Source organism: Paenibacillus lycopersici (assembly GCF_010119935.1).
In the GTDB taxonomy this organism is placed as follows: domain Bacteria; phylum Bacillota; class Bacilli; order Paenibacillales; family Paenibacillaceae; genus Paenibacillus_Z; species Paenibacillus_Z lycopersici.
This window is the reverse complement of sequence record NZ_CP048209.1, coordinates 4,530,076-5,180,000: the sequence shown is the minus strand read 5'-3', so window position 1 is coordinate 5,180,000 and position 649,925 is coordinate 4,530,076. Positions and strand designations below refer to the sequence as shown.

At 58.7% G+C, this 649,925-nt stretch carries 546 protein-coding genes, 3 tRNA genes, 2 pseudogenes, 1 riboswitch and 2 other annotated features (2 of these 554 only partly in view); of the genes and pseudogenes, 414 read left to right on the top strand and 137 right to left on the bottom strand.

Going from position 1 to position 649,925, the window contains the following annotated elements; all coding sequences use genetic code 11:
• The 7 genes from GXP70_RS22775 to GXP70_RS22745 form a co-directional block, all read left to right on the top strand.
• Positions 1-1,710, top strand: the 3' portion of a protein-coding gene (locus GXP70_RS22775; RefSeq protein ID WP_162358954.1) for an ABC transporter ATP-binding protein. The gene continues 48 nt to the left of window position 1, outside the view; 1,710 of the gene's 1,758 nt are visible here — the last part of the coding sequence; its start codon lies beyond the left edge, outside the window; its stop codon occupies positions 1,708-1,710.
• Positions 1,707-3,500: an ABC transporter ATP-binding protein gene (locus tag GXP70_RS22770; RefSeq protein WP_162358953.1), complete on the top strand. Its 1,794-nt coding sequence runs from the start codon at positions 1,707-1,709 to the stop codon at positions 3,498-3,500. The genes GXP70_RS22775 and GXP70_RS22770 overlap by 4 nt, the downstream gene beginning before the upstream one ends.
• A gap of 55 nt (positions 3,501-3,555) precedes the next feature.
• Positions 3,556-4,173, top strand: a complete 618-nt coding sequence (locus GXP70_RS22765; RefSeq protein WP_225442525.1) for a GNAT family N-acetyltransferase — start codon at positions 3,556-3,558, stop codon at positions 4,171-4,173.
• A gap of 268 nt (positions 4,174-4,441) precedes the next feature.
• On the top strand, positions 4,442-5,338 hold the full coding sequence (locus GXP70_RS22760; protein ID WP_162358952.1) for a helix-turn-helix transcriptional regulator: 897 nt from the start codon (positions 4,442-4,444) through the stop codon (positions 5,336-5,338).
• Between the two features lie 29 nt (positions 5,339-5,367).
• Positions 5,368-6,003: a D-sedoheptulose-7-phosphate isomerase gene (locus tag GXP70_RS22755; protein ID WP_225442524.1), complete on the top strand. Its 636-nt coding sequence runs from the start codon at positions 5,368-5,370 to the stop codon at positions 6,001-6,003.
• Positions 6,000-6,986, top strand: coding sequence for an ROK family protein (locus GXP70_RS22750; RefSeq protein WP_162358951.1), 987 nt, complete (start codon positions 6,000-6,002; stop codon positions 6,984-6,986). The genes GXP70_RS22755 and GXP70_RS22750 overlap by 4 nt, the downstream gene beginning before the upstream one ends.
• Positions 6,986-9,463, top strand: coding sequence for an alpha-mannosidase (locus tag GXP70_RS22745; protein WP_162358950.1), 2,478 nt, complete (start codon positions 6,986-6,988; stop codon positions 9,461-9,463). The genes GXP70_RS22750 and GXP70_RS22745 overlap by 1 nt, the downstream gene beginning before the upstream one ends.
• Positions 9,464-9,910: 447 nt before the next feature.
• Here the strand turns inward: GXP70_RS22745 and GXP70_RS22740 are convergent, their stop codons facing one another.
• On the bottom strand, positions 9,911-12,865 hold the full coding sequence (locus GXP70_RS22740) for a family 78 glycoside hydrolase catalytic domain (RefSeq protein ID WP_225442523.1): 2,955 nt from the start codon (positions 12,863-12,865) through the stop codon (positions 9,911-9,913).
• A gap of 395 nt (positions 12,866-13,260) precedes the next feature.
• On the opposite strand from GXP70_RS22740, the gene GXP70_RS22735 reads away from it, so the two are divergent.
• Both GXP70_RS22735 and GXP70_RS22730 read left to right on the top strand, forming a co-directional pair.
• Positions 13,261-14,424, top strand: coding sequence for an MFS transporter (locus GXP70_RS22735; protein WP_225442522.1), 1,164 nt, complete (start codon positions 13,261-13,263; stop codon positions 14,422-14,424).
• 110 nt (positions 14,425-14,534) lie between these two features.
• Positions 14,535-15,581: a Leu/Phe/Val dehydrogenase gene (locus tag GXP70_RS22730; RefSeq protein ID WP_162358947.1), complete on the top strand. Its 1,047-nt coding sequence runs from the start codon at positions 14,535-14,537 to the stop codon at positions 15,579-15,581.
• 159 nt (positions 15,582-15,740) lie between these two features.
• Here GXP70_RS22730 and GXP70_RS22725 read toward each other — a convergent pair whose 3' ends face one another.
• Positions 15,741-15,944, bottom strand: coding sequence for a hypothetical protein (locus tag GXP70_RS22725; protein ID WP_162358946.1), 204 nt, complete (start codon positions 15,942-15,944; stop codon positions 15,741-15,743).
• Positions 15,945-16,061: 117 nt separating this feature from the next.
• Here GXP70_RS22725 and GXP70_RS22720 point away from each other — a divergent pair, with 117 nt between their 5' ends.
• A complete protein-coding gene (locus GXP70_RS22720) occupies positions 16,062-17,882 on the top strand; it encodes an ABC transporter substrate-binding protein (protein ID WP_162358945.1) in 1,821 nt (606 codons plus the stop codon).
• Positions 17,883-18,045: 163 nt separating this feature from the next.
• Here the strand turns inward: GXP70_RS22720 and GXP70_RS22715 are convergent, their stop codons facing one another.
• Entirely contained in the window at positions 18,046-18,786 is a 741-nt protein-coding gene (locus tag GXP70_RS22715; protein ID WP_162358944.1) for an alpha/beta fold hydrolase, read from the bottom strand.
• Between the two features lie 168 nt (positions 18,787-18,954).
• Here GXP70_RS22715 and GXP70_RS22710 point away from each other — a divergent pair, with 168 nt between their 5' ends.
• Positions 18,955-19,485: a YfiT family bacillithiol transferase gene (locus GXP70_RS22710; protein ID WP_162360629.1), complete on the top strand. Its 531-nt coding sequence runs from the start codon at positions 18,955-18,957 to the stop codon at positions 19,483-19,485.
• A gap of 255 nt (positions 19,486-19,740) precedes the next feature.
• On the opposite strand, the gene GXP70_RS22705 is transcribed toward GXP70_RS22710, so the two are convergent.
• Both GXP70_RS22705 and GXP70_RS22700 read right to left on the bottom strand, forming a co-directional pair.
• A complete protein-coding gene (locus tag GXP70_RS22705) occupies positions 19,741-20,208 on the bottom strand; it encodes a RidA family protein (protein WP_162360628.1) in 468 nt (155 codons plus the stop codon).
• Positions 20,208-20,789 (bottom strand): DJ-1/PfpI family protein, encoded by a 582-nt coding sequence (locus GXP70_RS22700; RefSeq protein WP_318652388.1) that lies wholly within the window; start codon positions 20,787-20,789, stop codon positions 20,208-20,210. The genes GXP70_RS22705 and GXP70_RS22700 overlap by 1 nt, the downstream gene beginning before the upstream one ends.
• Positions 20,790-20,910: 121 nt before the next feature.
• On the opposite strand from GXP70_RS22700, the gene pdxR (GXP70_RS22695) reads away from it, so the two are divergent.
• From pdxR (GXP70_RS22695) to GXP70_RS22685, 3 genes are all read left to right on the top strand, one after another.
• Complete coding sequence (pdxR, locus tag GXP70_RS22695) at positions 20,911-22,362, top strand: MocR-like pyridoxine biosynthesis transcription factor PdxR (RefSeq protein WP_162358942.1); 1,452 nt, start codon at positions 20,911-20,913, stop codon at positions 22,360-22,362.
• A gap of 61 nt (positions 22,363-22,423) precedes the next feature.
• Positions 22,424-23,800 (top strand): aldehyde dehydrogenase, encoded by a 1,377-nt coding sequence (locus tag GXP70_RS22690; RefSeq protein WP_162360627.1) that lies wholly within the window; start codon positions 22,424-22,426, stop codon positions 23,798-23,800.
• 20 nt (positions 23,801-23,820) lie between these two features.
• The gene (locus GXP70_RS22685; RefSeq protein ID WP_404822281.1) at positions 23,821-24,591 is read left to right on the top strand and encodes a lysoplasmalogenase; all 771 of its coding nucleotides are present in this window, start codon (positions 23,821-23,823) and stop codon (positions 24,589-24,591) included.
• On the opposite strand, the gene yfbR is transcribed toward GXP70_RS22685, so the two are convergent.
• The gene (gene yfbR / locus GXP70_RS22680) at positions 24,560-25,156 is read right to left on the bottom strand and encodes a 5'-deoxynucleotidase (protein ID WP_162358941.1); all 597 of its coding nucleotides are present in this window, start codon (positions 25,154-25,156) and stop codon (positions 24,560-24,562) included. The genes GXP70_RS22685 and yfbR overlap by 32 nt on opposite strands.
• Positions 25,157-25,317: 161 nt before the next feature.
• On the opposite strand from yfbR, the gene GXP70_RS22675 reads away from it, so the two are divergent.
• The 4 genes from GXP70_RS22675 (at position 25,318) to GXP70_RS22660 (ending at position 30,756) form a co-directional block, all read left to right on the top strand.
• The gene (locus GXP70_RS22675; RefSeq protein WP_162358940.1) at positions 25,318-26,862 is read left to right on the top strand and encodes a fumarate hydratase; all 1,545 of its coding nucleotides are present in this window, start codon (positions 25,318-25,320) and stop codon (positions 26,860-26,862) included.
• A gap of 233 nt (positions 26,863-27,095) precedes the next feature.
• On the top strand, positions 27,096-28,058 hold the full coding sequence (locus GXP70_RS22670) for a bile acid:sodium symporter family protein (RefSeq protein ID WP_162358939.1): 963 nt from the start codon (positions 27,096-27,098) through the stop codon (positions 28,056-28,058).
• A 53-nt stretch (positions 28,059-28,111) separates the two neighbouring features.
• Positions 28,112-29,923, top strand: a complete 1,812-nt coding sequence (pnpS, locus tag GXP70_RS22665) for a two-component system histidine kinase PnpS (protein WP_162358938.1) — start codon at positions 28,112-28,114, stop codon at positions 29,921-29,923.
• Positions 29,924-30,036: 113 nt separating this feature from the next.
• Positions 30,037-30,756: a response regulator transcription factor gene (locus GXP70_RS22660; protein ID WP_162358937.1), complete on the top strand. Its 720-nt coding sequence runs from the start codon at positions 30,037-30,039 to the stop codon at positions 30,754-30,756.
• A 62-nt stretch (positions 30,757-30,818) separates the two neighbouring features.
• On the opposite strand, the gene GXP70_RS22655 is transcribed toward GXP70_RS22660, so the two are convergent.
• The gene (locus GXP70_RS22655; protein WP_162358936.1) at positions 30,819-31,271 is read right to left on the bottom strand and encodes a hypothetical protein; all 453 of its coding nucleotides are present in this window, start codon (positions 31,269-31,271) and stop codon (positions 30,819-30,821) included.
• A 516-nt stretch (positions 31,272-31,787) separates the two neighbouring features.
• Between GXP70_RS22655 and GXP70_RS22650 the strand changes: the two genes are divergently transcribed.
• Positions 31,788-32,552, top strand: coding sequence for a sugar phosphate isomerase/epimerase family protein (locus GXP70_RS22650; protein WP_162358935.1), 765 nt, complete (start codon positions 31,788-31,790; stop codon positions 32,550-32,552).
• 232 nt (positions 32,553-32,784) lie between these two features.
• On the opposite strand, the gene GXP70_RS22645 is transcribed toward GXP70_RS22650, so the two are convergent.
• Positions 32,785-33,654: an AraC family transcriptional regulator gene (locus GXP70_RS22645; RefSeq protein WP_162358934.1), complete on the bottom strand. Its 870-nt coding sequence runs from the start codon at positions 33,652-33,654 to the stop codon at positions 32,785-32,787.
• Between the two features lie 255 nt (positions 33,655-33,909).
• Here GXP70_RS22645 and GXP70_RS22640 point away from each other — a divergent pair, with 255 nt between their 5' ends.
• Complete coding sequence (locus tag GXP70_RS22640) at positions 33,910-34,989, top strand: Gfo/Idh/MocA family protein (RefSeq protein WP_162358933.1); 1,080 nt, start codon at positions 33,910-33,912, stop codon at positions 34,987-34,989.
• A gap of 73 nt (positions 34,990-35,062) precedes the next feature.
• On the opposite strand, the gene GXP70_RS22635 is transcribed toward GXP70_RS22640, so the two are convergent.
• Positions 35,063-36,427 (bottom strand): TrkH family potassium uptake protein, encoded by a 1,365-nt coding sequence (locus GXP70_RS22635; RefSeq protein WP_162358932.1) that lies wholly within the window; start codon positions 36,425-36,427, stop codon positions 35,063-35,065.
• 237 nt (positions 36,428-36,664) lie between these two features.
• On the opposite strand from GXP70_RS22635, the gene GXP70_RS22630 reads away from it, so the two are divergent.
• The gene (locus GXP70_RS22630; RefSeq protein ID WP_162358931.1) at positions 36,665-40,483 is read left to right on the top strand and encodes an S-layer homology domain-containing protein; all 3,819 of its coding nucleotides are present in this window, start codon (positions 36,665-36,667) and stop codon (positions 40,481-40,483) included.
• 158 nt (positions 40,484-40,641) lie between these two features.
• On the opposite strand, the gene GXP70_RS29615 is transcribed toward GXP70_RS22630, so the two are convergent.
• From GXP70_RS29615 to GXP70_RS30100, 5 genes are all read right to left on the bottom strand, one after another.
• Complete coding sequence (locus GXP70_RS29615; protein WP_192043381.1) at positions 40,642-40,794, bottom strand: DUF6254 family protein; 153 nt, start codon at positions 40,792-40,794, stop codon at positions 40,642-40,644.
• Between the two features lie 96 nt (positions 40,795-40,890).
• Positions 40,891-41,001, bottom strand: a complete 111-nt coding sequence (cydS, locus tag GXP70_RS30355; RefSeq protein WP_404822280.1) for a cytochrome bd oxidase small subunit CydS family protein — start codon at positions 40,999-41,001, stop codon at positions 40,891-40,893.
• Positions 41,002-41,020: 19 nt separating this feature from the next.
• Positions 41,021-42,046: a cytochrome d ubiquinol oxidase subunit II gene (locus tag GXP70_RS22625; protein ID WP_162360625.1), complete on the bottom strand. Its 1,026-nt coding sequence runs from the start codon at positions 42,044-42,046 to the stop codon at positions 41,021-41,023.
• A complete protein-coding gene (locus GXP70_RS22620; protein WP_162358930.1) occupies positions 42,046-43,398 on the bottom strand; it encodes a cytochrome ubiquinol oxidase subunit I in 1,353 nt (450 codons plus the stop codon). The genes GXP70_RS22625 and GXP70_RS22620 overlap by 1 nt, the downstream gene beginning before the upstream one ends.
• Positions 43,399-43,453: 55 nt before the next feature.
• Positions 43,454-43,588 (bottom strand): hypothetical protein, encoded by a 135-nt coding sequence (locus GXP70_RS30100; protein ID WP_263864040.1) that lies wholly within the window; start codon positions 43,586-43,588, stop codon positions 43,454-43,456.
• Positions 43,589-43,949: 361 nt separating this feature from the next.
• On the opposite strand from GXP70_RS30100, the gene GXP70_RS22615 reads away from it, so the two are divergent.
• On the top strand, positions 43,950-44,129 hold the full coding sequence (locus GXP70_RS22615) for a hypothetical protein (protein ID WP_162358929.1): 180 nt from the start codon (positions 43,950-43,952) through the stop codon (positions 44,127-44,129).
• Positions 44,130-44,345: 216 nt separating this feature from the next.
• Here GXP70_RS22615 and GXP70_RS22610 read toward each other — a convergent pair whose 3' ends face one another.
• Complete coding sequence (locus GXP70_RS22610; protein WP_192043380.1) at positions 44,346-45,266, bottom strand: ArsR/SmtB family transcription factor; 921 nt, start codon at positions 45,264-45,266, stop codon at positions 44,346-44,348.
• Positions 45,267-45,437: 171 nt separating this feature from the next.
• Between GXP70_RS22610 and GXP70_RS22605 the strand changes: the two genes are divergently transcribed.
• From GXP70_RS22605 to GXP70_RS22565, 9 genes are all read left to right on the top strand, one after another.
• Complete coding sequence (locus tag GXP70_RS22605; RefSeq protein WP_162358928.1) at positions 45,438-46,211, top strand: phytanoyl-CoA dioxygenase family protein; 774 nt, start codon at positions 45,438-45,440, stop codon at positions 46,209-46,211.
• Positions 46,212-46,344: 133 nt separating this feature from the next.
• Positions 46,345-47,064 carry an MOSC domain-containing protein gene (locus tag GXP70_RS22600; protein ID WP_162358927.1) on the top strand — a complete coding sequence of 240 codons (720 nt, stop codon included), beginning with the start codon at positions 46,345-46,347 and terminating at the stop codon, positions 47,062-47,064.
• A 179-nt stretch (positions 47,065-47,243) separates the two neighbouring features.
• Entirely contained in the window at positions 47,244-47,642 is a 399-nt protein-coding gene (locus GXP70_RS22595; RefSeq protein WP_162358926.1) for a hypothetical protein, read from the top strand.
• A 273-nt stretch (positions 47,643-47,915) separates the two neighbouring features.
• A complete protein-coding gene (locus tag GXP70_RS22590; protein WP_162358925.1) occupies positions 47,916-48,710 on the top strand; it encodes a phytanoyl-CoA dioxygenase family protein in 795 nt (264 codons plus the stop codon).
• Positions 48,711-49,257: 547 nt separating this feature from the next.
• A complete protein-coding gene (locus GXP70_RS22585; RefSeq protein WP_225442890.1) occupies positions 49,258-50,130 on the top strand; it encodes an ABC transporter permease in 873 nt (290 codons plus the stop codon).
• A 34-nt stretch (positions 50,131-50,164) separates the two neighbouring features.
• Positions 50,165-51,067, top strand: coding sequence for a carbohydrate ABC transporter permease (locus GXP70_RS22580; protein WP_162358923.1), 903 nt, complete (start codon positions 50,165-50,167; stop codon positions 51,065-51,067).
• Between the two features lie 96 nt (positions 51,068-51,163).
• Positions 51,164-52,858: an extracellular solute-binding protein gene (locus tag GXP70_RS22575; RefSeq protein WP_162358922.1), complete on the top strand. Its 1,695-nt coding sequence runs from the start codon at positions 51,164-51,166 to the stop codon at positions 52,856-52,858.
• A gap of 95 nt (positions 52,859-52,953) precedes the next feature.
• On the top strand, positions 52,954-54,534 hold the full coding sequence (locus tag GXP70_RS22570; RefSeq protein ID WP_162358921.1) for a helix-turn-helix domain-containing protein: 1,581 nt from the start codon (positions 52,954-52,956) through the stop codon (positions 54,532-54,534).
• Positions 54,535-54,548: 14 nt separating this feature from the next.
• The gene (locus GXP70_RS22565; protein ID WP_162358920.1) at positions 54,549-56,324 is read left to right on the top strand and encodes a sensor histidine kinase; all 1,776 of its coding nucleotides are present in this window, start codon (positions 54,549-54,551) and stop codon (positions 56,322-56,324) included.
• 50 nt (positions 56,325-56,374) lie between these two features.
• Here the strand turns inward: GXP70_RS22565 and GXP70_RS22560 are convergent, their stop codons facing one another.
• The gene (locus GXP70_RS22560; RefSeq protein ID WP_162358919.1) at positions 56,375-57,010 is read right to left on the bottom strand and encodes a hypothetical protein; all 636 of its coding nucleotides are present in this window, start codon (positions 57,008-57,010) and stop codon (positions 56,375-56,377) included.
• A 276-nt stretch (positions 57,011-57,286) separates the two neighbouring features.
• Between GXP70_RS22560 and GXP70_RS22555 the strand changes: the two genes are divergently transcribed.
• The 3 genes from GXP70_RS22555 (at position 57,287) to GXP70_RS22545 (ending at position 60,140) form a co-directional block, all read left to right on the top strand.
• The gene (locus tag GXP70_RS22555; RefSeq protein ID WP_162358918.1) at positions 57,287-57,619 is read left to right on the top strand and encodes an ArsR/SmtB family transcription factor; all 333 of its coding nucleotides are present in this window, start codon (positions 57,287-57,289) and stop codon (positions 57,617-57,619) included.
• 139 nt (positions 57,620-57,758) lie between these two features.
• Positions 57,759-59,537: a SulP family inorganic anion transporter gene (locus GXP70_RS22550; RefSeq protein ID WP_162358917.1), complete on the top strand. Its 1,779-nt coding sequence runs from the start codon at positions 57,759-57,761 to the stop codon at positions 59,535-59,537.
• Between the two features lie 135 nt (positions 59,538-59,672).
• Positions 59,673-60,140, top strand: a complete 468-nt coding sequence (locus GXP70_RS22545; protein ID WP_162358916.1) for a phage tail protein — start codon at positions 59,673-59,675, stop codon at positions 60,138-60,140.
• 138 nt (positions 60,141-60,278) lie between these two features.
• On the opposite strand, the gene GXP70_RS22540 is transcribed toward GXP70_RS22545, so the two are convergent.
• Entirely contained in the window at positions 60,279-61,226 is a 948-nt protein-coding gene (locus GXP70_RS22540) for a hypothetical protein (protein ID WP_162358915.1), read from the bottom strand.
• 171 nt (positions 61,227-61,397) lie between these two features.
• Here GXP70_RS22540 and GXP70_RS22535 point away from each other — a divergent pair, with 171 nt between their 5' ends.
• The 23 genes from GXP70_RS22535 (at position 61,398) to GXP70_RS22425 (ending at position 86,869) form a co-directional block, all read left to right on the top strand.
• Positions 61,398-62,132 carry a response regulator transcription factor gene (locus GXP70_RS22535; protein ID WP_225442521.1) on the top strand — a complete coding sequence of 245 codons (735 nt, stop codon included), beginning with the start codon at positions 61,398-61,400 and terminating at the stop codon, positions 62,130-62,132.
• The gene (locus GXP70_RS22530) at positions 62,129-63,541 is read left to right on the top strand and encodes a sensor histidine kinase (protein ID WP_162358914.1); all 1,413 of its coding nucleotides are present in this window, start codon (positions 62,129-62,131) and stop codon (positions 63,539-63,541) included. The genes GXP70_RS22535 and GXP70_RS22530 overlap by 4 nt, the downstream gene beginning before the upstream one ends.
• Before the next feature lie 272 nt (positions 63,542-63,813).
• Complete coding sequence (locus GXP70_RS22525; protein WP_162358913.1) at positions 63,814-64,248, top strand: YciI family protein; 435 nt, start codon at positions 63,814-63,816, stop codon at positions 64,246-64,248.
• Positions 64,245-65,501: an RNA polymerase sigma factor gene (locus tag GXP70_RS22520; RefSeq protein ID WP_162358912.1), complete on the top strand. Its 1,257-nt coding sequence runs from the start codon at positions 64,245-64,247 to the stop codon at positions 65,499-65,501. The genes GXP70_RS22525 and GXP70_RS22520 overlap by 4 nt, the downstream gene beginning before the upstream one ends.
• Positions 65,502-65,531: 30 nt before the next feature.
• The gene (locus GXP70_RS22515) at positions 65,532-65,873 is read left to right on the top strand and encodes a DUF1801 domain-containing protein (RefSeq protein ID WP_162358911.1); all 342 of its coding nucleotides are present in this window, start codon (positions 65,532-65,534) and stop codon (positions 65,871-65,873) included.
• A gap of 32 nt (positions 65,874-65,905) precedes the next feature.
• The gene (locus GXP70_RS22510; RefSeq protein WP_162358910.1) at positions 65,906-66,718 is read left to right on the top strand and encodes an alpha/beta fold hydrolase; all 813 of its coding nucleotides are present in this window, start codon (positions 65,906-65,908) and stop codon (positions 66,716-66,718) included.
• Positions 66,719-66,889: 171 nt separating this feature from the next.
• Entirely contained in the window at positions 66,890-67,912 is a 1,023-nt protein-coding gene (locus GXP70_RS22505) for a zinc-dependent alcohol dehydrogenase (protein WP_162358909.1), read from the top strand.
• 47 nt (positions 67,913-67,959) lie between these two features.
• Positions 67,960-68,319, top strand: a complete 360-nt coding sequence (locus GXP70_RS22500) for a VOC family protein (protein WP_162358908.1) — start codon at positions 67,960-67,962, stop codon at positions 68,317-68,319.
• A gap of 22 nt (positions 68,320-68,341) precedes the next feature.
• A complete protein-coding gene (locus GXP70_RS22495) occupies positions 68,342-69,673 on the top strand; it encodes a phospholipase D-like domain-containing protein (protein WP_162358907.1) in 1,332 nt (443 codons plus the stop codon).
• A gap of 964 nt (positions 69,674-70,637) precedes the next feature.
• On the top strand, positions 70,638-71,693 hold the full coding sequence (locus GXP70_RS22490) for an iron-siderophore ABC transporter substrate-binding protein (RefSeq protein ID WP_162358906.1): 1,056 nt from the start codon (positions 70,638-70,640) through the stop codon (positions 71,691-71,693).
• Between the two features lie 5 nt (positions 71,694-71,698).
• Positions 71,699-72,754 carry a FecCD family ABC transporter permease gene (locus GXP70_RS22485; protein ID WP_225442520.1) on the top strand — a complete coding sequence of 352 codons (1,056 nt, stop codon included), beginning with the start codon at positions 71,699-71,701 and terminating at the stop codon, positions 72,752-72,754.
• A gap of 64 nt (positions 72,755-72,818) precedes the next feature.
• Complete coding sequence (locus GXP70_RS22480) at positions 72,819-73,865, top strand: FecCD family ABC transporter permease (protein WP_162358905.1); 1,047 nt, start codon at positions 72,819-72,821, stop codon at positions 73,863-73,865.
• Between the two features lie 82 nt (positions 73,866-73,947).
• Complete coding sequence (locus tag GXP70_RS22475) at positions 73,948-74,778, top strand: ABC transporter ATP-binding protein (RefSeq protein ID WP_162358904.1); 831 nt, start codon at positions 73,948-73,950, stop codon at positions 74,776-74,778.
• A 457-nt stretch (positions 74,779-75,235) separates the two neighbouring features.
• On the top strand, positions 75,236-76,234 hold the full coding sequence (locus GXP70_RS22470) for a Gfo/Idh/MocA family protein (protein WP_162358903.1): 999 nt from the start codon (positions 75,236-75,238) through the stop codon (positions 76,232-76,234).
• Between the two features lie 49 nt (positions 76,235-76,283).
• Positions 76,284-77,048, top strand: a complete 765-nt coding sequence (locus tag GXP70_RS22465; protein WP_162358902.1) for a sugar phosphate isomerase/epimerase family protein — start codon at positions 76,284-76,286, stop codon at positions 77,046-77,048.
• A gap of 20 nt (positions 77,049-77,068) precedes the next feature.
• Positions 77,069-78,169, top strand: coding sequence for a Gfo/Idh/MocA family protein (locus GXP70_RS22460; RefSeq protein WP_162358901.1), 1,101 nt, complete (start codon positions 77,069-77,071; stop codon positions 78,167-78,169).
• A gap of 354 nt (positions 78,170-78,523) precedes the next feature.
• Positions 78,524-80,395: a 3D-(3,5/4)-trihydroxycyclohexane-1,2-dione acylhydrolase (decyclizing) gene (iolD, locus tag GXP70_RS22455; RefSeq protein WP_162358900.1), complete on the top strand. Its 1,872-nt coding sequence runs from the start codon at positions 78,524-78,526 to the stop codon at positions 80,393-80,395.
• Between the two features lie 25 nt (positions 80,396-80,420).
• Positions 80,421-81,338 carry a myo-inosose-2 dehydratase gene (iolE, locus tag GXP70_RS22450; protein WP_162358899.1) on the top strand — a complete coding sequence of 306 codons (918 nt, stop codon included), beginning with the start codon at positions 80,421-80,423 and terminating at the stop codon, positions 81,336-81,338.
• Positions 81,335-82,336 (top strand): 5-dehydro-2-deoxygluconokinase, encoded by a 1,002-nt coding sequence (iolC, locus tag GXP70_RS22445; RefSeq protein ID WP_162358898.1) that lies wholly within the window; start codon positions 81,335-81,337, stop codon positions 82,334-82,336. Before iolE ends, iolC begins: the two co-directional genes overlap by 4 nt.
• A 32-nt stretch (positions 82,337-82,368) precedes the next feature.
• Positions 82,369-83,814, top strand: a complete 1,446-nt coding sequence (locus tag GXP70_RS22440; protein WP_162358897.1) for a CoA-acylating methylmalonate-semialdehyde dehydrogenase — start codon at positions 82,369-82,371, stop codon at positions 83,812-83,814.
• 32 nt (positions 83,815-83,846) lie between these two features.
• Positions 83,847-84,887, top strand: a complete 1,041-nt coding sequence (iolG, locus tag GXP70_RS22435; protein WP_162358896.1) for an inositol 2-dehydrogenase — start codon at positions 83,847-83,849, stop codon at positions 84,885-84,887.
• Between the two features lie 15 nt (positions 84,888-84,902).
• Positions 84,903-85,715 (top strand): 5-deoxy-glucuronate isomerase, encoded by an 813-nt coding sequence (gene iolB, locus GXP70_RS22430; protein WP_162358895.1) that lies wholly within the window; start codon positions 84,903-84,905, stop codon positions 85,713-85,715.
• A gap of 134 nt (positions 85,716-85,849) precedes the next feature.
• Positions 85,850-86,869, top strand: a complete 1,020-nt coding sequence (locus GXP70_RS22425) for a LacI family DNA-binding transcriptional regulator (protein WP_162358894.1) — start codon at positions 85,850-85,852, stop codon at positions 86,867-86,869.
• Between the two features lie 247 nt (positions 86,870-87,116).
• On the opposite strand, the gene GXP70_RS22420 is transcribed toward GXP70_RS22425, so the two are convergent.
• A complete protein-coding gene (locus GXP70_RS22420) occupies positions 87,117-87,713 on the bottom strand; it encodes a TetR/AcrR family transcriptional regulator (protein WP_162358893.1) in 597 nt (198 codons plus the stop codon).
• 222 nt (positions 87,714-87,935) lie between these two features.
• Between GXP70_RS22420 and GXP70_RS22415 the strand changes: the two genes are divergently transcribed.
• On the top strand, positions 87,936-89,429 hold the full coding sequence (locus GXP70_RS22415) for a DHA2 family efflux MFS transporter permease subunit (RefSeq protein ID WP_162358892.1): 1,494 nt from the start codon (positions 87,936-87,938) through the stop codon (positions 89,427-89,429).
• A gap of 302 nt (positions 89,430-89,731) precedes the next feature.
• Here the strand turns inward: GXP70_RS22415 and GXP70_RS22410 are convergent, their stop codons facing one another.
• The 3 genes from GXP70_RS22410 to GXP70_RS22400 form a co-directional block, all read right to left on the bottom strand.
• Positions 89,732-90,613, bottom strand: a complete 882-nt coding sequence (locus GXP70_RS22410) for a carbohydrate ABC transporter permease (RefSeq protein ID WP_162358891.1) — start codon at positions 90,611-90,613, stop codon at positions 89,732-89,734.
• Positions 90,614-90,625: 12 nt separating this feature from the next.
• Entirely contained in the window at positions 90,626-91,591 is a 966-nt protein-coding gene (locus GXP70_RS22405; RefSeq protein WP_162358890.1) for an ABC transporter permease, read from the bottom strand.
• Between the two features lie 98 nt (positions 91,592-91,689).
• A complete protein-coding gene (locus tag GXP70_RS22400) occupies positions 91,690-93,447 on the bottom strand; it encodes an extracellular solute-binding protein (RefSeq protein ID WP_162358889.1) in 1,758 nt (585 codons plus the stop codon).
• A 495-nt stretch (positions 93,448-93,942) separates the two neighbouring features.
• Between GXP70_RS22400 and GXP70_RS22395 the strand changes: the two genes are divergently transcribed.
• The 11 genes from GXP70_RS22395 to GXP70_RS22345 all read left to right on the top strand — a co-directional run bounded on the left by GXP70_RS22395 (position 93,943) and on the right by GXP70_RS22345 (position 105,979).
• Positions 93,943-94,599, top strand: a complete 657-nt coding sequence (locus GXP70_RS22395) for an RraA family protein (protein WP_162358888.1) — start codon at positions 93,943-93,945, stop codon at positions 94,597-94,599.
• Positions 94,600-94,622: 23 nt separating this feature from the next.
• On the top strand, positions 94,623-95,384 hold the full coding sequence (locus GXP70_RS22390) for a PIG-L deacetylase family protein (protein ID WP_162358887.1): 762 nt from the start codon (positions 94,623-94,625) through the stop codon (positions 95,382-95,384).
• A 20-nt stretch (positions 95,385-95,404) separates the two neighbouring features.
• Positions 95,405-96,568 carry a mandelate racemase/muconate lactonizing enzyme family protein gene (locus GXP70_RS22385; protein WP_162358886.1) on the top strand — a complete coding sequence of 388 codons (1,164 nt, stop codon included), beginning with the start codon at positions 95,405-95,407 and terminating at the stop codon, positions 96,566-96,568.
• A 15-nt stretch (positions 96,569-96,583) separates the two neighbouring features.
• Positions 96,584-97,375, top strand: coding sequence for an IclR family transcriptional regulator (locus tag GXP70_RS22380; protein ID WP_162358885.1), 792 nt, complete (start codon positions 96,584-96,586; stop codon positions 97,373-97,375).
• Positions 97,376-97,392: 17 nt separating this feature from the next.
• Complete coding sequence (locus GXP70_RS22375; RefSeq protein ID WP_162358884.1) at positions 97,393-98,235, top strand: amidohydrolase family protein; 843 nt, start codon at positions 97,393-97,395, stop codon at positions 98,233-98,235.
• A 2-nt stretch (positions 98,236-98,237) separates the two neighbouring features.
• A complete protein-coding gene (locus GXP70_RS22370) occupies positions 98,238-99,515 on the top strand; it encodes an ABC transporter substrate-binding protein (RefSeq protein ID WP_162358883.1) in 1,278 nt (425 codons plus the stop codon).
• Positions 99,503-100,546, top strand: a complete 1,044-nt coding sequence (locus tag GXP70_RS22365; RefSeq protein WP_162358882.1) for a zinc-dependent alcohol dehydrogenase — start codon at positions 99,503-99,505, stop codon at positions 100,544-100,546. Before GXP70_RS22370 ends, GXP70_RS22365 begins: the two co-directional genes overlap by 13 nt.
• On the top strand, positions 100,539-102,425 hold the full coding sequence (locus GXP70_RS22360) for a glycoside hydrolase family protein (protein ID WP_162358881.1): 1,887 nt from the start codon (positions 100,539-100,541) through the stop codon (positions 102,423-102,425). Before GXP70_RS22365 ends, GXP70_RS22360 begins: the two co-directional genes overlap by 8 nt.
• 75 nt (positions 102,426-102,500) lie before the next feature.
• Positions 102,501-103,883, top strand: coding sequence for a GH39 family glycosyl hydrolase (locus tag GXP70_RS22355; protein ID WP_162358880.1), 1,383 nt, complete (start codon positions 102,501-102,503; stop codon positions 103,881-103,883).
• A gap of 304 nt (positions 103,884-104,187) precedes the next feature.
• A complete protein-coding gene (locus tag GXP70_RS22350) occupies positions 104,188-105,336 on the top strand; it encodes a Gfo/Idh/MocA family protein (protein WP_162358879.1) in 1,149 nt (382 codons plus the stop codon).
• 34 nt (positions 105,337-105,370) lie between these two features.
• Positions 105,371-105,979: a GNAT family N-acetyltransferase gene (locus GXP70_RS22345; protein WP_162358878.1), complete on the top strand. Its 609-nt coding sequence runs from the start codon at positions 105,371-105,373 to the stop codon at positions 105,977-105,979.
• Positions 105,980-106,039: 60 nt separating this feature from the next.
• Here GXP70_RS22345 and GXP70_RS22340 read toward each other — a convergent pair whose 3' ends face one another.
• Positions 106,040-106,942, bottom strand: a complete 903-nt coding sequence (locus tag GXP70_RS22340; protein ID WP_162358877.1) for a helix-turn-helix transcriptional regulator — start codon at positions 106,940-106,942, stop codon at positions 106,040-106,042.
• Between the two features lie 145 nt (positions 106,943-107,087).
• Between GXP70_RS22340 and GXP70_RS22335 the strand changes: the two genes are divergently transcribed.
• The 4 genes from GXP70_RS22335 (at position 107,088) to GXP70_RS22320 (ending at position 114,542) form a co-directional block, all read left to right on the top strand.
• Positions 107,088-108,224, top strand: coding sequence for a Gfo/Idh/MocA family protein (locus GXP70_RS22335; RefSeq protein ID WP_162358876.1), 1,137 nt, complete (start codon positions 107,088-107,090; stop codon positions 108,222-108,224).
• A 522-nt stretch (positions 108,225-108,746) separates the two neighbouring features.
• Entirely contained in the window at positions 108,747-109,706 is a 960-nt protein-coding gene (locus GXP70_RS22330) for a phytanoyl-CoA dioxygenase family protein (protein ID WP_162358875.1), read from the top strand.
• A 311-nt stretch (positions 109,707-110,017) separates the two neighbouring features.
• Complete coding sequence (locus GXP70_RS22325; protein WP_162358874.1) at positions 110,018-112,345, top strand: glycoside hydrolase family 3 N-terminal domain-containing protein; 2,328 nt, start codon at positions 110,018-110,020, stop codon at positions 112,343-112,345.
• A gap of 181 nt (positions 112,346-112,526) precedes the next feature.
• Positions 112,527-114,542, top strand: coding sequence for a glutaminase family protein (locus GXP70_RS22320; protein WP_162358873.1), 2,016 nt, complete (start codon positions 112,527-112,529; stop codon positions 114,540-114,542).
• Between the two features lie 937 nt (positions 114,543-115,479).
• On the opposite strand, the gene GXP70_RS22315 is transcribed toward GXP70_RS22320, so the two are convergent.
• The 3 genes from GXP70_RS22315 to GXP70_RS22305 are packed head-to-tail and all read right to left on the bottom strand — an operon-like array spanning position 115,480 to position 119,412.
• Positions 115,480-116,595 carry a GerAB/ArcD/ProY family transporter gene (locus GXP70_RS22315; protein ID WP_162358872.1) on the bottom strand — a complete coding sequence of 372 codons (1,116 nt, stop codon included), beginning with the start codon at positions 116,593-116,595 and terminating at the stop codon, positions 115,480-115,482.
• Positions 116,592-117,779, bottom strand: a complete 1,188-nt coding sequence (locus GXP70_RS22310; protein ID WP_162358871.1) for a Ger(x)C family spore germination protein — start codon at positions 117,777-117,779, stop codon at positions 116,592-116,594. Before GXP70_RS22310 ends, GXP70_RS22315 begins: the two co-directional genes overlap by 4 nt.
• A gap of 7 nt (positions 117,780-117,786) precedes the next feature.
• Complete coding sequence (locus GXP70_RS22305) at positions 117,787-119,412, bottom strand: spore germination protein (protein ID WP_162358870.1); 1,626 nt, start codon at positions 119,410-119,412, stop codon at positions 117,787-117,789.
• A 104-nt stretch (positions 119,413-119,516) separates the two neighbouring features.
• On the opposite strand from GXP70_RS22305, the gene GXP70_RS22300 reads away from it, so the two are divergent.
• Positions 119,517-119,747, top strand: a complete 231-nt coding sequence (locus GXP70_RS22300; RefSeq protein ID WP_162354586.1) for a hypothetical protein — start codon at positions 119,517-119,519, stop codon at positions 119,745-119,747.
• Between the two features lie 147 nt (positions 119,748-119,894).
• Entirely contained in the window at positions 119,895-120,089 is a 195-nt protein-coding gene (locus GXP70_RS22295; protein WP_162358869.1) for a hypothetical protein, read from the top strand.
• Positions 120,090-120,276: 187 nt separating this feature from the next.
• Here GXP70_RS22295 and GXP70_RS22290 read toward each other — a convergent pair whose 3' ends face one another.
• Both GXP70_RS22290 and GXP70_RS22285 read right to left on the bottom strand, forming a co-directional pair.
• Positions 120,277-120,483, bottom strand: a complete 207-nt coding sequence (locus GXP70_RS22290; protein WP_225442519.1) for a helix-turn-helix transcriptional regulator — start codon at positions 120,481-120,483, stop codon at positions 120,277-120,279.
• A 17-nt stretch (positions 120,484-120,500) separates the two neighbouring features.
• A complete protein-coding gene (locus tag GXP70_RS22285) occupies positions 120,501-120,938 on the bottom strand; it encodes a hypothetical protein (protein WP_162358868.1) in 438 nt (145 codons plus the stop codon).
• Between the two features lie 322 nt (positions 120,939-121,260).
• Here GXP70_RS22285 and GXP70_RS22280 point away from each other — a divergent pair, with 322 nt between their 5' ends.
• The 13 genes from GXP70_RS22280 to GXP70_RS22220 all read left to right on the top strand — a co-directional run bounded on the left by GXP70_RS22280 (position 121,261) and on the right by GXP70_RS22220 (position 137,646).
• Positions 121,261-123,063 carry a sensor histidine kinase gene (locus tag GXP70_RS22280; RefSeq protein ID WP_225442889.1) on the top strand — a complete coding sequence of 601 codons (1,803 nt, stop codon included), beginning with the start codon at positions 121,261-121,263 and terminating at the stop codon, positions 123,061-123,063.
• Between the two features lie 14 nt (positions 123,064-123,077).
• On the top strand, positions 123,078-124,679 hold the full coding sequence (locus GXP70_RS22275) for a response regulator (RefSeq protein WP_162358866.1): 1,602 nt from the start codon (positions 123,078-123,080) through the stop codon (positions 124,677-124,679).
• Positions 124,680-124,928: 249 nt separating this feature from the next.
• A complete protein-coding gene (locus GXP70_RS22270) occupies positions 124,929-125,765 on the top strand; it encodes a sugar phosphate isomerase/epimerase family protein (RefSeq protein ID WP_162358865.1) in 837 nt (278 codons plus the stop codon).
• A 19-nt stretch (positions 125,766-125,784) separates the two neighbouring features.
• A complete protein-coding gene (locus GXP70_RS22265; RefSeq protein WP_162358864.1) occupies positions 125,785-126,762 on the top strand; it encodes a Gfo/Idh/MocA family protein in 978 nt (325 codons plus the stop codon).
• 6 nt (positions 126,763-126,768) lie between these two features.
• Positions 126,769-127,614, top strand: a complete 846-nt coding sequence (locus GXP70_RS22260; RefSeq protein ID WP_162358863.1) for a sugar phosphate isomerase/epimerase family protein — start codon at positions 126,769-126,771, stop codon at positions 127,612-127,614.
• A 14-nt stretch (positions 127,615-127,628) separates the two neighbouring features.
• On the top strand, positions 127,629-128,636 hold the full coding sequence (locus GXP70_RS22255) for a Gfo/Idh/MocA family protein (protein ID WP_162358862.1): 1,008 nt from the start codon (positions 127,629-127,631) through the stop codon (positions 128,634-128,636).
• A complete protein-coding gene (locus tag GXP70_RS22250; protein WP_162358861.1) occupies positions 128,633-129,607 on the top strand; it encodes a Gfo/Idh/MocA family protein in 975 nt (324 codons plus the stop codon). The genes GXP70_RS22255 and GXP70_RS22250 overlap by 4 nt, the downstream gene beginning before the upstream one ends.
• A gap of 23 nt (positions 129,608-129,630) precedes the next feature.
• Positions 129,631-130,905, top strand: a complete 1,275-nt coding sequence (locus GXP70_RS22245) for an ABC transporter substrate-binding protein (protein ID WP_162358860.1) — start codon at positions 129,631-129,633, stop codon at positions 130,903-130,905.
• A gap of 197 nt (positions 130,906-131,102) precedes the next feature.
• Positions 131,103-132,053, top strand: a complete 951-nt coding sequence (locus tag GXP70_RS22240) for a carbohydrate ABC transporter permease (protein WP_162358859.1) — start codon at positions 131,103-131,105, stop codon at positions 132,051-132,053.
• A gap of 85 nt (positions 132,054-132,138) precedes the next feature.
• Positions 132,139-132,903, top strand: coding sequence for a carbohydrate ABC transporter permease (locus GXP70_RS22235; protein ID WP_162360620.1), 765 nt, complete (start codon positions 132,139-132,141; stop codon positions 132,901-132,903).
• Positions 132,904-133,650: 747 nt separating this feature from the next.
• Complete coding sequence (locus GXP70_RS22230) at positions 133,651-135,015, top strand: polysaccharide deacetylase family protein (protein ID WP_162358858.1); 1,365 nt, start codon at positions 133,651-133,653, stop codon at positions 135,013-135,015.
• 94 nt (positions 135,016-135,109) lie between these two features.
• The gene (locus GXP70_RS22225) at positions 135,110-136,318 is read left to right on the top strand and encodes an MFS transporter (RefSeq protein WP_225442518.1); all 1,209 of its coding nucleotides are present in this window, start codon (positions 135,110-135,112) and stop codon (positions 136,316-136,318) included.
• Positions 136,319-136,476: 158 nt separating this feature from the next.
• Positions 136,477-137,646 carry a hypothetical protein gene (locus GXP70_RS22220; RefSeq protein ID WP_162358857.1) on the top strand — a complete coding sequence of 390 codons (1,170 nt, stop codon included), beginning with the start codon at positions 136,477-136,479 and terminating at the stop codon, positions 137,644-137,646.
• A 123-nt stretch (positions 137,647-137,769) separates the two neighbouring features.
• Here GXP70_RS22220 and GXP70_RS22215 read toward each other — a convergent pair whose 3' ends face one another.
• Positions 137,770-138,762 (bottom strand): LacI family DNA-binding transcriptional regulator, encoded by a 993-nt coding sequence (locus GXP70_RS22215; protein ID WP_162360618.1) that lies wholly within the window; start codon positions 138,760-138,762, stop codon positions 137,770-137,772.
• A 342-nt stretch (positions 138,763-139,104) separates the two neighbouring features.
• Here GXP70_RS22215 and GXP70_RS22210 point away from each other — a divergent pair, with 342 nt between their 5' ends.
• From GXP70_RS22210 to GXP70_RS22200, 3 genes are all read left to right on the top strand, one after another.
• Positions 139,105-140,031 carry a nucleotidyltransferase domain-containing protein gene (locus GXP70_RS22210; protein WP_162358856.1) on the top strand — a complete coding sequence of 309 codons (927 nt, stop codon included), beginning with the start codon at positions 139,105-139,107 and terminating at the stop codon, positions 140,029-140,031.
• Positions 140,028-142,940: an excinuclease ABC subunit UvrA gene (gene uvrA / locus GXP70_RS22205; protein ID WP_162358855.1), complete on the top strand. Its 2,913-nt coding sequence runs from the start codon at positions 140,028-140,030 to the stop codon at positions 142,938-142,940. The genes GXP70_RS22210 and uvrA overlap by 4 nt, the downstream gene beginning before the upstream one ends.
• Before the next feature lie 106 nt (positions 142,941-143,046).
• Positions 143,047-143,667 carry a polysaccharide deacetylase family protein gene (locus tag GXP70_RS22200; protein ID WP_162358854.1) on the top strand — a complete coding sequence of 207 codons (621 nt, stop codon included), beginning with the start codon at positions 143,047-143,049 and terminating at the stop codon, positions 143,665-143,667.
• A 98-nt stretch (positions 143,668-143,765) separates the two neighbouring features.
• Here GXP70_RS22200 and trpB read toward each other — a convergent pair whose 3' ends face one another.
• The gene (gene trpB / locus GXP70_RS22195) at positions 143,766-144,929 is read right to left on the bottom strand and encodes a tryptophan synthase subunit beta (RefSeq protein ID WP_162358853.1); all 1,164 of its coding nucleotides are present in this window, start codon (positions 144,927-144,929) and stop codon (positions 143,766-143,768) included.
• A gap of 206 nt (positions 144,930-145,135) precedes the next feature.
• Between trpB and GXP70_RS22190 the strand changes: the two genes are divergently transcribed.
• Complete coding sequence (locus tag GXP70_RS22190) at positions 145,136-145,699, top strand: NAD(P)/FAD-dependent oxidoreductase (protein ID WP_162358852.1); 564 nt, start codon at positions 145,136-145,138, stop codon at positions 145,697-145,699.
• Positions 145,700-145,938: 239 nt separating this feature from the next.
• Here the strand turns inward: GXP70_RS22190 and GXP70_RS22185 are convergent, their stop codons facing one another.
• Complete coding sequence (locus GXP70_RS22185; RefSeq protein WP_162358851.1) at positions 145,939-146,169, bottom strand: hypothetical protein; 231 nt, start codon at positions 146,167-146,169, stop codon at positions 145,939-145,941.
• Between the two features lie 229 nt (positions 146,170-146,398).
• Here GXP70_RS22185 and hisG point away from each other — a divergent pair, with 229 nt between their 5' ends.
• Both hisG and GXP70_RS22175 read left to right on the top strand, forming a co-directional pair.
• Positions 146,399-147,016 (top strand): ATP phosphoribosyltransferase, encoded by a 618-nt coding sequence (hisG, locus tag GXP70_RS22180; RefSeq protein ID WP_162358850.1) that lies wholly within the window; start codon positions 146,399-146,401, stop codon positions 147,014-147,016.
• Between the two features lie 262 nt (positions 147,017-147,278).
• On the top strand, positions 147,279-147,761 hold the full coding sequence (locus GXP70_RS22175) for a ParB N-terminal domain-containing protein (protein WP_162358849.1): 483 nt from the start codon (positions 147,279-147,281) through the stop codon (positions 147,759-147,761).
• Positions 147,762-147,825: 64 nt separating this feature from the next.
• On the opposite strand, the gene GXP70_RS22170 is transcribed toward GXP70_RS22175, so the two are convergent.
• Positions 147,826-148,308: a hypothetical protein gene (locus GXP70_RS22170; RefSeq protein WP_162358848.1), complete on the bottom strand. Its 483-nt coding sequence runs from the start codon at positions 148,306-148,308 to the stop codon at positions 147,826-147,828.
• Positions 148,309-148,975: 667 nt separating this feature from the next.
• Between GXP70_RS22170 and GXP70_RS22165 the strand changes: the two genes are divergently transcribed.
• Positions 148,976-149,521, top strand: a complete 546-nt coding sequence (locus GXP70_RS22165; protein ID WP_162358847.1) for an RNA polymerase sigma factor — start codon at positions 148,976-148,978, stop codon at positions 149,519-149,521.
• Positions 149,508-150,155 carry a hypothetical protein gene (locus tag GXP70_RS22160; protein WP_162358846.1) on the top strand — a complete coding sequence of 216 codons (648 nt, stop codon included), beginning with the start codon at positions 149,508-149,510 and terminating at the stop codon, positions 150,153-150,155. Before GXP70_RS22165 ends, GXP70_RS22160 begins: the two co-directional genes overlap by 14 nt.
• Before the next feature lie 99 nt (positions 150,156-150,254).
• Here GXP70_RS22160 and GXP70_RS22155 read toward each other — a convergent pair whose 3' ends face one another.
• A complete protein-coding gene (locus GXP70_RS22155) occupies positions 150,255-150,890 on the bottom strand; it encodes a GntR family transcriptional regulator (RefSeq protein WP_162358845.1) in 636 nt (211 codons plus the stop codon).
• 1,048 nt (positions 150,891-151,938) lie between these two features.
• Here GXP70_RS22155 and GXP70_RS22150 point away from each other — a divergent pair.
• Together GXP70_RS22150 and GXP70_RS22145 are read left to right on the top strand one after the other, a co-directional pair.
• On the top strand, positions 151,939-152,232 hold the full coding sequence (locus tag GXP70_RS22150) for a hypothetical protein (protein WP_162358844.1): 294 nt from the start codon (positions 151,939-151,941) through the stop codon (positions 152,230-152,232).
• A gap of 5 nt (positions 152,233-152,237) precedes the next feature.
• Positions 152,238-153,002 carry an SDR family NAD(P)-dependent oxidoreductase gene (locus GXP70_RS22145; RefSeq protein ID WP_404822279.1) on the top strand — a complete coding sequence of 255 codons (765 nt, stop codon included), beginning with the start codon at positions 152,238-152,240 and terminating at the stop codon, positions 153,000-153,002.
• A 189-nt stretch (positions 153,003-153,191) separates the two neighbouring features.
• Here the strand turns inward: GXP70_RS22145 and GXP70_RS22140 are convergent, their stop codons facing one another.
• Complete coding sequence (locus tag GXP70_RS22140) at positions 153,192-153,842, bottom strand: phosphatase PAP2 family protein (protein WP_162358843.1); 651 nt, start codon at positions 153,840-153,842, stop codon at positions 153,192-153,194.
• A 129-nt stretch (positions 153,843-153,971) separates the two neighbouring features.
• Here GXP70_RS22140 and GXP70_RS22135 point away from each other — a divergent pair, with 129 nt between their 5' ends.
• The 4 genes from GXP70_RS22135 (at position 153,972) to GXP70_RS22120 (ending at position 160,143) form a co-directional block, all read left to right on the top strand.
• Entirely contained in the window at positions 153,972-154,655 is a 684-nt protein-coding gene (locus tag GXP70_RS22135; RefSeq protein WP_162358842.1) for a response regulator transcription factor, read from the top strand.
• Complete coding sequence (locus GXP70_RS22130; RefSeq protein WP_192043379.1) at positions 154,648-156,027, top strand: sensor histidine kinase; 1,380 nt, start codon at positions 154,648-154,650, stop codon at positions 156,025-156,027. The genes GXP70_RS22135 and GXP70_RS22130 overlap by 8 nt, the downstream gene beginning before the upstream one ends.
• 92 nt (positions 156,028-156,119) lie before the next feature.
• Positions 156,120-159,263 (top strand): efflux RND transporter permease subunit, encoded by a 3,144-nt coding sequence (locus tag GXP70_RS22125; protein ID WP_162358841.1) that lies wholly within the window; start codon positions 156,120-156,122, stop codon positions 159,261-159,263.
• A gap of 142 nt (positions 159,264-159,405) precedes the next feature.
• Positions 159,406-160,143, top strand: a complete 738-nt coding sequence (locus GXP70_RS22120; RefSeq protein ID WP_162358840.1) for a class I SAM-dependent methyltransferase — start codon at positions 159,406-159,408, stop codon at positions 160,141-160,143.
• Between the two features lie 205 nt (positions 160,144-160,348).
• Here the strand turns inward: GXP70_RS22120 and GXP70_RS22115 are convergent, their stop codons facing one another.
• A complete protein-coding gene (locus tag GXP70_RS22115; protein WP_162358839.1) occupies positions 160,349-161,584 on the bottom strand; it encodes an MFS transporter in 1,236 nt (411 codons plus the stop codon).
• 211 nt (positions 161,585-161,795) lie between these two features.
• Here GXP70_RS22115 and GXP70_RS22110 point away from each other — a divergent pair, with 211 nt between their 5' ends.
• A complete protein-coding gene (locus GXP70_RS22110; protein ID WP_162358838.1) occupies positions 161,796-162,764 on the top strand; it encodes a GNAT family N-acetyltransferase in 969 nt (322 codons plus the stop codon).
• 5 nt (positions 162,765-162,769) lie between these two features.
• Here the strand turns inward: GXP70_RS22110 and GXP70_RS22105 are convergent, their stop codons facing one another.
• A complete protein-coding gene (locus GXP70_RS22105) occupies positions 162,770-163,639 on the bottom strand; it encodes a helix-turn-helix transcriptional regulator (protein WP_162358837.1) in 870 nt (289 codons plus the stop codon).
• 341 nt (positions 163,640-163,980) lie between these two features.
• Between GXP70_RS22105 and GXP70_RS22100 the strand changes: the two genes are divergently transcribed.
• From GXP70_RS22100 to GXP70_RS22085, 4 genes are all read left to right on the top strand, one after another.
• The gene (locus GXP70_RS22100; protein ID WP_162358836.1) at positions 163,981-164,811 is read left to right on the top strand and encodes a phytanoyl-CoA dioxygenase family protein; all 831 of its coding nucleotides are present in this window, start codon (positions 163,981-163,983) and stop codon (positions 164,809-164,811) included.
• Between the two features lie 118 nt (positions 164,812-164,929).
• Positions 164,930-165,979 carry a hypothetical protein gene (locus GXP70_RS22095; protein WP_162358835.1) on the top strand — a complete coding sequence of 350 codons (1,050 nt, stop codon included), beginning with the start codon at positions 164,930-164,932 and terminating at the stop codon, positions 165,977-165,979.
• A gap of 31 nt (positions 165,980-166,010) precedes the next feature.
• The gene (locus tag GXP70_RS22090; RefSeq protein ID WP_162358834.1) at positions 166,011-166,487 is read left to right on the top strand and encodes a GNAT family N-acetyltransferase; all 477 of its coding nucleotides are present in this window, start codon (positions 166,011-166,013) and stop codon (positions 166,485-166,487) included.
• A complete protein-coding gene (locus tag GXP70_RS22085) occupies positions 166,484-166,939 on the top strand; it encodes an NUDIX domain-containing protein (protein WP_162358833.1) in 456 nt (151 codons plus the stop codon). Before GXP70_RS22090 ends, GXP70_RS22085 begins: the two co-directional genes overlap by 4 nt.
• 142 nt (positions 166,940-167,081) lie before the next feature.
• On the opposite strand, the gene GXP70_RS22080 is transcribed toward GXP70_RS22085, so the two are convergent.
• Together GXP70_RS22080 and GXP70_RS22075 are read right to left on the bottom strand one after the other, a co-directional pair.
• Positions 167,082-167,450, bottom strand: a complete 369-nt coding sequence (locus tag GXP70_RS22080; protein ID WP_162358832.1) for a VOC family protein — start codon at positions 167,448-167,450, stop codon at positions 167,082-167,084.
• Positions 167,451-167,971: 521 nt separating this feature from the next.
• On the bottom strand, positions 167,972-169,231 hold the full coding sequence (locus tag GXP70_RS22075) for a carboxylate--amine ligase (RefSeq protein ID WP_162358831.1): 1,260 nt from the start codon (positions 169,229-169,231) through the stop codon (positions 167,972-167,974).
• Positions 169,232-169,484: 253 nt separating this feature from the next.
• On the opposite strand from GXP70_RS22075, the gene GXP70_RS22070 reads away from it, so the two are divergent.
• The 14 genes from GXP70_RS22070 (at position 169,485) to GXP70_RS22005 (ending at position 185,651) form a co-directional block, all read left to right on the top strand.
• Complete coding sequence (locus tag GXP70_RS22070; RefSeq protein ID WP_162358830.1) at positions 169,485-169,943, top strand: GNAT family N-acetyltransferase; 459 nt, start codon at positions 169,485-169,487, stop codon at positions 169,941-169,943.
• 163 nt (positions 169,944-170,106) lie between these two features.
• A complete protein-coding gene (locus tag GXP70_RS22065) occupies positions 170,107-170,397 on the top strand; it encodes a hypothetical protein (RefSeq protein ID WP_162358829.1) in 291 nt (96 codons plus the stop codon).
• Positions 170,398-170,604: 207 nt separating this feature from the next.
• On the top strand, positions 170,605-172,674 hold the full coding sequence (locus tag GXP70_RS22060; RefSeq protein ID WP_162358828.1) for a bifunctional aldolase/short-chain dehydrogenase: 2,070 nt from the start codon (positions 170,605-170,607) through the stop codon (positions 172,672-172,674).
• A 232-nt stretch (positions 172,675-172,906) separates the two neighbouring features.
• Complete coding sequence (locus GXP70_RS22055) at positions 172,907-173,281, top strand: sensory rhodopsin transducer (protein WP_162358827.1); 375 nt, start codon at positions 172,907-172,909, stop codon at positions 173,279-173,281.
• A 19-nt stretch (positions 173,282-173,300) separates the two neighbouring features.
• Positions 173,301-174,584 carry an L-rhamnose isomerase gene (rhaA, locus tag GXP70_RS22050; protein ID WP_162358826.1) on the top strand — a complete coding sequence of 428 codons (1,284 nt, stop codon included), beginning with the start codon at positions 173,301-173,303 and terminating at the stop codon, positions 174,582-174,584.
• Positions 174,585-174,691: 107 nt separating this feature from the next.
• Complete coding sequence (locus GXP70_RS22045; RefSeq protein ID WP_162358825.1) at positions 174,692-176,164, top strand: rhamnulokinase; 1,473 nt, start codon at positions 174,692-174,694, stop codon at positions 176,162-176,164.
• Positions 176,165-176,233: 69 nt separating this feature from the next.
• On the top strand, positions 176,234-176,998 hold the full coding sequence (locus tag GXP70_RS22040; protein ID WP_162358824.1) for a DeoR/GlpR family DNA-binding transcription regulator: 765 nt from the start codon (positions 176,234-176,236) through the stop codon (positions 176,996-176,998).
• Between the two features lie 1,159 nt (positions 176,999-178,157).
• Entirely contained in the window at positions 178,158-178,886 is a 729-nt protein-coding gene (locus GXP70_RS22035; RefSeq protein WP_162358823.1) for a (Fe-S)-binding protein, read from the top strand.
• Complete coding sequence (locus GXP70_RS22030) at positions 178,883-180,418, top strand: LutB/LldF family L-lactate oxidation iron-sulfur protein (RefSeq protein ID WP_162358822.1); 1,536 nt, start codon at positions 178,883-178,885, stop codon at positions 180,416-180,418. The genes GXP70_RS22035 and GXP70_RS22030 overlap by 4 nt, the downstream gene beginning before the upstream one ends.
• On the top strand, positions 180,411-181,142 hold the full coding sequence (locus GXP70_RS22025; RefSeq protein WP_162358821.1) for a LutC/YkgG family protein: 732 nt from the start codon (positions 180,411-180,413) through the stop codon (positions 181,140-181,142). Before GXP70_RS22030 ends, GXP70_RS22025 begins: the two co-directional genes overlap by 8 nt.
• 345 nt (positions 181,143-181,487) lie before the next feature.
• Positions 181,488-182,195 carry a FadR/GntR family transcriptional regulator gene (locus GXP70_RS22020; RefSeq protein ID WP_162358820.1) on the top strand — a complete coding sequence of 236 codons (708 nt, stop codon included), beginning with the start codon at positions 181,488-181,490 and terminating at the stop codon, positions 182,193-182,195.
• A 197-nt stretch (positions 182,196-182,392) separates the two neighbouring features.
• Positions 182,393-183,022 (top strand): DNA-binding response regulator, encoded by a 630-nt coding sequence (locus tag GXP70_RS22015; RefSeq protein ID WP_162358819.1) that lies wholly within the window; start codon positions 182,393-182,395, stop codon positions 183,020-183,022.
• Between the two features lie 454 nt (positions 183,023-183,476).
• On the top strand, positions 183,477-184,931 hold the full coding sequence (gene cls, locus GXP70_RS22010) for a cardiolipin synthase (RefSeq protein WP_404822278.1): 1,455 nt from the start codon (positions 183,477-183,479) through the stop codon (positions 184,929-184,931).
• A gap of 39 nt (positions 184,932-184,970) precedes the next feature.
• Positions 184,971-185,651, top strand: coding sequence for a GTP pyrophosphokinase (locus GXP70_RS22005; RefSeq protein WP_225442517.1), 681 nt, complete (start codon positions 184,971-184,973; stop codon positions 185,649-185,651).
• 624 nt (positions 185,652-186,275) lie between these two features.
• Here GXP70_RS22005 and GXP70_RS22000 read toward each other — a convergent pair.
• Entirely contained in the window at positions 186,276-187,133 is an 858-nt protein-coding gene (locus GXP70_RS22000; protein ID WP_162358818.1) for an AraC family transcriptional regulator, read from the bottom strand.
• Positions 187,134-187,341: 208 nt separating this feature from the next.
• On the opposite strand from GXP70_RS22000, the gene GXP70_RS21995 reads away from it, so the two are divergent.
• Positions 187,342-189,375 carry a beta-galactosidase gene (locus GXP70_RS21995; RefSeq protein ID WP_162358817.1) on the top strand — a complete coding sequence of 678 codons (2,034 nt, stop codon included), beginning with the start codon at positions 187,342-187,344 and terminating at the stop codon, positions 189,373-189,375.
• 418 nt (positions 189,376-189,793) lie between these two features.
• Here the strand turns inward: GXP70_RS21995 and GXP70_RS21990 are convergent, their stop codons facing one another.
• A complete protein-coding gene (locus GXP70_RS21990; RefSeq protein ID WP_162358816.1) occupies positions 189,794-190,681 on the bottom strand; it encodes a helix-turn-helix domain-containing protein in 888 nt (295 codons plus the stop codon).
• Positions 190,682-190,814: 133 nt separating this feature from the next.
• Between GXP70_RS21990 and yicI the strand changes: the two genes are divergently transcribed.
• Positions 190,815-193,139 carry an alpha-xylosidase gene (gene yicI / locus GXP70_RS21985; protein ID WP_162358815.1) on the top strand — a complete coding sequence of 775 codons (2,325 nt, stop codon included), beginning with the start codon at positions 190,815-190,817 and terminating at the stop codon, positions 193,137-193,139.
• 138 nt (positions 193,140-193,277) lie between these two features.
• Here the strand turns inward: yicI and GXP70_RS21980 are convergent, their stop codons facing one another.
• Positions 193,278-194,069, bottom strand: coding sequence for a hypothetical protein (locus GXP70_RS21980; RefSeq protein WP_162358814.1), 792 nt, complete (start codon positions 194,067-194,069; stop codon positions 193,278-193,280).
• A 601-nt stretch (positions 194,070-194,670) separates the two neighbouring features.
• Between GXP70_RS21980 and GXP70_RS21975 the strand changes: the two genes are divergently transcribed.
• The 6 genes from GXP70_RS21975 (at position 194,671) to csaA (ending at position 202,783) form a co-directional block, all read left to right on the top strand.
• Positions 194,671-195,651 (top strand): ABC transporter permease, encoded by a 981-nt coding sequence (locus GXP70_RS21975; RefSeq protein WP_162358813.1) that lies wholly within the window; start codon positions 194,671-194,673, stop codon positions 195,649-195,651.
• Positions 195,652-195,666: 15 nt separating this feature from the next.
• Positions 195,667-196,566, top strand: a complete 900-nt coding sequence (locus tag GXP70_RS21970; RefSeq protein ID WP_162358812.1) for a carbohydrate ABC transporter permease — start codon at positions 195,667-195,669, stop codon at positions 196,564-196,566.
• Positions 196,567-196,682: 116 nt separating this feature from the next.
• Positions 196,683-198,419: an ABC transporter substrate-binding protein gene (locus GXP70_RS21965; RefSeq protein WP_162360613.1), complete on the top strand. Its 1,737-nt coding sequence runs from the start codon at positions 196,683-196,685 to the stop codon at positions 198,417-198,419.
• Between the two features lie 249 nt (positions 198,420-198,668).
• A complete protein-coding gene (locus tag GXP70_RS21960; RefSeq protein ID WP_162358811.1) occupies positions 198,669-200,498 on the top strand; it encodes a sensor histidine kinase in 1,830 nt (609 codons plus the stop codon).
• Positions 200,473-202,194, top strand: a complete 1,722-nt coding sequence (locus GXP70_RS21955; RefSeq protein WP_162358810.1) for a response regulator — start codon at positions 200,473-200,475, stop codon at positions 202,192-202,194. Before GXP70_RS21960 ends, GXP70_RS21955 begins: the two co-directional genes overlap by 26 nt.
• A gap of 259 nt (positions 202,195-202,453) precedes the next feature.
• Positions 202,454-202,783 carry a chaperone CsaA gene (gene csaA / locus GXP70_RS21950; protein WP_162358809.1) on the top strand — a complete coding sequence of 110 codons (330 nt, stop codon included), beginning with the start codon at positions 202,454-202,456 and terminating at the stop codon, positions 202,781-202,783.
• 499 nt (positions 202,784-203,282) lie between these two features.
• On the opposite strand, the gene GXP70_RS21945 is transcribed toward csaA, so the two are convergent.
• Positions 203,283-206,564: a carbohydrate-binding protein gene (locus GXP70_RS21945; RefSeq protein WP_162358808.1), complete on the bottom strand. Its 3,282-nt coding sequence runs from the start codon at positions 206,562-206,564 to the stop codon at positions 203,283-203,285.
• A gap of 423 nt (positions 206,565-206,987) precedes the next feature.
• On the opposite strand from GXP70_RS21945, the gene GXP70_RS21940 reads away from it, so the two are divergent.
• The 12 genes from GXP70_RS21940 to tyrS all read left to right on the top strand — a co-directional run bounded on the left by GXP70_RS21940 (position 206,988) and on the right by tyrS (position 224,121).
• On the top strand, positions 206,988-208,124 hold the full coding sequence (locus GXP70_RS21940; RefSeq protein WP_162358807.1) for a GntR family transcriptional regulator: 1,137 nt from the start codon (positions 206,988-206,990) through the stop codon (positions 208,122-208,124).
• A gap of 144 nt (positions 208,125-208,268) precedes the next feature.
• A complete protein-coding gene (locus GXP70_RS21935) occupies positions 208,269-210,557 on the top strand; it encodes a helix-turn-helix domain-containing protein (protein WP_162358806.1) in 2,289 nt (762 codons plus the stop codon).
• A 265-nt stretch (positions 210,558-210,822) separates the two neighbouring features.
• Positions 210,823-211,749, top strand: coding sequence for an ABC transporter permease (locus tag GXP70_RS21930; protein WP_162358805.1), 927 nt, complete (start codon positions 210,823-210,825; stop codon positions 211,747-211,749).
• A complete protein-coding gene (locus GXP70_RS21925) occupies positions 211,749-212,621 on the top strand; it encodes a carbohydrate ABC transporter permease (RefSeq protein ID WP_162358804.1) in 873 nt (290 codons plus the stop codon). Before GXP70_RS21930 ends, GXP70_RS21925 begins: the two co-directional genes overlap by 1 nt.
• A gap of 62 nt (positions 212,622-212,683) precedes the next feature.
• A complete protein-coding gene (locus GXP70_RS21920) occupies positions 212,684-214,279 on the top strand; it encodes an extracellular solute-binding protein (RefSeq protein WP_162358803.1) in 1,596 nt (531 codons plus the stop codon).
• A 265-nt stretch (positions 214,280-214,544) separates the two neighbouring features.
• Positions 214,545-215,618 (top strand): glycoside hydrolase family 130 protein, encoded by a 1,074-nt coding sequence (locus GXP70_RS21915; protein ID WP_162358802.1) that lies wholly within the window; start codon positions 214,545-214,547, stop codon positions 215,616-215,618.
• Positions 215,615-216,676, top strand: a complete 1,062-nt coding sequence (locus tag GXP70_RS21910; RefSeq protein WP_162358801.1) for a Gfo/Idh/MocA family protein — start codon at positions 215,615-215,617, stop codon at positions 216,674-216,676. The genes GXP70_RS21915 and GXP70_RS21910 overlap by 4 nt, the downstream gene beginning before the upstream one ends.
• A gap of 32 nt (positions 216,677-216,708) precedes the next feature.
• Complete coding sequence (locus GXP70_RS21905; protein ID WP_162358800.1) at positions 216,709-217,785, top strand: Gfo/Idh/MocA family protein; 1,077 nt, start codon at positions 216,709-216,711, stop codon at positions 217,783-217,785.
• A 445-nt stretch (positions 217,786-218,230) separates the two neighbouring features.
• Positions 218,231-218,496, top strand: a binding site (T-box leader).
• 157 nt (positions 218,497-218,653) lie between these two features.
• Complete coding sequence (gene asd, locus GXP70_RS21900; RefSeq protein WP_162358799.1) at positions 218,654-219,739, top strand: aspartate-semialdehyde dehydrogenase; 1,086 nt, start codon at positions 218,654-218,656, stop codon at positions 219,737-219,739.
• 222 nt (positions 219,740-219,961) lie between these two features.
• Entirely contained in the window at positions 219,962-221,440 is a 1,479-nt protein-coding gene (locus GXP70_RS21895; protein WP_162358798.1) for a protein adenylyltransferase SelO, read from the top strand.
• Between the two features lie 120 nt (positions 221,441-221,560).
• Positions 221,561-222,418, top strand: a complete 858-nt coding sequence (locus GXP70_RS21890) for a hypothetical protein (protein WP_162358797.1) — start codon at positions 221,561-221,563, stop codon at positions 222,416-222,418.
• A 137-nt stretch (positions 222,419-222,555) separates the two neighbouring features.
• Positions 222,556-222,784: a binding site (T-box leader), on the top strand.
• A gap of 53 nt (positions 222,785-222,837) precedes the next feature.
• Complete coding sequence (tyrS, locus tag GXP70_RS21885) at positions 222,838-224,121, top strand: tyrosine--tRNA ligase (protein ID WP_162358796.1); 1,284 nt, start codon at positions 222,838-222,840, stop codon at positions 224,119-224,121.
• Positions 224,122-224,275: 154 nt separating this feature from the next.
• Here the strand turns inward: tyrS and GXP70_RS21880 are convergent, their stop codons facing one another.
• The 3 genes from GXP70_RS21880 to GXP70_RS21870 form a co-directional block, all read right to left on the bottom strand.
• Entirely contained in the window at positions 224,276-224,752 is a 477-nt protein-coding gene (locus GXP70_RS21880; RefSeq protein ID WP_162358795.1) for a GyrI-like domain-containing protein, read from the bottom strand.
• A 40-nt stretch (positions 224,753-224,792) separates the two neighbouring features.
• Positions 224,793-225,506, bottom strand: coding sequence for a YwaF family protein (locus tag GXP70_RS21875; RefSeq protein ID WP_162358794.1), 714 nt, complete (start codon positions 225,504-225,506; stop codon positions 224,793-224,795).
• 314 nt (positions 225,507-225,820) lie between these two features.
• Entirely contained in the window at positions 225,821-226,714 is an 894-nt protein-coding gene (locus GXP70_RS21870) for an AraC family transcriptional regulator (protein ID WP_162358793.1), read from the bottom strand.
• Positions 226,715-226,823: 109 nt separating this feature from the next.
• Here GXP70_RS21870 and GXP70_RS21865 point away from each other — a divergent pair, with 109 nt between their 5' ends.
• Positions 226,824-227,627: an arylamine N-acetyltransferase family protein gene (locus GXP70_RS21865; protein ID WP_162358792.1), complete on the top strand. Its 804-nt coding sequence runs from the start codon at positions 226,824-226,826 to the stop codon at positions 227,625-227,627.
• A 25-nt stretch (positions 227,628-227,652) separates the two neighbouring features.
• On the opposite strand, the gene GXP70_RS21860 is transcribed toward GXP70_RS21865, so the two are convergent.
• Entirely contained in the window at positions 227,653-228,258 is a 606-nt protein-coding gene (locus GXP70_RS21860) for a DedA family protein (RefSeq protein WP_162358791.1), read from the bottom strand.
• 176 nt (positions 228,259-228,434) lie between these two features.
• Here GXP70_RS21860 and GXP70_RS21855 point away from each other — a divergent pair, with 176 nt between their 5' ends.
• The 4 genes from GXP70_RS21855 to GXP70_RS21840 all read left to right on the top strand — a co-directional run bounded on the left by GXP70_RS21855 (position 228,435) and on the right by GXP70_RS21840 (position 232,566).
• Positions 228,435-229,421, top strand: coding sequence for a Gfo/Idh/MocA family protein (locus GXP70_RS21855; protein ID WP_225442516.1), 987 nt, complete (start codon positions 228,435-228,437; stop codon positions 229,419-229,421).
• Positions 229,422-229,436: 15 nt separating this feature from the next.
• Positions 229,437-230,369 (top strand): aldo/keto reductase, encoded by a 933-nt coding sequence (locus tag GXP70_RS21850; protein ID WP_162358790.1) that lies wholly within the window; start codon positions 229,437-229,439, stop codon positions 230,367-230,369.
• Entirely contained in the window at positions 230,345-231,148 is an 804-nt protein-coding gene (locus GXP70_RS21845) for an alpha/beta hydrolase (RefSeq protein ID WP_162358789.1), read from the top strand. Before GXP70_RS21850 ends, GXP70_RS21845 begins: the two co-directional genes overlap by 25 nt.
• 425 nt (positions 231,149-231,573) lie before the next feature.
• Positions 231,574-232,566: an aldose 1-epimerase gene (locus GXP70_RS21840; RefSeq protein ID WP_162358788.1), complete on the top strand. Its 993-nt coding sequence runs from the start codon at positions 231,574-231,576 to the stop codon at positions 232,564-232,566.
• 121 nt (positions 232,567-232,687) lie between these two features.
• Here the strand turns inward: GXP70_RS21840 and GXP70_RS21835 are convergent, their stop codons facing one another.
• Together GXP70_RS21835 and GXP70_RS21830 are read right to left on the bottom strand one after the other, a co-directional pair.
• Entirely contained in the window at positions 232,688-233,224 is a 537-nt protein-coding gene (locus tag GXP70_RS21835) for an NUDIX hydrolase (protein WP_162358787.1), read from the bottom strand.
• A gap of 10 nt (positions 233,225-233,234) precedes the next feature.
• Positions 233,235-234,140 carry a helix-turn-helix domain-containing protein gene (locus GXP70_RS21830; RefSeq protein ID WP_162358786.1) on the bottom strand — a complete coding sequence of 302 codons (906 nt, stop codon included), beginning with the start codon at positions 234,138-234,140 and terminating at the stop codon, positions 233,235-233,237.
• 193 nt (positions 234,141-234,333) lie between these two features.
• On the opposite strand from GXP70_RS21830, the gene GXP70_RS21825 reads away from it, so the two are divergent.
• Positions 234,334-235,224, top strand: coding sequence for a sugar phosphate isomerase/epimerase family protein (locus tag GXP70_RS21825; protein ID WP_162358785.1), 891 nt, complete (start codon positions 234,334-234,336; stop codon positions 235,222-235,224).
• Positions 235,225-235,765: 541 nt separating this feature from the next.
• Complete coding sequence (locus GXP70_RS21820; RefSeq protein WP_162358784.1) at positions 235,766-236,779, top strand: Gfo/Idh/MocA family protein; 1,014 nt, start codon at positions 235,766-235,768, stop codon at positions 236,777-236,779.
• Positions 236,780-237,584: 805 nt separating this feature from the next.
• Here GXP70_RS21820 and GXP70_RS21815 read toward each other — a convergent pair.
• The 6 genes from GXP70_RS21815 to GXP70_RS21790 all read right to left on the bottom strand — a co-directional run bounded on the left by GXP70_RS21815 (position 237,585) and on the right by GXP70_RS21790 (position 243,329).
• Positions 237,585-238,271 carry a PDDEXK family nuclease gene (locus GXP70_RS21815; RefSeq protein ID WP_162358783.1) on the bottom strand — a complete coding sequence of 229 codons (687 nt, stop codon included), beginning with the start codon at positions 238,269-238,271 and terminating at the stop codon, positions 237,585-237,587.
• A 1,022-nt stretch (positions 238,272-239,293) separates the two neighbouring features.
• A complete protein-coding gene (gene fabV, locus GXP70_RS21810; RefSeq protein ID WP_162358782.1) occupies positions 239,294-240,484 on the bottom strand; it encodes an enoyl-ACP reductase FabV in 1,191 nt (396 codons plus the stop codon).
• A gap of 163 nt (positions 240,485-240,647) precedes the next feature.
• On the bottom strand, positions 240,648-241,265 hold the full coding sequence (locus GXP70_RS21805; RefSeq protein WP_162358781.1) for a flavin reductase family protein: 618 nt from the start codon (positions 241,263-241,265) through the stop codon (positions 240,648-240,650).
• A gap of 17 nt (positions 241,266-241,282) precedes the next feature.
• The gene (locus GXP70_RS21800) at positions 241,283-241,894 is read right to left on the bottom strand and encodes an alpha/beta hydrolase (RefSeq protein WP_162358780.1); all 612 of its coding nucleotides are present in this window, start codon (positions 241,892-241,894) and stop codon (positions 241,283-241,285) included.
• Positions 241,891-242,841 (bottom strand): ring-cleaving dioxygenase, encoded by a 951-nt coding sequence (locus GXP70_RS21795; protein ID WP_162358779.1) that lies wholly within the window; start codon positions 242,839-242,841, stop codon positions 241,891-241,893. Before GXP70_RS21795 ends, GXP70_RS21800 begins: the two co-directional genes overlap by 4 nt.
• A gap of 98 nt (positions 242,842-242,939) precedes the next feature.
• Positions 242,940-243,329 carry a DoxX family protein gene (locus GXP70_RS21790; RefSeq protein WP_162358778.1) on the bottom strand — a complete coding sequence of 130 codons (390 nt, stop codon included), beginning with the start codon at positions 243,327-243,329 and terminating at the stop codon, positions 242,940-242,942.
• Positions 243,330-243,947: 618 nt separating this feature from the next.
• On the opposite strand from GXP70_RS21790, the gene GXP70_RS21785 reads away from it, so the two are divergent.
• The 10 genes from GXP70_RS21785 (at position 243,948) to GXP70_RS21740 (ending at position 262,403) form a co-directional block, all read left to right on the top strand.
• The gene (locus tag GXP70_RS21785) at positions 243,948-245,792 is read left to right on the top strand and encodes a cache domain-containing sensor histidine kinase (protein WP_162358777.1); all 1,845 of its coding nucleotides are present in this window, start codon (positions 243,948-243,950) and stop codon (positions 245,790-245,792) included.
• Positions 245,793-245,840: 48 nt separating this feature from the next.
• Positions 245,841-247,502 (top strand): response regulator, encoded by a 1,662-nt coding sequence (locus GXP70_RS21780; protein WP_162358776.1) that lies wholly within the window; start codon positions 245,841-245,843, stop codon positions 247,500-247,502.
• A 96-nt stretch (positions 247,503-247,598) separates the two neighbouring features.
• A complete protein-coding gene (locus GXP70_RS21775) occupies positions 247,599-248,900 on the top strand; it encodes an ABC transporter substrate-binding protein (protein ID WP_162358775.1) in 1,302 nt (433 codons plus the stop codon).
• A gap of 123 nt (positions 248,901-249,023) precedes the next feature.
• Positions 249,024-249,905: a carbohydrate ABC transporter permease gene (locus GXP70_RS21770; RefSeq protein ID WP_162358774.1), complete on the top strand. Its 882-nt coding sequence runs from the start codon at positions 249,024-249,026 to the stop codon at positions 249,903-249,905.
• Between the two features lie 18 nt (positions 249,906-249,923).
• The gene (locus GXP70_RS21765) at positions 249,924-250,757 is read left to right on the top strand and encodes a carbohydrate ABC transporter permease (RefSeq protein ID WP_225442515.1); all 834 of its coding nucleotides are present in this window, start codon (positions 249,924-249,926) and stop codon (positions 250,755-250,757) included.
• 20 nt (positions 250,758-250,777) lie between these two features.
• Positions 250,778-252,742 carry a beta-galactosidase gene (locus GXP70_RS21760; RefSeq protein ID WP_162358773.1) on the top strand — a complete coding sequence of 655 codons (1,965 nt, stop codon included), beginning with the start codon at positions 250,778-250,780 and terminating at the stop codon, positions 252,740-252,742.
• Between the two features lie 50 nt (positions 252,743-252,792).
• Positions 252,793-254,313 (top strand): glycerol kinase GlpK, encoded by a 1,521-nt coding sequence (gene glpK / locus GXP70_RS21755; protein ID WP_162358772.1) that lies wholly within the window; start codon positions 252,793-252,795, stop codon positions 254,311-254,313.
• A 174-nt stretch (positions 254,314-254,487) separates the two neighbouring features.
• Positions 254,488-256,176 (top strand): glycerol-3-phosphate dehydrogenase/oxidase, encoded by a 1,689-nt coding sequence (locus GXP70_RS21750; protein ID WP_404822277.1) that lies wholly within the window; start codon positions 254,488-254,490, stop codon positions 256,174-256,176.
• A gap of 295 nt (positions 256,177-256,471) precedes the next feature.
• Positions 256,472-261,745: an S-layer homology domain-containing protein gene (locus GXP70_RS21745; protein ID WP_162358771.1), complete on the top strand. Its 5,274-nt coding sequence runs from the start codon at positions 256,472-256,474 to the stop codon at positions 261,743-261,745.
• A gap of 205 nt (positions 261,746-261,950) precedes the next feature.
• Positions 261,951-262,403 (top strand): VOC family protein, encoded by a 453-nt coding sequence (locus tag GXP70_RS21740; RefSeq protein ID WP_162358770.1) that lies wholly within the window; start codon positions 261,951-261,953, stop codon positions 262,401-262,403.
• 116 nt (positions 262,404-262,519) lie between these two features.
• Here GXP70_RS21740 and GXP70_RS21735 read toward each other — a convergent pair whose 3' ends face one another.
• The 11 genes from GXP70_RS21735 to GXP70_RS21685 all read right to left on the bottom strand — a co-directional run bounded on the left by GXP70_RS21735 (position 262,520) and on the right by GXP70_RS21685 (position 277,150).
• Complete coding sequence (locus GXP70_RS21735; RefSeq protein WP_162358769.1) at positions 262,520-263,263, bottom strand: creatininase family protein; 744 nt, start codon at positions 263,261-263,263, stop codon at positions 262,520-262,522.
• A gap of 84 nt (positions 263,264-263,347) precedes the next feature.
• A complete protein-coding gene (locus tag GXP70_RS21730; RefSeq protein WP_162358768.1) occupies positions 263,348-264,871 on the bottom strand; it encodes an ABC transporter substrate-binding protein in 1,524 nt (507 codons plus the stop codon).
• Between the two features lie 120 nt (positions 264,872-264,991).
• The gene (locus GXP70_RS21725; protein ID WP_162358767.1) at positions 264,992-265,885 is read right to left on the bottom strand and encodes a carbohydrate ABC transporter permease; all 894 of its coding nucleotides are present in this window, start codon (positions 265,883-265,885) and stop codon (positions 264,992-264,994) included.
• Between the two features lie 9 nt (positions 265,886-265,894).
• Positions 265,895-266,815, bottom strand: a complete 921-nt coding sequence (locus GXP70_RS21720) for an ABC transporter permease (RefSeq protein ID WP_162358766.1) — start codon at positions 266,813-266,815, stop codon at positions 265,895-265,897.
• Between the two features lie 368 nt (positions 266,816-267,183).
• Positions 267,184-268,272: a Gfo/Idh/MocA family protein gene (locus GXP70_RS21715; protein ID WP_162358765.1), complete on the bottom strand. Its 1,089-nt coding sequence runs from the start codon at positions 268,270-268,272 to the stop codon at positions 267,184-267,186.
• Entirely contained in the window at positions 268,269-269,249 is a 981-nt protein-coding gene (locus GXP70_RS21710; RefSeq protein ID WP_162358764.1) for a Gfo/Idh/MocA family protein, read from the bottom strand. The genes GXP70_RS21715 and GXP70_RS21710 overlap by 4 nt, the downstream gene beginning before the upstream one ends.
• Positions 269,246-270,259 carry a Gfo/Idh/MocA family protein gene (locus GXP70_RS21705; protein ID WP_162358763.1) on the bottom strand — a complete coding sequence of 338 codons (1,014 nt, stop codon included), beginning with the start codon at positions 270,257-270,259 and terminating at the stop codon, positions 269,246-269,248. The genes GXP70_RS21710 and GXP70_RS21705 overlap by 4 nt, the downstream gene beginning before the upstream one ends.
• An 11-nt stretch (positions 270,260-270,270) precedes the next feature.
• Positions 270,271-271,257: an aldo/keto reductase gene (locus GXP70_RS21700; RefSeq protein ID WP_162358762.1), complete on the bottom strand. Its 987-nt coding sequence runs from the start codon at positions 271,255-271,257 to the stop codon at positions 270,271-270,273.
• Positions 271,223-273,145 carry a DUF8034 domain-containing protein gene (locus tag GXP70_RS21695; protein WP_162358761.1) on the bottom strand — a complete coding sequence of 641 codons (1,923 nt, stop codon included), beginning with the start codon at positions 273,143-273,145 and terminating at the stop codon, positions 271,223-271,225. The genes GXP70_RS21700 and GXP70_RS21695 overlap by 35 nt, the downstream gene beginning before the upstream one ends.
• Before the next feature lie 12 nt (positions 273,146-273,157).
• The gene (locus tag GXP70_RS21690) at positions 273,158-274,780 is read right to left on the bottom strand and encodes a type 2 periplasmic-binding domain-containing protein (protein WP_162358760.1); all 1,623 of its coding nucleotides are present in this window, start codon (positions 274,778-274,780) and stop codon (positions 273,158-273,160) included.
• 117 nt (positions 274,781-274,897) lie between these two features.
• On the bottom strand, positions 274,898-277,150 hold the full coding sequence (locus GXP70_RS21685) for a helix-turn-helix domain-containing protein (RefSeq protein WP_162358759.1): 2,253 nt from the start codon (positions 277,148-277,150) through the stop codon (positions 274,898-274,900).
• Between the two features lie 376 nt (positions 277,151-277,526).
• Between GXP70_RS21685 and GXP70_RS21680 the strand changes: the two genes are divergently transcribed.
• Both GXP70_RS21680 and corA read left to right on the top strand, forming a co-directional pair.
• Entirely contained in the window at positions 277,527-278,039 is a 513-nt protein-coding gene (locus GXP70_RS21680) for a DUF2062 domain-containing protein (protein ID WP_162358758.1), read from the top strand.
• 68 nt (positions 278,040-278,107) lie between these two features.
• Positions 278,108-278,965: a magnesium/cobalt transporter CorA gene (corA, locus tag GXP70_RS21675; RefSeq protein WP_263864036.1), complete on the top strand. Its 858-nt coding sequence runs from the start codon at positions 278,108-278,110 to the stop codon at positions 278,963-278,965.
• Here the strand turns inward: corA and GXP70_RS21670 are convergent.
• Positions 278,943-280,073, bottom strand: a complete 1,131-nt coding sequence (locus tag GXP70_RS21670) for an FtsW/RodA/SpoVE family cell cycle protein (RefSeq protein WP_162358756.1) — start codon at positions 280,071-280,073, stop codon at positions 278,943-278,945. The genes corA and GXP70_RS21670 overlap by 23 nt on opposite strands.
• A 239-nt stretch (positions 280,074-280,312) precedes the next feature.
• On the opposite strand from GXP70_RS21670, the gene GXP70_RS21665 reads away from it, so the two are divergent.
• From GXP70_RS21665 to GXP70_RS21635, 7 genes are all read left to right on the top strand, one after another.
• Entirely contained in the window at positions 280,313-282,589 is a 2,277-nt protein-coding gene (locus tag GXP70_RS21665) for a helix-turn-helix domain-containing protein (protein WP_162358755.1), read from the top strand.
• A 1-nt stretch (position 282,590) separates the two neighbouring features.
• Complete coding sequence (locus tag GXP70_RS21660; RefSeq protein WP_162358754.1) at positions 282,591-284,171, top strand: extracellular solute-binding protein; 1,581 nt, start codon at positions 282,591-282,593, stop codon at positions 284,169-284,171.
• Positions 284,172-285,160: 989 nt separating this feature from the next.
• The gene (locus GXP70_RS21655; protein ID WP_162358753.1) at positions 285,161-286,051 is read left to right on the top strand and encodes an ABC transporter permease; all 891 of its coding nucleotides are present in this window, start codon (positions 285,161-285,163) and stop codon (positions 286,049-286,051) included.
• A 15-nt stretch (positions 286,052-286,066) separates the two neighbouring features.
• A complete protein-coding gene (locus tag GXP70_RS21650) occupies positions 286,067-286,951 on the top strand; it encodes a carbohydrate ABC transporter permease (RefSeq protein ID WP_162358752.1) in 885 nt (294 codons plus the stop codon).
• A 56-nt stretch (positions 286,952-287,007) separates the two neighbouring features.
• Complete coding sequence (locus GXP70_RS21645; RefSeq protein ID WP_162358751.1) at positions 287,008-288,633, top strand: DUF3502 domain-containing protein; 1,626 nt, start codon at positions 287,008-287,010, stop codon at positions 288,631-288,633.
• A gap of 76 nt (positions 288,634-288,709) precedes the next feature.
• The gene (locus GXP70_RS21640; protein WP_162358750.1) at positions 288,710-290,731 is read left to right on the top strand and encodes a hypothetical protein; all 2,022 of its coding nucleotides are present in this window, start codon (positions 288,710-288,712) and stop codon (positions 290,729-290,731) included.
• A gap of 291 nt (positions 290,732-291,022) precedes the next feature.
• A complete protein-coding gene (locus tag GXP70_RS21635) occupies positions 291,023-292,501 on the top strand; it encodes an Lsa family ABC-F type ribosomal protection protein (RefSeq protein ID WP_162358749.1) in 1,479 nt (492 codons plus the stop codon).
• Positions 292,502-292,585: 84 nt separating this feature from the next.
• On the opposite strand, the gene GXP70_RS21630 is transcribed toward GXP70_RS21635, so the two are convergent.
• The 3 genes from GXP70_RS21630 to pdxR (GXP70_RS21620) form a co-directional block, all read right to left on the bottom strand.
• On the bottom strand, positions 292,586-293,578 hold the full coding sequence (locus GXP70_RS21630) for a phytanoyl-CoA dioxygenase family protein (protein WP_162358748.1): 993 nt from the start codon (positions 293,576-293,578) through the stop codon (positions 292,586-292,588).
• Positions 293,579-293,673: 95 nt separating this feature from the next.
• Positions 293,674-294,582 carry an AraC family transcriptional regulator gene (locus GXP70_RS21625; protein WP_162358747.1) on the bottom strand — a complete coding sequence of 303 codons (909 nt, stop codon included), beginning with the start codon at positions 294,580-294,582 and terminating at the stop codon, positions 293,674-293,676.
• Positions 294,579-296,126 carry a MocR-like pyridoxine biosynthesis transcription factor PdxR gene (gene pdxR / locus GXP70_RS21620; protein WP_162358746.1) on the bottom strand — a complete coding sequence of 516 codons (1,548 nt, stop codon included), beginning with the start codon at positions 296,124-296,126 and terminating at the stop codon, positions 294,579-294,581. The genes GXP70_RS21625 and pdxR (GXP70_RS21620) overlap by 4 nt, the downstream gene beginning before the upstream one ends.
• Positions 296,127-296,313: 187 nt before the next feature.
• On the opposite strand from pdxR (GXP70_RS21620), the gene purM reads away from it, so the two are divergent.
• From purM to GXP70_RS21585, 7 genes are all read left to right on the top strand, one after another.
• The gene (purM, locus tag GXP70_RS21615; RefSeq protein ID WP_225442514.1) at positions 296,314-297,381 is read left to right on the top strand and encodes a phosphoribosylformylglycinamidine cyclo-ligase; all 1,068 of its coding nucleotides are present in this window, start codon (positions 296,314-296,316) and stop codon (positions 297,379-297,381) included.
• A gap of 153 nt (positions 297,382-297,534) precedes the next feature.
• Positions 297,535-298,290: an IclR family transcriptional regulator gene (locus tag GXP70_RS21610; RefSeq protein WP_162358745.1), complete on the top strand. Its 756-nt coding sequence runs from the start codon at positions 297,535-297,537 to the stop codon at positions 298,288-298,290.
• A 21-nt stretch (positions 298,291-298,311) separates the two neighbouring features.
• Positions 298,312-299,085, top strand: coding sequence for an SDR family NAD(P)-dependent oxidoreductase (locus GXP70_RS21605; RefSeq protein ID WP_162358744.1), 774 nt, complete (start codon positions 298,312-298,314; stop codon positions 299,083-299,085).
• Between the two features lie 152 nt (positions 299,086-299,237).
• Positions 299,238-300,143 (top strand): fumarylacetoacetate hydrolase family protein, encoded by a 906-nt coding sequence (locus GXP70_RS21600; RefSeq protein WP_162358743.1) that lies wholly within the window; start codon positions 299,238-299,240, stop codon positions 300,141-300,143.
• Between the two features lie 39 nt (positions 300,144-300,182).
• Positions 300,183-301,031 (top strand): amidohydrolase family protein, encoded by an 849-nt coding sequence (locus GXP70_RS21595; RefSeq protein WP_162358742.1) that lies wholly within the window; start codon positions 300,183-300,185, stop codon positions 301,029-301,031.
• Between the two features lie 298 nt (positions 301,032-301,329).
• Positions 301,330-301,965 carry a PadR family transcriptional regulator gene (locus GXP70_RS21590; RefSeq protein ID WP_162358741.1) on the top strand — a complete coding sequence of 212 codons (636 nt, stop codon included), beginning with the start codon at positions 301,330-301,332 and terminating at the stop codon, positions 301,963-301,965.
• Between the two features lie 19 nt (positions 301,966-301,984).
• Positions 301,985-303,517 (top strand): MDR family MFS transporter, encoded by a 1,533-nt coding sequence (locus tag GXP70_RS21585; RefSeq protein ID WP_162358740.1) that lies wholly within the window; start codon positions 301,985-301,987, stop codon positions 303,515-303,517.
• Between the two features lie 78 nt (positions 303,518-303,595).
• Here GXP70_RS21585 and GXP70_RS21580 read toward each other — a convergent pair whose 3' ends face one another.
• Entirely contained in the window at positions 303,596-305,356 is a 1,761-nt protein-coding gene (locus tag GXP70_RS21580; RefSeq protein WP_162358739.1) for a glycoside hydrolase family 2 protein, read from the bottom strand.
• 166 nt (positions 305,357-305,522) lie between these two features.
• Here GXP70_RS21580 and GXP70_RS21575 point away from each other — a divergent pair, with 166 nt between their 5' ends.
• The 8 genes from GXP70_RS21575 (at position 305,523) to phoU (GXP70_RS21540) (ending at position 315,025) form a co-directional block, all read left to right on the top strand.
• Positions 305,523-306,455, top strand: a complete 933-nt coding sequence (locus GXP70_RS21575; RefSeq protein WP_162358738.1) for an ArsR/SmtB family transcription factor — start codon at positions 305,523-305,525, stop codon at positions 306,453-306,455.
• A 1,256-nt stretch (positions 306,456-307,711) separates the two neighbouring features.
• A complete protein-coding gene (locus tag GXP70_RS21570; protein WP_162358737.1) occupies positions 307,712-309,115 on the top strand; it encodes a stalk domain-containing protein in 1,404 nt (467 codons plus the stop codon).
• Between the two features lie 53 nt (positions 309,116-309,168).
• On the top strand, positions 309,169-310,035 hold the full coding sequence (locus GXP70_RS21565; RefSeq protein WP_162358736.1) for a phosphate ABC transporter substrate-binding protein: 867 nt from the start codon (positions 309,169-309,171) through the stop codon (positions 310,033-310,035).
• Positions 310,036-310,153: 118 nt separating this feature from the next.
• Positions 310,154-311,110, top strand: coding sequence for a phosphate ABC transporter permease subunit PstC (gene pstC, locus GXP70_RS21560; protein ID WP_162360608.1), 957 nt, complete (start codon positions 310,154-310,156; stop codon positions 311,108-311,110).
• The gene (gene pstA, locus GXP70_RS21555; RefSeq protein WP_162358735.1) at positions 311,107-312,006 is read left to right on the top strand and encodes a phosphate ABC transporter permease PstA; all 900 of its coding nucleotides are present in this window, start codon (positions 311,107-311,109) and stop codon (positions 312,004-312,006) included. The genes pstC (GXP70_RS21560) and pstA (GXP70_RS21555) overlap by 4 nt, the downstream gene beginning before the upstream one ends.
• Before the next feature lie 201 nt (positions 312,007-312,207).
• Positions 312,208-313,401, top strand: coding sequence for a methyl-accepting chemotaxis protein (locus GXP70_RS21550; protein ID WP_162358734.1), 1,194 nt, complete (start codon positions 312,208-312,210; stop codon positions 313,399-313,401).
• Between the two features lie 147 nt (positions 313,402-313,548).
• Entirely contained in the window at positions 313,549-314,319 is a 771-nt protein-coding gene (pstB, locus tag GXP70_RS21545) for a phosphate ABC transporter ATP-binding protein PstB (protein ID WP_162358733.1), read from the top strand.
• A gap of 46 nt (positions 314,320-314,365) precedes the next feature.
• Positions 314,366-315,025, top strand: a complete 660-nt coding sequence (gene phoU / locus GXP70_RS21540; protein WP_162360607.1) for a phosphate signaling complex protein PhoU — start codon at positions 314,366-314,368, stop codon at positions 315,023-315,025.
• Positions 315,026-315,096: 71 nt separating this feature from the next.
• Here the strand turns inward: phoU (GXP70_RS21540) and GXP70_RS21535 are convergent, their stop codons facing one another.
• Positions 315,097-316,305: a sugar efflux transporter gene (locus tag GXP70_RS21535; protein WP_225442512.1), complete on the bottom strand. Its 1,209-nt coding sequence runs from the start codon at positions 316,303-316,305 to the stop codon at positions 315,097-315,099.
• A gap of 50 nt (positions 316,306-316,355) precedes the next feature.
• The gene (locus GXP70_RS21530) at positions 316,356-317,207 is read right to left on the bottom strand and encodes an aldo/keto reductase (protein WP_162358732.1); all 852 of its coding nucleotides are present in this window, start codon (positions 317,205-317,207) and stop codon (positions 316,356-316,358) included.
• A 219-nt stretch (positions 317,208-317,426) separates the two neighbouring features.
• Between GXP70_RS21530 and GXP70_RS21525 the strand changes: the two genes are divergently transcribed.
• Complete coding sequence (locus GXP70_RS21525) at positions 317,427-318,344, top strand: AraC family transcriptional regulator (RefSeq protein ID WP_162360605.1); 918 nt, start codon at positions 317,427-317,429, stop codon at positions 318,342-318,344.
• A 54-nt stretch (positions 318,345-318,398) separates the two neighbouring features.
• Positions 318,399-318,602, top strand: a pseudogene (locus GXP70_RS21520) (group II intron maturase-specific domain-containing protein); the annotation flags it as partial.
• Between the two features lie 16 nt (positions 318,603-318,618).
• Here GXP70_RS21520 and GXP70_RS21515 read toward each other — a convergent pair.
• Complete coding sequence (locus tag GXP70_RS21515; protein ID WP_162358731.1) at positions 318,619-319,539, bottom strand: LysR family transcriptional regulator; 921 nt, start codon at positions 319,537-319,539, stop codon at positions 318,619-318,621.
• 186 nt (positions 319,540-319,725) lie between these two features.
• Here GXP70_RS21515 and GXP70_RS21510 point away from each other — a divergent pair, with 186 nt between their 5' ends.
• From GXP70_RS21510 to GXP70_RS21455, 12 genes are all read left to right on the top strand, one after another.
• Positions 319,726-320,679 (top strand): phosphate ABC transporter substrate-binding protein PstS family protein, encoded by a 954-nt coding sequence (locus GXP70_RS21510; protein WP_162358730.1) that lies wholly within the window; start codon positions 319,726-319,728, stop codon positions 320,677-320,679.
• A 108-nt stretch (positions 320,680-320,787) separates the two neighbouring features.
• Positions 320,788-321,732, top strand: a complete 945-nt coding sequence (gene pstC / locus GXP70_RS21505; protein WP_162358729.1) for a phosphate ABC transporter permease subunit PstC — start codon at positions 320,788-320,790, stop codon at positions 321,730-321,732.
• Complete coding sequence (gene pstA, locus GXP70_RS21500) at positions 321,729-322,616, top strand: phosphate ABC transporter permease PstA (protein ID WP_162358728.1); 888 nt, start codon at positions 321,729-321,731, stop codon at positions 322,614-322,616. Before pstC (GXP70_RS21505) ends, pstA (GXP70_RS21500) begins: the two co-directional genes overlap by 4 nt.
• Positions 322,617-322,633: 17 nt before the next feature.
• On the top strand, positions 322,634-323,392 hold the full coding sequence (pstB, locus tag GXP70_RS21495) for a phosphate ABC transporter ATP-binding protein PstB (protein WP_162358727.1): 759 nt from the start codon (positions 322,634-322,636) through the stop codon (positions 323,390-323,392).
• Between the two features lie 21 nt (positions 323,393-323,413).
• Positions 323,414-324,073 carry a phosphate signaling complex protein PhoU gene (phoU, locus tag GXP70_RS21490; protein ID WP_162360603.1) on the top strand — a complete coding sequence of 220 codons (660 nt, stop codon included), beginning with the start codon at positions 323,414-323,416 and terminating at the stop codon, positions 324,071-324,073.
• Positions 324,074-324,239: 166 nt separating this feature from the next.
• Positions 324,240-325,823: a GGDEF domain-containing protein gene (locus GXP70_RS21485; RefSeq protein ID WP_162358726.1), complete on the top strand. Its 1,584-nt coding sequence runs from the start codon at positions 324,240-324,242 to the stop codon at positions 325,821-325,823.
• The gene (locus GXP70_RS21480) at positions 325,820-326,992 is read left to right on the top strand and encodes an EAL domain-containing protein (protein ID WP_162358725.1); all 1,173 of its coding nucleotides are present in this window, start codon (positions 325,820-325,822) and stop codon (positions 326,990-326,992) included. The genes GXP70_RS21485 and GXP70_RS21480 overlap by 4 nt, the downstream gene beginning before the upstream one ends.
• Positions 326,993-327,130: 138 nt before the next feature.
• On the top strand, positions 327,131-329,791 hold the full coding sequence (polA, locus tag GXP70_RS21475; RefSeq protein ID WP_162358724.1) for a DNA polymerase I: 2,661 nt from the start codon (positions 327,131-327,133) through the stop codon (positions 329,789-329,791).
• Positions 329,792-329,929: 138 nt separating this feature from the next.
• Positions 329,930-330,814: a DNA-formamidopyrimidine glycosylase gene (gene mutM / locus GXP70_RS21470; RefSeq protein ID WP_162358723.1), complete on the top strand. Its 885-nt coding sequence runs from the start codon at positions 329,930-329,932 to the stop codon at positions 330,812-330,814.
• A 100-nt stretch (positions 330,815-330,914) separates the two neighbouring features.
• Positions 330,915-331,661, top strand: a complete 747-nt coding sequence (locus GXP70_RS21465) for an MntP/YtaF family protein (protein ID WP_225442510.1) — start codon at positions 330,915-330,917, stop codon at positions 331,659-331,661.
• A gap of 142 nt (positions 331,662-331,803) precedes the next feature.
• Positions 331,804-332,400, top strand: coding sequence for a dephospho-CoA kinase (gene coaE / locus GXP70_RS21460; RefSeq protein ID WP_162358721.1), 597 nt, complete (start codon positions 331,804-331,806; stop codon positions 332,398-332,400).
• 35 nt (positions 332,401-332,435) lie between these two features.
• Positions 332,436-332,975: a lytic transglycosylase domain-containing protein gene (locus GXP70_RS21455; protein ID WP_225442509.1), complete on the top strand. Its 540-nt coding sequence runs from the start codon at positions 332,436-332,438 to the stop codon at positions 332,973-332,975.
• Positions 332,976-333,068: 93 nt separating this feature from the next.
• Here the strand turns inward: GXP70_RS21455 and GXP70_RS21450 are convergent, their stop codons facing one another.
• The gene (locus GXP70_RS21450) at positions 333,069-333,281 is read right to left on the bottom strand and encodes an alpha/beta-type small acid-soluble spore protein (RefSeq protein ID WP_162358719.1); all 213 of its coding nucleotides are present in this window, start codon (positions 333,279-333,281) and stop codon (positions 333,069-333,071) included.
• A 138-nt stretch (positions 333,282-333,419) separates the two neighbouring features.
• Between GXP70_RS21450 and nrdR the strand changes: the two genes are divergently transcribed.
• Positions 333,420-333,884, top strand: coding sequence for a transcriptional regulator NrdR (gene nrdR / locus GXP70_RS21445; protein WP_162358718.1), 465 nt, complete (start codon positions 333,420-333,422; stop codon positions 333,882-333,884).
• 297 nt (positions 333,885-334,181) lie between these two features.
• Entirely contained in the window at positions 334,182-335,204 is a 1,023-nt protein-coding gene (locus tag GXP70_RS21440) for a zinc-dependent alcohol dehydrogenase (protein WP_162358717.1), read from the top strand.
• An 81-nt stretch (positions 335,205-335,285) separates the two neighbouring features.
• Here the strand turns inward: GXP70_RS21440 and GXP70_RS21435 are convergent, their stop codons facing one another.
• Positions 335,286-335,639, bottom strand: a complete 354-nt coding sequence (locus GXP70_RS21435; RefSeq protein WP_162358716.1) for a hypothetical protein — start codon at positions 335,637-335,639, stop codon at positions 335,286-335,288.
• A 237-nt stretch (positions 335,640-335,876) separates the two neighbouring features.
• Between GXP70_RS21435 and GXP70_RS21430 the strand changes: the two genes are divergently transcribed.
• Positions 335,877-335,949, top strand: a tRNA-Ala gene (locus GXP70_RS21430).
• A 133-nt stretch (positions 335,950-336,082) separates the two neighbouring features.
• Here the strand turns inward: GXP70_RS21430 and GXP70_RS21425 are convergent.
• Both GXP70_RS21425 and GXP70_RS21420 read right to left on the bottom strand, forming a co-directional pair.
• Positions 336,083-337,291 carry a glycosyltransferase gene (locus tag GXP70_RS21425; RefSeq protein WP_162358715.1) on the bottom strand — a complete coding sequence of 403 codons (1,209 nt, stop codon included), beginning with the start codon at positions 337,289-337,291 and terminating at the stop codon, positions 336,083-336,085.
• A gap of 21 nt (positions 337,292-337,312) precedes the next feature.
• A complete protein-coding gene (locus GXP70_RS21420; RefSeq protein ID WP_162358714.1) occupies positions 337,313-338,041 on the bottom strand; it encodes a glycosyltransferase in 729 nt (242 codons plus the stop codon).
• Positions 338,042-338,368: 327 nt separating this feature from the next.
• Between GXP70_RS21420 and GXP70_RS21415 the strand changes: the two genes are divergently transcribed.
• From GXP70_RS21415 to GXP70_RS21400, 4 genes are all read left to right on the top strand, one after another.
• A complete protein-coding gene (locus GXP70_RS21415; protein WP_162358713.1) occupies positions 338,369-340,738 on the top strand; it encodes an MHYT domain-containing protein in 2,370 nt (789 codons plus the stop codon).
• Positions 340,735-341,115 carry a response regulator gene (locus tag GXP70_RS21410; RefSeq protein ID WP_162358712.1) on the top strand — a complete coding sequence of 127 codons (381 nt, stop codon included), beginning with the start codon at positions 340,735-340,737 and terminating at the stop codon, positions 341,113-341,115. The genes GXP70_RS21415 and GXP70_RS21410 overlap by 4 nt, the downstream gene beginning before the upstream one ends.
• 71 nt (positions 341,116-341,186) lie before the next feature.
• Positions 341,187-342,242 (top strand): HD domain-containing phosphohydrolase, encoded by a 1,056-nt coding sequence (locus tag GXP70_RS21405; RefSeq protein WP_225442508.1) that lies wholly within the window; start codon positions 341,187-341,189, stop codon positions 342,240-342,242.
• A 17-nt stretch (positions 342,243-342,259) separates the two neighbouring features.
• Complete coding sequence (locus GXP70_RS21400; protein WP_162358711.1) at positions 342,260-344,203, top strand: glucosidase family protein; 1,944 nt, start codon at positions 342,260-342,262, stop codon at positions 344,201-344,203.
• A gap of 85 nt (positions 344,204-344,288) precedes the next feature.
• Here GXP70_RS21400 and GXP70_RS21395 read toward each other — a convergent pair whose 3' ends face one another.
• Positions 344,289-344,711, bottom strand: coding sequence for a hypothetical protein (locus tag GXP70_RS21395; RefSeq protein ID WP_162358710.1), 423 nt, complete (start codon positions 344,709-344,711; stop codon positions 344,289-344,291).
• Positions 344,712-345,233: 522 nt separating this feature from the next.
• Here GXP70_RS21395 and GXP70_RS21390 point away from each other — a divergent pair.
• Together GXP70_RS21390 and GXP70_RS21385 are read left to right on the top strand one after the other, a co-directional pair.
• Positions 345,234-345,809 (top strand): Hcp family type VI secretion system effector, encoded by a 576-nt coding sequence (locus GXP70_RS21390; RefSeq protein WP_162358709.1) that lies wholly within the window; start codon positions 345,234-345,236, stop codon positions 345,807-345,809.
• A 154-nt stretch (positions 345,810-345,963) separates the two neighbouring features.
• Complete coding sequence (locus GXP70_RS21385; protein WP_162358708.1) at positions 345,964-346,827, top strand: Hcp family type VI secretion system effector; 864 nt, start codon at positions 345,964-345,966, stop codon at positions 346,825-346,827.
• A gap of 73 nt (positions 346,828-346,900) precedes the next feature.
• Here the strand turns inward: GXP70_RS21385 and GXP70_RS21380 are convergent, their stop codons facing one another.
• From GXP70_RS21380 to GXP70_RS21370, 3 genes are all read right to left on the bottom strand, one after another.
• Positions 346,901-347,755: a carbohydrate ABC transporter permease gene (locus GXP70_RS21380; protein WP_162358707.1), complete on the bottom strand. Its 855-nt coding sequence runs from the start codon at positions 347,753-347,755 to the stop codon at positions 346,901-346,903.
• Entirely contained in the window at positions 347,755-348,636 is an 882-nt protein-coding gene (locus GXP70_RS21375) for a carbohydrate ABC transporter permease (RefSeq protein ID WP_162358706.1), read from the bottom strand. Before GXP70_RS21375 ends, GXP70_RS21380 begins: the two co-directional genes overlap by 1 nt.
• A 100-nt stretch (positions 348,637-348,736) precedes the next feature.
• Positions 348,737-350,056 carry an extracellular solute-binding protein gene (locus GXP70_RS21370; RefSeq protein ID WP_162358705.1) on the bottom strand — a complete coding sequence of 440 codons (1,320 nt, stop codon included), beginning with the start codon at positions 350,054-350,056 and terminating at the stop codon, positions 348,737-348,739.
• 306 nt (positions 350,057-350,362) lie between these two features.
• Here GXP70_RS21370 and GXP70_RS21365 point away from each other — a divergent pair, with 306 nt between their 5' ends.
• The gene (locus GXP70_RS21365; protein ID WP_162358704.1) at positions 350,363-351,211 is read left to right on the top strand and encodes a methyl-accepting chemotaxis protein; all 849 of its coding nucleotides are present in this window, start codon (positions 350,363-350,365) and stop codon (positions 351,209-351,211) included.
• Here the strand turns inward: GXP70_RS21365 and GXP70_RS21360 are convergent.
• Positions 351,206-351,667 (bottom strand): hypothetical protein, encoded by a 462-nt coding sequence (locus tag GXP70_RS21360; RefSeq protein WP_162358703.1) that lies wholly within the window; start codon positions 351,665-351,667, stop codon positions 351,206-351,208. The two genes, GXP70_RS21365 and GXP70_RS21360, sit on opposite strands and share 6 nt — an antisense overlap.
• Before the next feature lie 222 nt (positions 351,668-351,889).
• Between GXP70_RS21360 and GXP70_RS21355 the strand changes: the two genes are divergently transcribed.
• From GXP70_RS21355 to GXP70_RS21305, 11 genes are all read left to right on the top strand, one after another.
• The gene (locus GXP70_RS21355) at positions 351,890-353,158 is read left to right on the top strand and encodes an MFS transporter (protein ID WP_162358702.1); all 1,269 of its coding nucleotides are present in this window, start codon (positions 351,890-351,892) and stop codon (positions 353,156-353,158) included.
• A gap of 125 nt (positions 353,159-353,283) precedes the next feature.
• The gene (locus tag GXP70_RS21350) at positions 353,284-354,303 is read left to right on the top strand and encodes an ROK family protein (RefSeq protein ID WP_162358701.1); all 1,020 of its coding nucleotides are present in this window, start codon (positions 353,284-353,286) and stop codon (positions 354,301-354,303) included.
• Between the two features lie 463 nt (positions 354,304-354,766).
• On the top strand, positions 354,767-355,735 hold the full coding sequence (locus GXP70_RS21345) for a CehA/McbA family metallohydrolase (RefSeq protein ID WP_162358700.1): 969 nt from the start codon (positions 354,767-354,769) through the stop codon (positions 355,733-355,735).
• A 13-nt stretch (positions 355,736-355,748) separates the two neighbouring features.
• Positions 355,749-356,705, top strand: a complete 957-nt coding sequence (locus GXP70_RS21340; RefSeq protein ID WP_162358699.1) for a CehA/McbA family metallohydrolase — start codon at positions 355,749-355,751, stop codon at positions 356,703-356,705.
• A gap of 42 nt (positions 356,706-356,747) precedes the next feature.
• Complete coding sequence (gene phnX / locus GXP70_RS21335; protein ID WP_162358698.1) at positions 356,748-357,563, top strand: phosphonoacetaldehyde hydrolase; 816 nt, start codon at positions 356,748-356,750, stop codon at positions 357,561-357,563.
• The gene (locus tag GXP70_RS21330) at positions 357,554-358,912 is read left to right on the top strand and encodes an aspartate aminotransferase family protein (protein ID WP_225442507.1); all 1,359 of its coding nucleotides are present in this window, start codon (positions 357,554-357,556) and stop codon (positions 358,910-358,912) included. Before phnX ends, GXP70_RS21330 begins: the two co-directional genes overlap by 10 nt.
• A gap of 136 nt (positions 358,913-359,048) precedes the next feature.
• Positions 359,049-360,482 carry an ABC transporter substrate-binding protein gene (locus GXP70_RS21325; protein WP_162358697.1) on the top strand — a complete coding sequence of 478 codons (1,434 nt, stop codon included), beginning with the start codon at positions 359,049-359,051 and terminating at the stop codon, positions 360,480-360,482.
• 81 nt (positions 360,483-360,563) lie between these two features.
• Positions 360,564-361,523 (top strand): carbohydrate ABC transporter permease, encoded by a 960-nt coding sequence (locus GXP70_RS21320; RefSeq protein WP_162358696.1) that lies wholly within the window; start codon positions 360,564-360,566, stop codon positions 361,521-361,523.
• A gap of 24 nt (positions 361,524-361,547) precedes the next feature.
• Positions 361,548-362,378, top strand: a complete 831-nt coding sequence (locus GXP70_RS21315; protein ID WP_162358695.1) for a carbohydrate ABC transporter permease — start codon at positions 361,548-361,550, stop codon at positions 362,376-362,378.
• Complete coding sequence (locus tag GXP70_RS21310) at positions 362,375-363,523, top strand: ABC transporter ATP-binding protein (RefSeq protein WP_162358694.1); 1,149 nt, start codon at positions 362,375-362,377, stop codon at positions 363,521-363,523. The genes GXP70_RS21315 and GXP70_RS21310 overlap by 4 nt, the downstream gene beginning before the upstream one ends.
• A gap of 140 nt (positions 363,524-363,663) precedes the next feature.
• Entirely contained in the window at positions 363,664-364,440 is a 777-nt protein-coding gene (locus GXP70_RS21305; protein WP_162358693.1) for a DeoR/GlpR family DNA-binding transcription regulator, read from the top strand.
• A gap of 205 nt (positions 364,441-364,645) precedes the next feature.
• Here the strand turns inward: GXP70_RS21305 and GXP70_RS21300 are convergent, their stop codons facing one another.
• Positions 364,646-365,767, bottom strand: coding sequence for a GntR family transcriptional regulator (locus GXP70_RS21300; protein ID WP_162358692.1), 1,122 nt, complete (start codon positions 365,765-365,767; stop codon positions 364,646-364,648).
• Positions 365,768-366,217: 450 nt separating this feature from the next.
• Here GXP70_RS21300 and GXP70_RS21295 point away from each other — a divergent pair, with 450 nt between their 5' ends.
• The 11 genes from GXP70_RS21295 to GXP70_RS21245 all read left to right on the top strand — a co-directional run bounded on the left by GXP70_RS21295 (position 366,218) and on the right by GXP70_RS21245 (position 381,615).
• A complete protein-coding gene (locus tag GXP70_RS21295) occupies positions 366,218-367,846 on the top strand; it encodes an extracellular solute-binding protein (protein WP_162358691.1) in 1,629 nt (542 codons plus the stop codon).
• Between the two features lie 106 nt (positions 367,847-367,952).
• Entirely contained in the window at positions 367,953-368,927 is a 975-nt protein-coding gene (locus GXP70_RS21290) for an ABC transporter permease (RefSeq protein ID WP_162358690.1), read from the top strand.
• Positions 368,921-369,871 (top strand): carbohydrate ABC transporter permease, encoded by a 951-nt coding sequence (locus tag GXP70_RS21285; RefSeq protein ID WP_225442506.1) that lies wholly within the window; start codon positions 368,921-368,923, stop codon positions 369,869-369,871. The genes GXP70_RS21290 and GXP70_RS21285 overlap by 7 nt, the downstream gene beginning before the upstream one ends.
• A gap of 32 nt (positions 369,872-369,903) precedes the next feature.
• Complete coding sequence (locus GXP70_RS21280) at positions 369,904-370,749, top strand: phytanoyl-CoA dioxygenase family protein (RefSeq protein ID WP_162358689.1); 846 nt, start codon at positions 369,904-369,906, stop codon at positions 370,747-370,749.
• Between the two features lie 667 nt (positions 370,750-371,416).
• Positions 371,417-372,640, top strand: coding sequence for an enolase C-terminal domain-like protein (locus GXP70_RS21275; RefSeq protein ID WP_162358688.1), 1,224 nt, complete (start codon positions 371,417-371,419; stop codon positions 372,638-372,640).
• A gap of 921 nt (positions 372,641-373,561) precedes the next feature.
• On the top strand, positions 373,562-375,346 hold the full coding sequence (locus tag GXP70_RS21270; protein ID WP_162358687.1) for a sensor histidine kinase: 1,785 nt from the start codon (positions 373,562-373,564) through the stop codon (positions 375,344-375,346).
• On the top strand, positions 375,321-376,634 hold the full coding sequence (locus GXP70_RS21265) for a response regulator transcription factor (protein ID WP_162358686.1): 1,314 nt from the start codon (positions 375,321-375,323) through the stop codon (positions 376,632-376,634). The genes GXP70_RS21270 and GXP70_RS21265 overlap by 26 nt, the downstream gene beginning before the upstream one ends.
• A 101-nt stretch (positions 376,635-376,735) precedes the next feature.
• Complete coding sequence (locus tag GXP70_RS21260; RefSeq protein WP_162358685.1) at positions 376,736-378,472, top strand: extracellular solute-binding protein; 1,737 nt, start codon at positions 376,736-376,738, stop codon at positions 378,470-378,472.
• Positions 378,473-378,569: 97 nt separating this feature from the next.
• Complete coding sequence (locus tag GXP70_RS21255) at positions 378,570-379,517, top strand: ABC transporter permease (protein ID WP_162358684.1); 948 nt, start codon at positions 378,570-378,572, stop codon at positions 379,515-379,517.
• Between the two features lie 16 nt (positions 379,518-379,533).
• Complete coding sequence (locus GXP70_RS21250) at positions 379,534-380,424, top strand: carbohydrate ABC transporter permease (RefSeq protein ID WP_162358683.1); 891 nt, start codon at positions 379,534-379,536, stop codon at positions 380,422-380,424.
• A gap of 75 nt (positions 380,425-380,499) precedes the next feature.
• Positions 380,500-381,615: a glycosyltransferase WbsX family protein gene (locus GXP70_RS21245; RefSeq protein ID WP_225442505.1), complete on the top strand. Its 1,116-nt coding sequence runs from the start codon at positions 380,500-380,502 to the stop codon at positions 381,613-381,615.
• A 1,668-nt stretch (positions 381,616-383,283) separates the two neighbouring features.
• On the opposite strand, the gene GXP70_RS21240 is transcribed toward GXP70_RS21245, so the two are convergent.
• Positions 383,284-384,030: a phytanoyl-CoA dioxygenase family protein gene (locus GXP70_RS21240; protein ID WP_263864033.1), complete on the bottom strand. Its 747-nt coding sequence runs from the start codon at positions 384,028-384,030 to the stop codon at positions 383,284-383,286.
• A gap of 48 nt (positions 384,031-384,078) precedes the next feature.
• Between GXP70_RS21240 and GXP70_RS21235 the strand changes: the two genes are divergently transcribed.
• The 14 genes from GXP70_RS21235 (at position 384,079) to GXP70_RS21170 (ending at position 400,061) form a co-directional block, all read left to right on the top strand.
• Entirely contained in the window at positions 384,079-384,768 is a 690-nt protein-coding gene (locus GXP70_RS21235; RefSeq protein WP_162354585.1) for a hypothetical protein, read from the top strand.
• Between the two features lie 62 nt (positions 384,769-384,830).
• A complete protein-coding gene (locus GXP70_RS21230) occupies positions 384,831-385,709 on the top strand; it encodes a helix-turn-helix domain-containing protein (protein ID WP_162358682.1) in 879 nt (292 codons plus the stop codon).
• An 89-nt stretch (positions 385,710-385,798) separates the two neighbouring features.
• Complete coding sequence (locus GXP70_RS21225) at positions 385,799-387,634, top strand: cache domain-containing sensor histidine kinase (protein ID WP_162358681.1); 1,836 nt, start codon at positions 385,799-385,801, stop codon at positions 387,632-387,634.
• The gene (locus GXP70_RS21220) at positions 387,627-389,249 is read left to right on the top strand and encodes a response regulator (RefSeq protein WP_162358680.1); all 1,623 of its coding nucleotides are present in this window, start codon (positions 387,627-387,629) and stop codon (positions 389,247-389,249) included. Before GXP70_RS21225 ends, GXP70_RS21220 begins: the two co-directional genes overlap by 8 nt.
• Before the next feature lie 249 nt (positions 389,250-389,498).
• Entirely contained in the window at positions 389,499-390,881 is a 1,383-nt protein-coding gene (locus GXP70_RS21215) for an ABC transporter substrate-binding protein (RefSeq protein ID WP_162358679.1), read from the top strand.
• A gap of 309 nt (positions 390,882-391,190) precedes the next feature.
• The gene (locus tag GXP70_RS21210; RefSeq protein WP_162358678.1) at positions 391,191-392,069 is read left to right on the top strand and encodes a carbohydrate ABC transporter permease; all 879 of its coding nucleotides are present in this window, start codon (positions 391,191-391,193) and stop codon (positions 392,067-392,069) included.
• Positions 392,066-392,980 (top strand): carbohydrate ABC transporter permease, encoded by a 915-nt coding sequence (locus tag GXP70_RS21205; RefSeq protein WP_162358677.1) that lies wholly within the window; start codon positions 392,066-392,068, stop codon positions 392,978-392,980. The genes GXP70_RS21210 and GXP70_RS21205 overlap by 4 nt, the downstream gene beginning before the upstream one ends.
• Before the next feature lie 139 nt (positions 392,981-393,119).
• Complete coding sequence (locus GXP70_RS21200) at positions 393,120-393,950, top strand: AraC family transcriptional regulator (protein ID WP_162358676.1); 831 nt, start codon at positions 393,120-393,122, stop codon at positions 393,948-393,950.
• A 107-nt stretch (positions 393,951-394,057) separates the two neighbouring features.
• Complete coding sequence (locus GXP70_RS21195) at positions 394,058-395,374, top strand: ABC transporter substrate-binding protein (RefSeq protein WP_162358675.1); 1,317 nt, start codon at positions 394,058-394,060, stop codon at positions 395,372-395,374.
• Positions 395,375-395,388: 14 nt separating this feature from the next.
• Positions 395,389-396,276: a carbohydrate ABC transporter permease gene (locus GXP70_RS21190; RefSeq protein WP_162358674.1), complete on the top strand. Its 888-nt coding sequence runs from the start codon at positions 395,389-395,391 to the stop codon at positions 396,274-396,276.
• A gap of 12 nt (positions 396,277-396,288) precedes the next feature.
• Complete coding sequence (locus tag GXP70_RS21185) at positions 396,289-397,173, top strand: carbohydrate ABC transporter permease (RefSeq protein WP_162358673.1); 885 nt, start codon at positions 396,289-396,291, stop codon at positions 397,171-397,173.
• Positions 397,174-397,343: 170 nt separating this feature from the next.
• Positions 397,344-397,997, top strand: a complete 654-nt coding sequence (locus tag GXP70_RS21180) for a M48 family metallopeptidase (protein WP_162358672.1) — start codon at positions 397,344-397,346, stop codon at positions 397,995-397,997.
• Positions 397,998-398,220: 223 nt separating this feature from the next.
• A complete protein-coding gene (locus tag GXP70_RS21175; RefSeq protein WP_225442504.1) occupies positions 398,221-399,249 on the top strand; it encodes an ATP-binding cassette domain-containing protein in 1,029 nt (342 codons plus the stop codon).
• On the top strand, positions 399,246-400,061 hold the full coding sequence (locus GXP70_RS21170; protein WP_162358671.1) for an ABC transporter permease: 816 nt from the start codon (positions 399,246-399,248) through the stop codon (positions 400,059-400,061). The genes GXP70_RS21175 and GXP70_RS21170 overlap by 4 nt, the downstream gene beginning before the upstream one ends.
• Positions 400,062-400,142: 81 nt before the next feature.
• On the opposite strand, the gene GXP70_RS21165 is transcribed toward GXP70_RS21170, so the two are convergent.
• Complete coding sequence (locus GXP70_RS21165; RefSeq protein WP_162358670.1) at positions 400,143-402,920, bottom strand: bifunctional diguanylate cyclase/phosphodiesterase; 2,778 nt, start codon at positions 402,918-402,920, stop codon at positions 400,143-400,145.
• Between the two features lie 263 nt (positions 402,921-403,183).
• Positions 403,184-403,273, bottom strand: a riboswitch (cyclic di-GMP riboswitch).
• Between the two features lie 235 nt (positions 403,274-403,508).
• Here GXP70_RS21165 and GXP70_RS21160 point away from each other — a divergent pair.
• The 3 genes from GXP70_RS21160 to GXP70_RS21150 all read left to right on the top strand — a co-directional run bounded on the left by GXP70_RS21160 (position 403,509) and on the right by GXP70_RS21150 (position 408,219).
• Positions 403,509-405,542 carry a methyl-accepting chemotaxis protein gene (locus tag GXP70_RS21160; protein ID WP_162358669.1) on the top strand — a complete coding sequence of 678 codons (2,034 nt, stop codon included), beginning with the start codon at positions 403,509-403,511 and terminating at the stop codon, positions 405,540-405,542.
• A gap of 295 nt (positions 405,543-405,837) precedes the next feature.
• Entirely contained in the window at positions 405,838-406,836 is a 999-nt protein-coding gene (locus GXP70_RS21155; RefSeq protein ID WP_162358668.1) for a cell wall hydrolase, read from the top strand.
• Positions 406,837-407,760: 924 nt separating this feature from the next.
• Positions 407,761-408,219 carry a DinB family protein gene (locus GXP70_RS21150; protein WP_162358667.1) on the top strand — a complete coding sequence of 153 codons (459 nt, stop codon included), beginning with the start codon at positions 407,761-407,763 and terminating at the stop codon, positions 408,217-408,219.
• A 129-nt stretch (positions 408,220-408,348) separates the two neighbouring features.
• Here GXP70_RS21150 and GXP70_RS21145 read toward each other — a convergent pair whose 3' ends face one another.
• Positions 408,349-410,118: a family 10 glycosylhydrolase gene (locus GXP70_RS21145; protein ID WP_225442503.1), complete on the bottom strand. Its 1,770-nt coding sequence runs from the start codon at positions 410,116-410,118 to the stop codon at positions 408,349-408,351.
• Positions 410,119-410,421: 303 nt separating this feature from the next.
• On the opposite strand from GXP70_RS21145, the gene GXP70_RS21140 reads away from it, so the two are divergent.
• A complete protein-coding gene (locus GXP70_RS21140; RefSeq protein WP_162358666.1) occupies positions 410,422-412,290 on the top strand; it encodes a heparinase II/III domain-containing protein in 1,869 nt (622 codons plus the stop codon).
• 144 nt (positions 412,291-412,434) lie between these two features.
• Positions 412,435-413,193, top strand: coding sequence for a sugar phosphate isomerase/epimerase family protein (locus GXP70_RS21135; protein WP_162358665.1), 759 nt, complete (start codon positions 412,435-412,437; stop codon positions 413,191-413,193).
• 263 nt (positions 413,194-413,456) lie between these two features.
• Here the strand turns inward: GXP70_RS21135 and GXP70_RS21130 are convergent, their stop codons facing one another.
• On the bottom strand, positions 413,457-414,329 hold the full coding sequence (locus GXP70_RS21130; RefSeq protein ID WP_162358664.1) for a helix-turn-helix domain-containing protein: 873 nt from the start codon (positions 414,327-414,329) through the stop codon (positions 413,457-413,459).
• A 166-nt stretch (positions 414,330-414,495) separates the two neighbouring features.
• Between GXP70_RS21130 and GXP70_RS21125 the strand changes: the two genes are divergently transcribed.
• Both GXP70_RS21125 and GXP70_RS21120 read left to right on the top strand, forming a co-directional pair.
• Positions 414,496-415,989 carry a tagaturonate reductase gene (locus GXP70_RS21125; protein ID WP_225442502.1) on the top strand — a complete coding sequence of 498 codons (1,494 nt, stop codon included), beginning with the start codon at positions 414,496-414,498 and terminating at the stop codon, positions 415,987-415,989.
• A gap of 28 nt (positions 415,990-416,017) precedes the next feature.
• A complete protein-coding gene (locus tag GXP70_RS21120; RefSeq protein WP_162358663.1) occupies positions 416,018-417,031 on the top strand; it encodes a zinc-binding alcohol dehydrogenase family protein in 1,014 nt (337 codons plus the stop codon).
• A 696-nt stretch (positions 417,032-417,727) separates the two neighbouring features.
• Here GXP70_RS21120 and GXP70_RS21115 read toward each other — a convergent pair.
• The 3 genes from GXP70_RS21115 to GXP70_RS21105 form a co-directional block, all read right to left on the bottom strand.
• A complete protein-coding gene (locus GXP70_RS21115) occupies positions 417,728-418,669 on the bottom strand; it encodes an ABC transporter permease (RefSeq protein ID WP_162358662.1) in 942 nt (313 codons plus the stop codon).
• Positions 418,662-419,582 (bottom strand): ABC transporter ATP-binding protein, encoded by a 921-nt coding sequence (locus tag GXP70_RS21110; RefSeq protein ID WP_162358661.1) that lies wholly within the window; start codon positions 419,580-419,582, stop codon positions 418,662-418,664. The genes GXP70_RS21115 and GXP70_RS21110 overlap by 8 nt, the downstream gene beginning before the upstream one ends.
• Positions 419,583-419,866: 284 nt before the next feature.
• Positions 419,867-420,745 carry a LysR family transcriptional regulator gene (locus tag GXP70_RS21105; protein ID WP_162360594.1) on the bottom strand — a complete coding sequence of 293 codons (879 nt, stop codon included), beginning with the start codon at positions 420,743-420,745 and terminating at the stop codon, positions 419,867-419,869.
• 126 nt (positions 420,746-420,871) lie between these two features.
• Between GXP70_RS21105 and zwf the strand changes: the two genes are divergently transcribed.
• From zwf to GXP70_RS21075, 6 genes are all read left to right on the top strand, one after another.
• Positions 420,872-422,398, top strand: coding sequence for a glucose-6-phosphate dehydrogenase (gene zwf / locus GXP70_RS21100; protein WP_162358660.1), 1,527 nt, complete (start codon positions 420,872-420,874; stop codon positions 422,396-422,398).
• Positions 422,376-424,370, top strand: a complete 1,995-nt coding sequence (gene tkt / locus GXP70_RS21095) for a transketolase (protein WP_162358659.1) — start codon at positions 422,376-422,378, stop codon at positions 424,368-424,370. Before zwf ends, tkt begins: the two co-directional genes overlap by 23 nt.
• A gap of 40 nt (positions 424,371-424,410) precedes the next feature.
• Positions 424,411-425,076 (top strand): fructose-6-phosphate aldolase, encoded by a 666-nt coding sequence (gene fsa / locus GXP70_RS21090; RefSeq protein ID WP_162358658.1) that lies wholly within the window; start codon positions 424,411-424,413, stop codon positions 425,074-425,076.
• Between the two features lie 108 nt (positions 425,077-425,184).
• Positions 425,185-426,600, top strand: a complete 1,416-nt coding sequence (gndA, locus tag GXP70_RS21085) for an NADP-dependent phosphogluconate dehydrogenase (RefSeq protein WP_162358657.1) — start codon at positions 425,185-425,187, stop codon at positions 426,598-426,600.
• A 251-nt stretch (positions 426,601-426,851) separates the two neighbouring features.
• Positions 426,852-428,033, top strand: a complete 1,182-nt coding sequence (locus GXP70_RS21080; protein WP_225442886.1) for an IS110 family RNA-guided transposase — start codon at positions 426,852-426,854, stop codon at positions 428,031-428,033.
• A 623-nt stretch (positions 428,034-428,656) separates the two neighbouring features.
• Positions 428,657-430,069 (top strand): GGDEF domain-containing protein, encoded by a 1,413-nt coding sequence (locus tag GXP70_RS21075; RefSeq protein ID WP_225442501.1) that lies wholly within the window; start codon positions 428,657-428,659, stop codon positions 430,067-430,069.
• Here GXP70_RS21075 and argC read toward each other — a convergent pair.
• Complete coding sequence (argC, locus tag GXP70_RS21070; RefSeq protein WP_162358655.1) at positions 430,066-431,043, bottom strand: N-acetyl-gamma-glutamyl-phosphate reductase; 978 nt, start codon at positions 431,041-431,043, stop codon at positions 430,066-430,068. The two genes, GXP70_RS21075 and argC, sit on opposite strands and share 4 nt — an antisense overlap.
• Positions 431,044-431,413: 370 nt before the next feature.
• On the opposite strand from argC, the gene GXP70_RS21065 reads away from it, so the two are divergent.
• From GXP70_RS21065 to sdaAA, 4 genes are all read left to right on the top strand, one after another.
• Positions 431,414-432,430 (top strand): NAD-dependent epimerase/dehydratase family protein, encoded by a 1,017-nt coding sequence (locus GXP70_RS21065; protein ID WP_162358654.1) that lies wholly within the window; start codon positions 431,414-431,416, stop codon positions 432,428-432,430.
• Between the two features lie 3 nt (positions 432,431-432,433).
• Positions 432,434-433,501 (top strand): dihydrodipicolinate synthase family protein, encoded by a 1,068-nt coding sequence (locus GXP70_RS21060; protein WP_162358653.1) that lies wholly within the window; start codon positions 432,434-432,436, stop codon positions 433,499-433,501.
• An 88-nt stretch (positions 433,502-433,589) separates the two neighbouring features.
• Positions 433,590-434,270 carry an L-serine ammonia-lyase, iron-sulfur-dependent subunit beta gene (sdaAB, locus tag GXP70_RS21055; RefSeq protein ID WP_162358652.1) on the top strand — a complete coding sequence of 227 codons (681 nt, stop codon included), beginning with the start codon at positions 433,590-433,592 and terminating at the stop codon, positions 434,268-434,270.
• The gene (sdaAA, locus tag GXP70_RS21050) at positions 434,267-435,154 is read left to right on the top strand and encodes an L-serine ammonia-lyase, iron-sulfur-dependent, subunit alpha (protein WP_162358651.1); all 888 of its coding nucleotides are present in this window, start codon (positions 434,267-434,269) and stop codon (positions 435,152-435,154) included. The genes sdaAB and sdaAA overlap by 4 nt, the downstream gene beginning before the upstream one ends.
• A gap of 770 nt (positions 435,155-435,924) precedes the next feature.
• Here the strand turns inward: sdaAA and GXP70_RS21040 are convergent.
• The gene (locus GXP70_RS21040; RefSeq protein WP_162358650.1) at positions 435,925-436,542 is read right to left on the bottom strand and encodes a hypothetical protein; all 618 of its coding nucleotides are present in this window, start codon (positions 436,540-436,542) and stop codon (positions 435,925-435,927) included.
• Positions 436,543-437,312: 770 nt separating this feature from the next.
• Here GXP70_RS21040 and GXP70_RS21035 point away from each other — a divergent pair.
• From GXP70_RS21035 to GXP70_RS21015, 5 genes are all read left to right on the top strand, one after another.
• Entirely contained in the window at positions 437,313-438,203 is an 891-nt protein-coding gene (locus GXP70_RS21035; RefSeq protein WP_162358649.1) for a methyl-accepting chemotaxis protein, read from the top strand.
• Positions 438,152-438,676 (top strand): methyl-accepting chemotaxis protein, encoded by a 525-nt coding sequence (locus GXP70_RS21030; RefSeq protein ID WP_162358648.1) that lies wholly within the window; start codon positions 438,152-438,154, stop codon positions 438,674-438,676. Before GXP70_RS21035 ends, GXP70_RS21030 begins: the two co-directional genes overlap by 52 nt.
• Positions 438,677-438,864: 188 nt before the next feature.
• The gene (locus GXP70_RS21025) at positions 438,865-439,860 is read left to right on the top strand and encodes a zinc-binding dehydrogenase (protein WP_162358647.1); all 996 of its coding nucleotides are present in this window, start codon (positions 438,865-438,867) and stop codon (positions 439,858-439,860) included.
• Positions 439,861-440,058: 198 nt separating this feature from the next.
• Positions 440,059-442,677, top strand: a complete 2,619-nt coding sequence (locus GXP70_RS21020; RefSeq protein ID WP_162358646.1) for an SLC13 family permease — start codon at positions 440,059-440,061, stop codon at positions 442,675-442,677.
• A gap of 204 nt (positions 442,678-442,881) precedes the next feature.
• A complete protein-coding gene (locus GXP70_RS21015) occupies positions 442,882-443,058 on the top strand; it encodes a YjfB family protein (RefSeq protein ID WP_162358645.1) in 177 nt (58 codons plus the stop codon).
• A 110-nt stretch (positions 443,059-443,168) separates the two neighbouring features.
• Here GXP70_RS21015 and GXP70_RS21010 read toward each other — a convergent pair whose 3' ends face one another.
• The 3 genes from GXP70_RS21010 to GXP70_RS21000 all read right to left on the bottom strand — a co-directional run bounded on the left by GXP70_RS21010 (position 443,169) and on the right by GXP70_RS21000 (position 447,288).
• Positions 443,169-444,242 (bottom strand): lactonase family protein, encoded by a 1,074-nt coding sequence (locus tag GXP70_RS21010; RefSeq protein ID WP_225442500.1) that lies wholly within the window; start codon positions 444,240-444,242, stop codon positions 443,169-443,171.
• Between the two features lie 716 nt (positions 444,243-444,958).
• Positions 444,959-446,584, bottom strand: a complete 1,626-nt coding sequence (locus GXP70_RS21005) for a sensor histidine kinase (RefSeq protein ID WP_162358643.1) — start codon at positions 446,582-446,584, stop codon at positions 444,959-444,961.
• A gap of 5 nt (positions 446,585-446,589) precedes the next feature.
• A complete protein-coding gene (locus tag GXP70_RS21000; protein WP_225442499.1) occupies positions 446,590-447,288 on the bottom strand; it encodes a response regulator transcription factor in 699 nt (232 codons plus the stop codon).
• Between the two features lie 178 nt (positions 447,289-447,466).
• On the opposite strand from GXP70_RS21000, the gene GXP70_RS20995 reads away from it, so the two are divergent.
• The 4 genes from GXP70_RS20995 (at position 447,467) to GXP70_RS20980 (ending at position 451,839) form a co-directional block, all read left to right on the top strand.
• Positions 447,467-448,300 (top strand): carbohydrate ABC transporter permease, encoded by an 834-nt coding sequence (locus GXP70_RS20995; protein ID WP_225442498.1) that lies wholly within the window; start codon positions 447,467-447,469, stop codon positions 448,298-448,300.
• Positions 448,297-449,184, top strand: coding sequence for a carbohydrate ABC transporter permease (locus GXP70_RS20990; protein WP_162358641.1), 888 nt, complete (start codon positions 448,297-448,299; stop codon positions 449,182-449,184). Before GXP70_RS20995 ends, GXP70_RS20990 begins: the two co-directional genes overlap by 4 nt.
• Positions 449,185-449,273: 89 nt before the next feature.
• Positions 449,274-450,383, top strand: a complete 1,110-nt coding sequence (locus GXP70_RS20985) for an efflux RND transporter periplasmic adaptor subunit (protein ID WP_162358640.1) — start codon at positions 449,274-449,276, stop codon at positions 450,381-450,383.
• 25 nt (positions 450,384-450,408) lie between these two features.
• Entirely contained in the window at positions 450,409-451,839 is a 1,431-nt protein-coding gene (locus GXP70_RS20980) for an ABC transporter substrate-binding protein (protein WP_162358639.1), read from the top strand.
• An 82-nt stretch (positions 451,840-451,921) separates the two neighbouring features.
• Here the strand turns inward: GXP70_RS20980 and GXP70_RS20975 are convergent.
• Positions 451,922-452,170, bottom strand: a pseudogene (locus tag GXP70_RS20975) (SDR family oxidoreductase); the annotation flags it as partial.
• Positions 452,171-452,320: 150 nt separating this feature from the next.
• On the opposite strand from GXP70_RS20975, the gene GXP70_RS20970 reads away from it, so the two are divergent.
• Positions 452,321-452,668 carry a YciI family protein gene (locus GXP70_RS20970; RefSeq protein WP_162358638.1) on the top strand — a complete coding sequence of 116 codons (348 nt, stop codon included), beginning with the start codon at positions 452,321-452,323 and terminating at the stop codon, positions 452,666-452,668.
• A gap of 54 nt (positions 452,669-452,722) precedes the next feature.
• Entirely contained in the window at positions 452,723-453,895 is a 1,173-nt protein-coding gene (locus tag GXP70_RS20965) for an RNA polymerase sigma factor (RefSeq protein ID WP_263864031.1), read from the top strand.
• Between the two features lie 125 nt (positions 453,896-454,020).
• Here GXP70_RS20965 and GXP70_RS30350 read toward each other — a convergent pair whose 3' ends face one another.
• The gene (locus GXP70_RS30350) at positions 454,021-454,335 is read right to left on the bottom strand and encodes a GNAT family N-acetyltransferase (RefSeq protein WP_225442885.1); all 315 of its coding nucleotides are present in this window, start codon (positions 454,333-454,335) and stop codon (positions 454,021-454,023) included.
• A 556-nt stretch (positions 454,336-454,891) separates the two neighbouring features.
• On the opposite strand from GXP70_RS30350, the gene GXP70_RS20955 reads away from it, so the two are divergent.
• The 7 genes from GXP70_RS20955 (at position 454,892) to GXP70_RS20925 (ending at position 460,128) form a co-directional block, all read left to right on the top strand.
• Positions 454,892-455,389 (top strand): GNAT family N-acetyltransferase, encoded by a 498-nt coding sequence (locus tag GXP70_RS20955; RefSeq protein ID WP_162358635.1) that lies wholly within the window; start codon positions 454,892-454,894, stop codon positions 455,387-455,389.
• A gap of 102 nt (positions 455,390-455,491) precedes the next feature.
• Complete coding sequence (locus GXP70_RS20950; RefSeq protein WP_162358634.1) at positions 455,492-456,568, top strand: nucleotidyltransferase domain-containing protein; 1,077 nt, start codon at positions 455,492-455,494, stop codon at positions 456,566-456,568.
• A gap of 60 nt (positions 456,569-456,628) precedes the next feature.
• Positions 456,629-457,138, top strand: coding sequence for a DUF6886 family protein (locus GXP70_RS20945; RefSeq protein ID WP_162358633.1), 510 nt, complete (start codon positions 456,629-456,631; stop codon positions 457,136-457,138).
• A 101-nt stretch (positions 457,139-457,239) separates the two neighbouring features.
• Entirely contained in the window at positions 457,240-457,869 is a 630-nt protein-coding gene (locus GXP70_RS20940) for an AAA family ATPase (RefSeq protein WP_162358632.1), read from the top strand.
• A gap of 14 nt (positions 457,870-457,883) precedes the next feature.
• Positions 457,884-458,717 (top strand): GNAT family N-acetyltransferase, encoded by an 834-nt coding sequence (locus tag GXP70_RS20935; RefSeq protein ID WP_162358631.1) that lies wholly within the window; start codon positions 457,884-457,886, stop codon positions 458,715-458,717.
• Between the two features lie 31 nt (positions 458,718-458,748).
• On the top strand, positions 458,749-459,225 hold the full coding sequence (locus GXP70_RS20930; RefSeq protein WP_162360590.1) for an 8-oxo-dGTP diphosphatase: 477 nt from the start codon (positions 458,749-458,751) through the stop codon (positions 459,223-459,225).
• A 93-nt stretch (positions 459,226-459,318) separates the two neighbouring features.
• Complete coding sequence (locus tag GXP70_RS20925) at positions 459,319-460,128, top strand: hypothetical protein (RefSeq protein ID WP_162358630.1); 810 nt, start codon at positions 459,319-459,321, stop codon at positions 460,126-460,128.
• A gap of 133 nt (positions 460,129-460,261) precedes the next feature.
• Here the strand turns inward: GXP70_RS20925 and GXP70_RS20920 are convergent, their stop codons facing one another.
• Positions 460,262-461,152, bottom strand: a complete 891-nt coding sequence (locus GXP70_RS20920) for a LysR family transcriptional regulator (RefSeq protein ID WP_162358629.1) — start codon at positions 461,150-461,152, stop codon at positions 460,262-460,264.
• Between the two features lie 179 nt (positions 461,153-461,331).
• On the opposite strand from GXP70_RS20920, the gene GXP70_RS20915 reads away from it, so the two are divergent.
• The 5 genes from GXP70_RS20915 (at position 461,332) to hisC (ending at position 465,693) form a co-directional block, all read left to right on the top strand.
• A complete protein-coding gene (locus tag GXP70_RS20915; protein WP_162358628.1) occupies positions 461,332-462,006 on the top strand; it encodes an O-methyltransferase in 675 nt (224 codons plus the stop codon).
• A gap of 677 nt (positions 462,007-462,683) precedes the next feature.
• Positions 462,684-463,193, top strand: a complete 510-nt coding sequence (locus GXP70_RS20910) for a MerR family transcriptional regulator (protein WP_162358627.1) — start codon at positions 462,684-462,686, stop codon at positions 463,191-463,193.
• Positions 463,194-463,195: 2 nt separating this feature from the next.
• The gene (locus tag GXP70_RS20905) at positions 463,196-463,636 is read left to right on the top strand and encodes an SRPBCC family protein (RefSeq protein ID WP_162358626.1); all 441 of its coding nucleotides are present in this window, start codon (positions 463,196-463,198) and stop codon (positions 463,634-463,636) included.
• Between the two features lie 43 nt (positions 463,637-463,679).
• Positions 463,680-464,153 (top strand): SRPBCC family protein, encoded by a 474-nt coding sequence (locus tag GXP70_RS20900; protein WP_162358625.1) that lies wholly within the window; start codon positions 463,680-463,682, stop codon positions 464,151-464,153.
• A 424-nt stretch (positions 464,154-464,577) separates the two neighbouring features.
• Positions 464,578-465,693: a histidinol-phosphate transaminase gene (hisC, locus tag GXP70_RS20895; RefSeq protein ID WP_162358624.1), complete on the top strand. Its 1,116-nt coding sequence runs from the start codon at positions 464,578-464,580 to the stop codon at positions 465,691-465,693.
• A gap of 240 nt (positions 465,694-465,933) precedes the next feature.
• On the opposite strand, the gene GXP70_RS20890 is transcribed toward hisC, so the two are convergent.
• The 8 genes from GXP70_RS20890 to GXP70_RS20855 all read right to left on the bottom strand — a co-directional run bounded on the left by GXP70_RS20890 (position 465,934) and on the right by GXP70_RS20855 (position 473,355).
• Positions 465,934-466,173 (bottom strand): hypothetical protein, encoded by a 240-nt coding sequence (locus GXP70_RS20890; protein WP_162358623.1) that lies wholly within the window; start codon positions 466,171-466,173, stop codon positions 465,934-465,936.
• A gap of 161 nt (positions 466,174-466,334) precedes the next feature.
• A complete protein-coding gene (locus GXP70_RS20885; RefSeq protein WP_162358622.1) occupies positions 466,335-467,060 on the bottom strand; it encodes a class I SAM-dependent methyltransferase in 726 nt (241 codons plus the stop codon).
• Between the two features lie 665 nt (positions 467,061-467,725).
• Complete coding sequence (locus GXP70_RS20880) at positions 467,726-468,430, bottom strand: metal-dependent hydrolase (protein ID WP_162358621.1); 705 nt, start codon at positions 468,428-468,430, stop codon at positions 467,726-467,728.
• A gap of 197 nt (positions 468,431-468,627) precedes the next feature.
• Entirely contained in the window at positions 468,628-469,494 is an 867-nt protein-coding gene (locus GXP70_RS20875; protein ID WP_162358620.1) for an anti-sigma factor, read from the bottom strand.
• The gene (locus GXP70_RS20870; RefSeq protein ID WP_162358619.1) at positions 469,491-470,066 is read right to left on the bottom strand and encodes an RNA polymerase sigma factor; all 576 of its coding nucleotides are present in this window, start codon (positions 470,064-470,066) and stop codon (positions 469,491-469,493) included. The genes GXP70_RS20875 and GXP70_RS20870 overlap by 4 nt, the downstream gene beginning before the upstream one ends.
• Positions 470,067-470,152: 86 nt before the next feature.
• On the bottom strand, positions 470,153-471,121 hold the full coding sequence (locus GXP70_RS20865) for a cupredoxin domain-containing protein (protein ID WP_162358618.1): 969 nt from the start codon (positions 471,119-471,121) through the stop codon (positions 470,153-470,155).
• Positions 471,122-471,142: 21 nt separating this feature from the next.
• Positions 471,143-472,738 carry a cupredoxin domain-containing protein gene (locus GXP70_RS20860; RefSeq protein WP_162358617.1) on the bottom strand — a complete coding sequence of 532 codons (1,596 nt, stop codon included), beginning with the start codon at positions 472,736-472,738 and terminating at the stop codon, positions 471,143-471,145.
• A 215-nt stretch (positions 472,739-472,953) separates the two neighbouring features.
• Positions 472,954-473,355 carry a hypothetical protein gene (locus GXP70_RS20855; RefSeq protein ID WP_162358616.1) on the bottom strand — a complete coding sequence of 134 codons (402 nt, stop codon included), beginning with the start codon at positions 473,353-473,355 and terminating at the stop codon, positions 472,954-472,956.
• A 226-nt stretch (positions 473,356-473,581) separates the two neighbouring features.
• On the opposite strand from GXP70_RS20855, the gene GXP70_RS20850 reads away from it, so the two are divergent.
• Both GXP70_RS20850 and GXP70_RS20845 read left to right on the top strand, forming a co-directional pair.
• Positions 473,582-474,055, top strand: a complete 474-nt coding sequence (locus GXP70_RS20850) for a MarR family winged helix-turn-helix transcriptional regulator (protein ID WP_162358615.1) — start codon at positions 473,582-473,584, stop codon at positions 474,053-474,055.
• A 32-nt stretch (positions 474,056-474,087) separates the two neighbouring features.
• Entirely contained in the window at positions 474,088-475,335 is a 1,248-nt protein-coding gene (locus GXP70_RS20845; RefSeq protein WP_162358614.1) for an MFS transporter, read from the top strand.
• A gap of 145 nt (positions 475,336-475,480) precedes the next feature.
• Here the strand turns inward: GXP70_RS20845 and GXP70_RS20840 are convergent, their stop codons facing one another.
• Both GXP70_RS20840 and GXP70_RS20835 read right to left on the bottom strand, forming a co-directional pair.
• Complete coding sequence (locus GXP70_RS20840; protein WP_162360589.1) at positions 475,481-476,629, bottom strand: oxalate decarboxylase family bicupin; 1,149 nt, start codon at positions 476,627-476,629, stop codon at positions 475,481-475,483.
• Positions 476,630-476,678: 49 nt separating this feature from the next.
• Positions 476,679-477,413, bottom strand: a complete 735-nt coding sequence (locus tag GXP70_RS20835; RefSeq protein WP_162358613.1) for a cupin domain-containing protein — start codon at positions 477,411-477,413, stop codon at positions 476,679-476,681.
• A gap of 223 nt (positions 477,414-477,636) precedes the next feature.
• Between GXP70_RS20835 and GXP70_RS20830 the strand changes: the two genes are divergently transcribed.
• From GXP70_RS20830 to GXP70_RS20820, 3 genes are all read left to right on the top strand, one after another.
• On the top strand, positions 477,637-479,067 hold the full coding sequence (locus tag GXP70_RS20830; protein ID WP_162358612.1) for a TolB family protein: 1,431 nt from the start codon (positions 477,637-477,639) through the stop codon (positions 479,065-479,067).
• A gap of 322 nt (positions 479,068-479,389) precedes the next feature.
• Positions 479,390-480,325 (top strand): glycosyltransferase, encoded by a 936-nt coding sequence (locus GXP70_RS20825; protein WP_162358611.1) that lies wholly within the window; start codon positions 479,390-479,392, stop codon positions 480,323-480,325.
• Positions 480,326-480,495: 170 nt separating this feature from the next.
• Positions 480,496-481,824, top strand: a complete 1,329-nt coding sequence (locus GXP70_RS20820; RefSeq protein ID WP_404822276.1) for a nucleotide sugar dehydrogenase — start codon at positions 480,496-480,498, stop codon at positions 481,822-481,824.
• Between the two features lie 15 nt (positions 481,825-481,839).
• Here GXP70_RS20820 and GXP70_RS20815 read toward each other — a convergent pair whose 3' ends face one another.
• Positions 481,840-482,547: a GT-D fold domain-containing glycosyltransferase gene (locus tag GXP70_RS20815; protein WP_162358609.1), complete on the bottom strand. Its 708-nt coding sequence runs from the start codon at positions 482,545-482,547 to the stop codon at positions 481,840-481,842.
• Between the two features lie 110 nt (positions 482,548-482,657).
• On the opposite strand from GXP70_RS20815, the gene GXP70_RS20810 reads away from it, so the two are divergent.
• Positions 482,658-483,734 carry a glycosyltransferase gene (locus GXP70_RS20810; protein WP_225442497.1) on the top strand — a complete coding sequence of 359 codons (1,077 nt, stop codon included), beginning with the start codon at positions 482,658-482,660 and terminating at the stop codon, positions 483,732-483,734.
• 187 nt (positions 483,735-483,921) lie between these two features.
• The gene (locus GXP70_RS20805) at positions 483,922-484,332 is read left to right on the top strand and encodes a hypothetical protein (RefSeq protein WP_162358608.1); all 411 of its coding nucleotides are present in this window, start codon (positions 483,922-483,924) and stop codon (positions 484,330-484,332) included.
• A gap of 201 nt (positions 484,333-484,533) precedes the next feature.
• On the opposite strand, the gene GXP70_RS20800 is transcribed toward GXP70_RS20805, so the two are convergent.
• Entirely contained in the window at positions 484,534-485,436 is a 903-nt protein-coding gene (locus GXP70_RS20800) for a glycosyltransferase family 4 protein (protein ID WP_162358607.1), read from the bottom strand.
• Positions 485,437-485,625: 189 nt separating this feature from the next.
• On the opposite strand from GXP70_RS20800, the gene GXP70_RS20795 reads away from it, so the two are divergent.
• The 4 genes from GXP70_RS20795 (at position 485,626) to GXP70_RS20780 (ending at position 490,687) form a co-directional block, all read left to right on the top strand.
• Positions 485,626-486,651, top strand: a complete 1,026-nt coding sequence (locus GXP70_RS20795; protein ID WP_318652387.1) for an NAD-dependent epimerase — start codon at positions 485,626-485,628, stop codon at positions 486,649-486,651.
• A gap of 57 nt (positions 486,652-486,708) precedes the next feature.
• Positions 486,709-487,776, top strand: coding sequence for a glycosyltransferase family 4 protein (locus GXP70_RS20790; RefSeq protein WP_162358605.1), 1,068 nt, complete (start codon positions 486,709-486,711; stop codon positions 487,774-487,776).
• A 194-nt stretch (positions 487,777-487,970) separates the two neighbouring features.
• On the top strand, positions 487,971-488,723 hold the full coding sequence (locus GXP70_RS20785; RefSeq protein ID WP_162358604.1) for an ABC transporter ATP-binding protein: 753 nt from the start codon (positions 487,971-487,973) through the stop codon (positions 488,721-488,723).
• The gene (locus GXP70_RS20780) at positions 488,720-490,687 is read left to right on the top strand and encodes an FtsX-like permease family protein (protein ID WP_162358603.1); all 1,968 of its coding nucleotides are present in this window, start codon (positions 488,720-488,722) and stop codon (positions 490,685-490,687) included. Before GXP70_RS20785 ends, GXP70_RS20780 begins: the two co-directional genes overlap by 4 nt.
• 63 nt (positions 490,688-490,750) lie before the next feature.
• On the opposite strand, the gene GXP70_RS20775 is transcribed toward GXP70_RS20780, so the two are convergent.
• The 4 genes from GXP70_RS20775 to GXP70_RS20760 all read right to left on the bottom strand — a co-directional run bounded on the left by GXP70_RS20775 (position 490,751) and on the right by GXP70_RS20760 (position 493,653).
• On the bottom strand, positions 490,751-491,284 hold the full coding sequence (locus GXP70_RS20775) for an RDD family protein (protein WP_162358602.1): 534 nt from the start codon (positions 491,282-491,284) through the stop codon (positions 490,751-490,753).
• A 29-nt stretch (positions 491,285-491,313) separates the two neighbouring features.
• Positions 491,314-492,333, bottom strand: coding sequence for a sensor histidine kinase (locus GXP70_RS20770; protein WP_162358601.1), 1,020 nt, complete (start codon positions 492,331-492,333; stop codon positions 491,314-491,316).
• A complete protein-coding gene (locus GXP70_RS20765) occupies positions 492,330-493,001 on the bottom strand; it encodes a response regulator transcription factor (RefSeq protein ID WP_162358600.1) in 672 nt (223 codons plus the stop codon). The genes GXP70_RS20770 and GXP70_RS20765 overlap by 4 nt, the downstream gene beginning before the upstream one ends.
• Before the next feature lie 118 nt (positions 493,002-493,119).
• Complete coding sequence (locus GXP70_RS20760) at positions 493,120-493,653, bottom strand: YfiT family bacillithiol transferase (RefSeq protein ID WP_162358599.1); 534 nt, start codon at positions 493,651-493,653, stop codon at positions 493,120-493,122.
• 229 nt (positions 493,654-493,882) lie between these two features.
• Here GXP70_RS20760 and GXP70_RS20755 point away from each other — a divergent pair, with 229 nt between their 5' ends.
• Together GXP70_RS20755 and GXP70_RS20750 are read left to right on the top strand one after the other, a co-directional pair.
• Positions 493,883-494,287 (top strand): RrF2 family transcriptional regulator, encoded by a 405-nt coding sequence (locus tag GXP70_RS20755; RefSeq protein WP_162358598.1) that lies wholly within the window; start codon positions 493,883-493,885, stop codon positions 494,285-494,287.
• A gap of 100 nt (positions 494,288-494,387) precedes the next feature.
• Positions 494,388-495,497: an AbrB family transcriptional regulator gene (locus tag GXP70_RS20750; protein ID WP_162358597.1), complete on the top strand. Its 1,110-nt coding sequence runs from the start codon at positions 494,388-494,390 to the stop codon at positions 495,495-495,497.
• A 690-nt stretch (positions 495,498-496,187) separates the two neighbouring features.
• Here the strand turns inward: GXP70_RS20750 and GXP70_RS20745 are convergent.
• Positions 496,188-496,451, bottom strand: a complete 264-nt coding sequence (locus GXP70_RS20745) for a hypothetical protein (RefSeq protein ID WP_162358596.1) — start codon at positions 496,449-496,451, stop codon at positions 496,188-496,190.
• 111 nt (positions 496,452-496,562) lie between these two features.
• On the opposite strand from GXP70_RS20745, the gene GXP70_RS20740 reads away from it, so the two are divergent.
• The 5 genes from GXP70_RS20740 (at position 496,563) to GXP70_RS20720 (ending at position 500,045) form a co-directional block, all read left to right on the top strand.
• A complete protein-coding gene (locus GXP70_RS20740; protein ID WP_162360587.1) occupies positions 496,563-497,126 on the top strand; it encodes a DNA-3-methyladenine glycosylase I in 564 nt (187 codons plus the stop codon).
• A 63-nt stretch (positions 497,127-497,189) separates the two neighbouring features.
• Entirely contained in the window at positions 497,190-497,498 is a 309-nt protein-coding gene (locus GXP70_RS20735) for a hypothetical protein (protein ID WP_162358595.1), read from the top strand.
• Between the two features lie 179 nt (positions 497,499-497,677).
• Positions 497,678-498,229, top strand: a complete 552-nt coding sequence (locus GXP70_RS20730; RefSeq protein WP_162358594.1) for a hypothetical protein — start codon at positions 497,678-497,680, stop codon at positions 498,227-498,229.
• A gap of 42 nt (positions 498,230-498,271) precedes the next feature.
• Positions 498,272-499,204: a phosphotransferase family protein gene (locus tag GXP70_RS20725; protein WP_162358593.1), complete on the top strand. Its 933-nt coding sequence runs from the start codon at positions 498,272-498,274 to the stop codon at positions 499,202-499,204.
• Positions 499,205-499,232: 28 nt separating this feature from the next.
• The gene (locus tag GXP70_RS20720; protein WP_162358592.1) at positions 499,233-500,045 is read left to right on the top strand and encodes a Nif3-like dinuclear metal center hexameric protein; all 813 of its coding nucleotides are present in this window, start codon (positions 499,233-499,235) and stop codon (positions 500,043-500,045) included.
• Positions 500,046-500,494: 449 nt separating this feature from the next.
• Here the strand turns inward: GXP70_RS20720 and GXP70_RS20715 are convergent, their stop codons facing one another.
• Entirely contained in the window at positions 500,495-501,364 is an 870-nt protein-coding gene (locus GXP70_RS20715) for a LysR family transcriptional regulator (protein WP_162358591.1), read from the bottom strand.
• 164 nt (positions 501,365-501,528) lie between these two features.
• On the opposite strand from GXP70_RS20715, the gene GXP70_RS20710 reads away from it, so the two are divergent.
• Complete coding sequence (locus tag GXP70_RS20710) at positions 501,529-502,041, top strand: GNAT family N-acetyltransferase (protein ID WP_162358590.1); 513 nt, start codon at positions 501,529-501,531, stop codon at positions 502,039-502,041.
• Positions 502,042-502,121: 80 nt separating this feature from the next.
• Positions 502,122-503,072 (top strand): methyltransferase domain-containing protein, encoded by a 951-nt coding sequence (locus GXP70_RS20705; protein WP_162358589.1) that lies wholly within the window; start codon positions 502,122-502,124, stop codon positions 503,070-503,072.
• An 81-nt stretch (positions 503,073-503,153) separates the two neighbouring features.
• On the opposite strand, the gene GXP70_RS20700 is transcribed toward GXP70_RS20705, so the two are convergent.
• Together GXP70_RS20700 and GXP70_RS20695 are read right to left on the bottom strand one after the other, a co-directional pair.
• On the bottom strand, positions 503,154-503,621 hold the full coding sequence (locus GXP70_RS20700; protein WP_225442496.1) for a DinB family protein: 468 nt from the start codon (positions 503,619-503,621) through the stop codon (positions 503,154-503,156).
• A 36-nt stretch (positions 503,622-503,657) separates the two neighbouring features.
• Entirely contained in the window at positions 503,658-504,167 is a 510-nt protein-coding gene (locus GXP70_RS20695) for a HugZ family pyridoxamine 5'-phosphate oxidase (protein ID WP_162358587.1), read from the bottom strand.
• 360 nt (positions 504,168-504,527) lie between these two features.
• Here GXP70_RS20695 and GXP70_RS20690 point away from each other — a divergent pair, with 360 nt between their 5' ends.
• A complete protein-coding gene (locus tag GXP70_RS20690) occupies positions 504,528-505,175 on the top strand; it encodes a GNAT family N-acetyltransferase (protein ID WP_225442495.1) in 648 nt (215 codons plus the stop codon).
• 118 nt (positions 505,176-505,293) lie between these two features.
• Entirely contained in the window at positions 505,294-505,710 is a 417-nt protein-coding gene (locus GXP70_RS20685; protein WP_162358586.1) for a VOC family protein, read from the top strand.
• Between the two features lie 104 nt (positions 505,711-505,814).
• Here the strand turns inward: GXP70_RS20685 and GXP70_RS20680 are convergent, their stop codons facing one another.
• Genes GXP70_RS20680 through GXP70_RS20670 form a run of 3 tightly spaced genes read right to left on the bottom strand, consistent with a single transcriptional unit; the run spans position 505,815 to position 509,156 of the window.
• The gene (locus GXP70_RS20680) at positions 505,815-506,870 is read right to left on the bottom strand and encodes an ABC transporter permease (protein WP_225442494.1); all 1,056 of its coding nucleotides are present in this window, start codon (positions 506,868-506,870) and stop codon (positions 505,815-505,817) included.
• Complete coding sequence (locus GXP70_RS20675) at positions 506,845-507,987, bottom strand: ABC transporter ATP-binding protein (protein ID WP_225442493.1); 1,143 nt, start codon at positions 507,985-507,987, stop codon at positions 506,845-506,847. Before GXP70_RS20675 ends, GXP70_RS20680 begins: the two co-directional genes overlap by 26 nt.
• Before the next feature lie 2 nt (positions 507,988-507,989).
• Complete coding sequence (locus tag GXP70_RS20670) at positions 507,990-509,156, bottom strand: COG1470 family protein (RefSeq protein ID WP_162358584.1); 1,167 nt, start codon at positions 509,154-509,156, stop codon at positions 507,990-507,992.
• A 190-nt stretch (positions 509,157-509,346) separates the two neighbouring features.
• On the opposite strand from GXP70_RS20670, the gene GXP70_RS20665 reads away from it, so the two are divergent.
• The 4 genes from GXP70_RS20665 to GXP70_RS20650 all read left to right on the top strand — a co-directional run bounded on the left by GXP70_RS20665 (position 509,347) and on the right by GXP70_RS20650 (position 515,954).
• Entirely contained in the window at positions 509,347-509,946 is a 600-nt protein-coding gene (locus GXP70_RS20665; protein WP_162358583.1) for an RNA polymerase sigma factor, read from the top strand.
• Complete coding sequence (locus GXP70_RS20660; protein WP_162358582.1) at positions 509,943-510,899, top strand: anti-sigma factor domain-containing protein; 957 nt, start codon at positions 509,943-509,945, stop codon at positions 510,897-510,899. Before GXP70_RS20665 ends, GXP70_RS20660 begins: the two co-directional genes overlap by 4 nt.
• A gap of 59 nt (positions 510,900-510,958) precedes the next feature.
• Positions 510,959-511,798 carry a phospholipase D-like domain-containing protein gene (locus GXP70_RS20655; protein WP_162358581.1) on the top strand — a complete coding sequence of 280 codons (840 nt, stop codon included), beginning with the start codon at positions 510,959-510,961 and terminating at the stop codon, positions 511,796-511,798.
• 1,006 nt (positions 511,799-512,804) lie between these two features.
• Complete coding sequence (locus GXP70_RS20650; RefSeq protein WP_162358580.1) at positions 512,805-515,954, top strand: PAS domain-containing protein; 3,150 nt, start codon at positions 512,805-512,807, stop codon at positions 515,952-515,954.
• A 129-nt stretch (positions 515,955-516,083) separates the two neighbouring features.
• Here GXP70_RS20650 and GXP70_RS20645 read toward each other — a convergent pair whose 3' ends face one another.
• A complete protein-coding gene (locus GXP70_RS20645) occupies positions 516,084-516,770 on the bottom strand; it encodes a TetR/AcrR family transcriptional regulator (RefSeq protein ID WP_162358579.1) in 687 nt (228 codons plus the stop codon).
• A 191-nt stretch (positions 516,771-516,961) separates the two neighbouring features.
• Between GXP70_RS20645 and GXP70_RS20640 the strand changes: the two genes are divergently transcribed.
• Positions 516,962-518,413: a DHA2 family efflux MFS transporter permease subunit gene (locus tag GXP70_RS20640; protein WP_162358578.1), complete on the top strand. Its 1,452-nt coding sequence runs from the start codon at positions 516,962-516,964 to the stop codon at positions 518,411-518,413.
• 289 nt (positions 518,414-518,702) lie between these two features.
• Here GXP70_RS20640 and GXP70_RS20635 read toward each other — a convergent pair whose 3' ends face one another.
• The gene (locus GXP70_RS20635) at positions 518,703-519,524 is read right to left on the bottom strand and encodes a helix-turn-helix domain-containing protein (RefSeq protein ID WP_162358577.1); all 822 of its coding nucleotides are present in this window, start codon (positions 519,522-519,524) and stop codon (positions 518,703-518,705) included.
• A gap of 161 nt (positions 519,525-519,685) precedes the next feature.
• On the opposite strand from GXP70_RS20635, the gene GXP70_RS20630 reads away from it, so the two are divergent.
• Positions 519,686-520,495 carry a phytanoyl-CoA dioxygenase family protein gene (locus GXP70_RS20630; RefSeq protein WP_162358576.1) on the top strand — a complete coding sequence of 270 codons (810 nt, stop codon included), beginning with the start codon at positions 519,686-519,688 and terminating at the stop codon, positions 520,493-520,495.
• A 180-nt stretch (positions 520,496-520,675) separates the two neighbouring features.
• On the opposite strand, the gene GXP70_RS20625 is transcribed toward GXP70_RS20630, so the two are convergent.
• Positions 520,676-521,137, bottom strand: coding sequence for a hypothetical protein (locus GXP70_RS20625; protein ID WP_162358575.1), 462 nt, complete (start codon positions 521,135-521,137; stop codon positions 520,676-520,678).
• Positions 521,138-521,745: 608 nt separating this feature from the next.
• Here GXP70_RS20625 and GXP70_RS20620 point away from each other — a divergent pair.
• From GXP70_RS20620 to GXP70_RS20560, 13 genes are all read left to right on the top strand, one after another.
• The gene (locus tag GXP70_RS20620; RefSeq protein WP_162358574.1) at positions 521,746-522,492 is read left to right on the top strand and encodes a phytanoyl-CoA dioxygenase family protein; all 747 of its coding nucleotides are present in this window, start codon (positions 521,746-521,748) and stop codon (positions 522,490-522,492) included.
• A gap of 145 nt (positions 522,493-522,637) precedes the next feature.
• The gene (locus tag GXP70_RS20615) at positions 522,638-523,495 is read left to right on the top strand and encodes an AraC family transcriptional regulator (RefSeq protein ID WP_162358573.1); all 858 of its coding nucleotides are present in this window, start codon (positions 522,638-522,640) and stop codon (positions 523,493-523,495) included.
• A gap of 230 nt (positions 523,496-523,725) precedes the next feature.
• Positions 523,726-524,868, top strand: a complete 1,143-nt coding sequence (locus GXP70_RS20610; protein WP_162358572.1) for a metallophosphoesterase — start codon at positions 523,726-523,728, stop codon at positions 524,866-524,868.
• A gap of 330 nt (positions 524,869-525,198) precedes the next feature.
• Positions 525,199-527,496, top strand: coding sequence for an alpha/beta hydrolase family protein (locus tag GXP70_RS20605; protein WP_162358571.1), 2,298 nt, complete (start codon positions 525,199-525,201; stop codon positions 527,494-527,496).
• 75 nt (positions 527,497-527,571) lie between these two features.
• Entirely contained in the window at positions 527,572-528,000 is a 429-nt protein-coding gene (locus GXP70_RS20600; RefSeq protein WP_162358570.1) for an RbsD/FucU family protein, read from the top strand.
• A 236-nt stretch (positions 528,001-528,236) separates the two neighbouring features.
• Complete coding sequence (locus GXP70_RS20595) at positions 528,237-529,130, top strand: polysaccharide deacetylase family protein (protein ID WP_162358569.1); 894 nt, start codon at positions 528,237-528,239, stop codon at positions 529,128-529,130.
• Positions 529,131-529,237: 107 nt separating this feature from the next.
• The gene (locus GXP70_RS20590; protein WP_162358568.1) at positions 529,238-530,380 is read left to right on the top strand and encodes an endospore germination permease; all 1,143 of its coding nucleotides are present in this window, start codon (positions 529,238-529,240) and stop codon (positions 530,378-530,380) included.
• Positions 530,325-531,749 carry a spore germination protein gene (locus tag GXP70_RS20585; RefSeq protein ID WP_162358567.1) on the top strand — a complete coding sequence of 475 codons (1,425 nt, stop codon included), beginning with the start codon at positions 530,325-530,327 and terminating at the stop codon, positions 531,747-531,749. The genes GXP70_RS20590 and GXP70_RS20585 overlap by 56 nt, the downstream gene beginning before the upstream one ends.
• Positions 531,719-532,882 (top strand): Ger(x)C family spore germination protein, encoded by a 1,164-nt coding sequence (locus tag GXP70_RS20580; protein ID WP_162358566.1) that lies wholly within the window; start codon positions 531,719-531,721, stop codon positions 532,880-532,882. The genes GXP70_RS20585 and GXP70_RS20580 overlap by 31 nt, the downstream gene beginning before the upstream one ends.
• A gap of 160 nt (positions 532,883-533,042) precedes the next feature.
• Positions 533,043-535,229, top strand: a complete 2,187-nt coding sequence (locus GXP70_RS20575) for an alpha-galactosidase (protein WP_162358565.1) — start codon at positions 533,043-533,045, stop codon at positions 535,227-535,229.
• A 130-nt stretch (positions 535,230-535,359) separates the two neighbouring features.
• Positions 535,360-535,749, top strand: a complete 390-nt coding sequence (locus tag GXP70_RS20570) for a phage holin family protein (protein ID WP_162358564.1) — start codon at positions 535,360-535,362, stop codon at positions 535,747-535,749.
• Positions 535,750-535,908: 159 nt separating this feature from the next.
• Positions 535,909-536,412 carry a YhjD family protein gene (locus tag GXP70_RS20565; RefSeq protein ID WP_162358563.1) on the top strand — a complete coding sequence of 168 codons (504 nt, stop codon included), beginning with the start codon at positions 535,909-535,911 and terminating at the stop codon, positions 536,410-536,412.
• A 206-nt stretch (positions 536,413-536,618) separates the two neighbouring features.
• On the top strand, positions 536,619-537,008 hold the full coding sequence (locus tag GXP70_RS20560) for a cytochrome C oxidase subunit II (protein WP_162358562.1): 390 nt from the start codon (positions 536,619-536,621) through the stop codon (positions 537,006-537,008).
• A 73-nt stretch (positions 537,009-537,081) separates the two neighbouring features.
• Here GXP70_RS20560 and GXP70_RS20555 read toward each other — a convergent pair whose 3' ends face one another.
• Positions 537,082-537,339: a hypothetical protein gene (locus GXP70_RS20555; RefSeq protein WP_162358561.1), complete on the bottom strand. Its 258-nt coding sequence runs from the start codon at positions 537,337-537,339 to the stop codon at positions 537,082-537,084.
• A gap of 110 nt (positions 537,340-537,449) precedes the next feature.
• Between GXP70_RS20555 and GXP70_RS20550 the strand changes: the two genes are divergently transcribed.
• The 5 genes from GXP70_RS20550 to GXP70_RS20530 all read left to right on the top strand — a co-directional run bounded on the left by GXP70_RS20550 (position 537,450) and on the right by GXP70_RS20530 (position 540,319).
• Positions 537,450-537,737, top strand: coding sequence for a Dabb family protein (locus GXP70_RS20550; RefSeq protein WP_162358560.1), 288 nt, complete (start codon positions 537,450-537,452; stop codon positions 537,735-537,737).
• A gap of 150 nt (positions 537,738-537,887) precedes the next feature.
• Positions 537,888-538,313: a DUF86 domain-containing protein gene (locus GXP70_RS20545; protein ID WP_162358559.1), complete on the top strand. Its 426-nt coding sequence runs from the start codon at positions 537,888-537,890 to the stop codon at positions 538,311-538,313.
• 203 nt (positions 538,314-538,516) lie between these two features.
• Positions 538,517-539,158 (top strand): helix-turn-helix transcriptional regulator, encoded by a 642-nt coding sequence (locus GXP70_RS20540; protein WP_162360584.1) that lies wholly within the window; start codon positions 538,517-538,519, stop codon positions 539,156-539,158.
• A gap of 161 nt (positions 539,159-539,319) precedes the next feature.
• On the top strand, positions 539,320-539,799 hold the full coding sequence (locus tag GXP70_RS20535; RefSeq protein ID WP_162358558.1) for a DUF948 domain-containing protein: 480 nt from the start codon (positions 539,320-539,322) through the stop codon (positions 539,797-539,799).
• A 115-nt stretch (positions 539,800-539,914) separates the two neighbouring features.
• Positions 539,915-540,319 carry a YtxH domain-containing protein gene (locus GXP70_RS20530; RefSeq protein ID WP_162358557.1) on the top strand — a complete coding sequence of 135 codons (405 nt, stop codon included), beginning with the start codon at positions 539,915-539,917 and terminating at the stop codon, positions 540,317-540,319.
• A gap of 108 nt (positions 540,320-540,427) precedes the next feature.
• Here the strand turns inward: GXP70_RS20530 and GXP70_RS20525 are convergent, their stop codons facing one another.
• Positions 540,428-541,330: an AraC family transcriptional regulator gene (locus tag GXP70_RS20525; protein ID WP_162358556.1), complete on the bottom strand. Its 903-nt coding sequence runs from the start codon at positions 541,328-541,330 to the stop codon at positions 540,428-540,430.
• 175 nt (positions 541,331-541,505) lie between these two features.
• Here GXP70_RS20525 and melA point away from each other — a divergent pair, with 175 nt between their 5' ends.
• The 6 genes from melA to GXP70_RS20495 all read left to right on the top strand — a co-directional run bounded on the left by melA (position 541,506) and on the right by GXP70_RS20495 (position 546,421).
• A complete protein-coding gene (gene melA / locus GXP70_RS20520; protein ID WP_162358555.1) occupies positions 541,506-542,804 on the top strand; it encodes an alpha-glucosidase/alpha-galactosidase in 1,299 nt (432 codons plus the stop codon).
• 340 nt (positions 542,805-543,144) lie between these two features.
• Positions 543,145-543,954 carry a glutamate racemase gene (gene racE / locus GXP70_RS20515; RefSeq protein ID WP_162358554.1) on the top strand — a complete coding sequence of 270 codons (810 nt, stop codon included), beginning with the start codon at positions 543,145-543,147 and terminating at the stop codon, positions 543,952-543,954.
• Between the two features lie 223 nt (positions 543,955-544,177).
• Positions 544,178-545,401: a M14 family metallopeptidase gene (locus tag GXP70_RS20510; RefSeq protein ID WP_192043378.1), complete on the top strand. Its 1,224-nt coding sequence runs from the start codon at positions 544,178-544,180 to the stop codon at positions 545,399-545,401.
• 119 nt (positions 545,402-545,520) lie between these two features.
• Positions 545,521-545,760 carry a hypothetical protein gene (locus GXP70_RS20505; RefSeq protein WP_162358553.1) on the top strand — a complete coding sequence of 80 codons (240 nt, stop codon included), beginning with the start codon at positions 545,521-545,523 and terminating at the stop codon, positions 545,758-545,760.
• A gap of 108 nt (positions 545,761-545,868) precedes the next feature.
• Positions 545,869-546,171, top strand: a complete 303-nt coding sequence (locus tag GXP70_RS20500; protein WP_162358552.1) for a HesB/IscA family protein — start codon at positions 545,869-545,871, stop codon at positions 546,169-546,171.
• A 25-nt stretch (positions 546,172-546,196) separates the two neighbouring features.
• A complete protein-coding gene (locus tag GXP70_RS20495) occupies positions 546,197-546,421 on the top strand; it encodes a YuzB family protein (RefSeq protein ID WP_162358551.1) in 225 nt (74 codons plus the stop codon).
• 216 nt (positions 546,422-546,637) lie between these two features.
• Here the strand turns inward: GXP70_RS20495 and GXP70_RS20490 are convergent, their stop codons facing one another.
• Together GXP70_RS20490 and GXP70_RS20485 are read right to left on the bottom strand one after the other, a co-directional pair.
• The gene (locus tag GXP70_RS20490) at positions 546,638-548,851 is read right to left on the bottom strand and encodes an LTA synthase family protein (RefSeq protein WP_162358550.1); all 2,214 of its coding nucleotides are present in this window, start codon (positions 548,849-548,851) and stop codon (positions 546,638-546,640) included.
• 247 nt (positions 548,852-549,098) lie between these two features.
• Positions 549,099-550,244, bottom strand: a complete 1,146-nt coding sequence (locus GXP70_RS20485) for a THUMP domain-containing class I SAM-dependent RNA methyltransferase (RefSeq protein ID WP_162358549.1) — start codon at positions 550,242-550,244, stop codon at positions 549,099-549,101.
• 130 nt (positions 550,245-550,374) lie between these two features.
• Between GXP70_RS20485 and GXP70_RS20480 the strand changes: the two genes are divergently transcribed.
• Positions 550,375-551,016, top strand: coding sequence for an O-methyltransferase (locus GXP70_RS20480; RefSeq protein ID WP_162358548.1), 642 nt, complete (start codon positions 550,375-550,377; stop codon positions 551,014-551,016).
• A gap of 1,042 nt (positions 551,017-552,058) precedes the next feature.
• Here the strand turns inward: GXP70_RS20480 and GXP70_RS20475 are convergent.
• Positions 552,059-553,276, bottom strand: a complete 1,218-nt coding sequence (locus GXP70_RS20475) for an MFS transporter (protein ID WP_162358547.1) — start codon at positions 553,274-553,276, stop codon at positions 552,059-552,061.
• A gap of 199 nt (positions 553,277-553,475) precedes the next feature.
• Here GXP70_RS20475 and hemE point away from each other — a divergent pair, with 199 nt between their 5' ends.
• The 3 genes from hemE to hemG all read left to right on the top strand — a co-directional run bounded on the left by hemE (position 553,476) and on the right by hemG (position 557,065).
• Positions 553,476-554,552 carry a uroporphyrinogen decarboxylase gene (hemE, locus tag GXP70_RS20470; protein ID WP_162358546.1) on the top strand — a complete coding sequence of 359 codons (1,077 nt, stop codon included), beginning with the start codon at positions 553,476-553,478 and terminating at the stop codon, positions 554,550-554,552.
• On the top strand, positions 554,545-555,486 hold the full coding sequence (gene hemH / locus GXP70_RS20465; RefSeq protein ID WP_162358545.1) for a ferrochelatase: 942 nt from the start codon (positions 554,545-554,547) through the stop codon (positions 555,484-555,486). Before hemE ends, hemH begins: the two co-directional genes overlap by 8 nt.
• 112 nt (positions 555,487-555,598) lie before the next feature.
• Positions 555,599-557,065: a protoporphyrinogen oxidase gene (hemG, locus tag GXP70_RS20460; RefSeq protein WP_162358544.1), complete on the top strand. Its 1,467-nt coding sequence runs from the start codon at positions 555,599-555,601 to the stop codon at positions 557,063-557,065.
• Between the two features lie 718 nt (positions 557,066-557,783).
• Here hemG and GXP70_RS20455 read toward each other — a convergent pair.
• Positions 557,784-558,323 carry a phosphatidylglycerophosphatase A family protein gene (locus tag GXP70_RS20455; RefSeq protein ID WP_162358543.1) on the bottom strand — a complete coding sequence of 180 codons (540 nt, stop codon included), beginning with the start codon at positions 558,321-558,323 and terminating at the stop codon, positions 557,784-557,786.
• Positions 558,324-558,607: 284 nt separating this feature from the next.
• Between GXP70_RS20455 and GXP70_RS20450 the strand changes: the two genes are divergently transcribed.
• The 3 genes from GXP70_RS20450 to rdgB all read left to right on the top strand — a co-directional run bounded on the left by GXP70_RS20450 (position 558,608) and on the right by rdgB (position 561,220).
• Positions 558,608-559,663 (top strand): GerMN domain-containing protein, encoded by a 1,056-nt coding sequence (locus tag GXP70_RS20450; RefSeq protein ID WP_162358542.1) that lies wholly within the window; start codon positions 558,608-558,610, stop codon positions 559,661-559,663.
• A 175-nt stretch (positions 559,664-559,838) separates the two neighbouring features.
• Positions 559,839-560,585, top strand: coding sequence for a ribonuclease PH (gene rph / locus GXP70_RS20445; protein ID WP_162358541.1), 747 nt, complete (start codon positions 559,839-559,841; stop codon positions 560,583-560,585).
• The gene (rdgB, locus tag GXP70_RS20440; RefSeq protein ID WP_192043377.1) at positions 560,582-561,220 is read left to right on the top strand and encodes an RdgB/HAM1 family non-canonical purine NTP pyrophosphatase; all 639 of its coding nucleotides are present in this window, start codon (positions 560,582-560,584) and stop codon (positions 561,218-561,220) included. Before rph ends, rdgB begins: the two co-directional genes overlap by 4 nt.
• A gap of 293 nt (positions 561,221-561,513) precedes the next feature.
• Here the strand turns inward: rdgB and asnB are convergent, their stop codons facing one another.
• Entirely contained in the window at positions 561,514-563,358 is a 1,845-nt protein-coding gene (asnB, locus tag GXP70_RS20435; protein ID WP_162358540.1) for an asparagine synthase (glutamine-hydrolyzing), read from the bottom strand.
• Between the two features lie 188 nt (positions 563,359-563,546).
• Here asnB and GXP70_RS20430 point away from each other — a divergent pair, with 188 nt between their 5' ends.
• Together GXP70_RS20430 and GXP70_RS20425 are read left to right on the top strand one after the other, a co-directional pair.
• The gene (locus GXP70_RS20430; RefSeq protein WP_162358539.1) at positions 563,547-563,912 is read left to right on the top strand and encodes a hypothetical protein; all 366 of its coding nucleotides are present in this window, start codon (positions 563,547-563,549) and stop codon (positions 563,910-563,912) included.
• On the top strand, positions 563,909-564,256 hold the full coding sequence (locus tag GXP70_RS20425) for a hypothetical protein (RefSeq protein ID WP_162358538.1): 348 nt from the start codon (positions 563,909-563,911) through the stop codon (positions 564,254-564,256). The genes GXP70_RS20430 and GXP70_RS20425 overlap by 4 nt, the downstream gene beginning before the upstream one ends.
• A gap of 358 nt (positions 564,257-564,614) precedes the next feature.
• On the opposite strand, the gene GXP70_RS20420 is transcribed toward GXP70_RS20425, so the two are convergent.
• Positions 564,615-565,487 (bottom strand): SDR family oxidoreductase, encoded by an 873-nt coding sequence (locus GXP70_RS20420; protein WP_162358537.1) that lies wholly within the window; start codon positions 565,485-565,487, stop codon positions 564,615-564,617.
• 462 nt (positions 565,488-565,949) lie between these two features.
• On the opposite strand from GXP70_RS20420, the gene GXP70_RS20415 reads away from it, so the two are divergent.
• From GXP70_RS20415 to GXP70_RS20405, 3 genes are all read left to right on the top strand, one after another.
• Positions 565,950-566,555, top strand: coding sequence for a hypothetical protein (locus tag GXP70_RS20415; RefSeq protein ID WP_162358536.1), 606 nt, complete (start codon positions 565,950-565,952; stop codon positions 566,553-566,555).
• Positions 566,539-567,072, top strand: a complete 534-nt coding sequence (locus GXP70_RS20410; protein WP_162358535.1) for an accessory gene regulator B family protein — start codon at positions 566,539-566,541, stop codon at positions 567,070-567,072. The genes GXP70_RS20415 and GXP70_RS20410 overlap by 17 nt, the downstream gene beginning before the upstream one ends.
• Before the next feature lie 149 nt (positions 567,073-567,221).
• Complete coding sequence (locus GXP70_RS20405) at positions 567,222-567,620, top strand: LytTR family transcriptional regulator DNA-binding domain-containing protein (RefSeq protein ID WP_162358534.1); 399 nt, start codon at positions 567,222-567,224, stop codon at positions 567,618-567,620.
• Positions 567,621-567,755: 135 nt separating this feature from the next.
• On the opposite strand, the gene GXP70_RS20400 is transcribed toward GXP70_RS20405, so the two are convergent.
• A tRNA-Gly gene (locus GXP70_RS20400) sits at positions 567,756-567,829 on the bottom strand.
• Positions 567,830-567,931: 102 nt separating this feature from the next.
• Positions 567,932-568,008 (bottom strand) — tRNA-Arg (locus GXP70_RS20395).
• A 288-nt stretch (positions 568,009-568,296) separates the two neighbouring features.
• Between GXP70_RS20395 and GXP70_RS20390 the strand changes: the two genes are divergently transcribed.
• The 24 genes from GXP70_RS20390 (at position 568,297) to GXP70_RS20275 (ending at position 600,135) form a co-directional block, all read left to right on the top strand.
• Positions 568,297-569,181: a hypothetical protein gene (locus GXP70_RS20390; RefSeq protein ID WP_162358533.1), complete on the top strand. Its 885-nt coding sequence runs from the start codon at positions 568,297-568,299 to the stop codon at positions 569,179-569,181.
• 91 nt (positions 569,182-569,272) lie between these two features.
• The gene (tig, locus tag GXP70_RS20385) at positions 569,273-570,574 is read left to right on the top strand and encodes a trigger factor (protein WP_162358532.1); all 1,302 of its coding nucleotides are present in this window, start codon (positions 569,273-569,275) and stop codon (positions 570,572-570,574) included.
• A gap of 318 nt (positions 570,575-570,892) precedes the next feature.
• Complete coding sequence (gene clpP, locus GXP70_RS20380; protein WP_162358531.1) at positions 570,893-571,474, top strand: ATP-dependent Clp endopeptidase proteolytic subunit ClpP; 582 nt, start codon at positions 570,893-570,895, stop codon at positions 571,472-571,474.
• 44 nt (positions 571,475-571,518) lie between these two features.
• Positions 571,519-572,775, top strand: a complete 1,257-nt coding sequence (clpX, locus tag GXP70_RS20375; protein ID WP_162358530.1) for an ATP-dependent protease ATP-binding subunit ClpX — start codon at positions 571,519-571,521, stop codon at positions 572,773-572,775.
• A gap of 101 nt (positions 572,776-572,876) precedes the next feature.
• Complete coding sequence (gene ispG / locus GXP70_RS20370; RefSeq protein WP_162358529.1) at positions 572,877-573,998, top strand: flavodoxin-dependent (E)-4-hydroxy-3-methylbut-2-enyl-diphosphate synthase; 1,122 nt, start codon at positions 572,877-572,879, stop codon at positions 573,996-573,998.
• A gap of 190 nt (positions 573,999-574,188) precedes the next feature.
• Positions 574,189-575,895 carry an ATP-dependent protease LonB gene (gene lonB / locus GXP70_RS20365; RefSeq protein WP_162358528.1) on the top strand — a complete coding sequence of 569 codons (1,707 nt, stop codon included), beginning with the start codon at positions 574,189-574,191 and terminating at the stop codon, positions 575,893-575,895.
• An 87-nt stretch (positions 575,896-575,982) separates the two neighbouring features.
• The gene (lon, locus tag GXP70_RS20360; protein ID WP_162358527.1) at positions 575,983-578,337 is read left to right on the top strand and encodes an endopeptidase La; all 2,355 of its coding nucleotides are present in this window, start codon (positions 575,983-575,985) and stop codon (positions 578,335-578,337) included.
• A gap of 18 nt (positions 578,338-578,355) precedes the next feature.
• Positions 578,356-578,985, top strand: a complete 630-nt coding sequence (gene yihA / locus GXP70_RS20355; protein ID WP_162358526.1) for a ribosome biogenesis GTP-binding protein YihA/YsxC — start codon at positions 578,356-578,358, stop codon at positions 578,983-578,985.
• A 168-nt stretch (positions 578,986-579,153) separates the two neighbouring features.
• Positions 579,154-579,744 (top strand): non-ribosomal peptide synthetase module, encoded by a 591-nt coding sequence (locus GXP70_RS20350; RefSeq protein WP_162358525.1) that lies wholly within the window; start codon positions 579,154-579,156, stop codon positions 579,742-579,744.
• 332 nt (positions 579,745-580,076) lie between these two features.
• Positions 580,077-580,475 (top strand): adenosylmethionine decarboxylase, encoded by a 399-nt coding sequence (gene speD / locus GXP70_RS20345; RefSeq protein ID WP_162358524.1) that lies wholly within the window; start codon positions 580,077-580,079, stop codon positions 580,473-580,475.
• A 186-nt stretch (positions 580,476-580,661) separates the two neighbouring features.
• Positions 580,662-582,032, top strand: a complete 1,371-nt coding sequence (gene hemA / locus GXP70_RS20340) for a glutamyl-tRNA reductase (RefSeq protein ID WP_162358523.1) — start codon at positions 580,662-580,664, stop codon at positions 582,030-582,032.
• Positions 582,033-582,129: 97 nt separating this feature from the next.
• Positions 582,130-582,948: a cytochrome C assembly family protein gene (locus GXP70_RS20335; RefSeq protein WP_162358522.1), complete on the top strand. Its 819-nt coding sequence runs from the start codon at positions 582,130-582,132 to the stop codon at positions 582,946-582,948.
• Positions 582,949-582,979: 31 nt separating this feature from the next.
• Positions 582,980-583,648, top strand: a complete 669-nt coding sequence (locus GXP70_RS20330; RefSeq protein ID WP_162358521.1) for a precorrin-2 dehydrogenase/sirohydrochlorin ferrochelatase family protein — start codon at positions 582,980-582,982, stop codon at positions 583,646-583,648.
• A 12-nt stretch (positions 583,649-583,660) separates the two neighbouring features.
• The gene (gene hemC, locus GXP70_RS20325) at positions 583,661-584,623 is read left to right on the top strand and encodes a hydroxymethylbilane synthase (RefSeq protein WP_162360581.1); all 963 of its coding nucleotides are present in this window, start codon (positions 583,661-583,663) and stop codon (positions 584,621-584,623) included.
• Entirely contained in the window at positions 584,620-586,203 is a 1,584-nt protein-coding gene (cobA, locus tag GXP70_RS20320) for a uroporphyrinogen-III C-methyltransferase (RefSeq protein ID WP_162358520.1), read from the top strand. Before hemC ends, cobA begins: the two co-directional genes overlap by 4 nt.
• Before the next feature lie 2 nt (positions 586,204-586,205).
• A complete protein-coding gene (gene hemB, locus GXP70_RS20315) occupies positions 586,206-587,201 on the top strand; it encodes a porphobilinogen synthase (RefSeq protein ID WP_162358519.1) in 996 nt (331 codons plus the stop codon).
• Positions 587,202-587,280: 79 nt separating this feature from the next.
• Complete coding sequence (gene hemL / locus GXP70_RS20310) at positions 587,281-588,582, top strand: glutamate-1-semialdehyde 2,1-aminomutase (RefSeq protein WP_192043376.1); 1,302 nt, start codon at positions 587,281-587,283, stop codon at positions 588,580-588,582.
• Between the two features lie 74 nt (positions 588,583-588,656).
• Entirely contained in the window at positions 588,657-589,724 is a 1,068-nt protein-coding gene (locus GXP70_RS20305; protein WP_162358518.1) for an RluA family pseudouridine synthase, read from the top strand.
• Between the two features lie 191 nt (positions 589,725-589,915).
• Positions 589,916-591,418 (top strand): LysM peptidoglycan-binding domain-containing protein, encoded by a 1,503-nt coding sequence (locus GXP70_RS20300; protein WP_162358517.1) that lies wholly within the window; start codon positions 589,916-589,918, stop codon positions 591,416-591,418.
• A 1,349-nt stretch (positions 591,419-592,767) separates the two neighbouring features.
• The gene (locus tag GXP70_RS20295) at positions 592,768-595,428 is read left to right on the top strand and encodes a valine--tRNA ligase (RefSeq protein WP_162358516.1); all 2,661 of its coding nucleotides are present in this window, start codon (positions 592,768-592,770) and stop codon (positions 595,426-595,428) included.
• Positions 595,429-595,432: 4 nt separating this feature from the next.
• Positions 595,433-596,809 (top strand): bifunctional folylpolyglutamate synthase/dihydrofolate synthase, encoded by a 1,377-nt coding sequence (locus GXP70_RS20290; protein ID WP_162358515.1) that lies wholly within the window; start codon positions 595,433-595,435, stop codon positions 596,807-596,809.
• Positions 596,810-596,816: 7 nt separating this feature from the next.
• Positions 596,817-598,211, top strand: a complete 1,395-nt coding sequence (murC, locus tag GXP70_RS20285) for a UDP-N-acetylmuramate--L-alanine ligase (RefSeq protein ID WP_162358514.1) — start codon at positions 596,817-596,819, stop codon at positions 598,209-598,211.
• A 306-nt stretch (positions 598,212-598,517) separates the two neighbouring features.
• On the top strand, positions 598,518-599,141 hold the full coding sequence (locus GXP70_RS20280) for a PglD-related sugar-binding protein (protein ID WP_162358513.1): 624 nt from the start codon (positions 598,518-598,520) through the stop codon (positions 599,139-599,141).
• Positions 599,142-599,277: 136 nt separating this feature from the next.
• Complete coding sequence (locus GXP70_RS20275) at positions 599,278-600,135, top strand: sugar phosphate isomerase/epimerase family protein (RefSeq protein ID WP_162358512.1); 858 nt, start codon at positions 599,278-599,280, stop codon at positions 600,133-600,135.
• A gap of 199 nt (positions 600,136-600,334) precedes the next feature.
• Here GXP70_RS20275 and GXP70_RS20270 read toward each other — a convergent pair whose 3' ends face one another.
• Positions 600,335-600,640 carry a peptidoglycan-binding domain-containing protein gene (locus GXP70_RS20270; RefSeq protein ID WP_263864028.1) on the bottom strand — a complete coding sequence of 102 codons (306 nt, stop codon included), beginning with the start codon at positions 600,638-600,640 and terminating at the stop codon, positions 600,335-600,337.
• Positions 600,641-600,965: 325 nt separating this feature from the next.
• Here GXP70_RS20270 and GXP70_RS20265 point away from each other — a divergent pair, with 325 nt between their 5' ends.
• From GXP70_RS20265 to GXP70_RS20070, 40 genes are all read left to right on the top strand, one after another.
• Positions 600,966-603,458: an ATP-binding protein gene (locus GXP70_RS20265; protein WP_162358510.1), complete on the top strand. Its 2,493-nt coding sequence runs from the start codon at positions 600,966-600,968 to the stop codon at positions 603,456-603,458.
• Positions 603,459-603,597: 139 nt separating this feature from the next.
• Positions 603,598-604,020 (top strand): hypothetical protein, encoded by a 423-nt coding sequence (locus tag GXP70_RS20260; protein ID WP_162358509.1) that lies wholly within the window; start codon positions 603,598-603,600, stop codon positions 604,018-604,020.
• Positions 604,021-604,053: 33 nt separating this feature from the next.
• Entirely contained in the window at positions 604,054-605,616 is a 1,563-nt protein-coding gene (locus tag GXP70_RS20255; RefSeq protein WP_162358508.1) for a methyl-accepting chemotaxis protein, read from the top strand.
• 15 nt (positions 605,617-605,631) lie between these two features.
• Positions 605,632-606,054, top strand: coding sequence for a chemotaxis protein CheW (locus tag GXP70_RS20250; RefSeq protein ID WP_162358507.1), 423 nt, complete (start codon positions 605,632-605,634; stop codon positions 606,052-606,054).
• Entirely contained in the window at positions 606,054-608,675 is a 2,622-nt protein-coding gene (locus GXP70_RS20245) for a chemotaxis protein CheW (RefSeq protein ID WP_162358506.1), read from the top strand. Before GXP70_RS20250 ends, GXP70_RS20245 begins: the two co-directional genes overlap by 1 nt.
• Complete coding sequence (locus tag GXP70_RS20240) at positions 608,668-610,857, top strand: two-component system response regulator (protein WP_162358505.1); 2,190 nt, start codon at positions 608,668-608,670, stop codon at positions 610,855-610,857. The genes GXP70_RS20245 and GXP70_RS20240 overlap by 8 nt, the downstream gene beginning before the upstream one ends.
• 258 nt (positions 610,858-611,115) lie before the next feature.
• On the top strand, positions 611,116-612,507 hold the full coding sequence (locus GXP70_RS20235; protein ID WP_162358504.1) for an SPOR domain-containing protein: 1,392 nt from the start codon (positions 611,116-611,118) through the stop codon (positions 612,505-612,507).
• Positions 612,508-612,569: 62 nt separating this feature from the next.
• Positions 612,570-612,812: a DUF4321 domain-containing protein gene (locus GXP70_RS20230; protein ID WP_162358503.1), complete on the top strand. Its 243-nt coding sequence runs from the start codon at positions 612,570-612,572 to the stop codon at positions 612,810-612,812.
• 36 nt (positions 612,813-612,848) lie between these two features.
• The gene (locus tag GXP70_RS20225) at positions 612,849-613,478 is read left to right on the top strand and encodes a Maf family protein (RefSeq protein ID WP_162358502.1); all 630 of its coding nucleotides are present in this window, start codon (positions 612,849-612,851) and stop codon (positions 613,476-613,478) included.
• Positions 613,479-613,578: 100 nt separating this feature from the next.
• Entirely contained in the window at positions 613,579-614,280 is a 702-nt protein-coding gene (gene radC, locus GXP70_RS20220) for a RadC family protein (RefSeq protein WP_162358501.1), read from the top strand.
• Positions 614,281-614,323: 43 nt separating this feature from the next.
• On the top strand, positions 614,324-615,355 hold the full coding sequence (locus GXP70_RS20215; protein ID WP_162358500.1) for a rod shape-determining protein: 1,032 nt from the start codon (positions 614,324-614,326) through the stop codon (positions 615,353-615,355).
• Positions 615,356-615,506: 151 nt separating this feature from the next.
• The gene (gene mreC, locus GXP70_RS20210; protein WP_162360579.1) at positions 615,507-616,379 is read left to right on the top strand and encodes a rod shape-determining protein MreC; all 873 of its coding nucleotides are present in this window, start codon (positions 615,507-615,509) and stop codon (positions 616,377-616,379) included.
• A complete protein-coding gene (gene mreD / locus GXP70_RS20205) occupies positions 616,376-616,900 on the top strand; it encodes a rod shape-determining protein MreD (protein WP_162358499.1) in 525 nt (174 codons plus the stop codon). The genes mreC and mreD overlap by 4 nt, the downstream gene beginning before the upstream one ends.
• A 64-nt stretch (positions 616,901-616,964) precedes the next feature.
• A complete protein-coding gene (minC, locus tag GXP70_RS20200) occupies positions 616,965-617,624 on the top strand; it encodes a septum site-determining protein MinC (RefSeq protein ID WP_162358498.1) in 660 nt (219 codons plus the stop codon).
• Between the two features lie 16 nt (positions 617,625-617,640).
• Positions 617,641-618,432, top strand: coding sequence for a septum site-determining protein MinD (gene minD, locus GXP70_RS20195; protein WP_162358497.1), 792 nt, complete (start codon positions 617,641-617,643; stop codon positions 618,430-618,432).
• 7 nt (positions 618,433-618,439) lie between these two features.
• A complete protein-coding gene (locus GXP70_RS20190; protein ID WP_162358496.1) occupies positions 618,440-619,588 on the top strand; it encodes an FtsW/RodA/SpoVE family cell cycle protein in 1,149 nt (382 codons plus the stop codon).
• A gap of 51 nt (positions 619,589-619,639) precedes the next feature.
• Positions 619,640-620,506, top strand: a complete 867-nt coding sequence (locus GXP70_RS20185; protein ID WP_162358495.1) for a hypothetical protein — start codon at positions 619,640-619,642, stop codon at positions 620,504-620,506.
• Positions 620,507-620,588: 82 nt separating this feature from the next.
• Positions 620,589-621,581 (top strand): M23 family metallopeptidase, encoded by a 993-nt coding sequence (locus GXP70_RS20180; protein ID WP_162358494.1) that lies wholly within the window; start codon positions 620,589-620,591, stop codon positions 621,579-621,581.
• On the top strand, positions 621,574-622,461 hold the full coding sequence (locus tag GXP70_RS20175) for a site-2 protease family protein (protein ID WP_162358493.1): 888 nt from the start codon (positions 621,574-621,576) through the stop codon (positions 622,459-622,461). Before GXP70_RS20180 ends, GXP70_RS20175 begins: the two co-directional genes overlap by 8 nt.
• Before the next feature lie 160 nt (positions 622,462-622,621).
• The gene (locus GXP70_RS20170; protein WP_162358492.1) at positions 622,622-623,845 is read left to right on the top strand and encodes an Rne/Rng family ribonuclease; all 1,224 of its coding nucleotides are present in this window, start codon (positions 622,622-622,624) and stop codon (positions 623,843-623,845) included.
• Positions 623,846-624,051: 206 nt separating this feature from the next.
• Complete coding sequence (gene rplU, locus GXP70_RS20165) at positions 624,052-624,363, top strand: 50S ribosomal protein L21 (protein WP_161694067.1); 312 nt, start codon at positions 624,052-624,054, stop codon at positions 624,361-624,363.
• An 11-nt stretch (positions 624,364-624,374) separates the two neighbouring features.
• The gene (locus tag GXP70_RS20160) at positions 624,375-624,719 is read left to right on the top strand and encodes a ribosomal-processing cysteine protease Prp (RefSeq protein WP_162358491.1); all 345 of its coding nucleotides are present in this window, start codon (positions 624,375-624,377) and stop codon (positions 624,717-624,719) included.
• A gap of 14 nt (positions 624,720-624,733) precedes the next feature.
• The gene (gene rpmA / locus GXP70_RS20155; protein ID WP_162358490.1) at positions 624,734-625,039 is read left to right on the top strand and encodes a 50S ribosomal protein L27; all 306 of its coding nucleotides are present in this window, start codon (positions 624,734-624,736) and stop codon (positions 625,037-625,039) included.
• Positions 625,040-625,224: 185 nt separating this feature from the next.
• Complete coding sequence (locus GXP70_RS20150) at positions 625,225-625,956, top strand: Spo0B domain-containing protein (protein ID WP_162358489.1); 732 nt, start codon at positions 625,225-625,227, stop codon at positions 625,954-625,956.
• A 16-nt stretch (positions 625,957-625,972) separates the two neighbouring features.
• Entirely contained in the window at positions 625,973-627,301 is a 1,329-nt protein-coding gene (gene obgE, locus GXP70_RS20145) for a GTPase ObgE (protein WP_162358488.1), read from the top strand.
• Between the two features lie 178 nt (positions 627,302-627,479).
• Complete coding sequence (locus GXP70_RS20140) at positions 627,480-627,917, top strand: ACT domain-containing protein (protein ID WP_162358487.1); 438 nt, start codon at positions 627,480-627,482, stop codon at positions 627,915-627,917.
• Positions 627,918-627,940: 23 nt separating this feature from the next.
• Complete coding sequence (locus GXP70_RS20135; protein ID WP_162358486.1) at positions 627,941-629,227, top strand: homoserine dehydrogenase; 1,287 nt, start codon at positions 627,941-627,943, stop codon at positions 629,225-629,227.
• 150 nt (positions 629,228-629,377) lie between these two features.
• Positions 629,378-630,352, top strand: coding sequence for a homoserine kinase (thrB, locus tag GXP70_RS20130; protein WP_162358485.1), 975 nt, complete (start codon positions 629,378-629,380; stop codon positions 630,350-630,352).
• Entirely contained in the window at positions 630,349-631,224 is an 876-nt protein-coding gene (gene pheA / locus GXP70_RS20125) for a prephenate dehydratase (protein ID WP_162358484.1), read from the top strand. Before thrB ends, pheA begins: the two co-directional genes overlap by 4 nt.
• Positions 631,225-631,412: 188 nt before the next feature.
• Positions 631,413-633,281: a LysM peptidoglycan-binding domain-containing protein gene (locus GXP70_RS20120; protein ID WP_162358483.1), complete on the top strand. Its 1,869-nt coding sequence runs from the start codon at positions 631,413-631,415 to the stop codon at positions 633,279-633,281.
• Positions 633,282-633,427: 146 nt separating this feature from the next.
• Positions 633,428-634,105: a BofC C-terminal domain-containing protein gene (locus GXP70_RS20115; RefSeq protein ID WP_162358482.1), complete on the top strand. Its 678-nt coding sequence runs from the start codon at positions 633,428-633,430 to the stop codon at positions 634,103-634,105.
• A 257-nt stretch (positions 634,106-634,362) separates the two neighbouring features.
• On the top strand, positions 634,363-634,866 hold the full coding sequence (ruvC, locus tag GXP70_RS20110; protein ID WP_162358481.1) for a crossover junction endodeoxyribonuclease RuvC: 504 nt from the start codon (positions 634,363-634,365) through the stop codon (positions 634,864-634,866).
• Positions 634,863-635,495: a Holliday junction branch migration protein RuvA gene (gene ruvA / locus GXP70_RS20105; protein WP_162358480.1), complete on the top strand. Its 633-nt coding sequence runs from the start codon at positions 634,863-634,865 to the stop codon at positions 635,493-635,495. Before ruvC ends, ruvA begins: the two co-directional genes overlap by 4 nt.
• Positions 635,496-635,630: 135 nt before the next feature.
• Positions 635,631-636,686, top strand: coding sequence for a Holliday junction branch migration DNA helicase RuvB (gene ruvB, locus GXP70_RS20100; protein ID WP_162358479.1), 1,056 nt, complete (start codon positions 635,631-635,633; stop codon positions 636,684-636,686).
• Complete coding sequence (locus tag GXP70_RS20095; RefSeq protein WP_162358478.1) at positions 636,686-637,132, top strand: thiol-disulfide oxidoreductase DCC family protein; 447 nt, start codon at positions 636,686-636,688, stop codon at positions 637,130-637,132. Before ruvB ends, GXP70_RS20095 begins: the two co-directional genes overlap by 1 nt.
• A gap of 653 nt (positions 637,133-637,785) precedes the next feature.
• Entirely contained in the window at positions 637,786-639,957 is a 2,172-nt protein-coding gene (locus GXP70_RS20090) for a SpoIID/LytB domain-containing protein (RefSeq protein ID WP_225442491.1), read from the top strand.
• Between the two features lie 8 nt (positions 639,958-639,965).
• Entirely contained in the window at positions 639,966-641,012 is a 1,047-nt protein-coding gene (queA, locus tag GXP70_RS20085; RefSeq protein ID WP_162358477.1) for a tRNA preQ1(34) S-adenosylmethionine ribosyltransferase-isomerase QueA, read from the top strand.
• A gap of 23 nt (positions 641,013-641,035) precedes the next feature.
• Complete coding sequence (tgt, locus tag GXP70_RS20080; protein ID WP_162360577.1) at positions 641,036-642,172, top strand: tRNA guanosine(34) transglycosylase Tgt; 1,137 nt, start codon at positions 641,036-641,038, stop codon at positions 642,170-642,172.
• Between the two features lie 62 nt (positions 642,173-642,234).
• Entirely contained in the window at positions 642,235-642,567 is a 333-nt protein-coding gene (gene yajC, locus GXP70_RS20075; RefSeq protein WP_162358476.1) for a preprotein translocase subunit YajC, read from the top strand.
• Between the two features lie 184 nt (positions 642,568-642,751).
• Positions 642,752-643,615, top strand: coding sequence for a DUF421 domain-containing protein (locus GXP70_RS20070; RefSeq protein WP_162358475.1), 864 nt, complete (start codon positions 642,752-642,754; stop codon positions 643,613-643,615).
• Between the two features lie 82 nt (positions 643,616-643,697).
• Here GXP70_RS20070 and GXP70_RS20065 read toward each other — a convergent pair whose 3' ends face one another.
• A complete protein-coding gene (locus GXP70_RS20065) occupies positions 643,698-644,561 on the bottom strand; it encodes a phosphatase PAP2 family protein (protein ID WP_162358474.1) in 864 nt (287 codons plus the stop codon).
• A 109-nt stretch (positions 644,562-644,670) separates the two neighbouring features.
• Positions 644,671-645,072 (bottom strand): TIGR04086 family membrane protein, encoded by a 402-nt coding sequence (locus tag GXP70_RS20060; protein ID WP_225442490.1) that lies wholly within the window; start codon positions 645,070-645,072, stop codon positions 644,671-644,673.
• Positions 645,073-645,300: 228 nt separating this feature from the next.
• Between GXP70_RS20060 and GXP70_RS20055 the strand changes: the two genes are divergently transcribed.
• A complete protein-coding gene (locus GXP70_RS20055) occupies positions 645,301-646,047 on the top strand; it encodes a YetF domain-containing protein (RefSeq protein ID WP_162358473.1) in 747 nt (248 codons plus the stop codon).
• Between the two features lie 117 nt (positions 646,048-646,164).
• Here GXP70_RS20055 and GXP70_RS20050 read toward each other — a convergent pair whose 3' ends face one another.
• The gene (locus GXP70_RS20050; protein WP_162358472.1) at positions 646,165-647,784 is read right to left on the bottom strand and encodes a putative polysaccharide biosynthesis protein; all 1,620 of its coding nucleotides are present in this window, start codon (positions 647,782-647,784) and stop codon (positions 646,165-646,167) included.
• Between the two features lie 216 nt (positions 647,785-648,000).
• On the opposite strand from GXP70_RS20050, the gene GXP70_RS20045 reads away from it, so the two are divergent.
• The 3 genes from GXP70_RS20045 to secF form a co-directional block, all read left to right on the top strand.
• Positions 648,001-648,261 carry a post-transcriptional regulator gene (locus tag GXP70_RS20045; RefSeq protein WP_162358471.1) on the top strand — a complete coding sequence of 87 codons (261 nt, stop codon included), beginning with the start codon at positions 648,001-648,003 and terminating at the stop codon, positions 648,259-648,261.
• An 87-nt stretch (positions 648,262-648,348) separates the two neighbouring features.
• Positions 648,349-649,620: a protein translocase subunit SecD gene (gene secD / locus GXP70_RS20040; protein WP_162358470.1), complete on the top strand. Its 1,272-nt coding sequence runs from the start codon at positions 648,349-648,351 to the stop codon at positions 649,618-649,620.
• A gap of 61 nt (positions 649,621-649,681) precedes the next feature.
• Positions 649,682-649,925, top strand: the beginning of a protein-coding gene (secF, locus tag GXP70_RS20035) for a protein translocase subunit SecF (RefSeq protein ID WP_162360575.1). The gene runs 617 nt beyond the window's last position; only the first 244 of its 861 coding nucleotides appear in the window; its start codon is at positions 649,682-649,684; the stop codon falls past the right edge of the window.

Here is a 649,925-nt window from a genome sequence, read left to right as displayed (position 1 = left end):
CTCCGCTACCTGCGCCCCGTCAAATGGCGACTGCTCGCGCTGCTGCTTCTGCTGCTGGCGACGACGGCGCTTCAGCTGTTGAACCCGCAGCTCATTCAACGATTCATCGACCGGGCGACCGGGGGCGGGAGCGTGTCAAGCCTGCTGACGCTGGCTGGACTGTATCTCGCCGCCGCCGTGTTCAGTCAATTGTTCTCGGTCTGGCTCAGCTACCTGGGGAATGACGTCGCATGGCGAGCGACCAACCAGATTCGGGCCAATTTGCTTCAGCACACGCTGCGGCTCGACATGAGATTTCAAAACGTGAAGACGCCGGGCGAGATGATTGAACGCATCGACGGCGACGTGAACAGCATGTCCAATTTCTTCGCGATGTTCGTCGTCAAGATCATCGGCAGCTTCGTCCTGCTCGCAGGCATTCTCGGCTACATGTTCGCCTACAATTGGCCGATCGCCGCGACCATGACGGCGTTCACCTGTCTGTCCATCGGCATCATGTTCCGAATACGCGATTTGGGCGTGAGCGCCTCCCAGTCGGAGCGCCAAGCGAACGCATCGCTCTACGGCTTGATCGAGGAACGGATCGCCGGCATCGAGGACGTGCAAGCGAACGGCGGCGTGCCGCGGCTCATGAACCGCTATCACAAGGCGATGCGCGCGGTCTTCCTTGCCGGGCGCAAGGCGTGGATGCTCCGGATCATGCCGTGGAACGTGACGGTCGCGCTATTCACGGTCTCCATGACCGCCGTGCTGATGGTCAGCGTCTACAATTATTTGCATGGACGGATCACGCTCGGCATGCTGTTTCTCTTCTTCCAGTACACGCAAATGCTGAACGACCCGATCGAACAGCTCGGCGACCAGCTGCAGGAGTTCCAGAAGGCGAAGTCCGGCATGCGCCGCGCACAGGAGCTGCTCTCGCTGAAGAGCGAAATCGAGGACGGCGAAGGCGACGAGCTGCCGCAAGGACCGCTGTCCGTGTCGTTCGAGCAGGTGAATTTCAGTTACAATGCGGATCAGCGGATCCTGCACGACATCTGCTTCGAGCTGAAACCGGGAGAGCGGCTTGGCCTCATCGGACGAACCGGCAGCGGCAAGTCGAGCATCAGCCGGCTGCTGCTCCGTCTCTATAATTTAGACAGCGGCGTAATACGGGTCGGAGGCACGGATATCCGCGATCTGCGCCTGAAGTCGCTGTATCGAAGAGTCGGCATGGTCACGCAGGACGTACAGCTGATCGACGGCACGCTGCGCGACAATCTGACGCTGTTCAATCCGCGGCTATCGGACGAGGAGATTCTCGAGACGGCCGGGCGGCTCGGCCTGCGGCCATGGATCGAGGCGCTGCCGCAAGGGCTGGATACGCGGCTTTCTGCCGGAGGAACGTCGCTCTCCGCGGGCGAAGCGCAATTGTTCGCGCTGACGCGGGTATTCCTGACGCAGCCGAGCCTGATCGTCCTCGACGAACCGTCCTCGCGGCTTGACGCCGCGACGGAATCGATGCTGCAGAAGGCCGTGGATCAGTTGATGGAACGATGCACTGGGATCGTGATCGCGCACCGATTGGCCACGCTGGATCAAGTCGACAAAATCATGATGCTGCGTCAAGGACGCGTCATCGAGTTCGGCGAGCGGGAAGCATTGGCGCAGAATCCGTCCTCGGAATACGCCCGGCTGCTGCGAGCCGACCGACAGGAGGAGCGGGCATGACCGTTACGAAATTCATAGGGAGATTGTTTCGCTACAACCCCGCTCTGTATCTTGTCAACGGCTTGATGTGGGGGATCTTTCACGCGATGCCCGTCGGCATCGGGCTCGGAATGAAATGGTTTTTCGACCGGGCGACAACCCAGTCTCACGATTATCGCTGGCTCGTGCTGCCGCTGATCGTCGTGGCGCTGGTCCGTTTTGCCAGAATCGGCATGTTTCTGGCGGCCTTCTACAAGTGGGCGACGTATTTCTATCACATCCAGGCCGTTCTTCGCCGCAATATGCTCGCAGGGATTATGCGCTGGCCCGGCCGCAATCTGCCGGCTTCGCCGGGAGAAGCGATGACCCGGTTCCGGGAAGACGTGGACGAAGTCGTCGAATACGTGGAATCCTGGGTCGATTTCTGGGGCCGCGTCATTTATGCGGTCACATGCATCGTGATTATGGTGCGCATCAACTGGCAGATCACGCTGGTCGCGATTCTCCCCCTCGTCGTCGTCACGCTGTTCAACAACCTGTCGGGCAGCCGGGCTAGACGGTACGCCCAGTTGAACCGGGAAGCGACCGGCCGTATTACCGGTTTCATCGCCGAGACGTTCGGGGCCGTGCAGGCCGTGAAGCTCGGCCAGGCGGAAGACCATGTGCTGAACCGTTTTCTGAAGCTGAACGAGGGCCGGAGGAAGGCGGCTTTGCGCGACAATCTGTTCCGGCAGTGGATGCGCTCGCTCAATCAGCACGTGCTCAGCATCTGCACGGGCGTCATCCTCCTGATGTGCGCCGCGGAGATGAAGGCGGGCCGGTTCACGGTCGGCGACTTCGCGTTGTTCACGTCGTATCTGAGCACGTTCGCGTTCAGCGTTTCGCTGTTCGGGTATATGGTATTCCAGCATAAGCGGCTGCGCGTCGCGCTCGACCGCATGCGGATTTTGTTTCGTCCGGGCGAGGAGGACGACATCATGGAGCATGGCGAAATCCATCTGTACGGCGATCCGCCGGAATGCGAAAGCCCGGCCGCGCTTGCGGAAGATCGCCTGCTGAGCCTGGAGGTTCGAGGCCTGTCGTATACGTACCCCCATTCAACGAACGGTATTCGGGATGTCGGCTTTCGTCTGGAACGCGGCAAGTTCCTGGTCATTACCGGCCGGATCGGATCGGGCAAATCGACGCTCGTGCGCGCGCTTCTCGGCCTGCTGCCGAAATCGGAGGGCGAGATTCGGTGGAACGGGCGGGTGATCGATGATCCGGCCAGCCACATGAAGCCGCCGCGGACGTCCTATACGCCCCAAGTGCCGCGGCTGTTCAGCGACACGCTGCGCGAGAACATGACGCAAGGCAATCCGGCTGGCGCGGAGGAGCTGGAACGCGCGATTCGATTGGCCGTCATGGAGCAGGATCTGCGCTCGTTAGAGAACGGGCTGGAAACGTTCGTCGGCCCCCGCGGCGTCATGCTTTCCGGCGGACAGATTCAACGTGCCGCGACGGCCCGGATGCTGATGACGCGCTCGGACGTGTTCCTCTTCGACGATTTGTCCAGCGCGCTCGACGTCGAGACGGAGAGAACGTTATGGGAGCGGTTGTTCCGGGAACCGGACATGACCTGCATCGCGGTATCGCATCGGAGGGCGGCGCTGGCGCAAGCCGACCATATCCTTGTCATGAAGGACGGGCGAATCGAAGCCGAAGGCACGCTGGCCGAGCTGCTGGAGACCAGCACGGAGATGCAGCTGCTGTGGCAGGGCGAGGAAACGAAAGCGGATGTCGAGGAAGACGAGGTCGAGCAGCCGGCGTAAGCGGCGCAAGCCGACCTGCTTCCGGTATCTTGGACGGTGCCGGTGAGGATCGAGCATGGTGAGAAGTGAGGCCGACAGCCATCATGCGCCGTCGCATTCGCGCAAGGAGCTGCGCGAAGTGCCGGAGGCGAAGGAGATGAATCCTATGGAATCGCAATTGATCATACGGCGAATGACCCGTGACGACGTAGAAATGCTGTATCGGGAACTTAACGGACATGGGATCGGAAATACCTACGATAAAATCGAACGATGCTGGCAAGAAAACGTGCTGGAGCAGCGGATCACGCTCGTTGCCATACACGAGAATGCGTTCGCCGGGTGGCTGCATCTGTTATCGCGTTCCCATTATCCGCCGTTCGTGGACGAAGGCATCCCGGAAATCAATAACTTCGACGTCGTACCGGCGAAGAGGCGGCTTGGCATCGGCAGCGCTTTGATGGATGCCGTTGAAGCCATCGCGTTCGACAAGCATGGCATCGTAGGCATCGGCGTCGGACTCTATCATGATTACGGCAATGCCCAACGTTTATATGCGAAGCGAGGGTACATTCCGGATGGCAGAGGCATTTCGGATCACGGCAAGCCGGTCGAGCCCGGAAGTTACGTACAGGTAGGACATGAGCTGGTGCTGTGGTTAACGAAAGAGCCGGCGCGCGAGCAGCGGGTATGAAACCTTAACATGTAGATCGAAGACACGAAGGCAGCCGAATGAAGATGAACCGCGCCCCAATCGTTAGTCATCATCCAGCGATTGGAAGCGCAGTTCAATTATTCGGCTGCCTTCGTTCATTAGGGTAATGCCGTACCGGAAACGCAGCAGGGGGCTATTGAAAAGTTGGCAGGATTGTATAAATGATTTCGCATAATTGTCATGCCGGCGATGGAGGGATGATTTATAATGGCACTAGAAGCATGCGTATGCGGAGAGGTGAGCCTGCGTGGCAGATGTAGGATCTTATACGGTGCCGCTCGCCCAGTTGCAGCGGCTTATCATGCAGCCGATTCGAATAGGCGGTCTTACGATCATCCTTTTGGATGCGCTTTCAGCGGAGCATGACCAGGATTGGAAGCATCCTCCGCATCGCCATCCCTGGTATGAATTCAATTATGTATCGCAAGGCGGGCTGTTCACGACTTCGGCCGGGGCGGAGTTCCGAATCGAAGCCGGACAAGCGTACCTGATTCCGCCCGGCGTCGTTCATTCGCACCGGCATTTGCCCGGCGAGTCGGACGACGGCTTCTGCCTGCGCTGGCAGATCGTGCAGGAGGAAGGCGGCGCGGCGAACATAACGGCGGATGAAGCGGAGTTTATCCAATGCTTGTCGCTCCCGCGGCCTTATGCGCTTCAACCGGACATGACCGAAGGACTGCGCGGCTTGCGTCCGGAGATGAGTCTGCTTGCGCTGCAGGCGGCTTTCGCGGCATGGCAGACCGGGCTGTTCGATGCGTGGCGCGCCGCCCCGTCGATTCCGCGGGAGCCGTCGCAGGATCAAGGGGCTCTTGTCGTCCGGCAGACGCTTCTGTTCCTGCAGGCCTACTACGCCAATGAAGTTCGCGTGGAGGATATCGCCACGGCGCTCCATGTCAGCTACAGGAATTTGGCGCGGCTGTTCCGGCGGCAGACGGGCTTGACGGTCGTGGAGAAGCTGAACGACATCCGCGTGCAGCAGGCGAAGAAGCTGCTGCTCGAGACGGATATGCCGATGAAGCAGATCGCGCTCGCGGTCGGGCTCAGGAACGAGTTTTATTTCTCGCGGCTGTTCAAGCAAATCGCGATGACGACGCCGTCGGAGTTTCGCTCCCATCGGGGCGAGGCGCGCGCGTCGAAGCGTTAACCGAGGCGAACAAGGAAGGAGCGTTAGTCGTGCATCCGATATTGAAATCGATGGTCGACCGGTATCCGGAGCTTCAAGGCTGCGTACCGGATATCGACAAGGCTTACGCGTATCTCGCCGACGCCTACCGGGGCGGCGGCAAACTGCTGGTATGCGGCAACGGCGGCAGCGCTTCGGACAGCGAGCATATCGTAGGCGAGCTGATGAAGGGCTTCATGTCCAAGCGGCCGGTACCGGCAAGCTTCAGGGAAACGTTGACGCGCCTCTTCCCGGAAGAGGGGGAGCTGTTGTGCGACCGGCTCCAAGGGGCGCTGCCGGCGATATCGCTCGTCAGCCACTCCGCGTTGATCACGGCGTTCGCCAACGACGTCAGCGCGGAGACGGTGTTCGCCCAACAGGTTTACGGCTACGGGCGAGCGGGCGACGTGCTGATCGGGCTCAGCACCTCCGGCAATTCGCTGAACGTCGTGCGGGCGATGCAGGTGGCCAAGGCGCTGGGCATCCGGACAATCGGGCTGACCGGCCATGGCGGCGGCATGATGGGGGAGCTGTGCGATGCGGCGATCCGGGTTCCGTCTGACCGGACGCCGGATATTCAGGAATGGCATTTGCCGATCTACCACGCGCTCTGCATGATGGTGGAGGAGGCGTTCTTCGGGACATGAAGCTGTTAGCGGGCGTGGATATCGGAGGAACGAAATGCGCCGTCAGCCTCGGCAGGCTGAATGCCAGTGAAGGCATCGACATCGTCGCCAAGACGAAAATCCCGACGCCGCCAACACCGGAGGCGGCCGTCGGGCAGCTGCTGCAGGCGCTGGACGAATTGCTGAGCCGTCAGGCCGAAGGACGGCTGGCCGCGATCGGCGTCAGCTGCGGCGGTCCGCTCGACAGCCGGCGCGGACTCGTGCTGTCGCCGCCGAATTTGCCCGGCTGGGACGCGGTCGATATCGTGACGCCTTTCAAGGCGCGGTTCGGCGTTCCGGCGGCGCTGCAGAACGACGCCAACGCCTGCGCGCTGGCGGAGTGGAAATGGGGGGCGGGGCAGGGCTGCCGCAACATGATTTTTCTGACGTTCGGCACGGGAATGGGAGCCGGCCTGATCTTGAACGGCGCGCTCTATGCCGGCACGAACGATATGGCCGGCGAGGTCGGTCATATGCGGCTCGAACCGGGCGGTCCCGTCGGTTACGGGAAGGCCGGATCGTTCGAGGGCTTCTGCAGCGGCGGCGGCATCGCGCAGCTGGCGCGGCAGATGACGCGCCGCGCGCTCGATGAAGGCGGCGCGCCGTCCTTCTGCCCGACCGCTGAGGAGCTTCCGCGCTTGACCGCCGAAATCGTGGGGCACGCGGCGGAGGCGGGCGATCCGCTCGCGCAGGCGATCTACCGCGCATCGGCACGGCGGCTCGGGCGGGCGCTGGCGGTGCTGGTGGACGTGCTGAATCCGGAGAGAATCGTAATCGGCAGCATTTTCGGCCGTCAGCGGCAGCTCATGGAACCTGAAGTCCTGAGGGAGCTGGAGCGAGAAGCGCTGCCGCTGGCGCTATCCGTATGCGAGGTGACGCCGGCCGGGCTCGGCGAAGCGATCGGCGATTACGCCAGTTTGTCCGTAGCATTAAATCATCTAAACGAGAATGGGGAGCTGCGTTAATGGAGATGCACAATCGCATTCATCTGATCGGCAATGCGCATTTGGACCCGGTATGGCTGTGGCAGTGGCAGGAGGGATATGCCGAAATCAAGGCGACGTTCCGGTCGGCGCTCGACCGCTTGAGCGAATTTCCCGATTTCGTCTTTACGCGGTCCTGCGCCGCCTATTACCGCTGGATCGAAGAGAATGCGCCGGAGATGTTCGAGGAAATCAAGGCGCGCGTGGCGGAAGGCCGCTGGATCATCGTCGGCGGCTGGTGGATACAGCCGGATTGCAACCTGCCGTCGGGGGAATCTTTTGCCCGTCACGGCTTGTACGGCCAGCGGTACTTCCAGGAGCGGTTCGGCGTCATGGCGAAGGTCGGCTACAACGTCGATTCGTTCGGCCATAACGGCATGCTGCCGCAGCTGCTCAAGAAAAGCGGCATGGATTATTACGTGTTCATGCGGCCCGACAAGAACGAGAAGGAGCTCGAACGCAATTTGTTCTGGTGGGAATCCGAGGACGGCAGCCGCGTGATGGCCTACCGGCTGTCGGAAGCGTATCTGACGAACAAGGATCATTCTATCGAAGAGAAGGTCCTGCGGCACGACGAGATGGCGGATCGCGACGGCCATGCGCATATGGTGTTCTACGGCGTCGGCAACCATGGAGGCGGGCCGACGATCGCGAACCTGCAGGCGATTGGAGCCATGCAGGCCCAATACGGCGAGGAGCAAGTCGCGCTCAGCTCGCCGAACCGGTATTTCGCGGAGCTGGCGGCTGCCGCGCCCGAGCTGCCGGTCGTCAAGGACGAGCTGCAAATGCATGCGATCGGCTGTTATTCCACCCATTCGGAGTCGAAGGAGAACAATCGGCGGGCGGAGCATCGGCTCTTGAGCGCGGAGAAGTTCTCGGCGATGGCCAACCAGCTGCTGGGGCTTCCGTATCCGAAGGAGCGGCTGCAGACGGCATGGGAGAACGTGATGTTCAACCAGTTCCATGATATCATGGGCGGCTGCAGCATCCGGGAAGCGTTTCAGGACGCCCGGGAAGGATACGGGGAAGCGCTGAACATCGGCGCCAAAACGTTGAACGCCGCGCTGCAAAAGCTGTCGTGGTCGATCAACACGATGAAGCCGGAAGTGAAGTCGCTGAGCAAAGAGAAAGATTGGCTGTCGTGGGAGCATGCGGACGTCGGCACGCCTTATGTCGTATTCAATCCGTTGTCCTGGGACGTCGAGGTGCCTGTCGTCGCCAATCGCCGTTTCGCGGGCATCGCGGACGACGAAGGGAACGCCGTTCCGATCCAGACGGTGCGAGCATCCCGGACGAACGGCAGCGACAAATGGGATACGCTGTTCACGGCGCGCGTTCCGGCGATGGGCTATCGCGTGTACTGGTGCTTCCTGACCAAGGAGCTGCCGGCTGCGCCTGTCGCACCGCCCGTGGAGGCGGAAGGCTGCGTGCTCGAGAATGCGTTCCTGCGGGTGGAAATCCAGCCGCATACGGGCTATATCGCCCGCCTGCTGGACAAACGGACGAATACGGACGTGCTTGGCGGACCGGGGGCCGTGCCGATCGTCATCGACGAGCATCACAGCGATACATGGGGCCACGGCCTGCGCAGCTACCGCGACCGGATCGGGAACTTCGCCGACGCCGAGGTCAAGGTGCTGGAGAACGGCCCGCTGCGCGGCACGCTGCGCGTGACGAGCCGGTACAACGGATCCGTCCTGCGGCAGGACTTCATTCTCCATGCCGGCGCGGCGGAGCTGCAGGTGAAGGTGCAGCTGGACTGGCGGGAGCAGCATAAGATGCTCAAGCTGTCGTTCCCGGTTGGCGTCGAGCAGCCGGAAGCGGTGTCGGAAATTCCGTTCGGCCATCTACAGCGGGCGGTGAACGGCTGGGAGCGGCCTGGGCAGCAATGGTTCGATGTCAGCGGCAAGCCGGCTGGCGCTGAGGGCAAGCGCGGGCTGGCGATTCTCAACAACGCCAAATACGCGTACGACGTGCTGGACAACGAAGCGCGGATGACGGTCGTGCGGAGTCCGTTCTTCGCCGACCATTACGGCGTGCGCGACGAGCTGGTGACGTACATGGATCAAGGCGTGCAGGAATTCGCCTACGCGCTCGCGCCGCATGAAGGCAGCTGGCGGGACAGCGGCATCGTGCGCAAGGCATTCGAGCTGAACGTCCCGCCGGTGACGATCTGGGAGACGTATCATGAAGGCGCGCTGCCGCAGCAGCTGTGCGGCATCGCGATCTCGTCGGCGCAAATCGTCGCCACGGCGTTCAAGCTCGCGGAGGACGGCGACGGCTGGATCATGCGCTGCTACGAAACGTCGGGCCGGCCGGCGGAAACGGCCATCGCCCTTCCGCAGCTGGACCGGCAGTGGAACAGCGCGTTCGGCAAATGCGAGATCAAGACGTTCCATATCCCGTTCGACGCGAAGCTCCCGGTCCGGGAAGTGAACCTGGTCGAGTTTCCGCAATAACGCGGAGCGGGGAGCTGCGGTTATGCGGCGGCAGACCAACCGGGACCTGACGGGGCGCTTCTGAAGAGACATGCGAGAAAGTGTAAACGAGCTAGCTAGAAGAGACCATGGATAAGAGCTAGCTAAGGGGATGTACGAGAGCCAGCCAAGGGCATATACAAGAGCTTGCAAAGCACGTATGAAAGAGCATGAAAAAGAACGCTTAATGAAACACGAAAAAGGAGCAAGAGGGCGCATCGCATGACGATCCATGACGATGCCCTCTTGCTCTTTAAGTTTGGTCACTCGCGTGCACCCCTACGAACTACACTGAAGCGAGTCGAGTCGGCCTCGCGAATAAGTCTATTGTTGAAGGACTTTCAACACGTTTTATGGCTAAATAACAGGCCTGTACCTCGTACAACATCGTGTGCTTGTTCACTGCGCATTGCACGTTCCCGCTCGAACCTAGCCGATCGCGACTTGGTTCAACTTCAGCGCGTAACCCGCCGGCGCGGCAATATCGAGCTCCACGGAAGCGGGCGAGACGACGCGCATTGTCATGATCTTCGCGTTCTCGTCTACCTCCCACGATACGTCGATGCGGCCGCTGCCCGGCATGGGCACGGAGCCGCGCGCCCATGCGAGGCCCGACGGATTCGGCGCGATCCGGACTTTGGTCCAGCCTGGCGTTACGCCGCGTACGCCGAGTACTTCCGAGCCGAGGAAGAAGACGGGGCCGGCAGACCAGGCATGGCAGTGGCTGCGGGTCAGCATGTTCTCGTTATGCGACAGGCTGCCTGCGTACACTTCCCATACGGTCGTCGCGCCCTTATCGACCATCGCTCCGTATTGCTGCAGCATATCGCGCGTCATCACGTCCTGCAGGCCGAGCTGCGCCAGCGCTTCATGGTAGAAGAACGACATGAACGGGCTGCCGATCTGCACGAACGACGCCGGCGGCTCCACGATGTAGCGCTGCAGCACGCCGGCTCGCGCTTCGTCCGGAATGCCGCACAGGCTTGCGACGACTTGCGATTGCATGCTCGTCGTCGCGGACGGGCTGCCGTCGACATGAATGCAGTCGAGGTACGCTTGACGCTCATCGTCCCACAGATACGCGTTGATCGCGTCGCGGAGACGATCCGCTGCCGCTTCGAATTGCGCCTGCGAGCCGGCAGCGCCGGCGGCGGCGGCAAGCCGGGCCGCGTCGCGCAGCGCCTTGACGAGGAACATGTTCTGCGGCGCGACGACACCGTCGCCCGGCTGTTCGAACGACGCCCAGTCCAGCAGGTTCCAGCCTCTGATCTTGAAGAGGCCGCGTTCGTCGATGAACGACAGGTAATGCTCCAGCGTGAAGCGGACATGCGGCCACATGTCGCGCGCGAAGTCCGCGTTGCCGGTATAGTCGTAATGCTCGAGGCAGGCCGTTACCCAGAAGAAGGTCCAGTTCGGAATGACGCTGCTCCAGCCGCTCGGCACCTGATCGCCGTACAGCGGCGATTGGAACGCCGATTCCGGCACGAGCCGCAGGATCCGCTCGACGATCTCCGTCGACCCGAACGCGTAGTAGTTGATGAGCGACGCGTTGCGCGCATCGCCGACCCAGAACGTCTGCTCGAAAGCCGGACAGTCGACGAACGTATCCTCCATGCACATCCGCGTCGTATCCCGGCTGATGCGCCAAATTTCGTTCAGCATCGCGCTGCTCGACTGGAAGGCGCCGGCGTTGGACACCGGGAAATTGCTCTGCAGCAGCTTCGCTTCGTACAGCTTCACCGGTCTGGAAGCGCCGCGCACGGTGACCGCCAGATAGCGCAGGCCGCGGCGAACGAGCGAGACGTACGACTGCCTGCCCTCGCGGCAGGTGTAGCGCAGCGTATTGTCCAGCTCGTACGTGCACTGGCGCCAGCCGTCGCGCATGTATTCGAAGCCGTAGAAATCGACGATCGTCCCTTCGGCGGCATCCAGCTCGAACGACAGGTAGCCGGTCAGCTCGCGGCCGAAATCGATCAGAATTTCGGTGTCCAGCTCCGGATGGAGCGGGATGACGCCGGGATCGGCGCTGGCCAGGACGGCGCGCTGGAGCGAGGACGGCATCGGCTGCGGCTGATCGACGACGCGCCAAGCGGTCTCGCTATAGACGTCTGCCGTATGGTACAACCGGCGATCGATCGGACGGATCCACGCCCGGTAATCGGACAGGAGCTGCGGCAGCGAGCCGACGCCTTTCAGCGCCTCGTACGCAGCCGGATTCCGGTCGATCGGCTGCTCGGGCTGATGGTCGATATGCTCCGCCCAGCCGAACGGCCCGATCGCGGCGAAAGGCACTGCCGCGCCAGAGCCGTCGGCCGCATCGGCAGCATGGCCGGTTCCGGCAGCGGACACGGCGTCCGCCGGCTCAAGCGGCGAGCGCAGCTCGAACGGCACGTCGCAGTCCAGGCCCAGATGGAACGAATGGCCGTGATTGCCCCGGTTCAGGTCGAGCAGCAGCAAATGCTCGCCTGCACCGAGCTTCGCCTTGACGAATTGCTGCGGCGCCTCGCCGTAATACGCTTCGTCGGGGCACCATTGGCCGTCGAGGCCGACGCGCAGCGGCATGCGGCCGTTGTCGACGCTGCCGATCGTCAGTTCGCCGTCCTCCGACATCGTCACGACCGCGGCCAAGAAACCGATGAGCGTGACGGGATTGGCGTGCTCGACGCTCTCCGGCACGAGCATCGTGCGCAGATCGAACACGGCGCTCCAAGGCACCGGCTTCACGAAATTCATTTCTTCCACGCGGGCAGGGTAGACAGGCTCTTCCGTCAAATAAGGAATCGGCCGCGGAGACAGCGTCGTCCAAGGCGCCATGCCGGCCTCCCCGATGACCTCCGCCTGCTCCCAACCCGAAGCGTCGAAGCCGGCCAGCTTCCAGCCTTCGTCCCAGCCGCGGCTGTCGAACCGCTCCGTGAACGCCAGTTGGCAGGAGATCCGCTGGGAAGTAGCATCGTAAGCGCTGTGCAGGGCGGTCTGCCAGGAAGCGTCCGTGCGGACGATGGCCGCCGTCTCCGCCGCGCCGTCGCTCGTCTGGACGCAGCGGTCGACCTGAAGCAGCAGGCCCCCGCGGCCGCGCAAATATTGGAAGGTCGCGAGACCGTAATGAAGCACGATGACCGCGATCGCGTTCTCCTCGCCCCGCTTCAGCAGATGACCGATTTCATACTCGTCGTACGGGAGATTGGAAGGGAAAGCGCGGACCGGCCCCCGTCCGACCTGCGTGCCGTTGACATACAATACGTAACGGGAATCGGCGGTCAGCTTCAGCTTCGTTTCCGTTCCCGGCGTCTCCTCATGCTCGTGGAAGAACGTCGTGCGGAAACAACGCCATTCGTTTCGCGGGCTGACTTCGCCTTGCGCCCAAATCCAGGATGCTTGCCACATCGTTGTCTGCCTCCTTGGTATCGTCGATATAGCTCCATTGTAATCGACCTGTCCGCACCGAATAGGGTGCGATACCGACATTATTAGTGGTCTGTTCCGACATTCTGCCGGCAAAGGCATCCGTCAAGCGGAGGCTGTCGTTCCGAAGCAGACAGATCGTGGAAGAAAGGCATGTTTTGCGGCTATATCGGTAGATTAGGGCGGGAGAACGGGGAATTCGGCCTGCCAGTCCATCTGGAAGCGCTTTCCGCTAATGCGTCCGTACCGTACAATGACACCAATGCCGATCAACGGCTGCGCTTTGCGCTACTGAGGGGGACATAGAGAGCATGAAGGCTGGAATCGGACTTCGATGGCAACCAAGGCGAACGGCACACGCCGCGCCGGAAAGGCGTTTGAGCAAAGAAGCGGTGACCGCGCTGCTGATTCATGGCTGTTTTCAATTCGGAGCCTCCATGTCCGGTCTGTTTCTGAATTTGTATCTGTGGAGACTCACGCAGGATCTGTACGTCAACGGCGTATACAACATCATCAATTTTCTGATCACGCCCATCGCCTTCGCGGTCGGCGGCATCATCACGAAACGCAAAGACCGGATGGTCACGTACCGGCTCGGCATTATGATGATCGCCGTCTTCTATCTATGCGTCATTATCGCGCAGGAGCAGGTGGCGTCGTGGTATATGCTGTTCGCCATCTTCAACGGCATAGCCGGCGGTCTGTATTGGACCGGCTATCTCGTGCTCATGTACGACGTATCGACGGAGCAGAACCGGGTGCGGTTTCTGGCGGTCAACATGGTCGTGTTCAACTCGGCGGGTCTCATCGGGCCGGCGCTGGCCGGATTCATCATTCAATGGAGCGGCGGGCTGCAGGGGTATATCATCGTATTCCTGATCGCTTTCGTCATGTTCGTCGTGGCTTCCGTGATCAGTTTCCGGATTCCGTCGATCGTCTCGCATCACAGAGCGTACTATCTGAAGCTGATGGGACTGGTCATGCGCCGGAACGGGCTCTTCGTCAAAGGGCTCGGGGCGTTCCTCGTTCTCGGCTTGTTCCAGGGCATCATGCTGTTCCTGCCGAATATACTGCTCTTCCAAACGTTCGGCCGCGAGGATCTCGTCGGCTATCTGGGCATGTTCTTCTCTTCGCTGACCGTCGCCACCGGCTATCTCATCTCGAGGCGGGTCGGCAAGGAGCCGGTGCGGAAATTCGTCCTGTATTCGTCAGCCGGCATCGTGCTCGGTTCCGTCTTCCTGCTCTACGACGTCACCTCGTGGACGGTGCTCGTGTATATGATCGCGTTCTCCATCTGCAATCCGCTGGCGGTCAATACGCTCACGTCCTACTACTACGGACTGATCGGCAAGCTTCCGCTCAAAGGGCAGCTGCGGGTGGAGTCGGTCGTGATGCGCGAGACGTTCCTGAATTCGGGCCGTATCATCTCCATCGTTCTGCTGCTTGTCATGGCCGGCAATCTGACTTCGCATTGGCTGCCGGTCGTGCTCGCGGCCGTCGCCGCCGCGCAATTCCTGCTGTTCTGGCTCATTAAGGAATAGCGACGCCGCAACATGGAGCCGCGCTAATACCGGACGTACATACATACATAATCCGCATATCCGCCACATACTTATTAGTCTCGTTACTTCAGGGTAAGGGGGGATGCGGCATGGACGTCTGGAAGGAAATGAAGCGTCTGCAGGTGGAGCAGGTCGTATTCTGCCAGGAGGAGCAGTCCGGCCTGCAGGCGGTGATCGCGATCCACAGCACGAAGCGCGGACCGGCCCTCGGCGGCTGCCGGATGCGGGAGTACGCGTCGGAGGAGGAGGCCGTGGCGGACGCGGTGCGGCTGGCGCGCGGCATGACGTACAAGGCGGCCGTCTTCGGACTGCCGTTCGGCGGCGGCAAGGCGGTACTTACGGGCAATCCGGCAACGGATAAAAGCGAAGCGAAATTTCGCGCGCTGGGCCGGTTCATCGAGCGGCAGCAGGGGCGTTATCTGACGGGCGTCGATCTGGGGACGACGGTCAGGGATATGGATTGGATCCGGCTCGAAACGGCGTATGTGACGGATACGACGGGCACGATGATGGCGACGAACGATTTTACCGCGGAAATGACGGCATACGGCGTGCTGCTCGGCATGAAGGCGTCGGCGGACTATCTGCTCGGAAGCGGGGATTTGAACGGCCGGACGGTCGCGGTGCAGGGGCTCGGCAAAGTCGGCTATCTCCTGTGCGGCATGCTTCGAGACGCAGGCGCGAGATTGATCGTCACCGATCTCAGCACCGCGCTCGCGGATAAGGCGGCGAAGACATACCAGGCAAGAGCGGTTGCGCCGGATGCGATCTATAGTGAGCAGTGCGATATTTTTGCCCCCTGCGCCGTCGGGGGCACCCTGAACGACGATACGATCCCGAAGCTCCGGTGCGCCATCGTCGCGGGATCGGCCAACAATCAGCTGGCGGAAGAAGGCCGGCATGCCGAGGAGCTGGAGCGGCGCGGCATCCTGTATGCGCCGGATTACGTCGTTAATGCGGGCGGTCTCATCATTACCGCTTGCGAGCTGCAAGGATTGTCCATGGCGGACAGCAAACGGAGCGTGGAGCGGATATACGGGCTTCTGCTGCAGCTATACGCTCAGGCGAAGCAGGACGGCATACCGGCCGCGGCGGCCGCGAACATGCTGGCGGAAGCGCAGCTGGCGCAGCCGTGAGCGGCGGGGGCGGGGTCCGGCGTAGGCGCTCGCGGTGCGGGAGGTTATCGGCCCTTCGGAAGATATAAAGCTTGTAGATGAATTAGACCTTTTATATGAATTAGACAGCTAGAGGAAGTCGAGGGAAAGAGGGAAAAAGAAAAAGTAAAAAGACGGCCGTCACTTCAGCGAAGTGTCGCGCCGTCTTCTTTCGTTTGACCGTCTGCGCAGCAGCAGCGTCCGCCAGCCTGCCGCGGCGAAGCCGAGCGTCCTCGCCGTGGAACTTGCCGAATATCTCTCTTCCCACAGCCTGCGAAACTCGCCGTCCGCCTCGCGATACTGCCGCAGCTTATCTTCCGTATACGGAACCAGGTATCCATGCATGTTCGATAACCTCCTTGCGATGTCTTGGTTCCATTATCCGCTCGCCAAAAGAGGATAAAAAGAGTAGAATTAATGAAATTCATTTCCCCTTTTCGGGATATACGGAGGTAATCGGGCGTGCAGGCTGTGCAAGTAGAGCGGTATCTGGGTTTAATGCAGCGTTTCGCCGAGGGGACGGGCGTCGGCACGCCGATCGAGGTCATGCTGGACGAGCTTGCGAAGGCGCTGTTCTGCACGACGCGGAACGCGAAGCTCGTCCTGCGGCGCATGGAAGAGGACGGCTTGATCGCATGGCAGCCGGGACGGGGACGCGGCAACCGCTCGCGCATCGTATTCCGGATGGAACAGGACGCGCTCGCGCTCGACATCGCCAAGCAGCTGGCCGGGCTCGGTCATTATAAGCAGGCGTTCGAGCTGCTTCACCGGTTCGGAAGCGGAGCGGCGGTCAAAGAAGGGTTCAACGAATGGCTGACGCTTCACTTCGGTTACCGTTCGGAGACGGGGGAGGACGCCCGGCAGGTGGACCTGCTGCGCCTGCCCGTCAACGTCCCGCTCGTTACGCTTGACCCGGCGGAGGTGTTCTTCGCGTTCGACGCCCATCTCATTCGCCAGCTGTTCGACCGGCTGGTGACGTTCGACGCGCAGGCGAACCGGGTCGTTCCCGCGCTGGCGCATGCCTGGGACTGCTCGACCGATGCGACGGTCTGGCACTTCCATCTGCGCCGCGGCGTCTATTTTCACCACGGGCATGAGCTGACGGCCGACGACGTCGTTCACACGCTGGAGCGGCTGCGAACCGGCAAGGCGAACAGCTGGCTGGTTCGCAGCGTCGTTGCCGTCGAAGCCGCGGGAGCGCGCACGGTCTCGGTCACGCTGGCGAAGCCGAACCGGATATTCGACCGCTTCATGTGCTCGACGGCCGCATCCATCCTGCCGCGCGACCGTATGCAGCAGGACGAGGAGGCGTATTGGCGGCGTCCCGCCGGAACGGGGCCGTTCATGCTCAAGGAGCGGAACGAGGAACGGATCGCGTTGGATGCGAACCCGGGCTATTACTTCGGCCGCGCGCATCTGGACGGGGTCGTGATCGCGCATGTGCCCGCAGGCCAGGGCATCGATTCGGAGTATTGCTGGCAGAGGCTCGCGCTCACGCATGACGTGCGCGAGCAAGAGCGCGACCAGGATTGGGCGAAGCTGGATTCGCTGCTGCAGGGCTGTTCGCTCCTGACGTGGAACCGGAACAAACCCGGGCCGCAGCAATCGCAGTCGTTCCGCAGGGCGGTCGATCTGCTGCTCGACCGATCCCTCATGATTCAGGAGCTGGGGGAGAACCGGATATACGCGGCGCGCAGCTTCCGGCCCGACGCGCACAGCGCGCTGCGGCATGTCCGGAGCGACGGCGAGCAGGCGAGGACGCTGCTGCGGGAAGCGGGCTATGACGGCGCGCCAGTCACGCTCTTCACGCGAAAGTTCCACTTGCGCGACGCCGGCTGGATCCGGACGCGTTGCGCGGAATTCGGCATTCCGGTGGATATTCGGCTGATCGAAGGCGACGATTGCCGGGATCCGGGCGTCATCGAAGAAGCCGATTCCATCCTGTACAGCGTTGTGTTCGCGGAGGACGAGGTGTGCGAGATCGAAACGTACGAGCAGGCGGGCAGCTTCGTTAACGCGCACATGGATCCGGCGCTGCTGGCATGGTCGCTGGGCCGGATCGATTTGGCCTTGGCCGCGGAGTCGCCGGAGCAGCGGCGGTTTCTGCTGGAGGAGATGGAAGACCGGCTGCGCGAGGAAGCGCAGGTGTTGTTCCTGATTCATAAGCGGAGCAACACGGCGTACAAGCCCGAGCTGAAAGGCATCGCCCTGTCCTCGCTTGGCTGGATCGACTTCAAGGATGTCTGGATACAGACCGACGGAGCCGTTCCGGCGCATCGCTAAGCGGACGAAACGACGCAAGGCCCGGCGCTTCGACAGCACCGGGCCTTGCGCGTGCACTTTGGCGAGCGCTTGCGCATGCACTTGCGCGTGTTCTTACGCGAGCGCTTGCGCATGCACTTGCGCGTGTTCTTACGCGAGCACTTGCGGGTGCATATGCCGCCTGTCAGGCGAGGCTCGCCAGAAACGCATGAACATGCTGCAGCATGCCAAGCGTGATGACGTGATTGACCCGTTCGAAGGCGTGGAACCGAACGGCCGACTCGGCGGTTCGGCGCCGAGCCGCTTCTTCGGCGAAATCATGCTGGCTGCCGATCGGTACGAACGTATCGTCCAGGCAGTGAAGGAGCAGCAGCGGCTTCGAGGACGCGAGAATGCGTTCGCGAGGATCATGCTGCGCCAGGGCTGCCTCCTCGTCCGGCGCGATGGCGGGCAGGCCGGCTTGCTCGCGGTACAGCTCCTCGAAGCGCAGCCAGGAGCAGGAGCCGTTGATAACGACCGCGGAGCGGATCGCATCCTGCTCGGCGTAGGTCCCTGCGGCGATAAAGCCGCCCGTGGAGTGTCCGACGATCGCCGCGGGCAGACCGGATTGTACCGCCAGCGCTGCGGCGATCGCCCCGGCTTCGCTAACGCCCTGGACGACGACGTTCCAGAAGTGCCGCTGCAGCGCAGACGAGCTCCAATAGTCCAACGTCCCCCGTTCGCCGTGCAGCGGCAGCTCCGGTATGATGACGCGATAACCCCATCCGGCGATCAGAGAGGCGAAGAAGCGGTAACTCTCCTTCGTCGAGCCCCAGCCATGCGCGAGCACGAGCTGGCCGATCGGTTCGCCCGCGGGAGACAGCGTGATGCAGGGCACGTTGCAGATATCGTGGCGATTTTCGCGTTGATGTTCGATTTGGTTCATGGCAGTATCGCAGCTCCTATGTCGTATATGGTGGCGCAGCGCGGATACGATCGGGCGCTTCGCCCGGTTGTTCATGGTTCGCAAGACCGCTCTGCTTCTTGTTCCAATCCTGCTATAATAGTAACAGATTTGCGACTATCAGAGCGAGGTGCATGGAAGATGACGGCAATGCCGGAGCAATTGAAGTATCCGATCGGGCGGTTCGCGGCGCCGGGCGACATCACGGCCGGCATGCGCAACGAATGGATCGAGGAAATCGCGGCGCTGCCGCGCTTGCTGCGCGAGGCGGTCAGCGGCTTGACCGAAGAGCAGCTCGGCACGCCGTACCGCGACGGCGGCTGGACCGTCCGCCAGGTCGTGCATCATCTGCCGGACAGCCATATGAACAGCTTCATCCGGTTCAAGCTGGCGCTGACGGAGGAGAAGCCGACCATCAAGCCGTACGACGAATCCGCTTGGGCGGAGCTGCCCGATGCGAAGGGAGCGCCGGTCGAAGCGTCCTTGTCGCTGCTCGAGGCGCTGCATGAGCGCTGGGTCGCGCTGCTGCGCAGCATGGACGAGGCGGCATTCGCGCGCGTGTTCGTTCATCCGGAAACCGGGAGGGAAATCCGGCTGGATACGAACCTGGGCATCTACGCTTGGCACGGCAAGCATCATCTTGCCCACATTACCGGGCTGGCGAAACGCAGCGGCTGGTAAGTAAACCGGCTATTCCCCGATCAGCCGACTTCTGACGTAACCGTACTGCCGTACAGCCGTTTCCGTACAGCCGTATCCGTACTGCCGTATCCAACTGCCGTGCCGTACAGCCGTATCCGTATTGCCGTACCCATACTGCCGTGCCGTACAGCCGTACCCGTACTGTCGTACTCGCACCACCATCTGCACACAGAACGCCGCTGCGCGCCGGAACAACGATCCGAGCCCGCAGCGGCGTTCTGCCGTTGCATCTCCTTACCTGTCCGGCTGCATCCGAATTTCGAATATAGAATCGATAATGACCGGCAGATCGTCCCGCAGCGAAACGGCGCCGAGCACGGAACGCGCATGCACGCCCTTCTCGCCGAATACGTCCAGCATGAGATCGGAACAGCCGTTCAGCACGCGATGATGCTCTTCGAAATGGGCAGTTGCATTGACGAAGCCCTGCAGCTTCACGACCCTTCGGACATCGTCCAGGGAGCCGAGCGCCGATTGCAGCACGGCGAGAATTTCGATGCCGGCGAGCCGAGCGAACCGGTAGCCTTCCGCCGTCGTATAGTCTGCTCCAAGCTTGCCCTTCGGATGCCCCGCGGGTCCTTTACCCGATACGAACAGCAGGTTGTTCATCCGCACGCAATTGGCATATCTCGCCGCAGGCTCGCTCGCGGCAGGCAGCGCAATGCCCATGGCTCTCAATCGTTCGGCAGCCGTTTGTTCCATCATGCTCGTTCCTCCGGCGTTGGACGATGATAGAAAGGATAGTCCATCCGCGTTTGAATGTTCTGCGCGATTTGATCATTCGTAATGGAAGCAATGAAATACAGGCCGAGGTCGATGGAGGCCGTTATGCCGCCGCCGGTGAACAAATCGCCGTCTCGCATGACCCGCGCTTTGACCGCTTCCTTGCAATAGGGCTTCAAGGCATCAAGCGCCAGCGGATTGGTCGTAATCGTCTTATCCTTCGTGAAGCCTGCCGCCCCCAGCAGCAACGCCCCCGTGCACACCGAGACTTTATAGCGCACGTCCGCGGCCGTACGGATCCAATCCATGAAGACGGGATCGTGGACAAGCAGCCGTGTCGCCATGCCGCCGGGGACGAAGATCAAGTCGTAGGCAGACAGGTCGGGCAGCACGCGATCCGCCAATATGCGCATGCCGCGATCGTCCGTGATGACGCTCGCATTGGCGCAATAGTCCCACGACAGATCATTCAGCACCTCCTGTTTCTTCAGCCAGGTTACCGCATGATGGAAGCCCTCGAAATCCAGCGTCGTCATCCCGTCAAATAATAGAAAAGCCATTCGCAAAGCGACATCCCCCTTTGGATTGCTGCAATCTATCCTTGATGCGCGCGCAATTCAAAGCTTATACTACTCATGACCCGTTAAAAAGGTACAGATTGAATCGATATTAAGGGGTCAGATGAGAGGGGGAAGCGTCATCGACCTTGCTCTTACGTTCGATGCGGACGAACCGCTCTATAGACAGTTGTACAGCCAAATTCGGACGCGGATACAGGACGGCGTTCTGAAGGACGGGACGAAGCTGCCTTCGATCCGCTCGCTCGGCCGCCAGCTCGGCATGAGCAAAACGACGATCGAAACCGCCTATCATATGCTGCTTGAAGAAGGCTTCGTAATCGGCAAAGAACGAGCGGGGATGATCGTCGTCAATCCGGGAGCGGGGCGTCTGAAGACCGCCGTCCCCGATGCACGGCAGGAGCCCGCCGGCGAGAGCGATGCAGCGGCGCAAGCAGGAGGGAGCGGGCAGGGGAGGGCCGTACGCGCACGGCCGATCGATTTCAGCCTGCTGACGATTGACGGGGATGCGTTCCCGGTCCGGCTATGGAAATCGGTCGTCGGCGAGTCCATCGCGATTCATGCCGATTCCCTTCACGACTACGGCGATCCGCAAGGCGAATATGCGTTTCGCGAAAGCTTGGCGCACTACCTCCAGCAATCGCGGGGCGTGCGGTGCTCGCCGGAGCAGATCGTCGTCGGCACCGGCATTTCGTCCAGTCTGCAGCTGCTCGCCAGACTGCTGGGAGAGCGGCTTGCGATCGGCATCGAACATCCCGGCATCGCGCAAGTCGGCCGGATTTTCAGGCAGAACCGGCTTCGGCTGCTACCGTTCGCCATCCCCGAAGGCGGGGGATTGGCGCAAGAGCTGGCGCGTCATCGAATCCAGGCGTTGTACGTGACGCCTTCGCATCGCCCGACGGGCGAGCCGCTGCCGTATGCGGTCCGCCAGCAAATGCTTCAGTGGGCTTACGCGCATCGAAGCTATATCATCGAAGACGATTACGACGGGGAGCTGAGGCTGTCCGGCAAGCCGATCCCGTCGCTTCAAGGGCTGGACACGGGCGGCGCGGTTATTTATCTCGGCTCGTTCTCGAAAGTGTTTACGCCGGCGCTGCGAATGAATTACATGGTGCTGCCGCCGCGACTGGCGGAAGGGCTGCATGCGATCGACCCTGTCTTCGCCTGTCCGTCGCGGATGAATCAGTGGGCGATGCAGCTGTTCATGTCCCGCGGCCACTGGTACCGTCACTTAAGGCGGATGCGCAAGCGGTACCGCGTCAAGCGCGAGACGCTCGTCGAGCTGCTCCGCCGCCATCTGCCGGAGGCCGTTCGGGTCGGCGGCAGCGGCTCGGGGCTGCATCTCGAATTATCGGTCTCGGCCTCTGCCGGCGCCGGGCGGCTCATCGAGTTGGCCAGGCAAGCAGGCGTGCTCGTCTATGGCAGCCAGGACGAGCCGGCGCGGCTCGACGGCGGCAGCCCGAAGATCTATCTGGGCTTCGGGGGCGTGAAGGAGGAGGATATGGAGCGTGGCGTCCGGCTCCTGGCGGAAGCGTGGTCGTCCGCGTACGATTAACGATCTTCGCGCGTTCAATTAACGATCTTCAATGGGGGGTCTCATGGAAAAGGATGTCCGAATCGATCATTACAAAGCATTGATACAACAGCAGCATGCTTTCTTCGCCACCGGGCAGATGAAAGCGGTCGCGCTGCGCAGAGAGGCGCTGATCCGGCTGCGCGATTCGATCCGGCGGCATGAGCGGGCGATCACGGACGCCTTGAAAGCGGATTTGAACAAATCCGAATTCGAGGCGTATGCCACGGAAATCGGAATCGTGCTGAGCGAGATCCGGTTCGTCTTGAAGCATCTGCGCGCGTGGGCCCGGCCCGAGAAGGCGAAGACCCCGCTCACGCATATCGGATCCAGGAGCGCCATCTACAGCGAGCCTTACGGGGTGGTGCTGATCATCGCGCCATGGAACTTTCCGTTCCAGCTCGCGCTCATGCCGCTCATCGGCGCCATCGCGGCCGGCAACTGCGCCGTCATTAAACCGTCCGAGCTGACGCCCCGGACGTCGGCGGTGATCGCGCGGATCATCGGCGAGACGTTCTTCGACGTGTACATCGCCGTCGCGGAGGGCGGCGCCGAGACGAGCCGGGCGCTGCTGCGGGAGAGCGTGGACTATGTGTTCTTCACGGGATCGCCTCCGGTCGGCAGGCTGATCATGGAAGCCGCGGCCAGGCGATTAATTCCCGTCACCCTGGAGCTGGGCGGCAAGAGCCCCTGCATCGTCCATAAGGATGCCAACCTGAAGCTGGCGGCCAAACGCATCGTATGGGGCAAGTTTATGAACGCCGGCCAGACCTGCATCGCGCCGGACTACCTGTACGTGCATTACTCGGTGAAGACGCTGCTGATCGAGCAGCTGAAGCTGGCCATCGGGGAGCTGTACGGCATCGACCCGCTTAATAATGCGTCCTATACGCGCATCGTCAACGACAAGCATTTCGACCGGTTGCTGGCGCTCCTGAACGAAGGGGAAGGGCATGTCAGCATCGGCGGCGCGAGCGACCGCGACTCGCTGCGGATCGAACCGACCGTGCTCGCCGGCATTCAAGAGGATGACGCGATCATGAAGGACGAGATTTTCGGCCCGATCCTGCCCGTGCTCGAATACGGCGATCTCGACGAGGCGCTGGCATTCGTTAACAGCCGTCCGAAACCGCTTGCACTCTATATTTTCTCCGAAAATAAAGCCGTCCAGCAGCAAGCGCTGACCGGCGCTTCCTTCGGCGGAGGCTGCGTCAACGACACGGTGTTCCATTTCACTTCGCCGCATTTGCCCTTCGGCGGCGTCGGGAGCAGCGGAATGGGCGCCTACCATGGGCATAGCGGCTTCAAGCTGTTCTCGCATCGCAAAAGCGTGCTGAAGATGACGACTCTGTTCGATCTGCCCTTCCGCTATCCGCATCTGAAGCATGCGTTGAAGAGGGTCAAGCGGTTTCTGAAATAACGGGCCGAGGCTATCAAACTATGCCGAAAGGGGCAATGATCGTGGGGGATTGGGGCAAGCCGGGCAAAAGGGTTATCGTGGGAAAGGGGGACAAGCGGGTAGACTTGAGCGGCAAACGGCTGCCGGCGCTCATTCTGTCGATGAGCATCCTGTACATCTTCGCGATTCCGTCCGAGCCGCTGGCCGTCAAGCTGCTGTTCAAGCTCATTCCGATGTGGCTCATTATCGGGTATGCGCATGTGCGGATGCCCGCGGTCAAGGAGCGGCATCACTGGCTGCTGATCGCCGGCTTGTTCTTCTGCATGCTGGGCGACGGCCTGCTGCACTGGTTCGTCGTCGGATTGACCGCTTTCCTGATCGGGCATCTGTTCTATCTGTCGGGGTTTCTTCGCAATCGGCGATTGTCGACGCTCCGGTGTCTCTCGCTGGTGCCGTTGGCTCTCTATGGCATCTTCATGGGCTGGAAGATCGTTCACGCCCTGATTCAGGATCAGAATGAATCGCTGATCGTGCCGGTGCTGTTCTACATAGCCGTCATTACCTTGATGACGTGGTCCGCCATCTTGACCGGCCACAAGCGGGCTATTGCCGGCAGCTTGCTGTTCACGGTCTCGGACTCGATACTGTCATGGAATTTGTTCGTCTCCGATATCGGGCATTCGAACATGCTGATCATGACGACGTATTACGCGGCGCAGTTCTGCATTGCCGGCAGCATCCGCACGCTAGGCGCAAACCGGCAGCCGCCGGCGGGACCGGCTATTCCGACAGCTCGTCGAGCGTCTTACTGAAGCTCGGCGCCATCTCGGTCAGGAACCAATCGACCTCCGGCATCCCGAGGGCGGCTAGCTTGCTCTCCGTCTGTCCTTTCGCCACGGCGAACTCGCGATTGCCGGAGCTCAGCTCGGATAAGCATTTCATATAGGCGTCGAGCAGATCGGCCGCTTTCACCATCTTGTGAAGCGCGGCCTGTTCGGCGTCCGCGCCGCTGCCGATGATCAGCGGCTCGTAGACGTCGCGCAGCGGCCCGGGCACCATGCCGAGCAGCCGGTCGGCGGCCATCGCTTCGATCTCGCGGAAGTTCGCGAGCATCTTCGGGTTGTGATGCTTGACCGGCGTCGGGATGTCGCCGGTGAACACTTCCGTGGCGTCGTGGAACAGCGCCATCGCCGCCGCGCGGTCGGCGTCGAGCGAACGCCCGAACAGGCAATTGCCGATCTCGCACAGCATATGCGCGAGCAGCGCGACATGATAGGAATGCTCCGCGACCGTCTCGCGGGTCGTATTGCGCATGAGGCTCCAGCGTTCGATGTAGCGAAGCCGGTACATATAGGCCGTGAAATGACTGTCTGTCATGGCGGGACATTCCTTTCCTGCGGGAAATAGGGAGTGACGCGCACCGTGAATGTAACGTGCCCGTCAGGTTCTATTGTGCTATGATAGATTTATAGGGATTTCAATATCGATTATAGTAGGAAAGACGAACATCCACCAGAGAGAGGAGCCATATCGGTCTCATGCAGCACTTTGAACAAAGCGTGTACGATCTCATTGTCGAAACTTCAACGAATCTTCCCGGCGACGTCCGGAAAGTCATCCAGGCGGCGCAGGAGGCGGAGGACCGCGCGACCCGCGCGGGCATGTCGCTCTCGACGATCGCCACGAACATCGAAATGGCGGAAAGCAACGTATCGCCGATCTGCCAGGATACCGGCATGCCGACGTTCGTCGTGCATACTCCGGTCGGCGCTAACCAGATCATCATGAAGCAGCAGATTCGCAGCGCGATCGCGCGCGCGACCAAGGACGGCAAGCTGCGCACCAACTCCGTCGATTCCTTGACGGGCTCCAACACGGGCGATAATCTCGGCCCGGGCACGCCGGTCATCCACTTCGAGCAATGGGAGAAGGATGACATCGACGTTCGCCTCATCCTGAAGGGCGGCGGCTGCGAGAACAAGAACATTCAATACAGCCTGCCGATGGAGATTCCGGGTCTCGGCAAGGCGGGCCGCGATCTGGACGGCATCCGCAAGTGCATCATGCATGCCGTGTATCAGGCGCAAGGCCAAGGCTGCAGCGCGGGCTTCATCGGCGTCGGCATCGGCGGCGACCGGACGACGGGCTACGAGCTGGCGAAGCAGCAATTGTTCCGCCATACGGACGATACGAACGAGATCGGGGAGCTGCGCAAGCTCGAAGAATACGTCATCGAGAACGCCAACAAGCTCGGCATCGGCACGATGGGCTTCGGCGGCGCGGTTACGCTGCTCGGCTGCAAAATCGGCGTCATGAACCGTCTGCCGGCAAGCTTCTTCGTCTCCGTCGCGTATAACTGCTGGGCATACCGCCGCCAAGGCGTCCTGCTGAACGCGGAGAGCGGCGAGATCAAGTCGTGGATCTATCCGAACGGCTCCGATACGCCGATGAAATCGAATGCGGCCGACGCGGCCGCGGAAGCCGTGACGGAACGCGCCGAGCGCCGCGAAGTCGTGCTGAACACGCCGCTGAGCGAGGAAGACGTGCGCAGCCTGAAAGTCGGCGATATCGTCATCATTAACGGCGAAATGCACACGGGCCGCGACGCGATCCACCACCATCTGATGGAGCACGACGCGCCGATCGACCTGAACGGCTCCGTCATCTATCACTGCGGACCGGTCATGCTGAAGGACGAAGCGGGCTGGCATGTCAAAGCGGCCGGACCGACGACGAGCGCGCGCGAGGAACCTTACCAAGGCGACATCATCAAGAAATTCGGCATCCGCGCCGTTATCGGCAAAGGCGGCATGGGCGCGAAGACGCTCGCGGCGCTGCAGGACCATGGCGCGGTCTACTTGAATGCGATCGGCGGCGCCGCGCAGTACTACGCGGAATGCTTCAAGAACGTCAACGGCGTCGATTTCATGGAATTCGGCATTCCGGAGGCGATGTGGCATCTGAAGACCGAAGGCTTCGCGGCCGTCGTCACGATGGATTCGCACGGCAACAGCCTCCACGCGGACGTCGACAAGGACTCCTTCGCGAAACTGGAGCAGTTCAAGGCGCCGGTGTTCAAATAAGGTTGTGAACCACTGAAAGGCATTCACCCTGCGGGCGGTGCGGGCCTCCACTCGCTGTTGTAGACGGGATATCTTGATTATATAAATTCATAATTGGTTATATCCCGTCTACAAAGGCGACCACTTGAGGATTTTCGCAAGAAAATCCACCTCGGAAGCATAAGCTGTTGTTCCGGCTCCGCTCCGCCCTCCGGGCTTGCTTTCAGCTAGTAGAGATCAAGAAAGGACTCCCTATGCGCAGTGTCGGACTTGCCTTCAACGCCAAGTTTGAACAATGGATGTTTCTGATTATCCCCGGATCACTCGTCCTGGGGTTCTTTTTTTCTTCGCATGTGCAGCGCTTCGTGCCTGCCGTGCCTTATCTGTTCGCGTACGTGACGCTGACGATGGCGATCGGCTGCGGGCTTGAACAGCTGCGCGCGGTCCTCCGCAGGCCCGGCGTGCTGGTGCTGACGTTCGTGCTGTCGCATGTGCTGTCGCCGCTGATCGCGTACGGGATCGGCTGGCTCTGCTTCGGCGCGGATTCGCCCTACGTGGTCGGCCTCGTCCTGTTCACGATCATTCCGCTCGGCGTCTCCACGGTGCTATGGGTCGGGATGTCGGGGGGCAGCATTCCGCTCATGCTGGCGATGGTCGTGATCGATTCGGCGCTCAGCCCGATCGTCGTCCCGGGCGGCGTCCATTTGCTGTTCCATCAGGCTGTGGACACGAACGCCGGCGCGATGATCGGCGACCTGCTGCTCATCATCGTCGTGCCGACGGCGATCGGCGTGACGTTGTACGAGCTGTCCAAAGGCCGCATCCAAGCGATCGTCAAGCCGTTCGCGGCGCCGTTGTCGAAGCTGTGCTTCGTGGCCGTCGTCCTGCTGAACGCGGCGGCCATCGCGCCTTATACGGAACAGCTGAGCGGGGATTTGCTGCGGCTGGTGCCGCTGTCGCTCGCGATGGTCGGCATCTGCTATGCGGTCGGCTATTTCGGCACGATGTTCTATCGCAACGACGAGCTGCAGGTGACCGTTTCGTACGCCACGGGCATGCGGAACATCTCACTCGGCATCGTGCTGGCGATGAGCTATTTCTCCCCGCTGACGGCCGTACCGGTCGTGCTTTCCATTCTGATTCAGCAGCCGCTGGCGACCGTGCATCATTACATTTTACGAAAGCTTCATAAATCTACGGCTGGCGCCGAAAGCTAAGTGGAAGTACGATTGGGGATGTAGGAAACGGCCTTTGGGGGTAGAGACGGATTATGAACAGCTTTCGTATGCGGCTGACGCTGATTCTGGTCGCCATGATCGGGATCGCGGTTCTGGCGGCAGGTTTGGTTATGGGCAAGGTGTACAGGGACAACCATCAGGAAGACTTGCAAGACAGCATGGTGCGCGAGATGAATATCATCCTGCAGGACGTTCCGTGGAAGCAGGGAAATCCGGACGAGCTTTACGGCTACTATACGAATGAAGCGAAACGAATCGAAGCTTTGACGGGAACGCGGGTGACGTTCATCCGGGCCGACGGCGTCGTCCTGGGCGACTCGGACCACGATCCGAAGACGATGGAGAATCATTCGACAAGGGCGGAAGTCGTCAAGGCGAAGACAGGCAGCGTCGGCCGGGCGACGCGCTTCAGCGATACGCTGCATGAGAATATGCTGTACGTGGCCATAGCCGTCAATAAGGACGATCCGAATTCGGGCATTATCCGGACGGCGCTCAGCCTGAAGAAGGCGGATGAGAGCGTCAAGCGAATGTGGACGGGGCTGCTCATCGGGCTGCTCGTGCTGTTCATCGTCGCCGGGCTCGTCAGCTACCGGATCGCGCGCAACTTGACCCGTCCGCTGGAGCAGATCACCCGGGTATCCAAGCGAATCAAGAATTTGGATTACCGGGCGCGGGTCGATTTCCAGAGCAACGATGAAATCGGCGAGCTGGGCTCGTCCATCAACGCGATGGCGGACAGCCTTCAGGTGCAGATGACGCGCATCCACCAGAACGAGCGGCAGCTGGCCACGGTGCTCGATAATATGATCAACGGCGTCGTCATGATCGATGCGGCCGGCAAGATCGTGCTGCTGAACAAGATGGCGGAGGATCTGCTCGGCATATCCGCGCGCGAGCAGGTCGGCCATCATTTCGCGTCGGTGAAGCAGCAGTACGAATTGGCCCAGATGATTCAGGAGACGCTGGAGCGCAGGGAGCATCTGCGCGAGGAGATGACGTTTTATTTCCCGGAGGAGCGGCTGCTGGATTTGAATCTGGTGCCGATCTTCGAGGACGACGACGACTTCGGCGGCGTGCTGCTCGTGCTGCAGGACGTGACCGCCATTCGCAGGCTGGAACGGATGCGCAGCGAATTCGTCGCCAACGTATCGCATGAGCTGAAGACGCCGGTCACCGCGGTTAAAGGCTTCGCCGAGACGCTGCTCGGCGGCGCGGTCGACGATCCCGAGACGGCGCGCTCGTTCCTCCAAATTATTTTCGACGAGAGCGACCGGTTGAACCGGCTCATCGGAGACATCCTGGAGCTGTCGAAGATCGAATCGCGGCGCGTGCCGCTGCTGTTCTCGCCGGTCGAGCTCTCCTCGTTCATCGGCAAGACCGTGGAGCTGATGAGCGCGGAGGCAGTGCGCAAGCAGATCCGCGTATCGACGGTCGTGGAAGAGGGGCTTTACGTCGAAGCGGACGAAGACCGGCTGCGGCAGATCATCGTGAACTTGCTGGCGAACGGCATCGCGTACACGGCGGAAGGCGGAAGCGTCTCGGTCGTCGTCGAGCCGGTGCATGATCCGAACCTCACGCTGGACGACGAAGGGCAGGAGAATTACGAGCATATCCGAATCCATATTTCGGATACGGGCATGGGCATCCCGAAGAAGGATCTGCCGCGCATCTTCGAACGCTTCTACCGCGTCGATAAAGCGAGGTCCCGAAGCTCGGGCGGCACCGGACTCGGTCTCTCCATCGTCAAGCATCTGGTCGAGCTGCATAAAGGCACGATTACGGTCGACAGCACGCTGGGAGTCGGAACGACGTTCACGATCGATCTTCCCGTTCTGCAATAGCCGGCAGCCGCCGGCGGCGAGGGGTTTACCCCTCGCCGGAAACGCGTTATGATAGAGAAAAGAACGTATGAACCATGTTGGGTTGAACACAGCATGGCTGTCAGGGGGTCAACATGACACAAAGAGTGTTGGTCATTGAGGACGAGCCGACATTGGCAAGACTGCTTTCGTACAACCTGTCGCAAGAAGGCTATGATACTACCGTGATCGATCACGGCGCGGAGGGCTTGCAGGTTGCGCTTCAGCGCTCGTTTGACCTTATTATTCTGGACATTATGCTTCCCGGCATGAACGGGTTTGAAATTCTGTCCCGGCTTCGCCAGAACGGAAACCGCACGCCGGTCATCGTGCTTACGGCGCGCAATGCGGAAGAAGAAGTCGTGCAGGGGTTGAAACGCGGCGCGGACGATTACATGACGAAGCCGTTCGGCGTCGCGGAGCTGCTCGCCCGCGTATCCGCGGTGCTGCGGCGCACGGGCCAGGACGACGGCAAGCTGACGGAATCGACGGACAAAGTCATTACTGCCGGCGACCTGTCGATCTATCCCGAACGGTACGAAGTCATACTGAACGGCGAAACGGTGCCGCTTCGGCCGAAGGAATTCGAGGTGCTGCTCTATCTCGTGCAGCGTCCCGGCATGGTTATTACTCGCGACGATCTCATGAACGTCGTATGGGGGTTCGATTACATCGGCGGACAGCGGACGGTCGACGTGCATGTCAGCTCCCTCCGGAAGAAGCTGGAGCTCGGACAGCAGTCGGTCGAGATCGAATCGATCCGCGGCGTCGGCTACAAGCTCGTCATGCCCAAGAAACTCGGATCATCACAGTGATGGTTCGGGTTTTTTATGTTCTCTAAGATGGGTATCGGACTCCGGCAGACTTGCAAAGATCCTTACACACCTACTGTAGAAAAGAAAAAGTTGCCATTCGGGCAACTTTTCCCGCCGCAGACCGGCAAAAATGCCGGTAAAGTTGCCATGCGGGCAGCTTTATCTGCCAAGGGCCGGCAAAAGTGTCGATAAAGTTGCCATGCGGGCAACTTTATCCGCCGCAGACCGGCAAAAGTGTCGGTAAAGTTGCTATTCGGGCAACTTTGCCCGTCGCAGACCGACAAAAGTGTCGGAAAAGTTGTCATTCGGGCAACTTTTCCTGCCGAGGACCTACAAAAGTAGTCGGTAAAGTTGCCATTCGGGCAACTTTGCCCGTCGCAGACCGACAAAAGTGTCGGAAAAGTTGCCATTCGGGCAACTTTTCCTGCCGAAGACCTACAAAAGTAGTCGGTAAAGTTGCCATTCGGGCAACTTTGCCCGTCGCAGACCGACAAAAGTGTCGGAAAAGTTGCCATTCGGGCAGCTTTCCCCGCCGTAGACCTGCAAAAGTGTCGGAAAAGTTGTCATTTGGGCAACTTTGCCCGCCGAAGACGATCGTGAAACGCCGCGAAATCCTTCCCAGAGGTAGGAATTCGCAGCCTCACGTGGAGCAAAGGGTAGCGAAATCCTTCCCGTAGGCAGGAATTCGTAGCTCCTCACCGCGAAATCCCGAGAATTCCTTCCCGAAGGCAGGAATTCGTAGCTCCACACCGCGAAATCCCGAGAATTCCTTCCCGAAGGCAGGAATTCGTAGCTCCACACCGCGAAATCCCGAGAATTCCTTCCCAGTGGGAGAAATTCATAGCTCCACACCGCGAAATCCCGAGAATTCCTTCCCGAACGCAGGAATTCGTAGCTCCTTCCTTCCCTGGGGCAGGAATTTGAATCAGGCGCAAGTACAAATTTGTTCTGTTGCCCGGCGCGAAAAAATGGTACAGTCTCTATGAAAAGCAAACATTTCGCCATGTACATACTCTTGGAGGTGCTGGGGCATGATTTCTTATGGATGGTGCAGGGGCATCGAGGACGCGGGGCTGCTGCACAAGCTCGGTTTCGATTATATCGAGTGCGCGGTCGTCGCGCTGCAGCTCGAGGACGCGGCGGCATGCCGCGAAGCGCTGCCGGCGTATTTGGAAAGTCCGCTTCCTGCAAGCGTATTCAACGTATTCTTTCCCGGAGATTTGAAGCTGGTCGGTCCCGAGAGGGACGAGGAACGCACGAGGAAATACATTCATGCGGCGGCCGAAACGCTGCATCGGATCGGAGCGCGGACCGTCGTGCTCGGAAGCGGACGCTCGCGCCATGTGCCGGAAGGCTGGGAGCAGGCAAGAGGCGAGGAGCAGCTGCTTCGCACGCTGGAATGGATCGCGGATGATTTCACGGACGCCGGACTGACGCTGGCCCTGGAGCCGCTGAACAAGAAGGAGACGAACTTCATCAACAGCGTCGACGAGGGCGTCGCGCTCGCGAAGCAGGTCAACCGTTCCGCCATTCGCGTCCTGGCCGACTTCTACCACATGGACGAAGAGAACGAGGCACTGGATACGATCGTAAGAAACCGGGATTGGCTGGCGCATATCCATCTGGCCGACACGGGCCGGCTCTCGCCCGGAACGGGGCAGTATCCGTACGAAGCGTTTGCCGCCCAATTGAAGGCAAGCGGCTACGCGGGCATGATCTCGGCGGAATGCTCGGTCGTCGAGCCGGAGCAGGAATTCGAGGCCGGTCTGGCGTTCATGCGGCGGACGTTCTCGTAAGCAAGCCGCTGGCGCGGCTGGGAGTGACCGGCGGCGGGTCGAACCGGACAAGTCCGGCGCGATACGTAAGACCGGATACGTAAGACTGGATACGTAAGACAGGATGCCATCCGACGTCCGAATGTTGTCATCCAACTGGATGTCGTTTTACTGGATGCCGTTCAACTGGAGGCGCCCGACTGGTGCCATCCAACCTTAATTGCGGTTCCGTCTGTTCCGTCGGTTCGGTCTGTCAGGCCCGGTTCCACTCCAGCATTTTTTTCTGAAACTGCTTCGGCGAGCAGTCGTTGTACTTTTTGAACATTTTGTAGAAATGCGCCATGTTCGGCATGCCGATCCGGTCGCCGACCTCCGAGATGCTGAGATCCTTCGTGAGCAGGATGCGCTCCGCCCATTTGATTTTGCGGTAATTGACGTACTCGGTGAACGACAGGCCGATCGCTTTCTTGAAAAATTTCACGAAGTAGTAATAGCTCATATTCGCCAGCTTCGATACTTCTTCGACCTGAATGCGGTCGGTCAGATGCTCTTCGACGTAATCGAGCACGCCGCGCAGACGGGCGCGGTCGAAGTCCTCGTGATCGGTCAGCACCCGCTTCTCGTCGTTGCGGATGAGCAGCAGCAGCAGCTGCTTGATCAGCATGCTGACGGCGAGCTCGTAGCCGTTCTGCTTCGTCGTCACTTCCTGGAGGATGGATTGGATGCAGGACGCGGCTTCGGCACGGGCCTTGTCATTCTCCTGGAAAATGTAATTCGCCCGGCTCAGCGGATTCTTCGTCTCCGAGAAGAACCGCATGTACGGCATGGAGCTCTGGTCGATGAACTGCTCCAGGTCGAATTGCAGCACGATGTAATCGAGCGGACTGCTCAAGCTACGGTCGCGGTGCAGCTGCTTGGAACCGATCAGGGCGATGTCGCCGCTTTGCAGTCGGACGGCGTCTTCCTCAATATTGACGTCAAGCTCGCCGTTCAGAACGAGCAGCAGCTCGATCTCTCTGTGATAGTGCCAATTGATGAACAAGTCGTTGTGGCGCTGGGACTGAAACACTTTGATCGACAACAGCGGATTTTCATAAACGACCTTCTCATTGTAGAATTCCACGGTACCATCCCTTCGACAGCAAAATCACATAAAAGCAGGCCATTAAAGCGCCTATCATTATCGATGGTTATTGCTCTATACTAAATCTAGCATGCGTTGATCTGTTGATAGACATGCAGCATCCGAGCCTCGGCTTGTACGCTTCATATGCGGAATGCAGGCAATCGAAGCAGCGGCTTCGAACGCCCGTCAGTCCGCCGTCGACGCGCATACTACAAATTATATCATTTCCCGACTTATGGAGGTAGAAATTTAATGGCAAAGGCACGCGTAGGTATTATCGGCTGCGGCGGTATCGCGAACGGCAAACATCTTCCTAGCTTGGCGCAAGTGAAGGAAGCCGAAATCGTAGCTTTCTGCGATATCATCGTTGAGAAAGCCGAGCAAGCAAAGGCGAAATATGGCACTGAAGACGCAAAAGTTTACGCTGACTATAAAGAACTGCTGAAGGACGCTTCCATCGACGTCATTCACGTTTGCACGCCTAACGATTCCCACGCGGTCATCTCCATCGACGCGCTGGAAGCCGGCAAGCACGTGCTTTGCGAGAAGCCAATGGCTAAGACAGCCGCTGACGCTCGCAAAATGCTCGAAGTTGCTAAGCGTACGGGCAAAAAACTCAGCATCGGCTACAACAACCGCTACCGTGCGGACAGCCGCTACCTGAAAGAAGCTTGCGATGCAGGCGAACTGGGCGAAATCTACTTTGCAAAAGCACACGCGATCCGTCGCCGTGCCGTTCCGACTTGGGGCGTATTCCTGGACGAAGAGAAACAAGGCGGCGGCCCGTTGATCGATATCGGCACGCATGCGCTTGACCTCGTCCTCTGGATGATGAACAACTACGAGCCGGCCGTCGTGCTTGGCCGCGCGTACCACAAGCTGTCCCAAACCGAGAATGCCGCTAACGCATGGGGTCCGTGGGATCCGGCGAAATTCACGGTTGAAGATTCCGCGTTCGCAATGATCACATTCAAGAATGGCGCTACCGTAATCCTTGAATCCAGCTGGGCGCTGAACTCCCTTGATATCGACGAGGCGAAAGTATCCCTGAGCGGTACGAAAGCCGGCGCCGACATGAAGAACGGCCTTCGCATCAACGGCGAGCAAAACAGCCGTCTGTACGTGAAGAACATCGAGCTGAACAGCGGCGGCGTAGCTTTCTACGAAGGCGCAAGCGAAACAGCCGAAGTGCTTGAAGCTGCATGGTGGATCGATGCCGTATTGAACGACAAAGAAACGTTCGTGAAACCGGAGCAAGCGCTCGTCGTTTCCGAAATTCTTGAAGCGATCTACGAATCGTCCCAAACAGGCAAAGCAGTTTACTTCGAATAGGAATGACAACGGAAGCCCAAGGCGTTTGCGCCTTGGGCTTTTTTGTGTTGTCGGAGTCGCTCGTCCGCCCGCATTACCCCGTAATCACCCTTTCCATCGCATAACGGTATCGCGGATTCCTCAGACCGCCGCCGATGAGGTAGAGGCAGCTCGTAAGCCCGATGCGTCCGAGGAACATGAGCACCATTAGAATGGTTTGCGAGAACGGGCTCAGGTCCGGCGTAATGCCGGTGGACAGGCCGACGGTCCCGAAGGCGGAGCACACCTCGAGCACGACGGCCACGAGGGGATGCTGCTGATCGACGACGCAGATGGCGATAATCGAGACGGCGCACATGATGACGGCGAGCAGCGAGATAGCGAAAGATTTTAACACATCGTCCGGATGCAGCTCCCGCTTGAACACCTTGATCGAACGGCTCCCTCTGATGAAATGGATCAGGAACAGGAGGTTCAGCGCGAAGGTCGTCGTCCGGATCCCGCCGCCTACGGAATTGGGCGATCCGCCGATAAACATCAGGAAGCTCATGAGCAGCAGCGTCGGAATCGTGAACTCGTTAATATCCATCGTCGTCAGGCCGGCGCTCCTCGTCGTAGCGGCCTGGAAGAAGGCATAGAAGAAACCGGCATGCCATGCTTTGCCCTGCAAGAAGCCGGACTGCTCGAACAGCCAGATGAGTATCGTTCCGGCCGCGAGCAGGATGAAGTAGGTGGACGTCGACAGCTTCGTGAACAAGGAGAAGCGGTATGGGGGCCTTAGCTTCATTCGCCTGCTGGCGAAGTAAGTTTTGATTTCGATCAGCACCGGGAATCCGATTGCGCCGAAAACGATCAGGATCACCGTGACGAGCTGCACGAAGTAGTCGCCCGCGTACGGAATGAGGGACTGTCCCGTAATGTCCATGCCGGCGTTGGTCGTTGCGCTGACCGCCGCGAACAAGCCCTGCATGGCCGCTTCCTCCCACGTGTCGTAATAGCGCAGGAAGCGGACGCTCAGGATGACGGCTCCGAGCAATTGGGCGAGCATCGTAATCCGCAAAATCTCGATGACCAGCTTCACGAGCCCGGAGAGCGCGAACTGATTGTTGTCCACCATAATGAGACGGCGTTCGCGCAGTCCGATTCTCCGCCCGAGGAGCAGCCAAAAGAACGTGCTCATCGCCATGATGCCGATACCCCCGAACTGCAGGACCACAATAATGACGAAATAGCCGAACGTACTGTACGTGTCCGCAATGTTGAATACGCCTAACCCGGTATCGCTGACGACGCTGACGGCCGTGAAGACGGTATCGAAGAACGTCACGTCTACGCCGGGCCTGCGCACGGCGGGGAGGCTGAAGAGCGCGATCGACAAGGTGACGGCGATCAAGTAATACCCGGTCATGGCCTGGGCCGGAGAGAGCTTCTCGATCCGATTTCGAATGGATTTCCACATGCTCGTAGCAACCTGTCCTTACGCTGGGAATGACGTGCGATACCCCTTTTTTTGCCCAGTTGCAAGGCGGATTATTCGGAATGGGAGCGGGATGTACAGCTTTACATTAAAACAAGAATGAAGCGCAGGATTTTAGCGTAAAAGCAAGAATATTTATCAAATTATGGAGATACTGTCCAATTTCGCCTGAGGGGTGTTAGAACGGTTATGTCAATCTCATATCGAAGACTGATTAGCATGATGGCAGCGTTGGCACTATTGCTTCAATTATTGGTTACGCCGAATGCGTCGAGCGGCGTCGCATCCGCGGCGCCTCAAGAAGGAACGACGCCGAGTGCCGCTCTATCGATTCCGGGCAAGGAATTGACGGCTTGGGAAATGGATGAAGCTACGGGCTATATTTTCGCTCTGGCGCATGGGGAGAATCAATTGCTGTTCATTCGCTACAGCGACATGACGCTCCAGAAGACGATCGATATCGGTTCGGGTCCGACGGATATGATCGTGGAGCAAGGAAAAATTTACGTCGGCTTGGATGGCGCCGATCAAATCAAAGTCGTCGATATTGCGACCGGGACAATTGAACGAACGTTAGAAACGGGGGGAGCGGTGAACCGGCTGACGAAGGATGATCAATACATTTACTATCTATCCGGATCCCCCAATGCGTCCGTCATGCAGTACGACTTGACCTCGGACAGCGAAAGCGCGATCGCGCTGCCGCCTGACCTTCCGTATGTCGCCGACTTGGCGGTCGACAAGCCGAAGAATCTGCTTTATTTGGCCAGTCATGCATTCATGGCCCTGGATTTGGCGGATACCTCGCGGGTTGCATCCCAGATCGAGGCGGGCGGCTATCAATTCGGCGGATCTATTATAGCACAGGATGACGATGTCTATTATGGCTCGCGCCGGTTCGACGCATCGAACCTGGCGGTCGTCCGCGGCATGTATGCGGCCTTTACGGAATCTCACTTCGATAGCATCCTGCAGGTGCGAGAGCGCGTGATCGTGACCAACAGGCATGTGTATGACAAAGAGACGTATCGGATATTGGCCGATCTGCCCCAAGAGTCGGCGTTGGCGGCGATGGACTCGGAACAGAACGTGTACACCTATTCGTATCAAACCGTCTCCAAGCAAAGCGTCGAGCTTCCGGCGCTTTCGTATGGCGGTCATGCTTCGGCGGGAAACCATCTGGAATTGCGCAGTCCGATTACGCGATGGGTGTCGGACAACAACAATCTCTATGCCGTGTCGACGGATAATACGCTGCTGACAATCAACAAGGACACGATGTCGGTAGAGAACGAGTCGTACCTCGGCTCCAAGCCGGTCGCTATCGCGTTGTCCGACGGCAAGCTCTATTCGGCGAATAACGGCTCGTCGTCGATCGGCGTCGTGAACGCTGCCGACCATGCAAGTTCTGCGGCGGCCCAGTTGCCGGGTCGGGTACCGCAGGAGATAGCCGTTTATGGAGACCTGGTCTTCTTCACCTCTACCGACCTTTCCAGTTCGGCCAACACGCTGAGCGTCTATTCGGCCGAATCGCAAGAGGTGACGGAGATTAGGAGCGGCTTCTTCGATTTGCGATTCAATCATATTGCGCTGGCGCCGGACAAAGGGATGCTGTACGCAACCGACGATAACAGTTTGTATGGCATCGAGCTTCAAGCTCCTTATGCGGTGCATAATCTGGTAAGCAGTTTGGAGTACAGCACGCGAACCTTGTTTATCGACGGCGACGCGATCTATGCGGGAACCAAGAAATTCAGCGCGGGTCCGACTCCGCAATTGCTTGCGACGTTCCCGGACCAGGTGATTTACGCGAAAGGCGCTTACGCTTTTACCCAGTACGCCGTATACGACAGCGCTTCCGCGGTCAAGTTGTTCGATTTGCCGTTCGAGGTCGGTTTAGTCGATATGGATGCCGACGGCGCGGTATATGTCGTCCGGGGGAATCAAGACCCTTTCTACACGGAAGCCTCCGGCATGAAAGAAGCGTATAAGTTTGCTTCGATCGACGCGCTTGAATCCTACATGGATTCGTTCACGCCGGAGAACGCGGTCTTCATTGATTACGATAACCAAGCGGGGCTGGTATCCGGCTTCGTAGCCTTCGAGCCTGCCGCGAACGATGACGAGATCGATCATTATATTTTATATTACATGAACGATAACAAGGAGCTGGGCGTGGAGCTCGGACAAGTCAACCATGAGGATTTGGAAGACGGGTTGTACTACTATGACATCCATGGTCTCTATCCCCAATCCGGTCAGACGCGAATCGCGATCTATGCGTATATCAAGGTCAATGACAATGGCGTATTCAGACGTTCGACGGGATACAGCGAGACGCGTCTCTGGGATACGCCGACGTTCCTGCCGAACCAGCTTGCCTTTACCGATACGGATACGAATCCCGATACCATCGGCGGCGCGATATCCTGGCTGCCGGCCGCCGCCGAGAGAACCGGAAGCGCGTACGAGGTGTATTTTGCGGGGAAGGACGGCTTATTAGGAAGCCGCATCGCCGAGGTGGATGCCAAGAAGAGCGCCTACGGCTTGACGATTCCCGAGGGAACCCCCATTCCCGATCAAGCCTTGACGGTGGCTGTCTTGTATACGGACACGGACGGGGAACAAGCTCCGTTCTATACGGCCGTTCCCATCTTGGACCGCATGACCCGAACGCCGGTCCTTGCCGACATCAAGATTACCAATCGCGAAGGCACGGCTAACGATACGATCACAGTGAGCAATATGCGAGCCGGAGAGACGGTGCGCGTCTATTCCGGCGAAGGCGAGGTCCTCTACACGGCGAAGCCGCAAGCGGGTTCAACGGAGGTCGCGTTTAATGTCGCGAACCTGGTTGCGAATGGCGGCAGCATCTATCTCTCTCTGCAAACCGAAGGCAAGGCGGAAAGCTCGATCGTTGCGAAAGCTTATTTGCAAGAACAAGCCGATGAGACCGGCGGCGGTGGTGCAGGCGGCGGTGCTGGAGGAGGCGCTGGCGGCGGTGGTGCAGGCGGCGGATTCGGCGGGGTTGTCCTTCCGTCTCAGGGCGATGACAAAGTGACTTCGACAGACGGCAAGTTAACGCTTCCGGCAGGCAAAGCGGGCGAAGCGAGCGTGGACAACGGGTTGACGGTCGCCATACCGGCGAATGCGACGGACCAGGAACTGAAGCTGACCATTCAGAAGATTACAGAAACGCAAGGTCTCCTAACGGACCAAGAGAAGCTTGTCAGCGCGATCTACGAACTGCTCAAGAATTTCCCGGGGAATTTCAGCAGCCCCGTTACCTTGACCTTTGCGTTCGATCCGGCAGGCTTGGCAGATAACCAACGGGCAGCGGTGTTTTATTATGACGAATCGAACAAGAAATGGGTGGAAGTGCGGGGAGGGAAAGTCGACGGCAATCATATTTCGGTCGAAGTTAATCATTTCACGAAGTATGCCGTTCTTGCCGTTAACGAGGAAGCCCCCGCCACGAAACCCGATCAGCCAGTCACGAGCTTCAATGATATCTCCGGCTATTGGGCCGAGTCCGAGATCAAGGAAGCCGTAAGCGCGGGGATCGTTAACGGGTATCCGGACGGTACTTTCAGACCCAAAGCAACGGTGACGCGCGCCGAGTTCGCCGTCATGCTGATGAATACGCTGAAGCCGACAGCGGAGGCGGTCTCCGGGCCGGCATTCGCGGATTCGGCGCAAATCGGGACATGGGCGCGGAATGCCGTTGCGCAAGCCGTGCAGGCCGGGCTGATTAATGGCTACGAAGACGGGACGTTCCGTCCGAACGCGGAAATTACGCGCGCGGAGATGGCCGTTATCCTCGCCAAAGCGCTTGGCCAATCGCTAGAAGCGACGGCCGCAACCGGCTTTGCGGACGATAAGGATATTCCGGCATGGGCGAAGGGCAGTATCGCGTTCGTGCAGCAGCAACGAATCATCCAAGGGAAGAACAATAACCGATTTGCTCCTTCGGATCCTGCCACCAGGGCGGAGACCGTAACGGTGCTGCTTAAGCTGGCGGATCGGAAGAAAGGGTAACCGTTAGGCAAGTAAATTGAAGCAAGCCGTTATGTGAACCTGTGTGGATACGATAAATGAATATCAGACAGTAGGCGACCGTTTGAGTATTCGAAAGCAATAAACAAGGAGCAGATCCGTTTAGGGGATCTGCTCCTTGTCCGTTTGCCGGCGGCTGATTAGTCGCCGTTGTTGCGGGCGTTCGTGTACCCGGCTACGCCGGACGTGCCTTCGTCCGAAAGCTCGGCCAGCGATTTGACCTCGCCATGGGTCTGTTGGTTCTGCTTGCGGCTCTTCCACGCGTTCTCTCTGCGGTTCTTGGATGACGTCATTACGCGGCAGCTCCTTTGCATCCTGTAGTCCGCGCTGTCGCAGCGCGCCGGCTGCGGATTCAGCGTCGTCTATAGCGTGCGCGGAACGGCGACTTCTTATAACAGCCGATCGTTCTTCGGTTTGCGCGCTCCCCACCAGAACAGGAAGCCGACGGACAGGAACACGACGAGGAAAGGCGCGACGAAAATCAGAAATTTCTCGAGCATATCGATCTCCTCCAGACGGTTATTTGCCTCGCTTGCCCTGCACGTACTTCGTATCGAACAAGAACAGCCGCATGAGCAGGTACAGCGACGGGATGAGCAGCAGCAAGCCGAGAATGAATACCGAGATGAGCGCGATGGCCATCGGTTCGCTGGTGAAGTTGTCGTAAATCGTCAGGTACGGGTACAGCACGTACGGCATATGTCCCGCTCCGTAGCCGAAGAACGCGAAGCCGAATTGCAGGATAACGAAGACGAATCCGACGCCGAGCCGCTTGCGCGTCCACACCTGGTAGACCGCGACGAGGAAGCAGGCGAAGGACATCACGAACATCCAGGCGTAATGCTCCATCCGCTCGAAGTGAACCGGGTTATGATTGCGGATGGCGAAGAAGACGAGCAGACTGGACAGAATCGTCGGGCCGCTCCAGGCGAGCGCGTATTTGCGCACGACTTCGAACGCGTTGCGGTCTCCGGCGCGGTCGGCATAATAGCTCAGGAACATGGCCGAGATGTACAGCACGCTCACGAGCGCGAGCAGAACGACCGTCCATGAATAGGTCGACGTAAACAGCTTGCCGTACAGGAAGGTCAGCCTGCCGCCGGCATGCTCCTCGATGTAGCCGCCCTCCGAGATTGTCATGACCGTCGACAGCGAAGCGGGAATGAGCAGGCCGCTTGCGCCGTAGAGCAGCATGTAGAAACGGTTGTTTTTGTTCGTGCCGTACGTGTTGAACGCGTAATAGGAGCCCCGGATCGCCAGCAGCACGATCGCGACGCTGCCCGGCACGAGCAGGGCGGTGCCGTAGTAGTAGGCGGTATCCGGGAAGAAGCCGACCATGCCGACGAAGAAGAAGACAAGGAAGACATTCGTGACTTCCCACACCGGCGACAAGTAACGCTCGATGATGTTGTTGATCAGATGCCGCTTGCCGGTTACGGCGCTGTAGTAGCTGAAGAACCCGGCGCCGAAATCGATCGAGGCGACGATCAGGTAGCCGAACAGGAAAATCCAGAGCACGGTAATGCCGAGCAGCTCGTAGCTCATCATTCGTCGCCTCCTTTAAAGCCTTTTGCCGCGATTTCGTCTTCCGCCCGGTTGTTGCGGAACATGCGGATCAGCACGGTTACCGACGAGACGGCGAGCACCGCGTACAGGAGGACGAATACGATGAGCATCGTGTCGACGTGATCCGATGTCGTCGCGCCTTCGTTCGTCCGCATAATGCCGCGGAGCAGCCATGGCTGGCGGCCGACCTCCGAGAAGATCCAGCCGTGCTCGATCGTCATCATCGCGAGCGGCGCCGCGAGAATGATGCCGCGCAGCATCCATTTGTTGCCGAAGGCGGCGCTGCGCTTGCGGTAGAGCAGGAAGATGAACGCGCCGGCAATGAAGACCATGACGGCGACGAACGCCATTTTCAGATCGAACAGATAGTGAATATAGAGCGGCGGATGCTCGTCCTCCGGAATGTCGTTCAGGCCGGTCACTTCCGCATTCGGCAAGCCGTGGGCGAGAATGCTGAGCGCGAACGGGATTTCGAGGCCGTACTTGATCTCGTTGTCTTCGGTCAGAATGCCACCGAGCACGAGCGGCGCCTGCTTCGTCGTATCGAAATGCCATTCCATTGCGGCCAGCTTCTCCGGCTGATACTTGGCCAAGTATTTGCCCGACAGATCGCCGATGACGGCGCTGGCGAGAATGAAGACGAAGGCGGACATCATCGTAAGCCGGAGCGCTTTCTTATAATAGATATGATTGCGGCCGCGCAGCAGCGACCACGCGGCGATCGCGGCGAGCACGAAGGCGCAGGTCAGATACGCGGTAACGAGCACATGCGACACTTTCGTCGGCATGGCCGGGCTCAGCATGGCGCCGAACGGGGAGATGTCGACGATCTTGCCGTCCTTCACGGTCACGCCTGCCGGCGCGTTCATGAACGCGTTGACGATCGTAATGAAGCAGGCCGAGGCGGACGAGCCGATGACGACCGGAATGAGCAGCAGCAGATGCGTCGTCTTCTTCTTGAACCGTTCCCAGGTGTACAGGTAGATGCCGAGGAAGATCGCCTCGAAGAAGAAGGCGAACGTCTCCATGAAGAGCGGCAGGGCGATCGATTGGCCCGCGGCCCGCATGAAGGTCGGCCACAGCAGGCTGAGCTGCAGGCCGATGGCCGTACCCGTCACGACGCCGACGGCGACCGTAATGACGAAGCCGCGCGCCCAGCGCCGTGCCATGAGCAAGTAATGGTCGTCATTGCGCTTGATGCCGATCCATTCCGCGATCGCGATCATGAGCGGCACGCCGACGCCGATCGTGGCGAAAATAATATGAAAAGCGAGCGTAAGTCCCGTAAGTATCCGGCTGTACATGACCGGATCGTATCCGCTTAGCAGCATCGTAATCCCTCCCGAAGCTTGGTTTGTTCATGGAGCATTTCATATGTACCGCTCATCATTCGAACAGATAGCGGGACAAGGACAGCAGCATGATGACGGCGACAACGATACATAGTGCGATGAGGCGTTTCTCCTGATTGACGACGCGTCTGCCGCTGTCGTCCTTCCCGGAACGAGGTTCTCGGGCCATAAGGAATCCCTTCTTTCTGAACGAATTAGAAGACGGACAATCGATACTGCCAAGCGGCAGGCTGGCAAGGGCATGAGCGGGCGAGGTACCTATTCTTACCATGCATTCACCGTTATACGGCTATTATAAACGAGTTTTGTGATTTTTTTCACAATAGTTGTGGCGAGAGATTGAACTTTTGTGATTAATTTCACAAACCTGACGTTGGCGTTAGGTTTAGTTCGTTACTGTATAATCTGCTCCTCGGACAGGTACTCACAGCGAGGTTATTTGGAAGTGGTTTGATCTACACGATCCGCGGGCTTGTCTGTTATTTGAACGGAACAGATGGTAGGGGAACATCAATGGATGGATAGGAGCTATGACCATCACCATGACTGCCTATGAATTTGGCAAACACAGCATGCTGCAAAACCGAAGGCAAAGTTCAAAAGCAACGCCAAAAGGCCAAAGGCATCCGGTGTCCGCGCGTGAAGGATGCCGGAAAGGGCGAGACGCATATGTCGCCTTTCAAGCCATTATTCAGGGCTATAGCCAATGATGGCTTCCTTGAAAATTCCATATGCTTCATTCGGTCCGCCGACGGTGACAATGCTGCGCGATCCACCGGATGACCTACCACTCGGTTTCAAAACTACTCTTTGCTTCCAGCTTAATCCGCGGCTGCTTCCTTAATTCTTTTAATAAAGGATGGCCGAAGTTTATTTTTATAGATAGCTAAAAAATATATACGGTCCTTATGACCCTTCTCCTCCTGTTATTTTTCAACATGTTCATAATTCAAGTAGACTTCGATATTTTGACTGTAGTTGCCGAAGTCCTTGCCGAATAACACGACGCCTCCGACGTGACGCGCCTCCTCGGATACTTCGATCCGGAATGGAAGATCTCTCCCGTTCATGATCGCCAAGTCCGCGATCGTCGTATCGGACAGACGGATGCCGTCCAGGAAGCTGCCTTCCTCGGTAACCCGAAGCCCCTTCAACAAGCCGTATTGCGTGCCATGGTTCCACCAAGGGGGCGTCAGGATTCCTTTCTTATGGCCGAAGTCGCCCGGACACGTCCAGGTGCCTATATGCCGTCCGTTTATGGCGAAAGCGATATCGGACGGCCATTGCTCATTGAAGCCCGGCGCCTCGGAGCATAGCTCGAGCGTGATGTCGATGGACTTCAAACGCTGCGTATTCAGTAAATAATTCGGAATGCGATACTCGACATAGCCGCTTGCAAACCAAATAATCGCCGCTTCCAAATGACCGGGATCGCTAAAATAACGGGGGTCGTCCATCTGGCCGATAATCGATTCGCGCGAGGCCATGCCGCAGGTCGGCGTTATAGCGTAATCCACGTATTGGCCAACGCCAATGGAAGAGTGATAATATTCCCGCTCCGGCTCGGCAGCGGGCGAACGGAACTGCGCGGTAAATTCATTCAACGCCAAGCTGCATATCTTCTGATGTCCATGCCTGGCCGGGACGGATTGGTTGACGACAATGCCGGCTTCTTCAAGCTTCTTGATGTGCATCGTCATTGTCGCGGACGAGAAACCGAGACGCTCCGCCAGCTCCTTCACGTTCATATCCTGCTTGGCTAATAATTCGATCACGGTCAATCGCGGCCTGGAGGCCAAGGCTTCGTAGATTTTCAGCGATCGTTCATCGTTGTTCAACATCAGCATGGTCGAATCCCGCCTTCATTTAGTTAGGAAATATTCTAACATAAAACAAAAGCACCATCAATTTCATTCGGGTAAATATAGGGATAGAATACGTTTACACATGAATTTTGTTAGCTTATAATCAAATAAATTAGATAAAATACAACCTAATGAATTTGGAGGCTGCAGAGCATGGATAAAGCACAACAGACTCGCTTAAACCCGCTGACCGAGAGCCAAATCGAGGCGTTTACGAACAACGGTTATCTAATTATCAAAAACAGCGTCAGTACGGATCTCATCGATGCCTATAATCGCCATATCCACGATCTTCGCGCGCTTGCGGCCGATGAGATGCCGGAATGGGTGAAGGAAGGCATGAAGCATAACCAGGCCGACAGCTTCGATAAGAGCCGATTCACGACGCGGGTCTTTAATCCGCATAAGAGCGACTCGTTCTCGCTTCAAATGATGAAGCTGCCGATCATTCGGGGAGCATTGGCCCAGCTGCTCGGAGACGAGGCCGTCGGCATCCAGACGATGTATTTCTTCAAGGAACCGGGCTCTCTCGGACAGGCGCCGCACCAAGATTACAATTACATCCATAATGAACCGAATACGCTGATCGGCGTCTGGATGGCCATGGAAGATACCGATGTCGAGAATGGTTGTCTATGGGTTGTCCCGGGAAGTCATCGCCTCGGCTTGTTGAAACATAGCGATGTCCGCAACTTGAAGGAGTACGATCCGCTTATGAGCGAGGCCCAGAACGTCGATTTGACGCAAGAAATACCGGTCGAATTGAGCAAGGGAGATTTTATCGTGTTCCATAACCTGCTTGTCCACTCGTCTTTAAGAAATAAGAGCGCGGACCGATGGCGCAGATCGAATGTCATTCATTACATTCGCCATGATTCTGAAGTGACGAGGCGGGCCGAGCTGAAGCAGAAGATTTCGCTATTGTGAACGGGCTCTGCGACCGGCTGCGGAAGAAAAAGCGAAGCTGGAAAGGGAATCGGATTGAAATTTTGGCATCCTCTGCCGCGATCAAGTACAATGATTCTGTTGTGAACTTGGAATCGAATGGAGGAGCTCCGAAGTGACTGTTAACGTTGGGCAAATCAGCGATATTTACCGGTTTCCGGTCAAATCGTTCGCGGGAGAACGGCTGGAAAATTGCGAAATCGAGCATTACGGTATGCTGGGCGACAGATTCTGCTCGTTCTATGACGAAACGAAACGAGACTGGTTCAAATACATTACCGCGCGTAACATCCCGAACATGCTGAACTATCAAGCGCGATTCAACGACGGGAGCATTGAAGTGACAGCCCCGGACGGGCGCCGCTTTGGCTGGGACGAGCAGCTGCTCGCCGAATTGCAGGGCCAGACGAAGACGCGACTAACGCAATCACGAATCAAGGCGCCGAATCCGGAAGCCAAGAACGTGCCGTTGCTTTCTGTGGAAGCCGCCAGTATATTGCTCGTGACGGATGCCTCCTTGAAGAAGCTCGAATCCCTGTGGGGCAAGCCGCTCGATCCGCGCCGGTTCCGCGGCAACTTCATCGTGAATCTGAATGACGACGCGCCGGTCGAAACGGAATGGGTTGGCCAACGGATAACGATTGGCGAAGTTGAGTTACAAGCCGACAGCTTGTGCGAGCGCTGCGTCGTGATCACGATGGATCCGGACACGCAACAGAAGGATCCTTCCTTGCTCAAGCTCGTAAACCAAGAATTCGGTTTGATGTTCGGGGTTTACGCTTCCGTCCTCAAGCCGGGGCGAATTCGGCTAGGCGATACCGTAGCAATCGGGTGAAAAAGCCCCGGCAGCACAGCAGACTTGCAAAGATCCTCACAGACTGCATTTCCAAGAGGGGAGCTATCCTTTCGTCGGCGTTCGCACAACCACGCCTTAGGAGAACTCTCATTACTATAAAGTTTTCCATTCCTTATGGCAGGCTCTTTGCAAAGCTATACTGGTACGAGGAGGGAAAGTTGCTCGAACAGCAACTTTTCCGGCATTTTGCCGGTCCGTGGCTGGAAGAGTTGCTCGAACAGCAACTTTATCAGCGTTTTTACCGGTCAGAGGCTGGAAAAGTTGCTCGAACAGCAACTTTATCGTCATTATCACCGGTCCGTGGCTGGAAAAGTTGCCCGAACAGCAACTTTATCGTCATTATCACCGATCCGTGGCTGGAAAAGTTGCTCGAACAGCAACTTTATCGTCATTATCACCGGTCCGTGGCGGGAAAAGTTGCTCGAACAGCAACTTTACCGACATTTGCCGGTCCGTGGCTGGGAAAGTTGCCCGAACAGCAACTTTATCGGCATTTGCCGGTCCGTGGCGGGAAAAGTTGCTCGAACAGCAACTTTATCGGCATTATCACCGGTTAGAGGCTGGGAAAGTTGCCCGAACAGCAACTTTATCGTCATTATCACCGGTCAGAGGCTGGGAAAGTTGCTCGAACAGCAACTTTATCGGCATTTTACCGGTCCGTGGCTGGGAAAGTTGCCCGAACAGCAACTTTATCGGCATTATTGTGGGTTTGACGCGCTGAGGCAGGTGTGTAAGGTTCTGTACAAGGCTACTGCCGGCAGTACTGTCCTATGGCGATAAATTCGATATAATGGGGTTATCTCAAAGCATCGAAAGGATGATATAAGCCTATGGACGCTAAGCAGATCGATTTTTTTGACACCTTCGGATTTATCAAATTTCCCGGCCTTCTAAAAGCCGACATCGATTGGATCGAAGAGGAATTCGAGCAGGTCTTCCCTATGTTCCGAAACGTAAAACATGACGGCAGCAAGCGCACGATGATCGTGCCCTTTATCGATCAGCGCGAGAAACTCAGCGGTATGCTGGAGCATCCCGCGATTAACGACATTCTGACTTGCTTGCTCGGAAGCGATTACAACTATATGGGCAGCGATGGCAATTATTACTCCGGCGACACCTCGTGGCATCCGGATGGTCAGGAGAAAAGCCGCAAGCATATCAAGATCGCGTTTTATCTCGATTCGCTTACGGCCCATAATGGCGCCCTCCGCGTTATTCCGGGCAGCCATCGATTCGGAGACGTTTTCTATCGGGATTTAATGGAGAAGATCTGGAATGCTGAGCAGAGCTGGGGAATTTCCGGCAGTGAAGTACCGGCCGTCGCACTGGATGTAGTTCCGGGAGACGTTCTCGTCTTCAAGCACGAGACGTTTCATTCTTCATGGGGCGGTAACGGTTATCGGCGGATGTTTACGATTAATGCCTCGCAGCGATTCACCGGCGAGAAGGCGCTCGAAGAACTGGAAGCGCAGTGCCTGCTGCATTATCATTACGCGCGCGATCATTATTATGGGCCGGCGATGCGTGGAAGCGCTGTTCCTCAACGGCAAAAGCACCTTGAGCAGGTCATGTCGCTCGGGATCGACTGGGCCGAACGATCCAAACACCTGTCGCCACTATGACGCGGAATCCGAACGAGCCGCAGGAGGAACCGGAACCACGGGTCATTCATCCAATACGATGACCCATGAATTATCGATCCAGAACGGTGAGAAACCCGCGTTTTTCAAAACGGCAGCGGTTTCTCTTTTCGTTTGCGGGCGGTTGTATGCATCTCGTGTTGCTTGTGCAATCATCGCTTCACGTCATCGCGTGAATCCGTGAACAGGGTTGGCCATGGTGAATATAGTGAAGGGTTTGTCCAATTCCGCCGTTTGCAGTGCCGGAATTGGGCAAACCCTTTTCTTCGCTTTATAAGGCTGTAGAGCCCGGAATGGCACATGCCCCGACGTTCGTTGGAAAATGCCATTTTTCGTTGATTCGGTAGATTGAGGCGCCAGGACGAACTAGACTATGCTAGTGATGCGATTGTAAAATAACATCCGGTTTGGCGAAAGGAGGACAACTTACATGGAATTAAACCGGGCGTTAGGACGTCCCGCGGATGCGGAGAGACGAAGAGCCGGCTCCGTTTGGCAGCGTTTACGAAGCCAATGGGCGATTCAGCTCATGATCATTCCCGGCATTGCGCTTATCTTCGTGTTCAGCTACATACCGATGTACGGGGTATTGATGGCGTTTCAGGACTACAATCTGTTCAAAGGAATGGCGCATAGCCCTTGGGTTGGCTTCAAGCATTTTCGCATGTTTTTCCACTCGCCGGATTTCTGGCTGATCATGCGAAACACCTTGGTCGTGAGCCTGCTCAAGCTTCTGATCGGATTTCCCGCGCCGATCGTGCTTGCGCTCATGCTGAACGAAATCACGAAGCAGGCGTTCAAGCGCATCATCCAGACGATCAGCTACCTGCCGCATTTCATCTCCTGGGTCGTCGTCAGCGGTTTCGTCATTTCGATGCTCTCCATGGATAACGGCAGCATCAATATCGCCCTGCAGAAACTCGGCCTGATCCACGAGCCGATCAATTGGATGTCGATACCGGACTATTTCTGGACGATCCTTATTGCTTCGAATATATGGAAGGACATCGGATTCGCTTCGATCGTTTATTTGGCCGCAATCGCCGGTATCGATCCGCATCTGTACGAAGCGGCTGCGATGGACGGAGCAAGCCGGTCGCGGCAGATCGTATCGATAACGCTGCCTTCCATCTTGCCCGTCGTCACCATCTTCTTCATCTTGGCCGTCGGCAATCTGCTTAACGCGGGTTTCGAAGATATCCTGATGTTGACCAATAACGGCAATAACGCGATCCTGCGCGATGTTTCGGACGTTCTGGACACGTACGTATACCGCGTCGGCATCCAAACCCAGCGTTATTCCTATGCGGCTGCCGTCGGATTGTTCAAATCCATTCTGAATATCGGCCTGCTCCTGCTGGCGAACGGGTTCGCCCGCCGCTACGGAAAAGGCTTGTGGTAATTCAATCTTCCTGGTAAAGCGCGGTGAACGATAGATGAGTATGAGCACGGGAGAGAAGGTTCTTCAATTCGTTATTTACGTCCTATTGATTCTGCTGGGCTTCGTCACGCTGTATCCGTTCTGGAATTCGCTGGTCATTTCCTTGAATGCCGGATCCGACACGTCGATGGGCGGCATTACGTTCTGGCCCAGGGTATTCACGTTCGATAATTATAAGATCGTGTTCGAGGACGGCCGGATGGGTCATGCGTTCCTGCTTTCGATAAGCAGGGTCCTGCTGGGCACGCTGTTGTCTACGCTGTTCACGTCCTTGATGGCGTACGGCTTGTCCAAGCGTCATACGATGTTCAGGAACCAGTACATGCTGTTCTGCGTGTTTACGATGTTTTTTCAAGGCGGCCTGATTCCGTTCTTCATGCTGAACCGAGACCTTGGTTTGCAGAATACGTTCTGGGTCATGGTTATTCCCGGCATCGTCAGCGTATGGAACATGATCGTCTTCCGAACGTTCTTCATGGAGCTGCCGGACGGCTTGGAGGAGTCGGCAAAGATCGATGGCTGCAGCGATTTCGGCATCTTCTTTCGAATCGTTCTGCCGGTATCGGGTCCGGTATTCGCCACGTTGTCGTTGTTTACGGCCGTCTATCACTGGAATGACTGGTTCACGCCGGCGATCTTCATTAACAATACCGAGCTGCTGCCGGCGTCGGCGGTTCTGCAGCAAATATTGAATTCCAATCTGGCAACGGAAATGTTGAATCAAGCGACGGGCGGCAACGCGGCAGCGATCGATGCGATGACCAAAGCCGCCACCGTCACGAACAAGTCGCTCAGCATGGCGACGATGATCGTTGCCACGGTGCCGATTATGGCGGTGTACCCGTTTCTCCAGAAATATTTCGTGAAAGGTGTCATGGTCGGTTCTTTGAAAGGCTAACGACGCGCCGGGATGGTGTCGCGGCTCTTAGGAGCGTGTACATAGAACAAAGTCGAGCATGATGGCTTAGGAGATTGAAATCGAAAGGGGATTGGCATGAAAACTCGGAAGACGATTACCTCGGCGGCTGCGCTTCTTCTAGGAACGAGCTTGGTGTTGAGCGCCTGCGGAAGCAACGACGCGAACAACGGGGACAACGCAAGCAAGCCTGCGGCGAGCACGGGCAATAAGCAAGCGAACGGTGCCGCCAACAAGCCGGCGAACGACGCCGGGGGAGACGGCCAACTGTTCAAGCTCGGCTCGGAACCGCTCGAATTCACGTTCTACGGCAACTATGACTGGATGACGACGGAACCTTGGGCAGCGGATCCGTCCTCGAAATGGGTACAGGATAATCTGAAGGTTACCGTTAAGCCGATTCAATCGGGAGGAACGGCGAAACAAAAGCTCAGCACGATGATCGCGTCCGACGACCTGCCGGACGTCATGATGACCGATCGCGGTGCCGACGTCGAGAAGCTGCGGGAAGCGGGCAAACTGGTCGCCTTCGACGACTATCTGGAGAAATATCCGAATTTGAAAAAATGGGCTGGCGATGCTACGATCAACATGCTGCGTTCGAGCGACGGCAAAATCTATCAATTCCCGAATTGGTATACGTCCCGTCCGAACGGGAACGCCGGCTATCTGATCAATAAGAAGATTTACAAGGATCTCGGCTCTCCGAAGCTGGAGACGTTCGACGATCTGTACGCATACCTGAAGCAGGTCAAGGACAAGTATCCGAACATCGTTCCGTTGGAATCGGATATCGATGCTCAGGCTGTCGACATCTTCACCTCGGGCATGCAGGCGGACTTCTCGCCTTCGTATATCGGGATGCGGGGCGTGCCGAACGGGGATAAGCTGACTTCGCTCTATACCGAACCCGCCTTTATCGACGCGGTTAAATTCGGCAGCAAGCTGTTCCGCGAGAAGCTGATGACGCAAGATGCCATGACCCAGAAGAAAGAACAAGTGAACGAGAAGCTGAAAACCGGACGCGTGGCCGTTTACGCTTCCTACTCCGTGACGGAGCCTTCGATGTCGGAAGGCAACACGTTTCTGAAGAGCCAGGATCCGGATGGAGGCTATGAAGCCATTTGGCCGATTCATCAAGAAGACGTGCCGAAGGACCATGTATTCCCGAATAGCTACAACTCGCTCGGATGGAATTCGATCGTCATTACGACGAGCGCGAAAAATCCGGAAGGCATCTTCGCTTACCTGGATTGGATCACCGGAGAGGAAGGACAGTCCGTCATGATGTTCGGACCGCCGGGACGGTATTGGGACAGCCGCAACGAGCAAGGCGAGCCGATTCCCAACGACAAATGGAAAACGGTGCCGCAGGCGGAGAAGGACAAAGACAAGATGGGCACGTTCAACTGGGTTGGCAACACGACCTTCGTCGATACCACCAAGACCAAGATCGAAGAGACGCTCCCCTTGGAGCAGCGCAACTGGGCTTCCGTCCTGCAGGTCAATGTCACGTGGGTCACGTCCCAGAATACCACGGCCTTCGTAAACCTGGATCCGACGCCGGATTCGGAGGAAGGCATCGCCCGCACGGCGATCGACGATTTGCATAAGAAGTATATCGCGAAGGCTTTGTTCGCCAAGAACGACGAGGAAGTCGAGGCGATCCTGAAGGAACTGAACGATACGGCCATGAGCCAAGGATTGGATAAGCTGCTTGCATACAGAACGAAGCAATGGCAGGCGAACCTGAAGAAGATAAACGGCCAGTGATTCGTCCGTCCGGTCGAATTGCGGAGAAGACATACCACCTGCGTATGTCTTCTTGGCCGTTTTGGCGCCGTATCCATATGATTAGGAGGAGAACCATGTACCGCGTGCTATTGGCGGATGACGAATCACTGGATCTGGAGGGACTGGAGAGACTCATACCTTGGGAGAAACTGGGCATGGAGGTTGCGGCAGCGGTCTCCAGCGGTTATGACGCGCTCGCGGTTCTTCGCGCCGCTCCCATCGATATTCTCGTATCGGACATCAAGATGCCGATCATGTCCGGGCTTGAGCTCGCGAAGCGGGCGCTCGAGTCGAATCCGTCCCTGAAGATCGTATTCGTAAGCGGGTATGAGGATTTTCATTATGCGAAGCAAGCGATTCAATTGAACGTGCAGGGGTATGTGCTCAAGCCGGTGGACGATTACGAGCTGATTCGCGTATTGACCGAGGTTAAGCAAAGCCTGGATCAATCGCAGGAGCAAACCAAGCTTGAGCAGGCCTACAAGCAATCGGTGACGCTTGCGCGCAACGAGCTCTTGCTGCGGTGGCTCGAAGGACCTCCTATGGAAGACGGAGGAAACGCGCTCCCAATTGAGATGCTGGACGAGACCGGTCTTCGAAGCGATAACGGTCCATTCCACGTAGCGCTGCTGGAAGCGGACGACCTCCACCTGCGATGGGGGGCTCTGTCCGAAGAAGCCAGGGCGGCGAACCTCCAGCGGCTGTTCTCGTATATCGCGCAATCCGCGCTTGAGAAAGGCGCGAATGCGGTTTGCCGTACGGCGCCGGACCGAATCGCTGTCTTGTCGCGCCAAGCGGACTTCGACGGCATGCTTGAGCAGGTGCTTCAGCGAATACGCGAATCGAACAAAGCGACCGTCACTGCGGCCGTCGGACCTTCCGTGCAGACGCTGGGAGAGGTCGGCGCTTCCTACCGTCAGGCGAAAGCCATCCTGGCATCGAAGATTTTCATGGGCAAGGACCGTATTCTCTCCCATGTCGACAATCCCGAGCACCATATGCGGGAAGCGGCCGACATGGACCGCATCCTGGAAGAGATGTTCGCCGCGGTATCCGCCTACGAGCTCGTCCGGATTGACGACGCGCTTCAGGAGCTCGTCGCATATGCAAGAAGCTTGGGCAATCGGCTGACCGTGTACAACTTTACGTTCCATATCGTCAGCAAGCTTGACATTCATTTGAAGTCGCTGAACGAGAACCTGCAGCGGATGCTCGGAATCGAGTTCGAGCATCTGGACATCCTCTTTCATTTCGAGACCATTTACGATATTCAGTCTTGGCTGCGCAAGCGGCTGTTCGAAATTTCGGAGCTGCTGCACCGCAAGAAGCTGAAGAAGAACCGGAAGCTGATCGATGAATTGGAAGCCTACGTGTCCGAGAGGCTGGACAGCGCGATGTCGCTTCGCGAACTCGCCGGGCATTTCATGTTCTCCCCGAACTACCTGGGTCATCTCTTCAAGGAAGAAACGGGCGAGAATCTGAGCGACTATATCATTCGCAGGCGATTCGAGCGCGCTTGCGAACTGCTTCGAGATCCCAAGCTGAAGGTATTCGAGGTTGCGCATCGAATAGGCTATACGAATCTGACGTATTTCAGCCGCCAATTCCGCGAGCTGTTCGGCATGACCCCGAACGAATTCCGAAGACAATGTTGAAGGCGGGGACGTCCATGCGAGCGCATTCCGAACGATTCTTGCCGTTTGGCTACAAGCTAATGATCTCTTACCTCGTGCTCGTGCTCGCTTCGGTCATTACGGTCGGGTATTTCGCCTATGCGCTGGCATTGGACGCGATACGCGCGCAGACGGAGACGAACCTGCAGGGAACGATGTCCCAAGTGAACGATAATATCGTCTACAAGATCGGCGAGGTCAAAGGGATCACGGACGTGATCTTCCGCGACGAAACGCTGCAGAAGCTTCTCCGCTCCTACGAGCGAGGTTTCTATTCCTATGAATCGCTGCAAAATTATATGATACCGAGCTTCGCGAACGCGATGCGCTTGTCCCATGGGCCGGCGCAGCTTCGCATTTATTTCAACAATCCGAACATGTTCGAGGTATACGGACTGCAGCAGTTCGACGCAGATCCGCTGGCCGGCGGAATACCCAGCAATCGCTTCGACATTCAGCAGCTGAATCGGCTTGAAGGAGAGGCGTGGTACCAAGGTCTTCCCTGGCAGGGGGAGAACACCATCCCCTCCTCCGTTTACGCCGGAAAGGAATCGCTGTGGAGACAAGTCGACAATGACCGGCGATTCGGCAATATGTCGCTGTTGAGGCGGCTGGTCGATTTCGATAAGCTCCGTCAAATCGGATTCACGAGGACCATCGTCAACTTGGACCAGCTTCTGGACGCGGTGAATGCCGCCAAATTCGGCAAATCGAGCCGACTGTACGTTTTCGGCGACAATGGCTTGCTGTTGAAGCGGTCCGGAGGACCCGCGATGGTGGAGAGCGAATTGGAAGGCGCTTTCGGCGACGATTATCTGGTCATCCGGCAGACGATTCCGGAAACCGGCTGGCGGCTCGTCGCACTGATCCCGAACGAGCGCCTGGAGCTCGGCATTCGCAAGCTGCGCAGCATGACCGTCCTGGTATGCATCGGAAGCGCGCTCACGCTGCTGATGCTTGGATGGGGAGTCGCGCGGTATTTCTCCAAGCGCGTGAACAAAATAATCGTCTCGCTCAATGCGGTCCGGAGAGGAAATTTCCTGAAACGGATCGAATTCGGCTCACGGGACGAGTTCGCGCTGATCGCCGATGCGTTCAACAGGATGGGCCGAGACGTCGACGAGCTCATCCGCGAGGTGTACGTGACCAATCTGCAGAAGAAGGAAGCGGAGCTGGAGTCGCTGCAGGCGCAAATCAATCCGCATTTTCTATACAATACGCTGTCCTCCATTAGCCGTCTGGCGAAATTCGGCGAGATCGACAAGCTGCACGAAATGGTCATGGGGCTCTCGAAATTCTACCGGCTGACCTTGAATGAGGGCAAGAACATCATTCCTGTCACCAAGGAGCTTGAGCAAGCGATGACGTACGTCGAAATCCAGCAAATCAAGTACAGGGACAGGCTGCGGGTCTACACGGAGATCAGTCCGGACGTATACGGGTACGAGACGATCAAAATCATTTTGCAGCCTTTCATAGAGAACATATTGGAGCATGCCATGTGCAGTCATAGCATCAACGTCAGGCTGTGCGCACGCCTGGAGGGTGACAGGCTTATCTTCCGAATCATCGATGATGGCGCCGGGATGACCCCGGCCGTTGCGGCCGGATTATTCCATGCTTCTTCGGAGGGGCGGAGCGGATACGGGATTTATAACGTCGACGAACGAATTAAGCTGCAGTACGGCGCGACATACGGCGTCAGCATCTACAGCCGACCCGGAATCGGCACGGACGTGAGCATCGCGATTCCGGCCGTTCGATGCGATTGAATGCCGGCGCATTTCAGGCGCTTCCGCGCAATCCGCAGGAGCTCACCCGTTCATCGTACCGGATCGCTTCGGCGATAGTCCCGGAGCTCCTGTTGAAAACGATAAAAGGGACTTGATAAGATCGCGATATTCTTCCTCATCCTGTTCTGCTTGATGGCATTGCCGCGGTATCCCTCCAGGAGATCGATGTTCTTGTCGATCTTCTCGCGGAGCGTCAATATGAAGCCGTTAGCAATGTGCGCATCCTCAAGGTCCTTAAGGTCGTCCGCGAGCGCTTCGCTGAGACGTCGTAGATTCGGAAGCCGGAGCGGCCGGTTCATGAAGAACTCGTCCGGCGTGAAATCCTTGCGGAAATCTTGGCCGGGAACTTGATCCCAGTAATCGTTCCATTCCTCCAGCAGGCCGGTTTCGAGCAGGAGGAGCTTTAAGAAGCCGCATAACCACGCGGTGCAGCTCGTATTTCGCTGCCGGCAGCCGATGCCGTCCGCCAGATGACGACAGCCATAACAGCAGGATCCGCCGTAGCCGATGCATATGGTGCAGATGGCTGCGGATCCGATCTGCTGCAAAGCCTTCACGCCGCTCCCGATAACGGCCTGGCGGCTTATTTTTATGTCGGAGCGATCCGAGCTGCCGCAAGAAGACGATGCTTGATGCGGCGATTCATGATTCGCGATTTCGGACATGCGGTTCCTCTCCTTGTCAACAAGCATGGAATTAATAATCAAATAACTGAATTTATGAATATTCATAGTATAACGCATCGTTATTGGCTAAGCGAATGGAAGGAGGAGACCGGCATCGTTATCCGCCGAATCGGCGGCGGGAACGGAACGTGAATCGGAACATGATCGGAGCGTGAATATAAAGCGGCCGCCGGTTAACAAACCAGTCATGTTTGTTGAAGAATTATGTTATTATATTTATAAATTCAAACGTTTCAATATTAAGGAGCATTCACGATGATTCCAAATCAATCGATTCAACAATTCAAAGCCGATTTTTTCAAGGCGATGGCCCATCCGATGCGAATACGTATCCTCGAGGTTCTGAGCGACGGCGATAAAAACGTCAACGAAATCCAAAGTATTCTCGGATCGGAAGGCTCCGCCGTTTCCCAGCAATTATCGGTATTGCGAAGCAAGAATGTCGTGACCGGCATCAAAGAAGGCACGTCGGTTATTTATTCGCTGCGCGATCCGCTGATCAAAGAACTGCTGGCCGTCGCGAAGCAGATCTTCGATAATCATCTTGTCGATGCCATATCGCTGCTAGAAGTCATCCGAAGAGAATAATACCTCCCCGAAAACAAGGTGCTCCTTGTTTTTTTTGTTGTCCGGAAACCGGAGTTTTCGATTGACATCGCCAATTTCGGGGAGTAACATTTCTTATATATTCAAATAATCAAATATTAATACAAAAGAAGGTATTCGAATGAAATGGACGGGAAGATTTGAAGGCTACCATGCATCCGCCATTCGCAAGGATCTGATCTCGGGTCTCATCGTCGGCATTATCGCGATTCCGCTCGGAATGGGATTTGCGATCGCAGCCGGCGTCAAGCCCGAATACGGCATCTACACAACGATTGTCGCGGGCATTCTGACATCCCTGCTCGGAGGCTCTAAATTTCTGATCGGCGGTCCGACCGGCGCTTTTATCCCCGTTCTGTATGCCGTCGTACTGCAATATGGGTATGAGAATTTATTGATTGCCGGATTTCTGGCGGGGATCATGCTCGTCCTTATGGGGGCATTGAAGCTCGGCGCGTTAATCAAGTTTATCCCTCGTCCCGTAACCATCGGATTTACCTCCGGCATTGCCGTCATTATCTTCAGCGGACAAATCCCTAATTTCCTAGGGTTAAAGGAAATACGCAAGCATGAGAATTTTCTTCCCAACATGAAGGAAATCGCGGTTCATCTGACCAGCGTGAACGGTTACAGCGTCGCGACGGCCATCATCTGTTTGTCGTTCATCCTGTTATCCATGAAATATCTGCCGAAGGTGCCGAGTTCCTTATTGGGACTCCTTGTTTCGAGCGTGGCTGCGGCGCTGTTCTTCAAAGGAGACGTAGCGACGATCAAGACGACCTATGGCGCCATTCCGACCTCACTGCCCCAATTTCATTTCCCGGCCGTTACTTGGGACCGCGTTCAAATGCTGCTTCGTCCGGCCTTCGTTATCGCGATGCTGGGCGGAATCGAATCCCTGTTATCGGCGGTCGTAGCCGATCGTATGGCCGGCAGCCGTCATAACAGCAATCGCGAGCTGGTGGGACAAGGAATCGCGAACATGGTGACGCCGCTCTTCGGGGGGATTCCCGCGACCGGAGCGATCGCGCGCACGGCCACGAATATTAGAAGCGGCGCCGTCTCGCCTCTATCGGGCATCATCCATGGACTCGTAGTCATGCTGGTGCTGGTCGTATTTGCTCCCTACGCGTCCGAAGTGCCGCTGGCAAGCATGGCGCCCATCCTTATGGTCGTTGCCTGGAATATGAGCGAGCGCCGCGAATTCTTTCATATCTTGAAAACCCGAACAAGCGATTCCGTCGTGCTCGCGATAACCTTCCTGCTGACCGTATTGACGAATTTAACGACAGCCGTCGAAGTCGGCCTGCTCTTGGCCGTCATCCTGTTCGTGAAGCGAATGAGCGATGCTCTGAAAGTAGCCAAAGTATTGCCGGACCCGGCAGCCAGGCACGGGAAAGTGAAGCCGCATAGGGTTACCGAAAACCGCGATTGTCCTCAGATCAGCATCTACACCATTGAAGGCGCGCTCTTCTTCGGTGCCTCAGACATGCTCGAGAAATCCATTAAGGACGCGCTAAGCCGGCAGAGACCGAATGTTCTGCTTCTGCGAATGGGGAAGGTGCCGTTCATGGATATGACCGGCGAGTCCAGCCTTGCTGCGCTCGTGAACGACGTCAAGCTTGCGGGCGGGAACGTTCTCGTATCCGGCATACAGCCGCAGCCGTTGGAAGTGTTGAGAAGGACCGGCTTGTTCGAACGAATCGGGGCGGAAAGCTTGTTCGCCCATACCGGCGAGGCGATCGGGCACGCCATCTCGCAGCTGGATGCCGCCAAGTGCGTCGGCTGTCAACATTTCGCGTTCCGGGAATGCGGCGCATTATCGAACGGTGCTCGGGAAGCGGGCGAGCGGCCGAAGCTTGAACATGCTGTTGACAGGACACCAAACGGTGTCTTATAATCTGATCGACACCAAACAGTGTCCGATCGGTAATCAGTCTTGCTCGTGCCGCTTTTCATTGCAGCTGCCCGGTGGCCGTACACGTATAAACAAGAAGAACATCCCGTCAAGGGCGTGATTAAGGGAGGGACGGAAATGCCGTCTGTCGTTGATTTTAAACAGGTGTCCACGGCTGGTTTGGAGTCTTCGCCTGTCGTCGAGGCGCTTGCCGGTTTGCGCGCGAACGAAGCCCGTTATTTCATGAACAAATACAAGCATGAATTTACGGTCGTGCCGGCTGCCGAAAGCCAGGCGACGCTTGATTACGTGAACCGCGTGCTGAAAGAAGAGCGCGGGATCGAGATTGCGGCCAAACCGCTGGAAACGTCGCGTTTCCGGGTGGAAAACATCGATTGGACGTACGTCTTCTATGAAGACGGACTCTCGATCAACGTGTTGTATACGTTGGATGACCCGAAGAAGCGGGCCGTCGGCTTCAAGCTAGCGGAGGGAATGGAAGTGCCCGAGGCGCTTGGGAAGTTCAAGTTCGCCAGGCAGAAGTCGAAACTGGCCGGCACCATTCGCGGGTCGTACTTTGTTATCAAAGGCGAGTATTCAAGTTAGGGAACGTTGAACGAAGCGAAATTCGAATAGGGGGTGTCCCATCGTCATCTTGGATGACGGCGGGACACCTCTTATTGCCGTTCGGCGGACGCACGGGGATGCGTCCGCTTATCCGGTTGGCTTGCCCGGCCGATCGGCTTATTCCGCTTTGCGGAGCTCGTCGATGCGGCTGTGATACTGCGTCAGCAGCTTGGCCAACGCGTCCTTGATTGCAGCGGCGTCCTTGGCATGGACGGCTTGGTCGAGCGCAGCCTGGCTTGCGAAGAACGGATCGAGCTTGGCGCCGTCTTGAACGATGGTCAACATGGAGCCGTCCGTGAGCGAAGCGCTCGCGGATTGGCCGCCCGCTGCCGTCTTGCCCGCCGCCTCGACCGTTACGCCGTCTGCGATCGTGGCCAGCGCGACGCTCGCAACCGCCTTAACGCTCGCAGCTCCCATAACGCTGGCAACCGTCTTAACGTTCGCAATCGTCTTAACATCGGTAACCGCCTTTACGCTCGCGGCCGTCGTCGCGCTTGCAGCCGACGACGCATCGTTCAAGACCGCCGTGTCATGCTTGCTCGCCGGAATCGCTTCGACTTTCACGACGGCCGGCTGTTTCGGCTCGTCCAGCGGCATGGCCGGGACGAGCTGCGCTTGTCCGTCCAGACTGCGGATCGTAACCAGCTTCCCGTCGGCCGTCTCGGCTGTCGTCAGCGCAACGGCGGAGACTTGGCCGCTTGCGACGATAACGGGTTTGCCGTCTGCAGGTAAGAGAACGGCCGACGCGCTAGCGCTCGCGGATAGGTCGCCGTACTTCGCTTTCATAACCGTCTCGAATTCGGCCAGCGTTGCCTTCCATTCCTGTACGGTGTCCGGCGCGTACTGCGCTGCCAATTGAAGCGGGTCGGCCGGATGGAAGGCGACGACGCTGACGACGGCGGCTGCGTTCTTGCCCGGCGCGCTGCCTTCGTCCGCTTGCTTCAGCGCGGCGGCGTAGAAGTCGGTCAACGGCCCGGTTGCGGCATTGGCGGCCAGCGGACTGGCGAAGGCGGACAGGGCGAGGGCAATAGCGGCGATTTTGGTAACGGCAATGTTTCTTTTCAAGATGGACACGCTCCTTGTTCGGTTTGATTGGGTCTGACAACTCCCATCTTACCGGCCATATGTGGCAAGCCGTTGGTGAACTTGTGGAAAAACGATGGCAAGCCCCTGTGGCCGATGACGGCTTGCTATACTAGGAGAGTAATCGACGATTTCGAAACGGAGGACAATGTCTTGCATGCATTTACGATTGCCGTCGTTGACGACGATTTGAACATACGCAACCTGGTCGAAGCTTATCTGCATAAGGAACAATTCCATACGATCGGACTCGGCAGCGCGGAAGAAGCGCTGCAATTGTGGGCGAACGATCCCCCGGACCTGTGGGTGCTCGACATCATGCTGCCCGGCATGGACGGGTACGAGCTGTGCCGGCGGATCAGGGATGAAGCCGACGTGCCGATTATCATGATCTCCGCCAAGGACAACGAGGTCGACAAAATCCTCGGCATCGAGCTGGGCGGCGACGATTACCTCGTGAAGCCGTTCAGTCCGCGCGAGCTCGTGGCCCGCGTGAAGCGCCAGCTTCAGCGCTGGTACAAGTCCCGGGCGGCGGCCGAACCGGCGGATGCGACCAGGGCCGCGTCATCGCCGCCGGCTTGGCAGACGAGCGTGGACGTCGGAGATCTTCGCATCCTGCCGAACGAGCGCCGCGTCTTTCTAGGCAAGGAGGAGCTGGACTTGACCTTCAAGGAGTTCGATCTGCTGCGGGCGTTCGCCGAGCATCCGAACCGCGCGTTTACGCGGGATGAATTGCTCGTCCTCGTCTGGGGCGACGATTATTTCGGCAGCGACCGGGCGGTGGACCATCTGATCAAGCGGCTTCGCAAGAAGGCCGAACGGCTGCCGATCGAGGCCGTCTGGGGACATGGATACCGGCTGCGGGCGGACGGAGGGGATCACGCATGAAACTCGTGCATCAAATCAATGTGGCGTTCGGCGTGCTGCTCGTTGCCGTGCTCGGCATTACGGCGGTCGTCATCCATTACGTGCTGATGGATCATTTCATCACGGCGCAGCGGCAGGAGCTGCAATCGATTGGCATGTCGATGGCGACGACGCTGTCGCGGGAAGCCGGCAAGACCGCCATGACGGACATGGCCGCGGTCGCGGAACGGCCCGTGCTTCAGGATGCCGCTGCCTCGAGATTGACGGTCGCCGCTCCCGCAGGGGTCGAGTACTACCTCTCGGATACGGAAGGGAACGTGCTGCAGACCGGCAGCTCCGCCGCATTGAACGCGGTCGGCGTACAACCGCTCCCGCAAGCGGCGGTCACGAGCATGAAGGCGAAACCAATCGTGGTTCAAAGCGTGCAAGCCATCGCCAAAGTCAGCGGCTATATCACGAACGTGAGCGCGGTCCCGCAGGGAACCCTGACCTTGCTGTCGCCGCTCAGCAAGATCAAGGAGGTCGAACAGGATCTCTTCGTCCGCCTGCTGCTCGTGCTGGCCGTCGGCGGCGTGCTGGTGATGCTGCTCAGCCTGCTGATCACGCGAAGACTGATCCGGCCGCTCATGCGTCTGCGCGAGGAGCTGAGGAAGGTGCAGCGGCGGCAATTCGGCGACGTCGCGCTCGTGAAGGCGGGCGGCGAGATCGGAGCGGTGGCGCGGTCGGTCTACGAGCTGGCCGGGGAATTGGAACGGCATAACCGGGCGCAGAAGCAGTTTTTCCAGAACGCTTCCCACGAGCTGAAGACGCCGCTCATGTCCATCGCCGGATACGCGGAAGGCATTCGTGACGGCGTCTTCGAAGGCGAAAGCTCGCATAAGGGACTCGATATCATCATCAGCGAGAGCGGCCGGCTGACCAGCATCGTCACGGAGATGACCCTGCTGGCCAAGCTCGACAGCGAGGAAGATATTTTCCGGGCGTCGGACGTGCACGTGCAGGAGATCGTGACGGAAACGATCGAGCGCATCAACCCGCTGCTCGCCGCAAGAGGGCTGGCCATTCATACGCGGTACAAGAACGGCGCGCGGGAAAGCCGGCTTGCCGTGAGCGCCGATCGCGACAAGCTGCTGCAGGCGCTATTGAACATCGTCTCCAACGCGGCGCGTTACGCGGCCGAGACGATCGTCATCGAGATCGGCGTCGAAGGCGGACAGATTACGCTCTCGGTCGCCGACGACGGGAAGGGCTTCCCTGACAGCCTGCTGCCGCAGCTGTTCCATCGGTTCATCAAAGGCAAGGACGGCCAGACGGGGCTCGGTCTCGCCATCTCGCGCGCGATCGTCGAACGCTGCGGCGGACGAATCGAGGCGCGCAACCAGGCGGCCGGCGGGGCGGTCATCTCGCTGCGGCTGCCGCAGGCGGCTTGAAGGCGCCGACACTTGAAGGGGTTCATGCTGTGTTGTTTGCTTCATACGCGGAAGCCGGTCAAGCGATCGGCTTCCGTTTTTATTTTGGCGGTCATCGATTTCCGCATGGCGGTCTTCGTTTTCTGCGATTGGGTGTTCGGGAAGGGGAACCGGTGGCGTGCGGTGAAAATAAGATACGAAAGTTTTTTGAATGGCTTGTCGATCCGTCCATTCCCCGTTCGTTGTCTATATAGAAAGCCGAAGCCAATTCGAAATATGGAGGAGATTTTACGATGAGATTCATGATGATCGCCAAGGCGACGACCGATTCCGAGAACGGCGTTCTGCCAAGCAGCGAGCTGTTCGACGCCATGGCCAGATATAACGAGGAGCTGGCGAGAGCCGGCGTGCTGGTCGCGGCGGAAGGACTTCACCCCAGCGCAGGCGCGATTCGCATCTCGTATCCCGAGCCGGGCGGCAAGCCGAAAGTAACGGACGGTCCCTTCACGGAAGCGAAGGAGCTGATCGCGGGCTTCACCTTGATCGAAGTGAAATCGCGGGAAGAGGCGATCGAGTGGGCGATGCGCATGCCTGATCCGCATGGATTCGGGCAAGGCCAGATCGAGCTGCACCAAGTGTTCGAAGCGCTCGAATTGACTTCGGACCCGGAAGCGTTAGCCAAGGAGAACGAAATGCGCGAACGGGTGACGAGGAAGCCAAGGGCATGAACGAGTCCTCCGTCCACCGCACCATCGATGGGATCTGGAGAATCGAGTCGGCTAAGATCATCGCGGCACTGGCGCGAATGGTGCGCGACGTGGGGCTTGCCGAGGATCTGGCGCAGGATGCGCTGATCATCGCGCTTGAACGATGGCCGGAGACGGGCATACCCGGCAATCCGGGAGCATGGCTGATGACAACCGCGAAACGCAGGGCGATCGATCGCCTGCGCAGGAATAAGGCGCTTGACCGCAAATACGAGGAGCTCGGCCGGGAAGTCGAGAGGCAGCATGAGCCGGATTGGGACGAGAGGCTGGACGATCCCGTCGGCGACGATCTCCTTCGTCTGATCTTTACGACCTGCCATCCGGTTCTTTCCCCCGAAGCGCGGGTGGCGCTTACGCTTCGGCTGCTGGGCGGGTTGACGACCGAGGAAATCGCAAGCGCGTTCCTTGTTCAGGAGCCGACCGTCGCGCAACGGATCGTAAGGGCCAAACGCACGCTTGCCGCGGCGCGCGTCCCCTTCGAGCTGCCGCCGAAGGCCGAGCTGCCGGCAAGATTATCGTCCGTGCTCGAGGTCATTTACCTCATGTTCAACGAGGGCTACTCCGCATCTTCCGGAGACAGCTGGATCAGGCCCATGCTCTGCATGGAGGCGCTTCGGCTGGGTAGAATTCTGGCCGAAATCGCGCAGGAGCAGCCGGAGGTCCATGGACTCGTGGCGCTGATGGAAATTCAGTCGTCCAGATTCAAAGCGAGAGTCGGCAAGGGCGGCGAACCTATACTGCTCATGGATCAGAATCGGGCGCTATGGGATCACCTGCTCATCCGCAGAGGCTTGGCGGCAATCGAACGTGCCGAACGGCTCGGCAAAGCATTCGGTTCCTATCTGATCCAGGCATCGATCGCTGCGTGTCACGCCCGCGCCCGCACGGCTGCGGAGACGGACTGGGTCAAGATCGCGGCGCTTTACGACGCGCTCTCCCAAGTCGCGCCTTCGCCCGTGGTCGAGCTGAACCGGGCAGTCGCGCTGTCGATGGCGTTCGGTCCGGAAGTGGGCCTGGAAGTCCTGGACGCGCTCCTGCACGAGCCGTCCTTGAGCAATTACCATCTGCTGCCCAGCGTGCGGGGGGACTTGCTGCAGAAGCTGGGCCGCAAGCAAGAAGCATGCTTGGCATTCAACCAAGCCGCGGCCTTGGCGCGCAACGAGAAGGATCGCGAGCTGCTTGCGAGGCGCGCTTCCGAGTGCGCCGCAGAATAAACACGCATGGATACGAGAGGGGACCATCCAATGAACCAAGAGGTTACCGATTTCATCGAGAAAGTCAAAGAGCCGTGGCAGGGCCGGCTTTGCCGCGATTTGCGCCAGGTCGTCCATCATGCCATTCCCGGCGTTCAAGAGCGCATGCAGTACAATAAGCCGCATTTTCTAGTCAACAAGAAATACGCCGCGGTGATCTCGACATCCAAGGACGCGGTCAGCTTCACGATCTTCAACGCGGCCGGGCTCGAGCTGCCCGAAGGGATGTTCGACGGCCCGCCGGAACGCCAGACGGTCAAGTTTCGCAGCGGCCAGCCCATGGATGGCGGCCAGCTAACCGAATGGGTGAAACAAGCCTCCAGCACGCTGTAGGACGCCAACCGTCATCCAAAGGGGGAACGGATATGAACACGGTAATATCGAAAGACGGCACCAGGCTTGCCTATGATAAATCCGGTCAAGGACCGGCGCTCATCTTGGTCGGAGGGGCGTTCAGCTACCGGAAATTCCCGGGCATGACGAAGCTGGCCGCCCAGTTGTCGGAGCGGTTCACGGTCTTCAATTACGACCGCCGCGGCCGCGGCGACAGCGAAGACAAGCAGCCCTATGCCATCGCGCGGGAGATCGAAGATCTTCGCGCGTTGATCGACGAAGCAGGCGGTTCGGCGCATGTATGGGGATTGTCTTCCGGCGCCGTTCTTGCCCTGAAGGCAGCGGCGAGCGGGGCGAATATTACGAAATTAGCGCTGCACGAGCCGCCGTTCGTCGTAGATGCGTCGGGCCATCAGCCGCCGCGAGAGCTGCTCCGGCATGTCACGGCGCTGATTGCGGACAATCGCCGGGCCGAAGCCGTCAACTATTTCATGACCAAGGGGATGGGGGCGCCTTCCTTCGTTGTCTTGATGATGCGGTTGATGCCGGGGGCATGGTCCAGCCTGATGGCGGTGGCCCACACGCTCCCGTACGATGCGGCATTGCTCGATGTATATATGTCTGGACAACCGCTCCCTGCCGATCAGTGGAGCGGCGTTCGCATGCCGGCGCTGGTGCTTGAAGGAACGGAAAGTCCAGTCTCGCTGCGGCGGGCCGCGCAAGCGCTGGCCCAGGTACTGCCGCGAGCGCAGCTCGTAAGCAAGAAGGGACTCGGCCACACGAAGCAGCTTCAGGCCAAACGCATTGCGGCGGAGCTCTCGGCGTTTCTCTTGGACGGCAAATAATGATGAATCTTGTCCAGCCGCCCGGCGAAGCCGGCAGAGCGAGGGCAAAGCCGCGCGGTGACGGAACGGCAGGCTTTGGCGCGATAACGGACTGTCCGTTCCGCCGCGAACGCTTATAATGGAGTTGTCGAATGGACATGAATGAATACGGATTGTCGGGGAGGTTACGGAATGAGAACGAAAGCGTGGTACGCCAAGGCGCCGTTTCAGTTCGAGCTGCGCGAAGGCGAGCTGGGGGAGATCGGCGAGGACGAGGTGCTGATCCGGGTCAAAGCGTGCGGCATTTGCGGGACGGACATGACGAGCGTGAAATCGGCCGCGGCCGATTGGGAAGCGATCGGCCATGAAATCGCGGGCGTCGTTGTCCGCAAAGGCGCGCGCGTCGATCATGTCGCGGAAGGCGCCTCGGTGACGCTGGAGACGAGCACGTTCTGCCGGACATGCGAATGGTGCCGGGACGGCCGCTACGATCTGTGCAACAAGGGACCGAGCTTCTGGGGCCGGAACTTCTCGATGGGCTTCGCCGAGTACGTCGTCGCGCCGAAGGAGGTCGTCGTGCCGTTCGAAGGGCTGTCCTTCGCGGTCGCGTCGCTCGCGGAGCCGCTCGGCGTCGCGATGGACCTGACGGAGACGGTCGACATCCGCATGGGCGACGACGTGCTCGTACTGGGCCTCGGTCCGATCGGCCTGATGGCGCTTCGCCTCGCGAAGCTTCGGGGCGCGCGCAAAATCTACGCGGCGGCCCGGTCCCACTCGGTCAAGCGCATCGAGACCGCGCTCGCGTTCGGGGCGGACGAAATCATCTATACGGACAAGACGCCGCTCGAGACGTACGCCTTCGACCGCGGCGGGGTGGACCGGGTGCTCGTCTCGGCGCCCCCGTCGACGATTCCGTCGGCGTTCAAGGCGGCAAGGACCGGCGGCGTGATCGGCTTCATCGGTATCGAATACGGCGCCGGCGCGAATATTGCGTTCGACGCGAACGAGTTTCATTTCAAGAAGCTGCAGCTTCGGGGCTCCCACGCGACGCCGGCGCTGTTCTTCCCGAAATGCATCGAGCTGCTGAAGTCGGGCGCCGTCGACGGCGAGGCGCTGATCTCGCATACGTTCGCGTTGGACGCGTTCCCGGACGCGATGAAGGCGATGCATGACGATCGCGGTTCCGCGATCAAGATGGTCATGGTGAACGATTAGGATAAGGAACGATTCATACATTCGATGACAGACAGGAGTTATGCGCGATGATCAAAGGTCTCGGAGGCGTATTTTGGCGAACGAAGGATCTTGAGGTTACCAAGAAGTGGTACAACGAAGCGTTGAAGCTCGACATAAATGATTGGAATGGGGCCATCATCAAACCGCAATCGGGCGGCGAGACGATTTTCTCCCTGTTCGGCGAGGAGAACGGCTATTTCCCTGCCGATCAGCAGGTAATGTTGAACTTTCAAGTCGAACGCATGGACGAGACGCTGAAGCATCTTGAACAAGTCGGCGTACCGCTTGCGAAGGCGCAAGAAAGCAGCGAATACGGAAATTTCGTTTGGATCAGGGATCCTGACGGTCGGCTGATCGAGCTATGGGAGAAGAACGGGCAGTCATGAGGAGGCGGAGGCGAATGCCTTGATGGGCAATTTGAATATGAACGACATCGCGATTCCTAGCGCCTCCAAGGCTTCCTACCCGGTTCGCTCCGGCAACGCGCTGCGTCCGCTCATTGACGGAGAGCCCGCATTTCGCCGCATATGCGAGGCGGTCGAGCATGCGCGCCGCAGCGTGTGGGTGACGGTGACGTTCATGTGGGCGTCATGCCGGATGCCTGACGGAAGAGGCACGCCGCTCGACGTCCTTCACCGCGCCGCCGAGAGGGGCATCGACGTGCGGGTTATATTCTGGCGGCCCGATCCCGAAACCGAACAGCTGAAGACGAATGCGTTCTGGGGAGCGCCCGAGCATTTCGAGGGGCTGCGGCAAAGCCGATCCGACATTCGGATCCGCTGGGATCGTGCCGAGCCGGGGTATTGCCAGCATCAGAAGAGCTGGCTTATCGATGCCGGCGCCGATTCGGAGATTGCCTTTATCGGGGGGATCAATCTCAATCCCCATTCCGTAGTCGCGCCGGGTCATCGAGGCGAAGGCCAGAATCATGATGTATATATCGAGCTTGCCGGACCTTCCGCGGTCGACGTGCATCATAACTTCGTTCAGCGATGGAACGAAACCAGCGAGCGCGGGCTGCCGGATGGACGATGGGGCGAGGGAAGCGGGGACGATCTTCCGTTTCCGACGGTAATTCCCCGGCAGCGAGGAAGCATCCCCGTTCAAATCCAACGGACGATCCATAGCGGCCGGTTAGCGAACGGACATGCCGCGACGCAAGGATCCGACTATCCGATCGGCGAGGGCGAACGCTCGAATTTCGAGCTGTACTGTGCGGCGATAGACGCTGCCCGCCGTTCGATTTATATCGAGAACCAGTATGTGGCCGTCGCGGAAATCGTCGAATGCTTGCATCGGGCGCTGCGGCGGGGCGTGGAAGTCGTCGTTCTTATGCCTGCGGACGCGCAGTCGCATGCGCCCTTGCTGCATCTGGCGGCTTTCGATCGGTTTACGCTCGCGGGGATCGCCGGATTGAACGAAGCAGGCAGGCGCTGCCCGGTATGGGTGCACGCCAAAGTAATGATCGTCGATGGCGAATGGGGCACCGTCGGCTCCTGCAACCTGCATCGATACTCGTTATTCGGCAATTGCGAGATGAACGCGGCGTTCTGGGACGCGAAGTCGGCTCGCGCGCTGCTGGACGAGCTGCTCCGCGAGCATCTGGACGAGGATGTGTCCGGGATGGACGATCTTGCCGCGCTTCGGCGCTTCGGCGCGATTGCCAGAAGCAATCGCCGGCTTGACGTTGCCGGCGGCGGCAGCTGGCAGGGGCTTGCCTTCTCTCAACTGCCTTGCTAGCCGATTTAAGCCGCGAGCTTAAGCCGTGAGCTTGAGGCTCAAGCTTCAAGCTCAGGCTTAGGCGCCCAAAAAGCAACCTCCCAATATTGCTACGGTCCCGGAAATTCAGGCGCCATGTTCCGGAAATCCTACCCGAAGGGAGCTTTTCCCGGCCATTCAGGCGCCGCGTTCCGGAAATCCTTCTCAAAGGGAGCTTTTCCCGGCCATTGGAGCGCAGCAGACGGGAATTCCTGCTCAAAAAGCAACTTTCCCACCCATTCTGCCTTCCACGGCCTTGAATTCCTGCTCAAAAAGCAACTTTCCCACCCATTCTGCCTTTCGCGGCCCTGAATTCCTGCTCAAAAAGCAACTTTCCCACCCATTCTGCCTTCCGCGGCCCCGAAATCCTGCTCAAAAAGCAACTTTCCCACCCATTCTGCCTTCCACAGCCCCGAAATCCTGCTCAAAAAGCAGCTTTCCCACCCATTCTGCCTTCCACAGCCCCGAAATCCTGCTCAAACAGCAACTTTCCCACCCATTCTGCCTTCCACAGCCCCGAAATCCTGCTCAAAAAGCAACTTTCCCACCCATTCTGTCTTCCACAGCCCCGAAATCCTGCTCAAAAAGCAGCTTTCCCACCCATTCTGCCTTCCACGGCCCCGAAATCCTGCCCTGAAAGCAGCTTTCCCGACTTTGCTGCCTTCCACGGTATAAACAGCTGACAGCGCAAACCGCAAGGCATTCGCTTATTCCGGAGGGATACAGAAGCCGGCACGGATTGCCGCTGTCAATTCCCGGCCGGCCTCCCGGCATTCCTGATCGCTCGTTTCGCGAAGCAGCCCGGCTTTGTCAATAAAAGGACATAGTTAGTTCGTCCTGGCGGCTTGACATGGCTAGTGGAATTCCTTAATATGATTAACGAGAATGATTATCAATTGCACCCAAGTGAAGCACATTTGGATGGACGGAAAAGGGGATCAGAAGCATGTTAAGAAGCATCAAATTTCCAAAATGGATCGGAAGCGTAACCATCGTCGCAGCGGTCGCGATCGGGCTGATGGGATGTTCCTCCAATAATAATGGCGGGAATAACCAGGAAACGACAGGGAATTCTAATTCTATTACTACCAATACGAATGCCGCAGCGAATGGCGCGGCGGACACGTCGTTCAACGCGACGATCGATACCAAATTCGGCCAAGTGAAGATTACCGAAGAGCCTAAGCGCGTCGTGGCGCTCGGCTGGGGCGATGCGGAGACGGCGCTCAGCCTCGGCGTGGAGCCTGTCGGCGCCAGCGATTGGCTTGCTTTCGGCGGCGAAGGCGTAGGTCCGTGGTTGAAAGGCGCCTACAAAACAGCGCCGACGATTCTCGGCACGATGGAGCTTGATTATGAGAAAATCGCTTCGCTTAAACCGGATCTGATTCTCGACACCAAATCGTCCGGCGACGAAGAGCGCTACAAGCGCCTCTCCGAGATCGCGACGACGGTCGGCGTTCCCGCCGATGGCGATAATTACCTGACGACAACGAACGAGCAAGTGGATATGATCGCTAAAGCGCTGGGCAAGGAAGATGAAGGCAAAGCCCTGTTGAAACAAGTGGATGACGCTTTCGCGAAAGCGGCCCAGGACAATCCGGAATTCGCCGGCAAGAACATTGTCGTAGGCGCGTATTCCTCCGACGGCTTCGGCGCATACGTGAAGGGCGACGCGCGCGTCGACTTCATGACGCGGCTCGGTTTCACGAATAAAGAAGCGGTCGAGAAGCTGGCGAACGGCAATTTCTACGTGAAGGTGTCGGACGAGCAGCTCGACCTCTTGGATGCCGACGTGACGGTCGTTATGCCGATCTGGGTCGATCCGAAAGAAATCACGAACAATAAGCTGTTCCAGAAGATTCCTTCCGTCGTTGACGGACGCTCGATTATTCTTGATGCGGATACGGCCAACGCCTTCTCGACGGGCACGATTCCGTCCTTGCTGTGGACGATCGAACATCTGCCGGCTCAAATCAAACCACTTATTAAAGCTGGAGCGTGAACGCAGTGACTTTGGCCAAGCAGCCCAAGAACGATAGCGGACAAGCGTGGACTATCGCTTCCTTGCGGTCCAAGCGGTTAACGGGTTTCATCGTCGCGCTCGTCCTGCTTGCGGCTGCGATGTGCCTGAGCCTGATGATCGGAGCCAAACGGCTTTCTCCGGAAACCGTATGGCTGGCGCTCTTCTCCAATAACGACAGCTACGAGCACCGGGTCATTCTGGATTCCCGGCTGCCCCGCACGCTGCTTGCGCTCGCGGTCGGTCCGGCATTCGGATTATCGGGGGCGCTCATCCAGGCATTAACGCGAAATCCATTGGCTGACCCCGGCATTCTTGGCGTGAGTGCAGGGGCGGCCTTTGCTGTTGCTGTGGGGGTCGGCGTGTTCTCGGTCGGCTCCTTGTCCGGTTATGTCGGTTTCGCCCTTGTCGGGGCTATGGCCGCGACGGTGATCGTCTACATCATAGGCGGGGGCGCGGGCAAGAAATCGCCCACCCCCGTTCAGCTGACGCTGGCGGGCGTCGCCCTCGGCGCGGCCTTAAGCGGAATCACGACGGCGATGACGCTCTTGAATACCAAGGCGTTCGAGCGTATGCTGAACTGGACCGTCGGAACGCTGGCGCGCACGAACCCGGGCGATCTCCGGTTCGTGCTGCCGCTGCTCGTCGCAGGCGCGATATTGGCCTTGGCGATCGCGCCGGCGCTTAACGCCATCGCGTTCGGAGAGGACCGCGCTTCGTCATTGGGCGTCAACGTCATGCTGATCCGCGGGATCGGCATGATCGCGATTACGCTTCTAGCGGGAGGCGCGACGGCGATCGCGGGGCCGATCGGTTTCCTCGGCTTGATGGTGCCCCACTGCGTGCGCTGGTTCGTCGGCCCAAGCCAGCCTTGGATCTTCCTGTATTCGATGGCGGTCGCTCCCTTGCTGCTGCTGGTCGCCGATATCGTCGGCAGGGTTGTCATTTCCCCGACGGAAGTACCGGTCGGCATCGTTATGGGTTTCATCGGCGCTCCGATTCTCATCGTCCTCGTACGGCGGCGTTCGGCAAGCAAGCTTTGAACCGCGGCCGCCTAAGGGACACGGCTGCGCTTAACCGCTTAACGGCAAGAAGGAGTGAATTAAGATGCCTCCCATTCATTACGGCAGGCGATACATACGGATCAGGGGGCCTTTCCATCTGCGCGTCGACGTCAGGAGCCTTGCGGTAACGCTCATTCTCCTGGGCGCGACGCTGGCGCTCGCCATCTTCGGGCTGATGATCGGGACGATGCGCTTAAGCGTGCATGAGGTATTCGCCGCGTTAAGCGGCGATGCAGCCAAGCTGACGAGGACGATTGTCGTCGATTGGCGGCTGCCCCGCGTGCTGGCGGCAATCGTATTCGGCGCGGGATTGGCGGTAAGCGGCACGATCTTTCAGTCGCTCACGCGCAACCCGCTGGGCTCGCCCGATATCATCGGGTTTACGTCGGGTTCGTACACGGGCGCGCTGATCGCGATGCTCATTGCCGGCTCGACGTCGTTCATCGGCATTGCGGCAGGGGCGATGATCGGCGGGCTCGCAACCGCCATGCTGATTTATTTGCTGGCGTTCCGCAAAGGCACGCAAGGCTTCCGCCTGATCATTGTCGGCGTGGCGGCGTCGACGATCTTGAGCAGCCTGAACGCGGTGCTGCTGCTGCGCAGCAAAGCGGAAGTCGCAATGACGGCAGCGGCGTGGGGCGTCGGCTCGTTGAACGGAATCGGCTGGGCGCAGTCGGTTCCGGCCATGCTGGCCGTCGCGGCGCTGCTGTTCGCCGCCGCGGTCATGGGCAGGCCCCTGCGGGCAATGGAGCTGGGCGAAGACGCGGCCAAGGCGCACGGCATCCGCGTGGAGCGTTCGCGCATCGCGCTCATTGCCATCGCCGTCGTGCTGACGGCGGCGCCGACGGCGGTCATGGGGCCGGTCAGCTTCGTGGCGCTGGCGGCGCCGCAGGTTGCGCTCAAGCTGACGAAGTCGACGCAGAGCTTGGCGCCGTCGGCGGCGATGGGCGCATTCCTGCTGCTAAGCGCCGACATCGCGGCGCAGCGGATGGTGCCCGGGACGTTGCTTCCCGTGGGCGTGGTCACGCTGTCGCTTGGCGGCTTGTACCTCGTGAGCGTGCTGTTCCGGCAGGCGCGGTCGGCAGCTTGACGCGGCACGGCAGAACGTTCGCACACCCGGCCGGCCAGGCCGCTTGCATTTCGATATGGAGACGGAAAGTAGTTGAACGAGGATGAAGATAACGGCGGCAGACGTCCGGCATGCGGCCTTGCCAGTAACGGAATCGCGGCTTTGGACGGAAGATATAACGATTAACTACGAGGATCGGGTCATATCCCGCAACTTGTCCGTGAGCATCCCCGACGGTTCGTATACGGTTATCGTCGGACCGAATGCATGCGGCAAGTCGACGCTGCTCCGCACGCTGTCGAAGCTGATCAAGCCCTCCGCGGGACAGGTGCTCTTGGACGGGAAAGGGATCGCGACGTACAAGTCCAAGGAAGTGGCGCGCAGAATCGGGCTGCTGCCGCAGTCGTCGACGGCTCCGGAAGGCATTACCGTGGCCAATCTGGTCGCGCACGGCCGCTATCCGTTCCAGAGCTTCATTCGGCAGTGGACCGACGAAGACGAGGAGGCGGTCGCGACCGCGATGCGGCTGACCGATACGAGCGGGCTCTCGCACCGGTTCGTCGACGAGCTGTCCGGGGGACAGCGGCAGCGCGTCTGGGTCGCCATGGCGCTCGCGCAGCAAACCCCGCTGCTGCTCTTGGACGAGCCGACGACGTATCTGGACATCGCCCATCAAATCGAGCTGCTCGAGCTGTTCAAGGACTTGAACGAGCAGGGGCGCACGATTGTCGCGGTTTTGCATGACCTGAATCATGCCGCCCGGTACGCGACGCATATCATCGCGATGAAGAACGGCGAGCTGATCGCGCAAGGCGAACCCCGCGAAGTGATTACGGAATCTCTGGTGGAGGCGGTATTCGGCCTGAAATGCACGATCATCGACGACCCGGTCTCGCATACCCCGCTTGTCGTTCCGCTTGGCAAGCATCGATAGGCGCAGCGGACGGCCGAAGCTCGCGCTATAGGCCAGCAGAGAACGAGTAAACACAGCAATCAGCAGGCGAATAAGCATGCCGCTCTTGTCGAAAGGCTTCCTTGGATCCAGTATCCATAAGGAGGCCTTTTTTCGTGCAGGCATCGCGTTCTTCATGCGGGCCGGCTCGATTGCCGCGGATGCCGTCTCCATCCGAACTTGCTGCCCGTGCGCAGCCATGCGCCATGGAGCGGCAAGTTCCAGCGAGTCTTGGCCGCTTGCAATAATTGGCCACATTCCATCAAAATATTCAACCTATACACCCATGGGACACGGTGGTATAATCTGCCTGAAAAGATTGATGTGCAGGATGACGATAATGCAGCGTTCGCAAGCGTACGTAGTTATCTCCTTTGATACAACAATCTTTTTTTGAATAGGCATTGAAAGCGCTCTTTTATATTATGGAGGTGCAATTATGGGAAAAGTTCGTTTTCTGATGATCGGTGTAGGCGGTATGGGACGAGAGCATATCCGCAGATTGCTGAACGTGCCCGAGGCTGAAATCGTCGCTTTGTCGGATCCGTCCGAGGCGGCGATCAATCAAGTGAAAGAGAATTTCCCTTCGCTCGCGAACATTGCCGTCTACGCGGATTACAAGGAGGCCATCGCCCAGTCCGGCGCGGACGCGGCGGTCATCGTGTCGCCTCACAGCATGCACTTCGAGCAAGGGATGGCCTGTCTGGACGGCGGCCTCCACGTGCTGATGGAGAAACCGTTCGTCAGCGGCTCGGATAATGCCGAGCAGATCATTGCGCATGCCGAGAAAGTAGGCAAGCATCTGGCCGTCGCTTACCAGCGTCACCTGATGGGACCGTATATCTATATCCGCGACCTGATCCAAAGCGGAGAATTGGGCAAAATCAACTACATTTGCGCCTATCAGGCGCAAAGATGGCTGATCGGCGCGACAGGCACGTGGCGTCAGAAGCTTGCGCTGTCGTGCGGCGGACAATTGAACGATTCGGGCAGCCATCTGCTGGACGTCGTGCTGTGGGTAACCGGACTCGAGCCGGACAGCGTATCCGCCGCCATCGAGAACCATGGCCGCGAGGTCGATATCGACTCCGCCGTAACGGTCCGTTTCAAGGAAGGAGCGATCGCGACGTTCAACGTCGTCGGCAGCGCGAGCATCGGCTGGCATGAGGATGTTTCCATCCATGGCGATAAAGGCTCGGTCTTGTACCGCAACAACCAGATCCTGGTCGCGAAGGAAGGCGAGCGCTCCCTTACGGCGATTTCCGAAGAGGATCTTCCGGCATCGAGCGATCCGGACATCGATTTCGTTAACCTCGTGCTTGGCCGCGTAAGCGAAGCGGCTGCGCCGTCGAGCTGCGGACTTCGCATCGCCCGCCTGACGGAAGCGGCATGGGAGAGCGCCGCCAACGGCAGCAAAGTGATCAAGCTGGCTGATTAATCGCAGCCCTCCGGCTGTTCTTCAATCCTGCAATGAGGAGGTATCGGCTGTGCACACGATATCGATCGAAGGCTTTTCGTTTCACGGCATGTTAAGGGAAGGGACGATGGATCTCTTCCATCAGCTCGAGAGCATCCGCTACCGTTACGGCCTTCAAGCGGTCGGCATCTGGAACGGATTCCTGGCCTCCACGGAGGATGCGTATCTCGCGAAAGTCAGACAGGCGCTGGACGAGAAAGCGATGACGGTGCCGAGCCTGGCGTGCGATTGGTGCGCGGTGTGGGCGGACGATGAAGCCGAACGCGAGAAGCAGCATCAGAACGCGCTGGCGAATATCAAGGCCGCGAAGGCGCTCGGCGCGAAGAGCTTGCGGATCGACTGGGGTATCCAGCAGGATACGATAACCGACGAGGAGCTCGCGTTTATCGCGAAGCGGTATAACGAATACTGCCGCTTGGCGGAAGACTTCGGCTGCGTCGTCGGGCCGGAGAATCATTTCGGCGCATCGCGGGATCCGGAGTTGATGCTGCGGATGGTCGAGGCGGTCAACCACCCGTCCTATAAGCTTCTGCTTCACGTGCAGCGCTGGATCAGCGGCCGGGACACGGCGGACGAGCGGCTTGCTCCTCACGCGGCGCATGTCCACGTGAACGCGGAGACGCTGACGGCCGAGAAGCTGCAATCCATGACGGCCGCGGGCTATGCCGGCGGCTGGGGCATCGAGCACGGCGCGGGCAGCGATGAATACCGCGTGACGCAGGAACAGCTGGATGCGGTCAAACTGGTGCTTGGCGCGTCTCCCGCGCTGAAGTAGCGCGATAAGGAGGAGAGCGCATGAAGCCTGTCCGAATCGGTATCATCGGCGTCGGCCAGATCGGGAAGAGCCATCTCGAGACGTATGCGAGCATACCGGAAATCGAGATCGCAGCCGCAGCCGATATCAACGAAGCGGAATTGAACCGGGTCTGCGACCAGTACGGCATCCCGAGCCGGTACGCGGATTTCAGGGAGCTGTTGAAGCGGGACGATATCGTGGCGGTCGATGTCTGCCTGCATAACAATTACCACGCTCCCGTAACGATTGAAGCGCTGCGGGCCGGCAAGCATGTCTATTGCGAGAAGCCGATCGCCGGCTCGTACGTGGACGGCAAGGCGATGCTGGAAGCCGCCGCGGCGAACGGCCGCATGCTGCATATCCAGCTTGCGCAGCTGTACACGGCCGAGACGAAGGCCGCCAAGCTGCTGATCGACGGCGGCAAGCTCGGCCGCATCTATCATGCGCGTTCCACCGGTCATCGCCGCCGGGGCAGACCGTACGTGGACGGCTACGGCAGCCCGACCTTCGTCAAGAAGGAAGAGGCGGCCGGAGGAGCTTTGTTCGACATGGGCGTCTATCACATCTCGCAGCTGCTCTACTTAATGGGGAATCCCAAGGTGGAGCGCGTGAGCGGCAAGACGTACCAGGAAACGGCGATAGACGAGGCGCGCCAAGCGAGCAGCGGCTACAACGTGGAAGAGCTCGGTCTCGGCTTCGTCCGCTTCGAGGGCGGTCTCACGATGGACGTCATCGAGGCATGGGCCGTGCAGCTGGGCAATTTCGAAGGAAGCAGCATCGTCGGCTCGGACGGCGGCGTGCGGCTGAATCCGTTCAGCTATCACGCCACGCTGTGCGACCTCGACATGAACGCGACGTTCGATCTCGGGGCGATGACGTTCCGTCATCATCAACTGCGCGAGAACGAGGATGCCTACGATAATTCCCAACGCCACTGGGCGGCCGTGCTTCAAGGCAGGGTGCCGCTGCTCCCGACGGCCGAAATCGCGCTGCAAACGATGCTGATCAGCGAAGGCATCTACATCTCGGACCGGCTCGGCCGCGAGATCACGGCCGAGGAAGTGCTGGAACAGTCCGAATCGAGGGCGATTCGCCTGTAGGCGGGTTAATTTCGAAAGCAGGAAGTTCCTTTCCGTAAAGAGAAGGCAGGTTGAACGGACGTATCCCCTTCAGGCAGACAAGCGAGACCGGCCATCGGCGAGATGGACGCGACGTTGTCGGCCGGAAGGGGATTTTTGTTCGGCGTGCTTCGGCAGCGAGCGCTCGAGCCCGGGTTCCTGCGCGAAATTTTCTTGAATCGGGAATTGAAAATCGGCGGGTACCCTGTATAATGTAGTTAAGCGCTTAACTAAACATCGCTATTGTAAGCGCTATTTTGTCGAAAACAGTCTATTCGTTGTTTTGTTTATCGTCTATGTATGCAAATGAAGCGATTAACTAAAACGGGAGGCATTATGACAACCATTCGATTAACGATGGCTCAAGCTTTAGTGCGATTCCTCGATGCGCAGTACGTATCGATCGACGGCGAGGAGACGAAATTCTTACGCGGGGTCATGGGTATCTTCGGCCATGGCAACGTGACGGGGATCGGCGAGGCGCTCGAGTACAGCCCCGGCGAGCTGACCTTGATTCAAGGGAAGAACGAGCAGGGCATGGTGCATGCGGCTGCGGCATTCGCCAAGCAGAACAACCGCACGCAGATCTACGCTTGTACCTCCTCGATCGGACCGGGGGCGCTCAATATGGTGACGGCCGCCGCCACGGCCACGGTGAACCGTATTCCGGTACTGCTGCTGCCGGGAGATAATTTCGCGTCCCGCCAGCCGGATCCGGTTCTTCAGCAGCTGGAAGTCGCAGCGGATTATACCGTATCCGCCACCGATTCGTTCAAAGCCGTGAGCAAGTATTGGGACCGCGTCGTTCGTCCCGAACAGCTGATGTCGGCCGCGCTGCAGGCGATGCGGGTGTTGACGGATCCGGCCGAGACGGGGGCCGTCACGCTGGCGCTGCCCCAGGACGTCCAGACGGAAGCCTATGATTATCCGGAAGCGTTCTTCTGTAAGCGCGTCCATTATATCGACCGCCGGCCGCCGGCGCCGGAGGCGGTGCAGCGTGCGGCAGCCCTGCTCGGGAGCAAGAAGAGACCGCTCATTATCGCGGGCGGCGGCGTATTGTACGCATCGGCTGTCGGCGAGCTGCGGGAATTCGCCGAAACTTTCGGCATTCCGGTCGCGGAGACGCAGGCCGGCAAGAGCGTCCTGCCATGGAATCATCCGCTCAATGTCGGGGCTGTCGGCGTGACGGGAACGCTTGCGGCGAACCGTTTGGCCAAAGAAGCGGATGTCATCATCGGGGTTGGAACCCGGTATTCGGACTTCACCACCTCGTCCAAATCGGCTTTCGCCAACGAAGACGTGCACTTCATCAATATCAACGTTAGCACGCTCGATGCCGCCAAGTGGGGCGGGGCCGCCTTGACGGGCGATGCCAAGGCGGGGCTGCGGCTGCTCGCCGAAGCGCTTCGCGTATCGGGCTACGCCAGTTCCTATGCGGACGATGAAATCGCCGTGCTGAAGAAGGAATGGGATGCCGAGGTCGACCGGCTGTTCGCGCTGGAGGACGATCGCGGCCTTGCCCAGACCCGCGTGCTCGGCGTCATTCAGCAGACGATCGATCCAAGCGCCGTCATCGTCTGCGCGGCAGGCAGTTTGCCGGGCGATCTGCACCGCTTATGGCGGCCGGTGGAACCGAAGACGTACCACATGGAATACGGCTTCTCGTGCATGGGCTACGAAGTGAGCGGCGCCTTCGGCGCGGCGCTGGCAGCGCGGAAGGAAGGCCGGGACGTGTACGCCATCGTGGGCGACGGAAGCTACTTCATGCTGCATTCCGAGCTGATCACGAGCTTGCAGGAAGGCGTCAAGATCACGATTCTCCTGCTCGATAATCATGGCTTTCAGTGCATTCATAACCTGCAGCGCGGCCACGGCAGCGAGGGCTTCGGCAACGAGTTCCGTTACCGCGACGCCTCGACCGGACGGTTGACCGGCAGCTATATGCCGATCGATTTTGCGGCCCATGCCCGCAGTCTCGGGGCAGCCGCCTATAAAGCGAATTCGGCGGAAGAGCTGGAGCAGGCGCTGATTCAGGCCAAGCGGGAGCAGAGGTCCACGCTGATCGAGATCCCCGTCGTGCCGGGCACGAATACGGACGGCTACGAGTCCTGGTGGAACGTCGGCGTACCGGAAACTTCGGTCAGCGACAAAGTGCTGAAGGCGCATGAAGTCATGAAGCAGCAGATTCGTTCGGCAAGAACGATCTAAATACGACGCTAGGGAGCTGAGACGTATGAATAGATTTCCGTTCAATATCGGCGCGCATCCCATCAACTGGGTTGGTGAGGATGTCCACGAGCATGGCGCCGATACCCCGTTCGAGCAGATCGTGGACGACATGCAGCGGCTAGGTTTGGCCGGTACGGAGATGGGACGCAAATTCCCTAAGGAGACGGCAATCCTGAAGCGAGAACTGGATCGACGCGGCTTGACGCTCGTATCCCAATGGAAATCGGTGCTCTTCTCGGATGCTGCGTACCGGGAAGCGGAGCTCGCGGCTTACGAGCAGCATGTGCTCTTCTTGAAGGAAATGGGCAGCACGGTGATCAGCACATGCGAGGTGGGCGGTTCGCTGCATTTCGATCCCCGCCGCACGCCGAACGAGAAGGAAGTCATTCCGCTGGACGAAGCGGGCTGGCTCAGTCTTGCCGAAGGCTTGAACGCGGCGGGCGCGATCGCGCGCGCGCATGGATTGAAGCTGACTTACCATCATCACGGCGGCACGGCCGTCGAGCGTCCCGAGGAGATCGACCGGCTGATGGAGCTGACCGATCCCGGCCTCGTCTACTTGCTGTACGATACCGGTCATGCGTATTACGGCGGCTCGGATCCGCTTGCGCTGCTGCGGAAGCATTACGACCGCATCGCCTACGTTCATTTGAAGGACGTCAGAAACCCGATCCTCGCGGAAGCGCGGGCAGAGAAGGCCGATTTCATCACTTGCATCCGCAAGGGCGTCTTTACGGTGCCGGGGACGGGAGACCTTGATTTCCGGCCGATCGTCGAGGAGCTGCTGGATCGCGGCTACAACGGCTGGGCGATGCTGGAGGGGGAGCAGGATCCGGCGCGATATCCGGCGTTCGAGTATGCCGCGCGGGCGATCGCTTATCTGGAATCGCTGCTTCCCGCGAAAGCGGGGGACGCTTCATGAACGAGCTGCGGTTTCCGAACAATCGGGCGTTCGACTTCACCGCCATCGGCCGTCTGTGCATCGATTTGAACGCCAACGAGATTAACCGGCCGATGGAAGAGACGAAGACGTTCACGAAATACGTCGGCGGCTCGCCGGCCAATATCGCCATCGGCATGTCCCGGTTCGGCCTGAACACCGCCTTTATCGGCAAAATCGCCGACGACCAAATGGGCCGCTTCATTCGCGGCTACCTGGAAGAGAACCGGATCGACACCGGCAATGTCGTAACCGACGATACGGGCGCCGTTACCGGGCTGGCGTTCACCGAGATCAAGAGCCCGACCGATTGCAGCATCTTGATGTACCGCGACAACGCGGCGGATCTGCTGCTTACGCCGGGCGAAGTGAGCGAAGCGTTGATCGCGAACACGAAGCTGCTGCTCATTTCCGGCACCGCGCTGGCCCAGAGCCCTTCGCGCGAGGCCGTGTTCCAGGCGCTGCAGTATGCCAGGAAGCACGGCACGATCGTCGCGTTCGACCTCGACTACCGTCCGTACACGTGGAAGTCGCAGGAGGAAACGGCCGTCTACTATAATCTCGCCGCAGAGAAGTGCGACATCCTCCTCGGAACGCGCGAGGAATTCGACCGCATGGAATGCTTCGAACAAGAGCACGGCGACACGAGCACCGCAACGCGTTGGTTCAATCATTCCGCGCAAATCGTCATTATCAAGCACGGCCAGGAAGGCTCGATCGCCTACACGAAGGACGGGGCAAGCCATCGCGCCCAATCGTATCCGGCCAAGGTCGTCAAAACGTTCGGCGCCGGCGACGCCTATGCGTCGGGCTTCCTGTACGGCGTGATGCAGGGCTGGACCCTGGAGAAGAGCATGTCGTTCGGAAGCGCGTCCGCCTGCATCGTCATATCCAGCCACAGCTGCTCCGACGCGATGCCGGGAGCGGAGCAGGTTCACGACTATATCGCCCGCTGCGAACGCGGCGAGATTGTCGTCTGATTCGCAAATACGCCTAAGAAGAGGTGCTTCAAGTGACGCATGGTTTATTGAACTTTATTGGCGGTCAATGGACGGAATCGAACGCCGGCCAGACCCTTCCCGTCTACAATCCCGCGACGGAAGAAGTGCTGGCGGATGTCCCGCTGTCGACCAAGGATGACCTCGATCTCGCCGTCCGCGCGGCGGCCGAAGCGTTCGCTTCCTGGAGCCGAACCCCCGTGCCGCGCCGGGCCCGCATCCTGTTCAAGTATCAGCAGCTGCTGGTCGATAACTGGGAAGACCTTGCGAGGCTGGTCACGCTGGAGAACGGCAAGAGCTATGCCGAAGCGTACGGCGAGGTGCAGCGGGGGATCGAATGCGTGGAATTCGCCGCAGGCGCACCGAATTTGATGATGGGCAAGCAGCTTCCCGATATCGCCACGAATCTGGAATCGGGGATGTACCGCTATCCGATCGGCGTTGTGGCCGGAATCACCCCGTTCAACTTCCCGATGATGGTGCCGTGCTGGATGTTCCCGCTCGCGATCGCCTGCGGCAATACGTTTATCCTGAAGCCGTCGGAACGGACGCCGCTGCTGGCTAACCGTCTGGCCGAGCTTCTGCATGACGCCGGACTGCCGGCGGGCGTCTTCAACATCGTCCACGGCGCGCATGACGTCGTGAACGGCATGCTGGAGCATCCGTCCATCCAGGCGATTTCATTCGTCGGCTCCCAGCCCGTCGCGGAGTACGTGCACAAGCAGGCATCGGCCCATGGCAAGCGCGTGCAGGCGCTTGCGGGCGCGAAGAACCATTCGATCGTCATGCCCGACGCGGATCTCGACCTGACGGTGAAGGAAATCGTGAACGCGGCCTTCGGTTCCGCGGGCGAGCGCTGCATGGCCTGCTCCGTCGTCGTGGCCGTCGGGGAGATCGGGGACGCGCTCGTCGGCAAGCTTGCCGAAGCGGCGGACCGGATCACGGTCGGCAACGGAATGGTGGAAGGGGTGTTCCTCGGCCCGGTCATCCGCGAGTCGCATAAAGAACGGACGCTGGGCTATATCGGCGGCGGCGAGGAGGAAGGCGCGCTGCTGGTCCGCGACGGACGGCAGGATGAGGCTTCAAGCGGCCGGGGGTATTTCGTCGGGCCGACGATCTTCGACCAGGTGCAGCCCGGCATGAAACTATGGCAAGACGAGATTTTCGCTCCGGTTCTATCGATCGTGCGGGTCGATACGCTGGAGGACGCCATCGCGCTGGCCAACCGTTCCGATTTCGCCAACGGCGCCTGCCTGTTCACCCGGAGCGGCGCGTCGATGCGCCAATTCCGCGAAACGATCGACGCCGGTATGCTCGGCATCAATCTCGGGGTTCCGGCGCCGATGGCCTTCTTCCCGTTCTCCGGGTGGAAGAAATCGTTCTATGGCGATTTGCATGCCAACGGCACCGACGGCGTCGAGTTCTATACGCGCAAGAAAATGGTCACGACCCGCTGGTAACATCAAGCGTGAAAACACAGGAGGTTTACTCGATGTCCAACCTAAAGATCGGCATCATCGGCGCCGGCCGAATCGGTAAAATCCATGCCGACAACCTGCTTCGGCACCCGGAGGTCGAAGTCGTCGGGGTCAGCGATCTGTTCGCGGGACCGGAGCTTGAAGCCTGGGCCGCGGCCAGAGGCATCGGCCTGCTGACCAAGGACGCGAACGAATTGATTCAGCACCCGGAGATCGACGCGCTCTTCATCTGCTCCTCGACGGATACGCATGTACCGCTTATCAAGCAAGCGGCGAAGGCCGGCAAGCATATCTTCTGCGAGAAGCCGGTCAGCCTCTCCGTCGCGGAGACGGCCGAAGCGATCGAAGCCGCCGCGCAGGCGGGGGTCAAGCTGCAGATCGGTTTCAACCGGCGCTTCGACCATAACTTCAAGCGCGTCCGCGAGCATGTCGAAGCCGGCACGATCGGCGACGTGCACATCGTCAAGATTACGTCTCGCGATCCGAATCCGCCGTCCAAGGACTATATTCAAGTATCCGGCGGGCTGTTCATCGACATGGCGATTCACGACTTCGACATGGCGCGCTTCGTCGCCGGGAGCGAAGTGACGGAAGTGTTCGCCCAAGGCAGCGTGCTGGTCGATCCGGCGTTCGCCGCCTGCGGCGACATCGATACCGCGATCGTCACGCTCAAGTTCGCCAACGGGGCGCTCGGCGTCATCGACAACAGCCGGCAGGCCGTATACGGCTACGACCAGCGGGTCGAGGTGTTCGGCTCCCGAGGCAGCGTGGCGATTGCCAACGATTACCCGAATTCGGCGGTCGTCAGCACGGCGGCAGGCATCGTGTCGGATAAGCCGCTGCATTTCTTCCTCGAGCGTTATATGGGCGCCTATGCGGACGAGTCCAGGCAGTTCATCGACTGTCTCGTTCGCGGAACGGCGCTGCCGGTAACGGGCGAGGACGGATTGCAGGCAGAACGCATCGCCGCGGCAGCCAAGCTGTCCTGCAAGCTGAACCGCTCGGTCAAGCTGGAAGAGCTCGACGAGCTGCTACTTCAATCCGCACAAGGGTAATGGAGGTATATGAACATGTCCAAACTTATCGTTTCGCCGGCGCAAACGCCGGGCACGGACGGCTCGGTCGTATCCATTACGCCCGAATCGGCCGGATGGACGTACGTCGGTTTCGAAGTGCTCCGCTTGCAGAAGGGTCAGTCCGTCAGCAGACCGACGGCGGACAAGGAAGTATGTCTCGTGCTGCTCAGCGGCATGGCGAACGTGAGCGCCGCCGGACAATCATGGCGCGGGATCGGCCGCCGGATGAGCATCTTCGAGAGAATCCCGCCGTATTCGGTCTACGTCCCGAATGACCAAACGTATGCAATCGAGGCGCTGACGGACGCGGAGATCGCGGTCTGTTCCGCGCCGGGCCATGGCCGTCACGAGGCGCGCCTGATCGCGCCGGATCAGGTCGTGACGGAGGTGCGCGGCTCGGGCAGCATGGAGCGTCTGGTCCATAATATCCTGCCGGAGCAGCAGCCGGCCGACAGCCTGCTCGTCGTCGAAGTGTTTACGCCGAGCGGCCATTGGTCGAGCTATCCGCCGCACAAGCATGACCGCGACGCCCTGCCGGAAGAATCGCTGCTGGAAGAAACGTATTATTTCCGCGTAGATCCCGGACAAGGCTATGCCGTTCAGCGCGTCTATACCGATGACAGGGAGCTCGACGAGACGCTGATCGTGAAGGACGGCGAGTCCGTGCTCGTTCCGCGCGGCTACCACCCGGTAGCCGCGCCTCCCGGATACGACGTCTATTATTTGAACGTGATGGCCGGTCCGAAGCGGACGTGGAAATTCCACAATGATCCCGAGCATGCATGGATCGTCCAGCCGCGAACGTGATGGCGTCCGCCGTCGTCGCAGGCCGTAACCTTCAACGCGATTGCGGTTGAAACTGCCGGTCGAAACACGCATAATAAAGTAATCATGGGGATAGGCCATCTATCCCCAACTTACTTAAGTAAGAGGGATTCGGCATGAAAGCGACGATTTATGATGTAGCGAGGGAAGCCGGCGTTTCGATTGCAACCGTTTCCAACGCGATCAACGGCAAAGGGAACGTCAGCAAGAAACGGCGCGATCAAATTTTCAAAATCATGGAACAAATGAATTACCAGCCGAACGTGAATGCGTCCGCCCTGATGGGGAAGAAGACGTATACGCTCGGACTGCTCATCCCGGATATATCGAACCCGTTCTTCGCCGAAATCGCGCGGGCGATCGAGGACGAAGCGCATCAGCTGAACTACAGCGTCATCATGTGCAGCACGGACAACAAAGACGAACGGGTGGAACGGTATATTGCCCTGCTGGAGCAGAAGAACGTCGACGGCATCCTCATCGGGACCGGCTTGGACAACCTGGATATACTGACAAGCCTGCAGGCAAGGACGATCCCGGTCGTGATGATCGCCCGCGAAACCTCGGCGCTGGAAGTGGATACGGTCGTCGCCGACGATTACGTCGGCGGCTTGATGGCTGCCCGGCATCTGGCCGGGCTGGGGCATCGCAGGATCGCCATTCTGTCCGAGCAATGGAAAGTAAGCAGCGCCCGCGAACGGATCCGCGGCTTCAAGCAAGGCTTGCAGGATGCGCAAATTCCGTTCGATGACGACCAGATCGCGATTTGCAATTACTTGATCGAGGAAGGCCGCCGCGGCGCCGGCGAGCTGCTTGGCCGCGCGCACCGGCCGACGGCGCTGTTCTGCTGCAACGACGTGCTCGCGATCGGGGCGATGCAGGAAGCGAGGCGGCTGGGCATCAAGGTGCCGGAGGAGCTGTCGATCGTCGGGTTCGACGACACGATTCTGGCCGCGGTCGTCGATCCGCCGCTTACGACGGTTGCGCAGCCGATCGTCAATATGGGCAAGCAAGCGTTCCGGTTATTGATTGCCCACCTGGACGAGGCGGATTCGGTGAAGAAGCGGATCGTGCTGCGGCCGGAGTTAACGATTCGTCAATCGACCGCGCCGGCGGCGAATATATCGGTCGAGTAAGGCGAACCCGATGGCGAATCGGGCTTGCGCTGCAAGTGCCAAGGAAGGGCGGAGACCGTCTCGCTCGTAAGCGATTCGGGCATCCGCTCTTTTTGGCATGTTTGAATCGGCTGCTCATTCGCTGCTTCCACCGATCCGCCGCTATCACTGCCCGCACTGCTTGCACGAGCATCGCTCCCAATAATCGCTCCCAATAATCGCTCCCAAGAACCGACCCCAAGAATCGCTGCAGCCGGTCGGCGCAGCATTAATCCGCGGCCTTCAGCTGCATCCGGAACAGCAGCGACAGCTGCTTGGCGAGGAAGAGCGGCGTGTAGGGCATGTCGTTGCGCAGCCAGCAGACGATCGTGCCGATGAAGGCGGAGGAGCCGTACCAGATCGCGATGTCCGTCGGGACTTTAATGGCCGGCTCCAGCGCTGAAGAAGCGCTGCGCTTCTCGGTTCGGCTCGTGATCACATCGACCATCAGGCCGAGCAGGCGGTCGGTGAAGACGGGGACGCGCTTGGTCGCGAGCAGCACCTTGTAGAATTTCGCATGCTCCGCGATATGCTCGATCATCCGCACCAGGATCGTCCAATCGGCGTCCGGCGCCGATTGGTCCGGTATCCCCTGCATGATGCCGCGGAATTCGCCGGCCATCTCGTCCGCCATCTTCTCCAGCATGTCCGGAATGTCCCGGTAATGCAGATAGAACGTGACGCGATTGATGGTGGCGCGCTCGGCGATGCGATTGACGGTTATTTTCTCAAGGTCGACCTCCTGAAGCAAATCGATGAACGCATCCCGGATCAACTGGCGCGTGCGTACGATCCGCGGATCGGTCCGCCCGGATTTATCTGCCATACGACTCATTCCTTTCTAGGTCGATCTTCGCGACGAATAGAAGCGATTTGTAAAAGAATTCTATTTTGCGCGACAGAATCGTGCATTCTGTAAACTAATTAACGTTTCGATAGAAACTGTTGCTTGTGAACGGTAGAGGCTATGCATATAATCTTTACATTGGTTCATTATACAACAACATGTCAATTAGTTTCAGAATGATTATCGAGAGGGTTGAGCAGAATGAGTAAAACTGCAAGCATCGGCGGCGGCTTGAATGCCATCAAGAAAGGCCCGCTGCTGTTCGTCATGATTCTTGGGGCGTTCATCGCCGTCTTGAATCAGACGATTATGAGCGTCGCTCTGCCGGAGCTGATGGTAGACTTCAATATCCAGGCTTCGACGGCGCAATGGCTGACAACCGGCTACATGCTGGTCAACGGGGTGCTGATCCCGATTACCGCTTATCTCATGCAGCGCTTTACGACGCGCGAGCTGTACCAGACGGCCATGTTTATTTTTCTCGGAGGCACCATACTATCCGCGGTCGCGCCGAATTTCGACTCGCTGCTGGTCGGTCGTCTGATTCAGGCCGCCGGCGCCGGCATTATTATGCCGCTGCTGATGACGGTTATATTGACGGTGTTCCCTCCGGACAAGCGCGGAGCGGCGATGGGCATGGTCGGCTTCGCGATCATCTTCGCGCCGGCCGTCGGCCCGACGATTGCCGGTTACGTGATGGAGCATTACTCCTGGCGCACGATGTTCTACGGCATGATTCCGCTTGCCGTGATCGTCATCGCGGTGGCCTTCGTTTATTTGAAGAACGTCGCGGAACGCAAGTTTCCGCGAATCGATCTGTGGAGCGTCCTGCTCTCGACCGTCGGCTTCGGCGCCGTGCTGTACGGCTTCAGCAGCGCGGGCAAAGAAGGCTGGTCGAGCGCCGAGGTTATCCTATCCATCGTCATCGGCGTTATCGCCCTGATCGGCTTCACCTGGAAGCAGCTCGTCACGTCGAGCCCGCTGCTGGATCTCAGAGCGTTCAAGTATAACATGTTCTCATTGACGACGATTATTAATATTGCGGTGACGATGGTCATGTATGCGGATATGATGCTGCTGCCGTTGTATCTGCAGAACGCGCGCGGCTACACCGCGCTCGAGTCCGGCTTGCTGATGCTCCCGGGCGCGCTGCTCATGGGCTTCATGATGCCGATAACCGGTAAGCTGTTCGACCGCTTCGGCGCGAAATGGCTGTCCGTGATCGGCATGGCGATTACGATCGCGACGACGATCGGCTTCGTCAACCTGACCGATTCCACCAGCTACACGTATCTGGTGCTGATGTCCACGGGACGCCGATTCGGAATGGCGATGTTCCTGATGCCGATTACGACGGCGGGCTTGAATCAGCTGCCGTCCCGATTGAACGAGCACGGCACGGCGATCTCCAACACGATCAAGCAGGTGGCGGGCGCAATCGGCACGTCGCTGCTGGTCACGGTAATGACGACCCGCACGAAGACGCATGTGCAGGACATGATGGCTGCGGGCGGCGATCTTACCGACAAGCACATGATTACGGAAGCGACGATTCAAGGCATCAACGATGCGTACCTGGTCATCATCGGCATCGGCATCGTCGGTCTGCTGCTGTCGTTCTTCATCAAGCGTACGGGGCAGGCCGAAGAAACGGGAAGCGGGGTGCCTCTGAAAGCGGAAACAGTCAGCTCATAGGCCGGCTTCCAATGGCGTGCAAGCCGTACCCGACTGAATGAGAAGCGAAGAGCGCCCGATGCGATCGGGCGCTCTTCTTCTTGTGCGGATCGGCATCGGGATGATGGGAGATGGGCAATAGGAAGCGCGGATGAACGGCTCGGAGCCGGGAACGGGGATGGCCGGAATGCGAATGGCGGCATGTAATTGCCGTAACGGCGCTCGTCGAATTCGAAACGCGGTTCGGCGCATCGGCGCATGCGAAAACCCCCAGTTGAACCGGGGGCTCGGAAGGCATACGGCATACGGCGCACGGCATGCGTTCAGCCCTTGACGGAGCCGATCAGCAGCCCTTTCGTAAAATGCTTCTGCAGAAACGGATAGACGAACATGATCGGAATGACCGTAATGATCGTAATCGCCATCTTCAGCGTCTGCGGCGAGACGAACGACTGCGTGCCCGTAATCGCCTGCGATTTGACCTGGCTCAGGGAGGAAGCCCCCGACAGCGTCTGATAGAGCACATATTGGAGCGTGTACAGCTTCGGATACATCGTATTGTAAATCTGCGTGTCGACGAAGGAGTTCCACTGCTCGACCGCGCTGAAGAGGACGACCGCGGCGATGACGGGCGTGCAGACCGGGAAGATGACCTGCCAGTACAGCTTGAAATCGTTCGCGCCATCGACGATCGCGGCTTCCTCCATGCTTTTCGGCACCGATTCGATATACGTCTTGATCAGAATCATGCTGAAGACGTTAACCGCGGAAGGGATGATGTACACCCAGAACGATCCGATCATGCCCAGGTTCTTGACCAGCATGTAAGACGGGATGAGGCCGCTGGAGAAATACATGGTGAAAACGAAAAATCGGCGCACGTACCGGACGCCGATCATTTCGTCCCGCGTGATGCAGTAGGCGGCCATGGACGTGATGAAGATCATGACGAGCGGTCCGAGAATCGTTCGTTCCGCGGATACGACGGCGCTTCTCACGATGGCGGGGTTGCCCAGGGCGATCCGGTAGGAATCCAGATTGAAGCCTTCGGGGAAGAGCATCAAGCCGCCCGTCATCCGACTCGCCGTGCTGAAGGAATAGCTCAGAATATACAAAAAGGGATAGACGGTCGCGACAACGATGGCAAGCATGATGATGACGTTGACACAATTGAATACAATGCCGCTTGCGCTGCTTTTCCTCATGGATCCTCCCCCTTACATGATCGACTTGTCGTTGATTCGTTTGGCCATGGCGTTGACGAAGAGAAGCAGCGCGATGCTGACGGCGGACTTCATGATGCCGACGGCGGTCGCGTAGGAATAGTTGGTCAGTTTGATGCCGTAGTTGTAAATGTAGATATCCAGCACTTCCATGCGCTCGTAATTGGTCGCGTTGGAGAACAGATAGTACATATCGAAGTTGGAGTTCAGAATCCATCCGCTATTCATGATCAGCAGCACGATCAGCGTGGGAAGGAGGTTCGGCAGCGTGATGAACATGATCTTCTGCAGCCGGCTGGCCCCGTCGATGTCGGCGGCTTCGTACTGCTCCGAAGAAATCGAGGCGATCGCCGCGATGAAGATGACGCCGTTATACCCGATCGACTTCCACAGGCTTAGGGCCACCACGAGCCCCCAGGAGAATTTGGGATCGCCGAGCACGTTAACCCCTTGCTCGAGAATGCCCCACTTCATCAGCGACACGTTGATCGCGCCGCTCGAAACGGCCATTAGCGCGCTCATAATGGAGTACACGATGACCCAGGAGATGAAGAAAGGGAAAAATGACAGCGTTTGCACGATTCGGGCGAACCTTCGGGACTTCACCTCGTTCAACAAGATGGCGAAGATCATCGCCGCCGCCAGATTGACGACCAGCATCATAATATTCATCGAGAGGGTGTTCTCGAGCAGACGCAGGAAGTCCGGGCTTTCGAGCAGAAAGGATTTGAAGTGGTACCAGCCGGCCCAGTCCGCGCTCCACATGCTCTGTCCGATTTTGTAATGTTTGAAAGCGATGATCCAGCCGCCGAGCGTCAAATAGCTGAAGGTGAACACCAGCAGCATGGCCGGCGCCAGCATCATGAACAAGTAGCGCTGGCGGTACAGCTTGTTCAAGAATTTACGGGTTCGAGGGATGTCGGGCGAGCTGTTGATCTTGGCAGTCTCTGCGATGGCCATTCGTTCGTCTCCTTCCTTCTGTCAAGCGAGCGCATACCGGGACGCAGGATCTCGGCATGCGCTTGCTCTTGCTTGATTCGGCTGAATGAGCGGGCAGCTTACTGGGCGGCTTCCAGCTGGGCTTTCGCGGCTTTGTAACGCTCGTTGTACAGATCGACGATGGATTGCGGGTTGAGCGCGTCGTATTCCTTCAGCACGTCCTGATAGATTTTGTCGAACTCGGCGTCGTTCTTGGCCATGATCAGCTTCGGCGTATTCCGCACCCGGACGTCGACGAGGCGCTGCTCCAGACGGCCTTCCTCCGAGTTCGGGTCCATGAAGATGCTTTGCGCCGTGCCGACGACCGCTTCCACGGAGTTGTCGCGCCACCATTGCTCGGAATCCGTCCAGCCGAGCTTCTTGTAAGTATCCTTGATGCGCGCGTCCATCCCCGATTCCTTGACGGCCGTGGTGTTGCCGAGCGCGTACGGCTCGCCGTCCGGCGCGGCGATCAAGGCGTTCGGAAGCGGAGCGCCGGCGCCGAAGCCTTGTTTGTAACTCCAGGCGGGATCGTTATGGTTCTTCAAGTACTCGTCCGTCGGTACTCGCTTGCCGTTCTCGATCGTGTAGTGCACGCCTTCGATCCCGGATTGCAGGAGCATCTGGCCTTCGTCCGACGAGGCCCACTCGATCAGGTCGAACAAGCGCTTCGGATCCTTGGCGTTCTTCGTAATGACCACCATGTCGAACGGGCGCGTCGCCTGCGTCATCTTGAGGCGCTTCTCGCCGCTCGCGATCTGCGCAGGCAATTGGATCGGCAGTACGACGTACTGCAGCTCCGGATGCCCGGCCGCGATCTGTCCGGCGTTGGCCTGCCAATTGCTGATATACCAGGATGCCATCGGCACGCCCGTAGCCAGCTTCTGATTGACCTGGTCGGACTTGTCGGTGAAGCTGTCCGGATCGAGCAGGCCGCCAACGTACATCTTGTTCAGGAATTTGAACGACCCGACGGCGTAATCGTCCTTCAGCATATCGACGAACTTATCCTGCGTCGGCGACCAGATGACGGCATTGTTGGCGATCTGAACGTACTTGCCGCCTTTCTCGTACATAACCGGCGCGATGCCCGCCATGCCCCACGGCTCGGCGAACGGCGCTACCATGCCCATCGTTTTCTGGCCGTTCGTAGTCGGGTTCAATTCCTTGGCTTTCTTGAAGAATGCGAGGTAATCATCGGTGCTGAGAAGTTTCGGATAGCCTTGCTGCTCGAGGAGGTCGGTGCGGACGTAGATGTCGTTATGCTCGGGGAAGCCGATCATGTCTTGGGGGAGGTTCATGCTGTAGTTGTAAATTTTGCCGTCGCCCGATTCGAATTTCCAATAGGGGATGGCGTCCTTGAACAGCTTCTGGAAGTTCGGCGAGCTCTCGACGTAAGGGTCGAGCGGGACCAGCGCCTTGGCGTCGATGTATTTCGCGAGGAGGTCTTGATCTTCGATCCGCATGAGCTCGGGGTAGTCTCCGCCGGCGAGCATGAGATTGAGTTGATCTTTCGCCGTGTTGGAGGAGGTAATGTACTCGAAGACGATGTTGAATTTATCCTTGATGACCTTGCCGATTACGGTCTGATCGCTCTTGGTGATGCCGTACGTAGCAAAATTGGGGTCGGCGAAAACCTTAATCGTGTACAGCGGAAGACCGGATCCCGACGACGACGATCCATCCGGCGACGAATTGCCGGATGAAGAGCTGTCGCTCGGCGAAGCGGACGGGCTGTTGGCGGCGGTATTGCCGCCGTTGCTGCTGTTGCCTGAACAGGCGCTGATCAGGACGGAAGATGTCAGCAGCATCGTGGCGAGCATTGCTTTCCTTCCCATAGGTATCCCCCTCAATGAAATTTTATGAACGACGTTCTACATAAAGAATTTAATGGACGATGGTAGTAACTGTCAACATGATTTTTGGACTGCGACTCGTAGGAAAATCGATGGCCCTAGTGATCGCAGCGTTTCATTGTTACTCTTATTTCGATCTTAATATTCGCGTAGATGAGTCGATATTTCACGGTTTCTGACGAAATATCTGCCCTTATAGGCTTTATGCAATAGCTTGCGTTTTCACGCTTATTGCGAATGGATTACTTTCAGGCGCGAGATGCTCATTTTATTGAACGCGGTTTTATATAGTGAATTAATGGTTGACTTTGAGGAATGTGGCAAATATATTGAAATTGGAAACAACTGAGAGGTTACGCGGAGACTTCCGAATGTCTGATGTTATCCCCGACTGCAGCGCCTTTCGCGAAAGCGCTTGCCGATCGGCTCCATAGCGGGATAGCAGCACCAATCACCTAATTCGAGGAGGAAGCTCACATGCAGGATGCGCAGCTGTTCGAACTGATGAGAAACAACCTCTACACCGGCGTGATCTGCGATACGCTCGACGAGCTCGGCTATCGCTACCAAGCCATGGCCGAGAACATTCGGCCCCTCAGAACCGGCGACATCCTGGTCGGCCGGGCGAAGACGATTCATGCCGTCGACACCTTCTACACGCATGACAATTGCTACGACAAAGAAATCGAAGCGATCGACAGCATTCGGCCGGGCGAAGTCGTCATCGGCGCCACGAACCATTCGAAGCGGAACGGACTATGGGGCGAGCTGCTGTCGACGGCCTCGATGATGCGCGGCGCGAACGGGGCGGTCATCGACGGTTTCGTTCGGGATACGAGGAAGATCCTGGAGCTTGGCTTCCCCGTCTTCTCGACAGGCTTCAAGCCGGTGGATTCGAAGGGCAGGGGAATCGTCATCGACTATGACTGCCCGGTCGATGCAGGCGGCGTGATCGTGAAGCCCGGCGACGTCATCTTCGCGGATATGGACGGCGTCGTCGTCATTCCGAAGGCAGTGTTCGAGACGACGGTAGAGCAGTCGCTGGAGAAGGCCGAGAGCGAGAACCATACGCGCCGGGAATTGCTCGAGGGCAAGCTGCTGCGCGAAGTGTACGACAAATACGGCGTATTATAACCTGCTGGAACGGAGAGTGGATCATGCGAGTATTGGCAATCGGCGCCCATCCGGACGACATCGAGCTGCAATGCGGCGGCACGCTGGCCATGTATGCCCGGCAAGGCCGCGAAGTGTTCATGGCCGTATCGACGAACGGGGACAAGGGCAATTTCGACGTGGAGCCGGAGGAGCTGGCGCGCGTGCGCGAAGCGGAGTTCCGGGCATCGTGCGCGGTTATCGGGGCCAAGCCGATCTGGCTGGGCTACGAGGATGAAATGCTGATCAACGACCTGCCGGCGCGGCTTCGTTTCGTCGACGCGATTCGAAGCGTCAACCCCGATCTGGTCATTACCCATGGCCCGAACGATTATCATCCGGACCATCGGTATACGCACGAGCTGGTGTGGGACGCGGTTACGCTGGCCGGCGTAGGCAGCGTCAAGACGGCGCATCCGGCGACGGACCGCCAGGTGACCGTTTACTTCATGGATAATTTGGGCGGTATCGCGTTCCAGCCGACGGAATTCGTCGATATTACCGAGACGATCGCGCTCAAGCAAGAGGCGCTTGCGCGGCATGCCAGCCAAACCCGGATTTTCCGCGATCTGCTGGACGTCGATCTGCACGACGTCGTCGAGACGGTCGGGAAGTTCAGGGGCTATCAGGCCGGCTGCAAATATGCGGAAGGCTTCACGAAGGTGGAGGCCTGGTACCGCGGACTGTCGCGAAGGCTGCTTCCGGTCGGAAGCGGCGAGAGCCGGTTCATCTATAAGACGACGCAAAACGATTTCGATCCGATCTGATCCGAAAAGGTGGCGCACGCATGAAAATTACAGGCATTGAGCTCTCGATTCTGGAAAGTCCGTACGATTACGGCATCGATGCGGGCAACGGCGATTCCCGCGGTCCCAAGTACGCCCTGATCGTGCAGCTTCACACCGATGAAGGCATTACGGGCATCGCCGACTGCGATTCGCACCCGCATGTCATGAAGGCGTTCATCGACGCGCCCCGCTACATTGCGAAGTTCTCGGAAGGCCTGAAATACGCGGTGCTCGGCCAGAACCCGTTCGAGTACGAGAAAATATGGCGGGCGATGTACCAATCGGCGTTCTATCAAGGCCGCAGAGGCGCCGCCATACATGCGATGAGCGCGATCGACATCGCGATCTGGGACATTATCGGCAAGGCGACGGGCAATCCGGTCAGCGTCATGCTCGGCGGCCGCAGTCACGAACGGCTTACGGCTTACGCCAGCACGCTGTTTCGCGGCACGCCGGCCGAAATGAAGGACGCGGTGCAGAAGTATCGCGGCATGGGCTTCAGGGCGATGAAGTTCGGCTGGGGCGTCGTCGCGCGAGAACCGCGCAAGGTCGTCGAGCTCGTGGCGGCCGCCCGCGAAGCGGCCGGAAGCGAGATGGAGATCATGGTCGACGGGATGTGGTCCGCCGACGTGAAGCTCGTTATCCAGCTCGTGAAGGAGCTCGAGCGCTATGGCGTCTTCTTCGTCGAGGAGCCGCTTCATTCCGACAACCTGAGCGGCTACAGGAAGCTGGCCGATTCGGTCGACGTCCGCATCGCCTGCGGCGAGCAGCTCGGCGGCATGTACGAATACGAGCAGCTGATCAGGGAGGGCGGGGTCGACGTCATCCAGCCGGATATTTCGCGCATGGGCGGGCTGACCGAGGCGCGGCGGCTCGTCGATCTGGTGGAGCAGTCGGGCAAGATGCTCATTCCGCACGCCTGGACCTCCGATGTGCTGACGGCCGCATCGCTGCACTTGAACGCGTACCAGAAGCATCCGTATTTCCAGGAATTCTGCACTAACGACACGCCGCTGAGCCGGGAACTGGTATGCGAGCCGCTTCGTCTCGAGCCGGACGGAACCTTGGTCGTGCCGAACAAGCCCGGCATCGGCCTGGAACTGAACCATGACGTAGTCGCCAGATATACCGTAGAACATGCCCTTATTACCGATCTTGATTAATGGAGCTGCAGAATGATGAAAAAATACAGTGTTCCCGCGTTGGATAAAGCAATGGCCATTCTGGAGCTGCTTGCGGAAGCCGAGACGGATATGACCGTAACCGAAATTCATGTCCGGCTGGAGCTGCCCAAGACGAGCGCGTTCATGATCCTGAACGTGCTGGAAATGTACGATATGGTGCACAAGAATGCGGCCGGGCGCTATTCGCTCGGCGTCAAGCTGTACAATCTCGGCATGCGCTATATGACGAAAATCGAGCTGAAGAAGACGGCGCGCCCGCTCCTGGAAACGTTGGCGAAGGAGACCGGCTTCACCGCGCATCTCGGCATTCTCGTAGACGGCCAGATCATGTTCGTCGATAAAGTGGAATTGAAATCGTTCATTAAATTTTCGACCTTCGAGGGGATGCGCTCCGACCTCCATATCAGCAGCCTTGGCAAAGCGATGGCCGCCTACTTGCCGGAGCAGAAGCTGAACGACATACTGGCCGAGCGGGGAATGGGGAAATACACGCCCAATACGATCACGTCGCCCGACATGTTCAAGAAGGCGCTCGCTTCCATCCGCGAAACCGGCTATTCCATCGAAGACGAGGAAGGCGAGCTCGGCGTCCGCTGCATCGGCGCCCCGGTCTTCAACCATGAAGGCGAGGTCGTCGCCGCGGTCAGCATTACCGCGCTGCAATCCGATTTGCTGCATGACCTGATTCCGTTGACGGGCAGGAAGGTCAAGCAGGCTGCCGAAGCGCTCTCGAGGCAGCTTGGCTTCTCCGGCCTGAGCGGGCAGTCGGCGGTATCCCATCCATAAGCGAAGGAGCGATTGACGTGATCTTCGATTGTCATACGCATGTATTCGGACCCGGGCATGTGGGCGGGAGCTTCCTGGCCGACGCCAAGCGGGCATGGGGCGAGCAATACGAGCTGATCGCCACGCCCGAGCAGCATTGGGAGACGGTCGAGTCGTTCGACGGCGCGATCGTCCTGGCGTTCAATTGTCCGGCGACGGGCGTCGTCGTGCCGAACGAGTACGTGGCTCGTTATGTGCGGCAGCATCCGGGCAGGCTCTACGGCTTCGCCAGCGTCAATCCGCATGACGCGGACGCGGCCGGGCAGCTGGAATTCGCGGTGAAGGAGCTGGGCATGTCGGGGCTGAAGCTGGCGCCGATCTATCAGAACTTCTATCCGGACGACAAGCGGTATTATCCGTTGTACGCCAAAGCGGACGAACTGGGCATTCCGATTCTGTGGCATCAGGGCACCTCGTTCGTCTCGCAAGGGTTTCTGGATGCCTCCAGGCCCGCGATGCTGGATCCGATCGCAAGGACGTTTCCGCAATTGAAAATGATCATCGCCCACCTGGGACATCCATGGCATGGCGAATGCGTATCCCTGATCCGCAAGAATCCGAACGTCTATGCCGATATGTCGGCGCTCGGCAGCCGGCCTTGGCAGTTCTACAATGCCATGATGAACGTCGTGGAATACGGCGTCCCCCATAAAGTGCTGTTCGGCTCGGATTACAGCTTCTTCACGACGCGGCAGACGATCGATTCCTTCCGCGCCGTCAACGAGCTAACCGAGGGCAGCCGGCTGCCGCGCGTTCCCGAGGAGACGATCGAATCGATCATTCATCGCAATACGCCGGAAATTCTGGGCCTGGCGCGATGAACGTGCATGTCCATAAACCTCCGCACGGGCCGCCGGGCGCGGAGGAGCGGCTGTTCGCCGCATGCTTCGGGAAGCTGGAGCGGGAACAAGGAATACGGGTCATCTATGGCGCTCCGGCCTGGGAGAGCTGGAGCTCGGCCGTGATGCGGATTGCCGGCGACGGCGCGGCCCATGTCGTCTACATACCCGGCGGCTGGCTGCCGGCCTTGGCGGCGGCCGGCAAGCTCGTCGATCTCTCGGAACGGCTGCCGTCCTTGACCGAATCATGGAGACGCGAGTATCCCGATGCTGTCTATCGCATGGGGAGCTGGAAGGAAAGGCAGTATGGGATCCCCGTCTACGGGGCGGTGTGGTGCTTCCTGTACAATGCCGCGCTGTTTGCGCGCGCGGGGATTCCTCGTCCGCCCAGGACATGGGAGGAGCTGCAGGCTTGCGCGCGCAAGCTCAAGCAGCGGTTCCCGGATGTCGTGTCGTACGGGATACCGGATGATTCTGACGGTCATTTCATCGATCATGGCTACGTGTATTTGTTCGGCGGCCGGCGCTTCGATTGGCTGGATGCCGATGGACGGCTGCGCTTCGATCGCGATTGGCCGGTCAAGGGGCTCGATTTCTTGCACGGCATGGTCGAGCGGGGGCTGGCCAACGTTCCGCGGGAGACGCCGAGCGCCCAAATCAAGGCATGGCTTATGGAAGGCCGGGTCGCCATGACGGTCGGCCCTTCGGAGTGGCTGCTGCAGCAGCGGAACGAGCATCCGGAAACAGCGCTGCGGGCGGCCATGATGCCCTGTCCGGCAGGCGGAGAGCCGCTGTCGTTCTCTTCGTACGGCTTCTACGGCGTGCTTGCGGGCGGTGGCCGCTGCGGCATTGACGATACGGCCGGCCTTGACGGCCTTGATGCCGCAGCCGGCATCGAAGGCAGCAGGTCCGCCGGTGGCATCGATGACAACGGCCACAGCGGTGACAGCGGCCGTATCGGGGCAGCGGGCGAAGCGATGAACGCGCTGCTCCGGCCGGCTTTCCTGGAGCGGCATATCCGCGCGATCGGCATGCTGCCGGTGCGGCATGGCGAGCCGTTCTACGACGGGGCCGATCAGGCAGCCGTCTATGCCGAACAGGTCAAGCATAGCGGTGCGTTCCCCGATGCCGATCTGAGCTTCGCCCCGGTATTGACGGCGGAAATGCTGGCCTGCTTAAGGCTGGAGAAGACGGCCGCGCAGGCGCTGCGCGATGCGACGGATCATTGGAACAGAGGAGGGGAAGCCGGATGCGAGCGATAGTCTGGCACGAGGACGGACGGGTACGGCAGGCCGCCGATTGGCCGCTGCCCGCGATGGAAGACGACGAGGCGCTGGTGGAGATCCGCGCGGAAGGCGTCTGCATGACGGATATTCATATGATTCGGGGAACGCTGGACTTTGCGAAGCCGCCTTGGGTGCTCGGACACGAAATGTCCGGCGTCATTGCTGCGGTCGGCAGCAAAGCGAAGGGATGGAGCGTCGGGGAGCGGGTCGTCGTCGATCCCGTCGTCGCCTGTGGCAGCTGCAGCCATTGCCAGCGCGGGAAGAAGTATCTATGCGAGTCGGGCGGCGAGCTGGGGACGACTTACGGCTCAGGCGGCTACGGCCAATACGTGGCGGTGAAGCCGGCGAATCTGTACCGGCTGCCGGACACGATGAGCTTCGCGGAGGGCGCCATGATGGAGCCGCTCAACTGCACGCTCGGAGCGGTCGAGCGCGCGGCTGCCGCTATTGCGGGCGGCAGCGTCATCGTCTTCGGCCCGGGTCCGGCCGGCCTGTTATTCATGCAGCTGGCTAGAGCGTACGGAGCGCTGCGCGTCGTGCTCGTCGGCATGGAAGAGGAACGGCTTGCCGCGGGCAGACGGCTCGGCGCCGACCGTACGATCAACTTGCAGGCCGAGTCGCTCGCGGAGGCGCTGAAGGACGAGGCTTTCGACGTCGCGATCGAGGCTTCGGGCAGCGTGCAGGGCGTTCAAGACTGCATGGCGTACGTCGCCAAGGGCGGGACGATCGTACTGTACGGGCTGAACGGCTCCGATCGGCCTTCCATACATTCCGACCGGGTAGTCGGCAAAGACTTGACGATCGTCACCTGCATCTCCGCTCCGCTGCTGTGGCAGAAGGGGATCGAGCTCGTGCGGGCGGGTAAAGTCAACGTCAAGGACATCGTCTCGCACACGCTGTCGTTCGACGAAGCGGCGGCAGCCGTTAACGATATCGCCGCTAACCGGTTTCGACCCGTGAAGGCGATGATCGTGCATGCCCAAGCAGAGGAGGAGAACGATGCTTAGCGTACGAAACGCGGCAGCGATGCTGCATTGCGAGGAAGACGGCAGCCTGCTCGCATTGACGGATCTCGCGCGCGGCACGCGCTGGGAGCTTGACGGCGACAGCCTCGTCTACGAGACGGCCGCGCCGGCCGGAGCGGCGGCGGGCGCAAGCGGGCAACCGCCATTGCAACGGCTGACGCCGGTCGGCGCGTCCGCAAGCGGCGAGTCGTCCTTGACCGTCGCGTATCGTGCCGGCGAAGAGGACGTGCGGCTCCGGTTCGACATGCGCGAACGGTTCGTGGAAGTCCGGCTGCTGGCGGAAGGCTTGAAAGCGGCCGCCGCCGTCTCGCTTCCTGGCTCCTTCGCGCCGGCCGGCGAATCGCTGGAGATCGTGCTGCCGATCATGCAGGGCATGCTCTGGAAGGGCAAGGGCGAGCCGTTCGATTGGCGGCTCGGCGAGAGCAGGCACGGCGGCTATTCCATGCCGATCGTCGGCTATATGTCGTCGACCGGCGGACTGCTCGTCACGGCCGAGACGCAGGATGACCTGGAGCTTCGGGTCGTGAAGCGGGGGAACGGCAAGTTCGGCGCCGCTTACATGCAGACGGCCTCGCTCGGCACGATCCGGTACGATCGCGTCGCCCGCCTCTATGTCACAGCGCCGGATATCGTTGCGATCGCGAAGACCTACCGGAGCAAGATCGTCGAGCAGGGACGGTTCAAGGGCTGGGAGGAGAAAATCGCGGAGCGTCCCGGGCTCGAGCGCCTCTTCGGCAGCCTGATGTGCTTCATCGGCTATTGCCAGGACGACCTCGATTACGCCAAGGAATGCGAGAAGCTGCGCCGATTCGGCTTCGACCGCGCGCTGATCTACCCGGCGCGGTTCAACACCTACAACAACGACATCCGCATGGGCGGTCTGCCGCCGATTCACCTGAGCCGCGAGACGGTGGCGCAGATCAAGCGGCTTGGCTACGATCTGGCCCCCTGGAGCTGGATCAACGAAGCGCTGGACGACAAGTCGGCGTATGTCAACCGGATTTACCGGAAGGACGCGGCAGGCAGCCGGATCCCGCATTGGGGCATCGACGACCAACGCTGGTACTGGTGCTGCACGACGTTCATGGAGCAGTTCCAACGCAATGCGAATGCCGGCGAGTTCGCCGATATGACGTGGGATCATTTCGACGTCATTGCCTGCGCCGCCAATAACGAGTGCCATGCCACCGATCATCCGGCGCATCCGGGCCGTCCCCTCTCCAGAACCGAGGACCGGGAATGGATCAAGAAGCTGCTCGTCGCCGGTCAGAACGGCAGCCGCGCCGTCAGCTCCGAGGGCTTCAACGACGCGTACGCGGCGGAATACGACCTGGGCTCGGTGAAGGCGTTGCCGATGTTCAACCGATGGCCATTCTGGCCCGTTCCGCTCACGTCGCTCGTGTATCATGACAGCATGATTCACTCCTGGTGGGAAATGCACAGCTACAACAATCCGTATTTCGGGCGGTTGAACGGCAGCAACATGTACGAATACGGAGGCGGCCGTCCGCGGATTCAAGCGAGCATGGATGCGCTGATGGGCACGCCGCCGGACGTGTTCCCGTTCGGGGCGCAATATATGTGGACGGGGAAAGGGAGCGAAACGTTCGCTTACCGCTACCGCTTCGAAGACCCCGAAGTCCAATTCGCCCTGCGGGAAGCGTTGCCCGTCGCGCAGCTGCACCGCCGGATCGGCAAGCAGGAAATGGTCCATTTCAAGATGCTGTCGGAGGACGGCAACGTACAGGAAACCGCCTTCGCGGACGGAACGAGGATCATCGCCAATTTCTCGGGCTCGCTGCGCGGCGATATCCCGGGCCAGGATCCCGTTCATGCCGAAAGCTGGCGCAGCACGCTTTAATTCGGATCGGCGCGTATTCCCGCAGGAGAGCAGACTTGTCACGTGAAAGCGTGTCCAAAATCGAGGAGGGATAGTATGTATCAGCACTATTTGTCTCTGCCGAATACGAAGGTTCATATCGATGCGAACGAGCCGCAAGGGGCGCATGAATGGTGGCGGCATTCGATCGGCCACGGCGGCATTAACAATTCGCCGCTGCCGGAGAAGGTCGTGCAAGGCGCGCGGCTGTTGAAGCCGCGGCTGCTGCGGACGTTCATTCAGGAATTTTTCGATTTCTATCCGGATCACGGCGTGTTCGACTGGAGCAAGCTCGACCCGTACATGGACGCGCTGCATCGCACCGGGGCCGACGTCGTGGGCTGCATTACGTTCAAGCCTCCGGTTCTGTATCCCGTCATCGATCAGGCGATCTGGCGTCCGGCTAGCGTGGAAGAATGGCAAACCGTCATCTACGAGCTCGTTCGCAGATATTCCGTGGAGCGGAAGATCGTGACCTACTGGGAGATCGGCAATGAAACGGATATCGGCGAATGGGGAGGCTGCCCGTATCTCATCAAGGAAGCGGAGGATTACCTCGAATATTACAATTTCACGAAGGAACCGATACTGCGCGCGTTTCCGGAAGCACGGATCGGCGGGCCGGCGATCGCCAGCTTCGAGGATCCGCTCCTCTTCGACTTTATCGATCTCTGCCATCGTACCGGCACGCGGCTCGACTTCGTATCGTGGCACTTGTACCATGACGACCCGGATCGGCACAAGGAGTTGGTTCTCCGCGCCAAGGAGCGGCTGGCCCAATTCGGCGGCACGCGGCCGGAAATGCTGGTGACCGAATGGAGCAAGAGCTTCGATCCCGTCTCCATCGAAGAATTGGCGATGATGCCGCGCCGGGCGGCGGCGACCGCAGCCGCGCTGCTCGCCATGACGGAAGCGGGACTCGATTGGTCGTTCTACTATCATGTGTGGGATCAGGCCGTCTTCCCGGAACAGTTCGAATCCTTCTACAAGGATCCGAGCATCATGACCGTGCATTGGAACGAAATTCCGCACCGGTTCGGATTATTCGGCGTTGCCGAAGAGATCAGGCCGCAGTACTTCGTGTACCGCATGTACGTCCGGATGGGCGAGACGCTGGTCAAGGCGGGCGCCGACGATCCCGACATCAGAGTATGCGCGGTAACGGGCGAAGATAAGCTGTCGGTCATGCTGGTTAATTACAATGTATCGGCATCCTCGGATCGGGTGGCTACCGTCCATATCGACAGCTTGACGCCGGGGCGCAAACGACTGCTTGTCTATCGCATCGACGAGCAGCGCATGTGGGACGAAGAACGAATGGAGCTGCTGCCTTGCGAACGGCGCGACCTGGGTACGCTGGAGGACGGCAAATACCGGTTCCAGGTCTACTGTCCCGCGGACTCCGTCACGTTCGTCACGCTGCAGGACGCTGCGCAATAATCCGGCAGGCAAGCGCTGCGTCATGTCCGGAAGACGTTCGAATATGAAGGCGGTTCTCCGTAATTCCGGAGGAACAAGCCGTTGACCTAGAGAAAATTCATGAACCGATCTCGTTCGGATATACGCAGTTCATAGGGCCGCTCCGGTTATTTGCCCTAATCGGTGCGGCCTCTTGTATTAGGCGTCCTGGAATGCATGATGAAAGCGCTGCAATATTTATCGGCGGGCGGCGTTCGCGGAGAGGATTCGACATCGGGTTCGTCAAATTAAGTGAGTAACCAAAGCGATGGAGGGATGATCACGAATGACGATTAGAATAGGTATCGTCGGCGCACGGGGACTCAGTACGCTGCAGGGCTTCCGATGCATGGCAGACGTCGAGGTCGCCGCGCTATGCGATATCGACGAAGCGTACGTGAAGGAAGCGGCGGCCGCCAACGGTATCCCGCATACGTACCGCGTGTTTGAAGATATGCTTGACTCGGACATCGATGCCGTCGTTATCTCGACGCCGATGCAGCTTCACGTGCCGCAGGCGATTGCCGCGCTCCAGGCGGGCAAGCATGTGCTCAGCGAGGTGACCGCAGGGGTAACGCTGGACGAGCTGTGGTGGCTGAAGGAAACGGTGGAATCGAGCGGCAAGGTCTACATGATGGCCGAGAATTACTGCTACATCCCGCAAAACCAGCTGATTCTCAATATGGTGAAGCAGGGTCTCTTCGGGGACGTCTATTTCGGCGAAGGCGAATATTTGCACGATGTCCGCAGCCTGGCCTTCCGGCTTAACCGTCACGCATCGGGAGAGGCGTCGAATCCGACGTGGCGCAAGTATTGGCAGCTTGGCAAGCGCGGCGCGTTCTATCCCACGCACAGCCTGGGGCCGGTGATGCAATGGTTTCAAGGGGATCGGATTCGCACGGTGTCGTGCTACGGCACGGGCTGGCATACGGACAAGCGGTTCCGCCAGGAGGATACCTCGATCACGATGTGCCAGATGGAGAGCGGCAAACTGATCAAGCTGCGGATCGATTGCATTTCCAGGCGGCCGCACAACTTGAATTACTATACGCTGCAAGGTACGAAGGGCAGCTACGAGGCGCCTCGCGGACTCGGCGATACGCATAAAATTTGGCTGGACGGCATGGGCGACCCGGAGGATCACGCGCAGTGGCGGCCGCTCAGCGACTATGAATCGTACTTGCCCGAACGCTACAAGCAGGTAACGGCGGAGCAGAAGGCCGCGGGCCATTGGGGCGGCGACTATTTCATCGTGGAGGATTTCGTGTCGGCGCTCAAGGGACTGCGCCCATCGCCGATCGACGTCTACGACGCTTGCGAATGGACGGCCGTCGCGATGCTCTCCGAGCTGTCCGTCATGAACGGCGGGCGCGTCATGGAGATGCCGGATTTCCGCAAGAACGGCTCGTACGCCGAGCAAATCATCAAGCTGTAATCGAACGCTATGGAATCGAGAGGAGCATTGGCATATGAAAGAACAGCAGCAAGAGCAGCAAGAGCAGCAAGAGCAGCAGCAGCAGGTGCAATTGCTAATGATTAACGACAACCTTGGAGAACTCCCCGAGCGGAAGCTGCTCGAAGGCTACGGCATTCGCAGCTTCCGCTCGGGGGACGAAACGGCGTGGGAGCGCATCGTTGCTGCATCGTTCGGCGGCGAGCATTCGTTCGAGCGGGAGATGGCCGCCGACGAGGCGTACAAGCCGGAGCGGGTCTGGTTCGTCACCGATGCGGCCGGGGAGCCGATCGCCACGGCTTCCGCCTGGTATCGTCCGCAATGGAGCGAGAATACCGGATATCTCCACATGGTCGGGCTCGTCCCCGAGCACGCCGGGAAGAAGCTGGGGTACGCGATCAGCCACGCGGCGCTGCTGCAGATGATTCGCGAGGGGAGAACGCGCGCGGTGCTGCACACGGATGATTTTCGCATTCCCGCAATAAAGGCGTACTTGGGTCTCGGCTTCGTTCCGTCGCTGACGGACGGCAGCCATCCCGGCCGGTGGAAAGCGCTCGCCGGCGTGCTGGACCGCAATTTCACGGCGCGCGGCGCCGGCGGAGCGGCTGTCGACATCCGGCCGTAGCCGGCGCCGGCGTCTTTGGCAGGCAGCATCGGGCTGGCTCCGACCGGCTGCGGGCCGCCGTCATAGGATACCGCACATTTTGCGGTATTCCCGCGGCGAGACGCCCTGCCATCGCTTGAACACATGACTGAAATGATGGAGGCTGTCGTAGCCGAGCTTCATGCCGATCGCCTCCACTTTCATGTCGGTGTCGCGCAAGCATCGCTTCGCCTCCTGATGGCGCAGGCGCTGCACGTATTGATTGGGCGTCGCGCCGTATTGCTCCTTGAACAAGCGGATAAAATGATCCTCGCTGACGTTCAGGCGCTCCGCCATCGCGGCATTGGGCCAAGGCAGATGAAGGCTGCCGTGCAGCTCGTCGATCAGCGCCCGCAGACCGGCCGCGTAAGCAGCATGGGCGGATCGCCGCGGCAGCGCCGGTTCGCGCAGGATGGCCGCGAGAATCTGCAGCATCGCTCCGCGGCAGACCAGGTCATGGCCGGAACGGGCCGACGTGAACTCCTCGCAGATGAGCGCCAAGCCTTGCGCGACGCCGTCCGGTACCGCCGCGTATTTGCGGGCGAACAGCCGCTCGCCGTCCGGTCCGGCGGGCCGGATGCAGAACAGCTCGTCGCGGGCGCGAGCCTCGTCGACGACCATATGAATATCGGCGGACAGCTCGAATTCGTCATGGAAATCGAAGTGAACGCCGAGCAGCTGCGCCCCTCCCGCGAGCGGAATTTCGATCCGATGCCGCTCCCCTGCATGCAGGAACAGCAGATCGCCCGGATAATACCGGATCGTCTCGGGCTCATCCTTGAAATGCACGGCCATCTCGCCGGCCAGGACAAGCATCATTTCGAAATCATAGAGACGCCGCTCCGGTCCTTGGTAATAGGCCGTCTGCTGAAATTGGGCCCAATGGATGCTTGGCATCCAGGCCCGGCTTTCCCGTCCGCAAGCGGCATCAGTCTCGGTCGGCATCATTCGTTCTCCTTCAAGGTGAAGTCGCTAATTGACAACTTGCTATCGAATATGAGCAAATACATCGGATACAAGCTATAGTATCATTCAGACTAGTTGAGCGGCAATGAACAACTTTCATGACGATCCTAGGGGGAACAACGGAATGGCGAAGCGTATTGGCATCATCGGCTACGGGGCGCGAGTCGGCGGATTATTCGGGAAGATGGAGGAGCGCCATCCGGATTTCCGGCTGGCGGCGATCGCGGATCCGCGGCAGGACGAGCTTGCCGCGCGATTGGGCGAGCGGGCGGACGGGATCGAATGGTACGGGGACGCGGACGAGATGCTGGACAATGCAGGGCTGGACGGCGTCGCGATCGGCACCCGCTGCAATTTGCATACGGAGATGGCGCTCAAAGTGCTGAAGCGGAACTTGCCTCTGTTCCTGGAGAAGCCGGTCGCCACGAACTACGCGGATTTGCGCCGGTTGAAAGCGGCCGGAGAAGCGTCCTCGTCGCAGGTGGTCGTCTCGTTCCCGCTGCGCAATACGCCGCTCGTGAAGCTGGCGAAGGACATTATCGACTCCGGCCAAATCGGGACGGTGGAGCATGTGCAGGCGTTCAACAACGTGCCTTACGGCGGCGTCTATTATCATAACTGGTACCGGGACGAGAGCATTACGGGCGGGTTGTTCCTGCAGAAGGCGACGCATGATTTCGACTACATCAATTATTTGATCGGGATGCAGCCGACTGCGGTGTGCGCGATGAAGTCGAAGCAGATCTTCAAGGGCGACAAGCCGGCCGGTCTGATGTGCAAGGATTGCGACGAGCGGAACGACTGCGAGGAAAGCACGACGAAGCCGCAGAACCGCGACAGGGGGAGCTACTGCAGCTTCGCGGCCGATACCGGCAACGAAGATTCCGGCAGCGCCTTGATCCGGTACGCATCGGGCATGCATGTCGCCTACACGCAGAACTTCTTCGCAAGACGCGGCGCGCAGAAGCGGGGAGCGCGGTTGCTTGGGTACAAGGGCACGCTGGAGTTCGACTGGTACACGAACGAATTGAGCGTGTTCATGCACCATGAAGCGCGGGTGCAGACGCATCGCTTCGATCCGAACGCGACCGGCGGTCACGGCGGCGGCGACGAGCGGCTGATCGATAATTATTTCGAAATCGTGAGCGGCACGGCGCCGTCGGAGACGACGCTGGACGACGGGCTGCTGAGCGCGCTGCTCTGCTTGAAGGCGAACGAGTCCGCGGACACGAATACGTTTCAGGAGATTGCCTGGACATAGAAGCCGCAGGTTCGCCAGCGCCCTTGACAGGCCCTGCGGCTCGCGAATCGCGAAGTCCGTCGTAGCACGGAGCTTCGCGCTGCCTGCTATGGCAAGCTTGAGGGTCATCCTTCTCCGGGATGGCCCCTCTTGGCGTTATCGGATCGGCGGCGGCATCATGTCCAACGTCCGGCGAGACCGGAACCGGCTGTCGAGAAAGTACCCGGCTCTTCGACTATGCATATGCCGGCTAGATCGTCTTCATTGGCAACGGACACAGAATACGTTATTGGGTTGAAATCGGTAGGTTTGGGTTGGCGAACGGACACAGGATTCGTTATTGTCTCCGGAGAGCATCGGAAATGTCATCAAGCATGGGCCTCTCTACATCATGGTCCTGCGAAGCCGGAAGACGCTATGCGCGTAAGCCCGGCCATGACGTCATAATACCGTTAAGATGATCCTATTTATTCGTAGTGAGCAGGGCGCGGCGTTCTATATGATAGGTACGAGAAATCAGTCTGCCTGATAGGATGTGGGACGATGAGAACGAAAGTGCTGACGGAATCGCAAATCGAGCAATTCATCGAGCTGGGGTACGTGCAGCTGAAGGAAGCGTTCCCGCGCGAATCGGCGCTTGCCGCGCAGGAATTCCTGTGGGCGCAGCTGGAGAAGCAGGGCGTGCTGAAAGACGATCCGTCGACATGGAAACAGCCGATGGTACATATCAAGGAACAGTTCGACGACGAGACGTTCCAGCTGTGCAATACCGAGCGGCTGGCGAATGCCATTGAGGATTTGATCGGCGAAGGCCGCTGGAAGGAGCGCTCCGTCTACGGGCAGGACGAACGGAAGACGCTGTGGGGCTGGTGGCCGGTCAACTTCGCCTCCGGCGCGGATCGCCCGTGGGACGTTCCGGCGAACGGCTGGCATTGGGACGGCATGATGCGGCCGCATTACGTGGACAGTCCCGAGCAGGGGCTGCTGCTGCTGTGCGTATTCTCGGAGATCGGCCCGCGCGGCGGCAGCACGCTGGTCGCCGAAGGCTCGCACAAGATCGTCGCCAATCTGCTGGCAGAGAACGGCGACGGCCTGATGGCCGACGAGGCGATACACCTGGCCAACCGCTCGCACCCTTGGCTGCGGGCATTGACGAACTCGTACGACGATGGAGCTGCTGCTGCCGATATTTATGCAGCCGCCGAGGCCGGCGAGGCGCCTCCGTCCGGCAGCGGCGACCGCATCCGGACGTTCATGGACCGAACATACGTCGACGAGCACGGGGTTCGCCTGCGCGTGGTCGAGACGCCGGCTTCGCCCGGCGACGTGCTGCTCTGCCATCCGTTCCTGTATCACTCCGCCTCGCAAAATCATTCCGGCGTGCCGAGGTTCATGTGCAATCGCGCTACGCCGCTGATCAAACGGATGAATTTGAACCGGGCGAACGCGGAGGATTATTCGCCGCTTGAATGGAGCACGCGCCGTTCGATCATACGGCTTTGAGCCGAGCGGGCTTGGCTTCGGCGCTTGGCGCGTACGAACGGATTAACCGCCGTTTGACTTTCTTCGGGAAGTCGAACGGCGGTTTTGCTATGGAAGGCGGCGCTTCGCTGTCCGGGGCGAAGATCGATTAGGGCGGATAAGGCTAGCGGCGTTTCTAGCGTAATCGATGCGATTTTTGATATTATACTTAATGATCAAGACGGCGAAGCGGTTCGGGAATCCATTGATCGATTCGTACCGGTGGTTTGGATTGGATAGTGACATTGACGCGCGGCGAAGCTTGCGAGCGCTCACGGAGGAGAAGGATAGAGATGGAGAAGGAAGCTGCGTATTGGAACAAAGCCCTGACGGTCGAAGAGCGGGTCGAGGATCTGCTTGGACGGATGACGCTCAAGGAGAAGGTCGGTCAGGTCAATCAGCATATGTACGGCTGGAACGCCTACAAGCGTACGGCGGACGGCATCGAGCTGACCGAGGCATTCAAAAGCGAGGTGGCGTTCGGCGATGGAATGGGCGCCTTGTACGGCCTGTTCCGGGCCGATCCGTGGTCGGCGGTTACGTACGAGAACGGGATTACGGCGGCGAACAGCGCGAAGGCGGCGAACGCGGTGCAGCGCTATGTCCGCGAGAATACGCGTCTCGGCATTCCCGTCCTGCTGTCGGAGGAATGCCCGCATGGCCATCAGGCGCTCGACGGAACGCTCATTCCGACCAATATCGGCATCGGCTCGACGTGGAATACGGAGCTGATGGAACGGGTATACGGCCATGTGGCCGCCGAAATCCGCGCCCGCGGGGCGCATGTCGGTCTGATCTCGACGCTCGACGTGCTCCGCGAGCCTCGTTGGGGCCGCTCGGAGGAATGCTACGGCGAAGATCCGTATCTGGCGGCGCGCATGACGACATCCGCCGTGCGCGGTTTGCAGGGAAGCACGCCGGAGGAGCTGCGCCAGCCGGACAGAATCGCGGCGCTGCTGAAGCATTTCGTCGCGCAGGGCGCCGCGCTTGGCGGACGCAATTCCGGTCCCGCCGGCATCGGCGAACGCGAGCTTCGCGAAATCCACCTGCCGGGCATGCAGGCCGGCGTCCGTGCGGGCGCGCAGGGCTGCATGGCGGCGTACAATGAAATCGACGGCATTCCATGCCATGCGAACAAGCAGCTGCTGACCGGCATTCTCCGCGAGGAATGGGGCTTCGAAGGCATCGTCATGGCGGACGGGGTTGCGATCGACCGGCTGCTGTCGATGACGGGCGATTATGAATCGGCTGCGGCGCTGGCGCTGTCGGCCGGCGTTGACCTCAGCTTGTGGGATACGTCGTTTACGACGCTGGAGGCCGCAGTGGAAGCCGGCAAGGCCGACCCTGCGCTGCTTGACCGGGCCGTACGCCGCGTGCTCAAGCTTAAGTTCGAGCTCGGCCTGTTCGACAATCCGTTCACGGACGAGAACATCGCTTCCGAGAAGGTCGGCAGCGAAGCGTTCCGCCTGGACAACCTGCAGGCGGCGCGCGAATCGATCGTGCTGCTGAAGAACGAGGGGGCGCTGCTGCCGCTTGGCAAGCAATATCGCCGCATCGCGGTCATCGGGCCGAACGCGGACAATATCTACAATCAGCTTGGCGACTATACGTCGACGCAGCCGCCGGGCAAAGGAGCGACGGTGCTGGAGGGCATTCGCCGCATCGCGCCTGCAGGCACGGAAATCGTCTACGCCCCGGGCAGCGGCATTCGCAGCGGCACGCCGGAACAGCTGCGGGAAGCGCTTGACGTTGCGGCCGGCGCGGACGTGGTCGTGCTCGCCATCGGCGGCAGCAGCACGCGCAACTTCGACATCCGCTTCGATACGAACGGCGCGGCCATAACGACGTCGGGCGCGCCGAGCGAGATGGACTGCGGCGAAGGCGTCGACGTTGCCGACCTGCGACTCGGCGAGCCGCAGCGCGAGCTAGCAAGACGGATCGCCGAGCTGGGCAAACCGGTCGTCGGCGTCGTCGTTCAAGGGCGTCCGCATGCGCTGACGGACATCGATCCGCTGTGCGGCGCATTGCTGTGCGCGTGGTATCCCGGTCAAGAGGGCGGCCAGGCGGTCGGCGAGATTTTGTTCGGCCACGTCAATCCGAGCGGCAAGCTGGCGGTATCGCTGCCTCGTTCTTCCGGGCAGCTCCCGGTCTATTACAATTACAAGGACGGCGGCAGCAGACCCGGGTATTTCGATCTGACCGGCAATCCGCTCTATACGTTCGGACACGGGCTCAGCTATACGTCGTTCGCCTGCGAAGGGCTGGTGCTGCAGCCTGCGGCGATTTCCGCAGAGGAGCTGGAGCAGGGCGAGCGCGTCTCCGTGAAGGTGACGGTTCGCAATACCGGCGGAACGGCAGGCCAAGAAGTCGTGCAGCTGTACGTGAAGGATTTGGAGGCGAGCGTGACGCGCCCGGTGACGGAATTGAAAGGGTTCAGCAAAGTGATGCTGCAGCCGGGCGAATCGCGCGAGGTCGTCCTGGAGTTGGGCCTGGAAGAATTGGCGATCTGGACCGCGGACATGGCTTTCAAGGCCGAGCCGGGCAATGTGCGGATTACGGTCGGCGGCAGCCAAGCCGGCGACTGCACGGCGAATTTGAAGATTACGCGCGGTACCGTGTAGACGGGGGAGAACGAGAGGCCGGTCTCAGCCCCGGGAAGCTCCTTGCGCAGGGAGCGGCGGCGCATGCCGGCTGCGAGCCTCATGCCTTGAGCAGGAGATCATTTTTGCGATTGACATGAATGCGGGTATAGGGAATAATATATGTATATTATATATAACATATATTGAAAAGAGGATGCCTATGAACAGCGCGCTTCGTCCTTCTGCAGTTCCTTTAGTTGCCGTAGATCCGTATTTCAGCGTATGGTCGCAAGCCGACCGTCTCACCGACGACTTTACCCGCCACTGGACCGGCCAGCGGCATGCGATGACCGGTCTGATTCGCATCGACGGAACCGTCTGGCGTTTCGCCGGCAAAGCGCAAGCGAAGTCAGAACGCTATTACGCGGAGCCGCCGGCGATGACGCAGAGCAGCCTGAACGTAACGCCGCTCAGCACCGTCTACGCTTTCGAGGCCGCAGGCGTGGCGCTGAACGTGACGTTCACGACGCCGCTGCTGCTGGACGATCTGGACATCCTGTCCCGCCCGGCCTCCTATGCCGCGTTCGAAGTCCGCTCCCTGGACGGGCAGGACCATGAGGTCGTCTTGTATTACGATGTCACCGGCGAGTGGTGCGTCGATCATCCGAAGCAGGCCGTCATCGGCGAGCCGGCGCTCGACGGGGACATCGTCGCGCTGCGCATGTCGCATGAAGAGCAGGCGTATTTGAACCGTTCCGGCGACGATCATCGGATCGACTGGGGCCATTTCTACTTGGCCGCCAGGAAGTCCGACAGCGCCCGGCTGCTCCTGGGCTCGGCGGAGATGCGCAAAGCGTTCGTTCGCAATGACGATTTGGCGCGCCACGGCATTCCGGGCACGCCGCTCGTCGTCGCGGACGAGCAGCCGGTCATGGCGCTCGTGCACGATTTCGGCCGCGTCGCCGCAGCCGCTTCCGTCGGAACGCTGGCGGTGCTGGCCTACGACGACGTGTACGCGATCGAATATTTCGGCGACCGCCTGCAAGCGTACTGGAAGCGGAACGGCCAAACGACGGATGAGATGCTGAAGGCCGCCTTCGCGGAGCATGACGGCTTGATGGCGCGCTGCGCCGCGTTCGACAAGCAGCTGCTTGCGGACGGCGAAGCTGCCGGGGGCGCCAAGTACGCGGACTTGCTCGCGCTCTCGTACCGGCAGGCGATCGCCGCGCACAAGCTGGTCACGGATACGGACGGCGAGCTGCTGTTCATGTCCAAGGAATGCTACAGCAACGGCTGCATGGCGACGGTCGACGTCAGCTATCCGTCCATTCCGCTGTTCCTGCTCTATCAGCCTGCGCTGGTCGAGGCGATGATCCGTCCGATCGTCCGCTATGCGGAGAGCGACAAGTGGCCGTTCGAATTCGCGCCGCACGATATCGGCCAATATCCGATCGGCAACGGCCAAGTGTACGCCGAGAACGCGATCGAAGGGCAGATGCCCGTCGAGGAATGCGGCAATATGCTCATCATGGCGGCGGCCTTCTGCCAAGCCGGCGGCAAGCCGGATTACTTGCTGAAGCATATGCCGCTGCTGACGAAATGGGCGGATTACTTGGCGAAGCACGGGCTCGATCCGGAGAACCAGCTGTGCACGGACGATTTTGCCGGACATCTGGCGCGCAATGCGAACCTGTCCGTCAAGGCCGTGATGGGCGTGGCCGGCTTCTCGATCCTGAAAGGAATCGAAGGCGACGCGAAGGCGAAGGAACGCTACCGGACGATCGCGCGGGACATGGCTTCGCAATGGGGCGCGCTTGCGGACGACGGCGACCATACGAAGCTGGCGTTCGGCCAGGCGGGCACGTGGAGCTTGAAGTACAACTTGATCTGGGACGTGCTGTTCGAGACGGAGCTGTTCGACAAGGAGACGCTGCGCAGCGAAGTGGCGTGGTACAAGAAGCATAGCAACGTCTACGGCACGCCGCTCGACAGCCGGGCGACGTACACCAAGTCCGACTGGCTCGTCTGGTCCGCCTCGCTTGCGGAGGAACGCGGCGATTTCATCGCGCTGACGGAGCCGATCTGGACGATGCTGAACGAAACGCCGGACCGCGTGCCGTTCTCGGATTGGACGGACACGCTGACGGCGCGCCAGCTCAACTTCCAGCATCGCAGCGTCGTCGGCGGCATCTTCATGAAGCTGCTGAAGGACAAAGGGATTATGCGCGAAAGCTAAACGCTGTCGATGAGCTGCCGCCTTCATGAGGGCGGGGACAGGTTTTCGCCTGACATAGGAACAGCATCCCAATGAACAATCAAAAGGATCTCTACCTCCACCTGAAAATGGAGGCTGAGGTCCTTTTGTTTCGAAGATATTCGATTCTACGTGCTGGAGTGCCCGGACTGTCGTGAAAAGCCGCCGCTAATTCCGCCCGGAGGCTGGAATTCGCAGCCCGTCGCGGAGAATGTGGAATTCGCAGCCCGTCGTGGAGCAAAGCAGTAGACTTGCAAAGAACCTCACACACCTGCTGCAGAATAGTAAAAAAGTCGAGGCTAAATTGGCAAAGCTGCCATTCGGACAACTTTATCCGCCGCAGATCGACAAAAGTGTCGATAAAGTTGTCATTCTGACAACTTTGTCGGCCGCGGACCGGCAAAAATGCAGGTAAAGCTGCCATTCGGACAGCTTTATCCGCCGCAGATCGACAAAAGTGTCGATAAAGTTGTCATTCTGACAACTTTATCGGCCGCGGACCGGCAAAAATGCAGGTAAAGCTGCCATTCGGACAGCTTTGTCCGCCGCAGACCGGCAGAAGTGTTGATAAAGTTGTCATTCGGGCAACTTTACCCACCGCAGACGGTCGTGAAAAGCCGCGAAATCCTTCCCGAAGGCAGGAATTCGCAGCCACGCGCCGCGCTATTCTCATACTCCCTCTTAGCCTACCAGACGTACAGGCACATTTGGGTGTCTATCATAGTGTTCAGCATCTTCGCGCCTAGCGCGACGGCAATGCGATGCAGCATGAGTTCCGCAATCGCCCCTAGCGCGGCTGCAATGCGATGCAGCATGAGTTCCGCAATCGGCCCTAGCGCGGCAGCAATGCGATGCTGCCTGACTTCCGCAATTCGCGCCTAGCGCGGCAGCAATGCAAGGCTGCCTGACTTCCGCCGATTCACGCCTTCTTCAGCTTCTTCCCCATCAGCACGCGCAGGAGCAGCAGCAGCAACGGCAGGCCGAACGCGACCGGCAGCGCGATGAGCGGCCAGTCATTCTCCAGGTAGTCGATCGCGCGGAAATGGTCGTCCACGATCCAATAGCCGAATGCGCCAAGCATGACGCAGACGGGGAGAATCATCGCCCTGTTGTTCGCCAGTCCGAAAATTCGGGAGGCGCAGATCGAAGTGGCGTAAATGCAGAACATGACCTCGAACAGGATCGGAATGGAATATAGGGCGATCATGATCATTTCATACCGCTGCAGGAAGTTGCCGATATGCGCGTTGCGGGCCAGCTTCATGCAGGAGATCGTATACTGGCTCGTCACTTCGGCGGACAGCACGGCCCCTTCGAGGATCGACCAGATCATCGTCAGCATGCCGCTTGCCCCGATGCCGATCATGCCGAACTTGCCGCCGCCCTTGTCCGCGTTCTTGACCATCGGCATCACGATCGCCGCGAGCATCGTCGCAAGCGCCCAATCCGTATCGAAATTCAGGCTCGCGATGAAGGTGCGGGGAAAGCCGTATTCCATCACGGGGAGCAGATTCCGGATATCGAACTCGCTGGTGGAGCCGATGATGATGAGCGCGTTCAGCAGGAAAATGAACACCAGCCCCACGAGCGCGAGGCGCGCCATGACTTCCAGGCCGTAGAAGCAGCCGATCATCCCGACCAGCAGGGAGGCGACGATGAACAGGTAGAGCGGCGCCTCCGGAAGGAAATAATCCTTCAAATGATAGACGAACGTGATCATGATCGGACCGAAGCCCGCCAGGAAGAACAGGAGTATGACGAGCGCGATCAGCTTGGCGAACCATTTGCCAAGCAGCCGCTCGCTCAAGGCGATGAAGTCGAGATGCGGCGTTACGCGCAGGACGGCGTACGTAATGTACATCATCGCAATCCCCTGCAGCGTTCCCATCAAGGTCGCGAACCACATGTCCTGGCCGATCGATCGCGCGATGACGCCCTGTGTCACGCCGATCGCTTTGACGAAGATGAGATTGACCATCATCGCGATGAACATCCCGTTCGAAATATGCACTTTTGCCGGTTGCCCTTTTGTCATCGAATCTCCGTCCCTACCGTTTTGACCACGCCGCTTTTGATGACCGCTTTGATTTCAACGTCGATTTGCGCCTTGGCGAAGGTCCGGTTCCAATCCCGTTTGACGACGCGCCATTCCTCCGGGTACTTGTTGCGAAACACGTCGCCGAATTTCAGGAAATCCGTCTTGTAGTCCTTCTGCGCTTTGTCGATGACGCTGACGACGTCGGATTTTAATTTCAACGCCAGCTTCTCCTGAGCTTCCTTGCGCACGCCGTCGTCCAGATTGATGCCGCAGCCGTTCTCGACGATGTCGCCCTCCGTGGACAACCGGACCAGGAAACGCGGCTCCTTGTTCGCGTAGGTTGGCGTTACCTTAAGATGCGCGCGTTTGAATTCGATCGACATGGTCGCATCGGTATTGGGACATTTCACGACCTCGATGCCGCTTCCGAGCCGTTCCAGGAAGAACAGCAGGCCGCGCGCCTCTTTGACGTTGAGCCAGCCGACCATTTTGTCGCCTCTGAACACGGCCGCCCCGCCTAATTCCACCTGCTTGAGCGATCCGTGCTCCTCGGGCTTCTTGTTGGAGATTCCCCTTGGCATGAGCTTGAGCCTTGCCAGCACGGGCTCGGTCGAGCTGCTCAGGAACGCTTCCTCCAGATTCATCATGTTGCTTGCCGGCGCGCGGCCGACCACGTGATTGTTCTGGAACAGCCGGTCGACCGCTTCGCCGGGCACCACCTCGAGCCCGGTTATGGTCGAGACGACCTCGTCGGGCCGGTCCGGCGTGACCGCCACCCAAGTATTCATGCGCAGCTCGTGATTGCGCGTGAAGAAATCGACCATGTCCTCGATGCCCTTCCTGGCGTAATCCTCGTGCATGACGATCAAGAAATTATGCGCCCAATAGACGCGCCGGGAGGAGATGCGCCCCAAATTGCGGATGGCGTCGAAGATCGACGCGCCTTCCGAGCTGATCGAGTAGATCGGCTCGCCGGTGCCGCCCGAAGGCGCTCCGGTCTGGCCGCGCGCATCCGCCGGGCGGATGATTTGGGCGGATACCCGAATCGTGCCGGGCTTGTTGCCGAGATCCAGGCCGACCGCCGTGACCAGCGCCAGCTCGTTAATTTGGCGCGAGCCCAGGCATGAGGCTTGGGTCAGGAGAACGGCGATAGCAGCCAATAGTCCCGCGGCTCGTTTCATGGCTGGTTCAACCTCCCTCGGGCGGCGTGTGCGGCTTCTGTTGATCGCCCATACGCTGCTTGTCCTGGGCGAAATCCGGCCGGTTATTTTGCATCCACGCCGGCATCCGAAGCAGCATGTCGCGCTGGTCGGACGGGCGGAACGGGCTTGCCGGCGCCATGTAGGATTCGCCGAATGAACGAATCGACAATGCATGCAGCAGCACCGCGAAGAACACCGTTGCGAAGCCCAGCAAGCCGAAGAACCCGGAGGCGATCAGCAGCGGGAACCGGATCATCCGCAGCGCAAGCGATGAAGAGTAGCTTGGGATCGCGAAGGAAGAAATCTCCGTGATCGCGACGACGATCACCATGAACGGCGAGACCAGTCCCGCCTGTACCGCCGCTTGGCCGATAATGAGCGAACCGACGATGCTGACGGCTTGGCCGATCGGTTTGGGCATGCGCAGGCCGGCTTCGCGCATCAGCTCGAAGGCGAGCTCCAGCATGATCGCCTCCACCAATACGGGGAACGGCACGACCTCGCGCCCGGAAGCGATCGTCAGCGCCAGGGCAGTCGGAATCATCTCGTGATGGAACGAGACGAGCATCACGTAGATGGACGGCAGCACGAGGCTGATAATGAGCGCCAGGTAGCGGATGCAGCGGAAGAAAGAGCCGACCCAGTAGCGGTTATAGTAATCGTCCGGCGCCTGGATGAATTGCCAGAAGAACGTCGGAACGATCAAGACGACGGGCGTGTTGTCGATGAAGATGGCGACCCGGCCTTCGAGAATGGCGGACGAGACCTTATCCGGCCGTTCCGTGATCTGAATCGTGTTGAACGGCGAGAAGGGCGAATCTTCGATCAGCTCCTCGATATTGCCGCTCTCGAGAATCGCGTCGACCTTGATCCTGTCCAGCCGGCTTCTGACCTCCTCGACAAGCCCTTCCTTCACGACGTCCTGAATATAGGCAATGTTGACGTCGGTCTGCGTCCGCGTTCCGATCACCGTCGCGTCGATGCGCAGCTGAGGATCCCTGATCCGTCTGCGCACATGCGCGGTGTTGGTGCGGATGCTCTCCGTGAAGCCGTCCCGCGGACCGCGAACGTTATTCTCCGACGAGGGCTCCTCGACGCCGCGATCCTTCCAGCCCTTGGTGCTGACGAGCATGGCTTCGTCCAAGCCTTGAATCAGAACGAGCGTATCGCCGGAGACGATGCCGCCGATCCCGTCCCGCATGCGGCGGCATGCTTTCACGCCGGAATTGATCAGCAGCGTCGTGCGGATTTCATCGGCCGTCGGCATCTGCGCGGGATCTCGTTCGAGGTCGCTGCCGAAGACGATGAGCGCCTTGAGGATCGCCTCGATGACCGTCGTATCCGCCAAGCCGTCGATGTAGCAGCATACGCCGGGATATGCGGCGCTGCCGCACAGCTTGAAATCCCGCTGCAGAATATCGGTGCTCTTCCCCAGCAGGGCATCGATCGCCTCGATATTATCGGCCAGCCGTGCAGTGAAAGGGGCATCCAGCCGCTCCTGAAGCTTCGCTGACGTTTGCTTCTCCGACTGTTTCTCCTCCGACTGTTTCTCCTCCGACTGTTTCTCCTCTGGCTGATTCTCCGGCTGCTTCGCTTGTTCCGAGGTCGGCATCTTCACGTCCTCCTTTCCTGCGCCGGTATAGACGGATTCCCGACGGTTTACACTAACGCTTGCAAGATGGCGTACGAACGCCGGACAAAGGAGCTTGACCGAAAATGGATATCTATCATTCCTGGATCTATCAGCATGTGTTCAATACCGAATGGTTCATGTGGATCGTCGTGTATGTCGTTCTCGGCCTCAACATTTTGTCGCCGCTGCTGGTCTGGTTCTTCATCACGGGAAGGAAACTGCTGAAGCGATATCTGGCGCATCGCAAGCAGCAGCGGCAAGGGGGTTCGCCATCCTCCGGCAGCCCAACGCCGTCAGGCAGCGGCGCTGCCTAGCAGACCCCGAAGGAAAGACCGCCTTGGAATCGAACCGATATCGAAGCATTTGGGCGGTCTTGCCAATATGCAGGATGTAGCGTTTCCCGACATCGGGAATATTATGCGAGAAGCCGTTTCCGGCAGGCAGCCGGAGGCGGCTTTTGCATGTCCGCGTTGCCGCGCGAATCGCGCACGGGCGGAAGCCGCTGCAGTCCGCAGGGCTGCAGTTCACGCGCCTTACCGGAGAATCTTAAGCGGTATCTTGGTCTGAAGCTTGTCGGGGAGCAGCACGGGGGATCCATGCGAAGAAGGCGGGACGAAGTGCCCGGCGCCGGCGTCATCGGCGGCTGCGGCATTTGACGGACATCGCTCGGAGAGAAGCTGGCGCTGCTGGAGACCGCTCGCGGGCGATCGTCCCGCAGGAGCCGCGGATCTTATAGACCTCCCGCAGCCTGCTCCATGTGCCGGCTACGATGAGCTGCGCAACGAAGCTTGCTCCGGCGACGGAGGACGCGCAGGCACTCATGCCCGGTTCACTTCCTAATGGTTATTTGAGGATAAACAGCTCCTCTACGGTTACCTCGAGAACCTTTGCCAGCTTAATCGCCAACAATGCGCTCGGCACAAACTTGCCGTTCTCGATGGTGTTGATCGTTTTTCTCGTGACCCCGACCAGTTCGGCTAACTGCTCCTGGGTAAGGCTTTTTTTGGCCCGTTGGACTTTGATCGTGTTCTCGAGGATATCTTCGCGCAATGTAGTCACCTTCGGAATTAGTCTTGTTCAAAGATCAGGTAAGACACAAGGGGGGCAATGACGCCGGCAAAAATCAAGGCGGACAAAACAAACCGAACCTTCAAATCAATAATAAAGCTTAGCGGAAATAGAAGGATGATCGCTCCCAGGAGCGCCCAAAAGGCTACGGCAAAGCTCCTCATGCGTATCGCTTGATAATATTCATCGTTCAAGGTGCTTGCCAGCTTGCGTTTCTGTCGCAGAAGCCGGGAGAATTGTAAAATCCGAATAAAGAAATACGTCCAAATTAACCAGCCGGCGATAGAAACGGCGGAGGTCCAGCCTGATAGTCCCGCGCTTGAATCGGAACCGGAATAATGAACTAAGTAAGGAAGCTGCCACAGGGCAAAACCAAGCAAATTACCGATAATAATCGTTCTCCTTCTCTTTTCCAATTGCGTTATTTCAGCGCTCAAAGGGATCTCCTCCTCATCGATGTAACCTATACTACTCATAATATAACCTCTTTGTTACATTCTCAAGGGGGATTTTGGGCCGCCTATCCGGAGAAAGGGATAAATCTTCGAATCTATCATTGAAAACAAGCCGCTCCGGGTGATATTTTAAAGCTAATCCGATATTTATCCTTTCTTTACATACTCCTTTCTTTATCTGCTCCTTTCTATACGACAAGCATCGCGCATATCAAGAGATCCATAGCCGTTCCCCGTTCGTAACCTTGCTGAAGCGTACCCGTTCCGTTCCAAACCATGCGTACCGAAGGGCGTGATCGAGTTGGTGACGAAGATGGTCAGCTTGTGGAATTCCATGCAATCCGTGCAAATCCGGTTAATCTGTTATTTGCTCCTCGTCATGCTTCCTCTCATGGGCGTCAGCCTCTATGCCATCCGTCAATCGCAGACGCTGCTCATTCGGCAGACGAGCGACAACGTGTATGCGGCGCTGTCGGCTTCGATGGCCTACATCGACGTCATCATGCGGAGTATCGAGAATATCTCGATCCTGATCGCCTCCGACAAAGAAATGAACGACATGCTGTCCAAGAAGGAATCGGTCGGGAACGAGATTTTCGCCCAGGTGAAAATCATGAACAAGGTCGGCGGCATCTCCTCGGTCAACGACTTCATCTCCGATATTTCCGTCTTTCAGCAGCAGACCGGCACGCTTGTGTCCTCGTCGCGGACGGGCGTCCGGCAGGTCGACCTGCTGGACGAGTCCTGGTATCGGCGGGCCTACGACCTGAGGGGCATCAGCCTCCTCGTTAATCCCTCCGATACGCCGGACCGGTTCAAGAAGGTCGACTACCTGTTCAACAAGGATAACATCCTGATGGTCAGAGCGATGGGGCTTAACCGGCCGGGCTACAACCCGAACCTCGTCATCGTCGCGATCAAGCGGCAGGTGCTGCTGGAATCGCTGGAGCAGCTGCTCGAGGATACGGACAGCACGGTCTATCTTCTCTCCGACACCAGCGAAATGCTCACTTCGTCCGGGTCGTTCTTCTCCCGTGCATGGCTGTCCGATCCGCGCCGAAGCTTCCTGACCGACTCGCCGGACGGCTCGCAGCAGCTGTTCGTCAGCAAAGTCACGTCGGCAAGCTCCTCGTGGTCCATTGTGCTCGCGCAGCCCAAAAGCTCGCTCTACCATGCTTCCAAGCAAATCCAGGAGTTCATCATTCTCATTATCGTCATCAGCATCCTGCTCGCGCTTCTCATCTCCTGGATCCTGTACAGGCGAATTACGTCGCCGCTGAAGGTGCTCTCCTACGGCATGCATCAAATTCGGAAAGGCTTCTATAACGTGAAGCTGAAGAAGAAGCGAAACGACGAATTCGGCTTCCTGATGGATTCCTTCAATCAGATGGCGGAGCAGCAGAGCTACTTGATCCGCGATATCTACGAGCAGCAAATCCAGCATGCCAAGACCGATTTGAAGTTTCTGCAGTCGCAGATCAACCCGCATTTTCTGTACAACACGCTCGATTCCATCTATTGGGCCGCCCGCAACTATGAAGCGGACGAGATCAGCGAGATGGTGCTGAACCTGTCGAAGTTCTTCCGGCTGAGCCTGAACAAGGGCAAGGATACGTTCACGCTGGCGGAATCCGTGGAGCATCTGCAGTATTACATGCGGATTCAACAGCTCCGGCTGCTGGACAAATTCGATTTCGAGGTGCAGCTCGACGAGCAGACGAAGCAGCTCCCGATCGTCAAGCTGCTGCTGCAGCCGATCGTCGAGAACGCGATTTTTCACGGGCTCGAGAAACGGCGGGACAACGGCGGGAAACTGACGATCGCGTCCGGCATTGAAGGCCGGCATTTAACGGTCATGGTGAAGGACAACGGAGTGGGCATGACCAAGGATCGGCTGCTCTATATCCAGCGGCGGCTCCTCCATATCAAGCCGGGCTTCACGTTCGTCAATGACGATGCGAATCCCGACATGTACGGCATCCGCAACGTCAAAGCACGATTGCTGCTCTATTACGGCGACAGGGCCGATCTCCGGTTCGAGAGCTCGGAGTCGGAAGGCACCGTCGTCAGCGTCTTCATTCCGCTCGATCGGACTAATCTTGCCTGAAGGGGGCGTACCGCATGGACCTGATGATCGTAGAAGACGAGCTTCGCCTGCTGAACAGTCTGGCGAACAACATCCCGTGGGAGGCGCATGCCGTCGACGTCGTCGCGCTGGCGTCCGACGGGAACGAGGCGCTCGCCGTGTTCGAGCGCAAGCAGCCCGATATCGTCATCATGGATATCGTCATGCCGGAGCAGGACGGTCTGTCGCTGTCGCGGCAAATTTTGCGGCGCGTCCCGGATACCCGCATCATTATCCTGAGCGGCCATGACGATTTCCAGTACGCGCAGCGCGCCGTCGAGATCGGCGTGTTCAAGTATTTGCTGAAGCCGGCCGGCGACGAAGAGATTCTGAAGGCGGTGACCGAGGCGGCCGAATCGACCCGGCAGCTGCGGGAAGCCCGGCTCCGGCTGGAGGATTTGCAGACCCGCTGGACCTTGCATCTGCCGCGGCTGCGGGAAGATTTTCTGCGCAATTGGGTCAGCGGGAAATTAGAGGAGGACGAGATCGAGCGCCATGTCCGGCAGCTGTCGCTGGACCTCGAGACCGGGTGCCCGTACTGCGCCGCCGTGGCGGAGATCGATCCGCCGCTTCGGTCGGAAGCCCGCTCGGAGGCGGACGAGATGCCGATGCTTCAATTCACGCTGTACAGCATCGCGTGCGAATGGCTTCGTTCCGAGGCGTGCACGGTGTTTCAAGCGCATGGCGGCGCGACCGTGCTGATTTTCAAAGGGGCGGCGGGGGAATCGGAGCTGGAGCTGCTGCAGCGGACGAACCAGGCCGTCGCGAAGCTGGTGTCCGGCGCGCAGGAAGGCTTGAAGGTGACGACGTCGAGCGCGGGGATCGGGCTCGCCGCCGGACGCGAGTCGGTGCCGGTCTCGTACAAGCAGGCGCGCAAAGCGCTGCAGGAACGCGCCGTTCTGGGGCACGGCATCGTCATCCCGTACCGCGAGCAGCCGAAGGAATCGCGGGCGGCGTTCGAATTCCAGCGCGACTTGGAGAAACGGGTGCTGATCGCGCTCGAGGCGGGCGACAGGGCGGAAGCGGCGGCCGGGATCACGTCGATCGTCGGCGATCAGGTGTCGTCGCTCGATACGCTGCGGAATTTTCAGGAATATATGCTGTACCTGCAGAGCCTGCTCACCCGGATCATTCATGCGCAGGGATGGTCGGTGCTCGACGTGCTGGGCGAGGATACGATGTACTTGCGGACGCCGGAGGCGGTGCAGACGAGGCAGCAGATGCGCGACTGGTCCGGGCGCATGATCGACAAGATCGTCGGCTATGCGGAGGCCGAACGCAAGTCGGGCACGCACCGGCTCATCCGGAACGTGCAGGCGATGGTCGAAGCGAGCATGGACCAGGACGTGACGCTGCACACGGTGGCGGACCGGCTGTATGTCAATTCTTCGTACTTGAGCCGGTTGTTCAAGAAAGAGACGGGCCGGCCGTTCTCGGACTATGTGCTCGAGCAGAAGATGAACAAAGCGCGGGAGCTGCTGCAGACCGGCTTGAAGGTGTCCGATGCGGCGCGGATGACGGGCTACATGGACACCAGCTATTTCATCAAGCTGTTTCGCAAATTCTGGGGCGTGACGCCCGGAGAGCTGAAACGGTAACCGGCCGGAAGGCAAGCTATACGGGTCGATCAATCGCCGTTCTCCTGCGATTCAATTGCCATCGTGCTGCATTCCGACAGCGATCGTTCTGCAAACCTTGCGATCCGCCCATGCAACCGATCATCATCGCCTGTCGGCGAAACAAGTCATCAGCCTCCTACGAAAGGTCATGAGATTCCTCTATGCGCATCCGTTGCCCTCAACATATGATTAATCTGTAAAGACAAGGCTGGTGAAGGAGATGATGCAATGCTGAAGGGGATCAATCAATGGTGCTTTCCGGATGGAACCGATCTCGACACCTTGTTCACGCACAGCGCCAAAGCCGGATACGACGCAGTCGAGCTGAATTTGTACGAGCCGGGAGGAGTCGGGCTGACGCTCGATACGACGGCGGCCGAGGCCGAGCGCATCAAGCGGAAGGCGGAGTCGCACGGCATTCAATTACGGAGCCTGTCGACCGGTCTGATGTGGGCCAATTCGCTGTCCGCCGAAGACGGGGAAGCCAGGGCCAGAGGCAGGTCGATCGTCGAGAAGCAGATCCAGCTTGCCGGCGCGATGGGCATCGACACCGTACTCGTCGTGCCGGCCTTCGTCAAGAAGGACGGCGACAACGGCTATGACGTCGCTTACACGCGCAGCCAAGAGGAGCTTGCGAAGCTGGTGCCGATCGCGGAAGCGCATCGGGTGCACATCGGCATCGAGAACGTATGGAACAAGTTCCTGCTGTCGCCGCTCGAGATGGCCCGGTACATCGACGAGCTCGGTTCCTCTTACGCGGGCGCTTATTTCGACGTCGGCAACGTGCTTAATTTCGGGTTTCCCGAACAATGGATCCGCATTCTGGGACCGCGCATCCGCAAGGTGCACGTGAAGGATTTCAAGCCGAGCGTCGGCAACGGCAGCGGCTTCGTACCGCTGCTCGCGGGCGACGTGGATTGGGCGGCCGTTCGCGGGGCGCTTATCGACATCGGCTATGCGGATACGCTGACCGCGGAGATCAGCCCGTATGCGGCCAACCCGTACCAAGCCGCTTACGATACGGCAAGACATTTGGACATAATCCTTGGCGGCGACGCCCGATAAACGAAGGAGGAATCGACGGATGAGCAAAGCAAGAGTCGGCTTCATCGGCGCAGGGGGCATCGCATCCGCCCATATGGAGGCGCTTGCCAAGAACGGGAAGGTGCAGATGACGGCCGTATTCGACGTCGTGCCGGCCAGCGCGGAGAAAGCCGCGGCCAAATACGGCATGCAGGCGTATGCGAGCTACGAGGCGCTGCTGGACGCGGACGCGGTGGATGTGCTGTTCGTATGCGTGCCACCGTTCGCCCACGGCGACATCGAAGAGAAGGCCTGCGCGAGAGGAATCCACCTGTTCGTCGAGAAGCCGCTCGGCCTCGACATGGACGTCATCCGGAAGAAGGCGGCGATCATCCGCGAGGCGGGCATCATGAGCGCTTCCGGGTACGTGCTCCGGTATTTGGACACCGCCTCGAAGGCAAGAGCGTATTTGCAGGACAAGACGATCGGGATGGTGCGGGCCCACTATATGACCGGCTTCGTCGCCACGCCATGGTGGCGGGAGATGGCCAAGTCCGGCGGACAGCTCGTGGAGCAGACGACGCATACGGTCGACATGGTCCGCTTCCTGGCCGGCGACGTCAGCAAGGTGTACGCGCAGATGGCGCTTCGCGTGAGCGGCGATATCGAGAACCTCGATATTCCGGACGTCGGTACCGTCGCGCTCGCGTTCGAGTCCGGCGCCATCGGGCATGTGGACACCTGCTTCATCCAGCCGGACCACCGGGTCGGCGTCGAGGTGCAGGGCAAGGACTTCCGGGTGCTGGTGGAAGGCGGCCGGCTGACCATCACGGACCGGGAAGGCACGCAGACGATCGAGAGCGAGACGGGCGACATCATGTTCGCCCAGGACAGCGCGTTCATCGATGCGGTGCTGACCGGCGACCGGTCGCTCATTCTGGCGCCGTACGACGATGCCCTGCGCACGGTGGAAGTGACGCTCGCCGCCAATCGCTCCGCGCAGAGCGGCCTGCCGGTGCAGCTCGGCGGGGAGGCGTAGCCCGCCATGGACGCGAAGCTGGCCTGCATGACGCTGCCTTATGCCGCATATCCGTTCGAACGGGCGCTGGAAGGCATTGCCCGGGCGGGTTACCGGTACGTGGCATTCGGGACGCCGCACATGAACGAACCGGCAGCCGTGCCGGAGGACGAAGCTTCGGTCGAACGGGTGCGCGGGCTGCTAAGCCGCTTCGGGCTCGAGCCGGTCATGCTGCTCGCCCATGCGCAGATGCACCATACGGAGCCGGTCGAAGGCGCGCTTCAGCAGCTGCGGCTCGCGCAGGCGCTCGGCATTCCGGAGGTGAACGCGCTCGGGTTCTGGGGCTACCGCCGCTTCCCCGACGAGCCGCTCACGGCCGAGGAGTACGCGTCGAACAGCCGGGATTTCTTATCGTTCTTCGCGCAGGTCGCGGAAGAAGCGGAACGGCTCGGCATCGTCGTCACGCTCAAGCCGCACACGGGCAATACCGCGACCGCCGGGCTCCTGCGCGGCACGGTGGAGGCGATCGGTTCAACGAACGTCAGAGCCTGCTACGATCCCGGCAATGTCAGCTATTACGAAGGCCTGGACCCGCTGGCGGATTTCGATCAAGTGGCGCCGCTGCTGGCCTCGTTTATCGCGAAAGACCATGCGGGCGGACAGCGGAATTACGCCTTTCCGGTTCCCGGCGAAGGCGACATGCCGTTCGCAGCGATGTTCAGGCGGATGGCGGAAGCGGGATTCCGCGGCCCGATCGTGGTCGAGAAGCTTGACGGCGACGGCAAGCCGCTGACGCCGGACGAACTGGACCGCCGGGTAGCGCTGGCGAGGACAAATCTGGAACGTCTGCTTGCGCAGGCTGGCGAGGCGTGAGGGAGGAGAGTCGGATGCCTAAAGTAGCGTTGATCGGACTCGGGACGATGGGCCGGCTTCATGCGGAGGCGTGGTCCCGGATGCCGGAAGTGCAGTTCGTCGCCCTTTCGGGGCAGCACCCGGAGAAGACGGAACGATTGGCGGCGCAGTACGGCGTGCAAGCCTTCTACGGGATCGACGCCCTGCTCGCCGAAGCGGATTTCGACGTGCTGGACATTTGCCTGCCTTCCTATCTGCATCATGAATACGTGCTGAAAGCCGCGAATGCCGGCAAGCACGTCATCTGCGAGAAGCCGCTGGCGCTCCGTACCGAGGCGGCGAAGGAAATGCTCGCGGTATGCCAGGCGCGCGGCGTCCGCTTGTTCGTCGGCCACGATCTGCGGTTCTGCCCCGAATACGAACGCGCTCGCGAGCTGGTCAAATCGGGCGCGCTCGGGCAGGTCGCCGTCGTCCGCATGTCCCGTACGACCGCGTTTCCCCGGGGCTGGGACGACTGGTTCGCGGACGAGACGCGCAGCGGCGGTCTGCTGTTGGATCTGCTCATCCACGACTTCGACTGGCTGCGCTGGACGTTCGGCGAGGTGCGGCGGGTGACGGCGCGGCGCGCGTCGCGGGCTGCCGAAGCGGGTCCGCTGGAATACGCGCTGGCGACGCTCCGGTTCGAGGACGGCATGATCGCGCTCGTCGAGGGCTCCTGGGCGCATACGGAATTCAACAGCAACTTCGAGATTGCCGGCACGAACGGCATGCTCGCGGAGAACATGGCGAGCAGTACGCCGCTCGCGCTGCGGCTGCATCCTGATCGGAAGCAGCCGGAGAGCGGCGTCATCGTGCCCGAGCTCGTCGTCGGCCGGAGCCCGCTCGAGAAGGAGCTGGCGCATTTCGTCCGCTGCCTGACGACCGGCAGCGAGCCGCTCGTCACCGCGTTCGACGGTTATAAGGCGGTGGAAATCGCGGAAGCGGCGATCGCATCCGCCCGAACGAGCGAAACCATAACACTGGCCCAGGGGGTGAAGCCGTGAAGGCGGCGATCATCAGTTTCGCCCATATGCATGCCTACAGCTATGCCGAGCAGATGATGAAGCGCGGCGACGCGGAGCTGTCGGCCGTATGGGATGACGACGAGACCCGCGGCAGGGAGGCCGCGGCGCGATACGGCGTGCCGTTCTACCGCGAGCTTCGCGAATTGCTGGCGACCGACGCGGCTGCGGTCATCGTCTGTTCGGAGAACGCCAGGCACAAGGAGCATGTCATCGCCGCGGCCGAAGCGGGGAAGCATGTGCTCTGCGAGAAGCCGATCGCGGTCGAGCCGGGCGATGCCGAAGCGATGATTCGGGCTTGCCGCGACAATGGCGTCACGCTGCAGATCGCTTTTCCCGTCCGGTATTCGCCCGTGATTCGCAAAGCCCGCGAGCTAATTCGGGACGGACGGCTCGGCAGCATCATCGGGGTGAACGCGACCAATCATGGCAAGATGCCCGGCGGCTGGTTCGTCGATCCGCAGCTGTCCGGGGGCGGCGCGGCCGTCGATCACATCGTGCACGTGATGGACATTCTGTTCTGGGTGCTGGAGAAGAAGGTGACGCGGGTCCACGCCGAGCTGGATACGCGGCTGCACGACATCGAGGTCGAGGATTGCGGCATCGTGCTGCTCGAGATCGAATCCGGCATCGTCGCCGCGATCGATCCGAGCTGGTCGCGGCCGGCCTCCTATCCGGTCTGGGGCGACCTCGTCATCTCCTTCACCGGCACGAAGGGGACGCTGCATCTCGATTTGCACAAGCAGGCTTCCGTGTTCTACAACGACGCCAAGGACAAGACAGAATGGATACTGTGGACGGATGAGCTGGACGAAGGGCTGATCGGCGATTTCGTCGGCATCGTCCGCGAGGGCAAACCCGCCTCCATCAGCGGCGAGGACGGCCTGGCGACGCTGCGCGTCGTACAAGCAGCGTTATCCTCCCACCGGTCGGGGCAAGCAATCGAGCTTTGAATCCCATTCTAGGAGGGCTCAGTATGAAAATGAATCGTACGGCAGTTCTCGCTCTTGTTACGCTGTTCGCGCTCGGCACGACGGCATGCTCGTCCGGCGACAGCGGCAGCGGAGGCGGATCCGGCGGCGGCAAGAAGGTCGATATCGTCTGGTGGTTCCCGGCGAAGGAACAGGAAACGGCGATGAAGCAGATCGCGGACAACTTCAACAAGTCGCAGGATAAAATCAATCTCAAGGTACAGTTGACCGCAGGCGCGGACTACTACACCAAGCTGCAAACGACCCTCGCTGCCAAGAACGGACCCGATATCATGTGGATGAACGGCCCGAACTTCCCCAAATTCCAATCCAAGGGCTTCCTGCTCAAGTACGACGATTTCATCGAGAGCGACAACTTCTCCATGGATAACTACCCGGAATCGCTCGTGAAGTTGTACTCCAAGGACGGCGTGTACGGCATGCCGAAGGACTACGACACGATCGGCCTCTTCTACAACAAAGCGCTCTTCGACAAGGCGGGCGTCCCTTACCCGACCGATAACTGGACATGGGACGACGTGCGCGACGCCGCCAAGAAATTGACGGTCGGCTCGGGCAGCAGCATCTCGCAGTGGGGCATCGCCGTCCCGGCGTCTACGCAAGAGGTCATCTATCCGTTCTTCGTCGAGAACGGCGTCCAGCCGATCAGCGACGACCGCTCCTCCTTGAAGTACGACAGCCCCGAAGGCGTCGAAGCGATCCAATTCCTCTATGATCTGATGTACAAAGACAAAACTTCGCCGGACGGCCAGTACATGACCGACAACGATCCGACCCAGCTGTTCCAATCCGGCAAAGTGGCGATGATCATGAACGGCTCCTGGATGGCGAAGCCGTACTACGACGCGCTGAAGGACAACGTCGACGTTCAGTTCATGCCGATTCACAAGCAGAAGGGGAATATCATTCACGGCGTCGCTTGGGTCGCCAACGCCAACTCGAAGCATCCGAAGGAAGCGTGGGAAGTCGTCAAATACCTCGGCTCCAAGGATGTCGCCATGCTGCAGGCGGATACCGGCACCGTCATTCCGGCGTTCAAAGGCACGCAGGACGCGTGGGTCAAAGCGCTCCCGATGAACCTCAAAATCTTCATCGAATCCGCCGATTTCGCCACGCCGTATCCGACCGCGTCCGATCCGGAATGGGAAACGACGGTCGCTACGCACTTGACGAACATTTGGCTCAACAAAGAATCGCCGGCGGACGGCATGAAGAAGATCACCGAGGAAGCGAACGCGCTGCTCGCAGGCGCCAAATAGGATCGGGAGGGGTCCCGGCACGCTACCGCAATCCCTGAATCCGCGAAGCGGGACCCTTTCCTTCTAATTCGAGCTCCAATTCGAGCGTGAACGATTCGCCTTGTGGATCCGTTAGCTTGTATGTCTTCGGTAGGATATACGCTGCGCCGTCAGAGAACGGCGATAGCCCTATCACCTTGAATGGGAGGTGATCGCGCATGCGATTAGCGAGCGAAACGAATCTTACCCCGGCCCGATCGGTCGTCAGGTCCCGGCTGCGCAGGAAGGAAATGGTCTGGGGCTATTTCTTCATCGCGCCCGTCGTCATCGGCCTGCTCATCTTCACGATCATTCCCATCTTCGCCTCGCTCGTGCTCAGCTTCACGAGCTGGGACGGCTCGAGTCAAATCAAGTTCATCGCCTTCGATAACTTCACCAAGCTATTCGCCGACAACATCTACCTCAAATCGCTGCGCGTGACGACGATCTATACCGTCGTGACGGTGCCGTGCACGATCGTGCTGTCCGTTGTCATCGCCGTCCTGCTGAACCGGAAGATCCGGGGACGCGATGCGTACCGGCTGATCTTCTTCCTGCCTTCCGTCACCATGCCCGTCGCCATCGCCGTCGTCTGGAAATTCATGTACAACGGCAGCAACGGCCTGATCAACTATTTGCTGTCCGTGGTCGGAATCGACGGCCCCAACTGGATTACGGACGAGCGGTACATCTTGATGAGCGTCATGATCATCGCAATCTGGGGCGGCATCGGCTATAACATGATCATTCTGCTGTCGGGCCTGCAGGGCATTCCCGATTCGTACTACGAAGCGGCCGCGATCGACGGCGCAACGGGCTGGCACCGTTTCGTCCACATTACCGTGCCGTTGCTGACGCCGGCGATCTTCTTCGTCATGGTGACGAGCCTGATCGGCGCCTTCCAGGTATTCGACCTCGTCTTCATGCTCACGCCGGCGACGAACGGGGGCGGAGCGGGAGGCGTGCTCCAGGACGCGACGCGAACGGCGGTATTCTCCATCTACCAGAACGGCTTCACCTGGTTCAAGATCGGCTATGCATCGGCGCAGGCATGGGTGCTGTTCGTCATTATTTTCCTGATTACGATGGTTCAGATGTATCTGCAGAAGCGCTGGGTCCATTACGAGTAAGGGAGGGACGGCCGTGAATATCGATAAAGAGACGCATTTGGCGGCGCGTCTGATCATTCACCTGATCTTGATTCTCGGGGCTGTGATGATGCTGCTTCCTTTCGTGTGGATGATTACGACCTCGTTCAAGACGTACCCGGAATCCGTCCAAATTCCGCCGGTATGGATTCCGAAGCATCCGGATTTCTCCTGGTATTCGGAAATCTTCAAGCAGGTGCCGTTCGGAAGGTACTATATGAACACGGTCATGATCGCCGTGGGGAGAACCGTGCCGCAGGTCATTATCTGCTCGATGGCGGCGTACGGCTTCGCCCGGCTGCGGTTCCCGGGACGCAACGTCATCTTCATCTGCATCCTCGCGATTCTGATGGTGCCTTCGCAAGTGCTGCTCATTCCGCAGTATTACGAGATCGTCCGTTTCCACTGGGTGGACACGTACAAGGCGCTGATCGTGCCCGGCATCTTCTCCGCTTACGGCACGTTCCTGCTCCGCCAGTTCTTCATGTCGCTGCCGAAGGAGCTGGAGGAGGCGGCGGTCATCGACGGCTGCAACCCGTGGACGATCTTCTGGCGGATTATGCTGCCGCTCACCGTTCCGGCGCTGTCCGCGCTCACGTTCTTCGTCGTCTTATGGAGCTGGAACGACTTTATGTGGCCGCTCGTCGTGACGAACGACGAATCGATGCGCGTGCTGTCCGTCGGCATCAACTCCTTGCAGGGTCTCTACGTCACGCGGCAGCCGCTGCTGATGGCAGGCGCCGTCATGGCGACGATCCCGCTGCTCATATTCTTCCTCGTGCTGCAGAAGTTCGTTATTAAAGGCATTACGTTCTCGGGCATCAAGGGCTGACCGGGGAACGAGCGAGAGACGGCGTATGTACGGGAATGCCGCCGTTTGAAGGCTTGAGGGCTTGAGAGTTTGAGAGCCGGAAGGCTGGAATGCTGGAAAGATCGAAGGATCGAAGGCTGGAAAGATCGAAAGCTCGAAGGCTCGAAAGCTCGAAAGCGATACTTGCCGGCATAGACCGGCAGCGCGGGAAAATGCTGCTCGACGAGCAGGATTTTTCTGCGTTTTCGCAGGCTGGCAGGTTAGTGGCAGGTTGCAGGCGGGGCTGGGCAGTATGGCTGAGCGGCGTGACGGAGCGGTATGGCGGAGCAGCGTGATGGAGTGATATGGTGGAGCGGCGTGACGGAGCGGAGGGAGTGACTGTTTGCGTGTAAATATCCGGCAAATGGCGCAGCCGTGCACCGGTCCGTGTGAGCGGACAGGGCAAACGCTAGAGCTACGCGGACACAGGATCCGCTATTTGACGAAAAAGCGGTGTTTTGGCGATCCGCGCGGACACCAGATTCCTTATTTGGTCCTCGACCTGCATTTCGAGGTCTGTTTCGAGCTAATAACGAATCCTGTGTCCTAAACACTATCCGAATCCTACTATTCGCAGCGAATAGCGGATCTAGTGTCCGCCGGGGCGCAGGCATCCGGATGAGCGCGAGCCATCTCTCGCTGACATCTGTCAGCCTGACAAACATTGCATAACAAGCAGGATTATTCGTCTAGACGTCAAAGGGTACTTAACAAAGGGGGCAATGCGAGATGGCCAATATTAAAGTGCTGTTCTGGTTCGACGTGGAGGATTACGTGACGCCGGAGTCGATGGATGCGTTCCGCGGGTTAATCGACCTGTGCGACTCGCGAGGGATACCGGGGATTTTCAAGATCGTCGGCGAGAAGGCCAGAATGCTGGTCGAACTCGACCGGCAGGACATTATCGAGAAGCTCCGCAATCATGAAGTCGGCTATCATACGGATTTCCACAGCGTGCATCCCACCATCAGCGAATACTTGGAGCATATGGGGTTCAAGGATGGAGCCGAACAATTCGACCGCGTGGAGTACGGGGGGTTGAAGGATGTCGAGCGGATCACCGGCATGCCGATCGAATGCTACGGCCAGCCCGGCGGCTCATGGGCGCCGCAGCAGTTTCCCGCCATCCGGAAATGGGGCGTTCCCGTCTACCTGGACAATCACGAGCAGGTGAAGCTGAACAGCCGCCCGTATTGGTACGGCGGCCTGCTGAACTTCATGGAACTGACGGGTTTCATGCGCATGGAGCTCGTAGAAGACGGCCTGGAGACGGCGAAGCGGGAGTTCGACGACATCTACGAGAAGCTGTCAAGCGAGCCTGTCGGCTTCGTCAGCATCGTGTATCATCCGAACGAGTTCTCGACGCCGCGGTTCTGGGACGACGTCAATTTCGCCAGAGGCAAGAATCCGCCGCGTTCCGAATGGCAGCCGGCCAGCCCGCTGTGGCCGCCGGGAGCCATGGAGGCGTATCTGGCGACGCTCGGCGAGTTCCTCGATTACATGCTGTCCAAGGAGAACGTCACCTTCATCACGTCCGTCGAGGCGCGGGAGCTGGAGCGGTCCGACAAGGGCGAGCTGGCCGAAGCGCAAGTCCGGCAGCTGGCGGAAGGCTTGGCAGGCGACCTGTACTTCACGCAGCTGGGCGATTTCACGTTGTCCGCATCGGATACGCACTCGCTGTTCTGCAATTACCTGCTCGGCCGTCCGCTCTCGCCGGAGCTGATCTACGGCCCCGAGACGGATACCGCGAGCAGCGGCAGCCCGGTCGTGACCGTAAGGGAGCTGAAACAGGCCATCGCGGCGCCGTACCCGGACGTCTTCGGCTTCAAAATGCTGCCCGATACGTTCAAGGCCGGAGAAGCGCTCGTCAATCCCGTGGATTTGACCTGCACGATGGCCAAGGTCATTCGCGACGGGTTGACGGACGACGACGAAGTCGCAATCGTGCGCGGCTGTCTCCGCTCGCAGCAGCATGCCAGCGATGACGATTTCTGGGGCAAAGGCTGGATTATTTTCCCCGAGGATTTCCGCGTGCCGAATATCGTAAGGATGTCCAAGCTGCAGACATGGACGCTGAAGCCGGCGTTGTTCTAAGTCGGGTTATTCTAATACGAATGGGCGCACACCTTCGACGGGCCGCTTAGCGGGATCCGGGCGAAGGTGTTCGCATGAGGAGCGTGCATAAGCCGTGACATGGCTGAGGGACTTTCGGGCTTTCTTCCGAATCCGGGGCGCAGCCCCGTTAATCGCGGGAATGTTCCTGTACGGGATCGGAAGCGGCATTCTGGCGCCGATGAACGCCGTCTATATGCGTGACGGAATCGGACTCGGCAAGGCGGAGATCGCCTCGATCTTCTCCATCTCGCTGTTGTTCAACATGACCGCCGCCTTCGCGATCGGCCTGATCAGCGACCGCATGGCGAAGAAGAAGCGGCTGGCGGTCTGCGCGGTGCCGCTCTGCATAGCCGGATTGCTGCTGTACATGCAAGCGGACGGGTACGTCCTGGCGTTAATCGGCCTCGTGCTCGCCGTTGCGCCCTCCGGGCTCATCATGGGGCAGCTGTTCGCCATGGCGCGCAGCCACTTCATGCGGGAAGCCGCCGGCTATTTCGAAATGGCGCAGATCTGGCTGCGGGCCACGCTCAGCGTCGGATTCTTCACCGGGCTGCTGGCGGGCGCGAACGTCTATCTCGTCGCGGGCTTTCATGGCGTCCTGTGGGGCAATCTGCTCGGCTACGCGCTGCTCCTCCTCTGCCTGCTGCTCTACAAGGAACAGGATGCCGCGGCGGCGGACAACACAAGCATCGGAGAGCCGTTCTCGCTCGTCATGCTGCTCGCGCTGCTGCTGCTGTGCTGCGCGGATTCGCTGCGCGGGCTGTACCTGCCGCTAGTCGTCGTGAATCTGTTCGGGAAGCCGCAGGAGATGTCTTATCTGTGGAGCGTGCAGGCGGTATTCGAGCTGCTGTTCATGACGCTGGCCGGCTATTGGGCGGCCAGGTACGGCAGCAAGCGGATCATGATCATTTCGAGCGTGTTCGCGCTCGCCGTGTATATGACCTATGCGTTCGGTCCGCCGCTGGCCGTGTTCTTCCTCGCGCAGCCGCTGTACTCGTTCTTCGTATCCGTGCTGTACGGCGTGGCCATGGGCTACGTGCAGCGGATGTTCCATTTGCGCATCGGCTTCGGCTCGAGCGTCTATGTGTCCCTGACGCAGCTGGCCGCGCTCATCGGTTATTTGCTGCCTTTCCTCGTGCCCGGCTACCGGCCTGCGATCTTCGCCATTCCGGCGCTGCTGGTGCTGGCGGCACTGGCGCTGATCGGGGCGAACGCGGCGGTGGTGCGGAGGAAGAAGCGGACGTACGGGGCGGAGGCGGTTCTGACGGAGAACCAAGCTTAGGGATGCGTGCCATGCAGGGCATGAGGTTCGGATCATAACTACATATGCTATGATTAACGACGCGGGTCAATAGAATGAATCTATCGGCCTTATTTGCCAGGCATAAAGTGTAATACGTCCTGGGCAGCGGTGAAATCGAATAAGGAAGGGAATTGATCATGTCGTTCCGCAGAGCATTCCTGAACGAAATAGACAAGCTGGTTGCAAATCCGCCCGCAGAGCTATCGTCGATACTATTCGGCATGACGGGCGGACTGCTGTCTCTTGTCGGCTTGATCGCCATCTATATCTCTCTCAACAGTCAACACAAGATCGACAAAGCAAGGGAGATCATCTGGAGCATCGGAGAGATGGCCGTTGAGGTGGGGAATTACGGTGACGAATCGCTGAAAAAGCTCCAATGGGCTTATTTTCACTATCGTGAGCTGGTCAAAGTGAATTTCATCAACAAAGCGGTCGTTGTCATTGCGATGATCACCATTATCTTCGTGAGCGTATCGTGGTCCATTTATATCTACAGTTTGAAAATCAAGCTGTGGAGCTCCTTTATTGGCCTATTTACGCCGGTGACGATTATCATCATGCTTCTCTTCGCGGGACTGCTTTACATGCTGACCAAGATTTTCGTGATCGGCGACATTCCCCGGCATGAGAAATTGTTCTCGCTATGGAAAGACGCGGTGAAGCTCGTGGCGATGAGGGCGATTATTCTGTATCACACGAAGCTTGATCTCCACTATTTCAGCGACCAGCCTGACGAGAGCTTCGCTCGCGTGAAGCTGCCATTCGGCCTAAATCTTAGAAGCAAGCGTTTTAAAATCGTGCTCAAGAAGACGTTCCCCTATATCATCTTCACGAGAAATCGGATTCGAATCGAGTTCGCTGTTCATGTTTGCGAGGGAGCGGAGCTTCGAGTCGCGGACGGGGATACGATCTTGAATCGGGAAATCCGAGTCATTCGCTATGCGTTTCAAGACCGCAGGCATTATTTCAATGTCGGCACGAAACAATATGCGGCAAACAAGAAAGCGAAGCATTCGCTCTTTCAAGAGCTGCATTTCAACGAGCAGCGGGTTTCGGCATACGACGGCAGTGTCGTACTGGAATCGCTGCAAGAAGTTCTGCGCAATCTGGAGGCCGGGGAAGAGAGGTATTGCCTGGTTGGCAAGCTGAGAGTGCTCGTCCGATCGCCTCATGATGAATATGGAGCTATCCTCGCCGACTATGCATACCGGATCGCGAACGATCAGCCCGCGAGCAGGCAATCGAACGCTATCTATCCTTATTTCGGCGCGGAGTGGATCAAATTCATTCCGGAAGCTTCCTAAAGACAAAGAAAGGCCGGCTTCGAAGACGAGAGCACTCGCTTCGAAACCGGCCTTTCTTGTCACATTCTTGTCGACAGTACGCTTCGGATAAGCGCAGGCGCGCAGGCGCACAGGGAACGGGCGTTATTCAAGCCGCGCGGTGCTGTCCCGGATGACGAGCTCTGGCTTCTTGAACGGCTCGATGCCGATCGGTTCGCCTTCGATCCGCTGCAGCAGCATCTCGACGATCCTGCCGCTCGACCACGCGATATCGGCATTCATATGGGTCAGATGGGGCCGCAGTCCGCGGTAATATTCGGAAGGCCCGAAGCCGACGACGGAAATGTCCCGCGGCACCCGGATGCCGTGATCGTAGAAGTAATTCAATGCCGCGGCTGCCGTTATTTCATTGGATATCATAAGCGCCGTCGGCTTCTCCGATCGGAAGAAGCGCGCGATGCCGTCGTAGCTTTCCTCCGGCTGACCCGGGATCCGGACGATCATCTCTTCCTTGAACGGGATGCCGTATTCGCTGAGCGCTTGCATGAAGCCGCGCATTCGTTCGTTGTTGAAGGAGACGAGCCGGCCCTTGACGGAGCCGACGATGAACCGGATATCGGTATGGTTCAGGCCGAGCAAATGACCGGCCGCGATGTAGCCGCCTTCGAAATCGTCGGAAGACGCGAAGTAGACGTCTTCGGGACGGTCTGAATATTTCATGTTGAATATATAGGGAATGCCGGAATCGTCGAGCATGGAGGCCAGCGCTTCGTTCGCGTAAGGACTCATGATAATGAATCCGTCGGCTGCCTGGCTCTTGATCACGCCGAAATAGGATTCGGCATGGGCATCGGCGGAGGTGATGATGAGGATGTTGTAGCCTACGCCGTGGGCCTTCTCGGTCAGCGCCTTGAACTGCGCCTGGAAGCCGGCGTTGAAGATCAGCTCGCTGATATGCTGCGCGCTGACGACAAGCCCGATGATCCGGCTTTTGCCGTATTTGAACATGCGCGCGGCTTTGCTCGGCACGTAGCCGAGGCTCTGTACGGCCTCGAGCACGCGCTGCCGGGTGCGAGGCTTGACGAGCTTGGAATCGTTCATGACCCGGGATACGGTGGAGGGCGTCACATTCGCCATCACGGCGACGTCATGTATGGTTGGTTTTTTTATCGCGCGTCCCTCCTATTGCCGATTGCGGCTGCTCCCAGTCGCGGCAGGATACCCATCTAGGAGAATTGTAAAGGGCGGGAAGGAAAAATGCCAGTCCCATTCCCGCGGGCGAATAGCGGATCTGCGAATCCAGCGGCCGCGCAGCGGTTTAAGACTATGAAAGCGCATAACAAATCTACTGTCCTATTCAGGCATCATCTGCTATAATCTTCTACACGCATAGATTTACCGCTGCCGTATACGCCTCTCACGCATCGCTGCGTTCCTCCGATTACCTTCCATCCCACGAACAAGGAGACTATTATAAGGATGAATGATGTACAACGGAAGTACCGCGCCGCGCTTGAATCGGTGACGGAGCAGCTGCAAAGGGACAGCCGCGTGCTGGCCGCTTTCGTTACTGGCAGCTTGTCTTATGATGTCGTCTGGGAGAAATCCGATATCGACATGCTGATCATTACCGACGACGAGAAACGGCCGAACGCGTCGTTCGCGCTCGTCGAGCAGGGCATTTGCATTTCCGCGGGACTCGTAAGCAGGCAGCAGTTCAAGTTGAACGTTGAACGGGCGCTGAACACGAGCTTTTTTCATTCCTACTTATCGAAAGGAACCTTGCTCTTCTGCAGCGATGCCTCCATTCGCGACGTCTACGAGCGCGTCCGCCATGTCGGCGAACGCGATTTGGACGTGCAGCTCCTGACCGTCGCCTCCGTCGTCGTCACGTTTCTGGAGAAGGCGGAGAAGTGGCTGGTCGTCAAGAAGGATCCGGCGTACAGCTTCCTGTGGCTGATGAAGACGGTCGAGGAGCTGGCGCGGCTGGAAGTGATGCTGAACCGCGACATTCCGACGCGCGAGGTCGTGCAGCAGGCGCTCGCCTACAATCCGGCGTTCTTCAAGCGCATGTACCACGAGCTGATCGAAGGGCCGAAGACGATCGAGGTCATGGACGAAGCGATCCGCGCGGCCGACCGTTACGTGGAAGAACGGCATGAGCGGTTGTTCAAGCTGGTTACCGACTACTTGTCGCAGCAGAACGATATCCGTCCGTTCTCGGAGCTGATGATGCATCTGAAGCAGCAATACCGGATGGAGGAAATGCTGATCGTTCACGGCTGCGAATGGCTGGCGCAGAAAGGCTTCATCGAACGCGCTTCTTACCCTGCCCGATTGACCGCGCGGAGCCGGGTCGAGATGGACGAGCTTGCTTATTTTGACGCGAGGGGGCTCATGCGATGAGACAAACGATATCGATCCGCGGCGCGCGCGAGAACAACCTGAAGAACGTGTCGCTCGACATTCCGCGGGAGAAGCTGACCGTCGTCACCGGCGTAAGCGGCTCCGGCAAGTCTTCGCTTGCGTTCGACGTCATTTACGGCGAAGGGCAGCGCCGCTTCATGGAATCGATCTCCTCTTCGTACGCGAAGCGGTATATCCCGCAGCTGAAGAAGCCGGATGTCGATTTCGTATACGGGCTGTCGCCGGTCGTCTCCATCGAGCAGAAGACGGGCACGCCGAATCCGCGTTCCACGGTCGGCACGATGTCCGACGTGTACGATTACGTGCGGCTGCTGTTCGCGACGCTCGGCACGCCGCATTGTCCGCGCTGCGCCGCGGCGCTGGAGGCGAGGACGCCCAATCAGATCGCGGAGCATATTCTGGCCCTGCCCGCAGGGTCGACGGTGGAGCTCTACGCGCCCGTCCAGCCGCTGTTCGGCGAGACGTACAGCGTGCTGTTCGACGAAATCCGGACGAAGGGCTACCGGATGTTCAAGATCGACGGCATCCTGCACGATACGAGCGACCGGATCGAGCTGGACGAGCATACGCCCCAAGAGATGGAAGTGCTGATCGACAAGTACGAGGTGAAGCGCGACATCTATAAGCAGCTGGTGATCTCCATCGAGCTCGGGATGAAGATCGGCGAAGGCTTCCTGCATATCGTGCCGAGCGGAAGCAAGCTGACGGAGCGGGATATCGAGCGGTTCCAGCGGCAGTTCGCATGCAAGGAGCATCATTTTGTCGCGGGAGAACTGTCTCCGGGCTACTTCACGTTCAACGATGCCGACAGCGCGTGCCGCACATGTCTCGGCATCGGGGCGTACAAGTACGCGCAGCCGGAGCTGATGATCGCGAACCGCGACCGCAGCCTTCGCAAAGGCGCGCTGAACGAGCGGCTCTATAATTTGAAGAACCCGCGCGCCTGGCGGAACATGGTCATCTACAGCCTATCGCGGCATTACGGCTTCAGCCTCGATACGCCGTTCAGGGAGCTTCCCCCGCACATCGTCGACATGCTGTTCTACGGCACGAAGGGAGAGCGCTACACGTTCCTCGGGTCGGAGGATAACCACCAAGGGCACTGGATCCAGGAGCATGTCGGCAAGAAGTGGACTTACGAGGGCATTGTCGGCGAGATCGACCGATGGTACCGGAATTCCCGCAAGAAGCAGGAGTTGAAGGGCTACGAGGAATCGATGTTCAATCTCGTCATGGTCGAGCAGGTCTGCCCGGAGTGCCATGGCATGCGGTTCAAGCCGGAACGGCTGCTCGTCACGATGGCGGACAAAACGATCCACGACATCGTGTCCATGCCGCTGGACGAGCTGAAGCGGTTCCTGCTGACGTTCGAGTTTCCGGAGCGGAAGCGGCAGGTCGGCACGCAAATCATGAACGAGCTGCTCGGGCGGATCGATCTGCTGCTCGATATCGGGCTCGGCTACCTGAACCTGGACCGCCGCTCGGACACGCTCTCCGGCGGCGAGGCGCAGCGCATCCGGCTGTCGACGCAGATCGGTTCCGGCCTGATGGGGATGCTCTACGTGCTGGACGAGCCGAGCATCGGGCTGCATCCGCGCGACAGCCAGAAGATGATCGACACGCTCAAGAAGCTGCGCGACTCGGGCAATACGGTCATCGTCGTGGAGCATGACGTCGAGACGATGATGGCCGCCGACCATGTCATCGAGATCGGTCCGGGACCGGGCCAGCACGGCGGCAACGTCGTGGCGGAAGGGACGATCTCGGAGGTCATCGCCAATCCCGAGTCGCTGACCGGGCAGTTTCTGAGCGGTACGCGGAGCATCGTCGCGCCCGCGGCGCGCAGGTCGATCGGCGGCAAGGCGCTGCGCATCGTCGGCGCGCGGGAGAACACGTTGAAGGATGTCACGGTGGACATCCCGCTCGGGGTCATGACCTGCGTGACGGGCGTGTCGGGCTCCGGCAAGAGCAGCTTGATCAACGACGTGTTGTACAAAGCACTGCATAAGCATTTCCAGGATGCGCGGATCATTCCGGGACTGCACGAGCGGATCGAAGGCCTCGAGCAGATCAACGGCGTCATCAACATCGACCAATCGCCGATCGGGCGGATGCCGACCTCAAGCCCCGCCACGTACGTCGGGCTGTTCGACCGCATCCGGAAGCTGTATGCATCGCTTGCGCTGTCCGTCGAGCGCGGCTATACGGAGACGCATTTCAGCTTCAACGCGAAGGGCGGGCGGTGCGAGGAATGCAAGGGGCACGGGACGATTACGTCGCAGCTGCTGTTCATGGCCGACGTGGAGTCGGTATGTCCGTCCTGCAAAGGCGCGCGGTTCACGAGCGAGCTCCTCGACGTTACGTATAACGGCAAGACGATCGCCGATGTGCTGGAGATGTCGATCGAGGACGCGGAGCAGTTCTTCCAAGCCGAGAAGTACGTCGCACACAAGCTGAAAGTGCTGAACGAGCTCGGCGTCGGCTACTTGAAGCTCGGCCACTCGGCGACGGTGCTGTCCGGCGGCGAGGCGCAGCGCATCAAGCTCGCGGCGGAGCTCGGCAAGATGAAGCGCGGCGCGCATTATCTGTATATTTTCGACGAGCCGACGACGGGGCTGCATCTGGCGGATATCCAGAAGCTGCTAGACTGCATGAACCGGCTGCTGGAAGCGGGGCATACGGTGCTCGTCATCGAGCATCACCTGGACGTCATCAAGACATCCGACCACGTGATCGACATGGGGCCGGAGGCCGGCCGGGGCGGCGGTTACGTCGTCGCCGCGGGCACGCCGGAAGAGATCGCGCAAGTCGAAGCGTCGCATACGGGCCGCTGCTTGCGGGAGTTCGAGGGGTTCGCTGCGGCGCGGAAGGCCGGAGCGCCCGCTTAGGCGTTACGGCGATGCGCTGTTACGGCGTTGAGGCGTCGAGTGTCCCCCTCAACGCCGGGCGAAGCAGCGCGAGTGCAAGAAAACATTCCTAGGAGGAGATAGCTGCATGTCCGAGACGATTCATTCCGTTCCAACTTCAAGCAAAGCCATTGCCATTACGTTCGACGATGGCCCGGACAAGACGTACACGCGACAGACGGCGGATATGTTCAACGCCGTATCCGGCAAAGCGACGTTCTTCATGATCGGCGAGAAGATCGAAGCCGAGCCGGACTTCGTGCGGGAGATCCATGGCGAGGGCCATGAAATCGGCAATCATTCGTATTCGCATCCGCACCTGACGCAGATCGCCGAGGCGGAAGCGTTCGCGGAGCTGGAGCGGACGGACAAGGCGATCGAGCGGACGATCGGCCGCCGTCCGGCCGTATTCCGCGCGCCGTACCTGGACTGCAACGAGGGCACGCTCGCGCTTGCCGGCCGGTTCGGCTACGGCACGATCGGCGCGCTTAACTTGAACACGCGCGATTGGGAGACGCCGGGCGTGGACTTCATCCTGGAGCATACGTGGGACCATATTCGCGACGGCGCGATCCTGCTGTTCCACGACGGCGCCGGCGGCGACCGGTCGCAGACGATGGAAGCGGTTCGCATCCTGCTGGACAAGCTGACTGCGGAAGGCTACGAGCTCGTAACGGTCAGCGAGCTGCTGCAACGGCAGGACCGATAGCAAGGAGACGCGTTAACAAGCGCTAACCCTGATACGAAGCAACAATGCCCCGGCTGCGACGAAGATCATCGCATCCCGGGGCATTGTTATAGGAATCGTTATTTGTTCAGCATGTGGAACACTTGCTCCACGTCTTTGTCGCCGCGTCCCGACAGGTTGATAATAATGATCTGGTCCTTGCTCATCGTCGGCGCGAGCTTCTTGGCGTAAGCGACCGCGTGCGCGCTTTCGAGCGCGGGGATGATGCCTTCCGTACGGGACAGCTCCTGGAACGCCGCCAGCACTTCCTCGTTCGTCACGGTTACGTACTCGGCGCGGCCCGTTACTTTGAGGTTGCTGTGCTCCGGTCCGATGCCCGGGTAATCCAGGCCTGCGGCGATGGAGTACGTTTTCTTCGGATTGCCCTCTTCGTCAAGCAGCACGAGGCATTTGAAGCCGTGGATGATGCTTGGCACGCCTTCGGTAAGCGTCGGCGCTTGATCCGGCTCGACGCCGATCAAGCGAACGGAAGGCTCGTCCAGGTAATGCGCGAACGCGCCGATCGCGTTGCTGCCGCCGCCTACGCAGGCAAGCACGGCATCCGGCAGACGGCCTTCTTTCGCCAGGATTTGACGTTTGGATTCCTCGCTGACGACGGATTGGAAATGCTTGACCATCGTCGGGAACGGGTGCGGGCCGACGGCGGAACCGAGCAGGTAGAACGTCGACTTGTAGTTCTCGACCAAGTCGTTCAGCGCTTCGTCGACGGCATCCTTCAGGCGGCCTTGTCCTTTGGACACCGGCACGACTTTGGCGCCGAGCAGCTCCATCCGGAATACGTTCAGCGCTTGGCGGCGCGTATCCTCGGCGCCCATGTAGATGATGCACTCCATGTCGAACATGGCGCAAGCCGTTGCCGTAGCGACGCCATGCTGGCCGGCGCCGGTTTCCGCGATGATCCGCTTCGCGCCCATCCGCTTGGCAAGCAGGATTTGGCCGATGACGTTGTTGATTTTGTGCGCGCCGGTATGGTTCAAGTCCTCTCGCTTCAAGTAGATTTTGGCGCCGCCCCACGATTCGGTCAATTGCTTGGCGAAGGTCAGCGGATTCTCGCGGCCTACGTATTCGCGCAGGTAATAATGGAATTCTTCGTTGAATTCCGGGTCGTCCTTGTATGTAAGAAACTGATCGCTTAAGTAATTGAGCACTTCCTGCAATTCCGGTGGAACGAAGCTGCCGCCGAATTCACCGAAATAGCCGGCGGTCGATTGATTTTGATCCATGTGCAAGCGCCTCCATAATAGATTGTCAGTAATATCTATCCTATCGTACCACAATATTCGCGATCGGTCTTGGGCGGAAACTATGAAAAGTTGAATATCGGATTTTCAAACGCTATGATAGAAATGGCAGGGCATGTCAATGGTTGGCAGCGACGGTCATGCGGCATGTTCGGCATTTGGGAATTCCATATTCGGGAGGGAACATCATGTCAGAAATTGCGATTATCGGAGCTGGCCCCGCCGGCGGAAGCGCGGCACTGTTCGCGGCGAAAGCCGGCAAGCAAACGCTGCTGATCGACAGCGATCAGAGCATGACGAAGAAAGCTTGGCTCGAGAATCATTACGGCGTGCCTGAAATTACGGGCCCGAATCTCGTCGAGACCGGCATACAGCAAGCCAAGAAGTTCGGCGCCGAGTATGTGCAGGCGAAGGTGACCGACATCGTCAAGTCGGAAGACGGCTTCACGATCGCAACGGAAGCAGGCGCTTCGTACCAAGCCAAGCATGTTATCATCGCATCCGGCGTATTCCTCGATTTCGCGGAGAAATCCGGCCTGCAGACGAAGCCGGGCACGGAGCCGCGGATCAAATCGATTCTGGACGTCGACGCGCAGGGCCGCACGAACGTCGAAGGCATCTGGGCCGCCGGCACGTGCGCGGGCGTGAGCGTGCATACGATCATTACGGCTGGCGACGGCGCGAAAGTCGCCATCAACGTGATCAGCGAGCTGAACGGCGCGCGTTACGTCGATCACGATCTGTTGAAATAATCCGATTGTCGTTCCCCTTCCCGATGAAGCCGCAGCGCACGCTGCCGCCGCTGTCGAGAGGGGGATTTTGTTATGCGCGGAAGAGAGCAGGCATGACAGGACCGCTCGCGATCCTTTGCCGACCTGTGTCTGCTCGAGCCTCCAGCTTTCCTCATGCTTCAATCCGCAATCTTTTATCCTCAATCCTCAATTCTCAATCCTCAATAATACTGAATCCTCAATCCAAGACCGCAATCCTCTCATCGCTTCTTCCCGCCGTCTCTCCGCTTGCGCTTCGCTCTCTGCCGTGCGGATGCGGTGTCCGCGGCGCCTTCGGCGGCGGCTCCGCCTTCGGACGTATTGGTTTGTTGGTTGGATTCTACCTCGTCCGTCGTATTATCCGTTCCGACGACGGGGAGAATGTCGGCGTTCCCGAACAGAATCGTCCCGTTGTTGGTGACGATGATCGCGGTTCTAATCCAGCAGGCCATCTTCCATCAGCATCCTCGTTCTCAATTGCGTTCCATTGCTTGTATAGGATATGACCGCGGTATGAAGCCCGAGATGGCACCTGTCCTGCAAGGCGGCTATAAGCCGCATAAATCGGAAAAATCTTTTGCGATTCGTCCCAAGAGGTGGTATCATGCATCTAAATACTTTAGTACGTTACCATACTAATTGGATAAAATAAAAGCGGATTTTAAGGAAGGAGAGAGCTGGATGAAGGAGGATGCGATCACGATCGCTTTTCCGAAAGGGGAGCCTGCGGCGGCGGCGTTGTTCCGCAAGGCCGGATACTCGCTGCCGGGAGACTTCGACGACACGCGGAACTATATCATTCGCGTAGAGGGAGCCGACGTCAGGTTTATCCTCGCCAAGCCAATCGATATTCCGACTTATGTGGAGTACGGCGCGGCCGACATCGGCATTGCCGGCAAGGACGCGCTGCTGGAGTCCGGCCGGAACGTGTGCGAGCTGCTGGATTTGAATATCGGCGAGGCTTGCATGACGATGATCATGAAGCGCCGGCAGACAGCGGATCGTCCCAAAGTGGCTACCCGATATCCGAAGACGGCTTCGGCTTATTGCCGCGGCGTGGGGCAGCAGGCAGAAATCATGAAATGGCAGGGCGGCATCGAGCTGGCGCTGCATACCGGCGCGGCGGACGGCATCTTCGTAGCCGTCGATGCGGGATGGTCATGCGATTCGTTCGCAGTCAAGCGGGTTTGCCGCGTCTCCAGCCGCTTGATCGCCAACAGGGCCAGCTATCAATTGAACTACGAGCGCATCGAACGGATTCGCGAGGAGCTGCGTTCTGGCATGATGCGCGAATCATGATCGCATGGGTGGTCATTTCGGCGGACGGCTTCGGCCAGTACCAGCAGAGGATAAGCCTTGCAAAATGAACGCTGCAGGGAAGGGAATGACAGGACGCATCCCGAACACCTATACGGATGGCGCCTTCGTCGAGCGCGGCAGGGCTTGAAGCTGCCGGCAGGCGCCGAAATATGTAGGCCGGATATGCAAGGCCTATTGCTCCTGACCGTCAACCGGGAAGGACGCGAGGTTCGCTATCTTGCGCTGTTGGAGGGATGAAGCTATGACGCTGCCGCTTACGTTTACGGTCGAGGAAGCGAAGGCTTTTGCCAAGGAAGGCGTATTGGAAGAATGGGTGCATCTATTCTTGATGACGGCCGGGAACAACATCCCCTTCTCGGAGGGGCTGAAGCGAGAGAGACGGAATTGGGCCGGCCCGGTGCTGGTGCCGCTGCAGGAGCTGGAGCGCTGCTGCGGACCGGAGCCGGAGATGGAGTACCGCGTGCCGGAGGACAGCTGGGATGTCCATATCGGCGAGCTGATGGCACTGCTTCGGGAAGGGTGGCGCTATCCGCCGCTCATCGTGCAGGCCGCGGAAGGCCGGCTGTCGATTCGGGACGGCAACCACCGGCATGAAGCGCTGCGCCGGCTCGGCGAGCCGGCCGCTTGGGCGATTCTATGGAACACCGCGGGCGAACCGGATTTGTCGGCATGGACGGGCAATGGCGCAGTATCGGATACGGATTCGAAGGCAGCGGAGACATAAGAAGTCAGATAAGGAGGGAGATAAGAAGACAGCCAAGCAGGCAGAATAAAAAGTCGGAAGCGCATTAATCCGCCAGGAGAATCGCGATCAGCTTCGCGCTGTCCGCTGCGGACAGGCGGCCGTAGCGTCCCTGCGAGCCCTGCACGAATTCCAGCTGATCCCGCTGCGGCGAGATCCACGTTTCGTAGAGCTGCGGCTCGAAGGAAGCGAGCGGGTCGGTATTGCGCGTCGATAGCTTGAAATCGGGCGGGCGGGACATCGATACCTTGGCGTTCTCCCAGTCGATCTTCGAGAGCGCGTTCATCAAGGCGGCGACCGTATCGGCGTCTTCGATCGTTCGCGAACTGGCTGCGGCCGCATTGTCCGTCGCGTCGATTTGAACCAGGACGTGGTCGTAGGCCGAGGAATTCGGCGGCTCATTATAACTGACGGCCTCAGGGTGGAGATTGCCTTGCGCCGGCAGCGTCTTCGACGCTTCGTCGCTGCAAGCGGTTCCAAACGTTAAGGCGGCCAGCAAAAATGTCCCGAACAGGGCGGTGTATCGCATGTAGCACTCCTCCTTGGCAGCATGGTCGAAGCGGCTGCTTCACCGGCTCTTCTCGTTTACACAAACGCTGCCCGGCCGGAAAAGGTTGCATCCGTCATGGGAGTCACGGAAGAGGCCGCAATGAAGCGGTCTCTTCTCTGGCTGTCGTGAACTTTACTCGGATCTTCGACATTGCCCGTGCCGGCTAGATCATCTACATGGGCGACGGACACAGAATCCGTTATTGGGTTGCAATCGGTAGGTTTGGGTTGGCGAACGGACACAGGATTCGTTATTGCCTCTAGAGAGCATCGAAAGTCTGCCTTTTTGACGAAATAAAATTCCTCTGTCCGCGAGCCTTTCAAAAGCCATGAAAACAGGCGAATAGCGGATCTCCTGTCCGGATGCAATGCTTGTCGCATACCGTGCTGCTGCCTATCTCTCCTGAAGCGATGTGAGCCGGACAGCTAGAGCTGTCTATGCCGGGGAACGGGGATGCGGCCGCCAGAACTGCCAGACGTCAGCCGTTCAGGTTTTACGAGCCATACCGTGTCATCAAACATGGGTTTCTCTACATGCTGGGAAGAGGCCGCAATGAAGCGGCCTCTTCCGCTTAGCGGAACCTATTTTTCAATCAAAATGGAACTTTCCGGGCGGTTCGTTGTCTGTTTAGGTGGAGGTGGATCGGTTGGAGGAAGAGTATCTGAAGCATCTTGCCCAAGTCGGGGCCGAGGATATCGAACAGCTTGTTCGCCGCTATTGGAAGGATGTGTGGCATTTCGCCTATGTCATGACGAAGCAGCGCGATATGGCCGATGACATCGCGCAGGAGACGTTCATTCGCGCGTTCCGCTCGCTTCATGCTTTCCGGGGGGAGAGCACGGTGAAGACATGGCTGCTGCGAATCGCGAAGCATCTCTCGATCAATCACAGACGTTCGGCGTTCTTCCGCCATATCGTCCTGCTGGATCAGGTACGTCATCGCCGTTCGTCGCCTTCTGCGGAAGCGGACTATTTCGAAGGCGAATTCGCCGACCGGATCTGGACGCTTGTCCTTCGCCTGCCCGCGAAGCAGCGCGAAGTTCTCCTGCTGCACGCCCATTACCAATTGAAGCCGGAAGAGACGGCGAACGTGCTCGGGCTGCCGCAAGGAACGGTCAAGTCCAGGCTGCACCGCGCCAGAACGCAAATCGACAAGTGGCTGAAGGAGGCGGATGCGATTGATTCCGAATGAACCGCAATGGTACGGACGGTTGGGGGAGGAGCCTTACAGGAAGGATCCGAGGCCTTCGGAGGGGCAAGTGCAGGCGATCATCGCGGCGGCGAAGCCGGGGAAGGAACGTCGATGGGCGAAGTGGCCGGCGGCAGTCCTATTTGCCGCGGCTTGCTTGGCAATGACCGCATGGCTGCTGTCGTCGGCGGATCGGGCGGATCGGGTCTCCACCTCGGCCCCGAGCGGCCCGTACGCCGGCATCTCGAGAACGGATTTTCTCGCTACGGCCGGGGATCGGAAGATCAATATCGTCGAGGAGTTCAAGGGGCGCAACGAGCATTGGGCGGCCGAATATTACGTGTACACCTTGTCCGGCGATAGTCTGCGGCTAGTGTTGTGCTTGACGAAGTACATCGGCGATGGACCCAGTCCGAGGGGGGAAATGTCGTTCACGCTGATGTCGGGGGACACCGTCTTCGGCAGCGTAGGCGTCACCTACGTCACCGCGCCCGAACAAAATATTTATAGTCCCGCTCTCACGATGCCTAAGGGGGCTATCTCCGACCCCGCATCGCTGAAATCGCTGAAAATGCTGATCAAGTCGAGCGGCGACGAGCAATTCGAGTGGGTGACGCTGTATCCGTCGGAGGGATGAGCCGCCCGCAGGGAGACGGAGCAGTCCGGGCACGCCGGATATAAACGGCAGTCGACGTCATTCCGACGTTCCGCGGCTGCCGCTTGCTTGTGCCCGCAATTACAGCACCAGGATCCGCGCCCCATACTCCAAATGCTCCACCATGCGCCGCTTGGCTTCCTCGCCGTCGCCGGCAAGAATCAGCTCGAAGATGTCGAGATGATCCCGGTACGACTGCTGAATGCGGCCGTTATCCTTGCGAAGCACCTTGAGCGCCAATTGAAACAGGCGATCCTGCAGGTTCTCCATCATTTGCGCGATTTCGGCATTGTCGTACGCGAGCGCGAGCCGCCGGTGAAAGTCCGAATCGGCATGCGTGAACGCCAAGTAATCATGCCGCTCGGCGGTCTGGCGCTGCAGCTCCAGATTACCGCGGAACCAGGCGATCTCGTCCGGTAACAGCTTGCGGGCCGCGAGCTTGAACACGATATGGCTTTCCATCGCGATGCGGAAATCGAAGAAATCGCCCACGCGCCGCAGCGACAGCTCGGGCAGGCTCAGCCCTTTGTTCGGCGCCAGGTTGAGCATCCCCTCGGCGGCCAGCTTCTCGAGCGCCGCCCGGATCGGCGTCCGGCTCATCTGCAGCAGGTCGACCAAATATTTCTCCGTCAGCTGCTCGTTGCTGTTGATCGTGCCTTCCAGCAGATAGGCGCGCAGCTGTTCATAGGCTTTCTCTTTCAATGTGACCGGTGGCATAGTTCAAATCCTCTTCTATAAAATGAACGGAACGTAAATCGCGAGCAATCGCGAGGCGCCGCTCTAACCAAGCGCGTTCGTTCCTATGGTCGATACGCAAAATGTCGAATCTGCGATGTGCAGGCTGACGAGCTGCGGCGGCAAGGCTTGGATGACCTGCTCGGACGCGTCCAGCATGCCGAACGAATTGACGGCGTGCCGGCAGCAGCCGGCATGGCCGTGCCGAAGGCTCTTAAACAATTGTACCAGCTGTCCGTTCGTATGCAAGCCATGAATTTCGATGACGAGCTTGACGAGCGGTTGCTTATACTTAGCTGGATATGCGAAGAGGAACAATTGTGTATATGTAATGTATACAATATATTGAAGCTGAGCTGAGGATATGAAGCTCATACCGTATGATGGTTTCAGAGTGTATGTCGTCCAATGGGGAGTCGAGCGGCTGACCGGCGCACGGCGAAGTCAACCCCTTCACGCTGCATATAGATCTTGCTTAACGACAGCATGGCCGAGCATCATACAATTCTATTAGCTTAAAGTTATTTGGGGGTCCGGAGACGCACGCCGCAAGGAGATTATTTCCGGGGAAATGAGCGGTTAGTCTTATACGGCAGCAGTAACAGCAGCAGCATATTCAAGGCAAACCAGATTGGATTTTATCTGGTTCTAGTAAAATCCGTACGGTAGCCGATTGCATAACCGCTTAATTGCTGTCAGTTTGATGCTATATTGCCGTTATCTCTATTTCGAAATCATACACAATATGTATACAATCAATTGGTAGGGATTAAGAGCATGCCGACGCTGCAGTGTCGTATTCGGGAAGCTGTCCAACAAGCAGCACGGCATCGCCGCATGCAGGAGCGGCGAATCGACTAACTGGCGCTGCGGAGACGCCGTGGGATATGGCGGCCGAGCTGTTCGAGCCGTCCGGTTCCGCCAGGGAGGCCCGGCCGTTTGATACGGTAACCCGCGCGCACTTGGCTCGGCCCGATTGTATGGTATAATTGCCCTATTGCCAGCTTGCATTCAGTGGAGGGTTTGAACGATGAACATAACGATTATTCATGCGCATATGACGCATGACAAGGAGAACGGTTACCGGGGCGCGGTGCAGTTTGAAGCCGAGGGTCACAAGCACCCGTACGAAATCACGCTGCAGCTGAACAGCCTGCGCGGCACGACGTGGGATTACAGCCTGCGTTTCGCGAAGGAGCCCGGTTCCGAGGAGCAGATCAACGAAGTCGAGGCCGCGATCGAGACGGACGACGATCTGTTCGATCGTTTGATCGACGCCGCGGCGGACACGCTGCCGGACAACGAGGAAGACGAGGAGGCGTAAACAGCATGATCGGATTGAATCTGCAAGGCAGAACGGCGCTCGTAACCGGAGCGACGGGAGAACTGGGACGCGTCATGGCACGAACGCTGGCCGCTTGCGGTGCGGACGTGGCCGTGCACTATAATACGAACCAAGCGAAGGCGGAGGAGCTGGCGGCGGAGATCGCAGCCGGAGGCCGTCGCGCCATCGCCGTGCAAGCCGATATTACGAAGCTCGATTCCATCATGGCGATGCGCGATCAAATCGCGGCCAAGCTCGGCCATGTCCATATCGTCGTCGCCAACGCCGTCATTCAGTACCAATGGACGTCCGTCCTGGAGCAGCCCGAAGAGGATTACCGCAGCCAGTTCGAATCCTGCGTGCTGCAAAGCGTCCATCTGGCCAAAGCCTTCGTGCCCGCAATGATCGAACAGGGCGCGGGCCGGATGATCGGCATCAATACGGAATGCTCGATGCAGCATTTCGAATCCCAGTCCGCGTACGTGGCGGGCAAACGCGGCATGGACGGCGTGTACCGCGTCTTGGCGAAGGAAGTCGGTCCGCACCAGATCACGGTGAACCAGGTGGCGCCGGGATGGACGATTTCCGACCGCGACCGCGCGAACGGCACGGAGAAGAGCGAAGGCTACGACAGCCGCGTGCCGCTGAAGCGCCGCGGAACGGACCAGGACATTGCCAATACCGTCGCGTTCCTGGCGTCGGACTTGGCCGGATTCATAACGGGCGCCTACATTCCGGTATGCGGCGGCAACGTCATGCCGGCGATTTAATCATTCGTCATGCCGGTTGCCGGAAGCTGCAAGGCATAATCGCATGCTCGCATGCCAGGATGGACGATTCGTATGCGTCCGATAGATGGCGCGAAACGGCAAAAACCGTTATTCCCATGGATGGCTTCATCGGGGAATAACGGTTTTTGCATGTGCGCGGATGATCGATGAAGCTGCCGGCGGGAACAACTACATGTTGGCTTGCCGCATGACAGGCTTCGTCTTGCGATGCGAGAACGAGCGATCGATGCGCAGCAGCGCGCGGTAGACGATGTCCGCGAGCAGGATGCCGCAGACGGCGTCCATAATCGCATGTTGTTTAACAAAGAACGTCGAGAAGATAATAATCGTGGACATGCCGTAAATGAGCGTTTGATTCAACCGGTTGCGGAATTTGCTCGTGTACAGAGCCTTCATCACCATGAAGCTGCTGAAGCAATGGATGCTCGGGAAACAGTTGAACGGCTGGTCGCGGTGATAGACGAACATGAGCAAGTGCGTGATAGGATCGTCTCCCGTCAATTCCGGGCGCGGAACCGTCGTCTGGAAGACCAGGTAGATGCCGTAGCAGACAAGCGCGCAGACGACGTACGTGATGAGCGTTCTGCGGTAGACCGCCGGGTCCTTCAGGAAGAAATAGATCAGGCATGCGTAAATGTAGAAAATCCAGATCGAATAAGGCAGCACGAATAGTTTAACGAGCGGAATCGCCCGGTCGATGTCGGTCATCAAGCTGTAAATCCGCCGGTTCGAATGATGGTCCGGGTTGTTGGTGAACGCATAGAGCCAGCCCATGACCGGAAAAATCAGCATGCCTAGCAAAGGAATAAATCGTTTCAAGACAGCCTTCCCCCTTTCCTAACGAATCTCTAAGACTAGTATCTCTTATCGCAATTTAGTAATAATAAGATATTGTCCTTACTGGATGCAAGGGCCAAAGTCATACATGAACGCGAGGAGCTGACAACAATGGCAAAAATCGCAGTCGTTGACGACGATGCGCATATCCGCGAGCTCGTGCAATTGTATTTGCGCGACGAAGGTTTCGATGTCGCGGAGTTCGCGAACGGCGAAGCGGCATGGTCGTACATGAACGATAATCCGGTCGACATGGTCATCATGGATATCATGATGCCGCGGATGGACGGCTGGGAGCTGTGCAGACGAATCCGGGCGTCCGGCGACATGCCGATTCTGATGATTACGGCGAAAGGCGAGTCGGAAGAGAAAATCAAAGGATTCCAGCTTGGAACGGACGATTACATGACGAAGCCGTTCGACCCGATGGAGCTGGTCGTGCGCGTCAAAGCGCTGTTGAAACGGTACCGGATTTCCGCATCGCAGATGGTGACGATCGGCGGCATCGTGCTTGACCGGCTAGGTTATCAGGTCATCTATAAGGATACCGACGAAGCGGCGACGATTCCGCTGAAGGAGTTCGAGCTTATGTACAAGCTGGCGGGCCATCCCGGGCAGCTGTTCACGCGCGCGGCGCTGATCGAGCAGATCTGGGGGTTTGAATATGAGGGCGACGAGCGGACGGTCGACGTTCATATCAAAAGATTACGTGAACGCTTTGCAGCTTATGAAGATAAATTCAAAATCGTGACGCTTCGCGGACTCGGCTACCGGCTGGAGACCGTGAATGATTAGGTCGCTGTACGTCCGGACCGTGTTCATCTTCATCGCCGCGGTCATCATCAGCCTGATCACCGCTTTCGTGCTGGCGATCCATATGTACAGCAGCAACGTGCAGTCGCTGGCGGAAGACCAGATGATCGCGCACGGCAAGAAAATCATCCGCGAGCTGATGGATGCCCCGCCGGAAAGCCTGGCGACGGTGCTCGCGAACGCGGTCGACGATCCGGGCCTGCGCGTCAAAATCGTCGACGAACGCGGGGCGACGCTCGCTTACGGCGACAGCGGAAGCGGCGAGGATACGCCGATTCTGCCGTCCCAGCTGAACCAGGTCATTCGGGGCGGCATCTACCGGGGCCTCGTGACGTTCGTGCGCCAGCATCACAATACGTCGTCGCTGCTGATCGGCCTGCCGTTCCAGATGAACGGCAAGCCGTATGCGCTGTACATTACGCCGGAGCTGAACAAATTGACGGACATGTTCCGCAAATTCACGCTGACGGTGCTCGGCAGCGTGCTGCTTGTCGGCAGCCTGCTCATCCTGCTTGCCGCCCGCTACATCGTCAAGCCGCTGCAGCGGCTGACGGACGCGACGAAGCGGATGGCGAAGGGCGATTTCGGCATCGTGCTCCATACGAAGCGCAAGGACGAGCTGGGACTGCTGACGGACAGCTTCAATGACATGGCGAACTCGCTGCGCATGCTGGACAAGCTGCGGACTGATTTCGTCAACAACGTGGCACATGAAATCCAGTCGCCCTTGACGTCGATCACCGGCTTCTCCAAGGCGCTGCGGACGAAGACGATGACGGAAGAGGGAAGGAAGCATTACCTCACCATCATCGAGGAGGAAAGCCAGCGGCTGTCCCGCCTGAGCGCGAACTTGCTTCGCCTGTCGGTGCTGCAGCAGGAGCCGCAGCTCCAGCATCCGGTCAGCTTCCGGCTGGACGAGCAGATCCGCCGCAGCATCATCGCGAGCGAACCGCAGTGGCGGGCGAAAGGGATCGAGCCGGAGCTCGATCTGGACGACGTGACGGTCCATGGCGACGCGGATAGACTCGAGCAGGTGTGGCATAATTTGATTAGCAACAGCATCAAGTTCGCGAATCCGCAAGGGGAAATCGCGATCGGGCTGCGCCAAGAGGGCGGCGCGGCGATCGCGACCGTCCGCGACAACGGGCCCGGGATCGCGCAGGACGAGCTGCAGCATATTTTCACGCCCTTCTACAAGGCGGACAAGTCGCGGGATTACGCGGTCAAGGGAAACGGGCTCGGCCTGTCGATCGTCAAGGCGATCATCGACATGCACGGCGGCACGATCGAGGCGCAAAGCGAGCCGGGCGTTCAAACTTTGTTCACAATCCGGCTCCCGATCAGGCCGCTTTAGGGCGATTGTCTAATTTTGTAACCGCCAGTTCATGTTCAGTTCAAAAAACTCCGTTATGATCCCTCTAGATAAAGAGAAGAGGAGAGAAACCAATGAACGCATTAACGCGCTTCAGCTTGAAAAACAGCGTCGCGGTCGTCATTCTGTGCGTGCTCGTGCTGGGGTTAGGCTTCTATTCGTCGACCCAGATCAAGCAGCAGACCTTCCCCGACGTCACTTTCCCGGCCGTCTTCATTCAGACGGTGTACCCGGGCGCTTCGACGGAAGAAATCGAGTCGGAGGTTACGAAGCCGATCGAACAGAGTTTAATCGGACTGAAGAATTACGATTCCCTTACGAGTTCGAGCTCCGAGAATTCGTCCAGCGTTTTCCTGCAGTACCCGTTCGGCACGAACATGGACGACAAAATGAAGGACGCCGAAGCGGCGGTGGCCAAGCTAACGCTGCCGGACAAGGCGAAGGTAACGGTGCAGCGCCTTTCGTTCGGCGAGGCGCCGATCTACGAAGCGGCCATCTTCTCCTCGAAGTCCGATACGGCGGAGCTCCAGAAGACGCTGGAAGAAACCGTCGTGCCGAAGCTGGAGAAGGTGTCCGGCGTCAGCTCGGTTACGCTGAAGGGCGCGGTATCCCAAGAGCTGCAAATCGTGGTAGACAAGGATAAAGCGGCCCAGTACGGCTTGTCGCTGAGCACGATTCAATCGGCGATCCAATCGCTGGATTACGCGCTGCCGCTCGGCTCGGTGAACCAGGACGACAACACGATCCCGATCCGCCTCGTCGGCAAGATCGATAATCTGGATCAAATCAAGAACCTGCAGCTGAGCGCCGGCGGCCAAGGTGCAGGTGCAGGCATGGGCGCCGGCGCAGGTGCAGGCATGGGCGCCGGAGCCGGAGCGGGCGCTGCGGCAGGTGCAGCCGGTGGAGCTCCTGGGGCTGCGAAAGTGCTGCTGTCGGACGTCGCCGAAGTGAAGACGGTGTCCTCGCAGAATGAAATTACGCGCTACAACGGCCAGTCCAGCTTCATCATCGGCGTCGTGAAGACGCAGGACGCCAACACCGCCAACGTATCCGACGCGGTGAAGGAAGAGCTGAAAGCTTACCAAGATAAAGGCATGATCGACGTTCGCCTCATTCAGGACCAAGGCGAAGAGATCAAGCATTCCGTATCGTCGCTTATTCGGGAAGGCTTGTTCGGGGCGCTGTTCTGCGTCATCATCATCTTCCTGTTCCTGCGCAATATTCGGGCGACGCTCATCTCCATCATTTCGCTGCCGATCTCGATCTTCGCGACGATCGCGCTGATGAACGAAATGGGCTACACGCTCAATATTATGACGCTCGGCGGCATCGCCGTTTCCATCGGCCGGATCGTCGACGACAGTATCGTCGTCATCGAGAACATTTACAGATGGCGGCAGGAGAAGGGCCGCGAGATGAACGGCAAAGAGCTGGCGTTCCGCGCGACGAAGGAAGTGATCGGCGCGGTCGGCTCCTCGACCATCGCGACGGTTGTCGTGTTTGCGCCGCTGGCTTTCGTCACGGGCATTATCGGCGAATTCTTCCGTCCGTTCGCCATCGCGGTCGTCATCTCGATTCTGTGCTCGCTGCTCGTCGCCATGATGCTTATCCCGGTGCTGGGCGCGAAGTTCTTCAACTCCATCAAGCCGCATAAGCAAGGCGGCCGCTTCATCGATTTCTACGAGCGGGTCATCCGAGGCGCGCTGAAGCGCAAAGCGCTTGTGCTGACTCTGTCGATCGTGCTGCTGATCGCCTCGTTCGGCACGATTCCGCTGCTCGGCGTCGCGTTCCTGCCTGCAGGCAATGTCGCTTCCATCGGCGTCGACTTGAAGATGCCGGCGCAAACGCCGCTTGAAGAGACGAATGCCGCGGCGGGTAAAGTGGAAGAGTATCTGAAGGGCTTGCAGGATGTCGACAACTATCAGGCGATGGTTGGCGGCGTCGACAATCCGTTCGTACAAATTCCAAGCACGAATACCGCGTCGTTCAAGGTGCAGTTCAAAGAGAACGCGAAGGTCGACACGACCGAGCTGATCGACAAAGCGAACGCCGATCTGAAAGACATCGTCACCGCCGTATCGCCGAAAGCGACGGTGGATGTCAAAGAAGGCGAACAGAACGGACCGCCTACAGGCAGCGAAGTGACGATCGACCTGTATTCCGACGATCTGTCGGCCTTGGCCCAGGCGGCATCGCAAGTCGAGAATTTGATGAAGGCCAACACGGATATGAAAGACGTATCCAACAACTTGAAGGACGTATCGCCGAAATGGGTGCTGTCCCTTAACCAGACGGCCAAAGACCTGGGCGTCTCGGCGTTCCAAATCATGGGCGCCGTGAACGAGCAGCTCCGTCCGGTCAATGTCGGCACGTATACGCTGGACAGCAAGAACTGGGACATCACGATGGCGTACAAGCAGCAAATCTCGTCCAAGGCCGAGCTGGAGAACATTACGATCCCGACGGCTGCGGGCATGAAGAAGCTGAGCGACCTCGCGGTATTGTCCGAGTCGTCGGCACCGGTGTCCATCAACCATGAAGAAGGCAAGACGTATGCCGAAGTGAAAGGCAACGTGAAAGATACGGACAAGACGGCCAGCGTGACGAAGACGATTCAATCGGATATCGACAGCTTGACGCTGCCGAATAACGTCGACGTCAAAATCGGCGGCGGCCTCGAAATGATCAACAGCGGCTTCAAGAGCATCGGCATCGCCATGGGAGCGGCCGTCGGCCTCGTCTTCCTGGTCATGAGCATGACGTTCGGCGGCTTGCGCACGCCGCTCATTATCCTCTCGTCTCTGCTCTTCGTGCCGAGCGGCGCCCTTGGCGGCCTGCTCATCACGGGCAATTCGCTCTCGATGAGCGCGATGATCGGGATGCTGATGCTGGTCGGCATCGTCGTCACGAACGCCGTCGTACTGCTCGACCGCGTCGAGACGAACCGCAAGCTCGGCATGGAGCTTCGCGAATCGCTCGTCGAAGCGTCTAAGACAAGGCTGAGACCGATTCTGATGACCGCTTGCGCGACGATTCTGGCGCTTCTGCCGCTCGCGCTGTCCAAGTCATCGACAAGCTTGATTTCCGGCGGCTTGGCCGTCACGGTTATCGGCGGCTTGACGACTTCGACGCTGCTGACGCTCATCGTCGTTCCGGTGATTTACGAAATGACGGGCAAGCGCAGCAAAGTTCGCCAAGATCTCGAATTGAACGACTAAGTCACAAGCGAAAGGCGCATCCGGGCTCAAGGGATGCGCCTTTCGACGCTTGCTGAAGCAATTGTCCTTCAATTGCTGAATCAAGTTGTTGTATAATAATGGAATCGATTAAGTAGGACGCCAAGGAAGGGAGATCGAGTCAATGAAGCAGAATAAATACGACGATGCCGGCTTCTTCGCGAACTATAGCCTGATGGCGCGTTCTGTCGACGGCTTGGATGCTGCCGGCGAATGGCAGTCGTTCCGCCGGATGCTGCCCGATCTGACAGGGAAGCGGGTGCTCGATATCGGTTGCGGCTACGGCTGGCATTGCCGATATGCGCGCGAGCAGGAGGCCGCTGAAGTCGTGGGCATCGATATCTCGGAGAAAATGCTCGCGCGGGCCGGGGAGCTGACCGACGATCCGAAGATTACGTACCGCCGGCTCGCGATCGAGGATCTCGACTATCCGGCAGGCTCCTTCGACGTGATCATCAGCTCGCTTGCGCTGCATTATATCGAGCATATCGATGCCGTATGCAAGGAAGTCTACCGGCTGCTCGCGCCCGGCGGCAGCTTCGTCTTCTCGACCGAGCATCCGGTGTTCACCGCGCGCGCCGCGCAGGACTGGCATTACGGAGCGGACGGCGAGAAACTGCACTGGCCGGTCGACGACTACTCCGTGGAAGGCATGCGCGAGACCCGGTTTCTGGAGAATGACGTCATCAAGTATCACCGGACCGTCTCGACGATGCTGAATGCGCTGATCGAAGCCGGCTTCGTCATTCGGAAGCTGTCGGAGCCGCAGCCGCCGAAGGCGATGCTGGACACAGTGCCCGGCATGCGCGACGAGCTGCGCCGGCCGATGTTCCTGATGATTGCCGCGGATCGAAACGCATAAGGGCCGACGGCATCGCAGCAAGTAAGCAGGTAATAAGGCAAAAGACAAGAAGGCAGAAGGCAAATCGCAAAGAAGTCAGAAGGCAAATTGCAAAGAAGGCATAATCTCTTCGCAAATGGGCATGTCCGCTAATAGTTAGCTATAGCACAAGAAGGCCTGTCCGATCGATGCATGAACCATGCATCGCGGACAGGCCTTCTTCTTGTCAGGAATGCAGCGATTCCCGCAACGCTGTCTCAGCCGGATCCCGCCGGCGGTTAACCGCCGCGTGCACGACGAACGACACCGTGCCCATCGCCGCGACCGCGACCGCGAGCCACGCCACGGGCATCAGGCCGCCGCCGTCGTAGAGGCCGCCCATGACGTACGGGCCGATGACGCGGCCCGCCGAGCCGATGCCCCCGGCAAGGCCGAGGTAGAACGGCGCGTGCTTGCCGCCGTTCTCGCTCAGGAAGGCCGGGATCGCCGGCGCGATCAGCATCTCCCCGAGCGTGGTGAGCACCATGCCGAGCACCATGCCCAGGTAGCTGTGCAGCGCAAGGATGACGGCGTAGCCGAGCAGGTAGAACAGCGCGCTGGCCGTCAGCTGCGTTTTGATCGAGCGGGCCGCGAGCCGTTTGATCAAGTTCGTGAGCGGTTGGGCGACGAAGATGAGGATGCCGTTCAGCGTCCACAAGTAGCCGAACATTTGCTTCGGCATGCCGTGCTCGATAATGAACGGCGATACGCCGGTGTTCCAGATGCTGTTGCCCAGGTTGATTAGCATCGCCCCGAGCGAGAGGAACAGATAGACGCGAATGTCCAGCAGCAAGGGCCGAAGTCCCGTCTGCTGCGCGGCTCTGCGCTTCAGCAGGCTTGCGCTGTCGTCGCTGCCCGTCCCGACTTGCTTGAAGTAAAACAGGAAGAACACCGCGAACACGCCCGCTGAGACGCCGTTCAGCACGAAGCTGAGCGAATAGGAGACGTCCGCGAGAAAGCCGCTGAGCGCCGTACCGACCGCGACGCCGATATTGTTGGCGATGTAGACGACATTGTACAGCTCGCCCCGCCGTTCGGCGAACCGGAACCCGATGAATGCTTGTATCGCCGGCAGCGAGAGCGCATTGAACAGGCCGATCAGCCCCATCATTGCGATGAAGACGGTCCACGCGTGGCTGAGCGCGGGAAGCAGCAGCAAGCCGGCCGCATTCAAGGCAAGGGCGCCGATAATGAGCTTCTTCACGCCGATCCGGTGGTACAGCGATCCGCCGAGCAGCTGCCCGGCGATGCCGCCGATCGACTGTATGAGAATGACCAGCCCGGCATCCTTCATGCTTCGCCCGAGCTCGTCGAAGACGAACATCGTCACGAGCGGCCACATGAGCGCGCTGCCGATGGCATTGATGAGGCTGGCCAGCAGGAAAACCCGGATTTCTTTCGGATAAGATGAGAACCAACGCATAATGAGGTTTACTCCCGTCGAGTCATTCATGGATGCAAGCTTCCATTATACCGTACCGCGGCGGAGATAACGAAGACGATTTTTCCCAGCGCGAAGGTTGGCGGCATGGGCCACGGTACGGTACTTTCGCTGCAGGTAAAAAACGGCTATAACAAAGCGAGCCCCAAGCCGCTGTGCTAAACTATGGAAGTCATGAGGAACGAGGTGGCCAATGAAAGACTTCCTTATCCGCTCCGAGCGATACGGCGATTTCAGCGGTATTGCGGAACTGAACGCGGCCGCATTCGATTATGGTTACGGCATGGGCGAAACGGTGCTCGTCAACCAGCTGCGAAGCCGCCGCAGCTTCGACCCGGAGCTGTCCGTGGTCGCCGAAATCGACGGCACGATTATCGGCCATGCGCTCTTCACGCCGCAGCGCATACGCATAAGAGGCGAGATGCTGGATGCGGTCATTTTGGCTCCGGCCGCGGTATTGCCCGCTTATCAGAAGCAAGGCGCAGGATCGCGATTGATCGCCGAAGGGCTTCGCAGGGCGAAGGAGAAAGGCTTCCGGCTCTCGGTGCTGCTGGGACATCCGGAATACTATGCGCGTTTCGGCTACCTGCCCCGGATGTGGAGCGATGCCAAGGTCATGCTTTCCTGCGCGGATATTCCGGCATCGACGGCGCTCGTCGCGGAGCGGCGCGTCCAAGCACGGGATATTGAGCCGCTGCTGGCCATGTGGGAGAAGTGGTGGCAGGAGTCGGAGCTGGCGCTGAAGCCCGGAGCTTCCGTGACGGATTGGCTCAGTCCCGGGGCGGGCATTCGGGCGGCGTCGATCGACATCGAGGGTCGGTTGGCGGGGTACGTGCGTTATGATTCACGCTCGCCGGGGAAGGTTCTGGCGCTGCTGGCGGAAGACGGCGAAGCCTTCGTCCGCATTTGCGCGCATTTGAAGCGGCAGCTGACGGAGCTTACACCCGGCGCCGACAAGCTTGCTTTGCCGTTACCGCCGGAGTCGCTCGCATTGAAGAAGACCGGGCTCCCGTACCGGGCCGAAGTCCGGACCGGTCCTCAGAACATGCTGCTTGCGCTGGATCGGGAGCATCCGGCGCTGGCAGGCTATTGCGATGAAGCGGCGGCAGGCACGAGGACGCCGGGGACCATCGTATGGCCGGTGGAATTCGATGTCTTGTAGCGGTATTATTCCTCATTCCGCCACTGCGTCGGCGACACGCCGATATACTTCTTGAATACCGTCGCGAAATGCTGGCTCGTCTTGTACCCGAGGTCCATCGCGACGCCCGTCACGCTCGCCTCCGGGAGACGGAGCAGCCCGCAGGCCCGGTTCATCCGCAGCCGGTCGATGTAATTCGCCGGCGATTGCCCGTGCAGGTCATGGAACAGCCGGTAGAAATGCGATTCGCTGACGCCGACCTTCGCCGCCAGCTCGCGGTTGGCCCAGCGCCGTTCGGGCTCGGCTTCGAGTTCCGCCGTGAGCGCGAGCATGGCTTCGCGAAGATCGAGCGGGATTTGCCGCGCCGTAGGCGGGTAGAGCAGCTGCAGCACGATATCGAGCAGATGATGGCGCACCCGGAACAGGTCGCCGGATGTGCCGTGCTCGATAATGCCGCGCAGCTTCAGCAATTGCTCGCGGATGCGAATATCCGCGTTCACGACGCGCGGCAGCGCGGCGAGCGCCGCTTGCACGCGGAGCCGGTCCGCTTCCTCGAACCCGAGCCAGCCCGGCATTTCGCCGGGATCGACGACGATGATCCACCAGATGCTCGCAGGCTCCATGAAGTTGAACCTGGCGCGATGCCATTCGCCCGGCTTCGTGTGGAAGCACTGCCCCGCATGGGTCGCGTGCGGGCCGGAATCGACTTCCCACGACAGCTTTCCGTGTTCGACGTAGACGAATTCGTAGCAGCGCGCATGCTGATGGTCGGAGAGCGGCAGCGCTTCCTGGAAGCGGTCGAAGCCGATCATCTCCAGTTCGGGGAAGGCGGCGAACTCGCCCGCGTCTCTCCATTCGTAGACCCAGCGCGGCGAATCGTGCTTGCTGCGGGACATGGCGGCTCAGCTCCTTGATTTGATTTCCGGTTAATAATTTTCGTATCCGATCGCATATAGCTTTAGTTGCGGGTTCGACCTTTTTTTCCTTCGTCGTATACGCCTAATGATTCGCTTAATCCATCATTCGTTTATTCGTTGCATTCATTCGTTTATTCCCTGCATTCATTCGCTTGTTCCGAAACATTCGGATCCTCCCTAACGGCCTCGTGTTTCTGATCGTCTGTTTGTTTCTAATCCTATTTGATAGTTTCCCGGAAGTCAACGCGGCGCGCCGATCGTACAATGTGGATAGTAAGCGAATTCAATATCGATGCGATAATGAAAGAGGCGATTGAACGATGGGCGTTATTCCTTATCAAGTGACGGAAGAGGACAAGAAAGTATTCAACGAGACGGGCTACTGGATCAGCCCGAAGCTGATCGACGACGATACGATCGAGCGGCTGCGCGGCGCGCATGATCGCATCTGGAACAAGAAGCACGACGGCCGCGGCTTGCCGTTCTACCACTACTCGCTGCCGGAGAACCCGCTGCAGATTCGCAAGCTCGACAACGGCTGGTGGATCAACGACGAGGTGCGCGCCGTCGTAACCGACCGCAATCTGGGCCATATGGCGGCCGATCTGCTGAACGAGGATTCCATCCGCCTGTGGCATGATCAGGTCATCTACAAGCCCGGCACGAACGGGCAGGAGACGAACGCCGGCAACGTCGGCTGGCACCAGGATTACGGCTATTGGCGCGTCAGCAGCACGACGAACATGGTTACGGTCTGGATCGCGCTGCAGGATACCGACCTGTCCAACGGCGGCATGATGACGATTCTCGGCTCGCACAAATGGGGCGCGGTGGAAGGCAGCGACACGTTCTTCGAGCAGGATATGAGCAAGCTGAAGGAGAAGTTCGCCACGCGCGACTGGGTCGAGGAGCCGTGCATTCTGAAAGCCGGTCAAGCCAGCTTCCACCATGCGCTGACGTTCCACGGCTCGGGTCCGAACACGACGGCCGATCCGCGCCTGTCGATCGTCGCGCATCTGATGCCGGGGCATACCTACTTCCGCGACGTGCGCCAGAAGCATGACAACCTGCGTCTGATCGGCGCGCGCCCCGAGCCGGGCATGCGCTTCGACCGGGAGGAATATTTCCCGACGCTGTTCGCGAGAGAATAGGGTTATCGGTTATCGGCCTCGGATGCTCGAGGAGCTTCATCATCATGCGAAAGATCCCAAAGGATTGTCGGCCTTCGCCGTGCAATCCTTTTTCTTCATGAAGGAGGGAAGTGCGAGGATGAACAGGGTTCTATTTCACGAAGCGCTGCAAACCGCCATGGAGGACAAGGAGAACGTCATACTGTGCCGCTCCATTCTCGGAACCGCGGATGTCGGACGAATCGCGGAAGAAACGAACCGGTTCTGCATCCGCCATTTTGGCAGCGCCGCTGCCACCGCATTGTACGTTGGCTTTAGCGTCGGCGCTTCGTTCGGCCTGGAACTGGAGAACGGGCTGCGGCTGTTCATGAAAGTACATCAACCAACGTCGGCCGATACCCTTACGGCGATCAGCAAATCGTACCTATGCGCGATGTCAAGCGTTCAGAAATCCCTTGCGGAGCAAGGATTTCCTTGTCCGGGTGTGCTGCTTGGCCCGACGGAGTTCGGTACGGGCATCGCGACCGTCGATGCGTTCGCGGCGCCCGGCGAGCTCAAGGACGCGCATTCCCCGGAGATTCGAAGAGCGATAGCCCGCGCATTGGCGCGATTGATTACAGCGACCGAGCCGCATAAAGGCGCGGAAGGCTTGACGCACGGACGATTCTGCAAGAGCGAAAGCCTGTATCCCGTCCCTCATAATGCGTTGTTCGACTTCGCCAAGACGTCGAACGGGGCAGCGTGGATCGATGCCATCGCCGGCCAGGCCAAGCGAACGGTCAATCGCATCGGCGGCAATACGGTGCTGGGGCACGTCGACTGGTCCTTGAAGCATTTTCGTTTCCGGGACGGGGAGGTCGCGATGGTATATGATTGGGATAGCCTCAAGCTGGAAGACGAGCTGAACGTCCTGGGCATCGCGGCGGCCACGTATACGACAACATGGGATATTCCCGTCAAGATTACGCCGTCCCAAGAAGAAGCGCATGCCTTCGCCCTGGAATACGAGCAAGCCCGAGGCACAAGGTTTAGCCGTGACGAGTGGACCAAAATCGCCGCGGCGGCTACGTATTGCATGGCTTACGTCGCGCGCTGCGAGCATGCGCTTGACGCGGAAGGCGAGCGCTATGAAGGCAGCTTCCGGCAAGCGCTGGCATCGATGACAGGGGAGTATTATTTGCAAGTATAGCGGTCCATGAGAGGGAGAGGGAGGTCGCATCATGAAGCCATCCGAATGGAAGGTTATACCTTATGACACCAAGTACGCGGAACAGACGGTGCGCATGTGGCGCGACAGCAAGGAAAAGGCGCTCGGGCAGCAATCGGCTCGCAGCGTCGAAGAGCAGACGTATTTCTTGAACCGCATCCTGCCGCAGCGGTTTCAAGTCGAACTGGCGTTTGCGGACGACCGGGTTGTCGGCATGACCGCTTACAATGCGCAGGAAATCAGCCAGCTGTATATTCATATGGATTACCAGGGCCGCGGAATCGGCGAGACGTTCCTTCGTAAAGCCCAAGCCGAATCAAGCGGCAGCTTGACGCTGTATACGTTCGAAGTCAATGTCATCGCGCAGCGATTCTATGAGAAGCACGGGTTCAAGGTCATTAGCAGAGGCCATGAGAACGAAGAACGGCTGCCGGATATTCGCTATGAGTGGGTACGTGCCGAATCATCGCCGATAGGGGGAGTAAAATGAATCGACCGCTGCTAAGAGCCGAAGTCATTCTCGTTCGCCGGGACGGTCAAGCCGTACTGGTGCAATGCGACCGCGACGAAACTTTTTATCGCTTCCCCGGAGGCAGCGTCGAGTTCGGGGAAACCGCAGCCGAAGCCATTCGCAGGGAGCTGATGGAAGAATTCGAACTGCATGCGGATATTGACGGGCTAGCCTGCCTAAGCGAAAGCATCGTCGAATATGACGGCAAACAAAGGCATGATTGCACGATCCTGCATTGGGGCTCGATCGCGGATGAGGACGGGAATGCGGTCTACGACCATCGCGAGGTCGATGGCATTCAGCTGATTTGGCGTACGTTGGAGCAGCTGGAGCACAAGGATGTATACCCCGAAGGAATACGCGATGTCATTAACCGCAGGGCCGAATCGGCCGAACATATCGTCGTCAGGAAAAATTACGACGAGGCTTAAGCGGAGCGGCCGCCCCGGTGAATCGGAAAGGGAAATCGGAAGGTGAGATCGGCAAGCGAGATGAGAAGGGGAGATAGAAGGCGAGATGAGAAGGGGAACAATGCCGAATACCGGCATTCGTTCCCCTTGGCTACGCGTTTCGTTACAGGTCCTGCCCGAAGTAAAGCGTGTGTCCCTGGTCATCCTCGATCACGAATTCCTTCGTGTTCCATTCGGTTTCGCACACGTCCGCGAGCAGCTTGACGCCGCGGCCCTTCAGCGTCTCGGCCAAGGCGGCGGCATCATCCGTCAGCAGGTAGAGATGGAAATGGTCGCCTTCGCGCACATACGCGATCGAAGGGTCCTGATCGTCAACCGCCTTGAGATGGAACACTTGGCTGCCTGCGCGAATGCCGGCATAGAAATCCTCGTAGCGGAACGCGAGTTCCAGGCCGAGCGTTTCCGTGTAGAAGCGTATGGAGCTTTCGAGATCGTTCGTTCGCAGCTGGGTAATAACTCCCGCAATGTTCATCGTTCTCCTCCTACCGAATGGATGTAATCGCTTGCATCTATGATTATACCTTTTGCGCATAGAGAGATTCCATCCATTTGTGCGTATAAGGTTCTTTCGCGGCAGCAACGATTTCCCAGCATGTCGAGAACGTCCAAGGGGAACGGACATGAGATCCTTTATTTGCTCGTAATCATCGATTTTTCGCACGCTGCCGGACAGGAGATGCGCTATTTCTGCCGAAATCCGGTGTTTGGCTGCATGTCGGAGCCCATAACGCATCCTATGTCCGATCGCTGACTCCGAAACGCCGATTGCGATCAAATAGCGGATCCTCTGTCCGCCTGGTGCCTGCCCATGTCCGTTCATGGAGGAGGCACACGTCTGACGATGCATAAGCGGTAACGTTGTCAGCCGCGGGCCTCGACCCGAAGGCCTTTTCATCAGCCTGCGGACAGGGTGAAGAACCCTATCCTTAAGAAGGGGCTTCCCGCAGTCATCTAACGATGACTTGTGAGAAGCCCCTTCCCGGACGCGCGGCGTTACTGAGACAGCTCGGCGAACGACGCTTGGTCTTTATCGAAGTAATAGCGCTTGTAATTCTTAATATGTCCGTAGGCATAACGCGACACGCTGATGATCCGTTTCATATTCAGATCCTTGCCGTACCAGAGCGAACGGATCACTTTCTTCTGACGGTACAGCCCATTGATCTCGGCCGATAATGCCGGGTCGGTGACGTAGCGCTTCAATACCGTGCGCGGCACGTTCGTCCACAGCGCCGACGCCCGGCCGTACACGCAATCGTTGTTCTGTCCGTAGACGACTTCGTTGATGAGCGCCTCGATCATGTTCAGTCCGGCCGCCCGGACGAACAAGCTGCTTCTGCCCAGCCGCGGATTGATCTCGAACATCATGTATTTGCCTGTCCGGTGATCGTACTTCATATCGATGTTGGAGAAGCCGACATATCCGATTTGCTCCAGGAAAGCCTTGACCTTCTTATAGATGTCCATGTCGGTGCGGCTGATGATGGCGGCGTAGTTGCCGAGCGTCTTCGGCGCGTACTCTTCGAGCACGGGCTGGCCGAGGCACATCATTTTCACCGTTCCGTCGTCGTCGGAGTAGCTGTTGATGACGCGCATCGCGCTGTCGCCGCCGGGGATGAACTCCTGCAGAATCAGCTTGCCCCGATAATCGGACGTATTCATGCTGCGAATCATCGCCAGATAGTCTTCGCGGTTGTTGAAGAAGAACACTTTCTTCTTGCCTTCGAAGTGGCAGTGCAGGTAGTCGTAGGCGTTGCTGTTCTCCGGCTTGACGACGATCGGGAACTGAAAATCCATGCGGTCCAGCGCGTTCTCGCGTTCCTGCGGTTCGCATACGACCGTCTTCGGATAGTCCAGGCCGAACTTCTCGCACAGCTCGTAGAACTTGTCCTTCGTATCGAGCGTATCCAGCAGGCTGTCGGAGATAAAATGATTCGCGATCAGCCCTTTGAATTTGTCATAGTGGCGCGACAGCATGCCGGCATAGTAATCCGAGCATGGAATGACGATCAGTTTCTTGTACGAGCCGGCGTGTTTCTCCAGGATCGACAGCAGCGCGCCGGGGAAAACGTCGTCTTGGTCGAAGCCGTCGATCCGGATCAGATCGAACAGGCCGCTATGCATAGTCGGGATCAGCAGCCGCGTGCAGAGCAGGAGCGGGCGGATCTGATAGGTTTCATGAATAAGGCGGACGTTGCCGTAGGCGTTCTCGTCGCTGCCCAGTATGATGGGTAGGAAGTCGTTACGATTCATAAGCTCTCCTCGTTCGCTGATTCTTCTTGTAATGCTCTTATTATAGCCTAGTCTCGTCATGAATGTTTACTTTCATGTACAATCCATTATATACGACCTGCCGGGCTACGGAGAAGAAGGAGCCGTGCCCGCGCCGATCGAGAATTGCAGCCATGCGAGATTCGGCAGCGCCTATCGCTATGATTATCGCGAATCTCTACTAACGCGTATCGTTATGATCATAGATGACAACGAATGAAAGAAGGGCTCTCGAATGATAGAAATCATCCCGCTCGACAAGACGGAACTCGTTCAGCGACTGCTTCATATTCAGCATGCGGCTTATCGCATAGAAGCGGAGCTGATCGGATTCGACGATATCCCGGGTTTGCGGGACACGCTCTCGTCGCTTCGCGATTGCGGAGAGACGTTCTTCGGCTGGTTCGAAGGCGGCGGGGAGGGGGAGCTGGCGGGAGCGATCGCATATCGGGCGGAGGGCAGGGTCGTGGATATTCACCGTCTCGTCGTGGATCCGGCGCATTTTCGCAAAGGCATCGGGGAAGCGCTGGTTCGTCATCTCTTCGCGGCACACGCTGGGTGCGCGTTCATCGTGGCGACAGGCTCGGCCAACCTGCCGGCGAAGCGGCTGTACCGCAAGCTCGGCTTCGCCGAAATGCGCGAGCGTCAGGCGGCGCCGGGGCTTTGGATAACGGAATTCGAACGGGACGGCTAGCGTCTTGGGCGGATCGCGCGACCTGCAGGTGAGCCGTTCTAGGAAGCGATCATCCCCTTCGCAAACGGCATCTTAAACAGAAATTGATGTCGGTTGCGGCTGACTTTGCGTTATGATGGGGGAATGTGGCAGAAGAAGAAGAAGCTCGATTGGAGGACTAAGCATGGGCGAACGGCCATTTTACGAGAAAATGTTCACGCTGACGGAGAACGGCTTCCTGTTCCTGAGCGCGATGACCGGCCTCGTTATCGTCATCGGACTGATCGCGGCGTTTACGGTGTTCAGGTATCGGCTCACGGGCAAGAAGCTGATGTTCCTGGGCGGACAGTTGATCGTTCTCGGCGCGATCTTCAACCTCATCGTCGATTTCAAATTCCGGTTTCCGAGCGCGGCCTTCATCTGCATTCTGCTCGGAATTGCCGTTACCTTCCTGGGGCTGTTCCGCAAGGATTAGCCCGTCCGATGCCGCGACTGGCCGCCGGCGCCGGACCTTGGCCCGTTTCCGAACCTATCGGAAGCGGGTCTTTGTTTTGCTCTGGTACATCAACTTCAATACGTAAAATTAATGTTTGTTTTTGTTTGAAACCAACTATTCAAAAACAAACAAACATGCTAAACTGAGTCCATACGCACTTATACCCACTCATTCGGAGGTAAACAAATGGTACAGAGCTTATGGGATCATGCGAAAGCTTCATCGAGCCAAGGAGGACTTGAGCAGCTCGTTTATCGTTCCAACATCATCGGCGCGGATCGCCGCGTCTGCAACTGGGGCGGCGGCAATACGTCCAGCAAAACGACCGTGAAGGATTTCCGCGGCCGCGACATCGAAGTCATGTACGTCAAAGGAAGCGGTTCCGATCTGGCGACGATGAAGGCCGGCAATTTCACGGGACTTCGCATGGAAGATATCCGCCCGCTGTTCGAGCGCGACGCAATGTCCGACGAGGAAATGGTCGCCTACCTGGCGCACTGCATGATCGACAGCAAGCATCCGCGCGCGTCCATCGAGACGCTGCTGCACGCGTTCCTGCCGTTCAAGCATGTCGACCATACGCATCCGGATTCCATCATCAGCCTGTGCTGCGCGGACAACGGCAGGCAGCTGGCGAAAGAGATTTTCGGCGACCGTTTCGTATGGGTGCCGTACGTTCGCCCGGGCTTCACGCTGTCCAAAATGATCGCGCAAGGCGTGCTCGGCAACCCGAAAGCCGAGCTCGTCCTGATGGAGAAGCACGGTCTCGTTACGTGGGGCGAGACGAGCGAGGAAGCGTACGCGCAAACGATCAAAATCATCACCGAAGCCGAAACGTTCATCGAAGCGCGCGTGAACGAGGCGAAGCTGTTCGGCGGCGCGAAGCACAAGGCGCTTGACGCGGACGTCCGCAGAAGCATCGCGGCGCAAGTGATGCCGACGATCCGCGGCGCGGTCAGCGACGAGAAGAAAATGATCCTGACGTTCGACGACGAGGCCGACGTGCTGGCATTCGTAGGCGGCGCGGACTCCCCGGCGCTGTCGCAAGTCGGCGCGGCCTGCCCGGACCACCTCGTGCACACGAAGGTCGTGCCGCTGTTCATCGACTGGACGCCGAACGCCGACGACGTCGAAGGCTTGAAAGCCATTCTGAAAGAAAGCGTCGCCGCGTACAAAAAACAATACGAAGCGTACTTCGAGCGCAACAAGAACGAAGGCGACGTCATGTTCGAAGCCGCGCCGCGCGTCATCCTGATCCCGGGCGTAGGCATGATCAACACGGGCAAGAGCTGGTCGAATTCCAAAGTAAGCGGCGCTCTCTATCACCGCGCGATCGCGGTCATGCGCGGCGCGACGGCGCTCGGCAGCTTCGTGTCGCTGAGCGAGAACGAATCGTTCAACGTCGAGTACTGGCCGCTTGAGCTGTACAAACTGTCGCTTGCTCCTGCGGAAGCGGAATTCTCCCGCAAAATCGCGTTCATCACGGGCGGCGCCGGCGGCATCGGCAGCGAGACGGCCCGCCGCCTCGTATCCGAAGGCGCGCATGTCGTGCTGGCCGACCTGAACCTGGAAGGCGCGGAGCGCGTTGCCGGCGAAATCAACGGGAAGTACGGCGAAGGCCGCGCCGTCGCGGTGAAAATGGACGTGACGAGCGAAGAGGCCGTCATCGCCGCCATCGGCGAAACGGCGCTGGCTTACGGCGGTCTCGACATCATCGTCAACAATGCGGGACTTGCAACGTCCAGCCCGTTCGACCAAACGTCGCTGAAGGAATGGAACCTGAACATCAGCGTGCTCGGCACCGGCTACTTCCTCGTGGCGCGCGAAGCGTTCAAGCTCATGAAAGAGCAGGCGATCGGCGGCAACATGGTGTTCATCGGCTCGAAGAATTCCGTCTATGCCGGCAAGAGCGCATCGGCATACAGCGCGGCTAAGGCGCTGGAAGCGCATTTGGCCCGCTGCATCGCGGCCGAAGGCGGGGAATTCGGCATTCGCGTCAACACGATTTTGCCGGATGCGATTCTGCAAGGGTCGCAGATCTGGAACGGCAGCTGGCGCAACGAGCGCGCGGCGGCTTACGGCATCGAGCCGGATCAGCTGGAAGAGCACTACCGCAAGCGCACGACGCTGCTCGTGAACATCTATCCGCGCGACATCGCGGAAGGCATCGCGTTCTTCGCGTCCTCGAAGGCGGACAAAACGACGGGCTGCATGCTGACGATCGACGGCGGCGTGCCGGCGGCTTTCACGCGCTAATGCTTTTGTATTGAACATTGAACGAAAGATGAGCCAAGAACAAAGCGGAGCGAGCGGTCGTTGTGAAGAAGCGTCAGCGGCCGCCTTTGTCCCCGGATTTTAACCGTTTAACGGTTAATTCTATTCCGAAAAATCCGGGGACAACAGCGATCGGAAACAACGATTCGCACGCGCAGCGCCGTTCTCTTGCGATTCTTTTGTTCAACCTACCTAATTGAGAGGACGTGTGGACATGCATCAAGCAATTGGCGAGAAACATTGGATCATTCCCGACGGTTTCATTCCCCCGGCGAGCGCGCCCGGGGCGTACGAGAGCCACGAATCCATCTGCGTGCTGAACTGCGCCTCGGAAGAGGCGCGGCTGACGATTACGATTTTCTTCGAAGACCGCGATCCGCTCGAGAACATTGCGTATGTCGTACCCGGCAGAAGAACGAAGCATATCCGCACCTCGTCCCTCTCGGCGAACGGGGCGTCCATTCCGGTGGGCGTGCCTTACGCCATCGAGGTGCTGAGCGACGTGCCGGTGATCGTGCAGTACAGCCGTCTCGACGCCACGCAGGCGGAGAATGCGCTGATGTCCGTCGTAGCCTACCCTATCAAATAAGAGCGAAGGAGCAATGATCATGGACCAAAGCATTGTTGCGAATTACGAAGCGGCGAAGGCGCTGTACGCGCAGCACGGCATCGACGTCGATGCGGTACTGGAGAAGCTGGCCGAAATCAAAATATCGATGCACTGCTGGCAGGGCGACGACGTCCGCGGCTTCCTGAATAAAGATCAAGCGCTTACGGGCGGCATCTCCGTCACGGGCAACTATCCGGGCGCCGCAGGCACGCCCGCGGAGCTGCGCGCCGATCTGGAGAAAGCGTTCTCATTGATTCCCGGCAAGCACAAAGTCAACCTGCACGCGATCTACGTCGATACGGACGAGAAAGTGGAGCTGGACCGCATCGAGCCGAAGCATTTCGAGAAATGGGTCGCATGGGCGCAGGAGCAAGGGCTCGGCCTCGACTTCAACCCGACCTGCTTCTCGCACGAGAAATCGGCCGACGGCTTCACGCTGAGCCATCCGGATCCGGCCATCCGGCAGTTCTGGATCGACCACTGCAAAGCTTCGCGCAAGATCGGCGCCTACTTCGGGGAGCGTCTCGGCCAGACCTGCGTGACGAACGTCTGGATTCCGGACGGCTTCAAGGACGTGCCGGTCGACCGCCTGGCGCCGCGCCAGCGGCTGAAGGACGCGCTCGACGAAGTGTTCGCGGAAGAGCTGAACCCCGCGCATAACCTCGATGCGATCGAGAGCAAGCTGTTCGGTCTCGGCTCCGAAGCGTACGTCGTCGGTTCCCACGAGTTCTACATGGGCTACGGCATCGCCAACAACAAGCTGATCTGTCTCGATGCGGGCCACTTCCATCCAACGGAAGTGATCTCCAATAAATTGTCTTCCTTGTCCTTGTTCGCGGACGGCATTCTGCTTCACGTCAGCCGCCCGATGCGCTGGGACAGCGACCACGTCGTCACGCTGGACGACGAGCTGATCGATATCGGGCGCGAGCTCGTCCGCGGCGATCTGCTGGGCAAGACGCATATCGGCCTCGACTTCTTCGATGCGAGCATCAACCGCGTCGCGGCTTGGGTCATCGGCACGCGCAACACGATCAAGGCGCTGCTGCGCGGCTTCCTCGATCCGGTCGAAGCGCTCCGCGAAGCCGAGCTGAACTTCGACTTCACGACGCGCCTGGCGCTGCAGGAAGAATTCAAGTCCTATCCGTTCGGCGCGGTATGGGATTACTATTGCGCGAAACAAGGCGTGCCGGTTCGCGAAGCATGGCTCGCCGAAGTGAAAGCCTACGAGCAGAACGTGCTGCTGAAGCGCGGGGCGGAAGCCGCCGTGGCGAAGAAGTAATCGCCGGCCGAAGCTGGCCCGGCCGCTGCGGATTCGTCCGCAGCGGTTTGCGTTTCGGGGGCAGCCGGAGAAGAACAAGCATAGACGAACGTTGAGGAGGACTTCCTTTGCCCAGCATTTTGGCATACGACCTTGGGGCGAGCAGCGGCAGGGCGCTGCTTGGCCGTCTTAACAACCGCACGATCGAGGTGGAGGAGATCCATCGCTTCGGGAACGATCCGGTAGCGATCGGCGACCGCCTGCAATGGGATATTCTTCGTCTATATCACGATATCAAGCAAGGGCTGCTGAAAGCGAAGCATGCCGGCGAGACCCCATCCAGCCTGGCGATCGATTCCTGGGCCGTCGATTTCGGCTTCATCGGGCGGAACGGCGAGCTGCTCGGCAATCCGTACCATTACCGCGACCGCCATACGGACGGCGTGATGGAGCGGACGATGGCGCGGCTGACGCCGGAGCGGATTTTCGGCCGCACGGGCATTCAGTTCCTGCCGTTCAATACGATCTATCAGCTGGCCGCATTGAAGGAAGCGGATTCGCCGCTGCTGGAGCAGGGCCGGCATTTCCTGATGATCCCGGATTTGCTGCGCTACTTCCTGACGGGCGAGATGTTCGGCGAGTTCTCGAACGCGTCGACGACGCAATTATACAATCCGATCCTGGGCGGCTGGGACGCGGACCTGCTCGGCGATATCGGCGTCTCGCCGGCGCTGTTCGGCACGGTCGTGCAGCCAGGCACGCGCGTCGGGCAGACGCGCGCGTCGCTGACGGAGGAGCTAGGCATCGGCACGATCCCGGTCTACGCGGTTGCCGAGCACGATACGGGCGCGGCGGTTGCGGCAGTGCCGGCGCTCGAGCGGGATTTTGCCTACTTGAGCTGCGGCACGTGGTCGCTCATGGGCACGGAAGTGGACCGGCCGGTCATGGGCGAGCTGGCGCAGGAGCTGAACTTCACCAACGAAGGCGGCGTGAACGGAACGTTCCGGCTGCTGAAGAACATCATGGGCCTCTGGATTCTGCAGGAGACCCGCCGGACGTGGGAGAACGCGGGAATGTCGTACGGCTTCCCCGAGCTGGTGGCCCTCGCGGAGCAGGCGCCGGCGTTCGGCTCGTTCATCGATCCGGACGACCCGATGTTCCTCCATCCCGGCGACATGCCTTCTCGTATCGCGAGCTATTGCGCGAACTCGGGGCAGCGCGCGCCGCAGACGCCGGGCGAGACGGTCCGCTGCATTCTGGAAAGCCTTGCTTTGAAATACCGATATGTGCTTGAATTAACAGAGCGCCTGTCGGGCAAAAGCTTCAGCGGCCTCCATATGGTCGGCGGCGGCATCCAGAACGCGCTGCTGTGCCAATGGTCGGCGAACGCGATCGGCAAGCCGGTATGGGCCGGACCGGTCGAGGGCAGCGCGCTCGGCAACCTGGTCGTCCAATGGATCGCGCAAGGCGAGCTGAAGGATATATGGGAAGCGCGCCGGGTCATTCGCGAATCGTTCCCGGTCACGGAGTACGAACCGCGCGATGGCGCGGCTTGGGAAGCGGCGTACGGGAAGTTCCGCGCGCTTGCGGGCCTTTCCTGATGAGTGGCTTTCAATATTGATGCAATGATAATAACGATACGATCGAGAATACGCAGGAAGAGGTAGACTATGCTGGTTGCAGAACGCTATGAGAAAATTGTTGGGCTGGTAAACGAACGCGGCAGCATCCGGGTGACGGAGCTGAGCGAGCTGTGCCGGGTGACGGAAGAAACGATCCGCCGCGATTTGGACCGGCTTGAGCAAGCCGGCCGGCTCCGCCGGTCTCATGGCGGGGCGGTGAGCGTCAAGGATGCGCCGTCGCAGCCGGAAATTCCGTACGCGGAACGCGAAATCACGCATGCGGAGGAGAAGCGGCGCATCGCCAAGGAGGCGGTGAAGCTGATCCGTCCGAAGGACCGCATCCTGCTCGATGCCAGCTCGACCGCGTGGTATATGGCATCGATCCTGCCGGACGTGCAGCTGACGGTGCTGACGAATTCCATCAAGGTAGCGACGGAGCTGAGCGGCAAGGAGCGCATCGAGGTGATCTCCACGGGCGGCACGCTGGCGCAGCGTTCGCTGTCGTTCGTCGGTCCGCTCGCGGAACGTTCGCTCGACGCGTATCACGTCGACAAGGTATTCTTCTCCTGCAAAGGCGTGCATCTGGAGCGGGGCATCAGCGAGTCCAACGAGCTGCAGGCGCGCATCAAGCAGAAGATGATCGGCATGGCCGACGAGGTCATCCTCCTCGCCGACGCCAGCAAATTCGGCGTCCAGGCGTTCACGCATGTGGCGGAGCTCGGCGACGTGCACCGCATCATTACGGACCGCCGCGTGCCGCAGGAGTCGCTCGGCGCCCTGGCGGAGCGGGGGATAGACGTGCAAACGGTGTAGGTTGCAGGCGGGGCGTGAGCGCCGGCGCATGGTAAGCTGCTGGACAACGCGAGCCGCGGCTTCCGAGCTGCAGCTATGGGGCTTGCGTCGGCAGGTACGGGCCCGCGTCGGCAGCAATGCCGGCCGCGTGGGTAGCAGCGCCGGCCGCGTGGGCAGCGGCGCTGGCCGGGTTGGTAGCAATGCCGACCGGGTCGGCAGCAACGCTGACTTCGTCGGTAGCAACGCTGCCCGCGTCGGCAGGTCTGGGACCGCGTTGGCAGCAATGCCCACCGGGGCGGTAGGTACGGGGCCGCGTCGGCAGCAACGCCAACTGCGTGGGCAGTTACGGCCCGGGTCGGCAGCAACACCGACCGCGTCGGTACAATGTCGTCCCGTCGGCAGCTACACGACCTTGCCAACCTCGTCTGCCGAACTTACCGCTTGGAAATCCGATTCATGCTGATTAGGCAGCAGTGAGAGCCGTGGAACAAGGAAGCGGACAAGAGATTCGCTATTAGCCGGATTTCTTCCCCTTTTCGTGTCCTCGCGGACAGGAGATCCGCTATTGCGCTCGAAAGGCATGTATTCGGGGCTTACGTGCGGCCATAACGGATCGTGTGTCCGATGGCACCTCCCCAACCTCCGATATTGCCGAATTAACGGATCTATTGTCCGTTGCTCTTGGCAGCTGCCACTGTCTGCTTAAGCATCGTCGATAGCCAGGGCATGTTCATACTCGACAGCCTGGGAAATCCGCGTTTTTCAAACGTCGGGTTTCTTTGTGCTATTGGCAACGTCATGGATCCGAATTGCGCGGTCGCGATATGGAGCTTCATGCCCGGTCATCGTACACTTCAGCGAATGGAGCATGCGTGATCGATGAGTAACGTCGTCTAGCTTGCCATCGCGATTAAGCTTGCCGGCGATTTAGGTTCCTACATCGAAGCGATCGCTGCGCGTGTAGAAATAGGGCTGAATGCAAGCCGCCTGCTGCCCTCCGGGCGGTAGTTTGAGTTACGAATTGCGCGAAACACAAAAGTCGCGAATATCGGCAAATACGGACATTTTTGTATTGTCAACATGTCTGACAACCTGATAAAATGATAATCATAAACCACCCTGGTCGCTAACTTTGTTCGCTGCTCGGGTATGCAACCAACTTGGAGAGAGGTGCCGTGTAGTGAAAGTCTCGATGTTTATTACATGTTTGAGCGATGCCTTATACCCTCGCGTCGGGGAAGCGATGGTTCGCCTGCTGGCGAAATACGGCGTCACGCTTGAATTTCCGACCGTGCAGACCTGCTGCGGGCAGCCGGCGTTCAACGGCGGCTATTGGAAGGAAGCGCGCGAGACGGCGAGCACGATCATCGCCGCGTTCGAGGATGCCGATTTCGTGATCTCGCCTTCGGGCTCATGCACCTTCATGATCCATCACTATCCGAAGCTGTTCGAGCATGATCCGGTCATGTTGGAGAAAGCGCTTAACCTGCAGGCGAAATCGTACGAATTCACGCAATTTCTCGTGCAGGTGCTCGGGATTACGGACGTCGGGGCACGATTCCCGCATAAGGTGACTTACCATCCGTCCTGCCACGGCAGCCGGCTGCTCGGCGTGAAGGAAGAACCGCTCGTCCTGATGGAGCAGGTGGACGGCCTCGAATTCGTCGAGCTGCCGTTCGCGAACGACTGCTGCGGTTTCGGCGGCACTTTCGCCGTGAAGATGTCGGACATTTCCGGCGCGATGGTGAGTGAGAAGTCGGAGCATGTCCTGGAGACGGAGGCCGAGGTGCTCGTCGGGCTCGATATGGCATGCCTGATGAACATCGCGGGCAATTTGCGGTATCGCGATAAGCCGGTGCGCGTCATGCATCTGGCCGAACTGCTATATGAAGGAGTGAAGGGCGCATGAGCGGAGCGGGCACGGGAACGACGGCTGGCGGCGCAACCGTCAAGGAGCGCGCCGGACTGGCGCTGAACAACGATTTTCTGCGAAAAGCGGTCAAATTCACGACGGAGCGTCTGCGCGCGGGCAAGATGAACGCGGCGGCCGATCACGGCAACTGGGACGAATGGCGCGAGCGCGGCCGGCAAATTCGGCTGCATACGATCGCGCATCTGGACTATTACTTGAATCTGTTCGCGGAGAACGCGCGGGCGAACGGCGTGCACGTGCATTTCGCGGAGACGGCGGCGGATGCGGTGAAGATCGCGCTCGACGTGGCGAAGCACGCGGAAGCGAAGACGGTCGTGAAGTCGAAATCGATGGTCACCGAGGAGCTGCATTTGAACCATGCGCTCGAGGAAATCGGCGTCGAGGCGATCGAGACGGACCTTGGCGAGTATATCATCCAATTGGCGGGGGAAACGCCGTCGCATATCATCATTCCGGCAATCCACAAGAACCGCTATCAGATCGCGGAGCTGCTGTCGGCCGACGCGGGCGAGACGCTGGCGCCGGATACGCAGGTGCTGGCGGGCTTCGTGCGCCGCAAGCTGCGGGAGAAGTTCCTGGAAGCGGACATCGGCATGACGGGCTGCAATTTCGCCATCGCCGAGACGGGCTCGATGGTGCTGTTCGAGAACGAGGGCAATGCCCGCATGGTCACGACCGTGCCGAAGACGCAAATCACGCTCATGGGCATGGAGCGCATCATTCCGTCCTTCGCGGACCTGGAAGTGATGGCGACGCTGCTCCCGCGTTCCGCCACGGGCCAGAAGCTGACGGTGTACATGTCCGGCATTACCGGGCCTCGCCGCGGCGCCGACGCCGACGGACCGGAAGAGATGCATATCATCATCGTCGATAACGGACGTTCCCTGCAGCTCGGCGATCCGGAATTCCAGGAACTGCTCAACTGCATCCGCTGCGGCGCATGCTTGAACGCCTGTCCGGTGTACCGCCATATCGGCGGCCATGCCTACGGCGGCACGTACAGCGGACCGATCGGCGCGGTGCTGACGCCGGCGCTGAAGAAGAACGTCGCGGAATGGGACGATATCGCGAACGCGTCCAGCCTATGCGGCGCGTGCTATGAAGCGTGTCCGGTCAAAATCCCGCTGCACGAGATGCTCATCTACCTGCGCCGGCGCAAGCTCGAAGCCGGCCGCGGCGACAAGCTGGAGGCGGCAGCAATGAAAGGATTCGCGACCGTCATGTCGAACGCCAAGCGCTTCGGAGCGGCGGTCAAGCTCGGTCAGATCGGCCAGAAGCTCGTCGTCAAGGGCGGCGGCATCCGCCTTAAGGTCGGCCCGCTGAAAGGCTGGAACACGTATCGCGTCGCGCCGAGCCTGGCGAAGCAGTCGTTCCGCCAGCAGTGGAAGACGATGGAGGAAGAAATCCGCCACGGACTGCAGGACATGGACCCGGCCATGAAGAGCCGGATGGAACAGATCGTGAAGGATCGCGAATCGGGCAAAGGAGGCCACGGACATCATGGCTAAATCGAAGGAGCATCAAGCGTGGCTGGCCGAGCTGGAGGCCCAATCCCGCGCCAAGCAAGCCGCGTTCATCGACGGCATCTCCAGCAAGCTGCGCAGGCCGCGCCCGACGCAGCCGCCAGCGCATCCTTTTCGGGGCGCGCCGGATTTCTGGCAGGAATTCGAATGGCCGCTAGACGAGCGGGTCGAGAAATTCCGGGCGAATTTCAAGGCGGCCGGCGGCCACACGGAGCGCCTGGCGACAATGGAGGAAGCGCGGGCGTTCATCGCCGGCAAGGCGGCCGACATGAGCGCGCGGTACGTCATCCGGCAGAACCAGCCGGAGCTGAACGCGCTGAACCTGGAAGCAGCGATGCCGGAAGCGTCCTTCTCCGTCTGGAACAGCGATCCGGAGGAGCAGTGGAAGGCGCGCGCGGCGGAAGCGGATTTCGGCGTCGTCGTCGCGGATTACGCGGCTGCGTATACCGGCTCCGTCACGGTGCTCTCGTCGAAGGATAAGGGCCGTTCCGTCAGCTTGCTGCCGACGGTGCTGATGGTCATTATTCCGATCGAGCGGCTGCATACGCGGCTGGGCGAGGTGCTGGTCAACTTCGACCGCATGGGGAGAGAGAACCTCCCGGCAGGCATTCATTTCATCTCGGGGCCGAGCCGTTCGGCAGACATCGAGAACGATTTGACGATCGGCGTTCACGGCCCGGGCGTCGTCTATGCGTTGATCGTCGGGTAAGCTGGCGGATAGCGGGCAGCGTTGCAATTCCGCTCCTGAAGATGATACGATTTCCCAGAGATTCTTCGTGATCGGACCTTAACCTACGCGAAGATAGAGACGGAGTCGCAGCGCGCCAAGCAGCTGGCGTGCGTCCGCCGCGATTGTGCTGTGCCTTGGCGCACGTAGCTGCCGGCGCCTTCACGAGCGCCGAGGGAGGCGAGGGTGAAATGTGCGAGCGGGACGCGATGGGTACGCGCCGCACGCGGTACGCGAGGGCAGGCGGCAAGCGATTGATGCCGACTATCGTTCCGTGCTTCCTATGCTCGTGCGTTGTAACGGCTTGATGAAAGGAGGAGCTTCAGCATGGAAATCACCCGTCTGTCGAAACGCAATCATTATGAAGAAATCGCCGAGCAGCTGAAGCAGCTCATCCTGGACGGCAAGCTGAAGGTCGGCGATAAGCTGCCGTCGACCAAAGAAATGTCGGAGCAGTTCGGCGTCGGCCGTTCGACGACGAGGGAAGCGCTGAGCGCCTTGAAGGCGATGGGATTCATCGAGATTCGCCAAGGCGGCGGCTGCCGCGTCATCAGCAGCGCGCCTGTGCCGGTGGAGCTGCCCGAGCTGCAGGCGCTGCGGATGAACCGCGAAACGCTGCTCGAGCTGCTGGAAGCCCGGCAGTCGCTCGAAGTGTCGAATGCCTCCATCGCCGCAGAGAAGGCGAGCGAGGCCGATCTGGAGCTGCTTCGCGGCCTGGTTCAGGAGATGGAGGCCACGGTCGGCGACGATCAGGAAGGCGAGCGGACGGACTTGCTCTTCCACCTGACGCTGGCCAAGGCGACCCGCAACTCCATTATGCTCCGCCTGTTCGAGTCGATCGTCGGCCAGCTGGAGACGGTTATCCGCGACATTCGGCGGGTTCAGATCTACGCCAATCGATCCGTAGCCGAACGGCTGTACCGCGAGCATCTGGCGATCTTCGAAGCCGTCTCCGCCCGCGATGCGGCGCTGGCCGGCCAGCGGATGAAGGAGCATTTGGAGCATGTGGTGAGCAATTTGATGAAGTATTTGTAGACGGCAGGTTGAGCTTATTAATTGTTGGCGGCGTGTACTCCTTATGCTAAGCTTGTTATCTATTTGTTGTTCATACGTCCTGAAGCACAGGCTGTTCTCTCGTTAGATCGAGGGGCAGCCTTATTTTATTATCGCGAGGAGAGAGGCACATGGATCGGCGGTTTGAGACGGCTTACGCGCGTAGGATGGAACATGCATTGGCGAACAGCTCGGATGAACGGAAACGGAGACTAACGGAACGCGATCAAGCGGAGAAGAAACTGCTCGCCAACGTCTGGTGGCCGGCCGTCGGTCATTTGGATCACCTTCATCCCGAGTATGAGCTAACGGATATGAAAGGAGGGAAGCGATTTGCGGATTTCGCCTACATGCCTCCGCTGCCGCTTCGGTTGATTTTGGAAATCGACGGCTTCGGGCCTCATTGGCGCGACATTAGCCGCTGGAAATTCGCGGACGATCTCCAGCGTCAGAATCATCTGCTCATCCAAGGCTGGCATTTGCTGCGCTTTGCGTATGACGACATCGACGAAAAGCCGCGCCGCTGTCAGCAAACGCTGCTGATGGGTTTGGCCAAGTGGGGCGGGATGGTGGGTACGGAGCAACAATCGCTGGATGTATACGAACGGGCGCTCCTGCACCTCATGCAGGAGCGATGGGTAGAGCTAGCACCGATTGAAGCCGAGAACGCGCTCGGAATAAATTGGCGAACGATAGCGAGAAGCTTGGCTGCCTTGGAGGAAAAAGGCCACATCCACGCAGTGCCGTCTCCTTCGGGAAGAAGGATGCGATATCGACTGCAAGTGAAGGATTTATCTGAGTTTGTCTAGTTCGCAGATGTCGGTCTGCGTACCTCCGTCCATTGATGTTAGTGGAACAGCGACAGGTTTCATTGTCGGAGAACCCGCTGCAATCGAGCAAAGAGGTGCACTACGTGCACTACATTGGTGGAACCCCTGCGAATTGGAGCAACTATCAACAGGGTTACTGTCTTGAGGATTACAGCGCCAGAACCAATCCGATGACTCACCGATCAACGACAAGCCAAGTACCTTGATATCGCAGCGTCGACCGTATCCTTACGCGCAGCGCCGACGCGTATTCCTGACGAACAGTTGCTCGACGTTGACGGACTGCGCGTTTATCAGCGCGTTATTACTCGCGGCTATGCAATACTTGCCGCTCGCCGGGCCAGAAATGGCGGCATGCCTTAATTTTCCTAATAGGCCGGTATCGGTTATACTGGATCTGGGCGAATAACGATCGGCAACGAGGTGCACGAGCATGATGGACTTTGTCTTATCCAATCTGGTTTCCATTATTACAATCATCAACCTTCCGCTCGCGATCGCGGTCATGTTCATGGAACGGCGCAACGTCGGCGTAACGTGGGCATGGCTCATGGTCCTCTTGTTCCTGCCGGCCGTTGGCTTCGTGGTCTACTTGGTGTTCGGGCAGAATTTGAGCAAGAAGAAGCTGTACAAGCTGAACAAGCGCACGAAGGAAACGATAACGGCGCTCATCGAGCAGCAGCGGCGGGAGTTTCGGGATCACCGGATTGTGTTTAATGATGATGCGGCGGAGCAATACGCGGACTTGATCTACATGAATTTAACGAGCGGCTTCGCGCTGTATACGCAGAACAATCATGTCGACATTTATACGAACGGGCCCGATAAATTCGAGGCGTTGTTCGCCGATATTGCGCGCGCGACGCATCATATTCATCTGATGTACTACATCGTCCACAACGACGATATCGGCAGGCGGCTCGTCGAGGCGTTGACCGAGAAGGCGAAGCAGGGCGTGAAGGTCCGTTTTCTCGTGGACGATATCGGGAGCTCGATGCTGAAGCGGGAGTTCTTCCAATCACTCGTGCAGGCCGGCGGAGAAGTGACGTATTTCTTCCCCTCCAAAATCCCGTATTTGAACATACGCGTGAATTACCGCAACCACCGCAAGCTCGCCATTATCGACGGCCAGATCGGCTACATCGGCGGCTTCAACGTCGGCGACGAGTACATGGGACGCAACAAGCGGTTCGGCTTCTGGCGCGATACCCATCTGCGGATCACCGGTTACGCCGTGCTGCAAATGCAGGCGAACTATATGATGGACTGGAATCTGGCCAGCCCCGTCTCCTTCAGCCGCGAAGTGCTGGGCTTGTTCCCGCCGGCGGCGAATACGGGCTCGACGGGCATTCAGATCGTCTCCAGCGGACCCGATCAGACGCTCGAGCAAATCAAGAACGCGTACATCAAAATGATTTTCGCGGCGAAGAAGTCGATCTACATGCAGACGCCGTATTTTATACCCGACGAGAGCGTGCTGAACGCCCTCAAGCTGGCCGTGCTGTCGGGCATCGACGTCCGGATCATGCTGCCGGGCAAGCCGGATCATAAAATGGTTTATTGGGCAACCTTTTCCTATTTGGGCGAGCTGCTCGAGGAAGGCATGAAATGCTACCTCTACGAGAAAGGCTTCCTTCACGCCAAGGCGATCGTCGTCGACGGCAGCGTCGCCTCCGTCGGAACCGCCAACGTCGATATCCGCAGCTTCAAGCTGAATTTCGAGGTCAATGCGATTCTCTACGATACGGAAACCGCTTCGCGGCTGCAACGTATATTCGAAGACGACATGAAGGACTGCACGGAGCTGACGTACGAGCAGTACCAGCGGCGTTCCAGGATGCAGCGATTTCGCGAGTCATGCGTGCGGCTGCTGTCGCCGATTTTATAACAGTCAACAGGCATACATGCCCACCGGGAGTGAAGAACGATGATGGACAAGCAACAGGTTATGGAATGGGCGAAAATGCTCATGAGCTATAAATTCGCGCTGGATGAAGTAAGCACGAAGCTGACGATTCTGAACGAGGAACTGCAGTTCATTCAGAACTATAATCCGATCGAGCATGTGAAGACGCGGATCAAATCGCCCGAAGGCATCGTCGAGAAGCTGCAGCGCAAAGGGCTGGAGGTATCGAAGGAGAACGCGACCGCCTATATTCGCGACATCGCCGGCGTCAGGGTGATCTGTTCGTTCACGACGGACGTGTACCGGGTATACGAGATGATTCGCAGCCAAGGCGACGTGGAAGTGATCGAAGAGAAGGATTACATCCGCAATCCGAAGCCGAACGGCTATCAGAGCCTGCACTTGATTATCCGCATCCCGATCTTCCTGTCGCAGCGGACGGAGCATGTGACGGTCGAAATTCAGCTGCGCACGATCGCGATGGATTTCTGGGCCAGCCTGGAGCACAAAATCTACTATCAATTCCACGACGATATGCCGCTGTCCATCCGCGAGGAGCTGAAAGCGACGGCCGATATGATCGGCATGCTCGACCAGCGCATGCTTCGGCTGAAGGACGAGGTGAACAAGTTCAGCAGCAGCATCGGCGAAATCAGCAAGGAGCCCGCATTGCAAATGCCGATGATGCCTGCGTCGAAGTAGCGGCGATTAGAGTGGGCTGGGCATGTCGGGTTGCCATGACGGAATGCGAACGATTCAAGCGGGCAGGGGATTCGCTATTTGACGATTTTCAGAGGTTTTCGCTGTGCTTACGGACCGACGTTCCGATATTTGGCATGGGAGGAAAGGTTCCAGCGCATACCGGGGGCAATAGCGGATCCTGTGTCCGATCGTTTATGAAAACGATCGAATTATGATTAAATAGCGGATTCTGTGTCCGCCGCCGGGGTAGCCTGTCCTTAACCTAACTATGCTCAGGGACGCTTCACACATAAGGCTCGACCAGCGATTGGCAACGGACTTGCCCCGGACAAGCGGAAATCCGTTCGCTGGTGCCATGCGATCCCAATGAACATGATATTTTCGCAAAAAGACCCAAGACGGGCAGAGCTAGCTCTGCCCGTTTTGGGTCTTTGCGGTTTTACTGTTTCGATCTGTCCCCTAACTTACTTTTGGGACAGCCTTGTCGCTGCCGGGAAGCTCGTCGCTGCCGGGGAGTTCGCCGTTGCCCTGGCTGCTCGTCGTTTGCTGGAGTTTCTCCGCTGCAGGGAGCTCGTCGCTACCGGGAGCTTGACGTTGCCGTGATGCTCACCGTTTCCGGCAGCCTCAACGCTGCCGGAAACGTTCCGGCGTCTCGCCGGTATGCCGCCGGAACGTGGCGACGAAATGGCTGGCGTCACGGAAGCCGACGTCCTGTCCGATCTGGGCTACCGTTCGTCCGGAGCGGCTGACAAGCAGCTCTTGGGAGCGCCGGATTCGCAGCTGGAGCAAATAAGCGTACGGCGAGAGGCCGAACAGCTGATGGAAGAGCGTGTTCAGCCGCCGCGGCGACAAGCCGCTGAACGCGGCCATTTCGCCGAGGTTCAACGCCGGATCCGGCAGGCTGGCCTCCAGCCAATCCAGCAGCGGCGCGATCCGCTGCAAGCTTTGCGAGATATCGTTCCGCGGATTATCCTGCGCTTGGCCGAATTTCCAGAGCGTCAGCAGGAAGCCGTAGACGCCGCGCGAGGCGTCAAGGCCGAACACGTCGCCGCCGCAGGAGGCTTCTTCAAGCATGGCGGGCAGCTGCCTGGCCATCGGAGAATCCGCCTCCCAGCTGTACGAGGCGGAGGCGGGCATGCCGAGCGATTCCAGAATGCCAGGGGCGGCGGTTCCTCCGAACGTGACGTAATGGGTCCGCCACAGCTCGGCGGTCCGCCGGTATTCATGGGGCTCTCCCGGCGCAAAGAGAACGCCCGCGCCCGCCGGCAGCGGCTGAACGCGGCCCTGAGACCGGATCTCGCCTTCGCCGTCCACGGTTTGCAGCCAGTGGTAGAGCGGATAGCCGTTCGGTCTCTGAATCGGCTCTTGCGCCGGATTGAATCCGATGCTCTCCATATAGAGCGGCAGCGATTGCGCCTGCGCGATGGCGGAGACGAACCGGCGATGCTCCGCGACAAGCGTTTCCTTATGTTCGACAAGCATGTATCGGTCTTCCTTTCGGGCAGAGCTACTAGCGATCGGCTTCGGTTGGTTCGTGCAAGCACATGCAGGACAACTAGAATCGCAATTACGATTGCAAGATTATTATATCACTGAGGAAATTAATTATATTTCGATTATATCGAGTCGCAACTACAATGGAAATATCATTATATGCCCAATAGCGGCGAATAAAAGGATGTGCGCAAACATGATGAACGGGAAGCTTCCGAAAATATGGTACGGCGGGGACTACAACCCCGAGCAATGGGATCGCGAAACCTGGTCCGAAGATCATCGGATGTTCAAATTGGCCGGCATCGACGTGGCCACGATCAACGTATTCAGCTGGGCGCTGGATCAGCCCGATGAGGAGACGTACGATTTTGCCTGGCTGGACGAGCAGATGGACCTGCTTCACGCCCAAGGCGTCGGCGTATGCCTGGCGACGGGAACGGGGGCGCATCCGGCGTGGATGGCGAAACGGCATCCCGACGTGCTGCGGGTCGATTATCAAGGACGCAAGCGCAAATTCGGCGGACGCCATAATTCCTGCCCGAACAGCCCGACGTACCGGAAGCACGCGGCCGCTCTTGCCGGCAGACTGGCGGATCGTTACAAAGACCATCCGGCGCTCCTGATTTGGCATATTTCCAATGAATACGGCGGCTATTGCTATTGCGACAATTGCGCGGCGGCGTTCCATGGCTGGCTGAAGGACAAATACGACACGCTGGATGCGCTGAACCGCGCCTGGAACACCCGTTTCTGGGGTCACGCGTTCTACGATTGGGACGAGATTCCGGTGCCGAACGAGCTGAGCGAGGAATGGGGCGGCCACCGCAGCAATTTCCAGGGCATTTCGCTGGATTATCGCCGCTTCCAATCGGACAGCCTGCTCGCCTGTTACAAACTGGAATACGACGAAGTCAAGGCGCGGACGCCGGACATACCGGTCACGACGAACCTGATGGGCTTCTATCCGGCGCTTGATTATTTCGAATGGGCCAAGCATATGGACATCGTCTCCTGGGACAATTACCCGAGCCTCGATACGCCCGCGAGCTTCACGGCGATGACGCATGACTTGATGCGCGGGCTGAAGAGCGGCCAGCCGTTCATGCTGATGGAACAGACGCCGAGCCAGCAGAATTGGCAGCCGTACAATTCGCTCAAGCGGCCCGGCGTCATGCGGCTGTGGAGCTACCAGGCCGTCGCGCGCGGCGCGGATACGGTCATGTTCTTCCAGCTCCGCCGTTCCGTCGGCGCTTGCGAGAAATACCACGGCGCCGTCATCGAGCATGCCGGCCATGAGAACACGCGCGTGTTCCGCGAAGTTGCGGAATTGGGCCGGGAGCTGGGCGCTCTGGGCGACGCGCTGTTGGATTCCCGGCTGGAGTCGCAGGTCGCCATCGTCTACGATTGGCAGAATCGCTGGGCGATAGAGCTGTCGAGCGGCCCTTCGGTCGCGCTCGACTACGTGAACGAGGTGCACAAGTTCTACGACGCGCTCTATAAGCAGCATATCGCGGCCGACATGATCAGCGTCGAGGAAGCGCTGGACAAGTACAAGGTCGTCATCGCGCCGGTGCTGTACATGCTCCGCCCGGGTTTTGCGCAGAAGGTCGAGGCGTTCGTCGCTGCGGGCGGCACGTTCGTGACGACGTTCTTCAGCGGCATCGTGAACGAGAACGACATCGTGACGCTCGGCGGCTATCCGGGCGAGCTGCGCAGCGTGCTTGGCGTCTGGGCCGAGGAAATAGACGCCCTGCTGCCGGAACAGCGCAACCGGATCGTCATGAAGAACGGACGCGGCGCGCTGTCGGGCGAATACGGCTGCGGCATCTTGTGCGACCTCATTCACGCCGAAGGCGCGGAAGTGGTCGCGGAATACGGAGACGACTTCTACAAGGGCATGCCGGCGCTGACCGTGAACGCGTTCGGCCAAGGCCGCGCCTGGTATGTGGCGACGAGCCCGGACCAGGCGTTCATGGACGATTTTATCCGCACCCTGGTTCAGGACAACGGTATCGAGACGCCGATCGCCGCCGCGCCGGCCGATCTGGAAGCGACGGTGCGCGCGAAGGACGGCCAGCGCTATCTCTTCCTGCTTAACCATGCCGCGAACGAAGCCGAAGTCGATCTCGGGAAGTCGTGCGGCCGCGATATGCTTGCGGACGAAGAACTGTCCGGACGGATTGCAATTGCGGCGAAAGGCGTACGGATCGTGAAGCTGAGCGGGTAATTCGGCAAAGATCGCGGACTTAGGGAAAGGACACGGCTCAATGACCGTCCTGCGGGGCGGTCTTTGGGCTGACTGTGCAATACGACTTCATGTCCGGCGCGCATGGATCGCAGCGAGGAAAGGCGGCGGAGCAACGAAAGAGGGGATCGACCGGGTAAGCTATACAATATTGGCAAGCAGCTTTCGGACCGGCGCTGATCTACAGGACAGTCCGAGCGAAAGGCGTCGGCATGCTGACGTTCTAGTTGTTTCCGATCTCGTATGGGTCTCCGAGCTTCCCGATCGCGGCGCTGTTCTTTACCCTTGGGGCGGCTCACAAGCTTGAACGTTTCCCCTGATTTGCATGAGATCCGCTCAACCCTCAACCCTCAACCCTTCATACATGACCCTTCATCCATAACTCTCAATCCTTCATCCCTCAATCCCGCCCGGCAAGCATCTTCTTATACGCCGCCGGGGTGCAGCCCTGGTACTGCTTGAACACGCGGATAAAATAGCTCGGGTTCTCGAACCCGACGTCCAGCGCGACCTCCGACACGTTGCGGTCTTCGTTCTCGAGCAGCCTGGCGGCCATGCGGACGCGGTAGCCGTTGATGTATTCGGTCGGGCTTTTACGAACCATGCTCTTGAAGAAGCGGCAGAAATGCCCTTCGCTCATCCCGGCCTCGGATGCCAGCCTCCTTAAGGACAGCTTCGTCGCGTAATGCTCGTGAATCGCGTTCAGCGCGGATTTCAGCCGTTCCGTCTTGGCATGGTCGCCATCGTGGCGTCCCGTCGCGGGAGGCGCCGCGGCATGCAGCGATAACCGTCCCGCCGCCATGAGCAGGAGCGCTTTCGTATCGAGCTCGTAGCCGTCCCGCCGCGCCTCGTTCAGCCGCAGCACCTGCTCCAGCAGCGACCGCGTTTCGCGCTCCCAAGGCTCGTCTCCCGCGAGCAGCGGCGGCGGCTCGAGCCGCTTCTTGATGAGCGGCTCGAGATACCGCTCCTGGACGACGTCGAAGCGGGCGCCGACGAGCAGCTCCGCGTCGAAGACGATGGCGGTGAACCGGCACGGCTCGTCGCCGATCCGGTAGACGGCATGAAGCTCGCCGCTGCGAATGAAGAGCGTCTGCCCGGCGCAGGCTTCGTAGGTGTGCGAGCCGATCTGAAACAGGCCGCGCCCGTCCGTCACGAGCATCCATTCCCACTCGTCGTGCCAGTGGCAGTCCACGCTCGGCTGATGGCCCGGCAGATCGACCTCGTAGACGGACATCGGATAGGCCGGCCGGCCGTGAATGCGGTTTTCCTTGAGCGTATGACGGTCCACGGCAATCTCCTCCATATCATAATCGTGCGATTTTATATCAATATTTTATAAGAATTTTGCTCCCGATATCAATATTATTAGATGTAGAACATGAAAGCGTAATCTTCAAAATCCATGTAGGAGGTACAAATAGATGAAATTTACCGACGGTTACTGGGGCATCCGCAAAGGCGTCAACCTGCAAAATCCAGTGGAAATCCGCGACGCGGAAACGGGAGCGAACGAGCTGACGCTGTACGCCGCCATGAAGCATGTCAACCACAAGGGCGACACGCTGAACGCGACGCTGTTCACGGCCGTGTACAGCTCGCCGATGCCGGACGTCATTCGCGTGCAATACATCCATCACAAAGGCACGAAGCGCAAAGGGCCGCATTTCGAGCTTGGCGCGGACGCGGGCTTCTCGCCGGTCGTGACGGAAGACGAAGCGGGCTGGCGGCTGACGAGCGGCCAGTTGACCGTGGCGTTCAAGAAAGGCGCGGACTGGCGCGCGGACTTCAGCTACGCGGGACGCACGCTGACGGGCAGCGGCTACAAAGGGCCGGCCATCATCGGCACGTACGCGGGCGAAGCGTACATGCGCGAGCAGCTTGACCTCGGCGTCGGCGAATACGTCTACGGCCTTGGCGAGCGTTTCACGCCGTTCGTGAAGAACGGCCAAGTCGTCGATATTTGGAACGAAGACGGCGGCACGTCCAGCGAACAGGCGTACAAGAACGTGCCGTTCTACCTGTCCAACCGCAGCTACGGGGTGTTCGTCAACCATCCGGAGAACGTGTCCTTCGAGGTCGCATCGGAGAACGTGTCGCGCGTGCAGTTCTCGGTGCCGGGACAAGCGCTCGATTACTTCATCGTCGGCGGCGCAGATCCGAAGGAAGTGCTGTCCAACTACACGAAGCTGACGGGCCGTCCGGCGCTGCCTCCGGCTTGGTCGTTCGGTCTCTGGCTGACGACCTCGTTCACGACGAGCTACGACGAAGCGACCGTGAACAGCTTCATCGACGGCATGGCGGATCGCGATTTGCCGCTGCACGTGTTCCATTTCGACTGCTTCTGGATGAAGGAATACCAGTGGACCGACCTGAAGTGGGACCCTGCGGTGTTCCCGGATCCGAAGGGCATGCTGAGCCGTTTGAAGGAGAAGGGGCTTAAAATCTGCGTCTGGATCAACCCGTACATCGCGCAGAAATCGTATCTGTTCGACGAGGGCATGGAGAACGGCTACCTGCTGATGCGGAACAAGGACGACGTCTGGCAAACGGACATGTGGCAAGCCGGCATGGGGCTCGTTGACTTCACGAATCCCGCGGCCGTCCGCTGGTTCCAGGGCAAGCTCGAAGAGCTGGTCGACATGGGCGTGGACAGCTTCAAAACCGACTTCGGCGAGCGCATCCCGACCGATGTCGTCTACCACGACGGCTCCGATCCGTTCAAAATGCACAACTATTACACGCAGCTCTATAACAAAGCGGTGTTCGAGGTGCTGGAGCGCAAGCTCGGCAAAGGCGAGGCGGCGCTGTTCGCCCGCTCCGCGACGGCCGGCGGCCAGAAGTTCCCGGTTCACTGGGGCGGCGACTGCTCCGCGAGCTACCCGTCCATGGCGGAATCGCTGCGCGGCGGCCTCTCGTTGACGGCGTCGGGATTCGGCTTCTGGAGCCACGACATCTCCGGCTTCGAAAGCACGGCGGCGCCGGACCTGTACAAGCGCTGGACGGCATTCGGCATGCTGTCCACGCATAGCCGCCTGCACGGCAACTCGTCGTACCGGGTGCCGTGGCTGTTCGACGAAGAGGCGGTCGACGTGCTGCGCCACTTCACCAAGCTGAAGGCGACGCTGATGCCGTACATGTTCGGCGCGGCCGTCCAAGCGGCGAATCAAGGCTTCCCGGCCATGCGCGCCATGATGCTGGAATTCCCGAACGACCCGACCTGCGACTTCCTCGACCGGCAGTACATGCTCGGCGACTCGCTGCTCGTCGCGCCGATCTTCAACGACGCAGGCGAAGCGCATTACTACGTGCCGCAAGGCGAAGGACGCTGGACGGACTTCCAATCCGGACGTACGTATGAAGGCGGCTGGGTCAAAGAGCGGCACGACTATTTCAGCCTGCCGGTGCTGGCTCGCCCGAACAGCCTGATCGCGGTCGGCGCGAACGAACAGCGTCCGGACTACGATTATGCGGACGGCGTCGTGCTGCACGCGTTCGAGCTTGCGGACGGCGCATCGGCCGAAGCCGTCGTTCCGACGACGACCGGCGAGGCGGCGCTGACCGTGCGCGTCGTTCGTCATGGCACCGAGCTGCGCGTGTCGGCGGAAGGCGCAAACAAGCCGTGGTCGCTGCTGCTTCGCGGCATCGCGTCGGCGGCGTCCGGCAGCGCATTGGCCGAGCAAACGGCGCAGGGCGCGTTGTTTACGGCCGCGGCGGGAGCGGCGGAGTTTACGATTACGCTGGGTTAGAGCGATATAGCGAAAAGAAAAGCGCGGCGGGCGTTCCCGCCGCGTCGTTCTTGAATACGGCCTTGGTAACAGCCGGGCATGGTCAGGATAAAATCGAACACAATAAAAAGGTGCCAGCGTGCTGGCACCTTTTTTAACTTATCGGGCAGGCTTGGCTTTGCTCAGAATCAGGCGAATATCGGATGATATCGAAGCCGCTTTAGGGCTGACGTTCGAACTTGAGGCAAGTTTGCGATTGACGTTTCTAATCGCTTGAATGGCCTTGTCATCCGTGACGGTCAAAACGTTTCGGGCGCCTGCGCTCTGCATCGACGGACGCCCTTGGCTCGTTCCGCGATTGCCTACGATGGCCATATCGCCGAGCATCAGAATATCCTTATAGCCTTGCTTGCGGAGCTGGGATTCCAGAACCGCAGACCCGTTGGCGCCGGTGCCGTAGGCGGACATGTCGACGTTCGAGGAAGGGCGATAACCGCTCGTGCCTCTGCTGGCGCCGCTGTTATCGCGGCCGCCGGAGAGAGTCGTCCATCCGTTCGTGCCGGTACTGTAACTCGTCATGCCCGTCATGCCATTTCCTGTCGTGCCCAGGCCTGTATTGCCGTAGCCCGCCGTATTATTTCCAGCGGTGCCGGTCGTGCCAAAGCCGGTCGTGTCGGATTCGGCCGTACCATTAGCCGTCGTGCCATAACCGTTCATGCCAGAACCGGTCGTGCCAGAACCGGTCATTCCATAGCCTGCCGTGCCATTAGCCGTCGTGCCATAACCGGTCGTACCATAACCGGTCGTACCATAGCTAGGCGTACCGGCAGGGCCGCGCGACCCTAATCCGAGTCCCGTCGTACCGGTACCGTAGCTGTTCGTCGTCATGCGGCCTGCACGATTGTAGCCGGAGCGGAGGTAGTCGGTCCCGCCGGTTCCATTGGTGTTCATTTGCGTAATTCTTGTCCCATGGCCTGTTTGTTTCGTGCGTACGCCGTTGTCGTTCGCAGCATTCCCGCAGCCTGCTGCAATTAACGGAAGCAATAGTAAACCGCAGGCCATCGTAGTACGAGTTCGAGTCACTGGAGTACCTCCTTGTTTTTGAGCTACCTCGATAAGATGCCCGCTCAAGGTCATCTTACAGAAAGCAATAAATGGGGTAGGAGTGCGAAATGCCTCAGAATAGCAGGCAGATCAAGGGGGGGATGAAATACGAATTCGCCGGCTTACCATCCGCCGCAGCCGAGCGGGCCCCGATGGCCCGCGGCACCCCGCCGCAGCCAAGGCTGTCAGCGATTACCGCAGAAATTGGTCGCAGCCGAGGTTTATAATGCAGGGGGCATACAATCCCTCGTACCTTCAAAATCGGTCATCCGCGGGGCAAATCGCTAATTTGCATGACTGCGCTTTCATGAATGTCCGATTTTGACATGATTACTGGACCGATTTGGCCGGTAGGAGGATGATGGAGAATCCGTTAACATAAATGTACAGCAAGAACGCGGCTTGGCTGCAACCGGCGGCAAGCGGCGCGTGAACAAGGAGGTCTATGATGGAAGCGCTAACAGATAGGCAGGCCCCGTTGGCTAAGGAAACCGGGAAACGCGCGGCGCGCGGCGGTTTTTCCCGATTTTGGAAAGTGATGCGTTCGCAAAAGTATTTGTACTTCATGTCGATTCCGTTCGTCATCTGGGTGTTCGTTTTCAGCTATGTCCCGCTCTGGGGCTGGACGATGGCGTTTCAGGATTTTAAGCCGGGCAAGAGCTTCGGCGAGCAGAAATGGGCCGGCTTCAAACATTTCCACGAGCTGTTTACGGACGAGCGGTTCTACCTCGTCATGCGCAACACGCTCGCGATGAGCATCATGGGGCTCATTGCCGGATTTATCGTCCCGATCGTGTTCGCGGTGCTGCTGAACGAGATCAAAGGCAAAATGTTCAAACGGACCGTTCAAACGGTCTCGTACCTGCCGCATTTCGTCTCCTGGGTCGTCGTGGCAGGCATCGTGTCGAAAATGCTCTCCACCGACGGCGGCGCGGTCAACAACCTGCTCGTATGGCTGCACATCATCCATGAGCCGATTCAATTCATGGCGAAGGGCAATTTGTTCTGGGGCATCGTAACCGGATCGGACCTGTGGAAGGAAATGGGCTGGAACGCCATCATCTATTTGGCCGCCATTACCGGCATCGATCCCGAACTGTACGAAGCGTCCCGCGTCGACGGCGCGAACCGGTTCAAGCAAATGTGGCATATCACTTTGCCCGGCATCCGGACGACGATCTCGGTGCTGCTCATCATGTCGATCGGCCATCTGATCGGCATCGGCTTCGAGAAGCAGTTCCTGCTCGGCAACAATCTGGTCAAGGATTACTCCGAGGTGCTGGACTTGTATGCGCTTAACTACGGTCTAGGCATGGCGCGGTTCTCCTTCGGTACGGCAATCGGTATCTTCAATTCCGTGGTCAGCATTCTGCTGCTGTTCATCGCGAACGGCACGCTCAAACGCGTGACCAAAGAAAGCATCATGTAGGGGGGCATACTTACAATGAACCGATCTTTCAACGCCACCCGAGGCGAGAAAACATTCGACGTCATCAATATTGTCATCATGCTGCTGCTGCTCGCGGTCACGCTCTATCCGTTCCTGAACGTGCTGGCGATTTCGCTCAACGACTCGCAGGATACGGTGCGCGGCGGCATTCAACTATGGCCAAGGCAGTTCTCGCTGCAGAACTATAAAGTCATCATGGCATACAGCGGACTGCTGCAAGGCTTGAAAGTATCCGTCATGCGGACGGTTGTCGGCACGCTGCTCGGCCTGCTAAGCGCTTCGATGCTGGCGTTCACGCTCAGCCGGCCGGACTTCCAGGCGCGCCGCTTCGTCTCGGTGTTCCTGGCGCTGACGATGTATTTCTCCGGCGGTCTCATTCCCGTCTACATCCTGATGCGCGACCTGCACATGATCGGCACGTTCTACGTCTACGTCCTGCCCGGCATGGTCGGCGCGTTCAACGTGTTCGTCATCCGCTCGTTCATCGACGGCCTGCCATATGCGCTGCAGGAATCGGCGAAGCTGGACGGCGCCAACGATTTCACGATTTACTGGCGCGTCATTCTGCCGCTGTGCAAGCCGGCGCTGGCGACGATCGCGCTGTTCCTGGCGGTCGGCCAATGGAATTCCTGGTTCGATACGTACCTGTATAACGGCTCGACGCAATGGACGACGCTGCAATATGAACTCATGAAAGTGCTCGAGAGCACCCAGCAGGGCGGCTCGTCGATGCGCGGCGGCTCGAACGACATGGCGGAGCTGATGAATCAAGTTTCGCCGGAGTCGATCAAGATGGCCATCACGATGGTCGTCACCGTCCCGATTCTCGTCGTCTACCCGTTCCTGCAGCGCTATTTCGTGGGCGGCATGACGCTCGGCGCAGTCAAGGCGTAACGGTTGGGTTGATTTAGCCGGGCCTAGGGCCCGTTCTAAATAAAGAAATCTCCTATGAGCTTAAGGGGAAGCGTTTCGATCAAAATAAGGGAGGCATCATCTTGAAACTTTCTAAAATGAGAAAACCGCGCACGACGGCCGCTTTGATTCTGGCCGGCACCATTATCGTAACGGCCGGCTGCGGAAGCAGCACGGGCAACAACGCCAATAACGCCTCGAATGCGGGCGGCAGCGCCAATTCGAGCAATGCGGGCGCTTCGAACAATGCCGCCGGCAGCGCGGCCGACACGAAACCGGTCACGTTCTCGTTCTTCGGCGCGGACGCAAGCCCGAACTGGAACAATATGCAGGACGAAGTCGGCAAAGAAATCACCGCCAAAACCGGCGTCACGATCAAAGCCGAGTATGCGGTAACGGGCGGCGGCACCGATAAAATTTCGCTCATGGCGGCAAGCGGCGAATACCCGGATCTCGTGTTCGCCAAAGGCGACATCGACAAGCTCGTCGACGCCGGCGCGATGATCGACTTGACCGACCTGATCGATAAATACGCGCCTAACTTGAAGAAAGTATACGGCGATTACATGCAGCGCCTGAAATACAGCAGCGACGACCAAGCGATCTACGTGCTCCCGACGAACGACGCGGTCAACACGACGTACTTCGACGCCGGCGGCGGCTTCGAGCTGCAGCAGCGCGTGCTGAAGGAACTCGGCTATCCGAAAATCAATACGCTTGACGATTACGAGAAAGCGCTTAAAGATTATGTCGCCAAGAACCCGACGACGGACGGCAAGCCGACGATTCCGCTGACGCTGGACACGGACGACTGGCGCATCATGATCACCGGCACGAATCCGGCGTTCGAAGCGACTGGTCTGCCGGATGACGGTGAATACTATATCAATCAAGATACGTACGAAGCTTCCCTGCATATCAAGCGTCCGGAAGAGCGCGAATATTTCCGCTGGCTGAACAAATTGTTCAACGAAGGCCTGCTGGATAAAGAAGCGTTCGTGCAGAAGAGCGACCAGTACAAATCCAAAATCGCCAGCGGCCGCGTGCTTGGCCTGATCGACCAGGAGTGGGGCTACGCCGATGCGGAGAACTCCCTCAAGTCGAAGGATGACGGCGCATACACGTATGCTCACATGCCGGTAACGCTGTCCGCCGATTACAAGGATCACTCCTTCGCGCCAACGGGCTTCATGGCCGGCTGGGGCATCGGCATCACGACATCCTGCAAAGATCCGGTCCGCGCGATCAAGTTCCTGGACTGGCTGGCATCCGACGAAGGCCAAGTGCTTCGCAACTGGGGCGTGGAAGGCAAAGACTACACGGTCGAGAACGGCATTCGCACGATTCCGGCCGACGTGCAGAAGCGCAAGACGGAAGACAATGCCGCGTTCACGAAAGATACGGGCATCGGCTTGTACAATATATTCAGCGCGCACTACGGGGACGGCGTGAAAGATTCGACGGGCAGCTACTATACGACGAACTTCCCGGATCAAATCGTAGCCGGCTATACGCAAGCGGAGAAAGACACGCTGAAAGCGTACGGCGCGACGACGTGGAAAGACCTGTTCCCGAAAGAAAGCGAGTTTAAAGTGCGTCCGTACGGCGCGGCTTGGAACACCCCGGCTCCGACGGATTCCGATTACAGCGTCATTTACAAGAAGGCCGAGGACATCATCTGGAAGAAGATTCCGGAAGCGGTGCTTGCGAAAACGGCCGATTTCGACAAAGTGTACGACAACATGCTGAAGCAGCTGGACGACGTCGGCACGAAGAAAATGGAGCAAATGTACACGAAAGCGATCCAGGACCGCGTCAAGCAATGGCAAGGTTAAGGCATAAGCGAAGAATCGTATGACCGGCTGCGCCAGGGCCGAACCGGAATCGGGAACGCCGCAGGCGAAGTCCAGCAAGCAGATAACAGTCTGTTCCGCCATGCGGGCAGACTGTTTCTGCCGTTCTCGCGGGCGCGAATTCGCGGATTAAGCTGCTTGCCGGGCACCGGCGCCAGGCAAGCCTTTACGTCCCGTAACGGCTGCTCTATTCTGTAAGGATATCGAGATTAGCGGAGAGAAGGCCGGGGTATGCGCAAGGCAGCGAGTCTATTGGCAAGCAGGTTCAGCTTCAACAATTTGCGGCTGAAAAATCAATTGTTCTTTGCTTTCTTCATCGTCGTGCTGATTCCGGTGCTGTTCGTCGGCATCTTCCTGACCGCCGCTTACCGCAATAACGTGCTGGAGCAGGCGACGAAGCAGACGACGAACAACGTCGACAAGATCCGGACGCAGACGTCGGATATTTTGCGTATTCCGATCGGCCTGTCGGATGACTACCTGGTCAGCACGTCGCTCAAAAATCTCGTCAATACGCGCTATACTACCGTATTCGAATCCGTGCAGGCGCTGTGGGATTTTACCAGCTTCAAGAACGCGGTGCAGCTGTACCGAGAGATCGACGGCATCCGGTTCTATACGGCCAACGAGACGATTCTCGAGAATTGGGATTTCCTGCATGCGACGCCGGATATTCAGCAAACCGACTGGTACCGCAGCGTCTCCGGCAGCGAACAGATCAACTGGCGCCTGATGACCGATGAGACGAAGCATGGGGATCGGTCGCTTAGCCTGGTGAGAAGAATCAACTTCCCCGAATACAAAACTGCGGGCGTGCTCGTCATCGACGTCAACCAGCAATTATTCGATACGATGCTGAGCCAGGAGCCTTACGATACGATGATTCTCGATTCCGGGAACAACATCGTGGCGGCGAAGGACCGAAGCTGGATCGGCAACAACCTGTCCGCGATGAATTTTACCGGTTTGGCCGATAAAGGACAGGGCACCTACCGGATGAGCTTCGAAGGCAGCCAGTACCAGGTCGTCGTCGAAAATTTGCTGCCGCGCTCCAGCGTGACGGGGCTTCGGATCGTCTCGCTGTTCGCGGTCGAATCGATCGTCAGCGGGGCGAACCGGGTGGCGCAGCTCGGCTTTACGGTGCTGCTGATCAGCATGATCATCGCGCTCATCCTTATTTATTTCATGTCTTCGGTGCTGACGAAGCGAACGCTGACGCTGTACCGCAATTTGAGCCGCGCGGGCAAAGGGGATTTGACCGTGGTTTCGGACATACGGGGCAATGATGAAATCGCGCTGCTGTCGCATCAGTTCAACAATATGATCGCGAGCATCCGCACGCTCGTCGAGGAAGTCGAGGACTCGAACCGCCGCCAGTCGCAGCTGGAGCTGGCGCAGAAGGATATCAAGCTGAAAATGATGGCGAGCCAGATCAATCCGCATTTTCTGTTCAATGCGCTCGAATCGATTCGTATGCGCATTCATATGAAGGGAGAGAAGGAAATCGCGTCGGTCGTACGCATGCTCGGACGGATGATTCGCAACAATATCGAGATCGGTTCCCGGAGCATTCCGCTCGGCGAGGAGATGGAGATCGTGCGGTATTACCTGGGGATTCAGCAATTCCGTTACGGCGGCGAACGGCTGGCGTTCCGCATGCGGCTGGACGAAGAAGCGCAGAGCGCGCTTATCCCGCCGCTCATCATTCAGCCGCTGGTGGAGAACGCCGTCGTTCACGGCCTTGAAGAAGCCGGGGAAGGCGGTCAGGTCATCGTGTCGACGAAGCTGCTGGCGGACGGGGCGCTGGAAGTCGCGGTGAGCGACAACGGCGTCGGCATGAGCGCGGAGCGGCTCGCGGAAGTGCGCCGGTCGCTCGACGACACGGACGAGGAGAAGCAGCACCGGATCGGGCTGCGCAACGTGCATCAGCGGCTGAAGCTGACCTTCGGCGAGGAGAGCGGATTGCGGATTGAAAGCAGGGCGAACGAAGGAACGACGATTTCGTTCCGGCTGCCAGGCGAGGAGGGGAATAACCATGCATACACTAGTCATCGTGGATGACGAGCCCGCGATCCGCGAAGGCATGCCGTCGCTGATCGACTGGGAAGACTTCGGGTTTCGTATCGCGGGGACGGCGCGCAACGGGGAAGAAGGCTTGCGGCTGCACGAGGAGCTGGCGCCCGACCTGATGCTGATCGATATCCGGATGCCGCGCAAGAACGGCTTGGAGCTGCTCGAAGACATTCGGCGCAGCGACAGCCGCTGCCGGGTGCTGATCTTGAGCGGGCATGCCGATTTCGCCTACGCGCAGCAAGCGATCCGCTTCGGCATCGAGGGCTATATGCTGAAGCCGGTGAACGAGGAGGAGCTGGAGGATTACGCGCGGCGGATCGCGGAATCGCTGGACGCGGAGAAGTCCGCGAGCGGCGGCGGCTTGCCGGTTCGCGAGGAAGCGCTTGCGGAGCTGCTCGCCGGCGCGGCGGGCGATGCGAGCGATATCGCCGCGCTTGTCGTCCGCGACGCCGATCCGGCGGACGGCGCGATCGCGTGCCGCATGCTACTGGCGGAGCCGGCGGAGGACGGCGACGCGCCGCTCGGCGAGCGCGTCTTCCGCGAACGGCTTGCCGCAGCGGCCGAGCGCGCAGGCGCGGGCGTTGTCGTCGACGCGAAGCCGGGCGTCGCCTGGCTGTTGCCGGAGTCCGCGCTTGCGCCGCCGGACGGCGCCGCCGGCGAGAGCGCGGCGCAGGCCGGCGGAGGCAGCCGCGCAGCGGGCAAGGCTTGCGGCGGCGGAGCGACGCCGCCGCCAGGCGCCGCCGGGCTGCATGGCGCCGCCGGCGAGTGCCTTGCGGCGCGGCTGCTCGCGGAAGCGGCTTGCGGCGCGGAGCGCTATACCGCCGCGGCCGGTCCTTGCGCGACGGACGCGGCGGCGGTCCGCGCCTCGCTCGCGTCGGCGCGCGAGCTGATGCGGCATCGCTTCCTGCTGGAGCCGGGCCGCGTCCATGCCGGGCCGCCGGCACTTCTCGGCCAGCCGGCTGGCGCAGCGTCGGCCGCCGCCGGGGCGGAGCCTGCGCCGAGCGGCGGCGCGGCAGGCGCAGCTGCTGCGGAGCCCGACCTTGCGGGCCTCGCCTTGCGGCTCAGCCGCGTCATCGATGCCGGGAACGAAGCCGGCATCAGCGCGTTCCTGGAGGAGGCGGCGTCATCGATCGCCGCATTCAACAGCTCGCGCGCGTATGTGACCGCGTCGATCGCGCAGCTGCTGACCCATGCGCTTGCGGAGCTGGAGACGCTGCACGATTCGTTCTCCGCGCAGGAGCATAACAATTTAATCGCGACGGCGTACAAGCAGCCGAATCTGCCCGCGCTGATGAAGGAGCTTGACGGCGCGCTCCGCGAGCTGCCGGGGCGGCTCGGCATCTCCGGCACGCAGCCGGCGCTGCGGCGAATGACCGATTACATCGAGCGCCATTACGACGAGCCGCTCCGGCTGGAGACGCTGGCCGAGATGTTCAACTACAACAGCGGGTATCTGGGCAAGCTCTTCAAGAATCATACGGGCGACTCCTTCAACACCTATTTGGATCGCGTTCGGATTGCCAGGGCGATCGAGCTGCTGTCCGAAGGCGTAAAAGTACGGCAGGCGGCGGAGAAGGTCGGCTATGCGAACGTCGATTATTTCCACGCCAAGTTCAAGAAGTATACGGGCCAGTCGCCGTCCGCGTACAAGAAGGCGGAAGGCCAGCCGGTTGAGCGAGGGTAATCCACGTTCGTTGCGAGCGGCATTCCAATTCTCCTTACCGAATGTAATCGCTTTATCGAATCATGGATCGCGGAAAGCTGCCGGCATGGAAACCGGGAGCCTTCCGCTTGCTTGGCGCGTCCGCAGTCTTCGCGCTGCCGGCGTTCGTCCTGCTTGACTCGTGACTGCTTGCCCTCTCGCCGCCGTGACGCCGTCCATGCTTGCAAGCACGCGGCATATGGGCGATACTGGGAAGATATCGCGAACATGGGGGATCAACATGGCAACCATCGAAGATTTCATGCAATTGGACATGCGCGTAGGCACTGTCGTTCACGCGGAGCCTTTTCCGGAGGCTCGCAAGCCGGCCATTAAATTAACGATCGACTTCGGCGAGCTCGGCATCAAGCGGACGTCCGCGCAGATCACCCGGCGCTACGCGCCTGAAGGACTGATCGGCCGCCAAGTGATCGCCGTCGTCAATTTTCCGCCGCGGCGAATCGCAGGATTCGAGTCCGAAGTGCTTGTCCTGGGCGGCGTGCCGGAAGAAGGCGACGTCGTGCTGCTCAAGCCGGATGAGCCGGTAGCGAACGGAACGCCGATCGGCTAACGGCGTTTCGATGTCCCGATTATCCTGCGCCGCTCGTGCACGCCAATCGACGCAGCCCTCTCGCTTCCCATCGGAAGCGGGAGGGCTTATTCGCTTCCCGGAATGACACTGAATCCGCATAATCCGGCCGTATTCCGAACAACCGATGCCTTGCGCCGCATGTTTCATAATTACGCGGATATCGTATTTCGGCCGTTAACGCTGACGGATAACTCGGACATCCTGCGGAGAGGCCGATCACTCGCCTAAGGACAGAAGGAGGCCGATCGCCGCCGCATAGCGCAACAAGGCAACCGGATGACCGGTTGCCTTGTTGTCTTCTTGTACGGTTCTGTTCGTCCGCAACTGACGCTCCGTCCGCACAAGAGCTGTTATTGCCTCCCGAAAGCACCGAAAATCGGTCTTTCTGGCGAAATAACGGAACCTCAATCCGTCAGCAAGCGAAAAAGCATCATAATCGACGAATAGCGGATCTCCTGTCCGATGCCTGCCTGCAGCATTATTGCAGCGATTGTATGACCGCGGCGGCATCTCCGTTGAGAACCGCCTTGGCATTCGCCGTAATGAGATCGTTGTGGGCTTTGTTGTTCAAATGCTTGACGAAGTCCTGCACCGACTTCGCCGCCTGTTTCGTCTTCCCGCCGTCCAGGTGATGCTGCGCCTGCGACAGCGCGTTCGTCAGCTGCGGCACCAGCGCGCCCTTCAGCTGGCCTGTCTGTTGGTAACGCTCGACGAGCCGCTGCATCGATCCGATGCTTGCGCGCACCGTGAACGCGATGCTCTGACGGAGCGTGCTGCCGCTCGCGTCCGCGATCGCAAGGACGGCCGTCTTGGCGCCCGACATGCCGGCCAGCTCGATGTCGACGACAGGGTCTGCAGGAGAATGGACCGCATACGTATGTCCGTCGATCGTGACCGTCGCCGATTGGATGGCCGCTTTGCCCCCAGCCGCTCGGAAACGAAGCACCGCGTCATCTTCCAGCGCTGCGCCGTTCCGAACGTCCGTGCCTCCCGCCTTCAGCGTGAAGGACGGATAATCCGCAAGGCTGACGGTCACGCCGCTCGATACGTTGCCGGACGCATCGACGGCATGAATGACGATGGCATCGGAAGCGTCGCCCAGGTTGGACCAGGAGGCGGTCTGCACGCCTTGGGCCACCGTCACGAGCGCGCCCGCCGGTTGTCCGCCGCTGAGCGGCTGCAGCTTCACCTGCCGCGCATCGATATCGTACGGGCCGTCCCAGTACAGCTGCACGTTGCCGTTATCGCGGATAACCTGCACGTTCTCGACATCGCCCGGAGGGACGCTGTCCGGCACCTGCACGGGCGGGACTTCCGGCGCCGTGAGGACGGACGGGTCGCCGAACGTAAACTTATCTACGTTATACAAGTAGCCGCTGCCCTTGAATAACAGGAACACGATATGTTTGCCGGTTACCGGCGTCGTGACGGGCGCGGAGGTGACGGCGAATTTCTGCCACCCGCCGGTCCCGGTCGTCTGGTTCGTCGCGATGACCGGTCCGTTCAAGCTGTCGATGCGCACCTCGATCGTTCCGCCGCCCGTATCGCTCGCCGCATTGACCGTGAATTGCGCGGGGCTCGTCGTGCCGAAATCAATATAGTTGTACATGGCATAAGGAGCGTTCGACGCGTTGATGCCCGCCAGATACGTTTCCCCGCCGCCGTTCTCCGTGCCGAAGCCGGTGCCGCCCGTAAAGTCTTCCGCTTCCAGCTTGGCCAGGGCGTCGCGCGACTTGCCCTTCACGGTCGTGAAGGTGAACCAGCCCAGATTGCCCGGATAGTCCGAGCCGTTCTTCCCGTGGAACACGAGGTAGACGTCGTGCACGCCCTTGGCCAGCGTATCGTCGATATTCGCCATGATGTCGACCCAGCTGTCCCAGCTGCCGAGCGCGGGAATTTCCATTGTGCCCGCGGTCGGGCCGTTCAGGCTGTCCAGCTTCACTTCGATCGTTCCGCCTTGGCTGCCGCTCGCCACATGGGCCGTCATGCCGGCCGCGCCGGAGCCGAAATCGATGCCGTTGAAGCGGGCATACGCGTCGTTCTTAACGCCGTCCAGAATGCCGGCGTCCGTATTCTTGCTCAGCCCCGACACCTCGTCGGCATTGATGCCCTGCAGTCTGGCATAAGCGTCGGTCTTGGTCGGATCCGCATGCGTGAATTTGATCCAGTTCAGATTGAACAGGTAGTCGTCGTTCGTCCGCGCGAACACGAGGTAGACGTCGTGCACGCCCGTAATCGCCGACGGATTGCCCTGATCGTCCTTGAGGACGGCCGCCGCGTCGGTGAAGGTATTCCAGCTGCCCGTGCCCTGGACGTTCACGGTGCCTGCTTTCGGACCGTCCGGCGCATCGAGACGGACTTCGATATTGCCGCCGCCCGTCGCGCTCGACGCTCTGGCGATCATGCCTGCCGCGCCTGCGGCGCCGAAGTCGACGTTGCGGTAGGCGATATACCCGCCGGCTTGAATCCCGCCCAATTGCAGCGTGCCGTCGGCGCTGCCTTCGAGGCCGAAGCCGCTGCCTACGCTGTACGTCTCCGCTTCCGTTCTCGCGTACGGATCGCGTACGGGATCGGTCAGCGTCGAGCTGCCGGGCTGCAGGACGGCCAGCGCTTCCACGGCCGCGGCGGACGACCACGATTCGTAGGTGCCGGACAGGAACTGCCCGCCCCAGTTGCCATCCACGATATTGTCGGCGTTGCGGTTGCGCCAGGCCGCATTGGCATTGAACGTCAGCCAGTCGTTGAACGAACCGGCGAACGCGGCAGCCTTGCCGCTCGTCTCATGATTGACCGTCTGCTGCAGGTAAGCCAGGTTGCGCAGCAGGATTGTCTTGCCGCCCTTCAAATCGCCGTTCGGGCCTTCGTAGCGAAGCACGCCGCTGCCGTCGACCAGATGCTGCCGGGTGAAGTCGGCCGCTTTCATCGCATCGTCGAGATAAACGCCGTCGCCGGTAATCTTGTACAGGCCGACGGCCGCGCCGATGAACGTGCCCTGATTGTAATGGGTCGCCCCGGGCTGGGCGCCGTTCTTCACTTCGATCCGGTCGAACACGCCGCCGGCCCCGTCGGTCAGCACCGTTTTGCCCCAGCGGAATATCTTCTTCGCCGCATCCAGATAATGCGCGTCTTGGGTGTTATTGTACAGGAAGACGGCGGCTTCGGCGGCAGGGAAGTTGATGCAGGCGTTCTTGGTCGAGTGGTCGCTGTTCATCCACCAGATGCCGCCGCCCGCGAATTCGTCGTCCCACTGCGTGTCGTATACGAAATCGAAGTAATATTTCGCCTTATCCAAGTAACGCTGTTCCTTCGTAATCTCGTAGGCGCGCGCGCTTGCCATCGCCCACCACATGATGTCGTCATTGAAAGGATTGTTCGTCCAGTCCGGACCATAGCTCGCCACGGTGCCGTCGAACACGTCGTCGATTTGCTGGCGCAGCTGCGCTTTCAGCGCAGGATCGGAGGCATTCTGGTAGGCGTCCATGACCATTTCCCACAGCTCCGCTTCGACCCAGAAGCCTTGATACGAGGTGCCTTTATTCGAATTGGCCCAGTAGAACTTCTTGCTGCTGTCCCAGAACGTCCGGTTGAACGCCTGAATCGCCGCGTCCGCGTCCGCCCTGGTGAAGGATGCCGTTATCGTATTGCCTGCCGTGCCGGACGATGCGGAAGCATGCGATGCTCCGATCCCGGACCACGCCGACAGCGTCAAGGCCGCCGCCGTCGTCCAGATGAACAGTTTGCTGCCTGGTTTCAGCGTCATTTCATCGAACCTCCATTGAATAGTGTAATGCTTGCCGTTGCCGCGTCGCGAAACGTCGGCGGTCTGCTCGCTCACCTCCGTTGAAAGCGTTTTCGATTCCATTCAAAGGCAGGTCTGAGGCACGCTGGGTCGCAGAGCCGGTAATCCGGTCATGCTGCCAGCAAGAAGAAAGGGGTGCGTGAGCCGAGCATATCATCTGGTAAAATATGCTGTCAATATACTTTGATTAATTGATATATCAACATAACATGGAAACTGAAATTTGCCCAGCAGGCAAGGGGGCGTATGGAAAGGGTGCATTCCTGCTCGGTTTATAGCAGACGATGTGAACTTTTTTTAGTTTTAGGCGATTAAATTGACCTTGAACTCGCTCATTCGGTTATGTATAGTTGGTATATCATAACTTCTGAAGGATGATCGCACATGAAAGCGCCTTTATACGAACAAATCTACAATCATCTGCTGCAGAGAATCAAGGACGGCGAGTTGAAGACCGGCGACCGCCTGCCTTCGGAGAATGAATTGGCCGACCAGTTCAACGTCAGTCGGATTACGACGAAGAAGGCGCTCGAGACGCTGGCCCAGAAGAAGCTCGTCGAGCGGATCAGGGGCAAAGGCTCTTACGTCTCGAACGTCTTGCCGGACATGGAAGGCGCCTTGCGCGATACGGGCATAGCCGAGCCCGCTGCGATATCTCCGGCGGGAAGGACGAGGCTGGTGGGGCTGATTCTGCCCGAATTCGCCGAATCGTACGGGTCGCAGCTCATTCACGGCGTCGAGCGGGGCTGCGCCGAGACGAACTGCCGCATGCTCATGAAGCTGACCTATGACAGCCGCGAAGTCGAAGAAGACGCCATTCGGTCGTTCCTCGATCTCGGGGTGGACGGCTTCATCGTTTTCCCCGTCCACGGCGAGCATTACAATGCGTCGCTCATTCGGCTTGTATTGGACAAGTTCCCGGTCGTTCTCGTCGACCGTTACTTGAAAGGCATCGCGGCCTGCACGGTCTATTCCGACAATCAGGCATCGATGTCCGAGCTGACGATGCATCTGCTCGAGCGCGGACACCGGGAGATCGGCTTTATTTCGGTGCCGCCCGACAATACGTCCACCGTCGAGGAACGGATCGCCGGCTTCTCCGAGACGCTGATCCGCGGCGGGATCGTCTTCCGGCCGCAGCATACGATGTTGAATCTGCGCAGCTCGCTGCCGCGCTCCCCCGAGACGGCCAACATTCAGGCGGACATCGAAGCGGTCCGCCGGTTCGTCGAGCTCAATCCCGAGCTGACGGCATTCGTCGCCGCCGAATACAATCTGGCGCTCGTGCTGCGCGAGGCGCTGCTCGGCATGAACAAGCGAATCCCCGAGGACGTCGAGATCGTGTGCTTCGATTCGCCTCCCGATCCGTTCGGCAAGCCTGTCTTCACCCACATCCGCCAGAACGAGTATGCCATGGGAAGAATGGCGGTCGACCTGCTGCACGGCCAATGGGCAGGCAAGGACATCGGTTTGAATCATGTCGTCCCGCATGCGTTCGTGAAGGGGCTTTCGACGAAGTAACGCATAGCCCGCATCCATAGGCGGCTTCCGAGCAATCGGAAGCCGCCTATTCGGCATGGCGTCTCCGTCCCGCGCTTGCGATTCGCAATTCAAGGACGATAGGCGCTTACATTACTGGTATACTGGATGAGGGGGGATCGCTTCGTGACATTTTTGAATCGCATTCGGCAATACCGGGTGTATCGCAAACTGATCATGTCTTATCTCATTCTGATCGTCATGTCGGTCGCGATCGTCAGCACGATTCTGTACGCGCTGTTCTCGATGGAAGCGGTGAAGGAGATCGACCGCTCGTCCAAGCAGGTGCTGACGCACGTGAGCTACACGGCCAATGTCGTCTACCAGCAAATCCAGGACGTCTCCAGCCAGCTGCTGGTCGACAAGGACGTCATGTCCTTCTTCTATGCCGACGACGTGGACAAGCTGAAGAACTTCCGGGCTTATATGATCATCGCGAAGGTGCAGAGCGTCTATCCGTTCATTAAAGACATCAGCATGTACAATTTCACGAACGGCGAATATATCGATACGTTCGGACTGCCGCGGGATCCGAAAGTGAAAACGCAGTCCATTGCCGAGTATCTCAGCTTCTACCCGCGCGTGGCGGTCGTGAACGAAGACAAGCACCTGCGCTTGCTGACGTTCAGCATCGTGCCCGAGCGATTCCTGGAAACGAATATGCCGAAATATGCGCTCGTGCTCGATCTGGACGAGGCGTACATACAGAATACGATCGGAAGCCTGAACACCGCTTCGAAGCGCGGCGATACCTATGTCATGAACGCAAGGGGCGAAGTGTTGTCCCATTCCGACCCGGTCAAGTTCAGGAGCGATTTCTCCGCCAAGCGCGAAGTGAAACGGATCTTGGGCGAGGGACAGAATCAGGGCAGCTTCGTGGAGAAAACCGGCGGCAAGAAGAATTTGATCACGTACGTGCGGTCGCCCGCGCTCGACTGGTACTTCGTCAGCGCCCAGCCGTACAGCGAGCTGCTGTCGAACATCTACACGCTGCGCAATTGGACCTGGTTCATCTCGCTGCTTCTGATCGTGCTCGGCGTCGGCATCTCGCTGCTGCTGACCGGCAATTTCTATAATCCGATCCGCAGGCTGCTCGATCAGGTCTCGATTGCTTCGAACGCGGAACAGGACGGCGGGACGCTGCTGAAGCAGGACGAGTACGCGCTGCTGTCGAACGCGTTCATGCATTCCATGCAATCGGCGGAGCTGCTGGAGTCGAAGCTGTCCCGTTCGCAGCGGGTGATGAAGAGCGGCTCGATTCTGTCGCTGCTGAAAGGCATCGACAAAGTGACGGCGGAACAAATCGGCGAGGAATGGGGGGAACAGCTGCAAGGGCCGTATTTCCGCGTCCTGCTGTTCAAGATCGACGATAACGCCTCCTTCAAGCGGACCTACAAGCCGTTCGAGCGGGAGTTGATCCGGTTCGCCATCGGCAACATCGCCCAGGAGCTGCTGGGCAACAATTTCGAGAGCGAAGCCGCCGTGACGGAGGATGAGCTCGTGGCCATCCTGCAGCTGCCGGGCATGGAGCTCCGCGATACGCTCTATCTGACGCTGTCGGAAATTCAGGACGCGATTCAGTCGTACTACAAAATCAGCGTGACCGTCAGCATCGGCGATTGCTGCGAGTCGTTAGCCGGCCTCCACGAGTCGTATGTCTCCGCCCGGGAATACGGCGATTACCGGCTGTTCTTCGGCTACAGCGCGATTATCGATTCCACGCGGGCGAGCCGGGAGCGGGGCATGGAGGCGCAGTATCCTTCCGCCAAGGAGCGGAAGCTGGTCGATGCGGTCAAATTGAGCAGCGAGAAGGCCATTCAGGCCGAGATCGGCGAATGGATCGCCTTCCTGTCCGGCTGCACGTACGCGCAGGCGATGCAATACACGAATTTCCTGCTGCTCACGATGATTCGGGAGTTCGGCCATATCTCGGAGCTCGGGGACACGAATACGAACGGCTTGTACGCGTACTTCCATCTCATCCAGCAGGTGGAGACGCTCGATCAGTTGAAATCGGCGCTCGCGGATTTCTGCGGGCGCGTCGTGACGGTCATGGAGGAGAACAAGCAGCAGGTCGCGTCGCTGAAGAGCACGCGCGTCATCGAGGAAGTCAAGCAGCTCATCGAGGAGCGCTACGCCGACTCCCAGCTGTCGCTGGAATATGCCGCCGGCCAGGTCGGCCTGTCCGCGGGCTATCTGGGCAAAATGTTCAAGCAGCAGGCGCAGTCGACGTTCAACGACTACATGACGTTCGTCCGCATCGAGCAGGCCAAGCGGCTGTTGACCTCGACGAACGAGATCGTCTCGGAAGTCGGGGCGCAGGTAGGCGTTCCCGGGGCCGCCTATTTCTCGACGGTATTCAAGCGGCATACGGGCATGTCGCCGTCGCAGTACAGGGAGAATCACCGCGAGTGATTCGCATACGGGGTTAACGTCGCAGACGATGGGAGCGGGGCGCCGCACTTATCGTCTTTTCTGTTTCTTTTTTGGCGCAATCGCTTTCAAAATGGAGCGAATAGCCGGATTTTGCAAGGGAAATCGCGAGCTTGAAATTTACTGCGCCGCTTTTGGCGGGGTATGCTGAGGCAGGAAACAGAAGGGGTGCATGCCGATGAACGACACGAACGTAAAGCTTCAACCAGCAGCGAATGCAACGCCAACGAATCCATCGGAGGGGAAGGTGAAACCGAAGAAGTCGGGTTTCCTGCGCGAGCTGTCGAGGAACCGCTTCTCCTATTTACTAGCTTTGCCGGCAGTCATCTACGTGTTTATCTTTTCGTATGCGACCTACCCGTATCTCATTATCGCCTTCGAACGGTTCAACTATCAGCAGGGGATCTTCCACAGCGAGTGGATCGGGTTCAAAAACTTCGAATTCTTCTTCAAGTCGAGCGACGCCTGGACGGTCATGGCGAATACGATCAAGCTGAACGTGCTGTTCCTGGTCTTCGGCACCGTCTTTGCGGTCGCGCTGGCCGTTTTGTTCAACGAAATCCGCCAGAAGCTGTTCATTAAGCTGGCGCAGTCCACGATGATTTTCCCGAGCTTCCTGTCCTGGATCATCGTCAGCTACTTGATGTATATGCTGTTCGCGACCGACACGGGGATGGTCAACCGGATCCTCGATTATTTCGGGCTGAGTACCCCGAACTGGTATTCGGAAGCGAAAATGTGGCCTTGGCTGCTGACGGGCATGAAGATTTGGAAGGACGCAGGCATGGGCTCGATCATTTATTTGGCGGCGATCACCGGCATCGACCAGTCGCTGTACGAGTCGGCCGATATCGACGGGGCTACCCGCTGGCGGAAGATCCGCAGCATCACGCTGCCGCTGCTGGCGCCGACCATCGCGATCTTGACGCTGCTCAACTTGGGTAAAATTTTCTACGGCGATTTCGGCATGCTCTACGCGATCATCGGCGACAACGGCGTGCTGTATCCGACGACGGACGTCATCGATACGTACGTATTCCGGGCGCTTCGCCAAATCGGGGACCCGTCCAACGCGGCGGCCATCGGCCTGTTCCAGTCCGTCGTCGGCTTCGTGCTCGTGTTCGTCTTCAATTTCATCACGCGCAAATTCTATAAAGAAGGAGCGTTGTACTAATGAACAGACGCCGTATCTCGATCGCTTCCGTATGCATTTACTTGTTCCTGGCGCTGTTCTCGCTGTTCTGCCTCTTCCCGATGGTGCTGACGATCGTCGTCTCGTTCTCCGACGAGAACAGCATCACGAAGAACGGCTACAGCCTGTTCCCCGACCGCTTGACGCTGGATGCCTACCGGCTCGTGTTCTCGCAAGGAGGCACCATCTTCCATGCTTATTTCATCTCCGCCGTCGTAACGATCGGGGGGACGTTCCTGGCGCTGCTCGTCACGAGCATGGCCGCCTATACGCTGTCGAACAAAACCGTGAAGTACCGCAACGTGCTGGCGCTCTACTTCTTCATCACGACGCTGTTCAGCGCGGGTCTCGTGCCGTGGTATCTGATGTGTCAGAAGCTCGGCCTGCTCGAGAACATCTGGTCGCTGATCGTGCCGAATCTGCTCTTCAGCGCCTTCAACATGTTCCTGGTGCGCAACTTCATGGACAGCCTGCCCGGCGAGCTGCGCGAGTCCGCTTACGTGGACGGGGCGAACGACTTAAGGATCGCCTTCCAGATCTATTTGCCGCTGTGTCTGCCGGTGCTGGCGACGATCTGCCTGTTCTACGCGCTCGGCTACTGGAACGACTGGTTCAACGCGATCATGCTCGTGTCCAATAAGGAGCTGTATCCGATTCAATATTTGCTGCTGCAGATCAAATCCAACATCGACGCGCTGAGCATGATTCCGACGGGCACGCAGATGGTCGCGATTCCGTCGGAGTCGACCAAGATGGCCACCGTGGCGCTGACCGTCGGCCCGATTGTGCTGCTGTACCCGTTCCTCCAGCGTTATTTCGTGAAAGGCTTAATCGTGGGTTCCGTGAAAGGCTGATATACAGGAATCGATAGCACCGTGCAGGACGAGCTATTATCCATTCAAAGGAGAGGGTCAGATTGAAAAGAAAATCGGCTTACATGCTTACGGCAGCGGTAATGAGCGTCGCGCTTCTTGCGGGATGCGGCAATAATGGCGGCAACAACGGCGGCAATACCGGCAATTCGGGCAACGCGGCGAATAACGGAGCGGGCACGAACACGGGGAACGCCAATGCGGGCAGCGGCAATGCCGCCAAGCAAGACGACGTCGTCACGATCAAATACGTCATTCCGGGCACGGAACCCAGCAGCTGGAAGGAAGTCCGCGATGCGGTCAACAAGAAGCTGCTGGCCGACGGCGTTAACGTGCAGATCGACGAGCAATTCATCGATTGGGCCGCATGGGATCAGAAGCTGAACCTGATGCTGTCGACCGGCGCGGACTTCGATATGTTCCAGGTCATGAACGACGTCGTCTCGCTCTCCAACTACATTGCCCGCGGCGCAGTCAAGGATATTTCCGCCGAACTTGAGCAATACGGCCCGAACGTGAAGACCGCGATCAGCGACGATATTTTCAAAGCGGTTACGAAGGACGGCAAGATTTACGGGATTCCCGCCAACTGGATGGAGCCGGCCGTCGTCGACCTGTTCACTTCGAACGATTACTTGCTGAAGAAATACGACATCAACAACAAGATCAACACGCCGCAGGAGATGCTGGACGCGATGGAGCAGCTGTACAACAAGGCGCCTGCGCCGAAGCCGCAATTCCCGTTCACGCTCAGCAACGTGTCGTCGACGGGCATGGACTTCCTGCACCGCACATTCGATTCGTTCCCGTTCGACGTGCGCGACGGCATCGCGATGATCAACAACGACGGCACGGTCAAGAACTGGGTGGACTCCGACGAGTTCAAGCAGGAGAGCGCCTTCTTCCGCCAAGCGTACCAGAAGAAGCTGATCAACCCGGACGTGCTGACGCTGAAACAGGATCAGGTGCAGAAGGAAGTCACGAAGATGAATTGGGGCTTCGCGATGGGCACGCTCGCGAACTCGCAGGCCGATATCGACAAGGACTTGAAGGGCGCGACGCTTGTCGACTTCTCGCTGCAGGAGTTCAATCCGGAGAAGGGCCATTACCGGTTCACGAACGCGAAGAACCTCAACGTCGTGGCGACTAACAGCAAGCATCCGGAAGCGGTCATCAAATTCATGAACTGGCTGTATGCGAACCAGGACAACTATGACCTGTTCCTGTACGGCATCGAAGGCAAGACGTACAAGAAAACCGGCGACAAATCGCTGGAAGCGATCCTCGATCCGAAGACGAATGCCGCGATGCTGCCGAACGCGGACTGGATGATCGGCAACCTGAACTACATTCGCGTCGGCGAGATCATCACGGCGACCCGCAAGCTGTACACGCCGGATCCGGACGCGCAAAACTTCATTTCCTCGGGCTTCTTCTTCGACGCAACGCCGGTGAAGACCGAGCTCGGCAACGTCAAAGCGGTCATTACGTCCGACGTCGCGCCGATCTACGCCGGCGTCGTGGACTTCGACAGCCATATCGCGCAGGCGCAGCAGAAGCTGAAGGCGGCAGGCGTCGAGAAAGTCATCGCGGAATATCAAAAGCAATTGGACGCTTACATGGCCAGCGCGGCGAAATAAAGATTGCGAGCGAAGGCAAGCAACGATTGCCGGAAGTAACGATTCCGGCCGCAAGTAACGATTCCGGCCTCCGGCGCGGATGAAAAGGGATCAGATAAATCGATCAGACAGCCGTTCGCAACTTGAATCGCTGTCTGATTCGCTTGCCGGCGGCCGGTTAAGTACGGCGGTCCAGCAAGGAGTGAACGATATGGCAGCCATCATGCGCCTGCGTACTTGCGCAGGGAGCTGAGCGAATTGCCGAAAAGACGGGAGAGATGTACGAATGACGAATACGACGCAAGTGAGGCAGTGGCAGAGCTGGGAATTAGGGCCGTTCGTGAAGGCGGATGCGGCGAATCCTTGCCTGGAACCGGACGCGGAAAGACGTTTCGCATGCCCGGTGCGCGGCGAAGTCGTGCAATGGGAAGAGAAGGACGTATTCAATCCGGCGGCCGTCGTGCGGGACGGGCGGGTATGCCTGCTGTACCGGGCGGAAGATATCGTCGGCCGCTATGCGGGCACGTCGCGGATCGGACTGGCCGAGAGCGAGGACGGGCTGCGGTTTGCCAAACGCCCCGAGCCGGTGCTGTACCCGAACCATGACGCGTTCGAAGGCATCGAGTGGGAAGGCGGATGCGAGGATCCGCGGATCGTGGAGGACGAGAACGGCGTCTATTATTTGATCTATACGTCCTACGACGGCGCGAAAGCGAGGCTCTGCATCGCCTCGTCGCCGGACTTGGTCGACTGGACCAAGCATGGCAGAGCGTTCGGGGAATTCGCGGACATCTGGTCCAAGGCCGCAGCCGTCGTGACGCGCCGGGAAGGCGAGCGCTTCATCGCCGCGAAGATCAACGGCAAGTATTGGATGTACTGGGGCGAATCGAATATTTATGCCGCCACCTCCGACGATCTGATCCGTTGGTCGCCGGTCGTCTCGCAGGACTTCCGCGGCTATGACGCCGAGGCGTCGCTCGTGCCGATCATGCTGACCCGCCGCAACTGCTTCGACAGCACGCTCGTCGAGCCCGGACCGCAAGCGGTGCTGACCGAGCACGGCATCCGGCTGATCTATAACGGCCGCAACGACGAGCGGCAGGGCGATCCGGCTTACGCGCCCGGCGCTTACTGCTCCGGGCAGGCGCTGTTCGACGTCCGGGATCCGATGGCGCTGATCGGGCGGAGCACGACGCCGTTCCTGGTGCCGGATAAGGATTATGAGATCAGCGGGCAGGTTAATCATGTTTGCTTCGTCGAAGGATTGGTTTATTATAGGAATCAATGGCTGCTGTATTACGGGACAGCCGATTCCAAAATCGCCGTTGCGGTCTGCAACGAAGGGAGTCCTCGAATGTGACGAAGTTAACAGCGTCCGTCGTCGGAGGCGGGGCAGGCGGGCTGCTGAGCATGAAAGCGCTCGCAGCGTCCGACCGGTTCGAATTGGCCGCCGCCGCCGACCTGAGACCGGAGATTTGCGAGCGGCTGCGGGCGCAATTTCCGGGCATCCAGACGTTCACCGATCACCATGCGATGTTCGCGCAATGCCCGACGGACATTGTCTGCGTCAGCACGTTCCCGCCATCGCACGAAGAAGTGGCGATGGACGCGCTGCGCCTGCCCTTGAAGGGCATTCTCGTCGAGAAGCCCCTCGGCCATACCGTTGCGTCCGGGCGCGCGATTCTCGAAGCGATCAAGAGCCGCGGGCTGCCGATGGTCGTCCCGCACGGCATGCTGGCGAAGATCACGCCGCTTGAAATTATCGGCCGCGTGCGCCGGGGCGAAATCGGCGAGCTGAAGCTGGTCGAGATACAGAACACGAAATGGGACATCATTAACGCGGGCATTCATTGGCTCAATTTCTTCGTTCAGCTGACCGGCAACGAGCCGCTGGCTTACGTCATGGGGCAAGCCGATACGAGCACGCGCACTTATCGGGACGGCATGCAGGTAGAGACGGCGGCGATTACTTATGCGCAGACGAAGAGCGGCATCCGCGTCGTCATGATGACCGGCGACGACGTGCAGGTCAACCGCGAAGGCAAGGAGACGCTGTTCCGGATCGTCGGCACGCATGGCGTCATCGAGTTCTGGGGCTGGGAGAACGGTTACTGGCTGCTGAACGAAGCCCACCCGGCCGGCAGCCTGATCGTGCCGGAGGAGCTCCCTGTTACAGGCCATCGGCGCCACTTGGAGACTATGGCGGATCACATCGAACGCGGCACGGCGGACTACAGCCTTGCCGACAGCTCGCTGGCCGCGCTGGAAATCGTGGAAGGCGCGTATCTGTCGGCGAACCGCGGCTGCATCGTCACCTTCCCCGTCGATGCCTTCGAGCCTCCCGCCGGCGAGCGGGATTGGGTGCCCGGCATTCCGTATGCGGGAACCGGTGGCGGCCGGAACGGGAGGCTGCTATGAGCGCGGCGTTACAAGATGGAGGAGATGCGAATATGAAGCAGGTTAAATTCGGTATTGTCGGAGGCGGCTGGCGCAGCGAGTTCTTCCTGCGCATCGCCAAGGCGCTGCCCGAGCGGTTCCGGGTCGCGGGCGTCGTCGTGCGCGACGCCGCGAAAGGCTTGGCGTTCGAACGCGCATGGGACGTTCCGACGTATCGCGATCTCGATGCGATGCTGGACGGCGCGGCGGCGCTCGCGTTCGTTGTCGTCAGCGTGCCGCGAAAGGTGGCGCCGGACGTCATGCTCGCGTTGACCGAGCGCGGCATTCCCGCACTGTGCGAGACGCCTCCCGCGGAGAAGCTGGAGGATCTGGTCGCGCTGTACCGCGCGGTCGGCGGCCGGGGACGCATTCAGGTGGCGGAGCAGTACGCGTTCCAGCCGAACCATGCCGGCAGACTGGCGATTGCCCGCTCCGGCAAGCTCGGCACGGTCACGCAAGCCCAGGTGTCGGCCGCGCACGACTATCACGGCATCAGTCTGATGCGGCGCTTCCTCGACATCGGCTTCGAGAACGCGACGATCCGCGCATCGTCCTTCGCGTCGCCGATCGTCGAAGGACCCGGCCGCGGCGGCCCGCCGGCGGAGAGCCGCATCGCGCAGTCGAACCAGGTGATGGCCGCCTTCGATTTCGGCGGCAAGTACGGCGTCTACGATTTCACCGGCGACCAGTACTTCTCGTGGATTCGTTCCCCGCGCCTGCTCGTGCGCGGGGAACGGGGCGAGATCAACAACTTCGACGTTCGCTACCTGCTCGATCATTTGACGCCCGTCCACCTCCTGCTGACCCGTCAGCAGGCGGGGCTGGACGGTAATTTGGAAGGCTATTACCTGAAGAGCCTCCATTGCGGCGAGCAGGTCGTCTACAAGAACGGCATGGCGCCTGCCCGTCTCACCGACGACGAAATCGCGGTGGCGACCTGCCTGGAACGGATGGCCGTCTATGCCGCCGGCGGCGAAGACTTCTACAGCCTGGCGGAAGCATGCCAGGATCATTATCTGGCGCTCATGATGCAGCACGCGCTGCAAACGGGCGAGGCGGTCACGACCGAGACGCAGTGCTGGGCGGAATGATCCGCGGCGGGCTGGCTGGATTCGAAACAGGCAGGCTGGAGTGATTCGAAGTCGGCCGATCTGGCATCGACGGTAAGTGCAAGAACCCTCATTCCGCTCATTCGTGCGGGATGAGGGTTCTTTGCTTAGTCCATGTATGTTCGCTGCACGGGCGTCGAGCGAACCCATCGCAAAAGCTGCTCCAGCAGCATGATTTCGCGCCGAAACGAGCGAATCGTCCACTAAAGCTGTTCTAGCGGCAGGATTTCGCAGCGAAACCGTGTGAATCAGCCGCAAAAGCTGCCACAGCAGCAGGATTCCGCGCCAGAATCGGGCGAATCCCCTGCCAAAGCTGCCGCAGCAGCAGGATTTCGCGCCTTCAACGGCAGCCCCTGCCCATTTTGGCGAATTATCAAAAAATGCTGTTTACCTGGCCTGAATTATCTGATACTATATTCGAAAGCATTGAAATGCGATGACGAGAAGAGTAAATAACGACACGCTTTTTCAGAGAGCTCCGTCAGCTGGGAAGGAGTAAAGCGTCCTTATTGAATAAAGTCTCTGAGCAGCGCGTCGGAACCTTGTCCTAAGGGGATGGTGCGCCAGGAGCTCCTGTTATAGAGCTAGAGTATAAGCATCCGCGAAGGAGCGATGCCGTACTTGAAGAGGCCGAACTGGCGACAGGCCGGCGAATCTGGGGTGGTACCACGAGGATATAATCTCGTCCCTGAGACTGACAACAGTCTTAGGGGTGGGATTTTTTTAGTTTAGGCGGCGGGGTTGCAGCTTGCGGCTGCGATTGCGGTACACCAAATCATGCGATCTGAATAGGTTTGTAGGGAAGAACGATTCCCATCCAAGATGACCAAGCGAAAGGAATTGAATCGTAATGACAGATAAGCTGAAAGTCGGTATTGTCGGAGGAACGGGCATGGTTGGCCAACGTTTCATGGAATTGTTGGATCAGCATCCTTGGTTTCAAGTAACGGCCATCGCGGCGAGCGCAGGCTCGGCGGGCAAAACATACGAGGAAGCCGTGCAGGGCAGATGGAAGCTGTCCGGCCCGATTCCGGAGAACGTGAAACGCATCGTCGTGCAGGATGCCTCGAAAGTAGAGGAAGTGGCATCGCAGGTCGACTTTATTTTCTGCGCGGTGGACATGAAGAAGAATGAAATCCAGGCGCTGGAAGAAGCATACGCCAAGACGGGCACGCCGGTCGTGTCGAATAATTCGGCGCATCGCTGGACGCCGGACATCCCGATGGTCATTCCCGAGATCAACCCCGGCCATATCGAAATCATCGCCGCGCAGCGCAAGCGTCTCGGCACGTCGACCGGGTTCATCGCCGTGAAGCCGAACTGCTCCATCCAGAGCTATGTGCCGGCTCTTCACGCCCTGCTCGATTTCAAACCGACCAAGGTGGTCGCTTCGACGTATCAGGCGATTTCCGGCGCCGGCAAGAACTTCACCGACTGGCCGGATATGCTTGACAACGTCATTCCGTACATCGGCGGCGAGGAAGAGAAGAGCGAGCAGGAGCCGCTTCGCATCTGGGGCAGCATCGCCGGCAACGAGATCGTGAAGGCGAGCGCGCCGCTCATCACGACGCAGTGTATCCGCGTCCCGGTCACGGACGGCCACTTGGCGACCGTATTCGCGTCGTTCGAGAACAAGCCGGAGAAAGAAGAAATTCTAGCCCGCTGGCGCCAGTTCCAGGGACGTCCGCAAGAGCTCGGCCTGCCAAGCGCGCCGAAGCAGTTCATTACGTATTTCGAAGAAGAGAACAGACCGCAGACGAAGCTTGACCGCGACATCGAGCGCGGCATGGGCGTATCGGTCGGCCGTCTGCGCGAGGATTCCATCTACGACTACAAGTTCGTGGGCCTCTCGCATAACACGCTGCGCGGCGCGGCGGGCGGCGCGGTGCTGATTGCCGAGCTGCTGAAGGCGGAAGGCTATATCCAAGCCAAGTAACGGCTGATCCGATTAGGAACCGTCGCATGTAATGAAGTGAACAGCAAGCACCTGGAACGTCAGGGCTTGCTGTTTTTTGCGTTCTTGGGCACCGGATGCCCGCCGGCGAGCCTTTGTTGTACGAAACGGCGGAATAAAGGGTATAATGCAGGAGACCTTATTTTGTAAATACGCGCAAGACGCCTATATCGATATCGCGAAGAAGCGAGAGGAGGAGCTCCGATGACAGCGAACAACGGACATACCGATCACGAAGCGGGCTGGCGCTTCGACAACAGCTACGCCCGGCTGCCCGACCTATTCTACGCCCGGCAAAATCCGGTGCCCGTCAGTGCGCCGAAGCTGGTCGTGCTGAACGAACGGGTAGCGGCTTCCTTGGGCTTGAACGCCGAGGCGCTGCGCGGCGCAGGCGGCGCGGCGGTGTTTGCCGGCAACCGGGTGCCTGAGGGCGCATTGCCGCTCGCGCAGGCGTACGCGGGACATCAGTTCGGCTATTTGAACATGCTGGGCGACGGCCGGGCGGTGCTGCTCGGCGAACAGATCGCGCCTTCCGGCCAGCGGTTCGACATTCAGCTGAAAGGCTCGGGGCGCACGCCGTATTCGCGAGGCGGCGACGGCCGGGCAGCGCTTGGGCCTATGCTGCGCGAGCATATCATCAGCGAAGCGATGCATGCGCTCGGCATTCCGACGACCCGCAGCCTGGCGGTCGCGGCGACCGGCAATGAGATCGTCCGCGAGAGCCTGCTTCCGGGGGCCGTGCTGACGCGCGTGGCGGCAAGCCACCTGCGCGTCGGCACGTTCCAGTTCGCGGCGGGCCGGGGAACGGTCGACGAGCTGCGGGCGCTGGCCGATTATGCCTGGGAACGGCATTACGGCGATGCCGACGAAGACGGGAACCGCTACCTGTCCCTGCTTCGGGAAGTGATCGGGCGCCAAGCCGCGCTGCTTGCCAAGTGGCAGCTCGTCGGCTTCATTCACGGGGTCATGAATACCGACAACATGACGATCAGCGGCGAGACGATCGATTACGGCCCGTGCGCGTTCATGGACGCGTACGATCCGGCGACCGTATTCAGCTCCATCGACCGGCAGGGACGGTATGCCTACGGCAATCAGCCGCAGATCGCCGCCTGGAATTTGGCGCGATTGGCGGAGACGCTGCTGCCGCTCTTGCATCCTGACGAAGAGCAGGCCATCAAGCTGGCGGAAGCGGCCATCGGAACATTCGCCGAGTTGTTCCGTTCCCATTGGTTTGCCGGCATGCGGGCGAAGCTCGGCCTGTTCGGCGAGGAGCCGGAGGACGAGGCGTTAATCGATGATCTGCTCGTCATGATGCAGAAGCACCGGGCGGATTATACGAATACGTTCCGGTCGTTGACGTTCGATAAGCCGGAGGAAACGGCTTTGTCCGGCACGGCGGGGTTTGACGCGTGGCTGGAGCGCTGGCAGCTGCGGCTCGGCCGGCAGCCGGAGACCCCGGAAGCCGCGAAGCGGCTCATGCAGGACAGCAATCCCGCGGTTATTCCGCGCAATCATCGGGTCGAGGAAGCGTTGGCGGCGGCGGAAGCGGGGGATTACGGCGTCATGGACCGGCTGCTTGCCGCGCTGGAGTCTCCGTACGATCACGCTCGCGAGCGAGAGGCATATTGCGCGCTTCCCGAGCCTTCCGACCGACCGTACCGCACCTTCTGCGGAACTTGACGGGCAGTCGGATTGAAGAGAGGGATTTCCCGTCCGTATGGCGAATTTCAAAGTGGAGCGCAGCGATCTCAGCGCCTCGATGCTCGCTAAGCAAGCATACCGACCGGAGGGAAAGCAACGATGACGTTGATGTTGTCGAAAGAAAACTATGCGCGTGCGAAGTCGTTCCTGCAAACGCGCGGGAGAGCTATTGATCAAGCGCGTTTGCAGTATGAATTGCATAACGGCTCCCGCGAAGCGGTGATGGATGCGCTGGCCGCTCATCAGAACGCCGATGGCGGCTTTCAAGCTATGTGCGAAGGCCCGCGGGACGCCTCCTCTCCTATAGGAACGAGCGTTGCTTTCCAGCTTATCGCGGAGATGAACGTTCCGAATAGCGAACCAATGGTAAAACGGGCTGTCGGCTATCTGCTTGACACGTACGACGAAGCGGCCGGGATGTGGCAGCCGGCGTACAACTGGCGCTTTGAAGGCGACGGGCAGATCCAGAACTGGGGCAATCCAAGCGCGGAATTGACCGGCTATTTGTATCGCTATCGCGATCAAGTACCTCCGGCTTTCTTGCAGCAATGCCTCGACCAAGTCGAGAAGAACCTGGCGGCGGTCAAGCGGCCGATGGATCCGTTTAGTTTGTTGTGTTACATGCGCTTCACGCATTTTGCGCCGGAGCCTTTGAAATCGCTCGTCATCCAACGGCTGCGCGAAGACGTTCCCCTCGTTATCGAGCGAGATCCCGCCAAATGGCCGAACTGGTGTACGAAGCCGTACTGGTTCGCGATCTCGCCTTCGAGTCCGGTGAACGGTATCATTCGGGATGACGTGCAGGCGAGCTTGGAATTCGAAATCCGCAATCAAGCCGACGAAGGCTACTTCCCTCCGCATTGGAGCGACACCGATGAGAATCTGGAGGGCTGGCGAAGCGTCTTGACCGTGGACGTATTAAAGGCGCTGCATCGCCGGAACCTGATTGAACGCTAGCCGATTATGGCAGGAGCACGGAGGCGATGCCCTTGAATGCCAATCACATCCTCGGTACACTCTACGCGAGGATGCCCGGCAAGCATTCGCCAGCCTTGACAATCGCAGCCGTATTGCATAAAGTGTTCTCAATAGCATTTATTGCGATGAAAGGCATCAGTAGCGTTCCCTTCATGCTCCCAGAGAGCCGGCGGTTGGTGCAAGCCGGTACGTGAACGTACGCGAATTACAGCCCGGAGCTTCTTCGCCTGAAACTGCCTGCGGGCAGAAGGGCGGGACGGCCGTCCGCCGTTATCGGATCGAGTGGAAGGCGGCGCAGCAAGCGCGTCTTCAATTAGGGTGGTACCGCGATGACTCGTCCCTGTCTTTGACAGGGCGGGTCTTTTTTGTTTTCATATCACGCTGGGAGGATTCGAGCAATGACGAACGAGACGATTGCGCAGAATGAATTATTGGAAGATCTGGAATACCGCGGGCTGGTGCACCAAGTCACCGATCGCGAGAATTTAGGCAAGAAGCTGGAGGAGGACCGCGTAACATTGTACTGCGGCTTCGATCCGACCGCGGACAGCCTGCATATCGGCAGCCTGCTGCCGATCCTGATGCTGCGCCGGTTCCAGAATGCCGGACATGTGCCGATCGCATTGGTTGGCGGCGGCACCGGCTTGATCGGCGATCCGAGCGGCCGTTCGACGGAGCGCTCGCTCAACACGTCGGATACGGTAGCGGAATGGACGGACAGCTTGAAACGGCAGCTTTCCCGTTTCCTCGATTTCGAAGCGGACGGCAACCCGGCCAGCCTGGTAAGCAACTACGACTGGATCTCGAAGCTGGACGTCATTTCGTTCCTGCGCGATGTCGGCAAGAACTTCACCGTCAATTACATGCTTGCCAAAGACTCCGTCGATTCGCGGCTCGCGAACGGTATCTCGTTCACGGAATTCAGCTACATGATCCTGCAGGCATACGACTTCTGGAAGCTGCACCAGGAACACGGCTGCCATCTGCAAGTCGGCGGCAGCGATCAATGGGGCAACATTACCGCAGGGCTTGATCTGATCGGCAAAATGGGCGGCAGCGGCGCATTCGGCTTGACGATGCCGCTCGTAACGAAGAGCGACGGGAAGAAGTTCGGTAAGTCCGAGACGGGGGCGATCTGGCTCGACCGGAACAAGACGTCGGTGTACCATTTCTATCAGTTCTGGATGAACACGGACGATAACGACGTCATCAAGTTCCTGAAATATTTCACGTTCCTGACGCGCCCGGAGATCGAGGCGCTGGAAGAAGAGCTGAAGCAGCAGCCGGAGAAGCGCGCCGCGCAGCGCGAGCTTGCCCGCCAAGTGACCAAGCTCGTGCATGGCGAGGATGCGGTCGAGACCGCCGAGAAAATTACGCAGGCGCTGTTCTCCGGCGACATTACGAAATTGACGGAGGCGGAGCTGGTCGAGGCGCTGCAGGATTTGCCGACGACGGTGCTCCCGGCGCAAGACGAGAAGCCGCTCATGGACCTGTTGATCGAAGCAGGCGTCGCCCCGTCGAAACGGCAGGCGAAGCAAGACATCGAGGGCAACGCGATTTCGGTGAACGGCGTCAAGCAGACGGGCGTCGAGACCCTCATTGCCGCCGATCAGCGGCTCCATGGCAAATATATCGTGCTGCGCAAAGGCAAAAAGAATTATTTCCTCGTCCGCTTCGAATAGGACGTTGGACAAGCGAGTGGCGAAGGCTGCCGGAATTGACTTCCGGCGGCTTTTGCTGCGTTCCGGCAGCCTTGTTGAGTTCCGACATCCCTGCTTCGTTCATGCGGCCTTTTGCCGCTTTCGCATAGAAGGCATGCAGAGTTCGGAAGTGCGGTCAGATTTTCTCGATTGGAATGTATAAGTACAATTCTCCGCCGCGATCGTTCGGACGATAGAGTTCTTGGATGGCGCCGACAACTTGAAGGTTGTGATCAGGCAGGAAGTTCGAAAGCATAGTTGCCAAGGCAGCTTGATACGACTCCTGCGTGCACTTCGATACCGCGTATTTGAAAGCGGGAATCGTCCATTTCGTCCATCCAGCCGGAGGCAGCGCATCGTCGGCAACTTCGCATCCCGCCAAATAACTGCCTTCTTCGCGCCATCTTTCGAAATTGCCGCCAACATCGCTCATTGCGCCCCAGATGCCGACGTAATTTCCATCGGCATCTATTTTCGCGAGACCGCTGATTTCCGAAAAACGGCTATTGGCCTCCTGCCATAAAGGCGGTATCCACTTCGAGCTCTCGGCGGAACGTCCTTCTCCTAATTTACCAATCACTGAAAACCGCTGCTTGGCAATGAATTCGACCATTCGTATCCTCCTTGGATCCTCGGACTACCGTGCCGACTCGTTATCTTCGTTTGGAAATAACAAACGGCAAGACCATCAACGAGAAGATGCAAGCCGCAATAGCTTCTTCCGCGATCAGATAAGCGGGGTAAGGTCCCAGTATATCCAATAGCGAAGCCGCTTCCGGCTTGTGCCTGAGGAACATGTAGTTGGCATCGAGCCAATAATCCACGCCACCCACAAGGACAACTAAGATGTTCAGGAAAATCATCGTAATGCCGACGGATTTCCATGTGAGCCGGCAGCCGCCGACCCAGGTCAGATAGAGCGGAGCTAGAATGATGGCCATATGTACGATGAAAAAGTGAAAGAAACGGAAATGGGGAAACGGGTAAATGAGATCGGGCGTCAGCATGGCTTGCATTGCGCCGCCGATGCCGGCGAGGAAGACGATTTGGTACAGCAGACGGCTGCGCGAGATCAGCATGGCGATGGCGAGCAGCTGCGAGATGCTGCATAGCTCAAGCGGCAGCGTGTACTGCGGATCCCAAAGATCCTCAGCCGCGTACCAGAAGAAGAGGAAGCATTCCGGAACAACCAGGCAGGCGAGAAGCGCGTAACGGATGGTTTGCACTGCGCGCGGCTGCCGGCGAATCTTGTGCCGATACCGGTACAGCAGCACGGCGGACATGACAAGCGTGACGAGCGCGGCAATATGCGATGGAGAATAGGCCGAGAAGTGCTGCGAGATCTTCGGATTCAAGAATGAACGCATGGCCTCTCTCTCCCCTCCGGCGGCTGATCGGTCCGCATGCCCGAAATTTCGGTTTATCGCGCCTCCTGTGCCGGTTCACGAATAATTCCAGCTGATTTCACGATACCAAACAAATGTTCGCATTGCAACTGTTTTTGGAAGGAATCAATTTCAGGAACATTCCTGGAACAAGACCAATCGCAAAGCTGCACCGCAATCGATCGCCGGACGATATAATGACCAAGCCGCAAATCGGCATGGCGCAGAGGGAGAGAGCTGATCCGGTCACGCAGGAATACGCCCGGAAACCACTGGTGAATGCGCGGCGCTGCTCTTCATGACGGGCGCGGCGAGCTGGAGCGGAACTCTCTCGGCGAGAAGCCCGTATGTTTGCGGAAAATGCGGTTGAAGAAGCTGATGTCGCCGAAGCCGGTTTCGTGGGCGATATCGAGCACTTTTTTGTCCGTCGTGCGAAGCAGCGTAGACGCGTGCCGGACTTGCACGGTATGCTTATAGTCAAGCAGGCTCATGCCGGCCGCTTCCTTGAATTTGGCCGTGAACGACGAGACGCTCATGCCGCTGAGCCGGCTCAGCTGCTGGAGCGTAAGCGGCTGATAATAATGCTGGTCGACGAAGTTGACGATGGACTCCATCCAGGCGCGGTCGCCGATGCCCGGCCGATGCTCGGCTTCGCGGTTCTCCTGATGGAACCGGCTCAGCCAGACGAGGCATTCGATCAGCCGGGTTTTGATCACGAGCTGGTAGCCGTCGCGCCGCTGCTTGAACTCGTCGTATATCGTCTGCAGATGGGCCTGGATGTGAACCTTTTGGCTCGGCTGCAGCGGGTGATACGGCACGAAGGATTGGCTTTTGCGCAGGAAAGGAACCAGATAGAAGAAATCGATGAACGAAGGCATCTGCTGGAGCACCTCCATCTCGCGCTGCAGGAAAGCCGCGTCGAAGAGCACGTTGTAGACGACGGTTTCCTTGTCCGGCTCGCATTTGTAGCTATGGTAGACATTCGGCTCCACCACGAAGACGTTCCCGGCGGCAAGCTGGTACGTATGGCCGGACATTTCGTGCATGGCGCTGCCCTCCACGACGAACACAAGCTCGACGAAATCGTGGGTGTGCGACGGAATGGCCTCGTTCTTCCGAATGGTATAGCGGTCGATGTAGAATGGGAAGTCATCCAGCTGGAAGTACATATCGCCTTTGAAAATCGTCATGAGCGCAGGCTGCCTCCTGGTCCGTAGAGTTAGGATGATTATGTCACGGCAGGGCAGCGGTGTCCAGACGACTCCGATTACGCTGGCATTACGAGAGGAGAGACATGCAATGAAGTGGGAAGAAAGCCTGAAACCGGAAGTCGCCGCATATCTCGAACGGATCGCATACGATGGACCGCTGGACGGCAGCGCCGAAATGCTGGCGGAGCTGCAGCATGCGCATCTGCACGCAGTGCCGTACGAGAACCTGGATATATTGAACGGCGTGCCGCTGTCGCTGGAGCCCGGAGCGTTATGGGACAAAATCGTCCGCAGGCGCCGCGGCGGCTACTGCTTCGAGCTGAACGCGCTCTTCGCCTGGCTGCTGCGGGAACTCGGCTATCCGGTCACGGATCTCGTGGCGCGCTTCTGGCGCGACGAAACGTCGCTGCCGCCCAAGCGGCGCCATCATGTATTGAAGGTCGAGGCGGAAGGCCGGTTCTATCTGTGCGACGTCGGCGTAGGCGGCAGCGTGCCGCGGCGCCCGCTGTTGATCGAGGACGGGCTCGGGCAGCCGCAGGGAGATGAATGCTACCGGCTTGACAGGGACGCGGCATTCGGCTGGTTCCTGAGCGAACGGAAGAAAGGCGAATGGGGCCGCGTGTATTCGTTCACGGAAGAACCGCAGCTGGCGGACGATTATATCTTCGCGAGCTACTGGTGCCAGTACGCGCCGGATTCCCCGTTCCGGGCGGAAACGAAGCTCGCGATCTGCACGCCGGAAGGCCGCAACACCGGCGCCGGCGGCGAAATCCGCTTGTTCCGCAACGGAAACGTGACGGTGCTTCAGCCTGCTACGAAAGCCGAGTACGCTGCTGCGCTGGCGGAATATTTCGGCATCGTCGTGGCGGATGTGGACCCGGCGGCACAGTAGCGGTATGCCTGTCATAGCAGCGGCCTTATGCCTTCACTTTCCGCCCGTTCAGCACGAACCGGAAGAACAGTGCGGCGAGCGCCAGCAGGCAGCCTGCGAACAGCAGCGTTCGGCCATTGTGATGCACGTATGTTTTGACCGATTCCCATTGTTCGCCGAGCAGGTAGCCGACGTAGACGAACAGGGTGCTCCACAGGAACGCGCCCGCGTACGCGTACAGCAGGAACGTCCGCAGCTTGAAGCGGGACATGCCGGCCATATAGGCCGTAACGTGGCGGAAGCCCGGAATGAAGAAACCGACGAACAGCAAGATGCGGCCGTAGCGGTTCATCCAGTCTTGGGCGCGTTCGATTTTGGCGGAATTCAGATGGATGCGAGGGCCGTATTTCAGCAGGAACGGCAAGCCGAGGCGGCTGCCGAGCGCGTAGCTGACCGTAATGCCGGCGGCGGCCCCGACGAAGGCGCTGAGCACGACGAGCGGCGCCAGCAGCCGGCCGTCGCCGACGAGATAGCCCGAGTAGGTTAGCAGCGCCTCGTCTGGCACGGGGACGCCGACGATTCCCAGCGCCAGCGCGATCGTCAAGCCGGCATATCCGTATCGGGTGATGAGCTGTTCTAGGAAGTGTTCCACGGGAATAGCCTACTTTCTTCGGTTCTGATCTAGTTACGATAGGCGAAAAACGGTCGAAAAGCAAGCAATAACGACATGATTGTTATATGGAAGTGAAGTTGTTTTATATTTCTTCCCATATCGGAATGGACTATACTAGGGACGAATTCATTTTACCGAAAAAGGTGGCTATCGATTTGACTCGTAAATTGCGTTGGGGCGTTGTCGGCTGCGCGGGCATCGCCGTTCATTCCGTAATACCGGGTATTAAACAATCCGCAACCGGAGAAGTGACAGCGATTGCAAGCCGCGGAATTGCCAAAGCCGAAGAGACCGCTGCCAAGCTCGGCATTCCGAAAGCCTATGGAAGCTATGAAGAAATATTGGCGGATCAAGAGATCGACGCCATTTATATTCCGCTCCCTAACCATCTGCACATGGAGTGGTCGATTCGCGCCATGGAAGCGGGCAAGCACGTGCTCTGCGAGAAGCCGATCGCGCTGAACGCCGAAGAGGCGCAGCGGATGGCCGACGCGGCGGCGAAGCACGGCGTGCACCTGGCCGAAGCGTTCATGTACCGCCACCACCCTCGCTACGAGGAGATCAAAGCGATTATCGCTTCCGGCGAAATCGGCGACCTGCGCGGCATTCACGGCGCGTTCACGTTCAACAACGCCGGCGATTCCGGCAATGTCCGCTACCGCCGGGAATGGGGCGGCGGCTCGCTCTATGACGTCGGCTGCTACCCGATCAGCGCGGCGCGCCTGATCCTGGACGCGGAGCCTGAAGCGGCGACGGTGCACGCCCTGATCTCGCCGGAGCATGACAACGTCGACATGATGGCGTCGGGCATTCTGGAATTCCCGAACAGCGTGGCGCTGACGTTCGATTGCGGCATGTGGGCCGATTTCCGCAATACGCTTGAAATTCTCGGCACGAGCGGGCGCATCGAAATCCCGAACGCTTTCGTCAACGATCCGACGTTCTACGTGCATACCAAGGACGGCAAGCGCGAAGTGAAGCAGCCGGCGCTGAACCAGTACGCGCTTCAGGCAGACGCATTCGCGCGCAGCGTATGGGAAGAAGAAGCCGTCAAATTCACGCCAGCCGATGCTGTAGCAAACATGAAAGCGATCGACGCCTGCCTGGAATCCGCGTATTCCCGCACGCGCGTGACGCTGTAGAAGGAGAGACAATTCATGAAACATATCGAACTTCCAGGCTTAAAGCAAGGCGTATCGCAATTGATTATGGGTTCCGATTATTTTGCTCCCGAGGTGTACGAGCTGGTTAGGGCGAACCTGGACGCGTTCGTCGCAATCGGCGGCAACACCATCGATACGGCGTACATTTACTCCGGCGGCAAGAGCGAGCAGGCAATCGGCATGTGGATGGAAGAGCGCAAGAACCGCGATTCCATCAATGTCTGGACGAAGGGCGGGCATCCGCATAACGGGGTGCCGCAAGTGAACAAGAAAGCGATTTACGACGAGATGATGATCAGCCTGGAGCGCCTGCGCACGGACTACATCGACGTCTATGCGCTGCACCGCGACGATCTGAACGTACCTGTCGGCGAAATCGTGGAAATCTTGAACGAGCACATCGAAGCGGGTCGCATCCGCACGTTCGGCGGCTCCAACTGGACGACCGCAAGGCTGCAGGAAGCGAACGAATACGCGGCGGCGCACGGCTTGCGCGGCTTCGAATTCAGCAGCCCGAACTTGAGCCTGGGCAAAGCGCAGGAGCCGTACTGGGCGGACTGCATCAGCGTGGACGAAGCATCGCTGGCCTGGCACGAGAACAGCGGTCTGCCGATCTTCTCCTGGTCGTCGCAGGCGCGCGGCTTCTTCACCGGCCGCTTCACGAAGGACGACCGTTCGGACGCCGATCTCGTGCGCGTCTTCTACAACGACGACAACTGGGAGCGCTATTACCGCGCCGAGGAGCTCGGCAAGAAGAAGGGCTACTCGACGATTCAGATCGCGCTCGCGTACGTGCTGAATCAGTCGTTCCCTACGGCGGCGATCATCGGCGCCCGCAACGAAGCGGAAATGAAATCTTGCCAGGAAGCGACTTCGATCGCCCTGACGCCGGAGGAAATCAAATGGCTCGATCTGCGGACGCGTTAATCGAGCTGTGGCCGGAGGGAGCGCCGCATGCGGCCGGGACGACCGATGAGGACCGTCCCGCGCTGACGCCGTACCTGGTGGATGGCAGCCGAGGCGCCGTTATCGTATTCCCCGGCGGCGGCTACGGCATGCGGGCGGATCACGAAGGCGAACCGATCGCGCTGTGGCTGAACAGCATCGGCATTTCCGCATTCGTGCTGCGCTACCGCGTGGCGCCGTATTCGCATCCCAGCCCGCTGCTCGATGCGCAGCGCGCGATCCGTTACGTGCGGCTGCACGCGGCGGAGTGGGGCATCGACGAGCAGAAAATCGGCATTCTCGGCTTCTCCGCAGGGGGCCATCTGGCTTCGACGGCGGGTACGCAGTACGATGCCGGCAATCCCGATGCGGGCGATCCGATCGAGCGGATGTCGAGCCGTCCGAACGCGCTCATTCTCTGCTACGCGGTGATTACGATGAAGTCTCCGTTCACGCATGAGGGCTCGCGCGAGAACTTGCTCGGCAAGGCGCCGGAAGCGGCGATGATCGAGCGGATGAGCAGCGAGACGCGCGTCACGGCGGACACGCCGCCGACGTTCCTGTGGCATACGTCCGACGACGGCGCGGTGCCGGTGGAGAACGCGCTTGAATTCGCCTTGGCCTTGCGCCGCGCGGATGTGCCGTTCGATCTGCACGTGTACGAGAAAGGCCGTCACGGCATGGGACTGGCCGAGGACGATCCGCATGTCGCGTCATGGACGACGGTGTGCGGCCTGTGGCTGAAGCGCTACGGATTCTGATTGGATGCGGTCGGTGCTTGCCGCGCGGTCTGAAACTTCGTGTTTCATGCCTGATGCCTGATGCTTCATGGCAGCTGCCGGTACAGCCCTTGTTCGCGCGGCAGATGCGTGGTTTGCGCTAACGTTGACGAGATCCTCTCCGCCGGTTACGGCGGGGAGGATTTTTTGTAGGAACGCGTGGCGCGGGCTTGGCCGGTTAGGCGTGATGCGGGCTGTTCGGCTGTTTGGTCTGCGCGGCGTGCGGTGCTGTGCTTTTGCGCGGCGTGCTGTTCGCGAGGGCTGCCGCTGGCGATGCTGGCGGGTATACACAGGCGTTTGCCGCTTGTATGCTCCTACGGCCGGGCTATTCCATCAACGTGGAGAAAAGTGGTATTATAGTTTCGCAATACCTATTATCGATCCACCATAAAGGAGTCGAGATTGTTATGACGGGCAAACAAGCTTATCAAGATACGTATCAGGGCGAACCGGCGGTGTGGCTGAAGTTCGGCCGTTATGAAGCCGTACTGCTTCCGGAAGTCGGCGCCAATCTGATCGCGTTCCGCGACGTCGAGCGCGGCTTCGCGCTCTTGCATGAACCGACGCAGGACGAGATGGAGTCGTTCAAAGCAAGACCGTTTATCCACGGCATTCCGGTGCTGTATCCGCCGAACCGTTTCGAGGACGGCAAGTTCCCGTGGAACGGCCGCACGCTGGAATTCCCGGTCAACGAGCCGGCGACGGGCAACCATCTGCACGGCTTCGTGCACAGCGAGACGTGGACGGTCGAGGACTTCGGCGCGACGGCGACCGAGAGCTATGTCGTTGCTTCGCTTCGCGTGAACGAGCAGAGCGAGGTGTACAAGTATTTGCCGTTCCGCTTCACGCTTCGGCTGCGTTACGCGATCAGCGACCTGGGATTGGAGCAGCAGTTCACGGTCATCAACGAAGGCGACGAGGCGCTGCCTTGCCTGTTCGCGTTCCATACGGCGATCAACGCGCCGTTCGTGCCCGGGAACTCCGCGAAGGATTACCGCCTCAAGCTGACGATCGGCGAGCGCTGGCATCTGAACGAGCGCATGCTGCCGACGGGCGAGTTCCAGCCGCTGACGGCGAACGAGCAGCTGATGAAGGGCGAAGGCGTCTATCCGTTCTTCGAATCGCTGGACAATCACTATACCGTGGCGCCGCAGAACGGCCGCAACCGGATGGAGCTGACGGATACGAAAGCCGGCTTGACGCTCGTATACGATGCAGGCACGTCGTACAAGCAGTGGATGATCTGGAACAACGGCGCGACGGAAGGCTTCTTCTGTCCGGAGCCGCAAGTGAGCCTCGTCAATGCGCCGAACACGAAGCTGCCGGCGGACGAGATCGGCTTGTTCAGCCTTGCGCCGGGCGAAATATGGCAGGAGCGCGCGCGGATCTACGTGAAGTAAGCCGCGCAAGCCCAAAAGCCCGCAGATGCGAATCGAACCCTTGCTGAAGGGTCCGCATTCACGTCTGCGGGCTTTTTGCGATGTGCTGTCACGGAACGCAGGCGAGGGACGATGACTGCCTTCAGTCTGCCTCCCCGAATTCGGGAAACGCGATATGTCTTGCGGCTTCCTCGAGAATAAGCTTGTCCCGCAGCAGCATGAAGTTCGTCGAATAATCGGCGCATGCCGCAATGCCGGCGTCCATGGCCTTCAGCGCCTGCTCCATCGTCATCCATCGGACCGACATGCCGAGCCGTTTCTCGTTCGGGGTCAACTCCGTCTCGTTGGCTTGGCTGGCGCGTGCAATGTAGCAATAGGATAGCTGCATGTATTGATTCCGTTTCTTATGCTCTTCAATATACCCGATTTGTTCCAGGATTTCGGCGTCGTAGCCCGTTTCTTCCCGGACTTCGCGCAGAAAGGCGGTTTCCGGCGTTTCGTTGGCTTCCATGCCGCCGCCGGGCAGCTTGTACAGCGCAGGTCTGGCCATATACATCATGGCGACGTTATCCTGCGCGTCCAGCAATATTCCCCGCGATGCGTAACGGTTCACCGCAGGCAGCAAATCCGGCGCCCCTCCAAGAATGTCCCGGTCAGTAATGCGATTCAACAGTTGCATGGAATCCTCCCTATGATGTAGTCTCGATTTTCGATATCGCGCCGCTTCGCTCTTCCGGCAGCGGCGTTGGCGGCCCTTTGCGGATCGCGGAAGGCGCTTTGCTGCGGACTTTCTTGAACACCCGGCCGAAATACGTCATGTTGGAGAAACCGACGAGGCTCGCGATTTCGGTGACGGGGTAATCGGTATCGAGCAGCAGGCGCTCGGCTTCCTGCACGCGCAGCATGTGCATGTATTCGATCAGCGTCTTGCCGGTGACGGTTTTGAATATTTTGCAGAAATGATTCGGGCTGAGGTTGACCATCCTCGCGGCTTCGCCGACGCTGATCGCCTCCTGGTACCGTTCGCGCAGCGTTTGCAGCAGGCTCGTAAAATCGTACGGTTTCTGCACCCGCGGCAGCGATTGCGACGTGCATTGCTGCGCATACCGGAAGTAAAGCCCGAATATCCGCAGCAGCTCGGCCTTCACGAGCAGTTCATAGCCGGGCAGCTTGTTCGTGAATTCGACGAGCAGGCGGGAGAAGGCGGCGTTCATCTCCTCGATGTACGGGGCGTCCGCCCGCATCCAGCTTGGCCATTTCATATGTTGGTTCAAGTACGGCACGAAGTAATGGTGCTCGGTGATGTCCAGGCCGCTGCCGCGCACGAGCGCCTCGTTGAACACGATGCAGATCAGCTCCGTGTCGGGCGTGAGCTGTACGGCGCTGTGCAGCTGTTTCGCGTTGACGAAGGCGAGCTCGCCTTCGCTGAGCTGCTGGAAAGCGCCGTCTACCTGGATGCGCGCCTGTCCTTTGCGGACGTAAACCCATTCGATATGATCATGCCAATGGGTGCTGATGCCTTGGACGATAAACACGTTAATGGGGAACGTGCGGTCGGGGATGGGCGTATTTTCTTTGAGCGGACTGACCGTCATCGACATTCCTCCCTATCTGAAACGTACGATTTTACGACGAGAATGAGCATCTGCGTGCATGGTACCGTTTTATCCGAGAAAGAAACGTAAGATTGTACGAATATAACACAATTTCGATGCTAGTCTCAATGGGAAACTTTCTGTACGATAAGTTCAGTTCCACATCGCGCTGAAAGGTGATGAAATAACAGCCATGAAATCCATACGTATCGGTACCCTTGTAGGCGGAGGCACGGCAGACAAAGTCATTCCGCAAATTATCCCGCACGGCTTCGAGTCGTTCGCGTTGACCTTCTGGCAGTCTACCCGCGGGGCGGATCTGGGTGAGCTGGCCAAACGGGTCAGAGAGCAAATCGAAGGCCATGACATCACGATCTCGGCGATCGGCGTCTTCGGGAACCCGCTGACGGGGACGGGCGACAACGCGGATACGCTGGCGAGCTGGGAGCGTCTGATCGACGCGGCCGAAGCGTTCGGCACGAACCTCGTCAACGGCTTTACCGGCCGCATGCCGGGCAGCATCGACCAGTCCATGAAACGGTACGCGGAAGTGTTCGGCGAGCTGGCCAAACGGGCGGAAGCGCGCGGCGTGCGCCTGGCGTTCGAGAACTGCGACATGGGCGGCACGTGGAAGGAAGGGGACTGGAACATCGCCCATAATCCGACGGCTTGGGAGATGATGTTCAACGCGCTGCCGGCGGACAACGTCGGGCTGCAATGGGAGCCTTGCCATCAGATGGTCAGCCTGATCGATCCGATCCCGCAGCTTCGCAAGTGGGCGGGGTCAGGGAAAATTTTCAACGTGCACGGCAAGGACGCGACGATCGCCTGGGATGTCGTGAAAGAGTACGGCATCCACGGCCCGCGCGAGTTCGTCTGGCACCGCACGCCGGGCTTCGGCGATTCCAACTGGACGGACATCATCTCGATCCTGCGTCAGGCGGGCTACGTCGGCAGCATCGATATCGAGGGCTGGCATGACCCGGTTTATCGGGACGAGCTGGAGATGACGGGACAAGTGCATGCGCTGAATTATTTGAAACGCTGCCGCGGCGGCGACTTCGTGCCGAATCCGGTCGAGTAGCGGGTGGAAGGAGGCGGCAGTAGCTGGGTTGTGAATGCAGAGCTGCTGGCTGCGAGCTGGTAATGCGCGTCATTGCTGCGCTGGCTGTAAGCAGGGAACGGTCGAGCTGTTGGGGCGCTTGCTGTAAGCAGGGAACGGTCGAGCAATTGGGGCGCTAGGCAGTAAGCAGGGAACGGTCGAGCAGTTGGGGCGCTAGGCTGTAAGCAGGGGACGGTCGAGCAGTTGGGGCGCTAGGCTGTAAGCAGGGAACGGTCGAGCAGTTGCGGTGCTGGCTGTAAGCAGGGAACGGTCGAGCAGTTGCGGTGCTGGCTGTAAGCAGGTAAGGCCGCACAATTGCGGCGCTTGCCCTCTGCGGCTGTGACGGCGTTTGCGGTGCGTTGCCTGTTAGACAATCGCCCTAGATGTTCGATGAAGGTACGTACGGTTCGTTACGGAATGCGCGAGGAATCATTGGCGGGACCGCCGTATCCGATACGCATATACCGCTGCTTTCATTCGAGTATCCGGTCCTAATTATAACGAAGAGGAGTTTAACTGACCTATGACACATAAAATCATCGTCGCCGGCTGCGGCGGCATGTCCAATACCTGGATCGATTATGCGATCCAGCGGGCGAACGCCGAAATCGTCGGCCTGGTCGATATTTTCGAGGAGAGCGCGAAAGCGATGGCGGCGAAGAAGGGGCTGCACGTGCCGACGTTCACGGATTTGAGCGCGGCGCTTGCGGCGACGGGCGCGAATCTCGTATTCGACGTGACCATTCCGGCGAGCCATAAGACAATCGCCATTACGGCGATGCAGGCAGGCTGCAACGTGTTCGGCGAGAAGCCGATGGCGGAATCGTTCGCGGATGCCAAGGAGATCGTCGAAGTGAGCCAGGCCACGGGCAAACGGTACTCCGTCATGCAGAATCGCCGCTTCATGAAGCAAATCCGCTCGTACCGCGATCTGGTAGGTTCCGGCGCCGTCGGCACGGTCGGCTCGATTCATGCGGACTTCTTCCTCGGCGCGCATTTCGGCGGTTTCCGCGACGCGATGGATAACCCGCTGATCGTCGATATGGCGATCCACACGTTCGACCAGGCGCGTTTCATTACGGGCGCGGATCCCGTATCCGTGTACTGCCATGAATTCAACCCGCCGGGATCGTGGTATGCGGGCAACGCGTCGGCGATCTGCATCTACGAAATGAGCGACGGCTCCGTGTTCTCCTACCGCGGCTCGTGGTGCGCGGACGGCTTGAACACGTCGTGGGAATCGGATTGGCGCGTCACCGGGAGCAAAGGCGGCGCGCGCTGGGACGGCTCGTCGATGCCGTACGGCGAGGTTCTCGATCCGGAGAAGCCGGAAGGCTTCATCCGGGAGATGGTCCGCATCGAAGGCCAGGACGTGTATGACGGCAGCGAAGGACACTGGGGCTGCCTGGACGAAATGTTCGCGGCGCTCGAAGCGGGCCGCCCGGCCGAGACCGACTGCCTGGACAACATCAAGAGCGTAGCCATGGTGTTCGGCGCCGTCGAGAGCGCGCGCACCGGGTTGAAGGTGAAGCTGTAGGCTGGCAGCGTGCGGCCGGCGATGCGACGCCATCAAGAAAGGAAGAGCTCGTCCCTGCGGGGGCGAGCTCTTGTCTTTAGGCTAGCTGAGGTGCCTCGTGGCGGGAAAGTTGCTAAGGTGACAGGAATTGCAGCGCAAAGCGTCTAAATAGTCGCCCAAAGTTGCTGCGGTGACAGGAATTACGGCCCACAGCGTCTAAATAATCGCTCAAAGTTGCTGCGGTGACAGGAATTACAGCGAAAACGTCTAAAAAGTCGCCCAAAGTTGCTGAGGTGACAGGAATTACAGCGCAAAGCGTCTAAATAGTCGCCCAAAGTTGCTGCGGTGACAGGAATTACGGCCTACAGCGTCTAAATAGTCGCCCAAAGTTGCTGAGGTGACAGGAATTACAGCGCAAAGCGTCTAAATAGTCGCCCAAAGTTGCTGCGGTGACAGGAATTACGGCCCACAGCGTCTAAATAATCGCCCAAAGTTGCTGCGGTGACAGGAATTGCGGCGCAAAGCGTCTAAATAGTCGCCCAAAGTTGCTGCGGTGACAGGAATTACAGCGCAAAGCGTCTAAATAGTCGCCCAAAGTTGCTGCGGTGACAGGAATTACAGCGAAAACGTCTAAATAGTCGCCCAAAGTTGCTGAGGTGACAGGAATTACAGCGCAAAGCGTCTAAATAGTCGCCCAAAGTTGCTGCGGTGACAGGAATTACGGCCCACAGCGTCTAAATAATCGCCCAAAGTTGCTGCGGTGACAGGAATTGCGGCGCAAAGCGGCTACATGGCATCAAAAGTTCCAGCGGTGACCTTGCCACGATTATAAAAGTATTAATTTTTCATAAGTTCGTTCATTGACTTGATAACCAGTAACATAGGTGCCATTTGATATAGGAGTCAATAAATCGATCGTGCATAACTTTCGCAATGCGTTCCGGGCGACTCTGAACCCCACTTGAAAATACGAGGAAACATCCTTTGTACGAATTGGCTTTGTCATCTGACAAGCCAGACGCAATACTTCTTTCTCAAACAATGTTAGCACCGCCCACTCAGAGCGCGGAGAACGCAGCAGCTGCGGACCAACGATGAGCTGCAGGAGCATGCGGCACAGTTCCGGCCGATGCTGGATATCGTCGAAGGAGAAGTGAATCATTTTCCAGCCCATGCCTGTCAGGTAATTGTCGCGGTTAAGCGCATAGCTGAACCGTTCGCGATCCATGTCCTTCACATGACTTTGATAACCGTCGCACTCGATGCCGAATCGCCCGAATGGTGGGGTGTAAGCGAAATCCATAAATTGCGATTTGCGATTCCAATCCATGACTTCGTATTCCGGGTGCAAATGGTCGAAGTTTCCGAATAGCGGCCACCAAACGTGCTGGAGCAGAAGCTTTTCAGCATATTGATGACCGCGAACGAGACGTCCGCGCCGTTCTCCGGTTCGCTGCTCGGCATGTGCGCCGATCCAAAGTTCATAAGCCGCCTCAAATGTAGTTGTCTCCATATGAAACCTCCCGGATAAAAAATAAAAAGAACGTCCCCGTGCACCGAAATCGGTGAAAAAGGACGTTCTTCGTCTGTACCTAGTATATCACGCTCGGGGCCTGGATGTCAGCCGATGACGAATTCACTTGAAGGAGGGTCGAGCGGTGAGAAACGAACGGAGTTACGTCCGCGCAGCTTATCTTCAAGGACACTGCACAACAAGACTTGGCTGACTATAGTGAAGCTAGTTAGCAGTCGGGGCTAGAAAGTCAGCCGATGACGAATTCACTTGAAGGAGGGTCGAGCGGTGAGAAACGAACGGAGTTACGTCCGCGCCGCTTCTCTTCAAGGACACTGCGCAACAAGACTTGGCTAGCAATAGTGAGGCTAGTAAGCAGTCGTGGCCCGGAAGTCAGCCGATGACGAATCTTCACTTGAAGGAGGGTCGAGCGGTGAGAAACGAACGGAGTTACGTCCGCGCAGCTTATCTTCAAGGACACTGCGCAACAAGACTTGGCTCGCAATAGTGAGGCTAGTAAGCAGTCGTGGCCCGGAAGTCAGCCGATGACGAATCTTCACTTGAAGGAGGGGCGAGCGGTGAGAAACGAACGGAGTTACGTCCGCGCCGCTTCGCAGCTTCAGTACTACGCAGCAGGAGGCTCGGCCGGGCTAAGTGAAGCTAGATAGTCAGAGAGTGGGAGGATATGCGGCCTCTTGACGAATAGGATCGGGATCAGAAGCTCGGGCCCGAGGTTCGGCTATTCAGATGCCCAAAGCTTAGATGTTAAATCCTCCGTAAGCCGAATTCGGTTGTGCAGAGGCTAGATTAGTCAGATGCTCGAATACTTAATGTTAGTCAGATGCACGAATACTAAAATGTTAGTCAGATGTTTAGTTACTCAGTTACCCAGTTACTCAGTTACTACGCAGCTCAGACACTCAAAAAGCCGAGGTTCCCGCCTGCGCAGTTACGATCTGCTGTATCCCGCTCATCAAAAAAACGGGCTCCTCCCAAGAGGAACCCGGCCCGGTCAACTATCCTTACAATACGTTCGGCACCTCGACCATCGGATCCACGTCCGCTTCGTAATCGACGCCGTCCGTTTCGAAGCCGAACAGCTGGAAGAACTCCTGCCGGTAGCCGGCGAGGTCGGTCAACTGCTCGATATTGTCGGTCGTCACGGCCTCCCACAACTTCGCGACTTCGCTCTGCACGTCTTCGCGCAGCTCCCGGTCGTCGATGCGGATGCGGCCTTCTTCGTCGACCGGCACTTCGCCTCCGGCGTACAGCCGCTCGGAGAACAGGCGGTAGGTCTGCTCGATGCAGCCTTCGTGGATGCCTTTCTCCTTCATGACCTTGTACAGCGCGGAAATGTAGAGCGGCACGACGGGAATCGCGGAGCTGGACTGGGTCACGAGCGCTTTGCTGACGGTGACGAACGCGCGGCCGCCGGTGGCGCCGAGCTGTTCGTTCAGCCGTTTCGCCGTCGCTTCGAGATGGTCCTTGGCTTGACCGATCGTGCCGTCGCGATAGATCGGCTGCGTGATGCGCGAACCGATGTACGAGTACGAGATCGTCGTCGCGTTATCGGCCAGCACGCCGCCTTCCCGCAGCGCGTCGATCCACAGCTGCCAGTCGTCGCCGCCCATGACGGCTACGGTTTCCTTCGTCTCCTGCTCGTTCGCCGGCTCGATGGAAATCATGCTCACTTCGCCGGAGTGGAAGTTGACCGTCTTGTTCGTGTACGTGCCGCCGAGCGGCTTCAAGACGGAATTGAACGTCTCGCCCGTGACGGGATCGGTTCTGCGCGCCGAAGCGACGCTGTAGACGACGAGATCGACTTGGCCGAGCTCGCGGCGAATCGTCTCGACGGCTTTGGCTTTCGTCTCGGCGGTGAACGCGTCGCCGGTGACGCTGAACGATTTCAGGCCGGCCGCTTGCGCCGCTTGCTCGAACGCGGCCGAGTTGTACCAGCCCGCCGAGGCGGTGCGTCCGGGCTTGCCTTCGCCGGCGCGGTAAATGCCGATCGTATTGGCGCCCGCGCCGAAGGCTGCCACGATCCGGGCCGCTAGCCCGTAGCCTGCGGACGCGCCGATGACGAGCACGTTGCGCGGGCCTTGCAGGGCGGGATGCGCTTTCACGTAATCCATTTGCTCCTGAACTTGATGGGCGCAGCCGACCGGATGCGCGGTCGTGCAAATAAAACCGCGTGTTCTAGGTTTAATAATCATAGCTGTTCATTCATTTCCTCTCATGCGAAAATCAGGCAGCTTGCCTATGTACTCAATGTTACGATAGTACCCCGAATGGGGCGAAACCGCAACCTGCACGAGCAAAAGCCCGCGTTCCCGCGGACTTATGGCCACTCCTATGCAGACTTAAGCAGACGGTCGGTCAAGATGAAGGCCGTTCGATCTCGAACGTATCGCCGAGCAAGGCGTAGCTGTTGCCGGCCAGCCGGCTGACCGGCTTCAGCGCCGCAGCGTCGATATGGCCGTGCTCGTCATACAGGCGTTCCTCCACGTGAAAGCGGACGATTCGTCCGATGAGCAAATCGCAAGCCGGCGCGCCGTCCGTTCCGCCAAGCGATATCGAGCGTTCGAGGATGCATTCCATCCGGATGGGGGATTCGGCGATGCCGGGCACGCGCACCGCTTCGCTCGGTACCGTCGTTAGGCCCGCGGCTTCGACTTCGCTTTCTTCGGGGCCGAGGCTGGCGGCGGTCTGGTTCATCTGCGCGACGCTGCGCTCGTCGGCGGCGTGGACGACGAATTCGCCAAGGTCGGCGGCGTTGCGCGCGGTGTCCTTCATGACGCCGTTCTTGCGCTGCACCGAGACGGCTATCATCGGCGGGTTCGCGGTGACGATAGTAAAGTAGCTGAACGGCGCCGCATTGACGGTGCCGGACGGCGTCAGCGTCGTCACCCATGCAATGGGCCGAGGAATGATGCTGCCGATCATGAATTTATAATTATCGCGCTCGCTCCGGCTTGCGGGATCGATCGATCGCATGCGTACGCCTCACGTCGTTAGGATGGAAATGCCGTTCTGAACCACTCGGCCGCCCGGTGCGCTTCGGATGACGACAAGCGATGGCCGTTATTCTCCCAATAGATCGACACGGAAGCGCCGGCGCCTTGCAGCAGCGAGGTCAGCTCCTCCGATTCGGAAGCCGAGCAGATCGGATCGTTCGTGCCCGCCGCGATGAAAACGGGGACGTTCGTCAGATCCGGAAGCGCCTGGCCGCGAAGCGGAACCATCGGATGGTGAAGCACGGCGCCCCGAAGCGCGTCGGCGTAATGGAAAAGCAAGCTGCCCGCGATGTTCGCTCCGTTGGAATAGCCTGCGGCAACGACGTTGCTGCGGTCGAAGCCGTATTGCTCGGACGCTTCGGCAATGAAATCGTACAATTCCTTCGTGCGGAACTTCAAATCCGCTTCGTCGAAAACGCCCTCGGCAAGCCTGCGGAAGAAACGGGGCATCCCGTTCTCCAGCACGCTGCCCCGCACGCTCAGGACGGAAGAAGAGGGGGAGAGCAGCTGCGCCAGCGGCAGCAGGTCATGCTCGGTGCCGCCCGTGCCGTGCAGCAGCAGCAGCACGGGCGCATTGGCGTCGGGGCCGGCCTGGAAGAGATGCCTCATGATTCATCGCCCTCCAATACCCGGACTTCGATCGGGAACAGGTTCTGCTCGATGACGCCGCGCTGCGGTTCGTACCACGAAGGGAGCATCAGCTTGCCGCCAAGCAGAGCGTATTCTTCATCGCGCTGGAATCCGGGCGCATCGGTTGCGATTTCGAACAGGATGCCGCCGGCTTCGCGGAAGTAGATCGCGTTGAAATATTGGCGGTCGATGATGTCGGTCGCGTGGAAGCCTTTCGCAATGACATGCTCGCGCCACTTCGCATGATCCTCATAGCTTGCTGCGCGCCATGCGATATGATGCACGGTTCCGGCGCCGCCCGCTCCCCAAGGCATCGGCTCGGCGTTGACGTCGATGACGTTGCCGATGTCGCCGGCCGCGCGGAAGCGGACAAGGCCGTTCTCTTCGCCGATGCGCTCAAGCCCCAGGACATTGGCCAGCGTATCTTGCGTTTGCGCCGGCTTCGTGCTGTACAGGATCGCTCCGCCGAAGCCTTTGATCGCTTGGTCCGCAGGGACGCCGCCGAACGACCACTCGCTGGGCGCGCCTTCCTCGCGTTCGACGAGCTCCAGCTGGAGTCCGTCGCCGTCCTTGAACTGCAGGTACGTTTCGCCGAAACGCGCCGTCCTTTCGAAGGCGACGTTGAATTTCGCCAGCCGCGCCTCCCAGAAGGAAAGCGCGCCGACCGGCACGACGAACGTCGTGTAGCCAACTTGGCCGCCGCCCGCTTTGCCGACGCGGGCGCCTTCGGAAGGGAAGAACGTCATGACGGTGCCCGGACCGCCGATTTCATTGCCGAAATACAGATGGTACACGTCCGGCGCGTCGAAATTGATCGTTTGCTTGACCAGCCGCAAGCCGAGCAGGCCCGCGTAGAAATCGACGTTATCCTGCGGATGGCGGACGAAGGAAGTGACATGGTGAATGCCGGCGGTATGATAGTTCATGTGAAAACCCTCCTAGTTTTTGAGTATGGCCAAGTCAGGCCGCTGTTATTGAAAATCTCGTTCGTTACGCGGGCGATCTGCTGCGAGTCAGGACTGTATTAGTTCAATACGGCGTAGTCGCCTGCTCCGATGAAGGCCACGCCGATCACGACGACCAGAATGATGAGCGGCAGCTCGATGCCGTTGGCTGTCGACCAGAGACCGTTCTTGCCATGCACCTTCACGATTGCGCCGAGCATCGTCAGAGCAATCAGAACGGCGCCGACGACGGTGAAGAGTCCGGCTCCGAACAGGAGGCCGCCGACGAGTTCCATCAAACCGGAGATAACAGCCATCGCGACGCCGGGTTTAATGCCGATCGATTCCATCCAGCCGCCGGTTCCTTTCGGGCCGTAGCCGCCGAACCAGCCGAACAGCTTCTGGGCACCGTGCCCGATGAACAGCAAACCGATCACGACGCGAATAAGAAGCAAACCAAAATCCATCATTTTCATCATCCTCCAAAGGATTAGTTTTAATTTAATAATCTTTAATTTAAGATATATAGGATAAAAAAAGCGACTTTCCTGTTAGGCTATTCCTGGGTTCGAGCATTATCATGCAAGTTCCATGCGCTGACTCGATCGGGCAGCGTGTTCTATAACCATCATTCTAATACGACCATCTCCGGCAGGCTCTACATCGCACCGCACCTCCATTTAGTTATCGGCAATGAAATCTTGAAATTAATTATCTTAACCTTGAGATAATAATAACCCGAGTAAATTGATTTGTCAACACCTCCGCGCTTTAGTTATTTAAGTAATTCGGCATGCTTGGCGTATGAACCTTCGCAGGGTGGCGAATGACAAGGGGAGCGGACGAGTTTCGGAATTGCCGGACCGCGGCACTGCAACGCTCATCGCGATTAGGCGTATGTTCCCCGGACTTTCGCCAAGAGCATGATTCCCTGGAATCCAAAGCGGGATTTCATGTGATGCAGCCTATGATTTGCAAAATGACGGCTGCGCGAACCGCGCTTTCCTTATGCTATAATGATTTCTCGATTGGACATGATCGGCATTCATGCAGCATCGAAGCAGGCAGCTCGAAAGGACGGCGCAATCATGATCATGAAATGGCTCTACCCGCATCGGCTTCGCAATCAAGTCATCCGCAACAAAATCATCGCGATCTACATTCCGCTCATCATCGTCCCCTTGCTGGTGCTCGGCTTTGCTTCGAACCGTATTTATTCCAATGCCATCGTAGACAAAACCATGAGCAACGTGACGGACAATTCATCGCTCATCATCACGCGCATTAACGGGATGCTGACGAACGCCGAGAGCTGCGCGAACATCCTGACCATTAACTTGAACCGGGTCATTCAGGACAGCCGGAACGGCGAGCTTAACGGCGAACGCAGCTTGCAGCTGTCGACGCTGATCACGAACCAGCTGAGCTTCGCGCTGCTCGTGTTCCCGGACGTGGAAAGCGCTGCGTTCATCGACAACGATGGCAACGTTTACGGGACGTCGGCGAGAATGGAAGCGAGCTCCTCTGCCGGCAACATGCTTCAAACGCCCATTATTCGCAAGATCGAACAAACGAGCGGGCAGAACATTTGGTTTCCGATGGAGCGAAGGTCGTACCTGACGATGAGCGACGCGGACCCCGTGCTGTCCGTTGGCAAGCGGGTCAATAATATCTATACCGGCCAAGAGCTGGGCCGGCTCGTGCTTAACGTCAAAGAAAGCGCGCTGTCATCCGTCTTCGGCCGAATCGGCACGGAAGAGGAAGGAACCTATCTGCTTGCGGATCAGAGCGGAACCATCGTGTCCGCGACGGATAAAACCAAACTGCTGCAGCCGATCGCGGATCCGCTGCTTCGCGATTGGGTGCGTTCCGCCAAGGACGACTCCGTCATCGGCCGGTTCGAAAGCGGCAAGCAGCTGGTCGTCAGCTCCGAGATGGCCAGCTTCGGCTGGAAACTGATCTCCATGGAGCCGTACGCCAAGCTGACTGCGGATAGCCGCAAAATCACGATGCTGATCGCGGCGATCGGAATGTTCTGTTTCTTGTTCGCGCTGATGGGAGCCGGCATTCTGAACGGCTTGATTGCCAGGCCGATCGTGCTGCTGACGAAGAACATGAAGCTCGTGAAGGAAGGGAATCTTAATCTTAGGCTTCCTGTCAGATCGAACGATGAGCTCGGGCTCCTGGCATCGGGATTCAATACGATGATCGCGCGCATTAATCAATTGCTCGATAATGTCCGCTTCGAGCAGAAGAAGAAGCGGGAGTACGAGCTGGCCCTGATTCAATCGCAAATCAAACCCCATTTTCTCTATAACACGCTGGATGTCATCTACACATTGGCGGAGTTCGGCCGCGTCAAGGACGTGCAGCGGACGACGAAATCCCTGGCCGACTATTATCGCATCGTGCTCAGCAAGGGAAAGGAAGCGATACCGCTTCAGGAAGAGCTGCAGGGATTGAGGGATTATCTCGGCATTCAGCAAATCCGTTACGCGGATGTGTTCGATTACCGCATCGACATTCAACCGGATATCTTGTCATGCACCGTACTCAAGCTGACGCTGCAGCCGTTGGTCGAGAATGCGATCTATCACGGGCTGAAGACGAAAGGGGAATTCGGTCATTTGCAGGTGACGGGAAGGAGAATCGGGAATACCGTGGAGCTTCGCGTCCGAGACGACGGGGCCGGCATTCCCCCGGATCGCCTGCAGAGGCTTCTTCAACCCGGCGGCGCCGACGAGACCGGGAGCGGCCATGAAGTCTCGGCGGCGGGCAATACGGGCAGCGCATTCGGATTGCGAAGCGTGGACAGCCGGATCAAGCTTTATTTCGGCGACGATTACGGCTTAACGATTCGCAGCGAACCGGGCGCCGGGACGGAAATCGTCGTGCGGCTGCCGCTGTCGAGCGGCGCCAACCCCAACGATTAAGCGTTTCCTGTCGCTGTATGGCATTGTAACAAAAGGAGTCGATTGATTATGCTGCAAGTCTTAATCGCGGACGACGAGTGGATGTTCCGCGAATATCTCCGGACGGCGCTCGATTGGGAACTGTACGGATTTCGGATATGCGGGGAGGCCAAGAACGGCGAAGAGGCGCTGGAACTGGCCAAGGCATCCCCGCCGGATATCGCGCTCGTGGATATTACGATGCCGTTCATGGACGGGCTGGAGCTGACGGAACGATTGAAGGCCGAATATCCGGCTGTCAGCGTCGTGCTGATCACGGGGCATAACGAGTTCGACTACGCCCGGCGCGCGTTGAAGCTCGGCGTGGAGGACTACATCTTGAAGCCGTTCTCGAAGGACGAGCTGACGCTTACGATGCTCAAGCTTCAAGAACGGCATCTGAAACAACGGGAAGAGCAGACGACGCTGCAGCATCACTTGCAATTAATGCGCGAGAACGTACTGGTTCGATTGGTGAGCGGCGAGCTTGCCGAACCCCATGAAGGTCTGAAGCAGCTGCTCGCGTCTTATCAGATGACGCTGGACGCGCCCGCTTATGCGGTGGCATGCATCGAAATCGACGAGATGGACCGGAAGTGGAGCGAGGTCAGCGAGCGTCTGCTGTGGAAGTACGCGGTGACGAACATCCTCGCGGAAGCCATGGAAGCGTCCGGCGGCAAACCGGTGCTCTTCAACGGACCCGAAGGGCGAATCGTATGCCTGTACGGCATATTCGAAGCGAACGGTTCGCGGATGCCGCCAGATCCGAACCGAAGCTTCGCAGCGGCGGAGAACGCGCTGCCGCGTCTGGAGCCCTTCGAGAAGCTGTGCTTGCTGATCAAAAAGTACCTGCACTTCTCCATCACTATCGGCGTAGGCGGCGTATATGATTGCAGCGTCGCCGGCATCCGCGGCTCCTACGGGGAGGCGCTGACCGCGCTTCAGAACAAGTTCGTGCTTGGCAGCGACCGCGTCATCGCCTATGGCCGGCATCTGTCCGGCGGCACGGGCAGCGCGCAATATCCGCCGGAGCTTGGCGACGAGCTGCAGCTGCTGCTCCGGGCGCAGGACGAAGCGCGGATACACGCGAAGCTGAACGAATTGTTCGTCGGGATTCGGGAGCAGCGGCTGTCCATCGACTACGCGTACGTGATCTGCATGAGCCTCGTATCGATCTGCCTCGGTTACGTGACGGAAGCGGGGCATCCGATCGAGGATTGCTTCGGGGAGCATTTCTTCCCGTACAAGGAAATTCGCGGACTGACGTCGATCGACGAGGTGGAGTCGTGGATGAAAGCATTGTTCAATAAAGCCGCGCAGTATACGCGCCGCTACAAGAAAACGCGATCCTCCATTATTGCGCAATCGGCGAAAAGCTTCATCGAAGAACGCTACATCGATTCCGAATTGAACGTTGATATCGTCGCGCAGCAGTCGTATATCAACCCCAGTTACCTGCGCGCGGTGTTCAAGAAGGAAATCGGGATGACCGTCACGGATTACATCACGCATGTCCGAATGAACAGAGCCAAGGAACTGATCGGGGAAGGGAACCGCAAACTCTCGGACATCGCGGAAGCCATCGGCTACAGCGACGGCAGTTACTTCAGCAAGAGCTTCAAGAAGTTTTTCGGCTGGTCGCCGAGCGAATACGAAAATCGGATGAAAACGAACGAAACGATGCGCGGATAATACAAATCGCCATCGTTTTTTCCATTATCGGGCCGCGTTCGCCGTTTTATAATGGGAAACGTTAAGAACGCCAGTATGAAGGGGAGGTCATTCATCATGAGAAAATGGACGCTTGCGCTCATTTCCGCCACGATGGTGATGGGTCTTGCGGCATGCGGATCCAATGACGACAAAGACAGTAACGCAGGCAATCAATCGGCCGGGAAAACGGCAAGCTCGGAAACGGTCAAGCTCCGCATCTACGCGCAGTACGCGGACGAAGATACCAAAGGGCCTTACGACTATGCGGCCGCGGAATTGAAGAAGGCGATGCCGAACGTTGAGCTCGAGCTGGACGTTCAGGCACAGGACGACGGCCAGAAACTCAAGACCTACGCGGCAACGGGGAATTTGCCGGATATCTACCAGGCCGGGCTCGACATCATCAACACGTTCAAGAAATCGAACAATATCCTGGAGCTGGACAAGTATGCCGACGATTTCAAGAGCCACATGCAGCCGAGCGCAATGAATACGCTCGTCACCGATGACGGGCATATCTACGCCTTTCCGTATGCGGGCAACGAAGTCGCGATGCTGTTCTACAACAAGGCGCTGTTCGAGTCGAATAACGTGAAAGTGCCGACGACGTACGACGAGCTGATGACGGCCGTGCAAGCGTTCAATGCCAAAGGCATTACGCCGCTGGCCCTGTTCGCCAAGGAGAAATGGCCGACGGTCGCGCTCTACGACATGTTTGCTTCGCGCATGGAGCCTGCGGGCATCACGAAGCTGGACAAAGGCGAGGCGAAAGTGAGCGATCCGGCGTTCAAGCAAGCAGCCGAAGAAATCGTGACCTTGGTCAAAGCCGGTTTGCTCCCGAAAGGCGCAACGAACCTCAACTACGATCAGGCGGCGGCGTTGTTCCATGAAGGCAAAGCGGCAATGTTCCTGAACGGCCAGTGGGAGATCGAAGCCTCGACGAAAGCGCTTGGCGACAAACTGGGCTTCATGTACGTGCCGGCGGCGGACGCGGCCGCGTATGACAGCGCCAAATTGACGTTCAGCGGCGGCGGCGGCCCGGGCGGCTACGCGGTTAACCCGTCCACGAAGAACCCGGAGCTGGCCGCGAAAGTAGCGGCGTTCATCTCCGAGAAGTACGCGGAATTCAAGTACACGCAGCGCGGTACGCCGATGGTGGCGACGAAAGTCGACGCGCCGATCGTCAATACGTTCCCTCCGGTCATGGAACAACTGTCGCAAGACATTCCGAACATGAAAACGACGGCTTTCTCGTGGGGCCTCGGCAATCCGAAATTCAAAGCGGCGATCGAAGACGCTTCCCAAAGCTTGATGACGGGCGCCTACACGGCGGAGGATTTCATTAGCGATGTCAGCAGCTCGGTTCCATCGAAGTAACGAACGTTCCGATTCATTACGCGTACTGGAAAACTCATGCCGGCCTCATGATCGGCGTGGGTTTTCCGCTTTATCGGCCCTAACCGCCCCGGCGATATTCCACCCTACGAAGGAAGTGACGACTTGCGAAAATACTTGGGCAACAAAACGGCGATTCTGCTCTTCATCCTGCCAGCCCTTCTATTATATACGGTAGTCGTGTTTTACCCGGTCCTGCAGGTGTTCTACCGAAGCCTCTTCGACTGGGACGGCCTGTCCGAAGCGAAATTCATCTTTCTGGATAACTACAAGCGTCTGTTCCATGATCATATCTTCTACACCTCGCTGTATAACAGCGCGGTATTCGCCGTCATCATCGCCGTCGTGCAAATCACGATCGGCACGCTGCTGGCATTCGCGGTCGCTGAAGTAGCGATGCGCGGAAGGAAGTTCGTACGAATTACCGTGTTCATTCCTGTCGTTCTGTCCATTACCGTGGTCTGTCAGCTATGGCTCGCGATGTATAACGGCGAATACGGCCTCATCAATAAGCTCTTCGATGCGCTGGGCATTTCCTATCGCCAGGACTGGTTGTCGAACAAGCATACGGCGATCTACGCGCTGGCGGCGGTTAACGCGTGGCAGTACATGGGCTATCACTTTGCCTTGCTGCTTGCCGGCGTCAAATCCATTCCCGAGAGTTACATGGAAGCGGCGCGGATTGACGGCGCAAGCAAAATGAAGGCGCATCTGCGCATCACCATGCCGCTGCTCGGAGAGACGTATAAATTCTGTCTGATCCTGGCTTTCACCGGCGGATTGAACGCATTCGCCAACATGTACATCATGACGAGCGGCGGCCCGGGTACGACGACGTATACGCTGACGTACATGATGTTCCGCTCGGCATTCCGAGTGGGCGAATTTGGCTACGGCAGCGCATCCGCAGCGTTTCTCGTCATCGAGTGCCTGATCGTCACGCTCATCATCAACAAGCTGATCGCGCGCGATCCCATCGTATACTAGGAAAGGAGCCGACGCCCCGTGAAGATATTCAAACTGAAACATCCCTTATCCAATATTCTTATCTGGTTGTACGCGCTGCTTTCCGTCTATCCGCTGTTCTGGATGATATCGTATTCATTGAAGGACAATAACGAGATTTTCGTCACGAATCCGTTCGGCCTGCCGATGCATCTGCGCTTCGAGAATTACAAGACGGCCTGGAAGAGCTTTAACGTGCCGCAATACTTCATGAACAGCGTTATCGTCTCCGTGGTCACGGTCGTCTTCAGCCTGACGTTCGCCGTTCTGTTCGCCTATGCCGTCGCCCGGATGAAATGGCGGCTGAGCGGCGCCGCGCGCATCTATATGACCATCGGCATGTTCGTGCCGGTACAAGTCATCATGATCCCGCTCGCGATACTCATGCGGGATTTTCACTTGGCGAATTCCTATCTCACGCTTATCGTGCCGTACATTGCGTTCAACCTTTCGTTCGCGACGCTCGTCTTCTACGGTTTCTTCCGCAGCGTGCCGGTCGATCTGGAAGAAGCGGCCTGCATCGACGGCGCGTCCATCTACCGGGCGTTCTTCAGCGTCATGCTGCCGATCATTCGGCCGTCCATCGCGACGATGGTGATCTTCGTGTTCCTCGCGGCGTGGAATGAGTTCCCGATCGCGATGATGCTGATTTCGAAGGAATCGCTGAAGACGCTCCCGCTCGGTCTGCTGTTCTTCCAAGGGCAATTCACGACCGATTGGGGCGCAATGGGCGCGGCGATGACGATTGCCAGCTTGCCTACGCTGCTGCTCTATATGCTGTTCAGCGAGCAGGTAGAGAACGCGCTGACCGTCGGGTCGGCAGTCAAAGGTTAATAGCGGGGAGTTGGAATAGCATGTACTTGGGCGTGGATTATTATCCGGAATATTGGCCTGCCGGACTCATGGACGATGATATTGACGGCATTGTCCGTCTGGGCGCCAATATGGTGCGGATCGGCGAATTTTCGTGGCATAAGATGGAGCCGGAGGAAGGAAAGTACGATTTCTCGTTCTTCGACGACGTCGTGGCCCGTCTCGCCAAGCAAGGACTGGCGACGATGTTCGGCACGCCGACGGCTACGTTTCCGGCATGGCTTGCCAAGAAGCATCCCGATATTCTGTCGGTCGACGGCGACGGGGTTCCCCGCGCGTTCGGCGGACGAAGACAATATTGCTATAATTCCGAAACGTACATCCGGTATGCCGGCGCGATTACGAGGCAATTAGTCAGCCGCTTCGCCGATGAGCCGGCTATCGTGTCGTGGCAAATCGATAACGAGCTCGGTCACGAAGGCAGCGACATGTGTTACTGCCCGAATTGCGGCAAGGCGTTTCAGTCGTTTCTCCGCAAGAAGTACGAAGGCGACATCGCGAGTCTGAACGAAACGTACGGTACGATTTTCTGGGGACAGACCTACAACGATTTTAGCGAGATTCCGATGCCGCTGCGCACGATAACGACGCATAATCCCGCGCTTCAGCTGGATTGGGCGAGGTTCCGCTCCTGGTCGGTGAACGCCTTCGCGGCGCGGATGGCGGCGATCGTCCGGGAGTTGAAGGGCGAACATCAGACGGTGACGCACAACTTGCCGGGCGGCTTCTTCCAGAAATGGTACGACCATGCGGAGCAGGCCGAGCTGCTTGATTTCGTGTCGTACGACAACTATCCGGTCTGGGGCGGACTGGCCAAACCGATCTCGCCGGCGGCGATCGCGATGGGCCATGACTTCATGCGCGGCTTGAAAGGACAAAACTTCTGGATCGTCGAGGAGCTGATGGGCGCGCAAGGCCATGACGTCATCGGTTACCTGCCGCGTCCGGGACAAGCCAAGATGTGGTCCTTGCAGGCGTTCGCGCATGGCTGTACGGATATGCTGTATTTCAGTTGGCGCGCGATGACGCGAGGCGCGGAGCAGTTCTGCATGGGCATCGTCGATCACGATAACCGGCGCGGGGCGAAGTACGAGGAAGTGCGGGATGCGTTCGAGACGATCAAACCGCACGGCGAAGCCTTGAAAGAGCCGATTCATGCCGATATCGCCGTCTTGTACGACTATGACAACGTCTGGTCCTGGCGCTTCCAGCGGCAAAGCGAGACGTTTGACTTTACGAAGGAGCTGCTGCGCCTGTATACGCCTTTCCACACGCATAACTGCCGCATGGATGTGATTCCGGCCGGCGACGCTTCCCGCGATTGGACCGGTTACAAAGTCTTGCTGGTGCCGGCGATGCAAATCATCGACGAGGCGTTGGCGCAGCGGCTGTCGGCATTCGCCGAAGCCGGCGGAACGGTCGTATTCTCGTTCCGCGCGGGCATCCGCGATCGGAACAACAATATTCATTTCGGTATGGAAATGCCCGGTTATGCTGCAGCGATGGCCGGAGTCGTCATTCATGGCTCCGAAGCGCTTCCGGAAGGATGCGAAGTTCCGGTAACCGCCGTTGACGAACGGATCGTTAAGGCACGTGAAACGACCTGCGAAGTATGGCGCGACATGCTGACGCCCACGACGGCGGAGACCCTGTACCGTTATGCGGATGCGATGTTCCCCGTCCCGGCCGTAACGCGAAACGCCCATGGCGCGGGTCATGTGTATTACATCGGCGGGGGGATTGGCGATGAGGCCATGGAAGAGCTGGCCCGCACGATGATTGCCGATCGGGCGATCTGGCATGTCGAGAGCGAGAAGGGCGTCGAGGTCGTCGTTCGCGAAGATGCCGAAGGGCGGCAGCGGTGGTTCGTCATGAACCATACGGAAGAGTCGAAAGTATTCGAAGGCAAGATCCTCGGTCCTTACGCGAGTCTAGTGAACATGTAAGCGCAGGGGCGGCACTCATGGGGGGTTACCTGGAAGAAAGGAAGAATGTGATGGCAGAAGATAACGCTCCCGTTCGCGATACGGCAGCCTATATGCTGGCGCTGGACCAAGGCACGACGAGTACGCGGGCGCTGCTCGTGGACCGTTTCGGCGCGATCGTGGCGAGCGCGCGCGAGGAGCTTCCCTTATCCTTTCCCCAGCCTGGCTGGGTCGAGGCGGATGCGGTTCAAATCTGGCATTCCGCCAAGCGCGCGATCCGGCAAGCAGTGGAGGCGCACGGAATCGCCAGCGAGCAGGTGGCCGGTATCGGCATTGCGAACCAACGGGAGACGACTGTCGTGTGGCATCGCCGCACCGGCATGCCTGTGCATCCTGCGATTGTCTGGCAATCCCGGCAGTCCGTCGATGTTTGCGATCGGCTGCAGGCGCTGGGATACGGCGACGCTATCCGCGATAAGACCGGACTGCTGATCGATCCTTATTTCTCCGGCACGAAGGTCGCGTGGGTGCTCGAGCATGTTCCGGGAGCGCGCGAGCAGGCGGAGGCGGGAGAGCTTCTGTTCGGGACGATGGATACGTGGTTAATCTGGCAGTTAACGGGCGGCCGATTGCACGTGACCGACGCGTCGAATGCATCGCGCACCCTGATGTACAACATTCATGAGCGGAAATGGGACGAATGGCTGTTGGAGGTGCTTGGCGTGCCCGCCGGCATGCTGCCCGATGTTCGCGCCTCATCCGAAGTCTACGGCTATACGCAGCCGGACTTGTTCAACGGGCCGATCGCCATAGCGGGCGCGGCCGGCGATCAGCAAGCCGCGCTCTTCGGTCAGACCTGCTTCCAAGCAGGGGATGCGAAGAACACGTACGGAACCGGGTGCTTCATGCTTATGAATACGGGCCGGGAAGCCATCGCATCCGGCAGCGGCCTATTAACGACGATTGCATGGGAAGTCGACGGACAGACGGAATATGCGCTCGAGGGCAGCGTATTCGTTGCGGGAGCGGCCATCCAATGGCTGCGGGACGGGCTTCAAATGATCGGTTCTGCCTCGGAGTCGGCCGCAATCGCCCGTCTGACCGAGAGCGCGGAGGGGGTATACGTGGTGCCCGCCTTCGTCGGTCTCGGTACGCCGTACTGGATGAGCGACGTTCGCGGCGCGATTTTCGGTTTGACGCGCGGCTCCGGCAAGGCACAGCTGGTGCGGGCGGTGCTGGAATCGCTGGCCTACCAGACCAGGGATGTCCTTGCGGTCATGGAGAAGGATTCGGGGATCACGCTTCAATCGCTGGCGGTTGACGGCGGCGCGGTTGCCAACGACGTGCTCATGCAGTTTCAGAGCGATATACTTGGCGTCCCGGTGGAACGTCCGGAAGAGCGGGAATCGACTGCGCTCGGAGCGGCCTTCCTTGCCGGGCTTGCGGTTGGTTACTGGACAGATCGGGACGCCTTGCGCGCCTTGCGCAGAGTAGAGCGGAGATTCGAGCCCGCGATGCCCGCGGAGCTGCGGCACGAGCTGTACGAGGGCTGGCACAGAGCCGTCCGGGCGGCAATGGCGTTCGTGAAGTAGAGCGAGCGGGTATTGCTGCCTGAAGTTTGCTGTCTGGAGTTCGCGTTCATTACGGTTGGAATTTCGTAGAGACCACGCAGGAGTTGATTCGGCAAGCCTGAACGGCATGCCGAGACGACCTTATCCGTGGTTTCGTTTTATTTTATCCTTCTTACATTAACTCGGGAGAGGAAGATGATCATGTTGAAAGCCGTACAAACGCGATCGTTCTCAGCGACGGATCGGGCCTCCATACTGGCTGAAATGCAACGGGAGCCGCTCGACCTGCTGGTTATCGGCGGCGGCATAACGGGAGCGGGAATCGCGCTGGATGCGGCTTCCCGCGGATTGCGAACGGGGCTTGTCGATATGCAGGATTTCGCGGCGGGAACGTCCAGCCGTTCGACGAAGCTCGTTCACGGCGGACTGCGCTACTTGAAGCAGCTTGAAGTCGGCGTCGTGGCGGAAGTCGGCAAGGAGCGCGCGGTCGTATACGAGAACGGACCTCATGTCACGACGCCGGAATGGATGCTGCTGCCGCTGTACAAGAACGGTACATTCGGACCCTTATCTACGAACATCGGACTGCGCGCGTACGATTTTCTGGCCGGGGTCAAGCGGGGCGAGCGCCGGAAAATGCTGAACCGCTCGGAGACGCTGGCGAAGGAGCCGCTGCTCAAGAGGGACGGCTTGAGAGGCGGCGGCTTCTACGTGGAATACCGCACCGACGACGCGCGCTTGACGATCGAAGTGATGAAGCGAGCGGTAGAAGAGGGGGCATTGGCGGTCAATTACGCCAAGGTGGAGACGCTTCGCTACGAACATGGCAAGCTCGTCGGCGCCGTTGTGCACGATGAGGAAGGAGACCGCGTATTCGAACTGACGGCGGCGAAAATCGTCAATGCGACCGGACCGTGGGTCGACGATATTCGTGAAATGGATCATTCCAAGGAAGGCAAGACGCTCCGGCTCACGAAAGGCGTGCATCTCGTGTTCGGCGGCGAGCGGTTCCCGCTGCGGCAGGCGGTATATTTCGATACGCCCGACGGTCGAATGGCGTTCGCGATTCCCCGCGAGGGCAAGACGTATTTCGGGACGACGGATACGAACTATACCGGCGATATCGCCAATCCGCTAGTAACGGAAGAGGATCGGGACTATCTGCTTGGCGCAGCCAATTTTATCTTCCCGGAACTTGCGCTGGCCGCAAGAGACGTGGAGTCGAGCTGGGCCGGGCTTCGCCCCCTGATCCAACAAGAAGGGAAATCGCCGTCGGAAATTTCCCGCCGCGATGAAATTTTCGTATCCCGCTCCGGATTGATCTCCATTGCGGGAGGCAAGCTGACCGGCTATCGGAAGATGGCGGAAACGGTCGTCGATAAGACGGTGTCCTTGCTGCGCGAGGTGGGAAAGGCCGGGGGGATCGGCGGCAGCGCGACCCGTTCCATGAAGATGTCGGGCGGCGATGTCGGAGGCTCGGCGAACTTCAAGGCATACGTATACGATCAGACGGTTAATGGAATGAGCAAGGGATTCAAGGAAGAGGATGCGCGGTTTATTGCGAACAGGTACGGATCGAATGCGGGCAAGCTGTTCGAACTGGCCCGAGATACGAAGGCTTGGGCGGAAGCGTTCGGACTTCCGCTCCGCTTGGCCGTGCAGCTGCGCTACGCGATCGATGCGGAGATGACGGTGCGGCCGGCCGATTTCTTCATCCGGCGCACGGGGGACTTGCTGTTCTCCGTCTCGGAGGTTCGTCGCTGGAAGAAGGGCGTCATCGCGGCGATGGCCGAACGGCTTGGCTGGACCGCGGAGCAGCGCGCCGGCTATGAAAGCGAGCTGGAACAGAAGCTGCAGCAAGCAACGGGGACGGCCCCGGAATAAGGCTGAACAGCAAGGAAAGCAGCCAATATAGCGGTAGTGATCAGCCTGTTGAACAGCCTTCAACAGGCTTTTTGCATGTCCGCCCGACGAATCAAGCCCGGAGCCGTCCTGCCTCTCATTAATTGTAAATTTTATGCGTTCGTCATTTCGAGCGAAGGAGTCCGTCGTCTTTTGTCGAATAGGGATCCTAAGAAGTCGAATATGGATCTTAAGAAATAGAACTTGCGAGAAGAGTCGCAACGCGCTCGGACCAAAGTCGCAGCCGGGACCGTATACGAACTAATGGAGGTAGCAAATGAAATTACCGCGTTTAACGAAGAAAATGGTCAGCCTCTCGGTGGCCGGATCGCTCTCGCTCTCTCTGCTGAGCGCTGCCAACGGAGCGGCCGCCGAAGCGCAGGAGCCTGTCTCGGCCACGGATATCAAGGGACATTGGGCAGAGAAGGATATCGCGCAGTGGATTGCCGACGGATGGATCACCGGCTACGGGGACGGCAGCTTCCAGCCGAACAAAGCCGTCACGCGGGCGGAATTCATCGCGCTCGTCAACCGCGCGTTCGGTTACGCGGCAGCCGGCAGCTCGGCCTTCAAAGATCTTCCGTCGTCGGCCTGGAGCTATCTCGATATCCAGAAAGCCGTTCAAGCAGGATACATAACCGGATTCGCGGATGGCACCGTTCATCCCAACGCGCCGATCACCCGGCAGGAAATCGCCGTGATCGTCGAACGGCTGCTCGGTCTGAAGCCGTCGGAGCAAGACGCAGGCTCGTTCCGGGACGCCGCCTCCATCCCGTCTTGGAGCAAGGGCGCCATCGGCGCGGCCATGGCGAACGGCATTATGGGCGGTTACGAAGACAAGACGTTTCGGCCGGCCAACGATGCGACGCGCGCGGAAGCCGTCGTGATCTTGAGCCATGCGCTGCAAGCCAAAGCGGCGCCCGCGACGTTCGCCGAAGCCGGCGTATACGGGCCGGAGACGGGCGTCCAGACGATCTCCGGCGACGTCGTCATCTCCGCGCCGGGCGTCACGCTGCGGAACACCGTTATTGAAGGCAATCTGACGTTCGCCGCCGGCGTCGGCGAAGGTGACGCCATCCTGGACCACGTCACGGTCAAAGGCACGACGCTTGTGCAGGGCGGCGGAGCGAACAGCCTCCATTTCGAGGATTCCGTGCTGCTGACGATCGTCGTAGACAAATCGGCCGGCACCGTCCGGATCGTGGCGGAAGGCTCGACGACCGTCGCTTCCGTCGTGATGCAGACCGGAGCGACGCTGGAGGAAAGCGAATTGACGGGGGAAGGCTTCACGGACGTTCAATTAAGCGCCTTGCTGCCCAAAGGCGCGCTGATTACGCTCATCGGTTCCTTCGATGACGTGAACGTGTCCAGCGTCAAGGTCCAAATCGCCATTCCGAGCGGCTCCGTGCAGCAGATCACCGTCGGCGAGAATGCCGAAGGCAACGGGTTCGACGTCGGCGCTTCAGCGAGAGCCGTGAATCTCGTGCTCTATGCGGCTGCGCAGTTCGTCGGCGGCGGAACGATCGAATCCGTTCAGACGATGAATCAGGCGGCGCGCGATGCGAGCACCTTCCAGACGAAGCCATGGCGAATGCAGGACGGGAGCGGTTCGGCACACCAAACGCCGCCGCCGAGCAGCGGCTTGACCCAGCAGCAAATCGACCAGCAGGCGGCCGATCGCGTATCGGCGTTGATCGCCGCGCTTCCCGCCGAGGCGGATTTGACGCTTGCCGCGAACGAAGCGGGCGTCGGCGCAGCGAATGACGCTTTTGCCGCTTTGAATACGGCTCGACAAGCGTTGGTGTCGACCGAGAACCAAGCCAAGCTGACCGGAGCGGTCGCGCGGATCGCCGAGCTTAAGGCGGACAAGGCCGCGGCGGACGCGGTTGTCGCACTGGCCGCGGCTTTGCCGGCGGCGGACATCCTTGCGCTGGCCGACGAAAGCGCCGTGACCGCGGCGAACGATGCATTCGCGGCCTTGACGGCCGTCCGCCAAGCGCTGGTACCGGTGGAGACGCAATCGAAGCTGGCCGGCGCGGCCGCTCGAATCGCCGAGCTCAAGGCAGACAAAGCCGCGGCGGACGCGGTCGCCGCGCTGATCGCGGCGCTTCCTGCGACCGGCGGCTTGAAGCTGGCGGACGAAGCGGCCTTGAAAGCGGCCGACGATGCCTTCGCGGCCCTGACGGCAGGGCAGCAGGCGCTCGTTACCGAGGAGAATCGCGCCAAGCTGACCGGGTCGGCAGCCCGAATCGCCGAACTGAAGGCGGACAAAGCCGCGGCGGATGCCGTTAGCGCGCGGATCGCCGAGCTTCCGGCAACGGCGAGTCTGACGCTGGCCGATGCCGACGGCGTCGGCGCGGCGAGCGACGCGTTCGCCGCGTTGTCCGCGGCGCGCAAGGCGCTTGTCGCGCCGGCCGACCAAGACAAGCTGGCCGACGCCGTCGACCGGATCGCCGAATTGATCGCGGACCAAGCCGCCGCCGATGCGGTTACGGCTCGTATCGCGGCTTTGCCGGCAATCGCCAGCCTCGCGCTTGGCGACGAAGCCGGCGTGGCCGCGGCGAACGACGCGTACGCCGCGTTGACGGGCGTTCAGCAGGCGTTAGTCTCGCCTGCGGACGTTACGAAGCTCGCGGACGCGGTCGCGCGGATCGGCGTGTTGAAAGCGGACAAGGCGGCAGCGGACGCCGTCATCGCCTTGATCGAGGCATTGCCGCCGACCGGCAGCCTGGCGCTTGCCGACGAGACGGCCGTTAACGGAGCGAACGGCGCGTTTGCGGCCTTGACGGGCGATCAGCAGACGTTAGTGTCCGCCGCGAACCAAACCGCGCTTGCGGACGCGGTGGCGCAAATCGCGAAGCTGCAGGCCGACCGGGCGGCAGCGGACGCGGTCATCGCGCAAATCGCGGCGCTCCCGGCAGCGGCGGACCTTGCGCTCGGCGACGAAGCCGACGTGACCGCGGCGAACGATGCCTTCGCCGCGTTGACGGGCGATCAGCAGGCCTTGGTAGCGTCGGCGGATCAAACGAAGCTTGCGGATGCGGTCGCGCAAATCGCGAAGCTGAAGGCCGACCGGGCGGCAGCGGACGCGGTCATCGCGCAAATCGGAGCGCTCCCGGCAGTGGCGGATCTTGCGCTTGGCGACGAAGCCGACGTGACCGCGGCGAACGATGCGTACGCCGCCTTGACGAGCGATCAACAAGCGTTGGTGTCACCTGCGGATCAAACGAAGCTTGCGGATGCGGTCGCGCAAATCGCGAAGCTGCAGGCCGACCGGGCGGCAGCGGACGCGGTCATCGCGCAAATCGGGGCGCTCCCGGCAGTGGCGGACCTTGCACTTGGCGACGAGGCCGACGTGGCCGCGGCGAACGATGCCTTCTCCGCCTTGACGGGCGATCAGCAGGCGTTGGTGCCGCCGGCGAACCAAACCACGCTTGCGGAAGCGGTCGCGCAAATCGCGAAGCTGCAGGCCGACCGGGCGGCAGCGGACGCGGTCATCGCGCAAATCGCGGCGCTCCCGGCAGTGGCGGACCTCGCGCTTGGCGACGAGGCCGACGTGGCCGCGGCGAACGACGCCTTCTCCGCCTTGACGGGCGATCAGCAGGCGTTGGTGCCGCCGGCGAACCAAACCAAGCTTGCGGACGCGGTCGCGCAAATCGCGAAGCTGAAGGCCGATCAGGCGGCAGCGGACGCCGTCATCGCGCAAATCGGGGCGCTCCCTGAAGCGGCGGACCTTGCGCTTGGCGACGAAGCCGACGTGACCGCGGCGAACGATGCCTTCTCCGCCTTGACGGGCGATCAGCAGGCGTTGGTGCCGCCGGCGAACCAAACCAAGCTTGCGGACGCGGTCGCGCAAATCGCGAAACTGAAGGCCGATCGGGCGGCAGCGGACGCCGTCATCGCGCAAATCGCGGCTCTCCCTGCAGTGGCGGACCTTGCGCTGGTGAACGAAGCGGCCGTCGGCGCGGCGAACGATGCTTACGCCGCGTTGACGAGCGATCAGCAGGCGTTGGTGCCGCCGGCGGATCACACGAAGCTCGCGGATGCGGTCGCGCGAATCGGCGTTTTGAAAGCCGACCGGGCGGCAGCGGACGCGGTTATCGCCTTAATCGAGGCATTGCCGCCAACCGGCAGTCTGACGCTTGCCAGCGAGACGGCCGTTAACGGAGCGAACCAAGCGTTTACGGCTTTGACCGGCGACCAGCAGACGCTGGTGTCCGCCGCGAACCAAACGAAGCTCGCGGACGCGGTCGCGCGAATCGGCGTATTGAAAGCCGACCGGGCGGCAGCGGACGCGGTAATTGCGTTAATCGGGGCATTGCCGCCAACCGGCAGCCTGACGCTCGCCAACGAGGCGGCCGTTAACGGAGCGAACCAAGCGTTTACGGCCTTGACGGGCGACCAGCAGGCTTTGGTATCCTCGAACGACAAGAACGCGCTGACGGCGGCGGTCGCGCGCATCGCCGATATGAAGGCGGACAAAGCGGCAGCCGATCTGGTCACCGCACAGATCGCGGCGCTGCCGGCCGCGGCCAGCCTCACGCTGGCGAACGAAGCGGCCGTCAATGCCGCTCATACCGCCTTCGAGAACCTGACGCCGGCCCAGCAAACTTATATCGCGGCGAACGATCTGTCCGCGCTGAATGCGGCGGTCGTCAAGATCTCGGATCTCAAAGCCGACCGGGCGGCAGCGGATGCCGTCATCGCGCAAATCGCGGCCTTGCCTGCGGCCGGCAGTCTTACGCTTGCCGACGAAGCGGCCGTAACGGCTGCCAGAGCCGCGTACGACGGCCTTACGGCAGCGCGGCAAGCGCTGGTGACCAACCTGAACGTGCTCGTTCAAGCCGAAACGAAGATCGATCAGCTCAACCACCCGTACTTGACGAGCTTGCCGTTGACGAGTCTCGATTTCGCGACGATCGCCGCTACGCAGGCGATGGGCGTGAGCAGCGCTGTGCCCGGCAGCACGGACTTTGCGAACAATACGATCGATTTCACGATTGAGTTCACGTATGCGAACGTGCCGAGGACCGTACATGTCCTGCTGAATTGGAACATCGATCCGAACGGCTTCACGCCCGGGCAGATCGTCGGCGGGGTAGTCGACAGCGACATTCAGCAATTCTGCCTGGATAACCATATTGACCTGATGCAGCGTCCGATCGAGGCGTACGGCGAAGGAAATACGTTCACTATCCGCGGGGCCATGCCGGGCGCGCAGGGAAGCTTCAAGATCGGGGGACGGGACGCAAGCAGGTTCTTCGGCGCACAGACGATATTCGCGGGCACCGACACGAACACGTCCAAGAACCGCGCGTTTACCGTCGGCGACGGCACGCGAACGGCGTCCATCGCTCTGACCGGTACGTACGCGACGATGGACAGCTTCGTCTCGGCGATCAATTCGAAGCTTCGCAGCGCGAACGTATCCGCGGTCGCCGCGAAAGTCGACGATACGCATTTCACGATCGCGCCGAGCGTCACGGGCGGTTCGATAACGATCGGCGGAGCCGACAAGGACCAATTCTTCAGCGTTCTGCAATTGAATTAACGGTTGTCGTCCGCAAAAAGAGAAGCAGGCATCGAGTTCGCTCGGTGCCTGTTTGTCCGTTGTGCGCGGCTCCGCTGTCTGCAAAGTTCGGATTTCCCGTTTGAGGAGGTGCCGCGCCGGCAGATGTTGGATAAATGATTATTCCTGTTAGAATAGAGACGAAGAGGATCAGATACTAAATTTGCACATATAGGGAGATGAAACGATGGCAAATAACAAATTACTGCGAATGGACAACGTCGGTATCGTTGTCGAATCTCTGGATGACGCCATTTCTTTCTTCGAGGAGATTGGCTTGAAGCTCGAAGGACGAACCACTGTCGAAGGCGAATGGGCCGGCCGCGTAACCGGGCTGGGTTCGCAGCGCGTAGAGATTGCTATGATGGTTACCCCGGACGGACACAGCCGGCTTGAGCTTTCGCGATTTCTCACCCCGCCCGCGATAGCGGATCACCGGACCGCTCCCGTGAATGCCCTCGGTTATCTGCGCGTCATGTTCACCGTTGCGGACATTGACGAATTGGTAGCCAGACTCGCGAAGCGCGGCGCTCAGCTCGTCGGCGAAGTGGTTCAGTACGGGGACTCGTATCGGCTCTGCTACATTCGCGGAACCGAAGGACTTCTAATCGGGCTGGCGGAACAACTCGGTAATCGATAGGCGGCGTTGGCGGCGGCTCGACAAGCCGTTATAGCCCGCGAAACCGCGCCGCCGCCCCGAGGCGGCGGATTAGCGGATCATGCCGCTCGTACGGCGGCGCTCGGGAATTTGCCGTCTCACTTCTTACCGTTGGCCGACAGTTCGCGCGCCCAGCCGTCGATGCAGAAGTCGATCCAGCGGCGGCCTTCGGCTTCCGTCGCTTCCAAGGTATCGAGCAGCCAATCGGGGAGCGGTCCGTCGTGCATCGACAAGCGCTCCAGGCTCACCGTCTCGGGAGCGGCGGCCATCATGAGCTGCGTCTCGCCTTTGCCCGCATGGCCGACGGGCATGCGTTCGCCGTCCGGTTCCGGATAGGCGGAATAGCCATCGAGGCCGGCTACTCGGATGAGGCCGAATATATTCGGCTCCGGCGTTTGCAGGTAATCGCCCCGTCCCCAGCCGGTTCCCCATTTCGACGTCATCTCGCGGACAAGCTCGGCGGCGGCCATCCGGCAGGCGAGCGACTGCAGTCCTTCGGAGCCTTGATGATGCTGGAGAATATAAATCCGGCGGAAGCCGATCGCCAGCAGGCCGCGCAGCGCTTCCTTCACGTAGCGTTGGAAGACGCCCGGATCGAAGTCGATCTCGCCTTCATCCGGACCGCCGGCCCAGCTGAGCGTAGAACCGTAAGCGAGGGGCGGCGCGACGATGGCGCCGCTGCGCCTTGCCGCTTCTTCGGCGACGTAGCCGGCGAGCAGAATGTCGGTGCCGACCGGCAGGTGGTAACCGTGGTATTCAATGACGCCTGCGGCCATGATGACGGGCGTATTCGCGCCGACGGCCGCTTTGATTTGATCCGGTCTCATATGGGTGAGCAGCATGGAATCGTCCTCCTTTATCCATCCAAATTCGTCAATGCGCGAAAGCAAGAGAGAGCGGGGCATTCGCGCCCGCTCTCTGCCGTCTTATTTGCTTGCCGTCCAAGCGTCGAGCTGCTTCTGGACTTCGGCGACGATCTTGGGCAGGCCGGCTTTGTCCAGCTTGCCGAGGAATTCATCCAGTTTCTTGGCCGGATCCACGCTGCCCGTGACGAGCAGCGGCTCGTACTCGTCGCGCACCGCTTTCACGTTGGCGATTTCCGTCGCGATCGGCTGCGTGTCGAGCGAGAAGCCCATGATCGGCGAAGGCGTCGCGCCCTCGTTCTGTTTCTTCGTCTCGTCGAACACCTCTTGCGATTGCCCGTCCAGCAAGTAGCCGTTGAACGTATTGCCGAAGACCCATCCCGTGTTCGGGGCATATCCCCCGGCATCGTTGATTTTGACCGTGTTGTCGTTCACTTTGGTGTAGTGCTTGCCTTCGACGCCGAAGCTGATCGCGTTGAACAGGTCTTTGTCGGTGTTCAGCAGGTTAATGAACTCCATCGCTTTCTCGGGATGCTTGGATGCCTTGTTGATCGCGTTCAGCGTCGTGATGATCGATTTCGTGCTCACGTAAGGCTCGGAGATCATCGCGGTCTTGACGTCGAAGCCGCCGTTCGAGTTCTTGATGCTCGTCTCGACGCCGGGAGGCATGGAAAGGCCGAACGTGACCGGGAATTTGCCTTGCGATTGCAGCTCGCTCATATTCTTGATGGATACGACGTCAGGCTTGATGTAGCCCTTCTGGTACCAATCGCGCATGGTTGTCACGTAGTTCTTGTATTCGTCGGTGTTGAAGAGCGAGATGACTTTGCCCGGTTCGGACGACTTGATGCCGACGCCCGTTCCGATGCCCGCGTCGATTTGCTCGTAACCGAGCGGATGCAGCGTATCGAGGAACAGGCCGTCCTTGCCCATCAGCAGCGGGTATTCGTTCGGCTCGGCTTGCTTGAGCGTCGCCAGATACGGCTCGATGTCCGTGAACGCTTTCAACGTTGTCAAATCGAGCGGGTACTTGTCCAGGTAACGCTGCTGGATCGAGAAGCCGGAACGGTTCGTGACCGTTTGGTAGTTCGGCACGCCGTAGATCTTGCCGCCGACCTTCGTGGCATCCCAGACGAACGAAGGCATGCTGGCTTGCAAGTCGGGACCGTACTTGGCAAGCAGATCGTCCAGCGCAAAGAAAGCGCCCTTCTGCGTATTCTGCACGTAGTTGAAGCTCCAGTTGGACGTCCAGGCGATGTCGAATTGCTCGCCGCCGGCGACGGCCGTGTTCAGCTTCTGCTCGTAATCGCCGAAGTCGTAGGGCTCGAGCTTGACGGTCGCGTTGATTTTCTCCTTGGTGATCGCATTGACGGCATCTTGAACCGAAGCCAGATCGGCTTGCGCCTGCGGCTGCGGGTAATGCCAGACCAGTTCCACGGTTGCTTCGGACGCGGCGTTGCCGCTGCCGGACGCCGAAGCGTTATTGCCGGACTTCGCGCCGTCGTCGGCGTTGCTGCCGCAAGCGGCAAGCACGAGCGAAGAGGCGGCAAGCAGGGAAAGCATTTTGGCCGTATTGCTTTTGTTCATGGTGACACCCTCCTGTGAATGAAGAAATGAATAATGCTATGGCATGAACTGCTTCGCCGCCGGCCGGTCTTGCAACGGGTGCGGACCGGGCCGCGAACGAAGCGAGGACAACCCGCTGGTTTAGCCTTTCAGCGATCCGACCGTAATGCCGGATACGAAGTAGCGCTGGAAGAACGGGAAGATGATCATCATCGGGCCGGCGGAGACGATCACCATCGCCATCCGGACGGACAAGCTCGGGAACTGCTTCAGATTGATGCCGGACTGCAGCATCTGGGGATTGCTCGACAAGAACGTGATCGTGTTCATGATCTTGTACATCAACTGCTGCAAGGAGAACAGCTTCGCGTCGTCGATGAACAAGAGCGGCAGCCACCAGTCGTTCCAATACCCGAAGGCGATGAACAGCCCGATCGTGGTCAAGGCCGGTACCGACAGCGGCATGACGATGGCCATGAAGATGCGCCATTCGCCGGCGCCGTCGATTTTGGCGGACTCGTTGATTTCCGTCGGCAGCTGCTCCAGAAACCCTTTCATGATCATGATGTAGAACGGGCTGAGCATAGCCGGCAGGATCATCGCCCAGATCGTGTCCTTCATATGAAGGTAGTGGGAGACGAGAATGTAGAACGGTACCAGTCCGCCGCTGAACAGCATCGTGAAGAAGACGTACAGCGTGGTCGCCCCGCGGAACATGTAGTCCTTGCGCGAGATGCTGTAGGACGTAAGCGCGGTCAGCAGCAATCCGAGCACGGTGCCGACCGCGGTCACGAGAATCGTGACCCCGTAGGCGTGAAGGATCGTTTCCGGCACTTTGAACAGCACCTGGAACGCGTACGCGCTGAATTTGCTCGGGATGAACTGGTAGCCATGCGCGTTCAGCGCGTTCTCGTCCGTGAAAGCGATCGAGACGACGAGCAGGAAGGGAAGCAGGAAACAGAGCGACAACAGAATAAAGAACAGATGGAGGAGAGCGTTCCCCCAGGAAAAGCGGCTATTTGCTTGCGTATGCATGACGCTCACCTACCACATGGAGTTTTCGTTATTGATTTTTTTGACGACGAAATTCGATGCAAGCACCAGGACGAAGCCGACCAGCGACTGGTAGAACCCGACCGCCGTGGACATCCCGAGATCGTTGATCGTGCGCAGCGCCCGGTAAATGTACGTGTCGATGACGTCCGTCGTGGAATAGACGAAGCTGGAATCGTTCGGCACCATGTAGAACAGTCCGAAGTCGGCCCGGAATATGCCGCCCATGGCCATGATGAAGAAAATGACGATCAGCGGCGTCAGCAGCGGAATCGTGATCGTGCGCATCATTCGGAACTTGGAGGCCCCGTCGATGCGGGCCGCTTCGTAATAGCCGGTATCGATTCCGATGACGCCGGCGTAATAGATCAGCGTCTGCATGCCGATCGTTTTCCATAGGCTGACGATGTTTAAAATCCAGGGCCAGCGGCTCGCTTCCTGATACCAAGGGATGTGCTCCATGCCGAGCCAGCCGAGCAGCTGGTTGACGAAGCCGTGATCGTGATCCAGGAAAGCGAATACAATGTAGCTGATCACGACCCAGGATAAGAAGTAGGGCAAGAACATGACGGTTTGATAGAACTTGATGAACTTGCGCGTGATCTCGTTGAGCAGAATCGCCAGGAAGACGGACACGACGGTCGTGAGCACGAAGAAGCCGACGTTGTAGAGCACCGTGTTCCGCGTGATGACGAATGCTTTGTCATTCTCGAAGAAGAAGCGGAAGTTCTTGAGACCGACCCACTCGCTTCCGAAGATGCCTTGATCGTAACGGTAGTTCTTGAACGCAATGATCAGGCCGAGCATCGGAATGTACGCGAAAATCAACTTGTAGATGATCCCCGGCAGCGACATGAAGAAGAGCGTGCGGTTCTTTTTGAATCGTTTTGCGAAGCTTTGCGAATTGGCCATGAGTTCACCTCGTGTACTTGTCGTTCTGAGGCTATTATGGCAAACGGGCGATCATGCGGAGAAGCGACAATACCCGACAATATGCGCATTCGGGGCGTATGACAAAATCGAAGATTTGGGACAACGGGCGTGCAGTCCCGGTAAAATAGAGGGGTTTGACGCGGTTCGGGGCAGCGCGGGGGCAGCGAATGGCTGTACGGGCGGGGCAAGCATGGGGCGGTTTACGGGGCAGTACAGGGCAGTACGGGGCCGGTACGGGGCGTCCATCGGCGCCGGCCGCATCGCATGGCGCAAGGCGGCTTGCGCGCAAAGCGCCAAGAAGCTTCCGGCGCCGCGGGAGCGGTGGCTCGGAAGCTTCTTGGCATCGTTTATTGCACGGTATGCGTCTCCGCGGATTCGACCGCGCGGTAGATGGTCCGCAGGACGGGTTCGAATCGTTCGAACGTATATGGCAGCCATGAACCTTTGCCGGCTGCTTCGACGGCTGCATCGGGACGAACGGTCGCCTGTGCGGCCGGTCTCATGTCCGGCCGCGCTTCCAGCCAATGGTCGAGCGGTCCCCAAGGACCGTCGTATTCGGCGGGCGGGCAAGGGACGGAACGCCGGCGGCCGAGCGGCGAGTAGATGCGCAGCCCGTCATCGGTCAAGACGGCGGAGCCGTGGGAGCCTTCGAACGTCACTTCGCCGAGGTAGCTGAACGGCTTGCGCTTGGAGCACCAGACCGTCTCGTAGTTAAGACGGTAATTCGCGGTTTCCGCAAGCATGGAAGCGACCGTCCGCGTGCCGGCCTGCGAGAACGAAGGCGCGTACGAATGCGCGTACACGCGAACGGGATCGAAGCCGAACAAATCGTGCAGGACGCTGAAATGATGATAGCTGAGATCTTCGAGCGACAAGTGGCGGTAATGGCTCATCCAGTCGTATCGTTCGATCGGAAGCAGGCAGCGCCACGTGATCTGCTCGATGGCGCCGAGCTTGCCTTGGTCCAACAGCCGCTTTAACGCGCGAACGGAAGGCATGTAACGGTAAAATTCGCCGACATACAAACGGCCGGGACCGGCGTCCGCGGCCGCGCGCAGCCGGTTCACGTCGGACATGGCGTTCAAGCGGAGCTTCTTGGCCATGACGTCGATGCCGGCGCGCAGGAGCAGCTCGGTCGCTTCATGATCCGTCTTCTCGGCGCTCGGCACGCTCATGCAAGCGATGTCCGGCGCGACGGATGCCAGCGCTTCCGCGACGGAGACGAACAACGGGCATGCGAGCAGCTGCGGAGACAGGCCGTCCGGCTTGCCTTCCGGCCATTCGCCGTACGAGTCGACGATGCCGACGACGTCGAAGCCGGGCCGCTCCCGCCAGTGCTCCAAACCTTCCGTGCCGATGAGCAGAAGACGCGGGGTATGCGGCTTCGCTCGTACGGCTTGCGGCGGCTCCGGGTTATTCTTCGCGATCATGCTCATCGGCCGATCCTCACGGGCTGTCCGCGAAGCGACGATTCGTACGCGGCCAAGGCGACGCGCACGGCTTCCAGTCCGTCTTCGCCCGAGATGGGCGGCGGCGTGTCGTTCTTGATGCAGTCGACGAACGAGGCGACCAGGCCGCTATCCATGTCGGAGCCCCAGTTAACCCAGGACGTCTTGAGCGTGTCGTCCTTATGAACGACGATATTTTGTTTGAACAGGTCGACGTTGCTTACCCCTGCGCTGCCGACGATTTCGAGCCTGACGTCGCCCCAGGTCGGGAACGATTTGGTCCGCGACCAGGACGGATCGAGCGAAGCGATGACGCCGTTGTCGAAGGCGAAGACGAGCACGCCGCAATCGTCGGCGGGAATGTCGTGGAAGCGCGTGTCGATCTCCGCGTATACTTCGGCGACGTTGGCGCCGGGCATGATCCAGCGCATCAGGTCGACGACGTGAACGGTATGGTCGATTACGGCGCCGCCGCCGGACTTGGCGCGGTCGACGAACCAGCCGCCCGGCATCGTGCCGCGGTTCGTGCCCTGAATGGCGCGGATGCTGCCGAGCATGCCGCTCTCGATGTCGCGTTTCATTGCCGCCGCTGCAGGATGGAAGCGGCAAGGAAAGGCGGTCATCAGCTTGACGCCGGCGCTGCGGGCCGCCCGCACGATGTCCGCGGCGCCTTCGAGAGAGTCGGATAACGGCTTCTCGCATAAAATATGCTTGCCCGCTTGCGCGGCGGCGATCGCCAGCTCGCGGTGCGCGGCATTCTCGGAACATATGATGACGGCATCGATATCCGAAGCAAGGAGCTTATCGTAATCCTTGCTCCAGGCCGTGTTGAAATCGTTGGCGGCTTGGCGGCCGCGGGTTTCGTCGGCTTCCGCGACGCCGGCGATGTCGACGCCTAGCTTGCGGAGGCCGTGCACGTAGGCATAAACGTGCATGTGGGCAACGCCCAATAATCCGACTTTCATTCAGCATTCCCCTTTCCGAAGGTATCCATTTCCACGGCTTTGCCGGACAGCGCGGACTCCATGCAAGCGAGGCTGATGCGCAGCGCTTCGTAGCCGTCCTCGCAGGTGACGATCGGCTCTGCGCCGCCCGCGATGCAGTCCAGGAAGTGCGCCAATTCGTCGTCGTAAGGGCTGCGGGCCAGCGCGCTCTGCGGCACGTGCACGGCAGGCTGGTTCGATTCCTTGGCGGAAAGCTGCGCGCGGTTCGTCACGCTATCCTCCGAATTGACGGTCAGGATGCCCGCGCTGCCGGCGACTTCCAGCCTTGTCGCGAAGCCGTCCGGGTAGGACCAGGAGCCGTTGGCGTAGCCGATCGCGCCGCTCTTGAAACGCAGCGTAACGAAAGCGTGATCGGGAGACGTCTTGTCGCCTGCAGCGAGCGTGCTGCGGGCATAGACGCGCTCGACGTCGCCGAACGTCCAGCGCAGCCAATCGAAATCATGCAGCAGGAGGTCGAGCAGCACGCCGCCGGATTGCGCGAAGTCGGCGTACCAGCCGTCGTAGCCGCTCGGCGCCGCGCTGACGCGTTCGGCGCGGACCGTGCCCGGTTCGCCGATTTCGCCGGCGCGGATCAGTTCGCGGACTTTCGCGTAATCCGGGAAGAAGCGCACGACGTGGCCGACGTACAGCTGGACCCCGGCCGCGCGGCATGCCTCGATCATGTCGCGGGCGTCGGCGAGGTTGCCCGCGATCGGCTTCTCGCAGAGGACATGCATGCCGAGAGCGGCAGCTTGGAGCGTGTATTCTTTGTGCATGAACGTAGGCAGGCAAATATCGACGACGTCCGGCGATTCCGCCGCCATCAATTGATCAAGCGAAGCGTAGGCGCGGGAACCGAGCCGTTCCGCCAATGCGGAAGCCGTCCCGATGCGGGGATCGACGATCCCGACGAGCTCGGCGCGCGGGTTTCGCGCATGGGCTTCCGCATGAACGGTGCCCATGGAGCCTGCGCCGATGAGTGCGATTTTCATGAAGGATCCTCCTATGGATTAGATTGCCCGGCCGTGCCGTCGGCCGCGGCCGGCCGTTCGGCGTACCATGCGTCCAAAGCGTGCCAGAACGATTCCGGGATCGGATGGTTGAGCGCCTGGAGCGCGGATACGAGCTCTTCGCCGTCTTTCGGGCCGGTCAGGTTCATGGCGATTTCGTCCCGCCGCAGCGGAAATTGCAGCGCGGCGGCCAGGATCGGCACGCCATGACGCGCGCACAGATCATAGACCTCGGCGGCCAGCTCGCGGCGGACGACGGACTCTTCGTGCCACTCCGCGACGGGCAGCGTCCGCGGGTCCGCGCCGGCCAGCATGCCGGCCGAGAGCGGGCTCCCGTTGACCACGACGGCTTGCCGGTCGGCGGCCAGGCGCAGGAGCGCGTCCGCGCCGCGGTCGATCGGCGTATAGTCGGAATACGTCAGCACGGAATCGACGAGACCGTGCGCGATGCCGTGCTCCAGCAGGTCGAGCGGCCGGGTGCCGAGGCCGATATAACGGATCTTGCCTGCGGCCCGCGCTTCTTCCAACGCTTCCAGCGAGCCGCCTTCGCCGACGACTTGCTCGAGCGTGTAAATATCGTGAATTTGCAAGAGATCGATATACTCCGTTTGCAGGCGGCGCAGGCTCTCATCGACGCTTCGGGCGACGAAGGCCTTCGCTTCCTGCCTCGTCAGCTGCTCGGGAATCGGCGATTTCGTCGCCACGAACAGCGTTTCGCGAATCGCCCGGCGCTCGCCGAGGAACGCGCCGACGACGTATTCGCTGTCGCCGTACTTGGCCGACGTATCGAAATAACGGACGCCGAGCGCATAAGCGCGAGCCAGTACGGCGGCGTCAGCGGCGATCGCTTCCGGCGCGAGACCGCCGCGCCCGAGCCAGGCGGCCCCGACGCCGTAGCGCCATTCCCGCCCGTCCAGCCGGATACGAAAGCGCCGGATATCTTCGTTAAACGGCGTCGCCGTATGCGGGTTTGTTGTCAAAACGAGCCACCTCCAATTCCAGCCGAATGCGGGTCGAAGGCTGCAGCTCGATAATGAAACGCGCGTCGTCGATCGCCGTCTTCGCGGACGCGCCGACGGCGTCGGCATCGTCCGCCGCGTCCGAATCGCCCAATTCGCGCGCGCTGACGAAGCGATGCTCGCCGAACGCGCCGCCTTTGACGCGCAGCTCGCGGGATGCTTCCGCGTTCAAGTTGACCAATGCGAGCACGAGCCGGCCCGGTTCGATGCGTTCGACGAGCGCGGCGACGTCGTCCGGCAAGCCGGGACGGCCGGCCTGCATATCCCAATAGGCGACGGAAGCCATGACGAGCCCGCCGTTGTACATCGGCAGCGGTGCGCCCATCGTCAATTGCAGCAAGCCTTCGACGGTTACGGGATTGCGCTTCTGCAAGTACGAATCGGTATAATCGGCAGGATCTTCGCGATCGTCGCGGATGAAAGCCAGCCGCTCTTCGATCTGAGCCAGGTTATGCCGCAGGATCTGCTCCGGGTAGTCCGGGAATAGGCCTTCCAGATACGAGGCCCAAGCCGCGTCGTGGCCGCCGAGATCCTTGGCCGGCTTCTTCACGATGCGCTCCCAGTCGCGGTTGTCGTGATTGCGCAGCAGGCGAGCGAGCGCCAAATCGCCGGGCTCCTGCGACATATGCCACAGATGGACCGGGTAGCGCGGGTCCATCGGCTGGAATTCGAACCAGCCGTCCCGGGAGACGATCTCGCCGTCTTCGGTCTGCAGGACGCCGGGAATCCACAGTTGATAACGATGCCGCAATCCCGGGTCGCCGTATTTGTAAGGCACGCGCAGCATGCCTTTGTCGAAAATGCCTTGCTTCGTGAGCTGTTCGATCTGGGTACGGGCGAAATTCATGTATGTCGCATCGCCCGTAAGCAGCGTGGCGTTCTCCGCCGCGATGAGGACGGCATCGCCGATCGACAGCCAGCCGTGCGGCCACGTCCAGCCGTAATAGCCGCCGTACCACTTGCCGCCGAACGTCTCGCCGATCTGGCCGGAGAGACCGACGTTGTCGGGAACGATCCCGCCGTTCAGCTCGGCGCGGGCGATCCAGGCGTCGACGTACTCGACCACCCAGGCGCGGTATTTCTCTTCACCCGTGTGCAAATACGCGTTCGCGACCATCGTCGTGGCGGCCAGGTTAGCGATGACGTCGCCGCGGGACATCCGCTCCCGCATGACGGCGCCCATGGCCGCCGCGTGTTCGGGACGGCGGATATCCTCAATCTCCGCAATGCCCGGCACATCGCCGAAGGGCAGTCCGTAGAAGGCTTTCCAGTCCTCGTACATCCAAGGCTCGCCGGTGAAATTGCGGTAAGCCGGCCCCATGCTGCCGGAGTAGGCGCAGCGGATAAGCTTCAATCGCTCGTCGTAGTTCGGCGCTTCCGGATCCTCGTTCATGAAGAAGCCGGCATAACGGATCGAGCGTTCGCGGTTGCGCGCATCGTCCGGCGCAGCCAAGTTGAGATGATAGAAGAATAAGTACCCTTCGCCTTGGTGGAACCAGTCGTAGCCTTGTTCGTATTCCTTCACCGCCATCGGATGGCCGTGCCCGCTGTCGTAGCGCGAGAACTGCTGCGTAATGGCATCGTATTCGCGCAGCGACAGGTCGAGGTAGTCGCGATTGCCGCCGAGCAGGTATAACACCGGCCAGTTTTGAAAACTTTCGTAAGCATCGTCGAGTGCATCGATGCCGCTATGGTTCGGGTCGGCCGGCCATAACAGGCTGCCGTCCTCGCGTACGTAACGCTCCATGACCGGGCGGTAGACTTCGCGTAATTCGGCGAATACCCGGCGCTGCAGCGCCGCCCAAGCGGGAGGCGTCCCGAGCGGGACCGTGCTTCGTAGTCGTTTCATATCGGTTGCTCCTTATTTGCCCTGGAATCGTTCCTTATAGAGCTGATTGGCTTCCGCGGTCCAGGCAGGACCGCCATTGTCGTTAAACCATGCTGCGTAATCGTCGTAAAACGAGATCGGTTTGGTGCCCGTAACGACTTGAATCATCGTTTCGGTCCATTTCTCCTGATTGCGCTGTTCCATCTCCTGCGAGGACGGGAGCGGCAGCCCGAACAAGACGTCGGGCTTATCCGTGTTCAGGCGCTTCCACACGTCGGCCACGCCGCGGTCGGCGAAACGGTTCGTGATGGCGAGGCTGGCGAACGGCGCGAACGGCGAAGCCGCCGGACCGAGCGCGCCCATGGCCATCGTCTGCGCCGTTTTGCGGTCGTCGTACGGCGGCTTGAGCACGGGCTTGCCGGAAGCGTCGAACGCGTACGATACGCCTTCGACGCCGTACGCCGACAACAACCACAGCTTCTCGTCCGACGCAATCGTTTCGATCATCTCGAGCACTTTGTCGAGCTTCCCGGGCTGATCCTTGAGCCGCGACGAGACGGCGAAGAAGTTCTGGCGCTGTCCCCACGCGAAGACGCCTTGCGCGCCCGAAGGGCCGACCGGCGATTTCGCCCAGGCGAATTTGGCGGTCGGCACGGTCAGCGCGAGCCGGGCGTCGCTGGGATTGGCGGGTTCGGACCCGCCGCTCGCCGCGGCGTCGCCGATGAAGCTGCTGGCGCCGTTCAGGACGTATTCGCCGCGCTCCCACTTGGCTTGAAACTGATCGGCCTTGTCCGTGACGAATGCGGGATCGATATAGCCTTTGGCATACCAATCGCGCAGTTTGAGCAGCGCGTCGCGCGTGCCCGGGAGCAGCTCGCCGCGGACGACGCTGCCGGCGGCGTTCAACTGCCACGTGCCGGGCATCGATCCGTAGGCGCCGAACAGCCAGGTGAGCTGGTTCCAGGCGGAAGACATGTCGGTGCCCGAGAACATATACAGGTTCGTTAGCTTCGGGTTCGTCGCGGCGATGATTTCCGGACCGTGCGCGGAGATGGCCTGGAAGGCGGCATCGTATTCGGCGACGGTTTGCGGTACGTGCGCGATGCCGGCCAAGGACAGCAGATCGGCGCGCCATTTGATCGCCGTATCCCATGTCACGTACTGCACGGCTTGCGGAATCGCGTAATTGCGCCGTTCGTAGCTGGACAGTCCCCAAAGCGACGGCCCGATCTTCTCGATCGCCTGCACGATCGCCGGCGTCTTCTTGGCCAAGTAAGCTTCCGGCAGCTCGAGCAGCAGCCCGGCTTTGGCGTAATCGGTCACGTCGTCCGGATCCGGCAGGCGCAGCACGTCTGGCAGATCGTTCGACGCGGCGAGCAGCGAGAGCTTCTCGTTGCCCGCGTTGACGTAGTCGATATTCACTTGAAATCGCTGCTCCAAGGCGCGTTCGATCACGCCGTTCGGATCGATGGCATCGCCGAAGTTGCCATGCCACGAGATCGTGACGTTAGCGGGATTGGAGCTGCCGTCCGCGGGCAATTCGCCGTTAGCGGCATCGTTCGAGCAGCCGGCCAGCAGCGCCAGGATCAGGAGTCCTGCAAGCGTGCGCTTCTTCGCGCGGCGAGGGGAGGTCAAAGCGTGCATCGTATGAACCAACCGGGATTCTCCTCTCATTCCCCCACTCTAACGGCTTCGCTTGGAGGGGGACAGTGTCAGTTTGGCAGATCAGCGTCAAAATCGTACCTTATGCGGCAACGGGGAGCGAGCCCGCGTTCATTTCACGTTGCGCAGTCCGGCGTTCTTGCGGAATTCGCCCGGCGTCATCGACGTGTATTCCTTGAACAGGCGATAGAAGGCGCGCGGATTCGTGTAGCCGAGCTGCACGGAAATATCGTTAACGCTCTGGCCGGTGCCGAGCAGCAGCTCCTTGGCGCGCTCGATCCGCGCCAGCACGATTTGCTCGCCCAGCCCCTTGCCCGTGAGCGATTTGCAGATGCGGCTCAGGTAGGCCGGGTGCATGTATACCTTCTCCGCAAGCGATTCCAGCGTCAAATCCTGATCCAGATGCTCGCGGATGTATTGAAGGAGATGCTGGATGAGCTCTTGGTGAATATGATCCTTCGTCGATCTGATCCGCTCGTGAAGCTTCCGCGCGAGCGCGAGCATCTCGCGGTTCAAGTCCGAGACCGCGATGGTCTGGCGCACGACGTCGTTCAGCCGCGGGCCGTCCGCCGTCAATTCCTCGTAATCGACGGAGAATTCGCCGCACAGATCCGACAGGCAAGCCGCGTACTGCAAGAAGCAGAGCTGCAGGTCGGCCTGCGTCATGCCAGGGTAGGTGAGCTTGCTTACCCAGCCGTTCAGCATCGCTTCGATCGGTTCCCATTCCGCGGCTTGCAGCTGCGCCTTCAACTGCGTCCGCAGTTCGTTCCAGGAGACGATATGGCGTTCGGAATGCGGCTGCTCCGGCAGCTTCCCGTAACTGAGTATGCTGCCTTTGCCGTAGTAGATACGGAACACCAGCGCGCGATGCGCCTGCTCGTGCGACTGGGGGATGTCGGCTTGCCGCGCGCAGGTCTGACCGATCCCGATGCTCAGCGATATTTTCAAATAATGATTCACCTGCGTCTGGATTTGCAGCGCGTACGCTTCGTAGACCGGAGGCTCCGGGCGTTCGCCCGGAGCGTGGTTGAACACGATCGCCAAACGGTCATTATCGGTCGGAGCTGCGGCCGCGATGCCGTAGGCCGAGAGCACCTCTTCCGCGATATTGGTGATGGCGTAGAGCATCAGCTCTTGCTCGAGCACCGTGTAGCGCTCCCGAAACTCGGCAGGCTCGTCGATTTCCAGCATCAGCACGAGGTAATGAGAATAAGGAAATTGAAGCCGCAGGCTGTCCGGGACGAGCATCGTCTGGGCAGCGGAGGCCTCTCCGTTCAGCAGACGCCGGAGCTGGCGCTGTTTGAACAGATTGCTGTTCGCCTGGAACGTATCGAGGTAATCCTTGTTCTGCACGTTCATATTCGTAATGATTTCGCGCACGTAATAATACTCGTCTTCGCCTTCGGGACGCTTGCTCTGATCTCCGACCAGCTGTTGAATATATTGAAGCAAATTTCGTAACGGCGTATACAGCTTGTTCGAGCTGAACCAGGCCGCCGCCGCCTCGAGAAGGATGAACACGAAGCATATCGCAACAATGCTGTCGAGCAGTATCCGGTTGTTCGCCGACAACAGATGCTTCGGAATGACGTATTGGTAGCTCAGCCCGGCCTCGTTCGACGCCTTGCGGATGACGACGAAGTCCTTCGGATCGTCCTGGACTTTGGCCAGCCATTCGCTCTGGCCGGTATTGACCAGTTGGCCGTGGCGGTTGAGCACGAGCAGGTGGCCGCCGCTTTGCGAGCCGTCCTCGGAAGGAGCCGCGAAGCGGTCCATGTCGAGGTCAATGACCAAATAGCCGAGCTTGTCGCCCGTCAGCGGGTATCCGGCAACGTAAGAGGCCACATGCTCTCCCGATGAGGTCTGGCGCTCGAACAAGTCATTGAATACAAGCTTCTCGTTCGGCTGCTCGACGAGCTTGACCAGGTTGGAATCCGGAAAGTCCGCCATCGCATAGATCGCCGAACGATCCGAAGCGTAAATTTTGCCCGAGCGGTTATCGATGAAATAGAAGCTCTTCACGTACTGCGCGCTCGCCAATTTCTTCTTCTCCAGCGATTGCAGCAGCTGCAGCGTATCGGCGTTCTCCCGCGGCTGCCGAAGAATGTCGCTGTACGAGGTGTAATTGAGCATGAGCTCGAAGATGATGCTCTTGGACTGCTGCAGAATCGCGGCATTGCTCTCCACGATCAAATCCAGGTATTGCGTGCTGTACGTGACGGCTTGCTTCTTCGCGTTGTCGATCGAAACGAAGTAGGCCAGCGCGCTGATCAACAATCCGGGTATGATGGCGATGCTGAGCAGAATGGCGAGCAGTTTCGCATATCCGCTGCGTATTGGTTTTGTTTTGCGTGTACCGATCATGCGTTGCAACCCCTCCGAACCCTTTTGTGCGCTTCCTAGTATAGCAATATTATGGCTGCGCGATTACTGACTAAACAGTATATATGCGACAAATTCCGATATTTTCGCCCGATATCGCGTTAAGCTCAACCTAAAAAACCCGCGTGCGTCGCAGGTTGTTCCACGGGGCTGTTCCGACCGGATAAGCGTTCGCCGCGCCGGCTTCTTCGAAGCGGCCGAATATGCGATTTATTCATTATTTAATAGATGCTTAATACAAATATAAGACTTTGGCCTTAAATTAAACAAGGCATGACTTGCAAACAGTACAGTGCCGTAAGCATCTATCCGGGGAGAGGCGATCAAGATCCGCAAATCAAAGACGAAGCTTCAATTCATGCGGCGGAAATTAAAGCTGAGCTACTTGAAGCTATTACGATCAAAGGATGGCGCGAGTAAGGTATCGAGAGGGTTCGCGGTCGGCTTCGGGCTCGAGATCATCATACCGTATACGGCGTATCTTGGTTACGCGCTGCTCATCCCGCTTACCCGATTATTCCGGACGACGTTCCCGTCGGCATTGGTAGGCAACGTGATTTGCAAAGTGACGTTCCTGCCCATCATCTTGGTCCCGTTCGGCCATCATATTGGCCGCATCCTGCCGATCTCCAGGCCGCGTTTAATGCCGAGACTCATATTTATTTACTTAAAGACGCTGCTTGGATTAAGCATGCTGGGGATTATGCTTGGGGTCATCGGTTTTTTCGTTTGTTATGTTTTATATGAGACGAACAGGAAACTCAGGTTAAGAGGACGCAGACGAACGGGCAAGGACCCCAAGGCAGCCGCTCCATTCGCGCAGAATAGCATCACGTCCATGTCGGAAACGAAAGCGAGGGCAGATAAATAATGCTCATTTACAATACGTTAACGGGTCAAACGACCACTGAAAAGGTAAGAAAGCCGGAGGATTACGAGATGGCGTGGATTCGGCTTCGAAATCCACGCCCGGAAGAGACCCGTCATGTTCTCGCCGACTTGCTCGAAAGCCATCATCTGCTGGTCGAGGATTGCATGCATTTAAATCAGCGTCCCAAAATGGATAAGTACAAAAACAACCTTTTTATTGCTTTCTATACCATCAATGACGCGTATGAGCCTCTGGAAATCGCGCTGGTCGTGGGCGAAAACTATGTCGTCACGATTTACAAGGATGACATCCCCGTACTCGACGCGCTATACGAAGACTTCGCCGACATCGAAGGACGCATGACGTATCCCGCTCAAATTTTATACCATATCATGCACAGATGCGTGGAAGAGTACGTTCAGTTTATCGATCATATGGAAGATAAAGTCGATGCTTGGGAAGAGGCGGTTCACGAGAATCCTTATGCCCCCATATCCGGCGATATTTTTAGAATGAAACGCGTGACGCACAATCTCCGGAAGATCTTCGTGGAAGAGCGAACGCTCCTCGGAACGATCAGCCATCAGAATTTTCCGTACTCCAGGCCGGACGCGGACGTCTATTACGCGGATATCTTCGATCATATCTCCCGCGTGGTGGATTCCATCGATCTGTTCCGCGATTCGCTGACCGGGCTGCTGGAGATGCAGATCAGCATGAAAGCCGATCGCATGAACGAGATCATGAAGACGCTCACGATCATCAGCACGCTGTTCCTGCCGTTAACCTTCGTTGTCGGAGTCTATGGAATGAATTTCAATATTCCCGAGCTTTCCTGGCGTTTCGGATACGGGTATGCCTGGATTCTGATGATCTTCATCATTGCGGGCATGATCCTGTTCTTCAAACGGAAAAAGTGGATGTAGCTCCCGCTTCATCCTCGTTATGCATCTTCACGCTGAGCACGAGTCCGATTGCAATCATATTGGTCAGCAGCGAGCTTCCTCCGTAACTGATGAAAGGCAATGAAATGCCCGTTAGCGGCAAGAAACCGATGTGCATGCCGATGTTGACGAATATTTGGAACAGGATCATGCCTGCAATGCCCGCCACCAGGTACGTCCCGCCGACGTCCCTGCTTTCCAGCATAATCAGCGTAATCCGGTAAATGAGCATGAAAAATAGGGCAATTAACAAAGCATTCCCGATAAACCCGAAGTTCTCGCTGACAACGGTAAAAATCGAATCCGAATACGCATAGGGCACGAACCCCTGCTGCACGTACTGCCCTCCGTCGCCCTTCAACCCGCCGATGCCGATCGCAATTTGCGCATGCGCCACATGATACGATTTGTTCGGATCGCTGTTAGGGTCCAGAAACGTTTGAATGCGCGCCATTTGGTGCGGTTTGATGATTTTCGCAAGCAGCTCGTGATTATGATAGTACAGTTGTACGATCGTTGCGACGATGCACGCAATCGACCCAAGCAGTCCGAGAACGTGAGGCAGCCGCGTGTTGGCAATCCACATGAGCGTGAAGAAGATGCCGACGAATACAAGGGCCGTGCCCAGATCGGGCTGAGACATAATCAAATACGTAGGGATAATGAAAATGATAAACAACGGCAGCAAGTCTTTGACCAAGCGCAGGCTTTGGCCTTTCCGTCTTTGCAGCCAGGATGCGGCCAGCATGATCGTAAATAATTTGGCGAGCTCCGACGGCTGCAATTGCAAGGAGCCGACGTTCAGCCATCTCACGGCGCCGTTGATGTCTTCGCCAATGAATTTGACCAGCAAAAGCAGTCCGATGCTCATGGCGTATAGAACATACGCCAGCTTGCCGATCCAAATCCGATAGTCAATGAAAGCCGTGACCATCATCGGAATACAAAATACGGCAAACAGCGACATGTCCGATTTATGCAAACCGTCCAGATTGGTGCCCGATGTAGCTTTGTAGACGGCAGCGAATCCAAACGCAACGAGCGCAAGGAAATTAATGACGGTCCAGAAGTCCGGTTTACGTGGTTTCATCTCAATAGCGAGCCTCTTCTTTCATCATGCACGATACAATCAACAACCTGAATTCTAAACGATCCAGGCGTACGAAACCATTAAATAACCCTTAAATTTCAACGCCGATTCACGCCCTCGCCGGAACAGCCGTCACCATGAACCTCCGGCTGAGCGCCCATTTTGGCCGGTAAACGGTTATTTTGCCCGTAGATCTGTTAAAATGGAAACGTTCACTTTTCTGCGACGGGGGATCAGTCATGAAACCAAGGAAAGGCCTCAAATTCTACGCGAAAGTATTCGCGCTGCTTACGATTGCCGTTTCGGTTACGATTACGGCGATTTCGATTTACCTCTATGTCCACTTCGAACAGATCGTCCTCAAGCAAACGTATGCCTATACGAATAACAACCTCTCCCAGACAAGCCGGGAAGCCAGCATTATGACGGTCACGGCCGGCGCCTTGGCCAAACAGATCTATTATGACGAGCATATCAACAAGCTGCTGAATTTCGATCAGCTCGACGCGATCGACATGAGGGCGGCCATTAACCAACTGAATGCCTATCAAGCCACGTCGCCGTTCATCGATTCCATCTATGTGTATAACAGCGCCAAACGGACGTTCTATATCAGCACGGACCTCAAGGAAAGCGCCGTACAGAACGCAGGCGACTTCTACGATCGCGGCATCGTGGACATCGTGAACGATTATACGGAATATCCGAACATGCTTCCGATCCCCCGCAAGATTCCGATTGCCGACTACAGTACGATCTCCAAGGAAAAGGAACGGGACTGCTACTCGTTTTTGTTGTATGACACGCTGACGCAAGGCGGAGACCGGAACGTGATCGTCATTAATATTTCGGAAGTTCAAATGCACAAATATATCGATGAACTGGTATCCAACGCGGACAACAACACGTTCATCATCGATCGTAAAGGCATCTTGGTGTCGAATAGCTGGAAGTACCCCATGCTGTCCGATATTTCCGCCAAAAGCTACATCGGTCCGATCGTCGAGAGCAGCCAAAGCTACGGTTATTTCGTCCAAAGCGTGGAAGGCGTCAAATCATTGATCACGTATACGGCTCCGGATAATCTCGGGTGGCGGTATATTCGGATTCTGCCTTACGAGAGCATTACGAGCCAGATCAGCGCCATGCGCTGGCGGACGCTGATGACGGCCATTCTATGTCTCGTGCTCGGACTGCTGGCGTCGTATGCCGCTTCGCGCAAATTTTTCGCGGGCGTGGACGAGAAATTCGCGCAGCTCAAGACGCTGGAGGCCGATCGGAGAGACAGCTTCCAAACGATGCGCAGAGAATTTCTTCAGAACCTTCTGCTCGGAACCGTTCAGAAGGATCCCTTGGCGATTCGAAGAAAGCTGGAGCATCTCGAGCTTCCGCTGGATGCGGAGGCGCCGTGCCGGATTCTGCTTCTTCGCATTGACGACTATCAGGCATTCACGCTGCAATATCACGGCACGGACCGCAATCTCCTGAAATTCGGCATCATCAACGTGGCGGAGGAGCTGTTGAATAAGCGCTACCGGAGCGTCGCCCTCGATCTGGGCGAAGATCGGATTGCCGTTATCGTATCCGTTCTCGACGAGCCGAAGGACCGAGCAGCGCTGGGGGATACGGTCAAGGAAATCCAGGCCGCGGCCCGCAGTTATTTCAAGGTTAGCGTGACGGCTTCCATCAGTAACGCGGGAAGTGCGCTTATGGATGTGCAAGAGCGCTACGGCGAGGCGTTCGAAGCGTCTTATTACCGGCTGACGGCCGGGCACGAAGCGGTCATCTGGGCGGATGAAGCGGATCGGCGCGCCGGCAAGGATTATGAATACTCCGCCCAGAAAGAGAAACAGCTGCTGGATGACTTGAAATTAGGCCGGATTGCCGACGCCAAGGCGCTCATCGGCGAATTGCTCGCGGAGGCGGCAGGCTGCTCGTATATGTCGCTGACCTTTGCGCTGTTCAAGCTGACGCATGCGATTCATGGCGCCATGACGACGATCGAACGGAACAGCGCTTCCTCGCTGCATATCGATGCGCATTCGCTTCTGGGCGCCGTTAATCAAGCCGAGACGCTGGATGAGGTCGCATCGATGTACGGAACCGTGCTGGATCGCCTGGACGCCGTCATGGACGAACGAAGATCGCCGCGGCATGACGAGACGGTTCAACGCATCGTCGATATCATCGAGCGGCAATTCATGAACCAGAACCTGTCGCTCGAAAGCTTGGCGGACGAGCTCGAGATGTCGACGACCTACATCAGCCGCCTGTTCAAGAAACAGATGAACAAAACGATCCTGAATCACATCATCGAGGTTCGAATGCGGCATGTCCAGGACAAGCTGCTGGGCACCGATGATTCGATCGGCGAAATCGCCGAAGCGTCCGGCTTCTCGAACAGCCCTCATTTCTATAAAGCGTTCAAGCAATACAACGGCGTGACCCCGGCGAATTACAGAAGAAGCGGCAGACAACAGGCCGCGCTTGCGGACGATGAGGAGAGTGGGGCGTGAAATGAATCAACCGGGAAACGATCGAAACGCCTTCGGCCGCGTGATGAGGCACGCGGTACTTGCGTTGTTCGCGTTCATGGCGACCGCCGGTTGTTCAGCCCTTGGAGGGGAGAGCGCCCGTCAGGTCGGGACGCAAGTCCGCGCGAATGCCGACGCCGATGCGTCCAAGCACGTGGATCTCGTCTGGTATCTCCTGGGCGACCCTCATCCGGATACGGAGAAGGTGCTCGCAGCATGGAACAAGATGCTTGAGAGAGATCTGAATACGACCGTTAAATTGTACTTCACGTCATGGAACGATTGGCAAACCCGCTACAATTTGATATTGACCTCGGGCGAGCCCGTCGATCTGATTTTCACGTCGTCCTGGGCTAATTTCTACACCTTGATGAAGCAAGGCGCATTCATGGACATCACGGACCTGATTCCGGCCTATGCTCCCCAGACGTGGAATACCGTTCCGAAGAAGGATTGGGACGACGTATCGCTGAACGGCCGGATCTATTCGGTGCCGGCTACCTTTACCGAATACTCGCCGACAGGATTTATCTATCGCGAGGACTGGCGCAAGGAGCTCCGGCTGCCGCCCATTACGAATCTGGATACATTGGAAGCGTATATGCGCGGCATCAAGCAGAACAAGCCCGGCGTTATCCCGATTAACGGCCCCGCTTACGACGGAATCAAGGCGCTGTTCAAGTACTGGAGCGGAGTTGAACCCATCGGCGGCCAGGACAGCATGATCGGCGCTTCCGCCTACGGACAGCCGCAGGATATCGTCGTCTATCCGTTCACGGATGAATTCGCGGCTTTCGTGAAGCGCATGAAGAAATGGGCCGAGAGCGGGTTCTGGTCGGCGGACGCGCTTGTGTCCAAGGAAGATCCCGGGCAGCGGATGCTCGAGGGGACGGGAGGACTGATGTGGAAGAATCCGTCCCAAGCCGGGGGATACGACAATGAACTCCGCGCAAGGGACGTCCGGCAGGAAATCGGTTATTTTCCGTTTACGCGTTTCCACGGGTATGCCGTGCCGAATCTGGCCAGCAATAACGGCATGGCCGTGCCCAAGAGCTCGGTTCATGCCGAACGGACGCTGCTCGTGCTCGACAAATTGCGTAATGACCCGGCGTATTTCGATTTGATGACTTACGGCATGGAAGGCGTGCATTATGCGCTGGCGCCGGACGGCAAGTACATCATCTTGCCGACCCCTGCTGGCGATTCCGGCAAGCCGCAGATTTACGGCATTTCAAGCTGGGGATGGTGGTACGCGCCGAATATGAGGGGCGTGCAGGGCGCGTGGCCGGAGCTGGATCGGTTGAACGCCGAATTCCAAGCGGAGTCCAAGCCGAATGTCTATGAAGCGATTCCGTTGGATTATGCGCCGGTAAGATCGCAGCTGGCGGCGGTTCAAACCGTCATGAACCAGTACGGCAAGCCGCTCATGCTCGGTCTCGTGAAGGATGTCGATGCAGCGCTCGGCGAATACAGGGAGCAGCTGAAGCTGGCCGGAGCAGAGAAGCTTGCGGATTACGTCCGCGCCGAAGCGAAGGCTTACTATGCCGCCAAAGGAATAAAATAACGATTGGTCTCGTCCGTTATCCTCGGAACAGAGATACCGAACCATCGCATCAATATACGGATGGTCAATATAGTTGTCGGTCTTCCGAAGCAGATGAGCAGCAGGGACCAAATCCTCCATGGACACCGGCTCGTAATGCTATTGTTTATCGCGAAAGGTTCGACGCCGCATATGCCGCATGCGCATGCATGGATCTTTCGGCACCTCGCGCGGCTCCCCGCGCGAGGTGCGACGGCGCATGACGGCTGTCAACCTCATACCGGGAGGCCTCCCCCAAGACTCGCGGACAGAGGTTCCGCTATTTTGGCGCAATCGGGCTTTTGGGACAGCGAACGGACACAGGATCCGTTAATTTGCCTGAATGACATCGAAAACATGGCAATCGGCTGGTTTAACGGATCTCCTGTCCGCGAGCACGCGAATCTAGGTGATCAGGAAGCGAATAACGGATTTCCTGTCCGCTTCCTTGCATCGACGGACGCACCGTGAAGCAGCCGTCATGAAGCCGGCTGATTCGAAGCGGCTCCGGCCGTCCGTGCCATGCCGACGAAGCGGCTCCGGCAGACCATGCCACACGCCAACGAAGCGGTTCCGGCCGTCCGTGCCATGCCCGCGAAGCGGTAACACGTTCTGTTCGTGCTCCAGGGTCATGTTGTCGCGATCCTGCTCGAAGGGGTATATATGTTTCTCAACAATCCGGGCGCCGCATGCAGCGGCGCTTTTTTCCGTCTTCCCGGACGAATTCACGGGAGCGGAGAGACCGGGGCAGGGCTATCTTTTTCCGAACCGACTTCGTTTTCTTGCATGCTGTCATCGCCCCCAAGCCATGGGATGCCGCGTCGTTGCTGGCTTTTTCGGCGTTGTGCGGAAAAAGTGACAAGGCCTTCTTATTCGAAGTTGAGGAACCTCCCGCCGGACGGTAGAGTGGGTTTTGCAGCAAGACGCCGTCCTTCGGGGAGGGCGGAAGCATTCGGAGGGGGATATGAAGGATGAGAAATAAAACGCTGACGCTGATGATCGTGCCCGCGCTGATCTTCTTCGCGGTGTTCAGCTACATTCCCATGGTGGGGATCTACTACGCGTTCACGAAATTCGATTTCAATCTCGGCATGTTCAAAAGTCCGTTCGTGGGCATGGACAACTTCAAGTTCCTGTTCAAGTCGGGCACGCTGACGACGCTCGTACGCAATACCGTGCTGTATAACCTGGCCTTTATTCTGATCGGAAACTTCCTGCAGATGCTGTGCGCGGTGCTCATCTCGCAGGTGCCCGGCAAGCTGTTCCGCAAGTCGGCGCAGTCGATGATGTTCCTGCCGTACTTTATCTCCTGGGTGCTTGTCGGCGCGTTCGCCTATACGCTGCTCAATTCCGATTACGGCGTTATCAACGGCATACTGAAACAGCTGGGCATGCAGCCATACGAGTTCTATATGAACGCGGCGCCTTGGAAATATATCATCGTCGGCTTCTCCGTATGGAAGGGACTCGGCTATGGCATGGTCGTCTATTTGGCCGCGATCATGGGCATCAGCGATGAATATTACGAAGCGGCCAAGATGGACGGCGCGAACATTTATCGCCAAATCCAGCATATTACGCTGCCGCTGCTTATGCCGACCTTCATCCTGCTGATCCTGTTCAGCTTCGGCGGCATCTTGAAAGGCCAATTCGATCTGTTCTACCAGCTCATCGGAAGCAACGGACTGCTCTACGACGCGACGGATATCATCGATACGTACGTGTATCGTTCCTTGGCGGTCAATTTCGATATCGGCATGGGGACGGCCGCCGGCTTATTCCAATCGTTCTTCGGTTTCGTGCTTGTCATGACGGTCAACTTCATCGTCAAACGGACGCGCGAAGATTACGCACTGTTCTAGAAGGGGGGATTCCACTTGAAAACGGAAGCAAGCACCATTTCGTTCTATGCCATCGGTTATACGATTCTAACGGTTCTGTCGCTGATCTGCCTGCTGCCCTTCTGGCTGCTCGTATTCGGTTCGTTCACCGCGGAAGACGAGATTCTGTCGCAAGGGTTCCGGCTGTTCCCGCGGCATTTCTCTCTGGAAGCCTACCATGCCGTCTTCCATAATTCCGGAAGCATCGTTCAGGCTTACAAAATCACGGTCGGCGTCACGGTGATCGGCGCGTTCTTCGGTCTATTCCTGACGGCCATGGCCGGGTATGTCCTCTCCCGCAAGGACTATGCGTACCGCAATCTATTCTCGTTCCTGATCTACTTCACGACGCTGTTCAGCGGCGGCTTGATTCCCTGGTACATCCTGATCGTCAGTTACTTGCACCTGAAGGACAATTTCTTCGTCCTGATCATCCCCTCCCTGATCGGGGCGTGGAACATTATCCTGATGAAGAATTTCATGAAATCCATTCCGGAATCCATTACCGAATCCGCCAAAATCGACGGAGCGGGCGATTTCACCATCTTCATGCGCCTTATCCTGCCGCTGTCGACGCCGGGCTTGGCGACGATCGGCCTGTTCATCGCGCTCGGATACTGGAACGATTGGTTTACCGCCAACTTGTTCATTACGACGGAATCGAAATTCCCGCTGCAGTACCTGCTGTATAAAATTCTCGCGGCGGCCGAGTTTCTGAGTCACGGCGTCGTCGCCCAGACGACGGGCGCGAACATGCATCCGCCGAGCGAGACGCTCAAGATGGCCGTATCCGTCGTTGCGACGGGGCCGATCATTTTCCTGTATCCGTTCGTGCAGCGGTATTTCGTCAAAGGCTTGACCATTGGCGCCGTCAAAGGTTAGAACCGGCATCGCCGGCTAACATAGAGCTAGTCATACCATAAGGAGGGTTCACTTGCATGAGAAAGAAAAGAAAATCGTTGATCACCGCACTGGCCGCGCTGATGTTATCCGGCGCAGCGTTAGCCGGCTGCGGAAGCGGGAACGGCGCAAGCTCGGACGACACGTCGGCGAACAACGGAGCTGCCGCGTCGGATACTGCCGCGTCGAATAATGGCGGCACAGCTAACGCCGCGGAAGAGAAAACCGGCGATGCGAATTTGAAGAATCACGTGGATCTCGTCTGGTACACCGTCGGCGATCCGGCTCCGGACCAGGATGCCGTCATGGCCGAGTTCAACAAGATGCTCGAGAAGGATATGAACACGACGATTAAATTGAACTTCACGTCGTGGAACGACTGGCAGACGAAGTATAATTTGCTGTTGACGACAGGCGAGAAGGTCGACCTGGTGTACGCGGCCAACTGGCTGGATTTCTACAAATTAGCCAAACAAGGCGCCTATCAGGACATTACCGATCTCATTCCGACCTACATGCCGGAGACGTACAAAACGATTCCGCAGGAGGATTGGGAAGCGGCGAAGGTCGGCGGCAAAACCTACGCCGTGCCGAACACGCTGCCGAACTGGTCTGCAGACGGCGTGTATTACCGCGAGGATTGGCGCCAGGAGCTGAACCTGCCCGAGATCAAGGATATCGATACGCTGGGCGCTTATCTGGACGGCGTCAAGAAGAACAAGGCGAACGTCATTCCGTACAACGGCAATCCGTATGACGGCCTGCTCGACCTGTTCACGTTCTCCACGGATTTCCAATTGCTCGGCGGTTACAGCAGTCCCGTCGCTTCCCAATCGTACGATCATCCGCGCGACATCGTCATTTATCCGTTCACGCAAGAATACGCGGATTACGTGAAGAAGATGAAGCAGTGGGCGGATGCCGGCTACTGGTCGAAGAACGCGCTGACGGCGAAGCAGCAGCCGGAGAAAATGATTCAAGCCGGCACCGGCGCCATTCAATGGGGCAATGTCGACAAAGCCAGCGGCTTCATCACGGACATGAAAACCAAAGCGCCCGACATGAAGCTGGCATATTGGAACTTCTCCAACATGCACAACTACGTCATGGCCGATCCGACGACGAACAATGCGATGGCGGTGCCGAAGAGCGCTCAGCATGCGGAACGCGCGCTCATGGTGCTTGACAAACTGCGCAATGATCCGGCTTATTACAACATGCTCACGTACGGTCTTCAAGGCAAGGACTACGACATGGATGCGGACGGCAAGCATATCGTCGTTCCGCCGGCGGGCGCAGATCCGAAGACGTTTACGGGCTATAACATCGCCAGCTGGGGCTGGACGTACGCGCCGAACGTCCTGACGACCAAGACGCCGGGCTGGGAAGGCTTCGACGCGCAGAAGGCGGCATTTGCCAAGATGAGCAAGCCGAACATTTTCGCGGGCCTGGCGATGGACTTCGATCCGGTAAAGTCGGAGCTGGCCGCCGTGAACTCCGTTGTCGATCAATACGGCAAGCCGCTTATGCTGGGGCTCGTCAAGGACGTGGACCAGTCGCTCAAGACCTACCAGGATAAATTGAAGGCCGCGGGCGTAGACAAGCTGGCGGATTACATCAAGCAGGAAGCAACCGCTTACTTCGACGAGAAGGGCATTCAGTAAACGGGATTGCACATGGAGCCTCCGCGAAGGAGGCTCTTTGCAAACCTAATGCTGCAAACAAAGGAGCACATACAAGATGGATAAGCTGCGGCATGAAGCATACTTGCAAGGCGCGAAAGGAGGCCGCTGGAGCGAGGCGGAAGGCATGTTCAAAGTGGCATGCAAGGAGCCTGAAACGTTGTTCGCGGTTACCGAAGGGGATCCCATTCATGGACATTTCGTAGCAGAGCTTGCGTTTCGCGCCGATCGCCATGTCGGCCTTGCGCTCATTCGCGAAATCGACGGCCAGCCGGACGTCTCGAACTTCACGGCCGTTTGCATCGGCGAAGACGAGCCTGGCGGGAATATCGTCGTCCGCGTGGAGGATTGCCAGCACGGCGTTCGTAACGTCCGGGATGCAACGGGCACTTTAAGCGAGGAAGAGAAGCGGCGCCGTTATGCGACGGTGCTGAACGGTTCGTACTCCGTGCCGTTCAAGGAGACGGCGAACCGGCTGCGCATCTTCAGGGACGACGCGGCGGGGATGTTTCATTTCTATTACGCGGTCCGGTTGGAAATTAACGGTGTCTGGCATGACGATTGGATGGAATTATGCCCGTCGAAGGATTGGCTGCCGCCGGGAACCGCGTTCTTCGCCGCAGCCATCGCTGCCGGGTGCGAGAACGCGCAGGATGAGATCGAGATCGTCTCGCTCGAACGGCGGCAGACGCCTTCCGGGGATCGGGATGACCGGAACACGGGCTTCGCGGTAACGAAGCGCGAATACCATTGGAGCGGCGCCATGGGCCAGGCGCTGGTCGTCACGTTCGACGAGCGGTGCAGCTATGCGGATCGGGATGTCAAATTCGTGTTCTGGGATCAAATGAACCATGTTCCGGCTTGGCATATGAACAATCAATTCCTGTATACGTATGAATTCGTCGAATCGTGGGCACCCGAGACGGAGAAGGGCTGCTTCGAACCGATGTCCGATCGGCTGAATGCGTTCAATGCCGTCGAGGTGCTGGAGGATAACGCGGTTCGAAAGGTGATTCGGTGGCGGTACCTGCTCACCAATCCCGATTACAAAGTTTGGCCGGATATGGACGTCGGCACGCAGCAGCCGGAAGTCGAGGAGCGCTATACGATCTATCCCGACGGCACGGGAACGCGGCATATCCGCTACGCGCCGAAATTGGACATGGAATTCCGCAATTGGCACGAGCTGGAGGAATCGATCGTCATAGCGGGGACGACCTCGCTGCCGGCCGATCATATTCATGAGATTCCGCTCACGATGCTGAATCTCTCCGGGGCCGTGAAGCAATACGATCGAGCCTGGTACGACGAGAACGTGAAGACGGGCGGCAAGGAAATCTTCCAGCAGGGCGGCGACCGCGCGGAGATCGAAGGCTGGGAGGAAATGATCCAGGTCGCGCATTTCACCGGCGGCGCCCCGGACGCGTTCATCGTGTTCGCCAACGATCCGAAATTTACGGATGCGTGCCCGCCTTACCGGGCGACGACGGATATTTCGTGGCATAGCTACATCTATCAGATGTCGCATTGGCCGGTCAATAAAGAACCTTACGAGGAAGCGTTCAAATCCGGCACGACATGGCCCGGACAAGTGTCGCACAGCAGCGTGGCGGGCGTCGAGGCCTGGAACGATATCGCTTGGGACGACGGCTATAAAGTAGACGCGAACGGAAGACGGTACCGGGAGTGGGTGGCGCTGTTCGGCATCGAGACCCCGTTCACGCATGACCGGATCGCGGCGAAGACGCGTTCCTGGCTCTATCCCGGACATGTACGCGTGATCGGCGGCAGCGCCAGGCTCGTTCGCTATGACTACGGCAAGCTGGCGTATGAGATCTTCTGCGACAGCGCCGCACAACAGGTTGAGCTAGCATGGATTCCGGATGCGGAAGACATGGAAGCTGCAGCCCTTGTATTTCATTTCGTTGGGAATCCGGGCGCGCTGACGAAGGTGCTATCGGAGGGTCAACCGCTTGAAGAGAAGGTCGACTACGAGAAGGCTGCGGCCGGGGACGGATGGTTATTGCGCGTAAGGCAGCCATGGCGCGCTGCTTCGATGGTGACTTGCCTGTTCGGATAGCGGTATGCTAGAATGATGGCTACTATTGTGGCTCGTCCCATTTGGGTTGGGTGCCGTATTCGCTGATATGAGCCGCAAGAAAGGCAACTTTCTTGCGGCTCTTTATTGTAATGAACGGCATAACGGATAGCAAGGAGGGGTAACATGAGCACAGACGCGGTCGTTACGCATGATTGGCTCCGTATAGGTCGGTGAAGATCCATTCCGCTTATACGGAGCCAATGCGAGTAGATGGATCTATGCCGACTTTTTATAAAGAAGCAAGGCGTTTATAAAAAGGAGGAACCACCCATGTCCATGATTCACGTACAAAACCTGACTTTTTCGTATCCGAGCAGCTTTGACAATATTTTTGAAGATGTCAGCTTTCAAATCGATACGGATTGGAAGCTTGGCTTTATTGGCCGCAACGGCCGGGGCAAGACCACCTTCTTCAATCTGTTATTAGGGAAATACGAATACAACGGTACGATTGTCTCTTCGGCGGCGTTCAATTATTTTCCCTACCCGGTCCCGGATAAAAGCCGATTCACGCATGAAATCCTCGAAGAGATATGTCCGCAAGCGGAAGATTGGGAGCTGCTTCGCGAAATCTCATATTTGGACATCGATGCCGAAGTGATGTACCGGCCATTCGAAACCTTATCCAACGGGGAACAAACGAAGGTTTTGCTGGCCGCGCTTTTCTTGAACGAGGGGAAGTTTCTATTAATTGACGAGCCGACCAACCATTTGGACATCCATGCGCGAAAGATCGTCGCCAACTATTTAAGAAGAAAAAAGGGCTTTATTTTGATTTCCCACGATCGCAACTTTTTGGATGGCTGCGTTGACCATATCTTGTCCATCAACAGAGCCGACATCGAAGTTCAGAGCGGTAATTATTCCTCATGGAAGCTGAATTTCGATCGGCAGCAGGAACATGAAGAGAAAACGAACGAGCGTTTGCAAAAGGACATCGGAAGGCTGCAGCAATCTTCGAAGCGCTCCGCCAACTGGTCGAATCAAGTGGAAGCCTCCAAGAACGGCACGACGAACTCCGGTTCTAAACTGGATAAGGGATTCGTAGGACATAAAGCCGCCAAGATGATGAAACGCGCGAAGAATTTGGAAACAAGGCAGAATAAAGCGATCGAGGAAAAATCAACGCTGCTGAAAAACGTGGAAAAAACGGAGTCTCTCCAATTAGCGCCTTTACCCTGCAAATCCAAGCAACTCATTCAGCTCACGGACGTGTCCGTTAGGTATGAGGGCGAATTCGTGAACAAGCCCGTCAGCTTCAAGGTTGAAGCGGGAGACCGGGTACTGCTTGATGGCAAGAACGGCAGCGGGAAAAGCAGTATTCTCAAACTCATTCTAGGGGAGCCGCTCGAGCATACGGGCACGTTGAACGTTAGTTCCGGCCTTGTGATTTCCTATGTACAGCAGGATACCTCGCATTTAAAGGGAAGGCTGTCTGACTTCATTGAAGGCAATCAGCTTGATGAGCCGCTGTTTAAATCCATTTTACGCAAGATGGATTTTGACCGTATCCAGTTCGAGAAGGATATCTCCCACTACTCCGGCGGACAAAAGAAAAAGCTGCTTATCGCCAAAAGCTTATGCGAAAAAGCGCATTTGTATATTTGGGATGAGCCGTTAAACTTTATTGATGTGTATTCGCGCATGCAAATCGAAGCGCTGATTACAAGCTTCCAACCGACAATGGTTTTCGTGGAGCATGACCAGGCATTCCAAGAGGAAGTCGCAACGAGAACGGTAACCTTATAGTCAGCAATCTCATAGTCAGAACTACTCAAAAAAAGCCGGACGGAAAACATCATGTTTTCCGTCCGGCTTTTTGGGTGCCGCAAGTTACTTCTTCTGAATGACCGGCATCATCATGCCGTTGTCCATGCCCATCATGCTGACGCTGCCGTCGGTTTCGGCGCCCTCGTACAGGTACACTTCCGTGCCGAACGCCGGCTCGGCATACGGCAGGTGCGTGCGGCCGCGGGCGAGAATTTGCCGGTAGTTGCCGGAATCGCCCTCGTAGCCGTCATGGTCCCAAGGCACCCAGGAGCGGGCGTTGCAATAATGGCAGACGTACGAACGGCGGTAGCGGTCGGTCGTCTTGTTCGGGAACGAGCGATGGAACAGATGCGAATGGAAGAACAGCACGTCGCCCGGCTGGAGCGGAACCGGAATCGGCGCCGGGTATTTTGCGACCATGCGCGACAGCGTGTTCACTTCATCGTCCAGGTGGCTGACGTTCTGCACGCCGTCCAGGTTGGAGAAGGCGTCGAGCGCGTGCACGTTGCCGCCGCCGATTTCCTTCGGCGGATAGACCGGCTCGTGATTCGAGCCCGGTACGACCCAGAGGCAGCCGTTCTCTTCGTCGGCCTGCTCCAGGGCGATCCACGCGCCGATCAGCGTGTCGGGATGCGTCTTGATGTAGCAGGAGTCCTGATGCCAGCCTTGGCCGCCGCGGCCCGGGGGGTTCAAGAACATCATCGATTGCACGGCGTAGACGTCCGGACCGATGAGCGCTTCCGTCACGTCGAGGATGCGCGGGTGCAGCATGCCGCGTTCCGCCGCCGCATTGACCCGGGAGAGCATATGAACGCGCGTCGCCGCTTTGAATTCTTCCTTCAGCGGATCGGTATCGGTCGGTTTGTAGCTCTGTTCGGGCTTTTCGGTTTTCTTCCGCGTGTCTTCCGCGAGCTCGTACAGCTCAGCAATGTCTTCTTTTGACAATAGTCCTTTAACGATCAGGAACCCGTTGCGCTGGTAGTGCACATAGTCCTCGACACTGACCAGGTAGCGGTCGTCTCTTGGCCGGGATTTAGGCGTATAGTGGGTAGCCATCGTAATCATGCCTCCAAATGAAGTATCGTTTATGCTCTTATTTTGCCTGAGACCGGCGCGTTGTTTCAATGGGTGAAAAACGATAAACGATGTCTTTATTTGATATCCGCATGGGCGGCATTGACGAGAATATGGCGGTTGACGAAGCTGCGTCCGGGGTCGACTTCAATGGCGGCATGGCTGAAGATCGTTTCCTTGCACCGGTCCATATATTCAGTGGCGGTTATGCCCCGGATGCGCTTGTAAATTTTTGAGAAATGATGCTCGTCGCCGAAGCCGCTCCGGTACGCGACCTGCTTGACCGACAGGTTCCCGTGGAGCATCAGCTCTTCCGCATGGCGCAGCCTGCGCTCAAGCAGCAGACGCTTGGGAGAAACGCCGACGGCGGCGACGAATACCCGCGTGAAATGTTCATGCGACCAGCCTGCATGGCGGGCAACCTGTTCGATCGTAATCGGTTCCGTCACATGCTCTTCGATATACGCGATGCCGCGCGAGATCTGGACGGGATAGCTCTCGGAAGCGAACTCGGGCGTATTGCCGGCGTAAGCGGCCAATTCCTCCAGCGCGGCCGCGACGAGCGCGGACAGCCTGCGCTTCCAATGCGGGGACTGATAGCCCGCGACGACGATGATCTGCTGCATGATGCCCGCGACCAGACTGCCGTGCCTTGCGGGCAGGAGATGGAAGTTCTGCTGGAGGAGAGCGGCGAAACGCTCGTCGCGCCGGCGGAACGGCTCATAATCGAAGTGGACGAACAGATGGCGGGTGTTGCGTTCGACATCGAATACGTAGCGGTGGCTTTCCTGCGGGCGGGTGAACACGAAACAGGGCGAATCGAGCCGATGCGGCGCGCCGCCGATTTCGTAGACGCTTCCCGTTCCTTCGGGAAAGTAAACCAGCTCGTAATCGTCGATCGCTCTGACGCCGAGCGTGGATCCTTTGCTGACGATAACCTCGCCGACGTTATGGACGTACGGCCAGCCGTCCGATTCTTGTGTCATGCGGTCACATCCTTTCCTTGTATTCCCCACGCTTCCGCCAGTCTTCGAACGCCGTCCTCGAGCTGATTGGCGGTCAATCCCCCGTAGCCAAGCACGAATTGGCCCCGGTCTCCGTTATGGCCGATATCGGCTTCGCGGCAGCCGGCAGCATCGGTTTCGTCCTTATCGATGCCGACATGGTAATCCGTGATCTGCCGGAGCCCGATGCCCGCCCGGCGCGCAAGCTCGGCCAACGTGCGCGCGTCATGTTCCGTTCTGACCGCCAGCCGTACGTGCAAGCCCGATGAAGCGCCGAATACGTCCGCATGCGCGCCGAATTGCGAGGCGATTGCCGCAAGCAGCGCTTTCCGGTTCGTATTGTAGATCGTTCTCATTTTGCGGATATGCCGGTCGAGATGGCCTTCGTCCATGAAGCGCTCCATCACGAGCTGAGTTAGCCGGGAAACGGTTCCGTCGTAGAACGGGAACGCCTCCTTGTACCGCGCGTGCAGCTCCGGAGGCAGAATGACGTAGCTCAAGCGCAGCGCGGGCGCCAGCGCCTTCGAGAAGGTTCCCGCATAGATGACTCTGCCGCCGCGGTCCATCCCTTGAAGCGCCGGAAGCGGGCGCCCGTCGTAAATGAATTCGCTGTCGTAATCGTCCTCGATGATCCATGCTTGCGCGGACGCGGCCCATTCGAGCAGGCGGACCCGCTTCGCGGCCGGCATAATGCCGCCGTAGGGAAATTGATGCGAAGGCGTGACGTACACGCCGCACAGCGGTTCGGCTTGCGCCAGCGCCGCGACGCTGATCCCGTCCTGCTCGAGCGGAATCGGTACGGGGCCCGGAAGCAGCCGCTCGAACATGCGATACATCCCGGGATGCATCGCTTCCTCCACGCCGAGCGGGCGCTGCCCGGAGCGAAGCAGCAAGCCGATCAGCAGCGCCGACTGCTGCGTGCCGGCCGTGACGATAATTTGATCCGGCTCGCAGACGACGCCGCGGTTCTGGCTGACATAGTTCCGGATAAGCCGTCGCAGCCCCGGCTCTCCCTGCCGGTCGCCGTAGTCGAACAGCTCGGGACCGGCTTCGCGCAGCGTCCGCTGGCTCAGCTTCTTCCAGACGTTAAGCGGGAAGAAGCCAGGCTGGATGCGGTCGTAAGCGAAGTCGACGGGCGGCATGCCTTCGTTGCCGTGCTGCGGAAGGGAGGCGTGCGGCCGGAGCGATTCTTGCGGCTGTGAGTCCGCCGATCCTCCGGGAGCGTCATAGGCTCGTTCATCCGCCGGCCCGCGGGGTGGCCGCTGCGATTGCGCCAGCTGCGGCACGAAAGCGGCGTAATAGCCGCTCTTCGGCTTATTCGCGAGATATCCTTCGGCCACGAGACTGGCGTAGGCGGCCTCGACCGGATTGCGGCTGAGCCCGAGATGGCGGGCCAGCACGCGTATGGAAGGCAGCTTGGCGTGCTCCGGAAGCGTCCCGTGCAGAATCTGCTCCCGGTAGTATTGGTAAATCCGCAGATAGTCCGGCTGGGATGCGGAAGGTTTCAACTGCGGCGGCATAAGCATGCGGAGCGGCTCCTTTGCGAACGATTAGTATCAACGCGAACTGTGAATCGGATCTGTCATGTATTTTAATCTTTTTCTGTCCATTTGAAAATGACAGCCGCTCCTTAATAATGAAGGCTATGGCGGGATGAAGCCGGCCGGATGACAAGGAAGGGCGATGCATGATATGAGCGGAGGAATGAGCGGAATGAGCGGAATGAACGGAATGAGCGGAATGGACGAACACGGGCACACGTACAAGGATGCGGGGGTCGATGTGCGCAATGCGGAACGGACCAAAGCGCGGATGGGGGCGCTGACGGCAAGCGAGGATAACCGGATACTGAACCGGAGCGGCGCGTTCGCCTCGCTGTTCCTGGCCAGCTTCGACGGCATCGCCAATCCCGTGCTCGTCCTGAAGGCGGAGGAGCCGGGATCCAAGCAGCTGCTTGCTTTCGCGCATGACCGGATTCAGAGCGTCTGCCAAGATCTGATCCATCATCTGATCAACGATATCGTCGTTATGGGCGCGAAGCCGGAAGCGGTGCTGGATACCATTCTTTGCGGGCGGATCGAGAGCGGGACGGTCGTGCGGATCGTCGATTATCTCGCGCAAGCGTGCCGGGAGAACGGCTGCAGCCTGGTCGGAGGCGAGACTTCCGAACAGCCGGGTCTGCTTCCCGCAGGGCGCTATATGCTGAACGCAAGCGTCGTAGGCGTCGTGGACCGCGATTCGATCGTCGACGGCAGCCGGATTCGTCCGGGCGACCGCGTGCTTGCGCTTCCCTCGAACGGCTTGCACACCAACGGCTATTCCCTGGTCCGCAAGCTGATGGAGGAACGGCCGGAGATCATGGAGGAGAAGGTCGGGGAGCTCGGTTTCCTGGACGCGATTCTGCTCCCTCACGCTTGTTACTACGGACCGCTTCGGCCGGTGCAAGGCGATTCCGCCGTTCACGGCATGGCGCATATTACGGGCGGCGGTATCGAAGGAAATCTGAAGCGGATTATGCCGGCGGGGACATGCGCGCGCATCGATCTAAGCCGAATCGCCATTCCACCGATCTTTCCGCTGATCCGTCGTTACGGCCGGGTCCCCGAGGCCGACATGCTGCAGACGTTCAACATGGGCGTCGGGCTGGCAATGGTCGTCGATCCGGAGGGCGCGGAGCGGCTGGCGGCGCGGTTAGCGGAAGCGGGATGCCATGCCTACGAGATCGGGGAGATCGCCGAAGGATCGCGGGAGGTCGCGTTCGTCAATGCGTTGAATGGGTAGGTCGGGAGGGCCGTCGGCGAGCCGGCGGCCTTTTTGGCTTGCAGCCGATTTTGAGCTTGAAAATGCCGGTAACGCGAGCTATAGTAATACGTAGAAAGTTTATTATACAAAAGTTGGTTTATTATACGAAACCAACATGAATGAGGCGATAGGGTGCCGGAAGAACGGAAGTACTGGGTCCCGGCGCTGGAGAAAGCCGACAACGTGCTTGCCGTCCTGGCCGCCGAGCCGGGCAGGCATAAGCTGATCGACTTGTCCAAGCGGCTGGAAATCAACAAGAGCTCGATGTTCTCGCTGCTCGGTACGATGGAGACGCTGCAGTGGGTGAAGCGCGGGGAGGGCGATACGTATTCGCTCGGCCACGCGTTCGCCGCTTACGGTTCATCGTATGCCAAGGGCTACGATCTGAGCCGGTCGTTCCAGGCGGAAGCGGTCACGGCCCGCGATCGGCTGCAGGAAACGGTTCAGCTGGCGAAGCTGGAGGGCAATCAGGTGCTGTACCTGGGCAAGCTGGAAGCGCTGTCTCCGGTACGGCTGCAATCCGAGCCGGGCATGCTGCTTCCGGCGCATGCGACCGCGCTTGGCAAGGCGATGCTCGCTCGATTGGGCGAAGACGAGCTGCTGCGGCTGTATCCGGACGACGAGCTGAAAGCGCTGACGCCGCATACGATTCCGACCCGCGAGGCGTTGTTCCGGCAGCTGCAGGCGATTCGGGAGCAGGGTTACGCGGTGGACGAGCAGGAGTCGGTCATGGGCTTCCGCTGCGTCGCCGCCGCCATTCGGGGCGGAGAGGGTCAAGCAATCGGGGCGGTTAGCTGCTCGATGCTGCTGCATCAATGGGAAGCGAAGGGCGAAGAAGCGAAGGCGGAGATGCAGGCGTTAGCCCGCAGGCTCTCCATGCAACGTTAATTATGAAGAGGAGCTGATACTATGCGTTTGCAAGACAAAGTCATTCTTATTACGGGTTCGGGATCGGGCATCGGCAAAGCGACCGCGCTGTTGTTCGCGAGCGAAGGCGCGAAGCTGGTCATCAACGACCTGTCCGAGCAGCACGGCAGCGACACGGTGAAGGAAATCGAAGCGGCCGGCGGCGAAGCGATATTCATCCGCGCGGACGTCACGAATCCCGCGGACGTGTCCGCGATGGTCGATGAGATCATCGCCAAATACGGCGCCATCGACGTGCTGTTCAACAACGCCGGCATCAGCGGCGTCGGCGTGCTGCACGAGATCGAGCCCGAGGCATGGGACCGCGTCATGAACGTCAACATCCGCGGCGTCTTCCTGCCGAGCAAGTACGTGATCCCGCATATGATCGACCGGCGCAAAGGCTCCATTATCAATATGTCGTCCTGCATCGCCGAAATCGGCCTTGCCCGCCGCGCTTCTTACGCCGCGACGAAAGGCGCCGTCCTGGCGTTGACGAAATCGATGCAGGTCGATTACGCGCAGTACAACATCCGCGTCAACGCGCTGCTGCCGGGCACGATCATGACGCCGTTCGTCGAGAACTACTTGAAGACGTCGTACAGCAACAGGGAGGAAGCGATCGCCGGCTTGCAGAAGCGTCAGCTGAGCGGCGAGCTCGGCTTGCCTGAGGACGTGGCGAAAGCCGCGCTGTTCCTGGCCTCCGACGAATCGAGCTTCGTCATGGGCGCGCCGCTTTACGTGGACGGCGGCGTCGTGTTCGGGAAGAACGCCTGATCCGGTCCGGCCGGATTCAAGCCCTGGTTTCATCGTTATGCATAACAACGTTATGCTTCAACGTTACTGATATTTTGCGATCCTCTTCATCGCCGCGGTACATGGGCGAACGAACTTATATCATGGACGACCATTAGGAGGGTAATAACCGAATGAAATTGATCAGCATTTCGAAGCAGGGTCGCAATGCGCTTGGCGTTGTGACCGAGAACGGCGTTATCGACGTGGAGCTGGCTCTTGAAGCGGAAGCGTCCCGCGCGGCGGCGGAGGTGCCGTCGAACGTGATGGCGGTTATCGAGGGCGGAGAGCAAGCGCTGGACGCGCTTCGCGGCTTCATCGCTTCGCTCCCGACGGGCAACGCGGCTTACGTCCGCAGCGAAGACGAGATCGAATGGGGACCGTGCGTGACGGCGCCGAACAAAATCATCTGCGTCGGCCTCAACTACCGGAAGCACGCCGAAGAAACGAACGCGCCGATTCCGAAGTACCCGATTCTGTTCAATAAATTCAACAACACGCTGACGGGCCACTTGAAGGACATCGCCGTTCCGAAAGTGACGGAGAAGCTGGACTATGAAGCCGAGCTCGTCATCGTGATCGGCAAGAACGCGAAATACGTGTCCCGGGAAGACGCGCTCAGCCATGTCTTCGGCTACTGCGCGGTCAACGACTTGTCCGCGCGCGACCTGCAGCTGCGCACGCAGCAATGGCTGCTCGGCAAGACATGCGACGACTTCAGCCCGCTCGGACCGTACCTGGTGACCGCGGACGAAGTCGGCAATCCGAACGACCTGAGCATCAAGGCGGTCGTGAACGGCGAAGTGCGCCAGAACTCCAACACGTCGGACATGATCTTCCAGTGCGACGAGATCGTCAGCTACATTTCCCAGCATATGACGCTCGTGCCGGGCGACATCATTCTGACGGGCACGCCGGAGGGCGTCGTGCTCGGACTGCCGGAAGCTCAGCAGGTCTACCTGAAGCCGGGGGACGAAGTGACGATCGAAATCGAGAAGCTCGGCAAGCTGACGAACCGTTTTACAGCCGATCAGGCTTAATTGCAGCCGTTTCTTGGCGGGAGGAAGAGGTGTCAATAGATGAGCCGCATCATCGATTCGCATCAACACTACTGGAAGCTGGACCGCGGCGATTACGGCTGGCTGTCGCCGGAATCGGGCGTTCTGTTCCGCGATTACGCGCCTTCCGATTTGGAGCCGGAGCTCGCCCGCGCAGGCGTCGCGCGAACGATCGTCGTGCAGGCCGCCAAGACCCATGCGGAAACCGACTATATGCTGGAATTGGCGGACCGGTCGGCTTCCATCGCGGGCGTAGTCGGCTGGCTCGATTTCAATGATTCCGGCTGGCGCTCGGCGCTGGCGCGTTTCCGCCGGAATCCGAAGTTCGCCGGCATTCGCGTCATGATTCAAGAGATGGCGGACGCTTCCGAAGTGCTGGAACCGAACAGCCTGGAAGCGCTCCGGCATTTGGCCGAGATCGGGCTGCCCGTCGATCTGCTGATGACGTCGCGGCAATTGCCGGAAACGATCGAGCTGCTCCGCCGGGTGCCGGGCCTGCATGCGGTCATCGACCATATCGGCAAGCCGCGGATCGGAGAAGATGTCTTCGAGCCGTGGGCGGGCCAGATCAAGACGCTTGCCGGCGAGAATCCCGGCCTCTATTGCAAGCTGTCCGGCATGCTGACGGAAGCGGATCACGAAGCTTGGCAGCCGGAGCAGTTCACCGCGTACGTCCGCCATGTCGTCGCGTGCTTCGGCACGGAACGCGTCATGTTCGGCAGCGACTGGCCGGTATGCCTGCTTGCGGGAAGCTACGAGGAGGTCCTTGCCGTGCTGGGCGCAGCGCTGCCGGAAGGATTGACCGAACGGCAGCGCGCGGGGATTTACGGGGAGAACGCAGCCACCTTCTATAAGCTGCCGGATGAATAGCCGGCAGCGGCCTTCTGTTGAATGGAATAGAAGCCATGAAGCAGCTTCCGCCGACCAGGCGGAAGTTTTTTCGTGTCGGTGAAGGCTTTTTGCGTTGGTTATGTTCATTCGCATTGCTTTTATTTGCCAATTGCGAACACTTGTTCTATAATGGAGTGACGTCATCGCTCGGAGTTGAACCGCGCATAAACGAAACCTTCGCTTTCGTCCGTCCCTGGACCGTTGACAGCATGCATTCGATCTCGTATAGTCGATACAGACTATTGGAGGTCACAATGTTTCGAAGGAGTGAAGGGCGATGGCCACCCGTAAAGTATCCAATATGCTGGCGCTAGCCGTCATGTCGCTTCTCCACGAGAAACCGATGCATCCGTACGAGATGTCCGCCACGATGAAGCAGCGCGGCATTCCCGACGTGATCAAGCTGAACAACGGTTCGCTGTATTCCGTCGTGGAAGCGCTGCTGAAGCAGGGGTGGATCGTTTCGCTCGAAACGCAGCGGGAAGGCAAGCATCCGGAACGGACGATCTACGCGCCGACGGATACCGGGCGGCTCGGATTTCACGATTGGATTCGGGAGCTGGTCTATGAGCCGATGAAGGAGTATCCGCATTTTCCGGCGGCGCTCGCCTTCATCGGGCATATTCCGCCGCTCGAGACGGCCGGCTTGATCGACAGCCGGATCGGATTCATCCGGCGGTCGGTCGCCGAGAGGCGGGCGGGCATCGAGTTCGCCAGATCGCAGGGGCTCTCGCGGATTTTCGTCATGGAGTCGGAGTTCATCGTCCATCAGCTGGAGGCCGAGCTGCGTTGGCTGCTGGCATTTAGGGAAGACATCAAGAACGGCGGTCTCACGGAGCAGGCGCACGGGGAGACGGTCTGGCATATGGCCGTGCCTGCCGATGCGGAGCTGCCGCAGGAACAGAAACCATAACTGGAGGGAATTGCAAACCATGAGCGCACAACGTAATAACGTTGGCATTGTCGTCGCCGGATTGCTGCTTGGCATTCTGATGGCATCAATGGACAATACGATCGTCGCGACTGCGATGGGCACGATCGTCGGCGAGCTCGGCGGCCTGGATAAATTCGTCTGGGTCACGTCGGCCTATATGGTCGCCGAGATGGCGGGCATGCCGATTTTCGGCAAACTGTCCGACATGTACGGACGCAAGAAATTTTTCGTATTCGGGATTCTGATGTTCATGCTGGGGTCGATTCTGTGCGGCACGGCGACATCCATCGTACAGCTCAGCATCTACCGCGCGGTGCAAGGCATCGGAGGCGGGGCGCTCGTGCCGATCGCCTTCACGATCATGTTCGACACCGTTTCGCCGGAAAGCCGCGGCAAGCTGGGCGGATTGTTCGGCGCGGTATTCGGCTTGTCGAGCATTTTCGGACCGCTGCTCGGCGCCTACATTACGGAGTACATTCATTGGGAATGGATCTTCTACATCAATTTGCCGCTCGGCCTGATCGCTTTCGTGATGATCGCGTTCTTCTACAAGGAATCCGTGCAGCACAGCAAGCAGAAGATCGATTGGGGCGGAGCGGTTGCGCTCGTCGGCGCGGTCGTCTGCCTGATGTTCGCCCTTGAGCTGGGCGGCAAGCAATACGCGTGGGATTCCGGCGTTATCTTGAGCTTGTTCGCGGGCTTCGCGCTGCTCGTCATCGCGTTCATCTTCATCGAACGCGCCGTCGCGGAACCGATTATCAAGTTCAGCATGTTCCGGGACCGGCTGTACTGGTCGAGCAACGCGATCGCGATGTTCAGCGGCGCGGCGTTCGTCACGGCTTCGGTGTACATCCCGATCTACATTCAAGGCGTATTCGGCGGCAAATCGACGGATTCCGGCCTTGTTCTGCTGCCGATGATGGTCGGCTCCGTCGTGACGGCGACCATGGGGGGCGCGCTTATGATGAAGACGTCTTTCCGTTCGCTCATGATTCCGACGCTGGCCCTGCTGACGGTCGGCAACATTCTGCTTACGACGCTAGGCGTGGAGTCTCACCGCTATACGGTCGTTATTTTCATGATCCTCATCGGTCTCGGCATCGGCGCATCGTTCTCGGTACTCAGCAATGCCGCGATATTCTCCTTCCCGCCGCAGGAACGGGGAACGGCTAGCGCGACGCTGAACTTCCTCCGCTCGCTCGGCATGACGATCGGCATCACCGTGTTCGGTATCGTTCAGACCCATACGATGATGAACCGCTTCGGGAAGCTGTTTACGGCGGACGAGATCGCCCAAATGCCGAAGGACGTCAACTTGAAAGATCCGCGCGCGATTCTGGCGCCGGAGCTCAGGAAATTCATTCCGGAGCCGATTCTCAACAAGATCACGTCGGGTCTCTCGTATTCCATCACCCATACATTCGCATGGGCGATCATTCCTTCCGCGCTGGCGCTGCTCTTCGCCTTCTTCATGGGCCGCCGGAAGCTGAGCGAGATGGAACACGCCGAATACACGCCGTCGTCCCATTAAGCTTATCGGCTTCAGCACAAGGAACCCCCGCAAATGAATCTGCGGGGGTTCTTCTTATATCTATTCGTTCATTGTGAATCAGCGTCCCTCGACGACCGCCTTGATCGACTCTAGCGGCAGCTTCGGCTTGCGGTCGTAGGTCAAGAGACCGTTCAGCTCTTGTTCCACGTCGGTCAGCTGCGTGTAGCAGAAGCCTTGGACGACGCCGGCCAGATACATCGGCTGCACGACGTCGCGCAGCCGCTTCAGGAAATCTTCATCGTTGTCGGCCGTGGAGTAGCCCCAGCCGTCGCGCTCGCTCTTATTGTAGAAGATGCCGCCGAATTCCGAGACGAGGATCGGCTGGCCTTCGTACGGGTAGCCTTCCACGGCGAGCACGCGGTTCGCCGGCATGGCCGATACGGCTTTCTCCGCCGTGCTGTAACGGTCCATCAGCACGTCGCGGCGCCATTCGTAATCGTGGATGTTGAAGAGATCCGTCTTGACGAGCTCCCAGCCGTCGTTGGAGACGACGGGGCGCATCTCGTCGAGCGACTTCGTCAGATGGTACATGGCCATTGCGTGCTGCTGCTGCAGCTTGTCGACCGGAATATTCGGCACGCCCCAGCTCTCGTTGATCGGCACCCAGGCGATGACCGACGGATGGTTGTAATCGCGGTCCATCGATTCGATCCATTCATTCGTAAACCGGCGCACGTACTCGTCGCTGTACTCGAACGCGTTCGCCGCCTCGCTCCACACCGCCAGACCGAGCATGTCGCACCAGTACAGCCAGCGCGGATCCTCCAGCTTCTGGTGCTTGCGCGCGCCGTTGAAGCCCATGGCTTTCGTCAGCTCGACGTCCCGTTTGATCGCTTCGTCGCTCGGCGGGGTCAGAATGCCGTCGGGGAAATAACCCTGGTCCAGCACCATGCGCAAATAATACGGCCGGTTGTTCAAGCATAGCTTGCCGCCGGCAATGGATACTTTGCGCATGCCGAAATAGCTGTGCACCTCGTCCAGCACGGTATCGCCGTCCAGCAGCGAGAACGTGACGTCGTACAGATGCGGATGCTCCGGGCTCCAGAAGCCGCCGATTCTCAGCTCGCTCAAGTCTTCGATGCCAATCGCGCGAGTCGCGGACGAGCGGCCTTCGCGAATCGTGAACAGATCCTCGGCGACAGGGTGGCCTTGATACGTAATGGTCGCCTTGACGCGCAGCGCCGCGCCGGCAGCCGCGCCCGCGACGAACGCGGAGACGCGGATCTCGTGGCGGTCGATGTCCGGCGTGAGCTTGACCTTGTCCAAGCGGACCGCCGACACGGCTTCCATCCATACCGTCTGCCAAATGCCGGTCGTCCGGGTATAGAAGATGCTGGCGGATTCGCGCATCCAATACTGTTTGCCGCGCGGGATCGTCAGATCTTTGCTGTAATCGGCGGCTTTGACGACGAGCACGTTGCCTTCGGCCTTCAGCGCGCTCGTAATGTCGGCGCGGAACGGCGTATGCCCGCCTTCATGCGTCGCAACCAGGATGCCGTTGACCCAGACGGAAGCCGCGTAATCGACGGCGCCGAAATGGAGCAGCACGCGTTTGCCCTCGATATTCGCCGGAATGGCGAGGGCGGTGCGGTACCAGACGGTATCGTGAAAATCGGTATCGCCGATGCCGCTCAGCTTGCTCTGATAGGCGAACGGCACCTGGATGCGTTGCGAGAGCGGCTGTTGTCCGAGATGCCAGCCAGCAGCATCGCCGGTCTGCGCGTCATCGAATTCGAATTCCCATTCGCCGTTCAAGTTCACCCAATCATTCCTCATGAATTGCGGACGCGGATGCTCCGCGCGAAGTTGCTCTGACATTGTACATGTCTCCTTCTTAATTAATGATAGAGTTAATTAAATAACGTGTTTTCGAAATCCTCACCTACATTATGTCTCGATGCCCATGAATTCGTCAACATGAAGTTGATTAATTAACTTGCGGGTTATATAATGAAACAACCATTGCGAAGAACGGGGCTGACGAATGAATATTCAAGTCACGACCGCCAATATGGCGATACTGGAATGCTTTGCATCCGAAACGCGCGTCCGGATCATAGAGCTTCTGGACCGGGCGCCTAGAAGCATCAAGGAGCTGGCCACGGAGCTCGGCGTCTCCTCCGCCATCGTAACGAAACATATCCAGAAGCTGGAGGGCGCCGGCTTCGTGGGGACGGACAGCGTATCCGGCGCAAGAGGCCGCCTTAAGATGTGCCGGCTGCTTCCGGACGCCGTGACGCTGCAGCTTCGATCGCCGGCCGTCCCGGACGCGAGCAGGTACGCCGTCTCGATTCCGGTCGGCCAATATACCGACTTCAAGGTAAAGCCGACCTGCGGCCTGGCGTCGGAGACGTCGATGATCGGGATCGTCGACGATCCCCGGTACTTCTGGGACCCGGAGCATGTGAAGGCGAAGGCGCTGTGGTTCGGCAGCGGATTCGTCGAATACCGCATTCCGAATTATTTGGTCGGCACGCAGACCGTGACGAGCGTGACGATATCGCTCGAGATCTGTTCGGAAGCGCCGGGCTACAACGAGAATTGGCCGTCCGATATCACCTTCAGCGTCAACGGGCGCGAGCTGGGCACTTGGACCTGCCCGGGCGATTTCGGCGCGCAGAAGGGCGTGTTCACGCCGGATTGGTGGTATCACGGCACGCAGCACGGGCTGCTGAAGACGATTGCGATCCGGAAGGACGGCACGTTCCTCGACGGCATCCGGCTGTCCGGGCTTACGCCCGCCGAGCTTGGCATCAAGCCGAACGACGAGCTGCGGCTGCGCCTCGCCTGTCCCGAGACAGCTGCCCATTGCGGCGGCATCAGCCTCTTCGGCCGGCAGTTCGGCAACTACGACCAGGACATCGAGGTTGTCATCACATATGCGCAACCAGAGGATAGAGCAAACGAGCCGGGCTGATCGCCCGGTTTTTTGTTGTCCAGCGAATGCAACCGGCCTATGCAATAGGCTTCGCACAGGCAAGCAAGCCAGTGCGAATCAATCCGCGCGGCGCAGACCATGAGCGTGGAGCGGCCCGTACAAGCAGTGCGGTACAAGCAGCGCGGCAGAGAATTTATAGACACACCGCAGGTACCGTGTGCACAAGCGCCAGCTTCAAATTTAAAGAAGAACCTATTATTCAGATGATTCGTGCAGGCTCGCGACAACTTGAGCCCTAGGATACGGGAAAGATCCGGCAGCCGCTTCGGCGGCGTGGTTTGGGCTGGCACGGACTGGCACGGACTGGCATGGACTGGACTAGCACGGACTGGTGTTGACCGGCGTGGACTGGGCTGGCAAGGACCGGCATGGGCCGGCGTGGACTGGGGTGGACAAAACTGGCACGGGCTGGTACGGACTGGCATGGACTGGCATGGACTGGCATGGACTGGACTAGCACGGATTGGCGTTGACCGGCGAGGACTGGAGTGGCACGGACTGGACCGGCATGACTACCTCCAAACCGTCTCGCCCCAGCCGTCTTCATGACGGCTGGGGCACAGTATGTCCATCGAAGCACGGAAGCGGACAGGAGATGCGTTATTCCCTTCATGATCACGTATTTTCGAGTGTTGGCGGACAGGAGATCCGTTATGTCGGCCGATTTACCTGTTTTCGGCGCCATTCGGGGGCATTAACGGATCCTGTGTCCGATCGCTAACCACAAAAGTCTGATTTCGTCAAAATAGCGGAACCTCTGTCCGCGTGACCTGGAGGGGGAGCGGAGGCGTGGGCGATCCTTCTCAACACAAACGGAGAATGGAGCTCCTTCTCCACACATACGGCGTCCTAGGCGTCGAACTTTCCAAGGCAGCCTGAGCCGCGCAGCCAGCGCGGCTTTTTTTTACATTTCCAACCATTTCGCGAGCGGGATTATCGGGTCCCCGATACTGAATCGGAGCTTGGTCCATTTGAGCGCAAGGTCTGCCAATTCCACCGGACAATGGGCCATAGGCCTGTATACGCAAGGCTATAGAACCGGATTTTCGACAACGGGTCCGATCCTATCAATCTCTCGATTGGCGATTATTAACAATTTCTCAATAATAGATTAACGGTCACTTAACAATACCTGGCAATCGATTAACGACGGCTTAACAATGTCTGCCTATAATCGGTTTTGTACATAAACGACGAAGAAACCAAACCAATTCCAGAAGGGTGATCACAGTCAAATGTCCATGAAAAAAACGCTCATGATTTCTGCGCTGGCAGCCGCGCTCAGCACGTCTGCAATCGGTGTCGCATCCGCCGCGACGCCGCAGCAAACGGCAGCAACCGTTCCGTTCAACGTTATGGTGAACAATTCGTCCGTCCAAGTTCGCTCGATCCAAGCTGATGGCGCCACGCTGCTGTCGGTCCGCGATCTGGGATCCGCGACAGGCGCGCTGTTCGTAGTCAATGTGAAATCCGGTGTTACGGCTTACATCCATGGTCATTCGATCGAGCTGCATGCGAATTCGGCAACGACGCTGGTAGACGGCGAGCCAGTCGAGCTGGAGCAAGCGGTTGTAAATGTGAACGGCTCTTACTATATGGCGGCCGAAGATTTCATCGGCGCTTTCGACCTGGACGGCACGGTCAGCGACGCCGGCGAAGTGGCGATCGACGCCATCGAGAAGATCCACGCCGACGACATCGTCTGGATCAACGGCAGCCAGCTGCTGGCTTCCTCGCTGTCCGAGGAAGGCCGCACGGATTACATCGTTGACGCGGCGACAGGCGTGTACGCCAAAGTATTCAGCTCCGACTCCGCTTCCGATCTGACGATTTCGCCGGACGGCAAGAAAGCGGCTTACACGGACGACAACGGCGTCGTTTACGTGATCGATCTGACGAACAAATCGTTCAACAGCCAAACGGTCTCCACGGACATCTCGATCAAGCCGGAGCTCGTATGGTCGGCCGACGGCAGCGCGATCTACTTCCTGCAAAGCGACAAAGGCACGGTTATCCAGAAGCTGAACGTCGCTGACGGCAAACTCACGCAAGTACTGAACGATAAGGTCGATTACAAATCGAACCTGAACGTATCCGCGGACGGAACGAAGTTCTTCTACGTCGTAACCAAGCCGGGCGCCGTTACGGCTCCCGATAAGCCGGTAGATCAAGACGATGTCGCGATCGACACCACGGGCACCGAGCCGCAGGTGTACTTCTTCGACGCGTCCGTGAAAGACGCATCGGCAGGCAAGAAGCTGACGGCGACGACGGACGATAAAGTATTCGTCGGCGCATTGGCGGACGGCAGCAAAGCGTTCTACGTCAGCGTCGTTGACGGACAGCCTTCGTCCCTCGTATCCGTAGCGGCCGACGGTACGGTGACGAAAGTCATCGGCGACAAAGACGTGCTGCAAGCGACGCTGGCCGGCGACATAATCTATGCCCTGACGGACGCAGGTTCGCAAACGGCGCTTTACGAAATCAATGCGGCATCCGGCGCTTCGAAGCTGGTCGGCAACATCGACGGCAATGTAAGCGAAGTCGTAGCCGCTCCGGGCACGCCCGTAGCGCTTGTGATCGACGATGCAACCTACGTGCTGAACAACGGCAGCCTGGTTAAAGTCACGAACGAATAACATCTGCGCGATCGCGAACATTTTCCGACAAACCGAGAGGAGATTATCAATCAATGAAAAGCAAATGGGTTAGAAATTTAGGTCTTGCCGTCATGGCGATTTCCCTGTCGTTCGGCAGCATCTCCGCTGCCAGCGCATCCAGCAAGCTGAGCGGCAAAATCGTCATCAACGGCTCTTCGGCGCTGCTCCCGTTGACGCTGCAAGCGGCGAACGAATTCAAGAAACAGAATCCGAAGGTGAAAATCTCCGCATCCGCGGCAGGCTCCGTAACGGGTCCTCAAGCGGTTCGCAAAGGTATTGCCGACATCGGCGCTTGCGACTGGGATGCATCCACGGACGTTCCGGGCTTCAGCAAATTCACGGGCCAAGTGGCCAATAAAGTCGCCGTCATTCCGTTCTCGGCCGTTGCGAACAGCAGCTCCGGCGTAACGGATCTGTCGACGAGCCAGCTGCAAGGCATTTTCTCCGGCAAGATCACGAACTGGAAGGAAGTCGGCGGCAAGGACCAGGACATCGTTGTCGTCAACCGCGCATTCGGTTCCGGCACGCGCGTCAACTTCCAATTGAAGGCGCTGGCCGGCACGGATTTCATGACGAAAGGCTCCAACTACAAAGAAGTGAAATCGAGCGGCGACATGAAGACGGCCGTCGAAACGACGCCGGGCGCAATCGGCTACATCGACCTTGTCTATGTATCCGGCAGCAAAATGAAGCCGATCAGCATCAACCATGTTGAACCGACCGCAGCCAACGTTATCAACGGCACGTACAAAGTATGGTCGTACGGCTACTACATGACGAAAGGCCAGCCTACCGGCGTCGTCAAAGCGTTCATCGATTACATCCAAAGCGCGAAGTTCCAAGAAGGCTCGCTGAAAAAGCTGAAATTCATCCCGCTGTCCGCAATGAAAGGGAAATAATACTTTGTAAGACCTCGTCCTTCAAGGCTATAGGAGGAACAAGCGGAGCCAGCTTCTGCAACTTACGCGGGAAGCTGGCTTCGCTGTATATACGAGAGGAGAAGAGATCGTTATGAGTATGATGGAAGTGCCGTCTTCCGGCACCGTTTACTCAGCTGAAGAGCTTGGCCGCAGCCTGGAGTCCTCCGGCTCGGCATTCAGCCGCAAGGCGCGGCTTAAATTCTACAACCGTACGTTCAAGATCGTTTGCATCGCGAGCGCCGTGTTCGTGTGCTTGATCTTGTTCTCAATTCTGTTCATGATGGGCCGGACGGGCGTGCTGACGTTCGAGACCGTATCCTTGAAAACCTTTTTTTTCTCCACCGACTGGGTGCCGGAAGACGACCAGTTCGGCGCCTTCGTCTTTATTTTCGGCACCTTCGCACTGACGCTGCTGACGATGATCATCTCGGTGCCTCTATCCGTCATTATTGCAATATTCCTATCGGAAATGACGCCCGGTTGGCTGAAGAACGCGCTGCGTCCGATACTCGATCTGCTTGTCGGCATTCCTTCCGTCGTCTACGGCTTCCTTGGGATGACGGTGCTGATTCCGATGCTGCGATCGGTAACGGGAACCAACATGGGCGATGGCATATTAGCTGCTGCAATCGTGCTGACCATCATGGTGCTGCCGACGATCAGCCGGATTACGGACGACTCCATCGTCGCCGTTCCGAAGAAATTCCGCGACGCTTCCTATGCGCTGGGGGCGACCCGATTCCACACGATCGTCCGGGTCGTTATTCCGGCGGCGAAGAGCGGCATCATGTACGCCGTCATTCTCGGCATGGCCCGCGCGATCGGCGAAACGATGGCCGTCGTCATGGTGATCGGCAACACGCCGCAGCTGGCGGACGCGCTGTTCAAGCCGACGTCGGTGCTGACCAGCAACATCGTCATGCAGATCGCGAACGTAGAATTCGATTCGACATGGAATTACGCGCTGTACATGATGGGCTTCATCCTGCTCGTCATTTCGCTCATCATGATCGTTGCGGTCAGACTGATACAGGGCAGAGGAGTGAAACAATGAGCGGCCTCAAATCCCCGGCGAGCGATCATCCCTTCGCATCGCGCAAGAGCTTGAATCAAATCAACAACAAGCTGTTCACGGGCGTCGTATGGCTCGTCGGCATTTGCACCATTATCTTCATCATCGCGCTCCTGTTCCTCATTCTGGAGAAGGGGCTGCCGAAGCTCAGCTGGGATTTCCTATACGGCGAGCCGAGCGAGATCGAAGAGGGCGGCGGCATCGGACCGCTGCTGTTCAATTCGTTCTACGTGCTCGTCATCTCGCTGATCATCTCCATTCCGCTTGGCATGGCGGCGGGGATTTACTTGGCGGAATTCGCGCCGGCCAATAAATTCATCGCGTTCATTCGCATCTGCGTGGAAGGCTTGGCTTCCGTTCCTTCGATTATTTTCGGCTTGTTCGGGATCGTATTATTCGTGCAGTCGCTCGACTTGGGCCTGACGATTGTCGGGGCGGCCGTCAGCCTGGCGTTCTTGAACCTCCCCGTGCTTACCCGCGTCACCGAGGAAGCGATCCGCTCCGTTCCGCAGGAAATGAAGCACGCTTCGTTCGCGCTCGGCAGCACGCATCTGCAAACGATCCGGCGCGTGCTCATTCCGGTGGCGCTGAACGGCATCGTGACGGGCATCTGCCTCGTGGCGGGCCGCGCGTTCGGCGAGAGCGCCGTCATCATTCTGACCGGCGGCGTGACGTCGTCCGGCGTCATGTGGGATTTCAGCCCGCTGTCTCCGGGCGCGACGCTTGCGGTGCATCTCTGGTACGTGCAGTCCGAAGCGATCGTGCCCGACGCGAAGCTCATTGCGGAGAAGTCCGCGGCCGTGCTCGTCTTTATCGTCTTGATGATCAATATCGTCTTCCGCGTGCCGATGTGGATCAATGCGCGCAAACTGCGCTAGGCTCCATAAGCTTTTCACCAAGGGATAACGGCGGCGGAACAACGGCTGATCATCCCCTAGATTTAAGAGCGAATGCCTAAAAAATGGTAATATAACGACGAAATGCCCATAAATTTAACACTTGTCTAACATATTGCGACATGAATGATAATGCTCTGGTCCTATAGTGATAGTAAATATTGCTATAAGGGAGTGCAGGCCATGAACGCATCTGTTATGGAACGGAAAGAAGTCGAGCATGTCGCAGCGGGGGCAATGAATGAGGCAAACCGGGCAGGAGCGGACGAACCGGGCGGTTCGGCGCGGATCGCGGCCGACACGGAGCTGATGCAGGCGTTCATCCGCCATGTGCCGATCGTAACGGCCGCGCAAACATGCGAGGAAGTCATTCGGCAGTTCGCCGTCGAGCCGGATCACGAGTGCGTCGTCGTATGCGACGCGTACCGCAGGCCGCTTGGGCTTGTGATGAAAAACCGGCTCGTGATCATCCAGACCCACCGGTTCGGCAGGGAGATTTATTTCGGACGTTCCATAACGAAGCTGATGGATACGCAGCCGTTGATCGTCGATCGCGGGACATCGCCGCAGGAGCTGCTCGATCATGCGCTCGGCCGCGATGACCGCACGTTCTACGATTGCGTCATCGTAACGGAAGCGGGGCGCTGCGAAGGCATTCTGACGATGTCGGATCTGCTCAAGATGTCGCGCGTGCTGCAGCAGCAAACCGTCCTGTCCCAAGTGAAGCTGATCCATGGCGCGCAGGCGATGATCGCGGATATCGACCGTTCCGTGAACGAGGCGCATGCAGCGTCCGCCCAAGGCGAGGCGATGTCCCAGACGATGCTCGAGCTGACCTTGAAGGGCAAGAACGAGCTGGACAAAGTATCCGCCTCGATGCAGAACATGTCGCAGCGCACGCATCTGCAGGAGCAGCAGATCGGCGAGCTGCAGGAACGGGTCGGCTCGATCGGCACGGTGTCGAAGCTCATCCGCGAGCTGGCCGACCAATGCAACCTGCTCGCGGTGAACGCCACGATCGAAGCGGCGCGCGCCGGCGAGCACGGAAGGGGCTTCGCGGTCGTGGCCAACGAGGTCAGGCAGCTGGCCACGCTGACGAAATCGTCGGCGGAGGACATCAACCGGCTGATCGGCTCCATTCTGGATGCCGTCAAGGAAACGGCGCAGCATGTCGCCCTCGGCCGGACGGACGCCGATACGAGCCAAGCCTATGTCTCGGAAGCGGCCGGCGTATTCCAGCAGCTGTTCCATGCCGCGGCCGATAACAGCAGCAGCGCGGCGAACATCGGCCGCCTCTCCCAGCAGGCCTACGATAAAGCGCTGCAAGTGACGCTCAGCATTCAATCGCTGGCGAACGAGATGCAAGGACACGGCTAATTTTAATATTCCGTTTACAATACCGACATATTCGATTGACATTTCAAAGCTAGTATTAGCTATGAAAGTCGTAGAGACGGCTGCCTGCCGCATGCGGCGGCGCAGCGCAAGGACTGCTCAAGTCCACTTGAGATGGAGGAGAACGACATGCAATCGACCGCTTCGCAGACATTGATCGATATTCAGCAATTGAATTTATTTTACGGTACGTTCCATGCGCTCAAGAACGTCGCGATGGATATTCCCGAGAAGGCGATTACGGCGTTCATCGGTCCGTCCGGCTGCGGCAAATCGACGCTTCTTCGCACGCTCAACCGGATGAACGATATGATTCCGAACACGCGGATCGAAGGCAAGATCACGATCGGCGGCGCGGACATCTATTCCAAGGAAGTCGACGTAGAAACGCTGCGAAAGAAGGTCGGCATGGTATTCCAGCAGCCGAATCCGTTTCCGAAATCGATCTATGACAACGTCGCGTACGGCCCGCGCTTGCACGGCATCCGCAGCAAGCAGAAGCTGGACGAGATCGTCGAGACAAGCCTTCGTTCCGCGGTGCTGTGGGATGAAGTGAAGGACTATCTGAAACGCTCCGCGCTCAGTCTCTCCGGCGGCCAGCAGCAGCGTCTGTGCATCGCGCGCGCGATTGCCGTCAATCCCGACGTGCTGCTCATGGACGAAGCGACGTCCGCGCTCGATCCGATCTCGACGCTGAAGATCGAAGAGCTGGCGCAAGAGCTGAAAGACAAATACACGATCGTCATGGTTACGCACAACATGCACCAAGCCGCGCGCGTATCCAACCAAACGGTCTTCTTCCTGAACGGGGAAGTGGTCGAGTTCTCCGACACGGAGAAGCTGTTCTCCAACCCGCGCGATCAGCGCACGGAGGACTATATCAGCGGCCGCTTCGGCTAAAGCACGGGGAACAGTAGAAATCGAGGGAGGACGAACCGGCCAGATGATGACGAAACGGAAAGAGTTCGATCAAGGATTATCAGAACTGAACGAGCTGATCGTAGAGATGGGCCGCCGCGTGGAGACGGCGATCGCGCAGGCAATGGCGGCGCTGGAAACGATCAATGCGGACGAAGCGAGACGCATTGTGAAGGAAGACAAGGAACTGAACAGGATCGAGGAGAAAATATCCGAGATCGGCGCGACGCTGATCGCGACGCAGCAGCCGGTAGCGAAGGACCTGCGCCGCATTCTCGTCGCGTTCAAAATCGCGAACGACCTGGAACGGATGGGCGATCTGGCCGTCGACGTCGCCAAGGTCGTCGTCCGCCTGGAAGGGCAGACACTGATCAAGCCGCTGATCGATTTGCCGCGCATGTCGCAGATCGTGCAGATGATGACGTACGAATCGATTCAATCGTTCGTGCAGGAGAACGTCAATATGGCCTACAAGATGGCCAAGGACGACGACCTCGTCGATGCGCTGTATTCGCAAATCATCCGCGAGCTGTTCTCGATCATGATGGAGAATCCGAAGACGATTTCCCAAGCCAATCTGCTCAGCTTCGTCGGCCGCTACATCGAGCGTTTCGCGGACCATGCGACGAATATCGGGGAATCCGTCGTCTACCTGGTGACCGGCGTGAGACCCGACCTGAACTCCTGATGCGATGGACTGGAACGTATTTTATTGTGAAGCCCGCGTAGTTCGCGGGCTTTTTTGCTTCAAATAGACACTTAATGCCCGGCGGCTGCTTTCATTTCTTGATGGGTTCTTGTTCTCCACAGGATTATGACCGAGACAACGGCAACCGCAAGACACACCGAATTAACATGACGGAACCCTATCGACTGAGCAAGAATACCGCCGCTCAAATTGCCAACTAACCTTCCAATGATGGACGCGTTGTAATAGATTGTTGTGGATAGCCCAGGCGCATTCGGTAACAGAGCTGTAAAATAGGTTAGTCCATTGCCCATCACAATAGCCACGAACGTCGCCTGCAAAAGCTGCGCAGCCATTAGCTGCCAGGAATCCGTAGAAGCACTTAAAATGATGAAATAAAGAAAAGCAGCATAGCAGCTGCTGAACATCAGCGTTTGGTTCGATATCTTTCTGCCCAAGGCGCCTAACATGAACATCATCGGAATTTCCAAACCGGCGCAAACGCTAACCACGAATCCGACATCCGCATGCGTGCCATGAAGTTCATTTACGATAAACAACGGCGTGTTGATTCCGTTTATGGCGTTGAGCGCAAACAGAAAAACGAAGGCAATGAACGGATAGCGAATTTCTCTGCTTTTAAGCGACAGGGAACCCGGTTCTGATTTCTTCTTTGGAACTGCTTTTCTCTTCGGCAGATATAGAAAAAGAAGGAATGCGATTGCAAGAAAGACAATGGACGTTCCCATAAAGAGTCCCTTGTATCCAATAGCTCCCATGATGATCGTTCCGATTAACGGTCCTCCGAGGAATCCGAGGGATACAAGCGAACGTAATGTCGACACGGCAAAGGTTTTGTCATCTGATTGACTTTCATTTGCCGATTCCTGAGCATATGCGAATATTTGCGGCATGGCGGCAGCGCCTAATCCGCTTAATAAACTAACAATGATAAGAAGGATAAAGAAGTTATGAAACACCAAATACGAAGCATAACCCAAAGCCGATGAGAACGCGGCTGCAATAATAATCCATTTCCGATCTAAGCTGCCATCCGAACGCTTGCCGATAAATGAGTTCATCATGACGCCGGTCAATGAACTTACCGCCGTAAAAACGCCGAAGGCTCCGGCGCTCATTCCGAAATCTTCGGTACAATACAAGGCTAAATAGGGCATTGTTATAGAAATCCCGATACCGACCAATAGTACGCATACAACGAATAAACCATATCCTTTGATTGCAAACAGGTTTTTAAATCGCGAGTACAACGAGTACAACCGAGTGCCTCCTTAAAAAAATTCGCCCCTAAAATCGGGGCGGAAGTATGCTAAATATCCAGTTTGCGATTGCCGAGCCATTTCACCATCTCAGGATCGCGATGTGAGAAGAACAGGGATTGTCTCGTATCCAATGCAGCGATCGACGCCATATCCTGTTGATTTAATTCAAAATCGAAGATATTCATGTTTTCGATAATTCTATCTTTGCGAGCAGATTTCGGAATAACGACAACATCCCTCTGCGTCATCCACCGTAAAACCACCTGAGCAACGGATTTATTATAGCTTTGCGCTATGGAGACCAATACTTCGTTTTGAAACAGGTTATTTTTCCCTTCAGCGAAAGGCGCCCAGGATTCGATTTGAACATGATGCTCTTTCATGAATGCTGCGTATTCGGTTTGTTGGTTGAACGGATGCGTTTCGACCTGATTTACTGCGGGAGTTACTTCATTATGAATCATCAGATCCATCAGGCGATCGTCATGGAAGTTGCTAACGCCGATCGCGCGGACTTTCCCTTCGCGATACAGCTCCTCCATAGCTCGCCAAGAACCATATACATCGCCATATGGCTGATGAATCAAATACAAATCTAAATAATCGAGCTGCAATTTCGCTAATGATTTTTCAAATGCTTTCCTCGTGCGCTCATAACCAGTATCCTGAACCCAAAGCTTCGTGGTGATAAACAGTTCCTCTCTGGCCGCGCCGCTTCGTTTGATCGCTCTGCCTACTGCTTCTTCATTTTGATAGGAGGCAGCGGTATCGATCAGACGATAGCCAGCCATAATAGCGTCATGCACGCTCTGTTCGCATTCATCTTGATCGGCAATCTGAAAAACGCCAAAACCAAGAATAGGCATCTCCACGCCGTTGTTCAAAATTACTTTTCGCATATCGTTTCCTCCCGTTTTTTGATTCGGGCTATACTGACCCCTTACACCCCAAGCCGGCAATTGCCGCCGCGCTTCACATCCTTATTATGAACCAATCGCCATAGAAACCCTTAGCCTATTCGTCTCAAGTGTTTGCCTAATCCTATCACGACTTCTTACGCAACAGATCATTACGCTTTATAATGGCACTATCAGGCAGTTAAGGGATGGGGAGATATGATGTCGGAAATAATAACCGCGCAACAAAACGAGCTTGCCGGCATGATTAAACGTTATGCGGACAGCGACGGCGTTCACGCTACTGCCATTCCGTCTTTATTTTTCATTCGCCGCTCCGATGCGTCCGGACCCAGTTACGGCGTTTACAACCTGTCTTTGTGCCTGGTAGCCCAGGGGGCGAAAGAGGTATGGCTCGCACAGGAGCGATATGAGTATAATCCTGCCGATTACCTTGTTGCATCCGTTCGTTTGCCGGTTACATCCCAAGTAATCGAAGCTTCTGCCGAGGTTCCGTATTTGGGTTTAAAGCTTGCATTTACGGTGGGTCAAATTCTAGAGGTTTTAGGCGATTCGGAAATCCGGGCAGGAGCAAAGGAAAATGCCAAGCGGGGGATGTTCGTCAGCCGGATAGAGCCGACTTTGTTGGATGCGGTCATGAGACTAGTCCGTTTGCTGGATAACCCGAAGGATATCCCGCTGCTGGCTCCGCTGTTCACGAAGGAAATCCTGTATAGGGTTCTGCAGGGGGAGCATGGGATCGCGCTCGAACAAATTGCCATTGAAGGCAGCTCGGCCCATCTAATAAAAGAAGTTATTGACCATATCACGAATAACTATGCCAAGTCATTTCGGGTCGAGGAGCTCGCGGAGAAAGTAAATATGAGTGCTGCGTCGCTGCATAGGCACTTTAAGGAGGTAACCGCAATGAGCCCGATTCAGTTTCAAAAACAACTGAGGCTGCAAGAGGCGCGGCGCTTGTTGCTATCCGAATCGACAGGTGCTGCCGATGTCGCTTTTCGCGTTGGCTATGAAAGTCAGTCGCAGTTCAGCCGCGAATATTCCCGGATGTTCGGGCTTCCGCCTAGAGAAGACATGATGCAGCTTAAGACGCAGCATGATCCGATCATAAGCGATTGATTCTCGAAAGGCGCTTCCGCTATTAGCGGGAGCACCTTTTTTTGTTGTACGCCCATAGGCTTTAGTTTCTTGAGGGACAAGAAAGCAACGGTTCGCCTCGCCCCGCAGACCATCTCGCGTTTCAAAGAGCGAGTGCGGGAACTAACGAACCGAACGCGCTCCGAGTCCATGGAAACGCGAATCGCTCATTTGAACCGCTACCTCATGGGATGGCTTGGCTATTTTCGACTCGCTTCAGCGAAGAGCCACTGCGAGAGAGAGCGGGGGCCCTTGTCTAAGCCTGCTCGGCAGCGCCGGAAGTCTCGACGGCCTTCGCGCCGCCGCGGGCAAGCTGCGCCATGATGCGCTGAACGAAGGCGGGATTCCAGTAATCGCTTCGCCAGGCGGCGGCGAGCTTGAGCGATACCGCTTGTCCCGGAAGCGGCGGATGCAGCAGCCTGTCTCCGGTCCGCCCGGCGGCGAACGCGGGAAGAATGGCGAGCATGCCGGCGTTCTCGACGGCCGAGAGCGCCAGATCCATCCGATCGGTCGACCACTCGTACGGGAGCGTGACTTTCTCTTGCAGCTCCCAGCCGCGCAGCGCATCCTGCAGCGATGCGTCGGCAAGCTCGACGAACCGGTGGCCGGCTAATTTGTAAGGCGGGAGGGCGGCCTGCGTCGCAAGCGGATGGCTTGCGGCCATGAAGAGAAGAAGCCGCTCTTGGGCGAGCGGTTCGATCTGCAGCTGCGGCAGCGCATCCGGATTGGCGAAGCTGCCGCTGACGAGCAGGTCGATCGCGCCGGCCTGCAGCTGCTCGAGCAGCTCCGAGTGGCGGCCGGTGAGCAGCTGGATGCGGATTGGGTTCTGCTCCGCGGATTGTTGCCGCCAATCGAGGCCGAACAGCAGGGAAGAGGCGGCGTCCGTGCAGCCGATCACGAAACCGTGCTTGCCATGATCGCGGTAAGACTGAAATCGCGTCTGCGCTTCTTTATATAGACGGTCGATCTCGACGGCGTAACGAAGCAGCATCCGTCCGGGATCCGTCAGAATCACTTTGCCCGTCTTGATTTCGAAGAGCGGGACGCCCCATTCCTCTTCGAGCTTCTTCATATGAAAGCTGACGGTCGGCTGCTTGACGCCGATTTCTTCGGCGACCGCGGTCACTTTCTTCAGCTCATCGAGCAGGACTAGGATTTGTAATCGGACTATACTCATGATTTACGCTCCTAAACGGGCATTTTATATAAATAGTTTATAATAGATTAATATTTTATTCAAAATATCTATGCACTTTTTTCATTCCGTTAACACTTCGAAAATACCGCATTAATAAGACATCCCTATAATAAGTCCTGTAAAACAAATAACCGCGAAGACAGCGGAAGGAGAAATCGAACTGAAATGAAAAAAGCACTATTCATTGTCGTAGCACTTATGTTGACGATCGGTCTAGCCGCTTGCGGCTCCAACAACTCCAATAACGGCGGCTCCGCGAACAACGGCGGCGCGTCGAACACGGGCAACGCCAGCACGAACACGGGCGGCGAAGCGCTGAGCGGATCGATTCTGGCGGCAGGCTCCACGGCTCTTCAACCGCTTGTCGATCAAGTTTCCAAGAAGTTCATGGAAGACTCCAAATATAGCGGCGTAACGGTTCAAGTCCAAGGCGGCGGTTCCGGTACGGGCTTGACGCAAGTGCAAGCGGGCCAAGCGGCGATCGGCAACTCCGATATTTTCGCGGAAGAGAAGTTCACGGACGCGGACGCCGACAAAGCGAAAGAACTGGTCGACCATCAGGTCGCGGTCGTTGCCATGGCTGCGGTCGTCAACAAAAGCGTAACCGTCGATAACCTGACGAAGCAGCAGCTGGTCGATATTTTCACGGGGAAAATCACGAACTGGAAAGACGTAGGCGGCCAAGACGAGAAGATCACGCTGATCAACCGTCCGAGCAGCTCAGGCACGCGCAAAACGTTCGAGAAATTCGCGCTTGGCACGGCATCGCAAGACATTGCGGGTTCCATCCAGGAAGATGCATCCGGCACGGTCAAGAAGTACGTAACGGATACGCCCGGAGCAATCGGATACCTGGCGCTCTCGTACCTCGACGACACGGTTAAAACCGTGAAATACGAAGGCGTCGAGCCATCCGAAGACAACATCGTGGCAGGCAAATATCCGGTATGGGCTTACGAGCACATGTACACCAAAGGCGAGCCTGACGCAGCGACGAAAGCATTCCTCGACTACATGCTGAGCGACGACATTCAGAACAGCGACGTTACGGAACTGGGTTACATTCCAGTCGGCAAAATGCAAGTGAAGCGCGACGCGGCTGGCAATATCACGCAATAATCGCCCAAACTCGGGGCATCGCAACCGAATAGCGATCCAGTCGGCAGAGGTGGAGCATTCCGCCTCTTCTTGACTGTAGAAGGCCAATGTTAGTTTATTGAAGGAGAGATGATACCAATGGAGCAGCCCGCTGTGAATGATCAATCACGCGTACAGCCTAGAAAAATTCGCGCAATCGCCAAACCGCATATCTTGGAAGAATGGGTAGGGAAAGTGTTTACGACATTGTGCATCATCGTGCTTGTCGTGACGATCGCGGCTATTGTCTATTTCATAGCTTCCCACGGTTTGGCTACGTTTATTACGAACGGCGTCAGCCTCAGCGGGCTGCTCAGCGGACTTAAGTGGGATCCGGAAGGCGACATTCCGCTCTTCGGCGCCTTGCCGTTTATTTTCGGCTCGTTCAGCACGTCGCTGCTCGCGGCGGTTATCGCCGCCCCGCTCGGCTGCTGCGCCGCCGTGTTCATGACGCAGATCATGCCGGGCCTCGGCAAGCGCGTCCTGCAGCCGGTCATCGAGCTGCTTGCCGGCATCCCGTCCGTCGTATTCGGTTTCGTCGGTCTGAGCATCGTCGTGCCGTTCCTGCGCGCGACGTTCCTCGGTCAAGGCATCGGGATCGCGGCAGGCGCCATCGTGCTGGCGTTCATGATCCTGCCGACGATCACGACGATCGCCACCGATGCGCTGTCCAACTTGCAGCGCGGCCTGAAAGAAGCATCGTTCGCCCTCGGCGCGACCCGCTGGCAGACGATCTACCGCATCGTCATTCCGACGACGCTGCCTTCCTTGCTGACCGGCGTCGTGCTCGGCATGTCCCGCGCCTTCGGCGAAGCGCTGGCCGTGCAGATGGTTATCGGCAACGCGCCGCACATCCCGCATTCGCTGTTCGAATCGGCTTCGACGCTGACCAGCGTCATTACGCTGGATATGGGCAACACGGTCACGGGCTCCGCGCACAATAACGCGCTGTGGTCGCTGGCGTTGATCCTGCTTGCCATGACGTTCGTCTTCGTCTTTATCGTTCGCTTCCTGGAAAGGAGAAATAACCGATGAGCGCCAAAACCGCAGATCGCATCGCTACCACCGTCATCATCGCCATATCCGCATTAATCGTTCTTGTGCTGGCGGGGCTGCTCGGGTATATCCTGTTCCGGGGCTTGCCGCATATCAGCTTTCATTTCTTGACATCCGGTCCGCAGACGATCAAAGCGGGCGGCGGCATCGGCCCGCAGCTGTTCAACTCCCTGTTCCTGCTCGTACTGACACTGATCATCACGATCCCGCTCGGCTTGGGCGCCGGCATCTACATGAGCGAGTATGCGCGGCCGGGCAAGCTGACGGATGCCATCCGCCTCGTCGTCGAAGTGCTGTCGTCGTTCCCGTCCATCGTCGTCGGTTTGTTCGGCTTGCTCGTGATCGTGAACGTGTTCGGGCTTGGCTTCTCGCTCTTCTCGGGCGCCTTGGCGCTGACCGTATTCAACCTGCCGCTCATGGTGCGGATTACGGAGCAGGCGATCAAGGGCGTTCCCCGCGAACAGAAGGAAGCGAGCCTTGCGCTTGGCCTCTCGCGCTGGAAGACGATCACGTCCGTCATGCTGCCGATCGCGATGCCGGCCATCGTCACGGGCACGATCCTCGCTTCCGGCCGCGTATTCGGCGAAGCGGCGGCGCTGCTCTTCACGGCGGGCATGAGCTCGCCGAGACTTGATTTCACGAACTGGAATCCGCTCAGCCCGTTCTCGCCGCTCAACCCGTTCCGTCCGGCCGAAACGCTGGCGGTGCATATTTGGAAGATCAACAGCGAGGGCTTGGCGCCGGACGCTTCGCAGATCGCCGCAGGCGCATCGGCCGTGCTCATTATCATGGTGCTGATCTTCAATTTCTCGGCTAGATGGTTCGGCAGATATTTGCACCGCAGATTTACGGCGACTAAGTAAGGGGAGAGTGAGCAAGCATGCAAACAACAGGATTATCGGCCCGGGACCTCAGCGTCTTCTACGGGGAGAAGGAAGCCATCAAGCGCGTATCGCTTGACTTCGCGCCCCGCGAGGTGACCGCGCTCATCGGGCCTTCCGGCTGCGGCAAGTCGACGTTCCTGCGCAGTCTGAACCGGATGAACGATACGATCGGCGGCGTGCGCACGAAAGGCGAAATATGGATCGACGGCGAGAACATCAACGATTCCGGCGTCGATGTCGTCCTGCTCCGGCAGAAGATCGGCATGGTCTGGCAGCGCCCGAATCCGTTCCACAAATCGATCTACGAGAACATCGCGTTCGGTCCGCGTTACCACGGCATTCGCAAGAAGAAGCAGCTGGACGAAATCGTGGAGGAGTGCCTGCGGAAAGCCGCGCTCTGGGAAGAGACCAAGGATCGTCTGCATACGTCGGCGCTTGCCTTGTCCGGCGGACAGCAGCAGCGGCTCTGCATCGCCCGCTCGATCGCGGTTAAGCCGAAGGTGATCCTGATGGATGAACCGGCCTCGGCGCTCGACCCTGTCTCCACGGCCAAGGTCGAAGAGCTGATCGCGGACCTGAAGAAAGAATTCAGCATCGTCATCGTCACGCATAATATGCATCAGGCGGCGCGCGTTTCGGATAGAACGGCATTCTTCTACATGGGGAAAGTGATCGAATACGATCAAACCGATAAAATCTTCACGAATCCTTCCGAGAAGGCGACGGACGATTATATTTCCGGCCGTTTCGGTTAATCGCTGACAGGGGGCGCGCGCCTGATGAGAAGAAAAGAGCTTGACGACGGATTGGATCAATTGAAGGTCATGCTGGTCGGGATGGGCGAACGCGTGGAGAAGGTGCTGGGCGATGCCATGCGCGCCTTGGTGCAGATGGACACGATCATGGCCAGGCGGATTATTGCCGACGACATCAAGCTGAACCAGATCGAGGAAAGCATCGACTTGCTCGGCGCGCGCATGATCGCTACGCAGCAGCCGGTAGCGAAAGACCTGCGCCGCATCCTCGTGGCGTTCAAAATGGCCGGCGATCTCGAGCGCATGGGCGACCTGGCGGTCGACATCGCGAAGACGGTCGTGCGTCTCGACGGCCGGCCGCATGTGAAGCCGTTCGTCGATCTGCCGCGGATGGCGGAGATCACGCAGCAGATGATCCGCGAGTCGATCCAGTCCTACGTGCAGGAGAACGTGAATCTAGCGTGCAAAATGGCGCAGGACGACGATCAGGTCGACGCCCTGTTCGGACAAGTGATCCGCGACCTGTACGACGTCATGATGGACAATCCGAGAACGATCACGCAGGCCGGCCTCATTACCTTCGTCGGCCGGTATATCGAACGTATCGCCGATCATGCCACGAATATCGGCGAAAGCGTCATTTACCTGGTGACGGGCACGCGCAAGGAATTAAACGCATAACGACGGAGAGAGCCGGGTGCAGTTCGCGGATGCGCTTGGTTCTTTTTTGTTCATTATCGCCATTTTTTTTACATCATTTTAACAAGCGCGCAATGTTCCCTTCACAATCTTTACCTACAATAGACCTAATGCTAGTCAATACGACTTACGCCTAAGAGGGATTCCCGTGGATGAAATAGGATATGGACTTTTAGACCGTACGATGATCAATCGGCTGACCGATCAATGGCATTACGGCGGCATCGGCGTTATCGTCGCGCATCTGCACGGCCAGCCATCGGCGTCAGCGCACGAGGCGATGCAGAGCTGGATGAATGACCAGCAGCGGTTAATTTGGCGGTACCGGATGGAGAACGATTTTTATTTCTTCCTCCAGCGGGGCAAGTCGGAGGAACAGCTGGATAAGCTGACGGGCCGTGCGGTGCGGAGCCTGCAGGAGCGGCTGAAACGGGTGTACGCCAAGGAAGAGCCGCGCAAGCCGCGCGGCGTGGAGCGGCCCGCCGCCGCATTCGCGATCGGCCACGCGCTGGCGTTCCCTTCTTCGATCGGCCGTTCGGCGGAAGCCACGATCTACCATGCCGTCAAAGAGGCGTTGTCTGCCGTCATGCGCCTTCGTCTCCGGCAAGAGCATGCTTCCGGGGCGTTCGAGCAAGCCGCGGCGGAAGAAGGCTTGCTGAACGAATCGCCCTTCCTCCGCTCGCCGGAGCCGGGGAACGACGCGCTGGAAGATCAGCGGTTGTCCGGCGACGATCGCAGGCAGCCGGGCGGACCTTCGCCGTTCCCGATCGGCGAGCTGGCGAAGCCGGTTCCGACGTTTCCCCCGCAGGCCCTCGTATCGGATCTCGCGCGGATGTTCGAGACGAATCAGCGCGTGCAAGGCGCGGTCATCGCCAGCGAAGGGCGCCCGCTCGGACTGGTCATGAAGGAAAACATGAATCAGCTCCTTGCCGGCCAATTCGGGCTTCCGCTCTATTGGAACCGTTCCATTGCCAAAATCATGGACGAAGAAGCGCTTGTCGTGGACGCCAGCTGGCCCGTGGAGCAGGTCGCCCAGATGGCGATGGCGCGCGACATCTCCCGGCTGTACCATGTCGTTATTATCACGCGCGATGAGAAATTGCTCGGCGCGGCCTCGATCCGCTCGATATTGGAATGCTTGACCCAGCTGAGGACGGAGGAAGCCCGGACAGCCAATCCGTTGACGGGCTTGCCCGGCAATGCGGCGATCCAGCGGGATCTGCAGCGGAGAATCGACGCGGGCAGGCCGTTCGCCATCGTATATGCCGATCTGGATCATTTCAAATGGTATAACGACTGCTTCGGCTTCAGCCAGGGCGATGAGCTCATCCGCTTCCTGGCCTCGGTGCTGCAGCAGGTGATAGCGACGGGAGGCTGCAAGGATGACTTCGTCGGCCATATCGGCGGGGACGATTTCATTCTGTTGTCGGAAGCGGAAGACATGCAGAGGCTGTGCCGGCTCATGATCGCGCTGTTCGACGGCGGGGTTATGCCGTATTACGGCGGCGCCGACATCCCCGTCGTGACGGACCGGAGCGGCAACCCGGTCGCGGCGCAGATCGGCGTCACGTTATCGTTGTCGCTGCTCTTCTGGGACGGCGTGCAGCTGGTCTCCACCGCGATGATCTCGCAGGCGGCGGCACGCCTGAAGAAGCAGGCCAAATCGATCATAGGCAGTACTTACGTGTCAGGCAGCGTATACGAGAAGCATCTGGGAGAGGGAATAACGTGAACGTTAGCAGAAACAGCGGCGGAATGGGAATTATCTATTTTGCCTGGCATGGCAAGGCGCAGGAGAAGGCCGAAATCAAAGGCCGGCTGCGCGACAACTGGCGGCTCTTCGCCGACAAGGTGCTGGACGAAGGGAAGCCCGCGGGCGTGAACGGCGTGTCCCGCTTATGGATGCGGGACGACCTGTTCGTATGCTTCGCGCTGCCGCAGGAGCGGCATGACAGGCAGGAGGAACGGCTGCTCGAGATCGGCAGCGATCTGCAGCTGGATTGGGAGCCGCGGTTCATGGACGCGGCGTTCGGCGGGCATGTGCCCGAGCTGCGGCTGCATACCGGCGTATCCTTCCTGGACGGCGGCATCGATTCCGAGGAAGAGCGTCTCTACGACGGCATCAAGCGCGCGATCGTGCACGGCCAATCGAACGATGCGGCGATACGCAGCTTGAAGCGGAAAGCCCTTGAGCATATTTTGGACGAGCGGTTGATCCAGTCCGTCTATCAGCCGATCATTGCGCTTCAGCCGAGCGTGGATGCGCTGTTCGGATACGAGGCGCTCTCCAGGCTGACCGACAGCCGCTGGTTCGACGGCCCGCTCGGCATGTTCCAGTTCGCCGACGAGGAAGGGCTGACGTACGCGCTCGACAGGCTTGCCCGCGAAAAGGCGATCGAAGGGAGCGCGGGCTTGGCGGACGGACGCAAGCTGTTCATTAACATTACGGCCAAAATCATGAACGACCCGACGTTCTCGCCCGGCCAGACGCTGCTCCTGCTGCAGAAGTACGGCCTGTCGCCGCATCACGTCGTGTTCGAAATCACGGAGCGCACCTCCATCGAGGATTTCGAGGCGGCGAAACGGATTTTGCAGCATTACCGCAATCAGGGCTATCAGATCGCCATCGACGACGCCGGCGCCGGCTATTCTTCGCTGCAGTCGATCGTGGAGCTGAAGCCGGACTTCATCAAGATCGACCGTTCCCTCATCCGCGGCATCCATCTCGACAGCATGAAGGCGCATCTGGTCCGGACGTTCGCGGATTTGGCGGCGAAGATGGATATCAAGCTGATCGCCGAAGGCATCGAGGAGCACGAGGAGCTGAACCATATCCGGTCGCTCGGCGTGCAATACGCGCAAGGGTTCCTGCTCGGCCGTCCAGCGCCGTTTCCCGTTTAAGCGCAGAGGCGCCGGCCGTCCGCCGCCGATCATCATACCCGCAAGCTTTTCCGCTATCCGACCGGATAAATTGGGAAAGCTTGTTCGCTTTGTGCTATGATAGGCACTAGGAAAATCAAGGTGAGGGGTGCCTTTTCGATGGATAAATGGGTCTTGATTGACGGCAACAGCATCATTTATAGAGCGTTCTTCGCCATGCCCCCGCTCACGAACTCGGCCGGACTGCACACGAACGCCGTCTACGGTTTCACGACGATGCTGCTGAAGCTGCTGGAGGAAGAGAAGCCGACGCATATGCTCGTCGCGTTCGACGCGGGCAAGGTGACGTTCCGCCACGAAGGCTACGAGGCGTACAAGGGCGGACGGGAGAAGACGCCGTCCGAGCTGTCGGAGCAGTTCCCGGTGCTGAAGGAGCTGCTGCAGGCGTTCAGCATCCCGCAATACGAGCTGCCCGGCTACGAAGCGGACGATATTATCGGCACGCTCAGCCGAATGGCGGACGAGCAGGGCGTGGAGACGGTCGTCGTGTCCGGCGACAAGGACATGCTCCAGCTCGCCTCGGACCATGTCACGATCGCGCTCACGCGCAAAGGGGTCAGCGAGGTCGAACGGTACGATCCGGCCGAGATCAACGAGAAGTACGGCCTGACGCCGCTGCAGATCATCGATCTCAAAGGACTGATGGGCGATACGTCGGATAATATTCCGGGCATCCCGGGCGTCGGCGAGAAGACGGCGCTCAAGCTGCTCCATGAATACGGCTCCGTCGAAGGCGTGCTCGCGAACACGGCAGCGCTGAAGGGGAAAATGAAAGAGAAGGTCGAGACCCACCAGGACAGCGCGGTCATGAGCAAGCGGCTCGCGACGATCTTCCGCGAGGTGCCGCTGGAGAAGGGCGCCGCGGAGCTGACGTACGGCGGCTACGACGCGCACGCGCTGGCGGACATGTTCCGCAAGCTGGAGTTCAAGTCGCTGCTCGAGCGGCTTGAACTGCCGGAAGCCGGCGGCGCGGCCGCAGGCGGGCCCGCAGCCGCGCCGACGTACGAGGTGGCGACGGCCGCTTCGCTCGGCCGGTCGGAGCTGACGCAGCTGCTCGCCTCGTCGGAGAGCGTATATATTGAAACGATCGGCGACAACCCGCACCAGGCGAGATTGGTCGGCCTGGCGGTCGCAAGCGGCGAACGAGTCGCCGTGCTGACATACGACGACCTGATGGATCCCGCGCTGTCGGCTCCGGTCCGCGGCTGGCTCGAAGACGGCCAGGCGCCGAAGCGGGGCTACGATCTGCATAAGGCGGAGCTGGCCCTCGGCTGGCTCGGCATCTCGCTGCGCGGCATTGCGTTCGATGCGCTGCTGGCCGCTTATCTGCTCGATCCGACGGAATCGAGCCAGACGCTCGCGGCGCTCGTTCAGCGCCACGGCCTTGCCCCGATCCAGACGGACGACGCCGTCTACGGTAAGGGAGCGCGCCTCCAGGTGCCGGAAGGCGCCGTGCTGGCCAATCATCTTGCGGCCAAGGCCGATGCGGTGCGCAGGCTGCTGCCGCTGCTGTCCGAAGCGCTCGAGCAAGGCAACATGACGAAGCTGAACGACGAGCTGGAGCTGCCGCTCGCGGTCGTGCTCGCCGGCATGGAGAAGCAGGGCATTCAAGTGAATCCCGCCGTGCTGGAAGACCTCGGCGCCGAGCTGGAGAAAGGCATCTCGCAGTATATGAGCGATATCTACACGCACGCCGGCATGGAATTCAACATCGGCTCGCCGAAGCAGCTGGGCGAAGTGCTGTTCGAGAAGCTCGGCCTTCCGGTGATCAAGAAGACGAAGACGGGGTATTCCACGGACGCCGAAGTGCTGGAGAAGCTGGAGCCGTATTCCGAAATCGTCAAAATGATTCTCCATTACCGGCAGCTGACGAAGCTGCAGTCCACCTACGTGGAAGGGCTTCTCAAGGAAATTCGCCGCGATACGGGCAAGGTGCATACGTACTACCGGCAGACGATCGCGGCTACGGGCCGGTTGTCGAGCCAGTTCCCGAATTTGCAGAACATCCCGATCCGGCTGGAGGAAGGCCGGCGCATTCGCAAGGCGTTCGTGCCGTCGGAGCCGGGATGGAGCATTCTCGCCGCCGACTATTCGCAGATCGAGCTGCGCGTGCTCGCGCATATCTCCGGCGACGAGAAGATGAAGGAAGCGTTCATCGAGGACGCCGATATTCATACGAAGACCGCGATGGACGTCTTCGGCGTTACGGCGGACAACGTGGACGCGAACATGCGCCGGCAGGCGAAGGCCGTCAACTTCGGCATCGTCTACGGCATCAGCGACTTCGGGCTGTCCAACAACCTCGGCATTACGCGGAAGGACGCGGCACGGTTCATCGAGCAGTATTTTGCCGTCTTCCAAGGGGTTCGGGCGTACATGGACAACATCGTCGCGCAGGCGCGGCAGGACGGCTACGTGACGACGCTGCTGGAACGCCGCCGCTACTTGCCGGAGATCAAGGCATCGAACTTCAATCTTCGCTCGTTCGCGGAACGGACGGCGATGAACACGCCGATCCAGGGCACGGCCGCGGATATCATCAAGCTGGCGATGGTCAAGATGGATGCCGAGATCCGCAATCGCGGACTGCGCAGCCGCATGCTGCTGCAGGTGCATGACGAACTTGTCTTCGAGGTGCCGCCCGAAGAGCTGGAGCTGATGAAGACGCTCGTGCCCGAAGTGATGGAAAGCGCGATCGCGCTGGACGTGCCGCTCCGGGCCGATGTCAGCTACGGCGACAATTGGTATGAAGCGAAGTAAGACTTTCCGGCGCTCATGTCGTATAATGGTGGTTGAACCATTGAGAGCGCAGGCTTTCGAAGAGCGTTTTGTTGGATCGTGCCTGAGAACCGTCTTCAAGCATGGACAACGAAGCTTTTGGGAGGAGAGATTGTCGCAATGCCGGAATTACCGGAGGTTGAAACCGTTCGACGCACGTTGAACGAATTGGTTGGCGGAAAACGGATCGAGCGGGTTACCGTCTCGTTGCCGAGAATTATACAGCGTCCCGCGGAGCCGGAGGCTTTCGAAGCCGCGCTTGCCGGGCATACGATTCAATCGGTGGAGCGCAGGGGAAAGTTTCTTCGTATTCTGCTGGACGGACTCGTGCTCGTCTCGCATCTGCGCATGGAAGGGCGTTACGGCGTATTCCGGCAGGACGAGCCCGTGGAATTGCACACGCATGTGCGGTTTCGCTTCGACGACGGCACGGAGCTTCGCTATAAGGACGTTCGCCAATTCGGCACGATGCATCTGTTCGCGCCGGGCGACGACCTGACGCAGGCGCCGCTCAACAAGCTGGGCATCGAGCCGCTCGACGACGCGTTCACGCTGCAGGCGTTCAAGCGCGAAGTCGCGCATCGCACGACCAAGATCAAGCCGCTGCTGCTGAATCAGTCGTATATCGTCGGCCTTGGCAATATCTACGTGGACGAAGCCTTATTCACGGCGGGCATCCATCCCGAACGCGAGGCTTCGACGCTGAAGGCGCCGGAGTGGGCGCGGCTGTACGACGCGATCCGCGAGACGCTTGGGCGCGCGGTCGAAGCGGGCGGTTCGTCGGTGAAGTCCTATGTCAACGGACAGGGCGAGATGGGGATGTTCCAGCATCAGCTGCTCGTCTACGGACGCGAGGAAGAGCCGTGCACGCGCTGCGGCGATAAGATCGTCAAGACGATCGTCGGCGGGCGCGGCACGCATACTTGCCCGGCCTGCCAGCCGCTGCCGGGCAAGCGCGCCAAGGCGAAGTCCGGCAAGGCCAAGGCCAAGCCGCGCGTCAATTAAAGCACGTGCCGCAAGGAACCGCATATGATGTACCATTCATGTTTCTAGGCGAATGCACAGCGCTTGCTTGCATGATCGCCTTCATGGGAGGGACATCACGGTGCTCATACATGCGTTTTCCTTGCTGCTGCTCGCGTTTGCCGTCAGTCTGGACGGTTTCGGCGTGGGCGTTACGTACGGATTAAGACGAATCCGCATCCCGGTATTGTCGGTCGGCATCATTGCCTTCTGTTCGGGGCTCGTCGTATGGCTGTCCATGCAGATCGGATCGCTGTTGTCGAACTACATGTCGCCGATGACGGCGAAATGGATCGGGGCCGTCCTGCTGATGCTCATCGGCTGCTACGCCATCTTCCAATGGTGGCAGCGCAGGCGCGCGGACGCCGATTCGCCGGACGAAGAGACGCAGCGCTCCGAAGCTCCTGACGCGAGCGGAGCTCCCGGCGCGAGCGGAGCTCCCGGCGCGAACGGCGCTCCCGGCGGGGAGGATACGTGGGGGACGGCGAAGACGATCGTTATTCTGGAGCTGAAGCGGCTCGGCATCGTCATTCAAATTTTGCGCAAGCCGCAAATCGCCGACGTCGACCGGTCCGGCGTCATCTCGTCATCGGAAGCCGTTCTGCTCGGCTTCGCGCTGTCGCTCGACAGCTTCGGGGCAGGTCTCGGCGCCGCCATGGTCGGCTTCAATCCGCTGCTGACCGCGCTCGTGATCAGCACGACGAGCGGGCTGTTCCTGCTCGCCGGCATGCGGCTCGGCTTCCGCTTCGCGGCTTGGCAGGGCATGCGCGCGATGTCGGTATTGCCCGGCATCCTGCTGATCGTTATGGGCGTGATTCGGCTCATGTAACGCCGAATCGGCGCTCCGGAGCGATCGTTATCACATCATCGGCTTAACTGCTTACAGGCAATTTAATATTTCTCCGGAATGGAACGTTCTGCGCCGTCGGGAGGACGGCGACGGCCGTTTCGCCTTGGACGAGGTGAATGCATTGAAACTTGGATTAACCGGCGGGATCGCCTGCGGGAAGAGCACCGTATCCGCTATGCTTGCTGCCCGCGGCGCCAAGCCCGTCGACGCCGACCAGGCGGCCCGGGAAGTGGTGCTTCCCGGCGAGCCCGCGCTGGCGGCGATCGTCGCCGAATTCGGACAAGCCGTGCTGCACGAGGACGGCACGATGAACCGCGCGGAAGTCGGCAAGCTCGTGTTCAACGACCGCGAACGCCTGAAGGCGCTGGAAGCGATTTTGCATCCCGCGATCCGGGGCTGGATGTGGGCGCGCATTCATGCGTACGAAGCGGAGGACCCGAACCGGCTCATCATCGCGGACATCCCGCTGCTCTACGAAACGGGACAAGCCGGGCTGTACGATGCCGTGATGGTCGTCTATGCCCCGAGAGCCGTGCAAGCCGAGCGGCTGATGGCGCGGAATTCGCTGTCGCGCGAAGAAGCCGAACGGCGCATCGGCCTGCAGATGGACATCGAAGAGAAGCGCGGCCTGGCCGACTTCGTTATCGATAACGGCGGATCGCTTGAAGAAACGAAGCGGCAGGTCGACCGGTTCTGGGAAGAACAGGGGCTGCCATGAGAAGAAACAGGGCGCGCAGACGACTTCTACTTCTTATGATTATCGCTGTGCTGGCGCTGCTATTCGTACGCTCGGAATGGATGAGCCGGTGGCTCTATCCCGTGCATTACCGCGATGCGATCGTCGCAAGCGCGGACAACTACGAGCTGGATGCGCATTTGATCGCAGCCATCATACGCGTCGAATCGAATTATAAACCGGAGGCGGTTTCGCGCGCGGGCGCCGTCGGCATCATGCAGTTGATGCCGACGACGGCGCTCGACGTGATCAAGAAGGGCGGATTCAAGGATATTACGGTGGAATCGGTGTCCGAACAGCCCGAGGCCGCCATCCAGGTCGGGTCCTGGTACTTGAACCGATTAAACGATCAATTCGAGGGAAATATGTATAAAGTCATCGCGGCGTATAACGCCGGACCGAGCAACGTCAAAGATTGGATTGCCAAAGGGATCTGGGACGGTCAGCTCGAGACGGTCAGCCAAGTTCCGTTCGGGGAAACAAGACACTATATACAGCGGGTTATTTATTATTATAATAAATACAAAGAGCTTTATCCCGATATTCATAAAGCTTAAGCATTTCGCCTGAGCATGGCCTTAAGAACAATAAAAACTTTGGCCGGCTGCCATTATAAGCAGCCAGCCAAAGTTTGCGATTAATACCTTGGATTAGCGACCTGCAAGAGATTGCTCTGCGATTTGAACCAGTTTGCGAGTGATGCTGCCCCCGATGGAACCGGCATCTTTAGTCGTGATGTTACCGTAGTATCCATCTTGTGGAAGAGAGATACCAAGCTCTTGGGCAACCTCGTATTTCATTTGGTCCAATGCAGCGCCAGCTTGTGGAACAACGAGTTGATTGCTTCCGCTGTTGTTAGCCATTCGTTCGTTCACCTCCTTGCGGTTGGTAACTGTATTATGTGCGTTAATGACGTTTTCATTACAGGTAACGTGTGGAAATATATTGCATGTCCGAATTAAGTTTGATTTCGCATCGCGAGTAGACGGAGGAGTCCAACGATGAAATGCCCGTATTGCGACAATGCTGGAACGAAAGTGCTCGATTCCAGACCCGCTAACGAAAATAAATCGATACGCCGCCGCCGTGAATGCGAGAAATGCACGCGGCGGTTCACCACGTTCGAGATGGTGGAGGAAACGCCGCTCATCGTGATCAAGAAAGACGGCAGCCGGGAAGAATTCAGCCGCGACAAAATTTTGCGCGGATTGATTCGTGCCTGCGAGAAGCGGCCCGTATCCGTCGACCAGCTCGAAATCATCGTGTCCGAGGCGGAGAAGGAGCTCCGGACGACCGCGCAGGCGGAAGTGGAAAGCCGCGAGATCGGCGAGCTCGTCATGTCCCAGCTGTATCCCGTCGACGAAGTGGCGTACGTCCGGTTCGCATCGGTGTACCGGCAGTTCAAGGACATCGACATGTTTATGAAAGAGCTGAACAGCCTGCTTTCCAAAGACCCGATGTCATGAGGGCAAGGTGGTTAATGCCGTCTGAGGCCTGTCCGCTGCGCGAGCAATCGTGTGACGGGCAGGTTTTTGCGTATGGGGGCGGGCGCGTGACAGCGCATGTGCGACTGCACGCCAGGCTGTCGAGAAAATATATACGAAGCCGCACTTGTCCGCTTCCTTGCTTCGACGGCAGTGCTGCTGCCCAGCCGTCTTGCTGGTGCGGAATCCATTTGCGAGCAAATAAAGGGAATCGGCCGGCGATGTTGAATTGATGTATCGATGATTGAAAAACGATGTCGATACAGGAGATGATCGCGAATGAACATCCAGCAAGTCGTCGTGACAGGTCAGAACATGGTTGAGCTGCAAAACATGCAACTGAGGGGTGATCTTGGGCCGGATGAAGTGCTGATTGACACGGAATATACATTCATTAGCGCAGGCACCGAGCTCGCGAATTACACGGCCAAGGATGCAAACGTATTCAAGCCGGGCTTTTGGAACTCGTACCCTTGGAAGTCCGGCTACGCGAACGTCGGCATCGTCCGCCAAGCCGGCGCGAACGTAACCAGAGCGAAGGTCGGCCAGCGCGTCTACACGTTCGGCCCGCATGCGTCGACGATTATCGTCAACCAGCGGGAAATGATCATCGAGGTGCCGGAAGATATCAGCCCCGCGATTGCCGCTTCTTCGCGGATGGCCGGCGTGGCGGCGACGTCGATCATATTGGCCGATATTCCGCATAACGCCTCGGTTGCCGTCTTCGGTCTCGGCATGGTCGGTAATTTGGCGGCGCAAATGTTCCGCAACTTGGGCTGTCAGGTCATCGGCGTGGAGCCGAACGAGCATCGCCGTCAATTGGCCGGCCGCTGCGGACTGACGGTTACGATCGGAGGCAGCAACGAAGAGGTGCAGGAACAGATCAAGTCGTTGACCGGCGGCAAGCTGGCGCAGATTACGGTCGATGCGGTCGGTCACAGCGCCGTCGTTATGCAAGCGCTTCAATCGACGGCGAATTTCGGCCAAATCGTGCTGCTCGGCAGTCCGCGCGTACCGGTGGAGGGGAATCTGACCGATCTGCTGTCGCCGATGCATCTGCGGTGGATCACGATGCGCGGCGGGCTGGAATGGTGCCTGCCGGTCTATTCCGAGCTGCCGAACGTCACCTCGCTGTACAGCAAGCAGGAGCTGGTGTTCCAATGGATTCGCCAAGGCCAGCTGGCGCTGGAGCCGCAGATTTCCCATACGGTCAAGCCGAGCCGGATCAAGGAAGCCTACGACGGCTTGCTGCTTCAGCCTGAGACGTACACGGGCGTCGTGCTGGATTGGAAGCAGCTGTAGGCGCGTACCGCGACAGCCCCGACTGCCAACGCGAAACAACGCCTAAGAGGGATACCCTCCTAGGCGTTGTCATTGTCAGCCTCATACGATTCGGGTTAATTCGCTGTTAATGACTCGATGCGCGGCAACATAACGATCTTTGGGACTGATCCCAAACGATGCGAATTGGACTTTCGATTGATTGGTGATGAATAGGACTTCGTACTGCTTCGCATTTCCGACGAATAAGCTGTTGTATGTGGAAGCATGAGGCTTCACCATAAATTTCACGTTATGGATCAGTTTCTTCTTGCCGTTTAATGCATACACTTTGATTCTTACCCTGGCATTACGATGCTGACTCTGGTTGAGCGAGTTCACGACAATACTGCCGGATACCGTCTTGTCTTTCTCCGTCAGGTTATTCAGAGGACCGGTCGTATATTTTTGAATCATCCATCCTTCCCCCTCTCATCAACAAGGTTGTGCGAATAAGTCATCTCGCTGTCATACCTTATTCATTCGAAGGTTGGTCGGATTGGACGAAGCCGAACGCCGATTAACTCTGGGTGGCATAGGGAGGTGGCATAGGGAGTAAACGCTGATTGATTAGGCCGAAAAAAATTGACGAAAATGCTTGTACAAACCAATACGTGCATGCTATAATATTTTTTGTCGTCACCTTAATAAAACGGGGCCTTAGCTCAGCTGGGAGAGCGCATCGCTGGCAGCGATGAGGTCAGGGGTTCGATCCCCCTAGGCTCCATAATAAGAAAAGTCAGAAAGAAAAACCCTTGTTTATCAAGGGTTTTTCTTTTTATATTTTTTCCTCGCGTTACACATATTTCACAAAATTCCAAGACGAATCAAGGCCGAATACAGCTCTATTCCCGTTGGGCTCAGTACGATAACAGCAGGTCGAGGGCTTGATTGAGATGAAGATATTTCCCCGATTGCTCCAATGCATTTTTCTCCGCATGGAATAGCCTTTCGTACGGGCTCGATATGAGGTAGCCGCATTGCTTGTCGAGATTGTGTATCGGCAGACCGTAGCGAGATAGACGTCCCACGGATTCGAGCATAGCCCGGAAGGTGTTGATCAGATGCATGAAGCGATGGGGATACTCATGAAGGCTGATGGCATGAACATCGTCCAAGACACGGCTTGCTTCGCTGTAGGACATACCGCACCGAAAGACGAGCAGGATGGCCAACAGATTGATGGTCCGGTACTTTTGCTGGAACAGATAGAAATTATGCTTCCCCTCCTCGCTGATAGAGGTCTGAATCGGATGTTCCTGATGGTAGGTGGGCATCGAGCTCAAATGGACGAATCGGTATCCGTTCGTGTACAGGCGGAAGCCCATTTCGATATCATCGGCTCCCCAGCCTTCGTATTCCTCGAACATGCCATGCACCTCGAAGGCCCTCCGTTCGACCGAGAGATTCCCGGTTCCAGCCGTGATCCATGGCAGGTTGAATCCTGAGAACCAGTCTCCGTAAAGGCGCAGAACTTGATTAGCAAATTGGGTGGAGTGCGGATTTTCGAGTGATAAGTCCCGATAAAGGCCCAGCTTGATTTCATCCCGTCCGATAAGACAAGGAGGATCCTTCAGATGCCTCGTCTCCAGCCATTTTTCGTATAGCGCGGGCTGCCGTCGAAGCAGCGCCTCGGCTTCCAGCCGCTGCTCATGCGAAAATAAAGGGTCCATCCGGGTATACGTTTTCTTCATGGCATACAATCCGCCCGCAATGATTCGGCTTTGCTGCCGATGTATACGCATATGGGAATCGATGAAATCGGGAGGCACGATAACTTCAGCGTCCAGAAAAATCAGATGCGTACCGCGGGAATTACTGATGCCGAAATTGCGGGCTCTGGGTCGTCCGAGATTCTTTGCCAGCCGGACATACCGGAATTGGAACGAGAAGCATTGGTTTGCCGCTATGGAAGGCGTGGCGTCGGACGAGGCGTCATCGATCAGGATGACCTCGACTTGGGACATGTCGTAGCCTTGCGCGTCAAGGGAATAGAGAGTCAGCAGATTGAGAGGATAGCGGTTATGGGACGGTATGATGATGCTTACCTCGATCGCGATTCGGACCACTCCTTTCTTGGGTATCGCGCATCAAGACTTTCCCAGCCTTTCGATGAGAGAGCTGAGCTGCGGCCACCATCGTTGCTTCGTTGTCTCCGTCTCAAGCTGGATGACGGGAAGATGGCGCATCGAACCCATGGCTTCATGAACCCGGTATTGGATGAGCGGTTCGTTCACGTAGTGGAAGTCGGCTCCGCTCAGGACAGCCCGGAACCATAAGTCATAATCGTGGGTATAGGGCAGCGCTTCATCGAATAGGCCAAGATCGGTAAGCAGTTTTTTTCGGGCGACCACCGTGCAGCCGTTAATTGGACAATAATGCTCGAATGCCTTGTAGAACGCGAATACATCCGTATATTTAGGGGTTACGTTCTGACTGACAACAGAGCCGCTGCCATCGATGACGTCGTAATCGCTGAATGAAATCTCCCCGTTCCTCGGGAGCATATAGGCCAGCTGATTTTCCAACTTGTTGGGATAGAATCGGTCATCCGAACTCAGCCAGGCGATATAGTCCCCTGCGGCGATCCGGATGCCCGCATTCAGTGCGCTTGCCGTCCCGCCGTTATCTTTTTCGTAGAGATAAACGCCCTGATGCCGCAGATAGGGAAGCAATCGTTCCTTATGCTTCGTGGCCCCGTCGCTTACGATGATGATTTCTTTATTGGGATAGGTCTGCTCCAGCGCGCTTGTGATCGCGTGAGAGACATAAGGGTCATTGTAAAACGGGATGATAATCGATACAAACGGACTGGACAAAGGGAAAAGCCCCTCCTCTCGTGTATTTCGTTCGTTTTAGACAGCTTATGTGGCCCGTCTACTGCTTGCAACGGATGATCGCCTTGACGGTGGCGGTGTCCAGGCATGAGTATGCCGTGGGGCTGCTTGAAGACGCGAAGCGATATTCCGAGTTATATTGGCAAGACGCATGGCGACAAAACCCGCGCTCTTTCCCCATATTTTCCATGCCCTGCATTCATGCTATAATTGGGCAGCTAGGACCCTGTTGCTAGTTTTGGAGAGAACAACCTGGAGAGTACTAAGGTACTAAGGCTATAGAGATATCGTAGAGAGAGGACTTATCTAATGGAGCATGAGCATATTCATGGCACGTATGATTCCTTGCTGGTAATTTTCTCCTATGTGGTTGCGATCGTCGCTTCGTACAATGTGCTGGATTTGGCGGGTAGGATTAGCGAGACTTCGGGGCGAAGCCGCTTGTTGTGGCTGCTGTTCGGGGCGGTCACGATGGGGATGGGGATTTGGTCGATGCATTTTGTCGGGATGCTTGCCTTCTCCCTCCCCTTCCCGGTTGCTTACGATTTAACTTATATTTTGCTGTCCGTGCTTGCGGCCATCGTCGCGTCGTATTTCGCCTTGTACGTCGCCGCCCGCGATAACGTGACGGTGCGCCAGCTGCTTGGCAGCGGACTGCTGCTTGCGATCGGCATTTCGACGATGCATTATACCGGCATGGCCGCCATGCAGATTGGCATCCGGTACGATCCGCCGTTGTTCGCCCTCTCGATTCTGATTGCCTTCGCCGCTTCCGTGGCGGCTTTATGGCTGGCCATTTATTTCCGCGGCGATAAAGGCATCAGCGGCGTATGGAAGAAGATGGGGAGCGGGTTAATAATGGGTGCGGCGATCGCCGGCATGCATTACATCGGGATGGCGGCGGCTCATTTTCATTCGCATCCCGGAGCCGGTTCCTCGGGGCTGATGCTGGATTCCAAATGGCTGGCCATTTTCATTGCGATCGGCACGTTGTTAACGCTGGGCCTCTCCTTGCTGGGCATCTTCATTTCCAAACGATTGTCCCATAAAGATTCGGAAATACAGGAGAAGGCGGCCGAAATCTATTTCATCAACCAAGAGCTGCGAAAGCTCAACGAGCACTTGGAGGAATCGGTACGAGAACGAACGGCGGAGCTGGAGAAGGCCCGTGACGAGGCTGTCAAGGCGAACCGCATCAAAAGCCAGTTCCTTGCGAATATGAGCCATGAGCTGAGAACGCCGCTTAATGCGATTATCGGCTACAGCGAAATGCTGCTGGAAGAGGCAGAAGAATCGGGAGAGGACGTCTTGGCGGAGGATCTCTCCAAAATCCGCAATTCAGGCAAGCATCTGCTCACGCTCATTAACGATATTCTGGATATTTCGAAGATCGAGGCCGGCAAGATGGAGGTTTATTACGAACTCTGCGATTTGCAAAGTCTCGTTCAGGACGTCGTTACGACGGTCAAGCCTCAGGTCGAAGTGAACGGGAATCGGTTGGACGTTCGTTCGATGGACGGCCTGATCACGACGGATGTGACGAAGCTGAGGCAAATCCTGCTCAATCTGCTCAGCAACGCGGGCAAATTCACGAATGACGGCACGATTCAATTCGACATATACCGGGACGCGAGGAATCATCAAGAAGGCTATGCGTTCAAAATCCAGGATACCGGCATCGGGATGGCGCCTGAGCAAATCGATAAGATATTTCAGCCATTCACCCAGGCCGATTCCTCGACGACGCGCAAATACGGCGGCACCGGCCTAGGTCTTGCCATTAGTCAGCACTTCATCAATCTAATGGGAGGAGACAGCTCCGTCACAAGCGAGCTCGGCGCGGGGAGCACGTTCACCTGCTGGTTTCCCGCCGATCCTTCGAATACGACAGTGACCGCCAAAGAAGAAGCCGCGCCTAAGCCCGATGATGAAGGTGCGGGTCAGGCCGATATTCTGCTCATTGACGATGAGCGTTCGAGCCGCGAGCTGCTGCAGCAGCTTCTCGCCAAGGAAGGCTGGACGATCGCGGTCGCCGAAGACGGGAAGAAGGGGCTGCAGCTGGCCAAGACGCTTCGGCCCAAAGTGATTTGTCTCGATATTTTCATGCCGGCGATGGACGGTTGGAGCGTGCTGTCCGCGCTTAAAGCGGATCCGGGGCTGAAAGGCATCCCCGTTGTCATTCTGACCATGTCGGACGATCGAAATCTCGGATTCGCGCTCGGCGCTTCCGAATATATCATGAAACCGGTGTCGCGCGATCGGCTGATCGAGGTCATGGACAAATATATCGCCATTCGGAACAATCATTCCGTGCTGGTCATCGAGGATGACGAAACGACAAGCGATATGATGGCGAAGCTGCTGCACAGAGATAACTATAAAGTGGTCAAAGCGCAGAACGGCAAAGTCGCGCTGGAGTATCTGAAGGTCCATATCCCCGGGTTGATTATTCTGGATCTGATGATGCCGGTGATGGACGGCTTTCAATTCGTTCAGGAAATACGCAAGCATGATTCATGGAGCTCGATTCCGATCGTCGTGCTGTCGGCCAAGTCGATCTCGATGGAAGAACGCATGAAGTTGGACGGTTACGTCAAGCGGATTCTGCAAAAAGGATCGACCGATCACAAGTGGCTGCTTACCGAAATTCGCAGAGTGATAGAGGGAGAAGCATCATGACGACCATACTGCTGGTTGAGGATAACGAGATGAATCGCGACATGCTGTCCCGGCGGTTAATCCGGAACGGATTCCGGGTCATCATGGCCGAAGACGGCCGGCAAGGCGTGGACATGGCCGCGCGGGAGCGTCCCGATCTGATCCTGATGGATCTAAGCCTGCCGGTTCTGGACGGCTGGGAAGCCACCCGGAAGCTCAAGGCCTCGGCCGCGACGAGCTCGATTCCGGTCATTGCGTTGACGGCGCACGCCATGTCCGGCGATGAAGCGGAAGCGATCCGGGCAGGCTGCGACGCTTTCGATACCAAGCCGATCGATATGCCCCGTCTTCTTGGCAAAATACGGGCGGCGCTCGACAAGCTCCGCCAGAACGGGTAATAACGAGGCATCGATTGCTCTCTTAAGATCGTAGAGCGATCGCTGGCACTGCAGCTGATTGGAGTGAAGAGATGGGCATGAATGCGCCGGAACTTGCAACCATATTGATCGTTGACGATCAGGAATACAATATCAGTCTTCTGGAGCGCACCTTGAGCCGTGCGCAATTTCAAGCCGTGCACAGCACGCCCGATCCGTACCGGGTTGAACGGCTCATGGACGAGATCGGGCCGGATATCGTGCTGCTGGATATGCACATGCCGGGCATGGACGGCTTGCAAGTCCTGGAACAAATCCGCTCGCGAACAGGCGAGGACGATTATTTGCCGGTTCTCGTACTCACCGCGGATACGACGGCGGAAATGAAGCAGAAGGCGCTGGCGGCAGGGGCGAACGACTTCCTCACGAAACCGTTCGATCGCACGGAAGTCTTGCTCCGCATTCGCAATCTGTTGAAGACGCGGCAGCTTCACGTACAGCTGAGGCAGTACAATAACTCGCTGGAAGCGCGCGTCATGGAGCGGACGGAGGAGCTGGGAGAGGCGAAAAGGGAAATTTTGCAGCTGCTCGGCCGTACGTCGGAATACCGCGACGATATTACGGGGCTGCATACGCAGCGGGTGGGCCGCTTGTCCGAACTGATTGCGCGGCGGCTTGGATTGCCCGAGCAGCACGCGGAGATGATCGGCAAGGCCGCGCCCTTGCACGATATCGGCAAGATCGGGATTCCCGACGAAATCCTGATGAAGCCGGGGCGGTTCGAGCCGCATGAATTCGAGCGCATGAAAGCGCACACGACGATCGGCCACCATATTTTGGAGGGGAGCCGTTTCGCCGTATTGAAAATGGCGGGCTTGATCGCGCTCGCCCATCACGAGAAATGGAACGGAACCGGGTATCCGGAGGGTAAGCAGGGGGAAGAGATTCCGATCGAGGCGCGGATTGTCGCCTTAGCCGATTTCTATGACGCCCTGACCCATGAACGACCGTACAAGAAGGCATGGGCTCCCAAGGATGCGCTTGCCGAAGTAGTGAGTCAGCGCGGCAATCATTTTGATCCGAACATCGTGGACGCGTTTGTCGAGCTGTTCCGGGAAGGCGATCTGCAAACATCACTTTCTATGTAAAGGGGCAAACGAAGACTATGAACCGAGCGGCTGGTCAAGATCGATGGAAGCTGACGAAGGAAGGAATCGAATGGGAGGTTCATGCGGATGCGCGGCTTCCCCATGAAGATACGGTGGAAATGAGCGGCTTGCGCGTATCCGCCATCATTCGCTATGGCGTAAACGAATCCGGCGAACTGGCGATTCACCGCAAAGTGGTATGGCCGATGCTGCGGACGATTCCGAACGATACGCATGCCAGCCTCATCCATGATTATCCTGCCGCCGCAATGCCGCGGTTTCAAGTAAACGGGAGCCCTGTCGATGAGCTGCCGCAGCGCATTGCCTTTGACGGGATTCTGACAATCGATAGCCGGACGGCAGAGGGAATATCAATCCGGCGCAAGCTGTTTCCGGCGGCCGAAGCGCCTGCTTTACAGGAAACGATCGTTCTCTCGAATGAAACGAATACTTCCGTCGTCATTGAAGTTGATTCGCCGGCATATTCGGCTCGCGGCAGAGGGATCTACGGAATCTATGCGATGGAGAGCCTATGCGATCCCGTCGGTCCGATTACCCTTATGCCTGGCGAGAGCAGGGAAATCGGGGTATCCTTCGCCGGCCGTATTTGGAGCCAGCGGCACTGGCCGCTTGTCCCCCTTGCGGAAGAAGCGCGCAGGCGTGAGCGAATGCACGCGCTGCAAGATCGGCTACAGCTCGTTACGCCAGATCCGGTGCTGAACCGGATGTTCGCGTTTGCCAAGCTGCGGGCAGCGGAAAGCGTCTTTCGTACGAAGTCCGGCCTTCTGCACGGACCGGGAGGCGGAAACTTCTACGCGGCGGTGTGGACGAACGATCAAATCGAGTATGCCGCCCCGTTCTTCCCATTCCTAGGAGACGAGACGGCTATTGAAGCTACGATAAATGCCTTTCGTCTCTACATGCCGTTCATGGGGCCGGATTACACCCCGATTCCTTCCTCCATTATCGCCGAGGGTTATGATATCTGGGAGGGGGCGGGCGACCGTGGAGATGCAGCGATGTATGCCTATGGCGCTTCGCTATTCGCGCTGGCTGGCGGGAAGCGCGATCTAGCTGCCGAGCTATGGCCGGCAATCGTATGGTGCTTGCATTATTGCCTCTCCAAACTGACGCCGGAAGGCGTCATCGCCTCGGACTCCGATGAACTGGAGGGACGCTTCCCGACAGGAGATGCTAATCTATCCACTTCCTCGCTTGCTTACGGGGGGTTCCGTTATGCCGCGATGCTTGCCGAAGCGCTGGAGAAGCCCGAGGAAGCGAACCTGTTCGCCGAAGCGGCCCAACGCTTGCGAACGGCGATCGAAGCTTATTTCGGCGCGGAAGTCGAAGGGTTTGAAACCTATCGTTATTACGACGGCAACGATATTCTCCGTTCCTGGATATGCCTGCCGCTTACGATGGGAATCGCGGAACGGCAAGACGGCACGGTCGCGGCATTGGTATCGCCGCGGCTATGGACGGTCGACGGGCTGTCGACGCAAGCCGGAGACACCGTGTTCTGGGATCGCTCCACGCTCTATGGCTTGCGTGCCCTGTTCATGGCAGGCGAAACGGAACGAGGGCTGGATCTTCTAACGGCCTATTCGCGGCGGCGTCTGTTAGGGGAGCATGTCCCTTATGCGGTCGAAGCGTATCCGGAAGGGAATCAGCGTCATCTCTCGGCCGAAAGCGCGTTGTACGGACGGGTCATCACGGAAGGCTTATTCGGATTAAGCCCAACCGGCCTTGCTTCCTATAGCTGCACGCCTCGCCTACCTGCGGGTTGGCCCGTCATGTCCTTGAGGAATGCGCATGCCTTCGGTCATTGCTTCGATCTGGAAGTACGGCGCGGATCCGGGACCGAGATCAGCGTGATCGTGCGCGATTCGGGTCGGGAAGCGGTTCATAGCGGACAGGATGGGGATACGTTCAACATCGGCTTCGATGAAAAAGCGAGGTAACGGAATGGGCCAATCGGGCAATTCTTAAAAATGCCAACTATGTAACGTAAACTCCCGCCATTCGTGGCGGGAGTTTATCGTTGCATTAATCGGAAATAAGAATACCATCAAAGTTTTCAGGACCAACGCGAATCGTACCGATTAAGTTAGAACTTATAAAAGCAGTATAAGTCAGCTGCTCGGAAATGGGTGGATTGTAATCGCTAGCCATGAAAGAGATGACTTGTGGAGCGAGTACATCTAGATCAAAGGTTGATGTAGCGGAATAAACCAACGGGTCTGTCGGCAACGTACCTCGAACGACTGTAATGGTTACTCCTACGAGCGCAAGAGGTAATTGCAAAGAAACGGTACCATTTAAAATGACACGCGGCACGCCAGCCGCTCCTTCCGTATTCAGACCGATTTGTCCGAACAATTGAGGCGTGTCAACCACAAGAATCGGGATGGCAATCGAGTTAGCAAAGCTAGCATTTTGAGACGTTCTTCCGTCAATGAAAACACCCATGTCGTACACCTCCTTTTTCGATAGGATACTAGCAGAGTATGGCAATCTACTAGGGTTTGCTTGGACTAGTATCTGCTGTTCAATCGATTTAGACTCACGGATAGCTGAGGTCAAACATACGATAAGGAGAAAATAGCGATTTTATCGGGGGATGTGAGATGAATCATGATTGCTAGACATCGTGCTTCGGGGATTTATCGTACCGTGCGCGCGGTTCGCGAACGAGAGGATGGCTCCAGGGAATATATGATATTCCATGAGACTGCGGGGCGCGCTTTCTGGTTCCCTGAAAGTGAATACGAATTAATCGACAATGAGCGCTCGGAAAATGCTGCGGATCTTAAATCATGAAGGCTGAAGACCTGGAGTAAAGGCCGTCTACATGGCGGCCTTCTTCGTTTACTTTAAATGGGACACAGATAAAGAGAGAAATCGGATAAGCCGTTGGCAAATCGGCCCCTCTATGATAGACTTGATACAAAATGTATCATTATATCTGTCGAACCCAAGGAGCTGATCGTCTTGTTCAAACGCAAGAAGCTGCAACTCTTCGCCCTGCTGCTCGCCATCATCGCAATAACCGCCTTGTCTCCCGCAACCGCTTTCGGAGCGGCGGCGCATAGCAAGGGCGTGATTTTGGTGCTGGACGGCATCAAGGGCGAATCCAGAGACGCCGCTATCAAGGATGGCATCGACATTTTGAGCGTGTCATTCGGGGCATCCCTTCAGGTTTCCGCTGTGGGCGGCGGCGGCGGGGGCAAAGCAGGAAAAGCGTCGTTCTCCGATGTGAGCCTGATGAAGTACTTGGATGCCGCGTCCCTGCCGCTGCTTAAGAATTTGGCTATGGGCAAAGCCATCAAGGACGGGACGCTCTATTTCTTCGATGGCAGAAGCGACAAGCCTTATCTGTCCATCGCAATGAAGAATATTCTGGTCACTTCCCAGCAAACGTCGGGGAGCGGCGAGGAGAAGCTGACGGAATCCATCTCCTTGAATTATGCGCAAGCCATGTTCACGTATAATGTTTTCGGTCCGGACGGCCGGGTCGAGAGCACTTCTACCTTGAACGTTGACATCGAGAAGAACGTGTTTAACTAACGTGTTAACTAATCGAACGACAGGATGTCGGCGATAGGAGCCGACGAGCCGCGGCAGCGCGTCCAGTGAGAGGATTGCTGGATTTGTCGGCTGCCCGCCGGCCCATTGACGTTCACGTGCATCGTATTTGCTTGGTACAAAGGAGTAGATCCGATTGGCAAGACGCATCCCGTTAACCCTACTGACCCTTCTCGTGGCTGCCGCCCTGCTGTTCTTCCCCCGGGCGGCATCCGTGCAGGCCGCGCCTTCGGACGCCTTGCCTCCCATGCTGTTGACGCTCGACGGATTGAAGGGCGGCTTTACCGGAGGGGCGTTCAAAGACGCCATTGAAGTGTCGTCCTATTCGCTCGGCGCCTCCGTCCAAGCCGCGGCGGGATCGGGGCATGGAGCCGGGAAGCCGGCCTTCACCGACGTAAGCTTGACGAAGCGAACCGACGCCTCCTCGCTCGCGCTGCTTAAGGCGCTGGCGACGGGCAAGCCTATCAAGGACGGCTATTTGTATTTCCAAACCCGATCCGCTTCGCAGCCCCGGACGTATATGGTCATTCATTTCAGCGATTTGTTGATTACGGGGTATCAGAACGATTCCTCCGGGGACGCGCCGTCGACGGAAACCTTCGCGCTGCAGGCCGAATCCATGCTGTATAAGTACATGACCGTGAATCCGGACGGCTCGCCGGGCAGTACCATTACGGTACCGATCGGGAAAGATCCCGGCACGTCCTCCGTGGCGACGAAGTATCATTTTGACCCGATCTACGCCGCAACGGCCAGCGGGACTACGTATATCAAAGGCTTTACCGTCACGCTCAAGTCCGCGGCGGTCAACAGCACCGTTCAGCAAACGCTGTATCGGATCAACGGCGGCGCCTGGACGATCTATACCGGCCCATTCGCGATCTATGCGGATGACGCGCACACCGTTGAATATTACAGCTCGGACATGGACGAGGACATCGAGCCGATCAATGTCATGAATTTCGACGCCGGTACCTTCACGGGCAGCGGCAGCTACTGACGTTATAACCCTATCAAAAAGCCCATAAGAAGACCCGCAAGCGCGTTCCGTGCGCGAGCGGGTCTTCTCGGCGTCAGCCCTTCACGCCGCCGGCGGTTAAGCCTTCGATGATTTGCTTCTGCAGGACGGCGTATATAATCATGACCGGCAGGATGCTGTACACGATCCCCGCCGACATCTGAGCGTAATTCGTGTTATAGATATCGCGGAAACCGACCATCCCGACGGGGAGCGTCCGCAATTCATCGGTGGAGATGAAGAAGTTCGCCATCAGGAACTCGTTCCAATTGCTGATGAAGTTAATGATGAAAACGGTCACCAGCGCCGGTATCGTGATGGGCAATATCATTTTGGTGAACACGCCCTTCGCGCTCAATCCGTCCATTACCGAAGCTTCTTCGATTTCACTCGGAATCGATCGCATGAACGCCGACAGAATGATGACCGTAAACGGAATGGCTCCGGCGGTATAAGGGAGGATAAGCGCCATATGGGTGCCCAAGACGGCGTGGCCGAAGAACACCAGATCATTCAGCATTTTATAGATCGGCAGCAGTAAGGCATTACCCGGAATGAGCATGCCGATGAGTATGAACTGGTATAACCCTTTGCTTATTTTCAAATACCGCATCCGCGTAATCGCAAAGGCTCCCATAGATGATAAGATAATCGTCGCGATCGCGCATAGCGTCGAGATATACAAGCTATTGAAAAAATAAACGCTGATTTTCGCATTCACCCAAGCATCGTAATAATTCTCGAAATGAAACGAAGAAGGGAAGCCGAACGGATTGCTTGCAATGGCCTGATTATCCGACTTGATGGACGAGAAGAGGACGAACAGGAAGGGATACAGGGTCACGATAAGATAACCTAGCAAAATAACATGGGGAAGGCTTCTCTTCACGGATCGTAGCGTTATCGTCATTAGTATTCGACCCTTTCGACTCTTCTGGCGATCAATACTTGATACAAGGCGGTAAGAATGAGCGAGAATACGAAGATCAACACGCCGATGGAATTGCCGTATCCGTATTTCGCGTTCGTGATCCCGTATTTGATTAAATAGGTTGCCATGACATCCGTTACCCCGCCCGGTCCGCCGTCCGTCATGACGATGATAATATCGGCCGCTTTCATCGCGCCCGCGATGGACAGCATGATGACGACGGAAATGATCGGCATAATGAGCGGAACCGTGATCCGGGTAGCGCGCGTAAAGGCGCTGGCCCCGTCGACGATCGCGGCTTCGTCGATTTCCCGGGGAATCGACAATATGGCGGCAAGCACCATCACGATGTAGAATCCCGTCCACTGCCAGGCATTGGTGATCAAGATCGAAAACATGGCCCAGTGGGTGTCGGATAACCACATGACGGGGTGCAAGCCGATTTTGGCCAGAACGAGATTGAATAAGCCGATATCCGGTTCGTAGATGAAGCTCCATAAGATGCCGATTACCGCGGTCGACATGACGGAGGGGATGAACACGGCCGTTTTATATAAACCCTGGAGCTTCTTCACGTTACTGATCAAGAGGGAGAAGAAAATAATAATCGGCACTTGCACGAAGACCGAGAACAGAATGAATTTCCCGTTATTCAGTACGGCGTTCCAGAATTTATCGTCATGAAACGCATGCTTGAAGTTGGTCAAACCGTTAAACCGCGGTTCGGTCAGACCGTTCCATTTCATGAAGCCCGTGGCGAAGGCGGAAATCATCGGATAGATGAAAAACATGGCATAGAGCACAAAGAGAGGCAGCATAAACAGGACATACGTCCATGGATTTCTTAATGTTTTATTCATCGTTTCCTCCGCGATAATCTGACATCTGCTGCGTGTATCGATGCTATAAAAAAGTACCACCCACTCTGAGGAGGGTGGTACTTTCCATCCTTATCGGCCTTTAGAAATCGTCGTCGCTGTTTACGGTATTCTGTACCTTCTGCACACTGTCCAGCATGGCCTTAGGCGTTGTTTTGCCGGCGATTAACTTCTGAATGCCCTCGCTCAGCGCCGTGTTGACGTCGGCTTGAACGATCGAATCGAAGGCCGGGAATGCGCCGCTTGCCTTGTTGCCGACTTCGATGATTTCCTTCACCAGGCCGGATACGTTGGCTTTCGCCAATTTGCTGCTGCTGACTTTCATGGAAGGCAGAACGCCGTCTGCTTCGAGTCCGCGAATTTGCATTTCGTCATTGTACATGTTCTTGATGAACGATTTGACGAAGGCCAATTGCTGCTTGTCGTTCTTCACTTTGGACGAGAAGCCGTACCCGTTGGAGTAGCCGCCGTTCACGTACGTTTGGTTGCCTTTGCCGCCGGCCACCGACGGCATTGGGAAGTAACCGACTTTGTTCACTAAGCTGCCGGCTTGCTTCGGATCCGTAAACACGCTGGACGCCCATGATCCGTCATACATCATGATGGCTTCGCCGCGAATGAGCTGGTTGCGCTGTTCGGCGTAGTCCAGACCGAGCTCGCCTTGTTTGAAGTAGCCTTTCTTCACCCAATCCTGGTATTTCGTGAAGGCCGCTACCATTGGCGCGCTGTTCCATTTCGTCTTGCCGGTTACGAACCCGTTCGTAATATCCGGGCCTGCGTAACGAGCCCACAAGGTATTGGCGGTCATGAGCGGCACCCATGCGGCTTTGGACGCTTGGGCGAACGGCGTTTTGCCGTCTTTTTTAATCGTATCCGCCAATTTCTCAAGGTCGGCCAAGGTTGTCGGCACCTTCAGGCCTTTGGATTTGAAGTATTCTTTATTGTAGAAATAGCCTTCTTGGTAGCCGCCGATCGGCAAGCCGTATACATGACCGTTAACCGTAAATTCGCCCAGCGAAATGAACTTGTTCTGCAAGCCGAGCTCCTTCAGGATCGGCGTCAGATCGAGCAGCCGATTGGCTTCGGCGTACAGCTGCGTGTCGGATCCGCCGAACAGGTCGAAGATCGCCGGCGCTTTGTTGACGACCATTTCGGAGCGCAATTTCTCCTTGCGGTTGACGTCGGAATCCACGCCGTCCAGCTTGTATTTGACGCCCGGCACTTCTTTTGAAACCCGCTGCAATACATCCTTGAGGATATTAAGACGTTGTTGTTTCGATTCGCCCAGCTGCGTGTGCCTGATTACGATCGTGTCGGATTTTGTTGCCGCACCAGCCGTAGACAAGACAGTCGTAGCCGCAAGCGCCATGCTGACCGATGAGACGAGAAGACGTTTCTTCATGATAGCGGGACCTCCCAATTGGATTTATGTATCGATGTTAGAATAAGGGAATTAACAAATTATGGGTAGGGATACATTTTGATTGACGGAGGATATATTTGTATAGCCGCGGAAGCCGCATGGGGGACAAATGGCTTAATGATGGAGACAAATCTATTCGAAACCGGGCGGACCTTATCCCTTAGTCCCGGGAAATCTTCCTGGATATAGGGCTTGACGGGGAATGCTTATACAAATCGTTCGGCCCATAACCGATAGTATAGGAGTAGGACTCATTCCAGCTGGAGAAGGAGAACCGTGAACAGGATGAATCGGATAGAAGCGCTCGTTGCCAGTATGCCTTTCGTGAAGGAGTTATTCAGGGAGGATGTGTCGCTCGCCGTCTATGACAGAGAGAAGGTGCTGTTCTGGTCCGACGGCAAGGCTGTCAAGCTTGGACTGCAGGCGGGGGATGCGTTACCCGAGGAGGACCGGGATTTCAAGCCGTTGAAGGACGGGAAGGAACGAAGCACCGCGCGCATGCCGGCCGAACGGTTCGGCGTGCCGGTCGACGTCGTCTGCATACCGGTCAAGGACGAGAATGACGAAGTCGCCGCGATTCTAAGCATTCGCTATTCGATGGAGAATCAGCGCTCGCTCGAGTCGCTAATGACGGAAACCGAAGCGACGATCGACAACCTGCTCGGAGGCATTCGGCAAGTCGCCGCCCATTCCGAGCAATTGACGGCTTCCGTAGGCGAGATTCTTCATAATTCGCAGCAAGCGGTCGAGAATTCTTCGGGCGTTGCGTCGATTACGCAGTTGATACGGGAGATCTCGGAGCAGACGAACCTGCTCGGCCTTAACGCGGCGATCGAAGCCGCGCGCGTCGGAGAAGCGGGAGCCGGCTTCGGCGTCGTCGCCAAGGAAGTGCGCAAGCTGGCCGACAACAGCAAGCAGGCCGCGGGTCAGATCGAGGAATCCCTCGCGTCCGTCAAAGCGTCAATCGCGCAGATGGAGTCCGACATCGGCCAAATCGCCGCCGCATCGACGGATCAGGCCAAGCTGGTCATGGCGTTCATGAGCAGCATCGAACAATTGAAGACGACGAGCGGCCATCTGAAGGCATTCGTCGATCATATGCTGACGCACGGGATGGACGAGGGAGAGTCATGAACAGCGGCAAGACAGCGTAGGAGGGCCGGCGGACGGCCCTCCTTCTACGTTCGATGCATGCGCTGTTCGCCGGTTATCGCCTTGACGGGCAGCGCCGTCCGGCTGATTCTTGAAAGTTGAACAAACCTCGCCTTCGAGCTTCTCGACCACGACGAATTCCCGCTCGTCGATCACGCCTTTCCGGATGACTCTGGGCACGGCAATCGTACTCCATCGATGCAGCGCATTATTGATCCGCTCCAATTCGTGGACTCTGGCCGGATCGACGCCGAACATACGATTGCAGCCGTACCAGAAATCTTGATCCGGTACGCCGGCCATTCGCGAAGCTCTCACGACGACCTCTTCCCGGCTTGTCTGAACAAGCCAAACGTCGCTTGCATGATCTTCGTAACCGGGACTTAACGCGATCTGGCGTATGATCGGTTCCTGAAATAAGGGCTGCAAATTCGCCATAGGAATCCACTCGCTTTCCGTTCCTCCTGCATTCGCCGTCGGCTTGCGGGAGGCCTATTGATCCATCGTAGCACAGGCGGATGCCCGCCGGCGACCTGCATGTATGCCGCTTTTGACCGAGGCGCCGTAATCCGCTGAAGTTTGCCCAAGATCGCTCTATTCAAGCGCAAGCATTCGATTTAGAATAAGCCTATAGCATGGCACTATAGGAGTGAGAATGGGATGCAGGCAGAGCATCGCGTGTTGCGGCATAATATTAAGAATAATCTCTACAACGGCATTGCATGGTCCATCGGCTTCAATTTCGTAACCCCGTTCATTCCGATCATCGCGGCGCGGCTGGGAGCGACGAACAACGACTATGCCCTGCTGTCTTCGGTTCCCGCCATTCTCTCTCTATTGCTGACCTTCCCGGCATCGATCGTACTGGATCGGTTCCGGAAGAAGAAGCGCATCATTTCCGGCGTCATTCTGGCAAGCCGGTTCTGTTACCTGTTGCTGTTCTTCATTCCTTACTGGCATCTATCCCCGATAGCCGCGCTGATCGCGCTGGTCGGCGCCTATGGCGCGACGAATACGATTATCGCGGTGTCCTATCAATCGATCATGGGCGAGATCATCCCCGCGGCTTACCGGAACAAAGTATTCGCGCAGCGCAACGTCTGGACAGGGATATCCGGCATGGTTACGGCGCTCGCGGCGGGCTGGGGCATCGACCATTTCGGCTACCCGGGCGGCTATCAAGCGGCCATCCTGCTCGGTTTCGCGGCATCGCTCGTGGAAACGTGGTACTTCCAAAGGCTCCGCATTCCCAGCGAGGAGCAGCCGGCGGCGTCTGACGCGCGGAGCGAGGTCGCCGCTTCTCTCCCGCCTGCGGCGACGCTCCCCAAGCCGGGCATAACGAAGCTGTTCGCCGTCGGGGGCGGCATGCCGTTCATCTGGTTCTGCGGGAGCGCGATTCTGTATACGTTCGCATGGATGGCGGCCTGGCCGATCTATTCGAAATTGAAAGCGGACGTGCTGCATGCCACGAACACGCAGATGAGCATCGATACGGTTGTCGGCGCGATCGGTTCGCTGGTCGCCTTCAGTCTGTGGGCGCGGCTGGCGGATCGCAGAGGGAACGGCGTTACGGTATTCGTGTCGTCGCTGGCGCTCGGCTTGGCGCCGTTCTGGTGGGCGTACGCTCCGTCGATGACCTACGTGTACATCTATGATTTCATCGGAGGGGTCGTCACGAGCGGATTCCAGCAATCCATCTTCAACCGGCTGCTCGAAATCGCGCCTCGGGGGACGCGGCACCGCGCAATCTCCTTGTACACCACCTTATCGCAAGTTTCGGCCATTTTCGCGCCGATCGTCGGCATGCAGCTGTACGGCCGGATCGATTACGCGCCGAGCATGACCGTCATCGGGGCGACGCGCGTAGTGGGCGCGCTTTGCTTCCTGCTCATTCTGCTGCCGAAACGAATCAAGCAGCCTGCCGCGTAGACAATACCAGGAAGTACTTGATAGTTCAAGTTGCCTCAAGCCTTCGGTAATGCTATGATAGTCCCAACTTATTAAATTCGTTAAAAAAGTTCGGCAGACTATTCAAGCGGAAGGCGTTGACCCTCATGGCGGATTTGTATACCTCCCCTAAAGATATGAAGCAAGCGATCAACCAGCGCATTCGAGCGGCGCTCATCATGCTGGGGAGCGCGACGAAAGCGGAGCTGTGCCAGCGCCTCGGCATCAGCTTCCCGACGATCAGCAAGTTCCTGGCCCAGATGGAGCTGGACGGGGAAATCCGCTATTCCGGCGAGGATGATTCCAGCGGAGGGCGACGGGCCAGACGGTATGCGTACGATCCCGAGTTCATGCTGGGCCTTGCCGTCTTCATCGAGAAACACGAGACGACATACGCCATATTCGATTGCGTCGGCGAGGTCAAGGAAGAGGGGACGACGGCAAGCGTCGTGCAGCAGGGCGCGCAGCAGCTGGCCGACCATATCGAAACGCTGATCGAGAAATACCCGAAGCTCCGTTCCATCGCGATCGGAGTTCCGGGCGCGGTCAACAACGGCCAGATTATTTTCATGCCGCCGTACCCGCATTTCCTCGACGATGACTTGAAAGGCATCATCGAGTCGCGTTTTCAAATCCCCGTCGTCGTCGAGAACGATATGAACGCGGCCGTGCTTGGGTTCGCGTCGAGCATGGAAATCGAGAACGAATCCCTCGTCTATCTCTACTTCGGCCAGGACGGCCCTGGTTCCGGGATCATGATCAACGGCGATGTCGTGCGGGGCAGCACCTTCTTCGCGGGCGAGGTATCGTTCGTGCCGCAATACGAGGAACTCAAATTCGGGCAGGCGCTGCATCGGGGAGGACGCGACAGCAGGCTCGGGGAGGCCCGGATCGATGCGGTTGCCCGGCTGATCGCCACGTTCGCGGCCATCATCAATCCGCGCGCCGTCGTATTCTGCAGCGACGAGGTCGACGAAGCGCTGCTGGCGAGGCTCGCGGAGCGAAGCGCGAACTATATCCCGCGGGAGCATCTGCCGATGCTGACGATCAGCGACCGGAGACGGGACTACTTGAACGGTCTGCAGCATTTGGCGCTGGATGCGATGATCGGAGGAACGGAATCCTAGGAATGAAGCCCTTCATGAGCGGCGATGCTCGTGCAGGGCTTTTGTCGTTTTATCGCCCGGGAGCAGGATTCGGGAGTATGGCAGGGCCGGGTTTCCAAGACATGCCGCTGCGGGCGAGAGCCGCAGGGGGCATGTCTTTTTCGGTTTTCCAGTGCGGAACGCATCCCATATTCCGTATGATTTGTTGTTGAATGATTAAGCAGATAGTCATTTTGATGTTGAATGATGGCAATATTATCGCATTGTTAATCGAACGTTTGCAGGCTGTTAAATTTATGGCGAACGCGCGGCGGGAACACGACAGCCAGCTCGAAATTGTTGACTCTACTGCGATTATCTCCCCTGAATATTAACGTATCGTTAAATCTTCGGCAAGCTGTTGTACTGCGGCCAATCCCATTGTATCCTTAAACAAACAACATCATAACAACTAATATCAACGTCAATCCAAATGGAGGGTATAATGAAAAATATCGTATTGCTCGACAGTGCCAAGCCGATGTTCAAAGGGAATTTGCATCTTCATACGACATGGTCGGACGGCGCTCAGCCTGCGGCGGAAGTGGTCGAGGCGTTCAAGGCAAAAGGCTATCATTTCCTCTCCATCAGCGATCATGACCGCTACGCGCGGACCGGCGAGTTCGACTCCGAGAACTTCGTCACGCTGCCGGGCATGGAACGCGGCGGGCTGAATCCGGTCGAGGACAAGAACCCGGGTTACCATTTCGGCGTGCTCGACGACCCGACGGTCGAGCCGGAGCGGGAACGCTTCGGCCATCTGCAGGCATTCGAGGTTCCGATTCCATGGGAGGGCGATCATTCGCCGCAAGCGCTGATCGACGAGATGCGCGCCCACGGCAACCTTGTCGTATTCAATCATCCGGAGTGGCATCTGACCCGTTTCGAAGACATGGTGAACTACGACGGCTTCTTCGCCATCGAAATCTACAATCACGCGACGGAATGGTCGACGACGAGCTCGTACGGCGCGGCGTATTGGGACCATGCCCTGCAGAACGGCAAACGCGTCTACGGCATCGCGGCGGACGATTCGCACATCCACGACGATTCCTGGGCGGTTCCGGAATACGGCGGCGGCTGGATCCAAGTGCAGGCGGAATCGCTTACGCATGCCGGCATCGTCCGCGGTTTGAAAGAAGGCCGGTTCTATTCCAGCACCGGTCCCGAGGTGTACGACCTGCGCGTCGAAGACGGCGAGCTGAAAGTCCGCTGCTCCCCTTGCAAATTCATCATGTTCAAGGCGTTCCCGCAGCGCGGTCCGTTCAAGGGCAACTTCGAATCGGGCAAGCCGCTTACCGAGGCTTCCATGGCAATCGAGCCGGACATGACCTATATTCGCGTGGAATGCGTCGACTTCGAAGGCAAAGTCGCGTGGACGAACCCGGTGTTCGTTGCCGATTTGCTGTCATAAAGGAGCGGATACGATGAACGACAGGATCTTCCTGAATAACGGCGCGCGCAAGTACAAAGGCAATCTCCACGCGCATTCGACGAGGAGCGACGGGCAATACGAGCCGGAGGTCGTGATCCAAGCTTACAAGGACAACGGCTACGATTTCATGTGCTTGAGCGATCACGAGATTTATTGGAAATCGAAGGCGTTCGACGACGAGCGTTTCATCATGCTGGATGGCTACGAGATGGCCTGCGAGATGAGCTGGCGCACGACCGGACAGCAATATCACATCCACGGCCTGCTTGACGAGACGCTCGGTTCGACCTCGGAGTTCGCGCATGACGAAGAGCATCCCAAGCCGGATTACGCCGGTCTGGAGACGATTCAGGCGCTTATCGACGAGATGAAGGCGAAGGGAAATCTCGTCATCATGAATCACCCGACCTGGTCGCGCAACAAGCCGGAGGAGCTGCTCCAGCTGCAAGGCTACACGGCCATCGAAATCTATAACCACCAGTCCGAATTGGACGAAGCGGTCGGTTACGGCGTGCGCCACTGGGACTACTTGCTCGCGAACGGGCGCAAAGTGTTCGGCATCGCCGCCGACGACGCGCACGGCGGTCCGTTCGACGCGGCGATCCAAGAGTTTTTCGGCGGTTGGATTTCCGTCGAGGCCGACCGTCTGCAGCAGCAGCCGATTATCGATGCGATCAAGGCCGGACGGTATTATTCGTCGAACGGGCCTGAGATCCGCGGGCTGCGGCTGGAGAATGGCATGCTGAAGGTGGAGTGCTCGCCGGTGAAATTCATCAAATTCATTACGCATCCGTTCAACGGACGCACGCTGTACGACCGGGACGCGTCTCCGATCGAGAGCGGGTCGTTCCGCATCGAGGGGCATGAGCGCTACGTGCGCGTGGAATGCGTCGACTTCGAGGGGAACGTCGCCTGGTCCAATCCGGTTTTCCCGGATGAGTGCAAATAAGCGCGAGAAACAAAACCACCATGACGACAGGAGAGATTCATCATGACGAGAATCAAAGGCATCATATTCGATTGGGCGGGAACGGCCGTCGATTACGGCTGCATGGCGCCGGTTCACGTCTTCCTCGATATTTTCCGTTCGATCGGCATCGAACCGACGATGGAGGAAGTGCGCGAGCCGATGGGCCGACTGAAATGGGATCATATCCAAGCGATGCTCGACATGCCGCGTATCGGCGAAGCGTTCCGGGCGGCGACCGGCAGGCCGCATAACGATGCGGATGTCGACCGGCTGCACGACCAGTTCGAGCCGAAGCTGCTCGCGCTGCTGCACCGCTTCGCCGATCCGCTTCCCGGCGTGCTCGAGACGGTCAGCCTGCTGCGCGAGCGAGGGTACAAGATTGGGGCGACGACCGGCTACAACGATGCGATGATGGCTATCGTGGCGAAGGTCGCCGGGCAGCACGGCTATGCGCCGGATTACTGGCTGACGCCGGATTCGGTCGGGGGCAAGGGACGTCCGCTTCCGTACATGATTTTCGACAATATCATTCGCTTGGACATGGGCCTGCCCCATCAGGTCGTCAAGATCGGGGATACGGAATCCGATATGCAGGAAGCGCGGAACGCGGGCGTCTGGTCGGTAGGCGTCGTGCGCGGCAGCTCGATGCTCGGTCTGACCGGGGAAGAGGCGGAGGCGATGGATCCGGATGCGCTTGCGCGGCGGATCGCGGAGGCCGAGCGCCGATTCTTGGACAGCGGCGCGCACTTCGTCGTCGAGGAGATGGCCGAGCTGCCCGGCGCGATCGATGCGATTGACCGCAAACTAGCGCTGGGGGGACATCCGGGGTGGAACTGAAGGCTTACATGAGAACGGAAGGGGATATTAATTTATCCGCCGAGCGCCGGCATTGGCAGGCGGCGAATTTGAGCGAAGCGACGCTTGACGTTCTCGAGGAAGACAGCCGCTACTTCGTTCATCAATCGATGTCGACGCCGTGTCTGAACGTGATCACGAACGCGGAGGGTATCTACCTGGAAGACATGGACGGACGCAAATACATGGATTTCCACGGCAACAGCGTGCATCAGGTCGGCTACAAGAACCGGTACGTGATCGACGCGATGAAGGCGCAGCTTGACGAGCTGCCGTTCCTGCCGCGGCGCTACACGAATCCGGTGGCGATCAAGCTCGCCAGGAAGCTGGCCGAGCTGGCCCCGGGCGATCTGAACAAAGTGCTGTTCACGCCGGGCGGAACGAGCGCTATCGGCATGGCGCTGAAGCTGGCGCGCAAGGCGACCGGCAAATTCAAGACGATCTCGACCTGGGATTCGTTCCACGGGGCCGGGCTCGACGCGATTTCGGTCGGCGGGGAAGGGGTGTTCCGCAACGGAATCGGACCGCTCCTGTCGGGCACGGAGCATATGATGCCGTACAACTCGTACCGCTGCTTCATGGGCGACTGCGACGGCTGCGGCCTGAAATGCCTCGATTACCTGGCGTACATGCTGGAGCGGGAAGGCGACGTCGGCGCGATCGTCATGGAGCCGATCCGCAGCACCGACGTGCAAATTCCGCCGAAGGCGTACTTCAAGCGGCTGCGCGAGCTATGCGATCGGTACGGCGTCCTGCTTATCCTGGACGAAATCCCGACGGCGTTCGGCCGCACCGGCACGATGTTCGTGCACGAGCATTACGACATCGTGCCGGATATCGTGGCGATCGGCAAAGGCTTCGGCGGCGGCGTGTTCCCGATCGCCGGCATCATCGTGCGGGAAGGGCTGGACGTCGCGCAGGATATCTCCCTCGGCCATTACACGCATGAGAAGAGCTCCGTCGGCTGCGCGGCCGCGCTCGCGACGATCGAATATATCGAGCAGAACGGACTGTTGGCACATGCCCGCGAGATGGAGGGGGTCATCGCCCGCCGCTTCGACGCGATGAAAGCGAAGCACGAAGCGATCGGCGACGTGCGCGTGAAGGGGATGCTGGCCGCCATCGAGCTGGTAACGGACCGTACGACGAAGGAGAAGGCGACGGAGGAAGCGGAGAAGGTCATGTACCTGTGCATGGAGAGAGGGCTGAGCTTCAAGGTTGCCGGCGGCAACGTGCTCACGCTGGTGCCGCCGCTCATAACGTCCCAAGAACAACTGGAATGGGCAATGGATGTCGTGGAAGAAGCGATTGTTGTGACATTTCAGCAATAAAACAACAAGAGAATTAAATAAACAACAATAAAACAATTAATTAATGTGGCATTAACCCTCTGTTAACACATGTCCACTAAACTGAAGATGAACGAAAATAGCTGTTATCAAAGGTCCAGAGGGAGGAAATTCGGCAGTGAAGAAGTTTGCGGGTGTCGCTTTAACGGTCGTGATGGGGGTAGGGTTTCTGGCAGGCTGCGGTTCGGGCGGCAATGAAGGCGGCGCGGCGAACGCCGCGAACGCGTCCGGCGGCAAGAACGCTTCGAGCGGCACGGACAGCGGGGCGAAGGGCGATGCGGCGAACGGCGGCGCCGAGCCGAAGATTGTCACGATCTCGGTTCGCGAGAACACGTGGGGCGCGCGCAAGGATAACTTCCTGGAAGCGGAGAAGCGTCTGAACGAAGATTTGAAGGCGGAGAACGTGCAGGTGAAGCTGGACTGGTGGCCGGGGATCGACGATGACGAACTGGTGCTCCAGGCGCAAGCCGGCAAAGTGGCGGACGTGTTCATCAACTCCAGCGTCGACATCGGCTGGGAGCGCGACGCGGGCATCATTCGCGACATCGATTGGGTGAAGGATTCCGGGACCTTCAAGAACGTGCCCGAGTCGTATACGGACATCATGAAGTACGACGGCCATTATTACGGCGTCATTCAGGACATGGACGCGTCCCCGGTATTCATCAGCCGCAAGGCGCTGGAAGGCCTCGGCTGGACGGCGGACAAGATCGACGGTTTGCGCGCGCAGGTGGACGGCGGCCAATTCACGTTCGGCGATTTGGTCGATCTGGCCGATCAAGCGAAGAAGAAGAGCCTCGTACAGCTCGGCTTCGCGGTCGAGGATACGCGCTTCGAAGGCTGGAACTATGCGTTCGGCAGCTACAACTACGACGCGGCGTCGAATAAGCTGATCCTGTCCAAGAAAGCGAAGGACGTGTACGAATTCTGGGCCGATGCGAAGAAACGCGGCGTCATCACGGAGAGCATCGGCGACGTCGACACGGACAAAGCGGCTCCGATGTTCGTGAAAGGCCAGATTTTCGCGGAATTCGCCCGCACGGAGTTCTACTCCATGATGCGCGAGGCGAACGGCATGAAGGACGATATCGAAGGCTACAACAAGTGGTTCCAAGACAACGTCGTCTGGATTCCGGTGCCTTCGGCGGAGAAAGGCGGCAAACCGGTCTCCTACAGCAATCCTGCGATGATCTTCGTCGGCTCGAAAGTGGACGACGGGAAAATGCCGTACGTGCAGCGTCTGATCGAGCATGTGATGGATCCGGATCTCCAGGTGAACCACACGATCGCCAGCGGCAAGCTGCCGGTAACGCCGGAAGCGCAGGATGACGCGCGCTTCAAAGCGATGTCGTTCTACAAAGACCACGCCTACATGGTCGATTTCACGAGAACCCGTCCGGCGCTCCCGGATTACGCGACCTTTACGAAGGGCTATACGCTCGGTATCGACGCCATCTTGACGAAGGGCAAATCGGCCGACGAGGCGTACGGCCTCTTCAAGAAGGAAGTCAAGCAGAACGTGCCCGCGGATCGCGTGACCATCGAGAATTAACGTTGCACATCCGGCGCTCTAATTCCAGTTAGGGCGCCGTTCGATTTTGAGGAATCCGAAGGAAGCGGGTGCAGGTTGTCAATGAATACCGTGGAAACCGCGTTGATGAATCGCGCTGAGGCCGCAAGCAAGCCGTACAAGAAACCGTTTCGCAAAGTGATCTATCCCTATCTGTTCATTATGCCTTTCTCGCTGCTCGTCTTCGTCTTCTTCGTGCTGCCCGCGGTCGCGACGATCGGCATGTCCTTCACCGATTTGAACGCGTCCATGAAACCGCATTACATCGGCTTGACGAATTTCAAACGGATATTCGCCGATTATAACTTGCCGGAGATATTGAGCCATACGGCCGTATTCGCCGTCCTGTCGCTGGCCATTTCGCTGCTCTTTGCGCTGATCGTCTCGATCGCGACGCAATACTTCCTTAAAGGCAAAGTGTCGGCTGTCTTATACAGGGTGCTGTGGCTCATCCCGAGCATCATTCCTTCCGTTGTCTACGTGACCTTCTGGAAATTTCTGTTCGACCCGACCGAGGGCGGCCTGGTGAACGACCTGCTCCACCGGCTGGGCGTCGTCTCCGAACCGGTTTCCTGGTTTACGAAGGGCGCCATGGCCATCGTCATTCTGGCGACCATCGTCTCGACCGTGTCCGGCGGCATGATCCTGCTGTCCTCGGCGATCAACTCCATACCGGAGGATCTCTACAAGGCGGCGCGCGTCGACGGGGCAAGCGAGCAATCGGTCATTCTCAAAATCATCCTGCCGACGCTGAAATGGCCGCTCATGTACATTACGATATCCGACCTGATCGGCTTCGTGTCCTCGTACTTCTTCATCATGCTCCTGACGCAGGGCGGACCGATGCGGGATACAACGACGCTGTCGCTCTACGCGTTCCAGCAGGCGTTCAATTTGAAGTATTACGGATACGGGGCGGCGGTATCGCTTATCGTCGTGTTCATTTCTTTCGTCTTGACCTTGCTGCTTATTCGGATGTTCGATTTTGACCAGTTGATCAAGCCTTCGCGCATCGAAGACTGATCGACGGCTACGGAGGCGTTGCTTATGTCAGCCAGCACGTTGAAGAAGGCGCTCGTGCACACGTATATGACGTTATTCACGCTGCCGATCATGGCGATGATCGTCTGGTATTTCCTGGCGGCGACGATGAATTTCACGACGCATGATTTCTCGATGGACAATTTCGCGTTTCTGGCCAAGCCGGTGGAGTACGACGGCGTGAAGCTGCCGATGATCTGGCCGATCGTGCTGAACACGATCATGTACTCGCTGCTCATCGTCGTCATCGAAGTCGGCATATCGGTGCCGACGGCCTACGCGTTCTCCCGGCTGGACTTCGCCGGCAAGCGCGCGGCGATGAAGTTCCTGTTCCTGATGCGTTCGTTCCCGGGCATTACGCTCATTATCGCGACGTTTTTCATTTTGGTGAAAATGGGGCTCGTGAACACGTACCTCGGCGTCATCCTGGTGGCGATCACGGGCTCGCTGCCGGGCCGGGTGTACATCATGAAAGGGTTCTTCGACGAAGTGCCCTGGGATATCGAATGGGCGGCGATGGTCGACGGCTCGACCCGGTTCCGCGCGTTCCGGAAGGTGCTCGTCCCTTACGTGTTCTCGGGCATCGGCGCGATCTCGGTGTTCTCGTTCCTCGGCGCTTACGGGGAATGGTTCCTGTTCAAGCTGCTCATCTTCAATGACGACATGATGACGCTGGCGGGATACTTGTCGAAGCTCGTCACGAAGGAGAACCAGATCATCAATTACGGCCTGATTACCGCCATCGGCCTGTTCTATACGCTGCCGGTCGTCGTGTTCTATATTTTCACGCAGAAAATGTTCATGAGGGTCAATATAGGAGGGGCGAAGCAATCATGATTACGCTCAAAAACATCGTAAAGGCGTACGACGGCAAGAAGGATAGCGGCCGCGCGGTGGACGGCTTGAACCTGGAGATTCAGCGGGGCGAATTCGTCGCGCTGCTCGGGCCGTCCGGCTGCGGCAAGACGACGACGCTCATGATGCTCGCGGGACTCTTGAAGCCGACCTCCGGCGAAATCTACTTCGGCGAGCGGATGGTGAACCATGTCGAGCCGAAAGATCGCAACATCGGCATGGTGTTCCAATCGTACGCGCTGTATCCGCATCTCACGGTCCGGGACAACATCGCGTTCCCGCTGCGGGAGCGCAAGATGCGCAAGCCGGAAGCCTATGAACGGGCGCGGGAGATCAGCCGGATCGTGCAGATCGACCATCTGCTCGACCGCAAGCCGTCGCAGCTGTCCGGCGGGCAGCAGCAGCGGGTGGCGATGGCGAGAGCGCTCGCGAAGAACCCGGAAATCCTGCTGCTGGACGAGCCGATGTCCAATCTCGACGCCCGGCTGAAGCTCGACGTGCGCGACGAAATCCGCAAGATCCAGCGGGATCTCGGCGTGACGACGATCATCGTCACCCACGATCAGGAGGAGGCACTCGCGATATCCGACCGCGTGGCGATTCTGAACGACGGCAGGATCCAGCAGTACGCGCCGCCGGACGAGCTGTTCAGCCATCCGGTCAATCTGTTCGTCGCCAGCTTCCTCGGCAATCCGCCGATGAACCTCATTGCGGGCGAGATCAGGCCGGCGGAAGACGGAGACGGGGACGGGGACGGGGACGGGGACGGGCAAACGATTGCGACGAACGGGTTCCGCTACCGCCTGCCGGACGCGCGCAAGCTTGCCGCCGAGCATCTGGGCAAGCCGGTCAAGCTCGGGATCCGGCCGCATGATCTGACGCTCACGGACGCATCGGACGCGCGGGCGATTCCGATGCAGGTCGATCTGGTCGAGCATCTCGGCAGCGGCAAGCTGGTGAAGGTCGTCGATCCGGACAAGAAGCTGGACGGCATGGTGCGCCTGCTGACGGACAACGAGGCGGACGTGCGCTCCGGCGATACGGTGTACATGCGCATCCGGGACGACAAGTTCCATGTGTTCGACATGACGGCGAACGGGGTTAACCTGATGCAGCATCGCCGATGAGCGCTTAACGGCTTATTGGCGAATGCACCGCTGCGGCGGCGCCGGAACGAAGCAGGGTTCGCATCGCCGGGGGGCGGGAACTATTACTAGCGGATCGATGTTTGCTATAATAGGCTCAAATCGATAAAGGGGAGAGACCTATGTCCCTTGCGGGCGAAGAACGTAAGAGAAGCATCATGACGCTGCTGGGCGAACGAGGGAACGTGAACGTCGTCGAGCTGTCGCAGCTGTTCGAGGTGAGCACGGAGACGATCCGGCGCGACCTGGACGAGCTGGAGAAGGACAACCGGCTTAAGAAAGTATACGGCGGCGCGGTCAAGCTGACGCGCGAGTCCGAGCCGGCGTATTACGAGCGCGAGGTCATCCGCGCGGAAGAGAAGCGCCGCATCGGCGCGCTGGCGGCGAATCTGATCGAAGACAACGATGTGCTCATCATCGACGAAGGCAGCACGGCGATGCAGATTTTGCATCACCTGGAAGGCAAATGCGACCTGACGGTTCTCGTCTGCTCGATTCCGACGCTGACCTTGCTGGTCGATTACCAGAAGCGCGGGACCTTCGACGGCCGGATTATATTCATCGGCGGGGAGATCAACGCGAAGCATCTGCGGGTGTCCGGGCCGATCGCCGAGAAGATTATGGAAGACTTCTACGTGAACAAATCGTTCATCTCCGTGGACGGGCTGTCGCTGGAACACGGCATCACGGGCTACGATTACGATCGGGCGCTGTTCTCGCGCAAGCTGATCCGCTGCTCCGAGAGCGTCATCGTCGTCGCCGACGGCTCCAAGATCGGCAAGCGTACGGTGGCGAAGATCGGGGAGCTGTCGGACGTGCATATGATCGTCTCCGACATCGGCATCCCGAAGGGCTGGGAAGCCGGCATCGAGGCGCTTGGCGTGAAGTGGCTGAGCTGACGCATCTCATGGGGATGACGCATCTCATGCGCCATATGCGCCATGCGGGAGAGCGGCGGGGCGCTTAGCGGTCATGTAACGGAAGTTAGAACCGGCAGCGCCAGGCGCCGGGAACGGAAGAGGGGCCATTCGAACGTCGCAGCAGACGCTCGGATGGCCCCTTCGTCTTGCGAACGGGTGCCAGTGCGCTTACGGCGCGTACCGGCTAGGTGGCGTTTCTCGGTTTCGCCGTCGTATCCCGGACGATCAGCTTCGGCGCGAAGAACAGCTTCTTCGTCCCCTGCCCGGGATGCTCGATCATGGAGACGATCAGCTTCGCGGCTTCCTGGCCGAGCACGTTCTCTTCCTGGCTGACGTACGTAGGTCTTACGGCGTGAAATTCGGAGAGCTCGAAATCGTCGAAGAACACGAGGGACAACTCTTCCGGGACGCGGATGCCCATTTCGGAAGCGGCTTTGACGACCTGCAGGCCCAAGCCGGGATTAATGGCGAATATGGCCGTCAATTCGGGGTTCCGCGTCAGAAAATCGCGGATTTTATCCTTGATGGGCTTCGGCTCGCCGAGCTCGATATCGACGTACCGGTAGCGGCGGTCGATCGGGATGCCGTGATCCGCCAGCGCTTTCTCGTACCCGGACAGACGGTCCTCGATGCTGCTGGTGTTGCTGACGACCGTCGAGAGAAACCCGATATGCCGGTGTCCGAGCGCGATCAGATGATCGACGCCTTCCCGGGCGCCCGTGAGGTTGTCCGGACAGACGCAGCTGGTATCGATGCCGCGCAAATACCGGTCCATGACGACAAGCGGGAACGAGTCGAGCGTCAGCTGCAGGATTTCGCGGTTATAAGACTCGCCGTCGACAGGGTAGACGATCATGCCGTCCACGCCCCTCGCGAGCATGGTCCGAATGGCGCGTTCTTCCTGCGCGATCGAATTCTCCGTGTTGCAGAAGAGCAGCGAGTAGCCGGCCCTGGAGAGGATGTGCTCGACGCCGTTCAGCAGCAGCGCGTTATGCTGGTTGTTGATGAAGGGAAGCAGCAGGGCGATCGCCTTCGTCTTCGCCGGGACGGGCGCCGCGCTCGCCGCCGGTACAGGTTCGGGCGGGGCGACGAACGTGCCTTTCCCCTGCACGCGATAGATCGCGCCTTGTTCGACAAGATCGGTCATCGCTTTCTTCACGGTAATGCGGCTGACGCCGAATTGCTTCATCAGCTCGTTCTCCGAAGGCAGAAGGTCATGGGGCTTCCAATGCGCCAGCTCGATTTCCGACTGAAGATGTCGTTTGATTTGCTCATAAAGCGATAAATGCTGTCTTTTTTTTGCCATCGCTGCATCTCCATGTCCATTTTTAACTTGTTATATACCATCTTAGGGGGCGGTGCCGGAATTGTAAAGCGAACCTAGGAAGATAGACTCAAATGGCGTTAATCAGCCGTAAATAGGAGTAATGACTAGAAAATTGATAAAAACATGACCGTTATAGCAATTTAATGAGCGAATTCAGACGTAAATGACCGTTTACAACATTTAACAGCGATGCTAACATTCATGCCAAGTACAGGATGAGTTCTTGCAGGTCATGAATTTAACATACCAAGTATAATATATGCAGCAGCCGAACTCGACCGCAGAACGTTGAATCCATCGCAATCATGAAAGCGCATTCTCGTACTTGATGAAACATTCCGCACGCGGAATCTTTCATACCGATCCAAAGATCTCGAATAGGGGGGCTGCAGGTTGGGGTTTGGTCAAGTACAACGAAGGAGGCTGGACATGGAACAGAGGAGAACGGGGAAGAAACGGCTGCGGCCGCTCGGATTGGCCGTGCTTGCGGCGACGATGCTGCTCGGTTTGCTCGTCGGCTGCAGCAAGGACAACGACGGATCCGGCGCGTCGTCCGGGAACGCGGCGAACGGCGGAACGGCGGAGGAGAACGGACAGGGCGGGGGGACCGCGGGACCGCTGAAGTTCAGCTATTCCCGGCCTACCTGGGGACCGGCTACCTACACGAAGGGCGGCGCATACGAGAAGGAACTGTTCAAGCAGGGCAATGTCGATATCGACGTGCGGATCATTCCGGTCGTCGATTACGACGCAACGATCAAGACGACGGCCGCGGGCGGCAATATGCCTGACGTGATCTGGGGCTGGGGGCCGGTCGATTCGTTCTGGAAGGACCTGCAGGATCAAGGCGCCTTCTTGAAGATCAACGAGTATCTGGACCAATACCCGGCGGTGAAGGATGCCGTTCCGGCAGGGATTTGGGAGAAGATGGCCGACGACAAAGGCGATATCTACTTCGTGCCCAATCTGATCTACCCGGTCGTTCCGTTCTTCATCAACTATCGCGCGGACATCTTCGAAGAGCTCGGGATCGCCGAGCCGACCACGGTCGCGGAGCTTGAGGCCGCGCTGGAGAAGATCAAGGCGAGCGGCAAGGGCATCGTGCCGATGACGCACGGCAACACCGTCCCATTCTGGGCGGCGAAGGATCTCGGGACGTCGTTCGGCACAAGCTCCGGCTGGGCGCCGTCCAAGGACGATCCGAACACGATCGTTCCGCCGGAAATGCAGGACGCGAACATCGACTTCAAGTTTTGGCTGCAGGACCTGAAGAAGCGCGGATTGTTCGATGAGGAAGCGGGCGTCAATCCGGATCCTTCCTTCGGGGAGACGAAATTCAAGGCCGGCCGCGCGGCCGTCATTCTTGGCGGGAATTTGCAGTCCCTCTATACCGAGCTGCGGAAGAACGTGCCGACGGCCGACATCAAGATCATGCCGCCGCTGATCGGGCCGGAAGGCGAGCAGGGCGGAACGCGCGTCGTCTTCCCGCAGGACCGGGGCTTCTACGTGAACGTGAAGGCGAAGGACAAAGCCGATCAGTTCTTCAAGTTTCTGAACTGGACGCTGACCGAAGGCACCGATCTCAGAAGGTACGGCATCGAGGGCAAGACGTATACCGTCGATTCGGAAGGCCGGAAGGTGCCGATTCCGGACGAGAAGCGGGAAGCCGACTACAAAGGCGCCCAGATCGAGCCGCTGAAGTTCATCGATCCGATGAGCGAGAAGCTGGACTGGGACACGGTGAAGCTGAATTTCATCGGGGCCGGGATCGAGGACAAGTTCGAGTATTACAAGAGCATGTTCGAGAAATATGCTGCCAACCCGTATAACGATTACAAGGATCCGACCGTGACGTCCCCGACCCAAGCGAAGATCGGCGCGCAGATCTGGGAGGATTACATGGCGAAGGTCGACGGCAGCATCTTGACGGACATGAAGCTCACGAAGGATGCGTACAAGGCTGCGTACAAGAAATATTTGGACGCGGGCGGCCAGAAGATCATCGACGAGGTGAACGAGATGCAGAAGAATAAATCCGAACCGAACTACGTCGACTAGCGGAGTCGACTAACGGGCACGTATCCGGTACGCGGCCGCGCGGCGCCGGCGCCGTTCCTGCGGCTGCCGGCGCGGCGCGCCCCGGAAGGAGGAAAGGAATGAGGCCATGAATGCGAAATCCAGCCACGCTCCGGTCGGCTATTCGGGGGCGCCTGCGGTCCAAGAGCCGAAGAATAAGAGCCGCAGGCTGGGAACGCGGATTTGGAAGCACCGGTTCATCTACCTGCTGATTCTGCCGACCATACTCTATTTTGCCGTATTTACGTACGCGCCCTTCTACGGGATCACGATCGCATTCAAGGATTTCAAAGTCTTCACCGGCATCATGCACAGCCCATGGGTCGGATTCGAGCATTTCAGATCGATGTTTACGTCGGAGAAATTTCCGGCGCTGCTGAAGAACACGGTCATCATCAGCCTGTACCGTCTGGCGTTCGGCTTTCCGGTGCCGATCCTGTTCGCGCTGCTGCTGAACGAAGTGCGGCAGGTGTGGTTCAAGCGGTTCATTCAGACGGTGACGTACTTCCCCCACTTCCTGTCCTGGGTCGTGTTCGCGGGCATCATCTACAACTTCATCGGCCCGAGCGGCATCATCAACCTGGTGCTGACGAACATGGGGCTGGAGAAATTCAATTTCACCACGAATCCCGACGTGTTCCGGACGCTGATCGTCATTACGGCGATTCTGAAGGAATTCGGCTGGGGCGCGATCATCTATTTGGCGGCCTTGGCCGGTATCGATTCGCAGCTGTACGAGGCGGCCAAAATCGACGGGGCCGGGAAGCTCAGGCAGATCTGGCATGTGACGCTGCCCGGCATCCGGCCGATCATCGCGCTGTTGTTCTGCTTGCAGCTGGCGGGCATTCTGGATGCCGGCTTCGATCAGATCTTCATGTTCCTGAATCCCGCCGTATATGATGTAGGAGACATCATCGATACGTACGTGTACCGGCTCGGCATTCTGCAATCCCAGTTCGAGCTGGCAACGGCCGTCGGCCTGTTCAAAGGCGTTATCGGCATGATCCTCATCATTACCGCCAATACGATCATACGCCGGATGGGGGAGAAATCGCTGTGGTAGAACAAACCGTCGATCCGTCTCGGCATCTGGAGGAGCAGGGATCCTTCCTCAAGCGCAAGAGTCTGGACGCGAATCCGTGGTGGGCGCAGGCTTTGATCTTCCTGGTCCTGATCGGCGCGGGCCTGTTGACGTTGATTCCGATGGTGAACGTATGGGCCATCTCCTTCAGCGAGGCGCACGAGATCTACAAGAACCCGATGATGCTCTGGCCGCAGTCGTTCACGATCGAGCCGTACAAGTACATTTTCCATACGAAAGTGCTGCTGAAAGCATTCGAGATCACGGTGTTCGTCACCGTCGTCGGCACGCTGCTCAATCTGGCGTTCACGGCAACGGGGGCGTACGGCTTGTCGAAGACGCATATTCCGGGCCACCGGTTCCTGCTCTGGCTCGTCATCATTCCGATGCTCTTCGGCGCGGGCCTGATTCCGATGTACATCCTGCTCAAGAACATCGGGCTGCTGAACAGCATTTGGGTGCTGATCATCCCGCAGCTGGTCGCGCCGTTCAACTTGATCCTGATGCGCAACTTCTTCTGGAGCATCCCGGAGAGCCTGGAGGAGTCGGCCCGTATCGACGGCGCGTCCGAGCTGCGCGTGCTGTGGAGCGTCATCTTGCCGCTCTCCAAGCCGGTCATCGCGACGGTCGGGCTGTTCTATGCGGTCGGGCATTGGAACGATTTCTTCTCCGGGCTGTTCTTCATCAGCGACAACAGCAAGTGGCCGCTGCAGATGGTGCTGCGTTCGATCATCATCGACTTCAACATGCTGAACATGGGGACGCAGAACACGAACACGCTGAACGACGCCAGCCATCTGGTCGTCCAGCCGGAAAATATCAAGGCGGCGACGATCATTTTCGCGATCGTGCCGATTCTCGTCGTGTACCCCTTCCTGCAGAAATATTTCGTCAAAGGCATTATGCTCGGTTCCGTCAAAGGTTAATTATCTCCCTGATGAAAGAGAGGCTTGCCGCGATGACGACACATGCGTTTCAAACGACCAAAGAGGATATTCTGGCGCATTACAAGGCGAACGGTTTCGCCGTCATTCCGAACGCGCTGACCCGGGAGGAGCTCGATTATTTGAACGGCCTTGTCGAGACGTCCCTGAAGGAATCGCCGGAGAAGTGGCATAAGCCGATCGAAGGCGCGGTCGGCACCGGCGTCATGCTCGAGAAATATCCGCTGGAGATGGATACGTTCATCCGCCACCCGCGCATCTTCCCGCTCATTCAGGAGGTGCTGCTCGGGGAAGCGCGCTTCGCCCAGTTCGATTTCCGCGACGTGGCGCCGGAACGGGCGAGCAGCAGCGAGATGCATTTCCATCGCGACATCAGCTATTACGGCACGATCGGCGGGAAGATCTTCGATCCCGAGAATCCCTACATCAGCACGTACGCGTGCGTCATCTACTACTTGTCGGACGTTCACGAATGCTGCCCGGCCTTCTGCCTGGTGCCGAACAGCCATACGTACGGTTCGCTGGACGAAGCGAAGGAAGGACTGGGCGACGCGTACGAGGAAATTCCGATCCGCGGCCAGGCCGGCACGGCGGTGCTGTATAACATCACGACGTACCACACGCGCAAGGGCGGGAGGGAGGATTGCACGCACGGCCGCCGGACGATGCACAACTACCACTCCCGCGCGACGAGCTATCCGCTGACGAACTGGGCGACGGTGCCGGAAGTGCTCGCGCTGAGCGACGACCATGACACGCGGCTGTTCTACTCGCAATGGACGCCGAACCAGATCAAATTCGCTCGGGAACATTACACGAAGCCGATCCCGCCGTATTACCCGGTGAACATGGTGAAGTAGGGACGGAAGGCGGTGGCGGGCCCGCGAACGTTCGCGGGCCCGCCGCAGGCTTTTACGGCGTAACCGCGAAGTAACTCAGGAGCGGCCGCGAACTAGTGGAGAAGCGCGGGAAGCAGCCGTGAACGTTCGCGGGTTTGGGCGCAGGCTTTTGCCGGCGTAAACGCGAAGTGACTCAGGAGCAGCTGCGAATTAGTGGAGAAGCGCGGGAAGCAGCCGGAAAACGGCTGTGAACGTTCGCGGGTTGGGGAGCAGGCTTTTGCGGCGTAACCGCGAAGTAACTCAGGAGCGGCCGCGAACTAGTGGAGAAGCAGCCGGGAAACCGCCGTGAATGTTCGCGGGTTGGGGAGCAGGCTTTTACGGCGTAACCGCGAAGTAACTCAGGAGCGGCCGCGAACTAGTGGAGAAGCAGCCGGGAAGCGAACGCGAATGTTCGCGCTCGGGCGCGGGCAGCGCGGCGCAGTTGCCGCGCACTCGCAAGCATAGGAAGCGTGTTCGCGACGATCGAGAGGCCGGACGCGAGTATCGCGATGTAATTGCTGAACACTCGTAAGCATAAGAAGAGTAACCGCGAATCATCGCGGAAGAGGCCGCCTGGAGAGCGGCCTATTTGCCCGTTCGGGCCGAGCAAGTCCGTTATTGCAGGAAAACAAACCGGGGGGTTCTAGCCATGGCCAAAATCAAACGAATCCGATTGATCCGCACGCGGCATGACGCGAGCTGGACGATCGTGAAGGTGGAGACGGATCAGGACGGGCTGCACGGGATCGGGTCGGCGAACGACCATTTCAATCCGGGCGCGGTCGCCGCCGTCATCGAGGAGCTGCTCGCGCCGACGCTGATCGGACGCGATGCCGGAGCGATCGAAGACATCTGGCAGTCGATGTACCAGAGCGGCTACTGGCGCAACGGATCCGCGCTCATGACCGCCATCGGCGCGATCGACATGGCGCTGTGGGACATCAAGGGGAAGGAAGCCGGCATGCCGGTGCACCGGCTGCTCGGCGGACCGTGCCGATCCGCGGTGCCTTGTTACGCGCACGCGAGCGGGAAGGATATCGAGGAGCTGTCCGAGGATGTCGCCCGCTACATGGAAGAAGGCTATACTGTCGTCCGCTGCCAGCTGGGCGATTACGGCGGGGGAGGCTTCATTCCCGCAGCCAGGGCGAAGCGGCCGACGAACGCATGGCCGGCCAAAGCAGTCTTCGACGAGGAAACCTACCTGGAAGCGATACCGGGCATGTTCGAGCAGCTCCGCATGCGGTTCGGCGCGGAGGCCAAATTCACGCACGACGTGCACGAGCATCTGAGCCCGCAGGGGGCCGTCATCCTGTCGAAGCGGTTGGAGCCGTACCGCCTGTTCTTCCTGGAGGACGTGCTTCCGCCCGAACAGATCGCCTGGTTCCGCTCGATCCGGCAGCAGAGCACGACGCCGCAGGCAATGGGCGAGCTGTTCACGAGCCCGCATGAATGGCTGCCGCTTATTCAAGAGCGGCTGATCGATTATATCCGCGTCCGCGTGTCCAAGGGAGGCGGCATCTCCGCCTGCCGCAAAATCGCGGCGCTCGCGGAAGTTTACGGCGTCCGGACGGCCTGGCAGGAAGGCGGAGACAACGACCCGGTCAACCAGGCGGCGGCCATGCATCTCGACATGGCGATTTGGAACTTCGGCATCCAGGAAGAGAATTCGTTCCGGGAAGAGGAGCTGGAGGCGTTCCCGGGGCATGCGCTGCTGCGGGACGGGCACTTGTACGCGAACGAACGGCCGGGACTCGGCATCGACATCGACGAGGAGAAGGCGGCGAAGCTGCTGCGCGCTTCGGATACGGCGAGCGTCTACCACCGGCCGTACCCGATCGACCGGAAGGCGGACGGCACGATCGTCCGTCCTTGACGGGATGCCAGGGCAGGGTAAGTGCACCTCACCTAGGTGCGAGGAATAGGCTGCAGCGGCGCAAGGAAAGTTTGGGGAAAGTTGCCCGAACAGCAACTTTATCTGCATTTTTGCCGGTCTGAGGCGGGAAAAGTTGCTCGAATAGCAACTTTACCGGCATATTTACCGGTCCGTGGCGGGAAAAGTTGCTCGTATAGCAGCTTTACCAGCATTTTTGCCGGTCCGTGGCTGGAAAAGTTGCTTGAACAGCAGCTTTACCGGCATTTTTGCCGATCTGAGGCGAATAAAGATGCTCGTATAGCAACTTTTCACTTTTTCGCCATTCTGCGGCAGGTGCGTAAGGTTATTTGTGTCTACTGGGAAAGTTGGGGCTAAATTGGGAGCGTCCGAATGGCCGAGAAAAGCTGCCCACGGGAAGGAATTCCGAGCCGCAGCGCCCGAAAGGCCGAGAAAAGCTGCCCACGGGAAGGAATTCCGAGCCGCAGCGCCCGAAAGGCCGAGAAAAGCTGCCCACTGGAAGGAATTCCGAGCCGCAGCGCCCGAAAGGCCGAGAAAAGCTGCCCACGGGAAGGAATTCCGAGCCGCAGCGCCCGAATGGCCGAGAAAAGCTGCCCATGGGAAGGAATTCCGAGCCGCAGCGCCCGAATGGCCGAGAAAAGCTGCCCACGGGAAGGAATTCCGAGCCGCAGCGCCCGAAAGGCCGCTGCCGCCCCACGCCCCACCCACCATGGGCATCGCGCAAAGGGAGCGCACGGACAAGGCGATCGCCGAGACAGATTACGCAAGCAGGCGAATGCGGAAGAGAATAAGAGGAGCGCGCGGGACGCGGCTCCTCTTATTGGCATGTTCGGAAACTGCAGGATGTGTTTCTCCCCGACTTATGGCTTAATAGGGAGAGAACATCCGAGGAGGAAGATGCCCTTGAACGTATTCGGCTTCTGGCGAAGATCGATTTTTATCCGGTTGGTTCTGACCTTCCTGATCATCATGGTGCCGCTGTTCGGCATCGGCATCAGCATGTACAACTGGGGCGTGACCGCCATCAAGCGGGAGATGCTGAACACGAAGGCCTCCCAGATGTCCTATTACCTGGACAAGCTCGAGAAGGAGATTCAAGGCCTCAAGCTGGTGCAGTCCGATACGCTGTACAACGACGACATCAATATGCTGGCCAACAACGTGCCGTTCATGGACAATTACGAGCGCGGCTATTATCTCAACAAGCTGCAGCAGCGGCTGAGCGCGATCAAGAACGGCAGCAACTACATCGAAAATGTAATCGCTATCATTCCGTCGATCGGACGGACGATTCCCGCGGAGGGCAGCATCGAGGAATTGCAGGCCGGCGACCTGCAGCGGATGGCCTACTTCGACGGCACAACGCCCGCGCAGCTGATTTACACCCATGAGCAGCTGCTGCTGAACGCGTATTTTCCGCCGAATTCGAGCAAGCAGAGCCCGCAGCCGCTCTATGCCGTGATGATCAAGCTTTCGCTCCCGCGGCTCAAGGCGTCGCTGGAACAGTTCAACGCGAACGAGAACAGCGGCTCGTTCCTGCTCGACGCGCGCAAGCAGCTGCTGATCTCGGGCATACCGGCGTCTGCCACGCAGGAGCGGATCCGTTCGCTGGCCGGGCCGGTCAGCGGCGGCAAAGGCAGCGGCTCGCTCCGGATCAACGGAGAACGATTCCTCTACATTTACGATACGTCGCCCTATCTGGGCTTGACCCTGGTCAACTACGTGCCGGAGAGCTCGCTGTTCGCCGGCTTGGGAAAATACAAATTGCTGTTCTGGCTGCTGTCCATCGCCGTGTTCCTGATCATCATCCTGTTCTCGCTGACGATTCTCCGCTTCATTCGAATGCCGCTCTATACGCTGATTCGAGGGTTCAAACGGCTGGAGAACGGAGACATGGACTTCGCGATCGGGCATCGGATGCAGGACGAGTTCGGCTTCCTCTACGACCGGTTCAACTCGATGGTCGGGCGGCTGCGGTCGCTAATCGACCAGAATTACAAGCAGACGATCATGGTGCAGCGCGCGGAGCTGAAGCAGCTGCAGGCTCAGATCAACCCGCATTTTCTGTATAACAGCTTCTTCATTCTGTACACGATGACCAAACGGGGCGAATACGAGCAGCTGATGAAGTTCCAGCTTCAGCTTGGCGAATACTTCCAATTCGTCACCCGGAACGCGTCGGACGAGGTGACGCTGGAGCAGGAGGTCGGTCACGCGCGGACGTACTGCGACATTCAGTCCCGGCGCTTCTTCAATCGCATCCGCGTCGAATTCGACGAGCTGCCGCCGGATTATGAGGGCGTGATCGTGCCGCGGCTGATTCTTCAGCCGATCATCGAGAACGCATTCGAGCACGGCTTGGAGCATCTCGAAGAGAACGGCCTGCTGTCCGTCCGGTTCCTTCCCGAGCCGGACGGGCTGCGCATCGAGGTTGCGAACAACGGCGCGCCGATGCCGGAGGAACTGCTCTGCAGGCTGGCGTCCGATAGCGAAGCGGACGGGCAGGCGGAAGCGACCGGCTTGATCAACATCCACCGGCGCATCCGGCTGCTGCTCGGCACCGGAAGCGGGCTCCGCATCGCAAGCGGGTCGTCCGGCGTTACGGTCGCGATATGGCTGGAGACGCCTGCCGAAACCATCGAATCAAGCAAGGGGGATGACGATGTATACGCTGTTGATCGTCGATGACGAGCCGATTATAGCCGACGGGCTGTACGAAGAATTCAAGGACGGCGGCGAGCGGGAGATGGATGTGCACCGCGTCTATTCCGGGAAAGGAGCGCTCGAGCTGCTCGGCCGGATGAAGGTGGATATCCTCATCTCCGACATCCGCATGCCCGGCTTGGACGGCATCGGTCTGCTGCATCGCGTGACGCGCAGCTGGCCGTCGTGCCGCGTCATCTTCCTGACCGGGTACAAGGAATTCGACTACGCGCACCGCGCAATGGAATACGGCGCCGTCCGGTATATCCTCAAGACGGAAGGATACGGCAGGGTACGGGAGGCGGTCGAGCAGACGATCGCCGAGATCGAACGCTCGCTGCGCGCCGAGGCGCTGGTCGCCGAGGCGGAAGAGCGGCTGCGCGCATTGCAGGAGACGACGCTGCAGGAGCTGCTCGCGGCCGCCCTGCGCGGAGAGATGGAAGCCGGCGCCGCCCTCGCGGAAGAACTGTCATTGCTCGGTCTCGGCATGCCGCTGCGGCCGGCGGAGCCGCTCTGGCTGGCCGTCGGCCGCTTCGATGCGGCCTTTCCGCCGTCTCCGTCCGGTTACATGGCCGGGAAGGCGGCGGCCGAGACGCTTCGCCTCCTCGCCGAACGCTATTTCGCGCCGCTCGTGACCGGCGTCATGGTTGCCTCCTCCGGCGCCGGCCCGATGGCATGGCTGATGCAGGCGAATCCGGCGGACGGCGAGTCCGAGCCCGACGAGCGGCGGGAGGCGCAGACCGGGCTGTTCATCCGCGAGACGCTCGAAACGATCCAGCGGGCGGCCAAGGAAACGCTCGGGCGGACGGTTTCTTTCGTAGTCGGCACGGAAGCCGTAGTCTGGGAGCGGATCGGAGAAACGAATCGCTCGCTTGCGCTGCTGCTGGAGCACCGCTGGGGCGAGGGCGCGGAGATGCTTCGCACCGACAAGCAGGAGGACCGGTCGCACGAGATCGTCGCCAATGTCAAAGCCTACGTCGAGGCGCATCTGCACGAGGATATATCGCTCGTCAGGCTCGCGGATCTCGTTCATTTCAACCCGACGTACCTGTCGCGGTTCTTCAAGCAGCAGACGGGGCTTAACCTGTCCGAATTCGTCCAGAACGTCCGGCTGGAGCGGGCCAGGCTGCAGCTCGCCGATCCGGAGATCCGCATCAACGACATCGCGGCCTCGCTCGGTTACGGCTCCGCCTCGAACTTCGCCCGGTCCTTCAAGAAGCTGACGGGCCAGGCGCCGCAGGAATACCGGGACGCGCTGCAGGTAAAAAAATGATTCCTTCCCGTAAAGAAATGATGATATGAAAGCGCTTCACGGCTTTCTATAATAAAGTCACAGCGGCCGCTGTAAATATGGATCGAAAAAGGGGATCGCGCATGAATAAAAAGCACGTCAAACTGCTTCAACTTCCCGTTCTGACGGCAGCCGTCCTGGCACTCTCCGCATGCGGAAACAATGCGGCGTCGAATAATGAAAGCGCCGCCAATACGGGGAACGCGGCGAATACGCAAGCGAACCAGACGGCGGCAGACAACGCCGGAGGCGCAACCGCCGCGAATGCAGGCGATTCGAACGGCGTCTACAACCCGCCAATAACGGTTACCTCGGTCATGGGCCTGAGCGATCAGGTGCAGAAAGCCGTCGCCATCCAGGCCGACGTGGTTACTAATAATATTTGGACGCGCAGCTACGAGAAGGAGCTGGGCATCAAGGTGAATTACCTGTGGACCGTGCCGGGCGCGCAGATGGAGCAGAAGATGAACGTCGCCATCTCCGCGAACGATCTGCCGGACATCATTCCCGCCAACGCGCGCCAATTCAAGATGCTGGTCGACAGCGGCGTGGCGATGGACATTACGAAGCTGTTCGACGACAACGCGTCCGATTTCACGAAGCAGATGATGGAAGCCGACAAGCACATCGGCCTGGATCAGGCCACCGTCGGCGGCAAGCTGATGGGGCTTCCGCAGTTGAACGGGGCGATCGACGGGGCGTCGATGATTTGGATCCGGGCGGATTGGCTGAGCAATCTCGGCCTGCAGCCGCCGAAGACGATGGACGACGTCATGAAGCTCGCCGAAGCGTTCACGAAGAACGATCCGGACAAGAACGGCGCGAACGACACGTTCGGCCTCGGGCTCGTGAAGGATCTGCTCGGCGGCTTCGCGACGCTCGACGGCTTCTTCGAAAGCTATCACGGCTACGCGAACGGCTGGGTCGACGACGGCTCGGGGAACCTGGTCTTCGGCGGCGTGCAGCCGCAGATCAAGACCGCGCTCGGCAAGCTGGCGGAGATGTACAAGAACGGCTACATCGATCAGGAGTTCTCGGTCAAGGACTCCGCGAAGGTCGCCGAATCGGTCACGGCCGGCAAGGTGGGCATGATCTTCGGCCAGCATTACCTGCCGTTCTATCCGCTGCAGGACGCGAAGAACAAGGATCCGAAGGCGGATTGGCAGGCGTTCCCGATCGTCTCCGCGGACGGCGACCCCGCCAAGCCGATGATTAATGGCTCCGCAAGCACGTTCTACGTCATCAACAAGAACATGAAGAATCCGGAAGCGGCGATCAAGCTGTACAACTATTTCTACGACAAGGATCCTGCCCTCAGCCCGAACTTCGATCCCGCGTACCACGGCAAGAACGGCGAGCAGGACACGAAGCCGGACCAGAATTTCCAGCTGGCCACGATGACCTCGTTCTATCCGCAGCAGAACCTGTTCATCCATCAGAGCGTGAACAAGTTCTTCAAGGATAACGACCAGTCGGCGACGGACAATTACTGGGTCAAGGACAACGTCGAGCAGATCCAGCAGTACAAGAACGGCGACAACAAGCTCTGGAGCGCCTATGCCTGGTCCGGTCCGGACAACAGCGCGTTCAGCGTCATCGACTACTACAATACGAACAATCTGTTCCAGCAGAACGGCTATATCAAAGCGGATACGGAATCGGCCACGCAGAAGGGCGCCACGCTCAAGCAGATGCGCGACGAGACGTTCACGAAGATCATCATGGGCAAGGCGCCCGTCGATGAATTCGATTCGTACGTAACGAAATGGAAGAAGCTCGGCGGCGACGACATTACGAAGGAAGTCAACGCGGCCAAGTAAGCGCAAGCTGCGCGGCGATACGGCAAGGAAGCCGGCCGAACGGATGAACGCATTCGCCGTTCCGCCGGCTATTAACGTTTAGGGAGTGTAACAGGGAATGGCGAATCGACAATCCGTGGCCCCTGCCGGCGGCGCCAAGCGCGCGCGCGCCGCGGCCAAACTCAGGCAGCAGCTTCCCATGCATCTCATGCTGCTTCCATGCATCGCGCTGGTCGCGGTATTCAGCTACTATCCGATGGTCGGCATCCTGATCGCGTTCCAGAACTACAATCCGACGAAAGGGTTCTTCGGCTCCAAGTTCGTCGGTCTCGACAATTTCGACTATGTCTACGCGATGCCGGAGACGATGCACGTGCTCTGGAACACGATCTATATCGCGCTGCTCAAAATCGTCTTCGGGCTGCTCGTGCCGGTCGTCTTCGCGATTCTGCTCGACATGATCCGTCGCAGCTTCGTGAAGCGGACCATTCAAACGTTGATTTATATCCCGCATTTCTTGTCCTGGGTTATCCTGTCGGGCATCCTGGTCGATATTTTGTCGCCGGCCGACGGAATCATCAATTTCATGCTGAAGGGGATGGGGCTCGAGCCGATCTTCTTCCTCGCCAATGAGAAATTATTCCCGTATATCCTGGTCGGGACCGACGTCTGGAAGGAGTTCGGCTACGGGACGATCATCTATTTGGCGGCGATCACGTCCATCGACGGCACGCTCTACGAAGCCGCCGTCATGGACGGCGCCAGCCGGTTCCGTCAAGTGCTGCACGTGACGGTTCCGGGCATCATGCCGATCGTCGTGCTGATGGCGACGCTCAGCCTCGGCAACGTACTGAACGCCGGCTTCGAGCAGGTGTTCAACCTGTACAGTCCCGTCGTCTACAAGACCGGCGACATACTGGATACGTTCGTCTACCGGATCGGCTTGCTGAACAGCCAATACGGCGTGGCGACCGCGGTCGGGCTGTTCAAATCGGTCGTGTCGTTCTTGTTCATCGTCACGGGCTACAAGCTTGCCTCTAAGTTCGCAGGCTACCGCATATTCTGACAAAGGGGCGAATCCTATGCATCACCGGACCTTGGGCGGCAAAATATTCGAAAGCGCCAACTACGTCTTCCTTGTCGCCTGCGCGCTGCTCTGCATCTTCCCGATCATCCATGTGCTGGCCGTGTCCTTCAGCAGCAGCACCTCGGCGGCGGCGGGCGAGGTCACGCTGTGGCCGGTCGACATGAATTTGAGCTCGTATAAATACGCGCTCAACAGCCCGCAGTTTCTCGACTCGTTCCTCGTTACGCTGAAGCGCGTCGCGATCGGCCTCTCGGTCAACATGCTGCTGACGGTCTGCGCGGCCTATCCGCTGTCGAAGGAACGCAGCGACCTGTACGGAAGGAGCGTCTATGCGTGGTACTTGTTCATCACGATGATTTTCAGCGGCGGCCTCATTCCGTGGTATATGACGATCAAGCAGCTGGGCTTGATGGATTCGGTATGGGCGCTCGTTCTGCCGGGGGCGGTGCCCATCTTCAACGTGCTCATCCTGCTGAACTTCTTCCGCCAGCTGCCGAAGGAAATCGGGGAATCGGCTTTCATGGACGGCGCGGGCCATTGGACGATTCTCGGCCGGATCTATCTGCCGCTCTCGAAGCCGGCGCTCGCGACGCTCGTGCTGTTCACCTGCGTGGGCCATTGGAATTCCTGGTTCGACGGGCTTATTCTCATGAGCTCGCCGCATCATTATCCGCTGCAGTCCTACCTGCAGACGATTATCGTCAACCGCGACATGTCGTTGTTCACGACCGCCACGCCGGAGGAGCTCAAGATGCTGTCGCAGGTGTCCGACCGGACGCTGAAGTCGGCGCAGATCTTCATCGCGGCCGCGCCGATTTTGGCCATTTATCCGTTTCTGCAGAAGTATTTCATGAAAGGCATCGTAATGGGCAGCGTGAAGGGATAACGCTTCTCTGCTTTGAAGGCCGGTACCGGCAGTAAGCCAATCGCATGGATATGTTGGAAATCAGGAGGGTGTCCATTGAGCAAAGAGCAAAACTACGACGTAGCCGCATATGTCTGGCCGGCCTATACGGGCGACGAACCGAGAACACGCATGTTTTGGCCCGAAGGCTATGGCGAATGGCAGTCGGTGAAGAACGCCGTCAAGAAGTATCCGGAGCATAACTGGCCGCGGAAGCCGCTGTGGGGCTATGTCAACGAAGCGGATCCGTACGTGATGGAAATGCAGATCGACGCCGCGGCGGATCACGGGGTCAACGTGTTCATCTACGACTGGTACTGGTACGACAAACGGCCTTTTCTGGAGCAATGCCTGAATAACGGCTACCTGAAGGCAAGGAACAACGACCGGGTGAAGTTCTACTTGATGTGGGCGAACCATGACGTGAATCATACGTGGGACATTCGCTTGTCGCATATGCAGGATACGGTCATCTGGGAAGCGGCGGTCGACCGCCCCGAGTTCGAGCGGATCGCGAACCGGCTGATCATGGAGTATTTCAAGCATCTGTCGTATTACACGATCGACGGGAAGCCGGTGTTCATGATCTACGATTTGGCCAATCTCATGAAGGGCCTTGGCGGCGCCGAAGCGACGAAAGAGGCGTTCCAATGGTTCCGGGACCGTGCGGTCGAAGAGGGACTTCCCGGCTTGCATCTGCAGCTGACGATGTGGAGCGAGCGGAGCTTCAATCTGAGCGGCGTCGACGGCGGCAAAGCGGCGACGACGAGCGAAGTGGTCAAGCTGCTTGGATTCGACAGCATGTCCCACTATCAATACGTGCATTTTGCCGACATCGACCGCGATTACGGGGACATCATGGAGGACGTCATCCGGGAATGGGAGCGCATCGACCGGACCTACGACATCCCGTATTTCCCGCATGTGTCCATCGGCTGGGACAACAATCCGCGGTTTCAGGAATTCCGGCCCGGCGTCGTGAAGAACAATACGCCGGCCAACGTGAAGCAGGCGCTGGAGTTGGCCAAGGCGTACGCCGACAGACATCCGGGTCAGCCGCCGCTCATCACCGTCAACAGCTGGAACGAATGGACGGAGACGAGCTACCTGCAGCCGGATGATTTGTACGGGTATGGATACCTGGAAGCGGTGAAGGCGACGTTCCGCGAGTAGGCGTCCGTGAAGCGGGCGGAGGATAGGGAGCGGCGAATGCCGGGCCGCGGGGCCGCCGATTTTTTCGGCGGCCCGGTTTGGCGTTGGATGCGCCGCTGCGGCTCGCGCGAGAGTATTGCACGCGGCGAGGGCTGATGCGGTGTGTGGAGAGCATCGCGCGGTGCGAGGCGTGGGCTGATGTGGAGCGCGGAGAGCACCGCGCAGTGCGAGGCGTGGGCTGATGTGGAGCATGGAGAGCATTGCATGGGAGGCGAAGACTGATGCGGAGCGCGGAGGGCATCGCGCGCGGTGTAGGCTGCCGCGGCAAGCGATAGGTAGCCCGGGACAGGCATTACGCGCGCACGACCCGGCCTGGTCCGTCGAGGAAGTTGTGGCCGCGAAAAGCTGCCCACGGGAAGGAATTCCGGGCTGCAGCGCTCAAGTGGCCGCGAAAGCTGCCTGCGGGAAGGAATTCTGGGTCGCAGCGCCTGAGTGGCCGCGAAAAGCTGCCTACGGGAAGGAATTTCGGGCCGCAGCGCTCAAGTGGCCGCAAAAAGCTGCCTGCGGGAAGGAATTCTGGGGCAAATGATCCCGATACGGACCGCAAAGTTGCCGCCGCGACAGGAATTCGGTCCTGAGCATGGCAGTCGCGCCCGCAAAGTTGCCGCCACGACAGGAATTCGGTCCTGAGCATGGCAGTCGCGCCTGGAAAGTTGCTGCTACGACAGGAATTCCACTCAGAACCGGTCAGGTTCGCCCGCAAAGTTGCCGCCGCGACAGGAATTCGGTCCTGAGCATGGCAGTCGCGTCTGGAAAGTTGCTGCTACGACAGGAATTCCACTCAGAACCGGTCAGGTTCGCCCGCAAAGTTGCCGCCGCGACAGGAATTCGGTCCTGAGCATGGCAGTCGCGCCTGGAAAGTTGCTGCTACGACAGGAATTCCACTCAGAACCGGTCAGGTTCGCCCGAAAAGTTGCCGCCGCGACAGGAATTCGGTCCTGAGCATGGCAGTCGCGCCTGGAAAGTTGCTGCTACGACAGGAATTCCACTCAGAACCGGTCAAGTTCGCCCGAAAAGTTGCCGCCGCGACAGGAATTCGGTCCTGAGCATGGCAGTCGCGCCTGGAAAGTTGCTGCTACGACAGGAATTCCACTCAGACCCGGTCAGGTTCGCTCGAAAAGTTGCCGTCGCGACAGGAATTCGGTCCTGAGCATGGCAGTCTCGCCTGGAAAGTTGCTGCTACGACAGGAATTCCACTCAGAACCGGTCAGGTTCGCTCGAAAAGTTGCCGCCGCGACAGGAACTCGGTCCTGAGCATGGCAGTCGCGCCTGGAAAGTTGCCGCCGCAGCAAGAATTCGGCCCTGGCCCGTTCAGGTTCGCCAGCGAAGCTGCCGCCGCGACAGGAATTCGGCTCTGGACCGTTCAGTCTCGCCCGGAAAGTTGCCGCCGCAGCAAGAATTCGGCTCTGGACCATTCAGGTTCGCCCGGAAAGTTGCCGCCGCAGCAGGAATTCGGCCCTGGACCGGTCAGCTTCGCCCGCGAAGTTGCCGAGAAGACAAGAATACTGGGGGGAAAGCGCACCATGCCCCGCAGCGAATGCATTCCATGAGCAAACCAGCTCATGGAATGCTCGCGGTAACCTCGTAACTTGCCTGTAGGCTCATGTCAAGCCGCCCTTCCCATCCGCATTAATGCGGTGCTCCTTCGAACGCTACGCCGCACGGACCGGGGCTTTCGTTCCGCTGCACCGTGATGATGTCTCCATGCCGGTTGTGGAGGTCGTCGTGGATATGGTGGCCGAGCCGCAGCGTTGATTCGCCGACGTAATGGCAGATGAACGAACGGCGGAAGCGATCCGCAGAGTAGTTGGGGTAGGAGCCGTGAATGGTGCTCCCGTTGAAGAACAGCACGTCGCCCGCCTGCATGTTCGCCGGCACAACAACGCTGCCCTCAGGCACGTCGACCTCGTCGCGGAAGAAGGAGACGGCGGGGTCGGCTTCGTGCGGGCATTGTATGTCGAGGCGCTGGGTGTTCGGTACGACGACAAGGCCGCCGTTCTCCTGGTCGCATGCGTCGATTGCCGTCCACGCGGCGATGCAGGTGCCCGGTTCCACGCGCAAATAGTAGTTGTCCTGATGCAGCGCCTGACCGCGCGATCCCGGGGGCTTGAAGTAGAACATGCTCTGCGCGGCAAGCGGTTCTTCTTCCATCAGTTCGGCGAGAACATTGACGACGCGCGGATCGAGCATGTACTTGCGGGCAAGCGCGAGTACCCGGTGCGGATACAGAATGCGCGGATACAGCAGAAGCGGATCGCCGTTTGCTTCCTCCGGGCTAGCGGGTTCGAAGTAACCCGGTAGCTTGCCACGGGTCTGGATCGCCATGAACGTATCCCGGATCGCTCGCACGTCTTCGCCGCTGAACAAGCCCCGCACGATTAAGTAGCCTTCCTCCTTGAATTGACGTAGCTGCTCTGGCGATAAATGGGTAGTCTGAGGCTGGGCGTTACAACCGTCAAGGCCGGTGCGCTCATTGCGTCTATTGCGCTCATGGAGCCCCCCGAGCCCATTACGCTCATCGAGCTCATCGAGCCCATGGAGACCCTCGAGCCCACTGTGCTCATCGAGCCTATCGTGCCCATGGAGTGCATTGCACCCATCAAGCCAACCAAGCCCATCATCTCCATGGAGTCCATTACGCCCCGCGAGCCCATCGTGCCCCTCAAGCCCAACGCGGTCATCTCGCACTTCCTGATCATCGCGCTCATGTTGTTCGAGCCCATTGCGTACGCGTACAACGAGCTGATCGCGCCTTTCAAGCCCATCATCTCCATGGAGTCCATTACGCCCCGCGAGCCCATCGTGCCCCTCAAGCCCAACGCGGTCATCTCGCACTTCCTGATCATCGCGCTCATGTTGTTCGAGCCCATTGCGTACGCGTACATCGAGCTGATCGCGCCTTTCAAGCCCATCATCTCCATGGAGTCCATTACGCCCCTGGAGCCCACCACCCCCCTCAAGCCCAACGCGGTCATCTCGCACTTCCTGGTCATCGCGCCCCTCGAACCCTTCCCAACCTCTCCGACCATCCCGATTTTCCCGCACTTGCCGACTGTCACGATCTTCCATAACTCGACATCCTTTCTCATTGAGGTTTGGTCAGTTATAGCATAGAATAAGCGGTACTCGGCGGGAATGAATGCGTTTGCTATTAAGCTGTACGATTTTACTGCCGTATGAAAGGTGGCGCATGGGCATTAAACGAGCATTTGTTTCGCTTCGATACCGAGACGGAATCGCCGGAGGTCGGCGTGCTGCTCGCGGATCGGTTTCGCCGGCCTTACGGTTTCCAGGGGCATCGCTCCCGGGGGACGGAGGACTGGCTGCTCGTCTACACGGTTCATGGAAGCGGTTCCTTCCGCGTGCACCGGGACGTGCATGTGTGCGGCCTGGGCGACGTCGTGATCCTGTCGCCGGGCGTGCCGCATCATTACGCGGCCAACGAAGCCGGCGAGTGGGATATTCTATGGACCCACTTCGTGCCGCTGCCGGAGTGGATGCCTTGGCTCGAGCTCCCGCGCAACGATGAACGGCTGATCTGCCTCCATCTTCGCGGCGACGAGCTGCGGAGCCGGATCGAGCAGACGTTCCTCCGGCTCATTCGCGACTCGTCCATGTCGGCGCCCGTCAACCGCGAGCTGGCCAAGCTTGCGCTCGCGGAACTGCTGGTGTTGATCCATCACCACAACGGCGAACGGGAGCGCGCGAACGTGATGGACGAACGGATCAGCCAGGTCGTTCGCTACCTGTCCGAGCATCTGCACCGCAAGCACCGGCTCTCCGACTTGGCCGCGATGGCCGGCCTGTCGACGTCGCGCTTCTGCCATCTGGTCAAGGAACAGACCGGCGATACGCTCACGGTGCTGCTGAACAAGATGAGGCTGGCCAAAGCCGCGCGGCTGCTCGAACTAACGTCCCGCCGAATCAACGAAATCGCGTTCGACGTGGGGTTTGAATCCGCGTATTATTTCAGCCGGCAGTTCGCGGGCCATTTCGGCGTCAGCCCGACTGCGTACCGCAAGCGCTGCTGGCAGCGGGGGAGCCCGTCCCAATAACGGGCATGAAGCGAATTGAAGCGCATGTATGCCTATGGAAGCCAGTCGAAGTCAGTGGAAGCCAATGAACGCGAAGGAGGCGGTAAGGAATGAATCGGCTCAGGCGATTGTTCCTGCGCAGCATTCAAGCCCGATTGATGATGTTCATTTTCGTGATGATCATTCTGCCGCTGCTCTTCCTCGGCTTCATGACGTTCCGCGCCTCATCCGGCATCATCGAGCGAAGCGTCACGTTGAACACGGCGGAAACGATGGATCAGGTGCTCGACAATATCGAATTCCACCTGAGCGGCATGGAGAGCGTGGCCACCGACATCATTTTCAATTACACGATCAACAGCAATTTGCGCAAAATGGCGGGGAGGTTCGATGAGGAGGAAATTCAGGCCGTCAACGAAATCAAAGCGCTGCTGACGAAGCAGCTGAGCGTGCAGGACGGCATCGAGTCGGTCTTTCTGATCGGCGACGCGTATTTTCTGGTCAGCAGCAGCAACACGAACAGGGCATCGCCGCAGGACCACGTGCCGGAGCTGATGAAGCGGCAGGACTGGTACCGGGCGACGTCGGAGCGGGGAGGCAAGAGCTATTTTACGATCGTGCCGGATCAAGCCAAGGCGAACGACGGAGCCGATGCTGACAAGCCCGGACAAGAGAATGCGGCGGAACGCAACAGGCCGATCCGGATGGCCCGGCTGTTCCGGGACATTCAGACCGGCAGTCCGCTCGGCTTATTAGGCGTCGACATGGACTACCGCGTCATCGACGAGATCGTATCGAGGCTTCACAGCGGCTATAACAGCTCGCTCATCCTGATCGACGAAGACGGCAACACGATTTACAAACGCGATCCCGGGCACCGGTTCGCCGCGGCCGCTTCGCTTGCCGGCGAGTCTCGGCTTGCCAGCGGCGACGACCAAGTGACGGTGGACGGCAAGCGGATGCTGCGCATCTTCCGGACGTCCAAGCTCAGCGGCTGGAGGGTGGTGCAGCTGATCCCCTACTCCGAAATCCTGAAGCCCGTGCTCGTGATCAAGCGGCTCACCTTGCTGCTCGTCTTGATCTGCCTGGCGGCGGCGCTCATCATGGCCGCGTTCCTGTCCAGCCGGCTGATGAAGCCGCTCCGTAATCTGGTCGGGCTCATCAAGAAGGTGCAGCACGGCGACCTTGACGTGCGACTGGACACGATCCGCAACGACGAAATCGGCTATTTGAGCAAAAACTTCAACATGATGACCGCAAGGCTGAAAGAGATGCACAGCGAGATTTACCGGGAGCAGGAGCTGAAGCGCAAGGCCGAGCTGTCCGCGCTGCAGGCGCAAATCCAGCCGCATTTTCTGTACAACACGCTCGATTCGATCAAATGGATGGCCGTGATCCGCGGCGAACAGCAGATCAGCGACATGATCTCCGCGCTCGTCAATTTGCTGCGCAACAGCGTCAATCTGGGCAACGAGACGATTCCGCTCCGCAAGGAAATCGAGAACCTCAAGCATTACATCCACATCCAGCAGATGCGCTATTGCCATTCGTTCGAGATGGCGTACCTGGTGGCCGAGGAGGCGCTTGAATACGGCATTCCGAAGCTGATCTTGCAGCCATTGGTGGAGAATGCCCTGTTTCACGGGCTTGAAGCGATGGAAAGCAGCGGTCTGATCGCGCTGGAGGTCATGCTGGAGGACGGCCACATCGTCTGCCGGATTTCCGACAACGGCAAGGGCATGGACCCCGGGCTGCTGAAGGACGTCATGGCGGGGCGCATCCTGTCGCGCTTCTCGGGCATCAGCGTCAAGAACGTGCACGAGCGGCTGCAGCTGCATTACGGAACGCAGTACGGCTTAGAATTCCGGAGCGCCGAAGGCGCGGGCACGACGGTCATCGTCCGGTTTCCCGCGGCGCTGCCGAAGGAGGGACACCGGATTGCTTAAAGTATTGTTCGTGGACGACGACATTCTCGTGCGGGTCGGCCTGCGCGTCTTGATCGACTGGGCGGGCGCGGGCTGGGAGATCGCGGGCGAGGCCGCGAACGGCGTGCAGGCGCTGGAGATGATCGAGGCGATGAAGCCCGACCTGCTGATCATGGATATGAAAATGCCCCAGATGGACGGCGCGGATCTGCTGCAGCGCCTGCGGGACCGCGACCGGACGCTGCGGATCATCGTGCTCAGCTGTTACGACGACTATGCCTACATGCGCGAGGCATTGGCCGCCGGGGCCGACGAATACATTCTGAAGCCGGAGCTGACCGGCGCCGCGCTCGAAGCGGCGCTATGCCGCATTCGCGCGCAGATCGACGAGAAAGAGCAGCGGGACAAGGAGTATTACCAGCTTAAGAAGCAGGCGGCGCTGCACACGCATATCGCCAGGGACAGCTTCTACCGCGAGCTTCTTCGCGGCAGTTATGCATCGCGCGAAGAGCTGGGCGCCGCGGCGGCGCAATACGGCATCGAACTGCCCGACCGCGAATACGCGGTGCTGCTCTTCTCGGCAGAGAAGCAGCGGGGCGTGCCGGAGCTGCAAGGGCAGCAGAAGCGGGATGCGGTGGAGAACGCCCTGTTCAACATCATCCAGGGCTTGCTGCAGACCCTCCCCGCCTCCTTCATGATCCGGGACGCGGACAGCGGCGATTATATCGCGGTCGCCGCAGGTCCGGCGGTAGGCGGCCTGCTGCAGGAAGCGGAGCATGCGGCGAACCGGGCGGTACAGGCGGTGGCGTCTTACATGCGCCTGAAGCTCACCGTCGGCATCGGCGGGACCGTCCGCGACCCGCTGCAGCTGCACGCGAAGCTCGTCCATGCGCGGGAAGCGCTGCGCTGCAGGCTGCTCCGGGAAGACCGGAACGTGTTCGTCCACGCGGAGACGAAAGGGGATGACGGGCGGCTCCGAGAGGAGCTGAAGCAGCTGCAGCTGCGGCTGCAGGAGCTGTTCGGCGCTCTCCTCGGCGTTGACGAAAGCCATGGCGAGGAGCTGCTGCGTTCGCTCGTCGGCGACGTCTGCCGAAGCGGCAGCGGCCGGCTGCTCAAGGCCATGTGCACCGAACTGGCCGGCTGGCACAACAGGCAGTTGGATTATGCCGTGTTCGAGGACAGCCCCGTTCCGGAAGCGGAATATGTGAGCGCCGACGAGCTCCTGAATTCGCGGACGGCACCGGAATTGGCGCGCTTGTTCCTCGAGCGGGCGGCACGGCTGCGCGAAGCCGGCATGGCGGTGCCGTCCGCCGCGGCGCCGCCTGCTATCCGCCGGGCGATCGCGTACATCCAGACCCACTACGAGCGGCAGATCACGTTAGCTGACCTGTCGGAGCATGTCGGGATGAGCAAAAGCCATTTGAGCCTCGTGTTTCGGGAACAGACCGGCTGCAATTTCGTGGATTACCTGACCCATTACCGCATCGAGCGGGCGAAGCGGCTGCTTCGCTCGGACTCCGGCCGGATCTACGAAATCGCGACGATGGTCGGCTTCGAGAACGAGAAATACTTCAGCCAGGTTTTTCGCGGCAGGGTCGGCGTCACCCCGACGGAGTACAAGCGGATGAAGCAGTAGCCGGCGAGAGCGATCGCAATATTTTGCACCCTTTCGAAAGATCTTGGAGATTCGTCAACCGCTCTTCGTTCGAACGCGGAAAGCCGCCCGAAAGCGATTAAGATTTTGGAGGAAATCAAAAGGATGCCGCATTGTGCCTGCGCGCGGCCGGAGCTAACATGATCGTAACGGCGGTAAGCGTTTACAAGACGGCTGATCGCGACCGTAGCGCCGCTGCGCTGCCGTAAAACAATTGTGGGGGGATTCTGTTTGACGATCGGTACCAAGAAACGGCTGGCCGCCATGATGCTCAGCGCCGTCCTGCTATTCGTCAGCGCCTGCGGAAACGGAGGAAATGGCGGCAACGGCGGCGGAAATAGCGGCAGCGACGGCAATTCCGGCAGCGCGAACAGCGCCGGCGGCAACGGCGCGGCGAACGCGGACTCGGAAGGAACGAATGCGGGCGCGTCCGCCAAGGACCCGGTCACGCTTCGCATCCTCGGCAGCTCGGGCTTCACCGAAGATATCGTCAAGTCGATCGCACCCGGGCTCGAAGCCAAGGGAATCAAGCTGGAGACGGAATATTACGACTGGGTCACGTACGACGGCAAGCAGAAGCTCGCCATGACGAGCCAGGGCGGCGATTACGACCTCGTGTTCCTTCCGGGGAACTACACCGTGCTGTGGGCGAATTCGAAGGCGGCGCTGCCGATGGACGATTTCTTCTCGAAATACGGCTACGACGAGAACGATTACTACGAATCGGTCAAGAGCTACGGCAAAGTGGACGGCAAATGGTATATGGCGCCGTTCTCCGCGGAGGCGATGGTCTATTTCTACCGGAAGGACCTCTACGACGCGGCGGGCCTGCAGCCGCCGAAGACGATGGACGACATGTACGAAACCGCGAAGAAGCTGACCAAGGACGGCGTTTACGGCATCGCCTACCCGGGCGGACCGGATGAAGGCTCGTCGAGCTTCTGGAGCTATTTCTTCTGGTCGCACGGCGGCAAGTACTACGACGACGCCATGAAACCGCTGCTGAACACGCCGGAGGCCGTGCAATCCGCCGAGCTGTTCGCCAAAATCCTCAAGGATGCCGCGCCGAAGGGCGTCGCGACATGGCAGAACGAAGAGACGGTCGCCGCGTTCAACTCCGGCAGCGTGGCCGCGACGATCATGTGGCCCGGCTACTTGAGCTCGTTCACCGATAAGACCAAGAGCAAGATCTACGACAAGTTCGCCGTAGCGCCGGTGCCCGTCGGACCGAGCGGGAAGGCGGTGCCGCGCTTCGGCGCCTGGGGCATCGCGGTCACCTCGAACGTCAAGAACAAGGACGCGGCCTATGAATTCATCCACGAATTCACGAAGCCGGAGACGATGAAGGAGATCGCCAAGCAGACCTCGACGGCCAGTAAATCGGTCAACGCCGATCCGGAGCTTCGGAAGCTGAACCCGACGCTCGGCGCTTCCGCCGACGTGCTGGATACGGCGCAGGAACGTCCGTCCTTCGCCGAGTCGGCGCAAATCAACACGCAGGTCGGCAACGCGATCAATTCGATCGTCGCGGGCAAACCGGCCCAAGCTACGCTGGACGCGCTGCAGAAGACGGTGGAGGGCATTCTCAAGGACGCAGGCTATTACGACAAGTAAGACGGCTGCTCCGCGATGGCCGGCCGGCTGACCGCGTGGGCCAGGCAGCTGAGCCGCCGCCTGGCCGGCCGCGAAGGTCAGCTCACGACTGGCCGCCGCCCGGCTGACCGCGCGGATTGGCACTCGGCTGAGCCGCCGCCCGGCTGGCCGCGAAGGTCAGCTCACGACTGGCCGCCGCCCGGCTGGCCGCGCGGACTGGCACTCGGCTGAGCCGCCGCCCGGGCAGCTATACCGTCGCCCAGCTACGTCACCGCCCGGCTAACCGCCACGGCTCAGCCACGCGCGCGAACGGAAGGAAAGGAGAGGACCATGCGAAAAAATGCAGCCCCCTACGTGTTTCTGGCACCGACCATGCTCTTGTTTCTCTGCATCTTCCTGTTCCCGATCGGCTACGTCATCTGGACGAGCATGTTTCGTTGGAACTTGATGAAACCGCAGGCGGGCCGGCATTTCATCGGCTTCGATAATTTCAGCGGCATGCTGGCGAACGATCAATTCCGGGCATCCATGCTGGTCACGCTGAAGTTCGTCCTGCTCTCGGCGCCGGCCGGCATCGTGCTGGGCCTTGGGCTGGCGCTGCTCCTGAACCGGCCGTTCCGGGGCAAGCGGCCGATTCAGGCCCTTATGCTGACCCCGATGATGATCGCGCCGGTCGCCGTGTACCTGTCATGGAAATTCCTGCTCGAGCCGACGTTCGGCATCGTCAATTACGTGCTCGGCTGGTTCGGCATCGAGGGACCCGGCTGGTTCTCCGACGCGGGGACGGCGCTCTTCTCCGTGGCGCTCGTCGATATCTGGAGCGCGGTCCCGTTCGTGTTCCTCGTCATGTACGCCGCGCTTCAGGCCGTGCCGCAGGATCCCGTGGAGTCGGCGCAGGTGGACGGGGCGAGCCGGCTTCGCATCTTCTGGCATGTCACGCTGCCGAGCATCAAGCCGGTGCTGCTCGTGGTGCTCATCATCCGCATCATGGACACGATCCGCATCTTCGACAACATCTACGTGCTGACCAAGGGCGGCCCGGCCAATGCGACGCGGACGGTGCAGTTCCTGGACTACGAGCTGGCCTTCAACTCGTTCGATATCGGGAAAGGCTCGGCCCTGGCGCTGATCATCGTCGCGGTCATCCTGATCGTCGGATCGCTGCTCATCCGCGAAATGAATCGGACGAACGAGGAGTTGAGAGTATGAGCGGGATGACGGGACAAGAGCAGCGCATGGCCGGTATCGGGAACGGCGCGGAACGGATAGGGCTGCGGGCTGCCGGCAGGCTCAGGCGAGGCGGTAACGCGGCGGAACGGACGCTGTTCGCGCTGCTCGTCGCGCTGGCGCTGATATTCCTGCTCCTGCCGATCGTCTGGATGATCATAACGGCGTTCAAGCCGAACAGCGAAGCGATGTCGCTGCCGCCGAAGCTGCTGTTCACGCCCGTGCTGGACAATTTCAAGACCGTGCTGAGCAATCCAGGCTTCCTCGGTTCGTTCCTCAACAGCGCCGTCATCGCGGTGCTGACGACGCTGCTGACCTTGTTCTGCAGCTCGACGAGCTCCTATGCGCTGACGCGCTTCCGGCTCGTCGGCGCGAATACGCTGTCGACGCTCATTCTGATTTCCCGGATGATCCCGGCGATCGTGCTCGGCCTGCCGCTCTATATCATCGCGCGGACGTTCGGGCTGCTCGATACGTATTTCATCATGGTCATCGCCATCACGACGTTCGCGCTGCCGTTCCAGATCTGGCTGCTGCTCGGCTTCTTCGCCCAAATTCCGAAGGCGCTGGACGAATCGGCGCTGATCGACGGCTGCAGCTGGTATTCCGCGTTCTTGCGGGTCATTTTGCCGATCGCGGCTCCCGGACTGGCGGCGACGGCCATCATGACGTTCCTGTTCAGCTACAACGACTTCTTCTTCTCGCTCATCCTGACGGGGAAGAACATCAAGACCGCGCCGCTCGCCGTCATGGAATACATGGGCCTGCGCACGTTCGATTGGGGCGCGATCATGGCGACGGGCGTGCTGCTCGCCATTCCGACGCTGTTCATCGGCATCGTCTTCCAGCGCTTCATGATCCAAGGCATGACGGCCGGCGCGGTCAAAGGATAATTCCGGCGTTCGCGCCGCTATAGAAGGTCAGGGAACACTCTTGTCCGATCCGGTCGATGAGGGTGTTTTTTGCTGCCCCGTCCGGCGCGTCGCCGGCCAGGGGAGCGTCCCGAAACCATTCAGCCAGGGGGGTTCGAACATGGGCCATGCTGCCGAATCATTGCTGACGGAACAGGTGCACGCCGCGGATTGCGGAACGATCGTCTATTCGCCCGGCGGCCGGTACGGACCGCGTTATCAAACGGATTTTCAGCTTGTGCTGCTCCATACGGGCCATCTGACGGTTACGATCGACGGAACGAGCCATCCCGTGACGCCGGGCAACGTCGTGCTGCTGAAGCCCGGCCACTGGGAATATTTCGAATTCGCGCCGGACCGGGAGACCTGGCACCGCTGGATTGCTGTCGACGTCCCCGATACCGGCGCGGCGGAGCTGGACGCATTCCCGTTCATGCTCCCGATCTCGCCCGAGATCAACCAATTAACGGACCTGATGCTGGCGATGAAGCCCGGCGCCGCCGCGGACAGCCCGCGGATGAAATGTCTCGGTCTTGCCGCCTTGCATCAATTCTCCCACGAGTACCAATGCGAGGAGCCTGCGGCGATCGCGCATGCTTCGGTCGTGGCGGCGAAGCGCGCCATCCACGAGCGCTTCGCGCACGATTGGTCGTTCAACGAGCTGGCGATGCAGGTCAACGTGACGCCCGAGCATTTGATCCGGCTGTTCCACGCGCACGAGAACACGACGCCGATCAAGTATCTGTGGCATTACCGGGTCAGGCAGGCGGTGGAGATGCTGGCTGTCACGGACGGCACGGCGGCGGAAATCGCGGAACGCTGCGGCTTCAAATCGGCGATTCATTTCTCCAAGTGCCTGAAGCAGCGGACCGGGAAATCGCCCACCGAAATCAGGCGGGAGGCGTGGCGGAAGAAGGAGGAGAGCGAGCCCGCGAAGCGAGATCAATTCTAGTTCATTTTCGGTCAACGGGGTGATATTGTCCGCCTGCCGAGCCGGTGCTATCCTTCATGTAGGAATGAGCAGCGCTTACAAAACGATCATCGGGCGGAGGGGTAACAGTGAAAAGAGGGCTCGGTTTGCTCGTTGCCGGCAGCTTTTTGTTTTATTCGGTCGGCTGCAGCACGGACGCGGGAAACACGGCAGGGAACGGTTCTCGATCGGCGGACAAGAAGACGATCACGATCTGGACGTTCGCGGATACGCACAAGCAGTACTACGACGAGATGAAGGCGAATTACGAGAAGGAGCATCCGGACATCAACATCAAGATCGAACTGCTGGAATTTACGGCGCTCTTCGATAAGTACACCGTCATCGCCCAGTCCGGGGGCAAGGGCGCGCCCGACCTGATCGACGTCGAGCAAGGCGCGTTCCCGCGGTACATCAAGGGCGACGTGCCGTTCGAGCCGCTGAACACGTACATGGAGAAGGATGGTTTGTCGGAGGCGATTCCGAAGGGCCGGCTCGATCTCTACACGGTGAACGACAACATCTACGGCATCGAGATCGCGGCGTGCGTATCCGCGCTTTACTACCGGAAGGACCTCTACGACGGGGCGGGCATCGACGTCTCCAAGCTGGCGACATGGGACGCGTTCATGGAAGCGTCGAAGCCGCTGCTCGGCAAGAACAATTTCATCCTGAGCGGCACCGAGAAGGACGAAGGCGTGTTCGAGCAGCTGCTGCGCCAGGAAGGCGGCGACATGGTGACGAAGGACGGCAAGATCGGATTCGATACGCCGACGGGCATCGAGGTGCTGAAACGCATCAAAGCCTGGAAGGATCAAGGCTTGATGAGCAAATCGTCGCCGGAAGGGCCGCAGGCTTGGGAGGCGTACACGAAAGGGCAGTTCATCGCAGCGTTCGGTCCCGATTGGTGGGCGGGTCAGCTCGTTCAGAACGCGCCGGATCTGAGCGGCAAGTGGGCGGCGGTGCCGATGCCGCTCGGCGGGCCGGAATCGGTGCCGACGACGGTGAACGGCGGCACGGGCATGGCGCTCAGCAAGTTCAGCGCCAACAAGGACGCGGCCTGGGACTTCCTGAAATACACCCATTTGAACACGGACAACATCGTCAGCAGCTTCCGGATCATCAACCTGTTCCCGGCCTTAATGAGCGCCGCGGCATCGCCCGACCTGCATAAGGAAAGCCCCACGACCGAATATTTCGGCGGCCAGGACATCGCATCGCTGTACGCGGATCTGGGCACGAAGGCGCCGAGCCAGAACCAGGCTTGGTGGCGCTCGCTAATCGGCAAGGCATGGGATAAATACGAGCCCGATTACCAGAACGGCAAAATGACGCCGGAAGCGTTCCTCGGCAGCGTGGAGAAGGAGCTGCAAAGCCTGATCGATGCGGAGCAAGCGCGGAAGTAGGGAGGACGAACGAAATGATGACGAACGCATCCACGCGCTGGAAGCTGGCCCCGCTGCTGTTCATCAGCCCCTTCTTCATCGCGTACGCCGTATTCGGGCTGTATCCGATCCTGTACGGTTTCTGGCTCAGCCTGATGAAAGGGACGGACGACTATACCTTCGCGGGCTTGTCCAACTACGCATTCGTTCTGAAGGATAGCTTCTTCTGGAAAGCAATGTGGAACGGCACCAAGCTGGCGCTCGGCAGCCTCTTCCTCATCCTGCCCGTCGCGCTCGGGGTGTCGCTGCTGCTGAACCGGCCGTATATCGCGAAGCGCAAAGGATTCTTCGCGACGTTCTTCTTCACCCCGAACATTACGTCGGCGGTGGCGGTCGGGATTATCTTCAAGCTGCTGCTGGACCGCGACAACGGGGTCATCAACCAGCTGCTCGGCGTCTTCGGGGCATCGCCGGTCGGCTGGCTGAAGGATCCGAACTGGACGATTCCGGCGCTCGTCCTGCTGTGCGGGTGGAAGTACTTGGGCATCAACATCCTGTTCTTCCTTGCCGGGCTGCAGAGCGTGCCGTACGAGCTGATCGAAGCGGCGAAGATCGACGGCGCCACGCCGGTCAAGCGATTATGGTACGTGACGATACCGCTCCTGCGGCCGATCATGACCTTCATCGTGTTCCAGTGCCTGCTCGGCTCCTACGGGATGTTCAGCGAAGCGTTCATTCTGGCGGGAAGCGGCTTCGGACCGGAGAACTCGCTCGTGTTCCCGACTTCCTACCTGTACGACGAAGCGTTCCGGCGCCAGGACTTCACGTATTCGTCGGCGCTCGGGTACGTGTTCACGCTGCTGCTGCTGGTCATCGGCTTCATTCAGCTGCGGATGTTCAGGTTGAACCATTCGGAGGAATAGGAGGACGACAACATGCAGAAATCAGCCGCAGCGGCCGCGGACCGGTTCCCGGCCGCGCAAGGTTACAGGATAGGCTGGCAGGGAGCGGGCCGGCTGTTCGCGATCCTCGTGCTCATCGTCCTGAGCCTCTTGTTCCTGACCCCGTTTCTGTTCATGATCGGAACGGCGTTCAAGCGGTACGAGGACATCGTGGGCGATCCGCTCAATCCGGTCACGCTGCATCCGACGTTAAGCAATTTCAGCCATCTGTTCGAGAAGCTTCCGTTCTTCGCGCTGCTCGCCAACAGCCTGATCATCGCGGTGTCGGTGACCGTGCTCGCCATTGTGTTCAACTCGCTGGTGGCCTACGGCTTCGCCAGGTTCGAGTTCAAATCGAAGCACGCGCTGTTCATGGGCATGCTGGCGACGATGATGATTCCGGGCCAGATTACGCTCGTCCCGTCCTTCATGATGTTCCGGTCGTTCGGCTGGCTGGATACGTTCTGGCCGCTCATTCTGCCCGGCGCCGTCGGGGCCTTTGGCGTCTTCCTCATCCGGCAGGTGATGGTCGCCATCCCGAAGGAGATTTTCGACAGTGCCCGCATCGACGGCTGCTCGGAGCTCGGCAGCTTCTTCCGCATCGCGCTTCCGCTGAGCGGCAGCGCGATCGGCATCGTGGCGCTGCTGACGTTCATGGGCGCGTGGAACGATTATCTGGGCCCGCTCATCTATTTAAGCTCGGGCTCGAAGATGACGCTGGCCGTCGGGCTGACGACGATGAACAATCCGTACAAGATCGACTACGCGTCCCCGATTACCGGCGCGCTGCTCATGTCGCTTCCCGTGCTCGTCCTGCTCAGCATCGTCGGGCACAAATATTTCGTCGACGGCATCACGGCGGGATCGATTAAAGGATAGGCGGGCGCCGCCGAATGGAACGGTCCGTGCTTGCGGCCCGTTGGCCGTCGGCTTCGGCGCTTGCCGGAAACTTAGCCGCTTGCGGGAACTTCCCGGCAAGCGGCTCTTTTGCGTCCGAAATCGGTTATAATGGAATCCAATATCCAGCGGAGAGGAATTGTCTTACGATTATGAAGATTGACTATGGGGATCGCGAAATTCCTTTTCACGTGGAGTACGGGCCGTGGGGCAAGCTTTCGGTTCAGGTGGAAGCGAACGGCTTCGTGACGGTGAAGGCGCCCAACGGCACGAGCGCCGAAGCGGTCATGCGCGCCGTGGAGAAGCTTGCCGCGAAGATCGCGGAGCGGCTGGGCGCGATCGAGAAGGCGCGGGAAGCGCCGGGTCTGCGGGAATATCAGGATCAAGGAAGGTTTCTTCACCTGGGCCGCTACTGCCAGCTGCACGAGCTGATCGGGACGGAGGGGCTGAACGAGGAAGAGCTGCGGCTGAAGCTGAAGAAGTTTTATTTTGCCAGCTGCAAGCAGGTCGTCCTGGAGCGGATACAGCCGTATCAGAAGCTGCTGAAGGCGAAGCCGAAGTCGATCGACATCGTCGAGTCCGTCACGAAATGGGGCAGCTGCAGCTCGGCCAAGGCGCTGACCTTCAATTACCGGCTGGCGATGGCGCCGGTCGAGGCGATCGACTACGTCATCGTCCACGAGCTGTGCCACCTGACGCATATGAATCACGATCGCTCGTTCTGGCGGCGCGTCGGCAGCGTGATGCCGGATTATAAGGAGCGGGAAGCGTACTTGATGCGGTATGGTCACGCGATGACCTTATGATGCTCATGCGCGGACGATTGAAGCTGCAATGAAGCCGTGCTCGTACGAGCGCTGCAGTCGCTAGGCATGACGGACATGCTTGAATAGAGGCCGAATGTAGCCGTTTGGATGCCGAATCCGAGCGGCTTTTTCGATTTGCCAATAGCCATTGATGCTGTTCATATTCCGTTCATGAATGCAAGGTACCATCCAGAAGTAAACAGCGATCGAGGAGGAACAGGCAATGAACGCATATAGCAGGAACATGGAGCGGGGCAACAGCGAATGGGCTGTCGAGGCCAACGGGCTCGTCAAGACATTCGGCGATAACCGCGCGGTGGACGGCGTGAATCTGAAGGTGCGCGCCGGCACGATTTACGGCGTGCTCGGACCGAACGGGGCAGGCAAGACGACGACGATTCGCATGCTGGCGACGCTGCTGCGGCCGGATGCCGGGACGGGGCGCATATTCGGTCACGATGTCGTGAAGGAATCGCAGATCGTTCGTCAATTGATCGGCGTCACAGGCCAATACGCGTCGGTCGACGAATCGCTCAGCGCCACGGAGAATTTAATCATTTTCTCGCGGCTGCTCGGACTCGGCCGGGCGGAATCGAAGCGCAAGGCGGCGGAGCTGCTCGAGGAATTCGGCTTGACCGAGGCCGCCAAGCGGCCGCTCAAGAACTTCTCCGGCGGCATGCGGCGCCGGCTGGACCTGGCGGCGAGCCTGATCGCGCAGCCGCCGCTGATCTTCCTGGACGAACCGACGACAGGCCTGGATCCGCGCACGCGCGCCCAGATGTGGGAGACGATCCGCCGGCTGGTGAATACGGGCTCGACGGTGCTGCTGACGACGCAATACCTCGATGAGGCGGATCAGCTCGCGGACCGGATCGCCGTCATCGACCGCGGCCAAGTCGTCGCCGAGGGCACCGTCGACGAGCTGAAGATGTCGGTCGGCACTTCATCGCTGCAATTGCGCGTCCAGCAGCCTGAGCATTCGGAGACCGCCCGCCGGATGATCGAGCAGGTGCTCGGCGTGCCGACGAGCATGACGTCGGAAGCGGGGAAGATTACGGCGCCGATGACGAAGGCCGATCTGATCACCGATCTGTTGATCGCCCTTCGCGCGGAGGGCATTCCGCTGGATGAGGTAAGCGTGCAGAAGCCGACGCTCGACGAAGTGTTCCTGACGATTACCGGCCACGGCGCGAATGAGGACGCGCAAGCCGCAACCGCCGTATCGAATGCAGCGAAAGGGGCAAAACAATGAGAACGACTGCCATGAAGCCGGGTGCCGGCGTGAAATTAAAAAACCATACGAGCTTCGGCCAATCCGTACGCCATTCCTTGACGATGGCATACCGCGGGCTGTTGAAGATTCGCCGCACGCCGGAGCAATTATTCGACGTCACGCTTCAGCCGATTATTTTCACGCTGATGTTCACGTACATTTTCGGCGGCGCCATCTCCGGCGACGTGCACAGCTATCTGCCCGTCATCATTCCGGGCATTCTCGTGCAGACCGTCATCACGACATCCATCGTCACCGGGGTGCAGCTGCGCGAGGATATGGACAAAGGGGTGTTCGACCGGTTCAAGTCGCTGCCGATCGCGCGCATCGCGCCGTTAGCGGGCGCGCTGCTGGCCGATACGATTCGCTACACGATCGCAACCGTCCTGACGTTCACGATGGGCTACATTATGGGCTACCGTCCTGACGGCGGCCTAGAGCACGTGGCGCTTGCCGCGGTGCTGGTCATCGCCTGCGCGTGGGCCATCAGCTGGATCTTCGCTTTCTTCGGCGTCATCGCCCGTACCGCATCGAGCGTGCAAGGGATCTCGATGCTCGTGCTGTTCCCGCTCACCTTCCTGTCGAACGCGTTCGTGCCTGCCGACACGATGCCGGATTGGCTCCAATTCTTCGTGAAGATCAATCCGATCTCGCATCTCGTCACGGCCGTCCGGGACTTGACCAACAGCGGCACGGCCGGCTGGGATTTGGGCATCTCGCTGATCGGCGCCGCGGTCATCGTGGCGATCTTCGCGCCGATTACCGTGCGCGCTTATATGCGCCGGACGTAAGCTCGACCTATAGACGCGCATACCAATCGGGGGCCGTCCCGCTTGTCATTGATGTGACAGCGGGACGGCCCCTCTTCTCGATTATGCTTGATGATCCAGCGCGAGCGCGTACAGATACGCATGCTCGAACTGCTCGGCCGAGAGCGGCTGGCTGAATAAGCAGCCTTGCACGTTCGTGCAGTTAAGCCGCTCAAGCAGCAGAAACTGTTCCTCCGTCTCGACCCGCTTGGCGATGATCTCGATTGGCAGGCTTCTGCCCATCGCGCTGATCGTTTCCATCGCTGCCTTGATCGGCGGCTTGGAGATCTCGAGCAAGATGGACATATCGATCTTGATCGTACGGATCGGCAGTTCCTGCAGCCGGGTCGGGGAAGCGCTGCCGCCGGTCCCGAAATCGTCGATCGACAAGCAGACCCCCAAATCCTTCAACGCCCCCAGCTTGGCGAACACGGCATCGCTCTCCTCCAGCACGACGCCTTCTTTCGCTTCCAGCGCCAAATACTTCGGCTGCAGGCCGGTTTGCTGCAGAATGCGGCGCAGCATCGGCACGAGCTGCTCCTGATGGAACTGGCGGGCGGAGACGTTCACGAAGATCGGAACGCGGGCAAGCCCGTTCTCATGCCACGCGTGCATCTGTTCGCAAGCGGCGTGGAGGACCCATTCGCCGATCGCGGCCATTTGACCGCTCTCCTCGGCAATCGGAATGAATTCTTCCGGCGGCACGCTGCCAAGCATCGGATCCGACCAGCGAAGGAAAGCTTCGACGCCTGTCATCATCTTCGTGCGGGCATCGAACATCGGCTGGTAGCGGAGCGAGAACCGTCGTTCCCCGATGGCGCGATGCAGCGCCTGTTCGATCGCGGCCTGCCTGGAATGGACCCGGTCCATCCGCCGATCGAAGAAGCGATAGCCGTTCTTCTCCGTTTTCGCGGCGTACATGGCGCAATCGGCGTGTTTCATTAGCGTCTCGGCATTATCTCCGTCGGAAGGGTACAGCGCGATTCCGATGCTGGACGTGACGTAGATGTTCTCGCTGCCGAGAGAGATCGACTCGGTCAAGGCGAGCAGGATGCCGCGCGCCAACGTTTCGGCTTTCGCGGCGTCGCAGCACGGAAGCGTGACGACGAATTCGTCCCCGCTCAGTCTGGATACGGTACCGTCGTTGCCGATGCATACGGACAGCAGGGCGGCAAATCGCTGCAGCAGCAGGTCGCCCATCGGATGGCCCATCGTGTCGTTGATGATTTTGAAGCGGTCGATGTCGAGGAACATGACGGCGAAGCGCTGGCCGTCTTGCCGCGCGTGCCCCAGCGCTTCCTCGATCAGCTTATGGAATAGATTGCGGTTCGGCAGCCCGGTCAATGTATCGTAATACGCCATCTGCTTGATCGCATCCTCGTATTGCTTCTTCTCCGTAATATCCCTGGCGATCGTCTGCACGAAGGGCTTGCCTTCGAACTCGAAGAGAATGGACTTGGCTTCGATATCGATCGGCCTGCCGCAGCGCTTGATCATCTTCAGCTCCATCGCCTCCGGCGCTTGCGCGCCCGCTTGAACGCGTTCCTGCCAGCGCCGCGCTGCCGCACGATAGTCCTCGTGGATCAACGAGATCATCGGATTGCCGACCAGCTCGCTGCTGTCCGCGAAGTCCAGCATCTGCATGACGGAGGCGTTGACGAATGTGATCAGCCCGTCCTGCTGCACGAATATCGCCTCCGGCGAGTACTCGATCAATCTGCGGTAGCGTTCTTCGCTCTCCCGCAGCACGCGCTCCGCGCGTATCCGTTCGGTCAGATCGCGAATATGGACGGCGTAGGCGAACGACCGTTCCTTCTTGATGCGCGTGACCGTCATCTCGATCGGGAGCTCGCTCCCGTCCGCGCGCAGCGCCGTCGCTTCGAGGCGTTCGCCGAGCAGCCATTCGCTGCCGGGCGCCAGCTTCCGCCTATCCTGCTCGTTCGCCCCGCTATCGCGCGGGATTAGCTGATCGATATTTCGCCGGCCGACGACATCGCCGCGCTCGAAGCCGAAGGCGCTTTCCGCCGCCGGGTTGAATTCGATGACCGTTCCGTGCCGATCGAACATGATGAGGCAGCCGATGGCCGAATCCAGAATCGAACCTTTCCATGCGAGCCGTTCCGCCAACCGCTTGTCCCCGGCGAGCGAACCGATCAAGCTGATGCCGAAGATGACGATCGTGCCGAACGCGACGTAGATCGCCAAGTCGAAGTTATCCATATGTATGCCGTTCATCGGCATGCTCATTCCGTCATCGTGCAGCGTCAACGTCGCCGAGGCCATGCCGGAGTAACTCATCCCGGTAAGGACGATGCCCAGGAGTAGACCGTTCATCCAGAAGCTTCTATGCGCATGGAAGAGGAGGTATAACGCCGTGATCGAGGCGATGATCGCAACCATGACCGAGAGCGTGAGGAGGGGAGGACTATAGCGGACGGACACGCCTTGCAAGGCGGACATGCCGATAGCTTGCATCCCGCCGAACGCCAGCCCCATGAAGGCGCCTCCGCCAAGCAGCTTGTACCGCTTGAAGCGCCCGGGGCGGGCGGCCGCGAAGCCGGACAGCGTTCCGATGAAGGACAGCAGAATCGTGAAGAGCACGGTACCGATACTATCGAAATGATATGTCGCGCCTTGAGACAGCCGGAACGCGAGCATAGCGATGAAATGCATGGACCAGATGCCGAGGCTTGTCGCCGCCGCTCCGCCGATCAGCCGGAACTGCTGCTTGCGTCCGTTGGACGGAGGGAAGCGCTTCGCCGAATTCAATGCGGTATAAGAGACGAGCAGCGCAATAAGCAATGACAGACCTGTCAGAAACAAGCTGTAGCCGTATGTCATAAGGGGGATGCCTCCATCGTTTCCACGCTCTCTTCCATTCGTCATCTTGCTGATTGCAGCGATCCGTGCGACGCCGTTTCGTTGGCGTCCCCATCCAGCCGCTCATTCGGATACGTTCTCATCGATGCGCGCGGAAGGATGACCGTGAAGGCGGTATCGCCCGTAACGGCGATCGAAACGTGGCGATTCGTAAGGATGCTGCTGCTTCTGATCGGAAACGACGACAAAGAAACCCATCGATTCCTGATGGATTTCCGAGTATCCTCGGCAGCCTTGCTGCCATCGTATCGCATGGATACCTTAGGCCATGGCTTTGCGCCCCATTGTTTCCAAATGGTTTGCCCTTGTCATAGGTATGAAGTTGCATAGCGCTGGAAAAGATTCCCGTTATTTAATTATATAATGAAAGAAACTAATGTATATAGCGAATAATGTCGAAAAAGAAGAGAGACAGTCGAATTACATAGTTATAGCGTCGCACGGCGTCATACGAAAGTCGGATGGGGCGGGGAGAGAGGAAATTCAGCCGGTATCGCTGATCGGCAAGTCCGCAAGCTTCAAGATCACACACATGGAGGAATCTAGCGCATGCAAACCAAGAACGGACAGGTCAAACGGGCCTCCTGGACAAGCAAGCTGGCGTTGAAGTCGTTTAAAACGAGAATGATCAGCCTTTTCCTGATCATCTCGCTCGTGCCGATGGTGCTCAGCGCCGTCTTCTATCACTACGATTTGAAGCAGATCGTGACCAAGGAAGTGCACACGAAGGAAGAAGCGGTCGTGTTATCCGACGTCAGGGCCATCGATTATTCGATTCAACGCAATATTTCCTTCCTGAGCGAAACGATCGCCTCGAACGAGGAGATCAAGAACCGCAACGTGCCGGCCATTCTGGCGTATTTCAAGAAGCTGGAAGCGGCCGATAAAGAAGTGGAGGAGTATGTGTACGTCGATAAGAACGACATGGCGTATACGACGCAAGGGCTGAAGTTCACTGTGTCCGATCGAGACTACGCGAAGCAGGCGAAAGCGACGAAGAAGCCGGTCGTTTCCGATTTGCTCGTCAGCAAATCGACCGGCAATGACATCATTGTCCTGTTCGTGCCGATTCTGGATGCGCAGCAGAATTACCAGGGCGGATTGTTCTGTACGCTGTCGACGTCGAATTTGGACGTGTTCACGAGTTCGATCCACATCGGCGTATCCGGCTACGGCTACCTGATCTCGCCGACCGGCATGCTGCTGACCCACCCGGACAAGGAGAAGGTCGGCAAGAAAGCAAGCGACGTGCTGCCTGCCAAGGAAGCGGCCAGGCTCACTGACACGGTGCTGAAGCAGCCGAAAGGCAATTTCGAATATACCGACGGGAACGGGGCCGAAAGGGAAATCAGCTTCGATTCCATTCCTTCGACGGGCTGGCGGCTCGTATCGAGCGTCGTCGACACGGAAATGTACGATTCGCTCAAGACGGCGACTAAAGTGTCGACGCTGATGAGCATCATTACGGGCGTCGTCGTGGCGATCATCGCCTTGCTCGTATCGTTGAGCATGACGAGACCGATTCTGCGAATCATGGAAGCCGTCCGCAAGCTGGCGCAGGGCGATCTGACGCCGCGGCTCTCGATCCGCCGCAAGGATGAGCTTGGCCGGTTGTCGGACGATTTGAACCGGATGGTCGATACTTTCGCCCAGATCGTCGGGAAAGCGAGCGCCACGGCCCAGCAGGTTGCCGCCGCTTCGGAGCAGCTGACCGCCACCGCGTACAGCTCGGCGGACATCGCCGACCGGATCGCGGAATCGACCCAAGAGGTGCTCGTCGCCGGCGAGAACCAGCTGCAGGGCGCCGAACAAACGTCGACCGCGATGGGCGAGATGGCGGACGGCGTGCAGCGGATTGCCGAATCCTCGTCGGCCGTGACCGAGGCGACCCAGGATTCGCTGCGGGAAGCGCAGGAAGGCAGTGCGGCCGTTCGCGAGGCCGTCGGACAAATGAAGTCGATTCATCGCTCCGTCGGTAAATCCGCGGAAGATATGAAGGCGCTGGAAGCATTCTCGCAGCAGATCGGCGCCATCGTCATGATCATAGCGGACATCACGAGCCAGACGCAGCTGCTGTCGCTGAACGCTTCGATCGAAGCGGCGCGCGCGGGCGAGCACGGCCGCGGGTTTGCCGTCGTGGCGAACGAGGTGAAGAAGCTGGCGGAGCAGTCGTCGTCCGCGGCCGCGGATATCGGCAGCCTGATTCAGGAAGTGCAGACGGCGACTTCAAGGGCGGCGGAAGCGATGATGCGGGGCGTGCAGGATGTCGATCGCGGCGCGGAGCTGCTCGACTCGGCCGGCGAGGTGTTCGACCGGATCGCGGCGACGTTCCAGGATATCTCGAACCAGATCCAGGAAGTATCCGCCGCCGCGCAGGAGATGTCGGCCGGTACCGAGGAAGTAACGGCGTCCATGAGCGAGATCGTGACGATGACGGAAGGGACGTACCGTCATACGAAGGACATCTCCGACGGATCGCAGCAGCAGCGCCTGGCGATGCAGGAAATCGCGTCCTCGGCGGGGCATTTGAGCGGCATGGCGCAGGAGCTGCAGGAAGCGCTGGCGCGGTTTAAGACCAAGTAAGCATCTCCTTATCGTCAGAAGAGAGGGAGCGGAATTAAGCGAGAACGGCAAGCAGGATACAAGAGAGACGACAATAAGAATTCGGTCATGTCAACCACGCCCGCCAGGACGTGGTTTTCTGTTTTTATCCGAGCTGCTTATGCGATTTATGAGATTTTTTTCATAAATTTGCTAAAGTTTTTATTAATTCTGTGAAAAAGTTAATCCAGTGCGATGTTTCGGCCATGATATAATTCTGCCAGAAGATGAACGTTGGAAGCTTAATCCAACCAACTTGCGCTGCTGGGAGGCATTTATGAACAGAGTCGGCAAGCCGGTGAGAAAGCTGCTTACCGCAATGATAGCAAGTCTGCTGCTGTTGTGCGTTGGACCGCTGTCCAGCGTATTCGCGGCAGAAACGGCGGTTGCGTCCGAAACGACGATCAAAGTGAACGGCGAGAAAGTGAAGCTGGGCGGCGCCGGAGCTTTCCTCTTCCTGGGCAGAGTGTACGTACCCGCCGCACGCGTCGCCGAAGCATTGGGAGCGAGCGCGGACTGGGACAACGATAATGAAGCATTGACGATACATACGGCGCTCGGCGACGATATCATGCTTGGCAACGGCGTGCCGGTCGTATATTTCAACGACAAGCGCTACCGGATGGAAGCGTACCCTTTTCTGAAGAACGGCAGGCTCGTCATGCCGCTGCGTCAGCTGACGGAATTGCTCCATGCCGATATGAATGCGGGCGCATCGGGCAACACGATCAATCTAACGGCGATCAAGCCTGCGATCGTGACGAAGGATTACGGCTTAGACGAGATCAGCGCGGAGTACAGCATCGTCAAGGCGAAGCTGCTGCAACGGAACGGACTCGGCAGCGCAGCCGACGTCAAGCCGGGCATGAAGCTGAAGGTGACGATCCCGTCGTTCTTCGCGCAAGCGGCCAAACCGTACACGGAAGCCGATTATATGCTGCTGGCCAAGATTACGATGGTCGAATCCGGCTATGAATCGTATGCGGGCCAGTTGGCGCTGGCGAACGTCATTCTGAACCGGGTGAAGGATCCGCGCTTTCCGGATACGATTCGCGACGTGATTTATTCCGGCAGCCAATTCCCGCCGGCCCACAACGGGCTCTTGGACAAGAGCAAGCCGAACGCAACGGCGCTGCGCGCGGCCAAGGACGCCTTGAACGGAAGGAACAACATTCGGAATGCCGTATACTTCTTCAATCCCGAGGTTTCCACCGGGGCGTTCTGGACCAGCAAGGACGTCGTCGCGACGATCGGCCATCATCGTTTCGTAAGGTAAGCACGCCGAATATAAGAAGCAATCCGATTGCAAGAGAACCCCGACGATCGATTCGTCGGGGTTCTTCGCTTGCAGGAAACTCCGCTGCTTGTATAGGGCCACTAGCAGCCTCTCGGCAGCTTGAGCCCTGGAGCACGGACAGTTCCGGCAGCCGCTTTGCCGGAGTGGGCTGGATTCGAGTGGGCCTGGCTAGACCAAGCCACGCCAGGCTAGGCTATACCAAGCCAGACCATCCACCCCCAAACTGCCAAACCGCCAAACCGCCCAAACCGCCGCACCGCCCAAACCGCCCCAACCGTCGCAACCGCCGCAACCGCCGCAACCGTCCAAACCACCCCAACCGCCCAAACCGCCGAAACTGCCAAACCACCCAGACCACCCAGACCACCCAGACCACCCAGACCACCCAGACCACCCAGACCACCCAGACCACCCAGACCACCCAGACCACCCAGACCACCCAGACCACCCAGACCACCCAAACCGTTGCAGCCCAGCCTGGTTGGTCGTAGTACGTTCCGTCAAAGCAAGGAAGCGGACAGGAGATACGTTATTCACTTCAATATCACGTCTTTTCGTGTGTTGGCGGACAGGAGATCCGTTAACTGGGCCGATTGGTATGTTTTCGATGTCATTCGGAGACATTAACGGATCCTGTGTCCGTGCGCTATCCCAAAAGCCCAATTTTGGCAAAATAACGGAACCTCTGTCCGCTTAGACCGGTGGACGGCGACTCTTTCTATACATACGGCGTCATACATACTAGGGCAGTCACGAGAACCCCGTCGATTCGTCGGGGTTCTCCTGCCGTTGGCAGTCCGGCAGGGACTGCGTCGCTTGAAGGTGAAATGAATCGGCCTGTCCGGTATAATAAGGATGCTGCCGTTGGCGGCAATTCCCGGCAACCATTAAGGAGCGAGTGTAATGACGACGATCGACGGATTTATAAGCGATTGGTTAAGCCATCGCAAAGTACTGCATCAGATGCTGGAAGAGGTTAAGACCGAGCAGCTTGACATGAAGCCATGGGAGAAAGGGATGACGCTGTCCGGGCTGGTCCTGCATATTACCGGCGCCATGAGCATGTTCGCGAACACGCTCAAGAACGGCGAGTATACGCCATCCGCTCCGCCCCAAGCATTCGTGACGATCGAGGAGCTGCGCGCCAATGTCGCCGCGGATACGGAAGCAACCGAAGCGGTCCTGAGATCGATTGCGCCGGAGAAGCTGGAGCAGACGATCGAGGTTTTCGGGCGTTCCATGACGGGCAGCGAACTGCTCCAGAGCGCCAAAGACCATGAGATTCACCATAAGGGGCAAATGTTCATCTACTTGCGCCTGGCCGGCATCGAGAAGCTGCCGTTCTTCATTTATCGCGGCTAGTTCGGCTCGTCCGAAGCTTGCACAGGGAACAGATTTGCCGCAGACACCTGCACTGTAAACATAATAAAACCGCCGGACGCGTCATGATGGTCATGACGTCCGGCGGTTTTTGTTTGCGACGTTAGCGGGTTAGCCGCCCGTGACGTAATACGCACGGAGCGCATCCATGATGCCGAGCGGATTGCCGCGCAGATCCTTGGCGCTGAAGAAGATGTCGCCGTCCACTTCAGTATTCGTCTTGCCGTACTTCAGCTGGTTAATGATTTCGCTCGACGACTGCCAGCCGGCCTCCGCCGTGCCGAGCTTATACGGGGAGTGGCCGATATAGAGATCGACGCCCGTGCCTTTCACTTCGTTCGCCCACCAGTCTACGAGCTTGCCGTATGGCGCTGCTGAGTTGACGAAGCTCCAATAGATTTGCGGCGCGACATAATCGACCCAGTGCTGGCGGATCCAGATCCGAACGTCCGCGTACATATTATCGTAATCGGTGACGCCGGCCAGCGTATCCGATCCGGTCGGATCGACGGCTTTGTTCCGCCACACGCCGAACGGGCTGACGCCGAACCGGACGCTCGGCTTGAGCGCGTGGATCGATTCGCCGAGGTCGCTGATGAACGCGTTGATATTGCCTCGCCGCCAATCGCCCAGAGACAGGTTGAACGGATTATTGGCTATATAGGCAAGGGAGTCCGGGAAATCGCCGCTCGACGGATAGAAATAATCGTCCAGATGAACCCCGTCGATGTCATAGCCGCTGACGACTTCCATGATCGTATCGATAATTTGCTGCCGCGCTTCCGGGATGCCCGGGTTCAGATACGGTTTGCCGCCCGAGTAGACGATCCAATCGGGATGCTGGAGGATGACGTGGCTCGGTGCAAGCCCATCCGTCTTGGCGTCGACGCTGGCCCGGAACGGATTGAACCAGGCGTGGAACGCCATTCCACGCTTATGCGTCTCGTCCACCATGAAAGCAAGCGGATCGTAGGTTGGGGCTTTGCCCTGCTGGCCGGTCAGTACTTTGGACCATGGCGCGATCGTCGAAGGATAGAGCGCATCCCCGGCAGGCCTTACCTGCACGAATACGGCATTCAGTCCCATGCGTTGCAATTCGTCCAGCAGCTGCGTAAACTCCGCTTTCTGCTTCGCTTCATTGCCGGCCGATTGCACGCTTGGCCAATCCAGGTTGTAGACCGTCGAGATCCAGGCGCCGCGCAGCGAGTTCGCGTTGGTGCCGGTGCCAGTACCGGTGCCGTTGCCGGTACCCGTCCCCGTCCCGGTACCCGTGCCAGCACCCGTCCCGTTACCAGTGCCGTTACCAGTGCCGTTACCAGCACCACTGCCGGTACCCGTGCCGTTACCAGTGCCGTTACCAGCACCACTGCCGGTACCCGTGCCAACGCCAGTACCGTTGCCGGTATCGTAGAGGTTAATAGACTTGCTTGTTTGATCCCAGATGACCGTAAGCCCAAGCGATTCGCCTACGAAACGCAGCGGCACCATCGCTCTTCCAGCTACAAGCTGCACGCTTTCGTCAAGCTTGACCTTCTGCCCGTTGACGAGCGCGACGTTCTGTCCGCTCTGCAGGTTGAGCAGCGTGTCCGAGCGCTGAATGATCACGGAGCGCGTCGAAGGGAGCCACTGCACGTCGGCCCCAAGCCCTTCGCTGATCACGCGAAGCGGGACCATCGTGATATTCGCTTTCGGGATAATATAAGGATTGACGTCGGTTGGCAGCGGCGTATCTTCCAGATAGATCGCGATGGAGCCGGCGGAGGAGGCCGGCTTGGCAGCGGCGAGCGCATGCTGCGGCAGAACGCCGGCGGCAATCGTAAGCAAAGCGAGCAGAAGACGGCAGGCACGTAATGTTTTCGCGAATCGGTGATAGAAAGGCAAGTTCGTCGTTCCTCCTAAAGGTTGGTATACATGTAGACGCGGAGGATAGGGGTTAGGTTGCGTTAGCAGGAAGGTTTTGCCTACGAAACTTGGATACGGTGCCTCAGAATGGACACAGTTGGCGGCAGCGGGGTCAATCGGGCAGGCGGAAGAAAGAATTGCATGAATGGCGGCGAAACCATAAAATGAACATGGAAGCTGAAAGGCGCGGCTTACGGCTTATTCTCGAACGAAATGGAAACGCTTTACCGTCAGTGGGTGCCCGCGGATTCATAGTCATATCGCTGGAGAGGGGAGAACGCAATGAATCAGTCGTTTATTCGCGCAAGTCTGGAGCAAGGCGCGCCGTCCGGCGCAGCGCTCCTGTTCCCGTCGGGAGGACAGGCGGCGTTCTGGAGAAGGGTCGGCACAGCGGACGACTATGCGGCCATGGTCGCGGAGATCAAGTCGGAGGGGAGCAGGCTGCTCGAGGAACCGATTCCCGAGCTTCGTTATTCGCTGTTCAAGCTGTTCGAGACGACGGGCAATCGGCTTGCCTACGAGAGGCTCTATTTCGAGAAGCGGAGAAGACTGAACACGATGACGTTTCTCGCCTTGCTGGAACCGGACGATGAACGGTACCGGGAGGCGCTGCATGATGCGATCTGGTCGATTTGCAACGAATATACATGGTGTTTGCCGGCGCATCTGCGAGGTTCGACGGAGACGGACGGCGAGCAGGCGTTCGCGGTCGATTCGCCGGAATGGAGCAGGCGGGAGCGCGGCACGTCGATCGATCTGTTCTCTGCGGAGACGGGCTTTGCGCTAGCGGAGATTCTATGCCTACTGGGCAGCGAGCTTCCTCCGCTCCTGCGAAGCAGAATGACGGAAGAAATCGTTCAGCGGCTGTTCAAGCCGTACTTGCGGCAAGGACCTTTCGGCTGGGAAACGGTCGATAACAATTGGGCCGCGGTATGCGCGGGATCCGTGGCGTCGGCGGCGCTTCTGCTGCTGGACGATTCGCGGCGGCTTGCGGAAATCGTGGAGAAAGCGCTCGTTACGATGGAGCATTATTTGTCGGGCTTCGGCGACGACGGCGCCTGTCTGGAAGGAATCGGCTACTGGAACTACGGCTTCGGCTATTTTGTTTATTTTGCGGATTTGCTGGAGCGGCGGACGCGCGGCCGGCTCGATTTGTTCCGAACGGACGACGCGCGCGGGGGAAAAATTCGTCAAATCGCCCTGTTTCAGCAAAAAGCCTACCTTGACGGCGATACGACGGTCAATTTCTCCGATTCCGCCCAGCATTACCCGGTGCAAATCGGTCTGTCGCATTACTTGGCCGCCCGGTATCCGGAGACGGCGCCGCCGCCGAACGCCATGCGGGCGCCGTACACGGACGATCATTGCAGCCGCTGGGCGCACGCGTTCCGCAACCTGCTCTGGTTCGATCCGCAGAAGAACGGCGGCAGCTGGGCGGACGGCGATTATTACTTGCCTCATGCCCAGTGGCTCGTATCGCGCTGCACGACGGCGGCCGGTCGCTTCGGTTTCGCCGCCAAGGCCGGGCATAACGGCGAGCCGCATAATCATAACGACATCGGCCAATTCATCCTGACCGGCGACGGGAAGGTATTCCTGAGCGACCTCGGAAGCGGGGAGTACACGGCCGATTACTTCGGGCCCGGCCGGTACGGCTTCGACTGCAACGGCTCGCAGGGACATTCCGTCCCGATCGTGGACGGAGCGCATCAGAGCGCCGGTACGTCGCATGCCGCCCGCGAAGTGACGGCGTCGACAGGCGAACGGGAAGACGGGCTGCGCTTCGAGATGGCGGACGCGTATGACCTGCCGTACCTGGCATCGCTGGAGCGTCAATTGGTCTGGCGGAAGCTGGATACGCCCGTCCTCGAGCTTGAAGATGCCTATCGGTTCACGTCGATGCCCACTTCGATCGTGGAGCGGATCGTTTCCCGCATCAAGCCGGCCGTCGAAGCGAACGTCGTTACCCTGCAGAGCGAAGCCGGGCTCCGGCTTGCGATCGCCTACGATGCGCAAGCGCTGCGCCCGAACGTGCAATGCCGCACGATGAATGATCATTATGGGGCGGAGACCGACTGGTACGCGATCGATTTCGCCGTGCTGGAGCCGCGGTTGGACACGCGGGTCCGATTGACGTTTCGGTTCGAATGAAGACATTGACGAACGCGAGACACCGCAGCGCGACGGATACATGCGGACGGAATCCAGCAATAACAGCGTTTTCATAGACAGCGTTCGAACGAGAAACGTATAATGGACAAGTAGAAGCATGATCCAAAGGAGGATGCGTTTTCCATGATTTTAGGCGCGCAATTGTATACGGTGAGAACGTTTACGCAAACGGAAACGGATTTGAGGAGAAGCTTGCGGAAGATCGCGGAGATGGGATATACGACGGTTCAAGTGTCGGGAACGGGCCGAGTCGACCCGGAAACGCTGAAAGCGATGTGCGACGAGCTGTCGCTTCGGATCGTGTTGACGCATGTCAGCCCCGATCGGCTGATCAATGAGACGGAGGCGGTCATTCGGGAGCACGAGGTGCTCGATTGCCCGTATATCGGCATCGGCGGTCTGCCGGACAAGTACCGGACGAACGACTGGTACAGCCATTTCGCGGACGATTTCCGCGACGCGGCCAGACAGATCGCGGCTGTCGGCAAGCTGTTCATGTACCATAATCATAATTTCGAATTCGAGAAAATCGGCGGCAAGCGGATGATCGAACGGCTTGTCGAAGACTTCTCGCCGGAAGAAATGGGCATTACGCTCGATACGTACTGGGTGCAGGCTGCCGGCGCGGACGTGTGCGAATGGATCGGCATCCTGAAGGATCGCCTCCATTGCGTCCATCTGAAGGACATGGACGTTCGCGGCATGACGCCGGTCATAGCCCCGGTCATGGAAGGCAACATGAACTTCAAGGCGATCATGAAGGCGCTGGAGCAAGCCGGAACGGTCAAATACTTGCTCGTGGAGCAGGATACATGCGAAGGCAGCCCGTTCGACTGCCTGCAGACAAGCTACAATAACCTGGCTGCGCTCGGCTATCGCTGATTTGATGAGCCAATCTTCCGCTTGCGCGGAAGATTGGCTCTTTGCATCTCGTGCGCGGCGCGAGGATGGCAGGGATGGCCGGCCGGCGGGCTGCGCTGCCATAGCGGCTGCACCGCGCAATCGGCCCGGCCGCGAGCGCAGACCAGTCCGGGCAAGCGGAGGCGGCTAGCCCAGGCCGGCGGCCGCGGCCGCGTCTCGTGGATGGCTTGCGCGAGCTGGCGCTGCCCAGTCCAGGCCGGCGGTCGCGGCCGTAATGGCCCGCCTCACCGGCTCTTCCGCCCTCCGCGCCTGTAGGCCGACGGCGTCATGCCGGTTACCTGCTTGAATTTCTTATAGAAATACGATTCGCTGTCGAATCCGCACAATGTACAGATGGAGCCGATGCCGTCGTCCGTCTGCAGCAGCAGCTCCTTGGAGCGCATGATCCGTTTGACGACGACATAGTCGGTCACGTTCATGCCCGTCAACTGCTTGAAGACGCGGGAGAAATGAGACGGCGTGACGGCCGCCATCCCGGACAGATCGGCCAGCTTCAAGCCGGCGGCGCCGGGATTGGCGTCGATGTGCGACAGCGTCCGGCGCATCCAGGCCGGTTCCGCGCCGGGCCCGTCATCCGCGGCCGATACCGGAACGGCCATCCGGTTCAGCGCAAGCAGCAGCTCGTGGATGCGGATCAGAATCGCGACCCGATAGTTCGGCTGCCGCGCCGTTTGCTCGCGTTTGATTTCGCGGAGGCAGGCCTCGATGGCCGACCGTTCGGCGGCGGACGTTTCCAGCTTGTACTGCTTTCGTTTGCGCGCCTGCTCGAAGCAGCGCAGCAGCGAATAGGATTCGCCCAGATCCATCGGTTGAATCAGGGACGGCGCGAAGAAAAGCGCGCTTGACGTCACGGGCGACTGTTCGTCCGGGAAGGCGCGGTGCACCGTATTGCCGGGGACCAGGAACACGTCGCCCGGCTGCATGTCGTAGAAGGCATGATTGATGAACAGCGTGCCTTTGCCCGAGTAGACGTAGATGAGCTCATGCCAGTCATGCAGATGGTCGGGCAGCTCGCGCTGCGGCGATTTGGTGTCTTGATAGACGAGGTTGAACGGGAACTGCTCGCGGTCTTCGAACGGTTTATGAACGGCCTGCATGGGTCGGACCTCCTCGCCTCCCAGCTGATACTTGCATCCTATACTCGCATGATAGCAAAATCGAGCAGAAATAGACATCGTTCAGACGATATATAGCGTAATTATGATGAGGTAGAATAGTTCGTAAGCGAAAACATATCATCCGGATCCAAAAGGGGGCATTACCATGTCGGGCAATTCGGGCAAACTGAGCGCCGCATCGCTGACCGGCGACGAGCGGCAAGCTTATGAGCGGATGAGCGGCAGCGCCGTGAACGTGCTGCAAATCGGCGAAGGCAATTTCTTGCGCGGCTTCGCCGATTGGATGATTCATAGCTGCAGGAAGCAGGGGCTGTTCGCGGGGAGCGTCGCCGTGACGCAGCCAAGGCCGGCCGGCAAGCGGAAAATCGCGCAATTGGCGGAGCAGGACGGACTCTATACGCTGGTCGTCCGTGGTCTGGAGAACGGCGAGCGGGTGGAGCGGCGCGAAATGATCGGCGTGTTCTCGCAAGTTTTCGATCCGTACGAAGAATGGGAACGTTTCCTCGCGCTGGCGGACAATCCCGACTTGCGGCTCGTCATCTCCAACACGACGGAGGCGGGGCTGACCTATAAGGCGGAGCCGCTGCAGGAAGGGGAGCCGACGCAGTCGTTTCCCGGCAAAATCGCCCGCCTGCTCTACCGCCGCTATGAAGCGTTCGGCGGCGCGCCGGACAAAGGGCTGGTTGTCCTGCCCTGCGAGCTGCTGGAACGCAACGGCGATACGCTTCGCGACTGCGTGCTGCGGTATGCGGCGGACTGGCGCTTTCCCGAGGCGTTCCTGGACTGGGTGCGGGCGCATAACCGGTTCCTGAACTCGCTGGTCGACCGGATCGTGACCGGCTATCCGGACGAGGCGCAGGCGGAAGCGTGGTTCGCCGAGTGGGGATACCGCGACGACATGCTGACGGCCTGCGAGCCGTATCATCTATGGGCGATCGAGGCCGAGCCGGAGCTGGAGAGCCTGCTTCCGCTGCGCGCGGCCGGCCTGAACGCGCACTGGGTGGACGATCTGACGCCGTTCCAGCTGCGCAAGGTGCGGATCTTGAACGGCGCCCATACGCTGATGACGCCGCTCGGCCTGCTGCATGGCGTGGAGCATGTCCGCGAGCTGATGGAGCATCGGGAATGGAGCGCCTTCGTCAGGCGCACGGTAGAGGAAGAGATCATCCCTTCGCTGCCGTATCCCGAACCGGACATGCTGGCTTATGCGGGAGAGGTGTTCGAGCGCTACTTGAACCCGTTCATCCGCCACCGGCTCCACGATATCGCCATGAACAGCCTCAGCAAAGCGCGGGCTAGGCTGCTGCCGACGATGGCGCATTACGCCGGGCGCGGGGAATGCGTCCCGGACGGACTGACGCGGGGATTCGCCGGACTGCTCCGCTATTACCGGGCGGAAGAACGGGAAGGGAGATTCGTCGGCCGGACATTGTCCGGCGAGAGCTACGAGCTGCGGGACGATTCGGCGCTGCTCGCCCGCATCGCGCATGCGTGGCGCGATGCGCGTTCGCCGGAAGCGGCGATCGCGGCGCTGCTTGCGGATGCTTCGCTGTGGGGACAGGACTTGTCGGTCTGGCCGGGATTCACGGAACGGATCATTCGATGCTGGAACGCAACGGAGCAGGGCGGGAATGAGTGAAGGAATGGATAAGTGAAAGGAGATTCGCATGAAAGCGATCATTTGTCAGCAAATCGGGCGGTTCGAGCACATCGAGCTGGAGGAGCCCGTCTATACGGAAGGCGAAGCGATCGTCCGCGTGCAGCGGATCGGCATCTGCGGTACCGACCTGCACGCTTTCAAGGGCAATCAGCCGTTCTTCACGTATCCGCGCATACTCGGCCACGAGCTGTCCGGCATCATCGAGCGCATCGGCGACAACGACGCCGGCCTGCAAGCCGGCGATCAGGTGAGCATTATTCCTTATCTGCACTGCGGGCACTGCATTGCATGCCGTAAAGGCAAAACGAATTGCTGCGCCTCCATGCGGGTGCTCGGCGTTCATGCGGACGGCGGCATGCGCGAGCGGATTTCCGTGCCGGTCACGCATCTGCTCGGCACGAACGGCTTGACGCCGGAGCAGGCGGCCGTCGTCGAGCCGCTTAGCATCGGCGCGCATGCCGTCAGGCGCTCGGGACTCGCGGCAGGAGACACGGCGCTCGTCATCGGGGCGGGACCGATCGGCCTCGGCGTCATGACGTTCGCCAAGCTGGCCGGCGCGGCCGTCATCGCGATGGATATCAACGACGACCGGCTCGCGTTCTGCAAGTCGTGGGCGGACGCCGATCAGACGGTGAACGCGCTGCAGGATCCCGTTGCGCAGGTGCGGGCAATCACGAACGGGGAGTTCCCGGCCGTTGTCTTCGATGCGACAGGCAACGCCAAATCGATGTCGGAAGCCGTCCGGTTTGCGGCGCATGGCGGCACGCTGGTCTACGTCGGACTCGTGAAGGGAGACGTCGCGTTCGACGACGCCGAATTCCATAAGCGCGAGACGACGCTGATGGGCAGCCGGAACGCGACGAAGGAAGACTTCGAGCATGTGCTGGCGGCGCTCCGGGACGGCAAAATCGACGTCGAGCGCTACGTGACGCATCGCGCTTCCTTCGACGAGATGATCGAGCGGTTCGAGGGATGGCTGAATCCGGACTCCAACGTCATAAAGGCGATGGTCGAGCTGTAAGCGGCCGGCGGAGACGGCAATTACCTATCTACCTACGTATCTATCTACCAATCTACCAATTTACTTTTCCGGACCCGCAATCGCCTCCCTGCTCGAAGACGAGAGTAGAAGATTGTCCGCATACGAAAACGTGCCGAGAAGTCCAAGGGACTTCTCGGCACGCTGAGGCAGCCGTTCCGGCTGCCTCGGATTGTTGAGAACTATACGCTGCTTCGAGCAGGCTCGCGGCAAAACGCGCCCTGGAGCACGAACGGATCCTGTTGCCGCTTCGCTAGCGTGGCATGAACTGCTGGTACCGTTTCGAACCAAACGGCTTCATGGCGGGCGGTTCGCGGTGCGTCCGTCGATACAAGGAAGCGGACCGTCGTTGACAGGAGATCCGTTATTCGCTTCTATATCACGTGTTTTCGTGTGCTGGCGGACAAGAAATCCGTTATATCGGCTGATTAGCCTGTTTTCGATGTTATTCGGGGACATTAACGCATCCTGTGTCCGTACACTACCCCAAAAGCTCGAATTCCCCCAAATAACGGAAGCTCTGTCCGCGAGTCTTCGCGGTGGATCCTTTCCTTTCCGTACATACGACATATGTAGCGTCGAACGTTCTCGACAGCCTGAGGCAGCCGGTCCGGCTGCCTTTTGTGTACCCCATGCATTCGGCTTATGCCTATTGGCGATGCACAGGCTTAGCTTAGCTTAGCCTGCCACGTCGCGCTTCGTGAACAGCAGCCAGGCGATGAACTGGAACACGACATAATAGGCGACAAGCATCAGGATGGAGAAGGACATCGTCATCTCCGGCCGGAGCGGCGAGGAGCCTTCCATATACTGCGTCAGATCGACGTTGGAGAAGAGCAAATATTTCACCCAATCGTATTCGTGGAAGAACCCCGACAGCGAATTGCCGAGCAGCATGAACAGCAGCGAGAAGGCGATCGCCATCGAGGAGCTGCGGAATGCCGACGAAATCATGAACGCCATCGTGACATACATCAGCAGCGAGACGACGGCGTAGCCGTACTTCTCAAGCGCGTTCACGATCATCGAGCCTTCGTGGATGACGCCGTTCGTCATCGTGACATTCGGCTGGCTCAGACCGGAGAAGCCCTCCAGAATACCGCCGGCCGCGAAGGCGGCGGCGAAAGCGATCAAGAGCAGCAGCAAGGCGAAGCCCATGACGGAGATATACTTGCTGAGCATGATTTTCGACCGTGAAGCGGGACCGACGAGCAGCAGCTTGATCGTGCCCCAGGAGAACTCGGCGGCGATCATGTCCGCGGCGATGATGACCGTCAGCAGCGTCACGAGGATGATGAGCGACGCCGATGTATTGACGTAGCTCCACAAGGACAGCTCGTTCGGATTGATGTCATGCGCGATATAATAGTCGTTCAGCTTGATCGCGTTCTCGAACCGTTCCTTCTCGTCGGGATGCTGCTGTATATTTTGCTGCAAGCTGGCGTTCTGCTCCGTCAGCTGCTGCTGCCAGCCGGTATGATCTCTGCCGCTTGCATCCCATACCATAGCCCAGCTCATGAGCCCGATGGCGAGGATCAGAATGCCGATCATGATCCATGTACGGGGGCGGCGGTAAATCTTCATGTTCTCGTTGCGAATCAGCTTCGATAGGCTAGACAATCATCTCACCTCCGGTCATTTCGAGGAATTGTTCTTCAAGCGATTTCTGTACGGCATGGATGCCGTGCACGTCGATTTCCGCGCTGACGAGCAGTCGCGTAATGTGCGGAATGACGGATTTGTCGGCCGCCAGCTCGAGCAGGTTGCCCGATACGGTCAGCAGCGCCGGATCGAAAGCCGTGGCGAGCAGGCTGCGGGCGGCTGCCGAATCGCCGGTTTCGATGACGATCTTGGACTGCGCGCCATCGCGGATTTGCTGAATCGAGCGCACGTCGACGAGCTTGCCGGCCTGGATGATGGCCACCCGGTCGCACATCAGCTCCATCTCGGACAGCAGGTGGGAGGAGACGATGACGGAGATGCCTTCTTCCTTGGTCAATTTACGCAAGTAATCCCGGAGTTCGCGGATACCGGCGGGATCGAGGCCGTTCGTCGGCTCGTCGAGGATGAGCAGGGACGGGCGGTGCAGGATCGCCTGGGCGACGCCCAGCCGCTGGCGCATGCCGAGCGAATAGCGTTTGACCTTCTCGTGGATCCGGTTCTGCAGTCCGAGCAATTGGACGACTTCGTTGATTCGCGCTTTCGTAACGCCTTCGTGCCGGCGCGCGAAGTGGACCAGGTTCTGATAACCGGTCAGAAATTTATACATTTCGGGATTTTCGACGATCGCCCCGACATGGGTCATCGCCAGCTCGAAATGGCTGCGGACGGATACGCCCTTGATGAGCGCTTCCCCTTTGGACATCGAGATCAGGCCGACGATCATGCGGATGGTCGTCGTTTTGCCCGCGCCGTTCGGTCCGAGGAAGCCGAACACCTCTCCGGCGGGAATATCGAACGTAAGATTGTCGACAATGCGGCGCAAACCGATCGTTTTGGTTAGATTGCGCAGCTGCAATACTGGTTCTGACATGGTTAAACCTCCTGGAATCGTTCTTCTCTTGTTGAACTATATCGGAAGACGGCCCATGGAAAAACCGTCCTGCGGTGTGGAGCTCCCCCGGCTTTGGTCGGGGACGGGGAGTCGGGAGGCCCGGGAACGAAGGGGGCGGATGTCCATGCCGACGCACTGCGAGCGCGTTACGAACATGCTGCGAACACGGAACGCGCAGCGAATGCGCAGCCCAATAAGCGGGTAGAACAAATAGGGCCCTCATCCTGCTTGGATGACGGGCCCTTAAATTACGGCATTCATAATTATTTCACCAACTCGATAAATTTGCTCGCCGCGCTGGAGAGCGGCATGTTGCGCATCGTCATGAAGCCGACCTGCGACGGCGGCATCTTGACGTTCAGCTTGATTTCGAAGAGCGAGCCCGCTTCCAGCTCCCTGGCGACGAATTCGCGGGTCACGTAGGAGATGCCGAGCCCTTTGCGCGCGAACTCGATGAGCAGGTCGACGCTGCCGACTTCGATTTCGGGCTTGATTTCGTGCCCGTAGCTTTGGAACAGCTCCGTAATGGCCATCCGCACCCGGCTGTTGCGCGAGAAGAGGATGATCGGGTATTGAAGCAGCTGCTCGAAGGACAGGATCATGCCCTGCAGCTCCGCATAACGCTCGCCCGCCACGAAGCAGTCCTGCAGCTGAATCCCCCGCATCACTTCGAGCTGATCGTCGACGACCGGCATCCTCACGACGCCGACGTCGATCCGGCCTTCCTTCAGGAACGCGATCGTCTCCGGCGTCGTGCCGTGGTTCAGATGCAGCTTAATGCCCGGGTAACGCTGATGGTAGTCCTCGAGATACGGGAGCAGGTAATGCTTGAACAGCGAGTCGCTGCCGCCGATCCGCAGCTCGCCGCTGCCGAGGTTCTTGAGCGCGGCCATCTTCTCCTCCGCCACCGAAATGAGGATCTGGGACTGCTCGATATACGAATAAAGCACGGCCCCTTCCTGCGTCAACGATACGCCCTTCGACGTCCGGTAGAACAAGGTGAGGCCGAAGCTGTCCTCCAGCTGCTTGATCGCATGGCTGACGCTCGGCTGCGTCAGATAGAGCGCCTTGGCGGCCTGGGTCAGGCTGCCCGTCTTCGCCGCCCAGTAGAACACTTTGTAAAGCTCGTAATTGTTGGTCATAGACATGGTCTATAGCTCCTGTGAAATATATGTATTACTTGTATGGATGCTATTCGTATTATAGTTGATCCAAGGAACAGAAACTAGTGCCGCCAGCGGCGCGATGCCGGAAGGAGTCATGAAATTATGGATGCCACTACATTTATATTGTTCGGGGCGACGGGCGATTTGGCCAAACGCAAAATCTACCCGGCCTTGTTTAATTTATTCATCGACGGGAAGCTGCCGCAGGCCTTCTCCGTATTCGGACTTGGACGCCGGGAACTGACCGACGAGACGTTCCGGGCCAATGTCGGCCAGGCGCTCCGCAGCTTCAGCAGGCGCGAAGCGAACGACGACGAGGCCGTGAGCCGTTTCTTGAGCGCGTTCAGCTACAGCGTGCTCCATATCGACCGCGAGGACGATTACGCGAACCTGCTTCGCTTGGTCGAGCAGCGGGAAGCGGCGCTTAACGCCGCGCCGAACCGGATGTTCTACCTGTCGGTCGGGCCCGAGTTCTTCACGACGATCGCCGCCAACGTCAAGTCGAGCGGGCTCGGTTCCGCGGACGGCTGGAAGCGTCTCGTCATCGAGAAGCCGTTCGGCCACGACCTGCAATCGGCGCGTGAATTAAACGAGCAGCTGAGCCGGTCGTTCGAGGAGCATGAAGTGTTCCGCATCGACCATTACCTCGGCAAGCCGATGGTGCAGAAGCTCGAAATTTTGCAGCAGGCGAATCCGGTGCTTCAAGCGCTGTGGACGAACCGCCATATCGCGAACGTGCAAATTACGGCGAACGAGACGGTCGGCGTCGAAGAGCGCGCCGGTTATTACGATCATGTCGGCGCCGTGAGAGACATGTTCCAGAACCATATGCTGCAATTGCTCATGATGCTCGCGATCCACTTGCCGAACAACAGCACGTCCGACGACGTCCGCCTGCGCAAGAAGAAAGTCATGGAGGCCGTCGTGCCGCTGCCCAAAGAGAACGTCGCCCTGCAAGTCATTCGCGGACAGTACGCGGAAGGGACGATTCAAGGCAAGCCCGTCGTCGGATACAAATCCGAGCCGGGCATCGCCGAGACGTCGACGAACGATACGTTCATCGCCGCGCGCCTGGAGATCGACGATTATTTCTGGCGGGGCGTGCCGTTCTATATCCGGACGGGTAAACGGATGGCGGAGAAGTCGACGCGGATCGTGATCGAGTTCAAGGAGCCGCTGAAGCAGCCGGCGCTTGCGCTTGACGACAGCAAGACGCCGAACCTGCTCGTGTTCGAGATCAGCCCGAACGAAGGCATTACGCTCCAGCTGAATACGAGAGATCCGCAGCAGAAGGACGAGTTCAAGCCGATGCATGTCAACTTCCATACGAGCGAGCAAGACGTGCCCGAAGCGTACGAGAATTTGATCGGCGACGCGCTGAGAGGCGATCCGACGTTCTTCTCCCACTGGGACGAGGTGGAGCTGGCCTGGAAATGGGTGCAGCCGATCCTGGACGCGTTCGCGGAAAATCTCGTGCCGCTTCACTCGTACGCGGCGGGCAGCTACGGACCTGCAGCGTCCGACGAGCTGCTGGCCAAGGACGGATACCGCTGGCGCTTCGACGCCGAGCCTGAACAACCAAATGAAACGAAAGCGGGAGAAAACTATGCCTATCACGCAAACCATTGATCAACTGGCCGTCGACACGATCAGGACCTTGTCCATCGACGCCACCAACGCCGCGAATTCCGGACATCCGGGTCTGCCGATGGGCGCCGCGCCCATGGCGTACGCGCTCTGGGGCAAGCAGCTGAACCATAATCCGGCGAATGCCAAATGGTTCAACCGCGACCGCTTCGTGCTGTCCGCGGGACACGGCTCCGCGCTGCTCTACAGCTTGCTTCATCTGTCGGGCTACCGCGTGTCGATCGACGATCTGAAGCAGTTCCGCAAGATGAACAGCCGGACGCCGGGGCATCCCGAATACGGGCATACGGACGGCGTCGAAGCGACGACGGGCCCGCTCGGCCAAGGGGTCGCGATGGCGGTAGGCATGGCGATGGCCGAAGCGCATCTGGCCGCGAAATTCAACCAGGACGGCTTCCCGGTCGTCGACCATTACACGTACGCGCTCGTCGGCGACGGCTGCCTGATGGAAGGTATTTCGTACGAAGCGATGTCGATGGCCGGTCATATGAAATTGGGCAAACTGATCGTATTGTACGATTCCAACGATATCTCGCTGGACGGCGACCTGAGCCTGTCCTTCGGCGAGCAGATGCAGAAGCGCGCGGAATCGGCCAACTGGCATTACCTCCGGGTCGAGGACGGCAACGACATCGGCCAGATCGCCGAGGCGATCGCGGCCGCCAAGCAGCACGCGTCGCAGCCGACGCTGATCGAAGTGCGCACGATTATCGGCTTCGGCAGCAAGGCCGCCGGTACGTATAAAGTGCACGGCAATCCGATCGGCCGCGAAGAAGGGGCGGCGACGAAGAAAGTGTACGGCTGGCAGTACGAGGAAGAGTTCACCGTTCCGGACGAGGTGCGCGCGCATTTCGACGGGCTGAAGAAGCAGGGCGCGGAGAAGGAAGCGGCATGGAACGCGCTGGTGAACGCGTATAAAGCGCAGCATCCGTCGCTCAGCTCGGAATTCGAGCGCGTCGTCGACGGCAAGTTCGCGATCGAGGCCGCCGATATTCTGACGTTCGATTCGTCCAAAACCGTCTCGACCCGCGTGGCGAGCGGCAATGCGATCAACCACTACATCAAGCGCATCCCTTCGATCTTCGGCGGCAGCGCGGATCTATCGCACTCGACGATGACAGACATCGCAGGCGAGCCGAAATTCGCCGTCGATACCTATGCGGGACGGAACGTCTACTTCGGCGTCCGCGAGCATGCGATGGGCGCGGCCGGCAACGGCATGGCGCTGCACGGCGGCGTGAAGCCGTTCGTCAGCACGTTCTTCGTATTCAGCGATTATTTGCGGCCGTCGATCCGACTGGCGGCGCTGCAAAAGCTGCCCGTGACGTACGTGTTCACGCATGATTCGATCGCGGTCGGCGAAGACGGCCCGACGCATGAGCCGGTCGAGCACTTGGCCGCGCTGCGGACGATTCCGGGTCTGACGGTTATCCGTCCGACCGACGGCAACGAGACGGCGAACGCATGGGCGTACGCGCTGCAGCAGAACGAAGGTCCGGTCGCGCTCATTCTGAGCAGGCAGAACCTGCCGGTATACGAAGCGACGCAAGCGAATGTCGCCGGCCTCGAGCAAGGCGCGTACGTGCTGACCGAAACGAACGACAAGCCTGACGTGATCCTGATCGGGACGGGCTCCGAAGTTTCGCTGGCCGTGAACGCGAAGGCCGAGCTGGAGAAGGAGAATGTCTCCGTGCGCGTCGTTGCGATGCCGAGCATGGAGCTGTTCAATAAGCAATCCGAGGCTTACAAGCAATCGGTGCTCCCGAATGCCGTCACGAAGCGCGTGTCGATCGAAGCGGGCATTTCGCTGGGCTGGGAACGCTATACGGGACCGAGCGGCAGCATTCTGTCGATCGATTCGTTCGGCGCCTCGGGTCCAAGCACGGAAGTCATGGAGTATTTCGGTTTCTCGGTAAGCAACGTGGTCCGCGCGGCGAAAGCGCTGCTGAACTAAAACCAATCATACCCACAACTCATTATTGGAGGTTATGAACATGAAATTTTTCATCGATACCGCCAACCTGACGGACATCAAGAAAGCGTACAAAATCGGCGTGCTGTCCGGCGTTACGACGAACCCGTCGCTCGTGGCCAAAGAAGGCGTGAAGTTCGAAGACCGCATCGCCGAAATTTTGCGCGAAGTGCCTGAAGTCGAGTCCGTGTCCGCGGAAGTGACGCCGGATGCGCTGACGGCCGAAGAGATGATCGCCCAAGCGGACGAATTGATCAAGATCAACGATTACGACAAGAATATCACGATCAAGCTGCCGATGACGCTGGCGGGCCTTGAAGCTTGCCGCTACCTGAGCAAGAAGGGCGTGAAGACGAACGTCACGCTGATCTTCACGGTCAACCAGGCGCTTCTGGCAGCCCGCGCGGGCGCAACGTACGTATCGCCGTTCCTCGGCCGCCTGGACGATATTTCGGAAGACGGCGTGCTGCTCGTTGCGAAAGTGGCGGAGCTGTTCCGCACGCATAACCTGGATACGCAAATCATCGCCGCTTCCGTCCGTCATCCGGACCATGTGACGCGCGTTGCGATGGCCGGCGCGCATATCGCGACGATTCCGTTCTCGGTCATCGAACAAATCTCGAAGCACCCGCTGACGGAGCAAGGCATGGAGAAATTCGCGGCGGACTGGAAGAAAGCCGTACAATAACCGTTGTCCGTTACGGCCGCTGCGCAATCGCAGCGGCCGTAATAACTGGCAGCGGCAGTGGCAGGGCTATAATCTCGTGTACATGAATCGACAAGGAGGATGTTTGGCATGGCAAAACAACAAATCGGCGTGGTCGGCTTGGCCGTTATGGGCAAGAACCTCGCCATGAACATTGAAAGCAAGGGCTTCACGGTGGCGGTCTACAACCGCTCGGCGGAGAAGACGAACGAGCTGCTGGCGGAAACGCAGGGCCGGAATTTCGTCGGCGCGTTAAGCGTCGAGGAGTTCGTGAACGCGCTCGAAACGCCGCGCAAAATCCTGATCATGGTCAAAGCCGGGCAGCCGACGGACGATACGATCAACCAGCTGGTGCCTTATCTGAGCCCGGGCGATATTCTTATCGACGGCGGCAACGCGTACTTCCCGGATACGCAGCGCCGAAACAAGGAGCTGTCGGCGAAGGGCTTCAACTTCATCGGCGCAGGCGTATCGGGCGGCGAGGAAGGCGCGCTGCTCGGGCCGGCGATCATGCCGGGCGGCCAGCGGGAAGCCTACGAGCTGGTCGAGCCGATTCTGACCGCGATTTCGGCGAAAGTAAACGGCGACCCTTGCTCCACCTACATCGGAGCGGACGGCGCAGGCCATTACGTCAAGATGGTGCATAACGGCATCGAGTACGGCGACATGCAGCTGATCGGCGAAGCGTACCACTTGCTGAAGGACGTGCTTAATCTCGGCACGAGCGAGCTGCATGACATTTTCACGGAATGGAACAACGGCGAGCTCGACAGCTACCTGATCGAGATTACGGCCGATATCTTCGGCAAGACCGATCCGGAGACGGGCAAGCCGATGGTCGACGTTATTCTGGACGCCGCGGGACAGAAGGGGACCGGCAAGTGGACGAGCCAAAGCGCGCTCGATCTCGGCGTGCCGCTGTCCATCATTACGGAATCCGTCTTCGCGCGCTTCATCTCCGCGATGAAGGATGAGCGCGTTGCCGCAAGCAAGCTGCTGAGCGGACCGTCCGCTCCGAGCTTCGAAGGCGACCGCGCCGCATTCATCGAGGCGGTCCGCCAGGCGCTGTACGCCAGCAAAATCGCCTCGTACGCGCAAGGCTTCGCCCAGATGCGCGCGGCTTCCGAAGCGTATGGCTGGGACTTGAACTACGGCGGCATCGCGATGATTTTCCGCGGCGGATGCATTATTCGGGCTCGTTTCCTGCAAAATATCAAAGACGCCTACGATCGCGATCCGGAACTGAGAAATCTGTTCCTGGACGATTATTTCCGCGGCGTCGTCGAGAACTACCAAGGCGCATGGAGACGCGTCGTCTCCGTCGCGGTAGAGCGCGGCATCCCGGTTCCGGCCTTCGCGTCGGCGCTGGCCTACTATGACAGCTACCGTTCCGAACGTCTGCCGGCGAACCTGCTGCAGGCGCAGCGCGACTACTTCGGCGCGCACACGTTCGAGCGTCTGGACCGGAAGGGCAGCTTCCACTTCCAATGGATGGCGAACGAATAAGACGGGCTGCAGAAGGATTGCGATCTTGCATAAGCGGATCGCGTGAACGATGACGCGACCGATGATGCGCCGCCCTATGACGCGTGACGCGCCCGATGATAGAACCTCCGCTTCCACTTTGGTGGGCGGAGGTTTTTGGCGTTGGTATGCATTTGGGCGGCTTATTGCGGTTATGCAATGAGGCATTAGGGCAGCAGTGCAAGCGAGCAATAGGGCGGTTATACTAGCGGGCATTGGCATGCTGACACAGGATCCGCTATTTATTCGAAAACGGCGATTTTGAGCAGGGGTTCGGACACAGGGACCGCTCCGATGGCCTTGAACGCTTGCTGCGGTGGGTACAGGACTTGCAACGGGCGTATGGGTTTACGGAGGTTATCTTCGGCGCCGAATCGACGGGACATTACTTTCTCAATGTGGCCTTCGCCCTGCGTAAACGAGGACTTACCGTCGTTCTGGTCAATCCGCTGACGACGAAACGGAATAAAGAAAACCGAGATAACAAACCTTCCAAAAACGATGCAAAGGACGCCGTGACCATCGGCGACGTCGTCTCTCGCGGGTACTACACGGAGTGGGTGGTTCACGATCCGGTCTACCGGCAGCTGCACGCCTTGGTCAATGAACGCGAGGCGATGAGCGATGCCCTCACCGTCATCGACAATCAACTTCAGACGGCGATCGATCAGGTGTTTCCGGAATTCTGGTCGGTCTTTAAACACTGGGACGGCAGTCGTGCACGAGCGACCTTGCGCAGCTTCCCCCTGCCCGCGGACATCCTTGCCAACACGCTCCCCGAGCTGATCGAAGGGTGGCGGACGAGCGGCTTGAAGCGAGCTGGAGGAACAACGGGCATCCAAATCGCCAGCCAGTTGCTCCTGGCCGCCGGGCGCTCCATCGGAGTCACGGAGGCAGCGGAACTTGGCCGGCGCATTCAACGGCTCCTTGCGCGGTATGAGCATCTACTGGCTCAGCAAGCCGAGGTGGATGTGGAAATCGCCGCCCTGCTGGAGCGACTACCACCGGCTGTCCTGCGTCCCTTGCAGGAAGTCGGACTCAGCCCCTGGTTCATGGCCGTGATCCTTGCCAATACTGGCGATCTGCGGCGCTACACCCATGGTCAGCAATTACTGGCGCTGGCGGGGCTGAACTTGGCCGAGCGCAGCTCCGGCACCTGCAAAGGGCAAGTGAAACTTGCCAAACGAGGGCGAAGGCAACTGCGCAAATATCTGTACCTGGCGGTCATGATGCTGCTCTGCAACCATGCGGGTTTTAAACGCTGGCATACGTACAACATCAAGACCCTACGTCAGAAAGGCATACACTCGGTGTTGAAGCTTGTGGGCAAGCTCTGCCGCATTCTGGTTGCCCTTGCACACAGCGGCGAAGCCTTTCAGGAACAAAAGGCTGCCCCGCTGCGAAACGCGACCTAGTCTGAAGAGCGAACCCCCGTCACTTACGTATGTTGTCCCATTCGCGGGATAGAAAAAGAAAGCACGGAGTACCGAATGGAAGTTCCGCAAGGGCACAGACCCGTCAAATAAAAGCGATCGGACTTCACCGCTTGGGTAGGTATAACGAAGGAAGGTAAGGGCGTAGACCCGTAGAGACATGGGATGGTGAACCCTCAAGCCAGCGTGAAGAAAACGTGCAGCAGAGCAGGGAGCAAAGGAGCTTCTATGGCATCCTCTATTCCCGCATGCCCGCCTGCGCTTTGCTTGGGGAGTCGGCTACCTTGCCTAGCTTCTGTCACCTGTCCAATGCACTTGAAATCCTGCGAATGAGAGAGCATACGTGAGAAAAACCATTATTACCAGAGGGACGGATTCTCTGTCCGCAGACAGCGGTTGATAGGAGACGTGGTCGCTCTGCGAGCTCCGGCTAACCCACGAATTCGCTCGCCGGCTCTCGCATCGCAGTCCCACGGGTTCCCAGCGCCCCACGCGAGCTCCCGCGAACGGGAACCGCCGCAATTGTTTGCACCCGCCCGAACGGCCGTGCTATGCTGATTAAAAGTCAGTTTAAGGCTGTTGTCTATTAATAGGAGGACAAACGCATGAATAAGAACGGCTATGTACGCCGCGAAGGTGGGATTGAACGGGAGGCGACAAGCGCGCCGAAGCAGGATGAGCCGGCCCTGCCGCGAGGCATCTCCATCGGCATTATCGGACCGGAAGAGCTGGTGCAGCGCATATTGAACGTCTTGAAGGCGTTCCCGTCCTTCCGGCCGATTGCCAAGACGTACGACACCGTCGACGAGGCGCCGGGGCTGGCGGAGGAGATCGCGGACGAAGCCGAAGTGATCCTCGCTTCCGGGCCCGTGCCTTACAATGCCATCCGCGAGCAGGTAAGGACGAGCGCCGCGCTCCATTACGTGCCGCTTACCGACACCGGCTTCTACCGCGCGCTGTCCCGTCTGAAGAACGCGCTCGGACCGGAGCGCAGGCTGCGCGTATCCGTCGATACGCTCGGCAAGCCGATGATCGCGAAAGCGCTGGCCGAGATCGACGAGACGCGCGCCGAAGCGCTGCCGTACGACGGCCCGGCGAACGCGTCGAAGGAAATGCTCGCGGCGCATCACGCGCTGCTGTTCGAATCGGGCGCCTGCGACGCCGCGCTGACCGCCGAAGCGTCCGTTGCCAAGGCGCTGTCGGAACGCGGCATTCCGAACGAATGGATCATCCCGACGGACGGCAATATTACGGTCGCCCTCGAGCGGGCGCTGCTGTCGACGGAAACCCGGCAAAGCAAAGAGGCGCAGATTGTCGTCGGGCTGATCAACGTCGACCATTTCGAGCGGCTGATTCAGACCCGCGCGTCCGAGCACGAGATTCAGAAATTCAAGCTGGACATCCACCGGATGCTGCTCGATTACGTCGCATCGCTGGACGGCTATTTGACGCATCTCGGCGGCGATGAATATTTGTTTTTTACGACGCGGGGCATTTTCGAACGGATCACGGGCGGTTACAAGTCGATCTCGCTCGGCAGGAGCATGTACCGGAAGTTCGGCCTGTCGCTCAGCATCGGCATGGGCTTCGGCCGATCGGCGAACGAAGCGGGCACGAACGCAAGAGCCGCGCTGCGCAAATCGAAGGATGCGGGCGGCGATACTTGCTTCATCGTCGGAGAAGACAGGGCGCTGATCGGACCGCTGGCCATGTCGGACCCGCTCGAAGCCGCGCTGGCGCTGACCGATGCCGGTCTGATCAAGCGGGCGGAGGACGCGGGCATGACGTCCGTTTACTTGAGCAAGCTCATGGCCCAAGTGGCGCGAACCGGGCAGACGGACTACAAGGTGCATGAGCTTGCCGCGATGTTGGACATTACGGTGCGCAGCACGCATCGCCTGCTGCAGCAGTGGCTCGATCACCGGCTGATCGCCGTGGCGGACGTGGAGAAGGTGCCCAAAGGAAGACCGCGCCAAATTTTCCGCCTGACGTTCCTGCGGGACGCCAAGGGGGGTTAGTTCCCGGTCGAGCGAAGGCTATCGTTCGCCGCCGTCAGTCCGGTGCCCTCGTCCAGCCCGAGCATCAGGTTCATATTCTGAATGGCCGCACCGGAAGCGCCTTTGCCTAAATTATCGAATCTCGCGATGATCAGCACTTCGTCCTGGTGGCCGAATACGAATAGATCCAGCTGGTTCGTATGATTGCAAGGCAGGAGATCAAAATAGCCGTCATCGAGATCGGCGGCGGAGTCGTACGGGAGAACGTGGATAAAACGCTCATCCCTATAGCAGGCGGCAAGCGTTTCTTGAATATCGCGCACCGCTGCGGGCTTGGCGAACAGACGGGGAAAGAGCGGAACGGCAACGGCATCGCCCTGATAATAGTTTCCGACGATCGGGGTGAAGAGAGGCGCTGCGTCCAACCCGGAATAGCGCTGCATCTCCGGCCGATGCTTGTGGTCCAGGCCAAGCGCATAAGGTCTGGGCGCGAGGAGCTGCTCCCGTGGAGCGTTCCGATAGTCCGCGATGAGCTTCTTGCCGCCGCCGCTGTATCCCGTAAGCGCATAACAGGACGCCGGGTAATCGCGCGGGACGATCCCTGCAGCCACTAGAGGCCGCATGGCCAAAATAAACCCCGTCGCATGGCAGCCCGGGACCGAGACCCTGTGCGATCGGCGGATGCTGCCGCGCTGCCGGGAATGCAGCTCCGGCAAGCCGTACGCCCAATCGGGGTGTGTCCGGAACGCCGTGCTTGCATCGATGATGCCGGTCTTCGTATTCGTTACCATCGATACGGCCTCTCTTGAAGCCGCATCGGGGAGGCATAAGAAGACGAGATCGGCTTCGTTCAGCATCGCCCTGCGCGTTTCCTCGTCTTTACGCTTGTCCGGTTCGATCCGGAGCACTTCGATATGCGGCAGCTTGTTCAGATAGTCATGGATGCGCAGCCCCGTTGTCCCTTCTTGACCATCCACGAATATGCGGTGCTTCATGCTTCCACCTCTCATCTTTCCAGATAATGAATAATAATACAACGATAAGAATATATATTCAATCTCTTAATTGAAATTCGCGGTATCCGACGCTGTTTCCTAGGAGACGTTATATCGGCTATTTCAATAATTTAAAGACGATTAAAAGATTTGTCTTTTAACCAATGCGCGACTAAGATGAAAGTACATACCCTGTTCTGTTTCTTTCATATGTCCTTCGCATCTAGCCCTACAGGACGCGTTCTCATCACGAATCCCTCATCACGAATCCTTCATCGCGAATCCTTCATCGCGAGTTCCTCAACTACCACTTCACCCTCATTCTAGTCTGCATGACTTATCTTTCATTCCGAAAGGAGTCTAACCATCCATGAGAACGATTGAAGAATTGGAAGCCAAGCTGGCCGAGCCTTCGGAAGCGCTCGTCCGGGACATCCGGCGCATCGAAGGGGACATCATGCTGCTCGGCGTCGGCGGCAAAATGGGACCGAGTCTGGCGCGGCTGCTGCTGAACGCGATCCGGCAAGCGGGCGTCGGCAAAAAGGTCATCGCCGTATCGCGCTTCTCCGAAGCGGGCCTTCAGGAGCGGCTGTCCGCAGACGGCGCCGAGACGATCGCCTGCGACCTGCTCGATGATGCGGCGCTTCAGTCGCTGCCGGACGTGCCGAATATCATCTACATGGCCGGCACCAAATTCGGAACGACGGGCAATGAATCGTTCACCTGGGCGATGAACGCGTATGTGCCGGGCCGGGTAGCCGAGAAGTTCCGCCGCTCGCGCATCGTCGTGTTCTCTTCGGGCAATGTGTATCCGTTTACGCCTGTCGGCCATGGCGGCGCGAGCGAAGCGGCAGCTCCGGCGCCGGTCGGCGAATACGGGCAGTCCTGCCTTGGACGGGAACGGATTTTCGAGCATTTCTCCAAGACGTACGGCATTCCGATGGTCATCTACCGGCTGAATTACGCTATCGATATGCGCTACGGCGTCCTCCTGGAGCTCGCCAAATCGGTCAAGGCCGGCAAGCCGATCCAGCTCGCGATGGGCCATGCCAACGTCATCTGGCAGGGAGACGCCAATGCGATCGCGATCCGCGCGCTGCTCGCCTGCGAGACGCCGGTCAACGTTCTGAACGTGACGGGGCCGGAGACGGTATCGATCCGCTGGGCCGCGGAGGAATTCGGCAAGCGGCTCGGGGCCGCGCCGGTATTCGCAGGGGAGGAATCCCCGGACGCCCTGCTGAACAACGCAGCCAAATGCCATAAGCTGTTCGGTTACCCGCGCGTGTCGCTGCTGCAAATGATTGACTGGGTGGCGGAATGGGTAGAGGCCGGCGGCGCGACGCTCAACAAGCCAACGCATTTCCAAGAGCGAAAGGGGAAATTCTGACCGATGCGTGCCCACTCGTCCTTGTCCCCCGAACAAAGCCGCGCGCTGCATGAAGGGCTCGTCATTCCGGCGCATCCGCTGGCGCTTGACGCGAACCGGCAGCTCGATATCCGGCATCAGCGGGCCTTGACCCGCTATTATCTCGCTGCGGGCGCTGGCGGCATCGCCGTCGGCGTGCACTCGACGCAGTTCGAAATCCGCGATCCGCGAATTAATCTCTATGAGCGGGTGCTTCGCCTCGCCGCCGAAGAAGTCGAGCGCGCCCGTCTGCGGCGCCCGTTCATCCAGGTCGCCGGCATTTGCGGGCCGGCGGAGCAGGCGATCCGCGAAGCGAAGCTGGCCGCCGGGCTCGGCTACGACGCCGGGCTGCTCAGCATGGGCGGCCTGCACGGCTTGACCGAGTGGGAGCTGCTGGACCGGACGGAGCGAATCGCCGCGATTTTGCCGGTGTTCGGTTTTTACTTGCAGCCGTCCGTCGGCGGACGCGTGCTCAGCTATGCGTTCTGGCGGGCGTTCGCCGATATTCCCGGCGTCGTCGCGATCAAGATGGCACCTTTCAACCGCTATCAGACGATCGATGTCGTCAGGGCGGTCTGCGCATCCGGCCGACGGGACGACATCGCGCTGTACACCGGCAACGACGATAATATCGTGAACGATTTGCTGACGGCCTATCGCTTCCAGGCTGACGGACGGACGATCGAGAAGCGGATCGCCGGCGGCTTGCTCGGGCATTGGGCGGTATGGACGCGCAAGGCGGTGGAGCTGCTGGAGGCGGTCAAACAAGCGCGGCAGGAAGAGCGGCTTCCGCAGGAGTGGCTGACGCGCGGCATCGACGTGACGGACGCGAACGCGGCGTTCTTCGATCCGTCGCATGGCTTCGCCGGCTGCATACCGGGCATCCATGAGGTGCTGCGGCGTCAAGGGCTGATGCAGGGAACATGGTGCCTGAATCCGAGCGAGCAGCTTTCGCCCGGCCAAGCGGAAGAGATCGACCGCGTTTACAGGGACTACCCGCATCTGAACGACGATGCATTCGTTCGGGAACATCTTGCGGCGTGGCTGGCATAGACGAAGGCAAGGTCGGCAACGCTATGACATAATGCGGCAGCCAAGTAAAGCCGCGGCAAATTCGGAGCGAAGGCGGTGAATCGCCGGGATGCGGTTCAAAGACGTATTCAGCATCATCGGCCCGGGCATGATCGGTCCGTCGAGCTCGCATACGGCGGGCGTGCTCACGCTCGGAAGGGCGGCGGCGCAGTTGTTCGGCAGGCAGCCGGAACGCGCGGAAATCACGTTCTTCGGCTCCTTGGCGGCAACATACCGCGGACATGGGAGCGACATCGCCGTTATCGCCGGATTGCTCCGGCTCCGGACCGACGACGAGCGCATTCCCGATTCGCCGGCCATCGCCGAAGCCGCCGGCATGAAAGTCCTGATTCGTACGAGCGGCGTGCCGGCCGTTCATCCGAATACGCTGAGCGTTGCGCTGCGCGGAGGACGCCGGCGCATGAGCCTGACCGGCTGCTCGATCGGCGGCGGCAACATCGAGATCGTGGAGGTGAACGGCTTCGATCTCAAGATGACCGGCCGGTACCCGACGGTCATCGTCTACCATGACGACCGCCCCGGCATGCTGGCCGGCATTACGCGGCTGCTAGGCGAAGCGGGGGTCAATATCGGCTATATGGATGTCGACCGCAAAGCAAGGCTGGGCGAGGCGGCGACGGCGATCGAAGCGGATGCGGCCATTCCGGCGAAGCTGCTTGCGCGCGTCAAACGGCTGCCGAACGTGAAGGAGGTCAGTTATATGGACGTGAACGGTGGCGATCCCGCTTGAGATTCCGCACGCTAGCCGAATTGGCGCAAGCTTGCGCCAAAGCGAATAGGCCGATTTCTGCCGTCATGCTGGAAGACCAGGCGATGGAATCCGGGCAGACGGCCGAACGGGAACGGAAGAAGATGCTTGACTATTACGGCATTATGAAAGAAGCCGTCCGGAAGGGGATCTACTCCGACAAGCCGTCTCGCAGCGGGCTGACCGGCGGAGACGCGAAAAGGCTGCATGCGTATTCGCGCGAGCATGAAGCATCGCTGCAGCCGCACGCCGGCGATGCCATGGCGTACGCGATCGCCGTGTCCGAGGTGAACGCCTCGATGGGCCGCGTCGTCGCAACGCCGACCGCCGGCTCCTGCGGCATCATTCCCGGCGTGTTCGTCAGCAGCCAGGAACGGTACGGGTGGGACGACGACCGGATGGTCGACGGGCTGTTCTGCGCCGGGGCGCTCGGGTACGTTATCGCGAACAATGCCTTTATCTCCGGCGCGGAAGGCGGCTGCCAGGCCGAGATCGGCTCCGCGATCGGCATGGCGGCGGGCGCGCTCGTCGAGCTGAAGGGCGGAAGTCCCGCCCAGTCCGTCCATGCGGTCGGATTGGCATTGAAGAACACGCTCGGACTGATCTGCGATCCGGTCGCAGGGCTTGTCGAGATTCCGTGCATCGTCCGCAACGGCTTCGGGGCGGTCACGGCCTTGGCCGCCGCCGATATGGCGCTGGCCGGCGTCCGCAGCGCGATTCCGTCGGACGAAGTGATTCAGGTGATGCTGGAAGTCGGCAGCGCCATGCCGAGCGCGCACCGCGAGACGGCGCAAGGCGGACTGGCCGGAACGCCGACGGGCAAGCGCATCGCCCAGCAGCTCGCCAAGGATCAACGGACGCCATAAAGGTGCTGTTGCCTATGCTTATGCTGCATCTTGTATGCTTCGTTTGCGCTCTGCATCAAACCGATTTGGGACCCTCGCGGAAACCATCGCGAGGGCAGGAATTCAAGGTTGGCGTGTGGCGAGTCCTCGGGACATCCTTCCCGAGGGCAGGAATTCGGCGCTCAGGGCTGGGGATCCTCGGGAAATCCTTCCCGAAGGCAGGATTTCGGCGTCAGGGCGGAAAAACCACAGGAAATCCTTCCCGAAGGCAGCAGCTTTGCAAACTACCTAACACGTGTGGCTGCAACAAGGGAAATGGCTCCTCTTGCACTTGAATGAGTCATATAATTCCGGCGTTTTCGCACCTTAAGTTCGAGAGGGCATTTGCAGCGGAAGCAGTCAAAAAACAAAGCAAATCCCCTGCTACCATGTAGGTAACACCGTTTTTTAAATGGATTTGTCATGCTTTAGTAGACCAGAATGCGTACGGAAAATTTCGATTTTCCAGCGCCAGGCATAGATGCGCGCGATTTGTTTGGCCGTTAAATCTGTTCGGTTCGTCAAGACGCGAATGGCAGGCCATTTCTTACGCGTACCCAAAAAACGGTATTCAACCAAACGCAAGTGGGTCTTACAGCCGCTTTTCGCATCAACGACTTCGACTGTCGCATCCCGTTTGATCTCCCCGCTGCACTTACGTTCGCGGATGGTGCGAAACTTATTTGTTGAAGCGGATGCGCGACGAAGCGAATGTCGTTCTCGTTCGAAGCGATGTACCGACCGTAATTCACTTAGCCGCGATCGAAAACACAGGTGACATCCGAAGGCTCCACCAGCGCAGCTAGCACTTCGTCGTCGTTGTCAGAGTCGACGGCCGTCGACAGCACCGTCCGCAAGGGATAGGACGTTGTCTCATTGACCAATCCTAAGCTCAGGTGGAGCTTGTTGGCGTGAAAATCCTTTGAAACATAGGCCCATTCGGCACGTTTGCTACCGAGGGTAACCATGGAAGAATCGACAGCGGCTAGTCGTCCAAGCGATCGAAGGCTCGCATCGCAGTACATCGTAGCAAGCTTTTTGGCGGCTTGATGACAAAGCTCCTGCAACGATTCCGTCGGCAGTCGTTCGAGTTTGCGATGCAAACTGGAGGCGCGGATGGAGGACAGTCCCAACCAACGTTGCATCCACGGTGAACTTTCTAAGTGATCGGCCATTTCCTGCAAGGGACGGCCGCGTAAAATGGCTTCCAGAAAAAGAAGCGAGGTGTTCCCAAACGTCAACTTCTTCGCGTAACGATCCGAAGGGGAACTCTCTTTATTTGTAAAGTTTTCCACTGCCCGTGGTAGGTTCTTTGCAAAGCTACTGGTCTGCGGGAGGTAAAGCTGTCCGAATGACAACTTTATCGGCATTTTTGCTAATCTGCAGCGGATAAAGCTGCCCGAATGGCAACATTATCTGTATTTTTGCCAGTCTGCAGCGGATAAAGCTGCTCGAATGGCAACATTATCTGTATTTTTGCCAGTCTGCAGCGGATAAAGCTGCTCGAATGGCAACATTATCGACACTTTTGCCGGTCTGCGGCGGGTAAAGCTGACTGAATGGAAGCTTTCCAATTTAGCCACGACTTTTTTCTATTCTGCAGCAGGTGTGTGAGGTTCTTTGCAAGTCTACTGTCCCGAAGGCAAAATTTCTGCGCTCAGGGCGGAGAAACCCCGGGAAATCCTTCCCGAAGGCAGGATTTCGAGGCCTAGCCCGAGAAACCTCGGGGAAATCCTTTCCGAGGGCAGGAATTCATCGCTCCATGCGGTGAGCCCTCGGTAACGCCTCCCAGTTGCGGCGGGAACGGTCGGGCCGCTCCAGGAGGCATTCGAGCTGGAGCTGAACGCGCATCCTGAACGCGATCGGCATCTCGGAACGAGGCAGGTACACAAGGTTACGACGGCGGTTCGCGCGAACTGCCGGCGTAACCTTGTGTCGTTTCTTAACAATTTTCAAATGACTGCGCGCAAAGTATTCTAACAACTTTTTTATATCGTAGTAGCCATGTCTGCTCAGCCGGCTGGAATTAGCAAACTCGTACATATGGTGAGCGCATGAATAAGGCTAGGGCAGCCGGCATCCTCGGGAACGAAGCAACAAATCCATTTGCACAACACGTCGAAGGAGCGAAATCATCCGTATGACTGCATGGTGCAAAGCAGTGCAGCGATTTACATCCCAGAAGTTGGCGACGAAGCTTATCGCCTCAACGCTCGTTATTTCGATCTTGATCGTCGTTGCCATGTCTTTCGCATTGTTTATCCCCAACGCTTCTTTGTCCCGCAAACAGATTGCCGAACAATTGAAGCTGCAGACGGAGAGCGTTGCGGTCCGCTTGGATCAAGATATTCAGACCAAGGTCGCGAAGCTGGAGTCGCTGGCCAGCATCGGTCAATTGAACGGCCTTGACGCGCAGAAGCATATCGACCTGCTCCGGACGTTCAGCAGCCAGAATCCCGATATGGTCGGCGCCGCGGTCAGCTTGACGCTGACGGGCGAGAGCGTCAAGCTCCATGACGGCAAACCGGTGGACCTGTCCGACCGGACCTATAATCCGCGGTTCGTGAAGCCGATTCTGTACATAACCGATACCGTGCGCGAGCTTGCTAAAGGCGACTTGAGGCCGAGGCTGAACGTCAAGACGAAGGACGAGCTCGGCATCTTGGCCGGCAGTATGAATGCGATGCTGGAGTCGCTGTCCGCCACGATCGGGCAGGTTTCAGCCGCTTCGGGCAGCGTGGCCAACGCGGCGCTGCAAATAACGGCGAGCACGGAAGAAGTCGCCCAGGGAAGCGTGGATCAGGCCGATCGCGCGCGAACGATGTCTCGGCTGTTCGCGGGTCTGGAATCGTCGATGGATCAAGTGGCGTCGAACGCGAATCATGCGAAGGGGCTATCGCAGGAGGCAGTCGATATCGCGGGCGAAGGCAATTCGTTCATTAACACGTCGATCGACAAGATGGAGCAGGCCAAGCGCAGATGGCGCTGTTGGAGCGGGATTCGAAGAAGATCGGCGACATTATCGAAGTGATCAACGAAATCGCGGAGCAGACGAACCTGCTCGCCTTGAACGCGGCGATCGAAGCGGCGCGGGCCGGCGATCAAGGACGCGGCTTCGCGGTCGTCGCCGACGAGGCGCGCAAGCTTGCCGAGCGCAGCGGCGAGGCGACGAAGCAGATCGCCACGATCATCAAAGGGATGCAGGATAACGCGGCCCGCAGCGTTCAGGCCGTCGTCGAGGGCGTTTCCCAGATCGCGCAGACGCGTCAATCGTTCGACGGCATACGGATGAAGGTCAACGATACGTACCGGATGGTCGGCGAGATTACGAGGTCGAGCGAAGACCAGAGCGGGAAAGCGTACGGCATGATGGGCGAAATCGAGTCGGTCGCATCGATCAGCGAGCAAGCGGCGGCGGCTGCCGAACAAACGGCCGCGGCTTCGCAGGAATTATCGGCCTTGGTGGAGAAATTGAATGAATCGGTGGAGATGTTCATCTATTGATGAAGCCAACCCTTCGCGGAGGCTAACGGGAGACGGAGATGGCGAGGATAATGGCGGTGGAGGATTCCGCCTTCATGTGACCGACAGCCTTTTCTTGCAGGCCGGGTACGCCATCCGTCCGCATAGTCGCGCTGGGCCGGGCCGAAGCTCCTGGGGGAACGAATTCGATTAAGGAAGGTGCTGACGGAATGAAAGCAATCGTGCTTCACGCTCCCGGCGAACCGCATACGTTCGCGCTGGCGGAGCTGCCGGTTCCCGAGCCGGGAATCGGCGAAATCAGAGTGCGCATCATGGCGGCAAGCTTGAATCCGGCGGATTACAAAATGGCGAAGAACGGGAATCCGGCATGGACATATCCGTTCGTTCCGGGCCTGGACGGTGCCGGCATCGTCGATCAAGTCGGCGAAGGCGTTACGGCATGGTCCGTAGGCGACCGCGTCGCCTACCACGGCAATTTCACGAAGCCGGGCTCCTTCGCGGAATACGGCATCGCGCAGGCGACCGCGGCCGCCCGCATCCCGGACGGTCTGTCCTTCGAGGCCGCGGCGGCGTTCCCTTGCGCCGGCATGACGGCTTATCAAGCGCTGATCCGCAAGATGAACGTCCGCCCCGGACATTCGATCTTGATCCATGCGGGCGCGGGCGGCGTCGGCGGGTACGCCGTTCAGCTGGCGAGAGCGCTCGGGGCTTCCCCGATTCTCGCGACGGCATCCGCGGCGAACGCCGATTACGTGAAGTCGCTCGGGGCCGATGCGGTCATCGACTACAACACCGAGGATGTGCGCGAACGCGTAATGGCTTTGACGAACGGGCTTGGCGCCGATTATACGCTGAACACGATCAACCGCCAGACGGCGCAGGCGGATCTGTCCGCGCTGGCGTTCGGCGGCCAGCTGGCATGCGTTGCGGGCGCTCCGGAAACGGTGGCCGATTTCCAGCCGTCCCACAGGACGTTCACCGTGCACAAGATGATGCTGTCGGGCGCGTACTTGTCGGGCGATTCGAGGGCGGAACGCGACCTGGCGGCGATGGCGGAGGCATTCATGGCGATGCTGGCGGCCGGAGAGATCGATCCGATGATCGGCAAGCGCATCGCGCTGGCGGAAGTGCCGCAGGAACTGACGCGATTGGCGGAGCGGCATGTTCGCGGGAAGATCGTTGTCGTCGTGCAGGAGCAGCAATAGCCATAGAGCATATCGGCGGTTGAGTCCGTACAACGAACCGATTGGCGAGGGAATGCGGCCTTGCTAATCGGTTTTTTGCTGCTTGCCGGCGCTGCCGTATAACGGATCTGCTTATATGGACACTATTTGTCGGAATCGCATCTGTGCTACTATTTGACTAGCAATAGGTAGAAGAATAGGGAATAGGATGCGTAGACGATGAAGATCGCGGAAATTGCAATGTTTCAAGAGCTCTCCAACCGGGAGCTGGCCAAGCTGCTCGGCAAAATGGAACGGCAGACGCTGCAGCCGGGCGACGTCTTGTTCGCGCAAGGGGAGTTCGGCGACAGCATGTACATCATTGACGAGGGCAGCGTGGAGCTGTTCGTTCAGGCGGACGGCGCGAAGCAATCGCTGGCCGTCCTGGGAGAAGGCGATACGCTGGGCGAGATGGCGCTGCTGACCGGCGAAGCGCGGTCGGCTACGGCGGTGGCCGCTGCTGCCGTCGTGCTGCTGAAGCTGGACAGGGATGCGTTCGACGCGCTCATTACCGAGCAGCCTGCGATATCGGCGTATTTCATCCGGTTGATCTCCCGTCGGCTGATCGATACGAACGAGCGGCTGCGGGATTCCAAGGAGCAGACGAGCCAATGGCTGCAGCGGGAGCTGGCGCAGCTGCCGGACAAGCTGGTCCAGCTGCTGCTGTGGCTGTCTCAGTTCAGCGCAGCAACCGTTCCGTTCGCGGAGCGGCGGTTCGGGCTTGCGCTATGCAAGGAAACCGAGATCCATCCCGCGCTTCGGAAGTTTCTGGCCGTGGAGCCCGGCGAGCCGGATCGCTGTTGCTTGAAGCCGGACGTTCGGGCGGCGGTTGCCGAATTGGCGGGCGCGGCTTACGATTACAAGACGAGGCGGCAGTGGATCGACGAGGCGGAAGCGTTCTATGCGCAGCATGAACAGTGGCTTGAGCTTGGCGCGCTCTACCGCGATGAGGGGAAGTGGGAGAGCGTCCTGCATGCGTTTGCCCGCAGCGAGACGCAGTCTGAATGGCAGGCGGGCGAATGGTTCGTTCTGCTCGGACAATGCCCGGAGCATGCGCTGCTCGGCTCGTTTCCCGCGATGGAGCGCTATGTCCGGCTAAGCTTGGCGCACGGGCCCGAACAAGGCTTGCGGCTTGTTGAAGCGGCGCTGCGCGAAGGGACTTGGTCATCGCGTCCGGACGAGCTGATCGCGCTCTATGAATGGGGAGCGGCGTGCAGCCGCAGCCTACGCCTGCATCATCGGGCTCTGGAGTATCTGCAGCTGGCGGAATCGAGCGCGAACGCCGCTTATGGCCGCGCGCCGGCCCGGCACGACGAGGAACGGGATTTCCAACTCGCGCAGCGGCAGCTCTCTTCGCACAAGAGCGTCCTGTTCGCGGAGCGGGCGAGCCGCATGTTCAAGCCGAGCCAATGGGCAGAATGGCTTGCCCTTGCCGCCGCGGCCGGCATGATCGTCCTGTTCGCGCTGCTTCCGCCGTTTGCCGGTTTGACGGATAAGGGCATGCTGTTCATCGGCATCGCGGTGGCGGCGGTCTTGCTTTGGATCGTCAATATCGTGCCCGACTATATCGTGGCGCTGGGCATGGCGATGCTCTGGGTGCTCGGGGGCGTCGTGGAACCGGAAACGGCGCTATCGGGGTTCGCGTCGCCGACTTGGCTGTATATGATCTTCATAATGTCGCTCAGCGTGGTCATCGCGAAGTCGGGCATCCTGTACCGCCTCTCCCTGCATGCCTTGAAACGGTTCCCGGCGCATTTCCGAGGCCAGCTGTGGGGGCTCGTGGCGGGCGGAATCGCGCTCAATCCGCTCATTCCGTCGTCATCCGCCAAAGTGTCGCTCGGCGTTCCGATCGCGCGGACGCTGTCCGAGTCGATGGGCTTCAAGGACCGCAGCAAAGGGGCGGCGGGGCTAGGGTTGGCGGCGATGGTGTTCTACGGCTTCACGGCGCCGTTCGTCTTGACGGGTTCGTATACGAACGTGATGGCATTCAGCCTGGCGAATACGGCAGAACCCGTCACGTGGCTGGAATGGGCGCTGTACGCGCTGCCGGCTTTCGTCGTCTTCGCGGCCGTCATGCTGCTCGTCTTGTCCTGGCTGTTCCAAGGGAGCTCCGAATCGGTCAAGCAGGTGTCCGCAAGCGTGCTTGATGAACAGCTTCGGCTGCTCGGGCCGTTGTCCCGCGAAGAGCGGATCTCCGCCGGCGTCGTCGTCGGCTGCATCGTCATGATGATGCTGCAGCCGCTGCACGGCATCGACAGCACATGGGTCATGCTGCTCGGCTTCGCGGTGCTCGTCATAACCGGGGTGCTCGACAGGCAATCGCTGCTCGGGGGCATCGATTGGACGTTTCTGCTGTTCCTCGGCGTCGCGTTCAGCTTCGCGAATGCGGCCGGCGAGCTGGGCATCGTGGATGCGATGACCGGCTACCTGGGCGGGCATATGTCCCTCTTCCTCGGCTCGCCGGCGCTGTTCCTGACGGCGGTCATCGCGCTCTGCTTCGCCGTGACGCTGGTCGTTCGCGACGACGCGGCGGTCATCCTGCTCGTGACGGCGCTGCTGCCGCTCGCGGCCAAAGCGGGCATTCATCCGTGGATTCTGGTATTCGTCGTGCTGCTGTCGACGGATCCGTTCTTCTTCAGTTATCAGTCGCCGACCTACCTGACCGCCTATTTCAGCTCCGACGAACGGGCGTTCAGCCATCGCCAAGGGCAGCAGATCGCGCTCGCCTATGCGGCAGCCGTCGTGCTGGCCGTCATCGCGTCGATCCCGTACTGGCAATGGCTCGGTTTGCTCGGCTGACCGCGGGAACCGGGCGGTCGCCTTGGGCGGATAGCCAGATGCGAGCCTCATTCCGCATGCCTCATTCCGCGTGCCTCATTCCGCGTACCGCACGCCGCATACCGCACGCCGCACGCCGCATACCGACGCTGCCGCTAACGATTGACGGCCAATCATCCGATAGAACTCTCGTAACCTAATCATTCCGGCAAGGAGGATTCGATCATGGACATTCCGGCAGTTTCCGTCTCCATGTCCCAAGGCAAGCTGATGAACGATGTCGGCATTGGCGTACTGAAGATGGCTACGGACCAGATGACGCAGCAATCGCAGCAGTTGACGCAGATGATGGCGCAAAGCGTGCAGCCCCACTTGGGGAGCACGATCGACTTGCGCGTGTAACGTCCGGCAAGAAGAAAGGCCGCCTTCACGTCGATTGAGACGCAAAAGGCGGCCTTTTCTTATCTGACCGGTCTACGGGTTCTGGCCGTTCCAAGGTCATGCCGGACGGATTAGTCGGCGATCGCGGCGAAGCGGATGCACACCGGCTTGGACACGCGAAGCTCGCTGCCTGTCGGCTGCAGCTTGCCCGTTGCGGCGTCGCGGCGGAACGTTACGATGTTGTTGCCGTCGCGATTGGCGCAGAGCACGAAGCGTCCGTCCGGCGACAGCGCGAAATTGCGCGGGTGGCCGCCGAGCGTGGAGACATGCTCGACCGGCTCGATACGCCCGCTTGCTTGGTCGACGCCGTAGACCGCGAGGCTGTCATGCCCGCGGTTCGAGCCGTACAAGAACTTGCCGTCCGGCGACAGGTGGATGTCCGCGCAGGCGTTGTCCCCCTCGAAGGATGCCGGCAGCGTGGAAACCGTCTGCACGGCCTCGAGGCTGCCTTCGTTCGCATCGTAGGCATAGACCGTCATCGTGCTGTTCAATTCATTGATACCGTATCCGAACGGCAGCGCCGGATGGAAGACGAAGTGGCGCGGGCCGGAGCCCGGCGCGATGCTCGTCTCGCTGCGCGGCGTCATGCGCGCGTTCGCCAAATCCAGCTCGTACACGAACAGCTTGTCGAGCCCGAGATCGGACACGACGGCGAACCGGTTCGCGTTGTCGACGATCACCGAGTGCGCGCGCGCCTGTGTCTGGGCCGGATGGACGCTGGAGCCTTCGTGCCGGTGCATGTCGGCTGTCGGTCCGATGCCGCCGTCGTCAAGAATCGGCGAGAGGCTGATCATGCCGCCGTGATAGCTCGCCGTCATCGCGAAGTGGCGCGTGTTGTCGAGTGTAATATGGCAGGTCGTCGCGGGAAGCGTGATCGCTTCGTTCAGCCGCTGCAGGCTGCCGCTCGCCGGATCGAAGCGGTACGCGGCGGCCGCGCCGCATTTTCGGCCTTCGGCGTCCTTGCCCTCGAGGACGGTGTAGATCGTTCTACGCTCCGCGTCGGGTACGAGGAATGTCGGATTTTGCAGGCCGTCCGTCTGGCCGATCAGCTTCAAAGCCCCCGTCTGCTCGTCATATGCGCAGGCATATACGCCGGGTCCTTGCGCGTCCGCGTAGGAACCGATAAAGGCAAATGTCGTCGCCATTGTATAGCGCACCTCCATGTCTCGGAATTTTCTTGTTCTAAACTAGCATTTTACCATTATTCGCTGAAAAAGGCATCTCGCCGCATCGTGCCGGCGGGGCGGCAGTTGAGGAGGAGGAGGCGCGTTGCGATCCGACATAAATACAGGGCCGCTCGCCAAGCTAAACCGATCCGGTTATGGCTTGGTATCTCCGACCTTGAACGCTGTATTCGACAACTAGCCGTAAGATAAATGCTGACCGGTCATATCCGAGAGACGAAGAGCAGCGACGGACGGCGTCAATGATCATCGATCGAAAATTATGCAAACGAGCCAAATTGGGGGGGGATAAGGGGCGTTGCGCGGAGTTGACCGTTTCGTTTTTTCGGACACAGGATCCGCTATTTTTGAAGATTAGCGGTTTTATGAACTCCTTATGGACACACGATCCGTGATGTACCTCCAAAGTCTCGTTTTTGACGGCTATACGATGGAATAAAGGATCTCCTGTCCGCGCAGCTCTGAAAATACGCCTTTTCTATAACAATTAGGGATCTCTTGTCCGCGAGCAGAGCCGATTGATCATGCAGCCGAAGAAATGCTAAGAAGGCGAACTAGGTGGGCGAATCGCTTCGGCGGCACGGTCTGCCGGGGTCGCACGCTCCCTATGCACCGCCTGTCCCCCCGACAGCTGCTCTCGCAAGCATCCGCGCACGTACCCGCCCGCCGCAACCGGCCTAACGCTGCTCTCGGCGAAGCGTAAACCCGAAGGACACGCCTTTTCGCTCGTTGCGCACGCCGTAGCGGCTGCCGTGCAGCTCGAGGAGTTGGCGCACGATCGCAAGGCCGATACCCGTTCCGCCGCTTTCGCGGCTTCGTGCCTTGTCGACCCGATAAAATTGCCCCCAAATGCGGCGCAGCTCCTCCTCCGGAATCGGCTCTCCTTCGTTGTAGACGGCAATATGCCAGTCGTCGCCGTCCGCCGCCGCAGTCACTTCGATTCTGCCGCCTTCCGGAGCATGCCGTACCGCGTTCGTTACCAGATTCGTCAAGACTTGGTCGACGCGGAAGCGGTCGGCGACAGCCATCGCTCGTTCTTCCGAGCCGGGGGACAGATTCGCTTCCACGACGAGGGACTTGTCGGCACCGAGCACTGCCGCCCGATCCGCAGCATCGCTTAATAGCTCCGGTAACCGGAACGATTCCAGCTTCAGCGAATATTGTCCCGACTCCAAATGGGACAGATCCAGCATATCGGCCACGATGGCCGCCATCCGGCGCGTTTCCTCCAGAATGACCTCGGCGTACTTCTCGCGCTTGGCGCCGCTTCCGATATTGTCCTTCAATCCCTCCGCATAGCCCCCGATCAGGCTCAAAGGCGTCTTCAGCTCGTGGGATACCCCGGCGATGAAGTTCCGCCGCATCCGTTCGAGTCTCTTCTCCCGTTCGATATCGAGGCGCAGCTTCTCGTTCGCCGACTGCAGCTCCGACAGCGTCCCATGCCAATTGTCCGCCAGCAAATCGAGCGTGCGCGCCAGCTCCCCGATCTCGTCGTTGCGCTGCCAGCGCACGCGTTCGGCGTTAGCTGGATTGGCCAGCCGGCCGGCCAGCGCGTTCAGCCGGATAAGCGGCTTCGTCACGATCCGCGCGTATCCGAAGGATAACAGCAACACTAGCACCAGCGCGCCTCCAAGCACATAAACCGACAGCACCTTGAACACGCTGGCCGCATGGGTGACCGGCTGCAGCGAAGCGACGGCGAACAGCACGACTCCATTCCGGGCATCGCTGCCGGATACGCGAGTCACGGCGATCAATTGATGGACGGAGGCATCCTGCGAGGAGAGAACCTCGGGCGTCGACCGATAGGCCAGCGTCTTGCCTTCCTCCATGACCTCGCGGAGCTCGGCCTCGTTGTTGACCCACTGCCGCGCGGCGAACATGATGCCGTCGATCTCCGATTGCAGGGGCGGATTCGGTACGAGAATCATTTCGGATTGGCCGGGGACGTTCAAGCGGTTACCATCCGTACCGTCGCGAAAGGCGACCTGCTTACGCGGTGCGCTGCCGCCCATGAGCACCGTGGCGATGGCGCCGTTCTTAACGGTGGTTACCGCGACTTTGGCAAAATAGTCGCTTTCGAACTGCGTAATATACGGAGGCATCCCCGGGATGCCTCCGCGCTGCGGCAGCATCGCGTACTCCCTGCCCATCTGCCGCAGCTCGGCTTTGAGATCGCTTTTCTGGCGCTGCTCGTAGAAGGAGGAGAAGCCGGCCGCCAGCAGCGCCAGAAGAAGGCCGACGAACAGCATGATGACGACGAACGTGACCGCGAACAACCGGAACGCGATAGAAGTGCGCACGCGGATCATGTCGTCACCTTGAAACGGTAACCGTTGCCGCGGAGCGTCGCGATCCATTCCGCGCGGGTACCCAGCTTCTGCCGCAGCCGCTTGACGTGGGTGTCGACCGTGCGCGCATCGCCGTCATAATCGAAGCCCCAGACATGCTCCAGTATCCGATCGCGGCTGAGCACGATATTCCGATGGCTGGCGAAGAAGAGGAGCAGGTCGAATTCCTTAGGCGAAATCGCGAGCGGCGCACCGTCCAGCGCGACCTCTCTCCCAGCGATATCGATGCGCATGCCGCTCATGTCGAGCTGCCGGCCTGCCGCGTCCGATCGCTCGATGCGCGGCACTTCCGCCCGGCGCAGCAGCGCCTTCACTTTCGCCGCGAGCACCTTAGGGCTGAACGGCTTTGTCATGTAGTCGTCGGCGCCGAGGTCGTAGCCGAGCAGCTTGTCCTCTTCCTCGCCCTTGGCCGTCAGGAACAGCACCGGCACATCCGACTGCTTGCGGATTTCCTCGCATACGTCATAGCCGTCCAGACCCGGCATCATGATATCGAGAATGACGAGATCCGGCTTGCTTTCGCGAAATAGCGCTACCGCCTCGTCTCCGTTCTCGGCTTCCAGCCATGTCAGTCCCTCGGCTTCCAAATAATCGGCGATTAGCTCGCGCAGCTTGATCTCGTCTTCGACGATCAGTACCCTCTTGTCCACCTTCATCTTCCTTCCAAAACATCCATGTTCAATAGAGTCATTGTAGCGGGGAAATCGGCGTTTTGTCACGCCGTGGGCCGTCACACGGTTGTCACATTGGCGGGCTATGATGAGTGGCGTTCGCTAACCGAAGGGAGGTTTTTCTTTGCCCAGGCTTCGCTCAATCATACGGGAGGCCATCGCCGTGCTGGCTTTCCTGGGTCCGAGCTTCGCAGGCTTCATGCTGTTCTACGTGATTCCGTTCGGGGCGGTGGCGTACTTCTCGCTAGTCGATACCCCGGTGCAAGGCCATTTCGTCGGATTGGATAATTACCGTCGGTTATGGGCGAGCGCCTCGTTCCGCAAGGCGTTCGGCAACTCGCTCGCGTTCGCGGGCGTCAGCGTTCCGGTCTTGTTCGCAGTATCGCTCGGACTCGCCCTGGCATTGAATGGGGCGGTGCCATGGCGCAGGACGTTTCGGACGCTGTTCCTGCTGCCGCTCGTCGTGCCGGTCGCGTCGATCGCGCTCGTCTGGCAAGCCTTGTTTCACTGGGACGGCGCTATCAACGGATGGTTCGCCAGGTGGGGACTGCAGCCCGTCGACTGGATGAACAGCCGCTGGTCGTTTGCCGTCATGCTTGTCGCCTATGTGTGGAAGAACGCCGGCTATAACCTCGTCCTCTTCCTTGCCGGGCTTGCCAACATCCCGGCGGAGCTGCGGGAAGCGGCGTCGATCGACGGCGCCGGCCGCTGGCGGCAGTTCCGGTCGATCGTCTGGCCGGGCCTGGTGCCCGTCTCGTTCTTCGTCGTCGTCATGTCGGTCGTCGGTTCGTTCAAAGTGTTCCGGGAGACGTATCTGGTCGCCGGCGCTTACCCGAACGATGCGATCTATACGCTGCAGCATTTCATGAACAATCAATTCCAGAGCCTGGATTATCCGAAGCTCACGTCCGCCGCGGCGCTGCTTGCGTTCGTCATCGGTACTGCCGTGTACGGGCTGTTCCGGGCGGAGCGGCGAATCGGGGAGGTGCAGGGATGAATACGGCCCCTAACGCCGAGGTTTCCGTGAAGCTGTTGCTCCTGCTACTATTTGGCGCTCTGGTGCTGTTTCCGATCGTGCTGACCTTGTCGAACGCCTTCATGTCGGAGCGGGAGATTACGCATCATTACGGAGCCCTGGACGATTCGGACTCGGGAGCGGAAGAGGCTGCGGCCATGCCGACGGCATATGTGTCGATCCGCTGGGTGCCGGAGCGGGCAACGCTGAAGCCACTCGCCGACGTGCTGATCTACAGCCCGAAATACCTGCTGCTCTTCTGGAATTCCGTCAAGCTGACGGCGCCGATCGTACTCGGCCAGACGGTCGTCGGAACGCTGGCGGGCTACGCGTTCGCCAAGCTGGCTTTTCCGGGGAGAGACAAGCTGTTCTTCTTGTATTTGCTTACGATGCTTATGCCGTTTCAGGTGACGCTGGTGCCCAATTATCTCGTGGCGGACCGGCTCGGGTTGTTGAACGCGTACGGCGCGATTATCTGGCCCGGCGTGTTCGCGGCGTTCGGCGTGTTCCTGATGCGTCAATTCGTCGGCGGCATCCCGAATGCTTATCTGGAAGCGGCGCGCATCGATGGCACAGGGCATTTCCGCGCGTTCGTCCATATCGTGCTGCCGATCGTAAAGCCGGGCATGACGGCACTCATGCTGCTCGTGTTCGCCGACAACTGGAATATGGTCGAGCAGCCGCTGCTCTTCTTGACCGAGCCGTTCCGGCAGCCGCTGTCCGTGTATTTGGCCCGGATCGCCGAAGGCCGGCGCGGCGTGGCGTTTGCGTCGTCGGCACTGTACATGACGCCGATGGTACTGCTGTTTCTATACGGCGAAGATCAACTGGTCGCCGGCATTCAGCGATCCGGGGTCAAAGGCTAGCGTACGTTCGGACGTGAAAAATTTAGCATTCAACGGGCGATGACATCCGATAGAGACGAAATTGGATAGGGAGAGGAGGGAGGAACGAGATGGATCGGCGCAAACGAACGCTTCGCTGGGCAATCGCTCTCTTTGTCCTGGGCCTGCTGCTGCTCACGTATTTGTCGGCGACGATTCAATCGCTGGCGCTGCCGAAAGTGGCGGTGAAAGAGCCGACGATGGGCAGCCTGGATCTCAGCGTCAATGAGGATGCGTATTTGCAGCCGGCGTATTCGGCGCCGCTGACGCCGCTCGGCAATTGGAAAGTGACCGGAGTCTATGCGAAGAAGGGAGACCGCGTGAAGCAAGGCGATCCCCTCCTTACGTTCGATCCGGCCGAGACGGAGCGCGCGCTGGAGGACGACAGAACGCGCTACGAGCAGCAGAAGATCAGGCTGTCGCAGCTCGTTGCCGCGCTGAAGCCGCTGCTCCGGGACGGATCCGATGCCGCCTCGATAGAGAGACAGAAGCAGGACATCGAAACGCAAAAGCTGGATATGGCGATCGCCGCCCGGAAAATCGACGACCTCGAGAAACAAATCCGCGACGGACGAATTCTGCGCGCGCCGTTCGACGGCGTCGTAACGTCGCTGTCTGCCGAAGAGGGCATCACGGCATCCCAAGGCCAGCAGGTGTGCATCGTGGCCAGCGACGCTTCGGGATACGAGCTGCAGATCGCCGCTTCCGGCGATGCCGCGTCCGCCCTGCAAATCGGCCGGGAAGCCGAAGTGGTGGTCGACGAACAGGATTTCCGCCAGCTTACGGGCAAGATCGCCAGCATTACAAATGCGTCGGAGCAGGGAGGCGCCTCCGGGAACGGAGGGGATACGGGCGGCAAGACGATTACGATCGACGTTGCCGGAACCGGCCTATCGCCCGGTTTGAAGGCGACGGTATTCATCCGGCAGGAGAGCGGCAAGCCCGGCTTAAAGCTGCCGGCTTCCGCGTTAAGAACCGACGACGGCGGATCGTACGTGTTTACGGTGACGGTCAAGGAAGGGCTGCTCGGGTCGTCCTATTTTGCGAAGAAAACGTATGTCGAGACCGGCGGCGAGAACGAGGATACCGTCGTTATCAAGAGCGGGCTCATGCCCGCCGAGCGAATCGTGACGGATACGAGCGAGCCGCTCAGCGACGGCGATCGGGTACGTCTGGAATAAGCACACTACGGGAGGCTTGATTGGAATGGTTAACAAGAAATGGCTGTCGGCGGCGTCTTCGGCGCTGCTGATCGGTACCTTGCTGAGCGCTTGCGGCTCGGGAGGCAACGATTCGAATGCTGCGTCCCATGCGGCGAATACCGCGAATACGGCGATATCGGATGCAGACGCCAAGCAAACGGTCACGGTATCCGTGTTCACCGAGGACCGCTTCCTGGAAGAGTCGGTGTCCAAGTTCGAGCAGGCTCATCCGAATATCGACATTCAAATCCAAGAGACGGTGCCGACGGATACGAGCGGCAATCAGATGCGCATCCAATCGGGTCCGAGCGGCGACAACGGCCCTGCCGCCGGAGACATCGAGAAGTACGTGAACACTGTCGGCGCCGCGCTCATGTCCGGCAAAGGCTCGGATCTGATCGCAACCGGCTATCTTCCGGTCGACCGCTACTTGGATAAAGGGATGTTTGCGGACTGGAGCGAGCTGGTTGGCAAGGACAAGAGCTTCAACAGCGCGGATTATTACGAGCGGGTGCTGAAGGGCATGACGGGGAGTGCGGGCTGGTATGCGATTCCGGTCGGGTTTTCGCTCGACGTGTTGATCGGGAACCAATCCGCTCTTGATTCGGCGGGGGGCGTGAACGATAAGACATGGAACTGGAAGCAGTTCATCGCCCTCTGCGACAAAATATCGAAACAAGCCGCCGCGAAAGGCGGGAATGCGCACGTTCTGAGCGGGTTAAAGCCGGAAGACCTGCTGGGCTATTGGGCGGAAACCGTCTACAGCAAGCTTGTTACGAAGAACGGCAATTCCTCGTCGTTCGATATGGACGCCTTCCGCGGCTATTTGGAACAAGTGAAGAAGCTGTACGACAGCGGGGCGATGTCGGCGGAGGATCTCGGCCGCATGCAGCAGGTCTTCTCTAAGATGAACATCTCTGAACCGATGCAGCTGGCAACGCTTCCGTCCGCGCTGGGGAACGGCGAAGGCGTCGTGCTCAATCCGCCCGGCACCGGGGAGGACGAGGGGCTTCCGTTCTCTTCCGATCTTGCTTTTGCGCTCAATGCGCGCTCCAAAGTCAAACCGGCCGCATGGGAATTCGAGAAGTTCCTGCTCTCCGAGGAAATCCAGGCTTCGCCATCCATGCGAAGCTTCCCCGTGCATCAGGCCGCGGTAAAGACGAAATTGGAGCAATTCGCCGAGATGCAGAAGAGCGGCAAAATGAAAATGATGATCAAGGACAAGAACGGAAGCGCCCAATCGTTGACGGTCACGCCCGAAGAGATCGACAGCGTGCTGAAGCTGCTTCCAACCGTCGGCAAGTACGAGAAGAAGGATACGAAGGTCATCGCCATGATCCGGGAAGAAGCCGCCTCCTATTTCTCCGGCGGCAAGCCGGCGGAAGCGGTCGCGAAATCCGCGGCGAGCCGAATCGAGACGTATTTGAACGAGTAACAGACTAACCGGCGGTCAAGTCGGGACGCGCATGACGAAAGCGGGATGGCCCAAGCGCCTTCCCGCTTATTGCGTAGTTTACCGTCATCATGACGCCGTTGACGTGGAGCACTTGGCCGGTTACGAAGGACGAGTCGTCGGAAGCGAGGTAGACGTAGGCCGGCGCCGGCTCGAACGGCTGCCCCCCTCCCCGTTTCATCGGCGTTTCCAGCCCGAAGGTTTTCACATACTAGGCCGAATAGCTGGACACGATGAGCGGCGTCCAGATCGGTCCTGGCGCTACGGCGTTGACGCGAATGCCGCAGTCGACCATTTGCAGCGACAATGAGCGATGTCGAACAATTAAAGGGCGCAACAAGCCCTCCCCGGTAGCGGTAAGAGATTATTAATAAGATATTTTCATGGAATGTAGAAATCGGGATAACGGGAACGACATTATACCGAGACCAAATTATAATAGGATTTAAGGAGGCGTTTTCGAATGAATTACACCTTGATGTTTTACGAAAACCAGGAGGATTTTGCGGCAAGAACGGATCCGGCCCGGCAGCAAGAATACTTGGCCGGCTGGACGCACTATGTGCATGCGCTCCGGCAAGCTGGAATCGTGGTATTCGGTTCGGGTCTCTACGCGCCCGAAACAGCTGCCACGGTGAAGCGCCGCGGCGGTGAGATGGTCGTTCAGGACGGACCGTTCCCGGAGACGAAGGAGCAGCTCGGCGGGATATTCGTCATTGATGTTCCTGACCTGGACACCGCATTGGACTGGGCTGCTCGCGGTCCCGTCGAGGTGGTTGAGGTCAGACAGAATATTCCTGCGTTGAAGTAAACGATGGCCATTCATCAGGTCATTGAAGAGACGGCTCGCGCCGCATACGGCCGCTTGCTCTCCTATCTGGCTGTAAATTGGCGGGATTTGCAGGCTGTCGAGGATGCCATCGGGGATGCTTTTCTCGCGGCGCTGGAGTCTTGGCCCAAGGCCGGCATACCGGATAAGCCAGAAGCCTGGCTGGCTACGGCCGCTCGCAGGCGGCTTATCGACCAAGCCCGCCGCACTCGGATTTCCGAGCATGCGCTGCCGACGCTCCTTGCCATATCCGAGGAGGCACAGCGCCGGACTGCTTCGAACGATGCTTTCCCTGACGAACGGCTGAGGATGATGTTTCTGTGCGCTCATCCGGCCATTGAGCCTGCTATGCGTACGCCGCTTATGCTGCAGACGGTGCTTGGAATCGATGCGGCGCGAATCGCGTCCGCGTTCATCGTAAAACCTTCCACCATGGGCCAGCGTCTTACGAGGGTAAAAGCGAAAATCCGCGCTGAACGCCTTACCTTTGAGCTACCTGATGCGGAAGAAATCCCGGAGCGTCTCGATTCCGTTCTGGAGGCCGTTTATGCCGCCTATGGCAGCGGATGGGACGAGGCAGGCATGGCCGATTCGCCCAGAAGAGGATTGGCGGAGGAAGCGATCTATCTGGGCAAGCTGCTTCTCCAATTCGCCCCCCGGGAACCGGAGGTTTACGGTCTGTTGGCAGCCATGCTTTACTGCGAAGCGCGCCGTGCGGCCCGATATGATGAGGAAGGGGACTATATTCCCCTCTCCGAGCAGAATTGTGCACGATGGGAGCAAAGCTTGATCATGGAAGCGGAGCGTTATCTGCATGCAGCTTCGCAAGCGGGGCGAATCGGCCGTTTCCAGCTCATCGCCGCGATTCAATCGATACATGCTCAACGTCTATGGACCGGGCGCATCGAGTGGGAAGAGATTGCTCTTCTCTATGAGGGGCTTGTTCGAATTTCCCCTGGATTGGGAGTATCGGTCGGCCGGGCCGCCGCGATTGCAGAGGCCTACGGGGCGGAACGAGGCCTCGCGTTACTGGAAGCCATTCCATCCGAAGACGTGGCGAACTATCAGCCCTATTGGGCGCTTGCCGGTCACTTGTATAAGCGGATGAACCGCATAGATGATGCCCGTTCCGCTTATAGCCTTGCGATCGGACTAAGCACGGATGCTGCTGTTCGGCGATTTCTAAGCCGGCAGTCTTCCGCGTTATAAGTGCAGCAGCGATAAAGTCTCTTCGAAGGCGCCCCGGCGGGGTGCCTTCGATTTGCCTTATTGACAGCGCTTCGGCTGCAAATGGTTCTATGCATTTCATTCCTTCATTTTGTATGTAATGATTGCTAGCGAAATGCTTTCTCATAAATATCGATTCGGTTGTTGCGATTGTCAAATCCGCTGTTTATGACATGGAAGCCATGTTGATTCCAAAATGATGCCCCTTTTATGTTTCCATGTTGAACACATAATCGGACTCTATCTATTTTGTGTTCCTTTAGTCGTCCTTCCAGCAACGCTAAGGCAATCGTCCCGATCCCTTTTCTTTCATGATCATGACGGATGATGAACAGTCCGATCCAACTGCAGTTATCATGTGGATTTTGAAGGAGATATGTAACGAAGCCAACATATTCGGACTCCTTCTTCAAGAGAAGCATCTTCTCGCCATATCCGGCGTTCCTCTGGTTCTCTTCTATAATATCTTCAATAGTGAGTACATCTTTCCCGACTACTAAACGGTTGAACGAAGGCTGCGAATTCCTAATCGTTCTTTGGAAGCCTATGAATGCAATAAGTGCCCATCGTGCGCGAGTTAGCAGATGCAAAGGTAATATAGCTAATAAAACCGTGGACCGACTCCAAAATCTATAGCTACAAAAAAACACTTGTGATACCATATTTTTGAAATAAGTCCTTGTACCTTAGTCGTGCGGAAAGCAAATCCAAACACTCGGGAGTGAGCTGTATCATGTTGGATTGCGAGCTCGTAACAAGAGATGCCCGTTATTTTGCTGGATTGAGCTTCTCCGGACCTTTCCCGCAATCCTTTCCTGCGGAGGCCGAGACGGTGCAGCAACAGCTTGGAAGCGGAAAGTGTCGAGTCCTAATTCAAGTCAATCCGCTGGTCTGAACGGCTATTCAGCGGATTTCTTGTATGCAAGTTTCTGAGACCCATTTCGTCGCAAACCTATTAAACCGTCAGGAAGTGGTCAGGTGGTTGTTGAGCTGGAGAAAGTTAAGGGAGACGGGCGGATCGCTCTGCAGCATCTATTTGAACTTGGAGCATATGATCTCTCCGAATTAAGTGGATCCGATATCAATGAGTGCGGACGTTTTATAACGAATCCCGCCATCATCGATTGGTTTGACGATCCGAATTACAGCCCGTTCTTCATACGGGCAAATGGGCGAATAGCGGGCTTTGTCGTCATTAAATATATTGTCGAAGAGGACATTCACTATTTGAATCATTTTTTTGTGCTCAGGAAATATAGGAACCAACATATTGGTAAGCAAGCCGCAAGCATGGCATTTGATCGGTTTGAAGGATATTGGCGGGTAAGCCAATTCGATTGGAATCTGCCTGCACAGAAATTTTGGAGGAAGGTCTTGGCGTCGTATACGAATGGGACTTATACGGAGACCAGAAGAAAAGATAACAAAGGGCCTATGCAAGAATTTAAAGCGGATTGGAGTACACCAGTTAAGTAAAACCAAACTCCCCCTGGAATCCATGCTTCATTTCCTATATATGTATAGATAGGTATGTATAGATGGGAAGTTAGAGAACGGACCGATGAAGGGGTGCAGACCATGAACGAAGCGACGAAGACGAAGCTCTTAGAAAAGAACGAACGACTCATCGACATGGTGATCGAACGCGCGAAGAGGGATTTTCCGGACGATATCGCCATTATTGGGCTTACCGGGTCGTTTAGCACCGGGGATTTCCATGAGAAGAGCGATCTGGATTTAATCATCATCAATAACACGGACCGGGGCTGGGAGATCGCCTACTGCTTCATCCTGGAGGATGTGGGCTATGATTTGTACTGCACGCCGTGGAATACCCGAATTCAGGAGCAAGCCAGCTTGGATAGTCCGGCTGTGGCGAGCCTCGTTGAGCTCCAGATCCTGTATTGCGCCAAGCCGGAGTACTTGGAGAAATTCAAACGCTACAGACAGCAAGCGCTTGATGCGCTTGCCAAGCCGGTTGGCGAAGAATGCCTGCGCCGGGCTCGAAAGTGGATGGACAGTGCCAAGCAGGAATACGCGGGTACAATGCTGGCAGAGGATATCGGTTCTGTGCGCCAGGCGGCTGCCGGCGTGTTGTATAATCTGGTGAATGCCCTGGTCAGCATGAATAATACGTATATTAAGCGGGGGGTCAAGCGGTATTTGGAAGAACTAGTCATGTATCCCTTCGTACCCGATGCTTTCGAATCGCTGTACATGGCTGTCATCGACGCGAATACCGTAGACGAAATGCGTATTGCATCGTTAAACGTGCTGAAGAGCGTTGCGCAATTATACAGCTCCATGTGCGACCGTTTCATTGCGAAACCCGTTCCGACCTTCGATAATCTTAAAGGAACTTACGAAGAATTATGGTGTAACTGCCGCAACAAAATCATCAACAGCGTGGATACGAACGATAAGTCGTACGCCTTTTTTGCGGCGCTTGGCGCTCAAGGCTTCCTGGACGAAATGACCGCGGAGCGGGGAACGGCCAAATTCGATGTGATGCAGTACTTCGATGCGGGCAATTTACGAGTACTCAAAGAGAAGTTTCTTGAAATGATAGATGAATATGCGGCTGAATATGGTAAGGTTGGTAGAGAAGTAGAGAAATTCGAAACCTTCGAGCAGCTCTATGCCGAATTTATTTGAAGTCGATGAAGTAGACTGGCGAATTGAAGACAAACGATGAAATGAAAAGCGAGGTCCCTTATGCACCTGTACCATTTCAGCGAAGAGCCGGATATTCAAGCGTTCGAACCGCGAATCATCTACAATCAGACGAATGAACCGGCGAAGGTATGGACGATTGACGCGTTTCATGCGCCCCATTACTATTTTCCGCGCGACTGTCCGAGGGTGTGCATCTGGCCTAAGGAGGATACGACGGCGGGGGATGCGGAGAAGTTCTTCGGCATGTCCGGGACCAAGCGGATGGTTGCGATCGAGTCGGGCTGGTTCGAACGGGTGCGGACAGGGACTATCTATCGTTATGCGTTCGATCCGCAAGATTTCGAATTGCATGAACCCAATGCGGGGTATTACATAGCGACTCAAACCGTCAAACCGCTGGATGTCGTCCGAATCAATGATTTGCTCGCTGCGATTCTGCAAGAGGGGATCGAGCTGCGGGTCACGCCGTCGTTAATGCTTTTGCGCGATGCCGTCGCCGCATCAACCGTGAATTTCTCGATGATTCGCATGCGAAATGCGGTACAGTAGGCATAGGAGCTGATACGAATCAAGTATTGGCTCCTTTTTGCATACGAACACCGGCTGTTAAATGGTCGTACGGTCCAATCATCGGAAATGGGGGAGTTCATGTGGATCATGCATCCAAAATCATTTGTATCTGCGGACCTTCGGGAGCGGGCAAAAGCTCGTTAATGGCAAGCGTGGTTGAAGCGCTTGATGATGCGGTTAGCGTATACTTCGATGCCTACCAATCGACGCTCGTCTCTCCCGATCCCGTGGATGTGTATCGAAGGCTTGAGCAAGAGATCATAACGGATCCGATGGATATCGTTCGTAAAGAGATCAGAAACGACCGATTCGATGAGGACCTTCTTCGGCTATGCCATGGACATGAAATCATTGATCCGTGGAACCGCAGATTGAAGCCGGCATCCATCATTATTGTGGAAGAACCTTTCGGCAGATTGAGGGAGGGCATGCAAGAATTAATCCATACGGTCGTCTACATAGACCTGCCGCTTGAAATCGCGTTGTGTAGAAGAATCATGCGGAATTTGACCTATGATTATATCAGCGAACCCGTCGATGCCAGGTTGAATCATGTGTTAGACTATGTTAAAAGCTTTCATGATGGCGAAGGAATGGCGATCCGCCTGCTTCAGGAGAATTTGAAGGCAACGTCGGATTTGATTTACGACGGGCTTCGGCCGAAGGAACAATTAGCTGCTGAGCTTGTGGCGCATATATCGAGTCTATGAAAGAGAGGAAAGCGATGTTCCAGCTAACGACGGATGAATATCCAATCGTTATCCCATTACTGAGGGTCGCTGATCATAAAGCCGTCTATGCCTATTCCGTTATCGAACATATCCAATCGGGTAAAATATTCGTCAATCATAAGACCCAGCCCACCAGCTGTTTAATCGCCAACAACGGGGGAAAGTATTTTTTGGCAGGCGATCCGTATGACGAAGCGTTCAATGACGATATTGTTCTTTTTTTGACGGATCCTCAGAATCATGTCTTGTATTTCGATCTCTATTGTTCTACATCCGATTGGTTACCATTGCTGCATGATAAAATGACCAGCTTGACCGTCACCTTGTACCATTCTTCGTTTCGGTTCAATGCGTCCAAGTTTGCATTAGCGGCAAACACCATGCAAGAATTACCCGAAGGCATGGAATTGCGACCAATGGATGCCGGTTTATTTGAACAATTTCGAACGGAAAATCCGCATTATCATACGTTGTGGCCTTCAACGCCGAATTTTATGAAGTTTGGACTTGGGTATTGTATACTGGCGGATCAACGGATCGTAAGCGCATGTACGTCATTTGCGGTCGGCGATGGAAAGACCGAAATCGATATCATGACACAGGAACAGTTTCAGCGAAAAGGACTAGCCACGATGGTTTGCTGCGCTTTTATTAAACATTGCCTGGCTGTCCAACTTATCCCGAATTGGGGATGCGACTCGGGGAACCAAGCATCGCTGCAATTAGCGCTGAAACTGGGATTTGAACAAACCAACCATCGACAAATGTTCTGGTGGCATGAGAATAAAGAGATCATGCAGCGTTATCTATCATCTTCATCATATTGAGAAGCGAGGAAGGAAGAGACAACCCGTGACAATGAACCCACAAGTCAAAATAGCCCTCTATACGATGTGTCTCGTACAGGATGGAGACAAGGTGCTGCTCGTGAACAGGCCCGATAAGCTAGGCTTCCCCGGTTGGATCGGACCTGGAGGGAAGGTCGATTTCCCGGAAAGCTTGACGGAAGGCGCGATCCGCGAAGTATGGGAAGAAACGGGACTTCGCGTCAAGGATTTGATTTATAAAGGCCTGGACGAATACGTCGACCCGAAACAGAATTTCAGGTATATGGTGTTCAACTATTTGGCTACGTCCTATGAAGGCGAACTATTGCAGAATCCGCCTGAAGGCGAGTTGGAATGGGTTCCGATCCAGGAGGCGCTCCATTATCCCATGCAAGAGTGGTTTAAGCGGCGGTTTCCGTTGTTCTTTGAAGAGGGAACGTTCGAAATCTATGAAGTCTATGATCAAGCAGAACAAAGGACTGTTAAAGGATCCGTCAAGAAACTGTAAAGACCGCGGATGAAGGAATAATTGTACCCCCGGCTCCCATATGATAAAATAAACGGAAATGATAATCATTATCATAGGGACGAGGCGATAACGGTGACGACCGCTTACGATTTTACTTTAGCGAGAACTTATTTACATATTTCGCCGGAAGGCGTCGATCATGTGCTGGATGAAATGCCGGCGGCCGAGTTCGGCCGGATCGAGCGGATACAGGAAATGATGGCCAAGGCGGGAACGATCGTTCAGGCTACCGACAGGTTTCTGCCGGGCTCCTTCATCGGCACGTCGCTATGCAATCTGTGCGTGACGAAGCTGATGTTTCTGGCGACGTACGGCAAGGTGCTCGATCTCTCGCTTGCGAATCTATCGTTTCAGATCGATTACGAGGAAGGGCATGGTCATCCGCATTTTGGATACCGCATCCGCGAGGTGCTGACGCAGGACGTTCCGGCCGAGTCGGGCGACGCGTTCATCGCGGCAGACTGGAAGCGGTTCATCGCGAACGATGTAACGCCTGCCGTGGAAGCGATCGCGACAGCGGCGGGGATGAAGCCGGAGCTGATCTGGCTGCAGTTCGGCGGCATCGCGGCGATGGTGAAGGAATTCGTCGACACGGCGGAGATCCCGGCCGAGATTAAGGCGCGATACGACTATCAGTTCCGGCTCTTGACCGATGCGATCGAAGCCGAAGCGTTCAATCGGAAGAAGAATCCGTTCCAGTGGACGGTCCGCTACGTCGACAATCCGTATGAGCCGGGCAAGCGATGGATCATGCGGTCGGGCTGCTGCCAATACGACCGCCGCGAGTGCGGCACGAAATGCTTCGTCTGTCCGCGCATGACGCCGGCGGAGCGCGAGCAAGAGACGGAGCGCATCAAAGCGAACATTGCCGCGCATGCCTAGCGAAGGCGCATCTCGAAGGCGCTTCTGATTGAGCGGTATTTTGATACTTGGAGTGGTATAAAAATGTCCCGAAGCCGATTGGAGTATGGCTTACGGGACATCTTTTTGTACGGCTGCTGCCACTCGCAGCTTGTTACTCGTGCGTCCGGCGGATGAGGGCGACGAGGTTGGCCGCCGCGGCGGACAGCGGCTCGTGCTTGCGGGTGCAGATGGCGATCGTGTTCTGCAGCCGGATGCCTTCCACGAACACGCGGCACAGCTCGCCGCGCTCGACATGCTCGCGCACGACGAGCGACGAGACGAAATTGGCGCCGTACCCGGCGATGACGGCCGTGATCGCTTCGTGCAGGCCGTTGAATTGAAGGGCGATTCGCGGCATCGGCGCATTGTAGGTCCGGCATAGCGCGAACAGCCGCTCGCGGGTCGAGCTGCCTTCTTCGCGCATGACGAACGGCTCGTTCATCATGTCGCGCAGCGTGACCCGCCGGCCCGCGAACGGATGGCCCGGCGCGACGACGAACCAGAGCTCGTCCTGGAACAGCTGCTCGGACTGGACCGAGTCCGGATATTCTTCCGACAGCCCGCCATAGACGGCGATATCGGCCTCCATGCCGAGGAGCAGCTTGAGCGCATCGGTGGAATTGGTCGTCGTGATCGTCATTTCCACCTGCTCGTAGCGCTGCTTGAACTTGGCGATCCAGGCGGGTATAAGAAACTGCGCCGGCAAATAAGTGGCCGCGATGCGGATATGTCCGACCGCGCCGCTCCGGTATTCCGTGCAGAACTGCTCGATCTGCTGCTCCACCGCGAACAACCGTTTGGCGAGCGAGGCGAGCTGCTCGCCGGCATCCGTCAACGCGATGCCGCGGCCGCTCGGCTGCAGGAGCGGGAAGCCCAGCTCTTTCTCGAATTTCTTGGTTTGCGCGGTGATGGCCGGCTGGCTGATAGTCAGCAGCTCCGACGCGCGCGTCACGCTGCCGGTCGCCGCGATGACATGAAAGAGGCGTAGCGCATGCAAATTCATTTCCGCGTTCCTCCTCCTGATCGTACGCGTAATCGGGTCTCATTCGTTCTTCGTACCGTTCGACCCACTCATACATTTCATATATGAGTCCAGGTTAAAGATATATTATATTTATTAGTTTACTTCTTCTACAATGAAATTGTAAGTCACAACCATTCATTGCGAGGAGATGGGCAATCATGAAGATGAACGAAACCTGGAGCCTTGTCGACGATTATATGGCGGAGCGTCTGCTGCCAAGGGACGCTGTGCTGGAACGGGCGCTGGCAGCGAACAAGGCGGCGGAATTGCCGCCGATCGACGTATCCCCCTGTCAAGGAATGCTGCTGCAGCTGCTCGTTCGCATGACGAATGCCAAGCGGATTCTCGAGATCGGCACGCTCGGCGGCTACAGCACGATCTGGATGGGCCAAGCGCTGCCTGCAGACGGGCGGATAGTGACGCTGGAGCTGGATCCGCTGCATGCGCAGGTCGCGCAGGCTAACCTTGCGCATGCCGGACTGGAAAGCCTTGTCGATATCCGGGTCGGTCCGGCGCTCGAGCAGCTGGCGAAGCTGGAGGAAGAAGGCGCGGAGCCGTTCGATCTGATCTTCATCGACGCCGATAAGCCGAACAATCCGGCCTACCTGCAATGGGCGCTGCGCTTCTCGCATTCCGGCACGGTCATCGTCGGCGACAACGTCGTTCGCGAAGGCGAGGTCGTCAACCGTCACAGCACCGACCCACGGGTTCGAGGCGTGCGGGCGTTCATCGACCTGCTCGCGCAGGAGCCGCGCATATCGGCGACGGCGATTCAGACCGTCGGGAGCAAAGGCTATGACGGATTCGTGATCGGCATCGTGAACGCAGGCTGACATGATCCGCCGAAGCCGGCAGCGATCGGGTCGGATCGGGTACATGCGGAACCTCAGGAACCGAATAGGCTTGCACGGCACCCACCGCCCCTGCGATCGCTTGAAGAAGCGGCGCAGGGGCGAATTCGTTGGTCCGCCGCAGCTTGTAACCCAGTAGACTTGCAAAGAACCTCACACACCTGCTGCAGAATAGCAAAAAAGTCGTGGATAAATTGGAAAGCTGCCTTTCGGTCAGCTTTACCCGCCGCAGACCGGCAAAGTGTCGATAAAGTTGTCATTCCGGCAGCTTTATCCGCTGCAGACCGGCAAAAGTGTCGATAAAGTTGTCATTCCGGCAACTTTACCTGCCGCAGACCGGCAAAAGTGTCGATAAAGTTGTCATTCGAGCAGCTTTATCCGCCGCAGATTGGCAAAAATGCCGATAAAGTTGTCATTCGGACAGCTTTACCTGCCGCAGACCGGCAAAAGTGTCGATAAAGTTGTCATTCGGGCAGTGTTATCCGCCATAGACGGTCATGAAAAGCCGCGAAATCCTTCCCAGGGGCGAATTCGTCGGCCGCCGCAGCCTATAACGATGATTTTTGGACGAAAATAAAAATAATGCTTGATCATGACGTAACGTCATGTTTTATAGTGAAACTACCGGGAATTGCAGTCGCGATTCGAAGGGGATGATTATGCAGCGGACATGGAAGGTAGGCCAGCTTGCGAAGCTGACCGGGCTGACGGTACGGACGCTTCGGTTCTACGACAACATCGGGCTGTTCTCGCCGTCGGCGTTCTCCGATTCGGGGCACCGGCTATACAATGAAGCGGACATTTCCCGTCTGCATCAGATCCTCGCGTTGAAGGAGCTGAATCTGTCGCTGGACGAAGTTCGCATGGTGCTGTCCGGCGGCGAGTACGGTCCGGCGGATATCGTTGCCCAGCAGATGGAGCGGGCGAGAGAGACGATTCGCGTACAGCAGAAGCTGCTCGGCGAGCTGGAGCATGTCGCAAGTTTGATGGAGACGAAGGACGGCTTAAGCGTGGATGATTTTATCGGCCTGCTGCACACGATGAAGCGGAGCCATGAGAAGTTTTTCTTCGAACGGAAGAAGGGCTGGGAGAACAAGCTGGACAGGCTGGGCGATTTTCTCTCGGACGGGCTGGATCATGCGGACGATAATAATGGAGGAGGAAATTAATCATGACAATGCAGCGCAAAGCCGAACATGCCGTATTTACGGTCGAACGCGTCTACGGGGCGAAGCCGGAACGCGTATTCGCCGCCTGGTCGAATCCCGAAGCGAAGGCCAAATGGTTCGCGAAGTCGGAGGTGTTCGAATTTCGCGTCGGCGGGCGGGAGTTCAATAGCGACACGTTCCCGGACGGCACGACGGTTCAGTTCGAAGCGAATTACCAGGAGATTGTCCAAGACGAGCGGATCGTTTATTCGTACTCGCTCGATATGAACGGGAACCGGGTCTCGGTCTCGGTCGCGTCGGTCGAATTGAAGCCGGAGAACGAAGGGACGCGGCTTGTATTCACGGAGTCGGGCGTATTCCTTGACGGGCATGACACGGCGGAGCAGCGCGAGCACGGCACGGGCATCATGATGGACATGCTGGGGAAGCTGTTGTCGGAGTAACGGGATTTCGGCAGTAAATATGAAGACGAAAGCAGGGTTGACGATGACGAACAAACCTTTCCAGTATGACGATGCCGGCGAGAACGAACTGGTCGCCGTACGCGTGATCGATGCGCCGCGGGAGCTTGTGTTCGACGCATGGACGAATCCGGAGCTGCTGGCGCAATGGTGGGGGCCGAAAGGATTCACGAATACGTTCAGCGAATTCGATCCGCGGCCCGGAGGCGCTTGGGTATTCGTCATGCACGGCCCGAACGGCGTCGATTACCCGAACACGAACGTGTTCGAGGAGATCGCCGCGCCCGAACGCATCGTGCTCAAGCATGTGGCGGCCCCGATTTTCCGTCTCACCGCATTGTTCGAGGACCTGGGCGGCGGCAAGACGGGCATCGTCTTCCGCCAGCAGTTCGAAGAGGCCAAGGTGTTCGAGCACGTCAAAAGCTACGCCGGCAATGGGAATGAAGAGAATTTGGAAAAGCTGAACGAAGTCGTGATGAAGCTCGTCGCCGACAACTAAGGCCGTGAAGGCCGGATGCCGACGGCCGCAGGATGCATGTTGCCAACGGAAGATGCCGACGGCGCCAGGATGCATGAGGCCAATGCAGGATGCCAGGTCAGCAGGATGCTGACGGACAAGCAAGATGCCGGAGGCTAACCAACATGCCATAAGCCAATCAAGATGCCAGTGGCCAACCGACATAGCCAAAGGCTGACCAATACGGCCAACACGCTAAAAGCCGTTCCGCAAGCAGATGCCGCCGCTTGCGGAACGGCCTTTTCGTGCGTCTTTTCCACGTTCCTCTTGCTAACGCTATGCAATATGCGCTATAACATGAAGAACGGCATGTCGCCGGATTCGCGCACACCGCGGCCGGCTGGCCATGCACAAGCAGACAAGATTCACCGAAACGACACTACATAAGAGATGGAGAGGAACAACCATGACGCAAATCGGGGAGAACACCGCTCTGCATGTCAAAGCGAGACAAGCGCTGGACACCATCAAGCCGTACACGCCCGGCAAACCGATCTGGGAGGTGCAGCAGGAATACGGCCTGGATCGTGTCGTGAAGCTGGCATCGAACGAGAATTCGCTCGGCCCGTCGCCGAAGGCGCTGGAGGCCATTCAAGCGCGGCTGGGCGAGCTGCACCGTTATCCGGACGGGCTGTCGTCCAATCTGGTGAACGCGCTGGCGCAGGAGTTCGGGCTCGCGAGCGACAATTTCGTCGTGACGAACGGCGGGGACGAGCTGATCGTGCTCATCTCGCAGGCTTACCTGGAGAAGGGCGATGAAATCATCGTGCCGGACCCGACCTTCAGCGAGTACGCATTCGGCGCGAATCTGATGGAGAGCCCGATCGTGAAGGTGCCGCTTCGCGACGGATTCCGGTACGCGGCTGAAGATCTGCTGGCGGCCGTAACCGAGAAGACGAAGATCGTCTACCTATGCTCGCCGAACAATCCGACCGGCACGTATCTGCCGGAGGCCGAGCTGCGCAGCTTCCTCGACCGCCTGCCCGAGCGCGTGCTCGTCGTCATCGACGTTGCGTACAAGCACTATGTGACGGCCGACGATTATAGCGACGGCATCGCTCTGGTCCGCGAAGGGTATCCGGTCATCGCGCTGCATACGTTCTCCAAAATCTACGGGCTTGCCGGAATCCGCGTCGGCTTCGGCGCCGCGCCATCGGCGGTCATCCGCACGCTGTTGAAGGTGAAGGAGCCGTTCAACGTCAATGCGCTGGCCGAGGCGGCCGCGACGGCGGCGCTTCACGACGAGGCGCATATCGGCGCATCGCGCCGGATGAACGAAGAAGGCCGCGAGCAGCTGTACGCCGGCTTCCGCAAGCTGTCCATGCCGTATACGGAGAGCATGGCGAACTTCGTGCTCGTGGAGATCGGGGAGCAGGCGGAGCGCATCTACCAGCAGCTGCTGGAGCGCGGCATTATCGTCCGCTATGCCAAGAGCTGGGGCTTCCCGAACCATTTCCGCGTCTCGGTAGGCACGCACGAGGAGAACGAAATCTTCCTCAAGGCGCTGGAAGAATTGCGTTAACGAGCTCGGAACGCGCGGCATCGGCCGTATGAAACCGCATTGTGCAAGAAGCTGGCCGCCGAGCATGCCTCGGCGGTCATTTTGACGTTCGGAGACGGCGCTTGGCGGAGGCGGGCTAGCAGCGTGAATTGCGTGCACTTGTCGACAACAAAGGAAGGCATGGCGTCTCGGCCTTAACGAAGGCATTACCGCCAAGCAGGCGGATACGATCATCGGCTGCGCAGGCGCGTTGAAGGCCGGTCAAACGCTGTCCGTCGACAAGCGGGCGATGTCCGATGCGTCCTTGGCGGTATAGCTCGACAGCAAGCCGTTCTCCATCGCCAGGAATATCCATTTGGTATCGTCGCGGTTCACTTTGCCGTCCCAGATGACGTCTCTCTTCGCCGCGATGACGGTTAATTTCGGACGGACCGGATGACGACAGGCACGGTCCGAGAGACAACCGCAGTCCAAGAGAGGCACGGTCCAAGAGATTGACACGATCCTAGAGACTGACATGACCCATGAAATACACGTAGTCCAAGAGAGGCAGGCGGCTAGAAAGCAGCCAAACTGACAAAGCCTCCGGCAGCGGGCGAAGGCCCGGCTGTCGGAGGCTCGTTTGTCGTCGGCACATGATGCAGCGAAGCCTTACGCGCTCCTTATTTCCGGGCTTCGACGATGAGAAAATGCGGGCGGGTCGACAGGTAGCCCTGCCATTTGGCGAACCAGCCGGCCGCTTCGGGAAGCGCTGCGGACGCTTCGTCGGGCTGCGGCTCGACGATGCGCTCGATGACGAAGCTGGCTGCGACGGCGTTCAAGATGTCCTGCATCGACCGATGGTAGAACGAGACTTCCACCGGCCCGGCCGCTTTCTTGTTCCATACTTCCGACAATAATTGCCGCGGGAAGTAGCTCGTTTGACCCAAGTCGCTCAAGTCTATGAACGGATGATGCGTCGAGAAAATAAATCGCCCGCCCGGCTTCAGGATACGGCGGAATTCCCGGAGAACAGGCGCCCAGTCCTCGACGTAATGCAGCGTGAGCGAGCTGGCGATCAGGTCGAACGACGCATCCTCGAACGGCAGCGCCCCGTTCAAATCGCATGTGAGCACAATCGCGCGGTCTCCGTTGCGCCGTTTGCAGGCGGCGGTCATCTCCGGGCTGATATCGATCGCCGTCACGCGCGCCCCCCGCTTGATATATTGCTCCGTGTACCAGCCGGCCGCGCATCCGGCGTCAAGAACATGCATTCCTTCCATATCGGGCGGCATCAGCTTCATCATGGCGGGCCGCTCATAATAAGCGTTATGTCCGCTGTCCGTATCAACGTGCAGTTCATAGTCTTTGGCTAGCTTGTCGTAGGCTTGGATGACCCGTTCTTGCATGGTTTGTGACCTCCAGTCCGAATGCACCGCACGATCGGGAGCGGTTGTATGTCTATGATTCCGTATGAACAGGCGTATTCGCATAGCCTATACGAGACAGCTTCCTTAGCAACGGACACAGGATGCGTTATTTCTAATGAAATCGGTGTTTTAAGTTGGCGATCGGACACAGGATCCGTTATTGCCTCCGGGAAGCACCGAATGTCTGCATATTGGGCGACATAACGCATCTCCTGTCCGCGAGGTTACGTAAAAACGATGAAAACCGGCCGATAACGTATCTCTTGTCCGTCTCCCTGCTTCGACGGCAATATGTTGTTGCCTAGCGGTCGAACAGCCGATGGATCAAAATGGTTTCGGCAACTTTACCGGGGGAGCGGCAGATTGAGAGCATCAGCCTGAGAGAGCCAGCCTCAGAGAGCTAGCCTGGGGGCGACCTGCGGAGAGCAGTGGGGAGCAGTTGGAAGCAGCGGGGAGCAGCGGGAAGTCCTCAGGAGCTGCCCGTGAATGGCGGTTTAAGCTGCCTCGAGCGAGCAATTATGGGATAACTAGCCGTCGATCCCGCTGTAATAAAAGAGTTTGCCCCGGACTGCCCGGTTTGCCCCGGACTGCCCCCGGAAACGCTCGATTAACGAGCATTTCCGGTTCTGGCTGCATCGGTCTATTTAACGTCCGGCTACTTCCAGCGTGTCGCCCGGCGCCATCGCTTTGCCTTTCAGGCCGCGGGTCTCCAGTTGGCCGACGAATTTCTCCGCGTCCTGCTTGATGCCCGGGAACGTGCTGTGGTGAATCGGCACCGCCAGCTTCGCGTTGTACCACTCCGCCGCTTGCAGCGCATCTTCCGGCCCCATCGTGTAGTGGTCGCCGATCGGCAGGAATACAACGTCGATCGGATGGCGTTCGCCGATCATCTTCATGTCGCCGTAGAGCGACGTGTCGCCGGCATGGAGAATCGTCAAGCCTTCGGCGAAGACAAGGAATCCGGCAGGCATGCCCGCATACAGGATTTGTTTCGTCTCTTCGATAACGATGCCCGAGCTGTGGAACGCCTGAACCATCTTCGCTTTGGCGAAGCCGAGGTCGAACGTGCCGCCCATGTTCATGCCGACGGCGTTCTTCACGCCTTGCCAGGACATGTACGTGGCAAGCTCTACGTTCGCGACGACCGGCGCGTCGTTATTCGCTTTCGCGATCGGCGCCGCGTCCAGGATATGGTCCTGGTGGGCATGGGTCAGCAGGATCGCATCGGCCTTAATGTCCTCCGGTTTGGTTTTGGCAATCGGGTTGCCGCTCAGGAATGGATCGATGATGAGCGATTTGCCGCCCGTATCGATTTGGATGCAGGCATGGCCGTGGTAATGGATTTTCACAGGATCGCGCTCCTTTGTCGGGTATGGTTAGCAATGTACATGGTGCAAGCCATCTTTAATAGTGACACAACTCGCAGGGTGATTTCAATGTCGACGGTCATCCCGAGCGCGATAGTACGATAATAACAGGATTCTTTTCGGACGAACGAATAGAGAGGGCCGCGGCTCAGCGCCGCGGCCCTTCTGCATTCGGCGATTCAGGATAAGGAACCGTACATTCGCGTGCCGCGCGGCTGACTTCCGCGTTCATCGGGCTCGAGCGTGATGCCGATTGCGTCGAAGTCGAGCTGCTTGCCTTGAATCGGCATGGCGAGCAATCCGATGCCGCGCTCGGCGCTGCCGACTCTGAACGTGCCCGCGCTCGTGCGCTTGCCGTTCTTGATGAGCCACACCTGGTAAGCCTCCTCGCCAAGCGTCGGCGGGGCGCCGAACAAATAGACGACGAACTGCCGGCTTTGGCCGTTGTCGACAATGCACGCAACGCCGGACGAGCCTTCGGATGCGGGTGACTGCGATTTCAAGGAGACGAGCTGTTTAATGCTGGACGCGGAGACGGACAACGCCTGCTCGACGGGCAGCGGGTCGGCGGCATGCTCGCGGCGGAGCTGCGCGTTCCAGACGGAGAGCAGCACGATCGCGGAGACCGCGGCCGTCAAGAGAGCGATCATCGGCTTCATGCCGCGCGGGAGCCGCTTCTGATTCGTCTCTCTCGCGGGGGACGGGCGTCTTGCGCGTTCGAACGCTGCGCCGAACGGATGCCGAACGCGCTCGGCCGCTGCACGGAAGGGACGCAGGCCGCTGATTGCGCCCGCGCCGCCTTCCGTTTCCGCATCCGCCGCGCGGACGGCTTTCATGACCTGCTGCTTCAGGTCTTTGGGCGGCTCGATCATTTCCATATTAGCGGGGAGCGCCTCCCAAACGATATTCAAATCTTCAAGCTCCTGCCGGCAGCCGTCGCAGGTCGGAAGGTGAAGCTCGAAGACGCGCTTGTCTTCTTCGCTGCACAAGCCCGCCACATAGCTCAGGCATTCTTCGCATATGAGCGATCGTCCTCGTTCCGTCATCCCGTTCCAACTCCTTCCGCCGTCAGATGTCTTCGCAATATTTTCAACGTTTGATGCAGCCGGTTCTTGACGGTGCCGAGGGGCTGATTGTACAACGCCGCCAGCTCGCTCAGCGTATAGCCCTCCCAATAGAAGTGCTCCAGCAGCGTTATCTGCTGCTTACTCAGATGGCGGTATGCGGTGCGGATCTGCTCGCGCACGAATTGATGCTCCGCCTGCGCCTCCGGAGACAGGCTGACGCCGTCGGGGATGCGTTCAAGATCTTCCCGCAAATAATGCAGCATGCCCTTGTTCTCCCTGCGCCGCTTCCGGAGCGCGTCCGCCGTTATGTTGCGCACGATCGTGAGCAGCCAGTTGACGAACTTGCCTTTGTCCGGATTGTACACCGACTCGGTTGTCCACAGCCGCAGAAAGACGGCTTGCACGATATCTTTGGCGGCGGCTTCCTCCTTGACCGATCTCCAGGCAAAAGAGTACACCAGTTTCGCATGCCGGTCGTACAGGGTGGACAGCGCGGCATGCTGCTTGCCTTTGACGAGAAGCATCAATTCGTAATCCGATAGATTGTGCATGCATCGCGCCTCCAAGATCGGCATGATTAATTGATTTCATTGTAACGACAAACGGTCTAACGGTAAACGGCCCCAGGCCGGCGGGTTTACTTGACGACGGTGATGACGGCCGTCATGCCTGGATGCAGGGAGCAGTAGTAACTGAATTCGCCCGCATCGTTGAAGGTGATCGTCTTGGCAGCGTCCTTCTTCAGCAGCTTCGTATCGAAGACGTTGTCGACCGAAGTGGCGGAATGCTCCACTTCGTCGCGGTTGATGAAGGTGACGCTGTCCCCGGCTTTGATCGTCAGCTTGTCGTTCGAATAGGCGAAATCCTTGATCTCGACGGTGTACGTCTTCGGCTTCGCTGCCGGCGCGGTCGGTGCGGGAGCGGACTTGCCGGTTCCCGCTGCCGGCTCAGCTCCGGCGCTGCCGCTTTTCTTATCCGTACCCGTCTTGCCGGAAGCGGAAGGATGACCGGCGGTACCGGGCTTGGCGGAAGAGCCGCCCTTGTCGTCAGAGCCTATCTTATCGGAGGAGGAAGGGCGATCGTCTGCGCCGGCTTGGCCGGAAGAAGCGACTTTGTCGTTCGAGCCGTTCGTATCCGCCGAGGCAGAGGCCGGCTTGCCGCCGCCATCGTCCGATACGGCTTTCTGATCGCTGCTGTTCGCGCTCGCCTGATTGTCACTGTTTTCGTCCGTGCCGCTAGTGCTGCCGGTACTGCCGGTACTACCGGTACTACCCGTGCCGGAGCTGCCCGAGCTTGCGTTCTCTGTACCCGTACCGCCGCTTGCGTTTGCGGTTCCGCCGCTGTTGCCCGTACTGCCATTCCCCGTATTGCCGTTGCCCGTTCCGCCGTTACCTGTCCCGGCGGTATTCGAGCCCGGCGCTGCGACGTCGCTCTTGTCATCGCCGGATGTGCCGATTGTTGGGCCGGAGGACGTACTGCCGTTACCGGAATTGGCGGCGCTGCCGGAATTGCCGCATGCCGCGAGCAGGAGGCAGCACGCAAGCAGCAGGCCGATCCCGATGAGCCGCGAGCGAGGGCTTATCGCTCTTCGTTGCAGATTCCGCATCGCGTTTCAGCCTCCTTGCCGTTAGATCACGATGATTTGACCGGTCATGAATTTCATGTGCGGCTGGCAATAGAAATCGTACGTCCCCGGCTTCGTCAGCGTAATCGTGTACGATTCGTTCTTGGCCAGAAGCGGTACGGAGAAGCTGCCGTCCACCGCGACGGCGCTATGGCTGACGTCGTCCTCGTTCTTGAACACGATATGGGAACCTGCCTCGACCGTGAGCGGACCCATGCCGAACGAATAATCCTTGATTTCGATCGTGTACGTCTTCGGCACCGGCGCCGTCGTGCCCGTGAAGGTCGCGGGATTCAGGACGAACCAGACATGGTTGACGTCTTGACCGAGCGTGTCGCCATGCTTCGTATCTTTGATGAAATAGTAGAGCGGATAGCCTTTGTACGTGGATTGCTTGCTGCCGTCGGCGCGGGTAAGGCTGCCCCAGTCCGCGGCGTTCGCGCCTGTCGGCAGGGCGGAACCGGAAGCGTAGTAGGCCGGCCAATTGGCGAGGCAGGTTCCTTCGCAGACGCTCGCGCCTGGCGTATCTTTGTCAAAGTAATACAGCGTTCTGCCCATGTCGTCCGTCAAATAGTTGCCGAGCGTCTTCGATGTGCCGAGCATGGCGGCGTAATCCGCTTTGGCGACGAACCAGACGCCGCCGACCGTTTCGCCGAACGTATCTCCGGGCGCCGTATCCTTCGCGAAATAATAGAGCGGCCAGCCTTTGTACGTCATCTGCGCGGCGCCGTCCGTGCGGTTCAGCACGCCGAAATCGGCGGCGTTCAACGTGGCCGGAATTTGCAATTCGCCGGCAGGGAAGATCGGCCATGCTTTCAGGCAGTCTCCCGTGCAGCTGTTCGGGTCGGCGGCGTCCTTCGTGAAGAAATAGAGCGTCATGCCCTTGCTGTCGGTGAAAATCGTGCCGAGCTTCGCATCCTTATGGAGGCGTATGCGCTCGCCGGAAGGCAAGCTCGCGGAAGCGGACAGCACGCCTTTCGCCTGGAGCGAAGCGAAGAAGGCCGCGCCGTCGGCGGTCTTGGCGCCGAGCGCTTCGATCAACGCGGTCGCGATGTGGGCGTTCGTAATCGCGGCATTGCCGGCGATTTGGTTAAGCCCTTTGCCGGCCGCGAACGCTTCGGTTTGCGCGTAGTCGAAATCCGTGCCGGAGCGGTAGCCGAGCGATTCCAGCAGCACTTTGTACAGCTGTTGCGAGCTGATCGGCGCGAGCGGCATGAACTTGCCGTCGCCGGTGCCGTTCCAGCCGAGCTCGGGATGGGCTTTCAAAAAGCCGAGCACCGCCTGGTTGCTTTCGCCGACCATAGCGGCATCCGCGAAATTGTCCGTCGGCCGGTACGCCATCGCTTCCGCCAATCGGCCTTGCAGTCTCAGCGCGATGACGGCTGCCTGGATGCGCGTTGCGCCTTTCGCCAGGTAAGCGTCCGTTACGCCGCTGCCGTCGCCCAGCAGCAGGCCGAGCGTGCTTGCGGTCTTCGCATCCGACGTCACGGACGTTGCAGACGGAGCGGCTACCGGTTCCGCGGCGGCGCTCAGGGGAAGCAGCAGCGTCGCGCACAGCAGCGCGATCATGCCAAGCAGGTTCAAATACGTTCCCTTCATCGATCATTCCTCCTTCGTGATTTTGGTTTCACAGGAAGAAACGACGAAGGCGAAGAATCGGTTTGAAGGCCGGAATTGTTTTTGTGCATGAAGGGTGAAGGAGGCGCGGCGGTGCGGCTTGTCATGCGGCCCGGCTGTAAGGAAGCCGCGGAAGGAGCGGAATGAAATAGCAAGCTCTGAACGGCCCGAGGTTCGATGCAGACACCGTCCGCCGATCAAGAGGTCGGCGTCCATTGCGCAAGACGGACATCGCGAATGTAGCGCATTGCCCGGTCCACGCCGTGCAGGCAGTCGACGGATGTCCGAATCGCTTCGAAATGCCGATCCATGAAATCGACAAGGGTGCTTAATACGAAGGCGGCGCTCCCGGCATCGGGCACGCCGAATGCCCTCATGGGCGCAACCAAGGCATACGCGGCATTCAGTTCGCGCAGTTCGCGTTCAGGATCGCCGGCAAAACGATACAGGTGGTACCGTTCGCCGTCCCGTTCAAACTCCGCCATATACGAAGGCTCGCGAAGCGATCGCAGCTTCGTCGTGTTCGTTATGGCAATGGCGGTTCCGTGCAGTTCGGCGTCCCGGACGCAATCGGCCCAGAGCCGGTTTAAGTTGGGCAAATACAAGCGGATCTCCTCCAGTAGCGTCGTATCGTATCGCGTTGTATGAATAGCATTACCCAAGGAGGCGGCAGCATGATTACTTATCCGCAGTTCGTCCACATGAAGCTGGAGGGCTGGTTCGCCAACTGCTTTTGTCGTCGGAAGCGGCAGTTGGGCGGTTGACAGATTCGGTTGTTTGGAATATAGTTGTCTAAACAACTAATAAGGCGACGAGGTGATTCGGATGACGACAGAGGAACGCAGCTTGCCGATCGGCTTCTTGATGGGCATGACATACCGGAAGCTGTCGGCGCTGTTCCAGCATCGGCTCAGCAGCTACGGCATTACGCCCGAACAGTGGTCCGCGCTTTATCAGATCGACCGCGCGCAAGGTCTGATCCAGAAGGAGATCGCAGAGCGGACGGGCAAAGACAAGCCGTCGACGACGCGGATTCTCGACCATTTGGAGAAGAAAGGGCTTATCTATAAGAAAGCGGGCGAGCGAGACCGGCGGTCGTTCCTCGTGTTCAGCACCGAGCTTGGCCAATCCGTCATCCGCGAGACGACGCCGATCGAAGACAGCGTCACCGCCGAAGTGATGCAATGCATCTCGGAAGACGAATACGGCATGATGACGGGGCTGCTGCAGCGCATTCGCCAACATATCGAGAGCAAGCTCGCCGGCGCGGACGCGCAGGACGAAGGGCTTCCCGACTGAAACCTACTAACCTACTTACTGGAGATGAATTTATGCAGCAAGAACAACAGCGAACCCCATTATGGACAAGACCGTTCATCGCATTGACGCTCTGTTTCTTCATGTTATTCCTGAGCCTGCAAATGCTGCTCTCTTCGTTCCCCGCGTATGTCAAAGACGAGTTTCACGCGGGCAACGTGCAGGTCAGCCTCGTTACTTCGGTCTTCGCGCTGGCGGCGATCGTGTCGCGCTTCGCAACGGCCTCTCTCATGCGGCGCTACTCGCGCATGAAGCTGCTGATCGTCGGCCTCGTCATAGCGGCGGCGACGACGGCGCTCTATTCGGCGGCCGGCTCGTACGGCGCGCTGCTCGCGCTTCGTATCGGCTACGGCATCGGCTTCGGGATGGCGAGCACGATTCTGCCGACGCTCGTATCCCGCATCATTCCGCTGCGCCGGATGGGCGAAGGAATCGGCTATTTCGGACTATCCACGAGCTTGGCGATGTCCGTCGGTCCGTCGATCGGGCTGAACGTCATGAAGCAAGCCGGATTCCAGGAGCTGACGATGCTCGGGTTGATCGCGTCGGTCGTTATTTTCCCGCTCCTGTGGCTGTCCCGTTCGAAGCACGACATAAAGGCCGATGCGGCCGCTCCCGCGGACTCCAACGCGCAGAACAAGCCGAAGCAGGCTCCGGCGGCCAAACCCGAATTCAACCGCAGGCTGCTGTTTCCCGCGCTCTTGAACGTACTGCTGTCCATTACGTACAGCGGTCTGCTTAGTTTTCTCGCGCTGTTCGGCGATTATGTGCATATCGGGCAGATCGGCCTGTTCTTCCTGTTCAACGCGGTGACGGTTATTCTCGTCCGTCCGTTCTCCGGCCGCATCTTCGACCGTTTCGGACACGCGACGGTTCTTATTCCGGCCGGCTTGTTCGTTACGGCCAGCATGATCGTGCTGTCGAACACGCACGCCATGCCGATGCTCGTCGTGTCCGCGCTGCTCTACGGCGTCGGGTTCGGCGCGATTCAGCCGACGCTTCAAGCGTGGATGCTGCGTTCCTCGACGCCGGAGCAGTACGGCATGGCCAACAGCATGTTCTATAATTCGACCGATCTCGGCGTTGCCGCCGGAGCGATCCTGCTCGGGGCGATTTCCGCGGCGACGAGCTACCCGGTGATGTACCGCTATTCGGCCGGCGTCATGGCGCTGTTCGTCGTCCTCGGAGCGCTGCAATATCTGTCGGCGTCCAAGCGCGCCAAACGTTCGGCGCAGACGACGGTCGGATCGGCGAAGGCATGAACCATCAAGCATAGCCCATAACCCGTTTTTCATAGATTCCACTTCATCCAGAAAGCCTCCGTATCCCGGCATTATGCCGGAATACGGAGGCTTTCTGGTTTCTAGCGGACAGGTCGGCGCTGCAATGTTTTTTGCACGTATTCAATTATCGCGGCGGGTACTTCACGACGGGCCATTTGACTTTGCGCAGCGACTTCATGAGCTCCGGCGAAGCGTTCAGGTTGGCGCGCACGAGCTGGTGCGGCGTGAGGGCCATCCACTGGTTCAGCGAAATATCTTCGAAGCGCGGGCTGCGGAACATCTCCAGGAACCAGAGCGTTTCATTGCCCGTATTTTGCACGTAATGACCCATCGCGAACGGCACGTAGCCGACGTCCCCGGCGCGGTAATCGAACGTGCGCGCGATCCCGTTACCGCCGAATACGGTCATTCGCCCTTGGCCGGACAAGTAATACTGCCATTCGTCGTTATTGGGATGCCAATGGAGCTCGCGCATGGCGCCGGGCAGGATTTCGACGAGCGCAGCGGCGATCGTCTTGGCAGCCGGGAAGTTGCCGGAATCGGCGATGCGGACGCTTCCGCCAGGGGTCTTGAGCGGCTCCTGCGCCAGCAGCGAATGCTTGAACGCGAGCGGTACCGTGCCGTAAGGCGACTGGACTTCCTGGCTCTCCAGCGATCCGGGCACCTGATCTCTGAAAATATAGACTTGCCCGGACGGAATGCCGTTAAACGCTTCTTGCGGAACGCCGAAGTTCGCGGCAAGGACGTCCTTCGGCGTATGCGCAAACCAATCGGAAATGCTCAGCGTGTTCAGATCGGAGAAATGGCCGTCATCGAAGACGAGCAGAAATTCGCACCCTTCCTCAAGCGCTTGAATGGAATGCGGCAGCCCCGCGGGGAAATACCACAGATCGCCTTGACCGACGTCTGCGATGAAGTTGCGTCCCTGCCAGTCTACGGACGTAATCCGGGCGCAGCCGCGGATCATGAACGCCCATTCCGCCTGCTGATGCCAGTGCAGCTCGCGCACGCCGCCGGGGATGAGGCTCATGTTGACGCCGGCAAGCGTTGTGGCGATCGGCAGGTCGCGCACCGTGATTTCACGCGACCAGCCGCCTTGATTCAGCTGCATATGGGTATCGGAGAACGACATTTTCATATTCGGCAGCAAGCCGGCGTCGGTTGCCGGCGGGACGAACATATTCGGGTTCTCCAGATCCCGCATGACGTCGCGCGGACCGAGGTCGAGCCCGCCGGCGCCGTCGCTGCGTCTGATCGGCTGCGGGACGGGCATCGGAGCTGCAGCGGGAACGGTATTGGGATTGCGGCTGCTGCCCCATGCGTTATTCATGGAAAGAACCTTCCCCGTTCGTCCAGCCGTTACCGATCATGCCGATGGGATAGGGCCGGAATGGATAATCATGCTGCGGAAAGCCGGACCCGGAGCGATGATGGCCGTACGGTACCTGCGCCGCCTGCTGCCGATAATGCCCTCCTTGCCGGGCTGTATAAGGAGAAGCGGCCATGCCGGCGACTTTCGGCGCATTGCAATCGGCGGGCGGACCGATGACGACCGTCTGCGTAATCGGCGCGAACGTTTCTTTGACTTTCGCTTCGTTCAGGCAGTAGGTATGCGCGAGCACGCTGGCAGGCGTCAGGCGGAATAAGTCGGAGCCGGGAATGAATTCGGGCACCGGCTGATCGAAGACGGCCAGCAGATGGGTGTTGTCGACGGTGGCCATTTCGTAATGCCACCAGCCTTGCGGGATATTCGCCACTTGGCCGGGCTGGATCGGAATGTTGTTCAATGTTTTCGTAAAGGGATTGATAAAAGAAACGAGCGCCGCGCCGGAAATGCAATAGACGAGCTCGGTCGCGTTCTGATGAATGTGAGGCTCCACGACGTTGCCGGTGCTCAAGTATATGTCTAGCAGCGACACATTGCCAAGGGTGTTCAGCTGGCTGATGGATAACGCGTTGATCAGATTGCACGCGTCCTTCGTGAAGAAATTATTGTTCTTCAAATCGTAAGTAAATTGCACGTTCGGCGAGGTGAAGTCCATATAGGAAACTGCCATGCGCATTTCCTTCCTTTCCTGATCAAACTGGGCGATCGCCCGACGGGATAGTCTATGTTCGCCGCCTGGCATTGGTGCCCTCGGCCGGAACGATAAAACAGCGCCGGACTGCGAATACTAAGCTGCCGGATTTGCGTTAGGCTGAGAATGACATCGATTGTCCGGCGGAAGAGAGGCCGATATGGAAGGAAAACATCGTATACATAGGATTGCGATCCGTTGTATGACGGGTCGCGGCCGGCGGCTAGTTATGGCGCTGGCGGTCATGTTCGGGACGATATGGGGGCTGCGGCAGGGGACGGCAGCAGCTGAGGCACCGCAAGCGCAAGGCGTACAGCCGGCGCTGCAGCAGCCGTTGGCAGTGAAGGAGCCGCAGAAGCCGTATAAGGCGCAGACGCCGAATAAGGCGGAGAAGCGAGAGCTGACGACGCAGGCCAGGCCGGGAGTTGCGAATCAAGCGGAGGCGGTTTTCGTGCGCGGAGGCGCCTTATGGGTCAAGGAACGGGGCCGGGAGCGGCCGTTGACGGAGAACGGCATCGGTGCGCGCAATCCGTCCTGGTCGCCGGACGGGCGTTACGTCGCCTACAATACGGGGGAAGACCAGCGTCAATTGTGGGTCGTGGACGTCGCCGCAGGGAAGAGCCATCTGGCGGCGCCTGACGGCGGGAGCCGGTTTCAATGGTCGCCGGCGAAGGACCGCCTTGCTTACTTGCAGGACGAGAAGCTGCGTACGGTCGGTGCGGAAGAAGGCGACGAAGCCGCCGACGTTGCCGGAGAGATCGGCAATTTCGGCTGGCTGCCGGACGGGAGCGGTTTTCTCGTCTCGTCTGCCGCGCAATTGCTGCCGGACGGATGGACACCGGTACGCATCAGCCGGATCATGCTGCCGACGGAAGCCGCGGACCCGGTGCAGGAGGAACAGATCTATGTCCTTCCGAAGCAGATCAACGATCTGATCGTCGTCGGGACGAGCGGGTTCAAATGGTCGGCGACCGGAGCGTGGATCGCTTTTCTCGCTACGCCGACGGCTTCATTGTCCACGGACGGCAATACGCTCTGCGTGCTGTCCGCCGACGGCAAATCGTTCCTGCCGTTCGCGCAAATCGCCCGCAACGAGCAATGGTTCCAGTGGTCTCCCGGCAGCGGTGCAGGGGGAGCAGACAGCTTGGCGTATATCGACGGCGTGGGCAGGGAGGCTTCGTCCGACAAACGGTTAACCGTAACGCCGGTTCCGGAATTACAGCCGAAATCTTATACGCCCGACGGCTTCGTTGACCAGAATTTCGCATGGTACGGCGGCGATGCGGTCATCGTATCCCGTGCGCGGGCAGGCGCTTGGACCGGGGATTCCGGACAGCGTCCGATGCCGGCTTTGACGAAGATCGGCTTGACGGGCGGCATACAAACCGTCTTGACGAAGCCGCCCGGCAAATGGGGCGATTTCAGTCCGGTTACGTTAGCCGGCTCCGGCGGCTCGCTTGGCTGGGTTCGTTCCGATCGGTCGGCCGCGAACGTTATGCTGGCGAAATCGGCGGGCATCGCGAAGAAAGCGCCGGTATGGATCAAAGGCATCGATAGGGGCGACGATTTCTACGAGCAGTGGAACTGGCAGCCGGTGTTGCAGTTTAGACAAGAAAGCGAGACGGCCAAGTAAGGGGAAGGGCAAGCGTACCGGGCGGCCATTATATGCTTCGGTGCGCTTCCGGCGCATGCTCAGGGAATAGCGCGACATGTAAGAAAGGCTGCCAAGCGATATGCTTGGCAGCCTTTCGCGATTGTCGGCTATTACAAGGCTAGCTTGATGATGGTAAGCGCGGCTCTTGTCCAAGCAATTCGATCGTTGCTTTCATAGGATAGCTTACTTACGGCAAAAGAAAGGGGAGGAAGCGATTCCTGCCCTTTCTTCTATGTACGGTACCAGAGGACTTTCGTGTGAAATGCCGCCGCAAACTTGTCTACAGGGAGATGAGTTTCTATTGAAGAAGCTAAAACTACTAATAATCACGCGTGACTTCAGTCGGCATATGGAGCGGAGCTTTTATTATTTTCAACAAGAGCTGTTGGCTTACGCGGACATTGCGCTATATCACAAGGATGACGACATTTCTTTCATTCTCAAACATTTGCCCTTCGAGCCGGACTTCATTCTGCTGAATGATCTTCGCGATACTCATTGTCCGAGAATAGAAGGGCTTTCCCGTCTTTCCGTCCCATGGGGCATTATCATGCATGACCTCCACTTTAACATCAAGGAACGTAAAGCCTTCATCCGCCATCATCGTGTTCCCGTTATCTTTTCGATGTATCGCAACGCTTTTATCCAATTGTATCCTGAATTTATTTCGAAAATGAGATGGCTGCCGCATTTTGCACATGCTTCGATTTTTCGGGATTATCGCGAGGCGAAAAGCATTGAAGTGCTGCTAATGGGTTACGTAGAGCGGAAGTATTACCCGCTGCGGCTTCAAATGCTGGATCACTATCGAGGTCGAACGGGCTTTGTATATCACGAGCATCCAGGCTATGTGCACTTCCAGAATCAGACAAACGCTTGGATCGGCGAAAACTATGCCAAAGAAATCAACAGAAGCAAGATATTTCTCTCGTGCGACTCCATTCTTCATTATCCGCTTCGAAAATATTTTGAGATACCTGCCTGCAATACGCTGCTGCTCGCTCCGAGTAATCAGGATTTGCTGGATTTGGGCTTCGAACCGGGAAAACATTTCGACTCGATATCAGAAGATGATTTCAGAGATAAAGTGGATTTCTACGCTGCGCCACGAAACCAGGCGATAGTAACGAAAATAGCCAGACAAGGTTTTGAATTTGTTCATAGACACCATACATCGGCAGTTCGTGCGGCTGAATTCATACGGATGATCCAGTCGATTATCCGATCCGGTTCATAAATGATGTTCTTAATGACAGACTTTTTTCCCTGTTTTGTTAAGATCGTCCATACCGATTCTTGCAATCTATCATAGCTTATCTAGGAGGGACACCGCTGCATGCATGATTATATACACGTTTGATGGATGAAAAAGAAATCGCGGCGTTATTGAGAAAGGAGGGCTATATGGTGGGTAAAGAGATGAAAAAAATCGCGGTCATCGGACTTGGTTACGTAGGGTTACCGCTTGCGCTTGCATTCAGTAAGCAAGGATTTGAAACAATCGGCATCGATCTGGACGATAAGAAGCTGCAAGTACTGAAAGAAGGAAGAAGCTATATTAAAGAGATCTCCGATGAACGAGTGAAAGCAGCAATAAGCGGAAAGCGGTTTTCTTCAACCAAGGATATGCGACGTTTAAAAGAAGCCGATGTCATTATCATTTGCGTGCCGACGCCGTTAACTGCGGACGATGAGCCGGATATGACGTATTTGATACAGGCTGGAGCGAGTGTCCGCGACCATCTTCGCCATAACCAAATCGTCGTTTTGGAAAGCTCAACCTACCCTGGAACGACCAGGGAAGTTTTGAAACCGATGTTGGAGCAGAGCGGTCTAATTGCAGGGACTGATTTTTATTTGGGCTATTCTCCGGAACGCGTAGACCCTGGCAATCGGAGCTATCCGCTCGAAGTCATTCCCAAGGTGATAAGCGGCATAACGGAGAAGTGTATCAACGCGGTAGAGGACGTGTATAGAACGGTATTCCAAACCGTTGTCAGGATTTCATCAACGGATGCCGCCGAAATGACAAAGCTGCTTGAAAATACCTACCGTTTCGTCAATATTTCTTTTATCAATGAAATTGCACAGCTCTGCACCAACATGGGCATTGATGTTTGGGAAGTCATCGAAGTTGCCCGTTCAAAGCCATTCGGATTCTCGGCGTTTTTCCCCAGTCCCGGAGTAGGCGGGCATTGTATTCCTGTCGACCCCGTTTATTTGCAATGGAGATCGAAGCAATTTGGAGCAACGAGTTCGTTTATAGCGATTTCAAGAGAGATCAACAATAAAATGCCCGTTTATATCATTGAACGGATTAAAGAGGCATTATCCCGCGAATCTTTGTCATGCGTTAAGATTCTTGTTGTAGGAGTTGCATTTAAAGCGAATATTGACGATATCCGGGAATCCAGTTCAATTGAAATGATCAAACTGCTTCAACGAGAAGGCGCTCTAGTGTCTTACCATGATCCCTATGTTCACGAAATAACGCTACAAGGGGAGAAGCTTGCCAGTTACCGATTTAATGAGCATGAACGGTGCGCGTATGATTGCGCGATCATTGCCGTCAACCATGACGATCTGCCGCTGCAGCAGATCATCGACCAAGTACCGCTCGTATATGATACCAGAAATGCGCTGAAACGGATGAGCGGCAAAGCAAAAATCATTCGTTTGGGAGGGGAAATCGGCGTTTCGGATGAACGATCCGACATCGCCGATTCAACCAGGTAAGTTAATACGGCCCCGTCAAAACTTTTCCTTTAATAAGATGTTCCTTCCCTTGCCGAAGTCGATGCCGACTTTGCCTGTCAGCTCTCGAACCATGTGTGCCAAAATGACGGCATTGACGCCGCAGGCTATGATAGCTACGTCAAAATGGTCAGGATTGGCCATTAGCCAATTCCTAACCAGCTTCAAATCGTTATAGTGCGAGAAAGGGAGCGCCTGAACGATATGAAGATCATAGGGCTTTTTGTCCAAAACATTGCGAAGCTCATCCGCTTTGGATGTTATTATAAGTACTTTTCGTTTGCGAAGGATATTCCAAAATCCAGGGTAATGGGCTAATTTACGGTTGATGCCCGCATGACAAACGCAACGGGGTTGAATATTGAAATACGCAAAAACCTGATCGGTCAACTCGCGTTTTAAATACGCATCTGCTCCGATCGTTTGGTCGCCTGAAGGAAGAATTCCAACAATATCGGCTTCTCTCAGTACGCTTACCATTTCATTCCTCAATGTGAGATTAGGAAGAGTCACGCCTTTCTTCCCCATGTTTGCTTTCTTTGCCCATTCTTCACGAAGCACCCGTTCCATGGTCCACACAGAATTCTGAGCTAAAATCAAGTTTTCTCCGTCACCGATCCGTACGATGGATAAAGGTTGTTTATTGTCTAGTGCCGTTGCAATCCGCTCAAGCAATCCATTGAGATCTAACATAGCAGCGATCATTCCTCTCCGCCGTAGTTGTATGAATCTCCTTTTTTCTGAACAGAGCAATTGGACGGCTAACGGCAAAAATTCGAGTGTGTCTGAAAAACAGGGTGAAGGGTGGAGTTTCATTGATAACGATCAGTTTATGCATGATCGTCAAGGACGAGGAACGCGTACTCGGTCGGTGCCTCGATTCCGTTCGCGATTTAGTCGATGAGGTCATCATTGTCGATACAGGGTCATCCGACCGTACACAAGAAATTGCCTCTCATTATACGCCTCACGTCTATCATTTTCTGTGGAAGGATGATTTCGCGGCCGCGCGTAACTTTTCATTTGAACAGGCAACCAAGGAATATATCATGTGGCTTGATGCGGACGACGTGCTTTACGAGCAGGACCGCAATAAGCTCGCCGACTTAAAGCAGTCGCTGTCCTGGGAGCCGGATGCCATTATTTGCGATTATCAACTGGCGTTTGACACGGCTGGGAACGCAACGACGAACTCGCGCCGCTATCGATTGATTAAGCGGAGCCAAGGTTATCGCTGGCACAACCCGGTGCATGAATATTTAGATGTGACCGGCGGGAAGGTGCTGCAATCCGACATCGCCGTGTCGCATCATCGGGTGGGAGACCATTCGGCGAGAAACATGCGGATTTTGCAACAATGGATTGCAAGGGGCGGCAAGTTGGAAGGACGCATGCTGTTCTTTTATGCGAACGAATTGCTGGACCAGCAACGGTACCTTGAAGCGATGGAATGTTACGAGACGTATTTCCAAGAGCCGAGCGGATATCGAGAGGACCGGATCGCTGCATGCGGCAAGCTAGCCGAATGTTACCATCATCTCGGCCGGAAGGAAAAGAAAATCGATAGTCTGTTCAAATCATTTCATTATGATGTTCCTCACGCGGATATATGCTGCACCATCGCGAGAAGTTTCGAGGATCGGGGAGAATGGGCACTCGCAATTTACTGGTATAGCCGGGCCTTGGAGTCAAGGGAGCCGGACGGTTATATGGGCGTGGTGAATATTGCCTATCGAACATGGGTACCTCATGTTCAGCTTTGTCTTTGCTTTGCGAATCTCGGGCTGCTGCAGCAGGCTTTCGAACATAACGAGCACGCCCTTTCGTACCTGCCAGGCGAAACGAACCTCCTTGAAAATAAAAGGCGGCTGGAAATCGCTCTTGGCATATAGAAGTAATCAATCTATATGCTTGCAACTGCTCCATTATGAAACTGAGAAATGTCCCCACTAGTGTCTTTAAACCCGCGGTAAACACACATAATAAAGGAATAATTGACAATTAGTCTAGCAATAGTGTCCAATCCCGCTATTCGGATAGTTAATATACTAACGTAGTATAAATTGGAGGTGATTCATTATGAGTATTTTTTTGGATAAGCGCACATCAATGAACTCCAACACGGTCGGAGCGCCGGGAACGGCATTGTCATCGACGCCTGCTTTATTCGGAATTGTCGGTCTACAAACGCAAAATGTTGCCAATCCGATTATTACTTTGTCAGGAACGATCGGTGTCAGCGGAGATTTCGGAGACGTGTTTAAAATCGAAGTCGTTCGAGGAGGAAGCTATTCCTCAGCGAACGTCATTTTTACTGCTTTTGGCGTTGTAACCACGATTGCAACAGCGGAGTTTAGAGCTTTCCACGTGCCGGATCTACTTGCCCCTGCAGCATTGGAAACCGTATATTCAGCGTTTATTTCCGGTGTATCCACTACGATCCGTAACGGTCCGGAAGTTTTCTGGGGTGAAGCTACTACTAATAATTAAGTGAAATTCGATGAAGCAACACGACTAAGAAAGGGCAGGAAATAAACCGGCCCCCATAGACGGGACACTTTCAAAAAGTGTATCAGCTGTGGGGGCCTTTTGTATCCTGTTATCAGCACATCAAGGTATCGGAAGCTTTTCCCATGACGAAGGCGTGCAAGTGCGTCAATGAAGAGGAAACTACCGTTCTTAGCCTGGCGATTATACGTGCAACGATTTGAAGAAGCCCTCCCAGTCCCTCTTGCAAATGTTCCACGACCATTGATCAACGATCGTATTTCTTGCATTTTCCCCCATTTTACGGCACTCACCAGGTTCCATCATTAATTTCATGACTTCTTTCCTAATCGCGTTTGCCGTCCGGGGAATAATGATTCCATTGTGTTTGTTGCGGATTAGTTCGGGTACGATTCCTACCTCGGTTGAAATGATCGGCACCCCGCAGGAGGCTGCCTCTAGAACCGGAAAAGGAATGCTTTCCGTTCGGCTTGAACAGATCAGGCAATCCAGTCCTTGATAGTATTCGATCATTTGCTCGCGGGGAACGTAATGTTCTTTAAAGGTTCGTATGTCCAAATCGACCCTTAATCCGCTCAATGCTGACCGTACCATATCATATCCTTTTAATTCACGGCGGGCAGGGAGGTCAATCCTGCCTACCCAACCTACTCTGAATAAGCTATCCCGGCTGCCGGAAGCGGGTTTGAAGCGCGCAGTATCGATTCCTACCCTTGTTTTATACAGGGGAAAGTAAGGGTTAAACAAGCGGACGATTTCATCCGAATACGTGTTAACTCCGCGCAATCTCCGGATAAATTGCATAAATCCCCTGGGGAGGCTTTTATTTGCCAGGTACGGCTCATAAGGAACCAATGAAGTTATGCCCGTCGCCATTCTCTCTAAGGGAATCCCGGCTTTATACAATCTTTCTGCAATCGAGACAGACATCGGATAGATAAGGTCAAAGCGAGCTTGATCGGCTGGAGTCACTTTATCATAATAGTTGGTTTCGAAGAGGATCCCCTCTATGTCGAGGGCGGACAAATCGTTGGCAATATGGTCGAACGCCCAGCCCGGATGATCGGCGACCATTAAAATTTTCATGGTATCGCATCCTTCCTCTTATATGGACACCTCGGCTTCTACTTAATTTATGAGCGATATCATGAACTTGATTGGGTTAAGGTAGGGCGTGTAATGGCCGTTCTTTCCTATAAGTCCTCACATATGCTAGTTAATAGGAACTTATGAGTAATCGTTAGCAGTTCAGAGCGGTTAAAAGGGGGAGCAGCTGTGCATATGCTTGTAACCGGCTGTGCGGGGTTTATTGGTTTTCACGTTACCAATCGCCTGCTGGAGGAGGGTCATGTCGTCGCTGGCATTGATAATTTAAACGATTATTACTCGGTTTCGCTAAAGAAGGATAGATTAAAGCGTTTGGATCATCCGAACTTCTTATTTGCACAAGGAGATTTGGAGGACAGTGACGGATTGGGGAGATTGTTTGAACGGTTTAGTCCGCAAATCGTTATCCATTTAGCGGCTCAAGCAGGGGTTCGCTACAGTCTTGACAACCCTCATGCTTACATTCAGTCAAATATTGTCGGATTCATGAATGTGCTGGAAAATTGTCGTCATCGCGGAGTCGGACATCTGATCTACGCTTCCTCAAGTTCCGTGTACGGCCTCAACGCCAATTTGCCTTTCTCCACGCAACAGCCTGCAGATCACCCTGTTAGCCTGTACGCTGCGACGAAAAAGTCAAACGAACTCATGGCACATACTTACAGCCACCTGTTTGGCCTTCCTACGACGGGACTGCGGTTCTTTACTGTGTACGGGCCTTGGGGAAGACCGGACATGGCTCTATTTCTCTTCACCAATGCCATATTGAAAGGAAAACCGATTCAATTATTTAATAACGGCAGGATGAAAAGGGATTTTACCTTTATTGACGATATTGTCGAAAGCATCGTTCGGTTAATACCGCTTCCGCCCAAACCGAATCCCGATTGGGACGGCGGCTCGCCGATTCCGGGATCCAGCGCCGCTCCTTATAAAATCTATAATATTGGCAATCACGATCCAGTTCCTCTGTTGGATTTTATAACGGCGCTGGAAGAGAAACTTGGCATAACCGCCGCGAAAGAACTGCTTCCGCTCCAACCGGGGGATGTACCGGAGACATATGCCGAAGTGACGGATTTGTTCAAGGTGACGGGATTTAAACCTCAGACATCCGTTCAGGAAGGGATTAGCAGGTTTGTTGAATGGTATGTGAATTATTACGGCAAAGAAGGCACGAGTGTTGAAGAATAAGGTCAAATAGGCAGCAGCGGCGTCTTCTGAATAAGTTGATGGAAGGGGATTATGCGATTGAGAATTCTGTTTGTTGCCCCAAGCTCCAGGGAAGGGGGCTTGCAAACTACCTTGCGAAACCGGATCAATGCTCTTCGCGCTCACGGCAATCACTCTGAAGTCGTGTTTTTGGAGAAGAGCGAGGGTGAATATATCTTTAAAGATATCGTCCATTATTATATGCGGAGTCCGGCCGAGTTTCAAAAGAAAATTATGACGGGAAACTACGATATCATCTCATTCATTTATTCACTTCAATTTCTTCCGTATGTACCGAAGACCTACCAAGGTAAGGTACTCTACGAAGTTAGAGGGTGGAACAGGGAAATTGCCGGTATCTTGAAATCGATCAGCAGCACTAGAAAGGTCCATGCCGTCATGTGTATCGCCAAGTATTTAAAGCCGCTCGTCATGGCTCAATTAACCACCAACGTTCAGGTTTTTGTAGAAGGAAATGCTGTTGACCCCATGTTTCAATGGATTGCGCCCGAGGAGCGAACGTGGAACGATTGCCCGATCCCGGTTAATGGCCGTAAAGTAATTGCATTTGCCGCTAGAATGGAGCGCAGCAAAAACTGGTTCGAATTTGTAAGAATATGCGAGCAGGTTAACCAAATAGTCAGTATTGAGCCATGGTTTATATGCAATCCTACTAATAGGGGGGAATTAGCGGAAGTCCAGCTAGCGTGCGAGAGAAGCGGACTAACGGAGATAAGCCGTTTTATGTATAACATCCCCAATTCATACATGCCGGAGGTTTATTCGGAAGTCAAACGCTCCGGAGGTATTATCTTGTCACCATCTGTCCGCGAAGGGCTGGGCAATCACATACTGGAACCTATGGCCGTCGGCGTACCCATCGTAAGTACGGATGTTCCCGGGAAAAACGAAATCATTACGCATGGGATAAACGGTTTGTTGTATAAATACGGACACATTGATATGGCCGTGGAATGCGTGGTTAAGGCAATGGGTGACGAGAAGTTAAGAAATGCACTGATCGCCAATGGATTAGCTACCATTCAGGAGGAGTATAGCCCTTCCGTTTATGTGAAGCGCTATTCAGATCTATTGGCCCAAATATAGTTGCGTTTTTTCTTGAGCAGCGCCGCCCGGTCAGCGCCGCGCCGTCATTGACGGGGCGGCGCTATTCGGCATGCCGCTTAAGCCGCCCGGCCGGTGCCGAAAGTGACAAAACCGTCACCTTGCGGTATCCTCCGGCTATGGTTACGGCGCGCCCTTCCAGTCTATAGTAGAGATAACGAGAGGGAGGGAGCGCCATGAATGCGTCCGCGATTATACGCACCGAGAATATTTCCAAAGCCTACGGCAAGACGACGGTCCTCAAGAACATCGATTTGACCGTCGCATCCGGCGAGTTTACCGCCGTTATGGGGCCTTCCGGCTCCGGCAAGTCGACGCTGATGAACGTGCTGTCGACGATCGACCGCTTTACGGCGGGCGATGTCTGGCTGGAGGGGCAGTCCTTGCTTGCGCTGGACAAGAAGGATTTGCGCCGGTTCCGGCAGGAACGGATGGGATTCGTTTTTCAAGACTATAATTTGCTGGATATGCTGACCGTGAAAGAGAACATCCTGCTTCCGTTGTCGCTGCGCAAAACGAAGCCGCGGGAAATGGACGCCAGGCTCATGCCGATCGTGCAGGCGCTGAGCATCGCCGATCTGCTGGACAAGTACCCCGGCGAGCTGTCCGGCGGGCAGAAGCAGCGGACCGCCTGCGCCCGCGCGCTCATTACGAAGCCGGCGATCGTGTACGCCGACGAGCCGACGGGCGCGCTGGACTCCAGGTCGGCGACGCAGCTGCTGGAGGAGCTGGCGGCATTGAACCGCAAATTCGGGACGACGATTCTGATGGTGACGCATGACGCGTACGCCGCGAGCTACTGCGGGAGAGTGATCTTCCTGCGCGACGGAGCGATCGTGAATGAGATGTACGCCGGGGATCAGAGCCAGCGGGCGTTCTACGACCGCATCCTGGAGACGCAAAGCCTGCTGGGAGGAAAGCTGCGATGAGCCTGCTCGAGCTGTCCCTGAAGAACGTCCGGCGCAACTTCGGCCTTTATACGATTTATGGAGTCTCCATGGTCATCGGCATGATGATTTTCTTCTCGTTCGCGTCCGTCATGTACAACCCCGATATTCTGAATGCGCTGGAGAACGTGCAGAATTTCCGGACGGGCTTCCTGATCGGATCGGCAGTCATCGTGCTGTTCATCGTCATGTTCATTCTATACGCCAATTCGTTCTTCATCCGGCAGCGGAAGAAAGAGCTCGGCATGTACATGCTGTACGGCATGAACGAAAAGCATCTCCTGCTCATGCTTCTCTACGAGTCGGCGGGGCTCGGCATCGCCGCATTCGTCTTGGGGAGCCTGCTCGGCGGCCTCCTGTCCAAAATCTTCGGGGCGCTGCTCATGAACCTGATGCGGTACGACCAGGTCGTCTCGCTCGATTTTCCGCTGCGGGCGTTCGCCGCCACGTTGGTCGTGCTCGTCGTATTGCTGGCCGCCGTTGCCATGCAGAGCTATATGCTGATCGCCCGCGTGCAGCTGATCGACCTGTTCCGCGCGAAGGAACGAACGGAGAAGCCGATCCGGATATCGTCGCTGACCGCCCTGATCGCGGCAGGGCTGCTCGGTTCGTCGCTCGCGGTTATCGGCAGCGGCAAGCAATCCGTCTTCTGGACCGACCATGCCGGCGTCTCGCTTATGTATTGCGCGGTCGGCCTCATTGCCGGCACCTACATGTTCTTCCGGCAGTTCGCCGGCTGGCTGCTGCAGCAATGGAGTCGAACCAGGCGGTATTACAGCGGCAACACGTCGCTCTGGACCTCGTCGATCCGGTTTCAAATCCGCGGCAATACGCTCAACCTGACGTTTATTTCGCTGTTCAGCACCGCGCTCATCCTGCTCATGTGCTTCGTCTCGATTAACTATGCCGTTCAATTCGAAGCCGTCGGACACAATCTGCCGAACGACGTTGCGTACGAATCGAAGAGCGCCGCGGTCGACCGCGAGGTGAAGCGGGCTATTGACGCTTCGGGCCACGCCGTACGGGACAGCCGCCGGCTGGAGCTGCTGCGCGTGGAGCCCGTGACCGATTCCGGCCTCGCGTTCGAGAATCCGGAATACTTCGAGCCGGGCGTCCTGCTCGTCGCGGCCTCCGATTACAACGCGGTCGCCGCGGCGCGCGGCGACGCGCGGCAGCGGGTCGAGCTGACCGGCGACGAGGCGGTATCGCTGTCGCAAGGGATGGATTTTCCGAAGAAGCTGCCGGCGGGAGGGATTGCGTTCCGCGTCCGTGCGGGAGCGTCCGAAGCGTCGTTCCAGCTGACGGAGAAGAAGGATTACGCCTTGCTCGGCTGGACGACGGATCCCGACTTGTCCATGGACAAGAAGCCGGCGCTGCTCGTGATCGCCGACGAGAAGTTCGCGGGCTTGCGGACGGGAGCCGAGCAAGCGTCGTTCCAGCTGTACGGCCTTGCCGACGCCGCCCATGCGGAAGCGCTGTCCCGGCAGCTTCACGCCATCGTGACGAGGACGCCGGGCACGTATTACTCGTCCTTCGCCGACGTCTATTCCAAGCAGATCGAAGGCTCCTCGCTGCTGCTGTTCGCCAGCGCCTTCCTCGCGCTGATCGCGCTGTTCTCGCTGGCGAGCGTCATCTACTTCAAGCAGCTGCGCGAGGCGACCGATTCGCGGCCGCAATACGCGATGCTCCGCAAGCTCGGCGTCAGCCGCCGGGAGATGATGAGCGTCATCCGCAAGCAGCTGCTGTTCGTGTTCGCGCTGCCGCTTCTGCCGGGCCTGACGAGCAGCTGGCTGATCATCAAGACGTATATTTTGGATTCCGTTCGGGATTTTCCGGATTTGAAGGGGATGGTGTGGGGAATTATCGCGCTGTACTTCTTGATTTACGCCGGATTCTACCTCGTCTCCACGAATATCTATTACCGAATTGCCAACCGGGCGGCTTAACGCCGACAGCCCCGGCGACCGTACGCGGTCGCCGGGGCTGCTTGTCATGTAATCGATCGAATGTTATGCTCTGCGCCTGATAACGGTACCCGCGAGATAGTCGTAGCAGGTTTGCTTGTTTTTGCTAAACCATGGACTTACGAAGTAGAGCAAGACCAGGCCGTAGACTGCTGCCAGCAAGCTATAAATCAGACCGTCGGGATAGGGATTCGGCATGACCATATGCCAAATGGTGAAATGGGCCAGCTCCCACGGGAGGAATTTAAGGGCGGATCGAAGGAGCGAGGTGCCGAGTCCGGCGGCATTCCCGTTCATGTCGGCCACGATAATTCCCATCTTGTATTTTCCCCATGTCGCCTGCGCCTTCGATCCCTCGCATAGCGAGAAATACAGATAGACCGGCAGCGTAATGAATAGAAAGCCGGTCAGCTCCGACAATAGGGGACTTGTCGTAAACAAAGGCAGCAATGCAGGGCGCATAACGAAGGAGAAGCCGACCAGCAGGAGCAAATAGCCCGAAATGATCGCATAATCCCATAAAAAGGCGATGATCCGCGTGCCTAATGATACGTTCGTTAACGTTCCGTGCCTATGCATCAGTGTACTCCTTTGGACCGAATCGCCTGTCAGGCATCCGATAACGGTATCTTCGCCGCATCCGCCTGCCGCAGCGTATCCCGGTAGGGATCGTGGCTGCGCGGGAAATGCACCGACATCTCCGTGAACGAGCCGGCTTCGGATTCGCAAGTGATGTAATGGCCGAGCCGCTTGGACAGCTCCTGCGCCAAGTACAGGCCGATGCCGGTCGATTTCATATGAATGCGGCCGTTCGTCCCGGTGAAGCCGCGATTGAAGATGCGCGGCAGGTCGCGGGGCTCGATGCCGATGCCGGAATCCCGGATGACGAGCAGCTTCTCCTCGTCGCCGGCAAGCGCCGTGATTCGAATCTCGCCGCGTGCCGGCGTGTACTTCAAGCTGTTCGTCAGCAGCTGGCCGATAATGTAATGCAGCCATTTGGGATCGCTCTGCACGACGGTGGCGCCGATCTCGAGCGAGAGCCGGATTTTGCGGGCGATGAACGCTTTGGAATGGCTCTTCACGACATCCTTGACGAGGGGCTCCAGGTCGCAATTGACGAGCTCGTAGTCCTGGCTGAAATTGTCCAGCTTCGCGTAGTACAGCGCCTGATCGACGTACTGCTCGATGCGGGTTACCTGCTCTTCAAGGCTTCGCGGCTCGACCTCGGTCTGCTGCATGAGCCGGATGACGGAGATCGGCGTCTTCACTTCGTGGAACCAGGATACGATGTAATCGTAATAGTCCTTCTGCCTCTTATGAACCTCGTTCAGCGCCCGAATATGCGCGCGCTCCATCTCTTGGATGACGGCCTGGTACGTCTCGGCTTCCAGCGACAACGGCTCGCCGTCCTCGTCCTTCAGCATGCGGGCCGCCCGCGCGTTCCGATAGTACCGGTACCCGAAAAAGGCGGTCAGCAGGAGCAGCTCCAGCGCGGCCAGGTAGAGCAGGCTTTCGGCGCTCAGGCGATTGCCGGGTTCCGCGTACCAGATCAGCATGACGAGGCCGAAAGTGGCCGCGCTGAGCAGGATGTAGGAACGTTCGTATTTAAGAAACCGCCGCAGCTTCATTCCACGATATACCCCATCCCTTTGCGGGTCGCGATGAACGGCTCCAGGCCGAGCTCGGCGATTTTGCGGCGCAGCCGATTGACGTTCACGGTCAGCGTGTTGTCGTCGATGAACTGCTCGTCATGCCACAGCGCCTGCATGAGATCGTCGCGGGAAACGATCGTCCCCGCCTTCCGCATCAGCACGCCGAGAATGATGAATTCGTTCCGGGACAGCTCGGCGACCCGGCCTTCGAAGTCAGCCGTCGAATTGGCGACATTGAGCAGCAAGCCGCGGTGCCGCAGCTGCAGGGTCTCTTCCTGGTAGGTATAATTCCGGCGCAGCAGCGCGGTCACTTTGGCGACGAGGATTTCCAGGTCGAACGGCTTCTGCACGAAATCGTCGCCGCCCATATTGATGGCCATGACGATGTCCATATTCTGATTGCGGGAGGAGAGGAAAATAATCGGTACGTTGGATACCGCGCGGATTTGCCGGCACCAATAGAACCCGTCGAACACGGGCAGGTTGATATCGAGCAGGATCAGATGCGGCCGATGGGTTTCGAACGCTTGTCTCACGTCGCCGAAATCGGCGGGCTCGACAACGTCGTACTGCCATTTGCGCAGCGTATCCGCGACAATGCCGCGAATATCCGCATCGTCCTCCACGAGCATGATTCGAAACAACGCGTATTGCCTCCTTCGTCGGCTTTCTGGATGCTTGTTCCAGTATAGCATGGCGGAAGGGGGGATTCACGGCCGGGTTTCGTTAAGCCGACGGCATGCCGGCCGGCTGCAGCGCCCATTAGCTGCCATGCGAGCGGTTTGCGATCTGCGCGATCTGCGCGATATGATGCCTGCCGTGCCAGGCGAAGCGCTCGACCGCCTGATCGATCGTCATAAGCCCGTGCGCCGGGCTGGTGAACGTCCGCTTGAATTGCTCGTCCGCCATGCCGTGCAGCAGCGCGAGGAAACGCGCGTGCAGCGCCTCCAGCAGCGCAAGCGACGCTTCGACCGGCGTATCGGCGTAGTCGGCCAGTTCGGCGAAGACGTCTTCCCTGAACGTGCCGGCCAGCGGCGCGTCCTCCGTCAACGCCCGCTTGAAGCGGATGTACGCGTTCATGTCGCTGTCGGCCAAGTGGTGTACGACCTGTCTGACGGTCCAGCCTCCCGGCCGGTACGGCATACGCAGCTGTTCCTCGGTCAGCGATGCGACCGTCGAACGAAGCGCTCCGGCAATGCCGGCGATGTCCTGCATCCAGCGTTCGCGGTCCAGCGGTCCCGAATGCCGCGCCGGCACCAGACGGCCGAGCGGGTAACGAAGAGTATCGAGTTCCATGGCAGCCGCTCCCATTCTTTTAAGGTTATCCGTTCTACATTCTCCGCCTTGCGTCACAATCCCTCTCGGCGCTTCGAATCGGTTCGCGAACGCCTTCGGCGCCGATGGCTTAGCGGCTATTCCGCCGGAAGGCAGAACGGCGGAGAGGCCGTTCGGCGAGTTGCGCCCTACTATAAACTGTGCTAGAATTTACACACTAAGAAACGCAGAGAGGCGAATGCGAGACAAGATGGCTCAGTTGAAACGGTTTGGCTTGGGGCTTCAAGCGCTCATCGTGCTGGCGACGAGCGAAGAGCAGCGTTCCAGCGCGGAAATCGCGGTGCAGGTGCAATGCGAGCCGACCGCGCTGCGCAAAATCATGGCACAGCTTGGCGACGCGGGCATCGTCGAAGTGCGGCAGGGCCGTTCGGGCGGCTATGAGCTGGCTCGTTCGCCGCAGGCCATCACCTTGTTCGAGGTGTATACGGCCTTGCACGAAGAACAGCCGCAATGGGATCGGATGCTGGATACGACGGGCGATCACGGCTTCGGCCAGCGGGTGAACGAGGCGTTCCAGACGATCATGTCCGATATTAATACGCAGGTCACGAAGGTGCTTGGCCATTACACCGTGGCGGATCTGATCAAGAGCTAAATTTTTTTGGGGTAAACTGTGCAATTATTTGCTCATATTAAACGTTTTCATAGAAAGCGGCATGATATGGCATTCTGATAGAGGAAGCGAGGAGATAGCTATGACTGCACGCAAGCCGCTTCGAGCCGGATCCGTTGCAAGAACCGTCGTCTTGTCGGTAATCGGCGGGTTGTTGTTCGACTGGATGAATATTCCGATTCCTTGGCTGCTCGGCCCGATGATCGCCGTGCTGATCGGCAATAACCTGGTCGCGGACCGTTTCGTCTGGCCGCAGGAGCTGCGCAATACGGCGCTCATCATCGTCGGGTACACGATCGGGCTGTCGCTCACGGCGGCGGCGTTGAAGGAAATGGCGCTGCAGCTGCCGTATATGCTGCTGATGGCGGTGCTGCTGCTGGCTTATTGCACGGGGATCGCCTACGTGATATCGAGGTTTTCCGGCACGGGATTTCGGACCGCGCTGCTCGGGAGCATTCCCGGCGGCTTGACGCAAGCGATTATTTTGGCGGAAGAGACGGAGGGCATCAACATTACGTCCGTCACGTTCACGCAGGTGACGCGGCTGATGATGATCGTCATCTGCGTGCCGCTCGTCGTGTTCAGCCCGATCCTGGGGCAGGTGAAGGACAGCGCGGCTTCGGCCGCTGCCGCTGCAGCCGGTACGCCGGCAAGCTGGGGCGGCCTGTTCCCGAATATCCTCCTGTTCGCCGTCGTCTCCATCGCCTGCGCCGTCGGCGGGGCCCGCATCAAGCTGCCGACCGCCTACATGCTCGGACCGGCCATCGGGACGGCGGCCTTGCAGCTGTGCGGCGTGCACGGTCCGGCGCTGCCCGGGACGCTCACGCAAATCGCGCAGCTGATGATCGGGGCGTACGTAGGGTTGATGCTGCAGCCGAGACAGCTGCCGAACAAGGTCCGCAATTTCACGCTGGCGATCGTCAGCGGCCTGCTGCTCATCGCCGGCGCGCTCGGCATGGCGTACCTGCTGACCCTGCTGCAGCCGGTGTCCGCATCGACGGGACTGCTCAGCCTCGCGCCGGGCGGCATGGATCAGATGGGCATCATCGCCCATGAAATTCATGCGGACCTGTCGATCGTCGCCGGGTATCAGATGTTCCGGATGTTCTTTATCTTCTTCCTCGTGCCGCCGCTGCTGCGGGTCGTGCTCCGCGCCCGGCCAGGCAGCGGGAAGCGCCGGGGAGCCGCTTAATTCCGCCGCGCGCAGGCTGCCGCCGAAGCGTTCGTCCGCCGGTACTGCGCGGCACGATTAGTGCCCGTCATGGGCAGCTGGCCGCCGGTCGACGGCAATCAGTGGACCGCCAGCCGACGACGGATCCCGTTATACCCGTTATATATGTTCAGCCAACAAGGGGCAGCTATGAGCTGCCCCTTCGGGCTGTCGAGAAAGCTCGACGCCGCTTATGATGCATGTACGGCAAGGGAAAGGAAAATGAAAAGGAAAAGGAAAAGGAAAAGGAAAAGGAAAAGGAATGGATTCCCCCGCCAAGACTAGCGGACACAGGTTCCGTTATTTTGACGAAATCGGGATTTTGGAGTGGCGCACGGACACAGGATCCGTTAAAGCCCTCGAATGAAATCGAAAACAGGCTAATCAGCCGATAGAACGGATTTCTTGTCCGCCGGCACACGCAAGCTCGTGATATAGAAGCGGATAACGGATCTCCTGTCCGCTTCCTTGCACCGATGGACGCTCCGTGAACCAGCCGTCTTGGAGCCGGCCAGGTTCGAAACGGTACCGGCAGCTCATGACACGCCGGCGAAGCGCCAACAGGATCCCATCGTGCTCCAGGGCGCGGTGCGCCGCGAGCCTGCTCGAAGCAGCGCATCGTTCGCAACAATCTGAAGGGGCAGCCATGAGCTGCCCCTTGCGGCTTGTCCGTCAGCGCTTGCGTTGCAGGAGCAAATATCCGCTGATGCCGGACGTTTTTTTGCGGAAGACGATCTTGAAGCCGATGTCGTTATCGAGCAGGCAGGCCAGGGCCGTCGCCAACAGCGTGCCGGGTCTTAAGCTGGCCGTGCAGGGCTGGGAGTTGCCGATGACGCGGGAGGAAACGATGCGGCGCGGGGATCCGGGATAGAGCGCGTTCCTCGACCACAGGATCAAGACCAAATCAGGCTGCAATACCGCTTTCGTGCGAGCCATAGTAATCACCTCACTATTGGTTTTGCTATAGTAGATGATAGAATGGTACAAAACGTGTCAACGATCAGATGGAGGTTAGCGGAAGCGATGAACAAACAGGAAGATGCCCGCATGCCCGCGCGCTGCGGCTGGGTCAATGAAGATCCGTTATACGTCGATTACCATGACCGCGAATGGGGCGTGCCCGTTCACGACGACCGGAAGCTGTTCGAGCTGCTTATCCTGGAAGGGGCGCAGGCCGGCTTGAGCTGGTATACGGTGCTGAAGAAACGCGAGAACTACCGGCAGGCGTTCGATCAGTTCGATCCGGTCAAAGTGGCGCGCTATGACGAAGCCAAGACGGCGGAGCTGATGAACGATCCCGGCATAATCCGCAACCGGCTGAAGATCCAATCGGCGATCGCGAACGCAAGATGCTTCTTGCAGGTATGCGAGCAATTCGGCAGCTTCGATGCGTATATCTGGCGTTTCGTCGGCGGCGAACCGATGGTGAACGACTGGACGGCCAGGAACGAGGTGCCGGCGACGACGCCGCAATCGGATGCGATGAGCAAGGATTTGAAGAAGCGCGGCTTCAAATTCGTCGGCTCGACGATTTGTTACGCGTACATGCAAGCCGCGGGAATGGTCAACGACCATGCGCGGGATTGCGACTGGCATCATGCCAAGCGCTAGCGGAGCTAATGGGCGTTACATGCTATAATGAAATCGAATCTGACAAGCTTGGGGGCATAACCAATGGCACGACGTTATCGCATCACGAGATCGCTTCAAGCGCCGGAAGAAGGCGCGAAACCGATTACGCTCGAAGAATGCAAGGCATATTTTCAGGACAAGCCTGATTTTACGTATACGAACGTGTTTACGGTGAAAGGCGAGACGACGATGTCGATCGAGGGCGATTTCTTCATGTGGCGATTCGGCGAGTCGCTGATCCCGTTCCGTCATTATGATGGCGATCTGTACGTATCGGGAACGAACGAAGCGGTTATTCCGGTCATGCTCGAGGCTGCCGGCGCGCTGAAAGCGGACGTAACGGAAGGCTGATTGCGGCCAGACGGCCGAAGGAATCGAAGAAGCGTGAGCAAGAACCGGCTGCAGCAGGATGTGCGGCCGGTTTTTGTCGTAGTCGAGTCGGCTCTTATTGCGCCGGGATGCTCGGATCGTACCTGTATGCCTGCAACATGTGCCTGCCGTATCCGTCTAATGTGCAGAGGGGGATTGAGATGAGACGATGGTTAACGATGGCCGTCGCGGCCGCGGCGCTGTTATCCGGCTGCGGGACGGCGAATCGCGAAGCTCCTGCCGCCGCGGATCATGACGTAGCGCCGACCGGCGTACTGGCGCACGAGATGCCTGCCGAAATGCCGGCCGATTTTGATTTTCGCGTGCGGTACGGTTACGGCATGAAGGATGAGATCGACACCTACGCGGACAAAGTCACCAAGGATTTGATCGTGAAAGGGACGGCCGCGGCCGACTTGAAATTATCCGATAGCGAAATGCAGGCGATCTATGCGAAAATGAAAACGGTTCATGCGATGCGGCTGACGGATCTGAATCCGGCCAATACGGGCTGCTCGCAGGTGCCTTACAATCAAGCCAGCTGGACGATCACGGCGGCGGGAGAGACGAGAACGCTGACATGGTCGGGCGAACACTGCGACATCGCGCCGGGCGCGAAGAAGCTGCTGGAGCTGCAAACGTACGTTTCGGCCATCGTACAGGCCACGGAAGCGTACCAAGCGCTGCCGGCGGCCGAAGGCGGTTACGATTAATCACGAAACAGTCATTCCTATCGAAAGTCAGGTGGATCTATGATGAGTGACGTTCATCCCATTCTTCCGCAAGCGCTGCAGTGGGCTTTGAAAGCCGTCGATCCCGCCGCCGAGGCGCTTCAGGCGAGACGGCTTCAGGGCGGCATCTCGTCGCTCGTCTATGAGTTGGCGCTGCAAGCGGACGGGGAGAAGCGAACGGTCGTGCTACGGCTGTTCAATGACGAGGAATGGCTCGGCCACCAGCCGGCGCTTGCCCGCCATGAAGCCGACGTGCTGCGGCTCGCCGTCCGCAATGAAGGCGTGGCGACGCCGCGAATCCTCGCGTTCGACGAGACGGGGAGCGAGAGCGGCATGCCCGCCGTGCTGATGTCGCGGCTTGAAGGCGCCGTCGAGCTGACGTCGCCCGATATCGGCTGTTGGCTGGACGGCATGGCATCGGCGCTTGCGGCCATCCACCGCGTCGAGCCCGGCGAGTTTCCTTGGCGCTATTACCGCTATTGCGACGCGTCGCAGCTGGACGCCTCCTCGTGGTCGCGGCATGCCGGCCGCTGGCAGGAGGCGGCGGCCATCGCGCTGGAGCCCGAGCCGTTCGCTCCGCAGCGGTTCATTCACCGCGACTATCATCCGACCAATATTTTGTGCGCGGAGGGGAAAGTGAGCGGCATCGTCGATTGGGTGAACGGCTGCGTCGGCCCGGCGGGCATCGACGTTGGCCATTGCCGCGTCAATCTGGCTCAGCTGCACGGCCTGCAGGCGGCCGATGACTTCCTGGACGCGTATTGTCGTCATGCGGGCGATGCCTATGCCTACGATCCGTATTGGGACATTGTCTCGCTGATCGATTATGCGTTCTGGGAGCCGGAAGTGTACGGCGGCTGGACGGATCTTGGCGTCACCGGGCTGACGAATGCGATCGTTCGCGAACGGCTTGACGACTATTTGCTGAGCCTGCTGGAACGGGCGGCTCGGCGCTAGCGGATTAATGAAGGAGGAGAACGAATCCATGTCTCAAACCAAGCAGCCTATTACAGTACAAACGGTGATCGACCGTCTGATCAGCCCGGCGGGGGAGCCGAAGGCGAACACCGTCGATACGTTGAAGAGCGGTAATCCGAACGCCGAAGTCAGCACAATCGCCGTCATGTTCATGACGACGTACGCGGGGATCAAGCAGGCCGTTGAAGCCGGGGCGGATTTGATCATCACGCATGAGCCGACGTTCTACAATCATATGGATGATCCAAGCTCGCTTGCCGGCGATCCGGTGTACGAGCGGAAGCGGGCATTGATCGAGGAATCCGGCATCGCCATCTTCCGGCTGCACGATTACGTGCATGAATACAAGCCGGACGGCATCCTGCTCGGCATGCTGAAGCAGTTGGAATGGGAGTCCTATGCGGACGAGCGGGATATGCATGTGTTGAACGTTCCGGAAGGCGAGCGGCAAACCGTCGGTTCCATCATGAATCATTTGAAGAGCAAGCTCGGCATCGACAGCGTGCTGGCTGCCGGCGGGCTCGACCTGCCTGTGTCTCGTTTCGCGCTGAGCCCCGGGGCGCCCGGCTTCGGGAAGCATGTGAATTTCATCCGCAATTACGACGCGGATCTGTTGATCGCGGGCGAGACGAACGAGTGGGAAACGAACGAGTACGTCCGGGACGCCATCGACATGGGCTTCGCGAAGGCGCTGCTCGTCATCGGCCATCAGAAGAGCGAGGAGTCCGGTATGCTGACCGTGACGGAGCAGCTGCGCGAGGCGTTCCCAGGCATCGAAGTGACGTTCGTCGACAGCGAGACGGCAATGAGACGGGTTTGAGCTTAAAGCGCTTGCGCGTGATGTGAAGAGGCAGCGAGCGGTTGGTTGAGGAACCGTCGCGAGCGCGGCGATGTCGCGAGCTTTGGTTAGTCGGGGCTATTCGGCAGCATAGCGCCGGAATTGTGGATGTAGTGCACCCCGTGCACTACATTGGCGGACAAGCGGCGGGATAGGCGGACAAGCGCTGGAAATTCAGATCGAGCAGTCGCCGAGATATTGGACTGTAATTTAGCATTCGGCCGCATCTGACTACGTAGCTTCATTTCACTGCCATTTATAGCGATTAGCTTCATATGTCTGCAGTTTATAGCATTCTGCTGCATCGCTTCATGCATGTGACTGCATTGAGCTGGCTGCTCATAGCTGCAGCAAGCTGCGCTTGGCGGCAGCCTGCGGCGCTCGATCGACTGCCTGGCTGCGCACCGCACCGCCGTATCGCACCATACATTTCAATCGCTCAACGCGTTCTCGATACCGAGCAGCCGCAGCCCGAGCTGAACGGCGGCCACGTCGCGCCGCTCCGTCAGATAGAGCGCATAAGCCGTCAGAGCGGGCGGCTCGAACGCGGCGCGGAGTCGAACGAGACGGCCGTCGTCCAAATACGGCCGGGCGATCGATCGCGGCATGAAGCCGAAACCTGCGCCTTGCAGCAGCATCGTCAGCATGATGGACGAATGGTCGGTCTGCAGGGCGGGGATGAAGCCGGGCCCGGCGATCGATTGGAACCAATCGGGAAAAGGCTGGCCCCACTCGATATGGCAGTACGCCTGCGAATAGAAATCGCGAGCGGTTACCGGTGCCGTCCGGTCGCGCGCGGAGACGAGCAGCAGCTCGTCCTCGAACAGCGGGATGCGCGTCACTTTGGCCTGTTCGGGCGGATCGAAGCGGATGGCCACGTGCACGACGCCGTCCAGCAGCAAGTCGCGGATGATATAGTCGGGGTCGATGTAACTGAGAAACTTGACGGCGACCTTCGGATGGGACTCCCGGAAACGAAAAATCCGCTGCAGGTACGCATAATGCCAGACGGAGCCCGGTGCACTCAGCACGATCCGATGTTCGAATTCGTCCGACAGCGTCACTTTGCTTTCTTCGTGCAGGCGGAGCATTCGTTCCGCGAACGGAAGGTAGGCGGCACCTGCCGACGTGAGACTGACATTGCGGTTGTCGCGCAGGAACAGCGTCTTGCCGACGTCCAGCTCCAGCGCTTTGATGCGGGCCGTGACCGCAGATTGCGAGATGTGCAGATGATCGGAAGCTTTGGTGAAATTGAGCGTTTTGCTGACCGCGATGAAAGCTTCCAATTGTGCCGAGTCCATTTACTCCCATGCCTCCAGTCATTTGATTTATGAATCATTATAATCTTTTTTATTCGTTATACAAATCATTCGCTATCCGGTAGGATGTCTCTAGAGGCGAGTAAGCGGCGCCAGCTCGGCCTAACGAAGCCAGCATACAAGACAGGAAGCGAGGAGGGCTTAAAATGATCGGCCAAACGATTCGAATCGAACGGCTGCACGCCATCGGGAACGATCGGGACGCATTGGCGGAGCTGCTTGCCGCGGTGGTCGACGACGGTGCATCGGTCGGCTTTCTTCCGCCGATGCGGCGGGAAGAAGCAGGCCGTTATTGGGATGGCGTGCTGCCGGATCCGGACGTGCTGCTATACATCGCCCGGATCGGCGGCGAGCTTGCGGGCAGCGTGCAGGTGCAGCTGTGCGCGAAGCCGAACGGCCTGCACCGGGCGGAAATCGCGAAGCTCATGACACATCCGCGATTTCGGCGGCGCGGAGTAGCGAGGGCGCTCATGCGGACGGCGGAGGCCGCGGCGGCAGAGGAAGGACGCAGCCTGCTCGTGCTGGACACGCGGGAAGGCGATCCGTCGAATTCGCTCTACGAAGCGTTGGGCTATGCGCGCGCGGGCCGTATTCCGAATTACGCCCGGTCGGCGGACGGCGGGCTGGATGCAACGATCTTGTACTTCAAGTACCGTTAAGCAATCGCGCGTCATAACGCGGCCTGCCGGACTCATACATTAGGTGCATGGGGAAAATCGGACCGTAAGGAGGTCGCAGCATGCAGCGAGTGGATTTGGGCTGCGGGGTGAACAAGCACCGCGATTGCATCGGGGTCGACATCTCGGCGTCCGTCAATCCCGATATTGTGCATGATTTGAACGACAAGCTGCCGCTGGAGGACGACGCGGTATCGTTCCTGCTCGCGAGCAGGAGCCTGGAATACGCCTCGGATCTTCACGGCGTCATGCGCGAAATTTACCGGGTGTGCAAGCATAAGGCCATCGTATGCATCGTCGCGCCGCATGCCCAGGCGGCGATTCATATCGCCAATCCTTCGATCCGCAGCTCCTTCAATGAATATACGCCGTATTATTTGACGCCGAAGAAGTATCATCAAGAAATCGTGGCGGCGGCGCAGTTTTCGCCGGAATTCATTCCCCGGGAGCCGATCGAAGTCGATTTTCGGCTGCTGCGCATGGAGTTCTTTTATTTTCCGCTCTATTTGTCGCCGTTGTATGAACCGAGCGAGCGAATGAGCTTGATGGAAGTGCAGATGAACATGGTGGATGAGATCCTCTATCATTTCGTTGTCGTCAAGCAGCCGATTACGAAGGAAGAATGCAGGCGATTGGCGGCAGGGCGGCTGGAGGAGCCGGAGCGGATCAAGGAGCGCCGTCTGCATGACGGCATGCTGACGAGGCAATCGGCCGGGAACGTGATCGAATCGGCGCCGGACGCGCAGGACGATGCCGAAGAGAAGACGGCTGCGGAAGCGGACGAAGCGGCGAGGAACAAGCGGAAAGGAACGGCGGGGGGATCCAGGGCGAAGACCAGGCCGGCCGCCAAGCAGGACGGGAAAGCGAAGCCCGATGCGAAGCCGGAGCCGAGGGCAAGAGCGAAGCCTGCCGCGTCGAAAGCGAACAAAACGATGCAGATCAAGATGGTCGAGCCGAAGCCGGAACTCGTTCGTCTGCCTTCCCGCCTAGTATTTATGTACTCGGAAGATTGAACTGCAGCACGGCCCCGCAGCCGGCATCATGCCGGATACGGGGCCGTATTCGTTCGCCGCGCGGACGGCCGCGCAACTCCGCTAGGACTGAACGGTTCTCGTATTCTTCTGAATGAGCGAAATCTGTCCGGCATGAATGCCGGTATGATACATCAGGCGCCCGACCGCCTCGAGCGGCGTCGTCGCGGGACCGCCCATCGGCGATTCCACGGGCACGGTCCACGCTTCTTCCGGCAGGTCGCGCATGGCGCTGCGCAGATGCTCGTTCGAATCGCCGAGCAGCTTCAGCAGGGCGCCGAGGTCGGAGTAGTCGCCTTGCCGTCCGCCGGGCCCGGCATTGGTCGACAGCTTCAAATGCTCCGGCATCGGCCTGCCGAAATACCATTCCGTGAACATGTACTCGACTTCGGCGTTGTGCTGCAGCATATACCCGATCGAGGCGGGGCCGATCTTCAGCGCGAGGTCTTCTGCGGGCAGCTGCGAGGCGGTTTTGAAGAAACGGGATTGAATGGCGCTCCAGATCGGCAGGACGGAATCATAATGGCTCATAGTCATGCTCCTTTATTAGTTGGATAATTCGGACGTTCAGGCTTTCGCCGTCTGGCCGTGGCCGTCGCGGTTGACGTGGTTGAATTCGTCGCCGGAGAGATCGATATCGTAAGCCTGGCCGAAACCGGCGACATAGCGCCCCGCCCGCGGCGTAAGCTCGAACAGGGAGAAATCGAGTCCGCGCAGCATGGTGATCATGTTGGCCCCGAATTTGCCGCCGAACAGGTCGAACACATCGTCAAACCCGTCATTGCCGGCGTTCACGGCTTCGCAGACGAAGCGGGCGCGCGTGCGGGCGAATAAATTCGCGGTCTGCGTTTCGTCCTCGATCAGCATGACATCGACGAACGGATTGTTTTCCAGATGGCGGAAATGGTTGGCGATGCGGCTGATATAGATATAAAACTTGCCGTCTCTCTTCACGAACGGGGCATAAGAGATGAAAGGGTTCCCGTTCTCGTCCACGGTGCTGAGCATGAGCGTTTTGACGCTGTCGGCAAAGGCGAGATATTGCGTTCTCATCGTTTCTTTATCGATTGGTTTCAAGCGGGATCCACCCTTCAAAAAGGTATTATTGATAATGATTTTCATTTGCAGTATATCAGCATTGAGAATGGTTATCAATATAATTTTATGGCGGTTTTTTCTAAGGCGAATGAAGTCATAGCCTGCAAAATACAGCATTAGACGAGGAAAATAAAGTCATCGTCCGGTTATCGGGCATGAAGCTGCGCGAGGAAATGGAGGACAGACAACATGGATGCGTGAAGCATGTTGCCGAGATTCGCTTGAAGTGCGGCGCGCATGGTCAAACAACCGTCCAAGGGCTTATACTTGGCTTCATACCGCGATCGCGCGATCGGGTCGCATTACGCGATAGAGCTGGGTCGCAATACGAGATAGAGAATGGAAAGAAGGATGACGATGAACGCGAACGAGAAGCGGCATGCGGAGCGGTACGATGCTTTCGCTGGGCTTGAAATCCGCCGGCTTGGCGGCGAATATGCGGACGATGCGCACCGGCTGATGCTCGATGTCGTGTCGCGGCTGCCGGACAGCGCCTTGTTCGCGACGGACGACGGGGGTTATTTCACCGAGCTGTTGGCACGCGGCGGCGAGCTGTACGGGGCTTTCGGCAACGGGAAGCTGGCAGCTTATTCGACGCTTGCCTATCCAGGCCCGGGGGACGGCAATCTGGGCCGGGAATTCGGCGTGCCGGAAGAAGAGCTGGACCGCGTCTGGATGCTCGATGCCACGATCGTACACGAATCCGCGAGGGGACGCGGGCTGCAGCGCTTCTTCCATGAATTGCGCGAGCGGCGCGCAAGGGAGCTCGGCGCGCGCTGCTTGTATTCGACCGTTCATCCCGCCAATGACGCCAGCCGGCGTAATTTGGAGGCGGCCGGATTCGTTCGGCAATTCACGCGGCCGATGTACGGAGGCCTGATGCGTCATTGTTACGCGAAACGGCTGAGCGGACGGGATGAGCGGCATGCGAACCCGTCCCGGCCGGCAGACGTTCATGCGGGCGAGCCGGACGGACAAGGCGTATAAGCTGCAGCGACGGGCATAGAATGTCCCGCATTCCGCCTCGAAACGGCCAACGACCCCGCCCTGGCGCAATTTGACATGGTTTGGCGAATCCTCTATGCTGACGAAGAGGTGATCGATCGTGAGCATTCAAGCGAATAAAATATTCATTAATTTGCCGGTCAAAGACATTAAAAAATCCGTGACGTTCTTCAACGAGGTCGGTTTCGGCTTCAACGCCCAATTTACCGACGAGAACGCGGCTTGCATGGTGATCAGCGAGCATATCTACGTCATGCTGCTATCCGAGGCGTATTTCCAGACCTTCACCAAGAAATCCGTTGCCGACGCAGCCGCAAGCACGGAAGTGATTTTGGCGATTTCCGCATCGAGCAGAGAGAGCGTGGACGAAATCGTCTACAAGGCGCTTTCCTCGGGCGGTTCGATATCGAACGATCCGCAGGACCATGGCTTCATGTACGCCTGGAGCTTCCAGGACGTGGACGGCCATTTGTGGGAAGTCATCTACATGGACGAGAGCGCCGTTGCCCAGGGCTAATGCCGCAATCGCGACCGCATATGCAAAATAACGACAAAGCCATTGCCGCCGGGAAGCATTCCGGCGGCAATGGCTTTGTTTGCTTGCGAGCAGGGCCCGGGAGCTTAGGCCCGGGAACGGATCTCCTGCCGCATGAACAGCAAGTACGACAGGCCGAAGCAGAGGATCGTCGCCGCCAGCAGACCGACGAGCTGCGGCCAGCAGAGCAGCAGGCTCTGGGCAAGCGGGAGCGGGCTGGCAATCGCGCCGACGACCTGTTCCGTCGTCAGCGGGCCGAGCGAACGGATGCCCGGCGTCAGCATCGTGCTCGTCGTCTCCGTGAATAAATAGGAAGGCGACAGCCGGTTGAGCAGCAGCATCATGTTCGCGTGGCGGAGCAGAATGCCGAGCGCCGACGTTTCGGGCGGACTCGTCGCCTTGTCGACGATCCCCATGATCATGCCGTAGAACACCGAGAAGAAAATCCACAGCGCGATGCCCGACAGGGCGGAAGTCGCAGCCTGCCGGAATCGGATGGACAGCAGCATCGACAGGTTCAGCCAGAAGCCGACGTAGATGACCCCGATCACGAGGAACAGCACGACCCGCAGCACTTCTTCCGGCGTCGGCGGATAGCCGATCGTGAACAATCCGAGCCCCATGACGAGGAAGCCGAGGGCGAACAGGACGACCGCGATCAGCAGCAGCGAGGCGGTGAATTTGGCGCGGATGAAGTCGTCCCGGTAGATCGGCTGGGACAGCAGCCGGCTTAGCGTGCCTTTGCCGCGTTCCGAATTGATGGCGTCGAAGCCGAGCGCGATGCCCATCAGCGGCCCGAGGAAGGAGACGAAGGTAGCGAACGTCGGCAGCGTTCCGTCGGAGGCGGTGAACATTTGCAGGAACAGGAAGGACGTATCCGTATCCTGCGTCTTCACGCCGTCCTTCAGCGCCGTGATCGCCGCATAAATCGAGCCGATGCAGGCGAGCGTAATGATTCCGATCAGAATGCCGAAGCGCCAGCTCCGCATATGATCGCCGAATTCTTTCTGTACGATGACCCAGAACGGGGAAGCCGTCCTTGGCTCCAGGGCATCCGTTTCGCCCGCGGCAGGGTGGAATCGGCCCCATAGCCGGGACAGCCTGCCCAGGAACCCGTCACGTCGTGCCGTGGTTTCGATCAACGGTCCCGCCTCCTTCGAAATACCGGTGGTAGATGTCGTCCAGGCCGTACTGCTTGCGCTGCACCGCATGCAGGTCGGCGCCGTTCTCGATGACCGCCTTCGCGGCTTCCGTCGTCAGATCGCGCGAGCAGCGGAGCGTGACGCGTACCGCGCCGTATTGCGCTGTCGCGCCGGCGGCTTCGGAAGCGCCGCCTGCCGACGCGTATCCCGCAATCTCGGCATTCGCCGCTGCGCCGTCACCTGCCGCCGCTTCACCGCCGCCGTCCGGCAGCTCGTAACGGGGGCCGTTGTACGCGAGCACGCCTTCCAGCCCGGCGAGCGTCTCCCCGAGAGCCGCGTTCCAGCCGGACACTTCGAGCTCGACCGTGACGGAGCGGTCGTCGTCAAGCTGCCGCGCCAGCGAACCGACATCGCCGGAAGCAATCAACTCGCCGCGGACGAACAAGCCGACGCGGTCGCAAATTTGCTGCACTTGATGCAGATGGTGGGAAGACAGGAGCACCGTCAGCCCTTCCAGGCGGCTCAGGTCGCGGATCAGCTGCAGCAGCTCGCGCACGCCTTCGGGGTCGATGCCGAGCGTCGGCTCGTCGAGGATGATCACCTCCGGCCGTTTGATCAGCACGTCGGCGATGCCGAGGCGCTGCCGCATGCCGCGCGAGAACGCGCCGACCTTCTTCTCCAGCGCATCCGACAGGCCGACGCGCTCCAGCAGCTCGAGCGCCAGCTTCCGGGCCGGCGTCGGCGCGATCCGGTTCAACCGGGCGGTGAAGAGCAAATTGTCCAGCGCCGTCCGATCCTCGTAGAAGCCGACGTCGTCCGGCATATAGCCGACGCGCCGCTTTACCTGCAGCGGCTGCCGGGTCGGATCGAGTCCGCACACCCGTGCGCGGCCGCTCGTCGGCTCGGTCAAGCCGAGCATCATCAGGATCGTCGTCGTCTTGCCGGCGCCGTTCGGTCCGAGCAGGCCGAAAATCTCGCCTTTGGCAATGGTCAGGTTCAGCCCGTTGACGGCAGTCTGGCCGTCGTATCGTTTCGTCAGCCAGCTCAGCTCGATGATCGGCATGGCGTCAGCCTGCGCCGCCGACATGCCTTCCGTTTGCGCTTCTGATCGCGCCATCGTTACCGCCTCCCGTACTTGCGGAACAAGTAATAGATGCCCGCCGCCACGGCGATGATGATGAGAATGCCGACCCAGCCCCAGAGCACCGAGGTTTTGACGGCGACGCGGAGCTGGGCGTCGGCGCTCTTCTCGGGCGCGGCCGCGGTCACGTTCACGACATAATCGCCGGCCAACGCTTTCTTATCGGCTTTGATCGTTGCCTGCACATGCGCTTCCTGGCCCGGGGCGATGCTGTCCAGCGTCGCCGGCTCGAAGGTCGCTTCCCAGCCGGACGGCGTTTCGGCTGACAGCGAGACGCCCTTCAGCTCCGAAGACCCCGAATTCGTCACGACCATATCGAGATGGCGGGTCGACCCTGCCGTGACGTCGGTGCTCAGGACGTCGTTCGACGTGCCGAGTTTCAGATCGTAGGTGCCGGTTACGACGGCTTCCACGGTTGTGTTCGCGGAAGTGGAGTTGTTGCCCGCGGTGATCGGGATTTTGTACGTGCCCGCTTTGACCGTTTCAGGCGGCTTGACGGCAATGCTGATCGTCTTCTCGCCGTTCGGATCGACTTCGACGGACGTCACGCTGTTGCCGCCGTCGGTGAACGTCGCGTCCCAACCGGGCTCGGCTTGCGCCGCAAGCGCGTAGGTCTGCTTCTCCGCCGTGCGGTTGCGCAGCGTCGCGCTGAAGGTGAAGGTCGAATCGGAATGCCCCTCCATATTGGCCTGATCCGTCGTCAGCTCCGTCCGGAACGTGCCCTGCTCGGATACGTCCACGGCCAGCGGCAGCGATACGCCGCCTGCGTTCACCTGGAAGGCGTACGTGCCTTTATTCACTTCGAGCGGCACGTCCAGCTGCAGGTTGACCGTCTGCGTCTCGCCGGCCTTGACGGCAAGCCGGGTCACCGTCCGGCCGCCGGCGGTCAATTGCTCGTTCCACTGGTTGCCTTTGGCGTCGAATCCGATGTTCACCGTCTCCGTCGAGCTGCCGTGATTGATGACGTCGATGGCGTACGAGATGGAGTCGCCCGGCGGCGCGGACAGCTCCAAATACGGCGTGTACAGCTCTACCGCGCCTGCGGCGGCGGCTGTGCCTGAATGGAACCCTAGCGTCGTTGCTCCCAGAATGAAACTGATGGCGAGGAGCCAAGAGAAGCTCCTTTTGCGGCATGCACGAAGCATGCGATCCCCTCCTTGATCGGTCGATTTGGCCGCCGTATCGACGGCAGCTTTCATAGTCGGTACGAACGAGGGAGCGAATTGGATGTGTGCCGCCGCAAAAATTTTTTTGTTTTCGCGGCCGGCGATTTTTGATACAACGAAAGTAGAGCAAAAGACGCGGAGGGCGATAGAGAGGGAAGGAGGAACAGCGATGGGGGAGTCCGGCGACAACAGGTCCGGCGATCTGCTGCGCGAGATGCGGGAAGGTTCCGTGGAAGCGTTCGACGCTTTCTACGCCCGCTACTCGCCGTTAATATTCGGCATCGCGCTGCGCATGCTGGGCGATCGGATGGAAGCGGAAGACGCCTGCCACGACATCTTCCTGGAGGCGCTGCGCAGAGGCGGGCGTTACGACCCGCAGCGCGGCTCCGTGGATGCCTGGCTGGCGATCATGACCCGCAGCCGTTGTCTCGACCGGCTCCGGCGCGGCAAGAAGCTGGTTCATCGGGAGGCATGGGAGGCGGATGCGATTCCAGGCACGGAGGATGCCGCCGAAGACAAGGTGCTCACGCGGCTGCAGCGGGAAGATATCCGCGACGCGATCCGGGCATTGCCCGCCAATCAGCTGCAAGCGGTCGTCAGCAGCTACTATGGGGCGAAGACGCACAGCGAGATGGCGTCCGCCTGGAACGTGCCGCTCGGCACCGTGAAATCATGGGTGCGATACGGATTGAACAACATCCGCAAGCAGCTGGAGAAGCGCGGCTGGCAAGCCGACGAGAACGACGGCACGAAGGAGGTGCGCAAATGAACGAACGGCAAGATTGCGAGCCGGAAGCATGCGTCAAGCATTACGCGGAAGAGGATTGGATCGATTGGCTGCTCGGCGGCAAGCCGGCGGCCGAACGCGATGCGATGCTGCGCCATCTTGCGCACTGCGCCCGGTGCCTGGCGACGCGGCAGACATGGGAGCCGCTGCTTGCCGGGGACATGAATGCGGCGGCGCAGCATACGGCGCCGGAGCGGCTTCGCGCGGAGGCTGTGCAGCCGCAATCGGGCGAGCCATGGCCGGGCAGTGCCTCGGCAGCGGGCGGCCTCGCGGCGCGAGACCCGCAATCGGGCGAGCCATGGCCGGGCAGTGCCCCGGCAGCGGGCGGCCTCGCGGCGCGGGATCCGCAGCCGGAGCCGCCGATTCTGTCCGCGGCGCTCTACCGCCGGCTGCGGCTGCGCTTCCAGCTGCGTTCCGCCGGCCTGCGCGTCCGCCGCGCCCTGCACGCGCAGCGGCGCGTCGGTATCGTCGCGGCAGCGGCCGCGATGCTGCTCGTGGTGTGCGCGACGGGGCTGTACCGCTCGTCGCAGAACCAGGAGGAGCAGCGCAAAGTATCCGCCGCCACCCTTGAGCCGACGGCCGCGACGTTCCTGCTGGACCCGCAGACGGCGGGCTATAAAGTGCATCCCGAGCTCGAAGAGCTGGGCGACGGGTATATTTGGTTCAACAACATGTCCGGCGAAGTGTACGTCATGCTGGAGGGGCTGCTGCCGAGCGTCGGCCATGACGTTCAAGTATGGGCCGTTGACGAGACGAAGCACGAGCATGTCAATCTGGGGCTGCTTCACCGCGATCAGGCGAGCCGTGCGCATTTGTACGTGAAGCAGAGCTTGCTGCTCCAAGCGCATCATCTTGCGCTGACGGTGGAGCCGTCCGGCGGAAGCCGCAATCCGACCGAGCCCGAGGTACTCGTCTTCAAGCTGCAGCGCGGTTGATCCTGCTTCGTTTCATGGTACACTAGGAGGAAAACCGCAAGCAGGAGGCAAGCAGCATCATGAAACGCATACCATTCGTACTCGCGGCCGTATTGTCCATCTTCGTAGCCGGCTGCTCCATTTACGCTTCGCCGACGGCATCGGCGCCGGAAGCGGAAGGCATCTCGGCAGAGTGGGCATTCACGCAGGCAGGCCAGAAGCCGGACCGGCTGCTGATCGGCGTAATCGACGGCGCTTCGTCTACGCTGGACATCGCGATATACAGCCTGACGAAGCCGGACATCGTCGACGCCATCAAGCGCGCGAAGAAGCGCGGCGTCGAGGTCCGCATCATTACGGACCGGATCCAATCCGGGGGCAAGAGTCAGCAGGAGGCGCTGAAGCTGCTCGGCAGCGCGGGCATTCCGATGAAACGGAACACCCACAGCGGCCTGATGCATCTCAAAATGACGATCGCCGACGGGAAGACGGCGACGACGGGATCGTTCAATTACTCGAAGTCCGCCAGCACCGATAACGACGAAGTGCTGATGGTCCTGAGGAACGAGGACGTCGCCCGATCGTTCGAGCGCCAATTCCAGGCGATGTGGGAAGATACGTCGGGATTCACGGCCATATCGCCGAAGATCGCGGACGGCTCGGCAGACGAAGACGCTGGGGCCGAATCCGCTCCCGATGCAGCTTCCGAAACCGATGCCGATACAAATAACGCTACGAATTCCGATATCAACGCCGATACCAATGCCGAGGCAGGGACGTCCGCGTCAGTAGGAAGCGGAACTGCCTTCCGCAGCTGCGCCGAAGCGAAAGCGGCCGGCAAGACGCCGCTTCGCAAGGGAGACCCCGGATACAGCGCGAAGCTGGACGGCGACAAGGACGGCATCGCCTGCGAGAAATGACGGCCGGAGCTGACGGTTCGTAGTCGTTGCTGCAACACGGGAACGAATCAAACCGGTGCAAACGGGTGTCAGGCTGTTGGGAAAGCTCGACGCCGCATCTCGGCGAATCCGCGCACCGCCCCGGCGAATTCGTGCCGCCCGGCGAACCGCGCCGCCCGGCGAATCCGCGCCGCCCGGCGAACCACGCCGCTCGGCGAATCCGCGCCGCCCGGCGAACCGCGCCACCCGGCGAACCGCGCCGCCCGGCGAATCCGCGCCGCCCCGGAAAAGCCGCCGTCGCCCGGCGAATCCGCCGCCTGTATTGAAAGGAAAAGTACCCCTCCCCAATACTTCTACACCTCGCGCGGCTCCCCTCGTGAGGTGTGACGCCGTATGACGGCTGTCAACCCCGCACCCCTGGCGGACAGAGGTTCCGTTATTTTGGCGAAATCGGGCTTTTTAGGGCAGCGCGCGGACACAGGATCCGTTAATGTCCCCGAATGACATCGGAAACAAGCTAATCAGCCGATATAACGGATCTCCTGTCCGCCAGCACACGACAAAACGTCATAAAGAAGCGAATAACGGATCTCCTGTCCGCTTCCTGGGCTTCCTGGGCTTCCTGGGCTTCCTAAGCTCCCTTGGCTTCCTTGCATCAACGGACGCACCGTGAACCAGCCGACATGAAGCCGGCCGGTTCGAAACGGTGCCAGCAGTCCGTGCCGCGCCGGCGAAACGGCAGCAGGATCTGCTCGCGTTCCAGGGTGCGGTTTGCCACGAGTCTGCTCGAAGCAACCTATAAGTTTCTCAACAAGCCCAAACCCGTGCGAACGGGTTTTTTTCTCATTTCATGCGGCTCATGCGGCAAAAAATCATGCGACAAAAAACGACAAATAGTTGAAAAACCGGAAGGGATTTATTCATTTATCGTCGAATGGTACACTCAGGAAATCCGATTCATTTTCTATCAGCAAGGGAGTGACCGACAATGATTGCGAAGATGCATCGATTCAGGAGAAAATCGACGTTGAACGGAAGGCTGCGCGCACTCGTGCTCGTGTTCGTGCTGATCGTCGGATTCGCATGCACGGCGATCTTCTCGGTCGTGGAGACCATGCATCAGAAGCGCGACATCTACCGCCAACTGGATCAAACGATTCAACTGCAGCGGCAGTTTATCGATAAATGGCTGGACTCGAGAATGTCGGATATTCGGATCATCGCCGACGACGCCGCGGCGAACAAGGGAGATCTGAAGCATCTGGAGCAGTTGATCGGGATCATCACGAGCCAGCACAGCGAATTTCGTTCCATCAGCTTCATCCATCCGGACGGTATGAGCTTGACGGGCATCAATGCCCGGGACCGGTCGTATTTCAAACTAGCGATGGAAGGCAAGGCGTCGATCTCGGACGTGATTCGGTCGCGCATGGACGGCAAGCAGATCATTGTTTTCGCAGCTCCGGTCATTGGCGGCGCGGGCAGCAGCATCGGCGTCATTCTGGGGACGGTCGAGCTGACCACGATCGAGCAGCTGATGAGGCAGTTCACGTACGGCGAGCGCGGGCAGACGTATATCGTCGACCGGCAAGGCACGCTGATTACGGGCGAAGGCAGCGGCGGCGAACAGCCGGTCAAGATCCGGCCGGCGCTGATGGACCAGGCGCTGAACGGCGTCAAATCCAAGCGGGCGTATGACGATTACCGGGGCATTCCGGTCTACGGCGTCTATAACTGGGCGAAAAACGGCAGCTGGCTCATCGTCGGAGAGGCGGCGAGGCAGGACGTATTGGCTTCGCTGTATACCGAAATCACGTATGCGGGACTGATCATTCTGCTCTCGATGGTTCTTGCGGCGCTCGTCATGCTCCGCGTCTCGAAGCGGATCGCGGCGCCGGTCAATCATCTGCTGCGCGGCGTCCGCAAGGTGAAGGAGGGCGGGTACGATTACCGGATCCACCCGGCGGTGCTGGATTCGACGACGATGGAGTTCCAGCAGCTCGGGGCCGCGTTCAATGCCATGTCGGATACGATCGAGGAACGCACGGAGGCGCTCCGGACGGAACGCAATTTCGCCTCGTCGATCGTCGATACGGCGCAGTCGCTCATCGTCGTGCTGGACAAGGAGGGGCGGATCTTGCGGTTCAACCGCAGCTGCGAGCAAGCGACCGGCTACAGCTTCGACGAGGTGCGGAACGCGTCGCTGTTCGAGAAGCTCGTTCCCGAAGACGAGCATGCCGCGCTGCAGTCGTTTTTCCAATGTTTGCTGACGACGGGCAGCGGCACCGTTTACGAGAATCACTGGCGGACGCGCACGGGCGAGACGCGGCTGATCGCATGGTCCAACACGATCGTGCGGGAGCCGCGAGGCGACATCATGCGGATCATCGGCATCGGCACCGATATTACGGAACAGCGCAAGGTCGAACGGGAGCTTCGGGAGAGCGAGGAGCGCTTCAGGCTGATCGTCGGTTCCATGGAAGAAATCGTGGCGACGTTCGATTCCGAACTGATTTTGACGGGCATCTACGGGCGGACGATGGACGACTACGCCGTTCATAACGGCGCACCGCTGCGGGGCATGACGTTGCACGAGCTGATGCAGCCCGAGGACGCGAGCCTGCATGAAGATGCCCAGCGGCTGGCGCTGCGGGAGAAGACGACCGTGATCGACTGGAGCATGTACATGCCGGATGGCGCGGAGCGCAGCTATCAGACCTCTTACTCGGCTTTCCGCGACAATGCGGGCGACATTAAAGGCGTTATCTCCGTCAGCCGCGAAATCACCCAGCTTAAGGAAGCCGAGGCGGCTTATCGCGAGACGCAGGAACGGATGAACGGCATTTTGGAAAGCATCACGGATGCGTTCATCGCGCTCAACACCGACTGGACGTTCGCCTACGTCAACAGCGAGGCGAAACGCAAGCTGAGCCGGCGCCATGCGGAAATAATGGGCAGGCATCTGCTGGAGGTGCTGCCGGAAATCAGGGAAACGGCGATTTACGAGCACTGCCGGCTGGCGATGGAGGAGCAGCTCCCGTATTCGGTGGAAGGGTATATGCCGTTCCTTGATGCCTGGTACGAGGTTCATATCTATCCGTCGAGGGACGGTCTCTCGATCTACTTCCAGGACGTATCGGTTCGCAAGGAATTGGAGCAGACGGCTGCCGAAAGCCAAATGCGGCTTGCCACGATCATCGAGACGGTTCCGTCCGGCATCATCGTCGTCGGCAAAGACGGGCGGATCGCGATGGCGAACCGGATGGCCGAAACGATTTTCGGCATGGACAAAGAAACGATCGTGAGCCGCAAGTACGATGACCGTATCTGGGAACTGTACGATATGGACGGCCGCTTCCTGCCGGTCGAGGCGTTCCCGGTATCGATCGCAAGGCGGACGGGCCTGGCGGTAACGAACGTCGAGTACATGTACAAGCGGCCGGACGGGGAGCGCGCGATCATTTCGTGCAATTGCTCGCCGCTGTTCGATGCCGAGGGGAACTTGAACAGCGTGCTCGTCGCGCTGTCGGACATCACGGGCCGGGTCGCGATTCAGTCGGCGCTTCAAGCGGCGAACGAGGAGCTGCAGAAGCTGTCCGCGCTGGACGGGCTGACGGGGATATTCAACCGGCGCTATTTCAACGAGCAGCTGCGCGCGGAATGGAGCAGGCATGCGCTTCAGCAGGAGACGCTGTCGCTCATCCTGCTGGACATCGACTGCTTCAAAGCCTACAACGACGCGTACGGGCATCTCGGCGGGGATACGTGCCTGAAGACGACGGCCGCGCTGATCCGCTCCTCACTTCATGCGCCGAACCGGTTCGTGGCGCGGTACGGCGGCGAGGAGTTTGCCGTCGTGCTGCCGGGGACGTCGCTAGAGGAAGCGGCAGCCCTCGCGGAGTCGCTGCGGAGGCGAATCGAACGCAAGGAAATCGAACACGCGAATTCCAAAGTAAGCCGCTTCGTGACGATCAGCCTGGGCGTGGCATCCGTCGTGCCTGCGCCCGGAAGCGACGAAGAATCGCTGGTGTCGGCCGCCGACGAATGCTTGTACGAGGCGAAACGGAAGCGCAACCGGGTCGTCGTGCAATCGGAGCATGAACATGCCGCGCACGCGGGAACAAGAGGGATTCCAGGCGAAGACGGCGGAGACGGATTAGCGGGGATATTAACGTAATAGCAACAGGACTGCATCGATCCGCCGGCCGCGCCGGGAACAGGCTCCTAACGAACAAGGTCCGCAGCGAAGCGCAAAGCGCCGCTGCGGACCTTGTTGCATGTCGATCTAAACGGATGGCAATCAAGCTCAATACACGCCGTAGGTGACTTTGCGCACGAGCTGCTCGATGCGCTCCGCCATGTCCGAATCGTCGATCTGGTCGTAAACGTCCGGCTTGAACAGCTGACGCTTGCGGATGTCGTAATAATCGGAAATCGCCGTGCGCAGGGTCAGATTATGCTTCATCAAATAGTGCGGATCGAGCAAATTGCGGAACATCAGCTCATCCTGAATGATGAGCAGCGTCGCATTGGAGTCATTCAAGTAGCCTTCCTCGATGCCTTTCTCGAAGAAGCGGCGCAGCCGCTCGTTCCGCTCGCTGATCGCGACGTCGATCGACGCCATCATTTGCGGATACACCTCGCGCAGATCGCCGAAGAATGCCTCCGTGCCATAATTGGCGATCAGCAGCGTTTGGGCGAAGGAGGATCTGATCCCTCTCATATAAGCGTCGGGACTGCCCGATTCGAACTGGCATTCGGCCCCGATGACGTACTTGATGATCAGCTTGGTCAAGTAGTCGATGATCTCATCTCGTGACTGGAAATATTTGTACAAGGTCGCTTTGGACAAATCCATCGTCTTGGCGATGTCGTCCATGCGGAAGCTTTGGAAGCCGTTCGATTTCACGGGATGAAGGAGCTTAGCCACGTACTTGTTCTTGATGGATTCGTCCGTATACCGGCAGTTTTGCGTTTCGTTGGTCGTTTCCATACGCGCTCACACTCTCTTTCTATACCTACCAGTATACACATATCGGAGCTCGAAATAAACCAACTGGCCGAATTAAACCGAAATGGTTAAAATGAGTTTACTTTATCCAGATGATGAGGTATGATCATTTTACAAAATGGCGGACGCAAAGCAGAGAGCCATTATTTCAATGCGAGGGAGAGAACTTCTGTATGAGCAATGCGACAGTAGCGAACATCCGCTTCTGGCCGATCATGACCGCTATTTTCTTCGGTGCGTTTCTGAGCATTCTCGGCATCAGCACGATCAACGTAGCGCTGACGATCTTCATGCAAGACTTTGACGCCAGCTTGAGCACGGTGCAGTGGACGCTGACCGGCTTCATGCTGTCGCTCGGGACGATCGCCCCTTTGACGGGTTATCTGGGCAGCAAATTCGGGTTCAAGAACGTCTATTTATTTGCGATGATCGGCTTCGTCGGTCTCTCGGTGCTGTGCGGATTTTCGTGGAATATCGGTTCGCTGATTACGTTTCGGATTTTGCAAGGCTTGTTCACGGGGCTGATTCTTCCGGCCACGATGACGATTATTTTCCAAGTGATTCCGCGGGAGAAGCAGCCCTTCGCCGTCAGTATCTGGGGCTTGTCCGCGATGCTTGCGCCGGCGTTCGGCCCGACGATCAGCGGCTGGCTGATCGAGAAGCTTAGCTGGCATTGGCTGTTCTTCATTAACGTGCCGATCGGCATTATCGCGATTATCTTCATTATGATCATGATTCCAAGCTACCGCATCGGTCAGCCTTCGCCGCTCGATAAGCTCGGCTTGCTAACCGTTATGGTGAGCAGCGCATCGCTGCTTGTCGCGCTCAGCCAAGGACGTCAATGGGGCTGGGAATCCGGCAGAACGCTGGGCTTGTTCGCCGTCGGTCTGGTGTCCCTGGCAGCGTTCATCCTGCTGGAGCTGCGCTCCAAGGACCCGCTCCTGAACCTTCGCGTATTCGGCAACTTCCGGTTCTCCATCACGCTCGTCGCCAATACGATCATTACGATCAGCTTGTACTCCGGCACGCTGCTCGTGCCGCTGTTCCTGCAGAACGTACAGCAGACGAGCGCGATGGACACCGGCCTTATCCTGCTGCCGTCCTCGCTTGTCATGGCGCTGGCCATGCCGATCGCCGGCAAGCTCTATCCGAAGGTCGGCGCGAAATGGATGACCATCGCCGGCCTTGCGCTTATCATCTACGGCAGCTACGAGATGACGCAGCTGCACAGCGACAGCACGCATTTCTATATCATCCTGTGGATGGCCGTCCGCAATCTCGGCGTATCGCTTGCCGCGGCCGCGACGAGCACGGCGGGCATGGAAGAGATCGGACCGACGATGGTCGGCCATGCGTCGTCCGTGACGAACTGGGTGCGGAACGTCGGCGGCTCGTTCGCGATCGCGCTGTTCACGTCCCTGCTGGCGTCCCATACGCTGACGCATGCGACGGACTTGACGCAGAGCGGCAAGGAGAGCGCGAAGCTCATTCCGCTCCTGTCCTTCACGATGAGCGTCAACGACGTGTTCCTGATCGCGACGTTCATCGCGGTGGCCTCCATTCCGTTCACGCTGTTGATCCGCAAGAAGGTCAAGGCCGTGCAGACAGGTGCCGTAGCCGCATAATAGGCAAGACGAAGGGCGCATGCTCCCGGGCTTTCCGGGAACATGCGCTCTTCGCGTTATGTCGGCAGGTGGGATCATTCGGAATGGCGGTTCAGATTGGTTCAGACCGGTGCGGTCCGGTGCTATCTGGAGAAGCCTGGAGATGTCTGATGTAGTCTGGAGAAGTCTGGTGAACGGTGAAGTCTGGATGAAATCTGATGAAATCTGATGAAGTCTGATGAAGTCTGATGAAGTCTGATGAGCTCTGATGAAGTCTGGTGCAGGCTGGTGTACTCCGGCGCAGAACGGATTAATCCGGGTTCGCCGCCCCTCGCCGCTTGTACTGCCGCGGATTGACGCCGAACCGCTTGCGGAACTGGTTGGCGAAATGGTTGTAGTTCTCGAAGCCGACGTCCGCCGCTACTTCGGTCGCCGATCGTCCGGCATGCTCCAGCAGCACCGCAGCCTGCCGGATGCGCATGTCGTTCAAGGAATCGATGATGCTCATGCCCGTCGATTCCTTGTACAGATGGGAAAGCCTGGACGGCGATAAGCCGACCTCCCGCGCCAATTCCTCGATCAGGACGGGCTCGCGCATGCGGGAGGAGAGCAGATGCCGCACCTCCTCGATCCGCGGATCGAGCGGCCTGGAATGTCGCTGCGCCAGCAGGAGGATCACCTCGCGCAGCGTGTTCTCGCACAGCTCGCTCCAATACGTTCCCCGTTCGAAGGCATCGGAGGCGAGCCGCTTGAACGCCCGCCCGATGCGCCGGCGCGCCGATGCGTTGTCCACGGCGTGAATGAGCAGCTTCTGGACGGGGAGCAGGTTCGTTTCCGAGATCCGCGACGTAAAATGCGCCCAGACGAAATGCCAATGGCCGCCCTGACGCGTACCGTATTGATGGGGGACGCCGGGCTGCATGACGGTGACGTCGCCTGCCTGACAGAATCGTTCTTCTCCGTCGATCAGGAAATACCCGCTTCCGTCAAGGGTATACGTAATAAGCCAATCGCTCATGCCGTACGGGCGCTTGGTGAAGTAAACGTCATCCTCATTGAAATGCCCGACAATGACGGCGGAAGCGCCTTGTTCCTCAATGACCGAGGGCAGCTGTTTCCCGCTTGCGCTCATGCTGTCTGCACGCTCCTTCATGTTCCGATGATATGCTCATTATAGCAGGATCGTAGTAGTTTTCAGCATGATTCTTACTTCTTCTGCCTCGCGTTCGCAGCTACAATGGAAACATAGGAAATCTAATTAATTCACTTCGTGTCTTCATAGGGGGAAGGATAATGGCACATGTTTTACGCGCGATAACGGAAGAACAGAAACGGCAGTTCGATACGGAAGGGTACTTGGTGATCAAAGGGTTGTTCTCGGCAGACAATCTGACGGAGATCGAGCAGACGTTCGAAACGATGAGCCATGAACGGATTCCCGGCTATTTCGAGCCGGATTTGAAAGGCGATTCCGCCGATCCGCTGCAGCGTTATCCGCGGGTCATGCACCCGCACCGGTTCAACGAGACAGCGAAGCGGTTCATGCTGCATCCGCCGGTGTTGGAGGTGTTGGCCGATCTGTACGGCGAAGAAGCGTACGCGGCGCAGAGCATGTTCTACTACAAGCCGCCGGGTTCCAGAGGGCAGGCGCTTCATCAAGACAATTTCTACCTGAAAGTGGAGCCGGGCAACTGCATCGCGGCCTGGACGGCGGTCGATCCGGCGCATGAGGAGAACGGCGGGCTGCTCATCGTACCGAAGACGCATGCGCATGAAATTTCCTGTCCGGACGAAGCCGATACCAAGGAATCGTTCACGACGCATTACGTCAAGCCGCCGAAGGACGGCGTCGTCATGCCGGTCATCATGGACAAAGGCGACGTGCTCTTCTTCAACGGCAACCTGATTCACGGCTCATACCGGAACAAGTCGAAGGACCAGTTCCGCCGCGCGTTCATTTGCCACTACGCGAACTCGTCGGCCGCTACGATCAATGTCCACTATAATCCGCTGTTCAAGGCGGACGGCACGGAAATCAGGCTGGCGGACAATCCCGACGGCGGACCATGCGGCATTGAAATGGGCGAGTTTACGTATCATTAGAATGACAGGCAGGCGCGCCATGGATAACATGGCGGCTGAAAGCCGCAGCCGCTCCATGGGCTGCGGCTTTCGCTTGTGCCGCAGACTGAGTGCATTGCGTTAATCTATCGCGACTCCGGCAGCAACCGGATTTTCGAGGGAACGAACGAAATGATCCGCATGCTTACTGCTGCTGCCCATTCAGGATTGACAGGACGGCATGCTTTCGCGGCCGGGCTCTGCTTGCCGAGGCAGTCCGCTTGCGGACTGCGCCGCGGTATCTCTCATGCGGCCGTTATTCTTTTGCGGAGCGGCGCTCGAGATCTCGCCGACAAAGTTACCGTTACGACGGCTTTCCATGCCGCAGACCGGCGGGAGTGCCGATAAAGCTGCCATTCGGGCAGCTTTTCGCGCCGCAGACCGGCGGGAGTGCCGATAAAGCTGCCATTCGGGCAGCTTTTCGCGCCGCAGACCGGCGGGAGTGCCGATAAAGCTGCCATTCGGGCAGCTTTTCGCGCCGCAGACCGGCGGGAGTGCCGACAAAGCTGCCATTCGGGCAGCTTTTCGCGCCGCAGACCGGCGGGAGTGCCGATAAAGCTGCCATTCGGGCAGCTTTATGTTATCGAGAAAGTTCGATGCCGCATATGCCGCTTCTATATACAAGGACAAGATCCCTCTCCAAGGCAGGCGGACAGAGGTTCCGTTATTTTGGGGGAAATCGGGCTTTTGGGGCAGCGAACGGACACAGGATCCGTTAAGCTCCCCGAATGATATCGAAAATAGGCTAATCAGCCGCTATAGCGGATCTCCTGTCCGCCAGAACGCAAAAACACGTGATAAAGAAGCGAACAACGGATCTCCTGTCCGCTTCCTTGCATCAACGGACGCGCCGTGAGCCGACCGTCATGAAGCCGGCCGGTTCTAAACGGACCCGGCAGTCCATGCCACGCCGGCGAAACGGCAACAGGATCTTGTTCCTGCTCCAGGACGCAGGTTGTCACGAGTGTGCTCGAAGCAGGTGATATGCATCTCAACACTCTGAAGCTGCATTGCCTTGCGGGTAGCTTTACAAGCCGCAGACCGGCGAGAGTGCCGACAAAGCTGCCTCCAAGGCAGCTTTTCTCGCCCACAACCGGCGAACCGAAGATAAGCATACTATTCCGGTGAAGAAGAAAAGCGCTTTCGCGGCATTGGCGTGATAATAAGGGCAAGGCATAACTTATAACCCGTGAATCGCGCGGTAACTAACCAATACGCAGGAGGCGGAACATATGTCCAATATCACGAACGGCAGATTGACGCAATCGGAAGTGGATTATTACAACGAGCAAGGTTACCTGTTGTACAAGAACCAGCTGTTCGACGCGGAGAAGCAGGCCGAGTTGTCGACGATTTTCGAAGAGCAATGGGAGATGGTCGGACGGCGGCTCAACAGCGAGCTGGATACGCCGCATTTCCGCGACGAGCGGCTGTTGAAATTCCTGCTCGCCGACGAGGTGCTGGATCTGGTCGAGCCGATTCTCGGACCGAACATCGGGCTGTGGTCGAGCCATTTTATTTGCAAGGAGCCGCTGATCGGGAAGCAGACGCCATGGCATGAAGATTCCGCGTATTGGAAAGGCCGGCTGGACCGGTTCGACAAAATCGCCACCGTTTGGCTCGCCATCGACCCGAGCAACAAGGAGAACGGCTGCATGCGCGTTATTCCGGGCACGCACCGCAACGGGTTCTCCGATTACGAAGCGGTGAACGAGAACGAGAATATTTTCTCGTCGCAGATCAAGAACATCGACGAATCCAAAGCGGTGTACTTCGAGCTGGAGCCGGGCCAATGCTCCATCCACGACTCCCGGATCATCCACGGCGCGACGCCGAACAAGAGCCCGAACCGCCGCTGCGGCTACACGATGCGTTACTTCTCGACCGAGGCGAGAGTGCTTCCCGAGAAGAACCCCGGCTTCAAGATTTGGCTGGCGCGCGGGAAAGACGTGGCCGGGAACCCGTTCGTGAACGTATAAGCGCAAGACATGCAGGCTGTCCATCGACAGCCTGTTTTTATTCAGCGGCACAAGGAGCACGGATGCGGTACCCGCAGCGAGAAACATCAGGTATAATCGAACCAGGCGAGAACGATGGAATCCATGCGAGAGGCGGCGAGGACGCGTGAGCGGCGCGAGCGTATATCAGGGACCGGAACGGCTGTTGAACGAAAGCTTCATGACCCAGGCTTCGCCTGTCCGCTTGTTCAAGCATCGCGTGGACGGACGCATCGATACGCATTGGCATGAATTTTTCGAGATGGGCTTCATTGTCAAGGGGAGCGGCACCCATGTGCTGAACGGCGTGCCGATGCGGCTTGGACGCGGCGATGCCTTCCTGCTGACGCCGGCCGATTTTCACAGCCTGGAGCCCGATCCCGGGGAAACGCTGGAGCTGTACGATCTCATCTTCAGCGATCTATTCATCCGCGATCCGCTGCTGGAGCTGCTGTTCGAGCGGGGGATGCATCATACGGCGGGCTACGATGCGGCGGATACGGCCGCTGCTGAGCGGGAATTCGAGTTGATCTGGGCGGAGTTCGCCGAGTGGCGGGCAGGCAGCGATATGCTCGTGCAGGGCGGCGTGGAGCGGCTGCTCATTCAGCTGTCGCGCAGGAGCGGGGAGGCCGGCAAGGATCAGGGCGGCGGCCATGCCGTGAACCAGCCGATACAGCCGGCCGTCCGCAAAGCGCTGATCTACATCCAGCATCACTTCCGCGACACGATTACGCTGGAATCGGCGGCGGGCAGCTGCGGCTTGTCGCCGAACTATTTCAGCGAATGCTTTCGCAAAGGAACCGGCGTCACGTTCCAGACGTACGTGCAGGAGCTGCGCATGCAGTTCGCCAAATCGCTGCTGAAGGCGACCCGGCTGCCGGTGACGGAGATTTGCTTCGCTTCGGGCTTCAACACGCTGCCGCATTTCGAGCGGGCGTTCAAGAAGCGGTTCGGGGCTTCGCCGCGCGAACTCCGCAAGCAATAAAACGGCCGCTGCGATCCATACAGGCCGGCTGCGCGACCGTCGCGCGGCCGGCCTTATTGCTGCCGCGGACTGCGAAGTCCGCGTGAATGGCGGCGCCGGGCAATTTCGCATTTCCGGCATGAAATCGCTATACTAATAGAGTCAGGTCACATAGAGTCAGGTCATAGAACCTAGAGCCAGGCCGATAGAATCGGATTGGGATTACGTCAGGATGGCGGGGAGGAACCGGTATGCGCAGATTACCGCGGCGATTGATCATCTTCATTGGAGTTTTTACGGTTTTGCAGGTGTATGTGGGGTGGCATTTGAAGTGGTTTCTCACAGCTTGGCTGGACTGGCGGGGAGCGGCGTTCGAAGCCGTGTTCTGGCCGGTTTTCGCGGTGCTTACATACAGCTACTTGATGTCGAGGATGCTTCGCCGGATACTGCCCAAGCCGGCCGCGAAAGGCTTGAAAGTGATCGGCTCCTATTGGTTAGCCGTGTTCGAGTACGCCGTGCTGCTGCTGCCGTTTGCGGATTTGGCGGCGTGGCCGCTGCGCGCATCGTCCTTATCGAACGCCGACGCGATCTTGATCGCCGGAACGGCGGTCATCGCGATCCTGCTGGCCGTTCTGCTCCGCGGCTCGTGGAACGCCTGGATGCCGGTCGTTCGCGAATACGAGATCGCGATTGCGAAGCGGGCGGGCGAATTGGAAAAGCTCCAAATCGTCGTCGCTTCCGATCTGCATGTGGGTACGACCGTGAGACGGCGTCACATCGCCCGGCTCGTCCGTATTGCGAATGGGCGCCAGCCGGATTTGATGCTGCTCGCCGGAGACGTGCTGGACGATGACGTGGAGCCGTTCATCCGCCGGAACCACGGGCAGCAGCTGGCGCAAATCGCAGCCAAATTCGGCACCTACGCGGTGCTTGGCAATCACGAGCATTACGGAGGCGGCACCGAAACCTACGTGCCGGCGATGAATGGGCTCGGGATGCCCGTGCTCCTGGACGAGGCCGTATCCGTCGCGGACAGCTTCTATCTCGTCGGCCGCAAAGACAAAACCGACCGCGCCCGGAAATCCGTCGCCGAGCTGTTGGCCGGCCTGGACCCGGATAAGCCGGTCATTCTGATGGATCATCAGCCGTCGGCACTGCGGGAGATCGCCGACGCCGGCGTCGATGTGTCCGTTTCCGGCCATACGCACCGCGGCCAGATGGCGCCGAACCATTGGATCACGAGGAGGATCTTCGAGCTGGACTGGGGGTATAAGCAGATCGGCCGGCTGCATGCCTTCGTTTCCTCCGGCTTCGGCACATGGGGACCGCCGATCCGCATCGGCAGCCGATGCGAGATTATTGCCATTACCGTCCGATTCGGCTGCCAGGAGTGACAACAAATTCGTATTGGTCGAGGCTCTGAATCGTCGTATAATGGACTGGATTCCCTACGATTCAATCGCAATGGTGATGACCGCAACGAAGGTTAAGAGATTCGAGCTGCATGTCCGATAAGAGAACTGCGATCGAAGAGAGCATTACGAGCGAAGAGTTAGCTTCGGTAGATAGCACTAGGTCAGATAGAGAGCATCAGCTCAGATCATATAGTCATAGACATCGTATAGTCATAGACTAGCAGGTAAGCATTGCGAGATTAGCGCTTCATATACAGCCTACAGTATGGCTTTACAGCCTTTCCACGACGCATCGACGAGGAGCTGCTTATGGATCTGGAACTGGAAACTTCATATATGCCGCTGCCGGTGCCTCCGCAGAGAGATTCGCTGTGGAAGCGGGCTGCAGCATGGTTTGTTCGCCGGGGCAGGATGACGCTCCGGTTCGACACGCAAGTCTGGCGCGCGGGCATCGTGGGCCTCTGGGCCGTGTTTTCCGCATTGCTGGCCGTGACGGCGCTCGGCATGCCGACAGGTCTCGGCGCCGTCTTCGATGCGGCGCTCTTCGTGCTGGCCGGCACGATCGCGATGGGCGCGGCCGGGATCGTCGCCGCCTTCGCGCTGTCGATCTGCTACGTGCCCGTGCCGCGGCTTACGATCGGCATCGCGGCCTTCGCCGGCTATGCCGTCTGGTTTATCTGCGACAAAGCGAGTCTCGGCGACTGGATGTCGCTGGCATGCGCCATCGTGCTGCCGGCCATCGGTTTGGCCGGCGGCTTGTTCGTCGGCTTGCTTATCCATCGGCGGGTGCCGACGGCGATGAAAATCGCGCTCGTCGTCGTCATTGCGGCGACCGGTCTTAGTTTTGACAAATGGCCGATCAATGTATACGGGGACGTGCCGGCCGACGCGCAGCTCGTCACGGCGGAGCCGGAAGTCGCGCAGATCATGGCGGACAACCCGGCCGATGACGGAACGTACCCCGTGAAGTCGTTCACGTACGGCAGCGGCACGGATACGAAGCGAAGCGAATTCGCCTCCGGCGCGGCGTTGAAGTCGGCGACGGTCGACGCTTCGGCGTACATCCACCGCTGGAAGTGGCTGCGCAGCTTGTTCTGGGGCTTCGACGAAACCGAACTTCCGGTTAACGGCCGGGTTTGGATGCCGGAAGGCGACGGACCGTTCCCGCTCGTGCTGATCGTGCACGGCAATCATCTGATGGAGCAGTTCTCGGACGACGGCTACGCTTATCTGGGCGAAATGCTGGCAAGCCGGGGCTTCATTGCGGTATCGGTGGACGAGAATTTCCTGAACTATTCGTTCTGGGGCAATATCCCCGACAATGATTACAAAGTCCGCGCATGGATGCTGCTGAAGCATTTGCAGCAGATCGCAAGCTTCAACGATCAGGCGGGAAGCCCGTTCTATCACCGGGTCGACCTCGGACAAGTGGCGCTGATCGGCCATTCGCGCGGCGGGCAAGCCGTCGCCATGGCGGCCGACCGGTCGAAATGGTTCGCCAAGGACGAGACGCTTGCCGGCATGGACAAGATCCATATCCAAGCCGTCATTGCCATCGCGCCGACCGACATAAGCATCGACAAGCAGCAAGCGCAGCTGAAGGACACGTACTATTTGTCGCTGCAAGGCGCGAGCGACGGCGACGTCGATTCCTTCGGCGGCGAGCGGCAGTATATCCGCACCAGGTTTACGCCGGGATCGGATCGGTTCAAGTCGACGTTATACATCGGCGAAGCGAATCACAGCCGGTTCAATACGAGCTGGGGCACGATGGACGACAGCCTGCCGGGCGGACTGCTGCTGCGCAAAGACGAGATGATGGATGCCGGCGACCAGCGCCAGGTGGCGAAAGTGTACGTATCGGCGTTCCTGGAGACGGCGCTGCACGGCAACGAGCAGTACAGACGGCTGTTCAGCGATTATCGCGCCGGCGGCGAATGGCTGCCGGAAGCGACCTACATGAACCGCTACGAAGACGGCAGCTTCGTGCCGATCGCCCGGATCGACGGCGATTACGACAAGGCGAAGCTGGACAACGGCGTAACCGCCAAAGCGGACCGGCTGCAGTGGACCGAGGAGGCGGCGGAGGACCGCAACGGCAACGATAAAGGCACGCGCGGCGCGGTGCTGCAGTGGAAGCAGGGCGACGGAAGCTATACGCTGGAACTGCCGCAATCGTTCACGGCGTCGTCCGCGCAGGAATTCGTTTTCAACATGACGAATTTGGAGAGAGATCTGCCCGGTTTCGATGAGAATGCGCGGAAGAGCGGCGGTTCGAGCATTCCGCTGCCGGATATCGACGTCGAGCTCGCAAGCCGCAACGGCGCCGTCGTGCGGATGCCTCTGTCCGATTTCAAGGCCGTGACGCCGCTTCCGTATACGCATTTCACGCTGTTCCCGTGGATGGAGAAGCGCGCCATGAACGGCAAGTACAAGGAGCCCACGGAACCGGTGTTCCAGACGTACAGCTTGCCGCTCGACCGGTTCCGGTCGGCGGAGAGCGGGTTCGATCCCGCCCGCTTGTCGCGCATCACCTTCTATTTCAAGAGCGACCAGGGCAAGGTGATGCTTGACGATATCGGCATCGCCAACGTGCTGCCCGAATGAAAACCGCCTGCGTGCGCTTGATCTCGCTTGCGAACGCTCTGTTCCTTATCCATTATTCATGAGGAGGAATCATTCATGCTGCTTGGCATTCCCAAAATCATTTCCCCGGAGCTGCTTAAACTGTTGATGGAAATGGGGCATGGCGACGAGATCGTGCTCGCCGACGCCAACTTCCCGGCGGCAAGCCACTCGCAGCGGCTGGTCCGCTGCGACGGCCACCCGATTCCGGAGCTGCTGGACGCCATCCTTCGGCTGTTTCCGCTCGATCAGTACGTGGACAAGCCGGCCGCGTTGATGCAGGTCGTTCCCGGCGACACGGTGGCGACGCCGATCTGGGACGTTTACGGCTCCGTGATCGAGGCGCGGACCGGACTGAACGCGCCGTTCGAAACGGTGGAGCGCTTCGCGTTCTACGAGCGGGCGCGCGGGGCGTACGCCATCGTCGCTACCGGCGAAGGCGCCCAATACGCCAACATTATTCTCAAGAAAGGCGTCATCGTGTAAACGCGAACTACGTTCTTCATACTTCGCTTCATAAGGATGCAATCACTTCCCGGTGACTGCGTCCTTATTTTTATTTCCGTCTTTATTTCCGTATCTTTATTTCCGTATCTTTATTTCCGTATCTTTATTTTCGTATCGTTATTATTTCCGTATCTTTATTTCGATTTCATTATTTTCGCTCCTTATGTTCGTTCTAATATGTTCGTTTTTATCAACTCATTACGGGAGGGCCATCCATGATTCGTAAAATGGGCTATACGGCGAGTGACCGGTTGTTAATCATCCATGCAGACGATTTCGGCATAACGCAGGGCACCAACGAAGCCATTGTTAACTTGTTCGAAGAACAATCGATAACGTCCGCATCGATTATGATTCCTTGCCCGGATTCCGCTGAAGCTATGGAGCTTAGCAAGCGAAGCGGGATAACGAATATTGGCATCCACCTTACGCTTACAAGCGATGAATCAAACCCTTACACGCCTGTCTGCGCTACAAGAAAATTGACGAGCCTGATCACCGCGGAAGGCTGCTTTCACGCGGATGTGTCCTTCTTCGAGCGAAATGCCGACGAGCAGGAGGTTCTGTTGGAAATGGAAGCGCAGATTCAAAAAGCCATCTCGCAAGGCATCGATCCGACCCATCTCGACAGCCATGCGGGGAGCGTCATGGGATTATTCGCGGGCCGGGATTTTTTAGAACCGGCATTTGACTTATGCGGCAAGTACCGGCTTCCCTTTCTTTTACCTGCCAGGGCAGCGGAACAACCGTTTTTCAATCCGGCTCAGCAAGCGATGTTTCAGAATAGAATCGCTTCGGCAAACGAAAGGGGAATCTTGTTAATCGACGATATCGTCTCGCTCCCTTATTGCTGCACGCCCGTCGTGGCATACGGCAAAATGAAGCAACAGTTAGCCGAAATAATCAAGAACACGAAGCCTGGAATCACCCAACTGACGCTGCATCCAGCCCGAATAACCGATCGGTTACGAACGATAACGAGCTGTTACAGCGAGAGAGAATTGGAGTATCGTCTCCTGAATGATCCTGATATGCAACAATTGATCGACAGGGAACGGATTACTCTGATCTCGTGGAAAGACCTTCGAGACCTGCAAAGAAGCATGTAGCATGCCCATCGTAACGGAACTCGTGATCCAACATCAGGTCAGCCGAGTTTTTTATGCCGGATTTGGCAAAACTATGCCAAACCAACAACCGGAGGCGATGCTGCCCAATGAAGGAAAGATCGCTCGGCCACTGGCCGGTCTTCATGATGATGTCGCTGTCCGTCGGACTGTCGTCTCATGTGATCGTCCTCCCTGCGGTACTCGACGTCAGCCGCCGGGATGCATGGATGTGCTCGATGCTGGCGTTCGCCGCGATCCTGCCTTGGCTGTCCGTTATCATTAGCGGCACGATGAAACGAACGCAGCAGGCCAGCATCCGCGTGTGGCTCCGAACGAGGATGACCCCGATCGGCGCCTGGGTTCTGGTAGTTCCGATTCTCGTCTTCTTGCTGCTCACCAGCTTACAGTCCTTCGCCGAGACGACGGCCTGGGCGTCGGCCACGTTTCTGCCGCTGACGCCGGATCTCGTCGTGCAAAGCGTCCTGATGATATTGATCGCGTTCGCGGCGCTCAGCGGCTTGCGCGCGATCGCCTACATGTCCTGCTTGCTGCTGCCGGTCGTCGTCGTCCTGGGCGACTTCGTCATGAGCGCCAACATGCCGCACAAGGACTACAGCAATCTGCTGCCCATGCTGGAGCACGGCTGGGGCGGACCGCTGCGCGGCATGCTGTACGCCATCAGCTGCGCGATGGAGGTCTTCCTCTTCCTATTCCTGCAGCACTATATGAAAAACTGCGTCAAGCTGTGGCAATTGGTCGCGTTCTGCGCCTTCATCATGCTGCTCATGCTGGGCCCGACCATCGGCGCCATTACCGAATTCGGACCGATCGAGGCGGAGAAGCTCCGCTACCCCGCCTTCTCGCAGTGGCGGCTCGTATCCATCGGCAAATATTTCGAGCACGTCGACTTCTTCGCGATTTTTCAATGGATGTCGGGCGCCTTCATCCGCGTTGCGCTCGGGCTGGTGCTGATGATGGAGCTGATCCCGATTCGGAAGCGGAAAGGCCGTCTCTGGTTCATCGGTGTCATCTGCGTCGTTTACATCGTCATCGTGCAGCAGGCATCGCCGCGGATGATCAAGACCGAGCATGTTATCGAGCTCATATTTCTCGTCGATCTATGCATTATCGTGCTTGTGACGACCGTAATCTGGCTGCTATCGTTCAGCGGGAAGCCGAAGAGGAGGGAACGGGATGACAACGAGCAGCAAGCGCCAAGCGATGAAGCCGGATACGCCAACAACCTGTGATCGGCTCCGCGCGCAGCTGGAGCGGTGCGGCGACGTGACCGTAAGACGAGTCGTCCGCCGCGGAGACGACGAGACAGGCAGGCTTCACTACACCGTCTTCTACGTGCCGGGGATGGTGGATTTCAATTTCGTGACGACCTTGTTCGGCAGCGACGGCAGCCTGCTGCTCGATGAGAAGGTCAATCCGCTCGTCGAACCGATCGAAGTCGGCGAGGCCGGCAAGCCGTTCTTCGACCGGCTCTTCGCCGGGGATATCATGCTGCTGGCCGATTCGACAGGCAGCGCGTATGCCATCGAATGCCCGGGACAGCCTTCGCGGAGCATCGAGGAATCGACGCTGGAATTGTCCGTCAAAGGCCCGCGGGACGGCTTCGTCGAAGCGATCGGGACGAACCTGTCGCTCATCCGGACGCGGCTGCGCACGCCGAGACTGGCGATGGAGTGGTTCTCGGTCGGCAGCGAATCGCAAACCCGGATCTGCTTGCTGCACATGGAAGGCATTACGAACCCGCAGGTCGTCGAAGAAGCCAGGCATCGGCTGCGGAACATCGACGTGCTCGTGCTTCACGGCGCCGGAGAGCTGGAAGTCATGATCGCCGACCGTTCCGTCGCGATGGTGCCGACGATCCAATACGTAGGCCGGCCCGACTTCGTGGTGCAATCGCTCATGAACGGGCGTTTCGCGATCGTCGTCGACGGTTCCCCGGCGGCGCTCATCGCGCCGGTCAATATCTCATACCTCGTCAAATCGCCGGAGGACGCCTACCTGCCGTTCTATTTCGTCTCGTTCGAACGGTTGATCCGGCTAATCAGTTTCCTGCTTGCAGGCATGCTGCCGGGATTCTGGCTGGCGCTGCTCGCGTACAACAACGACCAAGTGCCGTTCACGCTGCTGGCAACGGTAACGATGTCCCGCTTCGGGCTGCCATTAAGCCCGCAGATGGAGCTGTTCCTCATGATGTTCATGTTCGAGGTTTTCCGCGAAGCGGGCGTCCGCCTGCCGCGCGCCGTCGGTCAGACCGTGACCGTCGTCGGCGGCTTGATCGTCGGCGACGCGGCGATCCGCGCGGGACTGACTTCGCCGACGATGCTCGTCATTACGGCGGTAACGGCCGTATCGACGTTTACGCTCGTCAATCAATCGCTCAACGGATCCGTGACGGTCATAAGGCTGTTCATTATCGCATTTTCGGCCGTGCTCGGCTTGCTGGGCTTCTTCGTCTCGGTCTTCGCCGTCCTGCTCTATCTGTGCTCGTTAGAATCGTTCGGCATGCCGTACATGCAGCCGCTGGCGCCGATCTCGTTCCGAAAACTGGCCACCGCCGTATTGCAGCTGCCATGGAAATACCGCGCCAAACGAAGCTCATGACGTTCCGGGCGATGCGCCGTCTCTTGCTGGCCGGCCTGCTCGCCGCGCAATGCCTGCTCAGCGGCTGCTGGGATTCCAAGGAATTGGCCGACCAGGCGTTCGTGACGGGCATCGGCGTCGATTATGCGGACGGTCTGTTCATCGTGACGCTGCAGCTGCTGGATTTCGCGGCGATCGCGAAGACGGAGAGCATTACGCCGACGACGCCCAATACGTGGATCGGAACGGGCAGAGGGAAGAGCTTGCACGCGGCGATCGCAAGCTTGGCCTTCACGTCGCAGATCGAGCTCAGTCTGGAGCAGCTGAAGGTCGTCATCGTGAGAGAGCCGGCCATGACCAAGATGGACGAAATTCTCGACGCGCTGAATCGCGTGCGCGTATCGCGGTATACGGCATGGATTTTCGGGACGAAGGAGCCGGTGAGCAAATTATTCGTCTCGAACGCCTTCTTCGAGCGCTCGCAGCTGGCGAGCATGATCTACGAGCCGAGGCTGCTGTACCGGCAGGACAGCCTGTTCAAGCCGGTGACGATGCAGCGGTTCGTGGATTCTTACAATGAATCGGCCGAAACGACGCTCCTGCCGAGCGTTTCCGTCACGACCAAGGCATGGCGCGACCGGGACGGCAATATGCGGATGGAGCAGCTGAACGGCTTGTTCGCCTTCAAGGAGAAGCAGCGGCCGGTGTTCTTCAGCATTAGCGAGGCGCGCGGCCTGCAGTGGGTCAGCAAGCATTTTAACCGTGCCGTCATGACGGTGAACGGGGAGAACGGCGTCGCAAGCATCACGATTCGAAGCCTGAAGCCGCGGCGCATCGTGGAAACCCGGGACGGCAAGCCCGTCTTGAAGCTCGATATCCGCGTCCGCAGCTCGCTTAACGAAATCACCCCGGACATCATGCGCTCGTCGATTGTCGAGAACGCCGAGAAACAGATCGAAGCGGAGGTTCAAGATACGTATGCGGCCGGCGTCAAGAAAGGCGTCGACCTGTATAACTTCGAGGAAATTCTGTATCGTTACCACTTGCCTGCATGGCGGAAGCTGGCGAAGGCCGGCTGGAAGCCGGAAGAGAAGCAATTGCAAGTCAACGTCCGAATCGGCTTGAAATATTCCGGCGTGTTCGAGCTGCGGTAGCCGGCCGGCAATGGAAGGCATCCGATCCGACAAAGCTCCATATGATCGCTAAAAGCGTCCATGTCATGTGCGGCTTGTACGGCCTATACTTGTAGACGTCTGGCATGATTGCCGATTTATGCGGCCAGCATCGTTTATTCCATAGAGAGGATGTTCTGAGATGTCGATAACGTACAATGCCGATAACGGTTTGTTTCATCTGCAAACCCGCTCGATGAGTTACATGTTTCAATCGCTTGGAGGATTTCCGGCCCATGTGTATTGGGGGCGCAAAATAAAAGAAGGCAGCGCGGAGCGGCTGCTGCAGCGCGTCGAGCGCGCGTCGTTCTGTCCGAATCCGGTTCCGGAGGATCGCACGATTTCGCTCGATACGCTGCCGCAGGAATATCCCGGCTACGGCTCTACCGATTTCCGCAACCCGGCTTATGCCGTACAATTGCCGAACGGCACGACCGTGACGGAGCTGCTGTACGTCTCGCACGAGATCCAGGCCGGCAAGCCGGTCTTGGATGGCCTTCCGGCCGTCTACGCCGAAAGCGCGGACGAAGCGGAGACGCTCATCGTCACGCTGGAGGACGGCATCGCCGGGTTGAAGGTCGAATTGTCCTATACCGTCTTCGAAGCGTTCGACGCGGTAATCCGTTCGGCGCGTCTGATCAATGCGAGCGCGGACGTCATGCAGCTGACGCGGGCGCTCAGCTTCAGCGTCGACCTGCCGCATGACCGCTACGAGCTGCTGCAGCTGTCCGGCGCGTGGGCGCGCGAGCGCTACGTCCACAAGCGGGCGCTCGTTCCGGGCGTACAGGCGATCGAGAGCCGGCGCGGTTCCAGCAGCCATATGAACAACCCGTTCTTCGCGCTGCTCGCCGAGGGGGCGACGGAAGACCACGGCGACGTCTACGGCTTCAGCCTCGTGTACAGCGGCAGCTTCGCCGGCGGCGTCGAGGTGGATCAATTCCATACGTCCCGCGCCTATATGGGTATCAATCCGTTCGATTTCTCTTGGCGCCTGGAAGCCGGCGAGTCGTTCCAAACGCCGGAAGCGGTCATGGTATTCTCCCATGAAGGACTGGGCGCCATGTCCCGCACCTACCACGAGCTGTACCGGACGCGCCTGTGCCGCGGCGCATTCCGCGACGCGGTCCGTCCGATTCTCGTCAACAACTGGGAAGCGACGTACTTCGACTTCAACGCGGACAAAATCGAATCCATCGCCAAAGCGGGCAGCGAGCTCGGCCTGGAGCTGTTCGTGCTCGACGACGGCTGGTTCGGCCGCCGCGACAGCGACAACTGCTCGCTCGGCGACTGGGTCGTCGACAAGAAGAAGCTGCCGAACGGACTTGAGGACCTGGCGGAGCGCGTCCGCAGCCACGGCCTTCAATTCGGGCTCTGGTTCGAGCCGGAGATGGTATCCCCGGACAGCGACCTGTACCGGGCGCACCCGGACTGGTGTCTGCACGTGCCTGGCCGCCGCCGCTCGGAAGGCCGCCGGCAATTGATTCTCGACCTGTCCCGCGCGGACGTGCAGGCATATATCGTCGAGGCGATCGGCAGCATTCTCCGCAGCGCGCCGATCACGTACGTAAAATGGGACATGAACCGCAACATGTCCGAAATCGGCTCGGCGCTGCTGCCGGCGAACCGCCAGCGGGAGACGGCTCATCGTTACATGCTCGGCCTCTATAACGTGCTGGAGCAGATCACGACGGCATTCCCGGATGTCTTGTTCGAAAGCTGTTCCGGCGGCGGCGGGCGCTTCGATCCCGGCATGCTGTACTATATGCCGCAGACGTGGACCAGCGACAACTCCGACGCGATCAGCAGGCTGAAAATCCAATACGGCACGAGCATCGTCTATCCGGTAAGCGCCATGGGCGCGCATGTATCCGCCGTGCCGAATCACCAGGTCGAGCGCAATACGCCGCTGAAGACACGCGGCGATGTGGCGATGTCCGGCAATTTCGGCTACGAATTGGATTTGACGAAGTTCACGGCTTCCGAGATCGACGAAGTGAAGCGCCAGGTGGCGCTGGTGAAGGAAGTGCGCGGACTTGTCCAATACGGCAGCTTCTACCGCCTGCTCAGCCCGTTCGAAGGCAACGAGACGGCATGGATGTTCGTCTCTCCGGATCAGCGGGAAGCGCTTGTCGTCCATGTCGTCGTCCTGAACGAAGCGAACGCGCCGCTTGACCGCCTGAAGCTGAAGGGGCTCAACCCCGATTTTCGGTACGAGTGGATCGGAACAAGCGAAGTCGCCGGCGGAGACGAGCTGATGTACGCGGGCGTTGCGAAGGAACGGCCGCATGGCGATTATTTCAGCTCCGTCTATCGCTTCATCGCCAAGTAAACGGAACGATAAAGCCGGTATAGGCGGGTCTTTGGAGAAAACGCGACGGACGGTGGACATTCGAACGGACAACCTGCTTCCCTTCCGCATACATTGTAGGGCAGTGAATGCGGAAGGGAGCTTGGAGAGAATGCCGAATACGATAGTTTGCGGCGCGTCGGCCGTGATCGGTTCTCTGCTCGTCTTCTCGTTCGGAAGGTGGCCTGAATCCCTGACCGTCCTGCTCATTGCCATGGGGATCGACTACGTGACTGGGATCACTGCGGCAATGCGTACGAAGAGAGGACTGAGCAGTACCATTGGAGCGTGGGGACTGGCGCGCAAAGGCATTATGCTGCTGGTCGTTTTGCTGGCCCACCGGATGGATATTTTGCTTGACTTGAACAATATCACGATGGGTGGAACGATCTACTTCTATTTAGCCAACGAGCTGATTTCGATCACCGAGAATTTGGGCGAAATCGGCGTTCCGATGCCGGACCGGCTTCGTCAGCTGATCCAGGTGCTCAAAAAGAAGTAGCGGCGCGCGACGTTCGAAGACCGGGCTATCCTGCAGGGCCATCCTGCAACGGATAGCCTTTTCGTCGTTAACCGCTTTCCGAACCGGCGGATTGCGTTTCGGCATCCGGCTTGTTATAATGGGAACAAACGTTCTTATTATGGAGCTTGGAGGAGACGTATGGTGCTGGATACGGATGCGAGGGCGGCCGAAGCGTCGGCGCAGCCCGGCAAGAGAAGAGCGGTCGTGCGGACGGCCGGGAATCAGGGTCAGGCCGGCAATGAGCCTGCGGCCGTGCCGACGGCCGATGCGGCGAAGGTCGAAACGTCGGCCCGGCTCGGCAAGGAGCTTGCGCTCGTGAAGCATTACGCGCTGCTCGGAATCGTCAATGTCATTCTGGAGCATGATATCCGCGTTGCCGGGACGGCGCCGACCAAGCTGCCGCGGCTGTACGAGTCCATGATGCGCGGGCTGCAGGATCGCGTCCTGCTCGAGCTGGCCGGCTTGCGCATGCAGTTCAAAGCGAGCGGAATCGGCGCCTTCGAGGAGCGGCGGACGAAGGAATCGCTGGCCGCGAGCTATCGCTGCATGGGCTGCGAGCGCTCGTTCTCGATGCCGTGGGCGTTCGTGAAGGCGGAAGCGGAGCGGCTTCTGAAAGGCTATTTTGAAATCAAGCGGCACTGACGAATCGGCGTTTATTGCCGTTCTTCCCCGTCTTGCCGCGGTACGGTAAAATCCGCCAGCGCTGGATGCATTTTGTTCCCGAACGTTCATCGTTTTGTCATAAAGTGAAAAAAGTTTAGCGGCGGACACAGTTTAAGGTTGAGAAAAATGGACGATCTTATGTAATATAAGAAGTAGACATTTGATGAAAAGGGGAGCAAGTAGCAATGCATAAGTGGATTATGTTTGTCGTATTCGTTGCGGCTTCGGTTTTGGGTGTCGTTCTGCTGACGACTCAGCTGCCTTCCAAGCCGGTTGACGAGGCTGCGTCGCTGCCTCCAGGCGAATCTTTATTGAAAGTGGAAGCTTCTCAGGACTTCGTATTTGACCAAAAGGAATATCACGTCAAGCAAGGCGATAAAGTGAAGCTGGAACTCGTGAACAAGAGCGGTATTCACGGTCTTGCCATCCCGGACCTGGGTATCGAGTTGAAAGACGATAAGATGTCTCAGGAAGTAACGTTCGACAAAGCCGGCACGTTCGAAATGCACTGCGCCGTTATGTGCGGCACCGGCCACTTGGATATGAAATCCGTATTGATCGTCGATCCGGCTTAATCGGGATCGGCACGATCGTTGAATACAACAAAAAAGGAGCCCGCGCGGCTCCTTTTTTGCAATCATGGCCCTGTCAATCATAGGAGCGTCGGCGATTACGATTCCTCGCGATGCCCCAGTCGCATATGAAGCCGAGCAGCGCCCAGGAGGCGACCGTCAATACGTACATCAGATAGACATTGACCGTATGAATGTCCACGATCATGTCGGTGAACCAGGCGGGGACGCTGAACATGAACAGCACCATGTTGTGCGGGTCGTAGCCCGTTGAATTGTAAAGGCATAAAGCGACGCCGATGAGCGTTGCTGCGATCGTTACCGGATAACGCATGCGCTGATCTCCTTTGCTGGAAGATTGCCGAATAGCGGCACCTTGCGTTATTATGTGACAAAAGGGTGCAGCGCATCCCGACCACTATTTATGAAGGAGCGAACTTATCAATGATTACGCATATCGTGCTATTCAAACTGAAGGACGGCAGCCCGGAGAGCGTCGAACGCACCGTACAGGTGCTGAAGAACATGGAAGGCAAGATCGACGAGCTGCGTTCGATCGAGGTCGGCACCGACATTCTCCATTCCGAGCGTTCGTACCACATCGCGCTTGTGACCAAGTTCGATTCGATGGACGACCTGAACGCCTACCAAGTTCATCCGGAACATAAGAAGGTAATCGCGCATATGGCCGAAGTCCGCGAAGCATCGGTCAGCGTCGACTACGAATCGTAAGGGCGGTCAAGGAGAAACGTATGGGTGACGTGTTTGAAATGATGACCTATCTGATCGTGATCATCATCAGTTTGATCGTGATGACGATCTGGCTCAAGCGCAAAGCGCGTAAAAATAAACGGTCTTAACAAAGAAATCGAGGTACGATACATGTATTACGTCAATCGCGAACAAATTACGATACGGCTTGGCGTTATTCCGGAAGTGGCGGAAGCGCTGCGCCAGCTGTGCGCCAACTGGGACGGCAGCCTGATTCAAGGGATGGCGCAGGAACGGGCGATTCATCTCGGCATCGAAGCGGTAACCGATGTCGGCAGTTATCTGATCGACGGATTCATTATGCGGGACGCCAGCAGCTACGAAGATCTCGTGACCATTATTGCCGGGGAGCAGGTGTTCCCGGAATCGCTGAGCGAGCCCTTGCTCGAGCTGGTCAAGCTGCGCCGGCCGCTTGTCCAGGACTACTACGAATGGGAACGCGAGGCGCTTCATCCGCTTGCGGCGGCATTGCCGGACATACTGACCGCCTTCAAGGAAGCCGTCGAAGCCTATCTGCTGCGCGAGCTGGGCGAATAGCCGCATGGCGCCGTTCGCCGATTTACGAATCGGCGGAAATGCGTTACAATGGCGTCATTAACACGGCTTTGCAGAAGCCGGAAGCACGGCTTTGCAAGTCGGAAGCAAGGCTTTGATAGCCGGAAGCACGGCTTGGCATAAGCCGGAAGATGGCTTCGAAGCCAGAGGCGGTGGATGGATTGGAATCGAACGGAATCCCGTTTATGCATAAGGAACAGGCGGTTCGGCAGGAAGGCTCGACGCGGCAGACCGTATTGACGCTGCTCAAGACGAACGGTCAGATGAACGCCGGCGAGCTCGCCAGACAGCTGCAAATTACGGAAATGGCCGTACGGCGCCATCTCGGCACGCTGGAGCGGGACGGATTGATTGCGCCGACCATCGTCAGGCAAGCCATGGGCAGGCCGACGCATATGTTCAGCCTGACCGAGCAAGCCGAGCTGTTGTTTCCGAAGAACTACCATGTGCTCGCACTGGACTTGCTGGAAGAGCTGGAAGAAGATCCGGAGACGGCCGTCGTCATCGGCAAGCTGTTCGAAGGCCGCAAGCGCAAGCTGTTCGACCGGTATGCCCACCGCATGGAAGGCAAGACGCTCCAGGAGAAAGTGGCGGAGCTGGCGGTCATTCAGAACGACGGCGGCTATATGGTTCAGATGGAGAATGACGCCGAAGGACTTGTGCTGCATGAATACAATTGTCCGATCGCGCATGTCGCGAACCGCTATCAGCAGGCATGCCAGTGCGAGCTGGCGCTGTTCGAGCAGCTGCTCGGCACGGAAGTGGAACGGACGGAATGCTTGGCGAAAGGCGGCGGCAAATGCAGCTATCGCATTGCCGGCGCATGACATCAATACGCATCGGACGACCGGCACGGGGCAGAAGCCCCGTGTTTTTTTGTCGTGACCCTGCCCGAAGTTGTGTCAAGTCAAGCCCATGCTGTTTATACTACTAATACGAATTGGGCATTCGCCCGATCGTGCAGCAGATTGGAACGGAGGTGCTGTGAATGGTCATCTGGTTTGAAGGCGCGGCGGCCGCCGCATTCGTGATTTTGGTTGCGGGCGTGCTGCTGTGGCTGCGCTCGGTCGACAAGCGAATGGGGAAATTAATGCAGCTGGCGGAATCGCTTGAACGACGGGCAGAGGTTGCCGTCGCTCAGGTCAGCGATCTGCTCGACCCGGTTACGGAAACGGTAAGGACGGTTCAGCATTCGATGGATGGTGTAAAGAAGCTGACGGAAGCTACGAAGCGCATCGGAGAGTCGGCGAACCAACTGTCATTCACCGTCAATCGGATTTCCAACGAGCTGAACGACACGGTCGACCGTTATGCCAGAACGTCTGGCGAGAAGGTAAAGCACGGCATTACGGATGCGCTTGGCTGGGCCGAAGTCGGGTATGCGGTATGGCATTTCTGGCAGAACAAGCGGAAAGAAAGCCAGACGGCTGCATGCTCGGGGTATGAGCAAGGGCAAGATATGAAGTAATGGCCGACTGTGCAGCCGTCCTCCCAATTGGCGGCGAACAGTCCATAACGGAAGCCGGCGGCGCCCCGAAGCGACAGCGGAACGCCGCGGCTCAATTACAAAGGAGTGTTCCACAATGGCAAAAGCAAACGCAAGCAAAGGATTTCTGTTCGGCGCAATCGCAGGCGGCATAGTCGGTTCCGTAACGGCATTATTGCTCGCACCAAAATCCGGCCGGGAACTCCGCAAGGATCTCGCCGACGGCGCGCAAGTCGTAACGGAGCATACATCCCGCATTGCCGGCCAAGTAAGCGACAAGACGGTTCAAATCGCCAAGCAAGTAGGCTCGACCGCCAGCACGGCGGCTTCCAAGGCGAAGGAAACCGCATCCTCGGTAGTGGACAATGTCCGCAGCTGGCGTTCCGGCGCCGAAGAGAAGCTGGAAGAAGCCGGCGAGCAAGTCAAGGACGTCGTCGAGAACGTGAAGGATAACGCAGGCGAAGAGTTGACCGAACGCCAGCTCGAGATGGCGAACAACTAACCGCCGAGATTGGCATCGCGGGTCGCAGTACGCGACATTTAAGCGAGAGAAGGCTTTGCTGCCGGTAACTAACCGGCGGCAAAGCCTTTTTTGGCGTTTCAGGGCAGGCTACCGGTTCCTTGCCTGCGCGCGGTATTCCGAGGGCGAACAGCCGAAGGCTTTGCGGAATTGCTTGGAGAAGTAGAGCGCGTCGGGATAGCCGACGGACGAGGCGACTTGGTCGATGGACAAGTAATGCTGATCGTTCAGCAGCTCCTTGGCGCGTTCCATGCGCACCTTGAGCAGAAACTGCATCGGCGACACGCCCGTCACCTGCTTGAACATTTTGGACAGATGCGTGCGATGGTAGCCGAGGCTGCGGGAGAGCTCCTCGATCGAGATCGGCTGGGCGTATTGAAAGGACAGCCAGCGCACGGCGCGTTTGATTTGGCGCTCGATATCCGGCAGAATGGCTAACGAATTGAAGACGAGCTTCCCGTCGTTCAGCAGCCCGAGCTCCTTAAGCAGCACGCGCAGATGGCCGCTCGCTTCCAGGTCGGCCAACTCGGGATAGGGCGTCAGCTCGAGCGTGCCTCTGATTTTGCGGTACAGCGAGGCGAGCGCGCGGATATCCTTGGCGTGGACGACGGGCGAAGCGGCGGAGAAGCCGAGGCTGAGCAGCAAATGCTCGGCGGCATGGCCTTTGAACGCCACCCAGACGTAATGCCACGGTTCCGCTTCGTCGGCGACGTAGGAGAACAGCTCGTCCGGGAAGATGATGAACGTATCGCCGCGCGAGCAGCTATAGCTTTGGCCGTCGATTTCGAATTTGCCGCGCCCGCCGATAACGGTGTGGATCAGGTAGTAATTATGGACGGCCGGTCCGATGCCGTGGCCGGGAACGGTCTTGCCTTCGCCGCTGAACAGCACGGAGAGCTCGCCTTGGGCCGGCTGCGAATTGTTCATGACGGTGAATTTGGAATGGTCGGGATTCCGCGTCTTGCCTCGCGCGGGAGCAGCGGGTTGAGTCATGTGCGAGCGCCTTCTTTCACTGGATACTGACTCTTCCAGTCTAAACAAGAATAATACAAATGTACATATTTATAATGCTTTAATTCCTACTCAAGTCAATGTTCGTTGCTCTATAGTAGGGAATAGGAGAAGACATTAATCCGCTTACAAGCGGGCTTATATCGAGGAGGATATCATGCCGAAGATTACGTTCATCGGAGCAGGAAGTACCGTATTTGCCAAAAACGTGCTGGGCGATTGCTTGCTTACGCCGGCGCTGCAGGATTTTGAAATCGCGCTGTTCGATATTAATCCGGAACGCCTTTCCGAATCGGAAACGATGCTGAATCATATTAAGAACACCGTCGGCAGCAAAATGGTCATCAAGTCGTACGCCGACCGCAAGGAAGCGCTTCGCGGCGCCAAATACGTCGTCAATGCGATCCAGGTCGGCGGCTACGATCCGTGCACGATCACGGACTTCGAAATTCCGAAGAAATACGGCTTGCGCCAAACGATCGCGGACACGGTCGGCATCGGCGGCATTTTCCGCAACCTGCGTACCATCCCGGTCATGCTTGATTTCGCCAAAGACATGCAGGAGGTTTGTCCGGACGCGCTGTTCCTGAACTACACGAACCCGATGGCCGTGCTGACGAATGTCATGAACACGTACGGCGGCATCCAGACGGTCGGCCTGTGCCACAGCGTGCAAGCATGCGTATCAGGCCTGTTCGACAGCCTGGGCCTGGATCAGACGGGCGTTCAATCGAAGATCGCCGGCATCAACCATATGGCATGGCTGCTTGAAGTGACGAAGGACGGCGTCGACCTGTATCCGGAAATCAAGCGCCGCGCCCGCGAGAAGCAGAACGAGAAGCATTGGGACATGGTCCGCTACGAAATGATGCTTAACTTCGGCTACTACATTACGGAGTCGTCCGAGCACAACGCGGAATACCACCCGTACTTCATCAAACGCAACTATCCGGAGCTGATCGAACGCTTCAACATTCCGCTGGACGAATATCCGCGCCGCTGCATCGAGCAGATCGGCAACTGGAAGAAGCTGAAGGAAGAGATCGTGAACAATCCGAAGCTGGAGCATAAGCGCACGCACGAATACGCGTCCTACATCTTCGAAGCGATCGAGACGAACGAAGCGTTCCGCATCGGCGGCAACGTCATGAACACGGGCTTGATCACGAACCTGCCGAAGGAAGCTTGCGTCGAGGTTACCTGCCTTGTCGACCGCAACGGCATTACGCCGACATTCGTAGGCGATCTGCCGCCGCAATGCGCCGCGCTGAACCGCACGAACATCAATACGCAGCTGCTCACGATCGAAGCGGCCATCACCGGCAAGCGCGATCACATCTACCATGCGGCGATGCTGGATCCGCACACGAGCGCCGAGCTGTCGATGGACGACATCAAAGCAATGTGCGACGACCTGATCGAAGCGCACGGCAGCTGGCTCCCTGCATACAACTAAAACGCGATCAACGGATTTAAGATTGCACATCCGGCCGTCCCGGCTGCATGAGCGCTGTCATCGACAGCCTTTGCAGCCGGGACGGCTTGTCGTCTATACGGGCGGGTCGGCCTGCGCGTGTTGTACCTTGTCTTTTTAGTGCGCTAATATGCAGGTACCTTTTCATTCGCGAAGTCATATCTTACCACATAAGAATTTATTCGTTTCCTGGTCTGCGGGGAAGCGTGAATTCTTGATGCGAACCAACTTGCCTTTAATCGCGGCCGATCATCTTCGCGGCCGGGGGTAGAGGTTTTATGTATTGAAGCCCCGTCAAAACGTTCAAGAAAGCGGTGTGTCCGTGCAGCAACCGATCGCAATATTGGATTCTGGCGTAGGCGGATTAACGGTGGCCAAGGAGATCATGCGCCAGCTCCCGCGGGAGAAAATCATGTATTTCGGCGACACGGCCCGCACGCCCTATGGACCGAGGCCGGCCGAAGAAGTGATTCGGTTTACCAGGCAAATCGTCGACTATTTGATACAATTCCGTCCGAAAATGATCGTCATCGCCTGCAACACGGCAACGGCCGTTGCGCTGGAAGATATCCGCTCGCGCGTGGCGATTCCCGTCGTCGGCGTCATTCATCCGGGCGCGCGCGCGGCCAACGGCCGTACGCTAACCGGCATCGTCGGCGTCATCGGCACCGAAGGCACGATTCGCAGCGGCGCTTACGAGCATGCGCTGAAGCAGCTGTCGCCGTCCATCAACGTCATAAGCCTGGCCTGTCCCCGGTTCGTGCCGCTTGTCGAACAGGGCAATTTCCGATCGCAGGAGACGCAGGAGGCGGTGGAAACCTCGCTGCAGCCGTTGAAGGCGCGCAGCATCGACACGTTGATCCTGGGCTGCACCCACTATCCGTTCTTGTCGGACACGATTGCGTCCGTCATGGGGAAAGACGTTATGCTGATCAGCTCCGCAGACGAAACCGCCCGCGAGATCAGCACGATCCTGCACGACCGCAACCGGCTGACGCGCGAGGGCGAGCTGCCGGTGCATCAGTTCTTCTGCAGCGGCGACGCCCGGATGTTCCGCATGATCGCCCAGCAGTGGCTCGGCGAACAGATCGAATTGACGCCTGTCGTCTGGCAGGTGCCCAAAATCGGATAGAGCATGCCGAAGCATGGCATTCGAAACCGCCGGACGCGTAGAGCGCCGGCGGTTTTGGTTTTGCGCCTGGCAGATAGGCGCCGGGTCGGCTTGCGTCTGGCGGAATGCGCCTTGCCGATATGCGCCTGGCTGGCATGCGCCGGAGCGCGGCGGCATAGCATGTAGCATGTGGCCGGACCAAGACCAGGCTAGATCAGACCAAGTCGATGATCGAGGTGATCCCATGCTGCCTTATGTCGTGCAGCCCGGCGATACGCTCCTTCGCATCGCCCGCATGTTCAACGTCAACAAGGAATCGCTGCTTGCGGCGAATCCCGGATTGTCCTCCGCCAAGCCGTTGTCCCCAGGCCTTCTGCTGTCCGTTCCCGCGCAGACGGCTTTTATTTACCGCGTGCAGCCCGGCGATACGCTGCTCGGGATCGCATGCAAATTCGGCCTGTCGCTGCAAGATATTATCAGCGCGAACCGGCATCAGGAGCTGAAGCAGCTTCTGCCGGGGGCGCTGCTGACGATGCCGTGCGCTGGCAGCGGACGGATCGTGGACGGCCGCGCCGAATACGGACAGCGCGAACTGACGGCCGATGCCGAGGCGCTGTTGAAGGCCTATCCGTTCCTGCAAGTCGAGAAGATCGGCGCAAGCGTCATGGGCAAGCCGTTAATCGCGATTCGGCTCGGCGAAGGCCCGATCAAGCTCCACGTCAATGCGGGAATGCATGCCAACGAGTGGATCACGACGCCGCTCTTGATGACGTTCCTCGAGGATGCGGCCAGGGCGGCCTCGTCCGGCGAGAAGCTCTGCGGCATCGACATGCAGGCGCTGCTGCAGCGGGTGACGCTTTGGGTCGTGCCGCTCGTCAATCCCGACGGCGCCGAGCTGGCCCAGGAGGGCCTGCGGCCGGATCATCCGCATGCGGCGGAGCTGCTCCGTTGGAATAAGGGCTCCGACCGGTTCAACAAGTGGAAGGCGAATATTCGCGGCGTCGATCTGAACGATCAATTCCCGGCGTTCTGGGAGGAGGAGACGTCCAGGCGCGGCAACGACGGCCCGGGACCGCGCGATTACCCCGGCCCGAACCCGTTGTCGGAGCCGGAAGCGCGAGCGCTGGCCGAATTCACGGCCGAGCAGCGATTCGATCTCGTCGTCGCCCTGCATACGCAGGGACAGGAGATCTATTGGAACTACCGGGGCTACGAGCCTCCCGAATCGGAACGGATCGCGCGCAAGCTCGGTAAGGACAGCGGCTATAAGCCCGTGAAGCTGTCGGGCAGCGACGCGGGCTACAAGGACTGGTTTATTTTGCAATTTCGCAAACCCGGATTTACCGTGGAGATCGGATACGGCGTCAATCCGCTGCCGGTCGAGGCGTTCCCGGATTTATACGACGAAGTGCGAATGCTGCTGGCGGCCGCTTTGGAGGCGGCCCGTGCGCAAGAGAAGCAAGAATGAGTTTCCGCTGCGCACCGGCATCTCATATGCCTGCATGAAACGCGCCGTGCCGCCACGCGGACGGCGACTGTCGTTACACCTTCTTGTGCTATAATAAGCACAAGAAGGAGGCGGGCTCTATGCGCAAACTGTGGTCGCTCCGCCATTGGCGGAACGTGTTCGTCCGAATCTTCCGTTTGCTGACGGCAAAGGAAGTTCGACTGCTGGACAAGCTGCTGTACGTGGTGCCGGTGCTGCTCTACTGGGTGCTGCCGGACGTCATGCCGTTCGTGCCGATCGATGATATTGCCGTCACGATGATCGCCGCGGAATTCTACACCCGATACATGGAGCGAAAATATAGCCGGATTCCGAAGTAGCGGTTGAACAATGGACAAGGTTTCTATACAATATAATAAATAAAGTTGCCTAACGAAGAGGGCATGAGCCTGGCAAGCAGGCGCCATCCTTAAGGAGATGAAGAAGCAATGAAAGTCAAAATTACGCGCAGCGCCGCGAAGGTGCTTCGCGAAGAAATCGATAAACCGGAGAACGAAGGCAAATTCCTGCGGGTATTCGTCACGCATTCCCACGGCGATCATGCCCACTACGGCATGAAGATGGACGACGCGGGCGCGAATGACGAAGTCATCGAGACGGACAAGGACATCAAGGTTGTGCTGGAGCAAGGCGTGGAGCTGCTGGACGGCGTAAGAATCGATTATTTCTACGTGCCGCAGGAAGGCTTCATGATTTCGAACCCAACCCAAGGCAACCACGGCGACCACTAATAGAAACCGGTTTGGGGAGAGAAACATGACGAACGATATACGCATTTGCGACAAATGCAAACATATCCGCACGAAGTCGATGCTGCCGAAGCTGCAGAAGCTGGCGCCCGACGCGGAAATTCAAGTCGCGTGCAAGTCCTACTGCGGACCTTGCGCGCGCTATGCGTTCATTTTCATCAACGGCCGCTACATCACGGCGCCGACCGAGGATGAAGTGATCGAGAAGGCAAGCAAGTACATCAAGAAATAGCATGCGGCCGTCGGCGTTCGGATGCCCGAGAGGCTGACCGGTCCGTGTACGCATGATAGTATGTGTTTGCGTGACTTGGAAACGTTCCTGTATGCACGAAATAAACGAAAGACCTCGGAAATCCACTGTAAAGCGGAGCTTCGAGGTCTTTTTTTCGATGAGATCTAGGAAGGGCTTGAAAATCAAATTGCGTTTGAATTAACTCACTTATCGTCGTCACCGGGCAGGTGCTATCGCACTAGCGGCCACATGAGTGGCCGTACCTCGGGTCATACCATGGGTCGTGTCACTGGTCACGCCAGTGGTCATGCCGGTGTCCACTTCGGCGGTCGCGACTATGGACGCGCCTGCGGTGATGGAGGCGATACCGGCGCTGGCGCCAGAGGAGGCAGAGTCGGTGCCAGAGCCGGTGCCGGTGCCAGTAACAGTGCCGGCTTTTGCGTTGGCGTGCATGGCGGGCACCTGGTCGTGTTCCACGACCAGATCCGATGCTTGCAGCTCCTTGCGCGCTTCGGCCGCGCCAGCCTGGCAGGCGCTTGAATCGGCGAGCGGCTTGCCGTCCGCGAACGAGTAGCATTTGCTATGCGCCTCGAGCCCGTCTTCCGAGGGCAGGTAGAGAACGCTGCCGTCGGTATAGCCGCCACTGCGGAAGACGACTTGCTTGCCGGCGAGCGGCTGCTCCGTGACGAGCGGCGTGCCGATCATCGTCTGACCGCCGCTCGGGATGCCGAGCAGGTGAAGCACGGTCGGCGTCACGTCGAGCTGGCCGCCGACCTGGTGGTACGTCCCTGCGCGCGCATCGTCCGGCAGATGCACGAGGAAAGGGACGCCCTTCAGGATGCGGAACCGGTCGGCTTCGCTCAAAGGACGGCCGAGAAACGATTCGAACGGCTGCCAGTCCGCGATGGAATTGTCGTGATCGCCGTAGAACAGGAAGATCGATTGATCCCATAGCCCTGCGGCTTTTAGCTCGTCGACCATTTCGCCGATCGCCGCGTCCACGTAATGAATCGCCTCCAAATAATCGCCGAACATCGTCCCTTTGAACGCGCCGACGTCGAGCGTTTGAACGGCGGCCGGCAGCGTGTAGGGGTGATGGCTGGACAGCGAGATCAGGAATGAATAGAACGGCTCCTGCTGCGTCTTCATCATCGAGACGGCCTGCTTGAAGAACGATTTGTCGCCGAGCGACCAGCCGAGCGGTTCGTCGATATTGAACGCCGTCTTGCTGTAGAAATGGTCATACCCGAGCGTGTCGTACATCAGGTTCCGGTTCCAGAAGCCGCCGTCATAGGCATGATACGCATTTGCTTGATAGCCGTTCATTTTCAGCACCTTCGCCATGCTGTCATAATCGTGCTGGGCGAACCGGGTGAAGACGGAGCCGGTCGGCATGGGCTGCAGCGACGCGTTCGCGGCAAGATCCGCATCGGATGTTCGGCCTTGCGCGGTCTGGTGATAGAAATTGTCGAAGTACAGGGATGTCTTCATCAGCCGGTTGATGTTCGGCGTTACTTCCTGACCGCCGATGTTTTGGCCGACGACGAAGCTTTGGAACGCCTCCAGCTGAATGAGAACGACGTTCTTGCCTTTATATCGGCCGTATAACGGATCGGTTCGATCCAGCTCGTCGCGCGTATGGCCGCGGTCGGCGAACCATTGCTTCGCCTCGGCGGTCTGCTCCGGCGTCACCGCGTTGCCGCGCAGCCAATGCTCGTCCGCGTACCGGTACAGATCGTAGCCGTGGAAGCCGAGCACGCCGGTGACGTTGTACAAGGACAGGTTCCACCAGTTGCCGGTGAACAGCCCTTTGGCCCACGTCGTTTGCGCACGGTGCACCGGCACGAAGACGAGCATGAAGCCGACGGCGAGCACGACCGCGCTTATGGCGACTCGGCGTACGGCTGTTTGCTTGCGGGAACGGAAGGCCGCCGTGCTTGTTCGGAATGCGCCGCGCAGCCGTTTGCCGAACAACGAGCTGCCCGCGAGAAGCAGCAGGAACGGCCAGTCGGCGAAGAACCACAGGTCGCGCCGGGACAGCAGCGTATGAATACTGTCTCCGAGCTCGCCGACCTGGCCGGCTTGCATCAGCACGGGGATCGTAATCAAGTCCTGGAAGTAGCGAAAATAGAGCAGGTCGCAGTACACGAGCGCCGTCAACGCGAGATTGAGCAGGATCAGCGCCAGCATTCTGCCGCGCCTCGGCAGCCAGAACGTCCAGAACGCAATCAGCGCCAGCGTGCCGACGGCGACCATACGGTCGTCGCGATTCATATCCATGTAGGGCACATGGACAAGCCGGTCGAAGAGCGCGAGCTTGAACAGCATGAGCATAATGAATAGGCAGAGATCCAGCCTCAGCAGCGCGCCGGGAACAGAAAACGGCGCCCGCAGACGGCGCCGTTTCGTGGATAGATCCGGTAAAGTCATGGGATAAGCGTTCCTTTCGGTCCGTAAACCGACATGCGATTTACGAAGGGTTAACATCTTATCCTATTATAAAGCGTATGGGCGCAGACACAAGCGTGCCTGCTGCCGCAGGTATAGCCGGGCTTACCGCCGCGAGCGTACTCGGGCTTGCTGCATCTTCGTTTACAACTCCAGTGCTTTTTGAGTCCAGGTATGCATGGCTTCCGGGCGCAAGGCGTCTGGGCCTATAGCGTCCGGATTGCTAGATTTAATCCGGCTTCTTGCGCGGCGGGAGGGGGCCGAAGAACTGGTAGTACGTGCATTCGAGCCGGCCGTTGAACAGCTTGCGGCGCTTGTCCGCTTTGCGGCCGATCGTGTCCTCGAACGTCCGCGACTGCGTCAGCGCGAACATGGACCAGGTCGGCAGATAGAGCATGCTGAGGCCGAGCTGACGGACGGCTTTCTCCGCGTCCGTCTCGTCGCCGAGCCGCGCGCCGTACGGCGGGTTCGTGACGAGACAGCCGTAATCGCCGTCCGGCTTGATCCGCGAGACCGGCATTTGCGTCAGCTTGATATCGTTCGCGAAGCCGGCCTTCTTGATCGCCGCCGCCGCGACGTCGAGCGCGGCCGGATCGATGTCGGAGCCGGCGATCTGCAGCGGGATAGCGTCCTTCACGCTATCGAACGCTTCCTCGCGCGCCCGGTCCCACAGTTCGTCCGGCACGAGCGGCCAGCCTTCGCTGTTGAAGCTGCGCCGGATGCCGGGTGCGATGTTCCAGCCGATCATGGCCGCTTCGATCGGAATCGTGCCGGAGCCGCAGAACGGATCGTACAACGGGCGCTCCGGCTGCCAGCGGCTCAGCAGGATCATGGCCGCCGCCATCGTTTCCTTGAGCGGCGCTTCCGTGACGAGCTTGCGGTAGCCGCGCTTGTGCAGTCCGGGTCCGGTCGTGTCGAGCGTGATCATGGCAACGTCGTTCAGCAGCCACACCTCGATGACGAACCGCGCGCCGTCCTCCTGGAACCATTCCGTGCCGTAGACGGTTTTCATTTTCTCGACGACCGCTTTCTTCACGATGCTCTGGCAGGCCGGTACGCTGCTCAGCTGCGATTTATGCGAGCGGCCTTCGACCGGGAACTCGCCGTCCGCGGGTATCCACGCTGGCCAATCGATTGCTTTCGCGCCTTCGAACAATTCTTCGAAGGTAGTGGCCGGATATTCCGCCATTTTGATGAGTACGCGGTCCGATGTCCGCAGCCACAGATTGGCGCGGCAAATGTCCGCGGGCCCTCCTTTGAATATGACCCGGCCGTTCTCTACTTTCTGATCGGTATAGCCGAGCTCCATCAATTCGCGCGAGACGACCGCTTCCAGCCCCATCGGCGCTGTGGCGATCAACTGCAGGTTGTTCATTATGTCGATTCCTCCGCCCTCTGCCGATGCTTGTATTGCACCGGCGAAAATCATACAATCAAGTATAGTCATCATAGGCATGTATTACAAACGATATCTGATCAAAATAGCGGCGGGGAGCGTGGAAACAATGTCGACGGAACAAGAAGCAACGGAACGGTACGTGGACGGTTTATTAGGGGACGATGCGGATTTGGCGCGCGTCCATGCGGCCATCGAGGCGCAGGGCATGCCGCAAATCTCGATCGCGCCGGGCTACGGCAGGCTGCTGACGATGCTCGTGCGCATGTCGGGCGCCCGCAACGTGCTTGAAATCGGCGCCTTGGGCGGGTACAGCGGCATTTGCTTGGCGCGCGGACTGCAAGCGGGCGGCAAGCTGACCTCGCTGGAGCTTAAGGAAGAATATGCGGCTACCGCGCGTAATAATCTTGAAGCCGCAGGCCTCGGCGACCGCGTAGAGTATGTGATCGGCGATGCGAAGGAGAGTCTGGCGGCGCTGGAGCAGGAAGGCCGCAAGTTCGACTTCTTCTTCATCGACGCGGATAAGGACAGCTATCCGGCGTATCTGGAGTGGGCGATCAAGCTCGGCAACCCCGGCGCCGTTATTACCGGCGATAACGCGCTGCTGCACGGCAGAACGATCGATCCGGACAAGAACGGACCGTCGGTCCAGGCAATGCGCGAATTTAACCAAACGATGGTCGGCGACGAGCGGCTCACGGGCACGCTGCTGCCGGCGTACGACGGCTTGGCGATCGCGATGATTAAGTAGCGGAACCGGGCAGCATGTCAGCATGATGCCCATGTAAGCCGAGAGTCCGAGCGACGTCTCGGTTTTTTTATGTTCGTCGCGAATTCATCGAAAAAGCTTCCATAAGGCAGGAATTCGAGTGTGATACGGTCGGATGCCATGAAAAAGCTTCCTGGGGGCAGGAATTCGGGTGCAAAACGGCTGAAAGTCGCGAAAAAGCTGCCGAAGAGCAGCTTTTTCGCTTGCGCATGCCATCTCTGTCCGTCAGACCGTCCCCGTCCCTGTATCTGCCGCGCCACCAGCGTCTGACGCACCACAGTGAAATCGAGTGTGAAAAGGCTTAGTGCCGCGAAAAATCTGCCCGTAATGCTAGGTACTCTGCAGCGCAGGCCGTCTCGCGTCGTCAGACCGCCCCCCGGTTTCGGTGCCAGCCGAGCCACCAGCGTCTGACGCACAGCAGTGAAATCGAGTGCAAAAAGCCTAAGTGCCGCGAAACACTGCCCGTAATGCCAGGGACTCAGCAGCGCAGGCCGTCTCGCGTCGTCAGATCGCCCTCCGGTTTCCGTGCCAGCCGAGCCACCAGCATCTGAAGCACCACTGTGAAATCGAGTGCGGAACGGACAACTGCCGCGAAAAGCTGCTTTGAGAGCAAGAATTCAGAGGCGAAACGTTCAGATATGAGGAAAAAGCTGCTTTGAGAGCAGGAATTTGAGTGTGAAACGACCATACGCCGCCAAAAAGCTGCTTTGAGAGCAGGAATTCAGGGGCAATGTGTCCTAGGTTGCCAAGGTCGCGAAAAATCTGCCTATGGCAGCTTTTCGCGTACGCTGGCCGTCTCGTCCTTCAATCCGCCCCCAATTTTCTCGCCCGCCGCGCAACCTGCATTTACCGCACCCAAAGGGGATTCGAGTGCAACAAGGCCGAATGCGGCGAACAAGCTGCCTGAGGCAGGATTTCAAGTTCGCAACGGGCCTATGCCGCGAACAAGCTGCCCTAGGGCAGCTTGTTCGCGGCATAGGCAGCAAAAGCCGTCACGTTCCTCTCGCAAGCCGTCTCGCGCCCGTCAGACCGCGTCCGGTTTCCGCGCCTGCCGCGACACCAGCGTCTGCCGCACCCACAAGGCGTTGACGAGGAACAAAACGGCGGAGATCAGAAACACCCCGCCGATGCCGGTCCAGCCGGAGATCAACCCGCCGACGATGGGACCGATCATGTTGCCGAGCGCGAGCATGCTGGTGTTGAGGCTGAAGGCGCGGCCTTCCATGCCGTCCGGCGTAAACCGGCGCACCAGCGCGTTGACGGACGGAATCAGTCCGCCCAGGAAGCAGCCTTGCAGCAGCCGGAAGAGCAGCAGCTGCCAGACCGTGCCCGCGAACGCCTGCGGGATGAACAGCAGCGCGGCGCCGACGAGCGAGATGCCGAGCACGCGCTCCTGGCCGATCCGGTCGCTGAGCCGTCCGAGCAGCGGAGCGGCGACCATGTTCGTAATGCCGGCGGCGGAGCTGACGAAGCCCGCCCAGAAGGCAAGGTTGACGCTTGTCCCATGCAGCTTCTGCACGTAGAGCGGCATGAGCGGGTTCGGGCCGATCATGGCGAATTGCAGCAGGAACGTGACGGCGAAGAGCGCCATCAGCTGCGGCACGCCGCTCAGTTGACGGAAGCCGGCGATGACGGACAACTGAGGCTTCGCGGCGGCCGCCGAGCGGTCGAACGTTTCCTTGACGACGAAGTAAGCCAGCGTTGAGGCGGCGAATAGCGACACGCCCGTCAAATAAAAAATCGGCCGGTAGCCGACCGCGTCCGCCAGCAGCCCGCCGAGAAAGGGTCCCATGATCGTGCCCGCGATGCCGCCGGATTGCAGCGTGCCCATGGCGAAGCCCATTTTCGGCTTCGGCGTCGTAATCGATACGAGCGAGACGGCCGCGGGATTGAAGCCCGAGATCGTGCCGTTCACCATTCGCAGCAGCAGCAAGTGCCACGGCGACGTGGCAAAGCCCATCAGCACCATGACGACCGCCATCCCGAAGCCCGAGCGGAGCAGCATCATTTTGCGGCCGTACTTGTCCGACAGTTTGCCCCAGAGCGGCTGAAACAGGAACGAGGTAACGAAGTTGCCGGCGAAAATAATACCGGCCCACGTGGCGATCTCATGCTCGTTCGTCATGCCGATCCGCGGACTTTGCAAATACAGCGACATGAACGGCATAATCATGGTCATGCCGCCCATGACGAGAAACTGGCCGATCCACAGCACGGCCAGGTTTTTTTTCCACTGTTCCATTGGGTTCTCCTATTCGATGCCTTGGTCGATGCACAACGTTATGTTCAGTATAACAAGTACGCGCCGGATGGCAAAGCTCGGCAGGCCGCAGGGCATTGTCATAGGTTTGTCAATGATGATTCAGGCAGGGCGGTTGTTACGACTTGGTAAAAAGGGCATAATGGAATCGTAGGGAAAACGATAGAAATGGGGAACTTCAATGAGCTACAACGACATATTCATCCGGGCTTGCCGGGGAGAACGCGTCGATCGCTTACCCGTTTGGTATATGCGGCAAGCGGGACGGTATGATCCCGACTACCGTAAAATAAAAGAGAACTACTCGCTGCTCGAAATTTGCAAACAGCCGGAATTGGCCGCGGAAGTGACGATGATGCCGGTTAAGAAGCTCGGCGTCGACGCGGCGATTCTGTATTCCGATATTATGAATCCCGTCGCGTCCATCGGCATCGATTTCGATATCGTGGCGAACGTCGGGCCCGTGATCGCCAATCCGATCCGGACGGCGGACGATATCGCGCGCCTGAAGCCGATCGACGTGGAGGGCGACCTGTCCCACGTGATCGAGACGATCCGCATTCTGGACCGCGAGCTGAACGTGCCGCTCATTACCTTCGCGGGAGCGCCGTTTACGATCGCCAGCTATTTGATCGAAGGGCGTCCGTCCAAGTCGTATATCAAAACGAAAACGATGATGTATTCGGAGCCGAAGCTGTGGTTCTCGCTCATGGACAAGCTCGGCGACATGGTCATCGCTTATTTGCGCGCGCACATGGCGGCGGGCGGCAAGGCGTTCCAGATCTTCGACAGCTGGGTCGGCGCGCTTGCGCCGCATGATTTCCGTAAGTACGTCCTGCCGACGATCGAACGGATTTTCAGCGAGCTGGCGGATTTGCCGCAGCCGAAAATCTATTTCCCGGGCGTCGCTTCCGGCGAGCTGCTGCCTACGCTGGGCCACGTCCAAGCCGATATTATCGGGCTGGATTGGCGCATTCCGGTAGCGGAAGGACGCCGCAGGCTGGGCGGCAAGTTCGGCGTACAGGGCAATCTCGATCCTTACGTGCTGACCGCGCCGATGGACGTCATCAAGGAACATGCGAAGGCGATTATCGACGAGGGCGTGAAGGAGCCGAAGTATATTTTCAACCTCGGCCACGGCCTGTTCCCCGAAGCTCCGCTCGACAAGCTGCGCGAGCTGACGGAATACGTGCATGAATACTCCGGGCAGGCGATCGCCGCGCTCGACGGGAAGAAGGAGGAAGTCGCGCATGGCTAATCCGAGAACCGGCGTGCTCGTCATGTCTTACGGTACGCCTGAAAGCATGGAAGGCATCGAAGAGTATTACACGCATATCCGCAGGGGCCACGCTCCGACGCCGGAGCAGCTGGCGGAACTGACGGAGCGGTACGATGCGGTCGTCGGCGGCGTGTTCCCGCTTCGCGAGAACACGAACCGTCAAGCCGAAGGGCTGCAGGCTGCGCTTGACGCAGCCGCCCCTGGCCGATACGCCGTCTATCAAGGACTGAAGCATGCCCGTCCGTATATCGAAGACGGCGTCGCGGCGATGGCGGCCGACGGCGTTAAGCAGGCGATCGGTATCGTGCTGGCGCCGCATTTCTCTACGATGAGCGTCGGCGGCTACATGAAGCGCGCGCAGGAGAAAGCGGGAGAGCTCGGCATTGCGCTGCAAGAGGTCGAGAGCTATCATATGCATCCGAAACTGATCGAAGCGCTCGTGAAACGGGTGAAGGATGCCTACGCTGAGCTGGAGCAGAAGGCTGGCAGCGGACAGCCGTTGAAGGCGCTGTTCAGCGCGCATAGCTTGCCGGCCCGAATTCGCGATATCGGCGATCCGTACGAGCGGCAGCTGCTGGAAACATCGGCAGCCGTCGCCGACGGCGCAGGCGTGACGGATTGGCAGTTTACGTGGCAGAGCGCTGGCCGGACGCGCGAGCCTTGGCTCGGTCCGGACATCCTGGAGACGCTGAAGGAAGTGGCGAAAGCCGGTTACAAAGGCGTGCTGTCCGCGCCGATCGGTTTCGTTTCGGAGCATCTGGAGGTGCTGTACGACATCGATATCGAAGCGCAGGCCGTGGCCAAGGAGCTGGGCATCCAGCTCGTTCGCATCGATATGCTGGGCACCGACCCGCTGTACATGGAGACGTTGGCGGACTGCGTCGAGCAGGCGAGCCGGGACGTGTTCCTTTAAGTCGGCCGGAACGATTCGGATATAAAAGCATAGAAGCCTAGATTCGCCATGAGAACGGCCCTTGGAGGCCGGTCTTATGGCGTTCCATATTACCGGAGGAGATGACTCGCGCATGCGGAGTAATGGAAAGCTGGATCGGTTTGTCGTCATCGGCGGCGGGATCAGCGGACTCAGCTCCGCTTTTTATTTGACGAAGGAAGCGGAGCTGCGGGGACGAGAAGCGCATATCACCGTCGTTGACCCATCGGAGCGGATCGGCGGCAAAATCAATACGCTGCGGAAGGACGGCTTCGTGATCGAGAAGGGGCCGGACTCCTTCCTGGCGCGCAAGACGCCGATTATCGATTTGGCCTACGATCTCGGCATTCAGGACGAGCTGACGGGCACGAATCCGGCTGCGAAGAAGACGTACATTCTTCACCGCGGCAAGCTGCATCCGATGCCGCCTGGACTCGTGCTCGGCATACCGACCGAGATCATGCCGTTCGCCAAGACAAGCCTGCTCTCGTGGGGCGGCAAGCTGCGGGCGATGCTGGATTTCGTCCTTCCCGCCAGCAAGGCGGAGGACGACGAGTCCGTCGGCGAGTTCCTGTCGCGCCGCGTCGGCACGGAAGTGATGGAACGGATCGCGGAGCCGCTGCTTGCGGGCATCTATGCCGGCGACCTGAGCAAGCTGAGCCTGCAGTCGACCTTCCCGCAATTCCGGGAAGCGGAGCGCCGGCACGGCAGCCTGATCCGCGGCACGCGGGCGAGCAAGCGCAAGGGAGCTGCCGCGCCGGCCGCGCCGAGCCGGCTCCCCGAGAAGCTGCGGCGCAGCATGTTCCTGACGTTCAAGAACGGCTTGACGACCATGCTGGAGGCGCTGACGCACGCGTTGTCGGAAGCGGGCGCGGAAAGCCGGATCGGCCGCGAGGCGGTCGCTTTTCGGCAGAACGAGGCGGGCGAAGGGCAAGCGCCTTACGAGGTGCTTCTGAACGATGGCGAAATTCTGGAAGCGGACGGCATCATCATTACGACGCCGGCGTTCAACGCAGCCGATCTGCTCGAGCCGCATATTCCGGTCGACGCGCTGCGGGCGATCAATTACGTGTCCGTCGCGAACGTCGTCATGGCGTTCGACAAAGCTTCGTTCGGCATCGAGTTCGACGGTTCTGGCTTCGTTGTGCCGCGCTCCGAAGGCACGACGATCACGGCCTGCACGTGGACGTCGTCCAAGTGGCTGCATGCCAGCCCCGACGACAAAGTGCTGCTGCGTTGTTACGTCGGGCGAGCGGGCGACGAGGCGGTCGTGGATCTGCCCGACGCCGAACTGGCGGAAGCCGTTCGGCGGGATATTCGGAATGTGCTCGGCATTACGGCGGAGCCGCTGTTCACGGAGATCACCCGGCTGCATCGTTCGATGCCGCAATATCCCGTCGGGCATCTGACAGCGACGGCGGCACTGCGGGCCCGGCTGCGCGCGAACATGCCGGGCGTCTGGATCGCGGGAGCGGCGTTCGACGGCGTAGGGCTGCCGGATTGCATCCGGCAGGGCAAGGAAGCGGCGTCGATCGCGTACGACGCGGTCGCGAAAAGATAGGTAGCTCTAAGTAGCTAGGGACGAAACAGCCTGCTCTGTTTCGTCCTTTTTGCTGTGCATGGGATTGTGCAGCCGTCTGGGCTCAGGAAGGGCACTGAAATGGGCGATGGCGGTTATAATGCTTTCACTGTAGCAGAAATAAGCGTTCCGAGGGGGGCGCTAGCCTTCGAAATCCTGCCCCTAGGCAGGATTTCGAAATCGAAACGGTCTTCCCCGGCGAAAGCCTGACCGTAGTTCTGGGGCGAATAAAGCTGCCCGAATAGCAGCTTTACCTGCATTTTACCGGACAGCGGCGAATAAAGCTGCCCGAATAGCAGCATTATTTGCATTTTTGCCCGACCGGGGCAAACAAAGATGCCCGAATAGCAACTTTGCCTGCATTTTTACCGGACTGCGGCGAATAAAGTTGCCCGAACAGCAACTATATCGGTATTTTACTACTCGCAATATGCTGCCCGTGGGCAGGATTCCAGCCCGAAACGGGCCAGCTCCACATACTCCTGCCGGCGGGCAGGATTAAAGCCCCAATCGAGCCGTCTCCCGTAAAACCCTGCCCACAGGCACGGGCAGGATTTCATGCCCCAGCGCCAAGGAAGTCGTCGTTCCGGGCAACACTCTCTCACACAGCCGGGCATAGCGACAAAACCAGGGGCAGCTTCCGGCTCCTGGCCTCAAGCTGCCCCTGTTCCTTCATCCAACCGGCCGCCGGCACCTATTGTCAATCCAGCGGCGGTCCGATATGCCCTTCGCGCTCAGCCTGTTTGCGGTGCGCGATCCGGCTGCTGGCCGCGGCGGCGATCGCCCCGACGATGTCGTCGAGGAACGTGTGGCAGGCCGCGTCATGCTTGTCGTTCAGCTTCTTCAGAATGCCGGGCTTAAGCTTGTCGACATAACCGAAATTCGTAAATCCGATGCTGCCGTATACATTGACGATGGACAGCGCCAGCACCTCGTCGCAGCCATACAGCCCTTCGTCGTTCTCGATCATTTCTTGCAGCGGGGAGAGCAGCTTGCCTTCCTCGGCGAGCAGATCGAGCTGAATGCCGGTCAAGATGGCGTTCTGCACCTCGCGTTTGGTGAGCACGGCTTCGACGTAGGCCTCGCATTCCTCGGGCGTCAGGCCGGGGTAGTAATCCTTTTGCAGGAACATGACGAGTTCGGCGATTTGCGGCGTCGTGACGCCGCGCTTGGTCATCCATTCTTTGGTCGCTTCGGCGATCGATCTGCTGTTGAGCTGGTACGATGCGGACTTGGTCATCGCGAACACCCCTTGTCTCAAATTCGTGGACAAAACTGGTCTAATTGATTTCGACGGCTCGTATACATAGTACTACAAAGCAGGACTTGTACCAAAGGGCGGGCAGCCGCTTAGCCGGATGATCTTGCTGCTTCGCCGGAAGGCGGGCATCGGCCGGTTTGCCTTGAGCATGCGGGAAGCGGCGAGGAGCCGCTTTGCTCCCGGAACGCCCGATGGACAGCGACAGCTGTGTTGCCCAAGCCGTGTCCACACTTAAAGTATCCAAAATGGGGAGGAAATGTTCAATGACACATTATCGCCTGATTCGCCGGGCAGCGCTCGCCGGAGCTTTGGCTCTGCCCATCTTGACGACCGGCTGCGGCTTGTTCTCGCAGCCCGCCAGCGAATCCATCGATCCGCCGCAAAACAGCACTCAGAATGTCAGCGCCGACGTCGACAACGGACAAGTAACCGCCGTGCAGGGCGACCAGTCCCAGATGACGCTCTACCTGCGCGACCGCAATGGGCTGCTTGCTCCGATCACCGTCATGTCCACGCTCGGACAAGACGAGAAGCCAGCGCAGAAAGCGCTTGAAATGCTGGTCGACGGCAGCTCGTTCGCCAGCGAAATTCCGGACGGGTTCTCCGCTGTATTGCCGAAAGGAACGGTCGTCAAGCAGCTTGACATTATCGCCGACCAGAAGCAGGCCGTCGTCGATTTCTCCAAGGAATTCGGCAATTACGACGCCGCCGACGAACGCAAAATCGTCGAAGCGGTAACCTATACGCTGACGAGCCAGCCGGGCATCACGAACGTGAAGCTTATGATGGACGGCAAAGAGCTGACGTCGATGCCGGTCGACGCGATGCCGATCGACGAGCCGCTGACGCGCGCAGTCGGCATCAACCTGGAAGCGGCCGACGGGGTCGATTACAGCACCTCGGCGCCGGTCACGATTTATTTCTCCGCCCTCTCGCCGGACAACGAGCCTTATTACGTGCCGGTCACAAGGCTCGTGAACCGCAGCAATAACCGGGCCAAAACCGCCATCGAGCAGCTGATCAGCGGTCCGATCGGCGATCTGCCGCTGAAGGCGGTCATGACGCCGGACGTCGTCGTCAAGAATGTCACCAAGGCGAAGGATGTCGTGACGGTCGATCTGCAGGATGACAGCTACCAGCCGGGATCACAGGAGCCGGCCGAAATGCTGCAAGCCGTCGTGCTCTCGCTGACCGAGAATACCGGACTCAGCAAAGTGCAGATCAAGCTGAACGGCAAATCGGACTTCGTAGATACGAACAATCAATCGTACAGCGAACCGGTTACCCGCCTCGAGCATATCAACGCGTTCAAATCCTAGTCATACCGAGATCCGCCCCGGGCGACGCCAGATCCGCCTGCCGGGCGGATCTTCGCATTATCGGGTCAGCCGGAGATTACTGGCTGGCCTTTTTGCCTCGGCACGGAAGCGAAGATGTTTTTCGAGCTCGCTTTTGGTAAAATAGGGTGGACTCACCGACAGGAGGATTACAGATATGAGATTGGACGGCAGACAGGCGGACGAGCTTCGCCCGGTCACGATTACGCTGCAACCTAACAAATACGCGGAAGGCTCCGTGCTCATCGAGTTCGGCGATACGAAGGTGCTCTGCACCGCTTCGATCGAAGAGCGGGTGCCGCCATTTATGAAAGGACAGGGCAAAGGCTGGATTAACGCGGAATACGCGATGCTGCCCCGCGCGACGCAGGTGCGCAACCAGCGGGAGTCGGCGAAAGGCAAGCTGACGGGACGCACGATGGAAATCCAGCGCCTGATCGGCCGCGCGCTTCGCTCGGTCGTCGATTTGCAGGCGCTCGGCGAACGCACGATCACGCTGGATTGCGATGTGCTTCAAGCGGACGGGGGCACCAGGACGACGTCCATCACGGGCGCGTTCGTCGCTTTGGCGCTTGCCGTAGACAAGCTGAACCGCAATCATGCATTCGCCAAATACCCCATTACCGATTACCTGGCTTCGGTCAGCGTCGGCGTTATCGGCGAGCGGACGCTGCTGGACTTGAACTACGAGGAAGACTCGAAGGCGAAAGTCGATATGAACGTCGTCATGACGGGCGCGCGCAAATTCGTCGAAGTGCAGGGCACCGGCGAGGAAGCGCCGTTCTCGCGGGAAGAATTCGATGCGCTGCTCGCTATCGCGGAAGAGGGCATCGCCAGCTTGATCGCCAAGCAGCGCGACGTGCTCGGCGAGATGGGCGGCCGGATCGGGACGGCATCGGTATGATGCCGGGCGGAACGGTCGTCGTCGCAACGAAGAACGCCGGCAAAGTGCGCGAGTTCGCGCATGCGTTCGGCAAGCTCGGCATGGACGTCGTCAGCATGTTCGATTATCCGAACCTGCCGGATGTCGTCGAAGACGGCGCCACCTTCGCGGAGAATTCCCGCAAGAAGGCGCGCGAAGTGGCGGAAGCGCTCGGCATGCCGGTGCTGGCCGACGATTCCGGCCTCGAGGTCGCTGCGCTCGGCGGCGAGCCCGGCGTCTACTCCGCCCGGTATTCGGGCGAAGGCGCGACGGATGCGCGCAACAACGAGAAGCTGCTGCGCGAGCTGGCGCGCGTCACGAATGGCGGCGAGACGGCGGCGCAGCTTGCCGACGGCACGAAGCTGCTCAGCGAGGCGCGATTCGTATGCGCGCTATCGCTGTACGATCCCGCCTCAGGCTCGTTCACGGAAAGCGAAGGCTTCGTGTCCGGCTCGATCATGGATCGCCCGAGAGGCGACGGCGGCTTCGGATACGATCCGTTGTTCTGGGTGGACAGCGAGCAGAAGGGCATGGCGGAGATGACGAAAGAAGAGAAGCAGGCCATCGGCCATCGCGGCCGGGCGCTGGCCGACCTGCTGCGGAAGCTGGAAGACTAACGTCGGCAACGCGCCAATATAGGCGGGCACCAGTTGCAACCTTGCAAGAACGTATGCCTGCAGAAACGCCAACCTGCACAATTACAAACCTGACGAATACATGGCTGCAGAAAACCCAACCTGCAAAAGTTACAACTTGCAGGAACGCAAGCCTGTAAGACACAAGGCAAGAACAACAGGAAACCCCCGTTCGCAAGTCGAAGCGCGGCGCGTTCGAGAATGCTCGAACATGCCGGACGCTTTCGCTTGGCGGACGGGGGTTTTTGTCATGCTCGCCGGTGCTCGCGGCGGAGCTACCGAATGCTGACTTTGTAGTCGCGCAGCCACATATCGACTTGCAGCAGGTATGCGAACAGCTGCGGACCGGACATCAGCTGGCCGAACCAAGGCAGGTTGGAGCTGGCCGCTTCGGATTCGGCGAGCTGGCGGATCTTCTTCACGTTGATGAGCGGGAGCAGCGGCGAGGTGCCCTCGTTCAATACGTCGAGCAGCCGTGTGCGGACGGCGTTCAGGTAGTTCGGGTTATGCGTCTTCGGATACGGGCTCTTCTTGCGGTAGAGCACGTCATGCGGCAGCACGCCTTCCAGCCCTTTGCGCAGGATGCCTTTCTCCCGGTCGCCGGCCGTCTTGACGGCCCAAGGAATATTGTACACGTACTCGACGAGCCGGTGATCGCAGAACGGGACGCGCACTTCGAGGCCGACGGCCATGCTCATCCGGTCTTTGCGGTCAAGCAGCGTCGGCATGAAGCGGGTGATGTTGAGGTAGGACATCTGCCGCATCTTGCGCGTATTCTCGTCTTCCCCGGGGAGATGCTGAACTTCCGCGACGGCATCCAGATAGCGGTCGCCGATATATTCCAGCGGCCGGATCCAGGCCGCGACGTCCTGCGACAGCAGGTCCGCGCGCATCCCGGCGGCCAGGGACCACGGGAACGTGCCGGCGTTCAGCGCGTCTTCGCGGTGGAACCACGGATAGCCGCCGAATATTTCGTCCGCCGCCTCCCCGGATATCGCGACGGTCGCTTCCTTCTTGATTTCCCGGCAGAACAGCAGGAGCGACGAATCGACGTCGGCCATGCCGGGCATATCCCGCGCCGTCATCGCCTCATGCAGCGCGCCGACGAGCTCCGGCGTGTCGAATACCATCGCATGGTGGATCGTGCCCAGATGGGACGTCATCCGCTCAATCCACGGGGCGTCCGCGTTCGGCTGGAACGCATGCGACTTGAAATGCTTGTCGTTGTCGACGTAATCGACCGAGAACGTGTGTACCGTTCCCTGTCCCGTCTCCTTGTAATAATTGACGGCCAGCGCCGTGAGCGCGCTGGAGTCGAGGCCACCGGAGAGCAGCGTGCAGAGGGGGACGTCGGATACGAGCTGGCGCTCGACCGTGTCCTTCAGCAGCGCGCCGACCGTACGGGCCGTTTCGTCGACGGTTTCCGCGTGCGGCCGGCTCTCCAGCTTCCAGTAATGGGAGACGTGCACGCCCGCGCGATTGACGGTCGCGCATTGTCCGGGCAGCAGCTCCGTCAAATCCCGGTACACGCCGACGCCCGGCGTTCTTGCGGGCCCGACGATGAAGATTTCCGCCAGCCCTTCCGGGCCGACCTCCGGCTTGACGGCCGGATGCGCGAGCAGCGCCTTCGGCTCCGAACCGAAGATGAAGCGGCCGAGCTGTCTGGAGAAGAAGAACGGCTTGACGCCGAGCCGGTCGCGGGCGATGAACAGATGCTCCTCGCGCGAGTCCCACAGGGCGAAAGCGAAGATGCCGTTGAATCTCTCTACGCAAGACGGTCCCCATTCCATATAAGCGACGAGCAGCACCTCGGTGTCGCAGGTCGTCGTGAAGCGGCGTCCCCGGCTTTCCAGCTCCCGTTTCAGCTCGGGCGCGTTATAGAGCTCCCCGTTGTAGACGAGGACGTACGTATCGTCGTCGGCTGTACGAACCATCGGCTGGGCTCCGTTCGCAGGATCGATGACGGAGAGCCTGCGATGGCCGAGCGCGCAGTGCGGCGAAATCCAGGTACCGGAGGCGTCCGGGCCGCGGTTAGCCAGCGTTGCGGTCATGTTCTCCAGAATAATGGATTGTTTCGTCAAGTCGGCGGTCCAATCGATCCAGCCCGTGAATCCACACATGGTCTCATTCCTTTCTTGCTGCAAGCTTGAAACAGCGGTACTAGAATGGTTATGCCGAAGATTTGGATAAAATGTCTGTCCGGCGGGGGATGCTAGCACTAGGCTTATGCTTTCGAAGCAGTTTTGTTTTCCTTGCCGGCAGACCGGCTGCAAGCTGCGCGCATATCACGTTTAGGAGGGAGTTTGCAATGATGGCCAATGAGCATGACGCGGCATACGACGACCGCAAACCATACTATGTATCCGTGCAAGCCGGCTCGATTCTGGAAGATCCGACGGCTGCCGCATACGAGCTTGCCATAACGGCGAACGAGGAAGAGCTGAACCGGCTGCAGGAGCTGCTTGAGGAGTACTCGTCGATGGACGAGAAACAGGTCATGGATTACTGGACGAATCCGTTCATCGGCGCCGGCGTCGACAACGACCGGCTATTGAACGAGGGCACCGACGGGCTGATCGTCGACATCTACCGGCTGCTCTATGAGCTCGGTACGGATGAAACGAAGCATCACGTGGCGACGATGGGACTGTTCAGGGAAGGGAGCCTGCAATGATCGTGACGGAAGCGCATGTAAGAAGAGCCGCGGACCGTGACGGACAGCCTTGCGCGGAGGTCGGGGTGGTGACGAACGATGCGCAGTTCCAGGAGCTGTTGGCGTATTTCGGACCGTCCAGAGACAATGACTTCGACATGGTCGCGGTCGTGAGCGGCGACGACGCAAGCACCGGGCATCGGGACGCTGGCTTGACGAGCCTGGCGTGCGCCGATATTACCGACGAGCTGTTCGATACGCCGACGATGAAGACGGACTGGGGCGAGCGCGAATCGTTCAAGGAGCAGGTGCTTTCGTATAACGGCGTCCGGGCCGATATCCGTCGCTTGATGGACTGGTCCTGACCGAACGCTCGCGCAAGTTGCGCTAGCCTATGCCGCATGGGGCTGACGGTCATCGCGCGCCGTCGCATTCCGCGCAGGGAGCTGCACGGCGTGCCGAAATGCCGCGCAGCGCAAAAAGACGTGCAAGCCCGAGTTCGGGCCATGCACGTCTTTTTGTCGCATATCACCTTCGAAGCCTTGGCCTTTACAAGCCTCGTCTTTCAAAACCTTTTGCCTTTACCAAGTCTCGGCCTTTGAAAACCTGAAAACCGGCCTCTGCCAAGCCTCTGCCAAGTTCGCTTTTACCGAATGCAGCCCATTGCCAGGCACCGGCTCTTTGCCAAGTTCCGGAGATTACGCGTCCGCCGGCGTCTCCGCTTTAGCCGTTGACGACTTCGCCGCCGTTGACATGTATGACCTGGCCGCTTACGTACGAGGAGTCGCTGCAGGCCAAGTATACATAAGCCGGAGCCAGCTCTTCCGGCTGTCCGGCGCGCTTCATCGGCGTATCGGAGCCGAACTTGGCGACGCTTTTCTCGTCGAAGGTCGACGGTATGAGCGGCGTCCAGATCGGGCCCGGAGCTACGGCGTTGACCCGTATGCCCTGCGCCGCCAGATTCATGGCCAGCGACCGCGTGAACGCGACGATGGCGCCCTTCGTAGCGGAATAATCGAGCAGGTTCGGGCTGCCGTGATACGCCGTGATCGAGGCCGTATTAATGATGGCGTCCCCGGATTTCAGATGGGGCATGGCCGCCTGAGTAAAGTAGAACATGCCGAAAATATTCGTCTTGAACGTCCGTTCCAGCTGCTGCGGCGTTATGAGCTCGATCTTGTCCTGCGGATGCTGCTCCGCCGCGTTGTTAACGACGATGTCAAGGCCGCCAAGCTTCGATGTTACTTCGTAAACGGCCTTCTTGCAAAATTCGGGCTCTCCGATATCTCCGGCAAGGGTCAAGCATTTGCGGCCCAATCCTTCGATCAAGGCTTTGATTTCGCCCGCATCGTCATGTTCGTCCAGGTACAAGACGGCGACATCCGCGCCTTCCTTGGCGAAGAGCAGAGAGACGGCGCGGCCGATGCCGCTGTCTCCGCCCGTGACGACGGCGACCTTGCCGCTTAGCTTGCCGGCAGCCTTGTACGATTCGGATTGGAACCGCGGCTTCGGCGTCATGTCGCTTTCAAGGCCGGGCTGGCGGTTCTGATGCTGCGGGGGGAAGGACGTCGGTCGATCGGTTCGCTGATTGGTCATGGAGGAATCACTCCTTCGATGGGATCGGATTTCATTGGCATCGTGACAGGTCTTCGAGCATCGCTTTATTTTGCGGCTTTACGGTTTGTTTTAAACGACAAGAGCGGAATTAAAACGTTTCATGCCGCCTGGTCTACATTCGTGAATATATGGCCGCGTGTCGAAAAAGGGGTGCAGATCTATACGATTTATCTAATTGACGCAAGAATTTAATTTCCGTAAAATGATTCTTAATAGAATAAGACCCATAAAAAACATAGAAATCCTGGTTATACGATGCGAGGAGCTGGTTCTATGGTCATGGATAGAGAGAATCATGACACGGGACGAAGCGCTACATATATAGATTTACTGCATTAGATCGCAGCCGAACAGTTAACGGCGAGTAAAGGGAGCCAGAGCATGGAGTACTCTTATTTTGTACTTGGGTCGATGATTGAGTACACGGGGCTTTTCGTCTTTATGTTTACCTTGTTTCGATTCTCGTTAGACAAATGGCTCGTGCGCAACGTAATCGTGGTCGCGCTGATAACGAGCCAAGTTTCTTACTTCACCCGCTTGACCCCCGAGATCGGGAATTTAACGACTTATATACAATTGTTTCTATTTGTCGTCGTTCTTTGGGTATTGTTCCGAGTGCCGTTGTTTTATTCCATCATCATGAATTTCTCCGGCTTGATATCCTCGTTCGTTACGTCCGGGATCGCCATTCTATTGGCATCCTTTGCCGGCGCGAACTCCGCGGAAATTCAAGGCAATTCCATGTTAACCGCCGCAATTCAATTATTGTCGGCGCTCATTAACATTGCTGTCGCCCGATTGATTTACACGAGAAACTGGGGATTTGATTTCGTCCCTTCCGAACGCCGGTTTCGCGTCAAAATCAACGGCACGAATGCCGTGCTGCTCGCAATTATCGCGGTCGTCGTGGTCTTGTCCGTCGTCATTACGCTTATTTTCCGAAATGATTTCGATGAATATGTCATTACCGCGAGCCTCATATTCCTCTTAACGATTCCGGTATTCTTCTATTTCTCATTGAGGAAGGATAATGAAGATGCTACGTAGCTTAGCGACAACGATCCATAAGCGAATGAATGATAACGGTGTAGCGGCTCCATCGGTCGATGTCATCGCTTATTCGCTGAATATTATCAGCAATACCATTTCGATCGTGCTATTCTCGTTAATGATCGGCTTATTGACGGGGGAACCCGGACGAACCGGGTTATTGCTGGTCGTATTTGCGACGATCCGGTTTTTGACCGGCGGCTATCATTTGAAATCAGGCTGGCTTTGCATTGTCGTGTCCACGATTGCGATGAGCGTGCTGCCGCATATTCGCATGAACGATGAATGGACAATCGTCCTTACGGCCGCTGCGATGGCGAGCGTGTTAATATTCGCGCCGTCCAATTATGACAAATATGCGCGCATTTCTCCGAAATATTATCCACTTTTAAAAATTATTTCCACATTTCTAGTAGCAATTAATTTTTTTGTCGTATATGATTTACTTGCAATAGCTTTTATCGTACAAGCTGTTTTACTGCCATTCAAAGAGAAAGAGAATGAAAGGGGGTGAAACTATGCGAAAATATTTGTACAAAGGTTTTGCCGCTGTCTTGGTAGGAATTGCATCAGTATTCGTGTTGATGGGATCGTATACGTTCCTGAACAAACCTGAAATTCCGGCTGAGCTGAGAAAGTAATATATGAAGGAGTTGTTGGAGGATGCGGCGCCCATTTCACGTAGTCAATCGCCGAAAAAACGACTTTGATATCGTTGAGATCGATCTTGACGATGTCTTCTACGTGGGGACTCAAAATGGCGAGAAGTACCTCCGAACTCAAGAAAACGTTTACTTCTACATCTCAAGGCCGGAGGAACACGAGCGATTTTTGGAACTTCAAGGTTTTGTCAAAGTGGACCGTTGTTTCATGGTTCAGAAAGATAAAGTGGAGTTCTACGACGAGGAAACCCACAAGCTGTACTTTCAGAAAGAGCCTGTCGGCAAAGAGGCGCCGAATGCCCCGGTTTCTCGCGCGCACATGAAAGAAATTGCCGATATTCGCAGATCGAGCGCATTCGGAAATTCGTTTCTATCTCGCTTGGCCGAGGATAAAGGGTAGGATTGGGCATTCATTATATTGACCGACTGTATTCTCCGCGAGGAGATACAGTTTTTTTTGATTTACTTCCTTTTTGAGTTTAAGCTGTCGGAATAAATAAGGCCCCGACAATGTCGGGGCCATGAAAAATCGATATGGAGCGGGTGAAGGGAATCGAACCCTCGCCTCAAGCTTGGGAAGCTGGCGTTCTACCATTGAACTACACCCGCATATGTTCGGCCGCATCGACCGGAAAGGAATGGCGATAAGGCATTAAAAAAGCCGTGATCCGTTACCAAGCAACGCCTCAAGGCTCCGTGTCTTCGCTGTAATGGCGTCCCAGGAGGGATTCGAACCCCCGACAACACGCTTAGAAGGCGTGTGCTCTATCCAACTGAGCTACTGGGACACGTAGGAAGTATCATAGCATGGGAATTTCGGAATTGCAACCCATAAAATGCATTTTATTTTGCGGGCCGCATACTGGCTGCCGTCTGCGAAATCTAGTAGAATAGCGTCGGCATGTTTCAAATAAAGCCGCTTCGGCCAAAATGGAAATGAACGGCAGGGAATGTTATAATCGAACTCTATTCGAACAACAGCCGATGGACAGCGCGGCATACAAGGCGGTGATTCTATTACGACGTCCAATTCTTCCCATGATGACAATAGAGAGAACGTTTATTTATTTCCGAATATGCTCGATCAGTACCAGAACCAATTGACGCGGCTGCTGGAATCGGAGCAGTACGTCGAAGCCAAGAACCTGCTGAAGTTCCTGCTTCATTGCCAAGGCGAAGAGAAACGGCACTACGAAGAGTGGAGCAATCTGCTGACCTGGCTTGAAGTCGCCTTCCCGACGCCCGATTACGCGGCGCAAGGAAACGGAGCTTCCCCTTACATAGAAGACCAGAATGAAGAAGCGCTGCGCGAGCAAGCGCTCAGTCCTCCGGAATACGACGAAGATTACGTACAGCAGGTACTGTATATTATGCAGCATCATCCTGTCGCGGATCAGCAGCTGCTGGCGCTCGAACGAGCAACGTATCTAACGCATCCCGACGTCGATGAAGCGATTCTGACATGGCTGACGGGCAGCGACCTGCACCCGGAGCTGCAGTTCAAGGCGCTCCAATGTCTGAAGAAGCGCGGCGTGACCGGCACCGTCGAGCTCGAGCGGATGGGCGAGCTGGTGGAGCTCGAGGTCGAAGCTACGCCGCTGTCGATGGAAGAATTTCCGCCGGTGGTCGGCAAGGTCGTCGAGCGTGTCGAATCCGTGACCGAGGTCATCGAGGCGTCGCTGCCGCATTTTGCCAGGGAATTGTGGAAAGAATGCTTGCAGTGCATTTACGGCACGACGGCGTATAACCGGCTGCAGAACGACGACGACGAGACGGTGGACTGCTACTCCGGAGCGCTGCACCAAGTATTGGAACTATCGCTCTACGGCCGCGCGAGCGACGACGAAATTCGCGATACATACGGAATTACGGACGCCCTGCGTTTCAGGTACGAGCAGGCTTGCCGGTCTCTTCGCCAAATCGTTCGATTTCGAATGGAGGATGACGGGGGCAAGTCTTGATATTCGGCCGAATGTTGAATATAATAGAATGGTTTATGACGTGTAACATCTGACGCGGAAGCGTTATTTAATTTGGAGGGGAAAGCATAACATGACAGCAACTTGGGAAAAAATAGACAAGAATCTTGTCTCGATCAGCGTAGAAGTTGAAGCTGGACAAGTCAACGAAGCGATCGACAAGGCATTCAAGAAAGTCGTTCAGAAAGTAAACGTGCCGGGCTTCCGCAAAGGCAAAGTGCCGCGGAGCATCTTCGAAGCGCGCTTCGGCATCGAAAGCCTGTACCAGGACGCAATCGACATCCTGCTTCCTGATTCCTACTCGGCTGCGCTGCAAGAAACCGGCGTATTCCCTGTCGACCGTCCGGAGATCGACGTTCAGCAATTCGCGAAAGGCCAGCCATGCAAGTACACGGCTAAAGTTACGGTTAAGCCGGAAGTCGAGCTTGGCGAGTACAAAGGCCTTGAAGTGCCGGCGGCATCCGTTGAAGTCACGGACGAAGAAGTTGCGGCAGAGCTTAACCGCCTGCAGCAGCGTCATGCCGAGCTGACGGTCCTTGAAGAAGGCGCCGCGGAGAACGGCGACATCGCAGTCATCGATTTCGACGGCTACGTAGACGGCGAAGCATTCGAAGGCGGCAAGGCCGAGCGTCATTCCCTGGAACTCGGTTCCGGTTCGTTCATCCCCGGCTTCGAAGATCAAGTCGTAGGCATGGCAACGGGCGACTTCAAGGACGTTGAAGTCACGTTCCCCGAGAACTACCAAGCCGAGCATCTGGCCGGCAAGGCTGCCGTGTTCAAAGTGAAGCTGCACGAAATCAAACGCAAAAACCTGCCTGCTCTCGACGACGAGTTCGCGAAAGACGTCAGCGAGTTCGATACGCTCGAAGAGTACAAGGAAGACCTTAAAGCGAAGCTGGCTGAACGCAAAGCGAAAGAAAACGAATCCGCACGCGAGTCCGCTGTCGTGGAGAAAGCGGCTGAAGCCGCAGTCATCGACATTCCGGAAGCGATGATCGAGACCGAAACGACTTACATGCTGCGCGATTTCGAGAACCGTCTTCGCATGCAAGGCATGAACCTTGAACTGTACTACCAGTTCTCCGGTCAAGACGAAGCGGCGCTTCGCGGTCAAATGCGCAGCGACGCCGAGAAGCGCGTTCGCAACAACCTCGTTCTGGAGCAAATCGCGAAGAACGAAGGCATCGCCGCTAACGACGAAGATCTGAACGAAGAGCTTGAGAACCTGTCCCAGCAATACAACCGTTCGGTCGAAGAGCTTCGCACGATTTTCGAAGCGAACGGCAACCTGGACAACATCAAGGAAGACCTCGTGCTTCGCAAGACGATCAAGTTCCTGCTCGACAACAGCAAAGAAGCTTCCGTTGTCGCTTAACTTCAATTCACCTCAATTTATGGATAAGGCACGTATAACACGTGCCTTATTTTATCCTTACCGGGTTATAGGAGAGCCGAGTGGCCCGGTCGGGAAGCGTAGCGTACATATGTCAATACCTGTATCGTATAATGTAGTGTCTAGGTGAAACGGCTGCCGCCGTATGCCGGCAAGGCGGGCGCGTTTCATTCCGGTGACTCCGGGATTACGTATAAGGAGGAGAACTTATGCGTCCTGGATTCAGAAAAATGACATTGCATTCGGAACATGTTAGAATAAGTGTGATTTACAAGTCGATAACGAAAGAAGGTTGGTCGCATGAATCTGGTACCTATGGTCGTTGAACAAACGAATCGGGGAGAGCGTTCTTACGATATTTACTCCCGTCTTTTGAAGGATCGGATAATTTTTCTGGGAAGTGCGATCGACGACGACGTAGCCAATGCCGTCATTGCTCAGCTGCTCTTCCTGGCTGCTGATGATCCGGAGAAGGATATTCACCTGTACATTAACTCGCCTGGCGGTTCGGTAACGGCCGGAATGGGTATTTTTGATACGATGCAGTTCATCAAGCCGGATGTATCGACGATTTGCGTCGGCTTGGCTGCAAGTATGGGATCCCTGCTGTTAACGGCAGGCGCCAAAGGCAAGCGTTTCGCGCTGCCGAACAGCGAAGTGATGATCCATCAGCCGCTTGGCGGCGTACGCGGGCAGGCTTCCGACATCGCGATCCATGCGGATTGGATCTTGAAGACGAAGAAGAAACTGAACCAAATTTTGTCCGACCGCACAGGTCAGCCGTACGAACGGATCGACCGCGACACGGACCGCGACAACTTCATGAGTGCCGAAGAAGCATTGAACTACGGCCTGATCGATAAAGTCGTGACAACCCTGTAAGCCTAACCGTCTACAGGCGGACCAACACGAAGGGGTGAAAACTCATGTTTAAATTCAACGACGAGAAGGGCCAATTGAAATGCTCGTTCTGCGGCAAATCGCAGGATCAAGTGCGTAAACTCGTTGCCGGACCGGGCGTTTATATATGCGATGAATGTATCGAGTTGTGTACGGAAATCGTCGAGGAAGAGCTCGGGCACGAAGAAGAGCTTGATCTGAAGGACATTCCGAAACCGCGCGACATCCGCAACATCTTGGATCAATACGTCATCGGCCAGGAGCAAGCGAAGAAGTCATTGTCCGTAGCGGTCTACAACCACTACAAGCGCGTGAACTCGCAGAACAAACTGGAGGACGTCGAGCTCCAGAAGAGCAATATTTTGCTCGTAGGACCGACGGGCTCCGGCAAGACGCTGCTGGCGCAAACGATGGCGAAAATTCTGAATGTTCCGTTCGCGATCGCGGACGCCACCTCGCTTACCGAAGCGGGCTATGTCGGCGAAGACGTCGAGAACATTTTGCTGAAGCTCATTCAAGCGGCCGATTACGATGTGGAGAAAGCCGAGCGCGGCATTATCTACATCGACGAAATCGATAAAGTGGCGCGCAAATCCGAGAACCCGTCGATTACGCGCGACGTGTCCGGCGAAGGCGTGCAGCAAGCGCTGCTTAAGATCCTTGAAGGCACGGTAGCTTCCGTACCCCCGCAAGGCGGGCGCAAGCATCCGCATCAAGAATTCATACAGATCGACACGACGAACATTCTGTTCATTTGCGGCGGCGCGTTCGACGGCCTGGAGCAGCTGATCAAACGCCGGATCGGCAAGAAGGTCATCGGCTTCAACGCAACGGGCGACGGTCAGAAGGACTTGAAGGCAGGCGAATACCTGTCGTTGGTACTGCCGGAAGACTTGCTCAAATTCGGGCTAATCCCTGAATTCGTCGGCCGTCTGCCGGTCATCTCAACGCTGGAGCCGCTTGACGAAAGCGCGCTCGTCCGCATCCTGTCCGAGCCGAAGAATGCGCTCGTGAAGCAGTATCAGAAGCTGCTGGAGATGGACAACGTGAAGCTTGAATTCGAAATGGCCGCGCTCGAAGCGATTGCCAAAGAAGCGATCAAGCGGAACACCGGCGCGCGCGGGCTTCGCGCGATCATCGAAGGCCTGATGCTCGACGTGATGTACGAAGTGCCTTCGCGTGACGACGTGAGCAACTGCCTGATCACGGAGAAGGTCGTTCAAGACCGGATCATGCCGGAGCTTGTTTCCAAGAAGGGCAAGAAGAAAGAAGAAAGCGCCTGATCCACTAAATAACACCTCAATTGTTTCCACCTCTGCTTGCCGCTGCTAGTTCTGGCGGCTTGCAGGGGTGGACTTTGACGTTCATGGGAGAGGTTATAATCATGTATTTGCGCAAGGATACGGTTCCGGTCAAGGTCGGTCCGCTGACGATCGGCGGCAGTGACGAAGTGATCATTCAGAGCATGTGCACGACCAAGACGGCGGATGTCGAAGCGACGGTCGCCGAAATCTTGCGTCTGGAAGAAGCCGGGTGCCAAATCGTCCGCGTGACCGTGAACAACAAGGAAGCGGCGGAAGCGATTAAGGAAATCAAGAAACGGATTCATATTCCGCTTGTCGCGGATATTCATTTCGATTACCGCCTTGCGCTTGCGGCGATCGAGAACGGCGTCGATAAAGTCCGGATCAATCCCGGCAATATCGGCCGCCGCGAGAAAGTCGAGGCGGTCGTCAAAGCGTGCAAGGAGAAGAACATTCCGATTCGGATCGGCGTGAACGCCGGCTCGCTGGAGAACCATCTGCTCGAGAAGTACGGCTATCCGACGCCGGAAGCGATGGTCGAGAGCGCGCTCTTCCATATCGGCATCCTGGAGGAGCTCGACTTCCATGACATCATCGTCTCCTTGAAGGCGTCCGACGTGCCGATGGCCATCGCGGCTTACCGCATGGCTGCCGAACAAATCCGTTACCCGCTGCATCTCGGCATCACGGAAGCGGGCACGCTGCACACCGGGACGATCAAGAGCTCGGCGGGCATCGGCGCGCTGCTGGCGATGGGCATCGGCAACACGGTGCGGATCAGCTTGAGCGCCGATCCGGTCGAGGAAGTCAAAGTCGCGCGCGAGCTGCTGAAGACGTTCGGCCTGATCACGAACGCGGCGACGCTCGTCTCCTGTCCGACATGCGGACGGCTCGATATCGACCTGTTCTCGATCGCGAACGAGGTCGAGGAATACATCAGCAGGATCAAGGTGCCGATCAAGGTATCGGTGCTGGGCTGCGCGGTGAACGGACCGGGAGAAGCGCGCGAAGCGGACATCGGCATAGCCGGCGCCCGCGGGGAAGGCATGCTGTTCCGCTACGGGGAGATGATCCGTAAAGTGCCGGAAGCGGAGCTGCTGTCCGAGCTGAAGAAAGAAATCGACGAAATCGTGCGCGTGTTCGAGGCGACCGGTGAAATTCCGGGGCGCAAGCATCAGCCAGGCGCGCCGGCGACCGCGTAGGAAAGACATTCAAACCATAGCTGCGGGCACTTAACGAAATCATGCGCAATTTCATTAAGTTCCTGCATAACGCGATTATTCCATCCGGCCGGGGGCAATACTGAACAGTATACGCCCTATAGTGGCCGGATTTTTTTAAGTTCGGGACGAACGGCAAAGCCGTCTCCTGCGACGAGAGGAGTAATCGCATATGAGTTTGAGTGTGATTCTGATGTTCATTCAAGTGTTTTTTGCGATCGTGATCGGTCTGTACTTCTGGAATCTGCTGCGCAATCAGAAGACGAACCGGACGGCCGTGGACCGGGAGTCGCGCAAGGAAATGGATAAGCTGCGCAAGCTGCGCTCCGTGACCTTGACGAAGCCGTTGTCGGAGAAGACGCGTCCGCAGACGATCAACGATATCGTCGGTCAACGGGACGGCCTTAAGGCGCTGAAAGCCGCGCTGTGCAGCGCCAATCCGCAGCATGTGATCATCTACGGGCCGCCGGGCGTCGGCAAGACGGCAGCCGCGCGCGTCGTGCTGGAAGAGGCGAAGAAGAATCCGACCTCGCCGTTCCTGATCGATGCCAAATTCACCGAGATCGACGCGACGACCGCCCGTTTCGATGAGCGCGGTATTGCCGATCCGCTGATCGGCTCCGTGCACGATCCGATCTACCAAGGCGCCGGCGCGATGGGCGTTGCGGGCATTCCGCAGCCGAAGCCGGGCGCGGTAACGAAAGCGCATGGCGGCATGCTCTTCATTGACGAAATCGGTGAATTGCATCCGATCCAGATGAATAAATTGTTAAAGGTGCTGGAAGACCGCAAGGTGTACCTGGAGAGCGCCTATTATAATTCGGAAGACAACAACATTCCGATGTACATTCACGATATTTTTCAGAACGGGCTTCCCGCGGACTTCAGGCTCGTAGGCGCAACGACGCGTTCGCCGCAAGAGCTGCCGCCGGCGCTTCGCTCGCGCTGTATGGAAATTTATTTCCGGCCGCTGCTGCCGGAAGAAATCTCGCAAATCGCCGTCAACGCGCTGAAGAAAATCGGTCTGCCTCCGTCGCAGGAAGCGGTCGACGTCGTGACGCGCTACGCGACGAACGGCCGCGAAGCGGTCAACGTCATTCAACTCGCCGCGGGCCTCGCGCTCTCGGAGAAACGGGAGTCCATCACGGCCGCGGACGTCGAATGGGTCGTCAACAGCAGTCAAATTCCGCCGCGTCCGGACCGTAAGGTGCCCGGAGCGCCGCAGGTCGGTTTCGTTAACGGGCTTGCCGTCTACGGACCGAATATGGGGACGCTGCTGGAAATCGAAGTCAGCGCGATCGGCGCGCGTCCGGGGAAAGGCGTCTACACCATCACGGGCGTCGTGGACGAAGAAGAGCTCGGCGGCGGCAGCAGCCGGACGCTTCGGCGCAAAAGCATGGCGAAGGGCTCCATCGAGAACGTGCTTACGGTACTGCGCAGAATGGGTATGAAACCAGAGAACTACGATTTGCATATCAACTTCCCCGGCGGAACGCCGATCGACGGACCGTCCGCGGGCATCGCGATGGCGACGGCGATCGCATCCGCGATCAAAGGCGAACCGATCGACAACAAGCTTGCGATGACCGGCGAGATGGGCATCCACGGCAACGTGAAGCCGGTCGGCGGCGTGCTGGCGAAGGTCGAGGCCGCATTCCAGGCGGGGGCGGACACCGTCATCATCCCGCGCGAGAACTGGCAGGCGATTTTCACCGATCTGCAGGGCGTTCGCGTCATTCCGGTCGATCATGTCGAGGAAGTATTCCGTCATGTGTTCGGAGCGGAGTACATGGAGTCGCCGGCAGCGTCGCCGGTTCAGGCGCCGGACGTCTTCATCGCTTCGAGCCTGCCTTATTTGCAGGCGGATTCCGTTGAGTGATAAAATGGGGGAAGGCTTTAAGAGTTAAGGCCGGGATTTTCGGTCACGATAGGGTGAACGGGAAACTTCAACGACGGAGGTGCTGGAATGGGACCTGCTAAATGGAAAGGTCGTCGATTGCCCCTGCTGCCCTTGAGGGGGCTTCTTGTATATCCAAGCATGGTGCTGCACTTGGATGTCGGCCGCGACAAATCGGTGCGCGCGCTGGACCGCGCCATGCTGGACGATCATATGATCCTGCTGTGCTCGCAGTCGGAAGTGAACATCGAGGAACCGACCCAGGAAGATATTTACCGCGTCGGTACGGTGGCAAGAGTGAGGCAGATGCTGAAATTGCCTAACGGCACGATCCGCGTGCTCGTGGAAGGCGTCGTTCGCGCCGAGGTTGTCGATTACTTGCCGAACGACGACTTCTACGAAGTCAACATCAAGGAGCTGCCGGAATCCGAGACGACGGATCCCGAGATCGACGCGCTCATGCGGACCGTGTTGAATCAGTTCGAGCACTACATCAATTTGTCGAAGAAAGTGACGCCGGAGACGCTTGCGGCCGTGTCCGATATCGACGAGCCCGGCCGGCTCGCGGACGTCATCTCGAGCCATCTGTCGCTCAAAATCAAGGATAAGCAGGACATCCTCGAAACGATCGATGTCCGGGAGCGCCTGGAACGGCTGCTCGACATCCTGAACAACGAGCGCGAAGTGCTGGAGCTGGAGCGCAAAATCAGCCAGCGCGTCAAGAAACAGATGGAGAAGACGCAGAAGGAATATTATTTGCGCGAGCAAATGAAAGCCATCCAGAAGGAGCTCGGAGAGAAGGAAGGACGAGCCGGCGAAGTGGAGGAGCTTCGCACCCAGATGGCCGAATCCGGCATTCCGGAGAAGGTCAGGGAGAAGGTCGAGAAGGAAATCGACCGGCTGGAGAAGATGCCATCCACGTCCGCCGAAGGCGGCGTCATCCGCAATTATATCGATTGGTTACTATCTCTTCCTTGGAATCACCAAACCGAGGACGATCTGGACGTGAACAAGGCCGAAGGCATTCTGAACGAGGATCATTACGGCCTCGAGAAGCCGAAGGAGCGGGTGCTCGAATACTTGGCGGTGCAGCAGCTCGTGAAGAAGCTGAAAGGACCGATTCTGTGCCTGGTCGGGCCTCCCGGCGTCGGCAAAACGTCCATGGCCCGTTCCATCGCCAAGTCGCTCGGCCGCCAGTTCGTCCGCGTGTCGCTCGGCGGCGTGCGCGACGAGGCGGAGATCCGCGGTCATCGCCGCACGTACGTCGGCGCGATGCCGGGCCGCATCATTCAAGGGATGAAGACGGCGGGCTCGCTCAATCCGGTCTTCCTGCTGGACGAAATCGACAAGATGGCGATGGATTTCCGCGGCGATCCGGCATCCGCCTTGCTGGAGGTGCTCGATCCGGAGCAGAACAACACGTTCAGCGATCACTTCATCGAAGTGCCGTTCGACCTGTCCAAGGTCATGTTCATCACGACGGCGAACGCGATTCACAACATTCCGCGCCCGCTGCTCGACCGGATGGAAGTGCTGTACATTCCGGGCTATACGGAGCTGGAGAAGCTCCAAATCGCGTCCCGCTACCTGCTGCCGAAGCAGAAGCGCGAACACGGCCTGCAGGAAGAGCAAATGCAAATGGCCGAAAGCAGCCTGCTGCAGGTAATTCGGGAATACACGCGCGAATCCGGCGTCCGCAATCTCGAGCAGCAGATCGCCTCGCTGTGCCGGAAAGCCGCGCGGGCGATCGTCACGGAAGCGGGGACGGAATCGATCGAGGTCGACTCGGCGAAGGTGAAGGAATGGCTCGGGCCGGCGAAGTTCCGTTACGGCACGGCCGAGGCCGAGAATCAGGTCGGCGCCGTTACGGGTCTCGCCTGGACGGAAGTCGGCGGCGATACGCTTGTCATCGAAGTGACGGTTCTGCCGGGCAGCGGCAAGCTGACGCTGACGGGCAAGCTCGGCGACGTCATGAAAGAATCGGCGCAGGCCGCGTTCAGCTACACGCGTTCGCGGGCGAACGAGCTCGGCATCGATCCGCAGTTCCATGAGAAGAACGACATCCATATCCATATTCCCGAAGGCGCCATTCCGAAAGACGGTCCGTCCGCCGGCATCACGATGGCGACGGCGCTCATCTCCGCGCTGACGAACCGTTACGTGAACAAGGAAGTGGCGATGACCGGCGAAATCACCCTTCGCGGACGCGTGCTGCCGATCGGCGGCTTGAAGGAGAAATCGCTCGCCGCGCACCGGGCAGGCATCAAGAAAGTGCTGATGCCGAAAGACAACGAGCGCGATCTACGCGACATTCCGGACAGCGTCAGGGCCGATATGGAATTCGTGCCGGTCGCCACGATGGATGAGGTGCTGCGGCACGCGCTTGCCGGCACGTCAGCGCCGGCGCCGGTAGAGACGCATTAGAAAGCAGGTTATGAAGACGTGAAAATAATGAACGCAGAATTTATCATCAGCGCCGTAAGGCCGGATCAATATCCGGACGATGCCTTGCCAGAGTTTGCTCTGGCAGGGCGTTCTAATGTCGGGAAATCGTCGCTCATCAATCGGATGATCAACCGCAAGAACTTGGCGCGCACCAGCTCTCAGCCCGGCAAGACGCAGCAGCTCAACTACTACCGCGTTAACGACAGCGTCTATTTGGTCGATTTCCCCGGCTACGGGTATGCGAAGGTGTCCAAGGTACAGCGCCAGCAATTCGGAACGATGATCGAAACGTTCCTCAGCGACCGCGAGCCGCTTCGCATGGTGCTGCTCATCGTCGATATCCGGCATGCGCCGTCCAAGGACGATATTCTGATGTACGATTGGCTGAAACACTACGAAATTCCGGTCTGCGTCGTCACGACGAAGGCGGACAAAGTGCCGAAGAGCCAATGGCCGAAGCAGGTGAAGATGATCAAGCAGGAGCTTAGCTTCCATCCCGAAGACCGCCATGTCCTGTTCTCGTCCGAGACGGGGCTTGGCAGAGAAGAGCTGTGGGACCTCATCAACGAGGTCATTGAACAAACGAACGAAGAAGCGGAAGAAACCGAAGAAGTTTCAATCGAATAGCGAGGATAACGCAAGAAAGCACGGACTCATCGTAAAATCTCCTTAATTATTCTGAAATATGCGAGAATATCGCGGCTGGGCGGCAGGAATAAAAAACCTCAATCGAGTATAATATAGCTAAGCAGTGAATTTACAAATGCCTTACTTTAAAGAATTGAGGAGATTTTTATGGCTCAGCGGATAGCCACAGAGTATGTCAATGCTTCTCTGCAATTAACGGCTGAAGAGATGGCGGGATTTGTCCGGTTCTTCGAAGACCAGCACGTCAAGCATCAAGTGCGCGTACTCGATAACGGCAATCACGAGATGGTTCTCGAGGACGACGCAGGACGAGAAGAGGTCCGCTTAACTTTCGAGCGTCAGCAAGACCGGTTTGTGAGCTTGCTTTCCTGCCGCATCATGCATCCGAAATTGACGAACGCCATGCGCAAAGCCGTTGCCGCTTTCCGGGGTGACGCCGTCGTCAATCGCATCTATCCGACGTATACGATGACCTATCATTACGTTCAAGGCAATGTTCGCAAAATTGTCGAGAATAAGAACAGTGAAGCGAAGGTGATTTTCGAGTTCAAGGACACGATGGGCCAGCTTGAAGCGGCGTTTCGTGCCATGAGCGTTGAGAACCAAATCAAAGTCGTGCAGGGAGCGATCGATCAACTGCTTGATCTGCGCAACCAATGCAGCAACCGCGCGCATACCGCTATTATCGATGAACGTTTAGCTTCCTATACGAGACAGCTGTTCATGCTTGAAGCATGATTCGCAGCATGTCCGCATCCATTAACCAAAGCCGCATGCGTTGCGGCTTTTTTTATTGCGTTCATCGAGGTGGACGAACACAATAAGCGCTGCGGCAACATACGCTTATAACTGGAGTTCGCAGATTGTTCTCCATCGTTTCGGGCCCAAAAAAAACTGTTGCAATTCTACGCAATAGATGGTATTTTTATTTTCGTTGCAATGAATAGGAACCAGGATTCACTCAGGACATGGTAATGTTGCGAGAGGAAAGTCCCTCGGGCAGTGAATGACGTAGGTCCTAGCGGATGAAATTACTAAACATTTTATTCCTAGGAAGGGGGAACCGAAAGATGGAATACTCGACTTTCGGAAGACACGTTGCTGTTGATGCTTGGGGTGTGGATTTTGAGCTGATCAACAACGCGGAATTTTTACAAGCCCAAATGGTAGAGGCGGCAGAAGCTTGCGGCGCTACCGTACTCTCAGTGCAAGCCAAACAGTTTGAGCCACAAGGCGCAACCGTGCTCGTGCTGTTGTCTGAAAGTCATCTTTCCATTCACACGTATCCTGAGAGAGGTTTCGCTGCTCTTGACTGTTATACTTGTGGAGAAACAGTGGATCCGCAGCTCGCGATCGACTACATGATGTCCGTTTTGAAACCGAAAGCAATACATGCTAAGAAGCTTGTTCGCGGCATGGGCGAATTACAAGTCGTTGAACCGGAAATGAAGCAAGTCGAGCTTGTTTAGCATTTCGATATGAATGAATGAATGAATGAATGAATGAATGAAGGCCGCGGCGCTGTCTGCGGTCTTTTTGTATGCATGAAAACGGATGACGTTATTTCAAACAATTTTCATAATTGCAGGGGTACAGGTTGTCGAACTGTGCTATACTAAGTGATGGAAAACGAGATGAAGGGCAGGTGAACGCACATGCACATTATCGTGGTTGGGCTGAATTATCGGACGGCTCCGGTTGAAGTCAGGGAACGCTTTACATTCGCGGACCGGGATTTGCCCGAGGCGCTGAAGCAGCTGAAGCAAACCAAGAGCATTATGGAATGTGTCATTGTCGCGACCTGTAACCGTACGGAGCTTTATGCAGTCGTGGATCGTCCGACGTTGTGCGGACACTACATTCGCAGCTTCATGGAGAAATGGTTCGGAACGCCGAGACAGCAGTTTACCTCGGATCTATATATGTACGAAGACGAAGCCGCAATCGAGCATCTATTCCGCGTTACATGCGGTCTGGATTCCATGGTGATCGGCGAGACGCAAATTCTCGGACAGGTCAAGAACGCGTTCCTGCTGGCGCAGGAGCAGAAGACAACGGGAACGCTCTTCAACTCCATCTTCAAGCAGGCGGTGACGCTTGCGAAGAAAGCCCACTCCGATACGGCGGTCGGCGAAGCGGCGGTATCGGTCAGCTACGCGGCCGTCGAGCTGGGCAAGCGGATCTTCGGCCAGTTCGGAGGCAAGACGGTCATGATCGTCGGCGCGGGCAAAATGAGCGAATTGACGGCGAAGCATCTGTACGCCAGCGGCGTGGAACGCGTCTTCGTCGTGAATCGGACCTATGACCGTGCGGTACAGCTTGCGGATAAATTCAACGGAACGCCGCTTAACATGGCGGATGCCATCGCTCGCCTGCACGAGGCGGATATCGTGATCAGCTCGACGGGCTCCGACGGATTCGTCCTGAATCGCGAGCAGGTGGATGCGGCAATGCGCAGACGGAAGTCCCGTCCGCTGTTCATGATCGATATCGCGGTTCCCCGCGATTTGGACCCGGCTATCGCTTCCGTGGAGAACGTATTCCTGTACGATATCGACGACCTCGAAGGCATCGTCGAAAGCAACATGGAACAGCGCCGCCAGGAAGCGGCGAAGATCGAGACCTTCATCGCGGCCGAGCTGGAAGCTTACCGTCAATGGTACAAGACGCTTGGCGTGGCGCCGCTCATTCAAGCGCTGCAGACGAAAGCTTCGGCCATCCATGCGGAGACGATGGACAGTCTGGCCAACAAGCTGCCGGATTTGAGCGATCGCGAGCTCAAGATCATCCATAAGCTGACGAAGAGCATCGTGAATCAGATGATGCACGATCCGATTCTGAGGATCAAGGAAATGTCCGGCGAGAAGCAGGCGGATCAAGCGATGGACATGTTCGTGAAATTATTCGCGCTGGAGGATGAAGTCGAGCTGGCCGAGCGCAAGGCGGCATCCGCGAAGCCGTCGTCGTCGCGCGCGTCTTCGGAAGCGAAGCCGAAGCTCGGAACGGGCCCGATTCCGGCCTACTGACCTAAATCAGCCTAGGTGGCATAGGCGAGCAGTACCACTCAATACGAAGGGGAAACTCGTATAAGGTACGACCAGCCTGGCGTTAGCGGAGGCGGCTATGGTTACTCATAATTGGTTCTATGATGGAATGCTGTACGTCTACGCCCTGAGCCTCCTGTTTTACTTCTCGGATTTCGTCGATCGAAACCGGCAAGCGAAGCAGGTGGGAATTGGGCTGCTTATTTTCGTCTGGGTGCTGCAGACGGGTTTTCTCGTACATCGGATTATTTCGCACCTGGACATGACGCTTATGACGCTGTTTGAATATTTGCTTGTCTTTTCTTGGCTGCTAATTACGGTATCGTTGGCCATGAGCCGGTTTTTTCGAATGGAATTCATCGTATTCTTCGTCAATGTGTTCGGATTTGCCGTCTTAACGGTCAATTTGTTCCGCATCGGCTCGGGCGCCTCGCTCGCCCGGTGGGAGCTTGCGCATGACATGCTGGTCGTGCACATCGCGCTGATGATTCTCGCGTACACGGCGTTCACGATCAGCGCGATTTTCTCGGGCATGTACTTGTTTCTGTTCGCGCGATTGAAGGGCAAGCAGTGGACGAAACGGATGCAGCGGCTTCCAAGCCTCGATGCGGCGGACCGGTTTATGTTCCGCGTCGCTCTGGTCGGCACGCCGCTGCTGATGCTGTCGCTTGCGGTCGCCGTGACGTCGATTCTTATTGAAGGGCGCTTCGGGCTGCTGCTGGATTGGAAAGTCATCGTATCCTTCATCGCGCTCGGGCTCTACATCTGGAACGTGATGAAGCATCAATGGTTCGACGGCTCGGGCGTGAAATTCGCGCGCTTCAATCTGCTCAGCTACGTCGTGCTGCTGCTCAACGTCTTTACGAACCAAGCGTCCAACTTCCACGGCTGGTCGTAGCGCGGAAGAATCGGGCGGGGGAGGAATGGCTATGACGGCCTATTATCCGATGATGGTGAAGCTGTCGGGCAAACGCTGCATGGTCGTCGGCGGCGGCACGGTGGCGGAACGGAAGGTCGCGGCGCTGCTCGAGGGCGGCGCCGACGACGTTATTGTCGTTGCGCCCCGCGTTACGGATAATCTCGATGCCTGGACTGCAGCGGGGCGCATCGCGCTCCGCCGCAAGGAATATGAACATACGGATAGCGAAGGAGCCTTCCTGCTGATCGCAGCCACGAATGACCGGCGGCTGAACAGCGGGATAGCCGCATATGCGGACCGACAAGGCCGGCTCGTCAATACGGCCGATCTCGGCGACGCGGGGAGCTTCGTCACGCCGTCCGTCGTCAGGCGCGGCGCGCTCGTCATCGCCGTGACGACGGGCGGCGCGAGTCCGGCCTTGACGGCGCTGCTCAAGCGGCGGCTTGCCGGGCAATACGGACCGGCGTACGAGCCATTCGTCGAACGGCTGCATGCGCTGCGCAGACGGGTGCTGGCGGAGGTCGACGACGCCGAGCTGCGCGCAGCCGTCCTGCGGCTTGCGGCCGAGGAGCTTCCGGCGGAAGACGGGCAAGGAACGATCGGCGGCGGCGGGACGGCGGCCGATGCAATCGAGCAATGGATGATCAGGCTGCTGCAAGCGGCCGAGAGGGGACGATGAGGGATGGCATATATGGTAGACGGACGCAGAGTTATCGTCGTCGGAACGCGCCAGAGCGCGCTCGCGACGACGCAAACCGGACAAGTCATTGATCAATTGAAGGCGCTGTGCGCGGAGCATGGGCTGCCGTACGAGTTTGAGATTCGCAAAATCGTGACGAAAGGCGACCGCATTCTGGACGTGACGCTGTCCAAGGTCGGGGGCAAAGGACTGTTCGTCAAAGAAATCGAACAGGCGCTGTTCGATGGCGAAATCGATCTGGCCGTGCACAGCATGAAGGATATGCCGTACGAACTGCCCGAAGGGCTCATGAACGGGGCGGTGCCGAAGCGCGTCGATCCGCGGGACTGTCTGATCACGGCCGAGGGCATCGCGTTCGAGGACCTGCCGCAGGGCGCGAAGGTCGGCACGAGCAGTCTTCGCCGTTCCAGCCAGCTCATGCATGCGCGGCCTGATTTGAAGATCGAGTCGATCCGCGGCAACATCGATTCCCGCATCAAGAAGCTGGAGAGCGAAGGCTTCGACGCCATCGTGCTCGCGGCTGCCGGCTTGCACCGGATGGGCTGGGAGGAGAAGATTTCATCCTTCCTGTCCGAAGCGTTATGCGTGCCTGCGGTCGGCCAAGGAGCGCTCGGCATCGAATGCCGCGTTGACGATGCCGACGTGCGGCAGCTGCTGTCGCTGCTGAACGACGACGCGACGGCGGTGACGGTCGCCGCGGAACGCAGCTTCCTCGGCGCGCTGAACGGCGGCTGCCAAATTCCGATCGGCGCGCACGCCAAGCTGGTTGCGGAAGGCGAACGGGCCGGCGCCGCGCCGCTGATCGAGCTGACGGGCATTGTCGGTTCGGCCGATGGCGCCGTGCTGCTCAAAGAAACGGTTCGCGGCCGCGATCCCGAAGCGCTCGGCATCGAAGCGGCGAACGCGTTGAAAGCCAAAGGAGCGGACCGCATTCTGGCGGACGTGAGAGGATGAGCGATTTGCTAACGGGGAAAAGCAAAGGGAAGGTATACTTGGTCGGCGCGGGACCCGGCGATCCGAAGCTGATCACGCTTCGCGGCCTGGAATGCCTGCAAACTTGCGACGTCGTCGTCTACGACAGGCTGGCAAGTCCGCGTCTGCTGCGGCATTTGAAGCCGGGCGCGGAGAAGATCTACGTCGGCAAGCTGCCTGACCGCCATACGATGAAGCAGGAGGAAATCAACCGGCTGCTCGTCGATTTGGCTTTGCAGGGCAAGATCGTCACCCGTCTCAAGGGCGGCGACCCGACCATATTCGGCCGCGTCGGCGAAGAAGCGGGGCTGCTGCGCCAGCATGACGTCGAATTCGATATCGTGCCGGGCATTACGTCCGCCATCGCCGTGCCGGCCTATGCCGGCATTCCGGTCACCCATCGCGACTTGGCTTCTTCGTTATCGATCATAACCGGACACGAAAGCCCGGACAAGCTGGACGTTTCGATTCATTGGGATAAAGTAACGCTCGCTACGGGCACGCTCGTCTTCCTGATGGGCGTCGCCAAAATCGGCTATATCGCCGAGCAGCTCATCAAGCACGGCAAGCCGGCGTCCACGCCGGTCGCGCTCATCCGCTGGGGCACGCGCGTCGAGCAGCGCACCGTGACGGGGACGCTCGAGACGATCGAAGCGATCGTGAAGGCAGCCGATTTCAAGCCGCCGGCGGTCATCGTCGTCGGCGACGTCGTTCTGCAGCGCGAGAAGCTGAACTGGTACGAGCGCAAGCCGTTGTTCGGCACGCGCGTTCTTGTTACGCGGGCCCGCGCCCAGAGCAGCGAGCTGTGCGCGCGCATCGAAGAGCTCGGCGGCGAGCCGTGCGAGTTCCCGGTCATCGAGACGCGCCCTGCATCGGAGCCGGCGGCGATCGCGGCATTGGAAGCGGCGCTGGCGGATGCCGAAGCGTATGATTGGCTCATGTTCACGAGCGTGAACGGCGTCGATTATTTCTTCGACTGGCTCAAGAAGCTGCGCATCGACATGCGCAGGTTTCATCGCGCGCGCATCGCGGCCGTCGGACCGAAGACCGCGGAAGCGCTGGAGAATCGCGGCCTGATCGTCGATGTTCTGCCGGTGAAGTTCCAGGCCGAAGATCTGCTCGACAGCCTGGCCGGCCATCTGGAGTCGGGACAGCGCGTCCTGCTGCCGCGAGGCGATCTGGGGCGCAAGGTGCTGCCGCGCGAGCTGGAGGCAAGCGGCCTGAAGCCCGTCGAGATCGACGTGTACGAGACGATTCTGGCGCAGTCGCAAGATGAAGACGTGCTGGAGCTGCTGCGCGGCGGGGGCGTGCATGTCATTACGTTCGCCAGCTCGTCGACGGTGACGAATTTGCTGGAGGTGCTGCGCCGGATGGGCGTCGAGCGGCCGGCAGAGCTGCTCCGGGGCATCGACATTGCATGCATTGGCCCGGTTACGGCCAAGACCGCCGCGGAGGCTGGGCTGACCGTTACGATACAACCCGAAGATGCGACCATCGACAAGCTGATCGAGGCAATCGCCGAGTCCCGTCTGGCGCATCGTTATGAACAAGGAGGCGTTTAACGATGGCATTTCCAATTACAAGACACCGCCGGTTGCGCCGGACGGCTGCGATGCGCAGTCTCGTTCGCGAAACGCAGCTGAGCGTAGACGATTTGATTTACCCGCTCTTCATTACGCATGGCACGAACGTGAAGACCGAGATTTCCTCGATGCCGGGCGTGTACCAGGTCTCGATCGATCTGCTGAAGGCCGAAATCGACGCCGTCGCGGCGTCCGGCGTGAAAGCGGTGCTGCTGTTCGGCCTTCCGGCCACCAAGGACGCGGTCGGAACGTCGGCTTTCGTCGAGGACGGCATCGTTCAGCAGGCGACGCGCGCGATCAAGGAATGGGCGCCCGATCTGCTCGTCGTCGCGGATACGTGCTTGTGCGAGTTCACGGATCACGGCCATTGCGGCATGATCCATCACGATCCGCGCACGGGCAATGCCGAAATCGACAACGATTCGTCGCTCGAGCTGCTCGTCAAGACGGCGGTCTCGCAGGCGCAGGCGGGCGCGGACATCATCGCGCCGTCGAACATGATGGACGGCTTCGTCAGCGCGATCCGCGAAGGACTGGATACGGCAGGCTTCGAAATGGTGCCGATCATGTCCTATTCCGTGAAATACGCGTCGGCCTTCTACGGACCGTTCCGCGAGGCCGCGCAATCCGCGCCGCAATTCGGCGACCGCAAATCGTACCAGATGGACCCGGCGAACGCCCGCGAGGCGCTTCGCGAAGCGGAGTCGGACGTGCTCGAGGGCGCCGACATGCTGATGGTCAAGCCCGCGCTCGCTTACATGGATATTATCCGCATGCTGAAGGAACAGTACGATCAGCCGCTCGTGGCTTACAACGTCAGCGCGGAATATTCGATGGTCAAGGCTGCCGCGGCGAACGGCTGGATCGACGAGCGCGCGGTCGTTCTCGAGACGCTGACAGGCATGAAGCGCGCCGGCGCGGATATGATCATTACGTACCACGCGCTCGATGCCGCGCGCTGGCTGCGCGGACAATAATCGCCTTCACGGCCGCAATGACCGAGCCGGGACTCAAGCAAGCATGTCACAATAACAGACAGGCAGGTGTCTATCTACCATGATCGATAAAAATCGCAAACGGTCGGACGAACGTTCCAAAGCCGCTTTCGCCAAAGCGAAAGCGGTGCTGCCGGGCGGCGTCAACTCGCCGGTCCGCGCCTTCAAATCCGTCGGCCTTACCCCGGTATACATGGAACGCGGCGAAGGCTTCCGCATCTACGACATCGACGGCAACAGCTATATCGACTATGTCGCTTCCTGGGGACCGCTCATCATGGGCCATGCGCATCCGGAAGTGATCGAAGCGATCAAGAAGACGGCCGAGAAGGGCACGAGCTTCGGCGCGCCGACCGAGCTCGAAACGCTGATGGCGGAGCTCGTCTGCTCGCGCGTGCCGTCGATCGACGTCGTGCGCATGGTCAACTCCGGCACGGAAGCGACGATGAGCGCGCTGCGCCTTGCGCGCGGATATACGAAGCGCAGCAAAATATTGAAATTCGAAGGCTCGTACCACGGCCATGCCGACAGCCTGCTGATCAAGGCCGGTTCAGGCGTTGCGACGCTTGGCCTGCCGGACAGCCCCGGCGTACCGGAGAACGTCGCATCGCATACGATTACGGTGCCGTATAACGACCTGGAGTCCGTGAAATTCGCGTTCGAACAGTTCGGCGAAGACATCGCCTGCATTATCGTCGAGCCTGTCGCCGGCAACATGGGCGTCGTACCGCCGCTGCCCGGCTTCCTGCAAGGGCTGCGCGACGTGACGGCGCAATACGGCAGCCTGCTTATTTTCGACGAGGTCATGACCGGCTTCCGCGTCAACTTCCATTGCGCGCAAGGGCTGTACGGCATAACGCCGGACCTGACTTGCCTCGGCAAAGTCATCGGCGGCGGCCTGCCGGTCGGCGCGTACGGCGGCAAGCGCGAAATCATGGACATGATCGCGCCGAGCGGCCCGATCTATCAAGCGGGCACGCTGTCGGGCAACCCGCTCGCCATGGCAGCCGGCTATACGACGCTCAGCTTGCTGAAGCCCGAAACGTACGAGCACATGGAGCGGATGGCGACCCGCCTGCAGCTCGGCTTCGAAGCGAACGCCGAGAAGCACGGCATCGCCAGCACGATCAACCGCGTCGGTTCGATGGTATGCCCGTTCTTCACGGATACGCATGTCATCAACTACGAAACGGCCAAGACATCCGACCTGGAGCGGTTCAAGGCGTATTTCGGCTCCATGCTCGACCTCGGAATCAGCATCGCGCCGTCGCAGTTCGAAGGCATGTTCGTATCGGGCATTCACGACGAAGCGGCAATCGACGCGACGATCGAGGCGCATGACGAGGCGCTTCGCCGCCTGTAACGCTCGCGTCGGTTGCGCGCCGGCGTTACCTTAGCGCGCTAACAGCATAACGCAAGTACGGGAGATGAGAGAGCATGATCCATGATCATCACGCGCTGCCCTATGAGCGGGACGGAGAGTGGCTGTCGCTTGCCAGCGAGGACCTGCTTCGTTTCGCCCGTACCGCAGGCGTATCCCCTTCTCCGATCGAGGCCGGGAGCCATCCGCATCATGTGCGGATCTGGCTGCTGGCCCTTGGTTTATTTCCGGAGAAATGGCTGAACCGGCTGTTCTCGGTCGGCGGCATTCGCATGGAGGGCGGCATTATCCGGCTGCGAACGTTCTTGCCCGGCGATCCTGGCCGGGACGCGGTGTACCGCACGGCCCGTGAGGAATTGGCGAGCGGAATCGGGGCAGCGGCGGGAGAAGGGCGAGCAGGAGCGAGGCCGGAGACGGGAGAAGGGACAGCAGCCGGGGCTGGGCCGGCTGCGGGAACAAGGCAGGCAGACGTCCTGTATCAGGACGACTGGTGCCTTGTGATGGACAAGCCGGCGGGCATGCCCGTGCATCCGTCGCAGCCCGGGCAGCGCGGAACGCTGGATGAAGCGGCCGTCCGGCAAGGTTTGCGGCACGGGGACGTTCAGCCGGCGAAGCATATTCACCGGCTGGACGACGATACGGCCGGTCCGGTGCTGTACGCCCGCAACGAGCTGGCGCAGCTGCGGCTGGACGAGGCGATGCGGGAGAAGACGATCGGCAGGCAATACGCCGCCATCGTGCACGGCGTGCCGAAACGCCGGCACGGCACGATCGACGCGCCGATCGGCAAAGACCGGCACCATCGTTCGCGGCGCCGGGTATCGCCGGACGGCGATCATGCGGTGACGCATTACGAGACGGTCGAGGTATATCAGGATGCTTCGCTCGTCCGCGTATGGCTCGAAACGGGGAGAACCCATCAAATCCGCGTACATATGAGCCATATTGGCCATCCGCTCGTCGGCGATACGCTATACGGGGGCCGAGACGCGGTACTGCGGCATCAGGCGCTGCGGGGCGAGCAGCTGACCTTCCGCCATCCGTGGACCGAACGCGAGCTGGCGCTGACGGCGCCGGAGCCCGGCTGGTTCGCCGAAGCGCGCCGCCGTCTTGCATCCCTGTGAAAATCGTAGTCATGCCTGCCCACCTCTTGCCATATAGATAAATAGGCAAGATGAATCGGTCTGCGCCCGAACGCTTGGCGTCCGTCCGTTTCATTCCATAGCAATATAAGCAAAGCATGGCATGCTTATGCTTTCTTGTATTGAACAGCTGCATGGAAGCTTGTTTAGGAGGGGAAAGGAGGGCGACTCACGTGCCAAGCCAGTCAAACGGTTTGCGATTTGATATTTACGAGCGGGTCCATTTGCCAGATGAAGTGGCGGCGATCGACGAGCTGGATGAAATCGAGCTCGTTCCCCGCATTGGCATCGTTCAACAAGACGAGCAGGTACTGTTGAAAGGGCATCTTCTGCTTACGGGGGTCTATCGGTCGGAGGAGCAGCCGCTGGCGGAACAATCGCTGGAGCACTGGATCCCTGTCGAGATCACGCTGCCGCTCAACCGGATTCACCGGTTGGACGACATTTCCGTGGAGATCGACAACTTCGACGTGGATGTGCTGTCGACGAGGACGCTTAACATTACCGGCGTATTGTCGCTGTTCGGCATCGAAATCGATCAGCCGGGCCCGCAGTCGGACTGGCAGCGGGAAGAGCCGTACACGGTCGTGCACAGCAGGGGGGACGAAGGGCCTCCATCCGAGGCGCCGCCGTTTTTCGCCGTTCAGCCGCAGGAGCAGCAGCCGTTCTTCCCGCAGCAGCCGTCGCAGGAACAGCCGTTCTTTGCGACGCCGCCGCAAGAGCAGCCGCCGTTCTGGCAGGCGGAGCGGCCGCGCGAAGCGGAAGAGCAGGATGCGCAGCGCGCGCTAGCCGCCCAAGCGGAGGCGGAAGAAGCCCGCGAGGCGCTCGCGCGCGCGGCCAATGCGAGAGAGCGGGAGCTGCTTGCCTTCGCTCAGCAGGAAACGGCGCGTCAGGAAGCGGCCCGGCAGGAGGAATCCCGCCAAGAAGCGGCGCGTCAAGAAGCCGCGCTGGAAGAATCGGCCCGTCAAGAGGCGGCCCGTCAGGAAGCCGTCCGTCAGGAAGCGGTTCGTCAAGAGGCGGCTCGTCAGGAAGCGGCCCAGCAGGAAGCTGCTCGTGAGGAAGCGGCCGCCCAGCCTGCCCGCGAGGAAACCGTTCCGGCGGCGCAGGACGACGCGTTCCAGGACGTCGAACGCCAGGATATATCGCAGCCGGATGCATTCGTGCCGCAAGCCGAAGCGCAGGCGCCCGCCGCGGAAGCGGCCGTGCCGGATTCCGCGTCAGCCGACCAGCCCGAGCTGGAGCCGTCGGCGCGTCAGCCTTCGTTCGGCGAAGTATCCGTGCCGGAAGCGGAGACGGAGCGCAAGCAGCTTCGCGTCGCGCTGGCCGGGAAGCCTGCCGAGGACGAGGCGGCGCAGCAGGGAGCCGGCAACGTCAGCTTCCGGTCGCTGCTTCAGTCCAGCAGACGCGAGCAGGAAGCCAAGGCCGCGGCCGAACAGCTTGCGGAGCGCGAAGCCGTGCAAAGCCGACGGACGTCGGGCGATGAGATCGAATGGAAAAACCTGCTGCGCCCGAACGAGGAGCATGCGTTCCGCAAAATGCGCATCTGCATCGTGCAGCGCGAGGAGACGCTCGACACGATCGCCGGCCGCTACCAGATGCAGGCGCGCGAGCTCGCGCTGTACAATCGGCTCGGCGATCAAAGCGTCAGCGAAGGCCAAGTGCTGTACATCCCTTAAGCGCTCAAGTCCGGGGGGCTGTCCCATAAGTAAGTCAGGCGGCAGCTCGAGCCGTACAACCGCAAAGACTCAAGATGGGCAGACCTGGCTCTGCATCGTCTTGGGTCTTTTTGCATCGACTGCTGCCATCTTCAGCAGATTGCGGGCGACCGAAAGCCGCTTGCGCCCTGCGATCCGCTTGAACATGATATTACGCGAACGTATTTGGCGATTTTGCCGGGAGGGCAGATGCTCTGTATGCAGGCGCAGGCGCAGATAATGACTTTGATGAGCATTTCGGGGTAAATGGCGTCTCGGCCGCCGGGGTAAGCCTCGGCGAAAATCCTGTCGTTCAAGCGGTCCGCCGCCGCATTGACGACACGAACCAGATGATGGTCAAGCATATCTTCGGGCAGATCCATTGGCTTGTTTTGGGAAACGGACATGAGTTCCTTTATTTGCTCGTATGCATCGATTTTTCGCTCGCTGTCGGACAGGAGATTCGCTATTTCTGCCGATAACCGGGTTTTTGCTGCATTCCGGAGCTATTAACGCATCTTGTGTCCGGTCGCTGCCTCCAAAACGCCGATTTCGATCAATTAGCGGATCCTCTGTCCGTCTGCCTGATGCCCGTTCGCGGAGGAGGTGCACGTCTGATGATGCCTGATGCCCGTGCGGTAACGTTGTCGGCCGCGGGCCACGACCGAACACCTTTTCAACGGTCTGCGGAGGGCGAGGAACCCTGCCCTTAAGAAGAGAGGCTTACCACGGTCATCCAACGATGGCTTATGGGACATCATGAAGAGGCTTCCCAAGGTCATCCAATGATGACTTATGGAACGGCCTTTTTTGCCATGCAGCCTTTTGAATGCTTCCTGACAGCCGCCGCCATTCCCGACTGGAACTATTACGCATTTGCACAAAATACGGCTAAACGCCCATTGGGATTGACGATCGGGAAGCAAAGCGTGTATGATAGAAAAAATAAGGCAATAATGATTTTTAATGACGTTGACGGGGAAGAGTGGCAGGCATACCTTCAGAGAGCGGAACCGATTGCGCTGCGAGGTTCAGCAGGAGCATCCTGTAACTGGTCGCCCCCGAGTCGCTGGAATGAAGCGAGACGATTCGCTTAGTTGCAGCCGGCAGCAGCCGTTATCTGTCACGAAGTTGTCGAATCGGCGCTATCCGCCGTTTCGGAACAAAGGTGGTACCGCGGAAGCCAAAACCTTTCGTCCTTTGCTATAAGGGCGAGAGGTTTATTTTTTTCGCTTTACGGGAAATTTGCCTTATCGATCAGTGATGAATGTCCGGCGGCGCCTCAGTGCGGAAGCCGGGCGAGGACATATTTATTGGAGGTAGGAACTGACATGTCGCAGAAACAAACGATGACTGAAATGCCGACGACCTATGACCCGAAGGCCGCGGAAGCCAAGTGGTATCCTTACTGGATGGACGGCAAATTTTTCGAAGCGGGCAAGCGTCCGGACGCCGAGCCGTACACGATCGTCATTCCGCCGCCGAACGTAACGGGCATGCTGCATATCGGGCATGCGCTCGATTTCACGCTGCAGGATATCCTGATCCGCGCGAAGCGGATGCAGGGCTACGACACGCTGTGGCTCCCGGGCACGGACCATGCCGGCATCGCGACGCAGACGAAGGTCGAACAGAAGCTTCGCGAAGAAGGGCTGTCCCGTTACGACTTGGGCCGAGAGCGGTTTCTGGAGAAGGTATGGGAGTGGAAGGACATCTACGCGTCAACCATTCACGACCAATGGGCCAAAATGGGCTTCTCGCTCGATTACTCGCGCGAACGCTTCACGCTGGACGAAGGGCTGTCCCGCGCGGTTCGCGAAGTGTTCGTCCGTCTCTACGAGAAGGGCCTGATCTACCGCGGCAAGAAAATCATTAACTGGGATCCCGCCGCGCGCACGGCGCTGTCGGATATCGAGGTCGAGCATAAAGAAGTGAACGGCCACCTCTATCACTTGCAATATCCGCTGAAGAACGGTTCCGGCTTCATCACGGTCGCGACGACCCGTCCGGAGACGATGCTCGGCGATACGGCGGTTGCCGTTCATCCGGAAGACGAGCGCTACAAGCACCTGATCGGCGAAATGATCGTGCTGCCGATCATCGGCCGCGAAATTCCGATCATCGGCGATGAATACGTCGAGAAGGAATTCGGTTCCGGCGCGGTAAAAATTACGCCGGCGCATGACCCGAACGACTTCGAGGTCGGCCTTCGCCATCAGCTGCCGCAAATCGTCGTCATGGACGAAAGCGGCACGATGAACGCCGAAGCGGGCCCGTACAATGGCCTCGACCGCGCGGAATGCCGCAAGCGGATCGTTGCCGACATGCAGGCAAGCGGCGTATGCATCAAGATCGAGGACCATGTTCACCAGGTCGGCCACAGCGAGCGCAGCGGCGCGGTCGTCGAGCCGTATTTGTCGACGCAGTGGTTCGTCGACATGAAGCCGCTCGCGGACGCGGCGATCGAAGCGCAGAAGAACGGCAAAGGCGTCAACTTCGTGCCGGACCGCTTCGACAAAACGTATTTGCAATGGATCGAGAACGTACGCGACTGGTGTATTTCCCGCCAGCTCTGGTGGGGCCACCGCATCCCGGCCTGGTATTGCGACGCTTGCGGCGCCATGCATGTCGCGCGCGAAGATCAATCGGCTTGCTCCGCTTGCGGCAGCGAATCGCTCCGCCAGGACGAAGACGTGCTCGACACGTGGTTCAGCTCCGCCCTATGGCCGTTCTCCACGCTCGGCTGGCCGGATCAAACGGAAGATCTGCAGCGCTTCTATCCGACGAACGTACTCGTAACGGGTTACGATATTATCTATTTCTGGGTTGCCCGGATGATCTTCACGGCGATCGAGTTCACGGACGGAATTCCGTTCAAAGACGTCCTGATGCACGGTCTCGTCCGCGACGAGAACGGCAAGAAAATGTCCAAATCGCTCGGCAACGGCGTCGACCCGCTCGACGTTATCGAGCAATACGGGGCGGACGCCATGCGCTACATGATTTCGACGAGCAGCACGCCCGGCCTGGACTTGCGTTTCCGCTGGGAGCGTGTCGAACAGGCGCGCAATTTCGCCAACAAGATCTGGAACGCGTCGCGCTTCGCGCTGATGAACCTGGAAGGCATCTCGGCGGCGGATATCGACATCAGCGTCAAGCTGGGCACGGCCGACCGCTGGATTCTGCATCGTCTGAACGCGACGGTCGCCGACGTCACCCGTCTGATCGACGCGTACGATTTCGGCGAGACGGGCCGCGTCCTGTACAACTTCATCTGGGATGACCTGTGCGACTGGTACATCGAATTCGCGAAGCTGAGCCTGTACGGTCAGGACGCCGGGGCGAAGCGGGCGACGCAGTCGGTGCTCGCCTACGTGCTCGACCGCACGCAGCGTCTGATCCATCCGTTCATGCCGTTCATCAGCGAAGAAATATGGCAGCATCTGCCGCATGAAGGCGAGACGATTACGCTCGCGCCATGGCCGGTCTACGACGCCGCGTTCGAAGCGCCCGACGCCGTCGCCGAGATGGAGCTGCTCATGGAGATGATCCGCTCCGTTCGGAATATCCGCGCGGAAGTGAACGTGCCGATGAGCAAGAAGATCGAGCTGCAGGTGAAACCGTCCGGGGCGAACGAAGCGGCGATCCTTGCCCGCAACGAAGAGTTTATCGTTCGCTTCTGCGGCACGTCGCAGCTGACGATCAGCCTCGACCTGACGGCGCCGGACAAAGCGATGACGGCGATCGTGACCGGCGCGGAGATGTATTTGCCGCTTGCGGGCCTGATCGACATCGCGCAGGAAATCGCCCGGCTGGAGAAAGAGATCCAGCACCTGGAGAGCGAAGTGCAGCGCGTCGAGAAGAAGCTCGGCAACGAAGGCTTCGTAGCCAAAGCGCCGGCGAAGGTCATCGAGGAAGAGAAGGCGAAGATGGCCGATTATGCCGAGAAGCGCGATAAAGTGAGCGCGCGGATCGCGGAATTGAGAGGCTGAGCCGATGAGCGAACAACTGCAACCGAACGAAGCAAACGCATTTTCGACCTATGAAGAAGCTTACCGATGGATCGTGGGACTGGTGCCGTTCGGCGTCCGTCCGGGCATGGACCGCATCCTGAAGCTGATGGAGCTGACGGGGCATCCGGAACGCCGCCTCAAGTTCATTCACGTGGCCGGCACGAACGGCAAAGGCTCCGTCTGCGCCTATCTGACCAGCGTGCTGCTGCGCTGCGGCTATGACGTGGGGACGTTTACGTCCCCTTATATTACGAAATTCACGAACCGCTTCCAATATAACGGGGCGGATATTCCGGAAGAGACGCTGCTCGCGCTGGCGAACCGGCTGAAGCCGCTTGTCGACGACATCGCGGCGACGGAGCTGGGCTCGCCTACGATGTTCGAAGTATCGACGGCGCTGGCGATTCTCTATTACGGCACGGTGGCCTTTCCCGATTTCGTCGTCTGGGAAACCGGCCTTGGCGGCCGTCTGGACGTAACGAACATCGTCACGCCGATCGTATCGGTCATTACGAATGTCGGCCATGACCATATGGACGTGCTGGGCGACACGCTGGAAGCGATCGCGTCGGAGAAAGCCGGCATCATCAAGGCGGGCGTTCCGGTCGTCAGCGCGGTCAGCCAGCCGGAAGCGGCGGCGATCATCCGCGAAACGGCGAAAGCGAAGAACAGCACGCTCTATATGATGGGCGAGAAGTTCCACGAGGTCACCTCGCAGGTGCGGGAGAATGAACAGACCTTCCGGTTCGACGGCATCTTCCGTTCGGTCGACGAGCTGACGATCACGCTGAACGGCGCCCATCAGCGCACCAATGCGGCGGTTGCCGTCATGACGCTCGAAGTGATGCGGCAATATTACGCGCTCATTCTGGAGGACGAGGATCTGCGGGAAGGCTTGCGCAGCGCCGCTTGGCCCGGCCGGCTCGAAATGATCGGCGACTCCCCGCGCGTTCTGATCGACGGGGCGCATAACCCCGAAGGCGCGCAAACGCTGGCCGCGGCGCTGAAGGATACGTATTCGTACGAGCGTCTGCACCTTATGATCGGGATGCTGGCGAATAAGAATCATCGCGACGCCCTGCGGCATATACTACCTCTAGTGAATACGCTTGTCGTAACAGAAGCGGATTTCCGCAAAGCTTTGCCTGCCGCCGATTTGGCCGCCGTCGTTCAAGAGCTTCGGGAGGAAGCTGGTTATTCTTTCGAGCTCATCGTGGAACCGAATTGGAAGCTGGCGCTTGAACGTCTGCAAATGTCGACCAGCAAGGCGGATTTGGCGGTCGTGACCGGCACGCTCTATTTGATTGCCGACGTCCGCTCCCAATTGCTTTACAATAAGGATTCTGAAAAAGGTTGGTGAACCGTCTTTGAATACGGCAGAACACGTTCATTTCATCGGAATTGGCGGTTACGGCATGAGCGCAATCGCGCGTGTCATGCTGGAGATGGGCTATAAAGTGACCGGCTCCGACGTCGCGAGACAGGAGCTGACGGAGAAGCTGGCGGCGAAAGGCGCCCGCATCTATATCGGTCACGAGGCCGAGCAGGTGAAGGGTGCGGATCTCGTCGTGTATTCGACGGCGTTGCCCCGGGACAACGTAGAGCGCAGGGCGGCGGAGGAGCTGAATATTCCGGTGCTGCACCGCGCGCAAATGCTCGCAAGGCTGATGAACAACGGCAAAGGCGTCGCCGTTGCCGGCGCGCACGGCAAGACGACGACTTCGTCGATGATCGCGCTTGTCATGGAGACGTGCAAGCTCGATCCGACGTTCATCATCGGCGGCGAAATCGTCAATGTCGGCACGAACGCCAAAGCCGGCAAAGGCGAATACGTCGTTGCGGAAGCGGACGAGAGCGACGGTTCCTTCCTGCAGTACCACCCGACGATCGCGATCGTCACGAACATCGAGCCGGATCATCTTGAGAACTATGACGGCGACTTCGATAAATTGAAAGCGGCTTACGTGCAATTTCTAAGCCAGGTTAAGCAGGGCGGCGGCGCGATCGTCTGCGCCGACGACGAGAACATTCAGGCGATGCTGCCGGAATTGACGGCGGGACCGCTTGGCGCGCAAGGCGTGCTGACGTACGGCATCGACCGGGAAGCCGTCTATCGCGCAAGCAGTATCGAGCTCGGGGACCGGAAGGTTTCGTTCGACATGACGAAGCAAGGCCGGCTGCTTGGACGGATCGAGCTGTCCGTGCCGGGCCGCCATAACGTGTATAATGCGATGGCGACGGTCATTACATGTCTGGAAGCGGGCATCCCGTTCGCCTCCATCGCCGAAGCAATCGTCGATTTCCGCGGCGCGAAGCGGCGGTTTCAAGTGCTGGGCGAGGTGAACGATATCCTTGTCATCGACGATTACGCGCATCATCCGACGGAGATCGAAGCGACGATCAGCGCCGCCAAATCGACCGGCAAGCGGATTATCGCCGTTTTCCAGCCGCAGCGTTATACGCGTACGTTCTTCCTGCTGGAGCAATTCAGCCGGGCATTCCCGGAAGCGGACGAAGTGCTCATTACGGATATTTATTCGCCGGCCGGCGAGCAGCAGATCGAGGGCGTCAACTCGAAGAGGCTGGTCGAGATGATCATTAAGAACAGCAACGCCAACACCTCCTACTATCCGACCAAGGAAGAAGTGCTTGCCGTGCTGACCGGGCGGGTCAAACCCGGCGATCTCGTCATTACGATGGGCGCGGGCGACATCTGGAAGGTGGCCGACGCGCTGGCGAAGACGCTGCGCGCGAAAGGCTGATCGCGGAAGACTTGTCCTGGTATAGGATTCGAATGATAGAAGCCGGAACAATCCAATCGGAATGTTCCGGCTTTTCTGTTGCGCGAGAATCGATCGGGAAGCGCAAATCCCGCTCCGCGTACGTTAGAAACCAACGGTTTGCGTATGTTCATGCCAACCCGGGTTATGGTATATTCTTTACCACAGATAGAAAGCGCTTTCGATACGCAGGCCAAGCACGCGGAGAACCAAGCCAAGGAGGTAAGTGCCGATGATCGATGTCCGCCTTACGAATGGGATCGGCGAAGGGAAGGTGGTCGGGTGACGATGCGGGATTTGTTCATACTGGGTACGGGCGTCCACGGCGGAGAAATCGCGGAGATCATTGAACGAATCAATCGGGTGAAGCCGGCGTGGAACCTGATCGGGTTTGTCGAGCAGGACACGGCAAAATCGGGCGGCTCGTTCAACGGGTATCCGATCCTGGGATTGAAGGAGGTGCTTGGACATTATCCGGAGGCAGCGCTCGTGCCCGAATACGAATGGCCGTTAAAAGAAGAAATGCGTTCGGAGCGCAGGCTCGTGACGATCGCGGACCCCTCTGCTTTTATTTCCCGAACCGCGGTTATCCAGCCCGGAACCGTCCTATATCCGAATTGCTTCGTCGGCTTGAATGCCCGCATCGGCCGTTTCGTCTTCTGTCTGAGCGGAAGCGTCATTAATCACGATGCTGTCCTCGAAGATAATGTCACATTGGCAAGCGGCGTCAGATTAGCCGGCTCCGTGCACGTCGAACAAGGCGCTTATCTAGGTCAAGCGTCCACGGTAATGGAGAAGCTGCGCATAGGCGGAGGAAGCCTGATCGGCATGGGCAGCGTCGTTATTCGCGATGTGCCGCCAGGCAGTGTCATGGCGGGAAATCCGGCCAAGCAGATCGGATCCAGGGATTGAATCGTTAGGTTGTCAACGTCTTACGGCTGGATGAGCACAGAGAGAATTCAGCCGGTTATTTACATAGGGTACCTGCTTTCGTTATGCTAGAAGAGCTTATCCACAATTCAGGCTCGGAAGGGAGCGCTTAAGGAATATGAAAATCGGTTTGAGCTCATATAGCTTGCATCGCGCCATCGCATCGAATGAAATGACGGTGCTGGACGCCGTACAATGGATTGCCGACCAGGGCGGAGAACATATGGAGGTGGTGCCGATCGGCTTCGATCTTACCGGCAACCCGGCATTGGCGGATGCCATCCGGAGCAAGGCTGCCGAAGCCGGCATCGACCTGTCCAATTACGCCATCGGCGCGGATTTCTTGAAGGAAGGCGAAGGCGCGTTCGAGCAGGAGATCGAACGCGTCAAGCGCGAAGTGGACGTTGCCCGCAGCCTTGGCGTGAAATTGATGCGGCATGACGTTGCATGGTCGTCCGACATTTCGATCAAGCATTTCAACGAAGCGCTGGAACGCATGGCTTCGGCTTGCAGGCAGGTTGCGGATTATGCCTCGCAGTTCGGAATCACGACCAGCGTGGAGAACCACGGCTATTTCGTTCAAGCCAGCGACCGGGTACAGGCGTTGATCCATGCCGTGGACCGCTCGAATTTCAAGACGACGATCGATGTCGGCAATTTCATGTGCGCCGACGAGGATTCGGTTGCTGCCGTGAAGAACAATATCGCTTACGCCTCCATGGTGCATATCAAAGATTTCTACCTCCGGCCGGCGGATCAGAACCCGGGCGAAGGCTTCTTCAGAACGGCAAGCGGCAATTTTTTGCGCGGGGCGATCGTCGGGCAAGGCGACATCGATATGAGAGCGGTACTGCGCGTCATTAAACAATCCGGCTATGACGGATATCTCTCCGTGGAATTCGAAGGCCTGGAAGATTGCAAACTGGGCTCCAAAGCAGGGATGGACAACCTGAAGCGGCTTTGGTCGGAAATATAAGGCGAAGCTCGGCGAACGAGGCCTAGCCATATCACAAGACAGGTGATATAGAAAACACCTTCAAGCACAGGAACCGTGTCGGATGACATGGACCGGCTTGGAGGTGTTTTTCGTTGCAGCAAGCGTCAGGGCAAGCATACGAAAAGAAGCAGCCAGCCGCCGGTTACGGGACGACTGGCCGTTTGGCGATCGCAGGTAGTTAATCGTTTCGGCTGCCTTTGCCGTAACCGGAGCCTTGGCCGCCGCCTTGCTCTTGCCCGCCCTGGCCTTGCCCAGCGCCGTGACCTTGCCCGGCGCCGTGACCTTGGCCTCGTCCGGCGCCGATTTTCTTACCGCCGCCTGCCGACTTGCCCCGGATCATTCGTTTGCCTTTGCCCGTTCCGCTGCTTTTGGCGCGCATTTGCGTCACTTTCTTGCCATGGTATGCATGTACGATCGATTTGAACGTCCGCGGGTCGACGGAGCCCGTTGCCGGAAGACCGTGTTTCTTCTGATAGTACTTCACGCCGCGAACCGTCAAATCGTTGTAATAGACGTCAATGGGCCCGGAATAGCTGCCCGCTCTCCTTGACGAGCGACTATCCGCTGGATCCATCGAATAAAGTGGGTAATAATCCCAAATAAGGCATGGTCAGCAATCCGGCCCGTACCGATTTGCGTCAAAATGCAAAACATCCGTCAAAACAAGCCGATATTACGTTCATCCGTGCCGGTTCGCCTTCAAAAGCAGGCGAATCGTTACGATATTTAAGGAGAGAGAATTTGAGGGTGGGCTGCCCGGCGGCAAAGCGGCAGCTCCCGTTCGGGGTCTATCGAGAGGCGGAATCGCATTGTTCAAGGATTTGATTTTAAACGTATTCATCATTCTTATGTTCGTTCTCTATATCGGGCCGTTCTTCGTCAAGCGCCGGCAAGCGCGGCTCGATACGGGCTGGCGCGGCAAGCTGCTCGCCGGCGCCGCGCATGGCTTGCTCGCGGCGTTATTGAACACGTGCAGCGTAGTCGCTGCGAACGGAGTCACGCTGAACTTTCGCGGAACCGCCATCTTGCTCGGTTCCTTCTTCGGCGGTCCAGCCGCGGCCGTGATCGTCTCGGTCTTCTCGCTGACGGCCCGTTCCTTGATGTACCGCGCCCCGGAACCCGCTCTGATCGTCCTATCGCTCATCGCCGCACTCGGCACGGGCGTCATCATGTCCCGCCTGCAGGGCTTCTGGCAGAAATGGGCGGTCGGCACGGCATTCGTTCAAGCGTTCTACTACGTCAGTTCCTGGCTGCTCGGCTACACCCGATTGAGCGATGTCGGCGCGTACGTTATCTATCAAGGCATCGTGGCTCTGTTCGGGGCAATTCTGCTGCGATACTTGCTTCGGACGCAATCGTACAGGGTGAAGGCCAAAGAAATGGAAGCCGAGCTGGTCGACATGCTGCAAATGCATCCGGGGTTCGTGTTTAAAGTGCATAAACACAACGACCGCTTCGTCTACGAGATGGCCGAGGGCGAATTGCTGGGGCAGCTGGGCAAGCGTCCATCGGATATTAACGGCCGGTCGTTGGAAGCCGTTTTCGGGGACAGGCCGGACAAGCTGTACATGCTCACCCTCTGCTGCGAGCGCGCATGGAGCGGAGAAACCGTCCATTATGAAATCACGGTTCATGACAGGCGCCTGCATGTCACGATGCGCCCGCAATGGAGCAATGGCTCCGTCAAGGATGTCATCGGCTGCGGCGTCGATATTACGGATTATTTCAAGCGGATGGATTCGGAGCGGGCCAATCGGGAGAAAAGCGAATTCCTGGCGCGCATGAGCCATGAGATCCGCACGCCCCTGGGCGGCATCATCGGTCTGTCCTCGCTGCTTCAGCAGACGGCGCAGACGCCGGTTCAGCGCGATTATCTCGAGAAGATCGATTCCTCTTCCAAGCTGCTGCTGCAAACGATCAATAACGTGCTTGACTTCGCTAGGATCGAAGCCGGCAAAATCGTCGTGGAACAAACCGAGTTCCGGCTGGAAGAGGTCATGAAGCGGATCGCGGACACCGTCAGCTCGGCAGCCGGGAATAAACCGATCGAATTGGTGATCCGGACCGATAATCGGTTGCCGTCCGTAACGATCGGAGATCCGCAGAAAATTCAGCAGATATTGATGAACTTGATCGCCAATGCGGTCAAGTTCACGGATAACGGCCATGTCTGCGTGCGAGCGGAGCTGGAATCCGGAAGCGCGGAGGAAGCCGTTGTCCGCTTCTCCGTGGAAGACACGGGAATCGGCATTGCGGAGGAGCATCGGGCCCAGCTGTTCTCGCCGTTCTTTCAAGGCGACGGCTCGACGAGCCGCAAATACGGCGGTTCCGGTCTGGGCTTGGCCATCTGCAAGCTGCTGGCGGAGGCGATGGGGGGCCGTCTCGAATTGCGGAGCGAGGCCGGTCAAGGCACACTCGTCTCGTTCACGCTGCCTCTTATGCTGCCTCGGCGGGAATTCGCCAGCGAACCGCAGCCGCCCGCGACGGTTCATCTCTATCTGTCGCACCCGCTGCTGGAAGAAGCGATTGCCGGCATGTTGACGGGACTTGGCCATCGGGTACGGCTTCTTGCCTCGACTGCCGAGCTTCGGCATGCGCTTCTGACCGGCGAAGGCGAGTACGTCGTCGTCGACGGCGTCGACAACGGGCCGTTCCGGTCGGCGGAAGCGGCCGCGGCGCTGCGGAACAGGAAGGCGAAAGCGATCGCGCTCACGCCGCTGCAGAGCCGGGCGGTTACGCCGCTGCTTCAAGAGATGGACCATGTATTGATCAAGCCGGTCAGCAAGCTCGTGTTCAAAGGCTTGTTCGAAGCCGCGCGCAACGCCTTGCCGCCGATGATTCGAAGCGATCGTCCCGCCGCGCCGGCGCCGGAAGCGGATGCGCGGGCGATCCGGGCGGTGATTGCCGAAGATAACGAGATCAATCAGATCGTCTCGCGCGGACAGCTGGAGAGCCGCGGAATTACGGTGGCAATCGCGGAGAACGGAACCGAACTGCTGGCGCTGCTGAAGCGGACGGAATTCGATCTGATCTTCATGGACCTGCATATGCCGGTCATGGACGGGTTTGCCGCAACGGCGGCCATCCGAGCCGATCGGCGCTTCGATCTGCTGCCGATCATCGCGCTGACGGCCGACGCTCAGGCCGAGACGCATGAACAATGCCTGGCCGCGGGGATGAACGGCATCCTGACGAAGCCGATTGAAGAGGAGCAGCTGGAATCGCTGCTTCAGCAGTGGAAACAGGGCGCAAGGTCCTGTTTTTGGACGCCGGTCAAACACTTTTCCAACAAAATAACCTAAATCGAACGTGCGACACCGGAAATTTCCAAACATTTGTCCATTATGATATAAGCTGCGACAAGGACAGCGGAAGGATGGATGTTATGCATGAACGTACATGGAAGCAAGACGACTATGGACAGATGGTAGGGGGGAAGGCATGAACCTCCTCGAGTACTACAGGGACGCTTTCATCGAGTCGACGAACAGATTCGAGCCGGTATGGGAACGGGATGACCGAAGCGGGAACCCCTATCAATGGATCAAGCGAAATTACCCGTATACGGAACGGCTCCAGCTGTTGGAGCAAGAGGACGCGCATCCGAAGATTCTGTTCTCGATCGAGCTCCCCGAGCAATACATGAACACGTCGCTGATCGAGGAAGTGGCGGGCAGCAACTCCCGATTCGAGCTTTCGATTGCTTCCGGCAATCAGAAAATGTATTTGAACGCCGCCATCTCGGTGGACCGCCTGCAAAATACGGTCATGGGCCATCTGCATCAGGTGCGAAGCGAAATCCTGAGTCTGCTGGAGATTGCGATCGTGATCCCTATGCACGGCGGCGAAACCGCTCACGACTGATTATTACATAACCGAATTAGGAGCTGAAAGTTGATGAAAATTTCGATGCGCCTGAAGCTGCTGGCCAGCTTCTTGTTAATTCTTGCGCTGCTTATGTCCGTCGCCTTTATTTCGATTATCAAAATGAACGCGCTGCAATCGTCCGTATCCGTCGTGCAGGGCAACTGGCTGCCGAGCATTCTGAAGATCGACGAGATCAAATTGAACTTCGCCAACATCGAAATCGGCGCATACGATGCGGCGCTGCAGCAGAATGCCGGGCAGATGAACGAATCGAAGCAGGCATTGAACGATACGATCCGGACGATGAACCAGAACCTGGACGAGTATGAGCAGCTCATCATTTCGCCGACGGAGCGCACGATCTACGACGAACTGGTGGCGAATGCCAAAAGCTACACGGATCAAGTCGCTTCGATCAACGAAACGCAATCCACCGGCGAACGGATGAAGACGATCGACGACGCGCTCGCCTCCAGCCAGAAGGTGAACAACGATTTGCAGAAATGGATCGATTTCAACAATACCGGCTCCAAGGCGGAAGTGGAGCATGCGCGCGACATCAATCAAGGCGGACGGACGCTCATCATCGTATTCAGCATCATCGCCGTCCTTGCGGGACTATCGCTGGCCGTCTACATCTCGGAAAGCCTCGTTCGGACGATCCGCAAAATCGTCCATGTCGCCGTCAACGTCTCGAAAGGGGATTTGCGCGAGAAAGCCGCCGTTCGGAGCCGCGACGAAATCGGCGAGCTTGCCGCCGCGTTCGGCACGATGATCGACAATTTGCGCACGCTGATCGGTCAAACGCTCGATTCGGCGCAAAGCGCTGCGGCGGCGGCCGAGCAAATATCGGCCACGACGGAGGAAATCGCCAAAGGAAGCACGGATCAGGCGGAATCGGCGCAAACGATCAACGAGCTGGTCAGAGAGATGTCGGCCGCCTCGTCAACCGTTGCCGCGAACGCGACGTCGGTAGCGGGCATCTCCGAAGAGACGCGCCAGGGCGCCGAGAAGGGCGCGGAAGCGATTCAGACTTCCATTCGCAGCATGGACCGCCTCTCGCAGCAAATGCAGCTGCTGGAGCAGGATTCCCACAAGATCGGGCAGATCATCGAAGTCATCAACGAGATTGCCGAACAGACGAATCTGCTCGCGCTGAATGCCGCCATCGAAGCGGCGAGAGCGGGAGATCAGGGTCGCGGGTTCGCCGTCGTCGCCGACGAGGTGCGCAAGCTGGCGGAGCGCAGCGGCGAAGCGACCAAGCAGATCGCGACCATTATCAAAGGCATGCAGGACAATACGGAGCAGAGCGTGAAGGCGGTCGAGGAAGCCGCGTCGCTGTCGGCCAGCACGGGCCGCACGTTCGAGAACATCGTCCATATGGTGTCGGACACCGCCGCCCGCATCCAGGAGATCGCCGCGGCCAGCGAAGAGCAGTCGGCCCAGACGGGCGATGTCATGGCGGCAGTCGAAGCGATCGCCACGTCCAGCGAGGAAGCGGCGGCAGCCTCCGAGCAGATGGCGAGTTCGTCTCAGGCGCTCGCGCGCTTGGCGGACGAGCTTAATCAGAACGTCTCCGTCTTTAAAGTGTAAGAGGGCGGAGCCGCGATGAACTATATCGTGATCGAACTTGCCGAGAAGCCGTATGCGTTGCCGTTATCCGAGACGCAGGAGATTATCCGGATGCAGCCCATTACCGAAATTCCGAACGCCAGGGCGTTCGTATGCGGCGTCATCAATTTGCGCGGGCTGATCGTGCCTGTCGTCGATTTGCGGGAGCGATTCTATATGCCGAGCCCGCGATCGAGCGGGGATATGCGCATCGTAATCGTCAAGACGGAATCGGAGGTCATCGGGCTGCTGGTCGACCGCGTCGTCAAAGTGTCGTCGTTCGGCGAGATTTTACCTCCGCCTTCGGGCGCCGACGCCGCCGAGCGCAGCCTGCTGTCGGGCATCGGCCGCACGAACGATGAGCTCGTTTGCCTGCTTGATTTGAACCGCGTATTAGACTTGGGAGGCGAAGGACGTTAATGGAATCGTTCATGATGACGTACTTGGGCGTGTACTTGGATGAGCTCGAGGAACAGCTGCAAATTCTGGACCGCTCCGTGCTGGAGCTGGAAGGCGAATCCGCGAATCTCGAAACGATCCAAACGATTTTCCGCGCCGCCCACACGCTGAAAGGCTCGTCGGCGGCGATGGGGCTTCACTATTTGAAGGATGTCACGCATCATCTGGAAAGCGTGTTCGACGCGCTGCGCCAGCATCGGTTAAGCGTCACGCCCGCCCTGATCAATCTGTTGTTCCGATGCATCGATTATTTGAAGGAGCAGCAAGCAAGGCTTCGGCAGGGACAATTGGAAGAAGTACATAACGACGAATTGATCAGCTTGTTGGAGCAGTGCTTGTCAGGTTCGGCATCTGCCGGTCATGCACGAGCTGCAGCGCATCCCGAAGCATTGCCAGCGCATCCCGATGCATGGGCATCGCATGCCGAAGCATCGGCAGCGCAGGCCGCCGAATCGGCAGTCACAGCCGGCGCGGCGGCCGAAGCCGTGAATGATGCCGGCAACGAGCCTCCGGCGGCGTGGACGGACGCGGAATGGAACGCCATATCGAAGCATCGCGATGAAGGCGTTTCCGTTTACCGCGTCGAGGTGGCATTGGCGCCGGATACGGAAATGCCGCGCGTGCGGGCGATGCTGGTCCATCGCATCCTCTCCGAATCCGGCGAATTGGCCGGGATACAACCGCCGCTTGCCGATTGGGACACGGATGGCCTGCTTGTCAAGGCGCCGTTGACGTTCGCGCTGGCATCGGGAATCGCGGAAGACGAAATCCGTCAACGGCTGGAACGCATCTCGCAAGTGAAGCGGGTCGCGATCGCTCCGCTCGTCCTGCAAGGCGCGGCCGCAGAGGGAACGGAACAGCCGTCAGCCGATGCCGAGCCCGCTTCCAGACCCGTCCAGGCGAGCCAAGCGAAACCGCAGGCGCAGGTTCAGCAAACCGTGCGCGTGGATGTCGACCGGCTGGAGCATCTGCTGAACCTGGTCGGCGAGCTCATCATCGGCAATACGCGCCTGCAGGATTTGAAGAAGCGGTTCGACGACCGTTTCAAGCAAGAGCCCGAAGCCGCCGCGCTGAGCGAGGTGTCGGATCAGCTCGGGCGAATCATCGCCGAGCTGCAGGCGGGGATGATGAAGACGCGCATGCTGCCGATCGAGAACCTGTTCAGCCGTTTCCCCCGCCTGGTGCGGGACTTGTCGCAGCAGGCGGGCAAGGAGATCGATTTCATTATCGAAGGCAAAGAAACCGAGCTTGACCGGACGCTGATCGAGGAAATCAACGATCCCCTCATTCATATTCTTCGCAATGCGGCCGATCACGGGCTGGAACCGCCCGATGAACGGGAATCGAAAGGCAAGCCGCGCAAAGGCCGGCTGAAGCTGCAGGCCAGCCATCGGGAGAACGCCATCATGATCCGGATCTCGGATGACGGCCGGGGGATCGATCCGCGGAAGATCAAACGCAAGGCGGTCCAGAAAGGGTTTATTACCGAAGAGGCCGCGGCCGATATGACGGAGAAGGAACTGATCTCGCTGATTTTCCATTCCGGCATGTCCACGGCAGAGCAGGTGACCGAGCTGTCCGGCCGCGGCGTCGGCATGGACATCGTGCGCGCCCGCATCGAGAAGCTGAACGGTCTGATCGATATCGATACCGAGCTCGGCCAAGGAACGGTCTTCACGATCAAGCTGCCGCTGACGCTCGCGATATCCAAATCGCTGTTAGTCAAGCTGGGCCAGCATACGCTGGCGCTGCCGCTCGTCAACGTCATCGAGACGTTCCGCTTGTCGGATGCCGACATTCAGCGCGTGCACGGGCAGGAAGTCTGCTGCGTGCGCGGCGAGATTCTGCCGCTGATCCGGCTTCACCGCAAGCTGAATGCCGCACGCGAAGGACAAGGCTACGCCGTGATGATCGGCGCGGCCGACAAGCGGGTCTGCCTGTTCGTCGACCGGCTCATCGCCAACCAGGAAATCGTTATGAAACCGTTAGGATCGTACTTGGGCCAAGTCCCGTATCTGTCCGGCGCGACGCTGCTCGGCGACGGCAGCATCGCCTTGATTCTGGACATTCACGCCGTCATGCGCGAAGCGGGGACGAACGTATGGCGCACGGCCAAGGCCGACGCCAAGGATTCGTCAGGCATTATCAAGCTGCTTGTCTTCATACTCGACGGCGAGCGGTATGCGCTCGATATCCGGGAGACGAAAGAGATCATCAAGGTGCCCGAGCTGCACCGCGTCGCTTCCCCGCCCCCGGAAGTGTGCGGCTTGATCGACCTGCGGGGCGAGCTGATGCCGGTCGTCGATCTTCGCGCATGCCTGAATATGCCCGATGCCGGGCTGAACGAGCTGTCGCGCATCATGATTATGAATGTGAACGGCTCCATGACCGGCATCCTGGTGGATCAGGTAACGGAAGTGATCCATGTACCGATGGATGAAGTGGAGCCCGTGCCGGAAGGGGCATTCGGCTTGTCGGCGGCGTATTCGCAAGGCATCTGCAAACAAGGGGGCCATCTGGTAACCTTGATGAACATGAACGCGATCGTTCGGTTGAAAGGAGTTAACATCGGCTATGCCTGAGCATCCGATTATCGATCCGCGCGGCACGCGCAAGAAGGTGCTGGTCGTGGATGATTCGGCCGTCATGCGGACCTTGATTCAAACGATTCTGGAGCAAGACGAGCAATTCGAGGTCGCGGGCACCGCGGCGAACGGGCTGGAAGCGATCGAACGCGTCGCCGAGCTGCGTCCGGATCTGGTGACGATGGACGTGGAGATGCCCGTCATGGACGGGATCGCGGCGCTGGAACGCATCATGGCCGAGCATCCGGTGCCCGTCATCGTTCTGAGCACGCATACCGAGGAAGGCACGGCAATCGCTTTCGAAGCGCTTGCCCTCGGGGCGGCGGACTTCGTGCCGAAAAACAAGCTCTTCGGCGAAGCATCCGAGCCGCAGGCGGTCGACGAGTTTCTGATGCGCTGCAAGGCGGCGCTCGGAACGCGGCTGTTCTGGCGGCTGAAGGAGCGCTTCGACGGCACCGACCGGATGCTGCGCTCGTTCATCGGCTTCATGATCGACTGCATCGGCAAGGATGCGGCCGTGACGGCGTCGTTGAACCGGGTGATCGACAAGCTGAACGGACTGATGTTCTCGCTCGGGAAGGACGAGGAAGACCGTTTCTATTTCGCCGCTTGTTCGGGCACCCTCGTCAACCGGTTCGGCCTCGTCGATACGGAGATGGCCGGCAGGCGGGTCCATGACGCATTCATCGGCGACTTCCCGGGCCAGCTGTCGGACTTGATTCGCAGAGCCTGGAACGGCGAGGAGAATGTCGGCTTCGAGGTACAATGCCGCGGCGCCGTCTTCCAAGGCATGCTTCAGCCGCTCATCCAGAACGGGCGGGTCGAGGAAGTATACGGCGTCGTTATCGATTTGACCGAGCAGCAGCAGCTGAAGGATCAGGTCGATTATATCTCGAACCACGATTCGCTGACGGGCCTTCCGGTCCGGCGGCAAATTCCCGGCGTGATGGGCGAATTCGCGGCAAGGCGCAGCCCGTTCGCGGTGCTGTGCATCAGCCTGGATCAATTCAAGCTCGTCAACGACACGTTCGGCCACGAGGTCGGGGACCGGCTGCTGATCCTGATGGCGCGCCGGCTGAAGAGCTTCGCCCGCGAACCGTCCGTCCTGTTCCGCGCCGGCAACGACGAATTCGTGCTCCTCGTCCCGGACATGACGATCGAGGCCGCGGAACAGCTCGGACTTCAAATCTTGCGTTCGCTCCGGCATCCGGTACGCATCGACGGCCATGAAATCCATCTGCCGTCCAGCATCGGCATCTGCCTCTGCCCGGACGACCTGCAAGAGCATGAGAACGTGCTTCGCTACGCGCACATCGCCATGGCGAAAGCGAAGGAAGACGGCGGCAACCGCTGCCAGCTGTTCGAGCCGTCGTTTCACGAGCAGATCCAGCGCCGCATTACGATCGAGCAGAACCTGCGCAAGGCGATCGAGCGCAAGGAATTCGTGCTGCACTATCAGCCGCAGATCGATACCCGCACGAACCGCGTCATCGGGCTCGAAAGCCTGATCCGCTGGGAAAGCCCCGAGTTCGGACGCATATCGCCGGCGGAATTCATCCCGGTCGCGGAAGAGACGGAGCTGATTTATATGATCGGCGAGTGGGCTTTGCGCGAAGCTTGCCGCCAGAACGCGCGATGGCTGGAAGCGGGGCTGTTCCGGGTGCCGGTCGCGGTCAACCTGTCTTCCCGGCAGTTCTACGACCAGCGGCTGAAGGAGAACATCGAGGCGGTGCTGGCGGAGACCGGGCTCGATCCGCAGTATTTGGTGCTGGAGATCACCGAGAGCATGACGATGCACGTCCAGAAGGCGCTGCCCGCGCTGCATAGCCTGAAGTCGCTCGGCCTGCTCGTGGCGATGGACGATTTCGGCACCGGCTACAGCTCGCTCGCGTATTTGAAAGAGTTTCCGATCGATAAATTGAAGATCGATCAATCGTTCGTCAAAGGCATCCGCCATCATCCGGCCAACGCTTCGATCATCGGCGCCATCATATCGATGGCCGCGAGCTTGAATCTGGAGACGATCGCCGAAGGCGTCGAGACGATGGAACAGCTCGTCTTCCTCGGCGGGCAAGGGTGCGGCGTCATGCAAGGGTATTGGTTCAGCCATCCGCTTGAGGCGGAGCAAGTACCGGCGTTCATCGCCCGGTTCGAGGTCAATGCCGACGAATGGGCGTGAATAGACAGGGACGGGGATGAAAGCCGGTTACGGAAGCAATAGGATAAGCATACGGTATGACAAGCAGTCAACCAGCTCAAGGACGATCCGGCAACGGAGCTCGTCTCGCGGGAAGGTTGGCTGTTTTTGTTGTCTCCGCTTGTCTGGCCGTCTCTTCTTGGCGCTCGCGTTTGTCCTAGCGACCTGCCGGGACGGGTCATAATTCTCTCAAAACGCTCATAGACTTGTACTAGAGTACGCGGACAAGGAGAGAGTGCGATGAGTACGAAAGGACGCATTACGTATCGGTTCGATAAACAGAGCGGTGCCCGCATCGAGGCGGCCCGGCAGGAGACGAGACGCGCATCGGGCGCGAATGCCGTTCCATACTTCCAGGAGGAACTGAAGTTCTCGTCCGATATCGGCACATGGACCAGTCACTTTCAAGATGACGCCGGGGCATTGGAGCAGCTCATCCGCGAAGCCGACGGCCAGATCCCGAAACAACGCCCGAAGGCGGGCATGAACGAACATGCCGCGGCGGACCGCTTTCCCATAGATGGGCCGGAAGAGCGGCTGTCGGCCTTGGAGACGAACGAGACGATACTGCTGGGCGACGAGGAGGGCGAATTCGAAGCGGCTCCGCGCGCCTATGCCAATCGGACGCCATCGCCGCAGGTTATCGATATGTATCCGCACATCGAGACCGATGACGAACATGGTCATGGCCATAACGAACGGGGAAGACAGGCGTTCCCGGGCGCATTGCCGTCCGGTTCCGGCAAGCGTCCGGCTCAGGGACCGTCCTGGTTCAAAGTGTTTGCCTCCGTAGCGGGCGCGATCGCGACCGGCGCGTTGTTCGGCTACTTCGTGCTGACGATGTTCACGGGCGGCGGCGCATCGGACGCGACGGGCAGCGCCGACGGATCGCTGCCGGCTGTCGGCAGCACGGCCGATCCCGCGAAGACGGCGGCCGGCGGACAAGCGGCGAATGCCGCCGGCACCGGCAGTGCCAACAATTCGGGCGCTTCGGCCGGAACGGGCGCTGCCGGCACCGTCAAGCTGAGCGTGCCCGCGGCGTCCTATTATATGCTGCAATACGGCGTATTCAGCAGCCAGGACGGATTGACGGCGGCCGCGGCGGAGCTGCGCGACAAAGGGCTTGCGGCCGCGTCGCTTACGTCCGGTCAAGATTACCGGATCTACGTCGGCATGGCCTCCGACCGGGCCGCGGCCGATCTGCTCGGGCAGTCGCTGACCGGCATGGATGTCTATGTCAAGCAGGTCGATGTGCCCGCGCTGACGAAGCTAACGTACGGCGGAGCCGCGTCCGACGCGCAGACGTTCTTCGAAGATACGGCCGGCCTGCTCGCCAAGCTGGGCGACATGTCATCCGCCAAGCTGAACGGTCAAGCCGGAACGGGCGATAACGATTGGCAGACGCTGCATCAGCAGTGGACGGAAGCCGCTTCCCGCCTGGAGTCGGGAATGACGGACAAGACGAATAAGGCGTCGCTGCTGAAGCTGATCCAGGCCGTCAATTCGGCCGCCGTCGCCGCAGGCGAATACGCCAAGAAGCCTTCCGATGCGTACTTATGGTCCATGCAGACCGCCATGATGAACGCCGTCTTCATTCAGAAAGACTGGTTTGCAACCAGCGGATCATTGTAAAGCGTTTCCCGTCCGCGTATAATAAATCGTACGTGTCAAAAAATGGCGAGGGACGTTGGAAGATGAAGAAAAATATCTGGGTCTTGCTATTGTTCATGCTAATCGGCCTGCTGGGCGGCGCGCTAATCGCCCGTTCGCTGGCTTCGTTCCCAGGGCTCTCGTTTCTGACGAATACGACCACGATCAGCTGGTCGCCCGACGCGGATTTGCTCGTGCTGAGCTACGCCTTAACGCTGCATGTTCATATCAGCCTGCTCAGCCTCGCCGGTTTGGCGGTTGCGATCTGGCTGTACCGCAAGCTTTAGAACCGCCTAGGGAAACGCAAAGGAGCATGGCCTGAAATGGGACAATCCCGCATTCATTCAACCGAACATTTGCGCCAGCTCGTGCTGGCTTCATCTTCTCCCCGCCGGCGGGAATTGGTCGCATCACTCGGCCTTTCCTTGCCGGTTCTCATTTTGCCCAGCGATACGGACGAAGGGACGCCGCCGGATTGGCAGCCGTCCGAAGTCGTCGAGCAGCTCGGCTTGCGCAAAGCGCGCGCGACGGCGAGGCTGCTCGCCGCCGAGGACAGAGCGGGCTCGCTCATCGTCGGCGCGGACACGATCGTCGTGCTGGACGGCGAGATCCTCGGCAAGCCGCAGGACCGCGCGGATGCCATCGCCACGCTGACCCGGCTGCAAGGCCGGCGCCATCGCGTATACACCGGCGTCGCGTGCGTCGATACGCGCAGCGGCCGTGAACTGGCCGCCCATCGGATGACCGAGGTCCTGATGAAGCCGCTGGATCCCATGATTATCGAACGCTACGTGGACACCGGCGAGCCGATGGATAAAGCCGGCAGCTACGGCATTCAAGGCCGCGGTTCCGTCTTGGTCGAGCGAATCGAGGGCTGCTACTTTACCGTGGTCGGCCTTCCGCTCGCGCTATTGTCGGACATGCTGGCCGAATTTGAAATTGCGGTCATATGACGCCCGCTGCGCCGCCGGCAAGGCCGGCGACAGCTTCAGAAGGCCGGGACCCGTCCCGGCCTTGCGTCGCAATCAACCTACGATAAGGCAGGGAATGTTCATGAAGGCAGAGGCGGAACAACAGTCTTACGTGCTCAAGAACGTCCCTAACGAAGACCGACCTAGAGAACGCCTGATGACCGTTGGGGCCGAAGCACTCAGTCATGCGGAATTGCTTGCGATATTGCTGCGCACGGGGACGAGGAGCGAATCCGCCGTTCTTCTGGCTTCCCGGATTCTTGCCCAGTGCGGCAGCCTGCGCGGTCTTGTGGATATGAGCATCGCGGAGCTGACGAACATCCGCGGCATCGGACCGGCGAAAGCGGTTCAACTGCGCGCCGGCATCGAGCTCGGCCGCCGTCTGGCCCGCAGCCGGCAGGGCGAGCTGCCGACGATCCGCCGGCCGGCGGACGCGGCACAGCTGATGATGGAAGAGCTCCGCTACTTGAAGCAGGAGCATTTCGTCTGTTTGTTTCTGAATACGAAAAACCAGGTCATTGCGACCGAAACGCTGTCCGTCGGCACGCTGAACGCGACGCTCGTCCATCCCCGCGAAGTGTTTCGCGCCGCCATGAAATGCAGCAGCTCGTCCTTGATCTGCATGCATAACCATCCGAGCGGAGATCCGACGCCGAGCTCCGAAGATATCGCGTTGACGAAACGGCTTGCCGAAGCGGGGGAGCTTGTCGGCATCGACGTGCTGGACCATTTGGTAATAGGTGACAATCGCTTTATAAGTTTGAAGGAGCAAGGCCACATGTAATATAATAAGAGGGATTGTCTTATGAAAGAAGGGAAGATACAACATGTTTGGTGGTTCGAAAGATTTAGGAATCGATTTGGGTACGGCTAACACGCTCGTCTATGTCAAAGGAAAAGGAATTGCCGTAAGAGAACCTTCCGTGGTTGCTCTTCGTACCGATACAAAAAAAATCGAAGCCGTCGGCGAGCATGCGAAGAAAATGATCGGACGCACGCCGGGCAATATTCGCGCGATCCGTCCGATGAAGGACGGCGTAATCGCGGATTTCGACACAACGTCGACGATGATCAAATATTTCATTCGTCAGGCGCAGAAGAGCCGTTCGTTGTTCCCGCGCCATCCGAACGTGATGGTATGCGTGCCGTCCGGCATTACGGCCGTCGAGCAGCGCGCCGTGAAGGACGCGACCGTGCAGGCGGGCGCGCGCGAGGCGTTTACGATCGAGGAGCCGTTCGCGGCGGCGATCGGCGCCAATCTGCCGGTCTGGGAACCGACGGGCAGCATGGTCGTCGATATCGGAGGCGGCACGACGGAAGTCGCCGTCATCTCGCTCGGCGGCATCGTAACGAGCCGTTCCATCCGCATCGCAGGCGATGAAATGGACGAAGCGATCATGCAGTATATCAAACGGATGTACAACCTGATGATCGGGGAACGGACGTCCGAGCAGCTGAAGATGGAGATCGGCTCGGCAATGGCGCTGGAGCAGCAGGAAACGATCGAAATCCGCGGCCGCGACCTTGTCTCCGGTCTGCCGAAGACGCTGCCGATTTCGTCCGACGAAATTTGCGAAGCGCTGGCCGATACCGTCAATGCCATCGTAGACGCGGTCAAGATCACGCTGGAGAAGTGCCCGCCGGAGTTGTCCGCGGACATCATGGACCGGGGCATCGTCCTGACGGGCGGCGGCGCGCTGCTGAAGAACCTGGACAAGCTGCTTGCGCGCGAAACGGGCATGCCGGTCATCGTCGCGGAGAATCCGCTGGACTGCGTTGCCATCGGCACGGGCCGGGCGCTCGACAACATCGACTTGTTCAAGACGCGCGGAGGCCCGGTTTCCCGTTCCAAGAAATAATCCGGGCAAGAATGCAAGGGGAAACGGATAACGACGCTGATCGGTTTGGACGGGCCACGGGTCCGTTCGGCATTCAGCGGCGGTGATCGGTTTGAACGGCCATGGGGCTGTTCAGCATGGAATGGGCAGGTGAGACGAAGTGTTTAATTGGATGCGCAACAGACGGATGTTTGTGCTCATGATCGTATTTATTCTCTTCGTCGCCGTCATGGGCTTTTCGATCGGCGACCGGAAGAAACTGACCTGGCCGGAGAATTTCGCGCTCGATACGTCGAGCTTCCTGCAGGAGTGGCTGTACAGGCCGGCCGGTTATGTCTCGGGTCTCGTTCACGACCTCTCCCACTTGCGGGAGGTCTACAAGGAGAACGAGCAGCTGCGCATTGCGGCTGCCGCATACGCGCGGGACAGCATCAAGTACAATTTCATGGAATCGAAATTGAAGACGCTTGAAGAAGATTTGAAGTTCACGGAACGCCAGAAGCAGCTGGACAATTATAAATACCTGATCGCGCAGGTCATTGCCGTCAGCAACGATCCGTATAACGGAACGATCCGCATCAACCTCGGCTCCAAGGACGGCATCAAGCCGGACATGGTCGTCGTGACGAACAAGGGCCTGGTCGGCCTGACGAGCAGGGTCGATCCGTTCTACTCGTCCGTCATGCCGATCACGAAGCTGAACGTCAACTCCGTCGACACGAAGCAGATCGCCGCCACGGTGCTGAGCAGCCTCGGCAAGGAGAAGGAGTCGTTCGGCATCGTCGACAACTACGATCCGGAGACCGGCAAGCTGTCCATGTCGAAGATTTCCGAGCACGATCCGCTCAAGAAAGGCGATACGATCATTACGTCGGGCCTCGGCAACGTATTCCCGCGCGGAATCGTCATCGGCACGGTCGACAGCAGCCAGGTGGGCGACTTCGGCCTTACTTACACGGCAACGATCACGCCGGCGGCGGATTTCGACCATCTGACGGAAGTGTTCGTCGTACAAATGCCCGACACGGGAGAAGCCGCGCCATGAGCCTGCAGCGTATCATCGGCGTCATGCTGCTCTTCTTCCTCGTAGAAGGAACGCTGTTCTATTGGCTGCTGCCCGACAATCTGGTCGGGCGCATCGTGCCTCATTTTACGCTCGCCTTCGTTCTGTTCGCCGCCCTCTACCGGGGGCGCCACTCGGCGCTGCTGCTGGGCTTGTCGTTCGGCTTGCTGCAGGATCTGGCCTTCTACGGCCGAATTATCGGCGTTCATTCCTTCACCATGGGCCTCGTCGGCTATATGACGGGACTGATGCTGGAGCGCAAGCGCAGCACGCTGATGATGGCGCTCTCCATGATCGGGCTGTCCACGCTCGTCTACGATACGGTCGTCTACTTCATATATCGGGTGTTTCGGCTGACGAGCCAGCCTTTTGAATGGGCGCTGTCGCACCATATCATTCCGAGCTTGTTCATGCAGCTTCTGTTCGCTTTGGTATTATACGTACCTGCAAGACGATGGTTCGAAGGCAGCAAGAAGCCCAAGACCGAAGATGAAGAAGATTAAGGCGGTTCCGTTGCAGGAATACGCATTCGATTGAAAGAATCGTATACAGAGGGGTGGGGCGAGCGTGACCGAGAAGCAGCATATTACGATAAAAGGCGTCAAGGATGGATTGATCTTCCTTCTTGACGACAATTGCGAGTTTTCCACCTTGTTGGACGAGCTGCAATATAAGCTGGAAAAGTCGCATCAACAGCTGCTGACTGGCCCCATCGTTCACGTCCAAGTGAAGCTCGGCACCCGTCAAGTGAATGAGGAAGAGAAAGAACGCATCAAAGCCGCGATCAGACAGCAGGGCAATTTGCTCGTGCAATCCGTCGAGAGCGAAGTCAAAGCCGAACCGAAGCCCGAGGACGGCAACAACCTCAAGCTGATCACGGGCATCGTCCGCTCCGGCCAAACGCTGGAGCATGACGGCAGCCTGCTGCTGCTGGGCGATGTTAACCCGGGCGGGACGGTGCTGTGCACGGGGGATATATTCGTGCTCGGCGCTCTTCGCGGTTTGGCCCATGCCGGCTGCAAGGGGAACAAGGAAGCGGTCATCGCCGCCTCGTTGCTGCGGCCGACGCAGCTGCGCATCGACGAGATCATCAGCCGTCCCCCGGACGAGTGGATGACGGGCGATGCGCAGATGGAATACGCCTTTCTGAGCGACGGCGTTATGAAAATCGATAAAATGACGCAGCTGCAGCGTTTGCGGAAGCTGCCGGTCGTGTTTAGAGCTTGAGCGGGGAGTGTGAGTCATGGGAGAAGCGATAGTTGTTACATCGGGTAAAGGCGGGGTCGGCAAAACGACGACTTCCGCCAATATCGGCACTGCGCTTGCTTTGCTGGGCAAGAAAGTATGCATGGTAGATACGGATATCGGCTTGCGCAATCTGGACGTCGTCATGGGGCTGGAGAACCGCATCATCTACGATTTGATCGATGTCGCGGAAGGCCGCTGCAGGCTGAACCAGGCGCTGGTGAAGGACAAACGGTTCGACGAGCTGTATATGCTGCCGGCTGCCCAGACGAAGGATAAAAGCGCGATCTCGCCCGAGCAGGTCAAGGATATGGTGCTGGAACTGAAGAAGGAATTCGATTACATCATCATCGACTGTCCCGCGGGCATCGAGCAAGGGTTTCGCAACGCCATTGCCGGAGCGGACCGCGCGATCGTCGTGACGACGCCGGAGAATGCCGCAGTCCGCGACGCCGACCGGGTCATCGGGCTGCTGGAGCAGTCGCAGGTACCGGCGCGCCTCGTCATCAACCGCATCCGCGCCAACATGGTGCGTTCCGGCGAGATGCTCGATATCGACGAGATCTGTCAAGTGCTCGCCATCGATCTGCTCGGCATCGTGCCGGACGACGAGAAGGTGATTCGCTCCGCGAACGCCGGCGAGCCGACCGTTATGGACCCGTCCTCCCGCGCCGCAATCGCCTACCGCAACATCTCCAGACGGATGCTCGGCGATATGGTTCCCCTCATGCCGCTGGAAGAGAAAGCGGGCGTTATGAAGCGTTTCCGCAAGTTTCTTGGGATAGGATGAATGCGTAGTGCTGAATAAACTGAAAAAGATCGACGTGGGCATTATCGTCATCTTGCTGGCCTTCACGGTTGTCAGTACGCTTCTCGTGCACAGCGCGACGTACGGCAATCCGGGATACGCCAGCTACGACACCAAAACGGTCATATTCTTCGGCATTGGCTTCGTCGTCGCGCTGCTCGCGGCCATGGTCGATTACCGGATCTATTTGAAATTCTGGTATGTTTTGTACGGCATCTGCGTCGTGCTGCTTGTCATCGTCTATTTGACGGCGCCGGAAATCAACGGCGCGAAGAGCTGGTTTCCGCTTCCGGGGGGATTGCAGTTTCAACCGGCGGAGATGGCGAAGCTGGTTTTGATCATTACGGTCGCTTTCTTGATGGGCCGCAGGCAGGGCGATCCGCTCCGGATCAGACAGGATCTGTTCGTCATTGCCTTCTTCTCGTTCATCTTGTTCGCGCTCGTCATGATACAGCCCGATTTGGGCAATGCCATCATCTATCTTGTCATCGTGCTGGGCATGCTCTGGATCGGCAACGTCCGTTATACGCATGTGCTGCTTGGCCTCGGAATCGTGGTGGGCGGGACCATCCTGTTCGTATCCTTGTTCAATACGTACAACAAAGAAATCCACGATTATATGGTCGAGCACAAGAAAGTGCACTGGTACGAACGGATCAACGGCTTTATCAATCCGGAAACGGCTTCCGAGAAGGAAGTGTACCAGGCGAACAAAGCCAAAATCGCCATCGGATCCGGCGGATTGACCGGCGACGGATATATGAACGGGCAGTCCAAGAAAAGGGGTTTCATTCCGTACCCGTATTCGGACGCGATCTTCGTCGTCATCGGCGAAGAGTTCGGCTTCCAGGGCGCCGCGGTCGTGCTGATGCTCTATTTCTTATTGATCTACAGGATGATCATCATTGCCTTCCAGTGTTATGACTTGCGAGGATCGTTCATCGTCATCGGCGTCGTATCGATGTACGTCTTCCAAGTCTTCCAGAACATCGGCATGATGATCGGCTTGATGCCCATTACCGGCATTACGCTTCCGTTCATCAGCTACGGCGGCACGTCGCTCTTGCTGAACATGCTTTGCATCGGCATCGTGTTCAGCGTGAAAGTCCACCAGGAGAAATACGAATTGGCTACTTGACCGTCCGGCGCCGCCGGGCGGTTTTCTTGGTTTGCTAGGGGAGGCAGGAAGATGGAGAACACCCGGAAGCCAGCGCGTTCCGTGCAGGCCGCGCATACCGCGCAGACCGTGCGGATCACGCAGGCCGCACAATTCGCGCACTATATTGGCATCGATTATTCGGGGAAAGGGCTGCCCAGCCAGCGGCACACCGCGATTCAAATCTTTGAGGCAGGCACGGAAGGGGAGCCGGTCCGGGCGCAAGGCATGAGCAGCTGGTCCCGGCAAGGCGTCTATCGGTACCTGTCGGAACGGCTGGAAGCGCAGCGCGCCGGCCGTCTCGGGCCGATGATCGTCGGCATGGATCACGGGCTGTCGTTTCCGCTCTCGTATTTCCAGGCCGACACGCCGGTCAAGCCGCGTCTGACGTCGTGGATGGATTTCATGGCTCATTTCCATGACATGTGGTCCGGCGCGATGACGGGCACGGTCGCCTCCGTGCGCGCGGCGACGCTGCCGTATGCCGATCCGAGGGAGCTGCGGCTGACCGAGAAGTTCACGCCTGCGGCCAAGAGCGTCCTGAACTTGAACCCGACGCTCATCTCCGTCGCGTTCTCGACGCATGCGGGACTGCCGTGGCTCTATGCACTTCGCTCGGCCTACCCGGACGTGCTGCATGTCTGGCCGTACGACGGTCTGCATCCGGCCCCGGGCATGAGCGTCATTGCCGAAGCGTACCCGTCGCTTCTCTATCATCGCTACGCATATCCGACGGAGCTGACGAAGCGGGACGAGAAGGATGCTTACGCGATCGCCCGCTGGCTGCAGGAACAGGATTCGGGCGGAGCGCTGCGCCTTTACATGGGCTTGCCGACGCTGAATGAACGCCAGCTTGCCGAAATCGTGCCGCTCGAAGGCTGGATTCTCGGCGTGCTGTAATCGGTTCGGGACAACTCATAACTAGTCCGGGCGCCTCATATACTGGAGTGAACAAGCTGTATAGAGGCGGAGGGGATTGGCGATGGATACCCGTAACAGCATCCGTGAACGCAGGCAGGAGCGCATTCGCCGGATTATCGAAAATAACGAGCGCCGTGCCGGCAAGGACCAGAGGCAGAGCGCCGCGCAAGACGAGCAGGGCTTGAAGTCCCGCCGCCAGCCGGACAACCGGTCGCTGCGCCTGCCGCTGAAGACGGATCAACCTGCCGAGGACTGGCAGGAACAGCCCGCGCCGCCGTCGAGGCGCGAGGAAGATCCGGAACGGTTGTGGAAAGCGAATCCCAATCCGTGGCAGACCGCAGGCTGGAATATCGCGCCGCTTCCGAGCAAGGATGTCCGGGCGGGCAAGACGGGCGGGCCGCCCCCCGATCCGCCGAAGGGCGACGCCCGGTTTATCGTGCGGGGGTTGTTTATTCAGTCGGTCATCGCGGCAGCGGTATTCGCCATCGTCTTCATGATGTTCAGGACGGATCTGCCCGCGGCCGAGAAAGGCCGGGAGGCGGTAACGGCCGCCCTGACCGAGAACATGGACTTTCATGCGGCTTCGTCGCTGTATAAGAAATGGTTCGCCGGCACGCCGTCGTTCATCCCGTACTTCGGCGGCAAAGGCGATGAAGAGACCCGGCTGGCCGAAGGCGCGGTCGCGCTGCCGATCGTGTCGCCGCTGCCCGCCGGCACGGTCGTGCAGACGTTCGCGGAGTCGCTGAGCGGCGTCCAGATCGCCGGCACGCCGGAGCAGTCCGTGCTGGCGGCGGAGACGGGACGCGTCACGCTCGTGACGAATAACGGCGAAGAAGGCGAGACGGTCATCGTGCAGCATGCCGGCGACCGGGTCACGGTGTACAGTCATCTGTTCGGCGTCATCGTGGCGCCCGACGATTGGGTGGAGGCGGGCAAGACGCTCGGGAAGCTCGCCCCGGCCAAGGCCGATAACGGCGGGCAGAGCCTGCTGTTCTTCGCGGTGAAGGAGAAAGGCCGGTACGTCAATCCTGCGGACGTCGTTCCGCTTGATTAAGCTTGGCGGCATCCGGTGGTCCGTTCATCCGCTCTTCGTGCTGATTATGCTCGCATCCGTCCTCACGGGCTCGTTCGTCGAGCTGCTGACGCTGTTCGCGATCGTGCTCGTTCACGAGCTGGGTCATGTCATCGCCGCGAGAAGCTTCGGCTGGACGGTGCGGGAGGTGAAGCTGCTGCCTTTCGGCGGGGTGGCGGAAGTCGAGGACGGAAGCGGGCTGTCGGCGAAGGAGGAGGCGCTCGTGGCGCTCGCGGGGCCGCTGCAGAACGTCTGGATGGCCGGGGCGGCGTGGCTGCTCGGACAGATCGGAATATGGCAGCCGGAATGGGCTGCCTATGTCTGCCAAGCGAATATCATGATCGGGCTGTTTAACCTGCTGCCGATTCTTCCGCTGGACGGCGGCAAGCTGCTGCAAGCAGGGCTGAGCCGGACGCTGACGTTTCATGGCACGCTCGTGTGGGGGACAAGAATCAGCCTGTTCTTCAGCGCGCTCATGATTGTCGGCGCCGCCGTTCCTGCGCTCTTGAGCAAGAACGCGGTCCATTTGCATGCGAATTTGCTCGCGGTCGGGCTCTTCCTGCTGCTGACCAATTGGACAGCCTATCGCAACATCCCCTTCCTGTTCCTGCGCTTCCTGACGAATCGCGCGGCATCGGCTTCGAAACAGGTATCGCGGGGAACGTGGGCCTTTCCCATCATCGTGCCGAAGGGGTATACCGTGCTTGCGGCGCTGCGCCTGTTCAAGCGGGACAGCTACCACCTGATCGTCGTGATGGAGGAGCGGGGAGACGTGCTTGGCGTGCTCCCGGAGCAGCGTCTCGTCAGCGGTTTTCTCTCGGACGGAAAAGCGGACCGTGCGGTATTGGAGCTTTTCATGTGAGAAAGCCGTTATCGAAGCCATTCCAAGAACGAACGGCCGCGTGCGGAGGTTTGTTTTATCGCCGACAAGAATTCGTTTTTCCAATAAACTTGGAAACTTTAAATTCTTATGTGGTAAAATAAATATCCGTGGAGACCGTTCGAGGCAGGAGGGCATCGCAATGAAGAAAATGCTGGTTCACGGTCAGAAGGACATGCTTCAAATCGCCATCGTGAGCGACAACGCGCTGTATGAATATTACATGGAGAAGACGGAGAATGCCGGACAGCTCGTCGGAAGCATCATCAAGGCGCGCGTTATCAACGTCTTGCCCGGTATGCAGGCGGCTTTCGTCGATATCGGGCTTCCCAAGAACGCGTTCCTCTATATCGACGATGTGCTCCACCCGCATCTCGAGCGCCAGCCGAAGGAGAAGCCGCTGATCGCCGAGCTGCTTCAGCCCGGCCAGGAGCTTCTCGTGCAAGTCATGAAAGAACCGCTCGGAGGCAAAGGCGCGCGCGTGACGACGCATTTCTCGCTGCCCGGCCGCTTTCTCGTCTATATGCCGATCGCGGATTACATAGGCGTTTCCAAGAAAGTGAGCACGGAGGCGGAACGTTCGCGCATGCGCGCCGTAGGGGACAAGATCCGGCTGCCCGGAGAAGGCGTCATCATGCGCACGGCCGCCGAAGGCGAGAGCGTGGAGTCGCTGCAGCAGGACGTGCAGTTTCTGCGCGAGCATTGGCAGGAAATCCGCCACCGGGGCGAGACGGCCTCGGCGCCGACGCTGCTTCACCGCGACGCGGATCTGGTGCACCGGCTCGTCCGCGACCTGCTGACGACGGAGATCGACGAGATATGGATCGACGACGGCTCCGTCTTCAGGCGGACGAAAGCGATGATGAAGCGGCTTGCGCCGGCCATGCTGCCGCGCTTGCGGCTGTTCGTGCCCCAGATCGGCGGCGCTTCGCTGTTTCAGCAGGAGCGTATCCACGAGCAGCTTCAGGAAGCTTCGCAGCGGCGGTTCAGGCTGAAATCCGGCGGCGATCTCGTCTGGGACCAGACGGAAGCGCTGACGGTCATCGACGTGAATACGGGGTCGTTCGTCGGCTCCTCGGATCTGGAGGACACCGTATTCCGCACCAATCTGGAAGCGGCCGAGCAGATTGCCCGGCTGCTGCGGCTTCGGGACGCGGGCGGCATCATCATCGTCGATTTCATCGATATGGAAGAAGAGCGGCACCGCGAGCAGGTGATGCACCTGCTGGAACGGCTGGCGAGATCCGACCGGACGAAGTGCCAGGTTGTCGGCTGGACAAGGCTCGGTCTGCTGGAGATGACGCGCAAGAAAGTGCGCGAGCAGAAGATGCCGCCTTCCAAAGAAACGTCCGGCGGCCGGGATTAGAATCGGCCAAGGCGGCAGGAAATCAAGAAATGCCCAAAATTTAAATTGCTATCGTTATTCATCTATGTTAAGATGTTATGGTGTCTGCGATTGGGAAACATAATTTCAGGCATCATTACCGCACAGAACAGGTACATAAGCTCGCGAAAGCCCGGCTTTCACGGCACCTGCATCAGGCGAGTCTTCGATATAAGGAGGTGCAACACATGTTTGCGATCATTGAAACGGGTGGAAAGCAATACAAAGTGCAAGAAGGCGACGTTCTTTACATCGAGAAACTGGATGCTGCTGAAGGCGAGAGCGTAACGTTCGACCGCGTATTGGCTGTTTCCAAGGGCGAAGAGTTCGTTACCGGCACACCGGTAGTTTCCGGCGCTACGGTAACGGCTACTGTCGAGAAACACGGCAGAGGTCAAAAAATCATCGTTTTTAAATATAAAGCGAAGAAAAACTACCGCCGTAAGCAAGGCCACCGTCAACCGTACTCCAAAGTTACGATTGGCAAGATTCAGGCTTAAGAGGCATCTCGATGATTACGGTGAGCATTATGCGGCAGTCCGCCGCTGATTCCCGGATCGTATCGTTTGCAATCGAAGGACATGCCAAGTTCGCCAATCCCGGCAAGGACATCGTCTGCGCCGGCGTGTCGGCCGTATCGGTCGGCACGGTGAACGCGATCGAAGCGCTGGCGGGCGTAGCGCTCCCGGCTTCGATGAAGAGCGGCTGGCTGCGGTCAGAAATCCCCGCTGGAGAGCTTGATGCCGATTCCGACGCGAAGACGCAGCTTCTCCTGGAAAGTATGATCGTCATGCTGGAGTCCATTGCAGCCTCGTACGGCAAGTTTGTCGTTATTCGTCACCTATTTCGTGAATAAAGGAGGGAACATCCATGTTGAAACTGAATCTCCAGCTCTTCGCTTCGAAGAAAGGTGTAGGTTCCACGAAGAACGGACGTGACAGCCAATCGAAACGTCTCGGCGCCAAGCGTGCCGACGGCCAAGTCGTAACGGCGGGTAGCATCCTTGTTCGTCAACGCGGAACGAAAGTTCATCCGGGCAACAACGTTGGTATCGGTAAAGACGATACGCTCTTCGCGAAAGTGGAAGGCGTCGTGAAATACGAGCGTTGGGGACGCGACCGTAAGAAAGTCAGCGTTTACCCGGTTGCGGCAGCAGCAGTCGCTGCAGCGGAATAAGCAACAATCCCCGGTCTGCTTGCAGGCCGGGGTTTTCTATATTCAGACGGATTTCCCCGCCGGCCCCTCCTGTTCGATGAAACGTTCCTGCCGCGCCCGTCACAAGACGGCGCTTGATACAGACAGCCGTATCGCCATGTGCTATACTGGACATGGCTAGAAAGAATAGGAAAGTAGGCTCGATCATGAATCGCACCCGATATTATGCGGCCTCTTCTGTCATCTTGCCGGCGGCGGCTGTCCTCATATGGCCCGCGCACCGGTGGCTGCTGGCCGTATTTCTGGCATGGACCCTGGCAGCGGCCGCATGGTGGATGCGCTCGCTGGCGCGGGAACAAGCCGGGCAGCTCGAACGGCTGGAACAGACGATGCAGCAGAAGGCGATAACGACGCTTAATCATCACCGGCATGATTGGATGAATGACCTGCAGATTATTTACGGCTATTCCCGAATGGGGAAGACGGATAAGACGATTCAGTGCGTGGAACAGATAAAAGAACGAATGACGACGGAAAGCAAGATCGCGAAGCTGGGCATTCCGTCGCTCGTGCTTTTTCTGCAGTCTTTCCGGACGATGACCAACGCGATGGTCATCGACTTGGACATCGACGGCGAATTGAATTTGGCCTCGCTCTTCCCCGAATCGAAGGAACGCGCGGCGAATGCGATTATAGAGCTCATTCAGGCGTACCGCAGCGCGGCGGCTTCGAGCGACGGCCATGCGGCCCGTCTGCTCGTGGACGTGTCTGCGGACGAGGAAACGCTGCATATGGCGTTTCATTTGGACGGCGAGCTGAAATCGGGCAGCGAATGGAAGACGAATTGCGAGCGTGCGCTTCAAGGATCCCCGCTGCATATGGCGGGCGTCGACGACGGCAAAGGGATGCTGATGCTGGAAGCGCAGCTTGGGAACTAAACGGAGGACGTAAGAGATGTTTGTCGATAAGGCGAAAATATTCGTAAAAGGCGGCGACGGCGGGAACGGAATCGTGTCGTACCGGAGAGAGAAATACGTGCCGAACGGCGGTCCGGCAGGCGGCGACGGCGGCAAAGGCGGCGACGTTATTTTCCGCGTTGACAGCGGATTGCGCACGCTGATGGATTTCCGCTACCAGAAGCACTTCAAGGGCGAACGCGGCGAGCGCGGCAAAGTGAAAACGATGCACGGCGCGAACGCGGAGGACATGATCGTCCGCATTCCGCCGGGAACGGTTATCATCGATGACGATTCCGGCGAAATCATCGCCGACATGACGCAGAACGGATCGGAGATCGTCGTGGCGAAGGGCGGGCGCGGCGGACGCGGCAACTGCCGGTTCGCGACGGCCAGCAACCCGGCGCCGGACTTTGCCGAGAACGGCGAGGAAGGCGCGGAGCGTTGGATCATCCTGGAACTGAAAGTCATGGCGGACGTCGGTCTCGTCGGCTTCCCGAGCGTCGGCAAGTCCACGCTCCTGTCGGTCGTGTCGGCGGCGCAGCCGAAGATCGGCGCATACCATTTCACGACGATTTCGCCGAATCTCGGCGTAGTCGACGTCGGCGACGGCCGCAGCTTCGTCATGGCGGATTTGCCGGGGCTGATCGAAGGCGCGCATGAAGGCGTCGGTCTCGGTCATGATTTTCTGCGGCATGTGGAACGGACGCGCATCATCCTGCATGTGCTCGACATGTCGGGCTCGGAGGGGCGCGATCCTTACGAGGATTGGGTAACGATCAACAACGAGCTGGAGCTGTACAACCCGGCGCTGGCGGAGCGTCCTCAGATTATCGTGGCCAACAAGATGGACATGCCGGATTCCGAGGATAATCTGGCGTTGTTCCGCGAACAGCTGGCAGCGCGCGGCGACGAGATCGAGCATAAGATCGTGCCGATGTCATCGCTCACGAAGCAAGGGGTGCAGGAGCTGCTGTACAAGGCGGCCGACCTGCTCGAGACCGTGCCGGAGACCCGGCAGATCGAAGAAGTGCGCGACGTGGCGGAGCGCAAGGTGTACACGCTGGACAAGGAAGAGGACCGCTCGTTCAAGGTCGGCAAGGAGAACGAAGGCTTCTATGTCGAGAGCCCGTATATCGAGAAGTTCATGAAGCGGGTCAACCTGAACAATTCGTACGATGCGATCATGCGGTTCGCCAGAACGCTGCGCATGATGGGCGTCGACGCGGAGCTGCGGAAGATCGGGGCGAAGGACGGGGACATCGTGCGCATCGCCGATTTCACGTTCGAATTCTTCGAGGGAAGCGACTTTTACTATCACGAATAACCTTAAGCGGATTACGGAGCTGCCGGAGCCGTGTGTGCAGGTCGACTGCAGACATGGCGGAGGCGGCTTTTTTGCGGTCGATTGGCTTGTTCGATGGAAATGACTATTGCCGCCTCATCGGTTTTTCGCTATAATGTCCTCTATGAGAGAACAGTTGTCTTTGATGGGAGGACGCATTGTGGAAGACCGATATTACGTCGTTCGCGAGGATATGCTGCCGGAAGCCATCGTGAAGACCATACAGGTCAAGGAGATGCTCCGCCGCGGCGAAGCGGCTACCGTTCATGAAGCCGCCGAGCGGGTAGGTCTGAGCCGCAGCGCCTTCTATAAATACAAAGACGGGGTGTATACGCAGGATCATCTCAAACGGGAGACGATCGCGACCATCTCGATGGATTTGGACCACCGTTCAGGCGTGCTTTCGAAGGTGCTCGGGCTTGTGGCCGGCTCGGAAGGCAACGTGCTGACGATCCACCAAACGATTCCCCTGCAAGGATTAGCCAATGTCGTCATTTCCGTCGATACCTCTCGTATGCAAGGCGCGATGTCCGGGTTCATGGACGCGCTCCGCAGGCAGGGCGGCGTTCGAAAGGCGTCCATCATCGGACAAGGATAGACTATATACTGGAGGGTTACGGAATGAAACCGATTAAAGTAGGATTGCTTGGACTCGGCACCGTAGGAACGGGCGTCGTGCGTATTGTGGAGGGGCATCAGCCGGATCTTCAAAGCCAGGTGGGCTCTCCGATCGTCATCGAGAAAGTGCTCGTGCAGAACAAGAGCAAGGAGCGTTCCATCAGCATTCATCCCGATAAATTGACGGAGGACGCATGGGATATCATCCATAATCCCGACATTGACGTGATCGTCGAAGTGATGGGCGGCATCGAGACGACGAAGGGCTATATTCTCGAAGCGCTGGCCCGCGGCAAGCATGTCGTGACGGCGAACAAGGATTTGATGGCGCTGCACGGCCCCGAAATCATTGCTGCCGCGCAAGAGAACAACTGCGATGTCTATTATGAAGCGAGCGTTGCCGGCGGCATCCCGATCATCCGGACATTGGTCGAAGGCTTCTCCTCCGACCGGATTACGAAGATCATGGGGATCGTCAACGGAACGACGAACTATATCTTGACGAAGATGAGCCAGGAAGGCGCGGCTTACGGCGACGTGCTGAAGGAAGCGCAGGAGCTCGGCTATGCCGAAGCCGATCCGACGTCCGACGTCGAAGGTCTGGATGCGGCGCGCAAAATGACCATTCTCGCGACGCTGGGCTTCCGCGCGAACGTCGCGCTGGAGGATGTGGACGTGAAAGGCATTTCGGCCATTACCCGCGAAGAGATTCTGTACGCGAAACGCCTTGGTTACGAAGTCAAGCTCCTTGGCATCGCGGAGCGCCAGGACGACTACATCAGCGTCAGCGTGCAGCCGACGATGGTGAAAGCTTCGCATCCGATCGCGTCCGTCAACGGCGTGTTCAACGCGGTGTACGTGTACGGCGAAGCCGTAGGCGAGACGATGTTCTACGGCCCGGGCGCCGGCGAACTGCCGACGGCGACTTCGGTCGTGGCCGACCTCGTTGCGGTCGTGAAGAACTTGAAGCTCGGCGTGAACGGCAAGCAGGAGACGCTGGCGTACAACGAGAAGAAGCTCAAAACCGACGAGCAGATCGCCTCGAAATATTTCATGCTGCTTCACGTGGCCGATCGCGCAGGCGTGCTCGCCCGGATCACGCAGGCGTTCGCGGAGCATGAGGTCAGCCTGGAATCCGTGCTGCAGCAGCCGAATCCGAGCATCCCGGAAGCGGAAATCATCATCATTACGCATGACGCCAGCAAAGCTGCGGCGAATCGCGTCCTGAAATCGCTGGAAGACATGGAAGTCGTGAAATCGATCAAGAGCGTTTACCGCGTAGAAGGGTAACGAACGCAGGCCGCCGATTGCGCGGCAGATCAGCCTAGACGGCCTTGAAGGCCAGTACAATACGCGACGGATACAACAGCCGGACTTGCCCGGCGGCGCAGCGGATCAGTCACGCTGCGGAACGCTCCGTTATGTGAAAGGTGCGGTATTATGTTAAACAGCCAGGTATTGGTGAAAGTCCCGGCCAGCACGGCGAATCTCGGTCCGGGCTTCGACACGCTTGGCATGGCGTTGTCGCTGTACGCGTGGATCGAGATGGAAGCGGCTGACGGCGAGACGGCCATCGAGCTTTATGGCGACGGATTGGAAGGCATTCCGACGGACAAGACGAATTTGATCTATAAAGTCGCGCAATTGGTGTTCGAGGAGGCGGGGGTGCAAATCCCGGAGCTGCGCATCGCCATGTACAGCGATATTCCGCTGACCCGCGGACTGGGCAGCAGCGCTTCGGCGATCGTCGGCGCGCTCGTGGCGGCCAACGCGCTTGCGGGAAGTCCGCTCAGCGAAGACAAACTGTTCCAGATGGCTTCCGCGTTGGAGGGCCATCCGGACAATGTCGGCGCCTCGCTCTTCGGCGGCATCGTCGTCTCCGCATGGGACGGCGTCCGCGCGGAGAAGGTGCGGATCGCGCCGCATCGGAATTTGGAAGTGCTGGTCGCGATTCCGTCGTTCCAGCTGTCTACCGAGAAGGCGCGCCATGCGCTGCCGTCCAAGCTCGAGATGAAAGACGCGGTCTACAATGTCGCGAGCAGCTCCCTGCTCGTCGCGGCTTTCGCCAGCGGGCAGTTGGAATTGATTCCGTTCGCGATGCGGGATAAGCTGCATCAGCCTTACCGGGCGCCGCTCGTGCCGGGCATGTCGGAAATATTGGAGCAGGCGACGAGCCGCGGGGCGCTCGGCGCCGCGCTGAGCGGCGCGGGACCCACGCTGCTGACGCTCGTCGACCGGGGCAGCAGCCGCAAAGCGGAGCTCGAGGCGTTCCTGCTGCAGACGCTCGAGAAGCACGGCATCCAGGCGCGGACGATGTGGCTGTCGCCGGCATTGAACGGACCGGAGCTGTCCATCGTCGGAAGAGGCCATTCGGGATCGTTCATGGAACGAGTCAAAGGAGAAGTCAAGGCATGATAAGCGCAGCGTGTTTGACGAAAGGATCTACATCCGACGAAGCGGCCAGATATATGCTGAACGGCCGCGGCGTCGACATTCGATACGAGTATCACCGCATGATCGCGGACGTGTTCCTGTCCACGGCGGAAGGAAAGACGGATTATGCCATCATTCCGATCGAGAACACGATCGACGGTTCCGTCAGCCTGCATACCGACTGGCTCGTCGACGAGGTGAATTTGCCGATTCAGGCGGAATGGGTTTATCCGTCGATTCAGAATTTGATCGGCGCGCGCTCCGAGCTGAGCGAAGCGGACGGCGAGCTCGCCTATGACCGCATCGTGAAAGTGATGAGCCATCCCGTTGCCATGGCGCAGTGCACGCAATATTTGAAACGCCATCTGCCTCACGCGGAGCTGGAGCATGTCGGCAGCACGTCGGAGGCGGTGCGCATCGTCCGCGATAATCCCGGGCGCGGCTGGGCGGCCATCGGCCAAGTATCCGCGGCGGCGGATAACGGACTGGATATTCTCGAACCGGCGGTCACCGACCACGACAACAACTACACCCGGTTCCTGCTTGTCGGGCCCGAGCCGTTCGCGCTGCGGGAGTCGGAGAAGCACAAGACGAGCTTGCTCATCACGCTGCCGGAAGACTATCCGGGCGCGCTCCATCAAGTGCTGTCCGCCTTCTCCTGGCGCCGGATCAACCTCTCGCGCATCGAGTCGCGGCCGACGAAGAAGAAGCTCGGCAACTATTATTTCTTGATCGATATCGAGATGTCGATGGACTCCGTGCTCCTTCCGTCGGCAATCGCCGAAATCGAAGCGATCGGCTGCCAGGTGCGCGTACTGGGCAGTTACCCGAGCTTTACTTACGAAGCGCGTTAGCCGCTTCGGCTGAAGCCATATGCGACTATTGAAGCTCCCTGAAGGCGTTCGCGCCTACGGGGGAGCTTCAATTTTTTTTTGTGAAGCAGGGTGACACTCGCCCATCTGTTGCATAGGATGTAGGGATTGATAACGGGCGTTTGCCGCGTCTGCCCAAGACGTAAAACGTGACAGGAGGTTTTTGGCGGGTGAAAATTCATATTGTGAAAAAAGGCGATACGCTGTACATGATTGCCCAGAAGTACAACGTGTCGTTGGAAGAGATTTTAAAGCTGAACCCATCCATTACGAATCCCGATCAGATCGACATCGGCATGAAGATCAAGGTTCCGGCGTCCACGGGCGGGGACATGGACATTATGCATCAGCACGTCGTGCAGCAGGGCGATACGCTCTGGAAGCTGTCCAAAGCGTGGGGCGTTCCGCTCGGCGATATGATCAAGGCGAATCCGCAGCTGAAAAATCCGAACGTGCTGCTGACCGGCGAAGTCGTGAACATCCCCAAACCGAGCACGCCTAGCGCCATGCCGGAAATGCAGGAAGCGCACGAGCATCACGGTCACGGCCACGAACACGGACATAAATCGGGAACGGGCCATCATCCGCTGCACCCGGCTTCGGTGATGCAGGGCGTTCATGGACTAATGGGCAAAATCCCGACCGGCAAGAAAAACACGGGGCCGAAAGCGAACACCGCGCCGGTAGAAGAAACGCCTGCTCCGATGCCGATGCCGCTGCCCGAGCCGGTGCCGACGCCGATGCCGGTGCCGATCGAGCTGCCGATCGTGGAGAAGAAATATCCGGTGCACAAGCCTTACGAGCAAAGCGTAGATCTGTTTAAGCAATATGGGATTCCGGCAACCGAAGTGATGTCGCTGCACGAAACGCCGACGCACGGCGGCTACGGCTACAGCCAGCCGACGGCGGTATCGCCTGCGGCAACGGCGCCGGTGCACAGCGGCTACGGCTACAGCCAACCGACGGCGGTATCGCCTGCGGCAACGGCGCCGGTGCACAGCGGCTACGGCTACAGTCAGCCGACGGCGGTATCGCCGGCAATGACGGGCGGCGGTTATGGCTACAGCCAGCCGACAGCGGTATCGCCTGCGATGACAGGCGGGGGTTACGGCTATGGCATGCCGACGGCGGTGTCGCCTGCGATGACAGGCGGGGGTTACGGCTATGGCATGCCGACGGCGGTGTCGCCTGCGATGACGGGCGGCGGATACGGCTATGGCATGCCGACGGCAGTATCGCCGGCGATGACAGGCGGCGGATACGGCTATGGCATGCCGACGGCAGTATCTCCTGCGATGACAGGCGGCGGATACGGCTATGGCATGCCGACGGCAGTGTCGCCTGCGATGACGGGCGGTTATGGATCCGGCCAGCCAACGGCTGTCAGCCCGGCGGAAACTTCGCCCGAGAGCGGAGCCGGTCTGCCGTGGGGCGCGCCAAATTACGGCTGGGGCTCGCCGATGGTTAGCCCGATCAGCGATGAAGGTTACGGATCGGGCATGGTATCGCCTGAGAGCACGGGCCCGATGGGCGGCTACGGCTACAATCCGTCGATGGTATCGCCGGAGAGCACGGGTCCGATGGGCGGCTATGGCTACAATCCGTCGATGGTATCGCCGGAAAGCACGGGCCCGTGGAGCGGCTACGGCTACAATCCGTCGATGGTGTCGCCGGAGAGCACGGGTCCGATGGGCGGCTACGGCTACAATCCGTCGATGGTCTCGCCGGAGAGTACCGGCCCATGGAGCGGCTACGGCTATAATCCATCGATGGTATCGCCTGCCGGCACAGGCCCGATGAGCTACGGCTACATGGGCAACGGTCAAGTTTCCCCGATCGGCACGTCCGGCAAGAAGCCGTGCAACTGCGGCTGCCAAGACAAGCGCGAAGATGACGAAATCGAAGCGGACGACGCATTTGAAGAAGTGAAGCTCAGCAAAACGAACGCTTCCCGCAAGCCGGTCAAGAAAGCCGTCGTTCGCCAAGCGCGGACGGTGAAGCCGAAGCGCCGCAACAGCCTGCCTTGGATTAACAATTAACGTCCTTCGGTAACTTGATTCGCATACCGAGCCCCGCACGCATCCACCGATGTCCGTGCGGGGTTTTCGTTATGCGCGCCGGTCTATGCATATTTCGCCAATCGGGTTGACAAACTAACAAAAAAGGCAAATGGGGGGAACCCATCATGATTACATTCAACCTCTGGCGGAAAGTCAAGCAGAAACTAAGACGAAGTAAACGGCCGATATGGCAGTTGGCTTCCGGGCTGCTCGTGTCGGCAGCGCTGCTGTCGGCGGCTTTCCATACGGAAGGCCGTATAGACGCAGCACCGATCCATGGAGACGAAGCTGAGGCGCCGGCGCAAACGCAGCCGCCGGAAGACGGCAGCCGCAGCGTCATTGCGACGCTATCCGACATGCGGGCGAAAATAACCGTCAAAATCCGGCGGGTCTATATTTGCGGTTCCGAGTCGGAAACGATCGGCGTGCTGAGCTCTTCGGAGACGATTCGCATGATGAAGCAGCATCCGGAATGGACGGCGCTGCTCGACGAGCAGGGTGCGGTCGTCATGGAGCAGCGAATCGACGATTTGTCGGAGTCGTGCAAGCGGAGCGCTTACTTCGGAATAGACAAGCTGGGCCGGCTATCGCTGTTTGACGGCGAGCCGAAGAAAGAGAAAGTGATGCGGACGTTCTTCCAGCTGGACGTGAATTACATGGAGAGCAGCCTGCCGAAAGACCGGATCGACGAGCTGGTCAAAGGGATCCGCGTGACGGATAAAGATGCATTCAACAGCGTATTGTCGTCATTCGGCGATTACGCGGTGGAACGAACGGAGAAAGTGATGAAGCGCACGTTCTAGCTCGGCTCGCAATAGCGACCACGGATTAGGCGGCTGCCGGGGGCAGCCGCCTTTCGTGCTGTCCGGAACGGCTCCAGGGGCAGAAGAAGAAACGCTTGTTCTCATCCGTACCATCATTTGATATAATGGGGGGAAGCCGTTTTTTTTTGAACTGAACGGCGCACGCGCAAGCAAGGCATGATTTCTGTTCCTTTTGATGCATAAGATTGTGCAGTGTCCGGACAAATCATACGATCGGCGTAAGGAGAGAAGCAGGTTTGCGAGTATTAGGCATTGATCCGGGAATCGCTATCGTAGGCTTCGGATTCATCGACAAAATCGGGAGCAAGCTCGTTCCCGTGCAATACGGCTGCATTACGACGGAAGCCAAGACGGCGCCGGAAGAACGCCTGAAGCAAGTGTACGATTCGGCCTGCGCGCTGATGGACCGTTACAAGCCGGATACGGTCGCCGTGGAGAAGCTGTTCTTCAACCGCAACGTCACGACGGCGTTCTCGGTCGGTCAAGCGCGCGGCGTCGTGATCCTGGCGGCGGCGCAGCGAGGCCTTCCGGTCTCGGAGTACACGCCGCTTCAAGTCAAACAAGCCGTCGTCGGCTACGGCAAAGCGGAGAAGCGGCAAGTGCAGGAGATGGTGCGGATGTTCCTGAAGCTGAGCGCCATCCCGAAGCCGGACGATGTCGCGGATGCGCTTGCGGTAGCCATTTGCCATGCGCACTCGGCGGTGCTGGCGAACAAAATTAACGAGGTGAACCGCTCTTGATCGATTATGTAAGAGGCCGGGTCGTGCACCTGGATACGGAATTCGTGGTCGTGGACGTCCGCGATATCGGCTATCGAATCTTCACGCCGAACCCGTACGCGTTCGCGAAGAGCGACGATGTCGTCACGATCTATACGCACCATCACGTCCGCGAAGACGCGGCGCTGCTCTACGGGTTCGCGAGCCGCGACGAGCAGGCGATGTTCCGCAAGCTGCTGGATGTCTCCGGCATTGGACCTCGGGTCGCGCTTGGCATTCTGGCCGGCGGCAAGCCGGAGACGATCGCCGCGGCGATCCAGCAGGAGAATCTGACGTTCCTGACGAAGCTGCCGGGCATCGGCAGGAAGACGGCGCAGCGGATGGTGCTGGATTTGAAGGATAAGCTCGACGCGATTCCGGGCGGCTTCAGCTTTGCCGCCGCGGGCGTCGATCTCGAAGACGCCGGATCGGGCAGCGCGGAAGCGGAAGGCGGGAAGAACTGGCGCGAGGCGCGCGAAGCGCTGATGGCGCTCGGGTACACGGCGGCCGAGCTCGATCGTGCATGGCAGAGCATGAAACAGACGGATATGCCGAATGAAACGGTGGATGCGCTCATGAAGCGGGCGCTGCAGCAGCTGTTCAAAGGGTAGGCAACGGTATAAGGCCGAAGCAAGTTTGATGTTCATGCAATTATTCATAACCGAATTTAGTATAATGAAACTGCAGCATGATTCTATGGTTAAGCAATCGTACTTGGCAAGTTGAGTGGAGAGGGGCAAGCGTGAATGGACGAGAGGATAATTTCCGCCAACCTCATGATGGAAGATCAAGCGGTGGAGCTGAGTTTGCGTCCCCGCTATTTGTCCGAATATATCGGCCAGTCGCAAGTGAAAGACAATCTGAAGGTGTTCATCGAAGCGGCGAAGCTGCGCAAAGAGGCGCTGGATCATGTACTGCTGTACGGCCCGCCGGGCCTTGGCAAGACGACCTTGTCCAACATCATCGCCAACGAGCTCGGCGTCAGCTTGCGCACGACGAGCGGCCCGGCGATCGAACGGCCCGGCGATCTGGCCGCGCTGCTGACGAATCTGCAGGAGGGCGACGTCCTGTTCATCGACGAGATTCACCGGCTTAACCGGTCGGTGGAGGAAGTGCTCTATCCGGCGATGGAAGACTTCGCGCTGGATATCATGATCGGCAAAGGTCCGAGCGCGCGTTCCGTCCGCCTGGAGCTGCCGCCGTTCACGCTGATCGGCGCGACGACGCGGGCCGGCTTGTTGTCCGCCCCGCTGCGCGACCGCTTCGGCGTCGTCAGCCGGCTCGAGTTCTATACGGTCGACGAGCTGTCGTTCATCGTATCGCGCGCGTCGGAAATTCTCGGCGTCAGCGTCATCGGGGAAGCGGCGCAGGAAATCGCCATGCGTTCCCGGGGGACGCCGCGGATCGCGAACCGGCTGCTGAAGCGGGTGCGCGACTTCGCGCAGGTGCGCAATGACGGTATCGTGACGCATGAGCTGGCGCGCTCGGCGCTCGGGCTGATCCAGGTCGATCCGCTCGGGCTCGACAGCATCGACCATAAGATGCTGAGGGCGATGATCACGATCTATCGCGGAGGTCCCGTCGGCTTGGATACGATCGCTGCGACGATCGGCGAGGAAGGCCAGACGATCGAGGACGTCTACGAGCCGTACCTGATGCAGATCGGCTTCCTGCAGCGCACGCCGCGCGGGCGGATGGTGACGCCTTTGGCTTATCGTCATTTGGGACTGCCCGTGCCTCAAGATAACGCCGCATCGGCGGATGCGGGAGAATTGAAGGAAGAAGGAGGCGGCTTCGTCTAATGGGCTCTAGAAGGAAACAAGCTGAAGAAGAGAGGCGAGAGAAGCTGATTGTGCTTTACGACGGTACGTGCAATTTATGTTTGGCCAGCGTCCGTCGGTTGAAAGAGCTGCAATCGACCGCGATACTGCGGTTCATTCCCGTTCAATCGCTCGAGGATACGTATGAGACGATCCCCGAGCTTTCAGCTGTAACCGAAGAACAGCTTTTGACGAAAATGCATGTCGTAGAGATGGATGGCACCGTGCATGCCGGGGCTGCCGGCGTTGTGCGCATATTGAGAACGGTCCGAGGACTACGCTGGCTAGCGCCGTTGTACCGTGTCCCCGGGCTGCGCGGCGCGGCCGATTTCATGTACCGGTTTATCGCCGGAAGGCGGTACGAATGGTTCGGCAAGGCGGATGAGGGCTGCCATGATGGCGCTTGCGCCCTGCCGAAGAAAGATTAACGAGTAGATGCTTGCGAAGTAGTTTTGCTTCGCAAAACTGAGCGAGTGCTTACGAAATAGTTGTGCTTTGCAAAACTGAGCGAGTGCTTACGAAGTAGTTTTGCTGCGCAAAACTGAGCGAGTGCTTACGAAGAAAGTTTTGCTGCGCAAAACTGAAAGCTGTCGAGAAAGTTCGACGCCGCATACGCCGCATGCGCATGTGTGGTAAGAAAAGGATCCCCCTCGAAGACTAGCGGACAGAGGATAAGTTATTTGGGAGAAATCGGTCTTTTTGGGGCAGCAAGCGGACAGAGGATCCGTTAATGTCCCCAAATGACATCGCCAACTTGCTAATTGCAGCCGATATAACGGATCTCCTGTCCGCGAGCGCACGGAAAAACGTGATAAAGAAGCGAATAAGGGATCTCCTGTCCGCTTCCTTGCATCAACGGACGTACCGTGAACCAGCCGTCATGAAGCCCGCTGGTTCGAAACGGTACCGGCAGTCCATGCCGCGCTGGCGAAGCGGCAACAGGAACTGTTCGTGCTCTAAGGCTACGAGCCTGCTCGAAGCAGCGTATATTTCTCAACAATCTGAAGTTCTGCTTCGCAGAACCGAGCCTATGCTTACGAAGAAAGTTTTGCTCTGCAAAACTTTGAGGAGGACAAGAGCCGTGAATGGCGTAAACGCTCATAACGACGGGGACAACGGATCGGCCTTGCGGCTGCTCGCAATGCCGAAGGCGAAACGAACGATTGCGGTCATGGCGGCAGGCATAATCGCCCTGTCCGTATGGAACTCCCGCCCGACCGAGGGAGCGGCCGTTCCGACGCTGGATACGATCCGGGTCGGCATTTTCATGAATACGAGCAATTACAGTCTGAACACGGCGACCGCATCGTTCAGCTCGGCAGGATCGCTGAAAGTCGGCGTCCGGCTGCCGTCCGGCGTCGTGCCGCTGTTCGCGACCGGCGCCGGCGACACGATTCGCTTCGCGATGGATAACTATAGTCCGCTGCTGTTCGAAACGGCCGATTACATGAAGGCGCTGAACGCCTTGAAACGGTTGAAGGCGCTTGGCGCCTCGGGCATGATGACGGCCGTAACCGCCTCGGGCGGCAAAACGTACCAGATATCGGAAGGCTCGTACGCGACGGCCGGAGATGCCGGCGCGGCGGGCGACAAATGGATGAAGGACGCCACGATCGCGGGCATAGCCGGGAAGTCGGCGAAGGCCGGTATAATCGGGCCGTTGCATTTGGAAACGGGGCTCAAGTTCACCTCGCAAGGCGAAGCGTCGGCGGCGGCGCAGAAGCTGTCGGCGGCAGGCATTGAAGCCTATGCGGCGATGAAACAGAGCGGCACGGCGGCCGGCGCCTATACGGTGCTCATAGGCGCCGAGAGCGATGCGGCCGCCCTAGGCGCGGTCAAAGCGGTCGCCCAGCAGGCGGATGCGGGCTTGACGCTTAGCCAGACGGATGCGAAATCGTCGTACATCCTTATCCGCGACGATTATACGACGGCGGAATCGGCATCCAAGCCGCCCGTTCCGCTTTACTCCGTCCCGGTCGCGGGCACGAAGGTGTGGGTCGAGACGAAGGACGCGTCCGGGGTCAAGCTGGCCGAACGGTACAATCGCAGCTACCGCGGTTCGTTCGAGGTGAGCGGCCTGAACAATAAGATGGCCGTCATCAATGAAGTGCCGTTCGAGCAATACGTGTACGCCGTCGTCGGCGCGGAGATGCCGGCCTCGTGGCCGGCCGAAGCGTTGAAGGCGCAGGCGGTCGCCGCGCGTTCCTATGCCCTGTACCAGGGGTTCGGGTTCCAAATCGCGCATGTCGTGGATACGACGCTCAGCCAGGCTTACGGCGGCATCGGCTCGGAGAAGCCGGCCTCAACCGCGGCGGTCGACGCGACGAAGGGGGAAGTCGCCATGTACGGCGGGAAGGTCATCAACACCGTCTTCTCTTCGAGCGCTGGCGGGTTCACCGCGGATGCCCAGGAAATCTGGGGCAGCAGCGTCGATTACTTGAAGAGCGTGCAAAGCCCGGACTCTTCGTCCGAGAACGGTCTGTTCAAATGGTACCGCGTCGTGCTGGCGAACAATCAGGTCGGTTATATCCGCGAGGATCTGGTGGAGGATACCGGGCAGAAGTCGGCCGGCGGACAAGCCGTCCTTCGCGTGAAGGGCGACAGCACGAAAGTCCGCGCCATCCCGCTGGCGCAGGACAGCACGGAGGTCGTCGCTACCGTAGGGAAGGGCGCGCTCGTCGTGCAGCTGGAGAAGGTGACCCAGTCGAACGAAATGTCTTGGGTACGGGGAACGTACTCCGCTGCGGAGCTGCTTAAGCTGACGCAAGGCAAGCTGAGCAAGGCGATCGGCGGTCCGATCAAGACGCTTGAGATCAGCAAGCAGGGCCCTTCCGGCCGGCCGACCGAAATCGAGGCCAACGGCCAGCCGATCAGCGTCAAAACGCCGGATGCCTTCCGGTCGGCGTTCGGCGGCTTGCCGAGCACGCTGTTCACGATCGACGAGACGGCCAGGGTGACGATTGCCGGATCCGGCAGCGCGACGAGCGAGCGGCCAGCCGACGGCGGCGCGATGTACGTCATCGGCGCCGATGGGCAGAAGCAGGAGCTCAAGGCGTCCAATTATTTCATCCTGAACGGCGGCGGACAGGTGCGGGCAGCGACGAAGGACCCCGAGTTCCGTTTCGTCGGGTCGGGCAACGGCCACGGCGTCGGGCTGTCCCAGTACGGCGCGCGCGGCTTGGCAAACCTTGGGTATGACTACAAATATATTATGCAATACTACTACAAAGACGCGAAGATCGTTAAGGAATGACATAAACCATGAATGTAAACGAATTTGATTTTGAATTGCCCGAGCGTTTGATTGCGCAGACGCCGCTTGCCGACCGCACGTCGTCGCGGCTGTTGACGTTGAACAAAGAGACGGGCGAAATCGGCCACCGCTATTTCACGAAGCTGGCGGACATGCTCGAAGCCGGGGATACGCTCATATTGAACGATACCCGGGTTATGCCTGCCAGGCTGCTTGGCGTCAAAGCCGACACCGGCGCCAAGGCCGAGCTGCTGCTGCTGAAGCAGCTTGAGAACGACCGCTGGGAAACGCTGGCGAAGCCGGGCAAGCGGCTCAGAGTCGGCACGAAGCTGGCATTCGGCGACGACGGGACGGGAGCCCCGCTGCTCCGGGCAGTTATCGTCGCGGAAGGCGAACAAGGCGCCAGAGTGGTGGAATTCGAGTATGACGGCATCTTCAACGAGCTGCTCGACCGCCTTGGCGAAATGCCGCTGCCGCCGTACATCAAGGAGCGGCTGGACGACCGCGAACGGTATCAGACCGTTTACGCGAAGCACGAGGGCTCGGCGGCGGCGCCGACGGCAGGTCTTCATTTTACGAAGCCGTTCCTGGACGAACTGGCGCGCAAAGGCGTACATATCGGCTATATCACGCTGCATGTCGGACTCGGTACGTTCCGGCCGATGTCGGTCGATACGGTCGAAGAGCATGCGATGCACGCCGAATATTACGAGCTGAGCGAGGAGACGGCGGAGCTGCTGCGCAGCGCCAAGCGGAGAGGCGGCCGCATCGTTGCCGTCGGGACAACTTCCGCGCGAACGCTTGAAACCGTTGCCGCCCGTTTTACGTATGAACAATTGCAGGCTTGCAGCGGATGGACCGATATTTTCATATACCCGGGCTACGAGTTCAAGCTGGTCAACGCGCTGCTGACGAATTTCCACCTACCCAAATCGACGCTCGTCATGCTTGTCAGCGCGCTGGCCGGGCGCGCGAACATCATGCAGGCATACCGGGAAGCCGTCGAACGGGAGTACCGTTTCTTCAGCTTCGGCGATGCCATGTTTATCTATTAACAACCTGGAAAGAGGCAGAGTGCATAGTGGCAGTCAAATACGAATTAATCAAAACCTGCAAGCAGACGGGAGCACGGCTCGGCCGCGTGCATACGCCGCACGGCGTCATCGAAACGCCGGCCTTCATGCCGGTCGGGACGCAGGCGACCGTCAAGACGGTCAGTCCGGAAGAATTGAAAACGCTGGACGCGCATATCATCCTGAGCAACACGTACCATCTCTTCGTAAGACCGGGCCATGAGATCGTGCGCAAGGCCGGCGGCCTGCACAAATTCATGAACTGGGACCGTCCGATCCTGACGGACAGCGGCGGCTTCCAAGTGTTCAGCTTGAGCGAGATGCGCAAGATCAAAGAAGAGGGCGTGGAGTTCCGCAACCATCTGAACGGGGACAAAATGTTCATTTCGCCGGAGAAGGCGATGGAAATCCAGAACGCGCTCGGCTCCGACATCATGATGGCATTCGACGAATGCGCGCCGTATCCGGCCGAATACGATTATGTCAAAAACTCGCTCGAGCGGACAACCCGCTGGGCGGAGCGCTGCCTGGCCTCGCATGCCCGCCCGCACGATCAAGCATTGTTCGCGATTGTGCAAGGCGGCATGTACGAGGATTTGCGCCGTCAGAGCGCGGATCAGTTGACTTCCATGGATTTCCCGGGGTATGCTATTGGGGGATTGAGCGTCGGAGAACCGAAGGAACTGATGTATAACGTACTCGATTGTACGGTTCCGCTGCTGCCCGCGAACAAGCCCCGCTATCTGATGGGCGTCGGTTCGCCGGACGCGCTGCTGGACGGCTCGATTCGCGGCATCGACATGTTCGACTGCGTCCTGCCGACGCGTATCGCGCGCAACGGCACGACGATGACCAGTCAAGGAAGGCTCGTCATCCGCAACGCCAAATTCGCCGAGGATTTCGGCCCGCTTGACCCCGAGTGCAGCTGCTACACCTGCACCAACTATTCGCGCGCGTACATCCGCCATCTGATCAAGGCGGACGAAACGTTCGGCATCCGGTTGACGACGATTCACAATTTGCATTTCCTGCTTGAATTAATGCGAGGCGTGCGGCAAGCGATCATGGAAGACCGGCTGATGGATTTCCGGAACACCTTCTTTGCCAAGTACGGCTTGTTCGAGAACGATAAAGGATTTTAGGCTCGCCGTTCCGCCGAAGCGGAACCGCGCGCCCGTGCATCCAGAGAAAGGGGTGAAATGAAATGTCAGGAGCAGCATCCTTAATTCCGTTCATTCTGATGTTCGCGGTATTTTATTTTCTGCTGATTCGTCCCCAGCAGCGGAAATCGAAGCAGCGCAACAGCATGCTGAGCGCGATCAAGAAGGGCGACAAGATCGTCACGATCGGCGGCATGCACGGAACGATCGTGGAGCTTACCGACGACATCGTCGTGCTTCGCGTCAACGATACGATGAAGATTACGTTCGATCGCAGCGCGATCAACACGGTGGTCTCCTCGAACGCGGCCATTCCGGCGGCAGCGCCTGCACCGGCAGCGGTGAAGGAAGAGCAAGCGGAGAATATTAAGAGTTAACGGTACGGAAGCCGGCAGCGCGCAGCGCTGCCGGCTTTTTTTTCATGCCTTGAACGAAGTTCAAAGCCCGGCTTGAATCACGCCGGCAGCGAACATCATCCAATCGTTCCAACCGCACTCATAGATACCAACTACTAGGTAAATACTATGGGCACGACATCGGGATCGAGGTGAATACGAAGGTATGTACTTGTGGCTGGAAATTATTTTTCGCACGCTTTCGGCTGTGCTCTTCCTACTCATGCTCACGAAAGTGCTCGGCAAACGGCAGGTAACGGAATTGTCCGTTTTCGAATACATCACGGGCATTACGATCGGTAATCTTGCCGCCTTTGTATCATTAGAAGCGGAGCATAAATGGTATTTGGGGCTGCTGTCACTCGGGGTGTGGGCCCTTGTATCGCTCGGTATCGAAGTGCTGCAGATGAAAAGCAAGAAAGCCCGGGACTGGATCGACGGGCAGCCAAGGGTACTGATTCAGAAAGGCAAAATTTTGGAAGGCAATTTGAAGAAAGAACGGATAACGACGGACGAGTTGATGGAGAGTCTCCGCAGGAAAGACGTGTTTAAGCCGGCTGACGTCGAGTTTGCCGTTATGGAAGTCAGCGGCGCCATCAACGTCATGCTGAAAGCGGAGAATCAGCCGTTGACGCCGAAGACGCTCGGTCTTCGCGTTCAGCCGGAGCATGAGCCGCAGGTGGTCATTATGAACGGGAAGATTCTTCCCGATCCGCTCAGGTCTTCGGGATACGACGTCAACTGGCTGAAGAAAGAGCTGGACAAGTCCAATGCGAAGATCGAGGATGTGTTCTTGGCGCAAATCGATGATTTCGGCAGCCTGTACTTCGATCTGTACGACGATAAAGCGAAGCTGCCCAAGCATTCGAACGGCCAGGCATCGCTTCTCGCGGCGCTCAAGAAGTGCGAAGCCGATATGGAGATGTACGGACTGCTGACGGCGGACGAGAGGGAGAAGCTGCAATACGCCGCGCTGTCCAAGCAGCTGCAGCAGCTGATCGACGACGTGCGGCCGTTGATTTACCACTAACGCGAAACGCCGACAACGCAACGACCGCTGCCGCAGGGCTTGTGCCCCGCCGACAGCGGTCGTTGTTCGTTCGCGCGGTATGTTATTTGACGTCCTCGCGCAAGTAGCTGACGGGCGACGTTTGCGGCACGATCGAGCCGCGGCGTCCGCGCAGCGTCCAGTTGATGCGGCTCATGCGCACGCCGACAGTGGAAGCGAATGTCGCGAGCACGAGTCCGCCGCACATGTCGATGAGCCAGTGAATGCCGAGGTAGAAGATCGCGAAGATGACGACTCCGGCGCAAATGCAGCAAAACCAGGCCCAGCGTTTGATGCCCGAGCGCACGGCCAGAATGGCAAGCGTCACGGAAATGGACGTATGCAGGCTCGGGAAACAGTTGTTCAGCCCGGACAAGGCCCGGTACTGATGCTCGAAATCGGGGAATGCGTTCAGCATCAGGAAGCTGACGTTCGGGTCGTGATACCATACTTCGCTGACCGGGAAGAACAGGTAGAACGGAATCGCGATGGCGTAATTCAACATGACGGCATAGCAGGTAGCGTAGAACATTTTTTTGTTAGGGCTGCGATATGTGTAGATGCCGACGGATGCGATCAGCATCGCCTGGAAGACGACGACGTAGACGAAAGCCAGAATCGGCGTCAGCCATGCGTTCTCGAACGTATGCTGCAGGTTCGCGACAAAGCTGCCTTCGATCGATTGGAAGAAGCCTGCGAAGTCATGCTTGTTCGTCATTGTTTTCTCGATGGATAGTTCGATTTTATTGCAGAACAGAATGAGGATAAGCGCGACGAAATGGGCGTTGTATTTGCGGTTAAAGAGGTTTTCTTTAACGAATAGTCCGCCGATTTTGAATGGATTGGCCGCGGCTCCGTACCAAATCAGGATGATGACGGTCAAAGTCGTGTACAGCGCGACCGTCGTCATATTGTCAAACAAAGTCATGATACTTAATATCCCCCTAAAGTGTTACGTCGTAACGATTCGGTTTAGTATAACACATTTCGCAGGGATGATTACAGCTTCAAGCCATGACAAACCTTACCGCAAGCTGTCAGGAGCGCTTCGTGTTCACGCCGATCATGCCGCCTAAGGAGCCGCTCAGCAGCGTTTCGATGAGCATCGTCAGCGTTCTTCCGCTGAAGCCGGCATTGCTGGCAAGAAAGCTGACCAACAGCACAAGAATGGCGTAGGCGATCCCCAGCATACCGCCGTAATACCAGCCGCGCTGCTGCGAACGCCTGCCCGAAACGAAGCCGCCGGCCAGCGCGGAGCAGCCGTGAATGACCAAGCTGTACGTCGGGAGCTCGTTCTCCTGCATGCTGCCCCATCTCAACAGCGCCGACAGCAGCAATGCTCCCGCCGCGAGCCAGATGGAAGCATACAAGAGGCCGGACAGCAGCGGCGAAGCGATGTGCGCTTTAGGCACGGTTTTCATTGCATTGATCGGTTTCATTATTGCTTATCCCTCCCATTCCTCTTCTTGTCCATGAATGAATTAATACAACATATGGCTGGGCAGGCAGGAATAGTACATGCTTGACGAAATGCTGAATGATGGAATGCCGAACAGGAGCGAGCTTTGACGCGAACCCGGCTGCCATAATTTCGAATTCCCCCCTTCGTATGACGCGCGGACCATCCGGTGACAATAGTTGTACCTTACGCAGGGAGGGCGGTTCTCATGGAATACTGGACGCTGTTATTCCGAACGCTACTCATCTATTTCGTCGTGTTCGTGATCATGCGGCTGATGGGAAAAAGGGAAATCGGCAAGCTGTCCGTTTTCGATCTGGTCATATCCGTTATGATCGCGGAAATCGCGGTGTTCGTCATTGAAGACACGAACCGGCCGGTCATGGACGGCGTGCTGCCGATGATCATCCTGCTGATCGTGCAGATCGGAATAGCGGTCATTTCGCTCAAGTCGCGCAAATTGCGGAAGCTGTTCGACGGGGAGCCGACGGTCATCGTGGACCGGGGCAAAATCAACCGGGAAGCGATGCGCAAGCAGCGGTACAATTTGGATGACTTGCTGCTGCAGTTCCGGGAGAACAAGACGAATATCGCCGATGTCGAGTTCGCGGTGCTGGAGACGACAGGGAAGATGTCTATCGTGCAAAAGGATAAGGCCGTGCACCGGTCATCCGAAGGCGCGGGCGGCGGGGAGGAAGGGGCAGGCAATAAACAATCCCGGTCGAAGAAACCGTTTCCGCGCAATTACCGATTCGAAAGCCTGCCGGTTCCGCTTATCATGGACGGCGAAATACAGAAAGAAAATCTGGAGCGGTTGGAGAAGGACCGCTTCTGGCTGAACAACCAGCTCAAGCAGCGCGGCATCGTCGATGTGAAGCATGTCTTCCTGTGCACCATCGATCATCGGGGCAAGCTGTTCATCGATGCCAAGCATCGCCAAGAACCGCGGCGATAACGGGAAGACGGGAAAGCAACGGCAGCTGCCGTTGCTTTTTCGGTATGTTATCAAGATGTGATGGACAGTTATCGCGCTGGAACGGGCAGGCGTCATGGCGACGGGCCTAACGGCCGTCTACGGCCGGAACCATCGCCCGATGAGCGGGATTCGGGCGGCGTCATGCCGGTCGACGATGCGCAGGACGACCATCAGGATCAAATAAACGATGCCTCCCGCGATGCAGGCCGTAATCAAATTATGCCACAGCTTCGGAAGCGCCTCCCGGTTCATGACCCAAAGCGATGCCGCGCCCATGATGATCATCGCCGTCAGCACTTTCAGGAAGTCGAGCCACTGCATGCGGAACCCGACGAAGCGCATGACGCTGAACCAGTGCAGAGCAGTGACGAGGACGATATTCACGTTAATGGCGATGAGCGCGCCGTAGATGCCGAGGGATGGCATGGAGGCCAACTTCATGATGAGGATCAGCTTGACGACGGCGCCGATGAACGTATTCATGAGCGCGGTGGACGGCTTGTCGAGCGCCTGGAGCGCGGCCTGAAGCGGTGCCTGCAAGTATATGAAGAGGCCGACCGGGGCCATCCATTTCAGCATGGGCGCGATTTCGGCGTGATCGTACAGGATGCGGCAGATCGGATCGGCGAACAGCAGCATGACGACGACGAACGGCGCGCCGGTTACGAGCGCGAGACGCATCGATTGATGCAGCCGTTTGTGGATGGTCGCTTTGTCGCCTTTGGCGGCGGCCTCCGACAAGGACGGTACCAGGGAAACCGCAAGCGAATACGTCAGGGCGGTCGGCAGCAGCAGGATGGGGACGATCATCCCTTGCAGCGCTCCGTACTGCGCCGTTGCGGCGCCCGTTGCGATGCCGGCAAGCAGCAGCGCCCTTGCGGTGAAGATCGATTCCAGCAAGTAGGAGAAGGAACCGATCATGCGGCTCGCGGTAACCGGGACGGATAGGCTGATCAGGCGCCGCATGACGGGGACGCGCTCCTTGGAAGAAGCGGCAGTCTTCGGCCGGTTCGTCTTCAATGCCGGGAAAGGATCAAGCTGCGCCGAGTTGTCCGTCACTGTCTTGGGAGCGGCAGGCGGTTTCTTGCGGTCGCTTGCATAGTGCAGCAGCAGCACGGCGAAGCCGGCGAGCTCGCCGGCCACGACGCCGAGCATCGCGCCCGCTGCGCCCCATGCCAGGCCGTAAGGCAGCAGCCACTTGGCGAACAGCAGCGCAAGCACGATCCGGAAAATCGTCTCCACCGTTTGCGACAGCGCGGTCGGAATCATATTTTGCTTGCCCTGGAAGTACCCGCGATAGACGGAAGAGATTCCGATGATGATCAGCAGCGGACTCATCATCCGGAACGTCTGCAAGACGCGGGGCTCCGTCATCAGATGCTCCGTGATCCACGGCGTCAGCCAGACGAAGAGGACGGTAAGCACCGCCGATAACATAAGCGTAAGGGCCATCGCGGCGCGGAAGATTTGTTTGACGCGCTTGGCGTCCCCGTCCGATTCCGCCTCGGCGATCCATTTGGCGACCGCGAGCGGAATGCCGCCCGTAATGAACGTGAGCAGCACGATCAGGAACGGATAGCCGAGCTGATAGATGCCGACCCCCTCGGCGCCGATGATGCGGGGCAGCGCAATGCGCGGCACGAAGGCGAGGATGCGATTAACGACGCCCGCGGCAAGCAGGATTAATGCTCCTTTAATAAACGTTTGCTTGGTCAATACGTTCAACTCCCTCTACCGAGAACATGTCCGGCCCCACCCCTGGTCGTGAGCTCCGCTCACTGCTCGGGTATGCATCCTACCTCCATGCTTATGCGCGGCATGTCCCTTTCCATGCAGTCAATTTCTGGACGGCCTTCGGGTCCGGCAGGAAATTCGACATGGACGGCGAATGATAACAGGCAAGAGGACATGTCGAGGCAAGGGGGGCGCAGGATGGAAGAAGATGAGAGACCGTTGTCTAACGAGGAATGGATATCGACGATCGAATATTTATGCGGCAGCAAGGCCGAGGAGTTTAAGCTGTTCGGCTACGAGTACGTAACCGCCGAAGAGGTTTGGCAATGCGTAAGCGAGAAATACGCCAAGAACGGAGAACCGGCAAGGCATCAGGTCGTAAATGACATTTTATCGTTAAAAGTAACAAAATTTATGAACTTTATGACGCTTAGCGCTTATAAAGGGACCCATTTTTAACCGATGGGCTCTTTTTTTTGACTCGTTTTTGAGCCATCGGTATAATAGGAATATTGACTGAGCATTTAAGGGGGATCTGTGGGAATTATGAATCGTCGACTGGTAACATTTATACTCATCGTCGCCGTATCGCTCGGCGTCGTTGGAGGCTTGTCCAAGTGGGTGGTGGACGATGTCAAGCTTGGATTGGATTTGAAAGGCGGATTCGAAATCTTGTATGAAGCCGAGCCGATCGAAGCCGGGGAGAAGGTAACGAAAGATTCCCTGACGGAAACGGCGAAGAGCCTCGAGCAGCGCGCGAACGCGACCGGCGTCGCGGAGCCCGAAGTCACGACGGAGGGCAGCAATCGCATTCGCGTCAAGATCGCCGGCGTTACGGACGAAGCGAAAGTGCGGGACATCCTGAAGAAGCCTGCCGAGCTTACGTTCCGCAGCGCGCGCGGCTGCGCGGCCGATGCCGGGTACTGCAAAGTCGAGCTTCGCGGCAGCGACTTCAAGCAGAACGGCGCCGATGTCCGCCAGACGCAGCTGAACGAATACGAGATCACGATCAAGATGAAGAGCGCCAGCAAGTTCGCCGAAGTTACCCGCGAAGTGGCCAAGCTGAGCACGAGCGGCACGAACCAGCTGGCGATCTACCTGGACGATAGAATGCTTTCCGCGCCGAACGTATCGGGCGAAATCAACAGCACCGACGCTTCCATTACGGGCACGTTCACGCGCGAGGAAGCGTACGATCTGAAGAACACGATCAATCTCGGCGCGCTGCCGCTGAAATTGACCGAGAAGTACACGCAGAGCGTAGGCGCCACGCTCGGTAAGAAATCGCTCGACGAAACCGTCTACGCCGGCCTCATCGCCACGATCGTCATCCTGTTGTTCATGATGGCTTTCTACCGGCTGCCGGGCGTCATCGCGTCCATTTCGATCATCGTGTACATCTGGCTGCTCCTGCTCGGATTTAATCTGATCCATGCCACGCTTACCCTTCCGGGTATCGCGGCATTCATTCTCGGCATCGGGATGGCCGTCGACGCCAACATCATCATGGCGGAACGGATCCGCGAAGAGCTGCGAAGCGGCAAGAGCATCATGTCTTCGCAGAAAGCGGGCTCGAAGCACTCCTTCCGGGCGATCATCGACTCGCACGTTACGACCGCGATCGCCGCGCTTGTCCTGTTCTTCATCGGGATGGGTTCGGTTAAAGGCTTCGCCATCATCCTGCTGCTTAGTATCGTCATGAGCGTTCTGACGAACGTGTTCTTCTCGCGCCTGCTTCTCACGCTTCTCATCCGCAGCGGTGTTGTCAAGAAGAAATCCAACTTCGGTGTGAAGGAGAGTGAAGTACGTGCGCTATAAAGCATTCGAAAAAACGGACGGGCATAAATTCAGCTTTGTCAAAGCGTCCCGTTACTTCTTTATGTTCGCGATTGCCATTACGCTTCTGGGCATCATCACCTTGAGCGTATTCGGCCTCAAGTACGGCGTCGATTTCAAGGCGGGATCCAGCGTCGATATTACGTTCAAGAAAGACATCGGCGGCGAGAAGGCTGCGTTCGAGCAATATTTGAAGGATAACAGTTTCGGTTCGCCGGGCATTACGTTCGGCGCGAAACGCGTGACGCTTCGCTTCGACGACGTGTTAACGGATACGAAGGAGAAAG

Coding starts and splice junctions, on each gene's coding strand:
- GXP70_RS20580 (WP_162358566.1), top strand. CDS start 531,719: ATGGAAATACCGCGCCAAACGAAGCTCATGACGTTCCGGGCGATGCGC.
- GXP70_RS20215 (WP_162358500.1), top strand. CDS start 614,324: ATGTTTGGTGGTTCGAAAGATTTAGGAATCGATTTGGGTACGGCTAAC.
- GXP70_RS21955 (WP_162358810.1), top strand. CDS start 200,473: ATGCATACACTAGTCATCGTGGATGACGAGCCCGCGATCCGCGAAGGC.
- GXP70_RS22095 (WP_162358835.1), top strand. CDS start 164,930: ATGAACAGGGTTCTATTTCACGAAGCGCTGCAAACCGCCATGGAGGAC.
- GXP70_RS22040 (WP_162358824.1), top strand. CDS start 176,234: ATGCTGGTTGCAGAACGCTATGAGAAAATTGTTGGGCTGGTAAACGAA.
- GXP70_RS21015 (WP_162358645.1), top strand. CDS start 442,882: ATGGACATTCCGGCAGTTTCCGTCTCCATGTCCCAAGGCAAGCTGATG.
- GXP70_RS22400 (WP_162358889.1), bottom strand. CDS start 93,447: ATGGGAAGGAAAGCAATGCTCGCCACGATGCTGCTGACATCTTCCGTC.
- GXP70_RS30350 (WP_225442885.1), bottom strand. CDS start 454,335: ATGCTTCTCTTGAAGAAGGAGTCCGAATATGTTGGCTTCGTTACATAT.
- GXP70_RS20540 (WP_162360584.1), top strand. CDS start 538,517: ATGCATAAGGAACAGGCGGTTCGGCAGGAAGGCTCGACGCGGCAGACC.
- argC (WP_162358655.1), bottom strand. CDS start 431,043: ATGAAGCACCGCATATTCGTGGATGGTCAAGAAGGGACAACGGGGCTG.
- GXP70_RS21695 (WP_162358761.1), bottom strand. CDS start 273,145: ATGAAACGACTACGAAGCACGGTCCCGCTCGGGACGCCTCCCGCTTGG.
- GXP70_RS20850 (WP_162358615.1), top strand. CDS start 473,582: ATGACGACAGAGGAACGCAGCTTGCCGATCGGCTTCTTGATGGGCATG.
- GXP70_RS22350 (WP_162358879.1), top strand. CDS start 104,188: ATGACGATTAGAATAGGTATCGTCGGCGCACGGGGACTCAGTACGCTG.
- phoU (WP_162360607.1), top strand. CDS start 314,366: ATGACGAAACGGAAAGAGTTCGATCAAGGATTATCAGAACTGAACGAG.
- GXP70_RS20715 (WP_162358591.1), bottom strand. CDS start 501,364: ATGGACTCGGCACAATTGGAAGCTTTCATCGCGGTCAGCAAAACGCTC.
- GXP70_RS21350 (WP_162358701.1), top strand. CDS start 353,284: ATGGCGGATTTGTATACCTCCCCTAAAGATATGAAGCAAGCGATCAAC.
- hemE (WP_162358546.1), top strand. CDS start 553,476: ATGAGCTACAACGACATATTCATCCGGGCTTGCCGGGGAGAACGCGTC.
- GXP70_RS21150 (WP_162358667.1), top strand. CDS start 407,761: ATGACGACGATCGACGGATTTATAAGCGATTGGTTAAGCCATCGCAAA.
- GXP70_RS21155 (WP_162358668.1), top strand. CDS start 405,838: ATGAACAGAGTCGGCAAGCCGGTGAGAAAGCTGCTTACCGCAATGATA.
- glpK (WP_162358772.1), top strand. CDS start 252,793: ATGGCAGAAGATAACGCTCCCGTTCGCGATACGGCAGCCTATATGCTG.
- GXP70_RS20550 (WP_162358560.1), top strand. CDS start 537,450: ATGATTACGCATATCGTGCTATTCAAACTGAAGGACGGCAGCCCGGAG.
- GXP70_RS21820 (WP_162358784.1), top strand. CDS start 235,766: ATGACACATAAAATCATCGTCGCCGGCTGCGGCGGCATGTCCAATACC.
- GXP70_RS21725 (WP_162358767.1), bottom strand. CDS start 265,885: ATGCATACGCAAGCAAATAGCCGCTTTTCCTGGGGGAACGCTCTCCTC.
- GXP70_RS22185 (WP_162358851.1), bottom strand. CDS start 146,169: ATGGCCTGCTGGATTAGAACCGCGATCATCGTCACCAACAACGGGACG.
- GXP70_RS21075 (WP_225442501.1), top strand. CDS start 428,657: ATGAATAAGAACGGCTATGTACGCCGCGAAGGTGGGATTGAACGGGAG.
- GXP70_RS20875 (WP_162358620.1), bottom strand. CDS start 469,494: ATGACGGAACGAGGACGATCGCTCATATGCGAAGAATGCCTGAGCTAT.
- GXP70_RS22655 (WP_162358936.1), bottom strand. CDS start 31,271: ATGGCAACTTTTCCGACACTTTTGTCGGTCTGCGACGGGCAAAGTTGC.
- purM (WP_225442514.1), top strand. CDS start 296,314: ATGAGCGGAATGAACGGAATGAGCGGAATGGACGAACACGGGCACACG.
- GXP70_RS21645 (WP_162358751.1), top strand. CDS start 287,008: ATGAGAAAGAAAAGAAAATCGTTGATCACCGCACTGGCCGCGCTGATG.
- GXP70_RS21710 (WP_162358764.1), bottom strand. CDS start 269,249: ATGAAAGTCGGATTATTGGGCGTTGCCCACATGCACGTTTATGCCTAC.
- GXP70_RS20985 (WP_162358640.1), top strand. CDS start 449,274: ATGGATCGGCGCAAACGAACGCTTCGCTGGGCAATCGCTCTCTTTGTC.
- GXP70_RS21665 (WP_162358755.1), top strand. CDS start 280,313: ATGAAACCAAGGAAAGGCCTCAAATTCTACGCGAAAGTATTCGCGCTG.
- GXP70_RS22630 (WP_162358931.1), top strand. CDS start 36,665: ATGATGGCAGCGTTGGCACTATTGCTTCAATTATTGGTTACGCCGAAT.
- GXP70_RS20180 (WP_162358494.1), top strand. CDS start 620,589: ATGGATACCCGTAACAGCATCCGTGAACGCAGGCAGGAGCGCATTCGC.
- yfbR (WP_162358941.1), bottom strand. CDS start 25,156: ATGACAGACAGTCATTTCACGGCCTATATGTACCGGCTTCGCTACATC.
- GXP70_RS21375 (WP_162358706.1), bottom strand. CDS start 348,636: ATGAATAAAACATTAAGAAATCCATGGACGTATGTCCTGTTTATGCTG.
- GXP70_RS21410 (WP_162358712.1), top strand. CDS start 340,735: ATGACGACCATACTGCTGGTTGAGGATAACGAGATGAATCGCGACATG.
- GXP70_RS21585 (WP_162358740.1), top strand. CDS start 301,985: ATGAGCGCACAACGTAATAACGTTGGCATTGTCGTCGCCGGATTGCTG.
- iolG (WP_162358896.1), top strand. CDS start 83,847: ATGTCCAACCTAAAGATCGGCATCATCGGCGCCGGCCGAATCGGTAAA.
- GXP70_RS20115 (WP_162358482.1), top strand. CDS start 633,428: ATGATTACATTCAACCTCTGGCGGAAAGTCAAGCAGAAACTAAGACGA.
- GXP70_RS22220 (WP_162358857.1), top strand. CDS start 136,477: ATGTCGTTCCGCAGAGCATTCCTGAACGAAATAGACAAGCTGGTTGCA.
- GXP70_RS20255 (WP_162358508.1), top strand. CDS start 604,054: ATGAAAATTTCGATGCGCCTGAAGCTGCTGGCCAGCTTCTTGTTAATT.
- GXP70_RS21185 (WP_162358673.1), top strand. CDS start 396,289: ATGCAGAAATCAGCCGCAGCGGCCGCGGACCGGTTCCCGGCCGCGCAA.
- GXP70_RS22330 (WP_162358875.1), top strand. CDS start 108,747: ATGAGAACGAAAGTGCTGACGGAATCGCAAATCGAGCAATTCATCGAG.
- GXP70_RS21780 (WP_162358776.1), top strand. CDS start 245,841: ATGCTGCAAGTCTTAATCGCGGACGACGAGTGGATGTTCCGCGAATAT.
- GXP70_RS20415 (WP_162358536.1), top strand. CDS start 565,950: ATGTTTACCTTGTTTCGATTCTCGTTAGACAAATGGCTCGTGCGCAAC.
- GXP70_RS22635 (WP_162358932.1), bottom strand. CDS start 36,427: ATGTGGAAATCCATTCGAAATCGGATCGAGAAGCTCTCTCCGGCCCAG.
- GXP70_RS20800 (WP_162358607.1), bottom strand. CDS start 485,436: ATGAAAATTTTAATGGTCGCCGATCATCCGGGCTGGGCGTTCGACCAT.
- GXP70_RS20770 (WP_162358601.1), bottom strand. CDS start 492,333: ATGAAGCTGCGGCGGTTTCTTAAATACGAACGTTCCTACATCCTGCTC.
- GXP70_RS21835 (WP_162358787.1), bottom strand. CDS start 233,224: ATGCAACTGTTGAATCGCATTACTGACCGGGACATTCTTGGAGGGGCG.
- GXP70_RS22005 (WP_225442517.1), top strand. CDS start 184,971: ATGATGGACAAGCAACAGGTTATGGAATGGGCGAAAATGCTCATGAGC.
- pstC (WP_162360608.1), top strand. CDS start 310,154: ATGATGGAAGTGCCGTCTTCCGGCACCGTTTACTCAGCTGAAGAGCTT.
- GXP70_RS20510 (WP_192043378.1), top strand. CDS start 544,178: ATGCTGCCTTATGTCGTGCAGCCCGGCGATACGCTCCTTCGCATCGCC.
- hemL (WP_192043376.1), top strand. CDS start 587,281: ATGATCGATAAAAATCGCAAACGGTCGGACGAACGTTCCAAAGCCGCT.
- mutM (WP_162358723.1), top strand. CDS start 329,930: ATGCCGGAATTACCGGAGGTTGAAACCGTTCGACGCACGTTGAACGAA.
- yicI (WP_162358815.1), top strand. CDS start 190,815: ATGAAATTTACCGACGGTTACTGGGGCATCCGCAAAGGCGTCAACCTG.
- GXP70_RS20990 (WP_162358641.1), top strand. CDS start 448,297: ATGAATACGGCCCCTAACGCCGAGGTTTCCGTGAAGCTGTTGCTCCTG.
- hisG (WP_162358850.1), top strand. CDS start 146,399: ATGAAGGAGGATGCGATCACGATCGCTTTTCCGAAAGGGGAGCCTGCG.
- GXP70_RS20280 (WP_162358513.1), top strand. CDS start 598,518: ATGCGGGATTTGTTCATACTGGGTACGGGCGTCCACGGCGGAGAAATC.
- GXP70_RS22245 (WP_162358860.1), top strand. CDS start 129,631: ATGAAAATGAATCGTACGGCAGTTCTCGCTCTTGTTACGCTGTTCGCG.
- GXP70_RS22000 (WP_162358818.1), bottom strand. CDS start 187,133: ATGCTTGTCGAACATAAGGAAACGCTTGTCGCGGAGCATCGCCGGTTC.
- trpB (WP_162358853.1), bottom strand. CDS start 144,929: ATGGATCAAAATCAATCGACCGCCGGCTATTTCGGTGAATTCGGCGGC.
- GXP70_RS22660 (WP_162358937.1), top strand. CDS start 30,037: ATGACACAAAGAGTGTTGGTCATTGAGGACGAGCCGACATTGGCAAGA.
- GXP70_RS22390 (WP_162358887.1), top strand. CDS start 94,623: ATGCGAGTATTGGCAATCGGCGCCCATCCGGACGACATCGAGCTGCAA.
- GXP70_RS21120 (WP_162358663.1), top strand. CDS start 416,018: ATGAAAGCGATCATTTGTCAGCAAATCGGGCGGTTCGAGCACATCGAG.
- GXP70_RS22060 (WP_162358828.1), top strand. CDS start 170,605: ATGGTACAGAGCTTATGGGATCATGCGAAAGCTTCATCGAGCCAAGGA.
- GXP70_RS20720 (WP_162358592.1), top strand. CDS start 499,233: ATGTCTCAAACCAAGCAGCCTATTACAGTACAAACGGTGATCGACCGT.
- pdxR (WP_162358942.1), top strand. CDS start 20,911: ATGAGAGGGGGAAGCGTCATCGACCTTGCTCTTACGTTCGATGCGGAC.
- GXP70_RS22460 (WP_162358901.1), top strand. CDS start 77,069: ATGAAGCCTGTCCGAATCGGTATCATCGGCGTCGGCCAGATCGGGAAG.
- uvrA (WP_162358855.1), top strand. CDS start 140,028: ATGAGACAAACGATATCGATCCGCGGCGCGCGCGAGAACAACCTGAAG.
- GXP70_RS22170 (WP_162358848.1), bottom strand. CDS start 148,308: ATGCGATACACCGCCCTGTTCGGGACATTTTTGCTGGCCGCCTTAACG.
- GXP70_RS21225 (WP_162358681.1), top strand. CDS start 385,799: ATGAATCGGCTCAGGCGATTGTTCCTGCGCAGCATTCAAGCCCGATTG.
- GXP70_RS21655 (WP_162358753.1), top strand. CDS start 285,161: ATGAGAAATAAAACGCTGACGCTGATGATCGTGCCCGCGCTGATCTTC.
- GXP70_RS20560 (WP_162358562.1), top strand. CDS start 536,619: ATGCATAAGTGGATTATGTTTGTCGTATTCGTTGCGGCTTCGGTTTTG.
- pstB (WP_162358733.1), top strand. CDS start 313,549: ATGCAATCGACCGCTTCGCAGACATTGATCGATATTCAGCAATTGAAT.
- GXP70_RS22360 (WP_162358881.1), top strand. CDS start 100,539: ATGCTTAGCGTACGAAACGCGGCAGCGATGCTGCATTGCGAGGAAGAC.
- GXP70_RS20740 (WP_162360587.1), top strand. CDS start 496,563: ATGCCCGCGCGCTGCGGCTGGGTCAATGAAGATCCGTTATACGTCGAT.
- GXP70_RS22055 (WP_162358827.1), top strand. CDS start 172,907: ATGCATCAAGCAATTGGCGAGAAACATTGGATCATTCCCGACGGTTTC.
- GXP70_RS21840 (WP_162358788.1), top strand. CDS start 231,574: ATGACGGGCAAACAAGCTTATCAAGATACGTATCAGGGCGAACCGGCG.
- GXP70_RS22575 (WP_162358922.1), top strand. CDS start 51,164: ATGAAAACTCGGAAGACGATTACCTCGGCGGCTGCGCTTCTTCTAGGA.
- GXP70_RS21600 (WP_162358743.1), top strand. CDS start 299,238: ATGAAATTGATCAGCATTTCGAAGCAGGGTCGCAATGCGCTTGGCGTT.
- GXP70_RS21065 (WP_162358654.1), top strand. CDS start 431,414: ATGAGAACGATTGAAGAATTGGAAGCCAAGCTGGCCGAGCCTTCGGAA.
- melA (WP_162358555.1), top strand. CDS start 541,506: ATGCCGAAGATTACGTTCATCGGAGCAGGAAGTACCGTATTTGCCAAA.
- GXP70_RS21160 (WP_162358669.1), top strand. CDS start 403,509: ATGCAAACCAAGAACGGACAGGTCAAACGGGCCTCCTGGACAAGCAAG.
- GXP70_RS20780 (WP_162358603.1), top strand. CDS start 488,720: ATGAGCCTGCTCGAGCTGTCCCTGAAGAACGTCCGGCGCAACTTCGGC.
- GXP70_RS22530 (WP_162358914.1), top strand. CDS start 62,129: ATGAAACTCGTGCATCAAATCAATGTGGCGTTCGGCGTGCTGCTCGTT.
- GXP70_RS21635 (WP_162358749.1), top strand. CDS start 291,023: ATGTCCATGATTCACGTACAAAACCTGACTTTTTCGTATCCGAGCAGC.
- GXP70_RS20980 (WP_162358639.1), top strand. CDS start 450,409: ATGGTTAACAAGAAATGGCTGTCGGCGGCGTCTTCGGCGCTGCTGATC.
- zwf (WP_162358660.1), top strand. CDS start 420,872: ATGGATGCCACTACATTTATATTGTTCGGGGCGACGGGCGATTTGGCC.
- GXP70_RS22270 (WP_162358865.1), top strand. CDS start 124,929: ATGCTGAAGGGGATCAATCAATGGTGCTTTCCGGATGGAACCGATCTC.
- GXP70_RS20710 (WP_162358590.1), top strand. CDS start 501,529: ATGATCGGCCAAACGATTCGAATCGAACGGCTGCACGCCATCGGGAAC.
- GXP70_RS20860 (WP_162358617.1), bottom strand. CDS start 472,738: ATGAAGGGAACGTATTTGAACCTGCTTGGCATGATCGCGCTGCTGTGC.
- GXP70_RS22295 (WP_162358869.1), top strand. CDS start 119,895: ATGTCCGCGTTGCCGCGCGAATCGCGCACGGGCGGAAGCCGCTGCAGT.
- GXP70_RS22110 (WP_162358838.1), top strand. CDS start 161,796: ATGAAAGACTTCCTTATCCGCTCCGAGCGATACGGCGATTTCAGCGGT.
- csaA (WP_162358809.1), top strand. CDS start 202,454: ATGGCAACCATCGAAGATTTCATGCAATTGGACATGCGCGTAGGCACT.
- GXP70_RS20870 (WP_162358619.1), bottom strand. CDS start 470,066: ATGCACAATCTATCGGATTACGAATTGATGCTTCTCGTCAAAGGCAAG.
- GXP70_RS20230 (WP_162358503.1), top strand. CDS start 612,570: ATGAAGAAAAATATCTGGGTCTTGCTATTGTTCATGCTAATCGGCCTG.
- GXP70_RS22025 (WP_162358821.1), top strand. CDS start 180,411: ATGGCTAAATCGAAGGAGCATCAAGCGTGGCTGGCCGAGCTGGAGGCC.
- GXP70_RS22090 (WP_162358834.1), top strand. CDS start 166,011: ATGAAGCCATCCGAATGGAAGGTTATACCTTATGACACCAAGTACGCG.
- GXP70_RS20490 (WP_162358550.1), bottom strand. CDS start 548,851: ATGACTTTACCGGATCTATCCACGAAACGGCGCCGTCTGCGGGCGCCG.
- GXP70_RS21320 (WP_162358696.1), top strand. CDS start 360,564: ATGAATACCGTGGAAACCGCGTTGATGAATCGCGCTGAGGCCGCAAGC.
- clpX (WP_162358530.1), top strand. CDS start 571,519: ATGTTTAAATTCAACGACGAGAAGGGCCAATTGAAATGCTCGTTCTGC.
- GXP70_RS21660 (WP_162358754.1), top strand. CDS start 282,591: ATGAATCAACCGGGAAACGATCGAAACGCCTTCGGCCGCGTGATGAGG.
- iolE (WP_162358899.1), top strand. CDS start 80,421: ATGAATAGATTTCCGTTCAATATCGGCGCGCATCCCATCAACTGGGTT.
- GXP70_RS20225 (WP_162358502.1), top strand. CDS start 612,849: ATGGGACAATCCCGCATTCATTCAACCGAACATTTGCGCCAGCTCGTG.
- GXP70_RS22200 (WP_162358854.1), top strand. CDS start 143,047: ATGTCCGAGACGATTCATTCCGTTCCAACTTCAAGCAAAGCCATTGCC.
- GXP70_RS22070 (WP_162358830.1), top strand. CDS start 169,485: ATGATAGAAATCATCCCGCTCGACAAGACGGAACTCGTTCAGCGACTG.
- pstA (WP_162358735.1), top strand. CDS start 311,107: ATGAGCGGCCTCAAATCCCCGGCGAGCGATCATCCCTTCGCATCGCGC.
- GXP70_RS20555 (WP_162358561.1), bottom strand. CDS start 537,339: ATGCGTTATCCGGTAACGATCGCAGCAACGCTCATCGGCGTCGCTTTA.
- GXP70_RS20950 (WP_162358634.1), top strand. CDS start 455,492: ATGAACGAAGCGACGAAGACGAAGCTCTTAGAAAAGAACGAACGACTC.
- GXP70_RS21975 (WP_162358813.1), top strand. CDS start 194,671: ATGGAAGCGCTAACAGATAGGCAGGCCCCGTTGGCTAAGGAAACCGGG.
- GXP70_RS20350 (WP_162358525.1), top strand. CDS start 579,154: ATGGCTCAGCGGATAGCCACAGAGTATGTCAATGCTTCTCTGCAATTA.
- GXP70_RS21415 (WP_162358713.1), top strand. CDS start 338,369: ATGGAGCATGAGCATATTCATGGCACGTATGATTCCTTGCTGGTAATT.
- mreC (WP_162360579.1), top strand. CDS start 615,507: ATGCGCAACAGACGGATGTTTGTGCTCATGATCGTATTTATTCTCTTC.
- GXP70_RS22380 (WP_162358885.1), top strand. CDS start 96,584: ATGAAAAAATACAGTGTTCCCGCGTTGGATAAAGCAATGGCCATTCTG.
- GXP70_RS21550 (WP_162358734.1), top strand. CDS start 312,208: ATGAACGCATCTGTTATGGAACGGAAAGAAGTCGAGCATGTCGCAGCG.
- GXP70_RS20930 (WP_162360590.1), top strand. CDS start 458,749: ATGAACCCACAAGTCAAAATAGCCCTCTATACGATGTGTCTCGTACAG.
- GXP70_RS21805 (WP_162358781.1), bottom strand. CDS start 241,265: ATGCGATCGATCGATCCCGCAAGCCGGAGCGAGCGCGATAATTATAAA.
- GXP70_RS20305 (WP_162358518.1), top strand. CDS start 588,657: ATGATCCATGATCATCACGCGCTGCCCTATGAGCGGGACGGAGAGTGG.
- GXP70_RS20055 (WP_162358473.1), top strand. CDS start 645,301: ATGGAATACTGGACGCTGTTATTCCGAACGCTACTCATCTATTTCGTC.
- GXP70_RS21165 (WP_162358670.1), bottom strand. CDS start 402,920: ATGACATACGGCTACAGCTTGTTTCTGACAGGTCTGTCATTGCTTATT.
- GXP70_RS22765 (WP_225442525.1), top strand. CDS start 3,556: ATGGTGAGAAGTGAGGCCGACAGCCATCATGCGCCGTCGCATTCGCGC.
- corA (WP_263864036.1), top strand. CDS start 278,108: ATGGCGTGGATTCGGCTTCGAAATCCACGCCCGGAAGAGACCCGTCAT.
- GXP70_RS22475 (WP_162358904.1), top strand. CDS start 73,948: ATGAAGATAACGGCGGCAGACGTCCGGCATGCGGCCTTGCCAGTAACG.
- GXP70_RS21795 (WP_162358779.1), bottom strand. CDS start 242,841: ATGAACTATCATACCGCCGGCATTCACCATGTCACTTCCTTCGTCCGC.
- GXP70_RS22515 (WP_162358911.1), top strand. CDS start 65,532: ATGAACCAAGAGGTTACCGATTTCATCGAGAAAGTCAAAGAGCCGTGG.
- GXP70_RS21670 (WP_162358756.1), bottom strand. CDS start 280,073: ATGAAACCACGTAAACCGGACTTCTGGACCGTCATTAATTTCCTTGCG.
- GXP70_RS20915 (WP_162358628.1), top strand. CDS start 461,332: ATGAAGATGAACGAAACCTGGAGCCTTGTCGACGATTATATGGCGGAG.
- iolD (WP_162358900.1), top strand. CDS start 78,524: ATGACAACCATTCGATTAACGATGGCTCAAGCTTTAGTGCGATTCCTC.
- GXP70_RS20705 (WP_162358589.1), top strand. CDS start 502,122: ATGCAGCGAGTGGATTTGGGCTGCGGGGTGAACAAGCACCGCGATTGC.
- GXP70_RS30100 (WP_263864040.1), bottom strand. CDS start 43,588: ATGGCCCGAGAACCTCGTTCCGGGAAGGACGACAGCGGCAGACGCGTC.
- GXP70_RS21630 (WP_162358748.1), bottom strand. CDS start 293,578: ATGGCTACCCACTATACGCCTAAATCCCGGCCAAGAGACGACCGCTAC.
- GXP70_RS20390 (WP_162358533.1), top strand. CDS start 568,297: ATGCTCGATCAGTACCAGAACCAATTGACGCGGCTGCTGGAATCGGAG.
- GXP70_RS20575 (WP_162358565.1), top strand. CDS start 533,043: ATGTCGATAACGTACAATGCCGATAACGGTTTGTTTCATCTGCAAACC.
- GXP70_RS22345 (WP_162358878.1), top strand. CDS start 105,371: ATGAAAGAACAGCAGCAAGAGCAGCAAGAGCAGCAAGAGCAGCAGCAG.
- GXP70_RS20430 (WP_162358539.1), top strand. CDS start 563,547: ATGATGGCCAATGAGCATGACGCGGCATACGACGACCGCAAACCATAC.
- GXP70_RS21590 (WP_162358741.1), top strand. CDS start 301,330: ATGGCCACCCGTAAAGTATCCAATATGCTGGCGCTAGCCGTCATGTCG.
- GXP70_RS22565 (WP_162358920.1), top strand. CDS start 54,549: ATGCGAGCGCATTCCGAACGATTCTTGCCGTTTGGCTACAAGCTAATG.
- GXP70_RS21280 (WP_162358689.1), top strand. CDS start 369,904: ATGACGACACATGCGTTTCAAACGACCAAAGAGGATATTCTGGCGCAT.
- cydS (WP_404822280.1), bottom strand. CDS start 41,001: ATGCTCGAGAAATTTCTGATTTTCGTCGCGCCTTTCCTCGTCGTGTTC.
- GXP70_RS21125 (WP_225442502.1), top strand. CDS start 414,496: ATGTCGGGCAATTCGGGCAAACTGAGCGCCGCATCGCTGACCGGCGAC.
- GXP70_RS22385 (WP_162358886.1), top strand. CDS start 95,405: ATGAAAATTACAGGCATTGAGCTCTCGATTCTGGAAAGTCCGTACGAT.
- GXP70_RS21380 (WP_162358707.1), bottom strand. CDS start 347,755: ATGACGATAACGCTACGATCCGTGAAGAGAAGCCTTCCCCATGTTATT.
- GXP70_RS20245 (WP_162358506.1), top strand. CDS start 606,054: ATGGAATCGTTCATGATGACGTACTTGGGCGTGTACTTGGATGAGCTC.
- GXP70_RS21850 (WP_162358790.1), top strand. CDS start 229,437: ATGAAACATATCGAACTTCCAGGCTTAAAGCAAGGCGTATCGCAATTG.
- GXP70_RS20060 (WP_225442490.1), bottom strand. CDS start 645,072: ATGAAACCGATCAATGCAATGAAAACCGTGCCTAAAGCGCACATCGCT.
- GXP70_RS22030 (WP_162358822.1), top strand. CDS start 178,883: ATGAGCGGAGCGGGCACGGGAACGACGGCTGGCGGCGCAACCGTCAAG.
- GXP70_RS20170 (WP_162358492.1), top strand. CDS start 622,622: ATGAAGAAAATGCTGGTTCACGGTCAGAAGGACATGCTTCAAATCGCC.
- GXP70_RS21830 (WP_162358786.1), bottom strand. CDS start 234,140: ATGACGGTCAGTCCGCTCAAAGAAAATACGCCCATCCCCGACCGCACG.
- GXP70_RS22555 (WP_162358918.1), top strand. CDS start 57,287: ATGATTCCAAATCAATCGATTCAACAATTCAAAGCCGATTTTTTCAAG.
- GXP70_RS21235 (WP_162354585.1), top strand. CDS start 384,079: ATGGGTAGTCTGAGGCTGGGCGTTACAACCGTCAAGGCCGGTGCGCTC.
- GXP70_RS20480 (WP_162358548.1), top strand. CDS start 550,375: ATGTCGACGGAACAAGAAGCAACGGAACGGTACGTGGACGGTTTATTA.
- GXP70_RS21775 (WP_162358775.1), top strand. CDS start 247,599: ATGAGAAAATGGACGCTTGCGCTCATTTCCGCCACGATGGTGATGGGT.
- iolC (WP_162358898.1), top strand. CDS start 81,335: ATGAACGAGCTGCGGTTTCCGAACAATCGGGCGTTCGACTTCACCGCC.
- GXP70_RS22135 (WP_162358842.1), top strand. CDS start 153,972: ATGGCAAAAATCGCAGTCGTTGACGACGATGCGCATATCCGCGAGCTC.
- tig (WP_162358532.1), top strand. CDS start 569,273: ATGACAGCAACTTGGGAAAAAATAGACAAGAATCTTGTCTCGATCAGC.
- GXP70_RS20735 (WP_162358595.1), top strand. CDS start 497,190: ATGGCACGACGTTATCGCATCACGAGATCGCTTCAAGCGCCGGAAGAA.
- GXP70_RS21345 (WP_162358700.1), top strand. CDS start 354,767: ATGAAAAATATCGTATTGCTCGACAGTGCCAAGCCGATGTTCAAAGGG.
- GXP70_RS22255 (WP_162358862.1), top strand. CDS start 127,629: ATGCCTAAAGTAGCGTTGATCGGACTCGGGACGATGGGCCGGCTTCAT.
- GXP70_RS21570 (WP_162358737.1), top strand. CDS start 307,712: ATGTCCATGAAAAAAACGCTCATGATTTCTGCGCTGGCAGCCGCGCTC.
- GXP70_RS29615 (WP_192043381.1), bottom strand. CDS start 40,794: ATGACGTCATCCAAGAACCGCAGAGAGAACGCGTGGAAGAGCCGCAAG.
- GXP70_RS22590 (WP_162358925.1), top strand. CDS start 47,916: ATGGACGCTAAGCAGATCGATTTTTTTGACACCTTCGGATTTATCAAA.
- GXP70_RS22570 (WP_162358921.1), top strand. CDS start 52,954: ATGTACCGCGTGCTATTGGCGGATGACGAATCACTGGATCTGGAGGGA.
- GXP70_RS21925 (WP_162358804.1), top strand. CDS start 211,749: ATGAACAGACGCCGTATCTCGATCGCTTCCGTATGCATTTACTTGTTC.
- GXP70_RS20730 (WP_162358594.1), top strand. CDS start 497,678: ATGAGACGATGGTTAACGATGGCCGTCGCGGCCGCGGCGCTGTTATCC.
- thrB (WP_162358485.1), top strand. CDS start 629,378: ATGTTAAACAGCCAGGTATTGGTGAAAGTCCCGGCCAGCACGGCGAAT.
- GXP70_RS22120 (WP_162358840.1), top strand. CDS start 159,406: ATGAAGCAGAATAAATACGACGATGCCGGCTTCTTCGCGAACTATAGC.
- GXP70_RS22320 (WP_162358873.1), top strand. CDS start 112,527: ATGAACAGCGCGCTTCGTCCTTCTGCAGTTCCTTTAGTTGCCGTAGAT.
- hisC (WP_162358624.1), top strand. CDS start 464,578: ATGACGCAAATCGGGGAGAACACCGCTCTGCATGTCAAAGCGAGACAA.
- GXP70_RS22710 (WP_162360629.1), top strand. CDS start 18,955: ATGCCGGAGCAATTGAAGTATCCGATCGGGCGGTTCGCGGCGCCGGGC.
- GXP70_RS20150 (WP_162358489.1), top strand. CDS start 625,225: ATGAATCGCACCCGATATTATGCGGCCTCTTCTGTCATCTTGCCGGCG.
- asd (WP_162358799.1), top strand. CDS start 218,654: ATGACAGATAAGCTGAAAGTCGGTATTGTCGGAGGAACGGGCATGGTT.
- GXP70_RS22325 (WP_162358874.1), top strand. CDS start 110,018: ATGGAGAAGGAAGCTGCGTATTGGAACAAAGCCCTGACGGTCGAAGAG.
- GXP70_RS20070 (WP_162358475.1), top strand. CDS start 642,752: ATGTACTTGTGGCTGGAAATTATTTTTCGCACGCTTTCGGCTGTGCTC.
- iolB (WP_162358895.1), top strand. CDS start 84,903: ATGTCCAAACTTATCGTTTCGCCGGCGCAAACGCCGGGCACGGACGGC.
- GXP70_RS21730 (WP_162358768.1), bottom strand. CDS start 264,871: ATGAACAAAAGCAATACGGCCAAAATGCTTTCCCTGCTTGCCGCCTCT.
- GXP70_RS21845 (WP_162358789.1), top strand. CDS start 230,345: ATGGCTCGATCTGCGGACGCGTTAATCGAGCTGTGGCCGGAGGGAGCG.
- GXP70_RS21105 (WP_162360594.1), bottom strand. CDS start 420,745: ATGACCAACAATTACGAGCTTTACAAAGTGTTCTACTGGGCGGCGAAG.
- GXP70_RS22115 (WP_162358839.1), bottom strand. CDS start 161,584: ATGCGTTGGTTCTCATCTTATCCGAAAGAAATCCGGGTTTTCCTGCTG.
- GXP70_RS20275 (WP_162358512.1), top strand. CDS start 599,278: ATGAAAATCGGTTTGAGCTCATATAGCTTGCATCGCGCCATCGCATCG.
- GXP70_RS21360 (WP_162358703.1), bottom strand. CDS start 351,667: ATGGCGAATTTGCAGCCCTTATTTCAGGAACCGATCATACGCCAGATC.
- GXP70_RS21980 (WP_162358814.1), bottom strand. CDS start 194,069: ATGAACACCAATGGAACCGGCGGGACCGACTACCTCCGCTCCGGCTAC.
- GXP70_RS22550 (WP_162358917.1), top strand. CDS start 57,759: ATGAAATGGACGGGAAGATTTGAAGGCTACCATGCATCCGCCATTCGC.
- GXP70_RS21680 (WP_162358758.1), top strand. CDS start 277,527: ATGCGGCGGAAATTAAAGCTGAGCTACTTGAAGCTATTACGATCAAAG.
- GXP70_RS21405 (WP_225442508.1), top strand. CDS start 341,187: ATGGGCATGAATGCGCCGGAACTTGCAACCATATTGATCGTTGACGAT.
- GXP70_RS22275 (WP_162358866.1), top strand. CDS start 123,078: ATGGACCTGATGATCGTAGAAGACGAGCTTCGCCTGCTGAACAGTCTG.
- GXP70_RS20500 (WP_162358552.1), top strand. CDS start 545,869: ATGAAAGTCAAAATTACGCGCAGCGCCGCGAAGGTGCTTCGCGAAGAA.
- GXP70_RS20260 (WP_162358509.1), top strand. CDS start 603,598: ATGAACCTCCTCGAGTACTACAGGGACGCTTTCATCGAGTCGACGAAC.
- GXP70_RS21575 (WP_162358738.1), top strand. CDS start 305,523: ATGAATATTCAAGTCACGACCGCCAATATGGCGATACTGGAATGCTTT.
- GXP70_RS20750 (WP_162358597.1), top strand. CDS start 494,388: ATGACTGCACGCAAGCCGCTTCGAGCCGGATCCGTTGCAAGAACCGTC.
- GXP70_RS22740 (WP_225442523.1), bottom strand. CDS start 12,865: ATGTGGCAAGCATCCTGGATTTGGGCGCAAGGCGAAGTCAGCCCGCGA.
- GXP70_RS21400 (WP_162358711.1), top strand. CDS start 342,260: ATGAACCGAGCGGCTGGTCAAGATCGATGGAAGCTGACGAAGGAAGGA.
- GXP70_RS20785 (WP_162358604.1), top strand. CDS start 487,971: ATGAATGCGTCCGCGATTATACGCACCGAGAATATTTCCAAAGCCTAC.
- GXP70_RS21515 (WP_162358731.1), bottom strand. CDS start 319,539: ATGAGTATAGTCCGATTACAAATCCTAGTCCTGCTCGATGAGCTGAAG.
- GXP70_RS20760 (WP_162358599.1), bottom strand. CDS start 493,653: ATGGAACTCGATACTCTTCGTTACCCGCTCGGCCGTCTGGTGCCGGCG.
- GXP70_RS21865 (WP_162358792.1), top strand. CDS start 226,824: ATGAAGTGGGAAGAAAGCCTGAAACCGGAAGTCGCCGCATATCTCGAA.
- GXP70_RS20775 (WP_162358602.1), bottom strand. CDS start 491,284: ATGCATAGGCACGGAACGTTAACGAACGTATCATTAGGCACGCGGATC.
- GXP70_RS21825 (WP_162358785.1), top strand. CDS start 234,334: ATGAAATCCATACGTATCGGTACCCTTGTAGGCGGAGGCACGGCAGAC.
- GXP70_RS21305 (WP_162358693.1), top strand. CDS start 363,664: ATGTCCCTTGCGGGCGAAGAACGTAAGAGAAGCATCATGACGCTGCTG.
- pnpS (WP_162358938.1), top strand. CDS start 28,112: ATGAACAGCTTTCGTATGCGGCTGACGCTGATTCTGGTCGCCATGATC.
- lonB (WP_162358528.1), top strand. CDS start 574,189: ATGAGTTTGAGTGTGATTCTGATGTTCATTCAAGTGTTTTTTGCGATC.
- hemA (WP_162358523.1), top strand. CDS start 580,662: ATGCACATTATCGTGGTTGGGCTGAATTATCGGACGGCTCCGGTTGAA.
- GXP70_RS22335 (WP_162358876.1), top strand. CDS start 107,088: ATGGCGAAGCGTATTGGCATCATCGGCTACGGGGCGCGAGTCGGCGGA.
- GXP70_RS22355 (WP_162358880.1), top strand. CDS start 102,501: ATGTATCAGCACTATTTGTCTCTGCCGAATACGAAGGTTCATATCGAT.
- cobA (WP_162358520.1), top strand. CDS start 584,620: ATGAGCGATTTGCTAACGGGGAAAAGCAAAGGGAAGGTATACTTGGTC.
- GXP70_RS21995 (WP_162358817.1), top strand. CDS start 187,342: ATGATGAACGGGAAGCTTCCGAAAATATGGTACGGCGGGGACTACAAC.
- GXP70_RS22520 (WP_162358912.1), top strand. CDS start 64,245: ATGAACGAGTCCTCCGTCCACCGCACCATCGATGGGATCTGGAGAATC.
- polA (WP_162358724.1), top strand. CDS start 327,131: ATGGATAAATGGGTCTTGATTGACGGCAACAGCATCATTTATAGAGCG.
- GXP70_RS20235 (WP_162358504.1), top strand. CDS start 611,116: ATGAGTACGAAAGGACGCATTACGTATCGGTTCGATAAACAGAGCGGT.
- GXP70_RS21595 (WP_162358742.1), top strand. CDS start 300,183: ATGAGCCGCATCATCGATTCGCATCAACACTACTGGAAGCTGGACCGC.
- GXP70_RS21790 (WP_162358778.1), bottom strand. CDS start 243,329: ATGATGGATTTTGGTTTGCTTCTTATTCGCGTCGTGATCGGTTTGCTG.
- GXP70_RS22305 (WP_162358870.1), bottom strand. CDS start 119,412: ATGCCGACCTCGGAACAAGCGAAGCAGCCGGAGAATCAGCCAGAGGAG.
- GXP70_RS22610 (WP_192043380.1), bottom strand. CDS start 45,266: ATGCTGATGTTGAACAACGATGAACGATCGCTGAAAATCTACGAAGCC.
- GXP70_RS22300 (WP_162354586.1), top strand. CDS start 119,517: ATGGATATCTATCATTCCTGGATCTATCAGCATGTGTTCAATACCGAA.
- GXP70_RS20725 (WP_162358593.1), top strand. CDS start 498,272: ATGAGTGACGTTCATCCCATTCTTCCGCAAGCGCTGCAGTGGGCTTTG.
- GXP70_RS22310 (WP_162358871.1), bottom strand. CDS start 117,779: ATGAAACGAGCCGCGGGACTATTGGCTGCTATCGCCGTTCTCCTGACC.
- GXP70_RS22770 (WP_162358953.1), top strand. CDS start 1,707: ATGACCGTTACGAAATTCATAGGGAGATTGTTTCGCTACAACCCCGCT.
- GXP70_RS22750 (WP_162358951.1), top strand. CDS start 6,000: ATGAAGCTGTTAGCGGGCGTGGATATCGGAGGAACGAAATGCGCCGTC.
- GXP70_RS21210 (WP_162358678.1), top strand. CDS start 391,191: ATGCGAAAAAATGCAGCCCCCTACGTGTTTCTGGCACCGACCATGCTC.
- hemH (WP_162358545.1), top strand. CDS start 554,545: ATGGCTAATCCGAGAACCGGCGTGCTCGTCATGTCTTACGGTACGCCT.
- GXP70_RS21035 (WP_162358649.1), top strand. CDS start 437,313: ATGACTGCATGGTGCAAAGCAGTGCAGCGATTTACATCCCAGAAGTTG.
- GXP70_RS21365 (WP_162358704.1), top strand. CDS start 350,363: ATGAATCGGATAGAAGCGCTCGTTGCCAGTATGCCTTTCGTGAAGGAG.
- pheA (WP_162358484.1), top strand. CDS start 630,349: ATGATAAGCGCAGCGTGTTTGACGAAAGGATCTACATCCGACGAAGCG.
- rph (WP_162358541.1), top strand. CDS start 559,839: ATGAGATTGGACGGCAGACAGGCGGACGAGCTTCGCCCGGTCACGATT.
- GXP70_RS22745 (WP_162358950.1), top strand. CDS start 6,986: ATGGAGATGCACAATCGCATTCATCTGATCGGCAATGCGCATTTGGAC.
- GXP70_RS21640 (WP_162358750.1), top strand. CDS start 288,710: ATGGATAAGCTGCGGCATGAAGCATACTTGCAAGGCGCGAAAGGAGGC.
- GXP70_RS21295 (WP_162358691.1), top strand. CDS start 366,218: ATGGAACAGAGGAGAACGGGGAAGAAACGGCTGCGGCCGCTCGGATTG.
- GXP70_RS21760 (WP_162358773.1), top strand. CDS start 250,778: ATGTACTTGGGCGTGGATTATTATCCGGAATATTGGCCTGCCGGACTC.
- GXP70_RS20605 (WP_162358571.1), top strand. CDS start 525,199: ATGGATCTGGAACTGGAAACTTCATATATGCCGCTGCCGGTGCCTCCG.
- GXP70_RS21190 (WP_162358674.1), top strand. CDS start 395,389: ATGATGACGAACGCATCCACGCGCTGGAAGCTGGCCCCGCTGCTGTTC.
- GXP70_RS22085 (WP_162358833.1), top strand. CDS start 166,484: ATGAATCGACCGCTGCTAAGAGCCGAAGTCATTCTCGTTCGCCGGGAC.
- GXP70_RS20330 (WP_162358521.1), top strand. CDS start 582,980: ATGACGGCCTATTATCCGATGATGGTGAAGCTGTCGGGCAAACGCTGC.
- GXP70_RS22725 (WP_162358946.1), bottom strand. CDS start 15,944: ATGCATGGATACCTGGTTCCGTATACGGAAGATAAGCTGCGGCAGTAT.
- GXP70_RS21740 (WP_162358770.1), top strand. CDS start 261,951: ATGGCAAATAACAAATTACTGCGAATGGACAACGTCGGTATCGTTGTC.
- fabV (WP_162358782.1), bottom strand. CDS start 240,484: ATGATTATTAAACCTAGAACACGCGGTTTTATTTGCACGACCGCGCAT.
- GXP70_RS21945 (WP_162358808.1), bottom strand. CDS start 206,564: ATGACGCTGAAACCAGGCAGCAAACTGTTCATCTGGACGACGGCGGCG.
- GXP70_RS20900 (WP_162358625.1), top strand. CDS start 463,680: ATGACGAACAAACCTTTCCAGTATGACGATGCCGGCGAGAACGAACTG.
- yajC (WP_162358476.1), top strand. CDS start 642,235: ATGTCAGGAGCAGCATCCTTAATTCCGTTCATTCTGATGTTCGCGGTA.
- GXP70_RS21685 (WP_162358759.1), bottom strand. CDS start 277,150: ATGATCGGTACACGCAAAACAAAACCAATACGCAGCGGATATGCGAAA.
- sdaAB (WP_162358652.1), top strand. CDS start 433,590: ATGCGGTTCAAAGACGTATTCAGCATCATCGGCCCGGGCATGATCGGT.
- GXP70_RS22020 (WP_162358820.1), top strand. CDS start 181,488: ATGGAAATCACCCGTCTGTCGAAACGCAATCATTATGAAGAAATCGCC.
- GXP70_RS21370 (WP_162358705.1), bottom strand. CDS start 350,056: ATGAAGAAACGTCTTCTCGTCTCATCGGTCAGCATGGCGCTTGCGGCT.
- pdxR (WP_162358746.1), bottom strand. CDS start 296,126: ATGCTTATGCCGCCGCAGTTGAAACCTTCCGCATCCCAGCCGGACTAT.
- GXP70_RS21175 (WP_225442504.1), top strand. CDS start 398,221: ATGAACGCATATAGCAGGAACATGGAGCGGGGCAACAGCGAATGGGCT.
- GXP70_RS22405 (WP_162358890.1), bottom strand. CDS start 91,591: ATGGCCATCGCAGAGACTGCCAAGATCAACAGCTCGCCCGACATCCCT.
- GXP70_RS21435 (WP_162358716.1), bottom strand. CDS start 335,639: ATGATTCAAAAATATACGACCGGTCCTCTGAATAACCTGACGGAGAAA.
- GXP70_RS20240 (WP_162358505.1), top strand. CDS start 608,668: ATGCCTGAGCATCCGATTATCGATCCGCGCGGCACGCGCAAGAAGGTG.
- rpmA (WP_162358490.1), top strand. CDS start 624,734: ATGTTGAAACTGAATCTCCAGCTCTTCGCTTCGAAGAAAGGTGTAGGT.
- GXP70_RS20475 (WP_162358547.1), bottom strand. CDS start 553,276: ATGGAACAGTGGAAAAAAAACCTGGCCGTGCTGTGGATCGGCCAGTTT.
- mreD (WP_162358499.1), top strand. CDS start 616,376: ATGAGCCTGCAGCGTATCATCGGCGTCATGCTGCTCTTCTTCCTCGTA.
- GXP70_RS22315 (WP_162358872.1), bottom strand. CDS start 116,595: ATGACAAAAGGGCAACCGGCAAAAGTGCATATTTCGAACGGGATGTTC.
- GXP70_RS22700 (WP_318652388.1), bottom strand. CDS start 20,789: ATGGCTTTTCTATTATTTGACGGGATGACGACGCTGGATTTCGAGGGC.
- GXP70_RS22495 (WP_162358907.1), top strand. CDS start 68,342: ATGGGCAATTTGAATATGAACGACATCGCGATTCCTAGCGCCTCCAAG.
- cls (WP_404822278.1), top strand. CDS start 183,477: ATGATGGACTTTGTCTTATCCAATCTGGTTTCCATTATTACAATCATC.
- GXP70_RS22505 (WP_162358909.1), top strand. CDS start 66,890: ATGAGAACGAAAGCGTGGTACGCCAAGGCGCCGTTTCAGTTCGAGCTG.
- GXP70_RS20290 (WP_162358515.1), top strand. CDS start 595,433: ATGAGCGAACAACTGCAACCGAACGAAGCAAACGCATTTTCGACCTAT.
- GXP70_RS22395 (WP_162358888.1), top strand. CDS start 93,943: ATGCAGGATGCGCAGCTGTTCGAACTGATGAGAAACAACCTCTACACC.
- GXP70_RS20600 (WP_162358570.1), top strand. CDS start 527,572: ATGCTGCTTGGCATTCCCAAAATCATTTCCCCGGAGCTGCTTAAACTG.
- GXP70_RS21870 (WP_162358793.1), bottom strand. CDS start 226,714: ATGACGATTTTCAAAGGCGATATGTACTTCCAGCTGGATGACTTCCCA.
- GXP70_RS21965 (WP_162360613.1), top strand. CDS start 196,683: ATGAGAAAACCGCGCACGACGGCCGCTTTGATTCTGGCCGGCACCATT.
- tkt (WP_162358659.1), top strand. CDS start 422,376: ATGCCTATCACGCAAACCATTGATCAACTGGCCGTCGACACGATCAGG.
- GXP70_RS20610 (WP_162358572.1), top strand. CDS start 523,726: ATGCGCAGATTACCGCGGCGATTGATCATCTTCATTGGAGTTTTTACG.
- GXP70_RS22560 (WP_162358919.1), bottom strand. CDS start 57,010: ATGTCCGAAATCGCGAATCATGAATCGCCGCATCAAGCATCGTCTTCT.
- GXP70_RS22640 (WP_162358933.1), top strand. CDS start 33,910: ATGGCAAAGGCACGCGTAGGTATTATCGGCTGCGGCGGTATCGCGAAC.
- GXP70_RS20665 (WP_162358583.1), top strand. CDS start 509,347: ATGGGGGAGTCCGGCGACAACAGGTCCGGCGATCTGCTGCGCGAGATG.
- GXP70_RS22715 (WP_162358944.1), bottom strand. CDS start 18,786: ATGAACCAAATCGAACATCAACGCGAAAATCGCCACGATATCTGCAAC.
- queA (WP_162358477.1), top strand. CDS start 639,966: ATGAATGTAAACGAATTTGATTTTGAATTGCCCGAGCGTTTGATTGCG.
- GXP70_RS21130 (WP_162358664.1), bottom strand. CDS start 414,329: ATGCAGGCCGTTCATAAACCGTTCGAAGACCGCGAGCAGTTCCCGTTC.
- secD (WP_162358470.1), top strand. CDS start 648,349: ATGAATCGTCGACTGGTAACATTTATACTCATCGTCGCCGTATCGCTC.
- GXP70_RS22685 (WP_404822281.1), top strand. CDS start 23,821: ATGCCGAAAGGGGCAATGATCGTGGGGGATTGGGGCAAGCCGGGCAAA.
- GXP70_RS21875 (WP_162358794.1), bottom strand. CDS start 225,506: ATGCGTTCATTCTTGAATCCGAAGATCTCGCAGCACTTCTCGGCCTAT.
- GXP70_RS20185 (WP_162358495.1), top strand. CDS start 619,640: ATGGAGAACACCCGGAAGCCAGCGCGTTCCGTGCAGGCCGCGCATACC.
- GXP70_RS21265 (WP_162358686.1), top strand. CDS start 375,321: ATGTATACGCTGTTGATCGTCGATGACGAGCCGATTATAGCCGACGGG.
- GXP70_RS20805 (WP_162358608.1), top strand. CDS start 483,922: ATGAGTATTTTTTTGGATAAGCGCACATCAATGAACTCCAACACGGTC.
- pstB (WP_162358727.1), top strand. CDS start 322,634: ATGCAAACAACAGGATTATCGGCCCGGGACCTCAGCGTCTTCTACGGG.
- GXP70_RS22230 (WP_162358858.1), top strand. CDS start 133,651: ATGGCCAATATTAAAGTGCTGTTCTGGTTCGACGTGGAGGATTACGTG.
- GXP70_RS22425 (WP_162358894.1), top strand. CDS start 85,850: ATGAAAGCGACGATTTATGATGTAGCGAGGGAAGCCGGCGTTTCGATT.
- rdgB (WP_192043377.1), top strand. CDS start 560,582: ATGATGCCGGGCGGAACGGTCGTCGTCGCAACGAAGAACGCCGGCAAA.
- GXP70_RS21205 (WP_162358677.1), top strand. CDS start 392,066: ATGAGCGGGATGACGGGACAAGAGCAGCGCATGGCCGGTATCGGGAAC.
- phnX (WP_162358698.1), top strand. CDS start 356,748: ATGACGAGAATCAAAGGCATCATATTCGATTGGGCGGGAACGGCCGTC.
- GXP70_RS22105 (WP_162358837.1), bottom strand. CDS start 163,639: ATGTCCCGCAGCAAGCACGATTCGCCGCGCTGGGTCTACGAATGGAGA.
- minD (WP_162358497.1), top strand. CDS start 617,641: ATGGGAGAAGCGATAGTTGTTACATCGGGTAAAGGCGGGGTCGGCAAA.
- GXP70_RS22730 (WP_162358947.1), top strand. CDS start 14,535: ATGGACGTCTGGAAGGAAATGAAGCGTCTGCAGGTGGAGCAGGTCGTA.
- GXP70_RS21525 (WP_162360605.1), top strand. CDS start 317,427: ATGTCGGAAATAATAACCGCGCAACAAAACGAGCTTGCCGGCATGATT.
- GXP70_RS22620 (WP_162358930.1), bottom strand. CDS start 43,398: ATGCTGCTAAGCGGATACGATCCGGTCATGTACAGCCGGATACTTACG.
- GXP70_RS20670 (WP_162358584.1), bottom strand. CDS start 509,156: ATGCTTCGTGCATGCCGCAAAAGGAGCTTCTCTTGGCTCCTCGCCATC.
- GXP70_RS21800 (WP_162358780.1), bottom strand. CDS start 241,894: ATGAGGCATCTCTTCCAGGCCGGCCCCGACGCCAATGCGCCCGTGCTG.
- GXP70_RS21970 (WP_162358812.1), top strand. CDS start 195,667: ATGAACCGATCTTTCAACGCCACCCGAGGCGAGAAAACATTCGACGTC.
- GXP70_RS21890 (WP_162358797.1), top strand. CDS start 221,561: ATGACGTTGATGTTGTCGAAAGAAAACTATGCGCGTGCGAAGTCGTTC.
- GXP70_RS22080 (WP_162358832.1), bottom strand. CDS start 167,450: ATGAACATTGCGGGAGTTATTACCCAGCTGCGAACGAACGATCTCGAA.
- GXP70_RS21815 (WP_162358783.1), bottom strand. CDS start 238,271: ATGGAGACAACTACATTTGAGGCGGCTTATGAACTTTGGATCGGCGCA.
- GXP70_RS20045 (WP_162358471.1), top strand. CDS start 648,001: ATGGAAGAAGATGAGAGACCGTTGTCTAACGAGGAATGGATATCGACG.
- GXP70_RS21895 (WP_162358798.1), top strand. CDS start 219,962: ATGACAGCGAACAACGGACATACCGATCACGAAGCGGGCTGGCGCTTC.
- nrdR (WP_162358718.1), top strand. CDS start 333,420: ATGAAATGCCCGTATTGCGACAATGCTGGAACGAAAGTGCTCGATTCC.
- GXP70_RS21735 (WP_162358769.1), bottom strand. CDS start 263,263: ATGCTGCTCACCCATATGAGACCGGATCAAATCAAAGCGGCCGTCGGC.
- GXP70_RS21440 (WP_162358717.1), top strand. CDS start 334,182: ATGAACATCCAGCAAGTCGTCGTGACAGGTCAGAACATGGTTGAGCTG.
- GXP70_RS20160 (WP_162358491.1), top strand. CDS start 624,375: ATGATTACGGTGAGCATTATGCGGCAGTCCGCCGCTGATTCCCGGATC.
- GXP70_RS21510 (WP_162358730.1), top strand. CDS start 319,726: ATGAAAAAAGCACTATTCATTGTCGTAGCACTTATGTTGACGATCGGT.
- GXP70_RS20635 (WP_162358577.1), bottom strand. CDS start 519,524: ATGAGCGCAAGCGGGAAACAGCTGCCCTCGGTCATTGAGGAACAAGGC.
- GXP70_RS21395 (WP_162358710.1), bottom strand. CDS start 344,711: ATGGGTGTTTTCATTGACGGAAGAACGTCTCAAAATGCTAGCTTTGCT.
- GXP70_RS22240 (WP_162358859.1), top strand. CDS start 131,103: ATGCGATTAGCGAGCGAAACGAATCTTACCCCGGCCCGATCGGTCGTC.
- GXP70_RS21705 (WP_162358763.1), bottom strand. CDS start 270,259: ATGAAAATCGCACTCATCGGCGCAGGCTCCATGGGCACCGTTCATGCG.
- GXP70_RS21170 (WP_162358671.1), top strand. CDS start 399,246: ATGAGAACGACTGCCATGAAGCCGGGTGCCGGCGTGAAATTAAAAAAC.
- GXP70_RS20840 (WP_162360589.1), bottom strand. CDS start 476,629: ATGCCCGTCCCGCAGCCGATCAGACGCAGCGACGGCGCCGGCGGGCTC.
- GXP70_RS22155 (WP_162358845.1), bottom strand. CDS start 150,890: ATGCCACCGGTCACATTGAAAGAGAAAGCCTATGAACAGCTGCGCGCC.
- GXP70_RS20755 (WP_162358598.1), top strand. CDS start 493,883: ATGGCTCAGTTGAAACGGTTTGGCTTGGGGCTTCAAGCGCTCATCGTG.
- asnB (WP_162358540.1), bottom strand. CDS start 563,358: ATGTGTGGATTCACGGGCTGGATCGATTGGACCGCCGACTTGACGAAA.
- GXP70_RS20815 (WP_162358609.1), bottom strand. CDS start 482,547: ATGATCGCTGCTATGTTAGATCTCAATGGATTGCTTGAGCGGATTGCA.
- GXP70_RS20935 (WP_162358631.1), top strand. CDS start 457,884: ATGTTCCAGCTAACGACGGATGAATATCCAATCGTTATCCCATTACTG.
- GXP70_RS20335 (WP_162358522.1), top strand. CDS start 582,130: ATGGTTACTCATAATTGGTTCTATGATGGAATGCTGTACGTCTACGCC.
- GXP70_RS20425 (WP_162358538.1), top strand. CDS start 563,909: ATGATCGTGACGGAAGCGCATGTAAGAAGAGCCGCGGACCGTGACGGA.
- GXP70_RS21020 (WP_162358646.1), top strand. CDS start 440,059: ATGAAGATCGCGGAAATTGCAATGTTTCAAGAGCTCTCCAACCGGGAG.
- GXP70_RS20905 (WP_162358626.1), top strand. CDS start 463,196: ATGACAATGCAGCGCAAAGCCGAACATGCCGTATTTACGGTCGAACGC.
- GXP70_RS20845 (WP_162358614.1), top strand. CDS start 474,088: ATGCAGCAAGAACAACAGCGAACCCCATTATGGACAAGACCGTTCATC.
- GXP70_RS22615 (WP_162358929.1), top strand. CDS start 43,950: ATGACCATCACCATGACTGCCTATGAATTTGGCAAACACAGCATGCTG.
- GXP70_RS20405 (WP_162358534.1), top strand. CDS start 567,222: ATGCGGCGCCCATTTCACGTAGTCAATCGCCGAAAAAACGACTTTGAT.
- GXP70_RS21565 (WP_162358736.1), top strand. CDS start 309,169: ATGAAAAGCAAATGGGTTAGAAATTTAGGTCTTGCCGTCATGGCGATT.
- GXP70_RS20450 (WP_162358542.1), top strand. CDS start 558,608: ATGACACATTATCGCCTGATTCGCCGGGCAGCGCTCGCCGGAGCTTTG.
- GXP70_RS20590 (WP_162358568.1), top strand. CDS start 529,238: ATGAAGGAAAGATCGCTCGGCCACTGGCCGGTCTTCATGATGATGTCG.
- GXP70_RS22210 (WP_162358856.1), top strand. CDS start 139,105: ATGAATGATGTACAACGGAAGTACCGCGCCGCGCTTGAATCGGTGACG.
- GXP70_RS21715 (WP_162358765.1), bottom strand. CDS start 268,272: ATGAGCATGATCGCGAAGAATAACCCGGAGCCGCCGCAAGCCGTACGA.
- GXP70_RS20420 (WP_162358537.1), bottom strand. CDS start 565,487: ATGACCAATCAGCGAACCGATCGACCGACGTCCTTCCCCCCGCAGCAT.
- GXP70_RS22670 (WP_162358939.1), top strand. CDS start 27,096: ATGCGCAGTGTCGGACTTGCCTTCAACGCCAAGTTTGAACAATGGATG.
- GXP70_RS21880 (WP_162358795.1), bottom strand. CDS start 224,752: ATGGTCGAATTCATTGCCAAGCAGCGGTTTTCAGTGATTGGTAAATTA.
- GXP70_RS21040 (WP_162358650.1), bottom strand. CDS start 436,542: ATGCCGATAAAGTTGTCATTCGGACAGCTTTACCTCCCGCAGACCAGT.
- GXP70_RS20830 (WP_162358612.1), top strand. CDS start 477,637: ATGACGGGTCGCGGCCGGCGGCTAGTTATGGCGCTGGCGGTCATGTTC.
- GXP70_RS20640 (WP_162358578.1), top strand. CDS start 516,962: ATGAGCAATGCGACAGTAGCGAACATCCGCTTCTGGCCGATCATGACC.
- rplU (WP_161694067.1), top strand. CDS start 624,052: ATGTTTGCGATCATTGAAACGGGTGGAAAGCAATACAAAGTGCAAGAA.
- GXP70_RS20455 (WP_162358543.1), bottom strand. CDS start 558,323: ATGACCAAGTCCGCATCGTACCAGCTCAACAGCAGATCGATCGCCGAA.
- ispG (WP_162358529.1), top strand. CDS start 572,877: ATGTATTTGCGCAAGGATACGGTTCCGGTCAAGGTCGGTCCGCTGACG.
- GXP70_RS20065 (WP_162358474.1), bottom strand. CDS start 644,561: ATGACTTTGTTTGACAATATGACGACGGTCGCGCTGTACACGACTTTG.
- GXP70_RS21230 (WP_162358682.1), top strand. CDS start 384,831: ATGAAAGGTGGCGCATGGGCATTAAACGAGCATTTGTTTCGCTTCGAT.
- GXP70_RS22470 (WP_162358903.1), top strand. CDS start 75,236: ATGGGAAAAGTTCGTTTTCTGATGATCGGTGTAGGCGGTATGGGACGA.
- GXP70_RS22580 (WP_162358923.1), top strand. CDS start 50,165: ATGAGTATGAGCACGGGAGAGAAGGTTCTTCAATTCGTTATTTACGTC.
- GXP70_RS21140 (WP_162358666.1), top strand. CDS start 410,422: ATGAATCAGTCGTTTATTCGCGCAAGTCTGGAGCAAGGCGCGCCGTCC.
- GXP70_RS22175 (WP_162358849.1), top strand. CDS start 147,279: ATGACGCTGCCGCTTACGTTTACGGTCGAGGAAGCGAAGGCTTTTGCC.
- GXP70_RS21745 (WP_162358771.1), top strand. CDS start 256,472: ATGAAATTACCGCGTTTAACGAAGAAAATGGTCAGCCTCTCGGTGGCC.
- GXP70_RS22265 (WP_162358864.1), top strand. CDS start 125,785: ATGAGCAAAGCAAGAGTCGGCTTCATCGGCGCAGGGGGCATCGCATCC.
- GXP70_RS22705 (WP_162360628.1), bottom strand. CDS start 20,208: ATGGAACAAACGGCTGCCGAACGATTGAGAGCCATGGGCATTGCGCTG.
- GXP70_RS20530 (WP_162358557.1), top strand. CDS start 539,915: ATGGCAAAAGCAAACGCAAGCAAAGGATTTCTGTTCGGCGCAATCGCA.
- pstA (WP_162358728.1), top strand. CDS start 321,729: ATGAGCGCCAAAACCGCAGATCGCATCGCTACCACCGTCATCATCGCC.
- GXP70_RS21785 (WP_162358777.1), top strand. CDS start 243,948: ATGATCATGAAATGGCTCTACCCGCATCGGCTTCGCAATCAAGTCATC.
- GXP70_RS21250 (WP_162358683.1), top strand. CDS start 379,534: ATGCATCACCGGACCTTGGGCGGCAAAATATTCGAAAGCGCCAACTAC.
- GXP70_RS21450 (WP_162358719.1), bottom strand. CDS start 333,281: ATGGCTAACAACAGCGGAAGCAATCAACTCGTTGTTCCACAAGCTGGC.
- GXP70_RS21110 (WP_162358661.1), bottom strand. CDS start 419,582: ATGTCAGAACCAGTATTGCAGCTGCGCAATCTAACCAAAACGATCGGT.
- GXP70_RS21355 (WP_162358702.1), top strand. CDS start 351,890: ATGCAGGCAGAGCATCGCGTGTTGCGGCATAATATTAAGAATAATCTC.
- GXP70_RS20645 (WP_162358579.1), bottom strand. CDS start 516,770: ATGGAAACGACCAACGAAACGCAAAACTGCCGGTATACGGACGAATCC.
- hemG (WP_162358544.1), top strand. CDS start 555,599: ATGCGGAGTAATGGAAAGCTGGATCGGTTTGTCGTCATCGGCGGCGGG.
- hemC (WP_162360581.1), top strand. CDS start 583,661: ATGGTAGACGGACGCAGAGTTATCGTCGTCGGAACGCGCCAGAGCGCG.
- GXP70_RS20570 (WP_162358564.1), top strand. CDS start 535,360: ATGCCGAATACGATAGTTTGCGGCGCGTCGGCCGTGATCGGTTCTCTG.
- GXP70_RS22075 (WP_162358831.1), bottom strand. CDS start 169,231: ATGAATCGTAACGACTTCCTACCCATCATACTGGGCAGCGACGAGAAC.
- GXP70_RS20485 (WP_162358549.1), bottom strand. CDS start 550,244: ATGAACAACCTGCAGTTGATCGCCACAGCGCCGATGGGGCTGGAAGCG.
- GXP70_RS20585 (WP_162358567.1), top strand. CDS start 530,325: ATGACAACGAGCAGCAAGCGCCAAGCGATGAAGCCGGATACGCCAACA.
- GXP70_RS21010 (WP_225442500.1), bottom strand. CDS start 444,242: ATGGCGACGACATTTGCCTTTATCGGTTCCTACGCGGACGCGCAAGGA.
- clpP (WP_162358531.1), top strand. CDS start 570,893: ATGAATCTGGTACCTATGGTCGTTGAACAAACGAATCGGGGAGAGCGT.
- GXP70_RS21960 (WP_162358811.1), top strand. CDS start 198,669: ATGCGCAAGGCAGCGAGTCTATTGGCAAGCAGGTTCAGCTTCAACAAT.
- GXP70_RS20495 (WP_162358551.1), top strand. CDS start 546,197: ATGACGAACGATATACGCATTTGCGACAAATGCAAACATATCCGCACG.
- GXP70_RS22410 (WP_162358891.1), bottom strand. CDS start 90,613: ATGAGGAAAAGCAGCGCAAGCGGCATTGTATTCAATTGTGTCAACGTC.
- GXP70_RS20675 (WP_225442493.1), bottom strand. CDS start 507,987: ATGGCGCGATCAGAAGCGCAAACGGAAGGCATGTCGGCGGCGCAGGCT.
- GXP70_RS22510 (WP_162358910.1), top strand. CDS start 65,906: ATGAACACGGTAATATCGAAAGACGGCACCAGGCTTGCCTATGATAAA.
- GXP70_RS22500 (WP_162358908.1), top strand. CDS start 67,960: ATGATCAAAGGTCTCGGAGGCGTATTTTGGCGAACGAAGGATCTTGAG.
- GXP70_RS21625 (WP_162358747.1), bottom strand. CDS start 294,582: ATGACACAAGAATCGGACGGCTGGCCGTACGTCCATAACGTCGGCGAG.
- GXP70_RS20095 (WP_162358478.1), top strand. CDS start 636,686: ATGGGCTCTAGAAGGAAACAAGCTGAAGAAGAGAGGCGAGAGAAGCTG.
- GXP70_RS21255 (WP_162358684.1), top strand. CDS start 378,570: ATGGCGAATCGACAATCCGTGGCCCCTGCCGGCGGCGCCAAGCGCGCG.
- GXP70_RS20295 (WP_162358516.1), top strand. CDS start 592,768: ATGTCGCAGAAACAAACGATGACTGAAATGCCGACGACCTATGACCCG.
- GXP70_RS20545 (WP_162358559.1), top strand. CDS start 537,888: ATGTATTACGTCAATCGCGAACAAATTACGATACGGCTTGGCGTTATT.
- GXP70_RS21275 (WP_162358688.1), top strand. CDS start 371,417: ATGGCCAAAATCAAACGAATCCGATTGATCCGCACGCGGCATGACGCG.
- GXP70_RS22340 (WP_162358877.1), bottom strand. CDS start 106,942: ATGCCGACCGAGACTGATGCCGCTTGCGGACGGGAAAGCCGGGCCTGG.
- tyrS (WP_162358796.1), top strand. CDS start 222,838: ATGACGAACGAGACGATTGCGCAGAATGAATTATTGGAAGATCTGGAA.
- GXP70_RS20745 (WP_162358596.1), bottom strand. CDS start 496,451: ATGGCTCGCACGAAAGCGGTATTGCAGCCTGATTTGGTCTTGATCCTG.
- GXP70_RS21180 (WP_162358672.1), top strand. CDS start 397,344: ATGAAGATTGACTATGGGGATCGCGAAATTCCTTTTCACGTGGAGTAC.
- GXP70_RS22145 (WP_404822279.1), top strand. CDS start 152,238: ATGATCGGATTGAATCTGCAAGGCAGAACGGCGCTCGTAACCGGAGCG.
- GXP70_RS20910 (WP_162358627.1), top strand. CDS start 462,684: ATGCAGCGGACATGGAAGGTAGGCCAGCTTGCGAAGCTGACCGGGCTG.
- GXP70_RS20945 (WP_162358633.1), top strand. CDS start 456,629: ATGCACCTGTACCATTTCAGCGAAGAGCCGGATATTCAAGCGTTCGAA.
- obgE (WP_162358488.1), top strand. CDS start 625,973: ATGTTTGTCGATAAGGCGAAAATATTCGTAAAAGGCGGCGACGGCGGG.
- GXP70_RS22235 (WP_162360620.1), top strand. CDS start 132,139: ATGATGCTGCTTCCTTTCGTGTGGATGATTACGACCTCGTTCAAGACG.
- GXP70_RS20250 (WP_162358507.1), top strand. CDS start 605,632: ATGAACTATATCGTGATCGAACTTGCCGAGAAGCCGTATGCGTTGCCG.
- GXP70_RS20410 (WP_162358535.1), top strand. CDS start 566,539: ATGAAGATGCTACGTAGCTTAGCGACAACGATCCATAAGCGAATGAAT.
- GXP70_RS20970 (WP_162358638.1), top strand. CDS start 452,321: ATGAATTACACCTTGATGTTTTACGAAAACCAGGAGGATTTTGCGGCA.
- GXP70_RS20835 (WP_162358613.1), bottom strand. CDS start 477,413: ATGGCAGTTTCCTATATGGACTTCACCTCGCCGAACGTGCAATTTACT.
- gndA (WP_162358657.1), top strand. CDS start 425,185: ATGGCAAAACAACAAATCGGCGTGGTCGGCTTGGCCGTTATGGGCAAG.
- GXP70_RS20920 (WP_162358629.1), bottom strand. CDS start 461,152: ATGAATTTGCATGCGCTACGCCTCTTTCATGTCATCGCGGCGACCGGC.
- GXP70_RS22650 (WP_162358935.1), top strand. CDS start 31,788: ATGATTTCTTATGGATGGTGCAGGGGCATCGAGGACGCGGGGCTGCTG.
- GXP70_RS21940 (WP_162358807.1), top strand. CDS start 206,988: ATGAAAGCGCCTTTATACGAACAAATCTACAATCATCTGCTGCAGAGA.
- GXP70_RS21315 (WP_162358695.1), top strand. CDS start 361,548: ATGTCAGCCAGCACGTTGAAGAAGGCGCTCGTGCACACGTATATGACG.
- GXP70_RS21455 (WP_225442509.1), top strand. CDS start 332,436: ATGATTATCGCTGTGCTGGCGCTGCTATTCGTACGCTCGGAATGGATG.
- pstC (WP_162358729.1), top strand. CDS start 320,788: ATGATACCAATGGAGCAGCCCGCTGTGAATGATCAATCACGCGTACAG.
- GXP70_RS22490 (WP_162358906.1), top strand. CDS start 70,638: ATGTTAAGAAGCATCAAATTTCCAAAATGGATCGGAAGCGTAACCATC.
- GXP70_RS21290 (WP_162358690.1), top strand. CDS start 367,953: ATGAATGCGAAATCCAGCCACGCTCCGGTCGGCTATTCGGGGGCGCCT.
- GXP70_RS21580 (WP_162358739.1), bottom strand. CDS start 305,356: ATGTCAGAGCAACTTCGCGCGGAGCATCCGCGTCCGCAATTCATGAGG.
- GXP70_RS22480 (WP_162358905.1), top strand. CDS start 72,819: ATGCCTCCCATTCATTACGGCAGGCGATACATACGGATCAGGGGGCCT.
- GXP70_RS21000 (WP_225442499.1), bottom strand. CDS start 447,288: ATGAAGGTGGACAAGAGGGTACTGATCGTCGAAGACGAGATCAAGCTG.
- GXP70_RS20655 (WP_162358581.1), top strand. CDS start 510,959: ATGAAACGCATACCATTCGTACTCGCGGCCGTATTGTCCATCTTCGTA.
- GXP70_RS21720 (WP_162358766.1), bottom strand. CDS start 266,815: ATGGCCAATTCGCAAAGCTTCGCAAAACGATTCAAAAAGAACCGCACG.
- GXP70_RS20135 (WP_162358486.1), top strand. CDS start 627,941: ATGAAACCGATTAAAGTAGGATTGCTTGGACTCGGCACCGTAGGAACG.
- GXP70_RS20620 (WP_162358574.1), top strand. CDS start 521,746: ATGTCCAATATCACGAACGGCAGATTGACGCAATCGGAAGTGGATTAT.
- GXP70_RS20525 (WP_162358556.1), bottom strand. CDS start 541,330: ATGACTCAACCCGCTGCTCCCGCGCGAGGCAAGACGCGGAATCCCGAC.
- rhaA (WP_162358826.1), top strand. CDS start 173,301: ATGGACCAAAGCATTGTTGCGAATTACGAAGCGGCGAAGGCGCTGTAC.
- lon (WP_162358527.1), top strand. CDS start 575,983: ATGGGACCTGCTAAATGGAAAGGTCGTCGATTGCCCCTGCTGCCCTTG.
- GXP70_RS20660 (WP_162358582.1), top strand. CDS start 509,943: ATGAACGAACGGCAAGATTGCGAGCCGGAAGCATGCGTCAAGCATTAC.
- GXP70_RS21260 (WP_162358685.1), top strand. CDS start 376,736: ATGAATAAAAAGCACGTCAAACTGCTTCAACTTCCCGTTCTGACGGCA.
- GXP70_RS22260 (WP_162358863.1), top strand. CDS start 126,769: ATGGACGCGAAGCTGGCCTGCATGACGCTGCCTTATGCCGCATATCCG.
- GXP70_RS22545 (WP_162358916.1), top strand. CDS start 59,673: ATGCCGTCTGTCGTTGATTTTAAACAGGTGTCCACGGCTGGTTTGGAG.
- GXP70_RS21060 (WP_162358653.1), top strand. CDS start 432,434: ATGCGTGCCCACTCGTCCTTGTCCCCCGAACAAAGCCGCGCGCTGCAT.
- GXP70_RS21200 (WP_162358676.1), top strand. CDS start 393,120: ATGGGCCATGCTGCCGAATCATTGCTGACGGAACAGGTGCACGCCGCG.
- GXP70_RS22675 (WP_162358940.1), top strand. CDS start 25,318: ATGCAGCACTTTGAACAAAGCGTGTACGATCTCATTGTCGAAACTTCA.
- GXP70_RS21310 (WP_162358694.1), top strand. CDS start 362,375: ATGATTACGCTCAAAAACATCGTAAAGGCGTACGACGGCAAGAAGGAT.
- GXP70_RS21300 (WP_162358692.1), bottom strand. CDS start 365,767: ATGGCAAAAAAAAGACAGCATTTATCGCTTTATGAGCAAATCAAACGA.
- GXP70_RS20700 (WP_225442496.1), bottom strand. CDS start 503,621: ATGAGCCATTATGATTCCGTCCTGCCGATCTGGAGCGCCATTCAATCC.
- GXP70_RS20505 (WP_162358553.1), top strand. CDS start 545,521: ATGCGCAAACTGTGGTCGCTCCGCCATTGGCGGAACGTGTTCGTCCGA.
- GXP70_RS20865 (WP_162358618.1), bottom strand. CDS start 471,121: ATGCGGAATCTGCAACGAAGAGCGATAAGCCCTCGCTCGCGGCTCATC.
- GXP70_RS22585 (WP_225442890.1), top strand. CDS start 49,258: ATGATCATTCCCGGCATTGCGCTTATCTTCGTGTTCAGCTACATACCG.
- GXP70_RS21605 (WP_162358744.1), top strand. CDS start 298,312: ATGCGTTTGCAAGACAAAGTCATTCTTATTACGGGTTCGGGATCGGGC.
- GXP70_RS20535 (WP_162358558.1), top strand. CDS start 539,320: ATGGTCATCTGGTTTGAAGGCGCGGCGGCCGCCGCATTCGTGATTTTG.
- GXP70_RS22415 (WP_162358892.1), top strand. CDS start 87,936: ATGAGTAAAACTGCAAGCATCGGCGGCGGCTTGAATGCCATCAAGAAA.
- fsa (WP_162358658.1), top strand. CDS start 424,411: ATGAAATTTTTCATCGATACCGCCAACCTGACGGACATCAAGAAAGCG.
- ruvB (WP_162358479.1), top strand. CDS start 635,631: ATGGACGAGAGGATAATTTCCGCCAACCTCATGATGGAAGATCAAGCG.
- GXP70_RS22215 (WP_162360618.1), bottom strand. CDS start 138,762: ATGGCGAATGTGACGCCCTCCACCGTATCCCGGGTCATGAACGATTCC.
- GXP70_RS20565 (WP_162358563.1), top strand. CDS start 535,909: ATGGTGCTGGATACGGATGCGAGGGCGGCCGAAGCGTCGGCGCAGCCC.
- GXP70_RS22100 (WP_162358836.1), top strand. CDS start 163,981: ATGGGCGTTATTCCTTATCAAGTGACGGAAGAGGACAAGAAAGTATTC.
- speD (WP_162358524.1), top strand. CDS start 580,077: ATGGAATACTCGACTTTCGGAAGACACGTTGCTGTTGATGCTTGGGGT.
- GXP70_RS21905 (WP_162358800.1), top strand. CDS start 216,709: ATGAAGCAGGTTAAATTCGGTATTGTCGGAGGCGGCTGGCGCAGCGAG.
- GXP70_RS20630 (WP_162358576.1), top strand. CDS start 519,686: ATGGCACATGTTTTACGCGCGATAACGGAAGAACAGAAACGGCAGTTC.
- GXP70_RS21135 (WP_162358665.1), top strand. CDS start 412,435: ATGATTTTAGGCGCGCAATTGTATACGGTGAGAACGTTTACGCAAACG.
- GXP70_RS22065 (WP_162358829.1), top strand. CDS start 170,107: ATGGGCGAACGGCCATTTTACGAGAAAATGTTCACGCTGACGGAGAAC.
- GXP70_RS22125 (WP_162358841.1), top strand. CDS start 156,120: ATGAACGCATTAACGCGCTTCAGCTTGAAAAACAGCGTCGCGGTCGTC.
- GXP70_RS22130 (WP_192043379.1), top strand. CDS start 154,648: ATGATTAGGTCGCTGTACGTCCGGACCGTGTTCATCTTCATCGCCGCG.
- GXP70_RS22150 (WP_162358844.1), top strand. CDS start 151,939: ATGAACATAACGATTATTCATGCGCATATGACGCATGACAAGGAGAAC.
- GXP70_RS22625 (WP_162360625.1), bottom strand. CDS start 42,046: ATGAGCTACGAGCTGCTCGGCATTACCGTGCTCTGGATTTTCCTGTTC.
- radC (WP_162358501.1), top strand. CDS start 613,579: ATGAAGGCAGAGGCGGAACAACAGTCTTACGTGCTCAAGAACGTCCCT.
- GXP70_RS22365 (WP_162358882.1), top strand. CDS start 99,503: ATGCGAGCGATAGTCTGGCACGAGGACGGACGGGTACGGCAGGCCGCC.
- GXP70_RS20885 (WP_162358622.1), bottom strand. CDS start 467,060: ATGCAAGAACGGGTCATCCAAGCCTACGACAAGCTAGCCAAAGACTAT.
- GXP70_RS21030 (WP_162358648.1), top strand. CDS start 438,152: ATGGCGCTGTTGGAGCGGGATTCGAAGAAGATCGGCGACATTATCGAA.
- GXP70_RS20595 (WP_162358569.1), top strand. CDS start 528,237: ATGATTCGTAAAATGGGCTATACGGCGAGTGACCGGTTGTTAATCATC.
- GXP70_RS21340 (WP_162358699.1), top strand. CDS start 355,749: ATGAACGACAGGATCTTCCTGAATAACGGCGCGCGCAAGTACAAAGGC.
- GXP70_RS22420 (WP_162358893.1), bottom strand. CDS start 87,713: ATGGCAGATAAATCCGGGCGGACCGATCCGCGGATCGTACGCACGCGC.
- GXP70_RS22190 (WP_162358852.1), top strand. CDS start 145,136: ATGTCAGAAATTGCGATTATCGGAGCTGGCCCCGCCGGCGGAAGCGCG.
- GXP70_RS21025 (WP_162358647.1), top strand. CDS start 438,865: ATGAAAGCAATCGTGCTTCACGCTCCCGGCGAACCGCATACGTTCGCG.
- hemB (WP_162358519.1), top strand. CDS start 586,206: ATGGCATTTCCAATTACAAGACACCGCCGGTTGCGCCGGACGGCTGCG.
- GXP70_RS22605 (WP_162358928.1), top strand. CDS start 45,438: ATGGATAAAGCACAACAGACTCGCTTAAACCCGCTGACCGAGAGCCAA.
- GXP70_RS20690 (WP_225442495.1), top strand. CDS start 504,528: ATGGAAAGAAGGATGACGATGAACGCGAACGAGAAGCGGCATGCGGAG.
- GXP70_RS21915 (WP_162358802.1), top strand. CDS start 214,545: ATGACGAATACGACGCAAGTGAGGCAGTGGCAGAGCTGGGAATTAGGG.
- GXP70_RS22525 (WP_162358913.1), top strand. CDS start 63,814: ATGAGATTCATGATGATCGCCAAGGCGACGACCGATTCCGAGAACGGC.
- GXP70_RS21750 (WP_404822277.1), top strand. CDS start 254,488: ATGATCATGTTGAAAGCCGTACAAACGCGATCGTTCTCAGCGACGGAT.
- GXP70_RS21530 (WP_162358732.1), bottom strand. CDS start 317,207: ATGCGAAAAGTAATTTTGAACAACGGCGTGGAGATGCCTATTCTTGGT.